The sequence below is a fragment of the Vibrio sp. YMD68 genome, from assembly GCF_029958905.1.
GTDB lineage: Bacteria > Pseudomonadota > Gammaproteobacteria > Enterobacterales > Vibrionaceae > Vibrio.
Window position 1 is genome coordinate 115,343 of sequence record NZ_CP124613.1, and the last position, 922,746, is coordinate 1,038,088.

General features: G+C 43.5%; 798 protein-coding genes, 8 tRNA genes, 14 pseudogenes, 1 CRISPR repeat array and 1 riboswitch (2 of these 822 only partly in view). Of the genes and pseudogenes, 469 read left to right on the forward strand and 351 right to left on the reverse strand.

Going from position 1 to position 922,746, the window contains the following annotated elements:
• Nucleotides 1-1,244, forward strand: partial view of an SUMF1/EgtB/PvdO family nonheme iron enzyme gene (locus QF117_RS00535; RefSeq protein ID WP_282385491.1) — the 3' portion only. The gene continues 580 nt to the left of window position 1, outside the view; only the last 1,244 of its 1,824 coding nucleotides appear in the window; its start codon lies off the left edge, out of view; it ends in the stop codon at nt 1,242-1,244.
• A 402-nt stretch (nt 1,245-1,646) separates the two neighbouring features.
• The gene (locus QF117_RS00540) at nt 1,647-2,726 is read left to right on the forward strand and encodes a GGDEF domain-containing protein (RefSeq protein WP_282385493.1); all 1,080 of its coding nucleotides are present in this window, start codon (nt 1,647-1,649) and stop codon (nt 2,724-2,726) included.
• A 199-nt stretch (nt 2,727-2,925) separates the two neighbouring features.
• Here the strand turns inward: QF117_RS00540 and pdxH are convergent, their stop codons facing one another.
• The gene (pdxH, locus tag QF117_RS00545; protein WP_282385494.1) at nt 2,926-3,561 is read right to left on the reverse strand and encodes a pyridoxamine 5'-phosphate oxidase; all 636 of its coding nucleotides are present in this window, start codon (nt 3,559-3,561) and stop codon (nt 2,926-2,928) included.
• Between the two features lie 229 nt (nt 3,562-3,790).
• Between pdxH and QF117_RS00550 the strand changes: the two genes are divergently transcribed.
• The 4 genes from QF117_RS00550 (at nt 3,791) to QF117_RS00565 (ending at nt 10,015) form a co-directional block, all read left to right on the forward strand.
• Nucleotides 3,791-5,182 (forward strand): HlyD family type I secretion periplasmic adaptor subunit, encoded by a 1,392-nt coding sequence (locus QF117_RS00550; protein WP_282385496.1) that lies wholly within the window; start codon nt 3,791-3,793, stop codon nt 5,180-5,182.
• 116 nt (nt 5,183-5,298) lie between these two features.
• On the forward strand, nt 5,299-5,964 hold the full coding sequence (locus QF117_RS00555; RefSeq protein WP_282385497.1) for a transglutaminase-like cysteine peptidase: 666 nt from the start codon (nt 5,299-5,301) through the stop codon (nt 5,962-5,964).
• Between the two features lie 5 nt (nt 5,965-5,969).
• Nucleotides 5,970-7,880, forward strand: a complete 1,911-nt coding sequence (locus tag QF117_RS00560; RefSeq protein WP_282385499.1) for an EAL domain-containing protein — start codon at nt 5,970-5,972, stop codon at nt 7,878-7,880.
• 17 nt (nt 7,881-7,897) lie between these two features.
• Nucleotides 7,898-10,015 (forward strand): type I secretion system permease/ATPase, encoded by a 2,118-nt coding sequence (locus tag QF117_RS00565; RefSeq protein WP_282385502.1) that lies wholly within the window; start codon nt 7,898-7,900, stop codon nt 10,013-10,015.
• Between the two features lie 282 nt (nt 10,016-10,297).
• On the opposite strand, the pseudogene QF117_RS00570 reads toward QF117_RS00565, so the two are convergent.
• Nucleotides 10,298-11,066: pseudogene (locus QF117_RS00570) on the reverse strand (beta-eliminating lyase-related protein).
• A gap of 485 nt (nt 11,067-11,551) precedes the next feature.
• Between QF117_RS00570 and QF117_RS00575 the strand changes: the two are divergent.
• Together QF117_RS00575 and QF117_RS00580 are read left to right on the forward strand one after the other, a co-directional pair.
• Nucleotides 11,552-12,217, forward strand: coding sequence for a DUF2057 family protein (locus QF117_RS00575; protein ID WP_282385504.1), 666 nt, complete (start codon nt 11,552-11,554; stop codon nt 12,215-12,217).
• 169 nt (nt 12,218-12,386) lie between these two features.
• Complete coding sequence (locus QF117_RS00580; RefSeq protein WP_282385505.1) at nt 12,387-12,926, forward strand: GNAT family protein; 540 nt, start codon at nt 12,387-12,389, stop codon at nt 12,924-12,926.
• A 117-nt stretch (nt 12,927-13,043) separates the two neighbouring features.
• On the opposite strand, the gene QF117_RS00585 is transcribed toward QF117_RS00580, so the two are convergent.
• The 3 genes from QF117_RS00585 to QF117_RS00595 all read right to left on the reverse strand — a co-directional run bounded on the left by QF117_RS00585 (nt 13,044) and on the right by QF117_RS00595 (nt 16,216).
• On the reverse strand, nt 13,044-14,432 hold the full coding sequence (locus QF117_RS00585; protein ID WP_282385506.1) for a DASS family sodium-coupled anion symporter: 1,389 nt from the start codon (nt 14,430-14,432) through the stop codon (nt 13,044-13,046).
• A 192-nt stretch (nt 14,433-14,624) separates the two neighbouring features.
• The gene (locus tag QF117_RS00590; RefSeq protein ID WP_282385507.1) at nt 14,625-15,479 is read right to left on the reverse strand and encodes an alpha/beta hydrolase; all 855 of its coding nucleotides are present in this window, start codon (nt 15,477-15,479) and stop codon (nt 14,625-14,627) included.
• Nucleotides 15,480-15,607: 128 nt separating this feature from the next.
• Nucleotides 15,608-16,216, reverse strand: coding sequence for a TetR/AcrR family transcriptional regulator (locus QF117_RS00595; protein WP_282385508.1), 609 nt, complete (start codon nt 16,214-16,216; stop codon nt 15,608-15,610).
• A gap of 121 nt (nt 16,217-16,337) precedes the next feature.
• Here QF117_RS00595 and QF117_RS00600 point away from each other — a divergent pair, with 121 nt between their 5' ends.
• The 3 genes from QF117_RS00600 to QF117_RS00610 all read left to right on the forward strand — a co-directional run bounded on the left by QF117_RS00600 (nt 16,338) and on the right by QF117_RS00610 (nt 19,225).
• Nucleotides 16,338-17,294: an AEC family transporter gene (locus QF117_RS00600; RefSeq protein WP_282385509.1), complete on the forward strand. Its 957-nt coding sequence runs from the start codon at nt 16,338-16,340 to the stop codon at nt 17,292-17,294.
• A gap of 197 nt (nt 17,295-17,491) precedes the next feature.
• Complete coding sequence (locus QF117_RS00605) at nt 17,492-18,517, forward strand: acyltransferase family protein (RefSeq protein ID WP_282385510.1); 1,026 nt, start codon at nt 17,492-17,494, stop codon at nt 18,515-18,517.
• A 48-nt stretch (nt 18,518-18,565) separates the two neighbouring features.
• Complete coding sequence (locus tag QF117_RS00610; RefSeq protein WP_282385512.1) at nt 18,566-19,225, forward strand: START domain-containing protein; 660 nt, start codon at nt 18,566-18,568, stop codon at nt 19,223-19,225.
• 106 nt (nt 19,226-19,331) lie between these two features.
• Here the strand turns inward: QF117_RS00610 and QF117_RS00615 are convergent, their stop codons facing one another.
• Entirely contained in the window at nt 19,332-20,669 is a 1,338-nt protein-coding gene (locus QF117_RS00615) for a carbohydrate porin (protein ID WP_282385514.1), read from the reverse strand.
• 732 nt (nt 20,670-21,401) lie between these two features.
• Between QF117_RS00615 and QF117_RS00620 the strand changes: the two genes are divergently transcribed.
• From QF117_RS00620 to QF117_RS00655, 8 genes are all read left to right on the forward strand, one after another.
• Nucleotides 21,402-22,505, forward strand: a complete 1,104-nt coding sequence (locus QF117_RS00620) for a TRAP transporter substrate-binding protein (protein WP_282385515.1) — start codon at nt 21,402-21,404, stop codon at nt 22,503-22,505.
• Nucleotides 22,506-22,820: 315 nt separating this feature from the next.
• Nucleotides 22,821-23,093 (forward strand): type B 50S ribosomal protein L31, encoded by a 273-nt coding sequence (locus QF117_RS00625; RefSeq protein ID WP_282385516.1) that lies wholly within the window; start codon nt 22,821-22,823, stop codon nt 23,091-23,093.
• Complete coding sequence (gene ykgO / locus QF117_RS00630) at nt 23,093-23,236, forward strand: type B 50S ribosomal protein L36 (RefSeq protein WP_083188612.1); 144 nt, start codon at nt 23,093-23,095, stop codon at nt 23,234-23,236. The genes QF117_RS00625 and ykgO overlap by 1 nt, the downstream gene beginning before the upstream one ends.
• A gap of 310 nt (nt 23,237-23,546) precedes the next feature.
• The gene (locus QF117_RS00635) at nt 23,547-24,401 is read left to right on the forward strand and encodes an AraC family transcriptional regulator (RefSeq protein ID WP_282385517.1); all 855 of its coding nucleotides are present in this window, start codon (nt 23,547-23,549) and stop codon (nt 24,399-24,401) included.
• A gap of 133 nt (nt 24,402-24,534) precedes the next feature.
• Nucleotides 24,535-25,317: an AzlC family ABC transporter permease gene (locus QF117_RS00640; protein WP_282385518.1), complete on the forward strand. Its 783-nt coding sequence runs from the start codon at nt 24,535-24,537 to the stop codon at nt 25,315-25,317.
• Entirely contained in the window at nt 25,314-25,631 is a 318-nt protein-coding gene (locus QF117_RS00645; RefSeq protein ID WP_017036440.1) for an AzlD domain-containing protein, read from the forward strand. The genes QF117_RS00640 and QF117_RS00645 overlap by 4 nt, the downstream gene beginning before the upstream one ends.
• A 249-nt stretch (nt 25,632-25,880) precedes the next feature.
• A complete protein-coding gene (locus tag QF117_RS00650; RefSeq protein ID WP_282385521.1) occupies nt 25,881-26,414 on the forward strand; it encodes a hypothetical protein in 534 nt (177 codons plus the stop codon).
• 78 nt (nt 26,415-26,492) lie between these two features.
• Entirely contained in the window at nt 26,493-27,095 is a 603-nt protein-coding gene (locus tag QF117_RS00655; protein WP_282385522.1) for a thiol:disulfide interchange protein DsbA/DsbL, read from the forward strand.
• 265 nt (nt 27,096-27,360) lie between these two features.
• On the opposite strand, the gene QF117_RS00660 is transcribed toward QF117_RS00655, so the two are convergent.
• Nucleotides 27,361-28,260, reverse strand: a complete 900-nt coding sequence (locus tag QF117_RS00660) for a LysR family transcriptional regulator (protein WP_282385524.1) — start codon at nt 28,258-28,260, stop codon at nt 27,361-27,363.
• Between the two features lie 156 nt (nt 28,261-28,416).
• On the opposite strand from QF117_RS00660, the gene QF117_RS00665 reads away from it, so the two are divergent.
• The 3 genes from QF117_RS00665 (at nt 28,417) to QF117_RS00675 (ending at nt 34,453) form a co-directional block, all read left to right on the forward strand.
• Nucleotides 28,417-30,108, forward strand: coding sequence for an L-lactate permease (locus tag QF117_RS00665; protein WP_282385526.1), 1,692 nt, complete (start codon nt 28,417-28,419; stop codon nt 30,106-30,108).
• Nucleotides 30,109-30,354: 246 nt separating this feature from the next.
• Nucleotides 30,355-31,494 carry an FMN-dependent L-lactate dehydrogenase LldD gene (gene lldD, locus QF117_RS00670; protein ID WP_282385527.1) on the forward strand — a complete coding sequence of 380 codons (1,140 nt, stop codon included), beginning with the start codon at nt 30,355-30,357 and terminating at the stop codon, nt 31,492-31,494.
• 100 nt (nt 31,495-31,594) lie between these two features.
• Nucleotides 31,595-34,453: an FAD-binding and (Fe-S)-binding domain-containing protein gene (locus QF117_RS00675; RefSeq protein WP_282385529.1), complete on the forward strand. Its 2,859-nt coding sequence runs from the start codon at nt 31,595-31,597 to the stop codon at nt 34,451-34,453.
• Between the two features lie 92 nt (nt 34,454-34,545).
• A CRISPR array of direct repeats spans nt 34,546-38,939; the repeat unit is 28 nt; unit sequence TTTCTGAGCTGCCTGCGCGGCAGTGAAC.
• Nucleotides 38,940-39,078: 139 nt separating this feature from the next.
• On the opposite strand, the gene cas6f is transcribed toward QF117_RS00675, so the two are convergent.
• From cas6f to cas1f, 6 genes are read right to left on the reverse strand one after another with little or no spacing between them, the layout of a single operon-like run.
• On the reverse strand, nt 39,079-39,630 hold the full coding sequence (gene cas6f, locus QF117_RS00680) for a type I-F CRISPR-associated endoribonuclease Cas6/Csy4 (protein WP_282385531.1): 552 nt from the start codon (nt 39,628-39,630) through the stop codon (nt 39,079-39,081).
• 8 nt (nt 39,631-39,638) lie between these two features.
• Nucleotides 39,639-40,622 (reverse strand): type I-F CRISPR-associated protein Csy3, encoded by a 984-nt coding sequence (gene csy3, locus QF117_RS00685; protein WP_282385533.1) that lies wholly within the window; start codon nt 40,620-40,622, stop codon nt 39,639-39,641.
• A gap of 25 nt (nt 40,623-40,647) precedes the next feature.
• The gene (csy2, locus tag QF117_RS00690; protein ID WP_282385535.1) at nt 40,648-41,610 is read right to left on the reverse strand and encodes a type I-F CRISPR-associated protein Csy2; all 963 of its coding nucleotides are present in this window, start codon (nt 41,608-41,610) and stop codon (nt 40,648-40,650) included.
• A gap of 1 nt (nt 41,611) precedes the next feature.
• The gene (gene csy1, locus QF117_RS00695) at nt 41,612-42,964 is read right to left on the reverse strand and encodes a type I-F CRISPR-associated protein Csy1 (RefSeq protein ID WP_282385536.1); all 1,353 of its coding nucleotides are present in this window, start codon (nt 42,962-42,964) and stop codon (nt 41,612-41,614) included.
• Nucleotides 42,965-42,976: 12 nt separating this feature from the next.
• Nucleotides 42,977-46,384 (reverse strand): type I-F CRISPR-associated helicase Cas3f, encoded by a 3,408-nt coding sequence (gene cas3f / locus QF117_RS00700; protein ID WP_282385538.1) that lies wholly within the window; start codon nt 46,382-46,384, stop codon nt 42,977-42,979.
• Nucleotides 46,381-47,376, reverse strand: a complete 996-nt coding sequence (cas1f, locus tag QF117_RS00705) for a type I-F CRISPR-associated endonuclease Cas1f (protein WP_282385539.1) — start codon at nt 47,374-47,376, stop codon at nt 46,381-46,383. The genes cas3f and cas1f overlap by 4 nt, the downstream gene beginning before the upstream one ends.
• 821 nt (nt 47,377-48,197) lie before the next feature.
• On the opposite strand from cas1f, the gene glgC reads away from it, so the two are divergent.
• Nucleotides 48,198-49,415 (forward strand): glucose-1-phosphate adenylyltransferase, encoded by a 1,218-nt coding sequence (gene glgC, locus QF117_RS00710; protein ID WP_282386093.1) that lies wholly within the window; start codon nt 48,198-48,200, stop codon nt 49,413-49,415.
• Between the two features lie 236 nt (nt 49,416-49,651).
• On the opposite strand, the gene QF117_RS00715 is transcribed toward glgC, so the two are convergent.
• Entirely contained in the window at nt 49,652-50,047 is a 396-nt protein-coding gene (locus tag QF117_RS00715) for a PaaI family thioesterase (protein ID WP_282385540.1), read from the reverse strand.
• Nucleotides 50,048-50,096: 49 nt separating this feature from the next.
• On the opposite strand from QF117_RS00715, the gene QF117_RS00720 reads away from it, so the two are divergent.
• Entirely contained in the window at nt 50,097-50,378 is a 282-nt protein-coding gene (locus QF117_RS00720) for a DUF134 domain-containing protein (RefSeq protein ID WP_282385542.1), read from the forward strand.
• Between the two features lie 7 nt (nt 50,379-50,385).
• Here QF117_RS00720 and nqrM read toward each other — a convergent pair whose 3' ends face one another.
• From nqrM to QF117_RS00740, 4 genes are all read right to left on the reverse strand, one after another.
• Nucleotides 50,386-50,592 carry a (Na+)-NQR maturation NqrM gene (gene nqrM / locus QF117_RS00725; protein ID WP_282385543.1) on the reverse strand — a complete coding sequence of 69 codons (207 nt, stop codon included), beginning with the start codon at nt 50,590-50,592 and terminating at the stop codon, nt 50,386-50,388.
• Nucleotides 50,592-51,110: a NifB/NifX family molybdenum-iron cluster-binding protein gene (locus QF117_RS00730; protein WP_282385544.1), complete on the reverse strand. Its 519-nt coding sequence runs from the start codon at nt 51,108-51,110 to the stop codon at nt 50,592-50,594. Before QF117_RS00730 ends, nqrM begins: the two co-directional genes overlap by 1 nt.
• Nucleotides 51,111-51,455: 345 nt before the next feature.
• A complete protein-coding gene (locus QF117_RS00735) occupies nt 51,456-52,322 on the reverse strand; it encodes an AraC family transcriptional regulator (protein ID WP_282385545.1) in 867 nt (288 codons plus the stop codon).
• 275 nt (nt 52,323-52,597) lie between these two features.
• Nucleotides 52,598-53,146 carry a hypothetical protein gene (locus QF117_RS00740; protein ID WP_282385546.1) on the reverse strand — a complete coding sequence of 183 codons (549 nt, stop codon included), beginning with the start codon at nt 53,144-53,146 and terminating at the stop codon, nt 52,598-52,600.
• A 266-nt stretch (nt 53,147-53,412) separates the two neighbouring features.
• On the opposite strand from QF117_RS00740, the gene QF117_RS00745 reads away from it, so the two are divergent.
• The 4 genes from QF117_RS00745 (at nt 53,413) to QF117_RS00760 (ending at nt 59,097) form a co-directional block, all read left to right on the forward strand.
• Nucleotides 53,413-55,911: a hypothetical protein gene (locus QF117_RS00745; RefSeq protein WP_282385547.1), complete on the forward strand. Its 2,499-nt coding sequence runs from the start codon at nt 53,413-53,415 to the stop codon at nt 55,909-55,911.
• Nucleotides 55,912-55,916: 5 nt separating this feature from the next.
• The gene (locus tag QF117_RS00750) at nt 55,917-56,906 is read left to right on the forward strand and encodes a hypothetical protein (RefSeq protein ID WP_282385548.1); all 990 of its coding nucleotides are present in this window, start codon (nt 55,917-55,919) and stop codon (nt 56,904-56,906) included.
• A 447-nt stretch (nt 56,907-57,353) separates the two neighbouring features.
• Nucleotides 57,354-58,127: a transporter substrate-binding domain-containing protein gene (locus QF117_RS00755; RefSeq protein WP_282385549.1), complete on the forward strand. Its 774-nt coding sequence runs from the start codon at nt 57,354-57,356 to the stop codon at nt 58,125-58,127.
• 175 nt (nt 58,128-58,302) lie between these two features.
• Nucleotides 58,303-59,097 carry a transporter substrate-binding domain-containing protein gene (locus QF117_RS00760; protein WP_282385550.1) on the forward strand — a complete coding sequence of 265 codons (795 nt, stop codon included), beginning with the start codon at nt 58,303-58,305 and terminating at the stop codon, nt 59,095-59,097.
• A gap of 196 nt (nt 59,098-59,293) precedes the next feature.
• On the opposite strand, the gene QF117_RS00765 is transcribed toward QF117_RS00760, so the two are convergent.
• Nucleotides 59,294-60,418: a membrane dipeptidase gene (locus tag QF117_RS00765; protein WP_282385551.1), complete on the reverse strand. Its 1,125-nt coding sequence runs from the start codon at nt 60,416-60,418 to the stop codon at nt 59,294-59,296.
• Between the two features lie 334 nt (nt 60,419-60,752).
• Entirely contained in the window at nt 60,753-61,688 is a 936-nt protein-coding gene (locus QF117_RS00770) for an NADP-dependent oxidoreductase (RefSeq protein ID WP_282385552.1), read from the reverse strand.
• A gap of 168 nt (nt 61,689-61,856) precedes the next feature.
• On the opposite strand from QF117_RS00770, the gene QF117_RS00775 reads away from it, so the two are divergent.
• From QF117_RS00775 to QF117_RS00785, 3 genes and pseudogenes are all read left to right on the forward strand, one after another.
• Nucleotides 61,857-62,780, forward strand: a complete 924-nt coding sequence (locus tag QF117_RS00775; protein ID WP_282385553.1) for a LysR family transcriptional regulator — start codon at nt 61,857-61,859, stop codon at nt 62,778-62,780.
• A gap of 102 nt (nt 62,781-62,882) precedes the next feature.
• The gene (locus QF117_RS00780) at nt 62,883-63,395 is read left to right on the forward strand and encodes a PAS domain-containing protein (RefSeq protein ID WP_282385554.1); all 513 of its coding nucleotides are present in this window, start codon (nt 62,883-62,885) and stop codon (nt 63,393-63,395) included.
• Between the two features lie 741 nt (nt 63,396-64,136).
• Nucleotides 64,137-64,868: pseudogene (locus QF117_RS00785) on the forward strand (methyl-accepting chemotaxis protein); the annotation flags it as partial.
• Nucleotides 64,869-64,928: 60 nt separating this feature from the next.
• Here QF117_RS00785 and QF117_RS00790 read toward each other — a convergent pair.
• Entirely contained in the window at nt 64,929-66,188 is a 1,260-nt protein-coding gene (locus QF117_RS00790; RefSeq protein ID WP_282385555.1) for an adenylosuccinate synthase, read from the reverse strand.
• A gap of 140 nt (nt 66,189-66,328) precedes the next feature.
• Between QF117_RS00790 and QF117_RS00795 the strand changes: the two genes are divergently transcribed.
• A complete protein-coding gene (locus QF117_RS00795; protein WP_282385556.1) occupies nt 66,329-67,255 on the forward strand; it encodes a LysR family transcriptional regulator in 927 nt (308 codons plus the stop codon).
• Nucleotides 67,256-67,265: 10 nt separating this feature from the next.
• Here QF117_RS00795 and QF117_RS00800 read toward each other — a convergent pair whose 3' ends face one another.
• On the reverse strand, nt 67,266-68,459 hold the full coding sequence (locus QF117_RS00800) for a multidrug effflux MFS transporter (RefSeq protein WP_282385557.1): 1,194 nt from the start codon (nt 68,457-68,459) through the stop codon (nt 67,266-67,268).
• 283 nt (nt 68,460-68,742) lie between these two features.
• Between QF117_RS00800 and QF117_RS00805 the strand changes: the two genes are divergently transcribed.
• Both QF117_RS00805 and QF117_RS00810 read left to right on the forward strand, forming a co-directional pair.
• A complete protein-coding gene (locus tag QF117_RS00805; protein ID WP_017036412.1) occupies nt 68,743-69,177 on the forward strand; it encodes a DUF3010 family protein in 435 nt (144 codons plus the stop codon).
• Between the two features lie 213 nt (nt 69,178-69,390).
• Complete coding sequence (locus QF117_RS00810; RefSeq protein ID WP_282385558.1) at nt 69,391-70,278, forward strand: patatin family protein; 888 nt, start codon at nt 69,391-69,393, stop codon at nt 70,276-70,278.
• 60 nt (nt 70,279-70,338) lie between these two features.
• On the opposite strand, the gene QF117_RS00815 is transcribed toward QF117_RS00810, so the two are convergent.
• Complete coding sequence (locus QF117_RS00815) at nt 70,339-71,259, reverse strand: polysaccharide lyase family 7 protein (protein ID WP_282385559.1); 921 nt, start codon at nt 71,257-71,259, stop codon at nt 70,339-70,341.
• A gap of 217 nt (nt 71,260-71,476) precedes the next feature.
• Here QF117_RS00815 and QF117_RS00820 point away from each other — a divergent pair, with 217 nt between their 5' ends.
• Together QF117_RS00820 and QF117_RS00825 are read left to right on the forward strand one after the other, a co-directional pair.
• Complete coding sequence (locus QF117_RS00820) at nt 71,477-72,130, forward strand: HAD family phosphatase (RefSeq protein WP_282385560.1); 654 nt, start codon at nt 71,477-71,479, stop codon at nt 72,128-72,130.
• A 293-nt stretch (nt 72,131-72,423) separates the two neighbouring features.
• Nucleotides 72,424-73,176: a hypothetical protein gene (locus QF117_RS00825; RefSeq protein WP_282386095.1), complete on the forward strand. Its 753-nt coding sequence runs from the start codon at nt 72,424-72,426 to the stop codon at nt 73,174-73,176.
• Nucleotides 73,177-73,324: 148 nt separating this feature from the next.
• Here QF117_RS00825 and QF117_RS00830 read toward each other — a convergent pair whose 3' ends face one another.
• Both QF117_RS00830 and QF117_RS00835 read right to left on the reverse strand, forming a co-directional pair.
• A complete protein-coding gene (locus tag QF117_RS00830; protein ID WP_282385561.1) occupies nt 73,325-74,242 on the reverse strand; it encodes a LysR family transcriptional regulator in 918 nt (305 codons plus the stop codon).
• A 205-nt stretch (nt 74,243-74,447) separates the two neighbouring features.
• Nucleotides 74,448-76,310 carry a methyl-accepting chemotaxis protein gene (locus QF117_RS00835; protein WP_282385562.1) on the reverse strand — a complete coding sequence of 621 codons (1,863 nt, stop codon included), beginning with the start codon at nt 76,308-76,310 and terminating at the stop codon, nt 74,448-74,450.
• Between the two features lie 150 nt (nt 76,311-76,460).
• On the opposite strand from QF117_RS00835, the gene QF117_RS00840 reads away from it, so the two are divergent.
• Both QF117_RS00840 and QF117_RS00845 read left to right on the forward strand, forming a co-directional pair.
• Nucleotides 76,461-76,967, forward strand: a complete 507-nt coding sequence (locus QF117_RS00840; protein WP_282385563.1) for a magnesium transporter — start codon at nt 76,461-76,463, stop codon at nt 76,965-76,967.
• 3 nt (nt 76,968-76,970) lie between these two features.
• Nucleotides 76,971-78,002, forward strand: a complete 1,032-nt coding sequence (locus QF117_RS00845; protein WP_282385564.1) for an efflux RND transporter periplasmic adaptor subunit — start codon at nt 76,971-76,973, stop codon at nt 78,000-78,002.
• A gap of 99 nt (nt 78,003-78,101) precedes the next feature.
• Here QF117_RS00845 and QF117_RS00850 read toward each other — a convergent pair whose 3' ends face one another.
• Entirely contained in the window at nt 78,102-78,920 is an 819-nt protein-coding gene (locus QF117_RS00850) for a LysR family transcriptional regulator (protein WP_282385565.1), read from the reverse strand.
• A gap of 238 nt (nt 78,921-79,158) precedes the next feature.
• Between QF117_RS00850 and QF117_RS00855 the strand changes: the two genes are divergently transcribed.
• Both QF117_RS00855 and QF117_RS00860 read left to right on the forward strand, forming a co-directional pair.
• Nucleotides 79,159-80,400, forward strand: coding sequence for an outer membrane protein transport protein (locus tag QF117_RS00855; RefSeq protein ID WP_282385566.1), 1,242 nt, complete (start codon nt 79,159-79,161; stop codon nt 80,398-80,400).
• 26 nt (nt 80,401-80,426) lie between these two features.
• Nucleotides 80,427-81,113 (forward strand): hypothetical protein, encoded by a 687-nt coding sequence (locus tag QF117_RS00860; protein ID WP_282385567.1) that lies wholly within the window; start codon nt 80,427-80,429, stop codon nt 81,111-81,113.
• 95 nt (nt 81,114-81,208) lie between these two features.
• On the opposite strand, the gene QF117_RS00865 is transcribed toward QF117_RS00860, so the two are convergent.
• Nucleotides 81,209-82,408: a sugar efflux transporter gene (locus QF117_RS00865; RefSeq protein WP_282385568.1), complete on the reverse strand. Its 1,200-nt coding sequence runs from the start codon at nt 82,406-82,408 to the stop codon at nt 81,209-81,211.
• A 192-nt stretch (nt 82,409-82,600) separates the two neighbouring features.
• Here QF117_RS00865 and QF117_RS00870 point away from each other — a divergent pair, with 192 nt between their 5' ends.
• The 8 genes from QF117_RS00870 to QF117_RS00905 all read left to right on the forward strand — a co-directional run bounded on the left by QF117_RS00870 (nt 82,601) and on the right by QF117_RS00905 (nt 90,183).
• Nucleotides 82,601-83,485 carry an AraC family transcriptional regulator gene (locus QF117_RS00870; protein ID WP_282385569.1) on the forward strand — a complete coding sequence of 295 codons (885 nt, stop codon included), beginning with the start codon at nt 82,601-82,603 and terminating at the stop codon, nt 83,483-83,485.
• A 126-nt stretch (nt 83,486-83,611) separates the two neighbouring features.
• Nucleotides 83,612-84,508: a GntR family transcriptional regulator YhfZ gene (yhfZ, locus tag QF117_RS00875; protein WP_282385570.1), complete on the forward strand. Its 897-nt coding sequence runs from the start codon at nt 83,612-83,614 to the stop codon at nt 84,506-84,508.
• A gap of 59 nt (nt 84,509-84,567) precedes the next feature.
• The gene (locus QF117_RS00880; RefSeq protein WP_282385571.1) at nt 84,568-84,945 is read left to right on the forward strand and encodes a hypothetical protein; all 378 of its coding nucleotides are present in this window, start codon (nt 84,568-84,570) and stop codon (nt 84,943-84,945) included.
• 5 nt (nt 84,946-84,950) lie between these two features.
• Nucleotides 84,951-85,826 carry a phosphotriesterase-related protein gene (locus QF117_RS00885; RefSeq protein ID WP_348984830.1) on the forward strand — a complete coding sequence of 292 codons (876 nt, stop codon included), beginning with the start codon at nt 84,951-84,953 and terminating at the stop codon, nt 85,824-85,826.
• Nucleotides 85,827-85,873: 47 nt separating this feature from the next.
• Nucleotides 85,874-86,233, forward strand: coding sequence for a DUF2620 domain-containing protein (locus QF117_RS00890; RefSeq protein ID WP_017038277.1), 360 nt, complete (start codon nt 85,874-85,876; stop codon nt 86,231-86,233).
• A gap of 9 nt (nt 86,234-86,242) precedes the next feature.
• Nucleotides 86,243-87,544: a YhfT family protein gene (locus tag QF117_RS00895; protein ID WP_282385578.1), complete on the forward strand. Its 1,302-nt coding sequence runs from the start codon at nt 86,243-86,245 to the stop codon at nt 87,542-87,544.
• Between the two features lie 172 nt (nt 87,545-87,716).
• A complete protein-coding gene (locus tag QF117_RS00900) occupies nt 87,717-88,883 on the forward strand; it encodes a YhfX family PLP-dependent enzyme (protein ID WP_282385579.1) in 1,167 nt (388 codons plus the stop codon).
• Entirely contained in the window at nt 88,876-90,183 is a 1,308-nt protein-coding gene (locus tag QF117_RS00905; RefSeq protein ID WP_282385581.1) for a phosphopentomutase, read from the forward strand. Before QF117_RS00900 ends, QF117_RS00905 begins: the two co-directional genes overlap by 8 nt.
• A gap of 591 nt (nt 90,184-90,774) precedes the next feature.
• Here QF117_RS00905 and QF117_RS00910 read toward each other — a convergent pair.
• Genes QF117_RS00910 through QF117_RS00925 form a run of 4 tightly spaced genes read right to left on the reverse strand, consistent with a single transcriptional unit; the run spans nt 90,775 to nt 95,098 of the window.
• Nucleotides 90,775-92,652 carry a DNA repair protein gene (locus QF117_RS00910; protein WP_282385583.1) on the reverse strand — a complete coding sequence of 626 codons (1,878 nt, stop codon included), beginning with the start codon at nt 92,650-92,652 and terminating at the stop codon, nt 90,775-90,777.
• 9 nt (nt 92,653-92,661) lie between these two features.
• Nucleotides 92,662-93,585, reverse strand: coding sequence for a DNA repair protein (locus QF117_RS00915; RefSeq protein ID WP_282385585.1), 924 nt, complete (start codon nt 93,583-93,585; stop codon nt 92,662-92,664).
• Nucleotides 93,586-93,588: 3 nt separating this feature from the next.
• The gene (locus tag QF117_RS00920; RefSeq protein ID WP_282385587.1) at nt 93,589-93,993 is read right to left on the reverse strand and encodes a hypothetical protein; all 405 of its coding nucleotides are present in this window, start codon (nt 93,991-93,993) and stop codon (nt 93,589-93,591) included.
• 22 nt (nt 93,994-94,015) lie between these two features.
• Complete coding sequence (locus QF117_RS00925) at nt 94,016-95,098, reverse strand: chemotaxis protein (RefSeq protein ID WP_282385589.1); 1,083 nt, start codon at nt 95,096-95,098, stop codon at nt 94,016-94,018.
• Between the two features lie 1,117 nt (nt 95,099-96,215).
• On the opposite strand from QF117_RS00925, the gene QF117_RS00930 reads away from it, so the two are divergent.
• The 10 genes from QF117_RS00930 to QF117_RS00975 all read left to right on the forward strand — a co-directional run bounded on the left by QF117_RS00930 (nt 96,216) and on the right by QF117_RS00975 (nt 107,035).
• Nucleotides 96,216-97,292 (forward strand): PQQ-dependent sugar dehydrogenase, encoded by a 1,077-nt coding sequence (locus tag QF117_RS00930; RefSeq protein ID WP_282385591.1) that lies wholly within the window; start codon nt 96,216-96,218, stop codon nt 97,290-97,292.
• A 270-nt stretch (nt 97,293-97,562) separates the two neighbouring features.
• Nucleotides 97,563-98,402: a 2OG-Fe(II) oxygenase family protein gene (locus QF117_RS00935; protein WP_282385593.1), complete on the forward strand. Its 840-nt coding sequence runs from the start codon at nt 97,563-97,565 to the stop codon at nt 98,400-98,402.
• 414 nt (nt 98,403-98,816) lie between these two features.
• Nucleotides 98,817-99,431, forward strand: a complete 615-nt coding sequence (gene betI, locus QF117_RS00940; protein ID WP_282385594.1) for a transcriptional regulator BetI — start codon at nt 98,817-98,819, stop codon at nt 99,429-99,431.
• Between the two features lie 13 nt (nt 99,432-99,444).
• On the forward strand, nt 99,445-100,920 hold the full coding sequence (gene betB, locus QF117_RS00945) for a betaine-aldehyde dehydrogenase (RefSeq protein ID WP_282385595.1): 1,476 nt from the start codon (nt 99,445-99,447) through the stop codon (nt 100,918-100,920).
• 188 nt (nt 100,921-101,108) lie between these two features.
• A complete protein-coding gene (betA, locus tag QF117_RS00950) occupies nt 101,109-102,821 on the forward strand; it encodes a choline dehydrogenase (RefSeq protein ID WP_282386096.1) in 1,713 nt (570 codons plus the stop codon).
• A 118-nt stretch (nt 102,822-102,939) separates the two neighbouring features.
• Nucleotides 102,940-103,899: a choline ABC transporter substrate-binding protein gene (locus QF117_RS00955; RefSeq protein ID WP_282385596.1), complete on the forward strand. Its 960-nt coding sequence runs from the start codon at nt 102,940-102,942 to the stop codon at nt 103,897-103,899.
• A gap of 107 nt (nt 103,900-104,006) precedes the next feature.
• The gene (gene choW, locus QF117_RS00960) at nt 104,007-104,849 is read left to right on the forward strand and encodes a choline ABC transporter permease subunit (RefSeq protein WP_017036452.1); all 843 of its coding nucleotides are present in this window, start codon (nt 104,007-104,009) and stop codon (nt 104,847-104,849) included.
• Between the two features lie 2 nt (nt 104,850-104,851).
• Nucleotides 104,852-106,054, forward strand: a complete 1,203-nt coding sequence (gene choV, locus QF117_RS00965; RefSeq protein WP_282385598.1) for a choline ABC transporter ATP-binding protein — start codon at nt 104,852-104,854, stop codon at nt 106,052-106,054.
• Between the two features lie 153 nt (nt 106,055-106,207).
• The gene (locus QF117_RS00970) at nt 106,208-106,687 is read left to right on the forward strand and encodes a MarR family transcriptional regulator (RefSeq protein ID WP_282385599.1); all 480 of its coding nucleotides are present in this window, start codon (nt 106,208-106,210) and stop codon (nt 106,685-106,687) included.
• A gap of 105 nt (nt 106,688-106,792) precedes the next feature.
• Complete coding sequence (locus QF117_RS00975; protein WP_282385601.1) at nt 106,793-107,035, forward strand: hypothetical protein; 243 nt, start codon at nt 106,793-106,795, stop codon at nt 107,033-107,035.
• A 159-nt stretch (nt 107,036-107,194) separates the two neighbouring features.
• On the opposite strand, the gene QF117_RS00980 is transcribed toward QF117_RS00975, so the two are convergent.
• Entirely contained in the window at nt 107,195-109,078 is a 1,884-nt protein-coding gene (locus QF117_RS00980) for a pyridoxal-dependent decarboxylase (RefSeq protein WP_282385603.1), read from the reverse strand.
• A 427-nt stretch (nt 109,079-109,505) separates the two neighbouring features.
• Between QF117_RS00980 and QF117_RS00985 the strand changes: the two genes are divergently transcribed.
• Nucleotides 109,506-111,398 (forward strand): methyl-accepting chemotaxis protein, encoded by a 1,893-nt coding sequence (locus tag QF117_RS00985; RefSeq protein ID WP_282385605.1) that lies wholly within the window; start codon nt 109,506-109,508, stop codon nt 111,396-111,398.
• A gap of 415 nt (nt 111,399-111,813) precedes the next feature.
• On the opposite strand, the gene QF117_RS00990 is transcribed toward QF117_RS00985, so the two are convergent.
• The gene (locus QF117_RS00990) at nt 111,814-112,968 is read right to left on the reverse strand and encodes a diguanylate cyclase (protein ID WP_282385606.1); all 1,155 of its coding nucleotides are present in this window, start codon (nt 112,966-112,968) and stop codon (nt 111,814-111,816) included.
• Between the two features lie 143 nt (nt 112,969-113,111).
• Here QF117_RS00990 and QF117_RS00995 point away from each other — a divergent pair, with 143 nt between their 5' ends.
• Entirely contained in the window at nt 113,112-114,083 is a 972-nt protein-coding gene (locus tag QF117_RS00995) for an urea transporter (RefSeq protein WP_282385607.1), read from the forward strand.
• Nucleotides 114,084-114,164: 81 nt separating this feature from the next.
• On the opposite strand, the gene soxR is transcribed toward QF117_RS00995, so the two are convergent.
• Nucleotides 114,165-114,614, reverse strand: coding sequence for a redox-sensitive transcriptional activator SoxR (gene soxR, locus QF117_RS01000; RefSeq protein WP_282385609.1), 450 nt, complete (start codon nt 114,612-114,614; stop codon nt 114,165-114,167).
• 151 nt (nt 114,615-114,765) lie between these two features.
• On the opposite strand from soxR, the gene QF117_RS01005 reads away from it, so the two are divergent.
• Nucleotides 114,766-115,980 (forward strand): MFS transporter, encoded by a 1,215-nt coding sequence (locus tag QF117_RS01005; RefSeq protein ID WP_282385610.1) that lies wholly within the window; start codon nt 114,766-114,768, stop codon nt 115,978-115,980.
• A 101-nt stretch (nt 115,981-116,081) separates the two neighbouring features.
• Here the strand turns inward: QF117_RS01005 and QF117_RS01010 are convergent.
• Nucleotides 116,082-117,343: pseudogene (locus tag QF117_RS01010) on the reverse strand (MATE family efflux transporter).
• A gap of 106 nt (nt 117,344-117,449) precedes the next feature.
• Here QF117_RS01010 and QF117_RS01015 point away from each other — a divergent pair.
• The gene (locus QF117_RS01015) at nt 117,450-118,400 is read left to right on the forward strand and encodes a LysR family transcriptional regulator (protein WP_282386097.1); all 951 of its coding nucleotides are present in this window, start codon (nt 117,450-117,452) and stop codon (nt 118,398-118,400) included.
• On the opposite strand, the gene QF117_RS01020 is transcribed toward QF117_RS01015, so the two are convergent.
• The gene (locus tag QF117_RS01020; RefSeq protein ID WP_282385611.1) at nt 118,397-119,521 is read right to left on the reverse strand and encodes a M20 family metallopeptidase; all 1,125 of its coding nucleotides are present in this window, start codon (nt 119,519-119,521) and stop codon (nt 118,397-118,399) included. The genes QF117_RS01015 and QF117_RS01020 overlap by 4 nt on opposite strands.
• 219 nt (nt 119,522-119,740) lie before the next feature.
• Between QF117_RS01020 and nhaD the strand changes: the two genes are divergently transcribed.
• The gene (gene nhaD, locus QF117_RS01025) at nt 119,741-121,180 is read left to right on the forward strand and encodes a sodium:proton antiporter NhaD (RefSeq protein ID WP_282385612.1); all 1,440 of its coding nucleotides are present in this window, start codon (nt 119,741-119,743) and stop codon (nt 121,178-121,180) included.
• A gap of 108 nt (nt 121,181-121,288) precedes the next feature.
• Here nhaD and QF117_RS01030 read toward each other — a convergent pair whose 3' ends face one another.
• The 3 genes from QF117_RS01030 to QF117_RS01040 all read right to left on the reverse strand — a co-directional run bounded on the left by QF117_RS01030 (nt 121,289) and on the right by QF117_RS01040 (nt 124,739).
• Nucleotides 121,289-121,648 carry a hypothetical protein gene (locus QF117_RS01030; protein WP_282386098.1) on the reverse strand — a complete coding sequence of 120 codons (360 nt, stop codon included), beginning with the start codon at nt 121,646-121,648 and terminating at the stop codon, nt 121,289-121,291.
• Nucleotides 121,649-121,694: 46 nt separating this feature from the next.
• Nucleotides 121,695-122,165, reverse strand: a complete 471-nt coding sequence (locus QF117_RS01035; protein ID WP_282385613.1) for a methylated-DNA--[protein]-cysteine S-methyltransferase — start codon at nt 122,163-122,165, stop codon at nt 121,695-121,697.
• A gap of 279 nt (nt 122,166-122,444) precedes the next feature.
• Nucleotides 122,445-124,739, reverse strand: a complete 2,295-nt coding sequence (locus tag QF117_RS01040) for an EAL domain-containing protein (RefSeq protein WP_282385614.1) — start codon at nt 124,737-124,739, stop codon at nt 122,445-122,447.
• Nucleotides 124,740-125,039: 300 nt separating this feature from the next.
• On the opposite strand from QF117_RS01040, the pseudogene QF117_RS01045 reads away from it, so the two are divergent.
• Nucleotides 125,040-125,330: pseudogene (locus tag QF117_RS01045) on the forward strand (DUF413 domain-containing protein); the annotation flags it as partial.
• A 340-nt stretch (nt 125,331-125,670) separates the two neighbouring features.
• Here QF117_RS01045 and QF117_RS01050 read toward each other — a convergent pair.
• Nucleotides 125,671-125,922 carry a DUF3081 family protein gene (locus QF117_RS01050; protein ID WP_282385615.1) on the reverse strand — a complete coding sequence of 84 codons (252 nt, stop codon included), beginning with the start codon at nt 125,920-125,922 and terminating at the stop codon, nt 125,671-125,673.
• A gap of 351 nt (nt 125,923-126,273) precedes the next feature.
• Between QF117_RS01050 and nagB the strand changes: the two genes are divergently transcribed.
• Nucleotides 126,274-127,074 carry a glucosamine-6-phosphate deaminase gene (nagB, locus tag QF117_RS01055; protein ID WP_282385616.1) on the forward strand — a complete coding sequence of 267 codons (801 nt, stop codon included), beginning with the start codon at nt 126,274-126,276 and terminating at the stop codon, nt 127,072-127,074.
• Between the two features lie 98 nt (nt 127,075-127,172).
• Here the strand turns inward: nagB and QF117_RS01060 are convergent, their stop codons facing one another.
• The 5 genes from QF117_RS01060 to lamB all read right to left on the reverse strand — a co-directional run bounded on the left by QF117_RS01060 (nt 127,173) and on the right by lamB (nt 137,687).
• The gene (locus QF117_RS01060) at nt 127,173-129,185 is read right to left on the reverse strand and encodes a HAMP domain-containing methyl-accepting chemotaxis protein (RefSeq protein WP_282385617.1); all 2,013 of its coding nucleotides are present in this window, start codon (nt 129,183-129,185) and stop codon (nt 127,173-127,175) included.
• 207 nt (nt 129,186-129,392) lie between these two features.
• Nucleotides 129,393-134,237 (reverse strand): hypothetical protein, encoded by a 4,845-nt coding sequence (locus tag QF117_RS01065; protein ID WP_282385618.1) that lies wholly within the window; start codon nt 134,235-134,237, stop codon nt 129,393-129,395.
• Between the two features lie 206 nt (nt 134,238-134,443).
• Nucleotides 134,444-135,190 carry a helix-turn-helix transcriptional regulator gene (locus QF117_RS01070; RefSeq protein WP_282385620.1) on the reverse strand — a complete coding sequence of 249 codons (747 nt, stop codon included), beginning with the start codon at nt 135,188-135,190 and terminating at the stop codon, nt 134,444-134,446.
• Between the two features lie 169 nt (nt 135,191-135,359).
• Nucleotides 135,360-136,277 carry a MalM family protein gene (locus QF117_RS01075; protein WP_282385622.1) on the reverse strand — a complete coding sequence of 306 codons (918 nt, stop codon included), beginning with the start codon at nt 136,275-136,277 and terminating at the stop codon, nt 135,360-135,362.
• A 117-nt stretch (nt 136,278-136,394) separates the two neighbouring features.
• Nucleotides 136,395-137,687: a maltoporin LamB gene (lamB, locus tag QF117_RS01080; protein ID WP_282385623.1), complete on the reverse strand. Its 1,293-nt coding sequence runs from the start codon at nt 137,685-137,687 to the stop codon at nt 136,395-136,397.
• Nucleotides 137,688-138,113: 426 nt separating this feature from the next.
• Between lamB and glgX the strand changes: the two genes are divergently transcribed.
• Both glgX and QF117_RS01090 read left to right on the forward strand, forming a co-directional pair.
• The gene (gene glgX, locus QF117_RS01085) at nt 138,114-140,072 is read left to right on the forward strand and encodes a glycogen debranching protein GlgX (protein WP_282385625.1); all 1,959 of its coding nucleotides are present in this window, start codon (nt 138,114-138,116) and stop codon (nt 140,070-140,072) included.
• A 138-nt stretch (nt 140,073-140,210) separates the two neighbouring features.
• Complete coding sequence (locus QF117_RS01090) at nt 140,211-141,977, forward strand: diguanylate cyclase (protein WP_282385626.1); 1,767 nt, start codon at nt 140,211-140,213, stop codon at nt 141,975-141,977.
• 269 nt (nt 141,978-142,246) lie between these two features.
• On the opposite strand, the gene ribB is transcribed toward QF117_RS01090, so the two are convergent.
• From ribB to QF117_RS01110, 4 genes are all read right to left on the reverse strand, one after another.
• On the reverse strand, nt 142,247-142,903 hold the full coding sequence (ribB, locus tag QF117_RS01095; RefSeq protein WP_282385627.1) for a 3,4-dihydroxy-2-butanone-4-phosphate synthase: 657 nt from the start codon (nt 142,901-142,903) through the stop codon (nt 142,247-142,249).
• A 110-nt stretch (nt 142,904-143,013) separates the two neighbouring features.
• Nucleotides 143,014-143,172, reverse strand: a riboswitch (FMN riboswitch).
• A gap of 108 nt (nt 143,173-143,280) precedes the next feature.
• Nucleotides 143,281-144,705: a coniferyl aldehyde dehydrogenase gene (locus QF117_RS01100; protein ID WP_282385628.1), complete on the reverse strand. Its 1,425-nt coding sequence runs from the start codon at nt 144,703-144,705 to the stop codon at nt 143,281-143,283.
• A gap of 106 nt (nt 144,706-144,811) precedes the next feature.
• On the reverse strand, nt 144,812-145,441 hold the full coding sequence (locus QF117_RS01105; RefSeq protein WP_282385629.1) for a hypothetical protein: 630 nt from the start codon (nt 145,439-145,441) through the stop codon (nt 144,812-144,814).
• A 104-nt stretch (nt 145,442-145,545) separates the two neighbouring features.
• A complete protein-coding gene (locus QF117_RS01110; protein WP_282385630.1) occupies nt 145,546-146,775 on the reverse strand; it encodes a DUF481 domain-containing protein in 1,230 nt (409 codons plus the stop codon).
• Between the two features lie 260 nt (nt 146,776-147,035).
• Here QF117_RS01110 and opgC point away from each other — a divergent pair, with 260 nt between their 5' ends.
• Nucleotides 147,036-148,148 (forward strand): OpgC domain-containing protein, encoded by a 1,113-nt coding sequence (gene opgC, locus QF117_RS01115; protein WP_282385632.1) that lies wholly within the window; start codon nt 147,036-147,038, stop codon nt 148,146-148,148.
• Entirely contained in the window at nt 148,149-148,601 is a 453-nt protein-coding gene (locus tag QF117_RS01120) for a DUF2141 domain-containing protein (protein ID WP_282385633.1), read from the forward strand.
• Between the two features lie 5 nt (nt 148,602-148,606).
• Here the strand turns inward: QF117_RS01120 and QF117_RS01125 are convergent, their stop codons facing one another.
• On the reverse strand, nt 148,607-149,992 hold the full coding sequence (locus QF117_RS01125; protein WP_282385635.1) for an AraC family transcriptional regulator: 1,386 nt from the start codon (nt 149,990-149,992) through the stop codon (nt 148,607-148,609).
• Nucleotides 149,993-150,226: 234 nt separating this feature from the next.
• Between QF117_RS01125 and QF117_RS01130 the strand changes: the two genes are divergently transcribed.
• From QF117_RS01130 to QF117_RS01145, 4 genes are all read left to right on the forward strand, one after another.
• The gene (locus tag QF117_RS01130) at nt 150,227-150,547 is read left to right on the forward strand and encodes a heavy metal-binding domain-containing protein (RefSeq protein WP_282385637.1); all 321 of its coding nucleotides are present in this window, start codon (nt 150,227-150,229) and stop codon (nt 150,545-150,547) included.
• Between the two features lie 54 nt (nt 150,548-150,601).
• Entirely contained in the window at nt 150,602-151,018 is a 417-nt protein-coding gene (locus tag QF117_RS01135; protein WP_282385639.1) for a GFA family protein, read from the forward strand.
• A 144-nt stretch (nt 151,019-151,162) separates the two neighbouring features.
• Complete coding sequence (locus QF117_RS01140; RefSeq protein WP_282385640.1) at nt 151,163-151,465, forward strand: DUF2007 domain-containing protein; 303 nt, start codon at nt 151,163-151,165, stop codon at nt 151,463-151,465.
• A 92-nt stretch (nt 151,466-151,557) separates the two neighbouring features.
• Nucleotides 151,558-152,175, forward strand: coding sequence for a DsbA family protein (locus QF117_RS01145; RefSeq protein WP_282385641.1), 618 nt, complete (start codon nt 151,558-151,560; stop codon nt 152,173-152,175).
• A 153-nt stretch (nt 152,176-152,328) separates the two neighbouring features.
• Here QF117_RS01145 and QF117_RS01150 read toward each other — a convergent pair whose 3' ends face one another.
• The 5 genes and pseudogenes from QF117_RS01150 to QF117_RS01170 all read right to left on the reverse strand — a co-directional run bounded on the left by QF117_RS01150 (nt 152,329) and on the right by QF117_RS01170 (nt 154,854).
• A complete protein-coding gene (locus QF117_RS01150) occupies nt 152,329-153,204 on the reverse strand; it encodes an NAD(P)-dependent oxidoreductase (protein WP_282385642.1) in 876 nt (291 codons plus the stop codon).
• 31 nt (nt 153,205-153,235) lie between these two features.
• Nucleotides 153,236-153,379 (reverse strand): annotated as a pseudogene (locus tag QF117_RS01155) (LysR family transcriptional regulator); the annotation flags it as partial.
• A gap of 104 nt (nt 153,380-153,483) precedes the next feature.
• The gene (locus QF117_RS01160) at nt 153,484-154,200 is read right to left on the reverse strand and encodes a YebC/PmpR family DNA-binding transcriptional regulator (protein ID WP_282385643.1); all 717 of its coding nucleotides are present in this window, start codon (nt 154,198-154,200) and stop codon (nt 153,484-153,486) included.
• Nucleotides 154,201-154,297: 97 nt separating this feature from the next.
• On the reverse strand, nt 154,298-154,507 hold the full coding sequence (locus QF117_RS01165; protein ID WP_282385644.1) for a DUF3283 family protein: 210 nt from the start codon (nt 154,505-154,507) through the stop codon (nt 154,298-154,300).
• Between the two features lie 146 nt (nt 154,508-154,653).
• Nucleotides 154,654-154,854: a hypothetical protein gene (locus QF117_RS01170; protein ID WP_017036499.1), complete on the reverse strand. Its 201-nt coding sequence runs from the start codon at nt 154,852-154,854 to the stop codon at nt 154,654-154,656.
• Between the two features lie 386 nt (nt 154,855-155,240).
• Here QF117_RS01170 and QF117_RS01175 point away from each other — a divergent pair, with 386 nt between their 5' ends.
• The 3 genes from QF117_RS01175 to QF117_RS01185 are packed head-to-tail and all read left to right on the forward strand — an operon-like array spanning nt 155,241 to nt 157,572.
• Nucleotides 155,241-156,161: an ABC transporter ATP-binding protein gene (locus tag QF117_RS01175; protein WP_282385645.1), complete on the forward strand. Its 921-nt coding sequence runs from the start codon at nt 155,241-155,243 to the stop codon at nt 156,159-156,161.
• Nucleotides 156,158-157,090 (forward strand): ATP-binding cassette domain-containing protein, encoded by a 933-nt coding sequence (locus QF117_RS01180; protein ID WP_282385646.1) that lies wholly within the window; start codon nt 156,158-156,160, stop codon nt 157,088-157,090. Before QF117_RS01175 ends, QF117_RS01180 begins: the two co-directional genes overlap by 4 nt.
• Nucleotides 157,087-157,572: a transcriptional regulator gene (locus tag QF117_RS01185; RefSeq protein WP_282385647.1), complete on the forward strand. Its 486-nt coding sequence runs from the start codon at nt 157,087-157,089 to the stop codon at nt 157,570-157,572. The genes QF117_RS01180 and QF117_RS01185 overlap by 4 nt, the downstream gene beginning before the upstream one ends.
• A gap of 398 nt (nt 157,573-157,970) precedes the next feature.
• Here QF117_RS01185 and QF117_RS01190 read toward each other — a convergent pair whose 3' ends face one another.
• Nucleotides 157,971-159,941 (reverse strand): replication initiator protein RctB domain-containing protein, encoded by a 1,971-nt coding sequence (locus QF117_RS01190; RefSeq protein ID WP_282385648.1) that lies wholly within the window; start codon nt 159,939-159,941, stop codon nt 157,971-157,973.
• 1,289 nt (nt 159,942-161,230) lie between these two features.
• On the opposite strand from QF117_RS01190, the gene QF117_RS01195 reads away from it, so the two are divergent.
• From QF117_RS01195 to QF117_RS01265, 15 genes are all read left to right on the forward strand, one after another.
• Complete coding sequence (locus QF117_RS01195) at nt 161,231-162,448, forward strand: ParA family protein (protein ID WP_282385649.1); 1,218 nt, start codon at nt 161,231-161,233, stop codon at nt 162,446-162,448.
• Between the two features lie 6 nt (nt 162,449-162,454).
• A complete protein-coding gene (locus QF117_RS01200; RefSeq protein ID WP_282385650.1) occupies nt 162,455-163,426 on the forward strand; it encodes a ParB/RepB/Spo0J family partition protein in 972 nt (323 codons plus the stop codon).
• A gap of 90 nt (nt 163,427-163,516) precedes the next feature.
• Complete coding sequence (locus QF117_RS01205) at nt 163,517-165,688, forward strand: GNAT family N-acetyltransferase (RefSeq protein ID WP_282385651.1); 2,172 nt, start codon at nt 163,517-163,519, stop codon at nt 165,686-165,688.
• 292 nt (nt 165,689-165,980) lie between these two features.
• Nucleotides 165,981-166,256 carry an STAS domain-containing protein gene (locus tag QF117_RS01210; protein WP_282385652.1) on the forward strand — a complete coding sequence of 92 codons (276 nt, stop codon included), beginning with the start codon at nt 165,981-165,983 and terminating at the stop codon, nt 166,254-166,256.
• 11 nt (nt 166,257-166,267) lie between these two features.
• Nucleotides 166,268-166,627 (forward strand): response regulator, encoded by a 360-nt coding sequence (locus QF117_RS01215; RefSeq protein ID WP_017036508.1) that lies wholly within the window; start codon nt 166,268-166,270, stop codon nt 166,625-166,627.
• Nucleotides 166,628-166,672: 45 nt separating this feature from the next.
• Nucleotides 166,673-168,856: a chemotaxis protein CheA gene (locus QF117_RS01220; RefSeq protein WP_282385655.1), complete on the forward strand. Its 2,184-nt coding sequence runs from the start codon at nt 166,673-166,675 to the stop codon at nt 168,854-168,856.
• Between the two features lie 8 nt (nt 168,857-168,864).
• Nucleotides 168,865-169,395 carry a chemotaxis protein CheW gene (locus QF117_RS01225; RefSeq protein ID WP_282385657.1) on the forward strand — a complete coding sequence of 177 codons (531 nt, stop codon included), beginning with the start codon at nt 168,865-168,867 and terminating at the stop codon, nt 169,393-169,395.
• A 2-nt stretch (nt 169,396-169,397) separates the two neighbouring features.
• Nucleotides 169,398-169,862 carry a chemotaxis protein CheW gene (locus QF117_RS01230; RefSeq protein ID WP_282385658.1) on the forward strand — a complete coding sequence of 155 codons (465 nt, stop codon included), beginning with the start codon at nt 169,398-169,400 and terminating at the stop codon, nt 169,860-169,862.
• Nucleotides 169,863-169,872: 10 nt separating this feature from the next.
• Nucleotides 169,873-172,281: an aerotaxis transducer Aer2 gene (gene aer2 / locus QF117_RS01235; protein WP_282385660.1), complete on the forward strand. Its 2,409-nt coding sequence runs from the start codon at nt 169,873-169,875 to the stop codon at nt 172,279-172,281.
• Nucleotides 172,266-173,123, forward strand: a complete 858-nt coding sequence (locus tag QF117_RS01240) for a protein-glutamate O-methyltransferase CheR (RefSeq protein ID WP_282385662.1) — start codon at nt 172,266-172,268, stop codon at nt 173,121-173,123. Before aer2 ends, QF117_RS01240 begins: the two co-directional genes overlap by 16 nt.
• Nucleotides 173,124-173,151: 28 nt before the next feature.
• Nucleotides 173,152-173,793: a chemotaxis protein CheD gene (locus tag QF117_RS01245; protein WP_282386099.1), complete on the forward strand. Its 642-nt coding sequence runs from the start codon at nt 173,152-173,154 to the stop codon at nt 173,791-173,793.
• Nucleotides 173,793-174,827, forward strand: a complete 1,035-nt coding sequence (locus QF117_RS01250; protein WP_282385664.1) for a chemotaxis response regulator protein-glutamate methylesterase — start codon at nt 173,793-173,795, stop codon at nt 174,825-174,827. Before QF117_RS01245 ends, QF117_RS01250 begins: the two co-directional genes overlap by 1 nt.
• A 42-nt stretch (nt 174,828-174,869) precedes the next feature.
• A complete protein-coding gene (locus tag QF117_RS01255) occupies nt 174,870-176,015 on the forward strand; it encodes a methyl-accepting chemotaxis protein (RefSeq protein WP_282385666.1) in 1,146 nt (381 codons plus the stop codon).
• A gap of 9 nt (nt 176,016-176,024) precedes the next feature.
• The gene (locus tag QF117_RS01260; protein ID WP_017036517.1) at nt 176,025-176,324 is read left to right on the forward strand and encodes an STAS domain-containing protein; all 300 of its coding nucleotides are present in this window, start codon (nt 176,025-176,027) and stop codon (nt 176,322-176,324) included.
• A gap of 49 nt (nt 176,325-176,373) precedes the next feature.
• Nucleotides 176,374-178,071, forward strand: coding sequence for a fused response regulator/phosphatase (locus QF117_RS01265; RefSeq protein ID WP_282385667.1), 1,698 nt, complete (start codon nt 176,374-176,376; stop codon nt 178,069-178,071).
• Between the two features lie 186 nt (nt 178,072-178,257).
• Here the strand turns inward: QF117_RS01265 and QF117_RS01270 are convergent, their stop codons facing one another.
• From QF117_RS01270 to QF117_RS01295, 6 genes are read right to left on the reverse strand one after another with little or no spacing between them, the layout of a single operon-like run.
• Nucleotides 178,258-179,160 (reverse strand): heme ABC transporter ATP-binding protein, encoded by a 903-nt coding sequence (locus QF117_RS01270; protein ID WP_282385668.1) that lies wholly within the window; start codon nt 179,158-179,160, stop codon nt 178,258-178,260.
• Nucleotides 179,160-180,212 (reverse strand): iron ABC transporter permease, encoded by a 1,053-nt coding sequence (locus QF117_RS01275; RefSeq protein ID WP_282385669.1) that lies wholly within the window; start codon nt 180,210-180,212, stop codon nt 179,160-179,162. The genes QF117_RS01270 and QF117_RS01275 overlap by 1 nt, the downstream gene beginning before the upstream one ends.
• A 10-nt stretch (nt 180,213-180,222) precedes the next feature.
• Nucleotides 180,223-181,101, reverse strand: coding sequence for an ABC transporter substrate-binding protein (locus QF117_RS01280; RefSeq protein WP_282385670.1), 879 nt, complete (start codon nt 181,099-181,101; stop codon nt 180,223-180,225).
• Between the two features lie 2 nt (nt 181,102-181,103).
• Nucleotides 181,104-181,529 (reverse strand): biopolymer transporter ExbD, encoded by a 426-nt coding sequence (locus QF117_RS01285; protein WP_282385671.1) that lies wholly within the window; start codon nt 181,527-181,529, stop codon nt 181,104-181,106.
• A complete protein-coding gene (locus QF117_RS01290) occupies nt 181,526-182,320 on the reverse strand; it encodes a MotA/TolQ/ExbB proton channel family protein (RefSeq protein ID WP_282385672.1) in 795 nt (264 codons plus the stop codon). Before QF117_RS01290 ends, QF117_RS01285 begins: the two co-directional genes overlap by 4 nt.
• 2 nt (nt 182,321-182,322) lie before the next feature.
• Nucleotides 182,323-183,156: an energy transducer TonB gene (locus QF117_RS01295; protein ID WP_282385673.1), complete on the reverse strand. Its 834-nt coding sequence runs from the start codon at nt 183,154-183,156 to the stop codon at nt 182,323-182,325.
• Nucleotides 183,157-183,303: 147 nt separating this feature from the next.
• Between QF117_RS01295 and hutW the strand changes: the two genes are divergently transcribed.
• The 6 genes from hutW to QF117_RS01325 all read left to right on the forward strand — a co-directional run bounded on the left by hutW (nt 183,304) and on the right by QF117_RS01325 (nt 191,798).
• On the forward strand, nt 183,304-184,686 hold the full coding sequence (gene hutW / locus QF117_RS01300; protein WP_282385675.1) for a heme anaerobic degradation radical SAM methyltransferase ChuW/HutW: 1,383 nt from the start codon (nt 183,304-183,306) through the stop codon (nt 184,684-184,686).
• Nucleotides 184,687-184,696: 10 nt separating this feature from the next.
• Nucleotides 184,697-185,215, forward strand: coding sequence for a heme utilization cystosolic carrier protein HutX (gene hutX, locus QF117_RS01305; RefSeq protein ID WP_282386100.1), 519 nt, complete (start codon nt 184,697-184,699; stop codon nt 185,213-185,215).
• The gene (hutZ, locus tag QF117_RS01310; protein WP_282385676.1) at nt 185,212-185,757 is read left to right on the forward strand and encodes a heme utilization protein HutZ; all 546 of its coding nucleotides are present in this window, start codon (nt 185,212-185,214) and stop codon (nt 185,755-185,757) included. The genes hutX and hutZ overlap by 4 nt, the downstream gene beginning before the upstream one ends.
• Before the next feature lie 101 nt (nt 185,758-185,858).
• Nucleotides 185,859-187,997: a TonB-dependent hemoglobin/transferrin/lactoferrin family receptor gene (locus QF117_RS01315; protein ID WP_282385677.1), complete on the forward strand. Its 2,139-nt coding sequence runs from the start codon at nt 185,859-185,861 to the stop codon at nt 187,995-187,997.
• Nucleotides 187,998-188,144: 147 nt separating this feature from the next.
• Complete coding sequence (locus tag QF117_RS01320) at nt 188,145-189,851, forward strand: ABC transporter ATP-binding protein (protein WP_282385680.1); 1,707 nt, start codon at nt 188,145-188,147, stop codon at nt 189,849-189,851.
• A gap of 270 nt (nt 189,852-190,121) precedes the next feature.
• Entirely contained in the window at nt 190,122-191,798 is a 1,677-nt protein-coding gene (locus QF117_RS01325) for a FapA family protein (protein ID WP_282385681.1), read from the forward strand.
• 565 nt (nt 191,799-192,363) lie between these two features.
• Here QF117_RS01325 and QF117_RS01330 read toward each other — a convergent pair.
• Nucleotides 192,364-194,199 carry an ABC transporter ATP-binding protein gene (locus QF117_RS01330; RefSeq protein ID WP_282385682.1) on the reverse strand — a complete coding sequence of 612 codons (1,836 nt, stop codon included), beginning with the start codon at nt 194,197-194,199 and terminating at the stop codon, nt 192,364-192,366.
• A gap of 309 nt (nt 194,200-194,508) precedes the next feature.
• Here QF117_RS01330 and QF117_RS01335 point away from each other — a divergent pair, with 309 nt between their 5' ends.
• Nucleotides 194,509-195,492, forward strand: coding sequence for an arginine deiminase-related protein (locus tag QF117_RS01335; RefSeq protein ID WP_282385683.1), 984 nt, complete (start codon nt 194,509-194,511; stop codon nt 195,490-195,492).
• Nucleotides 195,493-195,671: 179 nt separating this feature from the next.
• Here QF117_RS01335 and QF117_RS01340 read toward each other — a convergent pair whose 3' ends face one another.
• On the reverse strand, nt 195,672-195,884 hold the full coding sequence (locus QF117_RS01340; protein WP_017036534.1) for a cold-shock protein: 213 nt from the start codon (nt 195,882-195,884) through the stop codon (nt 195,672-195,674).
• 567 nt (nt 195,885-196,451) lie between these two features.
• On the opposite strand from QF117_RS01340, the gene QF117_RS01345 reads away from it, so the two are divergent.
• Nucleotides 196,452-196,718 carry a DNA polymerase III subunit epsilon gene (locus QF117_RS01345; RefSeq protein ID WP_282385684.1) on the forward strand — a complete coding sequence of 89 codons (267 nt, stop codon included), beginning with the start codon at nt 196,452-196,454 and terminating at the stop codon, nt 196,716-196,718.
• A 179-nt stretch (nt 196,719-196,897) separates the two neighbouring features.
• On the opposite strand, the gene QF117_RS01350 is transcribed toward QF117_RS01345, so the two are convergent.
• The 13 genes from QF117_RS01350 to QF117_RS01410 form a co-directional block, all read right to left on the reverse strand.
• Nucleotides 196,898-197,419 (reverse strand): DUF3833 domain-containing protein, encoded by a 522-nt coding sequence (locus tag QF117_RS01350; protein WP_282385685.1) that lies wholly within the window; start codon nt 197,417-197,419, stop codon nt 196,898-196,900.
• Entirely contained in the window at nt 197,416-197,919 is a 504-nt protein-coding gene (locus tag QF117_RS01355; RefSeq protein WP_282385686.1) for a chalcone isomerase family protein, read from the reverse strand. Before QF117_RS01355 ends, QF117_RS01350 begins: the two co-directional genes overlap by 4 nt.
• Nucleotides 197,920-197,922: 3 nt before the next feature.
• Nucleotides 197,923-198,432, reverse strand: coding sequence for a DUF2878 domain-containing protein (locus QF117_RS01360; RefSeq protein ID WP_282385687.1), 510 nt, complete (start codon nt 198,430-198,432; stop codon nt 197,923-197,925).
• The gene (locus tag QF117_RS01365; protein ID WP_282385689.1) at nt 198,410-199,690 is read right to left on the reverse strand and encodes a cyclopropane-fatty-acyl-phospholipid synthase family protein; all 1,281 of its coding nucleotides are present in this window, start codon (nt 199,688-199,690) and stop codon (nt 198,410-198,412) included. The genes QF117_RS01360 and QF117_RS01365 overlap by 23 nt, the downstream gene beginning before the upstream one ends.
• Before the next feature lie 68 nt (nt 199,691-199,758).
• Nucleotides 199,759-200,493 carry a DUF1365 domain-containing protein gene (locus QF117_RS01370; protein ID WP_282385691.1) on the reverse strand — a complete coding sequence of 245 codons (735 nt, stop codon included), beginning with the start codon at nt 200,491-200,493 and terminating at the stop codon, nt 199,759-199,761.
• Complete coding sequence (locus QF117_RS01375; RefSeq protein WP_017037535.1) at nt 200,490-201,743, reverse strand: FAD-dependent oxidoreductase; 1,254 nt, start codon at nt 201,741-201,743, stop codon at nt 200,490-200,492. Before QF117_RS01375 ends, QF117_RS01370 begins: the two co-directional genes overlap by 4 nt.
• A gap of 2 nt (nt 201,744-201,745) precedes the next feature.
• On the reverse strand, nt 201,746-202,462 hold the full coding sequence (locus QF117_RS01380) for an SDR family NAD(P)-dependent oxidoreductase (RefSeq protein WP_282385694.1): 717 nt from the start codon (nt 202,460-202,462) through the stop codon (nt 201,746-201,748).
• Nucleotides 202,462-202,893 (reverse strand): nuclear transport factor 2 family protein, encoded by a 432-nt coding sequence (locus QF117_RS01385; protein WP_282385696.1) that lies wholly within the window; start codon nt 202,891-202,893, stop codon nt 202,462-202,464. The genes QF117_RS01380 and QF117_RS01385 overlap by 1 nt, the downstream gene beginning before the upstream one ends.
• 43 nt (nt 202,894-202,936) lie before the next feature.
• On the reverse strand, nt 202,937-204,361 hold the full coding sequence (phrB, locus tag QF117_RS01390) for a deoxyribodipyrimidine photo-lyase (RefSeq protein ID WP_282385698.1): 1,425 nt from the start codon (nt 204,359-204,361) through the stop codon (nt 202,937-202,939).
• Nucleotides 204,358-205,302, reverse strand: a complete 945-nt coding sequence (locus QF117_RS01395) for a DUF523 and DUF1722 domain-containing protein (RefSeq protein WP_282385701.1) — start codon at nt 205,300-205,302, stop codon at nt 204,358-204,360. Before QF117_RS01395 ends, phrB begins: the two co-directional genes overlap by 4 nt.
• A gap of 42 nt (nt 205,303-205,344) precedes the next feature.
• Complete coding sequence (locus QF117_RS01400; protein WP_282385702.1) at nt 205,345-206,115, reverse strand: ChrR family anti-sigma-E factor; 771 nt, start codon at nt 206,113-206,115, stop codon at nt 205,345-205,347.
• Nucleotides 206,108-206,743: a sigma-70 family RNA polymerase sigma factor gene (locus tag QF117_RS01405; RefSeq protein ID WP_282385703.1), complete on the reverse strand. Its 636-nt coding sequence runs from the start codon at nt 206,741-206,743 to the stop codon at nt 206,108-206,110. Before QF117_RS01405 ends, QF117_RS01400 begins: the two co-directional genes overlap by 8 nt.
• A gap of 58 nt (nt 206,744-206,801) precedes the next feature.
• Nucleotides 206,802-207,440 (reverse strand): LON peptidase substrate-binding domain-containing protein, encoded by a 639-nt coding sequence (locus QF117_RS01410; RefSeq protein ID WP_282385704.1) that lies wholly within the window; start codon nt 207,438-207,440, stop codon nt 206,802-206,804.
• 356 nt (nt 207,441-207,796) lie between these two features.
• Between QF117_RS01410 and QF117_RS01415 the strand changes: the two genes are divergently transcribed.
• Both QF117_RS01415 and QF117_RS01420 read left to right on the forward strand, forming a co-directional pair.
• Nucleotides 207,797-208,390: a LysE family translocator gene (locus QF117_RS01415; RefSeq protein ID WP_282385705.1), complete on the forward strand. Its 594-nt coding sequence runs from the start codon at nt 207,797-207,799 to the stop codon at nt 208,388-208,390.
• A 78-nt stretch (nt 208,391-208,468) separates the two neighbouring features.
• Nucleotides 208,469-209,308, forward strand: coding sequence for an AraC family transcriptional regulator (locus tag QF117_RS01420; protein WP_282385706.1), 840 nt, complete (start codon nt 208,469-208,471; stop codon nt 209,306-209,308).
• Nucleotides 209,309-209,412: 104 nt separating this feature from the next.
• On the opposite strand, the gene QF117_RS01425 is transcribed toward QF117_RS01420, so the two are convergent.
• On the reverse strand, nt 209,413-209,784 hold the full coding sequence (locus tag QF117_RS01425; protein ID WP_282385708.1) for a hypothetical protein: 372 nt from the start codon (nt 209,782-209,784) through the stop codon (nt 209,413-209,415).
• A gap of 396 nt (nt 209,785-210,180) precedes the next feature.
• Nucleotides 210,181-210,303: a hypothetical protein gene (locus QF117_RS01430; RefSeq protein WP_282386176.1), complete on the reverse strand. Its 123-nt coding sequence runs from the start codon at nt 210,301-210,303 to the stop codon at nt 210,181-210,183.
• 234 nt (nt 210,304-210,537) lie between these two features.
• On the opposite strand from QF117_RS01430, the gene ectA reads away from it, so the two are divergent.
• Nucleotides 210,538-211,092 carry a diaminobutyrate acetyltransferase gene (gene ectA, locus QF117_RS01435; protein ID WP_282385709.1) on the forward strand — a complete coding sequence of 185 codons (555 nt, stop codon included), beginning with the start codon at nt 210,538-210,540 and terminating at the stop codon, nt 211,090-211,092.
• 200 nt (nt 211,093-211,292) lie between these two features.
• On the opposite strand, the gene QF117_RS01440 is transcribed toward ectA, so the two are convergent.
• Entirely contained in the window at nt 211,293-212,828 is a 1,536-nt protein-coding gene (locus QF117_RS01440; protein ID WP_282385710.1) for a protein adenylyltransferase SelO, read from the reverse strand.
• Nucleotides 212,829-213,068: 240 nt separating this feature from the next.
• On the opposite strand from QF117_RS01440, the gene QF117_RS01445 reads away from it, so the two are divergent.
• The 4 genes from QF117_RS01445 (at nt 213,069) to QF117_RS01460 (ending at nt 217,976) form a co-directional block, all read left to right on the forward strand.
• Nucleotides 213,069-213,554, forward strand: a complete 486-nt coding sequence (locus QF117_RS01445; RefSeq protein ID WP_282385711.1) for a VOC family protein — start codon at nt 213,069-213,071, stop codon at nt 213,552-213,554.
• Between the two features lie 295 nt (nt 213,555-213,849).
• Entirely contained in the window at nt 213,850-214,989 is a 1,140-nt protein-coding gene (locus QF117_RS01450) for a DNA alkylation repair protein (protein WP_282385712.1), read from the forward strand.
• A gap of 361 nt (nt 214,990-215,350) precedes the next feature.
• The gene (locus tag QF117_RS01455) at nt 215,351-216,445 is read left to right on the forward strand and encodes a hypothetical protein (RefSeq protein ID WP_282385714.1); all 1,095 of its coding nucleotides are present in this window, start codon (nt 215,351-215,353) and stop codon (nt 216,443-216,445) included.
• Nucleotides 216,446-216,692: 247 nt separating this feature from the next.
• Complete coding sequence (locus QF117_RS01460) at nt 216,693-217,976, forward strand: serine hydrolase domain-containing protein (protein ID WP_282385715.1); 1,284 nt, start codon at nt 216,693-216,695, stop codon at nt 217,974-217,976.
• Nucleotides 217,977-219,075: 1,099 nt separating this feature from the next.
• Here the strand turns inward: QF117_RS01460 and QF117_RS01465 are convergent.
• Nucleotides 219,076-219,834, reverse strand: coding sequence for a hypothetical protein (locus QF117_RS01465; RefSeq protein ID WP_282385716.1), 759 nt, complete (start codon nt 219,832-219,834; stop codon nt 219,076-219,078).
• A gap of 286 nt (nt 219,835-220,120) precedes the next feature.
• On the opposite strand from QF117_RS01465, the gene QF117_RS01470 reads away from it, so the two are divergent.
• The 3 genes from QF117_RS01470 to QF117_RS01480 all read left to right on the forward strand — a co-directional run bounded on the left by QF117_RS01470 (nt 220,121) and on the right by QF117_RS01480 (nt 223,203).
• Nucleotides 220,121-221,032: a LysR family transcriptional regulator gene (locus QF117_RS01470; protein ID WP_282385717.1), complete on the forward strand. Its 912-nt coding sequence runs from the start codon at nt 220,121-220,123 to the stop codon at nt 221,030-221,032.
• Between the two features lie 310 nt (nt 221,033-221,342).
• Complete coding sequence (locus tag QF117_RS01475; protein ID WP_282385718.1) at nt 221,343-221,981, forward strand: 2OG-Fe dioxygenase family protein; 639 nt, start codon at nt 221,343-221,345, stop codon at nt 221,979-221,981.
• Nucleotides 221,959-223,203, forward strand: coding sequence for a cysteine desulfurase-like protein (locus tag QF117_RS01480; protein ID WP_282385720.1), 1,245 nt, complete (start codon nt 221,959-221,961; stop codon nt 223,201-223,203). Before QF117_RS01475 ends, QF117_RS01480 begins: the two co-directional genes overlap by 23 nt.
• A 78-nt stretch (nt 223,204-223,281) precedes the next feature.
• On the opposite strand, the gene QF117_RS01485 is transcribed toward QF117_RS01480, so the two are convergent.
• The 6 genes from QF117_RS01485 to QF117_RS01510 all read right to left on the reverse strand — a co-directional run bounded on the left by QF117_RS01485 (nt 223,282) and on the right by QF117_RS01510 (nt 228,200).
• Entirely contained in the window at nt 223,282-223,911 is a 630-nt protein-coding gene (locus QF117_RS01485) for a class I SAM-dependent methyltransferase (protein ID WP_282385722.1), read from the reverse strand.
• Nucleotides 223,911-224,192 carry a hypothetical protein gene (locus QF117_RS01490; RefSeq protein ID WP_282385723.1) on the reverse strand — a complete coding sequence of 94 codons (282 nt, stop codon included), beginning with the start codon at nt 224,190-224,192 and terminating at the stop codon, nt 223,911-223,913. The genes QF117_RS01485 and QF117_RS01490 overlap by 1 nt, the downstream gene beginning before the upstream one ends.
• A 121-nt stretch (nt 224,193-224,313) precedes the next feature.
• A complete protein-coding gene (locus tag QF117_RS01495; protein ID WP_017034819.1) occupies nt 224,314-224,610 on the reverse strand; it encodes a hypothetical protein in 297 nt (98 codons plus the stop codon).
• Nucleotides 224,611-224,797: 187 nt separating this feature from the next.
• Entirely contained in the window at nt 224,798-225,268 is a 471-nt protein-coding gene (locus QF117_RS01500) for a hypothetical protein (protein ID WP_282385724.1), read from the reverse strand.
• A gap of 9 nt (nt 225,269-225,277) precedes the next feature.
• Complete coding sequence (locus QF117_RS01505) at nt 225,278-227,233, reverse strand: alkyl sulfatase dimerization domain-containing protein (protein ID WP_282385725.1); 1,956 nt, start codon at nt 227,231-227,233, stop codon at nt 225,278-225,280.
• A 97-nt stretch (nt 227,234-227,330) separates the two neighbouring features.
• A complete protein-coding gene (locus QF117_RS01510; protein WP_282385726.1) occupies nt 227,331-228,200 on the reverse strand; it encodes an AraC family transcriptional regulator in 870 nt (289 codons plus the stop codon).
• A gap of 153 nt (nt 228,201-228,353) precedes the next feature.
• On the opposite strand from QF117_RS01510, the gene QF117_RS01515 reads away from it, so the two are divergent.
• Together QF117_RS01515 and QF117_RS01520 are read left to right on the forward strand one after the other, a co-directional pair.
• Entirely contained in the window at nt 228,354-229,502 is a 1,149-nt protein-coding gene (locus QF117_RS01515) for an iron-containing alcohol dehydrogenase (protein WP_282385727.1), read from the forward strand.
• A 229-nt stretch (nt 229,503-229,731) separates the two neighbouring features.
• Nucleotides 229,732-230,247 (forward strand): lipocalin family protein, encoded by a 516-nt coding sequence (locus QF117_RS01520; protein WP_282385728.1) that lies wholly within the window; start codon nt 229,732-229,734, stop codon nt 230,245-230,247.
• A gap of 259 nt (nt 230,248-230,506) precedes the next feature.
• Here QF117_RS01520 and QF117_RS01525 read toward each other — a convergent pair whose 3' ends face one another.
• A complete protein-coding gene (locus QF117_RS01525; RefSeq protein ID WP_282385730.1) occupies nt 230,507-231,979 on the reverse strand; it encodes a PLP-dependent aminotransferase family protein in 1,473 nt (490 codons plus the stop codon).
• Between the two features lie 97 nt (nt 231,980-232,076).
• On the opposite strand from QF117_RS01525, the gene QF117_RS01530 reads away from it, so the two are divergent.
• Nucleotides 232,077-232,979 (forward strand): DMT family transporter, encoded by a 903-nt coding sequence (locus QF117_RS01530; RefSeq protein WP_282385732.1) that lies wholly within the window; start codon nt 232,077-232,079, stop codon nt 232,977-232,979.
• A gap of 129 nt (nt 232,980-233,108) precedes the next feature.
• On the opposite strand, the gene QF117_RS01535 is transcribed toward QF117_RS01530, so the two are convergent.
• The gene (locus QF117_RS01535; protein ID WP_282385733.1) at nt 233,109-233,939 is read right to left on the reverse strand and encodes an HDOD domain-containing protein; all 831 of its coding nucleotides are present in this window, start codon (nt 233,937-233,939) and stop codon (nt 233,109-233,111) included.
• A gap of 167 nt (nt 233,940-234,106) precedes the next feature.
• Between QF117_RS01535 and thiD the strand changes: the two genes are divergently transcribed.
• Both thiD and QF117_RS01545 read left to right on the forward strand, forming a co-directional pair.
• Nucleotides 234,107-234,928: a bifunctional hydroxymethylpyrimidine kinase/phosphomethylpyrimidine kinase gene (gene thiD / locus QF117_RS01540; RefSeq protein WP_282385734.1), complete on the forward strand. Its 822-nt coding sequence runs from the start codon at nt 234,107-234,109 to the stop codon at nt 234,926-234,928.
• A gap of 149 nt (nt 234,929-235,077) precedes the next feature.
• The gene (locus tag QF117_RS01545) at nt 235,078-235,827 is read left to right on the forward strand and encodes a phosphatase PAP2 family protein (RefSeq protein WP_282385735.1); all 750 of its coding nucleotides are present in this window, start codon (nt 235,078-235,080) and stop codon (nt 235,825-235,827) included.
• 68 nt (nt 235,828-235,895) lie between these two features.
• On the opposite strand, the gene QF117_RS01550 is transcribed toward QF117_RS01545, so the two are convergent.
• Together QF117_RS01550 and QF117_RS01555 are read right to left on the reverse strand one after the other, a co-directional pair.
• The gene (locus QF117_RS01550) at nt 235,896-237,557 is read right to left on the reverse strand and encodes a methyl-accepting chemotaxis protein (protein ID WP_282385737.1); all 1,662 of its coding nucleotides are present in this window, start codon (nt 237,555-237,557) and stop codon (nt 235,896-235,898) included.
• A gap of 197 nt (nt 237,558-237,754) precedes the next feature.
• Entirely contained in the window at nt 237,755-238,525 is a 771-nt protein-coding gene (locus QF117_RS01555; RefSeq protein WP_282385738.1) for a DUF4344 domain-containing metallopeptidase, read from the reverse strand.
• 258 nt (nt 238,526-238,783) lie between these two features.
• On the opposite strand from QF117_RS01555, the gene QF117_RS01560 reads away from it, so the two are divergent.
• Nucleotides 238,784-239,140, forward strand: coding sequence for a YibL family ribosome-associated protein (locus QF117_RS01560; RefSeq protein ID WP_282385739.1), 357 nt, complete (start codon nt 238,784-238,786; stop codon nt 239,138-239,140).
• Between the two features lie 128 nt (nt 239,141-239,268).
• Here the strand turns inward: QF117_RS01560 and malT are convergent, their stop codons facing one another.
• Nucleotides 239,269-241,977: an HTH-type transcriptional regulator MalT gene (gene malT / locus QF117_RS01565; protein WP_282385741.1), complete on the reverse strand. Its 2,709-nt coding sequence runs from the start codon at nt 241,975-241,977 to the stop codon at nt 239,269-239,271.
• A gap of 506 nt (nt 241,978-242,483) precedes the next feature.
• Here malT and QF117_RS01570 point away from each other — a divergent pair.
• The 5 genes and pseudogenes from QF117_RS01570 (at nt 242,484) to QF117_RS01590 (ending at nt 253,330) form a co-directional block, all read left to right on the forward strand.
• Nucleotides 242,484-244,937: a glycogen/starch/alpha-glucan phosphorylase gene (locus tag QF117_RS01570; RefSeq protein ID WP_282385742.1), complete on the forward strand. Its 2,454-nt coding sequence runs from the start codon at nt 242,484-242,486 to the stop codon at nt 244,935-244,937.
• 138 nt (nt 244,938-245,075) lie between these two features.
• Nucleotides 245,076-247,253, forward strand: a complete 2,178-nt coding sequence (gene malQ, locus QF117_RS01575; protein ID WP_282385743.1) for a 4-alpha-glucanotransferase — start codon at nt 245,076-245,078, stop codon at nt 247,251-247,253.
• Between the two features lie 248 nt (nt 247,254-247,501).
• Nucleotides 247,502-249,682 (forward strand): 1,4-alpha-glucan branching protein GlgB, encoded by a 2,181-nt coding sequence (gene glgB / locus QF117_RS01580; RefSeq protein WP_282385744.1) that lies wholly within the window; start codon nt 247,502-247,504, stop codon nt 249,680-249,682.
• Nucleotides 249,683-250,515: 833 nt separating this feature from the next.
• Complete coding sequence (locus QF117_RS01585; protein ID WP_282385745.1) at nt 250,516-252,780, forward strand: multiheme c-type cytochrome; 2,265 nt, start codon at nt 250,516-250,518, stop codon at nt 252,778-252,780.
• Between the two features lie 78 nt (nt 252,781-252,858).
• Nucleotides 252,859-253,330, forward strand: a pseudogene (locus tag QF117_RS01590) (TetR/AcrR family transcriptional regulator).
• A 59-nt stretch (nt 253,331-253,389) separates the two neighbouring features.
• On the opposite strand, the gene QF117_RS01595 reads toward QF117_RS01590, so the two are convergent.
• The 6 genes from QF117_RS01595 to QF117_RS01620 form a co-directional block, all read right to left on the reverse strand.
• Nucleotides 253,390-254,892 carry an arylsulfatase gene (locus QF117_RS01595; RefSeq protein WP_282385746.1) on the reverse strand — a complete coding sequence of 501 codons (1,503 nt, stop codon included), beginning with the start codon at nt 254,890-254,892 and terminating at the stop codon, nt 253,390-253,392.
• A 9-nt stretch (nt 254,893-254,901) separates the two neighbouring features.
• Complete coding sequence (locus QF117_RS01600; protein ID WP_282385747.1) at nt 254,902-255,291, reverse strand: DUF4345 domain-containing protein; 390 nt, start codon at nt 255,289-255,291, stop codon at nt 254,902-254,904.
• Between the two features lie 357 nt (nt 255,292-255,648).
• Complete coding sequence (rsgA, locus tag QF117_RS01605; protein ID WP_282385749.1) at nt 255,649-256,686, reverse strand: ribosome small subunit-dependent GTPase A; 1,038 nt, start codon at nt 256,684-256,686, stop codon at nt 255,649-255,651.
• A 9-nt stretch (nt 256,687-256,695) separates the two neighbouring features.
• Nucleotides 256,696-257,238, reverse strand: a complete 543-nt coding sequence (locus QF117_RS01610) for an N-acetyltransferase (RefSeq protein ID WP_282385751.1) — start codon at nt 257,236-257,238, stop codon at nt 256,696-256,698.
• A gap of 10 nt (nt 257,239-257,248) precedes the next feature.
• Nucleotides 257,249-258,427: a MerR family transcriptional regulator gene (locus tag QF117_RS01615; protein WP_282385752.1), complete on the reverse strand. Its 1,179-nt coding sequence runs from the start codon at nt 258,425-258,427 to the stop codon at nt 257,249-257,251.
• A 377-nt stretch (nt 258,428-258,804) separates the two neighbouring features.
• Nucleotides 258,805-259,386 (reverse strand): LysE family transporter, encoded by a 582-nt coding sequence (locus tag QF117_RS01620; RefSeq protein ID WP_282386104.1) that lies wholly within the window; start codon nt 259,384-259,386, stop codon nt 258,805-258,807.
• A 127-nt stretch (nt 259,387-259,513) separates the two neighbouring features.
• Here QF117_RS01620 and QF117_RS01625 point away from each other — a divergent pair, with 127 nt between their 5' ends.
• The 11 genes from QF117_RS01625 to QF117_RS01675 all read left to right on the forward strand — a co-directional run bounded on the left by QF117_RS01625 (nt 259,514) and on the right by QF117_RS01675 (nt 271,620).
• Complete coding sequence (locus QF117_RS01625) at nt 259,514-260,416, forward strand: LysR family transcriptional regulator ArgP (protein ID WP_282385753.1); 903 nt, start codon at nt 259,514-259,516, stop codon at nt 260,414-260,416.
• 162 nt (nt 260,417-260,578) lie between these two features.
• Complete coding sequence (gene phnR / locus QF117_RS01630; RefSeq protein ID WP_282385755.1) at nt 260,579-261,286, forward strand: phosphonate utilization transcriptional regulator PhnR; 708 nt, start codon at nt 260,579-260,581, stop codon at nt 261,284-261,286.
• 173 nt (nt 261,287-261,459) lie between these two features.
• On the forward strand, nt 261,460-261,846 hold the full coding sequence (locus tag QF117_RS01635) for an MAPEG family protein (RefSeq protein ID WP_282385756.1): 387 nt from the start codon (nt 261,460-261,462) through the stop codon (nt 261,844-261,846).
• Nucleotides 261,847-262,088: 242 nt separating this feature from the next.
• The gene (locus QF117_RS01640; protein ID WP_017034790.1) at nt 262,089-263,096 is read left to right on the forward strand and encodes a substrate-binding domain-containing protein; all 1,008 of its coding nucleotides are present in this window, start codon (nt 262,089-262,091) and stop codon (nt 263,094-263,096) included.
• A gap of 18 nt (nt 263,097-263,114) precedes the next feature.
• Nucleotides 263,115-264,359, forward strand: a complete 1,245-nt coding sequence (locus QF117_RS01645; protein ID WP_282385760.1) for an extracellular solute-binding protein — start codon at nt 263,115-263,117, stop codon at nt 264,357-264,359.
• Between the two features lie 65 nt (nt 264,360-264,424).
• The gene (locus tag QF117_RS01650; protein ID WP_017034788.1) at nt 264,425-265,411 is read left to right on the forward strand and encodes a sugar ABC transporter permease; all 987 of its coding nucleotides are present in this window, start codon (nt 264,425-264,427) and stop codon (nt 265,409-265,411) included.
• Between the two features lie 4 nt (nt 265,412-265,415).
• On the forward strand, nt 265,416-266,309 hold the full coding sequence (locus QF117_RS01655; protein ID WP_282385765.1) for a carbohydrate ABC transporter permease: 894 nt from the start codon (nt 265,416-265,418) through the stop codon (nt 266,307-266,309).
• Nucleotides 266,310-266,323: 14 nt separating this feature from the next.
• The gene (locus QF117_RS01660) at nt 266,324-267,673 is read left to right on the forward strand and encodes a GH1 family beta-glucosidase (RefSeq protein WP_282385766.1); all 1,350 of its coding nucleotides are present in this window, start codon (nt 266,324-266,326) and stop codon (nt 267,671-267,673) included.
• On the forward strand, nt 267,673-268,779 hold the full coding sequence (ugpC, locus tag QF117_RS01665; protein WP_282385767.1) for a sn-glycerol-3-phosphate ABC transporter ATP-binding protein UgpC: 1,107 nt from the start codon (nt 267,673-267,675) through the stop codon (nt 268,777-268,779). The genes QF117_RS01660 and ugpC overlap by 1 nt, the downstream gene beginning before the upstream one ends.
• 228 nt (nt 268,780-269,007) lie before the next feature.
• The gene (locus tag QF117_RS01670; protein WP_282385769.1) at nt 269,008-270,024 is read left to right on the forward strand and encodes a substrate-binding domain-containing protein; all 1,017 of its coding nucleotides are present in this window, start codon (nt 269,008-269,010) and stop codon (nt 270,022-270,024) included.
• Nucleotides 270,025-270,192: 168 nt separating this feature from the next.
• The gene (locus QF117_RS01675; protein ID WP_282385771.1) at nt 270,193-271,620 is read left to right on the forward strand and encodes an NAD-dependent succinate-semialdehyde dehydrogenase; all 1,428 of its coding nucleotides are present in this window, start codon (nt 270,193-270,195) and stop codon (nt 271,618-271,620) included.
• Between the two features lie 161 nt (nt 271,621-271,781).
• On the opposite strand, the gene QF117_RS01680 is transcribed toward QF117_RS01675, so the two are convergent.
• From QF117_RS01680 to QF117_RS01690, 3 genes are all read right to left on the reverse strand, one after another.
• The gene (locus tag QF117_RS01680; RefSeq protein WP_282385773.1) at nt 271,782-272,873 is read right to left on the reverse strand and encodes a GGDEF domain-containing protein; all 1,092 of its coding nucleotides are present in this window, start codon (nt 272,871-272,873) and stop codon (nt 271,782-271,784) included.
• A 17-nt stretch (nt 272,874-272,890) separates the two neighbouring features.
• Entirely contained in the window at nt 272,891-273,364 is a 474-nt protein-coding gene (locus QF117_RS01685; RefSeq protein ID WP_282385775.1) for a hypothetical protein, read from the reverse strand.
• A gap of 276 nt (nt 273,365-273,640) precedes the next feature.
• Entirely contained in the window at nt 273,641-275,011 is a 1,371-nt protein-coding gene (locus tag QF117_RS01690; protein WP_282385776.1) for a YjiH family protein, read from the reverse strand.
• A 444-nt stretch (nt 275,012-275,455) separates the two neighbouring features.
• Here QF117_RS01690 and QF117_RS01695 point away from each other — a divergent pair, with 444 nt between their 5' ends.
• The gene (locus QF117_RS01695) at nt 275,456-276,196 is read left to right on the forward strand and encodes a hypothetical protein (RefSeq protein ID WP_282385778.1); all 741 of its coding nucleotides are present in this window, start codon (nt 275,456-275,458) and stop codon (nt 276,194-276,196) included.
• A 306-nt stretch (nt 276,197-276,502) separates the two neighbouring features.
• Nucleotides 276,503-277,732, forward strand: coding sequence for a peptidoglycan DD-metalloendopeptidase family protein (locus QF117_RS01700; RefSeq protein ID WP_282386106.1), 1,230 nt, complete (start codon nt 276,503-276,505; stop codon nt 277,730-277,732).
• 103 nt (nt 277,733-277,835) lie between these two features.
• Here QF117_RS01700 and QF117_RS01705 read toward each other — a convergent pair whose 3' ends face one another.
• Nucleotides 277,836-279,740 (reverse strand): GGDEF domain-containing phosphodiesterase, encoded by a 1,905-nt coding sequence (locus QF117_RS01705; protein ID WP_282385779.1) that lies wholly within the window; start codon nt 279,738-279,740, stop codon nt 277,836-277,838.
• Between the two features lie 345 nt (nt 279,741-280,085).
• Between QF117_RS01705 and QF117_RS01710 the strand changes: the two genes are divergently transcribed.
• Nucleotides 280,086-280,436 carry a hypothetical protein gene (locus QF117_RS01710; RefSeq protein ID WP_282385780.1) on the forward strand — a complete coding sequence of 117 codons (351 nt, stop codon included), beginning with the start codon at nt 280,086-280,088 and terminating at the stop codon, nt 280,434-280,436.
• A gap of 206 nt (nt 280,437-280,642) precedes the next feature.
• Here QF117_RS01710 and QF117_RS01715 read toward each other — a convergent pair whose 3' ends face one another.
• Nucleotides 280,643-281,266 (reverse strand): glutaredoxin, encoded by a 624-nt coding sequence (locus QF117_RS01715; RefSeq protein WP_282385782.1) that lies wholly within the window; start codon nt 281,264-281,266, stop codon nt 280,643-280,645.
• A gap of 643 nt (nt 281,267-281,909) precedes the next feature.
• Between QF117_RS01715 and QF117_RS01720 the strand changes: the two genes are divergently transcribed.
• The 7 genes from QF117_RS01720 (at nt 281,910) to QF117_RS01750 (ending at nt 289,210) form a co-directional block, all read left to right on the forward strand.
• On the forward strand, nt 281,910-282,938 hold the full coding sequence (locus tag QF117_RS01720; protein ID WP_282385783.1) for a porin: 1,029 nt from the start codon (nt 281,910-281,912) through the stop codon (nt 282,936-282,938).
• A 281-nt stretch (nt 282,939-283,219) separates the two neighbouring features.
• Nucleotides 283,220-283,864, forward strand: coding sequence for a fumarylacetoacetate hydrolase family protein (locus QF117_RS01725; protein WP_282385785.1), 645 nt, complete (start codon nt 283,220-283,222; stop codon nt 283,862-283,864).
• 113 nt (nt 283,865-283,977) lie between these two features.
• Nucleotides 283,978-284,517: an AAA family ATPase gene (locus QF117_RS01730; RefSeq protein ID WP_282385787.1), complete on the forward strand. Its 540-nt coding sequence runs from the start codon at nt 283,978-283,980 to the stop codon at nt 284,515-284,517.
• A 385-nt stretch (nt 284,518-284,902) separates the two neighbouring features.
• A complete protein-coding gene (gene coxB / locus QF117_RS01735) occupies nt 284,903-286,081 on the forward strand; it encodes a cytochrome c oxidase subunit II (protein ID WP_282385789.1) in 1,179 nt (392 codons plus the stop codon).
• Nucleotides 286,078-287,709, forward strand: a complete 1,632-nt coding sequence (gene ctaD, locus QF117_RS01740) for a cytochrome c oxidase subunit I (protein WP_282385791.1) — start codon at nt 286,078-286,080, stop codon at nt 287,707-287,709. Before coxB ends, ctaD begins: the two co-directional genes overlap by 4 nt.
• The gene (locus tag QF117_RS01745) at nt 287,709-288,329 is read left to right on the forward strand and encodes a cytochrome c oxidase assembly protein (protein WP_282385792.1); all 621 of its coding nucleotides are present in this window, start codon (nt 287,709-287,711) and stop codon (nt 288,327-288,329) included. The genes ctaD and QF117_RS01745 overlap by 1 nt, the downstream gene beginning before the upstream one ends.
• Entirely contained in the window at nt 288,326-289,210 is an 885-nt protein-coding gene (locus tag QF117_RS01750; protein ID WP_282385793.1) for a cytochrome c oxidase subunit 3, read from the forward strand. Before QF117_RS01745 ends, QF117_RS01750 begins: the two co-directional genes overlap by 4 nt.
• 8 nt (nt 289,211-289,218) lie before the next feature.
• Here the strand turns inward: QF117_RS01750 and QF117_RS01755 are convergent, their stop codons facing one another.
• Entirely contained in the window at nt 289,219-289,518 is a 300-nt protein-coding gene (locus QF117_RS01755; RefSeq protein ID WP_282385794.1) for a DUF2909 family protein, read from the reverse strand.
• Between the two features lie 22 nt (nt 289,519-289,540).
• Between QF117_RS01755 and QF117_RS01760 the strand changes: the two genes are divergently transcribed.
• The 5 genes from QF117_RS01760 to aroG all read left to right on the forward strand — a co-directional run bounded on the left by QF117_RS01760 (nt 289,541) and on the right by aroG (nt 294,401).
• Nucleotides 289,541-290,425 carry an SURF1 family protein gene (locus tag QF117_RS01760; protein ID WP_282385795.1) on the forward strand — a complete coding sequence of 295 codons (885 nt, stop codon included), beginning with the start codon at nt 289,541-289,543 and terminating at the stop codon, nt 290,423-290,425.
• On the forward strand, nt 290,422-290,970 hold the full coding sequence (locus QF117_RS01765; protein WP_282385796.1) for a hypothetical protein: 549 nt from the start codon (nt 290,422-290,424) through the stop codon (nt 290,968-290,970). Before QF117_RS01760 ends, QF117_RS01765 begins: the two co-directional genes overlap by 4 nt.
• A 208-nt stretch (nt 290,971-291,178) precedes the next feature.
• Complete coding sequence (locus QF117_RS01770) at nt 291,179-292,195, forward strand: COX15/CtaA family protein (RefSeq protein ID WP_282385798.1); 1,017 nt, start codon at nt 291,179-291,181, stop codon at nt 292,193-292,195.
• The gene (cyoE, locus tag QF117_RS01775) at nt 292,188-293,114 is read left to right on the forward strand and encodes a heme o synthase (RefSeq protein ID WP_282385799.1); all 927 of its coding nucleotides are present in this window, start codon (nt 292,188-292,190) and stop codon (nt 293,112-293,114) included. Before QF117_RS01770 ends, cyoE begins: the two co-directional genes overlap by 8 nt.
• A 234-nt stretch (nt 293,115-293,348) precedes the next feature.
• Nucleotides 293,349-294,401 (forward strand): 3-deoxy-7-phosphoheptulonate synthase AroG, encoded by a 1,053-nt coding sequence (gene aroG / locus QF117_RS01780; RefSeq protein ID WP_017034760.1) that lies wholly within the window; start codon nt 293,349-293,351, stop codon nt 294,399-294,401.
• A gap of 96 nt (nt 294,402-294,497) precedes the next feature.
• Here aroG and QF117_RS01785 read toward each other — a convergent pair whose 3' ends face one another.
• From QF117_RS01785 to QF117_RS01795, 3 genes are all read right to left on the reverse strand, one after another.
• Nucleotides 294,498-295,238 carry an MBL fold metallo-hydrolase gene (locus QF117_RS01785; RefSeq protein ID WP_282385801.1) on the reverse strand — a complete coding sequence of 247 codons (741 nt, stop codon included), beginning with the start codon at nt 295,236-295,238 and terminating at the stop codon, nt 294,498-294,500.
• A complete protein-coding gene (locus QF117_RS01790) occupies nt 295,216-295,845 on the reverse strand; it encodes a chemotaxis protein (RefSeq protein WP_282385803.1) in 630 nt (209 codons plus the stop codon). Before QF117_RS01790 ends, QF117_RS01785 begins: the two co-directional genes overlap by 23 nt.
• A 291-nt stretch (nt 295,846-296,136) precedes the next feature.
• Nucleotides 296,137-298,167, reverse strand: coding sequence for an alpha-amylase (locus QF117_RS01795; protein ID WP_282386108.1), 2,031 nt, complete (start codon nt 298,165-298,167; stop codon nt 296,137-296,139).
• A gap of 280 nt (nt 298,168-298,447) precedes the next feature.
• Between QF117_RS01795 and QF117_RS01800 the strand changes: the two genes are divergently transcribed.
• The 9 genes from QF117_RS01800 to QF117_RS01840 all read left to right on the forward strand — a co-directional run bounded on the left by QF117_RS01800 (nt 298,448) and on the right by QF117_RS01840 (nt 307,101).
• Nucleotides 298,448-299,083 carry a hypothetical protein gene (locus QF117_RS01800; protein WP_282385804.1) on the forward strand — a complete coding sequence of 212 codons (636 nt, stop codon included), beginning with the start codon at nt 298,448-298,450 and terminating at the stop codon, nt 299,081-299,083.
• A gap of 211 nt (nt 299,084-299,294) precedes the next feature.
• The gene (locus QF117_RS01805; RefSeq protein ID WP_282385805.1) at nt 299,295-300,221 is read left to right on the forward strand and encodes an aldo/keto reductase family oxidoreductase; all 927 of its coding nucleotides are present in this window, start codon (nt 299,295-299,297) and stop codon (nt 300,219-300,221) included.
• A gap of 212 nt (nt 300,222-300,433) precedes the next feature.
• Nucleotides 300,434-301,090 carry a hypothetical protein gene (locus tag QF117_RS01810; RefSeq protein WP_282385806.1) on the forward strand — a complete coding sequence of 219 codons (657 nt, stop codon included), beginning with the start codon at nt 300,434-300,436 and terminating at the stop codon, nt 301,088-301,090.
• A gap of 9 nt (nt 301,091-301,099) precedes the next feature.
• Nucleotides 301,100-301,783, forward strand: a complete 684-nt coding sequence (locus QF117_RS01815; protein WP_282385807.1) for an ABC transporter ATP-binding protein — start codon at nt 301,100-301,102, stop codon at nt 301,781-301,783.
• Complete coding sequence (locus tag QF117_RS01820; RefSeq protein ID WP_282385809.1) at nt 301,771-303,030, forward strand: FtsX-like permease family protein; 1,260 nt, start codon at nt 301,771-301,773, stop codon at nt 303,028-303,030. The genes QF117_RS01815 and QF117_RS01820 overlap by 13 nt, the downstream gene beginning before the upstream one ends.
• Entirely contained in the window at nt 303,023-303,904 is an 882-nt protein-coding gene (locus QF117_RS01825) for an outer membrane lipoprotein-sorting protein (RefSeq protein ID WP_282385811.1), read from the forward strand. The genes QF117_RS01820 and QF117_RS01825 overlap by 8 nt, the downstream gene beginning before the upstream one ends.
• Nucleotides 303,905-303,957: 53 nt before the next feature.
• Nucleotides 303,958-305,232 carry a hypothetical protein gene (locus tag QF117_RS01830; RefSeq protein WP_282386110.1) on the forward strand — a complete coding sequence of 425 codons (1,275 nt, stop codon included), beginning with the start codon at nt 303,958-303,960 and terminating at the stop codon, nt 305,230-305,232.
• A 2-nt stretch (nt 305,233-305,234) separates the two neighbouring features.
• On the forward strand, nt 305,235-306,302 hold the full coding sequence (locus QF117_RS01835; protein ID WP_282385812.1) for a histidine kinase: 1,068 nt from the start codon (nt 305,235-305,237) through the stop codon (nt 306,300-306,302).
• Nucleotides 306,303-306,306: 4 nt separating this feature from the next.
• Nucleotides 306,307-307,101, forward strand: a complete 795-nt coding sequence (locus tag QF117_RS01840) for a LytTR family DNA-binding domain-containing protein (RefSeq protein ID WP_282385814.1) — start codon at nt 306,307-306,309, stop codon at nt 307,099-307,101.
• A 134-nt stretch (nt 307,102-307,235) separates the two neighbouring features.
• Here QF117_RS01840 and QF117_RS01845 read toward each other — a convergent pair whose 3' ends face one another.
• Together QF117_RS01845 and QF117_RS01850 are read right to left on the reverse strand one after the other, a co-directional pair.
• Nucleotides 307,236-308,801 carry an EAL domain-containing protein gene (locus QF117_RS01845; protein ID WP_282385815.1) on the reverse strand — a complete coding sequence of 522 codons (1,566 nt, stop codon included), beginning with the start codon at nt 308,799-308,801 and terminating at the stop codon, nt 307,236-307,238.
• 285 nt (nt 308,802-309,086) lie between these two features.
• Nucleotides 309,087-310,415, reverse strand: a complete 1,329-nt coding sequence (locus tag QF117_RS01850; RefSeq protein WP_282385816.1) for an anaerobic C4-dicarboxylate transporter — start codon at nt 310,413-310,415, stop codon at nt 309,087-309,089.
• A 192-nt stretch (nt 310,416-310,607) separates the two neighbouring features.
• Between QF117_RS01850 and QF117_RS01855 the strand changes: the two genes are divergently transcribed.
• Both QF117_RS01855 and QF117_RS01860 read left to right on the forward strand, forming a co-directional pair.
• A complete protein-coding gene (locus tag QF117_RS01855) occupies nt 310,608-310,832 on the forward strand; it encodes a hypothetical protein (RefSeq protein WP_282385818.1) in 225 nt (74 codons plus the stop codon).
• 32 nt (nt 310,833-310,864) lie between these two features.
• A complete protein-coding gene (locus QF117_RS01860; RefSeq protein ID WP_282385820.1) occupies nt 310,865-311,650 on the forward strand; it encodes a transporter substrate-binding domain-containing protein in 786 nt (261 codons plus the stop codon).
• A 27-nt stretch (nt 311,651-311,677) separates the two neighbouring features.
• Here the strand turns inward: QF117_RS01860 and QF117_RS01865 are convergent, their stop codons facing one another.
• Both QF117_RS01865 and norR read right to left on the reverse strand, forming a co-directional pair.
• Entirely contained in the window at nt 311,678-312,235 is a 558-nt protein-coding gene (locus QF117_RS01865) for a hypothetical protein (protein WP_282385822.1), read from the reverse strand.
• Nucleotides 312,236-312,532: 297 nt separating this feature from the next.
• On the reverse strand, nt 312,533-314,170 hold the full coding sequence (gene norR / locus QF117_RS01870) for a nitric oxide reductase transcriptional regulator NorR (protein WP_282385823.1): 1,638 nt from the start codon (nt 314,168-314,170) through the stop codon (nt 312,533-312,535).
• Between the two features lie 243 nt (nt 314,171-314,413).
• Here norR and hmpA point away from each other — a divergent pair, with 243 nt between their 5' ends.
• Entirely contained in the window at nt 314,414-315,607 is a 1,194-nt protein-coding gene (hmpA, locus tag QF117_RS01875) for an NO-inducible flavohemoprotein (protein WP_282385824.1), read from the forward strand.
• Between the two features lie 155 nt (nt 315,608-315,762).
• Here the strand turns inward: hmpA and QF117_RS01880 are convergent, their stop codons facing one another.
• The 3 genes from QF117_RS01880 to QF117_RS01890 form a co-directional block, all read right to left on the reverse strand.
• Nucleotides 315,763-316,308, reverse strand: coding sequence for a hypothetical protein (locus QF117_RS01880; protein ID WP_282385826.1), 546 nt, complete (start codon nt 316,306-316,308; stop codon nt 315,763-315,765).
• A complete protein-coding gene (locus QF117_RS01885) occupies nt 316,295-316,840 on the reverse strand; it encodes a YaeQ family protein (protein ID WP_282385827.1) in 546 nt (181 codons plus the stop codon). Before QF117_RS01885 ends, QF117_RS01880 begins: the two co-directional genes overlap by 14 nt.
• Before the next feature lie 71 nt (nt 316,841-316,911).
• Nucleotides 316,912-317,121, reverse strand: coding sequence for a cold-shock protein (locus tag QF117_RS01890; protein ID WP_017034739.1), 210 nt, complete (start codon nt 317,119-317,121; stop codon nt 316,912-316,914).
• 385 nt (nt 317,122-317,506) lie between these two features.
• Here QF117_RS01890 and QF117_RS01895 point away from each other — a divergent pair, with 385 nt between their 5' ends.
• Nucleotides 317,507-317,725 carry a ribosome alternative rescue factor ArfA gene (locus QF117_RS01895; RefSeq protein ID WP_282386112.1) on the forward strand — a complete coding sequence of 73 codons (219 nt, stop codon included), beginning with the start codon at nt 317,507-317,509 and terminating at the stop codon, nt 317,723-317,725.
• A 90-nt stretch (nt 317,726-317,815) separates the two neighbouring features.
• Here the strand turns inward: QF117_RS01895 and QF117_RS01900 are convergent, their stop codons facing one another.
• Nucleotides 317,816-318,979, reverse strand: a complete 1,164-nt coding sequence (locus QF117_RS01900) for a threonine/serine exporter family protein (protein ID WP_282385831.1) — start codon at nt 318,977-318,979, stop codon at nt 317,816-317,818.
• A 406-nt stretch (nt 318,980-319,385) separates the two neighbouring features.
• Here QF117_RS01900 and QF117_RS01905 point away from each other — a divergent pair, with 406 nt between their 5' ends.
• From QF117_RS01905 to QF117_RS01945, 9 genes are all read left to right on the forward strand, one after another.
• Nucleotides 319,386-319,757: an NADH:ubiquinone oxidoreductase gene (locus tag QF117_RS01905; RefSeq protein ID WP_282385833.1), complete on the forward strand. Its 372-nt coding sequence runs from the start codon at nt 319,386-319,388 to the stop codon at nt 319,755-319,757.
• A 202-nt stretch (nt 319,758-319,959) separates the two neighbouring features.
• On the forward strand, nt 319,960-321,123 hold the full coding sequence (locus QF117_RS01910; RefSeq protein WP_282385835.1) for a D-alanyl-D-alanine carboxypeptidase family protein: 1,164 nt from the start codon (nt 319,960-319,962) through the stop codon (nt 321,121-321,123).
• Nucleotides 321,124-321,408: 285 nt separating this feature from the next.
• Entirely contained in the window at nt 321,409-321,756 is a 348-nt protein-coding gene (locus QF117_RS01915; RefSeq protein ID WP_282385838.1) for a helix-turn-helix transcriptional regulator, read from the forward strand.
• An 82-nt stretch (nt 321,757-321,838) separates the two neighbouring features.
• Nucleotides 321,839-322,054, forward strand: a complete 216-nt coding sequence (locus QF117_RS01920) for a DUF3820 family protein (RefSeq protein WP_282385839.1) — start codon at nt 321,839-321,841, stop codon at nt 322,052-322,054.
• 282 nt (nt 322,055-322,336) lie between these two features.
• The gene (locus QF117_RS01925) at nt 322,337-322,762 is read left to right on the forward strand and encodes a hypothetical protein (protein ID WP_282385840.1); all 426 of its coding nucleotides are present in this window, start codon (nt 322,337-322,339) and stop codon (nt 322,760-322,762) included.
• Between the two features lie 163 nt (nt 322,763-322,925).
• A complete protein-coding gene (gene secD / locus QF117_RS01930) occupies nt 322,926-324,725 on the forward strand; it encodes a protein translocase subunit SecD (protein WP_282385841.1) in 1,800 nt (599 codons plus the stop codon).
• Between the two features lie 2 nt (nt 324,726-324,727).
• The gene (secF, locus tag QF117_RS01935) at nt 324,728-325,630 is read left to right on the forward strand and encodes a protein translocase subunit SecF (protein ID WP_282385842.1); all 903 of its coding nucleotides are present in this window, start codon (nt 324,728-324,730) and stop codon (nt 325,628-325,630) included.
• A complete protein-coding gene (locus tag QF117_RS01940) occupies nt 325,627-326,718 on the forward strand; it encodes a calcium:proton antiporter (protein ID WP_282385844.1) in 1,092 nt (363 codons plus the stop codon). The genes secF and QF117_RS01940 overlap by 4 nt, the downstream gene beginning before the upstream one ends.
• A gap of 75 nt (nt 326,719-326,793) precedes the next feature.
• Nucleotides 326,794-327,444 (forward strand): DedA family protein, encoded by a 651-nt coding sequence (locus QF117_RS01945; protein ID WP_282385846.1) that lies wholly within the window; start codon nt 326,794-326,796, stop codon nt 327,442-327,444.
• An 8-nt stretch (nt 327,445-327,452) separates the two neighbouring features.
• On the opposite strand, the gene QF117_RS01950 is transcribed toward QF117_RS01945, so the two are convergent.
• The gene (locus QF117_RS01950) at nt 327,453-327,629 is read right to left on the reverse strand and encodes a hypothetical protein (RefSeq protein WP_282385847.1); all 177 of its coding nucleotides are present in this window, start codon (nt 327,627-327,629) and stop codon (nt 327,453-327,455) included.
• A gap of 35 nt (nt 327,630-327,664) precedes the next feature.
• On the opposite strand from QF117_RS01950, the gene QF117_RS01955 reads away from it, so the two are divergent.
• The 7 genes from QF117_RS01955 to QF117_RS01985 all read left to right on the forward strand — a co-directional run bounded on the left by QF117_RS01955 (nt 327,665) and on the right by QF117_RS01985 (nt 334,493).
• On the forward strand, nt 327,665-327,994 hold the full coding sequence (locus tag QF117_RS01955) for a ribosome recycling factor family protein (protein ID WP_282385849.1): 330 nt from the start codon (nt 327,665-327,667) through the stop codon (nt 327,992-327,994).
• A gap of 234 nt (nt 327,995-328,228) precedes the next feature.
• Entirely contained in the window at nt 328,229-328,648 is a 420-nt protein-coding gene (gene rbsD / locus QF117_RS01960; protein WP_282385851.1) for a D-ribose pyranase, read from the forward strand.
• 45 nt (nt 328,649-328,693) lie between these two features.
• Nucleotides 328,694-330,199: a ribose ABC transporter ATP-binding protein RbsA gene (rbsA, locus tag QF117_RS01965; RefSeq protein ID WP_282385852.1), complete on the forward strand. Its 1,506-nt coding sequence runs from the start codon at nt 328,694-328,696 to the stop codon at nt 330,197-330,199.
• Complete coding sequence (gene rbsC / locus QF117_RS01970; protein WP_282385855.1) at nt 330,196-331,194, forward strand: ribose ABC transporter permease; 999 nt, start codon at nt 330,196-330,198, stop codon at nt 331,192-331,194. The genes rbsA and rbsC overlap by 4 nt, the downstream gene beginning before the upstream one ends.
• Before the next feature lie 235 nt (nt 331,195-331,429).
• Nucleotides 331,430-332,308, forward strand: a complete 879-nt coding sequence (gene rbsB, locus QF117_RS01975; protein ID WP_282385857.1) for a ribose ABC transporter substrate-binding protein RbsB — start codon at nt 331,430-331,432, stop codon at nt 332,306-332,308.
• Nucleotides 332,309-332,521: 213 nt separating this feature from the next.
• The gene (gene rbsK / locus QF117_RS01980; RefSeq protein ID WP_282385858.1) at nt 332,522-333,442 is read left to right on the forward strand and encodes a ribokinase; all 921 of its coding nucleotides are present in this window, start codon (nt 332,522-332,524) and stop codon (nt 333,440-333,442) included.
• Nucleotides 333,443-333,488: 46 nt separating this feature from the next.
• Complete coding sequence (locus tag QF117_RS01985; RefSeq protein ID WP_282385859.1) at nt 333,489-334,493, forward strand: substrate-binding domain-containing protein; 1,005 nt, start codon at nt 333,489-333,491, stop codon at nt 334,491-334,493.
• A gap of 12 nt (nt 334,494-334,505) precedes the next feature.
• Here QF117_RS01985 and QF117_RS01990 read toward each other — a convergent pair whose 3' ends face one another.
• A complete protein-coding gene (locus QF117_RS01990; protein WP_282385860.1) occupies nt 334,506-335,003 on the reverse strand; it encodes a peptidylprolyl isomerase in 498 nt (165 codons plus the stop codon).
• A gap of 186 nt (nt 335,004-335,189) precedes the next feature.
• On the opposite strand from QF117_RS01990, the gene QF117_RS01995 reads away from it, so the two are divergent.
• Both QF117_RS01995 and QF117_RS02000 read left to right on the forward strand, forming a co-directional pair.
• Nucleotides 335,190-335,720, forward strand: a complete 531-nt coding sequence (locus QF117_RS01995; RefSeq protein WP_282385861.1) for an RNA methyltransferase — start codon at nt 335,190-335,192, stop codon at nt 335,718-335,720.
• A 42-nt stretch (nt 335,721-335,762) separates the two neighbouring features.
• A complete protein-coding gene (locus tag QF117_RS02000; protein ID WP_282386114.1) occupies nt 335,763-335,981 on the forward strand; it encodes a hypothetical protein in 219 nt (72 codons plus the stop codon).
• Between the two features lie 101 nt (nt 335,982-336,082).
• Here the strand turns inward: QF117_RS02000 and QF117_RS02005 are convergent.
• Nucleotides 336,083-336,331: pseudogene (locus QF117_RS02005) on the reverse strand (DUF3316 domain-containing protein); the annotation flags it as partial.
• Between the two features lie 129 nt (nt 336,332-336,460).
• Here QF117_RS02005 and QF117_RS02010 point away from each other — a divergent pair.
• The 9 genes from QF117_RS02010 to QF117_RS02050 all read left to right on the forward strand — a co-directional run bounded on the left by QF117_RS02010 (nt 336,461) and on the right by QF117_RS02050 (nt 344,155).
• On the forward strand, nt 336,461-338,242 hold the full coding sequence (locus QF117_RS02010; RefSeq protein WP_282385862.1) for an HD domain-containing phosphohydrolase: 1,782 nt from the start codon (nt 336,461-336,463) through the stop codon (nt 338,240-338,242).
• 578 nt (nt 338,243-338,820) lie between these two features.
• Nucleotides 338,821-340,749 carry a threonine--tRNA ligase gene (thrS, locus tag QF117_RS02015; RefSeq protein WP_282385863.1) on the forward strand — a complete coding sequence of 643 codons (1,929 nt, stop codon included), beginning with the start codon at nt 338,821-338,823 and terminating at the stop codon, nt 340,747-340,749.
• A gap of 2 nt (nt 340,750-340,751) precedes the next feature.
• The gene (gene infC, locus QF117_RS02020) at nt 340,752-341,303 is read left to right on the forward strand and encodes a translation initiation factor IF-3 (protein ID WP_083188639.1); all 552 of its coding nucleotides are present in this window, start codon (nt 340,752-340,754) and stop codon (nt 341,301-341,303) included.
• 107 nt (nt 341,304-341,410) lie between these two features.
• Nucleotides 341,411-341,605: a 50S ribosomal protein L35 gene (rpmI, locus tag QF117_RS02025; RefSeq protein ID WP_017034715.1), complete on the forward strand. Its 195-nt coding sequence runs from the start codon at nt 341,411-341,413 to the stop codon at nt 341,603-341,605.
• 40 nt (nt 341,606-341,645) lie between these two features.
• Nucleotides 341,646-341,999 (forward strand): 50S ribosomal protein L20, encoded by a 354-nt coding sequence (rplT, locus tag QF117_RS02030; RefSeq protein ID WP_017034714.1) that lies wholly within the window; start codon nt 341,646-341,648, stop codon nt 341,997-341,999.
• A 154-nt stretch (nt 342,000-342,153) separates the two neighbouring features.
• Nucleotides 342,154-342,855: a pseudouridine synthase gene (locus QF117_RS02035; protein ID WP_282385867.1), complete on the forward strand. Its 702-nt coding sequence runs from the start codon at nt 342,154-342,156 to the stop codon at nt 342,853-342,855.
• A 158-nt stretch (nt 342,856-343,013) separates the two neighbouring features.
• Nucleotides 343,014-343,313 carry a YkgJ family cysteine cluster protein gene (locus tag QF117_RS02040; RefSeq protein WP_282385869.1) on the forward strand — a complete coding sequence of 100 codons (300 nt, stop codon included), beginning with the start codon at nt 343,014-343,016 and terminating at the stop codon, nt 343,311-343,313.
• A 110-nt stretch (nt 343,314-343,423) separates the two neighbouring features.
• Nucleotides 343,424-343,906, forward strand: coding sequence for a DUF1456 family protein (locus QF117_RS02045; RefSeq protein WP_282385870.1), 483 nt, complete (start codon nt 343,424-343,426; stop codon nt 343,904-343,906).
• Nucleotides 343,907-343,945: 39 nt separating this feature from the next.
• Nucleotides 343,946-344,155, forward strand: a complete 210-nt coding sequence (locus tag QF117_RS02050) for a DUF1289 domain-containing protein (RefSeq protein ID WP_282385872.1) — start codon at nt 343,946-343,948, stop codon at nt 344,153-344,155.
• 106 nt (nt 344,156-344,261) lie between these two features.
• Here the strand turns inward: QF117_RS02050 and QF117_RS02055 are convergent, their stop codons facing one another.
• On the reverse strand, nt 344,262-345,401 hold the full coding sequence (locus QF117_RS02055; RefSeq protein WP_282385874.1) for a mechanosensitive ion channel family protein: 1,140 nt from the start codon (nt 345,399-345,401) through the stop codon (nt 344,262-344,264).
• Between the two features lie 162 nt (nt 345,402-345,563).
• Nucleotides 345,564-346,001: a DUF2850 domain-containing protein gene (locus QF117_RS02060; protein WP_282386118.1), complete on the reverse strand. Its 438-nt coding sequence runs from the start codon at nt 345,999-346,001 to the stop codon at nt 345,564-345,566.
• A gap of 379 nt (nt 346,002-346,380) precedes the next feature.
• On the opposite strand from QF117_RS02060, the gene QF117_RS02065 reads away from it, so the two are divergent.
• A complete protein-coding gene (locus QF117_RS02065) occupies nt 346,381-346,662 on the forward strand; it encodes a pyrimidine/purine nucleoside phosphorylase (protein ID WP_282385875.1) in 282 nt (93 codons plus the stop codon).
• A 342-nt stretch (nt 346,663-347,004) separates the two neighbouring features.
• The gene (locus QF117_RS02070) at nt 347,005-347,280 is read left to right on the forward strand and encodes a hypothetical protein (protein WP_282385876.1); all 276 of its coding nucleotides are present in this window, start codon (nt 347,005-347,007) and stop codon (nt 347,278-347,280) included.
• A gap of 1 nt (nt 347,281) precedes the next feature.
• Here QF117_RS02070 and QF117_RS02075 read toward each other — a convergent pair whose 3' ends face one another.
• Together QF117_RS02075 and QF117_RS02080 are read right to left on the reverse strand one after the other, a co-directional pair.
• The gene (locus QF117_RS02075; RefSeq protein ID WP_282385877.1) at nt 347,282-348,448 is read right to left on the reverse strand and encodes a GGDEF domain-containing protein; all 1,167 of its coding nucleotides are present in this window, start codon (nt 348,446-348,448) and stop codon (nt 347,282-347,284) included.
• A gap of 173 nt (nt 348,449-348,621) precedes the next feature.
• The gene (locus QF117_RS02080; protein ID WP_282385878.1) at nt 348,622-349,767 is read right to left on the reverse strand and encodes a DUF3541 domain-containing protein; all 1,146 of its coding nucleotides are present in this window, start codon (nt 349,765-349,767) and stop codon (nt 348,622-348,624) included.
• 326 nt (nt 349,768-350,093) lie between these two features.
• On the opposite strand from QF117_RS02080, the gene QF117_RS02085 reads away from it, so the two are divergent.
• Nucleotides 350,094-351,458, forward strand: a complete 1,365-nt coding sequence (locus QF117_RS02085) for a diguanylate cyclase (RefSeq protein WP_282385879.1) — start codon at nt 350,094-350,096, stop codon at nt 351,456-351,458.
• Nucleotides 351,459-351,522: 64 nt separating this feature from the next.
• Here the strand turns inward: QF117_RS02085 and QF117_RS02090 are convergent, their stop codons facing one another.
• Both QF117_RS02090 and QF117_RS02095 read right to left on the reverse strand, forming a co-directional pair.
• On the reverse strand, nt 351,523-352,071 hold the full coding sequence (locus QF117_RS02090) for a GNAT family N-acetyltransferase (protein WP_282385880.1): 549 nt from the start codon (nt 352,069-352,071) through the stop codon (nt 351,523-351,525).
• Nucleotides 352,072-352,644: 573 nt separating this feature from the next.
• Entirely contained in the window at nt 352,645-354,162 is a 1,518-nt protein-coding gene (locus tag QF117_RS02095) for a DUF3612 domain-containing protein (RefSeq protein WP_282385881.1), read from the reverse strand.
• A 191-nt stretch (nt 354,163-354,353) separates the two neighbouring features.
• Between QF117_RS02095 and QF117_RS02100 the strand changes: the two genes are divergently transcribed.
• Both QF117_RS02100 and QF117_RS02105 read left to right on the forward strand, forming a co-directional pair.
• Nucleotides 354,354-354,923 (forward strand): hypothetical protein, encoded by a 570-nt coding sequence (locus tag QF117_RS02100; protein ID WP_282385882.1) that lies wholly within the window; start codon nt 354,354-354,356, stop codon nt 354,921-354,923.
• Nucleotides 354,924-355,039: 116 nt separating this feature from the next.
• Nucleotides 355,040-355,585 carry an ATP:cob(I)alamin adenosyltransferase gene (locus tag QF117_RS02105; protein WP_282386120.1) on the forward strand — a complete coding sequence of 182 codons (546 nt, stop codon included), beginning with the start codon at nt 355,040-355,042 and terminating at the stop codon, nt 355,583-355,585.
• A 102-nt stretch (nt 355,586-355,687) separates the two neighbouring features.
• Here QF117_RS02105 and malK read toward each other — a convergent pair whose 3' ends face one another.
• Nucleotides 355,688-356,806 (reverse strand): maltose/maltodextrin ABC transporter ATP-binding protein MalK, encoded by a 1,119-nt coding sequence (gene malK / locus QF117_RS02110; protein WP_282385883.1) that lies wholly within the window; start codon nt 356,804-356,806, stop codon nt 355,688-355,690.
• An 848-nt stretch (nt 356,807-357,654) separates the two neighbouring features.
• Between malK and malE the strand changes: the two genes are divergently transcribed.
• From malE to malG, 3 genes are all read left to right on the forward strand, one after another.
• Complete coding sequence (gene malE, locus QF117_RS02115) at nt 357,655-358,836, forward strand: maltose/maltodextrin ABC transporter substrate-binding protein MalE (protein WP_282385884.1); 1,182 nt, start codon at nt 357,655-357,657, stop codon at nt 358,834-358,836.
• A gap of 80 nt (nt 358,837-358,916) precedes the next feature.
• On the forward strand, nt 358,917-360,491 hold the full coding sequence (gene malF, locus QF117_RS02120) for a maltose ABC transporter permease MalF (protein ID WP_282385885.1): 1,575 nt from the start codon (nt 358,917-358,919) through the stop codon (nt 360,489-360,491).
• A 12-nt stretch (nt 360,492-360,503) separates the two neighbouring features.
• On the forward strand, nt 360,504-361,394 hold the full coding sequence (gene malG, locus QF117_RS02125) for a maltose ABC transporter permease MalG (RefSeq protein WP_282385886.1): 891 nt from the start codon (nt 360,504-360,506) through the stop codon (nt 361,392-361,394).
• Between the two features lie 423 nt (nt 361,395-361,817).
• Here malG and QF117_RS02130 read toward each other — a convergent pair whose 3' ends face one another.
• The 6 genes from QF117_RS02130 to QF117_RS02155 all read right to left on the reverse strand — a co-directional run bounded on the left by QF117_RS02130 (nt 361,818) and on the right by QF117_RS02155 (nt 366,224).
• The gene (locus QF117_RS02130) at nt 361,818-362,063 is read right to left on the reverse strand and encodes a hypothetical protein (RefSeq protein WP_282385887.1); all 246 of its coding nucleotides are present in this window, start codon (nt 362,061-362,063) and stop codon (nt 361,818-361,820) included.
• A gap of 183 nt (nt 362,064-362,246) precedes the next feature.
• Complete coding sequence (locus QF117_RS02135) at nt 362,247-362,732, reverse strand: acyl-CoA thioesterase (RefSeq protein WP_282385889.1); 486 nt, start codon at nt 362,730-362,732, stop codon at nt 362,247-362,249.
• A gap of 214 nt (nt 362,733-362,946) precedes the next feature.
• Nucleotides 362,947-363,258, reverse strand: coding sequence for a hypothetical protein (locus QF117_RS02140; RefSeq protein WP_282385890.1), 312 nt, complete (start codon nt 363,256-363,258; stop codon nt 362,947-362,949).
• A gap of 157 nt (nt 363,259-363,415) precedes the next feature.
• Nucleotides 363,416-363,667: a hypothetical protein gene (locus tag QF117_RS02145; protein WP_282385891.1), complete on the reverse strand. Its 252-nt coding sequence runs from the start codon at nt 363,665-363,667 to the stop codon at nt 363,416-363,418.
• A 257-nt stretch (nt 363,668-363,924) separates the two neighbouring features.
• A complete protein-coding gene (locus QF117_RS02150) occupies nt 363,925-364,788 on the reverse strand; it encodes a MurR/RpiR family transcriptional regulator (protein ID WP_282385892.1) in 864 nt (287 codons plus the stop codon).
• 182 nt (nt 364,789-364,970) lie between these two features.
• Nucleotides 364,971-366,224, reverse strand: a complete 1,254-nt coding sequence (locus tag QF117_RS02155; RefSeq protein ID WP_282385893.1) for an amino acid deaminase — start codon at nt 366,222-366,224, stop codon at nt 364,971-364,973.
• 195 nt (nt 366,225-366,419) lie between these two features.
• Between QF117_RS02155 and QF117_RS02160 the strand changes: the two genes are divergently transcribed.
• The 3 genes from QF117_RS02160 (at nt 366,420) to QF117_RS02170 (ending at nt 370,843) form a co-directional block, all read left to right on the forward strand.
• Entirely contained in the window at nt 366,420-367,856 is a 1,437-nt protein-coding gene (locus QF117_RS02160; protein WP_282386122.1) for a D-aminoacylase, read from the forward strand.
• Nucleotides 367,857-367,924: 68 nt separating this feature from the next.
• The gene (locus QF117_RS02165; RefSeq protein ID WP_282385894.1) at nt 367,925-368,317 is read left to right on the forward strand and encodes a RidA family protein; all 393 of its coding nucleotides are present in this window, start codon (nt 367,925-367,927) and stop codon (nt 368,315-368,317) included.
• Nucleotides 368,318-368,455: 138 nt separating this feature from the next.
• Nucleotides 368,456-370,843 carry a family 20 glycosylhydrolase gene (locus tag QF117_RS02170; RefSeq protein WP_282385896.1) on the forward strand — a complete coding sequence of 796 codons (2,388 nt, stop codon included), beginning with the start codon at nt 368,456-368,458 and terminating at the stop codon, nt 370,841-370,843.
• Nucleotides 370,844-371,018: 175 nt separating this feature from the next.
• On the opposite strand, the gene QF117_RS02175 is transcribed toward QF117_RS02170, so the two are convergent.
• The gene (locus QF117_RS02175; protein ID WP_282385898.1) at nt 371,019-372,470 is read right to left on the reverse strand and encodes a glyceraldehyde-3-phosphate dehydrogenase; all 1,452 of its coding nucleotides are present in this window, start codon (nt 372,468-372,470) and stop codon (nt 371,019-371,021) included.
• A gap of 749 nt (nt 372,471-373,219) precedes the next feature.
• Nucleotides 373,220-373,663: a cytidine/deoxycytidylate deaminase family protein gene (locus tag QF117_RS02180; RefSeq protein ID WP_017036181.1), complete on the reverse strand. Its 444-nt coding sequence runs from the start codon at nt 373,661-373,663 to the stop codon at nt 373,220-373,222.
• Between the two features lie 929 nt (nt 373,664-374,592).
• On the opposite strand from QF117_RS02180, the gene QF117_RS02185 reads away from it, so the two are divergent.
• Nucleotides 374,593-375,618, forward strand: a complete 1,026-nt coding sequence (locus tag QF117_RS02185) for a lactonase family protein (protein ID WP_282385901.1) — start codon at nt 374,593-374,595, stop codon at nt 375,616-375,618.
• 70 nt (nt 375,619-375,688) lie between these two features.
• Here the strand turns inward: QF117_RS02185 and fghA are convergent, their stop codons facing one another.
• Nucleotides 375,689-376,534 (reverse strand): S-formylglutathione hydrolase, encoded by an 846-nt coding sequence (gene fghA / locus QF117_RS02190; RefSeq protein WP_282385902.1) that lies wholly within the window; start codon nt 376,532-376,534, stop codon nt 375,689-375,691.
• A 139-nt stretch (nt 376,535-376,673) separates the two neighbouring features.
• Nucleotides 376,674-377,822 (reverse strand): S-(hydroxymethyl)glutathione dehydrogenase/class III alcohol dehydrogenase, encoded by a 1,149-nt coding sequence (locus tag QF117_RS02195; RefSeq protein ID WP_282385903.1) that lies wholly within the window; start codon nt 377,820-377,822, stop codon nt 376,674-376,676.
• Nucleotides 377,823-378,036: 214 nt separating this feature from the next.
• Here QF117_RS02195 and QF117_RS02200 point away from each other — a divergent pair, with 214 nt between their 5' ends.
• Entirely contained in the window at nt 378,037-378,909 is an 873-nt protein-coding gene (locus QF117_RS02200) for a LysR family transcriptional regulator (RefSeq protein ID WP_282385904.1), read from the forward strand.
• 144 nt (nt 378,910-379,053) lie between these two features.
• On the opposite strand, the gene QF117_RS02205 is transcribed toward QF117_RS02200, so the two are convergent.
• On the reverse strand, nt 379,054-379,638 hold the full coding sequence (locus tag QF117_RS02205; protein WP_282385906.1) for a LysE family translocator: 585 nt from the start codon (nt 379,636-379,638) through the stop codon (nt 379,054-379,056).
• 115 nt (nt 379,639-379,753) lie between these two features.
• Between QF117_RS02205 and QF117_RS02210 the strand changes: the two genes are divergently transcribed.
• From QF117_RS02210 to QF117_RS02230, 5 genes are all read left to right on the forward strand, one after another.
• Nucleotides 379,754-380,194 (forward strand): Lrp/AsnC family transcriptional regulator, encoded by a 441-nt coding sequence (locus QF117_RS02210; protein WP_017036188.1) that lies wholly within the window; start codon nt 379,754-379,756, stop codon nt 380,192-380,194.
• A 138-nt stretch (nt 380,195-380,332) separates the two neighbouring features.
• Nucleotides 380,333-382,303 (forward strand): methyl-accepting chemotaxis protein, encoded by a 1,971-nt coding sequence (locus tag QF117_RS02215; protein ID WP_282385907.1) that lies wholly within the window; start codon nt 380,333-380,335, stop codon nt 382,301-382,303.
• Nucleotides 382,304-382,341: 38 nt separating this feature from the next.
• Entirely contained in the window at nt 382,342-383,571 is a 1,230-nt protein-coding gene (locus tag QF117_RS02220) for an ABC transporter substrate-binding protein (RefSeq protein ID WP_282385909.1), read from the forward strand.
• A gap of 417 nt (nt 383,572-383,988) precedes the next feature.
• Nucleotides 383,989-384,879, forward strand: a complete 891-nt coding sequence (locus QF117_RS02225; RefSeq protein ID WP_282386124.1) for a delta-class carbonic anhydrase — start codon at nt 383,989-383,991, stop codon at nt 384,877-384,879.
• A 178-nt stretch (nt 384,880-385,057) separates the two neighbouring features.
• Entirely contained in the window at nt 385,058-385,768 is a 711-nt protein-coding gene (locus QF117_RS02230) for a glutathione S-transferase (RefSeq protein ID WP_282385911.1), read from the forward strand.
• Here the strand turns inward: QF117_RS02230 and QF117_RS02235 are convergent.
• The gene (locus QF117_RS02235; RefSeq protein ID WP_282386126.1) at nt 385,744-385,902 is read right to left on the reverse strand and encodes a DUF3565 domain-containing protein; all 159 of its coding nucleotides are present in this window, start codon (nt 385,900-385,902) and stop codon (nt 385,744-385,746) included. The two genes, QF117_RS02230 and QF117_RS02235, sit on opposite strands and share 25 nt — an antisense overlap.
• On the opposite strand from QF117_RS02235, the gene QF117_RS02240 reads away from it, so the two are divergent.
• Nucleotides 385,870-386,016 carry a hypothetical protein gene (locus QF117_RS02240; RefSeq protein WP_282386177.1) on the forward strand — a complete coding sequence of 49 codons (147 nt, stop codon included), beginning with the start codon at nt 385,870-385,872 and terminating at the stop codon, nt 386,014-386,016. The two genes, QF117_RS02235 and QF117_RS02240, sit on opposite strands and share 33 nt — an antisense overlap.
• A 112-nt stretch (nt 386,017-386,128) precedes the next feature.
• Here QF117_RS02240 and QF117_RS02245 read toward each other — a convergent pair whose 3' ends face one another.
• Nucleotides 386,129-387,013, reverse strand: a complete 885-nt coding sequence (locus QF117_RS02245) for a PA4780 family RIO1-like protein kinase (protein ID WP_282385912.1) — start codon at nt 387,011-387,013, stop codon at nt 386,129-386,131.
• A gap of 195 nt (nt 387,014-387,208) precedes the next feature.
• Nucleotides 387,209-387,673, reverse strand: coding sequence for an NUDIX domain-containing protein (locus tag QF117_RS02250; RefSeq protein WP_282385913.1), 465 nt, complete (start codon nt 387,671-387,673; stop codon nt 387,209-387,211).
• Between the two features lie 211 nt (nt 387,674-387,884).
• Between QF117_RS02250 and QF117_RS02255 the strand changes: the two genes are divergently transcribed.
• The 9 genes from QF117_RS02255 to QF117_RS02295 all read left to right on the forward strand — a co-directional run bounded on the left by QF117_RS02255 (nt 387,885) and on the right by QF117_RS02295 (nt 397,558).
• The gene (locus QF117_RS02255; protein ID WP_282385914.1) at nt 387,885-388,361 is read left to right on the forward strand and encodes a peptide-methionine (S)-S-oxide reductase; all 477 of its coding nucleotides are present in this window, start codon (nt 387,885-387,887) and stop codon (nt 388,359-388,361) included.
• A 270-nt stretch (nt 388,362-388,631) separates the two neighbouring features.
• Nucleotides 388,632-389,660: a GTP-binding protein gene (locus QF117_RS02260; protein WP_282385915.1), complete on the forward strand. Its 1,029-nt coding sequence runs from the start codon at nt 388,632-388,634 to the stop codon at nt 389,658-389,660.
• 420 nt (nt 389,661-390,080) lie between these two features.
• The gene (locus tag QF117_RS02265) at nt 390,081-391,664 is read left to right on the forward strand and encodes an HNH endonuclease (protein WP_282385916.1); all 1,584 of its coding nucleotides are present in this window, start codon (nt 390,081-390,083) and stop codon (nt 391,662-391,664) included.
• Nucleotides 391,665-392,144, forward strand: a complete 480-nt coding sequence (locus QF117_RS02270; protein ID WP_282385917.1) for an SMI1/KNR4 family protein — start codon at nt 391,665-391,667, stop codon at nt 392,142-392,144.
• 457 nt (nt 392,145-392,601) lie between these two features.
• On the forward strand, nt 392,602-395,196 hold the full coding sequence (locus tag QF117_RS02275; RefSeq protein ID WP_282385918.1) for a hemagglutinin repeat-containing protein: 2,595 nt from the start codon (nt 392,602-392,604) through the stop codon (nt 395,194-395,196).
• Entirely contained in the window at nt 395,196-395,864 is a 669-nt protein-coding gene (locus QF117_RS02280; RefSeq protein WP_282385919.1) for a hypothetical protein, read from the forward strand. Before QF117_RS02275 ends, QF117_RS02280 begins: the two co-directional genes overlap by 1 nt.
• Nucleotides 395,865-396,040: 176 nt before the next feature.
• Nucleotides 396,041-396,535 carry a hypothetical protein gene (locus QF117_RS02285; RefSeq protein ID WP_282385921.1) on the forward strand — a complete coding sequence of 165 codons (495 nt, stop codon included), beginning with the start codon at nt 396,041-396,043 and terminating at the stop codon, nt 396,533-396,535.
• On the forward strand, nt 396,532-397,074 hold the full coding sequence (locus QF117_RS02290; RefSeq protein WP_282385922.1) for a hypothetical protein: 543 nt from the start codon (nt 396,532-396,534) through the stop codon (nt 397,072-397,074). Before QF117_RS02285 ends, QF117_RS02290 begins: the two co-directional genes overlap by 4 nt.
• 223 nt (nt 397,075-397,297) lie before the next feature.
• Nucleotides 397,298-397,558, forward strand: a complete 261-nt coding sequence (locus tag QF117_RS02295) for a hypothetical protein (protein ID WP_282385923.1) — start codon at nt 397,298-397,300, stop codon at nt 397,556-397,558.
• A gap of 116 nt (nt 397,559-397,674) precedes the next feature.
• On the opposite strand, the pseudogene QF117_RS02300 reads toward QF117_RS02295, so the two are convergent.
• The 23 genes and pseudogenes from QF117_RS02300 to QF117_RS02410 all read right to left on the reverse strand — a co-directional run.
• Nucleotides 397,675-398,517 (reverse strand): annotated as a pseudogene (locus tag QF117_RS02300) (chitodextrinase); the annotation flags it as partial.
• Between the two features lie 179 nt (nt 398,518-398,696).
• Nucleotides 398,697-399,527: a peptidoglycan-binding protein gene (locus QF117_RS02305; protein WP_282385925.1), complete on the reverse strand. Its 831-nt coding sequence runs from the start codon at nt 399,525-399,527 to the stop codon at nt 398,697-398,699.
• A 1-nt stretch (nt 399,528) separates the two neighbouring features.
• Nucleotides 399,529-400,509, reverse strand: a complete 981-nt coding sequence (locus QF117_RS02310) for a contractile injection system protein, VgrG/Pvc8 family (RefSeq protein WP_282385926.1) — start codon at nt 400,507-400,509, stop codon at nt 399,529-399,531.
• A 3-nt stretch (nt 400,510-400,512) separates the two neighbouring features.
• Entirely contained in the window at nt 400,513-400,728 is a 216-nt protein-coding gene (locus QF117_RS02315; protein WP_282385927.1) for a tail protein X, read from the reverse strand.
• Entirely contained in the window at nt 400,721-401,119 is a 399-nt protein-coding gene (locus tag QF117_RS02320) for a phage tail protein (protein ID WP_282385928.1), read from the reverse strand. Before QF117_RS02320 ends, QF117_RS02315 begins: the two co-directional genes overlap by 8 nt.
• Nucleotides 401,116-403,017 carry a hypothetical protein gene (locus tag QF117_RS02325; RefSeq protein ID WP_282385929.1) on the reverse strand — a complete coding sequence of 634 codons (1,902 nt, stop codon included), beginning with the start codon at nt 403,015-403,017 and terminating at the stop codon, nt 401,116-401,118. The genes QF117_RS02320 and QF117_RS02325 overlap by 4 nt, the downstream gene beginning before the upstream one ends.
• Before the next feature lie 108 nt (nt 403,018-403,125).
• Complete coding sequence (locus QF117_RS02330) at nt 403,126-403,437, reverse strand: phage tail assembly protein (protein WP_282385930.1); 312 nt, start codon at nt 403,435-403,437, stop codon at nt 403,126-403,128.
• 2 nt (nt 403,438-403,439) lie between these two features.
• On the reverse strand, nt 403,440-403,940 hold the full coding sequence (locus QF117_RS02335) for a phage major tail tube protein (protein WP_282385932.1): 501 nt from the start codon (nt 403,938-403,940) through the stop codon (nt 403,440-403,442).
• A 10-nt stretch (nt 403,941-403,950) separates the two neighbouring features.
• Nucleotides 403,951-405,438, reverse strand: a complete 1,488-nt coding sequence (locus tag QF117_RS02340) for a phage tail sheath C-terminal domain-containing protein (RefSeq protein ID WP_282385933.1) — start codon at nt 405,436-405,438, stop codon at nt 403,951-403,953.
• Complete coding sequence (locus QF117_RS02345) at nt 405,428-405,976, reverse strand: hypothetical protein (protein WP_282385934.1); 549 nt, start codon at nt 405,974-405,976, stop codon at nt 405,428-405,430. Before QF117_RS02345 ends, QF117_RS02340 begins: the two co-directional genes overlap by 11 nt.
• Entirely contained in the window at nt 405,973-406,764 is a 792-nt protein-coding gene (locus QF117_RS02350; protein ID WP_282385936.1) for a phage tail protein, read from the reverse strand. Before QF117_RS02350 ends, QF117_RS02345 begins: the two co-directional genes overlap by 4 nt.
• The gene (locus QF117_RS02355; protein ID WP_282385937.1) at nt 406,764-407,387 is read right to left on the reverse strand and encodes a phage tail protein I; all 624 of its coding nucleotides are present in this window, start codon (nt 407,385-407,387) and stop codon (nt 406,764-406,766) included. Before QF117_RS02355 ends, QF117_RS02350 begins: the two co-directional genes overlap by 1 nt.
• Nucleotides 407,384-408,535: a baseplate J/gp47 family protein gene (locus QF117_RS02360; protein WP_282385938.1), complete on the reverse strand. Its 1,152-nt coding sequence runs from the start codon at nt 408,533-408,535 to the stop codon at nt 407,384-407,386. The genes QF117_RS02355 and QF117_RS02360 overlap by 4 nt, the downstream gene beginning before the upstream one ends.
• On the reverse strand, nt 408,532-408,873 hold the full coding sequence (locus QF117_RS02365; RefSeq protein WP_282385939.1) for a hypothetical protein: 342 nt from the start codon (nt 408,871-408,873) through the stop codon (nt 408,532-408,534). Before QF117_RS02365 ends, QF117_RS02360 begins: the two co-directional genes overlap by 4 nt.
• Before the next feature lie 5 nt (nt 408,874-408,878).
• Nucleotides 408,879-409,562, reverse strand: coding sequence for a phage baseplate assembly protein V (locus QF117_RS02370; RefSeq protein WP_282385940.1), 684 nt, complete (start codon nt 409,560-409,562; stop codon nt 408,879-408,881).
• Nucleotides 409,549-410,148: a hypothetical protein gene (locus QF117_RS02375; protein ID WP_282385942.1), complete on the reverse strand. Its 600-nt coding sequence runs from the start codon at nt 410,146-410,148 to the stop codon at nt 409,549-409,551. The genes QF117_RS02370 and QF117_RS02375 overlap by 14 nt, the downstream gene beginning before the upstream one ends.
• Complete coding sequence (locus QF117_RS02380; protein WP_282385944.1) at nt 410,141-410,590, reverse strand: phage virion morphogenesis protein; 450 nt, start codon at nt 410,588-410,590, stop codon at nt 410,141-410,143. The genes QF117_RS02375 and QF117_RS02380 overlap by 8 nt, the downstream gene beginning before the upstream one ends.
• Complete coding sequence (locus tag QF117_RS02385) at nt 410,590-411,135, reverse strand: phage protein Gp36 family protein (protein ID WP_282385946.1); 546 nt, start codon at nt 411,133-411,135, stop codon at nt 410,590-410,592. The genes QF117_RS02380 and QF117_RS02385 overlap by 1 nt, the downstream gene beginning before the upstream one ends.
• 15 nt (nt 411,136-411,150) lie before the next feature.
• Nucleotides 411,151-411,534 carry a hypothetical protein gene (locus tag QF117_RS02390; RefSeq protein ID WP_282385948.1) on the reverse strand — a complete coding sequence of 128 codons (384 nt, stop codon included), beginning with the start codon at nt 411,532-411,534 and terminating at the stop codon, nt 411,151-411,153.
• 35 nt (nt 411,535-411,569) lie between these two features.
• Complete coding sequence (locus QF117_RS02395) at nt 411,570-412,511, reverse strand: hypothetical protein (protein ID WP_282385949.1); 942 nt, start codon at nt 412,509-412,511, stop codon at nt 411,570-411,572.
• Nucleotides 412,512-412,546: 35 nt separating this feature from the next.
• Entirely contained in the window at nt 412,547-412,885 is a 339-nt protein-coding gene (locus QF117_RS02400) for a capsid cement protein (protein WP_282385950.1), read from the reverse strand.
• 10 nt (nt 412,886-412,895) lie between these two features.
• The gene (locus QF117_RS02405) at nt 412,896-414,047 is read right to left on the reverse strand and encodes a hypothetical protein (protein ID WP_282385951.1); all 1,152 of its coding nucleotides are present in this window, start codon (nt 414,045-414,047) and stop codon (nt 412,896-412,898) included.
• 344 nt (nt 414,048-414,391) lie between these two features.
• Nucleotides 414,392-415,291 carry a S24 family peptidase gene (locus QF117_RS02410; protein ID WP_282385952.1) on the reverse strand — a complete coding sequence of 300 codons (900 nt, stop codon included), beginning with the start codon at nt 415,289-415,291 and terminating at the stop codon, nt 414,392-414,394.
• Between the two features lie 116 nt (nt 415,292-415,407).
• On the opposite strand from QF117_RS02410, the gene QF117_RS02415 reads away from it, so the two are divergent.
• From QF117_RS02415 to QF117_RS02510, 20 genes are all read left to right on the forward strand, one after another.
• Nucleotides 415,408-415,641: a hypothetical protein gene (locus QF117_RS02415; protein WP_282385953.1), complete on the forward strand. Its 234-nt coding sequence runs from the start codon at nt 415,408-415,410 to the stop codon at nt 415,639-415,641.
• Nucleotides 415,642-415,661: 20 nt separating this feature from the next.
• Nucleotides 415,662-415,931 (forward strand): hypothetical protein, encoded by a 270-nt coding sequence (locus QF117_RS02420; RefSeq protein WP_282385954.1) that lies wholly within the window; start codon nt 415,662-415,664, stop codon nt 415,929-415,931.
• Nucleotides 415,928-416,992 (forward strand): hypothetical protein, encoded by a 1,065-nt coding sequence (locus tag QF117_RS02425; RefSeq protein ID WP_282385956.1) that lies wholly within the window; start codon nt 415,928-415,930, stop codon nt 416,990-416,992. Before QF117_RS02420 ends, QF117_RS02425 begins: the two co-directional genes overlap by 4 nt.
• On the forward strand, nt 416,989-417,573 hold the full coding sequence (locus tag QF117_RS02430) for a hypothetical protein (protein ID WP_282385958.1): 585 nt from the start codon (nt 416,989-416,991) through the stop codon (nt 417,571-417,573). The genes QF117_RS02425 and QF117_RS02430 overlap by 4 nt, the downstream gene beginning before the upstream one ends.
• A 7-nt stretch (nt 417,574-417,580) precedes the next feature.
• Nucleotides 417,581-419,227: a Mu transposase C-terminal domain-containing protein gene (locus tag QF117_RS02435; protein ID WP_282385960.1), complete on the forward strand. Its 1,647-nt coding sequence runs from the start codon at nt 417,581-417,583 to the stop codon at nt 419,225-419,227.
• Between the two features lie 95 nt (nt 419,228-419,322).
• Entirely contained in the window at nt 419,323-420,330 is a 1,008-nt protein-coding gene (locus QF117_RS02440; protein ID WP_282385962.1) for an AAA family ATPase, read from the forward strand.
• Nucleotides 420,330-420,599 carry a hypothetical protein gene (locus tag QF117_RS02445; protein WP_282385963.1) on the forward strand — a complete coding sequence of 90 codons (270 nt, stop codon included), beginning with the start codon at nt 420,330-420,332 and terminating at the stop codon, nt 420,597-420,599. The genes QF117_RS02440 and QF117_RS02445 overlap by 1 nt, the downstream gene beginning before the upstream one ends.
• The gene (locus QF117_RS02450) at nt 420,596-421,231 is read left to right on the forward strand and encodes a DUF3164 family protein (protein WP_282385964.1); all 636 of its coding nucleotides are present in this window, start codon (nt 420,596-420,598) and stop codon (nt 421,229-421,231) included. The genes QF117_RS02445 and QF117_RS02450 overlap by 4 nt, the downstream gene beginning before the upstream one ends.
• A gap of 78 nt (nt 421,232-421,309) precedes the next feature.
• Nucleotides 421,310-421,549: an SEC-C metal-binding domain-containing protein gene (locus QF117_RS02455; RefSeq protein ID WP_282385965.1), complete on the forward strand. Its 240-nt coding sequence runs from the start codon at nt 421,310-421,312 to the stop codon at nt 421,547-421,549.
• Nucleotides 421,550-421,562: 13 nt separating this feature from the next.
• Nucleotides 421,563-421,895 (forward strand): hypothetical protein, encoded by a 333-nt coding sequence (locus tag QF117_RS02460; protein WP_282385966.1) that lies wholly within the window; start codon nt 421,563-421,565, stop codon nt 421,893-421,895.
• A gap of 24 nt (nt 421,896-421,919) precedes the next feature.
• A complete protein-coding gene (locus tag QF117_RS02465) occupies nt 421,920-422,621 on the forward strand; it encodes a DUF2786 domain-containing protein (protein WP_282385967.1) in 702 nt (233 codons plus the stop codon).
• A gap of 1 nt (nt 422,622) precedes the next feature.
• Nucleotides 422,623-423,048 (forward strand): regulatory protein GemA, encoded by a 426-nt coding sequence (locus tag QF117_RS02470; RefSeq protein WP_282385968.1) that lies wholly within the window; start codon nt 422,623-422,625, stop codon nt 423,046-423,048.
• Nucleotides 423,030-423,413 (forward strand): hypothetical protein, encoded by a 384-nt coding sequence (locus tag QF117_RS02475; RefSeq protein WP_282385969.1) that lies wholly within the window; start codon nt 423,030-423,032, stop codon nt 423,411-423,413. The genes QF117_RS02470 and QF117_RS02475 overlap by 19 nt, the downstream gene beginning before the upstream one ends.
• A 72-nt stretch (nt 423,414-423,485) precedes the next feature.
• Nucleotides 423,486-423,989, forward strand: a complete 504-nt coding sequence (locus QF117_RS02480; RefSeq protein ID WP_282385971.1) for a DUF1804 family protein — start codon at nt 423,486-423,488, stop codon at nt 423,987-423,989.
• A 9-nt stretch (nt 423,990-423,998) separates the two neighbouring features.
• On the forward strand, nt 423,999-424,631 hold the full coding sequence (locus QF117_RS02485) for a hypothetical protein (protein WP_282385972.1): 633 nt from the start codon (nt 423,999-424,001) through the stop codon (nt 424,629-424,631).
• On the forward strand, nt 424,625-425,107 hold the full coding sequence (locus QF117_RS02490; protein ID WP_282385973.1) for a hypothetical protein: 483 nt from the start codon (nt 424,625-424,627) through the stop codon (nt 425,105-425,107). The genes QF117_RS02485 and QF117_RS02490 overlap by 7 nt, the downstream gene beginning before the upstream one ends.
• A complete protein-coding gene (locus QF117_RS02495) occupies nt 425,100-425,480 on the forward strand; it encodes a hypothetical protein (RefSeq protein WP_282385974.1) in 381 nt (126 codons plus the stop codon). The genes QF117_RS02490 and QF117_RS02495 overlap by 8 nt, the downstream gene beginning before the upstream one ends.
• Nucleotides 425,477-427,129, forward strand: a complete 1,653-nt coding sequence (terL, locus tag QF117_RS02500) for a phage terminase large subunit (protein ID WP_282385976.1) — start codon at nt 425,477-425,479, stop codon at nt 427,127-427,129. The genes QF117_RS02495 and terL overlap by 4 nt, the downstream gene beginning before the upstream one ends.
• Complete coding sequence (locus tag QF117_RS02505; RefSeq protein ID WP_282385977.1) at nt 427,126-428,622, forward strand: DUF935 family protein; 1,497 nt, start codon at nt 427,126-427,128, stop codon at nt 428,620-428,622. Before terL ends, QF117_RS02505 begins: the two co-directional genes overlap by 4 nt.
• Complete coding sequence (locus QF117_RS02510) at nt 428,609-429,835, forward strand: phage minor head protein (RefSeq protein WP_282385978.1); 1,227 nt, start codon at nt 428,609-428,611, stop codon at nt 429,833-429,835. Before QF117_RS02505 ends, QF117_RS02510 begins: the two co-directional genes overlap by 14 nt.
• Nucleotides 429,836-430,165: 330 nt before the next feature.
• On the opposite strand, the pseudogene QF117_RS02515 reads toward QF117_RS02510, so the two are convergent.
• From QF117_RS02515 to QF117_RS02550, 8 genes and pseudogenes are all read right to left on the reverse strand, one after another.
• Nucleotides 430,166-431,923, reverse strand: a pseudogene (locus tag QF117_RS02515) (cellulose-binding domain-containing protein); the annotation flags it as partial.
• A gap of 520 nt (nt 431,924-432,443) precedes the next feature.
• A complete protein-coding gene (locus QF117_RS02520) occupies nt 432,444-432,947 on the reverse strand; it encodes a cupredoxin family protein (RefSeq protein WP_282385980.1) in 504 nt (167 codons plus the stop codon).
• A gap of 67 nt (nt 432,948-433,014) precedes the next feature.
• Nucleotides 433,015-436,143: an efflux RND transporter permease subunit gene (locus QF117_RS02525; RefSeq protein ID WP_282385981.1), complete on the reverse strand. Its 3,129-nt coding sequence runs from the start codon at nt 436,141-436,143 to the stop codon at nt 433,015-433,017.
• Nucleotides 436,140-437,891, reverse strand: a complete 1,752-nt coding sequence (locus QF117_RS02530; RefSeq protein WP_282385982.1) for an efflux RND transporter periplasmic adaptor subunit — start codon at nt 437,889-437,891, stop codon at nt 436,140-436,142. Before QF117_RS02530 ends, QF117_RS02525 begins: the two co-directional genes overlap by 4 nt.
• Nucleotide 437,892: 1 nt before the next feature.
• Nucleotides 437,893-439,230 carry a TolC family protein gene (locus QF117_RS02535; protein ID WP_282386128.1) on the reverse strand — a complete coding sequence of 446 codons (1,338 nt, stop codon included), beginning with the start codon at nt 439,228-439,230 and terminating at the stop codon, nt 437,893-437,895.
• A 188-nt stretch (nt 439,231-439,418) separates the two neighbouring features.
• On the reverse strand, nt 439,419-439,907 hold the full coding sequence (locus QF117_RS02540; protein ID WP_282385983.1) for a hypothetical protein: 489 nt from the start codon (nt 439,905-439,907) through the stop codon (nt 439,419-439,421).
• A 245-nt stretch (nt 439,908-440,152) separates the two neighbouring features.
• Entirely contained in the window at nt 440,153-440,935 is a 783-nt protein-coding gene (locus QF117_RS02545; RefSeq protein WP_282385984.1) for a DUF4198 domain-containing protein, read from the reverse strand.
• A gap of 26 nt (nt 440,936-440,961) precedes the next feature.
• The gene (locus tag QF117_RS02550) at nt 440,962-441,273 is read right to left on the reverse strand and encodes a hypothetical protein (RefSeq protein WP_282385985.1); all 312 of its coding nucleotides are present in this window, start codon (nt 441,271-441,273) and stop codon (nt 440,962-440,964) included.
• Between the two features lie 241 nt (nt 441,274-441,514).
• Between QF117_RS02550 and QF117_RS02555 the strand changes: the two genes are divergently transcribed.
• From QF117_RS02555 to QF117_RS02575, 5 genes are all read left to right on the forward strand, one after another.
• Nucleotides 441,515-441,748, forward strand: a complete 234-nt coding sequence (locus tag QF117_RS02555; protein ID WP_282385986.1) for a FeoA family protein — start codon at nt 441,515-441,517, stop codon at nt 441,746-441,748.
• Between the two features lie 22 nt (nt 441,749-441,770).
• Nucleotides 441,771-444,272 carry a ferrous iron transport protein B gene (feoB, locus tag QF117_RS02560; RefSeq protein WP_282385988.1) on the forward strand — a complete coding sequence of 834 codons (2,502 nt, stop codon included), beginning with the start codon at nt 441,771-441,773 and terminating at the stop codon, nt 444,270-444,272.
• A 5-nt stretch (nt 444,273-444,277) separates the two neighbouring features.
• Nucleotides 444,278-444,433: a FeoB-associated Cys-rich membrane protein gene (locus QF117_RS02565; RefSeq protein WP_282385989.1), complete on the forward strand. Its 156-nt coding sequence runs from the start codon at nt 444,278-444,280 to the stop codon at nt 444,431-444,433.
• 401 nt (nt 444,434-444,834) lie between these two features.
• Complete coding sequence (locus QF117_RS02570; protein ID WP_282385990.1) at nt 444,835-445,821, forward strand: hypothetical protein; 987 nt, start codon at nt 444,835-444,837, stop codon at nt 445,819-445,821.
• Nucleotides 445,822-446,254: 433 nt separating this feature from the next.
• Nucleotides 446,255-447,031, forward strand: a complete 777-nt coding sequence (locus QF117_RS02575) for an SDR family oxidoreductase (protein ID WP_282385991.1) — start codon at nt 446,255-446,257, stop codon at nt 447,029-447,031.
• Nucleotides 447,032-447,173: 142 nt separating this feature from the next.
• Here the strand turns inward: QF117_RS02575 and QF117_RS02580 are convergent, their stop codons facing one another.
• Entirely contained in the window at nt 447,174-447,551 is a 378-nt protein-coding gene (locus QF117_RS02580) for a MerR family transcriptional regulator (RefSeq protein ID WP_282385992.1), read from the reverse strand.
• A gap of 138 nt (nt 447,552-447,689) precedes the next feature.
• Here QF117_RS02580 and QF117_RS02585 point away from each other — a divergent pair, with 138 nt between their 5' ends.
• The 4 genes from QF117_RS02585 to QF117_RS02600 all read left to right on the forward strand — a co-directional run bounded on the left by QF117_RS02585 (nt 447,690) and on the right by QF117_RS02600 (nt 451,851).
• Nucleotides 447,690-448,067, forward strand: coding sequence for a hypothetical protein (locus QF117_RS02585; protein WP_282385993.1), 378 nt, complete (start codon nt 447,690-447,692; stop codon nt 448,065-448,067).
• 889 nt (nt 448,068-448,956) lie between these two features.
• Complete coding sequence (locus QF117_RS02590; protein ID WP_282385995.1) at nt 448,957-450,231, forward strand: hypothetical protein; 1,275 nt, start codon at nt 448,957-448,959, stop codon at nt 450,229-450,231.
• A gap of 476 nt (nt 450,232-450,707) precedes the next feature.
• The gene (locus tag QF117_RS02595) at nt 450,708-450,908 is read left to right on the forward strand and encodes a hypothetical protein (RefSeq protein ID WP_282385997.1); all 201 of its coding nucleotides are present in this window, start codon (nt 450,708-450,710) and stop codon (nt 450,906-450,908) included.
• A 7-nt stretch (nt 450,909-450,915) separates the two neighbouring features.
• Nucleotides 450,916-451,851 carry a putative phage abortive infection protein gene (locus QF117_RS02600; RefSeq protein WP_282385998.1) on the forward strand — a complete coding sequence of 312 codons (936 nt, stop codon included), beginning with the start codon at nt 450,916-450,918 and terminating at the stop codon, nt 451,849-451,851.
• Between the two features lie 982 nt (nt 451,852-452,833).
• Here the strand turns inward: QF117_RS02600 and QF117_RS02605 are convergent.
• The 6 genes from QF117_RS02605 to QF117_RS02630 all read right to left on the reverse strand — a co-directional run bounded on the left by QF117_RS02605 (nt 452,834) and on the right by QF117_RS02630 (nt 461,805).
• Nucleotides 452,834-454,870 carry a DUF262 domain-containing HNH endonuclease family protein gene (locus tag QF117_RS02605; RefSeq protein WP_282385999.1) on the reverse strand — a complete coding sequence of 679 codons (2,037 nt, stop codon included), beginning with the start codon at nt 454,868-454,870 and terminating at the stop codon, nt 452,834-452,836.
• A complete protein-coding gene (locus tag QF117_RS02610) occupies nt 454,863-456,293 on the reverse strand; it encodes a DUF262 domain-containing protein (RefSeq protein ID WP_282386000.1) in 1,431 nt (476 codons plus the stop codon). Before QF117_RS02610 ends, QF117_RS02605 begins: the two co-directional genes overlap by 8 nt.
• 186 nt (nt 456,294-456,479) lie before the next feature.
• Nucleotides 456,480-457,184, reverse strand: coding sequence for a hypothetical protein (locus tag QF117_RS02615; protein ID WP_282386001.1), 705 nt, complete (start codon nt 457,182-457,184; stop codon nt 456,480-456,482).
• A gap of 84 nt (nt 457,185-457,268) precedes the next feature.
• Nucleotides 457,269-458,446 (reverse strand): IS3 family transposase gene (locus tag QF117_RS02620; protein WP_282385346.1). Its coding sequence is split into 2 segments (ribosomal slippage): nt 457,269-458,188 and nt 458,188-458,446, totalling 1,179 coding nucleotides; the frame shifts between segments, so codons are not numbered across the junction.
• A gap of 59 nt (nt 458,447-458,505) precedes the next feature.
• Entirely contained in the window at nt 458,506-460,731 is a 2,226-nt protein-coding gene (locus tag QF117_RS02625; RefSeq protein WP_282386003.1) for a DEAD/DEAH box helicase family protein, read from the reverse strand.
• A gap of 231 nt (nt 460,732-460,962) precedes the next feature.
• On the reverse strand, nt 460,963-461,805 hold the full coding sequence (locus tag QF117_RS02630; RefSeq protein ID WP_282386005.1) for a hypothetical protein: 843 nt from the start codon (nt 461,803-461,805) through the stop codon (nt 460,963-460,965).
• An 875-nt stretch (nt 461,806-462,680) separates the two neighbouring features.
• Between QF117_RS02630 and QF117_RS02635 the strand changes: the two genes are divergently transcribed.
• Entirely contained in the window at nt 462,681-462,911 is a 231-nt protein-coding gene (locus QF117_RS02635; RefSeq protein WP_282386006.1) for a DUF2188 domain-containing protein, read from the forward strand.
• Between the two features lie 57 nt (nt 462,912-462,968).
• Nucleotides 462,969-463,637, forward strand: a complete 669-nt coding sequence (locus QF117_RS02640; protein ID WP_282386008.1) for a hypothetical protein — start codon at nt 462,969-462,971, stop codon at nt 463,635-463,637.
• A 143-nt stretch (nt 463,638-463,780) separates the two neighbouring features.
• On the opposite strand, the gene QF117_RS02645 is transcribed toward QF117_RS02640, so the two are convergent.
• From QF117_RS02645 to QF117_RS02680, 8 genes and pseudogenes are all read right to left on the reverse strand, one after another.
• Nucleotides 463,781-464,728: a TnsD family Tn7-like transposition protein gene (locus QF117_RS02645; protein ID WP_282386130.1), complete on the reverse strand. Its 948-nt coding sequence runs from the start codon at nt 464,726-464,728 to the stop codon at nt 463,781-463,783.
• Nucleotides 464,729-464,971: 243 nt separating this feature from the next.
• A pseudogene (locus tag QF117_RS02650) lies at nt 464,972-465,373 on the reverse strand (TniQ family protein); the annotation flags it as partial.
• On the reverse strand, nt 465,354-465,794 hold the full coding sequence (locus tag QF117_RS02655) for a hypothetical protein (protein WP_282386009.1): 441 nt from the start codon (nt 465,792-465,794) through the stop codon (nt 465,354-465,356). The pseudogene QF117_RS02650 and the gene QF117_RS02655, both read right to left, overlap by 20 nt.
• Before the next feature lie 498 nt (nt 465,795-466,292).
• Nucleotides 466,293-467,690, reverse strand: a complete 1,398-nt coding sequence (locus tag QF117_RS02660; protein WP_282386010.1) for an ATP-binding protein — start codon at nt 467,688-467,690, stop codon at nt 466,293-466,295.
• Between the two features lies 1 nt (nt 467,691).
• On the reverse strand, nt 467,692-469,212 hold the full coding sequence (locus QF117_RS02665; protein ID WP_282386012.1) for a Mu transposase C-terminal domain-containing protein: 1,521 nt from the start codon (nt 469,210-469,212) through the stop codon (nt 467,692-467,694).
• Nucleotides 469,213-469,302: 90 nt separating this feature from the next.
• Nucleotides 469,303-470,480 (reverse strand): IS3 family transposase gene (locus QF117_RS02670; protein ID WP_282385346.1). Its coding sequence is split into 2 segments (ribosomal slippage): nt 469,303-470,222 and nt 470,222-470,480, totalling 1,179 coding nucleotides; the frame shifts between segments, so codons are not numbered across the junction.
• A gap of 59 nt (nt 470,481-470,539) precedes the next feature.
• Nucleotides 470,540-471,121, reverse strand: coding sequence for a hypothetical protein (locus QF117_RS02675; protein WP_282386013.1), 582 nt, complete (start codon nt 471,119-471,121; stop codon nt 470,540-470,542).
• Nucleotides 471,111-471,983 (reverse strand): TnsA endonuclease N-terminal domain-containing protein, encoded by an 873-nt coding sequence (locus QF117_RS02680; protein ID WP_282386014.1) that lies wholly within the window; start codon nt 471,981-471,983, stop codon nt 471,111-471,113. The genes QF117_RS02675 and QF117_RS02680 overlap by 11 nt, the downstream gene beginning before the upstream one ends.
• A gap of 439 nt (nt 471,984-472,422) precedes the next feature.
• Between QF117_RS02680 and QF117_RS02685 the strand changes: the two genes are divergently transcribed.
• Nucleotides 472,423-472,848 carry a hypothetical protein gene (locus tag QF117_RS02685; protein ID WP_282386015.1) on the forward strand — a complete coding sequence of 142 codons (426 nt, stop codon included), beginning with the start codon at nt 472,423-472,425 and terminating at the stop codon, nt 472,846-472,848.
• A 223-nt stretch (nt 472,849-473,071) separates the two neighbouring features.
• Here QF117_RS02685 and QF117_RS02690 read toward each other — a convergent pair whose 3' ends face one another.
• The 5 genes from QF117_RS02690 to QF117_RS02710 form a co-directional block, all read right to left on the reverse strand.
• Nucleotides 473,072-474,673, reverse strand: a complete 1,602-nt coding sequence (locus QF117_RS02690) for a DUF2326 domain-containing protein (protein WP_282386017.1) — start codon at nt 474,671-474,673, stop codon at nt 473,072-473,074.
• Between the two features lie 197 nt (nt 474,674-474,870).
• Entirely contained in the window at nt 474,871-475,620 is a 750-nt protein-coding gene (locus QF117_RS02695) for an ABC-three component system protein (RefSeq protein WP_282386018.1), read from the reverse strand.
• 669 nt (nt 475,621-476,289) lie between these two features.
• Nucleotides 476,290-479,166: an aminomethyl-transferring glycine dehydrogenase gene (gene gcvP / locus QF117_RS02700; RefSeq protein WP_282386019.1), complete on the reverse strand. Its 2,877-nt coding sequence runs from the start codon at nt 479,164-479,166 to the stop codon at nt 476,290-476,292.
• Between the two features lie 126 nt (nt 479,167-479,292).
• Nucleotides 479,293-479,673, reverse strand: a complete 381-nt coding sequence (gcvH, locus tag QF117_RS02705) for a glycine cleavage system protein GcvH (protein ID WP_017035902.1) — start codon at nt 479,671-479,673, stop codon at nt 479,293-479,295.
• Nucleotides 479,674-479,721: 48 nt separating this feature from the next.
• Nucleotides 479,722-481,017 carry a serine hydroxymethyltransferase gene (locus QF117_RS02710; RefSeq protein WP_282386022.1) on the reverse strand — a complete coding sequence of 432 codons (1,296 nt, stop codon included), beginning with the start codon at nt 481,015-481,017 and terminating at the stop codon, nt 479,722-479,724.
• Nucleotides 481,018-481,433: 416 nt separating this feature from the next.
• On the opposite strand from QF117_RS02710, the gene QF117_RS02715 reads away from it, so the two are divergent.
• The 5 genes from QF117_RS02715 to QF117_RS02735 all read left to right on the forward strand — a co-directional run bounded on the left by QF117_RS02715 (nt 481,434) and on the right by QF117_RS02735 (nt 487,127).
• Complete coding sequence (locus QF117_RS02715) at nt 481,434-482,057, forward strand: XRE family transcriptional regulator (RefSeq protein ID WP_017035900.1); 624 nt, start codon at nt 481,434-481,436, stop codon at nt 482,055-482,057.
• 518 nt (nt 482,058-482,575) lie between these two features.
• Nucleotides 482,576-483,709, forward strand: a complete 1,134-nt coding sequence (gene gcvT, locus QF117_RS02720) for a glycine cleavage system aminomethyltransferase GcvT (RefSeq protein ID WP_282386025.1) — start codon at nt 482,576-482,578, stop codon at nt 483,707-483,709.
• Between the two features lie 151 nt (nt 483,710-483,860).
• Nucleotides 483,861-484,883 (forward strand): trypsin-like serine protease, encoded by a 1,023-nt coding sequence (locus tag QF117_RS02725; RefSeq protein ID WP_282386027.1) that lies wholly within the window; start codon nt 483,861-483,863, stop codon nt 484,881-484,883.
• 293 nt (nt 484,884-485,176) lie between these two features.
• A complete protein-coding gene (locus QF117_RS02730) occupies nt 485,177-485,851 on the forward strand; it encodes a response regulator transcription factor (RefSeq protein ID WP_282386028.1) in 675 nt (224 codons plus the stop codon).
• On the forward strand, nt 485,835-487,127 hold the full coding sequence (locus QF117_RS02735) for a HAMP domain-containing sensor histidine kinase (protein ID WP_282386029.1): 1,293 nt from the start codon (nt 485,835-485,837) through the stop codon (nt 487,125-487,127). The genes QF117_RS02730 and QF117_RS02735 overlap by 17 nt, the downstream gene beginning before the upstream one ends.
• Nucleotides 487,128-487,185: 58 nt before the next feature.
• Here the strand turns inward: QF117_RS02735 and nagE are convergent, their stop codons facing one another.
• On the reverse strand, nt 487,186-488,664 hold the full coding sequence (gene nagE, locus QF117_RS02740; RefSeq protein ID WP_282386030.1) for an N-acetylglucosamine-specific PTS transporter subunit IIBC: 1,479 nt from the start codon (nt 488,662-488,664) through the stop codon (nt 487,186-487,188).
• A 193-nt stretch (nt 488,665-488,857) separates the two neighbouring features.
• Here nagE and yddG point away from each other — a divergent pair, with 193 nt between their 5' ends.
• Nucleotides 488,858-489,736, forward strand: coding sequence for an aromatic amino acid DMT transporter YddG (gene yddG / locus QF117_RS02745; RefSeq protein WP_282386031.1), 879 nt, complete (start codon nt 488,858-488,860; stop codon nt 489,734-489,736).
• Between the two features lie 115 nt (nt 489,737-489,851).
• Here yddG and QF117_RS02750 read toward each other — a convergent pair whose 3' ends face one another.
• Nucleotides 489,852-490,751 carry a cation diffusion facilitator family transporter gene (locus QF117_RS02750; RefSeq protein WP_282386032.1) on the reverse strand — a complete coding sequence of 300 codons (900 nt, stop codon included), beginning with the start codon at nt 490,749-490,751 and terminating at the stop codon, nt 489,852-489,854.
• Nucleotides 490,752-490,977: 226 nt separating this feature from the next.
• Nucleotides 490,978-491,856: a LysR family transcriptional regulator gene (locus QF117_RS02755; protein WP_282386033.1), complete on the reverse strand. Its 879-nt coding sequence runs from the start codon at nt 491,854-491,856 to the stop codon at nt 490,978-490,980.
• A 137-nt stretch (nt 491,857-491,993) separates the two neighbouring features.
• On the opposite strand from QF117_RS02755, the gene QF117_RS02760 reads away from it, so the two are divergent.
• Nucleotides 491,994-492,575 carry a methyltransferase domain-containing protein gene (locus QF117_RS02760; RefSeq protein WP_282386131.1) on the forward strand — a complete coding sequence of 194 codons (582 nt, stop codon included), beginning with the start codon at nt 491,994-491,996 and terminating at the stop codon, nt 492,573-492,575.
• Nucleotides 492,576-492,629: 54 nt separating this feature from the next.
• Here the strand turns inward: QF117_RS02760 and QF117_RS02765 are convergent, their stop codons facing one another.
• On the reverse strand, nt 492,630-494,627 hold the full coding sequence (locus QF117_RS02765; RefSeq protein ID WP_282386034.1) for an acetoacetate--CoA ligase: 1,998 nt from the start codon (nt 494,625-494,627) through the stop codon (nt 492,630-492,632).
• 198 nt (nt 494,628-494,825) lie between these two features.
• On the opposite strand from QF117_RS02765, the gene phhA reads away from it, so the two are divergent.
• Entirely contained in the window at nt 494,826-495,620 is a 795-nt protein-coding gene (gene phhA, locus QF117_RS02770; RefSeq protein WP_282386035.1) for a phenylalanine 4-monooxygenase, read from the forward strand.
• A complete protein-coding gene (locus QF117_RS02775; RefSeq protein WP_282386036.1) occupies nt 495,610-495,963 on the forward strand; it encodes a 4a-hydroxytetrahydrobiopterin dehydratase in 354 nt (117 codons plus the stop codon). The genes phhA and QF117_RS02775 overlap by 11 nt, the downstream gene beginning before the upstream one ends.
• Here the strand turns inward: QF117_RS02775 and QF117_RS02780 are convergent.
• Nucleotides 495,960-496,553: a hypothetical protein gene (locus QF117_RS02780; protein ID WP_282386037.1), complete on the reverse strand. Its 594-nt coding sequence runs from the start codon at nt 496,551-496,553 to the stop codon at nt 495,960-495,962. The two genes, QF117_RS02775 and QF117_RS02780, sit on opposite strands and share 4 nt — an antisense overlap.
• Before the next feature lie 122 nt (nt 496,554-496,675).
• Between QF117_RS02780 and QF117_RS02785 the strand changes: the two genes are divergently transcribed.
• The gene (locus QF117_RS02785) at nt 496,676-497,335 is read left to right on the forward strand and encodes a hypothetical protein (RefSeq protein WP_282386039.1); all 660 of its coding nucleotides are present in this window, start codon (nt 496,676-496,678) and stop codon (nt 497,333-497,335) included.
• A 230-nt stretch (nt 497,336-497,565) separates the two neighbouring features.
• On the opposite strand, the gene QF117_RS02790 is transcribed toward QF117_RS02785, so the two are convergent.
• The 3 genes from QF117_RS02790 to QF117_RS02800 all read right to left on the reverse strand — a co-directional run bounded on the left by QF117_RS02790 (nt 497,566) and on the right by QF117_RS02800 (nt 500,946).
• Complete coding sequence (locus QF117_RS02790; RefSeq protein WP_282386040.1) at nt 497,566-498,795, reverse strand: glycine betaine/L-proline ABC transporter ATP-binding protein; 1,230 nt, start codon at nt 498,793-498,795, stop codon at nt 497,566-497,568.
• On the reverse strand, nt 498,788-499,687 hold the full coding sequence (locus QF117_RS02795) for a proline/glycine betaine ABC transporter permease (protein ID WP_017035884.1): 900 nt from the start codon (nt 499,685-499,687) through the stop codon (nt 498,788-498,790). Before QF117_RS02795 ends, QF117_RS02790 begins: the two co-directional genes overlap by 8 nt.
• 269 nt (nt 499,688-499,956) lie before the next feature.
• Nucleotides 499,957-500,946 (reverse strand): ABC transporter substrate-binding protein, encoded by a 990-nt coding sequence (locus QF117_RS02800; RefSeq protein ID WP_017035883.1) that lies wholly within the window; start codon nt 500,944-500,946, stop codon nt 499,957-499,959.
• 610 nt (nt 500,947-501,556) lie between these two features.
• On the opposite strand from QF117_RS02800, the gene QF117_RS02805 reads away from it, so the two are divergent.
• Nucleotides 501,557-503,173 carry an ABC transporter substrate-binding protein gene (locus QF117_RS02805; RefSeq protein ID WP_282386133.1) on the forward strand — a complete coding sequence of 539 codons (1,617 nt, stop codon included), beginning with the start codon at nt 501,557-501,559 and terminating at the stop codon, nt 503,171-503,173.
• A 91-nt stretch (nt 503,174-503,264) separates the two neighbouring features.
• On the opposite strand, the gene QF117_RS02810 is transcribed toward QF117_RS02805, so the two are convergent.
• The 11 genes from QF117_RS02810 to QF117_RS02860 all read right to left on the reverse strand — a co-directional run bounded on the left by QF117_RS02810 (nt 503,265) and on the right by QF117_RS02860 (nt 515,280).
• Nucleotides 503,265-503,504, reverse strand: coding sequence for an RNA-binding protein (locus tag QF117_RS02810; RefSeq protein WP_282386046.1), 240 nt, complete (start codon nt 503,502-503,504; stop codon nt 503,265-503,267).
• Between the two features lie 277 nt (nt 503,505-503,781).
• Nucleotides 503,782-504,654 carry a glutathione-dependent disulfide-bond oxidoreductase gene (gene yghU, locus QF117_RS02815; RefSeq protein ID WP_282386047.1) on the reverse strand — a complete coding sequence of 291 codons (873 nt, stop codon included), beginning with the start codon at nt 504,652-504,654 and terminating at the stop codon, nt 503,782-503,784.
• A gap of 1,514 nt (nt 504,655-506,168) precedes the next feature.
• A complete protein-coding gene (gene fucO / locus QF117_RS02820; protein ID WP_282386049.1) occupies nt 506,169-507,320 on the reverse strand; it encodes a lactaldehyde reductase in 1,152 nt (383 codons plus the stop codon).
• 114 nt (nt 507,321-507,434) lie between these two features.
• Complete coding sequence (locus QF117_RS02825; RefSeq protein ID WP_282386050.1) at nt 507,435-508,088, reverse strand: L-fuculose-phosphate aldolase; 654 nt, start codon at nt 508,086-508,088, stop codon at nt 507,435-507,437.
• Nucleotide 508,089: 1 nt separating this feature from the next.
• Nucleotides 508,090-508,533, reverse strand: a complete 444-nt coding sequence (gene fucU, locus QF117_RS02830; protein ID WP_282386051.1) for an L-fucose mutarotase — start codon at nt 508,531-508,533, stop codon at nt 508,090-508,092.
• Nucleotides 508,526-509,971 carry an L-fuculokinase gene (gene fucK, locus QF117_RS02835; protein WP_282386052.1) on the reverse strand — a complete coding sequence of 482 codons (1,446 nt, stop codon included), beginning with the start codon at nt 509,969-509,971 and terminating at the stop codon, nt 508,526-508,528. Before fucK ends, fucU begins: the two co-directional genes overlap by 8 nt.
• A gap of 56 nt (nt 509,972-510,027) precedes the next feature.
• Nucleotides 510,028-511,776 carry an L-fucose isomerase gene (locus QF117_RS02840; RefSeq protein WP_282386053.1) on the reverse strand — a complete coding sequence of 583 codons (1,749 nt, stop codon included), beginning with the start codon at nt 511,774-511,776 and terminating at the stop codon, nt 510,028-510,030.
• Nucleotides 511,777-511,801: 25 nt separating this feature from the next.
• Nucleotides 511,802-513,112 (reverse strand): L-fucose:H+ symporter permease, encoded by a 1,311-nt coding sequence (gene fucP / locus QF117_RS02845; protein WP_282386054.1) that lies wholly within the window; start codon nt 513,110-513,112, stop codon nt 511,802-511,804.
• Nucleotides 513,113-513,192: 80 nt separating this feature from the next.
• Nucleotides 513,193-513,894 carry a DeoR/GlpR family DNA-binding transcription regulator gene (locus tag QF117_RS02850; protein WP_282386055.1) on the reverse strand — a complete coding sequence of 234 codons (702 nt, stop codon included), beginning with the start codon at nt 513,892-513,894 and terminating at the stop codon, nt 513,193-513,195.
• Between the two features lie 655 nt (nt 513,895-514,549).
• Nucleotides 514,550-514,846, reverse strand: coding sequence for a hypothetical protein (locus QF117_RS02855; RefSeq protein WP_282386057.1), 297 nt, complete (start codon nt 514,844-514,846; stop codon nt 514,550-514,552).
• A 343-nt stretch (nt 514,847-515,189) separates the two neighbouring features.
• Nucleotides 515,190-515,280, reverse strand: a tRNA-Ser gene (locus tag QF117_RS02860).
• A 316-nt stretch (nt 515,281-515,596) separates the two neighbouring features.
• Between QF117_RS02860 and QF117_RS02865 the strand changes: the two genes are divergently transcribed.
• Entirely contained in the window at nt 515,597-516,274 is a 678-nt protein-coding gene (locus tag QF117_RS02865; RefSeq protein ID WP_017040518.1) for a MaoC family dehydratase, read from the forward strand.
• A 126-nt stretch (nt 516,275-516,400) separates the two neighbouring features.
• Here the strand turns inward: QF117_RS02865 and QF117_RS02870 are convergent, their stop codons facing one another.
• Nucleotides 516,401-517,216 carry a phosphate ABC transporter substrate-binding protein gene (locus tag QF117_RS02870; protein WP_282386060.1) on the reverse strand — a complete coding sequence of 272 codons (816 nt, stop codon included), beginning with the start codon at nt 517,214-517,216 and terminating at the stop codon, nt 516,401-516,403.
• A 146-nt stretch (nt 517,217-517,362) separates the two neighbouring features.
• Here QF117_RS02870 and QF117_RS02875 point away from each other — a divergent pair, with 146 nt between their 5' ends.
• Complete coding sequence (locus QF117_RS02875) at nt 517,363-517,710, forward strand: DUF3024 domain-containing protein (RefSeq protein ID WP_282386062.1); 348 nt, start codon at nt 517,363-517,365, stop codon at nt 517,708-517,710.
• Between the two features lie 61 nt (nt 517,711-517,771).
• Here QF117_RS02875 and rnb read toward each other — a convergent pair whose 3' ends face one another.
• Nucleotides 517,772-519,772 (reverse strand): exoribonuclease II, encoded by a 2,001-nt coding sequence (gene rnb, locus QF117_RS02880; protein ID WP_282386064.1) that lies wholly within the window; start codon nt 519,770-519,772, stop codon nt 517,772-517,774.
• Between the two features lie 369 nt (nt 519,773-520,141).
• Between rnb and QF117_RS02885 the strand changes: the two genes are divergently transcribed.
• The gene (locus QF117_RS02885) at nt 520,142-522,145 is read left to right on the forward strand and encodes a DEAD/DEAH box helicase (protein ID WP_282386066.1); all 2,004 of its coding nucleotides are present in this window, start codon (nt 520,142-520,144) and stop codon (nt 522,143-522,145) included.
• Nucleotides 522,146-522,279: 134 nt separating this feature from the next.
• On the opposite strand, the gene QF117_RS02890 is transcribed toward QF117_RS02885, so the two are convergent.
• Nucleotides 522,280-523,800 carry an aldehyde dehydrogenase family protein gene (locus QF117_RS02890; protein WP_017036250.1) on the reverse strand — a complete coding sequence of 507 codons (1,521 nt, stop codon included), beginning with the start codon at nt 523,798-523,800 and terminating at the stop codon, nt 522,280-522,282.
• Between the two features lie 305 nt (nt 523,801-524,105).
• Here QF117_RS02890 and QF117_RS02895 point away from each other — a divergent pair, with 305 nt between their 5' ends.
• From QF117_RS02895 to QF117_RS02925, 7 genes are all read left to right on the forward strand, one after another.
• Complete coding sequence (locus tag QF117_RS02895) at nt 524,106-525,857, forward strand: sigma-54-dependent Fis family transcriptional regulator (RefSeq protein WP_282386068.1); 1,752 nt, start codon at nt 524,106-524,108, stop codon at nt 525,855-525,857.
• A 288-nt stretch (nt 525,858-526,145) separates the two neighbouring features.
• The gene (locus QF117_RS02900) at nt 526,146-526,451 is read left to right on the forward strand and encodes a PTS sugar transporter subunit IIB (RefSeq protein WP_017036248.1); all 306 of its coding nucleotides are present in this window, start codon (nt 526,146-526,148) and stop codon (nt 526,449-526,451) included.
• Between the two features lie 91 nt (nt 526,452-526,542).
• Entirely contained in the window at nt 526,543-527,877 is a 1,335-nt protein-coding gene (locus tag QF117_RS02905) for a PTS sugar transporter subunit IIC (RefSeq protein WP_282386069.1), read from the forward strand.
• A 135-nt stretch (nt 527,878-528,012) separates the two neighbouring features.
• Nucleotides 528,013-528,321: a PTS lactose/cellobiose transporter subunit IIA gene (locus QF117_RS02910; RefSeq protein ID WP_017036246.1), complete on the forward strand. Its 309-nt coding sequence runs from the start codon at nt 528,013-528,015 to the stop codon at nt 528,319-528,321.
• Between the two features lie 9 nt (nt 528,322-528,330).
• Nucleotides 528,331-529,674 carry a 6-phospho-beta-glucosidase gene (locus QF117_RS02915; RefSeq protein WP_282386070.1) on the forward strand — a complete coding sequence of 448 codons (1,344 nt, stop codon included), beginning with the start codon at nt 528,331-528,333 and terminating at the stop codon, nt 529,672-529,674.
• Nucleotides 529,675-529,719: 45 nt separating this feature from the next.
• Nucleotides 529,720-530,478, forward strand: a complete 759-nt coding sequence (chbG, locus tag QF117_RS02920; RefSeq protein WP_282386071.1) for a chitin disaccharide deacetylase — start codon at nt 529,720-529,722, stop codon at nt 530,476-530,478.
• A 92-nt stretch (nt 530,479-530,570) separates the two neighbouring features.
• Nucleotides 530,571-531,569, forward strand: coding sequence for a LacI family DNA-binding transcriptional regulator (locus QF117_RS02925; protein WP_282386073.1), 999 nt, complete (start codon nt 530,571-530,573; stop codon nt 531,567-531,569).
• Nucleotides 531,570-531,833: 264 nt separating this feature from the next.
• On the opposite strand, the gene QF117_RS02930 is transcribed toward QF117_RS02925, so the two are convergent.
• On the reverse strand, nt 531,834-531,971 hold the full coding sequence (locus QF117_RS02930; protein ID WP_282386074.1) for a hypothetical protein: 138 nt from the start codon (nt 531,969-531,971) through the stop codon (nt 531,834-531,836).
• A 252-nt stretch (nt 531,972-532,223) separates the two neighbouring features.
• On the opposite strand from QF117_RS02930, the gene QF117_RS02935 reads away from it, so the two are divergent.
• The 4 genes from QF117_RS02935 (at nt 532,224) to QF117_RS02950 (ending at nt 534,930) form a co-directional block, all read left to right on the forward strand.
• Entirely contained in the window at nt 532,224-532,898 is a 675-nt protein-coding gene (locus QF117_RS02935) for a transporter substrate-binding domain-containing protein (RefSeq protein WP_282386075.1), read from the forward strand.
• Nucleotides 532,899-533,041: 143 nt separating this feature from the next.
• Nucleotides 533,042-533,485 (forward strand): SRPBCC domain-containing protein, encoded by a 444-nt coding sequence (locus QF117_RS02940; RefSeq protein ID WP_282386076.1) that lies wholly within the window; start codon nt 533,042-533,044, stop codon nt 533,483-533,485.
• A 132-nt stretch (nt 533,486-533,617) separates the two neighbouring features.
• Entirely contained in the window at nt 533,618-534,361 is a 744-nt protein-coding gene (locus QF117_RS02945; protein WP_282386078.1) for a phosphatase, read from the forward strand.
• Between the two features lie 164 nt (nt 534,362-534,525).
• Nucleotides 534,526-534,930, forward strand: a complete 405-nt coding sequence (locus QF117_RS02950; RefSeq protein ID WP_282386079.1) for a cytochrome b562 — start codon at nt 534,526-534,528, stop codon at nt 534,928-534,930.
• Nucleotides 534,931-535,037: 107 nt separating this feature from the next.
• Here QF117_RS02950 and QF117_RS02955 read toward each other — a convergent pair whose 3' ends face one another.
• Nucleotides 535,038-536,015: a LysR family transcriptional regulator gene (locus tag QF117_RS02955; RefSeq protein ID WP_282386080.1), complete on the reverse strand. Its 978-nt coding sequence runs from the start codon at nt 536,013-536,015 to the stop codon at nt 535,038-535,040.
• A 235-nt stretch (nt 536,016-536,250) separates the two neighbouring features.
• On the opposite strand from QF117_RS02955, the gene QF117_RS02960 reads away from it, so the two are divergent.
• The 3 genes from QF117_RS02960 to QF117_RS02970 all read left to right on the forward strand — a co-directional run bounded on the left by QF117_RS02960 (nt 536,251) and on the right by QF117_RS02970 (nt 540,269).
• Nucleotides 536,251-537,264 (forward strand): DUF2804 domain-containing protein, encoded by a 1,014-nt coding sequence (locus QF117_RS02960; RefSeq protein WP_282386081.1) that lies wholly within the window; start codon nt 536,251-536,253, stop codon nt 537,262-537,264.
• Nucleotides 537,265-537,272: 8 nt separating this feature from the next.
• Nucleotides 537,273-538,121 carry a sterol desaturase family protein gene (locus tag QF117_RS02965; protein WP_282386083.1) on the forward strand — a complete coding sequence of 283 codons (849 nt, stop codon included), beginning with the start codon at nt 537,273-537,275 and terminating at the stop codon, nt 538,119-538,121.
• 279 nt (nt 538,122-538,400) lie between these two features.
• Nucleotides 538,401-540,269 carry a methyl-accepting chemotaxis protein gene (locus QF117_RS02970; RefSeq protein WP_282386084.1) on the forward strand — a complete coding sequence of 623 codons (1,869 nt, stop codon included), beginning with the start codon at nt 538,401-538,403 and terminating at the stop codon, nt 540,267-540,269.
• Nucleotides 540,270-540,671: 402 nt separating this feature from the next.
• Here QF117_RS02970 and QF117_RS02975 read toward each other — a convergent pair whose 3' ends face one another.
• On the reverse strand, nt 540,672-542,303 hold the full coding sequence (locus QF117_RS02975) for a methyl-accepting chemotaxis protein (protein ID WP_282386085.1): 1,632 nt from the start codon (nt 542,301-542,303) through the stop codon (nt 540,672-540,674).
• A gap of 354 nt (nt 542,304-542,657) precedes the next feature.
• Here QF117_RS02975 and QF117_RS02980 point away from each other — a divergent pair, with 354 nt between their 5' ends.
• The 5 genes from QF117_RS02980 (at nt 542,658) to QF117_RS03000 (ending at nt 551,943) form a co-directional block, all read left to right on the forward strand.
• Nucleotides 542,658-543,854 (forward strand): glycine C-acetyltransferase, encoded by a 1,197-nt coding sequence (locus QF117_RS02980; protein WP_282386086.1) that lies wholly within the window; start codon nt 542,658-542,660, stop codon nt 543,852-543,854.
• A 19-nt stretch (nt 543,855-543,873) separates the two neighbouring features.
• Complete coding sequence (tdh, locus tag QF117_RS02985; RefSeq protein WP_282386087.1) at nt 543,874-544,905, forward strand: L-threonine 3-dehydrogenase; 1,032 nt, start codon at nt 543,874-543,876, stop codon at nt 544,903-544,905.
• Between the two features lie 933 nt (nt 544,906-545,838).
• Nucleotides 545,839-547,680: a mechanosensitive ion channel domain-containing protein gene (locus QF117_RS02990; RefSeq protein WP_282386088.1), complete on the forward strand. Its 1,842-nt coding sequence runs from the start codon at nt 545,839-545,841 to the stop codon at nt 547,678-547,680.
• 118 nt (nt 547,681-547,798) lie between these two features.
• Nucleotides 547,799-548,890, forward strand: coding sequence for an efflux RND transporter periplasmic adaptor subunit (locus tag QF117_RS02995; RefSeq protein WP_282386089.1), 1,092 nt, complete (start codon nt 547,799-547,801; stop codon nt 548,888-548,890).
• Nucleotides 548,890-551,943, forward strand: a complete 3,054-nt coding sequence (locus QF117_RS03000; protein WP_282386090.1) for an efflux RND transporter permease subunit — start codon at nt 548,890-548,892, stop codon at nt 551,941-551,943. The genes QF117_RS02995 and QF117_RS03000 overlap by 1 nt, the downstream gene beginning before the upstream one ends.
• 347 nt (nt 551,944-552,290) lie before the next feature.
• Here QF117_RS03000 and QF117_RS03005 read toward each other — a convergent pair whose 3' ends face one another.
• The 3 genes from QF117_RS03005 to QF117_RS03015 all read right to left on the reverse strand — a co-directional run bounded on the left by QF117_RS03005 (nt 552,291) and on the right by QF117_RS03015 (nt 555,716).
• On the reverse strand, nt 552,291-552,941 hold the full coding sequence (locus tag QF117_RS03005; RefSeq protein WP_282386091.1) for a MarC family NAAT transporter: 651 nt from the start codon (nt 552,939-552,941) through the stop codon (nt 552,291-552,293).
• Between the two features lie 98 nt (nt 552,942-553,039).
• Complete coding sequence (locus tag QF117_RS03010; protein ID WP_282384552.1) at nt 553,040-554,431, reverse strand: magnesium transporter; 1,392 nt, start codon at nt 554,429-554,431, stop codon at nt 553,040-553,042.
• A 355-nt stretch (nt 554,432-554,786) separates the two neighbouring features.
• On the reverse strand, nt 554,787-555,716 hold the full coding sequence (locus tag QF117_RS03015; protein ID WP_282384554.1) for a LysR family transcriptional regulator: 930 nt from the start codon (nt 555,714-555,716) through the stop codon (nt 554,787-554,789).
• Nucleotides 555,717-555,932: 216 nt separating this feature from the next.
• On the opposite strand from QF117_RS03015, the gene QF117_RS03020 reads away from it, so the two are divergent.
• Entirely contained in the window at nt 555,933-556,787 is an 855-nt protein-coding gene (locus QF117_RS03020) for a mechanosensitive ion channel family protein (protein WP_282384555.1), read from the forward strand.
• A 5-nt stretch (nt 556,788-556,792) separates the two neighbouring features.
• Here QF117_RS03020 and QF117_RS03025 read toward each other — a convergent pair whose 3' ends face one another.
• Nucleotides 556,793-557,419, reverse strand: a complete 627-nt coding sequence (locus QF117_RS03025; protein ID WP_282384557.1) for a triacylglycerol lipase — start codon at nt 557,417-557,419, stop codon at nt 556,793-556,795.
• 154 nt (nt 557,420-557,573) lie between these two features.
• On the opposite strand from QF117_RS03025, the gene QF117_RS03030 reads away from it, so the two are divergent.
• On the forward strand, nt 557,574-558,041 hold the full coding sequence (locus QF117_RS03030) for an ASCH domain-containing protein (protein ID WP_282384558.1): 468 nt from the start codon (nt 557,574-557,576) through the stop codon (nt 558,039-558,041).
• 34 nt (nt 558,042-558,075) lie between these two features.
• Here QF117_RS03030 and QF117_RS03035 read toward each other — a convergent pair whose 3' ends face one another.
• The 3 genes from QF117_RS03035 to QF117_RS03045 form a co-directional block, all read right to left on the reverse strand.
• Nucleotides 558,076-558,783, reverse strand: a complete 708-nt coding sequence (locus QF117_RS03035) for an SDR family NAD(P)-dependent oxidoreductase (RefSeq protein ID WP_282384559.1) — start codon at nt 558,781-558,783, stop codon at nt 558,076-558,078.
• Between the two features lie 98 nt (nt 558,784-558,881).
• A complete protein-coding gene (locus QF117_RS03040; RefSeq protein WP_282384560.1) occupies nt 558,882-560,615 on the reverse strand; it encodes an RluA family pseudouridine synthase in 1,734 nt (577 codons plus the stop codon).
• A 429-nt stretch (nt 560,616-561,044) separates the two neighbouring features.
• Nucleotides 561,045-561,539 (reverse strand): hypothetical protein, encoded by a 495-nt coding sequence (locus tag QF117_RS03045; RefSeq protein ID WP_282386134.1) that lies wholly within the window; start codon nt 561,537-561,539, stop codon nt 561,045-561,047.
• Nucleotides 561,540-561,779: 240 nt separating this feature from the next.
• Between QF117_RS03045 and QF117_RS03050 the strand changes: the two genes are divergently transcribed.
• Complete coding sequence (locus tag QF117_RS03050; protein ID WP_017033466.1) at nt 561,780-564,140, forward strand: ATP-binding protein; 2,361 nt, start codon at nt 561,780-561,782, stop codon at nt 564,138-564,140.
• A gap of 149 nt (nt 564,141-564,289) precedes the next feature.
• On the opposite strand, the gene QF117_RS03055 is transcribed toward QF117_RS03050, so the two are convergent.
• Entirely contained in the window at nt 564,290-564,895 is a 606-nt protein-coding gene (locus QF117_RS03055) for a L,D-transpeptidase family protein (protein ID WP_282384564.1), read from the reverse strand.
• Between the two features lie 321 nt (nt 564,896-565,216).
• Between QF117_RS03055 and QF117_RS03060 the strand changes: the two genes are divergently transcribed.
• Nucleotides 565,217-567,340, forward strand: a complete 2,124-nt coding sequence (locus QF117_RS03060) for a GGDEF domain-containing protein (RefSeq protein WP_282384566.1) — start codon at nt 565,217-565,219, stop codon at nt 567,338-567,340.
• A gap of 261 nt (nt 567,341-567,601) precedes the next feature.
• Here the strand turns inward: QF117_RS03060 and QF117_RS03065 are convergent, their stop codons facing one another.
• Genes QF117_RS03065 through QF117_RS03090 form a run of 6 tightly spaced genes read right to left on the reverse strand, consistent with a single transcriptional unit; the run spans nt 567,602 to nt 574,583 of the window.
• Nucleotides 567,602-569,296, reverse strand: a complete 1,695-nt coding sequence (locus QF117_RS03065) for a BatD family protein (protein ID WP_282384568.1) — start codon at nt 569,294-569,296, stop codon at nt 567,602-567,604.
• Nucleotides 569,297-569,298: 2 nt separating this feature from the next.
• A complete protein-coding gene (locus QF117_RS03070) occupies nt 569,299-571,248 on the reverse strand; it encodes a VWA domain-containing protein (protein WP_282384569.1) in 1,950 nt (649 codons plus the stop codon).
• Nucleotides 571,241-572,209: a VWA domain-containing protein gene (locus tag QF117_RS03075; protein WP_282384570.1), complete on the reverse strand. Its 969-nt coding sequence runs from the start codon at nt 572,207-572,209 to the stop codon at nt 571,241-571,243. The genes QF117_RS03070 and QF117_RS03075 overlap by 8 nt, the downstream gene beginning before the upstream one ends.
• Nucleotides 572,202-572,681, reverse strand: a complete 480-nt coding sequence (locus QF117_RS03080; protein WP_282384571.1) for a DUF4381 domain-containing protein — start codon at nt 572,679-572,681, stop codon at nt 572,202-572,204. Before QF117_RS03080 ends, QF117_RS03075 begins: the two co-directional genes overlap by 8 nt.
• Complete coding sequence (locus QF117_RS03085) at nt 572,682-573,623, reverse strand: DUF58 domain-containing protein (protein WP_282384572.1); 942 nt, start codon at nt 573,621-573,623, stop codon at nt 572,682-572,684.
• A 3-nt stretch (nt 573,624-573,626) separates the two neighbouring features.
• Nucleotides 573,627-574,583 carry a MoxR family ATPase gene (locus tag QF117_RS03090; protein ID WP_282384573.1) on the reverse strand — a complete coding sequence of 319 codons (957 nt, stop codon included), beginning with the start codon at nt 574,581-574,583 and terminating at the stop codon, nt 573,627-573,629.
• A gap of 394 nt (nt 574,584-574,977) precedes the next feature.
• Between QF117_RS03090 and QF117_RS03095 the strand changes: the two genes are divergently transcribed.
• The gene (locus QF117_RS03095; protein WP_017033475.1) at nt 574,978-575,178 is read left to right on the forward strand and encodes a hypothetical protein; all 201 of its coding nucleotides are present in this window, start codon (nt 574,978-574,980) and stop codon (nt 575,176-575,178) included.
• A 212-nt stretch (nt 575,179-575,390) separates the two neighbouring features.
• Entirely contained in the window at nt 575,391-576,341 is a 951-nt protein-coding gene (locus QF117_RS03100; protein WP_282384576.1) for a DMT family transporter, read from the forward strand.
• Between the two features lie 200 nt (nt 576,342-576,541).
• Here QF117_RS03100 and pyrC read toward each other — a convergent pair whose 3' ends face one another.
• Complete coding sequence (gene pyrC / locus QF117_RS03105) at nt 576,542-577,570, reverse strand: dihydroorotase (protein ID WP_282384577.1); 1,029 nt, start codon at nt 577,568-577,570, stop codon at nt 576,542-576,544.
• 260 nt (nt 577,571-577,830) lie between these two features.
• On the opposite strand from pyrC, the gene QF117_RS03110 reads away from it, so the two are divergent.
• From QF117_RS03110 to QF117_RS03125, 4 genes are all read left to right on the forward strand, one after another.
• Entirely contained in the window at nt 577,831-579,009 is a 1,179-nt protein-coding gene (locus QF117_RS03110) for a YcbX family protein (protein WP_282384578.1), read from the forward strand.
• A gap of 111 nt (nt 579,010-579,120) precedes the next feature.
• On the forward strand, nt 579,121-579,543 hold the full coding sequence (locus tag QF117_RS03115) for a hypothetical protein (protein WP_282384579.1): 423 nt from the start codon (nt 579,121-579,123) through the stop codon (nt 579,541-579,543).
• Between the two features lie 39 nt (nt 579,544-579,582).
• A complete protein-coding gene (locus tag QF117_RS03120; RefSeq protein ID WP_282384580.1) occupies nt 579,583-579,879 on the forward strand; it encodes a Dabb family protein in 297 nt (98 codons plus the stop codon).
• A 186-nt stretch (nt 579,880-580,065) separates the two neighbouring features.
• Entirely contained in the window at nt 580,066-580,695 is a 630-nt protein-coding gene (locus QF117_RS03125) for a LysE family transporter (RefSeq protein WP_017033481.1), read from the forward strand.
• A 30-nt stretch (nt 580,696-580,725) separates the two neighbouring features.
• Here QF117_RS03125 and QF117_RS03130 read toward each other — a convergent pair whose 3' ends face one another.
• Nucleotides 580,726-581,622: a DMT family transporter gene (locus QF117_RS03130; protein ID WP_282384582.1), complete on the reverse strand. Its 897-nt coding sequence runs from the start codon at nt 581,620-581,622 to the stop codon at nt 580,726-580,728.
• Nucleotides 581,623-581,721: 99 nt separating this feature from the next.
• On the opposite strand from QF117_RS03130, the gene QF117_RS03135 reads away from it, so the two are divergent.
• On the forward strand, nt 581,722-582,516 hold the full coding sequence (locus tag QF117_RS03135; protein ID WP_017033483.1) for a helix-turn-helix transcriptional regulator: 795 nt from the start codon (nt 581,722-581,724) through the stop codon (nt 582,514-582,516).
• Between the two features lie 73 nt (nt 582,517-582,589).
• On the opposite strand, the gene QF117_RS03140 is transcribed toward QF117_RS03135, so the two are convergent.
• From QF117_RS03140 to QF117_RS03155, 4 genes are all read right to left on the reverse strand, one after another.
• Nucleotides 582,590-583,471, reverse strand: a complete 882-nt coding sequence (locus QF117_RS03140) for a DMT family transporter (protein WP_282384585.1) — start codon at nt 583,469-583,471, stop codon at nt 582,590-582,592.
• 101 nt (nt 583,472-583,572) lie between these two features.
• Nucleotides 583,573-584,904: an MFS transporter gene (locus QF117_RS03145; RefSeq protein WP_282384587.1), complete on the reverse strand. Its 1,332-nt coding sequence runs from the start codon at nt 584,902-584,904 to the stop codon at nt 583,573-583,575.
• A gap of 605 nt (nt 584,905-585,509) precedes the next feature.
• Complete coding sequence (locus QF117_RS03150) at nt 585,510-585,929, reverse strand: VOC family protein (RefSeq protein WP_282384588.1); 420 nt, start codon at nt 585,927-585,929, stop codon at nt 585,510-585,512.
• A gap of 303 nt (nt 585,930-586,232) precedes the next feature.
• Complete coding sequence (locus QF117_RS03155; RefSeq protein ID WP_282384589.1) at nt 586,233-587,135, reverse strand: LysR family transcriptional regulator; 903 nt, start codon at nt 587,133-587,135, stop codon at nt 586,233-586,235.
• A 99-nt stretch (nt 587,136-587,234) separates the two neighbouring features.
• Here QF117_RS03155 and QF117_RS03160 point away from each other — a divergent pair, with 99 nt between their 5' ends.
• Together QF117_RS03160 and QF117_RS03165 are read left to right on the forward strand one after the other, a co-directional pair.
• Entirely contained in the window at nt 587,235-588,083 is an 849-nt protein-coding gene (locus QF117_RS03160; RefSeq protein ID WP_282384590.1) for an NAD(P)H-binding protein, read from the forward strand.
• A gap of 279 nt (nt 588,084-588,362) precedes the next feature.
• A complete protein-coding gene (locus QF117_RS03165; protein ID WP_282384591.1) occupies nt 588,363-589,373 on the forward strand; it encodes a metal-dependent hydrolase in 1,011 nt (336 codons plus the stop codon).
• 221 nt (nt 589,374-589,594) lie between these two features.
• On the opposite strand, the gene QF117_RS03170 is transcribed toward QF117_RS03165, so the two are convergent.
• A complete protein-coding gene (locus tag QF117_RS03170) occupies nt 589,595-590,518 on the reverse strand; it encodes a LysR family transcriptional regulator (protein ID WP_282384592.1) in 924 nt (307 codons plus the stop codon).
• A gap of 241 nt (nt 590,519-590,759) precedes the next feature.
• On the opposite strand from QF117_RS03170, the gene QF117_RS03175 reads away from it, so the two are divergent.
• Nucleotides 590,760-591,857 carry an alkene reductase gene (locus QF117_RS03175; protein WP_282384593.1) on the forward strand — a complete coding sequence of 366 codons (1,098 nt, stop codon included), beginning with the start codon at nt 590,760-590,762 and terminating at the stop codon, nt 591,855-591,857.
• 20 nt (nt 591,858-591,877) lie between these two features.
• The gene (locus QF117_RS03180) at nt 591,878-592,378 is read left to right on the forward strand and encodes a porin family protein (RefSeq protein WP_282384595.1); all 501 of its coding nucleotides are present in this window, start codon (nt 591,878-591,880) and stop codon (nt 592,376-592,378) included.
• Nucleotides 592,379-592,493: 115 nt separating this feature from the next.
• Here the strand turns inward: QF117_RS03180 and QF117_RS03185 are convergent, their stop codons facing one another.
• Together QF117_RS03185 and QF117_RS03190 are read right to left on the reverse strand one after the other, a co-directional pair.
• On the reverse strand, nt 592,494-593,414 hold the full coding sequence (locus tag QF117_RS03185) for a M14 family metallocarboxypeptidase (RefSeq protein ID WP_282384597.1): 921 nt from the start codon (nt 593,412-593,414) through the stop codon (nt 592,494-592,496).
• 180 nt (nt 593,415-593,594) lie between these two features.
• A complete protein-coding gene (locus QF117_RS03190; RefSeq protein WP_282384599.1) occupies nt 593,595-594,230 on the reverse strand; it encodes a DsbA family oxidoreductase in 636 nt (211 codons plus the stop codon).
• Between the two features lie 296 nt (nt 594,231-594,526).
• Between QF117_RS03190 and QF117_RS03195 the strand changes: the two genes are divergently transcribed.
• Entirely contained in the window at nt 594,527-595,888 is a 1,362-nt protein-coding gene (locus QF117_RS03195) for an alpha-amylase family glycosyl hydrolase (RefSeq protein ID WP_282384601.1), read from the forward strand.
• An 83-nt stretch (nt 595,889-595,971) separates the two neighbouring features.
• On the opposite strand, the gene QF117_RS03200 is transcribed toward QF117_RS03195, so the two are convergent.
• Nucleotides 595,972-596,586, reverse strand: coding sequence for a hypothetical protein (locus QF117_RS03200; RefSeq protein WP_282384602.1), 615 nt, complete (start codon nt 596,584-596,586; stop codon nt 595,972-595,974).
• Nucleotides 596,587-596,765: 179 nt separating this feature from the next.
• Between QF117_RS03200 and QF117_RS03205 the strand changes: the two genes are divergently transcribed.
• Nucleotides 596,766-597,869, forward strand: coding sequence for a 1-acyl-sn-glycerol-3-phosphate acyltransferase (locus QF117_RS03205; RefSeq protein ID WP_282384603.1), 1,104 nt, complete (start codon nt 596,766-596,768; stop codon nt 597,867-597,869).
• A 230-nt stretch (nt 597,870-598,099) separates the two neighbouring features.
• Here the strand turns inward: QF117_RS03205 and QF117_RS03210 are convergent, their stop codons facing one another.
• Together QF117_RS03210 and QF117_RS03215 are read right to left on the reverse strand one after the other, a co-directional pair.
• Entirely contained in the window at nt 598,100-598,699 is a 600-nt protein-coding gene (locus QF117_RS03210; RefSeq protein WP_282384604.1) for a hypothetical protein, read from the reverse strand.
• Nucleotides 598,700-598,908: 209 nt separating this feature from the next.
• Nucleotides 598,909-599,208: a DUF406 family protein gene (locus QF117_RS03215; protein ID WP_282384605.1), complete on the reverse strand. Its 300-nt coding sequence runs from the start codon at nt 599,206-599,208 to the stop codon at nt 598,909-598,911.
• Between the two features lie 421 nt (nt 599,209-599,629).
• Between QF117_RS03215 and QF117_RS03220 the strand changes: the two genes are divergently transcribed.
• The 4 genes from QF117_RS03220 to QF117_RS03235 all read left to right on the forward strand — a co-directional run bounded on the left by QF117_RS03220 (nt 599,630) and on the right by QF117_RS03235 (nt 603,412).
• Nucleotides 599,630-600,091: a TetR/AcrR family transcriptional regulator gene (locus tag QF117_RS03220; RefSeq protein ID WP_282384606.1), complete on the forward strand. Its 462-nt coding sequence runs from the start codon at nt 599,630-599,632 to the stop codon at nt 600,089-600,091.
• Nucleotides 600,092-600,320: 229 nt separating this feature from the next.
• A complete protein-coding gene (locus tag QF117_RS03225) occupies nt 600,321-601,325 on the forward strand; it encodes a response regulator (protein ID WP_282384607.1) in 1,005 nt (334 codons plus the stop codon).
• Nucleotides 601,325-601,774 (forward strand): PAS domain-containing protein, encoded by a 450-nt coding sequence (locus tag QF117_RS03230; RefSeq protein WP_282384608.1) that lies wholly within the window; start codon nt 601,325-601,327, stop codon nt 601,772-601,774. Before QF117_RS03225 ends, QF117_RS03230 begins: the two co-directional genes overlap by 1 nt.
• Before the next feature lie 594 nt (nt 601,775-602,368).
• The gene (locus tag QF117_RS03235; RefSeq protein WP_282384609.1) at nt 602,369-603,412 is read left to right on the forward strand and encodes a GMP reductase; all 1,044 of its coding nucleotides are present in this window, start codon (nt 602,369-602,371) and stop codon (nt 603,410-603,412) included.
• A 318-nt stretch (nt 603,413-603,730) separates the two neighbouring features.
• Here the strand turns inward: QF117_RS03235 and QF117_RS03240 are convergent.
• From QF117_RS03240 to gntH, 8 genes and pseudogenes are all read right to left on the reverse strand, one after another.
• Nucleotides 603,731-603,856 (reverse strand): annotated as a pseudogene (locus tag QF117_RS03240) (DNA mismatch repair protein MutT); the annotation flags it as partial.
• 75 nt (nt 603,857-603,931) lie between these two features.
• Nucleotides 603,932-604,471 carry a hydrolase gene (locus QF117_RS03245; protein ID WP_282384610.1) on the reverse strand — a complete coding sequence of 180 codons (540 nt, stop codon included), beginning with the start codon at nt 604,469-604,471 and terminating at the stop codon, nt 603,932-603,934.
• A gap of 55 nt (nt 604,472-604,526) precedes the next feature.
• Nucleotides 604,527-605,009 (reverse strand): GNAT family N-acetyltransferase, encoded by a 483-nt coding sequence (locus QF117_RS03250; RefSeq protein WP_282384611.1) that lies wholly within the window; start codon nt 605,007-605,009, stop codon nt 604,527-604,529.
• A complete protein-coding gene (locus QF117_RS03255) occupies nt 605,006-605,545 on the reverse strand; it encodes a GNAT family protein (RefSeq protein ID WP_282384612.1) in 540 nt (179 codons plus the stop codon). The genes QF117_RS03250 and QF117_RS03255 overlap by 4 nt, the downstream gene beginning before the upstream one ends.
• 35 nt (nt 605,546-605,580) lie before the next feature.
• Complete coding sequence (locus QF117_RS03260) at nt 605,581-606,003, reverse strand: VOC family protein (protein WP_282384614.1); 423 nt, start codon at nt 606,001-606,003, stop codon at nt 605,581-605,583.
• A gap of 248 nt (nt 606,004-606,251) precedes the next feature.
• Nucleotides 606,252-606,761 (reverse strand): hypothetical protein, encoded by a 510-nt coding sequence (locus QF117_RS03265; RefSeq protein WP_282384616.1) that lies wholly within the window; start codon nt 606,759-606,761, stop codon nt 606,252-606,254.
• Nucleotides 606,762-606,888: 127 nt separating this feature from the next.
• Nucleotides 606,889-607,413 (reverse strand): hypothetical protein, encoded by a 525-nt coding sequence (locus QF117_RS03270; RefSeq protein WP_282384617.1) that lies wholly within the window; start codon nt 607,411-607,413, stop codon nt 606,889-606,891.
• A gap of 118 nt (nt 607,414-607,531) precedes the next feature.
• Nucleotides 607,532-609,151, reverse strand: a complete 1,620-nt coding sequence (gene gntH, locus QF117_RS03275) for a guanitoxin biosynthesis MBL fold metallo-hydrolase GntH (RefSeq protein ID WP_282384618.1) — start codon at nt 609,149-609,151, stop codon at nt 607,532-607,534.
• A 274-nt stretch (nt 609,152-609,425) separates the two neighbouring features.
• Between gntH and QF117_RS03280 the strand changes: the two genes are divergently transcribed.
• The 5 genes from QF117_RS03280 to QF117_RS03300 all read left to right on the forward strand — a co-directional run bounded on the left by QF117_RS03280 (nt 609,426) and on the right by QF117_RS03300 (nt 614,855).
• Complete coding sequence (locus QF117_RS03280; RefSeq protein WP_282384620.1) at nt 609,426-610,268, forward strand: LysR family transcriptional regulator; 843 nt, start codon at nt 609,426-609,428, stop codon at nt 610,266-610,268.
• Nucleotides 610,269-610,399: 131 nt separating this feature from the next.
• Nucleotides 610,400-611,116 carry a hypothetical protein gene (locus tag QF117_RS03285; protein WP_282384621.1) on the forward strand — a complete coding sequence of 239 codons (717 nt, stop codon included), beginning with the start codon at nt 610,400-610,402 and terminating at the stop codon, nt 611,114-611,116.
• A gap of 70 nt (nt 611,117-611,186) precedes the next feature.
• Nucleotides 611,187-611,624 (forward strand): glycine zipper family protein, encoded by a 438-nt coding sequence (locus QF117_RS03290; protein WP_282384623.1) that lies wholly within the window; start codon nt 611,187-611,189, stop codon nt 611,622-611,624.
• Between the two features lie 349 nt (nt 611,625-611,973).
• Nucleotides 611,974-612,921 carry a bile acid:sodium symporter family protein gene (locus QF117_RS03295; protein WP_282384624.1) on the forward strand — a complete coding sequence of 316 codons (948 nt, stop codon included), beginning with the start codon at nt 611,974-611,976 and terminating at the stop codon, nt 612,919-612,921.
• A 509-nt stretch (nt 612,922-613,430) separates the two neighbouring features.
• Complete coding sequence (locus QF117_RS03300; RefSeq protein WP_282386135.1) at nt 613,431-614,855, forward strand: lytic polysaccharide monooxygenase; 1,425 nt, start codon at nt 613,431-613,433, stop codon at nt 614,853-614,855.
• Nucleotides 614,856-615,037: 182 nt separating this feature from the next.
• Here QF117_RS03300 and QF117_RS03305 read toward each other — a convergent pair whose 3' ends face one another.
• Nucleotides 615,038-615,757, reverse strand: a complete 720-nt coding sequence (locus QF117_RS03305) for a WYL domain-containing protein (protein ID WP_282384625.1) — start codon at nt 615,755-615,757, stop codon at nt 615,038-615,040.
• A gap of 9 nt (nt 615,758-615,766) precedes the next feature.
• Complete coding sequence (locus tag QF117_RS03310; protein WP_282384626.1) at nt 615,767-615,961, reverse strand: hypothetical protein; 195 nt, start codon at nt 615,959-615,961, stop codon at nt 615,767-615,769.
• Between QF117_RS03310 and QF117_RS03315 the strand changes: the two genes are divergently transcribed.
• Nucleotides 615,949-616,899, forward strand: coding sequence for an alpha/beta hydrolase (locus QF117_RS03315; protein WP_282384627.1), 951 nt, complete (start codon nt 615,949-615,951; stop codon nt 616,897-616,899). The two genes, QF117_RS03310 and QF117_RS03315, sit on opposite strands and share 13 nt — an antisense overlap.
• Nucleotides 616,900-617,097: 198 nt before the next feature.
• Here QF117_RS03315 and QF117_RS03320 read toward each other — a convergent pair whose 3' ends face one another.
• Entirely contained in the window at nt 617,098-617,865 is a 768-nt protein-coding gene (locus QF117_RS03320; RefSeq protein WP_282384628.1) for a WYL domain-containing protein, read from the reverse strand.
• Between the two features lie 207 nt (nt 617,866-618,072).
• Here QF117_RS03320 and QF117_RS03325 point away from each other — a divergent pair, with 207 nt between their 5' ends.
• Together QF117_RS03325 and QF117_RS03330 are read left to right on the forward strand one after the other, a co-directional pair.
• Entirely contained in the window at nt 618,073-618,465 is a 393-nt protein-coding gene (locus QF117_RS03325; RefSeq protein WP_017037057.1) for a hypothetical protein, read from the forward strand.
• Nucleotides 618,466-618,528: 63 nt separating this feature from the next.
• Nucleotides 618,529-618,945 (forward strand): GFA family protein, encoded by a 417-nt coding sequence (locus QF117_RS03330; protein ID WP_282384631.1) that lies wholly within the window; start codon nt 618,529-618,531, stop codon nt 618,943-618,945.
• Between the two features lie 86 nt (nt 618,946-619,031).
• On the opposite strand, the gene QF117_RS03335 is transcribed toward QF117_RS03330, so the two are convergent.
• The 6 genes from QF117_RS03335 to QF117_RS03360 form a co-directional block, all read right to left on the reverse strand.
• Nucleotides 619,032-620,363 carry an AarF/ABC1/UbiB kinase family protein gene (locus QF117_RS03335; RefSeq protein ID WP_282384632.1) on the reverse strand — a complete coding sequence of 444 codons (1,332 nt, stop codon included), beginning with the start codon at nt 620,361-620,363 and terminating at the stop codon, nt 619,032-619,034.
• 302 nt (nt 620,364-620,665) lie between these two features.
• Nucleotides 620,666-622,744, reverse strand: coding sequence for a DUF4962 domain-containing protein (locus QF117_RS03340; RefSeq protein WP_282384633.1), 2,079 nt, complete (start codon nt 622,742-622,744; stop codon nt 620,666-620,668).
• 223 nt (nt 622,745-622,967) lie between these two features.
• Nucleotides 622,968-624,728, reverse strand: a complete 1,761-nt coding sequence (locus QF117_RS03345) for a transporter (protein WP_282384634.1) — start codon at nt 624,726-624,728, stop codon at nt 622,968-622,970.
• A 496-nt stretch (nt 624,729-625,224) separates the two neighbouring features.
• Complete coding sequence (locus tag QF117_RS03350; RefSeq protein ID WP_282384635.1) at nt 625,225-625,848, reverse strand: bifunctional 4-hydroxy-2-oxoglutarate aldolase/2-dehydro-3-deoxy-phosphogluconate aldolase; 624 nt, start codon at nt 625,846-625,848, stop codon at nt 625,225-625,227.
• Nucleotides 625,849-625,905: 57 nt separating this feature from the next.
• Entirely contained in the window at nt 625,906-626,838 is a 933-nt protein-coding gene (locus tag QF117_RS03355; RefSeq protein WP_282384636.1) for a sugar kinase, read from the reverse strand.
• A 32-nt stretch (nt 626,839-626,870) separates the two neighbouring features.
• Nucleotides 626,871-627,206, reverse strand: coding sequence for a cupin domain-containing protein (locus QF117_RS03360; protein WP_282384637.1), 336 nt, complete (start codon nt 627,204-627,206; stop codon nt 626,871-626,873).
• Nucleotides 627,207-627,515: 309 nt separating this feature from the next.
• Between QF117_RS03360 and QF117_RS03365 the strand changes: the two genes are divergently transcribed.
• From QF117_RS03365 to QF117_RS03380, 4 genes are all read left to right on the forward strand, one after another.
• Nucleotides 627,516-629,687: a heparinase II/III family protein gene (locus tag QF117_RS03365; protein WP_282384638.1), complete on the forward strand. Its 2,172-nt coding sequence runs from the start codon at nt 627,516-627,518 to the stop codon at nt 629,685-629,687.
• Nucleotides 629,687-631,867 (forward strand): heparinase II/III family protein, encoded by a 2,181-nt coding sequence (locus tag QF117_RS03370; RefSeq protein ID WP_282384640.1) that lies wholly within the window; start codon nt 629,687-629,689, stop codon nt 631,865-631,867. The genes QF117_RS03365 and QF117_RS03370 overlap by 1 nt, the downstream gene beginning before the upstream one ends.
• Before the next feature lie 365 nt (nt 631,868-632,232).
• Entirely contained in the window at nt 632,233-633,852 is a 1,620-nt protein-coding gene (locus QF117_RS03375) for a methyl-accepting chemotaxis protein (protein WP_282384641.1), read from the forward strand.
• A gap of 347 nt (nt 633,853-634,199) precedes the next feature.
• Entirely contained in the window at nt 634,200-635,816 is a 1,617-nt protein-coding gene (locus tag QF117_RS03380) for a phospholipase D family protein (RefSeq protein ID WP_282384642.1), read from the forward strand.
• A 200-nt stretch (nt 635,817-636,016) separates the two neighbouring features.
• Here QF117_RS03380 and QF117_RS03385 read toward each other — a convergent pair whose 3' ends face one another.
• Nucleotides 636,017-637,270 carry a D-amino acid dehydrogenase gene (locus QF117_RS03385; protein ID WP_282384644.1) on the reverse strand — a complete coding sequence of 418 codons (1,254 nt, stop codon included), beginning with the start codon at nt 637,268-637,270 and terminating at the stop codon, nt 636,017-636,019.
• A 122-nt stretch (nt 637,271-637,392) separates the two neighbouring features.
• On the opposite strand from QF117_RS03385, the gene QF117_RS03390 reads away from it, so the two are divergent.
• The gene (locus QF117_RS03390) at nt 637,393-638,298 is read left to right on the forward strand and encodes a LysR substrate-binding domain-containing protein (RefSeq protein WP_282386137.1); all 906 of its coding nucleotides are present in this window, start codon (nt 637,393-637,395) and stop codon (nt 638,296-638,298) included.
• A gap of 3 nt (nt 638,299-638,301) precedes the next feature.
• Here the strand turns inward: QF117_RS03390 and QF117_RS03395 are convergent, their stop codons facing one another.
• The gene (locus QF117_RS03395) at nt 638,302-639,399 is read right to left on the reverse strand and encodes an alanine/ornithine racemase family PLP-dependent enzyme (protein WP_282384645.1); all 1,098 of its coding nucleotides are present in this window, start codon (nt 639,397-639,399) and stop codon (nt 638,302-638,304) included.
• Nucleotides 639,396-640,601: a DUF1611 domain-containing protein gene (locus tag QF117_RS03400; RefSeq protein ID WP_282384647.1), complete on the reverse strand. Its 1,206-nt coding sequence runs from the start codon at nt 640,599-640,601 to the stop codon at nt 639,396-639,398. Before QF117_RS03400 ends, QF117_RS03395 begins: the two co-directional genes overlap by 4 nt.
• Nucleotides 640,602-641,240: 639 nt before the next feature.
• On the opposite strand from QF117_RS03400, the gene QF117_RS03405 reads away from it, so the two are divergent.
• Nucleotides 641,241-641,711 carry an RDD family protein gene (locus tag QF117_RS03405; protein WP_282384648.1) on the forward strand — a complete coding sequence of 157 codons (471 nt, stop codon included), beginning with the start codon at nt 641,241-641,243 and terminating at the stop codon, nt 641,709-641,711.
• A gap of 114 nt (nt 641,712-641,825) precedes the next feature.
• Here the strand turns inward: QF117_RS03405 and QF117_RS03410 are convergent, their stop codons facing one another.
• Both QF117_RS03410 and QF117_RS03415 read right to left on the reverse strand, forming a co-directional pair.
• Nucleotides 641,826-642,077 carry a hypothetical protein gene (locus tag QF117_RS03410; RefSeq protein WP_282384649.1) on the reverse strand — a complete coding sequence of 84 codons (252 nt, stop codon included), beginning with the start codon at nt 642,075-642,077 and terminating at the stop codon, nt 641,826-641,828.
• 20 nt (nt 642,078-642,097) lie between these two features.
• Complete coding sequence (locus tag QF117_RS03415; RefSeq protein WP_282384650.1) at nt 642,098-643,405, reverse strand: DEAD/DEAH box helicase; 1,308 nt, start codon at nt 643,403-643,405, stop codon at nt 642,098-642,100.
• Nucleotides 643,406-643,651: 246 nt separating this feature from the next.
• Between QF117_RS03415 and QF117_RS03420 the strand changes: the two genes are divergently transcribed.
• Nucleotides 643,652-644,119 carry a GNAT family N-acetyltransferase gene (locus QF117_RS03420; RefSeq protein WP_282384651.1) on the forward strand — a complete coding sequence of 156 codons (468 nt, stop codon included), beginning with the start codon at nt 643,652-643,654 and terminating at the stop codon, nt 644,117-644,119.
• A gap of 99 nt (nt 644,120-644,218) precedes the next feature.
• On the opposite strand, the gene QF117_RS03425 is transcribed toward QF117_RS03420, so the two are convergent.
• Nucleotides 644,219-644,563 carry a YajD family HNH nuclease gene (locus QF117_RS03425; protein WP_065576477.1) on the reverse strand — a complete coding sequence of 115 codons (345 nt, stop codon included), beginning with the start codon at nt 644,561-644,563 and terminating at the stop codon, nt 644,219-644,221.
• A 181-nt stretch (nt 644,564-644,744) separates the two neighbouring features.
• Between QF117_RS03425 and QF117_RS03430 the strand changes: the two genes are divergently transcribed.
• The 3 genes from QF117_RS03430 (at nt 644,745) to QF117_RS03440 (ending at nt 647,125) form a co-directional block, all read left to right on the forward strand.
• Nucleotides 644,745-645,338 carry a TetR/AcrR family transcriptional regulator gene (locus QF117_RS03430; RefSeq protein ID WP_282384656.1) on the forward strand — a complete coding sequence of 198 codons (594 nt, stop codon included), beginning with the start codon at nt 644,745-644,747 and terminating at the stop codon, nt 645,336-645,338.
• A 122-nt stretch (nt 645,339-645,460) separates the two neighbouring features.
• Nucleotides 645,461-646,492 (forward strand): NADP-dependent oxidoreductase, encoded by a 1,032-nt coding sequence (locus tag QF117_RS03435; RefSeq protein ID WP_282384658.1) that lies wholly within the window; start codon nt 645,461-645,463, stop codon nt 646,490-646,492.
• A 15-nt stretch (nt 646,493-646,507) separates the two neighbouring features.
• On the forward strand, nt 646,508-647,125 hold the full coding sequence (locus QF117_RS03440; protein ID WP_282384659.1) for a glutathione S-transferase: 618 nt from the start codon (nt 646,508-646,510) through the stop codon (nt 647,123-647,125).
• Nucleotides 647,126-647,227: 102 nt separating this feature from the next.
• On the opposite strand, the gene QF117_RS03445 is transcribed toward QF117_RS03440, so the two are convergent.
• Nucleotides 647,228-647,698 (reverse strand): exoribonuclease R, encoded by a 471-nt coding sequence (locus tag QF117_RS03445; protein ID WP_282384660.1) that lies wholly within the window; start codon nt 647,696-647,698, stop codon nt 647,228-647,230.
• 260 nt (nt 647,699-647,958) lie between these two features.
• On the opposite strand from QF117_RS03445, the gene QF117_RS03450 reads away from it, so the two are divergent.
• The 4 genes from QF117_RS03450 (at nt 647,959) to QF117_RS03465 (ending at nt 652,490) form a co-directional block, all read left to right on the forward strand.
• The gene (locus tag QF117_RS03450; RefSeq protein ID WP_282384661.1) at nt 647,959-648,699 is read left to right on the forward strand and encodes a flagellar brake protein; all 741 of its coding nucleotides are present in this window, start codon (nt 647,959-647,961) and stop codon (nt 648,697-648,699) included.
• A gap of 501 nt (nt 648,700-649,200) precedes the next feature.
• A complete protein-coding gene (locus QF117_RS03455) occupies nt 649,201-650,493 on the forward strand; it encodes an alpha/beta fold hydrolase (protein WP_282384662.1) in 1,293 nt (430 codons plus the stop codon).
• 196 nt (nt 650,494-650,689) lie between these two features.
• Nucleotides 650,690-651,310 (forward strand): hypothetical protein, encoded by a 621-nt coding sequence (locus QF117_RS03460; protein WP_282384664.1) that lies wholly within the window; start codon nt 650,690-650,692, stop codon nt 651,308-651,310.
• Between the two features lie 196 nt (nt 651,311-651,506).
• Nucleotides 651,507-652,490, forward strand: a complete 984-nt coding sequence (locus tag QF117_RS03465; protein ID WP_282384666.1) for a glycosyl transferase family protein — start codon at nt 651,507-651,509, stop codon at nt 652,488-652,490.
• A 50-nt stretch (nt 652,491-652,540) separates the two neighbouring features.
• Here the strand turns inward: QF117_RS03465 and QF117_RS03470 are convergent, their stop codons facing one another.
• Nucleotides 652,541-653,686 carry a fatty acid desaturase gene (locus tag QF117_RS03470; RefSeq protein WP_282384667.1) on the reverse strand — a complete coding sequence of 382 codons (1,146 nt, stop codon included), beginning with the start codon at nt 653,684-653,686 and terminating at the stop codon, nt 652,541-652,543.
• A 168-nt stretch (nt 653,687-653,854) separates the two neighbouring features.
• On the opposite strand from QF117_RS03470, the gene QF117_RS03475 reads away from it, so the two are divergent.
• From QF117_RS03475 to QF117_RS03485, 3 genes are all read left to right on the forward strand, one after another.
• Complete coding sequence (locus tag QF117_RS03475) at nt 653,855-654,412, forward strand: GNAT family N-acetyltransferase (RefSeq protein WP_282384668.1); 558 nt, start codon at nt 653,855-653,857, stop codon at nt 654,410-654,412.
• 105 nt (nt 654,413-654,517) lie between these two features.
• Nucleotides 654,518-655,654, forward strand: a complete 1,137-nt coding sequence (locus QF117_RS03480; RefSeq protein WP_282384669.1) for an efflux RND transporter periplasmic adaptor subunit — start codon at nt 654,518-654,520, stop codon at nt 655,652-655,654.
• Nucleotides 655,655-655,665: 11 nt separating this feature from the next.
• Entirely contained in the window at nt 655,666-658,821 is a 3,156-nt protein-coding gene (locus QF117_RS03485) for a multidrug efflux RND transporter permease subunit (RefSeq protein WP_282384670.1), read from the forward strand.
• A 105-nt stretch (nt 658,822-658,926) separates the two neighbouring features.
• Here the strand turns inward: QF117_RS03485 and QF117_RS03490 are convergent, their stop codons facing one another.
• The 3 genes from QF117_RS03490 to QF117_RS03500 all read right to left on the reverse strand — a co-directional run bounded on the left by QF117_RS03490 (nt 658,927) and on the right by QF117_RS03500 (nt 662,430).
• Complete coding sequence (locus QF117_RS03490) at nt 658,927-659,178, reverse strand: YgjV family protein (RefSeq protein WP_282384671.1); 252 nt, start codon at nt 659,176-659,178, stop codon at nt 658,927-658,929.
• A 372-nt stretch (nt 659,179-659,550) separates the two neighbouring features.
• Nucleotides 659,551-660,870 carry a DUF1501 domain-containing protein gene (locus QF117_RS03495; RefSeq protein WP_282384672.1) on the reverse strand — a complete coding sequence of 440 codons (1,320 nt, stop codon included), beginning with the start codon at nt 660,868-660,870 and terminating at the stop codon, nt 659,551-659,553.
• Between the two features lie 12 nt (nt 660,871-660,882).
• Nucleotides 660,883-662,430 carry a DUF1800 domain-containing protein gene (locus QF117_RS03500; protein WP_282384673.1) on the reverse strand — a complete coding sequence of 516 codons (1,548 nt, stop codon included), beginning with the start codon at nt 662,428-662,430 and terminating at the stop codon, nt 660,883-660,885.
• A gap of 365 nt (nt 662,431-662,795) precedes the next feature.
• Between QF117_RS03500 and QF117_RS03505 the strand changes: the two genes are divergently transcribed.
• On the forward strand, nt 662,796-663,488 hold the full coding sequence (locus tag QF117_RS03505) for an aspartate/glutamate racemase family protein (RefSeq protein WP_282384674.1): 693 nt from the start codon (nt 662,796-662,798) through the stop codon (nt 663,486-663,488).
• A gap of 22 nt (nt 663,489-663,510) precedes the next feature.
• On the opposite strand, the gene QF117_RS03510 is transcribed toward QF117_RS03505, so the two are convergent.
• The 3 genes from QF117_RS03510 to QF117_RS03520 form a co-directional block, all read right to left on the reverse strand.
• Entirely contained in the window at nt 663,511-663,834 is a 324-nt protein-coding gene (locus tag QF117_RS03510; protein ID WP_282384676.1) for a cytochrome c, read from the reverse strand.
• A 79-nt stretch (nt 663,835-663,913) separates the two neighbouring features.
• On the reverse strand, nt 663,914-664,918 hold the full coding sequence (ltaE, locus tag QF117_RS03515; RefSeq protein WP_282384677.1) for a low-specificity L-threonine aldolase: 1,005 nt from the start codon (nt 664,916-664,918) through the stop codon (nt 663,914-663,916).
• Nucleotides 664,919-664,927: 9 nt separating this feature from the next.
• Nucleotides 664,928-665,443, reverse strand: a complete 516-nt coding sequence (locus QF117_RS03520; protein WP_282384678.1) for an NUDIX hydrolase — start codon at nt 665,441-665,443, stop codon at nt 664,928-664,930.
• 264 nt (nt 665,444-665,707) lie between these two features.
• On the opposite strand from QF117_RS03520, the gene QF117_RS03525 reads away from it, so the two are divergent.
• The 8 genes from QF117_RS03525 (at nt 665,708) to QF117_RS03560 (ending at nt 669,794) form a co-directional block, all read left to right on the forward strand.
• Nucleotides 665,708-667,366 (forward strand): ATPase RavA domain-containing protein, encoded by a 1,659-nt coding sequence (locus QF117_RS03525; protein WP_282384680.1) that lies wholly within the window; start codon nt 665,708-665,710, stop codon nt 667,364-667,366.
• 9 nt (nt 667,367-667,375) lie between these two features.
• On the forward strand, nt 667,376-668,821 hold the full coding sequence (gene viaA, locus QF117_RS03530) for an ATPase RavA stimulator ViaA (protein ID WP_017033553.1): 1,446 nt from the start codon (nt 667,376-667,378) through the stop codon (nt 668,819-668,821).
• Between the two features lie 194 nt (nt 668,822-669,015).
• Nucleotides 669,016-669,089: transfer RNA gene (locus tag QF117_RS03535), tRNA-Cys, on the forward strand.
• A gap of 23 nt (nt 669,090-669,112) precedes the next feature.
• A tRNA-Gly gene (locus QF117_RS03540) sits at nt 669,113-669,188 on the forward strand.
• Between the two features lie 106 nt (nt 669,189-669,294).
• Nucleotides 669,295-669,381, forward strand: a tRNA-Leu gene (locus QF117_RS03545).
• A 48-nt stretch (nt 669,382-669,429) separates the two neighbouring features.
• Nucleotides 669,430-669,503 (forward strand) — tRNA-Cys (locus QF117_RS03550).
• A gap of 23 nt (nt 669,504-669,526) precedes the next feature.
• Nucleotides 669,527-669,602: transfer RNA gene (locus QF117_RS03555), tRNA-Gly, on the forward strand.
• Nucleotides 669,603-669,707: 105 nt separating this feature from the next.
• A tRNA-Leu gene (locus tag QF117_RS03560) sits at nt 669,708-669,794 on the forward strand.
• A gap of 118 nt (nt 669,795-669,912) precedes the next feature.
• On the opposite strand, the gene QF117_RS03565 is transcribed toward QF117_RS03560, so the two are convergent.
• Complete coding sequence (locus QF117_RS03565; protein ID WP_282384681.1) at nt 669,913-671,991, reverse strand: ATP-binding protein; 2,079 nt, start codon at nt 671,989-671,991, stop codon at nt 669,913-669,915.
• A gap of 152 nt (nt 671,992-672,143) precedes the next feature.
• Here QF117_RS03565 and QF117_RS03570 point away from each other — a divergent pair, with 152 nt between their 5' ends.
• The 5 genes from QF117_RS03570 to QF117_RS03590 all read left to right on the forward strand — a co-directional run bounded on the left by QF117_RS03570 (nt 672,144) and on the right by QF117_RS03590 (nt 678,940).
• A complete protein-coding gene (locus QF117_RS03570) occupies nt 672,144-673,496 on the forward strand; it encodes a sigma-54 dependent transcriptional regulator (protein ID WP_282384682.1) in 1,353 nt (450 codons plus the stop codon).
• A 409-nt stretch (nt 673,497-673,905) separates the two neighbouring features.
• Nucleotides 673,906-674,913 carry a TAXI family TRAP transporter solute-binding subunit gene (locus QF117_RS03575; protein WP_017034317.1) on the forward strand — a complete coding sequence of 336 codons (1,008 nt, stop codon included), beginning with the start codon at nt 673,906-673,908 and terminating at the stop codon, nt 674,911-674,913.
• 92 nt (nt 674,914-675,005) lie between these two features.
• On the forward strand, nt 675,006-677,144 hold the full coding sequence (locus tag QF117_RS03580) for a TRAP transporter permease (protein ID WP_282384689.1): 2,139 nt from the start codon (nt 675,006-675,008) through the stop codon (nt 677,142-677,144).
• 3 nt (nt 677,145-677,147) lie between these two features.
• Nucleotides 677,148-678,365 carry an L-2-hydroxyglutarate oxidase gene (lhgO, locus tag QF117_RS03585; RefSeq protein WP_282384690.1) on the forward strand — a complete coding sequence of 406 codons (1,218 nt, stop codon included), beginning with the start codon at nt 677,148-677,150 and terminating at the stop codon, nt 678,363-678,365.
• Between the two features lie 101 nt (nt 678,366-678,466).
• A complete protein-coding gene (locus QF117_RS03590; protein WP_017035191.1) occupies nt 678,467-678,940 on the forward strand; it encodes an NYN domain-containing protein in 474 nt (157 codons plus the stop codon).
• Between the two features lie 29 nt (nt 678,941-678,969).
• On the opposite strand, the gene QF117_RS03595 is transcribed toward QF117_RS03590, so the two are convergent.
• The gene (locus QF117_RS03595) at nt 678,970-679,188 is read right to left on the reverse strand and encodes a DUF2986 domain-containing protein (RefSeq protein WP_282384692.1); all 219 of its coding nucleotides are present in this window, start codon (nt 679,186-679,188) and stop codon (nt 678,970-678,972) included.
• 89 nt (nt 679,189-679,277) lie between these two features.
• Here QF117_RS03595 and QF117_RS03600 point away from each other — a divergent pair, with 89 nt between their 5' ends.
• Nucleotides 679,278-679,658, forward strand: a complete 381-nt coding sequence (locus QF117_RS03600) for a nitrous oxide-stimulated promoter family protein (RefSeq protein ID WP_282384693.1) — start codon at nt 679,278-679,280, stop codon at nt 679,656-679,658.
• A 78-nt stretch (nt 679,659-679,736) separates the two neighbouring features.
• Nucleotides 679,737-680,834, forward strand: a complete 1,098-nt coding sequence (locus QF117_RS03605) for a ketoacyl-ACP synthase III (RefSeq protein WP_282384694.1) — start codon at nt 679,737-679,739, stop codon at nt 680,832-680,834.
• A 104-nt stretch (nt 680,835-680,938) separates the two neighbouring features.
• Here QF117_RS03605 and QF117_RS03610 read toward each other — a convergent pair whose 3' ends face one another.
• The 3 genes from QF117_RS03610 to arfB form a co-directional block, all read right to left on the reverse strand.
• The gene (locus tag QF117_RS03610; RefSeq protein WP_282386139.1) at nt 680,939-681,889 is read right to left on the reverse strand and encodes an endonuclease/exonuclease/phosphatase family protein; all 951 of its coding nucleotides are present in this window, start codon (nt 681,887-681,889) and stop codon (nt 680,939-680,941) included.
• A 197-nt stretch (nt 681,890-682,086) separates the two neighbouring features.
• Nucleotides 682,087-683,859 (reverse strand): methyl-accepting chemotaxis protein, encoded by a 1,773-nt coding sequence (locus tag QF117_RS03615; RefSeq protein ID WP_282384696.1) that lies wholly within the window; start codon nt 683,857-683,859, stop codon nt 682,087-682,089.
• A gap of 145 nt (nt 683,860-684,004) precedes the next feature.
• On the reverse strand, nt 684,005-684,418 hold the full coding sequence (gene arfB / locus QF117_RS03620; RefSeq protein ID WP_282384697.1) for an alternative ribosome rescue aminoacyl-tRNA hydrolase ArfB: 414 nt from the start codon (nt 684,416-684,418) through the stop codon (nt 684,005-684,007).
• Between the two features lie 52 nt (nt 684,419-684,470).
• Here arfB and QF117_RS03625 point away from each other — a divergent pair, with 52 nt between their 5' ends.
• The gene (locus QF117_RS03625) at nt 684,471-685,073 is read left to right on the forward strand and encodes a beta-phosphoglucomutase family hydrolase (protein WP_282384699.1); all 603 of its coding nucleotides are present in this window, start codon (nt 684,471-684,473) and stop codon (nt 685,071-685,073) included.
• An 85-nt stretch (nt 685,074-685,158) separates the two neighbouring features.
• Here QF117_RS03625 and QF117_RS03630 read toward each other — a convergent pair whose 3' ends face one another.
• Both QF117_RS03630 and QF117_RS03635 read right to left on the reverse strand, forming a co-directional pair.
• Nucleotides 685,159-685,632 (reverse strand): FKBP-type peptidyl-prolyl cis-trans isomerase, encoded by a 474-nt coding sequence (locus tag QF117_RS03630; RefSeq protein ID WP_282384701.1) that lies wholly within the window; start codon nt 685,630-685,632, stop codon nt 685,159-685,161.
• A gap of 10 nt (nt 685,633-685,642) precedes the next feature.
• On the reverse strand, nt 685,643-686,266 hold the full coding sequence (locus QF117_RS03635) for a thiol:disulfide interchange protein DsbA/DsbL (protein WP_282384702.1): 624 nt from the start codon (nt 686,264-686,266) through the stop codon (nt 685,643-685,645).
• Between the two features lie 209 nt (nt 686,267-686,475).
• Here QF117_RS03635 and QF117_RS03640 point away from each other — a divergent pair, with 209 nt between their 5' ends.
• Nucleotides 686,476-687,093, forward strand: a complete 618-nt coding sequence (locus tag QF117_RS03640) for an OmpA family protein (RefSeq protein ID WP_282384704.1) — start codon at nt 686,476-686,478, stop codon at nt 687,091-687,093.
• Nucleotides 687,094-687,202: 109 nt separating this feature from the next.
• Here the strand turns inward: QF117_RS03640 and QF117_RS03645 are convergent, their stop codons facing one another.
• The 3 genes from QF117_RS03645 to tal form a co-directional block, all read right to left on the reverse strand.
• Nucleotides 687,203-688,162 carry a hypothetical protein gene (locus QF117_RS03645; RefSeq protein WP_282384705.1) on the reverse strand — a complete coding sequence of 320 codons (960 nt, stop codon included), beginning with the start codon at nt 688,160-688,162 and terminating at the stop codon, nt 687,203-687,205.
• A 150-nt stretch (nt 688,163-688,312) separates the two neighbouring features.
• On the reverse strand, nt 688,313-690,310 hold the full coding sequence (gene tkt / locus QF117_RS03650; protein ID WP_282384707.1) for a transketolase: 1,998 nt from the start codon (nt 690,308-690,310) through the stop codon (nt 688,313-688,315).
• A gap of 89 nt (nt 690,311-690,399) precedes the next feature.
• On the reverse strand, nt 690,400-691,350 hold the full coding sequence (tal, locus tag QF117_RS03655; RefSeq protein WP_282384708.1) for a transaldolase: 951 nt from the start codon (nt 691,348-691,350) through the stop codon (nt 690,400-690,402).
• Nucleotides 691,351-691,747: 397 nt separating this feature from the next.
• Here tal and QF117_RS03660 point away from each other — a divergent pair, with 397 nt between their 5' ends.
• Together QF117_RS03660 and QF117_RS03665 are read left to right on the forward strand one after the other, a co-directional pair.
• Nucleotides 691,748-692,728 carry a sugar-binding transcriptional regulator gene (locus tag QF117_RS03660; protein WP_282386140.1) on the forward strand — a complete coding sequence of 327 codons (981 nt, stop codon included), beginning with the start codon at nt 691,748-691,750 and terminating at the stop codon, nt 692,726-692,728.
• A 197-nt stretch (nt 692,729-692,925) separates the two neighbouring features.
• The gene (locus tag QF117_RS03665) at nt 692,926-694,224 is read left to right on the forward strand and encodes a glycoside hydrolase family 18 protein (protein WP_282384709.1); all 1,299 of its coding nucleotides are present in this window, start codon (nt 692,926-692,928) and stop codon (nt 694,222-694,224) included.
• Between the two features lie 187 nt (nt 694,225-694,411).
• Here the strand turns inward: QF117_RS03665 and QF117_RS03670 are convergent, their stop codons facing one another.
• The 3 genes from QF117_RS03670 to QF117_RS03680 form a co-directional block, all read right to left on the reverse strand.
• Complete coding sequence (locus tag QF117_RS03670) at nt 694,412-694,582, reverse strand: hypothetical protein (protein WP_282384710.1); 171 nt, start codon at nt 694,580-694,582, stop codon at nt 694,412-694,414.
• A gap of 32 nt (nt 694,583-694,614) precedes the next feature.
• Entirely contained in the window at nt 694,615-696,969 is a 2,355-nt protein-coding gene (locus QF117_RS03675; RefSeq protein WP_282384712.1) for a fatty acid cis/trans isomerase, read from the reverse strand.
• A 287-nt stretch (nt 696,970-697,256) separates the two neighbouring features.
• Nucleotides 697,257-698,495: an OFA family MFS transporter gene (locus QF117_RS03680; RefSeq protein ID WP_282384714.1), complete on the reverse strand. Its 1,239-nt coding sequence runs from the start codon at nt 698,493-698,495 to the stop codon at nt 697,257-697,259.
• Nucleotides 698,496-698,985: 490 nt separating this feature from the next.
• Here QF117_RS03680 and QF117_RS03685 point away from each other — a divergent pair, with 490 nt between their 5' ends.
• From QF117_RS03685 to QF117_RS03700, 4 genes are all read left to right on the forward strand, one after another.
• Nucleotides 698,986-700,200, forward strand: coding sequence for a patatin-like phospholipase family protein (locus QF117_RS03685; protein WP_282384716.1), 1,215 nt, complete (start codon nt 698,986-698,988; stop codon nt 700,198-700,200).
• A 227-nt stretch (nt 700,201-700,427) separates the two neighbouring features.
• Nucleotides 700,428-702,428 (forward strand): methyl-accepting chemotaxis protein, encoded by a 2,001-nt coding sequence (locus tag QF117_RS03690; protein ID WP_282384717.1) that lies wholly within the window; start codon nt 700,428-700,430, stop codon nt 702,426-702,428.
• Between the two features lie 221 nt (nt 702,429-702,649).
• Nucleotides 702,650-702,724 (forward strand) — tRNA-Gly (locus QF117_RS03695).
• Nucleotides 702,725-703,310: 586 nt separating this feature from the next.
• On the forward strand, nt 703,311-703,940 hold the full coding sequence (locus tag QF117_RS03700; protein ID WP_282384718.1) for a LysE family translocator: 630 nt from the start codon (nt 703,311-703,313) through the stop codon (nt 703,938-703,940).
• 497 nt (nt 703,941-704,437) lie between these two features.
• Here QF117_RS03700 and QF117_RS03705 read toward each other — a convergent pair whose 3' ends face one another.
• Nucleotides 704,438-705,181 carry a class I SAM-dependent methyltransferase gene (locus QF117_RS03705; protein ID WP_282384720.1) on the reverse strand — a complete coding sequence of 248 codons (744 nt, stop codon included), beginning with the start codon at nt 705,179-705,181 and terminating at the stop codon, nt 704,438-704,440.
• Nucleotides 705,182-705,508: 327 nt separating this feature from the next.
• Here QF117_RS03705 and QF117_RS03710 point away from each other — a divergent pair, with 327 nt between their 5' ends.
• The gene (locus QF117_RS03710; protein WP_282384722.1) at nt 705,509-706,993 is read left to right on the forward strand and encodes an EAL domain-containing protein; all 1,485 of its coding nucleotides are present in this window, start codon (nt 705,509-705,511) and stop codon (nt 706,991-706,993) included.
• Nucleotides 706,994-707,155: 162 nt separating this feature from the next.
• Here the strand turns inward: QF117_RS03710 and QF117_RS03715 are convergent.
• Nucleotides 707,156-707,350: pseudogene (locus QF117_RS03715) on the reverse strand (methionine synthase); the annotation flags it as partial.
• A gap of 190 nt (nt 707,351-707,540) precedes the next feature.
• On the opposite strand from QF117_RS03715, the gene QF117_RS03720 reads away from it, so the two are divergent.
• The 4 genes from QF117_RS03720 (at nt 707,541) to QF117_RS03735 (ending at nt 710,406) form a co-directional block, all read left to right on the forward strand.
• The gene (locus tag QF117_RS03720; RefSeq protein ID WP_282384724.1) at nt 707,541-709,037 is read left to right on the forward strand and encodes a PTS transporter subunit EIIC; all 1,497 of its coding nucleotides are present in this window, start codon (nt 707,541-707,543) and stop codon (nt 709,035-709,037) included.
• Nucleotides 709,038-709,138: 101 nt separating this feature from the next.
• Nucleotides 709,139-709,477 (forward strand): hypothetical protein, encoded by a 339-nt coding sequence (locus QF117_RS03725; protein ID WP_282384725.1) that lies wholly within the window; start codon nt 709,139-709,141, stop codon nt 709,475-709,477.
• 148 nt (nt 709,478-709,625) lie between these two features.
• Nucleotides 709,626-709,877 carry a TIGR03643 family protein gene (locus tag QF117_RS03730; protein WP_282384727.1) on the forward strand — a complete coding sequence of 84 codons (252 nt, stop codon included), beginning with the start codon at nt 709,626-709,628 and terminating at the stop codon, nt 709,875-709,877.
• Nucleotides 709,878-710,037: 160 nt separating this feature from the next.
• On the forward strand, nt 710,038-710,406 hold the full coding sequence (locus tag QF117_RS03735; RefSeq protein ID WP_282384729.1) for a VOC family protein: 369 nt from the start codon (nt 710,038-710,040) through the stop codon (nt 710,404-710,406).
• A gap of 113 nt (nt 710,407-710,519) precedes the next feature.
• Here QF117_RS03735 and QF117_RS03740 read toward each other — a convergent pair whose 3' ends face one another.
• On the reverse strand, nt 710,520-711,548 hold the full coding sequence (locus QF117_RS03740) for a methionine synthase (protein ID WP_282384730.1): 1,029 nt from the start codon (nt 711,546-711,548) through the stop codon (nt 710,520-710,522).
• A gap of 27 nt (nt 711,549-711,575) precedes the next feature.
• Nucleotides 711,576-712,553, reverse strand: coding sequence for a DUF1852 domain-containing protein (locus QF117_RS03745; protein WP_282384731.1), 978 nt, complete (start codon nt 712,551-712,553; stop codon nt 711,576-711,578).
• Between the two features lie 474 nt (nt 712,554-713,027).
• Here QF117_RS03745 and QF117_RS03750 point away from each other — a divergent pair, with 474 nt between their 5' ends.
• Nucleotides 713,028-714,392, forward strand: coding sequence for a serine hydrolase domain-containing protein (locus QF117_RS03750; protein ID WP_282384733.1), 1,365 nt, complete (start codon nt 713,028-713,030; stop codon nt 714,390-714,392).
• Between the two features lie 227 nt (nt 714,393-714,619).
• A complete protein-coding gene (locus QF117_RS03755) occupies nt 714,620-715,699 on the forward strand; it encodes a DcaP family trimeric outer membrane transporter (RefSeq protein ID WP_282384734.1) in 1,080 nt (359 codons plus the stop codon).
• 151 nt (nt 715,700-715,850) lie between these two features.
• On the opposite strand, the gene QF117_RS03760 is transcribed toward QF117_RS03755, so the two are convergent.
• Nucleotides 715,851-717,767 carry a methyl-accepting chemotaxis protein gene (locus QF117_RS03760; protein ID WP_282384735.1) on the reverse strand — a complete coding sequence of 639 codons (1,917 nt, stop codon included), beginning with the start codon at nt 717,765-717,767 and terminating at the stop codon, nt 715,851-715,853.
• A gap of 700 nt (nt 717,768-718,467) precedes the next feature.
• On the opposite strand from QF117_RS03760, the gene QF117_RS03765 reads away from it, so the two are divergent.
• A complete protein-coding gene (locus tag QF117_RS03765; protein ID WP_282384736.1) occupies nt 718,468-720,012 on the forward strand; it encodes a cryptochrome/photolyase family protein in 1,545 nt (514 codons plus the stop codon).
• 131 nt (nt 720,013-720,143) lie between these two features.
• On the opposite strand, the gene QF117_RS03770 is transcribed toward QF117_RS03765, so the two are convergent.
• The 5 genes from QF117_RS03770 to QF117_RS03790 form a co-directional block, all read right to left on the reverse strand.
• Nucleotides 720,144-721,097, reverse strand: a complete 954-nt coding sequence (locus QF117_RS03770) for an AraC family transcriptional regulator (RefSeq protein ID WP_282384738.1) — start codon at nt 721,095-721,097, stop codon at nt 720,144-720,146.
• Nucleotides 721,098-721,410: 313 nt separating this feature from the next.
• Nucleotides 721,411-722,163: a hypothetical protein gene (locus tag QF117_RS03775; RefSeq protein WP_282384739.1), complete on the reverse strand. Its 753-nt coding sequence runs from the start codon at nt 722,161-722,163 to the stop codon at nt 721,411-721,413.
• Between the two features lie 278 nt (nt 722,164-722,441).
• On the reverse strand, nt 722,442-724,007 hold the full coding sequence (locus QF117_RS03780) for an amidohydrolase family protein (RefSeq protein ID WP_282384740.1): 1,566 nt from the start codon (nt 724,005-724,007) through the stop codon (nt 722,442-722,444).
• A 308-nt stretch (nt 724,008-724,315) separates the two neighbouring features.
• Nucleotides 724,316-725,359, reverse strand: coding sequence for a helix-turn-helix domain-containing protein (locus QF117_RS03785; protein WP_282384743.1), 1,044 nt, complete (start codon nt 725,357-725,359; stop codon nt 724,316-724,318).
• Nucleotides 725,360-725,701: 342 nt separating this feature from the next.
• Nucleotides 725,702-726,835 carry a DcaP family trimeric outer membrane transporter gene (locus tag QF117_RS03790; protein WP_282384745.1) on the reverse strand — a complete coding sequence of 378 codons (1,134 nt, stop codon included), beginning with the start codon at nt 726,833-726,835 and terminating at the stop codon, nt 725,702-725,704.
• A 766-nt stretch (nt 726,836-727,601) separates the two neighbouring features.
• On the opposite strand from QF117_RS03790, the gene QF117_RS03795 reads away from it, so the two are divergent.
• Nucleotides 727,602-728,318, forward strand: a complete 717-nt coding sequence (locus QF117_RS03795; protein ID WP_282384747.1) for a hypothetical protein — start codon at nt 727,602-727,604, stop codon at nt 728,316-728,318.
• A gap of 245 nt (nt 728,319-728,563) precedes the next feature.
• On the opposite strand, the gene QF117_RS03800 is transcribed toward QF117_RS03795, so the two are convergent.
• The 9 genes from QF117_RS03800 to pdxY form a co-directional block, all read right to left on the reverse strand.
• Nucleotides 728,564-729,343: a hypothetical protein gene (locus tag QF117_RS03800; protein ID WP_282384749.1), complete on the reverse strand. Its 780-nt coding sequence runs from the start codon at nt 729,341-729,343 to the stop codon at nt 728,564-728,566.
• A 73-nt stretch (nt 729,344-729,416) separates the two neighbouring features.
• Complete coding sequence (locus tag QF117_RS03805) at nt 729,417-730,772, reverse strand: serine hydrolase domain-containing protein (RefSeq protein WP_282384750.1); 1,356 nt, start codon at nt 730,770-730,772, stop codon at nt 729,417-729,419.
• A 25-nt stretch (nt 730,773-730,797) separates the two neighbouring features.
• Nucleotides 730,798-732,165: a serine hydrolase domain-containing protein gene (locus QF117_RS03810; RefSeq protein WP_282384751.1), complete on the reverse strand. Its 1,368-nt coding sequence runs from the start codon at nt 732,163-732,165 to the stop codon at nt 730,798-730,800.
• 370 nt (nt 732,166-732,535) lie between these two features.
• On the reverse strand, nt 732,536-735,664 hold the full coding sequence (locus QF117_RS03815) for an efflux RND transporter permease subunit (RefSeq protein ID WP_282384752.1): 3,129 nt from the start codon (nt 735,662-735,664) through the stop codon (nt 732,536-732,538).
• 3 nt (nt 735,665-735,667) lie between these two features.
• Nucleotides 735,668-736,720 carry an efflux RND transporter periplasmic adaptor subunit gene (locus QF117_RS03820; RefSeq protein WP_282384753.1) on the reverse strand — a complete coding sequence of 351 codons (1,053 nt, stop codon included), beginning with the start codon at nt 736,718-736,720 and terminating at the stop codon, nt 735,668-735,670.
• Nucleotides 736,721-736,738: 18 nt separating this feature from the next.
• Complete coding sequence (locus QF117_RS03825; protein WP_282384755.1) at nt 736,739-738,121, reverse strand: TolC family protein; 1,383 nt, start codon at nt 738,119-738,121, stop codon at nt 736,739-736,741.
• Nucleotides 738,122-738,452: 331 nt separating this feature from the next.
• Nucleotides 738,453-739,361 (reverse strand): LysR family transcriptional regulator, encoded by a 909-nt coding sequence (locus QF117_RS03830; protein ID WP_282384756.1) that lies wholly within the window; start codon nt 739,359-739,361, stop codon nt 738,453-738,455.
• A 127-nt stretch (nt 739,362-739,488) separates the two neighbouring features.
• Nucleotides 739,489-740,685 carry a patatin-like phospholipase family protein gene (locus tag QF117_RS03835; protein ID WP_282384757.1) on the reverse strand — a complete coding sequence of 399 codons (1,197 nt, stop codon included), beginning with the start codon at nt 740,683-740,685 and terminating at the stop codon, nt 739,489-739,491.
• 107 nt (nt 740,686-740,792) lie between these two features.
• Nucleotides 740,793-741,656: a pyridoxal kinase gene (pdxY, locus tag QF117_RS03840; protein ID WP_282384759.1), complete on the reverse strand. Its 864-nt coding sequence runs from the start codon at nt 741,654-741,656 to the stop codon at nt 740,793-740,795.
• A gap of 266 nt (nt 741,657-741,922) precedes the next feature.
• Between pdxY and QF117_RS03845 the strand changes: the two genes are divergently transcribed.
• The 8 genes from QF117_RS03845 (at nt 741,923) to QF117_RS03880 (ending at nt 753,085) form a co-directional block, all read left to right on the forward strand.
• Nucleotides 741,923-742,135, forward strand: coding sequence for a DUF1656 domain-containing protein (locus tag QF117_RS03845; RefSeq protein WP_282384760.1), 213 nt, complete (start codon nt 741,923-741,925; stop codon nt 742,133-742,135).
• Nucleotides 742,136-742,146: 11 nt separating this feature from the next.
• On the forward strand, nt 742,147-743,013 hold the full coding sequence (locus tag QF117_RS03850; RefSeq protein ID WP_282384762.1) for an HlyD family secretion protein: 867 nt from the start codon (nt 742,147-742,149) through the stop codon (nt 743,011-743,013).
• Nucleotides 743,014-743,034: 21 nt separating this feature from the next.
• Entirely contained in the window at nt 743,035-744,471 is a 1,437-nt protein-coding gene (locus QF117_RS03855) for an FUSC family protein (RefSeq protein WP_282384764.1), read from the forward strand.
• Nucleotides 744,472-744,745: 274 nt separating this feature from the next.
• The gene (locus QF117_RS03860) at nt 744,746-746,455 is read left to right on the forward strand and encodes a hypothetical protein (RefSeq protein WP_282384766.1); all 1,710 of its coding nucleotides are present in this window, start codon (nt 744,746-744,748) and stop codon (nt 746,453-746,455) included.
• Between the two features lie 211 nt (nt 746,456-746,666).
• Nucleotides 746,667-748,778: a carboxylesterase family protein gene (locus QF117_RS03865; RefSeq protein WP_282384768.1), complete on the forward strand. Its 2,112-nt coding sequence runs from the start codon at nt 746,667-746,669 to the stop codon at nt 748,776-748,778.
• 119 nt (nt 748,779-748,897) lie between these two features.
• Nucleotides 748,898-750,088, forward strand: coding sequence for a BamA/TamA family outer membrane protein (locus tag QF117_RS03870; protein ID WP_282384769.1), 1,191 nt, complete (start codon nt 748,898-748,900; stop codon nt 750,086-750,088).
• A gap of 210 nt (nt 750,089-750,298) precedes the next feature.
• Nucleotides 750,299-751,981 (forward strand): amidohydrolase family protein, encoded by a 1,683-nt coding sequence (locus tag QF117_RS03875; RefSeq protein ID WP_282384771.1) that lies wholly within the window; start codon nt 750,299-750,301, stop codon nt 751,979-751,981.
• Between the two features lie 114 nt (nt 751,982-752,095).
• Nucleotides 752,096-753,085, forward strand: coding sequence for a GTP-binding protein (locus QF117_RS03880; protein WP_282384772.1), 990 nt, complete (start codon nt 752,096-752,098; stop codon nt 753,083-753,085).
• Nucleotides 753,086-753,184: 99 nt separating this feature from the next.
• Here the strand turns inward: QF117_RS03880 and QF117_RS03885 are convergent, their stop codons facing one another.
• Nucleotides 753,185-753,610, reverse strand: a complete 426-nt coding sequence (locus tag QF117_RS03885) for a MarR family transcriptional regulator (RefSeq protein ID WP_282386142.1) — start codon at nt 753,608-753,610, stop codon at nt 753,185-753,187.
• Between the two features lie 62 nt (nt 753,611-753,672).
• Here QF117_RS03885 and QF117_RS03890 point away from each other — a divergent pair, with 62 nt between their 5' ends.
• The gene (locus QF117_RS03890; RefSeq protein WP_282386144.1) at nt 753,673-753,942 is read left to right on the forward strand and encodes a DUF3861 family protein; all 270 of its coding nucleotides are present in this window, start codon (nt 753,673-753,675) and stop codon (nt 753,940-753,942) included.
• A 51-nt stretch (nt 753,943-753,993) separates the two neighbouring features.
• Here QF117_RS03890 and QF117_RS03895 read toward each other — a convergent pair whose 3' ends face one another.
• From QF117_RS03895 to QF117_RS03910, 4 genes are all read right to left on the reverse strand, one after another.
• Complete coding sequence (locus tag QF117_RS03895) at nt 753,994-755,169, reverse strand: threonine/serine exporter family protein (protein ID WP_282384773.1); 1,176 nt, start codon at nt 755,167-755,169, stop codon at nt 753,994-753,996.
• A 235-nt stretch (nt 755,170-755,404) separates the two neighbouring features.
• Entirely contained in the window at nt 755,405-756,145 is a 741-nt protein-coding gene (locus tag QF117_RS03900) for an EAL domain-containing protein (protein ID WP_282386145.1), read from the reverse strand.
• A gap of 137 nt (nt 756,146-756,282) precedes the next feature.
• Nucleotides 756,283-757,269 carry a DUF2955 domain-containing protein gene (locus QF117_RS03905; RefSeq protein WP_282384775.1) on the reverse strand — a complete coding sequence of 329 codons (987 nt, stop codon included), beginning with the start codon at nt 757,267-757,269 and terminating at the stop codon, nt 756,283-756,285.
• Entirely contained in the window at nt 757,259-758,323 is a 1,065-nt protein-coding gene (locus tag QF117_RS03910; RefSeq protein ID WP_282384776.1) for an HlyD family secretion protein, read from the reverse strand. The genes QF117_RS03905 and QF117_RS03910 overlap by 11 nt, the downstream gene beginning before the upstream one ends.
• A gap of 210 nt (nt 758,324-758,533) precedes the next feature.
• Here QF117_RS03910 and QF117_RS03915 point away from each other — a divergent pair, with 210 nt between their 5' ends.
• The 10 genes from QF117_RS03915 (at nt 758,534) to QF117_RS03960 (ending at nt 769,459) form a co-directional block, all read left to right on the forward strand.
• A complete protein-coding gene (locus QF117_RS03915) occupies nt 758,534-759,265 on the forward strand; it encodes an EAL domain-containing protein (RefSeq protein ID WP_282384778.1) in 732 nt (243 codons plus the stop codon).
• Nucleotides 759,266-759,291: 26 nt separating this feature from the next.
• Nucleotides 759,292-759,477 (forward strand): hypothetical protein, encoded by a 186-nt coding sequence (locus QF117_RS03920; protein ID WP_282384779.1) that lies wholly within the window; start codon nt 759,292-759,294, stop codon nt 759,475-759,477.
• Nucleotides 759,478-759,888: 411 nt separating this feature from the next.
• A complete protein-coding gene (locus tag QF117_RS03925) occupies nt 759,889-760,401 on the forward strand; it encodes a hypothetical protein (protein WP_282384780.1) in 513 nt (170 codons plus the stop codon).
• 53 nt (nt 760,402-760,454) lie between these two features.
• Nucleotides 760,455-760,970, forward strand: coding sequence for a hypothetical protein (locus QF117_RS03930; protein ID WP_282384781.1), 516 nt, complete (start codon nt 760,455-760,457; stop codon nt 760,968-760,970).
• Between the two features lie 98 nt (nt 760,971-761,068).
• A complete protein-coding gene (locus QF117_RS03935) occupies nt 761,069-763,741 on the forward strand; it encodes a TcfC E-set like domain-containing protein (protein WP_282384782.1) in 2,673 nt (890 codons plus the stop codon).
• Between the two features lies 1 nt (nt 763,742).
• Nucleotides 763,743-764,459, forward strand: a complete 717-nt coding sequence (locus tag QF117_RS03940; protein ID WP_282384783.1) for a hypothetical protein — start codon at nt 763,743-763,745, stop codon at nt 764,457-764,459.
• Between the two features lie 101 nt (nt 764,460-764,560).
• Nucleotides 764,561-765,496: a hypothetical protein gene (locus tag QF117_RS03945; RefSeq protein ID WP_282384784.1), complete on the forward strand. Its 936-nt coding sequence runs from the start codon at nt 764,561-764,563 to the stop codon at nt 765,494-765,496.
• Between the two features lies 1 nt (nt 765,497).
• Nucleotides 765,498-766,031: a porin family protein gene (locus QF117_RS03950; protein ID WP_282384786.1), complete on the forward strand. Its 534-nt coding sequence runs from the start codon at nt 765,498-765,500 to the stop codon at nt 766,029-766,031.
• Between the two features lie 187 nt (nt 766,032-766,218).
• The gene (locus tag QF117_RS03955) at nt 766,219-768,348 is read left to right on the forward strand and encodes a hypothetical protein (RefSeq protein WP_282384788.1); all 2,130 of its coding nucleotides are present in this window, start codon (nt 766,219-766,221) and stop codon (nt 768,346-768,348) included.
• A 121-nt stretch (nt 768,349-768,469) separates the two neighbouring features.
• Nucleotides 768,470-769,459, forward strand: a complete 990-nt coding sequence (locus QF117_RS03960; RefSeq protein WP_282384789.1) for an OmpA family protein — start codon at nt 768,470-768,472, stop codon at nt 769,457-769,459.
• A gap of 210 nt (nt 769,460-769,669) precedes the next feature.
• On the opposite strand, the gene QF117_RS03965 is transcribed toward QF117_RS03960, so the two are convergent.
• On the reverse strand, nt 769,670-770,080 hold the full coding sequence (locus QF117_RS03965) for a helix-turn-helix domain-containing protein (protein WP_282384790.1): 411 nt from the start codon (nt 770,078-770,080) through the stop codon (nt 769,670-769,672).
• Between the two features lie 895 nt (nt 770,081-770,975).
• Here QF117_RS03965 and QF117_RS03970 point away from each other — a divergent pair.
• Together QF117_RS03970 and QF117_RS03975 are read left to right on the forward strand one after the other, a co-directional pair.
• Nucleotides 770,976-771,788 carry a helix-turn-helix transcriptional regulator gene (locus tag QF117_RS03970; protein ID WP_282384791.1) on the forward strand — a complete coding sequence of 271 codons (813 nt, stop codon included), beginning with the start codon at nt 770,976-770,978 and terminating at the stop codon, nt 771,786-771,788.
• Entirely contained in the window at nt 771,785-773,005 is a 1,221-nt protein-coding gene (locus QF117_RS03975; RefSeq protein ID WP_282384792.1) for an EAL domain-containing protein, read from the forward strand. Before QF117_RS03970 ends, QF117_RS03975 begins: the two co-directional genes overlap by 4 nt.
• A gap of 265 nt (nt 773,006-773,270) precedes the next feature.
• Here QF117_RS03975 and QF117_RS03980 read toward each other — a convergent pair whose 3' ends face one another.
• The 6 genes from QF117_RS03980 to QF117_RS04005 all read right to left on the reverse strand — a co-directional run bounded on the left by QF117_RS03980 (nt 773,271) and on the right by QF117_RS04005 (nt 780,745).
• Nucleotides 773,271-775,913, reverse strand: a complete 2,643-nt coding sequence (locus tag QF117_RS03980) for an Ig-like domain-containing protein (RefSeq protein WP_282384793.1) — start codon at nt 775,911-775,913, stop codon at nt 773,271-773,273.
• A 228-nt stretch (nt 775,914-776,141) separates the two neighbouring features.
• On the reverse strand, nt 776,142-777,281 hold the full coding sequence (locus QF117_RS03985) for a hypothetical protein (protein WP_282384794.1): 1,140 nt from the start codon (nt 777,279-777,281) through the stop codon (nt 776,142-776,144).
• Between the two features lie 146 nt (nt 777,282-777,427).
• Complete coding sequence (locus QF117_RS03990; RefSeq protein ID WP_282384795.1) at nt 777,428-778,717, reverse strand: hypothetical protein; 1,290 nt, start codon at nt 778,715-778,717, stop codon at nt 777,428-777,430.
• Between the two features lie 246 nt (nt 778,718-778,963).
• Nucleotides 778,964-779,929 carry an integron integrase gene (locus QF117_RS03995; protein WP_282386147.1) on the reverse strand — a complete coding sequence of 322 codons (966 nt, stop codon included), beginning with the start codon at nt 779,927-779,929 and terminating at the stop codon, nt 778,964-778,966.
• Nucleotides 779,930-780,195: 266 nt separating this feature from the next.
• The gene (locus QF117_RS04000; RefSeq protein WP_282384797.1) at nt 780,196-780,495 is read right to left on the reverse strand and encodes a type II toxin-antitoxin system RelE/ParE family toxin; all 300 of its coding nucleotides are present in this window, start codon (nt 780,493-780,495) and stop codon (nt 780,196-780,198) included.
• A 7-nt stretch (nt 780,496-780,502) separates the two neighbouring features.
• The gene (locus tag QF117_RS04005; RefSeq protein WP_282384798.1) at nt 780,503-780,745 is read right to left on the reverse strand and encodes a type II toxin-antitoxin system Phd/YefM family antitoxin; all 243 of its coding nucleotides are present in this window, start codon (nt 780,743-780,745) and stop codon (nt 780,503-780,505) included.
• Nucleotides 780,746-782,034: 1,289 nt separating this feature from the next.
• Here QF117_RS04005 and QF117_RS04010 point away from each other — a divergent pair.
• From QF117_RS04010 to QF117_RS04105, 18 genes are all read left to right on the forward strand, one after another.
• On the forward strand, nt 782,035-782,361 hold the full coding sequence (locus QF117_RS04010; RefSeq protein WP_282384799.1) for a hypothetical protein: 327 nt from the start codon (nt 782,035-782,037) through the stop codon (nt 782,359-782,361).
• 1,023 nt (nt 782,362-783,384) lie between these two features.
• On the forward strand, nt 783,385-783,873 hold the full coding sequence (locus QF117_RS04015; RefSeq protein ID WP_282384801.1) for a hypothetical protein: 489 nt from the start codon (nt 783,385-783,387) through the stop codon (nt 783,871-783,873).
• Nucleotides 783,874-784,421: 548 nt separating this feature from the next.
• Nucleotides 784,422-784,928: a hypothetical protein gene (locus tag QF117_RS04020; RefSeq protein WP_282384803.1), complete on the forward strand. Its 507-nt coding sequence runs from the start codon at nt 784,422-784,424 to the stop codon at nt 784,926-784,928.
• Between the two features lie 966 nt (nt 784,929-785,894).
• Complete coding sequence (locus QF117_RS04030) at nt 785,895-786,389, forward strand: hypothetical protein (protein WP_282384804.1); 495 nt, start codon at nt 785,895-785,897, stop codon at nt 786,387-786,389.
• A gap of 681 nt (nt 786,390-787,070) precedes the next feature.
• Nucleotides 787,071-787,490, forward strand: coding sequence for a hypothetical protein (locus QF117_RS04035; protein ID WP_282384805.1), 420 nt, complete (start codon nt 787,071-787,073; stop codon nt 787,488-787,490).
• A 137-nt stretch (nt 787,491-787,627) separates the two neighbouring features.
• On the forward strand, nt 787,628-788,251 hold the full coding sequence (locus QF117_RS04040; protein ID WP_134837604.1) for a hypothetical protein: 624 nt from the start codon (nt 787,628-787,630) through the stop codon (nt 788,249-788,251).
• 861 nt (nt 788,252-789,112) lie between these two features.
• Nucleotides 789,113-789,667, forward strand: coding sequence for a hypothetical protein (locus tag QF117_RS04050; protein ID WP_282384809.1), 555 nt, complete (start codon nt 789,113-789,115; stop codon nt 789,665-789,667).
• A 106-nt stretch (nt 789,668-789,773) separates the two neighbouring features.
• Nucleotides 789,774-790,304: a hypothetical protein gene (locus QF117_RS04055; RefSeq protein ID WP_143026631.1), complete on the forward strand. Its 531-nt coding sequence runs from the start codon at nt 789,774-789,776 to the stop codon at nt 790,302-790,304.
• A 953-nt stretch (nt 790,305-791,257) separates the two neighbouring features.
• Nucleotides 791,258-791,530 carry a hypothetical protein gene (locus QF117_RS04060; protein WP_282384815.1) on the forward strand — a complete coding sequence of 91 codons (273 nt, stop codon included), beginning with the start codon at nt 791,258-791,260 and terminating at the stop codon, nt 791,528-791,530.
• Between the two features lie 1,674 nt (nt 791,531-793,204).
• Nucleotides 793,205-793,726 (forward strand): GNAT family protein, encoded by a 522-nt coding sequence (locus QF117_RS04065; RefSeq protein WP_282384816.1) that lies wholly within the window; start codon nt 793,205-793,207, stop codon nt 793,724-793,726.
• A gap of 148 nt (nt 793,727-793,874) precedes the next feature.
• Nucleotides 793,875-794,345, forward strand: coding sequence for a GNAT family N-acetyltransferase (locus QF117_RS04070; RefSeq protein WP_282384818.1), 471 nt, complete (start codon nt 793,875-793,877; stop codon nt 794,343-794,345).
• Between the two features lie 135 nt (nt 794,346-794,480).
• Nucleotides 794,481-795,497: an SUMF1/EgtB/PvdO family nonheme iron enzyme gene (locus QF117_RS04075; protein WP_282384819.1), complete on the forward strand. Its 1,017-nt coding sequence runs from the start codon at nt 794,481-794,483 to the stop codon at nt 795,495-795,497.
• 694 nt (nt 795,498-796,191) lie between these two features.
• Nucleotides 796,192-796,866, forward strand: coding sequence for a hypothetical protein (locus QF117_RS04080; RefSeq protein ID WP_162299004.1), 675 nt, complete (start codon nt 796,192-796,194; stop codon nt 796,864-796,866).
• A gap of 156 nt (nt 796,867-797,022) precedes the next feature.
• A complete protein-coding gene (locus QF117_RS04085) occupies nt 797,023-797,655 on the forward strand; it encodes a hypothetical protein (protein WP_282384820.1) in 633 nt (210 codons plus the stop codon).
• Between the two features lie 645 nt (nt 797,656-798,300).
• On the forward strand, nt 798,301-799,197 hold the full coding sequence (locus QF117_RS04090; protein ID WP_282384822.1) for a hypothetical protein: 897 nt from the start codon (nt 798,301-798,303) through the stop codon (nt 799,195-799,197).
• Between the two features lie 122 nt (nt 799,198-799,319).
• Nucleotides 799,320-799,628: a DUF2834 domain-containing protein gene (locus QF117_RS04095; protein ID WP_282384824.1), complete on the forward strand. Its 309-nt coding sequence runs from the start codon at nt 799,320-799,322 to the stop codon at nt 799,626-799,628.
• 468 nt (nt 799,629-800,096) lie between these two features.
• Nucleotides 800,097-800,639: a DinB family protein gene (locus tag QF117_RS04100; protein WP_282384826.1), complete on the forward strand. Its 543-nt coding sequence runs from the start codon at nt 800,097-800,099 to the stop codon at nt 800,637-800,639.
• Nucleotides 800,640-801,658: 1,019 nt separating this feature from the next.
• Nucleotides 801,659-802,024, forward strand: a complete 366-nt coding sequence (locus QF117_RS04105) for a hypothetical protein (protein WP_282384827.1) — start codon at nt 801,659-801,661, stop codon at nt 802,022-802,024.
• A 111-nt stretch (nt 802,025-802,135) separates the two neighbouring features.
• Here QF117_RS04105 and QF117_RS04110 read toward each other — a convergent pair whose 3' ends face one another.
• Both QF117_RS04110 and QF117_RS04115 read right to left on the reverse strand, forming a co-directional pair.
• Complete coding sequence (locus QF117_RS04110; protein WP_170908050.1) at nt 802,136-802,435, reverse strand: type II toxin-antitoxin system RelE/ParE family toxin; 300 nt, start codon at nt 802,433-802,435, stop codon at nt 802,136-802,138.
• On the reverse strand, nt 802,432-802,674 hold the full coding sequence (locus QF117_RS04115) for a type II toxin-antitoxin system ParD family antitoxin (protein ID WP_282384828.1): 243 nt from the start codon (nt 802,672-802,674) through the stop codon (nt 802,432-802,434). Before QF117_RS04115 ends, QF117_RS04110 begins: the two co-directional genes overlap by 4 nt.
• A 1,292-nt stretch (nt 802,675-803,966) precedes the next feature.
• Between QF117_RS04115 and QF117_RS04120 the strand changes: the two genes are divergently transcribed.
• From QF117_RS04120 to QF117_RS04135, 4 genes are all read left to right on the forward strand, one after another.
• Entirely contained in the window at nt 803,967-804,500 is a 534-nt protein-coding gene (locus QF117_RS04120) for a J domain-containing protein (RefSeq protein ID WP_282384830.1), read from the forward strand.
• Between the two features lie 640 nt (nt 804,501-805,140).
• Nucleotides 805,141-805,479 (forward strand): DUF6404 family protein, encoded by a 339-nt coding sequence (locus QF117_RS04125; RefSeq protein WP_282384832.1) that lies wholly within the window; start codon nt 805,141-805,143, stop codon nt 805,477-805,479.
• A gap of 472 nt (nt 805,480-805,951) precedes the next feature.
• Nucleotides 805,952-806,548, forward strand: coding sequence for a class I SAM-dependent methyltransferase (locus tag QF117_RS04130; protein WP_282384833.1), 597 nt, complete (start codon nt 805,952-805,954; stop codon nt 806,546-806,548).
• 133 nt (nt 806,549-806,681) lie between these two features.
• The gene (locus QF117_RS04135; protein WP_213867509.1) at nt 806,682-807,023 is read left to right on the forward strand and encodes an SH3 domain-containing protein; all 342 of its coding nucleotides are present in this window, start codon (nt 806,682-806,684) and stop codon (nt 807,021-807,023) included.
• Between the two features lie 619 nt (nt 807,024-807,642).
• Here the strand turns inward: QF117_RS04135 and QF117_RS04140 are convergent.
• Nucleotides 807,643-807,855 (reverse strand): hypothetical protein, encoded by a 213-nt coding sequence (locus QF117_RS04140; RefSeq protein WP_282384837.1) that lies wholly within the window; start codon nt 807,853-807,855, stop codon nt 807,643-807,645.
• Between the two features lie 1,763 nt (nt 807,856-809,618).
• Here QF117_RS04140 and QF117_RS04145 point away from each other — a divergent pair.
• The 13 genes and pseudogenes from QF117_RS04145 (at nt 809,619) to QF117_RS04215 (ending at nt 821,319) form a co-directional block, all read left to right on the forward strand.
• Nucleotides 809,619-810,005, forward strand: a pseudogene (locus QF117_RS04145) (VOC family protein).
• A 141-nt stretch (nt 810,006-810,146) separates the two neighbouring features.
• The gene (locus QF117_RS04150) at nt 810,147-810,680 is read left to right on the forward strand and encodes a DUF6817 domain-containing protein (RefSeq protein ID WP_282384838.1); all 534 of its coding nucleotides are present in this window, start codon (nt 810,147-810,149) and stop codon (nt 810,678-810,680) included.
• Nucleotides 810,681-810,845: 165 nt separating this feature from the next.
• Complete coding sequence (locus tag QF117_RS04155; protein WP_282384839.1) at nt 810,846-811,316, forward strand: GNAT family N-acetyltransferase; 471 nt, start codon at nt 810,846-810,848, stop codon at nt 811,314-811,316.
• A 169-nt stretch (nt 811,317-811,485) separates the two neighbouring features.
• Nucleotides 811,486-811,911, forward strand: coding sequence for an N-acetyltransferase (locus QF117_RS04160; RefSeq protein ID WP_025639322.1), 426 nt, complete (start codon nt 811,486-811,488; stop codon nt 811,909-811,911).
• A 481-nt stretch (nt 811,912-812,392) separates the two neighbouring features.
• A complete protein-coding gene (locus QF117_RS04165; RefSeq protein ID WP_282384841.1) occupies nt 812,393-812,830 on the forward strand; it encodes a hypothetical protein in 438 nt (145 codons plus the stop codon).
• A 113-nt stretch (nt 812,831-812,943) separates the two neighbouring features.
• Entirely contained in the window at nt 812,944-813,318 is a 375-nt protein-coding gene (locus tag QF117_RS04170; RefSeq protein WP_282384843.1) for a hypothetical protein, read from the forward strand.
• A gap of 962 nt (nt 813,319-814,280) precedes the next feature.
• Nucleotides 814,281-814,736 (forward strand): hypothetical protein, encoded by a 456-nt coding sequence (locus QF117_RS04175; RefSeq protein ID WP_282384846.1) that lies wholly within the window; start codon nt 814,281-814,283, stop codon nt 814,734-814,736.
• Nucleotides 814,737-814,927: 191 nt separating this feature from the next.
• Nucleotides 814,928-815,110: a hypothetical protein gene (locus tag QF117_RS04180; protein ID WP_282384847.1), complete on the forward strand. Its 183-nt coding sequence runs from the start codon at nt 814,928-814,930 to the stop codon at nt 815,108-815,110.
• On the forward strand, nt 815,088-815,492 hold the full coding sequence (locus QF117_RS04185; RefSeq protein ID WP_053317234.1) for a hypothetical protein: 405 nt from the start codon (nt 815,088-815,090) through the stop codon (nt 815,490-815,492). Before QF117_RS04180 ends, QF117_RS04185 begins: the two co-directional genes overlap by 23 nt.
• A 1,177-nt stretch (nt 815,493-816,669) precedes the next feature.
• Nucleotides 816,670-817,101 (forward strand): NUDIX pyrophosphatase, encoded by a 432-nt coding sequence (locus tag QF117_RS04195; RefSeq protein ID WP_282384850.1) that lies wholly within the window; start codon nt 816,670-816,672, stop codon nt 817,099-817,101.
• Between the two features lie 457 nt (nt 817,102-817,558).
• A complete protein-coding gene (locus QF117_RS04200) occupies nt 817,559-818,284 on the forward strand; it encodes a hypothetical protein (RefSeq protein ID WP_282384851.1) in 726 nt (241 codons plus the stop codon).
• Between the two features lie 680 nt (nt 818,285-818,964).
• Nucleotides 818,965-819,354, forward strand: coding sequence for a hypothetical protein (locus QF117_RS04210; protein WP_282384853.1), 390 nt, complete (start codon nt 818,965-818,967; stop codon nt 819,352-819,354).
• A 1,527-nt stretch (nt 819,355-820,881) separates the two neighbouring features.
• On the forward strand, nt 820,882-821,319 hold the full coding sequence (locus tag QF117_RS04215) for a hypothetical protein (protein WP_282384855.1): 438 nt from the start codon (nt 820,882-820,884) through the stop codon (nt 821,317-821,319).
• Nucleotides 821,320-821,461: 142 nt separating this feature from the next.
• Here QF117_RS04215 and QF117_RS04220 read toward each other — a convergent pair whose 3' ends face one another.
• A complete protein-coding gene (locus tag QF117_RS04220; RefSeq protein WP_282384856.1) occupies nt 821,462-822,298 on the reverse strand; it encodes a beta-1,6-N-acetylglucosaminyltransferase in 837 nt (278 codons plus the stop codon).
• A gap of 918 nt (nt 822,299-823,216) precedes the next feature.
• On the opposite strand from QF117_RS04220, the gene QF117_RS04225 reads away from it, so the two are divergent.
• The 7 genes from QF117_RS04225 (at nt 823,217) to QF117_RS04260 (ending at nt 828,049) form a co-directional block, all read left to right on the forward strand.
• Nucleotides 823,217-823,483 (forward strand): hypothetical protein, encoded by a 267-nt coding sequence (locus QF117_RS04225; protein ID WP_282384857.1) that lies wholly within the window; start codon nt 823,217-823,219, stop codon nt 823,481-823,483.
• Nucleotides 823,484-823,655: 172 nt separating this feature from the next.
• The gene (locus QF117_RS04230; RefSeq protein ID WP_282384858.1) at nt 823,656-824,036 is read left to right on the forward strand and encodes an energy transducer TonB; all 381 of its coding nucleotides are present in this window, start codon (nt 823,656-823,658) and stop codon (nt 824,034-824,036) included.
• Between the two features lie 152 nt (nt 824,037-824,188).
• Complete coding sequence (locus QF117_RS04235; protein ID WP_267712967.1) at nt 824,189-825,298, forward strand: hypothetical protein; 1,110 nt, start codon at nt 824,189-824,191, stop codon at nt 825,296-825,298.
• Between the two features lie 201 nt (nt 825,299-825,499).
• A complete protein-coding gene (locus tag QF117_RS04240; protein ID WP_282384801.1) occupies nt 825,500-825,988 on the forward strand; it encodes a hypothetical protein in 489 nt (162 codons plus the stop codon).
• A 162-nt stretch (nt 825,989-826,150) separates the two neighbouring features.
• Nucleotides 826,151-827,101 (forward strand): DUF559 domain-containing protein, encoded by a 951-nt coding sequence (locus QF117_RS04245; RefSeq protein ID WP_102386837.1) that lies wholly within the window; start codon nt 826,151-826,153, stop codon nt 827,099-827,101.
• Between the two features lie 146 nt (nt 827,102-827,247).
• Nucleotides 827,248-827,568 (forward strand): hypothetical protein, encoded by a 321-nt coding sequence (locus tag QF117_RS04255; RefSeq protein ID WP_282384861.1) that lies wholly within the window; start codon nt 827,248-827,250, stop codon nt 827,566-827,568.
• Nucleotides 827,558-828,049: a hypothetical protein gene (locus tag QF117_RS04260; protein ID WP_108162637.1), complete on the forward strand. Its 492-nt coding sequence runs from the start codon at nt 827,558-827,560 to the stop codon at nt 828,047-828,049. Before QF117_RS04255 ends, QF117_RS04260 begins: the two co-directional genes overlap by 11 nt.
• 2,520 nt (nt 828,050-830,569) lie before the next feature.
• On the opposite strand, the gene QF117_RS04265 is transcribed toward QF117_RS04260, so the two are convergent.
• The 4 genes from QF117_RS04265 to QF117_RS04280 form a co-directional block, all read right to left on the reverse strand.
• Nucleotides 830,570-830,860, reverse strand: a complete 291-nt coding sequence (locus QF117_RS04265; RefSeq protein WP_282384863.1) for a type II toxin-antitoxin system RelE/ParE family toxin — start codon at nt 830,858-830,860, stop codon at nt 830,570-830,572.
• Nucleotides 830,850-831,098 (reverse strand): type II toxin-antitoxin system Phd/YefM family antitoxin, encoded by a 249-nt coding sequence (locus tag QF117_RS04270; protein ID WP_005377003.1) that lies wholly within the window; start codon nt 831,096-831,098, stop codon nt 830,850-830,852. The genes QF117_RS04265 and QF117_RS04270 overlap by 11 nt, the downstream gene beginning before the upstream one ends.
• Nucleotides 831,099-831,911: 813 nt before the next feature.
• Complete coding sequence (locus QF117_RS04275) at nt 831,912-832,208, reverse strand: type II toxin-antitoxin system RelE/ParE family toxin (protein WP_282384864.1); 297 nt, start codon at nt 832,206-832,208, stop codon at nt 831,912-831,914.
• A gap of 6 nt (nt 832,209-832,214) precedes the next feature.
• Nucleotides 832,215-832,457 carry a type II toxin-antitoxin system Phd/YefM family antitoxin gene (locus QF117_RS04280; RefSeq protein ID WP_045957228.1) on the reverse strand — a complete coding sequence of 81 codons (243 nt, stop codon included), beginning with the start codon at nt 832,455-832,457 and terminating at the stop codon, nt 832,215-832,217.
• A 281-nt stretch (nt 832,458-832,738) separates the two neighbouring features.
• Here QF117_RS04280 and QF117_RS04285 point away from each other — a divergent pair, with 281 nt between their 5' ends.
• The 8 genes from QF117_RS04285 to QF117_RS04325 all read left to right on the forward strand — a co-directional run bounded on the left by QF117_RS04285 (nt 832,739) and on the right by QF117_RS04325 (nt 840,549).
• Nucleotides 832,739-833,245 carry a hypothetical protein gene (locus tag QF117_RS04285; protein ID WP_282384803.1) on the forward strand — a complete coding sequence of 169 codons (507 nt, stop codon included), beginning with the start codon at nt 832,739-832,741 and terminating at the stop codon, nt 833,243-833,245.
• 126 nt (nt 833,246-833,371) lie between these two features.
• Nucleotides 833,372-834,961, forward strand: coding sequence for an RNA-directed DNA polymerase (locus QF117_RS04295; RefSeq protein WP_282384871.1), 1,590 nt, complete (start codon nt 833,372-833,374; stop codon nt 834,959-834,961).
• Nucleotides 834,918-836,030, forward strand: coding sequence for a DUF2971 domain-containing protein (locus QF117_RS04300; RefSeq protein WP_282384872.1), 1,113 nt, complete (start codon nt 834,918-834,920; stop codon nt 836,028-836,030). Before QF117_RS04295 ends, QF117_RS04300 begins: the two co-directional genes overlap by 44 nt.
• 1,013 nt (nt 836,031-837,043) lie before the next feature.
• Nucleotides 837,044-837,352, forward strand: coding sequence for a transposase (locus tag QF117_RS04305; protein ID WP_005464425.1), 309 nt, complete (start codon nt 837,044-837,046; stop codon nt 837,350-837,352).
• Nucleotides 837,349-838,200, forward strand: a complete 852-nt coding sequence (locus QF117_RS04310) for an IS3 family transposase (protein WP_282384873.1) — start codon at nt 837,349-837,351, stop codon at nt 838,198-838,200. The genes QF117_RS04305 and QF117_RS04310 overlap by 4 nt, the downstream gene beginning before the upstream one ends.
• A 49-nt stretch (nt 838,201-838,249) precedes the next feature.
• Nucleotides 838,250-838,600 (forward strand): hypothetical protein, encoded by a 351-nt coding sequence (locus QF117_RS04315; protein ID WP_282384874.1) that lies wholly within the window; start codon nt 838,250-838,252, stop codon nt 838,598-838,600.
• An 851-nt stretch (nt 838,601-839,451) separates the two neighbouring features.
• Nucleotides 839,452-839,973 (forward strand): GNAT family protein, encoded by a 522-nt coding sequence (locus tag QF117_RS04320; protein ID WP_282384816.1) that lies wholly within the window; start codon nt 839,452-839,454, stop codon nt 839,971-839,973.
• 57 nt (nt 839,974-840,030) lie between these two features.
• The gene (locus tag QF117_RS04325; protein WP_282384875.1) at nt 840,031-840,549 is read left to right on the forward strand and encodes a GFA family protein; all 519 of its coding nucleotides are present in this window, start codon (nt 840,031-840,033) and stop codon (nt 840,547-840,549) included.
• A 36-nt stretch (nt 840,550-840,585) separates the two neighbouring features.
• On the opposite strand, the pseudogene QF117_RS04330 reads toward QF117_RS04325, so the two are convergent.
• A pseudogene (locus tag QF117_RS04330) lies at nt 840,586-841,554 on the reverse strand (IS30 family transposase).
• 247 nt (nt 841,555-841,801) lie between these two features.
• On the opposite strand from QF117_RS04330, the gene QF117_RS04340 reads away from it, so the two are divergent.
• The 8 genes from QF117_RS04340 to QF117_RS04375 all read left to right on the forward strand — a co-directional run bounded on the left by QF117_RS04340 (nt 841,802) and on the right by QF117_RS04375 (nt 847,155).
• Nucleotides 841,802-842,428, forward strand: a complete 627-nt coding sequence (locus QF117_RS04340; protein WP_282384877.1) for a LysE family translocator — start codon at nt 841,802-841,804, stop codon at nt 842,426-842,428.
• 157 nt (nt 842,429-842,585) lie between these two features.
• The gene (locus QF117_RS04345) at nt 842,586-843,035 is read left to right on the forward strand and encodes a GNAT family N-acetyltransferase (RefSeq protein WP_282384879.1); all 450 of its coding nucleotides are present in this window, start codon (nt 842,586-842,588) and stop codon (nt 843,033-843,035) included.
• 154 nt (nt 843,036-843,189) lie between these two features.
• On the forward strand, nt 843,190-843,834 hold the full coding sequence (locus QF117_RS04350) for a hypothetical protein (protein ID WP_282384881.1): 645 nt from the start codon (nt 843,190-843,192) through the stop codon (nt 843,832-843,834).
• Between the two features lie 197 nt (nt 843,835-844,031).
• Nucleotides 844,032-844,580, forward strand: coding sequence for a sugar O-acetyltransferase (locus QF117_RS04355; RefSeq protein ID WP_282384882.1), 549 nt, complete (start codon nt 844,032-844,034; stop codon nt 844,578-844,580).
• 170 nt (nt 844,581-844,750) lie between these two features.
• Nucleotides 844,751-845,707: an acyltransferase family protein gene (locus QF117_RS04360; RefSeq protein ID WP_282384883.1), complete on the forward strand. Its 957-nt coding sequence runs from the start codon at nt 844,751-844,753 to the stop codon at nt 845,705-845,707.
• 401 nt (nt 845,708-846,108) lie between these two features.
• A complete protein-coding gene (locus QF117_RS04365) occupies nt 846,109-846,432 on the forward strand; it encodes a DUF4144 family protein (RefSeq protein WP_282384885.1) in 324 nt (107 codons plus the stop codon).
• A gap of 179 nt (nt 846,433-846,611) precedes the next feature.
• Complete coding sequence (locus QF117_RS04370; RefSeq protein ID WP_282384886.1) at nt 846,612-846,953, forward strand: Fis family transcriptional regulator; 342 nt, start codon at nt 846,612-846,614, stop codon at nt 846,951-846,953.
• A gap of 4 nt (nt 846,954-846,957) precedes the next feature.
• The gene (locus QF117_RS04375; RefSeq protein WP_282384887.1) at nt 846,958-847,155 is read left to right on the forward strand and encodes a CPXCG motif-containing cysteine-rich protein; all 198 of its coding nucleotides are present in this window, start codon (nt 846,958-846,960) and stop codon (nt 847,153-847,155) included.
• A gap of 43 nt (nt 847,156-847,198) precedes the next feature.
• Here the strand turns inward: QF117_RS04375 and QF117_RS04380 are convergent, their stop codons facing one another.
• Nucleotides 847,199-847,600, reverse strand: a complete 402-nt coding sequence (locus tag QF117_RS04380; RefSeq protein WP_282384888.1) for a YkgJ family cysteine cluster protein — start codon at nt 847,598-847,600, stop codon at nt 847,199-847,201.
• A gap of 237 nt (nt 847,601-847,837) precedes the next feature.
• Between QF117_RS04380 and QF117_RS04385 the strand changes: the two genes are divergently transcribed.
• Nucleotides 847,838-848,242 carry a thioesterase family protein gene (locus tag QF117_RS04385; RefSeq protein WP_282384889.1) on the forward strand — a complete coding sequence of 135 codons (405 nt, stop codon included), beginning with the start codon at nt 847,838-847,840 and terminating at the stop codon, nt 848,240-848,242.
• Between the two features lie 176 nt (nt 848,243-848,418).
• On the opposite strand, the gene QF117_RS04390 is transcribed toward QF117_RS04385, so the two are convergent.
• The gene (locus QF117_RS04390) at nt 848,419-849,279 is read right to left on the reverse strand and encodes a 4'-phosphopantetheinyl transferase superfamily protein (RefSeq protein WP_282386150.1); all 861 of its coding nucleotides are present in this window, start codon (nt 849,277-849,279) and stop codon (nt 848,419-848,421) included.
• Between the two features lie 661 nt (nt 849,280-849,940).
• Between QF117_RS04390 and QF117_RS04395 the strand changes: the two genes are divergently transcribed.
• The 5 genes from QF117_RS04395 (at nt 849,941) to QF117_RS04415 (ending at nt 869,770) form a co-directional block, all read left to right on the forward strand.
• Nucleotides 849,941-857,776 carry a type I polyketide synthase gene (locus tag QF117_RS04395; protein WP_282384890.1) on the forward strand — a complete coding sequence of 2,612 codons (7,836 nt, stop codon included), beginning with the start codon at nt 849,941-849,943 and terminating at the stop codon, nt 857,774-857,776.
• Nucleotides 857,776-859,851 carry a PfaB family protein gene (locus QF117_RS04400; RefSeq protein WP_282384892.1) on the forward strand — a complete coding sequence of 692 codons (2,076 nt, stop codon included), beginning with the start codon at nt 857,776-857,778 and terminating at the stop codon, nt 859,849-859,851. The genes QF117_RS04395 and QF117_RS04400 overlap by 1 nt, the downstream gene beginning before the upstream one ends.
• Nucleotides 859,848-865,772 (forward strand): beta-ketoacyl synthase N-terminal-like domain-containing protein, encoded by a 5,925-nt coding sequence (locus tag QF117_RS04405; protein WP_282384893.1) that lies wholly within the window; start codon nt 859,848-859,850, stop codon nt 865,770-865,772. The genes QF117_RS04400 and QF117_RS04405 overlap by 4 nt, the downstream gene beginning before the upstream one ends.
• A 45-nt stretch (nt 865,773-865,817) precedes the next feature.
• The gene (gene pfaD, locus QF117_RS04410) at nt 865,818-867,455 is read left to right on the forward strand and encodes an eicosapentaenoate synthase subunit PfaD (RefSeq protein ID WP_282384894.1); all 1,638 of its coding nucleotides are present in this window, start codon (nt 865,818-865,820) and stop codon (nt 867,453-867,455) included.
• Between the two features lie 281 nt (nt 867,456-867,736).
• Nucleotides 867,737-869,770: an alkaline phosphatase D family protein gene (locus tag QF117_RS04415; RefSeq protein WP_282384896.1), complete on the forward strand. Its 2,034-nt coding sequence runs from the start codon at nt 867,737-867,739 to the stop codon at nt 869,768-869,770.
• A gap of 218 nt (nt 869,771-869,988) precedes the next feature.
• Here QF117_RS04415 and QF117_RS04420 read toward each other — a convergent pair whose 3' ends face one another.
• Complete coding sequence (locus QF117_RS04420; RefSeq protein WP_282384898.1) at nt 869,989-870,822, reverse strand: pyruvate, water dikinase regulatory protein; 834 nt, start codon at nt 870,820-870,822, stop codon at nt 869,989-869,991.
• Between the two features lie 178 nt (nt 870,823-871,000).
• Between QF117_RS04420 and ppsA the strand changes: the two genes are divergently transcribed.
• Entirely contained in the window at nt 871,001-873,367 is a 2,367-nt protein-coding gene (ppsA, locus tag QF117_RS04425) for a phosphoenolpyruvate synthase (RefSeq protein WP_282384900.1), read from the forward strand.
• A 217-nt stretch (nt 873,368-873,584) separates the two neighbouring features.
• Here ppsA and QF117_RS04430 read toward each other — a convergent pair whose 3' ends face one another.
• The gene (locus tag QF117_RS04430) at nt 873,585-874,295 is read right to left on the reverse strand and encodes a tRNA (adenine(22)-N(1))-methyltransferase TrmK (RefSeq protein ID WP_282384901.1); all 711 of its coding nucleotides are present in this window, start codon (nt 874,293-874,295) and stop codon (nt 873,585-873,587) included.
• A 420-nt stretch (nt 874,296-874,715) separates the two neighbouring features.
• Between QF117_RS04430 and QF117_RS04435 the strand changes: the two genes are divergently transcribed.
• The gene (locus tag QF117_RS04435) at nt 874,716-874,907 is read left to right on the forward strand and encodes a hypothetical protein (protein WP_017033570.1); all 192 of its coding nucleotides are present in this window, start codon (nt 874,716-874,718) and stop codon (nt 874,905-874,907) included.
• A 189-nt stretch (nt 874,908-875,096) separates the two neighbouring features.
• On the opposite strand, the gene QF117_RS04440 is transcribed toward QF117_RS04435, so the two are convergent.
• Nucleotides 875,097-875,654 (reverse strand): PhnA domain-containing protein, encoded by a 558-nt coding sequence (locus QF117_RS04440; RefSeq protein WP_282384907.1) that lies wholly within the window; start codon nt 875,652-875,654, stop codon nt 875,097-875,099.
• Nucleotides 875,655-875,908: 254 nt separating this feature from the next.
• On the opposite strand from QF117_RS04440, the gene QF117_RS04445 reads away from it, so the two are divergent.
• Complete coding sequence (locus tag QF117_RS04445; RefSeq protein ID WP_282384908.1) at nt 875,909-876,994, forward strand: site-2 protease family protein; 1,086 nt, start codon at nt 875,909-875,911, stop codon at nt 876,992-876,994.
• Nucleotides 876,995-877,186: 192 nt separating this feature from the next.
• On the opposite strand, the gene QF117_RS04450 is transcribed toward QF117_RS04445, so the two are convergent.
• Entirely contained in the window at nt 877,187-877,975 is a 789-nt protein-coding gene (locus tag QF117_RS04450) for a M48 family metallopeptidase (RefSeq protein WP_282384909.1), read from the reverse strand.
• Between the two features lie 79 nt (nt 877,976-878,054).
• On the opposite strand from QF117_RS04450, the gene QF117_RS04455 reads away from it, so the two are divergent.
• The 5 genes from QF117_RS04455 (at nt 878,055) to QF117_RS04475 (ending at nt 882,052) form a co-directional block, all read left to right on the forward strand.
• Nucleotides 878,055-878,507 carry a hotdog fold thioesterase gene (locus tag QF117_RS04455; protein WP_282384911.1) on the forward strand — a complete coding sequence of 151 codons (453 nt, stop codon included), beginning with the start codon at nt 878,055-878,057 and terminating at the stop codon, nt 878,505-878,507.
• A gap of 4 nt (nt 878,508-878,511) precedes the next feature.
• The gene (locus QF117_RS04460) at nt 878,512-878,748 is read left to right on the forward strand and encodes a DUF3389 family protein (protein WP_282384914.1); all 237 of its coding nucleotides are present in this window, start codon (nt 878,512-878,514) and stop codon (nt 878,746-878,748) included.
• 65 nt (nt 878,749-878,813) lie between these two features.
• The gene (locus QF117_RS04465; protein ID WP_282384915.1) at nt 878,814-880,520 is read left to right on the forward strand and encodes an SgrR family transcriptional regulator; all 1,707 of its coding nucleotides are present in this window, start codon (nt 878,814-878,816) and stop codon (nt 880,518-880,520) included.
• On the forward strand, nt 880,520-880,771 hold the full coding sequence (locus tag QF117_RS04470) for a hypothetical protein (protein ID WP_017037965.1): 252 nt from the start codon (nt 880,520-880,522) through the stop codon (nt 880,769-880,771). Before QF117_RS04465 ends, QF117_RS04470 begins: the two co-directional genes overlap by 1 nt.
• Nucleotides 880,772-881,161: 390 nt before the next feature.
• Complete coding sequence (locus QF117_RS04475) at nt 881,162-882,052, forward strand: LysR family transcriptional regulator (RefSeq protein ID WP_282384918.1); 891 nt, start codon at nt 881,162-881,164, stop codon at nt 882,050-882,052.
• Nucleotides 882,053-882,112: 60 nt separating this feature from the next.
• Here QF117_RS04475 and QF117_RS04480 read toward each other — a convergent pair whose 3' ends face one another.
• Nucleotides 882,113-884,803 carry a bifunctional acetate--CoA ligase family protein/GNAT family N-acetyltransferase gene (locus QF117_RS04480; RefSeq protein ID WP_282384919.1) on the reverse strand — a complete coding sequence of 897 codons (2,691 nt, stop codon included), beginning with the start codon at nt 884,801-884,803 and terminating at the stop codon, nt 882,113-882,115.
• Nucleotides 884,804-885,020: 217 nt separating this feature from the next.
• On the opposite strand from QF117_RS04480, the gene QF117_RS04485 reads away from it, so the two are divergent.
• Together QF117_RS04485 and QF117_RS04490 are read left to right on the forward strand one after the other, a co-directional pair.
• On the forward strand, nt 885,021-885,593 hold the full coding sequence (locus QF117_RS04485) for an SPOR domain-containing protein (protein WP_282384921.1): 573 nt from the start codon (nt 885,021-885,023) through the stop codon (nt 885,591-885,593).
• A gap of 173 nt (nt 885,594-885,766) precedes the next feature.
• Nucleotides 885,767-886,780: a D-alanine--D-alanine ligase gene (locus tag QF117_RS04490; protein ID WP_282384923.1), complete on the forward strand. Its 1,014-nt coding sequence runs from the start codon at nt 885,767-885,769 to the stop codon at nt 886,778-886,780.
• Here QF117_RS04490 and QF117_RS04495 read toward each other — a convergent pair.
• Nucleotides 886,764-887,723 carry a tyrosine-type recombinase/integrase gene (locus QF117_RS04495; protein WP_282384926.1) on the reverse strand — a complete coding sequence of 320 codons (960 nt, stop codon included), beginning with the start codon at nt 887,721-887,723 and terminating at the stop codon, nt 886,764-886,766. The two genes, QF117_RS04490 and QF117_RS04495, sit on opposite strands and share 17 nt — an antisense overlap.
• Before the next feature lie 98 nt (nt 887,724-887,821).
• Here QF117_RS04495 and QF117_RS04500 point away from each other — a divergent pair, with 98 nt between their 5' ends.
• The 3 genes from QF117_RS04500 (at nt 887,822) to QF117_RS04510 (ending at nt 889,023) form a co-directional block, all read left to right on the forward strand.
• Complete coding sequence (locus QF117_RS04500) at nt 887,822-888,196, forward strand: DUF3319 domain-containing protein (RefSeq protein WP_282384929.1); 375 nt, start codon at nt 887,822-887,824, stop codon at nt 888,194-888,196.
• Nucleotides 888,197-888,201: 5 nt separating this feature from the next.
• Nucleotides 888,202-888,513 carry a stress response translation initiation inhibitor YciH gene (gene yciH / locus QF117_RS04505; RefSeq protein ID WP_282384932.1) on the forward strand — a complete coding sequence of 104 codons (312 nt, stop codon included), beginning with the start codon at nt 888,202-888,204 and terminating at the stop codon, nt 888,511-888,513.
• Between the two features lie 279 nt (nt 888,514-888,792).
• A complete protein-coding gene (locus QF117_RS04510; protein ID WP_282384935.1) occupies nt 888,793-889,023 on the forward strand; it encodes a hypothetical protein in 231 nt (76 codons plus the stop codon).
• A gap of 603 nt (nt 889,024-889,626) precedes the next feature.
• Here QF117_RS04510 and QF117_RS04515 read toward each other — a convergent pair.
• From QF117_RS04515 to QF117_RS04555, 9 genes are all read right to left on the reverse strand, one after another.
• Nucleotides 889,627-889,773, reverse strand: a complete 147-nt coding sequence (locus QF117_RS04515; protein ID WP_282384938.1) for a YoaH family protein — start codon at nt 889,771-889,773, stop codon at nt 889,627-889,629.
• A 63-nt stretch (nt 889,774-889,836) separates the two neighbouring features.
• Entirely contained in the window at nt 889,837-891,048 is a 1,212-nt protein-coding gene (locus tag QF117_RS04520) for a conjugal transfer protein TraF (protein WP_282384940.1), read from the reverse strand.
• A 59-nt stretch (nt 891,049-891,107) separates the two neighbouring features.
• The gene (locus tag QF117_RS04525) at nt 891,108-891,980 is read right to left on the reverse strand and encodes a DUF2861 family protein (protein ID WP_282386151.1); all 873 of its coding nucleotides are present in this window, start codon (nt 891,978-891,980) and stop codon (nt 891,108-891,110) included.
• Nucleotides 891,980-892,639, reverse strand: a complete 660-nt coding sequence (vxrB, locus tag QF117_RS04530; RefSeq protein WP_282384941.1) for a response regulator transcription factor VxrB — start codon at nt 892,637-892,639, stop codon at nt 891,980-891,982. The genes QF117_RS04525 and vxrB overlap by 1 nt, the downstream gene beginning before the upstream one ends.
• Nucleotides 892,614-894,068 (reverse strand): sensor histidine kinase VxrA, encoded by a 1,455-nt coding sequence (vxrA, locus tag QF117_RS04535; RefSeq protein WP_282384942.1) that lies wholly within the window; start codon nt 894,066-894,068, stop codon nt 892,614-892,616. The genes vxrB and vxrA overlap by 26 nt, the downstream gene beginning before the upstream one ends.
• Nucleotides 894,069-894,224: 156 nt before the next feature.
• Nucleotides 894,225-895,622, reverse strand: coding sequence for a Re/Si-specific NAD(P)(+) transhydrogenase subunit beta (pntB, locus tag QF117_RS04540; RefSeq protein WP_282384943.1), 1,398 nt, complete (start codon nt 895,620-895,622; stop codon nt 894,225-894,227).
• Nucleotides 895,623-895,634: 12 nt separating this feature from the next.
• Nucleotides 895,635-897,188, reverse strand: a complete 1,554-nt coding sequence (locus tag QF117_RS04545) for a Re/Si-specific NAD(P)(+) transhydrogenase subunit alpha (RefSeq protein WP_282384945.1) — start codon at nt 897,186-897,188, stop codon at nt 895,635-895,637.
• Between the two features lie 286 nt (nt 897,189-897,474).
• Nucleotides 897,475-897,759, reverse strand: a complete 285-nt coding sequence (locus tag QF117_RS04550) for an HlyU family transcriptional regulator (RefSeq protein WP_282384947.1) — start codon at nt 897,757-897,759, stop codon at nt 897,475-897,477.
• A 12-nt stretch (nt 897,760-897,771) separates the two neighbouring features.
• Nucleotides 897,772-898,137 carry a late competence development ComFB family protein gene (locus QF117_RS04555; protein WP_282384948.1) on the reverse strand — a complete coding sequence of 122 codons (366 nt, stop codon included), beginning with the start codon at nt 898,135-898,137 and terminating at the stop codon, nt 897,772-897,774.
• 234 nt (nt 898,138-898,371) lie between these two features.
• Between QF117_RS04555 and QF117_RS04560 the strand changes: the two genes are divergently transcribed.
• A complete protein-coding gene (locus QF117_RS04560; protein ID WP_282384949.1) occupies nt 898,372-899,604 on the forward strand; it encodes a GGDEF domain-containing protein in 1,233 nt (410 codons plus the stop codon).
• A gap of 113 nt (nt 899,605-899,717) precedes the next feature.
• Here the strand turns inward: QF117_RS04560 and QF117_RS04565 are convergent, their stop codons facing one another.
• Both QF117_RS04565 and QF117_RS04570 read right to left on the reverse strand, forming a co-directional pair.
• Entirely contained in the window at nt 899,718-900,710 is a 993-nt protein-coding gene (locus QF117_RS04565; protein ID WP_282384950.1) for a Solitary outer membrane autotransporter beta-barrel domain, read from the reverse strand.
• A gap of 132 nt (nt 900,711-900,842) precedes the next feature.
• The gene (locus QF117_RS04570) at nt 900,843-901,808 is read right to left on the reverse strand and encodes a diguanylate cyclase (RefSeq protein ID WP_282384951.1); all 966 of its coding nucleotides are present in this window, start codon (nt 901,806-901,808) and stop codon (nt 900,843-900,845) included.
• A gap of 134 nt (nt 901,809-901,942) precedes the next feature.
• Between QF117_RS04570 and QF117_RS04575 the strand changes: the two genes are divergently transcribed.
• The gene (locus QF117_RS04575) at nt 901,943-902,383 is read left to right on the forward strand and encodes a DUF3069 domain-containing protein (RefSeq protein WP_282384952.1); all 441 of its coding nucleotides are present in this window, start codon (nt 901,943-901,945) and stop codon (nt 902,381-902,383) included.
• Between the two features lie 92 nt (nt 902,384-902,475).
• Here the strand turns inward: QF117_RS04575 and QF117_RS04580 are convergent, their stop codons facing one another.
• Nucleotides 902,476-903,936: a cobyric acid synthase gene (locus tag QF117_RS04580; RefSeq protein WP_282384954.1), complete on the reverse strand. Its 1,461-nt coding sequence runs from the start codon at nt 903,934-903,936 to the stop codon at nt 902,476-902,478.
• 166 nt (nt 903,937-904,102) lie between these two features.
• Here QF117_RS04580 and QF117_RS04585 point away from each other — a divergent pair, with 166 nt between their 5' ends.
• From QF117_RS04585 to msrB, 5 genes are all read left to right on the forward strand, one after another.
• Nucleotides 904,103-904,471: a NirD/YgiW/YdeI family stress tolerance protein gene (locus QF117_RS04585; RefSeq protein ID WP_282384956.1), complete on the forward strand. Its 369-nt coding sequence runs from the start codon at nt 904,103-904,105 to the stop codon at nt 904,469-904,471.
• A gap of 107 nt (nt 904,472-904,578) precedes the next feature.
• Complete coding sequence (locus QF117_RS04590; RefSeq protein ID WP_282384957.1) at nt 904,579-905,103, forward strand: hypothetical protein; 525 nt, start codon at nt 904,579-904,581, stop codon at nt 905,101-905,103.
• 234 nt (nt 905,104-905,337) lie between these two features.
• Nucleotides 905,338-907,239: a sensor domain-containing diguanylate cyclase gene (locus QF117_RS04595; RefSeq protein ID WP_282384958.1), complete on the forward strand. Its 1,902-nt coding sequence runs from the start codon at nt 905,338-905,340 to the stop codon at nt 907,237-907,239.
• A gap of 330 nt (nt 907,240-907,569) precedes the next feature.
• Nucleotides 907,570-909,318 (forward strand): formate--tetrahydrofolate ligase, encoded by a 1,749-nt coding sequence (locus QF117_RS04600; protein WP_282384959.1) that lies wholly within the window; start codon nt 907,570-907,572, stop codon nt 909,316-909,318.
• A gap of 286 nt (nt 909,319-909,604) precedes the next feature.
• Nucleotides 909,605-910,738: a peptide-methionine (R)-S-oxide reductase MsrB gene (gene msrB, locus QF117_RS04605; protein ID WP_282384961.1), complete on the forward strand. Its 1,134-nt coding sequence runs from the start codon at nt 909,605-909,607 to the stop codon at nt 910,736-910,738.
• Nucleotides 910,739-911,012: 274 nt separating this feature from the next.
• On the opposite strand, the gene dbpA is transcribed toward msrB, so the two are convergent.
• Complete coding sequence (gene dbpA, locus QF117_RS04610) at nt 911,013-912,392, reverse strand: ATP-dependent RNA helicase DbpA (RefSeq protein WP_282384963.1); 1,380 nt, start codon at nt 912,390-912,392, stop codon at nt 911,013-911,015.
• A gap of 259 nt (nt 912,393-912,651) precedes the next feature.
• Complete coding sequence (gene folE, locus QF117_RS04615) at nt 912,652-913,305, reverse strand: GTP cyclohydrolase I FolE (RefSeq protein WP_017033607.1); 654 nt, start codon at nt 913,303-913,305, stop codon at nt 912,652-912,654.
• 153 nt (nt 913,306-913,458) lie between these two features.
• Between folE and moeA the strand changes: the two genes are divergently transcribed.
• The 6 genes from moeA to QF117_RS04645 all read left to right on the forward strand — a co-directional run bounded on the left by moeA (nt 913,459) and on the right by QF117_RS04645 (nt 919,491).
• The gene (gene moeA, locus QF117_RS04620) at nt 913,459-914,694 is read left to right on the forward strand and encodes a molybdopterin molybdotransferase MoeA (protein ID WP_282384968.1); all 1,236 of its coding nucleotides are present in this window, start codon (nt 913,459-913,461) and stop codon (nt 914,692-914,694) included.
• 9 nt (nt 914,695-914,703) lie between these two features.
• The gene (gene moeB, locus QF117_RS04625) at nt 914,704-915,453 is read left to right on the forward strand and encodes a molybdopterin-synthase adenylyltransferase MoeB (protein ID WP_282384970.1); all 750 of its coding nucleotides are present in this window, start codon (nt 914,704-914,706) and stop codon (nt 915,451-915,453) included.
• Between the two features lie 193 nt (nt 915,454-915,646).
• A complete protein-coding gene (locus QF117_RS04630; protein ID WP_282384971.1) occupies nt 915,647-917,758 on the forward strand; it encodes an LruC domain-containing protein in 2,112 nt (703 codons plus the stop codon).
• A gap of 5 nt (nt 917,759-917,763) precedes the next feature.
• Complete coding sequence (locus QF117_RS04635) at nt 917,764-918,252, forward strand: hypothetical protein (protein WP_282384973.1); 489 nt, start codon at nt 917,764-917,766, stop codon at nt 918,250-918,252.
• A gap of 71 nt (nt 918,253-918,323) precedes the next feature.
• Entirely contained in the window at nt 918,324-918,626 is a 303-nt protein-coding gene (locus tag QF117_RS04640; RefSeq protein ID WP_282384975.1) for a hypothetical protein, read from the forward strand.
• Nucleotides 918,627-918,657: 31 nt separating this feature from the next.
• Nucleotides 918,658-919,491, forward strand: coding sequence for a sulfurtransferase (locus tag QF117_RS04645; RefSeq protein WP_282386152.1), 834 nt, complete (start codon nt 918,658-918,660; stop codon nt 919,489-919,491).
• 132 nt (nt 919,492-919,623) lie between these two features.
• Here QF117_RS04645 and QF117_RS04650 read toward each other — a convergent pair whose 3' ends face one another.
• The 4 genes from QF117_RS04650 to nrdD all read right to left on the reverse strand — a co-directional run.
• Entirely contained in the window at nt 919,624-920,292 is a 669-nt protein-coding gene (locus QF117_RS04650) for a RimK/LysX family protein (protein WP_282384977.1), read from the reverse strand.
• A gap of 32 nt (nt 920,293-920,324) precedes the next feature.
• Entirely contained in the window at nt 920,325-921,509 is a 1,185-nt protein-coding gene (locus QF117_RS04655; RefSeq protein ID WP_282384979.1) for an amino acid aminotransferase, read from the reverse strand.
• Between the two features lie 173 nt (nt 921,510-921,682).
• A complete protein-coding gene (gene nrdG, locus QF117_RS04660; protein ID WP_282384980.1) occupies nt 921,683-922,153 on the reverse strand; it encodes an anaerobic ribonucleoside-triphosphate reductase-activating protein in 471 nt (156 codons plus the stop codon).
• Between the two features lie 31 nt (nt 922,154-922,184).
• Nucleotides 922,185-922,746, reverse strand: partial view of an anaerobic ribonucleoside-triphosphate reductase gene (nrdD, locus tag QF117_RS04665; RefSeq protein WP_282386153.1) — the 3' end only. 1,559 nt of this gene lie beyond the right edge of the window; 562 of the gene's 2,121 nt are visible here — the last part of the coding sequence; its start codon lies off the right edge, out of view; it ends in the stop codon at nt 922,185-922,187.

Genomic DNA, 922,746 nt, shown 5'->3' on the forward strand with positions numbered 1-922,746 from the left:
AGCAAACCGTGGATCTCGCGCTTCAAAAATCGGTTAATCAATTTCGAACTGCCCTTGTCAGCAAAACCAGTGAAGAGACACTGGTCAAACAAAATTTAGATAAAGTCTCTTTGAACATTCATGTGTTGAAACACAGCACTATTGAATCGGGTTTCTATGATGGTAAGCGCTACCGTACGATCATGGACGTTGAGCTAGATGCAAGACCAACAGAGGCCACAGCATGTACACTGCTTAACCTTGACGCCAAGTTTTGTTTTGCGCCAGGCCAATACAGTGAAAGCACAGTTAAACAAAAAGAAACTGCCTGGGTCACGCTCATTGTGCGTTCCAATCAACACAATGACCGTGTTGTGGTTAACGGGGTCAAATATGGCAGTACGCCAGTCGAAATCATGTTACCCGTTGGTTCGCACATGGTGAGTGTTGAAAAAGAAGGGTATAGCTCTTTTAATCAAGAGGTGAAAATTAGCTCTGATCAACAACTTCGAGCCGTGTTGCACGAAAATCAAAATGAGCTTAAAGCAGGTCATGTATTTGCGGATGCGTTGGCTAATGAAGGTGTTGCGCCAAACCTCGTCACCTTTGTACCCGGAACCTACCTAATCGGAGAACATGGTTCAAAGCAATATCACCTTGATCATGCTTTCGCAATCGGGGCGACTCCGACGACCGTTAATCAGTTTACGCGCTTTATTGAAAGCACCAACTATCAAACCGATGCTGAGTTAACCAAAGTATGTACAACCATTACTAGCTCAGAGATCACTCCGATCCCTGATAGTTATTGGCGAAACCCTGGTTTTAAACAGTACGCAAATTCCCCCGTTGTTTGTGTCAGTCAAAATGACGCGAACGCCTATACTCGCTGGCTTAGTGAGCAAACAGGATATAGCTATCGACTGCCGACAGAAGAAGAATGGGAAATCGCAGCAAGAGCGGGAGCACAAACTAACTACTGGTGGGGTGACAAGTTTAAACCTGGTGAAGCGAATACCGGTTGGAGTGGCACGCCTTGGTCAAATACCAGCACATCGCCCGTCAGTGCGTTTAAACCCAATAGCATGGGGCTTTACGACATGGTAGGAAACGTATGGGAATGGACTGGGGATCGCCGTGGCATGTCAAAAGGTGGAGCTTGGAGTTTTTCCCCAGCTATGGCTTCATCTCACGAACGACTCTTTGTGGCTCCTTCTTCCGCTTCAAACTATGTTGGTTTTAGAATTATTCGTGACATCAACTGAATGCCTAATGTGTCATTAGAGTAAAACTGCTTAGTATAACCATGACGCCACTGACCATCCGGTTCGTGGCGTTTGTGTTATTTTCATCCAGATACTGAACGTAGGCGCGGTGAGCAGCCTGCTTTTTCAGTCAGTGATTTCTTCTCTCAATAGACAGTATAACTGCCTCAGTTTTGAGATGTGCGTTGTAAAAATCAAAAGTCACACGCTCATTCAAGGCCCCTGTTTTCAATGTCCCCCTCGCTCCATGTCTGCAACCCACTCATATTATTCATGTTAATTGTCAATAAAGCACTGCATCCATCGTATTGGCGTAATACAAGGGAAATATACACGCACGTAACATTTCTTTATCATTTAGCATCGCAACGTTCAGGGAATATCGGTTAGAGAACTCAATCTATGAAAAATGAAGAATTGGATAACAAAATATGCGAAGTAGCCTGCCTATCTCTTGCCATATTGGTCTTGGCAGGGACGACTCTTCGACCTTTGTTTAACGAGCAGCACTACCTATTTACTCTGATTGGGTGTTTCAATTTTCTTATTGCATTCAGTTCGTATTGGTTAATAAAAACGAAGCGAGTGACTCAACATGCTGCAACGTTAGTTGTTACCGTAACGGGGATTTGCTTAGTTCCACTCCTATGGATTTCAGGGGGGCTATTTAGCCAGTTCAATTATCTCATTCCCGTTATTCCAGTCTTTACCTGCCTGTTTGCTAACTGGAAAGTAGTGCTCGCTGTTAGCATTAGCTTAATTTCATTAGTGTTACTTATGTACTTAAAAATGCACTGGTTCATCGATATAGACCAAGAGATCCATTACTCAGAAAGCAAACAAATCGCCAAGACGTTTTGGCTATTAACTTCCATTGTCATCAGCGCCGCACTTGGTTATTACCATCGAGCACAAAACCAGCAAATAAAGACGCTCTTACACAAGCACGCTTATGTTGATCCTCTGACTGAAATTGGGAACAGACGCTTCATTGAAACCAATTTATCTCAAACTTATGAACAAGTGAAAGCGAATGAAGGAGCACTCGGCGTCATGCTTATTGATATCGATCACTTCAAAAAATTCAACGATAACTTTGGGCATGAAACTGGAGATAAAGTCCTCAAAGAAGTCGCACAACATCTAGACACACATATTGGAAGCGGCGGCCTAATCGGCCGATTTGGTGGTGAAGAATTTCTTATCGTTTTACCCGAACTTTCTAAAAACGAATTCGAGCAAATGGGAAATAGCATCGTCAATATCATCCATTCTCTTGAAGTAAAAGACGGTGATATACAGCATAGGGTGACGGTCTCTATTGGCGGTTATTGGCAAGAAGGCGCTCGTTTAATGCCTATTAATAAGCTGGTGAAACTCGCCGATAACGCACTCTATAAAGCAAAGAGTCGCGGTAGAAATCAATTTATCGCACACTGCCAAAAGACCGAGGATAGACAAGAATTGTCTTATATCATTTGAATACAAAAAACTTGTAAGTGCTAGATGGTAAGGATTTGAGTGACAGGTATGTTTGTATGATGTTTCATACCATGAGTAGGGCGTGTTGAGCTTTCGAGGTTCAATTTCGTTCGAGATAAATCCGCTCAAAATATCAACACCCCCCTAAATGGCGCATCACTGAAATGGCAGTATCATTGTAAATACAGAGCCCCTCACTCTAGGGTGCAAGCCTATCAATAATCCACGCGCCTTCATGCTGAGAAAATAAGAAACGATCATGAAGTCGGCTCTCACCACCTTGCCAAAACTCGATGGTTTCAGGCTTAATCCGGTAGCCTCCCCAAAAGCTTGGAACCGGGATTTCGCCCTTCTCAAACTTCTTTTTAAGCTCTAAAAACTTACCTTCTAATACGCCACGAGCCGAGATACGGCTGCTCTGCTTGCTCGCAATGGCCGCTATTTGACTGTCTTTCGGGCGAGAAGTGAAGTACTTCATATTCTCTAAAGCACTGAGTTTTTCTGCCGTGCCTGTAATATGGACCTGACGTTCCATTGAATGCCAAGGAAAATGTAAGCTAATCTTACTGTTAACGCCGATTTGTTGCGCTTTTCGGCTTCCCAAATTGGTATAAAAAACAAATCCGTCTTTGTCTGCATTTTTGAGTAACACAATACGCTGAAAAGGCTGTCCATGCTCATCCACAGTGGCAACCGTCATCGCTGTAGGATCGGTCAAATTGGCATCAATGGCTTGTTGCAACCAGCCATTAAACTGCTCGATCGGATCGGCATTAAGATCACGTCTTCTCAATCCGTCTTTTGCATACTCTCTGCGAATGTCTGAAAGTTCCATATTAGCTCCTAATCATTTTACTCGATTGTGCTCTGATAGACCTTAGAACTCAAGTATGTTGTCACTCACAAAGTTCAAAAATGAAGCTAAACTGAATGATAAGTCACAAAGCCAAGACTAAACATGACCTAAATAGAATAGATATCATTGATAATGATTAGCAAAACCTTAACATTTACGTCAATTAGTAATAAAATCAAATAAATAATAGCTATGGTAAGGATGTACCGTGAGCAAAAGCAGTTATGAAAAGCTCTCTCCTACAGAATTAGATTATGTCGATGACAAAACCGCTGCGCTTCTACTCAATACCCCGAGCAGCGCTCGTATGATGTTATGGGTCATGATTCTCTTTTTTATTGTCGCTATTGCCTGGGCATCTTGGGCTGAAATAGATAAAGTGACCGTTGGTCAAGGCAAAGTCGTCCCATCGTCTCAACTTCAAGTTATCCAAAACCTAGAAGGTGGTTTGGTTAAACAAATTCTCGTTCAAGAAGGGGATTTTGTTGAAAAAGGACAGCAGCTATTACTCATTGACGACACTCGCTTTCGGTCTGATTTTCGCGAGCGTGAGCAACAAGTCTCCAACTTAACAGCCAATGTATTTCAACTCGCTGCATCTATCTCTAGCGTCGTAATACAAGAAGACTTTGACCTCAACAACTGGCAAAACAACGTCACGATCAATTACGGACAACTTATCTTCCCCCCCGCACTTGCCGAATCCAAACCTAAGTTAGTTGCAAGGCAACAAGCCGAGTACAGACAAGATCTCAATAATTTGAGAAACCAAATTTCGGTCATTGATCAGCAAGTTTCACAGAAACTTCAAGATTTAGTGGAGACTCAAGCCCGTATAAAAAACCTTCGACAAGGCTACGATTTCGCTAATAAAGAGCTCGAGATTACTCGCCCTCTCGCAGAAGAAGGGGTAGTGCCACGCATTGAACTATTGAAGCTACAAAGACAAGTAAACGACACTCAGCGAGAGCTCACCTCAAGCGAATTAAAAGTGCCTATCCTACGTTCTGCGATTAGAGAATCCATGCTTAGTCGCATTAATGCGGCCCAAGATTTCCGCTCTGAAAAGCAAGAGAAGCTCAATGAAGCGCAAGACAGGCTCTCTTCTATGACGGAATCCAAAGTCGGGCTTGAAGATCGTGTAAATCGCACCGTGGTGGTTTCGCCAGTGACCGGAACGGTGAAAACCCTCTACGTCAATACCGTAGGCGGCGTCATTCAACCGGGTATGGATATCGTTGAGATCGTACCCACCGAAGACACCCTCTTAGTCGAAGCGCAAATAGCACCTCAAGACATCGCATTCTTGCGCCCAGACTTAACGGCCATTGTAAAATTCAGCGCGTACGACTTTACTAAATACGGTGGCTTAGAAGGCGCACTGGAACATATCAGCGCAGATACAACGCAAGATGAGGAAGGCAAAAGTTTCTATCTCGTGCGTATTCGCACGAATCAAACGGGATTAGGTACCGATAATTCTCTACCCATCATACCCGGCATGACAGCTTCAGTTGATATTATTACCGGAAAAAGAACGGTGATGAACTATCTTCTAAAACCGATCTTAAGTGCTCAGCAGAATGCGCTAAAAGAATAAGAAACGGTAACAACGGTCGCTCTAACAAATTCAAAAACTGCGAGCTATAGAGCGAATTCAACAACCAATAGGATTGTATATGACCACGTACTTGCGACTCTGGATGTAATTCTTTCATGCACAAATATTGGCTGATATTACTACTGGTACTATTGACTACATCTAACTCGGTGGCTCTGAATACTAAAGAGCAGCAATGGGTCGATGCAGTCCATAATACCTATGGAGGTAGAGCCGGAAAACGAGTCGAAACGTGGCGTAAGCAAATGGCAGTATTTCATGGGCTGTCTGAACGAGAGCAATTGACAGAAGTTAACCGCTTTTTTAACCAACTGAACTTTGTAAATGACATTAACCTTTGGGGAAAGAAAGATTACTGGGCAACACCCCTTGAATTTTTAGGCAGTAATGCTGGTGACTGTGAAGATTTCACCATCGCTAAGTATTTTTCTTTACTGGAGCTTGGTGTATCAGATAAAAAACTACGTTTGGTTTATGTTAAAGCGATAGAACTCAATCAATTCCATATGGTTCTGGCGTACTACTCTACACCGAGTGCGGAACCGATTATTTTGGACAACATTAACGGACAAATTAAACCAGCCTCAAAAAGAACAGATCTACTGCCAATTTACAGTTTTAATGGTAAAAACTTATGGCTGATGAAATCGAAAAAGGGCCAACTGGCTGGGGAGTCCTCGCGCTTGAGCTTATGGAATGACCTAAGAGCAAGAGAACGATCACTAAAACTTAACAAACCTATTGTTAGTTACGATGAGTAAGCAACATGACATTATATAAACAGCTTGTCGCGGGTATGATTGCGGTATTTGTAATGCTGATGGCATCGGTATTCATTATCGAGTTCAATACCACACGAGATAACCTCGAGCAGCAGCAACGTTCGGAAGTTAATAACACCATCAACACGGTTGGGCTAGCACTCGCACCTTATCTGCAAGATAAGGATATCGTTGCGGTTGAATCGGTCATTAATGCCCTTTTCGATGGAAGCAGTTACGCCATTGTCCGATTGATCTTCTTAGATACAGGCGAAGAAATCCTACGCTCTTATCCGATAAAACCGAACAATGTTCCAGATTGGTTTACTAACCTTGGGCTGTTTGAGCGTATTCACGATCGACGGGTTGTGACCAGTGGTTGGATGCAACTGGCTGAGGTCGAAATTGTCAGTCATCCTGGAGGCGCTTACGTTCAACTCTGGAACGCCCTTCAACGCCTCGCTATTGCTTTTACCATGATTTTCGTACTCGGATTGCTTTCGATTGCTTTTATCCTGAAACGGGCTCTTCGACCGCTGCAACTTATCGTTGAAAAAATGGAACAGGTTGCCAAGAATCAATTTGGTGAGCCACTTCCTCGCCCTGCAACCAAAGACTTAATCTACGTTGTCGATGGCATTAACAGCATGTCTGAACAAGTTGAAAAAGCGTTTCGCGCACAGGCAAAAGAAGCGCAGCAACTTCGTGAGCGCGCTTATATTGACCCAGTATCTAAGCTCGGAAACCGCGCTTACTATATGAACCAGCTCAATGCTTGGCTGAGTGAAAATTCAAACGGCGGCGTCGCTATTTTAGAAGCTGGATTTATCAAAGAGTTGTACGATGAAAAAGGCTATGAATCTGGTGATGGTATGGTCCAGCAGTTGGCTGATCATCTTAAAATTTCCATCTCATACCCTGACCTAACCATTGCTAGAATTTCGACTGAGGAATTCGGATTTATATTCCCTAACATCGATGATAGTGAGCTAAAAATCGTTGCCGAGAGTTTGCTTAGCTATGTTCAAGACATTAATTCTGACCCGACAGGTACCGCGGCTCTGAACCTATCTTTGGGCGTTGTTCATACTAAAGACTCAAAATCCTCAACCGAGATTTTAACCCTGCTTGATAACGCACTAGCGACGGCTAAGTCTAGCCCAGAAATAAGATATGGTTATGTATCCAGTACAAATACTCAGAACATCATGGGTAAGCAACAATGGAAAGCACTAGTAGAAGAAGCCATTCACAACCATCTTATACAATTTCGCTTCCAAGCTGCCAATAATAGTTGGGGCCAGACCTATCACCGCGAAGTCTTCTCTTCAATCGAAAAAGATGGGGAGCGCTTTAGTGCAAACCAATACCTGTTTGCATTAGAGCAATTGAACGCCAGCCATATTTTTGATGAATTCGTCATTAATTCGATGATCGATAAACTAGAAGCTAACGAGTTTGTTGATCCTGTTGCAATCAACGTATCCCAAAGCAGTATTTCCCAACCAAGTTTCATACGTTGGATTGGTCAAAAGCTGTCGAAACATACCTCGATCACTGACAAGCTTCATTTTGAGATACCAGAAACATGCTTTAACACCTCACCCCACCATACCGCGCTGTTTTGTAATGCGGTTCGTAATGCTGGTGCAGAATTTGGGGTAGATAACTACGGAAGAAATTTCCAATCCCTCGACTACATCAACGAGTTCAGACCTGCTTACGTAAAACTGGACTATCTGTTCACTCACCATCTAGATGATGAAAAACAGAAGTTCACTTTAACGTCGATCTCACGGACAGCACACAACCTTGGCATCAAAACCATCGCATCTCGTGTAGAAACACAAATGCAGCTCGACTTTTTGTCTGAGCACTTTATTGAAGTTTTCCAAGGCTTTATTGTCGACAAATAACATAAAGGTTTAACTGAATGCAGGATCCGCTACTTAATTCGCTCATTTATGTGAGCCGCTATTATGGATTAGCAAATTCACCAGAAGCATTGATCAATGGCTTGCCATTATCTGAAGGTAAATTAACACCCTTTTTATTCCCGCGTTCAGCTGAACGCGCAGGTTTGGTTGCGAAAGAAAATCAGGCTCAATTAAAAGATATTCCGACGCTTATTTTACCCGTCGTCCTTCTGCTCAAAGAGGGTGACGCATGTGTGCTCAATAGTATCAATCTAGAAAAAGAAGAAGCGGAAATAGTAACAGGTGAATCCGGGCTTGTTCCTATTTCGATCTCGCTGGCGGATTTAGAACCTCAGTTTACCGGACGATACTTCCTAGTTAAGAAGCAATTTCGCTACGATGAACGATCGCCTGAAATACTGAAAACTCGTGATGGACATTGGTTTTGGGGGACAATCTGGCAGTCGAAAAAGATCTACCGAGATGTTTTTATTGCGTCCATATTGATCAATATTTTCGCCATTGCCGCACCCATGTTTACTCGTTTAGTTTACGACAAAGTTGTGCCTAACTTGGCCTTTGAAACTCTGTGGGTGTTAGCCAGCGGCATCTTCATCATTTTCTTATTTGATTTATCACTGAAACTGCTACGAAGTTACTTTATTGATGTTGCGGGGAAAAAGTCCGATATTCTCATTTCCTCGAAGCTGTTTAGTAAAGTACTTGGCATTAGAATGGAGTCCAAGCCGCCTTCCGTTGGCGCGTTTGCTCGACACTTGCAAGAGTTCGAATCGATTCGGGAATTTTTCACCTCAGCGACGATATCTTCATTAATCGATCTGCCGTTTTCATTGCTCTTTCTTGCCTTAATCTGGTTGATGGCTGGCGATCTCGTCTATGTGCCGATTGCTGGAGTCTTGATCCTGGTGATTTACTCCCTTTTAATTCAAGGCCCACTGCGACGTGCGATTGAAGAAGGATCCAGACTAGCGTCTCAGAAATACGCCAACCTCATCGAAAGCCTCGCTGGCCTAGAAACCCTCAAACTGTTTGGCGCACAAAGTCAGTTTCAGTATCGCTGGGAAGAAGCGGTGGCGCATATGGCGAACTGGAACATCAAAAGCCGACGCATTACAGACGGTATTCAAAACACGGCAGGTTTTGTTCAACAGGCTTCGAACGTTGGCATGATCATCGTTGGTGTGTATCTCATTGCCGAAGGCGAGTTAACCATGGGGGGCCTAATTGCTGCAACGATGCTGAGCGGACGAGCAATTGGCCCTATGGTCCAGCTCTCATTGCTCTCTACTCGCTATAACCAGGCTAAATCATCCATGTCTATCATCGAACAGGTGATGGGGATGCCCGATGAGCAAGAAGAAGGTAAGCGATACATTCACAGACCCATCGTCCAAGGAAAGATCGAACTTGACCGAGTCACATTTAACTACCCAGATTCTCCCATTGCTTCAATTCGTGAGCTGAGCTTAACCATAAACCCAGGGGAAAAAGTCGCCATTATAGGCCGAATCGGTTCAGGTAAAACCACACTTGAACGCCTCATTATGGGCCTATACCAACCTATTGAAGGCAGTGTACGCATTGATGATACGGATATTAAACAGCTCCATCACATTGATATTCGTAGAAATATTGGCTGTGTTCCCCAAGACAGCAATCTATTTTATGGTTCTATTCGTGACAATATCACCCTCGGCCGCCCGTTGGCAGATGATCGCGATGTCATGGACGCGGCGAATCGAGCTGGTGTAACGGTGTTTACTCAGCAAGATCCTGCGGGGCTTGAGCGTCAAGTTGGTGAAGGAGGGCTGCTGTTATCAGGCGGCCAAAGACAAGCCGTTGCCATCGCTCGAGCAATTCTGGGAAGGCCACCCGTGCTTCTTCTTGATGAGCCAACAAGTGCGATGGATAATCGTTCTGAAATGCACATCAAGCATCAACTGGGTCAAATGAAACCCAATGAAACGTTGATTCTGATCACTCATAAAACGTCCATGCTGGATATTGTTGATCGCGTTATTGTGATGGAAAAAGGCAGCATTATTGCCGATGGCCCTAAAGCGCAGGTTCTCAATAACCTAAAGCAAGGCAAGGTTCGTACACCGAGTAATTAAGCTATTAGACATAACAAAACAAGTATGAGATACAATGTCCCATCAAAAAAAGCTCTGCAACGTTGCAGAGCTTTTTAGTAGTTATAGCACTAACGTAAGTTTTTTCTCGATCGCAAAGATGAATACCAATCACAATAAGTAAGTGGTTAGGGCGTAGGAAAAATACTAGATAGCAAGGCAGAGTTTCCGATAAGTAGTGATTCTACAATCAAAGATTCTAACGCATTTATCGAGTATTTTAACAAGCTAAGATGGCCCATTATTTTCTACGATTGGCATAGATTAAAGCGCTTTAAACTTAGCCGTAAAATGCCTTAACACTGAAGGCTCGTATTCAAATTCAAGCCCTTTCATCTGCTTGGCGTGTTTACTCACTTCAATAATGGCATCCGCGACATAATCCATATGATCATTGGTATAGACACGTCTTGGGATAGTTAGCCGCATAAGCTCTAGCTCTGCTGCTTTTTGCTTACCCGTTTTGGGATCTCTCCCCAGCAGCAATGAACCAATTTCAACAGCCCTAACCCCAGCCTCTAGATAAAGGGCATTACATAAGACCTGAGCAGGAAATTGTTCTGGCGGTATCAAACGCCTTCTCTGTTAACACATTGATGGCCTTACCACCGTTTAACTCAATGTGCCCAGCTGTCGTATCAAAATGATAATTGGAGATAAAAACCGGCGTGTTACCTCCCCTTACCTGTTGCATCCGTTCGATCAGTGCTGGAAACAATATCTGCTCCGCCCCACGCCCTTGATGTGCTGGAACCGTTAATTTATAGCCAAAGAAATGTTCTACAGCATCACACAAATGGTAGTAATTTCGGCTACCAGCGTAAGACTCATCGCCCATCATTAATCCGGCCCACTGGTGGTCGCTCATCGCGCCTGTACCAGAATCGGTCAACAAATCGATGTATACATCATCACTTCGAAGTAAGAATGGGTTGAGTCCAGCCTCGTTGAGTGCAACTTGGCGGTCTGCAAGCGTGGTCATTTTGATGGGTTCAACCATCTTGATTCGAAATGGTTCTGGAATGCGTTTCATGTGGTTTTCCTTTCTATATCTTTACAGCAGGTGCAACTCGTCCGGCACACTCTGCCTGAATGTACTTTAATAAAATCGGGAGGTACTTTAATAAAAATAGGGTAAAGCGGTGCAAAACACCGATAGAAAGAAACTAAGGGATCTGTTTATTAAGAAGAGATAAGCAGTAATCTATATTATACCAAGGTGACAAAACGAGCGTGCCATCAAGACGATACGTTGAATCCAAAGCGTTGCCTCCATGTTAATAAATGATGGCAACAATATAGCGGCAAGGTGATATCAATATCTGTGATGCTTGGCTCAAAAAATCGTCCTATAATCTATACCACTCAATAATTTATACCACTCAATTATTTACATCGAGCTATTGTTGACACTTAAGAGAAGAATTGTCCAACTTCTAACATACCCCCTATTGCCTTTATTTTTATTACTAGGCAATCTCTTAAAGTCATTTCTGATTCACCCCTAGGATAATTCCAATGAACGTACTAAAAACGCTGTCATGTACTTGTGCTTTAATCATTAGCCATTCTGCATTAGCGGATATCACCATTCAAATTCCCGACAATATCGAATTATTTATCGCCAATGGTGAAAAGCCAGAATTGGTGGGCGGGTTTTTCTCGGCGAATAAGACGTTAACACTTCCCAATGGTGAGAACCAAATTGCGTTCCGCTACTCTTCTCTTTTCGATCGAAGCAACGATAGAACCACCGTAGAAAGCGATACGATCATCGCTAAGTTTGAAGCTCAAGATCAAGAACTGACTTTTTCACTGCCTCAATACCGTAACGAGAGAGAAGCTCAAACAAAAATCAAACAGCTAGAATGGTCTCTGATTAATCAATCGGATGAAGCGATTGAGGTGCACGAAGATAAGCTTATGAAAGAAGGCATGCAGCTCGGTAGAGATTACCAGCGCGAAGTCGCTGATTACAACCGAAGCAACGGCATTGCAGCGATCACGGCGACGAGCTACGCCGCAGCCAATGCAACCACCGCCCTTCTTGCCGATCCTGCTTCAAAGCAGACATCGGATAGAAACGGAACGGCAGAAAGTACGGCTGAAGAAATGCTACACTTTTGGTATGACAAAGCGGATGCAGAAACCAAAGCCAGATTCAAAGCGCATATTAATCAGTAATATTCGTTGGCCCAACAGTACATTTCGCCATGCAATCAGCCTTTATGCTTGCATGGCGTGACACGTTTAACTCAGTGTCTGGAACCTCACAGTTTAACCCTTGCTATATAGCAACAACGATCACTCTTTGCTAACGTCAACTGTCACTTTTCAAAAAAAAGAAGCGCTTGTGTTTACTTACTCCATTGACAACGATGTGCAAATTGCATTAGTACAAGAATCTTTTGCTCCTTATTATGCCGAATTGGTGCAGGAACAAACCGAGTACCTCTCCCAATGGCTTGCGTGGCCTCCTTACTGTCAGTCTGAACAAGATTTTCGTATTTTTATTCAGCGGTCATTGCATGATTACGCTGAAGGTAAATCAATGACCTGTGCGATCCTTTATAAGCAAAATATTGTTGGCAACTGCAGCTTCAACAACATCAACCATGAACTACGGAAGGTGGAAGTAGGTTATTGGTTATCCCAGCATGAGCAAGGTAACGGTATTGTCACTCGCGTAGTTAAACAGTTGATTTCAATGGCCTTCAATGAGTTACAGATGGATAAAGTCGAACTGTCTGCCGCAGTGGATAATTCGGCGAGTCGAGCGGTTGCAAAAAGAGCTGGGATGACACTTGAAGGTATACTCAGCCATCAAGAAAAAATTGGTTCTCGGGTTCTAGATCACGCCATTTACGCTATCCATAAACCTTCATTTGGCTGAACCAATATATTTTTAGCTAATGCAATAAAAATGAAGTTAAAAAACAGAAACGAAAAGAAATGAACAGTCGCCCTACACCATCGCTTAACACGAGACATAGAGCGACCTTGAGTTACCCTATGTCCAGAACATCATTGCGATCAACGTAAGGGCACCAATGCACGCAGCGTTAAGTACAATGCCGACTCGCATCATCTCTTGCTGCTTGATATGACCAGACCCAAACACAATCGCATTAGGTGGAGTAGCGACCGGAAGCATAAACGCACAAGACGCTGCCACCGCGATTAAGACCGACAAAATAACCGGTGATAACCCAAACACCTCAGCAACCGTAGCGAAGACAGGAATAAGTAAGGCGGCGCTGGCTGTATTACTGGCGAACTCAGTTAAGAACACCACAAAGGCAGCGACAATAAGAACAATGAACACAAGACCAAATTGTGAAATTAAATCGCTTAGTTCATTAGCCAAGAAAACACTGGTTCCCGTCGCTTTCAGCACGTTACTCAAACAAATACCGCCACCGAATAGCAATAACACGCCCCAATCTGCGGTTTTTTCGATGTCTTTCCAATGAACAACTCGTGCAAAGTTCACCATCACAATGGCAGTTAAGGCAACGATGGTATCAAATTTTGCGTACCCACCAAGCATCGCGTTAATGGGTTTACTGAAGATCCAACACAACACGGTGACGGTAAAAATAGCGAGTGTCACTACCTTGCCTTTATCCCACTCTACAGGGGATTTATTGAGTTCGAAGTCTCCTTTTAGGTCTGGCTTAATGACGAAATACAATACGGCGATAGCGAGAGGAAGCAAGATCATGGCAGCGGGAACACCAAACGCCATCCATTCCGTAAATGTTAAGCCAACCTCAGCCGCAGCAATGGCATTCGGTGGACTACCGACAATGGTCGCAATGCCGCCAATGCTGGCACTATAGGCAATGCCCAACAGCACAAATACATAAGTTTTGTGCCCAGTTTCTGCATTCACTTTACTCAGCACACCGAGTACCAGTGGCAACATCATCGCGGTGGTTGCGGTGTTGCTTATCCACATAGATAAACCCGCTGTCACGCCAAATAGCATGTAAACCGCAACGCTCATGCGGCCCTTTGCTAAAATAAGTACTTTATCCGCAATCACTTTATCAAGCCCTTGCCGGTGCATCGCGGCGGCCAATGCAAATCCACCAAGAAAGAGAAAGATAATGGAATTAGAGAAGTTATTCAGTGCCGTCTGGGTATCAAAGACACCAAAAAGAACCGCCAAAATGGGAACCAAAATAGCGGTCACGGTAACGTGTAGAGCTTCAGTTAACCAAAGTATGGCAATAAATGTAAGCATACTCAGGCCCAAAACGACTTGAGGATCAAATGGCAGCGTTTTATACAAAAACAAGCACAAAACAACATTCGATAAAATAATGAGGCTGTTACGGTTTAAAAACCACTCACGTGTATTAGAGGGGAGTGGCACACTGTCATTTCGGTTCATGGTGATTATTCCTTTCTAGGCAAATCTGACAACAATATGCTTACATAGAAATAACCATTTAAATAATTCACGCTACGAAGTTGTTAACCACATCAACAATAAGGTTAAATAGGTTAACATCCTGAAATAATTATTAATTTGAAATAAGTTCACCTCTCGTATATCGCCAAAATTATCAATAGAACTATCAATTTACTTCACCAGTAATTGATCAAAGCTCTCGAATACTTGCGGACATGTCATCACTCTTCCATGCCCCTGCCCGGTTGTCGCGTGAAGCGTTACAGCGCTAATGTTGTTCGCCGCACGTTCCGATACTGAAAAGTCCGTAAACTTGTCTTTGCGATCATGGACAATGATCGTCTTAGCGGAACGCTTGCTGAGTTTTCCATAAGGATCGACAGACTGAATAGGGTAATGGTACTGTTCCTCTATTTCAGACACTATCGCTTCAAACAGTCGCAGCGAATACCCAGAGCGTGCAACACTGCCGAACAAGTTGTCGAGGTAATCCAGCACTGGAGCAATCAATAGCATTGGGCAGTTGGTAACTTTTCGGTGGTGACATTCCAGTGCCGATGCCGTGCCCATGCTATGAGCAATCACACCGGCCACATCTTCTTCAAAGCTATCCAGTATGGCTTCCAAACCTTGAACAAACGCAGGAATATGCCCATAAATACCATCACTTTTTCCGTGAGCAGGATGATCGTATGCTAAAGCGGTATAGCCCTTGCTCGCTATGTGCTCCATTAACGGATAAAACTGACTCGCCGTTCCGGACCATCCATGGCTTAAGACCCATATTGGCCCTTCACCAAGTTGGTAGGTTTTCAACACCCCATGTTCCATACTGACTTCACCTTTCACTAAACCCTTCGGCTCACTGTTTTTAGGCGGTGTTCTCATTGGAGTAAGCAGCAGTTTTCGTGCAACTTTTTTAGCGTGTTTTGGCGCGACGGTATGATGAAAACGGGTCGAAAGATTCAGCAAACTGCGCTTTACGCTAAATTTTGCTGAAGTATTAAAGTAAATTTTGTCACTCATGTTCATTCCTTGATTTAGCCATTAATAGAACGACCGTGCTTTTTTAGATCGCAGTTAGTGTCAATAATTGTGTTTAGGGCCAATAGTCACTACTTATGACCCGCATTCATTTTCTTGTAAGACGATGTCTAATGTGAATCGGTGTTGTTACTGCGCCAACTAACAAAGAGTCGTTTAACACCTTGCCAAAAATGCTGATAGCTTGCTTGCTCACCTCGAATGGAATAAAAAAGGTGCGCACTTAAGTACAAACCATACAATTCAAATGCCGCTTGTTTCGGATCTAAATTTTGATGAAACTCACCGCTTTCGACACCTTTTTCAACCTGAATCTGTAGGTAGTTTATCCACGTAGAGATCGTCTTCTTCAATTCAACTTGCGTTTCATTAGGAGAAGCGGCGTTATCTTTCCACGCATCCAAAAACATACAACTGCCTTGAAAAGAATGGTTCCAGCTTAACCAGTTATCCATCAATGCAGTCAGCTTATCTTCAATACTGACACTATCTCGTAATCTCGCGGGTGAGATAACCCGTTGAGTAAAAATAAGATTCGCGTATTCAAGTACACTGACTTGCAGATTATCTTTTGAGTTAAAATGCGCAAATAGACCACTTTTGGACATACCGCACTGCTTGGCAAGCGCTCCTATGGTTAAGCTCTCTAGGCCATTGATGCTGGCAAGCTCAAACGCGGTATTCAAAATATGTTCTTTGGTAACTCGGCCTTTGCTCATATTCATCACAAAAATACATTCATTACCCTATATTTAGCACGTTCGTACTTTTTTGCAAATTAAATGTTCATTATTCCGATACCGAGGCACAATGCGATAGAGGATAAATTTAAGGATATTCATGACCACTCTTATTGAACAACTCGCCTTTTCAGCATCGATCACAGGCCCTATCTGCCTTATGTTGTTTCTTGGCGTTTTACTTAAGCGAATCCGTCTAATCAATGAGAATTTCATTGATATTGCCTCAAAGTTGGTTTTTCAAGTTACCCTACCGGCGATGCTCTTCCTTAGTATTGTGCAAGCGGAACACGACTTTTCAAAGAGCGGAAATTTAGTGTTCTTTGGCCTTGTCGTGAACGCTCTGTTCTTTCTTTTTACCATGCTTGTCACTAAACGAGTCTTTCGAGAACCAAAAGATCAAGGCGTTATTATTCAGGGTGGATTTCGAGCAAACACCGCAATCATTGGCCTCGCCTATGTGGCGAATATCTATGGTGAATCCGGCGTCGCTTTGGCGGCAATTTATGTGGCCTCAACGACCGTGCTTTATAATATTCAAGCCGTCATTGCCCTTTCACCTACCGAGCAGGGTTTTGGTGCACAAGCGGTTAAAGTCATCGGCAAAACACTGACTCGAAACCCACTCATCATCTCTATTGTACTCGGTGTGATCGCCTACTCACTCTCAATTCCCATCCCAAACGTAGCGATAGATGCAGGACAATATTTTGCCGATATGACCCTACCTTTGGCGTTACTGTGCACAGGCGGATCGTTGAATATTCAATCATTAAAGCACGACCGGGCACCGACATGGTTTGCCAGTTGTTTTAAATTGATTCTAGCGCCACTCACCGCAACACTGGCAGCCGTTGCTTTCGGCTATCAAGGCCAAGAGCTTGGGTTAATTTTCCTAATGACCGCTGCGCCCACTGCTGCGGCAAGTTATGTGATGGCTAGAGCAATGGGGGGGAATGCCACGTTAGCCGCCAATATTATCGCCTTAACCACGGTGCTATCTTTGGTGACCTGCACTCTGGGTATTTTTACTCTGTCCGCCCTTAATCTAATATGAGTGGGCACCCGTCAACGGTGAGGTAGGAAAAATGCAATTGAAACATTGTATGGTGAAGACGCAACTGACATAACCATCAATAGGATGCATTAAAATGAATACCCTCCTAGCAAAACGCACCTATAGCGCTTTCTAACGCTATGGTATTACTGAATTTATTGGTACATTTTGGGTTTATTTTCCCAAGGTTATTTTGCATGTCCACCACAAATAAAATTGCGAGTATCGAGCTTGGTCGCGTTATCGCTATGCTGGCTATACTCTCTATGCACTGCCAGCTGTTTCTCGGGTATTTAGAGTTTGATGGCGAATCCTGGTTTGGCTATGTCTTCAATCAATCGACTCGTTTTGCTGTTCCACTGTTTTTTCTTATCTCAGGCTATTTGATTCAGCCAAAGCTGACTCTCGATCCTATAGGCACGCTTAAATCTTATTCAATGCCTCTTGTAAAAATCTGGGTTGTTTGGAGCATCCTGAGTTTAGTCATGCCCTTTAATTGGGGTACCTTACTCAGCGAAGGTTACTTAGCAGAACGTTCCGGTTACTGGAATTACTTACTGCAATCACCATTAAACTCACTACTCGAAGGTGGCCTTGTCCACTTATGGTTTATTCCTGCTCTAATTTGCGCCGTGGCTCTTCTCGCATTCTTAATCAATAGCAAACAAAGCGCGTTAATTATGCCCATTGCAATCTTGCTCTATTTCTATGGCGTGCTTGCCGGTAGCTACCAAGTCATCACTCATCTTGATGCGCCATTCTTTACTCGAAATGGTCCATTTTTCGCCACGTTAATGGTTGCGATTGGCTTTAAAATTCGCCAGTCTCAAACTAGTTTGAATAGCAAGAGTGCATTCTTAATTGCTGTGGTCGGTCTTGCTCTGCATATGGGAGAAGCCTGGAATCTACACCAGTATGGCCAAGCTTTTAATGCAAACGACTATCTATTGGGTACGGGTATCTGGGCGGTTGGTTGCTTTTTGTGGCTCCTATCGAAACCAACACTTGGCGATTCAACGCTTGTTTTTTCATTGTCGAAACGAGTGTTGCCTATCTACGTAAGCCACATGTTGGTCATTATCTTTATGCTCAATATCGCAGGCATGCTTGAGTTAACACATGGCGTTAGAGATCTTGTGGTATGGTCAGGGTCGGTGTTTCTAACGTACTTATTGGTTCTAGGGTTAGAGAAAACACCATTCAATACGTTGCTATTTCGGTAATCGTTATTTCGATGACAATGGATTCGATAATAGAAAAAGGAGCCGGTTATGTTTGTATTGCTGCTGATCGGCTCCCTATTACTGGCAGCGCCCTCAGTCGCCTCCCCTTTAGTGGCTTGGCAATTTGTCAAAACTGAAGATGGAATCACTCTCCACACTCGCCCGCACATGGACGGCTTGGTCGAGATTCGTGCTCAAATGTTCATTACTGCCCGTTATTCGTCTTTTCTACTGCTACTAGAAGACACGGAACATGTTCCTAACTGGATTGATAACGTTAAAAAAAGTCAGGTATTAAAACAGATAAGCCCAACAGAGAACGTGGTATACACTCAATTTCAAGCTCCCTGGCCAGCTCGTGATCGGGATATGGTGACTTATTCACGATATTACTTCGACAACGGCGCTTTTTTCCTCTTAATTAAAGATGCTCCAAGCATGTTAGCTAAGCAGCCTAACTATATTAGAATTTCTGATGTAAAAGCGTTGTGGAAACTAGAAAAGCTAAGCAACGGCACCACTCATATTGAATACGTTGCTTTTGCTAACCCGTCAGGTGCGCTCCCCCATTGGCTGATAAACAAACTCTCGATAAACAGCGCGTTAAAAACATTCCAAGGGCTAAGGAATGAAATCGAAAGCTACCAAAACACAACGCACCCAAATATCAATACAGCGGACTCAGCCCTTTCTTTTAACAAACCGTAAGCAGAATAAGTAGAATAAGAAAAGGGATACCCAATCAGTGGTATCCCTTTGCTTTATGCTTCAAGCTTAAACTCGCCGCTGATTCCACAACGAAGTGTTTGTCGGTTTACCACCAAGCTTCAAACATGGCGCCGAAACTTACCGTATCAACATTTGTTGTTGTCGCGCTTGGTCCACTCTTCTCTACGTCACCCACAGTGGTGTAGAAACGTAGCATTGGACGGCTCCAAGGTAAGCCACCTAGAGAGATATTTTGAGACAGTGTGACTTTCCATGCTTGCTCTTCAGAGTCGTCTTGGTAATCCACCATGCCAAGGCCCGCTTCTAACCACGTAGAGTGCGTGTCATCCCAGTTGTACATAGGGCGAACAATTGCTGCGTATTCTTTAGACTCATTCTTAACGTCATCGCCAGAAATATCTTTGTAAGAAACTAGGTAGTCAATGAAGACGTTGTCAGAAGGGTTTACGCCACCTTCGACACTGGTGTAAAGCACTTGTTTTTTACCTGCGAGATCAAATGCTGAGTTATCAGCGCCATCACCGTATTTCACGATCAGCTTGTGTGAAGAGCCTAAACCTAACGTTGCACCGACTAACACCGATGTCTCACTGTTATCTTTATCAGAAGAGAAGCCATAGTTTGCGTAAAGATCGAGATTACCTATACCTGCATCAATACTATGAAGCTTAGAAGTGAATGCGTAAGTGCCGCTGTCGTTACCCTGGGCGCCACCAATATTACACTTGATGGGTTCACCCTCTTTATCAACCCCAGACCCATTTTCATCATTGCAGTAAAAATCCGTGCCTCCAGCAACCGCACCTACAAATGCAAAATCGAGTTTCGCGCCACCAAAATCAAAGTTTTGAAAACCACCGCCTTGACCATCGTGAGACATCCAGAAGTAGTCATTCAAACCTTGTTGAGGACGTTGGTGGAAGTCACGTCCCGCCCATACATAAAGATCCGGTTGGCTTTCAAAAATATTACTCGCCCCTGCGTAGAATTTTTTAAGGTTTACATCACCAGCAGACCCCCAGTCACTGTGAGCCCAGTGGTCAAGCATCACGGCGAGGTTCCACTTAACGCCACTTTCTGACTCAAAGATTTTACCAAACTGGAATTCACCACCGTTCGCTTCGTTACCTAAACGTCCAACTGAAGCGCCAGTACTCCCAATACTGACGAGTGCACTGTCTCCTGACTGATATAGAGCCCCATAACGAGCATAACCAGAAAAGATAATGCCGAGTGGTACTTCAGTATCAGACGATAAGGCCGATTGTTGCTGGTCATCTGTATAATCTAGAGTCACTACCTTCGCTTCGAGTTCTTGGATGCGTTGCTCTAATGCTGCAATATCATCCGCTGCAAAAGAAGAAACGGAAGCAAGTGAAGCAGCCACTGCAATGGTTAAAGGCAAGCGTTTAAAATTATTCATGTTATTTCCCTATTATTCTTTAGATTTATTTTGGTACGGGAGAATAATAAGCAATGAAACAGTTGAAAATAGCGCTGCGTTTCACATCAGAACGAGAGTGCGTTTGTCATGAAACAACAGGAAATTTTCGGCCACTCATACAGGCTAATAAGCCCAATGCTTTGGCGTTATAAACGAAGGCTAAAGCTGATTTGAAAACGGTTTCATTTCATGGAATTTGATGGGATAGTTCACGAAAATTACCCAGAAAATGATGTTCAATCGTCGGCAAACAATGAAAAATTTCATCATTATGAAAAAATTCAAGAAAACTATCTGAAACTTACAGAGTTAGGGAAAGTCAAGCCAACCAACGACAAGCGGTCAACTAGAATGATGTCATTTATCAGACCGACCTGAAAAGAAAAAGTCCGCCGATGGCATTTGCACATTACATTTGATCTTTCTATACATTGGATCTTTCTATCAGCGCTTACATGAGGGCTTTACACTAGTACATGGCAAGCAAAAATAGACACCCACCATAAACATTACTGACTAAGAAAGCGCATACAAAACTGTATTAACGCAGACCTAAAGCCCTTTCGACCGAGTCAACATCGAGACTTACATTCATCCTATTGTTTATTCTGTAAATAATGCTTGACGTATTAGAGCCATACCGTAAATATAACTGTGCAGAATGAATGAAATATTATTTATAACTCACATGATAAAAATAAAGAGGAATGGATGAAATCCCAACACACAGTCATATCGCTAGTAAAATCCAGGTCATTACTCAAAGCCATCGCTATTACCGCCATTGCGGCTTTATCCCTGTCAGCCAACGCCGCCGAAAAAGTGTATCGCCTTAAGCTTGCCGAAACCTGGGGGCCGAACACACCAATTTTAGGCGATGCCAGTAAGAATATGGCAAAGCTAGCCAATGAAATGTCTAATGGCCGTCTTGAAATACGCATCGACTCCGCCAACAAGCACAAAGCCCCACTGGGTGTTTTTGATATGGTAAAATCTGGCCAATATGATCTAGGCCACTCAAGTTCTTACTATTGGAAAGGTAAAGTGCCTAACACGCTTTACTTCTCTTCAATGCCCTTTGGCATGATGACCACCGAACAATACGCATGGTTCTATCAAGGCGGTGGTATGGAGCTCATGCAAGAAGTCTATGCGCCTCATAATTTACTGTCGTTTCCTGGTGGTAACTCGGACATCCAAATGGGTGGCTGGTTTAAGAAAGAAATAAACTCGATTGATGATTTGCAAGGCCTGAAGATGCGTATTCCAGGGTTTGCCGGTGAAGTCTTTGCTCGTGTAGGGGCAAAACCAACCAATATCGCTCCAGGAGAGCTTTATACGTCTTTAGAGCGAGGAACCATTGATGCACTTGAATGGGTGGGGCCAGCGTTTGATCTTCGTATGGGCTTCCAAAACATTGCACCGTATTACTATACGGCTTGGCATGAGCCAGGTTCAGAAACTCAATTTCTTGTGAACCAGAAAGCATGGGATAAATTACCAAAAGATCTTCAGGTAATCTTGGAAACCTCCTTCCGTGTTGCGGCTTTTGACATGTACACACAAGCCATCGACGCCAACGCAAGAAGTTGGGAAAAAATGCTGATTGAAAACCCTGATATTAAAGTTCGCGACTTCCCACCTGCGGTGCTAGATAGAATGAAACAAGAAAAAGAAATTCTGTTGAAAGAGTTGGCCGCCAACGATCCGTTAGCGAAGAAAATCATCGATTCTCAAGCCGACTACCTGAAAAAAGTACGCGCTTGGACAGACATTTCAACCAAAGCTTATTTAAACAGTAGCCAAGTAGACTAATTCTTGACCTGAATAAATCAAACAGAAAAGAGAGCAATGCCCGAAAGTCTCGTTAGACTTTCGGGCATTTTTTCACTCTTCATTTCTTATCATCACGTTACATACAACAAATAAAAAAGATATACCTCGCATCGAGTCAGTGTGTCAGATCTTCGTCATCAGATCGGAAAGCGTGCTTCTATTTTCTCACCGTTATTTTTTAGTCCATGTAAAAATCACTGGCAATAGTTATTGATAATCATTATCATTGGTTATGTTATAACATAACAATAATCAGAAAAACCACCAAGAAGTTAAAGACGAATAAGGATTGAGATGAAACCAGGCATTCACCCAAACTACCGCACCGTTGTTTTCCATGACACGAGTGTCGATAAATATTTTTTAGTGGGTTCCACTCTGGAAACCACCAGAACCATTGATTGGGAAGATGGACAAACCTACCCATACATGACCATCGAAGTTTCTTCTGACTCACACCCCTTCTACACAGGTAAGCAGAGAGTGGTTCATACCGAAGGTCGTGTTGCTAACTTTAGCCGTAAGTTCGGTAACCTAGGCGGCTTAAAATCAGGGGATGATAAATAATGAAAGTACTCAGCTCATTAAAAAGCGCTAAGTTGCGCCATCGCGATTGTCAGGTCGTCAAGCGCAAAGGGAGGATTTACGTAATTTGCAAAACCAACCCACGGTTTAAAGCCGTTCAAGGAAAGGCCAAAAAGAAAAAGTAGCAGCAAATGTTGCTCTAGTTGGGGGATATTCACCAAGCCCCCATACCTCTAATCCGCCCTCTAATCCGCGTATCTCAGAAATGTTATTTGCTAAACAATCTCACCAAAACCGCAAGTTTGTACAAAAATAAGATCCCTCATTAGGTTAAGATACTGTAGCGTTAAGATGCCGTTACGCTAAAGTACGGTTACGTTAAGATAAAGCTACATTAAAAAGCTACGTTAAAAAAACACGTTAAAACAAAGTAAGTAATATCGAACTGGTTTATCTCGTTCGAGCGACACTGAGCTAGGACGAATTGAGGTTCCATTGCCAACCATAGAATTGCCAACCAAAGAAAATGCACAAATCCAATTAGCCAACGAACTGGGTGGGCTCGAGTTTTTACATGCGCGTTACCATCGTCAAAATTTTTCCCGCCATAGTCACGCAGGCTACACCGTTGGTGTCATCGAAGACGGTGCTCAGCAGTTTTATCGAACCGGTGGTAACCATGTAGCACCTCAAGACAGTATTATTTTAGTTAACGCCGATGAGCTCCATAGCGGTCAAACCGCCACTGAGGGAGGATGGGCTTACCAAGCCATGTACCCAACCCCTGAGATGTTCGAGCAAATAGCAGAAGGTAGCGATTTAGGGCGAGTGGCTCCCTATTTCCCTAACCCTGTCGTTTATGACCCTGAACTTGCCCACCTGTTAAGGCAAGTCTTTGAGGTATTAAAACACTCTAACAATCGTCTTTATCGGGAAACACTCTTGCACGGGGCGATGTCTCAACTGGTCGCAAGGCACAGTCTCCAGAGACAAGCTGCGCCGATACAAATAAAAAAAACTCAGGCGCAGATCGAGCGTATTAAAGCGTTTTTGTCTGACTGCCCTGAAGAGAATGTGTCCTTAACAGAGCTTGCCAGCATGGCGTCGTTAAGTCCCTTTCACTTAGCGCGTACTTTCCGCGACCAGGTGGGGCTGCCTCCCCACGGGTATCAGCTTCAAATGCGTATTCGTAAAGCTCAGAAGTTACTGAGTATGGGGCTCAAATCAGGGTCTGTAGCGATGGAGGTGGGCTTTCATGATCAAAGCCATTTTCACCGTCACTTCAAAGCGACAGTCGGAGTCACACCAAATCAATATAGGCTGGCGCACCAGAACCGACTCGCAGGATAAAGGGGATGGCAGAGCAACTTCGTACAAGACAGATAAAACGCCTTTGACTAGTATGTTCATCTATCTCTTAGCTTGTATGTATTGGCTTCTCTGTATTGGCTTCAATCTCTTAGAAAATGGTAAAGGAATATCAATGTCAGAATGGGTCGAACAGCAGCAAAAAAGTATCGCTAGGCAACTGTGGCGAGGGACAATAGCCATGATGCCACTGAGCATTGCGGTCATCCCATGGGGGTTATTGGCCGGTTCATACGCGGTTGAATCGGGCCTATTAGCGCTTGAAGCTCAAGCCTTATCCGCCATTTTATTTGCAGGGGCTGCCCAGCTCGTCGCCATTGGTATGTTCAAATCAGGTGCAGGGCTCATCACCATGCTTGTGACCACCTTCTTTATTACCTCACGCCACCTTTTGTACAGCGTCGCAATGAGAGAGACCATCAGCCCATTACCGCTGCGTTGGCGGTTATCGCTGGGGTTCTTGTTAACCGACGAACTGTTTGCCCTTATTGGCCATAAAACAAAAGAGTTCGATCGATATTATGCGTTAGGCGCAGGGCTGAGCTTTTACCTTATTTGGAATATCGCATCGTTTGTTGGCATTATTGGCGGCAGCTATATACCCAACCTTGATTCCTTGGGGTTAGACTTCGCTATCGTCGCTACGTTCATCGCTCTGGTGGTGCCGAACATAAAATCAAAACCTATCTTGTTGTCTGTTGTGGTGGCCTTATTGAGTTCGGTGTTGCTCCATAAATGGCAAGTTAATGGCGCGTTAGTGATTGCGAGCTTACTGGCGATGTCAGTTGGTTACCTGGCCGAACGTGGTTCACACTATGGTCAACCAAATCACAAGAACGACGATCAAACAAACCAAAAGAACGATCAAACAAGCCAAGGAAAAGGAGAGCACTCATGATTTTATTATCGATCTTTGCCATGACTGCGGTTGTTTTCCTCAGTCGTTATCTATTTTTAGAGCCCGTTCTACCGCTCAGATTAAGCTATGAGGTGAAGCGGTTTCTCAAATTTTCTAGCCCTGCGATCCTCACCGCCATTCTAGCTCCCATCATGTTTTTAGATGCCGAAACCCATGAGCTGCTGCCATTGATTAACCCTTATTTAATCAGTGCAATACTGGCCGTGATCTTAGCCTGGAAAACCGCCAATGTGCTCTTGACTACGGTCGTCAGCATGATGCTGTTTTTTACATTACATAATGGGTGGTTTTAAATTGCCCCTCTTAAGCTCGCTTTACCGATTCATCTTTACTAAAGATAAAGCATGTATTCAGCAAGCGATGAGCTCAAGGCGTTAGTTAACACAATGTACAAAACCAAGATAAGTAGGCAGGTAGTTAATTAAGTGGGTAATTAAACGAAGAAAAAACAGGGCAAAAGAAACTTGTTATGGTCAATGGAGATTTAATTCCTCACCACTCTTGTTGTATGATGCTGTCACCTTTGTTGTAAAGATGGTTTTATGGCTCACATTTTCAGACCCACTCAATGGATGTTTTTTTGGCTGCTGCTCGTTGTCGTGACGATCCTTTTGGCCAATGATCAGTGGTCTCGATTACAGCAAATAAGTCACAGTCTGGTTGGCCCTCCAACCTTACCGACGACCATATCAACAGCGGAACGCGCCATCTTGAGCTCGGGTGAAATACCACCAGCGACTGAAGCGATGCGCGGATCTGAGCCAAAAGCCGAAAAACTTCAGACTGTTAGAATGCTATCCATCCATAATCAAATAGCGTTATCTTCTTTTCAAGAAACCGATGTACCCATTCACAACGATTGTCCCGACACTGAAAAACCGCATCAACATAAAAAAAATAATTCGAATGACAGTTGTGGCTCTGTATGTCAGTTCAAAATCCCTACTTACGTTTCATGCGCTGCACTCGCCAGCCAAACTCAATCATTGGCTCTGATCGAGCCCGACCAGAGTGTCACGGCAAACTATAGAGCGACAACACTCTATCGACCTCCGATTCATTCATTTCTCGCTTAATTAGCAACACATAACACCAATCATTGGGGTTGGTGTTTATGACACAAAATTACGTTCAATTAATTACGGAAATGAATCATGCTCAAGAAAATTATTACTTTTATCTCGACAATCGCGATCGCTTTGTCAGTGAATGCTGCGCAATTTGAAGAAGGCAAACACTTCAAAGTATTGGATGTCGAAAAAGCCCAGAAACCCGTCGTGACTGAGTTTTTCTCGTTCTACTGCCCACATTGCTACAAGTTTGAAGGAGTGGTTGAAAACCTAAAACCCGCACTACCCGATGATGCACGTTTTGAAAAAGTACACGTTGCATTCATGGGCAACAATATGGCTATCCCAATGGCAAAGTCATACGCCACTATGGTTGCGTTAGATGTTGAAAAAGAGATGGTGCCAGCGATGTTCAAACAGATCCATCAATTACGCCAAGCACCAAAAGATGAAGCGGCGCTTCGTCAGCTCTTTGTCGATTATGGGGTTGATGGTAAGAAATTTGATTCGGCTTACAATGGTTTTGTCGTGAACTCAATGCAGCGAGAATTTGATAAGCAATTTGAAGCCAGCACATTAACCGGTGTGCCTGGTGTACTGGTGAACAACAAGTACATTGTGGTACCCGACAGTATCAAAAGCTATGAAGAATACAACGCGCTAGTCAACTACCTCTTGACCCTGTAAGAACAAGATTGCGCCAATAGAATGTCGGTTCACACTGTAAATTTGAATCGATTCTATTTCTGCACATCGCACTTTTGCCAGCATTAAGAGGGGCCACTTATCTGAGTGGCCCCTCTTTTTTAAATACCACACTGAGATGTCGTTCAAACTGTTGGTCATTGATCATTGGTGATTGGTTATTGGCTATTGGTGATTGGTTATCAGCTAAAAACCCTACCAACCTACAACAGAAAAACTGTCCGCCTGAAACAGGAAAATTGTCCGCCTAAAAATAGTGAGAAATGGTCAGATAACGATCTCGGATATGTTCTATTAACAGCTTTACCTTATTGGGGGGTTGGCGAGTAAAAGGGTACACCGCATAAATGCCCAACTTCTTGCCCACCAGTTCAGGGAAAATATCCACTAACTGACCGTTTCTAATATCATGGTAAACCAGACAGCGAGGAACATAGGCTATGCCATAGCCGCCAAGTGCCGCTTTACGTAGCGCGGTGGCATTATTGGTCGAGAAATTTCCTGACACTCGCACAATGTAATTCCCCTCTCGACCTTTAAACTCCCACTCGCTCGCCCCCGTCGTTTGATACGCATATTGCAAACAGTTATGTGTCACCAATTGATTCGGTTCTAGAGGCTTACTATTTTTCGCGATGTAAGAAGGCGACGCGCACACCACCCATTGCGAATCCAGAATATGACGTGCCACCAAACTAGAATCTTCCAAATAACCCGTGCGAATCACCAGGTCAAAACCGCCATCGACGAGATCAACAAACTTATTATCGAGTGACATATCCACCGTCAACCCTGGGTGCTGGTCACAAAATTGCGCCACCGCTTCTGCCAAAATCAAATCACCAGAAATAGTAGGAACCGACATTTTTATGTGTCCGCTTACGTTTTCACCAAATCCCGAAACAGAGTCCATCGCTTCTTGAGTGGCTAACTTCACACTTTTGGCTCCGTGCAGTAATGCCTTCCCCGCCTCTGTGAGCGTCAATTTACGCGTTGTTCGATATAATAGTTGAACCCCTATTTGCTCTTCTAAACGTGCAATTCTTTTGCTAACTACAGAATTTGTAAGGTTATTTTGTTCAGCCACCTTACTAAAGCTCCCCAACTCTATTACCTGTGAAAACAGGATTAAATCATCTGCTCGCATCTCATTATGCCAATTTTGGAAATAATCATTTTCATTATTTCTCTATATGAACAAAAAATAAAGCGGTAAATTCACCGCAAATTAACATTAATAACACTAATGCAAAATCACAGAGCCTCTCTAGAGCCCTGATTAATGAATACATAGGATGTACCAATGAGTGAAACACTACTTGCCCTTGTAGCTTTCTCACCGATTGTGGTGACAGCCATACTCCTCGTCGGCCTCAACTGGCCAGCGAAGCGTGCGATGCCAGTCGCGTTCGGGTTAACCGTTATTATTGCCCTCTTTACATGGGATATGTCGACAACGCGTGTTCTGGCTTCTGTGTTTCAAGGGCTGGGAATTACCGTCTCTGTACTTTGGATTGTGTTTGGCGCCATCTTCTTGCTCAACACGTTAAAACACACGGGCGCGATCTCGACAATTCGCAACGGGTTTACCAATATCTCACCGGATCGTCGTGTTCAAGCCATCATTATCGCGTGGTGCTTTGGTTCATTTATAGAAGGCGCATCAGGCTTTGGCACACCAGCCGCTATCGCCGCACCCCTTCTCGTCGCCATCGGGTTCCCCGCGTTAGCCGCTGTATTAATGGGAATGATGATTCAATCGACACCCGTTTCTTTTGGTGCGGTCGGAACGCCGATTATCGTTGGCGTAAACAAAGGGTTAGATACACACAATATTGGCGAAGCTCTGATTGCAAACGGTTCGAGTTGGGATGTCTATCTTCAACAAATCACCTCTAACGTGGCGCTCATTCACGCTGGCGTGGGAACACTCATTCCTGTCCTGATGGCCATGATGTTGACGCGTTTCTTTGGTAAAAATAACAGCTGGACCGAAGGGCTCGATATTCTGCCGTTCGCTATTTTTGCTGGGCTATCGTTTACCATTCCCTACGCGTTGACAGGAGTGTTCCTTGGCGCTGAGTTCCCGTCACTTATCGGTGGCTTAGTCGGGCTGGCTATCACCGTGTCTGCGGCCAAAGTCGGCTTTCTGGTTCCAAAAACAACCTGGGACTTCGAAGACGAGAAAAAGTGGCCTACAGAATGGTTAGGCTCACTGAAAATTGACCTTGATGATGCTAAATCAAAACCGATGAGCATGGTGATGGCATGGTTACCGTATGTGTTGCTCGCCGTTGTCTTGGTTGCAAGCCGCGTCAGCCCTGATTTTAAAGCGATGCTGCGTAGCGTGAGTCTCTCATTTAGCAATATTCTTGGCGAGGCAGGCATCAGTACCGCGATTCAACCTTTGTATCTTCCAGGGGGGATCCTTGTCTTCATCGCATTGGTTTCCGTTCTGCTGCAATCTCGTAGCGTCACCCCGTTGGTCAAAGCCTTTGGTGAATCCAGCAAGACACTGATTGGCGCAGGTTTCGTTCTGGTCTTTACTATCCCAATGGTACGTATCTTCATCAACTCGGGCATTAACGAGGCTGATCTTGCCAGCATGCCAGTCACAACGGCGAACTTTGCCGCTGGCCTTGTCGGTGATGCTTTTCCTGCTCTGAGCGCAACCGTTGGTGCGTTAGGTGCCTTCATTGCTGGCTCAAATACGGTGTCTAACATGATGTTTAGCCAATTCCAATTTGAAGTCGCACAAACCCTGTCGATATCCAGTGCAATGATTGTTGCTCTACAAGCGGTTGGGGCTGCGGCCGGCAACATGATTGCGATTCATAACGTAGTGGCGGCTTCTGCTACCGTGGGCTTACTCGGACGAGAAGGGGCAACGCTGCGCAAAACCATTATTCCAACTCTGTACTATTTATTCGCTACCGGGGTAATTGGACTTATCGCGATTTACGGCTTCCACGTGACGGATGCTCTTATGAGCTAATACATCGACCGATAAAAAGGCGAGTGATTAGATGAAATGAACGGGTTCACTACATAGACCAAATAGCGAATTTTTACGTGAGGCGTTAATGGCTTGTTCTCTTATTCAATGTGACGGTTGCACACAACCACACTGGCCTAGTGACAACACGAGCAAATCCAGAACATTACCGCCTCTTTTTTGACGATGTCGGCCATACTGAACCTTCCACGAAAGGCACTGTATAACCATTTATAGGACTGAATTATGATCATATCCGCGCCAACGGACTACCGTGCCGCAGCAAAAGCAAAACTGCCTCCTTTTCTTTTTCACTATATTGATGGCGGTTCTTACGGTGAACATACACTAAGAAAAAACACCGATGACCTTGCCGCTATCGCGTTAAAACAACGTGTTCTAAACAACATGGAAGACTTAAGTTTAGACACAGAAATCTTCGGCGAAAAATTGGCGATGCCCATTGCTTTAGCCCCTGTCGGGCTGACAGGCATGTACGCTCGAAGAGGGGAAGTTCAGGCAGCAAAAGCGGCACAAAACAAGGGCATTCCTTTTACCATGTCGACCGTCTCTGTCTGCCCTATCGAGGAAGTGGCTCCAGCCATTGAACGCCCAATGTGGTTCCAGCTGTACGTTTTAAAAGATCGTGGATTCATGAAAAACGTCCTAGAACGTGCAAAAGCGGCCGGTGTCACGACGTTAGTCTTTACCGTTGATATGCCGGTCCCTGGGGCTCGTTATCGTGACAATCACTCGGGTATGAGCGGTCCCAATGCCGCGGCACGCCGAGTTTTCCAAGCGATGCGTCACCCAAGTTGGGCCGTCGATGTTGGCTTGTTGGGTAAACCCCATGACCTTGGCAATATCTCAACCTATCGCGGTGAACCCACCAAACTCGAAGATTACATTGGTTGGCTTGGTGCGAACTTTGACCCTTCTATTTGCTGGAAAGATCTAGAGTGGATCCGCGACTTTTGGGATGGCCCAATGGTGATTAAAGGCATTTTAGACAAACAAGATGCCAAAGATGCCGTCTCTTTTGGCGCTGACGGTATTGTCGTTTCTAATCATGGCGGCCGACAGCTCGATGGCGTTCTATCCACCGCCAAGGCACTGCCGACAATTGCCGATGCCGTAAAAGGTGACCTTAAAATCTTTGTCGATTCAGGGATCCGGTCAGGATTAGATGTCGTGAGAATGCTGGCGCTTGGCGCAGATTGCACACTATTAGGGCGCTCATTTATCTACGCACTGGCCGCGCAAGGACAAGCTGGTGTAGAAAACCTGCTCGACCTTTACGAAAAAGAGATGCGCGTGGCCATGACACTGACCGGCGCGAAAAGTATCCAGGACTTAAATGCAGATTCTTTGGTGAATTTGAAGTAATTTCAAAAGGTGTCACAGCAAATGACTGGAGACTGTGACACCGTTTTCACTGCTGATTTCATAACAAATACAATGCCGCAGCGAGCACAAGGAAGCGAACATGTCGAATTCACACCACAATAATCAAAGCCGGGATAGCCTCTATCAACAGCTTGAATCATTACTCGCGGCTAAGATAGAGCCCGAACGTATTGTCACTCAAGAAGCCAAACGGCTGGCCTATGGCACCGACGCCAGCTTCTATCGTTTGGTTCCTAAAATTGTGTTGCGCTTAAAAAACCTTGATGAAGTCATTTATGCGATTCAATGCTGTCGTGAAATGGGCATTCATTGCACTTTTCGCGCAGCCGGTACCAGCCTTTCAGGCCAAGCTGTTTCTGATTCGGTGCTCATTACGCTCACGGATGATTGGCGAAGCCATGAAATTCTTGATGATGGCGATAAGATACGTCTGCAACCGGGCGTTATCGGCGCAGATGCCAACAAATACCTTGCGCCATTCCAGCGTAAAATAGGGCCAGACCCAGCTTCTATCAATACCTGTAAAATCGGTGGTATCGCCGCCAACAACGCCAGCGGCATGTGCTGTGGTACCGCACAAAACTCTTATAAAACCGTGAATAGCATGAAAATTGTCTTTAGCGACGGTTCGATTCTCAACACCGGAGATGCCACCAGCATTGCTGAATTTTCCCAACAGAACCCAGCACTCATTGCCGGTATTAAAGCCCTACATAATGACACCATTGCAAACACCGAGCTGACTCAACGCATTAAACATAAGTATCGACTGAAGAACACCACCGGTTACGCCATCAATGCTTTGGTTGACTACCACGATCCAATCGACATTATTGAGCATCTCATGATCGGTTCCGAAGGCACATTAGGGTTCATTGCAGAAGTCACCTACAACACCGTTGTAGAACACGCCCATAAAGCTTCTGCCTTATTGGTTTTTTCCGATATTGAACAAGCCAGCCAAGCGGTGACCACGCTTTCAAACAGCCCGGTTGCTGCTGTAGAGTTAATGGATGGCCGTGCCTTACGATCGGTAGCCAACAACGCAGGTTTACCTGACTTCATCAAAACACTCGACATAGAAGCCGCTGCAATACTGGTCGAGTCACACGCCAGCGATGATGACGCACTCACTCAGCAGTGCCAACAGGTCATGGCGGCTCTTACTGAATTTTCCATCATTGAATCGGTTCCCTTTACTTCGGATGCAAAAACCGTGGCGACCTTATGGGGCATTCGTAAAGGTATGTTCCCTGCGGTTGGTGCAGTGCGCGAAGTGGGCACCACAGTGATCATTGAAGATGTCGCTTTTCCTATCGAGCATTTAGCCAACGGGGTGAGAGACCTGCAATCGCTGTTTGAAAAATATCGATACGATGAAGCGATCATTTTCGGTCATGCTCTGGAAGGTAACCTTCACTTTGTTTTCACCCAGGGGTTTGATAGCCAAGAAGAAATCGATCGCTACGGCGGATTTATGGACGATGTGGCCGATTTAGTCGCCGTAAAGTACCAAGGTTCACTCAAGGCAGAGCACGGTACTGGGCGAAATATGGCACCTTACGTGGAGCTTGAATGGGGAAAAGATGGCTACGCGTTAATGCAAAAAATTAAGCGCCTATTTGATCCACAAGGATTGTTTAACCCAGGTGTTATCATCAATGACAACCCTCATTCCCATCTCGAAGATTTGAAACCCATGCCCGCAGCCGATGAGTTGGTTGATCGATGTATTGAGTGTGGATTTTGTGAACCCGTGTGTCCATCGCGCACGCTGACCCTCTCCCCTCGACAACGCATTGTTCTATACCGTGAACTCCAGCGCCGAAAAAATTCGGGGGAAACCGTTGAAGCGAGCGAGTTGGAGCAAGTCTTTGAATATCAAGGGCTTGATACTTGCGCCGCGACCGGGCTTTGCGCTGATCGTTGCCCCGTTGGCATCAACACAGGGGATCTGGTCAAAAAGCTCCGCTCAGTGAAATATCAACGGCTCACACCCATTGTAAAATGGACAGCTCAGTGGACCGCCGATCATTTTGCAGCCACCACCGCGGTTGCTCGGATCGGATTAAAAGCCAACCGGATTGCCACTCAAACCATTGGCGGTGAGAAAGTCGCCAAAATCACGCATGGGCTTCGTTCATTAACCAAAGGGAAAACACCGATTTGGATGTCGGAGTATCCTCAAGAAAACGCGTTTAAAATGAGCTCAACCCCAACGGTTCAGTCCAATAAAAAAGTGGTCTACCTACCCTCTTGCGCCAGCCGCAATATGAGCCAACAGTCAAGCGCACAGGATCAACGCTCGTTGACGGAAGTGACCCTATCACTGCTCAATAAAGCAGGCTATGAAGTCATCATCCCCAATAAACTGAGCGATCAATGTTGTGGAATGCCGTATGACAGCAAAGGAATAACAGACCTTGCCGAGCAAAAATCTCAACAACTTGAACAAGCACTTTGGTTCGCTAGCCGTAACGGAAGATACCCAGTACTGATGGATACCAGCCCATGCGCCAAACGAAGCATCGAGCAGTTTACAAAACCGATGGAAGTTTTAGAGCCGACTGGGTTTATTTTGAAGTACCTTAAAGAGCACTTAAACTTTGCTCCAATACAAGAAACCGTGATGCTGCACGTCACCTGTAGCTCTCGCCGAATGGGGCTAGCTAACGACATGCTAGAACTGGCAAAAGCCTGTACCTCCGACGTTATCGTACCCGAGCACATAGAATGTTGTGGTTGGGCTGGCGATAAAGGCTTTATGACCCCCGAACTAAACGCCGCCGCGGTTCACCCGCTGAAAGAGCAAGTACCTGACCATTGCACAAGAGGGTTTAGTAACAGTAAGACCTGTGAAATAGGTTTATCACACCACAGTGGAGTGCCGTATCAATCGATATTATATTTGGTGGATGAAGTGACCACCAAGGCCTAACGCCACGCTAAGCCTTAATATCAAACTAAGCCGTATACCAACGATTTTCCACTAAAAAGCCACGCTGATTCTAGCGTGGCTTTGTCGTCTTATCTTCTTGCTGCCTGCGCGGCAGTGAACACACATACTATTCTGCCGATTCTAATCAACAATTTCTGAGCTGCCTGTGCGGCAGTGAACGGCAGAACGTGGACTACCTTTCATGCATTTTCTGAGCTGCCTGTGCGGCAGTAAACTTATCGCTCTGGCCACCTTGGCCCATTTGTATTTTCTGAGCTGCCTGTGCGGCAGTAAACATATGGCACTATTAATCAACCCTGTTACTATCTTTCTGAGCTGCCTGTGCGGCAGTAAACGTCAGTCTCTAATTAACTTAGCTGCAATTTCTTTTCTGAGCTGCCTGTGCGGCAGTAAACGCCATATTTACGGCCAACCCTTTCTGAGCTGCCTGTGCGGCAGTGAACCACCTTGTCGGCGATTACATGTTTCCGCTAGATTTCTGAGCTGCCTGCGCGGCAGTGAACTTTTAGAATGGTACTTAATGCACCGCCATTACTTTCTGAGCTGCCTGTGCGGCAGTGAACAAAACGGTCACGTTTGGATTGCCGGCATGAGTTTTCTGAGCTGCCTGTGCGGCAGTGAACTCTGACAACCAAATTTTGAACATGATCAACAATTTCTGAGCTGCCTGTGCGGCAGTGAACTAACCTGTTGTTGTGCTAACCAGTCTGGGTTTTTTCTGAGCTGCCTGTGCGGCAGTGAACTGATAACGATACGAGTGATTATCTCAACCGTATTTCTGAGCTGCCTGTGCGGCAGTGAACACATTGCAGTACAAGATAATGGGAGTGCTACATTTCTGAGCTGCCTGTGCGGCAGTGAACATTGAGGCATTCTATTCGTGTATTCAGGATCATTTCTGAGCTGCCTGTGCGGCAGTGAACTACGAGGTACAGAAAATACAGACGCAATGTAATTTCTGAGCTGCCTGTGCGGCAGTGAACGGTGATGGAACTACAGGTTTTCAATATTTAGATTTCTGAGCTGCCTGTGCGGCAGTGAACAAACGTTATTGCTCGGCTCCGAATCACGGCAATTTCTGAGCTGCCTGTGCGGCAGTGAACTCATCGAATACGCTTACCAGGTGTATTTATCATTTCTGAGCTGCCTGTGCGGCAGTGAACATGCGTGGTCTGTATTGTCGTGTGGGTCGTGTTTTCTGAGCTGCCTGTGCGGCAGTGAACTGCATTCACAAACGTAATTGGCCTTGCTAGCTTTTCTGAGCTGCCTGCGCGGCAGTGAACTTCGGGCCAATGCTTTTAATGCGGCCTTTTAATTTCTGAGCTGCCTGCGCGGCAGTGAACATTGGATTGGGTCTGGCCGCATGGCGATTGACTTTCTGAGCTGCCTGCGCGGCAGTGAACCTATGTGCATCGTGTGCAAAGAATTTGGCGCATTTCTGAGCTGCCTGCGCGGCAGTGAACATCGAGATATTGATCGCGTCATTATTTCGAAATTTCTGAGCTGCCTGCGCGGCAGTGAACATAGCGGCTAGGTGTGATTTGCTTGCCGATGATTTCTGAGCTGCCTGCGCGGCAGTGAACTTGGAACGATTGCGGGGACTCCTACCGACGAATTTCTGAGCTGCCTGCGCGGCAGTGAACCAGTACTAGCTTATCAGAATGGATTTATTGATTTTCTGAGCTGCCTGCGCGGCAGTGAACTGATAAAAATCATTGCAAGTTTTGGGAGGATTGTTTCTGAGCTGCCTGCGCGGCAGTGAACCAAAGGGAATGAAGTACAACACACCCTTCAGTTTTCTGAGCTGCCTGCGCGGCAGTGAACGTGGTTTGCAAGCATGGAACATCGACAAGCTTTTTCTGAGCTGCCTGCGCGGCAGTGAACATCATGACCTTTGCATTGGATCATGGTTTCAATTTCTGAGCTGCCTGCGCGGCAGTGAACTCAATAAGGCGATGGGTAGAATTTTTGGGGCATTTCTGAGCTGCCTGCGCGGCAGTGAACTTGATCTCTTCTCGAGCCGCATCTCCGACGGATTTCTGAGCTGCCTGCGCGGCAGTGAACGTTTTGAGTAGTCGCCGCAAAGGCATGGCAGTTTTCTGAGCTGCCTGCGCGGCAGTGAACTTACTCGTAAATCTGTGACGTAAATCTTTGACTTTCTGAGCTGCCTGCGCGGCAGTGAACGGTCTATTCCACAATACTTTTCAGAGTTACTTTTTCTGAGCTGCCTGCGCGGCAGTGAACTGATGACTATATCCTACCTCAGTTTTCTACCTTTTCTGAGCTGCCTGCGCGGCAGTGAACTAACGTAGAGGTATACCGTGACCCTAGTAACTTTTCTGAGCTGCCTGCGCGGCAGTGAACTTGAGATACTAACGGGGTTAAACAATCGTCTATTTCTGAGCTGCCTGCGCGGCAGTGAACTTGAGATACTAACGGGGTTAAACAATCGTCTATTTCTGAGCTGCCTGCGCGGCAGTGAACAAGGCCAAGGCAAACGAGCGCGGTTTTTGTATTTTCTGAGCTGCCTGCGCGGCAGTGAACTCACTATGACGTTCATAGACGAATTAGGGTTGTTTCTGAGCTGCCTGCGCGGCAGTGAACTAAGCAGTCACTACATCGGTGACTTTGCTAATTTTCTGAGCTGCCTGCGCGGCAGTGAACCCACCAGCGGCAGCATACGTGCTTTGATTTGCTTTCTGAGCTGCCTGCGCGGCAGTGAACTGCTGTTTCGTAAGCGTAATCCCCCAATGGGCTTTCTGAGCTGCCTGCGCGGCAGTGAACCCCCCTATGGGCGGTGCGGTGCATGACTACGTTTTCTGAGCTGCCTGCGCGGCAGTGAACTGTCACACGCTCGGCCACGTCGTAGAATCCGATTTCTGAGCTGCCTGCGCGGCAGTGAACGGTCATTATCAACCTTGGTCAACGTCCAGTTATTTCTGAGCTGCCTGCGCGGCAGTGAACTGTTCATCATGGAAAACGAAGGATTAATGCAATTTCTGAGCTGCCTGCGCGGCAGTGAACAACGGAAAGTATGTTTTTGCTTTTGATTTGGATTTCTGAGCTGCCTGCGCGGCAGTGAACAATGTTGACTCAATTATCGCCTTTGTCCAAGCTTTCTGAGCTGCCTGCGCGGCAGTGAACTGACGGCGTAAGCATGCCAGCAAAATCAAGCTTTTCTGAGCTGCCTGCGCGGCAGTGAACTGCAGCTACAAAGCAATGCTATCCATACTCAGTTTCTGAGCTGCCTGCGCGGCAGTGAACCAGTTACTCTTTTAACCTTCCACTCGTTTTGTTTTCTGAGCTGCCTGCGCGGCAGTGAACAACATCGTCAGTGATTTTGATTCGGCCTCATCTTTCTGAGCTGCCTGCGCGGCAGTGAACGATAGATGAAAACATCCAACGGGTCACCTTTTTTTCTGAGCTGCCTGCGCGGCAGTGAACTCGCCATTTTCGAACTCTGGCGACATATGGTATTTCTGAGCTGCCTGCGCGGCAGTGAACAGGAAAATCTGTATGTAAATCCAACTTTCTCATTTCTGAGCTGCCTGCGCGGCAGTGAACTTCAAGATATGGAATTGTTATCATCTTTAATATTTCTGAGCTGCCTGCGCGGCAGTGAACGATTATCCTCTAATTACGAGTGAAGAGTTAGTTTTCTGAGCTGCCTGCGCGGCAGTGAACCCTTGTCTTGGTCTAAACCTAGCTTTCCAGTATTTCTGAGCTGCCTGCGCGGCAGTGAACCCATGGCCGTGCCATCCGCACTTTTTGGTTGATTTCTGAGCTGCCTGCGCGGCAGTGAACTATCGCAGACTTTAGACCTTTACCGAACAATCTTTCTGAGCTGCCTGCGCGGCAGTGAACCCACGCTGTCAGGCTTGCAAGAAGTTATCACATTTCTGAGCTGCCTGCGCGGCAGTGAACTTTTTTTTGGGTGGTATAATTTAACCATCAAATTTCTGAGCTGCCTGCGCGGCAGTGAACCAAAGGGAGGCTATAACTTCCCCTATCAAATATTTCTGAGCTGCCTGCGCGGCAGTGAACTAGGATTGTATTCGAAAGACCATCCTTTCAAATTTCTGAGCTGCCTGCGCGGCAGTGAACTTATGCTCTTAGGATTCTTGACTAACCCTTCTTTTCTGAGCTGCCTGCGCGGCAGTGAACGTACATTGTGTGTTTAGTTCCAATCTTGTAAGTTTCTGAGCTGCCTGCGCGGCAGTGAACTCTACCGGGCTTAGAGGACATGCATAACCAGATTTCTGAGCTGCCTGCGCGGCAGTGAACTCTTACCATTCCAAAAAAACTTTGAGCCGTGCTTTCTGAGCTGCCTGCGCGGCAGTGAACTTATTGGCTCGTTGCAGTATTCGCATTTGTTATTTCTGAGCTGCCTGCGCGGCAGTGAACTAATACTTTGAGGCTTAAATACGACTCGGTAGTTTTCTGAGCTGCCTGCGCGGCAGTGAACAACAGAATTTCATCACAAAAATAAGTTACAACAAGTAGATAAGTAAAAATACCCATTTTTACCTAATTTTCCCTACCTATTGTAACTTACTGATTTTATTACTTCATTTTTAAAGAGCCATTTTTGGGGTTATTTTGGGTTAAAACCAAGGGACCGTTGCTGATGAGCTTAATCCATAGCGGTTAAATAGCCCTTCAACTGCTTTATCTTGCAACCCACCATGCTCAATGAATAACTTCATCACCTGCCCTGTGGATGTACTTTTTAATTGAACAAAGGGTAAGCGCAGCATTTTTTGCTGCTCATTGCCAATTTTCAATATCGACTCTTCAGCACTTAACCAACCTTTAGCGATAGATCGTTTGCGTTTATTATTAGCACTTTTAGCTTGCTTACGTTTCACGCAACGATACTGACACCCTTCAGGAACCAATAAAATTGACGTTTGAATACAATAATCACGTAATCCTTTCAGCCAATTTAATTGAAACAATTGACTTAAGTCGGTTTCATCACCGTGCAGGCGTAATGTATCCCCTAGCGTTTTATCCACATTTGGAAAGCTAATTCCAACATTCACTTCTTTTAACTCCACTAAAGCTCTGTGTAATTTCGCCATTAAATTGCTCATAAGCACAGGCTCTGTCGCTTCTGGATCTGGTAATACTTTAATATCACAGTAAAATTTCATGACGACCTCTATTCACCAAATACGCCACCACGAATAAGCATCGCCATAATGTAATGCTGTTGCTCTTTCGCTGGTTGCTTATCTTTTAACATCCAACCATCCAATAACTTATAAAAATCGTTATTCTCTTTTGGTTGACGGTACGCTGCACCACGGTTGGTGACAGAGCCATACGGTTCAACCGCAATTGGACCTACCTCTTCAAAAGCAGGATGCCAAGTATCAATCGTGCGTAATGCGTTACCAATCTTTTGTGAGTGCATTGCTGCTTGACCATTCAACTGATACAAGAATTTACTCTTATCCCCTTTTCCACCCCCCATCACTAATTCTTGTGATGGGTACACAGCCTGACCTTCACCTAACTGTGTAAATGCTTCTACTTTAATCAAGGCATGATTTTCAACTAACCCTTGTTGAATAATCGCCGCTAGCTCATCAACCGATGGGTTGTTATCAAAGCTTCGTAAATTGAAATCATGACTATCAAATGTAAATTCTTTTCCTTCCGCGATTACTTTTACGACAACATTCTCGGCACCAACACGGTTGCGCCACAAGAAACGACCATTGGCAATATTCTGCGCATAACGCTTTGCTAACTCAGTAAAACCTTCTTCCTGTTGGTAAATCTCAATTTTCTCCGCTAATGCGGCTTGATACTCTGGATTATTACAGGTAGATGGTACTTGTAAATCACTCAATATACGCAAGGTAAACTGTACTTTTAATGTATCTGTTTGATGATTTAGCGCTGCAATGTCAACCGTTTGTAAATTTGCCTTAGATACTTCAGCATCTAGTTTTGTTGGATCATTTGCCATTGCTGCTTTCAGCCGATTTGAAATCGTACCGCGTACCGCTTTTTCGCCCACCATAATTGGTGTCCATTCTTGCTGCTGCCAACTACCAGCAAACATTAGTGCATCCGATGGAAGTAATTTTGCTTCAAACGCCAAGACTGAAGGTGTTTTTAAGTTTGTTTTAGCCATTGTTTATTCTCTCTATTTTTATTATCTAAATTTCTTCATTAAGCTCATCGATCGAAAGCTCAATAACGGTATCTTTAAAGGGTTTTGTTTTGGCAACATACCAAGATTCATGATGTTCATAACGCCAAATAGCATTATCGATATCAGTTAAACGGTGCGGACTCATCCACTCACCAATGCCGTAAGCAGCCTCAGCAAAGGCTACGGGGACACTGGTATCTCGAACGTTCTCGACTTGACCTGGTCCATACACAGGCGAGATAGCACAATAGCCAGACATAATTGGCACCAAATATCCCATTTGAGGTTTTGGTACAAACTCCCACTTAGCTTTATCACTTAACTCTTCTTTTGTTTCTGAATCACTTTCTACACGAATCGCTTGGTATTTTAATTTGTAAAAATTACACCAGGCATCAAATACTGATAATTGGTCGCCTTGTTCACTTTTATTTTTAACGTGTTCAGTTAAATACTCACTGCGATCTAATAGAACAAACCCTGGCATTAAGCGGCGTAATACCTTTTTATCTTCGTCTTTGTTGGTAAGCGATATCGACCCTATTTGAGTAATTTGACCACCCGCTATTCTTAATCTAGGCATAAGCTGTTTGACTCTATCAATTAATGAGTCTTCCTGAACGATTGCGCCGCCTAATAAACCATGCACTTCAATTAATAAAGAAACTGTCATGTTCATGCGGCCTTCTTCATTAATTGGGGCAGTTGTTCCCTTTTGAGTTAAGGGGTTACGCGTTAAGGCAAAGACATAATCACCCCACTCTTGAGGCTGCCTTGCATGAACTATATTTTCATGGCTGATAACCGCAACGCCCCCTAATGTAACGGCTAATTCAGAAGGCAATTTACGGGAAAGTGCATGAGCAAAGCCTAAAAAATTCGTCATAGCAGGGAAACCATACGTTAAACCAGCAATAGCATTCGCGTTCTGCACATTAATGTCTTTTAATAATAAATAGCGGCTCATATTACAACTCCCCTAATTTTGGTGTCGAGCGTTCAAAGTGCTTTAGCTGATGTAAAAACAACTTTGAAAAATAAGCGTGTTCACTATCACTCAAAACGTATTTTTCTTTATGGCTTTTTAACTTATGTGCTAGCCAATTAGCAAAATCATTAGCAATGAAGGCTAACCAATCGCCTTTTTCACGACTCTTTTGGAACGCTTCATCGGTATTGTAAGCATCTAGCCATAACGCGTGACTGGGTTTCATTTTACATCTGTCGCTGTTTGACCAACCTGCATGTTCTGTCATCATTTGAATAATGGCTACATGGTTTAAAACGATATCAATAATGGGTAAAAGATACGCATTATCTCGCTGGCGACGTACATGGACATTGCGATCATCTTCTCTTAGGTTTTCAAGAAAGAATCGAAAGTCACGCATCAATGATGCCGTTTTGAAACTTAATTCTTGCCCAAACAATGTGGTACTCGTCATTGGTGGCGAAGAAATTCGTTGCCATTGCGGTGGTGCGCTATTCAATAAAAAGGTTTGTCCATGACGTTCATTATTTAATTGCGAGATATTTTGAGGTTTTGAACCACCAAAGTTTTGCACAGCAAGATTAAGAAAACGCTCATCAAATTTCTCATGATATTTATCCGCTTTTCTCGCATCTCTAATCTCTTTTGATTCACCGTAGCGAGTTCGTCTTACTTCATGATATAGCTCATGTGCAAGTGATGATGAAAACAGAGGGCATAGCAAGTGATATTCAACCGACGTTTTATCTTCGCCAATTAAAGGGAAATACAGTTGCTTACTTAAGGTATGGCTAGATAACTTTGTATCACCCAGGGCTTGTTCAAAACCAGATTTCCATTCTTGTAACTGCATCTCGTCTTTAGCAAAAGAGCGTAATGCATTGATGTGACCTTGCTGTAATTGAGTAATTAAGCTTTCGCCGTCACACTCTAACTTGAGTAATCTTGCGACATCTAGAGCTGCTGCGTTACCGACGGCATCAATGGCTTTTTTATTTAAAGATGCTGTCACCAAGTAGTTTGAATCACTCCATTGTTCGGTCACCAACATGCTGCTGGCTTTGGCATCACTATGAGTAAACTTTGCTGCATGGGTAGCAAGACTTATCTGTTTTGCGCGTTTTGCCGCATCAGAAAGCCAAACTTCAGCAACAAATGAGGCCTCTATCGGTGCTGATTCTTCTGCATAAATAGCTTTCGCCTCTGCTATTGCAGTAGAGTCTTCACTTTTATCTAAGATCTTATTTAGTGCCTTTTGTAATGGCTCTAATTTTGCTTCTTTTCGTTGCTGAATATAATCAGCAATAGCCTGAGATAATGTATTATTCATTATTATTCCTAGTTATTTTTTTGTTTGATAAACACCCAACTGATCATTCCAATTCCAAATAAGCACTTGATCTTCTTTCGGTGCTCTTAAACTAATACCGCCAAAATATTGCCCAGTGCTTTCTACTGTTTGTTCTAACTGTTCTGCTAAATTGCTATAGATGGTTTCTGCATCGGTATTCATCCACCAATAATTACCTTCTGATAATTTAATGTCTTCCGTAACTATTTTTTGATTCTGTGGCGTAAACACCCATTGCTTTTGTGTTGTATCTTTTTGGTACCAACCTAACTCATCCCATTCATCTGTTTGGCATAAAATAAACTCTTCTTGCGGGTCTGATTTTCTAAACTGAGTTTGATTGATAAACGCACCATTCCAATCTGCATGAGAACGTTCTTTCCACCACCACGAGGCTTCCTTATCGCTTTGATAAAACTCTATTTTTTGACCCGGTTTATTCGGTGATTTAGGTAAACCTAATGTTAGTTTCAACGCTCTGTGTTCTTGTGTGACAAATGAACTAACCCCAACGGCACCTGAACTCCCCTCAGCTAATTGAATATGTTTTTTTGTTATCTTCGGTTGCTCAATCCGAGAAATAGCTGAAATATGTTCTAATTCACCATTTAATAATTCATTCAGATCATGAGTCGACAAGGGCAAATCTTTACTTTCAAAACCCGGTTTACAGTAAGCTGTGGTATCACCTCTTAATGCTCTGATATTTTTATTCAATACCATTAAATTACTGCTGCTTGGTTCTTGTTGGCGATGACGTTGAATACGACCAGCGAGTTGGATCAAGGCACGTAGTGAACTCGGCTCTGCTATTCCCCAGTCGTAATCATGATCTCGCCCAACCTCAACAACCGAAGTCCCGACAACCACAAAGATATTATTGGCCGTCTTTGTTGCATTTAGTGCCTCTATTATCTCTGGTTGTTGCCAAAGCTGATCTGAGTCATATCGAGTTAGCGTATTATCTAAACGATTTTCTTTATGAGAACGCAGCGCTAATGGAAACTGTGAGTGATAAACACAAAAATGAATACTGTAATCATCTTGTGGGCTCATTTCCGACAGGCACTTCATCACATTTATCATCGGATCTATATTTGCCATTCGTACTACACCGCAAGAGACTCTTCGCCCTGAGTTATGCCTTACGTGGTGACTATCGTGTAATTGATGGATCTGATCATGAATGGTTACAGCTACTGACTGATAAATATGATTCTCATCTTTCTTTTCGCTTAACTCATGATCTAGGTGAACAGTGACTAACTCCCCTTTACGCAGTATTTTTTTATTTTCGTTCAATTTTTTAATGCGACTATTAACGAAAATGTCATTTTCTTCTGTAAAAGCCTCGAGAGATTTTATCTCTGTCACGTGACTTTTATTTTCATCAAACCATCCACAAACCACACTTTGTAACTCCCCTTCTGGAAAGTTAGCTTCATTAAAGTGCTTTCTTCCTGCTAAATAGGCGTGATATAGAGCGCTAATTAGTGACGGTGGTAAGGTTGCGGAAGACAATAAAACGCGAGAACCTAGCACGCCAGCCCAATTGACTAAGCGGCATAACGCAGGTAAATCTTCCAACCCAAAATCATCTGGTTCATCCAAAATAAGATCAGAGGTTAACAGACGCAACATAGGCGCAATTTGTTTGCCTCCACGCAAGCTTTCTGTCGCTGGCATTAAATGATCAATGGTGCTAACAACAATTGGCGCACTTAATAATTGCTCTAATTTGGGGTTGCCTTTTAGCCAGTGCTTTAAGCGTCCATCATAAATCTGACCATCATAACTAATAAATAATTGCTCGAAAAAATCGTCGCTTGATTCACTTCCTGAGCTTTGCTTTTCTTTGCTTGGGTCTTTATTGATTTGATGCAAAGTTTTAACTGCCTGAGAACCAATTAATACCGCCAGTTCATCGTCACCTAACTTTAGTAAATCACGGTAACTGTCGCCTGTTTGTAATGTTAGAGTTCTTAAACCCACAGCGACAGTGAAACGGCAACCTTCTCTTTCACCAGCAAGTGCATACATAATTCGAGCATTGGCAATGGTTTTGCCACAACCTGTTGAGGCCATGTTGATTCCAAAGAAGCCCTGTTTCTCACTTAATCGTGCATACTCTTTGGCTGCTTTATAAGCTTTATCTTGCCATGCGAATTTTTTAGGTGCATTACGGCTGAATAATTTATGCTGCCCAATAGCTGGCAATGCGTATTTCAATGCCGGTAAATTTAACGCAAAATGCATGGCATTATGCGCAACACCGATATTATGCTCATCCAATTGCTGTTTAAATACCGCTCGTCCTTCAACCTGCGTTGCTTTGCTGTCAGTATTGGCTTTTGGTAAATAACCTTGATCTCGCCACTCCAATTGAGATTGCTCTGCCTCTAAAGAGGAATAATAGTGATCCGATAGCATTAAAGATAAACGCGACAAATGGGCAACAAAACGTTGTTTTAACCATTCTTTTTTGTCCCCTATTTTCGTATTATTTAGCGTTCGATACGCCAACTTAGAGGCTTGTTTTTGCCATGTTTTGCTAACAAACGGCGTCCCTTGACTGAAAGTCCAGTTACTATTGATTATCTGAAGGTCAATCTGATCTAAGTGTTCCGCATTCCTTGAATTCCAATCACAATTTAGGACATCCGTTAGCCAGTTTTGCATATTGTCATTAGTTACATTTCTTGTGCGTTTAGTCTGAGGTAATGGTAAACGGTGATGAGACACAACTAACCAAGCAACCAAAGTTGCAAAAGGAGTGAGTACCGTAAATGGAGAAGGAGAGTTTGCCCCCTGATCATGATGCAGGTTTTTTAATACATAAGATTCTGTATTATTACCATTCTCTGAGCGATTAATTTCACTTAACTCAGATAGCCATTCTTGATCTGTCTTTCCTTTTGCAAAGGCCTCAAATAAGCGTAGAGAGATCCATTCATGTCGATATGGCTCACCTTTTGCTCCACTTACTCCCTGTAGCTTTGCTTGAAACAAATCATTGGCTTTACCAAAGTCATGAAACAAGCCTGCAATACTGGTTGCATTCGCGATCACTTCTAGCTTATCCCAACCATTTTCCCACTCTTTATGATCCAAATTTAAACTGGTTCGATTCACTGGCACTATGCCTTGTTCATTAAATTTCAATCTGTTTCCTACAACCCACAATAACTGACTGCGTGAGCGACTTCTGATCCAATGACAACATACAGCGGTACTGCGGCTGGCGGTTTTGCGCAGCATTTTCTTTACGGTTAATAGGCCATCTTCGGTAATAATGGTCTGCCATGTGTTGTCACCAATGCGGTTAGCAAAAGCATCGAGTACTCGACGTGTTTTCTTTAATGCATTTTTCTCGCACTGAGAAACAAAAGTGACCATCATAGAGTCCGCTCTCCACCATTAATCAGCTTGGTTTTTTGATACGACAACGCCACTTCTTTGACCGTATCAAACATGAAATCTAATACTTTATGATCGGTAAAGGCTTGTAACACCTGCTGACGGAACTCTTGCTCTGTATCGTTTTCTTTGGCACAAATAAAGGCCCAGGGCAGTACTATGGTATCTTTTATTAGGTCAGCTACATCAAAGACTAAGGCGCCTCGGCGAGTCTTGCCATGCATTACGGCAAAACCGTGGGGAATGCCTAATACCCACAATGTTGTCGCTGCCAAGCCATACGCCAAATAGTTACCATGATTCAAAAAATCATTGGCTTTATCGGCTGATTGATGTTTTCTTTTGAAATCTTGAAGCTGAACGTTGTTGGCTGCGAATTTGTATAGGTGCTTGGTTAATTGTGCTTCAGTCAATAGCAGGTCACTCTGCTTTGCTGCGGCTTCTGTCCGCTCTTCAAATCGTTCAAATGCTTCTTGTAATCCGGTATCTTTTACATTAAATCCTTCTTGTTTCAGCTCTCGGTCTTTGCCCCAGACTTTTTGTAAAAAGCGTAATCTTGCTTGCTGAAATGCTTTTGCAGCTGCCAAGCGTTTTTCGTCTTCAAACCAAAATGACATCCACCCTTGTAAATACTCTGTTGGGCGGTATTCACTTTGTGGCGTAAGCCACTCTATGGGTTGCTCTGCATCATTCGCCATATAGAGCGGTGTTCCACCACCACCGCTAAACCCAACTAACACACCGGCTTGGGCTAGCATTCTCATCGCTGCTTGAGTAATGGACGTGCCATTACCTAAGAGTAGAACGGTGGTATTAGCAATGGGGATATTAAAGTATTGGTTTTCATTTTTTGCTTCAGTCAAATAAAGAACACGACCGTCTTTTTGCATCACTCGGCAATATTCTAGATAGAACATATTGGCACGTTTTGAATGCAGTATGCTTTTAAGATCTGAAGCGGCAAAGTTGTCCATATACCCTATCCTTAAACCATTAATTTATATCGCTTTGTCAACCGAAGGGCCAACCATTGAACCTGTTGTTTTTATATTTTCTGTTGTCTAGAGTTTCCTAGCTCTAATCCACTATCTCAAACATGGCCTAGCGATCCCTATACAAAAACCAGTTTAGAGCGGACTGAGAAATTAATTAACATTATTATCAATAGGTTATGAGGCAATCTTATACTTTAACAAACATAAGCTTGAGTCACTTAATACTATCTAGAGAAGATGATAAAAATGACCGTTCAATCATGTTTTTTCATGTGTGTTAATTTCAACTTCATTAAATTAATCATATATTTTGTGCACTTATCCACCGACCTCTGATAACTGAACAGTTGATTGATCTCTACTGTTCCTTACATGATCAAAGATAAAGGATTACGTGTTACTTTTTACTCAGCTGATAGAGACACTAGAACTGATTGGCTTGATATGACGCTTCTCAAAGAACACTAAAACTGCACGCCCATGCAAAAACCGTGATACTTCACATCACCTTTAGCTCGAGTAAATGGGGCTAGCTAACGACATACTAGAACTGGCAAAAACCTGTACCTTCGAGGTTATCGTGCATGAGCACATTGAATGTTTGTGGTTGGGCTGATAGCAAACGCTTCATTATGGTGCAGTGAAATATTTCGGGCGCACTTTTTTGGTTCAACTTTCGTTCGCTAGAAAAAAAACTCGTTACATTACAAATTATTAATCATTGGAACGATACTTGTAACGTATCACTTAACTGAACTGAATCTGTACGACTTAAATGCACCACACAGGGAGTGATGATGATGCAAGAGACTTTAACTGTAGTACTCGCCGGAGGTGTGGGATCGCGTTTATCGCCTCTCACTGATAACAGAGCAAAGCCCGCAGTACCTTTCGGGGGCAAATTTAGAATCATTGATTTTACGCTTGCAAACTGCCTTCACTCTGGGCTGCGACGTATCCTTGTACTCACTCAATACAAGTCACATTCCCTTCAGAAGCACTTACGCGACGGTTGGTCAGTATTTAACCCTGAACTGGGCGAGTACATAACCGCAGTGCCACCACAAATGCGCAAAGGCGATAAATGGTATAGCGGTACCGCAGACGCTATCTATCAAAACTTATGGTTGCTGTCTCGAAGTGAAGCAAAATACGTTGTGGTTCTCTCTGGCGATCATATCTATCGAATGGACTATGCGCCAATGATCGAAAATCACAAAAAGAGCGGTGCCGACCTCACGATCGCCTGCATGAAAGTTCCAAAGGAAACCGCAAAAGAATTTGGCGTAATGACCATTGATGATCAGAATAAAATCGTCTCTTTCGAAGAAAAGCCACAAAACCCAACGCCACTCCCCAATGATCCCAACCATAGCCTCGCCTCTATGGGCATCTATATTTTCACTATGGAAGCGCTCATGGACTCGTTAGAAAGCGATGCCCTCAATACCGAATCGAGTAATGATTTCGGGAAGAATATCATTCCAAAACTCATCGACAGTCAAAAAGTGTTTGCCTACAAATTTGGAGGCGATGACGGCCGGGTAACCAAAGATGCCTACTGGCGCGATGTGGGAACCATTGATTCTTTTTACCAAGCCAATATGGATTTGCTCAAACCGGTTCCGCCGATGAATTTGTACCAAGAAGACTGGGCGATACGCACGTATGAACGCCAATTACCGCCAGCAAGAACCACCTCATCTGCCACTGGCAATGAAGGGATTTTTATCAACTCATTGATCTCTAGTGGCGTGATTAACTCTGGAGGCGCCGTTCAGAATTCGGTGCTGTCTTCAAACGTTAGAATTAACGATGGCGCGACGGTCGCTGACAGCATTTTATTTGACTATGTTGAGGTGGGAGAAAACTGCCAACTAAAAAACTGCATTATCGATAAACACGTGAAAATCCCTTCTGGCACAGACATTGGGATTAACCCTATCGAAGATGCTAAGAAATTTACGATATCGGAACGCGGCACCGTCGTCGTACCAGAAAGCTACGTTTTCTCGTAAAGCCCATTGAACTTGCTAATTCAGTGGTAGCAGGTTCTGTTCGGCTCGGCACTTTCTAACCCGGAAGTGCCCCGAAACAATTTAGATTAGCTAATATAATATTTCTGGGTCTGGTAGTTGGTATATATATTAAGCTAAATCACTCTCCACAGAATGCCATTTGAGTAGTCACATTGAAGTTGAGTGCAGCGTTGTCTCACAACGCGATTGTAAGCATCTCAACTATGTCTAGGGTATTACATAAATTTAGCTTCAGCAGCTGAGTAACAGTCCCCACCGATAAAAATGCGACTCTGCATTAAATACATACCTCTCTTTTCCATCAAGCAATGAGCCTGAAGCTGAATTACAGAATTGAGAGGGATTGGCTTGATATAGCGAACATCAAGTCGAGCTGTCATAACGCAAACATCACGAGCGAATAGGCAATGAGTCATTGCTGCATCGTGCAGTGTCGCAATCACACCGCCCTGCATGACACCTTGATAGCCTTGCACTTTTTTAGTTGGTACAATTTGCCCCACAACACCTCCGTCAGCCGTTAACTCAAAGTGGATGGCACTATGATCGTTGAAAAAAGGCTGGCAGCAAACCGCACATTGTTGGTGATTTTTGGGTATATAAATAGACATAAAATACTACTCGGTTAGAAAAGACGATAAGACTAGAGGTGTAAACAAAGTGGCAAGACCAAAAAAAGAGCGCAACATTTGCCGAAGCGCGCCATACGAGTGTTTTAAACCTAATGGCGTGCCTCTTTCTCAACTCGATAAAGTTGAGCTGTTGGCCGAGGAACTCGAAGCTCTGCGATTGGCCGATCTCGAAGATCTCAGTCAAGCAGAAGCAGCGGCTAGTATGGGAGTCTCTAGGCAAACATTTGGCAATATCGTAAAGCGTGCTCGTGCCAAAGTAGCTCAGAGCTTAGTTCATGGTCAGGCACTCATGTTTAGTCGCGAGCCATAGCCAGAACCTAACAGTCTGATGCTTGTGGTTCCTGTATTGGGTGAAGCACACGCGCATGTTCATCGCACGTTTCGACGCAGTTGCACTCTCTTTCCATTTCAATACTAGCCAGCCCACCACCGCTGCCTTGTATCGTTTGACGTTTTAGGATTACGCCTATCGCCATTAAGACCACAACAACCAAAAACGTCGCAAAGCTGATTAGGTAAATCATTATTTTTTCTCTTGTTGGTCGAGTAACTTAAACGCTTTCGCCAAGTGATTCATCGCTTGTGGCGAAAGCTTACTAGTGAGTATTCGAGGGCCTGTAACTCTTCCTTCACTGTATGCTTCTCGCATACTAATCTCAGCAGAACGTGTTTTACTCTGACTTGAACAGCTTGCTTTATTTTTATTTGCTGACGGCCGAGCAAATTCAATTTGAGTGACTGGAGTTAATTGGTTTTCATCAAAGCTCTCTAGAGAGAACCCACGCGGTGCACTCAGAACACGAACATTGAGCTTAAACAGTTTACTCAGCATATTCGAACCAATTGAACGAACGACAACAGCATTCACTTGATTATCTTGTAATACCTCACGCCAAAAGTGCTTATGACCACAACACGATGATGACTTAGGTAGCTCAAGGATTCGTTTGGCATTGGTTTGGTTATCCCACAGCATAATCTGAGGGGCTTTGGCAAAATGATTGGAAAGAGAATTTTCACGGCAGGGAATAGCAAACAACATAGTGTTCTCCTTTATCTGTGTAAGGAGAACACTATACAACTAGTTATTGGCATATGCCAATAACTAGTTGTGGAAAATTAAGATCCACCGAATTACTATGAATAGAGTCAGGTCTTGCCTTTTGCCTTTTGCCTATCGAAGTTTTCCATATCTGAGGTAATTAATGAAATATTAATATACGATTCCATGAAACTCACTTTTGTCCAAAAATAAGTTTGTTCAGCAAATCGGCTAAGAAGGTTCTGCCCCTAAATGTGTTTCGAACGTTACAGTTAGCCATAAGGAAACCTAATCTGAGGATGCCTCGCATGACGCGAGGCTGTCGACTGCGGTATAGAAAGGCTGCTATTTAATCGGGAGGTAAACCTCAGTCAAGAGTTCGCATTCATCTACTTCGTGCACAAAGTTTAGGTAGCAGAAGAATACAGGAAACTCTCGAAGCTCCTCACCACTTGTTGTTAGCCATTGTTGGTAGAGTTGATATATAGTATCTCCAATCGTATCGTGGCTTCCTTTATGCAACACCATTGCACAACGTCCTGCTGGAATAAGCCCAGATTTTACCGAAAATGGGTTCTCTGGGACTTCTCCATTATGACTACCACAGATATCAAATCGAAACTCCTCTTCTTGAGTCTGGTTTGGGTCTCCATAGGGAACACCGAAGGTTCTGCTAGTTTTTATTGGTGAGAGACCAGTCGATTTTCTCCATTTGATAAACTTAGCTGCCGTTTCAAAAACCCTTTGTGGGTTTCCTCGGTGCTCAATATAAGCGATAGGTTGTTCGGCAAAATCTACAATATTCACATCCACAATGTATTCTCCTAAAGTAGGTGGCTTGAATTCATATTTTGAGTGCCATTGTTGCCACTCTGGTTGGCTTCTGAATTGAGATGGCGTTTGGCCAAACGTACGAGAAAAGGCTCGGCTGAAAGCTTCAGAGCTATCAAATTGTGCTTCAAAAGCAATATCTGTGACCGTTATGTTCTTTTCAAACGCTAAACGGAATGACGCTCTTTTAAGCCTGGCGAAAAGTACATATTGTGTAGCACTAATCCCCATAAATGCAGAAAACACTCGCTGAAAGTGATATTTAGAACAAACAGCAATCTGGCTCAATTTATCCAAACTCAACTTGTGGTCAAGATGGGTATCTATGTACTTACAGACAGTTATGATTTGTTGCTCTCTGCGCAGTTTGGCACTTGTCATGGGTTAGCTTTTCTCAATCAAGAAGGTGTGAACATAATATGGCTATGCTAAACGGTTTACATGACTAAAGTTGCGTACTTTCCACCAAAATGAGCCAATTGATGGAATGAGGCCTGAGTTAATGATTAACGTGCCACATAGGGAGATGTAACACAAAACTGCCCCTTTGTCTTTTAGAGAGACATATCAATAAACGAAAATGGGTGACAAATGCCTGACTTTTTCTAATCAATAAAAGTCAGGCCGACCAGTTATCCACAGACCAAAATTGATCACTAAAATGACTTGCGTATGTGCTGCTTATTTTCATTCAGAAGACTTGATAAGGTAGCGTTATCGTAGATTATGCTCTTATCCAATAAAGGCTTAGGAGTATGTAGAATAATTGTCTTTACTAGCCAATTTCTGTAATAGAACAAAGTATCCTCAAGCGGCTGTAGTTTAAATCTTGGGTCTGCGTCCTCTACGTCTATATCTACATGCGCTACGTATCTATTTCTTGCTGTTGACACTGCTTTTTTGATTCCCTCCCACTCATGCGTTGTCAGCCCTAAGTCTCTTAACATTATTGAGACATCAAATTTACCTAAATCATCATGGTTAAAGTTATTCTTGGTAAAGCTAATTTTGTTGGTATTCGCCTTACAAAAAATAGAGTGCCAATTGATTATCAAGTCATTCATCAAAACTTCGGCAACATGATTAAAGCTGTCGTGAGCCTCTATAGGGATCTCTCTGTAAAGGTATAGTGAATGTAATGCCATCTCAATAGTCGCGTATTGAGCTTTAGCCATACGTAGCTTTACTTCTAGTGGTGTTTTCATGCTCATCCTGTCTATAAGTTATGTTAGCCAACTAGCTCTAATATACTGTTTTGGTTGCTATAAACAAAAATGAATCTCTGAATTAGATCCTTTAAAAGTCTGACGGGTATTATTTGGGAGATTCTTACTCTGAGCCCAAGGTAAGGGCATCATGGACTGAAAAGAAAAGTTATTGCGGCGACTTCATGTCCCAGAAAGTGATGGCGAATCAAACAGATCTTTTTCTTAAAAATTCATATACCTAAGCTCTACTGTTATGATACTTGGTGATTGTTGAAGAAGGTATGTTAATCGTGGTTGAAGTAATAAAAACCTTACTAGAGTCCAAACTATGGTTTTGGAAGTTGAAATCCAAATATGATCGGGCTAGTTTCCTAATTGAGCGAACCTCGTACAACTGTGAAGAATTTTATTCTAAAGCTAGGAGCAATGCTGCCATTCTACGGTCGGTTGCGTGGATTGGCTTAAAAAGCTTGGGGTGGATATCTCTCTTATTATTTGTGTTCAGCTCAATGGAAGGTTACATCAGGTCCAATACTAATTTTCTAACTCCTTTAAGTGAAGAAAAAGTAGATTTCCATCTTGAGCAACTTAGGCTCTATACTCAAATATTGACTGCTATTTTTTCAATATACTTTGCTACAATTGGCATAATATTAAGCTCAGGCTACACTAAACTACGGAGAGACATAATACAATTGCTGGTTACTGAACAAGTAGGCAATGTTTATTCTCGACTTTTGGTGTTTTCAGCAATGTTCTGCCTTTGTGCAACTGTTTTTAAATCTTTAGACTTTAATCCTAGTTTAATGATTTACATAACTGGTACTTTGCTAACTGTTGTAAGCACACTTACGTTGTTTCCATTGGGTCAGCGACTATTCAACTTTTTTGATTTAAACCAACTAGCCCACATTGAAGTTATACCAAGAATCGTACGTCATATCGAAAACGCTGCCAAATCAAGTAATTCAATTTCTCTAGCTAACCATCACTCAAAGAAAGCACAGATTGCTTTTAAACAGCTTTGTTATATCGATGAACAGGTAAAGATCGATAAAACTAGGCTTGGTGATAGCTTACCTGCTTTGAGTCGTGATTATTCCTTGTTACTCCAGCACTATCTTAGTGAAAAGCACCGAATCAACCACCAAAGCTATTGGTTCCCTAGGCTACAGAAGCATAAACAATGGTTTCTTTCAGGCGATACTGCAACTCATTCTGCATTACAAACAAGCAGCCAACTAGCAACAGAAGAAGAAATAAATTATCAGTGGTTAGAAACCGAAATTATTGAAAGGCTAGCTCAACATATAGAACTTGCATTTAATAGTGGTGATTTTAAATTGGGGTTGGATCTTCTTGGTCAATTATCTTCTAGGATCTCTATTTATGCGGGTCAGCTTCAGCTCGAAATAGGAATGCGAGAAGTACAAAGAGTACAAGAAATTTTGGTCACTGCATTCTCAATAACTAAACAAGTTGATAATGAAGATGACAAAAAGCTGTTAATAGGTATAGCTGATATGTGGGCAGCATTAGGTAGCAGTTTATGCCTTGAAACAATGAGACGAATGATCAATTTTGAGAAGGAGTTGTCACAGTTTTTCGATAATGATGTTTGGACAAACAAATCGCTACAATCTCTACCCGCTTTGCTGCAAGTTGAGCTGGGGTTTATTATTAAATCTATAGAGTTTGAAATAAGTATCGAAGGAAAGCGGTTATCGAAACCTAAATTTGTTCAACAATTAGCTGTTCAGAAGCTACTAAAACATTATGCGAAAATCCTACATGACGTCGATAACTTTTATACAACTATGGTACAGAGCTTTATACAGTCGCTAATAAAACTGAAGATGCAGGAAGCAGCAACTCAGGTGATCTTAGCAAGCCTTCATAATTATTGGAAATTACCAAGATGGTATGGTGATATATCTACTCTGATTGATAGGTATAATTTATTAGAACACCATTCTCAAGAGGTGAATGCTTTTCCTAAAATTGATATTACGGCTATGAATGGACGACTAAGTAATTCGAGAGCCACTGCAATAGAGATGTTAAGTAAACCTGATATAGTCGGCCATGTATTTGAGAACGGACATAATGATGAGTTACCTGATTACTTTGGGCATGTATATTTCGAGCTAGCTGAAGCTTGTAGAGATGCTCTTGAAGAAAATGATCATGAAAAGTTAAACCGAACTTTTCCAATGTTCATGGTATTGGCATTCCAAGCTTCTGATTCTAAATTTTTGGACCCCGATTTAGATGTAAATCAAGAGTACAGAACGCATCTCGTTTCGTCTGTTTTAATTGATATAATGTCCATATTAGGACTTGCTGTTTTGTACAGCTCATACTTTGAGAACGCTCAGTTATCTGAGTTAGCTCTCAAACAATTCAATGCCAGAATTGATAGTGTTCCAGATAAAAGATTGTACTTGAAAAGGATGGTACTTCTTTCAGACCCACATAAGTTTAGTTTTAGTGCATCACCTAGAGACATGATTAGATTGAATTGGAAAATGTCCTTTGAGCAACGTATGAGAAAGGATGGGTACAGCGATAGGTTAACTAGAAGTAGAGGCAAGGAACATACGAACAAAATTATTAGAGAATTTATTCGTAGTCCCTTCTCTGAAGTGTCTCATCTATTTATCGCGGTTCATATTCTTCCACAATTAGGACCTGTTGACTTTGAAATAAACCACTCTATTTCAAGTCTTTCTGATAGATTTACTGAAAGCTCAGAGGAGTAGTATTAATGAAGGTGACTAAAGGTGAACCATTACACCATTATCGTTACGATGATGAAAATTTAAACTTTATTGAACGATTGGTTACTAGGAAGAAGAGAAGGGTAGAAGGATTCTATCAGAGAATGTTTAATGAGGATTTTTCTAGGATATTTCGTACCTCCAGGGTGAAACATTCACTTTTCAACATAACATCAAATGATGATGAGCTTGCTAAAAGGCTCCTTGTTGGCTTAAGGAGCCAACATAGATATCAAAATAGTGATGAAAATATACGCACATGGATTGAAGATATAGCTCAGTCTTTATTGTGGTCACAAACAGCTTACTACTTTGTTCATGATATTCAGGCACAAAACGAATCTAGAATAATTCCATTGAATTTTGATGATATATTCAACGTATTAGGTGTAAATTTTCAATTAGTGCCGAAGCGACTCGAACGTCCTTGGCAAAGTGATGAAGAATTACTACCGAGAGAGTTGCGCATTTTAGAAGCAAATAAGTTAATGAGGTTTAATATATGCCACACACTTAATAAGCTTTTATCTCGCCAAAATAGAACATTAGGTCTTTTAGATAAATATAAAGACAACAACCTACAGTTTTTCCCTCAAGCAACATACGATGAACCGAGTCCCAAAAATTACTTTGATTTTAATTATTGGTCAAAAACGCAGCATAAAGCCTTACACATCGCAACACGTGAAACAGGTTGGAGTGCTAGGAATTTAGGAGAATCGGAGCGCTCTGTATATTTCGATTATTACCGCATGATCCGTTTTAGGAGAAACCAGTTGATATTTCGTGACGATATATTGGATCAAATAGGTAGAGAGCTTACCCGAATCGGTCGCCAATATAATGAAATGTTTACTATCGTAATTTCACCTACAAGTGCCTTGCCGAAAGTCGAAGAACTTAACGATCTAGAAGAACAGTTTTCTAAGGAAAAGGTTAGTTTTAAAGAAATCACAGATTATTATTTTGAACGTTAAATTATCAACTTGAGCAGGTAACTCTGTAGTGGCTGAGTGAATTTTGCCACTTGATTGGAGGTTTGCAATACCTGAAGTTATTCATGAATTGCTAATTTAGAAAAGTCGCTGGCAAACTTCTGTCCAAAAACGTTTCAGTTGGATTCGTAACACGCCTTTGCGCCTTTTATGGGTTACGCATCGAAGCTCAAACAAAGTTGTTCAGGTAACTTTTGATGTACAAAAACTACTGAGTGGCAAAAAGCAAAATCTGCCACCATTGGCGGTTCAGTTTTCACCCGTAGTTTTCTGTCATTGCTATTCGTTCGCTGACCCACTATTGAGACTAAAATCAATAATGGAAAATAAATGCCAATATTGTATTAATAGTTTGTTATGTTTGAGGCACAACTTTCGACAAGGTCACCAACACCTTAAGTGCAAACTGCAACCAATAGAGATCAGCAAGTGCCTTTTTATTCCGCTTACTTCCTTCATTTTTTGACCGCTATGTTGTTGCCACTGTGTCTGATGTTACTGCCCTCAACAGTACACGCACAAAGAGAGTTAATAATAGCGAGGGGAGATGGGAATTGGCCGCCTTATGAAATGATGCAAGATGGTCAACTAACAGGGTTTCATATCGAACTGATCCAATCGGTTGCCAATAACATTGGCGTCATTGTGATGTTCAAGCCCTACCCATGGCGCCGCGCTGTGCGGATGGTTACATCTGGTAGAGCCGACGCGGTCACCTATATTACCAAAAGCAAGAAACGTGAAGAAAGCATCTACTTTTCTGAACACAATATTTTATCAGGCACTGATCATTTGTTGGTCAAACTTAAACAGAGGCACGACATTAAGTTTGATGGAAACTTAACGACCTTAAAACCATATTCTATGGTTCATATCGCGGGTTACACTTTTGGGCAAGCATTTGATGGCGCCGATGACTTGGATAAAACAGGCGTGGCATCAGCGAGTGATGTGATTGAGTTGGTATCCAAAAAACGCTATGACTTGGGTATTGTCAGCCCTGTTGATTTGGAAGGCGCGGTCGATCTTAAACTAATGCAGAATATCGAGCTTCTAAAGCCCGCATTGTATTCAAGTATCGTCTACATTGGTTTTTCCAAACACAGCACTGATCAAGCACTGGTCGAAGAGTTTACCCATGCGATGCAAGCGTTTAAACTTACCAAGCCCTACCAAAGGTTAAAAGAAAAGTATGGCTTATAGCCTTGACTGAAGACGCAAATAAGCACGGCAGCAAGTCTTGCTTTTTGCCTGGAACCAGTACAGCTCTTATTATCAGTAGGTTATTCGAAACATAGAAGCCCTTGTCATTGGGGCTCCGAACAAGTTAGACACTCCATCATTACTCGACTAGTTTTAAAAGTAAGCTTAAGAAAAAATGGTGGTTGGTATGCCTCGTTTTCATGTTCTTTCCCGTCCCTTTTTCTTCATACTCGTACTGCATTTACTGGCTCCATTACCGGTACAATCTACAGAGTTAGAAAACCTGTCTTTTTATACTGAGGATTATCCACCCGCTAATTTTGAAGAAAAGGGCAATATCTCAGGTTACGCCGTTGATATCTTGATTGCCGCAGGACAAGCCGTTGGAAAGGACATTAATACGTCTCAGATCTCTGTGTTACCTTGGCCACGCTCGTACCGAAATGCACTCAACCTTGATGATGCTGGGCTGTTTTCTACCACTCGCACCGAACACAGAGAAAAACTGTTCCATTGGGTAGGGCCTATCACCGATATAAAGGTCGTCGTACTGGCGAGAAAGCAGGACAACATCTCCATTAACGCCCCAATAGAGATGAGTAAATACAGAATTGGAGTGATCCGCGACGACATTGGTGAACAGTCTTTATTGTCACTTGGGATCCCGAGAGATTCCATGCAGGAAGCAACGACCGTCACAGTACTTGCAGAGCAGTTGATGAAAGGTCGCATTGATTTACTTGCGTACGATGAAAAAGCAGCCTACTGGTGGGCAAGCCAAGCTGGAATAGATTCCGACAGGTTTGAATCGATATATGTCCTAGAAGAAGGGCAATTGTATTACGCGTTTAACAAACGTATTGAGCAAGACATTCTTGCAGAATTGCAAAAAGGGCTCGACATAATCAAATCCCAGAAAGATGCCCAAGGGGTCACATTGCACCAAAAGATTCTCAATAAATACCGATAAGCAGACCTCTACTTTTTATCATAAGCGGCTACGGTTTCAGCTAGTTCAATTTACGTTAATGAAGCCAATTCTATTTTTAACGTACTGATTGTCCAAATAACCGGTGTGATGGAAATTATACGCATTGGCACCGACGCTCATTAACTGGCCGACGGTGCACTTTATGACTGGATATCTACGCCATTAAATCCGTAGACTAACGCCAAACCTGATCAAAAACTCGGTACATATTGCCACCCAAGAATTTCCCACAATCTTCTTGTGAGTATCCGTTCTCTAACATTTTGTCGACAAGAGCTGCGACGATTTGGTACGGAGCTGGAGTAGGGAAGCCTTTTGCACCAGCGGCTGCGCTATAGCCGCCATCAGGAAAAACAGCGGCACCCATTGGGGTCTGCATAATTGAAGCTGTAAAGTTGATATTTGGAATATAGTCTGACCCAAAACCCACGTGGTCAATACCAACTAGGTTGACCATATAATCGACATGACGAAACAACGCTTCTGTCGTGACAATGTCTGGGTTAGAGGTATCCATAAAAGCACCAACCATGTTGATTGAGCATACACCGCCACTCTCTGCGATAGCTTTAATGACTTCATCGCTCAAGCTACGTTGATAATTGGCCATCGCTTTTGCTCCAGAATGTGAAGAAATCACAGGTTGGCTGCTACGCTCAATAGCATCAAGAGAAGTTCGTTCTCCTGTGTGGCTCACATCTACGACCATGCCGTAACGGTTATAGCTATCAACCAATCTTTTACCAAAGTCGGTCAAACCACGATTTTCAGGTTCAAAACAACCATCACCAACTTCATTGCGATTGTTGTAAGCAAGAAGACAGTAGCCATAGCCTAATTCACGCCACAAGGCGACACGGTCAACGTCACCACCAAAGATTTGAGTTCCTTGGTGAGTAAAAAATAGACCTAACTTGTCCTCTTTGACCGCATCGTCAATGTCTTTTGTCGTGCGGATAATTTTATAGCTATCTGGGCGTTCTCTCATTTTATTAAGGTAGAAGTCCGTGCCTTTCATGATCCCATCTACAGAAGCATCCAAGGAGTCTGCTGATGGGCATGCAGCAAGGACTTTAAAGCCCGCCGCTTTACAACGATCCATTTCGTCGTGAAATTCTGGTGCTTCAGGTGAAGACCACTGGCTTGGATAGAGCGCTGAAAATAGGGTATCAATGGTCATCGAATCACGGACAATCTTGACGGCTTTCTCTGACGCAGGATAAAACTCTCTACGTTGTGGAATGTTGGAATAATCTTTAATTTCAAATTCTGGTATCTGAGGGGCGGTGTTTGTAGTCATGGTGTTGATTCCTATAGTGCTGCGCCCACTTCACCTATTGAGTAAACGCTAAACTTGTTTAAGTTGCCGCTATAGTAGTCCTGTTATTGTTTAAGTATTAATCGTTTTTGAATGATCGAATCCTCAGTTATTCGACGCCTATGAGCGCCGATCTTTGGCCAACATAATATTCCATTCGTTCTTCATCAAAACGAACCGTAGGGAAAGAGATGGAACCCCTCATTAAAATCACTCAGCTTGAGTCACCAGCTAAACGTGTTACGCCTATCTGGTGAGTCTTTGTTATGACAAGCTTGTTTGGTCGCTATACTCTATCCCCTGGGAATACGTGAATTTACACTGAAACGTTCAACACGATTTTTCCTTGGGCTCGTTGAGATTCACTGAGTTCATGCGCTTGCTGTACCTGCGACAAAGGAAATACCTTGTCTATCTTAACTTGAATGTCCCCCTTATCGATCAGTTCAGCGATACACGTTAAGTCGGCTGCACTAGGCATCGTCCACCAACGTTGAAAGTGAACACCGAGACTTTGGGCAATATCAGTGTCTACCTCATCCAACAATGAAATAACACGACCGCCCTTACGTACAACATCTAACGAACGTTTCGCTATATCACCACCACCAACGGCAACGAGCACCGCATCTAATTCACTCACCACTTCTTCAAAACGTTGCGACCGGTAATCAATAAACTCATCAGCGCCTAACCCTTTGATATACGATTTCTTGGCCGCTGACGCTGTACCTATCACATAGGCGCCCTTCGCCTTCGCTATTTGAACAGCAAAGCTACCAACGCCCCCCGATGCATTGTGAATAAGTACCTTGTCCCCCGCTTTAATCTGACAGCCCTCAATTAAAGACTGCCATGCTGTTGTTGCCGCCAAAGGGACAGCCGCAGATGTCACCATATCGAGAGTTTTAGGTATCGCAGCAACCAGGTTGCTATCAACAGCCACATACTCAGCATAAGTTCCTTGACCAGCTATCGGCGCATAAACATAAACACCTTCACCTAGAACGACATTCGTGACATTATCGCCTCGCTCAACCACTTCGCCCGCAGCATCCCACCCCAGAATAAGAGGTAATTGATGCTCACCACTCTCTTTTAAAAAGCCTTCTCGAACCATCCAATCGACAGGGTTAACACCTGCCCCCTGTACTTTTATCAATACCTGATTGGCGTTAATAGTTGGTTTAGTAAGGTCTCCAAACTTTAGAGTTTGTGCATTTCCGTATTGTTCAATGTAAACAGCTTTCATGGGTAATTCCTTCTGTGAGTCACTGGATTTGTCTTTGGCTTTCAGCCTTCTGTGACTACTTTGCCCAATCGTATTAATATCGTCCAATTGATGATTGATATGATATACATTGATTAAAATGATGAGCTTAGTGATACTGATTCATCCTCAATCCACACAACAAGAACTATGGCGAATCTCGATTTGAATTTGATGGTCATTTTTGATGCCATCATGCAGGAACAATCTATCACCATTGCTGCAGAGCGATTGGCAATGACTCAGCCCTCAGTGTCTAATGCGGTATCCCGTATGCGCCATGTATGGAAAGACCCCCTATTTGTGAAACACGGTAGAGGTATCCGCCCCACGCCCTATGCTATTACGTTATGGGAAGAAATAGGTGCCCCCCTTGAGTCCATAAGGCTTGCCACTGCGCAATCTGAATTTAGCCCATTAACGTTACAGCGTACCTTTCGAATCGCTACAACAGACTGGATGGCTGACTTATTCTGGCTTCCATTAAAAGAACTGATTCAAGCTGAAGCGCCGCTGGTCAACATCCACGCAGTCCCTTACACGGTGAATGGGGAAAACCTATTACTCAATGCAGATGTGGATATGGTCTTGGACTACTTTGAGGGGAATTCTTCACAAATCCACACTCAGCACCTGTTTGATAATCACTTTGTTTGTGCGATGCGTCCTGGCCATCCACTGGTGAATAGAGAATTAACTATCGATGATTTTGCTCGCGCCGAGCATCTATTGTTGTCGTTATCTGGGGAGGCATCGGGTGGAGCCGACATCCAATTACGAAAAAGAGGAATGTCTCGCCGAATCGCAATGACGGTCAACCACTGCTACAACATTCCCAAACTGCTTATCGATACCGACATGATCACCACTATCCCCTTACCCGTCATTATTCACAGTGTGAATGACGGCCAGCTTACGATAAAAAAAACACCATTCCATATGGATCCAGGGCCTATATCCATGTCTTGGCATGTTAGACACGAGCGGGATCGAGCCATGCTGTGGCTAAGGCAAAAAATACTCGATGTGTTGGAAAACAGCTTAAGTAAGAATCTGCGTTCTGCCCCATTTTGACAAATCAATATTAGTTTGAGAACGATCAAGCTTCATAGTTTGAATTTCATAAAGCCTGCGACTAACCTTATTTATTATGGGTTTATATGCTGTGATTTAAATATGAATAATGAAATTTTTGTGTCTAATGATGAAGTTATTGTGTCGAAAACAGATACACAAGGCAGAATTGTTTATGCAAATCGTGTGTTTATGCAGATATCAAATTACACCGAAGAAAAGCTATTAGGCCAACACCACAATATTATTCGTCATTCCGATATGCCTAGAGGGGTATTTCATGGTCTTTGGCATACCTTAAAAGCAGGCAATGAATTCTTCGGCTTTGTCAAAAATAGCACTTCAGACGGAAACTACTACTGGGTGTTTGCCAACATAACACCCGACTATAACAGCGGTGAACTCGCTGGGTATTATTCAGTGAGAAGAAAAGCACCGAATGAAGCCATTGAGTTAATCCAATCCATTTACACCAAGATGAAAGGGATTGAACAAACCGAAGATAAAAAAAATGGTCCTGCGCTCTCATGGAAGACGATGGTTGACGATATATTGTCAGAAACAAACATGACATATAGCGAGTATGTGATCAGTTTATACAATAAAAGCCGCTAGGAGTTCAGTAATGAAAAAACCTCATGTAAGCCAAGGAATACCATTACTGAAGCAAAAAACACTCATCGCTTCTTGTACATTTTTTATGACTATTTGTTTCATCTCTGGCATCAATATGAATTGACGCTGTTTAATGCTCTTGTCCCTTTGTTTTCTTTAGCGATTGCTGTTTATTTTTATTTTGACCATTTAAAAATGCTTAGAGCCATACACAAAATTAATGATGTTTTAGTTGAGGCAAAAAACGGTAATACGCATATAAGAATCACCAATACGAAAGGCCTTGGGGAAGTGGGGTATGTGGCTTGGGCGCTTAACGATTTTTTAGATATTATCGAAGTGTATTCGAGAGAACTATCAAACAGTTTCGCCGCGACAGGAGAAGGCAAATACTACCGGAAGTTAATGACAAACGGTATGCCTGCCAGCTTTAAACACCAAATGGACGAAATTAACGAAGCCATTGACTCAATTCATAAAGTGCATCTCTATTCGAGGGATAATAAATTAAAAAGTGAACTTCATAAAATTAACACCAGTAAACTGCTTGGGAACTTAAAAAATAACCAAACTAACCTTGGCAATCTCGCAACTAAGATGGATGACGTACTCTCATTAGCCACAGAAAACCGGGATAGCGCGGTAGAGAGCAGCCATCTTATCGATAAGCTGCGCGATGCACTTAGTAGTATGTCCGACTGTATGTCCAGTATGGAAGAAACGGCCAACGCGTTAGGGAAAGAAAGTAGCCGCATTTCTGAAACCATAGATGTCATCACAACCATTGCAGAGCAGACAAATTTACTGGCACTTAATGCCGCAATCGAGGCGGCGCGTGCCGGTGAGGTTGGACGTGGCTTTGCTGTGGTGGCTGATGAAGTTCGTCTATTGGCCGATCGCACACGTGAGTCTACGTTTACCATAAGCGAAACCATAGGAACCCTGACTAAACGTATTGACGATGTCGTCGATCAAACATCACAAGTATCAGAGCAAACGCAGGTCGTCTCCCAAGAAGTCAGGAAGTTCAGCCAGGAGTTTGAAAACGTCGCCGAGACTTCTCAGTCAACCATTAATATTGCAACAGAAGCGAAAGACATGTCGTTTGCTTCACTGATTACCATTGACCACATTGTATACATGCAAAATGGATACATTGCGCTAGAGAAAAGTGGCGAAGGCCCTGAAGCCGATGCGGTCATGGTTGACCACTTTAATTGCCGCTTAGGCAAGTGGTACTACGAAGGGCAAGGATATGAGTCATTTAGAAACTACAATGCTTATTCTAGGATGGAATCTTGCCATCGTGATGTTCACAGTAACGTCCATAAAGCGATAGAACTTTCTAAAGCCAATTGGATGGACGATGATCATATATTTAATGCATTGATCGAGAAAATCTCTAACGCCGAAGAAGCCAGTGTGGGGGTCGTGACGGGAATTACCGATCTTGTCGCAGAGAAAAACGGGTAAATAGGTAAAACCAACCCAGCGCGAATACTGGGTTGGTTTTTACATCAAAGGGATAAGATATTAATCGCGAATGATCATCTGCTCACGTTCTGGGCCCACAGACACCATTTTAATAGGGACACCCATTAACGCTTCAATACGCTCTATGTATTCCTTGGCGCCTTGAGGCAAGCTTTCGAAGGTACGACAACTGGTTATATCCTCATCCCAACCTTGCATCTTTTCATAGATAGGTTGAAGATCGGCGGTTTGAGGCCAGATTGGGTTCTCACTGTGTTCGCCATCGTAAGCAACACAAATTCTGAGATCCTTCATACCGGTTAAGCAGTCAATTTTTGTTAGGGCTATCTCGGTTGCCGCTTGCAGCTCTACACCATTACGTGTCGCTACCGCATCAAAGTACCCCATATCTCGTGGGCGACCTGTCGTGGCTCCATACTCATTCGAGCTTTCACGAAAGTTGTCTTGCTCTTCCATCGCAGTCACCAGCGTGCCTGTCCCTACTGATGAGCTAAACGATTTTGCAACAGCAATAACGCGCTCAGGTCTGAGTGCCGGTAGGCCACTGCCAATACCGGCGTATGCGGCGGTCACATTCGATGAGGTTGTCCAAGGATATTCGCCATAAACCAAGTCACGCCCCGCGCCCAGTTGCGCTTCAAACAGTAAGTTTTCATTATTCGCTTGCAGCGCTTTCAGGGGTTCGGTGACGTTACAGATAAACGGACGCCACGCTTTCGTGACTTCCAGTAACCATGCAGTGAGTTCGGCGGCGCTTTCTGTGTAATCACACTCAGGATAAAGCGCTTTGAGCTGTGGCATTTTCCAGTCGAGCATGAATTGAATACGCTGCTCTAATACCTCAGGTTGGTTCAACCATCCTACGAGAATGCCTTTTTTCATCACACGGTCGCCGTAAGCAGGAGCAATACCCTGGCGAGTAGACCCATAGGCAGCATCGCCAAGTCTTTGCTCTTCTAGCGTATCTTCCAGTGCATGAAGAGGAAGACACAAGGTCGCACGGTCAGAGATACGTAAATTGACATTCACCCCCGCAGCCTCAACTTCAGCGATTTCTTCACTCAGTGCAGCAGGGCTAATCACCATGCCGGGGCCAAGAACGGCGATACAATTCGGATTAAAGATACCGCTAGGTAACTGGTGAAGTTTAAACGTGCCAAAATCATTAACAACGGTGTGGCCTGCATTGTTACCACCTTGAAAACGCACACTGGCAGAGGCGTCGGAGGCTAAAAAATCAACAATACGACCTTTCCCCTCATCACCCCAATTGGCACCCACAACAACAATAGACGACATAAACTTTCTCCGAATTGATTAAGAAATCATCTTAGTTCTGTCGAATAAATAAGAGAAATTAATTATAATGATTAACTTGATAAGATAGTCATATAACTTAGCCACGCATCGGTTAGGTTAACTCACTGGAAGGTGCAAGAATGCTCGACATCCATTGGCTTAAAACGTTCGTCACGCTGGCGGATTACAAACATTTTGGTAAAGCGGCGATTGCGTTACATATGACACAACCGAATGTGAGCTTACACCTAAAACAACTGGAGCAAGCCACAGGGGTAAAACTCATTGAGCGAAGCCCCTTTCACCTGACTCAAGCGGGAGAACGCTTATTAGAAAGTAGCCAACGGACACTTCAAGAGTTACAGGTTTGCCAAGCGGATCTGAACGCTTTAAATGACTTAGATAAAGGCACCATCACCATCGCAGCCAGCGATATTATTTCTCGCATGTTGCTCATTGAGGCATTTAAACTGTTTAAAGAACAGTATCCAGGCATCGATATTGCGCTGTTAAACACCACTTCATCCCAAGCCTCTGAGCGAGTTAAAAATGCCGAAGCTGACCTTGGGTTTGTCATCTCCCAAAAACAGACACAGCCGCTGCATTTCGTTGAGCTCCAACAAGTAAAATGGGTAGCGTTAGGTCAAGGATTTGAGCAAAACATAGCAGTAAATAATCAGAAAGATGACCAGACAAACAGTAAGGCGGTGAGTCAGCAAGACAAAGAGTTAACCTTAATCTTGCTCGGTCACGATACGCGTACACGAGAGTTGATTGACAACGCCTTGCCTAAGCTGAATCTATCCGATTACCGAGTCATGGAAGTGGGCAGCGTAGATGCACAAATTGATTGGGCAGAAGCCGGATTTGGCGTCGCGATCGTTCCGGAGTTTGCGATATCTTCCCACAAGAATATCACTTCTCAAGTGACACCTTTGCCAGATTTCCCCACCACAGATCTTGGTTACATTGTTCGGCAAAATCAGATTTTATCTAAGGCAACCAAACAGCTGCTTCATTGGGTGAGCGATGGTATTTCTGCCATGCACAGCCGTAACATAAAATAGTGGTGAGTCACTATCGTGCCTCAGAATTTTGCGCGTCCAAACAGCGAAACCCTCGCAGAATATTACTCAACGTCATCGCAGCAAACACCACAATCACCAGCGACAGATGCCACGCTTGGTCTAGCCCCAGTAAAACCAGCCCCATGCTCACAATGGAAGAAATCACCATTTGCCCACCGCCAGACATCGCGGCCGCCGCCCCTGCATTCTTTTTATAAGGTTGCATAACCAACGCTTGCGAACAAGGTAAAGCTATACCATTGCCCAGAATCATCAATAGCTGACCAAGCATCAAATATAACGGTTCAACAGGGCAAAAGAACAGCCATATCGCCGCACAAAGGTGCAAGACGGGCGTACAAAGTAGCATCTTTTTACTGCCAATGATGGGGCGAACTCGATTACAAAGACTGGTGCCGACAAGCATGCCAAGCGCAGGGATCAACGCCCATAACGCGTATTGATCCGATGTCATACCAATTTGGTTTTGCATGATAAACGGCATCACAGACACCGTCGTGATCATCAGGCTAAAGTTCAGCCAACTAATACTGGCAAAGCTCATAAAGTAGCGAGAGGTGAATAGCTCACGATATTGCAGTAATACCTTTTTAGGCGATGGCATTGGGCTGCGCTCTGCAATGGTTTCCTTAAATCTTAAGGCAAAAATAATCCACGTAAAAAAGACATACCCCAGCAATGATGTGAACACCATACTCCAACCGAAGTGGAAGTTAATAAACCCACCAAGGACAGGCGCAAACAAAGGGGTAATCGAAGCGACCATGGCAATGTACGACATGGCGATAGGCAAATCAGCACCACTAAAACGATCTCGGGTTGACGCTCTCGCGAGCACGGCGCAGCATCCTGTGCCTAACCCTTGAAGAAAACGTCCCGCCACCATGCCTGTAAATGAATCACTAAAATAGATGATCATCACGAGCCCCAACGTGGCAATGAACAGCCCGGTTAGCAATACCTTTTTACGCCCCAGCGCGTCCGAGATCGGCCCATACAGAAATTGAGAAGGGCCAAAGCCGAGTAAGTACACACTGACCAGAAGTTGGGCATGCTCCAAAGAGATATCAAAATCTTTCGCTATCCACGGCAATGAGGGGAAAACCAGCCCCATACTCAACTGCCCGACACTGATCACTAAGCAAGCGAGTAAGATGGTTTTAAACTCAAACGGTTTACTCATTATTTAAGTGGCTCCCGAAATCCGTCTCTTTCTTATTGCTCTTTTTTCTGCCATCCAGCCAAACTATCCACGTGTCTCTTGTTCTTGCCCGTCGCATTCACACACCTCTGATATTGATCTAGCCGACTCGATAGATTAACAGATTGTATTGCCCTAAAGCTCAAGCGGATCAAACAATATTGAGGAATGAAGCAAAACGAAACAAGAAACCCCAACAGTTATGCTGGTCTAGAGAGGGGAATAGCCTCTATAATGTCGATGTCTAAAGTAAAAAGGTAATAAAATGAAAATTTGTGGTGTTGAGATCAAAGGTAATGACGCGGTGATTTGCCTACTTTCACTGTCTGACGGTGTCTTTAATATTCCTGATTGTCGTGTTTCTAAAGTGTCTATTGCGAACGGCAACGATACTCAACAAATGAGAGATTTTCAGTTTTCTTTCGCTAAATTGATGGAAGACTACCAAGTCGACAAAGTGGTGATTCGTCAACGTCAAACCAAGGGTAAGTTCGCGGGTGGTGGTTATGGCTTCAAACTAGAAGCGGCTATCCAACTGATCAGCGATCTCGATGTCGAAGTGGTTGCACCCAACGACATTAAAGAGAAACTGAAGCGCAATCCTATGCCGGTTAAATTCAGCGAAACAGGCTTAAAACAGTACCAAGAAGCACCGTTCATGACCGCTTATGGATGCATTATGGCTCATAAATATTCTTAACCGAATACCATTGTTGAGCTAAAAACGCCATACCACACGCTAGTTATAAGCATGCTTGTTAATAAACATGCTCGTTATAGCCAAGCGGTATGGCTTTTTTGTTTCTGCAAAATCAAATCGCTTTCACCTATCAAATCAATACATAGAACCCATTATCCAAAGTGATTCGCTAACGCTACTCTAGCCTCAAGATTGATGAATAGAGAAGCCCCGATGACCACTTCTACCCCACCCCAAAAAGCCCTTATCGTTGAAGGCGGAGCAATGCGTGGCATTTTTGCCAGTGGCGTGCTTGATTCCTTCATGGACAACCAATTTCTTCCTTACGATTTTGCTATCGGTGTGTCGGCAGGGGCAACCAATTTAATCGGTTATCTCGGACATTCTCCTAAACGCAGCGCCAAGGTGATTACTCAGCTTGCTACCGACAAACATTTCTATAGCCCGCTGCGTTTTGCAAAAGGGGGCAATTTGGTCGATGTTCGCTGGCTTTGGGAGCAATCAAATAAAGCGTTTCCTTTGGATTGGGACCGATTATTTCATTCTATTCCCATGTACGCTGCGGTCACCAATATCGAAACCGGCGATGCTGATTATTACCACGTTCAGCCCAGCAATCTCGGCCAAGTCATTGAAGCTACCACCGCACTGCCCGTTGCTTATAAAGAGACGCCTTGTTTCTCTGGCCGCTGCTACACGGATGGAGGAGTCTCAGACTCGATTCCGGTTCAAGAAGCTTATCGACGAGGAGCAACAGAAATCACCGTGATTTTGTCTCACCCACTGAGCTATCAGATGAGCCCAGTGAAACATCCGTGGATGATAAAAAGATTACTGGCGAAGTACCCCAATATCGCCCGTGCAATGCTCAAGCGTGCCGATAACTACAATCGTTCATTGGAATTTATCCGCAACCCACCCAGTGACGCACAAATTCGAGTAATAGCACCGCCAGAGGATTTTGCAGTAAGACGACTGACCATGAATCAGAAGACATTAAAGGCAGGTTACGAAATGGGCGTAACAGCAGGGAAGCAGCACCTTGCCAGCTTACAAGGCGTATTTGGGCTCGATGAAGAGAATTGTCACTTTTGTTTGTGAAGCACTCAAAAACGGCCTCGTAAGCTAATACGAGGCAGGCTTTTTACTAGGGCGTGTTGATTATTTATGCGTTACGTCCAACGCATAAAAGGTTGCTTGAACGTAATCGTCAGCGTCACCAGAGCGATTTTGGTTGTAAACACCCGCTTTAAAATACATCCACTCATCGGCTCTTTCATAACCTGAGTTTTGCATATCCACTTTTTGTACGACATCAGGCTTGTCTTCGCGCGAGATAGTCACCGTCATATCTGATCCAACAACGTCAATTTTGTACGAGAACTTTTCGCCTAAGGCTATACCATCATCGTAGAATTCTGGGTAGTCTTTTGAGTTTTGCTTCCAGTAATTAGGCTTTGTCGGGCCAATCATAGGGAAAGTAATGTCATCACCACCATTAGGTTCGTGTGAGATCCAAACGGAACCAGTGCTATGATCAGGCATTTTTCGGTAGTAAATTTTGACGGGCTCATCGTTTGGAGCATGAATTTGACCAATGATTACGCGACCTTTCTGCCAGCTTTCTCCTGTCGTCGTCACATGATCTACTGATAATGTCGCTTCTAATGTACCGTCAACACCTGCCGCATTCTTCAGTGATTGCTCTGAAACATTATGGCTAAATACCCAATTGTTCCCTCCTATACCTTTGGTACTGTGGCTATCATCGCCACATCGCATCATTTCGCGCAGTTCTGAGCGGACATATTTGGTATTTTCTGAGGTTTTGATGCCTTGAATAGGCGAACGGAAAACAACACCATCTTTGGCCTCATTAAGGTAAAAATAATCAGGATGCATCGCGCCATTTGCTATTTCAGTTTCACTAAACTCTGTTGGTCGATCCCCACCAGTCAGTGATACCGGCAGCGTTACCTTCCAACACGAAAGATCCAACACCTCAGCAGGCGTTGTTGGCGCTGCATTCGCCCCAAACGCAACGGCAGCAAACATGGTGGTCGTCATCATTTTTAATTTCATTACCTAATAACCCTATTTGTACTATAATATACCTAGAGATTGATACTACAGAAAGAAGGCATCATAGAAAGTTATCCAGCTCTAATTTTTTCAATCTCATGGTTGGGACATTAAGTTCAATAATCTCAAAAGCGGAAAGGAGAGTGCGTATGGTTGTCTTTAATGAAACATGACACAATGCACGCCCAGTACTGAACAAAGCAAAGAAACAAGCATAATGAAATTTGAAGCCGCTATTTTTGACATGGATGGATTACTTCTCGATACCGAGCGAGTGTGTATGTCGATTTTTAAAGAAGCGTGCCGAGCGCAAAATGTGCCTTTTTTGGAAGAGGTCTATTTGTCCATCATCGGACGTAATTCAGCCGGTATTGAAGCGGTCATTCGAGAAGGCTATGGTCCAGATCTTGACTACCCTGCTTTGCATGTTGAATGGCGAGATCGGTATAACGCTGTGGTCAAACATCAAGCCATCCCCGTTAAAGATGGCGTGGTTGAGCTGCTGACTTGGTTAAAGGCGAATAACGTACCGACAGCCGTTGCAACCTCGACTCAAAAAGAGGTCGCGGAAATAAAATTAAGGCTAGCTGGTCTTGACCACTTTTTCGATAACCTAACAACCGGCTGTGAAGTTCAGCGCGGCAAACCACACCCTGAAATCTATCTGCTCGCCGCTGAACGTTTAAAGGTGAACCCTAAACGCTGCTTGGCGTTTGAAGATTCAAATAATGGGGTTCGTGCCGCCATTGCTGCCGATATGCTTACCTACCAAATTCCCGATTTGGTTCAGCCTTGCCAGGAAGTTCTTGCATTAGCACCTTGGGTGCGCTCTTCACTTCATGTTGTTTTAGAAGAACTCAAGCAAGCCTAACCAACAACAGGCAAATGATCTCATACCGTCAGCACGGCTTTTCAGCGTCGGCTGACGTTGTCACTCTCCCTTTTCAACTTTCCCACACAACATCAAGAGCGACGTTCAACTCACAGAATATGTCCGTTTTCACATACTTCATATGCTGAATATGGGATTGATACGCTTTAACGAACCTATATATTGGGGGTCACTTTTTTGAAGTAAAAGGAGTTTACTTCTCGTCAATATCTAAAGGTAATATCGTGAAAAATAGACTTCTTTCCGTTTCTTTTCTTTCCACTTCGGTAGCGATACTGTTCTCTCCAAATATTGTTGCCGACGACAATCTTCAAGACATGTCAGATCCTCTTGCTGTTTATACTCAAGCAGGCATCGGTTACACCGACAAGGGAATAAACCTAAAAATAGGCCAAACCTACGATACAGGTAGCGATACCACGATGGGAATGAATATCATCGAAATTAAAGGGGTGGCTGGCGAAGCACTTGGCTGGAATGGTCGTGGTGCCGACGACAGTATTGATTCACTGCGCTACCGTAATTTTGGGGTTGATATCACGAACGGACGAGGCTCTCAGGTTGATCTAAACCTTAGTTTTGATAAAGACCTTGGAGCACAAGGCTCAGCTTCTTACAGTATCCTTCAAGCTTTACCAAAGGTGGGCCCTGTTAATATTTACCCTCTTGCTGGCGTAGGCGTTGCATTCGGTGAAGAGCTCCCTTCTGCATCGAAAGGAACAGACGCGCAGCTGCAAGATCGTTGGGATATTCACGGTACGTTTTATGTGGCAGGGTTATACAGTAAAATCGAAGTCACAGATAACATTTGGCTAAACTATAACCCAATGTATATGGGTACTGTTTCTGGCTCTGAAACATATAAAAACATGGGGATGGGAGGAGACGATACCATCGTACTACACGAGGCAGTGGTAAGCTATCAGATCAACCCGAGATCCAATGTTCGATACTACGCAAACTGGAACGAAAACAATCGATACCAAACGGGCGACCACCGTATCGAATACAACTACCAGTTCTGATCTCTTTGATACGGCTCTTTCATCCGCTGTGATACTAGAAGGCAATTCCAGCCAATAAATTCCAGCCAATAATAGACGAAAAGAATCGATAAAAAAACCGATAGTGAATCGCTTCCCTATCGGTTTATTTAAGCCATGTATAAGAATTTTACTTTAGCATTATAGGGGGGATCACCGAATCACAAATCGACTCTATCCATTTAAATTTTTGTGATTTTAGATACTTACTGTTGTATAACAGCCCAACTTTTATCTCGTTACGCTTCTCTATTCCCGACACTTCAAAATAGCTGTATTGTTCGTTATCAATCACCGCCATCAAAGACTTAGGTGCGACAAACACCATATCGGAGCGAAGCACAGTATTGAGAATCGGATTCACGGCTTGGCACCTAAACTTAGGTTTGAAGTTACGTTGTGTATCAACAAAATCGGCCAGCAACATACTCTTATGGTTAAACTCAGGGACAACCAAGCCACCTACGTCATAATTAAACGCCTCACTCACCGATACCGTTTGACCTTCTAATTCATGTCCTTTACGCACAATACCAACAAAATTAAGCAAACCTATCGGTATTTGTCTCAATTCTTTAGACACATCTAATGGGTAGTAGCTGATTGCAAAGTCTAATTCACCATTGATCAATTCAGCGGCAGTTTTGGCTGAGTAACTCAAAAGCTCGACCGTCACGTTGGGCGCAGAATGGGTGATAGCCTCACAAATTTGGTAGCCATGAGTTTCAATTAAAAAGCCATTCATAGCCATTTTAATCACACCCACTTGTTTCTCTGGCAAAAACTCTTCGCCCGCTAACGCCTCCGTTAGATCTTCAAAGACTTTCGGCAACCGTTCTGCCAGCTCTTCACCTTTGGGAGTGAGTTTGAGTCCGCGAGATTGACGAATAAACAGAGGATCGCCGATCTGGTCTCTTAGCTTTGCTAGATTTCGACTGACAGCAGGTTGGCTTGTATTCAAACGCTCAGCCGTTCGATTGGTATTTTTTTCCTGCAAAAGAACCAATAAGGTTTTCAGTAAATTCAAGTCGAGCTGCTGGAGGTTCATCAGTGTGCCTTTTTAGGAACGAGATTAAGTGAATAGCGTTAGTTTGATCTCCTCGTAATGCTAAAAGGAAAGCTACGAGGAAAGTTCTGCTATATCAATAATGACATAACAATGCATTATGAAATGAGATGGGTTCCAAAAAGACATCAATTGAAACCCATCTTACTGCGATCAATAAAAAGCATCGCTCTAGATTGCTCTAATTTTAAACAATAAACTGATTAAGCTGCTTATTTTGATCTTCAATATGCGCAGACTGCTTCAACACCTGCTGGCTCGTGTGTGTCGACTTTTCTGCCACTCTATCTGACAAGTCTTTAATGCTCACGGTATTGTTGTTGATTTCTTCTGCGACTAAGCTCTGCTCTTCCGCTGCTGAGGCTATCTGAATGTTCATCTCAGTGATAGAAGAAATGGCATGTCGGATATCTTCTAGCGCATGGTTGGCCGTTTGTGCTTGTTCTACGGTCGACATCGCTAGGTTATGACTTATATTCATTGTCTGAGTGACGGATTGGGACCCTTGTTGGAGTTTATCAATCATCGTCCTTATTTCAGTGGTCGAATCTTGCGTGCGCTGAGCAAGAGTTCTGACCTCATCAGCCACAACAGCAAAACCTCGGCCAGAGTCACCGGCTCGTGCGGCTTCAATCGCTGCATTCAATGCTAACAAATTCGTTTGATCAGCGATTTCGTTAATCACACTCACAATGGATTCAATATCCCCAATTGAGCTGCCAAGAGACTTAACCGCCCCCATTGAATCATCCAATTGATCACCTAAGTTTTGAATTGCTTGAGTGGTTTCAAGGACAATGCTGCTGCCTTTCGTTGCTGCTAAATCCGCTGTTTGTGCTGATTCTGCCGCGCTTTGTGCATTTTGCGCGACTAAACCTGACGTCGTTGACATTTCATTCATTGCCGTTGCTAATTGTTCCACTTCTTGCAACTGAGTCTGTAATAGCCCTTCCGAATCTTTCGCACTATTGGCCGCCACCGTTGAATACTCGGTAATGTAAGTCGCAGTTTGCTTGGTCCCTTGGATTAGCTCTTGAATCACCGCAACAAAGCCATTAAAACTGGTCGCCAACTCTTTGAACTCTTGATCGGTATTGGTATTGAGCCTTTTAGTCAGATCACCATCCCCAGATGCCACATTTTTCATTGCTTTATTAAGTTCAGAAAGCGGACGCATCAGTATTTTTAATACACCGATATATACGAGACTGGAGATCACCAAAAGGGCTAAAAATACCACCATCATAGTGCTTCGCATCTCTTCAAGTGCCGAGTGCATTTCATCGTAGGGCAATAACATCCCAACAAACCAATTTTCGTCTGAGACCTTGTTAAAATCTAGATAATAATTCGTACCTTGAATGTCTATCAACTCTGTTTTATCACTGATTACACGTTGGCCCGTTACTACGGATATGTGCTTACCGTTAAACTTGCTGTTCGGGTGCGCAATAACCGTCCCGTTACCATCAACCACAAAAACCGTCGCATGGTTAAGTTTAACGTTCGAGATTAACGTCGCAATTGAAGTTAAATCTACATCAAAAAATGAGACACCTAACAAACCATCAGAATGATAAACGGGTTGAGAAATTGAAATAAGAACAGCACCGGTCCCCTCATCAACGTAAGGGTCGGTAATCTGCTGACCTCCGCTGCGCGTCGCATTTTGATACCAAGGACGAGTACGAGAATCCCAGTTTGAAGGCGCAGCCCAACTTTTATCATTATGGGTAATGGAGCCATCGTCTTCAAAACCAATCCCCGACGTCACAAATACATTGGCGAGCGCTGATTGTTCAAGTAAATGAGGGATTTCTTCTCTGTTAGCATCAACAAGCAACTCGGACAGATAGTGGGCTAGGTTTCGCTTACCTTGTAACTCACTATGAATCACTTCAGCAACCTGGCTAGAGGCAAGTTCAAGGTTAGATTGAATCGTTTTATCAACTTCACGGTTGGTCGTTCGATACTGTGTGAAACTCAACACGGAAAGCCCTATTAAGCTAACGAGAGTGCCTAGGACAAGAACTTTTGTACTAAATTTCATAGATTGTTTTCCGATAGTTTCTAAGTAGCTGATGATCTCGCGAGAGTGTAGCGCTGAGTCGATGAAGGGAATAGGAATATCGGTTATTCCAAAAAAAATACCAATCCATGTAAAGTAGCCTACAGATCAATAAATAAGGCACCAATCATCATGTCAACCAATAACCAAACCCTAGCGCCTGCGGATGGGCTGTGGGCTAAATTGACTCGGACTGTCAAAGCCATTACCGTTTTTATCTTCAAAGCCATTATCGTCCTCGGTACTCTTGTCGGTTCATCTGTCTTGCTGTCAAAGCTGGGTACCGTGCACGGTAAAGACATTCCAGAAGAGTATTTCTCTAACGGGTACCCAACGATATTAAAGCTTCTCGATTCTGAGATTTTCATGGGCTTTGTTTTCTTTGTTACCGTTGCAATCATCATTTACATTATCTACCTGTTTTGGCAACTGCATGAAGTCGCGGTCCATAAAGCGGCTGAGATGTCGAGCGCCCATACACAAATCGTGTTTGCTCTGTCTCTGTGTGGCCTCTTTATTGATAAAGCATGGTGGGTACTTGCCATCATCATCGCATTCGCGCGTTGGGATGTTCTTGCAAGAGAACTTTCAAACATCATTCGAAACGGCCGTAAACCAACAGCAAATATTGAGGAATAAGCCATGAAAGAAATAATGCTCCCTTATGTCCTTATCTGTTGGATCTTAGTGAAAACAGGCGTGATTTCGTGGACTTTACGTAACGCAGTGATCATCGTTGGCACGGGTGTCATGCTGGCGTTTGCACTGTTTACTGCGCACCGTTTTTGGTCACCGGCGGATTTAACCGACAGTACAACCGTTAAAGCCCCCCACGCCGTGCTTAGCCCACTGATCGGCCAAGAAGTTGAACAAGTATTCGTCGACCACAACCAAATGGTTAAGAAAGGCGACCTTATCTATACGCTAAAAGCGGAAGATACTGAAAACCAACTTGAAGGCTTGGATGCACAACAAAAAGCCTACCGCGCTGAAATTTTAGCGCTCACACTGAAAATCGAAAATGATGAGCGTAACCTTGACCGCTTGACCAAGCTGAACGATTTTGCCCAGCAATCGACACGTGACGATTTGCAAACCAGCATTGAATCCACTCATGCTCAAATTGCTTCTGTGAATGCTCAAATTCTGGCCATTGACGCCCAAGTGGCAACGGCAAAATGGCAGAATGAACGCCGTGAGATTCGTGCTCCATTCGATGGGCAACTGTCGATTGCGAACCTTGTCGATGGTACTCGCGTGGGTAACATGCACCTATACGATACCAGCAAGAAATTTGTTGAAATGCGCATTGCAGATCAAACGTTCCGTGGGATCAAGATTGGTCAATTTGCTGAATTCTACGTTGATGCCTATCCAGGTGAAATTTTCCGTGGCCGTGTACACAGTGTGACAACCGGTACAGGTGAAGCACGTGTATCTGTACTAAACGGGACACAACATGTTCGTCAGCATGTGGGGAATAACATGGGTTCTCACGGCCGTACGATTGTCATTGAATTCCAAGAGCCAGAAGGCTATAACGTCCCTATCGGTGCCACAGGTTCAGGCTGGGTTTCAGCAGAAAAACCTCACCCTATGCTTGGCTTTATGGATATCATTGGTGGCGCAACCGTTCGCTTGAAAGCCTATAAATCGTATCTATCAGCCTTATAAGCCCCACTTCACTTGACGAATCAAAATAGTGTTGGGTGAAAGACAAAAAAGGGAAGCCCTGAAATAGCTTCCCTTTTCTTCGTTTGGTGGCAAGCAACTTTACTTATTTCGTTCAGTCCATGTCTCTACTTGATGGTTAATGATTGGTTCAACAATACTGCACAGCCATTGCTGTTTTGGTGAGTGGCGCAAAGAAGCTTTCATGATCAAAGCAAGATCTAAATTAAGCTTATGGTGGGCTTCAGATTCAAAATAAGGCTCATACTTTAATGTAAAGCAATCGTCCATCAGCTCGTTCATGACCACTTGGCTGTCGACAATGATACCCACTTCAATATTCGGGTCTAATCGGCGAAAATGGTCAGTCGTATCGTTCACTCCAGGAATTAAGAATTTGACGTATTCACCTTCTTTATTCCCAGCAAAATAACCCGCCCCTGAATGAATGCGTTTCTGATAAAAAGCCTGGGATTTATCGTTGATCGCGTGAACGCCTAAATCGACTTCTTCATTTAAAATCAGCGATTCAGAATGATGCCCCCATTGGCGCAGCTCAATGACCGCGTTAGTCTCTTTTCTCAAAGCCACAATGACATCTTTGCCAATATTATTTAAGTAAGGGCTAACAATATGTAAGGTCACTTTGTCCAACAGCATAGGATCAAAGCACTCTGGCTCGAGAGCAATCGTCAGTTGCTCAAGCGCATTTCGTACCTTTGGCTCGATCGATTCAGCATAACTGGTGGGAACAAGGCCCATTGAATTTCGTAAAAACAGTGGATCCCCTAAATCTTCGCGCAATTGCGACAGCACTTTGGATACGTAGGATTGAGAACGTCCCAATTTAGTCGCCGCTCTCTGAGTGGAACGGGTTTGCATCAGTGCTAAAAAAACATGTAGGGTATTTAAATCATTCATCTATGATCCATCACTATTCTGTTGTCTTTGATATTTATTCATTCGTGAACCTAGCATCACTACCGAAACGCCCTTTCAATGTTCTCGTCGTTTTTTAACAAGCGACAATTGGAATAAGCTTTATTCCAATTGTACGGGAGCGTTTCGTTACAATACAACGCTAATTTACCTGTCTGTGTCACAAGGATACATAGGCTTTCGTTTGACGCAAGGAAGTTTCTTTAAGAGTAATTCAATAATGAAAACATCAATGTCTCGTGCTCTACCGAAAAATAAAATGCGCTCTGCTATTCCTCTTTTTACTCTATCTCTTTTAAGCGCTGCTGTGTTGAGCACGACGTCTGCTCAAGCGAGTGGCTTTTTCATGCAAGAAGCGATCATTGCCAATACTGGTACCACGGGTGCGGGTGACGGTGTTTACACTCAATCGGCAGCCGCGATGTGGACAAACCCGGCCACCATGTCTCACATGGGTGAGAGCATGACAACCGTCAATACTCTACTGCTTGATCTTGAGATGAACTACGCTGATGCTGATCAAGGGGAAAGCGGCAAAGCGCATACACTTATGCCTTCTGTCGGTGTCTTCCACGCACGTCAACTTAATGATGACGTGCACCTCGGCCTTGCTCTAGGCACCGTTGGTGGTTCGAGTGTTGATTACGGCAGTGATTGGGCGGGCAGAAATTTAATGACAGATACGACCCTAACAGCCGTCCAATTTAACCCTTCTCTTAGCTTTCGAGTGACAGACCAAGTCTCTTGGGGCATCGGTGCGCAATTTAGTTGGGCCTCATTAGAAATGGGGATGGCGTCAGGAAATGTTCAACTAGAGAGTTCATCGGATTGGGCATACGGGTTCAATGTAGGTGTCATGTACAAGCAAAGCGAAAAGCTGGATCTTGGCTTTAGTTTCCGTTCAAAAGTAGAACACGATTTCTCAACCAATATCAGTGGCCCTGGCGATATTAACCCAGCCGTTGCTTCTGAGTTGGCTGTTCCTGCTATTATCGACGTCAGTGCAAGCTATGCCGCGACCAATCAGCTAAATATCCTCGCTTCGATTCAGCTTCATCGTTGGAGTGAATGGGATCAGACAGTGTTTGATTTTGGCAAACTAAATAACAACCCAATCGGCTTAAACTCTATTAACCGTGATTGGGATGACGTGTGGAAATTTGCACTGGGTGCAGATTATCAGTTGAACTCAGACTGGCGCTTGAAAGCTGGCTTTTCATACGAAACCTCACCACAAGACGACCCTAGCAAACAATGGGTTGATCTGCCTGTTGGCGACCAATACCGCTACTCCGTGGGCGCAAGTACCACTTGGGATGATTACACCTTTGATGTCTTCTATGAATACGCTGATCTAGGCTCTGTCGATATCGCAGAGCGTTCTATTGCAAATACACCAGTAGGAATCAATGGCACATTCGATGGCCGTATTCACTTCGTTGGTATGAGTGTAACTTTCTAAATCACCACGCTTAAAAAGAAGAAATAATGAACAGACCTTTAACTTGTTTGATCTCTCTTAGCTTGTGCGTGTTTAGCGCACAAGCTGAAGAAGAAAAGCATCACGAAGATCCAACCAAAATTGTCACCAAAGCCGGTATTGCTTATGTGGATGGTGTGCAGTTTTCAGGCTCAATTGGGCTCGATGATGCACGCATGATCAATGCTCGTATCAACGCCGATGGTGATGAGTGGCGACTAGGGGGATCTTGGCTGTTGCCAATGGGGATTCTCAATTTTAACTTCAGCCGATCTGAGTACGATTACGATGGTTATAAAAATAACTACAGTATTGGCTCATTCATACCGCTGAGTTACTTTGATATAACCCCGCTAGGCTGGCAAATTTTCCCGATGGCAGGTTACAGCTATAACGATGGCGAGATCGCAGGAAAAGACGCTGAGAGCGACAACGACTATGTGATGACTCGCTTTACCTCTCATGGCGGTTATTTGGGCATGTTTGCTCTAAAGCCGTTAGATGAAAAGTGGTCATTGATGACGTTTGGTGGCGGCTCTATGGGTTCAGATAACTACTCTGGTTACTGGGCCGGTGCAGGTCTTAGTCATAAGCTCACCCAATCTCAATCGTTCAATTTCTTCGGAGTGTTGGCGGACGATGACTTTGGTCAGAATAATAGAGTCGGTATTTCTTACACTTACGAGTTTAAGTAACCTCGTTATCTCATGATTAAAAAGCGCAGGTCTCACTGCGCTTTTTTAATATTTCGCTTTTTCTAGATTTCGCTTAATCTAAATCCAATCAGACACTAATCTACGGCTAAATCCGGCTTGTCCGAGCGGCTTGCTTTTTGTCTTTTATCGACGACTTCAAACACCACCAATAAGACAGCCGCTACCACAGCGCCAATGAAACACAGATATAGAGCACTATGGTAGTTAAAGACCTCCGCGACCGCACCCACCGCTACACTTGACACTAAGGTACTGACACTGAGCAAATTTGAGAATAACGTGGATGCGGTACCTAACCGATCTTTCATCATATCTTGCAGAGCGACCATTCCTATCGTCGCGCAAATTCCAATGAAAAAGCCATTCAACACCTGCGCCGCTAACATGGTGAAAAAACTGGTTTGCGACAACATCACAAGGTAAAAAGCCGCGCCAGAGACCACCGCCATTAACATCACCTTAATGGTGCCCACTTTCTCAGCCATTTTACCCGCAGACAGCATAACGGGGATTTCACACGCAGCCGCCATGCCAAACAAAAGCCCCAACCAGCTCACATTGACTTTTAGCTCCTGCGAGAGATACAGCGGAATACTGGTGATGTACAGATTGTTCGCCGAGAACGCGCACACAACAATCAAGCAATAGAGCATCACCATGCCACTCAATGGTTTATGATCGACTTTCTCGGCTCGCTCTTCTTTTGTCACGACATTACCCGGAATGGTTTTCGCAATCACCAGTATCGCGACTGACACCGTTATCGCTGATACGGCAAACGTCGCACCAAAGCCAAACTGAGCCTTTAGCATAAAAGCCGCTGGCGGACCAAACACCCAGGCAATGGCCAATCCAGCCCGCATTTTGGCTAAAAAACTCGTACTATTAGCCACATGACGGTCACCGTATTCACGACCCAATGCAAACAACTGACCAAACGAAGCCCCGCTCACACTGCCAAACACCACCGCAACCGCAACCGCTAACCAGTAATCTCGAATCACAATAAAACTCGATACCAAAATCAAATAGCTGGTGAGTGAAACCATCAGAATCGTTTTTCTATTCCAATGGCTATCAGAGCGTTTGGCAATAAAATGGGAGACAGAAACAGAACACACGACCACCAACGTCATGTAGGCACTGAGCATCATAGGCGTTGCACCCAATTCCTCAACAATAAATAAGCTCGATAGAGGATAGAAAAATGCACCACATAGCCCAGTAACGAACGCGGTGAAAATGAACAACAATGCTATTTTATTATCTTGCATAGTACAAAACCTAATCTTTAGAAAAAGCCCCAATCGGACTTTTTACGCTCGGTATAGTCTACTCAATGATGATGAATATGATTGATGTTATTCGAGCCACCTCTAATACTAATCATTCAATTTAGTTCCATTCTTTGACAGAATAAGCCTATCGAACACATCTGACACCTAACAAGATAACCGGACATCGTGATGAAGCCCTTTAAAGAACGCGTACTTAACACACCAAGCTTTGACTGGTTAGTAAGAGAGTTTCACTGTCTCGCTAAAAAGGATGAGATATCGTGTTCTTGGCACTATCACTCAGAGTACGAGTTGGTGCTATACCTTGATCCAGACAACGCGTTCCAAGGCCGTTTTTTTGCGGGAGATGCCACCGGTGATATACACCACAATACATTGCTTCTTTATGGGCCGGGTTTGCCACATATGTTGGCAGGAAAAAGCACCAAAGACGATTACCATCATCATACGATCATTGTCTGGCTCTCTCATCAGTGGTTAGAGCGCTTAATCGAGTTGCTGCCTGAAGCAAGAGACATAAAACGTCTACTGGATAATTCGGCTTATGGCCTTTCTTTTGACCGTACCACAACAAAAAAGGTCGCCGTGTTACTCGAAGGCGTCACCAAGTTGGATCGCCATTATCAAGCGCTAAAAGTCATTGAAATATTGATGGCATTGTCTGAAGACACCCACTCAGAAAAGCTATCAGCAACGCCGTATCGCATGAAACCCGTCTCGGAAGATTCAGAGCTAAATCAGCGTATCGAACGAGCGTCTCGTTACATTGAAAACCATTACAGTCAGGGGATAAAAATATCCGACTTGTGCAAAAAACTCCACATGAGCGAAAGCTCTGCCTATCGGATGTTTGAAAAACACTATGGGATGAGTTTTTCTGAGCACCTAAAACAATATCGAATCGGAAAGTCATGCGAACTGCTCATTAACACCCATTTTCCTATCGCTCTGGTCGCAGAAAAAACCGGTTTCAAAAACCTGTCTAATTTCAATCGTCAATTCAAAGAGTTAAAAGCCATGACGCCCTCAGAGTTTCGCCATCGATTCCACTGATTGCGCTAATTTGAAGCAGGAGCTACACCAATAATTATCGAGATTGGTCACAGTTTGAACGCATGTGTCTTTTTATCAATCCGATTAAAGTTTACCTTATCTTCAAAATAATGAAGATAAATCGATATGCCCATTAATTACATCAGCAAAGAAGGCTCGGCGATCATGAATATCGCCCAATATCTTATGACCACGACAGAAGGAGATCGTCTAAGGACGATCGATTCACTCTCTGAAGAGTTTTCTGTGTCGGTCGGCTTTATTCAAAAAGCGCTCACAACGATAGAGCAACGTGGTGCCGTGATGCTTTCAAAACAAGGTCGCAATGGCACCTTTATCACTCAATTGGATTACAGGGAATTAGTTGGCTGTGCGGGTTTAAGCAATGTGGTGTGTGCTATGCCATTGCCTTATACCCGTCATTACGAAGGCCTGGCTAGTGGCTTAAAGGCACAAATTGGAGATCTACCGCTTTATTTTGCCCATATGCGAGGGGCGAGTGTTCGCGCTGAATGCCTAAGAAATGGGACATATGATGTAGCGATTATGTCGAAATTAGCAGCCAAAGAGCTGGCGAGTGGTTTGGTCACCGCCATAGATTTAGGTGAGCACTCCTATTCACACGAACATCGGCTTATTTTCAAAAAAGGCCGCTACGATAGCATTCGCCGTGTCGGTGTTGACCCAGATTCACCCGATCAAAAAATATTAACAAGCCAAGCCTTCGCCGATAAAGAGATTGAAATAGTCGAAATACATTATGGGGAGAGTTTAACTCACTTAACCAAGGGTGATATCGATGCTGTGGTCTGGTTACCAGAAGCGATTGAGATGGAAAAATATGACTTAGATGAACGTTCCCTGAGTCATGTGCCGGCTTGCCGAGATGCTTCAGAGGCCGTGATGTTAGTCAATGGCGCCTCATCACACCTTACTATTTTGTTAAGAAAGCTATTGAGAACCGATCAATTGCGTGAGCATCAAAATGCGGTTGTGGAAGGCACGATCGTCCCTAGTTACTAGCGAATATCGACCGCCAATGAAGACACACTCTAGAAATCAGCATGAAACTAGGAGCCAGCATGGAACAACGATTCGCCCTTTTGTTACAAGCCAATGCCATCAGCCAAAGGGCACATAATGGTGGGCTACAAGCCTTAGCGTTGATCGACAAAGAGCTTGGTCTACCACACGATAATGAGCAATACCAAATGGCATTGACTCATCTGTCCCGCGCCGCTGATCGTATTTGGCAAGGTGACGCCATCAAAGAAGGTTTGGATTCTGAAGTACTTGACGAAATATATGAGGATTCTGACGTCGATGTCGTTCTGAGTTTACATCGCAAGGTTCTTCGTTCAATGGATTTAAGCACGGTTCCAACAGCGGAAGAAAGCTTCATGATTGCCAATATCTACTCCTTGTACCAAGTCGGCAAAACATTACAAAATCAGGAATAAGAATGATGATCGACAGTACCGGTTACACCTATTGCCACGAGCATCTACACATCGATTTATCACCTCAAAAAGACGATATCGACTGCCGCCTAGACCAGTATCAACTGCTGTGCGATGAAATGGTGGCGTTGCAAACTCGCGGGGTACGTAACATCGTTGAAGTCACTAACGCTTTTATGGGTAGAAATCCTCATTTTATTGAAAATTTAATGGAGGACACGGGCATCAATGTACTGCTCTCTACCGGATTCTACATCGAAGGCTTTTTCCCTGATTCACTCTACACCATGAGTGTTCAACAAATTGCTCAAGGAATGATCAAAGAAATTGAAGTGGGGATCGACGATTCAAACCTCAAAGCAAGCGTCATTGGCGAAATTGGCAGCAGTGAAAATGGCTTTAGTGAAACCGAACAAAACGTCTTTCGTGGTGCAGCCATCGCTCATTTAGAGACCGGACGGCCTATTTCGACTCATCAATCAATGAGTACGATGGGAAAAGCGCAAATTGAGTTACTCAAAAGCTGCTCGGTGCCAATGAACAAAGTCACCATTGGGCACTGTGATTTGCGAGACAACTTAGATGACATCCTGTGGATGCTCGATCAAGGGTGCTACATCCAGTTCGATACGATAGGAAAAAACAGCTATTACCCCGACGCCCATCGCGCCGAATCACTCCGCATTCTGTGCGAACGAGGCTACGCGGAACAAATCATGCTATCGATGGATATCACAAGGCGATCGCATTTGAAAGGCAATGGTGGCCTGGGATTTAGCTACCTCATTGATGAATTTATTCCTCTGCTCAAAGAGCATGGGATCACCGATCACCAAATAAGCACCATGTTACAAACAAACCCTACACGCTTGTTTGGATAAAGAGCACATACGCTCATAAAAAAACGACACATGACAAAGGACGACACATGAAAAAAATTGCCATTGCTGGTTTGCAACGAGAGCAAATTCGAGATCAGATCGAAGCCTCCGCTCCGGGTGTATTTGAGTGCCATATTCTGACGGATATGGACGCGGCTATGCGAGTAAAGTCTGGGGATATGGACTACTTCATTGGTTGCTGTAATACCGGCGCAGGCGGTGCACTTGCTATGGCCATCGCCATCATCGGTTTTGGGCAGAGTTGCACCATCGCAAAACCAGCCATCAAAGCCAAAGAAGAGGAAGTAAAACAATTTATCGAAAAGGGCTACGTGGCCTTTGGGCTTTCGGTTGAACACATAGAGCATGCCGTACCAATGCTCACTGGCTTACTTGCTGAACAGTAGGAAAATAATATGGATATTATGCATATAGGACTCGTTGCCACACTCTGCGCAATGACTGCTTTAATCGCTAACATGAGTGCGGCCGTGTTCCACGATGGGATTCGACCGATCTTACCTCAACTGGTTGAAGGCAATATGACAAGGCGCGATGCAGGTTCGGTCGCCTTTGGTCTCTCTATTGGCTTCGTCGCATCGGTGGGGATTTCATTCACCTTATCGACCGGATTACTCAACCCTTGGTTGCTTTTCTTACCAACCGATATTCTCGGTGTCATGATCGGTAGCCGTTTCCTAGCCGCCGCTGCAGGTGGTCTGTGGGGTATATTGGTTGTGACCTCATTAGCCGGTGTCAATGCCGTCTTGACGGGTTTACCCGTGGACGCGTTAGGTGCATTGGGCGAGTTGGGTACGCCGGTTATGTCGGCCTTTGCACTGTTCCCTTTACTGGCTATTTTCTATCAATTTGGTTGGAGAGCCGGTGCAATAGCTGCGGTCGTCATCTTAATGTCTCGCCTTATGATCATTAAGCATACGGGGATTTACCCAGAATCGATTCAGATCTTTGTTGGCATGCTGATGCTGATCTTGTTCGCTGTTCGCAAAGACCTCTCTGATCGAAAACAAGGCATTGCAGCGCCTGATATGTCTGGCCTTCATGGTTTGTTTGATGAACGCACCAAGCGAATTGTCAAAAACTTACCCTTCCTAGCGGTGACTGGTGCTCTCATTGCTGCGGTCTCTAACGTCGGTATTTTTGCAGGCTCAGAAGTCTCTATTTATTCCCTCGCAGACGCGTACCAAATGACGGATCCTGAAGCAAAAGAGGCGGCAATGAAACAGGTGGCTCTGTCTGAATTTATGCGTGGCCTAGGTTTTATTCCTTTAATTGCAACCACGGCTTTAGCCACCGGTGTGTATGGCGTGGTTGGCATGACGTTTGTCTTTGTCGTCGGTTATTTATCACCCAACGTGCCCGTCGCTGCAGTACTTGGGGCGATTACAATTTGTGCTGAAGTTTATCTACTGCGCGGAATAGGCCGTTTCTTAGAGCAATTCCCGTCGATTCGAAATGCCTCAGACAACATCCGAAATTCGATGAATACCTTAATGGAATTTGCTTTATTAATTGGTGGGGTATTAGCGGTAATGAAGATGGGAGCCACTACGGGTTTCACCATTTTCGCCATGCTGTTCTTCTTAAATGAAGTATTAGGAAGACCGGTATTGAAGATTGCTGCCCCTGCTGTGGCCGCTATTCTCACTGGGGTTATTTTAAATGTTCTTCATGTACTGGGTTTATTTGCTCTGTAATCATGTAGAGCTAGGTAACTCACTTCCGTAACTCACTGTAAAATTTAACAAATAAATAGGCAGGCTGATCTTCAGCTTTATATAACACACCCACTTGTATTTGAAATTCATTATTAAGCGAGTGCATCAGAAATGATGTTCGGGATCAGCTCATGCCTAAAAAGGGGAGAACATGTTTTTAGAAGCGTTAGAAAAGCAAAATCCCAATTTAATTAATGCCACCCTAGCACTATTTAAACAGGGTCAATTACAGCCCGACACTGTGGTTATTGATGTCGACCAACTGCTCATCAACGCCAAATCAATGAAGCAGGTGGCGGACGAATCGGGGATACGTCTTTATGCCATGACCAAACAGTTTGGTCGCAATCCAATGATTGCCAAACTGCTCATTGAAGAATGTGGTTATGAAGGCATCGTATGCGTGGATTTCAAAGAAGCCCGACTCATGGCTGCACATGGATTACCCATCGCCAATGTGGGCCATTTGGTTCAACCACCAAGCAATATGATTCATTCATTGGTCGCCAATATAAAGCCTCAGGTTATGACGGTGTATAGCCTTGAGAAAGCCCAACAGATCTCTGACGCTGCGGTTACGGCTGGGCGACAACAAGGCTTACTGCTGAAGTTTTTCCATCGTCGAGACAAGCTTTACGTCAATCAAGAGTCTGGGTTTGCGCTATCACGCCTAGAAGAAGTGGTGCGGTCAATACAAGACATGCCGGGGGTTTATATCGAAGGGGTGACTCACTTTCCCTGCTTCTTATTCGACTCGGGCAGCAAAAAAACACAACCTACCCCAAATCTAATGACGCTGCTAGAAGCGAAACAAGGGTTAAATGCGCTAGGGATTCCATGCAGCCAGGTGAATGCCCCGTCTTCCACCAACTCAGAAACGATCCCAATGCTGGCGAAATATGGATGCACCCACGGAGAGCCTGGCCATGCCCTAACAGGGACGACTCCAGCCAATGCCATCGAGCCACAAGTGGAGCGGATTGCCATGCTTTATCTCAGTGAAATCTCTCACCACCACACCGACAACAGCTACTGTTTTGGCGGTGGGTATTATCGACGAGGGCTATTGGAAAATGCACGTGTTTACAGTGCTCATGGCAGTGAACGCACAGCGATCTTTAACGACGAAACCGACAGCATTGATTATCACCTACGGATACCCGGGCATTACCCTATCGGCGCTCCGGTGATCATGGCTTATCGCACTCAGGTTTTCGTCACACGCAGTGATGTAGCTTTGGTTCGAGGAGTATCAACCGAGCAACCTTTTATCCTTGGGCTTTACGACTCATTAGGAAATGAGGTGACCTATGCCTAGATTCATTGTCGTTGTACTGGACGGCTTTGGTGTGGGCGAAATGCCCGATGTCGCCCTCGTGAGACCACAAGATTGCGGATCGAACACTGCGAGCAAGTTACTCGCTCATTTCCCTCTAAAGCGATTGCCAGTACTAGAAAAGCTTGGCCTACAAAATGTCGTCAACAACGCAGCTTCAATCATGTCTGCAAACCCATTGGCCAACACTGGACGATCCAACCTCGCCCACCAAGGGGGGGACACCTTTATGGGGCATCAGGAAATCATGGGCACCCTGCCAAGGCCCCCATTAGAACAGGCTTTTCAAGTGGCACTGCCCGACATTGAAGGCGCTCTACTTAGCCACGGATATAAAGCGGTTCGACATACCCAGCAAGGGTTATCGGTGCTTGTCGTAGAAGACGGCATTATTGTTGGCGACAATCTCGAGGCAGATTTAGGCCAAGTCTATAATCTTACGTGTAACTTCAACATCGTCCCCTTTGACAAGTTACTGGAAATCGCAGCAGTAGTAAGAAGCGCCAATCCAGTCAGTCGAAATATCGCATTTGGTGGCAATATTAGCGATGAAACGAGTGGCGTTTTGAAAACAGAACGCCCCTCCATTGGTCACTCACCTGATGAACAATACGCGACCATGGAACGTGTATTCAATGCCATTGAAATCAAAAATGATGAAGATGGGAAACCAGCGTATATTGGGGTGAACTCCCCAGATAGTGGCGCCTACGATGAAGGCTTTCAAGTCGCTCATTTAGGCTACGGTGTGGACGCCAAAACGCAAGTACCGTGGCAGCTCCACAAGCAAGGGATTCATACCTGGCTCTATGGAAAAGTAGCCGATATTGTACAAAACCCACATGGCACCTCCTACACGTCTGTCGTCGATACCAATGAAGTGTTTCGCCTGTTGAATCTCGATCTCTCTACGGAAAGCCACGGCTTCTTTTGCGCCAATATCCAAGAAACAGACCTTGCAGGTCACCAACAAGACCCTAAACAGTATTGGAAGATATTAGAAAAAGCCGATCGCGGACTTGGTAGAGTGATGGAACAAATGACGGATCAGGATGTTCTTGTAGTGATGGCCGATCATGGGAACGATCCGTTTATCGGTCACACCAAACACACTCGTGAACAGGTGCCTTTACTCGCCTATAAAAAAGGTCATCAGGCACTCAACCTTGGCGTACGCGCAACCATGTCAGATGTTGGCGCAACAGTGAGTGCCTACTTTGGTGCTGACCGACCAGAAAATGGCACGCCCATAACACCATTGCTTCACACACCCCAAATATGACTATGCAATTAATTTTTATGTACGCTTGAGTCATTCTTTACTCGCGATTCTGAGTCGCCTCTTTGCTTTCCCCCTAATGTAATAAGCAAAGAGGTTTTTTCATTCCGTTGCCCACCAAATTAGCCAAACCACATTCTCAAAGCTATCGGAGGACAACAACGTTTGAAACTTTTCCACTTACGAAACTGTTTGATCACGTAGATATCCAAAGAAAATGTGACAACAAAGCTCGAAACACAGTTTTGGACACAAACGTTTTAGTGAATGTTCTAAATTAGCGTCTCACGGATAATTTCAAGTATTGCAGACCCCCTATACAAGTGGCAAAATTCACCCAGCCAATACAACTCTAGGTTGCATGTAAAACACGGCAATATTCACGTTTCTTCTTTTTCTGTGGGTTATTAACTCAATAAAATTTAAAGCATTCACGAACGGCACCCTGCTCGTTCGCCGATCCACCTCTGGTCAGTATGATTGAGACAAAAAATGAGATTGCGACATGTAAACTCATTTCTATTTGTAGTATTGCTAGTTAAAGATAGTTTAACTTTGGGGATGTTATCCCAATAGCCGTACAGCTATAGCTAGCTACGCAATCACAAGTGTGTGGTTGTTTTCAAGAAGTGTAAAGAAGTCATCATTGGATGTTATGTCTAAGTCAACATTTAGAAATTTAGCCACATTCTCGACTTCCGTATTAACGTCTCGGTTATTCTCAATCGCGTCATTGAGACTCTCCGTTAACTTACGGAATTGAATCTTATCCTGGGCTAACTTTGTAATTGCTGCTTGCTCAAAAGCATCGGTGTTCTCTTTAATCTGCTGAATCCGCATCTCAAACACTTCTTTCACGCGCTTGGTACGCAGCTCCACTTTACTTGAGAATATATCAGCCTGATCAAGCAACCAAACCACGATGGTTGACCCAATACCTGACACCATAATACCGGTTGCATCTTTTAAGTATTCACCGACAACCGGAATCATTTCGACGTAGGGAGCAATCATCTCTTCAACCGCAAAGCTGACATAAGTTACTACCGTTGTAGCAAGTAGCTTGGTAATCGCGTCTGCTTTTTGTGCTGGCGAGCTATCACTCATCAATATTTTGATAGATTGAATGATGGCCGAAAACCCTTCAACAATGATCTTAAGCGCTTTCTTCAATAGCCCAACGAACATGTTAACAATGGCGTTAATCAAATACTTAACAAAGTTTTTAAGTGCGTCTTTCAGGACATCAAAGCCAATGTTGGCAATATTTTCCATAATGTACGAACTGGCACGCTGAAAACGGAGTTTTATTGCCTTGAGCTTCGATTTGGTATCAAAACCGTGCAACACACCATTTTTAAAACTATCGCTAAACTCAAAAAATATTGGTTTGATAATGAGGATTATCAGTTCGCCAATGCCTTTTTGATTCAATTCGTCTTTCGCTTGGCCTAACGCTTCTGCGCCTAGTTCTTTCGCAAGTTTGGCGTCTTTGGTGAAGTTCTTAACAACCGCGCTATTGAGCTCTTTTTCGATGGTGCTCTTAGCTTTCTTTTCAGCTTTGAGGGCATTGTCTAGCGTCTTTTTAGATGGCGCTGACTTTAACCACTCTTTCTCTTCTTTCGAGAGCTGTTTACCCGACTTTTGCTTTTTCTTAAGTCGAGATTTTTCATCGCCAACCCAAGAACTATACTCGGTCCACGATTTTTCACCTTTTGAGGTATTCAACTTGGCAGAAATAACCCCAAGGTTGTCATCGTGATTCAAAGCACTTTTCAGATCACCTTTGGTTAAGGCACGGCTAGCACCATATTCATCAAATGCGTTTTTCAACGGCACTTGGTGGTCAACGTTGATTTCACTCGCAGAGGTACTTTTATCTTGCTGTTGTCGATTCTGATGATAGTCACTGCTTTTACGACGAAGGTGCTTTCTTTCACCTTGTTCGTTCACTTCAAGTTCACTATAAACTCGGGTTTTGTCTTCCATATACCGGCTTTGATAGGAATCTTTTCGATCTTTCATTCGACCAAGATCTTCGATTTCATCACGTACAGCGGTATCGTACTGACCTTTATCGTCAGCTTGCTTGGCCGAATGCTCATCTAATCGAACTTTATCGAGTCTTTCATCCACCTGCATATGAGAAGGTTTATCATAGCTAAATTGCTGTATTTCGGTTGTGAGCCTTGAAGCGGTCAAGCCCTTTTGTGATAGTTTTAGCTTTGGATGGCTAATAAACCCGTCGCAGACACTCAAAATGATCGGTTGAATAAGAGATTGGCCAATACTGGTGTCACTGTTACTCATCTCTTTTTCAATTTCTTCTAAGACTTCGAGACTGTCTCTTTGATCATGCAGCTCTACATCAAGTAACACTCTACTGGCTTGAAGCGGCGAACTTCCTTGCAGCTTACTGACTATGTCATCACTAGAAATCGACTTCATTTTATAGTCGGCATTGTTATCCATTGATTACCCTTACGCACACAAAGACTTTGATTGAGTTAGCTCGTAAATCACTTTCGCTTTTTGGCTGTCGCAGTCTTTAAACTCACCGGCTTCAGATAAGAAACCGAGATTCGCCATCTGTTTCAGCACAATAGAAAGGTTAAATAACGCTCTAAACTCTTCTAAATGCACCACAGGAAGGAGTCTGAAATCTAACTTGTGAGCAAACACATCAGAGTCGTTCGCCATCTGATGCATGCGCTGAGTTTGGATGCCATACTCAAAACGATCGAGCATACGGCTATAGCTCGCCACCAACTTTTCAAAATAGAGCACCACGCTATCAATTGAATCATCAACCACTTTGAGTTGCTTTTGCTGAGACTCTAATTTTGCGATATCTTCTAAAATACGCATGCGCTCTTGCTTTGCGTTCTCAAGCGATTCTTTGGCTTTTTTGCGAGTAAAGAAGCCAAGTGTCAGCACCATACCTAATGTATCGAGCATACCCATCTGGTTGAAATCAATCTTGATCACTTCAGATTTCAAACGCACACCACTTTGGCGTTTCACTTCTAAAATATTGTCATCAAACAGCTCTTCAAATGGCTGACCTTTTACAGTCACGTTATGCAACCGCCGAGAGATGCGCATAAAACGTTCGAAGTGAACATCGTATATCTCCTGCTTTTGGGTGTTGATCTCGTTGATTTTACTTTCAATACTGGCAGAGATATCTTTCACCACATCTTCGTAGACCTGCTTGGCATCGTCATACCTTTTCTTGGTTTCCGCATAGATGGCTTCTGCTTCATCCGTATAGTGCTTACCGGTAAACGCGTTCCAAATTTTAGAACACTTCTCTTTTACCGTTTTTACCGCACTAGAAACCTTGTCTCTAATAGCGCTACATTTGCTCGCTGCCCAACTACAAGCTCGGCTAAACCATCCCATAGATTATTCCTTATCAATCAGTGCATAGCCTTCAGAGGCCATGTCATTCATTGCAGCAACCCAGCGTTCGATTTTTTTCGATTCGTATTCTTCAATGACAAATTGCTCTGCAAGGTTTGACATAAAGTCGCTCTCTTTTTCGCACACTTCACCGTCAGCGAGAAGAATACCGTACAGCTCAAGCAACACGATCCGCTTACCTTTTCCCTTACTCTTTGCTAACACTTTAATTACGGATTCAATTTTGTCTTGCTTAGTCAATTCATATTCCACTAAGCCACACTCTTGAACAAAAGATTGGTAGACTTCTTGCTCTTCGGCTAAATGCACCCCATTAAGCCCCATAGAAAACTTAGCCAACTCTAGAAAGTTCTTTTTTTCACCAATATTTAACTCTGATAAATACATATTTCTACTCCTTCCTGCTGGCTTAGTAAGCTACTTCTGATTGGCTTGATTGTTGACCAGAACAATCATACGTAGTTTCAACGCGTTTGCTGATTTCACCTGCATCATCATAGGTATATTCAAAGACTAGGTTACCCATTGTATCAAACTCCCGCCCTACACTTGGCTTACCATCTTTGTTAAACAACATTTGGTATTTCAGTAACTCACCGGCAAAGGTATCACTTCTACGTTTAATGTTCTGCTCGTAGTAAATATTCGTCATCTGGCCGGAATGTTTGTCCTCTATGTGAGTAACCTTGCACTCACCTAGAGTTTTAATAAAGTCATCGGTTACCAGTTTTAAATCTTGATGTTGAGCAAGCTCATTGGTTAGGCTAACAAGGTTATCTGCTCGCAACCTTTGGATTTGAGCGGTAAGTTGCTCAAGCATTGCTCTAGACGACTGCTTACCTGCAAACTCTGAACGCTCACCGAGCTGTTTCAAACCAGTCAAACGTTCATTGATCGCAACATGTACTTGCTCAAGTTGCTTTTGGCGTAGAGCAAACTGCTCGCTTTGATATGCGTTTAACGAGGTAATGGCTAGGCTCTGCCGTGCTTCAGCCTCCGAAAGTGCGTCAAGCAAATCCTTCGCTTGCTTTTTGTGTGACGCAGTTAGTGCCGCAAACGAATCATTATGTGCCTGCTTAAGGGCTTCAGACGCTTTCATCACTGAGTCTTGATATTGCACAGAGAGGTTTTGATTTGAAGCAATAACCGCTTTCACCTCAGAGATGGAGTCAGTTACCAAGCCGCGCGTTTGTTCATGATATTGGCTAGAGTTCTGCGAAACTGATGTTTGCCCTGCAATGATCAACGCTGCTTGTTGCATTAGTTTATCGCTAAGTTTTTGAAGGTTCGATTCGATGATGTTCTTTTGATCTTCAAGCTGAGACTTGGTCAATGTGGCATAGTTTTCCAGTATTTGAACGGTATTGGTGCTCTCATCTGATAAAGATTGCTGTAGTTGATTATTCTTACTTATTGATACGCCTTGAAGGATGACGATTAGGGCCGAACAACCAATCAATGCCCAAAACAAAATTTCTGCTGTTATTTCCATCTTGATCTCTTAGGTTTAGTCAACACGATAGGTTTTCCGATCACTCAAATGCTTCATATAATCTAAGCTCGGAGCAATCTATGCCATCGCTATGGTTAACTCCAAAATATACGAAAACTCATAGGAAAGCATGAGCACATTATAAGCACGTTAAACAACCCTAAGTATCTCTTAAATTCTCGTTCTGAGAGGCACATCTTCCAATAGTAAATTACTAGCTTCTAATGAAAGTCAGACGGTTGTTCTAATAGGAGTATCGAAATATGGATGCTCCGATATGCTTCAAGAACCTACTTTGCAACAATACGACTGGAAATAGTTTCTATAGATCATTTAGTGCGTAAAATCGATAATGCAATCATCTTTGAATTCATTCGATCAGAGAAAAATCAATATAGCGAAACTGTTGAACAACCTCGAATGTTTCTGAAAAAGTGGACTCAAAATGGATATGAATATTTTTCAGCACTTTATTGGTATCTTCATACATCCATCTAACCTTACTGTTGCGTGATTTATACATAACCCTTTTAAGCGGAAACTCTCTGTTTAGGCCTTCCGCCTATGTTGATTACTGGTCAAATAAAACTAAATGCATACTGGCGAGTAATGTGATTCAAGTAGGTGTATGAAGAGTAAATAACGAAAGTAATCTGTCTAATTCCCAGAAAAGTGCCATTAGTTATAGAAAGGGAAAAACGAATGAACAACATGTGAATGAGTATTTATTCTAGCTTGTTTTGGGGCAAAACCTTGTCAGAGCACAAGACAAACAGCCTTGAAAAGTGTCGAACTTTATTGTCATAGCTCTCGTCTTTCTTGTCGAGTTTTCAAACTGTAATATTCGACGACACAAGCCTAGTCACCAAACCAACAGAATTTCATCGGCTGACTCATGTCTCTGATTTGCACTGCAGCAGAAAGGCTCATGCGTTTGAACGAATAAACGATAAGTTCTCCTCGTTACTTTTTGCAAAACATTATCTACAGCAGCATCCCAATCAAAGCGCTAAGCTTTATTGACGTGATTTTTACCAACGTTAAAAATGAGCTCTCCTAACCTATACACTTTAGATTTCCTAACTATGATGTGCTAGCTATAAAGGTAAGTAAGCCAATGAAAGTCATTCAACAACTCAGCATCTTGATATTTTCTTTGTTCATCACAGCAACCGCACATGCGTGGCAAGCAGAAAAAGTCGCCAGTGGGTTATCGATACCTTGGGGACTCGCCTACGTGGATGAACGTACCATGCTCGTGACTGAAAAAAATGGCACGCTAAAGCGCGTCGACCTGATGACAGGCGATCACCATGTTCTCGCAACCGTCCCTGACGTATGGGCAAAAGGGCAAGGCGGCCTGTTGGATATTGCTCTCTCCCCTTTTGACAGCAACACCATCTATGCCACTTACAGTAAAAATATCGGCGGAGATGGCGTCACAACGCTCGCTTCGGCAAAATTCAACCAAAACAATATCTCCGCTTGGAGAGATGTGTTTATTTCTCAATCTCAAACCGATACAGGCCGACACTTTGGCAGTCGAATCACCTTTGATAACGATAGCCTTTATTTTTCCATTGGCGATCGTGGCGAACGCGAGAATGGGCAAAACACACTCACTCATGCCGGGTCCATCTTACGCTTGTCTCCTGATGGTAAAGCCCCTGCCGATAACCCATTCGTCAATAATGACGGCATTCTAGATGAAATATGGAGCTTTGGTCATAGAAATCCACAGGGGTTATTTTTCGATACTAAGACCCAAACCCTTTGGTCAATCGAACACGGGCCTCGTGGGGGTGATGAAATCAATCTCATCAAAAAAGGCGCGAACTATGGCTGGCCAGTGGTGTCTTTTGGCAAAGAATACTGGGGGCCAATCGATGTCGGTGAAGCGACAGAAAAAGAAGGAATGGAAGCACCCGTTAAAGTCTATATCCCCTCTATCGCGCCAAGCAGCTTGGTTGTGTATCGCGGTGAAAAATTCCCTGAGTTAAAGGGCAAGCTCCTTTCCGGGGCGCTAAAGCTCACTCATATCAACATCGTTACGGTTAATCGTCAGGGTCAAGCCATCGAAGAGGAAAGGATTTTATCCAATTTAGGTGAGCGGATCCGAGATATCGAGGTGTCTCCTCAGGGCGACGTTTTTTTCAGTACCGACAGTGGCAATCTTTATCGACTCAAACGCTAATTCAGTCATGATGAAAGAACCCATCGACTCAATACCCCCATCAACAACAATGATGGCAGACAAAAATGGTTTGGTTTACGTATCACATTTGAGTCCTCGTATTCATAAACGCGGTTTATCCAACGCATTCTATGTAACCAAACCTGTTTGAAAACGTGCTTGGGGCACATTTGTAAGCAACATATCTCAGCGCAATTCATTAAAGTTTGATTTACATTTTGGTCACTTTTAGACTCCTTAGCTCACCAAACAACAATAAAAAGAGCCGTCATGAAATTAGAGACCGTCGATTACCTTGCTGAAGATGCTGCTGAGCAATTTGTAAAGTCACTAAAAGAAACCGGATTTGGGGTATTAAAGAATCACCCAATCCCTAAAGAGCTGGTTGAATCTATCTACGAGAATTGGTATCAGTTTTTCTCTACTGAACGAAAAAACGAATTTCAATTTAACGTAGAAACACAAGATGGTTACTTCCCGCCCAGTGTGTCTGAGATAGCGAAAGGCCACAGCGTGAAAGACATCAAAGAGTACTTTCATATCTACCCTTGGGGGCAAATTCCTGAGGAATTGAAAGAACAGATATTAGATTACTACCAACGTACCAGCCAATTTGCAGAAGAACTGCTTGGTTGGGTTGAAGCTCATGCACCAAAAGAAGTTCAAGAGCGCTTCTCCATTGCTCTCTCTGAAATGATCAACGGGAGCGACAAAACCTTGCTGCGCGTGCTTCACTACCCACCGATGACAGGGGAAGAAGAGCCCGGTGCAATTCGAGCTGCCGCCCATGAAGACATCAACTTACTCACCGTTCTTCCTGCCGCCAATGAACCAGGCTTACAGGTGAAAAGTCAGGAGGGGGATTGGATCGATGTGCCTTGCGACTTTGGTAACTTAATTATCAATATTGGCGATATGCTTCAAGAAGCGTCTGGGGGCTACTTTCCTAGCACCACCCACCGCGTTGTAAACCCTGATGGTGGTCGTCAAGAGCAGTCTAGAATCTCATTACCACTGTTTTTACACCCGAAACCCGAGGTTGTACTGTCAGATCGCTACACCGCTGACAGCTACCTAATGGAACGTCTGCGTGAACTGGGTGTCATCTAAAATTAGCAACCATTAAGATAAGCGGCAATAAGTGGCACGCACGCCTTTTCCCCTGGTGAGCGTGTCCAACAATGTCGAAGTAAACAGAAACCAGAAAAAGCTGAATAGAAAAACAGAGTAAAAACGACAACCGGCCAGTCGCATGCGCCGGTTTATCTATTTTAGCCTTCAGAAACCTAATATCCGATTCGATAAGCGCCATCCTAAAACCAACCATATCCATCACAACTCAAATAATTACACCTCTAATCTTAATCTCTCAATACACTTTCAACTCATTGTTATTATTGTATTTATCGCCATTCTCTTTTGATTATCACACTGCTCACTCAAAAATAATAGTTTGAACTCTAACGATTAATCTGTCATTTTATAATTAATTGAACGTTCAATATAAAATAAAAGGTCCTCAACATGCCCAAGGTCGGGATGCCTGATATCCGAAAACCACAGCTTGTTAACGCAACCATGACGGTCATCGATCGGGTTGGCTTACACGCAGCAAGCATCGCTTTGATCAGCAAAGAAGCGGGAGTATCAACCGGGATCATTAATCACTACTTTGGCGGCAAGCAGGGCCTTCTTGAAGAAACCATGCGAGCAATCCTTCGCCAACACTCAAGCACCATTGGCTCATTACTTAAAGCACTGCCCGCAGATGCTCATAAACAGAGAATCAATGCCATTATCAAGGGTAACTTTGAGGGCTATCAGGCAGAGAATAGGGTTGCTAAGACTTGGCTCGCGTTTTGGTCATATTCCATGCACGACGCGCAACTAAAGCGGTTACAGCGTGTGAATGAAAAACGATTGTTGTCTCACCTACTCATTGAGTTAAAAGCCCTGTTGACTCACGAACAGGCTGAGCTTGTTGCACAAGGTATTGCCTCCCTCATAGATGGAATTTGGCTACGGGGCACATTGAATCCCGATGGGATCAACGCTGATAAAGCCCGCTTTATAATCAACGACTACTTGGATAAACAACTCGCGTTTTATTCAACACGTTCTAACACTACTAATGACTGAGTTTGAGCTTCAAATGGAAATGAATTCGTTATACATCGATTCCCTATATATCAATGGAAAGAGCACGCCTGCAACCTCTGGTGAAACATTCACAAGCATTAACCCAGCCAATGGCGAGGTCATCGCGACGCTAGGCCAGGCATCTGAGCAAGATGTACAAAGTGCGGTTGAATCGGCGCAGCGTGGTTTTGCCGTTTGGTCAGCCATGCCAGCCATTGAGCGCAGCCGTATTTTGTTAAAAGCGGTAGAAATACTTAGAGCTCGAAACAATGAACTGGCAGAGCTGGAAGTGGCCGACACTGGCAAGCCATTACAAGAAGCCATTGAGGTTGATATTGCCTCTGGTGCCGACGTGATTGAATACTTTGCGGGGCTGGTTCCAGGAATGCAGGGCGATCAACAACCGCTCAGTGATACGCAGTTTTTCTACACACGCCGAGAGCCTCTTGGTATCTGTGCGGGCATTGGTGCATGGAACTATCCGATTCAAATTGCGATGTGGAAGTCTGCGCCTGCACTTGCGGCTGGTAATGCAATGATATTCAAACCTTCAGAAGAAACCCCGTTAACCGCCTTGAAGTTGGCGGAAATTTTCACGGAAGCAGGGTTACCTGATGGCGTATTTAACGTGGTTCAAGGGGATTATCGGGTGGGTCAAATGCTGACCGCTCATCCTGATATCGCCAAAGTGTCTTTTACGGGCGAAACAGGCACCGGCAAAGCCGTCATGGCTGACAGCGCAAAAACACTCAAAAGCGTCACGATGGAACTGGGCGGTAAGTCGCCGATGATCGTGTTTGATGACGCTAAGTTAGATGACGCAGTCTCTGCATCGATGGTCGCTAATTTCTACACTCAAGGCGAAGTGTGTACCAATGGAACACGCGTATTTGTTCACGAAAATGTTTATGACGCGTTCATCAACCAACTTAAAACCCGTACTGAGAAACTGATCATTGGCGATCCGATGAACATGGACACTCAGATCGGTGCACTGATTTCCAAAGATCATCTCTCAAAAGTACTCGATGCGATTGAACAGGCAAAGGGCTCCGGTGCCACCCTACTGACTGGGGGCCATCAAGCCACTGACAATGGTTTAGGCAATGGCAATTTTGTTGTCCCGACCGTGTTTGTTGATTGCCAAGACGATATGCCACACGTACAAAAAGAGATCTTTGGCCCAGTGATGTCGGTTCTCAAGTTCAGCGATGAGGATGAGGTTATTCGCCGAGCCAACGACACAAAATACGGCCTTGCTGCGGGTATTTTCACACAGAATCTCTCTCGCGCTCATCGCGTTATTCATCAAATGCAAGCGGGTATCTGCTGGGTCAATACATGGGGAGATTCACCCGCAGAAATGCCGGTCGGTGGATACAAACTGTCTGGGATTGGCAGAGAAAATGGGCCAGAAACCCTACTCCATTACACGCAGACAAAGAGCATTCTTATCGAGTTAGGCGATTACGCCAGCCCCTATGCTTAATTCACCCGTCTAACGAATAATCAGTTTAGCCCTACCGACTTGCCGACTAGCTAACTAAGCAACTAAGCAACTAAGTAACTAAGCAACTAAGTAACTAAGTAACTAAGTAACTGTAACTAAGTAACTGTAACTAAGTAACTAAACAGACAATTCGGTATAGGGCGACACGGAGACAACAGATGCAACACATACAACAACACTACGATTATATTATCGTCGGTGCGGGTTCGGCCGGCTGTGTATTGGCTGACCGACTCGCCGAGAGCGGCAAACACAACGTATTGCTGCTAGAAGCCGGTGGCTCAGACAAAAGCATTTTCATTCAAATGCCCACCGCGCTTTCTTATCCGATGAATACCGATAAATACACGTGGCAGTTTGAAACACAGCAAGAATCAGGGTTGGATGGGCGACAATTACACTGCCCCCGCGGGAAAGTACTCGGTGGCAGCTCGTCCATTAACGGCATGGTCTATGTTCGTGGTCACGCTTGCGATTTTGACGAATGGGAAGAACAAGGCGCAGCGGGTTGGAACTACCAAGCCTGTCTGCCCTATTTCAAACGTGCAGAAACGTGGATTTCAGGCGAAGACCAATACCGTGGTGGTAGTGGCCCATTAGGCACATGCGGCGGAAACGAGATGACGCTTAATCCTCTTTACCAAGCCTTTATCGATGCTGGTAAAGACGCGGGTTACCCTCAAACCGCTGACTACAACGGCTATCAGCAAGAGGGTTTCGGCCCAATGCACATGACCGTCGACAAAGGTGTTCGAGCATCAACGGCTAACGCCTATCTACGTCGTGCTCTCAAACGCCCAAACCTAACGCTCATGAAAGGCGTGGTCACTCGTAAAGTGCTCCTTGAAGAGCAAGAAAACGGTTTAACAGCGGTGGGCGTTGAGTTTGAGAAATCTGGCAAAACACAAACCGTGCTGGCAAGCAAAGAGGTCATTTCTAGTGCAGGTTCTATTGGGTCGGTTCAGCTTCTTCAGTTGTCAGGCATTGGACCAAAAACAGTATTAGAAAAAGCAGGGGTTGACCTAAAACACGAGTTACCGGGCGTAGGTGAAAATCTTCAAGATCACCTTGAAGTGTATTTCCAGTATCACTGTAAACAACCTATCACCCTAAATGGCAAACTCGATTTGGTCAGTAAAGGCTTAATTGGCGCAGAATGGCTATTAACGCGCAAAGGGCTTGGATCCACCAACCACTTTGAATCTTGTGCGTTTATACGCTCACGTGAAGGGCTTAAATGGCCGAATATTCAATACCACTTTCTGCCAGCAGCGATGCGCTACGACGGACAAGCCGCCTTTGATGGACACGGTTTTCAAGTGCATGTCGGGCCAAATAAACCGGAAAGCCGCGGCACCGTCTCTATTACCTCCGCGGATCCACATGTGGAACCCGAGATCAGATTCAACTACATCTCTACCGAACAAGACCGACAAGACTGGCGCGACTGCATTCGCTTAACTCGTGAGATTTTATCTCAGCCTGCGATGGACAGTTACCGTGGTGAAGAAATTCAACCGGGTGCCGAATTGACCTCAGATGAAGATATTGATCGCTGGGTTAAGGAAAACGTAGAAAGCGCTTACCACCCTTCTTGCGGCTGCAAAATGGGCGCAGATACCGACGAGATGGCGGTCCTAGACGCTCAGTGTCGTGTACGCGGAATTCACCATCTTCGCGTCGTAGATTCATCCATTTTTCCAACCATTCCTAACGGCAACTTAAATGCCCCAACGATCATGGTGGCTGAACGCGCCGCAGATATGATCCTGGGTCATGTCATGCTCGAACCACAAAATGTGCCGGTTTGGATAGCGCCAGAATGGGAACAAAAACAACGCATCAATGCACCATTAAGAGCGATCGATAGCTTCACTTAATGACGCACCAGAACACCTAAATAATTATTAGATACACAGAACATAAACTAAAAAGTCAGTCATCACATTTAGGAAACTGAGAGAAAGCAGTTTCAAGGTATGAAAAAAAGGAATCATTATGCCAACCATTAAAAAGACACTTACCACACTCACCATCAGCTCACTCGCATTTAATGCCTATGCCAACGCGTCTATGGAAGCGCAACAATGTTCAACCGTACGCTTTGCAGACGTAGGCTGGACCGACATTACAGCCACTACAGCAGTGACCTCAGAGCTGCTAAAAGGCCTAGGCTACACCACAAAAACCGATCTGCTCTCTGTTCCAGTCACCTATTCTTCTATGGCAAACGGCGATATTGATGTCTTTCTTGGCAACTGGATGCCTACTATGGAAGGTGACATCGCCAAATACCGTGAAGCAGGCACGGTTGAAACCGTTCGTGCCAATCTAGAAGGGGCGAAGTACACGCTTGCTGTGCCTAAATATGTTTATGATGCTGGCGTAACAAGTTTTGCTGATCTGGTAAAACACGCCGACAAATTCAAAGGTCGTATCTACGGTATCGAACCGGGGAACGATGGAAACCGACTCATTCAATCAATGATTGATTCCGATGCCTTTGGCCTAAAAGACTTTAGCCTGGTTGAATCCAGTGAAGCGGGCATGGTGTCTCAAGTGACTCGCGCGGTGCGTCGTAATCAATGGATTGCCTACCTTGGTTGGGCACCACACCCAATGAACAGCAATGTTGACATGGAATATCTTTCAGGTGGTGATGACTATTTCGGTGCAAACTACGGCGGCGCAAATGTCTACACCAATGTTCGCGCAAACTACCTGTCAGAATGTAAAAACGTCGGCCAACTCCTGCAAAACCTCAAGTTTTCATTAGAAATGGAAAATGCCCTGATGGAAGCGATTTTGAACCAAGATATTCAACCAGAAAAAGCCGCTCAACAGTGGTTAATCAGCAACCCTGAGCAAGTAGAAGCTTGGCTAGAAAACGTAACGACTCAACAAGGTGAAGCCGCTACGAAAGCCCTGGCTGCATACCTAAAACAAGTTAAAGCGTAATCACTGTTTCGAGCAATAGATGGGCTTCGGTCCATCTATTGTTCGCTGACGCAAGTAACACAATTCAATGCAACAAATCATAGCAATAAATAATTAAAGGCAATGACGTGAATTTTATTACGGAAAACAAAATCCCTTTTGGTCAATGGATGGAAACAGGTGTCGACTGGTTAACCATCAATGCGGCCGGATTTTTTGACGCGATTTCAATCTTCTTAGAGACGGTCATCCTATTTTTGGTCGATGTATTTAAATGGATGCCCCCTGCTCTGCCAATCGTAATAACCGCAGCCCTTGCTTGGTTTTTACACCGTAAACCGTCGCTGGTTATCTTTGTTGTTGCTGCGTTATTGACCATTCTCAACCTGGGTTACTGGCAAGAAATGCTGGAAACCTTCGTGCTCGTGTTTGCAGCAACGTCTATTTCCGTGTTGATCGGTGTCCCTGTCGGCATCATGGCGGCGCACAGGCCTTGGCTTTATACCGCGCTAAGACCCATTCTCGATTTGATGCAGACGGTGCCTACGTTCGTCTACCTTATCCCTACCTTGGTTTTATTTGGTCTGGGTATCGTACCGGGGCTCATTTCGACCATTATTTTCGCCATTGCCGCGCCTATTCGCCTGACTTACCTAGGTATCATCAAAGTCCCAGAAGAACTTATTGAAGCCGGCAAGGCATTCGGCGCAAGTAAAATGAAGCTTCTGATGAAAGTGGAACTGCCTGCAGCGTTACCCAGCATTATGGCTGGTGTGACTCAGTGCATTATGTTGTCACTATCGATGGTGGTGATCGCCGCCCTGGTTGGCGCCGATGGCCTTGGAAAACCGGTGGTCCGGGCACTGAATACCGTGAACATTTCACAAGGTTTTGAAGCCGGACTGGCGATTGTGCTTGTCGCAATGATTCTTGACCGCTTATGTAAAACACCCAACCAAAAGGACGCCTAATCATGGACATGAATGTTGCAGATGCGATCACCATTAAAAATCTAGACGTTGTGTTTGGTGACAAAACAGCAAAAGCGCTCGAACTATTGGACGAGGGCAAAACACGCCAAGAAATCATTGATGAAACCGGCCAAGTGGTGGGGGTCGACAATGTCTCCCTCTCAGTCAAAGAAGGCGAGATCTGTGTTTTGATGGGGTTATCTGGCTCTGGGAAATCAAGTCTACTGCGCGCGGTTAACGGCTTAAACCAAGTCAGCCGTGGCACTCTCGACATCAAAGACGGGAACCATCAGGTGGATGTTGCCCAGTGTGACGAATCAACCCTGCGCCACCTTCGCACACGCCGTGTTTCAATGGTGTTTCAAAAGTTTGCGTTGATGCCCTGGCTGTCAGTTTTGGATAACGTGGCGTTTGGCCTTGAGATGCAAGGTGTGGCGAAATCTGAACGTCGCGCTAAAGCCAGAGAGCAAATTGAAATGGTTGGTCTTGCTGAGTGGGAAACTAAATACCCGCATGAACTTTCTGGCGGTATGCAGCAACGTGTTGGCCTTGCTCGCGCGTTCGCAATGGATACGGATATTCTACTGATGGATGAACCGTTTTCAGCGCTTGACCCACTTATTCGCGCTCAGCTGCAAGATGAGCTTCTGCTGCTGCAAAGTAAACTCAATAAAACCATTCTATTCGTCAGCCACGATTTAGATGAAGCACTAAAAATTGGCAACAACATTGCGATCATGGAATCAGGCAAGCTCATTCAACACGGCAAGCCGGAAGAGATCGTCCTAACGCCAAAAACAGAATACGTGAAAGACTTCGTGGCGCATACCAACCCATTGAACGTCTTAAAAGGTCGCTCATTAATGCAGCCTTTAGAATCGCTAAAGCAAGATAACGAACGCTGGCAGGTTTGTGATAGCAAAAACTTGTGGATCAAACACCAACAAGGTGAAGTGGCTATTCACGGTGAATCAGAGGTGAGCTTGGTCAACTGGCAAGATTCTGAGGATGATTTAAGCAATATTGATGCTTCAACGATGGTGATTACTAGCCCAGACATTAGTATGCGTGATGCAATAAAGCTCAAACAATTAAGCACCTACCCAATTTTGCTCGTGGAAAACAACCAAGTTGTTGGCATTCTAGATAACAGTGAATTCTACAATGCACTAACGGGTAATTTTCAGGCTCATCATGCCGCTTAAGTCGCCCTATTGATAAAGAAACTCTAGGTGAAGGGGGAGAGATACCCCTTTGCCAAGAGAAAAGATTGAGAATAGTGCGAACATCAGTACAATGCGAAAAATAAAGAAGTCCTACTTCCCTTTTAAACCAGCATTTAGACAAAGGTCCGTCACTTGGAAAAACATGATGAAATTCTCGTCGCGATCCGCCAAATCATTCGCGCGATCGACTTACATTCAAAAAAATTAAGCAAAGAGTACGGGTTAACCGGTCCTCAGCTAATTTTGATGCGTGCCATCCAAGAAATGCATAACGTGACCATCAAAGAATTGTCGAATCACACCAATGTTAGCCAGGCCACTACGACAACGATCATCGATAGGCTAGAGCTTAATGGCTATGTACAACGTGTCCGTAGCGAATCAGATCGTCGTAAAGTGCATGCTAACCTAACTGAAAAAGGCGAAGAGTTACTCAATAAAGCGCCAAAGCCCCTGCAAGATAGCTTCGTTAATAAATTCCAAAACATGGAAGCCTGGGAGCAGAGCCTATTGTTATCTTCAATGCAGCGCGTCTCTTCAATGATGAATGCAGAAGACATCGACGCCGCACCTGTTTTACAGCTGGAAAGCATTTCAAAGCCTAGTGCCTAACCTTATGAGCTAGCACCGACGGATTTAACTCCATGAATTAGCCCTCATGCTCAGTACGAATAACGTAATCACGGGCAAAGACAACGTGAACAAGAGAATAGAACAATGAACAACGAACTTGATGTAATTGATAACCTTGAAGATCTCGAAAAATTCCTGATTTCAGTAGAAAATGGTGGATTAGGTTTACAAGGTGTTTCTGGCGTCGGTATGGCCACAAACAACAGTGACGGTCGCCATTTTGTTGCGGTATTTGATGGCAACCAAAAACTGCTATTGGCTCGTTGGATTACTCAAGAAGTCTTCGATACTGGTAAAGATCTGGTTCGCAATGGGCCCAAGAAGTAATCAATGGCTGATGAGTTCCAAACCGTATATTAAGACTCACAAACAGGGTTATTTCCTGTTTTAGACCACACCTGAATAACGTGGATGTCAAAAAGATATCGCCTCTCATCCTAGTGATGAATACGAGGCGATGTTAAGACTCAATAACGCTCTATTTCATCAACGAAATGAGCGACCTTTTAGCGGTAACCGGATTTGCTTGAGGGTGTTTGCAACTCTAGGCTTACTCACCTCAGAGCGTTTGATGGATTCAAACAAAGCAGGATCGAATGCTCCAGGCTGTTTAAGGTCGTGGCACAAATTGTCGATCAGTGATTGGTCTACGCCCCACATAGTGAACAGGTGAACATAGTGCCGCTGTTGTGAATCTTGTTCACCAAAACTCATACTCTCTTTGGCAAGCGAGTAACGAAAAATAATCTCCTCATTGGGCTGGCAAAATATCAACGAAAGGGACAAAGGGGTTCTTTGCAGCCACAAATTCTTCGGCAAGTTAGCATCTTTGCCGCGCCAATATTCAGCGACCAAAGATAACTGCTCATAGGTATATTGCGCCATTTTCTGTGCTTGCATCGCAAGATCTATCTGTTTCTGATAGCTGTTACGCGCAAAGTACTCCCATAGTATTAACGGAGAAAGTCCGTTTCGCGAACCAGCAAATGTGGTGTCGGGTGAGCCAATGTATTCTGGGTTATCGGGAGGAGATACCATGAATTTTTGTTTCGTCATATAAACACCGGTGGGCCATGGTGCACCCGGCCACTTATGTCCACTGGTCACAATAGAGTTAATCATCGGGTTACTAAAATCGAAGTTAGGTCCGGTATTGTTCCCCTGATCGGCAAAGAAACGTTGGTACTCTGGGCAATCTTTCGCCATCTTTATAAAAGGGAGATAGCTTGCGCCAAGCGCGCCATCCACATGCACCCAATAGCCGCTTCGCATCTCATAATCGCTCTTAGGATCTTGTGGATCGATAGGCACCTTTCTTTGCCATAGACCATTCTCTTTTAAGATAGGTGCCAAACGAGACGTTATTTGGTCGACATCATCATACGCCCCTTTGAAGGTTGTCCCGCAGTTTAAAACCAATAAAATAGGGTGCCCTTTTTCAGCAAAAAATCTGACATATGCGACCAGCTTTTCAACGTCGATCGCGCCAGAACCGGCTGGAAGTTCAGCAGTAGGTTGTTCTGACTCAACCTCACCAGGCCAAGGCTTACCCAGATCAACAGGGTTCTCCTGTGGATAAAGTCGGTTACCGAGTGCACCAAACGTGTCGATCTTTTCAACCGCCATCGCCTTTACAATAGAGTAATGGGTGTCTTGTGAAAAAAAAGCCACTGGCGTGTAAGCATTGGCTTTGGCACGCGGTGTACAAGGGTAGTGAGCGTAAACTTCGTTATTGACCAAGGTGGCGCCACTCACCGTTTCAGATTTTATTTCCTCTTCTAGTAACATCACACCGCTCAAATAGTCACGAGCATTAAGCATGGCATACAAGTTACCCTCTGTGCTTCCCATGGTGAGAACATAGCCCCAATAACTGTCAGGATCACCGGGGTGAAATTGGTCGTTTTTATCAATATACGGCCCTTGTGAAGGCCAACTTGCATTCCACAAACAAGCAAAATAATCCAGAACTGATCGCTCTACACATTTTGAGTTAATTGTGTAGTTTCCATTGACGAAAGGGTCACCAACATTATTTAGGCTCGCGTTAAGAAACGGAGAAAGCCGTTTTTGGTAGTTAATATTTTCTTCGGTTTGGTAGCCAAGAAAGTGCTGCTTTTGAACATCCACATAAGCAAGTAACTGGCTATACACTTGATCTTGCTCCGTCACTGTTTGTCCTATGGGCGGCAGTTCAACATCAAAGCTATCGACAGCCTGTTCGGTGTAATGAAAATCATAATTTCTTTCAGCGTAAACCTTCGTTGGGTCGGCGGAGGGTGGTGAAACTTTCCCAAGCGCGAACTCGGGTACCTGCTCTATCCATGGCTTGCGCCCAGGGCCGTATTTTATCCTTGTTTGATCACTCATTTTGTTGCTCCAAGTTTTTAAGATTGATTTATTCGGAACAAGTAGCGCGAGTTTTTTCGCTACTTAGCCAACCACGAAAAATTCGTGTATCGCTAACTATAGGCACATTATTGAGTATGAGTTCAGTTACTTATCAATAAATCAAAAAATATCATATTAACTTCAACATGATGGTCCTTATATTTTGAGTGCTTAGTTTCAAAAATAAACACATTACAAATATTGATAGTTTGCCACTCAACAACTAAAGTCTAGTGTCAGCTTAGTTGCATATCGATCAATTTGGAAAGCAAAAAAGCTGCCATGGCTAGGTGATAGACTGATCGAATACTTCATGAACGGATTGTTCGGCGACATGAAATAAAAATAAAAGATCAGCGTCATCATAATATCGCTCTAACTATGTTCGAATATAGTGAGGTATAAGATGAAATTAGGCTTTAAATCAAGAATTTACTTCGGTGTCGGGGCGCTTGTCGCTGCATCACTCATCGTGCTGGGAACACTGAATATACTGGCTATGCGCGACAACATGGTTGAAGGTTTGGTGGAAAAAACATCGGATAAACTCAGTTTCCATGTTTCAGAACTGGAACAGATGATGCAGTTCAAAACTCGGTCGATTAAGAACGGTGCTAAAAGCTTTAATCGTCAACTTAGCAGTGAAGACAATCAACGTTTAGTTGAACTTCTGGCTCAGAGTTCATCGCTCTCTAACGTTATCATGACCTATGAGGACGGCCGGGCATTTATGTCCTTAGAAGGCGAAAAGTATGATTTTCGTCAGCGTGATTGGTATCAAAATGCAAAAAACGCTCGTGACGTAATCATTACTGGTGTGTATCAAGATCAGTTGACTCAGCAAAAAGTGGTGAGTGTTACGACACCGGTTACCCAAGACGGGCAATTTATAGGTGTTCTTCTTGGCGATGTACAGCTAGGAGATGTGGTCAGCGCCGTCAGTAATATGCGTTTTGCGGGTGGCGCGGCAACGTTGACCGACAACCAAGCGGTCTTTTTTGCCAGTGATGACCCGAATGATATAGGAAAAACCCCCTCACAAATTAGCCCCAATTTCACAGACATGGAGCGCGCTTTTTTCTCTCAGCAATCGGGAAATCTTAGCTTTCCTTACCTTGGTATTCAATTTGATGGCTACTTTGAGCGCGTCAACCTTAGTCCTGATATGTATTGGACTTTAATGGTATTTGTGGACAAGGAAAGCGCACTGACTACCGTGTACGACGCTATGTATAAGTCACTGATGACTGGTGCCTTACTGCTGCTTGTCAGTTTCAGTGCTATTTTTGTCATTTTACAATACGCGTATCGTCCGCTACTCAAATTGAAAAGAGCGGTATTGGATCTCTCAAATGGGACTGGCGATCTTACCCAACGACTCAAAATAGAAGGCGAGGACGATTTGGCTCAAATAAGCCAGGGCTTTAATCGATTTGTAGAGAACCTACAAGAAATGATGTTACATATATCTCAAGCAAGTCAAAATATCTCAGTCAGCGCCAAGCAACTAGGGACAACAGCGCGAGAAAATGAAGGAATGCTCGTGACTCACTCTAGTGAAACAGAACAAGTGGTGACCGCCATTACTGAAATGAGTGAAAGCGCCAGAACGGTTGCCGAGAATGTCAATCAATCGAATCGTATTACGGAAGAGGCAAGCAAAGAAGCAGAGTCATCGTTGCTTATTGTTAACAATGCCGTCAGTACCGTCAGTGCATTGGTGACGGAAGTGGAGGATATGTCCAACAGCATTCTTCGCATGAATCAAGACGCGAATAAAATCAGTAATGTGCTTAACGTCATCGGTGAAATCTCTGAACAAACCAACTTACTGGCACTCAATGCCGCTATTGAAGCAGCGCGGGCAGGTGAGCAAGGGCGCGGTTTCGCGGTAGTGGCTGATGAGGTTCGAGCGCTTGCAGGCCGAACACAAAATAGCACAATGGAAATTTCAGAAATGCTAAGTCAGTTGCTGGGCGGGACAGAAAGTGTGGTTAAGGCGATGGATTCGACCAAAAGACAATGCCAAGAAACCGCCGACAAGACGGGCGAAGTGTCTGAAAGCTTGACCGTGATGAGCACTTCAGTCAAAGAAATCGACGATGTCAGCACCCAGATTGCGGCAGCGACTGAAGAGCAAAGTACCGTCGCTGAAGAGCTAAGTCGCAATATGCTCTCTATCCGCGATATTGTTGAGTCCCTCGTCAACAGCGGTAAGCAAACCGTGCAAGCGACAGAATTACTCAATGATACCAATGATGATCTCAAACGTCAGGTGGCCAACTTTAAATTGAGTTAGCGGCATTGAACATCGATAAAAAATACAATTGCACCCCAGGATATTCAATCGTTGGTCTTTTCATCTCCCTCCTTAAAAACTGGCCTAGCTAAAAACTAGGCCAACTACTATTGAGCACTTGTTCTGTTCATAACGGTAATATTATCGGTGGTGATTTTCTTGTCTCTTTACGTTCAAAACTCCCCAGTACAACGTACTAGAGAGCTTTACTAAGAGACAATGATAAAGAGATAGTGATAAAGATAAAGATAAAGATAAATAGACTAACGCGATGGGTGAGTTGGTAATGGGTGAGTTGGTAACTTAGGGTTATCCATTTCTGTGAGTCGCCCTTTGAACAGGCCCATACATCCTAACAAGAGAATAATCATGAACGGTATGGCTGCCATAATGCCGAACGTTTACGAGCAAAGTGTCAAGCAATAACCGAAACGCGATTTCGACCACCTCGCTTAGCTTGGTACAGTGCTTTATCTGCCCTATCTAAACACTCCTCCCAACTTTCCGAAACGAGTAACTGAGAAATACCAAAGCTCGAGGTAAACGCTAACAGTGGTTTTTCATCGATAACAGTCTCGGCAATCACTTGTCGTAAATCGTCGATAAACGTCTGGGCATAGCGCAAGTCGTAACCGGGTAACAGGATGATAATTTCATCGCCCCCTAACCGAAACGCCGCTGCATTGGCCGGCAAGGTTTGTTTAATACTCTTTGCAATGGCTTTAATGACCTCATCACCCACGAGGTGTCCATGCCCATCATTGATTGCTTTAAAATGATCAATATCTGACATCACTAGGCAAACTGGCCCATGGCTGGAGTTATATTTAAAATCAGACATTGCCTCATCTAACGCACGACGATTCTTAAGACCCGTCAACGGATCCTGGAAGGATAAACGATGGATTGAATGCAATAACCTAGCGTTAATCATCCAGAGCATCGAAAAGCTCATAGACACAATGAGAGTAAGACTAAACAGAAAAGTAAGCTGGTGGATCGTATTTGCGTTCATGAAGCTGTCTATTTCTGCTTCTGATGTGGCGACATACACTCGTATCAGCATAAATCCACCATAAGCGAAAAATGGTAATGCCATCATTCTTGTCGCGAGGGGTAAATCTTTGCGAGTTCCTTTTATCACAGCGATGGCTGTACTAATGGTCGCAAAGGCTAAATATACGCTAAGAACTATAATCCGATTTTTTATCGACGGCATAAAGTAGGTAAAATAAACAAACCCCGCTAAAACGGCGAATATCATGACGCTGCTGATATAAGTTGGTTTAAGGGTATAGCCGCGAAAGAGAGACAAGCTATACAGCGTTAAGTGAAAGCCGAGTGCTATGAGTACATTCGCCCCAATAATACTGAGAAAATCTGGAATAATACCTCTTAAACCCAGTAGCAATGGGCCACACCCGATCAAAAATATGGATAGTGAAAAAAGCGATAACCCCTTAATCGGCTTTTGAGCGATTTGAAACAATAGCAGACCAATAGAATAAATTACCGAAAACAGAATCACGATAAAGTTAAGCGTTCTGATATCTAACGAAACACTATCCATACCGCCCTTCTTTTTTCAAAATACAGATACAATCACTCATGAGTTTTACCGCTTCTAAAATGTGGTACTGACATATATTTGTTACTCTAAATAGAATAGCAACTTAACGGATGGATAACTTAATTGATAGATAAAAAACTCCCATGAACCTTTATACGATAATTCGCGCTCTCTATGGGCAAACTCTCGTGTTACTGCGAGGCATGGGGCAAGTCACGTTTCAAGAAAACGCTGTCACTGGCGTTTTTGTTGCAATGGCTGTCAGCTTTCATTCGTTGCCATTATTCTCTGCGATGTTTGCTGGGCTTTGGGTATCTACTTGGGTCGGGAAAAAAGTCTGTGGCAACAAGCAAGAGGTCACTCGCGGTTTATACGGTTATAATGGGGCGTTAGTTGGCCTCGCCTTCTACACCCTATTCCAACCCATACCGTTATTTTGGATGACACTCTCCATCTTCGTAGCCTCAGCAATTTGCAGTGTTATCCAATCCCGATGGCGCTCTTCATTGCCTATCTTTACCGTGCCGTTTCTACTGGTTACCTTACTGTTTACTTTGTTGTTTATTCTTGTTGAGGGTAGTTTCAATCTGCCATTTAGCAAGGTCGAAACCTTGACTTCACTGCATAATGCAACTCAACGCACAATAACAATCTTAGATGGGTTCCAGGGAACGCTCAGCGGCGTCGGTCAAATTCTGTTTCTACAACCTTTGATGCCCAGTGTTTTGATCCTCATAGGGATAGCTTGCTCTTCTCGTTCAACCGCACTTTGGGCTTGTGTGGGCTCTGCGTGCGGAATGATGTTTGCGGTGGCAATCAATCTTCCCGACTCATTGTCGATACAAGGTTTGTGCGGTTTTAGTGCCTCACTCACGGCCATCGCACTCTCTCAAAGGCACGAACCATCTCAACGGCACGAACTATCTCAGTCGAGATCCTCATTAAGAGCCGATATATTGGCAAAGGGCCGTATTATGACAGGCGTGATTCTTGCTGCTTCCCTAAGCGTTTTTAGCTATTGGCTTGGTGTCGTGACTCTTACGCTACCCTTTGTCCTTTCCTGTTGGATATTGCTCTTTAACCGTACCAGTCGTCCCTCAAAGCCAACCCCTTAGAATCTCACTGTTACGCTATCTTCCTTGGATCCTTATTCGTTTACCCCATTCCCTTTGACTCATAAACGGCCCATCTGATCATCACTCAGATGGGTGATTTTTCGCCTCAAGCAACAAGTTAGCCCCCGCATGATCAACGCCCAATTTATCTTGAGGGTTACGTAACGCGCAGTTTTCTAACGATAGGCAACCACAACCTATGCATCCGCCTAAATCTTGCTGTAACGCTTTCAATTGTGTGATTCGTTGTTCTAGCAGATCGTGCCAAGAAGTGGCAAGCGCTTCCCACTGCTGCTTGGTGGGTGCTTGATGTTTCGGCAGGGATGCCAAAGCACTGCCAATATCCTCTAAGCTTAATCCGACTTGTTGCGCTGCTTTTATTACCGCGACTCGTCTTAACACACTTCGATGATACCGCCGCTGGTTTCCCTCATTTCTCCAACTGCTTATTAATCCTTTTCTTTCATAAAAGTGCAACGCAGACACTTTGACTCCAGACCGCTTTGCCGCTTCACCAACACTGATATCCATATCACCTCCCTCGCTCTTTATAGAACACAACTAGTACAGAAAACACCGAGTAGAAAAACCCACTAGGAAATAAGTAAACAAATCACTTTACCTTAACTTAAGTTGAGGTTTTACAGTAGCAACAAATGATATTACTTTCACGGATGAAAACATGAAAAACAAAACAATACCTTATTTAACAGGAAGACTGTTCGACGGCATCTCTTCCGGGCTCTTTATGATGGCTCTGCCTTGGGTCATGTTACAAACCCCGAACATGGGAACGTTTGTCGCTTTGGTCGCGTTAGCCTGTACTGTGGTGTCATTTTTACTAACCCCTCTATTTTCAACCTATATCGATCGGCATTCACGCAAGTTTCTGTTGATCTTGAACCAAGTGATTCAATCGCTAACCGCGGGAGTGGTGATGTTTGCCTATTGGTATGGTTGGAGCTCGCACTGGTTGCTGGCTGGAGCACAGCTGTTCATTTGGGTTTCAAGTAACTTTGCGTGGGCGGCTAACAATGCGTTTACTCAAGAAAACTATGAACGTGACGAATACGCGGCTATTTCGAGCTACCAAGAAATTGTGATGCAAAGCACCACATTAGGCGCTGGGGCGTTAGGCGTGATGTTATTGCAGATTTGGGGCATGTTCGAGTTTGCTTTGTTTGCTGCTGTCGCGTCTGCCCTTGCCGCGTTCAGTTACACACTGACACCTTACCGTCAACAACTGCGCCCAAAGAGCCGTGTTCCATTTTTTAATCAACTACTTGAAAGCAAATCGATCTTTTCTCAGTCGCCAAAATTCTACGGTTTTTTAATGATTTCATGTTTGTCGTACCCAATTCTGACCTTCCTTGGAAAGTTAGTGCCTATCTCTTTTTCAGAACAAGGTTTGTCGGGCCAATGGTACGCTGCCTATAACATTAGTTTTGGCCTGGGTTCATTGCTAACAGGGGTTTTGCTACAACAAATATTGGCGAAATTTTCTCTACAAAATACCATCCAATACGCGATGTTTTTCGTCGCACTCATGTTATTTGGCATGAGTATTTCTAGTGCGCCAGAACTGCTGATAGTGTTCACATTCGGGTTTGGCTTTTTCAATGCCATCAACCGCATTGCAAGAACCAACTGGATGCACCATACCGTTGCAATTGAACAACGAGGACGAGTAGACGGTGGGCTCGCCATGTTTTCAACCCTGGCCCAGAGCTTGAGTTATGTATTGATTGCACTGCTTAGTCACTATCAACACATCTCAATGGGGTTTGCTATCGCCGCGGTTGTCGTGCTCATCGCAAGCATTATGATGCTCAATCTCGGCAGAACTCTGACGGGAAAATCATCGCTTGATATGAAAGGTGCAACAGCGAACAGTTAGGGCTAGGGCCTAGTCACTTCCTTTGAGGAGCTCTGAGGTGGGAGGTGGGATCTCGGCTCTAAACGCTTTTATCCTCATCTAAAAAGGCTGAGCTCGCTAGATCAGCGAGTACTGGCCTTTTTGAGTGCCCGAATCAATGCCCATAATAAAAGCACACCAGTAACAGCCAAACCGATTCCGATCCCCGCCCAAATGCCACCCAGCTCGAAGCGATCCATGAGCCACCAAGCAGCGGGAAGCCCAAATAGCCAGTAGCCGATCGCAGTAATAAAAGTCGGAGCGATGACTATTTTCATCCCTCGTAGCAAGTTAATCGCCAACAGTTGCCAGGCGTCAACAATAAAACTTAGCGCCACCACCCAAATAACCCCCGACAGCATCGCGACCAGGTGTGGGTCGTTGAGTTGGAAAAATTGAGCAACTAGCTCTGGATTCATGATAAAAGCACCAGACAGAGCAATACTAATCACGGTAACTAGTACAAAACTATTCCAAGAAGTCCGCTTCATTTCTTGATGATTACCTGCGCCAAAGTCGCGGCCTACCATAATCGCGGCCGCTTGAGAGAGTCCAAAGTTAATGTTCCATGTCAAGCTCAGGCATTGAAGTAATATTTGATGAAGTGCTAACGCAGCAATACTGATGGTTCCCGCCATCAAGGTGCCACCGTAAATAAGCCCATGCTCTAAAAGTGCAGCCACAGCAATCGGGATGCCCATTGCCAGTAAGGGAGTTATCAACGACAAAGAGTATTCTTCTCGATGTTTCCACGGAGCAAATATAGCAAACTCTTCTCGTTGAAATACCCAGATAGCCCTAATCCTAGTGGGAAAGCCAAAATATAACTGATCGGGATATTAATAATAACGGTAATGACGGACATCACCATCACAGATCGTACATGCCCTAGTACACTCGTAAGGCCTCGTAAAACAAGCAATAGCAGCGATGGGAGCATGGCCCACTTTAATGCATCGACATACACCATTGCCAATGCCACTGCCTCTTCTGGTTGCTTCGCCATGGTTAAGACCAATGGGGCAAAGTGAAAGAGGATCAATAAAACAGCGGATAAAATGAAGGAGAGTAATACCGCCCCTTTCACCGCGTAACGAATTTGTTGGTTACCATAATCCGGTCTTGCCACTCGCTGACCATAAGCAATCGCGATCAAATTGGCGACACAGCCCACCGTGCTACTGGCAATAATGAAAATGAAGAAATAGATCGATGCGCCTAAACCACCCGCCGCTATCGCCATCACGCTAATTCGCGACATCATCCATACATCCGTCAAAACTAATGCCATTGCAATCAGCTGAGATATGATTAATGGGAATGCGAGTGATAGTATTTTTTTCATGTCGACCTCTATTATTTCGAGCAACATTAAGAGGGAATGTAGTGGATTTCAAATGATATATAATCCAAACTAGCATTACTTCAGATCATGCGAATGGAGAGTCGTCATCACCCCTTATTTGAATCTTCCTTATTCTCACAATGCACTCAAGGCTTTTGAAGCGGTCGCGAGACTGTCAAGCTTCACTCTGGCAGCAGAAGAGCTGTATGTGACTCAAAGCGCAGTCAGTCGCCAAGTGAAGCAATTGGAGTCTGACTTAAACATGGCATTGGTTATTCGAAAGCATCGGGCGATTGAGCTTACTAAAGAAGGGCAACAGCTTTATTTTACCTTGCAGCAAAGCTACCAATCCCTACAGACGTTATTTGAGTCTTGGCAAACGCCAAAAAGAGAAAAAATCGTCATTAAGGCCGCCTTAACGTATGCGACTCGCTGTCTTATTCCCAAGATTCATCAACTCAGCGAACGCTATCCAGAACATGACATTGTAGTCATCCCATCGTTAGAAGAAGAAGCCAGCCTCAATAACAGTGACTATGACTTACTGATTTTCAGCACCCGTTTGAAAGACCATTATCATCATCAGTCGGACATTTCAATTTTGCGTGATGAATACATGGCTCCGGTTTGTCGGACGAAAAGCACAGCAGAGAGCGAAGATCTCGCTTCATTATTGGCGATGCCTAGGCTGCATTCGACACTCGCTCATGATGACTGGACAGATTGGCTGGCATCCCATCCAAAGGCTCACTCTTCAAACGTTCGAAGTACGACGTTCTTTACTCTCGATCTTGCACTCAGTGCTTGCCTGTCAGGGCAGGGTGCCACGGTTACCGATCTCCTTTTAATTCTTCCTGAACTGCAACAACGCTTCTTGTATTGCCCTATCGGCACAGAAATAAAGCCCAGTGCTTGGCAATACTATTGTCACAAGCGAACCAAATCACCGCTGGTAGATGATATTGTCGAGTGGGTAACCAACCTGGCTGCACAAGAAATTACCGCACTGAACGTATTAGCCCGTGACAACCAATGGACAGGAAGCGTTGGAAATTAATGGGCTAGCTTCTCGATGATTCTCATTAATAGGCGAATACGAGGCTCAATAGATTCAAGCAATAGGTATTCTTTGTCACTGTGAAAATCGGCACCAATTGGCCCTAGGCCATCCAGTGTCGGTACGCCTAAAATGGCGGTATTGTTTGCATCTGAGCCGCCACCTACTTCTTTCCAGCTAATATCAATATCAAGCTCTTGGGCACTTTGCTCCACCAGCTTGATCAGTGTTGCTGTCGCTTCATTGGCTAGCATAGACGGTTTATAAGCTTCACGTTTTAACGCCACGTGAATGCCATCAAGAAAGGGATGGTGACTCAAGCCATTCAGTTGGCTATCAATCGCGTCATACTCATCGTTGCTCCAGAAACGCACATCTACTATCGCCTCGGCATAGTCGGGAACGATGTTGGCCCCTGAGCCACCAGAAACAACACCCACGTTCAACGTGCTTCCCGATTCAAAGTTCGTCATCTTGTTCATGGTGATGATCCACTGCGCCATTTCAGTAATGGCGCTGCATCCATTTTGTGGTTCATTACCAGCGTGAGCAGCCTGCCCATGAAACATCAGTTTATAACGTGCCATCCCTTTTCGAGATTTAACCAAACCACCATCGGCACGAGCAGCCTCCACCACTAACACTTGCTTTGCATGTTTTGCGACCGATTGTATCCATTCAACCGAGTCTGCCGATCCTGTTTCTTCGTCTGGGTTCATGCAAACGCATATCGAGAGTGTTTCTAATATTTGGGCATCAAGGTGGCGAAGTGCATAAACCACATTCAGCAATCCTGACTTCATATCAGACACGCCCGGCCCATAGGCTTTATGATCGTCCACGCTCATTGGCCTTTTTGCTACCGTTCCAGGCGCAAACACCGTATCCATATGCCCAATAAGCATAAGATCGATATGCTCAGAATTCGGCTTATTGCGAACTTCAAGCCCGACTCCTGCTGGGCCACAATCTCTGCGTTTAACATCCCACCCTTTCATCGCTGAGTATTTTTGTTCAAACTGAGAGGCTATCACCTCAATACCATCAAGCGTGTAGGTACCACAATCAACGTTGACCAATGGTTCGAGTTCTTCCAAATAGCTTTTTAATGAAAAATCCATGTTAACCCCTTATGTGGCATTCTATTGATGCAAAAGCGATCTAATCAAAGCGCAAAGGTAAGCGTAAAGCAAAGCGATGTTACACCGAGCAACCTTATTCTAGCCTATCTCTTTTTGATTAAAATTAATACGATTCAAACAGATCCGATGCGCCTCACAGCGAATGTAAGCAAATGTGTATACACTGGTTTCCATCATCATTTCAAGGAGCGAATATGTATGAATAAGCTGTGGTTGTTACTCGGTGCCCTCGTCACTTTTTTTTCTACCCCGTCCTTTGCATCCGTCAACAATGAACAATACCTGTCACTCACCCAATCGACTGTTGGCTTTGCTGCGTTAGCGTTATTTACGGTCGCTTATATATTAGTCATGCTAGAAGAATACCTTCAGCTCAGAAAATCCAAACCGGTACTGCTCGCAGCGGGTTTGATATGGGCAATGATTGGTTACGTCTATCAACAAAATGGCATGGGAGAGGTGGCTAAAGCGGCCCTAGAGCATAATTTACTCGAATACGCTGAGCTCCTGCTGTTCTTACTCGTCGCGATGACGTACATCAGTGCGATGGAAGAACGCAAGCTCTTTGACGCTTTACAAGCATGGATGGTGGGTAAAGGTTTTGATTTTAAAGCGCTCTTTTGGATTACGGGCGTACTGGCTTTTTTCATCTCACCTATTGCTGATAACCTAACCACCGCGCTTTTGATGTGCGCTGTGGTACTAAAAGTAGCGGGCGATAACACCCGGTTTGTTAATCTAGCGTGTATTAATATTGTGATTGCTGCGAATGCAGGGGGCGCGTTCAGTCCATTTGGTGATATCACCACCTTAATGGTCTGGCAAGCTGGCCATGTATCATTCTCTGAATTTATGCCGCTATTTCTTCCATCAGTTGTGAACTACGTTGTTCCAGCAGCGATCATGTCATTTTTCATCCCTGCTACTAAGCCCAATGTAGTGCATCAGCACGTTGAGTTGAAGCGCGGGGCTAGGCGTATTGTTGGCCTCTTTATTCTGACTATCGCTACTGCCGTTGCTTTCCACGCAGTACTGCATTTCCCACCCGTGATTGGCATGATGATGGGCCTGGCATACCTGCAATTTTTTGGCTTTTTCTTGCGCCGGACTTTGCACTCTTCACTGTCCAAGAAAGCCGCACTGGCGATCGCGAATGGCGATGACTACGCCTTAAAACGCTTAGGATCAGTGGCACCGTTTGATGTCTTCCGTCGTGTCGCCCATGCCGAATGGGACACTTTATTATTTTTCTATGGGGTGGTTATGTGTGTCGGCGGATTAAGCTTAATTGGCTACTTGGGCCTTGCTTCGGAAATCATGTATTCCCAGTGGGATCCTGTTTGGGCCAATATCATGGTGGGTATCTTGTCGGCGATCGTCGATAACATTCCGGTGATGTTTGCAGTGCTGACGATGGATCCTGTGATGTCCATGGGCAACTGGTTATTGGTCACGCTTGCGGCAGGTGTCGGAGGAAGCTTACTGTCGATTGGGTCGGCGGCTGGGGTTGCTCTGATGGGAGCAGCGCATGGCAAATACACCTTTTTTGGTCACCTGAAGTGGATGCCAGTGATCATACTGGGATATTCTGCGAGTATTGCAACACATCTACTGCTTAATGGTCATCTATTTACTTAACGGTCGTCTATTTAATTAACGCATATTTAAAACAGTAACTTGGTGATATGAACTTGATTTTATCATCTATGGGTAAAAGAAAAAGTGTGTGATTTTCTGTCTTGATCGTTAAGGCTGGCTATGCTCAAAATTTTCTTTTACCCAAAAGTTCATCAAGCTGTATCGAGCACACGCGCTGCACGTCAGCACTTCCCCCTCACCATGGATACGCATGACAAGATCATCTCGCTTCTCTTTAGAACTGTTACGAAATTTCACAAAGAGCTCACTGCCATCGACTTCAAACTCTCGTGTCATGGTCTGATCCCCAGCTTGATATGTCATCACGCCTTCTTTGAATACCAGTGTATTACTGTTGTATTGATTTGAATAAACGCCTTCAAAAGAGAGGGTTTCTCGATTCGCGATCTTTTCTATTTTTTCTTGAAAACACCCCTGAATAGAGGTTAAAAGCACCCCGACAACCATCAATTTCAAAAACCTAGACCTTCCCATCGCCGCTATATTCCTTGTGCTAAACCGCTTCTAGCTCTAATAATGCTTTTTTTGCGTCAATTCCGCCAGCATATCCCGTTAATTTGCCATTTTTTCCGATGACTCGGTGGCAGGGAATGATAATGGATATCGGGTTTTTTCCATTTGCCATGCCAACTGCTCTCACTGCTTTAGGATTATCAATATTGATAGCCAACTGCTGATATGTCCGTGTTTCACCAAAGGGAATCTCTGCTAGTGCTTGCCAAACCTGCTGCTGAAACGGTGTCCCTTGAGGCGCGACAGGCACACTGAATTGAGTTCTCTTTTTGGCAAAGTACTCTTCAAGCTGCTGAATCGTTTCTTTAAGTATAGGGTGATCTTCGTCTTTTGTTCCCAATTGTTGGGGTAGCGTCGTATTAACGGGTAACCAGATACCCAATAATCCTTTCTCATTAGCTTGAAGAGTCAATAGCCCTAATAGACTCTGGTAATAAGTGAATGATGTCATAATGTATATTCCCAGCAATGAAAGTTATTTAGGCACCAGTGTAACAACAATTGTCCTTTGAATTCGCCATATTCGGAACTCAATGATCGTAACTGAAAGGGAGTTAGGCTAGCTGACAGCAATTGCATACCCACGCGACACCCAGTGACATGCTTTCCCTTTCTACTGGAAAAACTTGTCTACTGGAATCCCATCTTAATGCGTTCTGACTGCTGTTTCTATTTACACTGTAAAGAACGAAAGGGGGCTATGGCTCGATTGTTCTATTGTTCTATTGTTCTATTGTTCTATTGCAACAGAAACAGCATCAGGCTGGTTGAGCACCCACTTATAAAATTCTTCCGCGGGCATTGGGCGGGCATAGTAATAGCCCTGCATTGTGATCTCAGCGGAACGAAAGAAATCAGCTTGGCTTTTCTCTTCAACCCCCTCGGCAACCACATCAACCTTTAGATGATTGGCCAGTGTAATGATGGTATCAACAATGCCAGTGCCTACTTGGCTGGCTTTCATATTGTCGACAAAACTCTTATCTATTTTTAGTTCATTAATAGGAAATACCTGTAGATAAGCAAGAGATGAATACCCTGTCCCAAAGTCATCAATAGATACGCGAAAACCCTCTTGTTTTAACCCTTGCATTTGTTGTACGGCATTATCCACATCTTCCACTAACATGCTTTCCGTCAACTCAAGAGTGATATGGCAAGGAGAAATTGACTCTGAATCAAAAAATTGGACCAATTCAGTGCATAAATCGACATTTTTACCTTGAGCCGCACTGATGTTTATGGAAAGGCTAAAAGAAGGATCGATGACTTCCTGCTCTTGAAGATGACGAAGCAACTGACAACTGTCTTTCATGACAATGGTTTGTAAATCGTTAATAACACCGATTTCTTCTGCAATAGAAATGAAATCGAGCGGCGGGATCATTCCTCGTTCAGGGTGAAGCCAACGAACAAGGGCTTCAGCGCCTTTAAGTCGACCATTTGGCCCAATCTGAGGCTGAAAATAGGTCACAATTTGCCCGAGTTTTATCGAATCTTTGAGCTCACTTTCAAAAGTGAAACGACTCTTTAGGCTTTCGTGAATTGCAGGATCAAAGAAACAGTAATCGGAGTGCGTGCTTCGCTTCGCTGAGTACATGGCGGTATCCGCACACATTAATATCTCGTCTTCATTCTTATCCTTGTCAGTCATCAAAGTGATCCCAACACTCGCTTCAACAGTGATGTCTCTTCCGCACAAAGAAAAAGGCTGATTGAGTAAATTCAGTAACTGATCTGCAATTTGAGACGCGTAGTCCGTCAGCGGCTTTTCTTCATCAAAAAGCTCAGAAAGTATGATGACAAATTCATCTCCCCCTATCCGAGAGAAAGTGTCGTTGGGGCTGAGGCTGGTTGATAACCGAATACAGACCTCTTTGAGTAGGTTATCCCCCGCGGTATGGCCTAGCGTGTCATTGACGCTTTTAAAGTTATTGAGGTCAATGTATAAGAGTGCCGCCATTTTCTTTTTCTCGATGAGCGCTGTAATGGTGGTTTTTAAGTGGTTAAGTAAATACCGTCGATTGGGTAAGCTGGTCAGTAGATCCTGGTAGGCCAATTCTTCTATTTTTTCTGCGGCTTCTTTTCTTTCTGTTATATCGCGCTCAAGCCAAAGTGCGTGGGATATCCCCTCGACTTCTTTGCCATATCCTTCAATTGGGGTGATTCGACTTTCATAATAGTGGAGGCCATCACTTTTCTGTCTTTGATACTCGAAGACTTTAAGGGTACCACTTTCAATAGTACGTTCTATTGCTTCCCGGCAAGAGCATTTCTCAGATTGACTTTCCCCAGAAAGAATAAGCTTGCCAGTAAGGCTTTTTTCCGGTGCACAATGGGGGCCCATATTGCTGCCGTAATAATCGATACATTGCGCTTTTTGGTCATAGATAAAAATTTGATCCGGCAACACGCTAGTCATCGCCTCAACTTTGCTGTGGCTCAATCTCAATTTTTTGTTGAGTTCAACTTCACGTTTAAACGCTCGGTGCTTTTCTATGGCCAAACCCGTTAAGTGAGAGAATCGGTCAATGACGCGTAACTCGGCTTCTGAGGGCGATCTCGGTTGCGCATAATACACAGCGAACGTGCCCAGCACTTGATAATCGGTAGACAATATCGGTGTTGACCAGCAGGCGTTTAAACCAAAGCTCATGGCGAGATCTTTAAAGTTCTGCCATTTAGAATCGGATCCAATCTCTTTTGCAACATAGCGCTCTTTGCTGAATGCGGCTGTTCCACATGACCCGACACTGGCTCCAATCACCACACCATCGATGGCTTGGCAATACGCTTTGGGTAAGCTGGGCGCCGCACCATGGTAAAGAGTATCGTTTCTGAGCAGCAGAATAGAACTCATTGCCTGTGTTGAGGAAAAGATCTGTTCGATGCCATTGCATATGTAGCCAAGCGCTTCTTTTAGGTCAATGCTCAGAGCAATTTTTTCAATCGCGCCTTGCTGAATCTCAAGGAGCTCATTGAGATGAGACGCAGAATCAAACTGATTATTATCTAAATCCGACATAGCATTACCTTGGCGTTTGGACACAAGACGTGATTTTATGAAACAGGCTTCACTAACAATATAGCTATTGCTCACTGCTTTAACACTATGGCACGACAGAACTGTGACGTTTGTATGTTGCTTCAAGTACGCGTGATTTTTTTCGTCTTTCTTCTTTTTTGCAATAACAATGAAACATTAATCAGCAAAATTAGATTAAGTCACCTCAACTTGGGTGAAGGAAGGAATGCTAGTCAGGTATTCGCTTTCAAAAATTCGCCGTAACTGGCGTGAGCACAATAGTGATATACAGAGGATGTTATGTCTGAAACTGAATTTCGATTTGGGAAGAAGCGTTATTACGATAACAAAAAGTTCCCGCGCGGATTTGCTAAATCTGGCGACTTCACCCTTGCCGAAGAAGAGCTGCTGATTCTCTATGGCGATACAATGAAAGCGCTTGATCTAGGAGAAATCGATCCTGATAATGCCGAAGAAAAACACTTCATCAAAACATTGAAATCACCACAAAAGGCAAAATCAAAATTAGAAAAAGTGTGGCTGAAGTATAAACAAATCGTAACAGGGAAAAAGCGTTTTCATTCGCTCAGCAGCAGTACCAAACCGCGAGCGGAACCTCGCGTTCAAGCGATTCATTCTTTAGAAATGGAGCGCGATGAGACGAGCTATGAGGCCGACGTTTCGTTCGATGAGTTGTCACTGGAAGAAGCCGAATTCAGCCATGCGAATGTCGCTCATACATCCAGTAATCAGGCACCTTTAAGCGATCATCATTAAAGCGTAAATCATTGAGTGAAGAGCATGATTTGAAATCCATTAATTCAACATCATTCATTAGAAACTGTGCGCTATAAACCACAGGCTCTAAACCAGTGAGAGAACGCGGTTAAGAACAACAGGCTATACCGGACGATGAATACGGCTTTAAACCTTATTGTGCGAGTATGGCCAATTTTTTTAAAAATGCATCTCTGCAACTGAGTTGGTTGTAATCAAGATGAAAACGTTTCAGCGAGCAGACTTTAAGATCGACCCCTTCTCCACGCAAATGAATCGGGAAACCATCATGTCTATTCAACGCTTCGATACCGTCGAGGATCCTGCCTTGCGGCGTGATGCGCCCTTGTTTCATGACCGTCTCGTAGGCCTGCAATATTTGTGTCGGGTTTAAGCCATTCTTCATTGGACTCACTGTTCTGAATTAAGACTTACTGAGTATGGATTCAAATGTGCTTTGGTGCAAAAGAATGAAACAAGAAACCATGTGATTATCTCGCCTATCCCGCTCGGTAATAACGCTATCGCCTCCGGACAATACCACGGCCTGTTTCCTTTGCATTCTAAACGGTACTTGAAGCCAACAATGCGCTGGTAAAAAGACGACCTCAATAGTGAGACTCAAGCCATTTGATGTTCACAGTGGTCAAAGAAAACACAAAAACTTGACCGAAAACAATAGCAGATCGCAAAAACTTATTTTATAATGCGAATTAATGTTTCAAAGCATCCAAAATTCCAATATTAGAGGCACAAAATGAGACTTATCCCGTTAAATAAAGCAGCACAAGTAGGTAAGTGGGCAGCGGCACACATCGTAAAACGCATCAACGATTTCAACCCAACCGCAGACCGCCCATTCGTATTAGGCCTGCCAACTGGTGGAACGCCACTTGCAACTTATAAAGCACTGATCGAGCTACATAAAGCGGGTGAAGTTAGCTTCAAAAACGTTGTTACGTTTAACATGGATGAGTACATTGGTATTCCTTCTGATCACCCTGAATCATACCGCACGTTCATGTACTCGAACTTCTTCAACCACATCGATATTCAAGATGAGAACATCAACCTTCTTGATGGCAATGCAGCAGATAATGAAGCGGAATGTCAACGTTACGAAGACAAAATTAAGTCTTACGGCAAAATCAACTTATTCATGGGTGGCGTAGGCAACGACGGCCACATTGCATTCAATGAGCCTGCATCTTCTCTAGCATCACGTACGCGTATCAAAACGCTGACTGAAGACACTCGTATTGCAAACTCTCGTTTCTTCGATGGCGATATCGACCAAGTACCTAAGTACGCACTGACTATCGGTGTGGGTACTTTGTTAGATTCGCAAGAAATCATGATCCTAGTGACTGGCCATAATAAAGCACAAGCCCTACAAGCGGCGGTTGAAGGCTCTGTAAACCACCTATGGACGGTTTCTGCTCTGCAACTTCACCCTAAATCAGTGATCGTATGTGATGAGCCATCAACTCAAGAACTTAAAGTGAAAACAGTTAAGTACTTCTCTGAACTAGAAGCTGAGAACATCAAAGGTTTCTAAGGGTTATTGAGTAAAAAGCATAAGTTTCGCTAGCACGATTCGTATGAGATGAGAAAGCCACGCAAATGCGTGGCTTTTTTATTAGAGCGTGTTGATCTTTATAATTTAAAGCGCGATACCATTTGTTCCAGTTCCTCGACTTTACCATACAGCTGGCTAATCGCTTCAGCACCTTCTTGCGTGCTTCGTACCGACTCATCCGCAATCTGACTGATCGAGTTGATATCTCGGGACATCTCTTGCGCAGCCACGGATTGCTCATCACCGGCAATTGCGATCAACTCTATCATGCCATTCACATCTTTTGCTCTGGCAACAATTTGAACCAAGGCGTCTCCCGCTGAGTTAGACAGTGCCACACCCTCTCCAACCATTTGGGTGCCTTCACTCATTCTGGTGACCGCCTGGCGAGTCTCACTTTGGATGGATGTGATCAACCCTCCGACTTCTTCCGTCGCTTTTGAGGTTCGCTCAGCAAGGCCACGAACTTCATCCGCAACCACTGCAAAGCCTCGGCCTAGTTCCCCCGCACGCGCCGCCTCTATGGCTGCGTTGAGAGCAAGGAGGTTGGTTTGCTCTGCGATATCATTGATCACTTTTATGACGTTACCAATCTCTTCTCCTCGCTTACCTAGGCTATCAACCGTGGTGGCGGTTTCATTAACCACTTCCGATATCCGGTTCATACCGTTTACCGTTTCCTGCATTAAATCACCACCATTGACCGCCTCTTCGCCTGCTTGTTTGGCATTTTCCGCGGCATCTTTACTCTGCTCGGCAACTTGATTGACCGTGGCGGTCATCTCCTCGACGGCACTGGCAATCAGTGTTGCTTTATCCGCTTGTTCTTGAATTCCAGAAGCCACATTCTGACTCGTTCCATCCACCATTTTGGTGTATGAAGCCACTTCAGAAGCCACATTGGTTATGTTAGATATCACCGCTTTCAGGGCAGTTTGCATATCATCAATGGAGCGAGCAAGCTCACCCAACTCATCTTTATTCTGTTCATTGATCAACTCAGCCGATAGATCACCATTAGCAATGGCTTGAGCTCGATCGGAGATCACCATCAATCGTCTTCTCAGCATTCGAGACAACAGTATGGCCACCGCAAACCCCACCACAAGGACCGTCACAACATTAACCGATAACCACAACACAATGGTCGACATGTTGTCATTCAATACCTTGAGCGCATTAATTGAGTCATCTCGCTCTTCTTGCGCTGAAGCATCCAGTATGTCTTCTATCGGTGTAAAAATAGAATGTTCTAGTTCATCGACCGTACGTATCGCTGAGTTCTTATAGTACGGGTTGTAACCATCAAACACTTGCTGAGCAACTTGAACGATTTCAGAGAAGTATTGCTCTATTTGCTTAATGTCTTTCACTTCATTCGGTTTTTGCTCTAGAGGTTTTAGCTTCTCTAAGTAGTCAGAGAATGAAGCCGCGTCTTTTTTGAACGCCTCTCGAGCATCAGGGTCGCCCATAATATAAGCATTGAGCGAGGAAATCATGTCTCCCCCTTCGTCAACCAGCTCTAAGTAATAGCGAACCCCAGGCAGATCGTCATTCAGTGATTCACTTAAATCGGTGGTCTTGTATGCATCAGCAAACTCGCCGTCTTTCAGTTTGTCCAGAAGATTTTCCAGTGGAATACCGACATTTTTTGTCAGTTCGTTTATTTTCTTAATCGCAAGCTGTTCTGCCGCAGGGTCGTACTTACTAAACACTTCTCTGTCCATCGTATCGATATATTCATTGGCAAGATTGAGTATCTTGTCCATTTTTTCTATATCCGAAGGTTTACCTGATTCAAGAGGCCTAAGCACAGAATAGTAGTAATGAAATTCCTTCGCGTTTTCTTTAAAGTTTTCATACTCATCGGCTTCACCATTGAGATACTCCAAAGCGTTGGTTTGTAAATCACCGATTTCATCTAACACGTTCAAGTACGCCAAAACACCGGGAACATCATCCGCTTCAATTTCAGCGGAGATAATGGCCGATTTGTTGACCAGAGACCAAACCACGAAAGCTAACACTAGGGTCGTTGATATAATGACTGAAAAGCCCATGTAGAGGGCGTGAGTCAGGCGAATATTCATCCTTGATACTCCATACATTTTAGTTCTTATTTACCTAAGTATGGTTCGATTATGGTCTGGCGCAATTTATTATTGACATTTTTGTTTTTTATTTATTTGAATGAGAGAGTTAGTGAAGAATCGCTGTTAACTAACAGCCTTGAACAAAAAATGCCGCCTACTTTTCAGTAAACGGCATGAACAGTCTTCATTTTGAACCATCATAATCTAGCGAAATTCGGTGACACCGGAGGTAATAAACTGTTTTAAAACAAGGTTTTGTGGGTCCGTGTTATCTTCCCATTGCTCAAGCAACTTAACAGACCACTGCGTCGGTGAGCTATCAATCAAAGCCCAGTAAACATACCCATTACCGGAAAATAGTTTGAGGTAACCATTCTCATCAATTGACCAGCTATCTATCCATGTTTCGTGACTATTCATATCGACACCAACTACGGTGTTATCATCATAAAAAGTCAGTGTCATGTACTCGCTGTGGGGATCAGGGTAATCGATGGTGAGAGTCCGTCCTATAAGCTTGTCTTCTGTGATGACCTTTGACCCACCGCAGGCGCTTATTGCACTGGCGAACTCAACCAATGAGGCAGAACCATCGTCTTCATCTCCAACCGCGCATGCATTCAATGGATTAACAAAAGCACTGAGTATGTCATCTTGGGCCGCCGGATTGAACAATAGATCCTCCCCTCCTTCAGACACCAAGCTGACCCTTCTGACAAAGCCATTGAACTCTGCAAGATATAACGAGCCGTCATCAGCAAAGTGAGCGCCTAGCTGTGCAACTGATAACGGTGCCTGCACTTTAATCAGTGATACCCCATTTTCAACCAACTGCTCCCATGTTCCACTCTCTAACGGTTGGCTTTCATTGGTAAAGCTCACGGTTCCAGAATCACTATCACTGCCGACAAACTGCATCAGGATTTCAGTCTGATCCGCTTGATTCCACGTTACAAGCAATCGATTTGACTGTAATTCTGCGAAATTGATAACCGCATTATAAGTGTCCGTCAGAATATGGTTACACATGCCATTTAGGTCGTCTTGAGTAATCTGACCATCACACCACCAACTGAGTGTTTCCAAACTGAAATATTCATATTCACTAAACAGGACTCGATATGCTTCAGCCTGTTCAGTAAAAAGGGCGTCTTGATGAACAAACTTAGCCCAACTCCCCCCTTCATCAATGACCGATAATACGGTCGCTATCGTCTGCCCAGCCAAAGGGACCTCAACAGCAGACAAGACCGAATTAGTAAACCCATCACCATGAATTCGGCTCATCGCTAATGTATTATCAGGGTTGACTGAAATTTGCGTGATGGCCTCATTCTCAAATTCCCATGTGCCATTGGACGTTAACACGTATCGGTCATCGGAAGCGGAGTTTCCCACATTGACGACTTCAGTCACAAACGTCTTAGTGCCAAAATCAAACTCACTGTAGGTTTCATAAACAGCATTGTCTTGTATTCGACGAATCGTTCCGTATTCTAGCTCTGATCCAGTGGTGAACAATTCAGCCCATAGCCAAGTTAACCCCGTTTCAAAGAGTTCGGATAAATTCGAGACTTGGTTATCTCCTTCGAGTTCAGGCCGGACGGTTGAGAATTCCTGACCAATAATCTCTGTAACTCGTTGACCTTCTTCATCCCAAAGATAAAACCCTAATAGACTGAAGTTATTCCCTTCCGTGGCAACCAGGGCAAAGTACTCGGTATCGTCACCACTAATGATCTTAATAATACCGTTTTCATTTATTGACCAACTTATTGCAATACTGAATCCATCAGACTCCGTATAAATTCCGCTACCATCACTGCTAAATTGATACCCATAGTAGAACGCTTCACTTTCTTGGTAGTAAAGCGTTAACCCATTGAGATCGACCGTATCAAATGATGAATAACTGCAATAGTTAGCTGACGCCAAAAAGTGTTCATATCCGACTACCTCACCTTGCACTTCCCCTGTGTTTTCTCGGTCACAAACGGCATAAATAGGCATGGTTCCATTGACGGCCGAACGGGTCCAAGTTTCTAACATTCCAGATTTTTTTTCAGTCTCTCTTTGCACAAGTCCATTATTATCAAACCAATTAACTTGTTGCATATTTTCAGACGATGATAGTGAACCATCAGAACGATACAACGAGCCTTGATTCGACGTGTAAACTCGGCAAGCTTCTTGAGTGACAGTTTCGCCATTGATTTGATAAGAAATAGGCTCTTTACCGACATAAACGGTGTTTGTTACATAATCACCGGTTTGCCAGTCACCATATTGCGTATCGGCATTGACCGCTCTAAAGTGGGTACTCTCTACTTCTGGGATTCGGTATGTGCTTTCCAGGGTAAGATCGTTTTTAACTAAATGGACGTTACCCCATTTAATGTCATCGCTGCCTTCCTCACGCGCTTCCATCCCCTGAAAAGCGCCGAGAGTGTCTTGGTAATAACGTTCGGTGAACACTCCTAGTGAGCGTCCATTGTCAAACTGTTCGCCCGTTAAACGACTTTCGATCAACCCTGTTTTGTCTTGCCACGCCACATGTTCACCAGTAAGGAGTTCCCAATGATAAATGGCGGTTCTAACCGATCCATCCAGGCTTCGTTTGACGACATCAAAGGTCAGTGAATCACTTAGCGTAGGGGGTTGAACCCCCGACGGAAGTTCGGCTAAACAAGCGTCTAAAGTCAGCGGTTGGTTATCTGGTACGTTTGTGTCAATCGGGTCATTCCCATACAACACGTCATTTAGAATAAAACCTTCTAATTGCTTAACATAGTTGGTGTACCCCCAAGTCGGTGTCTCTTTGTCACTAGGATCGAATTCAAGGTATTCGCGCTCAGCTCGTTGAATGATTTTATTCTTGTCGACATAGTTTTTAACGCTGTCTTCAACGTACATCTGATGATGTTGAGAAGTGGAACCCGCTCCCTTAACAAAGTCAAACTGCCCTTGATACTGAGTCACACATACTTCTCGCAAACCGAGTTCGGTCGTAATGATCTCTTTACCCAAATAGGTGGTTGTAAACTGATTATGGGTAACCGAATCAATGGGTGACCAGGTGTCAAAACGTTGAACCGACCAAGGAACGGGCGTGTTGAGAGGCAGCATTTCTGCTCTCGTCACTGAAACGTTAAAGCCCCACCAGCGATCATAGTGATCTCGATATCCGATGTACTCCCCTGTCACTGCATCAAGGTATTCAAACTCTAGGTTGGGATCCCATTCATTGGCTTGTGCACCGAAGTCGGTGGTAATTTGATTGACGACAATAGGATTACCTAACTCGTATGCATAACCATTGGGCAGGCTGTTGATGGTGTCGACATACAACTCGGTTTGGAAATAATGCGTTGTGTTACTTTGCCCTACATTGAGCCGAGATACGTTATAAAGCCGCCCATCGGATCGCGAATTCATCTCCATACCCATTGGGTAATCAGGTAAGCTTTCAAGGCACAATGAATACGTATCAGGTGAAGTCAGTGGGTGTAACGGATCGATGTCGTCTGCGTCATTGTAGCCATCGTTGTCATCATCGGGATCGGCATTGTTACCGATTAAGTCTCCATCAGTATCGAGCCATTCAGTCGCATCTTCAGGAAAGGCATCAATATCATCAGCGTAGCTGTCGTTATCAAAATCATTAGGGTACTCGTCTGAGTTATCGCCGATGCTATCCCCATCAGAATCTAACCATTCGCTACCGTCTTGTGGAAAGGCATCGACAACACTGTCATATCCGTCATTATCATGGTCCCCTGCTTGAGTATTATCATTAGGGAACATATCAATGATGCTATCAAACCCATCTTCGTCATGATCGCCGGCGTACTTGTCATTGAGAGGAAAAGCATCATCAACGCTGTCGTACCCATCGTTATCGTGATCCCCCGCTCTAGTGGTGTCCTCAGGAAAGGCATCATTGAGGCTATCAAATCCATCGTTATCATGATCGCCAGCTAATAATGGATTTCTTGGAAACTGGTCATCATTGTCATCGTATCCATCATTATCAAAATCATAAGGACGTGAATCAACTAATGAATCTATGCCATCATTATCATGATCACCCGCTCGATTACTGTCTGTAGGGTATGAATCGACCGAATCTTCGAAGCGATCATTATCGTCATCGCTGTCAGCATTATTCCCAAGGTCATCACCGTCGCTATCTAAGTACTCATTAGGGTCGGATGGAAAGGCATCTAAGAGATCAGGGATACCGTCGGCGTCTTGGTCCAAAGTAAGATTGTCTGTACGGCTAATCGGTGGTGGCGTCACGTTCAAGTCATCTTCGTCAGTACTTTCAACAACCATGCGAATCTGCTCACTCACCGCAGCGATCATTTGATTTAACGACGTTGGATCATCTGCCGCCTGCAGCATAACTCGCTGCATTTGCTCAGGTGAATCGGGTAAAACTTGGCCAGAGGCAACAATACTGAGTGCAGCATAGGCGGCCTTAGGGTTATTGTCTGCGATGAAATCCCCCAAAACTTGTTCTTCTGGAATGCCCAAGTCACCGGACACTTTCTGAATCGCTTGCTGCTTCGCCTGGGCTATCTCTTCCGGTGTGTTTGCGTTTCCCATAAGCTCTTGCATGGTCAAATGAACCGACGTGGATAATGGCGTGACGTTCGTTTCTCCCGCTGGGGCCGACATTATGGCGCTTTCAGTCATTGGTGTTCCATCAGAGTCTTCATCGATGGTTTGCCCAGCGATTGCATGGACGACTATCGGGTAGCGCTGCGGTTCAAGAATATTGGAAACATCTAAATCAGCAACGCCTCCCGCACCCGATATTGCCCAAGGTTCATCGTCATCTTGTAACCAGTCTTGATCAAGATCCAACCAAACCAACGCATTTTGCAAATACCCATCAATGGCTTTTATGCTGTACGTCTCAGTTGTTGTTATTTCAGACGTGGACGGCGGCACCGCAACCGTCGATGCGTCATCACTATCACTGCAGCCCAATAGGCTCATCGCACAGATGCCCCCTAAAGCCAACATGATTTTATTCGCTTTCATACTTGCCCCCAATAATCCCTTTTGGATGTGATTGCTAGGAGCATAAAGATGGTGCTGATAATCCTCATCACCCATATGGGGGACAAATAGTACTTTTAGATAAATGAATTGATCGCTATCAAATAAACAAAAATGTCCATTGGGTTCTGAAATAGAAAGCCTTTAGAAAAAAGGGGGCCCAGAAAAATGACCAAAAAAAGAAACAATTATAAAAATAAGTGATTATGAAAATAACGAGAGATGAGTTGATTTTGATGTTTACAGCCTGTTTTATGCAGAACCTGCTTTATTTGAGTTCTGACCGTTTCTTTTGACACTCTTCGAGAACTGGCAATTTCTGAGCCATCTAGCCCTTGAATAAGAAGCGCTAATATTTGTGTTTCTGCGTGGGTTAAATTGGATTTACTTTCTATCTGCTGTGTATGAGCATTGAGCTTTTCCCACTGCTTAGCAATGAGTTGATTTGATACCCAACCGTTTGCCCAATGAACCAGAAAGTGCCAAAGCTCGGTCAGGCTCCGTTGTTGCTGCATGTTCAATTTTTGAAAACTGTGGCAACTTAGCATTAAATGGTGGTGGTTTAAAATTCGATGCAAACCGCCATAGGAGTGATGCATTTGCATGGTAGGGACTAAAATATCAAGAAATGTTTCGTCAGAAATCTTCCGCAGGGGCAGCATTTCTTGCATATAAACCAATTGACCTGTCAGTTTTTTATTCAAGTAGTGTGTTAAAAATGCATCATGCGATTGGTGCGTCTGGTAAGTCACCATCTGCTTAGCATTGAAACCATGTGTCACGTTTATCTTGGGGTAAAACCATGGGTCGAAAACCATTAAGACGACATGCTCAATCCCTAAATGATCAAGCTCTTTGAGCAGTATGCTTTCAAGCTCAATGGGGGATACTACGATAGGGTAGTATCCATATTGAGGATCGTTGTGACTATTCATTGGCAATCCTTGCCTACAAAATAATCGTCACAGTATATGCTCTATTGACAGATTACATAGTCATCTAGATCAAATCTGTCTCATTTATATTTTAGATGAATCAGCGCTAGATTTAACCAAGTACACAGAGAGGATTACGAACTGTACTTGGCCTAGATCATGAGTTTCATTACTGCTGGTTCACTGCTTTGATAAACGCTTCTTGGGCACCTTCAACATTAAGCGCTTTGGCTTCTTCTAGTAGAGCTAGGGCTTTGTCTAACATGCCTACGTTTACCGCATTTTCGATACTATCCAAGTAAAAACGCTGTTGATCAATATTCAAAGCAACCGTATCAACATTAGACTCACTCACCGCAACAGTTGTAATCGCAGCCTGTGCTGCAATCGCTTTTTGATTTTGTTGCTCAGCAAGATCAGCTTTAAATTTTTCTTGGGCAGTATCCGAACTGCCGACCGTAATCGGTTCCTCAAGCACTAAAGCATCATCCACTGAGGCAATAACGCTCAACTCACCAAAAGCTGAATGAGGAATCATTGGGTTCGGAACATCTGGTGGATAATTACCGCGAGCAATAGCATCAAGCTTAACTGGGTGAAGCACTTCAGTCTCGCCTTTAATTAACTCAGGTGTTGTGTAAATAAGTAACTTAACACGTTGCTTACCAACAGGCTGAATCGTGACTTTCGAGACTAAACGATCCCCCTGCATGCCGTAAGCATGCTTATATTCAAAATCACTGGTTTCAAATGTTTTAATAATTTGATTTTGTTCATTCAATAACACAGCGTTTGGATAGAAAACGGTTTTCTTAAAATGGCTAATAAGCTCTAAATCAAGCTCTTTCCCTTGAGTATTAATATCAAAAGCAGCGATATAGCTCTGACCTTTTGAGAAAGTGAATTTTTGATTAGATTCTTCAATTGTAAAATTAATGCGCTTTGTTGGTTCAATGTTCGCCCAATTTACCTGAGCGTAACTTTCTGCTACCTGCTGTACATTTTCGGCATCGAACACAACTGTTTCTGTTGCCGTACATCCCAATAATGCCATGCTGATTGCGCAACTTAGAACGAGTCGTTTCATATGAACCTCTTTTTACAAACGATGAAAGCCGACACTTAAGCCGGCTTGATATTTTTACTTACTTAAATATGGACTATTTAAATAGGACTTTGGCAACTACTGGTTACCAGAAAGCTGTTACCACCAAGCTTCCATTTGGATACCAACACTGAATTCAGTATCGTCAGTCTTGTTTGCGAAGCTATCTGCTTCATGGTCCATGAAGTATGAACCGTAAACACGGATTTCAGGACGAGCCCAGAAGCTAGAACCAGCAGACCAAGCTTGTGCAATGGTTAGCTTAGAACCAGACGCATCTTTGGTTGAGCCTGCTTTCTTAGTTTCATCAGCAAAGTAACCTGCTTCAAAAACGGTCTTCATGTGGTCATCCCACTTGTACACTGGGCGAACTACCGCATTGTACGCCGTGATATCACCATCAGCAGTATCTGAAGCTTGTGCATACATTACTGTGTGACCCACTTCCCACGATTCACCGAAGCCTTTAACACCCCAGTTGATGATACGGAAACCATCTGCATCATTGTTGTTGTCAGTACGGTTATACCAACCACCACCGCCATATGTTGCCATCTGATGACCATATGCAGCAGTACCGTATTGTAGAACGGTTTGGTTAAAACCATTATCTAGGCCTTGACCAATCACTGCTGTCAATAACACACCGTCATCTGCAGCAACCGTTTGGCCTTTAGCTTCAGAAGCAAAGTCATACGCTAAAGCGAGTTCTAGGTTAGCACCTTCCCAAAGATCAATTCCTGCATAACGCATATCGAATGTGTAACCAGAAACTGTTTCATCTTTAGTTTTAGCTTGCTCTTTGTAACAAGAATCATCCGCTGGCGTACCTGTACCTGTACACTTATCAGCATCAAATACGAACTCAGTACCGTCGTCTACTTTTTGAGAACCGTCATCATGCATTACAGCAAGAGAAAGCTTACCACCACCAAGTGAAATATTTTCGATACCACCACCAGCACCGCCCGATGTATCTAGGAAGTAAAAGTCCGTAATGTGGATATCTTTACGTTGGTAGTAACGCTGACCAGCCCAAAGTACCGCTTCTTTGTCGCTGAATAAACCTTGTGCTTGAACATTCATTACACGTAGAGCGTTAGAGTTACCTTCCCAGTTGTTGTTACCAGATTGCCCGTATGCAACTAAAGATTCTAGTTTGAATGTCACGTCATTTTGATTGTAAAGCTCAGCGTTTAAACCAATCTCTGCGTACAAATCATCTTCATTACCAAGACGGCCTACTCTATTCTTTTCATAGGTAACGTGTGAGCCTTCCCCACTTAGGCCTACACCACCACGAGCATAACCGTGGAAATCAACCGCTGCGGCAAAAGCACCAGCACTTAGAGACGCAGCCACTGCAGCAGCAATTAAACTTACTTTTTTCATTATTAACTCCATTTAGGGTTTTTATTTTTATCATTTTCTCAACAACGCTCATAAAGGCAGAAATGGGCGACACCAAGAAAAAGTAAAGCGGGACTAAGTCCCCTCTCGTTTCAACTGTGGCTAGATTACCTAGGGAGTAGGAAGGCTGCGTCCTCCACCTTTGATTTATTTAGGGGGGATGAGTAAGGAGGAGAAAACACGTGATAAATGATTTAACAGAGGTGGATCACAGAACTAAGGGGGAGCACGACGAATTAGTATCCATTTTCACAGATCAAAATGATATCAAGCTCAAATTTTTTAATCGTATCGCAAAAAAACTGAAATAAAATTACATTCAAATATTATTACTAAGGCGCTTGACCAATGTAGAGCAAAGTCTTTTACTAAGGACTCCTAAATAAAAACAAAAATATAGTTACCATAATGATAGGCACAAGCTCTCAGCCATACCCTTTAGGGGCGACACTCAGCCAATGTGGGTGCAACTTTTCAATTTATGCTCCTGATCAAGACAGCATAGCTTTGGTTCTTTTTGATGATGCAGGCAATCAACAGGTTCACCCGATTCACAATAACGATGCAGGTATCAAACATATCTTCATTGAAGGCATTCAGGCCAAACAGAAATATGGGTATCTCATAGAGATAGATAACACGCCTCACCTACTTTCTGACCCCTACGCAAAAGCCATTGATGGGCCACTTCACTATCAACCCCCATTTGATTCGACAACAAGTTTCTTACTACCAAAATGTCTGGTCACTAACGATGAGTTTGACTGGCAAGGCACTGCACCGCCAAGAATCCCCCGAGAAGAAACGGTTATTTTTGAAACGCATATTAAGGGAATAACCAAACTCAATCCTAATTTACCCACTGAGCAGCAAGGTAAATATTTGGGCTTAGTGCAAGCGGACATGCTGGATTTTTATCGAAAACAATCCATCAATACCATTCAGCTATTGCCTATTGCAGCATGCATGCACGAGCCACATTTGCTGAACATGGGTAAAAGCAACTATTGGGGATATAACCCCTATTTGTTCATGGCACCAGACCCTAGATATGGGGATGTAGATGCAGTCACTGAACTAAAGACCATGGTGAGGGAGCTGCATAAAGAGGGCATTGAAGTCATTTTAGATGTGGTGTACAACCACACCGCAGAAGCGGGAGAAGACGGCCCTGTCTTTAATTTAAAAGCACTCGATTCCCATTATTATCTCAAGCATGGTCCGCACTTTTCGAACTATACGGGTTGTGGCAATACGGTCGATGTAAACCATCAAGCTTCTTTAAACCTTGTCATGGATACCTTGCGATACTGGGTTTCTGAATACCACATTGATGGGTTCCGGTTCGATTTAGCGGCAACGCTTGGACGCGAAGGCGAACATTTCAATAATCAAGCAGCCTTCTTTAAAGCGGTCGCCCAAGACCCCGTTTTAAAACAAGTTAAACTGATCGCAGAGCCTTGGGATATTGGCCCTAACGGGTATCAAGTGGGTAACTTCCCATTAGGTTGGAATGAATGTAATGATCGCCTGCGTGATATAACCCGTAGCTTTTGGCGTGGCGATAAAGGCTATTTGAAAGAATTTGCTACTCGTCTTATGGGGTCACGGGATCTCTACAGCGCGTCAAACTGGCCGTTGAATATGACGGTGAATTACATCACTTACCACGATGGCTTCACCATGCAAGACCTAGTCTCATATAAGCACAAACATAACGAGGCAAATGGCGAACAAAACCGAGACGGGCACGGAGATAATCGTTCAGAGAACTACGGCGCAGAAGGCCCAACCGAGAATAAAGCAATCATCGAACTGCGTGAAAAGCAAAAACGCAACTTCATGGCGAGCTTACTGTTCGCATTTGGTATTCCGCATGTGCTCACCGCCGATCTGCTTTCTCACAGTCAACAAGGTAACAATAACGCTTATTGCCAAGACAACAACATCAGTTGGTTAAATTGGCAAGAGCAAGACACCATAGCACGTTTCCAGTGTTGGGTTGCTGACATGGTCAAGGCAAGAAAAACCTATATGGTTCCGTTTATTCATGCGTTCAGCGGGGAAACACGTAACGACAACCGTATTTTTTGGCGTCGTATTGATGGCTCTTATATGGAACATGACGATTGGAACACCTTAAGCTCAGTAGCGTTGCACTTAGGGATAGGGAAATCCGGTAATGAAATGCTGTATTGCATCAATCAAACCAATGCCCCTGCTCGATTTAGCTTACCAAGCGATCATCATCAACAGTGGAAAATGATTTGTAATACCGATTCCCATGAATTGCACAAAACGATTGATGAAAAACAAGTCCTTCTTGCTCCTACATCACTCGCCATCTTCCATCTCACAAAAAAATAACAAAAATGTGAGCGGTGATTTACACTTACCGCTCATTTTTAACCACAAGCACTAGATTAATAGCCATTGATATGCGTAGTGATTCACTCTACTATGGCGTCATAAAAATAAAATCATGACACTAACTGGCTTAACTACATGGCTTTACCAAAAATTCTTTTACGCACCCTCAGGCCGTACATCATACTATTAACTATTGGGATGATATACCTTGCTTACCAACAGCTAAAATCATCAGAACACAAAGCCTATCTGCAATCTGAAGCCAATATCCACACCGCTTCACTATTGGTGTCTTCTCATATTGAAGCGGCAGTCAGTAAGCTCTATTTGCTCAACGATGCCAAAAACCATACTTCATTTGAAACACTCGCGAAAAACATACTTCGTAGTAGCTTATTTTACTCTGATATTTTACTCGTTGACCCTTACGTCGGTCGCTATCAAGCCATCGAACGAACACACCCAAACGCAGAGGTACTGGACCTCTTAAGTTGGCGATCGCCACCCAGTCTATCTTCTGAATTTTCAGTGTCTCCGATTTATCAAACCAGCGATAATCGATGGGTTTTTGCTGTTCGATATCAGCCAAATGAACGCGAAGCGATATGGCTAGAGCTCGATCTTATGTATGGCTCTACTCTACTCGAAGGGATGCGGACACTAAATAAAGGATACCTCTTTGTCGTTGATAAACTGACAGGAAAAATTGTCTTTCACCCCAACCCTAAACGTATCGGCAGCGAATCTATTAGTTATCAATCTGGCATTAAGGATTTAGTCAATCAAGGGCGTCGTTATGGGCAGTTAGAGTATTACTATAATAATCAATTCAAAGTGTCCGTTTTTAACGCTGATAATGACAACAATTTCGTCTTTGTTGCAGGGACGAACAGAGCAGATATTCTTAAAAACTCTCATCAGTTCACACTATCAGCATTGGTTCTGGCTTCACTTCTCTTACTCACTATTGTGATTAATTACTTGATTTACCAAATTAATAGTTCACTTTCATTATTGAACACCAAAAATAATTTAGCCGATTTCAAGCACCAGTTGCGCTCCATTTTAGACCGATTCTGTCACCATCAAGGTGTTCAATTTTGTCTCTATGCACAAGAAACCGGGCAACTAACCACTCTCGATTTTCATGGCAATGAAACGCTCATCCATACTGATAAACGATTCCCTGCTGCCTACACTCCTGGTGATCTTTACTACTTTGGAAAAAACAGCGCCGATGCTCTTGCCACAAAGCTGCGTATCAATACACGCCACTACGTTATTCCGCTCTTCAATACGCAAGGTCTTATCGCTATCATCTACATGCCAATGCGGATACCAATAAATCGTAGTCTATTGAAAATAATAAGAAATTATACAGAAATCACCTTAAACAATTTGCTTCTAAATCAAAAAATGCAGAGCAAAGATGTGATGACGAATCTAGACAATAAACTCACCATTCGGAGTTTGATTGATGAGCGGTTGGGGCAGCAGCATGTCTATCTAGCACTGATCGACATCGACCATTTTCGCGCCATCAATGACAAATTTGGGTACCAATCTGGTGATAACATCATCATGCAAACAGCAAAATTGATGCAGACATGCTTTCCTAAGCCAAAGGCATTGAGCCTGGCTCGCTTTGGAGGAGAAGAATTTGGCCTACTCTTTCAGGCGAATGACGAAAACCATGCCTATGACTTGTGTGAAATTCTGCGCCACAGAATAGAGCAAACGAGTCTAGACGATGGTAATAGCACGATAAAATACACCATCAGTATCGGGATAACTTCGGTCAGTGACAGTCAGCATTCAAGTATTGGTCGGGCCGACAAAGCGCTCTACCAAGCGAAAGGGCTTGGACGTAACCAAGTGGTACTTAATACCTTTCAATCTTGATATTTAGGCGCTGCATTCCAACGAGACAATAGCGCGAAAGCGCTCGGTTTTTAGGATTCGGTGGTTAGAATTCAATTTCTAGTAGCGAATTTCTAAGATTAGATTTTGAGGCATCGGTTTTAAGGATTTAGAACGTTAAAGCCAAAAATGAACATCCTAGTTTGATGCGTTCACCAAACTAGGATAATTCTAACGTCTATGAATCGTTCGCTGTGAATATGTCCGACGAACAAGGTGTGAGATTGCGTTAGCTTTAACTTTGACTTTGACTACGCCAGCTTTAGATCGAATTGAGTGCGGTACATCACCATATCTTCAATCGTCAGGATTGGCATGTTGTGTTTACGGCTAAACTCGACCAGCTCTGGTGTTTTCGCCATTGTACCGTCTTCGTTTTGCACTTCACAAAGCACACCCGCAGGCTGTAGACCAGCCATTTGCATCAAATCAACCGTACCTTCGGTATGGCCTCGACGAGTCATTACTCCACCAGCACGTGCGCGCAGTGGAAATACATGCCCAGGTCGAGCAAGATCATCCGGTTTGGCCGTTGGGTTTGCTGCCGTTTTGATTGTTGTCACACGATCTTGCGCAGAGACACCAGTCGTCACACCCACTTTCGCTTCAATCGAGACAGTAAACGCCGTCTGATTCGCGCTGTTGTTGTTTACAACCATAGGTGGGAGATCAAGCTTAGTCGCTTGCGCATCGGTCAAACAAAGACATACGATGCCACTGCATTCACGGATCATCAGTGCCATCTGAGCGTTGGTTAAGTGCTCAACAGAATAGATGATGTCGCCTTCGTTTTCACGATCTTCGTCATCCAGCAGTATCACACCGCGACCTTCTCTGAGCGCAGTTAATGCATTTTCAACACGAGTAATTGGGTTGCCAAATTCGGCAAGTAATGAAGACTGATTCATGGTTAAACTCCTAAATATCACCAGAATCAGGGCTGTATGAGGGATATAACATCCAAAACGAAATGCACCAGCGAGGGGCGCTAATAATATAGCACCGCCGACTGATGTGTTTTCATTCTCTCTCATCCGGACTTTAACCGTCGGCTCTGGGTTTGCACCAGATCTGCTGACCTCGACGTATCGAGCGCTCGCGGGCTGATCTTACGCACATTTATGCGAAGGTAAGATTTACCGCCGGTGGGGAATTTCGCCCCGCCCTGAGAATAAAAATTAAAATAATGACGCTAATTCGGGCCAAACGCCCAAAATTAAGCGGTGCTATGGTAGCGTGTTATTCACCTTAAAACTACAATCTATAGCCCGAAACAGACACGAAACTAGCGGATAAACAGCCGACTGATGACCTTTTGAGTAACATTTCGCCATTTCAACATCATTCGACTCCGAGGCAACCAAGTTGGAGTCACGAGTACCGTTTTTAAATTTGAAAGTGCTTTAAAGCCTTCGATACCGTGATAACGCCCAATCCCAGACTCGCCGCTACCACCAAATGGCGCGTCATCCAACGCCACATGTAAGAGCGTGTCATTAATACAAACGCCACCGCTGTGGGTGTTCTGGAGAACATGGGCTTGTAATGCTCTATCATTACTCATAATGTACAGCGCAAGGGGTCTTGGGCGCTGGTTAATCCGTTCGATGACCTCATCGATGGAGTCATACCCAATCACAGGCAACAGTGGTCCAAAGATCTCTTCTTGCATCACCAACATATCCTCGCTCACATCCGTGAGAATATGAGGCAACATTTGACGCTCGACAAGTTGCGCACAGTCAATCGTCTCAACTTTTGCTCCTTTCTCTGTCGCATCATCAAGATAGTGTTTCAATCGAGAGTACTGAGCCTGATTGATAATACTGGTTAGACTGCGCTGACCTTTTTTGACTGGAAATAGCGATTCAAATCGCTTCAGATAAAGAGCACCAAACTCTGATACTTTGTCTTTAGGAACAAAGACATAATCTGGAGCAACACAAATTTGACCGCTATTGATGGATTTACCCAACATGATCGCGTCAATCGCTTTTTGAAGATCCGCATTTGTACCCACAATCACTGGCGATTTTCCGCCAAGCTCTAAAGTGACAGGGGTGAGATTTTTAGCGGCAGATTGGGCAACTTTACGACCAACGGCCGTTGAGCCTGTGAAAACTAAATGATCAAAGGCGAGTGAACTAAACTGCGCTGCAATGGAAACACCGCCCTCTATCGAGTAGATATGATCACTCAAACAGGCAAAGACTCGATTTAGTACTTCATTGGTATGGGGCGTGGCTTCACTCAGTTTAACCATCACACGGTTGCCCGCGGCAATGGCTGTGACGATAGGGGCAAGGCTTAAAAAAATAGGAAAGTTCCATGGAACCATAACGCCAACCACACCAACAGGTTGAAAATGAACCTGAGCTTTTGAAGGCGCAAGTAACAATCCAGCGGATCGATGGCTGGGTTTCATCCACTTCTTCAGGTTTTTTAGCGTGTAATTAATATGGCCAACTGTCGGCATCACATCACAAATAGTGCTATCAAATTCCGTTCGATAACCATAATCTTGATTTAACGCGTCAACGAGCTCAGCTTGCGTGGCTAACAACTCTAACTTGAGCTTAGCAAGTAACTCAACACGTTCGTCATAACTCGAGTCGGGCGATTGATTGTATGCTTTTTGAACCTGTTCAAACGTGTCGACTAGCGCTTGTTCAGATGCTAATTGCTCTTGATTACCACACACTAATTCCATTCGCTCACCCTCTTTATCACGTTAATCACTACGTTATATTATCTCATTGAACAGTGTTCAAGCTTTTTAATGGTCCAAGTTTTTGCTGGTTTAAGATACACAGATTTCATATTGATTTATTATCGTCTTTAACAAGCTGGTCGGCTATGGCTTGTTGCTTTTCCGTACAAGCTTCTACGGCTTTTGCCGTTACTTGTAACGCCTGTGCCATTTGAGACACATTGGTGGTTGCAGACAATACCGTTGATTGAAGTGGTCTTAACAATAGCCAATAAATACAACCAATAATGGCAAGCAGCGCCAGTACCGTCAGCGATACAATCAAGATCAGTTTAAACTTCACATCGTCCAGAAAAAGCTGTGTTTTGTCGCCCACCACTTGTTTAGATTGAGCAAAAGCAACCGGCAGCTGTTCAAGTGATTGAGTCGAAATATTGATAAGTTGATTGACATTATCGACCGTTAATTCAATGTTATTTTGTTGTTCGGGAGTTAAATCAGGGCTGGCGGCTATCGCATTTAAGGAGTCAGCAAGAGAGTTGAGTGACTGGCTTGTGGTATCAATCGATTCTTCTATACCTTGCAGATCCAAGCTTACATTCACTTGAATGAATGCGTTTTTATTGGGTTTGTCTTTATCGGGTTCATCTTGGGAAGCAAAGGCGGTGGGAAGCAGTAGCATCAAGCTAACAAGAGTAAAACCAACCGATTTGAGCAGAGTTCCTTTATGTAACATGTTGTGTCCTTTAATGTTTAAGCATCTCATTTCGCGATCATTTTAATGCTATAACAATAGAAGGCTTAAGTTATAAATTCCAATTAATAATCAGATAGATAAAATTAGAAATCAAACGTGAGGCCCACATTCAACTTATAGTCATTCCTATTGGGTATCACCCCGTCAGAGTCTACTTTCGGGTTTGAGTTATGATCCCAGATAAATTTCACACTGAAATCAAGATCGTCCACCAACTCAACATCAACACTGATATCATTACTATGACGAACCCCTCCCGAAGCCGCATTGGCCCAGTTCAAATCGTAGCCATAACTCACATCGATATCTTTGGTTAGCTCGTACTCCAAATCCGAGGAAAATACGACAATAGGGCTATTTTCAGTGGTACTTTGGCCTTCTAATACGGTATCAAATTGAGTCGTCTGAAAACCAGGACCAAGAGAGACATCCCATTCTAAATCTGACTGGGTAATAATAAAGTAACCCATCTGCATCGAGGCGTTGACCCGATAATCGATGTTTTGAAATTTATCGCTATTCACGGCCATTTTTATCGGACGAAAGAAAAGCCGATTACTGAGATAGATATCGTAAGATCCATTGAACTGGTGATTTTGAGCCGTTTTTTCTCCCGACGATTGAGTGACGTTGCCATTATATTTGAGCAAGGTACGGGAGTAGACCGTTTGTCGCTTGCCATTTAGCTCCGCTGACACAGAGAGTTCATCAGTATTGCCTTTGCTAAAGTTTGCGCCTAAAAAGAGATCCGTTTCCCAGCGCTCTATTTCCGACTCCACACTGCTGTAGATTGATACCACAAAACTGACAGGGTAAATATATAACTTGTCGCTTTGGATCGTCAGTTTATCATCAGCGATGGTTAAATGACCTTGATGAGTTTCACCATTAGCTAGCCGAACTCGAAAAACATCGGCCGTTTGCAACACGGCGATATCTTCAACATCGATCTCAACATCGCCCAATTCCTCACTGTCGAACTCAAGCGTCAGCTCGTAAGAATTGTGTTCATCTTTAACTGTTCCGGTTAAGCTTCCAAGCAATACCTCACCAGATACTAACTGAACCCACCCTTGCCCTTTTTCGACGGTAATCATTGGTTTAAGCTGCGTAGGGGGATTAAGATCAACAGAGGATTTGAGAGCATCTGACGAGGTAACAGGCGCCTTACCCACTTCACTGTCTACCACCGACTTTTCGTTCTCGATCGTTAACTCCCCAGTAAAAATCTGATCTTCTGCCACAACGGGCAAACTCAGGGGGATCATCAGCAACAATGATAGGGCAGTGGGTTTAATAATATTGGTCATCATTCCTGGAAATTTAGCGATCTCGCATACCTATTAACGATTATATTGGTCTCTGTAGTACTCAACAAACTGAACACTCACACAAGCACATAGAACAGTTCAATAGTCGCACAGCAAGCGAGAAGACCGACAGGAGAGTGTAAAAAGTGTGAACATACTTACGCTATCTTGAAGAAACCGCACAATAAGTCAGTTTTCTTTTTCATGACTCTTTAGCCTAAAGACACGCTAACCCGTTACTGTTTTTTGCTATGGAGAGCTTAATGAAAAGAAATCATGCTATCGCTTCAATCAGAGGCTTATTGCTGATTTGCATGGCACTCAATCATTTTATTTGGATGACTGGTGGACGCTCAGTTATACAAGTATTGACACTGCAACCCTTAGGTCAAGTGGGGGCAGCAGAAGGGTTCATTTTTATATCTGGGTTGATGGTGGGGCTTATCTATTGTCGGCCTTCAGCTACGCAAATAACCCGTAAAATATTCACTCGAGTTAAGCAACTTTACTATTACCACATCGGTGCGCTTGCGCTCATTGTAGGTATTATCTTGATGGTTTCTTATGGCGGGGTCGGTTATCCCTCTTTTTTTCAATCCATGTTTCCATTCTTATTTAGACAACCAGAGCTAGCCACAGCGATGACTCTGGCTCTCATCCACAAACCGGCGTATTTTGACATACTCCCTATGTATATCGCGTTTATGCTTTGCACTCCTATGGTTATCCATTCATTAAATAAAGGAAAAATCATCGGAGTGATCACGGTGAGCCTCGTTATCTGGTTGAGTAGTTCATGGGTGAATTTGTCGCAAGGGTTGTCCGAACTGGCCCCCATCACACCGATTAATACCGGCTATTTTAGCTGGCTTGCATGGCAACTCCCTTTCGTCATGGGCGTGTGTCTTGGTTATAGCCACCACCATGTTTCAATTGCCTGGTTTCAATATAAGCGCGTTGTTGTCGCCGCTTTCATCATCGCTTTTGTCCTTTTTCTTGCCCATCACAACGTGTTTTATCCATCTTTGGGGATTCATCAAGGTACGCTTTACCAGTATGCCGACAAACCGACGCTTGGTTGGCTAAGAGTGCTCAACATGTCGCTGTTGATTTACCTGTTTAGTTACTTGATTCAGCGGTGGCCTAATGGCGTGGTTATTCGACCTTTTGCATTACTGGGTCGACACTCACTGCAAGTTTTCACCTGGCACTATGTCGTGATTTTTACTCTGACGCCTTTTTGCACTCAATTCGTTAAGAACAATGGGCTCTATCATTCAATGCTGATTGTAGTGGTCCTATTGCTCTTTTTACCCCCTCTCATGAGAGAAAAACACCTATTGTTCCGCCGATTCACTTTTAACAGGAGTATATAAATGAAACTTTGGCTATTACCCATGACAACACTTTGCATCGGGCTCGTTGGTTGCGATCAAGCTTCAAAACCATCGGATGAAACCACACATGCAATGAACAGTACCGAAAAGCATACTTTGACGGTTAACGTCTCTAATTTAACCGCAGAAGGAGGGGTTCTCAGCGTCGGTTTATATGGGCAAGACGAACAAATGCTAGAAGAAAAGAAGGTATCGGCCAATGAAATCATCCACAAGGTCGTCTTTACCGACCTAGAAGGCGGTTACTACTCTGTGCAAACCTATCAGGATATTGACAGCAATCAGCAACTGGACATGAACGGCTACATGCCACTAGAGCCGCTTGGTTTTTCTAACAACCCAACTCTTCAAGGTCCACCGACTTTTGCTATGGTTGGCTTTGAAGTCTCAGGCAATACCACGCAGGATATTGTGCTGGTTGATTATCGTTAACAGCCTTAGCGTTTTTTAGCGGGGATCAGAAGCTCCATCGTCCACTTTTGATCCTCGCTAAATGGACCACCGCCATTCACTTTAGCATTGACACTGCCTAATCCGTGATCGTCGAATGGCGTTAATGACGTTATCCACTCATACCCACGCACTAAATAAAATGGGGATTCAACCAAATAATGGCAATACAGTGACTCTAGAGCATCCCCTATATCTTTTATTGTTCCCTCCAATTTACACTGCAAATAGCTTGCTTGTGATACTTCACTGCCCGTTTTAGAAAACTCAAAATAGGCACTGTCGTAATCATGTTGTGGGGAAAACATCCCTTGCTCATCATGCTGACCGATCAAAATCGCCCCCTTCCCCTGGTTAATCGCCTCAATATTCCCAATAAAGTGAGCCACAATGTCCGCTAATCGATACGCTTTAAGAATGCAGTGGGAGCCAACTGTATAACGCGTTAGGTGCCCAAAATGCGCCGGCAACAAAACCAGTTTTTTCGAGAAATGTGTGACACTTGAGGGTAATGTGCTCTCTTGTTGTGCAAGCAACTCTATGGAACAGATTAATGAACCATCAGGCCGTTGTTGCCACACAATGGGCAATGCTTTAACGGAAAGCTGCTGGTCTGGCATAAATACGAGTTCAAGATATTTAAAGAAAGGCGCTATGTAGTCAATATTTCGCACTTGAAAATTCCATACACTTCTTGCGGGAAGTATCACCTTCGTTAGTACATGTTCACTTTCTTCATTCGGTCCATCACAAGCGGCCAGCATCTGAAACAATCCGGATAAATAAGAACAACTATTGCGGTATTCCAGCGTGAAATATTGTCGATTTTGGTGGTTCCATCCCTGGGTCGCCAAGTCAAATTCAGACCACAAACGGCCAAGTGGCCGCTTAAACTCTTCCCCGCTGTTGGATATCGATGGAAAAACTTCGGGCACCCCTTGAACCTCGATCCTTTTAAAGTGTGATAGATAGGGAGGACTAACGGCTATCTCTTCGACAAACTCCAAGTAGTGCGTCGAAATGGGTGTTATCACGAGGAAGTCTGCAAAATGAGGTGCACTCTTTAGGTGCTTAGGGGAAACATGAAACTGTTTTTTGAAGGCTCGGTAAAAAGCTTCATGACTGTCGAAGCCAAAATCAAGCGCGATATCGAGAAGTCGTTTATCGGTGTCGGCAATTTCCTTTGCGGCCAGAGACAATAGCCGAGCGCGATAGTAATGCCCTACCGACATTCCAGTATAGCGTTTAAATTCATGCTGCAAGTGCCACCGACTCACATTCAACGTTTGGGAAAGCGCCGCTACATCGAGCTTTTTAGGAAGCAAGCACTCGATGGCGTCAACAATACGCATAATAAAGGTAAATGATCTCATGCGCTTAGAGTGCCTGACCGAGACCCCAACGACAAAAACGTGCAGTGATTTTTCGATCCCATTCAAAAGAATAGATACCAGCGAGACCTTTATTGAGAGCCGCTGATATTAAGTCGAGAAAAAACCGCCCATTACCCAATATTTCTCACGGTTATCACTAGTTTAATCCGCTAGTCTTATGAGTCATCCATATATATTTATTGTCGTAATCGTCTCAAGAAAAGGAAGATATCAATGATAGTAACCACAACCCAATCCGTTGAAGGCAAACGCATCGTCGCTTACAAAGGTGTCATTGCAGGCGAAGCCATTTTAGGGGCAAACTTGTTTAAGGATATGTTTGCGGGGATACGCGATATGGTGGGAGGCCGCTCTGGTACTTATGAAAGAGAGCTGGAAAAAGCTCGCTTGATCGCGTTTCAAGAGCTAGAAATGAAGGCCAAAGAACTCGGGGCTAATGCGGTTGTAGGGGTTGATATTGACTACGAAGTACTGGGGCAAAATAATGGCATGCTGATGGTCTCAGCAAGCGGTACCGCGGTCGTTGTTAACTAAACGATGAACTCGCTTATTAACACAAGCAATTGAAACCATGCAGGGAAGGTAATAATGGAATATCCGATATTTGGAAGCTGCCAATGTGGGCAATTAACCTACCGAATAAAGCAAGCCCCTACGATGGTGCTCGCTTGCCATTGTACTGAGTGCCAAAAACTATCAACAGGGCCATTCAGTGTTACCGCTATCTTCCCTCGTGAAGCCATTGAGTTTAGTGGGACGTTAAAAGAATGGACTCGCCTATCAGACAGCGGCAATACAAATGGTGCCAAGTTTTGTCCTGAATGCGGTAACCGTGTTTATCATTTTAATCCTGATGACCTTTCCACCCTAAAGCTCAAACTAAAACCAACCCAGTTAACCGATAACACTCTATTCGAGCCCATGGTGCACATCTGGGTAGGGGAAAAACAAACATGGTATCAGATCCCTGAAGGGGTCAAAGCGTATGAAAAGCAGGCACAATAAACGGCTCAACCTGCGTTTATGCGTAGGGAAATATTTCTGCGCTAGACCCGGTCTGATCTATACCCGGCCTAATAAGTCACGAGGGACTCATCCATACCGTTAAATGGATTCATTTGAATGTAATCGCCGAAGAAAAGGATGTTTATGAAGCTTATCTACACGTGTGAAAACCACTTTCTGATCACAAACGCAAAAAACATCATCGATGCACTGGGTATCGAAACCTTTATTAAGAATGAATTTTCGACTGGGGCTGTAGGAGAAATATCGGCCTTCGACTGCTGGCCAGAACTGTGGGTTGTTGACGATACCGACTTCGATGCTGCGGCACTGGCGATCGAATCCATGATCAAGCCGAAGAACACCTCAACTTGGGTTTGCCTGCACTGCAAAGAAGTGAATGAGCCGGCGTTTGAACTGTGCTGGAAATGCCAACACGAAGCCTAATGACTGAATGACCCATTCGTAGAAATTAAAGCCATTTACAGTGTAAACCTGGCCCTGTTTAAGATATCTGGCCATATTTAAGAGAGAAAGTAATGACCGCAATAAAAAAAGCAACGTTATATTATGTCTACGACCCTATGTGTTCATGGTGCTGGGGGTACAAACCTACATGGGAAAAAGTAAAGCAAGGAGTCAATGACCATGTTGATATTACCTATGTTTTGGGGGGATTAGCCCCTGACAGTGACGTCGCGATGCCTATTGATATGCAAAAGCAAATTGCCTCCTACTGGAAAAAAATAGAAGAGTACTTAGGAACAGAGTTCAACTACGATTTTTGGACCAAGAATACCCCAAGACGTTCTACCTACCCTGCTTGTCGCGCACTACTGGCGGCGAGAGCTCAAGGTGCAGAAGAAACCATGCTGACAGCGATTCAAAAAGCGTACTACCTCGATGCGCAGAACCCCAGTGATAACGAGACGTTAATTCAACTTGCTGGTGAACTGAACCTTGATCTGGACGCTTTCAAAAAGATGCTGGTGGCGCAAGAGACACAAAATACCCTTTTGAGAGAGATTCAATTTGCTCGATCAATAGGCGGTAACAGTTTTCCATCGTTGTTTATTGAAAAAGAAGGTTCAGTAACGGAGTTGAAGATTGATTACCAAGACGAAGCAGCAACGATCAAGGCTATATTATTGCCTTAAGGTGGAGTTTTAGAGGTATATATGGAGGTAAAGCGATTCATGGAATGAGCGGAATACAACGCTGACACGATTGATTCTACCGCATTTCATAAAAATAAAGCTCCACAAGCCAATTGAAAATTGAACTCCATGGCTTATGAAGCAAACAAAGTCTTACGAACTCGCTTCCGATTTAATTGAACGTATCAGTACCGAGGTATCCATTCTATTGTCGCCAGACTTACTTAGCACCTCATAGCGTTCATTGGTTTTTTCTGTCAATGGCAGAGAGAGCCCCTGGCGTTGAGCTTCATCTAAGCAAAACCCTAAATCTTTGATCATCCAATCAATCGCGAAACCAAAATCGAATTTATCTTGAGACATGGTAACCGCGCGGTTTTCCATCTGCCACGATCCGGCAGCACCGTTTTTTAGGCAATCAACCAGTGTAGGAATGTCCAAACCGGACTTTTCCGCCAACATTAAGCCTTCTGATAACCCGGTTAACACGCCAGCGATGCAGATCTGATTCACCATTTTAGCCCGTTGACCCTGCCCAACTCTGCCCATCAGCACCGAAGACTTTCCGTACGCACCAAAGACAGGTTGAAGTTCATCAAATAGAGCTTGATCACCACCACACATGATAGTGAGTACACCGTTTTCAGCGCCGGCTTGGCCACCCGAAACAGGCGCGTCCATAAACCGAAGCCCAGCTTTCGTTGCAGCATCTTCCAGCTCTTCAGAAAGCTGCGCGGATGTGGTGGTGTGGTCGACAAGTATTGCGTTCGGCTTCATCGCTGCAAATGCGCCCATTTCGCTGGTGGTCATAGAACGAACGTCATCATCGTTTCCGACACACAGTAAAACCACATCGGCCTCAGCGACACATTCAGCGACCGTTTCAGCCGTATTTCCAGAATACTTTTCCTTCCAAGATAAAGACTTAGAGTAAGTACGGTTAAATACGGTGACGTCAAATCCTGCCTTTTTTAAATGCCCAGCCATAGGGAAACCCATCACTCCCAGTCCGATAAAACTTATTTTCATTGCTTTTTCTCCCTGATTTAACTGGTGTGTTTTACTGCATTAACGTGATTCCTGCCATCAGGGCATCGAACAATAATGTCAGTGCTTTCGATGTAATTTGTCTTTCTTTGTACACTAAATAAGCCTGTCGGTCACTACGATGATCATCATGTTGTACTTGAACTCAATTCATCTCATTAAGAGTAAAGATTTGGAACAATGATCAAGGGGGACAGGTTTTATGATCATAAAAAAACCGAGCACTAGAGGCTCGGTTTATCTGTCATGATCCGCTAAAGATTACAATTCGGCGTTATGGTAGACCTGCTGAACATCATCACAGTCATCAAGCATGTCCATAAACTTCTGGAATTTCTCGGCGTCTTCACCCGTTACTGGCGTGTGAGTTTGAGGAACAAAAGTGATTTCCTCTACATCTAACGTAAGCTCTGGAAATGCACTATTTAGAGCCGTCTTCGTTTTGAAGAACTCGGTGTGCGGTGCAAATACCGTGACTACGCCCTCTTCCACTTCAACATCGGTCACATCCACATCTTCCATCATTAGCGTTTCTAAAATGATTTCGTCATCATCGCCTTTGAATTGGAATACCGCTTGGTGATCAAACATGTGAGAAACCGTACCTTCAACACCAATTTTCGCGCCTGTTTTCACAAAGCACTGGCGTACGTCTTGGAAAGTACGATTACCGTTATCGGTTAGACAGTCAACAATCACACAGGTGCCACCAGGACCGAAACCTTCATAACGAGCAGGTGTGTAATCTTCACCACCACCACCGTTTGCTTTATCAATCGCTTTATCGATAACGTGAGCGGGAACTTGATCTTTTTTCGCTTTAGCAATCAGGTGCTTAAGAGGTAGATTCATGTCTGGATCGGAACTGCCGTTCTTCGCACACATGTAAATCTCTTTACCGTATTTAGAATAAACTTTAATTTTTGCGCCTGCGGTTTTTGCCATTGAGGCTTTGCGCACTTCAAAACTTCTTCCCATCGGGATATTCTCTCTAATTCAATTTAACGCGAAGGATTTTAGCAAAAAGCTGAATCATTTCAATTTTTAGCTCAACAAAGACAAGGGATGTGTTCGACTACATCACACCCATGACTCGCTTGTACTTTGAAATAGACTGTTCAAACCATTCTCTTTGTTGCTCATTGGCGATCTTATTTTTTTGTTCAATAATTTCACTCGGAATCGCTTTTGCCTCTCGAAGTTTCCAAACTAAGAACGATGCTTGTTTATCAAGTTCAATCTTATTTTTTTCATCAGTCGGCAGTTGTGAGAGATTAATTGTCATAGCGGCTTGTCATAGTCAGTACATGGGCGGGAAATATATCACACAGGAGTTGATTTTTGGGGCATTTATGACGATTGAGATCAACTTATCATTGAAAATAATAAGGGTGGCATGAGCGCCACCCTTGCTGTGTATTGCAAATATTGTTAGTGCAGAATGCCTAACTCTCTTGCCTCTTCAATGGTTAAACCACTTTCGCGAATTTCTCGTAACGCTTCAATGCGACGACGAGCATCCGCAGATTTAACTTTGATAACTGGCTCTTGTGAATGCATCTCTTGTTCCTCGAGATCCCACTTATTTGCAATGTTAGTCATATCATCATGGTCAATAGAATTTATGGACATATTTCCTCCGAAAAAAACCATGTTTGGACAGGTAATCTGTAGCAAACCACCTTCCGCTTGTTAAGACTTTTCGATTCAGAATGTGATAAGCATAATGAATCTGACACCTAGTTAATAAATTACTCAATTAACGTTTGCACCCTTATAATTGTAGTCGTATTTTTAAGAGATTCCGCTCCAAACTTTCCGTTTGATCTAGGTCTCAGTTTTATTTCTATCTCGATCCGCCCTTTTCTCCTTGAAGCGCAGCAACTCTCTTCATGTTCCGATGCCCCAGAGCGTTATTTTTCGAGCCACTTCACTGTTTTATCTTTGTTAAGTGTTCCATTTAAATTAAATGCTAATGATAATGGTTATCATTTCTTTTATTTGCATTTGGACTATTTATGGATAACCGACCGTTAAATGACGCCTTTCATCCCGACCCTATTATTCGCGTCCGCCACCTGTGCGTGGACTACATTACCGATAACGGAGATTTCGAAGCCGTTAAATCCGTGAGTTTTGATATTGGTAAAGGGGAGATCTTTGGACTGGCTGGAGAATCAGGCTGCGGAAAAAGCACCATTGCCTTTGCGTTAAATCGCCTGCATAAACCGCCCGCTTTTATCTCTGGTGGTTCAGTCCACTTTGATGAACAGGACCTACTCAAGCTCTCTGACAATGAAATCTGTGCACTTCGCTGGAGTGAGATAGCAATGGTGTTTCAAAGTGCCATGAACTCCTTAAACCCAGTCCTAAGTATCAAAGAACAGTTTTGTGATGTCCTACGCCACCACAAAGGAATGAACGATGCACAAGCTCAAGACAGAGCTGAAAAACTGCTTGATCTGGTCAACATCCCTCGTGAACGTCTTAGTGAGTACCCACACCAGTTTAGTGGTGGAATGCGTCAGCGACTTGTCATCGCGATTGCACTTTCTCTTAACCCTAAACTCATCATTATGGATGAACCGACAACCGCCTTAGATGTCGTCGTTCAACGAGAAATTTTGCAGCAAATTTATCAATTGCGCGAAGAGTTCGGTTTTTCGATTTTATTCATCACTCACGACTTAGCGCTCATGAGTCAATTGTGCCATCGGATCGCAATTATGCGTCATGGCGAAATTGTTGAAGTCAACACGTCCGAACGAATTCGAAATGCGCCTCAACATCCCTACACTAAGAAGTTGTGGGCTTCCTTCCCCAACATTCATGAAACCTCAACACATCACCACCAGGGCGACTCTGTGCCGCGTAATGCACAAGAACAACAGCATTTGTCTTCTGTGAAACAGAATCACCAGCAAGGAGTATCACTATGAACACCCCAATTCTTCAAGTAAACAATGTGGTTAAGGATTTCACTGTGAGGGGCGGCCTCTCTAAACAAGACACTTTCCGAGCGCTTCAAGGGATTAGTTTTAATATTCATGCCGGTCGGACATTAGCCCTGGTCGGAGAGTCTGGTTGCGGTAAAAGCACCTGTGCGCGCCTAATGACAAAGGTGTACCCGGCGACAGAGGGAGAAATTCTGTTCAACGGACGTAACATCAATGAGCTCAAGTCTCGCAAAGAGATCCTGGAGTACCGTGGTAAAGTTCAAATGGTATTTCAAGACCCATTTGGCTCGCTAAACCCGACCCATACCATTGAACATCACCTCACTCGCCCGCTTAAAATTCATAAACAAATCACTCATACCAGTGAACTACCAAATCGTCTTCAAGAGCTGTTGGCTATGGTCGAGCTAGATCCGGATACACTTAAGAAATATCCACACGAGTTAAGTGGCGGTCAACGGCAGCGAGTTAATTTGGCTCGAGCGTTAGCTGTCGGTGCTCAAGTTATTTTGGCCGACGAACCGACCTCTATGCTTGATGTTTCCATCCGTTTAGGGGTTCTCAATTTAATGCAACGAATGAAGAAAGAGCTCGGAATAGGGTTTCTTTACATCACACATGATCTCGCGACTGCGCACTATATCGCTGAAGAAACAGCGGTGATGTACAAAGGGCAGATCGTTGAGTGGGGTGACACGCAATCCATCTTATCTAATCCCCAACACCCCTACACCAAACTGCTGATCTCCGCCGTTCCCGATCCTGATCTGCCATTTGGTAAATTGGTTAAAAATGAACCAAACTATTCAGTAAATGCTGATCAAATTCGACAGCGATGCAGCCTTGTTCAAACTGAAACACAACAAGTTGGTAGTAATCACTTTGTAAAGCAATGGGATAGCGCAGCATGAATGAACTAGATAGTTGGATAACACAAATCGAATCTTGGTATCAACTGCGAAAGCATGATCAAGTGACGTTGCTTGAACCATTGATCCTTAAAACGCCAGATCAATTATGGGGACCAACTATCACCAATGCACAAAGTAAAGCGATTGCATGCTGGCTAGACGCTTGCTTACGGGTATTTGAACACAATCGCTATACAGCATCGGATAAAGCGTTTCAGTACCTTCAGCTGGCGTACAGTAAGCTTCAGCAGGTGGCGTGCGACCCACTTTCCGATCGGGATCTTAAAGACTGGTCAATGAAGCGGGTGCAACATCTTGTCGTTTTACTGCTGGAATTCTGTAACCAGCAGACTCAAGAAACTTGGCGGAGTCAATCTCATCAACTGATTGAAGCCCATGTTCATTTTATGGCCGCCAATGATCACGAGAGCCGCGGTAGGAACGATGATCAAGGTTATCACTCATCGCGATCGTTTCATTAATGGATCATTTCAGTCATCAATGCCCAGCTTAACCGCTCTACTTGGTCACAACGAATATTCTCGCGCTATCCCGAAAGCATGATCATAGATCACCTTGATCATGCTTTCGTAAATTATGTTAATCCTTGAATTTTAGGCAAAAAAAAGCGAGTTCTTATGAACTCGCCAACAATTCAGAATGTAACAAATATGAGCCAATCTATTTAGAAGGGACAAAAGGTTGTCTATTCGAGATAAATACTAGCCCCATCAGTGAATAACAATGTCAGAAGTGTGTCAGAGCAATGTCTTAAAACGGTCTAAAATTACTCACATAGCGCATAGCTTTTGTATCCACTAAACACTCCGATAATTGAATGAAAAATATGTGGACTGCACGTACTGTATATAGGCTAATGTTAGACCGCGACTTCGTCTAGTGCTCTAAACACGGTTTCATCCAAATGGCCATCAAAGACTTGTTTGCACACTTTTCGTCTTACCGCTAATCCAGAAATTAAACGCTCAATGGACAGGTGTTTATTTTCGCTCTGTTGATTGTATAGCTCCACAAGCTTGCTCAATGTCTCATACGGAAGCGGGACTTCTCCGACTCGAAGCCAGTCAAGCTTATCCAGAAGCTCTATACACTCTTCTTTAATCGAAGAGTGAGAATGCCCTGTCATAGCAGCTAAAGCCGTTATACCGCGTTCTAGGGCTTCTTCAGAGGTATATTTGGAGAGCGTGATAGTAATTTCATCCGCATTAATTTCTACAAGGTGTTTTCTTAACTTAACTCGACGACCTAAGCGGCCCCGAGGTGAAGGCGCTTTTCTTTGAATCGGCTCAAACTCACCATCAATGATTTCTGATAGCTCAGCGAGTTTCTGTTTAGACACCATTTCATGTCTTAATGGGTTTGGTAGCGTAGGCGCCATATTGCGCTTACCAGCATTTGTTGTGCGAGCACGAGAATAGCGTAACACTTCCTCTGCATCACACTTAATATCAACTTGATAATCCGTGACTTTGTCTTTCTCGATCATTGAAGTGATCGTTAAGTGATACCCCCAGAGGTTAACAACAAATAATTGATCATCGCCCTTCCCTTCTGAGAGTTTCTTTAATTCACGGATCAAATCCATCGAGAATCTTCGCCATTCAATATTACGCGCGAGCTTTTGGTTAAGCTCGGTCAGCAGCATGACATCGGTGTGGCGGCGCGACATACGAGTCCGAAAATAAGAGTACAGTTGGAAGACCAACGTATGCTGTTTCAAGATTTCTGGCGGGAATAAGAAAAAATAATCTCGGGTCATTAACTCTTCGTAAAAAGAGGGTTCCCACACTAAAATATACAGATTAGGCTTGATTCTAATTTCGCCGTCAGCGTTCTCTGTTGGTGCTTCTTCTGAGGCCGTGATGGTACGCGCTAGAAATCGAAAACGGTCACTCTTAAAGCCTTCTGGCATATTTTCACTGAGCCAACGGCCAGTCAGCTCATGCAATTGGAAGTCTGTAAATTCAATGCGATCGATACTATCTCTGATCGAGTCTCGTGCGGGACCACTGTCTTTTTTACCACGCAAAGACAAAATATCAGTGATATACAAAGGCGTTTTATTTGGAGCGGCCTGTGCTTCGAGTTGATAGTCTTCTCTATGATGATCATGATATTGAACCGTCAAGGTAAACAGCGCGAACAAGGTCATTAAATCATCGACGGTCATAATATTTTTAGAGGATCGAGTTTCAATGACTGCGCGAGTACCTGAAATTGATACCATAGACTTTTGGTAGTTTTTACGGGTTCTTGGCGGCGCTAGAGCTTGATCAATGATACCTGCCCAGTTGGTTGGCGATACAATGAATTGATCAGCCTCATCTTTCATTGTGGGGGGGATATTTAAGCCATGTTCATTAAGCAATCGCTTGTTAACTTGTGTTTGAGCCAGCGCTTTAGAACGTTTTTGTTTTTCATTTTGTTTAACAGATTCAGTGACTAAACTCGTTGAACCTAATACTGATATCAAGAGATTAGGGTTAACAAATTGATGCAGCATGGTTTTACCGGCCAGTCCTTCTTCAAAACGAACAGGTATTTGTTTGAAAAGGCCAATCGTCACAGCAGCACGTAATCGTTGCTGAATTGCCGCTCGTGTGATTTGACCGTCGGTAGCATCGATTAATTCAGTTGTAGAAACGTATCCATCTTTGCTGCGAAAGCCTTGCAGTGAAATAAGATTCAAAAGTTCTACAATACTTTTGGTGACACCTTTGAAGTGTTGATACTGCTCTACCCAGCCCACAGCGGCTTCTGATACTTCAAAAAGGTGACCTCCCTTGTGACTTCGGGGAGATTTAATTAGTAGTTTTTCTTCTGAACTCATTATTAGATCCGGATCACGTTGGCCGTAATATCGCTATAGTTCCAAGAGAATAAAGAAAAAAAGATCATAAAGAAAGAAAAATTTATTGCTTTTAAATAACTGATCTATTTGATTAAGATGATCTATATTGATTATATGATCTAATGATCCGAGTGAGTTTTTGTTCGTAAGTTGCTGTATATAAAGAAAATAAAAAAAACACTCATGAAAGCATGATCATAGTAATAACGAAACAATGATCATCTGATCCATGAAAGCATGATCAATCATAGTCCTAAGCATGATCAACGAAACCTAGGATAGATGATCAAAGAAAAAACGAAAACATGATCATCATCTCTTAACACCTTATCCACAACCCTTCATAAAATTGAGTGGTTTATTCACTCGTATCTTTTTATCCGAACGGGTAGAGACGGTTTACATTCCAGAAGCATGATCAAGAACGCTCCTTATTAAAGAACTAATGACACTATTTCGTTTTATTATTGACCAAACTTAAGTGCAACAGCAAATAGAGTATATATTAGCCATCACCTGATTCTACTATCAGTCAATTCGAAAGCATGATCAAGAATAAGCGGATTTTGAAACGCATGTGCAGATAATCTCTTCGTTTAACTTAGTTAAGGGTGATTGTTACCGTTAACCATTATTCCATCTACATTCCTCCGTAATTTGAGAGATAATTTACATGCTTCCGAAGGTGTATATCACTTGATCATCGTTCCGACTCATGATCTTAAATCAAGATCCGAATGAGGTGATGAATTTGAAGGGATTTCTCCTTGATCATCTTTCCATAAAAGCCGTTTTTCTTCGGAAGAATGATCATGAATCAACTCTTGATCATTCTTCCGATATTCATCCAATAAGCGCTCCAGTATGCCATGACTTATCTGTGGTCCTGTTTCTATTGTTTGACGACTTAATCGCGTACTGAGTGAAAATTTGGCCTGTTTATAGTTCAAATGACACAGGCCGTAATTTATTCGACCTTTATAATCGTTCCGCACAGATTTATTTTCCACCATCTTTTAATCATGAAAACGTATTTTACATTGTAAATTAGTGACATTGTAACACTTTTAATCTATTGGCTTTTCTTACGTTAGTGCCATAGAAAGTCGTGTACTATATTCATTTGAAATGGACGTTTATCATCAATTACATCAATAATACTCTTATTAATGGAACACTAATGTTTTATTGAATGTTCACCTTTTTATTGAGTGTATCTTAAATTGCTGTACAATCGGTTGTTAGATAAATAACAACGGAATTTGGCAATGAAAAGAGAACAAACAATAGAGAATCTCTACCAGCTCGCTGAACAGACCCAACAAGTCCAAGCTGACCGTATTGAGATAGTGTTAGAAGAAAGAAGTGATGAGCATTTTCCTCCAATGTCTAAAGCATTAATGGAAACTCGCTCTGGACTCACTCGAAGAAAACTCGATGATGCCATTAGTAAGCTTGAGGCCGCTGGGCATCAATTTACCAAAAATAACGCTAATCACTACTCTATTTCGTTACAAGAAGCACACATGCTTATGGATGCTGCGGGTGTCGCCAAATTTCATCAACGTAAGAAAAATGGCGATAATAAGCCTTGGATTATTAACGTTCAAAACCAGAAGGGTGGAACGGGTAAGTCAATGACGGCGGTTCATCTGGCTGCCTGTTTAGCGCTTAATTTAGATAAGCGTTACCGTATTTGCTTAATAGATTTGGATCCTCAAGGTTCACTGCGTTTGTTTTTGAACCCTCAAATCAGTATCTCAGAGCATGAAAATATCTATTCTGCGGTCGATATTATGCTTGATAACGTACCTGACGGTGTTGAGGTAAACAAAGAGTTCTTGCATAAAAATGTCATGATGCCCACTCAGTATCCAAACTTAAAAACGGTATCGGCTTTCCCTGAAGATGCGATGTTTAATGCAGAAGCGTGGCAGCACCTTTCAAAAAATCAGTCACTGGATATTGTAAAACTTCTGAAGGAAAAACTGATTGATCAGATCGCAGATGACTTTGATGTCATTATGATTGATACCGGCCCGCACGTTGACCCGCTGGTTTGGAATGCCATGTACGCATCGAATGCGCTGCTTATTCCTTGCGCCGCTAAGCGTCTTGATTGGGCTTCAACCGTCAACTTCTTCCAACATTTGCCGACCGTATATGAAATGTTTCCTGATGACTGGAAGGGGCTCGAATTTGTGCGCTTAATGCCAACAATGTTTGAAGATGACAATAAGAAGCAAGTGTCGGTGTTGACTGAAATGAATTATTTGCTTGGTGACCAAGTGACGATGGCGACCATACCTAGAAGCCGAGCATTTGAAACGTGTGCTGACACATACAGTACGGTTTTCGATCTTACAGCTGGGGACTTTGAAGGTGGTAAGAAAACATTGGCAACCGCTCAAGATGCAGTACAAAAAGGCGCGCTAGAGCTCGAACGTGTCCTTCACAGCAATTGGTCTTCACTAAATCAGGGGTAATGAAAAATGGCAATAAAAACGTCTGACTTAAACGCAAAACTCTTTGGTAAAGCGAACAAGCGCAGAGCAACCACACCGTTAGAAGCGCAAACTGCGGCCAAAGAGCAAGCTCAAATTATTGAACTTGCCGTTGCGGGTGAACAATTGGTCTCTTTTGAGCTTGTCCGAATTCCTGCCAATGAGCTAGAACAACGCACAACGGTATTTGCTGACAATGCTCGTGAGCAGTCTTTTCTTAACGAACATGCATTATCAGATGTATTGACGACGTTAAAAGAGAGAGGTCAACAGTACCCAGCGGTCGGTCGAAAAGGCAAAGATGGTAAGATAGAAGTTTTAGACGGTAGCCGCCGTCGTATGTCGTGTATTTTGGCAAACAAAGAGTTTTTAATCTATGTTGCTGAAGACATTAATGCAGAGCATGCGAAGTTTCTCTCTGATGTAGCCAATGCTCATAAGCCCTTGTCATTATACGAAAAAGGCAAAGAAATGCTGGCCAAGCTGGATAGCGGTGAAGCAGAAGATCAAAAAGCACTTGCACGTATGTTTCAGTGCAGTGAAGCATTGGTCAGTGGTGCATTAAAAGCCGCTTCGCTACCTCTAGCCTTACTTCAAGCGTACCCAAATGTCAGTGATCTAGGCCGCCCAACTATCGTAAAACTTCATAAGCAATACCATGAATTGTCTGAAGAACATCGCTCAACATTATTAGATAAGTGTCAGTCGAGTGATGGATATGTGTGGCAGCGTAGCCAAGTTCAAGGCGTGGCCCGGTTAACTAAAGAAGTGTCAGAAACGATTGAAAATTGGATTGATGAATTGTCCCCGCCAAAGAAAAGTGGGAACAGTAAAATTGATCTTATCAAAGGCCGTGCGACTTATAGTCGAAAAGGCGCGAACCTAGCGCTGAACCTAAAAAAGGTAGATGACGAGACAATGAGGGATATTTTGTCGTTCATTGAAACGAAACTGGGGTAACTCAACTCATTCTACAAGGCCGCGATTTCGCGGCTTTTTTTATGGTGTGTGATAAGATTAACCCATCTAAATCAGACTGAACGCATACCTATGTCTACACCCATCTCGTTTCTCTCCAAGCTATCTTCCGTTGCGGTTCAAAACCATATTCGTTTTGGTGTTGTACTACGTGGGCAAAAACATTGGCAAGAGCAGACCGTTCAGTCGTTTATTGATGCTCATCGCCCACGAACTATCTTCCAACTAGGAGGCGATCCGTTTTCATCCAGCGATCCACTTTCATCCAGTCATCATGTAACATTTAAGCAAGGCAAGCGCCTCCTCGGGCAAGAGTGCCAGCTCTTAATTTGTGATTTTTCGGATGGTTTTGACGCGAACAGTTTCAGTGCTGCGATTGGAACGTTAACTGGCGGTGGTATTCTAATCATCATTCCCAGCGATAGAAATAACAAGCGTTTCGGCGAGTTAAGCTTTGATGCTCAATGGCTAGAAAAAGGGCTGTATCAGCTACTAAATATTGAGCAAAACCGCACTCTACCTGGGCTCCCTGATGTTACAGATACTCCGGTAAATTCAGTCTATCACGAGCAAGAGCACGCGATTGAAAAAATAATCAGAGTCATAGAAGGCCACCGAAAACGTCCATTGATGTTAACTGCCGACAGAGGAAGAGGAAAAACCGCATCGCTCGGACTCGCCTCAGCTCAGCTAATGATGTCCAAGTCGTTAGATATCATTGTTACCGCCCCGACATTAACGATGGTTTCTCCATTGTTCCACCATGCTGCTTTATCATTATCATTGCCGGTTACTCGAACTGGCGAACTTGATTACAGTTCAGAGCGTCATTCATCATCGATTCGCTTTGTTGCGCCGGATGACCTTATTCGATTAAAACATCAATGCGATCTACTGATCGTAGATGAAGCAGCGGCTATTCCGGTACCCATGCTAAAAACCTTTGTGCAGCGTCATCACCGTTTGGTATTGTCGAGCACCATTCATGGCTATGAAGGGTCAGGACGAGGGTTTAGCTTAAAGTTCATACCTTGGTTGAAAAACGAAAGGCCAGGTAGCTCGGAATTGCATTTAAATCAGCCGATACGTTGGCAGCGGAACGACCCGTTAGAGCATTGGCACAATACCGCCTTTTTATTAGATGCTGATTGTATTGGTACGCCCGTGGGCGAACAGCCTAACCTTGAAGCGCTGTCGCTGGTTAAAATAGAAAAAAGTCAGCTGATTGGCGATCCCGCTTTGTTACGCCGCTGTTTTGGTTTATTGGTGAATGCTCATTATCAGACATCACCGAATGATCTCTTTCATCTTTTAGGCGACAACCTCACCAGTCTTTATGTGTTGATGCTAAAAGATGAGTGCCTTGGTTGTATATTAACGGTTGAGGAAGGAGGCCTGAGCCTAGAGATGGTCGAGCTTATTCAGCAGGGAAAACGCAGACCGCCAGGCCAACTGGTTTCAGTATCCATCGCGAATCAGTTAGGCATCGCGAAAGCGGCTTTAGATAAAAGCTTGCGCATCATGAGAATTGCTGTTCATCCCTCTTACCAAGGCATCAACATAGGCTCTCTGATGTTGAAACAGCTCCAGCAACGGAATAAGAATTCATTTTTGTCCACCAGTTTTGGTGCAACGTCAGAATTAATACGGTTTTGGAGGAACAATCATTTCTCTGTAGTAAGAGTTGGAAGCCAGCGAGATAAAGCCAGTGGCTGTTATTCTGTGACCATGATAAAGGGTGATAATGTGGAATGGTTAGATAGGGCAGAGCAGATGTTTGCTGATAGTTTGGAATATCGACTGTCTGATAGTTTGACTGATATGGAATTCTCGGTTCTACGAACATTATACCAACAGGTACCATCTTCTCATTGTGACCTGTCACCGGAAGAGATGAATCTACTCCAGTTTTATGTTCAAGGCGGTGCCAGCTTTGATAGTATCGCGTATATTTTGCGTCGCTTAATCGCTTTTATATTGATCCAAGAAAATGGCTTTAGTCTCAGTGTTCAACAGAGCGAGTCTACCGTTTTCAAATCATCTTCTGCTTTCAAGTCATCATCGGCTAGCTTAGTGACCGATCTACTCATTGCTAAAGTACTTCAACAGAAAAGTTTGTTTGAATGTTCTGCTGTCATTTCTGCGTCAGGGCGAAAACAAAGCGAGTTACAATTGAAGCAAGATATAGAGAGTTTACTCTGTAATTTACAGTGTAAACTCTCTATCCAAAATACATACCCGTAGTATTTACACTGTAAACTGATAAAAAACATCATTTAATTCAACTCCTTTATTCAAAAAATCCTACTAATAATAAAGTATTAGTAGGATTTTTTTGTTTAAAGTGGGCTAGTTTTAAGTGGTTAATAATTAAAGAAAAATCGACAGTTTGTAATGAGCGACGCATTTTTATCTATTCACATTCAAGTTTGGATATTTGCGTAATAGTCAATTCTTCCTAAACTCAAAATTAACGTCAGTAGAGAAACAAACAGCACCAGTAAGCACTAACAAGAAATATACATAGGAAAACATAATGGACTGTTTATTAGGTGAATCGCTAGAGATCTCCACCGTAATGGATGCAAAAATTCAGTATGCGGAATGGCTTAAACAATCATCCTTGCTACGTATAAATGCGTCGCAAGTTTCTAAGGTTGATACTGCTGGAGTTCAATTACTGGCTTCCCTTTTTGTGAGTGCTAAACGATTGAATGTGACAATTGAGCTTAGTGAAAGCTCTGCTGTGTTGACCGAGGCGTTCGTTACCCTTGGCTTAACGAGCGTTTTCAATGATGAAATGGATGGTTGAAGGTGAGTAATATGACAAAGATTTTAGCAGTAGATGATTCGATTTCTATTCGTCAAATGGTAAGCCATACATTGAAAGATGCAGGGTATGAAGTTGAAACAGCCAATGATGGCAGCGATGCGTTAAAAAAAGCGCAACTGACGAAATTTGATGTGGTTATTTCGGATGTCAACATGCCGATCATGGGAGGCTTTGACCTTGTAAGAGCGATAAGAGGCAAGCCTCAATATAAGTTCATTCCCATTCTTATGTTAACAACGGAAACCAGTATTGAAAAAAAACAGGAAGGTAAGTCTGCTGGAGCGACGGGGTGGTTAGTCAAACCGTTCAATCCAGAAACATTGCTCAAAACGTTAAAACGTGTGATCTAGCGAACTATTAAAACAAAAAATAATGTCAACTCGCAGGGATTAGATATGGCTTTAGACATGGACCAGCTTCGCAAAATGTTTTACGAGGAATGTCGTGAAAATTTAGAAGTGCTGGAAAACGAGTTACTCAATATTGAAGTATCAAGTGTTGAAAAGGAAACGATCAACACCATATTTCGAGCTGCTCACTCAATCAAGGGTGGGGCGGCTACCTTCAATCTATTTGATATTAGCGAGTTCACCCACGCCATTGAAGCTTACCTCGACCTTGTTCGCAACGATGAAAAAGAACTGACCAAAAGTAGCATCGATGTTCTGCTGAAAGGCGGAGACTGCATTAAAAATATGCTCGAAGGGCATGAAAGTGATGAAGTTGTTGATGAAGCACTGAAGGCCTCGGTTAATCAATTGCTTGAGCAGTTGCTTGATAATAACAGTGAAGATCTGCCACTGAACCAAGAGCCTAACGTTACCCAAGATGCAGAAGAAGCCGATTCTTTTGAACTCGCCATTTCTGAAAGTGACAATAGCCCAGAAATTCCCAAATTGTGGGCGATTCAATTTACACCTCATAGAGAAATGTTTTTTAGTGGTAATGACCCCTTACGGATCATCCGGGAACTTTTGGAATTTGATCAGCAAGCAAAAGTAGATGCTTGCATTGATGAACTTCCTGAAATAGCGGAAATAGAAGAGGAGCTGTCATATCTCTATTGGAAGATAACGATCGATGGCTCTGTGGCACTCGATGAAATACAAGAAGTGTTTGAATGGGTGGAAGATGAATGTGATCTCACCATTGAACCGACTTTTGATTCTCCAATCACTGTCGATTCTTCATTGGTAGAGATAGAACAAGACGACACATCAACCGATGCACAAGTTCAATCGCCAGAATCTGTCCAAGAATCCCCTCAGACTATCCTTGATGAGACAACGTCAGGTAGTCAACCTCCAACTTCGAAGCTTCTAGACAAAGGCAAAAGTTCACCGGCGACTAAGCCCACCAAATCGGATTCAAGTGTCAGTTCCATACGAGTCGACATCGACAAAGTGGATGGACTTATTAATTTGGTTGGAGAATTAGTTATTACACAATCGATGCTCAATGAGATCGGTAACGACTTCTCGATGGACAAACTAGACAAACTTAAGGAAGGCCTTGATCAACTGCTGCAAAACAGTCGAGATTTGCAAGAGAACGTCCTCAATATTCGAATGTTACCGATGAGTTTTGCCTTCAGTCGCTTTCCTCGGTTGGTTCGAGATTTGTGCGGGCGGTTGGAAAAGCAGGTCGATCTGCAAATCAGTGGAGAAAATACCGAGCTGGATAAAACGGTGTTGGAGCGGATCGTCGATCCGTTAGTTCACTTAGTGAGAAATGGTATTGACCATGGTATCGAGGTTCCTGAAATTCGAGTTGCGAACGGCAAACCGGAAGAGGGTGTTATCTCGCTCAATGCTTACCACCAAGGTGGCGCGATTGTTATTGAGATTAAAGATGACGGTGCCGGGATCGACTGTGATGCGTTATGGAGAAAAGCGATTGAAAAAGGCGTATTGGATGCGGACTCTCGCAGAGAGGAAATGACCGATAAACAAGTACTGAATCTGATTTTTGCGCCGGGATTCTCTACCGCGGATGAAGTCTCTGACATCTCTGGTCGCGGTGTGGGAATGGACGTTGTAAAGAGGAATATTGAAGAGCTTGGTGGACACATAGAGGTGGAATCAAAACTGGGTTTTGGATGCCACTTCACCATCAATCTACCGCTGACTTTAGCGATACTGGATGGACAGTTAGTTAAAGTCGGTAGCGAAGTTTATGTTATCCCATTGTTGACCATCATTGAATCCATTCAAATCAGTACCGACTGCATTAAACATGCGTCTGGCGGAATAGAACTGTATCGCTTACGAGATGAAAATATCCCTATTTTGCGTTTACAAGATGAACTTGAAATGGGGGAAAGCGGTGTCCTTAATGAGCGAATTCTCTGTTTTGTCGAAGCCGCAGGAAGTCGAGTGGGATTGGTGCTTGATGAACTTCTCGATCAGCAGCAAGTGGTGATCAAAAGCCTCGAATCCAATTACACCAAAGTACCCGGTATATCAGGAGCTACGATTCTGGGTGATGGCTCCGTTTCATTGATACTGGACATTCAAGGGTTGATTACAAGCTATCTCACCAAATCAGCGAATTCCGGTAACAAAGGAATAGCTGCCTAGGAGGCGATATGACGACAGAACTGCATGCTTCATCTTCAGACTTGGATTCTGGCTCTATCGGTATCCAAACCAGTCACTATGACGATAACAATGAAAGTGCTGACTTTCTTAGTTTTCGTTTGTCTACAGAGCTTTATGGCGTCGCGATTGAAAACGTAGAAGAAATTCGAGTTTGGGAGAGGCCAACAGCGATTCCTAGGTCGCCAGAGTTTGTTAAAGGTGTCATCAACCTAAGAGGCATGATCGTACCTGTTATTGATTTGAGGGCTCGATTCTCTTTGGGAGATTGCCAGTACATTCCGACTACGGTGGTTCTTGTTCTAAGAAGCCGAAATGGCGACGTTGATCGTTTGATGGGGTTGGTTGTTGATGCGGTGAGTGACGTGGTTAGTCAAGGGGATAACGTGCTGAGCCCTGCTCTCGGTGAGTCAAAAGTAACGCCCTATTTGCATGGTGTTCTCAATGTCGGCGATGAAATTATGTCTCTTCTTGATACCGAAGAGTTACTCAATATCGAACTGATTTTTAAGGCAGAGTAGCAATGGCGAGACAAGAATTCTTAAGTTTTGTATTGGACAACGAAGAATATGGCGTGCCTATTTTGGATGTGCGCGAAGTGAGGGGGTGGAACCCGGTTCGCAAGGTCCCTAATTCTCCACCGCACCTGCATGGTGTTTTAGACATCCGAGGGGAATATGTCCCGATCGTTGATCTGCGGCTGCGGTTTAATTTAGAACCTGCGGAAATATGCGCAACAACCGTGGTGATTGTTCTTAATGATAGTAAAAAGAACCCGCTAGGGGTGATTGTCGACGCAGTATCCGAAGTTTATGACCTAAAAGACGAGCAGATTAAACCTGCGCCGCAGGTGTCTGTAACCGTAGATCAATCGTATATCAAAGGGATAGTTTCTGTGGCGAGTGGTCACTTGATACTTCTAAATCTAGAGGCTCTATTTGATATAGAAGAGCTAAATAACACGTCAGTTGAAGAAGAGACAGCTTAAGGGGTAACACATGGCTTTTTGGAACAAGAAAAAGGATGCAAGTGCTCAATTTGTAGCACACGCTAACGACAGCCTAATGGACGATATGGAATCTGAGAACGAGAGTGGTGTCTCAAAGTCACAGTTATTGGCGGCATTAAATGGTGCTCAAACCGCGTTGATGATGATTGATAGAGATTTCAATATTACCTATGTTAATCAGCAGTCGTTGAATCTATTTAAAAAACATGAGGTGTTATTTCAATCACAATGGCCCGGTTTTTCTGCCGATGAAAAAGCATTGATTGGTTACTGCATCGACGGTTTTCATGCCAATCCTTCTCATCAACGTCAGCTGCTTTCAACTCCAGCGAATCTGCCATATTCAACCGTCATAGATGTGCAAGGTATTAAGATAGAGCTCAATGTCGGTGCCATTGTTGACAGTCAAGGGGACTATGTTGGGAATACCCTAGAGTGGAAAGATGTTACGGAAAAATTAGCACGAGAACATGATGTCGCGCGCCTGCAAACGGCTGTAGGCCAGGCACAGACAGCCATGCTGATGATTGATCGAGATCTTCTTATTACGTATGCCAACGATGCGACTATTAACCTGTTTTCGTCGATAGAAAGTGAAATGAGAAAAGTGTGGCCGGGTTTTACGGCCTCCAAAGAGTGGTTGATGAATCGCTGCATCGATGAGTTTCATGCAAACCCTGCCCATCAACGTCAATTACTGTCAGATCCTGCCAACCTTCCTCACAAAGCGGATATACAAGTCGCCGATGTGAAAATAGAGCTCAATGTAGCTGCTATCACTGACGCTCATGGAGAGTACATTGGTAATACCCTTGAATGGGCGAACGTGACAGAAGAGAGAGCCAAAGAGCAGCAAATTGGGCGTCTAGCATCTGCTGTAGAAGGGATGACCACCAATCTAATGATGGCCGATAAAGAAGGGATTATCCGCGATGTTAACCCAGCGTTGATGGCGCTATTGCGATCGCGAGAAACGGAGTTAACAGAAGCATTACCGAATTTTGATATCAATAACTTAGTGGGTGCCAATATTGATATTTTCCATAAAAACCCAGCCCACCAGCGCCGAATTATCAGTAATCCTGATGCACTTCCATTCACCTCCAATATCGCGGTTGGAGGTTTAGAGTTCACCTTAACCTGCATTGCGATGCGAGATACGCAAGGGAATTACATTGGTCCAGCGTTGCAGTGGGAAGATATTACCGAGCTGCAAGATGGGCAGCGTCAGGTTGAGGCGTTGATTAAAAAAGCCATTGTTGGTGACCTCAACGATCGAATTGATACCAGCGTTTACAGTGGCTTTATGAAAGAGCTTGGGGATGGGGTGAATAGCCTGCTTGATACTTTGGTGACGCCACTAGGAGAGTGCATTCAAGTCATGAGTGGTGTGGCCGATGGCAACCTCAATGCAAGTATGTCCGATGACTTTGACGGTGAGTTTGGTCGATTAGCGAATGCAGTGAATACCTCCATTGTGAATCTAAGAAATATGACGGAAAAAATCACCACTTCATCGGCCAGAGTCGCGACTGCATCGTCTGAAATTGCGGAAGGTAATGATGATTTGAGCCAACGGGTAGAGTCTCAGGCGGCAAATCTAGAGGAAACCGCGGCAAGTATGGAGCAAATGACGGCGACAGTGAGACAAAATGCGGATAACGCTAAAGGGGCGAATGAACTGGCTGATGACGCGGCGAGAAAAGCAAGCAAAGGAGGCGATGTTGTTGGGCAAGCGGTCACGGCAATGTCTGGCATCAACAATGCGAGTAAGAAAATTGCCGATATTATTGGGGTAATAGATGAAATCGCCTTTCAAACCAACTTACTGGCACTTAATGCGGCGGTAGAGGCAGCAAGAGCCGGTGAGCAAGGGCGAGGCTTTGCCGTTGTCGCTGGTGAAGTTAGAAATTTAGCGCAGCGAAGTGCTGCTGCGGCAAAAGAAATTAAAGGGTTAATTAACGACAGCGTTGAAAAAGTGGATGAAGGATCTCGATTGGTCGATGAATCTGGTGAGACTCTAAAAGAAATCGTCGATGCCGTTGCCAAGGTGACGGAGTTAATCGCACAGATAGCAGCATCAAGCATTGAACAGTCTACAGGCATCGATGAAATCAATCGTGCTGTCGCCACCATGGATGAAATGACGCAGCAGAACGCGTCGTTGGTTGAAGAAACCTCTGCTGCAAGCCAATCATTAAAAGACGAAGGGAAAGTATTACTTAACCTGATGAATTTCTTCACAACGGACAGTAACGTCGAAACTTTAGAATCTAAAAAACCAGCCGTCAATACTCCGCCTTCTCCTCAAAATAATGTCAGCGAACTGCGCTCAAACAAAGCGGTGAACTCCAACTTCAACATGGACGAGGATAGCGACGAATGGGAAGAGTTTTAACTCATGCTGAGGGTGTAGCTGCCATGGACGAGGAGTTTGAGCTAACGGATCAAGACTTTAAGTATGTGCAGTGGTACATGCATAAAAGCGTTGGAATCTATTTATCTGATCGTAAACGTACCATGGTGTACGGTCGGTTGAGCCGACAAATGCGGGCGAAAGGCGTTCGGAAGTTCTCACAGTATCGAGAAATAATTGAGGGCTCAGAAACCGAACGGGTTAACTTTATTAACGCATTGACCACCAACAAAACCGAATTTTTTCGAGAGTACCACCACTTTGAGTTTTTAGAAGGCCCAGCTCTTGATCAGTGGAAACACCAAGGAAACAGGAGCATTAACATTTGGTCTGCGGGTTGCTCATCAGGGCAAGAGCCCTACAGTTTAATTTCGTCGCTGTTCGTTTCGGGGGCGTTTGATGCAGTAGAGACGGTGAATGTATTTGCGTCTGATCTCGATACCTCGGTTCTTGACCATGCCAAGGCCGGAATTTATGACCAAGAAGTGATCGAGAGCATTCCTGAACGCTATCTTAAACCTTGTTTTGTTAAAGGAAAAAGTGAGCATAAAGGCAAGATTAAAATCAAGAAAGGACTCCAGCAGCACGTGAAGTTCAATCAGTTAAACCTGTTCGATGAATGGCCTAAGATGCCACCTTTCGACCTTATATCGTGCCGTAATGTGATGATTTATTTTGATAAGCCAACACAAGAAAACCTGTTGAAAAGGTTTCATCAAGCATTAAAACCTAATGGGATCTTATTTATTGGGCATTCGGAAAGTGTTGGAACTTGCAGTGATTTTTTCCACCATTTAGGTCATACCATTTACGTGAAGAAATGATCAAGACGGAATGAAAAGGCGACGAATGATGACATTTGAAGTACAAAAAAGACGCAGCGAAAATGCGCATTTTAGTCGCTTTTATCACCCTAAGCACAAGCACCATGTGGTTAAGGTCATGCCTGGAGGGCTGTATTGCACAAAAAGTGATGAGGTTATTTGTACGGGCCTCGGTTCCTGTATTGCCGCATGTATTTGGGATACAGAGGAACACTTTGGCGGCATGAATCACTTTTTATTGCCCTTTGATAGCAGTGACCAATTAAGGCATTGGCAGGCCAGTGAAGTGGTTTCTACCGCGTCTCGTTACGGTAGCCATGCGATGGAGATGTTAATTAATCAACTCATCTCTATGGGGGCACAGCGAGAGAACCTGCGACTGAAGCTGTTTGGTGGCGCACAAATGTTAGGGCGTTATTCCATGATAGGTGAAAAAAACATCGAATTTATTAAGCGCTATGTCGAGCAAGAACAACTTGTGGTTGAAGCTCATGATCTCGGTGGTATGGAACCCAGAAAAGTCATCTTTGACCCACTAACGGGTAAAGCCTGGCTAAAGCGAATTCCATTTACCGAAGTACATCAACTTCAACATCAAGAAGAAAAATACGCCACTGAACTGGGCAAAGAAAGCCATAAGAATCACGATGACGATGTGGAGCTATTTTAATGAATAAAATTAAAGTGTTAGTCGTAGATGATTCCGCTGTATTTCGCGCATTACTGACGCAGTTGATCAACTCTGATCCAGAGCTAGAAGTGGTCGCGGCGGCTGAAGATCCCTATGAAGCGAGGCAGATGATCAAACAATACAACCCTGATGTGTTAACCCTTGATATTGAAATGCCAAAAATGAATGGTGTTCAGTTTTTACGTAATCTAATGCGGCTTCGCCCGATGCCGGTGGTGATGATATCAACCTTAACCCAGCACGGAGCGGAGCCTACTCTAGAGGCGTTGGAAACTGGGGCTGTGGATTATTTCCCCAAACCAGCGGTAGAAGCGACCGGGGAAATTGTTGAGTACAAAACAGAGATCAATAATAAGATTCGCATGGCTGCTAAAGCCAATGTACAAACCGCTAGTCCAATTGAAGTCGCGCCAGAGGTCGATCCAAGCAAAAAACACATACATTGTGAGCTGATCGCTATTGGGGCCTCGACTGGAGGAACAGAAGCGGTGAAAAACGTAATGTCAGCACTGCCTGCCGGATTACCACCTATCATTATTACTCAGCATATCAGTGCCATGTTCACTCGTGCGTTTGCTAAGCGGTTAGATGATGCAAGCGACATCGACGTCAAAGAACTCACCGCATCCAAAGCACCGTTAATCAATGGTTGTGCGTATGTTGCTCCTGGGGATAAACACATTACCGTTTATCGTCGCGGTAATCACCTTTTCTGCCAACTAGACGACAGCCCAGCAGTGAATCGTCATAAGCCTTCGGTCGATGTGATGTTTAATTCGGTGGCCGAAGTGGTCGGAGACAAAGCAATCGGGGTGCTGCTTACCGGCATGGGCAATGATGGTGGCAAAGGCATGCTTAATTTAAAAAACAAAGGTGCGATAACACTCGCGCAAGACGAACAGTCATCTGTCGTTTGGGGGATGCCAAAAGTCGCTTATGAGCTCGGAGCTGTCGACAAACTGCTCTCATTAAGTCAAATACCCAAGCAACTGTTTCATTGTATTTATAAATAAAATAAATAACGACAAATCATAAAATTATGTCAGGACAGGCTTATGAAAATCACTCGGCTTTCTAACAAGTCAAAGAAGCTTATTGCCTTAACCGTCCAGGTTGGGTTTCTTTCCGCTTGGATGTTCTTATCGCAAAATCCATTTCACTTAGGGTTAATGATTATCGTCGCGGCAGTACCTTGGTTGGTTTTATCCACATCAAGGCATGATGTCGACAGTATTGAAGTTGATCAAAAATCAGCAGGAATGTTCGCTGTTCCAGAAGAGCTCAATCAAATATTGAAAGATGGTATTCCTAAAATATCAGCACCACTCGATAGCCAGCACAAAATCATTGATGAATCGGTTGAAACGCTGAACAACAGCTTTTTTAGCTTACAACGGGTAAGCGAAGAACAAAGCAAAGTAACGGGATCCTTAGTTGATGGCTTACTTGCCAACAAAGACAGTGAATATGACCTCACCTCTGTTTTACCTAAAATAGAAACCATCATTGCTGAATATGTCGCTACTTTTGTCAATATTTCAGAGAAAAGTATTTCCGCGGTGCACAGTATTCACGACATGTCCGATAAATTACAAACGGTATTCAAGCTATTAGATCAGGTGCGAGGCTTGTCTGAGCAAACCAATTTGTTGGCACTCAATGCGGCGATTGAAGCGGCTAGAGCGGGCGAAGCGGGTCGAGGGTTTGCTGTGGTCGCTCAAGAAGTCAGAAATTTATCCAAACAATCAGAAGAACTCAATTCTAAGATAGAGAAAGAGATCAACATCGCTCAAACCACCGTCCAAGAAGCCAATGACACCGTGGGCGAGATGGCCTCTATTGATATGACGGCTGCGATTGAATCAAAGGAAAAAGTCGACGATATGTTGAAAGGGGTTCATCAAGTCAATATCGAAATAGAGCAAGAAGTGCATAAGATCAGAGAATTAGGAGGAGATCTTCACGGGCATGTGGGAGACGGCATACGCGCATTGCAGTTTGCCGACATCGTGCTGCAGCAGGGCGATTACGCAAAAGAATCCATTGAGTATTTGAAAGAAATAATGGCTGCATTAGATAACCATCAAGAAGCATCGATGCTACAAGAAGTGTTGTCCGATATCTTGCAGCGTTCGAAGCACCGCAGCGGGCCAGCAGCGAGTCAGTCTAGTATTGATGAAGGCGAAGTTGAATTATTTTGAGGACAGTATATGACAGTTGAAACACAAGTAGACACCGCTTCTAAAAGGGTCACCATCGTCATTGAAGGCGCATTTGGTTTTAGTTTGGTGCAAGATTTTAGACGAAGCTATACCGACAGAAAAGAGTACTCTTTCACTGTGGATTTGCGCAAAGTTGACTATATCGATAGTGCCGGGTTGGGGATGCTGCTCAATATGCAAAACTATTTGGGGCAAGCGGATGGTTCAATCACCCTCACCAACACGCTACCACAAGTAAAAAAAATTCTTCTCATTTCGAGGTTTGATAAGAAATTTAAAATCGATTAATCATTTTTAGGTGAAGCTTTTGAAAAGTTAGTTTTAGAGGGAAGACATTATGCGAGTGATGATCGTTGATGATAATGCGACTAATCGTGAAATCTGTCGGTGTATGATACAGGATTTAGCCAGCCACATTGATACGTTTGAAAACGGCGAAGATGTTGTGCCATCGATGAAAAAGATGGAGGCGCTGCCAGACATCATATTACTGGATGTCATGATGCCTGTGAAAGATGGATTCACAACCGCAATCGAGATTCGAGAAGCCTTCCCCAACATTCATATTGCGATCATATTTCTTACTGTTCTTGATGATAATACCTCCTATGAACGTTGCCTTAACTTGGGAGATGACTTTATTTCAAAGCCGTTTGAGCGCACCGTTATTCATGCCAAAATTCAAGCCCATTACCGAATTGTGAAAATTCATAAAGAAGTCGTTCGTCAGCGTGATGAGTTGAGCCATTTCCACGAGCAAGTCCAGTACGATTATTCAATATCAGAGTCAATTTTTTCCAATTTAGTGGAAGAAATGAGTGCACAAACGAGCCATATCTTCGGTGTGAACTATATTTCAACCCCCTCGACCGTTTTCAATGGGGATTTGATTATTGTTGCTAATCGTCCTCATGGTGGGGCTTATGTCATGGTTGCGGATGCTACCGGTCATGGGCTTCCTGCCGCCATTTCTGCAATTCCCGCTACTCGAGCATTCTTTAGCATGGCTGAGAAAGGATTATCTCTTGGTGAGATCGTCAACGAAATTAATAACTCGTTAAGTAAGTTTCTACCGATAGGCATGATGCTCGCGGCCAGTATTTTTGAAATCAGAGCCAATGGGTTTGAAGTTTCTTGGTGGGGAGGAGGCTTACCTGACACCTACGTATTGGATAAGAACAGTAAAATCATTCGTCGCCTAGTGTCGAAGCATATGCCTCTAGGCGTGCTCGATTCTCATGAATTTGAAACCGATATTGTGCATTTGATTTTAGAGCCAGGTCAGCAAATCGTAAGCTATACCGATGGCATAACCGAAGCGATGAATGAACACGGGGAACAATTTGGTCAAGAGCGCCTAGAAAAAGCATTAGAAAACGGTCAAGCCCATATCACCACAGTGCACGAAGCGGTGCGGGCGTTCTCTAATATGAAAGCGGGGGATGATTTGTCTATTTTGTCGATGACATTCCCGATTATCAATGGCAATGATAACAGTTTGCAGCTTACAGACTTTTATTACAGTAAAATTCCCATGAAAACGGGCCTACACTTTCCGGCTCATGTGTTAAAAACCGCCAGTGTTCTTAGTGAGGTTCGTCAATATCTATCGGGTATTTTAAATGGGGGGCAACACCTAGATTTGGTTTGCTCAGTGTTATCTGAATTATTTGCTAACGCGATTGAACATGGGTTGCTCGGACTTAAGTCTTCTTTAAAAGAAAGTCCGGATGGTTTTTTTGAGTTTTATCAGTTGAGAGAAGAAAGATTAAAAGACCTGAGCCCCGATGCTTGGGTGAAGTTAGACATAGATTACCAACCCGAAGAGCAAATCATCACTATGTTGCTAGAGCATAATGGGGAAGGGTTTGATTACCATCATTTAAGCTTGTCGGCTCAAAACGGAACGACCCATGGCCGAGGAATCGTATTGGCGACGGAGTTATGTGATTCGCTTGAGTATTCTAATGAAGGCAAAAGCGTTACTGCGGTTTATCACTTTAACGCTTTGCATCGTTTTCCTAGTTCGGCTTGATTGTATTCGATTCAAATGTTTGTGGTGGATCGGTTGGTGGACTGGTGGATTGGTCATTTGGCTAACCGTTCATTTTACTCTCGGTCTACCAAGCCAAATCATCATAAAGCAACTCATCATAAACCAAGTCATCATAAACCAACCCATTACTAAACCAGATCTTCACCAAATTAACTCTTCATTAAATTAACTCAGAAGCACCGGATAATCATCATGTGGGTGCTCGATGACCGTTACATTGAAGTTGTATACGTCTTCAACGATTTCTTTTGTTAACACGTCCCAAGGGGTGCCATCGGCGACAATGTTGCCCTTGTTTAATATCATCACTCTATCGGCGTATTGGGCTGCAAGGTTTAAGTCGTGCATAACGATAACCACCGCCGCCCCTTGTCCAGTTAAGGTTTTAGCGAGTGACAACGTCTGATGTTGATGGGACAAATCCAAGGCGGATGTCGGCTCATCTAACAAAAGGATGGTTTGTTGTTCCGATTGTGCTAACTGAGTCAATACCCGAGCAAAATGAACTCGCTGCTTTTCGCCACCAGAGAGGCTAGGGTACATACGATCCGCAAGGTGTGTGGTATCGGTCAATCGCATATTTTTTGCGGCAATATCGGAAATACCTTTGGCACTTTCGGCGAGCGGAATACCGCCCAATTCGACCACCTCTTTGGCGCTGAAGTTAAAACTTAGGCTGCTTGATTGAGGTAATACTCCCAAGTGTTTTGCCAATACCTGAGGCGACCACTGTTCTGATTTACGGTCAAAGAAGTCGATTCCTCCTTGAGAAGGGTACTCGCCGGTGATCATCTTCAACAGTGAGCTTTTCCCTGTACCATTAGGGCCGAGAAGAATGGTCAATTCTCCTGTTTTGATGTGAGTACTCACCTTGTCCAAAATAACCTTTTTTCCTAGTTTTAGGCTAAGGTTACTGAGTGAGATAGCGTGGCGAGAGCTCCCGTGATTGAAGTTTGAGGGCTGCTGTTCTGTAGATTTTCCTGAGGTCGATTTGTATGCGGTCGATTTGGAGACAACGTTATTACCAGCCACTGGTAACGTTGGGGCCTGTGCCGTTGTGTGTGTCATCAGATACGACCTCTTTGTTTTATCAACAACCAAATGAAGAATGGAGCACCAATAAGTGCGGTAACAATACCGACAGGCATATCTAATGGGGCGACCGCAGTTCGAGCGATCATATCGGCAATCAGAAGTAGCAAAGCCCCAATGAGCATGGCAATAGGTAGCAGTGACTTATGATTGGGGCCAATGAGCATTCGCCCGAGGTGAGGCACGATCAAACCAATGAAACCTATCATGCCCGCTAAGGCGACCGTCACGCCAACGCCTGCCGCGGTCAGTAAAATTAACTGTCGTTTTAGCTTTTGAACTTCGATACCCATGTGCTTAGCTTCTGCCTCGCCTAGCAGTAAAGCATTAAGGGGCTCGGCGTTACGATAAAATAAAATGAATAGAGCGACTAAAGTGCTAAAGGCCAAGATTAATGCTCCCCAGTTGGCCCCCGCCAAAGACCCCATTGTCCATAATGAAAGATCGCGCAAAGCTTGGTCATCGGCGTAATAGTTCATTAAACCAAGGCCTGATCCTGCCAGTGCGCCAATGGCAACGCCTGCCAATAACATCATGGTGACTGATGTACCATTTGCGCCAGTGCCGAGGCGATAAACAATCACCGTAGTGAGTGCCCCACCAATAAACGAGAACACCGGAACCGTACCAAAGAGTAAGAGTTGCGGATGACTTTGAGCAAGCGAACCAAACAGGACGATCGCCAGCGCTGCACCTAACGAAGCACCAGCACTCACCCCGATAATTCCTGGGTCAGCAAGCGGGTTACGAAACAAACCTTGCATCACGGTACCGCATAGCGCCAAAATCGCGCCAACTGCGATGGCTAATAGAGTACGGGGAAGACGAATTTGTTGAATCACCAAAGTAATGTGCGCGGGTATTTCCACGCTACGTAATGACGCTGGAATCAAGGCATGCAGACTATCAAGCAGTGAAATATTCATTGGCCCTATTGCAACAGAGCTGATCACGGCGAAGTAAAGTGCGACCAACCCAATAATAAATAGAGTGGTGGTTGGAACGCGAGTAAAGCTGGAAACAGACATGATGAAGCACTTATTGATTGAGTGTAATGGGTGGATTAAGTGTAAAGAGTTGATTGAGTTTTTTAGCCAACTCAATGCTTTGTAGGCCAAATCCACCAATCAAAGCGCTACTTGGAACAGAGATGATTTGTTGATGTTTTCCTGCTGGAGTCGCCGCCAATAACGGAAGCTTTTTAATGATGTTGTCTTGCCCGCCAAAGCTCTCGATGGTTCGTTCACTGACTAGGATGTAATCCGGTTGTAAGGCGATGATCGCTTCATAAGAGAGCGGCTTATAAGACTCGATCATGTCTGAGGCTGGGTTCTTAGCGCCAGACAGTGAAATAATGGTGTCAACGGGGGTGTTGGTACCGGCAGCGGTTGCTGGGCGATCTTTACTCAGCATTAAGAAAATCACCTTGGGTGGTGTGCTTAAGGAGCCTTGTGATAAAAACTCAATATCGCTACGTACCGAATGCTTTAGCTGTTCTGCTTGTTGCTGTTTGTCGGTGATTTCTGCAATTATATCAATACGTTGATTAAGCGCCGATAATGAATTTTCTGATGACAACGTCAAGACTTCTACATTGCTTGCAGTGATGAGCTTTAACGTAGTTTCTGGCCCCATTTCAGGCGAGCCAATGAGATGAGTAGGGTTGAGCGCCATAAGACCTTCCGCAGACAGTTGTCGGTGATAGCCGACCTGAGCAATATCGGTTCCTTGGAGATAACTTTTACTGGTGGAATCTGCGGCAACCAAATAATCCTCGGCGTCGAGTGCGAAAAATAGCTCTGTGATATTGGCCCCAGCGCTGACGATACGCTCTTGTGCGTGAGCAGAGAAAGCAACACTAAGCTGGAAAACACTAAACAGTAATAAGGTATTAAATGTGGTAAACAATTGAGTCATGGTTATTTCTCTTCATCCATAATGATGCTGGTGGCGTTCATTTCATTTTTTTGCATGAAAGCCAGGAGTTGAAGCATTTTTTCGACGGGCACGTTTTTATCAGAGCCAATCACAAGTGAGCGTTTTGGATACTGATGCGACACATCGATTAACGCTTGCGTAAAGGCATCCCAATCGTGAAATGTTTGTTTTTCAATGGCCCAGTTGGGCGCTTCGAGCATAAGATTAATTGCGATGACGTCGGAATCCACATCGGTGAGTACGGTTTGCTCGTTGGTCGTGGGGATGTCGACATCCATGGTTTTAATGTCAATATTGGCGGTCAGTAACAAGAACACCATGACGATAAAAATAATATCAAGCAGCGGGGTTAGGTCGGGCTTTAGATCTTCAGCACCGATGTTTGAATTCATCTTACTGGTGATCATGCGGCTTGCTTTCCGTTCTTTTCTGATGCTTTTCCGGTAGATGATGTTGATGTTGGTGCTGGGCGATCTTCTGATAACGAATCTGATGACAAACATGATGAGACAGAAGATTGCTGCGTTGCGGCTGCGCCACACTCTTTTTGCATGCCACTCGTCTCTACTTCGAAATAAACCCCTTCTAAAAGCAGATTACAGTGGTTTAGTCCATGTTCAATTTTGTTGAGTGTGTTGTCTGCCCATAAGTGAAAAAGCTGCGCTGCAGTGATGGCAGGTAAAGCAATCAACAAACCCGCCGCCGTTGTCGACATGGCAAGTCCTAATCCTTTGGCAAGTAAAGAGGGCTCAATCGAGCCTTGAAAATCACCAAGGGTTTTAAACATCTCAATGAGGCCTAATACGGTGCCCAGTAGCCCAACTAAAGGCGCAATAACGCCAATGATAGACAGTACTTTCAGGCCTGAGGTATAGCACTGGCGTTTTTTCTGTAGCCAGATCGACACCGCTTCTTCACGAAGGGACTTAGCGAAATAGCGATGCCCAAGTAGCATGCCTGCCCCTTGTTCAAGGGTGTATTTCTTGGCGGTGAGCGTTTGTGAAAAGGCATCCACTTTTTGCGCATCGTTCATATCAAGCTGACGCAGTGATCGCAGTAACGATTTACGGTTGGTGCGTGTATTCAGCAATAAGAACACGCTTCGTTCAAGTAAGATCATGACGACAATCAGGGACATAATCGTCAGTGGCCATGTCATCATGCCAAGCTGAGAGTGAATAGAGTTAAGAATATGCATAATCAATGTAATTTAAAGTTAATAGGAATTTGAACTCGATGAGCGATGGCTTGCCCATCATTTTTGTGGTGACGAAATTGCCACTCTGATATCCCTTTGAGTGCCGCACTGTCGAGTATTTGATGACCGGATGAACTCACGATCGTCAATTTTGTTTGATCGCCTTCTGGGTCAAGCCACACTTCAACCAATACCACTCCTTGAATGTTACGACGCTTGGCACTGCGTGGGTAATCAATGGCTGACGGCCTGGTTTCAAACGTAGGCTTTTTCACCAACTTAGGCGCTGCGGGTGCGGTGTTATTGGCCGTCGTGACCGGGTCAATGGTGCTTTGTGGTAGTTCATTAACGGCTTGATTTTCTTCAGCCACTGAAACGGGTTCGGCTTGTTCCTGTTGCTCTGTTTTGGTCACCCTCTGTGTCGGTGAAGTGATGACCGGCACAGGTTCGGTAGCTGTTTTGACTTTTTCTACTGCTGCATTTTTAACTGAAACGGTTTTTTTAACTGAAATAGGTTTTTCAACAGTAATGGGCTTTTCAATCGCCTGCTTTGGCTCTTTTTGTGTGGGTAGATCCGTCTTCTTCACCGTTGTGGTTACTTTGGGTTTTTCTGGCTTTGGTTTTGGTTCAAGTTTATTTTCAGAGGTAGATGTCGTAGCGCTCTTGACCATTGGCGAAGGAGCAGCAACAAATTGAATACTGACTGCTTGGCCCAACGGGGTCTCCATTGGTGAAGTTATTGGTGAAACACTTAAAGGTTTATAGCTGGCTGAAAATGCAACACTATGAATAGTCAGTGAAAGTCCAGCAAAGATGGCGTACCGTTTGAGGTCCATTTTTGCTCCTTGAGATGAGTTTGATCGTTGAGAGGATTTATTATCCACCAAATACGAATGAGATCAATTATTATTTGCATTTCATTTTGATAAGTATATCATCCAGTAAAATTCGCTCTACCTAAGCAAATCAAAGAACCAAAGATTATGTTTTTAATTGATACATCTGATCCAGATTTAGTGGGTCGTTCGACCCCAGATCCTCTTCGGTACGCATTTAGCCGGAAAAAAGGAGCACATGCTGGTGGGCGTATGGACGTCATTGAACCCAATCAGGTTCAGAGTCGACTTAAAGATGCTCTCAAGCTATCCAATACCCAAACTCATCCTCGAACAACGAACGGGCGATGTTTATATATCCATATTCCTTTTTGCCGAGTGCGTTGTACCTACTGTAATTTTTTCCAATACGCGTCTTCAAAACAGTTAATGAATCGTTATTTTGAGGCGCTTGTTAAAGAGATACAGTGGAAATCCTCATTTGATTGGTCTCAATCGGCACCATTCCAAGCGGTGTATGTTGGAGGCGGAACGCCAACTGATCTGTCGTCGCAACAACTAAAAGAACTTGGTCAGTTACTGCGTTCTTCGTTTCCGTTAACCAGTGATTGTGAAATCACTCTGGAAGGGCGAGTGAATCGCTTCAACGATGAAAAATTCGAAGCGGCATTGGAAGGCGGATTTAACCGATTCTCTTTTGGTGTTCAGAGTTTTGACAATACGGTTCGTCTCGCAGCTAAACGTCTTGATAAGCGAGACTATGTGATGGAACGACTGCAATCCATGGTGAGTTATAACGCTGCACCGATTGTGATTGATTTGCTCTACGGCTTGCCGCATCAAACGTTAGACAACTGGCAAGAGGATCTTGAAAGCTACCTGGAATCTGGCGTTGATGGCGTCGATTTGTATCAGTTGATCGAGATGAAAGGGTTGCCAATGGAACTGATGGTTAATCAAGGGCGCTTGCCTATGCCCGCAGACACCGCAATGAAAGCGTCTATGTTTCAAATGGGCGTCGAATTTATGGCTAAACACCACCAAAGAAGGTTGAGTGTCAATCACTGGGCTTCGGGTAATCGTGAGCGCAGCATCTATAACAGCTTAGCTAAAACGACCGCCGAGGTACTGCCTCTTGGGGCGGGGGCGGGTGGTAGTGTTAACGGTGTCGCCACGATGCAGCTCAGGGACATGGACCAGTACATCAAGGCGATTGAAGATCAACGATTTCCTGTCGCAGGGGCCATGAATGTCTCACCCAATGCCGCAATAGAAAGTGTGATTAAGTCGCATTTTGATCGCGGTGTTTTATCCAAAGCAAATTTGGATTCAGTGGCTAACTTCCCGTTATTTGATGCGTTAATTCCGCTGTTCAAAGCGTGGCAAAAAAATGGCTTGGTTGAGGTGAACCAGCAATATGTCGAACTCTCGCTCGCTGGACAGTTCTGGTCGACAACGCTAGCACAAAATACCATCCAAGTGATTAGACCGCTTTTTAATCAAAGTCAATCAAACACAAATGTAGCTTAATGGAGTCATGATGTTTTTAAGCAGTTCTTACATCGAAGTGAAAGAAAAAGTCGCTCAGTCGCTAGAAAAAGAAAGCGGTATTGCGGTATCAACGTTAGCGGAACAACTCGGTCTTACAGAAGGTGAGGTTACGCTCGCACTGCCTGACGAGTGTGTTTCAGTGACCGACGGGAAAAACACAGAAGCCATTCTTAGCCAACTGCCAGAATGGGGTAAGGTCACCACAATCGTGCACTCTTTTGGGTCGATATTTGAATTCAAAAACCCGTTTCCTAAAGGAAAAGTGGCGCATGGATATTACAACATTATGGGTAAAGAAGGGCTACATGGTCATTTGAAAATCGACCTTGTAAAGCACATCGCTTTTGTTAGTAAGCCATTTAGGTCGATGGAAAGTCACTACATGGGTTTTTATACGCAGCAAGGACATTGTGTTTTTAAGGTGTACCTTGGTCGCGATAAAAGCCGTCAGTTAATCCCACAACAAATCGAAGCATTTCAAGCGTTGAAGAAGGAGTACACAGCGTGATAGACAAACAACAGAGACTGCAAGATCGCTTAGGACCAGAAATTCAAGAGTTTAGAGAAAGTTGCCAAACACTCCAGTTGGCGACCTTGAATCATGGGATTCCTCATGTGAGCTACTCTCCATTTGCGCACACATCGCATGGATACTTCATTTTGATCAGCGATATTGCCCAGCATGGGCAGAATCTAAAACACGCCAAATCCGTCTCCATCATGATGATTGAAGATGAAGCAAAGGCGAAATCGATTTACGCTCGTCGTCGACTCACGTTTGACACCAAAGCAGCCTGTATAGATAAGCAATCAGACATCGGTGTTGAGGCGATAGCGGCCATGCGACATCGTTTTGGTGAGATTATCGATAACCTTAGTACGTTAGGCGATTTTAACTTATATCAACTTGTCCCCGAAAAAGGTCGTTACGTGAAAGGCTTTGGTAAAGCGTTTAACGTGAGCGGCGATGAGTTACTCAGTTTTATGCACCTCACCGAAGGGCATGTTCAAGAGCAGAAAAGAAGCACAGAGAGCAGTGAAATAAGCTAGCCGTAATACAAAAATTCAATAGAGCATTCAAATAATAAGGGCAGTTCATGATGATCTGCTTAACGGACTCTATTGCCCAAAATTTAGGAATAGGAACAAACATGCTTAACAAAAAACCTTTAGCCGTGGTGGTTGCCGCGATTCTTTCATCAAATAGTGCCGTTGCTTTGGCACAAGATGAAGTGTTCACGTTAGATCAAGTTGTGGTTTCCAGTACTCGTACGAATCAAACCATTCAGGATACCGCGGCCTCTGTGACGGTCATCAGCGATCAGGAAATTGAAGAGAACCTAGCGAACAGTGTCGATGACCTTTTCAGCTATACACCTGGTGTTGATGTTCAATCGGATTCTCGCCAGGGCATTCAGAGCATTAACATTCGTGGCATGGAAGGAAATCGAATTAAGATTTTGGTGGATGGCGTTTCACAGCCCAACCAATTCAAAAATGTCTCTTCCTTTATCAACTCGGGTCGAGTGGACGTTGATATTGATATGATTAAATCCGTTGAAGTGGTGAAAGGTGCGGCTTCTTCTTTACAAGGCAGCGATGCCATTGGCGGTATTGTTGCCTTTGAAACCAAAGATCCCAGTGATTTTTTAGCGGACGGAAAAGACGTTGGCGGCCATGCTAAGTTCAACTTCTCATCGGCGGATAATACCTTCAGTGAGTCGGTGGCACTGGCGAATCGCTTCGGTGATTTAGAAACTTTAGTCGCGTATACAAGACGTGATGGCGAAGAAATCGATAATTTTGGTCATGTGGATCCACAAAGTTCTGATGCCAATAACTTGTTGCTCAAACTTCAATATCAATTGAATCAAGCGCACCGTTTAGAATTTACTGGCGAATACGTCAATAGTACGATCAAGACTCAGTTTTCCGATGATTTATACACCGACTACTCGGGTGAAGACATCAGTGATCGCTACCGCCTTGGCGTGAAACACATTTGGGCGATGGAATCATTAGCCGCAGACAAGTTAACGTGGCAATTGGATTATCAGGTCAAAGATCAGAACGGCATTACTGATCGTACGTTTGCAAGTAGAAGCCGCGGTTATACGCCGGGTAATGTGCAGAAAAAAGACTACGTATACAGTGACGAAGGTATACAGGCTGATATTCAACTCGATAAGTTTTTTGAAGTAGGTTCGACTGAACATTTTGTTGTCTATGGTGCTTCGTTCTCAAATAAAGACATTGCTAACACCAACAGCGAGTACAACTCTCTAAACGCTGACCAGGTGGTGTTCTACATGCCGGAAGCGTCTGAAACGCGTTATGGTTTTTTTGCTCAAGATGAAATCACGATGGGCAATCTGATTCTAACTCCAGGTGTTCGATTCGATTCTTTTGAAACCGATCCAGGCAATAACTTCCCTGAAGGTGGAATGTACGACCCTACGATCTACAAAGCCTATTCTGATTCAGCGGTAACTGGCCGTTTAGGGGCACTTTATTCTATTAATCAAGAGAACAAAATCTTTGCTCAAGTCAGCCAGGGCTTCCGTGCCCCTGATTTCCAAGAGCTTTTCTATTCGTTCGGTAATCCGATGCACGGCTATGCCAGCATCCCTAACCCGGATCTAGAAGCAGAAGAGAGTGTGTCTTACGAGCTAGGTTGGCGCCATGATACAGCGATGAGTTCAACCGAAGTGGCGGTCTTTTATAGTGATTACGACAACTTTATTGATTACCAAAACACAGGCATGAACGGTCGGGTTGCTGAATACCAATATGTGAACATCAACCAAGCGACCATCAAAGGGATTGAGTTTGCCAATACATTGGATTGGTATGAGCTAACAGGCAGCGCTGAAGGTGTGAGCACGCGTGTTGCCGCAGCGTATACAGAGGGTAAAGATGGAAACAACGATCCACTGAATTCAGTGAATCCTTGGAATGCGGTACTGGGCCTAAACTACGATGCACCATCGAATGTTTGGGGAAGCTCACTAAAAGTGACTTACACCGCGAAGAAAAAGCAATCTGACGTAACCGCAGAAACTAACCGTATGGGGCAACCTAGTGAGATGTTTACGCCTAACAGTTCAACGGTGGTTGATTTAACCGCGTATTACGTGCCAATGAAAGACGTCACGCTACGTGCGGGTATCTTCAACGCAACAGATGAAGAGTACTACAACTGGAGTGATGTTCGTGGACAAACGGAAGAAGACAAGTTTTATACTCAGGCTGGTCGAAGCTTCGCGATTACCGCTAAGTACGATTTCTAAATTCTCTTAGCCTCCACGGATAATCTAAACTGACCGCTCTTCTTATGAAGAGCGGTCTTATTGTATAGGACGAGAAGTATTTTGCCGACGTTATTGATCAATAGAACCTGGCTAATAGAGCAGGCCTCTAAACATAAAAACAAAATCATGGTAGCTAATGTTGTCGCCATTTTTGCCACACTTTTGAGTGTACCCATTCCTTTATTAATGCCACTGCTTATTGATGAAGTTGTTTTACAGCAGCCCGCTGCCGGCATTGCATTACTAAATTCATTTGTTCCGCAGGCTTGGCAGACACCGGTTGGGTATGTCGTGATTGTCACCTTGCTGGTTGTGGTCATGCGATTGGCGAGTCAAGCATTGAACATCTACCAAACAAGGCAGTTCACCTTAATATCGAAATCTTTAACAGGAATGGTGCGCGAACAGTTACTTACAAAGCTGGGCAACATCAGCATGCGTCAATACGAAGAACGGGGCAGTGGCAGCCTTACCGCTCATTTTGTTACCGATATCGAAACTATCGACCAATTTATCGGCAGCGCATTAAGTCGTTTCTTAATTGCAGTGTTAAGCACGCTTGGAATCGCAGCGGTTTTATTTTGGTTAGATTGGAAGTTAGCGCTTTTTATCGTGCTGCTTAACCCTGTCATCGTCTATTTTTCTCGATTAATGGGACAAAGAGTGAAGACGCTGAAAAAGCGTGAAAATCGTTCATTTGAGCGTTTCCAACAGCGACTGGTTGAGACACTGGAAGGGCTTTATCAACTGCGCGCCTCTAGCCGAGAGCAGCAGTACCTCACCAAACTCAAGGAAGATTCCAACAATATTCGAATTGATGCTGATAGTTACGCCTGGCAATCTGACGCGGCAAATCGAGTCTCTTTTCTTATGTTTCTCGTTGGGTTTGAAATTTTTCGCGCAGCGGCAGTCGTGCTAGTGTTGATGGGGGATCTCAGCGTTGGCCAAATCTTTGCCATCTTCGGTTATCTTTGGTTTATGCTTTCGCCTATTCAAGATTTACTGAGTATCCAATACTCGTGGTTCAGTGCCAGTGCCGCGATGAAACGCATCAACACCTTGTTAGCACTGGAAGAAGAGAAAAGACCGGTTGCAACCGTAAACCCGTTTAAAGACAACGAGTCATTTGAGATTGAATGCAGGAACGTTTGTTTTTCATTTGATGGAGAGAGGACCGTTCTGGATAACCTAAATCTGACCATCAAAAAAGGTCAGTGCGTTGCGTTGGTGGGGGCTTCTGGTGGAGGGAAATCCACCCTGATTCAATTACTCTTGGGAATTTACCAGAAAGACAGCGGTGACATATTGATCAACGGCCATCCGATTGAGTCGGTGGGTTACGAAGCACTTCGGAAGAGAATTGCGCCGGTATTGCAACAGCCGATTATTTTCAACGATACGGTAAGACAAAACCTAACCTTAGGCGAACGGCATACTGATAATGAGTTATACGCGGCGCTTAGTGTTGCCCAGTTAACTGAGGTCATTAACAGCATGCCTGAAGGGTTAGATTCTCAATTGGGACGACAAGGTGTACGGCTTTCAGGTGGGCAAAGACAGCGCCTTGCTATTGCTCGAATGGTCTTAACCAACCCAGACTTCGTGATCTTAGATGAAGCGACATCAGCGCTCGACACCGCAACGGAATCCTCACTTCACCAAGCCATGAAAGCGTTTCTGGTGGGCAAAACGACACTCATTGTAGCGCACCGTTTATCTGCCGTTAAGCAAGCTGACGTCATCTATGTCCTAGAAGATGGAAAAGTGATTCAATCAGGCCAACACCAACAACTGGTGACGGAAAACGGCCTGTACCAGACTTTGTATGGCTAAGAAAGGTTTAAATATTCATAATCCAGCTGAGTGGCAAGATTATTGCTTCTTACAACAATGTCTGCTTCTTACAACAATGTCTGCTGATACCGCTAAGGCGAGATAATGTGCTATCAGCAGAAGCCATCTAGTATTAAGTGACAAGCAGTTTTGTGGAAGAGATATCACCTTAGTGATGTACGCCTTAGTTTTGAGACTGATGTATTTTTCACCCAAAACAAATTGTATAAACTGAATCAAATGGTTGCATTCCTTTATTAGGTACGTTGTATGTGGAAAAAATTCATCTCACTGTCAGATAACGGACAGCAGGTGATTGCTCGTTTACCCGCAGCGATCACTGTCGACAAGAATTTCGATTCAACAGGGCTTCAAGAGACGTTAGTGGATCTTGAGGCTGATCATATGTTCGTCTTAGAAGAGGATATGCTGCGTTTCGTTAAACTTGCTAAAGACCTTAAAAAAGACGCCTATGATGGGATTGTTATCGCTGAAGTTCGCAATGCGCAAGCTAAAGTCGACTTATCAGACGGCGATATGCTGGCAAGCATTACCGTTACGGGCGCTTATGGTGGGCGTGGGTTGAGAGGTAATGAGATTATTCACTGTTTGGCGCAGGCGCAAGTGACGAAAGGCATTAACAAACTCGCGTTGAAAAAAGTGCTCGTGATGAGCAACCAACTTAAGCCAGGAGAAACATTTACTCAACCTGTTGCGAAAGGTATGAAACCCATAGAAGGGAAAGACGCTAAGTTTGTCGCTTTAGTGGAAGACGTCACGCATCAAGTTTTGGCCCCTCAGGCGAATGATGATGGCGATAAAGTGGATATGCTTGACCTCGGTGAAACGATCACAGTCGACGTCGAAGAGCCTTTAATGGAGCGCGTTCCTTCCACTAAAGGAACCCCTGGCATGACGGTTCAAGGTAAAGTGATTCCGACTAAGCCAGGACAAGACAAGGCGCTGGTGGCGGGGAAAGGCTCGCATATTTCCCCGAATAATCCAAATTTATTGCTGGCTAGTGTCTCTGGTATGCCAATCATAAAAGAGAAGACGGTCGATGTAGATAATGCCCTTTGTCTAGGCAATATTGGTGTTGCGACGGGCCATATTAAGTTTAAAGGTTCGATTGTGGTGAAAGGCAATATTGAATCAGACATGATGGTGAGAGCGACGGGTTCGATCACCGTTGGCGGCTTTATTGAAAGTGCCAATGTGCAAGCTCAAGGGAATATTGAAGTGGCGAAAGGGATCATTGGCCACACCGTTTCTGAAGGCGAGCCCAAAAGTTGTATTGTCAAATCTGGTGGCACGATCAAAGCCAATTATGCACAATTTTCAGAGCTTCAAGCCGCGGAAGATATCAACCTGTCGGTACACTGTTTAAACAATGTTCTCCGTTGTGGCAAAGATTTGCATGTCAGCGATAGCAATGGCAAACAAGGAACTTTGAGTGGCGGAGAAGCAAAAGTTGGCGGTAAGGTAACCTGTATCAATCTTGGGGTGGAAGGTGATACAGCCACTCATGTAGAAGGCTTTGCTAAGTTTGCCATGTATAAAGAGCGAATCTCTAAGCTTAAAACGAGCTATAAGGACGCTCAAGAATCGACAATGGACGTCGTGAGACGAGAGTTAGAATTCAAGAAAACTCCGAAATCTGAGCGTAGTGAGGAAGATGAGCAGAAACTGGAACAGCTGAAACTGCGAGAAAACAATAAGCTAGAAAAAGCCAAGCTCGCGGTTGAAATGTGTAAAGAAGAGTTTGAAGCTCTGTTGGAGACAAACAGTGTGGAAGCCAAGAATAAGGTCTATTCCCATGTGACGGTTCAGTTTGGCGATGAAAAAGTGATCACTAAGCGAAGCCATGGCCCGAGTGTGTTTACCTTTAATCAGTATGAGATTAACTGCGTATCAATGATGGGCGATGAAGCGGTGACTGAATTGTAGTACACGGGGTAGTTGACAGAATCCAGTTAGGGTCTGTAAATATTAAAGCTGGCAATAAGCCAGCTTTTTGGTTTTGAAACCTACGTGTTTTGAAATCTACGTATATAAAGGGTTACCATTGCTTTTCTTGCTATAGACCAGATACACACTTTACATTTCAGGAGCGTAGGGTTGTTACAATGTACGCTTATGAAGTTTTTGCATCTTTACTGGTGTCTTTCCAGTATTGAACTCTAATGCGATGCAATTGCGCTCTTCTCATTTTTTTCATTTTATCCTCTCTTCATTTTACCGAGGCTTTTTCGTGAGTGTCTATCCAACTCAATATTTTGATTTAGCCTGTATTCAATCTAGCCTTGAATCTTCATTATCGCCACGATCTAAGTCACATTATTAAGCAAGATGATAGAGATATTAAACTAATGATGTGATCAGTGTCCGTTAAATTATGATGCGTTTAGCCAGAGTGAATAGGTACGGAAAACCTTATAAAAACGATCATTTACCATCGGATATTCAAAAAAAAAGAGCCAGCGGCTCCTTTTTACCATGAACATCAACGACTTTATTGGTTATCTTCACCGATAAACCCACCGGTTTGATGCGCCCATAATTGTGCATAAATCCCTTTTTGGCTGATCAATTCTTGGTGGGAGCCTTGCTCCACAATCGTACCTTGGTCAAGAACGATTAGGCGATCCATTGCTGCGATGGTCGATAATCGGTGCGCAATTGCGATAACAGTCTTACCTTCCATCAGCTCATTTAAGCTCTCTTGAATGGCGGCCTCGACTTCAGAATCGAGTGCAGATGTCGCTTCATCCAGAACCAATAAAGGTGCGTCTTTTAACAGAACTCGTGAGATAGCGACTCTCTGGCGTTGGCCTCCAGACAGTTTGACACCTCGCTCGCCTACTTGCGCATCATAACCGGTGTTACCAAATGGGTCGGTAAGGTCTTGAATAAACGTATCAGCGTGAGCTTGTTTGGTCGCTTTGATTAACTCTTCTTCGGTGGCGTCGGGATTACCATACAAGATGTTGTCACGAATCGAGCGGTGTAACAGCGAGGTATCTTGGGTCACCATTCCGATATTACTGCGAAGCGAATCTTGAGTGACGTCTGAAATGACTTGCCCATCGATCTTAATTTTTCCACTTTCTACATCATGGAAACGAAGCAGCAGATTTACTAAGGTGGATTTCCCTGCCCCAGATCTTCCCACTAACCCGACTTTTTCGCCTGGCTTAATGTCGAGATTAAGGTGGCTAATGACGCCTTTGTTTTCGCCATAGTGAAAACTGACATCTTCAAAGCTGATTCCACCATGCGGGACTTTTAGTGGTTTAGCCTCTGGTGTATCGACAATATCCACCGGCTTAGCGAGGGTTTTCATGCCATCGACAACAGTACCCATATTTTCAAATAGGGCACTGACTTCCCACATGATCCACATCGACATACCATTAATACGAAGTGCTAAGCTTATTGCAATAGCAATGGCCCCAACCGTAATGGAACCGTCCATCCATAAAAATATCGACATAGCCGCTACGGCAAAAACCAGCACATAGTTGGTGATTTCTACCAAGACATCAAAGCCTGTTACCAGGCGCATTTGCTTGTAAACAGTATCCAGGAAGCCTTTCATGCCTTCTTCGGCATATTCGGTTTCGCGTTTACTATGCGAAAACAGCTTAACGGTGGAGATATTGGTGTAGCTATCGACAATTCGTCCTGTCATTGTCGATCGAGCGTCCGCTTGGTCTGCGGCAACACTTTTTAGTTTAGGGATAAAATAAAGCTGAATTCCTACGTAGCAAGCTAGCCAAATGACCATTGGGATCATCAAACGCCAATCGGCATAAGCGAGCAGCACTACCATCGACGTAAAATAGACCGAAACATAGACGAAGACATCCATGGTTTTCATGACGGTTTCACGTACAGCGAGTGAGGTTTGCATGACTTTTGTTGCAATGCGGCCAGCGAAATCATCTTGATAGAAGTTCACGCTTTGCTTTAGCAGGTATCGATGCGCCAGCCAGCGAATCGACATTGGGTAGTTGCCAAGAAGCGTTTGGTGGATGAGCAGAGAGTATGCCACGGCGAGAACAGGCATGATCACGAGCAATAGTATTCCGTAACCGATTAATACGCTGCTGTTGTCTTGCCAGAACGTTTCAGGGTTACTGGTCGAAAGCCAATCGACCAACTGTCCCATTGCCCCAAATAGAGAGACTTCAACAATCGCTACAATGGTAGACATGATCGACATGATAATCAGTGGGACTTCAAACCCGCGCGTGTAATAACGGCAGAAAGCAAAAATCCCTTTAGGCGGCTGTTTGGGCTCTTCATTGGGGAAAGGTTTGGTAAAACTTTCAAACTTTTTAAACATAAATCATCCTAATATAATGCCAATTCTCAGTGTTTTTATCGGTGTACTTGTCATTCATGAGAGGAAAAAAGAGGCGTCGCTATGGTATAACGATTGGATATGAAATGTCACTAATATGTTATGTGCACCAATGTAACGGTTTTTACCCAACAAATACGATAGGGTATACGTGACAGTAAATATTACTGATAAAGGATGATTTCCCAGTTAATAATTGGGTTTGATAATGGAGATGCTCGTTAATTCAGTAAAAACACAGTTAACAAAGTGTTTACAATTGCGAATCGTAAGTAAAAAAGAGCTAAGACGATGTTGCAAAGTAAAAAGCCAGCAGCTTTACCTAATCAGACTGTTAATACTCAAAATGCCAATTGTGTCCTCATGGTGCCACCAAAAGAGTTTACTTTTAACCCTGAGACGGCAAAGGATAATGAGTTTCAGCATCAGCTCGATCTGACCCCAGAGCAAATTCATCAAAAGACGATGGCGGAGTATCGCGCTATGCTCTCTGGCTTGCGTTCAGAAGGGGTTCAAGTGATCGATTTTGATTATCAGCCCTCTGAGACAGCCACTCCCGATGCCGTGTTCCCAAACAACTGGTTTAGCACGACTTCTTCTGGTGAGCTATATACCTTCCCTATGGCGTGTAAAAATCGACGACATGAAGTGCGTATTGAACAGTTGGTTGCCTCTCTAGAGGAAGCGGGTCGCCCTGTGAAGTACATTGACTCCCTACAAGAGTACACAGAGCACAATGCGTATTTAGAAAGTACGGGTGTGATGGTGAAAGATCATACCAATCGAACAATATATGCCGCATTATCTCAACGCTGTGACAGAGAGGTTCTGGAAGAATATGCGAAACGCATAGGTTACAATCGAGTGATTTCGTTTCAGACTGCTTTAGAATCAGGTCAGCCTGTTTACCATACTAATGTAATGATGGCGGTTGGGGAAACCTTCACGGTGATATGCGATGAAGTTATCCCTGAGTTTGAACGACGCTTTGTGATGAAGTCGTTGTCGAAATCGAAACAAGTGATTTCAATATCGATTGAACAGATGAATCAGTTTTGCGGCAATATTCTCCAGCTTGAAACCGTCAACGGTACTAAGGTGATTGCCATGTCTCAGTCTGCTTATGACGCTTTTTCACCGGCTCAGATAGCCCAGCTTTCAACTCATGGGAAATTATTACCATTTGATGTTAAGACAATTGAATCGATTGGTGGAGGCAGTGTTCGCTGTATGCTAGGGGAAGTGTTCTTGCCGACTAGGAAGAGGTTGCTTTAAAAGGTGTAAATCGAAAGGTATTCATTCGGAACTTAAAATGGAGTTCGCATTACTTGTGAACTTCATTTTTTGGGTTTGTTTATGAGGTAAAACCTGCATGTAGACAATCAACAAGGCACAAAAAAGGCCGCCAATGGCGACCTTTATATATTCTATTAGCTAATGCTAGTAGAGCTAAATTAGATAGCTACTACGTTGCTAGCTTGAAGGCCTTTTTGACCTTGCTCTACTTCGAAAGACACTTTTTGGCCTTCGTTAAGAGTTTTGAAACCTTCAGAAGCGATAGCACGGAAATGTACGAATACGTCTGCGCCGCCGTTATCTTGAGTAAGGAAACCGAAACCTTTAGTTTCGTTGAACCATTTTACAGTACCAGTAATTGAGTTAGACATGTTATGTCCCTTATTTATTTAATTTAAGAAAAAGTTCAACATCAGCCAAATGCCAATGAGTTGAATTATGTCATGTTACGCTAAAATAAAAGGGAAACGCCTAGCTACAAAAACGTGGTTTTAATAGTGGATGTTTTACTTGTACTTGATGCTGCATTTAATAACTCTCTGAACAACTGAGCGGTATAATACACGCTGTGTTTTTATTGTACAGTACTTTCTTCTTTTATTTAGGGTGTCGCGTCATGGAGCATTTAGAATAGACACTGTTTGAGTCATTTTTGCGTCATGAGCATGAAACAAATGTGAATAACAACCTAGTGTCACGCGCTATGCTCGTTCTGTCATCTTGTATTTTTTCTAACACGTGACTCTCGTTTTTTGCATCTTTGCTCGCTATTTTCAAGCACATTCCCACATTGATGGCGTAAAGAGGGTTAGGAATTATTGAGCAGTATGCTTGTCTTGCGCAGGAGTGTGCTAACATCCATTGCATCAGAAATGCAGACATTCAAACAATGTCATTTCGATTGAACTAACAATGATTAACCAAAGAGAATATGAGCAATGAGCAAGTTAAATGCCGAAGAACGCAAAGCGCGTGATGATGAGCGTTTTTCACAACGGGTGAATGAACGCAGAGAAAAAGGCAAAGACGTAATAGCTTATGCTCTTACTAATAAAAAAGCGGTTAAATTCCTTACTAAATCAGAGCGTAAAGCGCTGAATGAAAGAAAATTAGCTCGCCAAGAAGAAATTAAGTTGAAAGAGCAAGAAGAGCTAGAGAGAATTTCTGCGGCATTCATGACTCCAGATCCAGACGAGCAAGTTTAGAATGTCATCTAGTGCTGTTTGGGCTGGAATATAAAACAAACCCCCAACGGTCTATTCGTTGGGGGTTTTTTCTCGATGTAAATAGCTTCTCGATGTAAATAGTTTCTCGATGTAAATAGTTTCCCGCTACAAATCGTTCCTAGCTGCTAAAATCAGCCCGAAAGACCATCAGACCCTAGTTATTGCTTTTCTATATACAGTATTATCTCACCGACATTAATGCCCCACTTCGACATATCGGTTTTGTTAAACAGTCGCTTTTCGTCTATTAGGAACATCCAATCGTCTAGGGTGATTTGATAAGTGGTCCCATCAACGGGAATCTCTAGGTCGTATTGCCAATACAAGGCAGCGCCTTCTGTTCTACCTGTTGCTGTGCCTACCACATCTTCAGCCGTCCCTTCATACTGGTTATTACCAATGTTTTTGAGCTGCCAATTGCGAGTCGACTTCTCACCGTCATCAAACTCAAACCATTCTTTTATCTCTCCAGTATCACCTTGCCAAGAGGCGATCAGTTTGACTTCAAATCGACGTAACAAATTACCTGAACGATCCAAAACCATGCCGTAGGCGACAAGTTCACCATCAAAAAATTGCTCTAACTTGAGCTCAGGAAAGGTATCTTTATGCTTGTCTAACGTTGCATTTCCGCATGCGCTTAACATTATGGTCAGCGCCAAAATGACGATTTTTTTCATCTGTTTAATCCCAGTAATTGACGGCGAAGCTCTGGCTCAGAGGTTTTTTCCGACAGCCATATCGAGAGAAATGCAGTCCCAAAGCTTTCTGAGCCTATGGTGCCTATGAGCTCATTATTGAAGTAAAATTCGCTACGTCCATCTTCTTCAAGCAGCAGAGTCAAGGTGTTGCCTGGTTCAACGTTTGGCCAAAGGTTTTCTAACGATGCTGCCCATTGCTCAATGTCATTAGCGTCATAATTTAAGTGCTGCCATTGCTCTATGGTGGCTTGAATAAGCGCTTTGCTTTCTATTGATTTCAGATATTCAATCTTGAGTGCTTGCCTATTTTTATCGGGCTCACCTGTACTAGTGTGCTGGCCCGAGTAGTATTCAGCTTCGTATATTGTCCAGAACAGGTAACTCATCTCTCCGGTTCCAACTTTGCTGAGATCTCTAATAGGCGACGCTGAAACAGTACTGCTGATCAGCAGAAAACATAAACAAAACCATTTATACATAAATCACCCCGTTACTGGTTCACATGTCGGTCGTTCTATTTTCCTTCTTAGAATGACAAAGGTGGGCATCAATATTGCCCAGACCAACATTAACGACAATATGACTTGGTGCGTAGGCAGCAGTGGTTCAATCACGCCTGCTTTTACTCCTCCCCAGTAACTGGCGGTTCCACCTAGGGCGCCAATGACAGCAAGTGGCAGTGAGGAAAACCGATTCAACCAACTTAAGCTATGATTCAGGCTGATGATGAACATGATCCAAATCAGCAGAAGCCACATAGGGAAGAATTCGCTACCAACGGAAAAGACACCGAAATGCAATTGAAGTTTGTCTGCGGCTAATCCTATAGGGACCAGTAGCAATAAATTCAGGTCTTTCTTTTTGGTTGGCGAGAGTAAAAAATGGACCACCAACAGCCCGGCCATGAGGGGCCCTGCATGTTGGTTTAAGAACGCTGCACAAAACCAACTGGCCTGGAAAATAACCAGATTAATAATCCAGAATCGCTGCATCGCTGTGTCCTCTGTATCGTGGCTTTCTTGCTACGACATGGTGGGTACTGATCACTCGTTGTAAGAATGCGCCTTCGCAGTAGCACAAGTAAAAAGTCCACAACCGTTTGAACTCTTCGTTATAACCAAGCTCAACCAATTGAGGCCAAGATTGTTCAAATCGCTGACGCCAATCATGGAGCGTGCGAGCGTAATGAAGGCCAATATCATGCAACTCATGGGTCACTAAATCGGTACAGTTGGCCATCTGTTGCGTCATGATCGACACGGATGGTAAACAACCACCTGGGAATATGTATTTTTGAATGAAATCGACATTTTTGCGGTAACGATCGTAACGGCTGTCGGCTATCGTAATGGATTGAATTAACATCTTTCCATCGGGTTTTAGCAAGTCGGAACACTTTTTGAAAAATGTTGGCAAGTACTCATGACCCACCGCTTCAATCATTTCGACAGACACTAATTTATCGTACTGACCGTTCAGCTTTCTGTAGTCGCTTTTGAGTAGAGTAATTTTGTCTTCTAAGCCGAGTTGTGAGATTTTCTGCTCTGCGTATTCATGCTGAGCATCGGAGATAGTGGTGGTGGTCACATGGCATCCGAAATGCTGTGCCATGTAGATCGCTAGACCACCCCAACCTGTGCCTATTTCTACTACGTGGTCGGTTTCTTTGAGTTCCAGTCTTTCACAGATTGTTTGCATTTTTAGTTGTTGCGCATCATCTAAAGTCGTTGCGTTTGAACCATACACAGCACAAGAATACTGCATAGCAGGGTCTAAAAATCGAGTGTAGAGCTCGTTGCCAATATCATAGTGAGCGAGAATGTTTCGTTTGGATCCATCTTCAGAGTTGGCATTTTTAAAACGTAGGAACTGTTTCTTTATCTTGCTGACCCATTGGACTTTGTTTTCAATTTTGTCTAACTGGTCTTGGTTGATAGCCATCACTTGAATGAGGTTGGTTAGGTTCGGGCTCGTCCACTTTCCATCGATGTAGGCTTCTGCTGCACCAATGCCACCGTTTAGTACCATATTTTTGTAGAAAGAGGCGTCGTGTATCACAATGGTCGCATGCAGAGATGATGCTTGATCACCAAACCGTGTACGTTCATCCCCGTCAACAATTTCTAGGCTCGCGTGGTTGATATGAGTCAGTAGAGAAAATATCAACGTTTTGTATTTATTGGTTGAACGACTTTCAACATTGTCGTTACTGTAAGCTAAGCCTTGAGCTTGTTTCGCAGATTGTTCCATGTGAACCTCACTTGAGAAAACGGTCATTATTTTTGTCAGTTATATTTTGCTTGAAACGTTTATTGTTGCTATGTCTGAGTATCGGGATGCGGGACGAAAGGAACCCGCTTCAAAAACAACTTAAGAGCTTGCCAATAAATACCTGAGACGATTTTTAATGTCATCATAGGTATAGAACGAACCGTCTTTCCGATCTCTTTGGCACTGAATTCGTGTTTCTTTAGCGCTAAAGTCGCATCAAAAACTTTGTCTTTTTTGTGGTTTTCGATATGAACTAATGTGTTCTTACTTGGTGGCGTAATTGTCCAGTGATAGTCCATATCCATGTCCATAAAAGGTGAAACGTGAAAGTCTTTTTTAACCTTCATTTCTGACGACATCTTTATTAAGTAGTAGTGGCGTTTGTTCCATGGCGTGTTACTTACTTCAGCAAGTAAGTACTCGCACTCGCCAGAGTCTGCGTAGCAGAAGTAACAATTAATCGGGCTAAAATACAAACCGACACAGCGAGCTTGTGCAAGTAATACCACTCTATTTCCAGCAGACCAGCTTCCACCTAACTGCTCTACTTTATTACTTATACGTTGCTTGAGTTCCCCTGGTTCATTTTTTAAGTAATCTTTTTCATTGAAACGAATGGGGTTATACCACCGCTCACCAAACAGCCAGCTCTTTTGGACTAAAGCGGGCAACTCATCAAGGTCGATACTTAGCATATACAGCTGGTAGTTGAATTCGTGCTTCACCGCCCCTAAGCGGCGATGACGCACGTTTCCCCAATAGATGCCGCTGTTCTGTGTCATAGTGTTTGGCCGAATCGTTGCGTAACATCTAGCGCGCTTTTTACGCCATCTTCATGAAAGCCGTTGTACCAGTATGCGCCAACAAAATGGAAACCATTCTGTCCGCAAATGGTTGATCGTAGGTTTTGTGCTTTAACGCTGGATGCATCTAATACTGGGTGATGATAGACAAAACTTCGAATCACTTTCTCTGGATTTATGGCTTCAGTTTGATTGAGGGTGACACAGAAAGTGTCGTCACTTTGAATGCCTTGCAAGATATTCATGTTGTAAGTGACGCATGATGGTCGAGATAAATCGCCATCAAGCATGTAATTCCAACTCGCCCAAGCCAGTTTTCTATCTGGAAGTAAGCGGGTATCGGTGTGGAGTACGACTTCATTGCGGCTATACGGAATACCAGAAAGTACCTTTGTTTCTTGTTCTGTGGGCTGTGCGAGTAGTTTTAACGCTTGGTCTGAGTGGCAAGCAAAGATGACGTCATCAAAGGCGTGCGACTCACCGGTCTCCATTGTCACAACCGCCTGCCCATCGATACGACTGACGTGTTTAATGTCCGCGTTAGTGATGATGGCCTTGCTTAATGTTGACTGAATCGCTTGAACGTACTCTCGTGAACCACCAGGTACCACATACCATTGAGGTCGGTCGACGATATTCAGTAGCCCGTGGTGATAAAAGAACTGAATAAAGAATTTGAGTTCAAATTTTTCCATCTCTTCAAGGCTGGTCGACCAAATGGCAGCGCCCATCGGTAGAATGTAGTGCTGGCTGAAAAATGAAGAGAATCCGTTGTCTTTTAAGAATTCACCTAACGAAGACTGGCTTTGTATATTATTCTCTCTAAACGCTTTCTTACACAGGTTGTTGAACTTAATAATCTCATAAATTAAACGCCAGAATTTGGGCTTAAGTATGTTGCTTCTTTGGGCAAACAGCGCGTTAATTCCGTGGCCGTTGTATTCAAACTTGGTTTGTCGGTTGTGAACACTGAAGCTCATTTCCGTCTTTTGCTGTTTTATCCCTAGTTGTGTTAATAGCTCAATGAAGTTTGGGTAGGTTCTGTTGTTGAAAACGATAAACCCGGTATCAACCGTGTATTCTTTCCCTTGATGCTCAATATCTACTGTGGCGGTGTGTCCACCGACATAATCATTTTTTTCGAACACAGTGACATCGTTCTTTTTATCGAGTAAATAAGCACAGGTTAGGCCGGAAATTCCCGATCCAATAATCGCTATCCTTTTCATAATTATCCCATTTTAGTCGCAATTCGGTTCCAAAGTGATGAAGGTAAAAAGCGTAAACATTTCATCATAAATATAAACAGGGTGGGGAAGCTGATGTCAGCTTTCCCTTTCTCTATGCCATCAATAATTTTATGTGCAGCCTCTTGTGTTGAGACGATCATTGGCATAGGGAATGTGTTTTTGTCAGTGAGTGGAGTTTTGACAAAACCAGGATGAACAACAGTGACATTGATATCGTGTTGGGCCAGGTGCGCAGACAACGTTTTGCCTAAGTACGTCACGGCCGCTTTAGAGGATCCATACGCTTCAGCTCTCGGCAGTGGCAGAAGGCCCGCGCTTGAACTCACCAGCACCAGTCGACCTCCTGACTGAAGTGATTTGAGCCACGTTTGAAGCCCATAGCCAATAGAAACGAGATTGATATTGATGATCCGTTCGAATTTTTTTGCATCAAAGTTGAGTGGGTCATCAATATATTCACAGTCACCAGCATTAAAAATGAGCAGATCTAATGCTCCCCATACGCTCTGGTCACTTGGGTAGTTATTATAATCGGTTAAATCGAAGCAAAGCGGCTGTATGTTAGGGCGTTGTTGCTTGAGCGCATTGAGCTTCTCTTGGCTTCTGCCACAGGCGATCACGTCATGCCCTGCCTGAGCGTAGCTCAGTGCGAGCTCTTTGCCTATTCCTGAAGTCGCCCCCGTGATTAATATACGCATTATTTTCCCGCCCTATGTTTTAACTTTTTCACTACCGGACCTAACAGGGGCACGTGTTCATAAATCATCGCACCAATGTCTAAGTAGTCTCGGTGGAAGGTCACTGCATCGTTCTCTGCTTTCAAGTGAGAGTGTCCCTGGACAGATATAGGCTCTTGTTTATTTAAGCTTTTGTGGCGAAATGTCATGGTCCAATATACGGCGGCTTCAGACTCTGATTCAAAGGCATGCTTTATGTGAAATTCACAACTTATGATGTTGGTGTAGCTTCGCTCGAAACTGGCTATCAGGTCTTGCACACCTTCAACTTTGTGTAGGGGGTCAATAAAAACCACGTTCGGGTGATAAATACTCGCAAGAGTCGAAAGGTTGTCTGTTCCTAACTCACGGTATACATCGATGAATTTTTGTAACCATAATGAGCGCTGCATACTGTTCTGCCTTACTGTTGTTTGCCGCTAGGCATTGAAGAACTTAACCTGTCAGCAAATGATGTTGTTTGAAAAAATCGAGTGCCCTTTGTCTCGCATCTTTGTGGTCAACTATCGGAGAGCAATACGTATCTCGAATACCATTTACCTCCAAATATTGGTGAGGGAAATGAATGTCTTTGTTAGGAATATTGTTCAATTCTGGTAGATACTTACGGATGAAATCGCCATTTGGATCAAACTTTTTACTCTGCGTGATGGGATTAAAAATTCTAAAGTAGGGTTGAGCATCGCAGCCTGTGCTCGCAGCCCATTGCCAGCCGCCGTTATTAGCGCTGAGGTCACCATCAATTAATTTAGAAATGAAATATTTTTCGCCCTGCCTCCAATCGATCAACAAGTGTTTGGTTAAAAAACTGGCCACGACCATTCTGAGACGATTGTGCATCCAGCCAGTGGTGTTTAACTGCTTCATTGCCGCATCCACCAAAGGGTAGCCTGTTCTGCCTTCACACCAGGCTAAAAAGAGCGAGTGATTGGGTTGCCACACCATGCCCTTGTATTTGTCCTGGAAGCTTTCACCTTTTGCTAGGTTGGGAAAGTGAAATAAAAGATGTTTATAAAAATCACGCCAAATGAGTTCGTTGAGCCAACTGAAAGCGGGTAGGTTGGTGTCGTGAACAATATCCGGGTGATGTTGAATCAACTGAATGGCGAGCCATCGTGGGCTAATGGCCCCAATAGCGAGATAAGGAGACAGGCCAGAGGTCCCTTTTATTCCGGGGTAATCGCGGTTCTGTTCGTAATCGTTCAGCTTAGTCTCGAAAAATCGTGGTATCACAGACTGCATCACCGTATCACTCAGAGGCCAGCGGGATGAGTCGACCTTAGGGTAATCAAGAACAATACTATTACTTGTTTGGGTTGATGCGAATTCAGGATCCAACGGGTTAGTCGATGACAGAGGGATCTCACTGAAACCAATGCCGGTCAGTTGCACGCGCTTTAGCCATGCGTTCTTAAACGGGGTAAACACTTTGAACATGGTCTCTTGCTTATTGAGTACCGTGCCTACAGGTAAAATGGTATCGCAATGGAAGATTTTTAATTCAATATGTGGGTGTTTGAAACTTTGGTCTCGTTCAAGTTCATTGATCTCTGGCTCACTGTTTGCGCACACAACATCAATACCCTGTTCTTCACAATATGAAGTGAGGGCGTCAATTTGCGAACGGTAATCGGTAGAGGGTAGGTGGATCAAAGTTAACCCTAGCTTTGCTAAAGGCTCGGCTAGGGCGTTGAGGTGTCTTTCAATAAAGTCAGATTGTATCGGGGCCAAGTTATGCTGTTCCCACTGAAGTGGTGTCGAGATATAAACAGCGGTTTTGGCCCCCAGTTTTATTGCTTCGCAAAGAGCAGGATTATCATGAATACGTAGGTCTCTTCTGATCCAAAGTAATGCGCTCAATATCCATACCTCAAGCGAAGTTCTTTAGGGTGTGGATCCAAATACACTTGACTCGCCAGGTACTCATTCGGGTACTCGAGCAAATAGTGTTTTATCAAGGTGACAGGCACAAGCAGTGGTGTTAATCCCTGGCGATAAGCTTCAATTTCATCACTGAGTTCTTTGCGCTTTTCTTTATTCAATTGTTTCTTAAAGTACCCTTGCAAGTGCTGCAACGTGTTGGTGTGGCTCTTGCGGGTTGCTTTAATGGTCAACGCTTCCATCAGCATTGCAATGTATTGGTCTGCAACCGTTTCGATAGGGTCTTGCGGATCAGCCAGAAGGCGGCCGAGTGCTTTATAGCTTTCAATGTTATGACTCATCAGTAAGTATTTGTGGTTACTGTGGAAGGTGATGAGTTTGTGGAGCGTTATTTTGCTTTCTTTCAGATCTAACCATTTCTGATAGGTGAAAATGCGCGTAATAAAGTTTTCGCGAATCACAGGATCGTTCAAGCGCCCATTCTCTTCACAAGGCAATAATGGGTTATTTTTCATTATTTGCTTAGAAAATAGACCGACGCCTGTCATCTCTGAACCTTTGCCATCTTCTTGATAAACCTTGACTCTTTCCATGCCACAGCTTGGACTTTTGGCACAAAAGATAAACCCGGATAAATCCTGAGACTGCTTCGCATGTGCGATACCAAATTCAGTTAACGCTTCAGTGACATCACTTGTACCATCAGGTCTTGAAACGGTAATGACGTCGCCTTTAGAGATTTGTCTGATCGTTGGACGAGGAATGGGCAACCCTACGGCAACTTCAGGGCAAACGGGCTTAAAATCTGCAAACTCACTGAGCTCTTCCATGCAAAAGTAAGAGCGTTTGTGGCTTTTGTCGTAACGAACTTCTTGTCCTGTTACGCAAGCACTAATGCCAATTTGTAATTTTTTCATCATACTGTCCTTGAAAAACGCCTTTGAGAAAAATGGGGGCGCTTACTAGTAAATGAGCTTTCCTAGTGGGTTAAAGAGTTGGCTAACCCCTTGAGTGAAATGTAACGAATCACTCGATACAGTTAAGCACACGCAGCCATCTTGTGTTGCGGGTGTGTGAGTATTTTTTCCATCTAACCAGATGAAGTCCCCCGCATGGTAGGTATCCATTTCATCTTTAAAGCTGCCTTGAAGTAACAAGGTGATTTCAAAGCCTTTATGGGTATGAGAAGGAACGTGTCCACCTTTATCGATATGCAGTAGGCTAGTACGTCGCTTGTCATCGTCAAGATTTAATCGAGCCCTTGATATCTTGCCAAGCCCTTGCCATTCATTCAAAGAAAGAGAGCGAATAGCGTTCGGTAATGAGACTCGAGTCCCAGACACGTCTATCTCAGTGACGGTTGTTGGCATTGACGTTTGTTGAGCCTGAGGGGTATCGGTGATGCCTTGAATTAAATCGATTACCGATGATTGTTGCTCAGGCAAGTATTCATCGTCGAACCCTTGGTGGTTACTTTCAAAGTTACCGCTTTTGAAAAGGTTATTTTCTGACGGTTCACCTTGTGACCATTCACCCTCTGACCATTCACTTTCTGACCATGGGTCACTCATGCCAAATGCACTCATGGCCGCATTTTCAGTCAGTTTTGCGACTTTTTCTTGGCATTTTTGACACATTTCCACATGGCTAGAGACGATAACAGCAACAGAAGCCACCATTTTTCCCGATACAAACTCTTCTAACAGAGCATCACTTGGGTGGTATTTAATCATAATGTTGATCTCCCATCTTCTGTCTGATTTTCTCTAGCGCAAGTCGCAAACGTGACTTTATGGTGCCAATGGGTACCCCTAACTGCTGCGCTAATTGTTCTTGTGATAATTCTTGAAAGTAAACCGCTTTGAGCACGACTCTTTGAGCATCTGGCAATTCATCAACCAGTCTTTTAATTCGGTTGTCCATTAAGTGGTCAGAAAAAGGCGGTGATTCTACCTCTCTCTCGCTAGACTCTTGCTCCAATGGCCAGATATCATCGCCCAAATTTTGAGCCGCATTGTTTTTATTTTTTCTGAGCTGATCAAAGGAAGCGTTTCTCATGACGGTGTAAACCCAAGTTGTGGCAGCGCCTTTGGATTTATCGTATAGGTGTGCTTTTTTCCACACATTGGTCATGGTGTCTTGTACGAGTTCGTTGGCTTGTTGTTCATCTCTATATTGCTTTATTCCAAAACGTTTTATTTTTGGCGCAAAGAATTCGAATAACTGAGTAAAAGCCTCTTTATCTTGATTTTGAGCGACCGAAGCTAGGTGCAATGACAAATCTTCGTGGGCTGTTGAACTAGGCTTAGTAATTGGGTTTCCTCCCCGTTTATGTTCGGAACTCCCTTCAATACGATGCATTAGAAATCACCCTTACTTAATTATTTACAACACATTACGTTAGGATGAAGTGATAGGATCACTTTTCTTTTGATTTTCTTTCACACATTGAACTCAGGAGTTCCTTTAGTTGTGTGAAACTAAGATCGTGAATAAACATTTCTTTCTCTTCCAAAGAGAGAGGAATGATTTCAAGCAAACGAGCACACACCCATTTAGAGTAGCTTAAGTAACGGGTTTGATATAGAGCAGAGAACTCATTATGGGTGTCGAAGAGACTTTTTAATGTTTTGGACAGCCCAACGACACCGTCAGCCTCAATCGATGTTGTATCTTGCTCCGAAGACCAGTGCGCAAGTGGTTCAGATTGGGCGATCACAAGGCCATCTTTTTGTGTATCAATATTGACCAACTTCACCATACTTTCCGCTAAAACATCGATGGTTAAGACCCCGTCTTCTCCCATGTCAAAGTTAACGATTTTCACATGGGTTCCCCATCCAGCGACTGAAAATGGATTTTCTTTTTTAAATAGGCCAATAATAAAACCATCGTTCTGAGTGGCTTGGGACACCATCTTCAGATATTTGGGCTCGAAGATTCTTAGCCGTTGCATCCCACCACTGAGAAGAAAAATAGGGAGCGGAAAAACCGGGAGCCAACGTGTCCTTGTTTGCTCTAATTTGGTGCCTTGTTGGGCTAAGCATGAATCGCTCATTAGGGTTCTCCGCGTCCGTTATTAGTCATTTTTACTTATGCTGATACTACGTCGCTGAGGCGGTGATCGATCATATTTGTTTCTAGATATTACCTATTTACCGCCACTCGAATGGTGTGAGCCTTTAGGCTGCTGGATGAATATTTCTGGATGAATTTGGCATGGTAAATATCGCTTGGTAAATATTTACAGGCTCAGTTAAGCGCTCTGTTTCGTGCCATCTTTTCTAGTCACCGTTCCTTGCCATATTCAGTGCAATCGTTCTGTGCAATTGTTCCGTGTAATTGTTCAGTGCAATAACGTTCAATACTCTTGTCGGTTTACGGGTTATTTTCTCAGTCAAAAGGAGAGTAATCATGAACAGTGTATTTTTTGCCATGGTGGTTTTTGCATTCGTCGGCTCTGTGACTCCAGGTCCTGTCAACTTACTGGCAACGAGCACCGCCATAAATCGGGGGATACAAGATGCGTTCAAACATGTGGCGGGGGCTTCCATCGCCTATGCGTTCGTTGTTTTTGTGTCTGGTAGTGTGATGCAATCCATTGTGATTCTATTGCCTCAACTCGAAGTGATGATGAAGCTATCTGGTAGCATATTTTTAGTCTATTTGGCGGTGAAGATTTATGCGACACCAACAGAAACTATGGAGATTAAATCCCCTAGTTTGATGATCTGGTGGTCGGGAGCGTTGACCCAAATACTAAACCCTAAGGCGTGGTTGGTTGCGATGTCAGGGGTGAGTTTGTATGTGATTGGTCAAGACAATGCGCAACTTTCTTTGTTTCTGTTTACCAGCGTTTCCTTGTTTGCCTGTTTTATTGGCGTGGGTGTCTGGGCAGTTATTGGACGAGTTTTAGCCAAAAAACTTGAAAATCCTACCAAACAACGTCAGTTTAATAGGGTAATGGCTGTCTTGCTGGGCGTTTCCGTCGGTATGATCTGGTTATAGTGTTTTGCTGTCAGAGGCAAACTTGAGAGTTAAAACAGTCTAGAGAAACAGTCTAAATAGGGTAGATAGGGATTCATCATGAAAATAGACAACAGCGCTCACTTTAAGCAAAGTACGACGCTGCCATGGATTGAACTGCGCATCGCTGATAGAAGTACAGCCTGTTATCAAGCACATTCACATGACGAATTCTCATTTGGCCTTATACAACAGGGCCATGCCACCTATCAAAATCGAGGTCACACGTATCAAATCGGTCGTGGAGACATTGTTACGATAAACCCTGCGGATGTTCATTCGTGCAACCCTGAAGCGGGAACATGGTCATACTGTATGCTGTTTGTTGATGCGTTTAAAATGGGTGAGTTTCAACAAGATATTCAGGGTAATGACAATAATGCTCATCTTAATGACTATGTGCCGTTTTTGCATGACCTAGAGCGCAGTGAGTATGTTCAGAACCAGTTGCAAAGGTTGTTTAGCGCGTTACAATCAGAATCAAGTCCATTGACTATTCAAACGTATTTGTATGATTTTCTGGCGTCGAGCTTAAGTAAAACTCCCCTTCAATCTAAACGCGCGCCACTGACTCCAAGCCTTGGTCGGGTTCGCGAAAAGCTGCTTGATGAAGTGAAGCATAGTATCCAATTAGAAGAACTCGCTAATGAAGTTGGGTTAAGCCGCTATCAGTTATTGCGAGCATTCAAAGGTCAGTATGGTCTACCGCCACATGCTTATTTAATGGATGAAAAAATTAAGCGTTCAAAACGTATGCTCAAATCGGGTCTTAATATTTCTGAAGTGGCGTATCAGCTAGGGTTTTCCGACCAGGCGCATTTCCAGCGTCATTTTAAAAAGAAACTGGCGGTAACGCCTAAGTTCTATCAGTCTCACTTTATCAATGAGCCCGCATCTTAAGAGCGTTTGTTGAGAGGCGAGATAGCTGTGGGCTTGACCTCCGATTTCAAGATCAAACCCATGACAAGCATGCTTTTAAGTATCGATATGCAGTCGTCGTATGATTAAATTTCTTTCATGGCAGAAACGACAGAAGGGTCATTGATCAAGTTAAACAACAGGCTTTTTGCTGAAGATCTTTGGGCGTCGGATAAGACCTTTTTCGGATTTTCTCTCGATTGTGTCAGGATGTTCTTAACGAACTTACTGTTGGTGCCTGAAAGCTCATAGACAAATCTTAGTGTGTCGAGTAATTCGTCTTGCGCCAAGCTGTAAACCGCCATTTCACAACTTAGTTTATCCATAGATAGGAAGTTGTTGACCACTAACTTACGCTCAGCTTTAAATTTCTCACTGGCTTCATATGAATCAATTAAAGCCTGAACTCTATCAGCGATAGCGATAGGCACTTCCATGGTTTTTGTTTTGTTTGTCATTACTGATTCTCTTGATCTAGCTTGAATTTAATCACGAATCCAGTTTACGCGGTCGTTCATGTTTTGGCATCTAATTTGGTACAAATATAGAGAATAGTTAAGCATAGTGTGATTTTAATTATGCAGAATGTATTCAGTTTTGACTATTTGAGCCCCATACCTGCTGTGATTGCACAGCTAAGTTGCCCTCAAGAAAGAACGGCACTTTGTAATAAGAGTGTTGAGATACCGTTCGATAGGGTCAGAAATAGACCAGGCGAATGCAAATGCGAACGAAAGAGGATAGAGGATAGAGGATAGAGGATAGAGGATAGAGGATAGAGGATAGATGATAGGTAAGAGCTGAGTGTGTTAAACATCCATTTCGGGCGTAACAATAAAAACGCCGCAAACTGTTCAATCGGCGCCTGCTTTAAAGTGAACCATACCAGCGCTGTATAACCTTTCCGCGCCAGCCGCTTCAACGTACGTACATGATTTATCAATGGTGGTCAGTGGTGTGGTATTGACTGGATTCACAGTAACTTCGGTTCATCAGTGTGCACATCTAAATCATGCCTAAACTAAGTACGTTTCAAGCACTAGATGAAAATAGATTAGAGTTCTAATTAAAATAATCCGCAACAATAGGGTTGATGTAGATCCTTGTCACATAATTGACCTATTTAAGACCATTTATTTGATTTATATCTCTCAGTCAGGATGATGGTCACTGAAGTAATCATTTAGAGTTCAAAGGAGTTGCAACTGCGTATGATCGCATCAGCATTATGGGCGGCGTATCCCGAAATAAAGAAAAACACGAGCAAAAAATGGTCGTTTTCTGAACCTTCAGTAGAAGATGGCAGTGATGTTTCTCACCTGATTGCTGCTTGTCCACCTCTCGACGTTAACTCATCTTATTGCCATTTTCTTCAATCCATGCATTTTAGCCAAACATGTGTTCTCGCGCGGTACGATGGTGATATCGCAGGGTTTGTGTCGGCGTATAGAAAACCCGATGAGCCCAGTACATTATTTGTTTGGCAAGTGGCGGTTGCACCAAGGTTTCGAGGTAAAGGACTGGCATCGAGCATGCTTGATGAATTGCTAAGTCGAGATCATCTTAGCAGCATTAATTCGGTTGAAACGACGATCACTGAGAAAAATGACGCTTCGTGGGCCGTGTTTCAAAAGCTGGATAAAAGCAATGGAGAGCGTGGAGAAGTCAGCACGTTCCTTGAAAAAAAGACACATTTTAAGGGAAAGCAGGATACTGAGTATCTGTACCAAATTCCGCTCATTGAACTGCAACCTAAAGGCAGATAGCCGTAGACTTATTACGGTAGAGCCCCTAGGAACGCACATCAAAGCAAAGAACACTCTTATTTGATTGGAGACGGATAGAGGGTGTGACGGAATTGGCCAGTGATCATGGCGTATTTTCAGTTAATTTGGTGATTTACTCATTAACTAAAAATACGCATTTGGATGCCTTTACCGATCGTTTAAGCACCGCACCAATCGTTCTAAGTACCGCAAAACGTTCGATACGGACCAAAGCTACTCGGTGCTGGAAGTTCAAATTCTTCACAATTCGGTTGTACTTCAAAAGGATTCATCAGAACTGACAGTAACCGTTCAAAAGGCTGGAAGTCGTTATGTTGCTCTGCCGCTGATAGTGCTTCCTCTACCTTGTGGTTTCTAGGAATATAAACTGGATTGTGGGCATTCATCAAAGTGACACTTTCTCCTTCCGTTATTGCCTCTCTTTCCATTCTCGCAAGCCATTTTGTTTTCCATTCTTCCCATCGTTCTGCGTCAGCAAAGAGTGCGAGGGCGCTGCTGTCATTTGATAGTAGGGCAGACGATAATGATCGGAAAAACAGAGTAAAGTCGATGTGCTGCTGATGAAGCATGGTCAGCGTGTCTTGCACAAATTTAAGATCACCATCTTCTTGATTGGTAAGACCTAACTTGGAGCGCATGCCATCTAGCCATAGTTGGTTATACAAATTCATAAACTCATGCAGTGTATTGGTGGCTATTTCCACCGCTTCCTCTTCATTTTCTGCAAGCAGTGGTAAGAGTGTTTCTGCAAATCGAGCTAAATTCCATTGCGCTATTTGAGGCTGATTGCTGTATGCGTATCGACCATTCGCATCGATAGAGCTAAATAATGTATTTGGGTCGTAGTGGTCCATAAAGGCACACGGGCCATAATCAATCGTTTCCCCTGATACGGTGGTGTTGTCTGTGTTCATCACCCCATGAATGAAGCCAACGAGCTGCCACTTGGACACTAAAAGAGCTTGTCGCGTACAGACAGACTTAAGCAGCTCAAGATAGCGTGAATCGGAATTATTTACTTCTGGATAATGACGCTCAATCGTGTAGTCAGCCAATCGCTTTACGTCGTTGGGATCACCTTGAGCGGCAAAGAACTGAAAAGTACCCACTCGAATATGGCTGGCAGCGACACGGGTTAGCGTTGCCCCATCTACCATGTGATCACGCCAGATTTGTTCGCCAGTCGTCACCGCTGCGAGTGCGCGTGTTGTTGGAATGTGAAGTGCGTGCATCGCTTCTGCGACCAAGTATTCACGGATCACGGGGCCGATGGCTGCTTTACCATCGCCTGATCGCGAGTAAGGGGTTCGCCCTGAGCCTTTGAGTTGAATGTCTTTTCGCTGCCCTGTTACATCAATAACTTCTCCGAGCAGCAACGCGCGTCCATCCCCAAGCTGTGGGTTGTAATGTCCGAATTGATGACCGGCATACGCTTGAGCGATTGGGTTGGCACCCGGTAACGATGTTTGCCCCGAAAAAATGTGAGCGAGTTCCTCATCACTGGCGCTATTGATTTCAATCTTCAACGATTGTGCGAGAGAGTGATTGAACTTGATCAGCTTAGGTGAAGGGGCGTTTTCGGCATTTTGGTGCTGATAGAATCCTTCTAAATCTCGGACATAGCTGTTGTCAAAATGAACACAAAGAGATTCTTCACTGTGTTGTTCGTGTTCTGAATGTAGTGCGGAATCTGAATTTTTCGGCTGCTCTTGCATTGTAACATTCCTGTTAACATGAATAGTGCCACCTTACTTGTACTGAGAGATAAGAGCAATAAGTGCCATTATTGTGTGACCAATTTTTATCAATAGAGACTTACAGTATCAAGGCGGTTTTTAATAAAATATAATTATCATTTATATAATTTATGATAATTTTTGTTAATCTGGTTCTTTGCTTATACTCTCTTCATCGAAACAAGGTATGACACAAATTCTTAGAGATTGGAGCAAATTATGAAAATGAATCACGTAGGTATTATGGTTGGCGATATGGACAAAGCGGTTGAGTTTTACACCAAAGCGCTGGGTCTAAAAATAGTGATGAATAACACCAAAGTTATCGAAGAGCGCGAAACAGCGATTGGCCGTATGTGTATTGCTGTTTTCGGTGAAGGCTTTAAAGGTTTTAACATCGCACACCTGGTTACCTCTGATGGTATTGGTGTCGAAATGTTTGAGATGAAAGAGCGCCAAGAGCGTCACGAAGTGGATTTCTCTCGCCTCGGAATCTTCCATTTTTGTCTACAAACTGATGACTTTGAAGGTGTGATTGAGCGCACTGAACAATATGGCGGTAAGGTTCGCATGGATATTATGCGCTACCACCCAGAAGATGACAGCAAGCCTGCACAAATGGTTTACCTAGAAGACCCGTTTGGTAATTTGTTTGAGCTCTACTCGCACACCTACGAAGAGACTTATGCGTCAGATTACGAGTAATTTTTTGAAAACAAAGAATTGATGAAGAAGGACTGGCCACTAGCCAGTCCTTTTTGTTGTTTAGTCGCCAGAATCGAGAGTTTGTATTTGCCAGCTTTTAATAGGACATAAGTTGGCATCAATAGGAATATACTCATTTCTCATTTCTCATTTCTCATTTCTCAGCGGGATAGAGGGATAGAGGGATAGACGACGATACAGGAGAGACTTATGTTAGCGATGTCCTCAAACGGTGGAAGCGTTTTTTCCTTAGAAAATCATGTGACTCATATTCAACAACTAGGATCTCACTCATATGCCTGAAGCCTTTAAAAATATTTTTAATCCTCAACTGGTAGAAAACCTTGCTTGTCAGCTAAAACAAGTTGATAGCCAGTTCGATGACACTGCGTTCGTTGCAGCGGTTAACAGCCAACTGGAAAGTCTGGAGCTAAAACAGCGTAGTGACCTGATATGTCATCAGCTAAGCCATTATTTACCTAAGGACTTTGAGCGCAGCAGTGAAATACTACATGGTGTACTGGGTGAGCGAATTGATGCTCAGGCACCTGATGCCACGATTTCGAAGCCAAGTACGCAAAGTGGTGTTAATGGTTGGGCGATCATGCCACTGGCAGACTATGTTTCACGTCATGGTATGCAGCATTTCGACTTGTCAATGAAGTTACTGAAAGAGATGACTAAACGCTCAAGTTCAGAGTTTGCCATTCGACCATTTTTGGATGAACAGCCGGATCAAACAATGCTGGTGGTGCATCAATGGGCCTTGGATGAAGACGAGCATGTTCGTCGTCTGGCTAGTGAAGGCTCAAGGCCACGCTTGCCTTGGGGAATGCGCCTTAACAAGTTTGTTAAAGACCCTCAGGCGTTGTTACCGTTGCTGGAAAAACTCAAAGATGATCCAAGCGAATACGTTCGTCGATCAGTGGCTAACAACCTGAATGATATCAGTAAAGATCACCCTGATTTAGTGGCTCAGGTTGCTGGAGATTGGTTGATTGGTGCCAGTCAAGAGCGGAAAAAATTGATTAAGCATGCTTGTCGTAGCTTGATAAAATCAGGACACCCGGACACGTTAAAAGCATTGGGATATGGTGATGTAGAGTTGGATGAGTGTTTACTTGATATTTCCGCGCCAAAGCTCATGTATGGTGGCTCAATCCAACTGAGTGCAACGATTAAATCGGTAATGAAACATGTTCAACCGTTGATGATCGACTACATTGTTCATCATCAGAAAGCGAACGGCACTACGTCACCGAAGGTATTTAAATGGCGTACTGTCGATATAGCACCTGGCGACAGCCTGACAATAAAGAAAAAGCATACGATAAAACCAATCACTACACGGGTCTATTACCCAGGAATACATAAGGTCGAATTGCAGGTGAACGGTAAGATTGTAGCGCAGAATGAATTTGAATTAATGATGTAAAGCTGTGGTGCGATTTGTATTTTTACTACTACCGTTGCTATTCAGAAGCTTACACTCAGATTGAACATATTTTATGACAGCTTCAATGTCTCTTTGGGTGTTCGCTTTTATCATTGAATGACGCCCTCCACGAAGACTGAAAATTTAGGCTATTTTCTCAGGCCTAGGTAAGCAATTCAATGTGCTCTTATCTGAGGAAGACAAGCACGGCTTAAAGGGTTAGATATTTAAACGGATTAGAGACAGGAGAACCTATTCTTGTTCTTAATTGGTTAGAACCATCACAGTATGTAGGCATAGTACCTCGATATATTCTCCCAGTGTATTAATGGCAAGTGTATTAATGGAGAGTGTATAAAAAATGAACCTTGAGCAGCAACGCCAAGCCACACAACTAGAGTTTGTGAACAGCAAGCAAGACCTCGAATTTGGTGATCTTAATCCTATCTCTCTCACTTTAGACCAACTGAAAAAAACAACCTCTCGAAGCCCTTACGTTGTAGAAACATTCAAGTCAGGGTTAACCGCCATTGTTTATCACATAAGAATTGAGGGTAAAGATTGGACGCTAAAGACTAAGCGGTCGGAAAGTTTAGTACAAAATATCGATGGGCAAACCTCATTCCTAAATGAAGTTCAAAGAAGAATTGACCTTTCAGCCTTGAAGCAATCAAAACCTGAAGATTTCCAACACATAGTGGAAACGCAATACGCTTCATTTCAAGACGGCATCATTCTTTCGCCATGGATTGACGGCACACCATTACAGCGCCTCGATAAATCAGTGTTCGACCAAATCTTTAACACGGTTATTCATTTAGAACTCAGTGGCCTTTTTGAGTGGGATTTCTGCCCAGGTAATATTTTGCAATCAGGCAGCGGTAGAATTAAGTTGTTTGATTTCGGGTACATGTACCGATTTGACCCAAAAATTCATGTCAATAGCAATGGGATATATACGCCAATCTTTCATGGTGTAGAACGATTTGAAACTCGCTTTTTCTTTGACTATTTATTAAAAAACCCACTTCAATTGCCTGAAAATGAAAAGTTTGATTTATATAAGTTAGAAAAGCACTGTGCTCTTTTGGCCTATCAAAACAAACTTAAGCAACTGAAGGCGATCGATGCTGACGATCACGTTATTCAGCACCTAACGGCGATCACCGATAGATGGGAAGCGGCACTAAAGAGTGCAGAAGCACTTCAAAGTCTTTTCATGCAGGAAAGCTTTCGATCAAATCTTCTGGATCTTCTCGATGATATCCATGGAAAATCGTGCTCTGCCTACACAATCCAAAAATCTGATTTAGTACTTGATATGCTCACTAACCGTTTTGAATCACTCAAGAGTAACGATTGTTTCTTCTTTGGTGATGAACATCTTGATAAACAACAATTGTTAGCGAAATACCAAGAGTTAAAGCAAAAAGCGTTAGATTATCAATTAACTTGAAGTGCTATTGAGTGGCTTGAATTTCCCTGCCCCAAAAGCCCATAGACTTTAATCCCTGTGGGTAAATCAGAGTCACATTTCTGCCTGAAAACGCATCTGAAAACCGATACGTGACGGACGTAATCCATCGCTAGCGATGAGGAGCTATCGAATTTTCCTAGTATTGTATTTGCATCACGAAGGCAATGAGCGCGCAGATTTAGTGCAAGTCGTTCATATCGCATTTTACTATTAATAGGAAACTACTATGAAAAGCTTAATCGCTATGTCAATCATAACGGCTCTCTCAGCGGGCTCTGTATTCGCCAAGGAAATCGTCAATGAATCCTCTACCAATAAAGATGTGTACACTACTCATGACTTCTTCTTACAAGAAGGTAACCGTGTAAAACTGCAGTTTCCGATCGAGCAATCCAAATTCGCTTGGCAGAATCTAAGCCGTTTTTATCCTACCGCCCAAGTCGAGCGTGATGGTCCTGTTTACCAATTCCCTTACAAAATTGATCAAAACATAGGTGAGATATCAGCGACTGTACACGGAGAAAGTAAGACGCTAAATGAACACCTAGATTCTTATCCTGTTGACGCTTTTCTCGTGGTTAAAGGCGGAGAGATAGTCTTTGAGCGTTACAACACGATGCGAAAAACAGATAAACACAACTGGTTTTCAAACTCAAAAATCACAGCAGGGATTGAGTTGGCTAAGTTGGTGAATGAAGGGAAAATTAACCCTAACGATCCTGTTTCTAAATACATTCCAGAACTACAAGGATCAGATTGGGATACGGTATCAGTGTCTGATACCGCGAATATGGCGACGGGCTTAAATGCAACCGAACATGATGAACCGGAGGCTGATTCACGTATCAACCCAGAACAACCTTGGTTTAAATGGGCGGTATCTATTGGTGTATTTGAAGGTGAAGGTAACCAAACACCACTTGAAGTTCTTGCTGAAATGAAGCGAAGAGCGCCAGGCGGAAAGACGTTCGAATACAATTCAATCAATACGTTTGTTCTTTCTCGAATCATTGAGAATGTCCGTAGTTTACCGATGAATGAGATAGTCAGTCGCGATATGTGGCAGAAGATGGGCGCAAACAATGATGCTTATACGGTCGTTTCTCCACAAGGGGGATACCCTTTGATGTTTTTCTCAATGAACACCACAATTGAAGATATGACCAAATTTGGCATGTTGCTTACGCCATCTGCTACAAAGCTAGGCAATGGTGGGGTAAGTAAAGATGTGATTCAATTGATTCAAGATTCTGGTAACCCAGAGGCCTACGGTGGTGGTTATGTTGGTAAAATGATGGAAAACTCTTTTTACAACGACACAAACATTAAAAATGGTTATCAATTTGATGCAATCTTTGAAGATGGCGATTTGTTTAAAGCAGGTGTTGGTGGGCAAGGCGTGTATATTTCGCCAGATAAAGACTTAGTCATCTCTTTCTTTTCAACAAGCACCGGCAAAAATCAAGAAGAAACGTATGCTCGTGAGATAGCAAAATATTTCAGTAAATAATCTGAAAAGACAATAATGGCAGGCTCTTATTGGCCCCGATTATACTGAGAATCATAGCTTACTTAGAACCATAACTTACTTAGAATCATAACTAGCTGAGCACCTAAGCTTGATAGGAACGATCGCTAAGTGATGCCATTATTGAACAAGATTTGCACTTCTGTAACGCCAGTCACCTGACTGGCGTTTTTTATTTGTCGAATTAGGGACTTTATTGACGAGCGGTTCAGACACCGACTAAGCATATTTACTTTCTATCTCAAGCCCGCTTCACGTGGTGTTACATCCTACTTCTTGCGATGAAGCGCTTTCTAAATTACTTACCGATACTGGACGTATACATCTTTATTTCCCCCTTTGTTACCCCCCTTAATTTCACTTCTCCTTTGAAGCATGTCGTGCCGTTTTCATGCGTCATGAGCAATGGGTTGGTCTATATTGCGGGTCAGTAATGAATGCGACTCAACGCCTCTTTTAGTAAGTCTAGACTTTGCGATCAACGCTTATTTTTGCCTGTCCGGCTTATTTCTGTATGGCTCGTATACCTTACTGGATTTATTCTTACGGTAAGTTCAGCAGCCTAATCAGAACCATCGCCACTGATGCGTGAAAGCATCAGAACCCCGATACTGAAACGCTTTCTTAGCGGCTTGTTCCCGCCGTTGGTGACTGTTTTACAAGCTGAATAACGATAGGTGAGACAGTGTTATGGATAAGTTTAAATACATTGAGGAACGTATTTAACTTCATTCCTATTAACTTCATTCTTATTAACCTTAAGCCCATTAACCTTATGCCCATGACTCTAAACAGACGAATGGGCTTCCTTTGATATTGTTCTGCGCCTGAAATGATTGAAGTAGGTGTTGATTGGAATGAGTGATCAACAGAAGAAAGTAAGCCACATGGGATGGGGTTATGGACATTATCGCTAATACATTAACCCAGCATTAAGAACGCGGGTAACTCAAACCTTCGTTCATTGCTTGAGTCTGTGTTCTTAGTTAGAAAGCTCAAGTTGAAGTTCATAGCCTGAAATAGAAAAAGGTGAATCGAGAGATTCACCTTTTAAACGAATTAGAAGCTTTGTTTTATGGTTTTAGAAGAACACTTTGTATTGGACCCAAGCAACAGTATCGTCAATATCTAGACTTTGGTTGGTTGATTTCATGCTTCCATATGTGTTTTCCACTTTTATTTGTCCCCAACGTGTTTTGTCCGCAGAGAATGGAGTGGCTGCAAGCAGCGTTGTTTTCACCGTGCTTGTTTCAATATCGCCGTTCATGTAAGTAAATTCTGGATAAGCAGCAAAATAGGTGCCATCTGCTCCTGGCTTCCATACGGCATAAGCGGCTGCCATTCCGCCGACAATACTATTATCTGTTACACCAAACGCTGCTGTAGTGTCGTCTGAGTATTCACCCCCCATCACTGCTGCACGGCCAAAAAAGGTGAGAGAATCAATTGGGGTTCTAAAAATAGCTATTCCACCCACCGCCGCGGTCGTGAAGCTTGTATTGTCTATAATATCTAATGATGCTGCGACACGAGGTGTGGTGGCATTCTTCAAATTAAATACATGGAAGTATTGAGCTCGGCTGTCTTTATATCGACCTTCATTGTTCATAGACCCTTCTAAAGTAACCATGGACATTTGACCGTTGTCGTAAGTGTACGATAATGCGCCCGATAGTTTGACGTCACCCTTATTATTGAGTGCCACATACATATTAGAGCTGGCACGAGTCATATCAGATGGGTCAACTTCGCCCTTAGCGGCATCATCGCCAGCAAATGCTGACATTGAAAGGGTAGCCAATAGAGCGGTGGATAAAACGGTCATTTTTACTGTTTTCATGGTATTGATTCCTGAGTGAATTAAGTCGGTTTGCCGTAGCAATGACGTAACTTTACCTAGGAAATTGCTATCCACTAACTCTCTAGCGATGGTCTCGATCCATCATTAATCCAATGCATGTTCGAAATGAGGTGACGGTTTTCGTATAACAAACAAATGCTCCTTTGTCTGGGCATTATTGTGGGCTTCAGTTGCTTTTCAGATCATGAGAGAGGCGCTGTATTGGCTAAAATGGGTCCCAGTGTTAGTATTTTATGAACATTGATGAGAACCCGTTGGGTATGACATGAACTTTAGCTTAGAGCAGTTAAATACGTTCGTTGCTGTATTTGAGCAGCAAGCTTTCAGTAAAGCCGCCATAAAATTGAATAAGCATCGCACGACGGTTGCACAAGTAATCACCAATTTAGAGGATCAGTTGGCGATCACTTTATTTGAGAGATTAAGCCGCACCGTCGAACCAACAGAAGATGCGATCCTCCTTTATCATTATGCTAAGCAAATATTGGAGCAAGCTAAAACCTTTGATAGTTTTGCATTGAGTCTTTCCTATGGAGGGCTAGAGTCGGTGACGATAGCCTATGCGAGCTTTTTGCCCCATCACGTTGTGACGAGTATTCGTCGACAGTTAGATGAAGATTTCCCGTCTATGCGAGTGAACTTTCTTGTTAGAACAAAGCCGGAAATAAAAGCAGGGATTGAGGATGGAAGCATACATTTTGGGATCGTGAATATATATGAAAGCAAAGTCATCAATAGTATTGATTTCACGTTTTTAGGAAATATGCCCTTTGTACCTTTTGCCCATGTTGGAAGTAAGTTATCAAGCGTAGAATCGGCCCAAACACTCTCATTGATGAAATCTTCGAGGCAGTTGATTCTAAAATCTTTGGTTGACGACAAAATGACGGAAAAGGTCCTTCTTTCTTCTAAGCATGAGTATGTCGAACAGTTGGCTGTCATTATTAAGCTTGTTCAAGAAGGCTTTGGGTGGGCTCTATTACCAAAATCGATTACCGCATCGGAGTATGTGACTGAGAACCTAGTCCCCATTCAATGTGACGAACTCAAGCAAGAGATAATGGTGCCCATCGCACTTTGGTGCCCACACTCAAAACAGATTGCACAGGTTAAAAAATCCATCGTCAAAGTCGCGGATTATTACATTCAGCGATCTATTTCCGAACTATCCAAATAAAATACAGATCACGATAGAACGCAGAAAGGGCTCGTTTGAGCTCTTTTTCGTTTTATCGTCATTTTTACCGGTTAAAATCCCCACTAAACCACGCAATGATATTGAATAAGTATAAATGCGTGGTGGTATATTCTGGTTTTGTTTGCATTTCTGGAGGTTAGTTTTGATTATTGCGTATCGTGGGTTTTAATTCTGGAATATATGTGCGTATTTGGTTTTATGTATTGATAATATATTAATAGGCGAGATAATAAGCTTGTTGTTAATTTATTGTTAACCATTTTGAGCGCAAGCCAAATAAGGACAAGTCATGGAAATGGAAAATAAAATTCTAATCGATGCTTTTCAAACTCCGGATCATATTGCACCGAAACTGTCGTCTTATTTCGATGATTTACCTGCTGATCAGTATGTTGACAGTGATCATCGCTATCGTTCCTATGCACGATTTCAAGTTAGTGATAAAGGGGCTGAGCGGCTCCCTCACAGTACATTTAATCAATCATCAGCGTTTAATCGTGTTGTGGGAGACATAGAGAGAGACTTTGCTGAAATGGATAATGAGATGGTGCAAACGCCGTATTTCCAACATTTACTTCAATCGTTTATACAACGAACAGGAACGGATAAAGATAACTCTGTCGTTGATGTTCACCAAATTCGAGTCACCTGTGATTCTGATGCAACGAGTGCGCCTGCGCCAGAAGGTATTCACCAAGATGGTTACCGATTTGTGGGGATTTTTTGTGTCCAGCGAAAGAACATTTCAGGCGGGTTCACCCAAATTTATATGTCCCCAGTCGAACAGCATCCGCATTTAAATACCGTCTTGGAAGAAAACCAATTTGTTATTGTGAATGATTCTAGATTTTTCCACCATATTTCCGAAACTCTGTCGAGTAAAGCGGGCAAAAAAGGGGTTCGTGATGTCTTCGTATTCACCGCTTAATTCAAACAATGTAAACCGTTTACGTGAGCAATTCCCTGCGTTAGGGGCTCTGAACAATGGTTTGTCTCCTGTGTATTTTGATGGCCCTGGTGGAACGCAGTTACCCACTTCTGTCATCGAAGGGTTTGGCGCTTACCTCCTGCGCGGTAATTCAAACCTGGGTGGGCGATTCTCTGTGAGTGAAAATACGGTCAGCTTAGTGGACGTTTGTAGGCAGAAAGCAGCGGCGCTATTTGGCGCAAGTTCAAAAGATGAAATCGTATTTGGTGCAAACATGACGACAATGGCGTTCCATTTCAGTCGTGCAATCAGTCAGGATTGGCAGGCAGGGGACGAAATCATTCTTAGCGATGCTGATCACGGGGCAAATCGATCTTCATGGGCGATGGCGGCCGAAGACAAAGGTGTAAAAGTACATTATGTTCCCATTAAAGATGCGAGCTGTAATCTTGATTTAGAGGTTTTTCAGTCACTGCTTAATGAAAAAACACGCCTTGTTGCGATGACCGCAGCCAGCAATTTGTCTGGGACTCTCGTTGATGTAAAGAAGGTCACAGATCTTGCCAAAGCGAATGGCAGTGTGGTTTTTATTGATGCTGTCCATCTTTTGCCTCATCAAATTCTCAATGTCCAAGAGTTAGGTGCTGATTTTGTTGCTGGCTCTGCGTACAAGTTTTTTGGCCCTCACTTAGGGGTGCTCTTTGGTCGTCAAGCGTTGTTGAAGAAATACCGACCTTACAAGGTTGAACCTGCTCCAACGTATGCCCCCAACTGTTGGGAGACTGGAACACTTAACTTTGAAGCACTCTCGGCGTTCTCTGGTGCAATTGATTACCTGGCTTCGTTAGGTGAAGGGGGCGATTTAAGAACCAAGTTGGCGTCGGCGTATGGCAATATTCATCAGTATGAAACGTCACTGTCGATCTATTTTTTAGAGCGCCTACATGAATTTCCTACCATTGAACTTCTGGGTGAACCTGGTGCGGACAATCGAACGGCGACCTTTGCCCTTCGTTTTGGTGAGATTGACCCTGCAAAGGTGGCGACACACTTAGGTGAGCATGAAATATATACCTGGAGTGGTCACTTATACGCGGACCGCCTCACCGATGCACTGGGTGTGACCCACAAAGGAGGCATTCTTCGTGTCGGCTTGATGCACTACAACACCAAAGAAGAGATCGACCGATTCTTTCAGGTATTGAGCGACATGTTTGTTTAGTACGCTTCTGTTAATTGCCTGTTCTTCTTATCATGGTCAAAGAGCCACAAACCGAGGCTCTTTGATTGTCTGCCATCGTTATTTGCTATCATTATCTATCGACTTTTTCATGACAATCGTAAAGTCGCGCTGGTCATACCCATCAATAAGTTCCACGTTGGCGCACAGGGTTTTACAATAGCGAACGATTCCTTGTTTGTTGTACCCCGTTAAAAAAGGCTGCTTGGGAAAGGTGCTTGAATCGAGCAAGTTAAAGATGATGGCTTCATTCGCCATTAAATACATATGCGAGATGATACGTGTCAGATAGTCAGGCTCTCGGCTGTGGTAGTTCAATGAGCCGCTCGCTATGACAATATCGGCATTGTCAGCGGTGAATTTGCTGATATCACCATGAACAAATTCACAGACGTCCCGCTGCTTAGCCAATCGCTTTTTTGCTTGAGCGAGAAACTGTGGCTGCTGATCAACCCCAGTGTAGCGGCCCAAGGTATGGTGTTGAGTGAGGTAATCAAACAGTTCCCCATAACCACACCCCAGGTCAACAATGTATTTGTTATGAAATTCGCAGGCCTGTTGAATGATTTTAAATCGGTTGTGCTGCGATTCAATACTCGTCCAGCCCTGTATTTTTGAATTATCTCCGGCCCAGTTTTTTATTCTATTGCGATGATAAAAGTAGATTCTGAGTCGATCAAGAAAGTGCATTATAGAAGAGAGACCTCTTCAACTTCGATAACCGAATGAGCATTGGCTCTTTCGATGATTTTCAGTAGAACCGTTTGGATAACTTCGCTTTCCCGAGCGTCTGTATCACTGTTGAAACGCTCTTCCTGTACTTCGCCACTTTCCTCTTGTAAAAACTGGACAGCCACCTCAGTCGCGCAATCTTTACTGGTTCCGAAGTATGTTATGGTGATTTGTGGGTAGCCTTTAAAGCCTTTTTTTACCTGTTTCGCGATTCGTTTTTTCGCTTTATCTAGATTCATTTTTAATCCTTGCCAACATGGAAACCGAGAGAAGAGGTTACTTATTTACATTGTAAACTGCGGATGTGTTATTGCAGACTACCATCATCACTCGCAAGAATCATTGTTCATTCGTCTGTTGTTAATAAAGCCGTTGCTGGTGGCGAAGAGTCAGATGAGAAATCAATTTTTGCCATTTTTCGGCTAGATGAAACTGTTGCTCTTGAAGCAGTTGGTACTGCACGCTTTCAATCATGTTAAGCGGCATGCTTTGATAGAGGTATTCAAAGGTATTCTTATCAAGCTCAGAAACATCGTTTGCCCAGTTTAACTCGACAGATAACCCAGAAGCATAGATGCGTGCGGCCTGCGTTTCGGGTGAGGACACTTCGGTTTCCATCAATTGCTTGATGAGTATCTTGAGTCGCTTAAATGACATTTTCACAACGATTTCTCCTTAAGGCGGTATAAAGATGAATAGACTCACTTCGTTATGCCTGACTTTTTTGAAGATAGTATTGTTATAGCTCAAAAAAAACCAGTAATGTGCATTACTGGATTTTGCTTGGATGTCTGTTCACGATTTGAATGCCAGTTAAACAATGGCTCGCTGTCTAGAGCAACAGTCAGCTAGAGAACTGAACAATGCCTAAATCAATGGCACGTTGAAGGTCGAGGTCGTCTTCAATGAGCGCATTCAACGCAGCTTCACTTAATAGCATCACCGATAATGACGCTTGTGAGGTTGGGGAAGAATGAATATCAAGTTGGTTTCCTTGCGTCACTTTAGACCACAGGTGGCTGTCGACAAGGTAAATATACGACACGGATTCGAGTGCGCTTGAGTGCTGCTTAGCCATCAGTTTTAACCACCAACTCACTCGCCTTAGCCCTCGCTTTCCATCTAAAGCGTCTACCTGTTTTACATGGTTTTCTTCTAGGGCGCTTTGTGTCGCAATCGCAATATCCAGCGACCCTGGGAAGCTTTCTGTAAATGGGTTATTAAACTGTCCATCATAGGAACAAGCCTGCACGGGCAAACTTGTTCCCAATGACATCATCATACTCAATACAACCCATGAGCGTATTGGCTTCATATCACCTTCCTATGGCGTTGAGATATTGAACCAGAAATTGAACGTATCCAGCATACCAACGAAGTCTTTAAATACTTTTGTGTCACCTTTTAACTTGATATCCCCATTTGAAATGGCTTTCTCAAGCGTCGTAATACCAAGTTGAACATCATCAAGTGTTGCTTTGGTTAATACTAACGATACATCTGGGTCGTCATTGAGCATTCTTGTGTGGTTAAGCACCGAGTTTTCAATGTATAAGGTGTATTGTTCATCAAGGTCAGTAAAGTCGAGGTTGATCGCGTATTCTTTTCCTGCGGCTTTCTCTGGTAGCAGTCTTACCGCTAAGTAATCGAACAGCATTTCCGGTGGCATGTTTTTAATAATATCCGGCGAAGCGGTATTGGTTCCGCCAGCAGAAGGGGTGCCATTTCTCAGCTCATAGGCCCCTTGTAGGTACACGGAACGCCAAGGGCCAGACTCCGATTGGTAACCAAGCTGTTCGTAGGTATCGGCAAGTAACGCTTTGCCTTTTCTACTTTGTGGGTTAGCAAATACAACATGCTTAAGTACTTCGGCTACCCAACGATAATTACCTTTGTCGAAGTCTTGTTTGGCTTTTTCAATGACTGCTCGTTCACCCCCCATATATTCGATGTATTTCACGGCAGCATTGGTAGGTGGAAGGTTGTTCAAGTCGGAAGGGTTGCCGCTGTACCAACCCATGTAACGTTGATAGACCGCACGGCTATTATGACGAAGCGTGCCGTAGTATCCGCGGGTGCTCCAGTTGTTTTCTATTTCGTCAGGGAACTGAATAATTTCTGAAATTTCAGACCCAATGTAGCCTTGGTTCATTAAGCGTACGGTTTGGTCGTGCGTGTATTTATACATATCACGTTGTAGCTTAAAGTAGTCAACGATCTCTTCTTGGCCCCACATTGGCCAGTGGTGGCTTTGAAATTTAACGTCGACGTCATCGCCCCACATTTCAATGGTTTCATTTAAATATGATGCCCATTTCAATGCATCACGAACTTGAGCCCCACGCAGCGTCAAAATATTGTGCATGGTATTGGTGCTGTTCTCCGCCATCCAGAGCGCTTTTTTCTCGGGGATCCATGTGTTTATTTCAGTCGGGGCTTCTGAACCAGGGGTGTACTGGAACACCATTTTGACGCCATCAATGACATGCTCTTCACCGGTTTTTTCGATAACCAGCGTAGGGCTGATCAGCGTGGCGAGGCCCGTGGATGTTGTTTGTCCTAAACCTCCGTTAACGCCACCTTGTGCGTTTCGTGGAAGCAGCGCACCGTACATGTAAATTGCGCGTCGACCCATTGCATTACCCGCAATAACGTTTTCAGAAACTGCATGCTCGGTAAAACCGTGTGAAGCTATGATTTGTACTTTACCTGCGTTGACATCTTCTTCATCAACAATGCCACGTACACCACCAAAGTGATCAATATGACTGTGGCTGTATATCACCGCCGTTACGGGGCGCTCTCCTAATTCCGCATTAATGAATTCGAGGGCCGCTTTTGCCGTTTCTTGAGAGATAAGAGGGTCAAACACAATCCAGCCAGTCTCACCTTCAACAAAGGTAATGTTCGATAAGTCGTAGCCGCGAATTTGGTAAATACCATCTGTTACCTTAAAAAGGCCATTGATCACGTTTAATTGCGCATTACGCCACAGACTTGGGTTTACGCTGTCGGGTGCTTTAGCCTCGAGCGTAATGAACTTTTTGTATTCTTCTAAGTCCCAAACAACGTCACCATTGTCATTGGTGATTGTGACGACATCTTGCTGAGCAATAAAGCCTTTTTGTGCACGTTCAAAGTCTTTAGTGTCTTTAAATGGAAGAGTGTTATACAGGGCGTTATTCGTGTCTATTGTTGCTTGAGTTGCGGGTTTAGATTCCGCAGCAATACTCCCTGTCGAGATGACCATCGCCAATAGCGAGATGGTGAAACACTTCATAGTCAGTTCCTTCTTTATGAATGATATTGCGTAGATAAAGAGTAGAAGCTAACGTTATAATTCGCCAAGAAAAATTCATCTATTTCACCGAATTAACCTAGGTCATTTGAGACGGCGATAATTGAAAGTGGCGTTTAAACTCCCTAAAGAACTGGGATTGGCTGCTGTAACCCACAAGGTTTGCTGCTTCGCTGGCTCGCTTACCTTCAATGGTAATCAGTTCTTTTGCCTTATCGAGTCTCACTTTCTTGATATATTGCATGGGTGAATCACAGGTCACTTCTTTGAAAGCGCGATGAAAGGCCGAGACACTCATGTTGGCTTCTTGTGCTAATTCGTCAACATTAATTGGTGAAGAAAAGTTGCCGTGCAATTTGCTGAGTACTTTTGCAATGCGGGCATAGTGGCTGTCTTGTTGAACCAGTCCCATTAGCGTATTACCTTGCGGTCCGGTCAGCACACGGTAAACAATTTCTTTCACCAGGTCTTTGCCAAATATGGCCATTTCTGTTTTATCTTCAAGGCATTTTAGTAACCGAATACAGGCGTCTTCTAAGTCGGCAGTGACCTGGGCTTTTTGTAACCCTCGCGCTGATTTTCCTGGGTTTGGAATGGAAGTGTTGAGCTTTTCGACCAGGGTATTAAGTAAGGGTAAATCCACATCGATACATAAGCTCAATAATGGCTCATTACTGCTGCTAAATGCTTCACATTCGAGGGGGAGAGGAACGCCAATAACAAGATAATCACCAACACCATAACTGACGGATTCGTCGGCTAGATGAATGCGCTTATGCCCCTGTCCCATGATGATGATGCCTGATTGATAAAGAAGCGGGCGACGAGGGGTTGATGTACTTGAATAATAAAAGTTGACGCCTTGTAGACCGGTCTTTATGACTTGTTCAGTGCACTCTAAAGAGTGTGTGTTCGCGTAAGCTTGCATCGCAGTCGTCAGTGTATTCATTGTCTTCATCTATGGCGTGTCTTGGCGTTGAATGTACATAGAAAAGCAGAAATAGGCAATAAAACACGACTAATATACCTTTTTAATATTCATATTGAGAGTAATATGCACTTGTGGCAATGATGAAGACCTATAATTATTAAGGAACAACAGATGAAATTCAATTACGTGAATCCAACGCATATACTTTTTGGACAAAACCAAATCGCGGCGATCAGCACGCAAATCGCGCCAGAAAGTAAGGTACTGGTTATCTATGGTGGCGGTTCTATTAAAGCCAATGGCGTTTATGATCAAGTGACCGAAGCGCTAAAAAATCATAACTGGATTGAATTTTCTGGTGTGGAACCTAACCCAACAAGAGAGACGTTAGACAAAGCGGTGGCAATGGTACGCAGTGAAAATGTCGACTACATATTGGCAGTAGGCGGCGGGAGCGTGATTGACGGCTCTAAGTATGTTGCGGCTTCCGCAATGTATGATGGCGATGGATGGGACATCCCTACAGGTAGACATCAAGTCACTCAGGCTGTGCCATTAGGTGCAATTTTAACATTGCCAGCAACGGGCTCTGAGTCAAACGGTGGCGCGGTGATTACTAATGGTGAAACTAAAGAAAAACTTGCGTTTATGTCGCAAACCGTTCAGCCACGATTTGCAGTGATGGATCCTGATGTGATGAAAACATTGCCTGACCGTCAGTTAGTCAACGGCGTTGTGGATGCATGGGTTCATGTGTGTGAGCAATACATTACGACGGTTGATGGTGCCTATGTACAAGACGGTTATGCGGAAGCACTATTGCGTAGTTTATTAAAACTAGGTCGTGATTTTGAACAGCGTGACAATGACGCATGGCGTGCAAACCTGATGTGGTCAGCAAATCAAGCTTTAAATGGTTTGATCGGTGTTGGCGTTCGTCAAGACTGGGCAACCCATATGATTGGGCACGAGTTGACAGCAGCATACGGTGTTGATCATGCTCGTTCACTGGCGATTGTGCAGCCTTCATTACTTCGTAATCAACTGGCGCATAAACGTGCGAAGTTAGAGCAAATGGGTATTAACGTGTTTGGTTTAGAGCAAAGTGATGACTTGGCAGAACGCACTATTAATGAAATTGAAAGCTTCTACCAAAGTTTAGGTGTTGCGACTCAATTGGCGGAGCATGGTTCAACGGCAGAGCAAGCGGTTGATCACATCGTCACTCAGATTGAAGCGCATGGCTTAGTGGCATTGGGCGAACACCAAGCGATCACACTGACTGAAAGTCGACAAATTTTACAAGCTGCTATTGTTTAGCTAGCGTTTAGTTATCGCCGAGTCATCGTTTAGCCACTGATATCTAACACTGATATTTAACAGCGATATCTAACATTAAAAGATAAAGTAGAACGCCACGAGTCAATCTGTATAGAATGACTCGTGGCGTTTTTTATGATTTTGCCTAAGACTCAAAGTAAGTGGAAGGTCGTTACCATGGCCCTTTCTAGTTTTAATTGACTATTTTATATGGAACAAGGGTTTATTGATGAAAAAAATCTTATTGCTGGTAATGATGGTTGTTTTGCAAGGGTGTTTAGGTATGCCAGATACTGTCAAACCCGTTTCTGACTTTGAACTTAATCAATATTTAGGAAAATGGTACGAAGTGGCTCGTTTGGATCATTCCTTCGAACGCGGACTTACTCAGGTTACTGCGGAGTATAGTCTTAAGGGTGACGGTGGTGTGACAGTGCTTAACCGAGGTTATTCAGTCGAAGAATCGGAATGGAGTGAGGCGGAAGGCAAAGCGTACTTTGTTGAAGGTGAAAATGACGGGTACTTAAAGGTGTCATTCTTCGGGCCTTTCTATGGGTCTTATGTGGTGTTTGAATTGGATCACCAGAATTATCAATATGCCTTTGTTTCAGGGCCAAATACGGACTACTTGTGGCTTTTATCGAGAACGAGTTCCGTTCCTCAAGAAGTAAAGAACAAATTTGTTCGCATGGCCAAAGAGCGAGGCTTCAACATCGACGAACTCATATACGTACAACATGATTAGGGCGTGTTGATCTTTCGAGCTGATTTTTGCAGCTACTTGTTGGGTATTTAGACAAGGCAGAGGCTTAGATAGGTTATTCTACTTGAGAAGCCGCTAATGCAGTATCAATACCCAACAAGTGCTGCCCGAAGGGTTCGGCTAAAATCGTTTTATGCTTTGTTTAGAAGTATTTGCTTAGAATAACTAGGCGTCATACTTCTCGCCGCGCCTAAAACGATTTTATCTCGAACAAAATTTAACCGCGAAAGATCAACACGCCCTAGTCAGTGAGTGCTGATGCTCTCTGCACGTATGACTTCTCTTCTCGTTGGCAGTGTTGATCGATTAGGCGAGCAAGTCGTTCGACCCCTTGTTTTTCGCTGGTTGTTCCTTCTAAGTTTGCGTAGGTTAAGCGCAAGCAGTGACCAAACTTGTTATTGGTGCCGAAGGCGACACCCGGGTAAATCCCGATTTTCTCTTTTTTACACTCAAGATAAAGTTGGTGGCTATCAATATGTTCTGGCAGGGTTAGCCACGTGATAAATGAACCTGATGCCTTGGTTAGGTGGTATCGCCCTTGCAATGATGGGTACTGATTCAAGGCTTCAGTTAACCACTGATGTAGCTTTTTACCGTTGGACAAGTATACGCGCTTCATTTTATTGATATGAGAGCGATACTTGCCGGTGGTGAGGAACTCCGCGACGGCAGATTGCATCAAATTAAGGCTGCCCATGTTGTCGCTGATAAGAAGCCGTTCAATTTGTTTCTGGTATCGCCCCGATAGAATCCACCCAATTCGTAAGCGAGAATCGAGTGTTTTGGAAAGAGAGTTGATGTAGATAACGCGATCTTGCGTATCTAAAGACTTCAAGCTTGGTAGGCTTTCATCCGAACTTAACGCGCCAAACACATCATCTTCAATGATGGGAATACTTTTAGAAACGGCCAGTAAGCGTTGGCGCTTTTCTAGGGTCATTCGTGATCCGGTTGGATTGGAAAAATTGGGCGTAACAATAATGGCTTTAATATCCCACTGACTTATGGCTTTGTCTAATGCTTCTGGGTTGATCCCTGTAGCCAGGCAGCTAGGAATTTCAACCACTTCTAACCCAAGAGATTCCATAAGTAACAAGTTGCCAAAAAAGCAAGGTGACTCTACCGCTACGATGTCCCCTTTGTTGGTTAAGGCTCGAAGCGCCAGACTAATTCCTTGCTGAGCACCGTGAGTGACGGCAATGTCACCATAATGGGCAGTAATGCCAAGGTCATGACTTATTTTAAGAAGTTGTTTTATCAGCAGGTGGTTGCCTGGTGGAATTTGGTATTGGCTGGGTAATTGGCTTTGTATTCGACTGTGTCGACCTATTTCTGCGTACAGGCTTTTAATCGCAGGGAATTTGATATTGGGATGGGCTGATCCGGCGGGAAGCCGTTCTTTCTCGCTAGAGTAGGTAAGAATGGATTTACAGATGGATAAGAGATCAACCTTACTGGGTGGGTGGTTTGAGGCGTTTAATTTGCTATCTGGCCGAGAGATCGCTTTGACTCGGTAGCCAGACTTGGCAACCGAATAAATAAGACCTACCGCTTCAAGCTCTTGATAAGCGCGAATCACCGTATTTTTGCTGACGTTTTTGTCGGTACTCAGTTGTCTAATCGAAGGCAGTTTGTCTTCTGGTTGATAGACTCCTGCGGTAATGGCCTGCCGCAAATACCGCTCAATTCGATCATATTTGTTCATTGTGTCCATTCTGTACCCATAAAAACCGTCCTGTTTGTGCCTTTTTTACATTGCTGTACCTAATTAAAGTAACAGCATTGTTAACACTTTGGCTAGTGGGTTTTTTATGTTGATACGGATGATACCTTTTGTTTTTGTAATGTTATGGGCGTCGGGTTTTGTTGGTGCCCGTTTTGGGTTGCAATACGCCGAGCCTGCGACCTTGCTTTCTATCCGTATGGTTGCCAATGTGGCCTTGTTTTTGTTGTTGATCTGGGTGCTTAAACGTTCGATTCCTAAAGGACGAGCCTTGCTCCACTGCTTAGTCGTCGGTATTTTGATCCATGGTTTCTATCTTGGTGGCGTTTTTATGGCTATTTCCTTAGGCATGCCAGCGGCGCTAAGTTCTCTGCTTGTTGGGATTCAGCCCATTCTCACCGCTGTACTGTTGCTGACGTGGGGGAGTGAAAAGTTTAAATTGTCTCAATGGTTAGGGTTGGGGCTTGGTTTCATCGGGATAAGCTTAGTTCTCGGTGGCAATATAGAATGGCAGTCAAAGCAGTATCAATGGCTAGCTATCTCGATTACCTTATGTTCACTGTTTGGTATGACATTAGGTACCTTGTATCAAAAGAAATTCTGCCAAAAAGTAGATATGGTTGGCGCGGCTATGCTCCAGTATGTGGCTGCCGCTGGACTGTTTATTCCTTACGCGTTTATGTTTGAAACTAGGCAAGTAGAATGGACTTCAGAGTTTATTCTTACCTTATTATGGTTAGTGGTGGTGTTGTCGTGTTTCGCGGTGCTGTTATTACTGTATATGGTTAAGAATGGCGCGGCTTCTAGTGTTGCCTCGGTGTTTTATTTGGTGCCACCGACCACAGCATTACAAGCGTGGCTGATGTTTGGAGAATCCTTTGATTGGCTTGGCGGGGTGGGTTTTGTTTTTGCCAGTGTTGCAGTGTATCTTGTGGTGAAAAAACCGACGTTAGCATTGCGCCGTTCAAAGAGAGTGGTTGTCTCAACGTAAGCATGAGCAGTCCTTGGTATGAACGTTCAGACTTGAGACTGTCATCGGAACAGAAGCCGCAGTGAACCCGTGGAGTCTCTTTAAAACTCGAAGAACTCCACGTCAAATTAATCGGTTTGATTGTTCGATCTAAGCGGCTGTTAATTGAGTCGCTAACTCTCGGCCATTACCCCTAAAATTATCGATGGTTGCCGAGAATTCTGAAGAAATATGGAGCAGCCTAGCGTCAGGGTGTTCTGCAATGTAGAGCAGTTTTTGCTGTTCATCAGCCAACGCATCCCAATCGTCATTAATTGCGTGAGCAAAGTGCAACAAGACGGCCAGCTTTGGTGACAATTCCGCCTCTCTTGGCTCATGGTAGTGCTCAATGGCATCAACCATATGATCAGGGAACTTCCATGTTTTTGCGAGCTTGGCACCAAGCGACGGCGCTGAGATATCCAGCACCTGTTCCTGAGCAGCAATAGGATTCATGCCGGACTCTATTAATGCTTGAATTTCTAACGCCTCTTCTGGGGCTAAAGTATGAATCATCAGCTCACCAATGTTATGTAAAATCCCTGCTGTGAAAACCTCGTTGCTATCCATTCCTGTTTCTTTAGCGAGTTTGCTTGAAATGACAGAGATCTCAAAGGTATTGGTCCAGTATGTATCCATATCCAAGGTCTTAATGCTCGGAAATGCACTGGATAGAACCGAGGCCACGACTAAGGTTCGTACTGCGCCGGTTCCGACTCTTAGTAATGCTTCATTAACCGAAGACACGGTTTTGCTGCCGCCAAAGTGGGCGGAATTGGCCATGCGGAGTAGCCTTGCGCTGAGTATTTGATCGACCGATATTTTTCTCGACAGCTCGCCAAAATCAACATCGTCTTGGTTAACCATATCGAGAAGCTCTTGCAGTACCGCCTGTATTCTAGGCAGCTCATTTAATCTTGAAATTAGTGCCGACTGATTCATGAAGATCTCCTTTCTTGTGAGTACAATGACTATAGTTCAGTAATCTAATTTGTGGCAAAGTTGTCTGAGCAGATGAGAGTGTTTAGCAAAGATTAATGGGAGTGAAAGAGATTATTCGCCCGCTTAGTTTCTTGTTATGATGTTGTTTTTATTGCTAGGAAGCTTTCATGTCTGTTCATTCTTCGCGTTCAATCACTCCGATTGTGTTGACTATTGCTGGCTCAGATAGTGGCGGTGGTGCTGGGATTCAAGCCGATATTAAGTCAATTTCAGCGACAGGGGGTTATGCCTGCTCTGTGATCACCGCTATTACGGCTCAGAATACCTGCGGCGTGTCGGCCATTTTCCCTATCCCTTTAGAGCACGTAGAGAAGCAGTTAGACGCTGTGTTTAGCGATCTTAAAATCGTGGCGGTGAAAATAGGAATGTTGGCTGATGCTGAAATCATTGCATTGGTGGCGAAAAAGCTTCGTCAATACAAGCCTCAATTTGTGGTGCTTGATCCTGTTATGGTTGCAACCAGCGGCGATCTGCTGCTTGAACATGCTGCCATTGGCACCCTTAAAACGGAATTGTTGCCTTTAGCGGATATCGTTACGCCCAATCTTCCTGAAGGTGCGGCACTGACAGGATCATCGATACCGAAAGATCAGGCAGAAATGACATTATTGGTAAAACAGCTGATGTCACTTGGTGCCCAAAGTATGTTGTTAAAAGGTGGGCATCTTGATCAAGATGCACAAAGTAATGATTTACTGATCATCGATGATGAACTTCAAGTGTTCACAACCCAGCGAGTCGTGACCAATAATACTCATGGTACGGGTTGTACGCTCTCTTCGGCCATCGCTTCTTACTTGGCCCAAGGCTATTCATTAGCAGAAGCGGTGGGTCAGGCCAAACAATATATTTCCGAGGCCATTGCTCATGCGGATAAGTTAGATATTGGTGCTGGACATGGGCCAGTGCATCACTTTTATGCCATTTAGTTTCGCTTAAAGGGGTTCTTTTGTTTCTTGATATTAACAAGCTATCGATAGCGGGTGATTTTTCATCAATCTGACATTCAGCTGATACTTTCTAAACACGTTATCCGTTAAGATTGCGCTACTTTTGAGACTGCCGTTAAGAAAATACATTGAAGAGCCTATTTAATAGTAAAATCAGGGGTTTGCTCCTTCTGGGGCTTATGCTGATGGCGTTAGTTCCTATCTCACTGTTGACCTACAATATCGACTTAACGTCATCGGTTTCACCAGGTTTTGGTGGTTTTATTGCGTTAGCCACGGATTCTGCTGGAAGTCGAGGGTTTGTGATTACTTTGGCTGTTTTCTGCTTCGCAGTATTGATGCTGAAATTGCCCAAGAAAACAGTTATTGCACATATGATGGTGCTCACTGTTCTTCTTATGATTGGTTTTGTGAGTAAGACCAGCCTAAAGCTGATGACGGAAAGCCCTCGCCCTTATACTGAGTTACTTGCAAAAGAGTTATTGATTCCAAAGCCTTCTCATTTCTACAGGTTGGATTCTGAGAAGCAGATGCAACTGATCGATAATGTTTCTGAGAAAGTTAGCCCTTGGCGTGTATACCACTGGCAAGGTGAAACAGACTATTCATTCCCATCTGGGCATACGATTTTTGCTGCTATCTGTGTTGCTTTTTTTGGTGGGCTATTCTGGAAACACAAACGATACTCTTGGGCGATTGGAGTGTTAGCTTGGGCTTCAGCGGTCGCCTATAGCCGTTTGTGGCTAGGCATGCATCGGCCTATTGATCTCGTTGGGTCTACGTTGTTTATTGCTGTGATTTATGCGGTTATGCCGAGTTTCGATACAATAGCTAACCAGCTTTATTTGCGGTTGCCTAAATATATTCAAAATCTGTAAATAAAAACACCAGCCAAGCGCTGGTGTTTTTATTTATGTAACGTATGAGAGGGAGGGGGACAGCCAGACTAAACCGTAAAGCGCCCAACCAGATCATACAGCTCTTTCGCCCGCCCATTCAGCTGTTGGCTACCGGAACGATTTTGATTCGCCAGCTCAGCCGATTGGCTACTTTGATCTGAAATAACCACAATGCGTTGTGATATTTCTTGTCCAACAATGCTTTGCTCTTCTGTAGCGGTCGCGATGAGTGAATTCATATCCATTATCGTCACAATAGACTCTTGAATTTTCACTAAGGCTTGCGCAGCTTCATTGGCTTCTTTGACGGTACTATCGCCACGGGCTTGGCTCGAATCCATTGCTTTAACCGCATCGTCGGAAGCGGATTTCAATTGCTCTATCATGGAGTGAATCTCGCCGGTACTCTCTTGTGTTCGACTGGCGAGTTTACGGACTTCATCCGCCACGACAGCAAAGCCTCGGCCTTGTTCACCTGCGCGAGCCGCTTCGATCGCTGCGTTAAGCGCTAATAAGTTCGTTTGCTCTGCGATATCTTGGATAACTTCGAGAGAAGAAGAGATATTCTTAACATCACTTTCTAGTCGCGAGATAACATCACTGGCTTGTGACACTTCGAGCGCCAGCTCTCTTACCGAATTTGCCGCAGAGTTAACAATTTGTTGAGCGTCTTTGGCGTGGTTTTCCGCTTCGTTTGCGGATTCAGCGGCATGGCTAGCGTTGTTTGAAATCTCGCCAGCGGTCGTTGTCATCTCTGTCATTGCCGTTGCCACCTGTTCGGTCTCTTCACGCTGCCCTGAGGCGAGTTCATCAACTTGTGCTGCTCGGCTGGACATATCATCGGTTTCACTCACAACCTGCTGCCCAACATCGCTCACATTGCGAATGATATTTTGTAAGCTCTCAACAAAGCGATTGAAATTAGCACTGAGATCGGCGAATTCAGGTATTTTGAAGGTTTCCATTCGGGCGGTCAGATCCGCATTACCACTGGCAAAGGATTTGATAGATTTATCTAAAACATCAATAGGATGCAAAATACTGCGGGTGACGAATATGGCAAACACAGCAACAAGGGCGGCGATCACAACACAGAAAAAGACGATCGCTTCAAGGGTTTCATTGAGTGCATGCTGAGCGGACTCTTGCATTTCAACAATCACCGCATCGATATCATCGGTATAAAAACCAGTCCCGATGACTAAGTCCCACTCTGCAATGAACATTGAATAGCTGAGTTTTGGCAGTGCCACGGTTCCACCTGGTTTCGGGAAGTAGTAGGTGGTGAACTCTCCGGTTTTTGAGTTTTTAATCAGGTCTTGAATTAGGTAATTACCCTGCTGATCTTGCAAGTTAAAGAAGTTATCACCAATGCCCTTGGTTCCTTTACCCACAACGATTCGTACCCCTTTAGAGTCGTAACCAAAGACATAACCAGATTCGCCATATTCTAGCGATTGAAGTGTTGGCAAGGCTTCTTCTAAGGTTGCGCCGCGTTTCAAAAATGGATCGATAGAGGATTTAGCCAGTTCTAGATAGCTGTGTAATTCGGCTTGTTTCATGTTCATCATATTCGAACGAGTCAGTTCGATTTGCTGCTGATTGAACCCCGTGGTTTTTAAATAGGTAAACCACATCATACCAATGGCGATGATCAGCAATGGCACAATGGATAAGATATAGAGTCGATTGCGAATGGATAAATTCATAGTTACTTCCTTGGACGTACGCTGAGGTTTGCTCCCCAGTCGAAATAATTGTTAATTGTTGTCTTTAAGATTAGACAAAGTTGACGCCGTTGGGCAAAAATCGATCGGTTATTGGTCTCTGTATCACAGAGAAGTTTCTTTCTTGCTCTCATTACATAGAAAAGTGAGCAATTTCAGTCAGTCACGGCTTTTGAATATTATCTATCCTGACCGAGATAGTAGTGCCAGTTTTGGGAAAGATTTTGATATTCAAACTCGCAAAACTCTTGCCGCTCGGATAGGTAATCCGGTTCAACTTCGTCAAGTAAATTCTGATGGGTTTTAGGGTCACTGCCGTAGACTAAGCATAAGGTGGAAAAATAGCGCTGAAGGTCAAAGCTATGTTCATCAATGTATTCACCAAAATCGTAGTAGTCGGGCCGATCGTCAGATTCAAATGCGAACATATCGGCGGCGCTAATAGCAATATCTGCCCCGTTATCAATGTATTCAATCAACATAATCGTGGCAAAGTTATCGACCGCATCTTCTTCTTTGCCCAATATTGGAATGTTCTGGTCATGGATATAAGCATGCCCAGCTTCATGAAGTAGAGTATGAAATAAGGTATCAATCGCGCCCTGTTGGGCAGGTTTGTTAAAACGTTTCTGGTAGTCATTTTTGGTAAAGTATTGCAGGGATTGTTGATAAAACGGGTAAGGGATGGATACCTGATGAAGCTCTGGGTCGTAAAGTGGGCCATCGTCACTTCCGTATTGAATAACTAGGGTTTTATTGAAAGAGAAATGAGAGTTTGCAAGCTCAGAGACGAGTTCGTTGATTCCGCTTTCTTTGATGGCTTGCCGTGCGTATTTGTCTTGATCTGTGGCGGGGGTTAGATAGTCGATGGTGATGGAATCTTTTGCGGCTAATGGGGTGGATACCATTAACAGTGCGGTTGCTAATACTGAGAGAATTCGGTCATGCATGCTCTACCATCCTTGTTATGAATGCGGTCTAGTCAGTTTAGTGGATTCTGCGTAATTAATTCAGCTCATTTATTCTGTTTAGGGTTGGGGGAGTGTTTGTTTCAACCTTTCTATCTATGTCTGTATGCGTTGATTGTTGGAAATTTACCGTCAAGAAGAAAGAGAATAGTGATGGAAAAACCATAGAATAACGATCTATGGGTTGGTAGTAGAATGTGATATACTCCGCGCCCAAAGTTCATCCAAGAGTCATGAGTCATGAGTTCAAAAAAAGAAGTACAGCAATTAAATCACCGCCTAGATAAGTGTAAGTTTAAGTTAGATGCGGCGAAATCTCGTGGCGATCAGGCTATGATCTCAAAATTTACGGATGAAATTGAGAAAATTAACAAAAAGATCGCCCAACTTAAACACAAGCAAGATTACGATCTTAACAAAGAGCGTAAAGACCTATCCGATATGCCGTTCTCTCGTGAAATTACCAAAGCTGAACAGGCGGATATGGGCAAGTTGAAAAAATCCGTAAAAGGGTTAGTGGTTGTTCACCCAATGACGAAACTGGGTAAGGCATTACGTTGTGATGTGATGACAGGGTTTGCACCTAAGAAATTCTAGTCTCATTTGATGTGATGTTTATTGTTTAAAAAGATCGATGCAGAAACGCCCAAACAAGAGATAACTTGTTTGGGCGTTTTTTTTGGGTGGATCTACAATTGGGTGTGTCTACAAGCAGAAGGGTGAGTTTAAAACCCCATCAGTTGCAGTAAATGTTCGGCGGTTCTTATTGCTTCTTTACGATTAGCAATATTGAGCTTTTGATACAAATTTCGAATGTGGGTTTTAATGGTGGTTCCTGCCACATCCAGTTCTTGGGCTATTTGCTCATTACTAAACCCTGAATAGATCAGTCCTAAGACTTGCCATTCACGCTGGGTGAGAGGGCTAGTCCTAACCAGTTCGGGAATGTTGGGATGATTCACTAACTTCTCGACAAACTCTTCATCAAAGTGAACCGATCGGCTGCGTTGAGTTGTTGAAATATCTTTGGTGAGTTGTTGCGCACGGTGGCGTTCAAGATCGCCCAGTTCAGATTTCGTGCTGAGTTTTTCAAGTAGGTGGCCAATCTTTCCACCGTCGATAAGAAAGTTACCCAAAATCCCAGTTTGATTCGTTAACTCTAGAGCTTGCTTCAACTTATCTTTGGCTTGATCTTCATCCCCTTGTTTTACCGAGAGAACACCTTCCACAATGAGATTTCTATTTCTGTCAGTGAGGAGGTGCGCTTTTTGGGCTTGTTCTTGAATGAAATCGAGCGTTTTTTGCGCGTTGTCTGTTTCCCCTAGGTTGATATAAGCCCGTGCGATATTACGCCATTGAAGTTGTGTAAAGTGATTGCACGCTTCTTCGGGCCTTACTGCGGTATCGAGCCACTGACGAATCGCGTCTTTATCGCCACGCGCTTGCCAAAATAAGATCAATGAAAGCGATGCGTTCGCTGTCCAATCAACGTGGTAGGTTGATTGCTTTAACAGATGAACGATTTGGTCGATAAATTTGGCGGCTTTATCCAGTTCACCTCGTCCAATAGTGATACGTGCCAGCATGGAGTAGCTGTGCAGATGCTTACTTGGATCGTGTTTACCTAACACATGTAGCCCTTTATAAGCACACTCTTCGGCCTCATCTAGTCGATTCCAACACCAAAAGACTTGAGCGCGTAAACGCAGCAAAAACTCGTGCATCGGCACTTGCTGAAGTTGCTGCTCTTCAACCAATTTAAACGCGTTGTCTTGTACTTCAAAAGCCGCCTGAACATAGCCTTGAGCGATTAAGATTTCACTTTGCTGCAGCATGGCCCATAGTGCTTGGTGGTAAACCTGATATTGACGGGCCAGCTTTTCTGTTTGCTGCATCATGGGTAACGCTCGGCTCAAGTGGCCGGTCACGTGATTGACTTCCCCAACGACAGAGGTCGCGACAATTCGGCTGCGGTAGACCGTATGATCAAGTTGGCTCAAGGCCAGTTCCGCCAGTTCCAGTGCTTTTTGTGGCTCATTTCGGTTAATCGCGACTTGCGCTCGCAATGCGTTAAACTCGCCTTGTTCTTTGGTTGTCGGGGTCACGTTGTACAGTGGCATCTGCTCATCAGCTTTGGCGAGCAAATCACCTACATCATTATATCGGTGCTGACTTTGTGCTAACCAGGCTTCCAACATACACAGCTTTGGTTCGGTATAGAGTTGAGTAGGCTCAAGTGTTTTAATCGCTCGTTCAAGTGTTTGTAACTCTCCTTGGTTGAACATTTTCCAACCATAGCTGGTTAAAATGGTTGCCACGAGCTCGCTGTCTTTGGCTTTTTGCGCATGTTGCAATGCTTGGTGTGGTGACTCTAGTTTCAACCAGGCTTGTGCGGCGGTTTTATGCAAATGTTGCTCTTGCTGAGGAATGCGAGCCATGCGTTCATGGGCGAGAAACTCGGCGAATAAATTGTGGAATCGGTACCAGTTTTTCTCGTCTTCAAGCGGGTAAATAAATAACCCATAGCGATTTAAAGACTCGATCATGCTGAGTGCATCGTCTCGCTGAGTCAGTGCACAGACGAGCTGATCGTTGAAATGATCCAGTACCGAACATTGTAATAAGAACTGCCTTGTTTCCTGGTCAAGCAAGTCGAACACTTCTTCTACCAAATAATCCCATAAATGAGCGTGATTAAACTGCGATACAGACTCTGCTGATTGGGCCAATGTTCGTTTTTGATGCTGAGCTTGGAGCGCAATTAATTGCAGGGCGGATGGCCAACCTTCAACGTAGGTTTGCAGGTTCTTTGCCGTGTCCGTATCAATACCATCGGTGACTCGCTGGTTAAAGAATCGTGTGGTTTCTTCCGTATCAAAAGCCAGTAACTCATTGCCAATTTCAATCATCAGATCGCGCACACGTAGGTTAGCGGTTCCTAATGGCGGCGCTGCTCGGCTCGTCACTACAAGGGTTAGATTTTCAGGCATATGCTTGAGGAAAAACCGCATCGCTTCATGGATCTCATCATCCGAGATCAGATGGTAATCATCGAGTACGACGTAACATTCCTGGTGAAAATTTGAAAGTTCGGCAAAGACTTCGCTAAAGAGAGAGTGAAGAGAAGAAAACTGGCGTTTCTCTGCCAAGGTTTGCGCATTTGGGCAAGCGTTATTGGTGCTTTTGTTGAGTGCTTGTAAAAGATAGTTGATGAAGCGAAACGGATCGTTATCACTTTCATCAATGCTGTACCAACCAACATGAGACTTGTCGGAAAGCCATTGAGAAGCCATGGTGGTTTTTCCGTAGCCAGCAGGCGAACGAAAAAGAACCAGCTTATAGCAAGGCGCTTGTTGTAATAGATCCAGGACTCTAGGTCGAACAATCGCATTATGAAGTCGACCAGGTCGAGTTAATTTCGATGGAATCCACATATTTCTAATCCGTTGTCATGATGGTTATGGAGCCGATAGGTTGGATACTAACGGAACTCATCAATGACCGTTATTGATCCCACCCCGTTTTTTTAAGGGGATCGCTTCAAATTTACTACTACGCCCCATAAATGTGACGATAGTCACTTATTGTTCGTTTGTGATGTGTAATGAAAATGTAATTTGTACGAAAAATCATGAAACTTGCATCATTCGAGGAGAAACTATGAGAACTATTTCTCATTTTGTATCAATAGTGAAACTCGGGTTGATACTTTTTTAATGAATACAGAGTAGGGTAAACAGCTAGAGTGTGTGAGGTGAATCACGACTGATTTGTCATGCACAGCGATTATTGAGATTTAGATCACCGCTCATAGTGGGGTACGCCCTCTACGCCCTAACTTCTCCTCCTCTTCATCATAATAACTAGGAGGATGTTTAGAATACTGTGTAGATGCACGATATGTCTCAGATGGATTTAACCAATAAGTGAGATTTCTCTAATGAAACCTACTCAACAAAAGAATTTCGATAAAAACGCATTTCAAGAAAGCGTTAAGAAACATTTATCTGCAACCTACGCAACAACCGTTGAAACAGCAGACAGTCGCGCATGGTACCTGGCAATGGGTCGTGCTCTTGCAGAGCTAACGACTTTTGACCTGTTAGAAACTGAAAATGACGAAAAAATTAAGAACGCAAAAAGTGTTAACTACCTTTCACTCGAGTTTTTGATTGGCCGCCTTACAGGTAACAACCTGATCAGCATGGGTCTATACGAGAAAATTACTCACGCGATGGAAGAGCTAGGTCAAAACCTAACTGACCTTTTAGAAGAAGAGCGCGACCCATCACTAGGTAATGGTGGTCTTGGTCGTCTTGCTGCTTGTTTCATGGATTCTTGTGCCGCTCAAGAATACCCAACAGTCGGTTACGGTCTTCACTACGAATACGGTCTATTCAAACAGTCTTTCCAAGACGGCCGTCAACAAGAAGCACCAGACGCATGGCGTGGTGTTGAAGGTTACCCGTGGGAAGTCGCTCGTCCAGAACTTGCACAACACATTGGTTTCTACGGCCACGTTGATGTTGAATACATCGACGGAAAAGAAGTGCGTACTTGGGTTCCAGGTATGGAAGTAAAAGCAATGCCTTGGGATCTGCCTATCGTAGGTTACGAGTCAAATACGGTTTACCCGCTGCGTCTATGGGAATGTCAGGCAATCGCTCCTTTCTCACTCGCAAGCTTTAACAACGGTGATTACTTCGAAGCGCAACACTCGCTAATCGATGCAGGTAACATCACTAAAGTACTTTATCCGAACGACAACCACGAGAAAGGCAAAACTCTGCGTCTAATGCAGCAGTACTTCCACTCAGCAGCGTCGGTTCGCGATATTCTACGTCGTCACGAAGCGGCTGGTTTCTCTCTAGAAGATCTGCCTAAGCAAGAAACGATTCAGCTGAATGATACGCACCCAACGATTGCGATTCCTGAACTCATGCGCATCTTGATTGACGAGAAAGGTTTATCTTGGGACCAAGCTTGGGAAATCAGTGCACATACGTTTGCATACACGAACCACACGCTGCTTCCAGAAGCACTAGAAACTTGGTCTGAATCTCTGATCAACCGCCTTCTTCCACGTCACATGGAAATCATTTTTGAAATCAACCACCGCTTCATGCAAGAAGTTCGCAAGATGTGGCCTGGTGACGGTGAGAAGCAAGCGAAGCTTTCTATCATCCAAGAAGGTTTCCACCGCATGGTACGCATGGCAAACCTATGTGTGATCGGCTCTTACAAAGTCAACGGTGTCGCCGCGCTTCACTCTCAACTGGTTAAGAAAGACTTGTTCCCTGAGTTCAACGAAATCTTCCCTGGCAAACTGACTAACGTAACAAACGGTATCACGCCACGTCGTTGGTTGAAGTTCTGTAACCCAGGTCTATCTAAGCTAATTACTGACAAAATCGGTACTGAATGGCCAGCGAAACTTGAGCAGCTAGAAGGCATTGCTAAGTTTGCAACCGATGCAAAATTCCAAAAAGAATTCATGGCGGTTAAGAAAGAAAACAAACAGCGTCTTGCGGATTGGGTTCAAGAGAACATGGGTATCGAGCTCGATACTAACGCTATCTTCGATGTTCAAATCAAGCGTCTGCACGAGTACAAGCGTCAGCACCTAGATTTGCTACACATTCTCTCTCTGTACCACCGTATTCTTAACGAACCTGGTTTCGAGTGCGAGCCACGCGTATGTTTCTTCGCAGCGAAAGCCGCACCGGGTTATCACCTAGCGAAAGAGATCATCTTCGCGGTGAACAAGATTGCTGAGAAGATCAACAACGATCCTCGCATCGGCAACAAGTTGAAAGTGGTCTTCATCCCTGACTACCGAGTTAGCATGGCTGAAATCATCATCCCTGCAGCAGACGTTTCTCAGCAAATCTCGCTAGCGGGTAAAGAAGCATCGGGTACGGGCAACATGAAGATGGCACTTAACGGCGCTCTAACTATCGGTACGATGGATGGTGCAAACGTTGAGATTCGTGAAGAAGTTGGCGATGAAAACATCTATATCTTCGGCCTAGAAGTGGATGGCGTTGTGGCACTGAAAGCTCAGGGTTACAACCCATACGATTACTACAATGCAGATCCTTTGCTGAAAGCATCTCTGGATCTATTGACTGGCGATGAGTTCACTCCAGGTCAACCGGGCCTTCTACGTGCAACGTTTGATAGCCTGCTAGACGGCGGTGACCCGTATTTATGTCTTGCTGATTTCGCATCTTACGTGCAAGCACATGAAGACATGGGCAAACAGTACAAAGACCAAGCGGGCTGGGCTAAGAAAGCGATTCTTAACACTGCACTGGTTGGTAAGTTCACCTCAGACCGCTCAATCCGCGACTACGTGAACAACATTTGGAAATTGGAAGCGGTTAAGCGCTAATACGTCCAAATAATAGCCAAGGCGTACCTTATTTTAGGTCTCGATCGCCTTGGCTTCATTCGTATTAGGCAATGCGTTATCTATTACAATCAATAAAACCCGACGTTGTGAAGGTAATAATAACCTTCGGAGAGAGCGATGACAGATCAAACAGCATTACAACAAGTCGCCGAAATGGCTCGACTCGCTGATAGCTATATCAGTGCTTGGGGAGAAGAAGCAAAAGTAGAAGATGACACTCTTTTACATTTATTAGGCTCGCTAGGGTACGACACACGCAGTGATGCAGCATTACTAAGTTCTGCAGAGAAAAAGCACAAGAAATCGGTACTTGAACCCGTCATGGTTATTCGTGACGGCGAAGCGATTGAAGTGGAACTTAATCTGGGTGTGAGCGCCAGAGAGAGCGAATTCAGTTGGCGTTTGGAAACAGAGCAAGGCCAGGTACTTGAAGGCTATCTTCAATCTCAGATTGTTAGAGATGAGCGAAAAGAGGGTGGCCCTTTAGTATTTACTCTACCTAACGATCTTGAGTGGGGTTACCACACTCTTATTGTTTCGCGAAAACGTCGTAAAACACCGTATGCGATGTCGTTGATACTGACTCCTCAGTCGTGTTTCAAACAGCCAAAAATGAATGATGGCAAGAAAATGTGGGGACCAAGTATTCAGCTATACACTTTGCGTACTTCTCACAACTGGGGCATTGGTGATTTTGGTGATCTAAAACAGCTTGTTGCAGATATCGCTTCTCGCGGCGGTGACTTTGTCGGTCTCAACCCGATTCATTCGCTTTTTCCAGCGAACCCAGAAGGGGCGAGCCCATACAGCCCATCCTCTCGTCGTTGGCTTAACATTTTATACATTGATGTGAGTTCAGTACCTGAGTTTGCGCTCAGCGCTAAAGCGCAGCAAACGGTTGGAAGTGCGGAGTTTCAGCAGCGTTTGCAGCAAGCTCGTGATTCACATTGGGTAAATTACACTGAGGTTGCCGAGCTAAAAAATCGCGTATTGCCAATGCTTTATGCCGAATTTAAATCTCGCCACCTCGACAAAAACAGCGAACGTGCGCAAGCATTCTTGGCGTTTGTGGAACAAGGTGGAGACAGCCTCGTTCATCAGGCGGCGTTTGATGCTCTGCATATTGAGTTGCATAAACAAGATTCTAATGTTTGGGGATGGCCTGTTTTCCCTGAAGAGTTCCGCAAGTTTGATAGCCCTGCGGTACAAAAATACATCAAAGACAACCAAGACAGTGTGCACCTTTATATGTACCTGCAGTGGATTGCTGATACGCAAATCAATGAAGCACAGACACTGGCAGAAGAAAAAGGGATGGCGGTTGGCCTGTACCGAGACCTTGCTGTCGGTGTGGCAGATTCAGGCTCAGAAACTTGGGCCGATGACGGCAGCCTAGTACTGGATGCCAGCATAGGCGCACCGCCTGATGTGTTAGGCCCACTTGGTCAAAATTGGGGATTGCCGCCGCTGAACCCTCAAGTACTAAAAGAGACCGGGTATCGAGCGTACATCAACTTGCTGCGTGCCAATATGAAACATTGTGGCTCACTGCGCATTGATCACGTATTAGGATTGCTGCGTTTATGGTGGATTCCGAAAGGTCAAGATGCGACAAAAGGCGCTTACATCTATTATCCTGTTCAAGACATGCTAGCGATACTGGCTCTTGAATCGCACCGTCAGCAATGCAGCGTGATAGGTGAAGACTTGGGTACGGTACCCGATGAGATAGTTGATATTTTGCGTGATGCGGGTGTGAACTCTTACAAGGTCTTTTTCTTTGAGACATCAAAGGAAGACGGTGGTTTTATTTCACCGGCCCATTACGCTGAACAATCCATGTCAGCGTTATGTACGCACGATATGCCGACACTCCGTGGCTTCTGGCACTGTGATGATCTAAAAATGGGCCATGACATCGGTTTGTACCCAGACGAGCAGCAACTCGAAAGCCTGTATCAAGATCGATTGGTATGCAAACAGGGTATTTTAGATTCAGTGGCATGGCATGGATATCTACCAGAAGGCGTGGGTCGTGATGCGTCTCAAGTGCCGATGGATTCGTACTTAAGCGAAGCGCTTCATTTGCACGTTGCAGCGGGCTCATCTTCTTTGCTGAGTGTGCAACTTGAAGATTGGTTAGAAATGGATCAGCCAGTGAACATACCAGGCACGGTCAATGAATACCCTAACTGGCGTCGTAAGTTGTCAATGAATCTGGATGAAATATTTGCTCGCGAAAGTGTTAACCGTATTACTAAGCGTTTGACTGAAGTTCGTTCTAAAGCAGGGTAAAGCGATCAATAGAACCGATAAAGCGGCCATTGATACCAGTCGCATAGAAAAGTATAAACTTGGTCACTCTAAAAGAGGCGTAAGTTCGGTAAACTACATCCACTAATTATTAAGCCTGCTGACTAGTAGGCTTTTTTAGTTAACAAGTTGCTAATTTATATAAAAATTTATTATATAGAAACGATCATTAAGCAGCGGGTACTTATATAAGAAATCGATTGTCGAAAGTTAGGTTAGGAGAACTTACATTGAAACAAACAGGGCTTAATAAAATAACACAAGTGTACACCCAACTTTCACAAGCTGCGTTTGCCGACCCCTTCTCATTTATTGGGCCGTATTTGCCCGAAAAACAAGGTGCATTGCGCGTATGGATGCCCGATGCCGATGGTGTTGAGTTAGTGATTGAAGGCGAAGAGAGAGTTCCACTGACTCGCGAAGACTCTTCTGGCTTTGTGCTAAAACAGTCACGTGACCTTCGTTTTACCCACTACAAACTGGCGGTGAATTGGTCGGGTACCGAGCAGCTAATTGACGACCCCTATCAATACCACGCTTTATACGCTGGCTACGATGAATTGCACAACCCGAAAGAAATGTATCACCAAATGGGTGCCCAGTTTGTCACTATAGAACGAGATGGAAAGTCCATTTCGGGTACGCGTTTTCTTGTTTACGCACCTCATGCTTCTGCTTGTAGCCTGGTTGGTAACTTCAACTCATGGGACGGACGTCGTCACCCTATGCAGCGCTTAGATTACGGCATATGGGGAATATTCATACCTGGTCTGGAAGAAGGTGCCCAGTACAAATTTGAAATGAAAGGCCCAGAAGGGGAAGGCTTACCGCATAAGGCCGATCCTTGGGGCTTTTATAGCGAGCAACATCCATCGTTTTCGTCGGTCACTTATAATCATGATCGCTACGACTGGCAAGATACAAAATGGCAGAGTAGACCTGTCACTGAGAAGCGCCGTGAAGCGCTCTCTTTTTACGAGCTTCATGCGGGCTCTTGGAAAAGAGATCAGCATGGCAACTTCCTAAACTATCGCGATCTTGCCGCTGAGCTTGTTCCCTATTTGGTTGACCTTGGTTACACCCACATAGAACTCATGCCTGTTTCTGAGCATCCATTTTATGGTTCTTGGGGCTACCAACCGATCGGTTTATTTGCGCCAACGAGCCGCTTTGGCACGCCTGATGATTTCAAATATTTTGTTGATCAGTGTCACCAAGCCGGTTTAGGTGTCGTCCTCGATTGGGTGCCTGCGCACTTTCCGTCCGATGACCATGGTTTAGCTAACTTCGATGGTACGCCGCTGTTCCACGATCCGGATCCTCGACGTGGCTGGCACCAAGATTGGAGCTCGTACATCTATGACTTAGGGCGTGAACATGTTCGTCGCTTCTTAGTCTCAAATGCACTGTATTGGTTTGAACAGTTCCATATTGATGGTATCCGAGTCGATGCTGTGGCTTCGATGCTTTACCTCGATTATTCGCGCAGTCATGACCAATGGGTGCCGAATGTCGATGGTGGGAATGAAAACTACGATGCCATAGCCACGTTAAAGTGGATGAATGAAGAAGTGTATAAGCACTTTCCGAATGCGATGACGATTGCGGAAGAATCGACCGCTTTTCCTGGCGTCTCAGCACCGACCTTCATGGGCGGTTTAGGCTTTGGCTTTAAGTGGAACATGGGGTGGATGCACGATAGCCTCGCGTATATCAAAGAAGATCCCATTCACCGTCAATATCACCACGATACCATCACGTTTCCATTAGTGTATGCGCACAGTGAAAACTACGTATTGTCACTTTCTCATGATGAAGTGGTGTACGGCAAAGGATCGATACACGATAAAATGCCAGGTGATGAGTGGCAAAAAACCGCAAACCTTCGCGCTTACATGGGCTACATGTATGGTCAACCGGGTAAAAAGTTGAACTTTATGGGGGCTGAAATTGGTCAAACTGCCGAATGGAATCATGACGATCAATTGCAATGGTTCTTACTAGAATTTGACCGTCATAAAGGGGTTCAAAACTTAACGCGTGATCTCAATAAGATGTACCGAAACGAACTCGCGCTGCATGAGTTAGACAGTGACCCTCGTGGATTCGAATGGCGTTTGCAAGATGCGTCAGACGTGAGTATTTTGGCTCATGAGCGAATCAGCGAGCAAGGTGAACGTGTTCTCGTCGTCACTAACTTTACACCGGTCCCACAAAATGAGTTCACTTTGGGTATGCCTGTGGAAGGCAAGTACGAGTTGCTACTGAATACTGATAACGCCCACTATAATGGCAGCGATTATCATGTGTATGAAACGGCGGAAACTCAAAAAATTGAAAGCCAAGGTTTAGCACAATCTCTTTCATTGCGCATTCCACCCCTTGCGACGGTTTTTTATAAGTTGAAGTGATATAAAAACGAACGAATAAAGGCAGGTCATAGAGTGCGATTTACACTGTGAATCGGGCTTTAAATCTGCAAATTGATAGCAAAGCCGAAGGTTGAATAGCATTCACCTTCGGTTTTTTTATCGACTTTCTCTGGCAAGACTTTCAAGAAAACAAATAGCGATGACACGGTTAGTCATCGGCGAGGATTGCCGATCTCTTGATGTAGTCCGTACATTAAAGCCTGAAACTAGATAACAAAAATTAAAGCTAAGAGAATAAGATTGAAACTTATTGGGAATGTTCAATGTCAGAACCTCTATTTCTAACGAGGTTGTGTCCATTTATTATTTAGAGAATCATGCCTACCTTGCTATGTTAGCTTAAACTCGACTTACTTTTGTTATGTGGCACCAAAGCTGGTTCAAGGTTGAATAGCTCGTTGTTATTTCTAGCATGTATCCGTGCTTGATTTCGCATCTGCCAGTTCAACTCGGGCATCATCAGAGTCAGCAGACTCTCAGATCCTAGGTGAACCTGATCATTAGTTTCGCTGTCGTCTAAGCAGATGATATCGACATTATTAAGCACAGTGGACTGATCATAACCATGTAAATGGTCTCATACTAAGTGACGGACAAAACTTGCGGCGATATAGTATTAGGGGCCTTTGAGAATAAACACAATCGAGCGCTTTCCCCCTCATTTCATCACGTTCGGCAAGTTGAACAACCGCTATCAGATTCAATGCCATACAGATCCAAATTTAAGATAAAAAAACCAAATAAAACAATATGGTGTCTATAATTATTGTCATACGAAGCAGAGACTTCGAGTCAAATGAATAAGGACATTCATGAGCACCTCACTGGCTAAGACTATATCTATTTTAACGCTGTGTGTATTCGCAGCTATCCTTACCTCTGCCCACGCAAATCAATTTGTAGGGAGTGATGCTTGTGTCGACTGTCACGAGGAGGCTTACCAAGCCTGGCAAGGCTCTCACCATCAACAGGCAATGCAGCACGCGACTCCTGATACTGTGCTAGGTGACTTCAGCGATTTTAAGTTTGAGTTTGACGGTAACATCAACCGATTCTTTACACTTAACAATCAGTTCTTGGTCAATATACAAGGGCCAGATGGGCAATGGCATGACTACCAAATCAAATACACTTTTGGGGTCGCCCCACTTCAACAATATATGGTTGAGTTCGACGATGGCAGAGTCCAACTGATTCCTTTTGCATGGGATTCACGGCCTAAAAATCAAGGAGGACAGCGTTGGTTTCACCTCTACCCGAATATGACTCCCAAAGATGAGTTTTATTGGACCAACACTGGTCAAAACTGGAACTTCATGTGTGCAGATTGCCACTCGACCAACCTTGAAAAAAACTATAATGCTGGCACAAACACTTATAAAACAACATGGTCTGAAATCAGTGTGGGCTGTGAAGCGTGTCATGGTGCGGGGCAAGCTCACCTTGAGTGGGCCAACTCAAATCAACCATCAGCAGCACACTTTGGCTTCGACCGAGATCTATCCAAAGCGGTAAAAGAGTGGGTTTTTAAAGAAGGAGGCTCAACCGCACAGCCTCTTGCCATTGAGGACACTGACCAATTGGCAGTGTGCGCGCAATGCCATAGCCGAAGAGTTCAACTCAACGAAATCAACGATCATGTCTCTGGTCATTTTCTAGACCGCTACTTGCTGAGCACAATTACCCCAGAGTTGTATCATCATGATGGTCAAATATATGATGAGGACTACGTCTACGGCTCGTTTCTACAATCAAAAATGGCTGAAAAAGGAGTAAGTTGTACCAATTGCCACGACCCGCACAATGCGAAATTAAAAATACCAGAGGAAACGGTCTGCGCTCAATGTCATTCTCCGCGAGAGTACAGCTCAGATAACCACACGTTCCACTTACCCAATAGCGAGGCGTCAAAGTGTACAACGTGTCATATGCCTGAAACGACTTATATGCAAGTTGACCCCCGACGCGATCATAGTTGGCAAATCCCAAGGCCAGATCTTTCTATGAATATCGGTACCCCCAATGTGTGTGTGAGTTGCCACGAGGACAAAACCAATCAATGGGCCAACAGTGCTTTAGAGAGATGGTTTCCAAACTCAAAATATCGAAGTTCACAACACTTTTCGATCGCCTTTTATGCCTCAGCCATCAATCATAATAGTGCTGAAAATGCACTGTCATATATTGCCCAGAATTCGGGGGAGAGTGCAATAATTCGAGCATCAGCATTGCAGCGAATAGCGAATCACCCGGGGAAAAATAGCTTGGTGGCATTAGCTCGAACCATGAAACATCAAAACGAACTCATTCGCTTAGGTGCGGTTCAAGGAGCCATTAATTATCCTTTCGAGCAGAAATGGCAGCTATTGGCTCCTTTACTAGAAGATTCTGTTTATGCTATTCGAACAGAAGCTGCGGGATCATTAGCCAGACATTGGCAGTCCATGACGCCTGATCAGAAAAAGCGTATTGAGCCTGCACTTACAGAGTATTTAGACATTCAGAGTTATAATAGCGATAGAGGCTTTGGAAGAACCAATCTTGGCAACGTCTATCGAGCGCAAGGAAAGATCGATAAAGCCATCTCATCCTACACCTCTGCCATAGAAATTGAACCGTACTACCCTAACAGCTATATAAACTTGGCCGATTTATACAAGTTAACAGGACAAGAAAAGTCAGCGTTAAATGTACTCAAGCAAGGACTCGATGCTCAACCTTCCTCTGGAGTCTTTATGTATTCCATCGGATTGTCTTTGATACGACAAAAAAACAAGAATGAAGCCGTCAGCTACTTTAAGCAGGCCACGCACGTTGAACCAGAAAATGCACAATATTGGCTCATTTATGGACTTTCATTAGAGCAATCTAGCCTGACACAAGCCGATTCAGCACTAGCCAAAGCTTACAGTCTGAGCCGAGATCCAAATCATTTGTATGCACGCTGTGATCTACAAGTTAGGCACAAATTTAAAACCGCACAAAACTGTATCAATAAGCTTGCGCCTTTCGCCCCTGATAATGTGATTTCTCAGTTGAAGACTAAGTTACATTCGACTTCAAATACGACCAAGTGAATTTTTTATCGCGACTAGACTAATCGGTTGGTATGCTATCTGGACTTTTTAGGTATAGAGCAATAAGCAACGAAGTCTATGCGTCAGTCCATATTGGATGAGAGCTTCAAGCTGATTAATGAACACAGGGTTGTTGGTGTTGGACTTATGAAGATCACCAACGCGGCAGAAGGCACCAAAGATTCTTTTTACCACTACTTTAAGTCAAAGAACATTTTGGCGAAACCCTACTTGGTCATTACTTTGATAACCACGTATCGATATTAGATGGTTATATGAGTGATGCGGCAACGACTCGCCATTAAAGAGAGATGGAGTACTTTACGTTCTGGAGTGGCTCTAAACTGACGGGTGAAATATCAGGTACTTCCAACCAGATGCAATCCACAATGTCGGAAGGTGCCGATTTAACATCGCCGATCCTCAGTCACTGCCTCGCACACTTTATGGGTTATGGCTTGGCTCAACACGCATGGTCTCAATGTCAATAAATCGAGCGATTCTCGATACCGCCATGCAAGAAATGGGTTTCTCAATCAGCCAGATTTAACTCAAATATCACAAAGGGCCCGCTGTGAGGGCCCTTTCATTTGGCGCTTTAGATTAAGATTAGTTACCCACACCACCATTATTTGTGGCTGGTATTTCGGGTGTAAGAGGCGGCCACTCTTTGAAAGTCGCTAAATGCTGTTGCACTGCCGCTTGTACTGGGCCAAATGCCCACATTTTTTGCCCCATCCATTTTAGATACATTCCAGACTCTTCCGCAGCTCTTTCATAAGGGTCTCGACGAAGGTTAAAGAGTAATGGTGCATTTAACTCCTCTTTAGCGCCACCCCAACCATGATTCTGCACTACAAAATGGGCTTTCCAATCACCAAAACGTACAGCCTGAAGTTTATCACGCTCATAATAGAAGATTTCATTACGATTCGATTGGCTATCCTTCGTGAGCATATCTAACTGATTATAGCCATCGAGATGAGCTTTGAAGCCATCATGACCTTTCAGTAGTTTCTCCTTCAGATCGCTAGGACCACCGGCCGCAGCCACCAATGTTGGTAACCAGTCCATACCATCAAATATGCCGTTATTCACTGAGCCTGCTGGTATTTTATTTGGCCAACTGACCAACGCAGGAGCTCTGACTCCTCCCTCCCAAGTCGTTCCTTTTTCACCGCGGTATGGCGTCATGCCGCCATCTGGCCAGGTCATAATTTCAGGGCCATTGTCCGCAGTGAATATCACGATGGTATTGTCTGCTACACCTAGCTCTTCTAGCTTTGCAAACATTTCACCAACATGGTCATCTAAATCCTTCATGACCACTTCTTGGAGCCCCCAACCATTTTTTCCAAGCATTGCTTCATATTCTGGCGACAAATGCGTCCAAACATGGCCTCTTGAAGGACAATACCAAGTGAAAAAAGGTTTATCGGCTTTCACTGCTCTTTCAATGAAGTCAATGGCATGCTTATTCACTTCATCATCAAGGGTTCTCATTCGTTCAATCGTGAGTGGGCCATCGTCTTTAATGGTTTGCTTTCCTTTACCGTCGGATTGCGCGTGAATGACATTACGAGGAGCAAATTTCTGGAATGCAGGATCCTCAGGCCAATCGGGATCTTCGGTGTATTCCATTGCATTTAAGTGATACAACCACCCCCAGTACTCATCAAATCCATGCATAGTAGGGAGAAACTCGTCGCGATCTCCAAGATGATTCTTACCAAACTGGCCAGTCACATAGCCCATCGTTTTCAAGATTTCAGGTAACGTTGGCGTATCCGCATGAAGTCCTACAGGTTCTCCCGGTAGTCCGACTGTATGCATGCCTGTTCGCACCGGTAGTTGTCCAGTTAGAAAAGCAGAACGCCCAGCGGTACAGGAAGGCTGGGCGTAATAATCGGTTAGCATCACGCCATTTTCTGCGATACTATCTATATTCGGTGTTTCACTAGACATAACTCCGTTGTGATAAGCGCTGACATTCGAGATACCGATATCATCAGTAAAGATAACGAAGATATTTGGCTGTTCTTGCGAGGCTAACCCTAATGCAGACCAACTCGCCAATATACCCAAGATAATGAGATGTAATATCCTTTTCATATGACGTCCTTATTCAGTTTCAATCTCTTCTTTTTGAATCATCTTCATACCAACGATTCCAAACCCCAGTTCCAGTAATAAATAAGCGGATAAGAGCCAATGAGGCATACCATCCGAAACGAGGCTAATCACGCGTCCAATAGCCAAACCGAACATAAAAATGACTAAACTATAGAGGGCGTGTAACCTCATATTGTTGCGAAGTGCTCCCATTACCCAAAAGGCAGCCAAGGCGAGATATAGCCCCATCACCGCTCGGAAGATATGAGTGACATTAATCGGAGTTGCATCAATGTTGAACAAAATGTCCAAAGATTCGGCAGGTGAAAAACCATATGACAGAGCAATCGGCGTCAAGCCAAACGCAGCAACGATCAAGAAAACACTTTGAATTTTCATATAATTACACCTACTCTCCCTGTTCCATTCAAATCTTAGTAGACGAGAGAAAATAAACAAGTTGCACACTTATATTTATTATTAATTTATTTGTGCTATACGATTGGCCTTAAGCCGCACATGAATGCTCGGCTCGACATGCTTGGAGAAGTTAAGCCAACCAAGGCATAAGGAATTAAAGGGTCATATATGACCCTATATGTGTTCTTAAGGAAGAAGGTGAACAGGTCACTATTTAATTTCCCTGGACGGTAGCAAAACGCAAGACCTATACGTATTTTCCATATATAGAGCATAGCTTTATGTAATTGTTCATCAAATCCAATAGTCTGTGATTAACGAAGAGTCCCTAAATGATTATCGAAACTTTTTTGCCGACCGAGATTCTCCCTGAACTGAGTTTACCATCTTAGTAAATGCACGATCTTTCGCTCTTCTCTCTGCTAACGTCGCACTATTGTGTGCTTCTTCCCGCAAAAGTTTTTTGTAATTGTTTAAACGCCTAGAAGACAACTCACCGTTTTCTACCGCTTGTCTAACCGCACATTTAGGTTCATCCTCATGCAGGCAGTCACTAAAACGGCATTGAGAAGCGAGTGACTTAATGTCGGCAAAAGTGAGTTGGATCCCTTCTTTAACATCGCTAAGTTGCAACTCTCGCATGCCCGGCGTATCCATCAATAAACCACCGCTAGGTAACCACTTTATCGCACGATAGGTCGTTGTATGGCGACCTTTACTGTCTTGCTCACGAATACGCCCTGTTTCCATTTCATGGTGTGCAAGTAAGCTGTTAACCAATGTCGACTTTCCTACGCCAGAGGAGCCAAGAAAGGCAATAGTCTTACCTTTCTGACAGTAGGTTTCCAATACAGACACGTCCTGGGTATCTAATGCGTTCACACAGTGAACACTTAATAATGCATCAAGTTTTTGAACTTGATGTCGAATCTCATCTGCATCACGACATAAGTCGGCTTTAGTTAGAATAATGATAGGTTCAACGCTCGCTTCATTTGCCAACGCTAAATAACGCTCAATTCGATTTAAACTGAAATCGTCATTTAATGAACTTACGATAAAAACACTATCAATGTTGGCGGCAATTAGCTGACGCTTGAGAGCGCTGCCAGCGGCCTTACGTTGGAACAATGATTGTCTTTCGAGTACACGTATTATTCGTTCTGGAGTAAATACCACCCAGTCTCCCACGCAAATGGAATCGAGTTTAGGTGGGAGATTAAACCGCAAAGTCTCTTTGTCACTCATCAGTACAACGTCTGATTTATGATGTTCGACAATTCGGCCAAGCAAGCAGCTCTCTAGTTCTTCCAGAGAAAGCTGCTGTTGGAAAAATGGTCGCATACCTAAGTCAAGTAATGCTGGAATGCTCATGTTATACACCTACCAATAAATTGGGTTATCAATTGCTTTTAAGCATGCGGGTTTGCCCGCTACTTTAGGGATGGTTTCGCCGACTAAAGATCGCGCGAGCCAACCGTCGGGATATGACAAGTCTCGCGGAGATTGAATCAAATCCTGGCTGATTGGGGCAAATCCTGTTTTCGAGTAAAAGTTAATATCGCCATAAGTGATCACAACGGTGACGCCTTTTTCTTTTAACGTCTCTAGCCCGAACTGGATTAACCCTTGGCCAACACCCTGCCCGTGACAATCGGTAGCAACCGCGACAGGTGCTAATAGAAAAATGTTTTCACCATTCGGAAAGGTCAGTCTTGAGAAGAAGATGCTGCCGACAATGCGTTCATTTTCATCTTGAGCGACAAAAGTGTATAGGTCTTCTTTGTTAGCGGGCAAAGTGAAAAAGTCTTCAGCTAGTTTCGCGATTAACGCACCTTCTTCTTTACCTTCTGAATCAGAAAATGTGTGATTGAATAGTGTACTAATTTCTTGAGTTTGTTCTGGTTTGTATAAAGCGTAGTTCATTTTTGTTTCTCTAGTTTGAACGTTTTAAAACAAAGTACTGATAGGTAAAGTCTTTTGCAGCCGTTCGTTCGTAAATTGAGATCTCTTTTTCAATATCTACTAACGCCTGGGACTCAGGCATAACTGGCTTTAATTCCTGAACTCTTTTTTTCAACGGAAACCAGTAGTTCTGCCATGCATCGACTTGTAATGAAAAGTGTTCTACTACGTCATAGCCTAGCTTTTTGAATAAGGCCAGCCGCTTAGGTATTGATTGAATATCTGGGTAGTCTGCCTGCCAAAATTGTTTTGTCTCTTCATCAGGAAAGTCTGTGAGCCAGACTAAGTCACTTACCATGAGCACGCCATGCTCTTTTAACAGAGGCTTCCATTGTTTTAATGCGTTCTCCATCCCCATAATGTATACGCACCCTTCAGCCCAAATGGCATCAAAGCTCTTCGCCTGAAATGGGAGTTCTGTCATTGAGGCGAAAACAGGAGAAATTCGGTGGTTAAACTGTGCGTTTTGGATTTTTTCATTGAGCTGTTCGATAGCGATAGGCTCATTGTCCACTGCTGTAATATGTGCTGCACTGTTCTCTGCGAGTAATAATGTTGAGGTGCCAGTGCCACAACCAATTTCTAAAATATCGGTCATTGTCTCGGCCGCTATCAAAGACATTGCTTTTAAAGAGTCCTTCTGACTGCCGGGTCCCCAACGTTCTAACGTTTCAAAGACCGTCATAAAGTCTTTCATGTAGCTATCGTGCTCGTTCATGTCTTTTGACAACCACTTTAATCTGAGCGCTTCTTTGTCACTGTAGCCCTGGTTGTTTAACCAATTGAGGTAAACGCTTGGCGCATTTTTATTCAACGAATTATGCAGTTCTCTTTGTGAGCGCTCGCCAAGTAACCCCAGTAGCAACTCACGAGCCTGTTCTTTTTTCTCGATGTCATCGTTCAGTTGAATTAACCGTTCTCGCAAGATGCGCTTGTCTAACTTTGCTTCTATACAGCATTGGCACTCTTTGAGCGTTAATCCTGCGCTTTGGAGTTGTTGAATAAGAAACAATTGCTGCATGTCACTTTCGTTGTAATAGCGATAGCCATTCTCTAGGCGGTGCCCATTAATCAACCCGAGTTTTTCGTAATAAAGCAATGTCGTGCGCGAGAGGCCCGCCTTCGTCGCTAATTCTGAAATTAAGTACATGCCAAAGTTGACCTATATGTTGTTAATAGGCAGTCAGTATGAACTGTAGAGTAGTAGACAGGTCAAGTAGATGGGTGAGATTTTTTGCACGAATGTGAGGAGATGTAGATAGAGTGGCCAATAACCGAAGAGGTCGTTGTTTTTTTGTGAACCAACATGTTAAAGAAAAAGCGCTATGATAAACCGGCTTGGTGTGTTTGGAACGCTGTTACTGCCCATGGATCTTTGCTTTCTTCGTGCCAGATAGCACTCTAGGGAACTTGATTTGAATTCATTCATTGAATTGTACAATGCACCGATTGCATCCCAATGCTTGACAATGAAGGTTGATATTGACGGTTTCGACACTGAAACCGTCTGTGCTTTTGGGGCTTTATCTAAGACAGAGATTGCATCAATTTCCAGGCGATAAACAACATGATAACGCCAAACAAGAGGTCGATGATTCGCTGAACTTTTGGTCTATTTAGAATCGGGGCCATTTTAGCCGCTACCGTCGATAGACTGAAAAACCAGAAGAAAGAAGCCGCGACAATCCCAAGTGCGAAGGGCAGACGGTCTGGTTGAGCGTAGCTTGCGCCAATGGAGCCGAGCACAACAAAGGTGTCTAAATAGACGTGTGGATTGAGCAAAGTGACGGCCAGTGTCGCCGAAATGACCATGGTTCGAGACATGACTTTCTGGTTGGCTTTGAATGCGTCACTATGAAATTTCCATGCTCTGTGCAGCGAACTCAGCCCATAGAACGACAAAAACAAAACGCCAGCGCAAGTAATGACAGTCAGCGCGAGTGGCGAAGCGGTGAGTAACTTACTGCCACCAAATATTCCCGCAAAGACCAACAATGCATCACACATTGCACAGATAGCCGCAACAATTAGATGATGCTGCTTTTTAATTCCTTGATTCAATACAAAGGCATTTTGCGCACCAATTGGGATAATCATTGCCGCGCCCATTCCAAATCCTTGTAGCCATACCCAAGTGCTCATGTTTTTATCCGTTATGTTTGATTTTTCGCTAGATTATGCGATAAACATAAATAAGTAACGCTAATTAAATTAATGCCTGATAAGGAGATCTAATGTGAGTGTGGATTACAAGGCCGTTGCCGCTTTAGACGCGGTCATTTCGCTAGGCAGCTTTGATTTGGCGGCGCAGAAACTATTCATTACTCAATCGGCCATTTCACAACGAATTAAACAGCTTGAGCAAAACATGGCTCAGCCTCTGCTTATTCGTTCGGTGCCACCGAAACCGACAGAAGCAGGACAGCGATTGTTGGGGTTATATCAGCAAGTGAAGTTGCTTGAACAAGAGTGGTGGCCAGACAAACGGTTATCAGTCACTGAGCTGAGTTTAGCCAGTAATCATGACAGCCTAGCACTGTGGTTGTTGCCTGCGCTGAGGTCGGTGCTGAGTGCCCATGAGATCTCGCTCAATATCGTGATGGGGGATGAAAAACATACGCTAGAAAAGTTACGCAGCGGTGAGGTGTTAGCCGCGATCAGTGCTGAGGAAATGCCATTAAAAGGGTGCAGCAGTGACTATCTTGGGCAGATCAATTACCGTTGTGTCGCCAGCCCAGATTTTTACGAGCGATACTTCTTTAATGGCGTAACCAGTGAAGCTCTAAAAGCGGCACCTGCTGTTATCTTTGATCAATATGATGAGATGCATCATCGTTTTCTAGAAGCACACTTTGGTCTTAAAGAAGGGCAATGGCGCTACCATACACTGCGATCCCCAGAAGCGTTTATTACGATGGCGGAATTGGACATTGGCTATGGAATGATTCCTGATTTAATGATCGAAGATAAACTAAAGAATGGCCATTTAGTGGATCTGTTGCCTAATCACGGCTTTGCCCGCGATCTTTATTGGCATCGTTGGGCATTAGAACAAGGAATCCTCGCCGAGGTGACTGACGCAGTACTAAACAAGGCTAGCTTTCTGCCTCAATGCCAAAAACCGAATGGGGTGTATTGATCGTTGCCACTCGCTTGCTGAAATGATGGTTGGTTTAGTAGGCTCTCTAAACGATGGCTGATATGATTGGTCTTGTTATATTTTGGTCACGATATTCTGGAAGCAATGAAGCGGAAATAATCAGAGCAAAAGCAGTGAACGTGAATGACGCAAGGAGAACCTGTGCAGTACGTAACGATTAAAGAAGCGATTGTTGAGCAGATTGCATCCGGTATGCTCTCTCCAAGACAGAAACTACCTTCAGAGCGTAAGTTGGCGGAGTCGTTTGATACGACTCGTGTTACGTTGCGCGAAGCGTTGTCATTGCTAGAGTCAGAAGGCACGATCTATCGAGAAGATCGACGAGGCTGGTTCATATCGCCGACGCCATTGCACTATGATCCGGCTCAAACGCTCAACTTTACCAATAGGGCATTGGCCCAGAATCGAGTTCCTAAAACAGAAGTCGTCGCGGCCAAAAGTATGCTGGCGAATAAACAGGCTTCGAGCTTACTCAATCTCGGCCCTTTCGCGAATGTTATCCGTGTTGATAGAGTGCGTTTTTTGGATCAGCGCCCAGTGGTGTATGTGACCCATTATATGTCCCCTGAGCGGTTTCCCAAATTACTAGAGCATGATTTTTCACTGTCGCTAACGGACATTTACCGAGAGCATTATGGTGTGATTTACCACAAAGCGCAGTATCGAATATCCAGCCGTTCCTTGGTTGGAGAAGTCGCGCAAGCATTACGTGCCACACCGGGCGCACCCGCTATGGTGGTTGAGCGAGTGAACTATCACGCAAATGGCGATCTGATTGATTGCAGTATTGAGTATTGGCGTCACGATGCCATCTGCATTTCGTCCGTCTCAGAGCTAACTCAGCTTTAGATCTCACTCAGATTTAGAGCTAATAAAGCGAGATTGGTTTCGTGCCGGTGGCTTATTAACCGCAAACCCTAATATTTTTATTGGGGTTTTTTATTGGTTTTTTTATTAGCGGCTAGACCATGAGACGGTATTGTCACCTACACTGTTAATTCTATAAAAAAGGAGAAACTCTCATGATCACAGCGCTTTATGCGTCAGTTCTCGCCAGTTTAATGATTTGGCTATCCGTACAGGTAATCAAGCAGCGGCGGAGTAATAAAATTGCCTATGCTGATGGCGATGTAGAAGCACTTAAAATCGCTCGGAGTGCACACAGTAATGCGAGTGAATACATTCCGATCACATTAATCTTGATGGCATTGTTAGAGCATAACGGCATAGGGCTATTGTGGATTCATGGGATAGGAAGCGTTTTTGTGATGGGTAGAGTGATGCACGCTCGCGCTATTTTGAGTAACACGTTACCGGGCAGAAAAACAGGAATGCTCATGACTTTTGCCACAATGGCGTTGTTGGTTGTATTGAATCTTCTCTACTTGCCAGTCGATCAGCTATGGTGATTTCCATTGGCCGTCAATATGATTCACGCTAGCAATTCAATGTTCTAATGAATAATCCTTTTCGCCATGAAACTGTTTCATGGCGTCAAAGTAAACTGTAAGTACTCTCTATATTTATCAAATTGCCAATTTGGCACCCCACCCAATGTGATTAAAATCACGCAACTGACCTCTAAAATCCTCAATACTCAATCTGTAAGCGGTTTCAAGCGCCGCGCCCAGATTGAAAATTAGAGGTTCCATTGGCAACGATAAAGCATGTATCTGAATACGCAGGTGTTTCACAAGCCACTGTATCTAGGGTCATTAACGGCACTAGCAGAGTCAGTCATGACAAGAAGCTAAAAGTAGAAAAAGCCATACAGCATTTGGGGTATCGCCCCAACTCAATTGCGCAAGCATTAGCATCAAGTCGTACCGGCAGCATTGGCATTATTGTTCCTGAGTTAGGTGGGCCTTTTTTCTCTGAAATTTTACACAATTTGGAAGGTAACTTTCGTCGCTTTGGCTACCACGTTGTGGTCACCGCAGGATCAAATACCGAACAAGGACAGCAAGAGTCAGTTGAATTTTTATTAGGTCGTCGTGTCGATGCTATCGTCCTGCACGCTCAGCAGCTTACCGATGACTATATAATTTCTCTAGAAGAACAGGGTGTACCAATTGTATTGATAAACCGATTTATTCCAGAGATTTCGACTAGCTGTATAGATGTTGATAACGAGCTTGGGGGCAAACTTGCGACTCAACATCTATTAAAAATGGGGCACCGCCAAATCGCTTGTATTACAGGGCCACTCGATAAGTCAGATGCGCGGGGGCGTCTGCAAGGGTATCGAATCGCTCTGGAAGAAGCGGGTTTGCAATATAACGAAGCGTTGGTTTCTGAGGCGGGCTTTACGGAAGAAACAGGTGTCAGTGCAATGAAGAAATTACTTAAACGTGAATGTGAATTTACGGCGGTATTTGCTTCGAATGACCACATGGCATTTGGGGCGTACGAAGTGTTAAAAGGAGCAGGAAGGTCAGTGCCAAAGCAGGTATCACTGGTTGGCTTTGACAACATTCTTTTTGCTCGTTATCTCACTCCGGGGCTGACCACGATTAACTTCCCCATTGAACAGATGAGCGTAGAAGCCGTACAGCTCGCTATTCAAAAACTCAATAAAAATAAAAGAGACGTGAACTTCAAATTATCACCCAGGCTGGTGGTACGAAATTCGGTCAAGGACCTACTCAATACCCTATAAAAATATTAAGGATAACACATGAAATTTAAGACCTTAGCGCTTGCTAGTGCGGTTGCTCTTGGACTTGCTGCTACCGCTCATGCCGCAGACAATCAAATTCGTTTCGATGGCTTTCCCGATTTTGATAGCAGCTTGAAAGTACTGCTGCCTGATTTTGAAAAGAAAACAGGCATCAAAGTGGATTACCTAATGAACAACCACGGTGATCACCACACTAAGCTGACGACTAACCTAGCAACAGGTTCTGGTGCGGGTGATGTCATCGTTGTTGACGTTGAAAAAATCGGTCCATTTGTCGCGTCTGGTGGTCTTGTTAACCTGTCTGAAAAATATGGTGCCGATAAATTTGAAGAAAGTTTTGCACCGTATGCCTGGGCGCAAGGTAAAGGCGCTGACGGCGGCATGTACGGTATCCCAGTGGATCTAGGCCCTGGTGTTATGTATTACCGTACCGATGTGTTTGAAAAAGCGGGTATTGATGTCGAAGAGGCAATCAAAGATTGGGATTCTTACATTGCAGCAGGTGTTAAGCTAAAAGAGCAAAACGTACAGCTTATCGCTTCAGCGGCGGATGTGGCTCAAGCCATTATCTTTACCACCGTCCCTGAGGGTGAAGGCCTTTACTTCGATAAAGACGGCAATCCGGTGGTCACTTCTGAGCGTTTCGTGCATGCCTTTGAAGTTGCTAAACAGATTCGTGATAAAGGCCTAGATGGTCGTATTCTGGCGTGGTCAAACGAATGGTACGAAGGCTTCCGTAACGGTACGTTCGCAACACAACTTTCTGGGGCATGGTTGTTGGGTCACCTAAACAACTGGATTGCACCCGATACCGCAGGGAAATGGGGTGTAGAGAACCTTCCTGATGGTATTTACGGAAGCTGGGGTGGTTCATTCCTTTCAATTCCAACCCAAGCGTCAAACCAAGATGATGCGTGGAAACTGATTGAATACATGACGACGGATCGTGACGTTCAACTTAAGAGCTTTGAAACGATTGCGGCCTTCCCATCGAACACAACAACCTACGATGACCCAATGTTTAAAGAAGGTGTTGAGTTCCTAGGTGGTCAACAAGCTCGTCTACTTTTTGCTGAAGTTGCTCAGAATATCAAGCCTGTACAACCAGCAAAAGGCGACCATGTTGCTCGTTCAATCATCTTAGAAAATGCGTTGATGGAAGTGCTGGATGAAGGAAAAGACATTAATGTCGCTCTTAGTGAAGCTGAGCGTTTAATTAAACGTCGTACACGTAATCTTTAACCCATCATTTTAGTAAGTAGCCAAGAAGGTGTGTCAACGCACCTTCTTGGTAAGAGGTCGTTACTATGAGTCAAGCAGCGAGCAACGTCATGGAAGCATCAGAAAGTAAAAGCTTTTTTTCTCGTTTGAATTTGAAAGCGCTTACACCGTATGGATTCCTACTGCCGTTCCTGATCATTTTTTCTGTTTTTGGGATTTTCCCGTTACTGTTTTCAATCTTTCTCTCGTTCCAAGTGTGGAACCCTGTTGAGGGGATGGATGCAATGCGATTTGTGGGGTTTGAAAACTATCACATTGCATTGACTGACCCGTGGCTGTGGCGTTCATTGAAGAATACACTTTGGCTGGCCGTCACGTCTGGCGTCGCGCAGCATTTAGTGGCCATTCCTGTCGCTTATATTCTGGTTTCAATGGGTGATCGAATGCGTCACTGGTTAACCTCTGCGTACTTTTTACCGTTCATCACATCGACGGTGGCGGCATCGTTAATCTTCTTCAACATGTACTCACCGAACTCTGGAATCATTAACCAAACCTTGATCGCACTGGCTGACAGTTCGCTATTGGGTTGGGCTTTTGCATGGGTTAACGATTACCAACCGATTCGTTGGTTGGATGATGCAACCATGATCAAGCCTTCTATCGCGATCATGATTTTCTGGAAATACACCGGTTTTAACATCGTTTTATACACCACAGGTTTGATGACGATTCCCAAAGAGATTTTAGAAGCGGCTCGTATGGATGGTGCGAATGCTTTCCGTCGTTTCTGGAACATCTCATTACCCATGATTCGTCCATTTGTCTTCTTTGCCATCACGATGACCATCATCGGCAACTTACAAATGTTTGAAGAACCGTTCGTCTTAACTCGTGGCAGCGGTGGTGTCGGCCAATCAGGTCTCACTATCTCAATGTATCTATATAAAGTGGGTTGGGAATGGCTTGAGATGGGCACAGCCTCTGCTATTTCATGGTTACTCTTTGCTTTAATCGCAACCTGTACCGCAATTCAATTCTTATTCTTTGGTAAAAAAGGGTTAGGGGAATAATAAGATGACGACTTCAACTCAGGTAAAATCATCGCCTCTATCAGGGCTGACGCCAAGCGATCGCACCATTCACATCATGACTAAAGTTGCGATGGTGATGCTCGCAATACTGCTGATCATTTCAGCCATTATTACGGTCTTCCCATTTGTATGGTCAGCGCTATTATCAACCCGTGACCGCTCTGAAATTTTCGGTTCAGGCATCAGCTTTGCTATCGGCGACAGCTTAATGGTCAACTACGCAAAACTGCTAGAGATCATGCCGTTTTGGAAAGCGATGTTTAACTCAATTTACGTGGCTTTCTTAGGCACAACGATTTCATTGCTGTTCTGTAGCATGGGTGGATATGCGTTTGCGGTATTCAAGTTTAAAGGTAAGAACTTTCTGTTCGGTATGCTCGTGGGTTCAATGGCGATTCCGCCCGTGTTGAGCCTGATTCCATACTTCATGATCGTCAAATTCCTAGGGCTGCTTGATAACCACATTGCGGTCTGGCTTCCGTTCACGACAACGCCATTTGGTATCTTTTTAATGCGTCAGCACGTGATTGCATCAATTCCAAAAGAGCTATTAGAAGCGGCTAAGCTGGATGGTGCTGGTGAGTTTAGAACGTACTGGAGTGTGGTTCTTCCGTTGATGAAACCCGCATTGGCCACGCTTGCTATCGTGCAGTTTGTTTTCTTTTGGAACATGTTTATGCAGCCGTTGGTTGTGCTTAATAACCCAGACAACTATGTCATCACACAGGCTCTGCGAAGTGTACAAGGTATTCCGAATACACCTTGGGGCGCGGTGATGTTGGGGACGACTATCTCTATCTTGCCGTTGGTTATTACCTATCTGTTTGCTTCTAAGCAGATGATTTCAGGGCTTACGTCTGGCGCGGTTAAGGGTTAATTAGGATGACTATAATGAATAAATACCAGCTTCCAAGTGATTCAAAGCTGCTGCAATCTGATTTTGTCTTTGGTGTTGCGACATCGTCTTACCAAATTGAGGGAGGGGCTACAGCAGGCGGACGCGTCCCATCGATCTGGGATACGTTTTGTAATACACCGGGTAAAGTCGATAACGGTGACAATGGCGACATTGCTTGTGATCATTATCATTTGTGGAAACAAGACATTGAAATGATTCAAGGTTTAGGAGTCGATGCGTATCGTTTGTCCATCGCCTGGCCACGAATCATGCCGCAAGACGGCGTGGTAAACCCTGAAGGGCTTGACTTCTATGAGCAAATTATCGATGAATGCCATGCTCGCGGAATGCAGGTTTATGTGACCCTTTATCACTGGGATTTACCGCAATATCTCGAAGATAAAGGCGGTTGGTTAAATCGCGAAACAGCGTACAAGTTTGCAGAATATGCCCAAGCGGTGAGTGCTCACTTTGGCAACAAGATTGACGTCTACACGACACTTAATGAACCGTTTGTTTCTGCTTTCTTAGGTTATCGCTGGGGCATTCACGCTCCCGGTATTAAGGGCGAACGTGAAGGCTTCTTAGCCTCACATCACTTGATGCTCGCGCACGGTCTGGCCATGCCGATTTTGCGCAGCAATGCCCCTCACTCAAAACATGGTGTGGTGTTTAATGCAACACCTGCTTATCCTCACCGCGACAAAGATCAGGGGGCGGCAGACTACAACGAAGCTGAAAATTACCACTGGTTTATGGACCCGGTATTGAAGGGTGAATACCCAGCGGCCGTGGTTGAACGCCAAGCGGGCAATATGCCCATGATCCTCAAAGGGGACTTGGACATCATCAGCGCACCAGTGGATTACGTCGGTATTAACTATTACTCACGTGATGTGATGCGCTTTAACGAGAACGGTGATATTGAAAAAGTGACACAAGACGCTGAGCACACCTTCATTGGATGGGAAATCTATCCGCAAGGTTTGACCGATTTATTAGTGCGTATCAACGAACGTTACGACGACCTTCCACCACTGTACATCACGGAAAATGGTGCGGCGGGCGATGATCAGACCGTGATCAATGGCGAAGTGAACGATGAACAACGTGTCCGCTATTTCCAAAGTCACCTGAACGCCGTTGACCAAGCGATTCGAGCGGGTGTGAGAGTCGATGGTTATTTCGCCTGGAGTTTGATGGACAATTTTGAATGGTCCTTTGGTTATTGCCAACGCTTCGGCATGGTTCATGTCGACTATAAAACCCAACAAAGAACATTGAAACAGAGCGCAATTGCGTATCGAAATACGCTGCTAGCGCGCGCTGAGGAGAACAAGTAATGGCTAAAGTAGAATTTAAGAACATCAAAAAATCTTTCGGAAATGTAGAAGTGGTGAAAGAGTTCGATTTCACGGTTAACGATGGTGAATTTGTGGTTTTCCTTGGCCCATCAGGCTGCGGTAAATCAACCACGCTTCGTATGCTTGCAGGGCTAGAGGAGATTACTTCTGGTGATATTTATGTTGGCGACAAGCTTATGAACAAGGTGGATGCGAAAGATCGTGACCTTGCGATGGTATTCCAAAGCTACGCCCTTTACCCGCACATGACGGTCTACGAAAACATCGCGTTTGCACTCAAACTGAAAGGCATGCCAAAAGCGGAAATCGATGCTGAAGTACGTAAAGCGGCAAAAATGCTTGAGCTTGACCCACTTTTAGATCGTAAACCCAAAGAGCTTTCTGGCGGCCAGCGTCAGCGTGTTGCGATGGGCCGTGCGATGGTGCGGACCCCAAAAGTTTTCTTGTTTGACGAACCGCTTTCAAACCTTGATGCAAAACTGCGGGGTGTTATGCGTGAAGAGATCAAACACCTTCACCGAGAGCTAAAAACGACCACCATTTACGTCACCCACGATCAAATTGAAGCGATGACCCTTGCTGATCGTATTGTGATTCTTAAAGACGGTTACGTGGCTCAAGTCGGAACACCAACAGAAGTCTTCCAGCGCCCTGCGAACAAATTTGTGGCTCAGTTCATCGGCAACCCGTCAATGAATATGTTGGAAGCCAAGTTAATTGACAAAGAGGGGGAGTACTTTGTTGAACTGGGTGATGTTCACATTCCACTTCCTGATCGTTTTAAAGCCCATGCCTCTAAAAATCTCGCGCTTCATTTTGGTGTTCGTCCAACGGATATCCATTTACGCAAAGAACAAGTGGATCATGACCGCGTGTTGCCTTTCCCGGTGAAGATCAAAGATAAAGAGCTACTTGGCGCAAGTATTTTGCTGAAAACGGAAATTGGTCATCAACCGCTTATGGTGGAAACCCAAGCCGCTGAAGTGGACGTTGATAGCCTCACCATGTACCTAGATCTGGACGCATTCCATCTCTTTGATGCGTTGAGCGAGAACTCACTAGCCAGCACTAAAATCGAGCACTAAAATCGAGTTCTAATGGTGACCAGTCCATGAGGTAAAGGCTCATCCTCATGGACTGTGCCCCCACACCTCTACCCCATTGCACCTCAATAATTAGAGTCAGATTAGGGTTAAAGTGAAGGCCACGAACAGAACGCTTTTCCATTAAGATCCCGTTTTTCAATGATGCAGATTGAATTCATACACGTCCTGAGTAATCTGCCTCCCTTGCTTGCTAATTTGGGTGTACAGATGATGACAAAAAAAAATAAAACACCGACGGTCTATGATGTTGCAAAACTCGCAGGTGTCTCACCGAGTACCGTGTCGCGTTTTCTCAATCGCACTACTTATGTCTCTGATGAAAAAAGTCAAAATATTGAACAAGCGATCAAGACAATAGGGTATAAACCAAGCTATCCCGTACAGCAGAAAAGTAATCGCCGCTCGATGACGATTGGTGTCTTGATTCAACACCCAGAGAGCCCGCACACAAGTCGAATTTTAAACGACATGGAAAAAACGCTTATCGCTCAAGGGTATTCGCTTGTCATCGCAACGGGGCACTGGCAAAGCAAATTGGAAGTGCATGCACTGGAGTATTTGATTAAAAATAATGTGGATGCTGTCATTATTGTCACGGGTCATTTGAAATCGGATTTGATTGTTAAAACCGCAGAATCTATTCCTGTCGTGACCGTGGGTTACGATGTGGAAGGGCCGAACATTCGTAGTTTGAACTTGAACAATACACTGGGTGGCTATATTGCAACCTTACATTTGTTGCAGCAAGGGCACGTTAATGTGGCCCACATCAAAGGGTTATCTAATCAACCAGACTCTGGAGCGCGTTATGAGGGGTATAAAAAGGCGTTGGCGGAGTCAAATATTAAGGTGAACCCCAAGCTCGTTAAGCAAGGGGATTTTAGCTCTGAAATCGGCTATGAAAAAACCATCGAGTTGCTGGATTCTAAGGTGCATTTTTCGGCCATTTTTGCTGCCAATGACCAAACTGCTTATGGCGCCATAAAAGCACTAACGGATAAGGGCTATAAAGTACCTGAAGATATTTCAGTGGTTGGTTTTGATGATCTTCCTGTGTCGAAGTATTTCACGCCAGCGCTTACCACACTGAGGCAGCCTGTTGAAGAGATTGGTGTTGTGTGTGCAGAATCGGTTCTAAATCTATTGTCTGGCGAGAGACACGAAGCACGTCTTCCCCCGATTGACCTGATTGTTAGGCAGTCCACAAAATCGATTTATCGTTAAATTTAAATCACCAAGTAGAACTAATCCTTAGCGAATTTATCAATCTGGCTTATGATTTCCTTAATCCTTAATCCTTAATCCTTAATCCTTAATCCTTAATCCTTAATCCTTAATCCTTAATCCTTAATCCTTAATGCTTAATGCTTAATCGTCTTGGAGTCTGAGAACATGGAATTGATCGTCAATAAGTTGTTATTGAGCTGTTTGTGTCAAGAAGGGGATCATTCAATTGCTGTCTTCAATCCAGCCGATCAGACGGTTTTGGGCCACATCCCTTCTTTATCGCGCTCAGACATTCACCTGAAAATTGAAAAATCCAAAGCGGCTCAGCAGAAGTGGCAGCAAAAAACAGCGTCAGAACGCAGTGTCGTATTGCAGCGCTGGTATCAACTCGTGATAGAAAATGCGGAAGATTTAGCACGGTTGATGACTCTTGAGCAGGGTAAGCCACTGGGTGAAGCGAGAGGTGAGGTCATGTATGGGGCTTCATTTATTCAATGGTTTGCCGAGGAAGGTAAGCGTGCTTACGGAGAAACCATCCCAACCCCATTCGCCAATAAAAGAGTGATGACGATTCGACAACCTGTGGGGGTCACTGCCGCAATCACACCGTGGAATTTCCCAATAGCAATGATGACACGTAAAGTCGCACCAGCGTTAGCCGCAGGGTGTAGCTGCCTGGTGAAACCGGCAAACCAAACCCCTTTGTCTGCATACGCTCTTGCCGAATTAGCTTACCAAGCCGGTTTACCGGAAGATTTATTGGCAGTGGTGAATAATCACTCTTCAGCAGAAGTGGGTGATATATTTTGTCGCCATGAAGACATTAAAAAGCTCTCCTTTACAGGATCAACCGAAGTGGGCCGAACCCTTCTTAAATTGACCGCAGAAACAGTAAAACGAACCTCAATGGAATTAGGTGGCAATGCCCCATTCATCGTCTTTGATGATGCGGATATTGATGCTGCGGTTGCTGGGGCGGTGGCGTCTAAATTCAGGAATGCGGGTCAGACCTGCGTGTGTGCCAATCGTTTTTACATCCATGATTCCATTTATGATCAGTTTGTTGACAAATTTGTTGCTGCGGTGAGTCAACTGAAAATTGGTAATGGCCTAAAAAATGGCGTATCAATCGGGCCGTTGATCGATAAAAAATCGAAAGAGAAGATAGAACATTTACTAGAGGAAACGATATCTCAAGGAGCAACGCTTCGTTATGGCGGTAAACGTTTATCTGGGAATTATATTCAGCCGACGATATTAACCGACGTCACTCAGGACATGAGCATCGTCAAGCAGGAAATTTTCGGGCCTGTTGCACCTTTGCTGAGGTTTACTGATACCAATGATTTGATTGAAAAAGCCAATGACACGATCTATGGCTTGGCGAGCTACTTTTATACCAAAGATTTGAACCAAGCGTTTCATGTGGCGGAGTCGTTGGAATACGGTATGGTCGGTATTAATGAGGGCATTATTTCAACCGAAGTTGCGCCATTTGGTGGGGTAAAGCAATCGGGCTTTGGTCGGGAAGGGGCAAGGCAGGGAATGGATGAGTATTTAAACATTAAGTATCTGTGCCTGGGTGGAATGTAATGCGTGATAAGGCTTAAAGCTTGCTATTGACTAAACGAATCAGTGCGATGACTAGAGGGCTAGTATTACTTAAGAGCGACTCTTACTTAACAGCTATTCAAACTTAAAGGGAACAGTGACAAAGAGAGCCGTGATTTAAACGTAAAAGTAGTAACGTTGTCTTATCGCTTTTGTTCGGTTCGTGGGCGATCGGTATCAGCAAATTTCATCTGGTACATATTGTGGTCAGCGATGGATATGAGCTGGTTAATTTCTTTCGAATCGTCCGGGTAAATACTCGTTCCGACACTGCAACCTAATCGGGTGTTATAGCCACCTTTAAGGTGTATGGGTTCTTCAAAGCAAGCTTCAATAAAACCGTGCATTTTGCGAATTTCCACCGGACTATTTGAATTTAAAATCAGTGCAAATTCATCGCCGCCCATTCGGTATACCTTATAATTGCTTGATGGGATCATGGTGCTGAGTCGCCAAGCTATTTGAGTGAGTGCTTCATCTCCTGCTTGATGACCGAAACTATCGTTGACGGCTTTAAATCCATTTAGGTCCAAAAGAAACAGTGAAAAAGGCTGATTCTTCTGCTTATGATTGAGCGCTTCAAACAGAGAGAAGCGATTAGAAATTCCGGTGAGCGTATCGGTAAAAGCCAGTGCTTTATGGTGCTTAGATTCTTGATAATAGATGTAACTCACAAGTCCAATGCAGCTGAACAGTAAGAGCATAAGTACATACTGGATATTCGCGATTTGCTGCGCCTGTTGCATACGTTCCTTGTGTATGGGGTTTTTCAACCGATAGTTTTTATTAATGTAAGCAATCATATCCGCGTAAATTTGATTGAGCTGTTCGCTAATGATTAAGACATCATCTTGAGTTTTTATGTTGTTAAATGGCTCTTCTAGGTGTTGAAATCTAAAGAACAGCGCTTCAAAAAAGTCATGAGCCCCTTCTAAAGACATAAATCCATGAGATTCTTGATTGTAGAGCAGGATGTCAAATCGGCTCCAAGTCAGTTCGTATTTTAGCCATGTTTTCTTATGTTCTGCGTCACCATCCAATGTGTAAGGGGTAATGGCGGTTAGCTCCGATAATTGTTTCGATAACTGAAGTAGAAACCAAGTGGCTTGATTTTGGGAGTTGGTATAAGAGCGAGTTAATTCGCGTGTTGTCGATAGAATAAAGAAGTTCGCGACAATCAATAGTATTGATAGAACAATGAGTAATTTTTTCGATTTAGAGATAAAAGTGTGCATACGATATCAACGGTTCTTTACGGCTTCGAGTGAATGATAACTTCGTCAATTTGCCAAACCATTTGGTTATAAAAGACATCGTTAGCAATCTCAGGGTATTTGTCTACATTAAAGACCAGCCAGTAAGGACCTTTATTTCGTACTTTCATTTTTTTTTCGTCCATCATGTAGGCAATGATGGGTTCATATTTCAGAATATCGTCGATATTTGAGTTTGCGGCGTAGTCATTTAGTGCAATAAAAGAGAGGGAATGGATGCTCTCGGAATCTTTATTCAAGTAATCGATTAAATCGGTGACTCGCATACCTGAATATGATTTTGGTTGTTTGAACCAGGGAAGCTTGGTTGAAAAGGAGCTGACTGGAATATCTTGACTGATTTGTTCATAGGACAAAGTTACAACGGCATCATCGCTACGGATGACTAGAGGCGTCGCTAAAGCTGAAAAACTGAAAAAAAGTAAAAGTATTAGTGAGAAAATCCATTTCATGCCGTTAACCTTTAAATCAATAGAACAGCCTAATTAGTATCCGTTTTAAGGTTATCAATTAGACAGTGAATTAATCCTAAGTATAAGGGAACAGCCATTGCTTTACATTAAATAGTAACCAATTAGTCAGTAGTATCACTAATTAATATGCAACAAAGTTATTTTTGTGAAGTGAAAACAAAAAGAAACCCCGCCGAGGCGAGGTTTGTTATTGGGTTCTATTCATCATTCATCAGAGACAGCAATGGTCATAGACATAAAGATTGAACTGCGTGTCTAGAAGATAATATGTGCCACACCTGCGATCACGGGAAGCGTGATCAGGGTTCGAAGAATGAATATCGCAAACAGTTCAAAAATGTTCACTGGGATACGGCTACCGAGTAGCAACGCGCCGACTTCAGACATGTAAATGAGCTGAGTAACCGACATTGCTGCAATCACAAACCGAGTCATTTCACTTTCTATTGATGCGGCAAGAATAGCGGGAATAAACATATCAGCAAAACCGACAACGATAGTTTGCGATGCTTGCGCCGCTTCAGGAATACCTAATAGTTCAAGAAATGGGATAAATGGCTGGCCAAGAACCGAAAATACAGAGGTATATTCAGCGATAACCAGTGCGATAGTTCCTAAACCCATAACAACAGGAAGCACACCAAAGACCATATCAATGGCATTTTTTATTCCTTCCCCAAACACTGACTTAAGAGACTTTACTTGTCCTGCTTTGGTTAGCGCCAATTCAAGGCCCCAAGAGAAAGTCGAGTGGCCGTCGGGTATCGCATCGGCGTCTTTGTCACGTTCTGACCCATCAATGAAAGTGTCTTTTTTACGACTCAGTGGTGGTAAGCGAGGAATAATGATCGCAGCGACAAGACCAGCAAGACACACCGCACCATAGAAAGGGAGAAACAAGTGTTCTAGCTCAACCTGTGCGATGACAACAAGGCTAAAAGTAATCGAAACGGCAGAGAACGTCGTACCGACAACGACAGCTTCGCGCTGAGTATAGAATTTATTCTCATACTGCTTACTTGTAAGCAAGATACCGACACTGCCATCCCCAAGCCATGAAGCCATACAATCAATCGCACTGCGGCCTGGCAGGTTGAATACAGGGCGCATAATTTTGCTCAGTAGCGTGCCAAATAGCTCAAGCAACCCAAAATTAAGTAAAAGTGGGAGGAGTAAACCGGCAAAAATAAAGACAGAAAAAAGCGTAGGTAATAAGCCTTCTAACACTAGCCCGCCAGTATTTTCTTCCCAAATTGCCGTCGGACCAACTTGGAAAAAAGTCATCAACACCGCACAGCCACCCACAAGCCGAACCGCTAACCATAATGGTGAAGGGCTAAATAGGCCGTGTAAAAAAGCATTGTTCTTAATAAAGGTTGGTTGGTAAACCTTATAAGCCAAAGATGCGATAGCCATAAAAGCAATGATGGATGCAATGATTGCGACAAGGTGATCACCAAACAGAGCTTGAATTGACTTAGCAAGCACAGCGACAGGGATAGTCAGGTTGCCATCATAGCTAATAGGCGCCATGAATAGGAATAAGCCGACGAGCGACGGGATGAAGAACATCCAAAAGTTGCCTTTGTGTTTCGGCGTTTCCATTGATTGAGTTTGATTATTCATTGTTTTGCTCATGTTACTACTAGTCAAATTTTGCTCATATCCGTAGCGAAAAAATGTCTAAACATCCTTATTATTTTATGGGTGGCAAGAATAACGATAAAGGCTCTTTTGTGCAAGAATATTCATTAAATATCGCTAAATATTCAGTCTCTATCTCTATGTGGCTGACTTTTAGGTGTATTTAGTATTGTTTGTATGAAGAATGTTAGTGTTTTGTGTGGTTTTTGGGCATTCAAAGCAGAAACCACTTTTCGGGCCGGATAGGCTCCCTCAACCGTTGACCTTGATTAGCCCACAGCAGCAGTCAGCAATATGAATTGACGTTATATTTACCAGTTGCTTACCTTTAAGCCATAGAGCACACACAAATTGTGATAGCGTATCGTAGAGTATAGAATACCACTCACTGCTTCTCCTCCCTTATGTTGTTAGAGTCTATAGACCATGAAAAAACGTATTTTACCTATTCCACTTATTTTGCTGATTCCTATCTTTCTCTTAGTGGTGGTTATAGTCGCAGGCGTCTATCGATTTAGCTTGAGTGATGAAGAGATCATGCAAAAATTTCCAAACCATGAGGTCGTCAATAATGCGATTGTCTCGCAACTTTTTGGTATTAATTCAAGTAACCCATTGACGATACAAGTGCCAGAAACCCACGCGTTTGCATTTGTTAATTACCTTAACGAGGGAAGTAAAAAGGCGATAGGTGAATACGATGACGGCAAAGAGCGGGGCAGTATTTTTATCGATATTCAGCGGTTGAAGTCTATTGAGGTAGAGGATGAGAAGGTGTTTGTTGCTCCGCTCGCGGTGTCGAACCAAGGAAGCGGCGTTTTCTACTATCTGGCGTTATTTCGTTATGATGCGCAAAGAGATCGAATGATATTAGGGGATTATCAATTGCTCGGCGATCGGGTCGACATTCAAGAGCTTGCTATCTATCCATTGGCTTATGAAAAAAAACAAACTCATGAAAAAGAACGGACTCATGAAGAATCAGCGGCGACAAATGATAAAGATCGTGTGGAGGACGTTTCTGTTTTGTTTTTAACTCGTTCTATTAATCAAGCGATGTCATCCCCCGCGTCAGTCGAAGAAGTGCAACGGTTCCAAATTACGAATGATTATCGTCTGGTTCGTGTATTAGTCGACGCAACAGCCACTCCAGCTGGTGCCTCTTAGCTGCGAATCATAACGGTTCATTGATTCGGTCAAGTTGATACTGTTATATGTTTACGAAAGTGTTAAACATTCATTGTAAATGTGTAATGTAAGTGCTTACTCTCATATTTTTCTCAATGATATATGGTTATGTATGGCAGTGAGAATTAATGAAACGCACAGTTTTGTGCTGAATATTCGCTAGTCAGATGACATTTTGTTGAGAAACCCTTAACCTAATCGCCAGATACAGTATTTAAATTGGAATGTTTTGTGAGTTCAAATTCAATCGTAAGCCGCTACTCTTCGCTCTCTAAGCGAAAAATAATGGTCGCTATTAGCTTACCTATCGTCGCCTTCATTCTTGTTTCATCGCTCACCCCACGTTCAATGCAAACGACATTAGAGCTTTCGTTAACGAGTTCAAATCCTGTCAATGAGTTTTTAGACAGTTCCGTTAGTTCTGACAGTGCTGTTAGCCGTGTCGACATGCCTGATTATGAATATGTTATCCAACCGGGCGATAATCTCAGTTCGATCTTTCAGCACCTTGGGTTTCGCTACCAAGATATGATGCGGATTATGGAAACAGACGTGAACTACTTAGCGTTAGATACCTTAAAACCAGGAAATACATTGCGCTTTTGGCAAGGTGAACAAGGCTCAGATCTCAAAAAAATGGCGCTTGAATTCAGTATTGTGGAGCAGGTGGTGTATACGCGGTTAGAAGATGGTGACTACGAATTTGAAGAGATACGTATCCCGGGTAATTGGGTTGAATTCCCATTGGTTGGGGAGATCAATGGCAGTTTTTCTCAGTCCGTTAATCGTGTGGGGTTAAACAGTGCTGAAATTGAGCATGTGGTGTCGTTACTCAAGGATAAAATTAATTTTTCTAGAGACTTAAGAGCAGGTGATCAGTTTGAGATTGTTCAGTCTCGTCAATATGTCGATGATACATTAACCGGTAACCGAGAAATTCAGGCGGTTAAAATTGTTAATCGAGGTCGAGAAGTATCGGCTTACCTCCATAGAGATGGGCAGTACTATGACCATGAAGGCAACAGTTTACAACGTGCGTTTCAACGCAAGCCAGTGAATGGCTCATACCGATTAAGCTCTCATTTTAATCCTAAGCGTCTTCACCCTGTTACGGGCAGAGTTTCACCACACAATGGAACCGATTGGGCAACTCCAACGGGAACCCCTATTGTATCAACAGGGGATGGAGTGGTTATTATGACTCGTAATCACCCTTATGCGGGGAAATATGTGGTGATTCAGCACGGCAGTACTTACAAAACGCGCTATTTGCACCTAAGCAAAATATTGGTACGCAAAGGCCAAAAGGTGAATCGCGGGCAGCGCATTGGTTTAGCTGGAGCAACAGGACGTGTGACAGGCCCTCATATTCATTATGAATTGATGGTTCGTGGCCGAGCGGTGAATCCGATGACCGCCAATATCCCGATGGCCAATTCAGTACCGAAGAAAGAACTGGCTGGATTTGTGGCAAGACGTAACGAGCTAAACAACCTACTCAGCGCAGAGCTTTAATGTAGCTACCCATTGATAGTTAAATATGTCAGTACCTAAGCATCATTCATAAATGAGATGAAAAGACATTAATTGAATTTGTTTCAATCACTTAATGTCTTTTCTATGCCGATTTTATCTTTACACTGGTGTTATCTCGTTCAAAATAGTCTTTGATTAACTCTATTGGCGTTTTGGGACGGGAAAAATAATACCCTTGTATTTGTGTGCAACCCATCAGGTAGAGTTTGTCGAGGGCCTCTTTTGTTTCAACGCCTTCAGCGACAAGAGAGACATTCAGTTGTTCCGCTAATTGAATAATCAGTTTGACTACACGTTCCGATTTTTGATTGTTCAGCATGTTTCGCACGAAGCTCGCGTCTATTTTTATACAATCGATAGGGTATCGGTGAAGGTAGTTCAAACTGGAGTATCCCGTTCCAAAGTCGTCAAGTGCGATGGTGAATCCAAATGCTCTCAATCTGTCTAAAACGGACTTTACTTTATCGCCATGGGTGATTAGGACCGTTTCTGTAAGCTCTATGACGAAATCATGGGGATCACATCCATAGGCGCTGATCGTACTCGTTAGGTGCTGGATATATCTTTCTGAGCTGCTTAGTTCATACGCGGAGCAGTTGATACCTAACTTTACTTTGTGACCAAACCCTTTTTCAAGTTCTAACTTTGCTTCGCAAGCCAGCTGAATGATCCGCTCTCCTAATTCAAGAATTAATCCGGATTGCTCTGCCGCTTCAATAAACTCGATGGGAGCGATGGTTCCAAAGAACTTACTGTTCCATCGAGCAAGCACCTCAAAATAGCGCCAAGAGTCACCATGTTTATGTACGATAGGTTGAGCGGCGACAAAAATCTCACTCGGCTGTTCTTTTGATTTCTTCAGTTCATTTCTCAACGCACTGATGACCTGGTTTTTACGATGATACAGTCCACTTAATTGAGAGTTATAACAGCGTATTTTTGTCCCAGAGGTTTTTTTACAGTCTTTGAGGGCAAGACTCGCGTTAAGAAGGAGTTGATCAGCGGTGAACATTTTATCTTGGGTTCGAGTTATTCCAATACTGACCGAAATACTCACGCCGTGTGATGGGTCTTTGTAACCTTGATGTAAAAGGTGAATGATTTCATGGCAAACTTTAATGGGGTCTCTATCGTAAGTAATGAATGCAAACTCATCGGCAGATATCCTAAACGCTAAGTGCTGTTCTGGGACATTATCGCTAATTGTACTGGCGACAAACCGTAACACCTGATCACCAATATAGTTACCATAGAGATCATTAATGGATTTGAAATTATCAATATCGACATAAGCCAATGTGAAAGGATATGGTGAAGATTGAGTCAGCACCTCTAGTTGATCCGATAGGCTGCAGCGGTTTCGTAAACCCGTTAAGTTATCGTGAGAAACCTCATAGTTGAGCTGATTGACCAGGCTCTCAGATCGCTTAGCAAGCCATTTTTCACGTAAGCTATGAACGATAATGTTCGCGAATAATTGGTGGTAAGCTAAAACGCTCTCAGGGTCATCAATGGGTTTATCAAATGTGGAAAGCAAGACGCCTAATGTTTCGCCCTTTTGATTTTTTAGCGGGATACCAATATAAGCACGTAAGTGATTCTCTTTGATATAGCCGTCGAGAGGGTAATGCTTGGTGAGGTTATCGATGTAAAAAAGGTATTCGGATTGTTTCCAGTGTCCTTGTCCTCTCAATACTTGTTCTCTAACTGACGGTTCTCTAAATACTTGCTCTCTAAACACGTGTTCACAAGGTGTGTTTTTAAGTGGGTAGATAAAGTTATTTTGCACCGATTGATTTCGGACACACGAGATTGTCTTCGCTTGGTAGCGAAGTTTATCGAACTCAACAATGCAAGTAGAAAAACTTTGAAATCGCTGATGCAATTGAACTGTGACATGGTCGAGCAGGGCGGTGCCTTCCATAAACAAAGTCTCATTCACTTCATCTAAGCCTATGGCACCCGTGTTTGTTAGCCTCATAGCCATATTGAGATCTCACGTTGTGGTGTATTGTTAGCTTTTTTATAATAAGTATATGCACTTAATCACTATGGTAGAGATCACGCTTTATTGCAAACGAGGTGGGATCCATTCAACCGAGTCTAAAGATTTTTCAACGGTTAATCAGAGCGTTAAATTGAAAAAATATTTCTAACGTTATGCTTTGGGGAAACAGGTACTTTTCTTGCTTGTTTCTGTGCTTGTTTCTGTGCTTATAGGGAGTGGAATGGGCTGTTTTGGATGATGAATTAAGGCCACGATGAACGGATGTGATGAATAGTTGATGTGAACGTTATACAATGTGACCTGTATCTTTTGTGAGTAATGACAATGCAACACAATGAATTTGAAACACTAGTCAAAGCGTTATGCCAACTAGAAGGGCTTCCACAAGCATTGGAAGCATTAAAAGCCAGTGACGATGCTGACATTGCGGAAGTCGCGGCCTCACTGAGTGGTCAGTTTGCCTTAGCTGAGGTTGAAGGTGAATCGCGTATTTACCACGTAACCGTGGAAGAGAATGAGCAAGGTGAAGAGCAAGAGTTTGTCGAGCATGTGATGAACGAAGGCGATGACGTTATCAAGTTTGTTGCCTGGTTCTTTGATGCCCAGTTTGGAATGAAGCAGAAAGAAACCTACCAGGTGGCGGGTAAAACCTACCGTCAGCCGAAACGCGGTTAGATTATCTTCACCTCATAAATGAAGCCCCTTGAATGATGTCAGTATCATCAAGGGGCTTTTTATTGCCAACGTCGTTTGTTTTATCTGTCAGCGTTTATTTAATTTAACGGTAGGGTTTATGTCATCTAGCGCTAAGGTTGTTTCTATAGTGCATCAAGAAACCGTTTACTGGAGAATTGTTAATCACTGTTAACCAGATGATAGGGTTATCCGGCTGAGATATTATTGGACTCCATGGGAACGACGTTGTCTGGAATACCTTCTGGTTTATTGACCTTTATCCACTCTTCGAGATTATCTGCTCCACCTATATATTGACCATCAAGCCAGATCTGTGGAACCGTGACGGGGGTCTTTTGACCAATATGGGCTTTGACTTCCGGAATCATGCGGTAAAGTGCAGCACTGTCTTTAACCACATCGTGGTAACGGTATTCAATCCCTGCATTGTCTAACAGGTTTTTAGCTTTCACGCAGAATGGGCAAGTCGCTTTGCCATAGACAATATTACCCTTAAGCGTGTCTTTCTTAACCCACTCTTGAATGACCGATTGAACAAGCACGCCACGATTGAGTGCTTCCCCTTGGCTGATCACTTTTCCCTCAACCACAAGGATGGGTGCATGCCAAGAACCGAGTTTGAGTGGCTCCCACCAATGAGATAACCAGTCTTTGACCTCAAGTTCGACAGGAATACCTTCTAACTCGGTTTCAAAGGTATCGAGTAAGATATCTTTGGTTAATGTGCATTCTCCGCAAGGTATATTCACTTTGAATGGTCCCCAGCTTCCGCCCCAGCGATACAGTGTAATCTTAATTGGTGTCGTCATAATCTTATCCCAATGGCTCGTATAACCTAATAGAACGGAATGCAGCGCGATAAATTTCATGAAAAGTAACATAAAACCACCGAAGAGGTAGGTTGAACTCGCTCGGTTTAGAGTCCTGCTTGGCGAGGTGGCCATAAAAAAGCAGGTAGAATGAGGTTTAACCCGTTGTATATCCAGTTCAATGGATTGCAGGTAATGGCTCAAGAACTACCGGACTCAAATATCAGGAAGCAGAATCACATAAGCATTGAATCAATGAGTTATCCTAATAAAACAGTATTCAAAATTCATCTATCTGATGCCGCTTGTTGTATTTGCTTTGTGAATAAGGTTGTGTCATTTGAGTTTTATTCTGTATGTCTGCATTCTAAAAGTGTGATTTAGATCGCCTATTTTATGAGTGTGTCAACTTGTTAACCAGTTCACATTTTTGATTTGGAATGAGATGTGCGCTGTAACTCTATGATTTTTAATGTTTCACATTAATTTATATGCACTTTTTTTTGTTTTACATCATTTTATGCAACTTTTCCTGAATCGCTAGGTACAGTCGATGCACTTGTTAACCAAGGTGTAACACCACTAATTAGAGTGATGCATCGGGTTGTCAGTGGACAAACCAAACGTATATATGGACTTTAAAATGAATAAAAAACTATTAGCTGTAGCAATCGCTGCTTCTGCATTCGGTACTCAAGCTGTTGCTGTTGAACTGTACAACAACGACGGTACTACGTTCTCTATGGGCGGCCACGTTTCTGTTAACCTTAACGGTTCAGAGAAAGGTGATACAGAAGTAGGTACTAACTCTCCACGTATCAACTTCACGGCAACTCAAGACCTAGGTAACGGTTTTGAAGTCGATGCACGTGGCGAATGGGCACTTAACTACCTGACTAACGGTGAGAACGCATTCACTACTCGTCTTGGTTACGTAGGTCTTACTCATGAAGAGCTAGGTCGCGCTGTAGTCGGTACTCAATGGGCACCATATTACGACGTAGCGGGTGTGACTGATATGCCTATCGCGTTTGCCAATGATTACTTATACGCTGGTGATGACTTTGCTAAAATCGGTTTAACTCGTGCGGATAACATGGTTTCTTACCGTAACGGTTTTGATTTCGCTGACGCTGGTGCGCTGAACATTGGTCTTGCGTGGCAAGGTGCTACTGAGGGTGATGTTTACCCAGAATACAAAGACCGCGTTCAAGCGACTCTTTCTTATGCAATCATGGGTGGTTCTTTAGGCTACGCATACAGCACTGGTGACGTTGCTGCTTCTGGTTCTAAAGGCTCTCTAGATATTCATACTGTTTCAGCTTCTTACGGTTCATACGGCAACGGTCTATACCTTGCTGGTGTTTATACCATGACTGAAGATAAGAAAGTTGTGCGTGCTGAATCTGATTCATACGAACTACTTGCTGCATACGCACTGGCTAACAGCATGAACTTCAGCATCAACTACGAAACAAACGAAGCGAAAGACCTGATTGACAACTCTAAAGCGACAACTCGTGAAGAGCTGGCTCTACAAGTAGAATACAACTTTGCTTCAAACATCGTAGGTTACACGGGTTACCAGTTCGATCTAAACGATAAAGACTTCTCAGGTGCTAAGCAAGATACTGATAGCAAATGGGTTCTTGGCGCACGTTTCTACCTATAAGCTTCTTGCTTAAAGGACAGAACGCAGTAACGGTTTAACGTTACGCCAAATAGTGAAACACCTTCTATTTATAGAAGGTGTTTTTTATTGTCTGTAGGAAATGAATACGAGGAGCATAAACGACATCGGCGAGATATCGGATTCATCACTTTGAGTGGATGATCTTAGTTTTACATTTAAGTCGCTAGGTTTGCTTTAAAAGTCATATAAATAACGCCCGAGTCGGTTATTATTTGCACTCGATTGTATTTGGCTCTGTTTTTAATATTCAAGGAAGAATCATGCATAGCGTACGAGTTGATGACACCACGGTAACCCCTTCTAAAATTGTTTGTATTGGCCGCAACTACCTTGAACATATCCAAGAACTGAATAACGCCGTTCCCGATGAAATGGTGGTGTTCAATAAACCCAATAGTGCGTTAACACATCGTCTCTTATCGAACGCTGTGCGATCGGGTGGGTTGCAACTTTCAGAATCCGACACCATCCATTATGAAGGTGAAATCTGCTTCGTTATTAAGCGCGGGCAAATCGATGCAGTCGGGATTGGCCTTGATCTCACCAAACGCGCATTGCAATCTGAACTAAAAGGAAAGGGGCTTCCATGGGAACGCGCCAAGAGCTTTGATAATTCTGCCGTCTTTAGCCGTTTTGTTTCAATACGAGATATTAACATTCATCAACTTCAGATCGAACTGTTCATCAATTGTATGCGTGTTCAGTGCGGCAGTGTGAATGAAATGATTTACTCTCCATCGACTATTTTGGCTGAGCTTCAAACCTATACGACGCTCTGCGATGGCGACATCATAATGACAGGGACCCCAAAAGGGGTAGGGGAAGTTCACCAAGGCGATATTTTTCTCGCGCGTTTAAAGTGTGGGGAAACGACGTTAATAGAAATAGAATGGGTAGCTGAATAGCTGAATAATTTATAGTTCAATAATTTTATAGATCAGAAATTGATAACCGAATAACTGCGTATTTCTGTCATGGCGTTATTCACTCCTTTTATTTTTTCTATGTAGGCACACCTATGTTACCTGATGTCATTATCTTAAACGGAACAGGAAGTAGCGGTAAAACCAGCATTGCTAAGCAACTTCAAGAGCTGCTTCCATACCAGTTTCTTAATTTTAGTATCGACGCGGTATTATATGCTCTGCCGCCTAGTGACTTACAAGCCATGATGGAAGGGCGAGCCATTGATCGGCAGGGCTACGATTACGCCCAATTGGTCGAGGGGTATCACCGCTGCATCCCGAGCTTATTAGAATCTGGCGTGAAGTTGATACTCGATAATGCATGGGTAGATAAGAAAGAATACCAACAACTCCGTTCACTTCTTTCATACTACACTGTCTGTACTATCGGTGTTAAATGCGATCTGGACGTCGCCAAAAAGCGAGAAAAAGCGCGTGGAGACCGAGCCATTGGTTTAGCTGAATACGAATTTCCTCTCGTGCACCAGGAAATGGATTACGATTTTGTCATCGATTCAAGCCATCGTAGCCCGCAAGAACTGGCGCAAGACCTACTCAATCAACTAACCCTATCTTCGTTATCTACCGCTTAAACCTTCAGATGACATTATCTAAACAGAGTGATTACTTTCGGCAGATTGGGACTCTTTACCTCGTCTGCCAGCTTGTTCGTTTCCCCCAATCGAAACTATAAGAGCTCTCTCCTCCTTGGTATCACTGGCAGGCAACATAACTGACCAATAATTCTACGATTCTCAGCGGCGAGTTTTAACCCTGTTTGTTCGTGAGACATCGCCGTTTGTTGTTATCACTTTCTTGCGCATTTGACATTCCCTAACTAGCATTAGTTAACATAAATGTAACAAAATGTTCTGGAATAGCTGTTTCTAGGGAATTTACCATACCAAATTTCAAATGGGTCATTGCCATTTAAATGGTTCACTAAGGTTGGTGGTGTATGGGCAGAGGAGAACTCTTTTGAAAAGACGATCAGTCACGAGCTGGCTATGGAGTGGTATAGCGCTGCTCTTTACTTTTTCACCTTGCGTTTTTGCAGAATCTTCAATGAATATGACTCAAGGTGTGACGGGTATTAGTCAGCAAGTCTACGATTTGCACATGCTAATTTTTTACATTTGTTGTGCTATTGCCCTTGTTGTTTTTGGGGTGATGTTTTATTCCATTCTTAATCACCGTAAATCCAAAGGCGCCGTTGCCGCTCACTTCCATGAGAGCACCAAAGTCGAGATTATCTGGACGGTGATACCGATCATCATTTTGGTCGCGATGGCGATCCCAGCGACAAAAACTCTTATCGCGATGGAAGATACGTCTCAGTCTGAACTGACGATTAAAGTAACGGGTTCTCAATGGAAATGGCACTACAGCTATTTTGGTGAGGATGTTGAGTTTTATAGTTTACTGGCGACTTCCTCAAAACAGATCGAAGGTATCGAAGAGAAAGGTGCGCATTATTTACTCGAGGTTGATCATCCACTCGTTGTCCCTATAAATCGAAAGATTCGCTTTTTAATGACGTCCGACGATGTTATCCACTCTTGGTGGGTACCAGACTTTGCTGTCAAGAAGGATACGATTCCCGGCTTTATTAATGAAGCTTGGACCAAAATAGATAAGCCTGGTGTCTATCGCGGTCAGTGTGCCGAGTTATGTGGCCGCGCCCATGGGTTTATGCCTATCGTGGTTCATGCCATGGAAGAATCAAAGTATGAAACCTGGTTAGCCGATAAAAAAGCAGAGATAGCGCTGGCTCAGCAACAAGCCAACGCGGCGCTGACTGCCTCGTTGTCGCTAGAGGAATTAATGACTCAAGGCGAACAGATCTATGTGGATCGCTGTGCCGTCTGTCACCAAGTGGCAGGTACGGGGATACCGGGTGCCTTCCCTGCTATTAAAGGCAGCAAGATCGCGACGGGTAATATCGATGATCATTTAGACATCGTGGTGAACGGGCGTTCAGGAACGGCAATGCAAGCGTTTGTGAATCAGCTTAGTGAGCAAGAATTAGCGGCGGTGATTACTTACCAACGGAATGCGTGGGGCAACGATACGGGTGATGTCGTTCAGGCCTCTGATGTCAACGAGTTCAAGGGAAAGTCGTCTCAATCAGAAGATCCTAAGGAAGCAGCGCAATGAACAAGTCTATGGATAGCAAAATAAAAGCGGCGCAAGCTACCGATGCCGATATGGGCGGTGCGCATGGCGTTGATCATGATGAACATCATACCCCGACTGGGATAGGGCGCTGGCTATTTTCAACCAATCACAAAGATATAGGGACTCTATATTTGTGGTTTAGTCTCATCATGTTTTTCACCGGTGGGGCGATGGCGATGGTGATTCGGGCGGAATTATTTCAACCAGGATTGCAGCTCGTTGAACCGGATTTCTTTAATCAAATGACCACAGTCCACGGTCTTATCATGGTGTTTGGTGCCGTGATGCCAGCCTTCACCGGTCTTGCCAACTGGATGATACCTATGATGATTGGTGCGCCTGATATGGCGTTGCCGAGAATGAATAACCTCAGCTTTTGGATTCTACCTTTTGCCTTTTTAATACTGATTGGATCACTCTTTACACCCGCCGGTGGCCCGAACTTTGGTTGGACATTCTACGCGCCGCTATCGACTACCTATGGCCCAGATAGTACCGCGTTATTTGTGTTTTCTGTGCACATCATGGGGATCAGTTCAATCATGGGGGCAATCAATGTCATTGTGACTATTGTAAATATGCGAGCTCCAGGCATGACTTGGTTCAAAATGCCGTTGTTTGTTTGGACATGGCTGATCACCGCGTTTTTGCTTATCGCTGTCATGCCGGTGTTAGCCGGTGCTGTGACCATGGTTCTAACGGATAAGTATTTTGGCACCAGCTTTTTTGATGCGGCGGGGGGCGGAGATCCGGTCTTGTTCCAGCATATATTCTGGTTCTTTGGACACCCTGAAGTTTATATCATGATCTTACCGTCGTTTGGGGTTGTCTCCGCTATATTACCTGCATTCAGCGGTAAGAAACTGTTTGGTTACCACTCAATGGTGTACGCAACGTGCAGTATCGCCTTGTTGTCGTTCCTTGTTTGGGCTCACCACATGTTTACCACGGGAATGCCTGTTTTTGCGGAACTGTTTTTCATGTATTGCACCATGTTGATCGCAGTGCCCACGGGGGTTAAAGTCTTCAATTGGGTGGCGACAATGTGGCAAGGTTCGCTGACGTTTGAAACGCCCATGCTGTTTTCTATCGCATTTATTGTGCTCTTTACGATTGGTGGCCTTTCTGGATTAATGCTTGCGATCGTCCCCGCTGATTTTCAATATCACGATACTTACTTTGTCGTGGCACATTTCCATTATGTTTTGGTGTCGGGAGCGGTCTTTTCAATTATGGCCGCCGCGTACTATTGGCTACCGAAATGGACCGGCAATATGTATGATGAAAAACTCGGCCTGTTGCACTTTTGGTGCTCCGTTATCTCGGTCAATATTCTCTTCTTTCCTATGCACTTCTTGGGTTTGGCCGGTATGCCAAGGCGGATTCCTGATTACGCCATCCAGTTTGCTGATGTCAACCAAATCGTCTCAATTGGCGGGTTCATCTTTGGGTTTTCGCAACTGATTTTCTTATGGGTCGTGATCAAATGTATCCGTGGCGGAGAGAAAGCGCCGGCGAAGCCTTGGGATCGCGCAGAAGGGCTCGAATGGACAGTGCCTAGCCCTGCGCCCCATCACACGTTCACCACGCCACCTAAAGTGGATTAATGGAGTTGAGTGCAATGAATGCAAAAAATCAACCCAGTAAGCCTCATAAAAAACTCACGATAAAACTGCTGTTCGCGGTGGTGGCAATGTTTGGATTTGGTTTTGCATTGGTGCCTATTTATGACGTGATGTGCGACACATTGGGCATCAATGGAAAAACCAATACGAGCTCAGCGATACAACCAAAGGGAATGGAGCCTGATACTTCTCGAACCGTTCGTGTGGAGTTTATGGTTCATATTAATCAAGGCATGCCTTGGCAATTTGCGCCTAAGCAAACCGTGATGGACGTTCATCCTGGGCAGGTTATACAAACGGCTTATATCGCGTACAACGAATCGGACACGGCACTTGTGGGTCAAGCGGTCCCTTCTGTTTCTCCGGGCCTTGGCGCTGCGTATTTTAATAAAATCGAGTGTTTCTGCTTCAATCAACAGCCGCTGGCAGCCAGTGAAAAAGCGGAAATGCCACTTATTTTCTACATTGAACCCGATATTCCAAATTCCATTCATACATTAACCTTGTCCTATTCTTTATACGACATCACAGATGTTGAGAAAATTAGCCCAACCGTGGCGATACAGGCGGATGAAACACGTATTGCAAGGAGCAAACCATGAGTTCTAAACATCAACATTATTATGTTCCTGCGCACAGTAGTTGGCCTATTCTCGCTGCCGTCGCGTTGTTTCTCGTCGCGGTAGGCGCTGGGTTAACGGTACAGAACTTAGAGTCCCAAGGCGCTGGAAGTACTTTTGGTCGGATTGTGTTATCTATCGGATTTGTGGTGCTACTAGCGATACTTGCAGGTTGGTTTGCCAATGTTGTATCGGAGTCACTGTCTGGTCTTTATTCCGATCAAATAGATCGTTCATTTCGACAAGGAATGAGTTGGTTTATTTTTTCTGAGGTGATGTTTTTTGGTGCGTTTTTTGGTGCATTGTTCTATGCCCGAATGATATCGGTTCCTTGGATTGGTGGGGCGGGCAACAATGCCATGACTCACGAGGTTTTATGGCCTGCCTTTGAGGCTATGTGGCCTTTGGAGCTCACCCCTGGAGGCGAAACTACTCAAGCGATGCCATGGCAGGGAATACCTCTTGTTAACACCATTTTGTTGCTGCTGTCTTCCATTACTCTGCATATGGCACATATTAGCCTTGAAACCAATAAGCGCATGGCTTTAATCGTCTGGTTAGAGCTGACGATTGTCCTGGCTGGCTTCTTCTTATACTACCAAATGGTGGAATACAGCCACGCTTATCAGGACATGGGGCTCACGCTGTCGTCGGGTATTTACGGCAATACGTTCTTCTTATTAACCGGCTTTCATGGTTTGCATGTTTTCCTCGGGACCCTGTTCTTGGTGGTGCTTCTAGGGAGGATTGCAAAAGATCACTTCACACCCCAAGACCATTTTGCTTTTCAAGCGGGAAGTTGGTATTGGCACTTTGTTGACGTGGTGTGGCTGAGTTTGTTTATTTTCGTTTATGTCATCTAAGAGTGCCATTAATAAGGTCGAGAATTTGGCTCTATGAAGCCTCCCATCAGCGCAATGAGAATCAGGATGACGACGAAAGCGGAAATCATCACTCGTCGGCCCAGGTAATAACTCATGGATCGCTGGGTGTCTTTTGGGGAAGAAGTAGAGTGCGCTGAGTCAGGACTTTGCTCTGAATAAGGCTCTTGCTCTGAAACAGAACTTTGCTCTGAAGAGGGAGTTCTCACCATTCTGACTAACGCGATAGCGAGATTGATAACGATAAACAGCAGAAGCAGGATCAAAATGACTTTAAAGAGAAACGACATAGTTTGGCCTTTAAGGACGTTATTGAGTTCAATACGTTTTTGGTTTGGTATGTTGTTAACTGTGGTTGTCTTTTCTGCTTTGGTCAAACTGGGTTTTTGGCAGTTGTCGCGGGGTGAGGATAAGCAGCAAGTCGAATCTGAATTGTCGCAACGACTTAATGCGCCTTCGATTTCTTTAGATTTAGCGGTTAGCCGCTTTGACCTTCAATCATTGACTGGGGTTAAAGTCTCAGTGGATGTCACTCCACTTCCGTTGAGCGATGTCGCGACCGTACTGTTAGACAACCAAACCTTTGAGGGGAAAGTTGGGTATCTCGCGTATCAGGTGGTGTCTGACGGAGATCAACGGTTTTTTCTGCTTGAACGAGGCTTTGTGGCAGGTTTAAAGCAGCGATCACAACTTCCAAATGTGACATGGATAGATGAACCACAGGCGATGGAAGGGCGTTTGTACCAAAAGTCGATCAATCCATTAAGCAGCGATCTTGGCCTAGAAAAGACCAATCCATTGCGGATTCAAAATCTCAATATCCCCTATCTTTCTCGTGAACTGGGCCTCACATTAGAGCCGTTTGTCTTTCAACCTCAGCAAGATGACTGGCCTTATCTACAACCCTGGCAGCCGGTTCCTATGCGTTCAGCTAAGCACTTTGGATACGCGGTTCAGTGGTTTTCAATGGCGCTGGTTTTTGCGCTATTAAGTGGTTATGTACTGGTGCGCGCAGTGAAAAAAATAAAGATACAAGGCCATGATGTCGATGCGAATAACCCGGTTTTGGACGTTAACCAAGATGGCTCAAAAAATATGGACTATGCTTTAGAAACTAATGGCTTAGTAGAGGGTAAGGGTGTAACAGAAAATACGGGCTTAGCAGAAAATAATCGTCGTCATAAGGAAAATATATGAAAAATACTGTTTGGCGGGGCCGACTTTTATTGTTATCGCTTATTTTTGTTTTTGCGATACCAGTGATCAGTGCCAAGTTGATTCTAGCAAACCATTGGTATGAACCCGGTGTCACTAACCAAGGGGTGTTAATCGAGCCTTCGACAACATTCAGTCAATTGGGTACGGATAACCCACTAGAGCAACAAAGTTGGCAACTGGCGTATGCCGTCCCCGAAGTATGTGACACATTCTGCGAAAAACAACTCCACCTTTTGGGGCAAAGCTATATCGCCCTCGGTCAATATAAAGAGCGAGTCGAACCCGTGCTTTTATTGACGCAACGAAGTGATACCAATGCAGTGAAAGATTTTCATTATCGAGCCATTGAAGTGACCGAAGCGTTTTCTGAGCGTGTTGGCGAGTTTGAAACCGTCATCGTTGACCCATTAGGGCAGCTGGTCATTCGTTACCCGAAAGCCAACAATGAAGGTGATCTGGTGGCTCAGAGTAAAGGGTTACTCGCAGACTTTAGAAAGCTACTCAAATTATCTCGGGTTGGTTAAGTTGAGTATTTGAGCCGTTAAGTATTGAATCTTTACGTAGTGAGAATTTACGTAAAGAGAAATAAGCTATGTCTTTCTTGTAGAAGCAAGAAGCAAGAAGCAAGAAGCAAGAAGCAAGGAACAAGAAGCAAGGAACAAGAAACAGTTAGTAACACGAAACAGTTAGTAATACGAGGCAATAGGGAATATCTAGAAACAGGGAATGTGTATGAAATTGATGGTGTTAGTTCGAACCGCAATAGTTTTGTCGATTTTTGTCATTGGGATGGGCGCCTATACACGTTTGGCGGATGCTGGTTTAGGCTGCCCAGATTGGCCTGGATGTTACGGGCAGATACTAGTGCCAAGCGGCCAAGAAATTTCAGAGGCGAACAGCGCATTTCCAGAGCGAGCGGTTGAACCCAAAAAAGCGTGGTTAGAAATGATTCATCGCTATTTAGCGGGGACATTAGGTCTGATCATTTTTGCGATAACCGCCTTGTGTATCCGTCAAAAATCAATGACACCAACGCTTCCTATTATATTGAGCGTGGTCACTATCTTTCAAGCTTTGTTAGGGATGTGGACAGTCACGCTGAAACTATTGCCCATTGTGGTGATGGCGCATTTAATCGGAGGATTTTCCGTACTGGCCTTGTTATCGGTGATCGCTTGGCGATTGAATCGACAGCGTGAACCGATCCATCAGACGCTGGTTCCTCCTTCACTGAGAACCGCTGCATTATTTGCTTTCATTGTGGTCGTATTGCAAGTCATGTTAGGTGGGTGGACTTCCTCAAACTATGCCGCATTGATGTGTAGTAGCCTACCTATTTGTGAAGGTAACTGGATCGAACAGCTCAATTTCCATTCTGCTTTCGATTTGTTCCAAGCAGGTCACTCCAATTATGAGTTTGGCGTTCTGGATTACAGCGCTAGGATGACAATTCATGTGTCACATCGAATCGGTGCCATTATTACCGCTCTCGCCGTCATTTATTTGGCTGCTCGATGCATTGCGAGCGCAGAACCTCAGCTTAGTGGAGTAGGCTGGAGACTACTATTGGTATTGATGCTGCAAGTGGCTCTTGGGGTGAGTAATGTTCTGCTTTATCTGCCACTCGGCATTGCGGTTGCCCATAATTTAGGGGCGGCACTATTAGTGTTAGCGGTATTGCATACCAATTTTTTACTTTGGCAGCCTAATAGGGAAATAGAGTTTGGCAAGGAGAGTGTTCATGAATAAATCACAAATGGTTATAGAGGAAAATGTCCAATCTCAACCAAGATCGAAACTGAAATCCAAACCGAAATGGAAAGTCTATCTTGCATTAACCAAGCCTAAAGTGATTGCCTTGATGCTATTAACTGCTGTGGTGGGAATGTGCTTATCGACGACCAGTCATTTACCGTGGCAGCCAACTTTGTTTGGGCTTATTGGTATTGGTTTGATGGCCAGCGCTGCTGCCGCATTCAATCACCTAATAGACAGAAGAATCGATGCCATCATGGCTCGAACTTATAAGCGTCCTTTGCCTTCAGGAGAAGTCGCCGCAGTACGTGTTTTCCTGTTTGCTTTATCACTGGGTATCATTGGCTTTATATTGTTATACACCATGGTGAACGGCTTAACCGCATGGTTGACGTTTGCGAGCTTAATCGGTTACGCCGTTGTTTATACCTTGTATTTAAAACGAGCGACGCCGCAGAATATTGTTATTGCTGGGATAGCCGGTGCAATGCCACCGTTATTAGGCTGGACGGCAATCACGGGTGAATTACACGCGAACGCTTGGTTACTAGTGATGATTATCTTCATATGGACACCGCCACATTTTTGGGCTTTGGCGATACATAGAAAAGACGATTACGCTCGTGCTGATATCCCTATGTTACCTGTCACTCATGGCGTTGAGTACACCAAAACGTCGATTCTGCTTTATACCGTGTTGCTCGCGCTTGTTTGTATGTTGCCCGTGTTAGTGGGAATGAGTGGCGTCATTTATCTCACCGTTTCATTAGCGTTAAGTGCTGGTTTCATTCAATCAGCATGGAAACTGAAATTCACGGATAACAGCGGGCAAGCGATGCAGACGTTTAAGTTTTCTATCTACCATCTGATGGTTTTGTTTGCAGCGCTGCTGCTCGATCATTACCTCGTCTAGCTTTTAGTCAATGATGAGCAAGCAATGAGTAAGTAATGAATTGGGTGTAAATAAAAATATACATCAAAGTTAAAGTGTAAATATATAGGTAATATTGCCTTTTGTTTAAATTAATGATTGAACTTTTCCTGCTTAGTCGATAAGTTACAAGCAACAGGAAATGATTCACCGAGTCCCTGTATTGTATTTGGTACCGATAAACTCGGAAGTTAGACAAATAGGAAGTAGTACGCAATGTTTCAGACTGATGATGTAAGAATTAACAAAGTAAAAGAACTATTACCACCCGTTGCTGTTTTAGAGAAATTTCCAGCAACTGAAACAGCCTCTTCGACTACGTTCCAATCTCGTGAAGCGATTTCAAATATCCTACAAGATAAAGATGACCGTTTATTAGTGATCGTTGGCCCTTGCTCTATTCATGACACAGAAGCCGCGATTGAATACGGTAAGCGATTAAAAGTACTGCGTGACGAACTGGGTGATCGCCTAGAAGTCGTGATGCGTGTTTATTTTGAAAAACCGCGTACTACCGTTGGCTGGAAAGGCTTAATCAACGACCCATACTTAAATGATACATTCAAGATCAATGATGGGCTACGTACAGCGCGTAAACTGTTGCTAGACCTGACTGATATGGGCATGCCGACAGCGAGTGAGTTTCTCGATATGATCTCGCCACAATATGTGGGTGACCTTATTAGTTGGGGAGCCATCGGCGCTCGCACCACCGAATCTCAAGTCCACCGTGAGCTGTCTTCTGGTCTCTCTTGTCCAGTCGGTTTTAAAAATGGTACCGATGGTAATATCAAAATAGCGACGGATGCGATTCGTTCCGCAAGTGCCTCTCACCATTTCTTATCTGTGACTAAATTTGGGCACTCTGCAATCATTGAAACCAGTGGTAACCCAGATTGTCATATCATTCTACGTGGTGGTAAAGAGCCGAACTTTAGTGCTGACCATGTTGGTATTATTAAACAAGAGTTGTCTGCTTCTGGCCTACCAGAGAAAGTGATGATCGACTTTAGTCACGCTAATAGCTCTAAACAGTACCAGCGTCAAATGGTGGTTTCTGACGACGTAGCGAACCAAATTGCGGGTGGCGAAAACGCTATCTTCGGTGTGATGATTGAATCTCACCTTGTCGAAGGCCGTCAAGATTTAGTCGAAGGTCAACCGCTGGCTTATGGTCAATCGATCACAGACGCATGTATTGGTTGGGATGACACAGAAAAAGTATTACGCCAACTGGCTGATGCAGTCGAAGCTCGTCGTAACGCTTAGACTGAGTCAATAAAATGAGCAAATGGCTTTCATCTGAAAGCCATTTTTTTGTGTATCATAATGGGTTAATGGGTTAATGGGTTAATAGCTAATAAGCTAATTTGAGTTAATCGCAATACCGACATCTAATGCATCTAACCAGTCAAGAAATCGCTTCACATCATCCCCTTGGAAAATTCCCCCATGCTGTGGGCACATCATATCGATATCCAATTTACTGACTCTTTCAATCCAATCCCGTTTGGCTCGGTTTGAAGGCATCCATCGCTTGTGAAAGTATTCCATTTTTGGAATGTGGTCGTTAAAGTTCTCAACAAAAAACGGCGCGTCAGGCTGATCCATCGCGGCACCAATATCACCAGACATGAGTATCTTTGCTTCCGGATCATAAACTGAAAAATTGCCGGATGAATGCATGTAGTGAGCGGGTATGAATTGAATTTCCTGACCGGAAAGAAGCACTTTCCCCCCATTATCGGCAATGCCTGAAAAGGTAATAGACTCCATACCGAAATGCCGAATAAAGGATTCCCACAGCCAAGGAGTGTGCAGGGTGGCCGACGGTAAAGCTTTATCCCATAAACCGAGAGAAGAGATAATATCGGGGTCTTGATGGGAGGCAAACAAATGCACGATGTGTTCAATGGGCACTTCTTTGACTACACAACCTAGCATGGCTGAAAATAACTCAATACCACCAGGGTCAAGTAATATCGCCTGATCACGGTTAACGATCATGTACTGATTCGTATCGACAATTTTATCTGGTTTATCTGGATCTCGAGCAAAAACAACCCATCGATGTTGTCCTTTTTCATACAGTACTTTTGATTGCATAGTTCACCCTGGCAAAAAGAGAAAAGAGTTTAAGGGATTGCAAAACATGCTTTTGAATCGCTTCAGCAAGTTCAGTCACGCTCTCGGCTATAGTATTGAGCTGAGCTTGGTATTTCTCGTCAGCCTGAGAAGCCTCAACGCTCAACATGGTGGAAATGATTTGTGCAATCCTCAGTTCGTCATACAGTGTTTGCAGCATGTCATGAAGGCTTTTGGCTTCAGAATAAAAACGATGACTGATCTCTGAATATTCCGAGAGATTGTTGTCTCTGGCGGTATCCAATGTGCGAAGGTATTGTGCGTCGGGATTGTTTAAATACACCAATTCAAACCGATCAACGGCCGATGAGGCTCGGGTGCCCGCGGTGGCCATTTTGCTTAGATTTTGCGCTTTGACATTGATGGTTTGAGACGTTTCAAGGGTGACTTTAACCAAGTCATCTATGGAATCCGTAATTGGGCGAAATCCAGCGGCACTTTCCCCAGCTCTTAATGCTAAGGCTCTGGCATTGCTGGCGACCAATAGCAATCGTTTCGCGATCAGCATGCCGCGATTGAGCTCAGCGGCAACTTCCGCTGCAATTACAAATACAGGTTTACTAGCCATAGATATTGTCAATATTCATTAACTTATAATGATTAACTATAGACCACATATTTAAAGTGCAAGAACTCTTCGCCAAATAATAGCGTCGATTCGGTCAACAGTATCGGAATCCGAAGGGTGCTTGCTATAGCCCTGGCTATGCTCCTTGCCAATGTTCCTTGCCAATGCAAACACCCTTCTATTACTGTCATTTCCATCTTATCTAAAGGTTGTGAGTACGGTACGCTCTAATGCACTCGGAGCTTTAATGTTTGGAAAGAGAAGCTTTAATGTTTGGAAATAGCGAATACGTTAATGACCTACAAACGCGACCACCACTTTATCGCTCTCTAATTGACGAGAGAACACATACGCGTTGTCTTGTTGAATCTCCGTGTGTGTTCCTGCACCTATCGCTGGGTGACGTTGGCGAAATTGCCCAAGCGTCTGCCAATGTGTTAGCAATGATTGCCTTTTAGCATCCAACGTCCAAACCATGTCTGATCGGGTACCCTGGTGGAAATCATCAGCATAGGGCCCAATGTTTCTGGCGACTTCATCTCCGTAGTAAACTTGGACTGCACCAGGGCTTAACAGTAATGCGTTGGCGGCATTGCGTTGGATATCAAACGACTTAAAGCGACTAAAAAACAGTTCGGTATCGTGAGACGACATATAACTCACAGGAAGAAAATCCTCCGATTGCTGCATTTTCTCTGCGTAGTCTTGGTAAGTCCCTGCCATTTGGCTGAAGCACACGGCGCCTTTATCGAGCTTCTTCTGCATATCAAAGTTGATGAGTGCGTCAAAACCATCATCAAAATAGGGCGTTCGATAGGCTGCATGGCCCCAAACTTCGCCCATCATCCAAAATGGCTGACCCTTAGTCTTGTGTTCACTTCTCCAACGCTCCAAGCTTTCACTCGCTTGGCGCTTGAGCCGTTTCCACACATCACTTTCAACATGTTTTACGGTATCTACCCGAAAACCATCGATGCCGAATCGTCTCACCCAATCCGTCTGCCATTCAATTAGGTAGTCACTGACCGTGTATTGGTCTCGGTGCTCGACGCGAGTTCCAGGGTTTTTCATTAACCAAGAGGGTGGCGTGACAAACTCATCGGATTCAGTCAGAAAGTCGGGTAACCCGGCTAACGTCATCGTGATATCACTAGAGCCGGGCTTTGGGTAATTGGGAAGGCCTGCTCTGACCCAATCTCCGCCCCACCAATGGCTCCACTGATCGCTCTTATAATCAATGCCCTGATGAAAATCATGCCAATTTTGGTTCGGTTGTGGTGTCCACTGACTAGCGGGGGTTGGTATGATGTTGGGATCGATGACGTCGATGCCATCGAATTGCAGGTCGGCTAAAGTCGCGTACCCCGAGTGATTGATGACCGCATCGAGAAGTACTTTCATTCCGCGCTGGTGTGCGCCATCGACTAATGCTTTTAAGTCCTCATCTTGGCCAAAGTTCTCATCAATTTTTGTGAAATCTCGAGTCCAATAGCCATGGTAGGCATAGAAAGGGAAGCTGCCGCTGTCGCCACCGCCCACAAAACCGTGCACTTGTTCGACGATCGGAGAGAGCCAAATGGCATCGGTTCCTAGGCTCTGAATGTAATCTAGCTTATTGATAACACCTTTAAGGTCTCCTCCATGAAAAGTTCCAACTTCGTCGCGTCCATCTTTTCTACGGCCGTAGCTTTGATCGTTGTCACGGTCACCATTGTTAAAGCGGTCAACCATAACAAAGTAAATATTGGCGTTTTTATAGGTAAAGGGCTGTTTTTTGATTTCAGGAGCCTGTATTTCTAGATCTTGAATTTCAGGAGTATAGGGTTCAAGCAACATTAAACCGCCGCTTTTAGCTGAAACGGTTAAGGTCACTTGCTGATCTTGAACGGTGACCTGCTGCTGGCTAAACACTTCTCTCAGCTGAGTTCCTTCAGGGAACGTGTCGGCCAACTGGATGGTATGGTGAGTTACCGTGTTTTCTTCACATTGAAGCTTGGGCAGAGGGCGCTTAAACGCGGGTTGGCTGCTGGCTTTGGCTTGGCGATTGAAGAGTAATGTGTGCTTGTCGGCATCGAAGTGAAACGCATAATCGCCAGTAAAACGAATTTTTAGGGGAAGAATAAGCGGCTCAGAGCAGGATAGTTGAATAGGATGACTGAACTTCACTTTTTGTTGCTGATTGGCCTGGCAATCCCCTTCAATTCCGGAAATTTTTAGGGTGTAGCTATCTTTGGCAAGGGAAACCACTAAAGGCGTGTCACTGTTTAATGGGAAATCACGGCTCGTTGTCGTTGTTGCTATGGTTAAGTTCGGGCTGGCCATGCTTGTCGATGCTATAAGAGACAAAAGCAGCCCTATAGGGATCTTTTTCACGTTCAATCCTTAAATATGTGATGAGATAGGTGATGGAAAATTAATCATAAATCGCATGGGTTAGAGTGACATCATTCTTGTCTTCTACGCCCTAAAGTCTGCTTCGTTTCACAAAAATGCCTTTGGGGGGCGCAGAGATTTGGATTCAAATAGGTGGATTTGAGCCGCGAACTTGTGTGCTATTTTATCAATAACTGCTCTCACGCACATTAGGTGATATGGCCCACAAATGAGTCGTAGATTATTAAGTCGAATATTGGTTGTGCTATGCCTGGTCATGGCTCCAAGCTATGTTAACGCGGATGCATCAACGTTTTTACGTCCTTTTTTGTCTCAGGAAGCCTTTTGGTCGCTGAGTCAGTTAAGGGAGAATACCGAGCTGTATGACTGCGGGTTAGAACAAGACGATCAAGCATTTTGCAGCGATGAGGTTAGGTACTATAAAACTCCCGTTGTTGTGACGTTGTTGGTTGATCCCGATACTCATGCTTTCGATAAGCGAGCTTCCGATAAGCGTGTAACGAAGGCAAAACTTAGCGCTGATTTCAGCCCGATTCATTATACGGATTTGCAATTGAATTTGCGTAAAGATGGCTTCCACATAGTGGAAGTGTATAAAGCAGGTCGCCGTTTTTTGGTGGCAGAAGAAATACGTTTTTCTGATCTTCAAGCCGCAGATAAGGCTTTGATTGAGTTTATGAATCAAGGAACGATTGACGATCCCATTGAAGTACGTTGGCAGTTAGCACATAAAGCGCGCACAAAAAATAATGAGGTGGAAGCGGTATTTCATAGCCATAACGAGAGCATAGAGATCACTTTCTACGCTTCAAAAGCCTCTAACGCGGCTGAAATTCATGAATGAAAGCGTCTTAGTTGGCGTTGAGTCCATCGCTAAGTTAGCCGTTTCCTCGGTGTTTATTGATAACATCTACTGAGAAACGTTTACAACTTTAATGGATAAACGTGCCATACGGCTCAAAACGAGTACCTTTTAAAGAAATAGATTTCATAGAGATTGAGCTAACGCATATTCGCGCATACTCTGATCTCAGTTAATTATAGGAGAACTGTTCATGGTGGCTAACGTAAACACGCCCGCTAAAGTAACAATGGCACAGCAAGGCCCAGAGCTTTCAGAGCTAGTACAAGGCTATTGGCGCATGGCTGAATGGGGAATGACACCGCAGCAAAGGCTGACTTTTTTGAAGCAGCATATTGAGCTTGGTGTGACGACAGTGGACCATGCTGATATCTACGGTGGCTATGAATGTGAGACACTGTTTGGCGAAGGTTTAGCTCTTGATCCATCGGTGAGAGATGAAATTCAAATCGTCACTAAGTGCGATATTAACCTATGCACATCTCATAACCCAGAGCGTAAAATTAACCACTACGACACCAGTGCGACTCATATCCATCAGTCCGTCAATAACTCACTGACACGTTTAGGAGTTGAGAATGTGGATGTGTTGTTGATCCACCGACCAGACGTATTAATGGACGCGGATGAAGTGGCTGAAGCGTTTACCGAACTTCATAAAGTGGGCAAAGTAAAACACTTTGGTGTTTCTAATTTTTCACCGGCTCAGTTTGAACTATTGCAGTCGAGATTGGGCAAATCGCTCGTTACGAACCAAGTGGAAATTAACCCACTGAATTTTGAAGTGGCACACGACGGCACACTGGATCACTTACAAATGAAACGTATTCGACCAATGGCATGGTCTTGTCTTGCTGGTGGAAGCTTATTCAACGGTACGACCGAGCAAGAAAAAAGAGTGATCAAAGAGCTTGAAGCATTACGCCTTGAAATCGGTGCAGAGAGTATTGATCAGGTCATTTATGCCTGGGTTCGCCGTTTACCATCGAATCCAATCGCGATTATTGGTTCGGGTAAGATCGAACGCGTGAAAGCGGCGGTATCGTCACTTGAGCTTGAGTTAACGCGTGAGCAGTGGTATCGAGTTTGGGTTGCATCAAAAGGGCACGGTGTGCCATAGGCTCGTTAACCCTTACCTTTAAACTTCAGTGTTAACCACCAGCGTTAACCATTATGAGAACCAGCCATCGTGCTGGTTTTTTATCAGCGCGATTCCACTCATCGCCACCATTTACCATTCGCGCTGATTATCTCCCATTCATCGCAAAGCACTGCACGCTAACCAGGTTCGATTTAATCTTTCATCATCAACGAGTGAAAGGGAAAACCGACATGAACATCAAAACCATCAGTAAACTATCAGCCATCGCACTTCTAATTAGCAGCCACTCATTGTTTGCAACCAATGCAATGGCAGCACCGAGCGAGGCACTGATATCTGAGTACAATATGGCTGCAGAAGGCGATGAGGACAAAGTAGAGATTGTCTATGAGCAGCTTAACCAACAGATCCAATCACAGGGCGCAGACGCACTTAGCATGGTTTACTTGGGAAGCACTCAAACCTTAATGGGACGAGATGCTTTTATGCCGTGGAACAAAATGAAATATACAGAGCAGGGCTTGGCGACTATATCCAAAGGACTCACTTTGATCGATAGCCTACCTGCCAGTGCTCAAGAGTATCGTCAAGGCTTACCGGAAGCGTTATTGGCCAAGGCGATAGCCGCCTCAACATTTACTTCTCTTCCTGACATGTTTAACCATTTTGACCGTGGTTATGACCTTTACCTTGAATTAATGGGTGATGATGATTTTGTTAATCAGAATTATGAAGCGACGTCTTGGATTTACATTTATGCCATTAAAGCTTCATTAAGAGCCGGTGATGTTAATCAAGCCACTGAGTGGTTATCCGATATGCAGAAACAAAATGCGGAGCACCCAATGACATTGCAAGCAGAAGCGCTTGTCAACAAAGCGGCCTAGGGGGTTACCGTGTTGAATTTTAGCCAGATAAGTAAGCGGTATCGTTTAGGTCAGCAAAGCGTTCCAGCGCTAGTGGATGCAAGTGGATCAATTGCTAAAGCGGAAATGGTGGCACTGTGTGGGCCATCGGGGTCAGGTAAGAGTACATTGCTTAACATTCTTGGCATGTTAGATATGGATTACCAAGGCGAAGTGACGTTAGCTAATGTACCTTACCCAAAAGATCCTATGGCTGCGGCCAAGATACGCAGAAGCCAGCTAGGGTTTGTGTTCCAAAAATTTAATCTCGTCCCAGTGATGACCGCATGGGAAAATGTGGCTTATCCATTGATGCTAAATGGCTTTTCTATCGCAGAACAAAAACAACAAGCCATAGAAATGTTGGGCAAAGTGGGGTTAGAAGAATTCGCTCATCATCGCCCTGATAATTTGTCTGGTGGGCAACAGCAGCGAGTGGCCATCGCCCGCGCACTGGTGCATAAGCCTGAAATCGTCATCGCAGATGAGCCGACGGCAAGTCTAGATAGCCATACCGCAAGCTTAGTCATCGATATTATGAAATCACTGGGTCAAGAAATGGGCACCACATTTATTGTGGCTACTCACGACCCAAGAATGGCATCACATTGTGACCGAACTATCGAATTACTTGATGGTTGCATTAATCAGGAGGTGATCAAATGGGCAAGCTAATTCCTCATTCACTGCGTATTGCTTATCTTAATTTGCAACGTAATGGCCGCCGAAGCTTGTTGTCGGTGTTGATCGTTGCCATTGCTGTTTTTGCCCTGACCAGCGCAGGTGGATTTGGCCTTTATACCTACGACTCGCTAAAGGAATCAACCGCCAGAGACACCGGGCACTTAACGTTGAGTCAACCTGGCTTTTTTGAACAAGATGAGGAAATGCCTCTCGCTAACGGGTTGGCGAACACAGAGAACATAGTGAAGCAATTACTGGTCAACCAAAATGTTCGAGGGGTACAACCTAGGATTGAATTTACCGGACTGGTTTCTAATGGCACGAAATCAACGATCTTTGTTGGGACTGGAGTCAATGACCGTGAGTTTGATATGAAAGGGCCATTTTTAGACGTCAGGAAAGGAAAAACGTTATCAAACACGCAATCACCACGCTATGACGCGACTGAGCCAGAAGTGATGCTGGCTGTTGACCTTGCCAAAAACTTGAATGTCACGACAAATGACTGGGTGACATTGCTCGCCACAACCAGTGATGGAGCGCTCAATGCGTTTGATTTTAAAGTCCGAGGCATCTACTCGACGGGGGTTCCTGAACTGGATAAAAGGCAACTGTATTTACATATTGAATCGGCTCAGGGTCTACTGGATAGCCATAAAATCAGCACATTGTCGGTCTTTTTGTACGGGACAGATCAAACAGCGAACACTCAAGGTTGGGTTGAAGAACAGCTCAATGATATGAATCTAGAACAAGCGATCGAAGTGACGCCATGGGAAGAAAGAGCGTTCTTTTATAAGCGTGTGAAAGATCTTTATGATCGTATTTTTGGCATCATGGGAGCGGTCATGGCGATGGTCGTTTTTGTTGCTCTATTTAATACCATGACGATGTCAGTGACAGAGCGCACCCGTGAGATTGGCACATTATCAGCCCTGGGCACTTACCCAAATGAGATTGTTTCCGGGTTTGTGCGAGAAGCGGGCTTACTGGCTATTCTGGGCGCATTAATGGGTGGAGTAATGACGTTAGCCACCAGTTTGATATTACTGGTCGCCGAAGTGCAGATGCCACCACCACCGGGACAAACCGATGGCTATCCATTGAATATCTATTTCTCTGCTGAGTTACTGGCGTATTGCGCAGCGGGCGTCATGATCATTTGTGTGGGTGCCGCTTGGGTATCAGCGCGCAAAGGCGTCAAAAAACCAATTACGGAGGCACTGGTTTATGTTTAATCCGAATAGACATGTTTCATCATCATGGGCGAGATTCGGCTCTTTTCCAAAAGCCGTTTTGATACTAGCGCTGTCGAGCGTATCGGTGATGGCACAAGAAACGAATACGATTCAAGGTGAAAGTAAGATGGATGTAGCTGCTGTCGATGCATTGATTGTCGATGAGCTGTCTGTCAATAAGATGGATGTTGAGGCGATGATCAAAGCGGCTGACGGTTACCGAATGGGCGAGAGCTCAGCAAAAGCCGTCTCTTTGGTGTCACTGTACGAAAATCAAGTTCTAGATAAAACCCGTGAATACCATGTTTACAGTCGTCCAAACCGAGAATCATTGGTGGTCTTTAAGTCTCAAGTAGAAGCGGGGCAAAAAATGCTCATGCTGGGGGATAATTACTGGTTACTGATGCCAAAAAGTCGTCGTCCTATCCGCATTACGCCGATGCAAAAGTTACTGGGTGAAGCTTCGGTCGGAGATATCTCGACCTTAACATGGAGTGAAGACTATCAAGGCCAATGGATCAGTACCGAATCGATTGCCCAAGACTCCGGTGAGACGATGAAAACCAACCGATTATTATTAACTGCCACAACCACTGGCGCGAGTTATCAGAAAATTGATCTGTGGTTAGAAGAGGGTAATCACTTTCCAATCAAAGCCGATTTGTATTTACGTTCAGGAAAGTTAGCAAAGCAAGCTTGGTTTGAATCCGGTCAGAGAGATGGACACCGAAGAGTGATCTCGATGACGTTGCTCGACAGAATTCAACCCGCTAAAAAAACGGTGATTGAGTATAAAACCATTGAAGCGATGGAACTCGATGAAAAATATTACAACCCCGCTTATCTGACTCGTAACAAGTCGGTTGATCTATAACGGTGATGGATATGATGACACAGGGAACGTCGCGGCAGTCTAACAAGCTAATCATGGTGCCACTCAGTTGGTTATTGTGCAGTGCTGCGATAATGGTGAGTACTCACGCGGTGAGCTCGGAGCTTAGCCTAGACTGGGATTGGCAGCTAAGTCTTAACCAAACAGCGCATCGAGAAACCGTATTTCTGGGGCAACCCGAACGGTCAGAAACGAGAACATTAGACGCACTTATCGATGTTCAAACGAGCTGGAAAGACCTGACTGGTTTATTTGCCTTAAAAGGTAATGCGCTCTCGAGTAACGACGATACGCGCTCCTTTGATACAGATATCATCGTACAAGAATTGTTTTGGCAGGGGAGTGCTGAACTATGGCAACAGTCGATTGATTTAACGTTGGGTAAAGTGAGATTGGACTGGGGAGTCGGTTATGGTTACCGCCCTTTAGATGTCTTCAAACCTTATCGCAGAAACCCTATCGGCATTCAAGTTGAGGAAGGGGCTGGAACGGCAATGGCCTCATATTTTGATACGAGTGGAGAGTGGAGCCTTGTGTATACCGATTCTTCATGGACGCAGCAAAAAGGCTCAAAATTGGAAGAACAGTCCCAACAGCAGGGTTTTGGCCTTCGTCGATATGCATTACTGGGTGATAGTGAATGGCAAGGTATCGCTTACTATGACGATGTTCGACACGGCTTGGTTGGCGGTTCATTTGTTACGGTTCTGGATCAGGCCTGGGCACTTCACGCTTCTGCTGTCTATCAACGTCAGTACCTGGCTTATCAGCAAGGGGAGCCATTCCACGCCGTAAGTCTGTCTACACAACATCATGGTTATCAGTCACTCATTGGCATGAATTGGGCAAGCAGTACAGGGCACAATATCATCATGGAGTACTGGTTTGATAGCCGAAGTTGGCGCCGCGATGAATGGCAGCAAGCTTTTGATCGAGGGACGGAGCTTGCTTCAAATCCAGACACGTTGTCATTGGCGTCCTCTTATGCTCAGGGATTCAATCATGGGAATCTTGTGCAGCACAATATGATGTTTCATTGGTCGTTGAGTTCAGCGAGTTGGAGCCATTGGGAATGGAGCAAAAATTGGTTGTGGCTGAATGACTTTGAGCCGACATTTGATGTCATTGTTTCACCGCAAGATGGCGGGCTTATCGCGACTCAGTGGCTGAACTACCAAATGTATGATTCAGGCGATACGTCATTCAATGTTGAGTTGGCCGCCCGATTTTTAGGGGGAAGTAGCGATTCGGTGTATGCAAACTTACCTGATAAGCATATGATTCTATTAAACCTGAAAGGAAAGTTCTGAACATGAAACGATCGGCCTCATTGACAAAAAACACAGAGAAAAGCATAGAAAATAGTGTGATAAAGAGTCTGTTTTTTACCAGCCTTTTCTGTCTAGTGATTGCCATTCTTACGTTCTTTATTTGGTCGGGTCCGTTCATTGAACATCTCTTGATCAGTTTTGGCTATGGCTATAGCGCGGTATTCACTGCGCTTGTCATTTCTTATTTTCGTCCAGATCTTGGTATTCAATGGGTCAATGCGTTTTCCCTGACTACGTCGATGATTCTGGGTACAGCCAATGCGGCATTTTTGCTAGAAGGGTATAGCAATTTTGACAGCATACCTGAACTTAAGCCGGTCATTGTTCTCGGTTTTGTTTTTACGGTGATATGCTTTTTTTATTTTTATATCTATGAACAAAAATTACTGACTCAGAAAGAGCTTGAAACGACCAAACGCAAACAAGCCGAACAAGAAAAAGCACTGGTCATGAGCCAGCTAAAACAACTTCAAAGCCAAATTGAACCACATTTTTTATTTAACACGTTAGCCAATATTAATGCCTTGATTGATTCTCAGCCGAAAGATGCACGACTGATGCTTGAAAAGCTCACGGATTTGTTGCGAGGCACACTAAAAAGTAACCGCCAGTCGAACACATCACTGGTCGGTGAACTTGAACTCGTGGATGCCTATTTAAGCATTCAGAAGATTCGTTTAGGTGATCGACTCACTTATCATATCGACAACCAGCTAACCAACGATGTTGTTTTTCCACCGTTACTCATTCAACCTTTGGTCGAGAATGCGATCCAGCATGGTATAGAGCCAAAAGCTGTTGGTGGTTTAGTGACTATTTTAGTGGTAAAAGAACAGAGTATGGTGAGTATATCGGTCATCGACAGTGGTATTGGATTGATGTTGGAATCTAAGAACGCAGGACATGGTATAGGCCTAGAAAATATTCGACAACGTATGAAAGCCCTTTTTTCTGATGAGGCGAATTTTGCAATTGTTGAAAATCAGCAAGGTGGAGTTACTGCCAAGCTTCGTATTAAATTGACAGAGTTGGAATCATTAAAGAGGTAGCAAGATGACGCGCAGCATGCCAGTAACCGCCATTATCGCGGATGATGAACCGTTACTGAGGCACCATTTTAGTAAAGCGTTGGCAGAGCATTGGCCGGAGTTAGATATTGTGGCATTGGCTGAAAATGGCGATCAAGCCCTTGAGCGGATCGAGAAACACCAGCCTGATATTGTCTTTTTAGATATAAATATGCCGCTTCAAGATGGCATGAGTGTCGCTAAAACTCTTGTGGCTCGACAAAGTAAAACCAAAGTGGTCTTTATTACAGCTTACGATGAGTTTGCCGTGCAGGCCTTTGAGGCGAGTGCTGTGGATTATTTGCTTAAACCTGTGTCGGATAAACGATTAGCGCAATGCATTGATAAGTTAAAAAGACAGATGCAAGGCCAAGACTCGCCTGAAGTTCCAGATGTTTCATCGCTCATCGACCAAATCCAACAGATGACACTGAAAGCGAAGCCAACGTATTTGACTTGGATAAAAGCCGCCAAAGGCGATGATATTCATTTAATTTCGCTGAAAGATGTCTTGTATTTTAAAGCGGAAGATAAATACATTTCATTGTATAAGCAAGATGATAAAGGGTGTGTTGAGTACCTACTGCGTACATCCCTTAAGGAACTTCTACATCAACTCGACCCAGATATGTTTTGGCAAATCCATCGTTCGAGTGTCGTGAACGTGTCCGCAATAGAAAAGGTAAAAAAAGACTTTTCTGGCAGAATGTCGGTGCATATTGGAGAAGCAAAGCTCCCAGTGAGTCGAGCCATGCAACCGCAATTTACGAATTTGTGGTAACTCGTTTTGTCTTGTAAACGAACTGTTTTTTAAATGAACTGTTTTGCAACGGGCTGTTTTTCACAGAACGGTTTGCCAAAGAACAGCTTGCCACTGAACGTTATGCCAAAGAAATTTTGTTAACAACCCTCGGTTTAAATTAGCTTAAATTTGATGAATTCCTTAGGTTTCATAGGGGCGGAAAAGTAGTACCCCTGTATGTATCGGACGCCGAGTTCACTCAGTTGTTCTATCTGCTCTCGGGTTTCCACTCCTTCCGCGATGACTTTCATATTGAGTTCATCCCCCAGATTGATCATCGATATCAATACCGGTGTGATCGCCGTCTCTGACCGTAATCCATTCACAAATACTTTGTCGATCTTTAGCGCGTTGAATGGGTGCTGGCGAATGAAATTCAACCCTGAATATCCGGTCCCAAAATCATCAACGGCGACTTTGAATCCCAGATCGCTGAGTATACTGAGTGAGAAAGTCGCGTGATCCAATTCTCGGTTGGTGTAATCATTATTTTCTGTGATTTCTAGAAGTAGAATCGGAACAATATCTGGGTGTCGTTTCGAAAACTCGATTAAATAGTCAATGAAATCGGAATCAATAATCAGCTGACGACTAATGTTGAGGCTGATGTACTGCCCTTTGAGCTCTTTTTGGTGCGTATAGATGAAAGAAGTCACGGACTTGATGATTAACTTGGTGATTTGATCGATCACGCCCATACGTTCGGCCAATGGAATAAACATATCTGGTGGAATAATTCCCTGTGACGGATGATGCCAGCGTATTAGAGCTTCGCTTCCTGCGATTCGTTTCTCTACGATGTCCACAATCGGCTGAAGGTAGAGTTTTAGGTCGCCATCGTCAATTGCTTGCAACAAAGAATACTCTAAAGATTGCCTTGTTATTCTATAGTTACGTATAGCCAAATAAACCAGTGAAAGCATGGCTGCGATAAGCAGTGTCTGCCAGAAATGTTGACCGAAGTGGTAAAGGTAAGAAGCGTGATTGAGATGCAGAGTGATTGATAAAGGGTACAAGTGGGACGAAAAACTGAACAATCTAACAGCAGAATCAACGGACCCTTCACCACTTTGAATCGTCTGACTGAGTACCGTGATCGTATAACCAAATTCCTGTTCAGAGAGATCAGGGGAAACAAGACCTAAGAATTGATTAGGAGCTAATAACGCATTTGCGCCAGCACCACGGTCATTTTCGTCATGGGCAAAAATAAAGAAAGTTTGCAGTCGACTCTTAGAGATGGTCAAAGAAATGGTGATGTTGTTAGACGAGTCTTCTAATCGTTGTAGTATGGAAGAAGATAGGCGAATATTGGCTACTCCTTCGTTACTGGTACAAAAAACCACCCCATCTTTATACAGGCCTATTTCTTTGAGCATGGTTGAATGGAATACATGCCCTCGTATCGCCAGCACATCGTCACGTTCGCAAGCAGAGGACACCCGATTTTTTAGTGACATGAGATTTTTTGCTGTCTCACCAATGTACTGTTCTAACAGATGAATCGATTGCTTTCCTTGTGTTTTTGCGTGGTTGTTGGTGGTATAGAAATTAACAATAGCGGAAACGATGAACACACTGACGAATATGATACCAATAGGGATGGCAGCACGTATGTGCTTTCTAGCTAGGTGTAACAGCGAAGAGGGTGAGGCTTCAGTCTGCTTGTTATATTTCATGATAAGTAATGGCCAACATTTTTATTCTTATTTAACGGTATGTACTGATTTAACTATATGCACATTTGTTAAAAATAGAATCCCATTTTACGTTATCTCTAAAAATTAATACCTAACTCATTATTTTTGGAACTTTAGTTGATGGTTTTGTTTGTTATTTATACCGAATTTGATAATGATACCGAGTTTGATAAAAAGCACCTTCGTTCATGTTCAGGCTAAAATGAAGGTGCTTTGTTTATAAACTAATTCATGCTCGACACCCCTAGAATCTAGAAGTATTGCTTATCCTATGATCACTTGGCCCAATACGTAACCAAGACAACAGGCACTGATGACTCCGATTAAACCAACCGACATAAATGAGTGGTTAAAGTACCATTTACCAATCTTAGTGGTCCCCGAGCTGTCAAAATTGACGGTAGCGATATCAGAAGGATAATTTGGGATAAAGAAATAGCCATATACCGCTGGCATCAATCCTATCAGGAGTGCCGGATCTAAGCCGAGCCCTAACCCGACGGGTAACATCATTCGCGCAGTTGCCGCTTGAGAGTTAACCACCACAGAAACAATGAACAGTGCTAATGCAAAGGTCCAAGGGTAGGCGGTCACCATATCTACGATGCCAGAACGAAATTGTGGCATTGCGTACTGGAAGTAGGTATCAGACATCCATGCAATACCAAAAATGGCAATCGCTGCCACCATCCCTGATTTAAATACCACGCCATTAGGCACATCTCTTGGGTCCGTCTTAGTTGCGAGCAGAATGACACCACCGAAACACAGCATCATCATTTGAATGATAACAGCCATGCTTATTGGTTTGCTTCCTGGTTCAATGGTTCTAATTTCAGGGATCATAGCAATGAGAACAATCAGTACTATCGAGCTGAGAAAGATTAAAACCGCGTTGCGAGATGATGAAGGCAGTTTTACATCCAGCGAGGTTGCGGTTGTGTTGAGAATACGCTCGCGCCACTCTGGATCTTTCATGCGGGCCTGATAATCAGGGTCATCTTGAAGCTCTTTACCGCGCTTAAGGCTATACAAGGACATCAAAAGCGTACCAAACAGAGTCGCAGGAACCGTCACCATAAGAATCGACAGCAGCGTTATCTCTTGTTGAATCTCAACCAGCTGGGCCAGATAATACACAACCGCGGCTGAAATTGGTGAGGCAGTAATTGCAATTTGTGAGGCGACGGATGCAGCAGCCATCGGCCGTTCTGGTCGTATTCCATTTTTTAAGGCCACATCACCGATGATGGGCATAATAGAATATACCGCATGGCCAGTACCTAACAGGAAGGTCATTGAGTAGGTAACGAAAGGCGCGATCAGCGTAACGCGTTTAGGGTTCTTTCTTAGCAGGCGTTCCGCGACTTGAAGCATATACTTTAACCCGCCCGCGGCTTCTAATATGGAAGCACAAGTGACAACGGCTAAAATAATCAGCATTACGGTGACCGGTGGGGAGCTCGGCGGCATCTTAAAAACAAAGACCTCGACGACAAGGCCAATACCCGATACGACCCCAAGCCCAATCCCGCCGAAACGAGAGCCTACATAGAGCACCAGTAACAAGAACAAGAATTCTAAATACAGCATATCAGTTACCCATTATTAATTGTGGTTATGAGTATTGTGAGGACTATTCAGAGAGAAATATGGTGAGTAGTTCACACAACACCTATTGCTAAAATTGGAAAGATAAATGTTTGATTTAAATCGCGATATCCACATGGTCAAGTAACGATATTGCTGCTTGTCTGTAACGTAAGTGTTGCTTAGGTGGGCATTTTGGTTAATGAATCAATAAAAGAGGTTGTTATTTTGAATCAGTGCCTGATTGATCTTGCTGAGGTGATTTGGAACGAAGAATTATCAGCTCAATATGGTCAGCTTTTCGGCTTCGCTTTACTGTTTATTTTCATGGCTTATTTTCATGGCTTAGCTTCAATGTTTAAACAACAAAAAAGCATAAGTCTGGGTTTACACCTAGACGCTTATTTGATCCTCGACTAACGTTTATGAGGAAGCGTTTAAAATTAGAGGCGATGATGAACAACCCTTTTAGATTTTTGTCGACATCCCTGCTATCACTTTTGCTGACTTCGACAGTTCAAGCCCATAGCCAAAACGACAATGTTGGCCGGGCTTTGTACTTGACCGAAGAGTACCCGCCTGCAAACTTTATCCTTGATGGACAGTTAACCGGTTATTCTGTTGACCTATTACGAGCGGCGGCCAAAGCGGTGGGGGAGGACATTGGCAGCAATCACATTGTGTTGCAATCATGGTCTGATGCCTATCGAACGGCGTTGACAACACCAAATACGGCTGTTTTCTCCATGACGCGAACCGAACATCGAGAAGACTTGTTTCTGTGGGTAGGTCCAATCTCTAAAGTCAGAGTTGTGGTAATGGCAAAGCGCGATAGCAACATTAATGTTGATAAGTCATTAGACATGGCGAAATATCGGATTGGCGTGGTTGAAGATGATATTGGTGAGCAGTTGCTGCTTGACCTCGGGATTCCTAGAGCCGCCATGGTCGAAGTTAAAGACGTGGGTATTTTGGCTGAGATGTTAACAAAAAATCGTGTTGATCTTATCGCGTATTCTGAGAAAACAGCCTTATGGATGGCTTCTCAGTCAGGGATCAAAAGCAACACCTTTCAACGTGTTTACACACTCAAGGAAGGTTATACCTATTACGCCTTCAATAAAGACAGCGATCCGGCCTTAATAGAAAAACTGCAGCAGGGGATCGATATCATCAAAGCAAATACCGATGAAAATGGGGTTAATCAGTATCAAGAGATTCTGAAAAAGTACCAATAGATAATAAGGTGGTGTAGCGTCTTGATATCACTTTTGAATGGTTAGGTTTTTTTTCACATAAAATGGGTTGCTATATTTATTTTCCTTACCAAACTCTGAGTTAACCAGTCTATTCCACAACGCTTTATCAAACATACCTTTAGGTAAAGAGGGGTAGAGCGTATCCGCTTCTTCGAAAGCAAAATTCATGAACTCTTTTAGCTTAATTTGATTGTATTTTTTCGCGATACGATTGTGGTTTCTAATCCATTCTTTCTTGAAATCTACCAATGCGGGCTCTGCTTGCTCCAGCGGCATGCTCGATAGAAAAATACGCTGATAGGCGACCTTTCTATCTATCATCGAACGCATGGCTGTTTGAATGTATTTGTTGTGATGAGTAATCGAAATATCATCAACGCTGAACACGTTTACGTGCCAGCCTTTTGGAGACATCTTATGAGTACGGAATTGCGCATTTCGAATCTGAAGTGCCTCATGTAAAACTAAATCGGATGTTCCTCTTAGCGTTCTTTGCCATTTCCCAATTCGGATTTGAATTGAATGTGGTAGGCGGTAGATATTCGTGAATTTATCTTCAATCATTATCAGTCATACTCGAAGTGGTTTCGGCGTTCGATCCTATTATTGCTGGACCTTAGTTGGTTGAAGTCATGTCTAGAGCCGCGCTATTGTCTGCTGCCTAGTGGTACTCTACATTGATTTAAGTCTTTATTAGTAATTTTAACAATATAAATTAGCTATTTGAATAGAGTAATTTGAATAGAGTGGCGTCAAAGCCGCGATTTAGATGTATAGGATAGTTCTGAAAGCAGTCACTTGGTCAAATTGTGCATCAAGTGACTGAATATCAGTTAATTGAGTTGCAGAATAGCAACCGCGCTAGAAATGGATTTTATGTTCTTTGGAAACCGTGATGCCCAGACGTTTGGCCAATCGAGTTAAATTGGCTCGGTCTGTTTGCAACGAACGACTTGCTTTGGCCCAATTGAAGCCCGAGGTTTCCAACGCAGAAGTAATGAGTTTACGCTGATACTCATCCGTGGCATCACGCAGGCTCATTGTTTTATTTCCAGCGGTACTTGGAGCCTGTGATTTTCGTCTTTGTTGCTCGTGATTAAATGCGTTATCTGACTCAAGAGAGCGGTTGATATCAAGAGAGTGATCGATATGAATAGAGCGATCCAGTTCTCCAATATCCTCATGGGTAACGGAAATGACTCTGCGGTGCTGATTTCTCGCTCTGGCTTTCAGTGCGGCGCGGTTAATCACATGTTCTAGTTCTCGTACATTCCCGGGCCAATCATAAAGCGAGATATAGCGAAGCGCTTCTTGCCCCATTTTTAGTTGTACTATCCCTAGTTTTCTTCGCGCCTGTTCTAGAAAGAAACCGGAAAGTAATGCGATATCACCTTCGCGCTTTCTAAGAGGGGGGACCTCGATTGGGTAAACAGTGAGTCGGTGGTATAGATCGGCCCGGAATCGTCCTTGGGCCACTTCTTCCTTTAGATCTCGGTTTGTCGCAGCCAATACTCTAACATTGATATTGTGAACCCTATCTTGGCCGACAGGCTGAATCTCATTGTTTTGCAAAGCGCGTAAGATCTTACTTTGAGCAGCGAAAGGCAGTTCACCAATTTCATCCAAAAATAGAGTGCCCCCGTCAGCCAGAGCAAACTTACCTAATCGAGTTTTATCTGCCCCCGTAAATGCGCCTTTTACATGACCAAACAGTTCACTTTCAACTAAACTTTCGGGTATCGCTGCGCAATTTACATAGATTAACGGTTGAAGTTTCCTTGAAGATTGGTGGTGAATAGTTCGCGCTACCAGTTCTTTACCAACGCCCGTTTCACCATGAATCAGAATATTGAAATCAGACGGAGCGACAATATCGATGTCGTTTTTTAGGTTGAGCATAGCTTGGCTTGAACCAATGATTTCTCCACCTTCTCGTTTCCATGCTTCATCGTTCAACTCTTGTAAACGTCGTTGGCTTTGTTTTGCTTGTTGTTCTAGCTGAGAGAAGGTCATCGCCATTTTTAAGGTAGAAGCAGCTATCGCTGAAAGGACCTCTAAACTTCTATCTGGGATTGTTTCGAACAAGTTTGGGGTTAAGCTATCTAAGGCCAGTATACCGAGTAGCTTGTCACCAAAGAGCAAAGGAAGCCCCATACAGGAGTGCATTGGCAGATCACCATCGTGATCCAGTAACAAGCCATCAAATGGGTCAGGGAGTGGGCATGTGGTGTCGAACCTAACGGGTGTTTTAGAACGACATATTTCACCAAACCGTGGGTGTTCATTAACATCAAAACGACGGCCTAATGTATCACGGGTCAGGCCTTGCATGGCAAGTGGGGTTAATGTGTCTGCATGAATTGAAAGCAGTACGACACTGTCACATTGAATGGTTTTGCGAACCGCATCCAGTAACTTGTTAAAACGGTCTTCATTATTCAGGCCACTGGCAAGACCAATGGTCATTTCAACCAGGGTGGAAACGGAGATGTCTTGCATACCATACACATTAAAAGAGACTTTTAGGTAGTATAGTGTCTAATTGACTCGATGTATACCATGTCAATTAGACACTTGTTTGAGGTGGTTTTTTGATAAACCCAAGTAAATAAAGCGCTTAACCCGTTGGCATACTCTATGCTTTAGTGAGTGTACAAGAGTGAGTTTATGAGAGTAAGTTTTAGCTTACCGGCACAGAGACTCAGTCAATACCTATAAACCCAGATGGGAAGAAGACACATTATGCTCAACGAAAAACACATTGCGACAATAAAAAGTACGATTCCATTACTCGAGAATGCAGGTCCGGTACTCACTCAGCATTTTTATCAAAGAATGTTTACTCATCACCCCGAGCTAAAAGACATTTTTAATATGACGCACCAGAAAACAGGACGTCAAAGTGTGGCTTTGTTTGAAGCGATAGCGGCTTATGCGAAAAATATTGAAAATCTCGCAGCTCTAACGTCAGCTGTCGAAAGAATCGCTCAAAAACACACGAGCTTTAATATTCAGGCTGAGCATTACCAAATCGTCGGTCATCATTTGATTGAAACGTTGCGCGAGCTTGCTGGAGAGGCATTTAGCCCTGATGTTGAAGAAGCTTGGACCGCTGCTTACTTATTTTTGGCACAAGTCTTTATTGATAGAGAAGGTGAGCTCTATCTACAAAGAAAACAAGCGGTTGGCGGTTGGGAGAACAGCCGTCCTTTTGTCGTCACGGAAAAGATAAAAGAATCAGAGCTGGTCACCAGTTTTGTATTAACCCCAGAAGATAACAAAGCCGTGTTGGACTATCTACCTGGTCAATATATTGGTGTAGAAGTGAAGCCAACGCTTGGGCAGTATAGTGAGATTCGTCAGTATTCATTGTCTCAGCAATCGAACGGTAAGCGTTACCGTATCTCGGTAAAACGAGAGAGCCAAGGAACAAACAAACAGGGCTTAGTTTCCAATTATTTGCACCAAGATATTTCAGTCGGTGATGGTATTCATGTCTTTGCACCTGCGGGCGATTTTTTCTATCAAGAAACACAAAAGCCAGTGGTACTTATTTCTGCTGGCGTCGGAGCGACACCGATTCAAGCGATGTTACAAACATTAGATGGATCTGGTAAGCAAGACGTGACTTATTTGCACGCTTGTCATAATCAAGAACAACACTCATTTCTTGATGAGACCAGTACGCTGACTTCGGTAAATAATTGGCAGCAATTTGTGTGGTATTTTGAGGGAAAATCCGAGCTTGATGGGCCAGAGTTTAATGGGACAATGGATCTTAATGCTGTGGCGTCTGATTTACCACTTGCTGACGGTGACTTCTATATTTGTGGACCGATAGGATTTATGGAGAGTGTTGTGCTTCAGCTACAAAGCTTGAAGGTTTCACGAGACCGTATTCACTATGAAGTGTTTGGTCCGCACAGTAACTTGTAACAGCGCATAGAAACCTAGCATAGAGAGGAGCATCGGGTCCTCTCTTGGTTTCTTGCATTCCTTCCTTTATTTCCTTCAATGCAACGTATTGCTTTAATTTTTAGCTCTTAACTCTTAACTCTTAACTCTTAACTCTTAACTCTTAATTGTTACTTTTACCTTTGATTCTTACCAATGAGGCGATACAACCACTGCCTAAAACCGGTTACCGGTGGTTTAGCGCGTCTCTCATTGCCTTTGTAATAGCTTTCCAAGTACTGAGTTCTTAACTCGTGGATATCTTGTTGGGTTATTGAACTGACTTGAGTCGCTGTACTCAGAGCGTGGTCATTTGCTAGGCTAAAGTCCATGTTGAGACTCCCTTGAACATACAACCAGGCGTGCGTGATGAGCTGTAGAGAAATGAGGTCCTGCTGCTGAAATGAATCGCTGTACTGATGGCCAACCGATCCTTCAATCGCCTCTAGCATAGCAATGATGGAATGGCGATTATCGGCGAGCGTTGAACAGTGTTCAATATGACTTTTCGTGAGTAACCCTAGAAGCAACAGTATTGGCTCTCGATCCGGTTTATTGGTAAGGACTTGGCTAAATAGAGGTGTTTGCGCATCAAGCCACTGTGTCCATATAGAATCGTATTTGACAACAATGGGCAGGGTGTTGAGTTCTGCTTCAATACAAAGGTCTTTAAGGGTGTTCATTGCTTTGTAACTCTTCCCACTCGACTTCACACGAGCCTTTATCGCTATCAATGAAAATGGAATTGCCGGTAATCATCACGGATAAATCCATACCACGCTCGATTAACTGGGTCAGATCTTCAATATGTTGAGCATTAAATCGAAGAATATCAGCATTCAGCATGCCAATCTTTCCTTGATTTTGTGTCCACCAAACATTTGATTTCGTGTTGAAGCTATAAACCTTGACCTTGTTTGCTAGGCGTGTGGATTTTTTAATACGTTCTGGATCCGGCTCACCAACATCGATCCAAAGTTCAATTTGATCATCCAGTGATTTTTGCCATATATCGGGCTCTTCAATCGTCGAAAGGCCTTTAGTTAACTGAAGAGATTCCTGAGCATTTAAGCAGAACGCAAGAATACGTGCCATCATACGCTGATCGTTTTCTGAAGGATGCTGCGCAACGGTTAGGGCTAGAGAATCGTAATGCTCACGGTTTATATCCGTAAGTGAGATGCGAAATTTGAAAATAGTGGGTTTTAATGCCATGGGTAATACAAGATCTCAGACAAAAAAATAGCCAGCATAATGCTGGCTATTTTTAGAAAAAAGGTACTAAATTAAAGTACTTTGATGTTTTCAGCTTGTGGGCCTTTTTGACCTGTAGTAACTACAAACTCAACTTTTTGACCTTCAACTAGAGTTTTGAAACCGTCGCCTGTGATCGCTGAGAAGTGAGCGAATACGTCAGGACCGTTCTCTTGTTGAATGAAGCCGAAGCCTTTAGTTTCGTTGAACCATTTTACTGTACCAGTAACTGTGTTAGACATGATAAATATCCTAATTAAAAATATTGTGCCGAATTTGGCGCGGATAGCGTGGAAAAGTAGACTGCTATTGCGTACCACACGGAAGTTACAAGTAATCCAACGAGACGCATATTTAGACAAAGAACTGCTTTCTAGCTGTTGGTGATTCTAGACCAATCTAGAGCTAAGTCAACGTTTACTCGAGCGAATCCACAGAACTTTTTGGTATTTTCTGCCGTTTTATGCGCAAGGTGCCATTTTTGGCGATAGGCTATTGAGATTAATGTAATTGATATCACGACCGCTCTCTATGATTAAATTGTGCTTGGTCGAATTTTGTACGATAATCGGTGGGTTTTTATTAAATAGGTTTCATTATAAGGTAGTACTTATGAAAGAAAGAAAAATGAGAGAGGAAAAGGTTTTCCTAGAGCCGCTCAGTCATGACGTTGAACTTAGCTGTGAGGTTGAAGTCGGTCGAGGCCGCATTCAAGATAATGCATTAAAGGCGATGGTCACGAGCAAGCTCTTTACAGCTAGAGTTGAAAAGGCGAAAAAAGGAAAAGGAAGTTACAAGCGCACGAATAAACATAAGGGCAAAGAGCCCTATTCAAAAGCCGCGTAGAACGTGAGATTTGAATAGGGCTTTTTAGTCAGTGAGACCTTTATTGGTTGCCGTTTTCAATCATTCGTTACTGGTAGCAACTAGCTTGGGCTAGCGTTCGATTTGCGGCGAATAAATCGAGTAGGCGGTAATTTGCCCTGCGACAATGGCTGCAAACATAAACAAGGCAGAAAGGCCAATACTTGGGATTGGCAATATGGACTGCTCAAAAACCGACTGACTTGCACTTATAAGGACTCGGCTACCAGGAACGAGAATAATGATCCCTTGCAGAATATAGATTGCACCGGTGAGCTCCATTTTTTTCGCTACCCAAGTTCCGTATAAGGTAATCAACATCGTGGTGACCCAAGTTCCCACGACCCAACCGCTGTCAAAGCCTAGATAGAATGGCCCCCACATTCCCAGTACGGCGACAGGAAGACCCAGTAAAATATCTCTTGCTCTGGCATTAAAAATAATACCGATGGAGATAGAAAGAATGAATACGCCCAAAATGTGCATCCATTTTGGCACGTCATTCAGGTAAGTTGCTGTCTCACTATGCCCCCAAATTGCTTCGCCAATATTCAGCCCCATGACGATTCCAACAAACAGCTTAATTAAACTCAGTGCACTTTGCCCCAGAAGGCTAGTCCCTGACACAAGGTCATTAAAGGCTAAGCATTCCAAGGCATTGGCTATAGAAAGCCCTGGGACAAATAAAATAATGGCGGCAATGCATAAAGCCCAAACGGGTATGGGTAATCCTGTGCTCGCAATAAACGCCACTAATACACCCGTCACGAGCGCAGAAATAAATTCGACAGCAATGCTGCGACGCCCTTTACACACTAACTGACAAACCCAAACCATAAATCCCAGAAACACAGAGAAAGCAACCGCTTCCATTGTGCTGCCAACAAGCATCAAATACGCAGGCGGAATTCCCATGTTTGCCAGCGCTACGACCCATTTAGGGTATCCCACGGGTTCAGGCAAAGGTTCACTGCTGGGTTGGTTGATGCGTATGATCGTGTTCGCAAGCAAACTCAAGTTTATTGACGCAGGCTTCAACCGTTTCATGACCACCGCGTTATTGTCATCAGGAAACTGGTAATTGATGGTCGTCGGAGTCGCTTGAATCATAACGTCGACGTCATGTTTTCTAGCGTAATACTGTGTGTATTTTTCAACTTTATAGGGCGCACAACCACTGCGGTGTAAGGTATCTCCAATTTCGACGATTTTGGATATTCGATATTGTGAAAGCATGGCTTTGAAATCAACAAGCGAAAGGTGGGCCTAAGGTACCAAAGCCCTCTATTGTTGACGAGAAATATTGCGCTAATTTTCTCAGTCTTGTTAATTTGGCCTCCATCATTGAACAAAGTTGACTGAAGTCATGCTTTGATAAAATTTAGAGTTATTTACCCAGGCTAACCGATTGTTACATTTTAGATCAATTATTGTGCAGAAAAGCCAGTGTAACTGGTATATAAAGGATGTATTCGATTACAAGATGTAAGCCAATTGTTAACGAAAATAACCACTGTAAATGTGAACGTTTTTTGTTGTTTATTTGCACTTGCAATCGTGATTGAAAAGGCGACAATAGCGCAAAATGAGTTTGCAAAAATGAAAGGAAGCAAATCGTAGGTCACTAAACGAGGCGTGTATTATGAAGTTAATTATTATTGCAATGATATCTATCTTAGCGGGTGTTGCATCAGCGGAACATTTTCATTCTTTTGTTCTTGGTCTGACGATTTCAACGCTTGCTGTCGGCAGCTGTTACTGGTTCGCATTTCGCACAACGCGCTTTCCTGAACTTGTGTTACTGTTACTTTTCTTAGGCATGTTTGCTAAGTTGATGGTGACTGTTGTCGGTATTGTATTGAGCGTATCAGCCGAATTGATCACTTCCCCTATGATATTTGCGATGTCTTATTTGTTTTTCTCTATGGTGGCGACCTATTTATGGTTCAACTATCGAATGAAAAAAACGCCGCATTGGACGACACTTATTTCTCGCTACGCCAATGCTAACTAAGCGAGCATAATCAAAATTTTTTCAATGACCGATAGCATGCTATCGGTCATTTTGTTTTAATAGAAAGAAGTTTGGTGCTTTGTTCGCCACTGTGTAACTAAAATCAAATTTTCGTAAGGATTGGTAAAGCCCTCATTTATCTTCCTTGCTTTTATATATACTCCTAACAACACCTATTTCACTTGGCTAAAATATGATTAATATGGATTTACGATTCGCTGGTGCTTTACTCTTAACCGCTCTTCTCTCACCTTTCACAATAGCGGCACCAACCATCGTGCCCGATGCACCCGTCTTAGGTGCAAACGGGTATGTGTTGATGGATTACCATACTGGCAAAGTACTGGTTGAAAAAAACGCTCATACCAAGTTAAACCCTGCGAGTTTGACTAAATTAATGACCGCGTATGTTGCAGGGCAAGAGATAAAAGCGGGTAACATTGGTAAACACGATCAAGTGGTTATTAGTAAAAATGCCTGGGCAAAAAAGTTTCCTGATTCATCAAAAATGTTCATCGAGGTGGGTAAAACCGTCGATATGATGGATCTATACCGTGGCTTAATTGTGCAATCTGGCAATGATGCGAGTGTCGCGATTGCTGAGCATGTGGCGGGCTCTCAAGATTCTTTTGTTGCACTTATGAATTCATGGGCACAACGTTTAGAGTTAGAGAATACAGCGTTTACTAACCCTCATGGATTAGACAGTAATGGTCTCTATTCTACCCCTTATGATATTGCGACCTTGGGTCGTGCCATCATCCGAGATCTACCGAATATTTATCCACTGTATAGTGAGCGCTCTTTTAAGTTCAACGGTATCACGCAATATAACCGTAATGGCTTGCTGAGAGACCGAAGCATGAATGTTGATGGCATGAAAACGGGTTACACGAGTGGGGCTGGGTATAGCTTAGCCAGTTCAGCGACTAGCGGTGATATGCGTCTAATCTCTGTCGTTATGGGTTCAAAGAGTACTAAAAGTCGCGAAGCTGAAAGTAAACAATTGTTGAGTTATGGGTTCCGTTTCTTTGATACCGTTTCTCCAAATTCCGCAGGCGAAGAAATTGCTAGACCAAGAGTGTGGATGGGTTCAGAAGACGGCGTTTCTGTCGGTGTTGATCAAGATGTGTTTATTACACTGACGAAAGGTGAGATAAGTAAGCTGACCGCAAGCATTGAATTAGACGGCGAGTTAACAGCACCCATTCGTAAGAATGATGTGCTGGGCAGTGTTTCTTACTTAGTGGATGGAGAGCAGGTAGCTCAATCTTCACTGGTCGCGTTGAATGATGTGGAAGAAGGGAGTTTCTTCAAAAAAGCACTGGACTGGTTTAAACGTTTAATTGCTAGCTTCTTTGGCTAAGCAGAAACGTAATAACATCTTTGATTCGAGAGGCCATATTCATTATGGCCTTTTTTGTGCTTGTTAGGTTTGCCCTAAGTGTCTTTAGCGCGAGTTGTCCGTGCGTATTCACGAGATATATTAACTAGACGTATTAACTAGGCGTATTAACTATAGGCATTTTAACAAGCATATTCCCGTGCAAGTTAACTGCAAAACATTGGTCAAAACCTGACGGCTATCTGACATTGTGTACATGGATTACAGCAGAATTCATCCATATTTAGAATGTAAGGAAGCTCCAACGTGCAGTTCAATCAGATAGATAGAGACGCTTTATATAACGCCTGGATGTCACAAAAAGCCAAGATGCGCTTGACGCAGATGGAAATGGCAAAAAAAATGGGAATGACACAAGCCGAGTTTTCAGCCATATTGAGAGGGAACGCTCCGATCTCTTTGGAGTTTATCCACCAGTTTTGCACCAAGCTGCATATCGAACCTTATCGAGTTGTCCCGTCTTTACAGCGTGTTAGCCAATCGGCACAGCAACTGGTGACGTTAAAAAGCACGATGTCTGTCGACGGCGAAATCCAACGTGTGTATGCACAAGGGAATCAAGTCATTGTTGAGTATGTTCATACCGTCGCTTAATGGTCACGTTAATGGGTCGATCAACCTGTTGGAAAATCAATTGGTCACGGAAGAGCGCGACAATCAGAGGCGAAAATAAGGTATGTTGGAGAAAGAAAACCTAGTCAAGCTGGCAAGAACGCCAATGCCATTTGGCAAGTATTCAGGAAGAGCGTTAATCGATCTACCGGAGGAGTATTTGTTGTGGTTCGATAAGAAGGGATTCCCTAACGGTGAGCTTGGTGATCTTCTTCAACTTTGTTTGGCATTGAAAATTGAAGGGCTCGACAGCGTGGTAAAGCCGTTAAAACGAATGTGAATGATAGTCATCAACACAAAAAAAGAGAGACAATGAAGAGGAGATAAGGCTATGAATGAGGCCATGCATAGTCTGGATTTATGGTTTTAGGTGTTTTTAGAGTTTTTTAATCTATCTAAATTAATGAAAGGTTCTAAATAGAGTATCTATTGGTTTATTGACTGATTATACTTGCCCTAGTTTCATTACTCATGGTTATCTGTCTTGCTTAAACGTTACTATCAACTATTCATTCTTATCGCATTGTCGCTATGTTCGCATATCGTGACTGCGCAGGAGTGCATGGATTTTAGTGGCAACCAATCCGCTGCGTACGTCAATTTGCCAGAAAATTGCGATGCAGGCGATCAGATGAATCCAGACTCTGATACTGGCAATGCTAATGCCAACGCTAAAGCTAAGACGGATATCGACGATCCCATTTCGTTAGGGGATGACGGTTTTACCTTTAACGATCATAACGAACCATACGCAACGTCGTTTTTTCGTCGTATCATTAGCGCGGATAACTGCGCTAGTAATGGTATTGAGCCAAGCTATTACCTTTTAGTGGCGTTTTTATCCCCTGTGTTACTGGATATCGCACGCTCAGATGTTCAACTACCAGACCCTTCATCTCATTGGACAAGCTTCACTTTGTCAAGCTCTCGTCTTTCCGGTTGGAAAGAAACCAATGCTTTGTATACCCATCAACACTCTCGCACTTAGTGATTCATTTCTCAGGTCGTTACTGACCATTACGCATTGAAATAATATCTGAACTACGACATTTTTAGGCTGATTCTATCGCTCATCTCAGTGAGGTATGCGCCGTTAGCGTGAATGTTGTGATGCTTTTCAATGCACAGTTTTAATCTATTGAGAGATAGAGTTGCAAATGAAAAAGAAAACGCCCCATAAAGTCATCAACCGCTATGCGAGTTGGAAATACGTGGTTCTGATTGTCACCATCATCGTGATGACATTCAGCGCGCTACCCTCGTGGTATGGCGAAAACGCTGCTTTACATATCAGTTCTCGCGATCAGGCCACGCCCGATGCCACCTTTATAGCAAATCAATTGAGTCAGGTTGATATTACGCCACTGAGCATTCAACAAGACGGCACTCGAACGATTGTTGTATTGGATGACGAAGCTCAACAGAGCCTAGCAAGAGACACACTCAGTGTTGTGCTCGATGACGATATCACTATCGCTCTGGCGATGGAGGCCGCCGCACCCGATTGGATGACCTCGATGGGCTTTGCTCCGATTAAACTTGGTCTTGACTTGCGCGGTGGTGTTCAGTTCTTACTCGAAGTGGATATGGAGCCTGTTTACCAGGCTCATCGCCAAACCTTGATCGATGATATGACATCAGACATTCGATCAAGCCGCGGTCGACACAGCGACAATAGCGTCTTGTTGACGGTCCGTAACGCTGATGATGTTCAAACCGCACGAAAGCTCCTTCGTGAAAACTACCCTAATTGGAATGTTTCTACTGACCAACGTACGTTAACCATTACACAATCCAGTGATGAACGTTCGACATTGCGAACCTTAACTGTCCAGCAAAACCTGCAAATTATGCGTAGCCGTTTGGAGCAACTTGGCATTACTGAAGCCTCGGTTCAGCGTCAAGGTGAAAACCGTATTCGTATCGAATTACCCGGCGTTCAAGACCCTGCATCAGCCAAAGATGTGATTGGTGCAACGGCTTCTTTAGCTTTCCATGCGGTACCGAATAGTGCCGGTTCTCAATCAATGGTCCTACTCGATAATGATGGAAATCGTGTCAATGTGAGTCGAAGAGCTGTTCTTGGCGGAGAGCACATCATTGACGCTAGAGCGGGCGTTGGCGAAATGGGATCTGCGGAAGTTAATATCTCGCTAGATACAGTTGGCGGCCGAAAAATGTCTCAATTCTCACGCGCCAATATTGGCAATCCAATGGCCACGGTTTACAGCGAATATAGCCGAAATGCGCAAGGTGAAAGTGAGCAAGCCAGTAACGTGATCAGCGTGGCAACCATTCAATCACAGCTTGGTAATCGTTTTAGAATCACCGGCGCGGGTAGCATGCAAGATGCGCAGGAGCTGGCGTTGTTGCTAAGAGCGGGGTCATTAACCGCCCCTGTTACGATTATTGAAGAGAGAACGATAGGGCCAACTTTAGGCGCTGAGAATGTGAGTAATGGTTTCGCTGCTGTCGCGTTAGGTCTTGGATTAACCCTGGCGTTCATCGCCTTGTGGTACCGAAGACTGGGCTGGGTCGCCAACGCGGCCTTGTTAGTCAATATGGTGATGTTGCTAGGTCTAATCGCCTTGTTACCCGGAGCGGTATTAACCTTGCCAGGGATTGCCGGCTTGGTACTGACCGTAGGTATGGCGGTGGATACCAATGTTCTTATCTTTGAACGAATAAGAGACAAAATGAAAGAAGGGCGTAACTTCGCACAATCGATTGATCGCGGCTTCGATAGCGCCTTTGCGTCTATTTTTGATGCGAATTTGACCACCATGATTGTTGCTCTCGCGCTGTACTCAATCGGAAACGGTCCGATACAAGGGTTTGCATTGACGTTAGGGCTTGGCCTTCTTACCAGTATGTTTACCGGGATCTTTGCATCTCGTGCTGTGATTAATTTGATTTGGGGGCGTGATAAACGCCACGATGTGAGGGTATAACCATGATGAAATCAAACGTATTACTGTCTCGAGTACGCTACGCGATGTCGGGTATTTCTGTGCTCTTATTTGCCCTGTCTGTTTTGCTGATTGGATTTAAAGGATTCAATTGGGGACTTGATTTTACAGGGGGTGTGGTTGCTGAAGTCGTTCTGGATAAAGAGCTGAAAAGTGAAACATTAGGGCAGCATTTAAACCAAGAACTGAATCAAGATGTGCAAATTGCTCGTTCAAATGATGAAGGCCGCTGGATTATACGATATAGCGATGTTGAACAATTTACTCAACCTATCCAAGAAACCCTAGCGCCGATAAGTCAAAATGTTCATGTATTGAATAGCAGTGTGGTTGGCCCGCAGGTGGGGCAAGACATGGTTGAACAAGGTGGATTGGCTATTTTGGTCTGCTTTGTTTTGATTATGCTCTACCTGAGTTATCGTTTTGAATGGCGTCTTGCGCTCGGGGCGTTAAGTGCCCTTGTCTATGACATCGTGCTGGTTTTGGGTTTGTTTGCCTTGTGTCAATTTGAATTCAATTTGACGGTGTTGGCTGCGGTACTGGCTGTGCTGGGTTACTCGCTCAATGATTCGATTATTATTGCCGATCGGGCTCGTGAGCTGCTTAAAGGCAATCCTAACGGTAAAACCGATCATCTGATTAACGATGCAATACGTGCAACGCTTTCAAGAACGTTAGTGACGTCTGGAACGACATTGATGACGGTTTCTTGTTTATGGCTGCTCGGGGGTTCTGCATTGGAAGGCTTCTCAATTGCACTGCTGGTTGGAATCGCTAGTGGCACTTGGTCATCTATTTCCATTGGTGTGACGTTACCGCAGTTGGTTAATTTAAGCCCATTACACTATCAACCGAAAGCCATGCTAGAGGAGGATCAACTGCCATGAAGCGATTTTTAAAAAGTGAATTTTTACTATTGATTGGTTTTTTAACCGTCGCTATTTTTAAACTTGGCGGCAACGATATTCTCGCAACCGATATTGCGTCTCCAGCAGGTATTGCTGCCACGGTGACGTTGTTTATTGTTGTTATGGGGGCTATTTTTGCGGTCGTCAGGCATTCAGATGCATTAGCTATTAAGTTAGGCGACCCTTATGGCACCTTGATTTTGACGTTAGCGGTGATTTCATTGGAAGTCGTTATGATCTCGTCGGTCATGATTACTGGAGAATCAAACCCAGTGCTGGCAAGAGATACGATGTTTGCCGTTGTAATGACGGTTTTCAATGGCCTAGTGGGGATAACGTTGCTTATCGGTGGCTTAAAATACCATACTCAAAAATACAACGTGGATGGCCTTCAATCTTACTTAGTCGCGATCATCCCTCTTTCATTGCTCTGTTTGGTTTTACCAAGCTTTACCAGCTCGAATGAACTGGGTTCCATGTCAGCGTCACTCACGTGGACATTGGTGTTGGCATCGATTGGCTTATATTCGGTGTTTCTGTTCATTCAAACTCGAAGTCATACTCACTTCTTTATGGATGAAGACCACCAAGATGAGCACGAGTTTCATGGCATCTTGGGGAGTAATCTCTACCATTCGCTATTGTTAGTGGGCTATCTGTTGGTGGTGATTTTACTAGCGAAAAGCCTTGCGATTCCGATTAACAGCACAATTTATATGTGGGGTGCTCCACCTGCACTTGGGGGCTTGATAGTCGCTCTGCTTATCCTAGCACCAGAAGCCGTTGGCGCGGCTAAAGCAGCGTTAAACAACCAGCTGCAAAGAGCGCTGAATTTGTTCTTTGGTTCCGTGTTGGCAACCATTGCCCTGACGGTTCCCGCCGTTCTAATGATTTCGCATGTGATCAATGAGCCGGTCCATTTAGGTTTAGAGCCGCCAGAAATGATCTTGCTTGGGATGACATTACTGATGGCAAGTGTCAGTTTCAGTCGTGGACGAACTAACTCTTTAAACGGAGCAACACACCTTATTTTATTTGTTGCCTACGTCATTTTGATGTTCGATTAACCCCTCTCTAACTTCGGACCCTGTGCAGGAAACTTTCTGTACAGGGTTAATTCTATTTGGTAGGACTCAATTAATATGCAAGAAATGTTACTCGCAGTTTGGCATCAAGATTTTGAAGCACTGCAACAAATAAGCTCACTCAAGTGGTTTCTAATGGTGCTTGGTTTGATACTTTTTATAGAATCAAGCTTCGTTTTCCTGCCATTTCCAGGAGATAGCTTAGTACTGTTTGTCGGTGGAATGATTGGCTTAAGTGTTTTTGGTTTTTATCCTGCTCTCGCCCTCCTGTGCCTAGCTGCTTCGTTTGGAAGCATGTGTGCTTACTTTCAAGGTCGATTTTTAGAAAAGACTAAGTTTGTGGTGTTTCTAGATCGAATATTGCCTGAGGAGTCGTTACCTAGAGCCAAATCTTTGCTCGACAGGTACGGCTTTTTATCACTGTTTATTTCAAGGTTTATTCCTTTTGTTCGTGTGTTAACACCTATGTTGATGGGGGTATCAAAGCTTAATCCATGGCGTACGTTAGTGATCAGCATTTCTAGCTCTCTGATCTGGTGCTTGGTGCTATTGCTGATTGGTAAAATGGTGATGACGAATCCACTCATGAGTGAGTATCAGGAGTTACTGTCGAAATCAGTGATGGCAGGGAGTGTTAGTCTGATGATTATTGCGGTGATTGGAATACTTTATCGGGTGGTTAAATCACGTAAACACGTCGCTAATTAGATTCTGATTTAGACATACAGCATGCTAAAAGAGAGTGCAGTTTGATCGGGATAGAATAGTGGGTGAGTAAACACGTTCGAGTCGAGTTCACCCGTTTGATTTTCATTAGGCCATTGCGTTACTCTAACTGCATCGTTTTTAGTAACCGTGCTCAATGATGACCGATGAAACCGTGCTTGTTCCATTGCCTTCTCTTATTCATCGCTTGGGTGGAGAGCGAGTGAAGCAACTTAAACTCGTTGCTTCACAATACGATTGCACATTGAATCGAGTTCGCCGCTCTCGGCATTGGCAGATGACAGGCACTGCAAGTTCGCTAACTCAGTTTTTGGATGTGTTGAACTCTTTAGAAGAAGAGTCTTTACGCTCAGTGATTAAAAAAATCGAATCCATCTTAGTCAGATCAAGCACCCCCCTAGAGTCGATGGAAGTGAGGCTTGTTAAGATAATCGATACCCACCCTTCGATGACATTAAACGAATTAATGCAGAAAACCAGTTGCTCTCTGGCACAAGCGAGACGTGCAAGATTCGAATCCGATATACTTTAAATCAATCAATAGTCATTGAGCTATCAGTGATAATAATCACCCTTTTTTCTCTCCCTTTTTTAATTTAAAAGATCAAAATCACAAATTTATTTTCTTATCTTTGCAAACTTAAAACAGATAACTATTATTCATCGAAACGTTTCGATGATTGTTTTCCTGGTTTAAAAATACCGTCATTCTCACGGAAAAGACATGAATGATGTCTTAATCAAATTCTAATTTTAGGGTCAAAAAATGAAAAAAAGTACGCTCATCAATGCGGATCTTTCTTACCTAGTGGCAACGCTAGGTCATACCGATGAAATCACGATTTGCGATGCAGGCTTGCCTATCCCTGATGAAGTGACTCGGATTGATTTGGCCCTTACTCACGGTGTTCCTAGCTTTCTTGAAACGGTGAGCGTGATTCTGTCTGAATCTCAAATTGAAGGGGTGATCCTCGCTGAAGAATTTGCCACAGTAAGCCCTAAGCATCATCAAGAGTTGGTAGACAAATTAAAAGCTGAAGAACAAGGATCGGGTAAGTCTATTTCGATTCATTATGTATCACATGAAGAGTTTAAAGAGCGAACACAGCACAGTCGCGCCGTTGTGCGTACTGGTGAATGCACACCTTATGCAAACGTGATCTTTCAAGCTGGCGTTACTTTTTAATCCATAAGAAGTTTAACGCTTCCGGTTTCTTATTGAGGGCATGACATGACTCAAGCTATTTTACAGTTAAACGCGATGGAAAAAGCATTTCCGGGTGTGAAAGCACTCGATAAAGCGAGCCTTAACGTCTATCCCGGCCGAGTAATGGCGCTGATGGGAGAAAACGGCGCAGGCAAATCCACCTTGATGAAAGTGTTGACGGGTATTTACTCGTTAGATGCGGGTGATATTTACTATCAAGGCCAGGCAACCACGTTCAAGGGCCCAAGAGATTCACAACAAGCGGGCATTAGTATTATTCATCAAGAGCTTAACTTGATCCCAGAACTGACGATTGCAGAAAATATTTTTCTAGGGCGAGAATTTACCAGCCCGTTAGGTCGCATTCAGTGGCAAAAAATGTATCAAGAAGCCGATAAACTATTGGCTCGATTAAATGTAAAGCACAGCTCTAGCAAACTTCTTGGTGATTTGAGCCTCGGTGAGCAACAGATGGTAGAAATTGCCAAAGCGCTCTCTTTCGAGTCAAAAGTGATCATTATGGATGAACCGACGGATGCCCTCACTGATACTGAAACAGAATCCTTGTTTAAGGTCATCAATGAACTGCGCGACCAAGGTTGTGGCGTTGTTTACATTTCACATCGCTTGAAAGAAATCTTTGAAATCTGTGATGACATCACGGTGTTGCGCGATGGTAAATTCATTGGTGAATGCCCAGTTATCGATACCGATGAAGACGGTTTGATTGAAATGATGGTGGGCAGAAAACTTGAGGATCAATACCCAAGAGTGAATGTCGAACATGGCGATATTTGTCTGGAAGTCTCCGGTCTAACCGGGTCAGGTGTTCACGATGTGAGCTTTACCCTTCAACGTGGAGAGATTTTGGGCGTTTCAGGTTTAATGGGAGCGGGACGGACTGAACTGATGAAAGTCATTTTTGGTGCTTTGCCCAGTGAATGTGGTGTCATCAATCTGGATAACAAAACCATCAATCCTGTTAGCCCGCAAGACGCATTAGCCAATGGGATTGCCTATATTTCTGAAGACCGAAAAGGGGATGGTTTGGTTCTTGGCCTGTCTGTCAAAGAAAACATGTCACTCAGTGCGCTCGATAAATTAAGCAGAAATGGTCAAATCCAACATAAAGATGAAGCCATAGCAGTTGAAGACTTTATACGTCTGTTCAACATCAAAACCCCCACACGCGATCAAATCATTGGCAACTTGTCTGGTGGTAATCAACAGAAAGTAGCGATAGCGAAAGGGCTGATGACGCGGCCAAAAGTCCTCATTTTAGATGAACCGACTCGCGGGGTTGACGTTGGTGCAAAGAAAGAAATCTATCAACTGATTAACAAATTTAAGTCGGAAGGCATGAGCATCATATTGGTCTCGTCTGAAATGCCTGAAGTCTTGGGAATGAGTGACCGCATCATGGTGATGCACGAAGGGCGTATCAGTGGCGAGTTTGATGTCAAAGATGCCGACCAGGAAAAACTACTCGCTTGTGCGGTAGGCAAAAAGATCAATGAGGAAGCAGCATGAGTGCCAACGCTACTAACACAACGAACGCAACGAAAAAAACACAAGACGGCAGTAAGGCATTCTTTACTAAAGAGTGGTTGATTGAACAAAAATCATTAATTGCTCTGCTGTTTTTGATTGCTGTTGTTTCGTTCTTAAACCCGAACTTTTTTACGGTCGACAACATTCTCAATATTCTTCGCCAAACGTCGGTGAATGCCATCATCGCGGTTGGGATGACACTGGTTATTTTAACCGCCGGAATTGATCTCAGCGTTGGTTCGGTATTGGCTCTGTGCGGTGCATTCGCAGCCACGATGATAGGGATGGAAGTGCCCGTCATGATTGCAGTGCCTACATCATTGCTGGCCGGCGCAGCCCTTGGCGCAATAAGCGGAGTTATTATTGCCAAAGGCAAGGTTCAAGCGTTTATCGCCACCCTGGTCACCATGACTCTGTTGCGTGGTGTCACTATGGTCTATACCGATGGCCGCCCAATCTCTACAGGGTTTACGGATACAGCAGATGCCTTTGCTTGGTTTGGTACGGGTTACACATTGGGCATCCCAGTTCCCGTGTGGTTGATGGTTTTTGTCTTCGCCGCGGTCTGGTATCTGCTTAATCACACCCGTTTTGGACGCTATATCTACGCTGTTGGTGGCAATGAATCGGCGGCACGCCTTTCGGGTATCAATGTCGATAGAGTGAAAATCGGTGTGTACGCCATTTGCGGTATGTTAGCGGCTGTTGCTGGCATTATCATTACCTCCCGTCTTTCTTCTGCCCAGCCTACAGCAGGTATGGGCTATGAACTTGATGCTATCGCAGCAGTCGTGCTTGGCGGAACAAGCTTGATGGGCGGTAAGGGGCGAATTATGGGAACCCTAATTGGTGCTCTGATCATCGGGTTCTTAAACAACGCACTTAACTTGTTAGATGTCTCTTCTTATTTCCAGATGATCGCTAAAGCCGTTGTGATATTGCTAGCGGTACTGGTTGATAACAAAAATAAGTAGCCAGATATGTAGCCAAAGTTGAACAGCCTCGGTGATGACATGTCAGCATCGAGGTTGTGGGATAAACAGAAAATAGATCACGGAATCAACAAGAATTAAACCAATACGTATTCGGCCAAACGGTTTGAGCTAAAAATACGAAAATGAACCAAGCGAAGTGGAATAACCAACGAGCTGGGTTCCCCCCTCTACATAAAGTACATAAAGTACATAAAGTACACAAAGGACTATAACGATGAAAAAACTTGCTACTTTTATTTCTGCTGCACTCCTTTCTTCCACCGTATCGGTATCTGCTCAGGCACAAGATACCATGGCGATTGTGCTGTCTACGCTCAATAATCCTTTTTTCGTCACAATGAAAGATGGAGCGGAAGCGAAAGCCGAAGAATTAGGCTACAACTTGATCGTTTTAGATTCGCAAAACGATCCAAGTAAAGAACTCTCAAACGTAGAAGATTTAACCGTCCGCGGTGTGAAAGCCATTTTGATTAATCCAACCGATTCTGACGCAGTATCGAATGCGATCCGTATCGCGAACCGTTCAAATATTCCGGTTTTGACTCTTGACCGTGGTGCAAGCCGTGGAGAAGTGGTTAGCCATATTGCGTCAGACAATGTGGTGGGCGGTGAAATCGCGGGTCACTACATTATGGAAAAAGTCGGTGAGAAAGCAAAAGTGATCCAACTTGAAGGCATTGCCGGTACGTCGGCAGCACGTGAACGTGGCGAGGGTTTCATGAATGCAGTGAACGGCAGTGAGATGGAATTACTGGCGAGTCAACCTGCTGATTTTGATCGCACTAAAGGCCTAAACGTTATGGAAAACCTGCTCGCGGCTAACCCTGATGTGCAAGCGGTATTCGCCCAAAATGATGAGATGGCACTGGGCGCATTACGTGCTGTGCAAGCGTCAGGCAAAGACATCATGATTGTAGGCTTTGATGGTACAGATGACGGTATTGCGGCGGTAAATCGTGGCATGTTGGCAGCAACAGTGGCACAGCAACCAGACCTTATTGGTGCGTTAGGTGTAGAAACCGCTGTTAAAGTCCTAAAAGGAGAAACGGTTCAAGAGTACATTCCAGTTCCCCTTAAAGTGGTGGCGAAATAAGTGAATGTAACGTCGTCACTCAAATGAGTTAGACGTCATTATCAATCGTTGCTCTTCTCTTTTTTAAGTGAATTGAAGTAAGAGGAGAGCAAAATTGATGTTTGTATGTTCTCGTTAATATACGCCATAGATCATACAAACATCCGTTTTCGAGTGGATCCCCACTCACATTTATCGTACTCAAATTAGGTTTTTAGAACCGAGGATAATCGTATGAATCAGTTAGTGGTATTAGGTAGTGTCAACGCTGACCATGTTCTTCAAGTGCCTTCCTTTCCTCGTCCAGGCGAGACGTTACATGGTCGCAACTATCAAGTGATCCCTGGTGGTAAAGGGGCGAACCAAGCCGTTGCCGCTGCTCGATTAAATGCGGATATCGGTTTGATTGCTTGCGTGGGTGACGATGCTTTTGGCATTAATATCCGTGAAAGCTTTAAGTTTGATGGTATTAATACTGGCGGTGTAAAAATACAGCCTAATTGTCCTACGGGCATTGCTATGATTCACGTTTCGGAGAGCGGCGAAAATAGTATTTGTATTTCAGCAGAAGCGAACGCGAAGTTAAGCGCCGATGCTATTGAGCCCGACCTTGAACACATTCGCCAGGCTAAGTATCTGTTAATGCAATTAGAAACGCCGTTAGATGGCATCGAAAAAGCGGCAATGGTTGCGAAAGACAGTAGAACGAGCGTGATACTAAACCCAGCTCCAGCACGAGATTTACCCGACTCATTACTGCAATGTGTTGATGTTATTACCCCGAACGAAACAGAAGCGGAAGTCCTTACTGGGGTCACGGTGACAGATAATGATACGGCCCAACAAGCCGCAGATGTATTGCATACCAAAGGCATTGAAATTGTGATGATTACGCTAGGTGTCAAGGGGGTATGGTTAAGTAATAATGGACGTGGAGAGTTAATCCCCGGTTTTAAGGTGGATGCGATAGATACAACAGCAGCGGGAGATACATTTAATGGTGCACTGATCACTGGCTTATTAGAAGATATGCAATTAGAATCAGCCATAAAGTTTGCTCACGCCGCAGCTGCGATCTCCGTTACTCGTTTCGGTGCGCAAACCTCGATTCCAACCAGAGAAGAGGTTGACGCATTTTTGATTGAAAACGAGTAGAGAGCAAGGTACAAAACAGCTTCTCAGACCAATAAAGGATACCCATATGGCGACCATGAAAGACATAGCAAAATTAGCAGGTGTTTCGACTTCTACGGTGAGCCATGTCATTAACCAATCTCGCTATGTGAGTGAAGAAATATCACAGCGGGTCAACGATGCAGCAAGAGAGCTTAATTACGCACCTTCCGCTTTGGCTCGCAGCCTCAAAATGAACAGAACAAAAACCATCGGCATGCTGGTGACGACCTCGACTAACCCGTTTTTTGGTGAGGTGGTAAAAGGCGTTGAGCGCAGTTGTTATCAGCAAGGTTACAACTTGATTCTTTGCAACACAGAAGGGGACAGTGACCGAATGAAAGCGTCGATCAACACTTTGCTGCAAAAGCGTGTCGATGGCGTGATACTGATGTGTTCAACACTCGAAGGCCAACGTGTCGATGTTTTTGAACGTTACCCAGACATTCCTGTTGTCGTGATGGATTGGGGCCCAATGCTGTTCTCTAGCGATAAGATTCAAGACAACTCATTGCGTGGTGGGTATATGGCAACCAAGTATCTGATTGATGCAGGCCATAAAAACATAGGCTGTATTACTGGTCCCTTGAATCGCTATCAAGCTCAAATGCGTTATGAAGGTTACAAACGAGCGCTGAATGAAGCGGGGCTTGAGATCAATCCTCGCTGGATTGTTGAAGCGGATTTTGAATGTGAAGGTGGTTATAGCGCATTCAATACCATGAATAATAAGGGCCCGTTACCGAGTGCTCTTTTTGTGAGTAACGATATGATGGCCATGGGTGTGATCAACGCCGCCAATGAACATAATATTAATATACCACAGGATATTTCGGTCATTGGTTACGATGATATTCATATTGCTAGATTTATGACGCCGTCACTCACAACGGTCCATCAGCCTAAATATCGTTTAGGAAAAGCCGCCGTGGACACCTTGCTGAACAAGTTAGAAAAAAACAGCAATGACACAGTCGTCGTTCAGCTCGAACCCACATTAGTAGAAAGAAAGAGTGTAAAAACGCTATTGTAGGCGTCTCTGGTCTTAGTTTGACTGAATAATCACTTTTTCAATGATCACTGTCTCACTGGGTACATCATCGTAACCATTGCGGGTTTCTGTTGCTAGTGAGGCAATGTACTGGACGACATCCATTCCTACTGAAACCTTGCCAAAAACAGCGTACCCCCAACCTTTGTTCGTTGTCTCAGTATGATCGAGACATGGGTTGTCGGCTAAATTGATAAAGAATTCTGCCGCTGCAGAATGAGGCGCTTCAGTGCGAGCCATTGCGATGGTGCCGGTGAGATTCTTTAACCCTCGATTCGCTTCGTTCACAATCGGAAGTCGGGTTGGCTTTTCGTTCAGATCGGCCGTAAGTCCACCACCTTGAACCATGAAACCTGAGATAACACGATGAAATATCGTGCCTTCATAAAACCCTTCTTGGCAGTATCGTAAAAAATTTTTTGAGCTGACTGGCGCTGTCGCTGTATCTAATTGGATCTGAATATCGCCAACGTTGGTGTGCAAAGTAATCATAAAAAGGGCTCAATTGGGCTTAACGTCATGGAGTGGGTAGTATACGGAATGTTTAATGGGGGAAACACCGCTTAGTTTTCACCTTTCACTGTAAATCCGCATTTGTTAGTATCTCGTCTTCAATTCATTTATCGTGATATCAATGATTCTGGTGTCACCAATGCCCGTCGGTTGTCGAGATAAGCCATGAAAAATACCCGTGTCATCATTGGGCTAACAAACCCTAAAAGTCCGTCAAATGTCGGTGCTGTCATGCGTGCAGCAGGGTGCTACCAAGCGGATGAAGTGCAATATACGGGGCAGCGTTATGAGAAAGCCTCGAAGTTTCATACCGACACGAATAATGTCGCTAGCCAAATACCGCTTAAAGGTGTTGACTCTTTTTTAGATAACCTGACCGATGATACTCGCATTGTCTGCGTGGACTTTGCAGAAGGCGCCACCCCATTACCTGAATTTGAGCACCCAGATAAAGCAATCTATATCTTTGGCCCTGAAGACGGATCCATTTCTCAAGATGTGGCAGACCGAGCGGATCATGTGGTTTATGTGCCAACCATTGGCTGTATGAACTTAGCCGCTTCGGTCAATGTATTGCTTTACGATCGCCTGGCTAAATCCTCGACTATGGATACCAGTGAAACCTTGATTAAATCTAGCCGTGATAATCGCAATCATCTCGTTGTTAGAAGTAAGGCTAGAAGTGTTCAAGGTTAGAAGCGAGTAAGTGTTGTTATTGAGGATGATATATTGAACATCATGAGTTTGAATGAAGCGTATGGGATTACCATTGTGTTAGCCGTGTTTATTACCATGTATATTTTCATTCACATGAGATACATTCGGCGCGGTGAAGCCCATAAAGCTTTCTTGTCTGGGCTGTGGGAAATGATGAAAAATACCGTTCATGGCCAAAACCTCAGAACCATGGGGTATAAGCATGAAAATGAGCAGCAGAAGCCAAAAGAAAACAGTTAGCTTTCATGCGATCTTAAGTGTTTTTCCGTTAAAAAGTCCTAGATATGTTTCATTATCTATTTCTTGTTGCCTTTTGTCGCTTGAGGATTAATTACGAATAACTAGCTATTGCGGCTTTCGCGATATTTATACTGATAATCGACTTCAACCACAGCCCGGTACTGAACTTCTCTACGTTCCTTGGTAAATTCCTGGATTGTGACTGTTGTCTCTGTGACAGTCACAATCGGGGTCTGGACATTATTTTCATGAATCGGCAGTTTTTGCATCAGCTGATTGGTTGGCATTGTTTTGAACTCTTCCATGAGGTCATATCCAGCATTGTAAGCTTGCTCTTGAGTCGCAAAAGCGTCAGTCGCAACTGATGTTTTAGAACTTTGTGTTTTAACTGCTGCAAAAGTCGCCTTGCTCGTTCCACACTATTAAAATTCTCATTTGTCTTCTAAGCTTTAAAGCAGTTGATAGCTTTAGGGGGACGTATGCCAATGAACTATAGTGGGAAAATATTGAAGCGAGTTGTGCTCATTCTGCTTTGTCTTTACTCTTCTTCTGCTTTTGCTTTGCCTCAAAATGATTTGGCCCGCATACTCGTCCTCCACTCTTATGACCCTTCTTATCATTGGACTAAAGACCTCCAGGAAGGAATTGAATCCTCCTTGTCAAACAGTAGTAGAGAAGTAAAACTATCCGTTGAGTATATGGATAGTAAGCGGAACTTATCATCCAATTACCTGGAATCTTTCAAGCAGTACTTCACCGCCAAGTATAAGCATTACAAGTTTGACGGCGTTATTATCACGGATGATAACGCAGCAAATCTATTCTTAGAGTTATACCCCAGGGGAATAAAGGATACTCCTGTCGTAGCGGTTGGAATAAACAACGCTCTGCTCAACGCGAGTAGCTTGAGTAGACGCGCTAAAGTTTTCTATTCACAAGACAATATCAATAGTAATCTAACACTTATAAAAAGAATTATCCCAAACGTAAAGAAAATATACCTATTTCATGATTTGACAACTAGCGGTAAGCTTTTATCTGAGCAAGTAAAGCAAGAGCATGCAAAGAGCGATATAAGTAACGTGCCGTTGTTAGAAATAACGGACTTATCGCTAGAGGAGGCTAAGAAATTTGCTCAGACTCTCAAGCCCAACGACGTGATTTTGCTTACTCATTTCAATACTCAATTAAATGACAACGTTTATTATACCTACAATCAGGTAAGCAAAGCTCTAGGTCAAGAAAGCAATGCGCCAATCTTTGTGCTTTGGAACTTTTATCTACGTAACGGTGTTCTTGGTGGTTACGTCAACCACTCAAAAAGATTGGGAGAGTTAGCAGTCGAAACCTTGAGTGCCTATCTCGATTTGGGTGTACTAAGTAATAATAATATAGAAACGTCTTATCGGCCCATTATTGATTATAGCGCTGTTGTTAGGCATCAAATTGACCCTAAGCTACTACCTGAAAACTCTTTATTTTTAAACAAACCAGTATCAATCTGGCAGGAGTACCAAAAAGCAATCATTGTCATTACTACTGTCTTCGTAGCTTTACTCATTGTTATTTTTCTTCAGGGGGCTTGGATTAGAAACAAGCGAATTATTGCCAACCATACAAGAAAAATATTAACCCTTAGAAACAAAACGTTAGCGGTACAGAAAGAAATGATCCTAATGTTAGGAGAGGCGATAGAAACTCGCTCTGGTGAAACGGGGAACCACGTAAAGCGTGTGGCCCAAATGTCAGCCTTACTTGGTAAGTTGTATGGCCTTTCACACAGAGAGGTTGAGATGTTGGAAATAGTGAGCCCAATGCACGACGTTGGTAAAATTGGAATATCTGAAGCAATTCTTGAAAAACCAGGCAAGCTAGATAATAAAGAATGGGGGGTTATGAAGACCCATACTAGTATCGGTTACGAGATGCTTTCAAAAAGTGAAGGAGAGCTCTTTTCTTTAGCTGCCTTCGTCGCACACGAACATCATGAGAGGTGGGATGGCAAAGGCTATCCTAATGCCTTATTTGGCGAAAATATCCATGTGTTTGCACGACTGACATCATTGGCAGATGTTTTCGATGCTTTACTAAGCAGACGTTGTTACAAAGAACCATGGGAGATGGTTGATGTGATTGCGCTATTTGAGGAAGAAGCAGGTAAACAATTTGATCCCACTATGTCATCGCTGTTGTTACATAACATAGATGATTTTATTGCCCTTCGAAGCTGTTACCCAGACGAAAGGATAAGCAAAGATTGAGACATATTCATTGGTGAACTTGTGTCGAACTATCCGCATTTCCATCTGTGAATATAAGGATTTACGCCTTATTATCTATAGCTGTATTTGTTCGCGAACCCTAAGTTAGTTAAATTAATAGCATGAGTTTGTCTAATAATAGTAAAGATGATTTTAACTGAATGTAATGTTTTACAGTAAATGGCAATTGTCTTGCGGTGAAGCTTAACTGGGTATAGTGTCGTAAATATTATTATGCTGTGGTGAGGACAGTGCTCTGATTCCCGGAGCGTAAACTGAATAGCTCTAGAATTCTAGATCATAGTGACACAGCAAGGTTCAATATGATGAGGCTAGTTTTGTTAATCACCGATTAGGACAGTGCTTTGCTTGCTGGTTTCCGCATGACCAGTTTATTGTCATTTTATATAAATCCGTTACAATGCGTGACGGTCTTTTCTAAGGTTCATCTGTATTTGCATCTAAATTCGACCAAAATCATACATATATCCACAATCAGTTATCTAACTGGTTGAATTAAATATATTTAAAATTTTCATGTGTTGCTTGGTATGCAACACCACTGTAAAGGACAACTAATGCCTATTATTACTCTTCCTGACGGCAGTCAGCGCCCATTTGACACACCTGTTTCAACACTCGATGTTGCCCTATCTATCGGTCCTGGTCTTGCTAAAGCTACCATTGCTGGTCGTGTAGACGGTAATCGTGTTGATGCGTGTGACCTTATTGAAAATGATGCAAGCCTTGAAATCATTACAGCCAAAGACGAAGTCGATGGTTTAGAGATCGTTCGTCACTCTTGTGCTCACCTTCTTGGTCACGCGATTAAGCAACTTTTCCCAGAAGCGAAAATGGCGATCGGCCCAACCATCGACAATGGCTTTTACTACGATATCGATTTAGATCACTCACTAACGCAAGATGATCTCGATAAAATTGAAAAGCGCATGAAAGAGTTGGCGAAAACCAAGTATCAGGTCGTTAAAAAGAACGTAAGTTGGCAGGAAGCTCGTGACGCATTTGAAGCTCGCGGTGAAAACTACAAAATTGAAATCCTGGATGAGAATGTTGCTCGTGACGATCGTCCAGGACTTTACCACCATGAAGAATACATCGATATGTGTCGTGGCCCTCACGTACCGCATATGGGTTTCTGTCAGCACTTCACGCTACTTAATGTTGCGGGTGCATACTGGCGTGGTAACAGCGACAACAAGATGCTGCAACGTATCTACGGTACGGCTTTCCACGATAAGAAAGCCATTAAGGCGCATCTAACACGCCTTGAAGAAGCGGCTAAGCGTGATCACCGTAAAATTGGTAAGCACCTAGATCTTTTCCACATGCAGCAAGAAGCACCAGGCATGGTGTTTTGGCATCATAATGGTTGGTCTATCTTCCGTGATCTTGAAGTCTTCATTCGTGAAAAATTGACCGAATATGATTACCAAGAAGTAAAAGGTCCATTGATGATGGATCGTGTTCTTTGGGAACGCTCTGGTCACTGGGACAAATACGCAGAAGCGATGTTCACCACCAGTTCTGAGAACCGTGAGTACGCGATTAAGCCAATGAACTGTCCGGGTCACGTTCAAATCTTTAACCAAGGTTTGAAGTCATACCGCGACTTACCGCTGCGTATGGCGGAGTTTGGTTCTTGTCACCGTAATGAGCCTTCTGGTGCGCTGCATGGCATTATGCGTGTGCGTGGCTTCACTCAAGATGATGCCCACGTATTCTGTACAGAAGAGCAAGTACAACAAGAAGTAAAAGCATGTATCGAGATGGTTTACGATACTTACACAACATTTGGTTTTGAAAACATTGTTGTGAAACTGTCTACTCGTCCAGAGCAACGTGTGGGTTCGGATGAAATGTGGGATCGCGCTGAAGCGGATCTAAAGCTAGCGCTAGAGTCAATGAACATTGCTTTTGATATTCAAGAAGGCGAAGGGGCATTCTACGGACCGAAAATTGAATTTACATTACATGATTGCTTAGATCGAGCGTGGCAATGTGGTACAGTGCAGCTTGATTTTGCATTACCTGAACGTTTAGGTGCCACTTACGTTGGTGAAGATAACGAGCGTCATACGCCAGTGATGATTCACCGAGCGATTTTAGGTTCACTAGAGCGCTTTATTGGTATTCTAATTGAAGAGTACGCTGGCTTCTTCCCTACGTGGTTGGCGCCAGAACAAGCCGTTGTCATGGGTATTACTGACAAACAAGCTGAATATGTACAAGAAATCACAAAAAAACTGCAAAAAAGTGGATTTAGAGTCAAAGCGGACTTGAGAAATGAGAAGATTGGCTTTAAAATCCGCGAACATACTTTGAAACGTGTTCCGTACATGCTTGTCTGTGGCGACCAGGAAATGGAAGCTGGAGAAATTGCAGTACGTACTCGTAAGGGCAAGGACCTTGGTAAATTTAAAGTGGATGATTTTATTGATTACATCCGCACCGAGGTTTCAAGCCGTAAGCTCAATCTGGAGGAATAGCTATTAAAGGCGGAAGACGTGGCCAACAACCGGCCAAACAAAACCAGCACCGTTTAAACGGTGATATTCGTGGCGTTCGTGAAGTTCGCTTAACTGGCGCTGACGGTGAAGCCGTTGGTGTAGTATCAATTGCAGAAGCACTTGAAGCTGCTAATGAAGCTGGTATGGATCTCGTAGAGATCAGCCCTAACGCCGAGCCGCCAGTCTGTCGTGTGATGGACTACGGTAAGTTCCTCTTCGAGAAGAGCAAAGCTGCGAAAGAGCAGAAGAAGAAGCAAAAGCAGGTCCAGATTAAGGAAATTAAATTCCGTCCTGGGACTGATGTGGGTGACTATCAGGTAAAACTACGCAACCTGACAGGTTTCCTTGAAGACGGCAACAAAGTGAAGGTAACAATTCGCTTCCGTGGCCGCGAAATGGCCCACCAAAGCATCGGTGTTGACGTTCTTAATCGTTTGAAAGCGGATACTGAAGAATTTGCAGTAGTCGAATCTTTCCCAACGAGAATTGAAGGTCGTCAGATGATTATGGTATTGGCGCCAAAGAAGAAGTAATTAAAGGCCTTACAAGTAGCAATAATGCACCTGCTGTTTCAGTGGGTGTATTTTGTTCGCCCTGATTACTATGTTATTAACTACTCAACAATGCGGAGTTATTCATCATGACTAAGATGAAATCCAACAAAGGTGCTGCTAAGCGTTTCAAGAAAACTGCTGGTGGTATTAAGTTTAAGCACGCTGGTAAACGTCACATCCTGACTAAGCGTACTACTAAGAACAAGCGTCAACTGCGTCCAAATGCAATTCTTCCTAAATGTGAAGTAGCTGCAGTTCTACGTATGTTGCCATACGCTTAATTCTTTTTAGTTTAATTATCGTTTATTTAGGAGAAGCATAATGCCTCGCGTAAAACGTGGTGTACAAGCTCGTGCACGTCATAAGAAAGTTCTTAAACAAGCTAAAGGTTACTACGGAGCACGTTCACGTGTTTACCGCGTAGCTTTCCAAGCAGTTACAAAAGCTGGTCAATACGCATACCGTGACCGTCGCAACAAGAAACGCCAATTCCGTCAACTTTGGATTGCTCGTATCAACGCTGCGTCTCGTCAAAATGGTTTGTCTTACAGCCGTTTCATCAACGGTCTTAAGAAAGCGTCTATCGAAATCGATCGTAAGATCCTTGCTGATATCGCTGTATTCGACAAAGCTGCATTTGCAGTACTCGTTGGAAAAGCAAAAGCTGCTCTTTAATTAGCAGTTTATGGTTACGAAAAAGGAGGGCTTAGGCTCTCCTTTTTTATTGCCTTCAGTTTACGCTTGCGTGCTCCCTACGCATTCATGTTAACTGACTTTATTAATGCCAATCCCAACCCTATTGGCAATGGACTGACAGAGTGTTCATGTAATGCGTCTAGATAAGTTTATTTGTAAAAGTACTGAGTTGCTAAGAGAAGCGGCCATCAGTTGTATTCGGGGCGGAGAGGTGAGCGTCAATGGTAACGTTACTTTGAAAGAATCTGTCCAGGTTCATGAAAACAACGCAGTAACCTTAAATGGACAATTACTAAAGCCACGTGAATTTCGTTATATCCTCATGCACAAGCCTGCTGGTACCGTTTGCTCAAATATTGATGAGGCGTACCCATCTGTATTCAACTATCTCAATGTGAACAATGTGTCTGAACTGCATATCGCAGGTCGGTTAGATGCGGACACAACAGGACTGGTGCTGATAACCGATGATGGACGCTGGTCATTCAACATTACCGTGCCAAGTAGACAATGCAATAAAGTGTATCGTGTGGGGCTATCAAAGCCCATCGCTGACGATGCGGCGTGTAAGTTCCGTACTGGAATCAAATTGCAAGGTGAGCAAAAACTGACGCTACCGGCCATTCTAGAGGTAGTCAGTCCGAAAGAAGTCCTACTGACGATAACAGAAGGGAAGTTTCACCAAGTAAAACGAATGTTTGCAGCCATAGGTAACAGAGTTATTTCATTGCATCGTGAGTGCATAGGGGAAGTACAATTAGATGTAGAAGAAGGCCATTGGCGCTATTTGACTTCTAAGGAAGTTGAATCGTTTAGCAATCGAAACCCTAGTTAATACCTAATACTAGCAATTTGGATACTGTGTACTCGTAATTTAGATACTGTGGTTATTTCAAATTAAGGTTAACACTGGCTATATAGCAAACGAATTTCGATTAAGTCGTCAGTTTGGAGTACTATGCGCCATATTGAAGATGTGAGCAGTGGATATTAATGACTATACCAATTAAAAATATAACCCCAGAAATATTATGCTCCAATTGCGAAGCGTGCTGCTGCCGCCTAGAAGTGGTCATTCTTACCGATACGGGAGTGCCAGAACACCATATTGCCTATGATAAATGGGGCGGAGAAACCATGTTACGCCTCGATGATGGTTGGTGTTCTGCGGTCGATCGAGAGACATTAATGTGCACGATTTACGAGAACCGACCTTTGATTTGCAGAGAGTTTGAGATGGGCTCGTATGAATGCCGTGATGAAAGAGATGAGCTGCTTTCTTCTAAACAGTAGATTGGGAAGGATAATAATATGTAGGGCAGATAGAGCTAACTCTGCTAAAATCGCCGCTCTTCCAGTAATCGTGTTGATTGTGCTGGGCTTACCTAAGACTAGGAACTATTTTGACCAATAATGATATTTTACGTCGCATCCGTTATACCTTTGATTTTAAAAACACCACAATGGTTGAGATCTTTTCTCTTGCTGATTTAGAAGTCACTGAAGAGCAAGTCGCGGGTTGGTTGAAAAAAGAAGAAGATGAATCCTTTATCAAACTTGAAAATACAGACTTTTCTTCATTCTTGAATGGCTTGATTAATTTGAAACGTGGTAAGCGTGAAGGTGAGCAACCAAAACCAGAAAGTAATTTGAACAATAATATGGTGTTCCAAAAATTACGTATCGCACTGAACTTAAAAGCAGAAGACATTTTAGATATTTTGCAGCTTGTTGATTTTAGACTCAGCAAACACGAACTGAGCTCATTCTTCCGTAAGCCTGAAAATAAGCATTATCGAGAGTGTAAAGATCAAATCCTACGCAATTTCCTTATGGGTGTACAACGTCAACTTCGTCCTACTGATACCGCTGATTTTCAAGAGTAATAACCGGTTTCGCTTAACAAAACTAGGGTACAAAACAGGATGGATTCAAACAATTATTCAAACAACCAATCAAATCAGCGTGCAGAAATTGCATCACCTTGCACCCGTAACTGTTGTTTGAATGAGAAAGATCTTTGTTTAGGTTGCTACCGAACTTTGCAGGAAATTCTTGATTGGAGTTCGATGACGAGCGAACAAAAAGTTTACGTTAAGCAGCAGTGCGAATTGAGAAAGCCAACCGGTAATTAACGGCTTGTGAGAGCGAGAGTCATTAGGAACGAATGACCATGAATTGCTCACTCTATTTTGCCTGTCAGTGATAGCTGTGTTCACCTAGAACACAGCTATTTTTTATTTAAAGGTGATCTTCTGGTTGGGTTAAGGGGCTGGTTTCACGCAGTTCCTTTGGGTTAATATCCTGTTGGTTAATATCCAGGGAGTTAATATTGAGAGTCTGAGTTGGGAATGCGATATTGGCATCGTGCTTGTGAATAATCGCTAGAATCTTCAGTAGTACATCTTGTTTGACTTCGTGAAAGCGAACCCAATTGACGGTTTTCGTGAAGGTATACACCATAAGATCAAGAGACGAAGGCGCAAACGCGTTGAAATTGACGATCAAAGTTTGTTTACTATCGATGTCTGGGTGGGTTTTGAGCATAGTTTTTATGTCAGACACAATCAATGTTACTTTACTGCTGTCGTTATAACGAATCCCAATGTCTTCTTTAATGCGTCTATTTTGCATTCGTGAAGGGTTTTCTACAACAATACTGCTAAATACGGAATTTGGCACATACAGAGGTCGTTTATCAAAAGTACGAATAATGGTCATTCTCCAACCGATACGTTCTACCGTCCCCTCAATTTGACGATCGGGTGAGCGTACCCAATCCCCGACTTTAAACGGGCGGTCAAAATATATCATCATCCCACCGAAAAAATTAGACAGAAGATCTTTAGCAGCTAAACCGACGATTAAACCACCCACACCACCAAATGTAAGCAGACCAGAAAGGCTGAGCCCGAATGCTTGCATTGTCGTCAGTAAACCAATGGTGACAAAAAACAGCCGAGCCACTTTGGCGAGCGCTTGAACGGTCGTTTCATCCCGATTCTTTTTACTGAGGACATACTCTTCAACATTGTGTATGAGTCTGAGCGTTATCCAAACGAATATGCTGATGACCAGAATTAGCTTCAATGTATTTAGCCAGTTTAGGTCGCTTGAGAAATGTCCTTGTAGAAATACGCCTAAGGAAATCGTGGCAGGCCAACACCAGATGAGCGTACTAATCGGGGTTTTTAGCGCACCTAACGTTAGATTATCCCATTGGAATGACGTTTTTTCTGTCAGTGTTTCTAAACGAGTAAAAAGAATACGCCATGTGACCCAAGCAAATAGACTTGCCGCGGTAATAAAAAAAATACTGTTCCCCTCGGTTTGGGAGAATGAGAGGACAAAATGGTGGATCTGTTTAAGAAATGCATCCATTGCTATGATCTTTGTTAGTCAGTGTCTGTGATGATTATAAAGGGATTCTTCTGCATTAAACACCCAACCAACTCTTGATATTAAAACCAACCAACTCTTGATATTAAAATGAGTTAGAGCATGAATGCGTTTGTTAAAGAAAGAAGCGAGCAAAGAGCAAAATTACGGTTGGCTAAAATGTTCAGATAAAGCGGCTCGACGATTTTTTCCACCACCACTTTCGTTAGATACGGTGTCTTCGTAACCCTCTTTAATAAATCGCTTTGTTGGACTGTCAGGATAAATGCGTTTCAACTGGGGCGAATTTGGTGTTCCTGCTAATTCATAAATAAACACGCCCTTTCCTGTTTCTAGTTCTATTCTTTTTCCGTTGAATTCAAACCTAGTTGTGATTAACCGTTTGTTCCTATACACACCAGTGTCAGACAACAACAGTACATCGGTATTGTATTTTGGCGAGCCAATTTCTATCCAATTGCCATAGACATGTTTAGGGTTAATAAAGTTTTGATAGCTGAAGTAGGTTAATGATGCAAATAAGACAGCAAAGATCGCCATGACAGAAAAAATGGCACTTTTTATTACCTGCTCTTTGGTCATCATCGGGTTACGTTTCCTTTTTGGCGTCGCCTTGCTTATTGGCTTCCCCCTGACTGTAGCCATGCTATGTACTCACATTAAAAATGACGATGAAAATTCAGGTTGTCCTATATCGACTATTCAATCAAACAGTTGATGAAAAAATATGATCTCTAGCCCAAATGAACTACTTATATGATAGAGCGAAAGGCGTCACTTTTCTGGATTTCTTTGTTAAGAGTTTTGCTCAGAGCCATGTTTAGAGTCGTTCAACATGGCTTATAAACAGTGTCGACAGAAAATTCTATGTTGAGTTCGATACCATAATTGGTTAAAACATAAGGCTAGCAGTTAAGGATATAGGATCCTTAAAGGAGCATTATCTAACAGGGAATAATGAATGATCAAAGTAAATGAGTATTTTGAAGGCGGCGTAAAGTCTTTAGGTTTTTCTCAGCAAGGCGCGGAAAGCAGTGTTGGGGTAATGGCTGAAGGTGAATACACATTCGGTACAAGTGCACCTGAAAAAATGACAGTAGTTAAGGGTGCGTTAACCATTAAACGTCGTGATGATGCTGATTGGGTTACTTTCCAGGCAGGTGAAGCGTTTGACGTAGAAGGTAATTCCTCGTTTGATGTTAAGGTGATAACACCGACAGCGTATCTATGTGAGTACCTTTAATCGTAAAAAAGCACAGTAAAGAATGAACCCCAAAATTAGGTACAGTCACTCAATAGGCGACAGGGTAGTGTAAGCATTTTATGAATGTCTTTACGCCTTTCGTGAGAAAGATGGAACTCATCAAAGGTCATCACTTATTTTTTCTGGTGACCTTTTTCCGATTTATGTATACACGGTTCAAAGTATGCACTGCTGATATTGTTCCATTGAGTATTGTTTTTCTGTTACAAAAAACACAGCGGAATTGAAGATAGAGAATCTGAAAATTTCGCTGATTTATATAGGATTTACTACACTATATAGATATCCAGATCGATAACTTAGTCAGCATAGGGGGTGTCCATGGCGGTAGTACCAAAGCAAAATGAATCTCAACGCTACGATCCAAGTAAAGAACTGACGACAGAGCAAAGACAGCGATTTACAGACATAGCAAACAAGGCTCAGCAACGAAGAGAACATGAAAGAAAGCATCCGAGTGTCATCTCGGCGGCTCGTTCTGCTGCGACAAAAACAGTGATCAAACCACGGAAAGATAGCCCAAATACAGCGCGTTATGTTATTTGGTTGATTGTGGCGGCTCTAGTGAGTTTGTGGGCCATGTATATGGCGGGTTAAGTTAAGGTGAGACTGACTTGATTTTTTTAAGCGGAGTTACATTGTTTTGTCCATGCTCCTCTATGGTTTTTTCGGTAGGTTCATCATGGTAATAACAATATTGGTTTTTACCTCGGTACTTCGCGGTGTACATTGCTTTATCAGCGCAACGAGTGAGCTCTGATAGATTCGGTGCATCGGATGGATAAATAGCGGCTCCCACACTGACGGTTAAGGAGTTAATGCGTTGCTCAGTTTTATACTTGTCTGAGAATATATTACAAATCCTGTCGAGTATCCCATCTAGATCGTTACGTGATTTCACATCGTAGAGAAGAATAACAAACTCATCTCCGGCAAAACGAGCGATGGAGTAATCGTTTTTATTGGTACGGCGATCTTTCGTTCGTATATTGTTTTTTAAACGACTAGCGAAGTTTTGTAGAACACGGTCACCGACATCGTGCCCATAATTATCATTAATACTCTTAAAGTTATCTATATCGATGAAGATCAATGCAGTGATGCTCCCTTTCGCGGGTTCAGCTTTTAGCTTGTCAACCGCCCAGTTTTCAAAGCTCCATCGATTGGCCAGCCCTGTGAGTTGGTCCATGTAAGCGAGGCCTTCGATGCCTTCTTTATATAAGCTCTGAATATAGTTAACCGCTTTAGCATAGTAATAAGACGAAGTATTACAGATCACCAAAACCGCAAAAAGACTGAACAATATAGTATCAATAGAATAGCCACTCGGCAGAACAAGATTTCCAGGGAATAGCGCCGAAAACAAAACGATGAGAAAAAACGAACAACTGAAAAGCAAACCAACTTTAAACTGGTTTATGAAGGTAATCGAAGCAATAATTGGAAACAGCCATAATATTCGGTTTTCGATGGCTTCACCATAGAGAAGAAGCACCAGTGCTTGTAACAGTAGCACGCCACTGAGGATCATTTCTGAATGGTTGGATGTCGGATGTTTGAGTAAATAACGAACGTTAGCAACGATAATCAGTAAGGTTGATAGATTAAACAAGCCAAAGAAGTAGCGGTGATGTAGAAAGTGCCCAAACGCGTAGTAGCTTAGAAGCACGCCCACTATAACAGAAGAAATAAGCACAATCCTACGCTGCCTTGATGCACGCATATTCGCCATTTCTTCTAAATGTCGTCCAACCAGCTGGGGCATTGTTTTTTCGCCTAAATCTACCATCACATTCGATCTATTAAAGCGTAGATTAAAATTGAAATTTGACCAATTTTGAATGTGAGAGCAGTCACGTTATTTTGATACCATCAGTTAATTAATAGGGATCAGCTCTGTATGTACGTTTTCCGTTTGAACTCTTTGGATTGGTGTGATTATTTTCCCGTTAGGCCATAAGGCATATTATTGAATAGGTTTTTATGCTGATTAAAGACGGGTGCCGTATGCGGACCCTGCCAATCGAGCAACATGATGGCTAAAACATTACGATGTTCGCCATAACTCAAATCAAAGTCTCCTTTTGTGGATGGAATCATGCCTTTATCTTTATTCACAGCTCCTTGAATCGCTTGCCTGGTCTTTTCAACGACAGGGTCGTTCTCTAATCCTGCGAGTAAAAATGCGATCCCCACTTCGGCTATGATGTCTTCTTTGGCGCGTAATAGAATGGTATCGATATTGTCTCGAAAATAATCATAGATCCATTGATGACTCTCTTCACTGACAGGCTTTTGATAATATTCCGAGTCGGCAAAAATGATATGCGTCATGCCATAAATCTTGTTTCCAAACTGCTGTGATGTGAGTTTTTTGTCTTCATTATCTGGATAGGTAGAGCGAAATGCAGCAGTAAATTCCTCAACCACATCTTGTTCTTGTAACTGCTTTAACCAATAGACTTGATTTGCTAATTGTGCTGCCCAGGCTTTTATCATGTCAGGGTTTGTTGCATAGAGATTGAAATCGTATCGACGCAAAACTTCACGAAGTTTTTTATCTTCTCGATGCTTGAGGCCATATTCATTTGCTCTGGCCATTGAACCCAGTAAATCGACACCTAAATACAGGTATTCAGGGTGATGAAGAGTCGTGTTGTAACGACGAATACTTCTTTCATCCGTTTCCCCAAGGTAGTTTTTTAGTCGGTTTTCTGAATATAAAATGATTTGTTCAGCGGTGTGCACATCTTGTGAAAACTGATTGAGTCGGCTGGCAACCCTAGCCATGTCACTCCATATAGCTCCAGCGTATTTTTCATTTAAGGTTTGTCGGTACATACGTAAGCCGAAATGTCCTTTTTTAAACGCTGAAAGAGTATAGAGTTGGGACTCGTAAGTATTCCTGATGATATTTGCAGACTCCTGATAGCGACTTGCTTTAATATCATTATCAGATAACGATGTGGGTATGCTTCTATTCTCAATAGCGTTTGATTGAGCCTTCACACCATCGACAAAAATAATCCCAATGATTAACAGCCCAGCGGCAATGACTGTAATGATGTTTCTAACATTGAGCATGGTATTTCTTCCTTTTTGAGCGTGCTCTCAACGTATCAGCCGTTATAGATTTAGTTGTAAATATTGTGTCAGGGTTTGTTTCGTTAAAGACAATTTATTGAGTACAACCTTTCGAGAATCATCGGCCACACAGAGTCGGGAATTGATAAGTAGTAGGTTTAAATGGCTAAGGGAATTTCGCTAAGTAGCCGTTTTAGTTTACGCAAAATACGATTATACGCCTATTCTAATAGGACTGAATGTGGATAAGGTGGTCATGTGAAGAGTCGGTTTATTCTTTCTATGTTTGTAAGTGTTTGTCGGATTTTATGTCATCAGAGGTACACATGAAGCTGAAAGGACGAAATCGACATTATATTTTTTTGGTTTTTATACTCTATGTCTTCACAGCTATTGCCTCGATTGAATGGATTAATCGAGGCCAAAATAATTACCTGTACAGTGATCTTTTAACACGAGCAAAAGAAGAGTTGTCGATCGTTCGAGCACAGCTTGAGGCCGCGATTTTGGCCGATATTTATGAAACGAAAAGCCTCAGTGCATTGATAACCGTGAATCCCGAATTTGATACGAATAATTGGCGAAAGCTCGCAACGAATATTCTAAGAGAAGGAAAGCACATACGTCTTATAGGGTTGGCCCCCGATGATGTTATACGCTTTGTTCATCCTGAAAAGGGAAATCAACAGGCTCTCAACTTAGACTACAGAACGGTGCCGACACAGTGGAGTTCTATTCAAAAAGCCCATGATCTTCAAGATGTTTTTATTGCAGGTCCGGTAGACTTAGTTCAGGGTGGGCGAGCGATAATAGCGAGAATTCCTATATTTACCGACCCTCCGTTTAATAAAGAGTATTGGGGCGTAAGCAGTATTGTCATTGACCTAAATACACTTTTCCATAGTGTCGGTGTTGAGTCATTGAGTCATAAGTATCAGTTGGCTATTCAAGGGTTAGACAGTTTGGGAAAATATGGTGAGGTATTTTGGGGTCGCGCAGCGTATTTGGAGAACGCGTTTGGTTCTGCAACAGTGCGTTTTCCCCATGGAAGTTGGGAGCTCGTTGCATCATTTCGGGAAAATCCGTTGTCCCATATTCCCTGGTATAGAGCCAATATTGCGCGCTTAATCGGCTACCCTATTACGCTACTATTGACCTTCTCGCTTTTTGTTATTTACCGTCAATATACGATGGCGTATAAACGTTCACTTCATGATGATCTTACAGGGTTACCTAATCGTCGCTACTTCATGTATACATTAGAAAACCTATTTCAAGATTGTTCTCAAAAAGAAACGAATAGTACCTTTGCGGTACTGAATATTGATCTTGATAATTTTAAGGTGATCAATGATACCTACGGCCATGCTGCTGGCGATAAAGTCCTGGTGGTATGTGCAGAAAGGTTGAAAAGTGTTCTGCGTTCATCCGATCTGGTCGCTCGTGTGGGGGGCGATGAGTTCTTGGTGATTTTGTCTCGCATATCTAACCCGAATGATGTCGATGTCGTCAATATAGAACTGCATAAAGCACTCTGCCAAACCCCAGTGATTTATGGGCAGCACTTGATCAATATTAGAGTCAGTATTGGCCATGCTTTGTACAACGATGATTATCCCGATGCTGAAATGCTATTAAAAGTGACCGATGAACGCATGTATCAGCAAAAACGTCGCCAGCTCGGAACATAAAAATTGCTGGATGGTCTCCAAACTGAATGTGAGAATGTTGGAAGAAAGTGAGCTAGAAAAGTAGTTACAGCTTTTTTTGATACTCAATGCAGTGGATTAATTTACCGTTTAATCGAGTGTAATTGGTGTGAGTTCGAGTTTGTCTAAACTGGTTACGAGTGAGTGTCCGTTGTGATGCAATATTATTCGTCGCGGCGAGGGCAATTAATCGTTTTAACGAATAATATTCCTGACTAAGGATCGCGATTTTTCTGGTCGCTAAAGTGGCAATGCCAAGCCCCGTTTTATTTTGTGCAATTCGGTACCCGAGATGCGCAGAACCCTCATCTAAGTCCAAATTATGTAAATTAATTCGACCGACGATTTCCCCTTGAGCGCTCTTAATAAGCATTGGAAGCATTTCGTTGGATTGGTGAAGTGCCAGACAATCGTCAATGTGTTGAGTGAGGCCGCTGTCGGTATAAAAGCCGGTTTCTCGCGCAGGAACATAAGATTCAAACCAAGTTTGATTCATTTTTTCAAACTCGAGAAGTGCGCTGTGGTCATTGTGAGAGAGTAACTCTAGATTGGGTGGTGTCACTTCTGAGTTCCCGTTGGGCTCTGGATGAGTCAAAAGTATACTCATAACCACATGAAATTGTTAGGGTGTCGAGTAATAGGACGACTCAGAGTGCTGTTATGCTGAGTAACCAGCGTAGAGTTCATCGTAGTCGTGACTGCTGTTGATGTGTTTCTACTGTCTATTTGCATTTTGATATTTGCATTTTGCAATAAAATCCTATTATGAAACTGCCTTATGCATTGTGTTGGCCTGAATCTGGTTGTTTTATCGACAATAAGCCGGTTTTTTCGTGTTTAAAAAGTTGGCACACATACTGCTATATAAAGATCGACCCTTCTTAAGCCGAGGGTCACCTAGCCAACTGACGTTGTTAGTGAACGCATTTTTGTTCACAGATATATATAGCCAATCCCCACTTATTTTGGGATTGGCTTTTTTCTTTTCTGGCTGACCATTTTATTCATTTCCTGCTTCAGGGCCTCATTAATCAAGGTCTCATTATATCAAGATCTCATTAAATCCAGGGTTCATTAAATCAGGGGCTAAAGCTGAAAACGCTTAACTGTCGTATGGCTTAACTATCGTATGGCTTCACTCATGTGTATGGCCTAATCTTCTTAGGACTTAATTACCACATGGCTTATAGCAGCTAGGTTGTCGTGGACATACTGCACCGCGAGAACAAATTACCCTAGCATCCGATTCAATGCCTCTTTCTATCCAGTTGATGTTGAGTATTTTAGCAATGGTTGTGAATTCCTTTTTAATATAATGCGGAATAGCAGCACTGCCACCTTTGGAAACGCACAGTGACTTGAGGTCTTCCGCTATAGAGCGCGCATCTCCTCCTTGCGCATCAATGGCGGGATTAAGATCAATCCCTGCGCATAACACCCGATTGTTACCCGCAGGATCCGTCATATTGACCGATTCACAACAATAAATCCTAGGTTCATCGCCCACGTTAAGAATTGAGATTTGCGCTGAACTGTGACTCTTCGGCTCAGAGAGACGTCTGAAAACCGCCCAGTGCTGGCAAGGGTCGTTGACCTTCCGCATGTTCCCCCAAGGCAGAGGGATACCATTTCCGCGGTACACAGCTTTGAGTTTATTTTGCCCGTATGCATCGAAATAGTGCCAATGTGGGTAAGGAGAGACGACCGTCATTCGGCGCATCGCCACGGAAGGTGATACCCCCGCTTTCTGATGCACATCAATCTCATAGCCACTGCGATCAAGCAACTGCCTAAACGGGACTTTCGGGCAGAGTAAAGCACCGGCAAAAAAGCTGGATTCAAAATCACGCCACGCTTGCAGGATATCTTGAGAGTTAAGTTCAGATGTAGGGCTAGGGGTTGTTGTATCCTCCCAGCTATTGGTGTGCCCCACAGAGAGAACACTTTTTAGCCCTTCTTTTCGGTGCAAAATGCAGTGCCCAATGTAAACCGCTAAATCGTACTTGAGACGAGTGGGGTAGTCTCTTAAGATTTCGTTCAAATAGATGGTACTTGGTGCTTCGAAAAATGAAGTCACGAGTTGTTTTGCACTGACGCCAAGTTCATCAACTACATCTTGAGGCGTTCGAGTTATCCAACGAATTCTGACACCCAGGCTTTTAGCAATGTCGATGAGGTCTTCAATCGCAAGGTTAAGTCTTTTTAATCCCACCTCTTCGGCGGCACGTTCGAGGTGAGGAAAGTGGTTCTGATTACTTTCTTGATGAGCGCGAATTAATAGATGGGCAAATTGACGGCCAGTGATACCAGTTTGTGAGAGCATCTCCGGAATCGCAATTTGTAAAATGTCATTGGAAAATAGAAAACTGGGTTCAAGTGCCATTCCACTGATCCCACCTCGATTTCCTTTGTCAGGCGTGATCGCGCTTTGTTCCGGTTCATCATCGAGAAACCAGCGTGGATCTTTTTGAAAAACTTCCGCAATGACTTCTAGCATATCAACACTGGGTACACGCTTTCCTCGCTCTATCATCGATAGGTAAGAAACCGAAGGGGCGTACTCGGGATTCACCCGTATGCACCTCGCAGAGAGATCTTCCATAGTTAAGTGATTGCGTTTCCTCAGGTTTCTAATCTTAGTACCTAGGAAGTGAGACTGACGAACTAAGCTTTTTGATAGAGACATTTTGTAAAATTCACATTGTAAAATTTTTGTTGTGAAATTGTAGTCAAAAATTCGCTAATCTTCCAAGTAAGCAAAGTCACATATTTACCGAGAACCGAAAGTAAATTTTGAATATTTGCTCTAGACAGGACAATTTTGGTAGTACTAACCAATGACTACCGCACTGGATGAGTTTTACAGAGGGAAAGACTATGAATATGCTTAGATTCGATAAAAAACAGACAAACACAAATAACAAGCCATTTATCGCTGAAGCTGTCTTTGCCGTAGAGACAATCAGTGCCAATCAGCAAAGTGAAAAACAGGTGAAAGCAAAACAGCTCCTCGATAGTCTATTTCCGCTGGAGAATGGCTCTCATCAAGACGTAACCGGCTATATGATTGATTACCGACATATGGTTGCTTATTTTAAAGATGGCTCTCACAGCGGTTTAGAGAGCAATAAACATTTTGTTGCTTACACAGGTGAAAAAGAAGACCCATGCTCTATCTTGTTCAAAGACGGTAATGGGAGCCATGTGGATGTATTGCTGGGATGTCACAAGGGAACGGGTTGTGTTGAGCTTATTGAGATTGATGATATTCAGCTAGAAACGTGCACTACCTTTACACAACCAAGAAGTGAAATGGCTGCGATGCGTCACTGGATTAGCCTGATACAAGGTGACGAAAAAGGAAAACCAAGAGCGTGCAGTGAAGATAAAGAATACACCAGTAAAAGTGGGGAAGACTACACGTTAGAGTATTGCTACAATATGTAATTAAATAGTTGTTTCGTTAATATATTTTTAGCTAATTGTCGATTAGCTCAGATAAAACGCTCACTTTTTAGCTTAGGTAATTAGTGGGCGTTTTTTTGTATGAGTAAGGAATGCGCGTGAAACCAGTCAGTAAAGCAGATGGTGAGATCTGTTACCCATTTATCTATGAAGATAGCCCTGTGTGTGATTTTGAAATCATCGCCGATGAGCTTTGCAGTCGAATTGGCGTTGTTCTCACATACGATCTGGATGAAATCAGCCGTGACGTGTTACAGCGAGTACAGCCCAATGTCTATCACTTAAACGGGTCTGTACGCGGAAAACTGGCGATTACCGACATTGAACTCACCGAATTGTACCGCGACTATGAACACCTTCGTTCATTACTTCAGGGGGGATTCAAAGGTTTTGTTTTACCGGGAGGAGCGCGAGCTGCGAGTGAGCTTCACTTGTGCCGTTGTAACGCGAAGAAGATAGTAAGGGCGCTTGTAGCCATTGAACATTCGGGTAAAAAACAGCCTGATCCTATTCTGTTTCGTTACGCTAACCTACTCGCCAATGTGATGTACACGCTCGCTTCTTACATTAATTTTATAACGAACACCCAAGAAGTGGAGTTTGTCAGTAAAAGTTATCCGATGCCAAAAAAACAGGCCAATTAGGATTGATGCATTTTTGTCGATGCTGACCTTCAATAAGAAAACCCCAAGAAGTGAAGTTCTTGGGGTTTTTTCTAATGCTGACATACTTATCGTCAGGCTTGCTTAATCGAGTTTCATGCCTTCTTCTTTATACAGGCGGCGACAAGCGTTGCCATTACTATGGAATAAGTGGCAGCGATGAGCAGGAATACCAATCTCGAGTTTATCGCCCACTTCGACGGGTAAAGTGTCTGGCTGGCGGAAGTTAACATCCGCATCAGCGCCTTCTAAGTTAAGGTACACTTGTGTTTCATTGCCCAATTTTTCCACAATCATCACGTCACCTTCGATTGAACCATCACCATCTGACGCCGCAAGCAAATGTTCAGGACGTATACCCATAGACATTCTGTCGCCACGGTTAACGGTCGAACCATCCACTGGAATCCAGAAAGACATACCATTCGAAAGCTGAACTTTTACTCTTTCGGCTTCCGCTTCTTCAATGAATACGCTCATAAAATTCATTTTTGGTGAACCAATAAACCCAGCGACAAAGCGATTTTTAGGGTAGTGGTAAAGCTCTAGTGGTCGACCAACCTGAGAGACGAAACCGTCATCAAGCACGACGATTTTATCGGCCATTGTCATTGCTTCAACTTGATCATGGGTCACGTAAATCATGGTACAGCCTAGTTTGCGCTGTAGCTTGGTGATTTCTGAACGCATTTGCACACGAAGTGCCGCATCGAGATTCGATAAAGGCTCATCAAGCAAAAATACGTTGGGTTGAGAGACTAAAGTTCGGCCGATCGCCACGCGTTGACGTTGCCCACCAGAAAGCGCTTTAGGCTGTCGTTCTAATAGGTGAGTCAGTTGCAAAATATCCGCAGCGTGAGCCACACGCTGATCGATTTCTTTTTTATCTGCTTTGGCTAGTTTTAGACCGAATGACATGTTGTCAAAAAGATTTAGGTGGGGATACAAGGCGTAAGATTGGAAAACCATGCCAACGCCTCGCTTAGAAGGCTCAATGTCATTCATGCGTTCATTGCCAATGTATAAATCACCAGAAGTAATGTCTTCTAGGCCAGCAATACAGCGAAGTAGCGTGGATTTACCACAGCCCGATGGGCCAACAAAAACGACGAACTCGCCTTCTTTTATCTCTAGATCAACGTTTTTTGAAATCAAAACATCGCCATACGCTTTACATACATTTTTTAACGTGACATTCGTCATCTAGCTCGTCCTCGATTAATCTAATTCATTAACGGCTGCCAGTGTTTAAGTTAGAGGTGGCAACCATTGTTTTAATATGCTTGTTTTAACGTAATTTTTGTCACTGAGTGCTTTTTGTCACTGAGTACATTTTATTACAGAGTACATTTTGTTACAGAGAACAGTGGAATCCCGAACTTTTAGTTCAATGAGTCTAGTGTAACTTGCATCGTTGCTCGTTTGTCTGACACATTTTAGGCATTTGAGTAAGAAAAAGGGGTGAGGATACTCACTGTCGATACAGTATAAACATACCGGTACGTATCCTCACCCATCAAAGCCAATATTTGGTTTCCATCCCCCGTTAATATTTGATGTTGCTTTAAATCGGCTAAAAGAGTCGCACTCTTTATCGCATTGAACTAAGGCATAAACATATCTCAAATAACTGGAAACCAAATCGGCATTGTAAGCCAGTGTTAAACGAAACATTCAAACAACTGGAAAGGGTTCCTACTATCCACTCTTGGATGGCTTAAGTTTCATCATTTATGAGTGTGAATACATCCTCCTAGCTAAAATTTGTCTAGGGGGAGTAGTAAAGGATGAGCGATATACTGACCTTAAAATGAGAGAGCGATCTAGCTCAAATAAATAGCCAGCTCATCAGTGAGGCGAATCACAGAAAGTGTCACTTTTGTGATGCTCATCTTGCTAGTGAGGCGCTAAGGATCACGAAAATGAGCCATAATACCAAGGGCGTAGGGAGTAGGAGGATGAGACAGCCGCTTTTTTCTAAGATTATATATGACGAAATACGGCAAACCTCTTGGTAAGCCCTACAACACAAAAATAAAAAGGATATAGACATGAAAAATGCCCTAAGCACAGTAGCGCTGAGTACACTCGTGGCTCTTGGCTCTTTTAGTGCAAACGCTGCTATCGAAGAAGGTCAACTAACCATCTGGATTAACGGTGATAAAGGTTATAACGGACTTGCTGAAGTAGGTAAGATGTTTGAAGAAGAAACGGGTATTAAAGTGACCGTTGCTCACCCTGATGGCTTGCAAGACCGTTTTCCTCAAGTAGCGGCAACAGGCGATGGCCCTGATATTGTGTTTTGGGCGCACGACCGTTTTGGTGGCTATGCTCAATCTGGTTTGCTCACTGAAATTAATCCTTCAAAAGAAATCAAAGAAGGCATCGTTGATTTTGCATGGGATGCAGTGAAATATGACGGCAAACTGATTGGTTACCCAGTTGCGATTGAAGCTCTTTCTCTTATTTACAACAAAGATCTTGTTCCTAACCCACCTAAAACATGGGAAGAAGTTGAAGCGCTTAACGCTAAATTGGCGAAAGACGGTAAAACAGCCATCATGTGGAACTTGAAAGAACCTTACTTCACGTGGCCTTTAATGGCCGCTGATGGTGGTTACGCATTTAAGTACGGCGCTGAAGGTTACAATGTCAAAGATGCAGGTATTGCGGTTGATGGCGTTAAAGATTCTATGAACTTTGTAAAAGGCCTAGTCGATAAAGGCGTTATTTCTGCGGACATGGACTACTCAGTGTCTGAATCTGCGTTTAACCAAGGTAACACGGCGATGACCATCAATGGTCCTTGGGCGTGGGGCAATATTGAAACGTCAGGTATTAACTATGGCGTCACCACGCTGCCTAAGTTTAACGGCCAATCGTCTAAGCCATTCGTTGGCGTATTAACCGCGGGTATCAGTACGGCTTCTCCAAACAAAGACCTAGCGGTTGAGTTTTTAGAGAACTACCTACTGACGAACGATGGTTTACGTAAAGTAAACGATGACAAGCCGCTTGGTGCTGTTGCTCTTAACTCATTCCAACGTGAACTCGATGCAGATAAGCGTATTGCAGCGACGATGGATAACGCAATGAATGGTGAAATTATGCCAAACATTCCTCAAATGAATGCATTCTGGGGCAGCGCGAAGAGCGCCATCATTAACATCGTTGATGGTCGCCAAACGGTTGATGAAGCGTTAGCTGACGCTGAAAAACAGATGACAAAGTAACTAGTAACACCGTTTTAAGGAGAGGGTAACCTCTCCTTCATTTCTATTTTTTTCTATTATTATCGCTAGCAGGTTTCTCTATGCAGTCAGTTCAAAGCACAGATGCTATGACATCAGCAACAACGGATTTGCCGACCAGCAAGAGTGTATTCATCAAATGGGCACTTTTAGGTTCGTTGGGCATCGTAAATGGTTACGCAACCATATTAATGTATTCTCGTGGTGAACTCGCGTTTGCACTCCTTACTGTTATTCTCACCGCACTTGCTCTGTATATCTTTGGCAGTAAAAAAACGTACGCTCACCGCTACATCTATCCGGGTATCGCCGGAATGATCTTATTCATCATTTTTCCACTGGTGTATACCGTTGGCCTTGCTTTTACTAACTACAGTGCCAAAAATCAGCTCTCATTTGAACGCGCCCAGACAGTACTGTTAGACCAAACTTACCAAAGTGGTGAAAGCTACCCATTCACACTGTATAGCACCGAGAATGGTCACCGTATTGCAGTCCAAAAAGGCGATCAGCTGCTTGCAACGGATCACTTTGATTTGGCGTCGTTGTCCGTGACCGATATGGACCTTTCCATTGTTGAATCGGTGTCTGGCGACAAAGAGAAAATTAAAACGATTGTTCAGAATCGAAGCTCCCTGAGTCGTGTCGATTTACACCTACCAACCGGTGAAGACATCCGCATGAGCGGATTAAGAAAATTCGCCGCAGTGGTTCCTCTGTATACATTGCAAGAGGATGGAACCTCTCTTGTAAGTAATGAAACCGGTGCAATTCTTCGTCCTAATATGGACACAGGCTTTTATCAACCTGTCGATGACATGGGCCAATTTACGGGCTCTACCGTTGCACCAGGATTCATCGTCGACATTGGTACACACAACTTCGAACGTGTCTGGAAAGATGAAGGCATTAAACAGCCGTTCATTAGCATCTTCATTTGGACGGTGGTGTTTTCTGTTGTTACGGTGATTGCAACGCTTATCATTGGTTTGGTTTTAGCCAGTGTCGTTCAGTGGGAAGCGCTTAAAGGCCGAGCGATATACCGTGTGTTATTGATTTTGCCTTATGCGGTTCCTGCGTTTATCTCTATCTTGATCTTTAAAGGCTTATTTAACCAAAGCTTTGGTGAGATCAATATGGTACTGCAATCCATTTTTGGCATCAGCCCAGCTTGGTTCTCGGATCCGATTTTGGCGAAAACCATGGTATTGATTGTGAATACGTGGCTTGGTTTCCCTTACATGATGATCTTGTGTATGGGCCTTCTAAAAGCGATTCCAGACGATCTTTACGAGGCGTCAGCGATAGATGGTGCGAACTTCATTCATAACTTTACGAAAGTGACGTTACCGTTAATGATCAAGCCGCTAACGCCGCTTCTGATTGCCGCTTTTGCGTTTAACTTTAACAACTTTGTTATGATCCAGTTATTGACTCAAGGTGGTCCAAATATGATTGGTACTTCTGAGCCAGCGGGTTACACCGACCTACTCGTTAGCTACACCTACCGAATCGCATTTGAAGGTGCTGGTGGTCAAGACTTTGGTTTAGCCAGTGCAATTGCAACGCTTATCTTCTTGCTTGTCGGTGGATTGGCATTACTCAACCTACGCTTTACTAAGCTATCTCAGGATTAAGGATTATTTATAATGGCAATGGTACAAGGCAAGTCCTTAAAATACCGCGTATGGGCAACACACATCGCTATGTGGGCATTCCTGTCGCTTATTATCTTTCCACTACTGATGATCATCGCAATTTCATTACGTGAGGGTAATTTCGCAACAGGTAGCTTAATCCCAGAAAACCCATCATTGGAGCATTGGAAGTTAGCATTAGGCTTTACGGTCACTCATGCTGATGGATCCGTTACACCACCACCGTTCCCTGTATTAACGTGGTTGTGGAACTCAATAAAAGTGGCGGGGATAAGCTCGGTTCTTATCGTCGCACTGTCTACGACCTCAGCTTACGCGTTTGCAAGAATGCGCTTTAAAGGTAAAAACACTATCCTTAAAGCGATGATGATCTTCCAAATGTTCCCAGCAGTACTTGCTTTGGTTGCTATCTATGCTCTATTTGACAGGCTTGGGCAGTACATCCCATTCCTTGGATTAAATACGCATGGCGGCCTGATTTTCTCGTACTTAGGGGGGATTGCTCTTCATGTTTGGACGATTAAAGGATACTTTGAGTCTATCGATAATTCTCTAGAAGAAGCGGCGGCTTTAGATGGAGCGACTCCGTGGCAGGCCTTTAGGTTAGTATTATTACCACTTTCAGTGCCTATTCTTGCGGTTGTGTTTATTTTGTCCTTTATTATGGTGGTCGGTGAAGTTCCTGTGGCATCCATCTTACTTTCTGATGTAAACTCTTACACATTAGCAGTTGGAATGCAGCAGTATTTGTACCCTCAGAACTACTTGTGGGGAGACTTTGCAGCGGCAGCGGTGCTTTCTGCACTACCGATTACTATTGTATTTTTACTTGCACAACGTTGGCTTGTCGGAGGACTTACCGCTGGCGGTGTGAAAGGATAATAATAATTAGGGCGACCCTTTAGGATCGCCCATTTGTCCTTAACTTAACACTTTCAGGTTTGGCCGCCGATCCGTTAAGTCTAAGAGCAGTTCTGGCGTTACGCATAGCTGGCTGTTAGCTTGATTCCTTACTAAAAAACTCACTAACAGTTTTTGTAACCAAAACCCGAGCATCGCTTGGGTTTTTTTATATCTATAGGTTGAGTAAGTCTATAGAAAACGCAATTAGGATTAACTTGAGACGCCTCTTTGAGTTTCACCTTAATGCGAGAGTGAGTATACGAGCTAACAGAAAGCAGAAAAGCTTATGGGTGATGTGATGCGAGTGACCCTAAAAATGAAGATGCAATAGAAAAACGGGTTACAGACAAATGTGAGGCAATTAGTGCTTTGTAGGGCTAGTAATCCAATATTGGTACGGCTTCAGAGCTCTCTACTTGATGGTGCCCAGCCTAAATATTGAAGTAACACATAGATACTTTCTTGTTTTAACGCGACTTTTCTAAAGAGGTCAGCGAAGGTATCGTCCCCACCAAAGCAGGCTTGGATATAATGATTAATTTCTGAGGCATTATAGCCTTCGACGTACATTGTACGTACCCATTGATATTCGACGGCTTTGAGGTTGTTAACGGTAGCCTCACATAGCGTTATCTTTTCAGGGTTCAAGCACTTATCCTTTCAGCTTAGTATCAATATTGATAGCGAATTAGAGCAAACTTAGATGAAAGAAAAATGACATTGATTGAATATGATAGGAAAAATAAAGCCTAAGCGATGATGACAAAACCATGACTTAGGCTTTCGTATTTGACTTTTGGATATGTATCTTCGAATGAGTGCAGGTAAAGATTACTTAAGGTATTGTACGTGCGCTTCCATTTCTGCACCGATCTCTTTTCTCATTTTCATTAATCGAATGGCGGAATCTCGCAAATGAATGTCTTCTTCTGTCGTAGGTATCCATTCAGGAACTTTGGTTGAATGACCATTTTCATCGACTGCCACCATAATAACGATACAGTGTGTTGTCAGTCGGTTATTCATCTCTTTTGGGTCACTGGCTTGAACATCAATGGCAATATGCATCGAACTGGATCCGGTATAGATCACTTTCGCACTGACCTCGACTAGATTACCCACATGGATAGGTGCGACAAAGCGAATGCCCCCCGCATAGGCGGTAATACAGTATTTACCACTCCATGCCGCGGAGCAGGCGTAAGCCGCTAAATCGATCCATTTCATAGCCGCGCCACCGTGTACCTTACCACCAAAGTTGACATCACTAGGCTCTGCTAAAAATCGCAATGTAATTTCTCTTTTTCCACTGCTCATATTTTTACCCTTTGTTGTTCTATCTGTTACTAATATAATAGTTAACAAACAGTAACATAAACACGTCTATGTTCACTTATCTTTTACACTAAACATTTGAGCACTGGCTAATGCAACGAAATGTTCAAGCCCCAAGAAAAAGACAGGGCAATATAAATTCAAAGAGAACAGAAGCGATAGGGCATCACAGAGGGGGTAACGCGACCTTAAGCCGCTATGGCCAGGCCCTTTTTTTAGTGCTTGCACTATTGGCTTTAATTAACTCAATGGTTTTCTTTGACTTATTTTCGATAGCACTCAGGCTTTGCATTACTTTTACTTGAAACTCATTTCTATCATGGTCAAACAGAGTAGGTTGTGGTGATGGGTTTTGAAGTTGATGTATCAATTGCGCCATTGTTTTGTTTTGTGCCTCAAGGGAGCTGACTTTCGAGGTCAGCTCTTTGATCATTTTATGCTGTTCTCTTATTTGTGATTCGATACTGTTGAATGCTTGGAGTATTTGTCCAATATTGTGATCAGCCATCAGGTCGCCTATAAGAAGATGGAAGAGATATTCACAGTATAGGCAAAAACGGAGAGTGTAATGGAGTAAAATGGAATTTGAGCAAATGCGGTGCTTCTGATTTAGGATGCTTAACGTTGTCCTAAATCAGGTGATAGATTGACACGAACGGAAGCCATTATCCCTTTCGATTAACTTCTTCAAATTCGCCATCAATGGTGTTGGTGTGCGAAAAAGCACTGGCGTCGGAGAACTGTGTCCGGCGGCTCTCGTTTACACGGTGGGCGTTGATGTGATTTTGCATCTGCTTCTGAAGCCGTTTACCGGTGATAAGAGCTACAATGGCAAGAGGAATCGCCATGACAAGTGCAAAAACCAGAGTAAAAAAGCCAGTAATCAAGGCAAGCGTAGTGACTATCAATCTATTCATTATATTAACCTCTTAAGTGACTGACCTATTGTAACCAATGATAGATGAATCAAAGATGAACACTAATGTGAAGCATCTTTTCTTCTATCTCTAGGCCCTGTTGTTCTAGGACCTGTCGCTCTAGGGCGTGTTGATCTTTCGAGCTGATTTTTGCAACAACAAGTGCTGTCCGAAGGGTTCGGATAACATTTAACCACAAAAGATCACCACGCGTTAATTACTTAGTGATTGGTATGGCTATCACACGTCCCCGACTCCTAGTCGCCTAGGGGTTGACGTTCATTTCCGCCCCGATGTGAGTCTAATGCGACCTTAAGCCGTCTAAGCTTGTCTCTAGAGCGACGTTTATGAGCAACGGCTAACTCTAAAGAAATAACATCCACCAGAGCCAGCATCGCATAACGAGACGCGGATGGTTTGTAGATGAAATCCGTTTCATCGTGTTGGATAGGTAACACCAAATCTGCGTGTTCTGACAGTGGCGTCTCTACCGGGGTGATCGCGATCACTTTCATACCGTATTTTTTCGCCAACTGAGCGGTTTCTACCAATACTGGCGTATAACCTGTTGCTGAAATAATAACGAACACATCATTTTTGTCCGCCGTGGCGGCGACCATTTGAGCGAGCATGCCATCGTTGTACGCCACAATTGCGTAGCCAAACCGAAATAGTCGATGTTGAAGCTCTTGAGAAGCAATCGTGGAGCCGCCTCCCATGCCAATTGACACGATTTGTCTCGCCTGATGAAGCCAAGTTATTGCGGTTTCAATATCCTGCTCGTTGATTAAGCTGCGGTTGATATCGAGTGTTTGTTTTATCGACTCGTAAACCCCCTGATAGCCAGACTGATCGGGTGGTTCTAATATGAATCGCTGCCCAATGGTCAGTGACTGAGCGAGCTTAATTTTCATATCGCGAACGTTATTACAGCCAATGGCTTTAGCAAATCGAGTAATGGTCGCTTCACTGACCGCTGCATTTTCAGCAAGTTCTGTAATACTCGCGTTTGCTGCAAGATTGATGTCGTCCATGATCAGCTTCGCGACTTTTTTCTCAGCCTCTCTCAGCGCCCCAAAGCGCTCAGCAATTTGGGAAACAATATCTACTTCAAGTGTCAAAAAGTGTTCCTTATTTGTTACCGCTTATTGGTCTCTATTTAGTCTCGTCGATTGACCATGCTACATGGTACTTATCAGTCGTTTGACGTTGATTAACCATTTTACGTTGATTAACCATTTGACGCTTTAGCAATAAGCGGCGGTTGTTTTGCATTTTTCTCAGTATAACGAATGTCAGTTCGTTAAAAGCAGGTTTCTACCCAATGCGTCACCTGATAGTCGTCATCACAAATGGCAATATGACGCCATTTATCAAAAGTTAAGCATGGATGAGAGGTGGAAAAAGCGATCATATCGCCAACCTGGATATCGTTATCGGCATCTATCTCAATAAACGTATGTTGATCCATAACAGCAGTCGCTGTGATTCCTGAAGCTGAAATAGGCATCCCGTTACTGTAGGCCCGCTCTGCAATAGGCAGGCCCGCATCAAAGGCAACGTCTCGTTTACCCATTCCCACCACTGCTTTTGTTGGCTCTGGGCGTGAGATGACATAAGCCCAAACTTCTAAAGAGGATTCTAAGTTACCTTCCAGCTCACAGGCATAACCCTGATTGTTTTTGGCACGGGCAATGACATGGTTTTGAGCATCCAGATAAATACCAGTGTCGTGGATGGCGTAACAGCCAGGGCGGATAATGGCAGTAGCATGGGTTAGATTGGCAAAACACTCTGCTACCACATCATACCAAGCAGAACCCGCACCGGTAACAATGGGCTTATCAGCGATCAGTGTTTTCATGGAAAGGGATTGAACCAGTGAAAGTGTTTCATTTAAGAATTCTCGGATCATTTGCTCTTGATTGTCGCCATGAATGACGCCTTCATAGACTTCAATACCAGCCAAATTGAGCGATGACATCCCTTGCATCGCATCAGCTAGCTCTAAAATTTCATCGCCGCTTCGACAGCCACAACGTCCTCCTTCAACGCCAAATTCAAGTAATACATTCAGCGTTAGATCTGTTTTAGTAAAAAAGCGTTCCAATTGATCAAGATTAACGATTGAATCCGCGCAACAGTAAAAATTGACATTGAAGCGCTCAATCAAATTCTCAACAATGGCCATATTGGCTTTTCCAACCAGTTGGTTAGCCATGATGATGTTTGTCGCCCCTGCCAATGCCGCAATCTCGGCTTGCATGGGTGTTGCTACTGTTACTCCCCACGCACCATGATCAAGTTGCTGCTTAAAAAAATCGGGGGTCATGGTTGTTTTGCCGTGTGGAGCAAGTCGCACATTGTGGTGGTCAGAAAAACGCTGCATCCATTGCAGGTTATTTTTCAGTGACGACTGCTTGATGACCGCGGCGGGTAAGGAAATCTCTTCACTGACGAGGCAATAACGCGCTTGTTTCTCTGATACGGCCGCACGGCCTTTTTGGCCCCAATCCGCTATTCCAAGCAGCTCTATGTGATAGTTTCTATCATTCATTTGTGTGGTTCCTTCAGCATTCAAAGCAAAGTAACATTAATTAAGTTGTTGTTTTTAATTATTTACTGGTTCTTATGATGGCATTGGTGTTGGAAAGTATCAAACAGTTGGGGTGTTTTTGTGTGTTTTATCACTGTGTTTTTTTCTGAAAATTATAAGATAACCACACTAGATATGAGGAACGATAAATTGGAAATGTTATTCGATACCATCATAAAAAATATAGAGGTGTTCGATGGCTCTGGCGAAGAGGCATTTTTCGCTGATGTTGCAATTCGGGACAACCGTATCGAAAAAATCGGCAAGCTTGATTTAGAAGAGTGCAGTCATGTTATTGAAGGGCATGGCCTCGCACTAGCACCGGGTTTTATTGATGTACATACTCACGATGATACCAATGTCATTCGCTACCCAGAGTGTTTGCCTAAGATAAGCCAAGGTGTAACGACTGTCATTGTTGGCAATTGTGGCATTAGTGCTTCCCCCGCGGTATTGACAACGGCTCCACCTGATCCAATGAACCTATTGGGTGAGCAACAAGATTTTAGATACCCTTCGTTTATGGCTTATGCAGAAGCGGTAGAACAAGCGAAACCAGCAGTAAATGTGGCGGCGTTAGTTGGCCATACGACACTTCGTCATCAAGTAATGGACCGTTTAGACAGAACCGCCACGGACGGTGAAATCGCACAGATGCAGTCGTCGCTAACCAAAGCGATGGAGCAAGGTGCTCTCGGTTTAAGTTCTGGTCTTGCGTATGCCAGTGCAAAACAAGCTACGGCAAATGAAGTCATGCAGCTGTCTGAGGTTCTCGCTGAACATGATGGTATTTATACCACTCACATGCGCACTGAATTTGAAGAAATTATCAGTGCAATGGATGAAGCGTTCGAAACCGGAAAACACGCTCGCGTTCCTGTTGTTATTTCACACCTAAAATGTGCGGGTGCCGGTAACTGGGGGAGAACGGTAGAGGTGATTGATCACCTAGAAACGGCATCCAAACACCAAGACGTGTCGTGCGATTGCTACCCATATTCAGCCAGTTCATCAACACTAGATTTGAAACAGGTTACTGATGAGATTGATATATTCATTACCTGGTCTGAAGCGTTGCCCCAATACGCAGGAAAGATGTTAAAAGACATCGCAACAGAGATGAAACAGCCATTGATGGACGCTGCAAAAGCGTTACAGCCAGCGGGCGCAGTTTATCACTGCATGGATGAGGACGATGTGAAGCGAGTTCTTAAATATAAACGCACAATGGTGGGCTCAGATGGCTTGCCTAATGACCCTCATCCACACCCACGTCTTTGGGGGACTTTCCCGAAAGTGTTAGGCCACTATAGCCGCGATAAAAAGTTGTTTTCCATGTCGGAAGCGATTCATAAAATGACGGGTTTATCGGCGAAGCGATATAACTTAAACCAACGTGGAATTATAAAAGAAGGGGCTTATGCTGATTTGGTGATATTTAACCCAAATACGGTAAAAGACACCGCTACTTTTGAAAACCCTATATCGGCGTCACAAGGTATAGAGTATGTTTTTGTCAATGGTGAGCTGTCATATTATAAAGGGGCAGTGCAGAGTAAACGTTCTGGTGTATTTATATTTAATAATAAATAACCAAATACATATCTAATATTAATTTAACTAAAATAAATCAATTTTATTATTTGAACTGGAGTAAGAAAATGTCAATTAAACGTTATGGTATAGAAGGCGGTACAGGTACTGGTGGTCAACATTTACCATTTGCAAGAGCAACAGAAGCGGCAGGTTTCTTGTACGTATCCGGTCAAACACCAATGACCGATGGCGAAGTCGTTGAAGGTGGTATTATTGAACAGTCACGTCTAGCGATTCAAAACTGTGTCGATATCATGACTGAGTGTGGCTATGAGCTTGAAGATGTCATGCACGTAAAAGTGGTGCTAACAGATTCTCGTTATTTCCAATCATTTAATAAAGTCTTTAAAGAGTTCTTTGGTGCGAACCCTCCTGCACGTATTTGTATGGTGTGTGATTTAGTCGTAGACGTGAAGGTAGAAGTTGACGTGACTTGTTACCGTAAAGATCGTGCTTAATAATAAGTAGTTCCAGTAAATTTATTTTATAGGGAAATATTAATTAGTGGAAAAATACCAATAATTAATATTGAGACTGATGATTTTCCACTGGTTCCTACGTTGGTTGATTCACGGACGGTTATAATGGTACTCGCAATGGCTCCAAATACCGATTTAAATCTGATGCCTTATCCACAAACTGTGGAATTAAAAAAAGGTCAGGTTACAGTAGATAGTGAATTTAAAGTCTTTATTAAAGGCTTTAATTCAGATCGTGTGGCATATACAGCAAAACGTTTTATTGACCGTCTTGAAAGACAAACGGGTGTACCAACACTGAACTGGCAGGCTGAGAATGAAAAAGAAGCCAATTTAGTTATCGACATCAATCGTGCTCCTAAGACTGACGTTCAAAATATAGAGTCTGATGAGTCTTATCGCATCACCACACGTGGCGATCAAATTGTCCTTTCTTCTGAAAGCCCATACGGTGCGATTCGCGGTATCGAGACGATTCTTCAGCTTGTTCAATCCACGTCTACGGGTTACCACATTCCAGCGGTTACCATTGTTGATGAGCCTCGATTCCAGTGGCGTGGTGTTTCCTACGATACCTCTCGTCACTTTATTGAGTTCGACGTCTTGATTCGCCAACTTGATGCGATGGCTTCAGCGAAAATGAACGTGTTCCATTGGCACTTCTGGGATGATCAAGGTATTCGTATCCAAACTGATTCTTGGACACGTTTATGGTCTGAAAGCTCAGATGGTAATTATTACACGAAAGATCAGGTTCGTTACCTAGTAGAATATGCTCGCAACTTAGGTATTCGTGTGATTCCAGAGGTGTCATTACCAGGGCACTCTTCTGCGGTAGCGCATGCTTATCCACATCTAATGTCGGGAGGTGAAGGCCAGTCTTATGAACAAGAGCGCGAGTGGGGGGTATTTGAACCGTTAATGGATCCACTAAACCCTGAGCTGTATGAAATGCTGGGTGACGTCTTTGACGAAGTTGTTGCTCTCTTCCCAGATGAGTACTTCCACATTGGTGGTGATGAGCCAAACTACTCTCAGTGGATCAACAGTGAGAAGCATCAAGCCTTTATCGCTGAGAATAACATTGACGGCGAACGTGGTCTGCAATCTTACCTCAACATCAAAGTTGAGCAGATGCTAGAAGAACGCGGCAAAAAGATGACAGGTTGGGACGAAATCTGGCACAAAGATCTGCCAACATCGATTGTTATTCAAAGCTGGCAGGGACACGATAGTATTGGCCGTGCAGCGAAAGAAGGTTACCAAGGTATTCTATCGACAGGTTACTACCTAGATCAGCCGCAACCAACTAGCTACCACTACCGTAACGATCCTATTCCAAAAGGGATCACCGTCGATGATTCCCTTCATGCTGGTGAGAGTTTTGTTAGCTACCAGTGGGAAAAGCCGCGTACTAAAGGTGGTCTATGTAAGGGACTACTTACTATCATCGAAGCGAAAAATGGCACGCCTCGCGCATTCGTTGATTACAACGGCAAATCACGTGAAGAGGTGTTCATCAAAGAGTACCAGGCGGGCAAGTCTCTAGTCGCTTATTTTGATAACTTCATGTCATATACAGAGTTTAATTTAAACTTAGATCAAAACGGATTTAGCGAAGGTAGTTACCAGCTTATTGGTAATGTTCGTTGGCCAACAACAGCGGAAATCGTTGCAAGCAGCAAAATGGAAGGCAGCGTGATCCCTGAGCCAAATGGCGGCTATCCAGCCGAGCTTACTGAGAAAGAGAAAGAGCTTATTCTTGGTGGCGAAATTACCCTGTGGTTAGAGAACAAAGACACTCATACCGTTGAAGGCTATTTATGGCCACGCAGCTACGCAATCGCTGAGCGCTTATGGTCTGATGCATCTTTGACGGACGAAGAGAGCATGTATCAACGTATGGCTGTAATGGACACATGGTCTGAAGTGTCAGTAGGCTTACGTCATCATGCGAATGCGGATATGCTGCTTAAGCGTCTAGCGAAAGGTCAAAATATCCAATCGTTGCAAGTGTTGGCTAAATACATTGAACCTGCACAATACTACGCACGTAACTGGGAGAAGTGGATTTCGACTGAGAATCACGGTGATCTGTACAACCAACATGAGCGTTTGAATCGCTTTGTGGATGCATTAGTCGTAGAAAGTTACGCAGTGTATGAAATGGAAAGATGGGTTAGCGATTTTGCATCAGGTAACAGCGCTGCGTTAGTTGAATTAGAAACTCACTACCAAAATGTACGTAAAGCTGCAGTGGCTTCTCAGCCAATCTTTGCCGACCATATCGCCTCAGTTGATAGTGTGATCATCGCTGAAAAAGCAGAGTTAGTGGCTGATCTTGGTTTGACTTTGATTGAGAAGGCGAAGAAAGGTGAAACGATCCGCAGTGAAGACGCTCAAGCTTACTTAGCGGTGATCAGTGAGTCTGCAAAAATCTACGATGAAGCGATTGTAGCGATTGTTCGCCCAACGGAAGCGCTAGTGCGTCACCTGACTAAATAGTCACAATTCTAAGTAAAAAAGCCGCTAGAGCTTGAAACGGGTTCTGGCGGCAAATCAACGAGAAGTACAGCTCACAAACTAAGAGTTTAAAACTAGGGTTGTTTTAAACACTAGGTCGTGAGCTTTTTATTATTGTAGTTGTGGAGCTTAATTCGTTGGCTCTCAATAAGCCGTTCTATGCTTCAGGGTAGGTTTTGTAGCGAACACCCATCATCTGTTCCATACAGTGAACTACTTGGCAACTGTAGCCAAATTCGTTGTCATACCAAATGTAAACCACACAGCGATTGTCTTGAGCGATAGTTGCCACTCCATCAACAATCCCAGCATGGCGAGAGCCAACGATATCGCTAGATACCACTTCTGTTGAGTCTGTGTAATCAATCTGTGCAGACAGTGAAGAGGTTAATGCCATTTCACGAAGGTACGTATTGAGCTCTTCTTTTGTCGTGTTCGATTCTAGATTCAAATTGGCAATGGCCATTGAAACATTCGGTGTTGGAACACGAATGGCGTTACCGGTTAATTTACCCGTCAGCTCTGGCAATGCCTTCGATACCGCTTTAGCAGCGCCGGTCGAGGTTAGCACCATATTCAATGACGCACTGCGACCACGACGATCACCAGAATGGAAGTTATCAATCAGGTTTTGATCATTAGTAAATGAGTGCACCGTTTCAATATGCCCAGACTGGATACCGAATTTGTCGTTAATCGCTTTCAAGGCTGGTGTGATTGCATTGGTGGTGCAGCTGGCTGCCGAGATAATGGTGTCTTCTGGCTGAATAACGTCTTCGTTCACACCAAATACAACGTTTTTAATGTCGCCTTTTCCTGGTGCGGTAAGCAGAACTTTTTCAGCGCCATCGCAACCTAAGTGTTGGCCTAGTCCTTCGCTGTCTCTCCATACACCCGTATTATCAACCACTAAGGCGTTGTTGATTCCGTAATGGTTGTAGTTAATTTCTTCAGGCTTATTGGCATAGATAATTTGGATGTAGTTACCATTGGCAATGATGGCTTTACGCTCTTCGTCAACCACAATACTGCCGTTAAATTGACCATGAACAGAGTCACGTCGTAACAGGCTGGCCCGTTTTTCTAAATCGCCTTTTTTGCCACCGCGCACAACAATTGCTCGCAAGCGCAACGGGTAACCTGGGCCACTTTTTTCAACCAATAAACGCGTCAATAGTCGGCCAATTCGGCCAAAGCCGTAAAGAACAACATCACGCGGCTCTGTGATGGTCTTTCCATCCATGGCTTTTAAAAGTGCAGTGTGCAGAAAATCATTCAATGCATGGGTGTCGTCATGACTGCGCCAGTATTGCTGGGCAAGTTGTCCAACATCGATTCTGCATGGGGAAAGCGGAATTTTAGTTAAACATTGAATGATAGGAGAAGTTTGTTCTAGGGTCAGTGGTTGGTCTGTAAAGTGACGAGAGAGTCGGTGTGCCTTAATAATATCGATAGTGTCTGCATTGACGAGGGTTTTACCAAAGAGGATAACTTCTACCCCTTTTTCTCGATACAGCTGGCCTAATAGGGGTGAAGTAGATTCTGCAATCGTTTGGCTGGTTTGCCAATCGCGAAGGTGCTTCTCAGGACTCTGTTTTTCTGAAGACATGGTAGTGGGGGACCTTTTCGTTATTTGAGCTTATGTTATTGGAACGTGTTCTATACGGCACTCACCCAACTATTCGCATTGAATCGCATTGAAGAATGACATTTCAGAATCCTAGCTAAGTTGAGGACCCCTGCGGAGAAAGGTAAATAGCCGATGTTTTATCTTTGTAATTATTATGGGGCAGGATTGTAAATGGTGAAGTGTTATTCTGCTAGGAAAAATAACCGCGACATTTAACACTGCATATTGATTGTAAATAGGCGAATTGTGTTAGTGTATCGCGGCCAAATGCCAATTGACTTTTTTAAAAATACAGACTTAATTCGAGACGATATGGTTTTATGGAACATTATTTATTTTCCATTTTCATTGCGCTCATTAATTATGTGTTGGGTGTACGCTTAACAACATAAACAGTAAACGATAGGCTGACAAAAAGTGGTGGAGTAACCCTATTCTATAGTGGAATCCTCTTTACGCTGTGGATTGAGCCGATTTATTTCATCGTTACCAACGAAAAAGGTTTTTTAGATGCATGTCGTGAGTGAAGAAGGCGCTGAAAAATAAAGCTGAAATAATAGGTGAAGTTAGAAGTTAGAAGTTAGAAGTTAGAAGTTAGAGGTAAAAGGTAAGATAAGCGCTAAGTGACGCCAAAGGTGCTTAAGAATGGGTCAGACTATCTAGGATAACACCGTCTAGATAGTCTACTTGTGTTGACAGACCGAGCGTTTACCGCCCCCGTCAGCCGTCTATTTTAGGCTATCCAATGGCAGCCAATCGACGGTAACACCCGCTTGAGAAAACATATCTTGGCTAATCTTGATCTTTTCCCCCCAACGTGACAAAAAATCCTCAGTTTGTTCTGGGCAATGGACCGTTGAAATACCCGTTTGGATAATTTTAGCGGCGCAGTTTGGGCAAGGAAAGTGGGTGACCCAAACTTCGCATCCATCAAGATCTCTCTTGGCAAACAAAATCGCATTCTCTTCGGCATGCAATGTTTTTAAGTACTTCATATCACGGTCATCAGTATCAGCGCTGTCTGAAATCCCATGGGGATAACCGTTAAAACCGACGGAGACGATACGATTATTTTTTGTAATCACTGCGCCTACTTGAGTCGATGGATCTTTACTCCAAGAGCCGACGAGTTCAGCCATTTGAAAAAATCGTTGTGACCATTTAGAGATCATTTGAGCTCCTTATTTGATAAGCGAAGGGGAGAAGAATGGGTTGAATATACCATCATTATATCCCCTAACGCTTTCTGATGGTTGAGTATTTAACATGATTATTGGGTTAATCGATGCTAAAAGGTGATCAAGAGAGCATCGCAGCTCACATCACCTGAGCAAGATGTTGCTAAAACGGCTCCTTAGCGTGTGAGAGATCTCTTACATCAATGTGAGAGTATGGAATCAAATCGTGCCGATAAAAGAACGAACCCCTAAGTAAGTGACTGTTTAATAGTGGTTTGTACTATTTTTGTTCATTTTTATCTAGCAGTAATGATTTGCTGATAATTGTCCAAGATGGATAAGCATCGTAGTATTTGTGCTGTCAGCAGGAAGCAGACACGGAACAGGAAAGACCCAAGGAAAGGTCATCTTCAGGAAGAAGATATGGTTATTAAGGAAGAATAATCAGCAAGGATTGCAAAGGACATTAGCCGGATGCTAGTAGCAAGGATTGTTACCAACTATGTTAATGGACGCTTAAAGGATTAAGATAAATCTTTGTCAGGATGATGAAGTTAGGACACTACTCACGGAAGGGTGATGTAAGTTAGCCAGGATCGCTAACGGGCAGGATGGCCAAGGACACCGCTAGGATGGCGATGATAAGGAAAGCGCTGAAGGAATCAGCCTACGATCAAGGATTCGATGCAGGGAGCATCTATCAGTAGCAGGATTGCTGCGAGTAAGAACAGAAAACCCACTGAGCGAAAGCTGAGTGGGTTTTTTCTTATCTCATAAACGGTTCTTATCTCGTAAACTATTCTTATTTCACAAACTATTCTTATTTCACAAACAATTGAAGCTAGCTCACCCTATCCATTTGAAGATGTATAGTAGACTGTCGTAACAGGCTCTTTCTGACTCAATACTGATTAAGGGAATAAATGGATTTCATCATCGGATGCTACAGTGATGGCTTACAGGCCAATGAGGGAATGCTTCTTGTCGAGTTAAACCGATCTTCCGGTCAAATGGCGCACAAGCAAGTGATGCTTCAAACGAAAAACCCCTCATATGCTCTGGCTACCTCGAAGGCGGTGTACACCGTCAATGAGGTGGAAAAAGAGAGCCCTCCTAAATTACACATGTCAACTAGCGCATCGCAGCATACTGTTGATTTGGTAGGGGATTCGCCGTGTCATTTAGCGGTAGATAAAGATCAGCAGTTCATCGCCATTGCCCATTACGGCACTGGCAACGTCAATATCGTCACTTTGGACAGCCAAGGCCTCCCCACCGATATGATTGCGGATCTGTTTGTCGATGGGAAAGGGGCGAACCCCGACAGACAAACCTCACCCCATGCGCATCAGGTAACCTTTTTATCTACTCGTGACCAATTAGCCGTGGTTGACTTGGGGGCGGACGTCATTCATTTTTACCCCTATGATCGCAAGAGCCTGACTTTTGAGAACACACCGGTGCAAAGTGTGTTGATGCCCGCTGGCAGTGGGCCAAGGCATTTAGTCTTCGATAAAACCGAAGAAACAGCGTATGTGGTGTGTGAATTGTCTGAAACGCTCGTGACGCTCAAAGACATTGATGATGAATGGGTTGTTGTTGATGAAACGGATTTACTGCCGAATCAAGAGAAAGGAGAGGCAGCCTCTGCCATCAAACTGTCCCCCGATGAGCATTTTCTGTATGTCTCTTGTCGCCATCAAAATCAAATTTCAATATTTTCAGTCGATGGCGCACTGCCAAAATGGTGTAATTCCGTTGAAACCGAAGGCGATTTTCCACGCGACTTCGCCATGAGTCCTGACGGCCAGTGGTGTATGGTGGCCAATCAGCGTTCCAATTCATTGGTGAGTTTTAAACGAGATATAGACACTGGCGATCTGGTGTACAGCGGTCACACGTTGAAAACAACGGTCCCTGTTTGTGTTGTACCCATGTTGGCAGAGTAGAGACCAAGATTTGGATCCAAAAAAGAGAGCGAATGGTCGCTCTCTTTTGGTTTTTGCTATTCATGTTCTATCAATTAGTATTGATCAAATACTTGGCATGAAATGACAGATGTTCATCAATGAAGCTAGAGATAAAGAAATAGCTGTGGTCATAGCCCGCATGCATTCGCAAATCTAAAGGCGAGTCGTGTTGCTTTGCTGCTTCGACGAGTTCTTGTGGTTTTAGCTGTTCAGCCAAGAAATTATCCGCCTCACCTTGATCGACCAAAATCGGCAGACTCGATGCTGACTCTCGTAATAATTCACACGCATCGTACTGTTTCCAATCGTCTTTATTCGATCCCAAATACGCGTTAAATGCCTTTTGTCCCCAAGGGCAAGACATCGGATGGCCTATAGGGCTGAATGCGGAAATAGATTGGTATTTCTGCGGGTTTTTAATCCCAATGGTCAATGCACCGTGCCCACCCATGCTGTGCCCTGAGATGGATTTAACACTCGTCACTGGAAAGAAAGTTTCGATGAGGCCTGGCAGCTCTTGAGTCACATAATCATACATATGGTAATGACGAGACCAAGGTTCTTCTGTGGCATTGAGGTAGAATCCTGCCCCTTGCCCCAGATCGTAGCTGTCATCATCAGCCACATCACTTCCTCTTGGGCTCGTATCTGGTGCGACGATCGCAATGCCAAGCTCTGCGGCTTTCTTAAACGCCCCAGCTTTTTGCATAAAGTTTTCGTCAGTACATGTTAGCCCTGATAACCAATAAAGAACGGGAACTGGCGAGGTTTTGGTGGCATTCGGCGGGAGAAAAATAGCAAAGCGCATTGAACAATTCAGAGTCGTTGAGTGATGAGTGAATTGCTTGTGCCAACCACCTGAAACTTTGACTTGGCTGATGTTTTCGATAGTCATAAGGGTTCCAAAAATCAAAAGGTACAAATAATTAAAAGGTACGAATAATCAAAAGGTAATAAGTGAAACGCCTCTAGTGACAAAGGCGCTTATTCCGTAACGTATTCATTCAGCAACTTGGCTTATCGATGGACTGAGTCTATCTATCCATGTGTAAAACGGTACGGATAGACTCGCCTTTATGCATAAGGTCAAAGGCATCGTTGACGTCTTGAAGGCCCATGGTATGGGTGATGAACTCTTGCAATCCAAATTCGCCGGCCATGTAACGGTTAACGATTTCTGGCAGTTCCGAGCGGCCTTTAACCCCCCCAAATGCAGAACCTCTCCATACCCGACCTGTGACGAGTTGGAATGGGCGAGTTGCGATTTCCTGACCCGCACCCGCCACACCAATGATAACGGATTCGCCCCAGCCTTTATGACAACACTCAAGCGCTTGGCGCATAACGCTAACGTTACCAATACACTCAAACGAATATTCCACGCCACCGTCTGTCATTTCAACAATGACATCTTGAATCGGTCTGTCAAAGTTTTGTGGATTGATGCAATGAGTTGCCCCCAGTTGCTTGGCTAATTCAAACTTGCTCTCGTTAATGTCGACACCGATGATGATGTTTGCACCCGCCATACGCGCACCAATGATGGCCGATAGGCCGATGCCACCTAACCCAAATATGGCTACGTTGTCGCCTTTTTCTACTTTCGCTGTATTGAATACCGCACCCATGCCCGTTGTAACGCCACAACCTAATAGGCAGACTTCTTCAAGAGGCGCTGCTTTGGATACTTTAGCCAAAGAAATCTCAGGTAATACGGTAAATTCAGAAAATGTAGAGCAGCCCATATAGTGATAAATAGTTTCACCATTAATAGAGAAGCGACTGGTACCATCAGGCATTAACCCTTTACCCTGGGTCTCACGGACAGCTTGGCAAAGGTTTGTTTTACCCGATTTACAGAACTTACATTCACCACACTCAGCGGTGTAAAGAGGGATCACGTGGTCGCCAATTTCGACACTGGTGACACCTTCTCCCACCATTTCTACAATGCCACCACCTTCATGGCCAAGGATTGATGGGAAAATCCCTTCAGGGTCATCACCTGACAATGTAAATGCATCCGTGTGGCAAACACCTGTAGCGACGATGCGAACCAAGACTTCCCCAGCTTTTGGCAGCTGAACATCGACTTCTTCCATTTTAAGGGGTTCGCCCGCCGCCCATGCGACTGCGGCTTTAGATTTAATAGAGGTTTGACCGGGTTTGATTTCAATCGCCATTGGATAGTCCTATCTGGTTTAGTCAGCGGAAGCACTGCCATATCTTGTATAAGATTAGATGAGAGTGTCGATCTCCGCTGTCTTGTTTTTGTTTTATCTTATTTGCTGTGAACCAGTATATGTATTTCATTTAAGATGATAATACGGTAAAAATAGAAAACATTTTTACGTATTTGCAATAATGAAAGTGTTACCAATCTAATTGAGGAATCGCATGGCAAGCTGGGAAGGCGTGAGTGAATTTGTTGCTGTGGCCGAAACAAACAGTTTTACTCGGGCGGCGAAAAAAATGAATACCTCGGTGGCTCAAATTAGCCGAAGAGTGTCATCGCTTGAAGAACGATTAGCGGTAAAACTGCTTCATAGAACGACTCGGAAGGTGACACTTTCTGAGGCTGGCCAGATCTATTTTGAGCAGTGTAAACTTTTAGTTGAAGGGTTAGAGTTGGCCGAAATCGAGGTCACTCAAATGCAACGATCCCCCAAAGGTCTATTAAAAGTGACCGCCCCCGTCACTTATGGAGAAACGCATCTAGCGCCTTTACTGCATCAATTTTTGGCGCAATATCCACAAGTGGATTTAGAATTTCAGCTTACAAACCAGAAGCTCGATCTCTTAGAGATGGGTGTAGATGTCGCAATAAGATTGGGGCGGCTAGAAGATTCGAGTTTGATTGCTAAGCGTCTTTCTCAGCGTCAGTTGTATGTTTGTGCGAGCCCGACTTACCTTGAACATTGGGGAGAGCCACACACATTATCAGAGCTTAATCACCATAACTGCTTGGTTGGCTCTCAAGGGCACTGGCGTTTCAAAGAGGGTGGCAAAGAAAAGTCGTTACGAGTGTCGGGTCGCATTAAGTGTAACAGTGGATTATCGCTACTGGATGCCGCTAAACGTCATTTAGGTATGGTACAGCTGCCGGATTACTATGTTAATGAAGTGCTAAAAAGCGGCGAGTTGGTGGAAGTCTTGAGTGATTACCGAGACGACAACGAGGGGATCTGGGCCGTGTACCCTCCTAATCGAAACTTATCGCCAAAAGTACGCTTACTGATTGATTTTCTTTATGACCACTTAGCCAAGTAATAGTGAGTGATTCGTGATTATCCCAATCACGACCATCTAGTACCATGAATCGAAATCTAGATGGCCTTATTGATTATTACTGCGATTTCACATACGCATTGATTTAAAAGAAAGCATTGGTGTGACTTAACGCACGGGCTTTAATTACAGCATCGGCACCGTTGAAATGAGAAGCAGCAACGCCATTGAAAGGTTAAAACTGCGAATACGAACTGGCGTGATAAGCCAATGTTGAAGCTTTTGACCTGCGATGGTCCAAAAGCTCACCGAAGGAATGTTGGCAAGGGTAAACGCTGTGGCAATTATACCCAGTTCAAACCAAGCGCCACCGCTGCTGAATAATGTGACTGCGCTCAACGCCATTGACCATCCTTTTGGATTTACCCACTGAAAGCTCGCTGCTGCGATAAAAGAGAGCGGCTTAAAATCATCGACTTCTTTTGCTCGTCCGCTCATCGCAATTTTTGCCGCGAGATAAATAAGGTACGCCAAACTCACATACTTTAATATCTGATGACTGATTGGGTAGGCTGTAAATACGCCCATTAATCCCACACCCACTAAGATCACCATAAAGGCAAAACCAAGGGAAACGCCAAGCATGTGCGGTATCGTTCGCGCAAAGCCTACATTCGCACCCGATGTCATCAACATGATGTTGTTCGGTCCTGGTGTAAACGTGGATACGAAGGCGAAAAGTAGCAGTGCTCCCAGTTGTTCTAATTCCATTGAAGTCCCTCATTGCGGTTCATCGTTATTCTCTTAAAACAATGTTAAGTAGAATTAAGCGCAATTTTGTGTTTTTATTGACGCATATAAAATTAATTAAGCAATAAAATACGGTATGGACAAGTTTGACGAAAGAATATTGCAAGCGCTTAAAGTGGATGGCCGAATCTCTAATGTAGAGCTTTCGGATAGAGTCGGGTTATCGCCCTCAGCAACCCTGCGTCGCGTTCAGGAATTAGAGCGCACAGAAGTCATCAAAGGTTATCGAGCGATTCTCAACAGCGAACCGCTTGGTATTGGGTTTATTGCTTACGTGTCCATTGGATTAGCCAGCCATAGCAAGAAGGCACAACTAGAATTTGAAGAGCATGTTCGTTTTGTTGATGAGGTCGTAGAATGCCATAACATTACAGGTGCTAATGAGTACTTACTTCGCATTGAGACGAGCTCTCTAGCGAGTTATAAGCTAATTCATTCCGATGTTCTGGGTGAATGTGAACATGTAAAATCCATCACGACCATGGTGGTGATGGGATCCCCTAAAGATGAGCGTTAGTAGAGCCTGTGACATAAAAAACCGATAATTCGAGTCAGAAATCGATCCAGAGAGGCACAAAGACAACGAAACAATAATTGTGATCAAGGTGAAAACTTCGTCTACATTTATTGATAGTGTTCATTTCTGGTAGAAATTATGAAGCTAAGTATTGTCCAAAGAACCATTGGTGGGTATTTCATCATGTTTCTGTTGCTCGCTCTGCTCGGAGGGATCAGCTACTACAAATTAACCACCGTAGACTCTCATGTTCGACAGGTCACCCAAAAAGCCACGCCACTTTTAGTCGAAACCTCTAAATTGCAAACGGCGGTTTTAAAAAGTCAGCGGAGCTTGCTTGAGTACATCACTTATACCGAGATCGAATCTCTTCCTCCCATTCAACAAGAATTCAATGAGCAAAGAGAGGTGTTTTTTGCCATTTTGGAGCGAATACGCTCAACCACGTCTCAAACCGATAAAGCCAGTGTGATCACACAAACCGCTGAAGGGTATTTTTCAGTGGCGGATCAAGTCATGAGCCAGCACACGGAGTCTATAGAGCTTAATCAACAGCTTAATAGTGCAAGACAAGTTTTTGTTAAATTTGAAGATTCTTTTCAAAAAGTCACCTTACTGTTGCTAGATAAAGTCAGCAAAAGTCGTTCTCAGAGTAATAAAGTCGATCGATTAACCAGTGGAATACAGCGAGATCTCAGAACACTACGTGCAGCCAACCCCGATATGGATCTGACTAAGTTAGTGGAAACATTTACCAGTAATGTCAGCCGAGCCAAAGAAGGCATTGGCAGCATAAAAGTCAGTGCGGGAGTCATTGCTCGATTCGAGAAAACGTTGGCGAAACTAGAAGAAGCTGGAGTATCAGAAAAAGGCATGCTGCCACTGATGATTCGTCAGCGCCAACTGCAAAGCGAGATTCGAGGCTTGATTGAGCAAGCTCAGCAGAGTACGCGTGCTATGGAAGCGGAGGTTGAACAGCTTTCAGACATGGCATTGGTCGAAGTCGATTCGGCCAGTTCAGTCACGGCTAAGTCTGTGGAATCTGCGGAAGTTATGATCATCGTTATGACGCTCGCCTCAGCATTTGTTGCAGCAATCATTGGTTATCTAACATCCAGATCGATACATAAACCTCTCTCCTTGATCAATCGGGTATTACGCAAGATGACACAAGGGGACATGACTCACCATGTGAACTACCAATCAAGTTGTGAATTCGGTGAACTCTCCAATTCCATCGACCAGCTTGTTTCTGAAATGAAAAACTTACTTTCTCAAATCAACTCGGGCTCTGACAGCTTAGCCGAAGAAGCTCAGAATGCATCACAAATTAGCGATGCCACCATGTCCCGGGTGTCGACGCAGAAACAGCAAATCGATTTAGTGGCAGCCGCTATCTCAGAGATGGAAGTGAGCGTGTCGGAAGTGTTCCGTTCTACCGAGCAATCCCAAGAAGAAGTTAAGAAAGCCAATACCAGCACGCAAGAGAGCAGAGGGCAGGTTGCCAGCAGTTTAGTGCTGGTTGAAGAGCTGCTTCACTCCATCAATACCGCCGTGGATATTACTCACAAGTTAGATGAGTTTAGTAATAACATTGGCAGCATTCTTGATGTGATTCGAGGCATTGCTGAGCAAACTAACTTGCTTGCTTTGAATGCGGCGATAGAAGCGGCGAGAGCCGGAGAGCATGGACGCGGCTTTGCTGTCGTAGCCGATGAAGTCAGAACTTTAGCCACAAGAACCCAGCAATCAACCGTTGAAATCCAGAGGATGATAGAAAGTCTGCAAGAGAGCTCTCAACAAGTGGTGGAGGTTATGAATGAGAGTCAGGACAAAACCAAAGAATGTGTTGAACAAAGTCGAATTACCGATGAAACCTTGAAGTCGGTGGCAGAGCGTATGGAATCCATCAATGATATGAGCATGCAAGTGGCTCATGCATCTGAAGAGCAAATAGTGGTCAGCCGCGATATTGCAAAAACCATCAACGAAATATCGGAAGTGGCGATTGAGACCGAAACAGAAGCGAGAGGCGCATCGTCTGTAAGTGACGTGTTAGCGCAGCTAGCGCAGCAGCAGCGGACACTGGTTAATAAGTTCAAGTTGTAGCCGTGTGGACGTATAAAAATAAAAAGGAAGGGAGTGTTATGAAATATTTTGGCAAGCTATGTCTGTTATTTGCGGTTTGTTTTTCCGCAGTAGTACAAAGTGGAACACTGGTTATCGAGAGTTGGCGTGAAGATGGGGAAATTTGGAACAACAAAATTATTCCCGCCTTTAATGCCGTCCATCCCAATATTAAAGTCGAATATAAGCATACTGTAGCGACCGAGTATAACGATCAATTGAATGGAAGGCTTGCAGGGGGTAATGCCGGCGATATTATTACGTGTCGTCCGTTTGATGATTCACTTAAGTTATTTAATGATGGTCATCTGGTGGATTTAACCGACGTTGACGGCATGGAAAACTTCCCCTCTTTTGCACAGTCTGCATGGCAAACCGATGATGGAGCCGTGACTTTTTGTTTACCGTTGGCGTCTGTTATTCACGGCTTCTTCTACAACAAAACCATCTTCTCTGAGTTAGGCCTTAAAGAACCTCAAACCGTAGAAGAATTTTTCATGGGCTTAGATAAAGTCAAAGCCAGTGGTAAGTATGTTCCGATTGCCATGGGGACAAAAGACAAATGGGAAGCGGCAACAATGGGCTTTCAAAATATTGGACCTAACTACTGGAATGGTGAAGATGGCCGTTTTGGTTTGATATCTGGCGAAGGGAAATTGAATGACCCTGAATATCAAGCCGTGTTTGAGCAGTTAGGCCGTTGGGGTGCTTACATGGGAGATGGATATCAAGATCGTGGTTATACCGATGCAATAGATATGTTTGCTTCTGGTAAAGCGGCGGTTTATCCAGCCGGTTCATGGGATATTTCTGCTTTTAACAGCAAAATCGATTTAGGGGTGTTTAGACCACCGGTTAAGAACTCAGGCGATGATTGCTTTATCAGTGACCATACTGATATCGGTATTGGGATCAACGCCAACAGTAAAAACTTAGCGGAAGCACAGACCTTTATAGACTGGATGTCCAGTGAAGAATTCGCCGGCCTCTTTACCAACGCGTTGCCTGGCTTCTTCTCACTATCGAATCACTTTATTGACGTTGCTGATCCAACAGCAAAAACTATGATCGCTTGGCGTGATACCTGTGACTCGACCATTCGGAACTCTTATCAGATCTTAAACCGTGGCGAACCGAGTTTAGAGTTGGAAATTTGGGAAACCAGTGTTGGCGTGATTAATGGTTCAATGATGGCTACTGATGCAGCCAACCGTTTACAACAGGGGCTGCAAGGTTGGTATAAACCTTAGCGTTAGCGTGAAACTATAGCGTTAGCGTGAAAATTATAGCGTTAGTGTAAAAATTATAACATTAGCGTGAAAACTTTAGCGTTAACCTTAAAACTTCAGCTTAAGCGTTAAAACGCTAGCCTTAAAAACGTTAGCCCTAAAAACAGTGACAGAACGCTCCAAACGTTTGAAAAGCGATCATTATGATCGCTTTTTTTTTGTACTTTATTTGGGTAGAGGATCTCTTTTTAACCATTGGGGCGATGAGAGCTGACATTGTGATGAATGGGTTTGATTAAGTTAGGTGGCGGCTTTGTGTTGACGAGATGTTGACGAGTGTTCGAAGAGATCTCTGGATACCCGCCACGAAAACAAACACGATAGTCATCAAAGGTTAGTTTATCAAACAATGTACGGAGCCATGCTATGAGTGATTGGATAAAATCGGCAGCAGTCGTGATTGCTGTTTCTTCTTCGTTAGTGAATGCGCAAAATGGTCAGTACACATCGGATGATTCCGTTATGAACGGTGTCATTACTGAGCAGCGTGCAATGCTTTCAAAGAATACCCAAGGAAAAGGGTTTGGGCCGCAGTCTCCACGCGACCTTGACCAGAAAGAAGGGAGGAATCAAATAACATTTTCTGCTGCTCCTCCTGCGACTGAAATGAATCTATGTAATATCCATTTTCACAAAAATGCCGAACACAAAGGGGGAGAGTTTACTCAATACGCCGGAAATGGCGATGGTCAGGGTTACCTTAGCGGTTATCGATATTCAGGTACGCTGGCACCATCGGAGCGAAAGCCTGTAAAAGGTGAGGTTTGCCCTAGTTATCCTACTGGGCATACTAAGAATAGTCAGCACAGTGGGTATAGTGGGCTAAGTGTTGGTGATACAATCGAAGTTCACTATGTGTATTCAACAGCTCAGGTGCAACCGGGAGCAACGTTAGGGGCATGTTTCAATGATGCGATTGGTAACCCGCAGCTTCGTGTTGAAACTCAAGTCTATGTGCTGGTCAACGATAACAACGCTGGCAATTTTATTGAATTGGCGAGTGTCCAAGAACAGAATGGCAAGTACCAATCTGTGAATATTCCGAGTGATACCGGAACACCTATTCAGTACGCCGGTTCGACAACGGGGCCTAACTTCAACGAAAAAGCGTCTCCATTTCAAGTCACATGGAGTGTACGCCCTAAAGTGGCCAAAGTGGATATTAATAGTGTAGGTCGTTGGTGTGAAAACAATGTCTTTGATGAAGACCATGCTCATGGTGTGCGAAATTTAGTCGTGAATCCTGATCTGTTGTCTCCCATGAATTAGCCATTGCCTCAATAGTGTGATCTAATTCCACTCGTTCAGATAGCGTTTCATCGATATATTTAGCGCATTATATTTAACGCACTGCATTTAACGCATTGTATTTAACCCATTGCACTTAAAGTAAGCGTTATCGCGAAATTGTTATAACTAAATGGAAATGGAAAGACTAAGTGAAACCATGAGCAGTCAATTAATTCAAGGCAGTAACAGCAATTCAAGCGTTCAAGCCCCGATACTCTATTCTTTGCAGCACTGTCCATACGCGATGCGGGCACGTATCGCCTTGTTTAAATCTCAGAAAACCGTACTAATTAGGGCCGTTAAACTGAACAACAAGCCTAAGGAAATGCTGGTCGCTTCCCCAAAAGGGAGTGTGCCAGTTTTGGTTGTTAGCGACCGTATTATTCTAGAAGAGAGTTTGGAAGTGATGCTATGGGCTTTGGCTGAAAATGATCCCGATGATCTTCTTCACCATAAGCAAGAGGCGGCATTGACTCGCATGCATGCATTAATCAGTCTTTTTGAGTCTGAGTTTGTTCCTGCGTTGGAGGCGTATAGCTGTGCTAAGCGATACCATGAAGACAATCTAGGAGAGTGCCGCCGTCGCTGTGAAGTGGTACTGCAGTCGTTAGAGGATAGACTGACGGAGCATACCTACCTGTTTTCTGACCGAGAAAGCTTGTTAGATATTGCCGTGATGCCTTTTATTCGTAAGTTTGCTCGAATTGAAAGGCAGTGGTACTTGCAGAGCCCATACCCTAAACTTCGCGATTGGCTTAATGGGTATTTACAAAGTGCTATGTTTGCTAAGGTGATGGCAAAACACGAACTGTGGCTAGAGAATCGACAGGATATTTACTTTGGCTACTCCAAAAGCAAAAAATCTTGAGGGGATCCTGTATCGCATTTTTTGCACTCTAACAAGTAACCCAGCATTGACTGTCTACCCTCTTGAGAGACAACCCACGGTCGGCAGATAAAGGGAGGATTGTGTCTGACATGCTGGAAATGGCCGCATTCCAACTGAGCAACCCAGTCGTCGTTTTCGTCTTTGTGGTAACCCGTGATGGCTTGTTTCATTTTGTCATTATTGTGTGGTTTGCAGAGAGTGCCAGTTGCAGAACACTGGCACGTTAGAAAGCACTATGTTTAATTGCGGTTATTTTCTACGGTTTTTGGCTATGCTGCTTTTGGCTATGCTGCATGGCCTAAAGCCTAAAGCCTAAAGCCTAAAGCCTAAAGCGAAAGGTTATTCAGACCAGTTAAACTTACTTTCATCAATGCCTTCTTTTGCTTCTTTGATTCGCTCTCGTCTAAAGCGTTCTTCACTTCTCGCATCATCAATTTCTTTCATGATAGCCGCAAGATCAGCTTCGATATCCTGTTCAACGAACGTTCCCGTTAGCTCAGTGTCTGGTTTGAGGTCACCTTTCTCAAAGATAGCCCAGATTTCTTTCGCGTATTCGGTGGTGAGAAGCTCTGGTGCAAATTGACCGTAGTAATCACGGATATTATTGACATCGCGAGTGAGCATCCATTCAGCATTGTTATTCGCTGCGGCATCAACGGCTTGAGGTAAATCAATGATCACTGGACCATATTCATCAACCAATACATTGAACTCGGAGAGATCGCCGTGAATGAGACCTGCACAGAGCATTTTCACCACGTAAGTCATCATAACGGCGTGGTCTTCAATGGCTTGTTCGGCAGGCATGACCACATCATTCAGCCTAGGCGCGACGTAACCGTCATCATCGGTCACCAGTTCCATTAGCAATACCCCATCGTAACAACCGTAAGGTTCAGGCACTCTTACACCGGCCGCAGCGAGCTTAAACAAAGCATCGACTTCGGCGCTTTGCCATACCTTCTCTTGCTGATCGCGGCCAAAGCCAGAGCCTTTTTCCATAGCGCGAGCACGGCGGCTGTTTCGGACCTTACGTCCTTCTCGATAAGCCACGGCTTTTTTAAAGCTACGTTGAGTCGCTTCCTTATACACTTTGGCACAACGGATCTCTTCACCGCAGCGTACAATGTACACCGAGGCTTCTTTGCCACTCATTAATTGGCTCTGAACCTCGTCAACTAAACCGTCGTCGACTAAAGGCTGTATTCTCTTAGGTATTTTCATAGCGTCGTTATACATTAGTTCGTAGCGAGATGTAATCATAAGGTGCTAATTAGACGAAAATAGCGACATTTTGCCGAGATATTCATAAGCAGCGTAAGCCACTTGTTGTCTACAAGGCACCTTTCAATTGTTTACAAGGTACCTTTAAAGCTTAACTCAAATATCCCATCAAGGAAGTGAAAAACCGTGGGCGCTTTACACGATGTTATTGATGATGGGGATCTTGAGCAATGGGTCAGGCTCGCTATCGATAAAGTATGACCACACATGACGGTAGACAGCGTGTTGACCAGGAAATGGCGTTATCTCAATCGCCTCTTCCAGGGTACACCATCGGTATTCGGTGTGCTCTTCGTTCAATGTCACTGGTTGATCATCGGGGCAATACACGGCAAAAACAGGGATCATCTGAAGCACATTGACGTGAGGCTCATAAAACTTGTCGATAAAATGGGCGTTATACAACGTTCTGACCTCGATTTGAGTCTCTTCTTGAAATTCTCTTATGATGGCCTGACACCCGTTTTCACTTCCTTCAATGGACCCTGCTACATGGCACCAATACCCACCTTTGACGCGTTTCATTAGAAGAATTTTTAGTTGGCCATTCACTTTGGAAATGGCGACCCCTGACACGATGGATGTACTGAGCGGTATCATAGTGCTTCCTATTTTTGTTTTTGCCAACAATCATAGTCACTGGCACCGATGCTATTGTTTGCTGTTGGCATAGTGAATAATGTTATCAAACACCACCGATGGTTCGCCAATGTTTTTGAGTACATCAATTTTAAGTATGTCGAGCTAACGTACATCGAGTTCAACAATATCGAATTTTTGATGTAAATTAGAAATAAAAGAAGGAGAACAAATGGAAGAAATCGTGTTTGCTGGTGGTTGCCTGTGGGGTGTTCAAGAATTTATGAGACATTTACCCGGTGTTGTTTCTACTGAAGCTGGCAGAGCAAATGGTACCAGCAATACAACCCAAGGCGATTATGATGGGTATGCAGAGTGTGTGAAAACTCAGTTTGATCCATCGATTGTTTCAGTCACACGATTAATGACTTACTTTTTTGAAATCATCGACCCTTTTAGCGTGAACAAGCAAGGGCAAGACGTGGGTGAAAAGTATCGAACGGGCGTTTACAGTAAGCACAAAGAACATCTGGACATCGCGCGGAGATACATCAATGCCCAAGAAAATTCAGCGCAAATAGTAATAGAGGTGCTTCCATTATCCAACTATGTGAAAAGTGACGAAGAGCATCAAGATCGGTTGACCTTGAGACCGAATGATTACTGCCACATCCCTCAAAATATTCTGCACAAGTACAGAGAATTTTAATGTCTTTCCGGCCTCATTGTTGGGGCCGTATTCATTAATATAATCATCAGCAAAATCTTCCACATGATCAGCAGCACAAGCATCGGAAGCATAACCGACCACCGAGTCTTGTTGAACTAATTTCTTGTTATGTTATAACGTATCAATATCTTAATGAATCAATCAAAATTAGCTTGAAATGGCATGGTATTTCCTTATGAGTTAGTGGCGTTTCAATAGCGAATACACGTGTCATAGATCCAACAAGCGTGGGTGATAGGAGAATAATCAATGAGTTCTAATCCGCGGCCAATTCGGTCGGTACCAACGAACATTATCACGGGTTTTTTGGGCGTTGGTAAAACCTCAGCCATTTTAAATCTAATGCGTCACAAACCGGCTGATGAACGTTGGGCTGTGCTCGTGAATGAATTTGGCGAAATAGGTGTGGATGGCAGCATCATCCAGGGCCAGTACAATGGAGAGAAAAAGGTCTTTATCCGTGAAGTGCCCGGAGGGTGTATGTGTTGCGCCGCTGGATTGCCCATGCAAATAGCGCTAGCTCAGTTATTGTCTGAAGCGAACCCTGATCGTTTATTCATTGAACCGACGGGGCTTGGTCACCCTAAAGAGGTACTTCAAGTGTTGTTATCTAAGCATTACCGAGAAGTCCTGTCACTTCAGAAAACCCTGACTCTCGTCGATGCTCGAAAATTGTCGGATTCACGCTATACCAGCCACGATACCTTTAATCAGCAGATATCCATTGCTGATACTGTCGTCGGTAATAAATTGGATCTTTACCAAGATAGTGATAAGAAAAGATTGATCGATTACGTTAAGCAGCATGGGCAACCAAATACTCACGTGCTTTTTTCTCAGCATGGGGAAATCGCATGGGAAGAATTTGTCGGGGAAACGCAGTTTGGATCATTCCCTTCGCATCAACATGATAATCAGCATAAACATGAACATAAGCATCAACATAGCCATGCTAGGCCCTTGGTGTCAGACACACCCATTCCGGAGTCTGGTTTCATCAAAGCCACAAACCAGGGAGAAGGGTTTCAAAGTACCGGCTGGCGATTCTCACCGAGTAAGGTATTCAGTCGAAAGAAACTGGCATCTCTACTTATAGGGCTGAAAGCTGAACGGATGAAAGCGGTGTTTATTACTGACCTAGGTGTCTTTGCTTACAACCTAACCGGTGATGATCTGACGGAAGTCGAGTTGGATGATGGTCTGGAAAGTCGGATAGAGCTGATCTCTGACCAAATAAATGATTCTCTGGAAGGAAAACTGCTAGCGTGTCTGATGTGACACACGACTATTGATTGGCGATATACAAATAGAAAAGCCTCTGAAAAAACAAAATAATGGGTGACCCTGTTGCAGTTCTTTAATGTTGCAGTTCTTTAATGAAAAAAGGCTCCCAATTTTAGGGAGCCATTTATCGATTGCTTACTATGCTAACGCTAAGCGTTCACCATTACTGCGGGTTTAGCCCAAGCGTTTGTAACACGAGCTTGAAGTTATCTTGGCGCTCTTTAATGGAGAACTAACAGGGTCAGGTCTTGCCTTTTGCCTTTTTGATGCGGGTGGTCTAGTTTTTTAGCTAGGCCATTTTTGTTTTTGGGGTGAAGGGGAGTAGGCTGTAATTCAAATTTATAGCAAAACGCAAGACCTGACCCCTTTATCTTTCTTGGCGTGACCGATGGTACGATCAATCTTGATACGGGCATGCCTAATTACTCCAGTGTCGATGCCACTAAACTTGCGTCAGGGAACCCAAATATTGGTACGCCATGGCAGAGCTTAAGCCCAGAAGCTATCTTGCAACAAGTCGGTCACTCAGGTATTCAAGCAGGTGTAGACAGCGCTATTAATGGTACCGATTTCTCGGATGGGTTTGTGAATAGCCTACGTGGCGGTCTAGCCAATAACGTTGGCGCAATTGCTGCCAATCAAATTGGAGATTGGGGTGTCACTCATGGGTTATCCGAAGGCGGTTTCACTAAGTCACTGCTTCATGGGGTGAGCCAGGGTGCGGTTGCTGAGCTCGCAGGAGGGGAATTCATAGCTGGAGCCGCTGCGGGTGTTGCAACCGAGCTTGCAGGAAGTACGCTTGGAAATTCGGGCCTTGAAGAAAAAACACAAGTCGATGTGGCTGGGCTTATTGGCGCAGTCGCGGGGGTTGCAGTAACGGGCGATGCTGAAGGGGCGTATACTGGGCAGAATGCTGGGGGGATTGTTCATCAGAATAACTACTTGAATCACACAGATATTAAGAATGCATTGAAGGATTTTACCGTATGTAATGGTAATACTGAGTGCGAAGTTAAAGTAATTGTAGAAGCGAAGATATTAAGTGAGGACAAAGATACACTCGCTCTATCTGACTGTAGTGAAGGGGACTGTAAACCCCATAGTCGTGATTTAGCGAATGCCACGTTACCTGATAATGCAGATATCCACTATGAGCTGATAGGCGATAGCCAGCGAGCGCAAGAATTCTACAACCTGATGAAAAAGGAAAATACTGACTCACTTGGACCAATGACCGATGCCTCCGTTCAAAATAATCTAACGGATTGGGTTACAGCGATGGGCTTTAGTGACGATGTTGCAGATATGGCCGTTGCTGGTACTGGTTTATTCGCGGGAATTCAAAAGAACAGTAAGAAAAACACTTCGGGAAGTAATCAAAACGCGGTTTCTGATGGAATAAATGGGCCGCCGAAGGTTGATAAGGAATCTGATGCTTTACAAAAACCGTTAACTTCAATTGAAGTTAGAGAGGCTTTAGGAGTTAAGTACGGTCCTAATAATGTAAAATCAACAACTGTCGCTCTAAATCCTCGACAACGGGTTAACTCCGCAGAAGGAATAGATGTAGTGTACGACTCTTATGGGAATAAAGGAGTTAAGGTTGTTTTTCAAGATCCTTTGACACTAGAGCGTAAATCAGTAAATGTTGCTTATGATAGCCAACGGGGGTTACCTGTTTTTGATGACCATTCGAAGTATACTACGAGTATTGTAAAACCCGACGGATATGAAAATATGAGTTCGAATGCTAGGAAGTCGGCTGAGATGAGAGCTGCGACACGTGACCTTAGAGATAAAATCAACAGCGGTCAAGTAGATAAAAATCAGTTTACTGAAACCCAGCTTAAATTCATTCAAGCTGGAAAAGAAAGTATTCCTAATTATACATGGCATCACAATGTACAAAGCTCTCCTAAAAATATGCAACTTATTCCCAAAGCGGTACATGATGCAGTTAAGCATATAGGGGAAGCTAGTTTGAGTGAAGGTAATTAAATGAGTGTAAGTAATCTCACTGTATTTCATGATTTTGGGGAATGTGATTTGAGTATTCTAGAATCGTTTGAAACTAGATTAGGCATTGAATTTCCCATGAACTATAAAGAATTCATACAAAAACACAATGGAGCTTCATTGGTAAATGAGTACTTTCGCTTCTTTTGTAAACGTCAAGATGTATTTGATTCAACTGGTTTCTACTTCTTGGGTTTTGGCTCAAGTGAAGGTTTGATCTCTTCGATTTTGGATATATTAAATAACCAAGACTACGATGTGTACGGATATGAAGGATTGGTTTCATTTGGTAGAAATGGAAGCGGGGATTATGTTTGTTTTGACTATAGGAATATCTCCGTAGGGAGTGAACCGTCAATAATCTTTATGCTGCACGATGCTTATGATGAAGATGGTAAAATGACGACCTTTTATGTGGCTGAAAGTTTTGATGTTTTCTGTGGCTTGTTATTTGAACTTTAGTCGAACACGATCTGACCAATAGGGTCAATTAAATAGTGAAATAACGGGGTAAGGTCTCGTCTTTTGCCTTGTTGATAAGGGTGGACAGGTTTGTAGCTAGGCCTTTTTTATTTAAGGGGGGAAGATGAGCAGACCAAAACGCGTTGAGGATGTAGGTCGCTTGTACTAGGTCATCTCTCGAGGTAAACATGTCATCCTATTTACTTAAAAATACCGTTCATCACTTTCTTTGATGTCCTACTTGAAGAAAATAAGAGGGTCAGGTCTTGCCTTTTGCCTTTTCTTAAGAGTGATCTAGTTTTTTAGCTAGGCCATTTTTGTTTAGTGAAGAAGATGAACAGGTTACTATTCTAATTTTACTGGCCGGAAGCAAAACGCAAGACCTGACCCCATATGTGGTACTGTTGATACACAAACCGGCAAAACACAAACCGAATCGGGCAGCATCAGTGCTTCTATGACAGTGTATGGCGCCTCTTCAGGTATTAACTTGAATGCCAGCCTTAATCGAAGTGAAAGTAAGTCCTCTTCCACCACCCACAATAATAGCCAGTTAAGCGGCGACAAAATCTCGATTACCTCGACGCAAGACACTAACATCAAAGGCGCGAATGTTGACGCCGACAGCGAGCTTAATGTCACCGTGGGTGGCGACCTTAATATAGCGTCAGTTCAAGATAGACACTCATCCAGCAATAAAGGTGCTGGCGTGAGCGGTGGAACATCCATGGGAGAAGGCGGTGATGTAACGGGCGCTAATGGCGGTCTAAATGCATCAAATGGCCGAACCAGCAGTAAAGAAACGTTACTGACTACCTTAACCTCTGGTGGCAACTCGAACATTACAGTAGCGAACAATACCGATGTGAAAGGTGCACTCATCGGCACCATTGATGGTGAAGGTCAAGACCTCGGTAATCTCAATCTAGAAACCGATACGTTTACTTTTGCAGACCTGACAAACAGTCACTATGAACAAAACCAAAGTATGGGTATCAACAGTAGTGTGGGCGTGCAAGGTGGTGATATCAGTGCGGAAAGCAATTCGACCTCGCTCCAATACAGCAATAGCTCGGGATACAGCAAGAGCAAAACGTTAGCGACGGTTGGCGGGGGTGACTTAACGGTCGATAACCAAGAAGATAGCCATGATCTGACGGCACTCAATCGTGATACTGAAAATACAGAAAAAGACCTGTTTGATGTTGATCGTCAGCAGGGGAATATTGATGTGACGCTGGATCACCGTTTGTTGAGTGAAGAGGGAAGGGCGCAGATTGGAGAAGATGTAGACCGTTCTATCCTCCTAGGTGAGGCGCTAGTTGAGCTTTCAACCAAAGACTCAGTGAGTGTAGTGACTAATGCTGAAGATGGGCAAACGGGACTAGGGACACATATACAAAGAAAACAAGATTTTTACAGTGCAGCGAAAGAATTTTATAACGACTCTTTAAATGCCAAAAACAGAGATATATTGGCGAACCCAGACAATTACTCTTCTGAGGAAAGGCAAAATGCTAATCAAGCAATGATAGATTACATTGCAGCATCAATAGGGGTCGAGCCGTCAGACGTATTGTTAGTGCTAAATGATGAGCGTAAGGGTTTCTATTCTAATGAAACTGATGATATCTACATTTCAGATAACGCAAGTTCAAACGCACAGGAGACCGTTGCTACGGTTGCTAATGAAGCCAGTCACATGATTGATGCACAAGAGTTTGGCACCGAAAACAAGTCAGATATTTATAAAGAGAATCGTGAAGAGTACTCAACAATCATTGATGACGCGTTCGCTGACAAGCTGGGATCAGACTATGCGAGCAACGGTTACGACCTCTCTACCATTACTCATCAAAACTCGAATACCCAATTGAATTCAATAACTAACAAGCCAAAACAGGTGGACAGTACTTTAACGTCGAATACAAAAACGTACGACAGTTTAGATAAAGAGGAAGGGGCAAACAGCCTTGTTCCCGGAGCCGATCTTGTTCGATGGGTAGCACTAAAAGGCGAGGTCTCTTTAGCCGAGTTAAGTAGCCAAGACAATGCCCAAGATGAGCGAATAGCGGTATTAACGGGAGAAAAGCTATGGCAGTACGGAGAAGAAGCGGTAGAGATGGCGCAAAAGATGCCAGCAACTATCGAATATTTGTGGGATAACCCAGAAGAGCTCAAAAAACTCCCTGGTCATGTGCAGCAGGCGATTGTTAATTATGTAGACAGCTTCGGTAACAACATGGAAGCGATAGCAGAAGGTTTAGTAACAAATGAACCTGAAGCGATTGAAGCCCAAGCCCAAGCGGAATCAGATCTACTGGCTGACTTAACCACGACTTTTATTGGTGCGGGTATAAGTAAGGTAGCGATTACTGGTGGTAAGCTAGTTGTTAAGAAGACGGCTGGGTTGGTGGATGATGTGCCGACGGCACAGGCACCGAGTGGGAATGGTAGTCTTGTTGGTGAAGGGGAGTTTGAGGTCTCAAACTCAACCACTCGCATGACAGAACACAGAGATAATTTAGATACACGACTAGATGATTATATCTATACCCCAAGTGAGAAAGATAAGAACAATCACACCCAAGTAATTGATGATGTTTATGCCAAGGCAAAATCACAAGATTGGAAGCAAGATGATCCGAAGAAGCCAGAGGGAAATCTAGCACATACGTTTTATCCTATGGATGAATTGTATTTGCATGGTATACCAGGAACATTTGAAAAACTTGTGGGTTTAAAAAAAGGCGATGAATTGTCGAGGTTTGTTACTAAAAGACAAGAACCTGATTGGAACTATGAAATTAACTTGGATGAAGGTAAATACGTGGCCCCAAATGATGGTACACCATACGACCAAAGGGCGCTACCTGGCGATGAAAATCAGCAAGTCGAGATCCGTTTTCGAGTAATAAAAGATTTTGAAGACCCAATTATTAAAAGTAAGATAACAGCGTGGTTTAACACCACTGGTGACACTGGAATTCAGTTGAATACACGAAAAATTAGCGAAATGGAAGATAATGGCTGGATAGAGGTAATAGAATAATGACATACACAGGGCTTGAAAAATATTTCTCTGCTACTGCAGATAAATATACGAGTAAAGTAATAGAGCGATTCATTACGGCCTTCCAGCCGAGCTATAAGTACGTTCATTTCCCTTGGGAAAGTATTGATAGTGATCACAAGATATCATATGAAAAACTAGATTATGGGTATGAAACCTATGTGGTCAAACAAGGTAAGCGCGAATTAATTGCTTCTGCATTTATCACATACTTTGTCGTTTTATGGGTGATGCATGAGTATTCCGAAAGCCACCCATTGCCATGTAAAGCGAAAACGTGGAAAGACAAAGAAGACTTTCACAAAGCGTTTTTAATATTTAACCGCGAGCTCAAAACTTATGAGCAATATCGTCAGGCGCTCTACGATTTTTGTACCACAACCGACAAAGGGCGGTTACGACGTGAATTTATTTTCAGCCAAGAAATGTTTGATGGTCACCAGTCTATGCAAAAAGAAAATTGGGGAGTCCCGGTAGAAAGGGGGATAACTCAACGTGAACGCATCGAACTCATCAATGGTGTATTTCATATTACTCATGCCGACAGAGGGGCTGTTACAAGTGTCGATCTCGTTTATGATGCGGAATTGTTTTATAAAACCCGTTTAAGTACTTTTATGCGTTTGTTATTTATATCGAAAAACTAACGGGGTCAGGTCTTGCCTTTTGCCTTTTTGACGAAGTGGTCTGGTTTTTTAGCTAGGCCATTTTTGGGGTGAAGGGGAGTAGGCTGTAATTCAAACTTATAGCAAAACGCAAGACCTGACCCCTTTATCTTTTGACCCCTTTATCTTTCCAAAATGGAGACCCAGCAAAGACAGTGTTGGATGAGTCTGTTAGTCGAACAGCTTGGCCTGCCGCTCCTGCATGGAAAGAAGGAACGGAAGTTACTTATAGAAAAATTACTGAACCTGAAGAATTTTATATGGTTATTAATGATAAGCAGCTAGAGGCTATGACAAAAGCTTTAGAAAAAGGAGATCAGAGTGGAGCCATATCAAAGCTAGGAGCATTTGCCACGAAAAACAAAATTGAAACAGAGTCAGAGCTAAGAAACTTGCTTGCAGTTAGACCAGATTGGAAACCTTCAGATAAAGGGCTACATCGTATAAAAATAACATTAACAAACGTCGAAATTCGAGAGAGCACGATTGGGAAAATGGCTGTACCTGACGGTACAATAACAAATGGAGTTCCAAATATAGATACTGTATTGACTGGTGGTGGCCATCAAATACAGTTTGTGAATAGCCCTAAGGCAAACCAGAATCAGAATATTGATATAGACCTAACTGAAGTGAAGGACCTACTACAATGATTAAGAAAATTAGAATGGTATATAGCAACTACATTTCCGATAATGGTGAAGTGGTAACTGCCAGGGATTTCGGTATGGCTACACGGGAGGAGGTTAGAAAAGACAAAAAAAACCTTAAACCCTACCCCCATAGCAAACCTTTGGGGAGCTTCTGGATTTTGGACGATTGTAGCCCTGTTAACTTTACTCCTAGTTTACAACAAAACTTATCTATTAATGTACTCGAAGATAGAAGTGGAGTTCTAGTCATTCATGATGTTAATGAAGAAGTGACTGACTGTCCATTCCTCCCCCCCCCAAATAATGCGGCAGTGTTTAATGCTGACGGTTCACTACGGTTTGTCTTACAAAATCCATTAACTAGTGTCCCAGGCGAGTTGAACTTTTTTAGAGCGGATTCAGTCAAGAAAGAAAATGGTGAATACGGTTTAGGTATATGTATAGCAGTAGCACGAGGTCAAGGACTTGAGTGTTTTCATGTCGATGGTACAACGCCAGATTTAACAACTGTCATTCGTTTTTCTAAGCCAAACATATAGAAGAGCAACAGCCAACAGGGTCAGGTCTTGCCTTTTGCCATTTTGATGAAGTGGTCTAGTTTTTTAGCTAGGCCATTTTTGGGGTGAAGGGGAGTAGGCTGTAATTCAAATTTATAGCAAAACGCAAGACCTGCCCCCTTTATCCAAGACCTGACCCCTTTATCTTATTATATTAAGCCTGAGAATATTCTGACTGAAGAATTAAAGTTCGAGAAATAAATATATGAAATTTGAAGATACAACTTTTAACAAAGAGCATCGTTTTTCAATTGGTATTGAAAAGGTGTCAGGTAGGTTTTATTTATCAATCCCTGTAAGTAATTGGATAGTTGATTATGAAGAGTATTATGAAATAGATTTTAATCAATATGAGGCGTATCAATTAGAACCTTGTTTAGCTAAAGAGTTTGCAGAAAAGTGCCGAAGAAGACAGTGTGATAAATTATTGATAGTTAAACCAGGTAAAAACAGGGGTATAGCTTAAAAACAAATAACAAGCTAATAGTAAACTAACGGGGTCAGGTCTTTAATGAAAAAAAGCTCCCAATTTTAGGGAGCCATTTATCGATTGCTTACTATGCTAACGCTAAGCGTTGACCATTACTGCGGGTTTAGCCCAAGCGTTTGTAACACGAGCTTGAAGTTATCTTGGCGCTCTTTAATGGCATGAACATCGCCACTAACCGGACAAGTACTGTCAGGGCAGCCTCGGTTAACTATGCCCGATACGGCATCGATAAATGCGGTACCGTTAAGGCCACCATCAACGTATGCCTTCAGTTCTGCGTGATAGTTCCAATCTGCATAGGCACCACCTTCATCGTTGTAGGCCTGAACAGAAGTAACCCAATAGAATAGACCAGCAATCCACTTAATCTCTCGGTTTTCTTCTGAGCTACAAATTAGCCCAGGGTTCGAACAAAAATCGAGATCGGCATACAATGGACTTGTTGGTGGCGCTTCCACAGTGACGCCGTTGACTGTTGTACCAACGGTGCCAGGGTCAACATGAGAGCGTCCCATGAAGTGGTTCAATGTACCGAAGTTTTGACGACCAGTAGTTTGAATAACACCACGACCCCACCAGCCACAACCTTCGACTGTGCCGTTAGTATCGGTACCATCCCAAATGAACTTACCAGCTTTTTGTTCTTCGTAGACTTTACATTCGTCACGTTCCCAAACTTGCTTGGAAGAGTCGATTGCAGTTGGTACATCCATACAGTGACCATCGTTTGTCCAGCGGCCCACGTTGCCATTTACTAACAGACCTTGCTCTTCAAACACAGAGTCTGGAGCGGCAAAGATAGGAGCAGGTGCGCCATACCATTTGGCATTAGTGATTGCACTGACTTCCATTTTCGGGTCGCGAGGACAAGAGTAAGGGTGGTCGACGCCAGTGACTGGGTCCATGCCGTAATCAGCGTATTTCTGATCCAATTGTAGCGCGACATTTATTTTGCGAACGATTGACACTTAGTTTTGAGAAAAAATTTCACCTAAATTAACACTTAATTCTGGGAATTATTTTTAATGAAATTATCACAAAGAAGGAGGACTCGTTGTCCTCCTTTTAAATACCTGTTTAATGCTCATTCAAACTGACTTAAATTGTCTGTTGACTACTTATTGTAAATCTCTCGATCTATTGTTGACCACGTTGCTGAGCCACAAATACCATCACCTACTAAGTGCAATCTTCGTTGAAGTGATATCAGTGCTTGTTTTGTCTTATTACCAAACGCACCATCGACGGTTACACCTAGAAGTATTTGTAGCTCACGTGTGTCGTTGCAGTTTTTTATGCCGTACTGGATGGTTCGACGCTCTATAGACTCTCCAGTTGCTAATCGAATTGCTTGCTCAAAGGCCATGCTATGAGCGGCAATTTCAATGGCTTTGTCTGTTCCGTTAATGATGCGTCTAGCGTTAATGTAATCTGGCTCAGGTGAATCCAGATAATCACTCATCTTGCGTCCTGTGAACCATCCATCAATCATACCACTCATCGTGATTTGAGCGCTGTTAGCGGCTGATAGTGCTAAGTCAGGAACCTGAACAAAGTCAATGTGGCCTCGCTCTAAGGTATTCATATCTCGCACGACATCTATGGCTTTAGCGTAATTCTCAAGCCAGGTGATTTGTACGTAGCCACGTCCATAATACGTCTGTCCCGTTTCTGGGTTGGGCTCTCCGTAAGGTCGCCCTTTACCCTTGCCGTACTCTTCGATAGGTTTCATGGTGTAAGCCGTTTCGTGATAGACCGTGGCAAGGACATAAGCCAAATAACTGATAGGAAAATTCTCGCTTAAGACATTTCGTTTTAACATCGCTAAAGCGGAAAATAGGAGCAAAGCCGTGCGTTGGGTATTGTTGAGCTTACCTTTAAATAAAAGCGCAGCACAGCGGTTTAAATAGGCTTTTTTTGAAAATGGGGTGCATTGGCAAGGCATGTTATTTCTCCTTTGGGGTTGCAGTTGCAGTAGTAGTGAATACGTTCTCAGCCCCAATCTGATGAGTGACAGATTCTGCATCCCAATCGCCATTATAGCCCTCGCGATGATTCTTGATTGAAACCGAGCTCTCTGAGACGAGATCTGGCGTTCCTGGTAAGTTGAGCGTCAATGTGGCTTTTTGCCTGCCAAGTTGTGCAAGCTTTCCTTTGGCATGATTCAACGCTGCAACTTCATCACCAAAGTTGCCAGAAAGGGTGTAAATCGGCTCACCGTTACCAGCATGAACGCTTTGCCTGCTTTGAGTGGTCTCGTCATACCAATGCGCGACTACGCTGTTGTAGTTTTGACGCTCTTGAATACTCAAGGTACAAGTAAAGTCGCTTTTTGATTGCCTATCTAACTTTAGGTGGTAGGTGTCGTTATTATTTAATGTTTTAGCGATGGCGGCTGGCTTAACGATTAAGTGACCGGCCAGCGGCTTGACAAGTGCGTCATGCTCTTTGGCTACGCGTATCAGCATTGCCATGTCAGACTCACTCACCTGGTCAATGTGAGGGATAGAGGCGTTGATTAGGTCAGGGTGCACTTTAGCGATGTAACCATGACGCTCTGCCACAATGCGCGTTAAAGCGTCTAATGTTGTTGGGCCATAAGTCGCATCATTGGGGGCCATGAGACTTTGTTTAAAGTCAGCCGCTTGCGCTGTGACAGTGTACGTGCCAGCTAACTCGTCTAGGTCGATTTTATTGCATTGGTAAGTGCCAAAAGGCCGTAAATCATGCTCATACCCAAGGTAAACATCAAGCCAACTTCCGGTGTCAATGAGTGCAAGGTTTTGTTTGCTGTCATCGAGAACGAGCACGCATTTGTCTGAGTGGCGACCACGTTCATCAGTGATAGTGAGCGAGACTAAATACGGTTGCCAATTGGGTGTTACGTCCTTGCCTTGATGCAGGATCCTAAAGAATGCTTTTTCCATGATTTAGCCTAAGAGCTGTACGGTGGAATGGGTGGATGAGGCTGGCATATCAGGAAGATAGACCTTCACGTCAACGGGTAACACTGGACCGTACTCGGCTAAGTGGCGATTACGTTCATCTTTCAGTACCGTCTCCAGTGCTCCCTCTCGATAGCCATAATGCTTGTACACTATCCAATCCAAACACACGGCCTCAGTGGTGATATATACGTTATTCATCAGGCAGCTCCGAGATAGAGAGATTGAACTCAATTTTTCTGGGTGTGCCATCACGAAGAAAATAGGTATTCGTTTCTTCCAATGTTTCCAGGAACCAGGAGCCATGAAACTGGCCATACTTTTGATTGCCGCTGACAAGCAGAAAAGGCTTGCCGTCTTTGCCTTGCTCGCGCAGTGTTGGCATCAGATTCAAGTCAGCCGTTACCTTGGGATAGAACGTACCATTGAGCGTGATACTGTCTGCTTCTGCTCCTAGAAATTGCGCAGTACTCTTTAACATATGACGCTGGCGCTTACCCCAGCGAAACTGTGTACGTCTCACGAGTTGCTGATATTGAGCCGTTGACACCGAAAAAGGAAAGTCGCCCAGTTGCAACATAATATCGCTCATAATGAAATGTCTCCTAAGCGTGAGGTGAGTTGGTCGTTCATCTCGCGCTTGTAACGCTCTAATTCTTGCCTTACAACTCTACGTACTTCGTGCTCATCCCCGTTTTCTATCGTGATAGGGATAACAGGAGCAGCTACATCGATGCTGATGTCGACGTGTTTGCGGTTGCTGGTTACGGGTTTATAAGAGGTGTAAGTGTTCGTTTGGGGGGCTTGCCCACCAATATGATAGTTGTACGGCTCGACTTCTGAGCTTTTCTGAGTATTGGTCTCGCTGCTTGAACCGGTGACTTTATTCCATAACCAGCTCAAACCAGACACCTTGGCGATGCCCTTAAGTAAAGACATCACCGTACTTCCAATCGCATCAAATAGCTTTCGTGCAGGCTCCCACTTCTTGTATAAGGTCACGCCCAACGTGACCAGTGCTGCGCCCCCGGCCACCATCAAGCCAATCGGGTTGGCAGCGGCAATGGCGGTCAATCCCACGGCCAGTCCTTTGCCTAAGGTGATCACTGTCATCAGTGATTGACCAAAACGTATCACGCCTGTGGTTAAGGTGAGTAAGCCACCGACCACTTTCACTGCACCAAGGCCAGCAATCACATAGCCGAGAGTGTCTGCATTATCGGCTACCCAGGCAATGCTTCCTGCAACTCTGGTTCCCCATAGCGTGATAGTCGCTTGGTTTTCAGAGACCCAGCTTGTAACGCGAGTAAATACAGACGTAAAGGTCGGCAGTAATTGAATGAGCAATTGATTTTTCATGCCTGCAAACGTTGTGGTGACGTCTAACAGGCGATCGTTATATTCTTCGGCTTGTCTTGCGCTCTTTTCGTCAAAGACATTACCTGTACGTTTGGCGTCTTCTCGTAGTTGTTGTAAGCCTTTCGAACCATCTTTGAGCATATTGACCATGGCAACCCCTTCAGAATCGAATAGTTTCATGGCTAAGCGAACTCTGTCTGAAGGTTTTTCAACCCCGGCCATGGCATCAGCGATGGAGTGGAGTTGTTCGTCGGGCTTTAATGAATTTAGATAGGTCGCACTGAGCCCTAGCTCATTTAACGCTGCAACGGCTTCACCTGTACCATTGGCCGCTTCCGAGATACGACGTGTTGACCGCTGCATGGCCATGCGTGTCTGCTCAATCGAAAGGCCGCTGCGCTTTGCGGCGTAGTCAAGTTCTTGTACTGCGGTCACCGATAAGCCAAGTTTGTCGGCGTGCTTTTGAGCAGAGTCGAGACTAGAAGCTAAGTTATTGGTCAGTTTAAACACGCCGACACTGGCAAGGGAGGCCGCTCCTGCGGCTCTGACACCCCATTTTTGGACTGTCATTAACCCAGCTTTTGTTTCTCCCAAAGCCTGGTTATAAGCTTTTTGCTGTTTTGCGGCAATCGTGGCTCTACCTTGTTGGAGCTTAAGTTGATATTGCTGGGCTTTGAGAGTGCTGTTTACGGTAGATGCCTGGCGCTGTAGGTGCTTTTGTTCGGCTGTGAGCTTTTTGGTGTCGATGCCTGAGCGCACTAATTCTGAGCGAGTTTGTTGCAAGCTTTGGCGTTGCTCTTGCTGGACTTTCTTTAGTGCCACCATTCGCGTGCGTGCCACTTCGAAGCTTTTGGTCAGTGCTTTGGTTGGCTTGTCTGTTGACTTGATTTCTTTTGCTAATCGGTTAAGGGTTTGCTGCTGAGATTCAATCGCTCGATTAGTATCAAGAGAGCGCTTTTTCATCTCTTGAAAAAGCGTCATCTTGCTTGATGTGGCATTGAGTTTTGTTAATGCGCTATTCGTACTGGAGACTTGAACATTGAAAGAGTTGGTGTCTTTAGCAGCTTGTTTCAGTGGGGTAGACGCTTGGTTTGTGAGTTTAAGCACCATGCTCGCTGTTAAGTTGCTCATATCTAGCCTTCGCTCGTTGCTGCCAATCGTAAATTTCCCCTAGTGACATTCGGTCCATTTCACTAGGGGACCAATGGAAAATCGTGGCAATATCTGCGTACCACTCTTCTATTCGCTCTGGGGTGACGATGTCGATTCTTCCATCAGAAACGCTGAGACTTGTGGCAAGTCCTCTGAGAAAAAAAGCGTTAACGCCTCGCACAGTTTACGAATGTCACAGGGATGCACTTCATCCAATTCGGCTTTCGTTAGAGGTGAGATGCGAGTCAGTAGTTCAAACACCTCATCCATATCTAAATTATCGAGTGCCTTGAAAGAAAGACCACGATAATCCCCACCTAATGGCTTGCGTAAAGTGACTTCTTTCATGCCGTTGACCGGATACGTAAACGGCACGGTGCGTTTTTCTAGTTGTGGCATAGTTAAACTCCTAATGCGTCACGAATTGACTTTGTGATATCGACACCGTTAGATCGAACTACGCCCGTTTCATTGCTGACATAAAACGTTTCTTTGTTGTCAATGTAGTAGGCGTAAAAATCCAGGTTAACGATAAATTTGTTGGTGTATTCAGCGCCACCGGCGGTAAAAGTGGAAGGCTCCATACTCTTCCATGTGCCGTTGGCTTTAATTTCGATTTTTTGCGTCGTCCCTTTTTCTGTCACCGCACCACGAATGGTGATAGGCTCCTCGCTCGCGGCAGGGTTACCCACGTAACCGACCATCTTTGGGCATGGGTCACGAAAGGTCATTTCAAGGTTCATCGCTAAAAGTCTTAAAATCTCTTCGGTTTCCATCGCCATACCAGCGGTGTTGAAGGTTTCGGTTGCCCACTCAATATTGGGCAGGGTCACTTCTGATGCCTTGCCAAAGAAAGAGGTTTCTCCAGCAAATACGTTGATGTCTCGTAATACTTTGGCCATGACACGCCCCTTACGCTGCGTAGTCGGCTAGAACTTCATTATAGCCGTTGTGGTTAATGTGTTGACGGAAGACTAAGCGCTCTGCAACGCCGAAGAATTGCAGTTCATAGTTCCAATAGATTTTGCCGCTTCGAATGGTTTCATCGTCATTAAGCTCTGTGTCTAACCATACTCTGCCTCCGCGCAGAACACCGCGCTTAACCAGACGGCGGATCAACCCATCAATACGGTCTGTGATGGTACCCACATAAGGCTTAGTGATATTACGGTCGACATAATCAAGGTGAGCGAGCTCAATACTTTCACCGACCACAAATCGTATGCGCTCTTGGTTAAAGAACTTGTGATTGGTTAAGCGGTTGCCCCACAGGAAATGCTTACCGTCACGGGCGTTAAAAACGGTTACGTCTTTTTCGTTGTAAAGGTTTGCCGTTGACAAGGGATCACCGCTAATCCAATCGACTTCTGGCGTGATACCATTGATGAAAATTTGGCGGTTTGACGGCGATTGCCAGTAACCATACTCAGCATCACAACGCAAAATGTGACCAAGAACCGTGGCGCTGTTGGGACGAATGCGAGTGATACCGTCAGTCCCTATGAGTTTCACCTTTGGATGGACATAGTAGCTATTGGTATAAGCTCGACCTTCTGCAACCACATCCTCAAACGATTGCTTTGACCCTTCGATGATGCAGTGTGCTTTTAATCGTCTCGCGACCGCTTCCATCGCCCAACCTACGCCCGGCAGTGAAGAGTATTCTGGGACCGTAATAAGGCGGGGTTTGATGCCAATTTTGCTGCCTGCAAGCAGAAGAGATTGTAAGCCTGAGTGTTGATTGTTCTCATCCACTGTACCAATGATGTTGCTAATGAGTTGTGCCTGATCTTCACTATCCTCAACACGTACCACGACAACCATGCCCATTTTTTGCTGCGCCATTTCTGTCAAGGCGGTTTTTAATGTTCCGCCGTCGCCTGCCATAGCGATTTGCTTTTTCTGATAGACAAGTACAGGCTCACCCAATGGAAAAGCCTCGTCTTGGCCGCCCGACAGGTAAGTTTGAGGCTCAACTGGCATTAAACCACTGCCGTTAGAGGTGGTGGTTGCAACAAGCAAAGCACTCGCGTCATCGTCCGTGCTCAAGGCGGTAATGATATCCGATGCTGAGGCATTGAGATCACCATTCGCATCCGTTCCTAATGTCACGGTAATCGCTTGACCAATCACTTTGACACCAGTTGTAACCGAAGGACCACCTCCTGCGAGCAGTTCCATGCTAATGCCGTTGCCTTGGGTATTGGCATCGATAGCCTCAAGCTTTAAGTCGTTGCTATTGGCAACCGAGCCTAGCTCTAACGTAGCTTTCATTGCCGCTTGCGCATTAGGGGCAGTGACTATCATTGCTCCCACAGAGGCTCTAACGACTTCAATCGGTCCATCACCGTCATCAAGGTAGACCGTTTCCGTCCCATGTAAATATTCTTCAGTCATCATTGCCTCCAGGCACTGTCGGAAATTGAGGGGTATAATGAGCCAGCTCTTCGGCTGACGCGAATTCGATAAATTGAGAGACGGCTCTGCGCCATCGAATGACAGGACCGACTTGCTCACTGTAAGCGGTGGCTTTTGCCACAAGTGTTTCGCAAAATCGTTGTTTGTTTTCGCCTTGAGCTAATATGGTGTCGACCATCGGTGTAGGCGCAGCCTTATCCAAAAGGTATGCTTTCGCTTCTTGAGTCTGTACCGGCCATGAATCGATTTCTGAGCGAGGATATTGATCTGACAGTGGTGCTAGAGCTCTTTCGACTTCAGCAATCATCGCATCTATACAGTTTTTCTGAGCCATAGCTAATGTTGGGAGCACGGATTCTTCAATTAGATGACCATAATTTTCAACGCAATAATCATACTTTTCTTTTGTACTTTGGCTAAACATTGGCGAGTTATGCAAATTCTCTTGAGAGCCGTCTTTGTATAGGCAAAGTAGGGTTTTACTATCTATTTGCTGGATCTGAATCGGGACTTTCATCATTTCAAATTCCAATAATTTTTTTGGGTTAAAGTAGGAGAGCAATTAACGCTCATCAACTTCGATGTTTTGTTTAATACGCTGATGCTTCTTGCATTACTTGGTAAAATATACATAGGTAGCGAATCTCTTGCGTACCAGTTACAAATCGATACACCGTCAGCATCAAAACAGGTTAAGAGCATGTACTCATTGGGTAAAGCTGAGAAAGAAATACCCAGCGAGAGACAGGTGGCATAAGAGTCAACGGGTAGGTCTCCGCTGATTGAAGCATCTGGTTGAAGCGTTCCATAAAGGATGTTGCCTATAGACTCCATTTTTCCTGGTGTGTTTTCTTTTACATACTCCATCGTCGCATAGACCGTTGACTCGTCAATGATGATGCTGATATTGTCCGCCGATTCTACTGCTTTAATAAACCGCACTGTCAGTTCATCTGGAGAGCCTTCTGAGACCTCAGCCTTATAAGCCAGTGGCATTTTAGCGATAGCAAAAAGATCACCGTCGATATCATACAAGCCGCCTTCTCGGATAAAGAACCCTCCCTTATCAATCGGAATCGTCATCTGCATCAAAACCTGATGGTTTGCATCACCGATAACATCGAAATGTTCGATAACGCCACGGTAACACTCATTTTTTAGCTCAGTCTCTTCTCCTGTCGGCTCATAATGAGCACCATTACCATCACCAACCGCCATTTCTACTAGCTCTATAACGGTCTGATTTGCGATGGCATCAGCCAGTTTAGCTGCGCCAACGTCAGTCAATTTGCAATAAAATGTCGCCATTATCCGCTTACCTGTATTACTCTTCGCATTTCAAATAAGGCGGCAATTTTTATTTCGCCGCTCACGTTCGGTTTGTTAGTTAACGCAGCATCTTTAATCGTTAATACACGGGTTTGGTGAGCTAATAGTCCTAAGGAAATTTTTCCACGGCTTAGCACAGCGTAGGACAAAGCCACAATATGACTGCGTAGATTTTTTGTGTTGTTGATGAGGCGATAGATCTGCTGCTTTGTGTCTTGATCTAGCGTATCATCAGTGACGTTGACATCAGCTCGAAATGTAAATGGGGGACCTTTGGGCTCCTCCTCCCACCATTCGATGATTTGTACAGGCCTATCAACCGCTAGAAGTGCTGACTCCAAGGCTGCGCGCGTTCCCTTAATTCGATTAATCCATGGTAACGAGGCGACATACTGACGTTTTTGTGACTCACTCCACTCATCATCCCACTCTCTCGCACGCATCGCCCACGCTAACCAGGGCAGCCAATCAATGGGACAATTCCATGGATCCCAAAGCGATTTCACATCCGATATAGGGACATCCTCAATCGCGGCCATCGCCTTATCTAAAGCGTGAAGCAAACGACTTGCATGAGGGGGAAGCAGACTTTGACGGCTCATGTCAATCGCTCCCATTGTTTTTGCTCACCGTTGTATACAAGATATACATATTGATTTGGCAACAAAGAGTAAGCTTGGATGTTGCCAACTGTAGAAACGAGCTGCCAACCAAATTGACTCTCATTAGACAGGCGAACTGAAAAACCATGTCGTAACCACGACTGGTGTCCTGACATATCGATTGACGCAGCACTACCGACATCAACCAACACAAGATTAGTGCGTTCGTCACTTCTATCCAGTGTGTATTGTGTGCTGTTTACTTCACGTCGCTCATACTCACTATCCGGTGGTGGTTGTCCTTCTTGATAGTACTTAACTTCAATCGCTATCAATTCACATCTTGGGATCTTGCCATCCGATGGCACAATATCGATATCAGGTAGGACACTGGTTACTCGTACAACGCCGGACGTATGTGCGGCTTTTACCAATTGAGATCGAGCAACAATTTGATTAAATAATTCGGTTTCCTCGACATAGTCAGTAACTCGCTTTAGCGCTGCTTCGCGCACGATGTCTAACGATGCCCCTTTTTGCACTTCTAAATCCAGTAACACGGCGTAGTCTACAATTTGAGCCGCAACCGCAAACACGCTATCGGTCAACGGTCGACGCTCTTTATCGGATAGGTAGTCTGAGACAATATCAAGCAGCTCTTGCGTGGGAATACCATCGCCTTCTGTCGATAGAATCGCGACATGCACCACTCCTGGTTCAGGAGAAAAGGCGGACGCACTTGCTACGCGCACATCAGCACTTAATGCATGAAACACATATGCTTCTTCTGGACCTGCAGTACTAAACCCTTCTGGTGATAACAGTAGACGCTCTCGATAGCGATCATCATCTTCTGACTCTAAACGCCATACCTTGTAGTACGTGATGCCTATCAGATCCAAAGCCGCGCCACTGGCTTTTGTGATGAACAACTCTTCAGATTGGCGGTCGAAATCCTCACGTAAGATAAGCTCGCGGTACGCACCGGCATTCGTCACCCAACTAGCAGGATTGCTGTCCGACTCATCCAGTTCAATGCCTTCTTCTTGCTGAATATATTGATAACGTTGCGCTTTAATCTCGTCTAAGCTCAACGTATTAAAAAAAGGGGGACTAGGGTATTGGCTCAAATCGATTAAATCTTTCATATCGTTGTCCCCAATGTGACGAGTTCTGTGCCTAAATAAGTGCCATCGCATTCGATTTCAACACGATCATTTTCAATCGTAACGATTCGTATGATGGATAACTCAAAATCATCCAAACCATGACCGACGTTAGAAACGGCTTCTGCTACCATCATATAAACGCGCATAAACCACGTTGGATCCGAATTTCTGTCCACCTCGTCAACCAAATTACCTCCGTAGCCTCGCGCGCACACCACCTGACCCTTATACGTGCGCATCACATCATCAAAGCGCTGCTTTAAATAGGGTAATCCGGTGATGATGTCACCTGTGTCTCTGTGCATACCTATTTTCATATCGTCTACTGCTTCTGGTTTGCTGGGCCTGTTACTGGATTGCCGTTGTTGTGGTCGTGGGTGTTATAAATCTCACGGTCTTCTGACATGGTTCGTGTTGGATCGCTGATTGATGCTGCACTCGATAGAGCGCCCATGCTCATCGTCGTCCCGCCGATAAATGCATCACTTTCTATCTCTGCACTACCGCCAATCCAGACATTCCCAGTGAGGTTCAAATCCTGCGCGTCAATATTGAATGTGGTGGTCGTCAAGTTGACGCTTTCGGGTATCGTAATCTCTGCCACTGCCCCTTCTGGCAGTGTTAAGGTCATTTTTTTACTTTGACGGTGGTAACTCATTAACGCGCCTTCTGACCACTGCGTGAAACACAACTCTGGATCAACAGAAGGGGCACCACCTTTAAAATAGGTTGCGGGAACGACCACTCCCATCGTTAAATCGCCATTCGAAATGACACATACAGGCTCACCTACCTCAGGAAACCACCACGTTTTTCCATGTTTGCCATTTCGAATTCCGATAGGACTCAGCCATTCCGTGAGCATGGGCTTTTCATCTGAGCCGTAATTCACGATCAAAGCCGGCTTCTGGGGAGCGATGGCATGAACTCGACCACGGACGAATACCTGACGCATCATTTGCTCGAGCTTTGATAGCCTTTCTAATAGGTTATCAATCACGTCCATCGGCTAAATCACCCACTTCAATACGCACATGACCCTCACCAATCGAGTCGTAGCTTTCTCGATACTCTGGTGCGGTTTCACCAATCTCTGGCGCGTCATGTAAGAACGCCTCAACCGCAATCACTTCTCCTGGTGGCCAGTCACTCTCGCCAAGCTGAACAGGCTGATTGAACGTCACGGTCCAAATGCCTAATCCTTGTTTATCAAAGGCGGGGCTAAAGGCATTTTCAGAACTTTCAAACCGCACCTCATCGAGCCCATCTATGTTCCAGTTGTGACCATGACCTAATACCGAGATCTGGTCGGCGATATCTTCTGCCGTCACCGTTCGTTTTTGACGTCGACCTTCATCAGCGATGCAGAAAAACACAATGCGACTCGATACGGCCACTTGACCAAAATCGACTTGGTCACTGTTGTTTGGTCGCTTAGCAAGGCTCGCAACAAAAACCGCAGGGCACGTGAACGACACGCGCTTTTCAGCGCCTGATTGAAACTGACCTGCGTAACGCTCAACCGTGCGCAGCTCCGGCATTTCAGTCTTGATGCACTCAACAATGCCGTCAATCAGCTCTTTGTTATTCATTGCCAAACCCTGCAACCATGTATCTCAATGCGATATCACCGAGAATTTGTTCATCACTCTTGTTTAAACCCAGGTACTCACGCGCATCAATGGTGACACTGCGATGTCGACCTGCTTTACCACCGAGTTGATGTATCGCTGCATAAACCACATTGCTGCCCCATTCAACACTGCTAGGCAGCGTGTTATGTGTGATGGAATGACGAAGCCTGCCGCTATCTTGCAGTGTCTTTCCGCCTTCAAGCATGGCTCTGATGCTGGGTATCCACGAGATACCATCAGGGCCGCGCTCAGAGTTAAAACGCAAAATGGTTTGGTTCACCATGGCCGCGCCCATTTCATCAAGCATGTCTTGTGGTGACTCCAAGCGCATTAACAGTCCATTTAATGCCTGTTCAATCGGACTTAAATCGCCCTGCAAAACCAGTTGCACGCCAGCCATCAGTACGAGCTCCAATCTATGCTGCTGTTCGCTGTATGTGCGACACGCCTGTGGTTGTGATAACGCACCTTTTCACTTTGCACGCCTAGCTCGACCTTGCCGACAGCCACATCACTGAGCCATTTACGAGCGGCTTTTGCTCGCTCTTCAATGGTCTCCTGTGATAACGAGGCACGACTTGCGATGCGCTCTCTGGCAATGTCACCGACCATTTCCGGCAGCGTGGTTTCTTTCAAAAGTGCCGCTACAAATTGGCCATCTTTCATGCGGTGGCCATATTGCTTAAGCAAGTAGCCATCGGCTTCACGGCTTGCAGCATTAATCGCCACCTTGATGTTGTCTAACGCTGACTCAGCCGCAGCTAACTCTTCATCGCTATACTCTGGCTCGATATGAGTTGAAGGCGGCTCTTGGTCAATGAGCGCAACGTAGTAGAGCAAGTCACCCGTAATTAAATCTGGATCATGAGGTGCACGTGGCTCAGTGATGTCGGCCATGTGGTCGCTACCGTAGAACTCGCACATTTGTGCACCTGTGCAGTACATAGACTTTCTCCAGATTTACTCTTTGTTGAAGCTTTCCCAAGCCTCGTTACGATTAGCAGCCGAGATGGGTTGACCAATGAGTCCTTCTAAAACTTCGGTCTTCGGTGCCCCAGAGCTGATATACAACTCTTTGTTGTCTTTATCTAAGGTCGCAAACACCTCGTGTAATTTCTCTGTCAACTCGGGACCACTTAGGGGTAGCTTTTCTTCCGTGTCTGTTGAAGTGTTATGGACTGATTCAGGCGAAGCCTTAGCATCTAGATGCGGAATGATGAGCGGTGGACGTGAGGTTAAAATCCCGCGTGCCTCTTCATCCGTTAGCTCTATCACCTCACCCACACGGACGATACCGCCACGTCGAAAAATCTGACCGATCACTTTATAAGGTTTGGTTTTCATAGTGTGTTCCTATTACCAAAGGTGAAGGGGGAGCCTTAGCTCGCTCCCATAATGAGAAAACCCGCTTGCATCGAGGTTAGGTATGGTCGACGACTCGTTTCCGTCGGATACAACCAGGCATCACAACTTTTATCGAACCATGCCTGCTCAACCACTGGATGACCTTTACGGTTGTAGGTATATCCATACGATGGGTTATCGATGAACGCAGATTCGCCTTGAGGGACAAACGCCAACACAGTACCGCCAGCCCAAACGTCTGCCATCTCTGATGAATCGTGTGAGGCTGCGTAAACCGATTTACCGACGACCACGGTATCGAGTTGAAGGTATCGCGCGGCCATCGCTTCGGTGATTGAGTCAGCGTTGGTGTACTTAAACTGGCTTTTCACCACATTGTTGTTACAAAATGCCAACCAGTCTTCGGGAGAGAAATGCGCGACGTTTCCGTCGATACCACATTTACGACGGATCGCTTCTTTACCGGCATCAAACACTTTTTTAGGATCGACATCTGGGTCAATGAACTTACTGCCTGGCGCCAGAGTGACCTGATTCTCAGGCTCATAGTTAGCAGGGTTCATGGCCAGCTCAGCCTGTTGGATCTCCAAAATGAGATCGAGCTGATACATCACATTATGAGTCGCTCGGATGCCATGAGACTTACCAGGCATTGCGTCGGTTTCGTCAATCCACTCTTTCGGCACTTTGCCATTGAGCTTGTCGTCCCATAAAGCGATTGGCTCAGAGGCGTAGCCATACTGCATGCTGGCTATTTGTGCTCCAGGAGCACGACGAGTCGCCTCTTTGATATCGACGTGTTTACTCTTGTCAAATTTAATGACCTTACCGCCCCGTTTAGGACACTCCACCATAGGAAACAGTACTTTTCCGGTAAAGCCTGGTGTGGCGTAATCTAACGCGACTTTAGACAGAACCGGGTCGACGACGCGGGCCTGTTGTGAATTCATAGGCATGTTTTTCTCCTTACTTCAAAATTCGTTCTTGGCCGTTACTTGGTCTGATAAACCAAGATACGTGGACAGTCGCCAGGCTCAGCATCTTCAAATGCACGACCGACTGCTTTACCAGCGCCGGAAAACTTAACAACGGTTCCACCATCACCCACTTCCAACTCATCTCCTTCAGAGAAAGCACCCGACGCATACGCTTGCGTATCACCAGATATAGCCACTGAAACAGGCTCATCTGTGCCATCTGTTCGGACAACACCCCAAACGTCATCCCCGCTATCCGCTTGGGTTCGATTGACATTCATGAAATAACCCGAGGTCACCTTACCTATACAGGTAAACGTTAAATTTGTTACTGCTCGCTCTAATCCAGGCATCACGGTCTCCTTATTCGTCCAGTGCTAACACAGCGTTCACGTACGATGTGCCAGGATGTTGTTTTTGGTACTCCAAAGCTTTTTGGTGTAGCTTCGCATCGTCTGGATCGACCGCTTCACCGGTTGGCGATTGATACTGAAGTTGACCTTGTGGTGACTCATGGTTTGACTCACCGATTGGGACTTGTTTGCCAAAGCTCATCAACAAACGTTTGAGATAGTCACGTGGGGTTTCTTTTTTGGTTTCACCGGCATTACCAACGGAAAACTCAAATACACTGGATTCATCCCCTGGTAAGGTCGACATGAATTCCACCATGCCTTTGGCCTGAGCTGGCGTCAGCGCACCACGTTTGAGCGCGTCATCGACCACGACTTGGCTCTCTGCGACTCGCTGTTGAAAGCTGGAGGTTTTTAATTGCGCTTTTAATAGAGCATTTTCGTTTTCAAGGCGCTCTTGCTCTTCTTTAGTCATGTCAGACTCCTGGTGATTTTCATTATGTCCGGAAGAGAAAGCCGAGCTTGACTCCGGTTCACTTAACAGTTTTTCCGCTTCACGAGAGAGGGTTTCGATTTGGTAAGACGGCATGACTTCATTGGCTTTTTCGATGCCGTCTTCTTCAATGATTTGCTCTCTCTGGCCTCTGAAGAGATTCGCGAGGGCATTGAGTGCCCAACCGATAGAGCGGTGGCTATGGGAGAATTCGAAAGTATCCATGCCTTGCTCAAAAGCCATTGCGTTGTCATCACTTGAAAACTCAATGTCTTTTAGGCCAGAGACGGCAGGGGCCATCGCACCGAGAAAGCCAACGTGGTTGAGTTTGAAACCGCCTTTTCCATCGGGCTCAATGGAGATAGAGCGTTTACGATAGCGTTTTTCCTGAACGGCTTTTTCGAACTCAGACACCACATCTTTAAAGCGGCCTTGTAGGACATCACCTTGACGGCGCAGTTGGTGTGTCCAGCCAAACGCTGGTGCGCAATCTTTAGGGTGTCCGACGACAATTGGCGCAGGGTCTTGCGCGTTATGGTTTGAGACGATTGAATCGAGATCTTCATGGGTGAAGTTTTGAGTGCGACCCTTAGAGTCGGTTTGCTTACCGGATTTGAACAGGTCAATCCAGCTATCAAAGCCTTTAGATTTATCGGTTGGTTTTGGCATAACACCCATCGCTTTTTAAAGTGGAATAGAAACGAATTGGGTGTTATTTTGTATTGGCGGTGAGTATTAGTTCAGGCTTTAATAATTGGGTGCTAGCCGTGCTCTCTTTCTAGACATAAAAAAAGCCAGCCTCCTGGCTGACTTCTTCAAAATACAAAAACGCGCTGTAAGCGATTCTAAGCGGCTTTCTTCCTTCCTAGCTCCAACGCCTCAAAAACATTTCTATCTCTTCTCGTAAATGGGCGTTTAATGCCTTAATTTGGACGCCTACACAAAAGAGCCCACGCAAGTGTTGTCGATTTCCTCAACCTCTCTAACATTGAACCAAAGAAGGGTTGACACGCCTAACTTGCACTTTCATCCTTTTTTGGCTGGCTGGCTGGCTGGCTGGCTGGCTGGCTGGCTGGCTGGCTGGCTGGGATGGTATAAGCGACCTCTGCGATAACCTCAACATCATCACTATCAAAGCGCTTCTCTGGCCAGCCATCCGACGAGCTGACCGCGACGAGCGTACCATCGTTTTCCCAACGCCAACGTTTCACCAACAGCTCATCCCCCACACGAACCACATAAATGCTTTGCTCTGAGGAGAGTGTGTTTTTTTCATGGTTGAGCACCAACTGGTCGCCGTGGTTAAAATCTCGCAGCATCGACTCACCATGAGCGGTGATCACACTTAAATGCTCTGGCTTTAAGCCAAGCCTAGCTAACTTGTTGGTGGGCTGCTCGACAGTGCCGATGGGGTGCTCATTCCAAACATAGGAGCCATGGCCTGCGGCTGCTTGAATATCGTATGTTGGTATGCTGATAGCGTGACTCAAAGGCAGTACTTTATCGGTTGTAGCAGAGGGAAGGCCTTCTTGAAGAGTGTTTATTTGTTGTTGCTTTACATATTTTACTATTGAGCTAACTTGCGATTCAGGCATACCACTTTGAATTAGAAAAGAACTTAACAACTCATACATAGATGATTTACTAGACACGCTTTTGTGTTCAACAGAGTCTAAATGTGAACATTCAGCATGTGAAGTTTGATCTTTTTTATTGCCGTGCCAAATCCACTCCTCTGCAATCCCATGCTCTCTAGAAAGCTGTGCAACTTTAGATTTAGGTACACTTCCCCTCGCTTTCCAATTACTAACACTCGATAGAGCCCACCCATTGATCTCTGCTAACTGCCTTCCAGACAAAGCCCCTGATACGGTCATCATTCGCTCTATAACAGATTCTACATTATACAACATATAACCTCACAAATTCACATTTAGATGTTGACGACCCCGTAAATGTGATCAATACTTTTACCGTCAACATACAAATAATCTCTAATATTCACACATATAACATAAGCGAGGCTGAAATGACATCACAAAGAAAGTCCAGCCGGACATTTAAAACGACACTATCAAAAATTTATGACGCTGAACTCACGTTAAAAGACGTCGCTGATGAGGTCGATATGAGCGCGACTCAAGCCTATAACGCCATCAATAAATGGTTTGGTCGCACAGGCAACCCTAGAGGCAAAACACGCAAGCTGTTTAAGCGCATTGAAGAGATCACAGGTGATCGCATTTATACAGAAGCGGCATGAGGTGTCGTTAGGAGCTAGCTATGAACGCTAAGTACATCAAGCATAAATTCAATGTATCAGAGCAAAAAATTAACTTGATTTTAAGTCTCTTAGATCACGATGAACGCCATGCTCTTTGTCTGCACCTTGTTCTCGAACAGATGAAAGACACTTACCGCAAGCTTGGTGGCACGAAAAAGTTAGGAAAGGGGCACATAAAATACTGCTTTGCTTTACCTAAGAGTCAACATTTGGAAAAAGCTGACTTTGTGGTTTTCGTGCAAACCCGCGAAAAAGACTTAGAGATATGAGCAATAGAAAACAATGGTGGGAAACCACGGAAGAGGCAGAGTTCACGATGAGTACAGACAATCAAGAATTAATACATGACCACGATGATCACAGTGTCCAAGAGTTTTACACGCTCGTAGGTAGACACTCTGGTTTGGACTTTATGACTCAAGTTGGCCACGTGGCGGTCATTTCTACGTACAAAAAACTAAAAGAATCAGGCATTTGGAAAAACCAAAAAATTCACACTGACCACGGTGCGGTCATTTTAACTAGCTGGGACTTGGTTTGCGAGCACATTTTCAAAAAGTCGAAAAGCTATGTGAATGAGCAAATACAAAATCTAAATATCTTTGGTGAGGCTCTTATTGAAGCAACTGAGAGTGCAGGTGTTGGAATATCAATATTGCGCCTAGCACGCAAACTCGAACCAGAGAAACTAGAACACATCCGCGAAGAGGTCGCGCAATGTAAAAAGCCTACCGAGGTGAAAAAGCTTTTTGAAGAAACCGTCACCGAACTGCAACGCCAGCTCGATGAGCAAAAGGACAACAGTGAGCAGATTCAAAATGATTTGGAGCAGCGCATTGAACACGAAAAAGCCCTTACTGCAAAGTGGAATGCAAAGTTTCGCATTGCTCAAAAAGATAAAGAAAACAAATACAGTAAAGACTGGCATCCCGCCATTGCCCGCGTTCGCTATTTATCTGCCTACGCCAGTGAGCAGTGTCGCATCGCTCTTCATGGAATGTATGGACTTGTCAATGACATTCAAGCTCTACAAGCACAAGAAGACATCTCTTCTGATGATTATCAAGCTGGGTTAGATGCCGTTGTTCTTATCGCTGAAACTATGTTGGCTGAATGCACTTCGCTTTCTCGTCACTTAACACAGCGCATTCCAGGGATAGAGCTCGCTAACCAAAGCGAGACCCTTTTCAAGTACACCGATGATGAAGAGGCTCGGCTGAGAGACTTACGCAGGGTGTTACAAAACAATGCTAAATCAGCACTAAAAGCAGACAACGCGAAGATTCTAAAAGGTCAAACAGGACCACAACCTGAGATTGAGGATGAATGATGCACACCAATGATACCAGCGAACTATTTTTAGCTAACGAGATGCCTTCTAGTTACATAGATTCAGTACTGACTGAGTACGGTCTACTTGTTCAAAAAAGACATCAGCTAACTCAACTTATTCTTGACTGCATCCCCAGCAAGTTTAGTGCCTCTTATGAAGTTGTTAAAAGAGATGTACTAGCAGGAAAGTATGGTAAGGACACGAAATTGATGGCTCTATCTATTGGACGCAAAGGTCAGTTTCCTTCTTTATCAAGCATCCACAGATGGAAAGAAAATAATGAATATGAAAAGGCAGCACTTCTATTAGTCAGTGGTCACGCTCAAAAAGTGTATGAAATTAGAGGGGTAGATTTTGCGGAGTTCTGTTGCCCCAGCTGTCAAGTCCAATTAAAAGCATACCGAAACTCTCATGACGTCGATATCGAAAGTAACGAAAGCTGTCGGAGTTGCGGTGAAACTATTGGTCTGTTAGCGAAAAAGAATCATGGTCAGATTGTAGTAAGAGATTTACAACACAGATCAAAAGCATTCCCTAAAACTTTTTCTTTTATGCAGCGCATGTGCATGGTGAAGTGAGGTTTTTATGACTGTATTAATTCAAACATCCAACACCGAGATAAGCGTAAACAGTGAGCTGCACAACATTGTGCCAGAGCGCAAGGTAGTCGCACAAAACCGTTACGCGCTGGTATCGAAAATTGAAACCAAAATGAAGGAAGGACTCACCGAGGCATTAGCGTATCACTTTGTGCGTCGTGAAATCATGAGCGGTGCGTTGGGGGAGTCGGTTCGTAAAGCGGTGAAAGCACTCGGCCGTGACGGCTCATTTCCTTCTAGCTCGACCGTGGCGAACTGGGTAAAGGCTTATCGTGAGGGGGGCATCGCTGCACTGGCACCAAAACACACCGGACGCCGTAAGAAGGCGCAAGGTTGGGAACTTCGCGCGCAGCAGCTTTATCTTCAAACCAGTAAGCCGTCGATGGCAGCGGTGGCTCGTAAGCTTCGTGAAGATGAAAATTTCACCTGCACTGACCGTCAAGTGCGTCATTACTTAAACAATTTGCCAAGCATTAACCAACACCCAAACCGCTTAGGTCGCAAGTTGTATAACGGCAGTCATGCCCACTATAAGCCCCGCACCACAAACGGCATTGAGGTGGGTGACATCTACATGGCCGATGGTCACACGATGGATGTGTATCTCGCTCATCCTGAGACTGGAGACTTATGGCGTGCTGAGCTGATTATCTGGATGGACGTGCGCAGCCGCTTCATTGTGGGCTGGGAGCTGACTGACTTTGAAAGTGCCGCGAATACCTTCAACTCATTGGTGCGCACTCTCACCAACCATGACCATGTGCCCGCAGTGATTTATATCGATAACGGCTGCGGCTATAAAAACCGCCTTGTGTGTGATGCTACAGCAGGGTTATACGCTCGAATGGATTTGTCTGTGCTGTTTGCTATCCCTGGCAACGCAAAAGCCAAAGGCCAGATTGAACGCTGGTTTCGCACTATGGAGGAGGACTTCTCAAAAATGGAGTTTCCTCGCTTTTATTGCGGCGCTGACCAAGCCGATGAAGTGCGCACTCGATTGGTGATGGAGGTCAAGCGTGCCAACAAGCAAGGTAAACCATCGCCTCTGCCCACCATCTTCGAGTGGCGAGAGAAGTTTGAGCACTGGCTCACCAAGTATCACAACAGGCCACACCCAGAGCTGAAACACACCACGCCCGCTGCAATGTTTGACTCGTTACGTCGCACGCCCGTTAACACGGACTTATGCGAGCTCATGAAGCGTCAGGAAAAGCGTAAGGTGGCACGCGGCATGGTGCGTTTGCACAACCGTGTTTATCGCCATGAGGCACTCTTAGCCCACAACGGTCAGGAAGTGATTGTGGCCTTTGATTGGTGGAACGATGAGCAAGTGACTATCCGCACCTCAGAGCAAGTACTGGTGTGTGATGCACCACTGATTGAACGCGCTGCCGTTGTCTCGACCTCCTTTATGCAAGATGCCAAAGACAAGCAGTTAGTCGGTCAAACGCGCCGTCTACAAGTGAAACTTGGTGAGATAGAAGCGCGCAATCGTCAAGCGCTGACTCACGATGAGCAGCTTCATCATATTAATGAGTTGACCATTGAAGGTGACTACACACTTATCGAAGACGATAGCCAAGTGCAAGGCGATGACGATGACTTGTTCGCACTTTGGATGGACGAGCAATAAAAAAAAGGGGCCTAAGCCCCCTCCACAACCCACAGGATAGTTTGGGACGCCCCCCCGACACCATCCCCAAGTAAGAAGTATAAGGATAATGAAAGATGAACCTAGAATCAAACCCAATCGATATTAACTGGCCAACGCACTACAACAGTGACGATGTGGCTATGTGTGAAACTATTTTACGCTGGATTGAGAGTCGTGAGCAGAGCCAGAGCTGGCTAGCCAAGCGTGCGCGAATGAGTGCTTCTTTGGTGAACCAGGTACTCAAAGGCAAATACGGTAATGAGCGCGGCTCTTCACCGACCACTCACATCGTAAAGATGCACCAAACTATCACCCACTTTGAAGAAACCGAAGAACGTGTACCTGTCGTCCAAACCTCCGTGTTTAAGCTAGCCCAGCTCTGCTGCAACGCTGTTCGTACTGACCGCACTATGGGCGCGTTTACAGGCATTGTTGGTACAGGAAAAACTTTCGCGCTCAAGCATTATGTCTCTACCCACCCGAACACCTACATGTTGCGTGGTCGCCGTGGACTCAATGCGCCCGCACTTATCAAGCGCCTTATCTCGTTAACAGGTACACACATCGACAAAGGTGCACAGCTTGATGACAAGTTTGATGCGCTCATCGATGCGCTGGCAGAGACCGATTCACTGTTGATAGTGGATGAAGCAGAAAACATCACGGATATGGCACTGCACTACATCCGCACCTTACATGATGAAACTGGTGTGGGCGTGGTTCTGGCAGGGACTGAAGACCTACTCGGGAAGGTGATGCCAGAGTCGTCCATTTTCCACCAAATCGGCTCTCGTATCACATTCAAGCCTGCAACCATTCGCGGCATCACTCGCAACGATGCCGACCAGGTCGCCTTGGCCAGTTTCAAAGGGGAGTTAGACAGTGAGGTTCTTGATGCAATGTGGACCTATAGCGCGGGCTCAATTCGTCAGTTAACCAAAGCCATTATCCCCCATGTGAAGCGATTTGCTCACGGTAAGGGGCAGGAGCTGAACGCTGAGCTTATTCACAAGATAGCCAAACAGGTACTCAACCTTGCCCCTGCCAGTGGCGTTCGCCGCAGTGTTCAGGAGGTGCGCTAATGAGCATCAAGCAAAGTCATCAATTATCCGAGGCCCTGCAAAAGCTGAGAAAGCTCAATGCTCACATCATTGGCTTTCGTATCGCAGCTAGAGGTCGGTGTCCTGTGGTGTACATCCAAAAGCCAAGCCACTTATGGCTTATCAATCAAGCGCAGGTTTTACGCGAAACACCCGTCGTGCGCTGGTATGAAGTCTCTTTTTATCTATGCAGCGCCCGTTGGTTTGAGCGTTGTACTTCCAATCAACAACAACGAGGAAAAGCCTCATGAGTAAAGAAACCGAAACAAAAAAATTAAAACGTCCAGAAGCACCTGAAGGGTTTGTGTACAACGCCGACGGTGACCTGATTGCAATGAAAAACATCCCTGCATCAGAGCTTCGCAAAGATGCTTTTGTGAAAGGTTTAGTGGCACAGGTAAAAGAACACAGCAACAAGCTAAAGGTGTTTAAACAAGACATTATCAAAGCATTTGAAACGTTCAGAGAAGAGATGCTGGAGCAGTACGATACGAAACTTCACTCTCGCGGCTCTGGTGAGAATGTCACGGCATTCAGCTTTGATGGTAAGTATAAAATCACGTACAAGACCGATAAGTTAAAGTCATTAGGCCCAGAGCACGATGCAGCCAGACAACTGGCTCGTGACTATTACGACTCACAGAAAAACGACCTGCCTCATGATGTGCTGTTAGCGGTCCAAGACTTCTTTGTTAAAGATGCCTCGGTCGCTCAGACCATCAAATTCATAGGCATGGGTTTTCAAGACCCCCTTCTGCTTAAAGCGCAGGAGGCAGCCAAGGATGCGCTGCTTGTTATTGGCAGTAAGTGTTACTTCAACTTTTACGAACGTGACGAAGAAGGCGCTTATCAGCAGGTACACCTCAATTTTTCGAAGCTGTAGCTATGAAGAAACGCACGAAGACTCGCCAGAGAATTAAGCGTCTCTGGCACTTTTACCAAAACAAAAGGAAAAATCATCATGATGGATTGCAGCACAGGTCGACTCATTGAACTAATTGGTAACCCTAAAGAAATCACTGAACTTAAAGCCAAGTTTGAAAAACAAAACCGACGTCCACTATTAAAGCTCACAGAAGAGCAAGCCACTGAGTTAGCGCCACTTGAGCCATACAAGCGCAAAGGACGAATGCGAAACAAACCGTGTCCATGTGGCAGTGGCAATAAGTTTAAAGATTGTTGCTGGGCCAAATACCTTTAACTTCGGAGGCACTATGACTCGAACTGAACGCGTATTACTGATGCTAGAGCATAGTGCTGTACCTATGTATCTGGAGCCAAATATGAACCTTGACCAACTACTAAAAAATATCTCGTTTCACTCAGAGCATGACCGTGCAGAGTTCTTGAGTCGTCTTGCGTTACTAGGCGAGCACGTTGCCTTCATGCCTAAATCCCTTACGCCTGAAATGCGTCAAGCGCGTGAGCACGTCATTGCTCATAGCCATATCGCAACGAGCATTCGACAGTTAAATGAGCAAATTTATCAACGTTACGTTGACGTTGCTTCGCTTTCTGTCAGCTCTCAACACATTGGTAAACAGTGACGCACAACAAGAGGTTTTTAAATCATGGATAAGAAAAAAAAGATCGAGAAAATCAAAAAGCTACTCAAACTGTCCGAGTCATCGAATCAGCATGAGGCCGCGCTCGCATTGGGGCGTGCTCAAGCCTTGATGAAAGAGCTAGGGTTGACAAGCGAAAGCCCACAGCTAAGTGATGTGCAAGAGGAAAGCATATTTAGCGCCATTAAGTCCAAAACGCCAGCAAGTTATATCGTTGGGCTGATATCAACGATTGCCAGTGCGTTTGGTTGTCATCCTCATATAAGCCGCCATTTAACTCTTGGACGGATCAATGTGGTGTTTACTGGCCATAATGAACGCCCAGAACTCGCGGCTTATACCTATGATGTGCTCGAACGCCAGCTCATGAAAGCGCGAAAAGCGTTTTTATCCACACTGAACAAGCGCAACAAGCAAAGTACTAAAACCGCCAGAGCCGATGTGTTTTGTAACGCTTGGGTTTATGCCGTACATGACAAAGTCACCGCATTTGCCTTGACCGAAGATGAAAGCCGCCAGATTGAAATCTATCGTCAAGAGCAACACCCAGATTTAGTCACAACGAAAGGAAGAGAAGTATCCAATAAACACCTTCGAGGGGGACAGGATGCAGCAGCAATGGCGGGGTATCTATCAGGTAAGGATGCGCACCTTCATCAAGGGATGCATGGTCAAGAGCAAACCAAATTAGAACACAACGGAGGCTAATATGAACCGCAAAACTGCATACGTTCAACTGGGTATTGCCAGCAAGTTTTTTTCCGATGATGACGAGTATCGAGCTTTTCTCTCTCGTTATGGGGCGAAAAAAAAAGGCGAGCGAGTCTCTGCAAGCACAATGAGCCTCGCTCAGTTGATGCAGGCTTGTCATGAGTGCAAGCGCCTGGGTTTTATTAAGTTCGTGTCGAAAGGTAAAAAGCGTCAGAGTCACTCTGGTCAGGCCAAAAAGTGTTACGCCTTATGGTGCGAGCTTCATCAGCAAGGTGCCGTGGACAACAAACGCTGGCAAGCCATGGAAGCGTGGGCCGTAAAACATTTAGGGCTCATATCAGAACGAACCTCACTCGATGAGGCAACGTCTTACGAGTGGAACCTATGTATAGAGGGGTTAAAACAATGGCTGAGACGACTTTGAATGACCTACTACCCAATGGTGCGCTGGAGCTTATAGAACTTATCGGTGAAGGTAATACGCTTGCCTTGGTCAAAGAGTTTGGTGGATTGCCCGTGTATATCCCTGGTAAGGCGCATGATACCCATCATCTGTGTGATATTGTAACGGTTGACGCGCTAAAAAAATTGGTGGCACAATATGGTGGCACCAAGTTGAATGTACCGCGATGCCCAAAACTGAATCACTTGTTGATCATTAAAATGCACGATAGAGACGGACTCTCTTTTGCAAAAATCGCGAAAGCTTTGAACTATACCAAGAGCTGGGTTGAGATGGTTTACTACCAACATCGTTCCAATAACGACACACAACACACTCTCTTCTAAATTAGTTGGGTACTGAATTCCCTCTTTAATCTCTCCAAAATAGTCATTAAAACAAGCATGAACGAGGTTTTAATGGCTTACCGTCAAGAAGTCAAAGACGCACTTCGAGCCAAGTATATCGGCGGGCTATCGTTGCCCGCCGCTGCCACTTACTACTCTGTGACTTATCCAACAGCACAGCGTTGGAAGCGTGATGCCAAGCAGTCTGGTGATGATTGGGATAAGCTGCGCACTGCCCAGCAAATGGGCTCCACCGCTGAAAACAGCATTGCTCAATCGACGTTATCTCAGTTTCTACGCATCTTTCAGGAAACGTTAGACGACATCGAGCGCAGTACGAAGTTTAGTGCTGAAGATAAGGTCAAGTTGCTTTCTTCCCTATCGGATACTTATGCAAAAGTCTCTAAAGCTGCTGGGCGCGTTGACCCGTCGTCGTGGGAGCTGTCTTTAGTTTTAGATGTGATGCACAAATACGGTGAGTTTGCCCAAAGCCATTATCCTGAGTTCTATGCCGAGTTTCTCAATATCCATCACCACTTTGGTAAAGAAATAGGCAATCACTATGGCAACAAATAAGGGACTCTCATGAAAGCAAGATATTCAGATATCCGTTCAACCCTTCGCACGGGGGACATCGTGCTTTTCTCAGGAAAGGGCATCGTGTCGACAGGCATTAAACGGGGTCAGGCGCTGCTGGCACGCTTCATGGGAAATCGTGGCGAAAAAAACTGGAAATGGTCACACATCGGCATCGTATTGAAATTACCAGCGTATGACACCGTGATGCTATGGGAATCAACCACGTTATCAAACATTCGATGTGTTGAGCTAGGGCGTCAACATAAAGGCGTGCAGCTTGTCCCTCTCTCAGAACGAATAGCTTCATACGATGGTGAGGTTTGCATTCGTCAATTGACCAGCGATATCCCTGAGTTACAAAGAATCGTTGCCTTAAGTGGGCTAAGAGAAAAGCTAAAAGGTGCACCTTATGAGAAAAGCACCTGGCAACTGATCAAGTCGGCCTATAAAGGCCCTTTCGGCCGCAACAAAAAAGATCTCTCTTCCGTGTTTTGCTCTGAGTTAGTGGCAGAAGCATACCAAGAGCTTGGATTACTTTGCCGAACGCCACCGAGTAACGAGTATAGCCCAGCATGTTTTGCTGACCCTCAACTCACTCTCAACGAGGCTCAACTAGGGCCGAGGATCTTATTATGTTAAGAGCACCATTTGGACTGCATACCGCTAACTGCTTAACACTATTGATCGTGTGTACGCTCGTTGTTGCATTTTCTGAGCGGCACCTTTATCAAGCTCCCACCTTATGGACATTCGTATTTGCTCTAATGCTTGGGGCTATCTTCGTTCTGTGGGGATTATTGCGTAATCTGCTTGATGAAGCACTGATGTTACCGATTGGCTTGGCCGTCATGGGAATATTATTCATTGATGATAGAAACGCATTAGCTTCAACTGTGGGTTACGCTTTGAGTTTGCATTATGCCTTATTTAACCTTGTGAGTGGTCGCCTTGCTTCGAAAATGCTTAAGTCCAGCCTGCTATCTATTACCACCGTTGTCGCTCTGAAATGGTTAATGGTAGACATGGATGACGTAATACGATCTGGCATCGTTTTGGTTGGGGTTTTATGTCCGGTTTTATTGTCGTACGAAAGGATGAGAAAGCATTATGAGTGAACTCGAGAGCATACGGCGACATCAGCTAAAGCAAGATGAAAGCCTAGCGCGACAAAGTGAAAGGTTAGCCGTTCATGAGCAAATTATTGAACGATTGGCGAAAAATGAACATCGTATGACAGAGCTGATTTATGGAGTACATGAACAAAATACCTCAGTGAAACTGCTCGCTCGTGAAGTGACAGGGTGCCAGAATTCCGTTGAAAAACTCACGAATCAAGTCAGTACCCTGCAAACCTGGCATGACAATGTGCAGGGTGCGAAAAGTACGTCAACCTGGCTAGTACGCTATGGACCAACACTATGGAAACTCATAGCGGCGATGGTTGTGTTTGCACTGATAGCAGAGCGCTATATTGGAACGGGCGGATGAAGGGATACAAAAAGCTTAGTCAGCGTGAGTATGAAAAGGAGCTAGAAGCTCAGTACCAAGCTCATCTGCAGCTGATTGAAACCGAGTGTAAAAGTTTTAAGGTCAACAAGGCTGAGAGCAAAAAACGCGTTCTGCAATGCAACGATGTGGAGACGGGATTCCGTTTCTTCTGTATGACCTATTTTCCTCACATCATGACTAAAGACCCCTCAGCTTTTCATGAGTGGTGTTTTCAGCACCTTCCCGCTGTGGTTTATACCCCTGGAGGACAAAAGCAGGGTCTTGCAGCGCCGAGGGGGGAAGCAAAGTCGACATACGTGACAGTGCTGTTTAATCTCTATTGCACCCTCCTTGAACTCAAGTGGTATACCATCATTATCATGGAGACCAATGAGCAGTCTGCTGAAAAACTGGCTCAGATTAAAGCTGAGCTCATCGCTAACCCGAGACTGGGTGCTGACTTTCCTCATTCCACTGGCCAAGGTCCGACATGGGCAATGAATGAGATCATCACCGCCAACAACCGCAAGATTGTCGCCGGTGGTATTAAGATGAAACGTGGCCGTAATCATGGCCATCACAGACCTGATTTACTTCTTCTTGATGATCTAGAAAATGATGAAAACGTTAAGTCTAAAGAGTTTCGAGACAAGCTGGAGAATTGGCTGAAGAAAACGGCATTCAAGTATGGTCCACCCGATGGCTCTATGGACATTTTCTATGCGGGAACCGTTCTGCACTATGATAGCGTGCTCAATCGTTTCATGAAAAAGCCGACTTGGAAGAAAAGAGCTGTGATTTTCAAAGCGATCATTGAATGGCCTAAACGCATGGATCTATGGGAAGCCTGGGAGGAAATCCTACTCAATGATGACGATGGTGAAGACAAAGCTTGGATGTTCTATTGCCAACGTAAAAAGGAAATGGATGAAGGTGCGATTGTTTCTTGGCCAGCGATGCGCTCACTTTACCAACTTATGCTTGAACGCAGTGAAGATCACGAAGCCTTTGAGTCGGAATTTCAAAACACGCCAGGTAACGCTGAAGACCAGCCGTTTAAAGAGATTCGATTTTGGGTTCATCCCGATCCGCAGTGGGTCTTTTATGGAGCATGTGACCCAGCACTTGGAAAAAACAAAAAAGCCTGCCCCGCGGCAGTATTAGTAGGTGGTATTAACCTTAACGCTAAGCGTCCTACGCTTAATGTCATTGAAGCTGATATAGCGCGAATGACACCCACGGTCACCATGCACAAAATCATCGAATTTCAAAAAGAGTACCACTGCATGGTTTTTGGTGTGGAATCGATAGGATTTCAGGACTTTATGCGCACTGAACTGATTGGACTCGGTCAAGAGATGCGTGTGCCTGTCCCAGCGCGTGCGGTTATGCCAACAGGACCAATGTCCGATAAAGACTTACGCATCATGAGCTTAGAGCCTCATGTCCGAAATGGACTTATCTTGCTGCATCGCAATTTAACCACATTGACTGAACAAATGCGTTATTACCCAGAATCGACATACAAAGATGGGCCCGATTGCCTGCACATGTTATGGACATTAGCAATGAGCGGAGCCAGAGGTATTCCCAGAGTGTTAAGCGGTGGTCGCTCAAGATTAACGATTGATAACAGGATGCCGAGATGATTTCAGATAAAGATAAACGCAAACTGGCGAGCAGTGTGATGTCGGCAGGTTTGTTGTCCGGTAGAGGCAATGATCCGGCTTTTTATGCAGGACTGAGTGTTATGCCAAACCCTGACTATACATTACGAATGTTGGGCAAAGCACAGGCAACCTACGATGCCATCATGGCTGATAGTCATGTTATAGGTGAAATTCGAGCAGTGCGCTCAGGCCTACTCGGGTTTGATAGACAGCTAAAGCCTGGTGACGACTCAAAAGAAGCGCAACAAGCTTTTGAACTGTGCCAGATGTGGATGAGAAAACGCCCAGCTCCTGGCAAGCTATGGAATGATGTGACTTGGAATATGGGTGAAGCGGTCTTTCGAGGTATGCGAGGTCATGAGTTGGAATGGATGCTCATGGACGGTTACTTGTTACCTAAGCGTGTGATTGATGTTCCTAATCGCCGCTTGGTGTATACCGCCGACAATGAGCTTAGATTACTCACTAGGGCTAACCCTTATCAAGGTGAAGAAGTGCCGGACAAGCGATTTTTGATCACTCGCCACATGCACGACAGCGATAATCCATATGGGGTTGCCTTATTGAGTAGTTGCTTCTGGCCGTATACGTTTAAGCATGGTGGCTTTCGGATGTTCTATAAGTTCTGTGAGCGCTTTGGTATGCCTTGGCCAATCGGTAAATATCCGCAAGGCACCTTACCTGAAGAGCAACAAGAGTTGCTTGATGCGCTGCTGACCCTTCGAGAGGATGGTGCAGCCGCTATACCTGACGGAGATAAGATTGAGCTTTTGGAAGTGACGGCATCGGGTAGCACGTTACCTCAAAAAGTCATTATTGATGTATGTAACCGTGAGATGTCGAAAGCACTAACTTCACAGACTTTAGCCACAGAACAAACGCAGAATGGCTCTAGAGCGGCCTCAGAAACGGCTTTAAAGCGCGAGGGGATGGTGACTGAATCAGACCGTCGTATTATCGAAGCCAGTTACGACCAAATGTTTTCGTGGATCACCGAATTCAACATTGGTCCAGATGTCCCCCCCCCTACGATGCGGCTAGTGAAAAGACATAAACCCACATCCGATATGGCGAGTATTCTTACTCAGGCTGCGAAACTGTCTGACAAAATCCCGGTCTCTGAGGTGCATGACAAGCTCGGTATTCGCCAGGCAAACCAAGGTGAAGATACTGTTAAGCTGCAAGTGGACACGCCATCGATGGTGACACCCACAGTCAGCGCGTTCAGTGCACCGACCTCAAAAGAGAGTCAAACACCATCAAGCCAGCTTGATAATACGCTAGAAGAGGATTATATCGAGCCGCTTTATCAAATGCTGCTTCGTTACGAAAAGGATGGGAAAACTCTTAAGACTTTTATGGATGACTTACCGACACTGTTTGCTCAGTTGGACGATGATTCTACTCAGAGTCTTATCAGTGCTGTATTTGAAAGGTACTTTACTCAAGGAATGAGTGATGTCGGACGTTAACGTGGCGAGTGTGCCTCATGTTGAAGCTACTGAGGTAATGCTCAAGAAACTCAATATTCCTACCCGACATTGGGATGACATGTTGGGTGCGCCTCGAGCAAGGGGCTTCGCAGTTGCTGGAGCCACAAAAATGAGTTTATTAAAGGACCTTCATGATGCATTGAATGAGGCGCTGAGCCAGGGAAAAACCATCACTGATTTTAGAAAAGCTTTTGATGAAACTGTGCTGTCTCATGGTTGGACTTATAACGGAAAGCGTGGCTGGCGCACCAAGGTGATTTTTAATAATAATTTAAATAGTGCGTATAGCGCTGGGCGCTGGCAACAGTTCGAGCGCCAGAAGAAAAATCGCCCTTATCTAACTTATATGACTGTCGGTGATGATAGGGTTCGTGATGAACACGATAAATGGCGATATTTGACACTGCCCATTGATGATCCGTTTTGGGATACATACATGCCTCCCAATGACTTTGGATGTCGGTGCTACGTATTGAGTAAGTCCGAAGATGATATCAACCGTGAAAATCTAACCATCAGCCACTCTCCAGAAATAAAAACTAGCGAGCGAATCAATACTCGTACAGGGGAATTATATGGGGAAGTTGCTGAAGGTGTTGGTGTTGGTTGGGACTATAATGTAGGTAAGGTGTGGTTGGGGCCAGATAATTCACTCGGTGAGTACATTGCGTCAATGCCAGAGGTGTATCGCAAAGAGGTTCTATCCCAAAATAAAGCGTATATTAGCCAGCTTTCAAAGTACTTTAACACCTGGTCGACGCCAGTCATTGATGGCACAGCTCGCGGTAAGGCCACCAGTGTTGGGTTATTGAGTGTCTCTGCGTTTGAGAAAGTACAGTCAAAGTCTGCCACGATTTTTATTGATGACTGGCGCTTAAAGCGAATGAGTCGAGAGCTCAAGAGAGCCAAGTCGATTGACCTACCTAAAGAAGTCTTGCAAGACATTCCCGGAGCACTAGACAATGCCGTTGCGATATTGCTGGATAAACGCCAAGTCCAAAAAGGAAGAACAACTTTGGTTTACGTGATTAAACTAGAAGGTCAAAAGAATAAATACGGAAAGCTGATAGTGGATATCAATTATCAGAGTAAGACGGGCTTTAAGGGAAACGGGGTCGTATCTGGAAGTGTTGTCTCGAAACTAAGTTTACAGGACTCATCAGTTTACGAAGTGATTGAGGGTAGTTTATAATCATGTTGTGGCTGACATTGTTGGAAAGCTGTCCAACTTATTATCCTGTCCTAGCAGCAGCGAAATACGATGAGGAATTCAGCGCCCTCCAGCCACATTAAATTCAGATTTAACGATCGATAAATGGGGATTTAAGAAGTAATTAATTGCGAGAAAAGTAGATCATTTTGGTGCTTTTAGTGATAAATTATTTTTGAATTTAAGGAAAAATTTCCAGAATTAAATGTTCTATTAGTAACTACTGTTAAACCGTTCTAAGCCTTACCCACTCTAGTCTGAGCCTAAATTTTCATACCTCTCTTATTTTTCATAATAAATGTCACCCCACACCAATTGACCACAGCTTGCTGTCATTGGGTAGTTTACCGGTGCACCGTATCTCACTTCAGACCAGTTATTCTCATCACAAGCGTTGTAACGAATAGTCTCTTGCATACTTTGAGAAAGGAACGCGGCAATGGCGACTTTTGCATACATTTTGTTGGTTGCTTCGTCTGCTGTGTCATCGATTAACCAGAACGTATTGCCTGCAACGCCAACATTGTGCATTGAGTTTAATCCCGCTAAGAAGTCGGCCCATTTATACACTGTAGAAGGTACCCACTGTGACTGCGCAGTTTCAAAGAGGAACGCTTGATTGTTCATTGCTGATTCGGCGCTAGCAAGATCAGTGTTGAGAGAGGTAAGGCGTGTTAATGGGCCATTTGCCACATTCTCACCAACATAATAAAGCGGTACCGTCGCGCCTTGATAGCGTGCAATTTTATCGCTTAAATCGGCGCTATCAGTATCGAATAATACAGCGAAGACATTGCTGCTTGCCGCTTTACGTATTTTGCTCTCGCCTGACGTATTACCCATGAAGTAACTGGCAGCCTGCTCGGTTGAAATTGATGATAGAAGTGCAGGTGTTTGAATATGGTCACTCACTTGCTTTACATATTCCAGAGCGTAATGCCATTGCTCATCGCTTAATGCAGGAGAAGCACTTGATTTAGTAAAAGCGATGAAATCAGCTTTGGTCAGTGAATCGGCTTTATAAAGCTCAAAGCTAGAAAGCAGATCCGATGTTGATGAAGACGCAGCATTCCAAACGGCACGTTTACCTGAATGGGTATTGTAAGCGAAATCGCCGATGCTTAACGACCAACCGAACGTGGCTTGGGGTGCCAACGTTGAGATAACGAGATTGTGTGCTTGAGCCCAACCTTGTACGTCATCAGTTAGTGCGTTGATTTCGTTGATGTCAATTTGGCTGCCAGTGGCGTCGATGGCGGCAATTAAAGCTTGTTTGACGGCAACAACACCAAGAGATTGTCCTTTGTCTGCTGTGGCCACATCTAGTACATCACCATTTAAGATGATAGAGGTTGAGCCTAACAAATCAACGGTATCAATCAGTGCAATAAAGGCATTGGTTAGTTTAGTGGTGTCAGCTAAGTCTTGGCTACCCAGCGTATCAATCGCTTGTGTAGCTGGCGCATCCAATGTGGCTGGGCCTGCTGCGACGAAGTGACTTGGCCAACCGCTGACTTCAAGTCTTACTGGATCCATAGGATTTGGCAGTGAAAGCAGCGGCGCAGTACCTGGAGGTGTGTTGTCACAGTTTACGTGCAATGCCCAGCTTCCGTCACTTCCTGGCGTAGATGATGTCCACCAATTGGCAGCATAGGCAATGTTTTCATTAACCATGATGTCGCCGGCTGAAGCGTGATCGCTGCGGGTCCAATTTGGGTAAACGTTGAATTCTGCACAAATACCAACGGCTGGGCCCGGATCGGGAGTTGGATCCGGCGTTGGATCCGGTGTCGGATCTGGGTCAGGAGTGGGCTCAGGATCGGGTGTAGGGTCAGGGTCTGGCGTTGTACCACTGATCAGTTTCCACGGAGAATCCCACTCGTTTGCATAGTTGTCTGTTGGACTTTGTCCTGCGTTCGTCCACCATTTGGCTTCGTAGGTTTGTCCGTCTATCGTTACTTGAGCACCACCAGAATACGTTTTAGTGACATCGTATGGTTCAGCTGCGTATAAGTGACCACTCAGCGCGATACACGCTAAGGTAGCCGCTATCTTGTTCATCCTAAACATAAATATTCCTTTCAGTTTGTTTCATTCTTATGTCTGTTTCACGTAAATTTTGTTGTAGGTCGTGATCAATGTAAGAAAATAATCACTTAAAAATAAGTTAGCAGTTGCGAACACAGCTATTGCATATTTTGCGGATAAACACCCTTATATGCGGCTGACGTCACTCAGATTTGAAAGATTTTCTCTAAGTTCTTAATAGTTGTGAAATAACTGTTAAATTGGTTCAATTTTCGTCACGGGGTTTGGAATGGAAAAACGCTTGGTTTGACATCACTATTATGAAATTCAGGGTGAATTTTAATGGCAAGTATATGAGAGTAAATGCAAAAAGTAGGCTATCCTGAACGCTTACTCACGTTATGGATGACGTTATGATCAAGCCACCAAAGGTTGTTTCACTGCTTGTAAAAATATGACCCCGTATACGGAAAAGCCTCCGAGTTGAGGAGGCTAAATTCAGTGGGCAACGACAGCTTTCGCTTTTGGCTATGTTTATATCTATGGTGCGTTGAATTTGAGATTAGAGTGTGATTTTTTTAACCATGCCCGCTTCTGCGTGGCCTGGAATATTACAGGCAAACTCTACCTTGTTGTCACCGTGGAAATGCCATAACAGTTGTTTTGCTTTGCCCGGTTTAACGGTGACCGCATTGTCTGAATCGTGATCATGACTGCCCATGGATTTCATCATCTCACGGTGTTCAAGCTGTTCGCTTGCCGATCCGATGGTAAATTCATGGTCGATTTTACCGGTATTCAACACAACAAACTGAACAACGTCATTAGGCTCAATAGTGATGTCTTTTTTAAATTGAATCGTCATATCGTCTGCCAGTAAAACATGAACGACTTTATCTGGTTTTGCACCTTGAGCGGGCATCCCAACCGCTGACATTCCTTCCATCATCATATTACTGTGATCCATCGTGCCATGGTCCATCTTACTGTGGTCCATCGTCTCGGCCAATACGGTTGGTGTGTTCAATAACAGTGATATGGCTACTAGGCTCAGTGTTGTTTTCATTTTAATGTCCTTTCATATAGGTCGCTTAGCCAGTATGACTAAGCGAGTGTGTGGGAGTGAATATTGATTAGGTGTTGTCACTGATTTCACGACGTTTCCACAACATGAAAACAGCAGGAAGAACCAGTAATGTCAGTAAGAGTGCAGACGTCATACCGCCGATCATTGGCGCCGCGATACGCTGCATCACTGAGGATCCCGTGCCTGCCCCATACATGATGGGAATAAGACCAATGATCACGGTTAATACGGTCATCATGACTGGGCGAACTCTTAATCCAGCGCCTTCTCGAATAGCGTCAAGCAGGTCATTCATCGACAGGGATTGGTTATTTTCTTTTGCGTCTAACTTTTTGTAATGCCACGCTTGATTGAGGTACACCAACATGATCACACCAATTTCAACCGCGACCCCGGCCAACGCAATGAAGCCAACGCCAACACCGATAGAGAAGTTAAACCCAAGCTGGTACATGAGCCAAATGCCTCCTACCATCGCGAGAGGCAGCGTCCCCATGATGATCAACACTTCACCTATGCGTCGGAAACTCAAATACAGCAACAACATAATGATGGCGAGAGTCACAGGCACGACGACACTTAAGCGCTCTTTCGCACGCTCCATGTATTCGTATTGACCAGACCACGCAAGCGAGTAACCGGTGGGTAAATCTAACTGCGCGGCAACCACTTGTTTCGCTTCCTGGACATAGGATCCTAAGTCTCGCCCCTCTATATCAACGAATACCCAACCATTCGGGCGAGCGTTTTCGGTCTTGATCATCGGAGGACCATCTTCATAGCGAATGTCAGCGACATCAGCAAGCGCGATACGAGCCCCATTCGGTGTCACTAAAGGGAGGCTTTGCAATTTGACGACGGAGTTTCGATAGTCTTGAGGATAACGAACGTTAATCGGGTAACGCTCCAAACCTTCCACTGTTTCACCGACATTCATTCCTCCTACCGCTGTAGAGATGACTTGCTGAATGTCTTTGATGTTGAGGCCGTATCGTGCTGCGGCTTTTCGTTTGATATCGATGGTGACATAACGTCCGCCAGCAACACGCTCTGCATACACCGAAGCCGTGCCGCTGATTTGATTTAAGATTGGCTCTAGTTCTAAGCCTATTTGTTCAATGACCTTGAGATCTGAGCCTGCGATTTTAATGCCTATCGGGGTCTTAATACCGGTCGCTAGCATGTCAATTCTGGTCTTTATGGGCATAACCCAAGCATTGGTTAAACCGGGGAAATTGATCAGATCATTGAATTCTTTACGCAGCGACTCTGGTGTGACTCCTTCACGCCATTGATCGCGAGGAATAAACTGAATCGTGGTTTCAATCATGGTCAGCGGCGCGGGGTCGGTCGCGGTGTCTGCTCTTCCCACTTTTCCCCAAACCGTTTTCACCTCGGGTACGGTTTTGATCAGTTTGTTCGTTTGTTGCAGAAGCTCTCGTGCCTTACCTATGGATATACCGGGATAAGTTGTCGGCATATACATTAGATCGCCTTCATCAAGTGGGGGAATAAACTCACTCCCGATTTTGCTGAGCGGATAATACGCCGAGCCCATCAGCGCAATAGCAATAACGATCATCGTTTTTGGATAAGTCAGACTGACAGTTAAAAGCGGGCGATACAATGCCACTAAGGAACGGTTGACCGGGTTTTTATGCTCGGGAAGGATATTACCTCGAATAAAGTAACCCATTAATACCGGTACCAATGTAATCGCTAGCCCTGCGGAAGCTGCCATAGCATACGTTTTGGTAAAGGCGAGGGGCGAGAACATTTTCCCTTCTTGTCCTTCAAGAGCAAAGACCGGAACGAAGCTCAATGTAATGATCAGTAACGAGAAAAACAGTGGAGCACCGACTTCTTCTGCGGCTTTACCAATCACTTGCCATCGATTCTTATCGGTTAAAGGGGTGCGCTCTATATGTTTATGCACATTCTCTATCATGACGATAGCGCCATCGACCATCGCGCCAATCGCTATGGCGATGCCCCCTAATGACATAATGTTGGCGTTGATACCTTGCCAATGCATGACAATAAAGGCAGAAAGGATTCCGACCGGTAAGCTCAGAGCGATAACCAACGAAGAACGTAGGTGAAATAAGAACAGGGCGCAGACAACCGCGACGACAATAAACTCTTCGGCAAGCTTGTGCCATAAGTTCTCGACAGCGTCATCGATCAGTGTCGAACGATCGTAGGTAGCAACAATTTCCACACCGTCAGGCAAGCTATTTTGTAGCTCCGTCAGCTTGGTTTTGACATCATCAATGACCTTGCTGGCATTCTCACCAAAGCGCATGACGATGACGCCACCTACAGCTTCACCTTCGCCATTAAACTCTGAAATACCACGGCGCATTTGCGGCCCAAGGTTAATGTCGGCGATGTCGCCTAGCAATAGGGGAGTGCCTTTGTCGGTCACTTTCAAAGGCAACGATTGAATGTCTTCTATGCTGGTGAGGTAACCTGAAGTGCGCACCATGTGTTCGGCCTCGGCCACTTCAATCACCGATGCGCCCGTCTCTTGGTTGCCATTTTGAATGGCCATGTTGACCTGTTGCAGAGTCAGATCATAGGCGCGTAGCTTAGCCGGGTCGATTTGAACTTGATACTGCTTCACCATGCCCCCGACGGTAGCGATTTCAGACACACCGGCGACGGTTTGCAATTCATATTTTAGAAACCAATCTTGAATACTGCGTAATTGAGCCAGATCGTGTTGTCCGGTTTTGTCTTGCAAGACATAGCTGTAGATCCAGCCAACCCCTGTCGCATCCGGCCCTAGAGTTGGTTTAGCACTCGATGGTAAGCTAGGTGCCACCTGGCTCAAATATTCCAAAACACGTGAGCGAGCCCAGTACATATCGGTGTCATCATTAAAAATGATATACACGTAAGAATCCCCAAAGAACGAGTAGCCACGCACGGTTTCAGCACCAGGCACCGCTAACATCGCCGTGGTCAGCGGATAAGTGACTTGGTCCTCCACAACTTGTGGTGCTTGTCCTGGGTAGCTGGTTTTAATGATCACCTGCACATCGGAAAGGTCGGGCAGCGCGTCAACGGGGGTATTTTTAACGCTGTATAACCCACCTAAGGTGAGCGCAACCGTTGCCACCAAAACGAGGAACCGGTTACTGATAGACCAGCGGATGATGGCATTGATCATTGTCGGCCTCCTTTGCTCTCTAGCGCTTTGAGCGCGTAATCTGAACCTTGTTTAATGACGAGAAACCGAACCGACTGCCCTTCAATAAACCCAGACAAGTCAACGCCTTCTTCTACAGAGAAATTCATTTCTCCCGCTTGCCATTGCCACGCTTCTACTGGCGTGTGTTTGAGTGTGACCATACCAAAATCAGGCATAAGCATCGTAATATCACCTTCTACCCAAACTTCATTGATGGTGATGGCGCTAGTAGTGTTCAAATCGATGATTTCATATTGACCTGACTCGTTTTTTTGCATTTCAAAATCAATCCCTTGGCCTACTTTTAAAGCGGACATATCAATCGTTTGAGCAAGGTTGAAATCCATGGTCATACCGGGCCAGTTCCACTCCGGTACGGGTTGATGATTGATGGTTAGCATGTTGTGGTCGGCCATGACATTGGTAATTTCTCCCGTTGTCCATACCGTCGGTTGCGTGGATTCAACGCCATTAATGCGAGATAAATCCGCAGATAAACTGGATTCTGAATCGAGCATAAAGTGTGCTGATGTCACGACGCGATCCTGTTCCGTTAATCCCGCTAACACTTCGATGCGGTCACCCGCTTCGCGTCCGGTGTCAATACGGGCAGATCGGTATTTCCCCTCGCCTAATGCAAGAACGATACGGCTCATTCCACCGGAACGAATGACTGACGAACGTGGAATCGTTAAAACGCTTTCATTGGTCACGGGCTGAAGGGCAATATTGGCAAACATGTTTGGTTTGAGTTCGCCGTTAGGGTTGGAAAACTTTAAACGCACGCGCAACGTTCGAGTTTTGGGATCGAGAATGGGGTACACATAGTCGATTTTGCCTTGCCAGGTTTTTCCAGAAATTGCATCTAGCGTCATCGTGGCATCACTGCCTGCAATCATCCATTCAGCCTGACGCTCAAACACTTCGGCATCGACCCATACTTCATCAATGGGCCCCGCGCTGATAACAGATTGCGCTGGAGAGATGTAACCACCTTCACGGATATTGAGGCTAGCGATGACACCGTGAGCGACCGCTTTGATGTCGATGGTTTGCGACGCTTTCCCACTGCTGACGATCTGTTTTATTTGCGCGCGATCAACGCCAAGAGAAATCAGACGTTCAGTAGCACCATTGACGAGCCCTCGACGCCCCGATTGGTATGCGCTCAGTAATTCTTCTTGCGCTTTAACAAGATCAGGAGAGTAAAACGTAAATAACACTTCCCCTTTATTAACGCGTTCTCCGACGGCATTGATATAGAGTTTTTCAACCCAACCCGCAGTACGTACGTTGGTTTGCCATAACAAACTTTCATCAAAAGCCACATAGCCGACGGTTTCAATGCGCGGCTCCAGTGGCTCCATTGTTGCGATCTCTGTCTTTACGCCAAGGTTATTTTCTACCGCTGAATCAATCGTTACGGTACCAGGCTTATCATTGTTTGCTGTGCCATCGTCGGCATAGACGGGGACTAAATCCATGCCCATCGGGGATTTTCCGGGCTTATCACGTTGATAATTGGGATCCATGGGCGCTACCCAATATAAAGGCTCATTGCTGCTTGTTGCGGTTGAGTCTGACATCACTTTGTCATTAGGATCGGTCTTACCATGAACCGCCATATCATGACCGTTTGAAACATGTGACTGCAAATACTGGCTGCCTGCATATCCAATGACGCCACCCACCAATAATGCTACTAGGGTTAGTTTTACGGTTTTCATATTAATGACTTCCTAATATTTTCTGTTGGTTTGCATGGTTTGCATGGTTTGCAAGTGGCTGGAGTTGTGGTTGTTCAACGGCATAATCAAATCCACCCAATAGATAGGCAAGATCACTATTGGTGATATTGATATCGGCGATTAAACGCCATTGCTCTAGTTCGAGCGCGAGTTCATCACGCGCGGCATTGATGACATCGTTAAACTGTGACGTATTATTTTGATAGCCTCGTTCGACGGCTTTTGTGCGGGATCTGGCGTGATTGAGTAAGGTGGATTGGTAACGCTCTAGACGCTGCTCAAGATTATTTTTGTCCACAAGCAGGGTGTTCACTTTGGCATTCATTTGCGCGAGCAAGACGTCTCTGTTTGACTTAGCCGCAACCACTTGATATTGAGCCGCAGCATGACTGCGATCTTGTCGATCTTCAGTAAATAGGGGGATATCCATGGTCAGGTAAGCACTGACTAAATCAGAGGCTGGCTCACCGCCCATACCATTGGCTTGTCGATATCCATACATGACTTCGACGCCAAATTTTGGTGAATACGCTTCTTCGGCAATCGCCACTTGGGTTTGATTGGTATGGATTTGAGCATCGGCCATTTTTACCATGGGGTGCGACATTAATAGGGGGTAATACTCGGCATGACTATTTGAGCTTAAAGACTGATTTAATAATGCCCAATCCAACTCAAGGGTAGCCGCTACATCCGAATTTTGACGCAACCACTGTGGTCCTAACCATTCCGATAATTGCGCCAGGATACGCTGTTGCATTTGTGTATTGGTGTGCAGTTTTTCATCGAATCGGCTGACTTGGAGTTGAGCATTGAGGAGATCTTGAGCGTCACTTTGACCAATGGAGTAATTGGTTTTAATAAAGTGTTCCATCTCACGCAGTAAGTTCTGGTTTTCTAAAAGAACGCGGTTGGCTTGTTGCAGGTAGCCAAGTTCTAGCCAGAGCTTCGTCATGGTATTCGCGACTTCAAGCTCACGAGCGGTGACTTTAAGCGCGATACCATCGGCTTGTTGATTCGCTTTCTTTTGCTGTAACTCTAAGGTGGCTCCACGTCCAAATTCTTGCATTAAGCCGACAGATATATTTGTCATTGGATCCTCGTCGAAGCGAAAACTATCAACAGGCATGCCGCCTATCCCAAATTTCAGTTTTGGATCCATTAAGGTGGTGCTTGCAATACCGGTTTCACGCATCGATTGAGATTGAGCTGAGTATTGTTCTCGACTGGCATCTCGACTCAATGCTGCATTAATGAGCGTATAAAGCTGTGTAGTCGAGGCTGCAATATCTTCAATACGGTTATTTTCGTGAGCCAACGTTAATGTCGGCAATACCGCTACGCTTGTTGTAATGCAAAGGCCAAAGACTTTGGATAAACCAAAACCATTTAATTTTATATTCACAATCATTATCCATTGTGGGCGTTAAAAAACGCATAGACAGACCCCAAGATTTCAGGGTTCTCGTTACTCTGAACTAGGGAAAATAGTGGTGATCTATAAAATTAAAGGGAAGGCGGGCGAAGAAGCGTCTCTGATCGCGTCATTTTGTCACCAATATGGATGGACTGGTGCAACGCAAGAGTGGGTGAAAAAGTACTGAATAATAAACTACTGGAGAGCGGGTAAGAAAAACTTGAACAAAGTGACAGGCAACAAGTATGAGGGCCGTTATTGTTTTCGTCACAATGGTCATTTTGGGCTGAGGTTATTTCTTTATCGACGGCCGACTTTGAGTGATCTGGTGCGTGATGGTGACTCTCGTCATGACGTTTTTCACTGACCTCTTCAGCACCATGTAAACCTATCATGTCCATTTTAGCGAGTTTGTTGTGATTAACTTCTGAGGACGTGATGGTATGAGTAGGTTGCGAATTGCTCGTGACCATGACCGGCGAACTTGACACATAGCTAGACATCAATATTGCAACAATACTGAGTAACACAATGAATGTGTTTTTTATTGAGTGAGTCATAGCATACGAGTTTGTCATAGCAATGCACTTTAATCCTTACCCTTGGGGTAAGGTCAATGGGTTTTTGAAAAACTTCCGCTGCAGTAGCACTGCGAATGTGTCCAGTATCGTTAACCTGATTGGAATATGTGATTATCGCAACATTTGACCCTACGTGTTTTGCTATTTCTACCTAAAAATTAGCAACTGATAATTAGCCTCAAACAAACAAAGATGGCGAGAGGCCAGCTTTGTTTGTTTAAGCCATAATTCGTATTAACCAATTACAAGTCTTGAGCTTCAATCCAAAGAACCGCATCCTGAGAAAGCTCTTTGCCTTTGAACTCAATATCCGGACCAGACCCCAAACAAGCGAAGCCCCACTTACCCGCTTTAGGAATACCGAAAGTGAACATCCCGTTATCGTCAGTAATCGCTACGAGAGCAGATGCAGGAGCCTCGCGATAACTGCCTTTAAATGCGTTAGCCTTTGAGTCGATATCGGAGTTAATAAATTCAATTTCACACTCAACCCCCGATTTTGGCTTACCTTCAGAAAGAAGCTGCCCTGTAAAAGTACTGCCCGCGATAACTTGATATGGCTTGTTCTTAGGAACGATTTCTGTTTTCAGGCCAATTGGAACATCCCAACCCGTTGGCAGACCACCTTTGTTGATGTAACGCTTTGTGATCTGTTGGATATAAATGTCTTCACCACCTTCATAATATGGCGCAGGCACTAAACCAAAGATGTAATCTCCGTTACGCTTAGCTTTATAGTCAGCCTTGAAAGCGTCAGCCGTATTATCGTGACCAGTCCAGGTTATTTTTTTTAGTTCTTTTAGAAGATCCGTTTTCTTATCTTTGAACATTACGAAGAACTGTTCAGGCTGTCCCATGTTCATGACATGCCCATTGTCCATTGGGTGACCGAACACAAGTTTCATATCAAGAGTTGTCGGTTTTTCCAGCTGAGATGTTGGAGTGTACATCAACTGAAAATGTGCGTGAGACGCTGCAGAAAGAGTCAGTGCAGCAGCACCTGCAAGTAGTGCGATTTTTTTCATTTCTTTTTCCCTAAAATTAACAACAATTATTCAACGATATCTTTACCGCTGATCTCAATCGAATGACCCGGACCAGCATTAAATTGGACTTTGTAATCACCCAGTGGCTTGTTAAATTCAAACTCACCATCTTCATTTATTTCACTTTTAATTAGCTCCTTGTCTGAGGCATCCACAACCGTCATAGCGACCCCCGCTGCTGATGAACCATCTGAAAAGCCACCTTCACAAAGAACGGTTCCATCACTGTTGTCGTAACAGGAAAATAGAGGGGTATGGGCTAATACCTGACCGCTAAATAAAGCAGCGGCAATAAGAGGCATAATGAATTTATCCATGGTTGTTCCTTAATAGTAAATTGCTGGCTGTCACTCTATTCCATCGTATGAATGCTCAAGTACAGGCCCGAAGTGCGACCTATTCTAACTATTACCGATATGAATAAAAGTAGTTCTTATTATCATTTGTACTTATATTGATTGAGATCAATTTGTTGATAATAATTATCATTAGCGCTGTATTCTAACGGATGGGTCCGCTACTCTGATCAACAAATCTTAGGCTAATGATTTAAAGTAAATGAACATACAATTGTCAGAATTAAAACCTGGTGAAAAGGGGGTTATCCTTTCCCACCATGCGGAAGGTGTAGTGAGGCAACGCTTATTGGACCTAGGTTTGATACCAGAAATGGAATTAGAATTGGTACGTTATGCTCCTATGGGTGACCCACTAGAAATACGAGTAGGCTTAACAAACGTGGTGATCAGAGTTAAAGAAGCTGAAACTGTAATTGTTGACTGTTATAGATAAAAAACCTGTCAGAGTGTATTCGATGAACAAACAAAAAATCTTATTGGCAGGACAACAAAATGCTGGTAAGTCCACTATCTTTAACATGCTATCCGGCGCTCGCCAGCATGTTGCAAACTACCCCGGTGTCACCGTTGATAAAAAAACCGGCTATTTTTCCAACAAAAATGGCTCATATCAGCTGATTGATCTTCCCGGCACATATAGCCTAACCAGTTTTTCACTCGAGGAACGAGTGGCACGACGTGCGCTACGTGAAGAGCATGCTGATGTCATATTAAATATCATCGATGCCGCGAATATTCATCGCTCTCTCCATCTTACTCTGCAACTAATGGAGTTAGAGCTGCCTGTTGCCATTGCACTTAATATGATGGATGTTGCTGAGTCAGAAGGTCTGAGTATTGATTCGGCCAAACTCGCTAAAGAGCTTAACACGCCAGTCATAAAGTGCATCGGACGACAAGGTAAAGGGGTGTCTGAAATATCTGACGCAGTCACACATGTAACCAATAGCAATTTTACAATTCCCCACCCAAAACTTGAAGGTTCAATAACGGCTATCTCTGCCCTGTTAAAAAAAATGGAACTGAAAGAAGCTCCAGCTCTGCGCTGGCTATCAATGAGGTTGCTAGAACAAGATAGAGAGGCGATAGTATGGCTATCTGAAGCGATAGATGAAAGGTGCTTCGAATTACTTCAAAATACAATATCTGATGAGCGAGAAAAAATCGCAGACATGCTGACTGTGGGTATCAATGATTACGTTATCGCTCAAAGGCAACTTGTCGTGAAAGCGTTGCTTTCCACCTGCGTCCAGTTTACTCATAGAGATACTGATGAAAAGACTTTGACACAAAAGCTTGACCGTATCGTATTAAGTAAACTGGGGGCACCAATCTGCCTAATTTGTACGATATTTATTATTTATCAGTGTGCCATCGTTTACGGTTATGAGCTCACTAACTACTGGTGGCCTTACCTTGCCTCAATGAGAGAGCTGATTGCCGGATTACTTCCTGAAGCGGGGTTCCTGTATGACCCTTACGCTCGTTCTCTTGGCTTATGGCTCGTAGACTCTGCCAATACCCTTCTCAACTATATCCCTATCTTTCTAATATTATTTGCCATGATTGCGATACTGGAAGACTCTGGTTATATGGCACGCATCGCGTTTATCTGTGACAAAATGCTAAGTAAGTTTGGCTTGCACGGTCAAAGTACATTGCCTATGATTCTGGCCGGTGTTTTTGCTGGCGGTTGTGCGGTACCTGGTATTATGGCAACCAAAGGTATTCCTGACAACAGAGCCAGATTGGCGACGATTCTGACTGTTCCGTATATGAACTGCCTCGCTAAAGTACCTTTATATACTCTACTCTTAGGGCTATTTTTTGTAGAAAATAAATCTCTAATGACTTTCTACATCTCTACTATCTCTATTATTGCCGCGTTACTAGTTGCAAAACTACTGACAAAGACCGTACTTCGCCGTACTGAAACCGCCCCGTTTATTATGGAGCTACCAAGGTACAACCTACCAACCGTTCGTAGTGTGGTGACTCGTTCTCTTGAGCGTACATGGATGTATGTGCGTAAGGTAGGTACGATAGTATTGGCTGTATCCACCGTTATTTTTGTGCTTCTTCAATTCCCGGGAGTTCCAGAGCCTGAGAGGTTAGAGTTTCAGGCCCAGGCGGAACGTGCAGTTGTCACATTTGAAAAGAAAATTGCCAAGACAAGTTATGCAGGGAAGTTTGATGACACTTCTCTACCAGAGCTCGTTAACTTCTATACCGATTATAAGCGTGCAAAACTGAACGCTTCCGGTGCTGCTGGTTCAAAGAAAGTCAATCAGACATTTACTAATCGAAACGCAGCGTTCTTTACTATTGTCAGGCCAGCAAAGGGAGATAAAGAAGCTAAAACGGTCAACAAAGCACTGAGAAAACTGGCATCAACGCGTAAAATGCTTCGTCGCCAGATGAAAGAACGCAGATTGGAAGCCTCACTGCTGGGGAGTTTTGGCCGCTCTATTGAGCCTGTCACTAAGTATGCTGGTTTTGACTGGAAAGTGAATATTGCACTCTTCTCTTCCTTTGTTGCACGAGAAAGCAGCGTCGCAACATTGAGTGTGCTGTTTCAACAAGATGAAGATAGTAATAAAAAACTCGAAGAGCGTATGGCCGACTCAAACGAGCTGGCTGCCCATGGTGAAGTAATGGCGGTTGCACTGATTTTATTCTTTATTCTTTATCCTCCATGCCTTGCAACCGTGATGATGATTAAAGTACAAACTGGTAAGTATAAATGGATGTTACTGTCTATCGTTCTGCCCACCTTGATAGGTTTCACTGTCTCAACAATCGTCTACACATTGGGTACAAAGTTTAATATGAGTGGCATTGAACTAATGACACTTACTTACTTTAGCGGGCTAATACTCTTACTGCTCTTAGGCTTGAAAGATTGGATAAGGCTGAAAATGCTGCCCGCCGAAATCTTAATAAAAAACATAACGTGATGCCTATGTACGAGCAAACTATAAACTTTTGGGATATTGCCATCGTCGCTATCATCGTTGGAGGCGCGGCGTATTTCATTTACCGTAAAGTGTTTAAAAAGAAAAACGCTTGTGGTGGCGGTTGCGATTCGTGTCCCAGCTCATTAAAGAAAAACAACTAGATATTGTGGGAAACTTACCTAGATTTATAAAATGAATGGGGTCAGATCTTGCCTTTTGCCTTTTCAAAGAGAGTGGCCCAGTCATTAGCTAGGCCATGTTTGTTTAGTGAAGAAGATGAACACGTTACTATTCTAATTTTACTCGCTGGAAGCAAAACGCAAGACCTGACCCCATATGAACTTGTATGTACTTACGATTAAGTAGACATGCTAGCAACGATTGGTAGGGTTTGTATTAACCTCCGCAATACGTGTAACACCTGATTAACAACTAAGTTGTTGAATAATATCTAACAATCATAAATATGATCTAGATAACAGGCGCTCGCCATTTACTTGTGTACCTTGTTTTCTCCAATTCATGATGTTGGATTGAATTGCTTAGATCAAGGAGTACTAAGATGAAACCATGGAAAATGATACTGCCGTTATCGGGGCTGTTGCTCTTAGGGTGTACAAACAAACCCGTTGATATTGTTCCTATTGCTTATAACAACTCTCAAAGCGAAGCGTTGAATAAAGCTAACCAAACCTTTCTAACCCAGTCTTATAAACACGGCTTCGATACGGTAAAGAGCCCTCTTAAAGACTTTTCACAACAAGAAATTGAAGATGTAAAAACCTCGCTATCGCGCTCTTCTGGCGGCGGAGCGTCATTGTTTTTTGGCACCATGAATATATTGACCGGCAACTTTATCGGGGCTATCGATGTTGCGGGTGGAGCTGCCGCTGAGATGGCTCATAGTAATCATGTAGCCGCTCATTCCCAATGGGTTGTTGCTTTAAACGCTAAAGAATTTAGTGATGGTTTAGAAGCCAAACACCATGCGAGCAATACCATTCAAATGACAGCGATAAAACTTCTTGAAGAAAAAGGGAATACGTTGACTAAAGTATTCCTCAGAGAAGAAGGAAAGGCTACCTTGACAGGTGCGAGGATAGCCCCAGAAACCGCTTACGTACTGAACGATAGCTTGCGACTGTTTGGTTTGTATGAATCAGAGTTTTACCATGATAAAGGGGAGTTTAAGTTAGGAAAAACAAATTTAGTACCCTACGAACAGCAATATGTTTCGGTACGAGATTCCAAAGTATTTGGAGGAGTAGCCAATTTCAAAAGCTTTATTGATGGTGATGTGATTGGTTATGAAGGGGTTGATGGGTATGAGCAGTTTTTACTTGATTTGACCGGCCAATTACCTGAAGGTTATTTGCTTTATATACCTAGTTTTCCAAAAGCTATAGCGTTAAGTGTAGAAAGTATGGAAGATTGGTCATGTCGAAGCTGTAGACAGGGTAAGAGCTATATTCTTAATTCTCAGATCGTACCCGCGATTTATACTGAGGGAAGAAAGTTGGAGTTTATCGAGCCAGCTAATGATATTTAGTTAATGATGCTTTGCTCATCCTTTTAGGTTGTGAGCATTAAATGTGTCATCACTAGGGTGACTGCTTCGATTAAGGCAGTCACCCCTAGCCAAAAGCGTTCTCTAATAAAGATCTACAGGGTCAGGTTTTGCCTATTGTCTTTGATAAGGATGGTCTAGCTTTTTAGCTAGGCTATTTTTGTTTAGTGAATAAGATGAAGACGTTACTATTCCAATTTTACTCGTTGGAAGCAAAACGCAAGACTTGCGCCTTGTGTCTTTGCTTGTGCTTTTTTTGAACGAAATTCGTCAGCAGCCCTGGTGTAACGTTCTGATAAGATTATATAAATCCTACCAATAGCCTTATTGATTGTTTTTGAAAAAAGCCCCTTGACTCTCCCCTATAGGGGAGGCTTTAAAGTGTTAAAACATCAACAAAGCATAAGGGAAAAAGATGAAAACAGCATTTATCAGCGGCGCGACTTCAGGCATTGGTTTGGCACTTGCAAGACAATTGCACGAGCAAGGCTACAATTTAATTTTACATGGTCGTGATCAAAACAGGCTTAATAAATTGCAAGCCAGTTTAAATAGCGCCACGCTAACCATCAGTGCCGATTTGTCTACAAGCACAGGCCTAAAACACTTACTTACTGAGTTAAGCCAATATCCAGATGATATCGATGTCGCCATTAACAATGCTGGCTTTGGTTTGTATGGACAACATCTTAGCTTAAATGAAATGGAAGTTGACGCCATGCTCCATTTAAATATGGTCGCGGTTACCAAACTAAGTCGGTTCTTTGCCGAGCTCATGGTACGGCAAGGTCATGGTTATATTATGAATGTCGCCTCTACAGCAGCCTATCAGCCGCAGCCTTACATGGCCGCCTACGCCGCTAGTAAAGCTTACGTAGCGAGTTTAACTGAGTCTCTAGCGATTGAAATGAAAGAGCAAAACGTCACTGTCACCTGCCTATCACCAGGACGCACCGATACCGCCTTTTTTACCTTTGATGGACAAGATAGCTCGAAGTTAGGAAAAGGAACCTTTGCTGGTAAAAACCGCACTTCACCAGAGCAAGTTGCCACGTTGGGGTTAAAAGCGATGTTCAGCGGTAAACTTCGTGAAATCCCCTTATGTGAAAACAAATTCTACATCTTTCTTAATCGGGTTTTGCCTCGCACCATGGTGCTAAAGATATATCAGCAGGCGATGCGGAATATTTAACGTTGCCATCAGCAGCACTTATTGTTTAATCCGTGCCAAGCTAGGTTCATCGGTTGACAGAGTTTCCCTATCCAAAATGGTACTGGCGAGGGAATCTCCGCTTACCAGAAGCGACTCATAGTTTTCGGATAGATAATTCTGCTTATCCTGATAAGTTTTCTAACAAACAAGCGTTGTAATGCGCGACACTTTGCTCAAGCTGAGTTAACCCCTGTAGCTTTGCTTGTAGCTGCTCTTGATGTGCTAATAGGGTGACGCGTTTACTGTTAATTTTAGTCACCAATAAATCCATTGGAACCAGCCCTTGTTGAGTTTTGGCTTGTGCTATCTCTTTTAATTCTGCAAGGGTAAAGCCAAGTTGCTTGGCTTGCTTAATCATGGCTAAAACATCTAGGTAGCTTGTGTCGTAAATTCGATACTGGCCTTGCCTGATTGGGGTTTTAATTAAGCCTATGCTTTCATAATGTCGGATCGCCTTGATGCTTACCCCAGATTTCTTTGCTAGTTCACCGATATACATACCTACTTTCCCTTTGGTCCCAAATGCTATTGTTATCTTATCATATTCTGTGTTTTGTGGTGGCTCACTAATCAGTGGAAAACCACAGAATAAGGCCAGTGAATGTAATGCGGACTGATTTAAACTCGATTCTTAACAGTGAGTTACGGTTCAGTCCTGGATTTTATCTGTTGTTTAGGTGAGAAGGCGAGTAGCCCTCTAAGGAGCGAGTATGCTGGCCATTTCTACCAAGGTCGATACAAGGTCATATTGGTTGATAAAGAATTCCGTTTGCTTGAAATCGAGCGCTCTATTCTACTCATCCCCATTCGTGCTCATATGATTGACACCCTAGATGAGTGGAGCCGTTGGTATTGTGCAGTAGGAAAAAAGGGTGCACTGAATGGAAATGAAAAAGGCGAACCCAATGGTTCGCCTTTTGTTATTCCAGTTAGTTTCCAATTTAGTTATCGGTTTCCAACTCGGTTATCACAGTTTCCAACTTGGTTATCTGTGATCAAAACTGATCATAGATAACTAAGATGGAAACTCGCTACCTTTCTGTATCAATCGTTTGGAAATCACGTTAAGGATAACCAAGTTGGAAACTTTTGGTAATTTGGAAGTCTGGTTGAACTTCGTAGCGATAACCAAAACGGAAACTAGGAGGGTAGTAGTGATTAGTCTGTTTTAGCTTCCATACAGCGAACCGCCACTGTTTATATAGTTAAACATCATTGAGAAATGCCCTGCTAGAGCTTCTTTTTTTTGTGGCACTCTCTTTCAAAACTCTTATTCTGATGTTTTTTTTCGCAAACTAGCTTCTTAATCTGATACTTTTCCTTTTGGCTGAATTTAATCTGATGTTTTTCGCAAACTAGCTTCTTAATCTGATACTTTTCCCTTTGGCTGCATTTAATCTGATGTTTTTCGCAAACTAGCTTCTTAATCTGATACTTTTCCCTTTGGCTGCATTTAATCTGATGTTTTTCGCAAACTAGCTTCTTAATCTGATACTTTTCCCTTTGGCTGCATTTAATCTGATGTTTTTCGCAAACTAGCTTCTTAATCTGATACTTTTCCCTTTAGCTACATTTACTCTGATGTTTTTCACAAATTAGCCTATTAAACTGGTGTTTTTGCTAGTTCGGTTCATTAAGTGGTCACGAGATAATCGGAGGAGAATGTTTTTGGAACTCGATTCAGTTCGTTTTCAACTATCCCTAAAGTCGATGAAGTCAAGGCTGTAGACCATTATAAGTATAAAAAACAACTGAAAGTGAAGGTACGGATGAGCTGACACGTCGTTGGACAGAAGTGTATTAGTGATTTTGACAGAGCGTAGCTAACTATCAAATTTGTATTGTTATTTAGGTACTAGCTATAGGATAATTAAGAATAATCTTTGTAATTTACAGTTTCAATAATGTCACAAACAAAGCGCTATTTAGAATCACTTGAATACTCGGAAGCTGAGAGTGTTCCCAATGAAATTGAAGCATTACCTTTGGGCTTTACCGAGATTGATTTTGGCAAACTAAAGTTAGAAAGGATACTTTTTCGTCGCAAAAACTTTGATTCTAGTGAAGTCATTTCCCAAGTCGCCTCTGAACAGATTATTGCTATTACGTATAGAGTGGGCAAAGGGTTTTCTCAATCTTTGCTACATCTTGTAAAAAATGCTGCACCCAACTTAAATCTAAAAGTCGCCTTCAATTTCATTGACGGGTCAGGGAACAATCCTAATGCTCACTATGCACGTAAGGATATAAATAACTTGATCGGAGCTTTTAGAGCTCTCTTTGAAGATATCTATGAGTCCACTAGTATCGAAGTAATTGTGACTACTGATAACCATATAAAGCTTCTTCAGTTTGATGATAATCTGATGATTGGTTCAATGAACCTAAGTCAAACAGCAGACGGCCTTACTGAAGACAAATTACTAACAAAATTTGATGGTAGGACGCCTAGAGATAACTTTCGTAATCATGAGTTGATTTGCCACTTTACTGGCAACGCGCAAGGTGTAGCCGAACAAGTTTTTGAGCAACTTGCTGAAACCAAAGATGCAGTAACTCTACATCTAAAAAAATGTAATTATCAGAAACAGCTTTTTAAGACTTGTAGCAAACTGAAGCTTTCACCTTTAACGTCTGACGATACTATTGAAAACCACCAAGCTAAAGAGAAAGAAATAGAGAAAACTATCCGATCTGTGCTTGAAGAGGTAATGTCGGCCTTCTTGGTTGTAGAACTTGGCATTGTTTCAATTGATAAACTCAACTATTTTGATTACGACGACTTAGTAGATCTGCATTCGCTGATAGCTGATTATCCAGTAGAAGAACTTATCGACTTTATACAAGAATACGCGTGCTTTATTTCCAGCGACTTGCATGAAATTCCTTTCTTTTGTGAGAATGTTGAAGAACTGTGGCATGGTATCGTTGACCAACTCATCGACAGTGAACTAGATCTAGAACAATTGAAAAATAACATAATTGAACAACGTTACGACAACGACCTAGATGATGGTGAGGGTGAGCCTGTATTTGGGCAGAAATCTCAAGATATCTACCATGTGACATGTGCTGATTTACATCAAGAGTTAAAAGCTAATCTATCAGAGGTTATCGAATCTATCCCGACAATTGGCGATGAGATAGGTATGCTGATTTTTGAAAAAAGACTTTATTAATTCAACTAATACAGCATATTCTTCGAGGCGTTTTCACGATTTTAATTGTAGTAGCCTAGTTAAAGAACGACTTTGTTGTATCTGACAGGAAGCCCATTTGTGCAAGAGCCTCTGAATCTTTCACATCCGCTAGTAAGTTACGACTAATTTGTACAGTCGGTTAACCAATAGACTTCTTCAACTAACTTTCGGACAATTTCAATTTACGGCAATGGGCTGATTTCTAAACTATAGATAGCTTTTAGTATCCAAGATGTAATCAGGCACCACTGTTCACAGCGTCTGGGTAGTCCTAATACTCGAATTCTTTTTCTTTGAAAGTCCCAATTTTTTTACTTTCATCTTCTTCTTTTAATCTGGCGAAATATTAGAGTAGACCTATTTCATATGGCAGATTGTGACGGAAATCTCACACAGGAGGGATAAGTCGGGTGTAAGGTTGAGACCTAAATGTGACTAGAATAGGAACAATGGAAATGACGAAAAATTTTGAAGGTCAATATATAGATAAGTCTACAGGTAATACTTACGAAATTATAGCGAATGAAAAACAAGGTAGTGGGGTAATAGGTTTGACCTTTATCACTTCAACAGGGATGAGCGTATCGGCTATAACATTAGAAGATGGGTCACAAGGTATGATGCTTGAAGATGGAACTAATTTATCGCGTATATAAGGGTTCTATGTCTTCCATCAGCAAAATAAAAGGTTGGTTTAGTCCAGCTTTAGATTCTGAGAATGTCAAAGCCGATGTTGATAAGTCGATTAGGTTCGCTTCTGGATTTATTTCGTTAGTAGTGTGTTCTTATTTAGCATGGTTTTGGGGTTTTAATAAGCAAGCCTTATCTACAGATAGTTCTGTCTGGGGGGCATTCGGGGATTTTGTTGGAGGAATACTTAATCCAGTGATAGCTTACCTTGCGTTTTATTGGTTAACCCGCTCCGTAATAATCCAGAAAAAAGAATTATCTGAAACTCAGAAGGTGTTAGCGGAAACGGAGAAAGCAACAAAGGAGCAGGCTAAGACTTTAGAAAGACAGAGATTTGAAAGCTCATTTTACTCATTACTTGAGCAGATGAACTTAGTGAGTGTTGAACTCAAATCCATAGAGCAAAATGACACTAAAAAAAGGTCAAAGTTAAAAAGGCTTTATAATACAGTAATTAAAGCCTCTCAGCTAAAATCTCACGATAGTCCTTCATCTCAACAAGTGCCCAATTGCCATGAAGCTATGATGATAAATTCTGTCGAATGTAACCATTATTTTCGCATTATCTATCACCTATTGAAGTACATAGTAATGAATTTTGATGCTGAGAATAAACCAAAAGATTTTGATGAAGCCATAGAAAGGAGATTAACAGCGGAAGAAAAGTTCTACTCAAATATAGTTAGATCTTTCCTTGATAAAGAAACAACCCAATTGTTGGCATTCAATTGTATCTCTAATTCAGCAGACGAATTTTATAAATACAGATTACTGGTAGAACGGTATGCTCTATTAGAGCACTTCCATATAGAACAAGACTGGATGGTAAGCTTACAGGGATATTATAAGAGGAAAGCGTTCGGTAAACATTACTTGTTAGGGGAGCTATCTAAGGCAAATAATGAGTAGGAAAAAGAATTTTTGAGAGTTGATTGTATCGTTATATATGTTATTTCAAACTCCTTAATCTGTGCTGGCTCAGACTTAATCTGATACTTTTCCCTTTGGATGCATATAATCTGATGTTTTTCGAAAGTTAGCCTATTAATCTGGTGTTTTTGCTAGTTCGGTTCATTAAGTGGTCATGAAATGATCATAAGAAAAGAGTTTTGGATGCTGAATTAGTAGTAAGCCCCTCTAGACCAGAGACTAGCTGTCGCTAAGATGATTGACTAGCCTTACTGGAGCAGAGCATTAGTTAGATTTCGGGTCACCTAGTCACCTTCGAAGGTAGCCTTTTAATTGGAATTATGTTCGTAAAAACAACATTATGCAGACTCTGTGAACAATTGATTACGATCTGAATTGAACTGCCTCTTAATAGAACATTGGTTATTCGTAATCTTCTAGATCAACGTATTCAATTTTAGATAAGGATTACGTTCTACTGGATCTGATTCAAGATGCTTAGCTATGGAGTGAAATTAAACTGGCAACCGAACTTTTAACGCAACTATATTCAAAAATGTTGGTCAAGTGGCTGTTAACAAAGAACATCATGCTGAGAAAAGTAGATAAACTTGAATCAACTAACTTCCTTACATTAGAGATCAAAATCTGTAAACAAAAAAACGCCCCCATAAGTGAGGGCGTGATATCACCGAATTACCTTTTTGTATATACGCTTTTCGCAGTCGCTCTAACTTTAAACCTCTCCCGAAGTACCTACATTAATTCGGCGATAGAGCGGGTGGAAGGGCTTTTTCAATTCGACTAATCCTTCTCTTACCTAAGCCTATTGTAGCTAAAGTCCCGCTTGTAAACCATGATTGAGGCGAAGAATATTGAAATGACCATTTTCAGGTGAAGCTTCTACGATTAATTAACTCCTACTTGATAGCCTGTTTGTCTATCTAAAAGGAGTCAATTAAGTCTGTGACGATTCTCTACATCACTCATAGTTAAACTCCTTTTTCGAGTCGTCAACTAAGACTCTTAACATATCTTGTTCGTGTGCGGAAATTTGAGTTTCGCTCCACTCGTTAGCGTTATTCATTGCCTTAATCATTTCATACAGCTTAAGGGTATCAATGCTTTTATCTACGATAGCGGCTTTGAAATGATCACGTTTAGCAGTTGGTAGTAAGTTGCTCAATTTTGAATTTTTACTGTGGCTAATTAAACACAGATTACCAAAACGATGTAAATCATTACCAGGCAGGACGCGATGCCCATCAAGAGGGTGCTGTGGATAAAAGTGTTCTACAGAACTTCGAAAGGTAAACTCAAATTGGGAGATAACACTATCCATCGCATTTCGTATGCCATCACACCAAAGCAAATAATCGAGATAATTAAACACTAAGTTATTTTCAATCACGCCATAGTGTAGCTTTTTCATTGCTGGTTGGCTTGTCGAATCAAATTCAGAGTAGCCCTCATTTTTATAAATCATGTGGTAATAATCTGAGGGTTCCACACTTAAAAATCGACCATATACAAACTGGCGAGCTAGGTTTTCTAGTTTCTTCAAGTATAGGCGAGGAGTAACTCTGTCCATACTGAATAAATGGAATAGTGCGCCATTTAGCCAGTGCTTATAAACGAGTGTGGGTGTTGAAACGTGTAATGCACTTAACAACATTAAAACCTGACGGTTTATCCCTTCAAAACCATCTTCATCATCTTGCTCTTTGCTGTCATCAAAGGTATTGATATAGCTTTGGCTTTTAGCATTGTAAAAGTGTAGCTTCTTCAAACTCCACTTATCTTTGCCATCACTAAATTCGCGCTTAATGATGTATTGGTCAAATAGGTATTTACACTTGAGTAGTGCAAATGCAAAGTCTTTTACTGCGTTGATTTTGTTATTATTATCTTTTAAATAGGCATCAAACTGCTCTAACAAACGTTTGTCGTCTAACGCGATATCTTGCTCGGTTAAAACCCTCAAAACATGGAGCAAGAAGTTTGAAAAGTTAATCACGCTATTAAACCGCTCTGGTGTTAGCGTAATATCAGTACCAGAAGGCGACAGCGGTGGCTTGGCTAGTATGTCATTGAGCGAAAGCGATACGCTTTTAGTTTGCTCGTTTTGTTTTGTAGCTACATTTTCAATAATAGCAGCTAACTCAGCGTAGTTTGTTGGTGTAAATTGCCCCCAATCGTCTTTACCAAATATATTATGCCTCTCGTCTGGGCTAAAACCATACTGAACATAACGTTCCATATTGGCGGTTGCATCCCACACTTTACTGAGTAGAAGTACGTGCTGTGTTCTCTCATCTTGGTCTTCAATGTCATTTAACACCGACATTAACCTTGCTTTAACTACTTCGTGTTTTTCAAGTTGTTCACCACGATTGTTCATAACCTCAAAGTAATGGTTCAAATTAGTATCTTTAGGAACAAAAACACGTGCTATTTCTACTTTTTCGAAAAGGTAATTGCAGAATCCTTGAAGCTTATCACCTAAAGCTATCAACCCTTTCTCAAGAAGTGTGTAACCATTTACTACATCAAGGTTATAGTCATCGGTTTTCAAGTACTCTAAGGCCACACCCTGTATTAAGCTTGCAAAGGTATCTGACGATTTCTGACGGCTCTCAAAATTCAGGTTTGCCACGTCATACCAACTCATATCGACAACAGTTTTACTTGCGGAAGATAAGCGTTTAAGTGCAAAAATGAGTAAAGTGAGCGTGGTAAAACGTTGCTGACCATCAATCACTTCAAAGTTGCCATCCTTGCGCTCAAATACCACTAAAGTGCCAATATAATAGGATTGATTAGGTTTATTTTGTTGGTAGTCCAATACGTCTTGTATTAACTGGTTGATTTCACCCTCACCCCAAGCGTAGTTACGTTGGTACATAGGTACTAAATAATGGCTAGTATCACTTAATAGTGCTTTAACGTTATAGTTTTTAATTACTGTACTAGTGCTTTGATTACTGCGCTGCATTTGTGGCGTTTGCTTGTTACTCATAGTACTTCATTTCCTTAAACAGTTCGGTAATCTCAGCAAGTTTAGTTCCCTTACAATCTGTTGCCTTAAGTGTCATTAGCGGCCAACTTAAAACATCACTTGGCTGCACCGCTTGCTTGATGCGCTCGAACACATTTTGCGTGAGTGCATGTTTATCCATTCGCTCTATACCGACTACCTGCATTTGTAATCGGCAGCTATATGCCCAAATAAATAGCTTTTCTATGGCCTGTGAGAGTTCATGTGCACCAAACTTGTCTAAATAGAAAATCACCGCGCAATCAAACAGAGTACGAACATAACCATCACCCGTGCGGGTGCGAGAACCGTAGGTATTAAGAGTATGTAGAATCTGACAAGCTAAAGGCTCTAGGTCGTGATCTAATATGCGTATAGCTTGTTTTGAATCTATATTTTTCTCTTTTATTGAATAGTTACGCTCACCACTGACTATCTCAGTAATCTTATGTTGATAATGACTGGTCATTTCAAAAAATCGTCTGCCGTTGATAATCATCTGGTCAAGATGGAATGGAAAACTCATATGCTGATGGTCAATATAACGTTGGTACTGGCCGTTATACTCATCAACAAAATGGTGAGAAATACGAAGTGGCTCTACGTAAGGGTAAAGCCCAACCTGATCAAGGTTCACCCCTTTGAATAGACTCACTTGTGATTTATTAAAATACTGTGCCGATTTACCTTGTGCCCAGTTGCGAATACGAAACAAATAGTTGGCAAACAGCCGTGCTAATTGCTCGCTCTCCAAGCTTTCCCAATGGCTCACTGAGTCGGCCTTTAAATCCGCTTCACTTTGCGAAAACTCTCGCAAGTGAAAGGCTTTTAATAAATCGTGTGGGTCTAAATCTCTGCCTCTGGCATTTTGCGAATCAAAAAATTGAAACGCTTCAGATATATCCTCCAGAACAAAGGTAACTACTTCACAGCGGTTCAAAAGAAATTCAATATCTGCTTCAGTAAAATCACAGCGTGCCATCGCACGTTTTGCCGCCATAAAGTTTTGATGCAAATTTCGATGTGAAATATCACTATTGAAGGTTTGTCGTTTTAAAAACGCATTTACAGGTTCTTTAAGGGAGGTAAGTGTTTCTTTAACATCTTGGCGCTTTAAGCCTGCTAAGCGTTCTTCTAACAGGGCTTTTACCAGAAGCACCAGCGTTAGTGTGCGCTGCTGTCCATCAACAATATCAAGCTTTTCTGAGTATCCATCTGAGTGTTTGTGAAACACTACAGAACCCAAACGGTAAGCTGACTTTTTTCGATACACTTTTAAATCATTGAGTAAATCAGCCAAGTTTTCTTGCGACCACTTATAAGGTCGCTGGTAGGCAGGAATAGTTAATTGAGGTAAAGACAACAGCGTCTTTACCTGAGTAACTTGTTTGTCTAAATTGTCCATAGGCGTTATTCCTTACGCTTTACCAACGGTTAATCACATTGCATAAACAATCTAGATTGTTTTATATTCTGCGGCAGTTGACAGCTTGTGCAGTTAAGAGGGATTTGTTCGTTTCGCTCGATAACATGAAACTTCATTAATGATCCTATTAGTTATTTGTAAGTTTTTGGATAGCAGTTTTTCTATCTACTTATTAACTATGACTCTCAATTTAATACCTGATATTTCATCGATATAAGTCTCTGTAGCTCCTAAAACCGAAAGAATATCATTAGAAATGACAGGTTTTGAAATAGCAGGTTGAACAATTGCTACGCCAACTCTGAATGAAGCATATCTAGCGACTTTTGACAGGTGGAAAAGCTGCTCTAGCGTTCCCTTGTCTATACGAGTAGTCTTCTCTTGGCTTAATCTCACTCGCTCTCTATCAATTAACCTATTAATCAGAGCTTCTTTATTAGCAAACCACTTAATACTTTTCACAGCTTGCCCAGCCACTTGATAGATGTCGTCTACTCGTGCTCCAGGCTTGGCTACACCTTTCTTTTTAGTACAATATTTGCAGTGATATAAATCTATAATTAGCTCGGAATCATTGTTGTTTTTGATGGCGACAATATCAGCGACCTCTCCGCTACCATCGTCATCGAAAACTAGATCGTAGTTATCTCTGATTTGCTGGATGGTATGGTATTGAATCGAATGTGGGAGCTTGAGGTGTGTTTGAGACTCGACCGAAATATCAACTCCATCCCACGACCAATCGTCAATATTACTCAGTGAGTATAAGTACGCATATTCCTCATTCGAGTAGTACCTATACCCACCATCGATGATAGAAGTATCTTCCAAAAAGAAAGCTGGGGGATTTTCATCAAAAAAATCAGTCACTAGGTGCTTTTCACTTCCTATAACTATGTATAGAGGTGTATCTAAACTGTAACTTACCTCACCTTTGGCTGTAATGTGTAGTGGTCAACTAAAATTGGCCACGGTTTTAGAGCTTTCCCAATATAATCGTTCTGATTCATTGGGAGTCAGACCACCGTTATACTGATGTGGCCTGAGTTGGCAGTAATATCCGATAATGTAGCGAGTGATCTCTTGTTGAGCCTCAAAAAAGCTACGATAACCCACTGTTGGCACCCATTCCGTTTTCAGGCTTCTAAAGAAGCGCTCCATTGGCGCATTATCCCAGCAGTTTCCTCGGCGAGATAAACTCTGTTTTATTTGAAAGCGCCACAGTAATTGGCGGTATTTACGACTTGTATAGTGACTACCTTGATCGCTATGGAACATGACACCTTTTGGCTTGCCGCGAGACTCATAAGCCATCGACAAAGCTTTGCCTGTTAACCGACTATCAGGTGATAAAGACATCGACCAACCAATCACTCTACGAGCAAAAAGATCGATAACGACCGCTAAATACATCCACCGATTACCCGTCCAAATATACGTAACATCGCCAACCCAGACTTCATTTGGGGCGGTAACAGCAAACTGACGACCTAAGTGATTTGGAACTTCAATATGCTCTTGTGAAGCCTTTCTGTAACGATGCTTTGGCTCTTGGCAACTCACTAAACCAAGAGTTCTCATCAGTTTTGTCGCTCGGTAACGACTCAGCTTTACGCCCTGGGTTGTAACTATATCTGCAATGGTTCTTGCTCCCGCAGAGCCATTGCTTGCAGTGTGCGCCTCACTAACCAAGCTGCGAAGTTTTACTATTTCAACATTAATTACCGTTGGGCGTTTAAGCCAATAGTTAAAACTGCTTCGATGAACATTGAAGACTTCGCATAATGTTTTTACGCTGTAGCTCTGCTTGAGTTTCTTGATGATCAAGAATTGTTCAGTGAGTCCGACATCAACAGAGCTGTGGCTTTTTTTAGTATTTCATTATGCTCTTCAAGGCGAGCCAACTTCTTTTTCAATTCCCGAATTTCTATTTGCTCAGGGGTCATAGGAGAGGCTTTCGGTGTTTTCCCTTGGCGCTCTCCTCTAAGTTGGCGAACCCATTTATCCATCGTGGATTTACCCACATTCATGGCTTGGGCTGCTTCATGCACTGAGTAATTTTGATCTAGGACTAACTGCGCTGCTTCTAACTTAAATTCTGCGCTAAATAGTCGTCTTGTACGTTTTGTCATAGTGTCACCTGTTAACTTATGAGGTGATGATATCACCTCTAACTAAGTGACCAAATTCACTATGCCACTACAATGGTTGCTGAAACACAAAATAATCCAAGAGGAGTCGAGATGTTAAAGCACCTGACGTTCCCTTTATCAATAGTCTTATCGGACAAAGTTAGCTCGCAGTTGAATAATGTCTCTTCCCACTTACCATCGCTTAGATATACTTTTCGGTCATTCTTGCGTAATAGCTCAATTGGCCATTCGATATTGAGCAATCTAAGATCTGGGTATTCGGTTAACTCTTCACTTTGCATAGCAGTTTTTAATACTTTGTTAGTATCGATAGACTCATCTAAGATTTTTTCGCCAACGTTTTTGCACCAGTCGATCCATTGCTCTAGAGAATCACTGTCCATCGACCAGACTTTACCCTTGTAGGAACAACCGACACTAACAAGTCTCCCGTCTTCATACCCTTTACCAAAAATATTGGATTTAATAGAACGTTTTGCTTCAATGTCTGGAATCTGATCATTGATTTCAGTTCCTGTATGCATAGAGTAACGTAGACCTTTTTTGTTCTTGTTTAGACCAACATTTTGGAGCTTTAATCTTTTGAGCCCAGACAGTGCACGAAATACCCGCTCACCATTTACTTGAGGAGCTCCATTCGCGATTAATTTTACTAATCGTTTTACGAGACCATCTTTTGCTGATGAATGGATAAAAAGTAACTTGTTCCGTTTATCCACATAAGCGATATATAGATCCCACGATTCGTCAAAAAGCTCTTTAGAGCTTGACCATCCAACAGGAGCATAAGATTTGACCGAAAAGATAAGAGTATCTTGCTCATCATTTAGAATGGAGTCATGAATCTGAAAATGCTTGTTACCAAATTTATGGAAGTTTTCAGGTTTCCAAGTAGCGGCTCTTAAGTTAAATACGGTGGTACTAATACTTGGTGTTAAGCCCAAATCCAGCAATTTACTGGGCTCTGAAAAGCCTGCTTTGAAATCTTGATACTTTAGTTCTGACGTTACCTTATCACTACTGATGTTACTGATAATAGAGTTCCAGTCTGAGTCTTCATTGTACAGTTCTTGAAGACAGTCGTTCAGTTTAGGGTTGGCAATGTTAGCGACAAATTTTGCATCTCCAACCCCTTGTACTGTTCTAGTAAAACGCCCAGTAAACTGGAGCATTACATTGATACTTTTATGTGGGTCATGAATTGCTGAGATTTTTAATTGAGGTAAATCGAATCCTTCTCCTAGCATATTTACGCATACAATTATTCGATGTTTTCCTGCTTTAATCGCTTCAAGAATTTCGTTTTTACGTTTTGCTTTACTTGTAATCAATATAGGAGAGAGTTCGGTTTCATTTTTATAGTATTCAAATACCTGTGTCGCTCTCTTGATGTTGTTTGCTCTAGCCATCACTATGTGATTGAGACCGTTCCCTAAGTCGGCTTTAAGTAAATCAATAGCTTTTTTAGCTATCACTTTATCTGCTTTTTCTTCTACAAACTCTTTTACGGGGTGGAATTCGATTGGCTTAAAGTACCCATCAACTTGCGCTTTGTTGAGTGAGTAGTTGAATATAATCTTTCCTTCTACTCTGGAGCTGTCCGTCCGAAAAGGTGTGGCCGTAAATTGAAAAATTGGTTTATCGGAAAATTGTGCTTTGATTCGTGCCCAAGTGGTCGCTATGACATGATGTGCTTCGTCCACCACTAAATGAGAACATGCTGTTATTAAGGTATTTAAGGCGTCACTATGGAACTGTGATAATGCTGCGGCAGTTGCAATGATTACGTTTGACTGTAACAGTTGTTTTATTTCGCCAATATCTTGAACGCCATTTTTTATGGTCGCAACAATAGGGTTCTCGAAGTTATCATTAAGCATTCCTAGCTGCCTTAAAAGCCCTAATTCTAAGAACTTTTTCTTGGTTTGTTCGCGCAAAGCGTCAGAAGGAACAATGACTAACGTTTTGCGGAATCTACCAGCAATAACTATGGATAAGATAGTTTCAGTTTTGCCTGTGCCTGTTGGCATAACGATAGTCGCAGCACCAGTAGCTTCAGATTTTTCGTACCCAAGAGCTGCATAGATGCCACCGATTTGAGGAGGGCGTAATCCTGGGGTTTTTAGAGCTAAGTTTTCTTCTTGAAAGATGAAATTGTTCTCGCACCATGATGTATGGATTTCTTCAGGTGAAAGTTTTTTATCTGCCAATGGTAGCCAAGATAGTTGACTTTTGCCTATTAAGCTCTCGTTTAACATCCCCATTTTCAACTCCTCAAAAACAAACACATTAATGCAATATGAATAAATGTAACATGATGCATATTGGTATTTGTTGTTATTGTAGTCAATTGAAATTGTTTAGATTTGTTTAAGAGTGCACTTCTTTTCGAGAGATATTGAACATGTATTATTAAATTATCCAACCTCCTATAGACCAGTGACTAGTTGTAATTGGACTGCCCAGACATAAAGCCTCTTTCCGCATGTTAAGCTTTAAGGAATCGTAGTTACTGGGTTATAAATATTTATAATCCTATTTAGGTCAATCGGAATAAGTTTTGAATAGGCTGCATGTTTAAAGGTATCAAGTACATCTGATATAGACACTTTATGAACTGAAGCGGCATACCTAAGGTGCTCTTCTAGGGTTGCAGTTGGTCGTGTTAAAAAGCGCTCATGTAAGGTCATGGTGATGATCTGGCTTAGATACTCGTTCACATCAAGATTTCGAACATGGTGATAGGTTTCTCGCAGCCATCCGAGGTTAGAGGTCTTGATTGGATTAAGCTCTTTTTCAGTGACTTGAATTACTCCAATGTTCTGCTTTTCCCAGTATAAGCGCTCAATTTCATTTCTATGATGTAAACGAATAGCATCATCAGATGAATAAACTGTGTTCCTATATTCATCAGATGGTACGCATTTGAACGCTTGTTGGTACAGGCTGCTACACAGTTCATCGTATTCGACAATGACGAAATCTGTCGTTATACCTAGATGTGATTTTGCTTCTACAATTCTGCTTTCCTTATGACGATACAAGCTTAATTGAGTATGACATTGTAGTGATTGTTCATAAGGCAGTAGATAGTGCTCCTTGATATCAAGAACATTCCTTTCATGCTCTAGGTGTAAAAAAAGAGCGAGCTCTTCCAATGTAAATAGCTCGTGGTAGCGGTTGGTCTTATGGCTAAGTAAAATGTGAGATAGGGGAGACGGTTTATTAGAGTTATCTATTTCAAACAAACGTGTGCTGCCATTCGATATCTGATTTTGTAGATTTTTGATTCTTTTAAACTCGCGGTTAGTAATCGATGCTTGTATGGTAGTAGTCATAATTGTCACCCTCGTATATCTATTAATAGATAGCAGGCCAATTACTATCTGTCCAGTTGATTTTTAATTTAAAGCGTTGATTTTAATGAATTATTATTGCTTAAATTAAGCAGGGTAATAGGTGTTAAGTTAAAGTGCTTTGAGCTAATTACTCCCTGTAGTGGCGATTCATATCTATATATTTTAATAGTGATTGGTGATTGGTGATTGGTGATGGTGAGTTTATGAGTCTGGTGGTATTAGATTTGAAAGTGCTAAATAAAAAAGAGGTTGTCGGGAAGTTGAAAATGTATGGGATTGAATTGCCGAATGCTTTTGACTTTTCACAGCATACATCAATAACGTTTTGTACACGCCGTCGAAGAATTATAGAAGTAGAAAAAGTTGCTTAGTGGATTTAAGATGATTCGGGAGCGAAGTAAGAAGCAATTATAGAGATAGTGTGCAAATATCAATATATAGTGATTGAGTCTTAATTATTACACTATATACGCCATGTGTGCAATTGGTAATTGTCAATAGAGGATTTACGTAAAACACCCAGGATACGATAATTATTGATAATTTGTGATTTGAATCACATCTTTATGTTGATTGTGGATGTATAGTTAAATATCTGGTTAAAGTTGCATCCTGTGTGTTGACTTGCCGAGTGTAATAGCACTATTATAACCCTGCTTAATGGCGGGGTTTATTCGTTTAGGCGAAAAAAAACGAAGGTCAACCACCACAATCGACTTTCGTTCTTCCATTAAGTGACTACTGCGGAAGCAGGTTGAACGGTTTGTTCATGTCACTAACATCTTTAAGGCGTGGATACTACTTTCAATCTGTTCTCGTGTAAACAATATTATTGTAAACGTGAGGTACAGAATATGTCAGGTAATGACTATAACGTATACCAAGGTGCTGACGGTCAGTGGCGAGGTAAGCGACAAGATGCTAGTAGAGCTAGTGTAGTATCCGAAACTCAACAGGGTGCTTTCGAGCAAACTAGAGAGTACGCAAGGAACCAAGGCTCCGAGGTATCAATTCACAGAGGGGATAACGGACAAATCCGTGCTAAACACTCCTATGGGAATGACCCAAGAGATACTAAAGGTTAAACCGAACTGAAGCCCACTATTGATTAGTAGTGGGCTTTTCTCGTATTGGGATTATAGATGTCAGAGAGCAGAACGGAAGAAGAGCAAAAGCGTTGCAATGAAATTCATGACAAGTACAGGGATGATTTGCTTAAACGACAGCAGTCAAACTCTGAAGGTTATGATAAAGCGATACTATCTTTATCTTCAGCTAGTTTAGGTTTTTCTTTGACAGCTATAAAGTTTGTTGTTCCGCTAGAAACTGCTACATACATGTGGTTGCTTAATCTTGGGTGGGCATTGCTTTTAGCTACTATTATATGCTCCTTGTTAGCCTATAGAGTAAGCAACAAGGCTTTGGGCCAAGAAATGCTTAATGCCGAGGACTATTACATAAATGGCGATGAAACAGCTTCTCGCAGGAAGAACAAATACAGTGAAATCAACGGAAAACTAAACAAAGCAACAGGAGTGTTTTTTGCCATAGCAATAACATTCGTTGTGATATTTGTAATGGTTAATGTGAATGGAGATAGACAAATGTCAGACCAAAAAAACACAACAACTCGTATATTTGTAGGTGATAGCGCCGATGTTCCGAGAATGCAGAGAGTTTCTGGTGGTAAGAGTGCGGAAGTACCAAGTATGCAAACAGCACCAAAGAAAGTTTCAGGAAGTGCAGAAGTGCCACGTATGCAATTAACACCTAGTAAACAGCCAAGTAACTCCGATACAAAAAAGTCTTAGTTATAGATGAGTCCTAAGAACTTTGTTACTTAGCGTTATACAAGCGGTCAAAGTTCTTAGGGTGGGTTATTAGTTTAACAAAGTTCTAATCAGTGACGTTTAACTATGGTACTTCGCCTTGATTCGGAGAAGTAATCAAATGGCTAAGCCTGAGAAATCAAATTCAATGCTGCTAAATAGGCCAACGGTAGACGCTCTTTATTGGCTCTAATTGAAGGCGCACCGATAAGTTGCCTATCGATATCGGAAAGAGAGCTGGTTTGAGTGATTTCCATATGGATTCGTTTTACTAAGGCTTCATCGATACTGTCCCAGTCTTTCGCACCATAAAATTTCGGCTTCATTTTGTTAGGTAAATGACTAATTAGCCATTGTTTGTCGTGTTTGAATAGCCAAAGATAATCATTAGTTTTTTTCTTCAATTCATTTCTTGAACAATCAGGGTGGGAATTCTTATAGTTAAGTAGTGACAGGCGGTGTTTGGCTCGTGCTTCAAAATATCGTAATTTTCGCCGCCATTCAGACAGACCTTCCTGACCTTCAATTTTTTGCTCAATACTCCCTATACCAACGCCACATTCCTTAGCGATATCTTTTCGGTGTATTCCGCGATAAGCGAGTCTAATAATTTTGAAGGCCATTTCATCCGTTAGCTGTTTGTATCGATGTTTGATTTTAATATCGTGTTGGGATGCAACTTTTGTAATGTAACCTACTGACTTTCCTGTCGCCTCTGCGACAGAACGGAGCGATTGTCCTTGTTGTAGCAGGGTAATAGCCTTCGTATCACTTTCAAGTTGTTGCTCCTTGCTATGTAGAGCTCGACTCGGTTGGGTTGAATCTAGTGGGTATCGCGAAAAGTATTCAATCGGAGAGTCTACGAAAAATGCACCTAGTAGGGCATGCTTAACGTAATGCAGATTCGTATCTGGTTTTATTAGGTTTCGGACGTAGGAAATATTAGACAGTTCTTTTGGTAGCAATCCAGTTTCAAGTAAACCAGACCAATGATGATTAAAGTCGCATGAAAGTTTGTTTAACCTGATGTGTTTAAACCGTGTTAGGTAGCCTTTCTCATTTAATGCGCTCAAATGCGCCTCAGAAAGGTTTAAACGGCTATTGCTTTGGCTTAGTGAAAAAAAGTCCGAAAGGAACTGAGAGAGCTTGATAGCAGCACTTGAAGGGGGCTCATCACTTGACCTGAATCCAACTATGCATGTTGGTGGTGGTTCAATTCGTTTGTTGAGACCGTCTGCATCAAGGGAAATGCTCGTAAGCCACGTCAAGTGTTTCGGACAAACGGTGACTCCCGAGATTTGGTGCTTGGTATACCAAACGCCATAACCATAGTTGACTTGGTCTGATTCTAGACACCTGGGGCAATATTTGATGGTGTTTCCGAAGTTTAAGCGACTAGATACAAGTCTGCTTAAAGCCATCACAGATGTCCCACAATCAGAAAGCATGGCTAATCTCAGATTCTCTTGGTCTTTCACGTTTCGAATAGTCGCGGAGACTAGTGGGTACGTAGTTCCTTTATACAACAACTCGTCGGCTAGAAAACCTGTTTTACAAGAAATTGTATTTAGTGAGCAGGGTAATTGGGGATTAAGCTTTATGTCAGATCGATCGAGTAACACTCGATTCTTTTTGCGCAGCGAGTGATATGGACAAGTCGCGTGATGACGTGCGACAAGCCCAAAAACTGATTCGCCTTCAATCCATTTTAAGAACATGGCTGCTTGGAATTGTATTTGTAGCGTGCATTGCAAGTATATATACGAGCGGTGGACTGAACTTAAAGCTAGAGTCCTTTAGGAAATATCTGGGAGTTCTGAGTGTCGGTGACATCGTTATCCCGTTAAATTTTTTCGTATTGTTGAAGTACCGTTGTAACCGTTCTTTTCCAAGAGATTGCCATAACTCTTTGTTCCAACGCGAGACACTTCGCTTAAACGCCAACGTATTGCTCTCGTTATCTGAAAACCCGATGTAAGTTAGATTATTGTTTTGAATATCGTTGAGGTTGAATTGCGCAACGTGTTGGTTGATTGATAAGCAAAATGATTCGACGCTAGCCATGAAATCATCAAAGTAGCCTAAGTCTTCTTCCATTTCATGCCCACACGCAGGACATTTATTTTCCGCTGGTGGCACAGGAACTCTGGATAAGTTTGAAAGTTTGTAGTCACAGTTAGAGCAATGAGTAATCAGTCTACTCTTATGCTTATAGCAGTGGAATACACCCGCACTTGATGAGCGTGGTGATAATACGACACACCGTATTTATCGAGATCGTGCTCTCTACAAGTTGAACAATAACGCCAAGCATTATTGTGGAGTGTTCGAGCATGAATAGTGGAAAACTGGTTTTCTTTCTTCTGAAAGGAATTACGAATCTCTGTGACCTCGCTCTTTGTCATAAATGGAAGCATGTAATTGCCCCCACAGTTGCTGAACCAGAACTTAAAAAGAGGATCAGATAGTAGTAAACACAAATCAACATCTAGTTTATGAAATGTGGTAACTGAAGATGCACGGAAATTATCGAGTCCGAAACGTTTTGCCGTTGTAGAAAAGGTTCCAAATGGCGATTGATGGTGAATTCGAAATAGATAGCTTCTAATATGCTCGTTCGGAAGTAAGTAGAGTGTGTTATTCACTATTGTTTGCTCTTTTTAATAGCGATTTGGGAGACATGTTATCTAACATTTGTAAATGTTTGTCGTTTAGCTTTTTTTGACCAGCCCCTTTGTTGTAGGTTGGTTTTTGTTCTGGTTTTATTGAGTTAGTTTTTTCGAATGCTTCTGCTCTGAAGTAGTCTTCACTTTCATGCAGAAGTGTTAGCGGAGCACAATCTTCAAATTGATAAAATTTACCTTGTTTGAGTGCTCGAAGGGCTACACTTATTACGCTAAATTGCTCACTAAATATTTTATCAAGCGCTTTTATACTGAGATCTTGGTTTTCTGGGATGAGATAGGTGAGATATGACATAGTAGAGCGGATAAGACTAGATGCAAGTGCTGGGATCCCAGCACTTAGGTGGTGAATGTGCCGAGTCAAAGTATCTAAATCAGTTTGTTGATTAGACAGTAATTGAACAGGACACATCTGCTTTATAAACCTTTTCCAAAACGAGCTATCTACATCGCATTGCTCAAGGATCAACGAACCACTCTTACCGATTCTCCTCGCTGCTGTCATCTCTTGTGAGAACAGGCTTAATGTTGTTAGTGTGCCGACCATGAAAAGCGGAACGCCGACTTTATTGAATAACTCCTCTATGAACCGCAAAGTTGCGTTTTCATTGTTGCCAACTTTATCTGTTTGAGTTGCTTTGGATAGGTTTTGAGCTTCATCTAAAATTATGATGCCGACGCCATGTAGAACTAACGCTTTTCGCACAGCCATCATGAGTGTGGTGACATTGCTTTTGGTATGAGATGAGTAATATTGCTCTCCTGTTACGGTGTCCAGTGCATCCAAGATGCGCCAAAGTAATGCTCGCTGCCCCTTCATTGTCGGAACGTCAACTTTCAACCACACAACTTGCTCATAAGCGAAAGACTGATCTTTATAGTTTCTGTGCGTAATGATCTGTGGAATCGTACTGAGAATACTTTCAGTCATTGCTGTTTTGCCTCTCCCACTGAGTCCTGCCAATAGAAAGCTGCTTTGAGAAGCAGTCTGTTGCAAGGCAAGTTGCTGTGTCCTATTTGACTCTGTGTCTTCCGTTAGGGCTATTGTTTTAAAGTCCCCGAAAGTGAGTGGATTACGATATATGTAACCATTTTCTATCATTCGGCGCATGGTGTCGTATAAACGCGGTGCTTCATCTTGTACAACATATCCATTACTTAAATTGTCTATGCCAGATCGCTGGTAGTACCCTTGATGCTCTAGAGGAATATCGGATAGGTCTAATGAAACGTCAGGCTCCAGAGTACACTGATGAATAAACTCTTTAGATGTCATCGGGAAACCTAGGGCTTCAACCAATGGATTTCCGCGAAGTTGCGGATTAGGGTGCGGTGCATACTTTACGGTCATATTATTCTTCACTCTCGAAAGGATCTGGTTCGTCTAAGTTTTGTTGCTTATTGCGGGGCTTTTGAGGTGGTTTATCACCTAGAATGTTGTTGATATCTTTTGAGCGTTGTTGTTTCTCTATATCTCCGACGATCTGATTTCGAATTTTGATCCCAGGCTGGATGGTTTTTGCATGAGATTTTTTTCTGTGTTTGGTTTTAGCCAGAGTTTGTTTATCTATTTCATTAAGTTCATTCAATAAATCAATTTTCTCTGAATGCTCTTTCTCTTTATGGAAACTTAACTTGTGTTTAGTTAACTCAAGCTGGTGTAGTGCGTTTGCTCGAATTTGATTTCTGTAGGCTTCTGAACGATCAGTCAATTCAAGTTGAAGTATTTCGCCATCGGCTTCGTCTTGCCACCAAATGTAGTTTGTAGAGTTGTCGTCATAACGAACTTCTATCTTTATTCTTCCCTCATTTTTTGCAAGATCAAGCCATTGCCTGCTCACTATTTCGTTTGAACTGTAATATAGTCCTTGGAAATACACACCTTGAGGACGGATAGTTGCTTTTCCTGGTGGTAACAGAGCAAACCTTAATTTATTAACAGGTACGGTAGCAGGAGGAATAACCATTTCCCTAAGTCCATAGGTGTACAGCTCTCTCGGCGTGAAGCCTATATCATCTCGTGACATTTCGAAGTTGTGGTTATTCACTCGCGCACGGTTGTTGTTCGTGTACATTATTGTTTTAATTAGGCGTTTCATGAAATCGTCGAAACTCATAGCGACCGTGCGTGAAGCATGTTGAGATTCCTTCATTGGGGTTTTAAATACTTGCCCAGCAACAAAATTCACGGCTGTATTTTGGTAAATTCGAAATGCTTGCTCCACGGTTCCTTTCATGTCGCCTCTGTGGAATGCCGTGAAACCCGCGAGATTAATACCAATTTTCCCTTTCATGATTGCTTCGATATTTTTGTCGGTATACTCAGAGCCCCGATCCATCACGAGTTGATTACAAGCGTGGTGACAAGGCCAGTCTTCTTCCTGGATTTCAATGCCATACTGCTTACAAAACTCGACTTTATCTGTTAGTGCGTTAAAAAGAGCTTGGCTAGCACCACTCCAGTTGGGGCCGCTGAAAGACGCATGAACGCCAACTATCATCCCAGACCAAGTGTCAGCTACTAAGTAAACAATGGGGCGACCACAAGATAATAGCTGCTCCTTGTCATATGGAAACAGAATATATTCATCGACCATCGTCGCGTCTATTTCGTATCTATCTGTTGGCCCACGTAGATCTTGTCTTGCAAGTCCAGGTTTACCTGATTTGTCTTTCTTAAAGCTGATTTCGCCAACTTCTTTTCGTATAAATACAAGAGGCCCAACAGCTTTCTTTAAGTGATATTTGAAACTTTCTGGTGATATCAAATGATTTCTTGGAAGTCCTATTGTCAGAGGTGCTGAGCCTTCAAGCTTAGGTTTAACCGTTGGGTAGAGGTATTCTCGGCAAAACTCTTCATACAAGTAGCTCAATCTAACTTTAGAACCCGAAGGGATCTTTTTTGAAAACTTTTCTATTGCTTTGAGGTCTTGCTCGGTTATACCTCGGTATGGTTGTAGTGGTCAACTAAAATTGGCCACGGTTTTAGAGCTTTCCCAATATAATCGTTCTGATTCATTGGGAGTCAGACCACCGTTATACTGATGTGGCCTGAGTTGGCAGTAATATCCGATAATGTAGCGAGTGATCTCTTGTTGAGCCTCAAAAAAGCTACGATAACCCACTGTTGGCACCCATTCCGTTTTCAGGCTTCTAAAGAAGCGCTCCATTGGCGCATTATCCCAGCAGTTTCCTCGGCGAGATAAACTCTGTTTTATTTGAAAGCGCCACAGTAATTGGCGGTATTTACGACTTGTATAGTGACTACCTTGATCGCTATGGAACATGACACCTTTTGGCTTGCCGCGAGACTCATAAGCCATCGACAAAGCTTTGCCTGTTAACCGACTATCAGGTGATAAAGACATCGACCAACCAATCACTCTACGAGCAAAAAGATCGATAACGACCGCTAAATACATCCACCGATTACCCGTCCAAATATACGTAACATCGCCAACCCAGACTTCATTTGGGGCGGTAACAGCAAACTGACGACCTAAGTGATTTGGAACTTCAATATGCTCTTGTGAAGCCTTTCTGTAACGATGCTTTGGCTCTTGGCAACTCACTAAACCAAGAGTTCTCATCAGTTTTGTCGCTCGGTAACGACTCAGCTTTACGCCCTGGGTTGTAACTATATCTGCAATGGTTCTTGCTCCCGCAGAGCCATTGCTTGCAGTGTGCGCCTCACTAACCAAGCTGCGAAGTTTTACTATTTCAACATTAATTACCGTTGGGCGTTTAAGCCAATAGTTAAAACTGCTTCGATGAACATTGAAGACTTCGCATAATGTTTTTACGCTGTAGCTCTGCTTGAGTTTCTTGATGATCAAGAATTGTTCAGTGAGTCCGACATCAACAGAGCTGTGGCTTTTTTTAGTATTTCATTATGCTCTTCAAGGCGAGCCAACTTCTTTTTCAATTCCCGAATTTCTATTTGCTCAGGGGTCATAGGAGAGGCTTTCGGTGTTTTCCCTTGGCGCTCTCCTCTAAGTTGGCGAACCCATTTATCCATCGTGGATTTACCCACATTCATGGCTTGGGCTGCTTCATGCACTGAGTAATTTTGATCTAGGACTAACTGCGCTGCTTCTAACTTAAATTCTGCGCTAAATAGTCGTCTTGTACGTTTTGTCATAGTGTCACCTGTTAACTTATGAGGTGATGATATCACCTCTAACTAAGTGACCAAATTCACTATGCCACTACAGGGTTTCCATACTTAGTTTTAGGGCCAGACTTGTTATTCAATTTAATATTCCCCTTTACGTCTATATCTGGTTTAACAGGAAGAGTTTGATTGCTTCCACATTCCCTCCAAAGTGGTAGGAGTGCATTTTTGTGTGAACCGAAATACCAGTAGCGGTTGAGTTTTTGTGATACGTATTTACGTTCACGATCTGATTTATGTATTAACTCTTCAAGCATCCCACTACTATTACCGAATAAATATTGATATTTTTTTTGGGGATCCAAAACTAGAGGAGAAATAACATCGAAAGCTTCGTCTCTCTTTTTGAGCCATTTAGCCCGACTTCTCGACTTTTTTGTGAGTTCATTGTCACTAGAATACAACAGCAGTGAGTGAGCACTTTCTTCCAGTTGCCAAGCTTTTTTTCTAAGTTGTGTCGCTAGCATGTCTAGGCCAAGCGTGAATGGACGAAGGGGTATTTTTTTCTTAAGATCGGTAACTGCAATTAACTTCTGTTCGTGGCAGACATCAACTATCAAGTAGTCGATTTGGTCTGTAGTCGAGACGATACGTTGATTAATACGCATTACATAATGTCTCATTCATTGCTAAAGGGCGGTACAGCTCAATTTTTGTATTTAGGTCGACAGGAAGATCATCGTTATAGCAGGCGTACTGAAACAACCTAAACATTTGGTCTAAAGTTATGTTGTGTGTTTCGGCAACGAACGTTAATTGGGTCTTTAGAGTGTCGGTAGGCTTGTCTTTTAAGCTTCTAATCAGTGTCAGTACCATCGATGTGTACAACGCTTGGGGAACTTCAAGGTGTAGTGGGCTTAAAAAACATTCCCTTAACCATTTTAGGTTATATGTCTTATTTGGGTTTAGATCTTGTTCAGTCATTTGCACTAAGGTTAAACCTTGTTTTTGCCAATAGAGTTGCTCTATTTGGAATTTCTGTCGTGTACGACTAACTTTTTGAGCTGACTCGTGTTTAGCGCTTAGTGCTTTCGATGGCTTATAGTTATATGGTTGAATTTTATCTGTATTTGAATCTATATCACGTGTGATTGCTACCATGTCGGTTGTCATAGTGTTTGCTGGAATAACTTTAGTCTGGTGGTCTCTCTCTTTATACCTAGATGGATGATATATATTTAATTCTTCTGCACAGCGCAGTGTTTGATTAATAGGTAGAGGGTATTGTTCGTATATTTCAACAACATTCTTTTGATGTTCTAAATGCAAAAATAAAGACAACTCCCCTTGACTTAATAAATGAACGTTGCGATTTGTCTTATGACTGAATATAATATTACACAAACCGACGCTATTCGACTGTCTAACAGTAATATATGGCTTGTATCCATCGGAGCTAATGGATTTCTGATGTCGCTCTATTTTATTTAATTCGCGCTCTGTTATTTCAGGCTGTTTAACTCTTTTCATAATATAACCTAACTATTGAATGTAATTATTAATAGCAGTGAATTAAATTGTTGTCCAACGTTTTTTGTTTGTTAGATGTTGTTTTTTAAGCAATTTTTATTGGTTATAATAATATGGATGGTTTCTTGTTTTTAAACTATTTAGTCATTTTTTGATTCCAAATCAATTGGTTGGGAATTATATATTATAACTTATAAAATAAGCTGTATCTGTGCTAATAATATAACCTAAATAAATGGAATTGAGAGTGTTTATATATATCAGTGCCTTAAGTGTTATTAATTAATTTTATGATCGCGATCAAATAACCGATGTGTATTTTTCATAGGGAATCTTATTCTGGAATAAATAATTAGTGTGGTAACTGTTTCTCGTTGTTACTTTCTGTCGGTAGGTCTACATTGGTATTATGGTTTCAACATAAATTAGGAGTAGTTGAATGGTTACACCAGAACGCTTTATTGAAATGGCATGGACGTTAGAGCTGTCGATTTGTTCGCTCACTAAAGAAACTACTCCCGCTGATTATCTCGATAGGTGTGAAGTGGCGGCAGTAAAGCATGGCATCGCGGTTTATACCCTTGATTTTGCGTTGTATGAATCTCCTAAAATCGCTTTCGCTGCTGAAGAGAACCGAGATTTGGTCAGTCTGTTAGAGCTATGTGGACGTAAGACACTTGTCATTTTTAAGAATGCAGAAGCTCTTGCACCATTGGAATGTCATGAGACGTTTTGGTTGCGGTCACTATTAACCTGCCGAAACGAAACAAATTTGCTAAGTGTGTTCGAGTTAGAAAAAGAAGCCATTTATCAAATGGCTCAGGTTACGAGCGCCCCATTCTACGACTCTATGATATCAATCTAATTTTGCTTAAAAACAATCAGTTACTAAGGATTTAAAATGAGGAATGAACTATTCGTTTATATAATAAAATCTGCTTAAATTGTATGTAAGCAATTTCCTGTTTCCAGTCATACTCGATACTAGCAGGATGTGAATTAGTCCCTATTCTGGAAGTAGTATGGACTTCGTTTGTTAACTGATATGCTAAACGTGCCTCTCTTTTTAGTAAAGAAACAACAACCCATTAACTTTTTTTGTTTTTCCACTTCACGCAAAAAGCAACGCGGTCTTTATTAAGATTAATAACTTCAGAGTCACCTATTAGTCTCTTCGTAGATGATTTATATTTAGATACTTCATCAATAGATATAAAAATTTGCTTTTCGAAGCTTGCATAAGTAGAGATAAGGCTTTCTATCGAGGTCACATCCATATTTTTAAACAACAGACTGTCGTGGATGATGCAAGGTAAACCAGTTTTCTCTAAAAAGGTTAAATCTAAAGATATCATGTTGGCGAACCCTTTACCTGTACCTCTATCATCGCCTCCATCAAACTTGTAGTCAGTGTCTAGTAAATACAGCTTAGGGCTGATCGGTTTATCTAGATAGATCTTACCGATGTACTTACTCAGACCCTGATTAATAGATTCTTGGATATTATCAATTGAGTCAACGAGTTGCTCTTTTATATCATCTTTAAGACCTTTGAGCTTCTGCTTAACCTCATCGTCTTTTTCCCAGAAATTATTTTGTTGAGATAGGTCTTTTTCAAGGCGATCTAGTTCAATAAGCTTTTCAAGTAAATAAACAGATTCTTCTTTTGAGTTTACGATCTTTAATAGCTCTGTATCGATACCATCAATTTCAGATTTTATCTCACTGATAGTCGAAGTTAGTGTACGCTTTTCATCGTTTAGTTGATTCCGCATTATCTTACTGATACCGCAATGAAATGAGTCAACTTGTGATAACCTATCTCGGTCTATTTCAGGGAAGAAATCAATTAACTCATTGAAGCCTTTACTGTTCTTAAGTTTCGTTTTTGATATGCTGTCTTCTGTTCTGCTTAGGCTGGTTTCATATCTAATCATTAAATCGAATAAACTGTCTTTCTTGCGTTTTAGTTCTGCATTTTCAGCACTGATTATTGACCTGATATCAGTAACATTCGCCTCCAGTGCATTTTTGAGAGTAGATATTTGCTCTCGTAGACTTTCAAGCTCCGTTTGGTTCTTATTGAATTTAGTTTTAGTGATTTTTACTATCGCGCCAGTGTTAAACGTACCCTTAATATTTTTCTGTACGTCTGTTTCTACCTTTTTTTCTTGTTCAAGTTTTGAGATGGCATGATACTCATCAAATAGCTTTAGTATTCGTTTTCTGATAGCTAACCACGCCTCTTTTGGTACTATGTCCAGAGGGCGTTTTTCATTGCAGTTATCTCTTTGGTAGATTCTGAAGAATGCGCTTACGCATTCTCTAAAACTGAGGTCATATTTATCGGTACCATACTTATCTCTTAGGATTTTTCTATATTCATCTATAGTGAGTAAATTTTTGTCTTCTATGTGATAAACACAGTCACTCGTACCTGTATTACGCACAAACGAGTATGGTTTATCAAACTCAAAGGTAAAACCCACGTCAAAGTTACTGACGTTTTTAATTACATCATCGCATTTGTCAGGAAAGTCATTGCCACCAAAAGCAAAATCAATCAACATTAATACTGATGATTTTCCTATAGAATTATGAGCATCATCCGCACCAACAACAGAGTTCAAACCTGTTTGAAACGTTAAAGTTGTTTTAACGAGCTTTTCGCAACTTATTGATTTAAGCAATTTTAATTATCCCGTTGTCTAGGTCTAAATCTATTTTTTTTAATATAAATAAAACGTCTAGAGCTTCAATATAATCTGGTAAGTCTACAAAGAGTTTTTTGTTCTTAGAATACAGCTCTAAAACATCATTAGTGTTATCTAGTTTTGATAAAAGCTTTGCTGCTTTAAAGACAACACTTTCGTCGATAGATATAATTTTATTCGGAACTATCATCTGAAAATATCTCGCAGTGTTGAATGAAATACGAAACCAATACTTCCGCCTTTGTTCTCTCTGTTATACCAGTATTAACCATGAACCACTCACACATCTGCTCGAAAATCTCGCTTTGATTGAACCCTTCTAGTAATAACAAACTGTAATATGAGCGTACTTGGTTGCAGATAAATACCGTACTGGCTTTTCTTTCCATTTCGATACGTTTTAGAGACTCTTTAATGTGCGCAAAGTAGGTCAATACCAACGTACTCACTTTTATTTCATTTACTGGATCAAAAGTGTCATCTGTCTTGTCTGAAACTTTTAGCGCATTATATGAGAGCTTTGTTTTGTTCAGATCTTCTTTGCTGAGCTGACCAATTCTTTGTGCAACGATCAAGATGTCTTTATGCAATGCTTGAGTGTCCCATGTCTCCGTGAGAGCTCGAATCTTGTTCGCGGATTTTTTTATTTCAACTAGCTGTCGATACTCTTCAACTGTTTTTTGGGTGTCATACACTTTATGGCACTCTTTGCAGAGTGCGATGAAGTTACCCTCTGAGTCGATCTCATCACAAAGTCGCTCTTCATTCTTTAAAAGCTCAAGTTCTCGTTCAGTAGCATTTAATGGATATATATGTGCTACATCAAAAACTCGAACAGGGACTTTAGTGTCAGTTGCTTTTCGCTTGATAAGACTCTTTCGGCAAAGGGGACACTTGCTCTGAACTTCTGATAGTAGGCTCATTTTAACTGTATCGTTAACCTGAGCGCGCCTTAGCTTATCTGCCAATCTAGTAACACTCCCTAAAGAGAAATGTAGCGTGATGGAGCGCTTACCTTGAATGGAATAAGCCCCGACTACTTTACATACTATCTCATAATAAAAGTATCGTCAAAACATAGGGTTATATATTATCTTATCCTAACTATTGCCACATATATTGCTCTCCAGAAAATCAAGATTTAACGGTGCGTTGTTTTTTAGTAGAAGTTGTAGCTCATGATTTTCGAGTGAGGGAAATTGTCGCTGGTTCTGTGATAGCCACACGTTTACGTCCTACCTCAAGTTCCAAGTGACTTTGATATCACATCAGCAAATGAGGAATATTGACGGAATTAAATTTAAAGTAATCAATATAACTTTAGAGAAGTTAAGGGTGCGATATATGCGCCTTAATTGACAGAAGAGGTGGATAATTGTGAGAACGAGAAGCTTTTTTATGCGATATGTAATAGAGCTAAAATAGCTTGGAATCTGGTTGGTTTTTGAAAGAAGAAATACGATTGATTTAAACAAAAAGCGAACCAAGCGGTTCGCCTCTTGTTATTCAGTTAGTTTCCAACTTAGTTATCGGTTTCCAACTCGGTTATCACAGTTTCCAACTTAGTTATCTGTGATCAAAAACTCAACGGTTTACTGGTAGCTCTCGATACTTGGGCATGAACAGATCAGGTTACGATCGCCATGAACGTTATCAACGCGGTTTACCGTCGGCCAGTATTTAGATTGTTTCGTTGCCTTTGATGGGAAACACGCTAATTCACGTGAGTAAGGGCGATCCCAATCTTCACTCGATAAATCCACTTGTGTGTGTGGTGCATTCACAAGTGGGTTGTTATCCAGAGGCCATGCGCCTTCTTTCACCGCGGTCATTTCGTGGCGAATCGCAATCATCGCTTCACAGAAACGATCAAGCTCTTCTAAATCTTCAGATTCAGTTGGCTCTATCATCAATGTGCCCGCTACAGGGAATGACATCGTTGGGGCATGGAAGCCGTAATCCATCAAGCGTTTCGCGATATCTTCTTCACTGATGCCGGTTTCTTCTTTTAGCGGACGAATATCAATAATACATTCGTGCGCGACGCGTCCATTGGTACCACGGTAAAGAACAGGGTAGTGAGGACGAAGCACTTCCATCACGTAGTTCGCGTTCAGAATCGCAACTTTGGTGGCTTCGGTTAGGCCTGGTTCACCCATCATTGCAATGTAAGCCCAAGAAATAGGCAAAATCGATGCACTGCCTAAATCAGCAGCAGAAACCGCGTAATCTGTTCCTTGAGAGCCATTTTCAATGTGACCAGGAAGGAAAGGTGCTAGGTGTGATTTAACACCGATTGGTCCCATGCCTGGGCCACCACCACCGTGTGGAATGCAGAATGTTTTATGCAAGTTCAGGTGGGATACATCAGAGCCAATGAAACCAGGAGAGGTTAAACCAACTTGTGCATTCATGTTTGCGCCATCTAGGTAGACTTGTCCGCCTGCGGCGTGAACCATTTCACACACTTCTTTTACTTGCTCTTCGTAAACACCGTGTGTTGAAGGGTAAGTGATCATGATGCTTGAAAGGTTATCGTGGTGTTTCTCAATCTTAGCCGCTAAGTCTGCCATGTCGATGTTGCCATCATCATCACAGGTAACCAGAACCACTTTCATTGAAACCATTGAAGCGGTTGCAGGGTTGGTCCCGTGAGCCGATGTTGGAATTAGACACACGTTACGGTGGCCTTCACCTCGGCTGGCATGGTAGCGTTGAATCGCGATCAAGCCTGCGTATTCACCAGAAGCACCAGAGTTAGGTTGAAGTGAAAAATCATCATAGCCGGTGATTTCACACAGTTTCTCTTTGAGATCTTGAGCTAAAGCCGTGTAACCCGCCGCTTGTTCTAATGGCGCAAATGGGTGCAGCTCGCCAAACTCTGGCCAAGTCACCGGAATCATTTCCGCTACGGCATTGAGCTTCATGGTACAGCTTCCCAGTGGGATCATACCGTGGGTCAATGAGAAATCTTTGTTCTCTAGCTGTTTTAGATAGCGCATCATTTGCGTTTCGCTGTGATGCGTGTTGAAAACAGGGTGAGTCAAGAACTTTGATTCACGACGACAGTTTTCTGGAATGGCTGCAAACTCATTGGCGGCGATGTCATTGGATAGGGCATTCAGGTCTTCATTGACATTGAAGATGGCAAACAGTGCCGCTATATCACTCGTTGTCGTTGTTTCATCTAGGCTGATGCCGATCTGGCTTGGAAGTTTACGCAAGTTGATATCGGCTGCTTGAGCTTTTGCATAAAGCTCGTTTGTTTTATCACCCGTGTTTAATGTGATGGTGTCAAAGAAACTGTTGTGAGTAAGCTCAAAGCCCGATTTCGTTAGGCCTGCTGCTAAAATAGCCGTCATGTGGTGGGTGCGACGAGCAATCGTGCGAAGGCCTTCTGCGCCATGGTACACGGCATAGAACGAAGCCATGTTAGCCAGCAGAGCTTGAGCGGTACAGATGTTGGAAGTCGCTTTTTCGCGGCGGATGTGTTGCTCACGTGTCTGCATTGCCATGCGCAGTGCTTGATTGCCATGTGAATCAATGGAGACACCAATGATACGCCCCGGCATGGTACGTTTGTGCTTGTCACGCGTTGCCATGAATGCCGCGTGAGGGCCGCCATAACCCATAGGAACACCGAAGCGTTGTGATGAACCGATGACCACATCAGCGCCCATCTCACCGGCAGGTTTTAATAAGGTGGAAGCGAGTAGGTCAGTGACAACGGTAACCAATGTTTTGTTGGCTTGCGCGGCGGCAATAATATCCGTTAGATCACGTACTTGACCTGTGGTGCTAGGGTATTGAAGTAAAGCACCAAATACGTCATGTTGAGGCAGAGATTCGAGTTCACCAACCAACACATCGAAGCCGATGTATTCTGCGCGAGTTTTAACCACTTCTAGCGTCTGAGGGTGTACATCGTCTGCGACGAAAAAGACTTTACTTTTACTTTTGCCTGCACGTTTACAAAGTGTCATGGCTTCGCCAGCGGCGGTAGCTTCATCAAGCAGTGATGCGTTGGCAATATCCATTGCCGTCAAATCCATCACCATTTGTTGGAAATTCAGTAGAGACTCTAATCGACCTTGAGAGATTTCAGGCTGATAAGGTGTGTACGCTGTGTACCAACCTGGATTTTCTAAAACATTACGTAAAATGACATTTGGGGTGAAGGTGTTGTAATAACCTTGGCCGATAAAGGTACGCTTAACTTGGTTCTGGTTGGCGAACGCTTTCATCGCGACCAGCATATCCGTTTCACTCTTTGGCGCAGCCAGTGTCATTGGCTTTTCAATGCGAATCTGTGACGGGACTGTTTCATCAATCAGAGAGTCTAAGCTAGCAGCGTTAATCGCTTCGAGCATCTTTTGTTGATCTGCTTTATTAGGCCCGTTGTGGCGTGCAACGAATTCATTTTGAGTGCCCAGATCTGCAAGTAACGGGCTTTGAGTTAATTCAGTCATTGTTCCTTTACCTTATTAATCAGATAAATATGGCTAACTGTGGATGCCAAGGTTATCAATATTCATCTTTAAAAAAAGCTGCTCTTGTTGGGGTAACAAATGAGCAGCTTTCATGTCCTTTCCTAATTACTCATCATCAATAGAGTTCAGGTATTCTTCCGCGTCTTTTAGATTATCAAGCTCTGAGGGGTCAGAAAGTTTCACTTTTACAATCCAACCACCTTCGTACGACTCTTCGTTAATTAACTCCGGGCTGTCTTCGAGCTCTTCGTTAATTTCAACAATCACACCCGTAACTGGCGCATAAATATCAGAGGCTGCTTTTACCGACTCAACCAAAGAAAAGCTTTCGCCCGCTTCAATTTCATCATCAGCTTCTGGCAGGTCAACAAACACGACATCACCAAGCATCTCTTGTGCATGCTCTGAAATACCGATCGTTACTGTGCCGTCACCGTTGTCTTTAACCCACTCGTGGCTATCTGCAAACTTCAGTGTGTTATCCATTGCTTCATCTCCAAAAATAACTGTTAGTTTTTAAAAGTTGTTTAATTCTTACTGGTATAGCGGAAAGCGAGCGCACAGCGTTTTCACTTGTTTGCGAACGCGTTGCTCAACGTCAGGATTACCTTCTGGGCTGTCTACAAGGCCATCGAGTACGTCACCAATCCACTCACCGATCTGCTTAAATTCTTCACTGCCAAAACCGCGGCTCGTTCCCGCTGGTGTACCCAAACGGATGCCCGATGTAATCATAGGTTTTTCTGTGTCAAATGGAATTCCATTTTTGTTACATGTGATCCCGGCACGCTCTAGCGCTTCTTCTGCTTTATTTCCTTTCAAACCTTTAGGGCGAAGGTCAACCAGCATTAGATGGGTATCAGTACCCCCTGTCACAATGTCACAACCACGCGATTGAAGCACTTCTGCCAGTACTTTGGCGTTGCTGATCACAGAGTCGATATACGTATTAAATTCAGGGCCTAATGCTTCACCGAATGCAACGGCCTTTGCTGCAATAACATGCATCAATGGGCCACCTTGTAGACCAGGAAATACCGCTGAATTGATCTTTTTGTTGATCGCTTCATCGTTGGTCAGAATCATTCCGCCGCGAGGGCCGCGTAATGTTTTGTGAGTCGTTGTTGTCACCACGTGTGCGTGTGGGATAGGGCTAGGGTGTGCGCCTGTAGCAATTAGGCCAGCAATGTGGGCCATATCGACCATTAGAATCGCATCGACTTCATCGGCAATTTCACGGAACTTAGCAAAATCGATGGTACGAGGAATCGCTGAGCCACCGGCAATGATCATTTTTGGTTTGTGCTCTTTAGCGAGTTCTAGAACCGCATCGTAATCGATTTCGAGTGTGTCACGATCGACGCCGTATTGAACGGCGTTAAACCATTTTCCTGACATTGCAGGACGAGCACCGTGAGTTAAGTGGCCACCTGCATCTAAAGACATGCCTAAAATGGTATCGCCCGGTTGAAGAAGTGCGAGCTTAACGGCGCCATTCGCTTGAGCACCGGAGTGAGGTTGAACATTTACATAGCCACAATTAAAGAGTTTCTTTGCGCGTTCAATCGCGATGGATTCAACCGTGTCAACGTGTTCACAGCCACCGTAGTAACGGCGACCAGGGTAACCCTCGGCGTATTTATTGGTTAGGCACGTCCCTTGAGCTTGCATCACCGCTTTGGAAACAATGTTCTCTGAGGCGATCAATTCAATTTGCTCGTTTTGTCGAGTCTGTTCCGCTTGGATGCCTGCGAATACAGCATCGTCGGTTGCGCCAAGGTTAGTGGTGAAAAAACTGTCTAGGCTGTGATTTGAGTAAGCGTTGTTCATGGCAGAGTATCTTCCAAATTATTAGTAAGCTTGCGTTATTGTTGTTGCTTACTAAGGCTTTCGTTTGTAACTGTAAAACGCTCGACTGTTTAACCTGCATCAGATCACCAGCATAAGAGCGTGTTACAGCGCGAATAAATCCCTAAAATGGGCAAAGTTGGCTTAACTCAATATCCAATCCTTAAACGAATCCTGGAACTGGAACTAAACCAAAAACGGCATCTCTTCATCTAACAAGTCGATAACATAACCCCAGTCATAAAAACAATCAATCAAAAATTTCCTATAGGAAACCTAGTTTCCATTTCTGTTACCAAGAGCACGCTTTATTTTACGGTCGACTCTTTAATCAATAAGTCGCTTCATGCAACAATGTGAAATACAGAAAAGAAGCATAAAATAATAGAGGGACAAGCATGTCTGAAGACATCTATGATGAGTACCCGTCTTTAACTTTGGCGAAAGAATCAGTGGATCAAAATATTGAGCCTTTAAAGCTTGGCGAACGGATTAAAGACATTCGTGGCAAGCTTGGGATTACTTTAGAAGAAGCAAGCCAAAGAACGGGTCTTGCTCGCTCAACATTAAGTAAAATTGAAAATGAGCAAATATCGCCAACGTTTCAAGCCATGCAGAAATTGGCCAGTGGATTGCAGATAGATATGCCGCAACTCTTTGAGCCGCCTAGAAAAAAAGTGGCGACAGGTCGGCGCGATATCTCGCGTTCAGGGGAAGGAAAACCACACCCAACGCCGACTTACGAGCATGAACTCCTTGCGACGCAATTATCTAATAAAAAAATGATGCCGTTTAAAAGTCGCGTTCACGCGCGTAATTTTGAAGAGTATGGCGATTGGGTCAGGCACGATGGCGAAGAGTTTCTACTGATTCTTTCTGGCGACGTTTTATTCTATTCAGAGTTCTATGAACCGGTGTCGATGAGCGAAGGCGACAGTGTGTATTATGATGCGAATATGGGCCACATGTTGATCTCGACCAGCGAAGAAGACGCACATATTTTATGGGTTACCGCGAAGTAAAGTGAAGTAAACAAGGTCATTTGAAATGATATTTATGACCCGTTTAAATTTCCTATAGTGAAAGCAACCGTTTTCCTTTTGAGATATTTTAGTAAATAGGCGGCTATTTGATTTCAATAGAATCGAATAGTCGCTTTTTCTTGGGCGGTGCAATTGTAATTAGTATGTTAAATGTCACACTTTGAGCGGTAGGAAACTGGTTAAAGCTGGAAAAGTCATCGTGCTTGTTTATTATAAGAAACAAGATTTCCCAATCGGAAAACTCACGGAAGTGGTGCTATTACGTATTGCAGCAATAGGCAGTAATAGAACGCTAAATACTAGATTGCCACATACTAGATCGCTACATACTAGTTCGTTGCATGCTAGTTCTTTTACATGCGAGTTTGCTACATGGAATAGACCACTGCAATCGAGTACTACATTCATTGCCACATTATTAGCCGCCAAATGCAATGCATCGATAAGGTATTGGTGTACTTAATCGATAGTCTGTATCTGGCCTAACGGAGAAGAAAATGTCTCAAGAATCATTGAATCAAGAACTGTTGAAGACCCCATTACACGCTTTACACGTTGAAGTAGGTGCAAAAATGGTCCCGTTCGCTGGGTACGACATGCCAGTGCAGTATCCACTTGGTGTTAAAAAAGAGCATCTTCACACTCGTGATGCAGCAGGCCTTTTTGATGTGTCACACATGGGGCAGTTGCGTCTACATGGTGAAGGTGCGGCAGCATTCTTAGAGTCATTGGTACCGGTTGACATCATTGATCTGCCAAAAGGTAACCAGCGCTACGCATTCTTCACCAATGAGCAAGGTGGCATTATGGATGACCTTATGGTGGCCAACCTAGGCGATCATCTCTTTGTTGTCGTGAATGCCGCGTGTAAAGAACAAGACATTACTCATCTTCAAGCGCATTTGCCTGACGGTGTGGAACTGGAAATTATCGACGACCGTGCGTTGTTGGCTTTACAAGGCCCGAAAGCGGTTACGGTACTCTCACAGATTCAGCCTGCGGTTGCCGATATGGTCTTTATGGATGTGAGAACTCTCATTCTTGATGGCGTTGAATGCATAATCAGCCGCAGTGGTTACACTGGCGAAGATGGGTATGAAATTTCGGTGCCTTCTGAGCACGCAGAAGCGTTAGCCCGTAAGTTAACCGAGTTTGAAGAAGTCGAATGGATCGGTTTAGGCGCTCGCGATTCATTGCGCTTAGAGTGTGGTCTTTGTTTATACGGTCATGATCTTGATGAAACAACAACGCCCGTGGAAGCCAGTCTGCTGTGGGGCATTCAAAAAGTTCGTCGTACCGACGGAGAACGTGCCGGTGGTTTCCCTGGAGCTGACATTATCTTAAGTCAGATCCAAACGAAAGAGGTGACACGCAAGCGTGTGGGTTTGATTGGTCAAACAAAAGCCCCGGTGCGCGAAGGCACGGAGCTTTTCGATGCAGAGGGTAATAAAATTGGCATTGTGACAAGCGGTACTGCTGGTCCTAATGCGGGCAAGCCGGTATCAATGGCCTATGTGAAAGCTGACCTTATGGCCGTGGGCACTGAGTTGTTTGCCGAAGTACGAGGCAAGAAGCTGCCAATGACCGTCGAGAAAATGCCGTTTGTTCCCCAACGCTATTTCCGCGGATAGCCTATACTGAATAATAAGAATTGAATAGAAACCCTCATTTCGAGGGTTTTTTTATTCTTAGCACTTTTCTTTAAACAGAGTCATTTTCTTTATCAGTAGTACTTAGGTATTCTATTCCAAAAATCCATGTTCAGTTAAGAAGGATTGCTTAGTGGACAAAAATACGATTCGAATAGGCAGCTTAGTGTTGAGCTTTGCTTTTCTAAATGGGCACGCACTCGCCTCGGGCCTCAGTACGTATATTGTGAATGGCAATAACGCCGATATATCCAATTATCCGAGTTTTGCCAGCCTCTTTTATGACAATGGATCGTCTTATGGCAACTATTGCGGGGCAACGGTCATCAACTCTCAATATGTCTTGACTGCCGCACACTGCTTTTATGGCGACCGAGATGGCATGCTGAATTTTTACGTTGCCCATGGCCTTGAAGATGAGTCAGACTATCTATTGGGTTCGGTCGAAAAAGCGCGTGTCGAGAAATATTACTTCCCAGATAATTATTCGGATTCTGAGCGAGATTTGTGGGCCAACGACATCGCCGTTTTAAAGTTAGAAACGGCGTTGAATGTGAGTGACTATTCATCACTATTAAACACGAGCACCAATGGTTCGTATTCAGGTAGCGCGGTTGCAATAGGGCATGGGCAGATTTCTACCAATGTTTCTGGGGGAAATCGGCTTCTTGAAACCACCTTAACTCAAGTCAATAGTTCAACGTGCAGTGGTGGTTTGTCCGATAGCCAAATCTGCTTTACCGGAGCATTGAACAGCGGTCTTAAAAACTCGACCTGTAAAGGGGATTCCGGCGGCCCCCTATATTGGGACAATGGTGGTGGTTATGTGCAAATTGGTATCACAAGTTTTGGCCCCGATACCTGTGGTGATCCAAACGTAAACTATACCGCTGCTTTCACTGAAGTGTATGATTATAGAAACTGGATTAATGCGGTTATCAACGGGCTGGAAGAGCCTAAGTACTACGTTCAGACGACTAACAGTGTGCGAAGTTTAATTCAAAATTATGACCCAAGTGCACTTAATACAACCGCAGGTGCATCGAGTGGCTCTAGTGGTGGTTCATTGGGTTGGTTCACTTTGCTCGTCATGCCTTTTTTGATGAGCGGTAGGCGTAAAGTTCTGCGTCACGCAGTGAGCTCAAATATCACTTAACGATTTCAAACACTATTGAGACCAAGCACTATTTATCATTCCCCAACCATATTTAGTGGCCAAGGGAAGTTTAAGGTGCCGGTGGGCATCACTACGTTAATTATTGTTAATGTTTTAACAACCCAATCTTCATTTTAGGTTTGTCATAATCGATCCGTCCTTTCGGACACCCACGCGGTTTACCCCCTAAACCGTTATGGCTCGCATTAGTCACGCGAGCCATTTTTATATCTAGCGTTAAATGAATAGGATACTCACTAACACATTAATGAGGAGATGGATAAGGAGATGCAGTGAAGATACTCATTATTGAAGATGATCTAACCACCAGAGAATTCATTGCTAAAGGGCTAAAAGAACATGGGTATTCAGTTGATGAAGCCGAAGATGGCCGTCAAGGATTGATGATGGCCCTAAGCAGTGAGTACCAATTAGTGGTACTTGATAGAATGTTGCCGTACTTAGATGGGATGAAAGTGCTGTCTGCGATTAAAGCAACACAAAAAGAGTTGCCAGTATTAATCCTAAGTGCAATGGACAGTGTTGAAGATCGCGTTGTTGGGCTTCAGGCTGGCAGTGATGATTATTTGATCAAGCCGTTTGCGCTAGCGGAGTTGATTGCCAGAGTCGATATTATTATTCACCGCACTCAAAGACAAATCCCGGTAGAAAACAGTCTTAGCTACGATTGTCTTAAGGTTGACCTTAAGGCCCACAGAGTGACCTGTAATGGTCAGGAGCTGACCTTGCAGCCGAAAGAGTTTCAACTATTGCAATATTTTGTTGAGCATAGTGAACAAGTTGTCTCCAGAATGCGCTTGTTTGAGAGTATCTGGAGTTATCACTTTGATCCTAAGACAAATGTGATAGACGTTCATATGGCGAACCTCAGGCGTAAACTTGAAGGGGCAGAATGTCACGATCTTTTGCATACGGTAAGAGGGGCGGGTTATGTCCTTCGCCGATGATTATACGTTAACGCGATCATCGATATTCAAAACGTTAGTTGGGTTATTCCTTTTTATTGCCGTCGTCAATATGGTTGTGCTCCGACAGGTGTACATAGACTCAGACGAATTTCATCGTCTGCAGCTGACCAAACAGCTCAACGATGAAATTATGGAATTTCGATTTGTCGCGGCGCAGGGGAAAGGGGAAGTAGAACGGCTCTTACAGACCAAACAGACGACGAACACGCCATTTTATTTTCATTTGCAAGAGCAAGCCGACCGAGTGTACAGCGGTAATTTTTATCCCATCGTTACTCTACCTAAAAACCACAAGACGTTTATTCCAATTGGTGAAAGCCACCAAATAGAGATTGGCGTTGACCCAGAAACGGTAGAGGCGTTTCGGCAGTCACTCATCCCCATCGTGCTTTCCGGAATCATTCTTCCCATTGCGGTGATGCTCGTTGCTGCTCTTTTTTTCACTCTGGTTATTCAAAAGCGTATCGAGGTGATCAACAAGGCGATGAATAGAGTGCTATGCGGTGAGCGAGGTGTGAAGATAGCGGTATCAGAACAAGATGATGAGTTTGATGTTATCGCTATCCATCTCAATTTTATGATTGAGCAAATGGCGCTCAATGAAGCTTCGCTTAAATCGTTGACCGTTGGTATGGCACACGACATGCGAACGCCAATGGCTCGCTTGAAATTAAGATTAGAAGATATGTTGTCTCAAGCGGATATCAGCGATGATCACCAAAACCAATTGGCGATCTGTCACGACGAACTTGAACTGATCCTTTCCTCATTCAACAGTATGTTAGAAATAGCCAAGCTGAATAGTGGTCAACTCTCCATACAAACAGAGCTTGTCGACCTAGGAAAGATTGCACAAGACGCGTTGGAATTCATTTCTCCAGTCGCGGATCAAAAGCAGCTGACTTTGTGTTTTCGCGAGGACCAACATTGCTCAATCATGGGGGATCGTTCTTTACTGTTTCGTGCTGTGTTCAATCTCATTGAGAACTCGGTGAAGTATACGCCAATCCATGGTGAGGTATCGGTGGTGATTGATCAATTTGGTGTTGTCGTCGTCGATTCTGGGATTGGGATTTCAGACGCCGATAAACTGAACGTTTGCCGACCAATGTACCGTGCGGATAAGAGCAGGAGTGAGCAAGGTAACGGGTTGGGTTTGTCATTGGTTGATGCGGTCGTGAAAAGGCATCACGCAAAATTGATATTTCGGGATAACAACCCAGGGTTACGGGCGAGAATCTATGTTGATCATTAGATGACCCAATAAAAGCCAACGTATGAATCTGGCTCTTATTGGGGGTAAGCAGTCAATATTATGCTTTTATGGGTGATTGTGGTGCAGGATCACTGGCAGGTATTAACTTCATGGCATGAGCGATCTGCTCTGCTTCGGTCCCCACGATCACTTGCAGGTTATTGCCACCGATTTTAACGACCCCAAGGGCACCAATCGCTTTGAGTGTTTTTTCGTCTGCGATTGAAACATCATTTAACGTTAATCTTAGACGCGTGATACACGAATCAATGCTACTGATGTTAGCGTGTCCTCCCAGGGCTTCTAGATACTTGGCAGCTTTGATATCAGAAGAAACTGACTCTACACTCGCCACTTCCGCATCCTCTCGGCCAGGAGTTTTAAGATCAAACTTTAAAATGGCAAACCTGAATACGCAGTAGTAAAGGGTTGCGAAGCACAATCCTTGCAGAATCAACATATACGGTTTTACGGCAAGTGGAAGGTTAAATGAGAGTACAAAGTCGATAAGCCCACCACTGAAGGTAAACCCGGCTATCCATTGCATGCTCGCTGCAACATAGAGTGATAATGCAGTTAACAGTGCGTGGATAACGAAAAGAACAGGCGCGACAAACATAAATGCGAATTCAATGGGTTCAGTGACGCCTGTTAGGATTGCCGTAAAGGCAGAAGCACCAAGAATACCGCCGACTTTATTTTTGTTTTCAGGTTTTGCACAGTGATACATGGCCAAACAGGCAGCAGGTAACCCATACCCCATAACTGGGAAGAAGCCACCTTGGTAGATACCGGTAATTCCCAGTTCTCCGGTGCCTGACCAGAACTTCGAGATATCGTTAATGCCCACAAGGTCAAAAATAAACACTTGGTTAAGTGCGTGATGAAGCCCAACAGGGATCAATAATCGGTTGAAGAAGCCATATAAGCCAGCGCCTGTCGCGCCAAGTTCGGAAATAGCGATACCGAAGTTGACTAACGATCCATAAACAACAGGCCAAATGTAAACCATAACCAGGCTAAGTGTAATGGCGGCAAGTGAGGTCACAATGGGGACAAAGCGTCGCCCACCAAAAAAGCCCAATACCGCGGGTAGCTGAATGGTGTGAAAGCGATTGTAAAGTGTGGCGGCAATGATACCCATCATAATCCCGGTGAATGCACTGACGGCAGCGCCAGAGGCGATAACCTGGGCTTTGCTCATTTGGTCTACGGGTACGCCTGTGATCTGGGAAATAACGTTGATGTTGCCGACGATCATTTCGATGATGAGTAGCCCTAGCAGCCCAGATAGCGCCGCAGCACCATTGTTGTCTTTGGCCAAGCCGTATGCAACTCCCACTGCAAATAACCAAGCTTGATTGTCCATAATGCCTTTACCGCCATAAACCAATATGGTGGCTAATGCGCTGTTGGCTCCCCAACCCGCAGGGTCAATGGCATAACCTAAACCGAGCATCAAGCCCCCGGCGGGCAGTACGGCAATAGGCACCATGAGTGCTTTACCGATCTTCTGTAAATATCCTAGTATGTTCACCTTAACATCCTCTTTATAGTGGTTAACTTGAGTAGGGTAAGTGACAAAGGATTAAGGAGGCGTTTTGTATTCATTAATTATTCTTAATGAAGCATCACTCAGGCAAAACCATTTTGCTAATTGGCTTTGAACATCCGGCAATTATGGTATTGTGCCTGCATTAAGAGCGCTTAAATTGAAGTGAAAATACCCAATGAATCATAAATATACATTGTCTGGTGTTGCCGCAATATTGCTGTGGAGTGGTTTGATTGGATTGGCCCGAACCGTCACGGAGCATTTTGGTCCTATTGGTGGCGCTGCGCTTATCTATACGATCGCATCAGCATTTTTAATACTCACAATGGGCCTTCCCAAAATTGGGCAGTTTTCCCGGCGTTACCTATTTGTCGGCTCGGTTCTGTTTGTCAGTTATGAAATCTGTTTAGCGTTAGCGTTAGGCATGGCCAACGATCGTCACCAAGCACTTGAAATGGCAGTAATCAATTATCTTTGGCCTGCTTTGACCGTATTACTTGCGGTGGTTGTCAGCAAAAAACCAACTCATCGTTTGGTTTATCCTGGGATTTTTATGGCGCTGTTTGGTGTTGTTTGGGCGGTGATTGGTGATGGGGAGTTAACGGTCGCTCAGCTGGTTTCGAATGTCGCAACCAATCCAGCAACGTACAGTATGGCGTTTGTTGGTGCGTTTATTTGGGCGATTTATTGTAATGTGACAAAACGGTTAGCCAACGGGCAAAATGCCATTGTTCTTTTCTTCATTTTGACCGCAGTGACGTTATGGGTTAAATATTTTGTGAGCGATGAGCAAGGCATGACTTTTGGTGTTGCACCTACATTATATCTGCTTCTTACGGGTGTGGTGATGGGGGGCGGTTATGCATTGTGGAACGTTGCGATCATCAAAGGCAACATGGTGTTACTCGCTTCACTGTCTTACTTTACCCCCGTTCTGGCAACATTAATTTCATCTTATATATTAAGTGTCAGTTTAACTTCAGCCTTTTGGCAAGGCGTTGCGATGGTGACGGGCGGCTCTTTGATCTGTTGGTGGTTTACGCGAGATCAATAAAGCAATTATCGGCGTTGTATTCTCATTGTCGGTAGCCGGTAGCCCTTAGCCGATAGTCGATTGTCACGAAACTCATCGACTTCGCGCTAACCGATACAGGTTTTGCCCTTTGAATTTAACTGGCGAGATTCATGGTAAGTTGAAGATCCAAGGGTAATTTAGACAAACGTTTGGTTAACGCTTTTCGAGTTTTTTCCAGTTCACTCGTTTTGATTTGTGCGCTGTTTGAATGAATATCAACGCTCACACGAAGTTCATTGCCCACTTTGGTTACTGCCGTCAGCTCAATACCTAAGTCTTGCTTCATTTCATTATCGACAGCGATGACGTCGTTATCCACGGTTGCACAAAGTTCTTTATTCGGTGCCATGGTAAGAAGCTCTTTCATCGCCCCTTTCAACATATCAACGGGCACTTTAATGAAATAAAACGACATCAGTAGCATCATCATAGGGTCGGCGTATACCGCGTAATGAGACAACTGAGTCAGTGTTATCAACCATGCAGCAACAAAGCCTAATGTCACCGCGACACTCAACAAGGTATCCATTTGCCACTGTTTCGACTCTGCTTCTATTAGCCCAGAAGAAAAGCGTTTGCTTTTGTTGGCGATATACCACCACGCATAGCCACAACCAATCACGTTAACGACACCAAACGCGGTGGCAATAGACACATCCACTTCTCGCCCTCCATTGAACATGGACACTCCTGCTGAGTAGAGTGAATAGCCGACGATGACAAGAATAGTGATGGCTTTAATGGATATAACAAGAGGCTCAATGATCGCTTTACCAAGAGGAAAAGTGCCTTCAGAAGGGGTCTGAATATAGCGAGAAGCGCCTAGTGACAATAAAGTTAACAGCAAACTAACGAGGGAATAAACACCATCAAACATGATGACTAAAGAGCCGACAAACCAACCAAGTGTTAGCCCCCCAGTAGCAAATCCAAGTGCTAAAAGGGCTGAGAAGCTAAGAACTCGTTTTTCGTTCTGGTTTGTTTGGGCGCACATACATTATTACTCGTTATAAACACCTCTTTATTCTTGGCTTAGGGTAAAATTATAGCAATGTTTAAAAACATCCTAAAAGGTCAATCAACCTGAAAGAATAGTAATATTCTTATTAATCAATTGGTTGGGATGATAATCTTGCGTCAATTATATTGTCGGTGGCTGATTTATCATCAGAAAGTGAGTGATAAATAAGAAGCTACCGCCATAAAGAGCCACTTAATACTTAAAAATCAAATAAGTAGTCACTGAGCTTGTCTGCGAGCCACACCATACCGGGGTGCTCAGTCATCCCTGCGGCGGTGAACATACAATAATCTTCTTGTGTTAGACCATAAGTGTGCTTAATCACCGCCAATTCTTGTTGGCGTAAGTGGTGGCGAATCAGAGGCTCAGGAAGCACTCCCCACGCGTTCTCTGTTAAAATCGTCGCGAGCATGAAATCAAAACTAGAGAAGCCAATGTGTCGGAGAGAAAACGGTTGAAGTTCAGGGTTGTCTTTTTCGTTCAAATAAACCATGACAGCTTGCATTGAATCTCTTAGTACATCATCTGAAACCCGGCTTAGCTTACTTAGAGCGTGATCTCGCTTACATACCGACATCATTCGTATCTTGCCAAGAGGTTGGTAGGTAATGCGAGGGTCATCTGCTCGTTCATAATCGACACCAAATGCGAAATCCACTTGTCGAGTTTCGACCAGGTTGGATAAATCACCACTTGAGGCCAAGACAATATTAATCGACGTGGCGGGGAACTGCTTATTCATGGAGTGCGCAAGATCTTGCCATAGATCATCGGGCAAAGAATCGTCACGTGCTATCCACACTTCCGCATTGAATTCACCAGAGGCTTGAACGCAGGTTTGCTTAATTCGTGAAGCCGTCACAATTAAATTTTCACAATCTTTGTAAATCGCTTTTCCAGCTTCAGAAAGGGTGACGTGGTTACCGCTGCGAATAAAGAGCTCAGTTGCCAGCTCTTTTTCGAGCGCTTTAATCGACATACTGAGTTTTGTGCGGTTGCATTCAAGTTGTCTCGCCGCTTCTGAAACAGAACCAACATCGGCGACACGACAAAAAGCTTCAATTTGAGATAAGTTCATTTGCTGTACAATCGGGATCGAGTCCATAAATCATATACAAATATTGTGAAATTGTCTGTCTAAGAGATACCTTCGTGCTTCATTTTGGTTTACTCTTGAGCCTATTGCCAAATGAAAGATGATACAGGGAGATCATGATGGCGAACGAATGGGACAAATACGCGAAAACTTGGGAAAACGAACAAGCGACTTCTGAGTTTGCCTCTCACGTATTTGAACAGTTAACTCAATTGACGAACCTTAAAGGCAAGCATGTCCTTGATTTTGGATGTGGAACAGGCCTTCTTAGTCATAAAATGTCATCCATTGCCAAAGATATCGTTGCTCTTGACTCCTCCGAAGCGATGATCGAACAACTGGATATGAAAGAGCTCGTTAATGTCGAGCCTGTCGTTGATGAGCTTACCCGAGGTCTTGTCGCGCAGCACCCTGCGTTTCGTAATCAGTTCGATGTTGTTGTCGCCTCATCGGTGTGTGGTTTTTTACCAAGCTTTTCTGAAACAGCCGATGTTATTTATTCGATTTTAGACAGTGAAGGTATCTTTGTTCACTGGGATTGGCTGACAGAACAAGATGAAGATTATGGTCTAACCCACACCAAAGTAGAGCAAGTGCTAACCAGCGTTGGGTTTGACAGTGTCACAGTTTCTAAAGCATTCGAGATAAAAACTGAGCACGGAGTACAATCTGTCGTTATGGGTGTTGGGCAGAAAAAATAGCCAATTCAATGATGAACCGGCTAAAAAGATGGCATTGTAAAGCGAAACACGTTGTTAGAAATGAACGAGCTGTGCGATGTCATCAAGACTGCTTGGGTTAGCAATGGCTTCCATATTCTTCACTTCTTTCCCATTAATTCTCTGTTTAACGGCCAGCTCCACTAACTTTCCAGACTTTGTTCTTGGCGTATCAGCAATGGCGAATATTTTCCAAGGCACATGACGAGGAGAGCATTTTTCTTTGAGTCGCTGTCTAATTTCTTCACATAACGCCTCGGTAAGCGGTGTTGAATGGGTCATTTGCACAAATAAAATGATTCGCTCATCTTCTTCGACGGTTTTGCCTACCGCGATGGAATCTTGAATGTAGTCCAGTTGATTCACTTGCTGATAGATTTCCGCTGTTCCAATCCGTACGCCTCCAGGATTAAGAGTGGCATCACTGCGGCCATAGAAGGTCATTCCTTGATGGGCACTCAGGCAAACATCATCACCGTGGTGCCAAGTATTGTCATAAACCGTCCAATAAGCATTGTGATACCCACTGCCGTTATCCTGCCAAAACCCAATCGGTTGGTTCGGGAAACTATTACAGCAAACCAGTTCGCCTCTTTGCTCAACGACCGAGTGACCATGTTGATCGAATACCGCGACATCAAGCCCGAGCCCTTTCACTTGGCATTCCCCCCTGAAAACAGGTGAAATTGGGCTTCCAAGAACAAAGCACCCGCAAATATCCGTGCCACCAGAGATGGACGCTAAATGCAGATCGGATTTTATACCGTCGTAGACAAAATCGAACTGCTCTGGGTATAGTACCGATCCAGTGGAACAAACGGTTTTTAGTGCGGTAAGGTCGTATTTTTCTCTTGGGATCAGTGAGCTTTTTTCCAGCGCCTGTAGATATTTAGCCGATGTGCCAAAGAACGACAGCTGTGCTTCTTCAGCCAGCTTCCACAAGCTGTCTTCTGAAGGGAACATTGGGCTGCCATCATAAATCACCAGAGTTGCGCCACTTGCCAGTGTTGAGACGTGCCAGTTCCACATCATCCAACCACAAGTCGTAAAATAGAACACTCTATCCAGAGGTTGTATATCGCAATGAAGCTGGTGCTCTTTTTGGTGGTTAAGCACGGTTCCACCAACCGAATGTACGATGCATTTCGGTTTGCCCGTGGTGCCGGAAGAGTACAAGATAAACAGGGGGTCATTAAATCCGACACGCTGGTAACGCAGCCCTTTAGGCAGGTAATTGGCGAGGATAGATTCCCAATCGGAATACTGCTGGGGGTAATCGTATTCGTCATTCGTGACACGAACATAGTCAATTTCACAAATGCTTTCAATACTCGGTAACGCTTGGGCAATCATCGCGTTTTTATCATGCAGTGAAAATGATTTTCCGTTGAATTGATAACCATTGCAGCAAAAAAGAATTTTCGGTTTTACCTGACCAAAACGTTCGATGACGCTGTCGCTTCCAAAATCGGGAGAAGTCGATGTCCAAATCGCGCCAAGGCTTGTTGTCGCGAGCATGGCGATGACCGCTTCTGGTATATATGGCAAGTAGCCAGCGACGATATCTCCCTTTTCCACTCCGTTTTGTTTAAGCCATTGCTGAACGATTGACACTTGATCGCACAACTCCTGCCAGGTCATTTGTGTATTTTTCCCCTGTTCATTTTTGAACCAGATAGCAATTTCGCTGGGCTTCTGGAAAGCGAAGGAAAGGAGATTTTCAGCATAATTGAGCTGAGCTTGAGGGAACCAAATGGTATCTCTACTGGGAAAGAAAGAGCCCCACTTGGCGATACCCTCTCCAAATATGCAATCACCGCGGTAGCCTATAACATCGCAATATTGCCATATTTCAAGCCAAAACTGCTTAGTCTCGGTGATGGACCACTGATGCAATGACGAATAGTCTTCAATAGCTTCACCTTGCATGTTGATATGCTGAATGAATTGATGGAGATTAGACTCTTCAATTCTTTGGGTACTTGGCACCCAAATAGGATCATGGTTTGACATATTGTTCTCAGTTTTCCACATCAGAAATTGACTCTTTAAGTGTTGGTTGCGATCGGCTATTAGTCAAATAAGGTCGATAGCAGGATTTTGAATATTATAGTAAAAAATCAAGTTGTAAATAAAATGTTACACAAATTAGGTGGTTGATTTGTGACCGACAGTTGGCATGCATTTGCTTAGGAAATAGGATAAACCTAGGAAAGCAATCAGGTATGTGTGATGACTCAGTATCAGTCGAAACAAGTGGACAGTCGGGGTTGTGTTGAATGGAGTTCAGCAGAAAACCAGATATGGGAAGCGCTTTATGCTCGTCAGCGGCCTTTGGTCGAAGACCGAGCCTGTAAGCCCTATATCGATGGGCTCGCTATGCTAAATTTGCCCACAGACAGAGTCCCTCAACTTCATGAAATTAATGATGTTTTATTCAGAGAGACTGGGTGGAGTCTTGCTCCGGTTTTCGCTCTGATTAGTTTTGACCGATTTTTCGAATTACTTGCGAATAAGAAGTTTCCGGTGGCGACGTTTCTGCGCTCACGGGAAGAGTTTGATTACCTGCAAGAGCCTGACTTTTTCCATGAAGTATTTGGTCACTGCGCCATGTTAACCAACCCTGACTTTGCCCACTTTACTCATTGCTATGGGCAACTGGGGAAAAATGCTAGCCATCAACAGCGTGTGTATTTAGCGCGCTTGTATTGGTTTACGGTTGAATTTGGTCTGGTTCGAGAGCATGGCGTTAACAAAATTTATGGGGGTGGAATACTCTCTTCTCCTGGAGAAACGTTATACGCACTAGACGATGGCACTGCGATTCGCCAGCCATTCGATGTGAGCCGAGTATTGCGAACGCCTTATCGGATTGACATTATGCAACCGATTTATTTTGTATTAAACGATCTAAAACAGCTCTACCATTTAAGTCAGCGGAACATCATCCAAGATGTCGATAATGCAATCGGCTTAGAGCTTTACCCTGCTTTATTTGAACCTAAGGAAACCTGCGATGTTAAGTAATCGGAAATCGTTAAGTAACATGAAATGTGAAGCGTGCAGCATTGATTCTATTTCACTGACGGAACAAGAACAGCAACAATTATTGGGCCAGCTGGTGGGTTGGGAGCTAAAACACGAAGAGGGCATTCCACAACTTGATAAATCTTATAAGTTTAAGAACTATAAACAGGCTTGGGCATTTGCGAATCGAATCTCTGAACTCGCGGAAACTGAGGGGCATCACCCCGCTATTCTGCTGGAGTGGGGAAAAGTGACCGTGACATGGTGGAGCCACTCTATACGCGGTTTACATAATAACGATTTTGTTTGTGCAGCAAAATGTGATGAGCTGGACTTGGATTAGTCTTTAGCAAGCTCTTTTGCACTTACAAGCTCTTTTGCAGTCAATAGAGCCCTGATCTCAGTAGAGTAAAGTGCTTGCAGTGTGTTTAACTTTTCTAACAGTGCATTGATATCATTGAGTAAGGTGCTATTCGTATTGTGGTATTGATGACTAGAAAGGGCATTGACATTTAAGTCTATTTCTTGGCAGTGAATACCCATTTGACGCCACATTTGGCGCAGTGATTTGATCTGCGGTAGGGTGTTATCCAGTAACGTTTTCTCTTCGTTAATAATGTCTACATAGTGACGTGAAGACGTGATTTGCTGCTCCATCAAAGTACGAAATTCAGTGGCGTCTGACCGCCATAACAAAATAAGTTCGGCTAGAGTGAACTCCCTATGCAGAAAAATGTGCTGCTGGTACTGCCCTAAAATACGATTAAAGCGAGTTGCCCTTTGGTTATACCATTGGTCAAGATTGTGCTGTTCAGTGAGAGCTTGGTTCCACTGATCCTCGGTGCAGTGTTGGCTTTTGACCTTTAGTGGTAAAGAGATCAGCAAAGTCGCCGTTATAATGGTTGATACCCAATGTCGTCGCATAGAATTCATACAGTGAGAGCGCCTTTAAACATTATAGGAAGTTTATTGGTCGTTGGATGGTCACGGTTTCAAGAGGCTGGCTCTAAGATGAATGATGAACACTCAATATTGAATGTAGGTTTGGTTAATTAATGAAAAAAGTAATAATGATCCTTTTGCTTGTTCTTGGCTTAGCGGGTGCTGGCGCGGGGTTTTACCTATTTTATTGGTTACCGATGCAAGAGAGCGGTGACGTGCCCCCAGTCGCAGAGGAAGCGCCTTCAGATGAGGTTGTAGAGGCATCGCCGCAGGTCATTCAAGAAGTGGTTACCGACTATTACGTGAATACCCCTACGCTGGGCGTAAGGGAACGCCCGGATCACGAAGCGTTTATTGAGCGTCTTTTATATCGTGGCGCTTTCGTTAAAATCTTAGAACAGCGTGATGGGTGGGGACGTATCTCGGTTTACTACGTCTATGAAGACGGTGGTGAAGAAATCGCAGAGTGGATCCCAATGGAAGGGTTAGTGGAAGAGGCGCCTGTGATTACCAAAGAGGAAAGGCAAGAGACATTAACCGCCTACATAGACAGTTCTGATGACTTTAATACCCATGAGGTGATGTTTTTAACCACAACGGACGCACTGTTAAAAGATGAAACCTGTACGCCCGGCGATTTTGAAGAGCTTGGTGGTTGGGTTCGGTCAATTCGATACAGTGAGCGAGACGTTTACTTTGTGTATTGTGGTGGGATGAAACAAGCTGACAAGATCTATTTGGATGTAAACAGCGGTGAAACCTTCTATAAATAACGTCTTAGACGGCTAACTTAATGGGGGGTACTCAGTCTTGTACTCCTGTCGAGTTATACTCACACAGCGTTATACTTAATCTTAATCTGGTACCTAAACATAGCCTGATACTTAAAAAGCACCATTGAATCGTTCAATAGTGCTTTTTATGTTTCAGGACCAGTGGTCGGAAAGTTTTGATAGAAAACCGTCAATAAAACAGCGGAGGATAGGAAAACTTAAGCTTAAACTTAAGCCGTCGTTTTCGTGTTTTCCGCTACTTTTTCTTCCGGTTCTGTAGAGCTATCAACAAATATCTCAGCGACGGCACTTCGCTCTAGCTCACCTTTGAGATTTCCATCTTCATCGACAACAGGGAGTGAATAATCACAGCCCATAGTCTCAGGAAGAACCGTTTCAATGGCGGCACCAGGGGAAACGGAAGGAACTTCCTCGTAGATGTCATCACTAAATTCACTGACAGAAGCATCATCTGAAGCTTCTTGCAAACCTTCTTGAGTCAGCACGCCTTGATACCCATCTTCTGTGACGTGGTATGCATAGTCATGTTTACTCTTTTTCATCAGCGATAGTGCTTCTTCAATGGTTTCAGCGGTAATACGGTACGCTGGTGGTTGCATAACCGTTTCCACTGTCAGTGCTCGAGCGCGGTTGACATCTTTAACAAATGCTTCAACGTATTCATCAGCAGGGTAAAGTAAAATTTCGTCTGGCGTACCTTGTTGAACCAGTTCGCCATCTTTCAAAATGGCAATACGGTCACCCAGTCTTAAAGCTTCATCAAGATCGTGAGTAATGAAAATGATGGTCTTGTGCAGTTTTTGCTGCAGCTCGATCAGTTGATCTTGCATTTCACTGCGTATTAGCGGGTCTAATGCCGAAAACGCTTCGTCCATCAATAGGATTTCCGCATCGGTCGAGAGTGCTCTAGCCAGGCCCACGCGCTGTTGTTGACCGCCAGAAAGCTGAGACGGATACTGCTCGTTGTACCCTTTCAAGCCAACGGTTTCTATCCACTCATTCGCTTTCTCTAAACGTTGCTGTTTAGGCACGCCTTGGATCTCAAGCCCATAAGCGACATTATCAATGACTTTACGATGTGGCATTAAACCAAAGCGTTGGAAGACCATCGACATCTTTTGGCGGCGAAACTGTTCAAGTTCTTTCTGACGCAGCGTCATGACATCCGTACCTTCGACATCGATTTGACCAAGGGTTGGGTCGATCAATCGGTTAAAGTGACGGATAAGAGTGGATTTACCGGAACCCGATAGGCCCATAATGACGAATATTTCGCCTTTGTTAATGCTGAGATTGATGTCTTTTAAACCTACGGTATGTCCTGTCTCTTCGAGTATTTGATCTTTACTCATGCCCGCTTTAACACGTTCAACAACACTTTGAGGTTTCGGTCCAAAAATTTTGTATAAGCCACGGATTTCAATGAGTGGTTTAGTCATGTTTTAGATCTCCAAGGTGTGCTTGTGTACGTTTGGCATACGCTTGAGAAGCTCGGTCAAATAGAATAGCAAGAGCCACAATGGCAAAACCGTTGAGAAGCCCGAGGGTAAAATATTGATTGGTAATGGACTTAAGAACAGGTTGGCCTAGTCCTTTTACACCTATCATTGATGCGATAACGACCATGGAAAGTGCCATCATGATGGTTTGGTTGATGCCGGCCATGATGGTTGGCATCGCCAGCGGAAGCTGCACACCAAATAAGCGTTGTTTGCTGCTTGCTCCAAATGCTGTCGCAGCTTCCAGTACTTCTTTATCGACCAGTCGAATACCCAAATTGGTTAATCGAATCACCGGTGGGATAGCGTAGATAACAACCGCAATTAATCCAGGGATTTTACCAATGCCTAAAAGCATCACTACAGGAATAAGGTAGACGAACGCTGGCATGGTCTGCATAACATCGAGCATGGGGGTAACAACCGATTGAACGCGATTGGAACGCGCCATTGCTATCCCTATAGGAATGCCTAAACAGATCGCGAGCAGGGTACAAACGGTAATGATACTGAGCGTTCGCATTGTATCTTCCCACATACCAAAGTAGCCAATCAGTATGAAAGAGATAAGCCCACCAAGTGCCAATTTCCACGAGCGACTAGCGGCATACACTAGCCCTGTCGTGAGCACTAAAACAATAAACCAAGGGGTGGATAATAGGAGCTTTTCAAACCAGACGAGAAAAGTAAGCAGTGGGTCAAAAAATGATTCAATCATGTCGCCGTATTCACGAGAAAAATCGCGATAGGCGCCATCTAATGTTTTGCGGATGAGTCGTAGATCTGAACGGTCCATTTCTGGGAAACTGTTCAGCCAATTACTGTCAGCCATTGTTTTTTCCTTTTAATTCCGAGGCAAACTCATGAGTTTGCCTCGGTTTTCAACTTAACACGACGTGTCCTACGTCGTTACAACAAGTCGTACGCTTTTTACGTTGCAGTACTTGTTAACGTGTGAACATCTAACTTTTATATTGGAGCCAAGACATCACTTAAAAACTATGCCTCATAAACTATGTCTCATAAACTAAGGTCTCATAAACTACGCCTTAAAAACGGTCGTTTCAGATTTACAGTTTCAAACATAGGGCCCCAAAAATACTAGAGCGCGTTTTCTACTTTCTTCGCAATTTCGGCAGAAACCCATGGGTGCCAGATTTCAGGTGATTCGGAAAGGAAGTGATACATGCCTTCTTCCCCGTCAGCCTGGTTGTCTTCCATCCATGCTAACAACTCATTCATTTTTTCGTTGGTAAAACCACGATTACCTAAATACGCGTATGCTTCCGGTGCTTTTGACGCGAAGGCTTCGGTTGTCATTGTGTGTACTGGAGAAGGTGGGTACATGGTAGGCTTGGGTGATTCACACTCTTCTTTAGTCGTACAACCGACGAACTCTTCCAGGTCAACGCCGCTACCAAAATCAACTTTTACCATGTTGTATTTGCCGAGTACTGCAGTCGGTGCCCAGTAGTAACCAAACCAAGCTTCTTCACGCGCATACGCTTTTGCAATCGCACCAGAAAGGCCAGCACTTGAACCTGGGTCTACAATTTCAAAGCCCGCGTCTTCAAGTTTCAATGCTTTAAATAAATTACCCGCACTGATTTGACAGTTCCAACCAGCTGGGCAGCTGTAGAACGCAGACACATCTTTACTTTCTGGGTGCTCGAACATTTTCGCGTGCTTGATAACACCTTCAATAGTGGCCATTTCTGGGTGTTTATCGACTAAATATTGCGGTACCCAAAAGCCTTCTTCACCACCGTTCACTAAAGATTTTCCAGCGTAGCGTAAACGTTTTTCTGCCACACCTTTGTCTAAAGCTTCTTTCATCGCATTACTCCAAAACTCAGGAGCAATATCAGGCTGGCCTTTTTCAATCATGGACGTACCGGTTGGCATTGTATCGCCAGGGATGAGCTCGGCATCACAGTCATAACCATGTTCTAGAATGAATTTATCAATGTTTGCAATAAGGCTTGCGGAAGACCAGTTCATGTCAGCGATAGTGACTGAACCGCATTCGTTGGCGTTTGCAGCCGTTGACGTTGTAGCCAATAACAACAGCGCTGCCAGTTTCATATTCATAGAGGTTCCTTTCTCATTTTTGGGGTTGTCGAAATGAGACAACCGTGGGTTCTCAAATGACGAATCACATAACGTGATGTTATAAATTTAACATATTTTCAAACGAATTTGGGGAAACCCGCCATATTAATCTCAAAGCATCCAAGTCTAGCGGCGGTAATTATTTATATTTTATGAAAAAATATCGACTTTATATTTCAATATTATTCGGATTTTTGGCGTGTAATTTGGTGGCTATCTAGGACATAAATAGGGGTGTATAAAAAGGGGGAATAGGCCTTGTTATTCTCAGATCTCGATTGACTCGCAAAATAGAACAAGTAACAAATTATTACATATATGAATGTGTGTAGTAATATTACGAGTTTTTGGCCATTTTTTTCGATTGGACTCTCACGTTTTTTTGATTAATTTGTTTTAAAATCAGTGCCTTGCTGTCAAATTAATAACACTATTATTAATAGGTGATATTTTATCGTATTACGCCAGATTTGCGCGGTTGAATAGGGGGGCGTTTCTGGTTACGTTGCTTGAAATTACTCACTAGGATCCACTTATGAATAAAACATTATTGTTGAGCACGTTAGCGACTTCATTAGCACTTTCTCCCATGACAAATGCTACTGATATTTCCGACAAGAACCAGTTAACTATTATTCCCAATCACAACGCGTCACTGATTCGAAATTTTAATCCATTTTCTGTTTCTCGTATGCATACAGCAAGAGATTTTATTTTTGAGCCTTTGGTGGTTTTCAACGAATTGAAAGGAAATATCCCTGAATTCAGGTTAGCGACGGGATATGCATTAAGTAGCGATCTACTTAGTGTCACGTTTGATTTGCGAAAAGGTGTGCTTTGGTCTGATGGTGAAGCGTTCAATGCGGATGATGTCATCTACACCTTTGAGTTGATCAGACAGCATCCGGCATTTGATGACCGTGGAGTCAGCAGCAATATTAAGTCAATCGAGAAGGTTAACGATCACCAGGTTCGATTCTTTTTAAATGAAGTGAACACCAATATTCCATATGAACTCGTGCAAGTTCCGGTCGTTCCTGAGCATCAATGGTCTAAAGAGAAAGATCCTCTGACATTCCTCAATCCATATCCTGTTGGAACAGGCCCGTTTACCGAGTTCCCTCAATTCACTTCAACGCTGTTTCTTCAATGTGAAAACCCGAACTACTGGGATAGCGAAAACTTGGATGTGGACTGCTTGAGAATCCCTCAGATGAACCACAATGACCAAGTTTTAGGGGAGTTAATGAACTCCAGAATCGATTGGGCTGGGTCATTCGTGCCAGATATCGACCAAACCTTTTTGAAAGCGTCGACCGATCATGGCTACTGGTACCCACCAGCGGGGACACAAGCTTTCATGTTTAACTACAAATCGAAAGATCCGGTCAAGCATGAAGTGATGAATGATGTAAACTTTCGTCGTGCCTTCTCAATGTCTCTGAACCGACAGGTCCTGATTGATGTTGCTAACTACGGAAATGGTGTCGTGAATGATTTCGCTTCTGGTTTAGGTTATGCGTTTGAGGCGTGGTCAGATGAAAAAACCCACAAACAGTATCAACCATTTATGACCTATTCTCCTGAAAGTGCTCGCAAGCTGTTGAAAGACTCTGGTTATACTGATCGAGACGGCGACGGCTATGTAGAGAGCCCTTCCGGTGCTTCTTTTGAGTTGGAAATACAGTCACCGCAGGGATGGACAGATTTCAATAATACGGTGATGTTGTCGGTTGAACAGTTGATGGAAGTTGGGATTAAGGTCAAAGCGCGATCTCCGGATTTCTCACTTTATAATCAGGCGATGGCTAATGCAGAATACGATGTGGCTTATACCAACTACTTCCATGGCGCTACACCGCACCGATACTGGGACAGTGCTTATCACTCTAGGTTGCAAGCGTCGACTGGAATGCCTAGATTTGCAATGCACCATTGGAAAAGTGAGCAGCTAGATGAGCTACTCGATGGTTTTTACCAAACAGCCGATAGCGTTGAACAAAAAGAGATCGCTCATCAAATTCAAGCGTTGATTGCAAAAAATCAGATCACTGTGCCTGTCTTGTCTGGGCCAAATTTCTACCAATACAATACCAAACGATTTACTGGCTGGTGGAATGCAGACAATCCGAAAGGTCGCCCAATGGTATGGGAAGGTACACCGGAAAGATTGCTTCATGTTCTCGATTTGAAGCCGAGAAGCTAGTCATTTTAGCTGATGCTCTGGTTTGAGTGAGATAGAAAACAAAAAGCCCGCCTAGACGATTAGGCGGGCTTTTTAGTATAGAAAGGGCCAGTTAGCTGTTGGCTCTTTTTACACGAATCTTGCTTTTAGCAACGTCAGCTAGATTAAGGCCAGTAATGGCGGCCTTAGCTTCTGCTTCATTTGGCATTTCAACAAAAGCGAACCCTTTAGACTGGCCAGTTTCCTGATCTAATACAAGAGTGCATTCACCTACTTCACCATGAGCAGAAAATAATACTCGAACTTCATGTTCTGTTGTTGTGCGAGCGAGGTTGCGGACTAAAAGTTTCATAATAAACCGTTTGGTATTGAAAGAACGGGCTCGATTGTCGCAGGTTCATTGTGACAAACCAAGGTAATTCTCATTTGGTTTGGTGTTCGAGGTTTTTGAATCATTCACCAAGCCAACGCAAACAACGAAACCAGCAAATAAGAAAGCATTGGCACCTCTGCGAGTATTGTGCGCTTCCGCAAGTATTTTGCACCGCCAATCTAGAAGACGGTGCGAAATTGCGCCCCACTGGTTAAATCACGATGCGGTCACTCTATGAGTTAACTGCCTTAGGAATCTAACTGTCTTGGGCTTGCGGTTTCAAAGCAAGTGCTTGGTCAATATCCGCCGCACTATGGCGTTCTGCAACGGCTTCCCAAGGCTCACCCCATGTTCGGTTAACGATACGTCCACGTTGAACGGCGGGTCTTTGCTCAATATACGTTGCCCAGCGTTGAAGGTTTTTGTAGCTTGATACATCAAGGAACTCAGCCGCATCGTAGATATTGCCAAGAACAAGATTACCGTACCAAGGCCAGATTGCGATGTCGGCGATGCTGTACTCTTCCCCTGCAATGTAAGAATGATCAGCTAATTGCTTGTCCAATAAGTCGAGCTGGCGTTTTATTTCCATGGTGAATCGATTAATCGGATACTCAAACTTTTCAGGTGCATACGCATAAAAGTGACCAAAACCGCCACCTAGGTATGGCGCAGACCCTTGTAGCCAGAATAACCAGTTCAATACATTGGTGCGAGAGGTGACATCCTTCGGAATAAAGTGTTCAAATTTTTCTGCTAAGTAAAGAAGGATTGAACCGGATTCAAAAACATTGACTGGGGATGCTTGCGAGCGATCAACCAATGCTGGGATTTTCGAGTTTGGGTTGACTTCCACAAAGCCACTTGAGAATTGGTTCCCATCACCGATGGAGATCAAGTGGGCGTCATACTCAGCTTCAGTGCGTCCAAGCGCTAATAACTCCTCAAGTAAAATAGTGACCTTCTGACCGTTAGGTGTCCCCATAGAATACAACTGATAGGGGTGCTGACCGACAGGCAGATCTTTATCATGAGTCGCTCCGGATACGGGTCTGTTGATGCTAGCCCAAGTACCGCCGCCTTTCGTATCTTCTTGCCAAACCTTTGGTGGAGTATATTCTTTAGTCATTAATTTATCCTGTCTGTGAGTAACTCACTACAATGTAGGTCATGATCGTCTTTTGTATTCAACATTTGATCACGAAATTCATTGTTGCACACTTTTGTTATCAATTTGTGCAAAATTAGGCGTGTCTTAATTGAGCTGGCGTATCTTTATTGGGAAGTAATAGACGCAAAAAAGCCCATGGATTGCTTGAGGTGAACCCCTGGAATTGTGCTGGGTCGCCAGAGTTTGAGACTAGAATCGCAGAGAGCGCACAATGTCTATGCACCCCCCATAACTGTTAGGGGCGATCAGGTCGAGGGTATTATTCATACAATTTGGCAGTGTACACTCTCCAACAAAAGCCGAAATGAAGGCTTTACAAATAAAATCATATGCTTATATGTGGTGAGCTACATCAGCAGATACGCTCCAAGGAGATGCCAGACCTGAGTATCTATCATTGTGTCGTTTTACTTTCTCAATTAAACACAGCGACAGTGCTGTGCATTAGAATTGGCAACTCAATACCAGATTACTTAATGAGCTGGATCGATTATATGAGTCGATATTCCTGTAAAAAAATATCATTCTTTATCCAAAAAACTCACTTAAGAGAGAGCAGTTTATACACCTGCGCAGTCTCACAGCACCAGTTCTAACAAATAGTTGTATTGAAGATGCATGTAACAACGCGGTATATCAATTGACGGGAAAGCATAGCAGCACAGTGAATTAATTGCTGTTCTATCAATTAGTCATTCACTAAATGATTTCTTATCGATTGTATAAACAGCTATTCTATCTCAATGCACCATTAAGGCACTGTTATCCTCCACTGGCAAACTAAGATTAACGAGTTATCGACAGCATTCTTGATTAAATTAGGAGCCGGAAAATTTCAGCCTACCAAGGCTTCTAAGGTTTAAGATTGATTACATATTTTTAATTGTAAATTATTGTTTTATATAATATCAGTAAATATCACTTTCCAATTTGAACGAGGTGTACGAACGATCATGATATCTATAATATAGGTGGGAACCGTCGTGAATTCTACGATCGCTCCCTAGTTATGCCTTTCTACTACATCCAGACACCTACATTAACCGCTCACTAATACTGCTTGAATACTCAGGGGAAACAGTCATAGCATGCTGATTGAGTGACTGGGCTAAAGTTCACCTAGGGTGTAGGAGTGATAAAAATGCGCAACCAAACCCAAATGGTCTTTATTTCCATATTTTTACAAATAAAACCTCTCAGTCATAACGAGGTATGAGAACGAACGGGCGGCCAATAAACTCGGTGATATGGGTGTAAATTTGGTGGCGTTTATGATCGATCCCTAGTTATGTGTTAAATTATCCGCCTTTCATGTACCCACTTAATGAGCAGTCAAATATCGAGGTCAATGGTTGGTATAAAGATTAAGTGGCGTCATAGAGACTAAGAAGGAAAAGGGAGCTCATCTTATTCGAAGAGTCAGCGATTTGCCGACTCCTCTTGCAACCGAAGCTTAATTAGGTTTTTGTTAACTATAGGCTTGCCAAATACAACTCTTCAACTTGAGCTGCGTCCATCGCTCTTGGGTTGCCACCCATACAAACATCATCCAGCGCCTTTTGAATCCAACCACCGATGTCTGACTTTTCGATCCCTAGTTCTGAAAAACCAGAAGGAATTTTCACTTCTTCAGACAGCTTTTGAATCAATGAAATAGCAAGTTCTGCCGCTTGCTCATCATTCATATCGCGAGTATCACCACCCATGGCCTCCGCAACCTTTTTAAACGCTCCTGGAACAGCTTCTGCGTTAAATTTGCTAATAATCGGTAGTAAGATTGCATTACACACACCATGAGGTAAGTTGTGTGTCGCCCCAGGTTGATGCGCAAGAGCATGAACTGCTCCTAAGCCTGCTGAGTTGAATGACATACCAGCTAAAAATTGGGCGTCAGCTAGGCTAGCTCTAGCTTCCATATTTTGACCATCTTCAACAGCGATAGGGAGCCATTTTGTAATTAACCTAACAGCTTCGAGAGCGGTTGGTAGTGTTAATCGATGCGCTCCAGGTGTAACAATTGACTCAATAGCATGCGTCAGGGCATCCATACCAGTTGCCGCTGTGACTGAAGCAGGTAAACCGACCATTAATGAAGGATCGTTCACCGATACATCCGGAATCTGCTTAGGATCAACCAGTACCATTTTGACTTGATTTTCTTCATCAGTAATGACTGAGTTAGACGTCATTTCTGCTGCTGTTCCAGCTGTAGTGTTAATTGCGATAAAAAACTCACCATCATTTTTTACCAAACCAACACCCGAGTAATCACAAATATCACCACCATTAGACATTATAATGCGAATGGCTTTGGCACAATCGATTGGGCTACCGCCACCAACGGCGATAAAGCCATCACAGCCATTTTCTTGGTAAAAGTTTACACCTTCTCGAACCAGTGTTGCTGTCGGGTTAGGCGTCACCTGATCAAACGTTTCATACTCGAAACCTTTAGCATCCAGCGCTTCATACAGTGATGTTAGAACGCCCAGTTCAATTAGATTCTTGTCAGTCACAATCAGTGGCTTCTGAATCCCTTTGGTATCAAGCACTGCAACAGATTCGGCAACTGCACCGACACCGGATAGAGTCAGTTTTGGCAAATTTAATGCAAATGTAGACATCTTATTTTCCTCATAAATGATTAATAAAAACAAAAACAAAAACAAAAACAAAAACAAATTAAAAAAGAAGATAGAGCCTGTAGAAAATGCTACAGGCTCATAATTACGCGAGAATTATTTCTCTACACGTAGACCATACGTCTTGAACTTGTCCAATACGTGGTTCATTTCTTGTTCTGGTAAAACTGGGATCTCGCTTTGTACAGATAGGCACTTCAGGTAAAGGTCAGCAAGGACTTCCGTCTCATGAGCAAGCCAAAGTGCTTTTTTAAGGTTTTCACCCACTGTGATCATGCCGTGGTGTTGCAGCAAGATAGATTTGCTTTGCTTGATACCCTCATCAACATAACCAGCAAGCTCTGGGCTACCAAAAGTAGCATACGGCACACAAGGAATTTCATTAGTGCCAGATGCTGCAACCATGTAATGAATAGCCGGAATTGGACGGTTTAGAATTGAAACAGCCGCGCTGTTAATCGCATGGTTGTGAACCACTGCTTGGCAGTCTTCTCGAGCTTTGTAGCAAGTCATATGGAAGGCCCATTCGCTCGAAGGAATTTTACCTTCTTCAAACTCACCGTCTTCGCTAACAAAAACGATGTGGTTTGGTGTTAGTTTGTCATACTCGATACCAGTCGGAGTGATCAACATACCATTTTGATAACGAACCGAAACGTTACCAGCTGTACCTTGGTTTAGTCCTAGACGGTTCATCTCTAGGCAGGTTTCAATGATTTCTAATGCTAGTTTTGATCTTTCTACTGACATCTTATTTTCCTCTAACAGGCGTTACGCCTTTCTTTAAAATAATGTTTCCGTACTTTGCAGTTTCGCCGGTTACGACAACTGCAAAACACTGCTCTACACGTTGGTAAAATTCAAACCGTTCCATTCTTTCAATGGCCGGTTGCTCTGTTCCTGTCGAACAGATGGCGGTAAGGTATTTGTCTTCAACTGAAGGATCCAGTTGGTCACCTGATACCGCTTCCATCATGACAAGTGGATGTGATACGTACTGATCTAGCTCAAACAGGGACATAACGCCTTTAAGAAGTGTATCGATGCTCAAGCCATCCGCTCTTAGGACGATATGTTTGCCAAAAGTTTCGGCAGGGAAATGAGCATCTGAAAAGAGAATTTCATCTCCATGTCCCATGCGACTTAATACAGACAGTAAATCTGGACTAATTGCTGGGTGGATACCTTTAAGCATGGTGGTTCTCCATAATGGTTTGGTACTGAGCGTGATTTTTCCCAGGATGAACAAGGGTATACGTTGGTTTCATTACATTTTGTGCTGCATTGGCATCAGGGAAAACCCCTGCACCTGCAAAGGCATACATTGCCGCACCAGTAACCGTTGATTCCGGTTGATCAACGACGTAGATTGGTAGCCCTAATACATCAGCACGGATCTGGTTCCACAAAGCGTTCTTTGAACCCCCGCCAACCACCATCAAACCTTCTGGGTGAAAACCACTTATCTCTGATAGTGTTTTTAAGCTACGTGCTAGTTGAAATGCTAGCCCCTCAAGCGCCGCGCGATAGATCTCGCCGCGAGTGGTGTTGATCGAAAGTCCCTGAAGTGCGCCGTGGCCTTTTTGCTCACCATCCAATAAAAAAGCGGGATCAAATGTGGTTCCATTGCAGCCAAGCGGAGCCGCTTCGCCTTCTGCAACCATTACCGCATATTTATTGTCTTGATTAATAACATCGATGAAGAAGGTCTTAGCAACCCATTCCATCACCGCACTAGATAGCCATTGGATGGCAGGGTTATATAAACCAGGTTTTGCATCTAACTCTGTCGTCATGCCCTGCTTTAGGTAACTAGAGTCAAGACTTGGCTTGGGAGAACGAGCCATCAATATTTCCCAAGTTCCAGAACTTAAGAAGGGTTGATGTTCTTTTGCACCCGATCCAAATAACGCGAACTGAGTATCATGGCCTGCCGATACCACTGGAATATCTTTTGGAATGCCCAGTGAGTAAGCGATATCTTCACGAAGAGCGCCAACCGTGTCACCCGCATTTACCATAGGTGGGAAATGTTCGGCAGTAAGGTCCAAGTAATCTAGAGTTTCCTGGTGCCAAACCCCGCTGTCCATTTCGGTTAACATGGACGTTCCCGCCATAGTACGGTCTGTTGTGAATTCACCAGTAAGCTGATGAGTAATCATAGATGAGATGAATACCCACTTATCCATGCGAGCATAGACTTCGGGTTCATTCTCTTTTAGCCATTTGAGCTTAAATAGTGTGTTGAACGAGTAATCGCCGATACCGTTCACTTTATACAGCTCACCGCGGTCAAATTCTTTGGCAACTTTTTCCATCATTGGAGCTGTGCGAGAACATTTCCATGAGATGACGGGGTAGATTTGCTGACCATTTTTATCAAATGGAGCACCATCTACACCGAAGGTCGTTACAGAGACCGCAACAATGTCGTTGGCGTTGATTTGTGCCGTCACGTTATGGCAACACTTCACCAGTTTTCGCCAAATTTGCTGAAAATCCCAAACGTGTTGAGTGCCTGTTTGTAGAGTCTCATTCGCAATGTAGTGGGACGCAACAATGTCACCCTGCTCATTGACAGCGATTGAACGTACGTTAGTTGCACCACAATCTAAGATAATGACAATAGACATAGATTATTCCTTAGAGATACCCGCCCAAATGGACGGGTATGCGAGAACGGTTTTTCTTACTTGTAGATAGGGCCGAAGTTTTGGCAAGCGCGATAGTCTTGACCTTCAACATCTTGACCAAATGCAGACCACGTATGTGGGCGGAACACGTCTTTGCTATCAACGTTATGCATTGATACTGGGATTCGTAGCATTGCTGCCAGAGCAATCAGATCAGCACCAACGTGACCTGATGTGATCACACAGTGGTTTGCACCCCAGTTCGCCATTACATCGTAAACTGACTTAAACGCACCTTCGCCCGTTAGTCGCGGAACGAACCAAGTCGTTGGCCAAGTAGCGTTAGTACGCTCATTCAGAATATTGTGAACGTCTTCTGGTAGCTCAATTGAGTGACCTTCTGTAATCTGAAGTACAGGACCTAAGCCGTCAATGATATTCACTCGGTGCATAGTGAACTTCATTCCACCTTCAGTTAAGAATTGTGATGAGAAGCCGCCCCCGCGGAAGTATTCTTCGATCGCAGGACACCATTTTGTGGCTTCCAGTGACGCAGCTACGTCTGCTTGCGTTAGCTCCCAGTGAGGTTTCATTGCTGGTTTGCCATCTTCATCTTTAGCTTTACCAGCGCCGTCAAGAGCTGCTGAGCCTGAGTTAACTAGGTGAAGGAAACCTGACTCAGGACGAGTGCCAGTAACACGTTCTACTGCGTCTTCAGACCAGTAAGTACGAACATCATGGAAAACTTGCGCTTCGCCTGTTAGCAACTTACCAAACATCATGTTAACGCCGTTCAGGGCATCATTTTCTGTTGCGATACAAATAGGTTCGCGAATGCCGTTCCAATCAAACGATGAGTTAAGAATCGCTTCAGAAAAGTCACCATTTGGTAGGTGATCTGTCCAGTGACGTTGACCTTGGAAACCGCCCAAGATTGCATTGCGTCCCATCGCCTCTTCACCAAAACCAAGCTCTGCCAGTCTTGGGTTACCTTGCATCAGATCACGCATGATCATGGTCATCTTAACCACGGTTTCCCAATCTTCTGCTTTGCGTTCCTCTGAGAATGGAGTACCGTTATAGTCTTTACCTTCTTTGCAGTACTCTTTAACCCACGACATCGCTAGTTCAAACTCTTCTTTGTCGTAAACTTCACGGTCAATTCGACGTTTGATCTCTGTCATATCTACATATTCATTGCGCATACCTAGATATTTTTGGAAGAATTCTGGGTTAACAACTGAACCTGCGATGCCCATTGAAACGCTACCCATTGATAGGTAAGACTTACCTCTCATCGTTGCGACAGCTAGACCAGCACGACAGAAACGTAAGATTTTATCTTGTACGTCACTTGGGATAGTTTCATCACCTGCGTCTTGTACTTCCTTACCATAGATAGAGAAAGCAGGAAGACCAACTTGCGAGTGACCAGCCATTGCTGCAGCTAGGTACACAGCGCCCGGGCGCTCAGTACCATTGAAACCCCAAATTGCTTTCGGTGTATGAGGGTCCATATCGATCGTTTCAGTACCGTAACACCAGCAAGGAGTTACCGTTAACACCAGACCGACATTTTCACGTTTGAACTTGTCCGCAGTCGCTGCTGATTCAGCCACACCGCCAATGCAAGAGTCTGCGATAACACACTCAACGTTTTCCCCGCTAGCATGACGAATATTCTCTTCAATGAATTTTGCAGCTCTTTTCGCCATGCCCATGGTTTGTTCTTCGAGAGACTCGCGAACGCCCATTTGACGACCGTCGATGGTAGGACGGATACCAATTTTAACTAAGTTACTCATAACATTTCTCTAGTAGTTGAACTAATTATTTTTCAATTTTGTGGCCTTTAAGACCAAAATATACAAGGTAAATAAAGCCGATAAACGGAATAACAAACGCCGCTTGAATACCAAACGAATCAGATAGCTGGCCCATTAAAGCAGTAAGAACCGCGCCACCTAGAATAGCCATAATCAAGCAGCTACCACCGAACTTAGAGTCAGAACCCAAGTCCTGCAGTGAAAGACCAAAAATAGTTGGGAACATCAGAGACATACAAGCTGAGATACCCACTAGAGCATAAGCACCTGCAATACCGCCAACCGTTATCAACACCAGCACCAATGCAGCAGCGACGAATGCTAATGCAGCCAATAGCTTCTCGGGTGAGATATACTTCATCAGGCCGACACAAATAAATCGGAATGCACTGAACACGACAATAGAAGCAAGTAGGAAGTTTGATGCTTCTGCTTCAGTACCACCAACCTGCGTCATGACATAACGGATAGTCCAAGACCAGCAGCAGATTTGCGCACCAACATAGAAGAATTGACCGATAACACCACGCACAAAGTGCTTTTTCTTCGCTAGGCGTGCAAACGTTGCTGACAGTGAGTTATCAACGCAGGAAGAAATTACTTGATCTTTTGCTTGCGGCATCTTAGTAAAGGCGATAGCCAACCAAACGACGACAATAACGGCGGCCACAGCCAGGTAAGGCAACATTACAGCGTTAAGCTCAGCGGCTTGAATGACATCGAGCTCGTTTGCTGACATCACTGCGCGTTCAGCGTCCGTTGCAGGGTTAAGCTGAGACAGGATATAAAACTTACCAATAAGTACACCGGTAATAGAACCAACAGGATTAAACGCTTGAGCAATGTTAAGTCGGCGCGTTGCAGTCTCTTGTGGTCCCATAGCAATAATGTATGGGTTTGCACTGGTTTCAAGAATGGATAGACCACCCGCAAGAACAAACAAAGCCATCAAGAAAGGCATGTATTCCATCATTTGTGCTGCGGGGTAGAACAATAGCGCCCCGAAAGCAAATAAGCCTAGGCCAAGCAAGACGCCTGCTTTGTAGCTAAAGCGCTGGATAAACATCGCCGCTGGTAGCGCTAGTACAAAATAGGCTCCATAAAATGCGGTTTGCACTAGGCCAGACTGCATATCAGTCAGTGTGAATACTTTTCTAAATTGGGCGATTAATACATCTGTCATATTATTTGCCAAGCCCCATAATGCAAAGCATGAGGTCAATAGCACAAAGGGAATAAGAATGGACTTAGGAATAACCTTGCTACTTTCGTCCATTCTATTGTCATTTTCATTAATTATTGATATATCTGTCATTTTATTTCCTTGATGTAGGGAGTCCAACTTCCTAATAATTATTAGGAAGTATAGGGCTATTGAATATTATTAATTTTTATTTAGTCTTTGTTCGTAATTAAAATGTCGACTTCATTTAAATTACATATCTTCACTAAGCTTTTCTTTTTATATTTGTTTTTATCTGCTATTAGAATTGATTGTCTCGATGAAGATAGTAGTGACTTCTTTATTTCATAGTTATATTCATTAGAATCCCACACACCACTTATCTCATCGAACCCTTCGCAGGAAATTACGCAAATATCCAAAGATAGTTCTGATAATATCTTCTGTGGAATTCTTCCATAGAAAGCTTTATATTTTTCTGAAAACACACCGCCGAGACTAATAATGGTGACTTTGGTGTTATTTGCTAAGGCTGTAATATTATTAAGTGAGTTGGTAATTACTGTACACTCTATATCTGGCAAAAATTGAGCGACCAACCAACTTGATGAACTTGCGTCTAATCCAATTACAGCCCCTTCATAGAGATAGGGTATTACTTGATCGACTAATGATTTTTTTTCGCAAACGTTGTGTCCAGCTCGCTTATTAAAGGAAGTGCCAATATCTTCACTTTTCTTTTTAACGGCCCCTCCATGAACGCGGATTAGATCCTTTGAACGATCTAGTCTCTTTAGGTCTCGACGTATTGTTTCTGGTGAAACGTCTAGTTCTTCGGTGAGATCCGCAACAGATGCCTGACCAAACTCAGAAATTATCCTTAGTATATGATTTGCTCTTGCTGCTGCTTTCATGGTCTTCTATAAATAAGTCGTCTAATTGGTGGGTAATTTGTCACTTAAACTTATTGATTAGAGTGATATCGATCACTTAAATGGTGGCTTATGCCCGAAAATGCCCGATAAGTCGTTTTTGGTCACAATTAATCGGGCGTGACATGCTTGAATCGGTCGTAAACGGCTAGATTTATTCCAGACTTTACAAGTCTAGTAGTAATGTTTTGTTTGTTGTTTAAGCAATAATTGCTATTCTTTGGCGACATAAAAATGGCTAAACTATTGGCTATTAAAAGATTAATGTGCAGTTTAGCAAGGGGGTAAGCGCCTCATAAACTCCGTATTCTAATCGTTCTGCGCGAATAATAAGATCAAGTCTCCAACCACAAGCAGATTTTAAATGGCAATTCGACGCACAAACCAAGAATAGGAAACTCTTCTCGAACGTTATGAGAGCAGCAGCATCACGACAACCATGTCTAAACATAACCATGGTAGCCCAACGGAAAGACTCGTCCTGTTGTTTAAATTATTGACTATTAAATAGACGCTTTAACTCTGAAATACCCCAGCGAGTACGCTGGGAAGAAGCCGAACCTGACCTACTTGGGAGCTTCACTTGAGTGAAAGGGTTACTCTGTGAGAGTTCATGCGCTACGCACCAGTTGAGAAATTATTTATTAGCAGCCAAGTAATCTTTTAGAGTCTTATGGCTTAACCCACGGCAAAGCAATTCGTCACGATATGCTATGGCAACCGAGCTAGAAATCTTGGCCGCTTCTTGTTTTTTTAAAAAAGCTAAGAAATCGCTACAGCGTTGCCGAAGTTGTTTAAGAGTTAAGTTCGTCACTTTTTCTAACGCCTTAGACGCAATAAATCTATCTAGAGTCTGTTCATCCACCTGAGGCGCAGTGTTATTTGGCTTGGTTTCTTTATTGATAGGTAGAGACTTGCATAGTGCTATATCCACACTACTTTCTTGCTGGAATTGTTGCCGAAGTTGATTTACCTGTTCATTCAACTGAGCTTTAAATGTGTTGTAAGGAAGCTGCTGGGAATCAGCATCAGTGAAAAGAGCAAAGATCAGCTTGGTGTGCTTAAGTACGCTACTCGTCTTTCGCGTGTAAACAAAGAGAAACGGATCTCTTTTGGGTAACCCATTGAGCGAAGAGAAAGGGGAGTTGCCACACGTGTGTAATACACGCTATTTGGAAGTCTCAACAAATACATCTGTATCATTCTTTTGTATTTGTCGAATTTTGAGGTATAGAAACGAAAAAACCGCTGTAAAAACAGCGGTTAATCTTTAAAAGTGGCGGAGAGATAGGGATTTGAACCCTAGAAGGGCTACAAACCCTTGCCGGTTTTCAAGACCGGTGCTTTCGACCACTCAGCCATCTCTCCGTACGGCGCATATCATAGGTATTGGCACGAATGTTGTAAAGTATAAATTGCTACTTATGGTTTGACTGGTCAACTAATCATCGATTGTCGAAATCGGTTATGGTGATGAAGTTCACGTAATAATAATGCATAGCGTTGTGTATTGAGGGATTTCCATAGGGTCTAATAAAATATTGTTTTATTATTAACGCATTGATTTATATGTATTTTAATCCCATGAGAATACAGATGTACGCTCAAAAGTAATTGCACATAAGTGTGAAGTGGTTCAAAATAAAGGAGTTAATGTGCATCTTAGTGAATCTTTGAGGTTTTTATGAAAGTCGCGAATCTTTTTAAGCATCGTGGTGAGTCTATTTCTAAGCACCATGCAGAAATTTTGCAGTGGATGTCCCCTACAGTACGTATGTACTGGGAGGAACTGCTGAATAAGACAAATAACAGCCAAATTTTGTCATGGATGAAAGACTTCCAGCAACCTGCAATTAATGAAGATGCGCCGATTGCTGAACCTGTTGTATTAACACCAGAAGCGAAACGAGTCTATGAGAGCCTACAGCAAAAAGTGGGTGAAGTGATTCACATTGGCGATTGGCTGTTTGTTGATCAAGAAAGGATCAATCAATTTGGACAAATTACCGAGGACATGCAATGGATTCATACCGATCCTCAACGTGCCCAAGAAGAGTCGCCATTCAAAACGACAATCGCACACGGATTTTTGACCTTAGCCTTATTGCCGAAGCTAACCGATAGCGTCGATGAAAAGAACACGCTTTTCCCAACCGCTAAACTGGTTGTTAATTTGGGCCTAAATCAAGTTCGTTTTCCATACCCTGTGAAGTCGGGTAATAATGTTCGCGCAATCAGCCGATTGGCTAAAGTTACGCCGATCAAAAAAGGTTTAGAGATTGAGCGAGAGATCAAAGTTGAGATAGAAGGCATTCGCAGACCAGGTTGTGTGGTGATCTCTGTGATTCAGGTGCATTTTTAATCTAACGATACCCAATTAGAAAAGGAGAGCTTCAAGCTCTCCTTTTTGCTATTCATACTTCTATTTTCTATTGATACTTATATTTACTGTCGATGCGTTAACTTGCGAAAGATACTTTAAATTCAATCACTTTACTGGTGTGTAACCGTATTCTTTAATCAAGCTTTTGGCCGCTTCGGTTTTAATGTAATTCAGAAAACCTCGACCTTGATCGCTAACGGTTTCTTGGTGATAGACCACGAGAAATGGTCGTGACAAAGCATACTTACCTAAAGCAATGTTGTTACTGGTTGGTTGTGAACCCTCAAATTGGAGTGCTTTGACCGATTTATCAACCGAGCCTACTGAAATAAAACCGATCGCTTGCTTGTTATGGTTGACGATCGTTTTGACCATGCTGTTGCTATTGACCACAAGATTGTTACTGCTGATATCAGACACTAAACGTTTATTCACTATTTTAGTCAGTCCTAGTAGGCTTTCGAAACTGTATCGAGTTCCAGAAGAAGCCTCACGGGTAACCACAGCAATCTCTTGGTCAGTACCGCCCAGTGATTTCCAGTTGGTTACATTACCTTTGTAAATATCGTAGAGTTGCTCACGAGTAATATTTTCGATGCTATTTGCATTATTGACGACGACCGCTAATCCATCAAACGCAATCGGCAGTACGGTTAGATCTTCATTTTGCTCACCTTCAGTCAAATAGCGAGAGCTCATCCCAATCTCAATCGCTCCTTTGTCGAGTAATGTCAGCCCTGCCGTCGACCCTACGCCTTGCACAGCAATAAATGAATCAGGGTTGGTTCGGTTAAACTCTTCAGCCAGCACATCCATGATCCTTGCGACCGAGGTTGAACCCGAAATGTTGACCTCATTGGCATGCGTAACGTTGGGTAGAAAGGTGATAGAAAGAAGCGCGGCTAAAGCAATTCGAAACATGGTAGTAGACTCCGTGGCAATATTGAAATTTTACGTATCTTATGTCTCATTGATGACAGTTTTGTGAAAGTCAGCCAAGATGAAAATTTAACTTATGGCTACCATGGCTGTAGACTAAAATAATAGGAACAGCGTAGGGAGGTTGAATGAGCTTAATTAATTTATTGCAAAAACAAGTTGAAGTTCGTGCTCAGGCTGTTTGCCAAAATAGAAATCGAAGCTTGCCTGTTGAACTGGGGAAATCAGGGTATGAGCCTATGATGAATGGTGTCCAGTTCATTAAGCTGCACTATTTGTTGGATTCAAGCCATTGTGATTACTCTAGTTGTGTCGCTAGAATTTTGTGGAATGGTGACCTAGCACAGTGGGAACTCACGATCCCCAGTGAGGAAGGAGAGCAATGGATCCCTTACCCTTATTTGTTTAAAAGCTCGGACTTGACGGCACTTATTCGAGAAGTAGAAAAAGACCCTAAATCGTATATTTGGGAATAAAAAAGGCGCTCACAGGAGCACCTTGTTTTAATCAATAAGAGATAGTCGGTCACCTCTTTGATTATTCTTCGGTTTTCTCCGCAGAGGCAACGACTTCAGCAGGAAAATCTTGGGTTGGTTTCGCAACAATGTTTCGATTTTCCAAATTCACTTCAGCCAACACTAACTCAAAGGTATCCCCTAGTCGGTACTCGATATTTTTATCGATCGATAGCGTCCCGTTTTCGGAATTAGAGTCAATACGTTCTTTGTCGCTCACGATCAGCGAGCCGGGAATGAAAGCGGCAGCGCCATTCTCTAGTAGGCGAACGCGCATACCTGCACGGTTAATATCAAAAATTTCACCGGTATAAACCGTTTTCTTCGCGGGTTCGTCAATCAATGTTCTCGCATATAGCCAGTCTGCGACATTGCGTTCAGCCATTTTATGATGTTTACGGTGCAGCGCCATTTCTTCACCAACGGTGTCATCGGGAGTCTGTACTGGTGTTTTACCTAGAATGTGTGCCTTCAACAGGCGGTGGTTAATCATATCGCCATACTTACGAATAGGAGATGTCCAAGTTGCGTAGATATCGAGGCCCATTGCGTAATGAGGAAGCGGCTGATTCCCCATTTCACTGTATGCTTGAGACTTACGGATACGATTATCCAAATAGCTTGTATCTTGTTCGGCCAACCAACGACGCAGCGCGGCAAATCCTTCCAGCGTTTCTAGGCTTTCTGCATTAAACGGCAAATCACCCTCTGGATTGACTAACTTAATCACATCGGCAATTTTTTCTGGTTTAAATCCTGCGTGGGTATTAAATACACCCGTATTGAAGCTGTTTTTCAGCGTAATGCCTGCACAAATATTGGCGGTAATCATCGCCTCTTCAACCAGTCGGTTAGCACTACGACGCAAGTCAGCGTGAATCGCGACGACATCATTGTCTTCGCTCAACTCAAAGCGGTAGTCAGGTCTGTCAGGGAAGACGACGGCATGAGTTGCTCGCCAAGTTGCGCGTGATTGAGAAAATTCAAATAAATCTCGAACCACAGACGCGATTTCCTCAGAGGGCGTCCAAGCGTCACTGCTGCCAGTATCCAGCCAGTCAGATACGTGGTCGTAGACCAAACGCGCATGGGATTTAATATTCGCGGCAAAGAACGCAATGTCGTCGCCAATGACGCCATCTTTGCCGACGGTAACTCGGCAACAAAGGGCAGGACGTTCTTCGTTTTCGATCAATGAACAAAGTTCATCAGCAAGATCACGAGGCAGCATTGGAATATTACGGCCAGGCATATAGATGGTGAAGCCACGCTCACGTGCGACTTTATCCATTTGATCGTCTGGCGTGATGTAAGCGGTAGGATCAGCAATGGCGATGGTTAATTCAAAATCACCGTTATCATTCTTTTTCGCATACAGTGCATCGTCCATATCTTTGGTTGATGCACCATCAATGGTAACGAAAGGGATGTGAGTCATATCAACACGTTCAAGATCCACATCGTCTTTTAATGCCCACTCTTCAATACCTTCGGGTTCACTGTTAGGTAAATCGTTTTGAGCCAACGTGACCCACCAAGGTGCAATTTTGTCGTCAGCGTCGGTAATCTTTTCAGAGATTTCGACGAAAAATCCGTTCTCTCCAGCCAGAGGATGACGAATCAGGTGAGCAACAACCCAATCTCCTTCCGCAAGCAGTTCTGGATTCAGCCCTTTCTGGGCTTTTGCTTTAAAAGATTGCTTTTTGAGTTGAGGGTGATCAGGCGTTACATTCAGCTTACCCTTATGAAGCTTTACTCGACCAATAAACCGAGTTAACCCTTGCTCTACTAGTTCTTGAGGCTCGGCGACTTCTTTCTCGTTTTCCGTACGGATAATCGCGACCACTTTGTCACCATGCAAACATTTCTTCATGTACGGTGGCGGAATAAAAAAGCGCGTCTTGTTATCCACTTCTAAAAAGCCATAACCTTTATCTGTTGCTTTGATTGTGCCTTCTTTTTTAGGAAGACTCTCTTGCATCTGCTGTTTTAGTTGAGCGAGTAGGGGGTTATCTTGGAGCATTTTTTCACTTCTTAAGAGTTTGATTGAGGACACTATAATCATTGAAAGGGAGTTTTTCCATAACAAAGCGTCGCTATCATGTGGGCTAGGGTAGATTGAAACCGCTCAATTTAAGAGCACTAACTTAAGATAGTGACGCTTCTGTGACCATCTCGACCTAAGATGAGAGAAAATTGTGATGTATTTCAATTTTTTCTGGATTTTTTTATGGTTTTAGGGAATAATCCGCGTCCCTTAAGTTGTCGTCCCTAGCGGCTTGATGCATTTTAAAGCTTATCTGCATCTGAATGGAATCAGCTCAAAACTGGATTGGATTTGGAATTGGTAGAGCTCGTGGGACCTTTTGTTAATTAATATAGTGGGATCCACATGCAAGACCAAGTAAAAGACCAAGAAGTTCAAATTAAATTCAGTGAATTAGCCCTGAGCCAAGATATCCTTTCTGCTTTAGACGCAATGGGCTTTGTTTCACCAACGCCTATTCAAGCAGCAGCGATTCCTCACCTTATCGAAGGTCGCGACCTACTAGGTAAAGCGCAAACGGGTACAGGTAAAACCGCCGCGTTTTCTCTTCCTCTTCTAAGCAAACTAGACCTTGACCAGCGTAAGCCTCAAGCGATTGTTCTAGCACCAACGCGTGAACTTGCTATTCAAGTCGCTGCAGAAGTGAAGAACCTAGGTAAAAATATTCGTGGCCTAAAAGTATTAGAAATCTACGGTGGTGCTTCTATCGTTGATCAAATGCGTGCTCTAAAATCTGGTGCACACATTGTTGTTGGTACGCCTGGCCGTGTTCAAGACCTTATCAACCGTGACCGCCTGCACCTAGACGAAGTGAAAACTTTCGTTCTTGATGAAGCAGATGAAATGCTGAACATGGGTTTCGTTGATGATGTAACTTGGATCATGGAAAAATCGCCAGAAACTGCGCAACGCGTATTGTTCTCAGCGACAATGCCTCCAATGCTTAAAAACATTGTACAGCGTTTCCTACGTAACCCTGAGCATGTTGACGTTGCTGGTAAAAACCACACCGTTGATAAAGTAGAACAGCAGTACTGGGTTGTTAAAGGTATCGAGAAAGACGAAGCGATGTCTCGTCTTCTAGAAACGGAAGAAACGGATGCATCAATCGTATTCGTACGTACTCGTCAAGACACTGAGCGTCTAGCGGATTGGTTGTTGGCTCGCGGCTTTAAAGCAGCAGCACTTCACGGTGACATTCCACAATCTCAACGTGAGCGTACCGTAGACAACATCAAGCAAGGCGTTATCGATATCCTAGTTGCAACCGATGTTGTTGCACGTGGTCTTGATGTACCGCGTATTACACACGTATTCAACTACGACATTCCATTCGATGTTGAATCATACATTCACCGTATCGGTCGTACAGGTCGTGCAGGACGTAAAGGTAAAGCGATTCTTTTAGTTCGCCCTAACCAAATCCGCATGCTGCGTACTATCGAACGTGTTACTAAGTCATCAATGGAAGAAATTCAACTTCCTGAGCGTGATAAAGTGGCAGAAGCTCGCCTTGTTAAGCTAGGTGCTGAGCTAGCAGCCGAGAAAGAACACAAAGCCGTAGAGAAATTTGCAGAGCTAGTAGAGAAGCTTCAAGAGACTCTAGAGATTGATGCAGCAACACTAGCGGCAATCTTACTTAAGCGTCAACAAGGTAAGCGTCCATTATTCTACGTTGGTGCTGACCCAATGATCGCAGCGGTTGAGCGTGATAAAGCTCGTCGTAAAGAACGTCGTGATAATCCTCGCGAAGGTGGTCGTGAAGGCGGTCGTAACTTCAATACTCAAGATTGGGATACGTACCAGCTTCAAGTTGGCCGTGACCAAGGTGTTCAAGTTAAAGATATCGTTGGCGCATTAGCAAACGAGCTTGGCCTGATTAAAGGCTCTATCGGTGCTATCAAACTGGCGCAAGGCGAAACTTACGTTCAGCTACCGAAAACAATGAACGCAGAGACAACAGGAAAGCTAGCGAAGCTTCGTATTCGTCAAAAAGAAGTGGGCGCAGTGGTCTGTGACTTTGATGATTTCCGTGAATCACGTGGCGGTCGCCGTGATGGTGGTGCTGGTCGTCGTGATGGCGGTGGTTACCGTGGAAACCGTGAAGGTGGACGTGGCGGTGAAGGTCATCGCGGTCGTCGTGATGGTGGTGCAGGTCGTCCTGCTGGCGCTGGTAATGGTGGCAATGGCGGTGGTTACCGTGGCAACCGTGATGGTGCTCGTGATGCAAACCGCGAAGGCGGACGTGACGGCGAACGTCGTTTCGATCGCAACCGTGGTGGTGACAATCGTGGCAATTTCCGTGGCGAACGTGGCCATGGCCGTCGCACTCCAAGCAGCGAATCATAATTGAGTAGCGAAACATAGAATCGCTCAATAGATTATAAAAATCCCCCGTTAGAGATAACGGGGGATTTTTTTCATCAGCATAATCGAATGTCTATGCCGTCGACTTGATGATTTACATGCTTATTAAGGTTGGCTTAGAAGAACCCTAAAGGATTGACATCGTAGCTGATTAATAAGTTTTTGGTGTTTTGGTAATGGTCGAGCATCATTTTGTGAGTTTCACGGCCAATCCCCGATTTTTTGTAGCCACCAAACGCAGCGTGAGCAGGATACGCATGATAACAATTCACCCAGATACGGCCTGCTTCTATATTGCGACCCATTCGATAAGCTAAATTTGCGTCTCGTGTCCATACACCAGCACCTAAGCCATATTCCGTATCGTTGGCAACCTCTAGGGCTTCAGCTTCATCTTTAAAGGTAGTAATCGCAATGACGGGGCCAAAAATCTCTTCTTGGAACACTCGCATTTTGTTATGGCCTTTGAGCATCGTTGGTTGAATATAGTAACCGTTCCCGAGGTTATCCTGCTGCTGAGCCACTTTCCCTCCAACCAGGACTTCTGCTCCTTCTTGCTTGCCAATTTCAAGGTAACTCAGAATCTTGTCAAACTGCTCTTTAGAGGCCTGCGCGCCAACTTGAGTGTCGGTATCTAAAGGGTTCCCTTGTTTAATCGATTTTGCACGTTCAATCACCTTCGCGATGAATTTGTCATAGATTGATTCGTGAATAAGCACACGAGATGGACAGGTACAGACCTCACCTTGGTTGAAGAACGCGAGTAACATACCTTCAATACATTTGTCTAAATAGCTGTCTTCATGGTTAAAAATATCGGCAAAGTAAAGGTTTGGTGATTTCCCACCCAACTCAACCGTTGAGGGGATAAGACTTTCTGCGGCGCATTTTAATATGTGGTTCCCTACTTCTGTTGATCCAGTAAATGCGAGTTTGGCGACTCGGTTACTTGTCGCTAATGCTTGACCCGCTTCACTACCAAATCCATTAACAATATTGATGACACCAGCAGGTACTAAGTCGCCAATTTTTTCCATCAAAACCAGAATGGAGACAGGGGTTTGTTCTGCGGGCTTTAACACCACACAACAGCCCGCAGCGAGCGCTGGTGCAAGTTTCCAAGCCGCCATAAGCATTGGGAAGTTCCAAGGTATTATCTGACCAACAACGCCAATCGGCTCTGGAAAGTGGTAGCTTGCTGTGTGGGTATCAAGTTCTGCTGCACTCCCTTCTTGAGCGCGAATACACCCTGCAAAATAGCGGAAGTGATCAACAATAAGAGGCAGATCTGCGGCAAGGGTTTCGCGTACTGGTTTTCCATTTTCCCATGTTTCTGCTACCGCCAATTCCTCTAAATGTTCCTCGATTCTATCTGCTATTTTTAGCAGGATATTGGACCGCTCTGTAACACTTGTCGTGGCCCAACTTTGGCGAACAGCATGCGCCGCATCAAGAGCCAAGTTGATATCCGCTTCCCCGGAACGGGCTACTTTACAGAAGTTTTCCCCATTGACTGGAGAGCTGTTGTCAAAGTACTGTCCTTCCACAGGCGCGACCCACTCTCCACCAATGTAGTTGTTGTAGTGTGAGTGAAAATTAACGATAGACCCTTGGTCACCAGGCTGCGCATAAATCATAATTCGTTCCTTCATTTTCTGTTGAATGTTCATGGTTTGTGTTTAAAACATGTGGGTACTTTTCTTTTTGTGCCATCAAGTAAACGCAAATCACACGCCAACAAATAAAATATTGTTGTTAATGGTATGTAAAACTATGATTGCAAAACTGTTATGTAAATATCCGTATTTCGAATGTCATCAACGAGGCGAGTTGGAGTGTGTTCAAGTGTTCCATATTGGTACGCGTCGACTGTTACAAAATGGAACACTTACGTAGAGCAGAATATGGGTATGTTGATTAAGTACTGATGAAGGGTTTTAACATGCAACTTCAAACGAATGAGAAACCAGAGTGGTTGAGCTCTTCATGGAATCGAAGCAGCGATGCGGGTTTAAAACAGCGACGATTACCTGAAGACATTCGCCTATCGTCTCGGCTACTTAGTGAACGAAGACGCAAAACAAAAACGGTTATCGAAGCGGTGGAGCAACTTGCTTTGCCTCTGTTTAACCAAATGTTCGCCAGGTCCGATAGCCGATTAATCTTAACTGATCCGGAAGGCGTTATTCTTTCTAGTTGGGGTCAGCCCCGTTTTAAGGAAAAGCTCACCAGCATTGCATTGGGAAGTGGAGCGTGCTGGCTTGAAAGACTCAAAGGGACGAATGCGATCGGCACTGCGATTATTGAAGCGAAGCCGATTTCAGTGATTGGTAATCAACATTTCATTAAACAGCATCAGTTTATTAGCTGCTCAGCGAGCCCGCTATTTGATCACCTCGGAACTATGATCGGTGTTCTAGACATTACTAGCGAGCAACAGCAGCATGACATTTCCACTCAGGTTTTGGTTCAGAACATGATTCAACGGGTTGAAAATCACTTGTTGAACCATATCCCCCAAGGAGCAATTCGAATTGATCTCGCGTGCGAACAATCGTTACTTCATAGCGGTTGGCAAGGTATTCTGATTGCCGATGATGAGGGGCAAGTGCTGGCGAGTAATGGTGTCGCATTGCAGCTTCTTGCCCAACCTTCAGTGGTGGGCCATTCATTGGGCGAGATATTGGATTCATCGTCTTGTTCTTCAAGGTTGGTTTTTGAAAAACAGCATTTAGAAACGCCAAAGCGCCATGTACGAACTGTCTCTGCCTCGTGTGAATTGCATCATGGAGATAGCCAAATAGAGCATGCATGGCAACAAGCAAGCAAGATTGTTGATAAAGGGATCAGCTTGCTGATTTTAGGAGAAACAGGCGTCGGAAAGAGTGAATTCGTAAAATTGCTGCATAAGCAAAGTGCTAGAAAGCGTGGACCACTCGTCACCGTAAATTGTGGTGCATTACCTAAAGACCTCATTGAATCTGAGCTTTTTGGCCATGTAGCAGGCGCTTTTACAGGGGCGAACAATAAAGGGTTTGTAGGTAAAGTTCGACAAGCGGATAAAGGCATCCTATTTTTGGATGAAATAGCTGACATGCCCCTAGAAGCACAATGCCGTTTGTTACACGTACTGCAAGAGAAAGTGGTTGTCCCTATTGGTTCTACTCAGAGCCATAAGGTTGATATTCAGGTCATCGCGGCGACACACAAAGATGTTGAAACCTTGGTAGAGCAGGGTGATTTTCGGCAAGATCTCTATTATCGTTTGAATGGACTGACCTTGAGCTTACCAGCCTTGCGCGATCGGCAGGACAAGCGAGCATTGATCGAGTTGATTCATCTTAAGTATGCGCCAAGATCACAAACGATTTGTGAACAACTGATGGGACTTTTACTTAACCATAATTGGACTGGCAATATCAGGGAGCTTGATAACGTATTGAAAGTATCGACGTTGCTTGCAAGTGATGAGAATGTGCTATCAGAAGAGCATTTACCTGAACATTTGCTGCGATACGCAAAGCACAATACTGAGAAGCAGGCGTTTCCCACGAAAGACCTCAAGACGACGCTTGATCATACATTGCTTGAAACATTTCAAGCAACGAAAGGCAATGTGAGTAAAACCTCGAGGTTATTAGGAGTCAGTCGAAATACTATTTATCGAAAACTGAAAACACTCGGATTAATATAATGATAATTTAATCATTATATTAGTTTCCATTTTTTTAATATTTACTCTGCTAGAAAATAATCGAAATTTAATATTTATTAAACGCCCTATCTAGAGTTAATTCAGTACAGTCCAAACGGGGTACCCCCGCGTTTTTCTATAATGCAGTGTATTTTTAAGCGACAAATATGAGAGATTGTTCACGAATAGCACAACCGGTTGCATTAACGCAACCGGTTGTGCTTTTGTGCGTTGTTTTTTTTTGATACAGTTTCGCCATACTGACAAGTGATCAAAATGGAGTAAGAAATGAAAAAGATTTTATTGTGCTGTAGTGCTGGTATGTCAACGAGTATGTTGGTGAGAAAAATGGAACAAGCCGCTGCTAAAAGAGGGATAGAGTGCGAAATAGAAGCGCTAGCCGTCAACGCCTTCAATGAGGTAATCGCAGATTATGATGTTTGCTTACTCGGACCACAAGTGAGATTCCAGCTGGAAGAGCTGAGTAAAACTGCCGCCGAGCACGGGAAGAATATCGCCGCGATATCGCCACAAGATTACGGGATGATGAAGGGTGATGAAGTCCTAGACCAAGCTTTAAGTTTAATTGACTAAATAGACTCAATAATTAAAAAAATAATAGTTAACACTATATTAAAAAATATAGTGCGGGTTCGTTCGTTCAAAATATATAAGGATTTATACTATGAAGCTTTATGATGCGATAATAGGGTTCGTTGAAAAACGTATCGCGCCATTAGCCGCTAAGGTTGGAAACCAGCCTCATGTTAGAGCAATGCGAGATGGGTTTATTGTGGCAATGCCATTTATTATTGTCGGCAGTTTTATTTTAATCTTTGCCTTTCCTCCGTTTGGTGAAGATACACAAAATGCGTTTGGCCGAGTCTGGCTTGATTTTGCAACCCAAAACTTTGATGTCATTATGATGCCGTTTAATATGTCGATGGGCATAATGACAATATTTGTGTCTCTAGGCGTGGCATACAGTTTGGCGAAAGCTTATAAAATGGATGGCATCACCAGTGCGGTGTTGTCACTAATGAGTTTTTTACTGGTTGCTTCTCCTGCTACAGATGGGGCATTGTCTATGTCTCATATGGGCGGAACGGGTATTTTTACTGCGGTAATGTGCGCATTTTTCTCTGTAGAGCTATACCGCTTTATGAAGAAGCACAATATTACCATTCGCATGCCAGAGCAGGTTCCACCAGCGATTGCTCGTTCCTTTGAAGTCTTGCTACCAGTATTAGCCATTTTCGTCACTCTTTATCCACTCAGCCTGTTTGTCCAAGCAGAATTCGACATGCTGATTCCCGATGCTGTGATGGCCATGTTTAAACCTCTGATCAGTGCATCTAATACGCTGCCTGCTATCATCGGTGCTTTGTTGGTCTGTCAACTGCTATGGTTTGCTGGTATTCATGGTGCCGCGATTGTTGTTGGCCTACTGTCTCCTATTTTCTTAACCAATATTGGCGCGAACATTGATGCGTTTGTTAACGATCAGCCAGTACAAAACATCTTCACTCAACCTTTCTGGGATTTCTATATTTTCATTGGTGGCTCAGGTGCAACTCTAGCCCTCGTCATACTGATGTCATTCAGCCGCTCTGCTCACCTCAAAAGTATCGGTCGCATGAGTGCTGTTCCTGGTTTCTTCCAGATCAACGAACCGGTTATTTTTGGTAGCCCGATTGTTATGAACCCAATCCTATTCATTCCATTTGTTTTCGCTCCAATTATCAACGCAACGATAGCGTACTTCGCTGTGCATGTTGGATTTGTGGGTATGGGTGTGGCGACAACACCATGGACAACGCCAGCGCTTATCGGTGCGTCGTGGGGATCTGGTTGGACATTTGCTCCTGTTCTTCTTGTTATCGGGTTGCTGATCCTTGACTTGTTCCTATACCTGCCATTTTTCAAAATGTTTGAAAAGCAGCTCTTAGAACAAGAAAAAGAGGCCGCGACTGAAAGTAAAACCTCGTCATCGAAAGTCGGTAAAGCGGCAACAGCATAAACAATATTGTGCTGCTGGATGACTTAAGCCTGAACACTTAGATATTAAAACTTAGAGATTAAAACCTAGAGATTAAAACCTAGATCTGAAGACTTAAGCATGAAGGCAGCCAACTTTTAAATTTGGGAGAGAATCGTGGATCAAGAATTAGTGGTAATGGAAATTATTTGTAACGCAGGCGAGGCGAGAAGCCTCTGTTATGAAGCGCTGCGTTTATCAAGAGAGAATGACTTTGAAGGAGCAGAAAAAACACTGCTTCAAGCCAAAGAGTGTTTAAACAGAGCGCACTTAACGCAAACTCAGTTGATTGAACAAGATCAAGGGGAAGGCAAAGTCGCGATGACATTGGTGATGGTTCACGCTCAAGATCATCTGATGACCACCATTCTGGCCCAAGAAATGGCAACAGAAATGGTCGCATTGCATAAATTAATCGCTAAGTAAGGAACAATCATGGCTAAAGGATCATTAAAACTCGCCATCATCGGTGGCGGCAGTAGCTATACGCCCGAGTTGGTTGAAGGTGTATTGAAAAGACTGGAATTTTTGCCTGTAAAAGAAATCCACTTTGTTGATATTGAATCAGGTAAAAAGAAGCTAGAGATCATTGAATCGCTATCAAAAAGAATGGTGGCAAAGGTTAATGCCAACATTGTAATAAAAGCTGGATTCGACCGTAGAGAAGCGATCAAAGATGCTGATTTCGTTATGACTCAGTTCCGAGTGGGTGGTCTAAACGCCAGAGCCAGCGATGAACGCATTCCATTAAAGTATGATGTGATTGGGCAAGAAACCACGGGCCCTGGTGGGTTTGCTAAAGCGTTGCGTACTATTCCTGTCATTCTGGATATTTGTAAAGACATCGAAGAGTTGGCACCCAATGCATGGATGCTCAATTTCACTAATCCTGCGGGGTTGGTAACGGAAGCCATTGCCAAGTACAGCAAAGTCAAAAGTATTGGTTTATGTAATGTCCCTGTTTCAATGCAGATGATGATTGCAGAAATGATGGAATGTGAGCCTAGCGAATTGCAATTGGAGTTTGCAGGTTTGAACCATCTTGTTTGGGTAAATAAAGCATGGCTGAAAGGCGAAGACATCACTGCAACGGTTTTGCAAAAAGTGGGTGATGGCGCGAACTTTAGTATGACGAACATCTTCGAAGAACCTTGGGACCCTGATTTTCTTGAGGCACTTGGGGCGATACCTTGCCCTTACCATCGTTACTTCTATCAAACCGATGCTATGCTAGCAGAAGAAAAACAGAGCTCTAAAGAGCAAGGCACTCGAGCAGAGCAGGTGATGGCCACAGAAAAAGCGTTGTTTGAGCTTTATCAAGATGAAAGCTTGGCTGAGAAACCTAAGCAGCTAGAAGAACGTGGTGGTGCTTATTATTCGGACGCTTCACTCAACCTTGTCGATGCCATTTACAATAACAAAAACGGCATTCACGTTGTCAATGTATTGAATAATGGAGCCATCAGTAGCTTACCGCATGACGCTGTCATTGAGTGTAGTGCTGTTGTTGGAAGTTGGGGAGCGAAACCTTTAGCGGTGGGCAATCTTTCGCCTAAAATTAGTGGGTTACTACACCAGGTAAAAGCGTACGAGCAATTGGCGATCGAAGCCGCCGTTCATGGTGATAAAAATCAAGCGTTAATGGCGTTAGCAGCGAATCCGTTAGTGCCTGATATTACGAGAGCCAAAGCGATTTTGAATGATATCTTAAAGGAAAACTCAGATTATCTGCCTCAGTTTAAACAAGAGTCACCTGGTCAAAACAAACAATCTGGCTAAGAAAATAATCTGGGGTAAGTGAATGTCGTTTTTCTCGGGGGGAATATGAAAGTTATATTTAATGCTGATGATTTTGGGCTGACGGAAGGCGTCAACAACGGCATTGTGGAATCTCATCGAAATGGTGTCGTTAATTCAACAACCATGATGGTCGGTGTTGCATCGGAGGAGCATGCACTGACTTTATCGCGAGAATACCCAAACTTAAAAGTGGGGTTACACCTAAGATTTACAATGGGCGCCCCATTAACCAACCATGCTTGCCTTTATGGCGAGGATGGCCACTTTCCCGGTTTGGACACGTTTTGGGATAAACAAGATTTCGAGACGAATGCCGTGCATGATGAAGTGGTCGCACAGGTGGAATACTTTCTATCGATGGGCCTTTCATTGAGCCACATTGATAGCCACCACCATGCGCATAGCCATCCTCAAATTGGCCCGGTTGTGGAGAAAGTTGCCAAGCTTTATGGCGTTCCTGTTCGTGGTTTTGGAGGTATGGGTATCGAAATAGACGGTTGTCGGTACCTTTTTACCGATAAATTTTATGGAGATCAGGTCGATCTCGACACGCTCATTGTTCACCTATTAAGTTTGAAAGGGACCTATGATTTAGTCGAAGTGATGTGTCACCCAGCGATTGTTGATGATGCATTAGAGCAAGTCAGTAGTTACCGAGAGCCTAGACACAAGGAATTAACCATCCTAACCGATCCTCGCTTAAAAGAGAGGTTGCTTACTCGTGGTATAAAAATCACAGATTATTCTGAGTTAGATTTTATGCATCATAAAGACTGTGTATGATTAAGGCAGCCAGTAGCGATCCCCCTAGATCACCTTTCGCATGACTGGCTGTCACTTTATGCTTTTTAAACCTATGAGAACTCAACGCAATTATGGCTAGAATTAAAGATGTAGCAGAGCTGGCGGGCGTCAATCGTTCCACGGTATCGCGAATTATTAATGGGGAAGGCAAGTTTCGCGAAGAAACAAAAATGAAAGTTGAACGTGCAATGGCGGAATTGAACTACAGACCCAGTGCAATAGCACGTTCATTAGCAACATCCTCTTCGAACATGATGGGTTTACTGGTGACCTATTACACCGGTGGTTTCTTTGGAGAGATGATGAACCAGGTTCAAGCAGAACTTGATTCACACAACAAGTTTTTGATTACTGCCCAAGGTCACCATACCGCAGAAGGTGAACGAGAAGCGATTCGTCGTTTCCATGACTTACGTTGTGATGGCTACGTGTTACACAGTCGCCATTTAACGGATGACGAGCTAAGAGAACTCGCAAAGGAATCGACGCCGTTTGTGTTACTAGACCGAGAAGTCAAAGGTTTGGAAGAACGATGTGTGACTTTCAATCATTACGAGGCCAGCGCTTTAGCGGTAAAGAGGCTCATTGATCTTGGACATGAGCGGATAGGTTGTATTTCAGGTCCTAACTCTCGATTTAATAGCATCCAAAGAAAAGAGGGGTACGTCGATACGATGCGCATAGCTGGATTATCGACCAGTGAATCACTTATCGCCGAAGGGGACTACAGCCGAGCAAGCGGTTATTTAGCGGCAGAGGCACTATTAAAGCAACATCCCGACCTCACGGCTATTTACTCGTGCAGTGAAGAGATGACCGGTGGTGCCGTTCAGTATTTGCACGAACATTCTATTCAAATTCCGGCGCAAGTTTCTTTAATGAGCTTTGACAGCGTCGACTTATGCGAGGCTTTGTATCCTAAGGTATCCGCAGTGCACTTTCCGATCAGTCAGATGGCAAGAGTCGCGGTTCAGCGCCTCATGGCGCTCATCAATAAGGAACAAGTCGGAACTCAAGTGACATTTACAGCAGAGCTGAAACTGCGAAGTGCTGAAATCAGACTCAAATAAATCGGCCGCAGACACAAACTCTTCCTGTTCTCTTAAAGAGCCGTTACTGAACGTGCTCATTATTATTGTCTATTTCGGATCACTTTAGCCTGTTTGTGAACATTCGTTTTGCGAACAACCTGTTGTATTGTCTCTACACAGTTTCTTCTCGACATATCATTGCCGCAATACTTTGTTCTTTTAACAACAGTAACTTAACGACAGCCACTTAAAAATAGCCACTTAAAAACAGCGATTCAAAGCTTGCGGCTAAATAATCCAGACTTAGAATCCGCCTTTTTTCTGGGCGTCTTTGACCAATTTCTGGCGGTGCTGCTCCTGCTCTGATTGATGAGATCGTTCAGTCGCTTTGCTGTCCACAGAGTTTTTTCGGTCTAATACAAAATACTTGTTCGTCGTCATATCGATCACCTTCTAATTTAATGTCAAAAATATAAGGTCTTATATCGGAGTGCACATCCACCACTTTTAAAGTTTAGACGGTGTAGATAAAAGTATGAATTTAGCGGCCATTAAGTTGAGATTGGAGGTAACGGTGGCGTAGATAGGATGAGATATGGTTGTGTATTAAAACTAGGATGAGGGATTTGCTATACTGATCGTCTAGATTAAACGACATAGTCCACCATCATTGTCATGGATAGGAAGCGAGTATTGAAAAAGTGGCTTACGCTTGGAGCGGCACTAATGTTTGCTTCCCCAAGTTATTCAACATCGTCAGTCGATGTGTTAGCGATTGAATTTCCTCCTTACACGACTGAGTACAAAGCAGATGGCGGCCTTGCCGTACAAAAGCTACGACAGCACATTGCGATGTTGGACATGAACTTATCCGTTGTTATTTTGCCCCCTAATAGAATTGGTAAACGATTGTTGGTGGGTAATTGGTGTTTGAGCTTTTACCCTCCGCTAGATCCAAACAGCTCGAATGTTCGTAAGTGGGTGTTATCTGACGAGGAGATACCGCTAGGGTTTTATCGTTTAAGACAAGAGTCAGAATTTACATGGGAACAGCTTTCAGATTTAGAAGGCGTTTCTGTCGCTTTATTAAGTTCATACTCGAAACAAGGTCTCAATGCTTTATTTCGGAGCAATAAAATCGAAGTACAAGAAGTGAACTCATTAAAGCAAGGCTTTGAGCAGCTCATCAAAAATCGGGTCGATTACGTTTTTGCAGATAAGCATAGTGGCGAGTTTATTGCTGAAGAAAACAATGTCGATATGCAGCGACTTCAATTTTCAACGAGTTCGCTGAGCATTGAATATTTTCATGTTTGGGTCAATTTAGATTGCCAAGCTCTGGTCGATAAAATTTCTACTCACTGGTGAGTGTAACTGCCCAAGCTTCTGTGAGTCTGTTCTAAAAACGGTCACTTAATCAGTCTAATATCGCGTAATCGATGGGTTTTTAATCAAAATGACAGAAACCTCTTCTATAAGTGTTAACAGGGATTTTTAATGGGACACTTATCATGTTAACGCTTAACTATGCTATTGAAATTAAAACGGATGCACAAACAGTTTGGAAAATGCTGACGGAGCAGGATAACTATCAGCGATGGGCGACGGCATTTTCTCCCCAGTCTCAGTTTGAGGGGATATGGCGTGAAGGCGAAGATATGCTCTTTTTTGATCCTAATCTTGGAGGAACAAGGGCCAGAATTGACAAAATATCGTTGAATGAAGCGATTGAATATCATCATGTCGCGATTTTCTTTCCAGAGCATCAGCAAGATATTGACAGCGATGTCGCAGACAAATGGATTGGTTCTTCGGAAGCTTTTCACATCGCCCCTTTGGAAGGTTCGGTTGTGATTCAGGTGAGAGTAACAACCCATCCCGATTTCGTTTCAATGTTCAATAATGGATGGGAAAAGGCCCTGCCGAAGATTAAAGCACTCTGTGAACAGTCTTAAAACTAAAAAGAGTTTTCAGAAGAAAGCACTGAAACAGACATAGTGTTGAAACAGACATAGCACTGAGCAAGACTATTTTTCGGTATGTTGATAAACTGCCCATTAAATGAAACCACCGTCTAAGAGCAAACCATGAAACTTTGTGTCGATACTCATACGCATACCTACGCAAGTGGGCATGCTTACAGTACTTTGATTGAAAATGCGAAATCTGCCAATGAAAACGGATTGGCTCTTTTTTGTACCACCGATCACGCAGAATCGATGCCCGGTGCTCCTCATTACTGGTTTTTCTCTAATCAGCGAGTTCTTCCTCGATTTTTGGAAGGGGTCGGTATACTCAGAGGATGTGAAGTGAACATCATCAACCCACAGGGTGAGATCGATATTCCTCACTCCGTTGATCAAAACCTAGATTGGGTGCTAGCGAGCTTTCATGAGCCCGTTTTTAACCCTGTAGATAGTCAAACTCATACCACCACATTACTCAATGTGATCAAGAGTGGAAGAGTGGATGCACTTGGTCATTTAGGCAATCCTAATTTTGACTTTGATTTTGATGAAGTGATTCAAAGCGCTGCAACGCACAATGTCGCGATTGAAATCAACAACACATCACTAACGGGGAACAGCCGAGTTGGCAGTATTGAACGCTGCCAGGAAATTGCTCGGTTAGCGAAACACTATGGCGCTTATGTAACGACAGGCAGTGATGCTCATTTTTGTTTAGATGTAGGTAATTTGAATTTAGTGAGCGAGTTACTTGATACTGTTCAGATAGACCCTAGTAAGGTTATCACCAGTACACCTCGCCAGTTCTTAGACTTCCTAGAGTTGCGAGGTCGCCCTACAATCAAAGAGTTCAGCCATCTCTAATCCAGAACGTTTTAACTCAGCATATTGTTAGGGATAAGCTTAAGCACAATGTCAGGAAAAGTGTTCAATACGTTTGGCTTTCAGGTAAATTGAAACACTTTTCCGCTCTGATTTTTATACAATATCGATTACAATTCTGTTCACTCTCCGACTGAAAATTAAAAATGATGAAAAACCAATTTCTGATGTCTCTTGGCTTATCTCTGGCACTGAATGTCGTTTCATTGAGCGCAGTAGCCAATGATTTTAATATGACTGAAACGATGAAAAAAATGGGCTTTGAGTTTCGAGAAGCCGATCAAGCTGAAAGTGTTGAAGTGATGCAAGTGGCAGTGACTAACCTTTCCGAGTTAGTTGAGCTGGCCATTAATGCAGACCACCCGCAAGAAAAAAGCGAACTGTACAATGAAGGGTTTAACAAATTAACCGTCGCGATTGATACTGTAGAAACCTATCTTGCTAAGGGTGATTTAGACCAAGCCAAAAAAGAGCTACGTGAAGTAGATGACTTACGAGTAGAGTACCACCGAAAACGCAACCCTAGTATCTGGTCTAAAATATTTGGCTAATTGATGCAATCAACGTATTGAGGCTAACAAACGTATTGGGTTTAACAAAAGACAGCCGCCATAACCGTATTAGAAGAGAGTCGCTCCTTGTGGGGGCGACTTTTTATTTACGCGTTACCCACATTATCGTTAGAACGAGCAGCACCATCAGAACCCGCAGTCTCATCAAAAAGCTTGTTGGTTAAGTTAGCCATCGCGAAATCAATAAACACACGTAATCTTGTCGGCATGTACTTGGTTTGTGCATATTGCATCGCGATTGCACCGTGGTAGCTACTCTTTATTGTCCAATCTGGTAATACGGGAACAACCTGTTGCTCTTGAAGTGCATCCTTTACAACAAAGTCATGAAAAATGCCGATTCCAAGCCCGCTCTTTACGCCATTTAAACGCATCTGAGAGTGATTGACCGCGTATCGGCCAGATATTGTCAGCGTATGAAACTCATCATCTTTTAAGAAATCCCAAATATTGTCTTGTTCCGTTTCCGCAAGATATAAACAATCATGCTCAACAAGTTCAGTCGGGTGTGAAGGAAGCCCTCGGTTAGCGATATAATCGGGACTTGCACACAACACTAAATTAGTTTGGCCGATTTCTTTCAACACCAGTTTTTCATCGGGCTTATCAGTGAGCTTGAATGCGACATCAATACCTTGTTTAAAAAGGTCGATTTCACCATCAGCCGCGCGTAACTTGAGTTGGATAAATGGGTACTGTTGCAGAAAGGGCACGACATAAGGCTGTAACACTGAATTCAAAAACGCTTCAGGCGCTGCCACGGTTAACGTGCCTGATGGTTCATTATGATCTTCGGTCGACACTTCCACGGCTTGCTGCGCGGCATTCACCATAATAACGGCTTGATCATAAATTTTTTGCCCCGCTTGAGTGATGATCAACTTGCGAGTTGTTCGCTCAAACAATTTTACATTCAAAGCGCTTTCCAAACGTGTGATCAACTTGCTTAATGCAGAAGGGGTCACATTGAGTACTCTAGCGGCGGCCGTAAAACTGCCTTCATTCACCACTAAGATGAACGAAGCTAAGTCGGGCAGAAGAGCTATCAGTTTGGGATTGAGCATAAGGAATAGAATGTTCTAACAATCGAGCCATAAAGCTGATTATTGCTGAAAAAAACCATCGAGTCATCATTAATAACGATGAGGTGGATTTCTTCACTGACTCTAACATGTCGTCAATTCAAAGTTTTTACTCTAATTGTGAGCTCACTGTTGAAAAGTCGGTTAATAACCCTCCAAATAAAAGCAATAACGATGCACACTAGAGGTATGTTATTAAATTGTTAACTGTGAGCCTATGTTCAATACTATCCCTGCGCCAGAGTCGCTTATTAGACAAGACGGACAGCCTATATTTGGCCAGTTTGATGGTGCTCCTTTAAGACTTGGGGTAGAGCACTTTTGCTACAGCACAGAAATGGATAAGAAAGCGGGGAAGTGGGCTAAGTATTTTCATTATAAGCAGTTTCAATTTACGAGCATTGTGACAGAAAATTATGTCATCGGTTTGGCCATTGCAGATATTCGCTATGTGACAAGCGCCTTCTGTTATCTTTATGACATTCAAAAAGACCAATTATCAGAAGTCAGCTGGATCAAACCTCTCGGCATCGCTTCTACGATAACAAACTCTCCGAGCAATGGCATCACAACACTGAATGGCGAACCGATTAAGTTCGATATTCAGCAGCAACAGTGGCGAGTAGTGATCAACAACAACGCGATTCACGCAGACCTCTTTTTTACACCTCAGTTAAATAGCTTACCGTTGTCGATGTGCACGCCAACAGGGTATTCCGGCTGGACTTACACTCAAAAACACAATGCGCTGTCTGTGAGTGGGCAGCTTAGCATCGATGGAGAGGAGGTCGGCTTGGATTCTGCACTTGCTAGCTACGACTTTTCGTCCGGTTACATGAGAAGAGAGACCAGCTGGCGTTGGGCAAGCATCAATACCATGTTGGGTCCAGTTAAGTTGGGGCTCAATTTAGCCGCGGGTGTCAATGAAACGGGCAGCAGTGAAAATGTGGTGTGGGTTGATGGCATTCGTCACTTCTTTGGGCCTGTGCATTTTGAATTCGATCGTAGTAACCAAGAGAAGCCTTGGCGAATTTACTCCCATGATGGGCAAGTTAACTTAACGTTCATTCCACTCAATAAACGCAGTGAAAAACTCAATCTATGGCTACTAAAAAGCAACTTTCGTCAGTTTATCGGTCACTTCAATGGGACGATAAAAGATTCCTCGGGCAACGCTTATCAACTCGTCAATTGCCTTGGTTTAACTGAAGACCATTTTGCTCGCTGGTAAGGATGAATATGGACATTTCTAAACTCATTGCTCACCCTGAATCGCTACTGCTCGTTTTAGCTCCGGTATTTCTATTATGCATGTTGGCTGAGTACTATTTAGGCCAAAAACGGGGTCGATTACCTGAGAACTCCTCCTATCACCTCAAAGAAGTGCTGTGTAATTTTACACTCGCCGGGATGCATCAGCTGAGTGATTTACTGACGGGCCTTCTGATTGCTAATCTTTATATTTGGCTATTTGGTTGGAAAATGTTTGATATTGATATGAACCTAGCCAGTTTCATATTACTCATGGTTCTACAAGATTTTTTCTATTACTGGTTTCACCGAGCCAGTCACCGTATCCGCTGGATGTGGGCAGCGCATGTTGTTCATCACAGCTCGGAGCGGATGAACTTTAGCACCGCGTTTCGTCAGAGCTTAATGTACCCTTTAGCTGGCATGTGGCTGTTTTGGGTGCCGTTAGTGGTGATCGGTTTTGAGCCTAGTTGGGTAATTTTTGTGGTATTGCTTAACCTTGGTTTGCAGTTCTTTGTTCATACGCAGTGGGTGCGTACTTTAGGCTTTTTAGAGTATGTGTTTAATACGCCATCCCATCACCGTGTTCATCACGGCGTGAACGCTCAATACATTGATAAAAATTACGCAGGTGTGCTCATTGTATGGGACAAGTTATTTGGTTCGTTTGAACCAGAGATAGAACCCGTTCGCTACGGGATATCCAAACCCATCAAGAGCTTTAATCCATGGACGGTGACCTTTACGGAGTGGAGAAACATGTTCGCCGACGGTTTTTCTTCGTCAAAATCGCTCATACAAAAGGTGAAGGTGTTCTATTCGTCCCCCTCTGACTGATCACATGAGTTCGCTGCTTAGTTGGAACATGTTACTTTCAAGCACATGCTTGCCGACAATCGAGTCAGTAAACTCTTGGTTGAGCTAATGGCTTTCCTTTCATCTGTGCGTATTTCTGCCACCTTACCCGTTTAATTTCATTGTGTATTTTGGTTTCTGATAGTAACGCAGCAGTCAAATGTTATTTCTTCATTTAATTACGCCTTTCAACTGGATAAACGGCGGGTTACTAACTATAAAACTATTAGTAACATTATAAAAATTAACTAAGGAATAGTTATGAAATTTAGCCACAAAATTGTTGCGGCGTCCTCTTTGCTCCTTCTGGTAACCGTTTCAGCTCTCACCGCTAAGCAATACTTCACGATGCAAGAGGAACTCAAACAACAGGTGGAAGCCAGTGTTACTGAGATTGTCGATGGAGTGAGAAACACGGTGGCTGCGGAGATCAATGGTCGTAAAGCCATCGCGGCCTACTCAACCAGTATGATTGAATCGGATCTCTCTCCAGAGAGAATAGCGAATGTCATTACACGACCAATTGTAAAAGATACATTTTTGCTCGCTGGTTTAGGGTTTGAGAGTGACGGTTCAAACATCAATAACGACCCAAATTGGAACCCAGGACCGACTTGGGATCCTAGAGCAAGGCCTTGGTATAAAGATGCCAAGAACGCTAACCGACTTATTATTACCGCACCTTATGCCGATTCAGCCACTAACGAAATTTTGGTGTCTATTGCGACACCTGTGAAAGATAACGGCCGTTTCATTGGGGCGATCTTTTATGACGTGTCACTGGCTCGTCTTGCTGAACTGGTTAACCAAGTTAAACTTTTCAGCGCGGGTTACGTTTTCATTGTCGCGGGTGACGGTACTACCATCGCGCACCCAGATGCGAAGAAAAATGGCACACCAATGTCTGGATACATGCCAAATGTCAGTATTCTAGAGGAGCCTCAGCAAGTTGTACTTGATGAGACTGCGTATACGCTTGATTTTGCAGCTGTGCCCGGGGAAGACTGGTTTGTTGGTGTGGTGCTTGATGAAAGCATTGCTTACGCTTCCATTGACGACCTGCGCAATAGTTCGATTCTTTATACCCTTGTGGCGCTATTGATCAGTATTGCCTTGTTACTCATCTTGATTAAAGCGTTGATGAAACCTTTGGATGTACTCAATACCGCGATTCAAGGTGTGGCCTCTGGTGAAGGGGATTTAACGCAACGTTTAGATACCAATACTGACCAAGAATTCTCTCAACTGGCAGAAGGCTTTAATACCTTTACTGGGACCTTGCAGCAACTGATCAGTCAATCTAAAGCGATTGGCGTTGAAATACTGCGCGGTTCAGAAATGACATCCAGTGGTTTGCAACAATCAGCGAATGCAATGCAAGAACAGCTGCATGAATTAGAACAACTGGCGACCGCGATGCATGAAATGGCAACCACGTCCGCCGATGTTGCTTCTAATGCTCAAGGGGCAGCTTCAGCCGCTCAAGTGGCTGATGATGCAACCGTTGATGGCACTGCCGTGGTCAACGATACGACAAGTGCTATCGACGAACTGTCAACCCGAATTGATGAAGCGGTTTCAGAAGTGCAAGTACTCGAATCCGCCACTGACAACATAGAGACGATACTAAAAGTCATTAACGACATTGCTGATCAAACCAACTTACTTGCCCTCAATGCGGCGATTGAGGCGGCACGTGCTGGCGAATCTGGTCGTGGTTTTGCAGTCGTGGCCGACGAGGTAAGAACGCTTGCTCAACGGACTCAGGAATCCACCACTGAAATTCGTAATATGATTGAACAGCTCCAAGCGGGGGCCAGTTCGGTATCGAATGCCATGAACCAGAGTAAAGAGACCGCTATTAATGCAGTCGCGCGTGCTCAGGAAGCTAATGGCGCCCTAGATAGAATTCGTGAGGCGATACAGCAAATCAGTGACATGAACATTCAGATCGCTTCTGCTGCTGAAGAACAGAGCTTAGTGGCTGAAGAAATTAACAATAATACCGTTAAGATTAAAGACCTTTCTGTTCAAGTTTCAGACTCGGCATCAAGTGCCAATGATGCCATGCTGGTGCAAACAGAAAATGTTCGAGAGCAAGACGCCATTCTTAACAAGTTCATTGTGTAAGGGGATTCATGATATCGATGCGTTCATGATATAGATGAATTCATGACACAGATGCGTTCATGGCATAGGGAATTACCGAGCACAGAGTTCACTCCCTTTACTGCCTGTTTTCACCGATTTTGTAGAGTTGGTGTTTAAACAGGCAGTTTTCAATCTAATAGAAAAAAGCCACTGCCTTGTTAACGAATAAGGCAGTGGCTTTATAGTTTCAACGCTTTGGTTGTATAACATTGGTTGTATTACGTTGGTTCTAATGCTTTGTTTTTAGCATTTTGTTTTCAACGCAATGGCTTTAACCATTTGCCTAGAGCCTAGAGCCTAGAGCCTAGAGCCTAGAGCCTAGAGCCTAGAGCCTAGAGCCTAGAGCCTAGAGCCTAGAGCCTAGAGCCTAGAGCTTAGAGCTTAGACTTCAAACTCAGCAACCAGGCTATCCAGCTTCTGACATTGCTCAGATAAGCTCATGCAGGCATTATCAGCGCTGTTGACCATCTCAACCATTTGGTAGCTATTATCAGCGATGCGCTGAACGTTCTCGTTGACTTCATTACTGACGTTAGATTGTTGGCTCGCAGCTGAAGCAATTTGGGTGTTCATTTCGTTCATTTGTGCAATGGAATGGCGAATTTTATCCAATGATTCCGCCGCGGAGCCAGCGGTATCGATGGTGGCATTACTGCTGTTTTTACTCGCATCCATGACACTAACGGCCTGTTTTGCGCCTTCTTGCAGCTTTTCAATCATGGATTGAATTTCACCGGTACTTTCTTGTGTTCTGCTCGCAAGTGAACGAACTTCATCAGCCACGACGGCAAATCCTCTTCCTTGCTCTCCAGCACGTGCTGCTTCAATGGCGGCATTGAGGGCGAGTAGGTTGGTTTGATCGGCGATACCACGAATAACATCAAGGATCGATACGATGTTACCAACGTCGGTATCCAATGTATGAATCACTTGGCTAGCATTATCTATTTCAGTCGATAGGTTTTTAATTGATTCGACCGTTTGGCCCAAAATAGCACTGGTTTGGTCAGCTTCATTATTTGCACTGCTACTTGCTTGAGCGGCATCATTGGCATTGTCACTCACTGTGGAACTGGTCACTTGCATCTCATGTACTGCAGTGGCCACAAGCTCACTTTCTTGTTGTTGATTGGAGCTAAATAGAGCAATGCTTTGAGTGAGAGACTTAATGTTTTCCATATCTGCACGAACTGCATTTGAAGAGATAATAACTTCTTCAACCGTGACATGAATCTTCCCGACAAATTGATTGAACGAGTTTGCAACGCGGCCCAGTTCATCTTGGCTTGTTACTTCCAGGCGCTTCGATAAGTCACCATCGCCTTGTGCAATCTCGGCCATCGCTTTTTCAATATCTCTAAGCGGTGTAATGACGAATCGTTTGATCATCCAAAAAGCGATAGCGCCTGTGATTAATGCAATCACCAAACCAATTTCAACCGTCAGTTTACCGGTGGTAATCGAGTTGTCGACATCGTGACTTAAAACTGCCTGTTTATCTTTAATTTGGCTGCTGATCGCTTTGAGGTTGGCTCGGATTGTTTTGAACTCAGCGTCCAGCTTATTCTGGTTTAGTGAAAGATACTCAGCGGCATTATCTGGCTGATTGATGGCGACTTCATAAAGCTTTATCCAACGCTCACTGGATGAGAGCATTTCTTTAAATTCATCAGCGCTGTTACTGGACAAAAAATCGATATCATAAAGTCGTTTCACTTTGGTCATCCGGGGGATGATGCTGTATGCGTCATCCTTGAATTCTGCGATATGGTACTGCGTTTCCTGCTCACTTTGACTGGTGGCGACTCCCTCGGCGGCAACGATGACTTGGAAAATATCTCGATAAGCTTCTTCGAGACTCATCATCGCCGGCTGTACTTCTTCACTTAGAAGAGAATTCATTGCCTCCTGCTTGTTTGCTTGAATAACAGAGAGCAAGGTTGATGCAATAAACACGAGTAAAATAGTAAATAATGGAATGCTGATTTTCTGGGAAATGGATAAACGATTCATGAGGTTATTCCGTGAGTATGATGAATGTGATGCATATCAGTAAGTATGGCACGCTATTTGGGTAAATTATAGATAATGAGATCAATATTCACCAATCAAGAGTGTTGATTTTCATAGAAATTTTCTATCGAAAAGATTAATGATTGTAAGTTATGAAGTTTATTCCAACTTTCAGCATTATTTTTACACTATATATGCTTGTAATTCATGAATGCTATTCCATGTCGCAGGATAATGGTCGAGATAGAGTTGGTTTACACTATGACGAGTTAGTTTGACATGGCTAATATGTCAAACCCCTACCATAAACAACTATGCTTGTTTAACCATAAGAACGAGTAAGGAATAGTGCTGATGTCATCGTCATTTTATCAACAAATCCAAAATCAAATTAACGAAGTGAAAGAAGAAGGACTTTACAAGTCTGAGCGTGTGATTACTTCGGCTCAAAAGGCTTCTGTTTCTATTTCTACTGGGGAAGAGGTTCTTAACTTCTGCGCCAATAATTACTTGGGTCTTGCTAATCACCCTGCATTAATCGACGCGGCGAAGTCTGGTATGGATGAACATGGTTTTGGCATGGCATCGGTTCGCTTTATTTGCGGCACCCAAGATTCACACAAAGAGCTAGAGCAAAAACTATCCACGTTCCTAGGTAAAGAAGACACGATTCTTTACACATCATGTTTTGATGCGAACACGGGTTTATTTGAAACGATTCTAGGTAAAGAAGACGCCATCATTTCAGACGCACTCAATCACGCCTCTATCATCGATGGTGTTCGTCTGTGTAAAGCGATGCGTTTCCGTTATGCCAATAACGATATGGAACAACTGGAAGAGCGTTTAATCGAAGCGAAAGAAGCGGGTGCTCGCCATACATTGATCGTCACTGATGGTGTTTTTTCAATGGACGGCGTGGTTGCAAACCTTCCTGCTATTTGTGATTTGGCTGACAAATATGAAGCGCTTGTGATGGTTGATGATTCACACGCCGTTGGCTTTATGGGCCCAAATGGTGCCGGAACTCATGAGCACCATGATGTTATCGACCGCATTGATTTCATTACCGGAACACTCGGCAAAGCAATGGGTGGCGCTTCAGGCGGTTACACTTCTGGAAAGAAAGAAGTGATTGATTGGTTGCGTCAGCGTTCTCGTCCATACCTGTTCTCAAATTCAGTTGCGCCTGCGATTGTTTCGGCTTCTATCCGTGTCATTGATCTTCTTAAAGAGTCTGGCGACTTACGTACTAAGCTGTGGGAAAACGCAGCACATTTCCGTACTCGTATGGAAGCGGCTGGCTTTACAGTGGGTGGTGCTGATCACGCGATCATCCCTATTATGCTGGGTGATGCAAAAGTCGCGGCTGAGTTCGCTGAACGAGCACTAGAGAAAGGCATCTATGTGGTCGCGTTCTCATTTCCTGTTGTGCCAAAAGGACAAGCCCGTATTCGTACTCAAATGTCCGCAGCGCACAGCCGCGAGCAACTCGATACGGCCATTGATGCCTTTATCCAAGTCGGTACAGAGATGGGGATCATCGCTTAATCAGGCGAGAGGAATAATTATGAAAATCAAAGCACTATCGAAACTAAAACCTGAAGAAGGCATCTGGATGACTGAGGTTGAAAAACCTGAAATGGGTCATAACGATCTTCTTATCCGAATTAAGAAAACCGCCATTTGTGGTACAGACGTGCATATTTACAACTGGGATGAATGGTCACAAAACACTATCCCTGTTCCTATGGTCGTCGGGCACGAATACGTGGGTGAAGTGGTTGGTATTGGACAAGAAGTTCGTGGTTTTGAGCTTGGTGACCGTGTATCTGGCGAAGGTCACATTACATGTGGTCACTGTCGTAACTGTCGTGGCGGTCGTACTCACCTATGCCGAAACACAACAGGTGTGGGTGTAAACCGCACTGGTGCGTTCTCTGAGTTTCTAGTGATCCCAGCGTTCAACGCCTTTAAGATCCCAGCAGAAATCTCTGATGATCTTGCCTCAATCTTTGACCCGTTTGGTAACGCAGTACACACAGCTCTATCTTTCGATCTCGTCGGCGAAGACGTTCTGATCACGGGTGCTGGCCCAATCGGTATTATGGCGGCAGCGGTAGCAAAACACGTTGGTGCTCGTCACGTTGTCATTACTGATGTAAACGAATACCGCCTAGATTTGGCTAAGAAAATGGGCGTGACTCGCGCTGTTAACGTGATGGAAGAGAAGCTAGAAGATGTAATGGCTGATCTCGGTATGACTGAGGGTTTCGATGTTGGTTTAGAAATGTCGGGTAACCCATCAGCGTTCAACAGCATGTTAACGAACATGAACCATGGCGGCAAAATTTCTCTTCTTGGTATTCCGCCGTCCGACATGGCAGTCGACTGGAACCAAGTGATCTTCAAAGGTTTGGTTATTAAAGGCATCTACGGCCGTGAGATGTTCGAAACTTGGTACAAAATGGCCTCTTTGATTCAGTCAGGTTTAGACCTGTCACCAATCATCACGCACCACTACAAAGTGGACGACTTCCAGAAAGGCTTCGATATGATGCGTTCTGGTATGTCTGGTAAGGTCATCCTTGACTGGGAGTAGGTGAAAAGCTAGAGGACGCTTTAGTGATCCGTCATTAGCTGCAAAATGAGATAAATGTCAAAAATTACTCTATTTTCCCTTTAAGAAGCCCCAATTTAGCCCAAAATAATTTTGAGGCTAAATTGGGGCTTTTTTCGTTATTTCCATGAAAAATCTCTAGGTTGAAATAATCCACCAAAATGAAAGTGTTTAGTTGGGATTAGACGGTTAAGTATCAACTCAATGCAGTTTGAATTGAGTTTGCTTTACTTAATTTAGGGGCTCAAAGCGTTCGAGAAATTCAAATGTGAATCGGTCAAGTCATTTTTGAATTTCTGTAAACCGTATTCAGAACGCTGTTGGTTATTTATGATCACCGCATTCAAGGTTTCCTAGGAAAGGAAACTCAATACAGCAAAGGAGATAGGCTCAAAAAAGAATCTAAGTAGCTTCAATACCCAGTTGTTAAACCTATGAAAAAATCAAACAAAAAGCTTTTGTTATTCTCCCTTATTGTGAGTGGCTTATTCTCACGTTTTGCATGGTCTTCGAACTTAATGCTGAAAGACGCTTCTGCAAAAACCAAGCTTATTTATGACAGTGAGCCTCAAAAGGTGGCTTACAGGGATTACCCTAGGGACTTGGCCTTCAGCGGTGATCAGTACAACAATAACGGATCGGTTTGCATCAGAGCATTATAAGCCCAACGCCACTTTGTTAGATGAAGGTGGTGATCCTACACATCCTTAATGTGATTCTTAGAAACTAAAAATAGTTGATTAAATGTTTAACCATAGGTGTTTAGATACATGAGAAAAATAACCTCACAACCATTAATTCTTTATGGGAAGTTGCCATTCAAATATATCTACCTTTTCTTGTCTTCTTATGTGTTGGTCATGTGCGGCTTTTTATTTGCTATGGAAGGATTGAGTTGAAAGGAAGTAAATTTATATGAACCTAGCTCGTATCTCTTTACTAAAGCAAAGGCCAATGATGGTAACTCGACTTTTAACTCTTTTCTTTGCTATCCACATTGTTTTTTATAGTTCATTGGCTTATAGCCAAGATAAGCTCGGTTTTGTGGACACCGCGACGCCTGAAAGCACTTTGTCGGGTTTTGTTACGTATTCTGAACTCGTAATCAAGTATTGGCAGCTTGAACAACTTCATTTACCCGAAGCCCAACATGCTTATGCCCAAGTCATTCGAACAATAGATTTGTCAAACCTTCCTAACCGCAGTCGAACTGTGGTCGTGATGGAAAGAATCATTTTGCTGCATGAGATTCTAGATAGATTAGGTAAAGACATTCAATTACATTCTTCAGTAATTACATCGTCAACAGATGACTCCTCGAGCCAGTGGCGTTTAGGAAATACTGACATATTAATTGCCAAGCAAATAGATGGTGATAAAGTCGGCCAATATCTATTTACGACCACTTCCGTTAATAGTTTATCCAAATGGTATCGTTTGATATTAGCGTCTACGGAGAAAAGTGAACATGAGGTTGACTTGTACCATGAGTTTTTAATTCGTCCTGGCCCACTGTTTTCAACACCTTTAATCCAGTCTTTACCGGAAAGCTTTAATACCTTATACGCATCGATTCCTCTCTGGCAGTGGTTCGCTTTAGTCAGTGTATTTTTGTTATGTCGATTCATGATTAAGGTTAGCTTTTCTCTTGGTGAACGTTGGAACTTACGTTGGTATAGGAATGGGTTGAAATGGCAGGTCGGTCGGCAACTATCTCTGGTTGGGGTCGTGTTAATCCTGTTTATTACCCGAAAAGTGATTGATGACGGGATATGGATCACCGGAGGAATCTATCAGTTTCTGTCGACTTCATTCTTGATAGGGCAGTTTTTCTTTGTGGCCTGGTTGATCATGACCATCTTCAATTACTTCGCTGAACTGTATGTGTTTAACAAACATGAAGGAAAATATGTCGACGCCTCTTTAATAACGGTACTCGCGCGCATCTTTGGTGGTCTCACAATCGTTATTCTAGGTATTTATCTAGTTGATTTTATGGGCTTCTCAATTTCCCCAATTGTCACGGGTTTAGGGGTGGGTGGTTTAGCGGTGGCTCTCGCCATTCGCCCGGTTTTAGAAAATGTGATTAATGGATTAACTTTGTACGCTGATGGTGGAATAAAAATTGGTGAACTGTGCCGTTATGGTAACAATCTAGGGACGATTGAGAGCATAGGGTTACGTTCTACGCGAATTAGAACGCTAGAACGTTCTTTAATTACCATCCCTAATTCCGAGTTTGCCAATATGGAGATTGATAACCTAGAGCGCCGTGATAAGCGTCGGATGGATCATCGCTTGAAGTTGCGCTCCGAGTTGACGCAAGATCAACTCAAACTTCTTGTCGTTGGTATCAGGCGACTGCTGTTACAACACCCTAAACTCGATGACGATCCTGTGAGAGCAAGGTTTGTTGGCGTCGGTGAATTTGCGATACACATTGATATACTTGCCTATATCATATGCAAAGATCATGACGAGTTTCTTGCTGTGCAAGAAGATGTGATGTTTTCGGTGATGCAGCAAGTTGAGGTGGTAGGGGCTCAATTGGCATTTTCTAACCAATATCAACTTACTCAGGCACTTAAACCTATTGATGATGAACTCAAAGAGAAAGCGACCGAAACCGTAATGCAGTGGCAAGATAATAATAATTACCCATTTCCTGACTTTAGCTATGAATTTAAAGATGGAATTAAAGACAGTATTATATACCCAGCGAAAAACTCAGCGGTTCGCGCAAATGGGAATGGTTAATTAAACAAGCTTTACCCTAAGGTGATTATCGCTAATTTGAATTTCTCTAATTCATCGTGTTTGCCTTCTATTTACTCCAAAGTAGCGTCAAAATATTTAAGCTACTTTGGAGATATCCATGCCTCATGTTAGTCCTTCACGCATACTTCTTTCTTTTTCTCTTTTACTTATGTCGACCGGGTGTTCGACCGAAGACTTACCACTGATAGGTGATACGCCTCGCCCTGTCCGTTTGACTGAAGTCCAGCCTGTGGGTCATCAAGAGATAAGACGTTTTCCTGCTCAGGTCTCTGCATCTAAGGAAGTTGAGCTCGCTTTTAGAGTGGGTGGGGAGGTGGTCGAATTTAACTTAAAACCGTCTCAACGAGTGACGAAAGGAGAGGTCATTGCTCGACTTGATCAGCGAGATTTTAAAACTGAAGTCGTGTTAAAAACAGCGGAGTTTGATTTAGTCAAAAGGGAATTCAATCGAGCGACTCAAATGATGAATCAGAATCTATTGGCTCAAGCGGAGTTTGATGGTATTCAGGCTCGTCTTCAAGTCGCACAAGGTGCTTTGCAACTTGCCCAAGATAGATTGAAAGATACGGTCATTACTGCCCCTTACAGTGGCCGAATTGCGACGACTCACATTGAGAACCATCAACAAATACAAGCTCACCAAGGTATCGTGATTCTGCAAGATCATGAAATGATTGATCTTACTATCCAGCTACCAGAGAGCATTCTTAGCCAGATGAATGCTAAAAGAATTGACCCATATTACCAACCATTGGCAACGTTTAACGGTTCGTCGGTTTCTTACCCTGTGATTTACAAGCAGCACAAGACGCAAGCAACAACTGGTACACAAAGCTATGAAGTAACCTTTACTTTGGTCGCGCCAACAGATAATCATACGGTATACCCCGGAATGGGAGCAACGCTTCACCTCGACCTCGATAAAGTTATTATCGATAAACAAGAAGTGAAACACTTTGTCGTTCCTGCTAGCGCCATTCTAGACAATGACATGATTGGTCAGTCTCAGGTCTGGGTATTTCATAACGGGCAAGTTTCTCCGTTAGATATCACCATTCAAGGTGTTTCGTCACGTGGTGCGATTGTTTCAGGAGATCTCTCTCAGAATAGTTATGTGGTGAGCGCGGGTGTCAGCCAATTATTTGATGGAATGAGAGTATCACCCATCGTTCGTGAGCGAGGTTTATAATGAACCTGACTAATTACGCACTTAAAAATAAAGTCATTAGCTGGCTAGTGGTTGCGATCTTATTGGTGGGTGGTGTGCTTTCTTTTCGTGGTTTAGGGCAATTGGAATTTCCAGCATTCCCTATCCCACAAGCTATGGTTAATACAACGTACCCTGGTGCGTCGGCAATGCAGGTAGAAGAAGAAGTCACCTTACCGCTTGAGCGTGCGATTTCTCAGCTCGAATATGTTAGAGATGTAGAATCTTTTACCAGTGCTGGGTTGTCTCAGATTGCGGTGATATTAAAAGAGACCATACAAGCAGAACAACAACCTCAGGTATGGGATGAATTACGCCGTAAGGTGAATGATATTCAACCTAGCATGCCGCCGGGAGTGAACCCATCGCAAGTCATTGATGATTTTAGCGATGTGTATGGCATTCTCTACAACATTACGAGTGACGAATACAATTATCGCGAACTGCAAAATTACGGTGAATATCTTCAGCGTGAGCTTCTTGCCATTAAAGGGGTAAAGAAAGTTAACTTGGCCGGGCTAGTCTCTGAACACATTGTGATTGAGATTGCTCAGCAAGATCTTAATACGTTGAACCTTGACCCTGCTTGGCTTTCTCGTTTGATTCAAAATCAGAACATGGTGTCTAATGGTGGTGATTTGCTACTTGATGGACAATCGATCCGAATCCATTCTTCTGGTGAGTTTAATGAAATTGAAGCGTTAAAATCATTTAAATTTAGCCCGCCGGGAAGCAATGACCTGATCCAATTAGGTGATATCGCAGAGGTAAGCCGTCAGTTTCAGGATAAAGCTTATACCTTGTATCGTAACAATGGTGAACAAGCCATTTCTCTTGGGATCTCGTTTGCGAACAGCGTCAATGTGGTTGATGTGAGTGAACGTGTCAGTAATAAATTGTCTGAACTTGATTTTGTTCGCCCAATCGGCATTGAATTAAACAAAGTGTACGACCAAGGCGATGCGGTTGATAAATCGGTGTCTGACTTTGTGATGAGCCTAGTTGAAGCGGTATTGATTGTTATTGTCGTGCTGTTATTTGCAATGGGTTTGCGTTCAGGCATTTTAATGGGGGCTATTTTATTACTGACTATCCTCGGCACCTTTATTGGAATGAGTATTCTAGGCGTTGAGATTCAAATCATTTCACTTGGTGCTTTGATCATTGCACTGGGAATGCTGGTTGATAATGCGATAGTGATAACTGAAGGTGTCTTAATCGGCCTGAAGCGTGGATTGACCAAACGTAAAGCCATTGAATCCGTTGTTAAACAGACCCAGTGGCCGCTGCTTGGTGCAACACTGATTGGTATTATTGCATTTGCCCCGATTGGCTTGTCTGCCGACGCAACGGGGGATTTTTTAGGGTCTTTATTCCAAGTATTAGCGATTTCTTTATTACTAAGTTGGGTGCTTGCTATCACGTTAACGCCGTTCTTCTGCGAACTGATGTTTAAAGAAGAAATCGCCGAAGGTGAGTCAGTGCATATCGATCCTTATCGAGGGTTGATATTTACCCTGTATCGCACGGTTCTTAATACCGCACTAAAAAACCGTGTCGCGACTATGGTCATCACTCTGGTCTTGCTTATTTCTGCTGTGATCGGGTTTGGCTCTGTAAAACAGGCCTTTTTCCCACCATCGAATACGCCAATTTTCTATGTGGATGTATGGCTTCAACAAGGCACTGACGTGCGTGAAACGGAACAACGCCTAAAGCAAATTGAACGTACCGTGAGCGGGTTTAATGACGTTCATAATGTCACGACCGTTGTAGGTTCGGGTGCTCAGCGATTTATTCTGACTTATGCACCTGAAAAATCATACAGCAGTTACGGGCAATTGATTGTTGAAGCGAAAGACTTAGCCGCGATCGAAACGATGCTACCCCAGATGAAAGCAAGACTTGAAAGTCTACATCCGGATATTGATTTTAAGTTTAAGTTAATGGATTTGGGCCCTGCACCTGCCGCTAAAGTAGAAGCACGCTTTTATGGTGCGGATCCACTGGTGTTGAGACAACTTGCTGCTCAAGCGAATGAGATCATGCGTAATGAGCCAAAAGCAACTGCAGTTCGTCACTCATGGCGAGAAAAAACTCAAGTACTTGAACCGCAACTTGATGGTGCAGCAGCAAGGCGAGTTGGGATAACCAAGAGTGATCTTGATAGAACCTTGTTACGCAATTTAAATGGTGAACAAATCGGCTTGTTCAGAGATGGCAGTCATATCATGCCGATTGTGATGCGCGCGCCAGATGAAGAACGCTTTGATATCGACAGATTACCTGAGCTACAAGTGTGGAGCCAAGATCAAAACCGTTATATTCCAATAACACAGGTCGTTTCCGACTTTAATTTGATGCCGGAAGATTCCTTAATTGTTCGTCGTAACTTTAAGCGGGTGATTTCCGTTATGGCCGATGTGACGCCATTTGGTGATGATACGGCTGAATCTTTGCGCCGTTTGGTCGCCCCTAAAATCGAAGCGATTGAACTCCCTCTAGGCTATCATTTTGAGTGGGGGGGGGAATATGAAAGTCAGCAAAAGGCGACCAACAACCTAATGGGTTCATTGCCAATGGGATACCTGATCATGTTCTTGATTACGGTATTGTTATTCAACACCATTCGTCAGCCTTTGGCGATTTGGTTGACGGTACCACTGGCATTAATTGGTGTGAGTGCGGGCTTACTATTAATGAATATTCCGTTCTCGTTCACGGCATTGCTAGGACTATTGAGCTTATCAGGCATGATTGTGAAGAATGGTATTGTGCTGGTGGAGCAAATCAATATCGAAACCGACCAAGGTTCAAACCTTAACCGTGCGATTGTGGATGCCAGTGTGAGTCGCGTGCGACCTGTGTGCATGGCGGCAATTACTACCATGCTAGGCATGATCCCACTGGTGTTTGATGCCTTCTTCCAGTCGATGGCGGTGACCATCATATTCGGACTTGGGTTTGCTACATTACTAACGTTAGTTGTATTGCCTGTGATTTATGCTTTGCTGTACCGAGTAAGCTATCGTTAACACGTCAATGTTTAATACCTCTCATTAGGAAAGAACGTCCAGAGTTGTTATAGATAAAGCTGATGCCAACAATGTAGGTATCAGCTTTTTCATTTGTGTACTTTTGAATCAGATGTGTAGGTAATACGTTTTGTCAGATAATTTAGTGCCAACTTATGGGCAATTGATGCGTGAGCAAAGGTAAGTTTTCAGGCAGGAATGAAGATCAAGCGGGCTATTGGAAAATGATTGGGTGTAATTAATAGGGGTAAGCATCGTGGTCGTTGGAACGAAAACAGGGACTCTTTATATTAAATGGCCCCACATTGTAGGCTCTCAATCTACAGCGTGGGGGAGATGACACAGAATTAAAGCAATGCGCCGATGTCTTGTACGATCTCAGTAATACCGATCGTAAAGAACTGCACACCCATGCAGATAAGCAGAAAACCCATAATTCGAGTAAACGCGTTAATCCCATTTTGGCCCAGTGCTTTAAGTAACGGGTAAGCCATGCTGAGAATAAAAGCGGCAATTAAGCTAACGACCCCAAAACCACCTATGACCCCAGTATAAATACTAATTTTTTCTAATTCTTCTTCACTGGATGCGATTTCAGCGGCAAGGCTAATGATCAGTGCCATTGTTCCGGGACCGCACAGCGATGGGATGGTAAGCGGCACCAATGCGATGGAATCTTGTCCGACACTACTATCCATGCTTTCTGGTTTTGGAAACAGCATGTTAAAGCCAATCGCACAAATGATAATCCCGCCACCCAAACGTAAGCTCGGAATTGAAATACTAAACAACTCCAAAACAGAAGCACCAATGAAAAAGGTGATGCACATGGCGATGAATAGGTAAAGCCCAACGGTTTTCGCTTGTGAAACGATGTAATTCTTGTCACGACCCTTACTTAAACCAAGAAGAACGGTGGCAGCAGCTGGCGGGTTCATCATCGGCAACAAGCCGAGAACGGTGAGAGTCAAATAGGTGAATAACGTTTCTAAATGCATACGGTTCTCTTTAAATTTTGTGGATTTCTGTGATTGGTGGCGTTTAAATTAATAGGAGATGGTTTATATCGAATCTAAGTAATGACTAAGTAACGAAGCTAAAGAAGCATCAGCTGGGCGAGATACAGAACACTAAAGAATGAAATCGCGTCGGTTAATGTGGTAAGTAGTGGACTGGATAACATGGCTGGGTCGAGGTTGACGCGCTTCAGAAGTAGAGGCAAAGCACCACCTATCATAACCGCTAAAGTGGACGATATTGTATAGGCAGTAGCAACCAGTACGGGTAATAAATGACCTTGCTGACCATGTGTAAACAACATGAGTAGAGCAATAACCAGACCAATAGCTAGGCCATTTATAGCGCCAATAGGCAACTCTTTGGCGACGACGAATAACCAGTCTTTAGCAGAAATATGCTTAGTCGATAGCTCTCGAATCGAAACGGCAACGGATTGGTTGCCCGCAGCCCCAGATAGATTAGCCACTAAAGGCAAAACGGCGGCCAATACGGCAACTTGCTCGATAATGTGTTCAAAGGAAGCGATGATCGATACGGCGGCATAGCTCAAGATTACCGACGGAAGTAAAAAGGTGAGGCGTCGAATATTGCGCGGTAATAATGGCATAGTACGAAATTCATCGCCACCAAATATACCGCTGGTTTCACGTTGTTGTTGTTCAGATTTCTCATATAACGCCTGGTTTAATTGTGTGTGACCAACAATGCCAATTTGAAAACCGTGTTCGTTGATGACAGGAACGGTAGAGTGTGAGGTAGAGTCGAGCACACTTTTTAATGATTGGAGATCAAAACCTGCTGGAACGGTGGGAACACCTCCATCAATATGGTCAATCAATTTGTCCCAAGATTGAGCAAGAAACAATTCTCGAGTTTTGATTGTACCTAAGTAGTTGCCATGCTTATCGTGCAGGTAAACGTAACGCCATTCGATTCGTTCAGAGCTTTTTTCACCTTCACGCAAGATAGTTTCTAAGTCGGAAACGGTAGCCCAACTTTCCAGTTTAATGATCTCATTTTTGCAAATACGTCCGACTGAGCCATCAGGAAATGACATCGCGGCTTTTTCTTCGTTTTCCCAAGTTTCGGGCAGGGAGGATTCAAGGGCTTTATGAAGCGATTTAGGTAAACTGCGTAATAGAGAGCGGCGAACGTCTGAACGCATATGTAAAAGAATGTCTTTTGCACTGTCGATCGGAAGGTTTGAAAATAAGAGAGCACGCTCTGGCTCGGTTAAGTAATCCAGAAAGTCAGCAGCCAAATTCGGCTTTTGAGTACAGAGCAGCTCCCAAAGCCGTCCACACTGTGCGCTGGTGAACTTTCTTATCACAAATGGAAGATTGGTTAGGTTTGCACTTTCTATCTGTTTGATAATGCAATTACTTGAACCGGACTGCATTGCTGAAATCAACTCGGAGTACAGTTGCTCTGCTTCTGAGTTAGGTAATGGGACGGTTATTAAGGTCATGATAAATGGCTACGCTTCAATGTATTTTCGTTTATGGATAACTCGAGTAGAGAGGGCTATGAAAGCAATCACCATTGGTGTCAAATTGGCGGGTAGTGATTTGCTCATAGTTTATGGTTGTGGGGAGAGGTTGAATATGAATTGGAGAAATTCATAAATGCATTAATGTTTACCTCAAATCTGAGCTTCTCTCATCGACGGTATTCTTGACTCGTACTGCTTCGTTGTACTGCTTGAGTACCTCGATTAATGGACAGCGCTGATGTTGAGAACGAACTTCATGTTTATAATGGACACTCTCATAGAGATTTTATGAATGGACTCGTTGCGACATGCTTGAATTGAAATTAAGAGGCTACTTTTCTGGTTGAACTATTTGATCGAAGTAGCTTTGTATTGTTTGGTGCAGCAGCTGGTTTAGTGGAAAACCACGTTTAGATTGTAGGTATCCGCCGTTTATTTGAATCGTTCTCATCTCTTTAGGAACCTTAGGAAGTGGGTAACAACTCAGCTCGGGATCATTATCAGTCACTAACGTACTGCCAAAAGACAAGGCGTCAGAATGTTTTAATTCATTAAGTAACACTCGTATACTGTGAGTTGATAAAACGATATTAGCTTTATACCCTCTCGCTAAGTAAAAATCTTCAACAGGGGCGCGCTTTGAGTTAATCCCATCAGCCAGTATCCGAGTGATAGGGAGGTGATGGATGTCTTCTAGGGCGGTACTCTTACTCAAGACTGGATGATCTTTACGAGCAATCAGGCTGAGTTTTATTTCTTTCAAACGGTGCTGATATACCTCTTGTGGCAATTGGTACTGAGAAAAAAGGAGTAAGTAATCTATTTGACCATTAAGCATTTCATTTAAGCTTTGTTCTTGCCAATAAACCAATTTAAAACTGGCGACAGGTAACGCTTCTCTTAGAGCACTAAAAATGCCATCTCCCCATTGTTCAAGCATGAAAATGTTCATTGCGACTGATATTTCACCAGTAAATGTCTGAGGGTCAAAATTTTGATAAGACTCAACGACTTTAACCAATGGTGTGAACATTTCATCGGCCGCTTCGGCAAGTTTTTCGGCAAGCTCTGAAGGTTCGACACCATGAGCTTTACGGATAAAAAGCTGATCGCCAAAGGTTTCTCTGAGCTTAGCTAAACCGCGGCTTACACTCGTCTGAGATATTCCTAATCTGTCCGCAGCTTGATGTGTGTTACGTGTTTCCACAACGGCTTGCAATAGCTTCAGCAGGTTTAAATCTAAATCGCGAAGTTCTTTCATCGTCAGCTCTTATCTATTGAGAGTCTTCCATTGTAGTGTTCAAAGAGAATGAGGCAAATTCATTTTTGTCCAAAGACGCTTTGAACGAGCATCATGCTCGGCTTTTTTGTTCGAATTCACCATTTCTCTTTTTAATGGCTAGAATCAGTGTGTAATGAGTGCGTAACTCATTTAATATGCGTTACAGCGTTTGTCTCTACAATTAAGGAGTAGAGGGTGGAAAAGGTTTACCTCGTTATTAATTTTTTAGTGGATCACAAAGTCCTGACTAGTGCTTTAATCTTACTGTTGATCATCATGATTCGTCGCCTGATCTTGTCAGGGATTCGTGGTGAAGAACTGTTCCTTACAGAGAATCAGCGTAATTGGATGTCACGGACAAAGAACGGTGCCTTTGCGGCTTTTGTCATTTTAATATTCATGCTGTGGCAATCTGAAATCGCGGAGTTTGCTTTATCGGTAACGGCAATTGCTGTGGCTATTGTGGTTGCTTCAAAAGAAATTATTCTCTGTTTTACCGGGTCAATTCAGCGTGCCAGTTCACGGTCATTTCGTATTGGTGATTGGATTGAGGTTGGAAAAATTAGTGGTGAAGTTATAGAACACAATTTAATGGCTACTGTGATTCAAGAGATTGATTTACACCATGGCCAGTACCACTACACAGGAAAAACCGCTACCTTACCCAATAGCATGTTTTTTACTTACCCTGTTAAGAACCTCAATTTCATGAAGCGTTATGTTTACCACAGCTTTTCTATTGTGGTGAAAGACTTTGTTAACTTGTACCCAATGATTGAAGACTTAACCAGAAAGGTCGATGAACACTGCGAAGACTTTATTGAGGTAGCGCGTCGTTATAATACCGTCATTGAAAAGCACGCGGGTGTTGACTTGCCAGGGTCAGAGCCTCACATTCACATCAGCAGCATGCCAACAGGAGAGCAGTCGGTTCATTACATGATTTTTTGCCCGACCGAGCGTGCTTCGCATTTAGAGCAACAAATCCGAGAAGACTTTATGCAAGAGTATCATCAACGTTTTGAGGTCGAGAATACGACCTTTGCTTAGGCATTCTATCTCTTGTGCAGCGTGCTAAAACGATCAAATTGAATGAAGTGGTCAATTTGTTTCGGTATGTCATTGCTGTAAAGCAAGCTAGTATGGTTACTGTTGAAGGTTACGTGATCCGTCATACCGTTGATTTTAGTTTCCTCAACGGTGACGGTTCCATCGGACAACATCTCGCTCCCTAACAGTATTGGCCGTAAACCAATCGATTGAGTTCCTGCGATACAACCCAGTTTTTGCGGGAAATTCCACGTATCGTCGTGCTTTTCTAGCCCATGTTTGGTTGAATTTCCTAGAATAGCCCCTAGACCTAAATCCGAAATCTTTTCAGCAATAGAAGCACCTTGAATCGGTGATCCGATAGCGATGACGTGTGAAACTCGAACACTGGATGGCTTTCTGTTCGCCAGGTAATGTTTGATCATCAACCCGCCAAGGCTATGGCCTACCAGTATATTGGTTTCGAAAGGGTCAAGAAGCGTATCGATGTGTTTGAAAACGTTTTCTGCGTTTATGTTAAGCGAATTGTAGCTAACAACATCCGTGTGGTAGCCCAGCTTTTCTAGGCGCTGACTTAATGGAAGAAGGGCAACCCCGTGCATGTAAAGGCCGTGCAGAAAGACTATCTTCATTTATCCACTCCCGCTGACTGTTGAGATGAGATTAGAGCTTTTGACCAACCTACCAAAAATTGAATGGAAATGGGGAGTTATTTTTAATGCACATCTCAGATAGTATTGTGAATCAATTTATCGTTAACCGTTTACTGGATTATTAGGAATAGAAATGAACGCAGTACAACAGGCTTATTTAGATCAATACCTATTAACTTTGTCCCCAACTGAACAGCTCAATTCTTATAAGGCGATTGCAGAGTACTATTGCGCCGATGAATACAATGCAAATGAATGTGCCCGTCTAATTAATCTTGGAATAAAGCGCGCCTCTTGCAGCCTAAAAGCAGGGTATGACGCTGAAAAAGAACCTTTGCCTGAAGTCGGACAGCTCACGGTCGTGCTTAACTGGAAACAAGAGCCCGTTTGTATCGTAAAAATGACGGAAGTTTCGATATGCCCATTTAATCAAGTCACTCGTGAATTTGCCGAGTCAGAGGGAGAAGGCGATGGCAGTTACGAATGGTGGCGCGCTGCGCATATTAATTTCTTCTCACAGTATGCGCAGGAGGTGGGTGTCGAATTCAATGAGACCTCGGACTTAGTGCTAGAGCGATTCGTTAAAGTTTACCCAGAGTAGTATCCAACACTGGCGATGACGTAACAGCATTTAGTTACCAGGGGATTTCTTTGCCATCGAAGCTATAAAATTTACCGGTATCTTCTGATGTCGTTGTTTCTATCAGGTTAGCTAATTGAGCTGCGACGTATTGGGGCGTAAACAGTTTGTGTTCTGGCACGTTTTTTTGATACGGCTTAGAAAGTGACGTGTCAGTGGTCCCGGGGTGGAAAGCAAACATACAGCAGTTATGTTTTTTCCGCTGCCACTCGATACTAATGGTCTTAATGGCCATATTCAAAGCAGCTTTCGAGCACCGATAGCTAATCCACCCTCCTAGCTGATTATCTTCAATGCTGCCAACTCTGGCGGACAGCGAGACGAAATGAGATAACGACTTTGATTTAAGGTGTTCGCCAAAATATCGAGCTAATAAAAGCGTGGATATTGTATTAATCGATAGATTCTGGTTAAAAAAATCCACATCGAAAGCATTGATGGTTTTTTCAGGGGAATGCTCAGGCCCCGTTAGAACACCGACCGCGTTGATCAACATATCCAATTTGGGGATCACGTTCGCTAGCTCTTTTATATCGCTTTCAGCCGTGACATCGACGTTATGCCAATTCAGGTTAGGGGCTGAAATAGTCGGTTGAGCGTTGCGATAAGTCGCGAAGATAGTCGCGGTGTTGTCAGAGGACAAAAAGTGCTCGATGAGCGCCAAACCAATACCACCGGAGCCACCAATAATCAGTATGTTCAAAGTTCAGACCTCTATAATTGTTAGTTAATCACTATAGTACAGACAAAAAGGCAGTTCGAGTATCACAGTGATGTGTCTTCTCATCTTAGGAGGAATCCTTAAAAATCCGAGGGCGCTGTAAATTCGATAAGATCATTGCTGATTGGGTGGCGCAGCTTCAAATACCCTGCATGCAAGTGTAAGCGCTTATCTTTGAAACCGTATAAATCATCCCCGACAATCGGCGTGTTGAGACCCGATGAATGAGCACAATGTACTCTGAGTTGGTGGGTTCGACCTGTTTTTGGGTACAAATCAACCTTGGTTCGGTGACCGATTTTTTCAATGACGTGATAGTCAGTTTGCGCGTTGCGGCCACTACGATGGCACACCATCTGTCTGGGCCTGTCCTCCATATCTCCACGCAAGGGCAGTGTGATTGTCCCACTGGTGTGGCTCAGGGTTCCTTCAAGCAGTGCGGTGTAACGTTTCACTACAGTGCGATTAATAAACTGCTGCTGAACGTGTTTATTTGCCTCTGAGGTGAGCGCGAAAACAATCAGCCCAGAGGTCGACATATCTAATCGATGAACAACCAGTGGCCCAGTGGCGTTAGGGTAACGAACTTGCATACGAGCATGAACAGAGTCGCTAATATACTTTCCCGATACCGATAAGAACTCGGCTGGCTTATTCACCACGACGAGCGCATCATCTTCGTAAATGATTTCAAGCTCTTTATTTAAAGAAGGGGTTTGTTCTAGGGGGCTTTCATCGGTTTCAATCCCTTCGAGCATGTGTTCCAAAATTTCAAAGCACTTACTTTGACATACCGGGTAGAGGTTTTTATGTTGGCGAATTTGATGGTAAGGCGATGCGCCCCACCAAAACTCTCCCAACGCTAAAGGTGTAAAGCCATGTTGATAAGCCGCTTGTAGTAATAGTGGTAGATTCTCTTCGCTTGAGCCCTTTATTGGCGCCTTTTTAGCATTAGCCTCATTTTTTGGGTTCGAGGGGCCTAGCTTGAACAGGTCATACGTACTTTTTAGCTCGCCTTTACGGTTTAAGAATCGACAGGATTTGTGCTTTTCATCCGCAATCCGCGCCATGACTTGTTGACGTTTTTGTTGTAGGTTTTCAATCTCGGTTTCGGTATCTTGAATAAGCTGGATGAGATTTTCAAGTGATTGTTTCCATTTGTTTTTTATCAGTTTTAGTTCTTGTTTTTCTTTACTGCTTTGGTGACCTAATTCGTGAATGATCGCTTGCAATTGCTGTTCATCAAGATCGTTGCCGAGGCGCAATTCGGCTTTTTTGCGCAGTTCCTTACGCTTAGCTTTATTCACTGCTAAAGCTGTTTGACCGTCAGTAATTTCAGTCTCAGCTTGGGCTTCTAAGCTTGTATATCGTGCTTTTCTTTCTATAAATACAGGGTGGTGCGTTAACGAGAGAATATGCGCGTCGAGTCTGTTCTTTTTTTCAATCCATTGAGCTTGAGCATCCGTGTCAACACGTGGGTCATAAATAGGGTCAACAAAGAAACCTGGAATGTCACTTTCGTCAGGGAATTCAGAGCGCACAACAGAACGAGAGCCAGAAAAAGAGGATAAATACCCAAGCTCCCCTTGCTCGGTTTCGATCACTAAAACCGCAAACATTTTCCCTTGATCAGAAAAATCATGTTTCCACTCTTTTTGTGTTGCTAAATAGTGTTGTAATTCAGTCATCGCAGTGACAGCAAGTGGGTGAGGCGTATAGTAATAGGGAAAGGTAAAACGTTCTGGTCGCTGTAAGTGTTCGATTGGACTTTTAAAAGACGATAGCTTGTTTGTCAATACTGGTTGCGGATTCATGGTTAGTGCTCATACGTCGCAGTACAAAGGTCAAGAAGAATGAGAGACAGCCCTTCATCGGTGTGAGCGCATTTTACCTAGGGGATAACAGACTGTACAGAAGTGAATTTTGCTGAGGTCATAACACCTGTATCCACTCAATTTAGAGAAATGCACCTAAAGTAAACACAATGAAAGATAGGGTGGGGGAGATTTTGGAGCGATTTCTGGGCTGGGTTTACATTGTAAATCTGATCAGTCAGTTGCTTGAGGGGCGCAGTTGCTTAAGGGATGCAGTTGCTTAAGGGATACAGTTGCTTAGGGAGCGTGGTTTCGATAATGAACATAAAGAAAAGCGCTGCTTCCTTGCAACGCTTGTACTCCGGCGGCCAAACCGAAAAACTGTATGTAGATAAGTATAGGCGTAGTTTTATAAAACTGCCTATTTTATTAATTTAAAGTGTGGCAATGAGTTTGCCGACCCGATGCGGTGCGAATTTGGTTAAAGTAATGATGGGACTTTTGTAAGGTATCGAACTCTAGCATCCATGTGGCACTGCGTTGAGAGACACATAATTGCCCAATATGTAATACAAGGTCATTACTGTATTTATTTAAAACACTGAGTGCTTTTATTATCAGCGGGCACTCTTCAATTGAGATGAATTGGAACTCACAATAGCTTTGGTTGAGTACCTCGAATGCACATTGCTGACGCCCCAATTTGAGTAATATTTTGGATTGCGCGATGGATGCATCCCTTAGCGTCGAGATGAGAGCGACAAACTGGCACACTTCCATCTCTTCTTTGCACAGGGCTTCATTAATATGAAAAGGAATATAATGAAGTACATCTTCCAATAGACTATATGCTTCTGGCCAGTGCCCTTGTTCCAATAATTGCTGGGCTTTTTGAAAGGCTCTCCAACATTGTTGAATATTCATCATAATCCTTTATTCAGAGTGATAATTTATTGTAAATGAAATTCATTATCATTTACAAGTGCCAGATTCATAATTGAAAGGATTTATTTAGAAGAGGTGCTAATGGCATGAGATTGGTGGATATTTGTTCACTTAAACTCGATTTGGGTCTAAGTCACTAAAAAATCGATGAAATGCATCTAAACTGACTTAAGTACCAGAGCAATAAGTACCAGAGCAATAATTACCAAGGAGGTAGTGATGGCGATTCAAAGATTGAACACTGAGCAACTTTATAACACGGCTCTATTAGAGCAGTTGCCTTGCAAATCGACCAAAGAACTGGCTCCCATTGACGAGATCGTCGGTCAGAAAAGAGCCCAGAAAGCCGTAGAATTTGCCATGTCTATCAAAGAGAAAGGCTATAACATCTACGCGATTGGTCAAAATGGGCTGGGCAAGCGCACGATGATTTTGCGCTATTTAAACCGCCACAAACATGATTCAGATACCATGTTTGACTGGTGTTATGTGGCTAATTTTGAAGATATCCGCACCCCCAAAGTACTTAAACTGCCTTGTGGAGTCGGAGCCAAATTAAAGCAAGACATAGAAAAGCTGATGACCAAGTTAGTCAATGCATTGCCTTTGGCGTTCGACAACGAAATGTATATCTCTCGTGCCGAAAAACTTAAAAACCAATTGGCCGATAAGCAACAAGTCGAGCTCGACAAAATTGGCAAGGAAGCGAAAGAAAAGGGCATTAGCCTGACCTTAACCACACAGGGCGACTATCAGTTTATCGCGATGGATGGAGAGGAATTACATACTGAAGAATCCTTCGACGAGCTCAGTAAAAAAGATCAAGAAGAGTTCGGAGCCAGCATCGATGAATTGGAAATAGAGTTGCGATCTATGGTTCGTCAGCTCACGGAATGGGAAGAGGGTTACAGTGAAAAAATCAAAAAGCTGAACGACGAAGTGACATTGGATGTCATTACCCACTTCATTAAGCAGTTGAAGCTTGATTATAATGGTTATTCAATGATCAAGTCATACCTCACCGACTTGCAAAAAGACATTGTTGAAAATGCCGATATTTTCTTAGATGAAGCCGTCGAGCAAGGTGAAATGGCCACCGCTTCTTTGGATAAAAAGCTTCCGAGACGATACAAAGTGAACGTTCTGGTTAGCCGTTCAGGAGAAGATTTCCCCATTGTGGTTGAAGAGAGCCCAAATTATCACTCACTCTTTGGCTACATCGAGACAGCTACATTCAAAGGAACGGTATTTACCGACTTCTCATTGATTCGGCCTGGCAGTTTGCACAAAGCCAATGGTGGCGTGCTAATGATGGACGCACAAAAAGTTTTAGAACAACCTTATGTATGGGAAGGGCTTAAACGGGCGTTACGCTCAAGGCAGTTAAGTTTCACCTCGCTCGAAAAAGAAGTCACGTTAACCGGAGCCGTATCACTCGATCCAGAGCCGATTCCGCTTGATGTGAAAATTATCCTGTTTGGCGACCACCGTACCTATCAACTGCTGCAACATTACGATCCAGAGTTTATTGAATTGTTTCGTGTGACCGCTGATTTTGAAGATGAGATGAAGCGAACCTCAGAGGCTGAGCTGCATTATGCACGGTTCATTTCGAGCATTATTCATGATAACAACTTGCTTCATTGTGACCGCAAAGCTATCGCGAGAATCATTGAACATAGCTCACGCTTGTCAGGTGATCAAACTAAGCTATCTCTTCACTCAGCGAGCATTGCAAACTTAATTCGTGAATCCAATTACGTTGCTCGCCAAGCTAACTCCAATATGATTCGGGCGAGTCATGTCGAAGAGGCGTTGAGTAATCAGATAATGAGAGTAAGCCGTCTCCAAGATAGCGTAATGGAAAGCTACATTAATGGGACAACACTCATTCAAACAGAGGGTGCAGCCGTTGGGCAGGTCAATGCCTTGTCGGTACTTAGTACCAGCGATCATATGTTTGGTGCTCCTAACCGAATCACCGCAACCACGGCGTATGGCGATGGAGAAGTGATTGATATCGAGAGAAGTGTTGATCTTGGCGGAAGTATTCACTCCAAAGGGGTGATGATCTTAACGGCTTATCTCTCTTCTGTATTTGGCAAAACGGCTAGGGTACCGCTCACGACGAACATTACCTTTGAGCAATCCTATGGTGGCGTCGATGGTGACAGTGCCAGTATGGCTGAGTTTTGTGCAGTGGTTTCTGCGTTCTCTAAACAACCTAATCGTCAAGATATTGCTATTACTGGTTCAATGAATCAGTTTGGCGAGTCACAGCCGATTGGTGGAGTTAATGAGAAGATAGAAGGTTTTTTCGATGTCTGCAAAATTAAGGGCCGCACCAACGAGCAAGGGGTCGTGATCCCTCGTTCTAACATGCATAACTTAATGCTAAGACCAGATATCGTCAAAGCCGTCGACAAAGGTGAATTTCATATATGGGCCATCGAGCATGTCACTGAAGCGATTGAAATATTTACTGGAAAAGTGGCGGGAGTAGCGAGTGACGAAGGTAGCTACCCAATCGATACTATTTATGGCATTGCCCAAGCAAAACTCAATGCGTTACGTAAGTGAATAATCCATTAGGTAAATAGAGTGTTAATGATGGCTGTCTAGGGAAAATTCATCCAGCTCATTCATCAAATTCATTCATCCAACTCATTCATCCATCGATCCAACTAAAAGGGGCGGCCTCATCGTCGCCCTTAATCTTTTCCGTTAGCTTACCATTCAATTAAAATGGGAGTCCCTGATTCGACTAAACTGAGGAAAACATCCATTTCATCATTGGTGATGGCGATACAGCCATTGGTCCAATCAAAACTCTGAACGTATTCTGGGTGTCGACGGTCACCGTTCTTTAGACCATGAATTTTAATGTTCCCACCTGGGTTAATACCTTTATAGCGGGCCCATTCAATGTCTTTCTGGTTAGGGTAATCGATGTGTATAGAGCGATAAAAGGTCGAATGTTCAATAATGAAATCTAGCTTGTACAGCCCTTCGGGCGTTCTTTGATCACCTTCCCACAGCTTATGGCCTTTTGGACGGGCACCAAGAGCAATGCGAAATTCTTGAATGATCGTCTCATCTTTCAATAAGTACATTCTGCGCTTCGACTTATCGACTTTCACCAGATCAATCGTACTGTCTTTCGGTCTATCTACGTTATTCGATCTATCTGCATGATCTGCTTTATCTGGACCAGAAATCATCACCGTGTTGGTGAGTTCTAGTGAGCCCAAGACGGGGGGAGATATAAACAATACGAACAAGGTCGTGATTACTGTCAATAACGCCGAATTAAGAGAGACTGATTTATGAGACATGGATACCATGAATGATCCAGTGAGAATCTGATGATTATAGACAATTTTGGCGTTTTTAGGGCACTGAAATACCATTAAACTCATTATATGAATTCGACAAACGAGACAACGGAATTTATTTTTTCTGGAAAATAAATAAAAATGCAACCGTGAAAGGTGAAAAACATTGGAAAGAATGTCATATAAATGTCGTTTGTCTCATGAATGTTGAACTCAAAATGGTCATTTTGCGGTCCAGTTAACAGTGAAGACGGTGGTGGATTGATTGCATAAGGGGAGATCGCGAATATAGAAGCATAAAATAAAAATAAGGCTTAGATTATGTTTCAAAGAGCGCTCTTAAAGCAGATATCATCGGCAAGAAGTAACCGGTATCTGGCTCATACCCTATTTAGCTATTTAGATGAACTCATACAACCTAAAGCTATGACCATTGTTAATGAGCCAAAGCTCAGTGAGCTGCCAAAGCCTCTTTATTCTCAATCTCAAGGTCTCGACTTTTCTCATTACCCGAGCAGCTTTTGGGGCTGGGCAGCGCAGTTTGACACTTCTGATAGCTTGTTACCTCTAGCTATTAATACCTGTAAGTGGGACCCTATTTCACTTATGGGGGGCGATTCTTACATCTTCATGTTAGATAACCATCCCTCAGCAAGAACATATCTTATTATCGAAGGGGTAGATGGAAGCTTATTTACCGAGTTGGACCAGAAGAACCAGTTTGACTGTTTAATTATTATTGCTTCGCGCTGGCAGTGCATTCGAGCTGAACGGGATGCCTCTCAAGAGTTTAAGCAAAGAGACATTAAAGAAGCTAAATATATTGATGAACTTAAACAGCGTGAAGCGTTTATCGATAACATGAAACTGGTCCAAAAAGTGGCGATGAACATGTCGGCACCGGAAACGTTAGATGACCTCTACAAATTTGCGGTTGAGTCCGTCAGGCAGGATCTTGGCTTTGATCGCGCTGTTTTTATGCTCCTCGATATGAAAAAGCGCTGCTTTAGCGGGACTTATGGGACTAATGAAGAAGGGAAAACCGTCAGTGAACATCACACTCAATACGATCTGCACCAGCTTGAAGATGAGTATATTGAAGTTCTGTTTGACGAAGATCGTACCGTTGTATTAATTGAAGAAGCGCCCTTGTATACCGCTGGTAAGGTGGTAGGCCAAGGGTGGAATGGTATGCTGGTCTTGCGGGATGGAACCGAAACCATTGGGTGGATTGCTGTTGACAATTTCATCAACCGGATGCCAATTACCTCCTATCAGAAACAGGCACTGGAAGCCTTTGGTTCTCACCTCTCGCAGATATACATCCGTAAGCGTCAAGAACAGAATGTCCGCATGTTACATGCCAGTATGGTTGAATTGTCTCGATGCATGAAAACCAGTGAAGTGTGTAAATCAGCGGTGATGTTCGCAATCAATCGACTGGGCATTGATCGGCTTGCGGTCTTCCTTACTGATCCAGAGTGCAGCTACATGCAAGGGACATGGGGAACCGATATCCAGGGTAATGTGGTTGATGAATCCTATTATCGTTCAGAAACTCAAGATCGTACGATCGTCAATTTGGCACGTCAGAGCCCAAATGAAGTGGTGTTTGAGGAGTCTGTGCCCATTTACCATGATTTTAATATTGTGGGGTTTGGCTGGACAGCGATGACCATGCTAACGAGTAACAGCGGCGAGCCCATTGCCTTTATCGCAGCGGATAACCTTTTGAAGCGAACTCCGCTCACTTCTCAGCTGCGAGAGGTGGTGCGAATGTTTGCGTCTAACCTGACAGAGGTCCTATTAAGAACTCGTGCTCAGCAAGCGATTCACGAGCTGAACGCGAGTCTGGAACAGCAGGTGAAAAGTAGAACGAAGCAACTGGAAGAAGCGAATGAAAAGCTTGAGCTATTGTCTAAAATGGACCCTCTAACACGGCTCGGCAATCGCCGGATGTTAGAGCATTTAATGGAAAGCAAATGTTTGGCGCAAAAACAAGCCAAAACAAAATATGGTTTAATTTTGTTAGATATCGACCATTTTGGGCTGTTTAATAATCATTATGGTCATCTAGAGGGCGACATTGCGTTAATGCGTGTGGGGAACATTTTGAAACGATACACCCAACATGACGATGAAGTTTTCTGCCGAATCGGTGGCGAAGAATTTGTGTTGTTAGTGGCCAATAAAAGCATCGAATCAGTACGAGTACTGGCGGAACTCATTCGAGAAGATATTGAGATGGAATCTATCCCTCATAAGCCCAGCCCAACTCAGGACGTATTAACGGTTTCTATTGGTTACACTGTCATGGAACTGGACACCGATAAGTTTAACTTTGATTTGTTGTACGGTGAATCGGATAAAGCGTTGTACCGCGCAAAAGAGGAAGGCCGAAATTGCGTAATGAGTACCATGGATCATCATGAAAAGGTGAAGTGATAGACCGAGCCCGTACCACTCAACGTTCTAGTCGAGTTTTGCTTCTGCATTTATGACAACAAAACGGCCTTTTGAGCCGTTTTGTTGGATTTAAAGACAGACATCTTAAACTCTGATGCCTGCCCCTTATCTATTTTTCTAGACTTAATGCCGCTAAACAGTATGTCGCTAAATCGTATCGGGCTAAATTGTATTCGCCAAGCTGTATTTCAGTTAACTGGATTTCAATTAACGGTATTTCAACAAATAACCGCGTTTGGGTTACAGCTTAGTAAGCGCATCTACAGCCTTTGCTTGCCTCTTTTCGATTTTTTTCATCAAGGAAAAGAGCGTTTTGTACTCTTCCTTTGAGATCTCTTGATGGCTTGTTTGTGCATAAGCTGAACCAAGTTTGGACGTGTAGTGATCGATAGATTCTGACTCTTCTTCGGTGAGCGACTCTTGCTCTTGTAGCCAGCGTGATAGGTAAAACTGGCTTTTGATAGCATCATGTTTGTCTATTGCCTGTTTAAAGGCTTCTAAGTTTGAACTGTCGCTGACGGCCACATTGTCGTTTCTGTGTTTGGCTAGATTGGCTTGTTTTTTCATGCGGATAATAACGCTCAACGAAACCACCCAAAGCACGGTAAATAAAGCGGTTAAGTAGGGCCATATTCCTCGGTCGTAGACAATACTGACGGTCTTAGGTAATTCCGCTGCGGGTGTAATGACTTCGCTGTTATTAGTATTGTTCGCTTCAGTGACCGAGACTATTAAACCTGGAACTAACGCTGTCTGCTGTTGATGTTGGTTGCTGTTCCACCAATGGATACTAATGTCAGAAAGTTGTTCATCAGCCACTGTTTGAGGTATCAACACCTGTTTAAGCGTCATTACTGTATTGCCAGATTCGTCTTGCGAAAATTGAGGTTTTTCATCATAAACGCGAAATGAGGTTGGGTAATCAACGGACAAATTGGGGAACTGATTCGGGTTGAGCCCCTCTATCTTCAAAGTGACAATACGGGTCAGTGCATCGCCAACTTTGGTCTTTAAGGTGCTCACGCTATTCAGGACATTCGAGGCATTCGACGTACTTGGGTTACCAATCAACTGACCATCCTCATCAAGCCATTGCTGCTCTAGCACCAACTCGTTTGTGGGAAGCCATTCACCAGCATAATTATCAGGGATCGGAAGCACCGATAGGGCAAAGCGTTCTGCGGGCGTGTCCGCATTGATCATCTGAGTCGTGCCGGTACGATCATTACCGTGGATCACTGTTCCTGTGAAAGCGGGTCCGACGATGTTGTATTCCCCTGAATTGGACGCTTCAATGCGATATTGCTGGTCAACGATGGTGACCTCAACGCCATCGAGTACGCTTTGATATTGGTTGGGTTCACCTGCAAGTTCAATGCTCATACCATCGACTGTTGGTTGAATAATATGCGCGTTTTGTAAGCGCCTTGGGTCCGCTTTAATTATCAGTCGAAAATTCAACAGTGCACTTTCTTTAGGGTAGAGGGTCTCTCTAGAAAGGGACGTTTGTAATTCAATAAAATCACTGGCCTCTGGCTGGTTCTTATCCATTTTCACTTGGATATTTATAGGTTGGGTCTTTGCACCTGCAATCGTAAAACTAGGAATCGTCAGGGTTCCGAGTTTTTGCGCAGCTAAAGAGACATTCCATTCACTGCGGGTGTTTTTCTTCCCATTGATGATGTTGATTGAAGTGCCAAAGCTGGGTCTTCCCATGAAAAAGTCTTTTTCCAAAACACTTAAATCAATGTCATCTTGTGACACTCTTTCATCGGCAACGATTTTGAGTAGAAACACTTCATTTTTTGTTACGCTATTGCTGCTCACGCTGGCCATTACATTGGCGGCAAGGCTGTGAGGGCTAATCAATAACAGCGTAACTAACGCGCATGTTGACACGATTTTTGACGAGAAACGAGATAGGGTAGATTTCATCTTCACCACTTCTTACCTGAGTCTTTAGGAGGTTGTTTTTGCTTGGCCTGCAATACCATTTGCGCTTGCAACAGTCGGCTAGGGTCGCGAGCACTTTCCACTTGCTCTAATTTGCGAATATTCGGGTCGACCGCTTGTTGGTTATCTTGCCTTGCCGTGGCTGTGCCGTTATCGGTTGGTTTGGAATCTTGAGCTTCTGATTTAAGATCATGATTCATTGTATCTTGATCATCACTTGTTTCATTACTCGCTTCATTACTGGCTTCGTTATTCGACTGCTCATCCGAGTCGGCGGTTTTGCCTTGTTTGTCTGAGTTAGCTTGTTTTTCTGAGTTAGACTGTTCGTCGGTGCTAGATTGGCCGTCACGATTGTCGGCACTCTCACCCTCTTGCGTGTCTTGTTGTTTGCCTTGCGGATTACTTTGCGGTTCATTTGTTTGGTCATTGCCTGACGATGGCTCTTGCTCGGATTGAGAAGAGTCGCTTGATGATTGCTGCTCATCTGAGGGGGTATTGTCGCCGCTATCGGGTTGGTTTTGACTTTCTTCGCCGCTATTTTGTTGCTGTTGCTGTTGCTGTTGCTGTTGCTGTTGCTGTTGCTGTTGCTGTTGCTGTTGCTGTTGCTGTTGAGCTTGTTCTACAATTTTTAGGTTCTCTTTGGCCTGGTCAACAAATTTCCCTTCCTGGATCAGCTGATTATAGCCGTCGATGGCCTTTTGGTAGTCACCATGTTGAGCGTGCGCATTGGCTAGATTGTAACGAGCATTATCACTATTCAGTTGTTCAAACTCCTTAATCGCCCCTTCGAAATCGCCGGCACGATATTTCGCCACGCCACGCCATTCTTTGTTTGAAAACGTGTCAGCTGCCTGCTGATATTGTTGATCTTGATATAATTTGATCGCTTCTTGGTCGTCGGTTAACCAAGGGTTAGCGTAGGCTAGGTTAGGTTGGGTGAGCGAAAAAGTGATGGCCACTAAGGTAAAAACAACGCCACGTCTGAACAGCAAACTGACTGGAATCACTAACATTAAAATGAGCCAATAACCGCTGTTCACGCGTTCTTCAAGCTGTTGTTTTCCTGGTGAGGCACTGGCTTCAACGCGAGCGCTGTAGGCACGAATAATATCGATGTCGCTACTATCGGATTGTATGCCGGTAAAGACACCATCAACATTGCGAGCGAGTGCTTTCATATTCGCAAAGTTGGATTGCGCGATAGCAGTGTTACCATTGCTTGCTTTGACTAAGGAGCCGTCGCTTAATCGAATCGGCGAACCGGCTGGAGTGGCAACGGCCAAAATACTCAATCGCCACGGGGTGCGGCTTAACAGCTGAGTGATGGCGTTTTTTTCATCGTCATCAATATCATCCACGACCAATACAATATCACCTTGGGTCAGCCCCGAGTTTTGCATCATCTCAATCGCAAGCTTTACCCCCGCGGCCGCGTTGGCCCCTGAAAATGGCATGATGTCAGGTGAAAGATTGGGTAGCAGGTTCAGTAATGTCTGACTGTCGGTCGTCATTGGACTGACCGTATACGCATCACCTGCATAGGCTACTAGCCCCGTTGTGCCTTCCGACCAGCTATTGAGTAAGTCGGTCACTTTGTAGCGTGATTGGGTTAATCTATTCGGTTTAATGTCGGTGGCGTACATAGACAATGACATATCCATGACCACGACTCTTCCCCCGCCATGACTAAATACAGGCCGCTCAGCAGAATAGAAACTAGGGCCTGCAAGCGAGATAATGGCGCTCAGCAAGCCGAGAGCAATGAGGTACATGATGTTGCGTTTACGCGGTTTGGCGTCAAGCCCTATTGCCTTTGCAAGGTGAGGGGCAATCAGTGAGCCTGTAGCGCTGTATTTATACAACCAACCGACCAAGACGGCGGCGGGAATCAATGCCAGCAACCAAAATGGGTAAAGGAATGTGAAGTTAGACAAAACCCCTCCTTAATACGATGACGACACAACATAAAAGCAGTGAAATGGACAGTGGCAGTCCGAACCATTCTGTTTGTGGCCGCCAGGTTTGCACCGCTTCGCTGACCGGTTCAAGTTCATTGATCGTGTCATAGATTGATGCTAGATCTTGAGTATCACGCGCTCGAAAATATTGGCCGCCGGTGAGTAGAGCAATGTTTTTTAGTGATTCTTCATCAAGATCACGGGCGGTATCGACCTTGCGAGTCATAAAGAATTCTTTAACCACCATTTCACCAGCACCAACACCCACGGTATAAATTGTGGTGCCATACTGTTTTGCTATCTCAGCGGCTTCCATTGGGTCCAGTACACCCGCGGTGTTGCTTCCATCACTGAGCAAAATCATTACCCGTTGAGGGGCGTCACTATCAATAAATGTTTTGGTTGCGACGGCAATACCATCGCCTATTGCGGTACTAGAACCAATCAATCCGAGCACGGTCTGATTGAGTTGCTGAGAGATTGTTTGTCTGTCTAAGGTCAAAGGTGTTTGTAAGTAGGCGTGATCGGCAAAAACAACCAACCCCATTCGGTCACCGGTTCGTTTGTTTATAAAGTCGGTGAGAACGTTTTTAACCGCCGTCAATCGGTCAATAAATTGGTCACCTTGTCTCATGTCCTCTTGGGCCATTGAACCTGAAAGATCGACAACGAGCATCAAATCACGATGTTCGGGCTGATGAGTGACGGGCTCTCCGTACCACACGGGCCGAGCGAGTGCGATTAACAAGAAGGCCCAGATAATCACAACAAGTGTCCGCAGTAACGTTTGCTTTGGGGCGGATTGACCTTTTGAGCTCGGCAAAAAAGGCAATTGCACTGGCGCCGACGTTTTTACGGGGGGAAGAAGACGATGAATGATCAATGGCAAGGGCAATAAGAAAACGGCCCACCACCACACAAACTCCAGACTAGCCACGCTTGCGTCCTCGTTTTGGCGGCAGCGCCTCATTAACCCATTGGTAACAATGTTCAATCAGCAACTGAGGCTCCTCTATCGACTCTTTTTTGTACAATGCTTGTTGCCACTGGTTGGCATTGGGCACAAAAGTGGGTGACGCTAAATGAGAATCTAAGAAGACATACCACTCTTGACCCGTCAGGTGAGCAATTTGCTCACGAGGAAAGTAACAAAGGGCGGCTTGGCGGACGAGCTCTATAGCGTCTGAAGGGTTTTGCTGATTTTGACCCTGTTGAAGCAGTTTCAAGGCGGTTTTCTTCGGCGCTAAGCGCTTTTTATTCCACTTCATTAGCCCTAAAATCAAAGCAATCACTGCGATGATAGCGAACGCTGAACCCCACCAACCCCAAGCTAGGGGAAACCACGAAGGGACAGGCGGAAGTTGTAAGTCGTTCAGTGGCAATAGGGCCGAGCTAGATGAATCCTTCATTTAGAGATGTCCAGATAGTTGATTGAGTAGTGGTTGGTTACTTGAGATAGAGGTGAACGAAATACCGAGTGATTCGCTGGCTTGCTTTAAGCCCTCTAGATGTTGATTATACTTGCTTTTGATACTGTCACGACTTTTTCGAGACGAGAAATCAATCCATTGTGAACGGCGCTTGTCCGTTACTTTTTCTACGCCACGAAAAGACGTTTCACCGTATTCGAGTGGATCCGAAAAGTGCACCATTCGCAGTAAGTTGTGCTGTCGTAAACGTTTTAGAAGCGATCCACATGGCTCATCAAAACGTACAAAATCACTCAGCAAAATGATTTCACTGCCTTTGGGACACAAACGATGAAGAGCGTGGAGCCCATCAGTCATTGACGCAAGTCGATCGCCAGGCGTTTTGGTATGATTGCCAAGCCCTTGGTCATGGGCCTGAATCAATTGCTGTAACAGCATTAATGGGCCACGGTCGCGAGCTGTTGGCTTAATATCAATCAAAGCGTAACCCGTATCAATGACCGCACCGATACGATCCCCATTGGCGACGCACAGCCAACTGAGTAAACTCGCCATGTGGGACATTTGCACCGACTTAAACTGCAACGTTGAACCAAAGAACATACTTGGGCTTAGGTCAATGTAGAGTACGACCGGCTTTTCACATTCTTCGGTAAATAGCTTGGTGTGTGCTTTTCCGGTTCGAGCAGTGACACGCCAGTCGATACTGCGAATATCATCACCAGCCTGATATTGGCGAACTTCAGCAAAATCCATTCCTCTGCCGAGCTTTTTGCTTTGATGTTGCCCCGCTATTTGAGCCCACAGACTCTTGGCTGGAGACAACCAATGAATGCTGTGTTGCTTATAATAAATAAGCTCCTCTAGCGAAAGCGTGGCGCCATTAAATTGATCTGGCAGGGCGCGGTGATTCGTTTCCATTGCTTATGCGCTACCCACAAGAGACAAAAGATGATTGATGACTTTGTTCGGGTGGATGCCTTCCGCTTGAGCTTGATAGGAAAGTAGTAAGCGGTGGCGTAACACAGGGAATGCCATCGCCTGTACATCTTCTGGTGATACAAAGTCTCGACCAGAAAGCCAGGCGTGTGCTCGAGCACATCGATCCAGTGCAATAGTAGCTCGTGGGCTGACTCCTAACTCGATCCACTGGGACAGCGTCTGGTCATAATCACCGGGATGACGTGTCGCCATCACAAGACGAATGATGTACTGCTCAATGCTGTCAGCCATATGAATATTCAGTACGTCCTGCCGAGCTGAAAAAATATCTTTCTGGCTCAAAGTTGGCGGTGCGATGGCCTGCTCACCTTTGGCTTCTCCACGATTCAGTCTTAATATTTCAAGCTCACTTGCCGCATCTGGGTATTCAACATCAAGATGAAGTAAAAAACGATCAAGCTGAGCTTCAGGAAGAGGGTATGTTCCTTCTTGTTCAATCGGGTTTTGTGTTGCCATGACCAAAAACAGTTCTGGCAGCTTATACGTATTTTTACCTGCCGTTATCTGTTTTTCTGCCATCGCTTCAAGCATTGCCGCCTGAACTTTTGCGGGTGCTCGGTTAATTTCATCGGCTAATAATAATGAATTAAAAATAGGGCCGGGTTGAAACTGAAATTCGCCGGTTTCCTGCCTAAATATGTCGGTACCCGTGAGGTCTGCAGGCAGTAAGTCTGGAGTGAATTGTATTCGGTGAAAGTCACCCTCTATACAATCGGCAAGGGATTTCACCGCACGGGTTTTAGCAAGGCCAGGTGGACCTTCCACCAAAATATGCCCGTCAGCTAGAAGCGCTACTAACAACTGTTTTACTAGGTTAGGTTGCCCAATCACTTGGCTTTCAAGGTAGGTCTGAAGTTGTTGTATGGCTTGTATGGTCATTGATCGAGTTCTCCTAATTTCTCAATTAGTGAGTCAAAAATGGAATTAGTTCCATCAACTTGACGATGTGCTCACCGCTTGCAGAAAAATACCCACATAGAACATGTTAATTATTAGATAATTACATTATGGGGGCAATAGAGTTGGTTCCAAGAGTTGATTCAACGAAAAATGGCTCAGGCGACCAATTTTGACGTTTTCTTAAAATTAACGGTTATATTTTGTTCGATTAAAGGCGGAGTTGAAATGGCGACCCGTCATGAGTTATCGCACAACGCTAGAATAAGAGCGTAGGAATGGGTAAACTCGTGAGCAGTGAATCTTGTAACGTTTGACGCGTATAAATTTTGTCGTTTATAACTTTTTTCGTTTATAACTTTGGTAGGTGTAAATAATGAGTGATTTTGAAAAAGAGCTAGAGCAAATGTCTCAGCTAGCATCGGATGAACCAGAGGCAAAACTGCCTTCTCTGGAAGAACAAAAAAATGTGGTTGCCGAGTTAAAGAAGCTGGAAGCAGAAGGTAAGTTAACCCCTGAAATTCTAGAAGCTCATTTTGGCCAGTTCTACGCAAAAAGTGACGCGCCCATTCACTAATGTGGTATGAATGAATAGCCCGTTGTCTCGTATTTTAAGAGCCCGTTTCGACGGGCTTTTTTTATTTGAAAGCTCTGGCTGTGTTTGAGAGCTTTTCGGTTTGAAATATGTTCGGTTTGAAATATGTTCGGTTTGAAATCTTTTTCGCGAAAAACGGGTCATCTTAGGTTGTCGTCTTAATACGTTTGAAAGAACATCGATAGGAGTTTTCATTGTCAACGGGTCTCATTACATTCATCGCCATGGTTGCATTTGCAGCGAACTCATTGCTCTGCCGTTTTGCACTGGCGCAATTTGCGATCGATCCGGGCTCCTTTACCGTGCTGCGCCTCTTGTCTGGTATGTTCACGCTACTGTTTATACACCTGATGAGCCGTAAGCTTGTGAATAGAGAAGTTGAGAGCAAAAACCTCGAGAACAGAGAACCGGGCATTAAGCCCCATTCTGGCCAAGAGGAAACGTTATTTTCATCTGGAAAAGAGAGTGTTAAGGCAATACTGTTCGGCGGTTTGGCCCTGTTTATTTACGCGATTGGCTTTTCTTATGCTTATGTCGAGTTAGCCGCAGGAACAGGGGCGTTGCTTCTTTTTGGTGCCGTTCAGCTGACTATGATCGCCTTTCATTTGTCTCAAGGCAACTCACTTAACCGTTATGAATCGGGCGGTTTATTGATCGCGATTCTTGGTTTTGTCTTTCTCATGCTGCCATCGGCATCAGCACCAGATTTGAAGTCTGCGCTGTTGATGGTTTTGGCGGGCATCAGTTGGGCTGTGCTCACGTTATTAGGAAAACGTAAAGTCGGTGCTTCTCCAAGGGTGAGCATGACACAGAGTTTTTTAGGCGCGGCTGTACTCACTTTAATACTCACCCCTTGGATGTTAAATATTGAACAAATATCGCTGCAAGGTGCTCTTTGGGCACTGCTGTCTGGGATTTTTGCATCGGGCATTGGTTATGTGATTTGGTATTTGGCCCTAACCAGCTTGTCCGTCTTACAGGCTTCTGTTGCTCAGTTATCGGTGCCGATCATAGCGTTAGTCGCAGGTGCAATATTACTTGGGGAGTTGCTGTCGATCACTGTGATGGTCACCAGCGTGATGATACTTGGGGGGATTGCATTGATATTTTGGGGTAAAAAGGCAGATAAAAAAGGAACACACTAAAAGGCTGAGATGCAAACTGCTGGGCTATTAATTACTGAGCTATTACTTACTGGGCTATTAATTATTGAGTTATAAATCATGGAGCTATAAACAGAAACACCGCCCTGCGTAGGACGGTGTTGGGGTTACTATGGTTGATTTACCATGCTTGAGCCACAAAAGAGTTGGCTCACAATAGAATAGCGGATGGTTTAAACCGTCTATTTTACCTTCCACTCAATGTTTTCACCCGCTCGAATTGGCACCACGGTATTTTGACCAAATGGCATCGTTTCAGCGACTGGCCATGATTCTTTCACTAAAGTGATCGTATCACTGTTGCGTGGTTGCCCATAGAAATCTGGACCGTTATGGCTGGTGAATGCTTCAAGGTTTTCAATCTTACCTTCTAATTCAAACACTTCAGCGTAAAGCTCAACCGCAGCATGGGCAGTATAAGATCCGGCACAACCGCAGGCTGCTTCTTTGTTTTCTTTAGTGTGTGGCGCTGAATCGGTACCGATGAAGAATTTTTTGCTACCGCTTGTAGCCGCTTCAATCAACGCTTGTTGATGAGTGCCACGCTTCAAAATAGGTAAGCAGTAAAAGTGTGGTTTGATACCACCAACTAGCATGTGATTACGGTTATAAAGAAGGTGGTGCGCGGTAATGGTTGCCGCAACGTTGTCGTTGGCATTGTTTACAAAGTTTGCGGCGTCAGCGGTTGTGATGTGCTCTAGAACGATTTTAAGGTTAGGAAAATCGTTGACAATAGGCGCTAATACCGTGTCTAGGAACTCTTTTTCACGGTCAAAAATATCCACATCGTGAGTGGTCACTTCGCCGTGAATCAACAACAACATACCGACTTCTTGCATTGCTTCGAAAACAGGGTAGATATTTTTTGCCGATGTCACCCCTGAATCTGAGTTCGTGGTTGCTCCGGCAGGGTAAAGCTTAGCAGCAACGACCGCGCCTGAGGCTTTCGCTTTACGAATTTCATCAGGGGTTGTGTTGTCTGTCAGGTAAAGCGCCATCAGTGGTTCAAATCGCTCACTGTGATTTTGAGCTAGAATGCGGTCGCGATAAGCAATAGCCAGTTCCGTATTGGTCACAGGTGGGACAGTATTCGGCATAATTAGAGCACGGCCGTTGTAGCGGCTGATATCGCGAACCGTGTCGGCAAGAACGTCGCCATCGCGAAGATGAACGTGCCAGTCGTCAGGACGAGTGATAGTAATTGTTGTCATTGAAAAGCTCCCACCAATGAGTTGTTGAGTGATTGGAGCCCAAACGGAACAATGAACGCAAACGCTTCCGTCTAGGCGACAGGATGATAGTGGAAAAGTGGATGTATTTCACGTTTTTTCTCAATGCTATTCGTTATTTGAGTCTATTCAGCGATGATAACCGTTGTTAGATAGGCGGCGATGTCGTTATACTTTTCAACGCCGTTACGTCACTATAAATATCCTGAGTTCGGGGTAATCAAAACAACTAAAGGTAGTCCATGTCACTTGCTCATCTTTCTCAAATTAACGTTTATCCCGTCAAATCTGTAGGGGGAGTCACCCTATCAAGTGCTTGGGTCGAGTTACAAGGGCTCAGTTTTGACCGTCGTTTTATGCTTGCCCTGGCTGATGGAAGCATGGTTACGGCAAGAAAACACCCTCAAATGGTGAAAGTCAAAGCCAGCTTATTGCCGCACGGGTTTGTCTTTACCGCAGAGGGTAAAGATCCACTAAAAATCAGTTATGCGGAGTTTAAAAAGCAAGAAACACCAGCAACGGTTTGGAAAGACAACTTCACCGCGTACACCACCACCGATAAAGCGAACGATTGGTTTAGTGACATTATTGGGCAACATGTCGAGCTGCTATATTGTGGTGAGCAGTCTAACCGTGTTCGTAAAAAGATAGGACACAACGTGAGCTTTGCGGATGGGTATCCGGTGTTATTGATCAGTCAAGCGTCTTTAGATGAGTTAAATAGGCGCAGTTCTGAAGTGCATTCAATGACTCAATTTCGTACCAATCTAGTTGTTAGCGGGACGGAACCTTTCGCGGAAGATTGTTGGAAAACGATACGCATCGGCGAGGTGGTTTTTGATATTGTTAAGCCTTGTGAGCGTTGTATTTTAACTACGGTAGACACTAAAAAAGGCACATTCAGAACCTCTAAAGAGCCTCTGAAAACGCTCATGACCTTTAGGGCCGATGAACAAGGTGGTGTCTTCTTTGGTCAAAATTTGGTCGCAAGAAACGAAGGTGTGATCACCGCTAGCGACCGTGTTGAAGTATTAGAATACCAGGAGCGCCAAGACTATGCGGATAGAGCGCCAGCGAAGCGAGAAAAGGTTGCAGATGAACTCGATCTCGATGATGAATTCGATCTCGATGATGAGCTATTTCAAGAGGAAGTGCCTAAATTCAAGTCGTTAACATTGACGGTCAATGGAAAGAGTTTTGTTGGCAACAACCAGCAAACATTACTTGAGCAAGCAGAAGACGCCGGCTTAAAGATAGCCAGCAAATGTCGCGTGGGTCTATGTGGTGCGTGTAAAGTCACTATCGAGTCGGGTAAAGTCGATCACGCCGATGTACCCGTATTAAAGCTGAGTAAAGGCCTGGATAATATTGCATTTGCGTGTTCTTGCGTACCACAAACCCATTGTGAGATTACCAGTTAATTGCTGAGTCTGGCTTGGCTAGGATACCCATAAAGAATGGTACCATTTAATTATTGGTTCCATTTAGTTATTGGTTCCATTTAGTTATTGGTTGCAGAGAAGGCGTTTGATATGCAGTATAAAAACACCCAAGTAGGCATTGCGATGCTCATTATTATGGGGCTGGTATTTGCTTTATTGGTCTTTGCTTCGTATACAAAACCGGATGAATCGATCTGGTTTGTTTTTGTCATCATTGGCATAGCAACATTTCTTTTTTCATCGTTGACAATAAAGATAGATGGGACCCAAATCCTTTGGTATTTTGGTCCTCAGTTTTGGAAAAAATCATTAGAGCTTTCAGATGTTCTATCTGTGAGGAAAATTAAAACCAAATGGTATAGTGGCATGGGTATTCGGTTAACCTCAACAGGCTGGTTATACAACGTATCGGGTTTGTCCGCTGTTGAGCTTAAGCTTAAAAACGGCACGACAGTCAGCTTAGGTACAAATGATCCTGATAACTTAATTAATGCCATTGAAAATCGCCGCTAACCAGCTTTAAACCGGGCGTTATACGCTAGGAGGAAATGGATGATTAGACACATCTTGCTGATTAAATTTAAAGATTCATCGCCATGTTCAGAAATCGAAAAACTTAAGGGCTTGTTTGCATCGATGCCTGAAAAAGTAGAGGGTGTCGTATCTGTAGAATGGGGTATTAACGATAGCCCCGAAGACAAGAATAAGGGTTATACTCATTCAGTGATGATGACGTTTGCTGATGAAGCGGGGCGTCAAAACTACCTTCCACATCCCGAGCATGAAGCTCTGAAGCAAGTGTTTAGGCCGTTGTTAGAAGATATTGTTGTTTTTGATTACACGTTATAAATTTGTTATCGCCGAAAAAATGACACTAAAAAACAGGTTACCAGACACTCAACACATGGCGTTTTTTTGGATTGGGATTGGATTTGGATTTGTTATTGTGGCCGTTTGAGGCCAAGGAATCATGAAATAAGGATTCAAGTTGAACCGAGCGTTCACCACTATCGTATTTTTAATTGAGGTATTTAAATGGATCTTATACAAGGCTTGATTTTGATTTCATCGATTCACTTGCTAGCAGCAGCATCGCCTGGGCCAGATTTTGTACTCGTTTCACAACAAACATTATCAAATGGCAAAAAAGCAGGGTTGATGTGCAGCATTGGTATAGCATTAGGCCTGTCTATTCATATTACGTATTCTGCTTTTGGCTTAGCAACGGTAATTGCGAATTCATCCAATGCGCTTTGGGCCATTAAAATACTGGGTGGAGGTTATCTAATTTATCTTGGTATTAACGGGCTTAAAGCAAAAGCAACGAATTCGATGGAAGTGGATGCCACTCCCCCTGCCACTTATTCAGCAAGGAAAAGTATTGGTGTTGGTTTTCTGTGTAACGCCTTAAACCCGAAAGCGCCCATCTACTTTGTTTCGCTATTTACTGTCGTGCTCTCTCCGGATATGCCTGCCTACCAAATCGCTATTTATGGTGCGTGGATCATGATGATTCAATTTGCCTGGTTTTCCTTGCTAGTGGGTATTCTCTCAAGACCTGCTATTAACCGCCGCTTTAAACAGTATGGGCATTGGATCGACCGTGTTTTAGGTGGTGCAATGGTCGCGTTAGGCATTAAGGTTATCGCGACACGTTCAAGTTAATCTGATAGTCGTGTTTAAAGGGTTATTGCTTTAGGGTACGGCAGGGCCACTCACGGCAATAGATTTGTTACGCCTTTTAACCTGAGAAAGGATGACCCCTGAAATCACCATTAGCCCTCCGACTAAGTGGTAGCTGTGAATATTTTCATTAAGAAGCCAGGTGGCCAGGCCCACTGAAATGACCGGCATTAAATTCATGAACATGGCACTTGAATCTGCACCAATGATGTCAATGGACTTTATCCACATCCATGGGGCCAAAATAGACGCTGCGATTGCGGCATAAGCGATCAACGGTAAAGATTCCTGTGTAGGCAGCAATTGTTCACTGGTTAGCCAAAGTGGCGTTAACATCATGACGGCAAAGATCCCCTGACAATATATTAGTGTTGCGCTGCGAAAAGGCATTTTCCAACGCTTAAGCAGAACACAATAAGTGGCGTAAATGACGGCGGCAATGATCATCAACCCATCCCCTTGGGTAATATCCTGATGCAAGAAAAACCCGATATCGCCATGGCCTAACATAAAAGTGAGCCCCGCTAGCGAGATAATCCCGCCGACAATACTGATCATTGAGATGGATTTACCAAGCAATGGAACACTGATAAAGACAGAAATCAGTGGGACCAATGAGATAATCAACGACATGTTTGACGCCGTAGTCGTTAGTCCTGCGTAGTAGCCGAGCGATTGATTGAGCACCATCCCGAGTAGTGATAACAATGCTAGTTTTGGGAGATAGGGCTTGATGGTATCCCACTGACGGACGACGGCTGGCAAGCAAAAAGGTGTCATTAAAAGCATGGCGAAGAACCAACGATAAAAGCTCATGGCACTGGGTTCAATGGCGGTGGCGGCCATCTTGTTGATAATAGAGTTGCCGCCCCAGATCAACACAGTTAAAAGTGGAAGTAAGTACACCATGTGAGCTCCATCGCATTATTGCCAGTGGAAACCAGTGTGGCAGGTCGGTATGATTGTATGTATCTTCAAAAAGACAACTGGCGTTATAGGAAGACAAGTTTGAAAAAAACAGCTCGAATACTTCATCAATCCTTATCTATTGTTCGGGCACCATCCGATGTGTTTATGAATTTTGAAGCGTTTCTGTCTAACACAGAAACACGCGTTCATAGCCACCCATGGGGGCAGGTACAATTGATCAGTGGAGGTATTTTAGAAATGGAAGCGGAAGGCACTCGTTTTCTAGCTCCGCCTCATCTTGCTATTTGGGTGCCTGCCGGGGCCGAGCACTGCAGCTATAATCGAAAACCACTGGAATATTGTTCGTTAAATGTCGCGCATGAACTGACCGATGGCTTTCCAAAATCCACCAGCTTGATCAAAGTAACGCCCATCGTGTCCTCGATCATCGATGATTTTCGCCAACGTAGCGTTAACGTTGCAGAGTCTGAGCAAGACAAACGACTGATTCAAGTTCTACTCGATCAACTGGCTACTGAAGAAACGGAACGGCATTTCTTACCCACCTCAACGAATAAGTACTTATCGACTATTTTAGATTCTGTTGAACACAACCCAACCGATACTACCTCGCTAGGGCAATGGGCGGAAAGAGTGCATACCACAGAGCGAACGTTGGCTCGCCATTGCCAATCTGAGCTTGGGATGAGTTTTACAGAATGGCGCCTAAGGGTGAGGTATTTGTATTCAATGGACCTGTTGAGAAAAGGGCATTCCGTTAAAGAAGTCGCACTAACACTAGGTTACAACCAAGCCAGCCCTTACATATCAATGTTTAAGAAATACTCGGGCCAGACCCCTGAACAGTACAAAAATCGATTGCTCGCTCTTTAATAGAATGGTTTACAGCGGTATTTAGTGGTTTATAGCGCAGCGCGAGACGTACTGAGCTGGTGGTGCGTTCAGCTTACTGCCACATTACTAGGACCGCAGCGACAGAAATCAAGATGAGTGCTGTGATATCTTTGCGAGCAATGCTTTGCCCTAACCAGAAGTAGGATATCAGAATCATAAAGACCACCTCGATCTGCCCTAGCGTCTTAACGTAAGGCACCGCTTGAAGTGACATCGCACTAAACCACCCAAGAGAGCCAATAACACTCGCTAGGCTCGTCATCACCACCAACTTTGATTTCTTGAACATCTGTCTTAACGTGTCTCGCTCTCTAAAGAAAAGAAACGTACAGATAATCACTGTCTGAAGTGTAATAACTAGAAATAGCACCCAAGCCGCGCTATGAGGGAAGGGCAGTCCTATACTCAAGCTTGCTTCACGTACCCAAAGCGATGTTAAAGCAAATGCGGTGCTGCAAGTCATACCTAAGAAAAAGACCTTAGGAGATAAGCTCCGCCAGCCAGAAGAGCTACTCATTATGAGCACGCCTAACGTGCCAATAAGAACACCCACCCAGCCTGTCATCGTCAAAGCGGTACCAAAAAACAGCACAGAAAGCACAGCAGAAACGGGGGCTTCACACTTGGCAAGCCCAGCGCCTATCGCATAATTTTCTAGCTTAAAGAGCATGACCATTAAGCCGGTCGCGATGATCTGCATAATGGCAGCGGCAATAATGTAGAAAACAAACTCACCCGATAAGTTAGGTGCGGATACAGGCTGCCATTGATAGAGCGCACAGAGGTAAAGAAGCGCGATCGGGCCAGCCCAAATAAAACGAGCCAGCGTCACACCGGCCACACTCATTGTGCCACTTAGTTTACTTTGAAATGCGTTGCGCCAAGATTGGCTGAAGGCTGCAAGAAGAGTAAAAGCTATCCAACCAAATGACATAATTCTTCCGTACGTTATGTAAGTTAATTGATTATGCTAACAAAAAATCGCGCTATAAGATTCTACTTTGCTTCAGTTGTTATTCGACACAACCAGAAGTCTCAAAAAATAGTCGTCTTTCTGTTCTTGAAATAAAACAGCGCACTGATTGAAACGAACAATAAGGTGAAGTAATAAAAAAACGAAGAGAGTGAAGCCAAGAAATCGAGGTTCTGTTCAATTTCCTGGGTGGTGTAGTTCTGAGATACCAATTTATAGTAGTAAGCGTATAAAATACCGATCGAGCCGTATCCGAGGTTAAACATCAACCCCTTGAAGCTGAGAACAGTCGCTCTGTTGTGTGATTCGGTCTTTTTATTGAGGTGATAACTAATAAAAATGTTCATTGTCATGATGATAAAGATCAACACCAGTGCCGGAATTACCCCGTAGATCGACCACCCCAAACTGATCCAATAATAGGTCGCCATGGTCGCTAACCCCATGACCACAATAAAGGATTTTGGCGGCATGCTTTCCGCTAACTGACGACTTTGTCCCGCCAGTATGATTTTAAGTAGACTGATTCCAGCGCCGATAAACCCAAAATAGATAATAGGAATATTAATGGCGAGATAGTATTGGCTATTCATGGTCAGGAACATTCTCGAGGTATGTTCAAATAAGCTGTAGTAGAGCAATATGAAAAGCACATAGGGCGTAGCAAACACCCACTTAGCCGTATTGGCCGTTAATTTCAGACTGGCTATGGTTGTTGCCAATTTGGTTTGATCGGTTGGCAGTGTTTTTTTCTCTTCCCGCATGTTTATAGCTGAATAAATAGCGATCATCGCGACGAATAAGGTGGCATAAACGGGAATGCGCATCAGGTCTTGGGTGCTTTCTGGTTCTGCTAATCCGAGAATATGAAAAACGCTAGCCATAAAGTTTACATCGTACATAGCGGCTCCTACTAGCGTGACAAAGATACCCACACTTGAAGCAACGCGAAGTTGGATTTGCAAGACTCGCGGCCACAACTCTTCTTTTCCTTGCTCTTTTAAGGTGTCATAAGCTAACGCTTCATCCGCACCGCTTGCTAACGCCATCGCTAATCCACTTAATATTCGGTTGATCAAAAACACGATGAATACCAAGTTTGGGTTACCAGTAGGCACAGCGGCGATCATGGCTATTTCAATAAACATGACAATGGACGATAGCACCACGAGCTTTTTTCGCCCTAAGGTGTCGGCAAATGCGCCTGATGGGACTTCAGCAAGAACAATGGTGCCAGCCCAAACCACGTTAAGCATGGCAAATTGAGATAGAGTTAAACCGTAATCCAAATAGAGTAAGGTGAACACTGGGTAATAAAAACGCGCAAAGTAACTGCTTCGAAACATTAAGAAGTAGCGGACATTATCTATTTTAAGGATCTCTTTGAGCGTCATGAATTCTCTTCATTTGGGGCAATACATTCATTATGTATATACCCTGCAGTCTTTTAAATCATGGTATTGTCGCAAAAACTCTTAAGTTTTTGTTTAGGTTCTACCTTGTTATAGGTACACATCGGTTGATTTCTTCCAGTCAACAACGCTGAAATACGAATTTGATAAATATTAAAGAGAGCAATACGGCTATTTCAACTTGAAGTGATCTTTATACTTGGCTGGAATTAAAAATTGTAACAACAGAATAACCCAGACCCGAAAATCGTTTTTCTCACCTTGTTTATCGATATAATGCTCAGCGATGTAATATTATCTTTATAAAACAGGGGATTAAGATGGACCTTACTGTATTTGCAGTGCTAATCATGGGATCAGCTAGTATTGTCGCAATCATCGTAGGCTTATACCTAGGGCTCTCACGAGCAGCAAGCTAACCAGGCATAAAGTCGCTCTATTATGAGCGACTTTTTTCTTACAGACACACTTTGAAGCGAATGAAACACAATGGATCTTGCACGCTAGATCGATATGCTCATCCCCCTTCTGTTTAAATAGGCGTTAGCTGTCATTGAGTCATCATGTGATCGCCCCGTCATCTTCTTTTATTGTGAAAGATTTCGCTTTTTAGGATCATCACTTAAGTACTCGACAAACTCAATTTCAAAACCAGCTGGGTCAACGAAATAGACATTTTTTCGGTAAGGTTCAACAGCTCCATCTTTTGCGATTGGGAAACCCGCTTGAGTCAAACGCTCTATTACCGCTTCGATGTTATTGGTCTCATAAGCAAAGTGTGCAAGGCCAATTTGGTGCCCTGATAAGTTTCGATTTTCTCCTTCACCATGATCGCTCATTGCTATGTACTGGTACTCATCACCAAAGTGAAGCCAATTGCGAGGTTTACCGTACCACTCACCTTGCCCTTCATCGCGCACTGTCCAATGAGGAAATACCGCTCTATAGAACTTCAGCATTTGAGGAATATCTTTAACGACTAAGTTTATATGTTCTAATTTAATCATACGTCTCTCTTTAAGGTTTCTTTTGAGTCAATAGGAACAGCATAAAACCTTAAGTTAGGTTGAGGTAAAGCGCTTTTTTGACCTATTTTTAATTAATAATAATGGCGTATTGCTTTTTGCCTTATTAAAAAGAGTAGCCTAGTTCTTAGCTAGGCCATTTTTTCAGGAAAGAAGGTGAATAGGTCGCCAATCAAATGTTACTGGCTGGTGACAAAGGGAGCCTTGTTTTTCATAAAATGGTTTTGCTCGAAAGTTTGAGCAACCCACAGTTAGCGAATGCCCATGTACGCGTAATATATATGATTAACGAATGCCAGGAAGTGTTAGAAGTTCTTGCTGTTTGTTTAAAATAAACTCGATAAACGTCGACAACTTTTTCGATCGCGTTCTCGATTCATGAAATACAAGATAAAAGCTGATCCCATCTGGCCAGAGCGCTTCGCATATCGGTACAATTTCTCCATTGCCTATGGCGGAATGCGCATCAAAATACGGGACATAGATCATTCCTAAGCCCGCTTTTGCGGCTCTTACTGCCTGCTTTGGAGACTCTAGTAACAATCCAGATTTCGGGAAGATGGCATGCTGTTTATTACCTTGCTTAACTAACCACGGAAACCCCTTGCCCTTCACACCAATATTCACCACCTCGTGTGTCTGTAACGACGCTAAATCTAGGGGCTCACCGTGTTCTTTCACCCACTTAGGAGAGGCATAGATACCGTACTGTAACCCAAACAAACGTCGCTGCTTCAGATCAGAGTCTGATAACGGCCCCTGACGAAATGCGATATCAATTCTATCTTCGTAGAAATCAAGGTTTTCGTTACTGCCAACCATTTCGATGTTGAGTCTTGGGTAGGTCGATTTAAATTCGATGACCCAGTCACTGAGTGGCCAATCAACAAATTGTAATGGGGCTGTGATACGCAACGTGCCTGAGACCTGCGATTGGTTGTCTTGCCAATCTTTTAATGATTGGTAACCCAATTCGAGCTGTTTGGTTAGAGCCAAATACTCCGTCCCAGACTGGGTTAGCTGCATGCTTCGCGTATTTCTAACCAGCAACGTTACCCCCAATTGACCTTCCAGGTTGGCGATACGTCGACTCACTGTGCTGGTCGGCACGCCTAATTCGAAAGCAGCTTTCGAAAAAGACCCCATTTTAACCACCGTCGAAAACCATAAGCTCGCTTCAAGATCCATATTTATCCCATTTATGATAAGCAGACACCCACTTTATCCTACTAATAACATTAATCAATACCACTTATGATTGATACCTCATTCACAAGGAGTCTTATTATGTTTAAAACAACTGCTGTAATTGGTGCTACTGGCATGCTGGGTTTACCTGTCGCAAAACAACTCGCTCATGAGGGCTATACTGTTCGCATCATTTCTAGAGATTCATCGAAAGCTCGTAAGATGTTTCAAGGGCCGCAATTTGAATTTGTCGAAGCCAACTTATTTAACCAAGAGAGCTTAACTGCCGCATTGAAGGATGTAGAAGCTATTCACATCAACCTCAGTGGGAACAGTCCTGAGACTTATCTCCAAAATCACATTGAGGGAACACAACACATTCTTGACGCTGTCGATACATCGACCATCCAACTAATCACCATGATTTCAACCGCGACGGCGTATGAAAAAAATAGCTTCAGAATCGATACACAGGCAAAACTAGAAGCAGAAAACCTGCTAAAGAACAGCGGTATACCTTACATGGCCTATTTGCCAAGTTGGTTTTTCGAGACCCTGAACTTATTGGTTGACCAAGAAACAGTAACCACGATGTGTGAGTCAACGAAACCGCTGCGATGGATCAGCGCTGGTGATTATGCCAAGGCTGTCGTGCAAAGTTATAAGCTGCCAGAGCTATACAATAAGCGACTAACTCTACTAGGACCGGAAAGCCTGACCATCACCGAAGCTGCAGATTTCTTCGCAAAAGAAAAAAAACTAGCCAGATATCACATGACAGAGAGTGAGGCTTGGGAGTACGCCAAAGAATTGGGTGATGACACGCTACTGGATGCGGTCGATTTATTGTCATACACCGAGAAAGTGGGAGAAGAGCCAGACCCTATCACTTTAGACCACCCACTTACGGCTTCAACACGTCTATCCGATTGGTTAAAGGCAAACTAAATGCTGGTTGCACAATAGGGCTCCCATGTATTGGGAGTCTTTATTGTTTATCATAATTAATACGGCTACTGCTCCGATTTAATACGAAGTCATCAAGGTAAGTTAGACAGTATGAGCTGACTCGATTTTGTCTATTTCCCTACAACTACAACTACAACTACAACTACAACTACAACTACAATCGTAATGGATAATCAAAAAGGCGGTAATGATGATTTCTTTGCGGTGAAGATTGACCTATGGTCTACTATTAAGTCACGAACGATCAATGAGTTAATTATGGATCCATTAACGCAAGGTGTGTTGGGTGCTTCTTTGTCACAATCAGCGAGCAAAAAACAACACTTGGTTGTCGCTGGAGTGTTTGGGCTACTCGCTGGAATGGCACCGGATTTGGATGTATTCATTCGGTCACAAAGCGATCCGTTACTGTTTTTGGAGTTCCATCGACAATTTACTCATTCACTTTTATTTATCCCTATTGGAAGTGTCATTTGCGCTCTGGCTTTGCATCATCTGTTCGGAAAGCAGCGTGGGCTTTCGTTTAAGCAAAGTTGGTTTTATTGCGCTTTGGGCTATAGCACTCATGCGTTGTTGGATTCCTGCACAACGTATGGTACTCAGTTGTTTTGGCCTCTTACCAATGAGCGTTATGCTTGGAACACCATTTCTATTATCGATCCTGTTTTCACCCTCCCCATATTGGTACTACTGGTCTTTGCAACGCTGAAGCGAGCACCTTGGCTTGCACGGGTTGCGTTTCTTTGGGTTATGATTTATTTGACGTTAGGGATGGTGCAAAGGGACAGAGCTGAAACCGCTGGATGGGCATTAGCGAAAGAGCGGCAGCATGCACCGATTCGGTTAGAAGCAAAACCAAGTTTCGCTAATCTTTTGGTGTGGAAAGTGGTTTACGAAACCGAGGAAGACTACTACGTAGATGCCGTGAGAGTGGGCACATCAGTAAGACGATATCCCGGCGAATCCGTTGCTAAGCTAGACGTCAGCAGAGACTTTCCATGGCTCGACCCGAATTCGCAACAAGCGAAGGATATTGAACGTTTTCGCTGGTTCTCCAATGGGTATTTAGCGCAAGATCCAGCCGATGAGATGCGCATCATCGACGTGAGGTATTCAATGGTACCCAACCAGCTTAATGCGTTATGGAGCATCAGGCTATCAACAATCTCTAATATGGATGCGCACGTAGAGTACACAACACACCGAGACAATACTCCAGACTCCAGACAACTCTTTTTTAATATGCTGTTAGCAGCACCGATGGATTAAATTAGGTTTGGAAGTGCCTGACCAAGGTATAGATCGAGCAATGTAAATGTGGCATATCGAGTTTTTTAATGACTTAGCATTACACCAACTCTCATGGTAATGCCTATATTCGTAAACAAGACCAAACGGCTAACGTAGCGTTCGAGACCAGGTTAAAGGAATAATCAGCATTTGGTGATGGATGCGACGGGGTGAAAGTGTTCGGTGAAAACGCTTTCTTCTCAATTTTTAACTAACTCATTGAACCGCTTGAACAGAAAGTCTAAAAACAATCGAATCCGTTTTGGCTGATATTTCTTGCTGATATAGAGAACATTCAAGTTTGCGCTAGATACTGACGTTGATGCATTGAAATTCTTCATATAACCGTCGAGTACGGTGATCAGACGTTGGTTATTAATATCGGCTTGCACATCTAGGATCGATTTCAGTGCTATTCCTGCCCCTTCTAATGCCCAGCTTCTAATCACTTCACCATCATCTGAAAATCGCTTAGGGGTTACCGTGATGGATGTGTTCTTGTCTTTCTCCCTGAAGCGCCATGTCTTCAACTCTTGATCACTGCTTAGCATGACGAGGCAATCATGGTGAACCAAATCCTTTGGTGTTAATGGTACTCCATGCTTTGCTAGGTATTCCGGTGATGCACACAGTACTCGTTGGCTTGGTGCCAGTTGTCGAGAGATCAAGCTGCTATCAGCAAGTTCCCCATATCGAATCGCAATATCCACCCCAGACTCTGCAATATTGGATACTTGATCGCTCAAATAGAGATACGGCACAACATCTGGGTACTGTTCAGAGAACTCATTCACTATAGGAAGAATATATTGTTTACCGATATCCTTTGGTGCCCCGATTCTTATGGTGCCTTTTACCGCTTTGACATCATTCTGAATAAGATTTTCTACCTCACGGACATCCTCCAATATTTCAAGGCAGGCTTTATAATAGAGCTCGCCAGAATCGGTCAGTGAAACATGTCTTGTGCTTCGATTCAGTAGTTTCACACCATACCGTTCCTCTAAAGCCTGTAATCTTGCTGTGACCGTTGCCGGAGAAAGGCTTAGTTCACGCCCCGCAGCGGCTAATCCTTGGTGCTTCACAATACTCACGAACATAGCCATATCAGAAAACTTATCCACTCTGTCTCCTATTCTTCAATTTATCTGAATAATGTTTTCATATTTTAGCTAATTATTTAAATTTTGCGAATGAATATAATGGTGCTCATGGATGAAAAGCGACAAAGGGTAACTCAGTATGGTTGGCGAAACTTCAACGTTTGGTTCACGAAAATCAAACGGATGCAATGACGACTAGTACGCCCACCCGTCAATGAACAATGAACAATGAACATTAACCGAGCAGAATAAGAGCAATATCATGAGTAAATTATTCCAGAGAACAAACCTAAAAGAGCTAGGGTTAAAAAATCGCGTTGTCATGGCTCCCATGACTCGCGCTCGCACAAGTCAACCGGGCAACGTACCCAATGAAATGATGGCGACTTATTATCAACAACGCGCTGCCGCGGGTCTTATTATCTCAGAAGCGACTCAGATTTCTGACGACTCACAAGGGTACTCATTCACGCCCGGTGTTTATACCAATGAACAGGTGAAAGGTTGGCAAGCCGTCACGCAAGCAACCAAAGACCAAGGTGCAGCTATATTCTGCCAGTTATGGCACGTGGGCCGAGTTTCTCACCCAATCTTTCAGAAGGGAGAACGACCGATCGCGCCTACTGCTCTAGCGCCAGTTGAAACGAAGGTTTGGATTGCTGATGAACAAGGTAATGGCCGCATGGTTGATTGTGTTCAACCACGCGAGATGACGCAGGTGGATATCGACCGAGTCGTTCAAGACTTCGCTTACTCTGCCAAACGAGCTATCGACGCAGGGTTTGATGGCGTAGAGATCCATGGCGGTAATGGCTATCTTATCGATCAATTCCTTCGCACCAACTCAAACAAGCGCATGGATAGTTATGGAGGCACCCGAAGTAACCGTATCCGTTTTCTTCTTCAAGTGGTTGATGCCGTGATTGAAGCCATCGGGGCAGATAAAGTCGGGGTGCGCCTTGCCCCTTTCATCACATTTAAAGATATGGATTGCCCTGATATTGTTCCAACAATCCTTGAAGCATCAAAAGAACTGCAAATTCGTGATATTGCTTACATGCACTTATCAGAAGCTGATTGGGATGATGCACCAATGATACCTGAACGCTTTCGAATCGAACTGCGAGAGATCTTTACCAACACCATCATCGTCGCGGGCAGTTACACCCAAGAACGCGCTGAAGAAGTCCTAAACAAAGGCTACGCTGACCTGGTTGCCTTCGGACGTCCATTCGTCTCGAACCCCGATTTGGTGTCGCGTTTGAAGCATGGCCATAAACTCGCAGACCTAGATAATACGACTCTGTTTGGTGGGAATGCACATGGTTATATTGACTACCCAGCATTCAACGACATTTAATTCACGATTGGAGAGAAAACATGAAGCATATAAATGTGATTGCTATGGCAATAATTGCCTTGTTACCAATGGCTTCTCAAGCGCGGGATGTTCAGACTTACTTCGGCGTTAATTACGAGCGGGGTAATCTTAACGTCGGAGGCCATCATGCGAATGTTGGTGGCTTTAAATTTCTGTCTGCAAGTGAGCTAGGGTGGGGGAGTATTAAAGGTACGGCATCAACGCTTACCGGTGATGGTGCGGATTACGATAGTTACAGTCTTGGTGTCGAGAAGTCATGGAGTATTCAGCAATCTAACGTCTTTGTTTCGCCAGAAGCAGGGGTGACCTATGCCCAGTATAAAGATGATCAGTTAAAAGTATCGGACTTAGGTGCCTTGATAGGGGTGTCTTTAGGTTACAACATTAATAATCATTTTCAGATTGTCAGTAATTACAATCACTCATTCGGGATGAAATCTAACCAGATTAATATTGATGAAGACAGTCTGAGTGCCGGGCTAAATTATCGGTTCAACTGATGTTTAAAGCCTGCCATTGATTCCTTAACGAGCAAAACCATCACTTCGGAAACGTCTATCTTCGAGTCGACTTAATACTGACTCGAAGATAGACAGAAGTAGAAACCAAAAAGCATTAAAGTTGAGCAATTCCGTAGTCAAGCGCCCCAATGATCGCCGCGACTTGTGCGTGATTACACTCCTCGTCGGTCACTTTTTCACTATCAGGGTACACTTCTGTTGTGGTGCCGAATCGACAATTACTCAGCCCACCGCAAAGAGAAAGCGCTTTTAATGGGTAGTTAATCACGCCGTGCTGAACCACATCTGATCCAATAATCTGATTGTGTTCATCTGGCGGGGCGATATGAGTCACTTGCTTAACCGATTGAATCACCGCACGCTGAAATTCTTCCGCTGGGTTTTCTGTATCGCCAACGGTATAGAATCCATCGGGGATAGAGCCTTTGATGTAAGGCTGACCATCACGAGCCGCGAGGGCAGGGCGAAATTCGGTTTCATCGCTGTCGGTGGTTTCGTGAAGATCCACATGGATGTAAAGTTCACGATTTAGCCCTTTCACCAATGCCATCAGGTTAGCGGATTCTTCAGAGGGGGAATTTTCGTAAAAAGAACGGTTAGGATCGACAGCATTGGGGTTCCAGCGATTAATCGTTTCATAACCCCAAGGGCTGACACAAGGGGCGACAACAATATTGAAGTACTGGCTGTAAAAATCGGCTTGAGTTTCAACAAATTTCAACGCCCCATGAACACCACTGGTTTCGTAACCGTGAACGCCACCAGTGATCAGCACGGTGGGTTTGTTCTCATCCCACTGGCGAGTTTTGATGCAAAAGAGTGGGTATCGTTCTGGGTCATACGACAATGTGCCGTACTGTTCGACATCAAACTGCTTAGCTAAGGCTTGAATCTTCGGGATCACATCTTGGCTGTATTCGCGTTTTATGCTGGTTTGCTCTCGCCATTCTGTGCGTTCTTTGTCGCCCCATGGTTGGCCGGGAGTACCGATGTGATATGTAGATGAGCGGTTCATGACTTTACCTATTATTATTGGTTTTGAATGAGCTTATGACGACTAGGAAATGAGAGCAATCATTATTGACTAACAGTATGAATACGAAGCAATAGATAGGTGTTTTAATTGAATGCTTATTTACCTCTTTTATCTGCTTTTCTATCTGCCGTCTTTTTTTTCAACCTGTTTATTTACAACTCATAACAGTGCGTTTTTAATGACGTCCGTTAAGGTTGCCTCGGTTTGAGCGCCCACTAAAATTTGTTTTTGATTGATGATGAACGTCGGCACGGCGTTAATACCTGCCTCAACCCATTGTTGCTCAGTGACGGCAACGGCTTGTTTCCAGCTATCGTCATTGATCACCTGCTGGGCAACACCGGCATTGAGCCCAACCGACCGAGCAATGTTACATAGCGTCTCAGCGTCGTTAATATCGAGCTGCTGAGTAAAGTACGCGTTAAAGAGTGCCATTTTTAGGCTGTATTGCAGGCCAAACTGTGCCGACCACATTAGCAGTTGGTGAGCCTTGCGAGTGTTATAGATTTTCATGTCCTGAGAAAAGTTGAAGGTAAAGTGGAGATCTAAACCCAATTGATGAATCGACTGACGAGCACTTTCACTCGCGTCACTCGTGATCGCGTATTTTTCAAAGGTATATTGGTATAAGTCCATGCCTTCTTGTGGCATTGCTGGGTTTAGCTCAAACGGATGCCAATGAATTTCCAGGTGATCGCTTAATGCGAGACGGTCAAGCACGCGCTCTAGCCTTAGGTAGCCGATGACACACCAAGGACAAACAACATCTGAAACAATGTCGACACGCAATGCCATTACACTCTCCTTTTCATTCTCCTTTCAACTCTCACATAGAGTATAGAGGTGACGGCTCCATTTGCTTGAGTAAAAAGCGCCTTGAATGCTTAAAATTGATGGCGTTATTAGAATTGAGTAATCCTCACCTTTGCATCCAAACAGCGGCTAAAGGGTCATTGATACAGCAGGAAGGCTTCCTACGCCCCTTTGCTGATAAATGGGGATGAGCAAAAAGGGGGACGGTATTTCATGGAAACGCCTTTATAATGGGCTTATTGCAAGTTTACACTCATCATTTAAGGAATTGAATACGTATGGAAAACGTGAACTATGCGAACGTTATTTTACACGCATTTGATTGGCCATATGCACTAGTAAAAGAGCGCTCTGAAGCCATTGCCAAGGCCGGTTATAAATCGGTATTGATCTCACCACCGATGAAATCACTAAAGCAGCCTAACGGCACAAAATGGTGGCAGAGATACCAGCCTCAAGACTACCGAGTGATCGACAATCAGCTTGGAAATACTCACGACTTCATCGACATGCTTGAAAGCTTAGCCAAATACGATATCTACGTGTACGTCGATGTGGTGTTTAATCATATGGCAAATGAATCGTCTATCCGTAACGATTTACAATACCCTAGCAAAGAAGACTTAAAGCACTATCAAGACAACGCAGATGACTATCAAGCCCTTCGTTTATTTGGTGACTTATCTGAACCACTGTTTACACAAGATGATTTTATCGAAGCATTTGGAATCGAAGATTGGTTCGATAAATGGCAAGTACAAAATGGCCGTATCACCGGAGGCCCATCGGACCCTGGGTTGCCTACGTTAAGAGACAGTGAGCGTGTGATTGAGCTACAACGACAGTATTTGCAAGCGTTAAAAGACCTAGGGGTCAAAGGGTTTCGGATTGATGCGGCGAAACACATTACGCTAAAGCAACTTCAAAAGGTTTGGAGCGAAGATATGACGCAAGATGTGCATATCTTCGGTGAAATTATCACCGATGGCGGCGCGACGCGTGAAGAGTATGAACTGTTCTTAGAGCCATATTTAAAGGAAACACGACTTGGCGCGTATGACTTCCCACTGTTTCAGACGGTATTTGATGCACTGCAACCAAACGGAAGCTTGAAATCGTTGGTGGATCCGTATTGTTTTGGGCAAGCATTATCCAAGCGTCGAGCGATCACCTTTGCTATTACTCACGACATCCCCAATAACGATGTGTTTGAAAATTTAGTCATGACTGAAGAGAACGAATGGCTCGCTTACAGTTACATATTGGGGCGTGATGGCGGCGCACCGCTTATCTACAGTGATCTGGATACGAGCCAATTTAAAGACACCAATGGCGCTCCGCGCTGGCAAGATATCTGGAACGACCTGCGGATTATCAAACGTATTGGCTTTTATAATCGCATGCACGGTCTGCCAATGAAAAAAATCGAAGCCAGTGAAGATGTACTGATCTTTGGTCGTGGGGAAGAGGGCGTTGTGGTTCTTAACAAGTCGAAGCGAGCAAGCACGGTAGACATTTCAGTCGATGGAACATGGTGTGATTGGCTAACGGGGCAAATTATCGAGGCGCACAATAATCGTCTCACGCTCAAGGTAAAGCCTTGCAGCAGTATGATGCTCGTTAAGCACGCTTCTGAGTGAGCTCTGTTCTGAGTCAGTTCCCTTCTGAGTAAGTTCCCTTCTGAGTCAGTGCTATTTTGTGCCAACCTCGATCTAATAACGCGTTACAGTGGTTGGCCCAAAATGAGAGCCGCCACTTGATCGCACTCATTTTCACTTCCAGCGAAAAGCTGTTCCACGATGAGTGCCTTTTTTTGCCCTGAAAGAGAGCGTTTTTTCGCTTCTCTAATCAGCAGGGCTATCTGAACTTGTGCATCTAACGTTGTTGATTCCAGTGGTAGCCATGAGGAAATGGCACGGCTTAATTCATTGAGCTTTAACGCAGGGGTTAGATTGAGCGCTTCAAATTTAACCAGCGTTAATAGTGCTTGTAGATAGGCATCTTCTGGTGAGCGTTCATCTTGAGCAAGCTGATCTAATAGTGAAGCGAGCAACGTATCGGGTGTGATTTGCCCGGATTTCTTCGGGAATTTTAGATCCAAACGAGACGAAAAATCGATAGATTGAACACGACTGCATGGAAAAAAAGTGAGGCTGTTTAAGCAATCAAGTGGGATCCACATGGATTCTCCAGGCTTTACCGCGTATTCATTTTTTCCCAAACGGACCAGCATCATCCCTTCGAGCACACGAATTAAGCGATGCTTGATTACCTGTCTACGAGGGGTTGTGGTTAAGAAATCGTATTGGGCAATGTGATGTTGAACCGCGTAATGCATGGGTTAGGCCTCAGTGTTTGGGGGCGACAAGATTACCTTTTCTAGAAAAAAATGCCAATAGAACGCAAGGCTAATCACAAATATCTGGTCAGACCTTTTGGGTTCTGAGAACTCTATTGCTGATTACCAACGTAACTATGAGTAGAATAGGCGAGCTTTTTTTTATTACGTAGTAACTAATGACTTCAAATACTGATCCTTATCTAGACATTCGTCCTTACAATGACGAAGAAATTCCCGCGGCACTTGATCGTTTAATTCATGATGAAGAATTCATCAGCGCGATCCTTCAGCATCGTTTTTCCAATCATGCGCCTTGGTTTATGGCGGTCATGAGCCCTTTTGTTAAAGTGTATTTGAAATTCAAATGGAAAAAATTGAACAGCATTGAAGCCATTCAGAATGAGGTAAAGAAGTACCTGGTCAATACCCTCAAGACGACAACAAACGGTGTTACATTCAGTGGTTTGGATAAACTCGATAAACAGACCTCTTATTTGTTCGTATCGAACCACCGAGATATCGCGATGGATCCGGCGTTAGTCAACTATGGTCTCAATGAAAGTGGTCATAAAACAGTAAGAATTGCGATAGGTGATAACTTATTGAAAAAGCCGTGTGCAACGGAATTAATGCGTCTCAATAAGAGCTTTATCGTCAAGCGTTCTGCAAAAGGCCCACGTGAAATGATGAAGATGCTTGGCACACTTTCGGGGTACATCAAGCATTCTCTTGATTCGGGTAACTCGATTTGGATTGCACAGAAAGAAGGCCGAGCAAAAGACGGCAACGATTTCACCGATCCAGCGATTCTAAAAATGTTCCATGTTGAAGGTAGGAAGCAAAAAATCAGTTTTGGCGACTACGCTAAATCACTCAGAATCGTGCCAGTTTCGATCTCTTACGAGAACGACCCATGTGACATTGCTAAAGCCCGTGAGCTATACGCAAAAGCGACTCATGGAGAGTATGAGAAAGGCGAGTTTGAAGATATTGAAAGTATCATTCAAGGCATTGTTGGTGACAAAGGGAAGGTTCATGTGGCGTTTGGTGATGTCATCACTCAATCGTACGAAACACCCGATGAACTTGCTGTTGAGTTAGATCGTCAAATTCACGAGAATTACAAACTGTTTCCAATTAATACATTAGCGGCAGATATGGGTGCCGATGTTGGACCGGAAACGCGAAAAAGTTTGCAGGAAAAGCTTGAACAATTGCCTCTCGATGCGCACAAATACTTGCTTGATAGCTACGCAAATCCCGTGCATAACCAGATCTAAATTGAAACCGAACGTCGATTGAAAAGAGATGCCATCGCGCATCTCTTTTTGTATCAAGTGAGTTTGTCCGGCGTTTCAATGGCAGCGATAAGAGCAGCATGAAACTGTCAATTCTTTACCCTAAAAAACACCAAACTATAGCCCTTATCTCGTATCCCGTATTGCTCAATCATTAGGGTTTAACGAATATTGGGGTTTAACGAATATTAAGGTTTTATGATTAGCAGGTTTTAACGAGCCACCGCGCCACCAAGCGTAAGATTAGAAGGCCATTGAGTGATGGTATTGCCACCAAGGTAGATATTGCCATTCACCGTCATCGTATCTGGAAACGTAGTGATGGCGGATCCGCCAATAAACAAACTGCCTTCAACAACAATCCCTTCAGGTAACTGCTCTAATGGGGTTCTTATCACGCTTAAATCCCCTTTAACCCTCATTCTAGGCGGCAAGGTCGCGACTAGGGTATCGGTTAGGTTGATGTAGCCGCCCACTTTAACGCCGCCGGGCCAACGAGTGAGCTTTGCGCCAAGTAAGTTTGCGTAACCTTTAATCGTGGTTCCTTTCTGAATCCTACTTAACTCGCAGTTGGTGGCTTCAAGGCTCCCATTGATCGCTAAACCATTTGGCAGCTTTTTGATTGATGTTTTGGAAATGTTCAGGTTCCCTTTTACTACAAGGCCATCAGGGAGTGAGGTATAGGGTTTATTGCGCAGATCTAGATTGCCGTAGTTATCTAAGTGATTCAGAATTTTGTAATGATCAAGCGGCTCACCAGAGGTGATAGGAGACAAAAACAACAGCAGTACCAAAAAGAAAACAGCTTTCATGCAGAAGGGCCAAGCGTAACGGATTCAATCGTCAGTATCGTTAGGATAGCTCAACGATTCAATGGTTACTCCAAAAAACTGTGATACTTACTCGGACAAGTGGGTAAGAAAGCTTAAGGCCAGAAGAGCGGAAATCAATATGGGAATGAATAGAAGATGAGTAGAAAGCCACCCTCTAAGTCGTAGGGTGACTCTCATTTAGTGACGCATTAGCGTCGCAGAGAGCGAGTCTTCAATTCAAAAATCAGCTTTTCTGCACTGACTTCAAATTGAAAGCGCACAACGGCTTCTTTTGATGTGTCAGTGATGTCTGATATTTCATATTCAACCTTTGCACACACTTCTTTTGCGAGCGCTAGGTACTTATCTAGCTCGACTTTAAGTTGAGAGGCATCGTTAGAATAGATCGTGACTTCAGAAACATCATCTCCTTCTTTAATGATGAAACCAATCTCACCCGCACTGCCGCAAGCTTCACATACTTCATTATTGAATTTATCAATGCTCATCACATATTCTCCTAAGTAAACTCACGACATACTACCTATCAATTTGATCTCTATCCACAAAAAAAGAATGGACTTTAGCAATTCAGAAACCGAATGTTATACTGTTTTTGTGGTGTGTATAATCCAAAAATAATGAACAAAGCCCCTTGAAGTGTGAGGTGAGTCGAATAAATACGCAAACGAACAGCAAAAACACACCGGAACCTTTAAGCCTGAGTTGTCTATTGATTGGATATGTAACATCATTCCGGTCAATGAGTTGTTGGCAATGCATATCAATACGATTTGCTCATTTATATCCCTAACTTTGGTTATGGTAAGCAATTGGGATGATGCAACCCGACAACGATCCGATATTTATAGCTGAACCTACTTAAGCTCAAGGCTGAGCTAAGTAGTTAACAGAGAGAAGATTCTAACCATGCCAAAGCGTAGCAAAGAAGATACTGAAATTACTATCCAAAAAATTATGGATGCAGTTGTAGATCAGTTATTAACACTCGGTTATGACAAGATGTCGTACACCACGTTAAGCCAGCAAACTGGAGTATCTCGCACAGGTATTAGCCACCATTTCCCTAAAAAAACCGACTTTACCGCTGCGCTAGATGGCCGCATTTTTAAGATTTTTGTCGAGCATCTCGATTTTACTGGCGACCTATCTCTGTTTTCAGAGAGTTGGATTTCGGCCCTAAATAACAAAGAGTTTATCGCCATACTCAGACTGCTTTTCCATCATATTGTGACCGCTGAGCGTGCTCACGAATTTGCTGATCATGGCATCACTCGTTTGTATAAAGTAACAGAAGAACATTTTGGTGAAGCCAGTGGTCGAGAAATCGAATGGCTTGTCGGAAAGTCCTTGATTAGAATGGCTCGATAACACCCGCTACACTCTTTCTCTATTCAGAAAAGCATCCTCAGCGTAGGGTGCTTTTTTTATGACGTTTATTGTTAAATCCTGATTGAGCACACCGGTTTTGTGAGTGTTTTTTGTACCGAATTGATAGTTTAATCAACGAAAAGAACGAAATACGCTTATTCGGGCGGCAATGCGGTAACTATCTGTTACACTCTAATTAAATGATGGTTATAAACTAGTAGGTGAACGCATGTCTTACCCCGTTCTCATCTGTGATGATTCTGCTTTGGCTCGAAAACAGATGGCTCGTTCTCTCCCTGCATCACTTAATGCTGATATTACTTTTGCCGTTCATGGGCTGGATGCTTTAGAAAAGCTTGAGCAAAATGAATATAAGCTGATGTTTCTCGATCTCACCATGCCTGAGTTAGATGGCTTCGGCACATTAGAAGAAATACAAAAGCGCGGTTACGACATTCCAGTTGTCGTTGTTTCGGGGGATATTCAGCCTAAAGCCAAAGAGCGAGTGATGGCTTTTGGTGCGAAAGATTTCATTCAGAAACCGATCGATAAAAAGCTGCTTAACGAGGCGTTAAAAACACTGGTCGCCCCTCGTGTCCAGCCTCAAATCATCACGCCTGTGTCTCTTGAACTGCCGATTTTACGTCGCCGAGACATCTACATGGAAGTGGCTAACGTCTCCATTGGCCGGGCGGCTGATGCGTTGGCGCGACACTTCGATGTGTTTGTCCATTTGCCTCTCCCTAATGTCAATATTCTTGAACTTAGTGAACTTCATATGGCACTTCGCGACCTCGCTGATAATGACCAAGTTTCTGGAGTGTGTCAGGGGTTTAGTGGTGAAGGAATTGCAGGCGAGGCCTTGGTTTTACTCAGTGACTCCAGTGTTGAAGACCTGAAAAAGCTGATGAAAGTACCTGCCGACAGTGAAGAGCTCGAAGAGTTAGAGCTATTGATGGATGTCTCTAATATATTGGTGGGGTCATTTCTAAACGGGTTAGGGGAGCAGTCAGAAGTTCGTTTCTTCCAAAGCTCTCCGGTGTTACTTGGCCAGCACATCTCTATTGATTCTGTCATTAATTCGACCAGCGGCTCGTTTACCAAAACCATGACCTTTGAAGTCAGTTATAGCATTGATGGCACGTCTATTCGTTGTGATCTCCTGTTTATGTTTGTGGATGAATCCTTGCCGCTACTGGACAATAAACTAGCCTACCTAATGGAGGACTTTTAATGCTGAATCTTCCTGCAGAGTTTGAACAATTCCACTGGATGGTGGACATGGTGCAAAACGTCGATATGGGGCTCATTGTTATTGATCGCGATTATAACGTCCAAGTTTGGAACGGATTTATGACGCATCATAGCGGTACTCAAGGTCATGACGCCATCGGAAAATCACTGTTTGAGCTGTTTCCTGAAATACCCGAAGAATGGTTTCGCCTGAAAACCAAGCCTGTGTACGATCTTGGTTGCAGAAGCTTTATCACCTGGCAACAGCGGCCTTATCTGTTTCACTGCCGAAATGTTCGTCCTGTTACGCAGCAGTCTCCGTTTATGTACCAAAACGTCACGCTCAACCCCATGCGTTCACCGACAGGTCAGATAAAGTCGATGTTTTTGTCTATTCAAGATGCTACGACGGAAGCCTTAGCCTCCCTGGAAGCGAGAAGTGACAAGTAGCAAGTAACAAGTGGCAAGTAATGACATGGCACGACGTCGAGTTGCCGTTTTCTGAACGATGGATGGCTGTAGCAATAAGCGCTCCTAGGTGAAGATCCTAAGTGCAGATATAGAGCAAAAGGAAAATTATGCGGGTAATAACCCGCGTGATTGACTGATAGTTAAACAAAGTCGATGAAAAAACAGACAGACAAAGAGTGCGTTACTTCACGGAATGAACCTGAGGAGCGTATAGAATCGTTGGATGTGTGAAAATACAGGTACAAAAAAACCGCAGTAGTTGGGTTGATTTTAATGTAAGCTATTGAAATTTAAAAACATAGATAAAGCGGGTGATGAGTCTGATTTGCGTGGGTGCTTTCCTACGTAAGGTAACACAAAAAAAATTGATTTATCAGACTTGCAGGAAAAAAATCGCAGCCTATAATGCTGAAAACCGGAGCGTCTGCCAACGCTCCGGTTTTTTTGTGTCCGAAGAAAGGTAAACCGTCTGCCAACGAGTTACCAACGCACTATGCTTTGTGATGACTGTACCAAGTTAAGCAAGCTAGACGCCCACTGGAACATGTATTCACAAATCAAGGAATTTACACAATGCGTATCGAACAAGAACTTAAGTTAGGCTTTAAAGATGTACTGTTTCGCCCTAAGCGTTCAACACTAAAAAGTCGTTCTCAAGTAAATTTAACCCGCGAGTTTACATTCAAGCATAGCGGTCGTCAATGGTCGGGCACCCCAGTTATTGCTGCCAATATGGATTCAGTGGGCAGTTTCGAAATGGCAACCGAGCTTGCTAAGCACGGCGTAATGACGGCAATGCACAAGCATTACAGCGTTGAGCAATGGGCGGAGTTTGTAAAAGGTGCTGATAAAGAAACGCTAAATAAAGTATTTGTCTCTACAGGTACCTCTGACCGTGAATTTGAAAAGACAAAAGAGATCTTAGCATTAAGCGAAGACCTAGAGTTTATTTGTATTGATATCGCAAACGGTTACTCGGAGCACTTAGTCGAGTATGTAGAGCGCGTGCGTGCTGAATTCCCAACAAAGACTATTTCTGCGGGTAACGTTGTTACCGGTGATATGTGTGAAGAGCTTATCCTAGCGGGCGCAGACATTGTGAAAGTGGGCATTGGCCCAGGTTCTGTATGTACGACACGTGTTAAAACTGGCGTTGGCTACCCGCAACTGTCGGCCATCATCGAGTGTGCTGACGCAGCCCACGGCCTAGGCGGTATGATCATTGGAGACGGTGGCTGTGCCTGTGCTGGAGACGTAGCTAAAGCATTCGGTGGCGGCGCCGATTTCGTTATGCTTGGCGGTATGTTAGCCGGCCACGAACAGTCTGGCGGTGAAGTGATCGAAAAAGACGGTAAAACGTACATGAAGTTCTACGGCATGTCTTCTCAGTCGGCTATGTCTAAGCACTCTGGTGGTGTTGCTAACTACCGTGCAGCGGAAGGAAAAACCGTGCTATTACCATTCCGTGGTGACGTAAACGACACTATCAATGACATCCTTGGTGGCGTACGTTCAACTTGTACATACGTAGGCGCAGCAAAGCTTAAAGAGCTAACGAAACGCACCACGTTCATCCGCGTTCAAGAGCAAGAGAACAACGTTTTCGGTAAAGAATAAGCGATTAATCGTTAAGGGACTTTTAGTTTCAAAGAGCCACTATTGATAGTGGCTCTTTTTGTTTGTGATAAACCGTATACTGGCAGTAAATGGATGTGTTTTTACACGTACACGGTGTATTAAAAGGCCATATTTGGTTCTTTTGAGTTCGCGATTAGAGGGCCGTCATTGCTATATCGTATAGCTTGTTTTTGCTCCAAAATGGGTTGCACCTAGAAGTTCGAACAACGTTGCTCAGGTAACTTTGATATGCAAAAAGTAATGAGTAGCAAAAGGCAAGACCTGACCCCTTTCGCAGACTTGACCCCTTTCGCAGACTTCTATCGATCCCGCAACATGACACCAGTAACCGCCTTTCACTCGTTTCATCAGTAATATTTTTGGAACGCCGTTTATGTTTGAGATGGCTACGCCGGAAACGATGGCAGTGCTAAGAGGTATCATTATGTCTTTCCTTTGGTTAATGCTGTTATTTGGGTTGAATGCGCATGGATTATCAGTTCTGGAAATTGCCGCTGTCTATTTGATGAGTTTAAGGATCGTTTTAAATTCGCTGGCACGGCAGTCTTTAACGAGTTCATACAGGCACATTTCAATGCCGGTGGTTTCGATGCCATTCGCTGCCAGCCGATTTAACGCCAGCTGCTTGTTCTCTTCCGTTCGTGATGACACGCAATCGCCCACAACCTGTACCGTCAAGCCTCGGTGCTTTAGTGCCATTGCCGTTTGGAAAACGCAGATGTGAGTTTCAATACCGCAGACTAAGAATTGCCTGACGCCGCTATTTTCAATCGACTCGATAAAAGAAGGTTCGTCGCAGGCGCTAAAAGTGAACTTGGCCAACGGTGTTTGGGGGGCGAGTAGTGAACTTAGCGTACCAACCGTTGAGCCCAGTTTTTCTGGGTTTTGCTCTACCCAAATGATAGGGAGGTCAAGAGATTGAGCGCCAAGAATAAGCTTTCTGCAGTTCTCTATCATGATATCGCTATCATGAACGGACTTGGCAAGTTTACCTTGAATGTCGACGACGATTAAGCCGGTGTTTTCCCGTTGCAACATGTGGCCTCCGTGCGGTGTTGTGCTGATTTGTATTCACGTTGTATTACCGTTTCGATTATGTGTTTGCGGCTTTTATTTTGGTACTCATGATATGTTGTGGGCCTGACGGGCCGCCAAGATACAACTCTCCAGAATCGATGAATCCAGTTTTCAGGTAACAGGCTCGTGCATTTTGATTCTTACAGTTCACGGTCAAGACAATGTCGGAGTAGTCAGTGTAATGATGATTAAGATAATCCAGTAATTCCGACACCACTTTCGAGCCGATGCCTTTGCCTTGCATTGTTGAATCAATAACAAACTTTCTAAGTCCAATGGCGCTTTTTGGGCAAAAGTCATTGCTTAAAGGGTAGACGGTATCCAGTTTAAAAAAGCCAACAATCTCATCATTATATTGAATAACATGTTTGTGAGTGCTGAGCGTGTGATCATTCAGAAACTCTTCGGCTGTTTCTGCAAACTGTGCTTGCCCGTCTAGCAAGGTGATTTTTCTTACGCTTTCACTGTCTTTTTCTTCGAATCGCCTTATTTGAATCATCTAAGCTCCTGCCATTCTGAATGCAACACTGCTAACACTATCGTATCCCACCATTGTTTTTTAAAAAATCGATGTTCTTTGAAATGCGCCTCTTGCCTCATGCCTAACGATTGACACAGCTTAATTGCCGAACGATTTTTGCTGATGGTTTCCGCATAGATTCTATGCACCTTGAGTGTGGTGAATCCATAATCAACCAGCGCCAAAGCGGCTTCCTTTATTAGGCCACTGCCTTGGTATTCTCGTGACATCCCACACCCCATAGACGCCTGCTGGTTCTCTTCCAATCGTAAGCAAACAATGCCGATGAACTGGCCACTTTGTTTGTGTTCTATCGCCAGTTGGAAAGCCTTTCGCGGTGTTTCTAGAGACTGTTCGACAAACAAGTGGGTCAACTCTTTATATTTTTCAGGAGTACAATCGGACTCTTCATAGAAACGTTGATACTTCGCGTCTTGAGACAAAGCCACAAAGTCGGCTTCGTCACTGAAACGCATGTCTCTAATGATCAGATTGGGTGTGGCGAGCTGAAACATTGTTTGGCCTATAAGTCGAGAAGGTGGCATTCCAATTAGCGGTTTCTTGAGGCTAATGGGTGATTGGGGCTGAGTTGCAAAAGATCCCAAAGATTGCCGTAAAGATCTTCAAAAACAGCAACGGTTCCGTAGTCTTGTTCTTGGGGCTCTCTTATAAATCTAATCCCTTCAGACACCATTCGGTTGTAGTCGCGCCAGAAATCATCGGTGCTCAAGAATAGGAATACTCGGCCGCCAGATTGATTCCCAATGAAATTGTTTTGCTCAGGCTTTGAGGCTTTAGCCAGCAATAACGTCACGCCATTTGAACCAGGGGGAGAGACCACAACCCAACGCTTATCTTGCTCTGGTTGGTAGGAGTCTTCGATCAGTTCAAACTTGAGTTTATTGACGTAGAAGTCGATGGCTTCATCGTAATCGTTCACAACTAATGCGATATGAATAATGGACTGCTTCATTATCTTTACCTTATGGGTAGGGTGTAACCATTACTGAGGTCTATAGGATAAAGAAAATTGAACTTAAGCGCATGGTTTGTTTTGAGGGCATCGGAAGAAAATAAGGGAAAAACCGAAGCTTTTCCCCTATTTAGGTGGAATAAGGTGGAATCGTTTTCTAGGAACACTTGTGTTCCGCATCGTCTTAACTTAAGCATTAAGCATTAGTCACTAGCCAATGTTTTGTGTCGTGAGCGACGGCTAGACGACTATTGAATGCTGAGCAGTCGACCTTGCTGAATGTCATGCTCTAACATCTCTTCTGATACCTCAACATGTTCGCCGTGACCGTGGTTGTGACCGTGGCTATGGCCATGATCATGGGGATGGTCGTGTTGTGAGTTTTTCGTTTTCGCCAGTTGATCTGTGTCGAGATACAGTTGAGTTAAATCAGAGCAGTAGTCTACTGTCCAAAGAGCGCTTGCGTCTTTGTCACTCATGATTTCTTCCGCTTTCGGCCCTAGCTTATCCATGTAAAACAACCCTAATTCTTCCCCTGATACGTCAGCATGACTGATGAGGTTGGTAAAAGCGGGCTCTTGCTCTTCATCCGACAAGTAACCGTTTTTGTAGCAAACCGTTAGCCCAATAATATCATTGCCTAACTGCTCTAACGCTGGATTAAAGTGATTATGGCTATGATTGTGTTCTGCGGAAATCGCGGCCATTGGCGCCATGAGTGAGCATGTAAGAATAAGAGATTTAGTGATGTTTTTCATAGAATAGACCTTGCGTAATTTGTTAGTTTGTCAGGGATCAACCGAGTGTTGAGCTGATCCCTTTGCTTCCATTCCCTTGTGCCAGTGAAAACGTTTGTGTGAGTGAAAAGCCAGTGATACCGTTCGATTAATCGATGCTGATTCTTGCTGGCGCGATGGTGTAAGTCATTGGTTTTTCTTCCCACTCACCTTTAGCCTCAAGCGCGATGGCCAGTGCCTGAGCGTCTTTACATACGTTGGCTGGCTTGCTGTCTGCCCAGTATGAAGGGCCAGATGTATAGCCGCACATCACTGAGAAAGCATTCTCTCCATTTTTTGTGGTGTAATCGGTCATGATGACGCCACCTTGACCATGAGTGATTTTCAACGAACCTGCGTCAGCAACGTGTCGGTCATCGCCTGGATTTGGCTTTTCATATGTGGAATACGTTCCCTTTTCAGACATGTAAGGGTTGTCGTACATGGTGTAGCCTTCTTTCTCTGTCGGCATAGTGAGTTGGTAGTTTGGGTCAATGTCTCCAAGGCGATCTTGATTGTTAATAGCGCCTGGGTGGTAATCTTGAGCGTTTGAAATCGTTGTTTCTTGAGCGCTTGCAAATGCAGTGCTAGACACCAATGCCAAAACGACCGTTGCGATGATTGATTTTTTCATGTTGAACTCCAATAGTGAGTAAATACAAAATGTGATAGATAAATAAGCGTAAGTTTGGTTAGGAGAGGGCATGGCTCGCGGTAATGCGTTTAGCCCTCTCGTTCAGTGATGTTTACTCTTAGTCTGTTGTGACCGCTTCACCGGGTTGGGTTGGGCGAGTCACTGACTGACGCTCCAAACCGTGGTGCTCACGTACTCTATCCATGTACTCTTGCTTCGTGTTCATACCATCTTTCATCGACGCAGGGATTTGTTCTGCTGGCATAACAATATCGCGGTCGACCGGCCATTCTGTTAATAACTCAGGCATGTAGCCTTCTGGGTAGTACAGTTTCGGGTCTAGCTCTAAATCACGTATCTCTTGCTCTTGAATGTCTTCACGGCTGTTTTTCGGCATTGGAATTCTGAACTCTGAGCCATCAGCCATATCAAATTGTGGCGCTCTTGCGTTCGGGAAATCTGGAAGTATGCCTTCACGAACCCACGCGTTGTCTTTGGTCATGTTCACGACAATGCCGTCTGGCGCACCGAAGTGATATGGGCCTTGCCAGTGGTGACGAACTTCCGCGACCGTTTCTTCGTTGAGGTAAGGGTCAAACGTCATGTGTGTTGTCATAAATAAGCGCGGTTGTACTTCATTTGCCACATAACCCGCCGCGTAAGCTGGTGTATGGTGTGTATCGACCGTGTAGCGCGCTAAGAACGGTGGTACACCTTGAATGATGGAAGACACACCAAATGTTTCTGTTTGCAATTCAGTAATGAACAGATCCGCGCCTTTCGCGTATTTCAGGTCGAGTTCGGTTGGTCGGCCGTCACCTGTCCATACGAACGACAGCACGCGTCCATCATCTTGTGTCCAGTTCAAACGGTAGCCAGATGCCCCATCTTTAGCGTGGCTGCGTCGCCAGTGAATCACTTCCACGTTGTCTTTATCGTAAATTACGCCACCGTCATCACGGAAATCGAATTCATGAACTACTATGTCGTTGCCGGAAGGGAACACATCAAACGCATCTGTGTGCCAGTTCAGCATTTGTTGCATGCCTTCAACCATGTGGCGTGTGCCGTATTCCGGTGTTGCGCCACTTGGCCCATAGATGTTGAGCGGTTTTTCCCAGCGGCCGTTCCAGCCACCGAATTGATACAAGTAAGGCAGTGAGCCGTAGTGATCAACATGTAAGTGAGTGATGAATATGTGGTCAAGCTCGTTCATTGCGACACCCGCGGCGACATAGTTCGCGATTGAGCCTTCACCAAGGTCGAAGACAAAATTAGAGCCGTTGCCGAGTTCGACATAGATAGATGTGTTGGCTTGCCCTGGGCGAATCATTGGTGAAGTACCCATGAAGGTGACGCGCATTTCGTCAGGTTGAACTTCTTCAGTACGAGGGAACCAGTTAGCGCCAGACACCATGTGGTCACCATACGGTGCGATGCCTTCAAACATTAACCCTTCTTTCCAGCCAGTGTTGGTTTCTTTACGGTAGTCACCGTTGTTTACACCGCCCATTAGAACCGCCAATACTTCTTCTTCAGAAGAATACAGGTTGCCTTCTGGTTGAGAGGCTAAATACTCTTCGAGTGTTTCACCATCGTGATATTCGAATTTTTGAAGTTTCTGAATATCAGAATTGGTTTGTTTCGTGTTGTACTCCATCATTGGGTCAGCAGCGAAAGCCGTGGTTGCAATAATCATTGCTGTAGAGATAACGGATAATTTTGCGTAAGTTTTCATAGTTCCACCTATCGGTTTGAGTCTTTAAAAAATGAAATGAAGTTCCTTCCTCACTCCGATGCAAACAAGTTTATTGATAAGTGGAGTTTTGTTATATAGAGTAAACTATGCTTTAAACATAAACTGAATTTATGTTTAATGGTTGATATTGCCTCAGTGTGTTTCGCTGTTAATAAGCAATAAGCAATAAGCAATAAGCAATAAGCAATAAACAGTGCCTGTGATGATCCATTGATAATGTGATGCATCACGATAATAGAAGTGAGAGACAGAATTGGACTTGAATCTACTGACGACATTCTTAGCGGTGTACAAACATGGCTCCATTACGGCAGCTTCTGATCAGTTAGACCTGACTCAACCCGCGGTGAGCGCAGCCATTAAGCGACTTGAATCGGTGGTTGGGAAAACCCTGTTTGTTCGGGAAGGCAGAGGCATTGCACCCACAGGGGCGGCGGTGTCTCTTGCGAATAAAATAGAAGACCCTCTGAATATCATCGGTACGGTTGAGCAGCAGACGAGCCGTTTAAATGTGTATTGCACCGAGAGCTTGCTGCATTTCATTAGTGGTGTCGACGGAGTCAATTTTACCGAAGCCCCGTTAGAAGAGAATGAGTTGTTTGACGCGTTGATCGCTCAGAAAGTGGATATTGTGGTGGATGTTGTTTCCAGTAAGAAACACTCTTTGATTGAAGAGGTCTTGTTTGATGAAGAGCCCGTCTGCTTAACTCGTATTGACCATCCCCGTATTGGCGAATCAATAACGAAAGAAGAGTATTTTCAGGAAGAGCATATCGCCCTAAAAATTCGACGGGCAGATATGGATACCGTGGAGTTCTTGTCTGATAGTGATATAGAGCCTCGTAAAATTCGCATTGAAACCAGTTCGATCTCAAGCATGCTTATGTTGGCAAGCTCAACCGACTATATTGCTGCGTCAACGCGTTCGTTGGCCGAAAAACTCGCCCCTGCACTAAACCTTAGAGTGCACGCATTCCCAATTAAATTAAGACCGATTAAGTTCAGAATGCTCTATCACAGACGTTACGCAAAAGACGAGCAACACATGAAGGTTCGAGAATCGCTAAAATCGGCGCTCATGCAAAACAGAAAGTGAATCAAAGTGTCTAGATGCGCTCAATCATAAATAGAATTGATGTGTTAACTAAAGTTAACCGTCTTAATTAAACGAGGTTTACGTTTCATAATCTCCAGCAGTTAATCAAGCTCAACTGCATTGGAGAAAACATGAAAAAAAGAACCTTAATCGCCTTATCTCTTTCACTGGCAAGTAGCGCTGCGTTTGCCAGCTCTACTCAAGTTTACGTGGAACAAAATGTGGCGTCGAATGCTGCTGATAACGGTGTTTACACAACAGAAGCGGGCGCACTGATTGACACGTCTGAGAATGGCCAAGTCTATATCGGCTTTGATGATCAGGGCTGGTTAGCCGCGGGTTATGGCCATGATTTCCAGATAAGCGACTCGCTCACATTTAATCTTTATGGCGAACTCGGTAAGTGGGAAACAGGCGAAGAAATTTTGGTTGAAGGTATTCTAGATTACCAGCTGACTGAGAGCCTTTATGTACTCGGTGGCTTGGGATACAAACAATCTGGTCAGGTATTGGAAAACTTGAGCGACACGAGCATCAATACCAACAAGTTCTTGGCTGGCGCTGGTTATTCACTTGGTGGCTGGAATCTTGATTACCTTTACACCCACGAAAAAAGCGATGGCTCTAATGGCTATATAAATTCTTCTATCGGTCATGCCTTCATACAAGGGGACTATCGCACCAATGAACATGAGTTCGTTCTTTCTAAAACGATCAATGATTGGACGCCATACGTGAAATACACCTATTTCAATACCAATGAAGGTGAGCTACTTATCAACGGCTCGTCAGTGGGCCCAATTGACAACGACAATGTTGTCACGCTCGGTCTTTCTTACGATTTTTAATCGCTTAATCACTTAATCACGACAATCTCATAGGCAGACGGATTTGCCACCTTTGTGAAGGGGCAATCTTATGAAAAACGAATCTCTGCGCAACCGAATCATCAATGCAGCGGCCGCTATTGGGGTGTTGCTGTTTGCGGCTATGCCAACGTATGCCAATGCTCATAACATTATTTTTGATCAGTCTCAGTACGACGCGACCGAGTTCAATGACGATCATCAGCAGTGCTATCACTTACTGGATAATGTTGGTCACAACGAGGGGCAAGGCGCTGTTGAGCAGGGAGTAAAGCGAGGCCTGCGTGGTGCCACTGCGGGGGCGATAGCAGGCAGTGTGTCTGGAAATTCTGGAAGTAGCGCAGCAAAAACGGGCGCCGCGATTGGAACGACAGTAGGGGTATTGTCGGGCAGAGGGTCGAAAAATGCCGCTGCGTCAGCCAATCAAAAAGAGCGTGACGATCTTATGCGTAACTGCATGCAAGGGCGAGGGTATATCGCACTCAACTGATCACTATCGCATTCAAAATGATTCGTCCTCATTGAAAACACTGACATGGTAATCTTTGTCTGAATCTCCAGTGACAAGAAACGTAATGGGACGACAACACACTTGGCAGAAATCGCGACGGGGTTATATGGCCCTTCTACTTTATAAACCTCAACCACCAATCACTTCGTAAAAACTCGGCATGAAACAATAAAAACATTATTAATTAAGTGGTTATAAACGTGTGCGCCTCGCATTTTTATGCAATTATGTTAGTAATTTGACGTTTGCTGTGGCTTGGGTATGTATTTGTTGAATGAATATCGTTAGCGTGTAAATCTCAATTTATCGTTACAGTTAAGGAAACAACATGATCAGGATGGTTACCCAGTTATTCCCGCTATGGGCTTTACTGCTTTCATTTATTGCCTACTCTACACCAGATGCTTTTGTGGGGCTCAAAGGCTACATTGTTCCGCTGCTCACCATTATTATGTTGACGATGGGGTTGACGTTAAAACCCAGTGATTTTGCAGGAGTATTGAATAAGCTTCCAGTTGTTGGTGTTGGGCTAATTTTGCAGTTTTCGGTTATGCCAATTGCCGCATTACTGATTAGTATCGCGATGGGGTTTGATACTGAATTAACTGTCGGTATGGTATTGGTCGGTTCGGTGGCTGGTGGAACGGCATCTAATGTGATGTGCTATTTGGCTCGTGGTGATGTAGCGCTGTCGATTTCCATGACGGCATTATCAACATTGGTTGGGGTTGTGGCGACACCATTCCTGGTTCAGCTTTTGGTCGGGCAGACCGTCGACGTACCTGTGACGAGCATGCTGGTGAGTTTACTTAAGATTGTTTTAGCGCCAGTGATCATCGGCGTTATTCTTAACGTCTTACTTCAGTCGACGATAAAGAAAATTGAACCCGTATTACCGGTGATTTCTATGGCCGCCATTGTGGTGATTATTGCTATTGTTGTTGCATTAAACGCGGGAAGATTGGCAACCATTGGTCCTTTGGTCGCCTTCGCCGTAATACTCCACAATTCATTGGGTTTAGTGTTTGGGTTTTATGTTCCGAAGTTACTTGGCTTCGACGAAAAAACCTGTCGCACCGTCGCATTGGAAGTTGGTTTACAAAACTCGGGTTTAGCGACGGCATTAGCGATGAAGTATTTCACGCCAGCTTCGGCGGTTGCAGGCACGATTTTTTCAATTTGGCACAACCTTTCAGGTTCAGTAGTGGCCGCGCTTTGGGCTCGAAAAGTAAAGCGAGCTGAAGAAAAGCAGAGCGAACCCGTTCCTGAATCCTAGGGGTTGTTAGGATAACTGTTTTCTCGTCAATGATGAGGCCAGCGAATGCTGGTCTTTTTACATTCTATAGGGGATGGTGACAGGAGAAGTCGTACCGTAGATTAAGTGCAGGTGAAGGGAGTCGATTTCGCTTGTTCAATCGAAGTATTAGCAGATATAAAGCTTAGGCATGTTAACTGCCTGTTCTCTATGCAAATCATTGCCACAGTGCTCATTTATTTCCCTGAATTGCTCAAGATACGTACCGATTAAAAAACCTTATAATTAGAAGCAACGTCATTTTATGAAGACGCTTTTCCTTAATAACTGTGATTCTCATTCCTATCAATAAAATACCGACTGTAATGGATAGACAGTATAAATATATCTTGTTGTTTCTTAGTTCCAAGCGATAAATCAAATCAAGTCATGGTGGCGATGTAACGACCACCAGGGCGGTTTTGGATAATAAAACAAAAGAGAGTGAATAAGTGACAGCGACGAATCATATTCTTAAATTAGCAGTGGGTATGGCTATTCTATCGAGTGCACCATCATTGGTAAGTGCTCATGGCTGGTCAGAATTTCCGAATGCTCGACAGAACATTTGTTATGAACAAGGTGGAATTTGGTCGGGAACTCCACCCAATGCAGCTTGTGCTCAAGCAAAAGAGATCTCAGGCACCTATCCGTTTGTACAACGCAATGAGTACGCTAAGAATATTCCGGATTTCAATAGTATTAACGCGGTAAAAGCCGCCATCCCGGATGGTACATTATGCTATGCCAATGACGCCCAAAAGCGTGGCATGGGGGCTGCTCACACGAGTTGGAAACGTACTGAATTAAAGACTGGAACCTTTGAGTATGTCTTTAATGCAACCGCTCCTCATAACCCTTCATTTTGGGAGTTTTACCTAACCAAGCCGAATGCAGACCTTAGCAAGCGACTCGCTTGGGGGGATCTAGATCTCATACAGACGGAAGGAAACGTCCCTGTCAATGCTGGCAAGTACCGAATTAATGTGACGATCCCTTCAGAGCGCAGCGGAGACGCCATACTATTTGTACGTTGGCAGCGTGATGATGCTGTTGGTGAAGGTTTCTACAATTGTTCAGACATTACTATCGTCGGTGGTGATACACCTCCACCAGAGCCTACCCCAAAACCTGATTTAATACGGGGTGAGCTCTTTGTTGCAACTGACTTTGGTACGCCAAAAGCTGGGGATAGGGTTCAATACGATATTGTTAACCAATACGGCGAAGTAGCACGTAGCTTCAATCTCCTTGTTGATGAGTCAAATACGAACGATTGGGCCCGCTTACTGGCTTCTGAAATCAACGGATGGCATAAAGAGTTCAAGGACGGTGCCGTATTCATTGGTGATTGGCATGAAGAAATGCAGCATTACATGTATTTCCAAAACGATCCTTCGCGTAACTTCTTTAATTCAAAGGATGGCAGTGAGTCTGGATTACTGACTCTGCTTAAAGGAGATGACGGCAGTGTTGAACCGTTAGAGGGCGATATTTACGAGCTAGTGACAAGTGATAACGTTGTTAACGCCGGAGACAAGGTGGTCATCGCAACAGCGGAAGCGGCAATAGTCACACAGACTCAAGGCTCTGCTGTCAACATACAAAATAACGGTACATCTTCAATTATCATTGATACCAAGGCCATTACCGCTAATGACATATTGTCATTTTATGCGAGTGCCATAAACAGCGAGCGTGTTGAAACGTTCACGTTTGAAGTTATCGTCGATGACGGTGGAGTGGCGCCAGAACCAGAACCAGGGACTTGGGATTCGTCGACAACATATTTAGGTGGAGATGTGGTCACTTATGCGGGGCAAGCGTGGGAAGCTCAATGGTGGTCTCGCGGAGGTGAAAACCCTGAAGCAACTTACCAAAACGATAAGTGGGGAGTTTGGCGCCCAGCGAACTAGTTGTTATCGACTTGCTCTTGCTCGATACGGTTGAGTGATAGTGTAAAGCGATACCTCAAAGCAAACGTAAGTGGCACCACATGATATTAATGTGGTGTCACTTGTCACTTGTCACTTGTCACGTGAGCCTGTGCCTGAAATGATGCGGCTACTTTTTTCATGCACATCTCGTTAAATAAAAGTCAGCGAGCTAGATTGCGAATTGGAGAAACGTGATCTTCGAAAGGCACCTGTCGTCGCAGAAATGTTTTACCTTCGACGCATTCAGGTGCACTGATTCTATCCATTCTAAAATGACGAAAATCATTTCGTTCCGGATCCCAAGCGACCAAATACCAAAGTGGTGGCAAGATCAACATTGCTTGCGGCTCCACATGCCGGTTGGTGGCCGCTCCTTTTGCGTCACAATATTGAAAACGCAGATTGAGCTGTTGTAAAAAAGCAGTTTCAAATGTGGGCAGCAACGCGGCGTCCATTTTACCCATACCGGTTATATCCACTTGAGGCGCAAGTTTTCCAACAAACAAGCAACTCAACAGGCGACGCAGGTCATGTAATTTGTCTGGTGGTAATGCTTTTTCTATTTTAGCAAGCCCTACATCGGCGAGCCCCGAAAACGGAATACCGCCGATGGCAGACATCGATGCAACGCTGATCAGTAACGCAAAAATTTCGGCAACCGAGAGCTTCACGGTGGTCTGAACGGATCGCGGATCAAGTTGCAGTCCTCCTCCTCGTCCAGGTTCAGAATGAATGACAAAGCCTTCGTCACGCAGTGTGTTGAGGTCGCGTAACACTGTCCGCCTAGATACGCCCACCTCCTGTGCTAAATCAGCGACTGTCGAAGTGCCGTTGCGGCGAAGGCAGCGCACGATGGCGTCTTGTCGTAGGCGAATATTCATTTGGTAAGGTTACCCTTCAATGGTGCCAGTATTTGTCACCATTAAGGTATATAAATTATCTGTCGATGTCAGTAAAGAAATTTCAAAGTAGTAATACGCATTGGTCAGTTCCTGAACCTGAAAATTGTATGCCGCTCCGAAAATAGCAGCGGTGTCGTCTAAGCACTCCAAAAACATGTAGGAGAAATAAAATGTTTGATCCAACCGATTTCCCTAAACCCACTTTGATTCAAGTCAACGACGTGACACTTGAAGTCTTCGAAGCGGGTCTGAAAAATGTAGGCAACCCCATAGTACTCTGCCATGGCTGGCCAGAACATGCCTTTTCCTGGCGTTATCAAATCCCCGCTCTTGTTAATGCGGGTTACCATGTCATCATCCCTAACCAACGGGGTTATGGAAAGTCATCCCATCCGACAGAAGTCATTGCCTATGACATTGAACACTTGTCGGGTGATCTTACCGCTCTTCTCGATCACTACGGATACGAAGACGCCACCTTTGTTGGCCATGACTGGGGGGCGATGGTTGTTTGGGGTTTAGCCTTATTGTATCCAAACCGTGTTAACAAGGTGATAAACCTGAGCTTGCCATACCAAGAGCGTGGAGAAATTCCTTGGCTCGAATTGATGGAACAAATACTTGGCAATGACTATTATTTTGTTCACTTCAATCAACAACCAGGTGTTGCAGACGCGGTATTGGAACAGAATACATTCCAATTCCTTCGTAATCTGTATAGGAAAAATGAGCCACCGAAAGAACCAGAGCAAGGTATGGAGATGATCAATCTTGCCAGAGCAAAAACACCATTCGGTGAGCCCATAATGAGTGATAACGAATTAGCCGTTTTTGTTTCAGCCTTTGAATCATCTGGGTTTACTGGCAGTATAAATTGGTACAGAAACCTTGATCGAAACTGGCGTTTATTGGCGGAAGTAACCCCAATTATCCAACAGCCTACGCTCATGATCTATGGTGACCAAGATGCGATCCCTCAATCTAAAAATCTAACAGAGTTCGTACCCAATGTGGAAGTGGTCAGCCTAGATTGCGGCCATTGGATCCAGCAAGAAAAGCCGGAAGAAACAAACGATGCAATTTTAACATGGTTGGAACAGCAGACTAACGCTTCCGACTAAGAACGCCTCAAGATGAAATAGACCCTCCAAGCGAACGGAAGGTCTGTTGTCATGGTGTGGTTAATACACGACTCTTCATCGGAAAATAGGCGACGAAGCAAAAGTTAATGATTAACTATGGAGATGAAAATAGGGTAGTTCCCATGTTTTTAAAGGACCAAGAAGAATTCGATGTTTGGTTAGAAGAGCATTCACCCGTTACATACTATCGAAGTAATCTCCGTATTCATCCAGTAAACTTCGTGGGCTTCTGAGGCGAAAACGCTCATTTTCAACAACCGCGTCAGTTATTCTATCGATTCGAAATAACCTAGGCGCAGATCTTAAATAGTCCCACCCTAAAAGATACCAAGCGGGCCAGTTGAGCAGTATAAACTGCGGTTCTATACACCTTTTCGTTTCACTTCCTTTTTCTGATATGTAGCGAATTGAGAGCTTTTTTTGCTGTATAAATGCCTGGCTAATGTCATTAAAAAAAGGATAACGCGTATTGGTTACTGTACTTGCGACTGGCTCGGAAGCAATAGCACCAACCAATACTCGCTGGCGCAAAAGGTTTATACGTTTCTGTTGTTCATTATTCAGAAAAAAGGTGAGCTTATTTTTTACGCTAGATATGTTGTCCCCTAATATGGGACACCTTAGTGATTCGGTTAGCGCGAGTGCCATCAATGTATTTAAAATTTCTTCATCACTTAAAAAAAACCTAGGGGGACGAGTCATTCCTCTCAACGCAATGCCGCCCCCTGTGCCTCGCTCTGCGTCAATATCGTAGCCTTGCTGGCGCAACAAGGTAATGTCTCGAGATATGCTTCTGACCGAAATCCCAAGTACATTGGCTAACTCTTTAACTGTCCAAAGATTCTTGTTTTCTAAAAGACCAATCAGGTTATCCAATCTTTCTTGTCTGTTTTGAAAGCCGCGCATTATTAATGTGTCATTTAGTGTCTTATTTGTACGTAGCATAGCATTTCACTTCAGGTTGAGACAGCGTCGTCACATCGACTTTGCGCTATACATCGACTTGGAGTAATAAACGTTTTTTAACTAATTGCTTCTTAACTAATGGTTTCTTAACTAATGGTTTCTTAACTAATTGCTTCTTAATTAATGGCTTCTTAAATAAAAGCTTCTTTAACAAGCGATTGAAAAATCAACATAGGGAATATGAGAATGAAAACACTGACAGCGGGTTTAACTACAATGGGTTTAACCACAGCAGTTCTAGCTTCTTCGGTGAGTGCTGCGTCGACATTTGAAATTGTGAACACTCAATTTATTGCAGGTGTCAGTTATCAAGAGCAGCAGAAAGCGATGGACAGTTTAAATTCAATAGTGAAGCATTTTGATGGCTTTCAAAGCCGCAGTTATTTCTACAGTGAAGAGCTGAATCGTTGGACCGACATCGTGATTTGGGAAAGCTTGGAACTCGCTAAATCGGCTAGCGTAAAGGCGATGGAAGACCCACATGCTCAGCAAGTGTTTTCTATAATGGACATGGAAACGACGATCTTTTCACACTATCGTTCGATAGGGCACATTGAAGCGGAGACAACGACCAAATAGTGAGGGAAGAGTACAGAGAAAAGACACTTTTTTCATCGTTAAATTCATCAAGGAGTGAAGCAAATGACTCAATCAGAAAGCCGTTGCCTTTGTGGTGCTGTAAACATTGTTGCTGAAGACATTAACCCAAAGTTCACGGTGTGCCACTGTCAATCATGTCGAACATGGGGTGGAGCCCCATTCTTTGCGGTGAAATGTGGTTCAAAAGTAAAAATAGAAGGTAATGACTTCATCAAAACGTATGAATCGTCATCGTGGGCTTTGAGAGGTTTTTGCTCCGAATGTGGCACCCATCTCTTTTATAAGTTGAAAGCAACCGGTGAGTACAACATGCCGGTAGGTTTGTTTCCAAATTTGAATGGATTGGAAATGGATATGCAGTATTTCATTGATAGGAAGCCAAGTTATTATTGTTTTTCAAATGAAACCCAAGAGATGACAACGGCTGAGATAATGGCCTATTTTGCAGACAAAGTGTAAATACGGACAGGAACTTGTTTTGTAGAAAACGGACCGGTTGGTCATGGAATAGCGTAGTGATAGTGAGCCGTTTTTGCTCACCATCGCTATGCTTCGCGTGTGGGATTGAGTGTCAGATAAGGGGCAACCAAGCGGTGAATGTTAACCTTGGCTTCAATTCTCGCGGCAAGTAAGTACATCCCTGCAATTTTTCGGTGTAAGAAAATGGCATCGGCAGGAGGGGTATGCCAATAGTCTTGCTCCATGCTTAATATGGTACCGGCTTCTCGTAATCGTTGAGATAACTCACTTGTTTTAAAATCGTATAGTTCGTCGGTTAACATCGGTTCACACGCCATTTTAACTAGATCGAGAACCGCTTTGCGTTGAGTGGGTTCAATGCTTTCGCTGAAAAAACCTATTTGTTCGAGCGCCTTATTCAAGCCGTCTTCATCGTGATTGACGACCGCACTGAACGCATCGCGATAGCCATCACTAAAGCGATCACTGTACTCACGAGTGGCACCGAAATCGAGCAATCCGATTTGTTGCGTTTGTTCAAGATACAGGTAGTTCGCAAAATTTGGGTCGGTCTGTACCATTTTGAGGTCAAACAACTCTTTAAACATCAGTTCGAGTAAACGGTGCATCACACGGTCGCGTGTCGGTTGATCAAAACGCTCAATTTGTTCTATCGAACGCCCGTCAATGAACGCCATCGCCAACACTGAATTTGATGAGACTTCTGGGTAAATTCGTGGCACCACAAAGTGTTCATTGTTCTGCAACGCGGTGTGATAGCGTATCGCGAATTCCGCTTCCCTGCCGTAATCGGCTTCATCGTGTAACTGTTTTTTCGCTTCTTCGAGCAATGATTGATAATCGACGGATTCAGGGATGAGACCGACTATTTTTAGTAGTGTCCCGACGTTATCAACATCGCTGTTGATGCTTTGTCGAATACCTGGGTATTGTATTTTTACCGCGAGTTTATCTCCGGCATCATTGTAGGCCTGGTGAACTTGGCCTATAGATGCACTGGCTATGGGCTTAAAGTTAAAGGCCATGAATTCGCTCTTCCAACTTGTGCCTAAGGCATCTTCCAACACCTGGTTTAACTGCTTCGCGGGCAGCGGGTCGGCATCGGAGCGCAAACGAGCTAATATATTCGCTAACTCAGGATCTAACAGGTCGCCAGCGTCCATCGACAGCATTTGCCCAAGCTTCATTGCGGCGCCGCGAAGGTGAGCAAGTTGATCAGTGAGGCGCGATATATTTTTCGGTGTCAGAAGAAGGTCTTTCGTCGTAGGGCGATTCCCTTTCACGATTTGTTTTGTGCCTTCTGTCAGCACATTACCCGCAACGCGTGTCGCCAGGGATGCGAATTTACTAAACCGAGAAAGACGATGAGTCGGTAAGCTTCTTTCTTTTTGCGACATGAAAATACTCTCTTATTTAGCGGTGTCAGTCTGTCTGGCGTTTAAATTTAGGTCAGTTTGAAGGCAAGCGTTTAAAACCGAATGCTCGATTTATTAGGATACAGAGTTATTGTGAATACAGCACATCAATACGAGAGAATGCTCTCTTTTGATCACAAGCGATGATGGATTTATCGTTAGAAAGGTAAAAAAAGGGGCTCTAGATAAAAATCTAGAGCCCCTTGAAGCTTAACCCACTCACGTTACCAGCGGAGTTGTATCAGCCAAGCTCGGCTGCATGATCGTGTTAAAAGAGTGATCAATTACAACTCAATGGTGACGGTTTCACCGTCAACCGTAAGAAGCAGTGTATTGCCTTCTACCTTGTGTGTGACTTCAACCTGTTCGCCGTTGTTTTTATTAGGGACAAGAAGCGTCAGGATGTTGTGCTCTTTAGATGGCTTGAATTCCACTTCAACGTGACGGTGGATCTCAAGATCTTGGTATTCGTACGGGTCTACGTCGCCAAAGCCTTCAACATTCTTCACTGATGTGATGTTGTCAGCCGACTCGTTGATGAAGTTCACATCTAGGTGCGCTTTCTCACCACGGATAGTGAATGCTTTTTCAGCCACTTCGTTAGCGAACGTCGTGTGCATTAGCCAAGTCATGTCTTTCTCTTCAGAAAGCGTTGCCTTGTCTTGCATGACGAATACTTTACCTTGCACGAACCAAATCTTACGTTTGTAAGATTCGATCTCAGGAATGAAGTACTTGTAAGATGCCGTTGCATCACCTTCAACCATCTTCACATCAGATTCTGTGTCGTAGTCAGAGATTGTGCCACCCGCTTCGATACAAAAACGATCTTGGTGGTTTTCGTAGCCTGTGTTCTTGTTCTCTCCATACTGGCCTTTGCCACCAAATAGCGGCAAGTTCTTAGAAAATGTTTGACGACGCCACTTAGTATGCATGTCAACACCGAAACCACCGTAGTAACCTGTGATAGCAGCAAGAGTTTCGCCAAATGCATGTAAAGTAAATGCGTTCTGGTCTCCGTGTGAGTGAGAAATAGAACCAAATGGTGAGCACTTAAATACCATGTGGATATGCTCATCGCGCTCTGTCATCTTATTGTGGAATGCCGCCCAACCTGTAATTGGGAACACTTTCAATAATGGATCATTTGACGGTGCTTTCTCTTCTGGTGCATCCCAAAGGATGTTGAAGCGAAGGTCGTCGTAACCAAAGTCCCACCAACCGAAGTTGTAGAACTTAGTGTGCGCTTCCGTATCGCGGCCCTTAAGCTGGTTGTAGTACCAAACGTATTCTGCTTTTTGATTTACACCCGCATAGTGCTTGATGTTATAAGCCAGTTTAAGTCCTGGAAAATCACCAATTGATGATTGGTCACAGAAGCTCGCACGTTTAGAGTGAACAGGCATACAGTAAAGTGGGAAATCACCAGTGTTTTCGTAGAATGTTTTATTGAACATATCTACGCCACAGTATGCTTTCAGTAGATCAAATGCTTCACCCAAGAATGCCGTTTGTGTGTTCCAGTAGTCAGGACCTTCCGCCCAGCCACCGTCTTCTCCACCCCATGGTGGGTAGTGTACTGCGTAGTATTCTAGTGCGTATGCAATGTACTCGCCTGCTTTCGGGTGATCGTGGTAAAGCGCGATACACGTTGGGATGATAGCAGAAGAAATTGAACGAACACCGTGGCTGTTTAGTGGGTTATTTAGTAGATCAACCGTCACTTTTAGGTGGTGCATAATTTCGTCTAAACGCTCAATCAGTGCATCTTGAACTTGTTGACGCTCTGCATCTGTAAAGTACGCATGTAACCAGTCGTAACCCCAAGCCATTGCTGCAATTACGCGGAATGCTGCTTCATCGTTGTAACCACGAGAAGTCACACCTTCAGGATCGTAAGTAGAAAGTTTAAGAGTCCAAGCTTTTGCTTTCGCGATAAGCTCTTCGTCTTCTTTTACAATACCTGCGATAGATAAGTTACGTGTCGCGTTAAGCGCCATTTGGCAATCTACGTACATTTGACGCCAATAAGGACGCCATAAAGACGCTTTACCTACAGTTTCTTCTGGGTAAGCTTGTGGCTCTTCGTAAGGTGCAGTGTCTAGGAACTTAACCGTTGCTTTGTTGTAGAAATCATCGAACATGCAGTGTGATTCATCGGCCTGCACCTTCGCTTTAAATTCTGCTAGATCGTTTGCTTGAACTAAAAGGCGTGGTCGTTCTTGGCTCAAGTTGTCTAGGAACGATAGGTCGAAGTCACGTTTTTGTACTTCGATAGGGAGTAAGTCTACCAGGTTGCCGGCGGAAGTATCGTTTTCCAGCTTCATCTTTCTGATGGCATCAAGAGGCTTATTATCAGTCATGTTCACTCTCTTATTCAGTGGTAATTATATAGTCAACTGTATTACATCTTATTGTAATACAAATGAGGTTGGGGTGCGATAAAAAAGTCGTGTTTTTGAGCGGTTTTTAGACTTAAGGCACATGAATCTCTGTGGACAATGCCAAGCAAAGACCGAACTAAAAATAAAAAAAGCCCATGATTCGGGGGAATACATGGGCTTATAAAGTGAGACTATGCGTGCTCTATTTTGCTGTTTCGAGTTGTCGAGCACCAGTCTTAGAAGCATTGACAAGTAGAATACCTACCGTCAGAACGATGGAGCCACATAACAAGAACAGTAAGCGCCCGGTTGGCTCGTTTGGAATCAGAGCCATCGCTAGGATACCGAAACCTGCTGTGCTGATAAGTTTACCTAGCATTGCACGCTGTTTAGTATCAAGGTCTTTTTGTTCTGCGCCTTCTGAAACGACAGGAGTGTTCCAGTTAATGAACAGTTGATCGACTTCTTTTTCACGCTCAGCGGTTAGGCCTTTATAGAACAGAGACGTTAGCATGAAGTAGCCACCAGTGAACACGACGTGCGCAGCCAAGCTTAGGCCTACTTTCAAGTCATTCCATTCACGACTGGTTAGTTCTTGTTCCATTCCAAATAGGTTTTCGATGTGCTCAGCTTGCAGCGTGATACCGAAAATGTAAGAAACAAAACCTGCGACAACCAGTGTTGACCAACCTGACCAGTCAGGAGTCTTGCGGATCCACATACCTAGTAGAGGCGGGATAAGCATTGGGAAGCCGATTAAAGAACCCACGTTCATGACGATGTCAAATAGGCTTAGATGACGCAGCGAGTTAATGAATAAGCCGATACTAATAATTAGAAGACCCATAGCAATGGTGGTGACTTTACTTACAATAACCAATTCGCGTTGAGTTGCGTCTTTGCGCAGGATAGGGCTGTAGAAGTTCATAACGAAGATACCCGCGTTACGGTTCAAGCCGGAGTCCATTGAAGACATGGTTGCTGCAAACATAGCTGACATTAACAGACCAACCATACCCGCTGGCATTACGTTTTGTACGAATGCAAGGTAAGCAGCGTCGCCCGCTTTGTCACCCATTGAAGCATATTGTAGAGCAAAATCTGGCATGAATGCGCTTACATACCAAGGGGGTAGGAACCAGATTAGTGGGCCAACAACCATTAAGATACAAGCAAGGCCTGCTGCTTTACGAGCGTTCTCACTGTCTTTTGCACAAAGGTAACGGTAAGCGTTGATGCTGTTGTTCATCACGCCGAACTGCTTAACGAAGATAAACACAACCCAAAGAATAAAGATGCTGACGTAGTTTAGGTTATTACCTAACATGAAGTCGCCATCGAAGTTCGCAACGATGTTTGAAATGCCACCACCGTGGAAGTATGCCGCAACCGCACAGGTAATAGTAACTGCCATGATAACAAGCATTTGCATGAAATCAGAAGCGACAACAGCCCATGAGCCACCGGTTACCGCCATGGCGACAAGAACAAGCCCGGTTACAATGATGGTGGTTTCCATCGGGATATTGAATACAGCGGCAACGAAGATAGCCAGACCGTTCAGCCAAATGCCCGCTGAAATCAAGCTGTCAGGCATGCCGGCCCAAGTAAATGCTTGCTCAGAAGCTTTACCGAAACGTTGGCGAATGGCTTCAATGGCTGTAACAACACGTAATTGGCGAAATTTCGGTGCGAAATACATGTAATTCATGAAGTAGCCAAATGCGTTGGCTAAGAAGAGGATTACAATGACAAAGCCATCACTGAATGCGCGTCCTGCGGCTCCGGTAAACGTCCATGCTGAAAATTGTGTCATGAATGCAGTTGCACCTACCATCCACCACAACATTTTACCGCCTCCTCTGAAGTAATCACTGGTCGAGGTTGTGAATTTACGGAACATCCAACCAATAGCGATTAAGAAAAAGAAGTAGGCAAGAACAACAAGAGTTTCGATAGTCATTTTTACAGCCTTTTAGGTTTGATAATTAACTGCTGTCTAGATTACTCCAATTTAATTTTATTTGTACTACAATAAGCCTTTATCGTGATCGGTTTCTCATGTTTTTACGGAAAAGATTGAGCGAAATCATACGAGAGGGTCGGGTTTAAAGCCATAAAACAAAAGGTTTAACACGTGGCGCACTAAAGTTTAACAATAAATAACAGCTATATAATAATACAATATTATCTATTTATTGTTCTCGATACCCGTAAGTAGAGAACCTCAATGGGAAACTCTACCTTCTGTATCCTATACCATTTATCTACATCAAAAGCTTAGGGCGGATTCTTGCAGCAACTTGCTGGGAATTTTGACAAGGAAGAGGATTGGATATGCAGTCATTTTATCTCGAACAAAATTGAACCGTGAAAGATCAACATGCTCTAGTTATCTTGCACATATAAAAAACGAGCCAATTGGCTCGTTTGTCGGATATGAGGATAGGAAAAAGCGTTTAACTTACGTGCTTAACCGCATCGCGAACCAGTTCACCAAGCTCGTCCCATTTACCTTCATCCATAAGCTTCGTCGGAACCATCCAAGTGCCGCCACATGCAAGCACTGAAGGAATTGAAAGGTACTCATCTACATTCTTAAGGCTAACACCACCTGTCGGCATAAAGCTGACTGGGTAAACAGCGGTTAGTGCTTTCAGCATGCCAACACCACCTGATGGCTCAGCAGGGAAGAATTTTAGAGTACGTAGACCCATCTCCATTGCTTGCTCAACAAGGCTAGGGTTATTAACACCAGGAACGATAGCAACGCCTTTGTCTAAGCAGTACTGAACGGTACGCGGGTTAAAGCCTGGGCTTACAATGAAGTCAACGCCGGCATCGATAGATGCATCAACTTGCTCATTGGTTAACACCGTGCCAGAACCGATCAGCATATCTGGGAATTCTTTACGCATCACGCGGATCGCTTCAATAGCACACTCAGTACGTAACGTGATTTCAGCACAAGGCATCCCGTTTTCTACTAAGGCGCGTCCTAGTGGAATGGCGTCTTCTACTTTATTGATTGCGATAACGGGAATGACTTTCAGGTTTGCTAACTGTTCATTTAGTGTTGTCATGACGGTATTCTCTTGTCTGTTTTTGGGCTTAGCGGTTTCACTAAGCCTCGCTAAAAATTATAAGGAAAGGTCTGGCATTGCATCAATTGGGATAATCGCGCCTTGATACTGAATCACAGTACCGGCGACACAGTGACCAGCAAAAGCCGCTTCTCGTGGATTACCACCGCACAAACGTTTTGCTAAGAATCCTGCGCTGAACGAATCGCCCGCTGCGGTTGTATCGACAATGGACGTCACTTTGTTTGGCGAAACGTAAGACGCATTGTCACCATCGACAACTAAACAGTCATCTCCACCACGCTTTATGACGATCTCTTTGACACCCGCTTTGGCTGTACGATCAATGCATTGCTCCACATCATCGTCGCCGTAAAGCTCTTGCTCGTCGTCGAAAGTAAGCAGTGCTGTATCGGTTAGGCTAAGCATTTTCGTGTACTGGGTTTGCGCTTCTTCTTGACTCGCCCAAAGTTTAGGACGGTAGTTGTTGTCGAAGAATACTTGTCCACCTTTTGCTTTAAATTGCTCAAGCATGTTGAAAAGAACGCTCCGGCCATTTTCAGTTAAGATAGCCAACGTAATACCACTTAGGTACACAGCATCAAACTCTAGCAATGATCCTACAAGCGCTTCGGCGTTGCTTTGGTCGAATAAGTAACGAGCCGCTGCGTCGTTTCTCCAGTAAAAGAAGCTACGCTCACCAGTACTATCGGTTTCAATGTAGTAAAGACCTGGTTGTTTGTCATCCATGCGGTTGACAAGGCGAGTATCAATACCTTCACTTTGCCATGCTGAAAGCATATCAGAGCTAAAAGAGTCTTGCCCTAACGCAGTAACATAACTGGTCTTAACATTGCGTGTTTTTGTTAAGCGAGAAAGATAAAGTGCGGTGTTAAGCGTGTCGCCGCCAAATGCTTGTTTAAGCCCTTCTTCTTTAGTTTGTAGCTCCACCATGCACTCGCCAATGACTGCGATGTTAAATGATTTCATGTAAGTACCTTAGCAACTGACATTGCGCTAGATTATTTTAAGAAGTCTGCACGTAGCGGTGAAAAAGCATCAAGCAGAATGCTGTCTTGCTCTAGGGCAACGGCACCGTGCATCACGTTTTTAGGCGCAATGTAAGCATCGCCAGCTTTGAGTACTTTTTTCACGCCATCGATTTCAGCTTCAAAGCTTCCGCTGACGACATAACCAATTTGGTCATGAATATCGTGAGTGTGTGGTGCACCAATAGCGCCTTTGTCAAAGCAAAGATGAACGAGCATTAATTCGTCTGTGTAACCAACGATCTTACGTTTAATACCACCGCCAACTTCTTCCCAAGGGGTTTCTTGAATAGAAAAGAAAGGATTCATACTGGTGTTCTCCAAAACTGATTACGGGTTCTATATTGATTGCTAGGTATCATAATAGATAAAAACCAATTGTAATACAATATAGTTAATATTGTGTGATGTTCATCAAGGTGATGTCACTATTCCTAAGCACAGAAAGCCATCGTCATGATGTAATTTCGGATTGTAAAGTCTTTATGCGTGAGGCGTTGGTGCTCTTGTTGTGACGTTAATCATTGTTTTGCGACGATTCGCTATCCTGTTCAGTAATATTGTATTACTTTATTGCGAGTATTATACTAACACTCTAATTTGACGGTGATGGCAACCATGACGATACAACCTATTTTGTTTACCAGTGAGGAAATCGAGCAACTTCACCAAGAGGTTGGGCACCCTACCATAATGGGTAAGGCGATCGCTAAGAACATTGAGGCGCTTGAATCGTTTATGAGTTTGCCCTTGGATGTTCCTGGTCATGGTGATGGTGGGAGCTATGAGCACAACCGTCATAAAGATAACTACACGTATATGAACATAGCCGGCCGCCTTTTTGTGATTACAAAAGAGCAAAAATACGCCGATTTTGTGGTTAGATTGCTAGAGCAATACACCGACAAGTATCTCGGTCTCGGTTACCAGATTCAAAAAAATACCAATCCGACAGGTCGCTTGTTTCATCAAATTCTTAATGAGCACGGCTGGCTACTGTTTACTAGTATTGCTTATTCTTGTGTCGCCTCAACAATGACCGAAGAACAGCGGCAACGTATCGTTGAGCGTCTTTTTATGCCTATGATTGAAATGAGTATTGAAAAATACGCGCATCGTTTTGATCACATTCACAACCATGGCGTCTGGGCCGTTGCTGCGGTCGGTGCGTGCGCCGTTGCCATCGGAAAATTAGAGTATCTAGATATGGCGGTGTACGGCAAAGAGCGTAACGCTACTAGCGGATTTTTAGATCAAGTTTCGAACCTTTTTTCACCCTCAGGCTACTACTTGGAAGGACCTTATTACTCACGGTTTACCATTCGCCCGTTGGTTCTGTTCGCTGAAATTATTCACCGCCATCTGCCTGAGGTTGATATCTACCGCTATAAAAATGGCCTGGTTGGTAAAACGGTTCAAGCATTACTTGCTACGGCCTATCCAAATGGCGTGTTTCCCGCACTCAATGATGCATCACAAAGCATGAGCATTAATGATGCTGGCGTTCAAGTGGCCGTGAGTGTTTACGCAAAACACTATGAACTGGATGATAACATTCTAGGCATGGCAAAGATTCAAGGTGGAGTGTGGATGAACGCTTGCGGCCTTGAGCTCTCTAATGCTTATGAGCGTGCATCGAAAGAGCGCGATATCGGTCTACCTAACTGGCCGAGCATGCAATTAAGTGAAGGTCCACATGGCGACCAAGGAGCACAGGGTTTTATCCGTATGCAGGATAAACAAGGCGATGTGACCCAATTGGTGATGAACTACGGCCAGCACGGCATGGGCCACGGTCACTTCGACACCCTGGGTATTACACTCTTTAATCGTGGCCATGAAGTGCTGCGCGAATACGGGTTTGCTCGTTGGATAAACGTTGAACCTAAATTTGGTGGTCGTTATCTACCTGAAAACCCATCGTATGCACGTCAAACCATTGCGCACAATAGCGTGACTATCGATGAAACTTGTCAGAATAATTTTGATGTTGAACGCGCGGACTCTGTGCATGGTATACCGCACTTCTTTAACGTTGATGATAGTAACATCAAAGGCATGAGCGCATTTGCGAACGCTCACCATGATGGTTTTGAGCAGCAACGCAGTGCTTTTCTTCTCAATCTAGAGGAATTAGAAGCGCCTCTTTTGATTGACCTATATCGACTCGCCGGAGAAGGAGAGCATCAATACGATTATTCTCATCAATATGGTGGTCAAATCATACACACTAACTTTGCCTATGAGACATTCCAAGAACTGAAGACCCTAGGCGATGACAACGGCTATCAGCACCTTTGGAAGGTGGCGCAAGGGCAAGCCAATGAACTGGCATTAGTGAGCTGGCTCCAAGACAACAGTTACAACACTTGGCTTGGTACGAGTTCAAACAATAATGCGGAAGTGATTTTTACTCGCAGTGGGGCAAACGATCCTAGCTTTAACCTGCGCTGTGAGCCTGCATTCATTTTGCGTAGCCGAGGCGAATCCACCTTATTTGCGTCAGTACTTGAAACACATGGCTATTTCAACGAAGAGTTTGAACAGTCTGTTAATGCGCGTGGTCAAGTACAAAACATTCAAGTGATTGGGCACAGTGACATCGCTTCCATCATTGAAATCACGACAAAGAAATCAGTTATTACCCTGATGATCAGCAACCAGGCTGATGCATCAGGTGAAACCAAACACCAAGTAGAATTTAACGATAAAACATACAGCTGGACAGGCTACTACTCACTAGACATCTCTATTTCAGAAGTAGCGACGTCAAAGCAGGAGAATAAATAATGAGCTATCAACCACAAGCTTATCAACCGCTATTAATGAACTTTGAGGAAGCAGCGGAACTTCGTAAAGATCTTGGCAAGGATAGCCTATTAGGAAAAGCGTTATCACGTGATATCGCTCAAACAGATGCTTACATGACTGAAGTTGGCATCGAAGTCCCTGGACACGGTGAAGGTGGGGGTTACGAACATAACCGCCATAAGCAAAACTACATACACATGGATTTAGCGGGTCGTTTATTCCTGATCACTGAAGAAGCGAAATACCGTGATTACATTGTAGAAATGCTAACGGCGTACGCGAAAGTGTACCCAACGCTTGAAAGCAATGTGAGTAAAGATACGAACCCACCGGGCAAGATTTTCCACCAAACATTAAACGAAAACATGTGGATGCTTTACGCGTCATGTGCATACAGCTGTGTTTACCATACGCTTGAAGACGATCAGAAAACGTTGATTGAAACGGATCTGTTTAAGCAAATGATTGACCTTTTCGTTGTAACTTACGGCCATGACTTTGACATCGTTCACAACCACGGTTTGTGGGCTGTTGCCGCGGTTGGTATCTGTGGTTACGCAATCAACGATCAAGAGTCTGTAGACAAAGCCATGTACGGCTTGAAGTTGGACAAAGTGAGCGGCGGTTTCTTAGCGCAACTCGACCAACTGTTCTCGCCAGACGGCTACTACATGGAAGGTCCTTACTACCACCGTTTCTCTCTGCGTCCAATCTACCTGTTCGCAGAAGCGATTGAACGTCGTCAGCCAGAAATTGGCATCTACGAGTTCAACGACTCAGTCATTAAGACCACATCTTACGCGGTATTTAAAACAGCTTTCCCAGACGGTTCATTGCCTGCTTGTAACGATTCATCGAAAACGATCTCTATCAACGATGAAGGCGTAGTGATGGCAACCTCTGTGTGTTTCCACCGTTACGAGCAAGCCGAAACGCTTCTTGCGATGGCGAATCACCAGCAAAACGTATGGGTTCACGCATCAGGCCAAACACTGTCTAACGCAGTTGAAGCGGCTGATGAAATCAAGCCATTTAACTGGGGCAGCCTCTACATCACTGATGGCCCTGAAGGCGAGAAGGGTGGTCTAGGTATTCTACGTCACCGTGACGAGAAAGATGACGACACGATGGCGCTTATCTGGTTTGGTCAGCACGGTTCTGATCACCAGTACCATTCAGCGCTCGATCACGGTCACTACGATGGTTTACACCTAAGTGTGTTCAACCGTGGCCACGAAGTGCTTCACGATTATGGTTACGGTCGTTGGGTTAACGTTGAGCCGAAATTTGGCGGTCGTTACATCCCAGAGAACAAGTCTTACTGTAAGCAGACGGTGGCTCACAACACAGTGACAGTTAACCAGAAGACACAAAACAACTTCAACACGGCATTGGCAGAGTCGAAGTTTGGTGAGAAGCACTTCTTCAACATCGAGAATGAAAAACTGCAAGGCATGAGTGGACGTATCTCAGGTTACTACGAAGGGACTGAAATGCAGCGCAGTATTCTTCTGGCTGATCTTCCTGAATTCGAAAAGCCACTAGTGATTGATGTTTACCGCATCGAGTCTGAGCAAGAGAATCAATATGATCTTCCTGTGCATTACTCGGGTCAAATCATCCGTACTGATTTTGAATACCAAACCGAATCTACACTGAAACCTGTGGGCGACTCTGATGGCTACCAACATCTTTGGAACCTAGGTTCAGGTAAAGTTCCTCATTCATCAGAAAGAACAAGCTCTCTAGTCAGCTGGCTGGTGAACAACAGCTACTACTCACTAGTCACCAGTGCAGCGGCTGACAGTGAAGTGATTTTTGCTCGCCTAGGTGCTAACGATCCTGATTTCAACCTGCGCAGCGAGCCAGCAATGATCATGCGTCAGTCTGGCAAAGACCATGTTTTTGCATCAGTGCTAGAAACTCACGGCTACTTCAATGAAGAGTTTGAGCAATCGACTAACGCACGTGGTTTAGTTGAGTCAGTGACGGTTGTTGGCCACAACGAGGTAGGCACAGTGATTCGCATTGCAACAACGTCAGGTAACACTTATCACTACGGTATTTCTAACCAAGTTGAAGATAAGCAACAATCAACACATACGGTTGAATTTGCCGGTGAAACATTCACCTGGGAAGGATCATTCGCTCAGATCTAATCACTTTTAAATCTGAGCACTTTCAAATCTAAGCACTGTTCAATTTAAGCATTGTTCAATCTAAGCACAGAGTGAACAGTAAGTTAATAGCCGGATGCGATATGAAGTATCCGGCTTTTTATATTGAGATTCCGTTTACCGCTTCTATATCGCTTTCATTACTAGCAAGCCTTATTGGCAAGCATTACTAGTTAAGCATTGATAGAAAGGGTAGGAAGGAGGGACATTTTTCTTCTTTTGGCGGTTAGATATCACCATGTTGGATGAGTTCTCATTCATGAGATTCAAAATATCTATATGTCATGATTTCAGCTACTATACTACCCGTTGCACTGCCGAAAGATACTATTGTTAAGGAAATTTCAATGATGAGCGTATTACAAAAATACAAGGTAAAAACCAAGTTGATGGGCTTGGTTGCTATTGCCGCGACGCTGATGTTAATGACCACTGTTTTTCATTTACATCAATCCTATCAAACGGATGTTTCCGATCGGAAATCCGCAATGAAAGAACAAGTCAAGGCGGCGGTGAGTTTGGTTCAGTACTATTCCAACAAGTACCCGAATGATCAAGAACAAGCACAAACAGAAGCTAAACTCGCTTTGGAATCGATGCGCTTTGAAGGAAAAAATTATTTTTGGATCGTCGATACTGACAATACCTTAATAATGCATCCCCTGCGTAAGACTCAAGAAGGTCAATCGATGCAATCGGTCACCGATGCTTCGGGAAAACAGCATTGGTTAGAAATGACAACGATTGGTCGTGGGGTAGGGGAAGGATTTTTGACTTACGCTTGGGTAGCCCCTAACGGTGAAACTTCGGAAAAAGTCTCTTACGTAGAAAACTTTACTCAATGGAACTGGGTGATAGGGACAGGAGTCCATCTGCTCGATATTGAGTCTCGTTTTATGGAGAATACCATCGGGCAAGTAGGTAAAATTGCTGTTGTTTTGGTGCTCCTTATTGTTTTCGGTATCATGATTGCCAACGATATTTGCCAACCTTTAAGTACTTTGATCGCTAGAGTGAAAAAGCTCGAAGAAGGGGATCTTACTCAAGATTTCACCATAACGAGAAAAGATGAAATAGGGGAAATATCAGCCGCACTGCACTCTGCTTCTCAAGCCATTAGAACGACGCTAAAAACAGCAAGTGAAAGCACAGAGCAGTCCATTGCAATGAGTGGCACTATAGCGGCAGCCACAGAGCAATGGTCGCACTCCATCACCGATCAACACCAACAGTTATCGCAGTTGTCTGAGGCGATGGAAGAAATGAATTCAACCATCAATGAAGTGGCCCATAATGCAGAAACTGCTTCAACGTCAACATCTGAAATTAACGGTCAGGTGGTATCTAGCCATCAGTTAATGAACAAAGCTCTTGAATCTATTCATAATGTATCAAAAGGTATTCAAATCTCTGATGCTCGAGTGGGTGAGCTAAAAGTGGGTGTCGACGAAATTGGTAATGTTACGCAGGTTATTCAAGGCGTATCAGAGCAAACGAATCTGTTGGCGCTCAATGCCGCTATTGAGGCTGCACGTGCGGGAGAACAAGGCCGAGGTTTTGCCGTTGTGGCTGATGAAGTACGAAGCTTAGCCAGCCGAACGCAGCAGTCAACGATCGAAATTCAAGAAACGATTAACAAGCTTGATGAGAGCAGCATGAGATCGGTTCAATCAATGTCAGAGTGCACAACGCAAACCCAGGTGTGTGTAGAAAATACCGAGCAAATTCAAGTGGCTTTGGAGCAGATCTCAACGCTCGTTTCCCATGCTAACGATATGATCATGCAAGTCGCTACTGCCACAGAACAGCAAGGGGCCGTAACGGGGGAGATAAATACGACGGTGACTAATATTCATAACGCAGCGGATGAAATCAGCCAAGGCGCTCAGCATTTAACTTCTGAGAGCTATGCTCTGAATGAAACAGCAACGGCACTTGGCAAACAGCTTAAACACTTTATTGTTTAGCCGTTAAGTGTGAATCAATCAGCGAGCCTATGTGGCTCGCTTTTTTGTTTCCCCAATTGCTATTGCATTGTTGATTGTCTGGCTGCCTGATTTCCCCAATGAATAAATAAATCAGTTGAGAGAAGAGGCCACCTTGTTTGTTATACTCTCTTCAAACCACGGGTTATTGCGTGTTTGCCTGAAAGGTAGGTTTCAAGGAGCTATGTCCTATAGAGCTATGTTTTATAGAGCTATGTCTTATAGATCTATGCCCCAAAGAGCTACGCCCATAAACTCGATCAGTGTAATAAATCATGGCAAGAACCCTCTTGAAATGGTCATTCCAAGTTAGAAAGGAAATGTTATCAATGGCTGTGCTTCAACACATTCGTGTCACTTTGTTTTTCGTTGCTACCCTCACCGGATGCGCATCACTTCCTGAAAAAGTGTCCCACTCAGCAGTGCCGGTGGTTAGCCAGCAAAGCAGCACATTGTCTCAGATGAGTGATGCCTACCAGCTAGCGCAACCCAACATTGGAATGAGTGCTGTCTCGGTTCTTGATACTGGATGGGACGCGTTAGCTCAGAGGTTGGCACTCATTGAAACCGCAGAGCACAGTATCGATATTCAATATTACATATGGAACTCCGATGTTTCTGGCCGTTACTTGGCAAGCCGCTTGGTGGCAGCGGCAGAACGTGGGGTAAAAGTTCGCTTGATGTTGGATGATATCAACCTGAATGAACGAGAAAACTTGTTGACCACACTCGATTCTCACCCAGATATAGAGATCCGCATTTATAATCCAGCGCCAAGTCGTGGCGGGGTGTCCAAGCTGGTGAGTGTATTGGGGGATTTCTCTCGTTTAAATCGCCGTATGCACAATAAGTCATTCACGGTTGATGGCGCTCTGTCGGTTGTGGGAGGGCGAAATATTGGCGATGAGTATTTTGACCTTTCTGATGACATTAACTTTCGTGACCGAGACGCACTGGTCATGGGCGCTGTGGTCGCAGATATAGAGGAAAGCTTTGCCCAATACTGGGACAGTGACTGGTCTTATCCTGTTCACTTGCTAGGGGGCGAAGCCACAGTCGATTTTGCTGATCTGAATAATATTACAGATTTGGCTGGGTTGACGGGTTTTGGTGAGGTAGAAGTGCCGCGCTATTCAGACTATCCAGCTTTACCTGACGGTAATTCTAAACCTGACGGCAATTCTAAACCTGACGGCAATCCTGAGGGAAACAAGGCGGCGAAAACGTTGCTGAACGAGACAATGGAGCAAATGAGCTGGGTTAAGGCTCAGTATGTGTCGGACCGCCCGGTTCCTGTTGACGAAACCAACACCAACCAACCCAAGGCGACGGCGCGATTCATGGCCCAATTGGCTGAGCAATCAGAGCACGAAATATTATTGGAGTCGGCCTATTTGATCTTCGATGAGTCGCAGCTAGAAATGTCCCAAATGTTGACGAGTGAAGGTGTCGTAATCAAAGCGTTAACCAATTCAATGGCATCGAATGATCTGCTCACCAACCATTCGGGCTACGCGGGTCGACGGTTAGATATATTGGAAAGTGGTGTTCAGTTGTTTGAGTTGAAACCCGATAGCACACTGTGTGAGATGTCGACCAAGGATGTGTCTAAATGCGCGCCATCAGCGCCGTATGGGCTTCACACCAAATCAGCGGTATTTGACAGAAAAATAGCCACCATCGGATCATTTAATTTCAATTTACGTTCAACGTATCTCAATACCGAATCTCTACTTGTGATCGACAATGAAGATGTCGCTAAACGCCTAGCAGAAGCGATGGATCAGACGATGAACGAAGACCACAGTTGGCGTGTCGATCTTGAGAGTGGCGAAGTGCGCTGGCACTCTGGTTCAGAAAGCTGGAATAGCGAACCTGAAACGGGCCGCTGGGAGCGAGTGAAGTCTCGTTTTCTACAGTTGTTACCGATTGAGAAATACTTGTAAAAATCAGGCTATACATCCATGCCATGAGCCATATTTTTGATTTCCACGCTGTTTTGAATGTCAGCATTGTTTTGAATTTCAGCATTGAGGGCTGACTAACAGAGACTGTGCACCTTTTGATGAGGCAGGCTCAAGTATTCGGTCGCACAAAACTATCGAGCCAGCCCTCAGTTGATTTTACTTTTATTGCTTCCTTTAGCTTAGAGGTAGCGCTGCATACTCAGATCATGATGCTCAATTTGAGGTGTTTTATTGCTGACAATATCAGCGATCAACTGCCCAGAACCACACGCCATTGTCCAGCCTAACGTACCGTGACCGGTATTAGTGAATAGGTTTTTAATGGGTGTTTTTCCTATCACCGGGGTACCGTCTGGTGTCATTGGCCTTAAACCTGTCCAATATTGAGCCTGCTCAAAATCACCCACATCAGGGAACAGATCATTCACTACGCGATTAATGGTGGCTTTCCTTTTGTCAGGAATCGACAGGTCGAAGTCGGTCAATTCGGCTGTCCCGGCAATTCTTAAACGATCTTCAAATCGAGTAATGGCGACTTTATAAGTTTCGTCCATAACGGTTGACTGTGGCGCATGTTCAACGTGATCAATGGGTAATGTCAGCGAATAACCTTTTACAGGGTAAGTCGGTAATTGGATGCCAAGTGGGGCGAGCAATTTGGCTGAGTAACTCCCGCAAGCGACAACATAATGATCGGCTTGTAACGGGCCAAGACTGGTTTCAACGGATTCAACGACGCCGTTGTTTTGGGTTAATGAATGAATGTCAGTATCAAAATGGAAGTGAACGCCAGCTTGCTTAGCCAATTCAGTCAACTGTTGGCAGAAAAGAAAGCAGTCTCCGGTTTCGTCATCAGGTAAATGCAATCCTCCCACGATTTTTTCTTGCACTCGCTTGAGCGCGGGCTCTTTCTCGATGCAACCTTGGGTATCAAGTAAAGAAAATTGAGTGTGACTTTGCTTAAGCAGAGCCATGTCTTTTTCTATAGCGATAAGCTGTTTAGAGTTTCTAAAGACTTGCAACGTTCCGAGCTGACGGCCCTGATACTGAATGTCGGTATTTGTTCTAAGCTCACCTAGGCACGTTCGGCTATAATTCGCCAAGCGCAGCATTCTTGATTTGTTGGTGTTGTAATGTGAAGCGCTGCAATTTTTGAGCATTTTACTTGCCCAAGAGATCATCGCGGGTGAAAGGCTCGGTTTTATTTTGAGCGGGGCATGTTCTTGCATTAGCCATTGTATTGCTTTTAGTGGAATACCCGGCGCCGCCCACGGTGATGAATAACCGTAAGATATCTGACCGGCGTTGGCGAAGCTGGTTTCTTTCCCACATTCTGATTGCCTATCGACAACGGTTACCGAATGTCCCTGAAGGGAGAGGTACCATGCACTTGTCAGCCCTATTACACCGCCACCTAATACAATTACTTTCATTACATTTCCTTCTTGTCAGTTGGCGCTAGTTTGTGTGTTTTACAAATCGCTAACAATCGATAAGAATTAACAACAGTGTATAGAAATTCTAAAGGCAGAAAGTGAAGTACTTGAAAAGCAATATGGCTTCAGCATTGATGACGTTTGTTGAAGTCGGTAAACGGGGCAGTTTGACCGGCGCAGCGAAAGCAAAGTGTTTAACGACAGGGGCGATTAGCCAACAACTGCTTCAACTTGAGAATAATCTAGGGGTGCGATTAGTTGATCGACATTCCCGTGGTGTCACCTTGACGGAAGCTGGGCAATTGTTGCACCGAGTCGCGTCCTCAAGCTTTCAAGATATTGATACCGCTTTGGCGAGTTTACAAGCTCATTCCGTGGGCTCTTCAGAAGTAAGATTAAAACTCACTCCGTCATTTGCTTTTAAATGGCTAGTCCCGAGACTAGAAGGGTTTCATCGTTTATATCCAGACATTCAAGTACAAATCTATGCGGAAGGTGCTCTGGTCGACCACACGTCGCAAGATTTCGATGTTGTGATCGATTATGGCCCGATACCTTATCGTGACTCTCATGCTGAATTGTTGCTAGAAGAAAAGCTGATGCCTGTCATGAGCCGCCATTATTTGGACAAACACAATGTATCTAAAGGGCAGCAGGTGGAATCAACAAGCTGGTCTAGCGTTACCTTGTTGCACGATGCGCTGCCCTGGCCGGGGGCCATCAGACAGCATGAATGGAAGTATTGGGCGGAAAAAAATGGTGTAACGACACCGGTTGATAAAGGCCATTTCTTTAATCGAACGGATATGGCAATGTCAGCTGCGGAAGCTGGGGTTGGCATTGCAATGGCAAGAGAGGCCTTGATCCAAGATGAGTTATCTAGCGGCCGATTGGTTGCACCGTTTCCAGCGATGAATGCAAAAGCCGGGTACTTTCTTATTGCTCATTCTCATTCAGTAGCAGCGCAGTGCTTTACTCAGTGGGTTCGCTCTCAAGTGTCTGAATCAATGCTTAAGGAGGCTTAGTTTTCAATGGATTGGATATGGGGTTGAACTAAAATCAAAGCGGTTATCGAACGCTTTGAGGATATGTCGAGAGGAAAGAGAAGACAAAAGCGCACTATAATCGAGAGTAAACGTGACCTTTTGTCCGACGTATAATGGAACGTCTGACGTTTCAACGAGCAAGTGGTCACTGGTTGATGAGGTTATTGTTATCCCTTGTGGTGCGCCAAGTCCTGTGACACAGACATCTTGGCTGCCTAAAGCAAGAATGGCCTGTGAAACCATTCCTTTATTGGTAATGACCTCTTTTTCTCCAAACGCGTTCGTGCTTCTGGTGCCCCAGGGTAACGAAGGTTTCGTTTTAGATTCGATCACTTCGGCGGTTAATGTGATTGCATCGGTATGCAGCCCTTCAATTTGGTTTTGATCTAACGGAACACAACCAAGAAAAATCGCCTCTCCGATACGAAGGTTATTGATACGAGTATTGCCGGTATGATTAAGAGCCCAATTGATAGATGCCGAATTTCCCCCAGATACAATATCGAGCGTGATCCCAAAGGTCGTTTCGATCTCATCGGCAAGGCTGGACAGAAGCGCCATTTTTTGATTGTCAGGCGCAATACCATAACGACAGGCCAGATTCGCCCCAATTCCTCTAATGGTAATGTTGGGTAGGGAAATGATCTTACGGACAAAACCCATAACGCGATTTGGCATGATGCCTTCTCTCAGATCGCCCAGTTCGACCATGATAACAATGCCATGATGAATGTTGGCCTGCTTTGCAGCTTTGGCAAGTCTTTGAATTACAATGACTTCTGTGTTGAAGCTGACATCACAGCCTCTTACAATACGGTCTACTTGGCTTAGCATAGGCGTGCGTATCAACATTGTCGGTACAGAAATACCCGATTGCGTCATTCTTTGGATGTTTTCGATTCTAGAATCTGCAAACATTGCCGCGCCAGCATCTACAAGCGTTCTAGCAATAATAGGATGCCCTAGGAAGACTTTTGTAACCGGTGTAACGGATATGTTCTTTAAAGCGAGTTGAGAAATAAGGAGCTGCGCATTGTGATGGATTTTGGTGCAGTCGATGTCTAATCGAGGGTACTTCACCCTTTTTCTACCAATTTACTTGCTATCAGAGGGTACGCTGACAATACGATGTTTACGAGTTGTTCAGTGGGTTGTGATAATGCATCGGTAACCGGAATGCCCAATTCACTCGAGTATCCACTCATTGCAGTAAGTATTTCATCAGAAGACATCCCTTCGTGGTTAAGCGTGATGCCAATAACGGAGGTGTCTGAAAACGTTTCGATAAGGTTTATTTCTGACGCTAATGTAGGCATAGGCATGCCAGGAAAGTCGATGCGGTTCAAACGCTTTGGTGCATGTTGCAAAATAACGCCCGTTGGGCAACTGCCACGCAATATGAATGCACTCGTTGAAAACGCAGGGTGACTTAGGGCGCCTTGTCCTTCAATGATGATAATGTCCGGGTGTTCCGTTTCATAGGCTTTGACGATCACTGACTCTAATTCACCAGCGCAGAATTGAGAAGGGACGGCATCGAGCGCAACACAGTAAGGAGCACCTTGCATGATTCCAGTTTGCCCAGTCGCAATCATAACAACGTTAAGACCTTTTTTAGTTAGTTCATTGGCTAATATGGTTGCGGTCGTGCGCTTGCCTAGTGCGCAGTCTGTCCCCAGCACAGCGATTCTTGGGCATTTTACGCTGTGTATCTGTCCACTAAATGTTTGCAGATCTTCTTTATTTTTTGGTTTTCGAATATCGAGTATCTGAACGTTGTGCTTTATGCTTGCTTCTAAAAAAATGGGATCGTCTGTTAGAAACTCATGCAGTCCGTTGACGATACTCATCTTCACCGACATTGCGTTCAAAATGATGCTCTTTTCTCGATCAGATAAAAGCCCGCTTGATGGCGCGATCCCAAAAATGAAGTAATCAGGCGGGGTACTGGCTTGAAGCAGCGCTTCGTCCACATTTGCAACAATGGGAATGCCGTTTTTCGCATCATCAAGGACTTCACCGGAATCCAAACCTGCGCAGCTACTGTCAATTATCGATAAGATTCGATAATTGTGTGAATGCCTGACCAATCCATTTGCCGTTTTACCATCAATTTTCCCGAAGTTACCTTCGCAATAAATAATCGCTGTAGGTATGACTGGGTTAACTGGATGATGAAGTGGTGTCCAAGGTTCGGCACACGCTAACTCGCTGTCTATTTCTGTTTTTTCTGTTCGATTAAGTTGGAAGATTGTTCTTAGCTTTTTTGTCGTGGTTGACATGGTTACAGCCTTGTCTTTAAGGCTTAGGGGGCGACTAAGGAGTGCCGAGATGCGAGTTCGGAAAAGAAAAGAAGTCCCTACTAAGCGGTAGGGAGAGTGATCACCGTAACATACTTACTGGATTCTTGTTGGGTTATATCACTGGGCATTCTAGAAGCGACTCAAAATGAGGTTGAATGCATAATGTTTGAACGTCATGAATCAGAATGTTCAAAATACATTTATATGAAGAGTGGTCAAATAAAGTACGTTAGAAGAGCACCACAATTAAGAACATCATAATCTAGCGCACCCAAAGTCTTCGCAGAACACATTGAGCCTTTGCTGGAATCACCAACCGATGTTTCATTTATGAAAAAATGCTAACAATTTATAAGAAGAGTGGTTAATACGCTGCGCGTGAAGGTCGAATGCGTTCTGTTAGTGTTATGTTGGCGGTGTGATCCAATAAAAGGAATGCTCTATGAAAATACTCACAAATATATGTTCAGATAATCTATCCGCAAGTAAGCAGTTTTACGTTGGACTTCTTGGCTTTAACGTAAAATACGATAGTGATTGGTATGTACAACTATGCTCACCAGACGATTAAGATCAGGCTACCATCTAAAAAATCACGTAACGAGGTATGTATAAATCATGGACAATGAACAGTTGGAATACGCTGGCTTTTGGGTCAGAGTTGGGGCGGCGTTAATTGATACGCTTTTGTTGTTACTCATTACAATGCCGTTGTTGTATTGGATATATGGTGAATATCTTTTTACCTCAGAGGATTTCATTGTTGGAGGTTGGGATTTTTTGATCAGTTGGGTTTTACCATTCATCGCGACTGTTCTGTTTTGGGTGTATCGTTCAGCAACGCCAGGGAAAATTGCGTTGAAACTGCAAGTTGTGAATGCCGACACTGGGTTGCCATTAACGCCAGGTAAATCAGTGTTACGATACGTGGCTTATTACGTCAGCATTATACCTCTTTGTCTTGGCTTCATTTGGGTTGCATTTAGCAGCAAGAAACAAGGTTGGCATGATTTGATCGCCAAAACAGTAGTGGTTAGAACACCGAGAGCGGGAATCGATTCTGTTAACTTTAGTAAACGCAGTGAATAGGAGACTCAGTCATTACTGGGGCTCTTTTGGAATGGGCTATTTCTGTGTCTTAAAAGGCGAGCATTGATGCTCGCCTTTTTGTATATAACGTCACTTACTTTTAACCGAATATGATTAGGGTGATGTGGTCGCCAATGCGGTTAAATCGGCTGGTGAATAGGATTCGGCTCGTGGGCCTTCGGCAATTAAATCGACCACATGAAAGTCGGCCAGATTGCTAAATTCCGTGGTTAGGTAACGCCTGAAAGCTTGTTCGTTCGGCCATTTACCACGAACAATGTAGCCGTCTTCTTTATCAAAGTTTTCGGTTTCAAAAAATGAGAAATCCGTCATTCCGATATTATGGCAATACAATACGAGATACATGCTTTATCCTATTCTCTGGATTACGAATTCTTCAGCCATACATCCTGACTGCCTTGGGCTTTCTTCTTGCGTTTTTTCTTACCGGTGCCTTCGGGTTTGGCCATCGGTTTATTGGCAGCTAACCACGCTTCGCCGATACTTTCGTCGACTTCAAATCCGGCAACTTGTTCACGTTCAAGACGTATTTTGTTCTTCTTTTCTATGATTTTGAAATGGTGGTAATCTTCATAATCTATCAAGGATAACGCCAAACCGACTTCTCCCGCACGACCACTTCGGCCAATACGGTGCATGTAATCGGATGGGCTCCTTGGTAAATCAAAGTTGATGACAACAGGCAGTTTTTCAATATCAAGACCGCGAGCGGCAATATCGGTTGCGATCAAGACATCAATCTCGCCAGATTTAAACGCTTCAAGTATGCGAGTTCGTGAACCTTGCCCTTTGTCTCCGTGAAATACGTCGACTTCAATACCACGCTTGTAAAGCTTGTCTGCCAAGTGTTCGCAGCTGTTTTTCGCATTGACAAAAACCAGTGCTTGTCGCCATTGGTGCTGCTTTATTAAATGTGCCAATAAGGCGGTCTTTTCACCTTTATTGACGGTGAATACGCGTTGTACTAGGGTACTGGCATCACTGCTTTGCAATTGTATTTCTACTGGATCGATAAGAAGTTCTTGAGTGAGTGTTTGTACTTGTTCTGGAAACGTTGCGGAAAAAAGGAGCGTTTGTTTTTTCTTAGGTAACAGGTCGAGTAAAGATGAGAGCTCGTCAGTAAAACCAAGGCTCAACATTCGGTCTGCTTCATCTAATACTAATGTTTTTACTCTATCGAGCTTGACCGCGTTGCTTGAAATTAAGTCGAGTAATCGGCCTGGTGTCGCGACCAAAATATCGCTACCGCCGCGCAATGCCAGCATTTGAGTATTAGCAGAAACACCACCAAAAACAGCCACGGTTTTCACTGCACCGTTAAAGTGGACGGCATAAGATTTAATACTATCAGCCACCTGTTTCGCAAGTTCTCGCGTTGGAACCAACACGAGGGCTGTAACATAATTCCCACCAGTATGGCCTTTATTGCTGCCAGATGGCTTTCCAGTCTGTTTTTGAGTGAAGACATCTTGCAATATTGGCAGCGCAAAGCTTGCTGTTTTACCAGAGCCGGTATTTGCCCCCGCGATTAAATCGTGTCCTGCTAACACGCTTGGGATAGCTTGCGCTTGAATAGGAGTAGGAGACTGGTATTCCATCTCAGTTAATCGAGCAAGCAAGGGTTGAATAAGGCCAAGTTCGTTAAAGTTGGCTGGCGTTGTGGCTGTGGTCATTAAGTTAAGAGGCTCAGGCTAAAAATAGTAGCCGAGTATTTTAGCGTATTTATGCCTTGTTAAGTAGTGCCATGAACAAATGAGCCACGCCATCTTAAGCGTGTAGGAACCGTGCAGGAAGAACGCAGGATGTCAACATGCCCCAATTTTTACGTAAGCGCTCAGAATCGATTGAAATAGTTGGCAATTACATTGTTACTTAGACAGGATGCTTACAGTGAGAGGTTTGGCTAAGGGATATGCAGATTGATTGTAATTAGAGAGTATAAAGATTCTGATGCGAGCGCATTATTCGAGATCGTTTTTAATACGGTCCGTGTTATCAATCGTCGTGATTATTCTCAGGCTCAAGTCGAGGCATGGGCGCCTTATTCGCAGGAGCCTGCGAACTGGAAACAGAGAATGAAAAGTTTGGCCCCCTTTGTGGCCGTGATGGATGATGTGGTTGTCGGCTATGCGGATTTACAACCTTGTGGGCTCATTGATCATTTCTTTTGTCACCATGAGTATCAAGGGCAAGGTGTTGGTAAAGCGCTCATGGCCTATGTTCTCGCTGTGGGTGAGCAACGTGGCGTTAGACGTTACTATTCAAACGTTAGCATTACAGCACGTCCGTTTTATGAACGCTTTGGCTTCATGGTTATACAAGAGCAGTGGGTGGACATGAGAGGACAAAAGTTGAAGAATTTTGTGATGGAATACACTACGGATTAACGACTCTCATTAGGTGGGTTGCTTGTTAAGGCATGGTAAACAAAAAAGCTCGTCACAAATGGCGAGCTTTCAATTTACTGTTTGTTGAAGTCTGGAGTGCTACTTCTTCATCATCTTGGCGAGATCAGCAAATGGATTGTGCGTAGCACTCTCATGATCGTCGAGCCTCGCTTCCGACTCGACGCCGTATCGGTCATGGTCGGTGTATTTGGAGTGCTCATGATCATGGCAGTAAAGGCATAATAACTCCCAGTTACTTCCGTCTTCTGGGTTGTTTGTGTGATCATGATCTTTATGGTGAACGGTCAGTTCGCGGAGATTAGAATATACAAATTCCCGTGCGCAGTTACCACATACCCATGGGTAAAGTTTCAATGCTTTATCGCGGTAGCCACTTTCTTTACGTGCATATGCGGCGCTAGAGCCAGTGTAATCTGATGACATGTCCCATCCTATCTTGTTTGTATTGCTTTTTTATATTGTTCTTTTATATAGCTTCGTGTGTTTACCGAAATCTTATCGCAAGAGTGTATCACAATTTTTTCAAAGCCCTATTTCTCTAATGGGCATTAATGGTTCAAAATAAGTTATAGACGACTGGTCTAATTTCATTTAAAGTCGCCTTATGAATACAAAAACACACGATACACGACAGCATATTTTGGATGTCGGTTACCAGTTAGTCGTCGCGAAAGGCTTTACCAGTGTTGGTTTGTCGACACTGTTAAAAACAGCCGATGTGCCGAAAGGTTCTTTTTATCACTACTTTAAGTCGAAAGAACAGTTTGGCGAGGCGTTAATCGAAGACTATTTTAGCCAGTATATTGAGCGGATAAATCACTTATTAACGCACAGTGAAGGCAATGGCCGACAAAGGCTACTGAGCTACTTTGATTTGTGGCTCAATGTGGAAGATGGAAGCTGTAACGCGTATAAATGCTTGGTGGTAAAACTCAGTGCAGAAGTCTCGGATTTATCCCCTTCGATGCGAGAAGCCTTATTACAAGGGGCGACTCAAGTGATGGGTGCTTTGGGTCAATGCATACAAAGTGGCATCGAAGATGGCTCAATTGATACTAGTGCTAATGGAATAGATAGCCATTCGATGGCTCAAACTCTTTATCATCAATGGCTTGGTGCAAGCTTAATGAGTAAGCTCACTCAGAACCAGCAAGGTCTTGAGCAAGCAATGACAATAACAAAACAGCTGTTGAAATAACCTTTAGATTGAGAAAGAGAGTACCGCCTAAGATTTGGGCGGTATTTTTTGAAAACAACAATAGACGACTGGTCTAATTTAACTGGATGGATCAGTTTATAATGACACAAAAGGAACAACCTATGACTCAACCGATCAACCGCCAAATTGTATTGGCTTCTCGTCCTGTTGGCGCACCCACTCAGCATGATTTTCGAATTGAAAATGCTGAAGTACCGACTATTGGCGAAGGTGAAATGTTACTTCGCAGCATTTATCTGTCTCTAGACCCGTACATGCGTGGACGCATGAGTGCGGCTAAATCTTATGCAGATCCTGTTGAAATCGATGACGTCATGGTCGGCGCGACCGTCTGTCAGGTTGAGCAGTCAAACCATACTGACTTTCCAGTGGGTGAATGGGTGTTGGCGTACACCGGTTGGCAAGATTATGGGGTATCGAATGGAGAAGGACTGATCAAATTGGGTCAAGAGCCTCAACATCCTTCTTTTGCTTTAGGGATTATGGGCATGCCAGGCTTCACCGCTTATATGGGTTTACTAGATATTGGTCAACCTAAAGCGGGTGATACGCTTGTGGTAGCCGCGGCAACTGGTGCTGTAGGTGCAACGGTAGGGCAAATAGGTAAGCTTAATGGCTGCCGTGTGATTGGTGTTGCTGGTGGTGAAGAAAAATGCCGTTATGCAAAGGAAACTTTAGGCTTTGATGAATGCATTGATCATAAAGCCGAGGATTTTGCAGAACAATTAGCAGCGGTTTGTACCGATGGCATCGACGTGTATTTCGAAAACGTTGGTGGGAAAGTCTTTGATGCTGTACTGCCGTTACTCAACACAGGAGCTCGTGTTCCTCTGTGCGGCCTGATTTCTCAGTACAACGCGACCTCATTACCTGATGGACCTGACCGTATGTCACTGTTAATGGGGACGTTACTGGTTAAGCGTATCAAGATGCAAGGTTTCATCATTTTTGATGACTACGCACATCGATACAATGAATTTGCGCAGCAAATGAGCGCTTGGCTAGCCGAAGGAAAAATGCAATACCGTGAGCATTTGGTTGAGGGAATAGAGAACGCACCTGATGCGTTTATCGGTTTATTGGAAGGGAAAAACTTCGGCAAACTCGTCGTTCAGGTTAATCAACCAAAATAAAAATAAGGATTCATTATGATTACGTTGCATCACTTAAACAAATCACGTTCAAAACGCATTATTTGGTTGCTGGAAGAGCTTAAATTACCTTATAAAGTCACGCCTTACCTTCGAGACAGTGTGACCTTTTTGGCTCCGCCTGAATTAAAAAGTATTCACCCGCTTGGTAAGTCTCCAGTGATTGAGAATGATGGGTTGATTGTCACTGAGTCAGGAGCGATTACTGAATATCTGATTGATACGTATGGGAAAGGTGAACTAGCTCCAGCAAGAGGGACTCGTGCATACACGGAGTACTCTCAGTGGTTACATTTTGCGGAAAGTTCAGCAATGCTGCCATTGTTATTGAAGCTGTTTGTCACGAAAGATGGTTGTAAAACCAATTTTTTAGCAGACTACGCGGATGCGGAAACAATGAAAGTCCTGAGTTATTTTGATCAAAGTCTTGAAGGCAAAACCTATTTGGTTGAAGAGCGATTAACTGGCGCAGACATCATGATGTCATTCATTGTTGAAAATCTGGTGTCCAATGGCACTATCGAGCATTTTAACAATCTTAAGCGATACGCTAAGCAGCTAGCCACTCATAGTGCGTTCTCGAAAGCGGATCAAGTTGAAAGCCAGTATTCGTAAGTTCAGCAAAAAATGAGAGCAGTAATTGTTATCTCTTACTAAAAAAATGGTCTAAGTTTTACTTAGGCCATTTTTTATTACGGTGTGTTCCAAAGGCTTTGATTAACGGATTACTTCCGTATTAAGCGTGTTTACATCGTTGATGTTAGCGTAAGTATGTAAGAGTTCAGTCAGTGTTTTGACCCACTCGAAAGCGTCTTGAGGTGTCTTTTTCAACAATGTCTCAACGTGTTCACAGTGTGTCTCAAGTGTAATGGCTTGTTCCAAGTTAAAGGAAATGGCATAAAAATGCCAAAGGACTAAGCGCGTCATTCGTTCACTGTTCTGTTTAGCGTTATCAGAATCATCAAACGCTTGCTGAATTTCACTAAGGGCAATGGCATTCATCCGAAGTGTCGCATCTAAACGGGCTGACATCATGCGTTCTTCGCTGTCGATTTCTTCTTGATCGAACGTGAACAGTTCGCTCATGACATCTTCGGGTACCATTTTGCTGATCATCCGAACACTAAATTCTTCAAGTTCATGGCGTGGCATGGTGACAAGGCAGTTAAAGGTATAATCACGAAGCATAAGGAAATCACTAATAGGCAGAAATTGGAGCCGTATTCTAACCACTGTGACCGAATTTACCAATGTTTATCCCTTAGAGGATATTGCTTTAAGTCGATGTGATTATTCGTTTAGATTTAGCATCTAAAATCAAGATTTATTACATAAATGTCTAAAAAATACGGTTAAAATCACATGCAAATGTTGAATGATGGTGGCTTTATCAATAGAATTTGCGAATAATAATCAGTCGGTGAAACAAATCGACGCATGGAGGCTAGATGAGTACCCAGACAGCGAAAGCGTCAGTGAATCCGAATAAACAACAAGACAGCACGGTCAGTACACTCAACAGTACAGACGCGTTAGCGATGATTGAGCATGGCAGTGAAATGACGATTACCGTCACGACACCGATTGGAAGAAAGTTTCGCTGTACGACTCAGTTTATTGGTACTCACCCAGACAACCTGATCTTGATTGAGATACCGTCAGTATCGAAAGATGAACTTGCTTTTTTCTTTCAAACTGGTTTTTTACTGAATGTGCGTGGGATCTCCCCAAGAGGAGAAGGGGCACAAATTCACTTTAAGTCTCAAATCCAACATGTCATCGAAGATCCACTTGCCATGATCGCAATCTCTATTCCCAATGGTATGCAGGTTACCCAATTGAGAAAAGAAGCGCGCTATGAAATTAATTTGATGGGGGCGGTTGTTCAAGGCGATAGCAAAACTCAGTGTGAGATTCGTGACCTTTCTAAAAGTGGTTGTCGTTTCTTTACTCCTCCTTTAGGCCGGACTTTTCAAGTTGGGGATACGATCGCTATCGATCTTCACCACACGATTGACCAGCCGAAATGCCCTCCTTTAATCGGTAAAATCTGTAACCTACAACGCTCAGCCCATTACTCTCGCTATGGTTTACAATTTGATGATGTGGGCCAAGCCAATGTAAAAGTCTTATTGTCACGCCTTAAGTTCAATGGCACCAAACTGGCCTTTGCCAATAAGAAAAAGTAATCAACTCTATTGCATTAATGAAGTCTAATTGTGCACAGCCTTCTTTTGTAGGTTGACATATGGTTGTAATTTACTCTTTATTGTCTATTAAATACTCTGTTACTTTTTAAGGTCTTAACTGATGATCTAAATCGTTGAAGTTGAATGGTTAGGTGATTAGAATCGACGCTATTGTATTGAAGTCAGGTAGACACTGATTGTGGTGTCATGCTCTCAATGGTGTAGTTAGACCATGCCTAGAAAACAACCACGTAAAATGAGTCCATTATTGGCTTTAGCGTATATTATTATCATATTTGGCCCCGCTATTTGGCTTGGACATATTTTTGGATAGTAGCGGGATGTGATATTTTTTTGAAATGGCCTAAGTGTATTCTTAGGCCATTTCTGTTTTGTAAGCGCCGGAATTTATAAGTGCCCAAAGTCGATGGTAGTTTTATCCTTACCTGTTAAATCCGCTAAAATGACCAAAGCAATCAGACTAACAACAAGGATCATCGTGTGAAAAATAGCTTTATTGATGGCTCAACACTCTATCGTCAACATACCTTTTTATTGCCGCTCAACTATCAAGAAACGGAGAGTGAACAGATTCAGGTTTTTGCACGGGAATTGGTCGATCTTGCGAAAGATCATCTAGACCTACCATGGCTTGTATACTTTCAAGGTGGGCCTGGCTTCCCCTCACCGCGAGCAAGCGGAGACTCAGGCTGGATAAAGCGTGCGCTTCAAGAATATCGTGTCTTGCTGCTTGATCAACGAGGAACAGGCATGAGTTCGGCGATCAATCAAGAGACTCTTGCCCATTTAACTCCGCAAGAGCAGGCTGATTATCTTTCACACTTCAGAGCCGATAACATTGTCCGTGACGCCGAATCGATTCGTCAGCAGTTTGGCGTTCAACAGTGGGCAACGCTGGGGCAAAGTTTTGGTGGATTCTGCACGCTTACTTATCTGTCAATGTTTCCAGACAGTTTGTTACGCTGTTATGTGACCGGTGGGATTCCTTCACTTTCTCGACACGCGGATGATGTCTACCAGGCGACTTACAAGCGTGTTACCGATAAAAACAACGCGTTTTTTGCTCAGTTTCCACAAGCACAGCAACAGTGTTGTGAGATTGCGCAGTATTTAATTGAAAATGACGTGACATTGCCGAATGGTCAAATGTTTACGGTTGAACAGTTTCAGCTGATTGGCATTAATCTGGGCCGAGGTGACGCACATTTACCCCTTTATTACACGTTAGAAAGTGCGTTTATTGACGTTAATGGCAAGAAACAACTGAGTTACAGCTTCTTGAACCAAATGCAGCAGGAACAAAGCTATTTGACCAACCCTATCTATGCGATTTTACATGAGTCTATTTACTGCCAAGAGTTTGCATCCAATTGGTCTGCACATCGGGTTCGCGAGCAAAATAGTGCGTTTAATTATCAAGTTGGTGATCGGTTCTGGTTTACCGGAGAAATGGTGTACCCGTGGATGTTTGATCAATTAGAGACATTAAAACCGCTGCGAGATGCCGCGCACCTGCTGGCACAAAAACAAGATTGGGAAGCGATATACCACCCCGATGTTTTAAGCCAAAATACCGTCCCTTTAGCGTGCGTAGCCTATGCCGATGACATGTACGTAGAACTTGATTATACAAGAGAAACCTTGGCGACGATTCCAATGTCTAAAGTTTGGATTACCAACGAGTATGAGCACAACGGCATTGGTGTCGATGGTGAAAAGATTCTTGACCGTTTAGTTACCATGGCCAATACACTCGATAATTTGCCTAAGTAGCAAGTAGCAAGTAGCAAGTAGCAAATAGTAAATAGCAAGTAGCCCATCAAAACGGCGAGACATCCGTTCTCGTTTAAGGCATGGAGGTGGGCTCGTACCAGCCGAACCCCTCTGTTAATAGAATGCTAGATAGATCGAATCGAGATATTCAGTGTTGTGCTATCTTTATAGAAAATAAATACATAGGGATAATGTAATGGTATTTGATTGGGTTGAATGGTTTGGTTATTTAGCGTCTTTAGTGGTGTTGGTGTCACTCACGATGGCCTCTATTGTCAAGCTGCGCGTGATTAACTTTATTGGCTGCTTGTTGTTTGCGGCATTTGCCTATTTCATCGACTCCTATCCAACCATGCTGATGAATTTAGGGATAGCCTGCATTAACGTTTATTACCTTTATCAGCTTGCTGGTTCAAAGGAGCAATTTAAATTGGTTTCAGCAACCATTGATTCAGAATATTTTGACCATTTCGTTGCAACTAATATGAACGATATAGAGCGACAAACCACAGCCAGTGAATTACGTGGTGCGAACGCAGCGTTCTATATGCTGAGAAATAATGCCATCGCTGGGCTTCTTGCCGGGACCAAACATGATAATGGCACCTTTACGGTGTGTTTAGATTATGTGACTGCCGAGTATCGTGATTTGAAATTGGCTCAATACTTCTATCAATCTAACCCAGAATCAATTAAGAGCCGAGGAATTGAGGTTCTGTTAGCCACGGCGAGAACGCCTGACCATAGAGATTATCTGATGGAAGTTGGGTTTGAACAATGTGAAGATAACTCCGATATATATCAAAGGCGCTTGTGATTCAATCCACTCATGATTCTTGTCATTTCGCTGTATTGTGTTGTAAACGAGGTCAATGAACTTAAGTTAAACCCAATTTAAACCCATAAAAGTCACACCCGATAACCGGGTGTGATTGAAAATCTCATATGAAAACGTCACACTGTGCGCCTACTCGTCATCGATTATTTTAAGCTGTTATAAAGAAAGGATCTCTATGAGTACTATTCAAGAATGTATTCGCACTGTGGGAAGAGGGGAGCGGGGGAGAAAACCATTGACGTTAGATCAAGCTTATCGCGTCATGGATGAATATCTGGATGGGCAAATTGGCGATGACCAAATGGCGATGTTGCTGATGTTGATTCGAGTGCAAAATGAAACCAAGCAAGAGATAGCCGGTTTTGTTAAGGCGTTTCAATCTCGGGTCCCTAATGTTGGAGCTGATATCGATTGGCCATGCTACGCAGGTAAACGCAAAACAGCGGGTAAACCTTGGCATATATTGGCTGCTAGGATTTTGGCGGATAATGGTTATAGAGTTTTAGTTCATGGCTACACCGATCATGCGACGGATCGAGAGCACGCTCAAGATTATCTTGCTGATCTCGGTATTACCGTTGCAAAAGATGCAGAGCACGCGAAAGTATTGATTGAATCCGAATCGATTTGCTATTTACCTTTAGAACACTATGCGCCACAGGCCAAAATAATGTTGGACTGGCGTAAACGTTATGGATTAAGAACGCCCATTAATACTGTCGTTCGAGCGCTGAATCCTGGAGGGGGTAAGATCGGTATTCGTGGCAGCTTCCATCCTGGCTTTCAACAGTTGCACGCAGAAATTGAACACGAAGTGGATGAGCCAAACCACAGCGTGATTTCATTTAAAGGCCAATCAGGTGAATCGGAATACAACCCTAAAGTGAGCCAAAATGTCTGGCTAAGCACCCCGAAGGGCGTGGAATCTTACTACTGGGAAGCGGATCTAATCAGTACATTACCTCTGCCTGAACGCTGTATTTTTGATACACCGGAAGAAGAGCAAGAAATGATGGCTAACACAATCATCACCACGCTTTCAGCGATATTGTTTGCGCAGAAGCCAGATAGATCCAAAGCCCTAGCAGAAGCGACTCAATACTGGCAGAGATACTGTGAACGTTCGGAGTTACCTGTGTTTGAGAACACGATAAAATGAAAATAGCCCTTTAAAGGGCTATTTTTGTATGGGTAAACAGGGTAAATACATTAGAACGAGCGAACGTTTTTATTCACATTCAGAATCATCGAATTCCAAGTATTGGTCTGCTCAGCTAGGTTCTTTTTGATTTCTTCATAACGCAGCTTTAATACCGAATACTCATACTTTTTCACCATGTCATCTTTCTTGGTTTCAATCAGTTGTTTTTTCACTGAGTAGTAGTCATTCATATTGGCAATCAAGGCTTCAAACTCTCGTTGAAGTTTGTCGTTAATGCTGTGATGGTCGGGCCATGACGCGATCGCTTTTTGCGCCTTACGTAAGGACATCGCTGCTTTGGCTTTTTCAATTTTCAATTGCGGGGCCTTGCGCAGTTGGTGAGTGAGACCGACAAGAGAACATCCTTTAATCAGCCATTTTGTTGGGTCATAGTGCCACCATGCGATCCCATTGCGGTAATCATTTTCAAATATATGGTGGTAGTTATGGTAGCCCTCGCCAAATGTTAAGAACGCGAGTACAGCGCTGTCGCGAGCGGTGTTTTTGTCGGTATAGGGTTGAGAACCCCATAAATGAGCCAAAGAATTAATGAAGAAGGTGGTGTGGTGGTTAAGGACTAATCGTACCGCGCCTACAATTAAGAACATACCGATGACATCACCATAAATAAGCCCTAAGCAAACGGGGAAAACCACATTCATTACCAGTGCGAGAACCCCATAGTATTTGTGTTGCCATACGACGATAGGATCTTTCTGCAAGTCTCGGCAGTTGCTGTAATCGGTATAGGCATCGCCATGGTAGTCTCTGATCATCCAGCCGATATGAGAAAACCAGAATCCTTTTTTCGCTGAGTATGGGTCTTTATCGTTGTTATCGACATGTTTATGGTGGATTCGATGGTCGGAACTCCAGTGCAAGATACTGTTCTGCATAGCAAAAGCGCCGCCGATCGCAAAAATTAACCGTAATGACCAATGAGCTTGGTAAGTCTTATGTGACCACAGTCGATGGTAACCAGCGGTGATGGATAAGCTACAAAAACTAAAGCAAACAACCAACCAAATCAGATGCTCTACACCTAAGCCGTAAGTGAATCCATACCAAGGGGCGACAATGAGCGCCAGAAAGAGACTGGAAGTGAATATAAAGATATTGAGCCAGATTAATGGTGGCTTGTCTTGCTTAGACATAGTTAAAAATTCCTTTGGGCTAACAACTGTACGCTAGAATATCAGCGAACAGGTGTAAGTCAAATAGTCGAGTGTAAAAATTGTGAACAGAATGTTTGGCTTTTTAATAGCTAAATGCATAGTATGAACAAAGCTAATATCCTTACAGGAAGTAATAAGGAACTAAAAATGGATTTTAAAATAGCGGAATATACCGACTATGAGCGAATAGCAACCCTTCATGCGCAAAGTTGGCGTCGTTTTTACCATGGCATACTAGGTGAGGATTACCTAGAGCATGACGTTCTTGATGAACGTTTGTCTATTTGGCAAGCGAGGCTAATTAACCCCCCTTTCAATCAACACGTTGTTCTCATCGAAGAAGGCGGTTTACTGTGTGGTTTTGTCTGTGTGTTTGGCAATCATGACTTTGAAAAAGGAACAATGATTGACTCTTTGCACGTGAATGATAACTATCGTCGAAGAGGTGTCGGGCTAAAATTGCTTAATGCCGTGACGGAATGGTGTGAACAGCACTTTTCGAAAAGTGGAATCTACCTTGAAGTGATGGCAGAAAATCACCAGGCAATTGAGTTCTATGAGCAGTTAAAAGGTATTCAGCTAGATGAGCGTTTGTGGAATGCACCTTGCGGCCATAAAGTGCCTGAATTGGTGTATAGCTGGCCGTCACCCAAGGCGCTTAAACAGCAAGCAGCGAATCTGCTTAAGGGTTGTACAGTTACATAATGAAATAATTTAAATCACCTCTACTGACATTAGTCGGACATATCTACTATTGCCTATGGTTATGTTCGACATAACTAAATTTCATTGGAAATAGTGATAGGCATTATGAACAAAACGCTCATGTTAACAACGCTGTTAGCATCCGCAATTCTCGCTGGGTGTGATACGGATTCTTCTAACGCAACGTCTTCTCTTCCTTCTGTTATTACTCAATCAGCCGAGACGATCGATCACAGAGGGAGTATGACGTTCATTGGCCGAGCGGAGGCAGTGGATGATACAGGTATCACCGCTCAAGTTACCGGATATTTGCAATCTCGGCATTTCGAAGAGGGGCAAATGGTTGAAGAAGGCGATCTGCTATTCACTATTGAACCTTCTCAGTTTGAGGCCAAGGTAGCGACATCAAAGGCTGAATTAGCTCGTGCGAACTCCGATCTAAAAAAAGCAGAATTGGATTACGAGCGCGGCAAACGATTATTACCAAAAGGCAGTATTTCTCAAGCTGACTTTGATGCACTGAGTGCTAATTTACGTGGTGCACAAGCAATGGTTGAATCGGCCAAGGCTCAAGTTCGTCTTGCAGAAGTTAACCTCTCTTACACACAGATTGTGGCGCCATTCTCAGGCAGAATCAGTGACAGTAAAGCCAGTAAAGGCGACCTTATCTCTCCATCATCAGGCGTGTTAACGACACTGGTGAGTCTAGATCCCATCCATGCATCGTTTAATGTCAGTGAACGTGATCGCCTTGGTATTGCTTTAGAAACAGCCAGCGGCAACCTGAGTGCGAACGACAAAAATGTTGATGTATCTATCACGTTAGAAAATGGAACGACATTTGAACATATTGGCGTCCTCGATTATTTAGGTAACCGAATCAACACGGATACAGGTACGATCGACATGCGTGCTCTTGTTCCCAACCCTGAGCACAAATTACTTCCAGGCCAGCATGTCCGTGTTGAACTTCATGCGGAAAACACGGTTCCAGTGATCGCCATTCCTAGAAAAGCAGTTCAGTCGGATCTAGAAGGGGATTTCGTGATGCTAGTAACGGAAGGTAACGTTATTGAACGCAGGAATATCGAACTTGGTGCGCAAACACCAGACGGCGTGATAGTGCCATTTGGGCTTAACGGTAACGAACAAGTCGTGGTTCAAGGTTTACAACGAATTCGTAACGGCATGCCAGTGCAGGTTCAAAATAAGCAAACAGAACCAACGAATCCCGCTGAATAGGAAACCATATTATGTTAAGTCGGTTTTTCATCCAGCGCCCTAAGTTCGCGTTGGTTATCTCTATTATATTATCTTTAGCGGGCGCGATGGCGTTAATGGTGTTGCCCGTTGCTGAGTACCCTAAAATAAGCCCTCCATCGGTGAGCGTCACCGCGTACTACACAGGAGCCAGTGCCGAAGATGTCGAGCAAGCCATAGCGGATCCGATTGAAACGTCGGTCAATGGTGTTGAAGATATGTTGTACATGTCTTCGAAAAGCGCAAACGATGGCTCTTACAGCTTGAACGTCACTTTTGAAGTCGGTACTGATCCAGACATGGCTCAAGTGAATGTACAAAACCGGGTATCACAGATTGAAGCTAAGTTACCGCAACAGGTTCGTACCACAGGTGTCACCGTTAAGAAGCGTTCCCCCGATCTACTTATGGTACTCAACTTCTACTCGGCAGACGGTCGATATGATGATCAGTTCTTGATCAACTACATTAACTTGAATGTAAAAGATCAATTAACACGAGTAAGAGGCATCAGTGATGTCACCGTGATTGGTGGCGGTGAATACGCGATGCGTGTTTGGATTGATCCTGAAAAGCTGGCTAATTTAAAGCTAACAACTCCTGATGTTCAAGCGGCACTCGCGGAACAAAACGTACAAGTCGCGGCGGGTCGAGTGGGTTCGGCTCCTTATAGCCAAGCTCAGGAAGTCCAATTCAATCTAGTGACGAAAGGGCGCCTAGAAACCGTTGAAGAGTTCGAACACGTTGTACTTCGCGCAAATAATGATGGCTCAACGGTCTATTTAAAAGATGTGGCTCGTGTTGAACTCGGTAAGAAATATTATGATGGTACGGGTCAATTCCGCGGACAAGATGCCTCTATCGTCACGTTATCTCTTCAGTCGGATGCTAACGCGTTAGAAAGTGGCGAAGCGGTCATGAAGCTGCTTGATGACTTAAGCAGTCACTTCCCTGAAGGGCTCAAGTACGAAACGAGTTATGACACAACGCTGTTTGTCTCTGAATCGATCAAAGGGGTGATTAAGACACTGATAGAAGCCATTCTTCTGGTTATCGCGGTCACCTATCTTTTCTTAGGCAGTGCCCGTGCAACCTTAATTCCTGTGGTGGCAATCCCTGTTTCATTAATTGGTACGTTTGCCGTTATGCAAATGACCGGATTCACCATAAACACGGTCACGTTGTTTGGTTTAATACTTGCCATCGGTATTGTTGTTGATGATGCGATCCTGGTCATTGAAAACGTTGATACAACAATGGCTAAAGATCCGTCTATTACCCCTCGTCAAGCGACATTGCTTGCGATGAAAGAGGTCACTGGGCCGATTCTAACTTCTACATTGGTATTGTTAGCGGTATTTATCCCCGTCGCAATGTTGCCTGGAATCACCGGAATCATGTATCGCCAGTTTGCTCTGACAATCTGTATTTCAGTGGTCATTTCATCGATTAATGCGTTGACGCTTTCTCCAGCACTTTGTTCACTGGTATTAAAGCAAGGTGGCGGAAATACGGCCAGTTGGTTCAAGGCCTTTAACCGAGGTCTGGACAAGGTTACCCAAGGGTATGGCAAAGTGGCCGGTTTCCTAGTGAAAAGAGCATTGGTTGTTGTGGCTATTTTCCTTGTCGCGATTGGTTCCGTTACGTATCTCTCTAAGACAACGTCAACGGCATTTGTACCTCAAGAAGATAAAGGCATTTTATTAGTTAACGTTCAGTTACCTGATTCGGCGTCTTTATCAAGAACGGAAGCGGTCACAGAAAGTCTGATTAAAATTGTCGACAGTGAACCCGGTATCGATGGGGTGACGGTCGCAAACGGTTTTGCGTTTATGACAGGAGCTGCAGCCTCGAATGGCGCTTCGCTGTTTATTAAGCTTCATGATTGGGAAACACGACATGCGCTGGAAGGTGATCATTCTGCGTTCGCGATTTCAAATCGAATCAATCGAACCGCTGCGATGGAATTGCCTCATGCTTCTGTTTTTGCCATGGGGCCTCCCGCTGTTCCTGGTATGGGCGCTGCATCAGGGTTTGAGTTTGTACTAGAAGATGCGCTAGGAAGAAGCCGAACGGATCTGGCTACGCTGATGGGAGAGCTTATTCAAGAAGCAAATAAGCAACCTGAAATAGCGTATACATTCAGTACGTTTAGAGCCAATGTTCCGCATTACAGTATTGATATTGACAGAGAAAAAGTTCAGCAACTTGGTATTCCATTGAGTTCAGTGTTCCAGACGTTACAAGGCAACCTGGGGTCGATATACGTCAATGACTTTTCCATGTTTGGTAAGAACTACCAAGTTACGTTACAAGCAGACAGTGAATACCGAAAAGGCATAGACGATCTTAGCCGTTTTCATGTTCGCTCGGCTCAGGGTGAAATGATCCCATTAAGTACTTTGGTGACGGCTGAACAAGTGTTTGAACCGGATGTAGCGTGGCGTTATAACATGTACCGAAGTGCGGTGATTCAAGGGCAGCCTGCGCCAGGGTACTCAAGTGGTGATGCGATAGCAGCGATGGAACGTGTTGCCGCGGAAATGCTACCTCAAGGTTATCAGTACGAATGGACGGGTATGGCCTACCAAGAAAAACTCGCTGGCAACCAAGCTATTTATGCGTTTGCGCTCGCGTTAATTTTTATCTACCTATTTATGGTTGCTCAATATGAAAGTTGGAGTATCCCATTAGCGATCATTCTTGTTGTTCCTATCGCTACACTAGGGTCATTCATCGCACTGACGCTCACGGGTATCCCTCTCAACTTGTATGCTCAAATCGGGTTGGTCTTGCTCATAGCGCTCGCTGCAAAGAATGCCATTCTTATCGTTGAGTTTGCGAAACAAGAAAGGGAAGAGAAAGAGCTGTCGATCGATGACGCTTCTGTCAAAGGGGGAACGCTGCGTTTCCGAGCGGTTAACATGACATCTTGGTCGTTTATCTTAGGTATCTTTCCTCTGATATTTGCTTCTGGTGCCGGGCATGTGAGTCAGAACGCTCTGGGTGTTTCATTAGTTGGTGGTTTGTTATGTGTGCTGCTTGCGGGTACGTTATTGATTCCAGGCTTCTTTGCTATGGTGCAACGTAAACGAGAGAAGTTTCACGGTGGCAGCACCAAATTGATTCCGTTAGACGATGAAGACTAGCGGTTTGATATCGTAGAGACAAAAGAAGCGGCTAGGAGCCGCTTCTTTTATTTAAATCGTTTCTACAAAGTCGTAATTTCTGACTTGGCACTTCTGAGTGGCAACTTAAGCTGCGTTCTCTAGAGGTTGCGCCTTCTTTTCTTGTTGCATCTTAACAAGGAAATAGACATTCACGCACGCAATAAAGCCATTGGTCAAAACAACAGGCCATGAGTCAATCATTAAGCCATAGGCCGTAAATAAGCCACAACCAATAAAGTTGAGTACGCGTAGGCGAACAATGTCTTTCATTGTCAGTGAGATCGCGACCATAATTGACGCTGCATATCCTAATATTTCTACCATATTCATTTCCATTAGTGATCCTCTAAATGTTGCCGATGTTACTCGGTACCAATTCTTCTCTTCATGAGATAATTGAGGAAGCTCCCTGCCTCGAATGGTGTTATGTCATTGAGCGAGAATATAGCAAAGTGAAAACTGTGATGAAAGACACAAAACTAAGCAACAAGAGGGTTAGCGATTACGCAAACGTTTAATTGCTAAAATATTGAAAGAAACAATGTTGTAAATGGCCGCTTGATACTGATGGGTTGCTCTGGATGCATTCATTCTATGATTGATTTTCGGAGGAGAAAAGAGATTAAAATGCCAGCACATTAAGGCAGAGTACTGTCTGCCTTAATGATGGTTTTTGCCCTCGCTTTTAAATACCACGGTTATAAAACGCTAGCTAAGAAAACCAAGGTCGCTGCTAGGAAAGTGGTGAATATTAGGGAAAACATAGTTCAATTCATTCTCATTGTTGACTCCCATCCATCTAGCGAGGGTGGCATTGATCTGATCTGCGCCGAGTGTCGGTACCAGGCGGCCATTTGAAATATCGTCAGCTCCATTGACTCTTATTTCAGGCCATGTCCCAACCGCGTCGCTTGTATTAACGGCACCACCCAAAACAAACTGATGCCCGCCCCATCCGTGATCCGTCCCTTTACCGTTGGATGCAAGCCGTCGACCAAATTCGGAAGTGGTAAATGAAGTAACATTGCTGCTTAGCCCATTTTCTGACATAGCGTTGTCAAATGCCATCAAGTTAGTGGCGAGATCAGCCAATAGCAGAGGATGGTCAATTAACTGATTGTCATGCAAATCATACCCCGATTGTTTTAAGTAGAGCACTTGCCTTGCTTGATTGAGTGCTTTCTGGCTTTTGATGAGTTTATAGGCAAATTGAAACTGTTTACCTAAGCTAGAGTTGGTAAAGCCTTGCCAGTTTGACACTGAATTCAATTGGTCATCTAACGTCTGGCTGATGTGCATGGCATCCCCCATCATGTTACGAAGGTGCAGTGTGAACGGGTTATTACTTGGAGCTGTGGTCAATGCGTTGTAGCTACTTTCCATATTCGTATTTTTTAACGCGTTAATTTGGGCGGTTCCTGAAGGCTTTAGTATATTTTGTTGATAGTGAAGAGAGCGAAGCCATAGGGTTTTGTTCGTAATACTGTAGAGAGGCGCTATCGCAGAGTGGCTACCTAATATGTCCAACATTCTGCCAGCCCAACCTAACTGCGGTACAAAACCAACACCTCCCTTCTCCCACTCATAGGCTTGCGAGTTATGTGAGAACAGTTGAGGGGGTAAGGGCTTAATATTGTTTTCTATTTCTTGCTTGGTCAGCGGCTCTTTCAGTATGCCACTATTTAGCACCACCATGGCACGATGCTGATTAAATAAGTTTGCGATCTTCGCTAACTTAGGGTGCAGGCCCAATTTAACGATTTGTCCTTGGTTATCTAATGCTGTTTGAGTAATAGGAACCACGCTTGACTGACTGACTGCGATGGCTGGGCGTGTCAGCTTGTATTCGTCGTAATGATATTGATCCATTGGGATCACCGTATTCACTGAATCATTGCCCCCCGCGAGATAAATACAGACCAAAGCTTTAAAGTCATCAGATTGATTCGCACTTGATACATTAGGCAATAGACTACCGACAGTCAGACCGCCAAATGATGTGAGTAGTGAACGTCTGGAAATGTTCATAATCGTTTGTCCCTAGTCTTGAATAAAAAACTCATCACTGGCCAATGAAATGGTGACAGCATGATAGATTCGTGTTGTTGCGGTTGCGTCTTTAGGTTGAAGGTTAAGGCCATCAATAATTGAAGTTCGTAGCTGTTCGGACATCGTTCCTCCAAATAGACGCGCATCGATAAGGTTGAGGAGTTTATTAGAGTCATAGGCTACCTCTTGTAAATCACTAAGCGGCAAGCTGAGATCATAACTAGGCCTATAGCCTACATAGCTACTAAGGTAGTTAATTAAATCAACATAACTTGCCCAGGTGAGTATCTCCGTTTCTGGAGCAACCATATTGAAATCGCTCAGTGGCCCTACGGGTTGGTAATTGGGCGAATAAAAATTAAAGACAGAAGGAGACCCGACTGGCTCTTGATGGACATTAACCATGATTCTATTGGCATCACTGATTCGTTCTGAAGAGAGCTGAGCGTCAAAAGCCCGGTGGAAGTGGGTAGCAACAATAATGGGTTCCTTTATCTTATTTCCTGACCCATTTTGAGCATCTGGGTCCAGAATGATGGCCCTAAAAATGGATTTCAGATTTCCACGAACGCCATTACCATCATCATCAAAGACATCAGCAACACGCTCAACGTATTCTGGGCTAGGGTTTGAAGTGACAAGGCGTTGAATCAGTAAACGAGAGACAAAAGGCGCAGTGTTTGAATGATTGAATAAAATGTCTATCACCGAAGAGAGATCTTGATAAGGGGTTTGCCCTGCTGGAATATGGTACCCAAGCACTTCTTTTGAGCCAGTATCATGATACTGATTGAGGCTGATCATCGGTTTGGTAAATGCCCAGTCATCATGACGCCAACCCGTAAGAGCACGAGCAACTTCTTCAATGTCTGACTGGGTGTATGTAGGGATAGGAGCGCCATCTTTTTGCCTCATAGAGCCATCTTGATTGAGTTCATATAAACCGATGGTGAAAAGTTGCATTACCTCCCTAGCAAAGTTCTCATCGGGAAAGCTATTCAGTTTTAGATCCGCTTTTTTGCTGCCATTCATCGATAAATAAGTGCCCATTACAGGATGAAGCGCTGTTTTTTCGAGCAATTCTCGATAGTTTCCAAAGGCATTGTTTACTAGGATGTCGTAGTAAATACTTAATGCTTCAGAACGAGAACTCAGTTTTTTATGGGCCCTTGATACGACGAGTATCTGGCTCAACGCATAAGCCGCTCTTTGTCTAAATTGATCATCCGAATAGAGTGCAATTTGATACCATGCGTTTTTATGGTTACGCTGTGCCTGTCCAGGAAATGGTGTTCTAAACAGTTGATGGTGGGATGTGGCTGGTAATGACGTTTGGTGCTCAATCCATCCTTCTACGTTCATCCATCGTATTGTGCTTAGATCATTTTGTGTTGGTCCGAACGTGGTTTGTTCTAATGTTCGATAAGCTTGCTTGTCGGAAAGAAAGGGTTCTTCAGCTCTAATTGTCCCTATTCCCGTGAAACTGACAAATATAGAACATGTCAGCAACCATCCGAAAATGGATTGAGTTCTGATCATCTGAATCTCACTTAGTACAGTTGTACAATATTCTGTTAGAAAGGGTCTAAGTCATATGTCAACGAAATATTTGTCTTATTATTGAGAATTGAGTTAAATATTCGTTTCGAAATAAATTATAGAGTAATTAGTATGTTAGGTGAGTGAATTATGTTGTTGCAGTAGAGATAGCTCGAAATACTGACTCTATGTGACTGTATTCAATTACAAAAAATAAAAAGTATGAATTTATCTACTAGGATAGAAACAACGTCTATTTTAAATGATTATTATTTTTGAGACGAAAAATCATGCCGTTAAAGTTGCAACGGCTCGATGAATCTGATGGTTTAGAAACTGTATTTGTTTGAATCAAAGGGAATTAAATGAAAACTATAGGAATGATTGGCGGTATGAGCTGGGAGTCCACGGTAAGCTACTATCAGTCGATTAATCGAGGTATTAACCATGCTTTGGGTGGGCTGCATTCTGCAAACATAGTAATGGTGAGTGTCGATTTTTCTGAAGTCGAAAAGTACCAAGCGAATAACGATTGGGACAAAGCGGCTGAGCTGTTAGCCAACGCCGCTCAAGTGCTAGAGAAAGCCGGAGCGGACTTTTTCCTGATATGTACTAACACCATGCACAAAGTGGCTGAAAAAGTGCAATCTCAAGTGAGCATCCCTTTGCTTCATATTGCAGACGCTACGGGTCAAAAGTTGCAAATTCATGAGATAAAAAAAGTCGGCCTTTTAGGGACGGCATTCACAATGGAAGAAGATTTCTATAAAGGGTATTTAACGCGAGAATATGGCATCGAGGTGGTTGTTCCTAACGGTGTGCAAAGACGTCTCGTTCACGATTCCATCTATAATGAATTGTGTAAAGGCATCTTCTCTGGACGAACAAAGCATGATTTTAAGACCATCATGCAAGACCTTCACCAGCAAGGAGCGCAAGCCGTTATATTAGGTTGTACTGAGATTGGTTTGCTTATCCAGCAACAAGATAACAGCATTATGTTGTTCGATACGGCCGCGATTCATGCAGAGCAAGCGGTCATTCGTGCATTGACATAGACACGAATTAGAGAATCAGACATCACTGAGATTCAGAATAGTAGGCGGCAATGTCCTTTAAGTCATCATCGCTCAGTTTTTGAAGCTGCGCTTGCATCATGCTTGCTAATGGACCGGCCCGTTCTCCGTTTTGATACGCTTTCATCGCATTGAAGAGATAGGTAGGGTCCTGTCCTTGAATATTAGGGTAAGAGGTATTGTCTGTGATCCCATTGGTTCCATGGCAGTAGACACAGCTAGGTGACTTGATCTTGCCAAGCTTTGCGTCACCAAAAGCGTCACCAAAATCACTCGAAAGGGTAGGAGTGCTTAGTAAAATCAGGAATGCAATAGCGCGTTTTTTCATTCTAGGTGTTCGTTTTATTAATAAAAAAACAAAGATAAAGCTTCCCCCTAGGGGAAGCTCAATACAACGACAGGGTTATTTATATCTGCTCAGCGATTTTTGCCACCAATACCTCAATATCTTCAGAAGAAACGTCTCGATGAGTCACGAATCGCACAGGATTACCCGCTGAAATCAGTATCCCTTGTTCTTCTAAATGATCTTTTATTGCCATAATGTCGATGTGCTCGGCAAGCTTGGCGATGACGATATTCGTTTCCACTTTGTCGACGTTCACATCAAAACCATCAAGTTGATTTATTTTCTCAGCAAGCAGCTTGGCATTAGCGTGATCCGTTGCTAGCTGATCGATATGTTCAGTCAAGGCTATCTTACCCGCCGCTGCCAAAATACCGGCTTGGCGCATGCCACCCCCTAGCATTTTGCGAATCCGTCTCGCTTTCTGAATGGTTTCTTTGTTACCCAGCAGCAATGAACCAATGGGTGCGCCAAGTCCTTTTGAAAGACAGATAGTCATCGAATCAAAGTGCTTGGCTATTTCTGTCACATCAACACCGAGAGCAACAGCAGCGTTATAAACACGAGCACCATCTAGGTGAAGAGCCAAACCATGTAAGTTAACAAATTCTCTAGCCTCAGAGAGATAAGAGAGTGGGAGTACTTTTCCGCTGATGGTATTTTCTAAACTTAAAAGCTTGGTTTGAGCGAAATGACTGTCGTCTGGCTTAATGGCTGCCGCGAGCTTGGAAAAATCCAACGTGCCGTCAGGGTTGTTTTCAATCGGCTGCGGTTGAATCGATCCTAAAACGGCGGCTCCGCCTGCTTCGTAACGGTAGTTATGTGCCTGCTGTCCACAAAGATATTCGTCCCCACGTCCACAATGAGCCATGATGCCGAGTAAATTGGCTTGTGTACCTGAAGAGGTAAAAAGCGCGTCTTCAAAGCCATGTCGCTCTGCGGCCCAGTTTTCTAGTTCATTGACGGTAGGGTCATCGCCATAAACATCATCTCCGACTAATGCATTAGCCATGGCTTCGCGCATTTTCTGGGTGGGTCTAGTAACCGTGTCTGATCTGAAATCCATGAATATCTCCTATAGATAACCGCAAAGTATCGCTTTACTTAAGCAAGCGATGGTTTTGGCATCCGTAATGGTGTCGTTGATAATAAGTTGTTGTAACTGCTCTACGGTCATTGTGACCACTTCAATCACTTCGTCGTCATCACATTCGTATCGTTGTGATTTTGACAGCGACTTTGCGACGTATAAGTGCTGAATCTCGTCGCAAAACCCTGCAAGTGGGGTGACTTGTCCTAGGGGAAACCATTCGTTAGCGCTATAGCCGGTTTCCTCTTCCAACTCACGTAATGCACACTGTTGGGGTTGTTCGCCTTGCTCAATGGTTCCTGCGGGAAGCTCTAGAAGCCATTTACCTAGAGAGGGGCGAAACTGGTTGATTAAAATGACGTTACCATCGGCAGTGATAGGAAGTATCACCGCTGCGCCTGGGTGCGCTATTGTGGTATGCGCTATGGTGTGACCATTTGGCAAGCGAATATTTTCTTCAATAAGAGAAATTTGCTTCCATGTATGAATGAGTTTACTCATGCCAATCAGTGACTTCCATGTAAAAAAATGAACGAACAACAATAGCGAGATTTGGAGCCTAAAGATAGCTGAAATATCGATGGCTCCAATGAAGCTCGATTCATCGTCAAGTTTGTATAATCGAAAACACAGTTTGCAATGATAATAGAGGGATATTCTCTGCTATAACTGCCAGTTAGTAGTAAAAATACACTTGTAACAAAGTAATAACAAATGTATAAACATATGATTCACAGGTCGTGTGTTTTTTTTAGGAGCCGAGAAATGATAAGCCCAAACCCTGCATCTCATTCACAAAAAGCGTTGCTTTCCGAGCGAATTAATAAGCTCGCACACGCTCTTTCTGACGGGGTTTACGAAAGAGAAGACACCATTAAATTGTGCTTATTAGCGGCATTGGCAGGTGAAAGTGTTTTTCTATTGGGCCCTCCTGGAATTGCAAAAAGCTTGATAGCAAAGCGATTGATTCAAGCGTTCGATAATTCAAGCTATTTTGAGTATTTGATGACGCGCTTCTCTACGCCTGAAGAAGTGTTTGGCCCCCTCAGCATCCAAGAATTGAAAGATAATGGACGATATGTTCGTTTGACGAATGGGTACTTACCCACTTCACAAATTGTTTTTCTAGATGAGATCTGGAAAGCCGGCCCTGCCATTTTGAATACACTACTGACGGTGGTGAATGAAAAAACCTTTAAAAATGGCAGTGATATTGAACGCGTACCAATGCGATTACTTATTTCGGCATCGAATGAACTCCCTGATGAAGACAGTGGTTTAGAAGCTCTTTATGACCGTATGTTGGTTCGAGTGTTCATCAATCGTATTCAAAACAAGCAAAATTTTAAATCTATGTTGACGGTTGGCACGCAGCAAGAAGCCAAAATTCCGGAAGGCTTAGCGATTACCGATGAGGAATATCATAAATGGCAAGCCGAGTTTGATCAGCTTGAATTATCCGATTCTGTTTTTGAAAAATTGTTCAAACTTAAATCAATGGTTGAAGGAAAAGACGACGCACAAGAAATCTTGACGGACACCGACAGCTATGTATCTGACCGTCGATGGAAAAAAGCGGTACGACTTCTTAAAGCGAGTGCTTTTTTCAATGGGCGCAGTTCGATCAACCCATTAGATCTTTTGTTATTGCAAGACTGCTTATGGAACAGCCCTGAATCACGTGACAATGTTCGTAGCATTATTCGAGACTTTGCATTGCATCATGCTTTTGATCAGCAAGATGTCGAACTTCAGATATCTATGTGTCGTGAAGAGCTTGAAGATATACAGACGCACATTGAATCGACTTATAGCGTTGTTTTGTCACAAGATGCGCCAACCGGGCTGCTCAAAAAGCACGTTCAGCACTATGACATTTCGAGCGCGAACAGTTACCAAGTCGGCACAACGAAAGGCCTCATTAAACTGGTATTGCTGCAATCCAATATGTCGGTATCAGAATCGGACAAAGGCGACAGCCGCTGGGTTTATTTACCAAAGAATGATTTGAGCAAAGTGATCAAAGAAGGAGGCGGTGAAATTTACGGTTACGTGAATCAGAACACCAATATCTGCCGCCTAACGTTCGACGTTGATGCTGAAAACCATTTAGTGATCAAAGACATTGCGAATCGCGGTGTACTGGTGGCGCTTGCTGACAAAGAAGGGCTAGACTCGTCGTTGTATCAGCAGTGGAGCACAAAAGCGGATGAAGCGATGACGCAATTGCAGAATGCTGACTATCATTTAAGAAAGGTACGCTCAGATTTCCATGGGGCTTTACCACACAGTTTTATCGATACTGATCTTCCAACAACGATGGAAGTTGGCTTACAAGAGTTGCTGACTCAGTTAGAAGCAACCAAAGTTGAATGCGAAAAAACCGTATTTCGCGTGAAGCACCTTGATGAGTTTTTTGCTTAGGAGCCCCCTATGTTAGGAGCCGATGGACTTAACCTTGTTGTTATGATTGCAGAGTCAGGTATTGTTGACACTGCGGTCAATGATCTGGTGGCACGTTCTCAAGTCATGATGATGGCTGAAAACAGAGGCGTAAAAACGTCTGTTAAAGGTCACCTTCATAAGTGGGGAACGGGTGTAAAGCGTCGAATTACTAAGGTGTGCGAAACGGATCGCTTTAAGCATGAGTTGTCGTTGTATCAAGATGTTATCCACTGGGATGAAGAGACATTCTTTGAAAACCTAAATGATGTCGTCAAACAGCTAGAATGGCATTCCGCTTTCTATCTACAAGCTCGTCGTTTGATTGAAAAAAACAAAGGGATTAATAACCCGATGTTTCCGCATTACTTTTGTGATCAATGGTACAAAAGCCTATCTGATACACTAAAAAAAGCGCAGATTTCAGAGCTTGAAGCCAGTAAAGAAAAAGCATTAAAAGATCTTTATCAAAGAATGGAAACGATAAAGAACATGGACAGAGTGACTGAAACGGGCAGTGAAATCAGTGTTGGTAGACTCTGGGATATGGCCTCTGCTAAGTTGAGTAAAACCGATCTGACGGTGATGCGAAAACACGCAGAGTACCTCAGTAAAAATAAAGGTTTGCAAGACATCGCAGAGCAGCTTGGCCGAATGGCGGGTGAGGTCGATGATCCTGATTTGAATGTAACACCGGCTGAAGAATTGCAAATGGTGGAAGAAAAATCAGATGAAGCAACAGACGATATTGTCGGAATTCATGAAAGTGACGACCTGAATAAACTATTACCCAACGAAACCATGTTCTTGGCGTATCCAGAGCTTGAAGTTGTTTTCTATAAACATCTCGTGGATAAGCGTCTGCTTAACTATAAAGTCGCGGGTAAATCTCGAACCTTGCGAAAGGTAAAAGCGCATGTTCCAGACAGCAAGCAAATCGATGTTGAAAAGGGTCCTTTTGTCATTTGTATTGATGCCTCAGGTTCAATGAAAGGGTCTCCAGAGCAGTCTGCAAAGGCCATCGCGTATGCGCTGATGCAAATTGCCCTAGCTGAAGAACGAGACTGTTTTGTTATCTTATTTTCTACAGAACAAATCACTTACGAGCTGACAAAACAAGACGGCCTTCGAGAAGCGAGTGATTTTCTAGCCTATAGCTTTCATGGCGGAACCGATTTTGAAAAAGCGATCATGACATCGATTGAAACCATGGAAGGCAGCAAATACAAAAACGCTGATTTAGTCGTGGTCTCGGATTTTATCGCGCCTAAACAATCCGACGAATTACAACAAAAAGTCGACCTGCTGAAAACCAAGAAAAACCGTTTCCATGCGGTGAGTGTGTCTAAATACGGGAATCCACAGCTAATGGAAATGTTTGATCACTGCTGGGCTTATCACCCAAGTTTAATGGGACGGTTGATGAAACAGTGGTAATTCGTCATCATTCCGAGCGATAGTTCATCGAATCGCTGTAAAACTGGGCAAACAAATCTTTTTTTTCGTTTTTTGTTTGACTATCAGGCCTCAATCCGTAAAGTATGCATCCAACGCAACGGCACTAAGTTCGCTTACTTTAGCGAGTTAACGTGTTGAAACATAAAGCGTTGTGAAATTGAAAAATTGCACATGGCGTGTTGGCAGAGTGGCTATGCAGCGGATTGCAAATCCGTGGACCTCGGTTCGACTCCGGGACGCGCCTCCATTTTTTAGAGAATGGAAATCTAAGCGATACTAGCTCAGTTGGTAGAGCGCAACCTTGCCAAGGTTGAGGTCATCGGTTCGAACCCGATGTATCGCTCCAAATTTAAAGATATTGCATGAGTGATATTCTGTAATATCAAGATGGTGTCTAACTCTCTCAGTGACATGAGAGCCGTTGATTAGAAGCATCGCAACAAGTTTTGCGTGCCCTGGTGGTGGAATTGGTAGACACAAGGGATTTAAAATCCCTCGGCGTTCGCGCTGTGCCGGTTCAAGTCCGGCCCGGGGCACCATCTAATAATACGTTACGCCTTACGGTGTATTGATAGAAAAACGAATAAGGCGTGTTGGCAGAGTGGCTATGCAGCGGATTGCAAATCCGTGGACCTCGGTTCGACTCCGGGACGCGCCTCCATTTTTTAGAGAATGGAAATCTAAGCGATACTAGCTCAGTTGGTAGAGCGCAACCTTGCCAAGGTTGAGGTCATCGGTTCGAACCCGATGTATCGCTCCAAATTTAAAGATATTGCACGAGTGCTTTCTGTAATATCAAGATGGTGTCTAACTCTCTCAGTGACATGAGAGCCGTTGATTAGAAGCATCGCAATAAGTTTTGCGTGCCCTGGTGGTGGAATTGGTAGACACAAGGGATTTAAAATCCCTCGGCGTTCGCGCTGTGCCGGTTCAAGTCCGGCCCGGGGCACCATCTATTATTAAGCCCAATCAGAAATGATTGGGCTTTTTTCTATTTCGAGATCGCTCTGTTAACTCAATGGTCTATTCCTCTCATCGTTGACGTGAATTGAGTGGGCATGATTACGTCACTAGAGCTCTGTGTGGTATTTTTGAAACTCAAGATGGAAAGACATACCGCCATTGTGGTTGGATTGCGCTGAAATTTTCCCCTTCATATCTCGCATGCTGTTCATTGAAATCGAAAGGCCCAAACCTAACCCATCGCCAATTTTCTTTGTGGTGTGAAAGGGTTCAAAAATATAAGAAAGTTCATTGGAACTGACACCACATCCGTTGTCTATGAGCGAAAGGAAAACGCGGTTATCTTCGCTGTGTGCATTAATAAGAAGCTGAGGGTTGATGGTGCCTTTCATTGCATCACAAGCATTCACCACCAGATTGCCGATGACTTGTCTAACTCGTTGATCTTCGCCTAATACGGTCGTAACATCCGCTGAAATTCGAATTCGGACGTCGATAGATCTCAGCCTATCCTGGTAAATTCGTAAGGTCTCTTCCAGTACCGTAAGTAGCGGGATTTCTTGCAGCTGTTCAGGGCGGTTGAACGCAAACGATTTAAGCTGAGTGGTCATTTTCGCCATTCGATCGATGAGGCTATGCACCAATTTATTGTTGGCTTTGAGCAGTTGTGTCTCGCCACGTTCCATGAGTAAATCATTACTGGTTAATAGCGTTCGAAGACCAGTAAGCGGCTGGTTAAGTTCATGGGTTATGGCGCTCGACATCCGACCTAAAGCGGCCATTTTACTGATCTCTATGAGTTCCTTTTGTGCCGACTTTAACTCTTCGGTACGTTGTTCCACTCTTTCTCGTAGGTCATTGTTGACATTTTTTAGCGCTATTTCTGCTTTCTTACGCTTACTGATATCAATCACTGTGACTAAGTAGTGATCAAGGCTGTGCCAGCGTAAGCTTGTTATAGAGAACAGAACCGGAAAAACGCTACCATCACTGCGCCGCGCCATGGTTTCTGCGCTGTTGATCTCAGCAAGATCGTGGTGTTGACTTAAATTTTGAAGCAGTGGAAGTATCGTAGAATCACCGCGACTGGTTTCAAACAGCTTCCATGCAGCGAGATTGTTGACCATAGAATTTGAAAGATTAAAGTAACGCATGGCCATAGGGTTAATATCGGAAACCACGCCCTTCTCGGTTAACAACAATATGCCGACCTGAGTTTTGTTTATCATTTGAGTCAAGCGTTCTTGAGAGCTCTCTATGAGCTTTTGTATACGAAGTTGACTCAGATGCTTTTGGTGACGTAAACGGCCGATAACAAAAAGAAGAATGAAAAACAAACAACAACCCACCGCGGCCCAACTGATCCAAGAGACGGTGTGTTCTACCGCTTTTAATGGAGTGAGGTAAGTCAGCTTCCACTCTAGGTCATCGAGAGTGACGGATTGGGTCATGTACTTCTCACCAAACACCTTCACACGGGTAATCGATGTCCCATTATAGAGTTGGTCATGGATCAGCAGATTAGAAAGGTTACTTAACTGATTGAGTTTGAGGACATCTAATTCACGGCTACTGGATAAGAAAAAGGCATGACTTCGATCCTGAAAGAAGATGATTTCATTGTCCGCAAACCATTGTTCAGTGAGGAAACTAAGATCGACTTGCACCACTGCAATGCCGACCAGCTCGAAGTGACTTTGAATTGGGGCAGCTAAAAAGTAATGAGGGGTTGTATCGGTAACCTGAGTGATGATGGTTAGGCTATCAGGATCTTGCTTGACTTGAGTAGAGATCAATGTGGCTTTTGATGCATCAAGAGCAAGATCAGACAGACTGGATATCAGCATTTCTCCATCATCTGAGAGTATATACCAGCCCTTAGTATTGGCGGCTTTATCCAGTTGAATGAGTTGTGCTTTCAGTTCTGCTTCCAGCGGTTCTTTAAGATGAGTTTCTCCTTCAAGAAAGGTCAACACTTCGGGCTCATTGGTGATTAAAAAAGGCAGATGAGAAAATCGTCTTAATGCATGCCTAATCTCACCCACGTAATCCAACAGTCTTTGCTCGATATTGGTTTGCGCTTGAGAAAGCAGCCATTGCGTCGCGATGAAGCGCCCGGATCCCAAGCTGATATACATCAACAACACCACCATTAAGGTCAAACCGAGTTTTCGTCTAAGTGACATGCCTATGCCTTATAATTCGTCCTGCCACTTAGATAACTATATGCCCCCGATATGTTAAAGGTTTGTTGTCAAGAACTGGGAGCTAGCTCCTTTTATAGATTGGAAATATTCCCTACCGTAGAGAGAGACTGAATGGATTTGAGACGGCTTAAATGAATCAAGAAATAATCGCAGAAATTGCACTGGTTGAAGACGATGATATCGTTCGACGTGCGACATGCCAATGGTTGGAACTCGCAGGTTACTCGGTGCAGGCATTTGAATCAGCCCAGGACGCACTCAGTGCAATCGAAACAACCGATTTTAAAGCGATTATCACCGATGTAAGACTGCCTGACATGAGTGGCCTTGAGTTGCTGTCTACACTCATTGAAAATCAAAATCAAACGCCTGTCATATTGGTGACAGGCCACGGTGATGTTGATATGGCAGTGAACGCCTTACAGCTTGGCGCCTATGACTTCATTGAGAAACCGTTTCATCCAGAGCGCTTGTCTAATACGGTTAATGAAGCGGTAGAGAAGTATCAAGCTCAATGCGACAAGACAGGAAGAGCGTCATATTTAAACAACCTCACTGGCATAGAGAAAGTGTTGATAGGGCGCAGTAAGGTGATTCGTGAGCTTCGTACTCAGGTGGCCAAAATAGCGGCGATTGATACCAACGTGATCATTTACGGTGAAACTGGCTGTGGTAAAGAGTTGGTCGCGAGTTGTCTGCACTATGAAAGTTCAAGAAAGGATCACCATCTTGTCGCGTTGAATTGCGGTGCGATTCCCGAACACCTGTTTGAAAGTGAACTGTTCGGACACGAGGCTGGCGCGTTTACGGGCGCTGTGAAGCGGCGAATCGGCAAACTAGAATACGCAGACAAAGGGACACTGTTTCTTGATGAAATAGAAAGTATGCCACTCGCTATGCAGGTCAAAGTTCTAAGGTCATTGCAAGATCATGTTATAGAGCGGGTAGGAAGCAATACTCAATTGAACGTCAACCTCCGAGTTATTGCGGCCGCGAAAGAGGACTTGCTGGGGCATGAACAATTTCGGCCGGATTTGTTCTATCGCCTAAATGTGGCTCAATTGTATTTACCCCCTTTGAGAGAGCGTGAAGATGACGCATTGGTGCTGTTTGAGTACTTTACTCGCGAGGCCAATAAAGAGACACGTAACATGAGTGATGCCGATGCAAAGGCGTTACTCGCATATTCCTGGCCAGGCAACGTAAGAGAGCTTAGAAACGTTGCTATCCGATTTGCATTGGATGAGAGCATGTCAGTGGGTGAGATTTTATCGTGTCGTCCTAATTCTCAAATAGAGCAAAGCAGTGTCGGTCTTCCACTCGCCATACAAATGGAAACATTTGAACGACAAATCATTTTAGACGCGCTTACACGCTGTAATGGCTGTATTTCTGATGTAATGAAAGAGTTGGATCTACCAAGAAGAACGTTGAATCAAAAAATGCAGAAATACTCGTTAAATCGTTCGGATTACACAACATAAATAGCCTGGAAAGGTCGTACTTAGTATGCCATGCATGCTCACAGCCTGTTATTTTGAACATTTATTCTTAGTTCTTAGTTCTGAGCGGATAATGGATGTCCAGCAGCAGCAGTAGAATCAGCGATAGGCAAAAATTCGCTCACTGTTTATTTAACCAAATGTTAACATTGATCACAAATTTCGTCATGGTGTGATAGGGATTACGTTAATTATCGGTTTATACGCGATTGCTATAGGCGAAATATTGCTTACTATTGATGCTCTCGATAAGCAAGATTTTGCTCATTTTACTGGTGATTATAGATAAAGATCAATTAAAACAAGTGCTTATTTTTTGGCATCGTACTTGCTATAAAGATGTTAAATGTTAATGAAATGATAACGTGAAACATCACATGGAGAGTAAAAGATGAAAATGAATAAGTTGATGAAAACTTTGATCGTTGGTGCCGCTTCACTCGGCTTTGCGGTTAATGTTGCTGCTGCCGATCAGCGCAGTTACATACTCGCGACCGCTTCAACAGGCGGTACTTATTACCCAGTAGGTGTTGCACTGGCGACGCTAAGCAAAATCAAACTTACCCAAAAACATCAGTTTTCGCTGTCTGCGATCAGTTCCGCTGGATCGGGCGAGAACGTGAAGCTTCTTAATGAAAACGAAGCTCAATTTGCCATTCTACAAGGGCTTTACGGAGCATGGGCTTGGGGTGGTGAAGGTCCATATAAAGAGCGTCAAGACAAACTGCGCTCTGTGTCGATGTTATGGCAAAACGTGGAGCACTTGATTGTTCGTTCTGAATTTGTTGAAACAGGGACAGTGAGTGACCTAGCCAATCTGAAAGGTGAGAAGTTTTCTATTGGTAAAAAGAATTCGGGTACTGAAAATTCAGGACGCCAGATCATGAAAGGGTTGTCGGTGGATCCAGACCAATTCAGCTTGGCTTACATGGGTTATGGCGGCAGTGCCAGTGCCTTACAAAATGGCACCATAGATGGCATGAATACACCCGCAGGTGTTCCCGTTGGTGCGGTGACTCAAGCTTTTGCAGCGCTGGGTAAAGACATCCAAATTCTTTCGTTTACTGATGAGCAGATTAAACAGGCGAATGGACAATACAGTTTGTGGACGAAATATGAAATCCCTGCGAACACCTACCCTGGTATCGATAAGCCGATCACCACCATTGCGCAACCCAACTTCCTAGCGGTAAGAGAAGACATTTCGGAAGAAGATGTGTATCAATTGACTAAGGCGATCTATGAAAACCTTGCATTCCTTCAAGGTATTCATAAAGCGACAAAGGCGATGGCGATAGAAAAAGCGATTTCTGGTTTGCCAGTACCACTTCATCCTGGTGCGGCGCGTTTCTATAAAGAAATGGGCGTCAATATCCCATCTGAGCTTATTTTAAACTAGCCCACACTCGTCCAACCCCAACTCGCTCTCTTAACTGCATGGTTAAAAGAGCGAGTCATTCTATTGCCAATTGAGACGTGTTAGAGGTCAGCATGAGCAACGAAGTAGAACAAGAACTTCAAAAATTTGAATTACCAACTCGAACCGATTTCCCCTGGGTAACCAGCGCCATTACGGGTTTGGGTGTCGTTTTATCACTTTTGCATATTTGGTTTAACACCTTTTCAACGCTTCCCGAACTTTGGGTGTCAGCCACACACTTTGCAGGGTTCGCTGTGATATGCGCCTTGTGGTGTCCCGCTCATGTTTCTTTGAAAAACAGTCAGCTAGCGTTAGCGGTTGATGTTGTTATCGCCTTGGGTGCATTCGCCTGTTTACTGTACATTCCGTACGCGGAAGACGCCTTGTATCAACGAGGTGTAAAGTTTGTAGCCAGCGACTGGTTTTTTGCGATTTTGGCGATCAGTATCGTTATTGAACTTATACGACGAACCATGGGTTGGTTCATCCCGATTTTGATTCTAGTGTGTTTGAGTTATGTGGTTCTATGGGGGCAATGGGCTTCTGGGATATTCCACTTTCCGGGCCTCAGCATGGAAACCTTGCTGTATCGAAGTTTCTATTCATCGGAAGGCATGTTTGGGTCTATTTCTCGTATCAGTTGGTCATTTGTTTTCATGTTCATTCTCTTTGGCGCCTTTTTGGTTCGCTCGGGCGTGGGCGATTACATCATCAATGTTGCTCGCGCTGCCGCTGGGAAAGTCATTGGTGGCCCAGGGTTTATTGCGGTGATTGGGTCGGGCCTTATGGGTTCGGTCTCGGGCTCTAGCGTGGCTAATACCGTATCGACGGGTGTGATTAGTATTCCTCTGATGAAAAAAGCCGGTTTTCCATCTCGCTTTGCTGCCGGTGTTGAAGCCGCGGCCTCTACCGGTGGGCAGTTAATGCCTCCAGTAATGGGCGCAGGTGCGTTTATTATGGCCTCTTACACCCAGATCCCTTACGTTGATATCATTGCGGTGTCTTTTGTTCCTGCTCTGATTTATTTCTTGTCCGTGGCGTTTTTTGTACGTATTGAAGCAAAACGTAGCGGAGTGCAGAAAATCAGCACCAGTGAAATTTCTCTTACGCGAGTCCTCTTATCCGGTTGGCACAACCTCATTCCATTAGTGGTACTGGTGACTTTATTGGTCCAAGGATTTACCCCAACCTATGCTGCGGGTATCTCTATCGTGTCGGTTATCGTGTCATCTTGGTTCTCTAAAAATCATAAAATGGGCCCTAAAGCGATCGTAGAAGCCTTGTCTCAGGGGGCAAAAAATATGGCTACGACAGCGGTGTTGTTGGTCGGTATTGGTCTTGTGATTAACGTGATCAGTACCACGGGTATTGGTAACACATTCTCTCTTATGATTAACGAGTGGGCTAACGGTAGCTTACTGATGATGCTAGTGTTGATTGCTTTGGCGTCATTGATTCTTGGTATGGGTTTACCCGTAACGGCGGCCTATATCGTATTGGGTACCTTGTCTGCACCAGCGCTGTATAAATTGATCGCTGAAAGCCAGTTATTGGACCTCATGATTTCAGGTAATTTACCGGAACAAGCAAAAGCGATATTCATGCTAGCCGCGCCAGAAAAGCTAACATTATTGAATGCACCAATGGCGTTAGAAACGGCGAAAGAAATGCTTGCCTTGGTCCCGGCTGACTTTGTTGAAACATTACTTGAGCAGAGTTTGGGTATTGAAGCCGTCGGCTTAGCGTTGTTAGCGGCTCACCTAATTATCTTTTGGTTGTCTCAAGACAGTAATGTGACTCCGCCAGTCTGTTTAACAGCATTTGCAGCGGCCACCATTGCTAAAACACCACCCATGAGAACGGGTCTGACGGCTTGGAAAATTGCGAAAGGTCTCTACTTAGTGCCTTTATTGATCGCCTACACCAGCTTAGTCAGCTGGGATGTCGCGAGCGTGCTAACTGTCGGTTTCTTCGCGATTATCGGCACTTATGCGTTCATTGGCGCGATAGAAGGCTATCTGGAAGGTGAACTGAACTGGATGCTGAGAGTCGTTCTGGTGATCGTCGGTATCGTTCTAGTCTGGGCTGACATTTCACTATGGATTCGCCTGCTGGCTTGTGGCCTATTTGTCGCAATCTTTGTTCACAGTGGGCGGTTGTATGACAAGCAACAAATTAACTCAATGACTCCTAATCAGAAGGCCGTTTAAGTGATGGGCAAAGAATATGATTATCTTGTTGTGGGCGGTGGCATTGTCGGCGTTTCCACAGCATGGCAACTCAAAAGTCGTTTCCCAAACAAATCCATCTTGTTGATTGAGAAAGAAAGCGGTTGGGCAAAGCATCAAACGGGGCACAATAGTGGCGTCATTCATGCGGGTGTCTATTACGCTCCCGGCAGTTTGAAAGCAGAGTTTTGCAAAAAAGGCGAACAGCAGACCAAGGCATTCTGCGCTAAGCATGATATCAAGGTTGAAAACTGTGGGAAGCTATTGGTCGCGACTTCTGCACTGGAGCTCGATCGTATGGTGGATTTGTATGCACGTTGTAAAACCAATCAAATCGATGTGGAATTGCTTGATAAAAATCAACTGAGCGAGGCAGAACCTAACATTGTTGGGCTAGGTGCCATCTTGGTGAAATCAACCAGCATTGTTGATTACCGACAAGTAACCCAAAAGATGGTGGAGCAATTCATGGCTCTCGGAGGAGATGTGAGCCTTAAAACCGAAGTGATAGGTGCGCATGAATCGACGTCTCATATTCAGCTTGATACCCGTTTAGATGGCGTCGACACTTCATTTGTTGGCAAGTTTCTGGTGACGTGCAGCGGTTTGATGGCAGACAGAATGACGAAGATGCTCAACATCGATGGCGACTTTCAAATCATTCCTTACCGCGGTGAGTATTATCAGCTCGCCGCAAAACACAATAACGTAGTAAACCATCTGATTTATCCGATTCCTGATCCTGATTTGCCTTTTTTGGGTGTCCATTTAACCCGTATGATTGATGGTTCGGTGACGGTTGGGCCAAATGCGGTTCAAGGTTGGAAGCGAGAAGGGTATGGCAACATTAACTTTAGCGTTAAAGATACCATGCAAATGCTGGGCTATTCAGGGTTCTGGAAAGTCACACAAAAGAACCTTAGAACGGGTTTGAAGGAGTGGAAAAACTCGTTATGGAAGCCGGGTTACCTTAAATTGGTGAACAAATACTGCCCAGCAATCGAACTCGATGACTTACAGGCCTATCCAGCGGGAGTTAGAGCACAGGCTGTGTTGTCTGACGGAACATTGGTCCATGATTTCTTATTTGCAAACAGTATGCGAAGCCTGCATGTCTGTAACGCGCCTTCCCCTGCGGCGACCTCAGCGATTCCCATTGGCGAATACATTTGCGATAAAATAGTCGAATCATCGTTCGATTAAATCAACACGCCCTAATAACACTGGGTATAAGCCGTTATGATTTTGTTTCAACGAGACAAGGGTATAGAATAAAGACCGTTTTTAAGCCAATCGGATCTTCCATGGAAAATATAGCGGTTTTAGTTGATGTACAAAACGTGTATTACACGACTCGTGATAAATATCGTCGTAACTTCGACTACAACCAGTTTTGGCATGTAGCAACAGCAGGTTGTCACGTTGCTCAAGCGAATGCCTACGCAATCTCAAGTAAAGATCCTAAACAACGTCAGTTTCACCATATTCTACGAGGCATTGGTTTTAACGTTTGTTTAAAACCTTTCATTCAACGTAAAGATGGCAGTGCGAAAGGGGATTGGGATGTGGGCATTGCCCTTGATGCTTTTGAGCTGGCATCCACGGTAGACAGAGTGATTTTGGTGTCGGGTGATGGCGACTTTTCTATGTTGGTTGATCGAATCAAATCTCGATTTAATAAGCCTGTTGAAGTGTATGGTGTACCGGGCTTAACATCTCAAGATTTGATTGAATCCGCGAGCAAGTTCATACCCATCGATGACGACCTGCTGCTTTAATCATGGCAGCGAATGAAGCAGGCGATGGATTATTGCTGCTCAGTGCTGTCGTTTACTTTATCTGCGCTCAGATCCTGTTCTGTTTGAACGGATTCTGAACTTTCTAAAGCTTTGTTTGCCTCTTCTGCTTCCATTTTTGCTCTTTCAGCTTTAGAAATATAACGAGGCTTATTGCTCGAGTGCAGTTTGGCATTGTGTTGCTTTTGCTTTTTTTTCAATATTTGATTAATTTTCTTTTTACGATTCATCGATAATGCCATAAGGTGTCATTTGGTGGGGGATAATAGAGTTTTTCAGATGATACGGCAAGTTTCCATTCGGTATTCAGAGAGTCGTTATGACGTTTGAACACAGCAATCTATTAACCGATTCATTGCTGACTGAGTTTAAAACGGTTCACTCCATGCTGCTAATCTTTTGTCGGCATCATCATGGCGCGACATCGCTTTGTCAGGAATGCCAGGAACTTGCGGACTACGCGGAAACTAAGCTTGATCGATGCCCATACGGCCAAGAAAAACCAACGTGTAATCGATGTCCCATTCACTGCTATAAGCCGCAACAAAAAGAGCAAATGCGATGGGTGATGCGTTATTCTGGGCCAAAGATGCTTATACCTCATCCCATACTCGCGATTCGCCACTTGATACATGAAAGAAAAACGGTTCCGGAAAAACCGAAGCCTAACGCGTCTAATCGCCACAAGCGACAAAAATAGACGATAAATAAACCGTCAGTAATTTTTAGTACCGATTTATCGTTGTACTTGATGTCATGAATAAACAATAGGTTACGTATGAATAACTTCTATGCAGAAATCACCGGATGGGGAAAGTGCCTACCGCCTTCAGTATTGTCAAACGACGATCTCAGTACCTTTCTCGATACATCAGATGAGTGGATCCGCTCTCGTACCGGAATTGCAGAGCGACGTATTAGCCATGTGAACACCTCTGATATGGCAACCGTTGCGGCCAAGCATGCTCTTGCTAGTGCAGGGCTTGAAGCCAACGATATCGATGTTGTGATTGTGGCGACATGCTCTCCTGATTCACTGATTCCCAATACAGCGTCCTTGGTCTCTAAAAACTTGGGCATTAAAGCGGCGGCCGCGTTTGACTTAAATGCGGCGTGTACCGGATTTGTGTACGGCTTAGAAACCGCGACGCGTTTGATACAAGCTGGAAATTACCGCCATGCTTTGGTCATTGGTGCTGAGAGACTGTCCTTTTTTATTGACTGGACGAAGCGTGATACAGCGGTTTTATTTGGAGACGGTTCTGGCGCAGTTGTTCTGTCGAAAACAGAAGAGAAAGTGGGCCTGCAACAAGCTCGTATTGGTTGTGATGCGGCGGGTCGCGATATTTTAGCTGTTCCTAAGTTCGGCACGTCGATGGACCGTTTTGCCGCTGATAACGGCTATTGGGATTTCAACTTTATTGGTAAAGATATTTTTAAGCGCGCAGTGAAAGGAATGGGTGCGGCATCGAATGAGGTGCTGAGTAACTCACAATTGACTACTGACGACATTGATGTGGTTATTCCACATCAGGCCAACATCCGAATTATTCAAACCTTGTGTGATGTGGCGGGTATTTCTCAAGATAAGGCCTTCGTCAATATTGAACGTTATGGCAACACCTCGGCTGCGACGGTTCCCATTGCGCTTTGTGAAGCGGTAGAACAAGGAAAAGTACAGCCGGGCCATAACCTATTGATGGCAGCGTTTGGAGCGGGTTTAACTTGGGGCGCCGCTCATATTAAATGGGGACAAAGAGTGACCCCACTGGCGAGTAGCGATGCCTGTCTGCCTGAAACCGACAAAACGGCGCTTGAGCTGTTAGAGGTTGCTATCAGTTACTGTAGAGAAAAAAGCGAAGCTGCTAGTCTCTAGGTCTCTAGGTCTTTAGGCCTATAGTTCTTATTTACCTGCCCGTTATAAATAAATAGTAATGATAAAAAATGAACCTCAGTTAATGGGGTTCATTTTTTTACGCCCTAGTATTTTACGCCGAGCTTTGTACGTATTGGCAAATGGTCAGAACCCTTTATTTCAGTAATAGATTGCCTAGAGCATAGTGCCCACCGTTCAGACTTGAGCCAAGTATGGTCGATAGCAATCATAGAAAATGCCGGGGTTGAAAACCCTTGATTCGCGCTAATCGAAGCCGTCAAGTTTGGCCATGAAGCGACAGGCAAAGTCGCAAACCCAGGCAATAGTTGGTTGAATAATGGTGCTTTCGAAGACAAATTGAAGTCGCCGATCACCAGAGTGTCTGGAGAAGGATATTGCTCTACAACCGTTTCAATGGTTCTGATTAAGGCGTTGCGCCGATACCACAGTTCTTTTGAGCGTGGCGATGTTGGGTGAGCTGTAATGATTTGAATCGATTGAGTCGGAGTCAGTTGCCATTCCCCATGAATGATATTTTGCGCGTCGGGTGTATGAAAGAAGGTTACCTCTTTTAAAGGATATCGACTCAATATCAACTGGCTTGATGGGTAGCCAACGGCTGGTTGACCGCCGTAACGATAAGGATAGATATCATCTAGGGTGTAAAATCGCTCTCCTTGCTCTGGAGAGACCTCTTGCAACACAATCAGATCTGCGGGATGTTGAATAAGGTAATTCATGAATGCATTGACGTCTGGGTTGCTGTAAAACAAGTTAAACTGCAACAGTTCAATGGGATTATCCGTTTTACACACTTCACCCTGGTTAAAATGTTTTGGTGTTAATGCGTAGAACCCAATACATAGAATGATGGCGATAAGGACAAGGGTTTTCTGCCGGTACACGATGGCATAAACGGTCAATAAAAAGTAATAGGCAAGGAACAGAAAAGGATAGGCCAGAAGGTTTTCTAACCACCAATTCATCTCTATTGGGATAAAATTTGTCCAAATGGCGGAGAGAAGAAATAAAGGAAAAACGACGAGCAGCCACACAATCCATTTCAAATTCGATGTCCCCTCTGTTTTGCTTTTTAAGCTATTGGTTTCGATGATTGATCTAGATGAAGCATTTAACTGATTGATTGAGGTTAATGATTAAGTATGAGCCAAAGCTGACACATTATCTGAGTTTATAAAAAAGGAGCCTCAACGAGACTCCTAATAGGTAATTAAAACGGGGCCCCTAGAAACTAGGCTTTTGACTCGGTTCTAAATTCAGCCACGGCTAAGTCCATCTCTCGAGCCTGTTCTGAAACCGTATCAACTTCTGTCAGGCACTGTTGTGCTGATTGCATATTGCTGTCTGAAATTGCGTTAAGTTCAGTGATGGATTCACTGACTTGGTTCATTACGATACCTTGCTCTTCGATAGCGGAGGCAATACGTTCAGAGTTTGATTGAATGTTATCCATATCCGTCAAGATTTGAGCCAGGCTTTCATCCAGTGTTTGAGAGGCGGTTAAGGTTTCTTGCCCCTGATCGTTACATTGATCAATGTTAACGACGACTGTCGACATTTGCTTCTGAATCGCATCAACGACTTTGGTTATCTCTTCAGTCGATTGATGAGTACGACTCGCCAGTGCGCGAACTTCATCGGCAACCACAGCAAAACCACGACCTTGCTCACCGGCACGCGCAGCTTCTATCGCCGCGTTCAGTGCCAATAGATTTGTTTGCTCCGCAATGCCTTGAATAATATGGACGGCACCGCCAATTTTCTCGACATGTTCGTTCAGTGATGAGATCGAAGTCTGGCTTTCACCCAAAATATTAGAAAGTGAACCGATATTATCCACTGTTGAACTCACGACTTCTCGGCCATGTTTTGCGTTAACTGTTGCTTGTTGAACGCCTTCGACGGCAACTGCGGTGCTTTCCGAGATCTCATTGATGGTCGCCACCATTTCTTGCACTGCTGTGGCCATCGTGGTTGTGTGATCAGCTTGTGTGTGGAATTGGGTAATGACATTTTCCAATTCAACGTGCATGTTACTGGTGGTTTGTGATAGCTGACCCGCTTTGTCTTGTGTGCCGGAAATCAACACTTCGAGTTTATCGAGAAGGCGATTGAAATAAGTACCGATTGAGACAAGTTCATTGTTACCCGTTAAATTGGCGCGCATGGATACATTGTTTGAACGTGCAATCTCCTGGATGACACTTAAAAGCTTTGATACTTGAAGGTTAATTGAGCGGGATATTTGATAAATAAATAGAATAATGAAAAGAATAACACAAGCAGTGACAGCTTGTTTTATAAGGAATAATCGGTCTTGAAGTTCGGATACTTCTGTAGCGAGCGTGGAGGAAAACTCTTTAAATTGCTCTTCTACTGTATGAGATAGAGCGCGAGTCTCACCAAGTAAACCGACATTATAGGCCACACCAATCACTATTTCCTGAGCTAATAGAGCCTTGGCATCCGCCAAAAAAGCGGCATCGTTGATGGATGAAATTAATGATTCGTCCCATTCGCCAATCAGTAGTTTTTTATCGAATTCCATAAGACGCACTAAGGTATCGCTATTGACTTGGCTTTTGAGCTTGTCGAGACTGGAATTATAACGGCCTCTCAATTGCTCAGACTCTTTTAAACCTAATTTGCTATAGGCTTGAACTAAGTTTTGAAAGCCCTTTTGGTAGGCAAGAATATCCGTGCGAAGTTTTTCTGTTGAACCAAAAGAATTCGAGATCAGTATTGCAGACAGTTTGGATTCTTTGTCTAAAAAGATCGACATGTTGTCATTAAACTTGTCAAGGTATTTGGCATCTTTGCGGAGCAAGAAGTCCTTCTCGTTACGTCTTAGATGCAAAAGTCGAGTCTCAAGCTGTGAGACGAGCAAGCTCGCTTGATTTAACTCCAATGTAGTATTGCTAAAATGGGTTGTTGTTCCAACCAAAGCAAGAACACCAATGACGGAAACAATGCCTAATGAGTACAACTTTTGCTTGATATTCATTTCAATGCCTATGAGTAAATGATTCACGTCGATATAGTAGTTAATGTAGTTAGGATTTATCCATTGTTCAATTTTTAATATGACATGGATTCAATTAATCACTAATTAATCAGCAACTTAGTGTATAAGGATGGGTGAAATTCATCTAATGATTAGGCTTTTTTCTTAACGATTTTGTTTGTGACTGAATATTTTTCCGCTTGAGCCTGCGCTCTTTGGAGCCTCTTGTGGGTTTGGTTTGACGCCTCTGTTTTTGAACAACGGTGGCAGCTTGTATGAGTTGTGCAAGCCTATTAAGCGCGTCTTCTCTGTTTTGCTCTTGAGTCCGAAATGACTGCGCTTTAATAACAATCACACCATCTTTAGTGATTCTGCTATCAGAAAGTGCCAACAGTCTTTCTTTGTAGAAGTCAGGCAGAGTAGATCTGTTGATGTCAAAGTGCAGATGAATCGCGGAAGAAACCTTGTTGACGTTTTGTCCACCCGCACCTTGAGCTCGAATTGCGGTTAATTGAATTTCCCAAGCTTGAAGAGTGACACTGTTTGATATTTTGAGCATACTGATTTCTTAACGATTTAGACTGAATAACACCGAAAGCGGGCTAACGAGAATGTACATTGATTTAGAGAAGTATCAAGGTCTTATTTTTGATATGGATGGAACGCTGATTGATACGATGCCAGCACACCTTGATGCTTGGGAGAAAACATCTATCCACTTTGATTTCCCTTTCACCCGAGAGTGGTTGAACAGCCTAGGTGGTATGCCTAGCTATAAAATTGTAGCTGAGATCAATCGAAAGCATGGACTTAATCTCGACGCTTTGGAAATCGCGGCGTATAAAATGGACGCGTTCGCTAATACTCCAGAACAAGGCGAGGTTATCCCTTGTACCGTGGAGGTATTGCAACGCTATTATGGTAAAAAGAAGCTCGCTGTCGGGACGGGAAGCCAACGCAAGAGTGCACTTAGGTTGTTAGATAAAGCTGGCCTTTTACCTAAGCTAGATTGTGTCGTATCGGCAACCGATGTGGTTAACCATAAACCGGAGCCTGATACGTTCTTACTCGCGGCCGAACATTTAGGGTTAGCGGCAGATCAGTGTGTGGTTTTTGAAGATACTGCATTAGGTAAAGCGGCGGCGCACGCAGCTGGAATGGATTGTATTATGGTGGAACAAGATACGTTGGTTTTTTACCCTGTAATGAACTAGGTAACCGCTGAAACAAACAGAGTGGTAGTGACGAATACAGATAGAAGAGCCGAGTATGATACTTGGCTCTTCTTTCATTTATTGTCTATTGAATTTCCAGCAACTCAACATCGAAAATCAAAACCGATGCAGGAGGAATAGGGCCCGTTCCGCCTTTTCCGTAACCGAGATCACTAGGCACGAACAGACGGAATTTGTCGCCTTCTACCATCAACTGAACACCTTCCGTCCAGCCTTTGATCACCTGGTTAAGACCGAAAGCGATAGGCTCATTGCGTTCGACAGAGCTGTCAAACACGGTGCCATCAATGAGAGTCCCATGGTAGTGAACCTTGACTCGGCTTGTCGCCGTAGGGTGTTCTTCTCCTGTCCCTTTTTGAAGCACTTGGTACTGAAGGCCGGTTTCCGTCGTGATGACGCCATCTTTGGTGCTGTTTTCAGAGAGAAACGCTGCCCCTTTCACTTGGTTCTCTTCGGCCAGTTTGCCGTTGTTCCATGTGCGGTAAATAAAAAATACCGCCAATAAAACGATAGCAATGGGAATGATTAATTTACTCATGATGGTCCTATTATTGTTCTACTAAATAATTGATTGTGTTTGCAATACTTTGAACATCGCTGTGACCTTGAGTCAAGATGATGTACTTACCACTGACAATGAAAGTCGGCACTGAGTTGATTTGTCCTTTTACCGAGACATCTTGAGAAAACTCTAGCCGCTTAAATAGCTCTTTTTGCATCTCTTCCCCTAAGTCATAAGGACTGACGAGATTTCTCGATTCAAACGCAGAATCAATCGCAAGTTTGCGCTCTTCTAATGTGGCACCTTCACCGAGCTGAACGGCCGCAAATAGCTCATCCATCATGGCGTGATCAGGCGTCGCATTTAGTTGCAGCTGTGCACTGTAATAAATCATGGCAGCAATTTGTGCACTTTCATTGAAGGTAACGTGTATTTTTCCAATGCTTTGACCTATCGCCGTTTCAAGTTCAGGGATGACTGCCTCCATTTTTCGACAGTGTCCGCAGGTTAGGGAAAACACCTCTGTGACGGGGGAAAGCCCATACTCAGATAGGTTAACCGGCAAGTAGGCAAACTGTTTACCTTCAGTCGGTGTTGAGTTTTCTGAGCAGCCAACGAGTGAGATAATTGCAATAAAAGCGATCACAAACAACGACGATGTTTTTTTCATAGGGTAGAGCCCAATCTGTTTAAGTAACAAGATTCTAACCTTTACTTCGCTCAACGAAAACGAAAATATAAACCTATCGAGCTATTTTTGCTGGTTATTTAGAACGATAGGAGGCGAATAAACTTAAGAGATTTATTAAAGTTTGCCGTTATTGGTCGATATACTTTAAGGAGCATGAAGCGTTTGATCAAAGATGAGATGATACCGTTATGAAGTATTTCGCCTTACCGATATTACTAATACTCACTGGATGTGGCACGTTACCCCCAGAATTGACCATGATGGGTGATAATATGCTTGATGTCGCGCCCAAAAGTGACGTTGACTTGCGATACCCCCAGTGGAATAAAGCCCCGCGATTATCCACAGCGGATGTCAAAGGACCGATGGGTCAACAGCGCACCACTAGTTATAGTTCACTGCAAAGCTTTTTGTTGAAACACGGTGTCGACTACGAAGTCTTACCCGGAAATCACGTGATGGTGAAGCTTAAAGATACGATCAAGTTTGAAACGGGGTCCGCGAAAGTGTCACCAGATTCTTCTTATTGGTTGGGTATGATGGGCGAGTATCTTGCTAATGACCCAGGTATCGATATTGTCATTGATGGTCATGCAGACAGCACGGGTGCGCCAACGTTCAATGATGGCCTCTCATTAAGACGAGCCAAGCAAGTTAAGCAAACGCTGATCAAAAACAATGTCGCAATGGACTCTATTTTCACTCGGGGTTACGGTGAATATGTCCCTGCTTGTACTAACAAAACCACCGCTGGGAAAGCGTGTAATCGACGAGTTGAAGTTTTGTTTGTTGTGTCTAACAACTAATTAGGAAAGGCGGGACATCGACCGATACTTTATTCAATCATTTGCCTCATGAGTCAGGGCGAGAGAAAGCATACTTCAATGCTAAACCTGCCCCATTCAAGTGTTTGCGTTAGGTAACGCTGCGGTAAAAGTATTTCTCACAAGTCTTATCGCTGAATCGTCTAAGCCCTAATGATATTAGTGCGACAACCACCACCGAAAATATCAGCCGCCCCCAAAATATGGTGTAGAAGTCCGCGCCAATGAGCAATATTAATAGCGTGTCCTCGATTAAACTATGGAGGAGATTCAGTAACATGATTGCGGTAAAGACATCACGAGCGGCAATATGGCCCCGTTTTGCTTCATTGATGAGTAGCCCCCCGCCAAATGAAAGCCCGAGTGTGACACCAATAATGGTCAAATTGGTGGCTTCTTTGCTGATGCCTAGAATACGTAAGAAAGGTCTCAGCATGAATGCCATGAGTTTCTCTATACCCAATAGTTTGAGTACTTTTAACAACAGTAACAGCGCTGAAATTACCACGAAGATAACCGCAAAATTTTTCACCTGACTGACAACCCATGTTAAGTAGCTTGTGTCAGTTATGGCATCAGGTTGCCACAATGTGACCGCTTGCTGAGTATGAAAACCGCCAGTTTGATAGGTGAGATTCAGCAACCATGCTAAGAATAAACCGCCTCCAATTCGGATAAAAAGTGTTGCAAATAAACTGACGCCTGCCTTTTTTGCAATCGCCGCTTCAATGGGTAGAGAGTGAGCCAGAAGCATCATGCTGCCAAGAATGGAGACTTGAGCAACCGTTAACTGCATATCTAAATTGACGAAAACAATCAGCCCAGCATAGATGTTGGTGAGCATAGTGGTTGCCCAAACCAGTCCTAATTCTTTAGGTAAACCTACGAATTCCATGATGGGGCTGAGCCATGCGCTGAGTATCACAATACCGCCTAGCTCTTCGATGACTTTAATGGCAATGATAATCGGGATCATTATTTTGAATAGAGTGAAGGTGACGTCAAAGATGTCTCGAACAAGCTCTTTGAAGAATAATCGTACAGGCTGCATGGTCGTCGTTCCTTAACTCTATTTTGGTTATGTAGAATGCTGTGTTAAAAAAAAGCCTCTACATCAGGTATGCAGAGGCTTTGATCATATAAACATTCATTATCTAAATATGCAATGTCTGAATATTCAGTATCTGAAATTCGAAAGTGATTACGCTAGAATCTCTTTTGCTGTCTTCACAACATTCTCAGTCGTGAAACCGAACATCTTGAATAGCTCGCCTGCTGGTGCAGATTCGCCGAACGTAGTCATGCCGATGATCTTGCCACCGAAGCCAACGTACTTGTACCAGAAGTCAGCGATGCCAGCTTCTACCGCGATACGTGCTGTTACGTCAGATGGCAGTACAGATTCACGGTATTGTGCATCTTGCTTGTCGAACGCGTCAGTAGCAGGCATAGAGACGACGCGTACTTTTTTGCCTTCAGCGGTGAGTTCAGCAGCCGCGTTAACCGCTAGCTCAACTTCAGAACCGGTTGCAATGATGATGAGTTCAGGTTTGCCTTCACAATCTTTCAGGATGTAACCACCCTTAGCGATATTAGCAACTTGCTCTGCGTCACGATCTTGCTGTGCAAGGTTTTGACGAGAGAAGATAAGTGCAGAAGGACCATCTTTTCGCTCAATCGCCAGTTTCCACGCCACGGCTGATTCAACCTGGTCACATGGGCGCCATGTGCTCATGTTTGGAGTCAGACGTAGAGAAGCGATCTGCTCAACCGGTTGGTGAGTAGGACCATCTTCGCCAAGACCGATAGAATCGTGCGTGTAAACTTGGATGTTCTGAATTTTCATCAGAGCTGCCATACGCATTGCGTTACGAGCGTATTCCATGAACATTAGGAACGTTGCGCCATACGGTACGAATCCACCGTGCAGTGCAATACCGTTCATGATCGCTGTCATACCGAACTCACGAACGCCGTAGTGGATGTAGTTACCTGATGAATCTTCAGCGGTTAGCGACTTAGAGCCAGACCACATAGTCAAGTTAGAAGGTGCTAGGTCCGCAGATCCACCTAGGAATTCAGGTAGCATGGCGCCGAAAGACTCTAGCGCGTTTTGAGACGCTTTACGTGAAGCGATGTTTGCTGGGTTAGCTTGAAGATCAGCGATGATTGCTGAGGCTTTTTCTTCCCACTGTGCAGGAAGCTCACCGTTTACTCGGCGTTTGAATTCTGCTGCCAATTCTGGGTATGCTGCTTCATAAGCTGCAAGTTTCTCGTTCCACGCTGCTTCCTTAGCTGCGCCTGCTTCTTTCGCATCCCACTCTGAGTAAACTTCCGACGGAATTTCAAAAGGACCGTGCTCCCAACCTAATTGTTTACGTGTTGCTGCAATTTCTTCAGCGCCTAAAGGTGCACCGTGACAGTCGTGCGTTCCTGATTTGTTTGGAGAACCAAAGCCGATAACCGTTTTCGTACAGATAAGGGTCGGGCGAGGGTCTGCTTTAGCCGCTTCGATGGCCGCATTGATTGCGTCAGCATCGTGACCATCAACCGCAGGAATAACGTGCCAGCCATAAGCTTCAAAACGCTTAGGCGTATCGTCAGAGAACCAACCTTCAACTTCACCATCGATAGAGATGCCGTTGTCATCCCAGAAAGCAACCAACTTACCAAGGCCAAGAGTACCAGCAAGAGAACACGCCTCATGAGAGATACCTTCCATCAGACAGCCATCGCCCATGAATGCATAGGTATAGTGGTCAACGATGTCGTGGCCTTCTTTGTTGAATTGCGCCGCGAGGGTTTTCTCGGCTAACGCCATACCGACTGCATTAGTAATGCCTTGGCCAAGTGGACCGGTTGTTGTTTCGATACCCGGTGCGTAACCGTATTCTGGGTGACCAGGTGTTTTAGAGTGTAGCTGACGGAAGTTTTTCAGCTCTTCGATAGAAAGCTCGTAACCCGCTAGGTGAAGCAAAGAGTAAATCAACATTGAACCGTGGCCGTTAGACAGCACAAAACGGTCGCGGTCAGCCCATTCTGGGTTTGATGGGTTGTGGTTTAGATGCGAGCGCCAAAGCACTTCAGCGATATCAGCCATACCCATAGGTGCGCCTGGGTGGCCAGAGTTTGCTTGTTGTACACCATCCATGCTGAGTGCGCGGATAGCGTTAGCAAGATGCTTTCTAGATTGAGTCATAATTGCTTCCAAATAGAGTTAAAGTTTGAAATAGATAATTTGATATGAAGAGGGGAACGCAAACGTTCCCCTTTTTTAATTCTTAGCGACTACAGCTTAGCGGCAATCATGTCTTCTAGCTTGCCTTGGTCAACGGCGAAGTTGCGGATGCCTTCAGCCAGCTTCTCTACAGCCATTGGGTCTTGGTTGTGATCCCATAGGAACTCAGCGTGAGTCATGGCAGCAGGGCGCTCTTTAGTACCGTTAGAGTCAATGAGCTTCTCTACTACTTCACCTTCAGCAGCTTCTAGGTCGGCTAGAAGTTGAGGAGCGATAGTCAGACGGTCACAACCCGCAAGTTCAAGGATCTCACCGATGTTACGAAAGCTTGCGCCCATAACAACCGTCTTGTAACCGTGGTCTTTGTAGTAGTTGTAAATATCTGAAACAGAGATGACACCTGGATCTTCTGATGCTTCGAAATCACGACCTTCTTTCGCTTTGTACCAGTCCATGATGCGACCAACGAAAGGAGAAATTAGGAATACGTTAGCTTCAGCACAAGCACGAGCTTGAGCGAAAGAGAATAGAAGCGTTAGGTTACAGTTGATGCCTTCTTTCTCTAGGGTTTCAGCCGCGCGGATGCCTTCCCAAGTAGAAGCCAGTTTGATTAGGATGCGGTCGTTAGTGATACCAGCGTCATTGTACATTTTGATAAGTTGACGGGCTTTAGCAACACTGCCTTCCATATCGTAAGAAAGACGGGCATCGACTTCAGTAGAGATACGGCCAGGGACAACTTTCAGAATTTCTTTACCGATATTGACGTTCAGCATGTCGCAAGTGTCTTGAACTTGCTGTGCTTTGTCATCGCTTTGAGCTTTAGCGTATTCGATAGAAGCGTCAATCAGAGGCGCGTACTCAGCAATTTGAGCCGCCTTAAGAATAAGAGACGGGTTAGTTGTTGCATCTTCTGGCGTGTATTTTGCGATCGCTTCGATATCACCAGTGTCGGCTACAACTGTCGTCAGTTTACGAAGTTGCTCTAACTTATTGCTCATAATCATTCATCCTATTTTTGGGCTTCGTTCGCCATTGGGCGATTGAAAGGGTTCAGCAAGCATGTGACACGAAGAACTCATTTCTTTGCATCAGATCTAAATTTTTATGCCGTGTGCAAGTGCTCTTGAGCGCATGCTCATTGCATGAGTAATTGATGTAATCATAATTATCGTATTCTGAAATATTGTCAATTGTTATGAGCCATATAAAGTGAATGTTGTCATGAAATTTATTTATATCATTGGATGTAGTGGCGGTATAAACGTTTGCTTAGTTTTCTATGGGTCGCAACGATGGAAAAAACACATTGAACATTTGTAATGCTAACGAGCAAATGCTTGCGCTGTAGTGTGAGGTTCACTTAGAATCAGGGGGTGATCTCATAGCGTAGGAATCATTGTGCAAAATACTCAAGATATCTCACTCGAAGTAACTAACTTACTGACGGAAATTGCCGTAGCGTATTATCAAGATGGGGCCACCCAAGAAGAAATTTCGCGAAAATTTTCAATATCACGAGCAAAAGTGGGCCGGTTGTTAAAACAGGCGCGTGATGAAGGGATTGTTGATATTACCGTCAAATACCACCCTGTTTTTAGTGCCAAGATAGAGCAGCGCTTAATCGAACGTTTTGGTGTGAGCCGGGCGTTAATCGCGTTGGATCAGCCCAGTGAAGAGTTGCAACGTGAGCAGGTCGCAGGCTTAGTATCAAACTATCTGACCAGCTCGTTAAAAAATGGCATGGTCGTTGCTGTTGGGCAGGGAAGAAACGTCTCTTCCGTTGCACACCATGTTGGTGTTATTACCCCCCGAGATTGTAAATTCGTTTGTGGTATTGGAGGCATTCACCCAAGAGGGGGGATGTTTAACGCGGACCACATCTGCCGTCAGCTCGCCAAGAAATATGGCGGTTCGTCGGAATCGCTCTACGCCCCTGCTTATGCTGAGAACCCAGATCAAAAGAAAGCGTTTATGCAAAATGCGACGGTAAAGCAGACCCTCGATCTTGCGCGTAAAGCCGATGTCGCGTTGGTCGGTATTGGTGACATGAGTGAAAATAGCTATATGGTCGACTTAGGCTGGTTTAGCACTGATGAGGTTGTTCAGTCGCGTTTGACACAAGGCGTTGTTGGCGATTTTGCGGGTTATGATTTCTTCGATATTCACGGAAAGGTCGCAATTACCGTCATGAGTGACCGAGTCATCGGCTTAGGTATTGAAGAATTTCGCCCGATTGCGGAAGTTATTGCCATTGCGGCTGAAAACTCAAAACCCTTAGCATTACTTGGTGCATTAAGGACAGGAGTGGTGGACGTTATTGCGACCAGTGTGAGCAATGCGCTCACGGTATTGAATCTTGACGAACAGATGAGGTAGCAGCCTATCGCTGTAAAGCGGGTTTTAGAGTAATAAGATAGGCTTATGAATGACTCAAAGTCGCCAGTTTTGATCTGAACGCTAAAAATATTGCATCATTACAACGATTAGTGGGCGGTGACTCGCAGCCCGATTTACTTCAAGTGCTAAATAAATAGCCAATGACTATTTTGTAACCAAATAACAGGAGGTTACAAATGAAAAAAACACTAACAACGCTGGCTATGTTGTCTGCATTCTCTGTTTCATCGGTAAGTGCAAATGAGCCCGTCGTGGCGGGTTACTTTGCCGACTGGCAATATAACAAAGAGCAAAACCCTTATACGGTGAAAGACATTCCCGCCGATAAATTGACTCACATTATCTACGCCTTTTTAAGTATGTGTGGCCCTCATACTGGCGCGTCGAGTGCCGTTCAAGATCAGGTCGCGAAAGCGTGTGAGGGTAAGGCCCCGTTTAGTGCGATTATTGTTGATAATCAAGCCGCCCTGCAACATGACTTTGGTGATGTAGACGTCGATGTTAACTACAAAGGCCACTTTGCGCAGTTGGCACAGCTTAAAAAAGACAACCCTTCAATCAAAATTTTACCGTCATTTGGCGGCTGGACGATGTCTGAACCCTTTCACGCCATGGCGAAAGACCCTAAAGCCATGCAACAGTTCTCGAAAACAGCGGTCGAAATTATAGAGCAATATGCGTTCTTTGATGGCATCGATCTCGATTGGGAATATCCTGGTGGAGGCGGGCTGACGACATCGCCTTGGAATCCGGACACGAAGCTCAATGATGAACAAAAAGCCCAAGAGCGAGAAGCCTTTACCTATTTAGTGAAAACCCTTCGTCAGGATCTCGATACGCTCTCTAAATCGACTCAACGAGAGTACGAGCTGTCTACGGCAGTGGGTGTCGGCCCGAAAGCAACTCAAATTGACTGGGCGAGTGCGGCGCCATATTTAACCAATATGTTTGCGATGACCTACGACTTCTTAGGAGGTTGGGGGCAACAAACGGGACATCTGACTAACCTTCACGCAACAGAGAGAAGTTGGTGGGGGATGGGCGCTGATGTGTTCATCAACCAAATGATCGAGGCGGGCATTCCAAGTGAGAAACTGGTTCTGGGTGCCGCGTTTTATGGCCGAGGTTGGCAAGGAACAAAAGACTATCAAGGCGGATTGCCTTCATCAGACCTAGTCTCTGAAAAAGGCGCTGAATTTGGTACCGGTGAAAATGGGTACTTTATGTTCTGGGATTTGATGAAAAACTACAGTGACAAGCAAGGCTACAGCTATTTATATGACGAGCAAGCCCAAGCGCCGTACTTGTGGAATGACAAGGAAAAAGTGTTTATCTCGTTTGAAGATGAACGCTCTATTCGAGCAAAGGCCGACTGGGCTAAATCAGCTAAGTTAGGCGGTATCTTTACTTGGGAGCTGTCAGGGGACCCTTCTGGGAATCTCGTGGACGCGATGCATGATCAGATGAATAAGTAGCCGTTTTATTAAAGTAGCGGCTTTATTAAAAGCGGCTAGAAACAAAAATAACACCCTGTCGTAGGGTGTTATTTCGTTGCGGGCTTGTCTAGTACATCTCATTATCTAAGAACTAGGCGCTGAATGAAGCACGTTCTCACTTCCTTTCCTTTTCGTATTTTTCGCACACGGCGAACATTCACTTAGTTTAGGGTGAGTGATCACTCAGTGCGTTAGGGTCATCGTCAAAGGGGTGCTCGGCGCGATCTCTTAGCACCTCTAACTGATGCTCTAGCATGTTCACGGTATCGTAATCAGCTTCAGAGCAAGCGATATAAATCTGCTGCTCCAATGCCTCGATACTATCCTTTAGTGCCATGACCCACCTCCTAAACATATTATCGAACGGATTTATTTGTTCTCAAATCTATTGTAGTCAAGCAATCCAAATTCGATAGGCTGATTTTTCTGGTACCAAGCGTGTAGACGGTCACTGAACGGCCAGAAGTTAGGGTCACTTCGTCGAATAGCAAATTGATCCAGTAACTTAATGTAGTCCTCTTCCGTTTTAAGGGTGGACAGTCTTTTCACTAAATCAGGAACTTCTTTTTCACCGACAAGAAGAAACGCTGACGGATAGCTTCCAATAATACCTTTCACTAAGGTTAGGTCGTCATTGCCAAAATCTCGGTTACTCTCTTCGTTAAACAAACTCGAAATGTTCGTGTGGGCGGCATTACGCAAGATAGTAAATACCTCATCTTTGCCTGTCTCTGTCTCAACAATCATCATTATGATCTCTGGAAGAAACTGGACACCATTCCCTTTAACGCCATTAACTGAATTAAGCAGACGCTCGTTATTCGTTGATAGATCGCTTTGTTCTATGTTGTATCGAGTATTGAGTACAGGGCCAAGTTGGGTCTGTAGAATATCGTACAACTCGTTTTTGTAATCCGTCGTCTGATACGGAACGAGGCTCTGTTGGTCAAATGGACGGATATTACGCTGGAAAAAATCACTCAAGTCGCTACTTTGGTTTTGATACCAGCTCGAATGCTCGATATGGCGAACCTCTCGTGGCAATAGAGAAATAAAATTCGTTTCCCCTTCAAGTCGAAGAAAATCCATGAACATACGAGTGATCAGCTGGTGGCCAAAGTTACCGTAAATATCAAAGCCTGCAACCAGAAGATAATGGATTCTTTCAAGAAGTGCATAATCGAGTACCCACGCGGTTTTGGGCGGGTGTCCGACTAACCCTTGGACCACAGAGGCGCTATCAAAATGCCTAAAAATCGTAAGAGCCGCGTTTTGATTACTGCCATCACCTTGCCAAAGAATGTCGGTGGTTAAGTACTCCCCCTGATTAAACCAATCGTTAATGAATGTGGATTTTGCTTCTAAATAGCGCGCTTGTTGACGTGAGTATTTTACCCAACTGACAACAGGGACTGTTGTACTATCAAGCTCCGAGGGAAGTCGTAAATTATTGACTTGCGACTGATAGAATTCGTTGATTTCAGGAAGATTAGATTTGTCAGGATCAATAAACATCACCCAGAAACGGTCGTTAATCACGTTGAGCGCGAGCTGACCACGACAAACGGGACCTTTTATAAACGCGCCAATGGTGTTTTGAGCGGTGTCGACCATGAATTTAAACCGTGAACGAACAGGCAAATCAAAGAAAGCGGTCAGAGGGTTCGCGGCAACACCAATTTGGTAACTTGGTAGATTAGTGACGCTGTAACTTTCATCGGCGAACCAGGCTTGCCAATTTTCTAAGCGAGCGCTATTCAATTCAAAGGGCAAGTGGGTTTTGCTTACCGTCGTTCCTTGCTCTGGAATCAATCGATAGTAAACACGATCGACCCCTGGGTTATCATAAGGTCTTCGAGTCACAATACGTTGAACGACCTCTCCTGGTGGAGTCGAGGAACGCACCAGATTAAAGTAACGAGGGCTACCAGCGAGTTCCGAAAAATAAAGATGAGAAAGAAAAAGGTGTTCGTAAATGTATCGTGCCGATAGCTGACTTTTCAGATCATCTTTATTGAGAAAGGTTTCATATTCCGCAATCTTACTTTGTTCCGCCCTGGACAATGGAAGAGGGACGTTCATGATTGAGCCGTTCTCAACCCATGCCATCAGGGTACTGTATTCATGACCACTGAGATTAGGGAGTCCGTAGGGCATTCCCCAGGTCGGGAAGTCTTGCTCATATTTATCGAACTCTTCAATAGAAGGGCACTCTTGCAGTCGATCAATGGCAAAATCAAACCCCTCCAATTGCTTTTGATCGGGCAGTGGGTGATTTTCTTTTTGCATAAGCATACGAGAAATCAAACTTGCTTGAATATTTGCCGTGGGGGTTTGATCACGCTCATTGAGGATTGGGTGAAAACTGAAAGATCGCCATTGCTCGGTTGATTGCGCGTCTTCAAACAGTCGCGTCGGCTGAGCCGCGGTTAAGCGTGTACCTTGGTACACCAGAGCGTCACTGGCTCCGCGATCTATCCCTTCGACAGACGACATCTTTAGCTGGCAAGGTGCGTCGTAACAGGCGTGGCAAACAACACAGCGGTTATCAATGATGGGTTTGACTTCATTAAGAAAAAAGTTGGCTTGTGCGGACTCGTGGTTAACCGTCCGTTGCTGAACACTCGCTTTACCGAATAGTTCATCGTAGTTAAGCCCTGCATAAGTTGCACAACCTGAGAAAATGACGACAAAACTTAAGAAAAGGAACTTCCTAAAATTCATGTTGTTACCGAAAGATATTAAAACTATCTATCAGTATACAACAAAAAATCGCCTGGTTTAATCTAGGAACCTTACCCATCAACGTGAGTCATTCCTCGTTGATCAAGTCACTTTCACCATGGAAATCTAGCCATAAGTATAACCACTAAGCATAATCACTAAGCCATTAAGCCATTAAGCATAGCAAGATGGACTCGTATCGAGGGGGAAAAGGAATGGTTGCAGGCGGATAGAAAATGACCCAACACAAGGTCGGGCCATTTTAAAAAATTAGGTCTAAATTACGATTACGCGCTTGCAGGCTGTAATTGGTCTGCAGACACTTCTTTCACCGGTTTAGTAACAAATGCTAGAACAACACAAACAGCCATCATTGCAGCAGAAATCGTGTAAGCCAGGCTGTAACCACCATTATGAGACATAGAGTAACCCACAACAGCAACGCCTAGTGCGCCACCAATGCCCCAGGCTGTGTACAGTACGCCGTAGTTGGTACCATAGTTCTTTAGGCCGTAATATTCCGCAGTCAGTGACGGGAATACAGCCAGTAAAGTACCGTAGCCAACCGCCGCAATGGCAGTACCAATAATCAGTGTAAATTCAGAATCGAATGTCGCAAACAACACCATATTGATGCCTTGCAGGATAAAGGCCAGAAGAAGGGTACGAACACCACCAATTTTGTCTGACAACATACCAGCGCCAACACGACCAGCAGAGTTGAAAACAGCAAGAATAGACGCCAAATAAACCGCATTCGGCAAATTAGCTTGCACGCTCGCGATATTAGTAATGTTACCAATCACCATCAAACCAACTGACGCCGCAAAAGCGTACATCACCCAAAGCGAATAAAACTGAGGAGTTTTGAGCATGGCTTTCCAGCTGATGTCGTTTGCCTTCTTAACTGAAAGAGGCGCTTGACCCGCCTTAACTTTCGGTGCAACAGGAACGTAATCTTCTGGTGGATTATTGATGGTACAAGCCAGTGGAACAGCGATCAGTAAAACGCCAGCACCAAGAATCATGAATGCTGTGTTAATACCCATCTCGGTAATCAGCATTGAAGTCAGAGGGGCCAAGTAAATAGCAGCAAGGCCAAATCCAGCGGCAATTAAGCCGTTAACCATGCCTTTTTTCGATGGGTGAAACCACTTCATTGCTGAAGGAGATAAACACGCATAGCCGAAACCAATACCTGCACCAGTGATGACACCAAAAGTGATATTAAGCATGAGTACTGAGTGAACAAAGCCAGAAGCAATCATACCAAGACCAGTCAGCAAAGTACCTAAGATGAGGATCTTACGTGGCCCCATTCGATCTTGAAGAATACCAGCAATTAACAGGCAGATAGAAAAAGTAATGGTGGCGATTGCGTACGGAGAAGAGGCATCCGCCGCGCTCCAACCAAAGTCAGTAACCAGTGCTTTATTAAATACACTCCAAGCATACAGGATGCCAAGACAAAGGTTGATACAGAATCCCGCTAATAGGATACGCATAGCTTTATCGATCTTGCTCATTATTTATTCCAGTGTTGCCTCGACATATCGAGGAAGTGATTAAAGGTATTTATTCAAAATTAGTTTGCGTTTATCAACAATTACCGCAAAGAGCGCGGATTATAACCAATATAAATGTGATTGGAATCTCTTTCTTTACCAAATAATCATTTAATTTCAATGTGTTAATCAATTGAAATAATTGTTACAACTATGTGTTCGGTATGGGTGCTATCAACACCAACGTAACGTACTATCTGTAGGGGTAACCGTTTGTTTTAGCATTATTTTGTTAAAAATTGATGAATAATTTAAAATGTATAAATAATATTGATGCACTCGAGTGTGGAAAAGTCTCTGTCATTAACGTCTCTGTGATCTAGCCATTAAGAGTAGAAAGGCTAAGCTTTCTCAATTGTGCGTTAATGTATATGCTCATGTGTGTATAGTTTCCCGTTAAACCATGAAAATTGGTCTATCTAGTTTTCCGAAATAGTAAATAGAGGTTCTCATGCTTGATTCAACAATAAGTGCTTTAGTGGTTCAGGGGGGCGGCCAAAAAGGCGCCTTCGCTGCGGGTGTTCTGGATCAGTTTAAGCGAGAAGATTATGACCCGTTTTCTATCTATTTGGGTACGTCCGCTGGGGCGTTAAACATCGCGGCATTCATTGCTGGTCAAACAGGACTGGCGCTCGACTTTATAATGAACTACACCACGAATCAGCGTTTTTTTGATTTCAATAAGTTTGTGAATAAACAGCAGCCGATGGATCTGGATTGGGCGTTTCAATTTGTGGAAAGTGGAGAGTTTCCATTAGACATCAAACAAGGAAAAGAGAAACTAGAACAATGGCATCTTGGACGAAAAAGAGAAGCGCTGGCCTGTGTGACGCATGTTGAAGAACTCAAAGATTATTACTATCCGATTTTTGAGGATAACTGGTTTGATATTTTACGGGCAACCAGTGCGATTCCCGTACTCTATTTTGATGACATTGAGTTTGATGGCGCAACATGGGTAGATGGGGGAGTTACATCGACGATTCCAGTGCACGAAGCCTACCGACGTGGCGCTACCGAACTGGTCGTTATCACCACTGAGCCGATTGTTAATGAAACGCCACTTGTTAATGAAGGGCAGCTTGCCAATGAAAAGCTGCTGGTTAATGAAAATCAATGGGATAACCAAAAGCAATCGCAGCCCAAACCGCCTTCGACATTTTCCCTTGGCATAGAAAGCGGCATTGATCAGTTTGTCGAAAAGTATGGCTTAGTTGGCCATGTCGCCCGACTGAATGAATTTCATCAGCAGTTTTCTCAAGCAGTTGAACGGGTCAAGTCAAATTACCCTTCATTAGCTGTCCCTTCATTAACCATGCCTACATTATCCACCCCTTCATTATCAAAAAAAGTAGGTAATATTAGTTGGGTGCCAGAAGCAGAAAAGCTCGCTAATTTGCTGAAAGATCAATCGAAGAAGGGACATTTTTCAGGGGGCAGTTCAAAGAAAATGGAGATGCTAGTCTCTCATTACCTTAATCATGAATCGGTCAAAGAATTCATGAATCGGCCTCCCGAAGGTGTCGTTATTCATGAAATAACACCTGCAAGCCCACTTTCAAGTCGAGGTCTACTCAGTGGGAAAGATGACATTCTCAGCGACTACCAACAAGGCTTGTTGGCTGGGAAAGAGTTCATTATCAATCAACGTAATCAATTAACGTAATTAATCAACTTAGCCAAATACGATCACGGTGATCTACTTTGCTATAAGTCGAGGCAATAGCGAGTGGCTTTCAATGAATGAGCGATTAGTGAGCCAGATGAGTCACTATGAAATAATAACTTGTAGGAATAATGTAACCGGAATGTTTCATAAAAACAGCTATAACGATATTATATTTAGCTCAATAGCGCTATATTGGCCTATTCGTTAAATATAGGAGTTAAAGGATGAAACTCTCGATATCAGGGAAGTTGCAGCTTAGTTTTCTGCTACTTGCAGTACTTTTTATCGCATCCGCATTTTTTGCATACCGCAGCGTTACCGTTGTTGAAGCTCAGACACATTCACTTCTTCAGTCTGATTTACCGACGGTCGACACCAGCCGTTCACTGCAACAATCAGTTCAAGCAACGCTCTCGACGGTTCGCGCCTTTATGTTACTGGGCGATAACGAGCTGGTTGGGGCAGAACAATTGGACACATTAAATCAAATAATAGTGTCTACTGATGAACGATTACCCACTCTTGAGGTATTGATCTCTGAAGACGAGTTTGCTCAGATAAGTCGCCAATGGGCTCAGCTAAAAGGCTTAGTCACAGAAATCACCGATCTGAGCCATAGTGATGAAAACCTGCCCGCTCACAGCTTATTTATTAACGAAGCTGCGCCTATCGCCGAAGTCGCACTTGATCAAATTCAAGGTTTGATTAATGAAGAGTCATCGAATAAACAAGGCGAAGAACGAAAACGCTTATTCAAATTATACGCTGATAGCTATACCTCCCTTTCAAACGCGTTGGCTTCAATGCGAGATTTCTTACTGTATGGGAAACAGGATCACCTGAATAAGTACGCTGATTTTATCAAAGTTCATGAAAAATCCGTGGCAGAGATTGAATCCAAGAAAGAGTTACTAGGAAGTAGCGACCTCGTTCTGTGGACGTTGTTTCATGAAATGCAGCAGCTTTACTTTCCACTGGTTCAAGAAGTCGTTGAACTGCGAAAGTCAGCGGGATGGAACCGAGCAAATCAAAAAATGGCGGATGAACTTATTCCTACCGCTCGAACACTTGAAGAATCGCTCGAAAACCTTGTCGTAACCCAGCAGCAGCAAGCGGATAAAACAGGCGAAGAGATCTTTAGCGCTATTTCTAACGTGATTGGCTTACTGATTTCTGCGGGATTAATTGCGCTTGTTGCCGCCTTCACCATTTCAAATTACATGGGGCGTAATATCGGTCGTCGAATTAGCCGGCTCTCTCAACGGGCACAATTAATTGCGAGTGGTGATGTATCGCAACCCCCTCTTGATGTTGAAGGAAGCGATGAACTGGCCAGTTTAACCGACTCGATAAACCGAATGAACCAATCGTTAGCCGGTATTGTTCAAGGCGTGACAGATAAAGCTCATCAAGTTGATGACAGCATTTCTGGCTTACTGACGGCTAATCAGCAGGCGCTCAGTCAGGTTTCTGGGCAAAAAAAGGATATTCATCAAATCGTTAAGCAATTGAATGATGTTGCCCATTCGGCACAAACCACGGTTCATCATGCGGATCAATCGATGAAAACATTGACCCAATCGAGTGAGCTTATTCGCCAGGGGTCAGAGGCTCTGGGCGAAAATAAACAAACGGTCGAAAATCTTTATTCGACCATTGAACAAGCCAGTGCCGAGGTTACGACGCTTAGCCGTGAAAGCGAAGCGATTGGCCGAGTGACGGAAGTTATCGAAGGCCTTGCACAGCAAACTAACTTACTGGCATTAAACGCTGCAATAGAAGCTGCTAGAGCAGGAGAGCAAGGTCGCGGATTTGCAGTTGTTGCCGATGAAGTTCGTTTGCTGGCGACGAGAACAACCGAGTCGACAACCGAGATAAACCAAATTGTCGATGCCATCCAATCTTCTACATCCTCGGTGGTTGATGAGATTGAAGCCAGTAAGTCTCTGGCTCAGCAAGGCGCACAACACACAGAACTCGCCGTCGAAAAATTAGTGTCAACGGTTGAGCAAATTGAGATGTTAAGCAATGAGATGTCAGAACTCGCGAATGCAGCAGAAGCTCAGTCTGATTCTACTCAAGCTATCAACGGATTAATGGGTGAAGTGTCTAATTCAATTGACGATGTATCGAGAATTGCAGAAAGTACTCATGCAACCTCGGTGACCGTTAAAGAGCAGATGGTTGAGCTCAATACAGAAATGGATCAGTTTAAGCGGAGTTAAACTTCGATCCATAGTGTTCGGATACGGTATCGATAAATTACTCAAATACTGAGGTTGCACTATATTCGCAGCCTCAGCGCATTTTCGTTGAGTAAGACCGCTTAAATTGTTTGATCATTGAACGGTAAGAATAAAAAACACGCAAACAAACACTTAAACCTCAAATTGTCCTTTTCTTTTTTCTCAGTTATGGCATTATCTATCTCGTTCCAACGCGATGCGCGTACATCGTATAATGGCTATTACCTCAGCCTTCCAAGCTGATGATGCGGGTTCGATTCCCGCTGTACGCTCCAATTGCTCTCTTCTGTTTTAAAATCCCAATTGCTTGAAAATAAAACGCTTTATAGCGTGATTTTTTGTACCCTGCGTTTGAGATAACTGCTGTTTATTCTCCAAATTACTGTTAGGCCCCCAAAAGTCACTCAACAGCGTGATTAAGAAAAGCAACCAGAAAACGCAAACTGTACCCGACAGATGAATCGCCTAGAAAATTGGTGTACCTAGCGATTATGGATGCTTCCAATAGATGGACCATGCCCATTCATCACCGGAAGCAAGCCCTAAACCGATTTATGATTATGTTCGAAGAACGATTAACGGATTACTTGTAACCAAGAGCAGTTACACAGAATCATATTCTCTTTTGATACTTCTTGTTTTTCGTTGCTTGGTTTTTCCGCATGCACGGATGTTTCTTCCAAAATAGTTCAACGATCTGATTTTTGTCGTAAATATTCAATCAAAAAGAGTGATGCATATTTATTATGCTTGATAGAAAAAATATAAATAATTAATATAGACAACATGTTAGCTCGTTTAACACGGTGTTTTTTTCGGTAAAAGTAAGCACTATTAATCACAAAGAAGGAGCATGTTTGTATGTCTTTTGAACACGTATTGGTTTTTGCATTAACAGTATTTGTTGTGTCTATTATTCCAGGGCCAAGTATGATCTTGGCATTGACTCATGGAATGTATTACGGGACTCGAAAGTCACTGGCATCCGCGTTAGGAAGTGTGACTGTCACTTTTATTCAATCCGTGATTTCAGTTGTTGGGTTGGGCGCTATCTTGATTGCTTCAGATACGGTGTTTCAGGTTATTAAATGGGGTGGTGCAGCGTATTTATTGTATATGGGGGTTAGCTTGTATCTATCTGCCAAGTCGTCGCCATTGTCTGTAACTCGTGATAATGAGCAACATGAGGTTTCTCTTTTTAAGATGTATCGGCAGTCAGCTCTTGTGGCTGCAGCTAATCCAAAAGCAATTGTATTTTTCACTGCTGTCTTCCCTCAATTTATCAATCACGAAGGTGCTTTTTTTATTCAGTCGATAGTATTGACAATGGTGTGCTCCAGTGTGGCTTTTTTGTGTTTCATGATTTACGCAATAGGTGGGCAAAAACTTATATCTTTGTTTTCTAAATCAGCGGTTAGTAAATACTTTCAGCGCACTGTAGGTGGAATATTTGTCGGCTCAGGTGTTGCTTTGGCTCTTAGTCATCAGTAAAACACATAGCAAGGTGCTCAAAGGAACAATCAAATAAATGTGTGGCATTTTGGTTAGCGAAGGTTTCTAGGTCTTTCTTATCCATATTGCTTACCCATTAGTAATGACAGACTTAGTGATAAGCAGATGCACAACTAAATTACAGGCTGTGATGCGGCTTCGATTCCCGCAGTTCGCTTTAATTGCTCTTTTCTGTTTTAAAATCCCAATTGCGTGAAAATAAAACGCTTTATGGCGTGATTTTTCGTATCTGTAATAAAGGTATTAAAGGGAATAGTAATACCTCATTTTCTTTGAGATCAAATTGAGACCGCCGTATTATGGCATACCTACATACCTACCTAACATCAGAAGAGCTTTCTTTAAAGATTAAGTATGAGACGAGAGCAATTTACGAGCAGTTTAAAGGTTACTACAAAATATTAGAAAGGATGTCGAAATGGTCTTCTGTCACTGTATCATTCAAGGTGCTAGTCATTGAATGATACAAACCAGGGTTAAATCTTCACGCAGGCGAAAATAGCGTTTCCAGAGATTTCATCCCAAGGCATTATTTTCTCATAATCATGCTCGAAGATATGGATTTCGAAGTAAGGTTTAAGAATTTTTATCAACTCATCAAAACTGAAAGCAACCATTGAATGCTCGCCATTCCATATTTGGGTTTCTTCATTGGTTGCTTTTTCAATACTGAGCTTTAGCGACTGTTTTTCACCATGACCGCAGTAATTCCAACCAGATTGAAATGTGAATAAATTGTCGTCTTGTTTTGCTGAGTGTTTTACAAAGGAGTTATTGTTAATTTTGTTTTTGTCCACCACGTTAAAGCAGAAAACCCCATCAGACTTTAACGAGTGATGTACGCTTGTGATGCATTCTCTCAATTTTTCAATTCCCTCGTTGTAGTGGATGGAATATAAGAAACAGGTAATTAAATCTAGTTGCTCAACTACATTGAATTCACTCATGTTTTGCAAAGAAAAGTGCGCCTCAGGACAGCGAGCTGTAGCTATATCTAACATCGGTTGATTAATATCAAGGCCACTACTTTGATAGCCGAAATCAATAAAATGTCGGACATGTGGGCCAGTTCCACAGGCCAAATCAAGGTGTGTGTTGCCATCGTTACCAAAAAGTTGGTGTAGCCTGCGAATGCAGTTGCTTTGAGCTTGGTAGTCAATGTCTGCACACATTAAATCGTAATAGCCTGAAAGGTCGGTATATAGGGCGTTGTCGGACATTTTATCCTAGTGGGATTAAGCTGGAATATTTTGGGTGGCGCATTGTAAACTAACTATTAGAGTATACGAAGTAGATATGACTAACTGTTTCCTGATTAACATAACAAACGCACCAAGCAGGCGGCCAACGCTTGGCATTTTTGTTTTAATAGGTGTAGTGATTAGGGTGCCTTCTACAGTAATTGTTGTGACATCGCTAGATCCACACTGCGTTATAGCTCGAAGTGATATAAGACACATCTATAGTTACAGATACAGAGAGTGGTGTTGCTAGACTGTTAGGGAATCGTTATTGTGTAAGGTAAACATTATGGCTAGGCATATACATTGACTCCGATCAAGATGGTAACCCGCAGAAAAATATCGCTTTTTCTTCTCTATTTAGCGCCAACAGTGTTGGTTACTGCCACAGTGGCAGTACTGACTGTGATCAGTGTTAGAGAAACAGTTCGCACTCTGGGTGATGGCTATGCTCAGTCCTATAGCCGTATCTTGTTTAATGTATCGATGGAAAATAAGTCAGCGCTAGTTGCACCGCGTAACTGTAGATACCAGCAACAAGTACTCCGTTATGAACGAGAAATTCTAGAGATGCAGATTATTTCCCGCGAAGGCGATTTTTGTTCCTCGCTCGGTGGGGTAGGGAGTCTGGCCATCATCGACATTGAACAACTTGGGGATGCATCACCAATGATCAAGTTAGTCCCAATCCCGAGATCGAAAGACATTTCCGTTGCCGTCATCAACAAACGAAGTTCGAAAGGGAAAGAATATTACGCGGTATCTTTAATCAACCTAGACTATTTACGTGCGAGTTTAGGGTATCGCACTGAGTCTAGAATTGATTCAGCTTCCTTGTTTATTGGGGATGACGTTGCTCCCATTGGGGCTGTGAGAGAAAGCGGCTTGTTTGTGTATACAGCTAAAGTCGATATTCCTGAGCACGAAATCCAGATAGTGGCCAGTAACTCGCTAATAAAAGAAAAGATCAGGTTCTATTTTCTTGCTTCCATTCCTGGCACGTTAATGGTGTATTTCGGTTTCTATTTTTTCCGACGCGTTTTCATTAGACATCAAGGTTTCCATAATGAATTGAAGCGTGCGCTCAAACAAAAAGAGTTTATCTTGCACTACCAGCCGCTAGTTGATGCAAGGACAGGCGAGATGTATGGTGTCGAAGCGTTAGTTCGATGGATCCACCCTGAAAGAGGTTTAATCTATCCTGATGTTTTTATTCCTGCTTTAGAAGAGTTTGAATTAATCGATCTATTGACTGAAGTTGTGGTTGAGAAAGCGGTGAGTGATTTTTCGAATTGTTCATTTTCCAACGAATTCCATTTAGGCATTAATTTCCCTCCAGGCTATTTTTTATCTAATGAACATCGAGAGTATCTGATTGAACAAGCTCAAACTTTAAAAGATCGCGGGATTCGCTTGGGGCTAGAGATTACAGAACGTCAACTTCTGGATAGGCAGGCTAAATCGGTAATAGAGCATCTACGAAAATTTGGTCTTGATGTGTTGATTGATGATTTCGGAACAGGGCAGACTTCGCTAGCTATGCTAGAAACTACCGCCATTGATTACCTTAAGATTGATAAGTGCTTCGTTGATACGATTGGTTTCGATAGCGTTAACGCACCCGTATTAGATGCGATTATCTCGATGGCTCAAGCATTAAATCTCAACTTGATCGCTGAGGGGGTCGAAGACAAAGGTCAAGCTCTCTATCTTCTGGAAAAAGGTGTGGTATATCACCAAGGTTATCTGTACAGCAAACCCGTAGCTTTTGATGAGTTGAATCTTCCATAGAGAAGTATGGTTAACCATGGTTGTTGTCGTTGTTAGCCATACTTTTGTGTCGATTGATTCACTTGTTGTCGACGCCACATCGCGTTTTCAACCAAGAAATGCCCCTCAAATTCTTCTTATTCTTAACAAAATCATATTGTCCGTCTGCGTTGTCAAATATCATCAACATTGTGTCATCAATAGCGAGTATTTGACTGAGAGTTCTGTTTTGACGATCTTTGCTTCTGTACTTAACGCTTTTGGTTTGGCTGTCGCTACCTAGCGAGTTAAAGGAGCCATGCAACAGTTGGTGGAAGGGTAGAGCTCATCTGCATCGACAAACTTAAGGGCCTTTCGTAAGGTCTTGGCGACGATTTCACATAAATTCAACTCAAAAATGTTGCAAAACACAGTTTTGTAATCAATCACTTACATTGGAAATGTATACTTACAAAGCTCATTTAATTTGTAACCTTCAGGTTTGAATCTTTTTTTACACTCTCTATCGACCCTTCCAAAAGGTTTGGAAGACAGACTTTTATCCTTACATTTTAATGAGAGTGGAACTATGAGTTTTCTACAAAATACAATGACCAAAGCGCAGGTGTTAGGGAAAGCATTAATGCTGCCTATCGCACTGTTGCCAGCAGCTGGTTTGCTGTTAGGTATAGGTAATGCACTTGGGCTTTCTATGATGGAAGCCGCTGGTGGCGTAATTTTTGGCAACTTAACACTGTTATTCGCCGTTGGTGTCGCGGTGGGTTTAACCAAAGATTCTGGTGCAGCGGCATTGGCTGCTATTGCTGGCTTGTTAGTCATGAACCAAACGATTAGTGTGACCATGGGCATTTCACCAGAGATGGTATCCGATTCGCGTTACGCCTCGGTCTTAGGTATTGCAACCCTGCAAACGGGCCCACTCGGTGGCATGTTAGTGGGTTTGTTGGCGGCATATATGTATAACCGTTTTCATAATATTCAACTGCCTGAGTTCTTAGGATTCTTTGCCGGAAAACGTTTTGTTCCAATCGTCACCGCGTTCAGTGCGTTCGTATTAGGGTTGGCGGTACCGCTATTTTGGCCAGCGGTTCAAGATGGTATCGCAGCCATCTCTACCAACTTGAGCCAGGGTAATATGTATGTATCAACCTTCTTCTACGGCTTTATGGAACGTGCGCTAATCCCTGTTGGATTGCACCACGTCTTCTATACACCATATTGGTTCACATTCTTTGAATATACCGCCGGTAATGGCGAAATTGTCAATGGCGCTCAAACAATATGGTGGCGCATGTTTGCTGATGGTGTTCACACGTTTGAAGGTGGCGGTTACGATAATGCTGGTGCGTATCTTTCTGGTAACTTTGCTATCTATATGTTTGCTTTTCCTGCAGCATGTTTGGCGATGTATCAAGAAGCACACACAAAGAACAAAAAGATTGCTGCTGGCCTATTAGGCTCTGCTGCGCTGACGGCTTTTGTTACCGGTATTACTGAACCGGTCGAGTTTGCGTTTGTTTTCGTGGCGCCCGTACTTTATTTTTTCAATGCGATTATGGCGGGTGTTTCTTACAGCGTTTCTTATGCACTCGATTTGCAAATGGGTAAAACGTTCTCTGCAGGTATTATCGATTACGTACTTTACGGTGTTATGCCAAGCTTAAGCGGCTTCGAAACTAACTGGGTGAAGTTGTTCCTGTGGGGGCCAATCAACGCAGCAATTTACTACACCGTGTTCCGTGTGGTTATTCGCAAGTTCAATTATCAAACGGTAGGCCGTGAAGATGAAACAACGGAAATCACATTAGACGATGAAAGCCTAGCACGTGAAATTCTCCGTCATGTTGGTGGAAGAGCAAACCTGACTACAATAGGTTCATGTATCACTCGCTTACGTTTGGAAGTGAAGGACATGTCGTTAGTGAACACCGATGAGATCAAGCAACTTGGTGCAATGGGTATCGTAAAAGTGGGCTCAAATGGTGTGCAAATAATCTTGGGTGCGAAAGCTCAGTTTATAGCCAATTTACTTGAAGAACCTTCAAGTGAACCTGTGACTGTATAATTAAACAATAATGTAAGGCCTCCGCAATCGCAGAGGCCTCTTTTTATGCAGTTACGTTCGTTCTGCTGCAATGAACATGCATTAGGCAATTGGAGGGTAGAATGACTAGCACAATGATGAACAGTGCAGCACTTATTAAATGGTTTAGAGGTGATGTTCCGCTGTGGAAAGCCGTAGTATTTCAAATAGTCGGAACATACGCACTGCTGTTTTTATTAGAACAGAGCAAAGTCGCCCTATCAGAAACAACGGTTGTGATGCTGAAAATAGGCTGCTTACCTCTATTCGCCATTTATAGCTCTATTTGTGTATTTCGAGCAGCACCAAATTTCAAATCGTCAATTCGAGGCACCGTGGCCAAGTGCTGGGCGGTGACGTTTATCTTATGGGCACTCGCGACAGCCTACGCTTTGATTGTGTTTATTTTGCCTAAACTCTAAAACATATTTTTGGCCGTGTTTTCATTCCAATTGGCCCATTTGGCCCATTTGGCGCTATATCGCTGCATTGAGTTTAAGATGACACTCTCTTGATCTAAAATCAGGCAGCAACCGTATGTCTCTTCTGGTGATAGACAAAGAGCATGTGATGAAATTCTCAAAAGAAAATGAGTCAAGAATTATAGAAATGGCGTGGGAAGATAGAACGCCGTTTGAAGCAATAGATCTACAATTTGGTTTGAATGAATCTGACCTTATTCGCTTCATGCGTAGTCGTTTAAAATTGAGCAGTTTTAAACTGTGGCGCTCACGCGTGTCCGGACGCGCAACTAAGCATCTAAAGCTTCGTCACTCTGATGTGTCGAGAGGTTTCTGCCCAACTCAATACAAGCACCGCTGAAATAATATCCCGAGCCTTGATTAAAGTGTACTTTGATTCAAGTGTGCTTTGATTCAAGTAAGCGTTGTGTTTTTACGAGGATTTTGTCTTTTAATCAGTGGGTTGAAAGGTGGTTAGGTAAGCGTTAGTATTCGTATTTCTAATAAAAAAGGACTTAATCATGATTCTCAATCACGTATCCGTTGGTGTTAAAGATGTCGTTAAAGCCGTTGAGTTTTACGATGCCGTTCTATCAACGCTATCCATAAAATGTGCTCACTATATAGACAATGTGGCAGCCGCTTATGGTGAAAGTTTTGAGTTTTGGGTTGGCTGTCCCTGCGAAGGTAAGGCAACATCGAGCAATGGTTCGCACTTAGCGTTCAATGCTCCTGATAAGAAATCGGTGGATCGATTTTATGCTACTGCGATCGAATTGGGCGGGACATGCGAAGGAAAACCAGGCCTGAGACCTGAATATGGTGACACTTACTACGCTGCATTTGTGCGAGATTTAGATGGGAACAAGATAGAAGCCGTTTCAATGTAAAATCAAGCACTCTGTGTGGGAAAGTTTCGGTGAAATAGTACCATGCAGAGTGCATTAGAAACGAAAGTAGCGTTCATGCTTGTGCCCATAGAGGCGTCAATCAACCGCGATGACTAGACTGAGAGTTCTCTTCTGACGATCTCTGCGCCTGCACTTAAGGCTTTTAGTTTGGCTGTCGCTACCTGGCGAGGTAGAGGAGCCATGCCACAGTTGGTGCAAGGGTAGAGCTTATCTGCATCGACAAACTGAAGGGCCTTTCGTAAGGTCTTGGCGACTTCTTCTGGTGTTTCAATCGTATTGGTTGCCACATCAATCGCACCTACCATTACTTTCTTACCTCGAATGAGTTCAAGTAGCTCCATTGGAACGTGAGAGTTGTGGCATTCTAGTGAGATGATATCGATATTGGACTGTTGCAGTTTAGGAAACGCTTCCTCGTATTGTCTCCACTCAGAGCCCAAGGTTTTTTTCCAATCGGTATTCGCTTGTATGCCATAGCCATAGCAAATGTGTACCGCCGTTTCACATTTCAGCCCTTCAATGGCTCTTTCCAAACAAGCAATGCCCCAGTCGTTTACCTCATCAAAAAATACATTAAAAGCAGGTTCATCAAACTGAATAATATCAACGCCTGCGGCCTCGAGTTCTTTGGCTTCCTGATTGAGAATTTTAGCGAATTCCCACGCTAATTTCTCACGGCTTTTATAATGATCATCATAAAGCGTGTCGATCATGGTCATGGGGCCAGGCAGAGCCCATTTGATCGGTTGGTCGGTTTGCTGGCGTAGAAATTTAGCATCTTCAACAAAAACCGGCTTCTGGCGAGAAACCGCACCCACGACCGTAGGCACACTTGCGTCATAGCGATCACGAATTTTGACCGTTTTACGCTTTTCAAAATCCACGCCGCTGAGGTGTTCGATAAACGTGGTCACAAAATGCTGTCGTGTTTGTTCGCCATCGCTAACGATATCGATACCCGATTGTTGTTGCTCTTGCAGTGATACCCGCAAAGCATCGTGTTTGCCGTCAATCAATTCCTCGCCTTGCAACTTCCAAGGTGACCAAAGTGTCTCTGGCTGTGCTAACCAAGAAGGCTTAGGTAAACTGCCTGCCGTTGAAGTCGGTAATAGTGTTTTCATAATAAATGCTGCGCTTATTTGTGTGAATTAAAGGGCGTAATGAGTTGACCATTGATCAAGAACAACTTGGTATGGTTTGATGAAGTGCTCCTCAGCAAACTTACCCTGTTCAATAGCGAGTTGGCTTCGTTCTTCTCGGTCATACACTATTTGAGTGACCGAGTGGTCCAGGTTCTTCAAATTTGGTTGGTAGCGTTTCCCCGCGACAGCATTGGCATTGTAAATTTCAGGTCGGTATATTTTTTGGAATGTGCCCATCGTGCTGATGGTGCTGATCAGTTCAAGATTGGTATAGTCATTAAGCAAATCGCCAAAGAAATAGAAAGCTAAAGGCGCGACGCTATTTGGCGGCATAAAATAGCGAACCTGTAAGCCCATTTTTTGGAAGTACTGCTCAGTCAACGACGACTCGTTGGGTTGGTATTCAACGCCCAATACTGGGTGCTGATTTTCAGTTTGATGATATGTTTTGTTATCGGAAACGCTAAGACAAATAACCGGAGGCTTACTAAAATGCTGTTTAAAAGTATCCGAATTGACAAAGTACTTAAATAACTGACCGTGCAATTTGCCAAAATTATCTGGAATACTGAAGTTCGGTTGATCTTTATTATGTTCCAATAGAAGCACACTAAAATCATAATCTCGAACATAAGAAGAAAAATTATTCCCCACAATGCCTTCAATACGCTCATTCGTTTTATGGTCAATAATATTTGTTTTTAGAACTTCGATTGAAGGGAAGGTCTTACCGCTACCATCCATGTTGATATCCACAGAAATGATGTCAAGTTCAACAGAATAGCGGTCACCTTTTGGGTTGTCCCAGTGTGCTAATGCATTGAAACTATTATCAATCATCTGCAAGGCATTACGAAGGTTCTCTTTGCGGCTGTTGCCCCTAGCCAAATTAGCAAAATTCGTCGTGATGCGTGTGCTGTCTGATGGATGATAATTTTCATCGAGACTAATGCTCTGAATCGTAAAATTAAAGTCGTTATGCATTGTAATTTAGTGTCCTATTTCCTTAGATAAACGCTGAATCTCTTTCTAACCCTTTAAGGTTTTATTTATTATTTTCCCCGTCATTCTGTTCCCATCATTATTTTTGTCAGTAATCATCTAAATAAAAAAGGGTATGTCATGCCTACAGAACTGAGAGCAGAAAGTCTTTTATACGTGGTCAGTGAAATGAACAACAGTGGTTTTATTTCACCTTCAATATGAGAAACATTCATGTTCAATTGTTTTTTAATGTTTCCGCGAAATTTTCTATTCATTTAATGAATACGCGCATCCCTGTCTTTGTGTCACTGTGTTTGTGTCGTTGTATTTGTATCGTTGTATTTGTGTTCTGGTATCAAGGTATTGAAGTGGCGAGTTCTAAATCAATGGTTATTGATAATTGGCGTAAAGTGACCTATATCGGGATGTTCCTGTTGGTTATATTTACACCACACAAACACAGGAGATAACACTATGAAACTTACTTCCATTGCACTCGCACTTTCTACCGCTGTCTTGGCAAGCACTGCAATTGCAGATGACACGCAAAATCCAGTCGAAGCGGCTCTTAGCGCAGAAGGTGCGCAGGTCACTTTACCTGTAGAAGCGGCAAAGCAGCCATTTTCTAATGAATTTGTGGACGCAGCGCGCGCTGGTTTCAACAACTTTCATTGGCAAATGGGTGGCGATCACTCCTTTTATTACAACATGCACATGAGCGAATTCATGCCTACTGCGGTGGCTTCACCAAGTGAAAACTACAAGCCGTTAGTTAAAGATATTCACCCAGAGCTTGCTAAGTTAAAAGTTCAAACAGAAAGCAAGGGTGAAATGACAATGGAAGATTACCTTGTCGACCCGCAGTTTCGTACTCAAGGTTTTATGCTGATTCATGAAGGTAAAATCGTGTATGAGGCTTACCCTGGAATGAAACCAACGGATCGCCATATCTGGGCATCAGCGGCAAAAACGACGGTAGGCACGGTGGTGGCCATGCTGGCAGAAGAAGGTAAAATCGACCATAACAAAATGATCACCGAATATGTTCCAGAATTGAAAGGTTCGGTATGGGACAACGTATCGGTACTAAATGCATTAAACCACGCAACAGGTCTTGATAATGAAGAAACAGCCGCCTCGATCATGAATCCAGATTCAGCGGTAGTGCGCTTCTTTGCTTCGGCATTTGGTTCTCCACGCTATGCAACAGGAGAGCAAGAAAGCTGGGTCGATGTTGCCCTTGATACTAAGAAAATTGAAGGTGAAGAACCGGGCAAACAGTTCCGCTATGCTTCAATGAACACTATCGTATTGACTCAAATGATTGAGAACATCGAAGGTACAACTTGGGCTAAAGTGTTTGAAGACAGAGTTTGGTCAAAAGTGAACGCTCGCCAGCCTATGTTGATCAACCAAACACCAGACGGAATGGCTATCGCGGTTGGGCTAGTGTCTACCACATTAGAAGATATGGCACGTTGGGGAACCTTGTTCACGCCGAGCTGGGGTGCCGTTGCTGATGAGCCAGTTATCTCACAGGCGATCATCGACCGTATCCATAATAATGGTGATCCAAAAGCGTTTGCAGGTACGACAAAAGAAGACAGCACTGTGCACGCTTTCAACGAAAAAGCATCTTATAACTCATACCAATTCGATTACATCTTTGACGATGGTGCGATGGCGAAAAGTGGCAATCTAGGCCAGTTCATTTACATCGACCCAGACCGAGATTTTGTGGGTATTGTTTTCTCTAACAACCCATACCACTCAGGCTATGGTGAAAATAAAGCACCTGCACTGATGCGTTCGGCTGCAAAAGCCTTAGCGGGTAACTGATCGAGTTAGTTGTCCTTCCTACCGAAGCATTGAGACACCAATGCCTTCGGTAGTCTTCAATTTAAGTGCCTGCTCTTTATATCAATACTCCTGTGTTTAAGAGTGGGCACTTTTTCATTTGAAATACTCACCTCGCAATTTGTAATTTCGATTGCTTGAGTGATCAATATTACTTTCTAAACCTTATGAAAATGAAATACACAGCAATAGTTATTGGTGCGGCATTAATGAGCGCAGCCAGTTTTGCGTCTGAAACCACGTATGATTTTGGCGGATCAATTAAAGCGATAATGATTCATGATAATGACGTCGCTGGAGCAGGGGTTAATATACCCAGCAATAGCCTATTTGGTAAGAGCAACCATAGCGATACAAAAGTGGATGCTTCATTATCTCAATTTAGATTTGGAGCGCTAAAGGATTTCGATAATGGTACCTCCATCGACTCTAAATTGGTCATGGATTTTAACGCCAATAATGACGGTGGCATGTCGCCACGATTAAGAGAAGCCTACTTGACCTACCATACCGAGGCTGGCGATCTGTTGGCTGGACAAACTTGGTCGACCTTTATGGATATGCGCAACTATCCTCTGTCACTAGCGGAACCAACATTGAGCGGTGTGGTATTTAAACGTCAACCCATGCTCCGTTGGTCACAAGATATTGGATTATTTCGCTATGATGTCGCATTAGAAAGCGGCACCAATTCGGATATTCAAAATCCATCGGGTGATACCATTGACACCAATGGGGCGTTGCCTGATTTAGTGGCAGGCCTAGAGTTAGACAACCAGCACGGCTGGGTAAGAGCAACGGCTGCGCTCAGTCAGATACGCCTGTCTTCCAATGAGCATGAATATACAGAATTGGGCTACGGTGTTCAGTTATCCGGAGGATGGAACATCACGCCTAACAATACAGTGACCTTATTGTTGTATACAGGGCAGGGAACCGATAGATACCTATTAGGCTTATCGGGAACAGGAGCCACATGGAATGAAGGTGAACAGTCGCTCGAAGTTCGAGAAACAAATAGCTTGATGGCGTCATACACAAGACATTGGAAGCAAGACCTTAAATCTGTATTTGCTTACGGTTCGGTTGAGAGCGATGCTCTAGATTGGCAAGATGCACAGGAGCAGGACACATTAACCTCTAGCCAATATGTTATGGCTAATTTACTGTGGAATGTTCAACCTGACTTAATGGTGGGTGTTGAATATAATTATTCAACATATGAGCGAAGCGTGACGAACTCGAGAGACAATCATAGAATCATGCTCGGTATGGAATGGAAGTACTAAGCTATTTCCCGCTATGCTTGTCGTGATCATGAATTAAGTCGATGGATTGTTACGCGTTGAATATCGACTTGAATGGCGATTTAAAAGACGGTGGCCAAGAGTTGGCCACCGTGAATTGCGTTATCTATTGATGGTTAGGCTGGCTGTTACGTTACAACTTAAAACGGCCAACCATGTTATCAAGACGCTCTGACAGCTGGCGAAGTTCTTGGCTTGCTGAAGCCAGTTCTTCCGCGGTGCCCGTCGTCACTTCGTTAATCGTGTTGATCTCTTCAATATTTTGATTAATCGTATCGACCACCGTTGACTGTTCTTCTGTAGCGGTTGCAACCTGGGTATTGCGATCAGAAATATCCATGATACGTTCTGAAATACTCATCAGCACTTTCACGGCTTCATCGGTCGATTCAACCCCTTCAAACGTAACCACTTGGCCTGCTTCCATCGCACTCACTGCGTCTTTAGCATCGTTTTGAAGTTGATTAATCATTTTTTGAATTTCTTCTGTTGAAGCCGCAGTGCGACTGGCAAGGTTACGAACCTCATCGGCAACGACTGCAAAGCCACGTCCTTGCTCCCCAGCGCGGGCTGCTTCTATCGCCGCGTTTAATGCTAACAAATTGGTTTGATCGGAAATATCACGAATGACATCCAGAATCGAGCCAATGTCTTTGGTTGTGGTGGCAAGTTGCGTTACAACTTGACTCGTCGATTCAACATCATCAGCCAAGCGAGAAATGACTTCTTTTGCTTTAGAAACCACAGACTGGCCAACTCGGGTGTTGTCTGATGCTTCGTTTGCTGTTTCTGCAGCGGTCGCGGCGTTAGATGCGATTTCGTTGATTGTGGCACCCATCTCGTTAATTGCCGTTACCACTTGAATCGTTTGATCCCGTTGAACTTGGCTATTATCAAGGGTTCTTGTCGCCTTGTCAGACACGCTTTCTGCTGCGTTACTCAAGGATCCGCTGGTGGATGCGACTTCAATCATGGTCGAATGAATCTTTTCAATGAAGCCATTGAAGCCTGTTGACAACTGTCCGATTTCATCGTTGCTTTTCACTTCAATTCGTTGCGCTAAATCGCCTTCACCTTTCCCTAATTCGGTAAATCGTTCCGCAAGAAGTTTAATTGGGTTGATGATGCTGTTAGCTAGGAAAATCCCCATCACGATAAAAACAAACGCGACGGCAAGCGTCGTCAATAACATTTTTTGGGCCGTGGCGTTTAAGTCGGCAAAGACCTCTTCGGTAGGCACCACACCCACAACAAACCAGTCCATAGACGGTACATAGGTCGCGGCGACAAACACTTCTTGACCATTGTATTCAGCAGTGATCAAGTTGAATGTAGATTTATTTAACAAGTCGTTTGTTTCTGAACCATAGAGTTGATTAAGCGATGTGTTGGATTTGTCTTTCTCGCGATGAATCTGTACCGCACCTTTGCTGTCGGTCAAAAAGACAAAGCCGCTTTGTTCAATACGGAACCCGTTCAATAAAGACACCATGTCATCCATCGACTTAGACAGCCCCGACATGGTAAAGCTTGCCAAGTTTTGATAATTGGCAAACATCTTCACATCACCGTTTGGCTCTTGGAAGATACTCACAGACGTGTCTTGACCAGAGTTGGTGAAGCCAAAGAACCAACCATCCTGACTTTGGTTCAACTGACGTAAAAAGCCGTTTTGGTTCCAGTAGTAAGCCGACTCTCGGTTGGCAACAGAGGCATCATTTAGCTGGTACTGGTTACGAACATTGTTGAGTTGTTTGACGAGCGTTTTTTCGACCGCAGGATCGCGGTCAGTCGATTTTATCGCGTCCGCAATAAACTCATTGGTCGCAAGCTGCTTTGCTGCCAAAAGCATTTGGCTAACCTGTTGATCAATTTCAGCATTGATTTGCCCTAGCATTGAAGGGAACTCTATTTCAATCAAACGATACGTTAGCATCTCTCTAGCATGCTTTTGAGCCATAATGCCAACGAATGCTGTAGAAGCGAGTACAGCGAACGTGATACCTAAAACCACTTTTTGTTTAATACTCATTGAATTTAGTTTCAGCATATTAAAACCCTAATTTGATTCATCTTTATTTGACTTCTTCTATTGGTTTAGGTGTGAGCGTGTGCAAAACACCTTGGTAAATGATGCGTTCACAACGCAAATGGTTGCGTTCACTAATGTGATCGCTCCAGCTGCTTTGCCAGTATAATACAACGGTGAACCCAACATCACGCTGGTGAGTAAGACTGTTTCAGTGATGACCAGCGCCTACTAACGAGAAATGATACACAGCACTTAACAAATTGTAAGCAAAGGTTTCATTTTGATGCTGTCATTATAGCGGCAATACTCAAGAAAGCATGAGAGAAAATGTGGTACAGCGATGTAATTGTTTGTGTGTGAAGAAATGTTAGCCAGATAGTGTGGCGGTTTACAGTCGTAGGTAAGATGATTTATGGGTTTTGAGTTATTGAGTGAAGCACCCGATCGTTTCAGATTCAGCCAAAAAACGCCCTCATACACAGGCTATTGCGTTGTGATCATAAGCTAGAGAGTCACTAGCTAGGTACCCTTTATATAGGTACCCTTTACCTAGATACCCATTACGTACGTGTTATTCGCTAGATGTTATTAGCTAGATGTTATTAGTTAAGTGTTATTAGTTAAGTGTTATTAGTTAAGTGTTATTAGTTAAGTGTTATTAGCCAGGGGCATAGCGCAAAACAACCCATATAAAAGTTACCGTCATAGAGGGCGTTACATGCAATTTGAATCGATTAGATTGGTACTCGGGGATCAACTCAACAGCGAACATTCTTGGTTCTCGCAAGTAGACCCCAAAGTGCTCTACATCATTGCAGAGCTGAAGCAAGAGAGCCAATACGTCACCCATCATATTCAAAAGGTGTGCGCGTTTTTCTCAGCGATGGCTCAATTTGCGCAGGAGCGTCAGCGTGAAGGGCACCAAGTGTTGTCTCTAACACTGGACGACACCCATCGGTTTTCTGACCTTTCTGAGATGATAACCCACTATGTTACCGATGTTGGGGCCACTCATTTTGACTATCAACGGCCTGACGAATACCGCTTACAACAGCAGTTGGCCTCACTTGATCTAAACAATATTGAAGTTCAGTGCGTTGATACCGAGCACTTTCTATTGCCATTTGAAGAGATCCCACAGCAGTTTACTCAAGGTAAACATGTGATGATGGAGCATTTCTATCGGCGCATGCGTAAGCGATTCAATATTCTGATGGAAGCGGGAAAGCCACAGGACGGAAAATGGAATTATGATGCGAACAATCGCAACAAGTTAAAAGCGAGTGATATTGAAAAACTGCCCAACCCTTTATTATTTCGTACCAATGTCGAGCCGATTGTGGAGCGATTAACTCGCCACCGTATTACGACGATGGGTCGTTTAGATGGAGACCTCATTTGGCCTGTTAATCGCGCACAAAGTTTGTCTCTACTCGCGAATTTTTGTCAGGTATGTTTACCGAACTTCGGGCGTTTCCAAGATTCAATGACCGAGAAACATGAAGCAAAATGGAGCCTTTACCACAGCCGTTTGTCGTTTTCGTTGAACTGTAAATTACTTCATCCGAAAGAAGTCATCGACGCGGCCCTCAAAGCTTTTCATCGTAACCCGGAGATCGATATTGCTCAGGTTGAAGGCTTTGTGCGTCAAATCCTAGGGTGGCGAGAATACATTCGCGGTGTTTATTGGGCCAATATGCCAGACTACCCTAAGAAAAACGCATTGGATGCGCGAAATCCGTTACCCGGCTATTTTTGGACGGGAGAAACAAAGATGGCGTGTATGCAAAACGCCATTAGACAGTCGTTAGATTATGCTTACGCGCATCATATTCAACGCTTGATGGTCACGGGCAATTTTTGTTTACTCACGGAAGTCGCACCTGATCAAGTCGATGAATGGTATCTAGGCATCTATGTAGATGCGATAGAATGGGTAGAGATGCCGAATACTCGCGGAATGGCTTTGTTTGCGGATGGCGGAATTGTAGGTACAAAACCGTACGCGGCAAGTGGTTCTTACATCAACAAAATGAGTGACTACTGCAAAGGTTGCCATTACGACAATAAAGCACGAAGTGGTGACGGTTCATGCCCGTTTAATAGCCTTTATTGGCGATTTATGGATAAGCACGCAAAGCGACTGGCGACGAATCCTAGAATCAAGATGATTTATCGGTCTTGGGACAACATGGATGAAGTGAAACGCCGCGAAATTTTGCACACGGCGGAGCAATACATGGAAAACTTAGAGGACCTGTAGCCAAACAGTCCTCAATAGCAAACGAGATTACGGCCTTCTCTCGGACTTCAGCCATTCACAGTCAAGCCGCTAGAGCTTACACGGTTTTAACTTAATGAAGCTGGCTTTTGCATATTTGAACTGGCTTTTATTTATTCGAACTGGCTTTGATATTGAGCCGGGGTCTGCTTCATCCAGCCTTTGAAAGCGCGGTTAAAGTTCGATAAATCGGTATAGCCACAGCGCCAGGCTGTTTCGAAAGGCGATATTTTCTCTCTGAGTAGCTTTGTTGCTGTTTCACAACGCGCGTTATCTCTGGATTGTCTAAAAGTAAGCCCTTTGTCGGCAAGGCGTCGTTGTAACGTTCGTGGGGAGCTGCCGATGAGTTGTGCTAGCCATTCAACGTTAAACCAGGGCAAAACAGCGTAAGTGTTAATGAGGGCATCTAGCGTGGTGTGCCAATCATGCTCTCTTTTTTGAGGCTCTACACCGATAAAGTTTTCCGATAAAGGGATTTCTATCGCGCCAAACGCATGACCGAAAGTAAACGATACCGAACTGAATGCAGCGGGTAAATCTTTTGCTAAATGGCCAGGTAAGCTCATCAATACCGATGAGGGTTCCCATGTCTGTCCTAAAAATAATCGACATAAAGAAAGCAACCCGAAAGCTCGAAACCATTCCGCTTGGTCGTAGCCAGATACCGATGGGTGATACGCCCCACGGTGACAAAGATACCACTTACCTTCAATCCTTTCCGGCCAGACTACCACATGGTTATTTAAAGTTGGCATGACTTCAATGAGGGTATGGATCGCTTGCTCTAGATTGTCGCAATGGATAAACGAAGAACGAAATTCAGGTGAAATTTGTTCTAGGGTAATCAGCCTACCGACCTCCAGCCCTATCCGACGATTGGAGCTTTTCATGATGGTACTGAGAAATGCCATCGTTTGATGAGAAGGTAGCCAATATTCACCCTCCTTTAAATCCTCTGGAAATTGATATTTTTCAGCGACACTTTTCCACTCAATGCCTTGTTGATCAAAATAATTGAGGAAGGGGAGTAGGTTATTTGAATTACTAATGTTGATGGTATTTGGCATTAATGCGCACAGCTCCATGTGACTACCGGTAGTGTGTATCATATAGGATATGGGGTGTATGTGCTAAAAATTGAAGAGGATAATTAGGAGGAGAATTAAGAGGATAAATAAAAGGATAGTTAGGAGGATATAGCAGAATCAGGGTATAACCCATTGGGCGGTTATAAGTGCTGTATTTCTGAACCGTAAAAAGAAAGGGAAGAAAATTGATGATTGATCTTGTTGTAACATTGTCGAATGGATTGACTATTCAGAGCCAGGAAGTAAAAAGCATCCCTGCTTTTTAACGAACTATTTTAAGGTGAATTAGGCCTTAGAAGTAGACTTTGTAAAATGCCCACGCAACGGTGTCATCAATATCGACGGTTTGGTGGGTAGATTGCATGCTACCAACTGTATTTTCAATTTTGAACTGTCCCCAGCGTTTTCCATCTGCGGATAACGGTGTACCGACAGTGATTGATGATTTCAGCGTTGACGTTTCAATACTACCGTCCATATAGGTGTATTCTGGTGATAGCATCAGGTAAGTACCATCAGCACCCGGTTTCCATGAAAAATAAGCCGCCGCCATACCACCAACGATATCTGTATCTGTTTCACCCATCGCAGAGGCAAAACCTTCATCGTATTCACCCGCCAACGCGCCAACGCGACCAAAGATAGTTAGGCTTTCTACACCAGGCTTGAACATCGCAACAGCACCGACAGCAGCCGTTGTAAAGTTGGTGTTATCAATAATATCAATTGATGCAGCCGCTGTTGGCACAACTGGGTTACCGACGTTAAATACGTGGAAATACTGAAGTCGGCTATCTTTATATTTGCCCTCATTATCCATGCTTCCTTCGATGGTACTCATTGCCATTTGACCATTTTTTAAGCCGAAACCCAGAGAGGCAGATAGTTTTACATCGCCCTGATTATTCATACCCACATACCCTGAAGTATTAACAGCAGTTAGGTTTGAAGGGTCAACTTTTTCAGTAGACTCGTCTGCAAGCGCAAGGTTCATACCAGAGCAAAGTAACGTCGTAGCAAGAATGGTTTTAGTAAAAGTGTTCATGGTTGTTCTCCTATGTTTGTGTGGGATGAACTATAACCAATGCCCGAAATACGATATAGGTCACTTTGCGCCAAAATCATTAGTGCATTGTAATAATGTTCCCTAACTAATAATTTGAGGTGATATTAAATGGATGCTCTTGATGGCGATCTACCAACACAAAGCAATGAACGAGAAAAAGCCAGTAAGGAGACCTTACTGGCTTTATTTACATAAACGATATTTACATAAACGATATTTACATTAACGACTTGACTAAGATCTTTCCGTTAAGTGGATTATTTTACTATGTCACGACGGATCGGTTCCCCAGCGTTAACTGCTGTATCTAGTTCTGTATTATTCACAACGATTTTGCCGTTAACTAATAACCAATGTACGCCTACTGCTGGATGATTCGGATCTTGGTAAGTCCCTACGTCTGCGATAGTGTCTGGGTCAAACACCACGATATCTGCATCCATATTGGTTTGAATACGACCTTTATGTTTCATTTGTGGGACAAAGTCTTCAATCAATTGTGCTGGCATGAGTGTCATTTTGCGTAATGCTTCAGACATAGTTAATAAGCCGCGTTCTCGGACATAAACTCGCAATACCTTAGCGAACGTACCATTTGATCTTGGGTGAGAAAAAAGCTCTTGAGGAAGCGGCCATTCGTCACCCGCATAGTTGTCAATGTGGCCTTCTTCATCCATGTGCATCCAGAACATCTCATCAGATTCAATCAATACATTTGGGTTCAAAATCGATGCATCTAACAAAGCAAGATCATCTGGGTTTTGCTCGTCTAAAAAGTGCCAAACAATGAACGTACCTGGTTTATTTGCTTGATACTCGGCGAGTTGTTCTTCTGTCATACGGTCTACACCCAACTGAAAGTTTTCAGCGGTTGATCCCATGCGTTCACGCCATCCGTCACCACTAAACATGGCAGCACCGACAACGGTACTCGCAGCACCCCAAGGGTAAGCACCAACGGTCACATTGATGCCTTTGTCTTGCGCTTTATTGACCATTGGCAAAATGGATTCAATATCTTTTAACGAAGTACTGTTAATGTGGCAAAGGTGCATGTGAGCACCAGTAATTGCAGCATTACCGACAAGTTCTTTGACTGCTTCAAAAGAGCTTTGTGGCTCGGCATTGCTCGCATAACGAACATGGGTGTAAGTGGCTACATCGCGTTCTGCAGCGAGTTCAGCGAGTGCATAATATTCCTTTTGGCCATGTCCAGGTGCGTATCCGGCGTTAATACCAATGCCTAATCCACCTTCGTCAAGACCTTGTTCAATCAATTTGATGATCTTGCCTTCTTGCTCTGGTGTAGCGATATCCATTTTCCAGTCGTTGCGAGATTGCGCTTGTTGAAAATAGCCTGCTGTTGCTTGCGGTTGAGTATCACTGAACGTGGCGATACGAGCATATGTCCAGCCAGCTGCGGCGCCATAGTTTAGTGGTAGCCCTTTTTCTGCTTGACCTGCATACCAGTCACTGATCGGCAAAACACCAGATTCGAGTTCCAGCATTGTTGTCACGCCTTGCATTGCTTGCATGCGGTAGTCACCAATGTTTTGCCCGTGAGCATGAACGTCGATGAATCCGGGTGCAACGACTTTTCCTGTGGCATCGATGGTTTTTTCACCTGAGATCGCATCGGTGGTAATCGCTGTGATTTTGTTGTCTTTAATCCCAACGTTAGCCACTGAGTCGAAGTTTGTCTCTGGGTCAATCACTCGACCATTTAGAATAACGACGTCGTAATTTGCCGCAATAACCAATGGTGATAAGAGCCCTAAACTCAGTATCGATGCTTTTTTTATAAATGAAGGTAATGTTGCCATTTTCAATTAGTTCCTATTCTCTATTAAACCCAGTGTAGGGGGCGTTATTTTAAAGTTCGGTAAAATGTGGTTCTTCTTAAGTTGATGTAAATATAGACGACAATATTGGGATGAGGTAGGTCAGTTACCGCCAAAAATAGTCAGCCCCATTTGGTAACAAGACGGAGCGAGAGGAGAAAGGCATAAAAATAGAGAAGAAGTGAGCAGAAATAATGGGAGCGTGCAAAAGTAATCGCTGAGTATTGGCATGGTCACTCAGCGAGACCAATAGGCTAAAATCGAAAGGGATTCTGGAATTAGTGAGATGGTCAGGAATGACAACGCTCTCTATATTTGGCTGCTGTTACATGTTCCCATCGTTTAAATGCACGATTGAAATTGGCAATGTCAGTGTAACCGCAGGAAAAAGCGATATCTGAAATAGATCGATCGGTATCTTGTGCTAAGAGTGTAATGGCATGATTGTGCCTGATTTGATCTTTTATTTCGGTAAATTTAACGTTTTGCTTATCTAAGTAACGTTGAACGGTACGCGTACTCATGTTGATTAAATTCGAGAACCAACGAATTGAAAATTGCGGCAGCAGAGCGTAACTGCTAATGATTTGAGTGAGGTCTAATTTGTGGTTCGTTTCGGTTTTGATGCTGGCTCGGTACACAAAGTTTTCTGGTAACGCAATGGCACCAAAATGCTTATTAGTGCGAATGTTAGATTGACATTGAACATGTGACTTAAACATTTTGTGGTTGGTGATACTGTTGTTGTTCATCCAAAGAATGTCGGGTTTCCAGTCTGGATCAATGAAAGACTGAAGCAGCCTAATCAGGCTAAGAGTTCGGTATTGCTCGACATGGAATTGCCCAGCGGTACTTGGTGGGAAGTTGCCTCGATGGCAAAGGAAATAGCGGCCTTCAATATTTTCCACCCACAACACGACATGGTTGCTGAGAGTTTGAAATGCGGGCACTAGAGCAGATAAGAAAGCGCTTAGATTGTCACTATTTTTAACCGCATGGGCAATACTATCCGGCAGGCTTTCTAACGAAAGTTGCTTTGCAACATTAAAGCCTAAGTTCTCATCATAGGATTTCGCCATCATACTGATGAAACTCATGAGGGTTTTTGTGACTAAATGGTCAGTGGAGTCTGGCGTAAGTTGGGGCATTTGTGATTGCGCAGCGATGGCAAACCAGTCCCATCCTTTTTTTTCAAAATATCGGATGAACGGTGCCAGGTTATTATACGAGCTAATCGAAAACTCGATATTATGTGACGGGCTAGTTATTGTGTTAGCGTTACCCTTTTGGGCAGGCGTTAATATGTCTTTAGAAGAAGCGTTGGACACTTTCATTTTTCTATAAATCATCTCATTTATGAATTGATTCTTCCTTGAAAACTATTTTTAACCGTTCTATTTATTGGCTAGTGCTTTTCATTATCGCTCAGGATACGAGGGGGTTGTTGTGTATGCTAGGTCATTTCATGACAATGTGGGGGTGTTTCAGGTTTTCCATTGCGCAAGGTACTGTTTTGTTTGTTGACACTTCGACCGTTTTTATCCGTTGAAGTGAATATGGGCAGGATCACCCCAAAATGCCCCAATGTTGATAGCAAGCGACTAAACGCAGTCAACACAGAGGCATCTTCAAGTCGGACACTCATGTGCCTAGAGAAAAACTAAAACACTGACCACTTAGAATTTCCAGTTAACCCCAACTGCGATACGATGATTATCAAGCTCCTCACCAGTATCACGCTCGTAATAAGAGTAGTTGTATTCTAAACCTAGATAGATATTGCTGTAGGCTTCCCAGATGATGTTGGCCATCGCGTATCGCGTATAAGTGAAGGTATCCTTTTGCCATTCGAGGGGGTCCGTTTCCGCTGAACCAACGCCAAACACCGACAGTAAATCAGGTTGCCACGTTCTGGTATACGCCGCCATTGCACCATCTACTGTGCGCAGTTCAAGCTCTTGGTCGTCACTGTTCCATGTTGCTCCAGTTTGGGAAACGCCAAGAACGTAGCGATCCACCCCTTTGCCATGGAAACCAATTAAAGAAATCTTATCTTTTGGAGTAATGTTATAAACCGTAGACAGCTGTAACGCATAACCTAGCTCATCATGTTCTTTCTCGCCCTTATGCAATGTTTTTTCGCTCAACAAACCGGTTAGACGAACGTGACCGTTCGCGGAGAAGTCCCAATCTGCGGCCGCAATTAAGTCAAGGGTTGATTTGTCTAGCTTGACGTCTTCATCGGCTGAGCTAAAAATATCGGCATTGCTACCATCCTCAATGGCCACCTCATATTTAAAGGCATCAAACGATTGACTCCAGCGCAGTTGCGGTTGGCGCATAAATGCCACGCCACTTAATGTCGCTTCGGTCACCGAGATTGGCAAGTTTCTGAGGTCCATCAGGGTTGACCAGGTTTGGCCCGCAGTGATTTGACCAGAACCCTTATTCCAACGCAGATATGCTTCACGTATACGTGGCGACACAGATGAATCATTCTTAGCATTGAAATCCATTACATAGCGCGCCGAGACAGTTGAACCATCATTCAAAGTACGCTTCGCACCCGCACTGAGCTGAGACAGTGTGGCATCAATTTTATTATCGCCATAAGTCTCTTTGTTATATAAGGCATCAGCAGGAATATTAACTCCCGCTCCAGATACATTACTATCGAAGAGAAAAACCGTATTAATCGAACCACCGAAAGAGTATTCCGTCTCATTGGCCGATAGCGCCGGTGTGGCAAGTGTCGTTGCGGAAGTTGCGATCAACCAAGGTGCCAGAAAAGGTAATTTTTTCATATTCATAAGAGTGTTTATTGGCTTGTTGGACAGTTGAATGAAATAGTACCAATCACAGCAAATAATCGGTCATTCTAGCGTGTAAAAACACGCGATAACGGCGTTAGAATTTTTGATTGTAAAATAATGATTTAATGAAAATCCTGCCTTGTTATCCAGCGTTTTACTAAGTTATTTCCGATCCTAAGTTATTTCCGACCCTAAGTTATTTCCGATCGCTTACTGGCTGTAATTGGTATAAGAAAGTGGCCTCATATATAAGAAGCCAACGTTTGTTGTTTGGTATGACTAAAAATTCGCTAGGCGTAATTTACAGCGCACCATTTTCAAAATGCCATCGAATTTCAATGTGTTAATAAGGCATTATTGTCGTCGTAGAGTAAGATTAAATGGCCACGCTACATAGGTCTTTTGGTGACATCAATGCGGTGAGTAGGTGATCTAGATCCATAAAAGACAACTGAATAACGGCCGATTTACGCGGGTGTATACCTGGTTCGTTTTTACTTATGAAGTGATGTGATTTGATAGCAAAATAATGAAAGAATATATAAGCCCACCAACAAAACCAACCCCATGAAACCTCTCGATACTGTAAAGGGGTTTACCAATATTTGTCGCAACTATTTTCTGTTTAAACTTGGCAAAACAGTCCTCAAAAGACCTGTCTACACCTTGGCGTTCACGATAAGATCCACACAATTGAGTCACGATAGCAAAATGCACAATTATGCTTTGGTATCATTTTTAACCCATTATTTAGGTATCTTACGTGTTACAAAAATTACCGCTCTATTCACTTGCGTTAACCTTGGCGATGACGTCGGGATTTTCGTCTGCTGAAAATACTGAAAGTGAAAAAAACCCTGAAGATCCAACCAAGGTCATTACCAAGGCCGGTGTTGGTTTCTCTGGTGATGATGTCACCATATCTGGCTCGTTGGGTTTAGATGAAGCTCGCATGATCAATGCGACCATAAACCAAGACGCTTCCGAGTGGAGCTTGGGGGGATCGTGGTTGTTTGATATTGGGATACTGAACTTCAATTTCCGTAAGACGACTTATGAGGATGACTCTCATAACACCTCATACAATTTGGGCACCTTCGTGCCTCTAAGTTACTTTGATTTTACACCGGGTGGTTGGCAACCTTTTATCATGGGTGGCTATAGCTACAACGATGGTGAAATTCGCGACCACGATATCTCAGTAGAGCCCAATGGTGCTGTGTTTATCCCTGTGACGAGTCATGCGTTATATGTCGGGGCGTTTGCGTTTAAACCGTGGTCAGAACATTGGACAACCATGGCATTTTTAGGCACAACGCAAGGCTCTCAAGATCTTGGGATCTACTGGGCTGGTGCAGGTGTCAGTTACCGAATTAACAAACAGCATTCTTTTAATCTGTTTGGTATGGCATCTGATAGTACAATCTATGGTAGTGAAGAGAAGCTGAGCGTTAACTACCGTTATGAGTTTAATCGATAGTATTTGAAAGTGCTCTGTTATTACACTGTTGATCTTCTTTTAAATTTAACCCCGCGATAAATGAGTGTTAAAAATACTCATTTTTAAAACAGTAAGCTATTTCGCACAATAAAAATAAAGCGTCCAATTGGACGCTTTGTTTTATTATACGCAATCAGTATGCAGTGTTCGCTGTGATAGATTAGCCTATTAATAAGTGCGACACTCAAGGCTATATTTATTAACCTATCCAGGTGGTGTGCTCATTAGAAGTAGTAACGAACGCCAAGCCATGCTTCTGTTTGCCACTCTCCGGTGCCCGCCAATGCTGTGTCTTTGTAGTCGACACTTGATTTAACGAAATCGTAGCGAGTATTCAGCCACCAAGTACGGTTGCTGTTGAGTGGCACATTAAGTGCGACTTTAACCGATAAATTTTGCATGTCGATATCATCACCAGAAAGGTCCATCCACTCAGGTACAACAGAGACATAAGCACCGCTTTTGCCAATGTGTTTTGCTGTAATCAGACTTGCCGAATACCCGAGCAGATCATCTTTATCATCGGTTAAGCCTGGGATTTCCATTGTCCCTGTCATTGCGCCCAATCGCGGAAAGACTAAAAGGCCACCGGTCAGCGCCGGGTTAATCGCAGCAACTGCACCCACAGACAACAGGTCATTTTTAATCGCATTGCGTGTATTGATGTAATCTAGAGACACACCAACTTTAGGGATGGCTTCGAAACCGGGTTCAAATACATGGAAGTACTGAAAACGAGAGTTGCTGTAATCGGCGCCAAAATCATTTTTATCACCGTCACCATCGACAAAGGTAGCTTCGGCAAGTAGAGCAAACTGCTGTCCATTATCCAGACCACCAGATACTTGGCCTTGTAATAACGTGTCTGAACTACCATTGATTAATACAGCGCCTTGTGTATAAACCTTAGTGACGTCAGCAGGATCAATTGCGTTTGATTCTTCAGCCATAATCGGCGTTGAAAGTGCAAGTGCTAGGGGTGTTAATAAAGCAAACTTTTTCATTATTATTTCTTCTTAGTTTGCTTCGTCCATGAAGCGAGTTTGATTCCTATCAAGCTTGTTGATTGAACAATTCTTATTTGTCCGCTAGGTATTTAGCAGCAGAACGCATGAGTGCTGGAGATTTGTTTTCACCGTAACCTGAGTGATAAGGGTTAGTTGAGAATACAACACCAACGAAATCACGAGCAGGGTCAACATAGATGAACTGACCTAGGTTGCCACTTTTGCCCATTGCGCCATCATCAAAGATGTAATCGAACTGGTAAGATTGGTAATCAGCGGCTTCGTTAAATGCACTGACTGAACTTGCTTCTTTAGTGTGGCCAGCAAAAGTTGCCTTATCACCACTGTTGCGGATGATATCGATCACTTCTTGCTTAACGACTGGCTCCGTCGCAACGGCTTCCCAGCTAGGAGTAAATAGCGTACCGAAACGTGCTTTATCTTCTAGAGTCGTGTGAAGTAAGCCTAGACCGAGTGCCATACCGTCTGGTGCAATGTTGAATGATGCAGCCTGACGAGCCGTCATTTTGCCCCAAACGCGCTGTTCAAACACTTTAGACCAAGTTGTGTTCTCGATGTTTTCAACCATTTTCGTTAATACGATGGTATTAATTGATGCGTAACGGTTGATTTCACCTGCCTTCTCGCCTTCAAGTCTTTCTGTATCACGAGCAACTGCAATCCAGCTTTCAACTTCACCAGTCGCTGCGCTTGGAACACCAAATGCAGAAGAGAAGAAGCGTACAACAGGAGAGACAGGGTTCATGATAGAAGCCAGAGTCTCTTCGTTGTCTAGACCAGTCTGGTGGTTTAGCACGTCTAGTACACGAACGTCATCCCAAACGGTGTCTTTTAGTTCAGGAACGTATTTTGTAATTGACTGTTGAGGGTCTATTTTGCCTTCTTCAACGAGCATTGCGACAACAACGCCTACGGTTGTTTTTGCAGAAGACATCCAAACGTGACGGTCTGTTGGCTCCATACCTGGGTATGCTTCGTATACGATTTTACCTTCATGAATTAACATGAAACCTTGCGTACGGAAGTGAGGGTCATTGAGGTACTCATCCATCGTCATTTCACCCTTAGCTTTGGTGTCGACTTTGATGTTACCCAGATCTTTGTTCAGTGCTTTAACTAGTGGCTTATACTCTTCGTTTGGAGAAACCAGTGTTGATGGCAAGAACTCTTCGGCGTTCATGCTGTAGTAAAGCGCGTGATCGCCCCCCATTTGCCAATGGAAGTTATTAAAGTTTTCACGTGCACTTGCAACAAACTCATTGGTGTAAGTACCTTTTGCCGCTTCAACTGGTAGGTTTACCATTGCGCCTTCCGCTTTTAGTGCTGCAGCAACTGGATTTTCAGAAGCCATAGTAGACGGTGCCGCTAGAGCAGAAACCAATAGGGCGATATGTTTGATTTTCATTCTGTTTCCTTTTTTAAAAATATGATTAGTCTGCTAGGTATTTAGCCGCTGAACGCATTAGTGCTGGCGCTTTACTTTCACCGTAACCTGAGTGGTATGGGTTAGAAGAGAACACAACGCCAACGAAATCACGATCTGGGTCAACATAGATGAACTGACCTAGGTTGCCGCTTTTCGCCATAGCACCATCGTCGAAAACGTAGTCAAACTGGTATGATTGGTAATCAGACATCTCGTTAAATGCACCCACAGAGCTTGCTTGCTTAGTCGTACCTTCGTAAGTTGCTTTGTCGCCACTGTTACGGATACGGTCGATGATCGCAGGAGTCACCACTTGCTCAGTCGCTACCGCTTCCCAGCTAGGAGTAAATAACGTACCGAAGCGCGCTTTATCTTCAAGAGTGGTTTCCACTAGGCCTACGGCAATCGCCATACCGTCTGGAGTTTGGTTAAATAGCATTGGCTGACGTGCCGTTACGTGGCTCCAAACACGATCTTCAAATACTTGAGTCCACGCTGTTTTCTCAATATTTTCAATCATTTTAGTGAGCACGATGGTGTTCATTGAGGCGTATCTAAAGTGTTCGCCAGCACTTTCGCCGTCAATTTTTTGAGTGTCGCGTGCTACGTCTGTCCAACCTTCCATTTCACCGGTTGAGTATCGTGGTGAACCGAATGCAGACGCAAAGAATCGAACAACAGGAGAATCTGGGTTAAGGATTGATTCGAGCGTTTCTTCGTTATCTAGACCGGTAGTGTGGTTTAGCGCATCCAACACAGTGACGTCATCCCAAACGGTTCCAACTAACGTAGGAATGTAAGTGGTGATGGGTTTCTTAGGATCGATTTTTCCTTCTTCAACCAACATCGCAGTCACAAGGCCAACAGTTGTTTTTGCAGAAGATGCCCAAATATGACGGTCAGTTGGCTTCATACCAGGGTAGGCTTCATAAACAATCTTACCTTCATGGATCAGCATGAAACCTTGAGTACGGAATTGAGGATCATTCACGTACTGATCCATGGTCATTTCACCCTTGGTTTTTGTGACTACTTTGATGTTGCCAAGATCTTTGTTAATGGCCTTTACCAGAGGCTTATACTCTTCACTTGGAGAAGCGAGAGCTGTGGGCATGAATTCACTCATATGCATGTTGTAATACATAGAGTGGTCGCCACCCATTTGCCAGTGGAAGTTGTTGAAGTTAGCACGTGCAGCATCAACAAATTCAGGTGTAAATGATTCCTTTGCCGCTTCAACTGGCAGGCTTACCATTGCGCCTTCAGCTTTTAAAGCCGCTTCTACTGGGTTTAATGGCTGTTCAATTGAGCTGCTTGCAAAGGCGGGTGAAGCAAGTGCAGACACAAGTAAAGCGAGGGGTTTTAGTTTCATTGTTTTTCCTATCTAGTGACAATTTTACGGAACATTAAAACGTGAATGAATATAACGATTTACCCGACAAAGTGATGGGTCATTTGGTGACACTTCGACAGTTTTGATGGGTTGGAGTCAATATTGGTGATTAGGTCACGTTTTTGTGGGTTGGAGAAGGTCATCCGCTCAATGAGGATGACCTTTTATACTACCAATTACAGTCAATGAAGGGGCATTCTAGCTTGTTAGAAAACTTGGTGACTTAGTTAAAGTTATCATTTTATAACAGTCACTTATGTAAAGTTGACACCTGCTATCGCGCACTTTTTCTATGCTATTTATAACCACGTACTGACTGTAATTGGTATTGGTAGTGGTGTTTTCCCTGCTAATCGAGAGAAATATTCACTTGTTTTGCACCATTAAAACGCTCTCTGAGTCGTTGGAATACGGCGTAGAATCCAGGAGTAATCACCACCCCTAGCACGAGCACACAAAGAATCCCGCCTAGTAGGGTGAGACCTGTGCCGTTTTGTGCAATCGAACCGGGACCAGAGGCAAAGGCGAGCGGCAAAATACCCAAGATAAAAGACCATGAGGTCATATTGACTGCGCGGAAACGCATAGTCCCGCCTTTCTCTGCTGCGTCTTCGATGCTCAGACCATGTTCTTCTCGCTGAATTTTGGCAAACTCAACAATCAAAATGGCATTCTTTGCGGCTAAAGCAATGAGCAGAATCAAACCGATTTGACCGTAAAGAGTCATCGCTAGGCCGGTTAGAGAAAGCGCGAGATAAGCACCTAGGGCAGCGGAAGGTGCTGCAATGATAATAGCGGCGGGTAGTGCCCAAGATTCGTACTGAGCCACCAAAAATAGGTACATAAAGACGATCGCAAAGATGAAGGCAAAAACGATGGCGTTACCAGCCATTTTCTCTTGCAATGCCATTGTTGTCCATTCGTAGCCATAACCGGCACCCAGTTCAGCACTAGAGATGTCTTCAACTACTGCCATTGCTTGCCCTGAAGAGAAACCAGGAGCAGGGGCGATATAGATTTTAGTCGCTGAAAGCATGTTATATTTTGATGCAATATCCGCTTCCAGACGCGGCTCTACTTTGGCAATGGTGGAAATAGGTAACATTTCACCAGACGCAGTTTTAACGTGGATATCTTTTAGGTTTTCGATACCAATACGTTGTTCTGCCTTAGCTTGCAAAGTGATGTAGAAGGTATTGCCCCACAAAGAGAAATCACCACCACGTGAAGAGGCTAGGTACGTCATTAGAGTGTCATTTACCGCAGTAACTGATACGCCATATTGACGCGCTTTTTCACGATCAACGTCGATGTAGTAGTGTGGTACGTTGGCACGGAACAAAGTATAAGCACGGCCAATTTCAGGTGCTGCATTTAGCTTTGCAATCAGATTTTGAGCGGTATTGGACAATTCAACTTGGCTTGCACCAGAGCTGTTTTGCAACATGTATTCTAGGTTAGAGCCGGAACCGATACCTGGGATTGCTGGAGGTGCGATTGTCATTATCACGCCACCAACTACGCGGCTTAGCTGTCCGTTCAATCGAGCCTGTACATCAAAGACGGTGTGGCTACCTTCTAGTTGCTTACGTTCATCCCACGACTTAAGGGCAATAAATAAGGTGGCACTGTTAGATTGCATAGAAAGGGATAACGCACTAAAACCGCCAGCACCGCCGACTAATTCCACTGCGGGGTCGTTAACAATGATGTCCGTTGCTTGCTTGAGCACATCATTGGTTCGGTTAAGTGAAGCGCCATCTGGGAGTTGTACTAGCGCGAGCATCGCTCCTTTATCTTCCGATTCAACAAAAGCAGTCGGTACCGATTGGTTAAGTAGGTACGTGGCAAGAATAGTACCGCCGAAGACGATAGCGAGTACGGCTGTTTTCCGTACCACAATAGAAACCGCTTTACCGTAAATGGCAGTGATTTTGTCAAAACCACGATTGAAAGCGATAAACCATTTCGCTGGGTCTTCACGCTTCATGATCAGCGAACATAATGCAGGTGACAAGGTTAAAGCATTCACCGCTGAAATGACCAAAGAGATGCATAACGTCACACTGAACTGCGCAAACATGACACCAGTGATCCCAGGTAACAAGCTGATTGGGACAAACACAGCAAGCATCACTAATGTCGACGCGATAATAGGCCCCGTCACTTCTTGCATAGCAACATACGTCGCTTTTGCCGACGAAAAGTCCGGGTTTTTGTGCATCACACTTTCTACGTTCTCGATAACCAAAATAGCGTTATCGACCACGATACCAATCGCCAAGATCATGCCAAACATAGTAATGGTATTGATCGTAAAGCCAAAGGTGTGCATGAAGAAGAACGTACCAACTAAAGAAACAGGAATAGCAATCGCTGGTACCAAGGTCGCACGCAAACTTCCTAAAAATAAGTAGGTGACCAAAATAACCAAAATGATGGCGATAACCAGTGTTTCTGTCACTGTGTAAATAGAATCAGAGACGAATTCAGTCACATCAAATGGGAATGCATACGTCACGTCATCGGGGAATTGCATGGTACTCAGTAACTCTTTCACCCCTTTACCTGTTTCTAGTGCATTAGCGCCAGGTGCCAGAGACACCGTCATTAGTGCGGCTGGGTTTCCGTTAAGTACCGTATTGGTTTCGTATCGATTGTCACCCAATTCAATATCCGCAATATCACGCAGGTAGATATTAGAGCCGTCAGTTTGCGTTCTCACGATGATGCTTTCAAACTCTTCAACGGTTTCTAAACGGCCTTGACTTAGCAAAGGGATTTGCAGCATGCGGTCGTCATCGAATGGACCGGCGCCGAGTTTACCAACTGGGAATTGGCTATTTTGATCGCTAATCGCGTTATTGATTTCGCGAGTAGAAAGCCCTAGAGCTGTCATTTTGTCGACATCTAACCAGACTCGCATTGCATACTCAGTACCGAGCAATGTCATGTCGCCCACGCCCGCCACACGAGAAAGGCGGTCAGCCAAATTCAAGGCCATCCAGTTGTCCAAATACTGGCGGTCATAACTTCCATTTGGAGAATGAATCGCAATCGCCATTAACGTATCTGATGACGCTTTCTTAACTCGGACACCTAGGTTGTTCACGATAGGAGGAAGCGCAGATAGGGCGGCAGCGACGCGGTTTTGTACGTTGACTTGTGCCATATCGGGATCGGTACCGATCTCGAATGTCACTTTCAGGATATAAGTACCGTCATTGGCAGCACGGGAGTCCATATACAGCATTTTATCAACGCCGTTGACTTCTTTTTCTATTGGTGCTGCGATGACCTGCTCAATGGTTTCCGCACTTGCTCCAGGGTACAAGGCGACAACGTTAATCACAGGGGGGGTAATTTCAGGGTATTCAGAAATTGGCATCAGTTTGATCGCAATCGCCCCTATTAGGGTTAAAACAATCGAAATGACAAAGGCAAATTTTGGCCGAAATATAAAAAAGCGACTCAACATGAATTATTCCTCGTTTTGCACGCTAACGGGTGCATTAGGTCGAACGCGAATTAAGCCATCGGTAATGATTTGGCTTCCTGTTTCAATCCCTTCAGTAATAAACGCTTGTCCTTTATCTTGTTTCGTTACTTGAACATTGCGACGTTGTGCTGTGCCATTATCATCAATGATATAGACGTATTGAATGGTCATGTCTTGCATAAGTGCAGATTGGGGCACCCAAAAGCCATAGACTGACTGAGTATTTTCAACGGTGACGTAGGTGACATTATTCGGCTTGAAACCCAAAAGATGATTATCAAAAGAGGCTGACACTTGGATAGTCCCGGCTGTTGGGTTTACCTTGTTCGCGACATAATTAACTTCAGTAGCGGTTTGGTTCTCTGTGAGCTTCACTGAAGAAGTCTCGGCATTATCCAACTCAAAAGATTGATACGTCGCATAATCCATGTTGAAAGTGACATTCATTGGTGATAACTGAACAATATCGATCAGGGCACCTGACGCAGGAGAAACCTGATCGCCGATAGACACTTTGGATTTACCGACTTGACCATCGTAAGGGGCTCTGATTATTGTCGATTCGATGTCGTAGTTTGCTTTTTCTAAATTGACTTCAGCCGCGACTAAAGAGCCTTGCGCCGAGTCTAATTGAGCTTGTGCAAGTTCTAAATCTGACAGCGTTGAGCCCCCTGGACCCTGTAGCTGTACCACTCGTTGATAATGCAGTTGAGCACTTTTGTATGCAGCTTGAGCTTGCTTAACATGGGCTTTTGCAAAACTCAGATTATGCACATATATGGTGCTATCGAGGATAAATAGTACATCCCCTTTTTTAACCAAAGCGCCATCTTTTACCGACTGTTCAATTAGATAACCGGTGACTCTAGGGGTAATTGAAGTGTGTGCTTGAGACTCGAATCTAGCAATAATGTTTTTGCTAGGGTTGATTGCGGTAAGCTCTGCTTCCACCGCGGTAACCGGAGCGCCAGCAGCGTAAGACATACTAGACACTGCCGTTGCTAATACGCAAAGCATATGAGTTTTATTCATCATGGTTTTCCTAAACAATGGTTATTTTTTGATACTGGCGTTCAATGAACGAATATCTTGATCTGAGATTTCACCGGCAAGAAATTTCACCAGCAGTGCGCTTTCAATATAGGTAAAGTAAGCGTTGTAGAGTTGTGATTCAGAAAGGTAATAATCACGGGTGGAATCCAGCACTTCACTCATATTTCGAGCGCCCAACTCATAGCCTTTTTGAACGGAAATGAGCGCTTTTTCTTGTGAGTTTACGTTGCGTTGGAATGCACCCACTTTCTTTATCGATGATTCGGCAAGGCGTAGGGCAAAACGGATATTTTGGTGTGTTTCACGACGTGACTGCTCTAGGATTTGGTACGCTATATCGACATCGCTGTTGGCGATATCCACAAAAGCCGTTAACGAAGACCCACTGTAAATAGGTACATTCATCACTAGCGCTAAATCACCAGAAGTTAGAGATTCATTGTTATCAATACTATTCCCAGTTGCCGTCGACTCTATGTCTCCTAGGAATCGTTGGTTTAAGCGCGCTTGCAGTGAAATTGTCGGTTTGTGACCCGCTTTTGCTCGACTTAATTCGATTTTGGATCGTTCGACAGCGACCCCAGCTAGTTGAATATCTCGATTATTGGACATTGATGCGTCAAGCCAAGACATTCCAGACGCCGAATTAGGAAAGTGAGCAGCATAAGAATCGGTTTTTAAAGGTTGAACTGCTTGAAATTCTTGACCAGATAAAGTTTGCAAAGCATCAAGTGCAAGCTGATATTGTACTTCCGCTTCCAATACCGCGACTTCAGATTGATCTTTACGTGCTTGAGCTTGCAATAGATCTATTTCTGAAGACGTGCCAGCTTTATTACGGTGTTGGGTGATGCTCAGGTATTGCCCTAGCGCTTCTTCGTTGGCTTTAGCCGTTTCGAGTAATGCTTGGTTTCTAAGCACATCAAAGTAACTCTTTGTGGTTCGATATATGAGCGCTTCATGCGCTTTTGTGACAAGAAGTTCGGCACTTTCATTGTTTTTACCTGCTATAGCAATACCGGCTTGCACCGCAGGCGTGTAGATAGATTGACTTAGGGTGATACCCACATTACCTATCGCACCATTGCCGCCATAAGTCGATTCTACAGACTCTGAATCTACGAAGGCACTTAGGTTAAAATAAGCATTAATTTGAGGCAGTAGGCGTCCTTTCTCTCCATCAATAGCAAAGCTTGATTTCTGTCGAGTAAGTTCTGCGGTCCGAAGTAACGGATCGTTTTGAATCGCGAGATTATAGAGATTTTCTAAATCGGTGGTGTTGGTGGAACTGTTGTAGGTGGAGTGGTTACTTGCTGCGTGTGTAGAAAACGAGCCTGCCGCTATTAAAGAGAGTATTAAGCGAGATAATTTTCTATTCATCATGTTCCTATCAATATATTTTAGCGAGTAAATAAGTACGATCTAACGATTCAAGTAGCTCTCCCTATCTATTTGAATCGTGTCGCGTGTTTTTGCGATTGGAAGAATAGACGCTCAGTAAAGGGGGGAATAGGTCATTTGATGACAGCAAAGCGGTAGTGTGATGTGTGCTATATAGAGGGTTTTTAAGATAAGTTTAATAGGATAACGTTGGAGGAATATGACGCACGCTAGGCGGTTGAGCTGGAGAAAAATGCCCAAGGCACTTTCTATGGCACGACGTACCGAGCCTTTTTATGGATAGTTACGTCGTGCCTCAAGAGTGAATAAGGGGCTAGTTCTGTAATTCACGAAAGTGGGTGATGTATTGCTCGATGGCTTTTGAAATGGATTTTCTCACCACGCCAACTTGCTTTGAGTGTGGTGACCATAGCGAGATCGGAAATTTGAACCCATTTTTCATCTGACTGACTTTGATTTCTTGAATGTTGTCGGTCACGTACTCAGATTCTGACAGGACTTTGGGTAGCCATGCCCAACCTAATCCTTCTTGGACTAATTTGATCACTAAAGCAAGCTGATCGACGTCTTCATGGTGGGCTGACACCAACAGTTTCTCTTTCATCCCTTCATCAACGAGTGATTTAAGAACAAATTGACGGCTGCTTTGTAAAGCGCCAAACACTTTATCTTCGGGTAGTTGTGCTAATTCACTGCCTTTTTGTGCAAAAGGAACAAACTCAATATGGCCTAGAAACGTGGTATCAAAATTCTGAATGGCTGAGCTTTTATGGATATTAGCCAACCCAAAATGAAAGTCACCACTTTCTATCCCTTCCTTGATCTCTTGTTTTGTTCGGACTAAGAAGTTCACTCGCATCATAGGGAAATCTTTAGCCAGTTGAACTCGGATATTCGATAAGATGCGGTGTGGCAAAATACTAGGGTAGGCAATGGTTACGCTTTCCATTGCCCCATATGAAAGGCTTAGCGCTACCTTATCGAACACTTGCGCTTGAGAAAGCGCCTGCCGAGCATAATGGTACAACAAGTGCCCATCTTCGGTAGGTTCGACGGAACGCCCAATGCGATTAAAGAGAGTCACAGCAAGTTGGTCTTCCAAATTGGTAATTACCTGACCAATGGTCGTACGGTGTTTATTCAATTGGACGGCGGCTTTGCTGAAAGAAAGTTGCTCGTATACCGTCACAAATGCTAGAAGCTGCTCTAGACTAAAATTCATATCCTATGCTCTCTTATAAAGTTCCTTTTTAGAACATATCATCTATTAATAAAAATGCTAGGCTGGCCGGAGGGTTAATGCCATATTTCCGTCACGTAATTGGCTTGGACGTTCATCCATTTTGGGATTAAGGGATCACTGTTGTCCAAGGCCCGCTTGGGTCTACCTTCTGGTAACCATACTCATATAGAGCTTTCATATATTGTAGATCGAACATGTCTTTTGTCGCTTTGGAGCCATTGAAATCCTCACCCATGTAAGTGAAAGACACATCCAAGTCACTAAGCTGAGAGAGGTACATCATTCGGTATAGGTCGCCTCTAGCTTGTCTAACGGTCATGCTTTGTAGGCTGCGTGAAAGCAGTGATATGCCTTTGTCCGGTATCGCTTGGTAGGGCAGATTAAAGACACCATTGCGGATCACATGGACTTGGGGTTTCGTCGATAAGCCAAGCGCGTGACTGACTTTCGTGAAATCTGTTTGTGCAATGTCGAAAAACATCTGTGTCGCTAGCCCTCCGTCGACGTGCAACTCTTCATAGTGTTTATTCTTCTCAATCACCTCAATGAATTGAGGTGGGAACACACCAGGAATGGAAGCACTGGCCGCCAACACTTGGTGTATCAAGCCGATTTTGTTAGGGAGATTACTTTCTGCTATACGACCAATGTTCCAAACCATGAGTCTTTCAGAGTCAAACTGAGTCGTACCAACAAACAGGCGTTGCCCAGATTGATGTTTTAGTGCGATTTTTTGGATCATTTCTGGGGTATAGACACTTTCAATAAAACCATAGAGGCTTTCCCCATTGGTGAACGCGTCTTTGAAAAGGGTGTTTAACCAGTTTTGCTTACCCAATAGCATGGTGTCATTGATGCCTAACATGACCTCTTTAAGTCTTGGTATATCCTCGCCACCGACAAAAACAAACGGGGCGACCAAAGCGCCAGCACTGATCCCTGTAACAACGGTATAGTCTTCAAGCTGATCATTGTCGTACAGTGCGTTGATCACGCCTGCTCCAAATGCACCGTTTGCACCACCGCCTGATAGAGCTAGAATATTCAAGCGATCACCATCCACGTGCAACGGCGTTGACTGAGTCGATTCATCGTAGAGAAAATCTAAAGATTCAGTAAACCAAAAACGGTAAGGCTCTTCTGTTTGTTGCGATTCTTGTTCTATTTGATTCGATACGGCCGAAATAGAAACGGATCGGTAGTTGTCTTCGGTGACACGCGTCTCTAAGGTGTGTGGCGAGCTACACGCCGTTAAAAACAGTGTGACAAATAGAAATATAGGGGACGATGTTTTGCGTTTCATGGCTCGACTCTTTTGTTGATCACTGACTCCTTTTAGTGATGTTAATGGATTCACTGCTCTTTAAAGCCAGCGTCTTTGTTAAAGTACAGTGTTAATTGAGCGTGACTTTAACTGGATGCCACTTTCATTGGGTGGAAGTGATAACTGGGTTCAATAAACTCGTTTTGTGCCCTAATGATGTCCAACTCCCACCCGTCCAGTTCTTCCGTGATTTTTAATACGCCGTAAGCGGCATTATTGGCATGCTCAAAAGCGAGAAATGGTGACATTCCTTTGACTAATCCGGCGGTAAATAGGCCGGTAATGATTTCGTCGATGCCCACGACAGGTTTATCAAAATGGACATAAGGCCGATGAGCCAAATAACAGGCTTTGGGGGTACTGAGCATCATGGTTGAATTGAGGTCGTCAAAGCCTGGGAAATTTTTCAGAAGAATAAATTTCGGGCCTTTATCCATGACTTTTTGGCAAGCTGATATCGCGTCTTCCAACGTGCTGATGCTCATTTCCACCAACAAAGATAATTCATCACGCCCGATGACCAAAGCATCCGCAATATCACTGAGATCACGGATGATTTTTGTCGTAGAAGGGGTGATGATTGGCTTTTTTTTATTGTCTAACTCGATCATTGGATGGCTGATATAAAGTGCTTGTGAGTTCTTTTGTTTAACCAGAGTCACGACGTCTGCTATCGCGTTGCTTTGTTCAATCGTGCCAATGTGACCAGAAACAACCGCAGCGCAACGATCTAGCTGGCCGATGTTGTCCACCCCAGTCACTAATTCGAGTATATCGCCAGCGGCGTAGTGATGCCCCGCAATTTTTTGGTCGTAGTGAGTGTGATTTGAGTATTGGCCAATATGTATGGGCCATACTTCCGCTCCCATTCGCTGCATTGGAAAGACAGCCGAATTGTTTCCACTATGGCTGAAAACAAAGTGCGATTGAATAGACATAATACCTTTCATTAAGGTTTCCTCAGATGAACATCCGCCAAGTAACACGTTGAATTGGCATCAAGGCCACCATAATAATGAGCAACAATGAATCGGATAAATCTCAAATAGAGGATCGAACCCTACCAATGACGTGTGTCTCATAGCAAAGCTTGTCGTGTAGGTGATGAATGGTAGGTATGGCTGTTTGTAGGGTGTTATCCATCATATGCGATTTCGGCCAATGACGCGCTGCTTATATTCTTCACTCAATGTCCCTAAAAGTATCCGAGCAAACGTTGAATTCAATGCCCCATGAACTTATTTTCGGAGAGATATACCTCCCACCATTACTGCTTGTTAGTGCGCTTGCTTATGCCCTGACCAGCACGATCGCTGTACTTGGCAGCAAGTTTGGTTTGTATAAACATTTTGCTGCACCAGCGATTGTTGATCTAAGCCTCATGATTATCTTGATGGTTGTCATTAGCCATTTTATCCCTGTTCTATAGAGGAACAATCAGTGATTAAACGTTATCTACTCACTACCATACTCGCGTTAGTAGCAGGGTATGGCCTGATTACGCAGTACAACCTATATACTGAAAACCCATGGACAAGAGATGGACAGGTTCGAGCGTACATTATTGAAATTACACCACGAGTGACGGGACAGGTTGTCGACGTTCACATTCAAGATAACTCAAGAGTCAAACAGGGCGAATTACTGTTTGAGATTGACGACAGTGTTTACCGAACGGCTCTACATAAAGCACAGGCGTCTCTGCACCAAGCCAGTGCTCTGCTAAAAAAATCTCAAAATGAAGAGACAAGGGCACTTAACCTAGAACGCCTGACTCCAGGATCCTTACCGATATTGACGCTCAACAATTTGGAGGTTGCGGTAGAAACGGCAAAAGCCAATCAAGAGATCGCAAAGGCGATGGTTGACGAAGCTGAATTGAACTTATCCTTTACCAAAGTGTATGCGCCTGCGGATGGTTACATAACGAACTTTACGTTAAGGGTCGGTTCTCAAGTGATTGCCAATAGCCCAGTAGTGGCATTGATTGATGAACACAGTTTCTGGATAGAGGGCTTTTTCAAAGAAACAGATTTACAAGGCGTTGATCCACAAGATCGCGCAATGGTTACCCTACTGACTCACAAAGAAGTGTCACTTGACGGAGAAATCAAAAGCATAGGTTACGGGATAGCGAAACAAGACGGTAGTACAGGAAACGATCTCTTACCGAATGTAAATCCAAACTTTCAATGGATCCGTTTAGCGCAACGTATTCCAGTAAAAGTGAAATTAACAAACGTGCCAGAAGAGATTCAACTGCGAGTCGGTGCAACTGCGTCGATCAAGATTATTAAAGGCAACTGAACTCAATGCTAAGGGAAGAAGATGTACAGTGAATCGAGCAAAGAAGCGATCAAAGTGGGCATTGCCGTTTCCTTGGCGATCATAACCGCTTTGTGGCTAGGTTGGGATAAGCCCTATTGGGCCGCCATTACCGTGTTTATTGTCGCTGCCAATGAAAGTTATTCTCACGCGGTCAAGAAAGGACAGAACCGGATCCTCGGAACGATTTTGGGGACAGGTTATGCGACATTTTTATTAATAATGTTTGCTCAAGACCATGCTTTATTTGTTTTCTTTTTGACGATGTTTTTAGCGCTGTGTGTTTTTATGTCATCACATAACAGACTGGGCTATGCATTTACTATTGGCTTTGTGGTTTGCACCATTATTTCATGTATTGGCGGTTTCGACAGCGTAACGACCTTTAATATCGCGGTATTGCGCTTTCAAGAAACGTTACTAGGCGTCATTGTGTACACTCTGGTTTTTCGTTTTATCTGGCCGAGAAAAACAGAAGATCTCTTTTTTAGTTTAATTCGGGAAACCTTGAGCCAGCTTCATCAGTGTGCGGGCTTTGAGCTTGATCCACATCGACATGGGAAAGCAGATAGTGCAAGACGCGGGTATCATCATAACCTGAACACCCGCAGTCAGTGGAAAGAGAATCAAAATGAGCAACATCGGCGCTTAGCCAAACTGAACGATATTCTGAGCCTTCCCTTAAATGGGAGCCATCGGTTACATGAAGAAAGAGCAACGTGGCGACTTATCGTACGGGCAATTACACAGATCGATTTTCTGCTGGATGTGCACCATAACAACCCGGAGCAATCTGGTGTCCAAGCCCATATAGCGGAAGGTCACGCCTTGTTGTCGTTAAGCTTGATGTCGCCTAAAAGTACCCATGCAAAATTGTCGGCTTGGTTGATGAGAACCGAAACAGACTGTCCCCGACCCGATGTACCGTCGTCAGCTTTTGCGCTGCCGTTGAAACAACGGATTCTTAGAGTCGTGAAAGCGGTCAGTATCCAGTTAACATGTTTCGCATTGTGGGTTTTGTTGCCAATGCCGGGTGGTTACATTATGCCCATGGTCGCCTCTATATTTGCCAATGTTCTCGTAACCTTGCCGGACAACGCAATCAAGCATGCAAGTTTTGGGGTACTGGCTTGGGGGGCCATTTTTCTTGGTGAATACGTCCTCATCATGCCGGAACTGACTCAGGCTTGGCAGCTGTCGGTATTCTATTTTGTAAATAGCATCTTGGTGTGGAAAGTGGGCAATATTCCTGATTTAGCCATCCAGAAAGTACTGGGGGGAAATTTGTTGGTGGTGTTTACCATGGGAGCGCTTCAATTAACGCCTTCCTATGAGATCGTCACGCCACTCGTGATGATCACTTGTGTTCTTGTGACGTTAGGAGTGTCCAGTTTTTACATCAGACTATTTAAAGTGCGAACCGAACCTGTTTTCTCGTGAGTTCACGGGGAGGGTGATCTGATTAAATCTCTGCATGATTAATGTGGAGGCTTTTTTATCCGCGCTATGCAGGTGAGGACGCCATCCATCATATGCGATTAACCGATAATCCAGTTCTTCAATAGAATTCTCTCATTGACAAGACACCTGTGTACGCGCCAATTGGCTTGGAACACCTAGGCTCTTGATAAAAAATACAGCAGAACAAGGGTGTTCGCTAGATTATATACCGCTGGATTCTCATAGCCTTGAGCATCAGTCGAGAGAAAAAGATATGACACTTTTATCGAAATATAACAAGACTAAAAATACTAAGCGCTCTATCTCTATGGTTGCTGGCACGATTGTTTTGGCCTTTTCCACTGGCACATTCTCCGCTAACGCCTTTTCTACAGATACACTTGCAGCGAAAGAGATTCATGCCGACGTGAACCCTATGTCTGAAGGGCAAAAGATCTTTCAAAAATATGGTATAGACGATGACCTTCCTAAATTGGGTTTAAGTTCGTTGGTGCAAGGTGAGCATCTTGTTGAGCATGCGAAACGTTTTGTTCAAGTCGGTGATGAGATCAGTGAGCTGTCGGTCTTTTTGGTCAAGAACACCGATACCAAGGGTAATATCGACTTACGTGTTAAATACAAGGCCGGTGAGATTGCTGACGAAAAAAGCATGATTAACGAGATTGAAAACTACACCCGAACCGAATATCGCTTGCGTAATTATGCCCAAAGCTATGATCCAAAAAGTGTCACAGCGACAGAACGAGATGACGGTGTGGTTGAAGTGAAGTTCAACTATTCGAAGTACGGTTTACCACAGGACATCGCCTATTTCAGGTTTCTTACCGTAACGATAGAAGTGAAAGACGGTACGCCGATAAAAATGATGATCAGCAACAGCAAGCCGTTTCAATATGGAAAGTACGCGGTCGATCACTACCAACAAACGATCACGTTTACTGAATTAGCCAGCGGTAAAGTCATTATTGCGAAGAAAGACATAGAAGCTTCCGGTACTCGGAAAAATAAGCCTGTGACAATGGTGTCGACGACAGAGCCTGTTGCTTTCTATGAAGATACCAACGGAGTCAGCGTATTGAACCAAGCACTTTTAACGGAAGTATCGGATCCAAGAGTTAGAGAAGTGCAAGTGAAACTCGACAGTGTGTTTCCATTAATGGGCGATATGGTTCGCAGACAAGGTATAGATATTCCATTGCCCTATGGCGTCTCAGTTGCGTACCGAAACCAGAATATGGATTTTGGTTTTACCGATTTTAACGTTATGGGCGTTGATCTTAATGACTTGTTTGATGCATCGGAATCAATCGGCAGCGTACAAGCCGAAAGTCTATCGATACGAGGAGATGTGAATATTCTGCCGTTTTGGAACGTCTATGGAGTTTTAGGTAAGGTCAACGTAGACGCGAATGTGGATGCGGAATATACCGGAGGGATTGGACAAGGAATTAAAGATAAGTTGAACGATAAACTGCAGGGTTTAGGCAATGCATTCTGCGATATCGAAAAAATTGGCGCTCTCTGCAACAGTGGTCGTGTCAATGTACCGCTGCACCTGGAGTATGACGTTGTGGGCGTTGGCACGACTCTTTCTGTTGGGTATCGAGAGTTCTTTGCCTCGGTCACTGGGACTTACAGTGCGACACGCCTGAAAGGGGCCGATAACTGGGGAGACCCAATTGCCACAATCCAGCCTATGTTAGGTTATCAGTTGGTTGATTACCGTGCGCAAATTTTTGTTGGTGCTGAATATCAGGGGTTGAAACCCTATATGGACGGAACCCTGGATGGTATAGAAATTGGTGGAGAAACCTTCAATTATCATATTGGTGTCGATATGGAGCCATGGGCGTATCTTGTGGGCTTCAATAAACAAATAGGTAAACACTATAACTTAACCTTCCTCTACAACACTGGTGAAACACGCAGCTCAGCGACGCTGAATTTAGGGTACCGCTTTTAAATAAACCCCAAAATTCACACACGCTAGTCAGTACAGGTAGGGTCGCATCCTACATAAGCGATTCACTCAAATTTAACGAATGAATTAATATCGCACCATAAAGAAAAACACTTCAAATACTCCAGGAACGAGCGTGGCTGAGCATAGGGAATCTCAGGATTGATGATACCAATATCAGGTCAGATGGCCGAACACATTTACGGGTATAACCATGAATTTAACGCATCGCTCACTCATTGCTGTCGCTATCACTGTTGCTCTTTCTGCGTGTGGCAGTGATGAAACAAGCTCTCGTCCTATTAAGCCAGAACCACTTCAACCATTGCCAACCGAGCAGGTTTCACTATCCATCGGGGACTCGACTCTTTTGGCAAATAGAGAGTCTGTTGTGATCAATACCTTAGCCGGTGACGAGCAACGCGTATCCATTGAAACGTTTAAAGGAATCACTTACGCCGACCAGCAGCGTTTTCAGCACAGTCAATTCCGTCAATTAGAAGACAGTGCTAATGGTGCTATAGATGCGACACAATTTGGCCCAGTGTGCCCACAACTTAAAACAACCAAGCAAGTGCAGTCTGAAGATTGCTTGAACCTTAATATTTGGCGTCCTGCGGAGACCAATGGCTCAGAGCCATTACCCGTGTATGTCTTTATTCACGGTGGAGACTTTGAATATGGCGCAGGTTCTGATGCCATCATTAATGGCGATACCGTCGTTGCTCAAGGCGTATCCGACGAGCAACCGTTTATAGCGGTTACCTTTAATTACCGACTGGGGCTATTGGGAAGTATGTGGGTGGATGGGAAAACCAATCCTAAAGGCGGAAACTATGGTCTTGGCGATCAAAAAAGAGCGCTAGAATGGATCAACCAGAATATCGCAGACTTTGGTGGCAACCCGGACAATGTTGTACTCATGGGGCAAGGGGCAGGGGCAATGTCTGTCGGTATTTTGCAGCAGCAAGAGTCTGGGGAGCCAGTAACGGGTGAAACGAACAACTATTTCCAACGTGCGGTTATGCAGAGTAATCCCTATGGATTTGATTACCGTAATTATACTCAAGCGAAAGACTTAGCGAGTAAAGTTCAGAGCTACAGTATGGAATTGTATGGTACTCAGGATACAGAATCGCTGTCTTTGCAAGACTTGATGAAAGTTCAAGCCCAAATACTGAATCCATTGAATCAAATCGGAGCGTGGACAGGGTTAGATTGTATTGATCTCGATAAAGCTGATTATGGCGCTCTCTGCCTGACATCAAAAGTTTTAGGCGAAGATACACCAATGGCTAATCTTATGTCTTTTGCTCCGTACATTGAATATAAAAAGCCGTTAATTGGCGAAGCATATGGGCACCACTTAATGGTGCAGCCGTCTCAAACTGACTTCACGGTTCCAACAGTACTGGGTGTAAACAGTGAAGAATCAAATAGCTTCGGTATGTTACCAAGTTTGACGTTCCTAATTCCGACAGTAATAGAACTGATCAGTAACCTAGATAGTGAGGTTTTCAATTCTGATGATCCAGAGACAATCGCACTAGCGTTATCAGACTGGCTTAGTTCTTCAAGTAACGTAGCCGCATTAGAGCAAGAGTTCGAGTCATTAACGGCTGAAGAAATACAAGCACAGATAGAGCTTGAGGATGTGTTGGAGCTACTTCCAAGCAGTGCTTATGAAGCCGTTACGACGTTATTTTTTGGGTTAGGCCATATCGAAGACACCAACACAGTTCTTGCATTGACAGACTATGCTCCAAACCCGGAAGACCAATTAGGTGGGGCAGTGAGTAACATGGCTGAGTTCAAGCAATTACTGAACGATGTTGTGTTTGCTGGCCCAGTTCGCTCTAAAGCGATGCAATCGAACCAGCCCGTGACCTTTTATCATTTTGGGTATCATCCAAGCTTTAATGTATGGACATATGAGACGGAAGGCGCTCTGGACATTGGGGATCTGATGAAATCAATCGGCTGCATCAGCGGAGCTTGTAATGCGTCTGAACTGCCATTTGTGTTTAACAAAGCGGTAAAACTAGACGGTACTGAAGTTCACCCCTCTTCAAACGAAGTAGCACTGATGAACCAAATGTCTCGGTTATGGTTCAGTGACGCCCTGTTTTCTGACTATGAGTACAGCGCAGAGAGCGATAGCGTCATGGTGATCAATAACGCGGGTGAGATCGGCCTTGAGTATGATTGGGATAGATACTCAAATGAAGGCATTGATCCAGAATTGCGAAACGGTCGTCTAACCGGATTAGAAAAAGTCTTGAGCTCAGCCGCTGAGTCATCCATCGACACTGAATTGACGTACTGAATAGACAAACAATCGGTAAACTTCCAACCATAAGTAACGAGATGTTGATTTCTCTTGCGCATGGTAATGATTAAAACTCGTGCTGGGTGCCCGGCACTTTATACTTCAAAGGTTCAAAAATGAATAAAATCAGGCTGACTTCTGCATTGGCTTTATCACTTTCCCTATTATCGTTGAATAGCCACGCATCATTTTATGATCCTGTAGATAACAAGCTGGATCTTGGCGAGCACCTTGCTGAAAACGCCTATGGCTTTTTACCTATTCCTATTTTGATCACGGAACCAGCGGTTGGTTTGGGCGGGGGCGTTATCGGGCTGTTTCTTCATGAAAGTGAAGACGAAAAAAATGCCCGTAAACAACTTGCAATGACATCCCTAGATGGAGGCGCCCAGCTGATGCCAGCGGCGATTACGTTAGCAGGGGCCGCGGGGACGGAGAACGGGACTTGGTTTGCGTTCGCGGGCCATCGACATTCGTGGCTAAAAGATACCATTCGATATACGGGAGGCGTTGGTGTTGGAAAGGCCAATCTAGATATTTTTAAAGAGTTCAGTATAGGTTCGTCATACAGTAAAACGTTTCAATTCGGGACGAAAACGTCGGGCGCCGTTGCGCTTCAGCAACTCCAATTTCGAGTGGCAAATACGCCATTAATGCTGGGTGTTAAACAGATTATTGGCCAGAGCTCGGTAGAGTTTGAGACTAATAATGAAGATGCGAATAAAGTCATCAATGATGTTATTCAATATGTTATGGGCAAAAGCTCGGTGACATCAGGGCTAGGTCTTGTCGCGGAATACGATACCAGAAACAATATGTTCTATCCGACTAATGGTTACTCGATCAACGCAGAATATATGGTGTATGACGAAAAAATTGGCAGCGATTGGAACTATCAAAATCTAAGCATTGATGGTGAAGTCTATATTCCTGTGGCGGATCGTTGGACCTTAGCGTTCGCGGGTAACTATCAAAACTTCAACACGCAAGAAAGCTATTTACCGCCGACCGTCCGTCCATATGTTGAATTACGTGGTATTGCTTCTTACCGTTACCAGGGGGATGAAATTGTAACAGCTCAATCACAAGTCACTTATGCAATCGATAATCGCTGGACCGTTTCTGCGTTCTATGGCCTTGGTAAAGCGACGGAAGAAAGCAGCCTAGCAGAAGATGAAAGTGTCGATGCGTATGGTGTTGGATTTCGTTACCAAATAGCCCGACGATATGGGTTACATATGGGGGTAGATCTTGCTTTTAGTGATGATGACAGCGCATTTTATATAACGGTTGGTAGTGGGTTCTAATCACGAAGTACGTTTATATCCTTATACGTTGTAAAAAGTTAAAACAAAAAGAGTAAATATACCGCTTCTTTAAATCGTCACTATATTTCTGAACTATTATTATCAGTAGTGTTCAACAAATAGACCATGTGGCGCAATATGACCTAGATTAAGAAGTCGCTTACGTTAAAGTATGTAAACTCGCTCAATAAAAAGCATATGTAAGGTTCCATGATGAATAATGAAAATAGCTCAAATGAATTGGACTCCAAGCCAGTATCACTTGATGGCATAGATACGGATAAACGTTCGACGCTGACCAAGTTAGCCGTTGGCGCGGCGGCCATCCCTTTTGCTTCTGTGCTTCATGCCGCCCCAGAAAAACTCATCACCGACAATATCACTCTGATGAAGAACGAAACCGGCCCATTCGACATTGTTATTGAGAATGGCCGTGTCGTTGACCCTGAAACCAAGCTGGATGCGGTTCGTAACGTGGGTATTAAAGACAATCGCATTGCTGCTATTTCAGATAAGAAACTAACCGGTGCAAAAGTGATTGATGCCACCGGCTTAGTTGTTGCACCTGGCTTTATAGACATGCATGCTCATGGGCAACAAGTTCCGGCAGCTCGCGCACAAGCATTTGATGGCGTGACGACCGCGTTAGAAATGGAATCAGGTTTGCTGCCTATCGGTAAGTTTTATGATGACTGCGCTGTAGAAGGTCGACCAATCAACTATGGTGCTTCGGTGGCCTGGACTTACGCTCGTGTCATGGCTAAAGAGAAAAACGTATCGCCTGCCGATGGAACCATCGTATGGTTTCAAAAAGCGTTTGCGCTAAAAAACTGGCAGAACACCTTAGCGACAAAAGACGAATTAACAGAAATACTGGCTTCTGTTGAGCAAGGGTTAAAAGAAGGGGGGCTAGGTATTGGTATCAATGCGGGTTACGCCCCCGGCTATGGCCATAAAGAGTACTATGAGCTCGCAAAACTGGCAAAGAGTTACGATGTCCCGACTTATACGCACGTGCGCTACTTAAACAGCGCAGAGCCGAAATCCAGTTTTGAAGCTTACCAAGAGCTCATCAGCTTATCGGCAACGACTGGTGCTCATATGCACGTTTGTCACCTAAACAGTACTTCGGTTCAAGACATTGAAGATTGTGCTGATTTAATTCAATCGGCGATTGACAACAACATTGCTATCACGACTGAAGCTTACCCCTATGGCGCAGGGTCATCAGCCGTTGGTGCTGAAGTCTTCCGCGGAGAAGATTGGTTAGAACGCTGGGGTGTGCCAAGCGCTAGCTACATGGAAATAAACGGTAAAGCACTTAATCAAGCTAAAGTAACCGAACTACAAGAAACCGCTCCAGGTTCGGTAGTCGTTATGCATTTCTTAAAACCAGACGAAAGCAAAGATGACCGCCAAAAAATGGATCGTTCAGTCTTATTTCCAGGCGCCGCTATTGCCTCTGACGCCATGCCTTGGATGAACAGTAAAGGGCAGCTTATAGAAGGTGATGTCTGGCCATTACCCGAGGATGCGTTTGCTCACCCACGGTCAATTGCTTGTTTCTCTCGTTTCGTCAACAAATACGTGAATGACTACAAGGCCATCTCGCTGGTTGAAGCGATGGAACGCACCAGTTTAAATGCGTGTCGTATTCTTGAAGATGCGATTCCTCAAATGAAAAATAAAGGGCGTGTGCAAGTCGGCAAAGATGCTGATTTAGTGGTGTTTAAATTAGAGGAAGTCAAAGATGTCGCGACATTTACTCAACCGAACGCTATTTCAACCGGCATGAAGTATGTGTTAGTTAACGGTGCGCCGCTGATTGAAAAAGGCGAATTACACCTAGACGCGATGCCTGGTCAGGCTATTCGTCGCAACGTTAGCGCTTAACTTTACTGTACCTATGCCGTAACTAAGGGCCAGGAGCGACCCTGGCCTTTGTTATCGAAGCCATGAATTAGTTACATCATTCAACAACATCAATCGAACAATGAGAGACTCACCATGAGTAAGAAGCCAATTCCAGTCACCATTATCGCCGGGTTTTTAGGGGCAGGTAAAACGACCCTTTTGAACCATATACTAACTAATGCAAATGGAATGCGTATGGCTGTCATCGTTAATGATTTCGGTTCTATCAATGTCGACGCTGAGTTGGTGAAATCTAAGAGTAAAAATATGATCAGCCTAGAAAATGGTTGTATCTGTTGTAATCTCGCGGAAGGATTGGTGGTATCAGTGATGCGTTTATTGGCTTTGGATGAACGCCCTGATCACATTATCGTTGAAACCTCCGGCATTGCAGAGCCCAAAGAAGTGGCACTTCAGTTTGAAGATCCAGAACTACAGGCACATGCACCGCTCAATGCAATTGTGACGACCATTGATGCTGAAAACATCTTAGGGTTGGAAGGGCCAATGGGTGAGTTGTCAGAGCAGCAAATTCAAGTGGCCGATATTGTGCTCGTGAATAAAATTGATCTGGTGGATAGCGAAAAATTACAAGAGGTCAAATCATGGTGTCGTGTACAAGCGCCATTTGCCAAATTAGTCGATATTTCATTCGGTGAAGTTGATTTACCTATCTTATTTGATGGCACAGAAAGTGAGCGCCATTTAAGTGCCAAAGAATCGATTCAGCAGGAAGAAAGTGGATACCATCACCATGATTGTCATGATGATCACTGCGATCACGTAAAACATGATTTCGAAACGTTCAGCTTTGAAACCGATCAGCCGCTCAATTTACAAAGTTTATACCCAATACTGCAACAGTTTTCCATTGATGCTTATCGCATGAAAGGCATTTTAAATTTAACGGACCGCCCTGAGCATCGCTGTATATTTCAATGCACCGGTCAACGAGCCAATGTTACCGTTGGAGATGCGTGGGGAGAAGATGAATCTCGTTCGTCACGCTTAGTTTTCATTGGCCCGAAAGCTGGCCTTGATAAGGACGGCATGCGCAAAAAACTGAACGCACTGGTGGCGTAGTTAGAACAGACATGGAGTAGATGGCAAGCCTATCAACCTAGCGCTTGCCTATACCTAGCTTACGACTGCCTAGTTTGTATTTGCTCATCCTAAACAACCTTATCTCGCCAAATTATCAGCCATTTTTTCTGCGATTCCATTAAATTTTTCTAAATCCTCATTGCTAATTCCCCTCGCCATCTGAAGCAAAATAGCTTGATCGATTTCCGAGACTTTGTTCATCAGATCTTTCCCTGAGCCGGTTAATGTCAAAAAGTGGCTGCGCTTATCTTCAGGGTTTGAGGCTTTGCTAAGCAATCCTTCCTTGATTAGCGTATTCACCAGGCGAGTCACTTGGGCTTTATCACGGCGCAAAAATTTCGCGATTTCAATCGATGAGCAAGGAGACTGTTTTGTCATGATCTTCATGGCGCGCATGTGCATAGGTGCGACATCATAGCCAAGGCTTACAAGCTGCTCGCTCAGTTGACGCTTCCAAGAGTGAACAAGATGAAAGTAAGATTTTACCGACGTATGTACAGAGATAGGCAATCTTCATTGCTATAAGTTGACAAATTTTAGGTAGGAGCGCTATTGATGGCGAGTGAATCACAATCGAAGAAGTTAACACTAAATCAGATCGTGACCTGCAGAATATGAAGTTTGAGGTAGAAGATCGAGAAGACCTATTTGCCATTGTGGAAAAAATGAAACAAAACAGCGGCCTTGACGCTCCAGCGGCAATCCGGCTAGGTGTCAGTGTTCGCTTATTAGGTCCATTAATGATGCTAAATAGAAAGCACCCACTGTTTGTCGACTTTATGCCACATTTTAAAACGTTTATGAATACCGTCAAAAAGGCGGTAAAGACTCAATAGTGGGGTATTGGCGTTACTCAGCTGTTGTTACCATTATTGTTACCTCTATGGTTAGTTCTGAATGATGGAATCAAAATGACGACTAAATATAGAATAAACCATGATTTGTCCGGCCATAATCGCGCCAAACATTAACACAGCGGAAAGACCAATATTTGGAATGGGTAAAATGGAGGTCGCAAAGAAGGACTCACTCGCTCCAACAATAATTCGACTACCGGGGACAAGAATGATGATCCCTTGAATAATGTATATGAGTGGTGGAACGTGACGCAATTTACCCATGCCCAACCCGTACAGAGTAATGAGTATTGTGCTTACCCATGTACCCACAACCCAATCGGAAGTAAACCAATGTGGCCCCCACATGCCAATTGCTGCGACAGGAAGGCCTAAGAGTATTTCTGTCATACTTGCGTTGAAAATGAGGCCAATAGCGACTGAAATCCCAATCAGCGCGGTGATATGAAGAACTAATGGGATTTCATCAATAAATACCGGTGCTGATAAGGGTTGATTGATTATGTTGGCTAAGCCTAACCCCATAACAATACCAATGAATATTTTCATTACTATGAGTGCGCTTTGTGCTAGCAGTTCGATGCCTGACCGAAAGTCATTGAGAGCAAGACTGGCTAAGCCGTTGGTGACGGTTAATCCAGGAATAAAAAGTACGATGGAAGAAATGCACAGCGCTAGCGTTGGTAAGCCGGGAACCTGTGCCGCTATCATGCCTGTTAAAAAACTGGCTACTAAGGCCACAAAAAACTCGACAAGAATGCTTCTTGGCCCAGTTAGGGATATTTGTGCTAACCAGGCTATAGCGCCCAGAATAATGGATAAACCGACCGCCAGATAAGTACTGCCAACCAACATTAAGTAACATGGTGGAAGCAATAAATTGGCAAAGCACAACGTACGATTCGAGTAGGTTTCTGAACCTTCGTAATGGGAATGATTAGAAAGTCCTTTAAGTGTTGCGACTAAATCACGTAAGTTAACCGAGGGTGGTTTTTTGTTTTCCATAACCACTTTTTGCGTAGGTTGCTCAAAAATAGTGATGACTTTTGTCGGGGTGACATCAATAGAGACATCCATGTTATGGCGCTTTGCGTAAGCTTGAGTGTATTGCGCAACAGAATAAGGAGCACACCCGGATTGATGTAATCTATCTGAAAAGTTCAAAATATCTTGCTGGCTTTGTTCAATGTGATTTGTTTGCTTCATTCTGTTCGTTTCTCAATCACCAAGGCGATGTGTGTTTTAGGGGCGTTCTAATTCAATAATATCCTTATTCAACAGTAACGAATAGTCGTGTATGGAGGACGGGCCCCTACAAATGAACATCGCAATCGCTAGAAAGGTATGATGCCTTGAGTGAAGTGAATAGATAGGTTAGGTTGGTTTTTATCTCACGAAAACCTGATGAGGTCGGTTTTCCTACTGTACAGTGACAATATTTTCACTGCGGAGGGTAAAAATCGACCACAGGTAAACTTTCGAAGGCGGGCTTGGCAAAATAGTAGCCTTGCATCAGTTCAATTCCAGCTTCTTTTAGCCATAGGTATTCATCAACTGTCTCTACACCTTCCACTAACGGGGTAATGTTTAGATCACTAAATATATTTAAGCAATTTAACACAATCGATTGGCGAGCTTTATCGGTATGGATATTTCTGATCAAGCCCATATCTAACTTAACGATGTTGGTTTGAAAGTCGGCCAGTAAGTTGAGGCCTGAATAACCCGAACCGAAATCATCGATCGCAGTCTTGAAACCGAGAGATTTATAATACGCAACGATGCGTTGTACATGGGTACTGTCTTCTATTTTTTCGACTTCGGTGAATTCAAACATAATTTGTTCAACGGGAAAGTCATATTTAAGCGCGGCCTCTAAGGTAGTGCGAATGCAGCGCTCAGGTTGATAGATGGCGTTAGGTAAAAAATTGATGCTAAGCATAGAGGAAATGTTTAACTTTGCCGCTAACGCGATGGCTTTAATTCGACACAGTTGGTCGAATAGGTAACGATTGTCATCGTTTACTCTTGAAATAATAGAATACGCAGATTCGTTATTAAGCCCTCGAACCAATGCCTCATAGCCAAAGATGCTTTCAGTTTGGCAATTTACGATAGGTTGAAAAGCCATAGTAAAATCAAAATCAAGCGGCTCATCGTTGCGGCAATGACCGCAAGTCATCTTATTACCCCCGAGTAATGCTCCTTTCATATCTCTAGCCTTAATTCTTTTTAGTAAATTCAAGTTTAGTCGAGTTCTCATTGAGTGCGAGTATAAATGCACAAAAAATCTTTAAAATTAATAGTGTTAGAGGGTTTTTACTCGAAATGAGGCTTCGCAAGGTTGAGAATAATAGCACCGATAAAAATAGCTAAGGAAATAGAGACTAAGCGCATGAGCTCAGCGGAAAGTGATTCAGTGCCCTGATGCTTAATGATCTGATACGTTAAAACAGTAAAATTGGTGAACAGCAATTGATAGATCCCCATCGTTGTCTTACGTCTAATCGCGTAGCAAGCGAGTTGAATTCCGCAAAAAATAGTTACCCCAATAACCACCCAGTTCGGCACGTTAACAGTAAATAAGAGCAAAACGGGCATCGTAAATAAAATACCGATGACCGTTGTAACCAACTTGTTCTGAGTAAAGGTCTTGTGCTCGTGTGGAAGGTGGGTTTTGATCATACTGCTGATGGTTATAGCGATGAGTATCGCTTGCGAACTTCCTGAACCTATTAGTGCAGCTAAAACCAACCACATTGCGGTTGCTTTAAAGGCAATTAGACCAATATGAGTGGTGGCGGCTTCTGTACTTTGCTCATCGGGCTGAATATCTCGTTCATCGCCAGGAAAGACCCAAAAGGCCAGTGAAGTGATAACGATAGCGATCATCAAATCTTGAAACATTAACCAGGGGAGGGCGTCAACAGGTAAGCTCATTTGTTTACTCATAACGGTCATAATAATGACCACCATTAACATTAAAGTTGCAAGTATGTCTTTTGAGTTTTGGTGGCTTCGGTAATAACTCCAAAAAAAGACAGACCAACTAAACAGAGCGTATCCTGTAGGAGAGTCAAGCAGCAAACTGGCGAGAGAAACCAGAATAAAGCTGACAAAAAAAAGAATGAGTAGTAGCTTGAACAGCAAATTCGTGGGTGGTTTAGAGGGCATCAAGGTTAAAAAAATCACCACAAACACTGGCGATAAAATAGGTAAAATCGCCCCACTGTGTTGCAAGTAAAACAACAACAGTATGGGAGCAAAAACGATTCTTATAACCGGATTGGCTGAACTACGAAACATAGGTCCAAACACTCACGATTTTCATCCATAGCCCTGACAGCCATTCACCAAGCCGGCTTTGTTCGGTATGAAAAGCAACCGTTGCCTTAGAGCCAAAGCGAATATTATCGGGCACTTCTCCATTGTCAAAAACAATGTTGACGGGGTAGCGCTGTGCCCCGAGAGAATTGTTGTCAGCAACTAGAAATCCAGTCGCTTGATCAACGTTATTGCTGCCACCCGTTCCCCAGCCAACGCTGTCTACTTTACCTTTTAATACGCGGCCTGGTAGTGCATCGAGTACAATTTCAACGTTTTGTCCTGCTTTTATATGTTCGATAGAGTTTTCGCGTAAAGAGGCAGAAATCCAAACTTCTCTCGGGTCGATGAAAGTCAACATCGGTGACCCTACTGATGCTTTTTGTCCTACGGTCAATTGAAGATTCGTGACGATACCATTTGAAGGGGCCGTGATCTGAGTGCGCTGTAAATCTAATTGAGCTTGTTCTAATCTTGCCATTGCGGATAAAATTTGCGGGTTGTTACTGCCCTCTGGGCCTAAGTTCTGTTTTGCTTGTATTAATGAGGCTTCAGCGGCTTCAAGCGCGGCTTGTGTACGTTCGCGAGATTCCATCGCGTTATCTAATTCGGATTTGCTCAAGACGCCTTTAATAGCAAGTTCGGCGATTCGGGCGGACTGCTCTCTCGCATTATCACGAGCGGCCAATGCATCTACCACTTTAGCCTGCGCGATTTCAACTGCTGCGGTGCTTGCTCCAATGTTTTGTCCCGCTATTTCGAGGTTCGCTTTGGCAACCTTTAGCGCAATTTCGTAATTTCTTGCGTCAATCTTGAATAAGATATCGCCTGCCTCTACAACCTGGTTATTTTTGACCAATACTTCGGTGACATTGCCAGAGACTTCTGTTGCAACTCTCACCAAGTAAGAATGAACTCTAGCCGTTCCTGTCATGGGGGTAACACGATCCGCCCAAAGGCTGTAAAGCCAGACCAACAGAACGATAGCAATGATGAGAAAGCTTAATTTTTGAGAGGATTTTTCAGTAGCAGACATGGGGCCGACTCTTAGGAAAGAAAACACCTATGATAAATTGGAAAACAGATAGCATCAAGCGATCAATATCTTTCTATAACCTGTACTCAGGTTCGTACTATTTAGGAGGCAGTCTACACGACAATGAATGAAACACGCCGTTCACTTGTGAGAGTTATTTCTAATTAAGATAATCAGCGCATCGGTCAATAAGAAATTGAGAATGAGATTATGTATAGAAATACGATTGAAGGTGTCAATCATAGTGCTACAAGCTTTACTCCCTTCACTTTTTCGTGTCAGAATTTCAATGTGTATTCTCAATTGATTACATTAGGTGTTAGAAACGAAAACATACACCCTCATGGCACAGTAGAATTACTGTTTCGTCCGGAAAAGGTGGATGATATAGATTTTTTCTATCAGCAGTTATCATCGTCAGAAACGATGGTGAAAAATTTCACATTTGAGCAAATTGACTGGATGAGATTGAATAAAACTGCTTTGGCTGATAGGTTCAAAACAATATTCATGAATGTTGAACCAGCGGCCTTAAAGGCAGAGCAGACCAGTTATCGAATAGCATCTTTAGTTAGCCAATACAAAAGTATTGGTGTGAAATTATTGATTGAAATTACAGAAAGAAGCTCTGAATGGGGTAACATCTCGTTTCAAAAAATAAAAAAACTGGGGGTTGATTTGGTTCTCGATGATTACCAACTTAATGCGCACAATCATATTTCTATTGACCAGTTTAGTCCTATATTCAGTGCGGTTAAGCTGTGTATAGATGATTACGAAATTGGTGAACTAATCTCCATAATATCTGTAGCAGTCAATAAAAATATGAGAGTCGTTATCGAAAAAATTGAAGATAAGCTTCAATATTCCCTGATAAGGGATTTTTTCCCTTTTGCGCTAATGCAAGGATACTATATCGAAAAGCCAAAAATTCTCATTTGACACGCATTTATTTTAGGATTGTACCGATGAAATTAAATGAAATAATTGACTTCCTTCCTAAGTTAACGGAGAGTGAGCTAAAGGAAATAGAAGTGATAATAAATAAGGAGTTGACTAATCGGGAGGGTGATATAAATGCTTCACTAAGTGACATTGAAATATCATTCCTTTTAAATCTATTTAAATATGAAGAGAAAACCACTTGCAAGTAGTGGGCTTCGTTAGCTATGAAACCTTAGTAAAAAGTAAGTGCGTATTTTAACTCTAAAATTAAAATTGTAATCTTATTGCCTTCCCACTCCTGATTTAAACCCAAATATATAATATTACTCGTCATCAACAACATTGCCCTCAGTGCCAATCCAGTCCCGCAATACTTACGTGCTATCTCAAATTACGTAATATCTCAACTTACGTACTATCTCAAATTACGTACTATCTCAGCGTGAAACAATAGCACCTAACTTAATAAACTATAAGTTTAATGGCATATTAATTTGATGATTTTTACACATGCTCAATTTTTTTTAAGTGAGATGGTAAATAATGTCTATGTCCAACCAATGAGTTAACGAATCCTAGGTTCGGACTTAAATCTATCTAAAATTCAATAAGGATTATAAATGAAAATTGCTAACAAAAAGGTTCTAAATTCTATCCTGTTAGTCGGTTTAACCACCAGTATTGGTGCTTATGCCGCTGCACCCGCTACCGTAACCTGGTATGGCGAGGTTCCAGTATCAGGAAATGATGATGAGCTAGTGATTACTGGACTTAATGGAATTCAAGAGGCGCAAATTGGTGGGATTACGGCTAACTCAATGGGGGTTTTTAGTTCCGATGAGCTTATCCTCGAAGCGCATATAAATGAAGGGGATATCGATACACCAGTGGTTGGTGAACTAGCTGATGCGAACTGGTCATATCATGATAGTAAAGTCACATACGATGGCTTAGAACACGCTTCTTCAGAGGTGTCAGTCCTTGTTAATGGTGAAGCCTTCTCTCCAGAAAGTGCTCCTATTCAAGCTCAAACGGTGTCAATTAAAATATCACAAACAGCGCAGTTACCAGCAGCAGATATTGGCGGGTCTATTGTTCAAGCTAGTGTGACTCTGATGGCAGAAAAAGCCTAATTATTAAGTATTCGTTGGCTCGTTGTGTATTGCGAGCCATTTTTGGCGCCAATATGAAATTTTTCCCTATAATTATTTTCCTGGTTAATACTTCAGTGCAAGCCGAATATAAAATATTGCCGCTATCAAGCGTGATTGATGTTAATAATTTATATAGTAACTCTATATCTAGTGTTGTGTTTGAACCAAGTGTAATTAATCTAAATACAAAAATTGATAACAGCGGTTTTGAAGATGCTCTGGTACATCTTAAAATCACTACGAATATACCAAAAGAACAGACTAATATAAATTATATATCAACACTCACAAGGAATTTATCAACTTGTACAGATTATTCGGGTGATAAAAATGAACAGAATGAATTTGTCTCAGTATTATTTGATGGTGAATATATTAGCGAGTCGGAAAGTAGTGAGATATTAACCTTTGTCGATGATGATGGGGAAAATAAAAGTGGCGATCATATTGTCCAAATGGTTTTTAGGCCATTCGGTGAGATTATAACATCGGGTGTTGCGGAAGAATGCGATGGTGCTATAACATTTAATATAGAGATCGATGTGTAATGGTCAAGTGCAGAAGATTATGTATTGTTTTTTTATCTATATATACATCATTAGTTTTCTCCGAATCAATTCCGAAAGGATTTGAAGAATTATTTCACATGAGTGAATCATCGTTAAAGCTGAGAAACCTTGATGGAACCATGTCGGAACCGATCGTGTTTTTTTCGTCATTTGATAGGATAAAATTGGATGTTAATAGCGTAAGTTCGATGACTAATCTGAATAGGTATCTTGAAAATAATGAAATTAGCGATGAATATAAGTCAATAATTATAGATGATTTTATAACTGGGGTAAGAGATACATCAAACTGTACAGGGGTGCTGAATGAGTGTGAGCTCTACCCCGATACGTATGAAATAGTTCACAACTATAACGATAAAGAAGTCTACCTATTCGTTTCTCCTGAAGTGCTGAATATCAAAATTGATAGGATAGAAGAGAATAGATTGTATTACGATGCTAAGAATGAACATAACGGTGTCATAAACTCGTTTGATCTTTATGCTAGTGATTATTCTGAACAAAATTCAGTCATATCATTTAATGATAAACTCACTGTGGGTATGCCTTATGGATACTTAAAAACAGATTTTTATCTAAATAATAGTGAAATTGGATCAGAACTATACGAGGCGGGTTACCATCTAGATGTTGATTCGTATTTATTAAAGGCGGGCTATTTTTCCTATGATCCAGAAGTCAATACTACGGACTTTCTTAACGGGAATGCACGCATATCACAAAGCTCAATCACTTTTGGTAGCTCTAAAAACTTACTGATGGGTGGGGATAATAGCGATAAGTTACTCACTTTTTATGCCCCCACGAGTGGCAATGTCTATATCTATCGTAATGAGCGCATAATCCATCAGAATGTCGTCAAAGAGGGTGTACATTCCATTCCCTATAGTTCTTTGCCCAGGGGCCGTTATGAAGTGTTACTTGAAGTAAAATCGGGTAGTGGTGTTACAACGACAACTCAAACCTATCAAATCTACAATAATAGCAGTGACAGCTTACCTGCAGGGAGCGCTGACTTCGCTTTATCTTCCGGTTTTTTCAAAACTAATCATTATGACAATCGAATGAAGAGTGTAAACGATATTGAAGGTGATCCGTACGCGAAGGGATTAGTCAATTACCAACTATGGCCCTCTTTCAACTTAGGTATTGGTGGCATTGCCTCAAAGCAAGGAACGATGTTTAACTTAGGGGGATCCTATAGCCTATTAGAGTGGGGAGTTTCATCCGAAGCCGTGTTTCGCCAGTTCGAAGACGCCTCTCATATGAATGCGAACATTAGCGTTCCTTTTCTCAGTCTTGCATACGAGCAACTCAGTAATCAAAACAGAGATCCTTTGGCTTCATATATGTATGGCTATGCGGATTTTTCAAGGCTGTCTTTAAATACAACCTATTCGTTTGGTCATGGTCAATCTATTTATGCGATTTACTCTATTAATGACGATAAATTACTGGATGCGATAGGTACAGTCACAGACCAGCAATACCAACTGCTTTCGATTGGTTACACCACGCCTGCTCCACTGGATTCCCGACTTAATGTAAACCTAGATGTAACCGATGTTCGCGATGAAATGTCCTTAAGTATTCTTTGGAGTATACCGCTTTCAACGACGATAGAGGCTATCTTAGGGGAAACCTCAAATACACGAGGTGTCGCATACCTTAAGACAACACTGAGAAAAAGTAATGTTATTGACTCTGATTCTGTGGCTACGTCTTTAGAGGTTAGTAATACCTATGATCGGGGCATCAATACTATCTACCAAAGTATGCTGGTAAGTGCTAACGGTAACACGTCATATGCGCGCGGGAATATGTCTGCCCATGCTTCTACTAATGGTTATTATGGTATCAATCTTGGTTTATCTAGCACACAGGTTATCGCCAACGGTGATATTTATTTTACGGACAAATCATCGGCCGCTTACGCGGTAGTAGACGTTTCCGTTGATGATGGCTTCTCGAACGGCCAAGAGATTGACGAAAAAGGGTATTTCACTTTGAAGAAAGGTGGAAAAAGAAACAGGCAATTTATCGTCTATGATGATGAAACCATCATGCCTGTCGAAGCTTACAATGAATATAAAGCGTCATTCGATTCAAAAAGCGTTGATCTCTATAGCACTGGAACCAAACAGTTAGACGTTTATGCTCAGCCTGGTACGGTGATGTCATTGTCGCCAAAAGTAAGCCGTACAGTTTCATTTATCAGTGCATTTAAAAATATAGCTGAGAAGCCAGTTTTCGACATTGAGTGTGAAGGAGAGGGGTGCATAGAAGTCAATAAAATGTCCGATGGCGTTTATCGCGTTACTGTGATTGAGGGCTTAGACTTCGCATTAACATCAAAAAATACCCGCTGTTTATTGCCCTATGAGTTCCGTTCAACAAACCTAATGAATTTTGGTCAAAACTATTGCCTATCAATTTTTGATCGTAGTGAACCACTACTTGTTGATATCGACGGCCGGAATTTGGAAGCACTTTTTCTAGGTGTTTATCAAGAGTCACTGGCGCTAAATAACCATATCAAGCTATTTGAATCACTGGGTTATCAAGTCATACAGAAAGATATAGGTCAGCAGAAAGCCATCTACATAGCTCAATCTCCTAATGGTGTTAAAGGCAGTTTTAATCAGCACAGAAAAGAAATTTCAGAAATAAAGAGGCTCGCACAAAAACACTATTATACCGATTCGGTGGAATATTATCCGATTACAAAAATTAAAAATGGAAAATAATATGAAAAACATCATACGGGTATTACCTATCATAACGCTGTTTTTTTCGATTCAATCTTTAGCATTTTCAGTAGATAAGATGTTTATTGTTAGTGATAAAAAAGGTAACGGAATTATCACGCTAAAAAATGATGAACCTAATCCCATTTTTGTAGAGGCACAGGTTCAAGAATTAGATGTCAACGATGGTGTTAATTTGGTTAAAACGCCATATGATATCAATAACATTGAAGATTGGAAAATATCACTGACACATCAGAAATTGATATTAAAGCCAGGTGAAGAAAAAGCGGTGGGAGTACGGAGCCTTTGTTACAACACAACTTGTGATGGGTCACGCGATCTTATGTTTATGTTGCCTTTTGCCCCAAGTAAATACAATCCAGAAGGGGAAGAGGTCAGTGGTATCGAAATTAATTACGGATTCTCTCCTGTTTATATTATTCCAACAACTAAGCCTATCTATTCATACGAGATTTTTAATAACGGTGAAACGTTAACAGTAAAAAACGACAGTAATACGATGCTCAGTGTGTTTGTCAATAACTGTAATGAAAAAATCACATCAAATTGCAGACAGAAGTTTACGTTAATTGCAGGGCGAGAAAAGACCTTTAATTTACCTCCTCAATTACAAAGTGAACAACTCAATATTACCGTTACCTCTCATGATAAAAGTTACTCACAAAAAGAATCAGTAAAGCGAGGTAGTAACTGATGCAGGGTAACATTAGATTTTTTACCGTTTTAATTGGGTTGAGCGCAGTATTGTCCGTACAAGCATCAATTGGTCTTAGGGGAGAAATTAGGGGCGGAAGTGTGAGTTGGGAAAACGTGACCATGGCTTATGGAAAGATGGCACCAAGTGAGTGGCAAGTTCCCCCTTTACTCCAAACATCAACGTCTTGGAAAGCCGGAACATTCGCAGCTTCTCCACCTGAAACTATAAAACTAACAGGTAGCGATGGCGTGATGACTGACCCGTTAGAAATACAGATCTTAGGCATACAGTACAATACGTCGGGTATTGAGTATTCGGTGTCTGACACAGGTACAGGGAGTGGGTGTCGTTTAGATACTGTGACATTACCCATTGTGAGTGTAGAGGGCGACAATTGCATCTCATCGTATAAACTGAATAATGCCGGAAAATCGAGCCCATTTGTTTTCTTTAGACCACTATTTAGTATCGACGACCAAGATATTATTTCAGTATTAAGAGGAAAGACACCAGGTTTGTATTCTGCATCAATACCCATAATAATTCGTTACTATTATGAAAATCATGGTATTACTACATTTCGTAATATAAATGAAATAATGATCATAAGCCTTAAATACGACCCTGTTCAATTGGAAAGAGTCAATGTGACGGGCGATGGCGTAATGGTACCCAATTATAATTCCACCACTCGACGAATAACGTCTTCTACAGAATATTTCATTGAGGCAATAGGGTATTTTGATGATGGAATAAAACTTACAATGCTAGATGATGAGTACTCTCTTATTAATTCATCTGACTTTAATATAAAAATCCCGTATAGCATTGTTTGTTCACAATGTCAGACAGTGAAATTAGTCGATGATGGTCAACTATTACTTCCAGATCATACTACCTATATTGGATTAGGAAATGGTCCCAGTAGCCGTGTAGAGTTTAATCTAATGTTCAGTTATGACGTAGACGGGGCGGTGATTACGTCAGGGGAATACACTGATCAAGTGACTATAATGTTAGAGCCGAGTATATAGTATGAAACACGATTATTTATTAGCACTAATTATACTGCCTTCGATGGCGTTCTCTGGTAATGATCTCTCGCCGTTCCAAATTGGTTCGAGTGTCACGTTCTCTGTTATTGACGCCAATGAATTGTCTTCTGAGGCCATGGGCTATAAAGCAACACTGGGCTATAACCTGAATAAAAATGTGCTTCTAGAAGTGGGGTATGGGAACTTTAGAGCCTTTACGAATAGTCTTTCAGACATTACCCCTGTACTTACTGAGTTAAAATGGAAAATTCCAGTGAGTGGTTACGCCTCATTATACGCGGGTGGAGGATTTGCTTTTATGAACAGTGATGCGAACCCTACTGCGGTGTTAGGGATCAACTACCAATTAACAAAACACTGGTTTGCAGAGTTAGGCTACCAGTCTATTTTCGATATAGAGGCTAGTCAAAGTGATTTATACGCGTTGAATTTTTCGTTTGTTTACCGATTTCCAACCAGTGATGAGATGAGTACTACCTCAAGAAGCCAAGAGTATACAAACCATGGTTTTTAATTTATATGCGATCACTGGCTTAACTATTAATGTTTTTCATCTATCTCATCGATGGGGAAGTGATCATGGCTCATGCCAAAATCTGAATTAAGTGAGCATTTAAGAATTATACAATAAAAATATGCTCAATATGCATTTAGGCGCATTGGTTATCATTTTTACAGATCCATTATGTAAAAGGCTTAACGTGAGTATATTCGATATAAAGCAGAAATCTTGGTTAACAATAGCGGTTGCAGCTGCCATAGGCTTAGGGGGATGCGGAGATAAAGAAACGGACCAAGTACTAGAGAGCTCAATGCAATCCCAACAAAATTATAGCATCAGTGCGCAAGACTTATTGGTGTCAACCGGCTTTCACGCTACTTATAAAGTCGATTTATCAAATAAGGTGTCTGCAACCCACGGGGCTGACTTTCAGCTAACAGACGTAGATGTGCTATCTAAAAATGACAAATGCAAAATACAATCTATCACTAAATCCGCTTTTATCGTACAAGCTTCTGAGGCAATGGTATGTGACTATCGGTACTACGTTCAGGCGACACAACCGAATACTAAAGATGAAGCAGGGCTAAATAATCGCTCATTAAGTATATCAACTGATGACATGAATTCTGTTGTATCAACATCGGCGATAGGGCGAGTCGCAGTAAGCGCGGAACCAGACAGTACGGTGTTGACTCCACTTAGTACCGCGACATTAGTAGACACAGCAATCACATTCAACATAGAAGAAGCACTGCTTAACGTGGGTTATGTACTTGGTGAAAACTACGATCTGGTTGAGCTAACGTTGCCTTTTCCTATGGCCGGTAGCGTACAACAACCTTTGCTAAACGATAGGGTTATTTATTATACGCCTGCGGTCGGCTATACCGGCATTGATCGGATCATGTATTCTTTTGAAGATTCAACGAACCGTTTAGTGTTGATGGGAAGTATAGATATTGCGATCGGGTACCATGCAAATCAGGGTTTGATCGTGGAGAAAAATGGAATATTAGATGCGGTAGTGAATGTTAACGACCCCGTCGATATCAATATAAGCCAGTTTGTTACGTCTAATGATTCTGACGACTATCAATTGGTCGATGTTAGTGTCTTTAATGCTACAGCGGTTTCAAAGGCTCCTGATGATACCAGTAACAAAGTGATTACTTTTGTCGCTAACAAAGCCGGTGCTTATCACGTCAGTTTTGTGGTGAGTGATCATAATGGTGCCTATGAAATGGGGCTATTTCTAGTTGAGGTGACGGATCTTAATCAGTCAGCGCGTTGGTTAGGAATAAATCTCGGAGTCGATTACTTCACGCCTCCACCGACCGCACTCGATGCATTGGGCTCGGGTGTGCCTTATGCAAGTGTTGCCGTAGATAGCGGTTATGTCCCCGCTATTGAAATGGCGTTGTACTCGCTCCCATATGCGAAGCGTTATTGCACTAGCCAAAATGGAAGTCTTACTACGCCGGCGCAGATGGACGCATTGAGAACCGATACCGACGTCAGTAGTGAACATGGTTGGCCTATTCAATCGCCTTATCTTGCGTATGATCCTGTAAGTGACACGTTCAAGTCGTATCAAATGCCATCAGGTCCAATCACTAGCGTCGTGAGTGGATCCGTCTTTTACGTGACTTGCATTAAGCAAGGAGTCATTGAGGTGTTAGCACAGTCAGACACAGACGCCATCGCGGATGGTATTGACACAGCAGTAGTAAACGTAAAAATTTCTCTGTCAGGGAAGCCCGTCGAAGGTGCGTTGGTTTCAGCCAGGGCCAACAGTAACTATGTTTCGTTTACTGATGAAACGGTAACTGAATTGGATGGCATTGCTTCTTTTTCGTTAACTACATTCAAAGCGGATTTGATTGAACTAACGGTGAGTTATAACGGGATTAAAACAGCGCATACGATTGATTTCATCGGTGATGAGAAAACCGCAGGACTCACATCAAAAGCCACTGAGAATTTTGCTTTTTATAATTCTGACATTGGCAACCAGGTAACAGCAAAATTAGAAGATGAAAACCTTAATCCGCTAGTAGGCTATATCGTTGAATTTGATGTGTATCGGGAAACTCATCCAGACACTTTAGAGCGAGTACTACCCATGCTAAACGATGAGAATGAACTAACTGATATTAATGGAGAGAAAAAAGTACGGATAACGTGGGATCCGCAATATGTCACACCTAATAGCAACATGACCTTTGACGTCATCGCCTCCTATAAAAATTCGATAGGCGATACTGTACGTTCATTGAGCAAGATAACCTTTAATGTACCCCCACAAACAATATCTGATGAAGAATAAGTGTTATTAGCTAATTTACCTATGCGATGGTGTGGTTCGCTGAATATGTGGGCCCATCAGTTATGACATCCCATTGCACGTATTTTTATAATGCCCAAAGCGTTAACAGGAAAAATAAAACATGAAAAATAGGCTAGTTGCCATAGTGATAACAAGTACATTATTGACCGCATCGAGTCGTGCCTTATCTAACACCTACATCGGTGCTAAAGCGGGTAAATCATGGTTGAACCAAACATGTTTATCAATATCAAAATGCAAAGCTGAAGATAAAGCTTTCGGTATGATCATGGGTTATGACGTGTGGGAAACGCTTTCAATTGAAGCTGGCTATGATGAGCTAGGAAAGTTCTCGACATCCGATCTACCGCTACAGAGAATGGTGGCGTACACAGTGGGACCGAAATTGAACATCGCTATTTCTGACTTGTTTTTTTTATACACGAAGTTAGGAGTAGGGATCGTTCACTATGGTAAAGAAGATGTTTATTCTTATCTAGGGGCGGCAGGATTAGAAGTCCTTTCAAAGGATAATATCTCGGTTCGAATAGAATACCAATATTTAAGTAATATTGAACACGATGCCTTTGTTCCGTCAGCAAATTCTTTAACCCTCGGTCTGGTGTATAATTTTGGCGGGAAATATGAAGCGTCACGCCTTTTTTCTGCACAGCATGATCCAAGTGAAACTGTTGATAAGGGTTCTGATCCAATCACACCAGCGCGTCCTACTATTACTAGAGAAACCTTCCAAACACGCAGTTTGAATGCAAGTAACTTTAAATCGGATAGCGCAATATTAACGGAGGAAATCAAACATAGTCTTGTTGAAATATCTAATATTCTAAATTCATACAAACAAGCCAAGGTGAGATTAGTCGGACATACAGACTCAACAGGATCACATAAGTATAATCAGTTTATTTCTGAGCAACGCGCGAATGCTGTTGCGAATGAGTTAATAGCATTGGGTGCTGATGTGGGGCAGGTAATAATCATAGGCTTAGGAGAAAATGACCCTGTGGCCACGAATACAACCAAGCTTGGGCGTGCGAAAAACCGCCGTGTAGAAGTGGAAATTATTGAGTTTGATTACCAAGTTCAACATTGAAAAACACGTTTCAGCTACGGTAGGGTATTGTCTAAACCAAAATACCCTGTGATCTTCCGAACCATTGGCTATTCAGAGGTATTGTACAATACAGGATCAGGCTCATCTTAGCTCATAAATGGAACGCTACAATGTATAACATGCTGTATTTAATTTGAAGATGGCCAGTATTGAAAAGTCGAAAAGTCGAAAAGTCATAAGGTCAAAAGGTCAAAAGGTCAAAAAGTCAGTTACACTAGGGTTGATTTCTTTGGAGGAATTACCTAAAAACAGGTTGGTTTCAATATTTACACGCTTGTAATCGCTATGAATATTTAAACTGTAACCGACCCGATAGATGGTACTGATCTCCCAAAAGTTACCCAGTTCGTAGAGTTTGTTTCTCAATGTCATTATTGCCATGTTGAGCGAATTATCACATACCATGGTATTAGGCCAGCCAGTAAGTTTAAGCTGGTGTTTAGTCATGTGTTGACCCATGTTAGAAAATAAAGTTAACAATAATAGATATTCACTTTGGTTAAGTTGAGCTTCTATTGAAGTTTTTGGTGCAGCAGTTTGGTTAAAATGACTGCTGTACACATTGATTTTAAGCGTCCCATGGTTCAATTCTACTATCATAAGTATCTTCCATTAAATATTGAATAATCAACAATATTTTAATGGAAGATACTTTATTATCTAGAGCACTTTATATCTTTACTGCTTTATTTTGCTTATCTCACATCGAGAGTCGGTTATGAACCTACGCTGTTTAACATAAACAGTGTCACGTTAATAGGTCGTTAAAGATTGATTGACACGAATGCCTGTATATTCTTCGGGTTTGATTTGATTGTTTTTTTTACAAACTCGTCAGGGCATTGATCTTTTAGTGTAAGGAAATCTACCTGATTTGAAAGGGGAGCTTCGGCGCAACTCAAGGGTGGGACCTTCCCTACCCAACGTAGACTAACACTATCAGCTACTGAACCAAACGATAACAACGAAGATAATATCACAACAGTTACTATTATAGTGTAACGCATAGCACTACTTCCTTATGCCAATGTATATTAAAAGCGTAGTGTCGACATAGGCATTATGCAAAATAAATAGTTATAAAATAAATTTAGTCTGTATGACTGGCCTACATTATTGAATCTCAAATCGATTCCATGATGAGCATTAATACCGCGTATTTTTGAAAGTTCAATAACCCCGAACCCCTCACTTCACATGTCAATAATGCTATTCTGGTTAATCACTTAAACACAGTGTTTAATTTTTATTATTTAATGAAAATTAGAGGGTGGAAATGTTTTTTATTGAATCTAATCTAATCCTATCAATGGCTGCGGTCGACTTGATGTGAATTTAAATATTAATATTATAGGCACTAAGTAAATATAGTTTTTTAAAATGCCAATGCGTATAATCTACAAGTGGAGATAATAGGGCTATAAAAAGTAATAAATAGAAGGTAGGCAATAAAATGTTCTCAGAAACGCTCCGATTATTTAGAACTAAGAATGGAATGTCTCAAACTCAATTTGTTGATTTAGTTCAAAAAAGTAGCCCAAACTTTTATAGTTTAGATGTGGTAACGCTTAGTCGGTGGGAAAGGGGGATTACAACTCCTCACCTGAAGAGAATGAACGAACTACTGGAATTGCTAGGCATAAACATATTTGATGTTTGGTGCCATAACATAGATAGCAATGATTTGAAAGCTCTGTACAGGAAGTTAAATACAAATGCATATACGGACGAAAATACTACTTCCAATCCTGATGTCGTGTTAATAACCGCGAGTAACTCTGGGATTATAGGTAGTTATTTACACTTAATAGATGTCATTTTCAACTATGAAAATAATCCGATTCTAGTCTCGATGCAGGATAATGGAAAAACGAGAAGATCCGTGATTGAAAAGATAATAAATCAATATTCAGGTGAGCTAATGTTTGTTCTAGTCAATGGGCAAATAATAGGGCACCTATTGAGCTCTAACAGTAGACTAATATTAGATTATACTGGTGAGGATATTGATGTTAATGAAAAAGTAGATTTAATAGTTTCATGTAATAGCACACATTACTCATCGTTCATTCCAACTTTAGGACGATTCGTTTATAAGTATATTCAGAGTACAGATCCGAATAAGATTATTAAGATGCATGTGAATAATGTGAGAATGTTTAATATTCTATATTCTATTGGCTTGGGATATACTAGCGTCAATATAAAAGGAACTATTGTTAAAGTAATGAAATTAAGTTCAAAGGAAATAAAGAAGAACCGAGTTTGGATGTCTATAATATCAAAATATAGGATATCAAAAAAATGAAGAAATCAATTTTAATTGTAGATGGTGTAGATATTTCACGGGAAGTTATAAAAAAATCACTGAGTCCTTCGGTTAAAAATATAAAGGTTCGCGTTGCGACGAATGCTTACGATGCAATGTCGAAAATTAATGCAGAAGGATTTGACCTAGTCATCACCGATTTGATGATGCCTAACGGTGATGGTTTCGATTTAATTAGAATGATGGCTAATCATAGCGTCAAATCTAAATTGGTCATTATTTCTGGGTTAGATAATACGATTGTTCGCTCAGCTGGCATGCTCGCTGAACTGTATAACTTGAATGTCGTGGCGTCGTTAGTAAAACCAGTTTGGCCAGATCAAATGGAAAAATTGGTAGCTAGCTGTTTGAGTGAAAAAGAAATATGTTCAGAAGGCAATAAAGAGATTGTATTTGACATATTTAGAGACCAGTTACCTATCCACCTGCTGTACCAACCACAAGTTATATCAAGAAAAAATACTATTACTGGATTTGAAGTTTTACCTCGATGGATAGACGGTAACGGTTCGATGCTTCCTCTCAGTAGTTTCTTGCCAGAAATCGATGAGATAGGAAAGCAAAAACGATTCTGTAGTATAGTGATCGATCGGTTCAGAAATGACTATAAGCGTTATTTTTGTATGTTGGATAAATCGATTCGGTTTTCTATAAATATAGATCCATTTTTATTAATGGACGGCGACGTTGTAAATCATCTATTGAGCTTCTATGAACAAGGTGCCGTTGAACATACAATAGTATTGGAATTAAAAGAAAAACACATTAAAGATGGTTTTCAAAGTGAACAGGCTACGAGTATATTGAAACTAAGATCAGTAGGCTTTGAAATATCGATAGACGATTTTGGTTCGAACTTGGCTAATCTCGGAAATATTATTAATCTACCTATTAACGAGATAAAAATTGATAGAAAAATGACTTGGAAATTCATTGGTAACACAGATGGTTTGAAAACAGATAATGACGTAAAGACCCTTGCATCAGTTAACAACTTTCGAGTCGTGTATGAAGGCATTGACGATGAAAAGACCTCTTTAGCACTTCATGCTATCAATGATAATGGTGGTTGCATACAGCAAGGTTATCTTCACGGTGTACCTCTTACGCCTAGGGAAGCGGTAAAAAAAATAGAGGAATTGACTATTGTGAATAAAGTTATCAAAAGTGAAGCTCTTTCCTGCATGGTTACATAATGATAAATATTAAATAGGCAGTTTATACGATAGTTTTTACCATTATTAAGTTAAAGTTAAAGTTAAATGAAAATAAACGTAGCTATCAAAAGCCTCCAAACATTATTCTTCTTTTAAATGCACAAACATAGTAATTATTAATAAATGGGCTTGTAATTTGTCCAGCTATTTTATTTTTAAACTCCTTCATTGAAAACCGATGTTAGAGCAATATACAAATGCTTTAACACCGGTTTGATAACGAATTTAGTTACGATTGACAATCTTAGTCAGAGACACAAGAAGCAAGATGGTTCGCACCAGGGACATTGGCACTGATTATGTCTTCTTGGATATTAACGACATAGTAACTATAACCATATTCATCAAGCGTACTTGTCCAAGTAAACAAGCCTACCGGCCATCCGAACTCTATGAATAAGTCTCCTTTTTCACTGGCAAATGTAAATAATTCATCTTCTGTTGGTCTACGCCAGCGCTCTCTTCCCGCAAAATATATTGTTGCTAGATGTTGGCACCAACGGTCGAGTTGCCCGCCACTCCCTGCTTGACCATCGACACTGTTATTTGGGGGTAAAACGTTAACGCCGTCTTGTCGGAATTTGGCAAATTGCCCATTACTCGGACCTAACTGAGAGTTATCCGTGTAATTGTAAATGGAAGCATAAGTTCTTCCCTCATTATCGCTGGTATTCTGTTCCTCATATTCCAGCAAGTCTATTGCTGCAAGACTTGGTGACGATGTAAACCAAAGTCCATTATCACTGCTGATTACCTTCAAACAGGCACCTTTAGCGTTTTCAGGATTCGTATCATTGAGTTGACCGCCACAGATTGGGACCAAAGGTGCAGTGAACGTAACACTACCTATTGACTGTATAGGATTACCTTCTGTCGTTAAATAGGAGGATTTCACACTGAATGTCATGTCGGTGGCCGGTGTTATATAGCTGGGATCCCACTTTATCCGTACTCTTTGCTCTCCATTGGCATCCGTCTCGGTGTTTTCGTTACTAATTATTGGAAGCACAGGGGCTGAGGTATCAGGGTGATTCTCTGGGTTTACAGCAAAATCGATTTGATAACCAACAACCGGGTTTAAATTTTCATCGTTTAATCTTGCCGTTATCTGATTTCCTGCTTGGGAAGTGTAAAAGGCAAAATTTTGTGTTGCTTCGGATGTTAATTGTGCGGTTTTCTCATCGCCAATGAACTGAACCGTATGAAAAGTTTTGACGCCGTTATAGCTCACGGTGAGTTGCACGTTTTCTGACTTAAGTGATGTTAAAATAAATAAAGCAACGCCATCAGATCCGGTCAGAGCGCGGTCACTAAACATCACATCGTTGCTATCAGACTCAGCATAAACATTGACACCTTCAGCTGGACTACCAGCTAATACAACTTTCACACTGACGACGGCTGTGTCGATTCCATTTGCAATTGCTTCGGTGTCAGATTGTGCCAATACTTCAATCACGCCTTGTTTGACACACGTTACATAAAAGGCTGAATTATCCACCACATTAAGAATTGGGCCTGTTGGCATTTGATACGACAACACGGAATCATCTATCGGATTGTACGCAAGATAAGGCGATTGAGTTGGCCAGTCATGGTCGAGGCTCACATTGGTGTTTGCTCTCAATGCGTCGAGCTCTTTCGGTGTAGCTAGGTTGCCATCTAGGCTTGCGCAATAACGAAGGGCTGAGGATAGGGAATATTGCGCCATTTCGATAGCGGGTTCATAGCCACTATCAAGAGCAGTGCTCGTATAAGGTACGCTTGAACCTAGTGCATCCAACGCAGTAGGTGGGGGGGTAAAGTAATCAACTCCAAGGTGGATTCCATCCCAGCGTGCCGATTGACTCGGGTCTACCACTTCAACTCGAAATAGCCCCATTTCATATGCGCCATTATGATCACTGACTGCAAAACTCACATAGTAATACCCTGACCGATTGGCTTTAAAGGTGATGACCTTGTTAACCGTATTATTAGGATCCTTTGACGTAGCAATGGCATTGAATACATTAACGTAAACCAACTGATAGTCATCGCCATCGTCTGAAGAGACAAACTGACTAATATCGATATCAACGAGCTCATTAACGTTCACTACTTCATCTAATGTACCATTATACTCGACGGTAAAACCTTGATTAGCATGATACCCAATCGCTATATCTATGCTTCCCATCAGAACCAAATTGCTCGCGGAGTCTTCAAAAGAGTACAGTATTCGGTCGACTCCCGTATAACCGAGAGCGGGCGTATAATCAAAAACCCTATCATCTAAAGGATCTGGTTGGACACTACCTGGCATTGAGAAGGGTAAAGTGAGTTCAACCAAATCGTAGTTCTCACCCAGAGCATAGCCCACGTTAAGGAGTGCCTCTTTAAGATTGAATGTTATGGTTGTGTCTACCAATGTTGTGGCACTAAGAGGGGTTAATATTGTACCGTCTGGTTCTGCGCTGATGGCGACTCGACCTATCGCCGATGTGGATACTTCATTGGTATAGGTTGGTTTACTGTCTATTGAATGAGTTGCTTGAACGTAGTAACGATAGTCACATACTTTCGCCTCTGACGCTTGTACGATAAAACCCGATTTGGTGATGGATTGTATTTGGCAGTTATTAGTTTTGGATAAGACGTCGACCTCTGTGACTTGGAAACCAGCCCCTTGATCGGTAAACACTTTACTCGATAAATCCACTTCATAGGTGTTATCTAACCCCGTCGACACAAAAAGATCCAAAGCCGTTATGCTGTAATCTTGTTTAGACTTCGTAGTGCTATTCGATGTTTGGCCAGGATCTTTATCTCCACAACCAACTAGTGTAGCGGTTATTATGACCGCTATTATTGGATGGATATAATGTGCCGTATTAAAAATAACCATTATTTAATTCTCTGAATAGTAGTTAATGTTAATATCACCAAGGTACATGGAGTAATTAGTGAACATCAATTAATCTATTATTTACTTGGGGGTTAAATCAGTGTTAAATCAAATAATTTAACAAATAAAATAGTATTAGCTAACTATACTAAGGGTCGGTAACTATAATATTCACATAAATAATCTCTACTGTGAAAGTAGAGATTATATTTAAAGTGAGGCTACTAATTATTCAATGTTGTTGTTTATACATATAAAGAACCCATCATAGTAACTATTTGCTGCGTCTAAGACTGAACCTGTACCGGAAATAGTAACAATAACGCCCAGACCACCATTTATTTCAAATCTAGGGTCTTGAGCTTCATCATTTGTCCAATAGCCAGTTTTGCCAGGCCAAAAATCGTCAAAGTATTCAGACGTGGAAAAATCGATCAACTGATCGGTCGTCAATGGTGATGAGCCCTCAATAGTGCTGCAAAAATATTCTAAGTAATTACTGTCTGATACTATACGAGGGGATGACACATAAGTCGTTCCTAAGGTTGTCTCTTCTATAAGAGGAACTCTACCATCAAATAATGCACTGTATTGGTTTACTGTAGGTGGAAAATAATATTTCGCGACTTTAGGAGGTGTTGGTTTATCTGAAATCAATCTCAAATCACAATCAGGTTCTACTATTGCGGTTTCTCCTGAGTCTGTAAATATTACAGTACACAGTTTTATAGTGGCAGAATCACCGAAGTTTATGTCTTGTTCTACTTCATATATAGCACCATTTTCATCGGCTTTTACGGTTTCAGGATCGCTAAATGTTTCAAGATATAATAAAGTATCGTCTTCGTCATAAAATCCAACCAGAGCTGCACCTATATTAGGAATATCAGTAGAGAAGTCCTCTTCTGATATATAGTTGACGTTGCTTTCCGATGTTAATGGGTTTGTGTCTAAATAAATGAGTCCTTGGTTTGTTATTTTATTATCCACTTCCCAATAGCCATTAAAATCTAATGGCGATGTTAAGCTTTTTAAAGCTATTTTATAATAAAAATACTCAGCCAAGTTTATTTCATTTGAGCAATAAATTCGATCTTTAGAACAAAGTGCAATGGTCTTGTTTTTATCCTTCTCATCTAATATGTAGGATATGCCATAATGCAATATTTCTGATGTGGTAACATCTATCCAGACATAACCATTAGCGTCACCATGCTCATTATAATATTGTATTCTATGGCCATCTTCAGTTGCTGATATATATGGTGTATTCTCAACTAAAGATATTGATATGTCGGAGGCGTGTGAATATGAAATAGTCGAAACCAACAAAGTGGTTAATAAAAGTGTAATTGATTTTTTAAACATAATAATATCCAAATTTTATTTATAACTAACGTAATAACGTATATTCTATTTCAGGGGATTACATGTGAAATATAAGTTATTATTAGTAAAACACTGATCCTGTTAATTATTATCACCCGCGCACTTATCATTTATTGGTTGTGGGTCTACTTAATCACCTCAGCAACATAGGTGCTTGACCATTCACCATTTGCATTGTGACCTAAATTCCACTTACAGATGCCAGGATCGTGAGGGAGATAGAATCTATTTTTGCTATCCCCAAAGTATTCATTCAAAGAACGAGAATGTTCTCGAGCTTCTTGAAAATCTACCTCTCTATTAGAGGTACCGTTATTCACTCTTAGTCTTCCTTTATGAGGTTCATTTAACCAAACATCATGTCCAGAATTGTTAGAAACGTAAGTCCACAGTTTCGCATGGGGAGAAAAAGGGCTAGGGGAAGCCCAGCATTTCGTTTTAACTGTGATATTGACATAAGAGGGCGTATCATTGTCGAATATATACCCAGTAGCTTTAGGTGAACCTTCTAGCTCATCGGAAGAAAGTGTGATAGTGACGCTTTCTTTATTTTCTATAACAGAGTCATCTATGACGGGTATTAATAGATTGTAGGTATTTTCGCCTTTCTTTAGAGTAACTTCAGGCTTAGGTGTGTAATCTGAATTTTTTCGTGCGGATCCAGAGTAATTTAATGTTAAAAGTAGGTCTTTATTCAAAGGTTCATCGACTTTAATATTGAATGAAATAGGGGATGGACCTTGCTCGAAACCGTCTGACGCCTTAGTGATACTTAATGTTATTTTCTTATCAAAGATAATTTCATCACTGCATGCTTCTATATAGGTAGGCTCTCCGAATTTGTAACCGCCAATTGAGCAAGTTTGAATGCTTGTCGACGAATCAAGAATCGGCTTTCCGACTAAAAGTGAATTCGGATAATCAAAATCTATCTTATTGTCAGTAATAAAGCCATCTTGATCTATATTTTCCATATATAGGAATGAAAACTGGCCTTGAGTGATACTAAAGTTTGAATAAGAAACAGGTGAAACACCAAAAGCCAAATCATCTTGGTTCAAGAATTCGACATCTAAGCTTCCTATATTTTTGGATATGGTACCTTTAGGGATCCCTTGAGTCATAGAGTCATCTGCAGATACGCATGATGGGGAATGATTATCGATACAGAGCCTAATTTCATCGTGATTATTTTCTAGAATATAATAGGCTTTTTCTGAAATAACTTCATCGTTTCCGTTGAGCCACTTAATCGACCTGAAATTTCCATTTGAATCAAAGTTAGTCGCTAACTTTCCGTCTATCTTTCCGAATAGAAAATTGCCTGTATTTTCTATTTTTAGTTCGCTTGCACTAGAAGATATAGCAATGAGTGAAAGCATGAATAATGAATACACATATTTATTAACCAGCATCAATATCACCTGTAAGTATATAATAATTTTAATTCTAGAGGGGTTGCCACTAGAGAGACGTATTGCCCTCTTTTCTATATAAATAAACTGAAATGTTTATTTTTATGAGAGCGATTGTAGGTTACACCGATATTAAGACTCGGAGTTAATAAAAAGTTATCAATACTTATTATTGTTTTTAACGTGGTGTAGTGAGGGGCAATAAATTGAAGGAAGGCAACATGTCTTACTTTATGTACTGGATGACTACAATAAATTTGAGAGCGGACTTTTTACTCCGCTTGCGCCTCTATCGATAACATGCGTATAAATTTGTGTAGTTTTGACGTCTGTATGCCCCAGTTGCTCTTGTACCGTTCTAATGTCTGCCCCACTTTCTAAGAGATGGGTTGCGAAGGAGTGCCTTAACGTATGGCAAGAGACATTTTTACCGATTTTAGCCATTTTACTCGCATGCTTTACTGCTTTTTGGACGCTCGACTCGTTAATATGGTGTCGACGATAAGACTGAGAGTTAGGGTCCATCGACTGCCTTGCAGAAGGAAATAGATATTGCCAATTCAGCTCCTTATTTGCGTTAGGGTATTTCTTGGCCAGTGCGTCTGGAAGCCATACACCTGAAAAGTCATCTTGCTTTCGATCCTGTTGCCAAATTATTTTCACCTGCTTTTGTTGATGCCGAAGAGGCGGGATGAGCTCTTTGGCTAGCGTGACCACTCGGTTTTTATTCCCTTTCCCTCGCCATATTCTGATCGCGCAATATTCAAAATCGATATCTTGGTACCTCAAACGTAAGCATTCCATGAGACGCAGGCCAGAACCATACATGAGTTGCACTGGCAATAAATGATGCGCACTGACATGCGTGAGAAGGGCACCCACTTCTTTGACCGTAAGAACGGTTGGTAATTTTTTACCTCTCGATGATTTGCGAAATCGCATGTCTACTTCGATAGGTTCAGCAATAATGTGTTTGTATAAAAACACTAACGCATTTAGTGCCTGACACTGAGATTGAGCCGCTAAATTTCTAGATATTACTAGATCGGATAAAAAATCTTCGACTTCTTTTACACCAAGATCTTTAGGGTGCGCTTTGTGGTGAAAATATATGAATTGGCAAATCCAATATAGATAAGCTTCAATGGTCTTCCTTGCGTAATGCCGAGCGCCCATGTATTCCTTTATATATGTTAAAAATGGTGATTTCATACCCGTTATTTGCGCTGTGTTTTTATACATGCATTGAACATAGTGAACAAAAAGTAAGTTATGCGGAAAAATTCCGCTTTTTGTGATAGGTGATTAGTTTAATAATACCTAGTGCACTGATTTACATACTTAAATGATTTAATATGGACCCATTCTAAAAAATAGAAGGCGGTAGCGTGAGAGCTAAACACGATTTTTTCCGTCTAAAAAGCGTTAGTTTACCAATCAAGATTGTCACCCTAACTCAAAATGTTAGGGTGCGATAATTATCGTAGATGATTCTGTGGCAATTGCGATTGTCCAAGGATTGCAACGATCAAAATAAAGCCGTCTTCCTTGGTAAAGTAAGCCGTGTGCTTACCAATCGGGAAATAAACCCCATTTTCATATAAATCGTTGCAGCTTCTGCCTACTGATGGATTGTCAGCGAGCATCTGAAACCCAGTGATAAGTGTGTCTTTGTATGCGTTCCACTGCATCTCGGAAAAGTTTATAACGGTATAATTTTTGATTTTGTGTAAATGAGTCTGTGCTAATTTACTTAGTTTATATTTACTCTGGTGCATACTTTACTTACAACGCGTTTAGGAAGTTTTCACCGTCAACTACATTGCCTTGAGCTAAGTCTGCTTTTGCGGACTCAAAGCAATGTTTGATGTAATCGGCTTTCATAGCTTCAAGTTCTTCATAGTCTCTAATCGACATCACAACAACGGCATCTTTGTTGTTTTTACTAATTTTAACTGGCTCACGTTGAGCGTTTAGCAGCAGCTCACCGAAATTACGTTTGGCATCATTTGCTGTTAATGTGTACATGGTTAAGCTCCAGGTTTGGAAGTGCAATAACATTATAGTTTATCGCGCAAAATGTGCAATTTAATTAAATCGTGCGATTGGTGCGAAGGGTAAACTAACAAAGCGTTCAAGAGGGATTCTCAACGCTTGGCGGTTTCGGTTCAAAGTTTAGTTTTTGTGATTATGGCACAATGGTTTAGGTCTGGTGGTGGCGTTGTTCACCCCTTAACGCGGCGTTAAGACTCGCTGTGATTTTTTGGCTAGATAGTTCTACAATCGGCCACTTCAAGTTTGTCGTGCTTTGAAATTCATGTGGGTCTGTGGCTTTTTACTCTGTGCGCTGTAAAAGCCAGTTTGGGCGTAATCCAAAGTTTAGCGGCTACCGTTTTGAAGCACGTTTCTCGAACCAATTGTTTCTATCTGCTCACAAACTCTCATCGTACTTGTTGAGTCTAGTTTTTCCGCAGTTCATTATTGAACGCGTAAATTCAGTGGACGGTTTGTTGTCTCTGTGCATATCGGGTTTTGTGGGTCACCGCTTGTGAGTGTTTCGTTTGAAATCGGTATGGTCGTTTAGCGGTGTTGTTGAGTTGTGTCATTGGTCGTTCACTACAGCGTAAAATGCAAAGTCGGTTTTCAAAGCAAGTCTTAACAAACTGCTCAAACGGACAAATAAACGCGTGGCATTTTTGGTCTGGTTGGCTATTGTGTTTACGGTATTAATTTTAAGTTAAGCGGCTAGTTTATTTGCCGCTTAGCAGGGCGTTAAGACTCGCTGTGATTTTTTGGCTAGATATTTCTGCAATCGGCCACTTCTAGTTTGTCGAGCTTTGAAACTCATGTGGTTTTGTGGCTTTCACTATTTGCGCTGTAAAAGCCAGTTTGGGCGTAATCCAAACTTTAACGGTTACCGTTTTAAAGCGCGTTTCTCGAACCGATGGTTTCTGTCTGCTTTCAAACTCTCATCGTACTCGTTGGGTTGGATTATTCCGCAGTTCATTATTGAACGCGTGAGTGCAGTGGGCGGCTTGTTGTCTCAGTGCATATCGGGTTTCGTGGCTCACCGCTTTTGAGTGTTTCGTTTGAAATCGGTCTGGTCGTTTGGCGGTGTTGTTGAGTTTTGCCATTCGCCGTTCACTACAGTGTCAATCCAAAGTCGGTTTTCAAAGCAAGTCTTAACAAACTGCTCAAACGGACAAATAAACGCGTGGCATTTTTGGTCTGGTTGGCTATTTTGTTTACGGTATTAATTTTAAGTTAAGCGGTGGGTTTATTTGCCGCTTAGCAGGGCGTTATATGCCAAAGTCATCATGAAGCGTACTTATCAAACATTATTGTTTTTAACATTATTAAGCGTAACTATTTCAGTATTTTACTATTTAGATGTTATGCCTAAAATGGATTCAGCTTCAGGAAATGCAGGAGCTTTTGTAGCCGCTCTATTTCTAGCCTTTGGCGCATTAGGCTTATTCACTATCACCGTAATTGGCACAATCACTTTTTCCATAGCATTTGTGTTCCAAGACAAACTTCCTAGTCAAAGAATTTACCATTGGGGTGTACCTTTAGCTTTTTGTATACCTGGTTATGGTGTATGTTTGTTTATAATTTACAGTTGGTTAGCAGTTGGCATATAACAAGTCGTTCAAGCGGGACTCGTAACAGTTGGCTCGGTTCCGCTTCGCTTCACATTTTAGCCAACAATTACTCGCCCCTTAACGAGGCGTTAGGCGGCCTATTTCGTTGAAAGGTTTTGAGGTGACGGTGGTAACTGTTTTTGTCTCGAACATCATCTTCTGGTTCAGCAATACGTGCATACGGGGACTCATCATTTAAGTGTGACTTTCAGCGCTTTGTTTGGTCCTGCAAATGGTCAAATTTTTACGTTAAGTAAGCTCTACAAATTTCGAGCATCGGTTTCAGTTTCCAAACCTTTTGCCAATAATCAGCATTCAATTGCGTGGGCGGCCCCTAACAAATTACTCAAGTGGACGCTAACCGTTTGGCACTCTCGGCTTGGAGTTTGGTATGATTGGGGAGTTCAGTGGCAGCGCCACTTAGTAAGGCGTTAAGACTCGCTGTGATTTTTTGGCTAGATAGCTCTGCAATCGGCCACTTTAAGTTTGTCGCACTTTGAAATTCGTGTGGTTTTGTGGCTTTAACAATGTGCGCTGTAAATGCCAGTTTGGGCGTAATCCAAAGTTTAGCGGTTACCGTTTTGAAGCGCGTTTCTCGAACCGATGGATTCTGTCTGCTCTCAAACTCTCATCGTACTTGTTGAGTTGGGTTTTTCCGCAGTTCATTATTGAACGCGTCAGTTTTGTGGGCGGCTTGTTATCTAAGTGCATATCGGGTTTCGTGGCTCACCGCTTTTGAGTGTTTCGTTTGATATCGGCATGGTTGTTTGGCGGTGATTTCAATATTGTTATTGGCTGTTCACTACAGTGTCAATCCGAAGTCGGTTTTCAAAGCAAGTCTTAACAAACTGCTCAAACGGACAAATAAACGCGTGGCATTTTTGGTCTGGTTGGCTATTGTGTTTACGGTGCAAATTTTAAGTTAAGTGGTCGGTTTATTTGCCGCTTAGCAGGGCGTTATGTGCCATACGGTATGAACCAACAGTATTGAGTATAGGTGCCATGTTTATTACTAGACTGTACATGTTATTAAGCCCCTTTAAGGTGGCAAAATACAGAAAGTTATTTATTAACAATTATATAGGTGATTTTCATTATGATACTTTTGATCGCGCACCCATACGTATGGATTTGCTAGAAAAAATCGTATCGATAGCCTACAGCATATTTATTGATCACTATAGAGGTCGTAATTTTCAGGAAGAGCTATTGTTCAATGAAATAGAAGTTCATGAGTTTAATTCTTCAAAGCGATTTAAACACGATTTTAGAGAAGATGAGATCTTAAAGAATAAACTAAAAGAAAACCTTTCTAAACTCAAGGAAGAACACCTTGTTTCAGATGAGAAAATGAATAAATTGCTTGTTGCGATTTGGGCTGGTTTCTTGAAGTATAGAATAGTTGGTGTTTATACAGAGCTTATTTATCATGATTCAATAAAAGTAACTTGGTCAAAATCTGTTACTTTTGAAACAAATAAGAAAGAAAATGAAATTAGCGATATCTGGTAACCTCAATCCAAGGCACATAACAAACTGCTCAAACGGACAAATAAACGCGTGGCATTTTTGGTCTGGTTGGCTAAAGTGTTTACGGTATTAGTTTTTAAGTTAAGTGGTTGTTTATTTGCCGCTTAGCAGGGCGTTAGTCGTTTAATGCTTTGAAAGGTTTTAAGGTTAAAGTTGGTTCAGTAACTTTCGCCGTATTGTTTTACTGGCAACGTTTTTGGGCGCTACTGGATCGCATGATGTTAATGTTCAATTTAGGGTGCTTCGTTTGGCCGAGTAAAATGCAAAGCCTTGCACTATGTAGGTTCTACAAATATCGTGCACTGGTTTTAGTAACGAGAGCTTGTGCTAATAATCAGCATTCAATGGCAAAGCCACCGACTAACAAGTTAATCAAGTGGACTTATCAACGCTGGGCACTCTCGGCTTGGAGTCTGATAGGCTCGGTAAAGTCAGTGGTTACAGCCACTTATTAAAGCGTTATGTTGCAATGAGCTTTCGATATGCTCTAATGTTACCTAAATCGTTATTGTTCCGAGAGAAATCGAATCATGTATCAACTGCGCTGCACTAAGAAATCACAAGACTTGCTGGGTCTTAGACCCCAAGACCTGTCAGATGTTGAAAGCGAACATCATATTCTCGGTAATTGGTATATACATACATTTACTCAAGAGCGTCGAAAATGTCTCTTTTTCATGGAAGAGAAAACTCTAATGTCTTTTGTGCTTATCGGTTTCAAAAAGTCAGAATTCAAGCATTTTAATGAAGCTTTCAAAAGTGGGTTGTTGACCTTACTAGAGCTTGAAAATGCTCCAAATGAGATTCTTTCTTCGTTTGAAAATGCAGAGCCGAATATTAGCTTTACCAAAACTGACAGTCGAAAGTTACTTGGTCACGTTAACGATAAAATGTCGTTGTACCAAGATTTCATATATTCAGATGGCGGCTTTGAGCATTGTGATCTAGCGCAGATCACCGCAAAAATTAATAGAATGCCTCAAAAAGAGTTGGGTTGGGCATTATCAATAGATGCCTTCAATGAGCTCTTCAACTAGCAACATAACAAACTGTTCAAGAGTGATTCGCAACGCGTGGCACTTTTACTATGCGTTGCGTTTAGTGTTTAAGGTTGTATACGGAAGCATCGGTATTGCGTTGCTCACACCTTAACAGGGCGTTAAGACTCGCTGTGATTTTTTGACTAAATAGTTCTGTAATCGGCCACTTCAAGTTTGTTGTACTTTGAAATTCGTGTGGTTTTGTGGCTCTAACAACGTGCGCTGTAAAAGCCAGTTTGGGCGTAATTCAAATTTTAGCGGTTACCGTTTTGAAGCGCGTTTCTCGAACCGATGTTTTCTGTCTGCTCATAAACTCTCATCGTACTTGTTGAATTGGATTTTTCCGCAGTTCATTATTGAACGCGTCAGTTTTGTGGGCGGCTTTGGGTTCTGTGCATATCGGGTTTCGTGGGGCACCGCTTGTGAGTATTTCGTTTGAAGTCGGTATGGTCGTTTGGCGGTGTTTTCAATATTGTCATTGGCCGTTCACTACAGCGTCAATGCAAAGTCGGTTTTCAAAGCAAGTCTTAACAAACTGCTCAAACGGACAAATAAACGCGTGGCATTTTTGGTCTGGTTGGCTAAGGTGTTTACGGTATCAATTTTAAGTTAAGTGGTGGGTTTATTTGCCGCTTAGCAGGGCGTTAGGCGGCCTATTACGCTGAAAGGTTTTGAGGTGATGGTAGTTTCTGTTTTTGTCTCGAACATCGTTTTCTGGTCGAGTAAAATGTGCATACGGGAACTCATCATTTAAGTGTCAATTTTAGCGATTTGTTTGGTCGTGCAAACGGCCAAGTTATTACGTTAAGTAAGCTTTACAAATTGCGAGCATCGGTTTCAATTTCAAAACCTTTTGCCAATAATCAGCATTCAATTGCGTGGGCGGCCCCTAACAAATTACTCAAGTGGACGCTCAAACGCTTGGCACTCTCGGCTTGGAGTTTGGTATGCTTGTGAAATTCGGTGGCAGCGCCACTTAGTAAGGCGTTAGGTTTTCTACGAGGAGTTATAAGTTTGAGTTCCAGAAATACGAAAGGCTATGAATTTCTTTTTTCAGAGTATGGTTTTGAAGTCTTAGCTGTCGGAAGTGCTTTTTCAGGGAAAGAGGTAATCAAAGTTAATGGTGAGGTTTACTCTGAGAAGTCCTCTTTCCGAATGAACTCAACACACGAGTTTGAAGTTAGCGGTAAAGAGTTTGTCGTCGACTTCAAAGTAGTTAGTTGGGTTAAAGGAGTTATTGCTTGTAGATTGACTATTGATGGAAAGCTAGTGATGACTCTTCAAGCTAACCCTCAATATTCGCATGCGCTATTCTTATTGTTCTTGATATTTCAATTCATGAGCAGCATTCTACTTTTTGAAAATGTTGTCTCCTTATTAGCTTACAACGTTGTTCTAATGCTTATTTTTTCCAAGTTCTGCTTTAGAAACGTCCAAATTAGGGAGCTTAAAACCTAACAAACTGTTCAAGACGGACTGCCAACGCGGGGCACTATTGGTTCTGGTCAGGTTCAGTGTTTAAGGTGGTTATTTAGGTTCTGTAGTAAGTTGGCAGCCACTTAACAGGGCGTTAAGACTCGCTGTGATTTTTTGGCTAGATAGTTCTGTAATCCGCCACTTTTAGTTTGTCACGCGTTTAAGCTTGGGTGGTTTTGTGGCTCTAACTAGGTGCGCTGTAAATGTCAGTTTGGGCGTAATCCCTGGGTTAGCGGCAACCGTTTTGAAGCTCGTTTCTCGAACCGATGCTTTCAGTCTGCTCTCAAACTCTCATCGTACTTGTTTAGTTGGATTTTACCGCAGTTCATTATTGCACTCGTGAGTGTAGTGGGCGGCTTTAAGCTCAGTGCATATCGGGTTTCGTGGCTCACCGCTTTTAGGTATTCCTTTTGAAATCGGGCTGGTCGTTTTGCGGTGTTTTCAATATTGTTATTGGCCGTTCACTACAGTGTTAATCCGAAGTCGGCTTTCAAAGCAAGTCTTAACAAACTGCTCAAACGGACAAATAAACGCGTGGCATTTTTGGTCTGGTTGGCTATTGTGTTTACGGAATTAATTTTAAGTTAAGTGGTGGGTTTATTTGCCGCTTAGCAGGGCGTTAGGGCTTCGGTATATTAAAGTACGTACATCAGGGGTATATCTATGGAATTTACTTCATCTCTATTGGTAACATTAATTGGTGTCGTTTGCAGTAGCTACGTAACTGTACAAATAATGCATTCGAAATCGAAAAATGAAGCTATTAGTGAGCTAAAGATAATTGGCACCAAAGTGTTGAACTTAGCGGTTTTCGGATTTGTTTGTTTTCAGCTTTATCAAAGTGTTTACTCCCCAGAACCATTGACTAGATTTGCTGTTTTTGAAATATGTTTATTAGTGGCGACGATTTTGTATTTGTTAATCCTTAGGTCGCTGAACCGTATTTTGGGCGTTATTGAAAATCTCACCAGAATTCAGGACAAGCAACTGGATCTTCATGACCGACATTTGGGTATTACAGAAAAGCTGAATGTACAATCCCCGGCTGATCAAAGCCCTAACAAGGCGCTCAAGACGGACTAACAAACGCGTGGCATTTTAGTCTCGGTAGAGTCCAGTGTTTAAAGTGGTCAATTTTAGTTGGGTGGTAGGTTTGTTAGCCACTTAGCTTAGCGTTAGGCGAATCTGGTCATCTTAAGTTTATGGTGAGATAAATAAGAATGTGTATTGATAGCGAATTAGACAAATTAAAGGGTTGGATTGAGCATTTACCTCGAATCGGTATGCAAGCAATCGGCGGTGACGGTCAGCCCATGTATATTCTAGACCTAATTATGATTGGGGCTATTAAGCGCTCATTGAGTCTTGCTAGTGGTTTACAAGCATTGGTGGCTTCGAGAAACATGACTTGCTCACGAGCAGTCGTGAGAATGGAATTGGACACAATTAGTCGATTACTTGCTTACACGTATGTAGAAGAGCCTTCAGATATGGCGACTAAAGTCATCGGTGGTAAGGCATTGAACTCTTTTAAATGCAGAGACGGCAAGAAGCTGAGAGATGGTTACCTAATTGACAGAATGACGCAAGATTACCCTTGGGTGAAAGATGTTTATAAATACACATCAGGTTATGTGCACTTTTCTGAAAGGCAAGTGTTTGACTCCATCTCTTCTTTGGGTGAAAACGGTCTTCGCTCGGTTAAGTTTCACATAAGTGCTGAAGATAACAATTTTCCAGATGAAAGTTGGATTGAAATATTACAGTGTTTCAACGAAATGTTATCAATTCTTGGAAAGCTGCTAGTAGCTTATAGAAATGAACTAGAACAAGCAGCGGTTTAAATTCGCCTAACAAACTGTTTAAGAGTGATTCGCAACGCGTGGCATTTTTACTATGCGTTGCGTTTAGTGTTTAAGGTGGTATGCGGTAGCTTCGGTATTGCGTTGCTCACACCTTAACAGGGCGTTAGTCGTTTAATGTTTTGAAAGGTTTTAAGGTTAAAGTTGGTTCAGTAACTTTCGTCGTATTGTTTTACTGGCAACGTTTTTTGGCGCTACCGGATCGCATGATGTTAATGTTCAATTTAGGGTGCTTCGTTTGGCCGAGTTAAATGCATAGCCTTGCACTAAGTAAGTTCTACAAATGTCGTGCATTGGTTTTATTAACAAAACTTTGTGCCAATAATCAGCATTCAATGGCAAAGCCACCGACTAACAAATTAATTAAGTGGACTTATCAACGCTGGGCACTCTCGGCTTGGAGTCTGATAGGCTCGGTAATTCTAGTGGTTACAGCCACTTATTAAGGCGTTAGTCGTTTAATGCTTTGAAAGGTTTTAAGGTTAAAGTTGGTTCAGTAACTTTCGGCGTATTGTTTTATTGGCAATGTTTTTTGGCGCTACTGGATCGCATGATGTTAATGTTCAATTTAGGGCGCTTCGTTTGGCCGAGTTAAATGCATAGCCTTGCCCTAAGTAAGTTCTACAAATGTCGAGTATTGGTTTTAATAGCAGAAGCTTGTGCCAATAGTTAGCATTCAATGGCAAAGCCACCGACTAACAAGTTAATTAAGTGGACTTATCAACGCTGGGCACTCTCGGCTTGGAGTTTGATAGGCTCGGAAAAATCAGTGGTAACAGCCACTTATTAAAGCGTTATGCGCTCTTCGGTTGAACGTACATTATTTACTAAATGGAGTTGGTTATGGCAGTAGAAAAGCATTGGTTAGATTTTGTTACCGCATTTGGAAGTATTGCGACGCCAATAATTGTTTTAATAATTTCAACACTAGGTTGGAAAATCAAAAATAATATCGAAAGAAAAATAGACCTTGAGAATAAATTGAGAGATGACCGAATTGAAATATATAATAAAATTTTAGAGCCATTTATTATTTTATTAATGTCTGATGCCGCGTGGAAGTCTGACAAAAATAATAAAGGCAAAGATAAAAATACTGTTGGCACTAACACGATGCTAACACTGGAATACCGACGCCATGGATTTAAGCTTGCATTAATGGCTGATGACTCTGTGGTTAAAGCTTACAATAATTTAATGCAATATTTCTATAATATGGAGGAGAATAATTCAGAAGCAACTGATTTTCTTAAAGATATGATGGAGCTTCTAGGTAACTTCCTTATCGAAATTCGTAAAAGTATGGGAAATGAAGCCACTGAATTAGATTTCTGGGATATGTGTGAGTGGTGGATGTCAGATACAAGAAAAGTAAAAAATGGTGAGTACAGCGCATAACAAGTCAATTAAAAGGACTAAAAACAGTGGGCTATCTCGCTTCGCTCATATTTTAGCCCACAATTTTTAGCCTCTTATTGAGGCGTTATGTTTCTAAAGGGAAAATATGGATATTAATCGTATCGCTCAGATAATCTGCTCTGTGGCTGAGAGTGAAAATAAAGAACTATCTGATATTGCACAGGAAGGTATATTTCATATGCCAGAGTTAGCTTTTGCATATGAATGCGGTAAGGCAATTATCAAAGAATCAAAGAGTATCTTTGGTGAAACGACAGTTGAATGGTGTAGGGAATGTGATCTTAAAAATGGCGGACCAACTGATTTAGTTTTTAAATTGGATTCTGGTTATATAGTAGCAATTGAATTTAAGTTACGAGATACGACGACGGCATATCAAAACGATATTGAAAAACTTGGCCGGATAAAAGAAGAAAAGTGTATTCGATTATTTTGTGCTTTAGTTGACGTATTTAAGCATCAATTACCTGACGATGGTCGCCAAGCACACATTGAATGTTTAGCTAATTATCAAGTAAAGCCACTTCATAAAGTAACGTTCGATACCAAACAAAGTAGGTATGTTAAACCTGTATCTTGTGTAGCGTGCGTTTGGGAAGTTGGTCAGTCGTTGTAGGGCGAAACATAACAATCGCATCAACACGATTTGCTACATTCGGCGTTGTAGGTTTGTCTTTAGTTTCAGTGATTAAGGCGTTAAAATTCAGCTAGGTCTGTATAGTAGCAAACGTGTTATGCAGGCGTTAGGCGGCCTATTACGTTGAAAGGTTTTGAGGTGAGGGTGGTAACTGGTTTTGTCTCGAACATCATCTTCTGGTTCAGCAATACGTGCATACGGTGACTCATCATTTAAGTGTGACTTTCAGCGCTTTGTTTGGTCCTGCAAATGGTCAAATTTTTACGTTAAGTAAGCTCTACAAATTGCGAGCATCGGTTTCAATTTTAAAACCTTTTGCCAATAATCAGCATTCAATAGCGTGGGCGGCCCCTAACAAATTACTCAAGTGGACGCTCAAACGCTTGGCACTCTCGGCTTGGAGTTTGGTATGCTCGGGGAGTTCAGTGGCAGCGCCACTTAGTAAGGCGTTAAGACTCGCTGTGATTTTTTGTCTAGATAGTTCTGTAATCGGCCACTTCAAGTTTGTCGCACTTTGAAAATCAGGCGGTTATGTGGCTTTTTACTCTGTGCGCTGTAAAAGTCAGTTTGGGCGTAATCCAAAGTTTAGCGGCAACCGTTTTGAAGCGCGTTTCTCGAACCGATGCTTTCAGTCTGCTCTCAAACTCTCATCGTACTCGTTGAGTTGGATTTTCCGCAGTTCATAATTGAGCGCGCGAATTCAGTGGGCGGCTTGTTGTCTCAGTGCATATCGGGTTTCGTGGCTCACCGCTTTAGAGTATTGCGTTTGAAGTTGGTCTGGTCGTTTGGCGGTGTTTTCAATATTGTCATTGGCCGTTCACTACAGTGTCAATGCAAAGTCGGTTTTCAAAGCAAGTCTTAACAAATTACTAAAGTGGACGTTCAAACGCTTGGCACTCTCGGCTTGGAGTTTGGTATGCTTGGGAAGTTCGGTGGCAGCGCCACTTAGTAAGGCGTTAAGACTCGCTGTGATTTTTTGGCTAGATAGTTCTGTAATCGGCCACTTCAAGTTTGTCGTACTGCGAAATTTTGGCGGTTATGTGGCTTTCACTATTTGCGCTGTAAAAGCCAGTTTGGGCGTAATCCAAACTTTAACGGTTACCGTTTTAAAGCGCGTTTCTCGAACCGATGGTTTCTGTCTGCTTTCAAACTCTCATCGTACTCGTTGGGTTGGATTATTCCGCAGTTCATTATTGAACGCGTGAGTGCAGTGGGCGGCTTGTTGTCTCAGTGCATATCGGGTTTCGTGGCTCACCGCTTTTGAGTGTTTCGTTTGAAATCGGTCTGGTCGTTTGGCGGTGTTGTTGAGTTTTGCCATTCGCCGTTCACTACAGTGTCAATGCAAAGTCGGTTTTCAAAGCAAGTCTTAACAAATTACTCAAGTGGACGCCCAAACGCTTGGCACTCTCGGCTTGGAGTTTGATATGCTTGGGTAATTCAGTGGCAGCGCCACTTAGTAAGGCGTTAGGCGGCCTATTGCGTTGAAAGGTTTTGAGGTGATGTTAGTTTCTGTTTTTGTCTCGAACATCGTTTTCTGGTTGAGCAATATGTGCATACGGGAACTCATCATTTAAGTGTCAATTTTAGCGCTTTGTTTGGTCCTGCAAATGGTCAAGTTTTTACGTTAAGTAAGCTCTACAAATTGCGAGCATCGGTTTCAATTTCAAAACCTTTTGCCAATAATCAGCATTCAATAGCGTGGGCGGCCCCTAACAAATTACTCAAGTGGACGCTCAAACGCTTGGCACTCTCGGCTTGGAGTTTGGTATGCTTGGGTACTTCAGTGGCAGCGCCACTTAGTAAGGCGTTAAGACTCGCTGTGATTTTTTGACTAGGTAACTCTGTAATCGGCCACTTCAAGTTTGTCGTGCTTTGAAATTCATGTGGGTCTGTGGCTTTTTACTCTGTGCGCTGTAAAAGCCAGTTTGGGCGTAATCCAAGGTTTAGCGGCTACCGTTTTGAAGCGCGTTTCTCGAACCGATTGTTGCTATCTGCTAACAAACTCTCATCGTACTCGTTGAGTCTAGTTTTTTCGCAGTTCATTATTGCACTAGTGAGTGCAGTGGGCGGCTTTTTTGCTCAGTGCATATCGGGTTTCGTGGCTCACCGCTTTTGAGTATTACGTTTGAAATCGGTCTGGTCGTTTGGCGGTGTTTTCAATATTGTCATTGGCCGTTCACTACAGCGTAAAATGCAAAGTAGGTTTTCAAAGCAAGTCTTAACAAATTACTCAAGTGGACGCTCAAACGCTTGGCACTCTCGGCTTGGAGTTTGGTATGCTTGGGTAATTCAGTGGCAGCGCCACTTAGTAAGGCGTTAAGACTCGCTGTGATTTTTTGGCTAGATAGTTCTGCAATCGGCCACTTCAAGTTTGTCGTACTTTGAAATTCATGTAGTTATGTGGCTTTCATTATTTGCGCTGCAAAAGCCAGTTTGGGCGTAATCCAAAGTTTGCGGTTACCGTTTTGAAGCGCGTTTCTCGAACCGATGTTTTCTGTCTGCTCATGAACTCTCATCGTACTCGTTGAGTCTGGTTTTTCCGCAGTTCATTATTGAACGCGTAAATTTAGTGGGCGGCTTTTGGCTCTGTGCATATCGGGTTTCGTGGACCACCGCTTTTGGGTATTGCGTTTGAAGTCGGTATGGTCGTTTGGCGGTGTTTTCAATATTGTCATTGGCCGTTCACTACAGTGTCAATGCAAAGTCGGTTTTCAAAGCAAGTCTTAACAAATTACTCAAACGGACAAATAAACGCGTGGCATTTTTGGTTTGGTTGGCTATTGTGTTTACGGTATTAATTTTAAGTTAAGTGGTCGGTTTATTTGCCGCTTAGCAGAGCGTTAGTTTGCTACAAAGAATTTGGAAGCATTGAGGAAGATATGAAAGTAGATATTAGACCAGCCAAGGAAGACGAACTGGAACCTCTCCATTCTTTGGTTATTTCAAATGATGAATGGATGAAGTTCAATGGTCCTTACTTTCCATATTCTCACCCAACACTAGAACAGTTTGAAAGTTCATCATTTCAGCGTTTACTAGCGGGCTTAGACTTACAATTAATCACTGTTGACGATATTCCTGTTGGAACGGTTAGTTGCTACTGGGAATGTAAAGAAACGCGTTGGCTTGAAGCTGGTGTGGTTATTTATGATGCACAGTATTGGGGTAAGGGAATTGCTGCGCTTGCTCTACCTTTATGGGTATCATACTTGTTCGCAACTAAAGAAATCGAGAGGGTTGGTTTAACTACTTGGTCGGGTAATCCTCGAATGATGTCTTTGGCTTTGAAACTGGGTTTTCAGCAAGAAGCAAGACTTAGAAAGGTTCGTTACTACAAGGGTGAATACTATGACTCCGTCAAATATGGGGTGTTACGGTCGGAGTGGTCAGAACGCAACTAACAAGCAATTTAAGAGGGATTCACAACGCTTGGCAGTTTTGCTTCTACTTCAAATTTAGTGTTTACGGTACAATGCGTTAGGTTTGGGTGGAGGCGTTGTTCACCCCTTAATTGGGCGTTAGATTAATCATTGAATTACGGAGCTAAAAATGGATTTTGTTTCTGTTGATTTGGATAGAAATATGGATATGTGCATTTCGTTTCGAAGAGATGCGCATATTGTTAGTTATGGTTCCGATGACGCATTTGACATAAATTCAGTCCAAAAGTGGTTCGAAAAATTAGGTAATAAAGCTGATGGGACAGGTTTTTATCACGTGTTTCATGAAGGAAAGATTATCGGTCAGTTAGAGTTCGAGAGTGGTTTAAAAAACGATAAAGGTGAGCTGTATGGATACATATATCTTATTTACCTTAAACAAAATTTCCGTAATCAAGGCTTAGGCATAGAGTTGCAAGATTTTGTGTTTTCCCGCTTTAAGTCTGACGGTTGCAAGTACGCTGAACTCAGGTACCTTGCTGAAAATTCTCAAGGTAAACGCTTTTATACTAAACACGGTTGGCAAGATGTGGGACAAGTTAGTAGTCGTGGTCAGCTAAGCGTAAAAAGATTAATCTAACAAAGCATTTAAGAGTGATTCGCAACGCTTGGCGTTTTCGCTTCGCTCAAGTATAGCCAAGCGCCGCTCACACCTTAATGCGGCGTTAGCTATCAGTGTTGCCTGGCATACAGGCTATAAACCCAAAAACATTTAATGAATAATTTAGTTATTGTAACAGGTGAAAAAATGGAATTTATTTATCAAGAAAACAATAGGATGGTACTTGAAGCCGCTGGTAGAGAAACAGCCAATACAGGAAATGCTTATTCTTTATCTATTGAAGAGGCTAAACAGTGTAATAAACTAGTAACTACAATTTTAGAAAATCCGAGCAACTGCCAAGCTCTAGTTGATCAGCAATCATTGAAGTTTAGAATTTGCATTTTAAACCAGCTAGCATCACTACTTGATCCAAGAATAGATACTCTTAACCCACAAATGGCATTGATTTCAGAAGGGAGTTACCAACTGGGATTGAGCATTGAAAATTTGGATCTAGAAATGCTTGAGATGGGGAAAATCGGTATTGGAAAGTCATGGATAGAAAAAGAAACTCCTAGATACGTTTCTAACCTTCAGAAATTTGCGATGGGAAAATATCCTGTAACTAATATAGAGTATCTTGCATTTTTGAAGGAGAACCCTGAGAAAGAAATCCCATCAAGTTGGCTGAACGGCACTTTTCCTCAAACACGAGGAAATCATCCCGTTCACAGTATTAATAAAACAACTGCTATTGAATATTGCGACTGGTTGAGTAAAAAGACAGGTAGAAAGTTTAGTTTACCAAGTGAAGAACAATGGGAAGTGGCTACGGGTAATAATGATTACAAGCAGTTTATTTGGGGAGACAAATTCAATAAAGAATACTGCAACTCATTGGAGTTAGGTTTAATAAATACAACACCTGTTGGCTGCTTTACGGAATCTCGATCTTCTTATGGCATATATGACTTAGCAGGCAATGTTGAAGAGTGGACAAGCGCGTTATATGAGCCTTATCCTGGTGGTGAGTTTATTGAAGACGGCTTTAGCCAAGCAGACCCACAACACCCAATAACAAGAGGTGGGGGGTTCAATGGAAACTTCGATTTAACGCGTTGCACTCGGAGACATTCATTAGGCTCTATTACTCCTTTAGGTTTTCGTTTGTGTGAATTATTCGATTAACATAAATACAGCAAGTAATTGCGTTTTATACCGAAATTCTGTCCGCATAAATTGATAGCTAACAAGCACTTTAAACGGAACAAAAACAGTTGGCTATTGTTCGTTCCTCACAAAATTATAGCCAACAATTTTTGTCCGCTTAAGTGGGCGTTAAGACTCGCTGTGATTTTTTGGCTAGGTAGTTCTGCAATCGGCCACTTCAAGTTTGTCGTACTTTGAAATTCGTGTGGTTTTGTGGCTCTAACAACGTGCGCTGCAAAGCCAGTTTGGGCGTAATCCAAATTATAGCGGTTACCGTTTTGAAGCGCGTTTCTCGAACCGATGCTTTCTCTCTGCTCACAAACTCTCATCGTACTCGTAGAGTTAGATTTCCCCGCAGTTCATTATTGAACGCGTAAATTCAGTGGGCGGCTTGTTGTCTCTGTGCATATCGGGTTTCGTGGTTCACCGCTTTCGATTGTTTGGTATTAAATCGGTATTGTCATTTAGCGGTGATTTCTGCTTTGTCATTGGCCGTTCACTACAGCGTCAATCCGAAGTCGGTTTTCAAAGCAAGTCTTAACAAACTGCTCAAACGGACAAATAAACGCGTGGCATTTTTGGTCTGGTTGGCTATTGTGTTTACGGTGCAAATTTTAAGTTAAGTGGTCGGTTTATTTGCCGCTTAGCAGGGCGTTAGGCATATGAGGGTAAAATGGTAGAGCTTGAGAAATATTTAGAAAGGCTTGAGAGAACTGATAAAGAGCATATTAAGTATGCTCAGAGTATTATGGAAGCTGATGGTTCAAAAATGTATCCATTGGACTTCTTGTTCCTCGCTGCTGTAAATCGTTCAAAATGCAATTTGCATGCATTTATTCATCTAATTAAAGAAAGGAACTATATTTCCGCTGCTCCGTTCCTGCGAATGCAAGTAGATAGTATTCTTCGATTAGCTGCGTCTACATTAGTTGACGACCCTCATGAATTTGCGAATAAAGTACTCTCTGGCGAATCTGTGAGTAAAATTAAAAGTAGAGACAATCAAAAGTTACAAGATTGGTATTTGCTGAAAACGTTTAACCCGAAGTTTCCTTGGATGGAAGGCGTGTATAAGAACTGTTCAGGATTTATACACCTATCAGAAAAGCACATTCATGGGATCATTTCTCAAAGTGATGAGAATGGAGGTATCGGAGTATCTATCTCTCATGAGCAAGCTTTTATTCCTGAGCAAAACTATCTAGAAGCAGTAGCAGCATTTTATGAATCTGTAGACTCTCTATTTAACTTGTGTAGAGGCTGGATTCTTTCCAAAGAGTACCCAAAGGAAGTTAGTCAGCTATTGTCAGAAAATATGCCTAACAAAGCATTTAAGAGTGATTCCTAACGCTTGGCATTTTTCATTCTATCGTTGAGTTCAGTGTTTACGATGGTAAGGTCAAGTCTCGTGGTCGCGTTACTCACACCTTAATGCGGCGTTAGGGCTTAGGAGATTATGAAGAAGTTTTTCTCACTTATGAGGTCCTCAAATCGGACTATCAGCATGTTGGCGTTATTAAGTATTACGTCGATATTGGCAATAGATTTATACTTTGGCGAACTACCAGAACTTTTTCATGGTGGTGAGAAGCTATTAAATGCGTACTATAACTTCTGCATTGGATTGGTTGCTAGTTACGTTTTCTATTTAATAATCGTACATGTAAAAGAACAATCAGATAAAGATAATGTTAAGACTTACGTTTTCTCAAAGTCTCGTCGTGTTGTGGGTAACTATAAAAGTGTGATTCGGGCGATCAAAAAGGAAGTTGGGTATATAGGGGAGGAAGACTACTTCGAACAGGAAAAAATACATGAATTTTTCCTCAAAGTCGTCCCAAACAGCGATGCCCCAATGATTTCGTCGTATGATTCATCAAGATTGAATTGGGTTCAATTTTTAAATGATTACCGCATGAGTTCTATTCAACTAATAGATAAAATTTTAAAAATCATGCCTTATTTAGATACTGAGCACATACGGCTACTATCTGCGATTGAAGATTCACATTACTTCATAGAGATAAATGGTTTATCTGGTATCGGAAATCCTGATATTTCAATATGGTCCAAGACATTTTATAAGTACTCATTGGACTGTAAGGCTCTAGAGAAGTACAACTCTCGTTTTGGGTAAGCCCTAACAAAGCATTTAAGAGTGATTCGCAACGCTTGGCAGTTTCGCTTCGCTCAAGTATAGCCAAGCGCCGCTCACACCTTAATGCGGCGTTAAGACTCGCTGTGATTTTTTGGCTAGGTAACTCTGGAATCGGCCACTTCAAGTTTGTCGTGCTTTGAAATTCATGTGGGTCTGTGGCTTTTTACTCTGTGCGCGGTAAAAGCCAGTTTGGGCGTAATCCAAATTTTAGCGGTTACCGTTTTGAAGCGCGTTTCTCGAACCGATGCTTTCAGTCTGCTCTCAAACTCTCATCGTACTTGTTGAGTTGGATTTCCCCGCAGTTCATTATTGAACGCGTCAGTTTTGTGGGCGGCTTGTTATCTCAGTGCATATCGGGTTTCGTGGCTCACCGCTTTAGAGTATTGCGTTTGAAGTTGGTCTGGTCGTTTTGCGGTGTTTTCAATATTGTCATTGGCCGTTCACTACAGCGTAAAATGGAAAGTCGGTTTTCAAAGCAAGTCTTAACAAACTGCTCAAACGGACAAATAAACGCGTGGCATTTTTGGTATGGTTGGCTATTGTGTTTACGGTGCAAACTTTAAGTTAAGTGGCTGGTTTATTTGCCGCTTAGCAGGGCGTTAGGTTAACCTGGAGAAAATACGTTTGAAGATTGAGAGCTTAGAAATAAATAAAGTACGTGTAATTGAATCATTACGTGAGAATGACTTCAAGACGGGAAAAGAAATTGAAATTCACATTCAACAGATCTCGAGTGTAACAGACTCAAAGTATCTAGTTAAGCAGACGAAAACCGAGTTTTTAGGTGCATTAGACACAATCTATTATGATGCTGAGCCATCTGATGGGATTATGTTATTCCTTGAGGTGCATGGCTCCAAGTTTGGCATAGAGATTGACGGTGATCTGATTCAATGGTCTGAGCTAAATCAATACCTTCTGAAAATAAACGAAAAAATAGGCTTGGGGCTCGTTATCGTTTTTTCTTGCTGCTTTGGGGCTTATTACTACAAGCAAACGACATTAAAAGTTGCTTCACCATACTATGTTATGTTTGGTGTGGATGAAAAGGTATACCCAAACGAACTGTTGTCTGTTAATAAGTCTATAGTTAATGGTTTGAATAACCATCAAGAATTAACTGATATTAAATCTAGCATTAATGAGGATTTGAGTGATAAAAACATCAGCTTAGTATGTTTAAATGCACATGATTTATTTGTTAGTTCTTTTAAGAAATATGTTGTGACGGTATTGGATCAAGTAGCATTGGAGAATAACTTTGAGACTAATATATATCCACAGCACAAGCTTGATTGTGGTTGCCAAAGCTTAACTTATAGCGATGCGAAGAAACTCTACTTTGATAGTGTATTATCAGTAAGTTCAATAGAGAGCAAATTTAATGAACTGCGTGAAAGGTTCCTCTTAACAGACAAGTTTTTTGATACCGACATTAGGTTTTCAACTTACTGGGATGATATTTGTTTTGAACTTGATGCGAAGAATAAAATAAACAGCATGCGTGAAAAATTAACCTAACAAAGCATTTAAGAGTGATTCGCAACGCTTGGCAGTTTCGCTTCGCTCAAGTATAGCCAAACGTCGCTCACACCTTAATGCGGCGTTAGGGCTTTCTACAAAATATTAGCAAGGATGGCGAAATGGTCAGGTTTTATTTGGTTCTTACTTTCTTAGGCGTTCTATTACCATATGGTGCATTTGGCCCATGGCTGGCCTCCAATGGCTTAGATATAGCTTTATTATTCAATCAAGCTGTGGCAAATCCCATTAGCATATTTGCTTGGTTGGATGTTCTTGTTTCTGCTGTTGCTCTGTTGGGGTTTATCATGGTGGACGGTAAGAGAAATGAAGTGAAACATCGATATGTTGCAGTCTTGGGGACGTTGTCTATTGGTGTTTCTTTTGGCCTTCCGCTATATTTTTACCTAAAAGAAAAGCAATCCTCTTAACTACAGCCCTAACAAATTACTCAAGTGGACGCTAACCGTTTGGCATTCTCGGCTTGGAGTTTGGTATGCTTGTTAAATTCAGTGGCAGCGCCACTTAGTAAGGCGTTAGTCGGTTGTCGCTTTGAAAGGTTTTGAGGTGAAAGCTCGTTCAGTCATCGTCACCGCATAGTCTCACTGGCAATGCTCTTTGGCGCTACAGGTTCGCATGACGTTGATATTCAATTTAGGGCGCTATGTTTGGCCTCGTCAAATGCTGAGTTTTTACCTAAGTAAGTTCTACAAATGTCGAGCCTGGTTTTTATATCAAAGGCTTGCATCAATAGTCAGTATTCAATGGCAAAGCCACCGACTAACAAATTACTCAAGTGGACTGTCAAACGCTGGGCACTCTCGGCTTGAAGTCTGATATGCTCGGTAAAGTCAGTGGTAACAGCCACTTAGTAAAGCGTTATGTACTTTGGAGGTCAAATGGATTTATCCTCAAATTTCAGGATGTTGGCGCTGTATAATCAGCGAATGAATAGGCAGTTACTTGGTGTTTGCAGTAAGCTGACTCATGAGCAGTTGCATCAGAATACCAACTCATTTTTCCCTACCATCATGGCTCACTGGAATCATATTTTGTTCGGTGACTTGATTATGCTACAACGCCTTGTAGCAAATGGGTTAGTATCAGTTGAAGCTACCGTTTTAGAGAAATTACCCGTTTCTAAGTCAGTTTCTGACACGTTCGCCTCGAATCTAGACGAACTCTCCGAATTACGAGAACTTGTAGACTCGACCTACATGGAAATCACTAATCAGTTTACCGCTGATAGCTGTAATCAAATAGTCAGATACACGACAACAGAGGGGCAGGTAATTGAACGAACAGTTGGTGAGTTCTGCCAACATATTTTCAATCATCAAACCCATCACAGGGGGCAGCTAACCTGTTTGTTAAGTCAGTTTGGTTTAGACTTTGGCTGTACAGACCTACCTATGATCGTGCCAGAGGGAGCACGTACATAACAAAGCGTTTAAGACAGATTCGCAACGCTCGGCATTTTCGGTTTGATTCAGCTTTAGTGTTTACGGCACAATGGTTTAAGCAGGGTGGTGGCGTTGCTCACTACTTAACGTGGCGTTAGGCGGCCTATTACGCTGAAAGGTTTTGAGGTGATGGTAGTTTCTGTTTTTGTCTCGAACATCGTTTTCTGGTCGAGTAAAATGTGCATACGGGAACTCATCATTTAAGTGTCAATTTTAGCGATTTGTTTGGTCGTGCAAACGGCCAAGTTATTACGTTAAGTAAGCTTTACAAATTGCGAGCATCGGTTTCAATTTCAAAACCTTTTGCCAATAATCAGCATTCAATAGCGTGGGCGGCCCATAACAAATTACTCAAGTGGACGCTCAAACGCTTGGCACTCTCGGCTTGGAGTTTGGTATGCTCGGGGAGTTCAGTGGCAGCGCCACTTAGTAAGGCGTTAAGACTCGCTGTGATTTTTTGGCTAGATCGTTCTGCAATCGGCCACTTCAAGTTTGTCGTACTTTGAAATTTGGGCGGTTATGTGGCTTATTACTCTGTGCGCTGTAAAAGCCAGTTTGGGCGTAATCCAAAGTTTAGCGGCTACCGTTTTGAAGCGCGTTTCTCGAACCGATGGTTTCTATCTGCTTCCAAACTCTCATCGTACTCGTTGGGTTGGATTATTCCGCAGTTCATTATTGAAAGCGTGAGTGCAGTGGGCGGCTTTTGGCTCTGTGCATATCGGGTTTCGTGGACCACCGCTTTTGAGTATTACGTTTGAAATTGCTCTGGTCGTCTAGCGGTGTTATTGAGTTTTGTCATTGGCCGTTCACTACAGTGTCAATACAAAGTCGGTTTTCAAAGCAAGTCTTAACAAATTACTCAAGTAGACGCTCAAACGCTTGGCACTCTCGGCTTGGAGTTTGATATGCTTGGGTAATTCAGTGGCAGCGCTACTTAGTAAGGCGTTAGCAGTATTATTGAAAACCGGCTCTATTCAAAAAATCATAAGGATAAAAACATGAACTTAAATGCCCTAAATGAAATCATTACTAATAGCCCAGAGATTCTTGAACAATCGGCTCGTGATAGCAATGCCGATGAAGGAGTTGTACTGGGCATTGCTCGGTTTGCCGTTGGGAATAGCTACGAGTCTTTATCATCAAATCAAAAATATCATTTTGACAGTGCTATCCGCCATCTAATTGAAGATGTCCAATGTTCCGGTTATACACATGAATTAGAAGATCATCATCGTGAATGCAGTAATATTTTGGACGATAATGATCTGGTTGAGTACTACCAAGATCAAGGCGGTTATTGTGAAAGCTGTCAAGCTCAGTCAGACGCTGATGCTCATAGTAAAGCTAGCTTCATGGCGGACTAGATATCCACGCAAATCATACTGCTAACAAAGCAATCAAGTCGGATTCGTAAACGCGTGCCGAACTCGCTTCGCTCAGACATAGCACGCGCCTACTCACCGCTTATTGCGGCGTTATGCGCCAAAGATAGGGTTAACATCCATACTCTTATGCAAGATACGAATTACCTCAATATTCTGGCTACCAACTTGACGGTAAAAAATTACGTGACTACCTTGCGGAAACTTTCGATAACCGTCTCTGATTTCATCGCAAGTCTTTCCGATGTCAGGGTTTTCAGCAAGCAACCAAAATGAATCATCAAATTGTTTCAAATATATATTTCGTTGTTCTCGTCCCCAACGGCGTGAGGTAAACAAGGCAATATCACGTAAATCAGTTTTAGCCTTATTAGTTAGTTGAAATGGTTTCATTTTCTTTCTTCGCTATCTAGTTCATTGATGAAAGAATCAAGATCATAATCAGCAGTTCCACTTTCTTCGCCTTCAACGAGTAACTGGCGTAAAGTGTTCATTTTGGTTTCTTGCGTCTCCAATAAGCGTAAAGCAGAACGAATCACTTCACTGGCAGAGCCATATCGTCCGCTTTGGATCTGACCGGCAATAAATCCATCGAAGTGGTCGCCAAGAGTAATACTTGTATTTTTAGCCATGATATAATCCTCAGTACCAATTAATACCTAATTATGGTACTAAATTGACGCGGGCGCAAGGCGCATAACAAAGCGTTTAAGACGGATTCCCAACGCTTGGCATTTTCGGTTTGCTTTGAATTTAGTGTTTACGGCACAATGGGTTAGGTCTGGTGGTAGCGTTGCTCACCACTTAACGCGGCGTTAAGACTCGCTGTGATTTTTTGGCTAGATATTTCTGCAATCGGCCACTTTAAGTATGTCGTACTGTGAAATTTAGGCGGTTATGTGGCTTTCACTATTTGCGCTGTAAATGCCAGTTTGGGCGTAATCCAAAGTTTGGTGGCAACCGTTTTGAAGCGCGTTTCTCGAACCGATGGTTTCTATCTGCTCACAAACTCTCATCGTACTCGTTGAGTTAGATTTCCCCGCAGTTCATTATTGAACGCATCAGTTTTGTGGGCGGCGTTTTTGCTCAGTGCATATCGGGTTTCGTGGGTCACCGCTTTTGAGTGTTTCGTTTTAAATCGGTATGGTCGTTTGGCGGTGTTGTTGAGTTTTGTCATTGGCCGTTCACTACAGTGCTAATCCGAAGTCGGCTTTCAAAGCAAGTCTTAACAAATTACTCAAGTGAACGCTCAAACGCTTGGCACTCTCGGCTTGGAGTTTGGTATGCTTGGGTAATTCAGTGGCAGCGCCACTTAGTAAGGCGTTAAGACTCGCTGTGATTTTTTGGCTAGATAGTTCTGTAATCGGCCACTTCAAGTTTATCGTGCTTTTTAATTTAGGCGATTATGTGGCTCTCGCTATATGCGCTGTAAAAGCAAGTTTGGGCGTAATCCAAAGTTTAGCGGTTACCGTTTTGAAGCGCGTTTCTCGAACCGATGCTTTCTGTCTGCTTACAAACTCTCATCGTACTCGTTGAGGCTAGTTTTTCCGCAGTTCATAATTGAACGCGTTAATTCAGTGGGCGGCTTGTTATCTCAGTGCATATCGGGTTTCGTGGCTCACCGCTTTTAGGTATTCCTTTTGAAATCGGTATGGTCGTTTGGCGGTGTTTTCAACATTGTCATTGGCCGTTCACTACAGCGTCAATCCGAAGTCGGTTTTCAAAGCAAGTCTTAACAAACTGCTCAAACGGACAAATAAACGCGTGGCATTTTTGGTCTGGTTGACTCAGGTGTTTACGGTATTAATTTTAAGTTAAGCGGTGGGTTTATTTGCCGCTTAGCAGGGCGTTATGCTACTGTGAGTATATCTTCGACTACTTACTTGTTACTATTACCCTATGTTTTTTGTGAGTTACTTTTATCATGTTTGATATTTTTTCGTCTGCTCATGCTGAGCAGAGAGCAGTCCTGTTTGAAGGTAGTGAGGAGCTTTCAGTCAAAACAGCTAAATTAATGCTAAGCCGTCTCCACACTGATTATTACAACGATACCGAAAGAGAAAGGGCTACATACGTATTAGCTAAACTAGGATATTTAGAGTCAGGCACTAAACGAGAGAGCAAAGAAAGTGATAACTCTTTGTTAGACAAAGCGAATGAAACTATCCGTAAAGCTAACCAACGAATAAATGAACTGAAATCGCAACTTGGTGAGGCTGAGAGGCATGTCGATTTTCTGACTCAGGAAAATACCAATTTGAGAAGTCAACTGCTTGAGTCTGACTGCACCTTAACAGAGCGAGATATTCTTGGGTATGAATCTTTACCCAGCAGCCAAGAACTTAGAAAGCGCTATAAAAGCCTAGCATCCATCCATCATCCAGATAAAGGTGGAAGCAAACCTATGATGCAACGAATCAACGACTCATATGAGAAATTGAAAAACGAAGTGGCATAACAAAGCATTTAAGAGTGATTCCTTACGCTTGGCAGTTTCGCTTCGCTCAAGTATAGCCAAGCGAGCGTCACACCTTAACGCGGCGTTAAGACTCGCTGTGATTTTTTGGCTAGATAGCTCTGCAATCGACCACTTCAAGTTTGTCGTACTTTGAAATTTGGGCGGTTATGTGGCTTTTTACTCTGTGCGCTGTAAAAGCCAGTTTGGGCGTAATTCAAATTTTAGCGGTTACCGCTTTGAAGCGCGTTTCTCGAACCGATTGTTGCTATCTGCTCACAAACTCTCATCGTACTCGTAGAGTTAGATTTCCCCGCAGTTCATTATTGAACGCGTGAATTCAGTGGGCGGCTTGCTGTCTCAGTGCATATCGGGTTTCGTGGCTCACCGCTTTCGATTGTTTCGTATTAAATCGGTCTGTTCGTTTAGCGGTGTTGTTAAGTTTTGTCATTGGCCGTTCACTACAGCGTCAATGCAAAGTCTGCTTTCAAAGCAAGTCTTAACAAATTACTCAAGTGGACGCTCAAACGCTTGGCACTCTCGGCTTGGAGTTTGGTATGCTTGGATAATTCAGTGGCAGCGCCACTTAGTAAGGCGTTAGGTTTTATTTCAATTTCTTCATGTCATGGGTAAGGAAGCTCAAATGTCATATGAATCTCAACTAGAAGCTGCACATAAAGAACTTGAAAGCAAAGGTGTTTGGAAATCCAACTTTAACCCTCCTCTCATGAAGTTATTTAGGTTGATTGGTATACAAATTCCACCACCGTATTATCAAAAGTTCACTATCAACCTTGTTTTTAATAGCTTTTTGTTCGGCTTAATATTTAGCATTTTGAATTGGTTCAATGACACCATACCTTTTCCCCAACTTCTGCTTAAAAACATATTTGGTGGTTTATTTTTTGGGTTATTAATGTCAGTTTTCTATTTGGTTCGTAAAAAACAGCTAGGTTTGACCAATTGGACAGATCTTGTGTAAATATTAAAACCTAACAAGGCACTAAACCCGACACTCCAACGCTTGGCATTTTTGCTTCGCAAAAGTCTATGCCAACGTTTCGTGCGGGTTAGTTTGGCGTTAGTCGTTTAATGCTTTGAAAGGTTTTAGGGTAAAAGCTCGTTCAGTCATCGTCACCGCATCATTTCACTGGCAATGCTTTTTGGCGCTACTGGATCGCATGATGTTGATATTCAATTAAGGGCGCTACGTTTGGCCTAGTCAAATGACGAGTTTTTACCTAAGTAAGTTCTACAAATGTCGAGCCTGGTTTTTATATCAAAGGCTTGCGTCAATAGTCAGTATTCAATGGCAAAGCCACCGACTAACAAATTACTCAAGTGGACTGTCAAACGCTGGGCACTCTCGGCTTGAAGTCTGATAGGCTCGGTAAAGTCAGTGGTAACAGCCACTTAGTAAAGCGTTATGTACTTTTACGGAAAATCAGAAACTTATGGATGAAAATGCTGAAATTTGGCGTCAGTACTACGAAAAGGTACTATCTCGCCCACATTCAAAACGTACTGAATTTGCTGTCAGACTCAATGAATCAAACCTCAAAGTAGCCACTGACTGTGGTTGTGGAACCGGCAGTGATATCGAATACCTCGAACAACAGGGTTATCAAGTTCATGGCTTCGATATTAATCCTGATTCAGTCGCTATTTGTAAAGATAGGTTTGGGTCAAAGTCATTAGTGGATATTTCAGCGTACTCGTTTGAGTCGTTCGACTATCCAAAATCTGGTGTAGTTATCGCAAACTCCAGTTTGTTCTTCGCTGACCCAAACCAATTTGCATCGACTTGGAGCAACATCAGATCTTCAATTGAAATCGGTGGGGTGTTTGCTGGTGACTTCATGGGTTTCAAAGACAGCTGGGCTAACAACTATCGTAGTCCTACAACATCGTTGTCGGAATCAGAAGTAAAGGCTCTGTTCTCGGGTTTTGAAATAGTCAGGTTCTTTGAACGTGATGAAACAGAGAAAACTTCATTGGGTAGAATGAAGCATTGGCATACATATTCCGTGGTCGCAGTGAAACGTACATAACAAAGCGTTTAAGACAGATTCGCAACGCTCGGCATTTTCGGTTTGCTTTGAATTTAGTGTTTACGGCACAATGGTTTAGATAGGGGTGGCGTTGCTCACTACTTAACGCGGCGTTATGTACTTTGGAGAAAATATGGAAGTAGTTTCTACTGAAAAGCACGTCTCAGAATATCCCAATCCGTTTTATTTGAAACAAGGCGATAAAGTAGCTCTAGGTACAATTGACGACGAGTTTCCCAACTGGATCTTTATAACCAGCAGTGAAGGGGAACAGGGTTGGGCTCCAGTTCAATATATCGAAAAGATGGAAGGTTTCTCTGAAGGAATCTTGCTTAAAGACTATGACAATGTTGAGCTCAATACTGTCATTGGTGAAAAACTATCAGTGCTATTCGAACTCAATGAGTGGTATCGAGTTTCGAGGTCAACGGGTGAAGTTGGTTGGGTACCAGTGCGCTCGGTACAACGTACATAACAAACAATTTAAGAGGGATTCCCAACGCTTGGCATTTTTGCTTCTACTTTAACTTTAGTGGTTACGGTACAATGCCTTACGTTGGGTGGTAGCGTTGCTCACCCCTTAATTGGGCGTTAAGACTCGCTGTGATTTTTTGGCTAGATAGTTCTGCAATCGGCCACTTCAAGTTTGTCGTACTTTGAAATTTGGGCGGTTATGTGGCTCTAACAACGTGCACTGTAAAAGCCAGTCTGGGCGTAATCCAAGGTTTAGCGGCAACCGTCTAAAGTGTAGCTATCGAACCGTTGTTTCTATCTGCTTACAAACTCTCATCGTACTCGTTGAGTTTAGTTTCTCCGCAGTTCATTATTGAACGCGTGAGTGTAGTGGGCGGCTTTTTAGCTCAGTGCATATCGGGTTTCGTGGGTCACCGCTTTAGAGTGTTTCGTTTGAAATCGGTATGGTCGTTTGGCGGTGTTGTTGATTTTTGTCATTGGCCGTTGACTACAGTGTTAATCCGAAGTCGGCTTTCAAAGCAAGTCTTAACAAACTGCTCAAACGGACAAAGAAACGCGTGGCATTTTTGGTCTGATTCGCTAAGGTGTTTACGGTATTAATTTTAAGTTAAGTGGCTGGTTTATTTGCCGCTTAGCAGGGCGTTAAGACTCGCTGTGATTTTTTGGCTAGATAGCTCTGCGATCGGCCACTTTAAGTTTGTCGAGCTTTGAAACTCATGTGGTTTTGTGGCTTTCACTATTTGCGCTGTAAAAGCCAGTTTGGGCGTAATCCAAAGTTTGATGGCAACCGTTTTGAAGCGCGTTTCTCGAACCGATGCTTTCAGTCTGCTCATAAGCCCTCATCGTACTCGTTGAGTTTGGTTTTTCCGCAGTTCATTATTGAACGCGCCAGTTTTGTGGGCGGCTAGTTATTTCATTGCATATCGGGTTTCGTGGGTCACCGCTTTTAATTATTGCGTTTGAAATAGGTCTGGTCGCTTAGCGGTGTTGTCGAGTTGTGTCATTGGCCGTTCGCTACAGTGTCAATGCAAAGTCGGCTTTCAAAGCAAGTCTTAACAAACTGCTCAAACGGACAAATAAACGCGTGGCACTTTTGGTTTGGTTGGCTATTGTGTTTACGGTGCAAATTTTAAGTTAAGCGGTGGGTTTATTTGCCGCTTAGCAGGGCGTTAAGACTCGCTGTGATTTTTTGGCTAGATATTTCTGCAATCGGCCACTTTAAGTATGTCGTACTGTGAAATTTAGGCGGTTATGTGGCTTTCACTATTTGCGCTGTAAATGCCAGTTTGGGCGTAATCCAAAGTTTGGTGGCAACCGTTTTGAAGCTCGTTTCTCAAACCGATGGTTTCTATCTGCTCACAAACTCTCATCGTACTCGTTGAGTTAGATTTTCCCGCAGTTCATTATTGAACGCGTGAATTCAGTGGGCGGCTTGTTGTCTCAGTGCATATCGGGTTTCGTGGCTCACCGCTTTTGAGTATTTCGTTTGAAATCGGTCTGGTCGTTCAGCGGTGTTGTTGAGTTTTGTCATTGGCCGTTGACTACAGTGCTAATCCGAAGTCGGTTTTCAAAGCAAGTCTTAACAAACTGCTCAAACGGACAAATAAACGCGTGGCACTTTTGGTCTGGTTGGCTAAAGTGTTTACGGTATTAGTTTTTAAGTTAAGTGGTCGGTTTATTTGCCGCTTAGCAGAGCGTTAAGACTCGCTGTGATTTTTTGGCTATGTCGTTCTGCAATCGGCCACTTCAAGTTTGTCGTACTGCGAAATTTAGGCGGTTATGTGGCTTTTTATTCTGTGCGCTGTAAAAGCCAGTTTGGGCGTAATCCAAAGTTTAGCGGTTACCGTTTTGAAGCGCGTTTCTCGAACCGATTGTTGCTATCTGCTCACAAACTCTCATCGTACTCGTAGAGTTAGATTTCCCCGCAGTTCATTATTGAACGCGTGAATTCAGTGGGCGGCTTGTTGTCTCTGTGCATATCGGGTTTTGTGGGTCACCGCTTGTGAGTGTTTCGTTTGAAATCGGTGTTATCGTTTAGCGGTGTTGTTGAGTTGTGTCATTGGCCGTTGACTACAGTGTTAATCCGAAGTCGGCTTTCAAAGCAAGTCTTAACAAACTGCTCAAACGGACAAATAAACGCGTGGCATTTTTGGTCTGGTTGGCTAAAGTGTTTACGGTGCAAATTTTAAGTTAAGTGGCTGGTTTATTTGCCGCTTAGCAGGGCGTTAGGCGGCCTATTGCGTTGAAAGGTTTTGAGGTGATGGTGGTAACTGTTTTTGTCTCGAACATCATCTTCTGGTTCAGCAATACGTGCATACGGTGACTCATCATTTAAGTGTGACTTTCAGCGCTTTGTTTGGTCCTGCAAATGGTCAAATTTTTACGTTAAGTAAGCTCTACAAATTGCGAGCATCGGTTTCAATTTTAAAACCTTTTGCCAATAATCAGCATTCAATAGCGTGGGCGGCCCCTAACAAATTACTCAAGTGGACGCTCAAACGCTTGGCACTCTCGGCTTGGAGTTTGGTATGCTTGGGTAATTCAGTGGCAGCGCCACTTAGTAAGGCGTTAGGCGCCTGCGATACAAGGAAAGTATATGAATCTAAATCAAGTAACTTTGGCTGTTGATGATATCAATTTGGCCGTGGATTTTTATAAAGCACTAGGACTTATTCAAATTGTCAGCGATGAACACTATTCCCGTTTTTCTTTTCCCGATGGAGACTCTACATTTTCAATCTACTTAGACACTGAGAAACGCGGGTTAGAATGTAGAGGTGTTGTTTACTTTTAACATGAAGAACTCGATCAATTGGTAGCAAATCTGAAAGATAAAGGTATAGAGTTCGATCAGGAACCTATCGACCAACCGTTCCTTTGGAAAGAAGCGGTACTAAGTGACCCATCAGGAAACAAAATTAAGTTGTATTGGGCGGGTGAGAATCGATTAAACCCACCGTGGAAAATTGAAGAAAGCGCCTAACAAGCAATTTAAGCAGACTGCCAACGCTTGGCATTTTTAGCTCGTTTTAGCTTCAGTGATTACGGTGTTAAATTTGAGTGTATTGGTAGCGTTGTCAGCTACTTAATTGGGCGTTATGCGACCTAAAGGAAATTGATATTTATGGATAAATTTGGAATGCTCCAAGAGCTTGGTGCGGGTGATTTTCAGCACCTCAATGGCTCCTTGGAAGCTCACCTTAAAGGAACTGAAAAAGTTCTAATGAACTGGGGGAGTAGCGAGTCACTTCAAATCGCTGGTCTCTTTCATGCCGCCTATGGAACAGCAGGCTTTGATGAAAATATGGTGTCGCTAAGCCAACGTAAGGAAATCGCACAAATTATTGGTTGTGATGAAGAAGCATTGGTTTACTTGTATTGCTCATGCGACCGAGACTATGTCCTCCCTCAATTTGGCAAAGTGCGAGAAATCCAATTTAAAGACAGGTTTACTGGTTTAACATTCACACTCGACAATGCTATAGCGAAGTTGTTTTGCGAGTTAACCGTCGCTAATGAGCTAGAGCTTGTTTATAGCAGTGAAGAGTTCAAACTCAAATATGGTGCTGAGCTATTTGAACTGTTCCAAGGTATGGACAGTTACTTAAGCCCCGTGGCTAGAAATGCCTACAAATCAGCCTTGTCGAATTTCGCATAACAAGGCGTTCAATAGGGGAACTTAACGCTTGGCATTTTTAGTTTGAATCTGTTTTAGTGTTACGGCACAATGGGTTAAGTAAGGTGGCTGGCGTTGTTTACCCCTTAACGCAGCGTTATGTGACCTAATAAAAAAATCTATCATCCTGACAATTTAAGGATAGTTATGTCTGATATTTACCTTCAACTCGCGGTCTCAGAGGATGTTCAAATCCTGCAAGACTCGGCTTTAGCTGCATTTTCTGCTGATGTTGATAAATATGGTGCGTTTCCTCCAAATATCGAATCAATAGATTGGTTTCATTCAGAGGTTGGGAAAGGGCATTTTTACAAAGTTTTATGCGACGGTGAATTCGCGGGTGCAATTTGTGTTGAATGTGGTGACCAGTCCTCTATTGAAATTAAATATGTCTACATTGCGTTAAAATTTCAGAATAAACATATTGGCTTTGAAGTTATGCGCCTTATAGAGGAACAGTACAGCGACATAAAATACTGGTCTTTGCTTACCCCTTACAAGTCATATCGAAATCATCATTTTTATGAAAAGTTAGGGTACAAAAAGGTCGGTGAGTTTCAGCCTGATGCTTCTGATGATTTTAGGGTATTCGAGTACTCAAAAACTCTTACGTGCTAAGCGGTTCACATAACAAGGCGTTCAAGACGGATTCCCAACGCTCGGCATTTTGGGTTTGCTTCCACTTCAGTGTTTACGACACAATGATTTAGGAATGGTGGTCTGCGTTGCTCACCCCTTAACGCGGCGTTATGTTGCCCCGATAAATTTGACAATCTAGAGTTCGAAAATGATAAGAAAGTACAATTCAAATGACTTAGACTCGGTTCTTGAAATCTGGCTCGAAGCCTCTGTTAAAGCCCATGATTTCGTCCCGGCTGACTTCTGGGGATCTCAAGTTGAGAACATGCGTAATATTTATATTCCTGCTTCAGAAGTCTTCGTTTATGAAATTGAGTCGAAAATAGTTGGTTTTTACGCGCTGTATGAAAGTACTTTGGCAGCCATATTTGTGTTTCCTGAATTTCAGGGTAAAGGCATCGGTAAGCAATTATTGAGTCATGCCAAAGCTCAAAGGGCGATATTGAGCCTTTCCGTATACAAGGAAAATCAGGCTAGTTATCAGTTCTATTTGTCTCAAGGTTTTGCAGTCGTCAGTGAGCAACTGGACGAACATACGGGACACCCAGAGTACACAATGAGTTCGGGCACATAACAAGGCGTTTAAGACGGTTTCACAACGCTTGGCGGTTTTGTTCCAAGTCAGCTTAAGTGTTTAAGGTACAATGGTTTAGGTTTGGTGGTTGGCGTTGTTCACCACTTAACGCGGCGTTAGGCGGCCTATTGGGGTGAAAGGTTTTGAGGTGATGGTGGTAGCTGTTTTTGTCTCGAACATCATCTTCTGGTTCAGCAATACGTGCATACGGTGACTCATCATTTAAGTGTGACTTTCAGCGCTTTGTTTGGTCCTGCAAATGGTCAAATTTTTACGTTAAGTAAGCTCTACAAATTGCGAGCATCGGTTTCAATTTTAAAACCTTTTGCCAATAATCAGCATTCAATAGCGTGGGCGGCCCCTAACAAATTACTCAAGTGGACGCTCAAACGCTTGGCACTCTCGGCTTGGAGTTTGGTATGCTCGGGGAGTTCAGTGGCAGCGCCACTTAGTAAGGCGTTATGCATACATAGGGAGCATTATGATAGAACTTACACAGATAGGTGCACAACTTATCTTTATTGGAATTGTCTTTTTCCTTGCCGGTTTAATACAAGGTGCATTGATACCAGCTGTAAAAAATCCTCGGATGGCTCTTTCTGGCCACATGACAGCTGTTCAGTGTGGGATGGCTCTGGCGATCTTTGGTGTTATATGGTCGCTGGTTGATCTTTCTTTATTTTTAGAAATGTTTGTGGCTTATGGCTCCGCTTTGGGTTTCATATTTATTTGGCTGGGAATAACTTTAGCGTCTGTAACAGGTGCAAGTAAGGCACTTCCAATTGCTGGAGCTGGATTTTCAGCAACCGCCACGACTGAATTTGCTGTTAAAATTTTGGTGCGTTCTGGGTCACTACTATCACTCATCACCTGTAGTTTGTTAGTTTATGGATTGCTGCCATTACTTCAGTCGTCGTAAAAAATGCATAACAAGTTGCTTAAACGGAAAAATAACAGTTGGCCATCGCTTTGCGATTATAGCCAACCATTATTTTCCGCTTAGCAAGGCGTTAGCCATCAGAGGATACGAACGTGCTTAATGCATTAAAGAAAGCCAGTGAAGATAGTCGTTTAGCGGTAATTAATCATGAAAAGTGGGATCTACAGAATGAAGTTTTGTGCCAAGTATTTGGGTTTATGCTTTATGGTCGTAATTTCGCATATGGAAGACTAGTTTGTTTTCTAGACATTGAAGAAATCGATTTAGTGACTACCAAATCTTTAGAGGATATTGGGTTAGGGTCTGCGTATGCGCGTGGGTTAGTTCAGCACGCAAGAGATTCATTCTTGGAAAAGTCAGATACGTCACCGAACATGCAACTAGTTAATGAAGGACACGCTACCGTGGCAACAGATAGTAGCGACTTTGCGAACAAAGTTATTGAGTTGTACTCGTTAATAGCATAAGGCTAACAAAACGTTTAAGAGCGATTCGTAAACGCGTGCTGAACTCGCTTCGCTCAAACATAGCACGCGTTCACTCACGCCTTAACGTGGCGTTAAGACTCGCTGTGATTTTTTGGCTAGGTCGTTCTGCAATCAGCCACTTCAAGTTTATCGTACTTTGAAATTTGGGCGGTTATGTGGCTTTCACAATGTACGCCGTAAATGCCAGTTTGGGCGTAATCCAAATTTTAGCGGTTACCGTTTTGAAGCGCGGCTCTCGAAACGATGGCTTCTATCTGCTCTCAAACTCTCATCGTACTCGTTGAGGCTCGTTTTTCCGCAGTGCATTATTGAACGCGTCAGTTTTGGGGGCGGTTTTTGGCTCAGTGCATATCGGGTATCGTAGGTCACCGCTTTTTAGTGTTTCATTTGAAATCGGTCTAGTCGTTTAGCGGTGTTGTTGCGTTTTGTCATTGGCCGTTCACTACAGTGTCAATACAAAGTCGGTTTTCAAAGCAAGCCTTAACAAATTACTCAAGTGGACGCTCAAACGCTTGGCACTCTCGGCTTGGAGTTTGGTATGCTTGGGTAATTCAGTGGCAGCGCCACTTAGTAAGGCGTTAGTCGTTTAATGCTTTGAAAGGTTTTAAGGTTAAAGTTGGTTCAGTAACTTTCGCCGTATTGTTTTACTGGCAACGTTTTTGGGCGCTACTGGATCGCATGATGTTAATGTTCAATTTAGGGCGCTTCGTTTGGCCGAGTTAAATGCATAGCCTTGCCCTAAGTAAGTTCTACAAATGTTGTGCATTGGTTTTAATAACAAAAGCTTGTGCTAATAATTAGCATTCAATGGCAAAGCCACCGACTAACAAGTTAATTAAGTGGACTTATCAACGCTGGGCACTCTCGGCTTGAAGTCTGGTATGCTCGGTAAAGTCAGTGGTTACAGCCACTTATTAAAGCGTTAGCTTTAAGGTCAATTTATGAAAACAGATGCACTAATTCAATCAGTTGAAGCTGGAACATTTAATGGCAATTTGATTGTTTCTGAAGATATCAATGTCTGTGAGATTATGAATATCACAGATATAAAAATCCTCAGAGAGATATCGAATTATCTAGAGGATTTTAAAGTTCTTTCTAAAACTGAAACTTGGGAATTAAGTGATAAAAGGCAATATATTTTGTCCTCAATGGATAGGCTGAACGCATTTTTAAAGGAAATCGCAAGTGGAGAATGTCGTTGCGTAAAATATAAATATAGTTCTGATTCTCCTCGTCATGAGGAACAAAAAGGTTTAATAAAAATCTGCTCTCAAAAGGAGGTTGGAAGAGATACGTTCTTTGAATGCAAGTGTACCTCCTGTGTAAAGATTTTTACGGTAATGAAAAGTGAAGCTGGATGGGGACATAGCCACTCATGGAGTAAAAAAAGCTAACAAAGCATTTAAGAGTGATTCCTTACGCTTGCCGGTTTCGCTTCGCTCACAGTATGGCAAGCGCGCGTCACACCTTAATGCGGCGTTATGTGGCCAAAGGAAATCTAGCCTTGCGCTACTGTATTAAGTAGTGGCGGTATTTCTGTTCTATCGGTATACTTACTGTACAAGTAATCCATTGGAAGACATTTATGGAAACTGTAGTGAAAGTTCAAAGTATTGATATAGCTTACTCTGATCGAGGTGTATCAATAAAGGCATCAACATTAAGAGCTGCTTTGAGTAGTGATACTCATGTTGTTCCAGTGTTTAAAAATCGTGCTGAAAAACTCAAGTGGATGAGAGAAAAAGTTGCAGAAAACAAAAACTATTAAGCAAACTACTTGGTACATGGGGCAATACCTTGATCAGCCTGAAGCATTTCAAGTAATGCTCGATGACTTTGAAGATACAATTCGTCAGTATGGCCTTTGGGGCGGGAAACTAGACGGGGCAGTTAGAGACTCAAGTAGAGTCGACCCTAAGAGCCCTTATTATCAAGAAACTGTAGACTTGTGCAATGACTTTAGGTTATTTCATTACCATATAGGTTGGGAGTCATACACTGGCCGTGACGCGGACAATAAACTTACTTCTAACTGGGTTGTTCACATTCACGTAGAAACGGCCCATGAATACCATTTGGTTGGTCTTGGTGAGCATTCTCCAATGCATTTACCTAAGCAGATAAAAAAACCAGATAGCTTCCCTGAATAGCCACATAACAAACTGTTTAAGAGTGATTCGCAACGCTTGGCACTTTTGCTATGCGTTGCGTTTTGTGTTTAAGGTGGTATGCGGGAGCTTCGGTATTGCGTTGCTCACACCTTAACAGGGCGTTAAGACTCGCTGTGATTTTTTGGCTAGATAGTTCTGCAATCGGCCACTTTAAGTTTGTCGCACTTTGAAATTCGTGTGGTTTTGTGGCTCTAACAACGTGCGCTGTAAAAGCCAGTTTGGGCGTAATCCAAATTTTAGCGGTTACCGTTTTGAAGCGCGTTTCTCGAACCTATGGTTTCTATCCGCTCTCAAACTCTCATCGTACTCGTTGAATCTGGTTTTTTCCGCAGTTCATTATTGAACGCATCAGTTTTGTGGGCGGCTTTTTGTCTCAGTGTATATCGGGTTTCGTGGCTCACCGCTTTTGAGTATTGCATTTGAATTCGGCATGGTCGTTTAGCGGTGTTGTTGAGCTTTGTCATTGGCCGTTCACTACAACGTCAATCCGAAGTCGGTTTTCAAAGCAAGTATTAACAAACTGCTCAAACGGACAAATAAACGCGTGGCATTTTTGGTCTGGTTGGCTATTGTGTTTACGGTATTAATTTGAAGTTAAGTGGCGGGTTTATTTGCCGCTTAGCAGGGTGTTAAGACTCGCTGTGATTTTTGGGCTAGATAGCTCTGCAATCGGCCACTTTAAGTACGTCGTACTGTGATATTTAGGCGGTTATGTGGCTTTCACTATTTGCGCTGTAAAAGCCAGTTTGGGCGTAATCCAAATTTTAGCGGCTGCCGTTTTGAAGCGCGTTTCTCGAACCGATTGTTTCTATCTGCTCTCAAACTCCCATCGTACTTGTTGAGTTAGATTATTCCGCAGTTCATTATTGAACGCGTCAGTTTTGTGGGCGGCTTTTGGCTCTGTGCATATAGGGTTTCGTGGCTCACCGCTTTTGATTGTTTTGTATTAAATCGGTCTGGTCGCTCAGCGGTGTTGTTGATTTGTGTCATTGGCCGTTCACTACAGCGTCAATCCGAAGTCGGCTTTCAAAGCAAGTCTTAACAAATTACTCAAATGGACGCTCAAACGCTTGGCACTCTCGGCTTGGAGTTTGGTATGCTTGGGTAATTCAGTGGTAGCGCCACTTAGTAAGGCGTTATGCGTCAAGGTATATTTATGAGAGCTCCATTTCAAGTGTTAGTATTTCCTTATCGAAAGTCGAATGATGGCTATGAAGTACTAATTTGTCGACGTTCTGATGATGGGGTTTGGCAGGGGGCATCTGGTGGTGGTGAATGCGGAGAATCTTCTAGTGAGGCTGCTATTCGTGAACTATTTGAGGAAACGCACCTTACTGGTGAAAATTGGCAACAATTAGATGCTATGTGCATGTTGCCAAGAGTTTATTATAAAGGTCATGAACTATGGAGTGAGCATCCATATGTAGTTCCTGAATACTCATTCTCTTTGTTGGTTAACAAAGACCCCATACTTTCACACGAACACTCAGAATTTAAATGGTGTTCAGAAAGTGAGGCAATTGGCTTGCTACAATATGATTCGAATAAAATTGCAATTTGGGAAGTTTTCCAAAGATTGAACGCATAACAAGTCGTTTAAACGGACGTGTAACAGTTGGCTCGCGCTCGTTCCTCGCACAGTTTAGCCAACTATTCCACGCCGCTTAACGAGGCGTTAGTGGTCTAAGGCTTTGAAAGGTTTTAGGGTTAAAGTTTGTTCTGCACTCGTCGCAATATTGTTTTATTGGTGTAGCTTTTTGGCGGTTCGGGGTCGCATGATATTAATGTTCCATTTAGGGCGCTTTGTTTGGCCGAGTCAAATGCCGAGTTGCTGCCTAAGTAAGTTCTACAAATATCGTGCATTGGTTCAAATAATAAAGGCTTGCACCAATAATCAGCATTCAATGGCGAAGCCGCCCACTAACAAGTTAATTAAGTGGACTTATCAACGCTGGGCACTCTCGGCTTGGAGTCTGATAGGCTCGGTAAAGTCAGTGGTTACAGCCACTTATTAAAGCGTTAACTTACATGGAGGTACATCAAAATTGAAAACTAAATTAGGTAGCTGTATTACAGTTATTTTTGATCTGGAATTTTATGTTCCTGAAAAGTCGCGAAAGGAAGTAGGTTTTTGTTATAACCCATGGGATAAAGCATCCCGAATTCTAGGTGGTGGTTTTTTAAGTATAAACGGCTTTACTGTCGACAAAACCCACGATGATGCTATTCAAAAAAAAATTAAAAGCTATTGGCTGTGGGAGCACGAAAATAACGAGCGTGTGCTCCTTGAGCGAATACTTGATGTTTTAGTTAAAGCCTCAGAAAAAGTCAGCAAAGCACACAATGGTACGAGGTCAGCTGTTTTGTGCGGTATTGGTATTTCATCTTCAGACGTGCCGATCTTGTTCGAGTTATTCAAAAGGTACAAGTTATTATCAAATCAGCAAGCCTTTGAATTACAGAATAGATTTCGAGTAATGGATTTATCTCAGATAGCAACTCCTTTGTTTAATCTAAATACAGGCTATATGTATCCTGCACCTAAAAACGGGTTAATGAATAAGTTTGTAAAAGGACTAAAATTTGAGTCTGGTTGTGGGGTTTGGGATATGTATGAAGACAATAATTACTCCCTCATTGAGAGCAGAGTAAAAAGTGAAATCTCGGCAACGTACTTGTGTTACAAGAGTATTATCGAAGAATCTCGCAGGCTTAAGTCAAAAGAGATCGAACTAAAAAAGCTGAATAAACTGTTTGAGAATGTAAGTTAACAAACAATTTAAGAGTGATTCCCCACGCTTGGCATTTTTGGTTTTGGTCAAATTTAGTGTTTACGGTGTTCAATTTTAGTGTCGTGGTCGCGTGGCTCACACCTTAATTGGGCGTTAAGACTCGCTGTGATTTTTTGGCTAGGTAGTTCTGCAATTGGCCACTTCAAGTTTGTCGTACTTTGAAATTTGGGCGGTTATGTGGCTTTTTACTCTATGCGCTGTAAAAGCCAGTTTGGGCGTAATCCAAAGTTTAGTGGCTACCGTTTTGAGGCGTGGCTCTCGAACCGATTGTTGCTATCTGCTCACAAACTCTCATCGTACTCGTTGAGTCTGGTTTTTCCGCAGTTCATTATTGAACGCGTCAGTTTTGTGGGCGGCTGTTTTGCTCAGTGCATATCAGGTTTCGTGGTTCACCGCTTGTGAGTGTTTCGTTTGAAGTTGGTCTGGTCGTTTGGCGGTGTTGTTGAGTTTTGTCATTGGCCGTTCACTACAGTGTCAATGCAAAGTCGGTTTTCAAAGCAAGTCTTAACAAACTGCTCAAACGGACAAATAAACGCGTGGCATTTTTGGTCTGGTTGGCTATTGTGTTTACGGTATTTATTTTTAATTTAAGTGGTTGGTTTATTTGCCGCTTAGCAGGGCGTTAGTTGCTCATCAAATATATTGACCATAGGTAATTTATGAAAAAGATATTTATATTTCTAGCTGTTTTGATCTCGTTCAATGTAGTGGCTGCAGAGCCAAAGTTAAGTTTTGATGTGAAATGCTACACCGGCAAAAACATGGATAAGTTCACAAGGGGGTTCAAGTTAGACGAGAACCTTAATGAAGTTGTATTTAGTGGTAGCTCGCTCCAGAAAACTCGTTATCAGTTAATGAGTAAAATAATCGATAACATGAATTATGTTTATACTTTACCGTCTGAAAAATCTGGTTATGGAACTGTTATTTACAAATCTTTGATAGTGGTTAACGGAAATCCTGGGTTGATCTATTTAGTTGACGCTGAATTTAAAGGCAATAGCTTGATAAGCGCAAATGAAAGTCAGCATTGGTGCCGCAAAGAATAAAACGCAACTAACAAGCAATTTAAGAGGGATTCTCAACGCTTGGCACTTTTGCTTCTACTTCAAATTTAGTGGCTACGGTACAATGCGTTAGGTTGGGTGGTGGCGTTGGTCACCCCTTAATTGGGCGTTAAAACTCGCTGTGATTTTTGGGCTAGATAGCTCTGTAATTGGCCACTTTAAGTATGTCGTACTTTGAAATTCATGTGGTTATGTGGCTTTTTACGATGTGCACTGTAAAAGCCAGTTTGTGCGTAATCCAAGGTTTAGCGGCAACCGTTTTGAAGCGCGTTTCTCGAACCGATGGTTTCTGTCTGCTTTCAAACTCTCATCGTACTCGTTGGGTTGGATTATTCCGCAGTTCATTATTGAACGCGTGAGTGCAGTGGGCGGCTTTTAGCTCAGTTCATATCGGGTTTCGTGGGTCACCGCTTTAGAGTATTGCGTTTGAAGTTGGTCTGGTCGTTTGGCGGTGTTTTCAATATTGTCATTGGCCGTTCACTACAGCGTAAAATGCAAAGTCGGTTTTCAAAGCAAGTCTTAACAAACTGCTCAAACGGACAAATAAACGCTTGGCACTCTCGGCTTGGAGTTTGGTATGCTTGGGTAATTCAGTGGCAGCGCCACTTAGTAAGGCGTTAAGACTCGCTGTGATTTTTTGGCTAGGTAATTCTGCAATCGGCCACTTCTAGTTTGTCGTACTTTGAAATTTGGGCGGTTATGTGGCTTTTTACTCTATGCGCTGTAAAAGCCAGTTTGGGCGTAATCCAAAGCTTAGCGGCTACCGTGTTGAGGCGTGGCTCTCGAACCGATTGTTGCTATCTGCTCACAAACTCTCATCGTACTTGTTGAGTCTGGTTTTTCCGCAGTTCATTATTGCACTAGTGAGTGTAGTGGGCGGCTTTTGGCTCTGTGCATATCGGGTTTCGTGGCTCACCGCTTTTGAGTGTTTCGTTTGAAATCGGTCTGGTCGGTTAGCGGTGTTGTTGAGTTTTGTCATCGGCCGTTCACTACAGCGTAAAATGCAAAGTCGGTTTTCAAAGCAAGTCTTAACAAACTGCTCAAACGGACAAATAAACGCGTGGCATTTTTGGTCTGGTTAGCTAAAGTGTTTACGGTATCAATTTTAAGTTAAGTGGTCGGTTTATTTGCCGCTTAGCAGAGCGTTAGTCGGCTAAGGCATTGAAAAGTTTTAAGGTTAAAGTTGGTTCAGTAACTTTCGCCATATTGTTTTACTGGCAACGTTTTTTGGCGCTACTGGATCGCATGATGTTGATATTCAATTAAGGGCGCTACGTTTGGCCTAGTCAAATGACGAGTTTTTACCTAAGTAAGTTCTACAAATGTCGAGCCTGGTTTTTATATCAAAGGCTTGCGTCAATAGTCAGTATTCAATGGCAAAGCCACCGACTAACAAATTACTCAAGTGGACTGTCAAACGCTGGGCACTCTCGGCTTGAAGTCTGTTGTGCTCGGAAAAGTCTGTGGTAACAGCCACTTAGTAAAGCGTTATAACTTCAGGAGAGTTCAGTGAAATTTATAGGCTTAGTCCAACATGAAGTGTTTATAAAAAAGCAAATTTGGCTGTATTCTACATTTTCTGCTGTATCTATGGCTTTCTTTTTAGCTATGTTAAGTGCTGGTGCCGAAAGTGATAATTCAACACCACTAAAGCTTGCAACGTTAGCGTTTTCGTTAAGCCTCACTATTAACTCGTTGCTTTCTTTTATAATCGTCGGCTTTGATGATGAAACTGAGACCTTACATGCTTTGTTCAAAGTTGATCTGTTTTCATTCGTCATTTTCTCTGCATTTTTATCTTTTGTAGTCGCAGTTTTGTTTCTAATAGCTCATTTTTCTATCTCTTATTCGATAATATCTTTATTCGTAGGTGGGTTCATATTTGGTCGAGTAAGCCAAGCGTTTGACAATCTGTCACCAAAAGAAAATGGTGATATGAAATTATAACAAATTACTAAAGTGGACTTATCAACGCTCGGCACTTTCGGCTTGAAGTCTGATATGCTCGGTAAAGTTAGTGGTAACAGCCACTTAGTAAATCGTTAGGTTCTTTGAGCCACCCCGTAAATACAGGGTGGTTCATTAAAGACTAGACAGTTGCACCGAGGTGGTGTTCAATTCTATCAACCACGTTAGCATCCTCTAACAGATCAAATTTTCGAGCGAAAAGATTAGGGCTCGATATTAAGTTGGAAATATCGGCTATTGTAAACGTCCTTGGTCTTAGCTTTATGTCTCCATCTGGTACCCAATCGATAAAACGCAAATCATCTTGAACTATTTCACCATGACAATCGTTATTCATCATAACCGTTTGGAAAAATCCCTCATCAGCAATAAAAGTATTTTTATAAAATTCTTTATAGGGCTGAGATGCATCCGTATTACAGACAAAATCACAGAACTGTCGCGACACAATCATCCATTGAGTGCCAATAAACGGTGTTATTCCTGACATGAATTTTCTGGCTATTTTAGGTCGGTAAATATGTTCTTTATATTCAAAACACATATTTTCTATGCGATTCATCGTTTCGGGCCTAGCTTCATTTTGGTCTAGTGCTCGAATGAATTCCTTGTGTGGATTATTTGACAAAAAGTCATGAATATATGGCTGAGTTTTCAATGGAAAATCTTGTCCACTTAGGTTTATAAAATGAGTCCAGCTTTTATTCATATTTAATAACTTAGCCATACCCCGAAGTTCAATATTAACTAGGCTATATCCACCCCATAACGCATTTTCTGATTCAAGAATTTCGGCATTTTTGTAATCATCTATAAACAAAGATATTTCATCTAAAATTTCTTTGCCAGAAGTTTTGTCAACATGGATAACGTAGTGATTATTTGGATGGTATATGGCATGAAATAGCCGTTTAAATTGATCTGGATAGCGGTGAACGAGAATAAGATAAGCAATCATTAGATCATTCCTTGAGAAATCTGGAATATTTATTTTCACGCTCCAGTTGTCTCAGTTAGGGAATGTATGTTCTGAGTGGTAAGGCGTGTTCTTATCCTTATACTATATGGAGGCTCTGTCTTGATTAATCAACAGCAATAAAATATAAACCTAACAAACAATTTAAGAGGGATTCCCAACGCTTGGTATTTGGGGTCTACTTCAAATTAAGTGTCTATGGCACAATACCTTAGGTTTGGGTGGTAGCGTTGCTCACCCCTTAATTGGGCGTTAAGACTCGCTGTAATTTTTTGGCTAGGTAACTCTGGAATCGGCCACTTTAAGTTTGTCGTACTGCGAAATTTAGGCGGTTATGTGGCTCTCAGAATGTGCGCTGTAAATGCCAGTTTGGGCGTAATCCAAAGTTTAGCGGCTACCGTTTTGAAGCGCGTTTCTCGAACCGATGTTTTCTGTCTGCTCATAAACTCTCATCGTACTCGTGGGGGCTCGTTTTTCCGCAGTTCATTATTGAACGCGTCAGTTTTGTGGGCGGCTTTGAGCTCTGTGCATATCGGGTTTCGTGGCTCACCGCTTATGAGTGCTGCGTTTGAAATCGGTGTTATCGTTTAGCGGTGTTGTTGAGCTTTGTCATCGGCCGTTCACTACAGCGTCAATGCAAAGTCGGTTTTCAAAGCAAGTCTTAACAAACTGCTCAAACGGACAAATAAACGCGTGGCATTTTTGGTCTGATTCGCTAAGGTGTTTACGGTGCAAATTTTAAGTTAAGCGGTGGGTTTATTTGCCGCTTAGCAGGGCGTTAAATGGCCTCGAATTCAAAAGTTATCGTAATAATGTTGTGCGTTTTTTAAAAAAAGTTACTAATTGCTTTATATTAAGCTTGTAAGCAATGATGCTTATCTTATTAAAAGGAATTACTCAATGGCTGTTACATTAATTAGCGATACTACGAAAACCTTTTTTACTTCTTCTAGTATGGCTTATGAAAAGCTTAAGAATGACAAAGAGGCACTTGTGCGACACGCTTTGAACAGTGTTGTAAAGCATGGTACTCAGAAGGAGAAGGGGCCTAAAATTATTCACATGTGCCGGCAGTCTGACGTGCGCGTTTATACTACAAAAGAAACTCGAGCTCAGGACATTGCGAATCTAGTTGCAGAAGGCTATTCAAAGCTCACCACTCGTTAGTTTATTAAAAACTTGAGCAAGGAGAAGAGCCATTTAACAATCAATTTAAATGGGATTCACAACGCTTGGCATTTTTGCTTCTACTTCAAATTTAGTGTTTATGGCACAATGCTTTAGGTAGGGTGGTAGCGTTGTTCACCCCTTAATTGGGCGTTATGTGAATGGAGGTACAATGCGATTATTTCATTTAACTTTAGCTTGGTTGTTATTAGGTTTGTCACTTAATGTAATTGCGCAGCCTAAGGTTGTAAACGAAGTCGAGAGTGAAGCACCCAGTCAAATATCTATTTGGGCGCAACACGTACATGACACCATTCAAAACAACTTGGTGCTTGAAGATAATTTCAAAGGGCAACAAGTTAGATATCAAGTAAGTATCGATATATTGGGTAATGTTACTAAAACTAAAATATTGAGCAGTACAGGGAATGCTCAGTTAGAAAAGAGTGTTAAAGTGGCGATTTTGTTGGCGGCTCCTTTTGACTTGTCATTTATAGGTGAAGATGAATTTGTTCAAATCCAAACGTTCAACATCACTATTGCCCCTGAATAATTCACATAACAAAGCGTTTAAGACGGATTCCCAACGCTTGGCATTTTTGGTTTGATTCAGCTTTAGTGTTTACGGCACAATGGTTTAGGTGTGGTGGTCTGCGTTGCTCACCACTTAACGCGGCGTTAGGCATCAAAGTTACGAGGAAAAATATGTCAGATTTAGATAATACCATTCAAGATGGTTTCAATATAGAAACTACTAAAGATAAAGAGCTTGGTATTGCGTTTAGCTCATTGAAAATAGCTTTAAAATCGTACTTTTCTACGTATCAGTGTTTTAAAGGCAATTTAACAGTGCTGTCTCAGGGTAACCTTGAACAAGAGCAAATCGACTACCATCACCATGATACTTATTGTGAGCTTTGTACTGAAACTCTTATTCACTTTCAGCACTTCTTTGAACTTGCATGTAAGAAAATACTAAAAGATGAGCATCCATTATTAGCAGACGTGGCATTAACTAAGCCAGTGGTCCTATATAAATTGTTAAACAGTCAGCAATTATCTGAACAAGAGACGAACAGTTTGCGATCAATTGAGTTTAGTGAAGCTATATCTAGACTTGATGATTTGATAAAAAGTGGACAGTTCCCAAACTCAACAAGTTTGCAGTTTATTCGAGATCATAAAAATACATTAATTAAGATTAATGCGTTAAGAAATCGACTTTGGCATCGCGGTGTATATGTCTTACGTTACCCATCATTAGACAAGCTCATATGTAAATATGTCTTACCATTACTGCATAGTTTTCTAAATTTGCCTGCTTTCAAAGGTCAAGAGTTGCTGTGGAAGTATAAACCCCTCGAGTGTGGTGTGGATCCGTTGTCTGAACTGATCGCTGTCTATAGTTCAGAAGCTATAGATTTAAAAAAAGTGGCATTTATTAAGGAGATTGGTCGTGCTGCTTACAACAACCCATTAATGAAGTTAAAAATGACGTCCCAAAAGGTGCTTAAGGGGTTCGCTGACATTTATGATAATAAGCACATCCAACGAGCGATACGAATTTCAGAAACAGAAGCAAGGCAAGAATATGCATCTATTCTGAATTGTCCTGTTTGTGGTGTTAAATCATTAGTGCTATATACCGAATCAGAGATGGAGTATGACGAAGAAGAGATGCTTTCTAATGGGTACACATACACTGATCGTGTGATTTGTGAGTGTTGTCAATTATCATTACGTAGTGATTTTGAAAATGCCACACAATATGGTTTAAAAAATATCGAAGACTTTTGGATATATAAAAGAGTTTAAGTAGTGAAAAATGCCTAACAAGCAATTTAAGAGGGATTCACAACGCTCGGCATTTTTGCTTCTACTTCAAATTTAGTGTTTATGGCACAATGCTTTAGGTTTAGGTGGCAGCGTTGTTCACCCCTTAATTAGGCGTTATGTGCCATACGGTATGAACCAACAGTATTGAGTATAGGTGCCATGTTTATTACTAGACTGTACATGTTATTAAGCCCCTTTAAGGTGGCAAAATACAGAAAGTTATTTATTAACAATTATATAGGTGATTTTCATTATGATACTTTTGATCGCGCACCCATACGTATGGATTTGCTAGAAAAAATCGTATCGATAGCCTACAGCATATTTATTGATCACTATAGAGGTCGTAATTTTCAGGAAGAGCTATTGTTCAATGAAATAGAAGTTCATGAGTTTAATTCTTCAAAGCGATTTAAACACGATTTTAGAGAAGATGAGATCTTAAAGAATAAACTAAAAGAAAACCTTTCTAAACTCAAGGAAGAACACCTTGTTTCAGATGAGAAAATGAATAAATTGCTTGTTGCGATTTGGGCTGGTTTCTTGAAGTATAGAATAGTTGGTGTTTATACAGAGCTTATTTATCATGATTCAATAAAAGTAACTTGGTCAAAATCTGTTACTTTTGAAACAAATAAGAAAGAAAATGAAATTAGCGATATCTGGTAACCTCAATCCAAGGCACATAACAAACTGCTCAAACGGACAAATAAACGCGTGGCATTTTTGGTCTGGTTGGCTAAAGTGTTTACGGTATTAGTTTTTAAGTTAAGTGGTTGTTTATTTGCCGCTTAGCAGGGCGTTAAGCTTACAAAAATATTATGGTGAAAAATGAAATATCCAGGTCAACCGGCAGACGCTCCTAGTTGGTATAGAGATCGTGGTCAATCCCACATTGAAGCTGAATTTAGTAAAGAACTAAATGAGCTTGCTGATTTAATTGAAAGTGAGCAATGGTTTGGCGACAAAGCAAAGCATGCAAGATATAGGGTGGATTTCATTCTTAGAGATGCTCGTTTGATTATTGAGTTGGATGGGCACGCATATCACTCTTCTCCAGAGCAATTAGAAAAAGACGCAATAAGGCAACGATATTTAACAAGGTCAGGTTATACGGTTATTCGTTTCACGGGACGTGAGATCAATAGAGACGCGAAAGGCTGTGTCGATGAAGTTAGAACAATATACCGTGAAAGAATGCAACGAGAGCCAGTTAAGTATCGAGCAATGTATATCGATTATAGGTTTTTCTACCAAGAACGCATGAAAGCCATTAACTTTTTCAGAAAAATCAATCCCGAGAAAACATTGACATTACCATCAATTGATCAAGTGATTCCTCATGCCATCGAGTGGTTGTATGAAAAGTCCTTTATTACTGCTTTTATATTCCATCTCCCTGAAGATGGATATGAAATTGAGCATTTAAATGGTTTAACTCTTGATTATGAAAAGGGCGAAGTGAGAATAAATACGATCTCCGAGGAGTGGTATAGTCTTGAACTCGGAGAACATATGCTTAGGTTCGCTCATTTGTTCGATGAGTTTCTTGTTATCGCTGATGATCCTGTTTATGTATCGCCATTATTGAGTGTGCTCCCTAATGAAATGAGCGTAGACAAACTTGGAGATATAGAATTTAGTTATATTGGAAATGGTAAGTTACTTCGACGAGGTAATAACGAAACATCGTATATTGGTTCTGATCTAGTTAGAGTTAAGTGGCAAAATGTTTGGTATGTCCTTGGAGCCGCTATGGGGTTGAGCATATACGAAATGTAAGCTTAACAAACTGTTTAAGAGTGATTCGCAACGCGTGGCATTTTTACTATGCGTTGCGTCTAGTGTTTAAGGTGGTATGCGGTGGCTTTGGTATTGCGTTGCTCACACCTTAACAGGGCGTTATACAAATAAAAGGAGGTAATCCGATGCGGCTTTATGTAAAAGATCGTCAAACAGGGAAGAAAACATACCTTCAGAATACGGCTAATTCTCGGAAAGAACTAGCTCAAAGGTTAGGCTCTAATCGCCTAAAGGTAAATGATAAGGTCTATTCTGTTAATTCGGTTACGGCGGAGTCTGACAATAAGACAGCTCCAGCCATGGCTATTGGTGGAGTTATTGGAGTCATGGGTGGTGTTCCAGGAGTATTACTTGGCGGGCTAATTGGCGGTTTGCTTGGGAAAAGTAACGATGATGAAGATACTAAAAAGGTAAACGAATTTAATAGGAGTCATAATGTTTCCTAAATTCAACCTTCGACTAGTCGGTGTCCTCATCACCTTAGTCATAATAGCTGTTACCTATATAACTGATCAGAAATATTATAATGAGACGATACGCTCAGTCTTGGAATGGAAGCATTTGAATATAAGTATTTGGTTTGGTTGCTTCATCTGTTTTGTATTGCATTATCTGTCAGCTAAGAGCTCAAATTCCGAATATGCAGGGCTTATATACAAGCAGTTTGGTATTTTTGCTGATTCAGCTTTTGCTGCAATCACTTATGGTTTGGCGATGACAACATCCGCGTCAATTTTAAAAGGTGTTTACGTTCAACAGTTTTTCGGCGATGTTGTGTATTTCAACCATTTTGAATCCCTAGACATTTATTCAATGTTAGTTGTATGTTTATTTTTATTAGGTTATTCATTTTGGTCATGCACTCGTGCTGCTTGGGAGGCAATTATTTTTAGTAGCGCAGAAAAAGCTGAGGCAGTGTACGACTAATTATTTGTATAACAAGGCGTTTAAGACGGATTCCCAACGCTCGGCATTTTCAGTTTGATTCAGCTTAGGTGATTACGGCACAATGGGTTAGTGTGGTGGTCTGCGTTGCTCACCACTTAACGCGGCGTTAGTCGTTTAATGCTTTGAAAGGTTTTAAGGTTAAAGTTGGTTCAGTAACTTTCGCCGTATTGTTTTACTGGCAACGTTTTTGGGCGCTACTGGATCGCATGATGTTAATGTTCAATTTAGGGTGCTTCGTTTGGCCGAGTAAAATGCAAAGCCTTGCACTATGTAGGTTCTACAAATATCGTGCACTGGTTTTAGTAACGAGAGCTTGTGCTAATAATCAGCATTCAATGGCAAAGCCACCGACTAACAAGTTAATCAAGTGGACTTATCAACGCTGGGCACTCTCGGCTTGGAGTCTGATAGGCTCGGTAAAGTCAGTGGTTACAGCCACTTATTAAAGCGTTAAGACTCGCTGTGATTTTTTGGCTAGATAGTTCTGTAATCGGCCACTTTAAGTATGTCTTACTTTGAAATTTGGGCGGTTATGCGGCTTTCACTATTTGCGCTGTAAAAGCCAGTTTGGGCGTAATCCAAAGTTTAGCGGTTACCGTTTTGAAGCGCGTTTCTCGAACCGATGGTTTCTATCTGCTCACAAACTCTCATCGTACTCGTAGAGTTAGATTTCCCCGCAGTTCATTATTGAACGCGTGAATTCAGTGGGCGGCTTGTTGTCTCTGTGCATATCGGGTTTTGTGGGTCACCGCTTGTGAGTGTTTCGTTTGAAATCGGTATGGTCGTTTAGCGGTGTTGTTGAGTTGTGTCATTGGCCGTTGACTACAGTGCTAATCCGAAGTCGGCTTTCAAAGCAAGTCTTAACAAATTACTCAAGTGGACGCTCAAACGCTTGGCACTCTCGGCCTGGAGTTTGGTATGCTTGGTGAATTCAGTGGCAGCGCCACTTAGTAAGGCGTTAAGACTCGCTGTGATTTTTTGGCTAGATATTTCTGCAATCGGCCACTTTAAGTATGTCGTACTGTGAAATTTAGGCGGTTATGTGGCTTTCACTATTTGCGCTGTAAAAGCCAGTTTGGGCGTAATCCAAAGTTTAGCAGCAACCGTCTAAAATGTAGCTCTCGAACCGTTGTTTCTATCTGCTCACAAACTCTCATCGTACTCGTTGAGGCTAGTTTTTCCGCAGTTCATAATTGAACGCGTTAATTCAGTGGGCGGCTTGTTATCTAAGTGCATATCGGGTTTCGTGGGTCACCGCCCTTGAGTGTTTCGTTTGAAGTCGCTATGGTCGTTTAGCGGTGATTTCAGCTTTATCATTGGCCGTTCACTACAGTTTCAATGCAAAGTCGGTTTTCAAAGCAAGTCTTAACAAACTGCTCAAACGGACAAATAAACGCGTGGCATTTTTGGTTTGGTTGGCTATTGTGTTTACGGTATCAATTTTAAGTTCAGTGGCGAGTTTATTTGCCGCTTAGCAGGGCGTTATGTTTACTTGTATTTAAAGGGCTTAAAGGGCTTAAAGGTCTTAGGCTCTAGTTCTTTGTCCCTCCGGCAGTCCGTCCCTAGTAGACTCAGCAAATCCGCATTGTCGGCTTAAATTCTTGAACCTCTCAGGCCGTAAAATATGCCAATGTTCGTGGGTTGCTTCATTGGGCAGGGAAGTGGAATTAGTCGTGTCAGGTTGGTCGCCTTTGGCGGTCAAATTGGTTTAAACCTTGTGGTTTGGTTCAGAAAACTGGTCTGAAACAGCAGTTCTTTCTCAAGTAAATCATGTATTTGTGGTAAAACATAACAAGCAATTTAAGAGGGATTCACAACGCTCGGCATTTTTGCTTCTACTTCAAATTTAGTGTTTATGGCACAATGCCTTAGGTTGGTGGGAGGCGTTGTTCACCCCTTAATTGGGCGTTATGTTTACTTGTATTTCAAAGGCTTAAATGTCTTAGGCTCTAGTTCTTTGTCCCTCAGGCAATTCGTCCCTAGTAGACTCAGCAAATCAGTGTTGTCGGCCTAAATTCTTGAATCCCTCAGCCCGTAAAACATGCCAATGTTCGTGGGTTGCTTCATTGTCAGGTCGTGGCGCTTGGCTTCTTGTTTAATTGGCTCAAAGTCGCTTCTAAGTTCTAAGCCAATTAGCATTTCAGCTTGGCAGTTGCCTCAGCAATTCAGCATTGTTTTACGCTTTGGTTGGAAAGATAGGGTGTTTGCTGAAGCTAAGTCGGGTTGCCTCATTGGAAAGGGAAGTGGAAATACACGTTTTAGGTTGGTCGCCTTTGGCGGCCAAGTTGGTTCTGACCTTGTGGTTGGGTTCAGAAAATTGATATGAAATCGCAGTTCTTTCTCAATAAAGTCAGTAACTTGTGGTAAAACATAACAAACAATTCAACAGTGATTCGCAACGCTTGGCGCTCTCACTTCGGGTTGAGCTAAGTGTTTACGGCGCAGTATTCAAGTTCAGTGTATGCGCTGCTCACACGTTAATTGGGCGTTATACCGCAATCAGTCATCTAACCTTTTCATGGCTTTAAGGTAAACATCGCTACGTTCGCGTTTTCCAACTGCTAGGACGGTTACGATAATTACATCGTCTTCAACCTTGTAGACGAGACGGTAGCCCGATTGACGCAACTTAATTTTATACATGTTGTCAGCTCCAGAAAGTTTTGAAGCCGGAACATGTGGGTTATCTAAGCGCTCGATCAGCTTTTTCTTAAATTGTTGTTGCAGAGTAGAACCAAGCTTTTTCCACTCTTTGAGGGCGCTCTTTTTAAAGTCGAGTTTATAGGTCATCAATATTTACCGAAATGCTCTCTTCAGATTCACGCTCTTTAGCGATAGCTAGTAGTTCAAGATCTTCGAGTCTGTCCATCATCATTTCGTAAGCTTCGGCAGGTACGCAATAAAATGCTGGTTCATTTCGGTTTAATACAGCAACAGGTTCGCCGTAAGCGCTAGTTGCAACTTTCATAGGGTTAGCTTTCAACTCAGTAATGCTTGCAGCAACATCGGCCAAAATTCTAGTGGTCATATAATCGGTCTCTTAAGTGGTCTTTATGTTGGTCATTTTAGCCTCAATCAAGCGGTATAACAATCAATTTAAGAGGGATTCACAACGCTTGGCATTTTTTGCTTCTACTTCAAATTTGGTGTTTATGGCACAATGTTTAGGTTGGGTGGAGGCGTTGTTCACCCCTTAATTGGGCGTTATGTTTACCTGAAATTCAAAGGCTTAAAGTTCTTAGGCTCTGGTTCTTTGCCCCTTTAGCAATTCGTCCCTAGTAGACTCAGCAAATCCGCATTGTCGGCCTAAGTTCTTGAATAGCTCAGGCCGTAAAACATGCCAATATTCGTGGGTTGCTTCATTGTCAGGTCGTGGCGGTCGGCTTCTTGTTTAACTGGCTCAAAGTCGCTTTTGGATTCTTAACCAATCAGCATTTCGGCTTGGCAGTTGCCTCGGCAATTTGCCATTGTCTTGCGCTTTGGTTGGAAAGAAAGGGCGCTTGTTGTTACTCGGTCGGGTTGCCTCATTGGGCAGGGAAGAGGAATTACTTGTTTCAGGTTGGTCGCCTTTGGCGGTCAAGTTGGTTTAAACCTTGTGGTTTGGTTCAGAAAATTGGTCTGAAACAGCAGTTCTTTCTCAAGTAATTCAATCGTTTGTGGTAAAACATAACAAGCAATTTAAGAGGGATTCACAACGCTCGGCACTTTTGCTTCTACTTCAGTTTTAGTGTTTATGGCACAATGCTTTAGGTTTTGATGTAAGCGTTGTTCACCCCTTAATTGGGCGTTAGTTTACCAATCAAGATCATCACCCTAGTTTTTATTTTGGGTGATGTCTTCGCTACAAGTGGTTTTGTGGGAGTTGTAATTGACCAAGTACAGCCACAACTAAAATAAAACCGTCTTCTTTTGTAAAGTAAGCTGTGTGTTTTCCTACCGGAAAATAGAAACCGCTTGGATAAATTTCATCGCAACTGCGACCTACGGCTGGATTGTCGGCAAGCATTTGAAACCCAGTTAGCAATGTATCTTTATAGTTGTTCCACTGCATTTCAGAAAAGTTGTTGACGGTATAGCTTTTAATTTTTCGTAAATGAGCCTGAGCCAATTTACTTAGTTTGTATTTATTCTTTTGCATAGTGGGTTACAAGGCGCTTAGGAAATCTTCACCATCAACTACATTGCCTTGTGCTAAGTCTTGTTTAGCTGACTCGAAACAATGTTTAAGATAATCAGTTTTCATTGCCTCTAGTTCTTCATAGTCTTTGATAGACATTACCACTACGGCATCTTTACTGTTTTTGCTAATCTTTACTGGCTCACGTTGGGCGCTTAGAAGCAGCTCACCAAAGTTACGCTTTGCATCATTTGCTGTTAGTGTGTGCATACTCAATCTCCAAATTTGGAATTACAGTAAGATTATAGTTTGTCGCACAAAATGGTCAATATAATTAAATCGTGTGATTTGTGCGAAAGGTAAACTAACAAGCAATTCAAGCTGATTCGCAACGCTCGGCATTTTTGGTTTCAGTTGGTTTAGTGATTAAGGTGAAGTGTTCGGGTAAGGTGGTAACGTTGCTCACAACTTAATTGGGCGTTATGTTGCAATGAGCTTTCGATATGCTCTAATGTTACCTAAATCGTTATTGTTCCGAGAGAAATCGAATCATGTATCAACTGCGCTGCACTAAGAAATCACAAGACTTGCTGGGTCTTAGACCCCAAGACCTGTCAGATGTTGAAAGCGAACATCATATTCTCGGTAATTGGTATATACATACATTTACTCAAGAGCGTCGAAAATGTCTCTTTTTCATGGAAGAGAAAACTCTAATGTCTTTTGTGCTTATCGGTTTCAAAAAGTCAGAATTCAAGCATTTTAATGAAGCTTTCAAAAGTGGGTTGTTGACCTTACTAGAGCTTGAAAATGCTCCAAATGAGATTCTTTCTTCGTTTGAAAATGCAGAGCCGAATATTAGCTTTACCAAAACTGACAGTCGAAAGTTACTTGGTCACGTTAACGATAAAATGTCGTTGTACCAAGATTTCATATATTCAGATGGCGGCTTTGAGCATTGTGATCTAGCGCAGATCACCGCAAAAATTAATAGAATGCCTCAAAAAGAGTTGGGTTGGGCATTATCAATAGATGCCTTCAATGAGCTCTTCAACTAGCAACATAACAAACTGTTCAAGAGTGATTCGCAACGCGTGGCACTTTTACTATGCGTTGCGTTTAGTGTTTAAGGTTGTATACGGAAGCATCGGTATTGCGTTGCTCACACCTTAACAGGGCGTTAAGTGCCTTGGTGGCAAAATCAACTTCAGTTGGCTAGAGAAGTAATAATGAGATTAACAAATGATGCGGTTGAATTCGCAAAAACACATATAACGAAGTTTTATGATTCCGACTTTTTCCCTAAGCCATTTGAGTACTTGGCATTATGGGATAATTGGAATGACGTAAAGACTTACTTAACCACAACCGATTTAGACAATATCTTAATGGAAGATCCAACGATATTGTGTTCACCTAAACCAAGTGGCACATTTCGAATTGTTCACCAAATTGACCCAATTTCATCCATAGTTTATACCGCTCTGACATATATGATTGCGGAAAAAATCGAACAAAATAGGTTTGAATTATCAGAGCAAGTAGCATGTTCATATCGTGTGTCTATTGATAGGAATACAGGAACATTTTTCGATAATGGTACTGGTTATGGGGACTTCCTTGAAAAATGTTCTGAGCTTAATGATACGTATGAGCATGTGTTAATTACTGATATAAGTGACTTCTACAACCAAGTTTATGTACATAGATTGAGGAATGCTATCAGTGCCCTAGATACTGGGTTTGAACCTGTCGCAAAGAGCATAGAGGAGTTTCTGTTAGCCATTAACGGATCTCCAACTAAAGGTATACCTGTGGGTCCAGCCTCAAGTATTATTATGGCGGAGGCTCTAATGATCGATGTGGATGAATTCATTTCGAATAGTGGTTTTAAACACACTCGATATGTTGATGATTTTAGGATTTTCGCTAATTCTAAAAGTGAGTTGGTCAACTTTTTAGACAAGTTAACTAAGTATCTATTTGAAAATCATAGATTAAATCTATCTTCTTCGAAGACAGAAATTATCTCTAAGGCTAACTTTGTTGATAATTACTTGGAGAGTCCAGAGAATGTTGAGAAGTCACATATACACCAAACTTTAACGGAGATTATGGAGCCTCAAGGGGTGTATCAGGCGTATGAAGAAGAACCTGAATTACCGTCTGAAACAGAAATTAGACCAACAGTTATGTTTTCTATGTGCCAAAAGTTACTTGCTTTGGAAAAGCTAGATCTTGGGGTTGCTAGACATATACTAAGACAGTGTAGAAAATATAGGATTCGCTCTGTATCAAAATTCATTACTGAGAACTTTGAGTATTTTTGTCCTGTAATCAATGATGTTGTTTTATATCTAGATAAAGTCACAAATCCTAGATTTATTGAATTGAATGTTAGTAAGTTTGAGGATCTAGTTCAAGGCAATAGCTATGCACATTTACCTTTTGTTCGTCTTTGGTTAGCGGAGTATTTTCGAAGAAATACGAATTTTTTAAAGTCACCAGTTATTGCTGATTATGTTGCAGGATCCTTACATCATGAAGCTTATGCTGATCATATAATTGAGTCATCTAATCTATCTGAATTTAGACACATTAAGGCTAGCCTTAATGAAGTTAGTGACCGAAAAAGAAGAGCGATTTTTAAAGCATCCCTTGTAACAGCAAAAGATGACCGTGACGCTTGGTTAAACTCAATAAGTCGTAGGTACAGCACAAACATTATTGATGTTAGCGTTATCAAATGGGTTAAAGCTAAGAGCAATAGTTGAGACGGCACTTAACAAAGCATTTAAGAGTGATTCGCAACGCTTGGCAGTTTCGCTTCGCTCAAGTATAGCCAAGCGTCGCTCACACCTTAATGCGGCGTTAGTTTTACATACAAAATTTAGAATCAATATGTTAGATAAAATTTATAAATACATGCCTTTGCGCAAGCAGTTTTTCGAAAATTTCTTAATTCGAGGCTCTCAGAAGTATGCCTTAAATGATCCTTTTGAATTGAATCCCAGCAGTAAAAAGAGTAACAAATCACTCTCCGACAGTGCTTATTTTGACTATGCGGTTATATCTTTATCAGAAACTAATAATAATCTATTAATGTGGGCTCATTATGCAGATCAGCATAAGGGTGTTGTCATTGAACTAGATACAAATCATGAACTTTTTGAAAGTTATACACCATACCCAATCCTTCGATTTGATGAAGAATTAGATGCTGAAGTACTAGATGAAGTTGAAAACAGCAAGAGAGAATCTATAAAAGCAGGACAAATTCAAAGGGTAAGGTATAACTCTCGAAGACCTAAGCTAGATCGATTTGAAACAATCAGAGAGCACTTTCTAGTTAAGAGCGATGAATGGATATATGAAAAAGAGCACCGAATCATATTGCCACTCGTTACTGCAGACAGAGTAATAGTACACGATAAATATTTAAGTGAGATTGAAGAGTATTCATATTCTCCTGAAGTCCTAGAAACACAGAAACTTGGTGGGGGTATGAATATGGTCAACATTAAGGAGCCACTAATGGCTGAAGGGAATTATTTGCTCCGTTATGGAGCTGAGTATGTTGACCAAGATGATTTAGTGAAAGGTTTTGTAGACAATACAATTAATGCTTATCTTCGGAGCATATCTGAAGACCCTAGCACAATATTTCTATACCGAGTTGATCCAAAAGCTATTAAGTCTGTGTGTTTTGGATGCAGGGTAGATCAAAGAGAAAAAAGTGAGTTGGTCGAAATCATCCGTAGTAACAAAAAATTGAAGCATGTAAAAATTTATCAAGCTAACGTCAGCTCAGAAAGGTTTGAGCTTGAGATAAAGAAAAACTAACAATCTGTTTAAGAGTGATTCGCAACGCTTGGCAGTTTCGCTTCGCTCAAGTATAGCCAAGCGCCGCTCACACCTTAATGCGGCGTTAAGACTCGCTGTGATTTTTTGGCTAGGTAGTTCTGCAATCGGCCACTTTAAGTTTGTCGTACTGCGAAGTTTAGGCGGTTATGTGGCTCTAAGAATGTGCGCTGTAAAAGCCAGTTTGGGCGTAATCCAAAGTTTGGTGGCAACCGTTTTGAAGCGCGTTTCTCAAACCAATTGTTTCTATCTGCTCACAAACTCTCATCGTACTCGTTGAGTTGGATTTTTCCGCAGTTCATTATTGAACGCGTGAATTCAGTGGGCGGCTTGTTGTCTCAGTGCATATCGGGTTTCGTGGGGCACCGCTTGTGAGTATTACGTTTTAAATCGGTCTGGTCGTTTTGCGGTGTTTTCAATATTGTCATTGGCCGTTCACTACATCGTCAATCCGAAGTCGGTTTTCAAAGCAAGTCTTAACAAACTGCTCAAACGGACAAATAAACGCGTGGCATTTTTGGTCTGGTTGGCTAAAGTGTTTACGGTGCACATTTTAAGTTAAGTGGTGGGTTTATTTGCCGCTTAGCAGGGCGTTAGCTGGCTTACGTGGCCTCCTTTTTGGTTGTTGTGAGTTTGCTTGTATTTGGCAGTTCACTTTTCTATCTCGGGGTTTTACCTTGGGGGTTAAAGTGATTTTGAAGGTTATTCGTTTTTGCGTGTAACCTGGAATTTGTACTCGATTTAGAATAAGTGTTTAGCTTCACATTCATTGAGCAAATTTCCAAAAAATTGTAGTTTAGTAATCTGATGAAGGTTACTTTAAGCCGTGCTAACAAGGCACTTAAACGGAACAAAAACAGTTGGTTACGTTTCGCTTCGCTACACATTATAACCAACAATTTTTGTCCGCTTAGTGCGGCGTTATATGCCCGAGTACCCCACGTTTAGTAGACACTTTACTAAGTTAGATCTAGGGTCTAATTGAGAGGTGATTTATGACTAAACATCGTAATCCAGCGTACACCGAAGAGTTCCGCAAAGAAGCAGTCCGTCTTGCCAGTCTTCCTGGCCGAACAGCAGTTTCCGTTGCCAAGGAGTTGGGCATCAGTGCTCAGCAGATCCGGAACTGGAAGCGTCAGTTCACACGCCTATCTGATAAACAGTTTAACACCTTAGACGGTGTCGATTATTCGAAGAAAGAGTCCGAAGAGCTTCGAGCGCTAAGGCGCGAGAACAAGCGACTCAAAGATGAAATGGAATTCCTAAAAAAGGTATCGGCGTACTTCGCGAAGCAGCAAGAGTGAAGTACGAGTTCATTGAAAGCTATGCCGGTGAGTATTCCATTAACTTAATGTGCCGCACCTTAGAAATGAGTCGGGGCGGCTATTATAAGTGGAGCCATCATACGCCGAGTGAGCGTTCAAAGCGGCGAGAGCGCTTTGAACAGCTCGTCATGTGTACCTTTGCCCAATATCGGGCACGCTACGGTTCAGTGCGAATAGCAGAAGAGCTAAACGAAGCTGGCTATGCCTGCTGCGTGAATTATGTGGCTGATATCATGAGGCAAAAAGGTATCAGGGCACGTAATGGTAAAGGGTTTAAATACAGCAAGGATGTGGCTGCTATGACGAATGTTGCCGACAATTTACTGCGAAGAGACTTTGAGTCTGAGACGCCAAATCAGAAGTGGGTTACGGACATCACGTATATCTGGGTGAAGAGCCGTTGGCTCTTCTTGGCGACAGTGATGGACCTGCATTCAAGGCGCATCGTGGGTTGGTCGCTAGGGGCAACTATGACCGTCGAGCTCATCACCAATGCGCTAAAAATGGCGTTTGAGTCACGTAAGCCGCCTAAGGGCGTCATTATCCACTCAGACCGTGGTGTACAATACAGAGCATATAAATATCAAGACTTCATGCGCAAGCATGGAGGTGTGCCGAGCATGAGTCGACAGGGTAACTGTTGGGATAATGCGGTGATGGAGTCGTTCTACAGTCGACTGAAAGTCGAACTGATATACGCAGAGGACTACCAAACTGTCGAAGAAGCCCGAATGGGCATCTTCGAATACATCGAGGTATTTTACAATCGCAGAAGAAGACACTCAGCGTTGGGGCATGTCAGCCCAGCTGAGTACGAAAGTATGTAGTTATGTACTGTCTACTTTTTGTGGGGTACACCAGCTCTAGGAGGGAATTGTGATCAATTTGCTGAAGAATATAATCCTAATTAACCTTGCTGCGGCATTGGTAGTCGTAGTGCTATCACAATTTTTTTCTTTGTTTGCTACGACAGAACTCGTTGATTTCCTTTTCTTTGTTGTCATCGTTATTTGGATTCTGGCGAAGCTAATGTGGGAAGGCGGAGTTCATAGTAAAACAACGCGTCTTGATGACCCTCGTACTGATAAAGTGTACAAAATGGTAAAAGGGCATAATTTTGAGAAAGACCAGCAAGACCACTACCGAATGAACTATCAAACAGGTTTAGTCTTTTTCATTGCGGGCATACCAGCTTTTATCACTTGTTTGGTTCTTCAATTTTTTTGAGAATGAGCATAACAAACTGCTCAAACGGACAAATAAACGCGTGGCATTTTTGGTCTGGTTAGCTAAAGTGTTTACGGTACTAATTTTAAGTTAAGTGGCTGGTTTATTTGCCGCTTAGCAGGGCGTTAGTCGGCTAAAGCTTTGAAAGGTTTTAAGGTTAAAGTTGGTTCAGTAACTTTCGCCGTATTGTTTTACTGGCAACGTTTTTGGGCGCTACTGGATCGCATGATGTTAATGTTCAATTTAGGGCGCTTTGTTTGGCCGAGTTAAATGCACAGCCTTGCCCTAAGTAAGTTCTACAAATGTCGTGCATTGGCTTTAATAACAAAAGCTAGTGCTAATAATCGGCATTCAATGGCAAAGCCACCGACTAACAAGTTAATTAAGTGGACTTATCAACGCTGGGCACTCTCGGCTTGAAGTCTGATAGGCTCGGTAAATTCAGTGGTTGCAGCCACTTATTAAGGCGTTAGGCGGCCTATTACGTTGAAAAGTTTTGAGGTGATGTTAGTTTCTGTTTTTGTCTCGAGCATCGTTTTCTGGTTGAGCAATATGTGCATACGGGGACTCATCATTTAAGTGTGACTTTCAGCGCTTTGTTTGGTCCTGCAAATGGTCAAGTTTTTACGTTAAGTAAGCTCTACAAATTTCGAGCATCGGTTTCAATTTCAAAACCTTTTGCCAATAATCAGCATTCAATTTTGTGGGCGGCCCCTAACAAATTACTCAAGTGGACGCTCAAACGCTTGGCACTCTTGGCTTGGAGTTTGGTATGCTTGGGGAATTCAGTGGCAGCGCCACTTAGTAAGGCGTTAGTTTGCTACAAAGAATTTGGAAGCATTGAGGAAGATATGAAAGTAGATATTAGACCAGCCAAGGAAGACGAACTGGAACCTCTCCATTCTTTGGTTATTTCAAATGATGAATGGATGAAGTTCAATGGTCCTTACTTTCCATATTCTCACCCAACACTAGAACAGTTTGAAAGTTCATCATTTCAGCGTTTACTAGCGGGCTTAGACTTACAATTAATCACTGTTGACGATATTCCTGTTGGAACGGTTAGTTGCTACTGGGAATGTAAAGAAACGCGTTGGCTTGAAGCTGGTGTGGTTATTTATGATGCACAGTATTGGGGTAAGGGAATTGCTGCGCTTGCTCTACCTTTATGGGTATCATACTTGTTCGCAACTAAAGAAATCGAGAGGGTTGGTTTAACTACTTGGTCGGGTAATCCTCGAATGATGTCTTTGGCTTTGAAACTGGGTTTTCAGCAAGAAGCAAGACTTAGAAAGGTTCGTTACTACAAGGGTGAATACTATGACTCCGTCAAATATGGGGTGTTACGGTCGGAGTGGTCAGAACGCAACTAACAAGCAATTTAAGAGGGATTCACAACGCTTGGCAGTTTTGCTTCTACTTCAAATTTAGTGTTTACGGTACAATGCGTTAGGTTTGGGTGGAGGCGTTGTTCACCCCTTAATTGGGCGTTATGCGTACTAATTAACAAGGAAGAATTAAATTTGAAAGGAAACTGTTTGTGTGGAGAGGTTTCGTTTGAGTTGTCAGGCGAATTACCACCCATCTATCAATGCCATTGTTCTCTGTGTCGCAAGGTATCGGGTTCTTCATCAAATTCAGCGTTGATAGTTGAAGCATCAAATTTTAAGTGGCGTTCCGGCGAACATCAAATTAGATCATTTTCTACGAGCTCAGGTTTTAAATCTGAATTTTGCTGTCAATGCGGTAGCCCAGTACCGAATATCAGCTCAAGCGGTGATTCATATTGGGTGCCAGCTGGTCTGCTGTCCGAGCCCGTGGATACAAAAGTTTCTGCTCATGTTTATGTTGGCTCTCACGCTAGTTGGGACGTGGGTTTTATAAATGACGGTATACCGAAATTTGATACGATGCCAACTGAGAAAGATTGGTTAAAAATATGCAGGTAACGCACGCTTAGTATCAAGTTTGAAGTGCGACACTTTCTACAGATGCGCATGAATATACTCCGTTGGTGTTCGATACCCAAGTCTTTTACGTGGGCGCATGTTTAACTTATGTGCAATTTCATTACAGAGCTTCTGTGTCACATGTGACATAGAAGTTCGTTTTGGTAAGTATTGTCGTATTAAGCCGTTAGTGTTTTCATTAGTGCCTCTCTCCCATGAGTGGTATGGGTTTGCAAAGTAAAACAAGCAGTTATGGAATCTTTCTAGTTGTGCGTAGCCGTGAAACTCCGTACCGTTATCTGCTGTAATTGTCTTAAAAGGTAAATCTGAACGGGTCATGATTTTACTCATTCTGACATTGAGTCACGCGCTTGTTCTATCATCCATTTGACCTATAAAAGTGTAGCCAGTCATTCTATCGACCAAAGTGACAATACAATGCTTTGTTCCACGCCCGACAACCGTATCAATTTCCCAGTGCCCAGGCTCTTTTCTGTGCTCAGCAACCTCAGGTCTTTCAGTTATATGTCGCTTGTTAGCCAGACGCCCACGACTGTCTTTTGAGTTGTACCTTTTGCGTCTTTGTTTTGTGGATTGTCGTAAGTGTTTCCATAGAGTTCCACCGAGAGTTTTATCGTTCCAAATGTGTTGATAAATGAGCTCATGGCTCATCGTTGGATAGCCTCTAACCTTAAGGTATCCGACAATTTGCTCAGGGCTCCAATCTAGTCGTAGTAAGGCTCCAGGGAGCTTAAAGTCGATCGCATCATAACGTTTGTTTCTACGTGAACGACTGAGTCGACTACGAGCCATTTGCTGAGCTCGCTCGGGTTGATACGAGTACCGTTCGAAGAACTTGTTGTAACGAATGTTACGCTCAATTTCACGGTAAATTGTCGCTTTGTGACGCCCAAGTTGTTTGGCAATTTTAGCGGTACTAATTCCTTGCTTTCTAAGTGCAGAAACCATATACCTTTCATTCTCAGTAAGGTGTGTGTATTTCATGTTTTTTACTTCTTGGCGGGAGCAAACTTCATGATTATCACACTTTACTGTTTTTATGTTCAGAGGTGTCGCACTTCGTACTTGAATCCAAGCATTTAACAAACTGTTCAAGAGGGATTCGTAACGCTTGTCATTTTCAGTTTGATTCAGATGTAGTGTTTGGGGCACAATGCTTTAAGCTTGGTGGTAGCGTTGTTCAGCCCTTAACGCGTCGTTAACACTCAAAATCAAACAACAAGGAGGTTTTATGTTCCCATTAGAGGTATTTGTTACTTATACATTAGCTTGTTTACTGTTAGTTATCTCGCCTGGGCCAGATAATTTGCTTGCTATCGGTCGCGGTTTAAGCCAAGGCCGACTGGCGGCAGTAATGTCAGGCATGTCTTCTGGGGCGGGTATTTTGTTTCATGTCGTCGCAGCTACCTTCGGACTAACTCTTCTAATTCAAACCTCTGAAGTGGCTTTTTACGTAGTAAAACTCGTTGGTGCTGCTTACTTAATTTGGTTAGGTGTGAAAGTTCTTCGTTCGAGAAATCTGTTTTCATTAGAGCCAGCAAAAAAACAGTCTCTGAAAGTTATCTTTTCAACTGGCTTTCTATCAGCCGCGCTTAACCCGAAGCCAGGTATGTTTGTTCTTGCTTTTGTACCTCAATTTGTAAACCCAAGTTTAGGGTCAGTGACGACTCAAATGATAGGCTATGGAGTCTGGTTTGCGTTATTAACAGCCGTTGGCTTTAGCTTAATGGGTGTTTTCTCGTCTCAATTGTCGGAGTGGTTTAGAAACAAACCCAAACTGGTGTCAGGGTTAAATATTGGCGCAGGCATCACATTCGTTTCTTCTGGGTTAGCAGTTGCGTTTATGAAGCAGCGATAATCTAAGTGCTAACAAACAGTTTAAGCAGATTCGCAACGCTCGGTGATTTTGGTTTGAATCAGCATGGGTGTTTACTGCACAATATTTCAGTTGGGTAGTAGCGTTGCTCACTACTTAATTGGGAGTTATACGTTTCTACAAAAAATGGACTTTTTACATGGAAATAGTAAAAGCAAAAATTGAGAATTTAGATATTATTTCACCTCTTTTTGATTCGTATCGAGTGTTTTATGGTCAAGAAAGTAATCCCGATGTTGCTCGTGAATTTATTCAATCACGCATTAACAATAATGAATCAGTGATATTTTTAGCACTTGACGATGAAGGGAATGGTTTAGGCTTTACTCAGCTGTACCCAAGCTTTTCTTCGGTTTCTGCGGCTAGGACTTGGGTGCTCAATGATTTGTTTGTTGCTGATACAGCTAGAAGGATGGGTGTGGCTAAGACACTAATGAATGCAGCCAAAGAGATGGGGCTAGAGACCAAAGTAAAAGGTCTGGCTCTGGAAACAGCAGAGAGTAACGTAAATGCTCAGAAACTGTATGAGTCTTTGGGTTATGAACGAGAGTCAGGGGCGTATCATTACTTTTTGAAACTACAGGCATAACAAAGCGTTTGCGGCGGATTCGCAACACTCGGCATTCTCAGTTTGCTTTTAATTTAGTGTTTGCGGCACAACGGTTTAGGTTTGCTGGGAATGCTGCTCACCCCTTAACGCGGCGTTAGCTTTCATTATATTCTATCAACATGGAGTTTGTATCGTGAATAATTTACAAAAAATAGGGGGAGTTGCTGCTCTTTTGGAATCCATTATTTACGTGTCAGCTTTCGTGTTTTTTGGTGCGTTCTGGGATTTCCCTACAGATGCTGATACTGCGAAACAATTTGCTTTTCTAGCTAAAAATCAGAATATTTTGTCCGTCGTAAATCTTATAATGTATGTACTATTTGGCATTATTTTAGCTGTATTAGTGCTGGCAATTCATGATCGTTTGAATGGTCATACGCCAATCCTTTCACAAATTGCTTCTATCTTTGGTGTTGTTTGGGTGGGTTTAGTCATTGCAAGTGGAATGGTTGCAAATATAGGTTTAGCTGCAGTCTTGGAGCTCTCGGCTAAGGATCCTGAACAAGCTATGACAGTCTGGCGGACTATCTACACTGTAGTCGAAGGCTTAGGTGGTGGGAACGAGGTCGTTGGAGGCCTATGGGTTCTATTGTTAAGTTTTGCTGCTTTAAAAAGTAACGAGCTTCATAAAATATTCAACTATCTTGGGGTTTTAGTTGGTATTTTTGGTATTCTTACTATTTACCCTGCTGAAGTGCTCACTGAGATTTTTGGTATAAGCCAAATTGTATGGTTTTCTTGGTTGGGAGTAATCATGCTCACGAGAAAAAAAAGCTAACAAAGCATTTAAGACAGGTTCTCAACGCTCGGAATTTTTGATTTTACTTTAGTTTTGTGTCTTCGAAACAATGAGTTGGGTTGCAATGTTGCTCACTACTTAACGTGGCGTGAGCATTTTTTATTGACTCATTTCATCTATTATTCATTCTTCGTGGGTTATTCTCCAATATCAAATAAATTAAAGGGTAGTTTGATATGACTGAATTTGAAAAAATGTGCCAAGGTCTAGGCTATGATTCTAATAGTCCTGAGTTCGGCATACTTAGAATTAGAGCCTTTGAGCTGTTACAAAAAATAAACCAGCGGCAGTTCGAATCTGCCAAGCCTTATGTCGCTCAACTATTAGCGTCTTTTGGTGAGAATAGTGTTCTATGTCCACCTTTTTTGTGTGAGTACGGGAAAACTATTTCAGTCGGTCGTGACACCTATATAAATATGGGCGTCACAATGCTAGATAATGCAGCCATAAAAATTGGGGATAATGTTTTAATTGGTCCTAATGTACAGTTTTATACTCCGACACACTCTCTTGATTGCAAGCAACGCCGGAAGTGGGAAGTGCATTGTCTTCCTATTGATGTTGAAAATGATGTCTGGATTGGTGGTAACGTAGTCATTTGCCAAGGAGTTACTGTGGGTGCACGCTCGGTAATAGCTGCGGGCTCTGTTGTAACTAAGGATGTCGCTCCAGACACTCTTGTGGGTGGAACGCCTGCAAAATTGATTAGAGCGCTCACACCATGAAGGCTAGCTGCTAACAAAGCGTTCAAGAGGGAAAGTCAACGCTCGGCAAATTTGGTCCAAATCTTGGCATTGGTGTTTACGGTGGTAAATCGAGGTTTATTGGTAGCGCGTTGCTGCGTCTTAATGCGGCGTTAGTTGCCAATTTAAATCTTTCTTCGGAGTCTTGAGTTTTGAATAGAAACATTTCATTAGACATATTAAAATTATCAATGGCCTTAATGGTGGTTGGCCTTCATGCTGGTTTTTTAAGCGAATTTAGTGAGTTGGCGGGATTTTTATTTTCACAGGGTATTTTTAGGATTGCTGTTCCTGTGTTTTTTATAATTAACGGATATTATTTTTACTCGACTTTACTTAAGAATAATCAACTTTTTTGGTTTAAAAGGGTTGCTATATTGTATTTGGTCTGGATGGCTTTCTATTCATTCTTTTGGTTTTCTTTACCAGATTTTACAGCAATAAGTTTTTTTAAGTTATTTGTCAAAATTGTAATTGGGTACCACCACTTATGGTATATATCTGGAATGATTGGCGCAGCCATTATAGTGATTCTAATTCATAATAAGAATATTGGGTTTATAATGACTTGTATTGGGTTGACGTTTATATCTGGCGTATTGATTCAATATACTGGGAATTATCATGTCCTACCTGGAACTATCTTCGATAGAGCCTTCAACATTACTTGGATTCACCGTAACTTTTTATTCCTTTCATTTCCGTTTTTCTGTATTGGTTTTCTAATCCATAAGTATTCATTAGAAAAAGAAATATCTGTTAAGGTCGCATTGTTCTGCACTGTTTTGGGGCTGTTATTTCTATGCCTTGAGTCATATCTGAATTATATACAGCCTCTGAGGGATTTAGGCTTCGATAATTATTTAAGTTTGATCTTTGTTTGCCCAGCAATGTTTATATTATTTCTAAATCAAAAGGTAAGTGGAAATAGTAAGAGTATAGCAACCTACTCATCTTCTATATATTTTATTCATTCTTTTTCTTTAATATTACTTAGAAGGTTTACCGAATTTGAGGGAACTGGTTTAACAATTGTAGCAATAATTACATCAGCCATATTTTCTGTATTTATCGTTAGTATAAATAAAAGGGCCAAGTTTATCCTGTAAGCAACTAACAAGGCGTTTAGGACGGACTCCCAACGCTTGGCGTTTACGGCACAATGCTTTAATTCTAGTGGTCTGCGTTGCTCACCCCTTAATGCGGTGTTAGGTCCAAATGCTAGGCAGTTTCGGTAGTCTGTTTTAATGTGGTGTTTACGTGGTAATTGGAAAGTTAAGTGACATTATTTTGTGCCTATTTAGCTTTGCGTTATAAAGAACAATATTGAGAAATAGAATCGACATATCCTTGCTACAGCTTGCTTTGTTTAGCGCTAAAGTTAATCATACAGCTTGAGAGACAAACATAGAACCTAACTGGTTGATCTTGGTGCCATGGTCCGAAAGGCTTTAAGTTCTATTTCGTCGAAGGTGTTACCACAAGATACTAATTTTCGAGAGGAAATGTGATGATTCAATGGCCGTGCATTATAAAACTCGAAGGCGATGATGAGCTGATGTATATCGGCTCCAACCAAAATTTACAGGATGAGTGCGAGGGATTGATATTCAGTGACCTTGATGTTCTTATCGACTCAGTAGGTCAAGGATTTACGATTCGAGAAGTTGATAATAAAGGCATAGTAACGGAAAAAAACAATCAGTCTCTTAGTGTGAGTGAAGTGACATCATTGATACAAGCCCACGAGTTTTCAAAAGCGGAGATGTGTTTAACAAAAATACATTTCTTGTCTATTTCAGAAGCGATTCAATCTTTGACTTTCACGGACTAATATAAGCTAAAGAGCCACTGTATAGCCTAATAAACGTTAATTCGCGAATGGGCTATACAGACAAACCATCGAAACGAGTTCTTGCAATATCGTTAGACATTTTATACACAAATCGATTCAGTTTGGGTTAACCTAGGATAAATAAGTATTGAAACACAATCAGTAGGCCTTAATCAGATATGCGTAAAACAGATAAGAAAATAGACAACCAAATCAGAAAGACGTTAACACAACTCTGTGAAACCAACCTAAAGCAACTTGAAGGTTTTCAATGGCTAACTCACTCGGCTAACTACTCTAATTTCCCTGAAACTTTGAAGGTGACCTGTGTCTTTTCGACCAATAGACAACTTTCTGAATTCTTGGCAAACGACAGTGGCTCTACTGTGTGTTCCTTAGTTCAGGCGAAACTCGAAAAAATTGGCATAACACTTAAGAACGCCGTACAACATATTGCATTTGATACTGACCAGAACTGCGAAAACGAGCACGGTGGTAACTGGGCTAGACGGTTAGGGTGACGATGTGAACCAACTTAATGAACAATTAATAGAGTGCCCTTACTGTGGTGAAACTATCGACGTGTTGATTGACGCGTCGGACATTGAACAGCAGTACATCGAAGATTGTCAGGTGTGCTGTAAGCCCATAACCTTTTTGATTTTAGAAAATAATGACGGTTCTTTGATGGCTAACGTTTACAGCGAAAACGACAGTTTTTAGAAGAAGTTTTCACAAGGTCGGAAGTGTATTCCATTAAAACGCACTAGTAAACACGGGGAGGGCGGCTATCAATCATCCACACATCAAGTTTCTGCTGCGCTTTTTTGGCGTTTTCTAAATCAACCGCTTCTATCATTTCACATTCATCCCGAATCATTTCTTCAATAAGGCTAGGGTAGTGTTTACAGTCCTCAGGGCGACTTAAGTAAATGCTGCACGTGTATTTATCAGGATCGTTTTTAGAGGTTTTAGGCGCTAATTCAAGAAAAGGACATCGTTGCAGCTTTTCTCTGGTTTTAGGATCGAACCAGATTTCCCCTCCTTTAACGTAATCAAAAATATCTGGATTAAATATTTCCCAGAGATCAATTTCTTCTTGTGACACCCAGAGATCACCGCCACCATATTTAATGCAGCATTTTCCGCATTGGTTACAATCTCTCATCCAAATCCCAATAATTCAGCAATATCGACATATGATAGCACTGATTACGCGGCATTAATGCGGGATCATTACTTTGGCTCATTGGCTGACTGCCGCATACTCGGTGAGGTCACACCAGAAGGATATTACTCGTGATTTCTTGAAGTACTTTATGGGTTTAATGTACAGTGCCGACAATCACTTAGCATTGGCGTTCGCATTGGCACAATGCAAACCACCGTAATGAGGTTGCGTAGTATGAGTAAGATATTTCACCATCCGGTACAGATCTATTACGAAGATACCGATCACTCAGGGGTAGTGTATCACCCCAATTTTCTGAAGTATTTTGAGCGAGCACGAGAGCATGTCTTGGGTAGTAATAAACTGGCAACATTATGGAACGAACACGGCTTGGGGTTTGCCGTGTACAAAGCGAACATGATTTTCCAGGATGGTGTTGAGTTTGCAGAGATTTGTGATATCCGAACATCATTCAAATTGGACGGAAAATACAAAACCCTTTGGAGACAAGAAGTCTGGCGAGAAGGGGCAAGTAAACCTGCGGTGATAGGGGACATCGAAATGGTGTGTCTAGATAAAGATAAGCGCCTTCAACCGGTCCCAGCTGAAATATTAGAAGCCATGATTGAAGCCGTATAGCAAACCATCTTCCTCAAAGAACACTCAAAGATAAATAGATACGTGGCTCTAGCTGAACCTGCGAGCCGCGCTCATCAAAGCGTCGTTTTCACTCTCGCCCTGACTTTGTTCGTAACATATCCTCCTAACTTAGCTTTTAACATAGCCCTTCACATATAGCCCCTAACATAGAGAACTTAACATAGAGAACCTAAAATAGACGAGTCGAAGTGTTTCATCTTGATCTCCATGTCCGGTATAACTCCTCCCACAGTCACAGCAAACCGGTATTGTTCATCTAACCGTCCTAAGCAGGTCTGCCATTGAATCTGCTCGAAAGATTGGTTTGAAGTATCATTTTCGCTACTGACATCAAAATTAACGTGAATACCGCGATATGTCTCGATACAGAGTTTATCGCACTCATTATTAGGTTTAGTGCCCATCGTGACAGCATCAATAGATAAATCACACTTCAAAGCCGATGAAAAATCAAAAGAAAAACGGTTTAATGGTATGGAAAGACCGAGCCCGGTCGCTTTGATGTATGACTCTTTCAATGCCCATAAATCGAAAAAGCGTTCGTTTTTTCGGTCGCTGTCAAGATCGTTCAAATCCTTAATTTCTTCCGCTGTAAAGTACCGGTTCATGACGGCACCAATATCCATTCCACTGCGAGAGTGCTCAATATCCACCCCCAAAAAGATACTGGCATTCTTCATCTGACATACCGCAATTAACAAATGATCTTTGCTATGACTAATATTGAACGATAGACCTGTGTTTAAATACTGTTCGCTTATCAAGGCAGGCTTTCCCTTCGGCCCCAAATGAAACTGCCATTCCTGCGGACCCAATGATGAATATTGAGACAAAACACAACGCAAGTAGCAGCGTATATAAAGAGCCTGAATTTTATCATGGTGAAAACGAAACCGGTCTACTTTTTTCACTTCATCTCCTGAAAGCCAGGTTCGAAGTTGACTTGTTTTATTCAAACATTCATCAAGTTGATTGAGTGGGCATAGCCACAGATCAATCAGAGGCTGAACGGCCAAATGGCATCTCCTTTTAGTCATTATTTTATCCTATGTTACTAGAGAATCAGAGGGAGAGAAATGACGATGTTCGACTTTTAAACTCACTGTATTCACACCATAACAAATGTACTGGTGAGATGAGTAGAGTCCTATAAAATAAAACCATTTATACGAATGGTTACAAAAACATGAGCTAGATCTCACTCATGATAAAAGTAGAGTATAAACTCAAATTTTGTAAATTTTATCCCATAAAATCAGACAATTAGGGAATTCATTTATCAATTTAAATCCATTTCTTCGTATTCATCTGGTCTGACAAGATTGTCCGTTGCGTTCAGAGCATTGTATCAATTAGTCGCCTCAGCTAACCTGCTCAACCATTAGTCAACTTTATTCATTTTCATTGCGAATATAAGCATCTCATATAGCAATTATTTAGACAGGATTTTAATGGACATTGCCCGCATACATGAATGCTTAAATCGCCCATGATTCATATCGACTATGACGAGTTATTTAACTCTCAAAGCATCATCTCTAACTGGTTGCTCACTAGCAGCGACCAGACTTTTCAGCTGTGTTTTTCTAGATCTCAAACGGATTTATTGTCTATGCACTTAAAAAGCCAGCTTCAAAATATGACATCACCCCTCGTGATTTCCAGTGGAGACTCATAATGAGCCAACCCGAACAAACAACACCCGAATCTATCGACGACACTCGACTCAATAAACGCCTTAAAGATATGCCTATTGCTATCGTTGGAATGGCGAGTATGTTTGCGAACTCTCGTTACCTGAACAAGTTTTGGGACTTGATCAGTGAAAAAATCGATGCGATTACAGAAGTGCCCGATACTCACTGGCGCCCTGAAGATTACTATGATGCTGATAGAACAACGCCGGACAAATCTTACTGTAAGCGTGGTGGCTTCATTCCTGAAGTTGACTTCAATCCGATGGAGTTTGGTCTTCCGCCGAACATTTTGGAGCTGACAGACACATCCCAGTTACTATCATTAATCGTAGCAAAGGAAGTACTTGAAGATGCAAAACTTCCAGAAGGTTACGATCGCGATAAGATTGGTATTACGCTAGGTGTTGGTGGCGGTCAAAAGATTGCACAAAGCCTAAACGCACGTCTGCAGTACCCTGTATTGAAGAAAGTCTTCAAGAGCAGTGGCATTAGCGACGAAGACAGCGAAATGCTGATCAAAAAATTCCAAGACCAATACATTCACTGGGAAGAGAACTCATTCCCGGGCTCTCTTGGAAACGTCATTTCAGGCCGTATTGCGAACCGTTTTGACCTTGGTGGCATTAACTGTGTTGTGGATGCAGCGTGTGCGGGCTCTCTTGCCGCAATGCGTATGGCACTGAGTGAGCTGGTTGAAGGCCGCAGTGAAATGATGATCACAGGTGGTGTGTGTACCGATAACTCCCCAACCATGTACATGAGCTTCTCTAAAACACCGGCATTCACAACAAACGAAACCATTCAACCGTTCGATATCGACTCTAAAGGTATGATGATTGGTGAAGGTATCGGCATGGTTGCACTTAAGCGTCTAGAAGATGCAGAGCGCGATGGAGACCGTATTTACTCGGTAATCAAAGGCGTGGGTTCTTCTTCAGACGGTAAGTTTAAGAGTATTTACGCGCCGCGCCCAGAAGGCCAAGCAAAAGCGCTGAAACGTGCTTATGATGATGCTGGTTTTGCGCCACATACACTTGGACTACTTGAAGCCCACGGTACGGGCACAGCGGCTGGTGATGTCGCAGAATTTGCTGGTTTAAACTCGGTATTCAGTGAACACAACGAGCAGAAACAACACATCGCTCTAGGGTCGGTTAAATCTCAAATCGGCCATACCAAATCGACAGCAGGCACCGCAGGTCTTATTAAAGCGGCACTTGCGCTGCATCATAAAGTACTGCCGCCAACGATCAATGTATCCGCGCCGAACCCTAAGTTAGATATCGAGAATTCGCCATTTTATCTAAACACTCAAACGCGCCCTTGGATGAAACGTGTCGACGGCACACCGCGCCGTGCAGGTATCAGCTCATTTGGTTTTGGTGGCACTAACTTCCACGTTGTATTGGAAGAGTACACGCCAGAGCACGCTCGCGGTGATAAATACCGTCAGCGTCAAGTACCACAAACATTCCTATTCAGTGCTGAATCTCGCAGCGCGCTGATCACCGAACTGCAACAAGTTACCGCGTCACTTGCCGGTAGCCATGTGAACTTAGCCAAATTTGCTCGTCGCTACGCACTGCGTGATATCGAAGCTTCCCATGCTCGTCTTGGTTTAGTAGCCGTTGATCTGCCTGATTTTAAAGCTCAATTAACCAACGCAATTTCGATGCTTGAAGCCCAAGACAAACTGCATTGGCAATTGCCCAACGGAACGAGCTACCGAAAGTCAGCATTAACGAACGGTGACTCTAAGGTTGCTGCGCTGTTTGCTGGTCAGGGTTCTCAATACCTAAACATGGGTCGAGAGCTTGCCTGTCATTACCCTGAGATGCGTCAACAATTGGCGAAAGCGGATCAGGTATTTGGTCAGCATAAGAAGACAGCGTTGTCTCAAGTGCTTTTCCCAATCCCTACATTCACTGCAGATGCAACTAAAGCTCAAGAAGCGGTACTAACCAATACAGCGAATGCTCAAAGCGCGATTGGTACTGTCTCTATGGGTCAGTTTGAAATAATGACTCAAGCGGGCTTTAAAGCAGACATGGTTGCAGGCCACAGCTTTGGTGAGCTAAGCGCACTATGTGCATCGGGTGTTATCTCCCAAGATGATTACTACCAACTGGCATTTGCTCGTGGCGATGCAATGGCAGCGACACCTGAACAAGGAGACAGCGGTACTATGTTTGCAGTCATCCTAGACGCAGACAAACTTCCAGCCGTTGAAAGCTGCATCAGCCAATTCGAAGGCGTGAGTATTGCCAACTACAACGCGCCGACTCAACTGGTTATTGCAGGTCCAACTGCGACGGTTCAACAAGCAGCAGAAGCGCTAACTGAACAAGGCTTCAAAGCGATTGCTCTGCCAGTATCTGGCGCTTTCCACACACCACTTGTTGCTCACGCTCAGAAACCATTTGCTGCTGCAATTGATAAAGCTTCATTCAGCGCTCCAACGCTGCCGCTTTACTCAAACGCAACGGGCAAACTGCACAGCAAAGACGCTAAAGCGATCAAGAAAGCGTTCAAGCAACACATGCTGCAATCGGTTCGTTTCAGTGAGCAAATTGAAGCGATGTACGAAGCGGGTGCACGCGTATTCGTTGAGTTCGGTCCGAAGAACATTCTTCAAAAGCTGGTTGAGAAAACATTGGCTGATAAGAACGAAGAACTTTACGCAATCAGCATCAACCCAAGCCCTAAAGGTGACAGTGACCAACAGCTTCGTTTAGCTGCGGTTCAACTGTGCGTGGCCGGTGTTTCATTAGACAACATTGACCCTTACCAAGCTGACATTGCTGAACCTGCAAAGGCATCACCAATGAACATCAAGCTGAATGCAACCAACTACATCAGCCCAGCTACTCGTAAGAAAATGGATCAATCATTGGCTTCGGGCAACGTCACCGAAAAGACTGAGATTGTTGAAGTGAAAGTTGAAGTCGAGAAAATCGTGGAAAAAGAAGTGATTAAAACAGAAATCGTTGAAGTACCTGTGGCTACTCCTCAAGCTTCAAATGTACAACAGTCAGCTGCCCCAGCACCAAGTGCACAAGTAGCAACAGCAGCTCCGCAATCACAAGTGGTTCAAACTGCCCCAGCGACTAGTCAGCCAACAGCTCAAGTAACGGTAGATGAGTCTTCATTGCAGTCGTTCTTCAATGCTCAACAACAAGCAGCAGAAGTACATCAGCAGTTCCTTGCGATTCCTCAGCAATACGGTGACACGTTCAACACCCTAATGTCTGAGCAAGCGAAAATGGCAACAGCAGGCGTAGCAATTCCTGAGAACCTACAGCGTTCTATGGAAATGTTCCACCAGCATCAGGCGGAGACGTTAAGGGCACACGCTCTTTATCTTGAGATGCAAGCTATCAACAATAACTCAGCATTAAGCGCGTTTGGTTCTCAAGCTGTATCTGCTCCAGCTTACGCTCCAACTGCGGCCGCAAAAGCTGTCGCTCCCGTTGTTGTACAGGCGACGACTCAGCAGGCGGTTTCGCAACCTGCACCTGTGGTAACTCCAGTTCCAACCCAAGCCACGACTGTTGCTCCTAAAGCGGTTAAACCAGAACTGGCTCAACCTCTAACAGAGCAAGCGAGTCAGTCAATGACAGCTAAGACTTCAGCACCGGCAATTGTTGCTGAAGCTCCTCAAACAGCTTCGGCATCAGTGCAATCGGCGGATGCTGAAAAAGTCATGCTAGAAGTGGTGGCTGAGAAGACAGGCTATCCAACAGAGATGTTAGATCTTGATATGGATATGGAAGCTGATCTTGGTATCGACTCTATCAAACGTGTTGAAATCCTTGGCACAGTTCAAGACGAAATGCCAAACCTACCCGATCTGAACCCTGAAGATTTAGCGGAATGTCGTACTCTTGGTGAAATCGTGGCTTACATGAACAGCAAAATGCCAGCATCAGCACCTGTTGCAGCGCAGCCAAGCACAACTCCTCCTGTTCAAGTAACTAATGGCCTTGATGCGAAAGTCGTTCAACAAACCATGCTAGAAGTGGTGGCTGAGAAAACGGGCTACCCAACTGAGATGCTCGATCTAGAAATGGATATGGAAGCGGACCTTGGTATCGACTCTATCAAGCGTGTTGAAATTCTAGGTACGGTACAAGACGAGCTACCAACGCTTCCTGAGCTAAACCCTGAAGATCTCGCTGAGTGTCGTACTCTTGGCGAAATCGTTGCTTACATGAACAGCAAGCTTCCGGCTTCTGCTCCTGTAGTGGCTCAAACTGCAGCGACTTCAGTTCAAGCAGCTAGCGGTTTAGATGCGGCTGTCGTTCAGAAGACGATGCTAGAAGTGGTAGCAGAAAAGACGGGCTACCCGACTGAAATGCTAGACCTAGCAATGGATATGGAAGCTGACCTTGGTATCGATTCAATCAAGCGAGTTGAAATTCTAGGTACGGTTCAAGACCAGCTACCAACATTGCCAGAGCTCAACCCTGAAGATCTCGCAGAGTGTCGCACTCTAGGTGAAATCTTAGCCTACATGAACAGCAAGCTTCCAGCTTCTGCTCCTGTAGCAGCTCAAATATCTGCACTAGCGCAAGCAGTATCAAACGGTTTAAACGCAGAACAAGTTCAAGGCACAATGCTGAGCGTAGTGGCTGATAAAACGGGCTACCCAACAGAAATGCTCGACCTAGCAATGGACATGGAAGCTGACCTTGGCATCGACTCAATCAAACGTGTTGAGATCCTTGGAACAGTTCAAGACCAGCTACCAACGCTGCCGGAGCTAAACCCTGAAGATCTAGCGGAATGTCGTACACTAGGCGAAATCGTTGCTTACATGAACAGCAAGCTAGGCGCTAATGCTGCACCTGCTCCAGAAGCAACTGCAACCGCTGCAGAAAGCGCAAGCAACGACCTAAACACTGCTCACGTTCAATCAACAATGATGGAAGTGGTTGCCGACAAAACAGGTTACCCAGCAGAAATGCTCGACCTAGCAATGGACATGGAAGCAGACCTTGGTATCGATTCGATTAAACGCGTTGAGATCTTGGGTACGGTTCAAGACCAGCTACCAACGCTGCCAGAGCTAAACCCTGAAGACTTAGCTGAGTGTCGTACTCTTGGTGAAATCGTTACCTACATGCAAAGCAAGCTATCCGCGGCTGCACCCGTAGCGACTCCAAAAGCTGAATCAGTAACGCCTATCGCAGAAACAGCGACAGCGGAACTTCCTCCACACAATGAGGTAGCGCTAAAAAAGCTACCAGCGGCAGATAAACTCGTCGATTGTTTCTCAAAAGACGCTTGTATCGTGATCACCGATGATGGTCATAATGCGGGTGTTCTAGCAGAAAAGCTGACGGCTAACGGCGTTCACGTTGCTGTAGTACGTAGCCCACTATCTGCCGCGTCACCACTAAACAGCGAAATCGCAAACTACACGTTAGAAAGCATCGATGATGCTGGTGTGACAGCAGTGATTAACGACATCGAAGCAGACCTTAAAACGTCGAACAAAGTGATTGCTGGCTTCATTCACCTACAAGCTATCGTTGATGCGAAACAAAGCAACGAGCAAGCGGTTAACTTGAATGCAGACTCAAGAGCTTCACTGACGACAGCGTTCTTATTCGCCAAGCACCTAAATGGCCAACTGAATGCCGTTTCTGGTCGTAGCGTGTTCTTCACACTAAGCCGTATCGATGGTGGCTTTGGTTACCTAGATACTAAGCAATTAGTGAATGCAGAACTTAACCAAGCCGCGCTGTCTGGTCTCACTAAGACACTGAGCCATGAATGGTCAAACGTGTTCTGCCGTGCATTGGATGCTGACGCTTCTATTGATGCTCGCCACCTAGCTGAAGCTATCATAGGCGAACTGTTCGATATCGATACCAACACGGTTGAAATCGGCCTTAGCCATGCGGAAAACGGTGAATCTGGTCGTGCAACATTGATTGCGGCAACACCAGGTGCTGCACAAACCAAAAACGCAGGTGCTCAACTCACCAAGAGCGACAATGTTCTCGTAACGGGTGGTGCTAAAGGCGTGACGTTTGAATGTGCGCTGACGCTTGCTAAGCAATGTAAGTCTCATTTCATTCTTGCGGGTCGTAGTAAGCATATTACTTCAGATGAGCTACCTCAGTGGGCACAAGGCAAGCAAGAGAAAGAGCTAAAACCAGCGGCTATCGCTCACCTACAAGCAACAGGAGACAAACCAACGCCGAAGAAAGTTGATGCCTTGCTAAAACCGGTATTGAGCAGCCTTGAAATCAACGCAGCACTTGCCGCTTTCAACGAGATTGGCGCAAGCGCTGAGTACCTAAGCCTAGATGTGTCGAACCATGAGTCGGTAGAGAAAACACTGGCGAATTTCGACGGCATCACGGGGCTTATCCACGGCGCAGGCGTACTGGCTGACAAACACATTCAAGATAAAACACTTGATGAGCTGAATATGGTTTACGGCACGAAAGTGGGCGGACTAGAAGCGGTTCTTGGTGGTCTTGATAGCAGCAAGCTAAAACTGATTGCGATGTTCTCTTCGGCGGCGGGTTTCTATGGAAACACTGGCCAAAGTGATTACTCGATGTCTAACGAGATCCTAAACAAAGCGGCTCTACAACTATCTGCTCGTAACCCTCAAGCGAAAGTGATGAGCTTCAATTGGGGACCGTGGGACGGTGGCATGGTCAACGCAGCACTTAAACGTATGTTCACAGAACGTGGTGTGTACGTAATTCCTCTTCAAGCAGGTGCAGAGCTGTTTAGCTCTCAGCTGTTGAGCGAAACCGGCATTCAATTGCTGGTTGGTACGAGCATGCAAGGCGCTCAAGAGGAAGCTTCTGTAAAAAAGCGTAATGCGGAGTCTGTGTATCTTGCAAAGAGTCCGCTGAAAACAAGCATCACTGTGACACGTATTCTTGATCCAAAGGCTCTGCCTTTTATCAAGGATCACTGCATTGCCGGTAACCCAGTGTTACCGACAGTGTGTGCAATCCAATGGATGCGTGAAACAGCGCAACAATTGCTAGGGGCGAACGTTAGCGTTCGCAACTACAAATTGCTTAAAGGCATAATCTTTGACACGGATGAAGCACAAGAACTAACAGTGACGTTGTCACCTGAAGTATCTAAAACAACGGATTTGGAAGACGGCGTGATAAAAGCGTTGATCAGTTGCCAAGGCCGTCCGCAATACCAAGCGGAATTGTTGGTTGCTGATGCTCAGGTAGCGAGCGATGTACCGGCTTCATTATTTAAGCATTTTGATGTTAGCTCTGACTCAAAAGTGACCACTGCAGAAACTTTGTACAGTGATGGAACGTTATTTCACGGGCCAACACTGCAAGGCATTAAAACGGTAGAGCGTTTTGATGACCAAGGCTTGTTAGCTCAGTGTGAAATGCCAACTGTTGTTGATAGTGATTGCGGATCTTTCATTGCAAAAAATGCGTTTGGTGACAGCCAACCATTTGCCGAAGATTACCTGCTGCAAGCGATGCTAGTTTGGGCTCGATTAAAGTACGGCTCGGCGAGTCTTCCTTCAGCTATTGGTGAGATGATCTGTTATTCACCAATGCAATCAGGTGATAACGGCCATTTAGAACTTGAAGTGATCAAGAGTACCGCTCGTTCACTGCAAGCGAATATCGCTCTTTATCACCAAGATGGTCGATTGAGTGCGGTTATGAATGGGGCAAAAGTCACCATCAGTAAAACGCTTAATGATGCCTTCTTAGCGAATCAGCCTGAAACTAAATCGGTAGCGAAGAAAACCAAAAAATCTAAGACAGCTGAGTCCAAGAAAACACAGGAGCTCTCCTCATAGTGACTGTTCCTACTAATAAAGCGATGCCTTTGCGCATCGCTCTTTTAGCTCAGCCTGCAAACGCCGCTGGGCTTTCTGCCAACTTATTGTCCTCACTTTCTGCTGTTCAAAAAATAGTGGTCGGTGATGATTTCAATCTATCGATTAATAGCGCTATTGAGGCGGTGTCTCAAGGAAACATCATAGAGTTAACGACAGCAAATATTCATGGCATGCCCGCCAATAGCATCTTCATGCTAAGTGCATTGAGTGCAGCGAAAAGTAAGATTCACCCGCATGCGTATTTTTCTGGTTTCAGTGAAAACAGCGACACGAAAATCGAGAGTGTCAAAAACGCACTCTCACATGCTCGACGCCTATCTGAAGACCTCAGTTATGATCGTGATTTTGATGTAACGACTTCTACACAGCAGTTCGCCGAATTGTTTGCACTCGTTACCGCCATTTCAGGTCGTACACTGGAAAATCGTTATTGGTTCACTCAGCAGAATAAAGCTCGTGTAGCTTCGCTAACGTTTAATCGCGTAAGTGAAGGTTCAACAAGTTTAATTTTGACTCAAGCGACGGGGCTGAAGCCCGCTAAACCATTACTTTCTCAAGAGAGAGTGATGTTCGTCGTTAGTGGTTCAAATGAAACTGAACTTAAATCCGCTCTAGCTCAACTCAAAGTACAACTTAGTGGTTTACCTTCAATTGAGTCTAGTGAGCCTAATGCGATTGAACTGATTAAGTTAATGCATTCGAACCTCAAGCAGTACCAAACATCAGGTTCTAAAAATACTGGTTGTGCTGATATTGTCATTCAAGCGGTATCGGTAGAGTCCGCGTTAAAAGAGATCTCTGCGTTAGAAAGTTCACTGGGCAAAGTCATGGCTGAAAACAGTCATTATAAAACGCCTGCGGGTAGCTGTTTTTCACCAGCACCCAATAGCAAAGGTGGTGTCACGTTTGTTTATCCGGGCGTTGGCACTGTTTATCCGGGGTTACTTCGCGAATTTCACCACTATTTCCCACAGCTTTTTGCGCGTTTAGAGCGAGAAGGTGATTTAGAGGAAATGCTGCAAGCGAGTAAAACGTACGCTGATGAGCCCCAAGAGCTGTCATTGAGTGAGCTTGCCATCGCGGGTGTCGGCAGTAGCTATATTCTGACACAGTTGTTGTGCGAAGACTTTGCTGTAAAACCGGACTTTGCCTTGGGTTATTCCAAAGGCGAAGCATCAATGTGGGCAAGTTTGGGAGTGTGGAAAAATCCACATGCGCTGATTGAAATGACGCAAACCAGCCCAATCTTCACCACCGCGATTTCAGGTGAGTTAACGGCTGTGCGTCAAGATTGGAAACTCGGTCATAGTGAAGATATCAAGTGGAATAGCTTTGTCGTTCGTAGCGACTCCGCTTCTATTGAAGCGCTTTTACCTGAATTTCCAAGTGCTTATCTAGCTATTATTCAAGGTGATACTTGTGTACTAGCAGGCTGTGAAGAGACATGCCGTGCATTACTTAAAAAGCTAGGCAAGCGTGGAATTGCGGCGAATCGGGTAACAGCGATGCATACTGAGCCAGCTTGGAGCCAACATGATCAGATACGTGAGTTCTACACTCAGCCCGTATTTGATGAACTGCCTGAGCATATTCGTTTTATCAGTGCCGCTGAAAATCGTCCGGTGGATATAGACAGTGAAAGTATCGCACTTTCTATTGCTGATACGTTTTGCTCGACATTAGATTTTACTTCATTGATTCGTGCCGCCCGTACACAGGGTGCTCGACTATTTGTAGAAGTAGGGGCCGATCGTCAAACGAGTACCTTAATCGATAAGATCAATCGCACCGACGAAGTTTCTCATGGGCACTGCACAGTTGCCAGCAATGCGAAAGGTGGCGAGGACATAACGACATTGTTGAAATGTATCGGTCAGCTAATCACTCATCAAATTCCTCTCTCTGTTACGCCGCTTATTGAAGGGCTGGAACAGCAGATAAATGACGCGAAATACCAATGCCATTTATCAACGACACAAGGATTGTCGGTAACAGATAGTGAAGCGAATAACCATCAAGGGGAGCCAGTATGAGTTCTCAATCAAACGCTTTAAAAAGTAATAAAATTGCGATTGTCGGTATTGCTAATCAGTACCCACAATCAGACACGCCAAATGACTTTTGGCAAAATTTACTCGATAAAAAAGATTCTCGGACTACGTTAAGCGCAGAAAAGCTTGGCGCGACGCCGCAAGACTATCAAGGTGTTCAAGGTGAGTCTGACCGTTTCTACTGCGATAAGGGCGGTTACATTGAAAACTTTAACTTCGATAGTTCAGGTTACCGCGTAACGGAAGGGTCGTTCCAAGGCATCGATCAAAGCTTTTTATGGGCTTTAGATACAAGCCGAAAAGCGCTAGTCGATGCGGGGGTCAATCTTAGTTCGGATGTGTTAGAACGCACCGGTGTCATTATGGGGGCGCTGTCGTTCCCAACGACTCGTTCAAACGATCTGTTTTTACCTATGTACCACTCTGTCGTGGAGAAGGCGCTGAAAACGAAGTTATCCAACGAAAACTTCCAGTTATTGCCAACCAATGAGCAACCTCAACCACTTAATGCAGTCAACGGCGCCGCTGCACATAACGCGTCGAAACTGGTTGCTGATGCACTAGGTCTTGGCAATGTACAGTTAAGCCTTGATGCCGCGTGTGCAAGTTCGGTCTATTCATTGAAGTTGGCTTGCGATTACCTGAATGCGGGCAAAGCCGATATGATGCTGGCAGGTGCAGTATCTGGCGCTGATCCATTCTTCATCAATATGGGTTTCTCAATTTTTCACGCTTACCCTGATCACGGTGTATCCGCTCCTTTCGATAGTAACAGTAAAGGCTTGTTTGCTGGCGAAGGCGCAGGCGTTCTAGTACTAAAACGTCTCGCGGATGCAGAGCGTGATGGCGATAATATTTATGCTGTTGTTAGCGGTATTGGTTTATCAAACGATGGGCGTGGTCAGTTTGTATTGAGCCCAAACAGCAAAGGGCAAGTTCAGGCATTTGAACGCGCTTACGAAGCGTCAAATCTAACACCAGATAGTATTGAAGTGATTGAGTGTCATGCTACAGGTACACCACTGGGCGACAAAGTAGAGCTGACCTCCATGGAACGCTTCTTTACCGACAAGCTACAAGGTTCAAACGTTCCATTGATTGGTTCCGCGAAATCAAACCTTGGACATCTGCTAACAGCTGCTGGTATGCCTGGGATCATGAAAATGATCTTTGCGATGAAAGAGGGCGTTTTACCGCCAAGCATTAATCTTGATACACCTCTATCTTCTCCAAATGGCTTGTTTGGCACTCAAACTTTACCGAAACAAGTTCAGTCTTGGCCAGATAAAGCAGGCAACTCAGAGCGTTGTGCTGGCGTATCTGTGTTTGGTTTTGGTGGCTGTAATGCACACTTATTGCTAGAGGCTTACTCAAAAAGTAACCCCACTTCATCTGGACTTCAGTCTAGTTCAACAGCGACACCATCAGCGTTAAAGATAACAGGCCTAGCATCTCACTTTGGTTCATTAAAAAGTGTGTGTGAGTTTGATAACGCGATTAAGTCTAATACCAATGCCTTCATTGAACTGCCGAAGAAGCGTTGGAAAGGGTTAGATCAGCATCCAGAGCTATTAAGACAACTTGGGCTTAATGGTGTGCCAAGTGGCGCGTACATTGATCAGTTTGACCTTGATTTCCTACGTTTTAAAGTGCCACCCAATGAAGATGATCGTTTGATCTCTCAGCAACTGTTATTGATGAAAGTGGCCGATGAAGCGATTCGTGATGCCAAGTTAGAAGCGGGACAAAAAGTTGCTGTGTTAGTAGCAATGGAAACGGAACTTGAAATGCACCAGTTCCGTGGACGCGTGAACTTGCATAGCCAGCTTGCTGATAGCCTCGAAAACATGGGGATAGATTTAACGGAAACTGAATACCAAGCGCTAGAAACCATTGCGATGGACAGCGTGATGGACGCGGCGAAGCTGAATCAGTACACCAGTTTCATTGGCAACATCATGGCGTCTAGAATCTCATCATTGTGGGACTTCAACGGACCAGCCTTCACTATTTCAGCTGCAGAGCAATCTGTAGCGCGTTGTGTTGATGTTGCTGAAAATCTAATGTCACAAGAATCCATTGATGCAGTCGTTATTGCCGCAGTTGACTTAAGCGGTAGTGCTGAACATGTATTACTACGAAACAGCATTACGCCAGTCGCTTTAACCGCCAAAGACCCTAGTACAAAGAATTCGGGTTGGAAAGTCGGTGAGGGTGCCGGTGCGCTCGTGTTGGTTGATCAAGCTCACGCGGAATCAACCCAATGCCAAGCTTATGGTGAGATCAGTGCGTTAGCCTTTGGTTCTAGTCAACGTGAGCACGTAGTGACTGACAAGCTTCTAACACGCGTAGGAGTGAGTTCTAACGAAATTTCATTGCTTGAGCTGAACGAAGCCGCGGAAAATCCAACGGCTAGCCAATTAACGGGCACGTTAAGCGCAGCAACCCCAACTCATGCGAGTGAACGTGTTGGCCATTGTTCGTCTGCATCGGGTATGGCAAGCCTTATTCATGGCTTATTGAGCTTAAATGTTCAATCGCCTGCGAATATAAGCGCACCGAAAAGAGCCGTTGTAGCAAACATCAGTGAAGGGCAGTGTTCTCAATTACTGTTAACCCAGTCAAACGTTGAATCTCAATCTTTGAATGGCCGCTTAAGTAATGAGTTGGCAAGTGACAGTAAGCGTCAATTAGTTAAGTCAGTATCGTTGGGAGGACGCGATATTTATCAGCATATAACGGAAACACCGTTAGCTGATTTGAATCAGATCCAGCAAAAGTCAGCGGGTAAATCAGCGAAGAGACAAGCAACGATCGCGACATTAGCGCAATCGAATATTGTGACTCTACAACATGCTGAAGTTCCACTGCTAGAGACGGCACAGATCGGGATGCCACAGCCTACAACTGCACAACCTTCACATTCTTCTGCAACTTTGGCGACGACTTCGCCGAATTCGATTACAGGTAATCACAGCAATATGACTACAGTCCTATCCGCTAAAGAAAACGCGCCACAGGTTTCAGCGTTCAATCAAAATCAACAATTGACTCAAGAAGTGCACAAAGCCTTCCTTCAAACGCGTGCACAAGGTCTTCAAATAGCCGATGCACTACTAAAGGCGCAATTAAATGCTGTTACAACGGGTATTGATAATGCTCAGTTAAGCAATAGTGTTCAAACATTGGACATTCAAAACGGTGTGGCGAGCGCTCCTGTAACGCAACCCATGAATGTGCTTGCTACGCCTGAAGAAACCGCACCAGAACAAGCAGCGCCGGTCAAGCCAGCTCTTAAACCATGTATTTGGAATTACGACGACTTAGTTGAATACGCCGAAGGTGACATTGCAAATGTATTCGGCCCTGATTATGCAATTATTGATAACTACTCTCGCCGTGTACGTCTGCCAACCACCGATTACCTATTGGTATCTCGTGTTACTAAACTAAACGCGACAGTAAACGAATTCAAGCCAAGCACAATGACAACGGAATACGATATTCCTGTTGATGCGCCTTATCTTGTTGATGGTCAAATCCCTTGGGCCGTAGCCGTAGAGTCTGGTCAATGTGACTTAATGCTGATCAGCTACTTAGGCATTGATTTTGAAAACAAAGGTGAGCGCGTATATCGTCTACTAGATTGTACGTTAACCTTCTTAGGAGACTTACCTCGTGGTGGCGATACGCTACGTTACGATATCTCCATCAATAGCTTTGCTCGTAATGGCGACACACTGCTGTTCTTCTTCTCTTACGAATGTTTCGTTGGCGATAAGATGATCCTGAAAATGGATAACGGTTGTGCGGGCTTCTTCACTGATGAAGAATTGGCTGACGGCAAAGGCGTGATTCACACTGAAGATGAAATCAAGGCACGTAAATTGGCGACAAAACAGCGTTTTGACCCTATCTTACATTGTCCTAAAACTCAGTTTGATAACCAATCACTGCGTCATCTTCTTACTGCAAACATTGCGGAATGTTTTGGTCCGACTCACCAATCCGATCGTCATCAACCTTCACTCTGCTTTAGCTCTGAGAAGTTTATGATGATTGAAAAGGTTAGCCGCGTTGAACCACAAGGCGGTACATGGGGACTTGGTCTAATTGAAGGGCACAAGCAACTAGAGCCTGAGCATTGGTACTTCCCATGCCACTTCAAAGATGATTCAGTCATGGCTGGCTCATTAATGGCAGAAGGCTGTGGCCAGCTGCTGCAGTTCTACATGATGCATTTAGGTATGCACACGTTAGTACAGAACGGTCGATTCCAACCGCTAGAGAATGCACCACAGCAAGTACGCTGTCGTGGTCAAGTTCTCCCTCAATCTGCTGAACTAACGTACCGTATGGAAGTAACAGAAATTGGCTTGAGCCCACGTCCATACGCGAAAGCAAACATCGATATTCTACTCAACGGCAAAGTGATTGTTGATTTCCAAAACTTGGGTGTGATGATTCGTGAAGACGAAGAGTGTACTCGTTACATTGGCTCTGGTGATTATGTAGTGACGGATGAGACTACGATTCCTTACGCAAAAAACACGTCAACGGTTTCTAGCTCAGTAAAAGCGGTTGTTGCAGATAAATCGATAAGCCAACAAGCATCAGTAAATGCACCGCTAATGGCGCAGATTCCGGATCTAGACACGGCTCCAAATAAAGGGGTAATTCCACTACAGCACATTGAAGCGCCAGCAACGCCTGACTATCCAAACCGCACTCCTGATACTGTACCGTTCACGCCTTACCATATGTTTGAATTCGCAACGGGCGATATCGAAAAATGTTTCGGCCCAGACTTCTCAATCTACCGAGGCATGATCCCACCGCGTACTCCATGTGGTGACCTGCAGCTAACGACTCGCGTAGTTGATATTAAAGGTAAGCGTGGTGAATTCAAGAAACCGTCTTCGTGTATTGCGGAATATGAAGTACCTGCGAATGCTTGGTATTTCGACGAAAACAGCCATGAGTCATTAATGCCATATTCGGTATTAATGGAGATTTCACTTCAGCCAAACGGTTTCATTTCAGGCTACATGGGTACAACGCTTGGTTTCCCTGGTGAAGAGCTATTCTTCCGTAACCTTGATGGTAGCGGTAAAATGCTACGTAACGTCGATTTACGTGGTAAAACCATCACCAATGACTCACGTCTACTTTCAACAGTCATGATGGGGACTAACATTGTTCAAAGCTTCAGCTTCGAGCTAAGCACCGATGGTGTTCCTTTCTACGAAGGCACAGCTGTATTTGGTTACTTCAAAGGCGCGGCGCTTAAAGATCAACTGGGGTTAGACAATGGAAAAGTCACACAGCCGTGGCACGTTGACAACAATCGTACGCCTGACGTAAGCATTGACCTTCTTGATAAAACGAGCCGCTACTTCAACGCTCCTGTTTCAGCAATGGGCGTAGAACAAACGCACTACAAACTTGCTGGTGGTCGTTTGAACTTTATCGATAACGTTCAAATCACGAGCGATGGCGGTAAATCTGGTCTTGGGTACCTTTATGCTGAGCGTACTATCGACCCTAGCGATTGGTTCTTCCAGTTCCACTTCCATCAAGACCCTGTAATGCCAGGTTCTCTAGGCGTTGAAGCAATCATTGAGCTAATGCAGACCTACGCACTGAACAAAGATTTGGGTGCGGGTTTCCGTAATCCTAAGTTTGGCCAAATTCAATCTGAGGTGAAGTGGAAGTACCGCGGTCAGATTAACCCGCTAAACAAACAGATGTCTCTTGATGTACATATCACAGCAATCAAAGATGAAGACGGCAAGAAGATCATTGTTGGTGACGCGAACTTAAGCAAAGACGGACTTCGTATCTACGAACTGAAAGATATTGCTATCTGTATTGAAGAAGCTGACGGTGCTCAGAAAGCTTAAGCCAAGCTCATGTTGATAAGAAAAGAATTAGGAAGAAAAACTAAAATGACGACACAAACAACAATGAACAACGAAAAGCTTTCTCCGTGGCCTTGGCAGATTGAAGAGAGTACAACGCATTTTGATACAGCAGCAATGGCGACAGCACTTAAAGACATGAGTCTTGGTTGCTACGTTATTAATCACCCAGAGAAAGGCTTAGGCGTTAGCCAGAAAGCTGAAATTACATCAGGTGATTCTGCAAGCTCTGTAAATACACACCCAGTCAGTGCATTTGCGCCAGCTCTTGGCACTCAAAGCTTAGGTGATGAAGATTTCCGTCGTTGTCACGGGGTTAAGTATGCGTATTACGCAGGTGCAATGGCAAACGGCATCTCTTCTGAAGAGTTGGTTATTGCATTAGGTAAAGCGGGCATTCTATGTTCGTTTGGCGCAGCGGGTTTGATTCCTTCGCGCGTAGAACAGGCTATTCAGCGTATTCAAGCAGCGCTGCCAAACGGCCCTTACATGTTTAACTTGATCCACAGCCCAAGTGAACCAGCACTAGAGCGGGGTAGTGTAGAGCTGTTTTTAAAGCATGGCGTTCACACGGTTGAAGCTTCGGCTTTCTTGGGTTTAACACCTCAAATCGTTCAATATCGCGCTGCGGGTTTGAGCCGTGATGCAAAAGGCGAGATCCAAGTCGCTAACAAAGTGATCGCGAAAGTCAGCCGTACTGAAGTGGCCAGTAAGTTCATGCAACCTGCGCCTATTAAAATGCTACAAGGTTTGGTTGACGAAGGTCGTATTACCGCAGAGCAAATGGAATTGGCACAGCTTGTTCCAATGGCGGACGACATTACCGCTGAAGCGGATTCTGGTGGTCATACCGATAACCGTCCACTGGTTACTCTTCTTCCAACGATTTTAGCGCTTAAAGATAAGATTCAAGCAGAATACAAATTTAAAACGCCACTTCGAGTAGGCTGTGGGGGGGGTGTTGGTACTCCTGACGCTGCATTAGCTACGTTCAATATGGGGGCTGCTTACATCGTGACGGGGTCAATCAACCAAGCGTGTGTAGAAGCAGGAGCGAGTGAGCATACTCGTAAATTGCTAGCGACTACCGAGATGGCCGATGTCACTATGGCACCTGCTGCGGATATGTTTGAAATGGGCGTGAAGCTTCAAGTGGTTAAACGTGGCACCTTATTCCCAATGCGAGCAAACAAACTGTATGAGATCTACACGCGTTATGACTCAATTGAAGCGATTCCAGTTGAAGAGCGCGAGAAGCTTGAGAAACAAGTTTTCCGCTCGACGCTAGATGACATTTGGGCAGGTACTGTGGCTCACTTTAATGAACGTGACCCGAAACAGATTGAACGTGCTGAAGGTAATCCTAAGCGTAAAATGGCACTGATCTTCCGTTGGTACCTAGGGTTATCGAGCCGCTGGTCGAACACAGGAGAGAAGGGACGCGAAATGGATTACCAGGTGTGGGCTGGACCTGCGCTTGGTGCATTTAATGAGTGGGCCAAAGACAGCTACTTGGATGATTACACACAACGTAACGCCGTTGATCTCGCGAAGCATCTAATGCACGGCGCTGCTTATCTTGCTCGTATTAACTTATTAACGTCTCAAGGCGTTAAACTAACACCTGAACTGGCACGTTGGACGCCAAATCAAAGAATGGCTTAATAGCGAGAACATAGTTATACGAGTCATATAAATGAAGAAAGCGACCACAATGTTGGTCGCTTTTTTACGCACAAACGACGATAACATGAAAACAGTACTCATTTGAACGTAATCGGTTATCGGCGCATCAATAGATAAACTCCGTGTTCAGATTAACAACTTGTTACTTGTTTGATCTCGCACTATTCAGGTAAGTGACATACAAATGAGTGAAGCAACACAAAATGGTGTAAATTAATAATATTGTCAAAGTAATATGCGAAACGGAGTTTTTACCACATATGCCAGTAGAGCCCACAAAGAACCATTTGAGCGATGCCTTGCCTGATAATGACGCTGACTATTGCATTGAAAGTTCCCCTGATTATTGTTCGCAAGAAAGCAGACAGCTTAATAATGCGTTACCTCTAATCTTGTCTGGCCCCATACTGCGAAAATGCACCTCTTCAGAACTGACCATCTGGCTTGCCGTTTCTTCTCCACTCGTAGGGCATGTCGAGTTATTCAAGAAGGGCATCACCACACCGTTTGTTCGAGGGACATTGGAAGAAGGTGAGCATATTCAAATAGGCGAAAGAGCGTGGGTGTATCAGCTTAGTTTGACCGGTGAGTTCCCAACCAATGAGCCACTAGAGTACGATTTAATCACGGCTCATGGCAACTTAAGAGATTTAATTCCAGATCTCCTGTACAACCAAGAAACCCGGCCGCAATTTGATATTAAAACCAACGCTGATTACGTCATGCACGGTTCCTGCCGTAATCCACATTATCCAAGTCAAGATGCTCTGGTGACCGCAGACCAAAAAGTGGCATCGTTACCTATTGAAGAACGCCCGTCTTTACTCATGATGAGTGGCGATCAAATCTACGCTGATCATGTTGCTGGCCCAACACTCGATGCGATTCAACAGGTCATTAAATTACTCGGGCTTAATGATGAGCAGTTTGAAGAGGCACCGATAAAATCGTCTTCAGATCTATATAAACACGAAGACAATTTTTATCGCAGAAATAAAATTTTGCCGCACTACTTAGATGGAGGAGAAGGCGTTCTCAGCCGACATGAACGAATCAGAAACTGGCTGACTCGACGTGTGCCCGTGTTTAGCTCACGAGAATCGGGGAATCACCTGATTTCTTTGGCAGAGTTTAACGCCATGTACTTACTGGTTTGGTCCCCAACGCTGTGGCAATACGTCGACAACAGTGCATTAAAGAAAAATAATTTTGTCCATTCGGGAAAAGAGCTCGACGTAAAATGGAAGAACTTGTGGCAGAAAGAGCATCCAATCATTGAAGAGTTTATTTCCGGGCTCTCTCATGTTCGCCGCTTGATGGCGCATATTCCCACTTATATGATCTTCGATGATCACGATGTTACCGATGATTGGAACTTAACCCGAGGGTGGGAGCAAGCCGCATACCAACACGCTTTTTCCAATCGTATTATTGGTAACGCACTCATCGGCTACTGGCTTTTTCAAGGGTGGGGCAACGCGCCGACTCAATTCAATGATGCATTCATTAATAGTGTGAAAAACGTGTTTGTTGAAACTAATAGCGAAACGCATGATGCGCTCATTGCATCGCTATATCAGTTTGAGCAATGGCACTATACCATTGAAACTAGCCCTAAGATCCTGGTTCTTGATACGCGGACAAGACGATGGCGTTCAGAATCAAAAATGAACAAACCTTCTGGGCTGATGGATTGGGAAGCACTGAGTGAACTGCAACAATCGATGATAAATGAACCTGCGGTGATCATCGTTTCTCCTGCGCCTATGTTTGGCGTTAAATTCATAGAAACGTTACAGCGAGCCGCAACCGCCCTTGGGCAGCCTCTGTTGATTGATGCAGAGAACTGGATGGCACACCCAGGTTCAGCGAACACACTGTTAAGCATCTTTACTCATTCAAAGACACCCACCAATTTTGTTATTTTGTCAGGTGATGTGCATTACTCATTTGCTTACGATATTCGCCTCAGATTCAGCAAAAGCAGCCCCAATATTTATCAAATTACCGCAAGTGGCTTAAAGAATGAGTTCCCAGATCCGCTGTTAAAGATCTGCGATGTGCTAGACAGGGCACTGTATAGCCCAAGATCTCCTCTCAATCTATTCACCAAGCGTAAGAATATGAAGATTTATAAGCGAGATCCTGACTTTGATGGGGAGAGACGCTTAATCAATCAAAGCTCGATCGGAGAAGTGTATTTGGATTCGAACGGTAGGCCGAATAAAATACAGATATTGCTCGCAAAAGGAGACACTGTCACTTTTCCCGAAGTGGGTAAACTAAAGAAGTGAGTAAACTAAAATAGGGCAATGCAGTCCTGTTACAACCCAGTGAGAAATAAACGAGCCTGTATCCTATTTATGACGATATGGGCGAGCTTTGAAGAACATGATCAGCAATGAGGCCTGCCACTAAGAAGAGAAAGGCCTCATCGCATTTTTGCTACACGACTTATTAACGACACGAATGACTCAGCTGTACTCATTATTAAGCTGTAGCCATTATTAAACTATACCAATCGCCGTTTTAACCCTGCCTTTTCTAAAATACGTGTGGATATTTCTTCAACAGAGAGCGAAGAAGTATTGATATAAGGAATGGCTTCACGCCTAAACAAGGCCTCTACACTTTGTAGTTCAAGTTGGCATTGCTCGGTACTGGCATAATCACTGCCCGATAACCGATTTTCACGAATCTCGGTCAATCTTTGCGCATCAATGGTTAGGCCAAATAACTTATGGCGATGAATTTCAAATTCAGGCAGAAGCCTCATGGCTTTTATATCATCATCAATGAAAGGATAATTGACGACTCGCAAACCAAACTGCATCGCCATATACAAACTTGTCGGTGTTTTACCACTTCTAGAGACACCAAGCAGAACAATGTCGGCCTTTTCTATGCCTTTTAGCGTAATACCATCATCGTGGGCTAGGGTATATTCAATTGCAGCAATTCGGTCAAAGTAGGTGGCAGAGTCACGGTTCACGCTACGAGAACGTTGCAGTTTGGGGGTTGGCTTCATATCAAGGTCGGACTGCATTTTCTGTACAAGCCCTTCAAGCACGTCGTAACAAAATGCTGAACTCTCGAGTAAAATCTGTCTAACGCTAGGAAGAACGATCGAGAAAAACACCAGTGGCTTTTGTCCTGTTTTGACAAAGCTTTGTTCGATCTCTTTGACAACATCCGACACTTTGTCTTCCGTTTCAACGAAGGGAAATGTTTTCTCATTAGCAGTAAAAGAGAATTGCCCAAGCAAAACATGCCCAAGTGTTTCACAAGTGATCGCTGTGCCGTCAGAAACATAGAACACATCACGACTTTCAATATCAATTTGCATATTTTGTTTATACTATCAAATAATGTTGAGTATCATGCAAACCATAATAACGATAACAAAACCTGGTATGCAATTACGTACCCCACAGCTTGAGAAAATTGTTTAAATTTTTTTCAGCCCTTACGTAATCGTTTGCCTTCCCCCTACAATTAAAGCTGCAATGCATTCGGAGAAATTCATGCATAAGAACACTCTCTGGTTTAATCGCCTGTCCATGGAAGACGTCGACAAAGTCGGCGGTAAAAATGCCTCACTGGGTGAAATGGTTTCTAACCTTTCAAACGCTGGTGTGTCAGTGCCAAACGGGTTTGCTACCACCTCCTACGCGTTTAACCAATTTCTTGATTTTGAGGGTCTTGATGAGCGCATTCATCAATTACTTGACGAACTCGACGTTGAAGACGTCGACGCGCTACGAAAAACCGGGGCTCAAATACGGGATTGGGTGTTAAAGGCGCCATTCCCTGGTGACCTAGAACAAGCGATTCGTGAAGACTACCGCAGTCTTATCGATGGTAACGAAGCATTATCAGTCGCAGTACGCTCATCCGCGACGGCAGAAGATCTTCCTGACGCCTCTTTTGCTGGCCAACAAGAAACATTTTTGAATGTGAAGGGCATCGATGCAGTACTCGAAGCCACGAAACATGTTTATGCGTCTTTGTTCAACGACAGAGCGATCTCTTACCGTGTCCACCAAGGTTTTGACCATCGTGGAATTTCACTTTCCGCGGGTATTCAACGCATGGTTCGCTCTGACAAAGCCTCATCAGGGGTTATGTTTACGTTAGACACGGAATCGGGTTTTGACCAAGTCGTCTTCATTACCTCCTCTTGGGGGCTTGGTGAAATGGTCGTTCAGGGCGCAGTGAACCCCGATGAGTTCTACGTGCACAAACCGCTTTTAGAAGCAGGACAAGTGCCTATCGTAAAGAAAACCTTTGGTTCAAAGCTTATCAAAATGATTTATTCAGATAATCAAGAGATTGGTAAGCAAGTGGATATCATTGATACAACGCCTGAAGAGCAGCAGCAATTCTCACTCAACGACGATGAAATTAAAGAGCTCGCCAAGCAAGCTATCATCATCGAAAAGCATTATAAGCGCCCAATGGACATCGAATGGGCCAAAGATGGTATCGACGGAAAGCTCTATATCGTACAGGCAAGACCAGAAACCGTCTGTTCGCAAAATGAGCAAAATGTCATTGAGCGTTATGAACTCAATAATAAAGCGGACGTGTTGATCGAAGGTCGTGCAATCGGTCAGCGCATTGGTAGCGGAAAAGTAAGGCTGGTGGACTCCCTGGATCAAATGTCACTGGTTCAAGAAGGCGATGTGCTTGTTACTGATATGACAGACCCGGATTGGGAACCGGTCATGAAAAGAGCATCGGCAATTGTTACCAATAGAGGCGGGCGCACTTGCCACGCCGCAATTATCGCTCGCGAGCTCGGCATTCCTGCAATTGTAGGCTGCGGAGAAGCAACCCATGCACTGAGCGATGGGGAGACAGTGACCGTTTCATGTTCTGAAGGTGAAACCGGCTACGTGTACCAAGGCGAACTTGATTTTGAAATTCGACGTTCGGCGGTTGATGCTCTTCCTATATTACCAACAAAAGTAATGATGAATGTGGGCAACCCAGATCGCGCCTTCGATTTTGCTCAACTTCCAAATGAAGGGGTTGGCCTTGCTCGGCTCGAATTTATTATCAATAAGATGATTGGTATACACCCGAAAGCGTTATTGAATTTTGAGCAACAATCGGATGAGTTAAAAGCGGAGATCACTCAGAGAATTCGTGGTTACGACAATCCGATTGATTTCTATGTGAGTAAGCTAACCGAAGGCATCGCCACGATTGCCGCTGCATTCTGGCCTAAGCGTGTCATCGTTCGTATGTCTGATTTTAAATCCAATGAATACAGCAATTTGGTTGGCGGTCAACGGTATGAACCTCATGAAGAAAATCCAATGCTTGGGTTCCGTGGTGCGTCTCGTTACATTTCTCCCGTGTTTGAGGATTGTTTTGAATTAGAAACACAGGCGCTAAAGCGCGTACGCAATGAAATGGGGCTAAAGAATGTCGAGATAATGATCCCATTCGTTCGTACACCAAGTGAAGCGGCATCGGTTATCGACCTTTTGGCTAAGTTCGATCTGCGCCGTGGCGATCAAGGCTTAAAAATCATCATGATGTGTGAATTGCCGTCCAATGCGATTTTAGCGGATGAATTCTTAAAGTACTTCGATGGTTTCTCAATCGGTTCAAATGATATGACTCAATTGACGTTAGGACTTGATAGAGACTCTGGTGACGTTGCCCATTTGTTTGATGAACGTAACCCTGCAGTTAAAGCCATGCTTAAAATGGCCATTGACGCTGCGACCAAAGCAGGCAAGTACGTCGGTATTTGTGGACAAGGCCCTTCAGACCATGACGATCTAGCCAAATGGCTAATGGATCAAGGCATCAGCTCTGTATCGCTCAATCCTGATACGGTCATTGATACTTGGGTTAAACTTGGTAACGTTCAGTAGAATCAGAACCATAAAAGCGTCAATCGCTACGCTTCAATAGCTATTTGAACTTCAATAGCTATTTGAATTAGCGACATTTAAATAGATACGTTTGAAAAGCTAGGATGGTTTCAGCGACTTAGTTCCACTCAATAAAGCGCCCACGAGGCGCTTTTCTTTTTCCATCACTTTCTTTTTGTTGTTTTTCCCATCGAATGACTTGGCAGCGAGATCGTGGCTATGTCTTGGCTATCTTGATACCACGGTAAGCGTTTAAAATGCGTTGAGGAGAATCAGCAGGATCACCTTCAATATTCTTATGATGCGCCAGTCTTTGGTAGTGAGACAGTGTCTTAGCTAGATAAGCATTCGCGGTAGTAACCTGCTGAATGGATTGGGCATTCCAAATGTCTTTTCCAACTGGAGAGACCATAGGATGTGATGATTGACTGTTCTTTTCAGACGAAACCAGAAGTATCTCGTAATAGCGTTTGTTGTCTTCAACGAGCGTTTCTTCTTTAAGTCTAAAATCCAGCTCGATAAGACGCTTTCTAAGGCTATACAGATGGTGAACAGGGCACAATAGGTAGTCTATGGATGCGGATGGATTATTTCGATGAATGGCCTCAAAAAGGTCTACCATTAGATCGCCACCAACACCAGCAATGATAACCAGGTGCCTTCCTTCATGCTGTTCTATCGGGAGGTTAGCAACATCAATGCAATGGGTAAACCAAGGCGTTAATGAACTCCCATAGAACTGAGTAAGCTTAGTGTCGAGCTGTTTCATGAGTTCAGGAACAATATCAACAAAATGGATATGACCACCAGCCTGACGAGACAATAATGTCGCGCCTAACAATCCATGGTCACAACAACAGTCCCAAATATGATCGTACTGTTGACCTACCATTTCATCTATCTGTTTTAGTCTATTGCTTATTTTCACGTGTCAATCCCACCAAATTCTCGGCAATTGTAATGGGATTTTTTTTGCAAGCAAAGCAATTCTGCCATCTCTTTTGAGCGCTACACAGGTGAACACGCACAACGCTAAAGTTTGGTTATATTTTCTAATCTTTAATGAAGGAATAGTCGCATCAGGTAATCAATAAATGCAGAAAAATGGCGAGTAATATGTTAAAAATTATAGAGAAAAAACAACCATATCGAATGATAAATCATGAAAAACGCTCAATAATGAATATTTTATCACAAAATATGAATAAGTAGATCCATCAATTGTTAAATCATTGTTTCATTAGAAAAACTAATTCTAAATCGCAGTTTTTGTCACTATTTATTTGCCAAAAAAAACTCTATATTTCTTCCAACGAAACAAAATTATTCGATTTTTAGAGAGGCTACTATGTCACAAGTTATGCATTTAGACACCATCGCAGCACCTACCTCTATGGATAAGAAGACCTACGCGGTTAGTTTCAAAGGATTGATTAAACATTTACTAGATATTCTGTTTGTTGATAACAGTGAACCTCGTGCTTACTATGCGTCTGATCTTTCAGACCATATGCAAAGAGATTTAGGTTTAACTCGCTAATATCTCGACAACGCAGTTATTTGAACGCAGCCAGTGGCTGCGTTTTTTTATGCTTGAATTTTATCAATAATCACCTGTACGAAAGCATGCTCATTGGTCATTGGTACACATACAAAAAAAGGCACCATCGGCGCCTTTAAAAAATAGGAGTACAAATAATAGAATATGAGTGTCTAAATAAAAAGCCCGTTACTTTTTACGGCAGAACTCAGCAATCACGTACATTGATTGACCACCATTGGTTTTACCAGATACAAGCTTTGGATCATCGCCAACACTAATTCCGCGAATAACCGTACCTTGCTTAATCACTTGGTTCGTTCCTTTGACCGGCAAATCTTTGATTACTGTTACGTCGTCACCTTTTTTAAGTTCGACGCCATTCACATCAAGAGGTTTGTCATCAGCCGACATCCCAATTTGTGCCCAAACTGATGTTTCCTCTTCTAAGTACATCATCTCTAACAAATCCTGTGCCCAAGACTCTGAAGAGAGGCGAGTCAATTGACGCCACGCTACCACTTGAACCGGTGGCTCTTGGCTCCACATACTGTCATTTAGACAGCGCCAGTGGTTAATGTCTTTCGGGTCTTCAATTTCACCCAAACACTTATCGCAAGCCATAATGCCATGATCGACAGTAACATGGCTATGTGGTGGTACCGCGTACGCGGTAAGCGGAGAGTCACTTCCACACAGTTCACATTTAGATTGGCAGCGTTCTAGCATTGTTGCTTCAGAAGACATATTAAGCTCACATTCAATAAATTAAATAACGCGCATATTATCCACTTTATCCATATAAATGAAAGGGAGATTTCTTTGTTAAAACAAACCTGACCTATTCTTTGCAAACAAGGGCTCCACATGGGCATCTTAAATCCTAAACGAGTTTATTTGCTTGCATGAAGCATGTATCGCCATCGGTGATGTTTTCTCTTTACCCACAAAAATAAGCGCGTCATACTTCTACGGCCTTTAAATTGCACTATACAGGAAGCATGTTGGAACTTTTATCTATTGATTGTCTTGGAAAACCGTTACGCCTAGAAGGTTCAATGGCTGGTTGGCAACAACTTTATTGGGACAACACACTCGTCTCTCAAAAAGACGCCTCTACCGATTCATCTGATCAATCTGTTCATCAATTCACGTTGTTACACGGAGACGTAAACTTAAACTGCAAGCTGACATTAGAATTGGTCTGGCAACCATTTAAGTTGGACTACGCGTTATCCATCAATGAACAAGTCATAGAGCAAAACTCTCGGGATCATAAAGACATCGAGCAGCAGGTTCCTTTTACCCCACCAAAGGCAGATCGAAAGTTTAGCGTGATAGGCTTAGTGTCTTTGCTAATGAAAGGGCTTAAAAGTGCCAAGCTAATAAAAGTAGTGCTCGCATCGGCCAGTTTGGCGGCCTATTCCTGGCTTTTCTCTTTTCAATTTGCGTTGGCACTGATCGCCTGTTTAGTGTTTCACGAATATGGCCATGTTAAAGCGATGAAGTATTTTGGAATGAAAACCAAAGGCATATATTTGGTCCCTTTCTTAGGCGGGCTCGCGCTCAGTGACGAAAAAATCAACACCCGATGGCAAGATGTCGTCATTTCGATTATGGGGCCCTTTTTTGGATTACTGCTATCGATTGTATTGGTTATCGCGTATTGGGTGACGGGTAACCTGTTTTTTGCAGGATTGGCGGTTTTCAACGCATTCCTAAACCTATTTAATCTGCTTCCGATTTTGCCCCTTGATGGAGGGCACATATTAAAGAGCATCAGTTTTTCGATGAACAGTGTCACAGGAATCGTACTGTGCGCTGCAGGGGCAATAGGCGGAATCGTTCTTAGCTACTCTCTCGGTCTCACGTTATTCGGATTCTTGCTGATTATGGGCACTATCGAAATCGTCTTAGAATGGAAACAAAGGCATCACAGCCACCTGTTGCCCTTAGACCGATACGGCCAAATTATTTCAAGCATTTGGTATGTGGGCTTGGTTTTCGGGCTGATTAGTATCATTTGGTACTTTGCTTCCACTGGGGATGCCTTGTTACAGCTACCACTGCAAATATTGGGTACGTAAATAACGAGTATAGGTCCGGTACTTTGCCAGTAAAGAGTGCCGGCTACTCTCGTAAAAAGAGCTTACTAGTAACGGCTATTTGTCATTAATGAGTGCCGGTTTATAGAGTTCGTAAGGTTGACAACATCGTCCTTGGCAAGATCGTCGACCTTACGTTCACCAGCACTTCATTGATAGGGTAACTGGCTCTGGCTAGCTACAATTAGGTTTAGCCACATTATAGCTAGGAAGTGATTGGATCTTAGCCTTTAAGTCATTGATTCTCGTGTCATGAGAAGGGTGGGTGGAGAGTAACTCTGGCGGTTGTGCACCTCCGGATGCTTTCGCCATATTCTTCCAAAGATCAACGCTTTGGTTTGGATCAAAACCAGCCTGGGCCATAAACTCTAACCCTAAAATATCGGCTTCCGATTCTTGTGTTCGGCCATAAGGCAAAATAACACCATATTGCACACCCACACCCAACGCAGCCATCGTCATTGATTGATATTCAGCATATTCCGAAGCGCCTAAAGCTACACTGGTCACTTGCATTCCAACATTGGCTAACTGTGACTGTGACAGCCTTTCATTACTATGATCGGCGAGAACGTGAGCGATTTCATGGCCAATAACCGTTGCCAATTGATCTTGATTGATAGCGACGTTCAAAAGCCCGGTATAAACCCCAATCTTTCCTCCAGGGAGAGCAAAGGCGTTCACTTGCTCACTATCGAACACCACCACTTCCCATTCTTTAAAACTGGGTTGTGCGGGCACCGTTGTCAGCACCGCTTTTGCGACACATTGAACGTAATTATTCGTCTTAGTGTTTGTACTGATAGGTTGTTCTGCTTTCATTTGCTCAAAAGACTGAGCGCCTAACGAACTCATCTCTTGATCGGAAAATAAGATGATCTGATTCCTGCCTGTAGGAGAGGCGCTACAAGCTGTTAGAACAATAGTCGAACACAGAACCGACAATTTAAATAAGGTTTGCATTTACAATCTCCATATTGAAAGGCAAATTAGTCATTCTATGACAAATGATAAACTATAACGCAAACCAAAAGAGTGCTAAATGGCTATTTGGAAGAAACACATTGATTTAGAAAAATTGAATTTAACGTCTAAAGATACCCTGATTGAACATTTAGAGATCAAATACACGGATGTCGACTCAGACAGTATTTCCGCGACCATGCCGGTCAGTAAAATAACCCACCAGCCGCTTGGCATGCTGCACGGAGGAGCATCGGTCGTTCTTGCGGAAACGTTAGGATCAATCGCCGCCAATTTATGTGTCGATGAAAACCACTTCTGTGTCGGGCTGGATATCAATGCAAACCACATTCGAGCGATGCGTCAAGGTACGGTAACGGGCAAAGCGACGCCATTACACCTTGGTGTTTCAACTCAAGTTTGGCAGATCAATATCACCGATGAACAAGCGCGTTTAATTTGCTCGAGTCGGCTAACTATCGCAGTAAAAACGATTGCAATAAAAAAGCGCCATACAAAAGAAAGGACATAGATCCATGGTCATTCCATTCTCCTTAGGGAAGATTATTGCCACTGCCCATGAGCTGGTAGTCAAATTCGATGGCCAACAACAGGTTGTGTTACAGGCGCAAGCGGATTGCCTCACCTTAATAGGAAAGGGGGCTAATGTATTGGTCGCCAACGGGAGCGGCTGCAAATGGTCAGTAAAACTCGATAATGAACAACAAGTTAACGAATTAAGTATGCTGATGGGGTGCGCGGTTTCTGATTAACTTGATCCAAGATTAAAAAAAGGGGAAACTACACAAATCCATACATTATTTGAGCTTTCCCCTTTATGAGTAGTCCACGTTTACGCGTTCAGTTTGAAACACTATTTAAACACTTCAAAGGGCTAGACTCAGGCATTCAACTTGATGAGATCACCGAGATCCTTTTCTGTACTCGACGAAATGCGCGGATCGTTCTCAACAAGATGGAAGAAGAAGGTTGGATCGAATGGAAACCAGCGCCTGGTCGTGGAAAGCTTTCTCAGCTTAACTTCAAACGAAGTCGCAGTGATGTCAATGAAACTCTCGCTAAACAATATCTTGACGAAGGTCGAATTTCCCATGCTTTGTCGGTACTCGATAATGACAGTGCTAAATTGGCAAGGGTGATTGATGGTTACTTGGGTGTACAACATCAAGAAGGCCAGCAAGTCATACGTTTGCCGTATTATCGACCGCTTTCAATGCTTAACACGAACAAAAATATGCGACGCTCTGAGCAACACATCGCTCAACAAATATTCAGTGGGTTAACCCGGCTTGATGATGCCGACAATTTACAGCCTGATTTGGCCCACAGCTGGGAAGCATTATCGAACCGAGTATGGCGATTTTATATTCGACCAAGAGTTCGCTTTCACACTGGGGTTGCTCTAGAGACGGATCACATCATTGAAAGCCTCTTATCACTTAAATCGACGCCTCTTTTTTCGCACATCGAACAGGTCACGTCACCCAGCGAATCGATTATTGATGTGACTTTATCTTCAGATGACAAACGCTTACCACTCTTGTTGGCGGAATCCTGTGCCAAGGTTTTACTACCTAATCACCTTAGAACCGATAATTTCGATATTATGCCGATTGGTACTGGCCCTTACCGAGTGGCAGAAAATAACGATAAGCGTTTGGTCTTGCAGGCCTTTGATGGGTATTTTGGTTTTCGGCCCCTCATTAACCGAGTCGAGGTTTGGGTGATCGATGAAGTGCACTCTTCGATGATCTTTCCGAGTTTATCGAATCCGATCAAACCAGACATAAATAACCATAATGAAGAAGTTAAATTAGATCCTGGATGCACATACTTACTGCTCAACAGACGGAATGGTCTGGCTTCATCGAATCAGTGGGCTGAGTATTTTACCCACAAGCTCCATACTATGAACTTATTCAGGATGTTACCGGATAAAAAACTGGTGGAATTGGGTGTATTACCGGCTCACGGTCTGAAGCCTGGCTGGTACCACCAAAATCGTTCAACTAGCGCCGTTACCGCTCCTGAAGAAACAACAGTGACTATTGCTTATCATGCCCAGCACCCTATGTTTCCAACGTTAGCAAAAACCATCGAGAAGATTCTTCGAGAAGATGGGTTAAAAGTACACATGGTTAAATACGACGTTGACGTACCTAACGCAGAAGAGATCGATATTTGGGTGAAACCAATGGGAATAGCGAACAACCGTGATGATGCGCTCGTAGGGTGGCTTCTCGATTACAGTGATATTCAAAAAATGAGCACCGATGAGCATTTTAAAAACTGGACTCACTTGGTTGATGCATGGCGAGCTGATGACAGCTTACCCTTTCCTGGGCGGGCGTTAGGTAAATCTCTCGCTGAGCATATGCAGCTTATTCCACTGTTTCACTGCTGGCTTGGTGTAAGCCAGGATCAATGTGGTTCCCTACAAAATGTAAAGTGCAACGCTCTTGGCTGGTTTGACTTTAGCAGAGCCTGGGTCAAACCAAGCATTAACGGAGATATGCCGAGTTAATGTCTAAACCCAACAAAAAGCAACCTGCAAGGACCGTTGATGTATATTGCGCTAAATGTAAAACACCTTTGTATAAATACAGGAAAGGGGGAAAAGGCGCCCTAGTCAAATGTTTCCAGGAACGCATCGTTACCGACTTTACCGTAGAACTAGGAATCTGCCCTAAGTGCGGTATTTCATTCGCTAGAGAAACAATGATCAGAGGAATGCCTGCAAATAAGATTATTGGCGGAAAAGTTACCTTTAAATAGGCACTTAAATTAACCCTTTTTTAACAGTTACCTTGATTTACCTCTCACTACCCACGTCTAAACCATCAAATTTCGGTCGCTTATTGATCTGTATCTATAATTTACGTAAAAAAATCGTTATGGGGTTTTATGTCTTTGTATAAATGTTAGAATTCAAACCAGTTACACTTTGTTACGTTTTGAATCTAGGAGTTACAAATGGACACAGCACTTGTCATCGCTTTTATCGTGACGTCTGTCATCATGATAAAAAAAGAGATGCCAAATAAATAATTTATCATTCGCCCAATTTCTGTTAACTTTTTGAATGAAAGATTACCCAAACCAGCATCTATTGCTGGTTTTTTCTTATTTGACAGCCCATTAAATCAGTTTGCAAGGAGCGGTATTGTGCTAAGTCCTCTTACTCTTGAAGCGTTACATATATTAGATGCAATAGAACGAAGAGGGAGTTTTGCCAGTGCTGCAAAAGAGTTAGGGCGAGCACCTTCATCACTCACTTATCAGATTCAAAAACTTGAGCAAGATTTGGACCTGATGATATTCGATCGATCTGGCCACAAAGCTATCTTTACCCAAGCAGGGCAGTTACTGCTAGAACAAGGAAGACATATCCTTGTGGCATCGAATGATCTCGTGAGCAAAGCGAAAGCACTCGCGAATGGGTGGGAGCTCGATATAACCATCGCGTTCGACGGCATCATCCCTGTAGGTAATTTGTTTCCGCTGGTCAGTAAGCTTGAAGAAGTCAGCAGCACCAAAGTTAAATTACAAGAAGAGATCTTAGCGGGTTGTTGGGAGTCTTTGGCTTTAAATCGAGCGGATCTTTTAATCTGCCCAAAAACATCAATGATCCCTCAGGATCTAAAAACAGAGGTGATCGGATCCATGTCAATGGTTTGGGTCGCATCTTACGATCATTATATCCATAAACGAGTGGGGGAATTTAATGATCAAGAGCGACAAAAATATAAGATCATCGCCATCGCGGATACGGCTTTGGAGCACCCAATTCAGTCTATTAACATCCTCGAGAAGCAACCTCAACTCACTGTTACAACATTCAACGCGAAAGTGGAAGCTCTGCTAGCGGGTCTTGGTATTGGCACCTTACCTCAGCAAGTCGCAGAGCCACTTATAAAGAGTCATAAGCTTAAAGCCATACACGGCACCCAGAATCAAGATATTGAAATCGTGTTAGCCTGGCGCCGTAATAACATGGGTAATGCAAAAACCTGGTGCATCCGTTATCTAAAAAACCATTGGTCTTTACTCGCTTAGTTCTACGTGCTTTGTTCTAAGTGTTTTCAGACACTTGCTTAATGGCATTTACAAACGGCTCTAGGTTCTTCGATCATTGAGCCTAAGCACCATGTCTGCGGTTCCATCTGAAAATTGAACATCAACTTCAAACCCGAGTTTCTGTGCCAGCGTCAGCATACCTCGGTTGGTTGGCATCGTCATTCCCGATATTTGAGCTGTGCCTTTATCTTTACAATATTGAATGATCTTGCCCATGAGGATCTTACCTAATCCTATGCCTTTAAGATCGGAACGGATCAGTATGGCGAACTCGGCATCACTATTTTGATGATTGATTAAAGCACGAGACACACCAATGATGGTCGGATTGCCTGCGGTATAGGTAACCGCAACGAAGGCCATTTCCCTGTCGTAATCAATCTGGGTGAAGTTGGCCAGCGCTTCATGATTAAACTCACCAACGTCAGTAAAAAAGCGCTTATATAAATCGTCTTTTGATACCTTGTGAATAAACTCAGCATGAAGCGGCTCATCTTCAGGAAGAATTGGCCTCAGCAATATTTCTGTACCGTCTTTTAACGTCAGTTTTTCTTCCATTTCAACTGGATAAGGCCGAATAGCTAATCGTTCGTGGGCGTCCTTGTTATAGCGAGATAAGACTAAATCCGCATCAAGGATAGTGAACTCGTTACCATTCACCAGTAGTGGATGAATATCCAGTTGTTGAACTTGAGGGCAATCGACCACCATTTGTGACAATCGCACTAGGAATTCGGATAGCCCATCAATATCCATAGGATCTGGAAGTTTTTGCGGTCGAATTTTTCCACTTTTTATCGCTCTCACGATCAGATAGCGAGCCAGTGTCATGTTAAGCGGGGGAAGCGCTGCGGCGGCATCAATGGATTCATCCCACTCTGAACCACCTTGCCCAATCAATATGACAGGCCCAAATGTGTTGTCCGTCACGACTTTAATCCGTATTTCCTCGCCACCCGCCAACTTGCCCATTCCCTGAACCAATAATCCATGAATATGTGCAGCGGGGTATGACAACTTGGTTCTATCAAGGATCGCTTGCGCCGCATTAGCAACTTCAACACTGTTTCTCAGGTTAAGCATAACGCCTTGAACATCCGACTTGTGCGCAATATCAGGAGAACGTAATTTCACCGCAACAGGGTAACCGATTTTTTCAGCAACATGCACGGCTTCACTCGCATCAGAAGCAATCCATGTCGGTAACACATTAAAATTGAAATACTTTAGGAATGAACCGATCTGATGAGTATCCAACATCAAGGTATGATTTTGTTCCAACTTCTCCTCAATCCATTGTTTAGCGTGATTAAGTTCACCAATGTGAACCGGTTCAGCGGAGGTCGGGGTCTCCATTAGTTGTTTTTGATTTCGTCGATACTCGACCAAGTGCATGAAAGCAACAACAGCACTTTCTGGGGTGCGATACGTTGGAATTCCTGCTTGGGTGAAGATCTGTCTTGCAGGCTTAGCGGTAAGCTCGCCAGACCAATTGGTTAGAATATTGAATTGCTTATGTTTAGGGTGCGCTCTAATGGCATCAACGATTTCTTGAGCTGTCTGCTCGGAAGGTGATACTGCCGACGGGCTATGCATGATCAAAATAGCGTCTGCGATATTACTGTCGAGTAAGACGTTGAGTGTATCGACATAGCGACGATTTCCCGCATCGCCAACCATATCAATGGGGTTACTGTGCGACCAACTCTGTGGCAATACCGTACTGAGCCTATTTAGCGTTTCCTCGTCAAGCTGAGCCAGTTTACCACCACGCTCTAAGAGAGTATCAACGGCCATAATGGCAGGCCCACCCCCATTCGTTATGATCGCCAATCGCTCGCCACGCAATGGTACAGAATGCGTCAGAGTCTCTACCGCAGCGAATAACTCATGCGTATTATTCACTCTTAACATACCCGTACGACGAATCGCGGAATCATAAATGATATCAAGCGTGTCATCACCTCCAGTATGTAGCCTTGCCGCTTTTCTGCCACTGGCGGTGCGTCCACCTTTTAGAACCAAGATTCTTCGATTCCTAGAAGCGGCTCTGGCAGCGGACATAAATCGCCTCGCATCTTTTATGGTATCGACATACAGTAGAATCGCTTCTGTGTGCGAATCCATGCTTAAACGATCCAAAAGCTCTGCAAAGTCGATATCCAGACCGTTACCCAGAGAAACAAAAGCAGAAAAACCAATGTTCTTATCGTTGGCCCAATCGAGGATGGTGGTACACACCGCAGCGGATTGGGATATAAATGCGATCTTTCCTTTAAGGGCAGTGATAGGGGAAAAAGACGCGTTGAAATTCAGCCAAGGCAGAATAATCCCCAAACTATTTGGACCAAGCAAACGCATATTTGAGTGTTTGGCTATCTCTAAGCAACGATCTTGAATCGATATTTCATCGTCTGTTCGGGCCATGTCTGAAGCCAGAATAATAACCGTAGATATCCCTTTTAGCGCCAGTTCTTCTATTAAGGCGACATTTCGGCTTGCTCGTGTACATAATACGGCGATGTCTGGCGTTATTGGTAACGCATCGATGCTCTTATACGCAAGTACACCGCACACAGAAGGGTACTTAGGGGTAACGGGCATGATCGCACCTTCAAATCCACCCAATAAAAGATTTTTCATCACAATATTACCGGCACGTCGATCTTTGATTGAAGCACCGATAACGGCAACGGATTTAGGTTTTAGAAGCTGATCTAATGTATTCATGGCTCGTCCACTGCAATAGTCATCTCTATAGATTAATCAATTTAAGTCGCTTTGGTGACCATTTCTCACTCGTTCTGAACAGTAGAACACGGTATAAAAGTGACTTTGTGCCATGCATCACAGAGTATTGATATATAATTAAAAGGTTGGCTTGATTCTAAGCTCTTCAATCGGCATGATTTAAAGTAATTTCTATTTTTAGGACGTAAGTACATTCATGAAAAAGATTTCAATTGTGGGCCTATCGGTACTTCTATCGGCTTGTGCTTCTGACACATACATTACAGATGTCACATCAGAAAGTTATAGAGAAGACTACAAGGTTGCTGAAGTAGAAAAGCCAGTGGTTTCGAGTGAAGGCACTGCCGAAGGTATTGTTGAGAGTAACGTTGAAACAAACGCAGCCAAAGTTGTCCCTACTGCAGAGAAGAAGGTGATGAATAAAACGCCTGAGGCTGCTGTTGCCATCATTCCACCGACGGCTAAACAGGTCGCTATGAACCCACGTTATGGGTTTACTATTCAAGTCGTTGCGGTAGGCTCTCAAACAAAAGTCGATGAATTTGCGCGTAAACTTCCTATGGACAACCAACAACCTGTCTGGGAAAACTATAAGGTAGTAAATGGTACAAAATGGTATACGGTGCTTTATGGTGATTACGCTACACGTGGTGAAGCGAAAGAAGCCATTGCTACACTGCCAATGGAATTCAAAAACCTAAAACCATTTGTCAAAAGCATCGATTCGATTAAGAATTCAGAATTCCCAACACTGAATAAATTGAACTAGAAACCATACTAGAAATCATAGAGGCTGAGCTTCGCAGCGATATGCCCATGTTATGGTGAATAAAACATCAAATGAACCAAAACCGCGTAATTTAATCTGGGTTACGCTATCGTTTTGGTTCATTTTCATTATGATGAAGACAAGAATTTTATAGCGTTATGGAAACTACGTTAATGACTCAAACAACCATCCTTCTACTGTGTGGCGGAGGCTCTTCTGAACATGAAGTGTCTTTAGTCTCGGCCAACTATCTGCAGCAGCAGCTATCTTTGACTCCAAACTTTGATGTGGTGCGCGTAGAAATACGTCAAGACGGTTGGTTTAATGAATCAGATAAACTCGTTTCTCTTGATACCAATACCGCTACGTTGAACAGTGAAGACAAAAATCTTCATATTGATTTTGTAATTCCTTGTATCCATGGTTTTCCAGGGGAAACAGGAGACATTCAATCGATGCTCGAGCTAGCTGAAATCCCATACCTCGGATGTGGACCAGAAGCGAGTACCAATAGCTTTAACAAGATTACCTCAAAGCTGTGGTATGACGCGCTTGGCATCAAAAATACACCTTATTTATTCTTGTCAGAGAATGATTCACACTCTTTAGAAAAAGCAGAGCAAGCACTAAGAGAATGGGGCAGTATTTTTATTAAAGCCGCTAGACAAGGCTCTTCTGTGGGATGTTACAAGGTAACTGAATCATCACAGCTTCAAGAGGCTATCGATGCCGCTTTCGGATATTCTGATCAAGTATTAGTAGAAAAAGCAGTAAAGCCAAGAGAACTTGAGGTCGCCGCTTACGAGTATGATGGCCAGCTATTCTTATCTCAGCCGGGTGAAGTTATCGCACCTTCCGATGCTTTTTATACCTATGAAGAAAAATACAGTGCAGACAGCCATTCTATTACCGAAATAGTCGCTGGTAACCTCACACAAACTCAGTTGAGCGCAATAGAAGTCAGTGCGAGAAAAGTCTTTACTCAAATGCGATTACGCCATTTATCTCGAATTGATTTTTTCTTAACTGAAGATGGTCACATTTATTTAAATGAGGTAAATACCTTCCCTGGAATGACGCCCATTTCTATGTTTCCTAAGATGCTAGCGAACAACGGTCACCAATTTCATAAGTTCCTCGAAAACTGCGTGAACACTTCTCTTGGGCAAGCTACTCCCAAGGCTTAATGATCTTATAAACTCGCTTTTCATCCTCTGCTGTTTGCTTTAGACCCATGTATTGATAAGGCATAGCAGGGGACAACCAACGACCAAACTCTTGAATGTCTTTGGCTTTTTTACCACGACTGGCCAAATGCTGAGCGGCTCCGACACGAGTTGATTGCCCTGAAAATTTAACGGAAAGATTTAACAGGTCACTCGCTGAGGCTAATACTCTGTAAATCGAAGAGTCATCCATTTGAGCACTGCTTACGTTACCATGTCGATCTATCGCACGAAACAAACAGAGATCCGGGTTATCACCTGCGACCGACAGCCACAATTTCAAAATGGAAGAACACCGGTGGCTAAGCTCATAACTGTGATCTTTGATTGATACAAGATAGTGATTTTCACATTCGGTGAGATCAGAAAAAGACAAGGATTTTAGATCCGAACGCTTTAAGGCACATTCAAACATCACGTAATAGATGGCTAGATCACGAACACTTTTAGGGCTCGGTGTTTCCGTCAATATTCTATCGAGTTCTTTAATGTGATTCAGGGTTAAGCCTTGTGCTTGCTTTGCATCCCCGAATTTTTCCATTCGATAACTCGCCAGTAATTGCCGAATCAAGCTATTAGAAACAGGGTCTGTATCATAGAGTAGCCGATGAACCAAAGATAGGGTGACCGCGTAACGTTTCAAGGTGGAAAACTTACGCTTTTTCGCCTCCCGCTCAATAAATAAGCGAACAACAGTGACAGAAGCGGGGAGTGAACTGACTTGCTTGATTTGACAGAATTCAGAGAAAAGATTCCAATCTTTGACCATCGCAAGTAAAGAGTTTCGAGAGTATACCCCATGGGTCAACATATCGAATTCCTCTAAGGTAACTTGAGACCCAAAAGTTGACCGCCAATCATTTAGTCGCCGTTTATCAGTAACCTGTGGGATCTTTTTTTGCATATCAGACACAGTAAATGAGAGATAATCGATAAATATACTTGATAAGCGAGCAGATACAATTATTATTTAAATAACTATCATAATAAGAATATTCGTTTATGGCTGTCACAATTTATAAAGGTTTTAACTTAAAGTCTGCCGATAACACCAGCGATATTTGGCAAGCTAAAATTAAGAACCACGTTTTGTCCGGTAGCTTAGCTGCGGTGAAGAAGAGTATCGATTGGTTTTGCGATACCGCTACAATAATCGATCCAAAAGAGTTCACTTCCGTTGGGCGAAAGCGTGAATCATCAGGCTCACCGCAAGCAGAAAACTTTAATGGCTATGCATTAAAAAACGATACGGGTGAGGCTAACGCCTGGTATTGTTTTTTCAACGGCAGACTCATTAAAGGCTCGAAAATTGCGATACAAAAGCATATTGAAGCGTATATAATTGCGAAACAAAAAGCCGAGCAACAGAGAAAATAGTCATTATGAGTCTAGTGTATTCAACCGACGTCGGACGTATCAAACCAGAAGAACAAGTTGTAGAAAGACCTAAAGGTGATGGTATTGTGCGCATTCAGCGACAAACCAAAGGTCGTAAAGGCAAAGGGGTTTGTATTGTTTCAGGGTTAGATCTAGCCGATGCCCAACTAAAGTTAGTTGCAGCCGAACTTAAAAAAGTATGCGGCTGCGGTGGCTCTGTTAAAGACGGAACCATTGAGATTCAAGGCGACGCTCGAGACAAGATTAAAGCTCATCTTGAAAAAAAAGGCCACACGGTAAAATTGGCCGGCGGCTAGAAAAGACAGCTTAAAGATAATAGCTGGCTTACATCGATAGATTGTATGCTAGCTATTATCTATTTTATGGTAAATAAGCGTTATGTTTAATGCCTCAATAGAGTAATGAGAGAGTCGGGTATAAGTATTGAACGAGCCCTATAGGCCTACATAAATAATTTAACATAAGATAGATAATACGCACCGAAAGTATCAGAGCAATTTAGTAATGTCCGGTTTGAGCCAACTGAAAATGTCCTCCTAAGCTTACCTATATTGGTCTGCTTAGGAGTTATCCGGATGCTTATTACTATGAGTGAAAAAGATATTCATCGATTCAAGGTGCTTACTGACGTACGTGAAAAACGACTACGCCAAGTTGATGCTGCTATCATTTTGAATCTGTCTGCGCGTCATATCCGACGTTTGGTGAACAAACTTGTCTCTCTGGCGCTCAAAGTCTTACACACGCAGCGCGTGGACGCCCCAGTAATCGACGCTACTCAGAACATTTCAGAATTGAAATACTGAAACGTATTCGTGAGCATTACTCTGACTTCTCACCAACGTTCGCTCTGGAAAAACTGACTGAACTACATAATCTATCCGTCTCTAAAGAAACACTCCGTCAATGGATGATCGCCGACGGACTGTGGCTTCCACATTCACAACGCAAACCTCGGGCCTATCAGCCTCGTTACCGCCGTGATTGCTTGGGTGAACTTATCCAAATTGACGGCTCCCATCATGGCAGGTTTGAAGGTTCACACTTCACCAATCAGTGACGGCGTAACTATACTTATAGCTAACCACCGTTATTCTAGGCTCTTTTTGACTGCATTCTGTTACGGTGTCTAGTTGAAGAATATAAAGCTAGTGCATTCATTCTTCACGTCGTGCCATTAATAAACAAACGCCTTACTTTTATTTCGACCACATAGACAGCACATAAATCTAACCCAAGACATTGAATAGTATAGATAATAATAAATTGCCATCACGAGATACTCCCGATTTCATGTTATATCAAATGTGTGATATCTATATATTCCGGTTAAAGTCATACGAGTCGCGGTATCTTGAATCTAAAATATTTAGTTATAGTGCACCAAGATATAAAGCATTAGGAAATCCCTATTGCTTTTCGCTGTGCTCTTTTCTAATTTGCTCAGCGACCAACTTTATCGCTTGTCCGGTACTCATACCTGTCTGCATCAGTTCTTGGATTTTCTCTACAGCCTTTTGCTGCTCTTCGTGGGTTAATGAAAGATCGTCAAACATAAAAAAGCTCCTCTATAATGAGGAGCTGACTATATACGTTAATGATGACTAGAGATAGCGATATTAGTAGCTACCAAGGAAGTTTAAGTAAACACCCATAGAATTTTCATTGGTATAGCTTGCACCGATGTCCATTTGAAATAAGTTGAGTGGGGATATACCGATACCAGCCGTCACCGTGTCGTCACTATCCTCATACGCAAGGTTACGCTTGTACCCTGCCCTGAGTTTTAATTGACGCATAATATCAATCTCGCCCCCTACCCTTAACCACTGAGTATTATCGTCGAATCCGGTGAAACGTTCGTCTTCGTTCAAATCATAATCAACACTGATGGTAGCGTAATCGCCAACAAGCCCCGCGCCAACGGTGTACTGAGGTCGTAATTGATACGCATAGCTCAATGTTTCCGCAGGCCTAACTTGTGTCGGATCTATTTGAGATGTAATCGCGCTCTTTGTTAGCTCTTTGGTCTGAATATCTCTTGATACTAGATTGGTTGCTGTAAAACCTATTCTAAGAGGTCCATGGAACCAAAGAAAACCGGCATCCATGTTAAACATGGTTTCGCTGGTACCATTATCTGCGATATCCGTAATATCGTAGTTGTCCAGATCGGCTGAATAAACGTAAGTATAGATTCTCTGTAATTTGGGGCTAATACCGAATGCAATGTGCTGGCCTAAAAACGTTTGATACTTGGCAAGAGAGATGCCAACTTCTGCAACGCCTATTCCTACTGCGTTGACAGAACTTAGCTCAGCATTAATTGCCGTGTTGATATCAGCTTGCGGTAGTGCAGAATTAGCTTCAGTATATATATCAGGCGAAGCAAAAGACTCGGTATAAGCTTTTGCAAAGACATTAGCAGCGATGTATTGATTAGGAATAGCAAAAGCAACAACGCCACCCAGCTCTAACTTAGCTTGGTCTCCGTTCAAACTATCAAGACTTGACTGAAGATTAGCAATATTAGAGTAATCACCTGAACTCGCTTCGTTGATAAGCCCAGCGACCAGATCAAGATCATCAACCATGTTGTCTTCGTCACTGTAAGATAAGCCTATGCTTGGAATGAGCATTCCAACGTCATCGTTTCTGCGATAGATTGCTGTTAATGCAGGGTTATAAAATGGAGCGGTGAGAAAGTTTGCCGAAACAACCCCTACGCCACCCATCGCATCACCACGGGCTTCAATTGCATAATTAGCAGCACTCGCAGAGGCACTGGCAAGAGCGATAGACAAAGTCAAAAATCTAAGATTATTTTTCATAATATTATAAACTGTTATTCCCTTAGGGTTTATAACGACTTATTGTCTATGAACTTTAACTATTCCTCTACAGAAACATCATATGTTTTACTGATTATTTGAGATTGTTCGATTAATACAGGGCCTTGCCACCTTTGATTCGTCATCGATACAGCCAATACATATCTTTCTGGTTCGATGCTTCTAGGTTCAAATGACGTCGGAAAGTCAGATTCATAGCTTCGACTCCAAACTTCATTATAGCTTCCATCAACATAATCGTAGAGAGCCACCGTCAACTCAGGAAGCGGACAGTTTTCATTGAGCAACGCATTTTTCTCTATGCTCCATTGATCTTTAGATTGCCACCTTACGACTTGTTTCGCTTTAGTGTGAACAAAGACGATCCATGAACTCCAGGTTTCCTGATCGACGGCGGTCACATCCAGTCGATAGAGTCCTGGTGGAATTCGGCTATTGAGGTTGTAACGTTTTTGGTAGACCGTTTTTTTATCAGAGTTAGATTCTATGGACGCAAATTCACTATCTGTTGAGATGGGTTTATCTACCCAACGGTTAAATACGATATTCTCTATTTCTTTCTTTGATTCAATAGAGACCGTGACATTGTACATGTCTCGACCTGGGCTCTGAATATTGGTTCTACGTACCGATGCAGATGCTAACCACTCGGGTAGACGTTTATTATCGAGCCCTTTACCACAATCAACGTCAAGTGAGTGGATAAGCAGCCGATTCAAATGTTCTTCAATAGAGGTACTTGAATTCTGTTGATGAACCTTAACGATTGAACCAAACATGGAATCGAGATCATCTTCTAGCAAATACTGATGCGCTTGAGTTAACGAGGTATTCTCCTCAAACCACCCCACATCGTTCGCCGCCAGAGGAAAGCAAACAACCAATAAAGCAACAAACGGTAAAGGCTTCATCACGCTTTCATCTTGTAGCCAACACCACGTAGGGTTTCGATTTCTAACCCTGATAGCTTTTGACGAAGTTGCAGCACGTGCGTATCAACGGTTCTTGTTGTAGGAAAGTGGTTGTAACCCCAAACATGATCGAGTAGCTCATCTCTTGTAAATACTCGACCTAGGTTGCTTGCTAAGAAAAGTAACAGATCGAATTCGGTACGAGTTAAGGTAATGGATTCGCCATGATAAAAAACTTCGCGCGTTGCTTTATCGATCGTTAAATTCGGCGTGGTGACTTTTGAATCATCAACCTCTTCTGATTCAGGCAGCCTAAGTTGGGCACGAATACGAGCAAACAACTCTGCTTCTGCAAATGGTTTGGTGAGGTAATCGTTAGCCCCCGAATCCAAACCTGCAACTTTATCTTTGATCGTCACAAGTGCGGTTAATAATATGACAGGTACATCTTTAAGCTTCTTCCAGCTCTGAAGGTGCTCTACGGAATCACCATCGGGCAATTGGCGATCTAAAATGACGAGATCGACCTTTTCCCAGTGCTGTGCCACGCTAGCAATTGTCTCTGCATGTAAACATTCATATCCTGCTTGCTCAAGGCTTACTAATAAACCGTCAGCTAAGTTCTTATCATCTTCAACGAGTAGCAGTGTCTGTTTCACAGGGGATCTCCAAAATAAAAGTAGTAGGTGGCCCAACGAGTGTCATCTTTCCACCCATTCGACTGACCATAGATTCAACAATTGTGAGGCCCAATCCCAGGCCTGACTTGCTTACAAACGGTTTTCTTAAGCTACGCCAATCTCGGTGTGAAAGTTCACCTTGATCAATCACTTTGATCGTTAGACGATCCGCAGCAGTCGTCACATCAATCAGTATTGGGGCGACTCCATATTTAAGTGCGTTACGTATTAAATTATCAATGCAGTTACTTAGCCAGTAAACATTCAGTTTCGCGGCGATATCTTTATTGATAGCGAATTGAATCTCGCCTTTAAATTCGTCCGCTACTTTATACTCTAACCATTCTGAAACAGATGGTACCCATTCTGTGTTCAGGGGTTTGTTATCGGATTGTAAATAATCTTTACTTGCTTCGGCTAATTGCCGTAATCTTCGCGAATCTTCACATAATCGTCTAAATTCATCGTATACACTTTCCGGCAAATGCTCAAATTCTCGCCTAAACCCTTCCACTGTGAGTGACAAGCTCGCGATAGGAGTCCTCAGTTCGTGGGTCAGTATCTGAAGAACTAACATCCGGCTTTTCATTTCTTGTCGTTTGGAATTCCAGCGATAAGCCGACCACCCGGCAACGAGCAAGATATTCGCAAAAACCAGGGCTATCATTGAAATACGGAGGATATCGGAATGATCTTCGATATCCCAACACATATTCCCCCGCTGCACAAAACATGTGGAACTTTCACTCGACAGCGCAAAACTTAGTTCAGCTTTACTGACATTCGATTGCCAATGATTGGCACCAAAAATGTAGTATATGTCTCCCTGTTTTAGCCACAGTTCATCTTTCTCGATAAACATTTTTGCACCACTGATCAATGCGGTAATGCTGCCTTGATTCATCCGTTGTAATCGGCCCAATAGAGTATTTGGGGGAGACAATGGCCTTTCTTGAATGTGCATGAACATTTCTAAAAGCTGTTTGGTTTCAGGGTATTTTGCAACCCAGCGATACGCGTAAGAACCGCCACCTGGGTGGATAAGACCGCTACGAGCAAACCAACGGACTGAAAGATTGGTTTCTTTGCATATTGCTCTTGTGAATACTAGCGGTTCGGTGATAAGTGGGCTAAGAGGTAGTTTACCCGTACACGATTGAGATAATCGATACAGTCGCTGAATATCTTGCAGTGGATATTCTGCCGTTCTGGGAAGTAAGGAATCTGGCGTGATTAGCTTTGTCGGATACTCCGCCTGAATAACTCGGATATCATAAGAAGTTATGGCATCTTCGAAGTTAAAGTAACTGATGAAGTTATCAATTCTCTCAGGTAATGAATTGGCAAGTACATTAGTCGACGTAAATGCTGAAATGAGAACCAAGAATTGGAATGCGCGTTTAATCAAATTAGATAATCGAAAGTATTTACGTTTAAGAACTATAAAACATTCTTACATAAATATACATATCGATTGTAATATCAACGTCAAGAATGAAAACAAAAAGCCAGCTTAATGGGTTCACCTCATTAGAGCTGGCTTTATGATTAAAACATCAAAATACTATAATGCTTTAGAAATCGCATCCACGCTTTCTTTTGCATCTCCGAATAACATTTGAGTGTTTTCTTTAAAGAACAATGGGTTTTGTACGCCAGCATAGCCAGGGTTCATCGAACGTTTAAATACAATCACATTCTGTGCATTCCATACTTCAAGTACTGGCATCCCCGCGATTGGGCTCGATGGATCATCGAGCGCCGCTGGGTTTACTGTGTCGTTTGCGCCTATCACAAGAACCGTATCCGTTGAGCTCAAATCATCGTTGATTTCGTCCATTTCAAGCACGATATCATAAGGCACTTTTGCTTCAGCCAGTAGTACGTTCATGTGACCCGGTAAACGACCTGCAACAGGGTGAATAGCAAAACGTACATTTACGCCTAGAGCGCGTAGCTTTTCTGTTATTTCATACACAGGGTACTGAGCCTGGGCAACCGCCATTCCGTAACCTGGAGTGATAACCACAGAAGAAGAGTTTTTCAGCATATCAGCCACGTCTTCAGCGTTAATTTCACGGTGCTCACCGTAATCTTCATCGCTGTTACTTGAGCTGACTTCTTGCCCAAAACCACCCGCAATTACACTGATAAACGATCGGTTCATTGCTTTACACATGATGTAAGACAGAATCGCACCTGACGAGCCGACCAATGCACCAGTCACAATAAGAAGATCGTTGGCTAGCATGAAACCTGCTGCTGCTGCTGCCCAACCTGAATATGAATTCAGCATTGAAACAACAACCGGCATGTCTGCTCCACCAATGGATGCGACTAAATGACAACCAAAAGCGAACGCAATCAATGTCATCAGAAGCAATGCAAACATACTTCCATCAGCTTTCACGAAGTAAATCATAAGCAGTAAAGACGCGACGATAGCAACTAAGTTTAGTTTGTGCTTGTGTGGAAGATTCAGTGCCGAAGAATCAATGATGCCGCGTAATTTCCCGAACGCTACCAATGAACCGGTAAAAGTAACAGCACCGATAAACACACCGAGGAAAACTTCAACTAAGTGGATAACATGCTCGGCATGAATATCAGCCGGGTCGATTGAAATAACGGCTGGCGGATCAATGTAGCTGTTAAAACCAACCAATACTGCTGCCATACCAACAAAGCTGTGCAGTATCGCGACGAGCTCTGGCATTTCAGTCATTTCAACTTTCTTGGCGTAATGAATACCGATAGCGCCACCGATAACCATAGCGAGAAGTATCCAAGCAAGCCCTTCTGTATTTGGACCAAAAATAGTGGCAACCAACGCAATTGCCATACCGGTAATACCGTAGTAGTTACCTGCACGAGCCGATTCTTGCTTGGAAAGACCAGCAAGGCTCATGATGAAAAAGATTGCAGCAACAATATAAGCCGCTTGTACTAATCCTGCAGACATTTGTTACTCCCTTTAGTCTTTACGAAACATTTCAAGCATACGTTTAGTAACGGTAAAGCCACCAAAAATATTGATACTTGCAATGAGTACGGCGATAAACGATAAGAAAGTTACAACGCCACTTCCTTGACCAATTTGTAATAACGCACCAACGACGATGATGCCTGAGATCGCATTTGTGACTGACATTAACGGCGTATGTAGAGAATGAGAAACATTCCATACAACGTAGTATCCGACAATACATGCAAGAATGAAGACGGTGAAATGCGCAAGGAAAGCAGCAGGGGCAACAGAAGCGACCCAACCAAAAGCCGCAAGACCGATACCTAATCCAATCACCTTCTTAATTGGTGACGTCGGTTCTTCGACTTTCGCTTCCGACTTAACTGTCTCTTTTTGTTTTACTTGAGGCTGAGCTGAAACTTGAATAGGCGGTGCAGGCCAAGTCACTTCGCCTTCTTTAATGACGGTAACGCCACGGAGGACAACATCTTCAAAATCTATGTTGATGGTACCGTCTTTTTCTTTACACAACAGTTTCAGTAAGTTGACGATGTTCGTCGCGTACAGCTGAGAAGATTGTGTCGGCAAGCGGCCTACCATATCGGTATAACCTACAACCTTAACACCGTTAGCTGTTGTTACGACTTGATCGGCAACGGTGTACTCACAGTTCCCACCATTAGCCGCAGCGAGATCGACAATCACCGACCCTGCTTTCATGCTATCAACCATCTCTTTGGTGATCAGCTTCGGTGCAGGCCTACCAGGAATAAGCGCCGTGGTGATAATGATATCAACATCTTTAGCCTGAGCTGCATACAGTTCTTCGGCTTTCTTGTTGAATTCATCAGACATTTCTTTTGCATAGCCGTCACCAGCACTGGTGTCTTCTTCGAAGTCAACTTCTAAGAAATCAGCGCCCATTGATTGCACTTGTTCTTTAACTTCAGGGCGCACATCAAATGCACGAACAATCGCTCCAAGGCTACCCGCGGCACCAATAGCCGCTAAACCTGCGACCCCTGCACCAGCAACAAGCACTTTAGCAGGCGGAACTTTACCCGCTGCAGTGATTTGACCTGTGAAGAATCGTCCAAATTGGTGAGCCGCTTCAACGACAGCGCGATAACCCGCTATGTTGGCCATTGATGACAAAGCATCAAGTGCCTGTGCTCTGGATATACGTGGTACAGCATCCATCGCCATAACATTAATGTTTCTGCTCGAAAGCTGTTCCATTAATAGAGGGTTTTGTGCAGGCCAAATAAAGCTAATTAAGCTTGCGCCATCTTTAAACTGTGAAATTTCGTCGATGCTGCTCTCTGCGTCGACAATCGGCGCATTGACTTTGAGAATTAGGTCGGCTTGCCAAACATCATCTTTAGACGTCACTTTTGCGCCGGCTTGTTCATAAGCAGAATCATCAAAACTGGCTAAACTGCCTGCTCCGGTTTCGATCGAGACCTCAAAACCAAGTTTAATCAACTGCTCTACCGATTTCGGTGATGCAGCGACTCGCGTTTCTCCCGCGAGAATTTCTTTAGGTACACCAATTTGCATAGTTTGTCCTTGACTATTGGCACAATGATTAGGATCTTTTATCTAACGGCTGATGCAGTTGCAAGCGTTTTGTAATAAAAATACTAAAAACACCACATCAGACCAAAATATTTCATTAATACTGCGACTAATGGTGAAAAAAAACAACAACTCCATCAGTAAGCAGAGGTCATACCAGGCAAACAAAAGACCATAGTAAACAGGAATTTATGTGGATTAAAAAAAGAGTCGTAAGCATAACGGCTTACGACTCGGATATTTATGATTTTTGTCAAATTGATAACAGCTAAGAAAAAATGTTATCGCCCATTTGGTCAATGAACATTTGTGACTTCTTAAGCATCAATTCGTTTGCATCTTCTTTGTTAGACAAGACATCAGAGCGAATAAATCGATGTGACAGAACTTCATCATTGATTTGTTTGGTAATTCGTCCTGCAATTCGATACTGTCCCGATTCAGCAAGGGGTTCTTGATAGATCATAAAGCCCTTATACTCGATTGGTATCACCTCTTCCGCGATACCTTCATTAGATTTGCCAAACCCAAACAGCCGAGAAAATAGTCCCACTTATTAAACCTCTTATTTTTTACTTTGGATGAGTGGCTTTTCGAACCACTCCAATTCAACATCATCGTCAAACCGCGGTGAACTAAACATCACTGGAACATCATCTGCTCTCGCTTGTCGACGATCTTGTAATATCATAGAAACAGCATTGACGATTGCCGTCTCTGTGTACTCTTTCAACACAATAAGCCTTGCTTCCGGAAGTGCGGAAAGAAAATCGATATCATGCCGTATATAAACAGGCCTTAACTGACTTAGCGCCAAACAAGCTATATCAGCCAGTTGTTCATGGTCAAAATTATCCGTATATTCGTCGTTGCTAAGCACATGTCCAACTAGAGTTTCCATGTAATTATGAACATCAACACTGATCTGCATTCTTAACTCCTCAGTCAAACACATATGATCTTACAATTTGATTCTTATAGAAATAACTTAGCTTAACCACCGAACAACAACAAGTTTTTGGCCATGAAGATGATACAATAATACGATGTAAATTAACCTAATGCCCATAAGTCTAGCAAAAAGCTTGGCAAATCAATAAATCACAGTATCCTAGTACGGTCTTTTGAAGAAATTCAACATTAACTATCGGTATCCTGCTTTATAATGTCTCCATCCATCGTCGCGTCAAATTGGTTTAGGGTCTCTTTCCCTCTTTTTATTATTGCTGCATTGTGGCTCGGCATGACTAACGTTATCACCGTTACTCAGGGCAATCTTGATATCGCGGTGAATTTACCCATTGTTCTGTTTCTTGCTGCGTTAATCTTAGGCCACAGCTTTAACCAAAGTCGCTGTGCGATGGTAGCGATTACGATGCTGTTAAGCTATTGGATTATCCAGCACCGACTTCAATCTTCTTTAAGTACGGGGACAACTTTACTTGAGTTGTCTTTATTAGCCTTCTTACTGCCCGTAGCCTCGCTTCTTACCTACGCATTTAAAGACTCTAACCTGACCAGCAAAAGCTTTATCATTTTTGTCTTTATCAATATCATGCTTCTCGCTTGGTCTTATTTAACCATTACGCATTTTGGTATCGACAGTATAGGCTACTTTCGCGAAGGCCTGCTGTTTGCTATTCCACAAATCTCTAGCCTTCCTTTTGTTCTCGTACTGTATCTTTGTGCATTAACCGGTATCACGGCGATTCTAGTGCTTAAGAACAACCGTATTGCTGACGTTGTTTCTTACTCTTCCATCATTACGGCCAGCGTGACATTCATTTGTTTTGATATCCCCTACATTTCTAGCACTATGTTCAGTTTAGCTGGGCTACTGCTGTTAATTTACCTCATATCAGCCAGTCATGAGCTCGCATTTAACGATGGGCTAACGGGCATTCCTGGCCGACACGCTCTAGAGTCTGACCTAAAACAATTAGGCAGAAAGTACAGCATTGCCATGCTAGACGTTGACCATTTCAAAGCGTTCAATGACACTTACGGCCATGACACTGGCGACGATGTTCTAAAGCTTGTCGCGGCTCGTTTATCGCTGATAGGTGGAAAAGCAAAAGTCTATCGATACGGTGGTGAGGAATTTACAGCGGTCTTTAAAGGGCGGTATGCGAAAGAGGTTCTGGAATATTTAGAGCTAGTACGCGAAGACATTGCCAACTATGAAATGGCCTTAAGAGATGTGGCGAGTCGACCAAAGAATAAGAAAATGGGCGCCACTCAACGTGGAAAAAATCAAAACTCAGAAACGGTCAATATCACGATTAGTATTGGTGTAGCTGATTCGTCGTCTGAGAGAAAACCGCAGAATGTGATTAAGCAAGCCGACAAAGCACTCTATAAAGCCAAGCAAACCGGAAGAAATAAAGTGTCTTGTTAATTCGATCACGCTTTAGTTGTAACTGTAGTTGTAACTGTAACTGTAACTGTAACTGTAACTGTAACTGTAACTGTAACTGTAACTGTAACTGTAACTGTAACTGTAGTTAATCGCTAGTCTTGGTTAAAAAACAACACGATGCTTCCGCCCTTCAAGGCACTGCCGTAATTAAAATTCAGACCGATCCCTACGTTATCAACCCACTCTGTATCAAACGGTGGCGTCATTAACCATCCGATAGAAGCCTCATAGTAATAATCAGTCCCTAATGGTTGTTTGATATCAGAACCCAGATCGATACGACGAAAACTGCTGTATACAGACTGGACGGCCTTACCCCATCGGTCAAAGTTGTAGATAGATTGGATGCCATTTGCAACGTACCAGCCTTCTGTGTTGCCAATTTGGCCTTGATTTGCCTCTCCCCATCCGTGTCCATAAAAGTAGTGCCAGTTAGAATACACTGTCCAACTTCCCCATGGCTTGTCATGTTCATATTTAAAGTTGACCGTCGGCTCATAAATCAATGACCAAGCCGATGTATTAACATAACGCCCATCAAGTATTTCTTTGACTGCGACCAACTTGTCACTTCTATATTCGAAACTATTTTTATATTGCATCAAGTGAACAGCAAACGACGGCTCTATGCTCCATTGAGCAGTGATATAGTACTGGTATTGATAACCCACATAACCTGCAATCATTCGATCTTTATTTACGTCTGAGGTGGTGACTCCATCAATTGTAATGTTTTTTTCAGACACTAAACCTGACAAACGAAACATCAAAGATTGCTTATGCTTATCTTCTTGATTGGAGAGATCTAACGTATAAGGTAGGGTCGTTACCTGAATTCGATTTCGAAGACTGATTGACTCCTCGGTACCGATATCTTCATTACCTAAATGAAACAAATCATTTGGGTCAAAATCGTGAATACCAAAAGTAAATACGTCGTTGTCCATCAAAATAACCGCTGCGGCAAAGTTCTGCTCTAATTGACCTCTATAGGCCTCACTAATACTTTGCGATGCGCGTACGGGAATGACAAATGAAATAGCCAAGGGGATCGCCAGCTGTACAGCTAATCGGAAACAACTCAATATATCGCCTTCGAATATACCTAATGAATAAGCATCATAATGATGTATTTATGCTATGAGAATCAACATCTATCATATCAATGAGACTGACATCCGACGAACATCATGCTCACTATTCGCCAGTAGGATCCGCTAAAACTCAGTAGGATCTGCTAAAGCATAAGTATTACGGCCCTGATGTTTCGCGGCGTAAAGCGCCTCATCTGCCTTCGAATAAATATCATTGATGGACTCATGCCCATTGGGTACCGTGGTATAAATACCCTGTGAGACAGTCACAACACCAAAGTCATCGTTATACTCATGAGGATAAGCCAGTTCCGACAGTGCGTTTTTTATCCGCTTTGCAGCACTTAACGCCTTGTCTTGACCTGTATGACTAAGCAGTATGGCAAACTCTTCTCCACCATATCGACCAACATACTCAGCACTCCGAGAAAACAGTTCCTTGGTCAACGTTGCAATCGCTATTAAACATTTATCACCTTGAATATGGCCATAATTATCATTAAATAACTTGAAGCGATCGACATCGATAAGTATCAGTGTTAGAGGGAACTTATGACGACCATGCCAGCTGATCATATCCTTAAGTTTTTCATCGATAAAGCGGCGATTGTATAGTGAGGTTAATCCATCTTCATTGACTTGATGTTGCAGCGCCTGGTTGAGTTCTTGCAGTTTAATCGATGCACGCTTTAATTCTCGTCTCATCTGAGCTATACGCTGCATTGCTATTAGCTTTGAGTTTAAAACAAGCTTATCGACCGGTTTAATTAAGTAGTCATCCCCCCCCGCATCGATGGCTTTGGCGATCATACTGGGTTCTTCATGACTGCTTAAAAAGATGATCGGTATCCAATCGGGGTATAAGCGTCGAATTTCTTGAGACAACTCAAAACCATTCATCTCAGGCATCGTAATATCGAGCAAAATCAATTCTGGATCGAACTTTAAATAGATTGATAACGCTTCTTTTCCACTCGATACTGCTTCAACATGGTGACCCAGTTGTTTAAGACGAATTGCCAGTTGCATTCGATCCATCTGAACGTCATCAACAAGGAGTATTCGCATTGAGGAGCCATTAATTGTCATATATTCTCCCTAAAAAAGCGTTAATTAGTTTTATAGCACTTCAAATCAAATGTTTCACTAGTTATTTAAGTCTAGCTTATTGACTTTTTATCATAAGTTTTTAGCATAACCTTTTTACCCTAAGAGATATTGTCATGACTGACGAAAAACAAACAGAACAGCCAAAAGTGGATTTAGCAACGATTTCAGCGGAACTAAAACAGGTCATTGAATTTGACCAAGTTCCTGAAGCTATGCACTTTATGGTGACGTCGATTCATGAAGTTTCTGAAGAAGCAGTAAGAGAAGCATGGAACTCTTTACCGGCAAGTGCGCAAAACGTTCTCGATAATTTTGAACAATTCCACGCGTTAATTTCTGTAAGCCAAGCATTTGCGGGCGTTAATGTTATGGAAGAGTTTCCAACATTAGATTTACCGAAAGATATGACAGACGAAGATAAAGAAGAGTACCGCACACAATTACTTGATCAAGTTCTGCATAACTGCGTTAAAGACATGGTAAAACAAATTAAGAAAGCTCGCCGAGATGCGATTCTAAAGAAAGACTTTAGAGAAGTGTTTATTAAACAATAATCTCTCATCTTTTGATTTAGCCGCGTTGTTCTAACCGCGGCTTTTTTGTGGGTTATTTTTATCGATTAAGCGGGCTCTGGTGCATACCGTACTTAGTTAAGATCAGGCCATAAAACATTGAGGTCTACATTCTCCTCAATTGCATCCGCGATACGGTTAATGGCCGATTCGTTCATTGCAATATGATCAACTGGCTCAATATCAGACACTCCGACCCAATTAAAAATCAACGACGTCACTTCTGGTCCATTAAATATGCCATGCAAGTATGTACCGAAGATTTGATTGCATGAAGAAACCATTCCATCCCACACCCCGCCATTCAGTTGTATCGGTTGTCTCCCTGACACTTCAGTTTGACCAACATGTATTTCGTACCCACTGACGGGTTGCTCCTCACCATTTAAGGTCATCACCCCAGTTACATTAGTCAGCGTCTTTTGTTGGGTTAACTGAGTATTAATCGGCAATAGTGATAACCCATCACTTTCACCCGCTGTCCCCTCAACACCGAATGGATCACTGATTGTTTCCCCGAGTATTTGATAACCACCACAAATGCCAATCACTTTGCCACCAAGGCGGATATGACGCTTAATATCATTATCCCACCCCTGACTTTTCAAATATTCAAGATCACTTCTTACCGATTTTGTGCCAGGAATGATAATAAGGTCAGCGCCCGTCAAGCGCTCGCCTTTACCGACATAGCGAAGATTTACATCAGGATTCAACCTCAATGCATCGAAATCAGTATGGTTACTTATTCTCGTCAACACCGGAACAATCACATTCAGTTTAGTGCTGCTTCCCTGAACCTGGGCTGTGTTAATGGCATCTTCGGCCTCTAGGTTGAAACCATGTAAATACGGCAATACCCCCAACACCGGTTTTTGTGTTTTCTCTTCTAACCAATCCAAGCCAGACTGCAACAACGCAATATCTCCTCGAAAGCGGTTAATCACAAAGCCTTTCACTCGGTTTTGTTCACTTTTTGACAATAGGGCTAGTGTGCCGTAAAGATGAGCAAACACACCACCCCGATCAATATCAGCGACTATGATAACGGGAATATCCGCTTCTTCAGCAAACCCCATATTAGCGATATCATTTTCACGTAAATTAACCTCAGCAGGGCTGCCAGCCCCCTCAATCACAATGCTCTGATATTGGTCCGACAAACGGCCATAGGAGTCCATTACCGTGTTCATCGCAACCGCTTTGTAATCGTGATAACCAACCGCGTCCATATCATCTATGGCTTTACCTTGTAGTATGACCTGCGCGCCCGTATCCGAGCAGGGCTTAAGCAGCACTGGGTTCATATGTACACTTGGTTTTATATTACAAGCTTGAGCTTGAACGGCTTGAGCCCTTCCTATTTCACCACCTTCTTCGGTCACCGCACTATTTAGTGCCATGTTCTGTGGCTTGAATGGCGCGACCGAGATACCACGTCTTGCCAATACACGGCATAATCCTGCCACCAGCACACTTTTACCCGCATCCGATGTAGTGCCCTGTACCATAATTGATTCTAACGTTGTTTTCATACTGTCTTTAGAGTTAAGTCATTTCTTTCATCATAACGGTTTGCGATACGATTACTCAATAGAATGAATCGATTATGAATATGCCACTCAGGTAGTGTTCAGTCCGACTGTCGTTAAATAGACTCGATGACACAGTGTCTCATTATGAATGAATCGAGGGAATATTATGAACAAGCATCTTATGGTTGCCACTATCGCAGGTACACTCGCCTTAACATCGTTACCTAGCTTCGCACACAGCAAAGAGAAAGGACCCATCCACTATTCTGGGCCAGTAGAAGTCACCACCATCGAGGCCATTAACGCCAACACAAAAACATTTTCTGATAACGATGTCATCATTGAAGGCACTCTAACAAAGCAACTGGCTGCCGACCAATTTATGTTTAATGATGGAACAGGTGAAATTCTAATCGACCTTGACGATATCAACATTCAAAGCCCAATTGATCAAACAACACGAGTTCGACTCTTTGGCGAATACGAAGGCGGGTCGAAGCCTGAGATAGAAGTGGATCATTTAATCCTTCTATAATCTAAACGACTAAAGAACGTATTTTTATATATTTATGGCCTGTTTATTGCAGGCTTTTTCCGTATCGTCAAAAAATCATCTGCATATTCTATGACTACGGAGCAGTTATGTTAAAAACACTTTCAAAAATTGGCCTTGTTGCGCTTACTTTTGTTTTGTCCCCTTTTGTACAAGCGAACAATTTCAGTTACAACTACTTTGAATTTAGAAGTGGTTTCGGACCACAGACCATTGGTGGTGAAGTCAGCATGATGTTAATGGAAAATGCACACTTTGTGGGTCGCGTAGATTCACAGTTTGATAACGATTGGGATGCTGCTGTTGGCGTCGGTTTTAACGGACCAATCGGCGCATTTGCAGACATTTACGGCCAAATACTGCTTCATCATGTTAACTTTGTTGATAGCTCAAGCTCTAGTTCAGAATTCCAACCAGAATTTAATCTAGGCGGCCGTGTTTGGTTGGCCAATCAAATCGAAGTATTAGGACGAATTGGTTTACACGATGAACGTTCTGTTTTTCATGCCGGCGTCAATTTTCATTCCACTGAAGCGCTTGTTCTTTTTGCTGGCGCACGTAATGACGGCGTGTACGGTCCTCAATTTTCAATTGCCGCACGTTTTAATTACTAGTCAGGCTCAAGACAGGCACCTAAACTTTACAAATAAGCATTATAGGCATTAATTAGATTCGGACGAAGTTCTGTTTAATTAATGCCTGTCACATTCCACTACTCGCCATTTCAAAGTTACACATCACAAAAATCTATATTACCCCTTCTGCATATAATGCAATATGCGTATCAAATCACAAAACTATTGCCTCGCTTAGTTATCATGGCGTTATGTTAGTGATGATTTGTGACTATGACCGTTAAACCCACGTTTTCAATACTTCAATTTTTTCTCATCTTTATCATTTTGAGTATGGTGCCTACCCTGTTCTTTATCAGTGAATGGCAGCGTATTGAACAACGATCCCTGTCTCTCGTAGAACAAGAAACTCGCGCTCAGTTGGAGTTTAGCCAACGTTCATTACAATCGACTATTATCGATATTGAAGCGACTATCGAACTTCTTTCGAGTAATAGCTTGTTGTATTCCGCAGTGCTTGAAAACAACGAAAGTAATTACGATGCCGTGGAAGATCTTTGGATCTTGATTGCTCGATCTAAAGGCTACTTTTCTAAATTGCGGTTTCTGAGCAATACGGGCCAAGAGCAAATTCGTGTTAACAGCGTAGCTAACTACGTCGAAGTTGTATCTGACGAGTTTTTACAAAATAAAGCACACCGAGACTATTTCAAGTACGCAACCACGCTAAAAACCAACCAATCTGGCCGCTTTGGTATTGATGTTGAATACGATAACCATAAGATTGTCACCCCCATTACTCCTGCTTTGCGAATAATCATACCCGTTGATATTAACTTTAAGCGTTACGGTTATTTTATCGCCAATTTAGATTTCAACGCGATTTATGATTCACTCAATTATGGTTCTGGTATTCAAGCGAAACCAGACCTAATTAATTCCAATGGATTCTATCTACAAAGCCAAACATTTAGCCAAATCCTTGGGGATGTTATTGCTGATCATAAGGGATATAACCTCAATCAATTGCTTCCAAAAGTGTGGGAAAGTGCTCAGTCTGGCGAAGAAGGAAATGTATTTGATGCGGGATCATGGTGGTCATACGCCAAAGTAAACGTTTCAAAAGACGTATTAGGTGAAGACCTATACCTTGTGCTCAATGTTCCTGATCAAAAAATCAATCAACAAATTGAGAGTGAATACAAACAAATCTCATTTCTCGCCATTGCTGTTTATATCATTACCCTGCTGCTCTCTTTCGTTTTTTGCGCATGGAATGTACGTCATAAGAAACACTCGATTGAAAGCCAAATTGCCAGAGTCGCGATGAATGGCATGTCTGCGGTTCTCATCTCCGACAAAAACAATCGCATCCTTTCAGTCAACAAAGAATTCACACGCTTGAGTGGCTATACACTGGAGGAGGTAAAAGGTAAGAGCCCTTCTATTTTTACATCCGGCAAGCACCAACAAGAATTTTATATGCAGATGTGGAAACAGTTGTTAGCGGATGGAATGTGGGAAGGAGAAGTCACGAATAGGCGCAAAGATGGCTCTCTTATTACTGAAATTCTCAGAATCCAAACTGTTACGGACAATGAGGGGAAGGTTATTTTCTACGTAGGTTCGTTCGTCGATATCACCCAACGTAAGATACTTGAAAATCGCCTCAGGGATCTTAGTGAAAAAGACGCGCTCAGTGGCCTTTGGAACCGACGTAAATTTGATAAGCAAATCCGAAGAGAAGCAAGACGATCGCGCCGTTACCCAGACAAATATCAATCCTGCATCGCGATCATTGATATCGACAATTTTAAACGTATCAACGACGAACTTGGCCACTCTGAAGGCGACAAAGTCATCAAGTCTGTGTCGAGCATCATTTTAGATCAGATTAGAGAAACCGATTTCCTTGCTCGAATAGGCGGCGAAGAGTTTGGTCTAATCATGCCACACACGCCTCTAGCAGAAGCTGAGATAGTACTAAACAGGCTAAGAACGGCTATTTACCTGCACCATGAGCATTCTGTCTCGGTCAGTGGAGGAGTCAGCAACGTTGATTCAAGTATCGAAAACTCTTATCAACGCGCAGACATCGCATTATATGAAGCGAAAAGCTCTGGTAAAAACTGCATTTCAATGATGACGAGCCAAGAAGCGCACGAAATTGCTTAGTGTTTTAGAAATGCAGTAGCCTATCATTAATGACGCACAATCAATCTCAACATTTGTTTACAGGAATGCAACGATCAAACAGTTAATTTGTACCAATGACCAATTTTTCAGACTCCATTCGGTTTCAATTTCCGCTCAACAATAGATGCCGTTAATCAATTCCGTTCACCACTAACGCTTTCTTGATAAATACATCGATAACCCTAAATAATCCCTGATATAATCACAACATATGATTAGGTAAAATAGCACTTTACAAAGCACATATTAACGCTATTATCATCACGCAAACGTTTACCTCGCTTTAATTACTCCCTGCATGAGGATTTTATGCTGTCTGATATCGAAATTTGTCGCCATTCTGAACTCCAACCAATTACGACGGTAGCCGCCTCAATGGGTCTCCTAGAAGACGAGTTTCAATCCCTGGGTAAATACAAAGCAAAAGTTTCCCTTTCGAGCTTAAAACGGCTAAACAATTCTGCCTCTGGCAAGCTTGTTGTCGTGACCGCAATCACTCCAACCCCACTCGGTGAAGGTAAGACAGTCACAACGATCGGTCTCTCTCAAGGGTTGAAGCAACTGAACCGATCGGTAGTCGCTTGTATCCGTCAGCCCTCGATGGGGCCTGTCTTTGGCGTTAAAGGTGGCGCTGCTGGTGGCGGTTATTCTCAAGTTGCCCCTATGGATGAACTCAATCTTCACCTCACTGGTGACATTCATGCGGTTACTGCCGCACACAACCTCGCTGCTGCTGCCATAGATGCTCGTATCTATCATGAACAACGTAATGGCTATAGTGACTTTGAGAGCCGAACGGGGCTAAAAGCGTTAAAAATTGATTCTAAAAATGTGGTTTGGAAACGCGTTCTAGACCATAACGACCGAGCGTTGCGTATGGTGACCGTAGGGATCAACGAAACCAACAAAACCATCAACGGGTTCGAACGTGAGGATGGGTTCGATATTTCTGCAGCTTCAGAGCTTATGGCTATCCTTGCGTTAGCTTCTAGCCTCAGCGATTTACGAGCCCGTATCGGCCGAATTGTTGTCGCCTACAACATTTATGGTGACCCTGTCACAACAGAGGACTTACAAGTTGCTGGTGCTATGGCGGTAAGCATGAAAGATGCCATAGAGCCTACTCTAATGCAGACGTTGGAAGGGGTTCCTACGCTTATCCATGCTGGCCCTTTTGCGAACATCGCGCATGGTAACTCATCCATTATCGCAGACAACATTGCCAACAAGCTAGCCGAATTCACGGTAACTGAAGGCGGTTTCGGTTCAGACATGGGATTTGAAAAAGCGTGCAATATCAAAGCACAAGAATCCGGTAAGGCCCCCGACTGTGCAGTAATCGTCGCGACATTAAGAGGGCTTAAAGCAAACTCTGGGCATTATGATCTTAAACCCGGGCAAAGTATTCCGAGCTCCATCTTTCATGCGGATTCAGATGCGCTTATTGCCGGTTTTGACAATCTCAAATGGCATATCAATAACGTTAACAAATACGGTGTTCCAGCGGTTGTTGCCATTAACCGGTTCCCTCAAGACTGTGATGATGAGTTACATCAACTCAAATCGATGATCGAATCTTTGCCCAATAATGTGGAAGTCGAGATAAGTGAAGGCTTTTCAGAGGGAGGGAAAGGAACCCTCGCGCTCGCACGCAAAGTGGTTCAGCAATGTAATGTGAATGTCGATTTCACTCCATTATATCGCCGTGAACAAACACTTGAAGAAAAACTCATGGCGGTCGCAGAATGTGGCTACGGCGCTAAGGGGATCACCATGAGCTATAAAGCGACTCAGCAACTCGCTCAGTTTAAAAAAGATGGTTACGACCACTTGGCCGTTTGTCTGGCTAAGTCACCTCTTTCGATCTCCACCGATGGTTCAATCAAAGGCGCACCCGTCGGTTTTGATGTGCCTATCCGAGAGTTGAAGCTTTGTGCTGGCGCCGGCTTTGTCTACGCGCTGTGCGGCAATGTGATGACAATGCCTGGTCTACCCGATAGACCTGCATTTATGAACTTAGATTTAGACGACGACGGAAACATTACTGGACTGAGTTAACCTCTAGCGTGGCACAGCTTTTTCGCTGCAACCACTGGGTTTATCACTCTATGATTAGACGACATAGCTCAAGCTCCCTAACTCAAACTCCCTAGCTCAAACTCCCTACGTCAAAAGCGAGACGGTTTCGTTTCGCTTTTTCTTTATCTCGATTTTTAATTTTATTTCACTGGTTCTATTCTGTTTGGTTTATTTCATTATCTAATCGGCTATGTGGAATTTATTACGTGAAATTTATTTGCGAGTAAGCCGTTCTCTTTTAAAGTAACTAATTAGAGGGAATATTATGCTTAAGCAATCTCGTTATACACTCATACTTGCTGCTTTTGGGCTACTGGCCATCTCGGCTCTTTTTCCCGTGCAGTCATCGTCAGAGATGCAACCCGCAGGTAAAGTCGATGTCGCGACATTAGCAGGGGGATGTTTTTGGTGTACCGAATCCGACCTAGAGGCTTTAGATGGGGTCATCGACGTTGTGTCTGGTTATGCCGGGGGCAAACTTGAAAACCCAACCTACAAACAAGTCTCTTCTGGTAAAACAGACCACATCGAGGTGATATCGGTATCGTTTGATCCAGATCGGGTTAGCTACGAAGCGGTCTTAGACCAGTTGTTGCGACATATCGACCCCACCGATGACAAGGGTTCGTTTGTCGATAGAGGGCCACATTATCGCCCTGCTATCTTCTTCCATAACACAGAGCAGCAAAACATTGCGACAGCGTTTTTAGCAGAAGTGGATGCACTGGGTGTCTTTGGTAAACCGCTCAAAGTCGAACTGATTGAGTTTGAGTCATTTTGGCCAGCAGAGGATTATCACCAAGACTATTACAAGCGCAATAAAGTGCGTTATAAATATTACCGCTACAACTCTGGTCGCGACCAGTATTTGGACAAAATCTTCGGTGATGAACGTGTCGACTCTCCGGTCACTCTTAGAGAGATGATTGACGCTAAAACGCGTCTAGACAATGTTAAAGCGTACAGTAAACCTAGCGACGCTGAAATAAAGCAGCGTCTGACAGAGATTCAATATTACGTCACACAAAAAGACGGGACAGAACGCGCATTTGACAATGAATATTGGAATAATAAACAGGCTGGTATCTATGTGGATGTTGTCACAGGCGAACCGTTATTTTCGTCAACAGACAAATACAAATCAGGAACAGGTTGGCCGAGTTTTACCAAGCCCATTAATGCGGCCTACATAGAAGAGCATACTGACCATAAACTGTTTTATCCAAGGACTGAAGTGAGAAGCCGGTTTGGCGACTCACATTTAGGTCATGTGTTCAAAGACGGTCCAGCACCAACAGGGCTACGATACTGCATGAACTCTGCCGCCCTTCGCTTCATTCCTGTTGAAAACATGACTAATGAAGGTTACGAGGAGTATTTGACTCTATTTAATGGATAGTATGGTTTGACTGACGCTTAATCTGATTGAAACTTGATCTGATCAAAAAGCAGACACAAAAAAGCCGATCTGAGGGTAACAGATCGGCTTGCTGTTGGTACGTAATCGTCAATCATGCACAGTCTATTAAATACACTGTTTATTAAATGCACTTTCTATCATCAAATGCACTGCCTATCACCAGCACTTCCGCTACACGCCTCACAATCACAATCACAATCACAATCACAATCACATGATTTACACGCGCATAACTGCAATGGCAAAATGGAGATTACTTCATGATGCGCGCTTTGAACTGACGACCTTTAATCTTGCCCGTTTGAATCTGCTTTAGAGCCACTTTCGCAACACTCTTCTCAACCGCAATATACGTCACCATAGCTAATGAGTTAATCTTACCGATTTTTTTGCCATCAATTCCAGCTTGTTTGGTCAAAGCACCAAGAATATCACCAGGACGAAGCTTCATTTTCTTACCGCCAAGGATCTGGATTGTCGTCATCGGCGCTTCCATCGGCTCCTGTTTTCCTCTTTCAGGTACTGCAGATGGCTTAATTTCGATATCCATGTACTCGTCAATAAGCGCGACGCGTTGCATTTCTCTATCACTAAAGAAGCTAAAGGCATTCCCTTTCTCCCCCGCTCTCCCTGTCCGACCTATACGGTGGACATGAACTTCTGGGTCACGTGATAGCTCAAAGTTAAAGACCGCATCTAGGTTATCAACATCAAGTCCACGAGCCGCAACATCGGTCGCAACAAGAATGGAAATACTCTTGTTCGCAAACATGGTTAAAGCCTGATCACGTTCGCGCTGTTCCATATCGCCGTGCAACTCTGTCACGCTGAATCCACGGTGTTGTAGCTCGTCGGTTACATTTTGAACTTCTTTCTTCGTGTTACAGAACACCACTGAAGATTCAGGTTGGAAATTGAGAAGTAACGTTTCAAGTGCGTCATCACGATCTTCTTGGCAAGACACTTTGTAGAAGTGTTGTTTTATCGTTGATGTTTGATGTGTCGATTCAACTTTCACCATCTCTGGTTTGTCCATGATTCGAGCAGCAACCGTTTTGATTTCTTTCGGGAAAGTCGCACTGAATAACAGGGTTTGACGCTGCTTCGGTGCTTGGTCGATGATGGCATCAAGAGCATCCTCGAAACCCATATCTAACATGCGGTCAGCTTCATCAAGAACAAGCGTATTCAGTTCATCTAGATTGATGCGATCTCGTGACAGGTGATCCAGAATTCGCCCTGGTGTGCCCACTAAAATGTGCGCACCATGTTCTAAGGAACCGATTTGTGGACCCATCGGCATACCGCCACACAGCGTCAGTACTTTTATATTGTGAATGCCACGAGCAAGGGTACGAATTTCTTTGGCCACTTGATCCGCCAGCTCTCGTGTCGGACATAAAACCAGCGATTGAACACGAAATCGTTTAACGTTCAAATTACTCAGCAAACCCAATGAGAACGCGGCGGTTTTACCTGAACCCGTTTTCCCCTGAGCAATAACATCTTTACCTGCTAAAACACTCGGTAAGCTCTGCTGTTGAATAGGCGTCATCTCGGTGTAACCTAGTGCGTCCAATGTCTGCAGTAGTTCAGGTTTTAACGGCAGTGTTGTAAAAGAAGTTGTTGTCACGGTAGTGTCCTATAAGGCGCTCAATAAGGAGGCGTATTATGCCTATTTATTTGAATATTGCCCGATTAATTTGGTGTTAACAGTTCATTCAATATTTGAATGTTGAAAGCTGCGAATATTATGTGTTGCTACTGGTCAAAATTTAGAGCGTGAATTCTAAAATTTTAAACGTAAATGGTAAAAGCATAAAACGCTAATACTGAAAGCACAGAACGTAAAACGCCTCTAAAAAGAGGCGATGTTTAACTCGTTGTTCCCGCTATCTAAGTCCATGTAAAAACTCATGGCGAGTCGCTGGAATGGTCTTGAATATCCCACCTAGGGCGGTTGTTGTTGTTGAACTTGTCGCATCCATTACACCGCGAGATTTCACGCAATAGTGCACGGCATCAATGGTGACAGCCACATCATCAGATTCTAATAGCGTTTGCAGTGCCACTAAGATTTGTTGAGTCATGCGTTCTTGAACCTGCGGACGTTGTGCGAAGAAGCGAACAATACGATTGATCTTCGACAAGCCAATGATCTTTCCTCTTGGGATATAAGCAACCGCGGCTTTACCATCAATGGTCACCAAATGGTGCTCACAAGTGCTGGTCACGGTAATGTCTTTTACTCGTACCATTTCACTCACGTTCATTTTATTTTCAATAACCGTGATTTTTGGGAAATTTGAGTAATCAAGGCCAGAGAACACTTCATCTACGTACATCTTTGCGATGCGATGAGGGGTTTCTTCTAGGCTGTCGTCGGTCAAATCAAGTTCGAGAAGCGATAAAATCTCACGCATGTGGTGCTCAATCTTCTCTTTCTTTTCTTCACGACTGACCTGGTTAGGACGCATTGGCGTTTCTAATCCACGGCTTTCTAGCGCATCTTTTACTAACTTTGCGGATTCGCTCAGATCTGACATTCCTTTTCCTCTCAATTTACCCCTTTTGGATGGCTGACAAGGATACGCGTAATTAGAAATAATGACTACCCATAATTTGTCTCTAGCCGTTATAGATACTGGTTGTTCTATGATAAGGTTTACGACTAACGATACGATAAATAGGATAATTAGATGGGCTGTTGTGACGCTCCGGGCTTAATGCCTCTTGAAGATGCCATGAACTCTATGTTTTCTCGCATTAAACCAATTCAAACAACGCTGCGACTTCCTCTTGCAGATGCTCTGGGCTTTGTTCTTGCTGAAGATGTATTGTCTCCCATTTTTGTTCCTCCGTTTGATAATTCTGCGATGGATGGCTACGCACTTCGATTATCAGATTTAGAGTCGACCAATGTCCTGCCCTTAGCGGGTAAATCTTTTGCAGGTTTGCCTTTTGAGGGGGATTGGCCACCTGGAACTTGTATTCGAATCATGACGGGCGCAAAAATACCTAACGGTTGTGATGCGGTGGTCATGCAAGAAAACACTGAAGCCTCTGAGCAAGGCATTGTGATCAATCAAACCTCTATTGCGCCTCAGAACAATATTCGCCCACTCGGTGATGATATTCGTCAAGGTGATATCGTTCTAGAAAAAGGTGCCCGTCTTACGCCACGTGATATTCCTATGATTGCCTCTCTCGGCGTTAGTCACGTTCTTGTTGTGCGAAAGCCTAAAGTCGCATTTTTTTCCACCGGCGATGAACTTAAATCGCTAGGTGAACCATTAGAAGATGGCCAGATATACGACAGTAACCGCTATGGCATCAAGCCACTTATTGAAAATTTTGGCTGTGAAGCGATTGATTTGGGCATCATTCCTGATTGCCCGACAACGTTAAAAGCGACCTTTGAACAAGCCCAATCTATCTCCGATGTCGTCGTGACTTCTGGTGGCGTAAGCGTTGGCGAAGCGGATTACACAAAAGACATTTTAGAAGAGCTAGGGGAAATTGGTTTCTGGAAACTTGCCATTAAGCCAGGCAAACCGTTCGCGTTTGGCGCGTTAGAAAATGCTTGGTTCTGTGGGCTACCAGGCAATCCGGTATCAGCGATGCTCACCATGTACGTTCTGGTTCAGCCCATGCTGGCTAAACTTGCAGGACACACTCAATGGCAATCGCCTGAGTCGATACCCGCCATCACCAAAACCGCCTTCAAAAAAAGCCCTGGACGTACCGACTACCAACGTGGCATTTATCGCTTGGAAAATGGAAAGTTCGTGGTTGAAACCACCGGTAATCAGAGCTCGGGGGCGTTTCGTTCGATGAGCTTGTCTAATTGCTTTGTCGTATTAGAACGCGAACGTGGCCGTGTTGAAGTGGGCGAAACAGTACAGATTCAGCTATTTAACTCAACATTGTATTAGGGGCAGGTCTTGGATATTTTATCTGACGCTGAAATGTTGCGTTACAATCGTCAAATTATACTCAACCAATTTGATTTCGAAGGCCAAGAAGCCTTAAAGCAAAGTTCTGTGCTAGTCCTTGGTGCGGGTGGTTTAGGCTGTGCGGCCAGTCAATACCTAGCAACAGCAGGCATTGGTAAACTGACACTGATCGATGATGATGTTGTCGAACTGTCCAACTTACAGCGGCAAGTTTTGCATAGCGATGCCGATATTGGGGTCGCTAAAGTCAAATCGGCTCGATCATCCTTGTTGAAGCTCAACCCACATCTAGAGGTCGCGATTATTGAACAGCGTCTAGAAGATGAAACACTCAACGATTTAATTCGTCATCATACGCTGGTTCTTGATGCATCAGATAATGTAGCGACTCGAAATCAGCTTAATCGGCTTTGTTACGCAACAAAAACCCCGCTCATATCCGGGGCAGCGATTCGTATGGAAGGGCAAGTGAGCGTATTCACGTTCCAAAATGATGAACAACCTTGCTACCAATGTTTAAGCGCTCTTTTCGGTAGCGGCGCATTAACGTGTGTGGAAGCGGGTGTCATGGCTCCCGTTGTTGGTATCATTGGTGCTGTTCAAGCCATGGAAGCAATCAAAGTCATTGCTCATTACGGCACTCCCCTCGAAGGAAAGGTTCTTATTTTAGATGCTCTCACCATGAATTGGCGTGAAATGAAATTATCAAAATCACCCCTCTGCCCAATCTGCTCTTGAGATAAGCGCCAATAAACCCAATCATTTCTCATTATGAAAGCCGGCCTATCTGCCGGTTTTTATTTTGACTGTCAATCTGACTAATTTTGTTAGAATTAAAATTAATACGTTGAATTATATATATTAAATTACTGGCACATTCCTTGTAACGGTATTACCTCAATGACTGAGCGTGAGTGACAAGGAGATACCTATGCATCGGCTGATATCGATAATCGTTTTGTGCTTGATCCCGCTGGCGGCGTTTTCTGCCCCATTTGATACCTGTCCAAGTGAAGCTTATCTGTTCCAATCAAAGCCTGTTCAAGTCTATGGCGTTAATCTGGTCACAGGCGAAACCAACTTATTGCAAGCAAACACCGGGACGGTGGGAAACATCAATGCCGTTGGCTTTGATTATGATGATCGTTATATCTATGGGTATGATACGACTTACAAGCAAGTGGTTCGCTTAGGGCAAGATTTTCAATCTGAAACGCTCAATGTGTCTGGTTTACCAATTTATACTTTCTATGTCGGTGATGTCTATAATCATGTCTTTTACCTCTATCGAAAAAATGAAGGGTTATTCAAAATAGATTTGTCTCCGCTCGACTCTGATCCTTCCGCGCAGTTAACTCTTGAACTGATAACCGACATAGCAACGGTAAACTTAACCGACTTTGCCTTTCACCCAAGTAACGGGAAACTGTATGGGGTTGATAATTCGACCGGAAACTTGTTTGAATTTGATACAGAGGTGGGCGGTGAAACTCGGCTAGGGAATGTCGGTGTCACTGGTACTTTTGGCGCCGGGTACTTTGATGTCAATGGCTATTACTACATTGCGCGTAATTCCGATGGGGCCATCTTCCGAATCGATCTTTCTGATCCTGACAACATGACCGATGAAACGATTGCAGCGGCCCTATTTGCCAATGGCCCGGCATCTGGACAAAACGACGGAGCACGCTGTGCCAATGCACCGGTTATTGATGAAGACTCTACCATCGACTTTGGTGATGCTCCTGATAGTTATTCCACACTCCTCGATTCAAACGGCCCTAGACACGGTATAGGGTCGGGTTATTACCTCGGCTTGGTTGCTCCTGATGGAGAAGGTGATGGCCTTTTAGCGCCATTGGATGACAACAAAGCCGGTCGACAAGATGAAGATGGCGTCGGATTCGTTACGGCCATTGAAGCGGGTATGAATGCCCTAGTGTCGGTACAAGCATCCACCACCGGTTATCTTTCCGCTTGGATAGACTGGAACAAAGATGGCGACTTTACCGACGAGGGAGAAAAAGTTTTTTCAGACACGATACTGTCTCAAGGAACAAACGCTCTGATTTTATCGGTACCAATTGATGCAACAATGGGATCGACATGGAGCCGTTTTCGCTTTAGCGACCAGACTGGAATTGAACACGTAGGTGGGGCGCAAAAAGGGGAAGTCGAAGATCACCCAATACTTATCACCAAAGATGGTATTGCGATACGCCATTACCCTAGCGAATCCGGTTATGCCACCGTCGCTTTTGAAGACAATTGGCCTTACACCGCCGACTACGACATGAATGACCTTGTTGTTCGTTACCGCGTCACAGAAACATTGCAAGATGGAAGAGTTTCTCGCTCAAAAATTGAAGGCTATGTTGCAGCCTACGGCGCAGACTACCGCAATGGGTTTGCAATCCGACTGGCAGGGATTAATCGCACTGACATCGATGAAGCGCTAACAACCATGACGCACAATGGCGTTGTTCAACCAACCAATGGCTTGGAAGCAATATCTGAAGAAGCGATTTTTATTATCTCGGAAGACATGTCGGTGGTGCGGTCAGAAAGTTGCAGCTTTTACAGAACAGAGCAAACGTGTCAGGAATCTCTCAATTTTTCATTCAGCCTGGATATTACAACGACAGATTCCGCAGACACCTCTGGATTAATGGCTATGCCCTACGACCCCTTTATTTTTGCCACTCCTAACTCGTACCATGGCGAAGGCGTCAACTTTCAACCGGGCCGAAAATGGGAAGTCCATCTGGCGGACCAAGCACCAACCGAGCAATTTGACGAATCGCTTTACGCAAGAGGCATCGATAGCAGTGATCCCAGCGCTACTCGTTTCTTTAAAACGGCCGGTAATCTACCTTGGGCTCTACTGATAACCGATGAATGGAAATGGCCACAGGAACGGGTTGATTTGGTGCTCACCTACCCTGAATTTGCGGCGTACGCCGAATCAGCGGGGCAACAAAGCCAGAATTGGTACTTAGAAAACAAGGCATCCTCTAATCGTTTCTTCCAACCACAGGAGTAAAGACTATGGATATTAAATGGATCACTTTATCTCTCTCGTTTTTTCTTCTCGCCTGCGGTGGCGGAGGTGATGGCGGCGACAGTACACCGGCGAACAAAACCATCACGGCGGAAGAACAAGATGAATCGGTAGGATCAGCGGGTTCTATAGAAAATACCCTAGCAGTCCAACGGACCACACAAGATCTTTCCATCCCAGATGGGTTCAGTTTTAATCCTGTTGTTGAATACACGTTTGACGTTGATATCAGTGCCTATTCGACACAACGCGCTTATGTGTCAGTCTATGGCGATTACGTGCCCCTGCCAAATGGGGGTTTCGCCCCCAACTTTAACAGCCGTATTACCTCTACATCATTAGAGAACGGGCAAGCTGCACTCGAGTTTTTTATCTCTGACTCGCAATCATCGGTGCTCGCTGAAATCTGGTTCTATGATGGAAGCGACCCCATCCAATATCAATTCACGCCCTCACAAAATAGTTGGATTTGGTAGCTAGCTCCGAGCATTCAGGAAAGAGACACGCTAAACTCTTTCTGAATGCTCGTTTCCAATGGCTATTTTGGATGGATAAACCAAAGACTTACATTGCAGCTCTTTTGATTGCCACGTTTATATTGTTGCTCGTCATGTACTTCCTACCTGATGATTCAGACAGTGTTCGAATACAGGGCACCGTCACCGGTCAGTCAATGATTCAGTCTCTAGATGGCCATAGACATTACTTAATCGTTGATGTTCCTGATGCAGGGGTTTTCCGAGTCAGTATAAGCGGCTCCGTTCAATGCAAGCTTGGAACGTCAGTCTTACTAAAAGCCAATACCAGTGAACTCAACACAGCCACCCATTTTCAGTTTATTTCATGCTGATTTTGCACGTGGAAATCGAATACAAGGAGCAATAATGCACCCACTTGTTACCGCCCAGTGGCTCAAGGAACAACAGGACAATCCTAATTTGGTTGTCTTAGACGCAAGCATAAACTTTAAAATCCCAAGTGAAACGGCCAAGGACACCATCAATAAAATCCCTAATGCGTTACGATTTGATTATGACAAGGACTTTAGCGATCCGAGCAGTTCCTTGCCTCATATGATGCCTTCTGAAGATCGGTTCAATGAATCTGCAAAGAAAATTGGAATAAATAATGCGTCTGTCATCGTTGTGTATGACAACAGCGGCACTTTCGCCTCTCCGCGAGCATGGGTTATGTTAAAAGCAATGGGGCACGAAAACGTGTATGTGCTTGACGGAGGACTAACCGCATGGAAACAAGCCGGTTATGAAACCGACAAATCCTATGCAACACCACAAGAGCCGGGTGATTTTTCAGGTACGCTGAATTCAGACTATTTTGTATCCGCCGATACTGTTCTTTCTCAAATAAACAACAATGCCAGCCTGACTATAGATGCTCGTGGTAGAGCAAGATTCAACGCCGAAACAGAAGAGCCTAGAGCAGGCATTCGCAGCGGGCATATTCCGAACTCTATCTGCCAGCCGTTTGCTGAATTGATGAATGAAGACCGACTCAAACCCGTTGAGCAATTGAAACCAATCCTTGAAGCGTCGATTGATTCCACTAAAGAACACTACATTTTTAGCTGTGGGTCAGGTGTGACGGCCTGCATTGTATTACTAGCGTGTGAGCTATGCGGCTATAAAAATATGTCGGTTTATGATGGCTCATGGACGGAATGGGGCCAAAGAGAGGATCTTCCAATACACCCTTAAATTGTAGCCATCGCTATAAGTAGCAATCGCTATAAGTAGCTGTCGCTGTAAGTAAAACATCACTGCCAATAGATAAGGGCCATTCACTGAATGGCCCTTATTGTGTTGATATCCCTCTACATCTGAGTCCAACTATTTGTATTTATCTTGTACAAATTTCTTGCTCACATCAACGATAGCGACGTCTTTAAAGAAGCTGCGACCCAATAGAATTGAAAATTTCATATGGTTACGATCAGACAAGGTAAATTCTGTTTTTTCTTTGAGATCACCGACCTGGACCCAAGCAACAACGACGGGTCTTTTTTCTGATTCCTCGCTGTTTGATTGCCTAATTTTGACCCAACGTTGAACCGGTAACGCAATCTCTTTACTCAGCGTGTCACCCATGTCCATCTTAAACTTCACCCACTCTTTTCCATCACGCTCAAACTGAACGATATCTTGAGCACTTACTGACGAAGTGGTTGCTCCCGTATCCACGCGAGCTTTGAAGCTTTGTTTTAAACCAGGAACGTAAACCCACTCTTGATCACCAAGAATCAGTTTTCCATCTTCTGTTTTTTTCGCTTGCGGTTTTGGTTTCTCAGCGGGTTTTGTCTCAGGCTCGGGCTCGACAACTGGCTCTGCGGGTTCCACTTCAGGATCAACAGGCTTGTCCGTGTCAGGCTCGACAACAGGCACTTCCACCGGGTTTTCTGGTTCGGGTAACGGCTCTTTGTCAACATTGCTGGTTGTCGAACACGCTGTGAGCCCTAGACTCAACATAACCATTAGCAATAAGTGATTCTGCTTCTTCATAGAAATACCTAACTATTATCTTGATCTAATTATTATCTTGATACTGTAGCGATGGCCTTAGCCACATACGCAATATGATTTTCAGATAGGCCAGCGATATTGATCCGACCGTCACCGACACCATAGATACCAAACTGCTCTCTTAACGTAGACATCTGGTCACTCGTAAAGCCTAGCACGGTAAACATGCCTTTATGGCTTTCGATGAAGTTAAAATGATCCGTATCATGTTCATTTCTAAGCTCATCACACAAGCTTTTTCTCAGGCTAAGTAAACGTTGCTGCATTTCGCTTAGCTCAGTTTTCCAGGTTTGAGTCAGTTGATCGTCGTTTAAGATAGTTTTAACCAATGCCGCGCCATGGTCAGGTGGCATCGTATAAGTAGAACGTGCCAGTGTCAGCAACTTACCTTTCGCATTAGTCACATCTTTCAAAGATTGACCCACCACAATGGCGGCACCGGTTCTCTCACGATAAAGACCAAAGTTTTTAGAGCATGACGTGGTGATCATCATCTCTTCAACATTGTCAGCCATGTAGCGCAGACCTTTTGCGTCTTCTTCTAAACCATCACCGAAGCCTTGGTAAGCGATATCGACAAAAGGAATAAAACCCTTCTTCTGCGAAAGCTCTGTGATTGCTTGCCAAGCCGAAAAATCGATATCCGCACCCGTTGGGTTATGGCAACAACCATGAAGCAACACGACGTCATTTGGTCCCGCGAGAGACAGTTCTTTCAGCATTTTTTCGCTATCCACCTGTTTGGTGTCGGCACTGAAATAACTGTAATATTTCACTTTAAGCCCAGCGGCTTCCATCACAGGCTTATGGTTTACATAACTCGGATTTGAAATCCAAATCGTCGTATCTGGCTGGGCAAGCTTCATTAAGTCCCCCAGCATTCTAAGTGCACCGCTCGCACCTGGCGTTTGAATAGTCGCCACTCTTCCCATTGCTGACGTGCCGGATAACAGTAAATCGGTCATGGACTGATTAAACTCTTCACAACCCGCTAAGCCTACATAAGCTTTGGTTTTTTGTGTTTGTGTTACGATGTCTTGCGCCTGCTTTATCGCCGCCATAATTGGCGTTTCACCTTGACTATTTCGGTATACACCGATGCCAAGATCAACCTTGTCAGGACGCTCGTCTTGACGGTAGGCAATAGATAAAGAGAGGATAGGATCTAGCGTTGGTTCGGATAAGTGTGAAAACATGAAAGTCACAACCCTTTGAAATTCAAGTAATGCCATCACGGTAACACTAGATTCATCAAAATCGAAGCGAAATTTTAATGGATTGTTACTTTAATAGAATGGATTGTTATTTTAATAAATTGTTGAATCGATGTTTAGTACTCAAGCAAAATCGAGATCGAGATATTGACTTTTTAACAAGCCGTGAAGGTATGAATAATTTGATTGGCACTGCCCCGCCATTTTAGGCTTGGATCCGCTTTACTCTGCTCAAATTTTCCGTCAATTAAAGTATCAACATAAGGCAACAGACGCTGTTGATGTTCATCGAGCTCATGCAATTGATAACCGGTCCATAACCAAATATCTTTACCAACACACTCACTTTTCACTCTTTGAACCAGTTTTAATACCTCTGACACATTCGCTGGATGCATAGGATCACCGCCTGATAACGATAATCCTCTGCGTTTTATGCGCGTGTCGTTAAGATCAGCAATGATCTTATCCGACAGCTCTTGCGTGAATAGATGTCCAGAATCGAGACGCTGGGTCGATTGGTTATAACACCCTTTACATTGGTGAACGCAACCGGAAACAAAGAGCGTACAACGGGTTCCCGGGCCGTTAATAACATCAATCGGATGATACTGGTGATAATTCATGACAAGAGCCGTCGCCTATTTTATCAGAAGATTACAAGTGCTTAACGCGTCGTTTTACTTCTTCTTGCTTACCAAAGTTAAAGGGTCTAGCATCAGGAGAACCTAGATATCCGCACACACGACGAGTAACTGACACTTTGGTTGAGTCGTGGTTTCCACATTTCGGGCAGGTAAATCCTTTACTGGTACATTCAAACTCGCCATTAAAGCCACACTCATAACATTCATCTATGGGCGTGTTTGTTCCGTAATATGGAACACGTGAGTAACTGTAATCCCAGACGTTTTCTAACGCTTCAATATTGTTTTGCATATTCGGGAATTCCCCGTAGCAAATGAAGCCACCAGAAGAAATCGGTGGGTATGGCATTTCAAAGTCTATCTTGTCATAAGGATTCACTTTCTTTTGCACATCGAGGTGAAAACTGTTGGTGTAATAACCACGATCCGTTACGCCCTCAATGACACCAAATTCTTTAGTATCAACACGACAAAAACGGCTGCATAGGTTTTCACTTGGTGTCGCGTATAGGCTAAACGCGTAGCCTGTTTCTTCGGTCCATTTATCCACTTCATTTTTTAAATACTTAACG

Bases quoted from the DNA above. Each gene is read 5' to 3' on its own strand.
- QF117_RS02510 (WP_282385978.1), top strand. From the start codon at position 428,609: ATGTCGGACGTTAACGTGGCGAGTGTGCCTCATGTTGAAGCTACTGAG.
- malF (WP_282385885.1), top strand. From the start codon at position 358,917: ATGCAGTCAGTTCAAAGCACAGATGCTATGACATCAGCAACAACGGAT.
- QF117_RS01550 (WP_282385737.1), bottom strand. From the start codon at position 237,557: ATGAATTTATCCATTCGCAATCGACTCTATATCTTATCCATTGTGCCA.
- QF117_RS01240 (WP_282385662.1), top strand. From the start codon at position 172,266: ATGGGAAGAGTTTTAACTCATGCTGAGGGTGTAGCTGCCATGGACGAG.
- QF117_RS03005 (WP_282386091.1), bottom strand. From the start codon at position 552,941: ATGCATTTAGAAACGTTATTCACCTATTTGACTCTCACCGTTCTCGGC.
- QF117_RS04320 (WP_282384816.1), top strand. From the start codon at position 839,452: ATGAAAGTAGATATTAGACCAGCCAAGGAAGACGAACTGGAACCTCTC.
- QF117_RS03510 (WP_282384676.1), bottom strand. From the start codon at position 663,834: ATGAAAAAACGCGCTATTGCATTCCTGATTTTACTAAGCACTCCTACC.
- QF117_RS01520 (WP_282385728.1), top strand. From the start codon at position 229,732: ATGAAAAAAATCTTATTGCTGGTAATGATGGTTGTTTTGCAAGGGTGT.
- QF117_RS02245 (WP_282385912.1), bottom strand. From the start codon at position 387,013: ATGAAAATACCTAAGAGAATACAGCCTTTAGTCGACGACGGTTTAGTT.
- QF117_RS01325 (WP_282385681.1), top strand. From the start codon at position 190,122: ATGTGGAAAAAATTCATCTCACTGTCAGATAACGGACAGCAGGTGATT.
- QF117_RS03235 (WP_282384609.1), top strand. From the start codon at position 602,369: ATGCGTATCGAACAAGAACTTAAGTTAGGCTTTAAAGATGTACTGTTT.
- QF117_RS02350 (WP_282385936.1), bottom strand. From the start codon at position 406,764: ATGGCGACATTTTATTGCAAATTGACTGACGTTGGCGCAGCTAAACTG.
- QF117_RS01355 (WP_282385686.1), bottom strand. From the start codon at position 197,919: ATGTATAAATGGTTTTGTTTATGTTTTCTGCTGATCAGCAGTACTGTT.
- viaA (WP_017033553.1), top strand. From the start codon at position 667,376: ATGTTAGGAGCCGATGGACTTAACCTTGTTGTTATGATTGCAGAGTCA.
- malT (WP_282385741.1), bottom strand. From the start codon at position 241,977: ATGTGGATTCCATCGAAATTAACTCGACCTGGTCGACTTCATAATGCG.
- QF117_RS02080 (WP_282385878.1), bottom strand. From the start codon at position 349,767: ATGCTCAATGTTAGAAACATCATTACAGTCATTGCCGCTGGGCTGTTA.
- QF117_RS04510 (WP_282384935.1), top strand. From the start codon at position 888,793: ATGCTTATTACTATGAGTGAAAAAGATATTCATCGATTCAAGGTGCTT.
- QF117_RS01680 (WP_282385773.1), bottom strand. From the start codon at position 272,873: ATGCACACTTTTATCTCTAAATCGAAAAAATTACTCATTGTTCTATCA.
- QF117_RS02485 (WP_282385972.1), top strand. From the start codon at position 423,999: ATGAAAGCAAGATATTCAGATATCCGTTCAACCCTTCGCACGGGGGAC.
- QF117_RS00650 (WP_282385521.1), top strand. From the start codon at position 25,881: ATGGCTCACATTTTCAGACCCACTCAATGGATGTTTTTTTGGCTGCTG.
- QF117_RS03665 (WP_282384709.1), top strand. From the start codon at position 692,926: ATGAAAAAAACACTAACAACGCTGGCTATGTTGTCTGCATTCTCTGTT.
- QF117_RS01805 (WP_282385805.1), top strand. From the start codon at position 299,295: ATGGTGGCTAACGTAAACACGCCCGCTAAAGTAACAATGGCACAGCAA.
- QF117_RS00880 (WP_282385571.1), top strand. From the start codon at position 84,568: ATGGAACAACGATTCGCCCTTTTGTTACAAGCCAATGCCATCAGCCAA.
- QF117_RS02525 (WP_282385981.1), bottom strand. From the start codon at position 436,143: ATGATCAATGCCATCATCCGCTGGTCTATCAGTAACCGGTTCCTCGTT.
- QF117_RS01470 (WP_282385717.1), top strand. From the start codon at position 220,121: ATGAACTTTAGCTTAGAGCAGTTAAATACGTTCGTTGCTGTATTTGAG.
- thiD (WP_282385734.1), top strand. From the start codon at position 234,107: ATGTCTGTTCATTCTTCGCGTTCAATCACTCCGATTGTGTTGACTATT.
- QF117_RS03750 (WP_282384733.1), top strand. From the start codon at position 713,028: ATGAAACTTACTTCCATTGCACTCGCACTTTCTACCGCTGTCTTGGCA.
- QF117_RS02465 (WP_282385967.1), top strand. From the start codon at position 421,920: ATGGATAAGAAAAAAAAGATCGAGAAAATCAAAAAGCTACTCAAACTG.
- QF117_RS04640 (WP_282384975.1), top strand. From the start codon at position 918,324: ATGGATAAACCAAAGACTTACATTGCAGCTCTTTTGATTGCCACGTTT.
- QF117_RS01195 (WP_282385649.1), top strand. From the start codon at position 161,231: ATGAAAAGAGAACAAACAATAGAGAATCTCTACCAGCTCGCTGAACAG.
- QF117_RS00780 (WP_282385554.1), top strand. From the start codon at position 62,883: ATGAATAATGAAATTTTTGTGTCTAATGATGAAGTTATTGTGTCGAAA.
- QF117_RS02660 (WP_282386010.1), bottom strand. From the start codon at position 467,690: ATGACCGTAAAGTATGCACCGCACCCTAATCCGCAACTTCGCGGAAAT.
- QF117_RS03045 (WP_282386134.1), bottom strand. From the start codon at position 561,539: ATGAATATTCAACAATGTTGGAGAGCCTTTCAAAAAGCCCAGCAATTA.
- QF117_RS02405 (WP_282385951.1), bottom strand. From the start codon at position 414,047: ATGCCAAAACCAACCGATAAATCTAAAGGCTTTGATAGCTGGATTGAC.
- QF117_RS00660 (WP_282385524.1), bottom strand. From the start codon at position 28,260: ATGCGAGCAGATGATTTAATCCTGTTTTCACAGGTAATAGAGTTGGGG.
- QF117_RS01535 (WP_282385733.1), bottom strand. From the start codon at position 233,939: ATGAATCAGTCGGCACTAATTTCAAGATTAAATGAGCTGCCTAGAATA.
- QF117_RS02955 (WP_282386080.1), bottom strand. From the start codon at position 536,015: ATGCTCAATCCCAAACTGATAGCTCTTCTGCCCGACTTAGCTTCGTTC.
- QF117_RS01675 (WP_282385771.1), top strand. From the start codon at position 270,193: ATGGAATTGATCGTCAATAAGTTGTTATTGAGCTGTTTGTGTCAAGAA.
- QF117_RS00790 (WP_282385555.1), bottom strand. From the start codon at position 66,188: ATGTCGTCTATTGTTGTTGTGGGTGCCAATTGGGGTGATGAGGGGAAA.
- QF117_RS02170 (WP_282385896.1), top strand. From the start codon at position 368,456: ATGGCTCCAAATACCGATTTAAATCTGATGCCTTATCCACAAACTGTG.
- QF117_RS01440 (WP_282385710.1), bottom strand. From the start codon at position 212,828: ATGCAAGAGCAGCCGAAAAATTCAGATTCCGCACTACATTCAGAACAC.
- QF117_RS03725 (WP_282384725.1), top strand. From the start codon at position 709,139: ATGACTAGCACAATGATGAACAGTGCAGCACTTATTAAATGGTTTAGA.
- QF117_RS01065 (WP_282385618.1), bottom strand. From the start codon at position 134,237: ATGAAAGCGAATAAAATCATGTTGGCTTTAGGGGGCATCTGTGCGATG.
- QF117_RS00885 (WP_348984830.1), top strand. From the start codon at position 84,951: ATGATCGACAGTACCGGTTACACCTATTGCCACGAGCATCTACACATC.
- QF117_RS03405 (WP_282384648.1), top strand. From the start codon at position 641,241: ATGGACAATGAACAGTTGGAATACGCTGGCTTTTGGGTCAGAGTTGGG.
- malK (WP_282385883.1), bottom strand. From the start codon at position 356,806: ATGACGAATGTCACGTTAAAAAATGTATGTAAAGCGTATGGCGATGTT.
- QF117_RS03880 (WP_282384772.1), top strand. From the start codon at position 752,096: ATGAGTAAGAAGCCAATTCCAGTCACCATTATCGCCGGGTTTTTAGGG.
- QF117_RS01505 (WP_282385725.1), bottom strand. From the start codon at position 227,233: ATGAAGTGTTTCACCATCTCGCTATTGGCGATGGTCATCTCGACAGGG.
- glgC (WP_282386093.1), top strand. From the start codon at position 48,198: ATGCAAGAGACTTTAACTGTAGTACTCGCCGGAGGTGTGGGATCGCGT.
- QF117_RS03730 (WP_282384727.1), top strand. From the start codon at position 709,626: ATGAAATTCTCAAAAGAAAATGAGTCAAGAATTATAGAAATGGCGTGG.
- QF117_RS01485 (WP_282385722.1), bottom strand. From the start codon at position 223,911: ATGCACTTTCTTGATCGACTCAGAATCTACTTTTATCATCGCAATAGA.
- QF117_RS02380 (WP_282385944.1), bottom strand. From the start codon at position 410,590: ATGGCTGGCGTGCAACTGGTTTTGCAGGGCGATTTAAGTCCGATTGAA.
- QF117_RS00830 (WP_282385561.1), bottom strand. From the start codon at position 74,242: ATGAACCTCCAGCAGCTCGACTTGAATTTACTGAAAACCTTATTGGTT.
- QF117_RS04235 (WP_267712967.1), top strand. From the start codon at position 824,189: ATGTCAGATTTAGATAATACCATTCAAGATGGTTTCAATATAGAAACT.
- QF117_RS00915 (WP_282385585.1), bottom strand. From the start codon at position 93,585: ATGGGATGGTTTAGCCGAGCTTGTAGTTGGGCAGCGAGCAAATGTAGC.
- QF117_RS02680 (WP_282386014.1), bottom strand. From the start codon at position 471,983: ATGAAAAGAGTTAAACAGCCTGAAATAACAGAGCGCGAATTAAATAAA.
- csy3 (WP_282385533.1), bottom strand. From the start codon at position 40,622: ATGGCTAAAACAAACTTAAAAACACCTTCAGTCTTGGCGTTTGAAGCA.
- ugpC (WP_282385767.1), top strand. From the start codon at position 267,673: ATGGCTAAAGTAGAATTTAAGAACATCAAAAAATCTTTCGGAAATGTA.
- QF117_RS00795 (WP_282385556.1), top strand. From the start codon at position 66,329: ATGCTCGACATCCATTGGCTTAAAACGTTCGTCACGCTGGCGGATTAC.
- QF117_RS01220 (WP_282385655.1), top strand. From the start codon at position 166,673: ATGGCTTTAGACATGGACCAGCTTCGCAAAATGTTTTACGAGGAATGT.
- QF117_RS02875 (WP_282386062.1), top strand. From the start codon at position 517,363: ATGAGCTTAATTAATTTATTGCAAAAACAAGTTGAAGTTCGTGCTCAG.
- cas1f (WP_282385539.1), bottom strand. From the start codon at position 47,376: ATGGACAACTTTGCCGCTTCAGATCTTAAAAGCATACTGCATTCAAAA.
- QF117_RS04135 (WP_213867509.1), top strand. From the start codon at position 806,682: ATGGAAGTAGTTTCTACTGAAAAGCACGTCTCAGAATATCCCAATCCG.
- QF117_RS02060 (WP_282386118.1), bottom strand. From the start codon at position 346,001: ATGACCAAAGAGCAGGTAATAAAAAGTGCCATTTTTTCTGTCATGGCG.
- QF117_RS01660 (WP_282385766.1), top strand. From the start codon at position 266,324: ATGAATAAATACCAGCTTCCAAGTGATTCAAAGCTGCTGCAATCTGAT.
- QF117_RS04155 (WP_282384839.1), top strand. From the start codon at position 810,846: ATGTCTGATATTTACCTTCAACTCGCGGTCTCAGAGGATGTTCAAATC.
- QF117_RS02590 (WP_282385995.1), top strand. From the start codon at position 448,957: ATGTCACAAACAAAGCGCTATTTAGAATCACTTGAATACTCGGAAGCT.
- QF117_RS03800 (WP_282384749.1), bottom strand. From the start codon at position 729,343: ATGAAAAAGTTTGCTTTATTAACACCCCTAGCACTTGCACTTTCAACG.
- QF117_RS03925 (WP_282384780.1), top strand. From the start codon at position 759,889: ATGAAAATTGCTAACAAAAAGGTTCTAAATTCTATCCTGTTAGTCGGT.
- QF117_RS02440 (WP_282385962.1), top strand. From the start codon at position 419,323: ATGAACCTAGAATCAAACCCAATCGATATTAACTGGCCAACGCACTAC.
- QF117_RS02970 (WP_282386084.1), top strand. From the start codon at position 538,401: ATGAAATTTAGCCACAAAATTGTTGCGGCGTCCTCTTTGCTCCTTCTG.
- QF117_RS02900 (WP_017036248.1), top strand. From the start codon at position 526,146: ATGAAAAAGATTTTATTGTGCTGTAGTGCTGGTATGTCAACGAGTATG.
- rnb (WP_282386064.1), bottom strand. From the start codon at position 519,772: ATGCTCCAAGATAACCCCCTACTCGCTCAACTAAAACAGCAGATGCAA.
- QF117_RS03745 (WP_282384731.1), bottom strand. From the start codon at position 712,553: ATGCATAACGACTTTAATTTTACGATTCAGAGCATTAGTCTCGATGAA.
- malG (WP_282385886.1), top strand. From the start codon at position 360,504: ATGGCAATGGTACAAGGCAAGTCCTTAAAATACCGCGTATGGGCAACA.
- QF117_RS04040 (WP_134837604.1), top strand. From the start codon at position 787,628: ATGTGTATTGATAGCGAATTAGACAAATTAAAGGGTTGGATTGAGCAT.
- QF117_RS04120 (WP_282384830.1), top strand. From the start codon at position 803,967: ATGTTTGATATTTTTTCGTCTGCTCATGCTGAGCAGAGAGCAGTCCTG.
- opgC (WP_282385632.1), top strand. From the start codon at position 147,036: ATGAAAAGAAATCATGCTATCGCTTCAATCAGAGGCTTATTGCTGATT.
- QF117_RS01610 (WP_282385751.1), bottom strand. From the start codon at position 257,238: ATGAACTACGCTTTATACAAACCAGAACAAACTCAAGAAATTAGTACA.
- QF117_RS01560 (WP_282385739.1), top strand. From the start codon at position 238,784: ATGAGTTCAAAAAAAGAAGTACAGCAATTAAATCACCGCCTAGATAAG.
- QF117_RS01420 (WP_282385706.1), top strand. From the start codon at position 208,469: ATGAAAATAGACAACAGCGCTCACTTTAAGCAAAGTACGACGCTGCCA.
- QF117_RS01405 (WP_282385703.1), bottom strand. From the start codon at position 206,743: ATGCATCGTATTGAAGGGAGTTCCGAACATAAACGGGGAGGAAACCCA.
- QF117_RS04495 (WP_282384926.1), bottom strand. From the start codon at position 887,723: ATGCAAAAAAAGATCCCACAGGTTACTGATAAACGGCGACTAAATGAT.
- QF117_RS03580 (WP_282384689.1), top strand. From the start codon at position 675,006: ATGAGCAACGAAGTAGAACAAGAACTTCAAAAATTTGAATTACCAACT.
- QF117_RS01765 (WP_282385796.1), top strand. From the start codon at position 290,422: ATGAAAAATACTGTTTGGCGGGGCCGACTTTTATTGTTATCGCTTATT.
- lhgO (WP_282384690.1), top strand. From the start codon at position 677,148: ATGGGCAAAGAATATGATTATCTTGTTGTGGGCGGTGGCATTGTCGGC.
- hmpA (WP_282385824.1), top strand. From the start codon at position 314,414: ATGCTCAACGAAAAACACATTGCGACAATAAAAAGTACGATTCCATTA.
- QF117_RS01595 (WP_282385746.1), bottom strand. From the start codon at position 254,892: ATGAAAAGGATATTACATCTCATTATCTTGGGTATATTGGCGAGTTGG.
- QF117_RS04525 (WP_282386151.1), bottom strand. From the start codon at position 891,980: ATGAAGCCTTTACCGTTTGTTGCTTTATTGGTTGTTTGCTTTCCTCTG.
- rsgA (WP_282385749.1), bottom strand. From the start codon at position 256,686: ATGAGCATTCCAGCATTACTTGACTTAGGTATGCGACCATTTTTCCAA.
- QF117_RS01755 (WP_282385794.1), bottom strand. From the start codon at position 289,518: ATGTCGTTTCTCTTTAAAGTCATTTTGATCCTGCTTCTGCTGTTTATC.
- QF117_RS01245 (WP_282386099.1), top strand. From the start codon at position 173,152: ATGACATTTGAAGTACAAAAAAGACGCAGCGAAAATGCGCATTTTAGT.
- QF117_RS03360 (WP_282384637.1), bottom strand. From the start codon at position 627,206: ATGAATCCTTTCTTTTCTATTCAAGAAACCCCTTGGGAAGAAGTTGGC.
- nhaD (WP_282385612.1), top strand. From the start codon at position 119,741: ATGAATAAGCTGTGGTTGTTACTCGGTGCCCTCGTCACTTTTTTTTCT.
- QF117_RS03820 (WP_282384753.1), bottom strand. From the start codon at position 736,720: ATGATGAATAAAACTCATATGCTTTGCGTATTAGCAACGGCAGTGTCT.
- QF117_RS02075 (WP_282385877.1), bottom strand. From the start codon at position 348,448: ATGCCCCAGCTGGTTGGACGACATTTAGAAGAAATGGCGAATATGCGT.
- QF117_RS04595 (WP_282384958.1), top strand. From the start codon at position 905,338: ATGACCGTTAAACCCACGTTTTCAATACTTCAATTTTTTCTCATCTTT.
- QF117_RS02495 (WP_282385974.1), top strand. From the start codon at position 425,100: ATGAGTGAACTCGAGAGCATACGGCGACATCAGCTAAAGCAAGATGAA.
- gcvT (WP_282386025.1), top strand. From the start codon at position 482,576: ATGTCTCAAGAATCATTGAATCAAGAACTGTTGAAGACCCCATTACAC.
- QF117_RS02410 (WP_282385952.1), bottom strand. From the start codon at position 415,291: ATGTTGTATAATGTAGAATCTGTTATAGAGCGAATGATGACCGTATCA.
- QF117_RS00605 (WP_282385510.1), top strand. From the start codon at position 17,492: ATGTCCACCACAAATAAAATTGCGAGTATCGAGCTTGGTCGCGTTATC.
- QF117_RS00995 (WP_282385607.1), top strand. From the start codon at position 113,112: ATGAACCTTTATACGATAATTCGCGCTCTCTATGGGCAAACTCTCGTG.
- QF117_RS01880 (WP_282385826.1), bottom strand. From the start codon at position 316,308: ATGAACACCCTTAAAGACCTTTGTATTGAAGCAGAACTCAACACCCTG.
- QF117_RS00870 (WP_282385569.1), top strand. From the start codon at position 82,601: ATGAAGCCCTTTAAAGAACGCGTACTTAACACACCAAGCTTTGACTGG.
- QF117_RS03495 (WP_282384672.1), bottom strand. From the start codon at position 660,870: ATGAACATTTCCAGACGTTCACTACTCACATCATTTGGCGGTCTGACT.
- QF117_RS03865 (WP_282384768.1), top strand. From the start codon at position 746,667: ATGAATTTAACGCATCGCTCACTCATTGCTGTCGCTATCACTGTTGCT.
- QF117_RS03975 (WP_282384792.1), top strand. From the start codon at position 771,785: ATGAAGAAATCAATTTTAATTGTAGATGGTGTAGATATTTCACGGGAA.
- QF117_RS04585 (WP_282384956.1), top strand. From the start codon at position 904,103: ATGAACAAGCATCTTATGGTTGCCACTATCGCAGGTACACTCGCCTTA.
- QF117_RS01190 (WP_282385648.1), bottom strand. From the start codon at position 159,941: ATGAGTTCAGAAGAAAAACTACTAATTAAATCTCCCCGAAGTCACAAG.
- QF117_RS01945 (WP_282385846.1), top strand. From the start codon at position 326,794: ATGCAAGAAATGTTACTCGCAGTTTGGCATCAAGATTTTGAAGCACTG.
- QF117_RS03295 (WP_282384624.1), top strand. From the start codon at position 611,974: ATGATCAGGATGGTTACCCAGTTATTCCCGCTATGGGCTTTACTGCTT.
- QF117_RS01020 (WP_282385611.1), bottom strand. From the start codon at position 119,521: ATGGATTTTTCATTAAAAAGCTATTTGGAAGAACTCGAACCATTGGTC.
- QF117_RS03600 (WP_282384693.1), top strand. From the start codon at position 679,278: ATGACGTTTGAACACAGCAATCTATTAACCGATTCATTGCTGACTGAG.
- hutW (WP_282385675.1), top strand. From the start codon at position 183,304: ATGTTTTTAATTGATACATCTGATCCAGATTTAGTGGGTCGTTCGACC.
- QF117_RS02850 (WP_282386055.1), bottom strand. From the start codon at position 513,894: ATGAAAGCAGCAGCAAGAGCAAATCATATACTAAGGATAATTTCTGAG.
- QF117_RS01090 (WP_282385626.1), top strand. From the start codon at position 140,211: ATGGCTTTACCAAAAATTCTTTTACGCACCCTCAGGCCGTACATCATA.
- QF117_RS02925 (WP_282386073.1), top strand. From the start codon at position 530,571: ATGGCTAGAATTAAAGATGTAGCAGAGCTGGCGGGCGTCAATCGTTCC.
- QF117_RS01465 (WP_282385716.1), bottom strand. From the start codon at position 219,834: ATGAAAACAGTAAAAATGACCGTTTTATCCACCGCTCTATTGGCTACC.
- QF117_RS03900 (WP_282386145.1), bottom strand. From the start codon at position 756,145: ATGACTTGCGGTCATTGCCGCAACGATGAGCCGCTTGATTTTGATTTT.
- QF117_RS02345 (WP_282385934.1), bottom strand. From the start codon at position 405,976: ATGATGAAAGTCCCGATTCAGATCCAGCAAATAGATAGTAAAACCCTA.
- QF117_RS04555 (WP_282384948.1), bottom strand. From the start codon at position 898,137: ATGCAGATCAGTGTTGATGTTCATAATTACATGGAAACTCTAGTTGGA.
- QF117_RS02325 (WP_282385929.1), bottom strand. From the start codon at position 403,017: ATGAGCAACTTAACAGCGAGCATGGTGCTTAAACTCACAAACCAAGCG.
- QF117_RS01885 (WP_282385827.1), bottom strand. From the start codon at position 316,840: ATGGCATTAAAACCCACTATTTTCAAATTTCGCATCTCACTTACGGAT.
- QF117_RS03010 (WP_282384552.1), bottom strand. From the start codon at position 554,431: ATGACCTTAATAACCGTCCCATTACCTAACTCAGAAGCAGAGCAACTG.
- QF117_RS00760 (WP_282385550.1), top strand. From the start codon at position 58,303: ATGGTGGTTGGTATGCCTCGTTTTCATGTTCTTTCCCGTCCCTTTTTC.
- QF117_RS03990 (WP_282384795.1), bottom strand. From the start codon at position 778,717: ATGCTGGTTAATAAATATGTGTATTCATTATTCATGCTTTCACTCATT.
- QF117_RS04455 (WP_282384911.1), top strand. From the start codon at position 878,055: ATGGCTATTTGGAAGAAACACATTGATTTAGAAAAATTGAATTTAACG.
- QF117_RS01265 (WP_282385667.1), top strand. From the start codon at position 176,374: ATGCGAGTGATGATCGTTGATGATAATGCGACTAATCGTGAAATCTGT.
- QF117_RS02370 (WP_282385940.1), bottom strand. From the start codon at position 409,562: ATGGACGTGATTGATAACCTATTAGAAAGGCTATCAAAGCTCGAGCAA.
- rplT (WP_017034714.1), top strand. From the start codon at position 341,646: ATGCCTCGCGTAAAACGTGGTGTACAAGCTCGTGCACGTCATAAGAAA.
- QF117_RS02795 (WP_017035884.1), bottom strand. From the start codon at position 499,687: ATGGCTGACAGTAATTGGCTGAACAGTTTCCCAGAAATGGACCGTTCA.
- QF117_RS03000 (WP_282386090.1), top strand. From the start codon at position 548,890: ATGAACCTGACTAATTACGCACTTAAAAATAAAGTCATTAGCTGGCTA.
- QF117_RS04055 (WP_143026631.1), top strand. From the start codon at position 789,774: ATGGATATTAATCGTATCGCTCAGATAATCTGCTCTGTGGCTGAGAGT.
- QF117_RS03320 (WP_282384628.1), bottom strand. From the start codon at position 617,865: ATGCTACGTACAAATAAGACACTAAATGACACATTAATAATGCGCGGC.
- glgX (WP_282385625.1), top strand. From the start codon at position 138,114: ATGATAGGCACAAGCTCTCAGCCATACCCTTTAGGGGCGACACTCAGC.
- QF117_RS02630 (WP_282386005.1), bottom strand. From the start codon at position 461,805: ATGACTACTACCATACAAGCATCGATTACTAACCGCGAGTTTAAAAGA.
- QF117_RS02710 (WP_282386022.1), bottom strand. From the start codon at position 481,017: ATGAACAACGCTTACTCAAATCACAGCCTAGACAGTTTTTTCACCACT.
- QF117_RS03015 (WP_282384554.1), bottom strand. From the start codon at position 555,716: ATGAAAGAACTTCGCGATTTAGATTTAAACCTGCTGAAGCTATTGCAA.
- QF117_RS04465 (WP_282384915.1), top strand. From the start codon at position 878,814: ATGAGTAGTCCACGTTTACGCGTTCAGTTTGAAACACTATTTAAACAC.
- QF117_RS03480 (WP_282384669.1), top strand. From the start codon at position 654,518: ATGAACAAAACGCTCATGTTAACAACGCTGTTAGCATCCGCAATTCTC.
- QF117_RS01685 (WP_282385775.1), bottom strand. From the start codon at position 273,364: ATGAAATGGATTTTCTCACTAATACTTTTACTTTTTTTCAGTTTTTCA.
- QF117_RS00805 (WP_017036412.1), top strand. From the start codon at position 68,743: ATGAAAATTTGTGGTGTTGAGATCAAAGGTAATGACGCGGTGATTTGC.
- QF117_RS01830 (WP_282386110.1), top strand. From the start codon at position 303,958: ATGGTGCCACTCAGTTGGTTATTGTGCAGTGCTGCGATAATGGTGAGT.
- QF117_RS03625 (WP_282384699.1), top strand. From the start codon at position 684,471: ATGTACATTGATTTAGAGAAGTATCAAGGTCTTATTTTTGATATGGAT.
- QF117_RS02390 (WP_282385948.1), bottom strand. From the start codon at position 411,534: ATGAAAACCAAACCTTATAAAGTGATCGGTCAGATTTTTCGACGTGGC.
- QF117_RS02555 (WP_282385986.1), top strand. From the start codon at position 441,515: ATGAACATACAATTGTCAGAATTAAAACCTGGTGAAAAGGGGGTTATC.
- QF117_RS01275 (WP_282385669.1), bottom strand. From the start codon at position 180,212: ATGTCTGTTTCCAGCTTTACTCGCGTTCCAACCACCACTCTATTTATT.
- QF117_RS01005 (WP_282385610.1), top strand. From the start codon at position 114,766: ATGAAAAACAAAACAATACCTTATTTAACAGGAAGACTGTTCGACGGC.
- rpmI (WP_017034715.1), top strand. From the start codon at position 341,411: ATGACTAAGATGAAATCCAACAAAGGTGCTGCTAAGCGTTTCAAGAAA.
- QF117_RS01720 (WP_282385783.1), top strand. From the start codon at position 281,910: ATGAATAAAAAACTATTAGCTGTAGCAATCGCTGCTTCTGCATTCGGT.
- QF117_RS03470 (WP_282384667.1), bottom strand. From the start codon at position 653,686: ATGTCTAAGCAAGACAAGCCACCATTAATCTGGCTCAATATCTTTATA.
- QF117_RS01250 (WP_282385664.1), top strand. From the start codon at position 173,793: ATGAATAAAATTAAAGTGTTAGTCGTAGATGATTCCGCTGTATTTCGC.
- QF117_RS04220 (WP_282384856.1), bottom strand. From the start codon at position 822,298: ATGATTGCTTATCTTATTCTCGTTCACCGCTATCCAGATCAATTTAAA.
- QF117_RS03345 (WP_282384634.1), bottom strand. From the start codon at position 624,728: ATGACTATCGAAACTCTTGTTGTTCTTGCCTACTTCTTTTTCTTAATC.
- QF117_RS03355 (WP_282384636.1), bottom strand. From the start codon at position 626,838: ATGAAATCATTTAACATCGCAGTCATTGGCGAGTGCATGGTGGAGCTA.
- QF117_RS01375 (WP_017037535.1), bottom strand. From the start codon at position 201,743: ATGAAAAGGATAGCGATTATTGGATCGGGAATTTCCGGCCTAACCTGT.
- pyrC (WP_282384577.1), bottom strand. From the start codon at position 577,570: ATGACAACAATTACTATCACTCGTCCTGACGACTGGCACGTTCATCTT.
- QF117_RS01260 (WP_017036517.1), top strand. From the start codon at position 176,025: ATGACAGTTGAAACACAAGTAGACACCGCTTCTAAAAGGGTCACCATC.
- QF117_RS01620 (WP_282386104.1), bottom strand. From the start codon at position 259,386: ATGGGCGCGGCAATGATTATCCCAATTGGTGCGCAAAATGCCTTTGTA.
- QF117_RS03370 (WP_282384640.1), top strand. From the start codon at position 629,687: ATGAGCTATCAACCACAAGCTTATCAACCGCTATTAATGAACTTTGAG.
- QF117_RS02340 (WP_282385933.1), bottom strand. From the start codon at position 405,438: ATGATGACTGAAGAATATTTACATGGGACGGAAACGGTCTACCTTGAT.
- lldD (WP_282385527.1), top strand. From the start codon at position 30,355: ATGATCATATCCGCGCCAACGGACTACCGTGCCGCAGCAAAAGCAAAA.
- QF117_RS04115 (WP_282384828.1), bottom strand. From the start codon at position 802,674: ATGGCTAAAAATACAAGTATTACTCTTGGCGACCACTTCGATGGATTT.
- QF117_RS03400 (WP_282384647.1), bottom strand. From the start codon at position 640,601: ATGTCAACCACGACAAAAAAGCTAAGAACAATCTTCCAACTTAATCGA.
- QF117_RS03785 (WP_282384743.1), bottom strand. From the start codon at position 725,359: ATGAAAGTGTCCAACGCTTCTTCTAAAGACATATTAACGCCTGCCCAA.
- QF117_RS00715 (WP_282385540.1), bottom strand. From the start codon at position 50,047: ATGTCTATTTATATACCCAAAAATCACCAACAATGTGCGGTTTGCTGC.
- cyoE (WP_282385799.1), top strand. From the start codon at position 292,188: ATGAATAAATCACAAATGGTTATAGAGGAAAATGTCCAATCTCAACCA.
- QF117_RS04395 (WP_282384890.1), top strand. From the start codon at position 849,941: ATGAGCCAACCCGAACAAACAACACCCGAATCTATCGACGACACTCGA.
- QF117_RS04255 (WP_282384861.1), top strand. From the start codon at position 827,248: ATGCGGCTTTATGTAAAAGATCGTCAAACAGGGAAGAAAACATACCTT.
- QF117_RS03450 (WP_282384661.1), top strand. From the start codon at position 647,959: ATGAGTACCCAGACAGCGAAAGCGTCAGTGAATCCGAATAAACAACAA.
- QF117_RS02195 (WP_282385903.1), bottom strand. From the start codon at position 377,822: ATGGCGATTGAAATCAAACCCGGTCAAACCTCTATTAAATCTAAAGCC.
- QF117_RS03115 (WP_282384579.1), top strand. From the start codon at position 579,121: ATGCAGTATAAAAACACCCAAGTAGGCATTGCGATGCTCATTATTATG.
- QF117_RS03290 (WP_282384623.1), top strand. From the start codon at position 611,187: ATGAAAAACGAATCTCTGCGCAACCGAATCATCAATGCAGCGGCCGCT.
- QF117_RS00815 (WP_282385559.1), bottom strand. From the start codon at position 71,259: ATGAAATTAAAAATGATGACGACCACCATGTTTGCTGCCGTTGCGTTT.
- cas3f (WP_282385538.1), bottom strand. From the start codon at position 46,384: ATGATGGTCACTTTTGTTTCTCAGTGCGAGAAAAATGCATTAAAGAAA.
- QF117_RS02040 (WP_282385869.1), top strand. From the start codon at position 343,014: ATGACTATACCAATTAAAAATATAACCCCAGAAATATTATGCTCCAAT.
- QF117_RS02425 (WP_282385956.1), top strand. From the start codon at position 415,928: ATGAGCAATAGAAAACAATGGTGGGAAACCACGGAAGAGGCAGAGTTC.
- QF117_RS00925 (WP_282385589.1), bottom strand. From the start codon at position 95,098: ATGGAAATAACAGCAGAAATTTTGTTTTGGGCATTGATTGGTTGTTCG.
- QF117_RS03905 (WP_282384775.1), bottom strand. From the start codon at position 757,269: ATGTTTCGTAGTTCAGCCAATCCGGTTATAAGAATCGTTTTTGCTCCC.
- QF117_RS03175 (WP_282384593.1), top strand. From the start codon at position 590,760: ATGAGTAAATTATTCCAGAGAACAAACCTAAAAGAGCTAGGGTTAAAA.
- QF117_RS02050 (WP_282385872.1), top strand. From the start codon at position 343,946: ATGGATTCAAACAATTATTCAAACAACCAATCAAATCAGCGTGCAGAA.
- QF117_RS04380 (WP_282384888.1), bottom strand. From the start codon at position 847,600: ATGAGAGATTGTAACCAATGCGGAAAATGCTGCATTAAATATGGTGGC.
- QF117_RS01635 (WP_282385756.1), top strand. From the start codon at position 261,460: ATGATCACAGCGCTTTATGCGTCAGTTCTCGCCAGTTTAATGATTTGG.
- QF117_RS03055 (WP_282384564.1), bottom strand. From the start codon at position 564,895: ATGTCTCATAAATCAGTCTCTCTTAATTCGGCGTTATTGACAGTAATC.
- QF117_RS01350 (WP_282385685.1), bottom strand. From the start codon at position 197,419: ATGAAAAAAATCGTCATTTTGGCGCTGACCATAATGTTAAGCGCATGC.
- QF117_RS03640 (WP_282384704.1), top strand. From the start codon at position 686,476: ATGAAGTATTTCGCCTTACCGATATTACTAATACTCACTGGATGTGGC.
- QF117_RS03425 (WP_065576477.1), bottom strand. From the start codon at position 644,563: ATGTCATCAGATTACACTGGCTCTAGCGCCGCATATGCACGTAAAGAA.
- malQ (WP_282385743.1), top strand. From the start codon at position 245,076: ATGACAGATCAAACAGCATTACAACAAGTCGCCGAAATGGCTCGACTC.
- QF117_RS03030 (WP_282384558.1), top strand. From the start codon at position 557,574: ATGAACGCAGTACAACAGGCTTATTTAGATCAATACCTATTAACTTTG.
- QF117_RS02865 (WP_017040518.1), top strand. From the start codon at position 515,597: ATGAAAGTCGCGAATCTTTTTAAGCATCGTGGTGAGTCTATTTCTAAG.
- QF117_RS01925 (WP_282385840.1), top strand. From the start codon at position 322,337: ATGGATTTTAGTGGCAACCAATCCGCTGCGTACGTCAATTTGCCAGAA.
- QF117_RS04020 (WP_282384803.1), top strand. From the start codon at position 784,422: ATGTATCAACTGCGCTGCACTAAGAAATCACAAGACTTGCTGGGTCTT.
- QF117_RS01145 (WP_282385641.1), top strand. From the start codon at position 151,558: ATGACCGCAATAAAAAAAGCAACGTTATATTATGTCTACGACCCTATG.
- QF117_RS01295 (WP_282385673.1), bottom strand. From the start codon at position 183,156: ATGGACCTCAAACGGTACGCCATCTTTGCTGGACTTTCACTGACTATT.
- QF117_RS01950 (WP_282385847.1), bottom strand. From the start codon at position 327,629: ATGGAACAAGCACGGTTTCATCGGTCATCATTGAGCACGGTTACTAAA.
- QF117_RS04270 (WP_005377003.1), bottom strand. From the start codon at position 831,098: ATGACCACTAGAATTTTGGCCGATGTTGCTGCAAGCATTACTGAGTTG.
- QF117_RS02480 (WP_282385971.1), top strand. From the start codon at position 423,486: ATGGCTTACCGTCAAGAAGTCAAAGACGCACTTCGAGCCAAGTATATC.
- QF117_RS04100 (WP_282384826.1), top strand. From the start codon at position 800,097: ATGGATTTATCCTCAAATTTCAGGATGTTGGCGCTGTATAATCAGCGA.
- QF117_RS03875 (WP_282384771.1), top strand. From the start codon at position 750,299: ATGATGAATAATGAAAATAGCTCAAATGAATTGGACTCCAAGCCAGTA.
- QF117_RS04370 (WP_282384886.1), top strand. From the start codon at position 846,612: ATGCGTAAAACAGATAAGAAAATAGACAACCAAATCAGAAAGACGTTA.
- QF117_RS03415 (WP_282384650.1), bottom strand. From the start codon at position 643,405: ATGACCACAGCCACAACGCCAGCCAACTTTAACGAACTTGGCCTTATT.
- QF117_RS03195 (WP_282384601.1), top strand. From the start codon at position 594,527: ATGGAAAACGTGAACTATGCGAACGTTATTTTACACGCATTTGATTGG.
- fucP (WP_282386054.1), bottom strand. From the start codon at position 513,112: ATGACAGATATATCAATAATTAATGAAAATGACAATAGAATGGACGAA.
- QF117_RS03780 (WP_282384740.1), bottom strand. From the start codon at position 724,007: ATGGCAACATTACCTTCATTTATAAAAAAAGCATCGATACTGAGTTTA.
- QF117_RS01230 (WP_282385658.1), top strand. From the start codon at position 169,398: ATGGCGAGACAAGAATTCTTAAGTTTTGTATTGGACAACGAAGAATAT.
- QF117_RS01790 (WP_282385803.1), bottom strand. From the start codon at position 295,845: ATGGCTAGTAAACCTGTATTTGTAATTGCAGCGGAAGTTGCCGCTGAG.
- QF117_RS04075 (WP_282384819.1), top strand. From the start codon at position 794,481: ATGAATAATTTAGTTATTGTAACAGGTGAAAAAATGGAATTTATTTAT.
- QF117_RS02270 (WP_282385917.1), top strand. From the start codon at position 391,665: ATGAGTGTAAGTAATCTCACTGTATTTCATGATTTTGGGGAATGTGAT.
- QF117_RS01285 (WP_282385671.1), bottom strand. From the start codon at position 181,529: ATGATCACCAGTAAGATGAATTCAAACATCGGTGCTGAAGATCTAAAG.
- QF117_RS03810 (WP_282384751.1), bottom strand. From the start codon at position 732,165: ATGAAACTAAAACCCCTCGCTTTACTTGTGTCTGCACTTGCTTCACCC.
- QF117_RS01385 (WP_282385696.1), bottom strand. From the start codon at position 202,893: ATGCAGCGCTCATTATGGTTACAAAAATTCATCGATGTATACCGTGAG.
- QF117_RS02330 (WP_282385930.1), bottom strand. From the start codon at position 403,437: ATGCCACAACTAGAAAAACGCACCGTGCCGTTTACGTATCCGGTCAAC.
- QF117_RS00910 (WP_282385583.1), bottom strand. From the start codon at position 92,652: ATGGATAACAATGCCGACTATAAAATGAAGTCGATTTCTAGTGATGAC.
- QF117_RS04650 (WP_282384977.1), bottom strand. From the start codon at position 920,292: ATGAAGAAGCAGAATCACTTATTGCTAATGGTTATGTTGAGTCTAGGG.
- QF117_RS00800 (WP_282385557.1), bottom strand. From the start codon at position 68,459: ATGAGTAAACCGTTTGAGTTTAAAACCATCTTACTCGCTTGCTTAGTG.
- QF117_RS01510 (WP_282385726.1), bottom strand. From the start codon at position 228,200: ATGAATACACTGACGACTGCGATGCAAGCTTACGCGAACACACACTCT.
- QF117_RS04005 (WP_282384798.1), bottom strand. From the start codon at position 780,745: ATGTACACATTAACAGCAAATGATGCCAAACGTAATTTCGGTGAGCTG.
- QF117_RS01840 (WP_282385814.1), top strand. From the start codon at position 306,307: ATGACGCGCAGCATGCCAGTAACCGCCATTATCGCGGATGATGAACCG.
- QF117_RS00610 (WP_282385512.1), top strand. From the start codon at position 18,566: ATGTTTGTATTGCTGCTGATCGGCTCCCTATTACTGGCAGCGCCCTCA.
- QF117_RS02000 (WP_282386114.1), top strand. From the start codon at position 335,763: ATGAGTTTGAATGAAGCGTATGGGATTACCATTGTGTTAGCCGTGTTT.
- QF117_RS03855 (WP_282384764.1), top strand. From the start codon at position 743,035: ATGTACAGTGAATCGAGCAAAGAAGCGATCAAAGTGGGCATTGCCGTT.
- QF117_RS01335 (WP_282385683.1), top strand. From the start codon at position 194,509: ATGTTGCAAAGTAAAAAGCCAGCAGCTTTACCTAATCAGACTGTTAAT.
- QF117_RS01910 (WP_282385835.1), top strand. From the start codon at position 319,960: ATGGATTTACGATTCGCTGGTGCTTTACTCTTAACCGCTCTTCTCTCA.
- QF117_RS01995 (WP_282385861.1), top strand. From the start codon at position 335,190: ATGAAAAATACCCGTGTCATCATTGGGCTAACAAACCCTAAAAGTCCG.
- QF117_RS03475 (WP_282384668.1), top strand. From the start codon at position 653,855: ATGGATTTTAAAATAGCGGAATATACCGACTATGAGCGAATAGCAACC.
- QF117_RS03330 (WP_282384631.1), top strand. From the start codon at position 618,529: ATGACTCAATCAGAAAGCCGTTGCCTTTGTGGTGCTGTAAACATTGTT.
- QF117_RS02825 (WP_282386050.1), bottom strand. From the start codon at position 508,088: ATGTCAGTAGAAAGATCAAAACTAGCATTAGAAATCATTGAAACCTGC.
- QF117_RS02960 (WP_282386081.1), top strand. From the start codon at position 536,251: ATGTTCAATACTATCCCTGCGCCAGAGTCGCTTATTAGACAAGACGGA.
- QF117_RS02995 (WP_282386089.1), top strand. From the start codon at position 547,799: ATGCCTCATGTTAGTCCTTCACGCATACTTCTTTCTTTTTCTCTTTTA.
- QF117_RS01650 (WP_017034788.1), top strand. From the start codon at position 264,425: ATGAGTCAAGCAGCGAGCAACGTCATGGAAGCATCAGAAAGTAAAAGC.
- QF117_RS01160 (WP_282385643.1), bottom strand. From the start codon at position 154,200: ATGGGAAGAAGTTTTGAAGTGCGCAAAGCCTCAATGGCAAAAACCGCA.
- QF117_RS04195 (WP_282384850.1), top strand. From the start codon at position 816,670: ATGAGAGCTCCATTTCAAGTGTTAGTATTTCCTTATCGAAAGTCGAAT.
- QF117_RS02335 (WP_282385932.1), bottom strand. From the start codon at position 403,940: ATGGCCAAAGTATTACGAGACATCAACGTATTTGCTGGAGAAACCTCT.
- QF117_RS02395 (WP_282385949.1), bottom strand. From the start codon at position 412,511: ATGCCTATGAATTCACAACAGGCCCGCGTCGTCGACCCGGTTCTGTCT.
- QF117_RS02085 (WP_282385879.1), top strand. From the start codon at position 350,094: ATGAAGCTGAAAGGACGAAATCGACATTATATTTTTTTGGTTTTTATA.
- QF117_RS03830 (WP_282384756.1), bottom strand. From the start codon at position 739,361: ATGAATTTTAGTCTAGAGCAGCTTCTAGCATTTGTGACGGTATACGAG.
- QF117_RS03435 (WP_282384658.1), top strand. From the start codon at position 645,461: ATGACTCAACCGATCAACCGCCAAATTGTATTGGCTTCTCGTCCTGTT.
- QF117_RS01695 (WP_282385778.1), top strand. From the start codon at position 275,456: ATGAAAAAACGTATTTTACCTATTCCACTTATTTTGCTGATTCCTATC.
- QF117_RS01125 (WP_282385635.1), bottom strand. From the start codon at position 149,992: ATGAGATCATTTACCTTTATTATGCGTATTGTTGACGCCATCGAGTGC.
- QF117_RS01600 (WP_282385747.1), bottom strand. From the start codon at position 255,291: ATGAAAATTCAAAGTGTTTTCTTGATCGTTGCTGCGTTTGGCTTGACG.
- QF117_RS00900 (WP_282385579.1), top strand. From the start codon at position 87,717: ATGTTTTTAGAAGCGTTAGAAAAGCAAAATCCCAATTTAATTAATGCC.
- QF117_RS02675 (WP_282386013.1), bottom strand. From the start codon at position 471,121: ATGCGTATTAATCAACGTATCGTCTCGACTACAGACCAAATCGACTAC.
- ctaD (WP_282385791.1), top strand. From the start codon at position 286,078: ATGAACAAGTCTATGGATAGCAAAATAAAAGCGGCGCAAGCTACCGAT.
- QF117_RS01270 (WP_282385668.1), bottom strand. From the start codon at position 179,160: ATGACACACACAACGGCACAGGCCCCAACGTTACCAGTGGCTGGTAAT.
- QF117_RS04560 (WP_282384949.1), top strand. From the start codon at position 898,372: ATGTCTCCATCCATCGTCGCGTCAAATTGGTTTAGGGTCTCTTTCCCT.
- QF117_RS02780 (WP_282386037.1), bottom strand. From the start codon at position 496,553: ATGAATTCTATGCGACGACATTGGGTATCAACCATTATAACGGCGACT.
- QF117_RS03500 (WP_282384673.1), bottom strand. From the start codon at position 662,430: ATGATCAGAACTCAATCCATTTTCGGATGGTTGCTGACATGTTCTATA.
- QF117_RS03590 (WP_017035191.1), top strand. From the start codon at position 678,467: ATGGAAAATATAGCGGTTTTAGTTGATGTACAAAACGTGTATTACACG.
- QF117_RS02065 (WP_282385875.1), top strand. From the start codon at position 346,381: ATGATCAAAGTAAATGAGTATTTTGAAGGCGGCGTAAAGTCTTTAGGT.
- QF117_RS03315 (WP_282384627.1), top strand. From the start codon at position 615,949: ATGTTTGATCCAACCGATTTCCCTAAACCCACTTTGATTCAAGTCAAC.
- QF117_RS03835 (WP_282384757.1), bottom strand. From the start codon at position 740,685: ATGAAACGCAAAACATCGTCCCCTATATTTCTATTTGTCACACTGTTT.
- QF117_RS01110 (WP_282385630.1), bottom strand. From the start codon at position 146,775: ATGATGACCAATATTATTAAACCCACTGCCCTATCATTGTTGCTGATG.
- QF117_RS01900 (WP_282385831.1), bottom strand. From the start codon at position 318,979: ATGCTTTCACAATATCGAATATCCAAAATCGTCGAAATTGGAGATACC.
- QF117_RS03685 (WP_282384716.1), top strand. From the start codon at position 698,986: ATGCTTGATTCAACAATAAGTGCTTTAGTGGTTCAGGGGGGCGGCCAA.
- QF117_RS03410 (WP_282384649.1), bottom strand. From the start codon at position 642,077: ATGTATCTCGTATTGTATTGCCATAATATCGGAATGACGGATTTCTCA.
- QF117_RS01515 (WP_282385727.1), top strand. From the start codon at position 228,354: ATGAAATTCAATTACGTGAATCCAACGCATATACTTTTTGGACAAAAC.
- rbsB (WP_282385857.1), top strand. From the start codon at position 331,430: ATGAAAAAACTTGCTACTTTTATTTCTGCTGCACTCCTTTCTTCCACC.
- QF117_RS01135 (WP_282385639.1), top strand. From the start codon at position 150,602: ATGGAATATCCGATATTTGGAAGCTGCCAATGTGGGCAATTAACCTAC.
- QF117_RS04085 (WP_282384820.1), top strand. From the start codon at position 797,023: ATGTTGGCGTTATTAAGTATTACGTCGATATTGGCAATAGATTTATAC.
- QF117_RS04150 (WP_282384838.1), top strand. From the start codon at position 810,147: ATGGATAAATTTGGAATGCTCCAAGAGCTTGGTGCGGGTGATTTTCAG.
- QF117_RS02635 (WP_282386006.1), top strand. From the start codon at position 462,681: ATGTCAGGTAATGACTATAACGTATACCAAGGTGCTGACGGTCAGTGG.
- QF117_RS01070 (WP_282385620.1), bottom strand. From the start codon at position 135,190: ATGAATAGTCACAACGATCCTCAATATGGATACTACCCTATCGTAGTA.
- QF117_RS04345 (WP_282384879.1), top strand. From the start codon at position 842,586: ATGGAAATAGTAAAAGCAAAAATTGAGAATTTAGATATTATTTCACCT.
- QF117_RS02775 (WP_282386036.1), top strand. From the start codon at position 495,610: ATGTTAAGTAATCGGAAATCGTTAAGTAACATGAAATGTGAAGCGTGC.
- QF117_RS02265 (WP_282385916.1), top strand. From the start codon at position 390,081: ATGCCTAATTACTCCAGTGTCGATGCCACTAAACTTGCGTCAGGGAAC.
- betB (WP_282385595.1), top strand. From the start codon at position 99,445: ATGGAAATGAATTCGTTATACATCGATTCCCTATATATCAATGGAAAG.
- QF117_RS03380 (WP_282384642.1), top strand. From the start codon at position 634,200: ATGGCTGTGCTTCAACACATTCGTGTCACTTTGTTTTTCGTTGCTACC.
- QF117_RS02715 (WP_017035900.1), top strand. From the start codon at position 481,434: ATGTCTGAAGACATCTATGATGAGTACCCGTCTTTAACTTTGGCGAAA.
- QF117_RS00655 (WP_282385522.1), top strand. From the start codon at position 26,493: ATGCTCAAGAAAATTATTACTTTTATCTCGACAATCGCGATCGCTTTG.
- yddG (WP_282386031.1), top strand. From the start codon at position 488,858: ATGAATCATAAATATACATTGTCTGGTGTTGCCGCAATATTGCTGTGG.
- QF117_RS04275 (WP_282384864.1), bottom strand. From the start codon at position 832,208: ATGCAAAAGAATAAATACAAACTAAGTAAATTGGCTCAGGCTCATTTA.
- soxR (WP_282385609.1), bottom strand. From the start codon at position 114,614: ATGGATATCAGTGTTGGTGAAGCGGCAAAGCGGTCTGGAGTCAAAGTG.
- QF117_RS00975 (WP_282385601.1), top strand. From the start codon at position 106,793: ATGAACAACGAACTTGATGTAATTGATAACCTTGAAGATCTCGAAAAA.
- QF117_RS01795 (WP_282386108.1), bottom strand. From the start codon at position 298,167: ATGGCCAGCCCGAACTTAACCATAGCAACAACGACAACGAGCCGTGAT.
- ppsA (WP_282384900.1), top strand. From the start codon at position 871,001: ATGCATAAGAACACTCTCTGGTTTAATCGCCTGTCCATGGAAGACGTC.
- feoB (WP_282385988.1), top strand. From the start codon at position 441,771: ATGAACAAACAAAAAATCTTATTGGCAGGACAACAAAATGCTGGTAAG.
- QF117_RS03985 (WP_282384794.1), bottom strand. From the start codon at position 777,281: ATGTTTAAAAAATCAATTACACTTTTATTAACCACTTTGTTGGTTTCG.
- QF117_RS01585 (WP_282385745.1), top strand. From the start codon at position 250,516: ATGAGCACCTCACTGGCTAAGACTATATCTATTTTAACGCTGTGTGTA.
- QF117_RS03375 (WP_282384641.1), top strand. From the start codon at position 632,233: ATGATGAGCGTATTACAAAAATACAAGGTAAAAACCAAGTTGATGGGC.
- QF117_RS02790 (WP_282386040.1), bottom strand. From the start codon at position 498,795: ATGACTAAACCACTCATTGAAATCCGTGGCTTATACAAAATTTTTGGA.
- QF117_RS00595 (WP_282385508.1), bottom strand. From the start codon at position 16,216: ATGAGCAAAGGCCGAGTTACCAAAGAACATATTTTGAATACCGCGTTT.
- QF117_RS02400 (WP_282385950.1), bottom strand. From the start codon at position 412,885: ATGCCTGGATTAGAGCGAGCAGTAACAAATTTAACGTTTACCTGTATA.
- QF117_RS01750 (WP_282385793.1), top strand. From the start codon at position 288,326: ATGAGTTCTAAACATCAACATTATTATGTTCCTGCGCACAGTAGTTGG.
- QF117_RS03225 (WP_282384607.1), top strand. From the start codon at position 600,321: ATGTCTTACCCCGTTCTCATCTGTGATGATTCTGCTTTGGCTCGAAAA.
- QF117_RS03980 (WP_282384793.1), bottom strand. From the start codon at position 775,913: ATGGTTATTTTTAATACGGCACATTATATCCATCCAATAATAGCGGTC.
- QF117_RS01380 (WP_282385694.1), bottom strand. From the start codon at position 202,462: ATGCGTATATTAATCACGGGGGCGACTTCAGGAATAGGCAAAGAGCTC.
- QF117_RS03260 (WP_282384614.1), bottom strand. From the start codon at position 606,003: ATGAAGCAGTCCATTATTCATATCGCATTAGTTGTGAACGATTACGAT.
- QF117_RS01205 (WP_282385651.1), top strand. From the start codon at position 163,517: ATGTCTACACCCATCTCGTTTCTCTCCAAGCTATCTTCCGTTGCGGTT.
- QF117_RS03250 (WP_282384611.1), bottom strand. From the start codon at position 605,009: ATGATTCAAATAAGGCGATTCGAAGAAAAAGACAGTGAAAGCGTAAGA.
- QF117_RS02750 (WP_282386032.1), bottom strand. From the start codon at position 490,751: ATGTGCGCCCAAACAAACCAGAACGAAAAACGAGTTCTTAGCTTCTCA.
- QF117_RS02295 (WP_282385923.1), top strand. From the start codon at position 397,298: ATGAAATTTGAAGATACAACTTTTAACAAAGAGCATCGTTTTTCAATT.
- QF117_RS03675 (WP_282384712.1), bottom strand. From the start codon at position 696,969: ATGAATTTTAGGAAGTTCCTTTTCTTAAGTTTTGTCGTCATTTTCTCA.
- gcvP (WP_282386019.1), bottom strand. From the start codon at position 479,166: ATGACTGAATTAACTCAAAGCCCGTTACTTGCAGATCTGGGCACTCAA.
- rbsK (WP_282385858.1), top strand. From the start codon at position 332,522: ATGAATCAGTTAGTGGTATTAGGTAGTGTCAACGCTGACCATGTTCTT.
- QF117_RS01725 (WP_282385785.1), top strand. From the start codon at position 283,220: ATGCATAGCGTACGAGTTGATGACACCACGGTAACCCCTTCTAAAATT.
- QF117_RS03305 (WP_282384625.1), bottom strand. From the start codon at position 615,757: ATGAATATTCGCCTACGACAAGACGCCATCGTGCGCTGCCTTCGCCGC.
- QF117_RS03870 (WP_282384769.1), top strand. From the start codon at position 748,898: ATGAATAAAATCAGGCTGACTTCTGCATTGGCTTTATCACTTTCCCTA.
- QF117_RS02320 (WP_282385928.1), bottom strand. From the start codon at position 401,119: ATGAGCGATATTATGTTGCAACTGGGCGACTTTCCTTTTTCGGTGTCA.
- QF117_RS02760 (WP_282386131.1), top strand. From the start codon at position 491,994: ATGGCGAACGAATGGGACAAATACGCGAAAACTTGGGAAAACGAACAA.
- QF117_RS04485 (WP_282384921.1), top strand. From the start codon at position 885,021: ATGAAAAAGATTTCAATTGTGGGCCTATCGGTACTTCTATCGGCTTGT.
- QF117_RS03720 (WP_282384724.1), top strand. From the start codon at position 707,541: ATGAGTTTTCTACAAAATACAATGACCAAAGCGCAGGTGTTAGGGAAA.
- QF117_RS01670 (WP_282385769.1), top strand. From the start codon at position 269,008: ATGATGACAAAAAAAAATAAAACACCGACGGTCTATGATGTTGCAAAA.
- cas6f (WP_282385531.1), bottom strand. From the start codon at position 39,630: ATGAAATTTTACTGTGATATTAAAGTATTACCAGATCCAGAAGCGACA.
- QF117_RS02445 (WP_282385963.1), top strand. From the start codon at position 420,330: ATGAGCATCAAGCAAAGTCATCAATTATCCGAGGCCCTGCAAAAGCTG.
- QF117_RS00620 (WP_282385515.1), top strand. From the start codon at position 21,402: ATGAAATCCCAACACACAGTCATATCGCTAGTAAAATCCAGGTCATTA.
- QF117_RS03740 (WP_282384730.1), bottom strand. From the start codon at position 711,548: ATGAAAACACTATTACCGACTTCAACGGCAGGCAGTTTACCTAAGCCT.
- QF117_RS02695 (WP_282386018.1), bottom strand. From the start codon at position 475,620: ATGAGCCTACTATCAGAAGTTCAGAGCAAGTGTCCCCTTTGCCGAAAG.
- QF117_RS02275 (WP_282385918.1), top strand. From the start codon at position 392,602: ATGACAGTGTATGGCGCCTCTTCAGGTATTAACTTGAATGCCAGCCTT.
- QF117_RS02520 (WP_282385980.1), bottom strand. From the start codon at position 432,947: ATGAAAACAACACTGAGCCTAGTAGCCATATCACTGTTATTGAACACA.
- QF117_RS03390 (WP_282386137.1), top strand. From the start codon at position 637,393: ATGGCTTCAGCATTGATGACGTTTGTTGAAGTCGGTAAACGGGGCAGT.
- QF117_RS04340 (WP_282384877.1), top strand. From the start codon at position 841,802: ATGTTCCCATTAGAGGTATTTGTTACTTATACATTAGCTTGTTTACTG.
- QF117_RS00840 (WP_282385563.1), top strand. From the start codon at position 76,461: ATGTCAACCAATAACCAAACCCTAGCGCCTGCGGATGGGCTGTGGGCT.
- QF117_RS03595 (WP_282384692.1), bottom strand. From the start codon at position 679,188: ATGAATCGTAAAAAGAAAATTAATCAAATATTGAAAAAAAAGCAAAAG.
- QF117_RS02595 (WP_282385997.1), top strand. From the start codon at position 450,708: ATGACGAAAAATTTTGAAGGTCAATATATAGATAAGTCTACAGGTAAT.
- QF117_RS02940 (WP_282386076.1), top strand. From the start codon at position 533,042: ATGTTAACGCTTAACTATGCTATTGAAATTAAAACGGATGCACAAACA.
- nqrM (WP_282385543.1), bottom strand. From the start codon at position 50,592: ATGATTTACCTAATCAGCTTTGCGACGTTTTTGGTTGTTGTGGTCTTA.
- QF117_RS03085 (WP_282384572.1), bottom strand. From the start codon at position 573,623: ATGGAAACGAATCACCGCGCCCTGCCAGATCAATTTAATGGCGCCACG.
- QF117_RS01105 (WP_282385629.1), bottom strand. From the start codon at position 145,441: ATGTTACATAAAGGAACTCTGCTCAAATCGGTTGGTTTTACTCTTGTT.
- QF117_RS04165 (WP_282384841.1), top strand. From the start codon at position 812,393: ATGATAGAACTTACACAGATAGGTGCACAACTTATCTTTATTGGAATT.
- QF117_RS04630 (WP_282384971.1), top strand. From the start codon at position 915,647: ATGCATCGGCTGATATCGATAATCGTTTTGTGCTTGATCCCGCTGGCG.
- QF117_RS01860 (WP_282385820.1), top strand. From the start codon at position 310,865: ATGATGAACAACCCTTTTAGATTTTTGTCGACATCCCTGCTATCACTT.
- QF117_RS01120 (WP_282385633.1), top strand. From the start codon at position 148,149: ATGAAACTTTGGCTATTACCCATGACAACACTTTGCATCGGGCTCGTT.
- QF117_RS03995 (WP_282386147.1), bottom strand. From the start codon at position 779,929: ATGAAATCACCATTTTTAACATATATAAAGGAATACATGGGCGCTCGG.
- QF117_RS00555 (WP_282385497.1), top strand. From the start codon at position 5,299: ATGCACAAATATTGGCTGATATTACTACTGGTACTATTGACTACATCT.
- QF117_RS03050 (WP_017033466.1), top strand. From the start codon at position 561,780: ATGGCGATTCAAAGATTGAACACTGAGCAACTTTATAACACGGCTCTA.
- QF117_RS00600 (WP_282385509.1), top strand. From the start codon at position 16,338: ATGACCACTCTTATTGAACAACTCGCCTTTTCAGCATCGATCACAGGC.
- QF117_RS02200 (WP_282385904.1), top strand. From the start codon at position 378,037: ATGGCAAGCTGGGAAGGCGTGAGTGAATTTGTTGCTGTGGCCGAAACA.
- ltaE (WP_282384677.1), bottom strand. From the start codon at position 664,918: ATGGATTTCAGATCAGACACGGTTACTAGACCCACCCAGAAAATGCGC.
- QF117_RS01075 (WP_282385622.1), bottom strand. From the start codon at position 136,277: ATGAAACGACTCGTTCTAAGTTGCGCAATCAGCATGGCATTATTGGGA.
- QF117_RS01210 (WP_282385652.1), top strand. From the start codon at position 165,981: ATGGACTGTTTATTAGGTGAATCGCTAGAGATCTCCACCGTAATGGAT.
- QF117_RS01525 (WP_282385730.1), bottom strand. From the start codon at position 231,979: ATGGACACAATGAACAAATATGATCGAATTGAGCGGTATTTGCGGCAG.
- QF117_RS03690 (WP_282384717.1), top strand. From the start codon at position 700,428: ATGAAACTCTCGATATCAGGGAAGTTGCAGCTTAGTTTTCTGCTACTT.
- QF117_RS04420 (WP_282384898.1), bottom strand. From the start codon at position 870,822: ATGCAAATTGATATTGAAAGTCGTGATGTGTTCTATGTTTCTGACGGC.
- QF117_RS00980 (WP_282385603.1), bottom strand. From the start codon at position 109,078: ATGAGTGATCAAACAAGGATAAAATACGGCCCTGGGCGCAAGCCATGG.
- pdxH (WP_282385494.1), bottom strand. From the start codon at position 3,561: ATGGAACTTTCAGACATTCGCAGAGAGTATGCAAAAGACGGATTGAGA.
- QF117_RS00615 (WP_282385514.1), bottom strand. From the start codon at position 20,669: ATGAATAATTTTAAACGCTTGCCTTTAACCATTGCAGTGGCTGCTTCA.
- QF117_RS01140 (WP_282385640.1), top strand. From the start codon at position 151,163: ATGAAGCTTATCTACACGTGTGAAAACCACTTTCTGATCACAAACGCA.
- QF117_RS03615 (WP_282384696.1), bottom strand. From the start codon at position 683,859: ATGAATATCAAGCAAAAGTTGTACTCATTAGGCATTGTTTCCGTCATT.
- QF117_RS02575 (WP_282385991.1), top strand. From the start codon at position 446,255: ATGAAAACAGCATTTATCAGCGGCGCGACTTCAGGCATTGGTTTGGCA.
- QF117_RS03485 (WP_282384670.1), top strand. From the start codon at position 655,666: ATGTTAAGTCGGTTTTTCATCCAGCGCCCTAAGTTCGCGTTGGTTATC.
- QF117_RS03080 (WP_282384571.1), bottom strand. From the start codon at position 572,681: ATGAAGGATTCATCTAGCTCGGCCCTATTGCCACTGAACGACTTACAA.
- QF117_RS02545 (WP_282385984.1), bottom strand. From the start codon at position 440,935: ATGAAAAAAATCGCACTACTTGCAGGTGCTGCTGCACTGACTCTTTCT.
- QF117_RS04590 (WP_282384957.1), top strand. From the start codon at position 904,579: ATGTTAAAAACACTTTCAAAAATTGGCCTTGTTGCGCTTACTTTTGTT.
- QF117_RS01225 (WP_282385657.1), top strand. From the start codon at position 168,865: ATGACGACAGAACTGCATGCTTCATCTTCAGACTTGGATTCTGGCTCT.
- QF117_RS03220 (WP_282384606.1), top strand. From the start codon at position 599,630: ATGCCAAAGCGTAGCAAAGAAGATACTGAAATTACTATCCAAAAAATT.
- QF117_RS04285 (WP_282384803.1), top strand. From the start codon at position 832,739: ATGTATCAACTGCGCTGCACTAAGAAATCACAAGACTTGCTGGGTCTT.
- chbG (WP_282386071.1), top strand. From the start codon at position 529,720: ATGAAAGTTATATTTAATGCTGATGATTTTGGGCTGACGGAAGGCGTC.
- QF117_RS00740 (WP_282385546.1), bottom strand. From the start codon at position 53,146: ATGAAAACACCACTAGAAGTAAAGCTACGTATGGCTAAAGCTCAATAC.
- QF117_RS02035 (WP_282385867.1), top strand. From the start codon at position 342,154: ATGCGTCTAGATAAGTTTATTTGTAAAAGTACTGAGTTGCTAAGAGAA.
- QF117_RS01570 (WP_282385742.1), top strand. From the start codon at position 242,484: ATGAAACCTACTCAACAAAAGAATTTCGATAAAAACGCATTTCAAGAA.
- QF117_RS02430 (WP_282385958.1), top strand. From the start codon at position 416,989: ATGATGCACACCAATGATACCAGCGAACTATTTTTAGCTAACGAGATG.
- QF117_RS00855 (WP_282385566.1), top strand. From the start codon at position 79,159: ATGAAAACATCAATGTCTCGTGCTCTACCGAAAAATAAAATGCGCTCT.
- QF117_RS03575 (WP_017034317.1), top strand. From the start codon at position 673,906: ATGAAAATGAATAAGTTGATGAAAACTTTGATCGTTGGTGCCGCTTCA.
- QF117_RS01280 (WP_282385670.1), bottom strand. From the start codon at position 181,101: ATGACTCAATTGTTTACCACATTTAATACCTTATTACTGTTTAGTGTT.
- QF117_RS02550 (WP_282385985.1), bottom strand. From the start codon at position 441,273: ATGGATAAATTCATTATGCCTCTTATTGCCGCTGCTTTATTTAGCGGT.
- QF117_RS01785 (WP_282385801.1), bottom strand. From the start codon at position 295,238: ATGCAATCAAAAGTACTGTATGAAAAAGGACAACATCGATGGGTTGTT.
- QF117_RS02140 (WP_282385890.1), bottom strand. From the start codon at position 363,258: ATGGCTGATCACAATATTGGACAAATACTCCAAGCATTCAACAGTATC.
- QF117_RS03160 (WP_282384590.1), top strand. From the start codon at position 587,235: ATGTTTAAAACAACTGCTGTAATTGGTGCTACTGGCATGCTGGGTTTA.
- QF117_RS00750 (WP_282385548.1), top strand. From the start codon at position 55,917: ATGAAGGTGACTAAAGGTGAACCATTACACCATTATCGTTACGATGAT.
- QF117_RS03145 (WP_282384587.1), bottom strand. From the start codon at position 584,904: ATGACGCTCAAAGAGATCCTTAAAATAGATAATGTCCGCTACTTCTTA.
- QF117_RS00850 (WP_282385565.1), bottom strand. From the start codon at position 78,920: ATGAATGATTTAAATACCCTACATGTTTTTTTAGCACTGATGCAAACC.
- QF117_RS00865 (WP_282385568.1), bottom strand. From the start codon at position 82,408: ATGCAAGATAATAAAATAGCATTGTTGTTCATTTTCACCGCGTTCGTT.
- terL (WP_282385976.1), top strand. From the start codon at position 425,477: ATGAAGGGATACAAAAAGCTTAGTCAGCGTGAGTATGAAAAGGAGCTA.
- QF117_RS02805 (WP_282386133.1), top strand. From the start codon at position 501,557: ATGACAAATGCTACTGATATTTCCGACAAGAACCAGTTAACTATTATT.
- QF117_RS01415 (WP_282385705.1), top strand. From the start codon at position 207,797: ATGAACAGTGTATTTTTTGCCATGGTGGTTTTTGCATTCGTCGGCTCT.
- QF117_RS04050 (WP_282384809.1), top strand. From the start codon at position 789,113: ATGGCAGTAGAAAAGCATTGGTTAGATTTTGTTACCGCATTTGGAAGT.
- QF117_RS02810 (WP_282386046.1), bottom strand. From the start codon at position 503,504: ATGAAACTTTTAGTCCGCAACCTCGCTCGCACAACAACAGAACATGAA.
- msrB (WP_282384961.1), top strand. From the start codon at position 909,605: ATGCTTAAGCAATCTCGTTATACACTCATACTTGCTGCTTTTGGGCTA.
- QF117_RS04010 (WP_282384799.1), top strand. From the start codon at position 782,035: ATGAAGCGTACTTATCAAACATTATTGTTTTTAACATTATTAAGCGTA.
- QF117_RS01315 (WP_282385677.1), top strand. From the start codon at position 185,859: ATGCTTAACAAAAAACCTTTAGCCGTGGTGGTTGCCGCGATTCTTTCA.
- QF117_RS04265 (WP_282384863.1), bottom strand. From the start codon at position 830,860: ATGACCTATAAACTCGACTTTAAAAAGAGCGCCCTCAAAGAGTGGAAA.
- QF117_RS01985 (WP_282385859.1), top strand. From the start codon at position 333,489: ATGGCGACCATGAAAGACATAGCAAAATTAGCAGGTGTTTCGACTTCT.
- QF117_RS01050 (WP_282385615.1), bottom strand. From the start codon at position 125,922: ATGAAGAATGGCTTAAACCCGACACAAATATTGCAGGCCTACGAGACG.
- QF117_RS04515 (WP_282384938.1), bottom strand. From the start codon at position 889,773: ATGTTTGACGATCTTTCATTAACCCACGAAGAGCAGCAAAAGGCTGTA.
- QF117_RS02210 (WP_017036188.1), top strand. From the start codon at position 379,754: ATGGACAAGTTTGACGAAAGAATATTGCAAGCGCTTAAAGTGGATGGC.
- QF117_RS02945 (WP_282386078.1), top strand. From the start codon at position 533,618: ATGAAACTTTGTGTCGATACTCATACGCATACCTACGCAAGTGGGCAT.
- QF117_RS02930 (WP_282386074.1), bottom strand. From the start codon at position 531,971: ATGACGACGAACAAGTATTTTGTATTAGACCGAAAAAACTCTGTGGAC.
- QF117_RS01715 (WP_282385782.1), bottom strand. From the start codon at position 281,266: ATGACGACACCAATTAAGATTACACTGTATCGCTGGGGCGGAAGCTGG.
- QF117_RS04230 (WP_282384858.1), top strand. From the start codon at position 823,656: ATGCGATTATTTCATTTAACTTTAGCTTGGTTGTTATTAGGTTTGTCA.
- QF117_RS03440 (WP_282384659.1), top strand. From the start codon at position 646,508: ATGATTACGTTGCATCACTTAAACAAATCACGTTCAAAACGCATTATT.
- QF117_RS02755 (WP_282386033.1), bottom strand. From the start codon at position 491,856: ATGAACTTATCTCAAATTGAAGCTTTTTGTCGTGTCGCCGATGTTGGT.
- QF117_RS04470 (WP_017037965.1), top strand. From the start codon at position 880,520: ATGTCTAAACCCAACAAAAAGCAACCTGCAAGGACCGTTGATGTATAT.
- QF117_RS02375 (WP_282385942.1), bottom strand. From the start codon at position 410,148: ATGAATAACAAAGAGCTGATTGACGGCATTGTTGAGTGCATCAAGACT.
- QF117_RS02360 (WP_282385938.1), bottom strand. From the start codon at position 408,535: ATGAAAGATTTAATCGATTTGAGCCAATACCCTAGTCCCCCTTTTTTT.
- QF117_RS02570 (WP_282385990.1), top strand. From the start codon at position 444,835: ATGAAACCATGGAAAATGATACTGCCGTTATCGGGGCTGTTGCTCTTA.
- QF117_RS01800 (WP_282385804.1), top strand. From the start codon at position 298,448: ATGAGTCGTAGATTATTAAGTCGAATATTGGTTGTGCTATGCCTGGTC.
- QF117_RS02470 (WP_282385968.1), top strand. From the start codon at position 422,623: ATGAACCGCAAAACTGCATACGTTCAACTGGGTATTGCCAGCAAGTTT.
- QF117_RS00590 (WP_282385507.1), bottom strand. From the start codon at position 15,479: ATGAGTGACAAAATTTACTTTAATACTTCAGCAAAATTTAGCGTAAAG.
- folE (WP_017033607.1), bottom strand. From the start codon at position 913,305: ATGTCAGATCTGAGCGAATCCGCAAAGTTAGTAAAAGATGCGCTAGAA.
- fucU (WP_282386051.1), bottom strand. From the start codon at position 508,533: ATGCTTAAAGGTATCCACCCAGCAATTAGTCCAGATTTACTGTCTGTA.
- QF117_RS00860 (WP_282385567.1), top strand. From the start codon at position 80,427: ATGAACAGACCTTTAACTTGTTTGATCTCTCTTAGCTTGTGCGTGTTT.
- QF117_RS03765 (WP_282384736.1), top strand. From the start codon at position 718,468: ATGCAATTTGAATCGATTAGATTGGTACTCGGGGATCAACTCAACAGC.
- QF117_RS03705 (WP_282384720.1), bottom strand. From the start codon at position 705,181: ATGTCCGACAACGCCCTATATACCGACCTTTCAGGCTATTACGATTTA.
- QF117_RS03185 (WP_282384597.1), bottom strand. From the start codon at position 593,414: ATGAACCGCTCATCTACATATCACATCGGTACTCCCGGCCAACCATGG.
- QF117_RS02565 (WP_282385989.1), top strand. From the start codon at position 444,278: ATGTACGAGCAAACTATAAACTTTTGGGATATTGCCATCGTCGCTATC.
- QF117_RS02315 (WP_282385927.1), bottom strand. From the start codon at position 400,728: ATGAATAACGTATATATCACCACTGAGGCCGTGTGTTTGGATTGGATA.
- QF117_RS00955 (WP_282385596.1), top strand. From the start codon at position 102,940: ATGCCAACCATTAAAAAGACACTTACCACACTCACCATCAGCTCACTC.
- QF117_RS02580 (WP_282385992.1), bottom strand. From the start codon at position 447,551: ATGTATATCGGTGAACTAGCAAAGAAATCTGGGGTAAGCATCAAGGCG.
- QF117_RS02165 (WP_282385894.1), top strand. From the start codon at position 367,925: ATGTCAATTAAACGTTATGGTATAGAAGGCGGTACAGGTACTGGTGGT.
- QF117_RS03325 (WP_017037057.1), top strand. From the start codon at position 618,073: ATGAAAACACTGACAGCGGGTTTAACTACAATGGGTTTAACCACAGCA.
- gntH (WP_282384618.1), bottom strand. From the start codon at position 609,151: ATGAAAACTTACGCAAAATTATCCGTTATCTCTACAGCAATGATTATT.
- QF117_RS03775 (WP_282384739.1), bottom strand. From the start codon at position 722,163: ATGAACACTTTTACTAAAACCATTCTTGCTACGACGTTACTTTGCTCT.
- QF117_RS03755 (WP_282384734.1), top strand. From the start codon at position 714,620: ATGAGCGCAGCCAGTTTTGCGTCTGAAACCACGTATGATTTTGGCGGA.
- QF117_RS01320 (WP_282385680.1), top strand. From the start codon at position 188,145: ATGGTAGCTAATGTTGTCGCCATTTTTGCCACACTTTTGAGTGTACCC.
- QF117_RS00990 (WP_282385606.1), bottom strand. From the start codon at position 112,968: ATGGATAGTGTTTCGTTAGATATCAGAACGCTTAACTTTATCGTGATT.
- QF117_RS02185 (WP_282385901.1), top strand. From the start codon at position 374,593: ATGGATTTCATCATCGGATGCTACAGTGATGGCTTACAGGCCAATGAG.
- QF117_RS02915 (WP_282386070.1), top strand. From the start codon at position 528,331: ATGGCTAAAGGATCATTAAAACTCGCCATCATCGGTGGCGGCAGTAGC.
- QF117_RS03825 (WP_282384755.1), bottom strand. From the start codon at position 738,121: ATGATGAATAGAAAATTATCTCGCTTAATACTCTCTTTAATAGCGGCA.
- fucO (WP_282386049.1), bottom strand. From the start codon at position 507,320: ATGTCTACATTTGCATTAAATTTGCCAAAACTGACTCTATCCGGTGTC.
- QF117_RS03140 (WP_282384585.1), bottom strand. From the start codon at position 583,471: ATGTCATTTGGTTGGATAGCTTTTACTCTTCTTGCAGCCTTCAGCCAA.
- norR (WP_282385823.1), bottom strand. From the start codon at position 314,170: ATGCAAGACATCTCCGTTTCCACCCTGGTTGAAATGACCATTGGTCTT.
- QF117_RS03860 (WP_282384766.1), top strand. From the start codon at position 744,746: ATGACACTTTTATCGAAATATAACAAGACTAAAAATACTAAGCGCTCT.
- QF117_RS02785 (WP_282386039.1), top strand. From the start codon at position 496,676: ATGAAAAAAGTAATAATGATCCTTTTGCTTGTTCTTGGCTTAGCGGGT.
- QF117_RS00845 (WP_282385564.1), top strand. From the start codon at position 76,971: ATGAAAGAAATAATGCTCCCTTATGTCCTTATCTGTTGGATCTTAGTG.
- QF117_RS01475 (WP_282385718.1), top strand. From the start codon at position 221,343: ATGGAAATGGAAAATAAAATTCTAATCGATGCTTTTCAAACTCCGGAT.
- QF117_RS02070 (WP_282385876.1), top strand. From the start codon at position 347,005: ATGGCGGTAGTACCAAAGCAAAATGAATCTCAACGCTACGATCCAAGT.
- QF117_RS01615 (WP_282385752.1), bottom strand. From the start codon at position 258,427: ATGTACTTAATTTCAGAATTAGCGACGAAGGCGGGCCTCTCGCGCACG.
- QF117_RS02765 (WP_282386034.1), bottom strand. From the start codon at position 494,627: ATGTGGAAAACTGAGAACAATATGTCAAACCATGATCCTATTTGGGTG.
- QF117_RS03970 (WP_282384791.1), top strand. From the start codon at position 770,976: ATGTCTCAAACTCAATTTGTTGATTTAGTTCAAAAAAGTAGCCCAAAC.
- ribB (WP_282385627.1), bottom strand. From the start codon at position 142,903: ATGAATCAGTCTTCATTACTTGCCGAATTTGGCAACCCAATTACTCGT.
- QF117_RS02415 (WP_282385953.1), top strand. From the start codon at position 415,408: ATGACATCACAAAGAAAGTCCAGCCGGACATTTAAAACGACACTATCA.
- QF117_RS01130 (WP_282385637.1), top strand. From the start codon at position 150,227: ATGATAGTAACCACAACCCAATCCGTTGAAGGCAAACGCATCGTCGCT.
- QF117_RS03760 (WP_282384735.1), bottom strand. From the start codon at position 717,767: ATGCTGAAACTAAATTCAATGAGTATTAAACAAAAAGTGGTTTTAGGT.
- tal (WP_282384708.1), bottom strand. From the start codon at position 691,350: ATGAGCAATAAGTTAGAGCAACTTCGTAAACTGACGACAGTTGTAGCC.
- QF117_RS01490 (WP_282385723.1), bottom strand. From the start codon at position 224,192: ATGAATCTAGATAAAGCGAAAAAACGAATCGCGAAACAGGTAAAAAAA.
- aer2 (WP_282385660.1), top strand. From the start codon at position 169,873: ATGGCTTTTTGGAACAAGAAAAAGGATGCAAGTGCTCAATTTGTAGCA.
- QF117_RS04070 (WP_282384818.1), top strand. From the start codon at position 793,875: ATGGATTTTGTTTCTGTTGATTTGGATAGAAATATGGATATGTGCATT.
- QF117_RS03090 (WP_282384573.1), bottom strand. From the start codon at position 574,583: ATGACCATACAAGCCATACAACAACTTCAGACCTACCTTGAAAGCCAA.
- QF117_RS02095 (WP_282385881.1), bottom strand. From the start codon at position 354,162: ATGTCTCTATCAAAAAGCTTAGTTCGTCAGTCTCACTTCCTAGGTACT.
- QF117_RS04520 (WP_282384940.1), bottom strand. From the start codon at position 891,048: ATGAAAAATAATCTTAGATTTTTGACTTTGTCTATCGCTCTTGCCAGT.
- QF117_RS04160 (WP_025639322.1), top strand. From the start codon at position 811,486: ATGATAAGAAAGTACAATTCAAATGACTTAGACTCGGTTCTTGAAATC.
- QF117_RS03960 (WP_282384789.1), top strand. From the start codon at position 768,470: ATGAAAAATAGGCTAGTTGCCATAGTGATAACAAGTACATTATTGACC.
- QF117_RS02255 (WP_282385914.1), top strand. From the start codon at position 387,885: ATGGAAGAAATCGTGTTTGCTGGTGGTTGCCTGTGGGGTGTTCAAGAA.
- QF117_RS03490 (WP_282384671.1), bottom strand. From the start codon at position 659,178: ATGGAAATGAATATGGTAGAAATATTAGGATATGCAGCGTCAATTATG.
- QF117_RS01185 (WP_282385647.1), top strand. From the start codon at position 157,087: ATGAATGAACTAGATAGTTGGATAACACAAATCGAATCTTGGTATCAA.
- QF117_RS03110 (WP_282384578.1), top strand. From the start codon at position 577,831: ATGTCACTTGCTCATCTTTCTCAAATTAACGTTTATCCCGTCAAATCT.
- QF117_RS04260 (WP_108162637.1), top strand. From the start codon at position 827,558: ATGTTTCCTAAATTCAACCTTCGACTAGTCGGTGTCCTCATCACCTTA.
- csy2 (WP_282385535.1), bottom strand. From the start codon at position 41,610: ATGAGCCGCTATTTATTATTAAAAGACATTAATGTGCAGAACGCGAAT.
- QF117_RS04240 (WP_282384801.1), top strand. From the start codon at position 825,500: ATGTTATTAAGCCCCTTTAAGGTGGCAAAATACAGAAAGTTATTTATT.
- QF117_RS03790 (WP_282384745.1), bottom strand. From the start codon at position 726,835: ATGAATATGAAAAAATTACCTTTTCTGGCACCTTGGTTGATCGCAACT.
- QF117_RS02145 (WP_282385891.1), bottom strand. From the start codon at position 363,667: ATGAATAGATTGATAGTCACTACGCTTGCCTTGATTACTGGCTTTTTT.
- QF117_RS04635 (WP_282384973.1), top strand. From the start codon at position 917,764: ATGGATATTAAATGGATCACTTTATCTCTCTCGTTTTTTCTTCTCGCC.
- QF117_RS00540 (WP_282385493.1), top strand. From the start codon at position 1,647: ATGAAAAATGAAGAATTGGATAACAAAATATGCGAAGTAGCCTGCCTA.
- tkt (WP_282384707.1), bottom strand. From the start codon at position 690,310: ATGACTCAATCTAGAAAGCATCTTGCTAACGCTATCCGCGCACTCAGC.
- QF117_RS03460 (WP_282384664.1), top strand. From the start codon at position 650,690: ATGGTATTTGATTGGGTTGAATGGTTTGGTTATTTAGCGTCTTTAGTG.
- QF117_RS00820 (WP_282385560.1), top strand. From the start codon at position 71,477: ATGAAATTTGAAGCCGCTATTTTTGACATGGATGGATTACTTCTCGAT.
- QF117_RS01395 (WP_282385701.1), bottom strand. From the start codon at position 205,302: ATGATGAAAAAATTACAAATTGGCATTAGTGCTTGCGTAACAGGACAA.
- QF117_RS02160 (WP_282386122.1), top strand. From the start codon at position 366,420: ATGTTATTCGATACCATCATAAAAAATATAGAGGTGTTCGATGGCTCT.
- QF117_RS02420 (WP_282385954.1), top strand. From the start codon at position 415,662: ATGAACGCTAAGTACATCAAGCATAAATTCAATGTATCAGAGCAAAAA.
- QF117_RS03150 (WP_282384588.1), bottom strand. From the start codon at position 585,929: ATGATTAAATTAGAACATATAAACTTAGTCGTTAAAGATATTCCTCAA.
- QF117_RS01100 (WP_282385628.1), bottom strand. From the start codon at position 144,705: ATGGAATTAGTGTGTGGTAATCAAGAGCAATTAGCATCTGAACAAGCG.
- hutX (WP_282386100.1), top strand. From the start codon at position 184,697: ATGTTTTTAAGCAGTTCTTACATCGAAGTGAAAGAAAAAGTCGCTCAG.
- QF117_RS03265 (WP_282384616.1), bottom strand. From the start codon at position 606,761: ATGAAAAACATCACTAAATCTCTTATTCTTACATGCTCACTCATGGCG.
- QF117_RS02305 (WP_282385925.1), bottom strand. From the start codon at position 399,527: ATGCCTTGCCAATGCACCCCATTTTCAAAAAAAGCCTATTTAAACCGC.
- QF117_RS03025 (WP_282384557.1), bottom strand. From the start codon at position 557,419: ATGAAGATAGTCTTTCTGCACGGCCTTTACATGCACGGGGTTGCCCTT.
- QF117_RS03805 (WP_282384750.1), bottom strand. From the start codon at position 730,772: ATGAAAATCAAACATATCGCCCTATTGGTTTCTGCTCTAGCGGCACCG.
- QF117_RS02980 (WP_282386086.1), top strand. From the start codon at position 542,658: ATGTCATCGTCATTTTATCAACAAATCCAAAATCAAATTAACGAAGTG.
- QF117_RS01340 (WP_017036534.1), bottom strand. From the start codon at position 195,884: ATGTCTAACTCAATTACTGGTACTGTAAAATGGTTCAACGAAACTAAA.
- QF117_RS02895 (WP_282386068.1), top strand. From the start codon at position 524,106: ATGCAACTTCAAACGAATGAGAAACCAGAGTGGTTGAGCTCTTCATGG.
- QF117_RS04105 (WP_282384827.1), top strand. From the start codon at position 801,659: ATGAACTTAAATGCCCTAAATGAAATCATTACTAATAGCCCAGAGATT.
- QF117_RS02540 (WP_282385983.1), bottom strand. From the start codon at position 439,907: ATGACAAACTCGTATGCTATGACTCACTCAATAAAAAACACATTCATT.
- QF117_RS01500 (WP_282385724.1), bottom strand. From the start codon at position 225,268: ATGAAGCCAATACGCTCATGGGTTGTATTGAGTATGATGATGTCATTG.
- QF117_RS03155 (WP_282384589.1), bottom strand. From the start codon at position 587,135: ATGGATCTTGAAGCGAGCTTATGGTTTTCGACGGTGGTTAAAATGGGG.
- QF117_RS03445 (WP_282384660.1), bottom strand. From the start codon at position 647,698: ATGCTTCGTGATTATACCTTTAACTGCCTTGTCACCATGCCACGCCAT.
- QF117_RS03950 (WP_282384786.1), top strand. From the start codon at position 765,498: ATGAAACACGATTATTTATTAGCACTAATTATACTGCCTTCGATGGCG.
- QF117_RS01940 (WP_282385844.1), top strand. From the start codon at position 325,627: ATGAAGCGATTTTTAAAAAGTGAATTTTTACTATTGATTGGTTTTTTA.
- QF117_RS02505 (WP_282385977.1), top strand. From the start codon at position 427,126: ATGATTTCAGATAAAGATAAACGCAAACTGGCGAGCAGTGTGATGTCG.
- QF117_RS03165 (WP_282384591.1), top strand. From the start codon at position 588,363: ATGGATCCATTAACGCAAGGTGTGTTGGGTGCTTCTTTGTCACAATCA.
- QF117_RS01290 (WP_282385672.1), bottom strand. From the start codon at position 182,320: ATGCATATTCTTAACTCTATTCACTCTCAGCTTGGCATGATGACATGG.
- QF117_RS04580 (WP_282384954.1), bottom strand. From the start codon at position 903,936: ATGAAAACAACGTTAGAATCAATTATGGTACAGGGCACTACATCGGAT.
- QF117_RS03645 (WP_282384705.1), bottom strand. From the start codon at position 688,162: ATGCAGCCTGTACGATTATTCTTCAAAGAGCTTGTTCGAGACATCTTT.
- QF117_RS01530 (WP_282385732.1), top strand. From the start codon at position 232,077: ATGTTGATACGGATGATACCTTTTGTTTTTGTAATGTTATGGGCGTCG.
- QF117_RS03570 (WP_282384682.1), top strand. From the start codon at position 672,144: ATGAATCAAGAAATAATCGCAGAAATTGCACTGGTTGAAGACGATGAT.
- QF117_RS01170 (WP_017036499.1), bottom strand. From the start codon at position 154,854: ATGTCCATAAATTCTATTGACCATGATGATATGACTAACATTGCAAAT.
- QF117_RS03230 (WP_282384608.1), top strand. From the start codon at position 601,325: ATGCTGAATCTTCCTGCAGAGTTTGAACAATTCCACTGGATGGTGGAC.
- QF117_RS04210 (WP_282384853.1), top strand. From the start codon at position 818,965: ATGAAAAAGATATTTATATTTCTAGCTGTTTTGATCTCGTTCAATGTA.
- gcvH (WP_017035902.1), bottom strand. From the start codon at position 479,673: ATGGATAACACACTGAAGTTTGCAGATAGCCACGAGTGGGTTAAAGAC.
- QF117_RS01040 (WP_282385614.1), bottom strand. From the start codon at position 124,739: ATGTCGGATTTAGATAATAATCAGTTTGATTCTGCGTCTCATCTCAAT.
- QF117_RS01360 (WP_282385687.1), bottom strand. From the start codon at position 198,432: ATGCAGCGATTCTGGATTATTAATCTGGTTATTTTCCAGGCCAGTTGG.
- QF117_RS04015 (WP_282384801.1), top strand. From the start codon at position 783,385: ATGTTATTAAGCCCCTTTAAGGTGGCAAAATACAGAAAGTTATTTATT.
- rbsC (WP_282385855.1), top strand. From the start codon at position 330,196: ATGAGTGCCAACGCTACTAACACAACGAACGCAACGAAAAAAACACAA.
- fghA (WP_282385902.1), bottom strand. From the start codon at position 376,534: ATGACTATCGAAAACATCAGCCAAGTCAAAGTTTCAGGTGGTTGGCAC.
- QF117_RS00770 (WP_282385552.1), bottom strand. From the start codon at position 61,688: ATGAAAGCTGTTTACATTGAACAATACGGAAATGCACAAACTCTAAAG.
- QF117_RS00905 (WP_282385581.1), top strand. From the start codon at position 88,876: ATGCCTAGATTCATTGTCGTTGTACTGGACGGCTTTGGTGTGGGCGAA.
- QF117_RS04545 (WP_282384945.1), bottom strand. From the start codon at position 897,188: ATGCAAATTGGTGTACCTAAAGAAATTCTCGCGGGAGAAACGCGAGTC.
- QF117_RS02890 (WP_017036250.1), bottom strand. From the start codon at position 523,800: ATGATTTATGCGCAGCCTGGTGACCAAGGGTCTATCGTTAATTTTCAC.
- QF117_RS02870 (WP_282386060.1), bottom strand. From the start codon at position 517,216: ATGTTTCGAATTGCTTTAGCCGCGCTTCTTTCTATCACCTTTCTACCC.
- QF117_RS04570 (WP_282384951.1), bottom strand. From the start codon at position 901,808: ATGACAATTAATGGCTCCTCAATGCGAATACTCCTTGTTGATGACGTT.
- QF117_RS04305 (WP_005464425.1), top strand. From the start codon at position 837,044: ATGACTAAACATCGTAATCCAGCGTACACCGAAGAGTTCCGCAAAGAA.
- QF117_RS04280 (WP_045957228.1), bottom strand. From the start codon at position 832,457: ATGCACACACTAACAGCAAATGATGCAAAGCGTAACTTTGGTGAGCTG.
- QF117_RS03965 (WP_282384790.1), bottom strand. From the start codon at position 770,080: ATGATAGTAGAATTGAACCATGGGACGCTTAAAATCAATGTGTACAGC.
- thrS (WP_282385863.1), top strand. From the start codon at position 338,821: ATGCCTATTATTACTCTTCCTGACGGCAGTCAGCGCCCATTTGACACA.
- QF117_RS02450 (WP_282385964.1), top strand. From the start codon at position 420,596: ATGAGTAAAGAAACCGAAACAAAAAAATTAAAACGTCCAGAAGCACCT.
- QF117_RS02205 (WP_282385906.1), bottom strand. From the start codon at position 379,638: ATGGAATTAGAACAACTGGGAGCACTGCTACTTTTCGCCTTCGTATCC.
- QF117_RS01455 (WP_282385714.1), top strand. From the start codon at position 215,351: ATGAACCTTGAGCAGCAACGCCAAGCCACACAACTAGAGTTTGTGAAC.
- QF117_RS01835 (WP_282385812.1), top strand. From the start codon at position 305,235: ATGAAACGATCGGCCTCATTGACAAAAAACACAGAGAAAAGCATAGAA.
- QF117_RS04175 (WP_282384846.1), top strand. From the start codon at position 814,281: ATGAAAACAGATGCACTAATTCAATCAGTTGAAGCTGGAACATTTAAT.
- QF117_RS02435 (WP_282385960.1), top strand. From the start codon at position 417,581: ATGACTGTATTAATTCAAACATCCAACACCGAGATAAGCGTAAACAGT.
- QF117_RS01370 (WP_282385691.1), bottom strand. From the start codon at position 200,493: ATGACACAGAACAGCGGCATCTATTGGGGAAACGTGCGTCATCGCCGC.
- secF (WP_282385842.1), top strand. From the start codon at position 324,728: ATGATGAAATCAAACGTATTACTGTCTCGAGTACGCTACGCGATGTCG.
- QF117_RS01700 (WP_282386106.1), top strand. From the start codon at position 276,503: ATGGTCGCTATTAGCTTACCTATCGTCGCCTTCATTCTTGTTTCATCG.
- QF117_RS00625 (WP_282385516.1), top strand. From the start codon at position 22,821: ATGAAACCAGGCATTCACCCAAACTACCGCACCGTTGTTTTCCATGAC.
- QF117_RS02100 (WP_282385882.1), top strand. From the start codon at position 354,354: ATGAATATGCTTAGATTCGATAAAAAACAGACAAACACAAATAACAAG.
- QF117_RS03915 (WP_282384778.1), top strand. From the start codon at position 758,534: ATGTATAGAAATACGATTGAAGGTGTCAATCATAGTGCTACAAGCTTT.
- QF117_RS03605 (WP_282384694.1), top strand. From the start codon at position 679,737: ATGAATAACTTCTATGCAGAAATCACCGGATGGGGAAAGTGCCTACCG.
- QF117_RS01555 (WP_282385738.1), bottom strand. From the start codon at position 238,525: ATGCATGACCGAATTCTCTCAGTATTAGCAACCGCACTGTTAATGGTA.
- QF117_RS00810 (WP_282385558.1), top strand. From the start codon at position 69,391: ATGACCACTTCTACCCCACCCCAAAAAGCCCTTATCGTTGAAGGCGGA.
- QF117_RS03525 (WP_282384680.1), top strand. From the start codon at position 665,708: ATGATAAGCCCAAACCCTGCATCTCATTCACAAAAAGCGTTGCTTTCC.
- QF117_RS04355 (WP_282384882.1), top strand. From the start codon at position 844,032: ATGACTGAATTTGAAAAAATGTGCCAAGGTCTAGGCTATGATTCTAAT.
- QF117_RS00565 (WP_282385502.1), top strand. From the start codon at position 7,898: ATGCAGGATCCGCTACTTAATTCGCTCATTTATGTGAGCCGCTATTAT.
- QF117_RS04180 (WP_282384847.1), top strand. From the start codon at position 814,928: ATGGAAACTGTAGTGAAAGTTCAAAGTATTGATATAGCTTACTCTGAT.
- QF117_RS01730 (WP_282385787.1), top strand. From the start codon at position 283,978: ATGTTACCTGATGTCATTATCTTAAACGGAACAGGAAGTAGCGGTAAA.
- QF117_RS01480 (WP_282385720.1), top strand. From the start codon at position 221,959: ATGTCTTCGTATTCACCGCTTAATTCAAACAATGTAAACCGTTTACGT.
- QF117_RS00665 (WP_282385526.1), top strand. From the start codon at position 28,417: ATGAGTGAAACACTACTTGCCCTTGTAGCTTTCTCACCGATTGTGGTG.
- QF117_RS01895 (WP_282386112.1), top strand. From the start codon at position 317,507: ATGAGAGAGGAAAAGGTTTTCCTAGAGCCGCTCAGTCATGACGTTGAA.
- QF117_RS03130 (WP_282384582.1), bottom strand. From the start codon at position 581,622: ATGGTGTACTTACTTCCACTTTTAACTGTGTTGATCTGGGGCGGCAAC.
- QF117_RS04575 (WP_282384952.1), top strand. From the start codon at position 901,943: ATGACTGACGAAAAACAAACAGAACAGCCAAAAGTGGATTTAGCAACG.
- QF117_RS03735 (WP_282384729.1), top strand. From the start codon at position 710,038: ATGATTCTCAATCACGTATCCGTTGGTGTTAAAGATGTCGTTAAAGCC.
- QF117_RS00835 (WP_282385562.1), bottom strand. From the start codon at position 76,310: ATGAAATTTAGTACAAAAGTTCTTGTCCTAGGCACTCTCGTTAGCTTA.
- QF117_RS01460 (WP_282385715.1), top strand. From the start codon at position 216,693: ATGAAAAGCTTAATCGCTATGTCAATCATAACGGCTCTCTCAGCGGGC.
- QF117_RS02055 (WP_282385874.1), bottom strand. From the start codon at position 345,401: ATGGATGCATTTCTTAAACAGATCCACCATTTTGTCCTCTCATTCTCC.
- lamB (WP_282385623.1), bottom strand. From the start codon at position 137,687: ATGAAAAAAGTAAGTTTAATTGCTGCTGCAGTGGCTGCGTCTCTAAGT.
- tdh (WP_282386087.1), top strand. From the start codon at position 543,874: ATGAAAATCAAAGCACTATCGAAACTAAAACCTGAAGAAGGCATCTGG.
- QF117_RS03635 (WP_282384702.1), bottom strand. From the start codon at position 686,266: ATGAAAAAAACATCGTCGTTGTTTGTGATCGCTTTTATTGCAATTATC.
- QF117_RS02735 (WP_282386029.1), top strand. From the start codon at position 485,835: ATGTCCTTCGCCGATGATTATACGTTAACGCGATCATCGATATTCAAA.
- yciH (WP_282384932.1), top strand. From the start codon at position 888,202: ATGAGTCTAGTGTATTCAACCGACGTCGGACGTATCAAACCAGAAGAA.
- QF117_RS02365 (WP_282385939.1), bottom strand. From the start codon at position 408,873: ATGAAAATAGGTATGCACAGAGACACAGGTGACATCATCACCGGATTA.
- nrdG (WP_282384980.1), bottom strand. From the start codon at position 922,153: ATGAATTATCACCAGTATCATCCGATTGATGTTATTAACGGCCCGGGA.
- QF117_RS02220 (WP_282385909.1), top strand. From the start codon at position 382,342: ATGAAATATTTTGGCAAGCTATGTCTGTTATTTGCGGTTTGTTTTTCC.
- QF117_RS02175 (WP_282385898.1), bottom strand. From the start codon at position 372,470: ATGTCTTCAGAAAAACAGAGTCCTGAGAAGCACCTTCGCGATTGGCAA.
- QF117_RS02385 (WP_282385946.1), bottom strand. From the start codon at position 411,135: ATGTACTGCACAGGTGCACAAATGTGCGAGTTCTACGGTAGCGACCAC.
- moeA (WP_282384968.1), top strand. From the start codon at position 913,459: ATGGGCTGTTGTGACGCTCCGGGCTTAATGCCTCTTGAAGATGCCATG.
- QF117_RS01060 (WP_282385617.1), bottom strand. From the start codon at position 129,185: ATGAATATTCGCCTGACTCACGCCCTCTACATGGGCTTTTCAGTCATT.
- QF117_RS01200 (WP_282385650.1), top strand. From the start codon at position 162,455: ATGGCAATAAAAACGTCTGACTTAAACGCAAAACTCTTTGGTAAAGCG.
- QF117_RS02010 (WP_282385862.1), top strand. From the start codon at position 336,461: ATGCCAATGAACTATAGTGGGAAAATATTGAAGCGAGTTGTGCTCATT.
- QF117_RS04000 (WP_282384797.1), bottom strand. From the start codon at position 780,495: ATGCACCAGAGTAAATATAAACTAAGTAAATTAGCACAGACTCATTTA.
- nagB (WP_282385616.1), top strand. From the start codon at position 126,274: ATGAGACTTATCCCGTTAAATAAAGCAGCACAAGTAGGTAAGTGGGCA.
- QF117_RS02950 (WP_282386079.1), top strand. From the start codon at position 534,526: ATGATGAAAAACCAATTTCTGATGTCTCTTGGCTTATCTCTGGCACTG.
- QF117_RS04095 (WP_282384824.1), top strand. From the start codon at position 799,320: ATGGTCAGGTTTTATTTGGTTCTTACTTTCTTAGGCGTTCTATTACCA.
- QF117_RS02840 (WP_282386053.1), bottom strand. From the start codon at position 511,776: ATGAGTAACTTAGTTAAAATTGGTATCCGTCCTACCATCGACGGTCGT.
- rbsA (WP_282385852.1), top strand. From the start codon at position 328,694: ATGACTCAAGCTATTTTACAGTTAAACGCGATGGAAAAAGCATTTCCG.
- QF117_RS03930 (WP_282384781.1), top strand. From the start codon at position 760,455: ATGAAATTTTTCCCTATAATTATTTTCCTGGTTAATACTTCAGTGCAA.
- QF117_RS00895 (WP_282385578.1), top strand. From the start codon at position 86,243: ATGGATATTATGCATATAGGACTCGTTGCCACACTCTGCGCAATGACT.
- QF117_RS01400 (WP_282385702.1), bottom strand. From the start codon at position 206,115: ATGATTAAATACCACCCAAGTGATGCTCTGTTAGAAGAGTTTGTATCG.
- QF117_RS03210 (WP_282384604.1), bottom strand. From the start codon at position 598,699: ATGAAAGCTGTTTTCTTTTTGGTACTGCTGTTGTTTTTGTCTCCTATC.
- QF117_RS04435 (WP_017033570.1), top strand. From the start codon at position 874,716: ATGTCACAAGTTATGCATTTAGACACCATCGCAGCACCTACCTCTATG.
- csy1 (WP_282385536.1), bottom strand. From the start codon at position 42,964: ATGAATAATACATTATCTCAGGCTATTGCTGATTATATTCAGCAACGA.
- QF117_RS03120 (WP_282384580.1), top strand. From the start codon at position 579,583: ATGATTAGACACATCTTGCTGATTAAATTTAAAGATTCATCGCCATGT.
- QF117_RS04130 (WP_282384833.1), top strand. From the start codon at position 805,952: ATGGATGAAAATGCTGAAATTTGGCGTCAGTACTACGAAAAGGTACTA.
- QF117_RS00765 (WP_282385551.1), bottom strand. From the start codon at position 60,418: ATGACTACAAACACCGCCCCTCAGATACCAGAATTTGAAATTAAAGAT.
- QF117_RS04300 (WP_282384872.1), top strand. From the start codon at position 834,918: ATGTTAGCGTTATCAAATGGGTTAAAGCTAAGAGCAATAGTTGAGACG.
- QF117_RS04405 (WP_282384893.1), top strand. From the start codon at position 859,848: ATGAGTTCTCAATCAAACGCTTTAAAAAGTAATAAAATTGCGATTGTC.
- QF117_RS01035 (WP_282385613.1), bottom strand. From the start codon at position 122,165: ATGACATCATTCACTTATTACCAGAGTCTATTAGGGCTATTGACTCTT.
- QF117_RS04450 (WP_282384909.1), bottom strand. From the start codon at position 877,975: ATGCAAACCTTATTTAAATTGTCGGTTCTGTGTTCGACTATTGTTCTA.
- QF117_RS04440 (WP_282384907.1), bottom strand. From the start codon at position 875,654: ATGTCTTCTGAAGCAACAATGCTAGAACGCTGCCAATCTAAATGTGAA.
- QF117_RS04125 (WP_282384832.1), top strand. From the start codon at position 805,141: ATGTCATATGAATCTCAACTAGAAGCTGCACATAAAGAACTTGAAAGC.
- QF117_RS04065 (WP_282384816.1), top strand. From the start codon at position 793,205: ATGAAAGTAGATATTAGACCAGCCAAGGAAGACGAACTGGAACCTCTC.
- QF117_RS00890 (WP_017038277.1), top strand. From the start codon at position 85,874: ATGAAAAAAATTGCCATTGCTGGTTTGCAACGAGAGCAAATTCGAGAT.
- QF117_RS04140 (WP_282384837.1), bottom strand. From the start codon at position 807,855: ATGAGCAGACTGAAAGCATCGGTTCGAGAAACGCGCTTCAAAACGGTT.
- yghU (WP_282386047.1), bottom strand. From the start codon at position 504,654: ATGACTAAAGAATATACTCCACCAAAGGTTTGGCAAGAAGATACGAAA.
- QF117_RS02280 (WP_282385919.1), top strand. From the start codon at position 395,196: ATGACATACACAGGGCTTGAAAAATATTTCTCTGCTACTGCAGATAAA.
- pdxY (WP_282384759.1), bottom strand. From the start codon at position 741,656: ATGAAAGGTATTATGTCTATTCAATCGCACTTTGTTTTCAGCCATAGT.
- QF117_RS03700 (WP_282384718.1), top strand. From the start codon at position 703,311: ATGTCTTTTGAACACGTATTGGTTTTTGCATTAACAGTATTTGTTGTG.
- QF117_RS01845 (WP_282385815.1), bottom strand. From the start codon at position 308,801: ATGAAATATAACAAGCAGACTGAAGCCTCACCCTCTTCGCTGTTACAC.
- QF117_RS01410 (WP_282385704.1), bottom strand. From the start codon at position 207,440: ATGAGCGATTCATGCTTAGCCCAACAAGGCACCAAATTAGAGCAAACA.
- QF117_RS02180 (WP_017036181.1), bottom strand. From the start codon at position 373,663: ATGATCTCTAAATGGTCACAACGATTTTTTCAAATGGCTGAACTCGTC.
- arfB (WP_282384697.1), bottom strand. From the start codon at position 684,418: ATGCTCAAAATATCAAACAGTGTCACTCTTCAAGCTTGGGAAATTCAA.
- QF117_RS03630 (WP_282384701.1), bottom strand. From the start codon at position 685,632: ATGAGTAAATTAATCATTCCCATTGCTATCGTTTTATTGGCGGTATTT.
- QF117_RS01330 (WP_282385682.1), bottom strand. From the start codon at position 194,199: ATGTTTAAAAAGTTTGAAAGTTTTACCAAACCTTTCCCCAATGAAGAG.
- QF117_RS03505 (WP_282384674.1), top strand. From the start codon at position 662,796: ATGAAAACTATAGGAATGATTGGCGGTATGAGCTGGGAGTCCACGGTA.
- QF117_RS03335 (WP_282384632.1), bottom strand. From the start codon at position 620,363: ATGTCGCAAAAAGAAAGAAGCTTACCGACTCATCGTCTTTCTCGGTTT.
- QF117_RS03770 (WP_282384738.1), bottom strand. From the start codon at position 721,097: ATGCCAAATACCATCAACATTAGTAATTCAAATAACCTACTCCCCTTC.
- QF117_RS02135 (WP_282385889.1), bottom strand. From the start codon at position 362,732: ATGAGCAGTGGAAAAAGAGAAATTACATTGCGATTTTTAGCAGAGCCT.
- QF117_RS03065 (WP_282384568.1), bottom strand. From the start codon at position 569,296: ATGAAATCTACCCTATCTCGTTTCTCGTCAAAAATCGTGTCAACATGC.
- betI (WP_282385594.1), top strand. From the start codon at position 98,817: ATGCCCAAGGTCGGGATGCCTGATATCCGAAAACCACAGCTTGTTAAC.
- QF117_RS03200 (WP_282384602.1), bottom strand. From the start codon at position 596,586: ATGCATTACGCGGTTCAACATCACATTGCCCAATACGATTTCTTAACC.
- QF117_RS04245 (WP_102386837.1), top strand. From the start codon at position 826,151: ATGAAATATCCAGGTCAACCGGCAGACGCTCCTAGTTGGTATAGAGAT.
- QF117_RS01905 (WP_282385833.1), top strand. From the start codon at position 319,386: ATGAAGTTAATTATTATTGCAATGATATCTATCTTAGCGGGTGTTGCA.
- QF117_RS02230 (WP_282385911.1), top strand. From the start codon at position 385,058: ATGAGCAGTCAATTAATTCAAGGCAGTAACAGCAATTCAAGCGTTCAA.
- QF117_RS01690 (WP_282385776.1), bottom strand. From the start codon at position 275,011: ATGAATAATCAAACTCAATCAATGGAAACGCCGAAACACAAAGGCAAC.
- QF117_RS01865 (WP_282385822.1), bottom strand. From the start codon at position 312,235: ATGATTGAAGATAAATTCACGAATATCTACCGCCTACCACATTCAATT.
- QF117_RS02885 (WP_282386066.1), top strand. From the start codon at position 520,142: ATGCAAGACCAAGTAAAAGACCAAGAAGTTCAAATTAAATTCAGTGAA.
- QF117_RS02490 (WP_282385973.1), top strand. From the start codon at position 424,625: ATGTTAAGAGCACCATTTGGACTGCATACCGCTAACTGCTTAACACTA.
- QF117_RS00935 (WP_282385593.1), top strand. From the start codon at position 97,563: ATGAAATTAGAGACCGTCGATTACCTTGCTGAAGATGCTGCTGAGCAA.
- QF117_RS00675 (WP_282385529.1), top strand. From the start codon at position 31,595: ATGTCGAATTCACACCACAATAATCAAAGCCGGGATAGCCTCTATCAA.
- QF117_RS00930 (WP_282385591.1), top strand. From the start codon at position 96,216: ATGAAAGTCATTCAACAACTCAGCATCTTGATATTTTCTTTGTTCATC.
- QF117_RS02640 (WP_282386008.1), top strand. From the start codon at position 462,969: ATGTCAGAGAGCAGAACGGAAGAAGAGCAAAAGCGTTGCAATGAAATT.
- QF117_RS02215 (WP_282385907.1), top strand. From the start codon at position 380,333: ATGAAGCTAAGTATTGTCCAAAGAACCATTGGTGGGTATTTCATCATG.
- QF117_RS01215 (WP_017036508.1), top strand. From the start codon at position 166,268: ATGACAAAGATTTTAGCAGTAGATGATTCGATTTCTATTCGTCAAATG.
- malE (WP_282385884.1), top strand. From the start codon at position 357,655: ATGAAAAATGCCCTAAGCACAGTAGCGCTGAGTACACTCGTGGCTCTT.
- QF117_RS03910 (WP_282384776.1), bottom strand. From the start codon at position 758,323: ATGTCTGCTACTGAAAAATCCTCTCAAAAATTAAGCTTTCTCATCATT.
- QF117_RS01655 (WP_282385765.1), top strand. From the start codon at position 265,416: ATGACGACTTCAACTCAGGTAAAATCATCGCCTCTATCAGGGCTGACG.
- QF117_RS02250 (WP_282385913.1), bottom strand. From the start codon at position 387,673: ATGATACCGCTCAGTACATCCATCGTGTCAGGGGTCGCCATTTCCAAA.
- QF117_RS01645 (WP_282385760.1), top strand. From the start codon at position 263,115: ATGAAATTTAAGACCTTAGCGCTTGCTAGTGCGGTTGCTCTTGGACTT.
- QF117_RS02600 (WP_282385998.1), top strand. From the start codon at position 450,916: ATGTCTTCCATCAGCAAAATAAAAGGTTGGTTTAGTCCAGCTTTAGAT.
- QF117_RS01710 (WP_282385780.1), top strand. From the start codon at position 280,086: ATGCAACACAATGAATTTGAAACACTAGTCAAAGCGTTATGCCAACTA.
- QF117_RS01165 (WP_282385644.1), bottom strand. From the start codon at position 154,507: ATGACAATTAATCTCTCACAACTGCCGACTGATGAAAAAAATAAGATT.
- QF117_RS03680 (WP_282384714.1), bottom strand. From the start codon at position 698,495: ATGAGCAAGATCGATAAAGCTATGCGTATCCTATTAGCGGGATTCTGT.
- QF117_RS03125 (WP_017033481.1), top strand. From the start codon at position 580,066: ATGGATCTTATACAAGGCTTGATTTTGATTTCATCGATTCACTTGCTA.
- QF117_RS01180 (WP_282385646.1), top strand. From the start codon at position 156,158: ATGAACACCCCAATTCTTCAAGTAAACAATGTGGTTAAGGATTTCACT.
- QF117_RS02290 (WP_282385922.1), top strand. From the start codon at position 396,532: ATGATTAAGAAAATTAGAATGGTATATAGCAACTACATTTCCGATAAT.
- QF117_RS02625 (WP_282386003.1), bottom strand. From the start codon at position 460,731: ATGGGGATGTTAAACGAGAGCTTAATAGGCAAAAGTCAACTATCTTGG.
- QF117_RS03565 (WP_282384681.1), bottom strand. From the start codon at position 671,991: ATGTCACTTAGACGAAAACTCGGTTTGACCTTAATGGTGGTGTTGTTG.
- QF117_RS03300 (WP_282386135.1), top strand. From the start codon at position 613,431: ATGGCTATTCTATCGAGTGCACCATCATTGGTAAGTGCTCATGGCTGG.
- QF117_RS01745 (WP_282385792.1), top strand. From the start codon at position 287,709: ATGGAGTTGAGTGCAATGAATGCAAAAAATCAACCCAGTAAGCCTCAT.
- QF117_RS01920 (WP_282385839.1), top strand. From the start codon at position 321,839: ATGTTGGAGAAAGAAAACCTAGTCAAGCTGGCAAGAACGCCAATGCCA.
- QF117_RS03935 (WP_282384782.1), top strand. From the start codon at position 761,069: ATGAGTGAATCATCGTTAAAGCTGAGAAACCTTGATGGAACCATGTCG.
- QF117_RS02800 (WP_017035883.1), bottom strand. From the start codon at position 500,946: ATGAATATGAAACTGGCAGCGCTGTTGTTATTGGCTACAACGTCAACG.
- QF117_RS00775 (WP_282385553.1), top strand. From the start codon at position 61,857: ATGGCGAATCTCGATTTGAATTTGATGGTCATTTTTGATGCCATCATG.
- QF117_RS03245 (WP_282384610.1), bottom strand. From the start codon at position 604,471: ATGTTGCAACGGGAAAACACCGGCTTAATCGTCGTCGACATTCAAGGT.
- QF117_RS02460 (WP_282385966.1), top strand. From the start codon at position 421,563: ATGACTCGAACTGAACGCGTATTACTGATGCTAGAGCATAGTGCTGTA.
- QF117_RS04415 (WP_282384896.1), top strand. From the start codon at position 867,737: ATGCCAGTAGAGCCCACAAAGAACCATTTGAGCGATGCCTTGCCTGAT.
- QF117_RS03285 (WP_282384621.1), top strand. From the start codon at position 610,400: ATGAAAAAAAGAACCTTAATCGCCTTATCTCTTTCACTGGCAAGTAGC.
- fucK (WP_282386052.1), bottom strand. From the start codon at position 509,971: ATGTCTATTGTCATTATCTTAGATTGTGGTGCAACTAACGTACGTTCA.
- QF117_RS03895 (WP_282384773.1), bottom strand. From the start codon at position 755,169: ATGAAGCAAACAAATCACATTGAACAAAGCCAGCAAGATATTTTGAAC.
- ykgO (WP_083188612.1), top strand. From the start codon at position 23,093: ATGAAAGTACTCAGCTCATTAAAAAGCGCTAAGTTGCGCCATCGCGAT.
- QF117_RS02685 (WP_282386015.1), top strand. From the start codon at position 472,423: ATGGTTACACCAGAACGCTTTATTGAAATGGCATGGACGTTAGAGCTG.
- QF117_RS01990 (WP_282385860.1), bottom strand. From the start codon at position 335,003: ATGATTACTTTGCACACCAACGTTGGCGATATTCAGATCCAATTAGAT.
- QF117_RS04225 (WP_282384857.1), top strand. From the start codon at position 823,217: ATGGCTGTTACATTAATTAGCGATACTACGAAAACCTTTTTTACTTCT.
- QF117_RS01820 (WP_282385809.1), top strand. From the start codon at position 301,771: ATGGGCAAGCTAATTCCTCATTCACTGCGTATTGCTTATCTTAATTTG.
- rbsD (WP_282385851.1), top strand. From the start codon at position 328,229: ATGAAAAAAAGTACGCTCATCAATGCGGATCTTTCTTACCTAGTGGCA.
- QF117_RS00645 (WP_017036440.1), top strand. From the start codon at position 25,314: ATGATTTTATTATCGATCTTTGCCATGACTGCGGTTGTTTTCCTCAGT.
- pntB (WP_282384943.1), bottom strand. From the start codon at position 895,622: ATGTCTGCAGGATTAGTACAAGCGGCTTATATTGTTGCTGCAATCTTT.
- QF117_RS01425 (WP_282385708.1), bottom strand. From the start codon at position 209,784: ATGACAAACAAAACAAAAACCATGGAAGTGCCTATCGCTATCGCTGAT.
- QF117_RS01810 (WP_282385806.1), top strand. From the start codon at position 300,434: ATGAACATCAAAACCATCAGTAAACTATCAGCCATCGCACTTCTAATT.
- QF117_RS01770 (WP_282385798.1), top strand. From the start codon at position 291,179: ATGAAATTGATGGTGTTAGTTCGAACCGCAATAGTTTTGTCGATTTTT.
- QF117_RS04460 (WP_282384914.1), top strand. From the start codon at position 878,512: ATGGTCATTCCATTCTCCTTAGGGAAGATTATTGCCACTGCCCATGAG.
- QF117_RS02155 (WP_282385893.1), bottom strand. From the start codon at position 366,224: ATGAATGATAGAAACTATCACATAGAGCTGCTTGGAATAGCGGATTGG.
- ectA (WP_282385709.1), top strand. From the start codon at position 210,538: ATGATCGCATCAGCATTATGGGCGGCGTATCCCGAAATAAAGAAAAAC.
- QF117_RS04655 (WP_282384979.1), bottom strand. From the start codon at position 921,509: ATGTTTTCACACTTATCCGAACCAACGCTAGATCCTATCCTCTCTTTA.
- QF117_RS03270 (WP_282384617.1), bottom strand. From the start codon at position 607,413: ATGAAAAAATCAATCATCGCAACGGTCGTTTTGGCATTGGTGTCTAGC.
- QF117_RS03815 (WP_282384752.1), bottom strand. From the start codon at position 735,664: ATGTTGAGTCGCTTTTTTATATTTCGGCCAAAATTTGCCTTTGTCATT.
- phhA (WP_282386035.1), top strand. From the start codon at position 494,826: ATGACTCAGTATCAGTCGAAACAAGTGGACAGTCGGGGTTGTGTTGAA.
- QF117_RS04385 (WP_282384889.1), top strand. From the start codon at position 847,838: ATGAGTAAGATATTTCACCATCCGGTACAGATCTATTACGAAGATACC.
- QF117_RS00735 (WP_282385545.1), bottom strand. From the start codon at position 52,322: ATGACAAGTGCCAAACTGCGCAGAGAGCAACAAATCATAACTGTCTGT.
- QF117_RS02605 (WP_282385999.1), bottom strand. From the start codon at position 454,870: ATGAGTAACAAGCAAACGCCACAAATGCAGCGCAGTAATCAAAGCACT.
- QF117_RS01825 (WP_282385811.1), top strand. From the start codon at position 303,023: ATGTTTAATCCGAATAGACATGTTTCATCATCATGGGCGAGATTCGGC.
- pfaD (WP_282384894.1), top strand. From the start codon at position 865,818: ATGACGACACAAACAACAATGAACAACGAAAAGCTTTCTCCGTGGCCT.
- QF117_RS03340 (WP_282384633.1), bottom strand. From the start codon at position 622,744: ATGACTGATAATAAGCCTCTTGATGCCATCAGAAAGATGAAGCTGGAA.
- QF117_RS04110 (WP_170908050.1), bottom strand. From the start codon at position 802,435: ATGAAACCATTTCAACTAACTAATAAGGCTAAAACTGATTTACGTGAT.
- QF117_RS01175 (WP_282385645.1), top strand. From the start codon at position 155,241: ATGGATAACCGACCGTTAAATGACGCCTTTCATCCCGACCCTATTATT.
- QF117_RS01445 (WP_282385711.1), top strand. From the start codon at position 213,069: ATGAAAATGAATCACGTAGGTATTATGGTTGGCGATATGGACAAAGCG.
- QF117_RS04600 (WP_282384959.1), top strand. From the start codon at position 907,570: ATGCTGTCTGATATCGAAATTTGTCGCCATTCTGAACTCCAACCAATT.
- QF117_RS04500 (WP_282384929.1), top strand. From the start codon at position 887,822: ATGGCTGTCACAATTTATAAAGGTTTTAACTTAAAGTCTGCCGATAAC.
- QF117_RS02905 (WP_282386069.1), top strand. From the start codon at position 526,543: ATGAAGCTTTATGATGCGATAATAGGGTTCGTTGAAAAACGTATCGCG.
- QF117_RS04365 (WP_282384885.1), top strand. From the start codon at position 846,109: ATGATTCAATGGCCGTGCATTATAAAACTCGAAGGCGATGATGAGCTG.
- QF117_RS04490 (WP_282384923.1), top strand. From the start codon at position 885,767: ATGACTCAAACAACCATCCTTCTACTGTGTGGCGGAGGCTCTTCTGAA.
- QF117_RS02975 (WP_282386085.1), bottom strand. From the start codon at position 542,303: ATGAATCGTTTATCCATTTCCCAGAAAATCAGCATTCCATTATTTACT.
- aroG (WP_017034760.1), top strand. From the start codon at position 293,349: ATGTTTCAGACTGATGATGTAAGAATTAACAAAGTAAAAGAACTATTA.
- QF117_RS00730 (WP_282385544.1), bottom strand. From the start codon at position 51,110: ATGTTGTTTGCTATTCCCTGCCGTGAAAATTCTCTTTCCAATCATTTT.
- QF117_RS03385 (WP_282384644.1), bottom strand. From the start codon at position 637,270: ATGAAAGTAATTGTATTAGGTGGCGGTGTAATAGGGCTGACAAGTGCA.
- QF117_RS03095 (WP_017033475.1), top strand. From the start codon at position 574,978: ATGAGTGATTTTGAAAAAGAGCTAGAGCAAATGTCTCAGCTAGCATCG.
- QF117_RS03670 (WP_282384710.1), bottom strand. From the start codon at position 694,582: ATGGCACTAAAGGATAGTATCGAGGCATTGGAGCAGCAGATTTATATC.
- QF117_RS01890 (WP_017034739.1), bottom strand. From the start codon at position 317,121: ATGTCTAACACAGTTACTGGTACAGTAAAATGGTTCAACGAAACTAAA.
- QF117_RS00985 (WP_282385605.1), top strand. From the start codon at position 109,506: ATGAAATTAGGCTTTAAATCAAGAATTTACTTCGGTGTCGGGGCGCTT.
- QF117_RS01255 (WP_282385666.1), top strand. From the start codon at position 174,870: ATGAAAATCACTCGGCTTTCTAACAAGTCAAAGAAGCTTATTGCCTTA.
- QF117_RS01030 (WP_282386098.1), bottom strand. From the start codon at position 121,648: ATGGTTGTCGGGGTGCTTTTAACCTCTATTCAGGGGTGTTTTCAAGAA.
- QF117_RS03520 (WP_282384678.1), bottom strand. From the start codon at position 665,443: ATGAGTAAACTCATTCATACATGGAAGCAAATTTCTCTTATTGAAGAA.
- QF117_RS03465 (WP_282384666.1), top strand. From the start codon at position 651,507: ATGAGTACTATTCAAGAATGTATTCGCACTGTGGGAAGAGGGGAGCGG.
- QF117_RS03040 (WP_282384560.1), bottom strand. From the start codon at position 560,615: ATGAATCCGCAACCAGTATTGACAAACAAGCTATCGTCTTTTAAAAGT.
- QF117_RS04480 (WP_282384919.1), bottom strand. From the start codon at position 884,803: ATGAATACATTAGATCAGCTTCTAAAACCTAAATCCGTTGCCGTTATC.
- QF117_RS03940 (WP_282384783.1), top strand. From the start codon at position 763,743: ATGAAAAACATCATACGGGTATTACCTATCATAACGCTGTTTTTTTCG.
- QF117_RS01150 (WP_282385642.1), bottom strand. From the start codon at position 153,204: ATGAAAATAAGTTTTATCGGACTGGGAGTGATGGGTTTCCCTATGGCT.
- QF117_RS02355 (WP_282385937.1), bottom strand. From the start codon at position 407,387: ATGAGCCGTCAAAGTCTGCTTCCCCCTCATGCAAGTCGTTTGCTTCAC.
- QF117_RS03430 (WP_282384656.1), top strand. From the start codon at position 644,745: ATGAATACAAAAACACACGATACACGACAGCATATTTTGGATGTCGGT.
- QF117_RS03350 (WP_282384635.1), bottom strand. From the start codon at position 625,848: ATGACAACACTAAATGAACAGTTAGCAAACCTGAAAGTCATTCCCGTT.
- QF117_RS02455 (WP_282385965.1), top strand. From the start codon at position 421,310: ATGATGGATTGCAGCACAGGTCGACTCATTGAACTAATTGGTAACCCT.
- QF117_RS02475 (WP_282385969.1), top strand. From the start codon at position 423,030: ATGGCTGAGACGACTTTGAATGACCTACTACCCAATGGTGCGCTGGAG.
- QF117_RS03190 (WP_282384599.1), bottom strand. From the start codon at position 594,230: ATGGCATTGCGTGTCGACATTGTTTCAGATGTTGTTTGTCCTTGGTGT.
- QF117_RS02990 (WP_282386088.1), top strand. From the start codon at position 545,839: ATGAACCTAGCTCGTATCTCTTTACTAAAGCAAAGGCCAATGATGGTA.
- QF117_RS02260 (WP_282385915.1), top strand. From the start codon at position 388,632: ATGAGTTCTAATCCGCGGCCAATTCGGTCGGTACCAACGAACATTATC.
- QF117_RS04080 (WP_162299004.1), top strand. From the start codon at position 796,192: ATGGTAGAGCTTGAGAAATATTTAGAAAGGCTTGAGAGAACTGATAAA.
- QF117_RS03215 (WP_282384605.1), bottom strand. From the start codon at position 599,208: ATGAGCATTGATAAATTCAATAATGAAGTATGTGAAGCTTGCGGCAGT.
- yhfZ (WP_282385570.1), top strand. From the start codon at position 83,612: ATGCCCATTAATTACATCAGCAAAGAAGGCTCGGCGATCATGAATATC.
- QF117_RS00585 (WP_282385506.1), bottom strand. From the start codon at position 14,432: ATGAACCGAAATGACAGTGTGCCACTCCCCTCTAATACACGTGAGTGG.
- QF117_RS02310 (WP_282385926.1), bottom strand. From the start codon at position 400,509: ATGGAAAAAGCATTCTTTAGGATCCTGCATCAAGGCAAGGACGTAACA.
- QF117_RS00920 (WP_282385587.1), bottom strand. From the start codon at position 93,993: ATGTATTTATCAGAGTTAAATATTGGTGAAAAAAAGAACTTTCTAGAG.
- QF117_RS01850 (WP_282385816.1), bottom strand. From the start codon at position 310,415: ATGCTGTATTTAGAATTCTTGTTCTTGTTACTGGTGCTCTATGTAGGC.
- QF117_RS03365 (WP_282384638.1), top strand. From the start codon at position 627,516: ATGACGATACAACCTATTTTGTTTACCAGTGAGGAAATCGAGCAACTT.
- QF117_RS02610 (WP_282386000.1), bottom strand. From the start codon at position 456,293: ATGGACAATTTAGACAAACAAGTTACTCAGGTAAAGACGCTGTTGTCT.
- QF117_RS04445 (WP_282384908.1), top strand. From the start codon at position 875,909: ATGTTGGAACTTTTATCTATTGATTGTCTTGGAAAACCGTTACGCCTA.
- QF117_RS01495 (WP_017034819.1), bottom strand. From the start codon at position 224,610: ATGTCATTTAAGCGACTCAAGATACTCATCAAGCAATTGATGGAAACC.
- QF117_RS02530 (WP_282385982.1), bottom strand. From the start codon at position 437,891: ATGAAAACCGTAAAACTAACCCTAGTAGCATTATTGGTGGGTGGCGTC.
- QF117_RS04035 (WP_282384805.1), top strand. From the start codon at position 787,071: ATGGAATTTACTTCATCTCTATTGGTAACATTAATTGGTGTCGTTTGC.
- QF117_RS01450 (WP_282385712.1), top strand. From the start codon at position 213,850: ATGCCTGAAGCCTTTAAAAATATTTTTAATCCTCAACTGGTAGAAAAC.
- QF117_RS03060 (WP_282384566.1), top strand. From the start codon at position 565,217: ATGTTTCAAAGAGCGCTCTTAAAGCAGATATCATCGGCAAGAAGTAAC.
- QF117_RS00640 (WP_282385518.1), top strand. From the start codon at position 24,535: ATGTCAGAATGGGTCGAACAGCAGCAAAAAAGTATCGCTAGGCAACTG.
- QF117_RS00575 (WP_282385504.1), top strand. From the start codon at position 11,552: ATGAACGTACTAAAAACGCTGTCATGTACTTGTGCTTTAATCATTAGC.
- QF117_RS03255 (WP_282384612.1), bottom strand. From the start codon at position 605,545: ATGTTTCAGCTCGCCACACCCAATCTGATCATTAGAGACATGCGTTTC.
- QF117_RS03180 (WP_282384595.1), top strand. From the start codon at position 591,878: ATGAAGCATATAAATGTGATTGCTATGGCAATAATTGCCTTGTTACCA.
- QF117_RS01365 (WP_282385689.1), bottom strand. From the start codon at position 199,690: ATGGAACAATCTGCGAAACAAGCTCAAGGCTTAGCTTACAGTAACGAC.
- QF117_RS03205 (WP_282384603.1), top strand. From the start codon at position 596,766: ATGACTTCAAATACTGATCCTTATCTAGACATTCGTCCTTACAATGAC.
- QF117_RS01705 (WP_282385779.1), bottom strand. From the start codon at position 279,740: ATGGCTATGAGGCTAACAAACACGGGTGCCATAGGCTTAGATGAAGTG.
- QF117_RS01345 (WP_282385684.1), top strand. From the start codon at position 196,452: ATGAGCAAGTTAAATGCCGAAGAACGCAAAGCGCGTGATGATGAGCGT.
- QF117_RS00560 (WP_282385499.1), top strand. From the start codon at position 5,970: ATGACATTATATAAACAGCTTGTCGCGGGTATGATTGCGGTATTTGTA.
- QF117_RS02965 (WP_282386083.1), top strand. From the start codon at position 537,273: ATGGACATTTCTAAACTCATTGCTCACCCTGAATCGCTACTGCTCGTT.
- choV (WP_282385598.1), top strand. From the start codon at position 104,852: ATGGACATGAATGTTGCAGATGCGATCACCATTAAAAATCTAGACGTT.
- QF117_RS03920 (WP_282384779.1), top strand. From the start codon at position 759,292: ATGAAATTAAATGAAATAATTGACTTCCTTCCTAAGTTAACGGAGAGT.